The 909,435-nt window shown below is 70.4% G+C and carries 826 protein-coding genes, 6 tRNA genes, 3 rRNA genes, 8 pseudogenes and 3 riboswitches; of the genes and pseudogenes, 308 read left to right on the top strand and 535 right to left on the bottom strand.

Going from position 1 to position 909,435, the window contains the following annotated elements:
• Positions 1-75: 75 nt before the first annotated feature.
• Positions 76-894: a trypsin-like serine peptidase gene (locus ACQPWZ_RS24560; protein ID WP_433572382.1), complete on the top strand. Its 819-nt coding sequence runs from the start codon at positions 76-78 to the stop codon at positions 892-894.
• A gap of 94 nt (positions 895-988) precedes the next feature.
• Here ACQPWZ_RS24560 and lon read toward each other — a convergent pair whose 3' ends face one another.
• The gene (gene lon / locus ACQPWZ_RS24555; RefSeq protein ID WP_340475335.1) at positions 989-3,394 is read right to left on the bottom strand and encodes an endopeptidase La; all 2,406 of its coding nucleotides are present in this window, start codon (positions 3,392-3,394) and stop codon (positions 989-991) included.
• Positions 3,395-3,936: 542 nt separating this feature from the next.
• On the opposite strand from lon, the gene ACQPWZ_RS24550 reads away from it, so the two are divergent.
• Entirely contained in the window at positions 3,937-4,242 is a 306-nt protein-coding gene (locus tag ACQPWZ_RS24550; protein ID WP_313944157.1) for a protealysin inhibitor emfourin, read from the top strand.
• 116 nt (positions 4,243-4,358) lie between these two features.
• Here ACQPWZ_RS24550 and ACQPWZ_RS24545 read toward each other — a convergent pair whose 3' ends face one another.
• Positions 4,359-5,237, bottom strand: coding sequence for a rhomboid-like protein (locus ACQPWZ_RS24545; RefSeq protein ID WP_433572381.1), 879 nt, complete (start codon positions 5,235-5,237; stop codon positions 4,359-4,361).
• Between the two features lie 323 nt (positions 5,238-5,560).
• Here ACQPWZ_RS24545 and ACQPWZ_RS24540 point away from each other — a divergent pair, with 323 nt between their 5' ends.
• From ACQPWZ_RS24540 to ACQPWZ_RS24525, 4 genes are all read left to right on the top strand, one after another.
• The gene (locus ACQPWZ_RS24540) at positions 5,561-6,250 is read left to right on the top strand and encodes a spermidine synthase (protein ID WP_340475333.1); all 690 of its coding nucleotides are present in this window, start codon (positions 5,561-5,563) and stop codon (positions 6,248-6,250) included.
• 91 nt (positions 6,251-6,341) lie between these two features.
• Entirely contained in the window at positions 6,342-7,079 is a 738-nt protein-coding gene (locus ACQPWZ_RS24535; RefSeq protein WP_313944159.1) for a response regulator transcription factor, read from the top strand.
• On the top strand, positions 7,076-8,197 hold the full coding sequence (locus ACQPWZ_RS24530) for a HAMP domain-containing sensor histidine kinase (protein WP_405572688.1): 1,122 nt from the start codon (positions 7,076-7,078) through the stop codon (positions 8,195-8,197). The genes ACQPWZ_RS24535 and ACQPWZ_RS24530 overlap by 4 nt, the downstream gene beginning before the upstream one ends.
• A 280-nt stretch (positions 8,198-8,477) precedes the next feature.
• Positions 8,478-12,377: a multifunctional oxoglutarate decarboxylase/oxoglutarate dehydrogenase thiamine pyrophosphate-binding subunit/dihydrolipoyllysine-residue succinyltransferase subunit gene (locus ACQPWZ_RS24525; protein ID WP_405572686.1), complete on the top strand. Its 3,900-nt coding sequence runs from the start codon at positions 8,478-8,480 to the stop codon at positions 12,375-12,377.
• 77 nt (positions 12,378-12,454) lie between these two features.
• Here the strand turns inward: ACQPWZ_RS24525 and ACQPWZ_RS24520 are convergent, their stop codons facing one another.
• The 4 genes from ACQPWZ_RS24520 to ACQPWZ_RS24505 all read right to left on the bottom strand — a co-directional run bounded on the left by ACQPWZ_RS24520 (position 12,455) and on the right by ACQPWZ_RS24505 (position 19,270).
• Complete coding sequence (locus ACQPWZ_RS24520; RefSeq protein WP_433572380.1) at positions 12,455-15,709, bottom strand: SAV_2336 N-terminal domain-related protein; 3,255 nt, start codon at positions 15,707-15,709, stop codon at positions 12,455-12,457.
• A gap of 4 nt (positions 15,710-15,713) precedes the next feature.
• Positions 15,714-16,715 (bottom strand): AAA family ATPase, encoded by a 1,002-nt coding sequence (locus ACQPWZ_RS24515; protein ID WP_383240929.1) that lies wholly within the window; start codon positions 16,713-16,715, stop codon positions 15,714-15,716.
• 94 nt (positions 16,716-16,809) lie between these two features.
• On the bottom strand, positions 16,810-18,822 hold the full coding sequence (locus tag ACQPWZ_RS24510; RefSeq protein WP_433572379.1) for a trypsin-like peptidase domain-containing protein: 2,013 nt from the start codon (positions 18,820-18,822) through the stop codon (positions 16,810-16,812).
• Positions 18,815-19,270: a CU044_2847 family protein gene (locus tag ACQPWZ_RS24505; protein WP_433572378.1), complete on the bottom strand. Its 456-nt coding sequence runs from the start codon at positions 19,268-19,270 to the stop codon at positions 18,815-18,817. The genes ACQPWZ_RS24510 and ACQPWZ_RS24505 overlap by 8 nt, the downstream gene beginning before the upstream one ends.
• A 155-nt stretch (positions 19,271-19,425) precedes the next feature.
• Between ACQPWZ_RS24505 and ACQPWZ_RS24500 the strand changes: the two genes are divergently transcribed.
• Positions 19,426-19,608, top strand: a complete 183-nt coding sequence (locus ACQPWZ_RS24500; protein ID WP_433572377.1) for a DUF6104 family protein — start codon at positions 19,426-19,428, stop codon at positions 19,606-19,608.
• 66 nt (positions 19,609-19,674) lie between these two features.
• Here ACQPWZ_RS24500 and ACQPWZ_RS24495 read toward each other — a convergent pair whose 3' ends face one another.
• Positions 19,675-20,493, bottom strand: coding sequence for a hypothetical protein (locus ACQPWZ_RS24495; RefSeq protein ID WP_340475318.1), 819 nt, complete (start codon positions 20,491-20,493; stop codon positions 19,675-19,677).
• Between the two features lie 164 nt (positions 20,494-20,657).
• On the opposite strand from ACQPWZ_RS24495, the gene ACQPWZ_RS24490 reads away from it, so the two are divergent.
• Together ACQPWZ_RS24490 and ACQPWZ_RS24485 are read left to right on the top strand one after the other, a co-directional pair.
• Entirely contained in the window at positions 20,658-21,530 is an 873-nt protein-coding gene (locus ACQPWZ_RS24490; protein ID WP_384444588.1) for a DUF4097 family beta strand repeat-containing protein, read from the top strand.
• Between the two features lies 1 nt (position 21,531).
• Positions 21,532-22,500 (top strand): helix-turn-helix transcriptional regulator, encoded by a 969-nt coding sequence (locus tag ACQPWZ_RS24485; protein ID WP_340475316.1) that lies wholly within the window; start codon positions 21,532-21,534, stop codon positions 22,498-22,500.
• Between the two features lie 671 nt (positions 22,501-23,171).
• Here the strand turns inward: ACQPWZ_RS24485 and ACQPWZ_RS24480 are convergent.
• Both ACQPWZ_RS24480 and ACQPWZ_RS24475 read right to left on the bottom strand, forming a co-directional pair.
• Entirely contained in the window at positions 23,172-23,723 is a 552-nt protein-coding gene (locus tag ACQPWZ_RS24480; protein ID WP_433572376.1) for a Clp protease N-terminal domain-containing protein, read from the bottom strand.
• Positions 23,723-23,932: a helix-turn-helix domain-containing protein gene (locus ACQPWZ_RS24475; RefSeq protein WP_037851906.1), complete on the bottom strand. Its 210-nt coding sequence runs from the start codon at positions 23,930-23,932 to the stop codon at positions 23,723-23,725. The genes ACQPWZ_RS24480 and ACQPWZ_RS24475 overlap by 1 nt, the downstream gene beginning before the upstream one ends.
• Positions 23,933-24,003: 71 nt before the next feature.
• Here ACQPWZ_RS24475 and ACQPWZ_RS24470 point away from each other — a divergent pair, with 71 nt between their 5' ends.
• Positions 24,004-24,861, top strand: coding sequence for an MBL fold metallo-hydrolase (locus ACQPWZ_RS24470; protein WP_433572375.1), 858 nt, complete (start codon positions 24,004-24,006; stop codon positions 24,859-24,861).
• On the opposite strand, the gene ACQPWZ_RS24465 is transcribed toward ACQPWZ_RS24470, so the two are convergent.
• The 3 genes from ACQPWZ_RS24465 to ACQPWZ_RS24455 all read right to left on the bottom strand — a co-directional run bounded on the left by ACQPWZ_RS24465 (position 24,839) and on the right by ACQPWZ_RS24455 (position 28,914).
• The gene (locus ACQPWZ_RS24465) at positions 24,839-26,419 is read right to left on the bottom strand and encodes a glycoside hydrolase family 5 protein (RefSeq protein ID WP_433572374.1); all 1,581 of its coding nucleotides are present in this window, start codon (positions 26,417-26,419) and stop codon (positions 24,839-24,841) included. The two genes, ACQPWZ_RS24470 and ACQPWZ_RS24465, sit on opposite strands and share 23 nt — an antisense overlap.
• 33 nt (positions 26,420-26,452) lie before the next feature.
• Complete coding sequence (locus ACQPWZ_RS24460; RefSeq protein ID WP_340475312.1) at positions 26,453-27,418, bottom strand: zinc-binding dehydrogenase; 966 nt, start codon at positions 27,416-27,418, stop codon at positions 26,453-26,455.
• A gap of 284 nt (positions 27,419-27,702) precedes the next feature.
• Positions 27,703-28,914: an NAD(P)-dependent malic enzyme gene (locus ACQPWZ_RS24455; RefSeq protein WP_340475311.1), complete on the bottom strand. Its 1,212-nt coding sequence runs from the start codon at positions 28,912-28,914 to the stop codon at positions 27,703-27,705.
• A 525-nt stretch (positions 28,915-29,439) separates the two neighbouring features.
• On the opposite strand from ACQPWZ_RS24455, the gene ACQPWZ_RS24450 reads away from it, so the two are divergent.
• Genes ACQPWZ_RS24450 through ACQPWZ_RS24440 form a run of 3 tightly spaced genes read left to right on the top strand, consistent with a single transcriptional unit; the run spans position 29,440 to position 32,162 of the window.
• A complete protein-coding gene (locus ACQPWZ_RS24450; RefSeq protein WP_340475310.1) occupies positions 29,440-30,399 on the top strand; it encodes an ABC transporter substrate-binding protein in 960 nt (319 codons plus the stop codon).
• A 46-nt stretch (positions 30,400-30,445) separates the two neighbouring features.
• On the top strand, positions 30,446-31,399 hold the full coding sequence (locus ACQPWZ_RS24445; RefSeq protein WP_340475309.1) for an amino acid ABC transporter permease: 954 nt from the start codon (positions 30,446-30,448) through the stop codon (positions 31,397-31,399).
• A 1-nt stretch (position 31,400) separates the two neighbouring features.
• Positions 31,401-32,162 (top strand): amino acid ABC transporter ATP-binding protein, encoded by a 762-nt coding sequence (locus ACQPWZ_RS24440; protein WP_340475308.1) that lies wholly within the window; start codon positions 31,401-31,403, stop codon positions 32,160-32,162.
• Positions 32,163-32,270: 108 nt separating this feature from the next.
• On the opposite strand, the gene ACQPWZ_RS24435 is transcribed toward ACQPWZ_RS24440, so the two are convergent.
• Positions 32,271-33,044 (bottom strand): class I SAM-dependent methyltransferase, encoded by a 774-nt coding sequence (locus ACQPWZ_RS24435; protein ID WP_433572373.1) that lies wholly within the window; start codon positions 33,042-33,044, stop codon positions 32,271-32,273.
• Positions 33,045-33,124: 80 nt separating this feature from the next.
• On the opposite strand from ACQPWZ_RS24435, the gene ACQPWZ_RS24430 reads away from it, so the two are divergent.
• Entirely contained in the window at positions 33,125-33,754 is a 630-nt protein-coding gene (locus tag ACQPWZ_RS24430) for a CGNR zinc finger domain-containing protein (RefSeq protein WP_340475306.1), read from the top strand.
• On the opposite strand, the gene sodX is transcribed toward ACQPWZ_RS24430, so the two are convergent.
• Positions 33,658-34,077, bottom strand: coding sequence for a nickel-type superoxide dismutase maturation protease (sodX, locus tag ACQPWZ_RS24425; RefSeq protein ID WP_340475305.1), 420 nt, complete (start codon positions 34,075-34,077; stop codon positions 33,658-33,660). The genes ACQPWZ_RS24430 and sodX overlap by 97 nt on opposite strands.
• A 150-nt stretch (positions 34,078-34,227) precedes the next feature.
• Between sodX and sodN the strand changes: the two genes are divergently transcribed.
• Positions 34,228-34,623, top strand: a complete 396-nt coding sequence (gene sodN, locus ACQPWZ_RS24420) for a superoxide dismutase, Ni (protein ID WP_313944179.1) — start codon at positions 34,228-34,230, stop codon at positions 34,621-34,623.
• A gap of 107 nt (positions 34,624-34,730) precedes the next feature.
• On the opposite strand, the gene ACQPWZ_RS24415 is transcribed toward sodN, so the two are convergent.
• Both ACQPWZ_RS24415 and ACQPWZ_RS24410 read right to left on the bottom strand, forming a co-directional pair.
• Positions 34,731-35,927, bottom strand: a complete 1,197-nt coding sequence (locus tag ACQPWZ_RS24415) for a low temperature requirement protein A (RefSeq protein WP_433572372.1) — start codon at positions 35,925-35,927, stop codon at positions 34,731-34,733.
• Between the two features lie 103 nt (positions 35,928-36,030).
• Positions 36,031-37,173, bottom strand: coding sequence for an epoxide hydrolase family protein (locus ACQPWZ_RS24410; protein ID WP_433572371.1), 1,143 nt, complete (start codon positions 37,171-37,173; stop codon positions 36,031-36,033).
• Positions 37,174-37,236: 63 nt separating this feature from the next.
• Here ACQPWZ_RS24410 and ACQPWZ_RS24405 point away from each other — a divergent pair, with 63 nt between their 5' ends.
• Complete coding sequence (locus ACQPWZ_RS24405) at positions 37,237-38,205, top strand: helix-turn-helix transcriptional regulator (RefSeq protein ID WP_433572370.1); 969 nt, start codon at positions 37,237-37,239, stop codon at positions 38,203-38,205.
• Here the strand turns inward: ACQPWZ_RS24405 and ACQPWZ_RS24400 are convergent.
• Complete coding sequence (locus ACQPWZ_RS24400; RefSeq protein WP_433572369.1) at positions 38,129-39,073, bottom strand: DMT family transporter; 945 nt, start codon at positions 39,071-39,073, stop codon at positions 38,129-38,131. The two genes, ACQPWZ_RS24405 and ACQPWZ_RS24400, sit on opposite strands and share 77 nt — an antisense overlap.
• 78 nt (positions 39,074-39,151) lie before the next feature.
• On the opposite strand from ACQPWZ_RS24400, the gene ACQPWZ_RS24395 reads away from it, so the two are divergent.
• A complete protein-coding gene (locus ACQPWZ_RS24395; protein WP_433572368.1) occupies positions 39,152-39,739 on the top strand; it encodes a TetR/AcrR family transcriptional regulator in 588 nt (195 codons plus the stop codon).
• 157 nt (positions 39,740-39,896) lie between these two features.
• Here ACQPWZ_RS24395 and ACQPWZ_RS24390 read toward each other — a convergent pair whose 3' ends face one another.
• Positions 39,897-40,865 carry a LysR family transcriptional regulator gene (locus tag ACQPWZ_RS24390; protein WP_383240474.1) on the bottom strand — a complete coding sequence of 323 codons (969 nt, stop codon included), beginning with the start codon at positions 40,863-40,865 and terminating at the stop codon, positions 39,897-39,899.
• A 175-nt stretch (positions 40,866-41,040) separates the two neighbouring features.
• Between ACQPWZ_RS24390 and snpA the strand changes: the two genes are divergently transcribed.
• The gene (gene snpA / locus ACQPWZ_RS24385; RefSeq protein ID WP_340475295.1) at positions 41,041-41,697 is read left to right on the top strand and encodes a snapalysin; all 657 of its coding nucleotides are present in this window, start codon (positions 41,041-41,043) and stop codon (positions 41,695-41,697) included.
• A 304-nt stretch (positions 41,698-42,001) separates the two neighbouring features.
• Positions 42,002-42,466, top strand: a complete 465-nt coding sequence (locus ACQPWZ_RS24380; protein ID WP_340475294.1) for a group II truncated hemoglobin — start codon at positions 42,002-42,004, stop codon at positions 42,464-42,466.
• A gap of 80 nt (positions 42,467-42,546) precedes the next feature.
• On the opposite strand, the gene ACQPWZ_RS24375 is transcribed toward ACQPWZ_RS24380, so the two are convergent.
• From ACQPWZ_RS24375 to ACQPWZ_RS24355, 5 genes are all read right to left on the bottom strand, one after another.
• Complete coding sequence (locus tag ACQPWZ_RS24375; protein ID WP_340475293.1) at positions 42,547-42,987, bottom strand: DUF6304 family protein; 441 nt, start codon at positions 42,985-42,987, stop codon at positions 42,547-42,549.
• 338 nt (positions 42,988-43,325) lie between these two features.
• Positions 43,326-43,907: a dihydrofolate reductase family protein gene (locus ACQPWZ_RS24370; RefSeq protein WP_433572367.1), complete on the bottom strand. Its 582-nt coding sequence runs from the start codon at positions 43,905-43,907 to the stop codon at positions 43,326-43,328.
• Positions 43,908-44,042: 135 nt separating this feature from the next.
• Entirely contained in the window at positions 44,043-44,648 is a 606-nt protein-coding gene (locus ACQPWZ_RS24365) for a GNAT family N-acetyltransferase (protein ID WP_433572366.1), read from the bottom strand.
• Positions 44,649-44,727: 79 nt separating this feature from the next.
• Complete coding sequence (locus ACQPWZ_RS24360; RefSeq protein ID WP_433573861.1) at positions 44,728-45,759, bottom strand: family 2 encapsulin nanocompartment cargo protein polyprenyl transferase; 1,032 nt, start codon at positions 45,757-45,759, stop codon at positions 44,728-44,730.
• A gap of 115 nt (positions 45,760-45,874) precedes the next feature.
• Positions 45,875-47,299 (bottom strand): family 2B encapsulin nanocompartment shell protein, encoded by a 1,425-nt coding sequence (locus ACQPWZ_RS24355; protein ID WP_327680421.1) that lies wholly within the window; start codon positions 47,297-47,299, stop codon positions 45,875-45,877.
• A gap of 272 nt (positions 47,300-47,571) precedes the next feature.
• On the opposite strand from ACQPWZ_RS24355, the gene ACQPWZ_RS24350 reads away from it, so the two are divergent.
• Positions 47,572-48,162 carry an N-acetylmuramoyl-L-alanine amidase gene (locus ACQPWZ_RS24350; RefSeq protein WP_340475285.1) on the top strand — a complete coding sequence of 197 codons (591 nt, stop codon included), beginning with the start codon at positions 47,572-47,574 and terminating at the stop codon, positions 48,160-48,162.
• Between the two features lie 10 nt (positions 48,163-48,172).
• Complete coding sequence (locus ACQPWZ_RS24345; RefSeq protein ID WP_433572365.1) at positions 48,173-49,138, top strand: 1-aminocyclopropane-1-carboxylate deaminase/D-cysteine desulfhydrase; 966 nt, start codon at positions 48,173-48,175, stop codon at positions 49,136-49,138.
• 53 nt (positions 49,139-49,191) lie between these two features.
• Here the strand turns inward: ACQPWZ_RS24345 and ACQPWZ_RS24340 are convergent, their stop codons facing one another.
• Positions 49,192-50,790: a Na+/H+ antiporter gene (locus tag ACQPWZ_RS24340; RefSeq protein ID WP_356706655.1), complete on the bottom strand. Its 1,599-nt coding sequence runs from the start codon at positions 50,788-50,790 to the stop codon at positions 49,192-49,194.
• Positions 50,791-50,852: 62 nt separating this feature from the next.
• Between ACQPWZ_RS24340 and ACQPWZ_RS24335 the strand changes: the two genes are divergently transcribed.
• From ACQPWZ_RS24335 to ACQPWZ_RS24325, 3 genes are all read left to right on the top strand, one after another.
• Entirely contained in the window at positions 50,853-51,113 is a 261-nt protein-coding gene (locus ACQPWZ_RS24335) for a UBP-type zinc finger domain-containing protein (protein WP_356706653.1), read from the top strand.
• Between the two features lie 240 nt (positions 51,114-51,353).
• The gene (locus ACQPWZ_RS24330) at positions 51,354-51,767 is read left to right on the top strand and encodes an anti-sigma regulatory factor (RefSeq protein WP_254375657.1); all 414 of its coding nucleotides are present in this window, start codon (positions 51,354-51,356) and stop codon (positions 51,765-51,767) included.
• 17 nt (positions 51,768-51,784) lie between these two features.
• Entirely contained in the window at positions 51,785-52,690 is a 906-nt protein-coding gene (locus tag ACQPWZ_RS24325) for an RNA polymerase sigma factor SigF (protein WP_327680431.1), read from the top strand.
• Between the two features lie 79 nt (positions 52,691-52,769).
• Here the strand turns inward: ACQPWZ_RS24325 and ACQPWZ_RS24320 are convergent, their stop codons facing one another.
• Entirely contained in the window at positions 52,770-53,189 is a 420-nt protein-coding gene (locus tag ACQPWZ_RS24320; RefSeq protein WP_340475281.1) for a hypothetical protein, read from the bottom strand.
• A 69-nt stretch (positions 53,190-53,258) separates the two neighbouring features.
• Between ACQPWZ_RS24320 and ACQPWZ_RS24315 the strand changes: the two genes are divergently transcribed.
• Together ACQPWZ_RS24315 and ACQPWZ_RS24310 are read left to right on the top strand one after the other, a co-directional pair.
• Positions 53,259-54,227: a diacylglycerol/lipid kinase family protein gene (locus tag ACQPWZ_RS24315; protein ID WP_356706776.1), complete on the top strand. Its 969-nt coding sequence runs from the start codon at positions 53,259-53,261 to the stop codon at positions 54,225-54,227.
• Positions 54,228-54,546: 319 nt separating this feature from the next.
• The gene (locus tag ACQPWZ_RS24310) at positions 54,547-54,804 is read left to right on the top strand and encodes a WhiB family transcriptional regulator (protein ID WP_003953983.1); all 258 of its coding nucleotides are present in this window, start codon (positions 54,547-54,549) and stop codon (positions 54,802-54,804) included.
• 194 nt (positions 54,805-54,998) lie between these two features.
• On the opposite strand, the gene ACQPWZ_RS24305 is transcribed toward ACQPWZ_RS24310, so the two are convergent.
• From ACQPWZ_RS24305 to ACQPWZ_RS24280, 6 genes are all read right to left on the bottom strand, one after another.
• Positions 54,999-56,471: a sensor histidine kinase gene (locus ACQPWZ_RS24305; protein WP_340477991.1), complete on the bottom strand. Its 1,473-nt coding sequence runs from the start codon at positions 56,469-56,471 to the stop codon at positions 54,999-55,001.
• Positions 56,472-56,920: 449 nt separating this feature from the next.
• A complete protein-coding gene (locus ACQPWZ_RS24300) occupies positions 56,921-57,991 on the bottom strand; it encodes an SIS domain-containing protein (protein ID WP_356706774.1) in 1,071 nt (356 codons plus the stop codon).
• Positions 57,992-58,076: 85 nt separating this feature from the next.
• Complete coding sequence (locus ACQPWZ_RS24295; protein WP_433572364.1) at positions 58,077-59,633, bottom strand: glycoside hydrolase family 3 protein; 1,557 nt, start codon at positions 59,631-59,633, stop codon at positions 58,077-58,079.
• An 8-nt stretch (positions 59,634-59,641) separates the two neighbouring features.
• A complete protein-coding gene (locus tag ACQPWZ_RS24290) occupies positions 59,642-60,505 on the bottom strand; it encodes a carbohydrate ABC transporter permease (protein WP_433572363.1) in 864 nt (287 codons plus the stop codon).
• The gene (locus ACQPWZ_RS24285; RefSeq protein WP_433572362.1) at positions 60,502-61,494 is read right to left on the bottom strand and encodes a carbohydrate ABC transporter permease; all 993 of its coding nucleotides are present in this window, start codon (positions 61,492-61,494) and stop codon (positions 60,502-60,504) included. The genes ACQPWZ_RS24290 and ACQPWZ_RS24285 overlap by 4 nt, the downstream gene beginning before the upstream one ends.
• An 87-nt stretch (positions 61,495-61,581) precedes the next feature.
• Positions 61,582-62,880 (bottom strand): sugar ABC transporter substrate-binding protein, encoded by a 1,299-nt coding sequence (locus ACQPWZ_RS24280; RefSeq protein ID WP_340475275.1) that lies wholly within the window; start codon positions 62,878-62,880, stop codon positions 61,582-61,584.
• A 305-nt stretch (positions 62,881-63,185) separates the two neighbouring features.
• On the opposite strand from ACQPWZ_RS24280, the gene ACQPWZ_RS24275 reads away from it, so the two are divergent.
• The 5 genes from ACQPWZ_RS24275 (at position 63,186) to ACQPWZ_RS24255 (ending at position 70,465) form a co-directional block, all read left to right on the top strand.
• Complete coding sequence (locus tag ACQPWZ_RS24275) at positions 63,186-63,950, top strand: GntR family transcriptional regulator (RefSeq protein ID WP_340477989.1); 765 nt, start codon at positions 63,186-63,188, stop codon at positions 63,948-63,950.
• Positions 63,951-64,193: 243 nt separating this feature from the next.
• Complete coding sequence (locus tag ACQPWZ_RS24270; RefSeq protein ID WP_340475274.1) at positions 64,194-66,386, top strand: carbon starvation CstA family protein; 2,193 nt, start codon at positions 64,194-64,196, stop codon at positions 66,384-66,386.
• Positions 66,383-66,589 (top strand): YbdD/YjiX family protein, encoded by a 207-nt coding sequence (locus ACQPWZ_RS24265; protein WP_340475273.1) that lies wholly within the window; start codon positions 66,383-66,385, stop codon positions 66,587-66,589. Before ACQPWZ_RS24270 ends, ACQPWZ_RS24265 begins: the two co-directional genes overlap by 4 nt.
• Before the next feature lie 210 nt (positions 66,590-66,799).
• A riboswitch (cobalamin riboswitch) is annotated at positions 66,800-66,924 on the top strand.
• A 143-nt stretch (positions 66,925-67,067) separates the two neighbouring features.
• Positions 67,068-69,452, top strand: coding sequence for a ribonucleoside-diphosphate reductase subunit alpha (locus ACQPWZ_RS24260; protein WP_405572618.1), 2,385 nt, complete (start codon positions 67,068-67,070; stop codon positions 69,450-69,452).
• Entirely contained in the window at positions 69,452-70,465 is a 1,014-nt protein-coding gene (locus ACQPWZ_RS24255) for a ribonucleotide-diphosphate reductase subunit beta (protein WP_313944206.1), read from the top strand. The genes ACQPWZ_RS24260 and ACQPWZ_RS24255 overlap by 1 nt, the downstream gene beginning before the upstream one ends.
• Before the next feature lie 25 nt (positions 70,466-70,490).
• On the opposite strand, the gene ACQPWZ_RS24250 is transcribed toward ACQPWZ_RS24255, so the two are convergent.
• Positions 70,491-70,721: a hypothetical protein gene (locus tag ACQPWZ_RS24250; RefSeq protein ID WP_433572361.1), complete on the bottom strand. Its 231-nt coding sequence runs from the start codon at positions 70,719-70,721 to the stop codon at positions 70,491-70,493.
• An 82-nt stretch (positions 70,722-70,803) separates the two neighbouring features.
• Between ACQPWZ_RS24250 and ACQPWZ_RS24245 the strand changes: the two genes are divergently transcribed.
• Positions 70,804-71,772: a GlxA family transcriptional regulator gene (locus ACQPWZ_RS24245; RefSeq protein ID WP_340475270.1), complete on the top strand. Its 969-nt coding sequence runs from the start codon at positions 70,804-70,806 to the stop codon at positions 71,770-71,772.
• 4 nt (positions 71,773-71,776) lie between these two features.
• Here the strand turns inward: ACQPWZ_RS24245 and def are convergent, their stop codons facing one another.
• The 8 genes from def to ACQPWZ_RS24205 form a co-directional block, all read right to left on the bottom strand.
• Positions 71,777-72,409, bottom strand: a complete 633-nt coding sequence (def, locus tag ACQPWZ_RS24240) for a peptide deformylase (protein WP_313944208.1) — start codon at positions 72,407-72,409, stop codon at positions 71,777-71,779.
• A gap of 80 nt (positions 72,410-72,489) precedes the next feature.
• Positions 72,490-73,497: a tetratricopeptide repeat protein gene (locus ACQPWZ_RS24235; protein WP_356705764.1), complete on the bottom strand. Its 1,008-nt coding sequence runs from the start codon at positions 73,495-73,497 to the stop codon at positions 72,490-72,492.
• A 105-nt stretch (positions 73,498-73,602) separates the two neighbouring features.
• Positions 73,603-74,859 carry an HD-GYP domain-containing protein gene (locus tag ACQPWZ_RS24230; RefSeq protein ID WP_433572360.1) on the bottom strand — a complete coding sequence of 419 codons (1,257 nt, stop codon included), beginning with the start codon at positions 74,857-74,859 and terminating at the stop codon, positions 73,603-73,605.
• On the bottom strand, positions 74,856-76,238 hold the full coding sequence (locus ACQPWZ_RS24225; protein WP_433572359.1) for an HD domain-containing phosphohydrolase: 1,383 nt from the start codon (positions 76,236-76,238) through the stop codon (positions 74,856-74,858). The genes ACQPWZ_RS24230 and ACQPWZ_RS24225 overlap by 4 nt, the downstream gene beginning before the upstream one ends.
• 205 nt (positions 76,239-76,443) lie before the next feature.
• Positions 76,444-76,764, bottom strand: coding sequence for a mycothiol system anti-sigma-R factor (rsrA, locus tag ACQPWZ_RS24220; RefSeq protein WP_328861689.1), 321 nt, complete (start codon positions 76,762-76,764; stop codon positions 76,444-76,446).
• The gene (locus ACQPWZ_RS24215) at positions 76,761-77,426 is read right to left on the bottom strand and encodes a sigma-70 family RNA polymerase sigma factor (protein WP_327680466.1); all 666 of its coding nucleotides are present in this window, start codon (positions 77,424-77,426) and stop codon (positions 76,761-76,763) included. The genes rsrA and ACQPWZ_RS24215 overlap by 4 nt, the downstream gene beginning before the upstream one ends.
• A 258-nt stretch (positions 77,427-77,684) precedes the next feature.
• Entirely contained in the window at positions 77,685-78,320 is a 636-nt protein-coding gene (locus ACQPWZ_RS24210) for an alpha/beta hydrolase family protein (RefSeq protein ID WP_433572358.1), read from the bottom strand.
• Positions 78,321-78,344: 24 nt separating this feature from the next.
• On the bottom strand, positions 78,345-79,160 hold the full coding sequence (locus ACQPWZ_RS24205; RefSeq protein ID WP_433572357.1) for an SOS response-associated peptidase: 816 nt from the start codon (positions 79,158-79,160) through the stop codon (positions 78,345-78,347).
• Positions 79,161-79,209: 49 nt separating this feature from the next.
• On the opposite strand from ACQPWZ_RS24205, the gene ACQPWZ_RS24200 reads away from it, so the two are divergent.
• From ACQPWZ_RS24200 to ACQPWZ_RS24185, 4 genes are all read left to right on the top strand, one after another.
• Complete coding sequence (locus ACQPWZ_RS24200) at positions 79,210-79,950, top strand: M50 family metallopeptidase (protein WP_340475263.1); 741 nt, start codon at positions 79,210-79,212, stop codon at positions 79,948-79,950.
• 108 nt (positions 79,951-80,058) lie between these two features.
• On the top strand, positions 80,059-81,399 hold the full coding sequence (gene aroA, locus ACQPWZ_RS24195; protein WP_340475262.1) for a 3-phosphoshikimate 1-carboxyvinyltransferase: 1,341 nt from the start codon (positions 80,059-80,061) through the stop codon (positions 81,397-81,399).
• A 4-nt stretch (positions 81,400-81,403) separates the two neighbouring features.
• The gene (gene rsgA, locus ACQPWZ_RS24190) at positions 81,404-82,417 is read left to right on the top strand and encodes a ribosome small subunit-dependent GTPase A (protein ID WP_340475261.1); all 1,014 of its coding nucleotides are present in this window, start codon (positions 81,404-81,406) and stop codon (positions 82,415-82,417) included.
• A 92-nt stretch (positions 82,418-82,509) separates the two neighbouring features.
• The gene (locus ACQPWZ_RS24185; RefSeq protein WP_313944219.1) at positions 82,510-82,833 is read left to right on the top strand and encodes a DMT family transporter; all 324 of its coding nucleotides are present in this window, start codon (positions 82,510-82,512) and stop codon (positions 82,831-82,833) included.
• Here ACQPWZ_RS24185 and ACQPWZ_RS24180 read toward each other — a convergent pair.
• On the bottom strand, positions 82,799-83,437 hold the full coding sequence (locus ACQPWZ_RS24180; protein WP_433572356.1) for a TetR/AcrR family transcriptional regulator: 639 nt from the start codon (positions 83,435-83,437) through the stop codon (positions 82,799-82,801). The genes ACQPWZ_RS24185 and ACQPWZ_RS24180 overlap by 35 nt on opposite strands.
• A gap of 151 nt (positions 83,438-83,588) precedes the next feature.
• Between ACQPWZ_RS24180 and hisN the strand changes: the two genes are divergently transcribed.
• The gene (gene hisN, locus ACQPWZ_RS24175; protein ID WP_356705772.1) at positions 83,589-84,389 is read left to right on the top strand and encodes a histidinol-phosphatase; all 801 of its coding nucleotides are present in this window, start codon (positions 83,589-83,591) and stop codon (positions 84,387-84,389) included.
• 240 nt (positions 84,390-84,629) lie between these two features.
• Positions 84,630-85,034 carry a CBS domain-containing protein gene (locus ACQPWZ_RS24170; protein ID WP_328861685.1) on the top strand — a complete coding sequence of 135 codons (405 nt, stop codon included), beginning with the start codon at positions 84,630-84,632 and terminating at the stop codon, positions 85,032-85,034.
• Positions 85,035-85,197: 163 nt separating this feature from the next.
• Here ACQPWZ_RS24170 and ACQPWZ_RS24165 read toward each other — a convergent pair whose 3' ends face one another.
• Positions 85,198-86,667 carry a catalase gene (locus tag ACQPWZ_RS24165; protein WP_433572355.1) on the bottom strand — a complete coding sequence of 490 codons (1,470 nt, stop codon included), beginning with the start codon at positions 86,665-86,667 and terminating at the stop codon, positions 85,198-85,200.
• 125 nt (positions 86,668-86,792) lie between these two features.
• Between ACQPWZ_RS24165 and ACQPWZ_RS24160 the strand changes: the two genes are divergently transcribed.
• Both ACQPWZ_RS24160 and ACQPWZ_RS24155 read left to right on the top strand, forming a co-directional pair.
• The gene (locus tag ACQPWZ_RS24160; RefSeq protein ID WP_313944223.1) at positions 86,793-87,209 is read left to right on the top strand and encodes a Fur family transcriptional regulator; all 417 of its coding nucleotides are present in this window, start codon (positions 86,793-86,795) and stop codon (positions 87,207-87,209) included.
• A gap of 185 nt (positions 87,210-87,394) precedes the next feature.
• On the top strand, positions 87,395-88,219 hold the full coding sequence (locus ACQPWZ_RS24155; RefSeq protein WP_433572354.1) for an NAD(P)H-dependent oxidoreductase: 825 nt from the start codon (positions 87,395-87,397) through the stop codon (positions 88,217-88,219).
• A gap of 62 nt (positions 88,220-88,281) precedes the next feature.
• Here the strand turns inward: ACQPWZ_RS24155 and ACQPWZ_RS24150 are convergent.
• From ACQPWZ_RS24150 to ACQPWZ_RS24135, 4 genes are all read right to left on the bottom strand, one after another.
• Positions 88,282-88,355, bottom strand: a tRNA-Met gene (locus tag ACQPWZ_RS24150).
• A gap of 72 nt (positions 88,356-88,427) precedes the next feature.
• Positions 88,428-90,446, bottom strand: a complete 2,019-nt coding sequence (locus ACQPWZ_RS24145; protein ID WP_340475255.1) for a tetratricopeptide repeat protein — start codon at positions 90,444-90,446, stop codon at positions 88,428-88,430.
• 203 nt (positions 90,447-90,649) lie between these two features.
• Positions 90,650-90,723, bottom strand: a tRNA-Met gene (locus tag ACQPWZ_RS24140).
• A gap of 49 nt (positions 90,724-90,772) precedes the next feature.
• Positions 90,773-93,688, bottom strand: coding sequence for a UPF0182 family membrane protein (locus ACQPWZ_RS24135; protein ID WP_340477987.1), 2,916 nt, complete (start codon positions 93,686-93,688; stop codon positions 90,773-90,775).
• 136 nt (positions 93,689-93,824) lie between these two features.
• On the opposite strand from ACQPWZ_RS24135, the gene ACQPWZ_RS24130 reads away from it, so the two are divergent.
• Complete coding sequence (locus tag ACQPWZ_RS24130; RefSeq protein ID WP_340475253.1) at positions 93,825-94,382, top strand: PPA1309 family protein; 558 nt, start codon at positions 93,825-93,827, stop codon at positions 94,380-94,382.
• Between the two features lie 90 nt (positions 94,383-94,472).
• On the opposite strand, the gene ACQPWZ_RS24125 is transcribed toward ACQPWZ_RS24130, so the two are convergent.
• The 4 genes from ACQPWZ_RS24125 to ACQPWZ_RS24110 form a co-directional block, all read right to left on the bottom strand.
• Positions 94,473-95,561: a YlbL family protein gene (locus ACQPWZ_RS24125; RefSeq protein ID WP_433572353.1), complete on the bottom strand. Its 1,089-nt coding sequence runs from the start codon at positions 95,559-95,561 to the stop codon at positions 94,473-94,475.
• A 101-nt stretch (positions 95,562-95,662) separates the two neighbouring features.
• The gene (locus ACQPWZ_RS24120) at positions 95,663-95,833 is read right to left on the bottom strand and encodes a hypothetical protein (RefSeq protein ID WP_340475251.1); all 171 of its coding nucleotides are present in this window, start codon (positions 95,831-95,833) and stop codon (positions 95,663-95,665) included.
• A gap of 329 nt (positions 95,834-96,162) precedes the next feature.
• Entirely contained in the window at positions 96,163-96,621 is a 459-nt protein-coding gene (locus ACQPWZ_RS24115; RefSeq protein WP_313944229.1) for a molybdenum cofactor biosynthesis protein MoaE, read from the bottom strand.
• 79 nt (positions 96,622-96,700) lie between these two features.
• Complete coding sequence (locus ACQPWZ_RS24110; RefSeq protein WP_340475249.1) at positions 96,701-97,828, bottom strand: SDR family oxidoreductase; 1,128 nt, start codon at positions 97,826-97,828, stop codon at positions 96,701-96,703.
• Between the two features lie 190 nt (positions 97,829-98,018).
• On the opposite strand from ACQPWZ_RS24110, the gene ACQPWZ_RS24105 reads away from it, so the two are divergent.
• Together ACQPWZ_RS24105 and ACQPWZ_RS24100 are read left to right on the top strand one after the other, a co-directional pair.
• Complete coding sequence (locus tag ACQPWZ_RS24105) at positions 98,019-99,503, top strand: zinc-dependent metalloprotease (RefSeq protein WP_433572352.1); 1,485 nt, start codon at positions 98,019-98,021, stop codon at positions 99,501-99,503.
• Entirely contained in the window at positions 99,500-100,021 is a 522-nt protein-coding gene (locus ACQPWZ_RS24100; protein WP_433572351.1) for an NUDIX hydrolase, read from the top strand. Before ACQPWZ_RS24105 ends, ACQPWZ_RS24100 begins: the two co-directional genes overlap by 4 nt.
• Before the next feature lie 99 nt (positions 100,022-100,120).
• Here the strand turns inward: ACQPWZ_RS24100 and ACQPWZ_RS24095 are convergent, their stop codons facing one another.
• The 4 genes from ACQPWZ_RS24095 to ACQPWZ_RS24080 form a co-directional block, all read right to left on the bottom strand.
• Entirely contained in the window at positions 100,121-100,876 is a 756-nt protein-coding gene (locus tag ACQPWZ_RS24095; protein WP_340475244.1) for an AIM24 family protein, read from the bottom strand.
• 17 nt (positions 100,877-100,893) lie between these two features.
• The gene (locus ACQPWZ_RS24090) at positions 100,894-101,574 is read right to left on the bottom strand and encodes an AIM24 family protein (RefSeq protein ID WP_313944234.1); all 681 of its coding nucleotides are present in this window, start codon (positions 101,572-101,574) and stop codon (positions 100,894-100,896) included.
• A gap of 14 nt (positions 101,575-101,588) precedes the next feature.
• A complete protein-coding gene (locus ACQPWZ_RS24085; RefSeq protein WP_433572350.1) occupies positions 101,589-103,211 on the bottom strand; it encodes a TerD family protein in 1,623 nt (540 codons plus the stop codon).
• A 128-nt stretch (positions 103,212-103,339) separates the two neighbouring features.
• A complete protein-coding gene (locus ACQPWZ_RS24080; RefSeq protein WP_340475242.1) occupies positions 103,340-103,963 on the bottom strand; it encodes a M48 metallopeptidase family protein in 624 nt (207 codons plus the stop codon).
• A 288-nt stretch (positions 103,964-104,251) separates the two neighbouring features.
• On the opposite strand from ACQPWZ_RS24080, the gene ACQPWZ_RS24075 reads away from it, so the two are divergent.
• Together ACQPWZ_RS24075 and ACQPWZ_RS24070 are read left to right on the top strand one after the other, a co-directional pair.
• A complete protein-coding gene (locus ACQPWZ_RS24075; RefSeq protein WP_433573860.1) occupies positions 104,252-105,472 on the top strand; it encodes a ThiF family adenylyltransferase in 1,221 nt (406 codons plus the stop codon).
• Positions 105,473-105,516: 44 nt separating this feature from the next.
• Positions 105,517-106,881, top strand: a complete 1,365-nt coding sequence (locus ACQPWZ_RS24070; protein WP_340475239.1) for an ABC1 kinase family protein — start codon at positions 105,517-105,519, stop codon at positions 106,879-106,881.
• 92 nt (positions 106,882-106,973) lie between these two features.
• On the opposite strand, the gene ACQPWZ_RS24065 is transcribed toward ACQPWZ_RS24070, so the two are convergent.
• The 5 genes from ACQPWZ_RS24065 to ACQPWZ_RS24045 all read right to left on the bottom strand — a co-directional run bounded on the left by ACQPWZ_RS24065 (position 106,974) and on the right by ACQPWZ_RS24045 (position 110,853).
• On the bottom strand, positions 106,974-107,174 hold the full coding sequence (locus tag ACQPWZ_RS24065; protein ID WP_340475238.1) for a hypothetical protein: 201 nt from the start codon (positions 107,172-107,174) through the stop codon (positions 106,974-106,976).
• A gap of 117 nt (positions 107,175-107,291) precedes the next feature.
• Positions 107,292-107,615 (bottom strand): hypothetical protein, encoded by a 324-nt coding sequence (locus tag ACQPWZ_RS24060; protein WP_327680509.1) that lies wholly within the window; start codon positions 107,613-107,615, stop codon positions 107,292-107,294.
• Positions 107,612-107,980, bottom strand: a complete 369-nt coding sequence (locus tag ACQPWZ_RS24055) for a WhiB family transcriptional regulator (RefSeq protein WP_327680511.1) — start codon at positions 107,978-107,980, stop codon at positions 107,612-107,614. Before ACQPWZ_RS24055 ends, ACQPWZ_RS24060 begins: the two co-directional genes overlap by 4 nt.
• A gap of 194 nt (positions 107,981-108,174) precedes the next feature.
• Positions 108,175-108,513, bottom strand: a complete 339-nt coding sequence (locus ACQPWZ_RS24050; RefSeq protein WP_340475236.1) for a hypothetical protein — start codon at positions 108,511-108,513, stop codon at positions 108,175-108,177.
• A 165-nt stretch (positions 108,514-108,678) separates the two neighbouring features.
• Complete coding sequence (locus tag ACQPWZ_RS24045) at positions 108,679-110,853, bottom strand: ATP-dependent DNA helicase UvrD2 (protein WP_340475235.1); 2,175 nt, start codon at positions 110,851-110,853, stop codon at positions 108,679-108,681.
• Between the two features lie 170 nt (positions 110,854-111,023).
• Here ACQPWZ_RS24045 and ACQPWZ_RS24040 point away from each other — a divergent pair, with 170 nt between their 5' ends.
• A complete protein-coding gene (locus ACQPWZ_RS24040; protein ID WP_313944243.1) occupies positions 111,024-111,266 on the top strand; it encodes a mycoredoxin in 243 nt (80 codons plus the stop codon).
• A gap of 115 nt (positions 111,267-111,381) precedes the next feature.
• Here ACQPWZ_RS24040 and nudC read toward each other — a convergent pair whose 3' ends face one another.
• The 7 genes from nudC to ACQPWZ_RS24005 all read right to left on the bottom strand — a co-directional run bounded on the left by nudC (position 111,382) and on the right by ACQPWZ_RS24005 (position 122,468).
• Positions 111,382-112,332, bottom strand: coding sequence for an NAD(+) diphosphatase (gene nudC / locus ACQPWZ_RS24035; RefSeq protein ID WP_327680519.1), 951 nt, complete (start codon positions 112,330-112,332; stop codon positions 111,382-111,384).
• 36 nt (positions 112,333-112,368) lie between these two features.
• A complete protein-coding gene (locus tag ACQPWZ_RS24030; protein WP_433572349.1) occupies positions 112,369-113,766 on the bottom strand; it encodes a dipeptidase in 1,398 nt (465 codons plus the stop codon).
• A 10-nt stretch (positions 113,767-113,776) separates the two neighbouring features.
• Positions 113,777-116,938, bottom strand: a complete 3,162-nt coding sequence (locus tag ACQPWZ_RS24025) for a 3'-5' exonuclease (RefSeq protein WP_433573859.1) — start codon at positions 116,936-116,938, stop codon at positions 113,777-113,779.
• Complete coding sequence (locus ACQPWZ_RS24020; RefSeq protein WP_433572348.1) at positions 116,929-117,309, bottom strand: UvrD-helicase domain-containing protein; 381 nt, start codon at positions 117,307-117,309, stop codon at positions 116,929-116,931. The genes ACQPWZ_RS24025 and ACQPWZ_RS24020 overlap by 10 nt, the downstream gene beginning before the upstream one ends.
• A gap of 57 nt (positions 117,310-117,366) precedes the next feature.
• On the bottom strand, positions 117,367-118,209 hold the full coding sequence (locus ACQPWZ_RS24015) for a hypothetical protein (protein ID WP_433572347.1): 843 nt from the start codon (positions 118,207-118,209) through the stop codon (positions 117,367-117,369).
• 102 nt (positions 118,210-118,311) lie between these two features.
• Entirely contained in the window at positions 118,312-121,911 is a 3,600-nt protein-coding gene (locus tag ACQPWZ_RS24010) for an ATP-dependent helicase (protein ID WP_433572346.1), read from the bottom strand.
• A gap of 203 nt (positions 121,912-122,114) precedes the next feature.
• Complete coding sequence (locus ACQPWZ_RS24005) at positions 122,115-122,468, bottom strand: MGMT family protein (RefSeq protein ID WP_384430160.1); 354 nt, start codon at positions 122,466-122,468, stop codon at positions 122,115-122,117.
• Positions 122,469-122,683: 215 nt separating this feature from the next.
• Here ACQPWZ_RS24005 and ACQPWZ_RS24000 point away from each other — a divergent pair, with 215 nt between their 5' ends.
• From ACQPWZ_RS24000 to ACQPWZ_RS23990, 3 genes are all read left to right on the top strand, one after another.
• A complete protein-coding gene (locus ACQPWZ_RS24000; protein WP_433572345.1) occupies positions 122,684-125,635 on the top strand; it encodes a lysylphosphatidylglycerol synthase domain-containing protein in 2,952 nt (983 codons plus the stop codon).
• Between the two features lie 496 nt (positions 125,636-126,131).
• Positions 126,132-127,700 carry an alpha/beta hydrolase gene (locus ACQPWZ_RS23995; RefSeq protein ID WP_405572564.1) on the top strand — a complete coding sequence of 523 codons (1,569 nt, stop codon included), beginning with the start codon at positions 126,132-126,134 and terminating at the stop codon, positions 127,698-127,700.
• Between the two features lie 118 nt (positions 127,701-127,818).
• Complete coding sequence (locus ACQPWZ_RS23990) at positions 127,819-129,405, top strand: alpha/beta hydrolase (RefSeq protein WP_433572344.1); 1,587 nt, start codon at positions 127,819-127,821, stop codon at positions 129,403-129,405.
• A gap of 92 nt (positions 129,406-129,497) precedes the next feature.
• Here the strand turns inward: ACQPWZ_RS23990 and moeZ are convergent, their stop codons facing one another.
• The 7 genes from moeZ to ACQPWZ_RS23955 all read right to left on the bottom strand — a co-directional run bounded on the left by moeZ (position 129,498) and on the right by ACQPWZ_RS23955 (position 138,138).
• The gene (moeZ, locus tag ACQPWZ_RS23985; RefSeq protein ID WP_313944253.1) at positions 129,498-130,676 is read right to left on the bottom strand and encodes an adenylyltransferase/sulfurtransferase MoeZ; all 1,179 of its coding nucleotides are present in this window, start codon (positions 130,674-130,676) and stop codon (positions 129,498-129,500) included.
• Positions 130,677-130,740: 64 nt separating this feature from the next.
• Positions 130,741-131,529, bottom strand: a complete 789-nt coding sequence (locus ACQPWZ_RS23980; protein WP_340475226.1) for a spherulation-specific family 4 protein — start codon at positions 131,527-131,529, stop codon at positions 130,741-130,743.
• Positions 131,517-132,473, bottom strand: a complete 957-nt coding sequence (locus tag ACQPWZ_RS23975) for an NAD-dependent epimerase/dehydratase family protein (RefSeq protein WP_340475225.1) — start codon at positions 132,471-132,473, stop codon at positions 131,517-131,519. Before ACQPWZ_RS23975 ends, ACQPWZ_RS23980 begins: the two co-directional genes overlap by 13 nt.
• A gap of 135 nt (positions 132,474-132,608) precedes the next feature.
• Positions 132,609-133,853, bottom strand: a complete 1,245-nt coding sequence (locus tag ACQPWZ_RS23970; RefSeq protein WP_433572343.1) for a hypothetical protein — start codon at positions 133,851-133,853, stop codon at positions 132,609-132,611.
• Entirely contained in the window at positions 133,850-135,619 is a 1,770-nt protein-coding gene (pelF, locus tag ACQPWZ_RS23965; protein ID WP_433572342.1) for a GT4 family glycosyltransferase PelF, read from the bottom strand. Before pelF ends, ACQPWZ_RS23970 begins: the two co-directional genes overlap by 4 nt.
• Positions 135,620-135,867: 248 nt before the next feature.
• On the bottom strand, positions 135,868-137,163 hold the full coding sequence (locus ACQPWZ_RS23960; protein WP_433572341.1) for a DUF3152 domain-containing protein: 1,296 nt from the start codon (positions 137,161-137,163) through the stop codon (positions 135,868-135,870).
• Between the two features lie 9 nt (positions 137,164-137,172).
• Positions 137,173-138,138 (bottom strand): alpha/beta fold hydrolase, encoded by a 966-nt coding sequence (locus tag ACQPWZ_RS23955; protein ID WP_340475221.1) that lies wholly within the window; start codon positions 138,136-138,138, stop codon positions 137,173-137,175.
• A gap of 124 nt (positions 138,139-138,262) precedes the next feature.
• Here ACQPWZ_RS23955 and ACQPWZ_RS23950 point away from each other — a divergent pair, with 124 nt between their 5' ends.
• The 4 genes from ACQPWZ_RS23950 to ACQPWZ_RS23935 all read left to right on the top strand — a co-directional run bounded on the left by ACQPWZ_RS23950 (position 138,263) and on the right by ACQPWZ_RS23935 (position 140,090).
• The gene (locus ACQPWZ_RS23950; protein WP_356705793.1) at positions 138,263-138,490 is read left to right on the top strand and encodes a hypothetical protein; all 228 of its coding nucleotides are present in this window, start codon (positions 138,263-138,265) and stop codon (positions 138,488-138,490) included.
• Positions 138,491-138,635: 145 nt separating this feature from the next.
• Positions 138,636-139,277: a TetR/AcrR family transcriptional regulator gene (locus tag ACQPWZ_RS23945; RefSeq protein ID WP_313944261.1), complete on the top strand. Its 642-nt coding sequence runs from the start codon at positions 138,636-138,638 to the stop codon at positions 139,275-139,277.
• 146 nt (positions 139,278-139,423) lie between these two features.
• Positions 139,424-139,651 (top strand): DUF3107 domain-containing protein, encoded by a 228-nt coding sequence (locus ACQPWZ_RS23940; RefSeq protein WP_313944262.1) that lies wholly within the window; start codon positions 139,424-139,426, stop codon positions 139,649-139,651.
• Between the two features lie 175 nt (positions 139,652-139,826).
• A complete protein-coding gene (locus ACQPWZ_RS23935; RefSeq protein ID WP_383242954.1) occupies positions 139,827-140,090 on the top strand; it encodes a hypothetical protein in 264 nt (87 codons plus the stop codon).
• A 61-nt stretch (positions 140,091-140,151) separates the two neighbouring features.
• Here the strand turns inward: ACQPWZ_RS23935 and ACQPWZ_RS23930 are convergent, their stop codons facing one another.
• A complete protein-coding gene (locus ACQPWZ_RS23930; RefSeq protein ID WP_340475217.1) occupies positions 140,152-140,877 on the bottom strand; it encodes a ferritin-like fold-containing protein in 726 nt (241 codons plus the stop codon).
• 276 nt (positions 140,878-141,153) lie between these two features.
• On the opposite strand from ACQPWZ_RS23930, the gene ACQPWZ_RS23925 reads away from it, so the two are divergent.
• Positions 141,154-143,220: a DEAD/DEAH box helicase gene (locus ACQPWZ_RS23925; RefSeq protein WP_433572340.1), complete on the top strand. Its 2,067-nt coding sequence runs from the start codon at positions 141,154-141,156 to the stop codon at positions 143,218-143,220.
• Positions 143,221-143,349: 129 nt separating this feature from the next.
• Positions 143,350-144,219, top strand: a complete 870-nt coding sequence (locus ACQPWZ_RS23920; protein WP_433572339.1) for an alpha/beta fold hydrolase — start codon at positions 143,350-143,352, stop codon at positions 144,217-144,219.
• A gap of 35 nt (positions 144,220-144,254) precedes the next feature.
• Here ACQPWZ_RS23920 and ACQPWZ_RS23915 read toward each other — a convergent pair whose 3' ends face one another.
• A complete protein-coding gene (locus ACQPWZ_RS23915; RefSeq protein ID WP_340475214.1) occupies positions 144,255-145,154 on the bottom strand; it encodes an NYN domain-containing protein in 900 nt (299 codons plus the stop codon).
• A 184-nt stretch (positions 145,155-145,338) separates the two neighbouring features.
• Here ACQPWZ_RS23915 and ACQPWZ_RS23910 point away from each other — a divergent pair, with 184 nt between their 5' ends.
• On the top strand, positions 145,339-145,491 hold the full coding sequence (locus ACQPWZ_RS23910; RefSeq protein WP_313944268.1) for a hypothetical protein: 153 nt from the start codon (positions 145,339-145,341) through the stop codon (positions 145,489-145,491).
• A gap of 114 nt (positions 145,492-145,605) precedes the next feature.
• Here ACQPWZ_RS23910 and ACQPWZ_RS23905 read toward each other — a convergent pair whose 3' ends face one another.
• From ACQPWZ_RS23905 to ACQPWZ_RS23895, 3 genes are all read right to left on the bottom strand, one after another.
• Positions 145,606-146,211 (bottom strand): MarC family protein, encoded by a 606-nt coding sequence (locus ACQPWZ_RS23905; protein ID WP_340475211.1) that lies wholly within the window; start codon positions 146,209-146,211, stop codon positions 145,606-145,608.
• 129 nt (positions 146,212-146,340) lie between these two features.
• Entirely contained in the window at positions 146,341-147,216 is an 876-nt protein-coding gene (locus ACQPWZ_RS23900; protein ID WP_405572534.1) for a PHP domain-containing protein, read from the bottom strand.
• Between the two features lie 153 nt (positions 147,217-147,369).
• On the bottom strand, positions 147,370-148,008 hold the full coding sequence (locus tag ACQPWZ_RS23895) for a DUF6758 family protein (RefSeq protein WP_340475209.1): 639 nt from the start codon (positions 148,006-148,008) through the stop codon (positions 147,370-147,372).
• A 165-nt stretch (positions 148,009-148,173) separates the two neighbouring features.
• Here ACQPWZ_RS23895 and ACQPWZ_RS23890 point away from each other — a divergent pair, with 165 nt between their 5' ends.
• Positions 148,174-149,406, top strand: a complete 1,233-nt coding sequence (locus ACQPWZ_RS23890) for an MFS transporter (protein ID WP_433572338.1) — start codon at positions 148,174-148,176, stop codon at positions 149,404-149,406.
• Positions 149,407-149,477: 71 nt separating this feature from the next.
• Here the strand turns inward: ACQPWZ_RS23890 and ACQPWZ_RS23885 are convergent, their stop codons facing one another.
• Complete coding sequence (locus tag ACQPWZ_RS23885) at positions 149,478-150,077, bottom strand: suppressor of fused domain protein (protein ID WP_340475207.1); 600 nt, start codon at positions 150,075-150,077, stop codon at positions 149,478-149,480.
• A 433-nt stretch (positions 150,078-150,510) separates the two neighbouring features.
• Here ACQPWZ_RS23885 and ACQPWZ_RS23880 point away from each other — a divergent pair, with 433 nt between their 5' ends.
• On the top strand, positions 150,511-151,626 hold the full coding sequence (locus ACQPWZ_RS23880; protein WP_340475206.1) for a magnesium and cobalt transport protein CorA: 1,116 nt from the start codon (positions 150,511-150,513) through the stop codon (positions 151,624-151,626).
• A gap of 50 nt (positions 151,627-151,676) precedes the next feature.
• The gene (locus tag ACQPWZ_RS23875; protein ID WP_433572337.1) at positions 151,677-152,216 is read left to right on the top strand and encodes a hypothetical protein; all 540 of its coding nucleotides are present in this window, start codon (positions 151,677-151,679) and stop codon (positions 152,214-152,216) included.
• Between the two features lie 119 nt (positions 152,217-152,335).
• Here the strand turns inward: ACQPWZ_RS23875 and ACQPWZ_RS23870 are convergent, their stop codons facing one another.
• Positions 152,336-153,124 carry a hypothetical protein gene (locus ACQPWZ_RS23870; RefSeq protein WP_340475204.1) on the bottom strand — a complete coding sequence of 263 codons (789 nt, stop codon included), beginning with the start codon at positions 153,122-153,124 and terminating at the stop codon, positions 152,336-152,338.
• A 186-nt stretch (positions 153,125-153,310) separates the two neighbouring features.
• On the opposite strand from ACQPWZ_RS23870, the gene ACQPWZ_RS23865 reads away from it, so the two are divergent.
• Genes ACQPWZ_RS23865 through ACQPWZ_RS23855 form a run of 3 tightly spaced genes read left to right on the top strand, consistent with a single transcriptional unit; the run spans position 153,311 to position 156,336 of the window.
• Positions 153,311-154,570 (top strand): magnesium transporter MgtE N-terminal domain-containing protein, encoded by a 1,260-nt coding sequence (locus ACQPWZ_RS23865; protein ID WP_340475203.1) that lies wholly within the window; start codon positions 153,311-153,313, stop codon positions 154,568-154,570.
• Positions 154,563-155,159 carry a DUF1003 domain-containing protein gene (locus tag ACQPWZ_RS23860; protein WP_340475202.1) on the top strand — a complete coding sequence of 199 codons (597 nt, stop codon included), beginning with the start codon at positions 154,563-154,565 and terminating at the stop codon, positions 155,157-155,159. Before ACQPWZ_RS23865 ends, ACQPWZ_RS23860 begins: the two co-directional genes overlap by 8 nt.
• A 43-nt stretch (positions 155,160-155,202) precedes the next feature.
• Positions 155,203-156,336 (top strand): Mrp/NBP35 family ATP-binding protein, encoded by a 1,134-nt coding sequence (locus ACQPWZ_RS23855; RefSeq protein WP_340475200.1) that lies wholly within the window; start codon positions 155,203-155,205, stop codon positions 156,334-156,336.
• A 108-nt stretch (positions 156,337-156,444) separates the two neighbouring features.
• Here ACQPWZ_RS23855 and ACQPWZ_RS23850 read toward each other — a convergent pair whose 3' ends face one another.
• The 5 genes from ACQPWZ_RS23850 to sigE form a co-directional block, all read right to left on the bottom strand.
• Positions 156,445-157,146, bottom strand: coding sequence for a hypothetical protein (locus ACQPWZ_RS23850; protein WP_433572336.1), 702 nt, complete (start codon positions 157,144-157,146; stop codon positions 156,445-156,447).
• Between the two features lie 121 nt (positions 157,147-157,267).
• Entirely contained in the window at positions 157,268-157,735 is a 468-nt protein-coding gene (locus ACQPWZ_RS23845; protein WP_340475197.1) for a sec-independent translocase, read from the bottom strand.
• Between the two features lie 84 nt (positions 157,736-157,819).
• The gene (locus ACQPWZ_RS23840) at positions 157,820-159,724 is read right to left on the bottom strand and encodes a trypsin-like peptidase domain-containing protein (RefSeq protein WP_433572335.1); all 1,905 of its coding nucleotides are present in this window, start codon (positions 159,722-159,724) and stop codon (positions 157,820-157,822) included.
• Between the two features lie 93 nt (positions 159,725-159,817).
• Positions 159,818-160,774: an anti-sigma factor family protein gene (locus ACQPWZ_RS23835; RefSeq protein WP_433572334.1), complete on the bottom strand. Its 957-nt coding sequence runs from the start codon at positions 160,772-160,774 to the stop codon at positions 159,818-159,820.
• The gene (gene sigE, locus ACQPWZ_RS23830; RefSeq protein WP_327680591.1) at positions 160,771-161,538 is read right to left on the bottom strand and encodes an RNA polymerase sigma factor SigE; all 768 of its coding nucleotides are present in this window, start codon (positions 161,536-161,538) and stop codon (positions 160,771-160,773) included. Before sigE ends, ACQPWZ_RS23835 begins: the two co-directional genes overlap by 4 nt.
• Before the next feature lie 129 nt (positions 161,539-161,667).
• On the opposite strand from sigE, the gene ACQPWZ_RS23825 reads away from it, so the two are divergent.
• Positions 161,668-162,345 carry an O-methyltransferase gene (locus ACQPWZ_RS23825; RefSeq protein WP_356705822.1) on the top strand — a complete coding sequence of 226 codons (678 nt, stop codon included), beginning with the start codon at positions 161,668-161,670 and terminating at the stop codon, positions 162,343-162,345.
• A gap of 236 nt (positions 162,346-162,581) precedes the next feature.
• Here the strand turns inward: ACQPWZ_RS23825 and ACQPWZ_RS23820 are convergent, their stop codons facing one another.
• Complete coding sequence (locus ACQPWZ_RS23820) at positions 162,582-162,749, bottom strand: DUF3117 domain-containing protein (RefSeq protein ID WP_003966491.1); 168 nt, start codon at positions 162,747-162,749, stop codon at positions 162,582-162,584.
• 309 nt (positions 162,750-163,058) lie between these two features.
• Between ACQPWZ_RS23820 and ACQPWZ_RS23815 the strand changes: the two genes are divergently transcribed.
• The gene (locus ACQPWZ_RS23815) at positions 163,059-163,859 is read left to right on the top strand and encodes an enoyl-CoA hydratase/isomerase family protein (protein WP_433572333.1); all 801 of its coding nucleotides are present in this window, start codon (positions 163,059-163,061) and stop codon (positions 163,857-163,859) included.
• Positions 163,860-163,868: 9 nt separating this feature from the next.
• Here the strand turns inward: ACQPWZ_RS23815 and ACQPWZ_RS23810 are convergent, their stop codons facing one another.
• Both ACQPWZ_RS23810 and ACQPWZ_RS23805 read right to left on the bottom strand, forming a co-directional pair.
• The gene (locus ACQPWZ_RS23810; protein ID WP_433572332.1) at positions 163,869-164,471 is read right to left on the bottom strand and encodes a DNA-3-methyladenine glycosylase I; all 603 of its coding nucleotides are present in this window, start codon (positions 164,469-164,471) and stop codon (positions 163,869-163,871) included.
• Entirely contained in the window at positions 164,468-164,902 is a 435-nt protein-coding gene (locus tag ACQPWZ_RS23805; RefSeq protein ID WP_340475191.1) for a hypothetical protein, read from the bottom strand. The genes ACQPWZ_RS23810 and ACQPWZ_RS23805 overlap by 4 nt, the downstream gene beginning before the upstream one ends.
• A 102-nt stretch (positions 164,903-165,004) precedes the next feature.
• Here ACQPWZ_RS23805 and folP point away from each other — a divergent pair, with 102 nt between their 5' ends.
• A complete protein-coding gene (gene folP / locus ACQPWZ_RS23800; RefSeq protein ID WP_356705805.1) occupies positions 165,005-165,865 on the top strand; it encodes a dihydropteroate synthase in 861 nt (286 codons plus the stop codon).
• Positions 165,866-166,137: 272 nt separating this feature from the next.
• Here the strand turns inward: folP and ACQPWZ_RS23795 are convergent, their stop codons facing one another.
• Both ACQPWZ_RS23795 and dapE read right to left on the bottom strand, forming a co-directional pair.
• Positions 166,138-166,887, bottom strand: a complete 750-nt coding sequence (locus ACQPWZ_RS23795; protein WP_352210328.1) for a TIGR00730 family Rossman fold protein — start codon at positions 166,885-166,887, stop codon at positions 166,138-166,140.
• A gap of 79 nt (positions 166,888-166,966) precedes the next feature.
• Positions 166,967-168,046, bottom strand: coding sequence for a succinyl-diaminopimelate desuccinylase (gene dapE, locus ACQPWZ_RS23790; protein ID WP_433572331.1), 1,080 nt, complete (start codon positions 168,044-168,046; stop codon positions 166,967-166,969).
• A 38-nt stretch (positions 168,047-168,084) separates the two neighbouring features.
• Between dapE and ACQPWZ_RS23785 the strand changes: the two genes are divergently transcribed.
• Positions 168,085-169,062, top strand: coding sequence for a hypothetical protein (locus tag ACQPWZ_RS23785; RefSeq protein ID WP_433572330.1), 978 nt, complete (start codon positions 168,085-168,087; stop codon positions 169,060-169,062).
• A 308-nt stretch (positions 169,063-169,370) separates the two neighbouring features.
• A complete protein-coding gene (locus ACQPWZ_RS23780; protein WP_356705808.1) occupies positions 169,371-169,823 on the top strand; it encodes an ATP-binding protein in 453 nt (150 codons plus the stop codon).
• 82 nt (positions 169,824-169,905) lie between these two features.
• Here ACQPWZ_RS23780 and ACQPWZ_RS23775 read toward each other — a convergent pair whose 3' ends face one another.
• Positions 169,906-171,000: a bifunctional succinyldiaminopimelate transaminase/glutamate-prephenate aminotransferase gene (locus tag ACQPWZ_RS23775; protein ID WP_383242117.1), complete on the bottom strand. Its 1,095-nt coding sequence runs from the start codon at positions 170,998-171,000 to the stop codon at positions 169,906-169,908.
• A gap of 115 nt (positions 171,001-171,115) precedes the next feature.
• Complete coding sequence (gene fdxA, locus ACQPWZ_RS23770; RefSeq protein WP_018089397.1) at positions 171,116-171,436, bottom strand: ferredoxin; 321 nt, start codon at positions 171,434-171,436, stop codon at positions 171,116-171,118.
• A gap of 114 nt (positions 171,437-171,550) precedes the next feature.
• Here fdxA and ACQPWZ_RS23765 point away from each other — a divergent pair, with 114 nt between their 5' ends.
• Together ACQPWZ_RS23765 and ACQPWZ_RS23760 are read left to right on the top strand one after the other, a co-directional pair.
• Positions 171,551-172,546 carry a GNAT family N-acetyltransferase gene (locus tag ACQPWZ_RS23765; protein ID WP_340475179.1) on the top strand — a complete coding sequence of 332 codons (996 nt, stop codon included), beginning with the start codon at positions 171,551-171,553 and terminating at the stop codon, positions 172,544-172,546.
• Positions 172,547-172,563: 17 nt separating this feature from the next.
• The gene (locus tag ACQPWZ_RS23760) at positions 172,564-173,388 is read left to right on the top strand and encodes a tetratricopeptide repeat protein (protein ID WP_383242124.1); all 825 of its coding nucleotides are present in this window, start codon (positions 172,564-172,566) and stop codon (positions 173,386-173,388) included.
• A 202-nt stretch (positions 173,389-173,590) separates the two neighbouring features.
• On the opposite strand, the gene ACQPWZ_RS23755 is transcribed toward ACQPWZ_RS23760, so the two are convergent.
• From ACQPWZ_RS23755 to ACQPWZ_RS23740, 4 genes are all read right to left on the bottom strand, one after another.
• Complete coding sequence (locus ACQPWZ_RS23755) at positions 173,591-175,756, bottom strand: hypothetical protein (RefSeq protein WP_433572329.1); 2,166 nt, start codon at positions 175,754-175,756, stop codon at positions 173,591-173,593.
• A gap of 235 nt (positions 175,757-175,991) precedes the next feature.
• Positions 175,992-176,402 carry a DUF6113 family protein gene (locus ACQPWZ_RS23750; RefSeq protein ID WP_433572328.1) on the bottom strand — a complete coding sequence of 137 codons (411 nt, stop codon included), beginning with the start codon at positions 176,400-176,402 and terminating at the stop codon, positions 175,992-175,994.
• Complete coding sequence (gene mshB, locus ACQPWZ_RS23745) at positions 176,399-177,289, bottom strand: N-acetyl-1-D-myo-inositol-2-amino-2-deoxy-alpha-D-glucopyranoside deacetylase (protein WP_340475174.1); 891 nt, start codon at positions 177,287-177,289, stop codon at positions 176,399-176,401. The genes ACQPWZ_RS23750 and mshB overlap by 4 nt, the downstream gene beginning before the upstream one ends.
• A 131-nt stretch (positions 177,290-177,420) precedes the next feature.
• Positions 177,421-177,615: a hypothetical protein gene (locus tag ACQPWZ_RS23740; protein ID WP_142213873.1), complete on the bottom strand. Its 195-nt coding sequence runs from the start codon at positions 177,613-177,615 to the stop codon at positions 177,421-177,423.
• 156 nt (positions 177,616-177,771) lie between these two features.
• On the opposite strand from ACQPWZ_RS23740, the gene ACQPWZ_RS23735 reads away from it, so the two are divergent.
• Positions 177,772-179,907 (top strand): prolyl oligopeptidase family serine peptidase, encoded by a 2,136-nt coding sequence (locus ACQPWZ_RS23735; RefSeq protein ID WP_433572327.1) that lies wholly within the window; start codon positions 177,772-177,774, stop codon positions 179,905-179,907.
• 24 nt (positions 179,908-179,931) lie between these two features.
• On the opposite strand, the gene ACQPWZ_RS23730 is transcribed toward ACQPWZ_RS23735, so the two are convergent.
• The 14 genes and pseudogenes from ACQPWZ_RS23730 to ACQPWZ_RS23665 all read right to left on the bottom strand — a co-directional run bounded on the left by ACQPWZ_RS23730 (position 179,932) and on the right by ACQPWZ_RS23665 (position 198,782).
• Positions 179,932-180,885 carry a hypothetical protein gene (locus ACQPWZ_RS23730; protein ID WP_340475172.1) on the bottom strand — a complete coding sequence of 318 codons (954 nt, stop codon included), beginning with the start codon at positions 180,883-180,885 and terminating at the stop codon, positions 179,932-179,934.
• A gap of 239 nt (positions 180,886-181,124) precedes the next feature.
• Positions 181,125-182,150, bottom strand: coding sequence for an ABC transporter ATP-binding protein (locus tag ACQPWZ_RS23725; RefSeq protein ID WP_340475171.1), 1,026 nt, complete (start codon positions 182,148-182,150; stop codon positions 181,125-181,127).
• Positions 182,143-183,144 (bottom strand): ABC transporter ATP-binding protein, encoded by a 1,002-nt coding sequence (locus tag ACQPWZ_RS23720; protein WP_356705815.1) that lies wholly within the window; start codon positions 183,142-183,144, stop codon positions 182,143-182,145. Before ACQPWZ_RS23720 ends, ACQPWZ_RS23725 begins: the two co-directional genes overlap by 8 nt.
• A gap of 9 nt (positions 183,145-183,153) precedes the next feature.
• Positions 183,154-184,134, bottom strand: coding sequence for an ABC transporter permease (locus ACQPWZ_RS23715; protein ID WP_433572326.1), 981 nt, complete (start codon positions 184,132-184,134; stop codon positions 183,154-183,156).
• Positions 184,127-185,050, bottom strand: a complete 924-nt coding sequence (locus ACQPWZ_RS23710; RefSeq protein WP_313944304.1) for an ABC transporter permease — start codon at positions 185,048-185,050, stop codon at positions 184,127-184,129. The genes ACQPWZ_RS23715 and ACQPWZ_RS23710 overlap by 8 nt, the downstream gene beginning before the upstream one ends.
• 73 nt (positions 185,051-185,123) lie before the next feature.
• Positions 185,124-186,751 (bottom strand): annotated as a pseudogene (locus ACQPWZ_RS23705) (peptide ABC transporter substrate-binding protein).
• Between the two features lie 68 nt (positions 186,752-186,819).
• Positions 186,820-187,776 carry a GNAT family N-acetyltransferase gene (locus ACQPWZ_RS23700; RefSeq protein ID WP_433572325.1) on the bottom strand — a complete coding sequence of 319 codons (957 nt, stop codon included), beginning with the start codon at positions 187,774-187,776 and terminating at the stop codon, positions 186,820-186,822.
• Positions 187,777-187,967: 191 nt separating this feature from the next.
• Positions 187,968-189,125 carry an ABC transporter ATP-binding protein gene (locus ACQPWZ_RS23695; RefSeq protein WP_340475165.1) on the bottom strand — a complete coding sequence of 386 codons (1,158 nt, stop codon included), beginning with the start codon at positions 189,123-189,125 and terminating at the stop codon, positions 187,968-187,970.
• A complete protein-coding gene (locus ACQPWZ_RS23690) occupies positions 189,118-190,176 on the bottom strand; it encodes an ABC transporter ATP-binding protein (protein WP_340475164.1) in 1,059 nt (352 codons plus the stop codon). Before ACQPWZ_RS23690 ends, ACQPWZ_RS23695 begins: the two co-directional genes overlap by 8 nt.
• 11 nt (positions 190,177-190,187) lie before the next feature.
• Positions 190,188-191,165, bottom strand: a complete 978-nt coding sequence (locus ACQPWZ_RS23685; RefSeq protein ID WP_340475163.1) for an ABC transporter permease — start codon at positions 191,163-191,165, stop codon at positions 190,188-190,190.
• Entirely contained in the window at positions 191,158-192,084 is a 927-nt protein-coding gene (locus ACQPWZ_RS23680) for an ABC transporter permease (RefSeq protein WP_340475162.1), read from the bottom strand. The genes ACQPWZ_RS23685 and ACQPWZ_RS23680 overlap by 8 nt, the downstream gene beginning before the upstream one ends.
• Before the next feature lie 150 nt (positions 192,085-192,234).
• The gene (locus ACQPWZ_RS23675) at positions 192,235-193,878 is read right to left on the bottom strand and encodes a peptide ABC transporter substrate-binding protein (protein ID WP_340475161.1); all 1,644 of its coding nucleotides are present in this window, start codon (positions 193,876-193,878) and stop codon (positions 192,235-192,237) included.
• 471 nt (positions 193,879-194,349) lie between these two features.
• Positions 194,350-196,257, bottom strand: a complete 1,908-nt coding sequence (gene typA / locus ACQPWZ_RS23670) for a translational GTPase TypA (RefSeq protein ID WP_327680646.1) — start codon at positions 196,255-196,257, stop codon at positions 194,350-194,352.
• Between the two features lie 284 nt (positions 196,258-196,541).
• Positions 196,542-198,782: an ABC transporter substrate-binding protein gene (locus ACQPWZ_RS23665; protein ID WP_433572324.1), complete on the bottom strand. Its 2,241-nt coding sequence runs from the start codon at positions 198,780-198,782 to the stop codon at positions 196,542-196,544.
• 318 nt (positions 198,783-199,100) lie between these two features.
• On the opposite strand from ACQPWZ_RS23665, the gene ACQPWZ_RS23660 reads away from it, so the two are divergent.
• From ACQPWZ_RS23660 to ACQPWZ_RS23635, 6 genes are all read left to right on the top strand, one after another.
• On the top strand, positions 199,101-199,340 hold the full coding sequence (locus ACQPWZ_RS23660; RefSeq protein ID WP_340475158.1) for a hypothetical protein: 240 nt from the start codon (positions 199,101-199,103) through the stop codon (positions 199,338-199,340).
• Between the two features lie 9 nt (positions 199,341-199,349).
• Positions 199,350-200,171, top strand: coding sequence for a hypothetical protein (locus ACQPWZ_RS23655; RefSeq protein ID WP_340475156.1), 822 nt, complete (start codon positions 199,350-199,352; stop codon positions 200,169-200,171).
• 18 nt (positions 200,172-200,189) lie between these two features.
• Entirely contained in the window at positions 200,190-202,118 is a 1,929-nt protein-coding gene (locus tag ACQPWZ_RS23650; RefSeq protein WP_340475155.1) for a fumarate reductase/succinate dehydrogenase flavoprotein subunit, read from the top strand.
• Positions 202,115-202,885: a succinate dehydrogenase/fumarate reductase iron-sulfur subunit gene (locus ACQPWZ_RS23645; protein WP_340475154.1), complete on the top strand. Its 771-nt coding sequence runs from the start codon at positions 202,115-202,117 to the stop codon at positions 202,883-202,885. Before ACQPWZ_RS23650 ends, ACQPWZ_RS23645 begins: the two co-directional genes overlap by 4 nt.
• Before the next feature lie 297 nt (positions 202,886-203,182).
• A complete protein-coding gene (locus ACQPWZ_RS23640) occupies positions 203,183-205,294 on the top strand; it encodes a TPM domain-containing protein (protein ID WP_433572323.1) in 2,112 nt (703 codons plus the stop codon).
• A 62-nt stretch (positions 205,295-205,356) separates the two neighbouring features.
• Positions 205,357-206,070 carry a PspA/IM30 family protein gene (locus ACQPWZ_RS23635; RefSeq protein WP_340475152.1) on the top strand — a complete coding sequence of 238 codons (714 nt, stop codon included), beginning with the start codon at positions 205,357-205,359 and terminating at the stop codon, positions 206,068-206,070.
• A gap of 113 nt (positions 206,071-206,183) precedes the next feature.
• Here the strand turns inward: ACQPWZ_RS23635 and ACQPWZ_RS23630 are convergent, their stop codons facing one another.
• From ACQPWZ_RS23630 to ACQPWZ_RS23605, 6 genes are all read right to left on the bottom strand, one after another.
• Positions 206,184-208,814 (bottom strand): SpoIIE family protein phosphatase, encoded by a 2,631-nt coding sequence (locus tag ACQPWZ_RS23630; protein WP_340475151.1) that lies wholly within the window; start codon positions 208,812-208,814, stop codon positions 206,184-206,186.
• Positions 208,815-208,962: 148 nt separating this feature from the next.
• Entirely contained in the window at positions 208,963-209,379 is a 417-nt protein-coding gene (locus ACQPWZ_RS23625; RefSeq protein ID WP_327680661.1) for an ATP-binding protein, read from the bottom strand.
• Between the two features lie 220 nt (positions 209,380-209,599).
• The gene (locus ACQPWZ_RS23620; RefSeq protein WP_340475150.1) at positions 209,600-210,019 is read right to left on the bottom strand and encodes a (deoxy)nucleoside triphosphate pyrophosphohydrolase; all 420 of its coding nucleotides are present in this window, start codon (positions 210,017-210,019) and stop codon (positions 209,600-209,602) included.
• A gap of 34 nt (positions 210,020-210,053) precedes the next feature.
• Positions 210,054-210,233 carry an SPOR domain-containing protein gene (locus tag ACQPWZ_RS23615; protein WP_433572322.1) on the bottom strand — a complete coding sequence of 60 codons (180 nt, stop codon included), beginning with the start codon at positions 210,231-210,233 and terminating at the stop codon, positions 210,054-210,056.
• Positions 210,234-210,410: 177 nt separating this feature from the next.
• Positions 210,411-212,186 carry a purine-cytosine permease family protein gene (locus ACQPWZ_RS23610; RefSeq protein WP_433572321.1) on the bottom strand — a complete coding sequence of 592 codons (1,776 nt, stop codon included), beginning with the start codon at positions 212,184-212,186 and terminating at the stop codon, positions 210,411-210,413.
• Between the two features lie 169 nt (positions 212,187-212,355).
• Positions 212,356-213,108: a GntR family transcriptional regulator gene (locus ACQPWZ_RS23605; RefSeq protein ID WP_313944325.1), complete on the bottom strand. Its 753-nt coding sequence runs from the start codon at positions 213,106-213,108 to the stop codon at positions 212,356-212,358.
• Between the two features lie 235 nt (positions 213,109-213,343).
• On the opposite strand from ACQPWZ_RS23605, the gene ACQPWZ_RS23600 reads away from it, so the two are divergent.
• Entirely contained in the window at positions 213,344-214,696 is a 1,353-nt protein-coding gene (locus ACQPWZ_RS23600; protein WP_433572320.1) for a glycoside hydrolase family 18 protein, read from the top strand.
• Positions 214,697-214,877: 181 nt separating this feature from the next.
• Here ACQPWZ_RS23600 and ACQPWZ_RS23595 read toward each other — a convergent pair whose 3' ends face one another.
• The 3 genes from ACQPWZ_RS23595 to ACQPWZ_RS23585 form a co-directional block, all read right to left on the bottom strand.
• Positions 214,878-215,984 carry a DUF4190 domain-containing protein gene (locus tag ACQPWZ_RS23595; RefSeq protein WP_433572319.1) on the bottom strand — a complete coding sequence of 369 codons (1,107 nt, stop codon included), beginning with the start codon at positions 215,982-215,984 and terminating at the stop codon, positions 214,878-214,880.
• A 231-nt stretch (positions 215,985-216,215) separates the two neighbouring features.
• Positions 216,216-217,790 carry a S8 family peptidase gene (locus ACQPWZ_RS23590; RefSeq protein ID WP_433572318.1) on the bottom strand — a complete coding sequence of 525 codons (1,575 nt, stop codon included), beginning with the start codon at positions 217,788-217,790 and terminating at the stop codon, positions 216,216-216,218.
• Between the two features lie 450 nt (positions 217,791-218,240).
• Positions 218,241-218,726 carry a cupin domain-containing protein gene (locus ACQPWZ_RS23585; protein ID WP_433572317.1) on the bottom strand — a complete coding sequence of 162 codons (486 nt, stop codon included), beginning with the start codon at positions 218,724-218,726 and terminating at the stop codon, positions 218,241-218,243.
• 82 nt (positions 218,727-218,808) lie between these two features.
• On the opposite strand from ACQPWZ_RS23585, the gene ACQPWZ_RS23580 reads away from it, so the two are divergent.
• Positions 218,809-221,376: a discoidin domain-containing protein gene (locus tag ACQPWZ_RS23580; RefSeq protein ID WP_433572316.1), complete on the top strand. Its 2,568-nt coding sequence runs from the start codon at positions 218,809-218,811 to the stop codon at positions 221,374-221,376.
• A 220-nt stretch (positions 221,377-221,596) separates the two neighbouring features.
• Here ACQPWZ_RS23580 and ACQPWZ_RS23575 read toward each other — a convergent pair whose 3' ends face one another.
• The 3 genes from ACQPWZ_RS23575 to ACQPWZ_RS23565 all read right to left on the bottom strand — a co-directional run bounded on the left by ACQPWZ_RS23575 (position 221,597) and on the right by ACQPWZ_RS23565 (position 224,386).
• Positions 221,597-222,046: a winged helix-turn-helix transcriptional regulator gene (locus tag ACQPWZ_RS23575; protein WP_383243237.1), complete on the bottom strand. Its 450-nt coding sequence runs from the start codon at positions 222,044-222,046 to the stop codon at positions 221,597-221,599.
• Between the two features lie 87 nt (positions 222,047-222,133).
• Positions 222,134-223,297 (bottom strand): thiolase family protein, encoded by a 1,164-nt coding sequence (locus ACQPWZ_RS23570; protein WP_433573858.1) that lies wholly within the window; start codon positions 223,295-223,297, stop codon positions 222,134-222,136.
• A gap of 129 nt (positions 223,298-223,426) precedes the next feature.
• Positions 223,427-224,386: a GlxA family transcriptional regulator gene (locus ACQPWZ_RS23565; protein WP_340475139.1), complete on the bottom strand. Its 960-nt coding sequence runs from the start codon at positions 224,384-224,386 to the stop codon at positions 223,427-223,429.
• A gap of 118 nt (positions 224,387-224,504) precedes the next feature.
• Here ACQPWZ_RS23565 and ACQPWZ_RS23560 point away from each other — a divergent pair, with 118 nt between their 5' ends.
• From ACQPWZ_RS23560 to ACQPWZ_RS23550, 3 genes are all read left to right on the top strand, one after another.
• Positions 224,505-224,801 (top strand): putative quinol monooxygenase, encoded by a 297-nt coding sequence (locus ACQPWZ_RS23560; RefSeq protein ID WP_340475138.1) that lies wholly within the window; start codon positions 224,505-224,507, stop codon positions 224,799-224,801.
• Between the two features lie 73 nt (positions 224,802-224,874).
• Positions 224,875-225,414, top strand: coding sequence for a PaaI family thioesterase (locus ACQPWZ_RS23555; RefSeq protein ID WP_433572315.1), 540 nt, complete (start codon positions 224,875-224,877; stop codon positions 225,412-225,414).
• A gap of 18 nt (positions 225,415-225,432) precedes the next feature.
• Complete coding sequence (locus ACQPWZ_RS23550; RefSeq protein ID WP_340475135.1) at positions 225,433-225,762, top strand: DUF4326 domain-containing protein; 330 nt, start codon at positions 225,433-225,435, stop codon at positions 225,760-225,762.
• Positions 225,763-225,809: 47 nt separating this feature from the next.
• On the opposite strand, the gene ACQPWZ_RS23545 is transcribed toward ACQPWZ_RS23550, so the two are convergent.
• Both ACQPWZ_RS23545 and ACQPWZ_RS23540 read right to left on the bottom strand, forming a co-directional pair.
• Positions 225,810-227,978 carry a DEAD/DEAH box helicase gene (locus ACQPWZ_RS23545; protein ID WP_433572314.1) on the bottom strand — a complete coding sequence of 723 codons (2,169 nt, stop codon included), beginning with the start codon at positions 227,976-227,978 and terminating at the stop codon, positions 225,810-225,812.
• A gap of 197 nt (positions 227,979-228,175) precedes the next feature.
• Positions 228,176-228,337 (bottom strand): annotated as a pseudogene (locus ACQPWZ_RS23540) (ATP-binding protein); the annotation flags it as partial.
• On the opposite strand from ACQPWZ_RS23540, the gene ACQPWZ_RS23535 reads away from it, so the two are divergent.
• Positions 228,296-228,544: a type II toxin-antitoxin system RelE family toxin gene (locus ACQPWZ_RS23535; RefSeq protein WP_433572313.1), complete on the top strand. Its 249-nt coding sequence runs from the start codon at positions 228,296-228,298 to the stop codon at positions 228,542-228,544. The pseudogene ACQPWZ_RS23540 and the gene ACQPWZ_RS23535 sit on opposite strands and share 42 nt — an antisense overlap.
• 128 nt (positions 228,545-228,672) lie before the next feature.
• Here ACQPWZ_RS23535 and ychF read toward each other — a convergent pair whose 3' ends face one another.
• Positions 228,673-229,761, bottom strand: a complete 1,089-nt coding sequence (gene ychF, locus ACQPWZ_RS23530; protein ID WP_433572312.1) for a redox-regulated ATPase YchF — start codon at positions 229,759-229,761, stop codon at positions 228,673-228,675.
• Positions 229,762-229,945: 184 nt separating this feature from the next.
• On the opposite strand from ychF, the gene ACQPWZ_RS23525 reads away from it, so the two are divergent.
• Positions 229,946-230,518 (top strand): DUF6542 domain-containing protein, encoded by a 573-nt coding sequence (locus tag ACQPWZ_RS23525; protein WP_340475128.1) that lies wholly within the window; start codon positions 229,946-229,948, stop codon positions 230,516-230,518.
• Positions 230,519-230,554: 36 nt separating this feature from the next.
• Here the strand turns inward: ACQPWZ_RS23525 and ppgK are convergent, their stop codons facing one another.
• Positions 230,555-231,295, bottom strand: coding sequence for a polyphosphate--glucose phosphotransferase (gene ppgK, locus ACQPWZ_RS23520; protein WP_340475127.1), 741 nt, complete (start codon positions 231,293-231,295; stop codon positions 230,555-230,557).
• A 30-nt stretch (positions 231,296-231,325) separates the two neighbouring features.
• Complete coding sequence (locus ACQPWZ_RS23515; protein ID WP_405572427.1) at positions 231,326-232,330, bottom strand: 4-hydroxy-3-methylbut-2-enyl diphosphate reductase; 1,005 nt, start codon at positions 232,328-232,330, stop codon at positions 231,326-231,328.
• Positions 232,331-232,532: 202 nt separating this feature from the next.
• Here ACQPWZ_RS23515 and ACQPWZ_RS23510 point away from each other — a divergent pair, with 202 nt between their 5' ends.
• From ACQPWZ_RS23510 to ACQPWZ_RS23495, 4 genes are all read left to right on the top strand, one after another.
• Entirely contained in the window at positions 232,533-233,843 is a 1,311-nt protein-coding gene (locus ACQPWZ_RS23510; RefSeq protein ID WP_433573857.1) for an APC family permease, read from the top strand.
• Positions 233,844-233,882: 39 nt separating this feature from the next.
• On the top strand, positions 233,883-235,091 hold the full coding sequence (gene xseA / locus ACQPWZ_RS23505; RefSeq protein ID WP_433572311.1) for an exodeoxyribonuclease VII large subunit: 1,209 nt from the start codon (positions 233,883-233,885) through the stop codon (positions 235,089-235,091).
• A 29-nt stretch (positions 235,092-235,120) separates the two neighbouring features.
• Positions 235,121-235,360 (top strand): exodeoxyribonuclease VII small subunit, encoded by a 240-nt coding sequence (locus ACQPWZ_RS23500; RefSeq protein WP_383239365.1) that lies wholly within the window; start codon positions 235,121-235,123, stop codon positions 235,358-235,360.
• Between the two features lie 126 nt (positions 235,361-235,486).
• Positions 235,487-236,077, top strand: coding sequence for a malonic semialdehyde reductase (locus ACQPWZ_RS23495; protein ID WP_356701526.1), 591 nt, complete (start codon positions 235,487-235,489; stop codon positions 236,075-236,077).
• A gap of 139 nt (positions 236,078-236,216) precedes the next feature.
• Here ACQPWZ_RS23495 and ACQPWZ_RS23490 read toward each other — a convergent pair whose 3' ends face one another.
• Positions 236,217-236,753 (bottom strand): DUF4245 domain-containing protein, encoded by a 537-nt coding sequence (locus tag ACQPWZ_RS23490; RefSeq protein ID WP_433573856.1) that lies wholly within the window; start codon positions 236,751-236,753, stop codon positions 236,217-236,219.
• A gap of 132 nt (positions 236,754-236,885) precedes the next feature.
• Here ACQPWZ_RS23490 and glpX point away from each other — a divergent pair, with 132 nt between their 5' ends.
• Positions 236,886-237,917 (top strand): class II fructose-bisphosphatase, encoded by a 1,032-nt coding sequence (gene glpX, locus ACQPWZ_RS23485; RefSeq protein WP_313944346.1) that lies wholly within the window; start codon positions 236,886-236,888, stop codon positions 237,915-237,917.
• Between the two features lie 170 nt (positions 237,918-238,087).
• Here glpX and ACQPWZ_RS23480 read toward each other — a convergent pair whose 3' ends face one another.
• The gene (locus ACQPWZ_RS23480) at positions 238,088-238,441 is read right to left on the bottom strand and encodes a WhiB family transcriptional regulator (RefSeq protein WP_313944347.1); all 354 of its coding nucleotides are present in this window, start codon (positions 238,439-238,441) and stop codon (positions 238,088-238,090) included.
• A 152-nt stretch (positions 238,442-238,593) separates the two neighbouring features.
• The gene (locus ACQPWZ_RS23475) at positions 238,594-239,253 is read right to left on the bottom strand and encodes a DUF1707 SHOCT-like domain-containing protein (protein WP_433572310.1); all 660 of its coding nucleotides are present in this window, start codon (positions 239,251-239,253) and stop codon (positions 238,594-238,596) included.
• Positions 239,254-239,671: 418 nt separating this feature from the next.
• Between ACQPWZ_RS23475 and ACQPWZ_RS23470 the strand changes: the two genes are divergently transcribed.
• Positions 239,672-241,369 (top strand): fumarate hydratase, encoded by a 1,698-nt coding sequence (locus tag ACQPWZ_RS23470; protein ID WP_340475120.1) that lies wholly within the window; start codon positions 239,672-239,674, stop codon positions 241,367-241,369.
• Between the two features lie 84 nt (positions 241,370-241,453).
• On the opposite strand, the gene ACQPWZ_RS23465 is transcribed toward ACQPWZ_RS23470, so the two are convergent.
• Positions 241,454-243,010 (bottom strand): ricin-type beta-trefoil lectin domain protein, encoded by a 1,557-nt coding sequence (locus ACQPWZ_RS23465; protein ID WP_433572309.1) that lies wholly within the window; start codon positions 243,008-243,010, stop codon positions 241,454-241,456.
• Between the two features lie 135 nt (positions 243,011-243,145).
• Here ACQPWZ_RS23465 and ACQPWZ_RS23460 point away from each other — a divergent pair, with 135 nt between their 5' ends.
• The 4 genes from ACQPWZ_RS23460 to ACQPWZ_RS23445 all read left to right on the top strand — a co-directional run bounded on the left by ACQPWZ_RS23460 (position 243,146) and on the right by ACQPWZ_RS23445 (position 249,014).
• Complete coding sequence (locus ACQPWZ_RS23460) at positions 243,146-244,540, top strand: class II fumarate hydratase (RefSeq protein ID WP_433572308.1); 1,395 nt, start codon at positions 243,146-243,148, stop codon at positions 244,538-244,540.
• A gap of 68 nt (positions 244,541-244,608) precedes the next feature.
• Positions 244,609-245,286: a cytidylyl-2-hydroxypropylphosphonate hydrolase gene (gene fomD / locus ACQPWZ_RS23455; RefSeq protein WP_340475115.1), complete on the top strand. Its 678-nt coding sequence runs from the start codon at positions 244,609-244,611 to the stop codon at positions 245,284-245,286.
• 309 nt (positions 245,287-245,595) lie between these two features.
• Entirely contained in the window at positions 245,596-247,446 is a 1,851-nt protein-coding gene (locus ACQPWZ_RS23450; protein ID WP_313944353.1) for a SpoIIE family protein phosphatase, read from the top strand.
• An 86-nt stretch (positions 247,447-247,532) separates the two neighbouring features.
• On the top strand, positions 247,533-249,014 hold the full coding sequence (locus ACQPWZ_RS23445; RefSeq protein WP_383232121.1) for a catalase: 1,482 nt from the start codon (positions 247,533-247,535) through the stop codon (positions 249,012-249,014).
• Positions 249,015-249,090: 76 nt separating this feature from the next.
• Here the strand turns inward: ACQPWZ_RS23445 and ACQPWZ_RS23440 are convergent, their stop codons facing one another.
• Positions 249,091-251,319, bottom strand: a complete 2,229-nt coding sequence (locus ACQPWZ_RS23440) for a transglycosylase domain-containing protein (RefSeq protein ID WP_433572307.1) — start codon at positions 251,317-251,319, stop codon at positions 249,091-249,093.
• A gap of 288 nt (positions 251,320-251,607) precedes the next feature.
• Between ACQPWZ_RS23440 and ACQPWZ_RS23435 the strand changes: the two genes are divergently transcribed.
• The 5 genes from ACQPWZ_RS23435 to ACQPWZ_RS23415 all read left to right on the top strand — a co-directional run bounded on the left by ACQPWZ_RS23435 (position 251,608) and on the right by ACQPWZ_RS23415 (position 256,497).
• Positions 251,608-252,543, top strand: a complete 936-nt coding sequence (locus tag ACQPWZ_RS23435; RefSeq protein WP_340475111.1) for an SPFH domain-containing protein — start codon at positions 251,608-251,610, stop codon at positions 252,541-252,543.
• Complete coding sequence (locus ACQPWZ_RS23430) at positions 252,540-252,764, top strand: hypothetical protein (protein ID WP_356701511.1); 225 nt, start codon at positions 252,540-252,542, stop codon at positions 252,762-252,764. Before ACQPWZ_RS23435 ends, ACQPWZ_RS23430 begins: the two co-directional genes overlap by 4 nt.
• A gap of 171 nt (positions 252,765-252,935) precedes the next feature.
• Positions 252,936-253,460 carry a PadR family transcriptional regulator gene (locus tag ACQPWZ_RS23425; RefSeq protein ID WP_340475109.1) on the top strand — a complete coding sequence of 175 codons (525 nt, stop codon included), beginning with the start codon at positions 252,936-252,938 and terminating at the stop codon, positions 253,458-253,460.
• Positions 253,457-254,140, top strand: coding sequence for an ABC transporter ATP-binding protein (locus tag ACQPWZ_RS23420; protein ID WP_340475108.1), 684 nt, complete (start codon positions 253,457-253,459; stop codon positions 254,138-254,140). The genes ACQPWZ_RS23425 and ACQPWZ_RS23420 overlap by 4 nt, the downstream gene beginning before the upstream one ends.
• Positions 254,140-256,497, top strand: a complete 2,358-nt coding sequence (locus ACQPWZ_RS23415) for an FtsX-like permease family protein (protein ID WP_433572306.1) — start codon at positions 254,140-254,142, stop codon at positions 256,495-256,497. Before ACQPWZ_RS23420 ends, ACQPWZ_RS23415 begins: the two co-directional genes overlap by 1 nt.
• On the opposite strand, the gene ACQPWZ_RS23410 is transcribed toward ACQPWZ_RS23415, so the two are convergent.
• Entirely contained in the window at positions 256,498-257,430 is a 933-nt protein-coding gene (locus ACQPWZ_RS23410) for a LysR substrate-binding domain-containing protein (RefSeq protein ID WP_340475106.1), read from the bottom strand.
• 141 nt (positions 257,431-257,571) lie between these two features.
• Here ACQPWZ_RS23410 and ACQPWZ_RS23405 point away from each other — a divergent pair, with 141 nt between their 5' ends.
• Both ACQPWZ_RS23405 and ACQPWZ_RS23400 read left to right on the top strand, forming a co-directional pair.
• Positions 257,572-258,126, top strand: a complete 555-nt coding sequence (locus tag ACQPWZ_RS23405) for a peroxiredoxin (protein WP_327680734.1) — start codon at positions 257,572-257,574, stop codon at positions 258,124-258,126.
• Positions 258,127-258,128: 2 nt separating this feature from the next.
• A complete protein-coding gene (locus ACQPWZ_RS23400; RefSeq protein WP_433572305.1) occupies positions 258,129-258,662 on the top strand; it encodes an alkyl hydroperoxide reductase in 534 nt (177 codons plus the stop codon).
• A gap of 150 nt (positions 258,663-258,812) precedes the next feature.
• Here ACQPWZ_RS23400 and ACQPWZ_RS23395 read toward each other — a convergent pair whose 3' ends face one another.
• From ACQPWZ_RS23395 to ACQPWZ_RS23375, 5 genes are all read right to left on the bottom strand, one after another.
• Entirely contained in the window at positions 258,813-259,565 is a 753-nt protein-coding gene (locus ACQPWZ_RS23395; RefSeq protein ID WP_433572304.1) for a hypothetical protein, read from the bottom strand.
• Positions 259,562-260,902 (bottom strand): AI-2E family transporter, encoded by a 1,341-nt coding sequence (locus ACQPWZ_RS23390; RefSeq protein WP_340475103.1) that lies wholly within the window; start codon positions 260,900-260,902, stop codon positions 259,562-259,564. Before ACQPWZ_RS23390 ends, ACQPWZ_RS23395 begins: the two co-directional genes overlap by 4 nt.
• Before the next feature lie 110 nt (positions 260,903-261,012).
• The gene (locus ACQPWZ_RS23385) at positions 261,013-261,702 is read right to left on the bottom strand and encodes a transglycosylase SLT domain-containing protein (protein ID WP_327680743.1); all 690 of its coding nucleotides are present in this window, start codon (positions 261,700-261,702) and stop codon (positions 261,013-261,015) included.
• Between the two features lie 388 nt (positions 261,703-262,090).
• Entirely contained in the window at positions 262,091-263,413 is a 1,323-nt protein-coding gene (locus tag ACQPWZ_RS23380; RefSeq protein ID WP_340475102.1) for a PhoH family protein, read from the bottom strand.
• Positions 263,414-263,718: 305 nt separating this feature from the next.
• Entirely contained in the window at positions 263,719-264,480 is a 762-nt protein-coding gene (locus tag ACQPWZ_RS23375) for an isoprenyl transferase (protein ID WP_313944368.1), read from the bottom strand.
• Between the two features lie 210 nt (positions 264,481-264,690).
• On the opposite strand from ACQPWZ_RS23375, the gene mgrA reads away from it, so the two are divergent.
• On the top strand, positions 264,691-265,728 hold the full coding sequence (gene mgrA, locus ACQPWZ_RS23370; protein ID WP_340475099.1) for an L-glyceraldehyde 3-phosphate reductase: 1,038 nt from the start codon (positions 264,691-264,693) through the stop codon (positions 265,726-265,728).
• Positions 265,729-266,109: 381 nt separating this feature from the next.
• Here mgrA and ACQPWZ_RS23365 read toward each other — a convergent pair whose 3' ends face one another.
• Positions 266,110-266,463 (bottom strand): winged helix-turn-helix transcriptional regulator, encoded by a 354-nt coding sequence (locus ACQPWZ_RS23365; protein ID WP_327680748.1) that lies wholly within the window; start codon positions 266,461-266,463, stop codon positions 266,110-266,112.
• Positions 266,464-266,576: 113 nt separating this feature from the next.
• Here ACQPWZ_RS23365 and ACQPWZ_RS23360 point away from each other — a divergent pair, with 113 nt between their 5' ends.
• On the top strand, positions 266,577-267,731 hold the full coding sequence (locus ACQPWZ_RS23360; protein ID WP_433572303.1) for a winged helix DNA-binding domain-containing protein: 1,155 nt from the start codon (positions 266,577-266,579) through the stop codon (positions 267,729-267,731).
• On the opposite strand, the gene ACQPWZ_RS23355 is transcribed toward ACQPWZ_RS23360, so the two are convergent.
• From ACQPWZ_RS23355 to ACQPWZ_RS23340, 4 genes are all read right to left on the bottom strand, one after another.
• Entirely contained in the window at positions 267,709-269,262 is a 1,554-nt protein-coding gene (locus ACQPWZ_RS23355) for a DUF2079 domain-containing protein (RefSeq protein WP_433572302.1), read from the bottom strand. The two genes, ACQPWZ_RS23360 and ACQPWZ_RS23355, sit on opposite strands and share 23 nt — an antisense overlap.
• 11 nt (positions 269,263-269,273) lie before the next feature.
• Positions 269,274-270,074, bottom strand: a complete 801-nt coding sequence (locus ACQPWZ_RS23350) for a class I SAM-dependent methyltransferase (protein WP_433572301.1) — start codon at positions 270,072-270,074, stop codon at positions 269,274-269,276.
• Complete coding sequence (locus ACQPWZ_RS23345) at positions 270,071-270,466, bottom strand: cupin domain-containing protein (protein WP_433572300.1); 396 nt, start codon at positions 270,464-270,466, stop codon at positions 270,071-270,073. Before ACQPWZ_RS23345 ends, ACQPWZ_RS23350 begins: the two co-directional genes overlap by 4 nt.
• Before the next feature lie 97 nt (positions 270,467-270,563).
• Complete coding sequence (locus ACQPWZ_RS23340; RefSeq protein ID WP_433572299.1) at positions 270,564-271,391, bottom strand: prepilin peptidase; 828 nt, start codon at positions 271,389-271,391, stop codon at positions 270,564-270,566.
• Between the two features lie 103 nt (positions 271,392-271,494).
• Here ACQPWZ_RS23340 and ACQPWZ_RS23335 point away from each other — a divergent pair, with 103 nt between their 5' ends.
• A complete protein-coding gene (locus ACQPWZ_RS23335; RefSeq protein ID WP_433572298.1) occupies positions 271,495-271,890 on the top strand; it encodes a DUF192 domain-containing protein in 396 nt (131 codons plus the stop codon).
• A gap of 195 nt (positions 271,891-272,085) precedes the next feature.
• On the opposite strand, the gene ACQPWZ_RS23330 is transcribed toward ACQPWZ_RS23335, so the two are convergent.
• The 17 genes and pseudogenes from ACQPWZ_RS23330 to ACQPWZ_RS23250 all read right to left on the bottom strand — a co-directional run bounded on the left by ACQPWZ_RS23330 (position 272,086) and on the right by ACQPWZ_RS23250 (position 287,493).
• Positions 272,086-273,153 (bottom strand): phosphotransferase, encoded by a 1,068-nt coding sequence (locus ACQPWZ_RS23330; RefSeq protein ID WP_433572297.1) that lies wholly within the window; start codon positions 273,151-273,153, stop codon positions 272,086-272,088.
• A gap of 78 nt (positions 273,154-273,231) precedes the next feature.
• On the bottom strand, positions 273,232-274,113 hold the full coding sequence (locus ACQPWZ_RS23325) for a hypothetical protein (protein ID WP_433572296.1): 882 nt from the start codon (positions 274,111-274,113) through the stop codon (positions 273,232-273,234).
• 288 nt (positions 274,114-274,401) lie between these two features.
• Positions 274,402-275,727: a hypothetical protein gene (locus ACQPWZ_RS23320; RefSeq protein WP_433572295.1), complete on the bottom strand. Its 1,326-nt coding sequence runs from the start codon at positions 275,725-275,727 to the stop codon at positions 274,402-274,404.
• Positions 275,728-275,810: 83 nt separating this feature from the next.
• Positions 275,811-276,440 carry an OmpA family protein gene (locus ACQPWZ_RS23315; protein WP_313944380.1) on the bottom strand — a complete coding sequence of 210 codons (630 nt, stop codon included), beginning with the start codon at positions 276,438-276,440 and terminating at the stop codon, positions 275,811-275,813.
• The gene (locus tag ACQPWZ_RS23310) at positions 276,440-276,994 is read right to left on the bottom strand and encodes a hypothetical protein (protein WP_433572294.1); all 555 of its coding nucleotides are present in this window, start codon (positions 276,992-276,994) and stop codon (positions 276,440-276,442) included. The genes ACQPWZ_RS23315 and ACQPWZ_RS23310 overlap by 1 nt, the downstream gene beginning before the upstream one ends.
• Before the next feature lie 65 nt (positions 276,995-277,059).
• A pseudogene (locus ACQPWZ_RS23305) lies at positions 277,060-277,689 on the bottom strand (pilus assembly protein TadG-related protein); the annotation flags it as partial.
• A gap of 44 nt (positions 277,690-277,733) precedes the next feature.
• On the bottom strand, positions 277,734-277,979 hold the full coding sequence (locus ACQPWZ_RS23300) for a hypothetical protein (RefSeq protein ID WP_313944382.1): 246 nt from the start codon (positions 277,977-277,979) through the stop codon (positions 277,734-277,736).
• A gap of 123 nt (positions 277,980-278,102) precedes the next feature.
• Positions 278,103-278,939, bottom strand: coding sequence for a response regulator (locus tag ACQPWZ_RS23295; RefSeq protein ID WP_433572293.1), 837 nt, complete (start codon positions 278,937-278,939; stop codon positions 278,103-278,105).
• Positions 278,940-278,983: 44 nt separating this feature from the next.
• On the bottom strand, positions 278,984-280,366 hold the full coding sequence (locus ACQPWZ_RS23290; RefSeq protein WP_433572292.1) for a sensor histidine kinase: 1,383 nt from the start codon (positions 280,364-280,366) through the stop codon (positions 278,984-278,986).
• 68 nt (positions 280,367-280,434) lie between these two features.
• Positions 280,435-281,322: a DUF5936 domain-containing protein gene (locus ACQPWZ_RS23285; protein WP_433572291.1), complete on the bottom strand. Its 888-nt coding sequence runs from the start codon at positions 281,320-281,322 to the stop codon at positions 280,435-280,437.
• Between the two features lie 15 nt (positions 281,323-281,337).
• Positions 281,338-282,279, bottom strand: a complete 942-nt coding sequence (locus ACQPWZ_RS23280) for a type II secretion system F family protein (protein ID WP_340475082.1) — start codon at positions 282,277-282,279, stop codon at positions 281,338-281,340.
• A 111-nt stretch (positions 282,280-282,390) separates the two neighbouring features.
• A complete protein-coding gene (locus tag ACQPWZ_RS23275) occupies positions 282,391-283,731 on the bottom strand; it encodes a CpaF family protein (RefSeq protein WP_327680780.1) in 1,341 nt (446 codons plus the stop codon).
• A 40-nt stretch (positions 283,732-283,771) separates the two neighbouring features.
• Positions 283,772-284,125, bottom strand: coding sequence for a TadE/TadG family type IV pilus assembly protein (locus tag ACQPWZ_RS23270; protein ID WP_340475081.1), 354 nt, complete (start codon positions 284,123-284,125; stop codon positions 283,772-283,774).
• Entirely contained in the window at positions 284,122-284,556 is a 435-nt protein-coding gene (locus ACQPWZ_RS23265) for a TadE/TadG family type IV pilus assembly protein (RefSeq protein WP_433572290.1), read from the bottom strand. Before ACQPWZ_RS23265 ends, ACQPWZ_RS23270 begins: the two co-directional genes overlap by 4 nt.
• A gap of 25 nt (positions 284,557-284,581) precedes the next feature.
• On the bottom strand, positions 284,582-285,829 hold the full coding sequence (locus tag ACQPWZ_RS23260; protein WP_340475079.1) for an AAA family ATPase: 1,248 nt from the start codon (positions 285,827-285,829) through the stop codon (positions 284,582-284,584).
• 7 nt (positions 285,830-285,836) lie between these two features.
• The gene (gene cpaB, locus ACQPWZ_RS23255) at positions 285,837-286,550 is read right to left on the bottom strand and encodes a Flp pilus assembly protein CpaB (RefSeq protein ID WP_405572381.1); all 714 of its coding nucleotides are present in this window, start codon (positions 286,548-286,550) and stop codon (positions 285,837-285,839) included.
• Between the two features lie 112 nt (positions 286,551-286,662).
• A complete protein-coding gene (locus tag ACQPWZ_RS23250; protein WP_340477982.1) occupies positions 286,663-287,493 on the bottom strand; it encodes a hypothetical protein in 831 nt (276 codons plus the stop codon).
• 487 nt (positions 287,494-287,980) lie between these two features.
• On the opposite strand from ACQPWZ_RS23250, the gene ACQPWZ_RS23245 reads away from it, so the two are divergent.
• Positions 287,981-289,681, top strand: a complete 1,701-nt coding sequence (locus tag ACQPWZ_RS23245) for a chitinase (protein ID WP_433572289.1) — start codon at positions 287,981-287,983, stop codon at positions 289,679-289,681.
• A gap of 93 nt (positions 289,682-289,774) precedes the next feature.
• Here ACQPWZ_RS23245 and ACQPWZ_RS23240 read toward each other — a convergent pair whose 3' ends face one another.
• Positions 289,775-291,094 (bottom strand): Nramp family divalent metal transporter, encoded by a 1,320-nt coding sequence (locus ACQPWZ_RS23240; RefSeq protein WP_405572373.1) that lies wholly within the window; start codon positions 291,092-291,094, stop codon positions 289,775-289,777.
• A gap of 210 nt (positions 291,095-291,304) precedes the next feature.
• Here ACQPWZ_RS23240 and ACQPWZ_RS23235 point away from each other — a divergent pair, with 210 nt between their 5' ends.
• The gene (locus ACQPWZ_RS23235; RefSeq protein ID WP_340475073.1) at positions 291,305-292,657 is read left to right on the top strand and encodes a M14 family metallopeptidase; all 1,353 of its coding nucleotides are present in this window, start codon (positions 291,305-291,307) and stop codon (positions 292,655-292,657) included.
• Positions 292,658-292,754: 97 nt separating this feature from the next.
• On the opposite strand, the gene ACQPWZ_RS23230 is transcribed toward ACQPWZ_RS23235, so the two are convergent.
• The 4 genes from ACQPWZ_RS23230 to ACQPWZ_RS23215 all read right to left on the bottom strand — a co-directional run bounded on the left by ACQPWZ_RS23230 (position 292,755) and on the right by ACQPWZ_RS23215 (position 296,726).
• On the bottom strand, positions 292,755-294,230 hold the full coding sequence (locus tag ACQPWZ_RS23230; RefSeq protein ID WP_340475072.1) for a GntP family permease: 1,476 nt from the start codon (positions 294,228-294,230) through the stop codon (positions 292,755-292,757).
• Positions 294,231-294,351: 121 nt separating this feature from the next.
• Complete coding sequence (locus ACQPWZ_RS23225; RefSeq protein ID WP_340475071.1) at positions 294,352-294,762, bottom strand: RidA family protein; 411 nt, start codon at positions 294,760-294,762, stop codon at positions 294,352-294,354.
• Positions 294,763-294,879: 117 nt separating this feature from the next.
• The gene (locus ACQPWZ_RS23220) at positions 294,880-295,632 is read right to left on the bottom strand and encodes an IclR family transcriptional regulator (RefSeq protein WP_313944397.1); all 753 of its coding nucleotides are present in this window, start codon (positions 295,630-295,632) and stop codon (positions 294,880-294,882) included.
• Positions 295,629-296,726 carry a sugar kinase gene (locus ACQPWZ_RS23215; RefSeq protein WP_433572288.1) on the bottom strand — a complete coding sequence of 366 codons (1,098 nt, stop codon included), beginning with the start codon at positions 296,724-296,726 and terminating at the stop codon, positions 295,629-295,631. Before ACQPWZ_RS23215 ends, ACQPWZ_RS23220 begins: the two co-directional genes overlap by 4 nt.
• 134 nt (positions 296,727-296,860) lie before the next feature.
• On the opposite strand from ACQPWZ_RS23215, the gene ACQPWZ_RS23210 reads away from it, so the two are divergent.
• Together ACQPWZ_RS23210 and ACQPWZ_RS23205 are read left to right on the top strand one after the other, a co-directional pair.
• Positions 296,861-298,165 (top strand): alanine racemase, encoded by a 1,305-nt coding sequence (locus tag ACQPWZ_RS23210; RefSeq protein WP_433572287.1) that lies wholly within the window; start codon positions 296,861-296,863, stop codon positions 298,163-298,165.
• Positions 298,166-298,179: 14 nt separating this feature from the next.
• A complete protein-coding gene (locus ACQPWZ_RS23205; RefSeq protein WP_433572286.1) occupies positions 298,180-299,790 on the top strand; it encodes an N-acyl-D-amino-acid deacylase family protein in 1,611 nt (536 codons plus the stop codon).
• A gap of 45 nt (positions 299,791-299,835) precedes the next feature.
• Here ACQPWZ_RS23205 and ACQPWZ_RS23200 read toward each other — a convergent pair whose 3' ends face one another.
• The 3 genes from ACQPWZ_RS23200 to ACQPWZ_RS23190 form a co-directional block, all read right to left on the bottom strand.
• Complete coding sequence (locus ACQPWZ_RS23200) at positions 299,836-300,465, bottom strand: alpha-ketoglutarate-dependent dioxygenase AlkB (protein WP_433572285.1); 630 nt, start codon at positions 300,463-300,465, stop codon at positions 299,836-299,838.
• A 46-nt stretch (positions 300,466-300,511) separates the two neighbouring features.
• Complete coding sequence (locus ACQPWZ_RS23195; protein ID WP_356701452.1) at positions 300,512-300,718, bottom strand: hypothetical protein; 207 nt, start codon at positions 300,716-300,718, stop codon at positions 300,512-300,514.
• A gap of 92 nt (positions 300,719-300,810) precedes the next feature.
• Positions 300,811-301,686, bottom strand: a complete 876-nt coding sequence (locus ACQPWZ_RS23190; protein ID WP_433572284.1) for a S1 family peptidase — start codon at positions 301,684-301,686, stop codon at positions 300,811-300,813.
• Positions 301,687-301,901: 215 nt separating this feature from the next.
• Here ACQPWZ_RS23190 and ACQPWZ_RS23185 point away from each other — a divergent pair, with 215 nt between their 5' ends.
• The gene (locus tag ACQPWZ_RS23185) at positions 301,902-302,174 is read left to right on the top strand and encodes a chaplin (protein ID WP_340475064.1); all 273 of its coding nucleotides are present in this window, start codon (positions 301,902-301,904) and stop codon (positions 302,172-302,174) included.
• 114 nt (positions 302,175-302,288) lie between these two features.
• On the opposite strand, the gene ACQPWZ_RS23180 is transcribed toward ACQPWZ_RS23185, so the two are convergent.
• The 3 genes from ACQPWZ_RS23180 to ACQPWZ_RS23170 form a co-directional block, all read right to left on the bottom strand.
• A complete protein-coding gene (locus ACQPWZ_RS23180; protein WP_327680810.1) occupies positions 302,289-303,149 on the bottom strand; it encodes a tyrosinase family protein in 861 nt (286 codons plus the stop codon).
• A gap of 18 nt (positions 303,150-303,167) precedes the next feature.
• Positions 303,168-303,620 carry a tyrosinase family oxidase copper chaperone gene (locus ACQPWZ_RS23175; RefSeq protein WP_356701446.1) on the bottom strand — a complete coding sequence of 151 codons (453 nt, stop codon included), beginning with the start codon at positions 303,618-303,620 and terminating at the stop codon, positions 303,168-303,170.
• A 137-nt stretch (positions 303,621-303,757) separates the two neighbouring features.
• Complete coding sequence (locus tag ACQPWZ_RS23170; RefSeq protein ID WP_433572283.1) at positions 303,758-304,261, bottom strand: hypothetical protein; 504 nt, start codon at positions 304,259-304,261, stop codon at positions 303,758-303,760.
• A gap of 219 nt (positions 304,262-304,480) precedes the next feature.
• Here ACQPWZ_RS23170 and ACQPWZ_RS23165 point away from each other — a divergent pair, with 219 nt between their 5' ends.
• Positions 304,481-305,728, top strand: a complete 1,248-nt coding sequence (locus ACQPWZ_RS23165) for a cytochrome P450 (RefSeq protein ID WP_433572282.1) — start codon at positions 304,481-304,483, stop codon at positions 305,726-305,728.
• A 20-nt stretch (positions 305,729-305,748) separates the two neighbouring features.
• On the opposite strand, the gene ACQPWZ_RS23160 is transcribed toward ACQPWZ_RS23165, so the two are convergent.
• From ACQPWZ_RS23160 to ACQPWZ_RS23145, 4 genes are all read right to left on the bottom strand, one after another.
• Complete coding sequence (locus ACQPWZ_RS23160; RefSeq protein WP_340475059.1) at positions 305,749-306,252, bottom strand: DUF5949 family protein; 504 nt, start codon at positions 306,250-306,252, stop codon at positions 305,749-305,751.
• 45 nt (positions 306,253-306,297) lie between these two features.
• Positions 306,298-306,894, bottom strand: coding sequence for a DUF4352 domain-containing protein (locus ACQPWZ_RS23155; protein ID WP_433572281.1), 597 nt, complete (start codon positions 306,892-306,894; stop codon positions 306,298-306,300).
• A gap of 448 nt (positions 306,895-307,342) precedes the next feature.
• A complete protein-coding gene (locus tag ACQPWZ_RS23150; RefSeq protein ID WP_356701438.1) occupies positions 307,343-308,656 on the bottom strand; it encodes an NAD(P)-binding domain-containing protein in 1,314 nt (437 codons plus the stop codon).
• An 88-nt stretch (positions 308,657-308,744) separates the two neighbouring features.
• A complete protein-coding gene (locus tag ACQPWZ_RS23145; protein ID WP_433573855.1) occupies positions 308,745-310,064 on the bottom strand; it encodes an ATP-grasp domain-containing protein in 1,320 nt (439 codons plus the stop codon).
• Between the two features lie 173 nt (positions 310,065-310,237).
• On the opposite strand from ACQPWZ_RS23145, the gene ACQPWZ_RS23140 reads away from it, so the two are divergent.
• Complete coding sequence (locus ACQPWZ_RS23140) at positions 310,238-311,749, top strand: glycoside hydrolase family 26 protein (protein WP_433572280.1); 1,512 nt, start codon at positions 310,238-310,240, stop codon at positions 311,747-311,749.
• 10 nt (positions 311,750-311,759) lie between these two features.
• On the opposite strand, the gene ACQPWZ_RS23135 is transcribed toward ACQPWZ_RS23140, so the two are convergent.
• The 10 genes from ACQPWZ_RS23135 to ACQPWZ_RS23090 all read right to left on the bottom strand — a co-directional run bounded on the left by ACQPWZ_RS23135 (position 311,760) and on the right by ACQPWZ_RS23090 (position 322,513).
• Positions 311,760-312,908 (bottom strand): GNAT family N-acetyltransferase, encoded by a 1,149-nt coding sequence (locus ACQPWZ_RS23135; protein ID WP_433572279.1) that lies wholly within the window; start codon positions 312,906-312,908, stop codon positions 311,760-311,762.
• Positions 312,908-313,570: a lipopolysaccharide biosynthesis protein gene (locus ACQPWZ_RS23130; RefSeq protein ID WP_433572278.1), complete on the bottom strand. Its 663-nt coding sequence runs from the start codon at positions 313,568-313,570 to the stop codon at positions 312,908-312,910. Before ACQPWZ_RS23130 ends, ACQPWZ_RS23135 begins: the two co-directional genes overlap by 1 nt.
• A complete protein-coding gene (locus ACQPWZ_RS23125; protein ID WP_433573854.1) occupies positions 313,567-314,721 on the bottom strand; it encodes a glycosyltransferase in 1,155 nt (384 codons plus the stop codon). Before ACQPWZ_RS23125 ends, ACQPWZ_RS23130 begins: the two co-directional genes overlap by 4 nt.
• A 5-nt stretch (positions 314,722-314,726) precedes the next feature.
• On the bottom strand, positions 314,727-315,473 hold the full coding sequence (locus ACQPWZ_RS23120; RefSeq protein WP_340475053.1) for a polysaccharide deacetylase family protein: 747 nt from the start codon (positions 315,471-315,473) through the stop codon (positions 314,727-314,729).
• Positions 315,463-317,076: a murein biosynthesis integral membrane protein MurJ gene (gene murJ / locus ACQPWZ_RS23115; RefSeq protein WP_433572277.1), complete on the bottom strand. Its 1,614-nt coding sequence runs from the start codon at positions 317,074-317,076 to the stop codon at positions 315,463-315,465. The genes ACQPWZ_RS23120 and murJ overlap by 11 nt, the downstream gene beginning before the upstream one ends.
• Positions 317,073-318,458, bottom strand: coding sequence for an O-antigen ligase family protein (locus ACQPWZ_RS23110; RefSeq protein ID WP_433572276.1), 1,386 nt, complete (start codon positions 318,456-318,458; stop codon positions 317,073-317,075). Before ACQPWZ_RS23110 ends, murJ begins: the two co-directional genes overlap by 4 nt.
• Positions 318,459-318,460: 2 nt before the next feature.
• Positions 318,461-319,939, bottom strand: a complete 1,479-nt coding sequence (locus ACQPWZ_RS23105; RefSeq protein ID WP_433572275.1) for an exopolysaccharide biosynthesis polyprenyl glycosylphosphotransferase — start codon at positions 319,937-319,939, stop codon at positions 318,461-318,463.
• A complete protein-coding gene (locus tag ACQPWZ_RS23100; protein WP_433572274.1) occupies positions 319,936-321,138 on the bottom strand; it encodes a glycosyltransferase family 4 protein in 1,203 nt (400 codons plus the stop codon). Before ACQPWZ_RS23100 ends, ACQPWZ_RS23105 begins: the two co-directional genes overlap by 4 nt.
• A 64-nt stretch (positions 321,139-321,202) precedes the next feature.
• Positions 321,203-322,291 (bottom strand): DUF3344 domain-containing protein, encoded by a 1,089-nt coding sequence (locus ACQPWZ_RS23095; RefSeq protein WP_405572330.1) that lies wholly within the window; start codon positions 322,289-322,291, stop codon positions 321,203-321,205.
• A gap of 48 nt (positions 322,292-322,339) precedes the next feature.
• Positions 322,340-322,513, bottom strand: coding sequence for a hypothetical protein (locus ACQPWZ_RS23090; RefSeq protein WP_340475046.1), 174 nt, complete (start codon positions 322,511-322,513; stop codon positions 322,340-322,342).
• Positions 322,514-322,534: 21 nt separating this feature from the next.
• Here ACQPWZ_RS23090 and ACQPWZ_RS23085 point away from each other — a divergent pair, with 21 nt between their 5' ends.
• Positions 322,535-322,828: a hypothetical protein gene (locus ACQPWZ_RS23085; RefSeq protein WP_340475045.1), complete on the top strand. Its 294-nt coding sequence runs from the start codon at positions 322,535-322,537 to the stop codon at positions 322,826-322,828.
• A 183-nt stretch (positions 322,829-323,011) separates the two neighbouring features.
• On the opposite strand, the gene ACQPWZ_RS23080 is transcribed toward ACQPWZ_RS23085, so the two are convergent.
• Entirely contained in the window at positions 323,012-323,251 is a 240-nt protein-coding gene (locus ACQPWZ_RS23080) for a chaplin (protein WP_340475043.1), read from the bottom strand.
• Between the two features lie 260 nt (positions 323,252-323,511).
• Here ACQPWZ_RS23080 and ACQPWZ_RS23075 point away from each other — a divergent pair, with 260 nt between their 5' ends.
• Positions 323,512-323,916 (top strand): rodlin, encoded by a 405-nt coding sequence (locus ACQPWZ_RS23075; RefSeq protein ID WP_340475041.1) that lies wholly within the window; start codon positions 323,512-323,514, stop codon positions 323,914-323,916.
• 91 nt (positions 323,917-324,007) lie between these two features.
• Here ACQPWZ_RS23075 and ACQPWZ_RS23070 read toward each other — a convergent pair whose 3' ends face one another.
• A complete protein-coding gene (locus tag ACQPWZ_RS23070) occupies positions 324,008-324,649 on the bottom strand; it encodes a vitamin K epoxide reductase family protein (RefSeq protein ID WP_433572273.1) in 642 nt (213 codons plus the stop codon).
• A 405-nt stretch (positions 324,650-325,054) separates the two neighbouring features.
• Between ACQPWZ_RS23070 and ACQPWZ_RS23065 the strand changes: the two genes are divergently transcribed.
• The 7 genes and pseudogenes from ACQPWZ_RS23065 to ACQPWZ_RS23035 all read left to right on the top strand — a co-directional run.
• Complete coding sequence (locus tag ACQPWZ_RS23065; RefSeq protein WP_313944424.1) at positions 325,055-325,459, top strand: rodlin; 405 nt, start codon at positions 325,055-325,057, stop codon at positions 325,457-325,459.
• A 236-nt stretch (positions 325,460-325,695) separates the two neighbouring features.
• A complete protein-coding gene (locus tag ACQPWZ_RS23060) occupies positions 325,696-325,929 on the top strand; it encodes a chaplin (protein ID WP_384443863.1) in 234 nt (77 codons plus the stop codon).
• 256 nt (positions 325,930-326,185) lie between these two features.
• On the top strand, positions 326,186-326,830 hold the full coding sequence (locus ACQPWZ_RS23055; RefSeq protein WP_313944425.1) for a DUF4360 domain-containing protein: 645 nt from the start codon (positions 326,186-326,188) through the stop codon (positions 326,828-326,830).
• 298 nt (positions 326,831-327,128) lie between these two features.
• Positions 327,129-328,340 (top strand): pyridoxal phosphate-dependent aminotransferase, encoded by a 1,212-nt coding sequence (locus ACQPWZ_RS23050; protein WP_340475039.1) that lies wholly within the window; start codon positions 327,129-327,131, stop codon positions 328,338-328,340.
• 89 nt (positions 328,341-328,429) lie between these two features.
• Positions 328,430-328,816, top strand: coding sequence for a hypothetical protein (locus ACQPWZ_RS23045; RefSeq protein WP_340475038.1), 387 nt, complete (start codon positions 328,430-328,432; stop codon positions 328,814-328,816).
• A 191-nt stretch (positions 328,817-329,007) separates the two neighbouring features.
• Positions 329,008-330,108 (top strand): annotated as a pseudogene (locus ACQPWZ_RS23040) (hypothetical protein); the annotation flags it as partial.
• 18 nt (positions 330,109-330,126) lie between these two features.
• A pseudogene (locus ACQPWZ_RS23035) lies at positions 330,127-330,315 on the top strand (toxic anion resistance protein); the annotation flags it as partial.
• 197 nt (positions 330,316-330,512) lie between these two features.
• Here the strand turns inward: ACQPWZ_RS23035 and ACQPWZ_RS23030 are convergent.
• Positions 330,513-332,336: a phosphoenolpyruvate carboxykinase (GTP) gene (locus ACQPWZ_RS23030; protein ID WP_340475033.1), complete on the bottom strand. Its 1,824-nt coding sequence runs from the start codon at positions 332,334-332,336 to the stop codon at positions 330,513-330,515.
• Between the two features lie 245 nt (positions 332,337-332,581).
• Between ACQPWZ_RS23030 and trhA the strand changes: the two genes are divergently transcribed.
• Positions 332,582-333,256, top strand: coding sequence for a PAQR family membrane homeostasis protein TrhA (gene trhA, locus ACQPWZ_RS23025; protein WP_340475032.1), 675 nt, complete (start codon positions 332,582-332,584; stop codon positions 333,254-333,256).
• 95 nt (positions 333,257-333,351) lie between these two features.
• On the top strand, positions 333,352-333,990 hold the full coding sequence (locus ACQPWZ_RS23020) for a TetR/AcrR family transcriptional regulator (RefSeq protein ID WP_433572272.1): 639 nt from the start codon (positions 333,352-333,354) through the stop codon (positions 333,988-333,990).
• Here ACQPWZ_RS23020 and ACQPWZ_RS23015 read toward each other — a convergent pair.
• The 29 genes from ACQPWZ_RS23015 to ACQPWZ_RS22875 form a co-directional block, all read right to left on the bottom strand.
• Positions 333,872-334,153, bottom strand: a complete 282-nt coding sequence (locus tag ACQPWZ_RS23015) for a galactose oxidase-like domain-containing protein (RefSeq protein WP_433572271.1) — start codon at positions 334,151-334,153, stop codon at positions 333,872-333,874. The two genes, ACQPWZ_RS23020 and ACQPWZ_RS23015, sit on opposite strands and share 119 nt — an antisense overlap.
• Positions 334,150-336,165, bottom strand: a complete 2,016-nt coding sequence (locus tag ACQPWZ_RS23010; protein ID WP_433572270.1) for a thioredoxin domain-containing protein — start codon at positions 336,163-336,165, stop codon at positions 334,150-334,152. The genes ACQPWZ_RS23015 and ACQPWZ_RS23010 overlap by 4 nt, the downstream gene beginning before the upstream one ends.
• 58 nt (positions 336,166-336,223) lie before the next feature.
• Positions 336,224-336,847 (bottom strand): GyrI-like domain-containing protein, encoded by a 624-nt coding sequence (locus tag ACQPWZ_RS23005; RefSeq protein ID WP_433572269.1) that lies wholly within the window; start codon positions 336,845-336,847, stop codon positions 336,224-336,226.
• Between the two features lie 214 nt (positions 336,848-337,061).
• A complete protein-coding gene (locus ACQPWZ_RS23000; protein ID WP_340475027.1) occupies positions 337,062-338,849 on the bottom strand; it encodes a carbamoyltransferase family protein in 1,788 nt (595 codons plus the stop codon).
• A 49-nt stretch (positions 338,850-338,898) separates the two neighbouring features.
• Complete coding sequence (locus ACQPWZ_RS22995; protein ID WP_340475026.1) at positions 338,899-339,291, bottom strand: pentapeptide repeat-containing protein; 393 nt, start codon at positions 339,289-339,291, stop codon at positions 338,899-338,901.
• Between the two features lie 7 nt (positions 339,292-339,298).
• Positions 339,299-340,336: a BtrH N-terminal domain-containing protein gene (locus tag ACQPWZ_RS22990; protein ID WP_340475025.1), complete on the bottom strand. Its 1,038-nt coding sequence runs from the start codon at positions 340,334-340,336 to the stop codon at positions 339,299-339,301.
• Entirely contained in the window at positions 340,333-341,088 is a 756-nt protein-coding gene (locus ACQPWZ_RS22985) for a DNA alkylation repair protein (protein ID WP_433572268.1), read from the bottom strand. Before ACQPWZ_RS22985 ends, ACQPWZ_RS22990 begins: the two co-directional genes overlap by 4 nt.
• A complete protein-coding gene (locus ACQPWZ_RS22980; protein ID WP_383235807.1) occupies positions 341,085-342,581 on the bottom strand; it encodes a B12-binding domain-containing radical SAM protein in 1,497 nt (498 codons plus the stop codon). The genes ACQPWZ_RS22985 and ACQPWZ_RS22980 overlap by 4 nt, the downstream gene beginning before the upstream one ends.
• Positions 342,582-342,590: 9 nt before the next feature.
• Entirely contained in the window at positions 342,591-343,475 is an 885-nt protein-coding gene (locus ACQPWZ_RS22975) for a carbon-nitrogen hydrolase family protein (protein WP_356701392.1), read from the bottom strand.
• Positions 343,475-344,179, bottom strand: a complete 705-nt coding sequence (locus ACQPWZ_RS22970) for a class I SAM-dependent methyltransferase (RefSeq protein WP_340475021.1) — start codon at positions 344,177-344,179, stop codon at positions 343,475-343,477. The genes ACQPWZ_RS22975 and ACQPWZ_RS22970 overlap by 1 nt, the downstream gene beginning before the upstream one ends.
• Positions 344,169-345,542 carry a coproporphyrinogen-III oxidase family protein gene (locus ACQPWZ_RS22965; protein ID WP_340475020.1) on the bottom strand — a complete coding sequence of 458 codons (1,374 nt, stop codon included), beginning with the start codon at positions 345,540-345,542 and terminating at the stop codon, positions 344,169-344,171. Before ACQPWZ_RS22965 ends, ACQPWZ_RS22970 begins: the two co-directional genes overlap by 11 nt.
• The gene (locus ACQPWZ_RS22960) at positions 345,542-346,513 is read right to left on the bottom strand and encodes an ABC transporter ATP-binding protein (RefSeq protein WP_433572267.1); all 972 of its coding nucleotides are present in this window, start codon (positions 346,511-346,513) and stop codon (positions 345,542-345,544) included. The genes ACQPWZ_RS22965 and ACQPWZ_RS22960 overlap by 1 nt, the downstream gene beginning before the upstream one ends.
• Positions 346,506-347,324, bottom strand: coding sequence for an ABC transporter permease (locus tag ACQPWZ_RS22955; RefSeq protein ID WP_356701386.1), 819 nt, complete (start codon positions 347,322-347,324; stop codon positions 346,506-346,508). The genes ACQPWZ_RS22960 and ACQPWZ_RS22955 overlap by 8 nt, the downstream gene beginning before the upstream one ends.
• On the bottom strand, positions 347,321-348,172 hold the full coding sequence (locus tag ACQPWZ_RS22950) for a carbon-nitrogen hydrolase family protein (RefSeq protein ID WP_433572266.1): 852 nt from the start codon (positions 348,170-348,172) through the stop codon (positions 347,321-347,323). The genes ACQPWZ_RS22955 and ACQPWZ_RS22950 overlap by 4 nt, the downstream gene beginning before the upstream one ends.
• A gap of 48 nt (positions 348,173-348,220) precedes the next feature.
• Positions 348,221-349,390, bottom strand: a complete 1,170-nt coding sequence (gene mfnA / locus ACQPWZ_RS22945; protein WP_405572295.1) for a tyrosine decarboxylase MfnA — start codon at positions 349,388-349,390, stop codon at positions 348,221-348,223.
• Between the two features lies 1 nt (position 349,391).
• A complete protein-coding gene (locus ACQPWZ_RS22940) occupies positions 349,392-350,213 on the bottom strand; it encodes a carbon-nitrogen hydrolase family protein (RefSeq protein WP_433572265.1) in 822 nt (273 codons plus the stop codon).
• Positions 350,214-350,215: 2 nt separating this feature from the next.
• A complete protein-coding gene (locus ACQPWZ_RS22935; protein ID WP_340475014.1) occupies positions 350,216-351,148 on the bottom strand; it encodes a carbon-nitrogen hydrolase family protein in 933 nt (310 codons plus the stop codon).
• Positions 351,145-352,275 carry a hypothetical protein gene (locus ACQPWZ_RS22930; RefSeq protein ID WP_433572264.1) on the bottom strand — a complete coding sequence of 377 codons (1,131 nt, stop codon included), beginning with the start codon at positions 352,273-352,275 and terminating at the stop codon, positions 351,145-351,147. The genes ACQPWZ_RS22935 and ACQPWZ_RS22930 overlap by 4 nt, the downstream gene beginning before the upstream one ends.
• Positions 352,272-355,286 (bottom strand): flavin reductase, encoded by a 3,015-nt coding sequence (locus tag ACQPWZ_RS22925; protein ID WP_433572263.1) that lies wholly within the window; start codon positions 355,284-355,286, stop codon positions 352,272-352,274. Before ACQPWZ_RS22925 ends, ACQPWZ_RS22930 begins: the two co-directional genes overlap by 4 nt.
• Positions 355,283-356,779, bottom strand: coding sequence for a 4-hydroxyphenylacetate 3-hydroxylase N-terminal domain-containing protein (locus ACQPWZ_RS22920; protein WP_433572262.1), 1,497 nt, complete (start codon positions 356,777-356,779; stop codon positions 355,283-355,285). The genes ACQPWZ_RS22925 and ACQPWZ_RS22920 overlap by 4 nt, the downstream gene beginning before the upstream one ends.
• An 11-nt stretch (positions 356,780-356,790) precedes the next feature.
• A complete protein-coding gene (locus ACQPWZ_RS22915; protein WP_405572281.1) occupies positions 356,791-358,251 on the bottom strand; it encodes a hypothetical protein in 1,461 nt (486 codons plus the stop codon).
• A gap of 50 nt (positions 358,252-358,301) precedes the next feature.
• A complete protein-coding gene (locus ACQPWZ_RS22910) occupies positions 358,302-358,547 on the bottom strand; it encodes a ferredoxin (protein WP_356701368.1) in 246 nt (81 codons plus the stop codon).
• On the bottom strand, positions 358,544-359,917 hold the full coding sequence (locus ACQPWZ_RS22905; RefSeq protein WP_433572261.1) for a phenylacetate--CoA ligase family protein: 1,374 nt from the start codon (positions 359,915-359,917) through the stop codon (positions 358,544-358,546). The genes ACQPWZ_RS22910 and ACQPWZ_RS22905 overlap by 4 nt, the downstream gene beginning before the upstream one ends.
• A complete protein-coding gene (locus ACQPWZ_RS22900; protein WP_405572275.1) occupies positions 359,914-360,885 on the bottom strand; it encodes a BtrH N-terminal domain-containing protein in 972 nt (323 codons plus the stop codon). The genes ACQPWZ_RS22905 and ACQPWZ_RS22900 overlap by 4 nt, the downstream gene beginning before the upstream one ends.
• Positions 360,882-361,562 (bottom strand): hypothetical protein, encoded by a 681-nt coding sequence (locus ACQPWZ_RS22895; protein ID WP_433572260.1) that lies wholly within the window; start codon positions 361,560-361,562, stop codon positions 360,882-360,884. Before ACQPWZ_RS22895 ends, ACQPWZ_RS22900 begins: the two co-directional genes overlap by 4 nt.
• Complete coding sequence (locus ACQPWZ_RS22890; RefSeq protein ID WP_433572259.1) at positions 361,559-362,245, bottom strand: class I SAM-dependent methyltransferase; 687 nt, start codon at positions 362,243-362,245, stop codon at positions 361,559-361,561. Before ACQPWZ_RS22890 ends, ACQPWZ_RS22895 begins: the two co-directional genes overlap by 4 nt.
• Positions 362,223-364,382: a molybdopterin-containing oxidoreductase family protein gene (locus tag ACQPWZ_RS22885; RefSeq protein WP_433572258.1), complete on the bottom strand. Its 2,160-nt coding sequence runs from the start codon at positions 364,380-364,382 to the stop codon at positions 362,223-362,225. Before ACQPWZ_RS22885 ends, ACQPWZ_RS22890 begins: the two co-directional genes overlap by 23 nt.
• Complete coding sequence (locus ACQPWZ_RS22880) at positions 364,379-365,458, bottom strand: BtrH N-terminal domain-containing protein (RefSeq protein ID WP_433572257.1); 1,080 nt, start codon at positions 365,456-365,458, stop codon at positions 364,379-364,381. Before ACQPWZ_RS22880 ends, ACQPWZ_RS22885 begins: the two co-directional genes overlap by 4 nt.
• A complete protein-coding gene (locus ACQPWZ_RS22875; protein ID WP_433572256.1) occupies positions 365,455-366,804 on the bottom strand; it encodes a TrpB-like pyridoxal phosphate-dependent enzyme in 1,350 nt (449 codons plus the stop codon). Before ACQPWZ_RS22875 ends, ACQPWZ_RS22880 begins: the two co-directional genes overlap by 4 nt.
• 1,264 nt (positions 366,805-368,068) lie before the next feature.
• Between ACQPWZ_RS22875 and ACQPWZ_RS22870 the strand changes: the two genes are divergently transcribed.
• Entirely contained in the window at positions 368,069-371,275 is a 3,207-nt protein-coding gene (locus ACQPWZ_RS22870; protein ID WP_433572255.1) for a tetratricopeptide repeat protein, read from the top strand.
• Positions 371,276-371,448: 173 nt separating this feature from the next.
• On the opposite strand, the gene ACQPWZ_RS22865 is transcribed toward ACQPWZ_RS22870, so the two are convergent.
• Both ACQPWZ_RS22865 and mca read right to left on the bottom strand, forming a co-directional pair.
• Positions 371,449-371,697: a hypothetical protein gene (locus ACQPWZ_RS22865; RefSeq protein ID WP_383247136.1), complete on the bottom strand. Its 249-nt coding sequence runs from the start codon at positions 371,695-371,697 to the stop codon at positions 371,449-371,451.
• The gene (gene mca / locus ACQPWZ_RS22860; RefSeq protein WP_340475000.1) at positions 371,690-372,571 is read right to left on the bottom strand and encodes a mycothiol conjugate amidase Mca; all 882 of its coding nucleotides are present in this window, start codon (positions 372,569-372,571) and stop codon (positions 371,690-371,692) included. Before mca ends, ACQPWZ_RS22865 begins: the two co-directional genes overlap by 8 nt.
• Before the next feature lie 98 nt (positions 372,572-372,669).
• On the opposite strand from mca, the gene ACQPWZ_RS22855 reads away from it, so the two are divergent.
• Together ACQPWZ_RS22855 and greA are read left to right on the top strand one after the other, a co-directional pair.
• A complete protein-coding gene (locus ACQPWZ_RS22855) occupies positions 372,670-373,074 on the top strand; it encodes a DUF4307 domain-containing protein (RefSeq protein WP_340474999.1) in 405 nt (134 codons plus the stop codon).
• A gap of 186 nt (positions 373,075-373,260) precedes the next feature.
• Complete coding sequence (greA, locus tag ACQPWZ_RS22850; RefSeq protein WP_327680914.1) at positions 373,261-373,758, top strand: transcription elongation factor GreA; 498 nt, start codon at positions 373,261-373,263, stop codon at positions 373,756-373,758.
• A gap of 68 nt (positions 373,759-373,826) precedes the next feature.
• On the opposite strand, the gene ACQPWZ_RS22845 is transcribed toward greA, so the two are convergent.
• The 3 genes from ACQPWZ_RS22845 to ilvA form a co-directional block, all read right to left on the bottom strand.
• Entirely contained in the window at positions 373,827-374,633 is an 807-nt protein-coding gene (locus ACQPWZ_RS22845) for an ABC transporter permease (protein ID WP_433573853.1), read from the bottom strand.
• A gap of 79 nt (positions 374,634-374,712) precedes the next feature.
• Positions 374,713-375,732: an ATP-binding cassette domain-containing protein gene (locus ACQPWZ_RS22840; RefSeq protein ID WP_356701343.1), complete on the bottom strand. Its 1,020-nt coding sequence runs from the start codon at positions 375,730-375,732 to the stop codon at positions 374,713-374,715.
• Between the two features lie 246 nt (positions 375,733-375,978).
• Complete coding sequence (ilvA, locus tag ACQPWZ_RS22835) at positions 375,979-377,208, bottom strand: threonine ammonia-lyase (RefSeq protein WP_340474994.1); 1,230 nt, start codon at positions 377,206-377,208, stop codon at positions 375,979-375,981.
• 145 nt (positions 377,209-377,353) lie between these two features.
• Between ilvA and ACQPWZ_RS22830 the strand changes: the two genes are divergently transcribed.
• The 4 genes from ACQPWZ_RS22830 to ACQPWZ_RS22815 all read left to right on the top strand — a co-directional run bounded on the left by ACQPWZ_RS22830 (position 377,354) and on the right by ACQPWZ_RS22815 (position 378,907).
• Positions 377,354-377,866: a MarR family winged helix-turn-helix transcriptional regulator gene (locus ACQPWZ_RS22830; protein WP_340474992.1), complete on the top strand. Its 513-nt coding sequence runs from the start codon at positions 377,354-377,356 to the stop codon at positions 377,864-377,866.
• A 32-nt stretch (positions 377,867-377,898) separates the two neighbouring features.
• Entirely contained in the window at positions 377,899-378,372 is a 474-nt protein-coding gene (locus tag ACQPWZ_RS22825; protein ID WP_340474991.1) for a sigma factor-like helix-turn-helix DNA-binding protein, read from the top strand.
• A complete protein-coding gene (locus tag ACQPWZ_RS22820; RefSeq protein ID WP_340474990.1) occupies positions 378,369-378,620 on the top strand; it encodes a hypothetical protein in 252 nt (83 codons plus the stop codon). The genes ACQPWZ_RS22825 and ACQPWZ_RS22820 overlap by 4 nt, the downstream gene beginning before the upstream one ends.
• A gap of 95 nt (positions 378,621-378,715) precedes the next feature.
• On the top strand, positions 378,716-378,907 hold the full coding sequence (locus tag ACQPWZ_RS22815) for a DUF1059 domain-containing protein (protein WP_340474989.1): 192 nt from the start codon (positions 378,716-378,718) through the stop codon (positions 378,905-378,907).
• Positions 378,908-379,091: 184 nt separating this feature from the next.
• On the opposite strand, the gene ACQPWZ_RS22810 is transcribed toward ACQPWZ_RS22815, so the two are convergent.
• Positions 379,092-380,246 (bottom strand): cystathionine gamma-synthase, encoded by a 1,155-nt coding sequence (locus ACQPWZ_RS22810; RefSeq protein WP_433572254.1) that lies wholly within the window; start codon positions 380,244-380,246, stop codon positions 379,092-379,094.
• A 71-nt stretch (positions 380,247-380,317) separates the two neighbouring features.
• Here ACQPWZ_RS22810 and ACQPWZ_RS22805 point away from each other — a divergent pair, with 71 nt between their 5' ends.
• From ACQPWZ_RS22805 to ACQPWZ_RS22780, 6 genes are all read left to right on the top strand, one after another.
• A complete protein-coding gene (locus ACQPWZ_RS22805; RefSeq protein ID WP_356701333.1) occupies positions 380,318-381,421 on the top strand; it encodes a hypothetical protein in 1,104 nt (367 codons plus the stop codon).
• 148 nt (positions 381,422-381,569) lie between these two features.
• Complete coding sequence (gene msrA / locus ACQPWZ_RS22800) at positions 381,570-382,235, top strand: peptide-methionine (S)-S-oxide reductase MsrA (protein WP_433572253.1); 666 nt, start codon at positions 381,570-381,572, stop codon at positions 382,233-382,235.
• Between the two features lie 180 nt (positions 382,236-382,415).
• Positions 382,416-382,742, top strand: a complete 327-nt coding sequence (locus ACQPWZ_RS22795) for a DUF6233 domain-containing protein (RefSeq protein ID WP_340474985.1) — start codon at positions 382,416-382,418, stop codon at positions 382,740-382,742.
• 26 nt (positions 382,743-382,768) lie between these two features.
• Entirely contained in the window at positions 382,769-382,993 is a 225-nt protein-coding gene (locus ACQPWZ_RS22790; protein WP_327680938.1) for a hypothetical protein, read from the top strand.
• 142 nt (positions 382,994-383,135) lie between these two features.
• Positions 383,136-383,789 (top strand): ClpP family protease, encoded by a 654-nt coding sequence (locus tag ACQPWZ_RS22785; protein WP_356701329.1) that lies wholly within the window; start codon positions 383,136-383,138, stop codon positions 383,787-383,789.
• Position 383,790: 1 nt separating this feature from the next.
• The gene (locus ACQPWZ_RS22780) at positions 383,791-384,393 is read left to right on the top strand and encodes a ClpP family protease (protein WP_327680942.1); all 603 of its coding nucleotides are present in this window, start codon (positions 383,791-383,793) and stop codon (positions 384,391-384,393) included.
• A gap of 320 nt (positions 384,394-384,713) precedes the next feature.
• Here the strand turns inward: ACQPWZ_RS22780 and ACQPWZ_RS22775 are convergent.
• Positions 384,714-385,043: pseudogene (locus ACQPWZ_RS22775) on the bottom strand (helix-turn-helix domain-containing protein); the annotation flags it as partial.
• 315 nt (positions 385,044-385,358) lie between these two features.
• On the opposite strand from ACQPWZ_RS22775, the gene abc-f reads away from it, so the two are divergent.
• The 3 genes from abc-f (at position 385,359) to ACQPWZ_RS22760 (ending at position 389,198) form a co-directional block, all read left to right on the top strand.
• On the top strand, positions 385,359-386,984 hold the full coding sequence (gene abc-f, locus ACQPWZ_RS22770; protein ID WP_433572252.1) for a ribosomal protection-like ABC-F family protein: 1,626 nt from the start codon (positions 385,359-385,361) through the stop codon (positions 386,982-386,984).
• Between the two features lie 138 nt (positions 386,985-387,122).
• Positions 387,123-388,751 carry a hypothetical protein gene (locus ACQPWZ_RS22765; RefSeq protein WP_433573852.1) on the top strand — a complete coding sequence of 543 codons (1,629 nt, stop codon included), beginning with the start codon at positions 387,123-387,125 and terminating at the stop codon, positions 388,749-388,751.
• A 78-nt stretch (positions 388,752-388,829) separates the two neighbouring features.
• Positions 388,830-389,198 carry a VOC family protein gene (locus tag ACQPWZ_RS22760; protein WP_340474981.1) on the top strand — a complete coding sequence of 123 codons (369 nt, stop codon included), beginning with the start codon at positions 388,830-388,832 and terminating at the stop codon, positions 389,196-389,198.
• Positions 389,199-389,208: 10 nt separating this feature from the next.
• Here ACQPWZ_RS22760 and ACQPWZ_RS22755 read toward each other — a convergent pair whose 3' ends face one another.
• A complete protein-coding gene (locus ACQPWZ_RS22755) occupies positions 389,209-389,796 on the bottom strand; it encodes a TetR family transcriptional regulator (protein ID WP_356701322.1) in 588 nt (195 codons plus the stop codon).
• A 151-nt stretch (positions 389,797-389,947) separates the two neighbouring features.
• Positions 389,948-390,991, bottom strand: a complete 1,044-nt coding sequence (locus tag ACQPWZ_RS22750; protein ID WP_340474979.1) for an NAD(P)-dependent alcohol dehydrogenase — start codon at positions 390,989-390,991, stop codon at positions 389,948-389,950.
• A 118-nt stretch (positions 390,992-391,109) separates the two neighbouring features.
• On the opposite strand from ACQPWZ_RS22750, the gene ACQPWZ_RS22745 reads away from it, so the two are divergent.
• On the top strand, positions 391,110-391,994 hold the full coding sequence (locus tag ACQPWZ_RS22745; RefSeq protein ID WP_340474978.1) for a helix-turn-helix transcriptional regulator: 885 nt from the start codon (positions 391,110-391,112) through the stop codon (positions 391,992-391,994).
• 92 nt (positions 391,995-392,086) lie between these two features.
• Here ACQPWZ_RS22745 and ACQPWZ_RS22740 read toward each other — a convergent pair whose 3' ends face one another.
• The gene (locus ACQPWZ_RS22740; RefSeq protein WP_356701319.1) at positions 392,087-393,352 is read right to left on the bottom strand and encodes a L,D-transpeptidase; all 1,266 of its coding nucleotides are present in this window, start codon (positions 393,350-393,352) and stop codon (positions 392,087-392,089) included.
• A gap of 208 nt (positions 393,353-393,560) precedes the next feature.
• Positions 393,561-393,950 (bottom strand): hypothetical protein, encoded by a 390-nt coding sequence (locus ACQPWZ_RS22735; protein WP_340474976.1) that lies wholly within the window; start codon positions 393,948-393,950, stop codon positions 393,561-393,563.
• A gap of 107 nt (positions 393,951-394,057) precedes the next feature.
• On the opposite strand from ACQPWZ_RS22735, the gene ACQPWZ_RS22730 reads away from it, so the two are divergent.
• Positions 394,058-394,348: a hypothetical protein gene (locus ACQPWZ_RS22730; protein ID WP_313944487.1), complete on the top strand. Its 291-nt coding sequence runs from the start codon at positions 394,058-394,060 to the stop codon at positions 394,346-394,348.
• A 60-nt stretch (positions 394,349-394,408) separates the two neighbouring features.
• Here the strand turns inward: ACQPWZ_RS22730 and hutH are convergent, their stop codons facing one another.
• From hutH to ACQPWZ_RS22705, 5 genes are all read right to left on the bottom strand, one after another.
• Positions 394,409-395,950: a histidine ammonia-lyase gene (gene hutH, locus ACQPWZ_RS22725; RefSeq protein ID WP_340477977.1), complete on the bottom strand. Its 1,542-nt coding sequence runs from the start codon at positions 395,948-395,950 to the stop codon at positions 394,409-394,411.
• Between the two features lie 132 nt (positions 395,951-396,082).
• Positions 396,083-397,246: a GGDEF domain-containing protein gene (locus tag ACQPWZ_RS22720; protein ID WP_340474975.1), complete on the bottom strand. Its 1,164-nt coding sequence runs from the start codon at positions 397,244-397,246 to the stop codon at positions 396,083-396,085.
• 62 nt (positions 397,247-397,308) lie between these two features.
• Positions 397,309-398,103: an enoyl-CoA hydratase/isomerase family protein gene (locus tag ACQPWZ_RS22715; protein ID WP_433572251.1), complete on the bottom strand. Its 795-nt coding sequence runs from the start codon at positions 398,101-398,103 to the stop codon at positions 397,309-397,311.
• A gap of 92 nt (positions 398,104-398,195) precedes the next feature.
• The gene (locus ACQPWZ_RS22710; protein ID WP_340477975.1) at positions 398,196-399,290 is read right to left on the bottom strand and encodes an adenylate/guanylate cyclase domain-containing protein; all 1,095 of its coding nucleotides are present in this window, start codon (positions 399,288-399,290) and stop codon (positions 398,196-398,198) included.
• Positions 399,291-399,563: 273 nt separating this feature from the next.
• Entirely contained in the window at positions 399,564-400,421 is an 858-nt protein-coding gene (locus ACQPWZ_RS22705) for a biotin--[acetyl-CoA-carboxylase] ligase (RefSeq protein ID WP_340474974.1), read from the bottom strand.
• 109 nt (positions 400,422-400,530) lie between these two features.
• On the opposite strand from ACQPWZ_RS22705, the gene ACQPWZ_RS22700 reads away from it, so the two are divergent.
• Complete coding sequence (locus ACQPWZ_RS22700; RefSeq protein WP_340474973.1) at positions 400,531-402,141, top strand: acyl-CoA carboxylase subunit beta; 1,611 nt, start codon at positions 400,531-400,533, stop codon at positions 402,139-402,141.
• 14 nt (positions 402,142-402,155) lie between these two features.
• A complete protein-coding gene (locus ACQPWZ_RS22695; protein ID WP_313944493.1) occupies positions 402,156-402,362 on the top strand; it encodes an acyl-CoA carboxylase epsilon subunit in 207 nt (68 codons plus the stop codon).
• Positions 402,363-402,376: 14 nt separating this feature from the next.
• On the opposite strand, the gene ACQPWZ_RS22690 is transcribed toward ACQPWZ_RS22695, so the two are convergent.
• The gene (locus tag ACQPWZ_RS22690) at positions 402,377-403,651 is read right to left on the bottom strand and encodes an SGNH/GDSL hydrolase family protein (protein WP_433572250.1); all 1,275 of its coding nucleotides are present in this window, start codon (positions 403,649-403,651) and stop codon (positions 402,377-402,379) included.
• 214 nt (positions 403,652-403,865) lie between these two features.
• Here ACQPWZ_RS22690 and mmpB point away from each other — a divergent pair, with 214 nt between their 5' ends.
• Both mmpB and ACQPWZ_RS22680 read left to right on the top strand, forming a co-directional pair.
• Complete coding sequence (gene mmpB / locus ACQPWZ_RS22685; RefSeq protein WP_313944495.1) at positions 403,866-403,994, top strand: morphogenic membrane protein MmpB; 129 nt, start codon at positions 403,866-403,868, stop codon at positions 403,992-403,994.
• 20 nt (positions 403,995-404,014) lie between these two features.
• Positions 404,015-404,620, top strand: coding sequence for a Maf family protein (locus ACQPWZ_RS22680; RefSeq protein WP_313944496.1), 606 nt, complete (start codon positions 404,015-404,017; stop codon positions 404,618-404,620).
• Between the two features lie 152 nt (positions 404,621-404,772).
• Here the strand turns inward: ACQPWZ_RS22680 and ACQPWZ_RS22675 are convergent, their stop codons facing one another.
• On the bottom strand, positions 404,773-405,231 hold the full coding sequence (locus tag ACQPWZ_RS22675; protein WP_340474971.1) for a hypothetical protein: 459 nt from the start codon (positions 405,229-405,231) through the stop codon (positions 404,773-404,775).
• Between the two features lie 359 nt (positions 405,232-405,590).
• Here ACQPWZ_RS22675 and ACQPWZ_RS22670 point away from each other — a divergent pair, with 359 nt between their 5' ends.
• Together ACQPWZ_RS22670 and ACQPWZ_RS22665 are read left to right on the top strand one after the other, a co-directional pair.
• Positions 405,591-407,345 carry a biotin carboxylase N-terminal domain-containing protein gene (locus tag ACQPWZ_RS22670; protein ID WP_340474970.1) on the top strand — a complete coding sequence of 585 codons (1,755 nt, stop codon included), beginning with the start codon at positions 405,591-405,593 and terminating at the stop codon, positions 407,343-407,345.
• A 141-nt stretch (positions 407,346-407,486) separates the two neighbouring features.
• Complete coding sequence (locus tag ACQPWZ_RS22665) at positions 407,487-408,077, top strand: TetR/AcrR family transcriptional regulator (protein WP_356701305.1); 591 nt, start codon at positions 407,487-407,489, stop codon at positions 408,075-408,077.
• 43 nt (positions 408,078-408,120) lie between these two features.
• On the opposite strand, the gene ACQPWZ_RS22660 is transcribed toward ACQPWZ_RS22665, so the two are convergent.
• Entirely contained in the window at positions 408,121-409,074 is a 954-nt protein-coding gene (locus ACQPWZ_RS22660) for a DeoR/GlpR family DNA-binding transcription regulator (RefSeq protein ID WP_313944500.1), read from the bottom strand.
• A 143-nt stretch (positions 409,075-409,217) separates the two neighbouring features.
• Positions 409,218-410,657, bottom strand: a complete 1,440-nt coding sequence (locus ACQPWZ_RS22655; protein WP_313944501.1) for an NAD(P)H-quinone dehydrogenase — start codon at positions 410,655-410,657, stop codon at positions 409,218-409,220.
• A 536-nt stretch (positions 410,658-411,193) separates the two neighbouring features.
• On the opposite strand from ACQPWZ_RS22655, the gene ACQPWZ_RS22650 reads away from it, so the two are divergent.
• The 4 genes from ACQPWZ_RS22650 (at position 411,194) to ACQPWZ_RS22635 (ending at position 415,701) form a co-directional block, all read left to right on the top strand.
• Positions 411,194-411,631, top strand: coding sequence for a gamma-glutamylcyclotransferase (locus ACQPWZ_RS22650; RefSeq protein ID WP_313944502.1), 438 nt, complete (start codon positions 411,194-411,196; stop codon positions 411,629-411,631).
• A gap of 122 nt (positions 411,632-411,753) precedes the next feature.
• Positions 411,754-412,584: a purine-nucleoside phosphorylase gene (locus ACQPWZ_RS22645; RefSeq protein WP_340474967.1), complete on the top strand. Its 831-nt coding sequence runs from the start codon at positions 411,754-411,756 to the stop codon at positions 412,582-412,584.
• 107 nt (positions 412,585-412,691) lie between these two features.
• Positions 412,692-414,341, top strand: a complete 1,650-nt coding sequence (locus tag ACQPWZ_RS22640) for a phospho-sugar mutase (protein ID WP_340474965.1) — start codon at positions 412,692-412,694, stop codon at positions 414,339-414,341.
• 154 nt (positions 414,342-414,495) lie between these two features.
• A complete protein-coding gene (locus tag ACQPWZ_RS22635; protein WP_383243880.1) occupies positions 414,496-415,701 on the top strand; it encodes a hypothetical protein in 1,206 nt (401 codons plus the stop codon).
• Positions 415,702-415,705: 4 nt separating this feature from the next.
• Here ACQPWZ_RS22635 and ACQPWZ_RS22630 read toward each other — a convergent pair whose 3' ends face one another.
• Positions 415,706-416,086: a hypothetical protein gene (locus ACQPWZ_RS22630; RefSeq protein WP_433572249.1), complete on the bottom strand. Its 381-nt coding sequence runs from the start codon at positions 416,084-416,086 to the stop codon at positions 415,706-415,708.
• 136 nt (positions 416,087-416,222) lie between these two features.
• Complete coding sequence (locus ACQPWZ_RS22625) at positions 416,223-416,852, bottom strand: PH domain-containing protein (protein ID WP_433572248.1); 630 nt, start codon at positions 416,850-416,852, stop codon at positions 416,223-416,225.
• A gap of 737 nt (positions 416,853-417,589) precedes the next feature.
• On the opposite strand from ACQPWZ_RS22625, the gene deoC reads away from it, so the two are divergent.
• The 3 genes from deoC to ACQPWZ_RS22610 are packed head-to-tail and all read left to right on the top strand — an operon-like array spanning position 417,590 to position 420,890.
• Complete coding sequence (gene deoC / locus ACQPWZ_RS22620; protein ID WP_356701590.1) at positions 417,590-418,537, top strand: deoxyribose-phosphate aldolase; 948 nt, start codon at positions 417,590-417,592, stop codon at positions 418,535-418,537.
• A 6-nt stretch (positions 418,538-418,543) separates the two neighbouring features.
• A complete protein-coding gene (locus ACQPWZ_RS22615; protein ID WP_433572247.1) occupies positions 418,544-419,983 on the top strand; it encodes an aldehyde dehydrogenase family protein in 1,440 nt (479 codons plus the stop codon).
• Positions 419,976-420,890, top strand: coding sequence for an aldehyde dehydrogenase family protein (locus tag ACQPWZ_RS22610; RefSeq protein WP_405572213.1), 915 nt, complete (start codon positions 419,976-419,978; stop codon positions 420,888-420,890). The genes ACQPWZ_RS22615 and ACQPWZ_RS22610 overlap by 8 nt, the downstream gene beginning before the upstream one ends.
• Before the next feature lie 104 nt (positions 420,891-420,994).
• Here ACQPWZ_RS22610 and ACQPWZ_RS22605 read toward each other — a convergent pair whose 3' ends face one another.
• On the bottom strand, positions 420,995-421,405 hold the full coding sequence (locus ACQPWZ_RS22605; protein ID WP_433572246.1) for a hypothetical protein: 411 nt from the start codon (positions 421,403-421,405) through the stop codon (positions 420,995-420,997).
• Positions 421,406-421,530: 125 nt separating this feature from the next.
• Between ACQPWZ_RS22605 and ACQPWZ_RS22600 the strand changes: the two genes are divergently transcribed.
• The gene (locus ACQPWZ_RS22600) at positions 421,531-422,172 is read left to right on the top strand and encodes a hypothetical protein (protein WP_340474956.1); all 642 of its coding nucleotides are present in this window, start codon (positions 421,531-421,533) and stop codon (positions 422,170-422,172) included.
• Positions 422,173-422,379: 207 nt separating this feature from the next.
• Here the strand turns inward: ACQPWZ_RS22600 and ACQPWZ_RS22595 are convergent, their stop codons facing one another.
• On the bottom strand, positions 422,380-423,114 hold the full coding sequence (locus tag ACQPWZ_RS22595) for a SigE family RNA polymerase sigma factor (RefSeq protein ID WP_313944512.1): 735 nt from the start codon (positions 423,112-423,114) through the stop codon (positions 422,380-422,382).
• 237 nt (positions 423,115-423,351) lie between these two features.
• On the opposite strand from ACQPWZ_RS22595, the gene afsQ1 reads away from it, so the two are divergent.
• From afsQ1 to ACQPWZ_RS22570, 5 genes are all read left to right on the top strand, one after another.
• Positions 423,352-424,029, top strand: coding sequence for a two-component system response regulator AfsQ1 (gene afsQ1, locus ACQPWZ_RS22590; protein ID WP_175257369.1), 678 nt, complete (start codon positions 423,352-423,354; stop codon positions 424,027-424,029).
• A 40-nt stretch (positions 424,030-424,069) separates the two neighbouring features.
• A complete protein-coding gene (locus ACQPWZ_RS22585; RefSeq protein WP_433572245.1) occupies positions 424,070-425,647 on the top strand; it encodes an ATP-binding protein in 1,578 nt (525 codons plus the stop codon).
• On the top strand, positions 425,644-426,279 hold the full coding sequence (locus tag ACQPWZ_RS22580) for a hypothetical protein (RefSeq protein WP_433572244.1): 636 nt from the start codon (positions 425,644-425,646) through the stop codon (positions 426,277-426,279). Before ACQPWZ_RS22585 ends, ACQPWZ_RS22580 begins: the two co-directional genes overlap by 4 nt.
• A 151-nt stretch (positions 426,280-426,430) precedes the next feature.
• Positions 426,431-427,000: a VanZ family protein gene (locus tag ACQPWZ_RS22575; protein WP_340474952.1), complete on the top strand. Its 570-nt coding sequence runs from the start codon at positions 426,431-426,433 to the stop codon at positions 426,998-427,000.
• Positions 427,001-427,103: 103 nt separating this feature from the next.
• A complete protein-coding gene (locus ACQPWZ_RS22570) occupies positions 427,104-427,304 on the top strand; it encodes a PspC domain-containing protein (protein WP_313944515.1) in 201 nt (66 codons plus the stop codon).
• A 13-nt stretch (positions 427,305-427,317) separates the two neighbouring features.
• Here ACQPWZ_RS22570 and ACQPWZ_RS22565 read toward each other — a convergent pair whose 3' ends face one another.
• The 3 genes from ACQPWZ_RS22565 to ACQPWZ_RS22555 all read right to left on the bottom strand — a co-directional run bounded on the left by ACQPWZ_RS22565 (position 427,318) and on the right by ACQPWZ_RS22555 (position 429,948).
• The gene (locus ACQPWZ_RS22565) at positions 427,318-428,133 is read right to left on the bottom strand and encodes a hypothetical protein (RefSeq protein ID WP_340474950.1); all 816 of its coding nucleotides are present in this window, start codon (positions 428,131-428,133) and stop codon (positions 427,318-427,320) included.
• Positions 428,134-428,262: 129 nt separating this feature from the next.
• Positions 428,263-428,670, bottom strand: coding sequence for an ATP-binding protein (locus ACQPWZ_RS22560; RefSeq protein ID WP_433572243.1), 408 nt, complete (start codon positions 428,668-428,670; stop codon positions 428,263-428,265).
• Between the two features lie 123 nt (positions 428,671-428,793).
• Positions 428,794-429,948: an adenosine deaminase gene (locus ACQPWZ_RS22555; protein ID WP_340474947.1), complete on the bottom strand. Its 1,155-nt coding sequence runs from the start codon at positions 429,946-429,948 to the stop codon at positions 428,794-428,796.
• A 103-nt stretch (positions 429,949-430,051) separates the two neighbouring features.
• Between ACQPWZ_RS22555 and ACQPWZ_RS22550 the strand changes: the two genes are divergently transcribed.
• A complete protein-coding gene (locus ACQPWZ_RS22550) occupies positions 430,052-430,912 on the top strand; it encodes an alpha/beta hydrolase (RefSeq protein ID WP_340474946.1) in 861 nt (286 codons plus the stop codon).
• Positions 430,913-430,975: 63 nt separating this feature from the next.
• Here ACQPWZ_RS22550 and ACQPWZ_RS22545 read toward each other — a convergent pair whose 3' ends face one another.
• Entirely contained in the window at positions 430,976-431,929 is a 954-nt protein-coding gene (locus ACQPWZ_RS22545; RefSeq protein WP_340474944.1) for a LysR family transcriptional regulator, read from the bottom strand.
• A gap of 62 nt (positions 431,930-431,991) precedes the next feature.
• Here ACQPWZ_RS22545 and ACQPWZ_RS22540 point away from each other — a divergent pair, with 62 nt between their 5' ends.
• The 3 genes from ACQPWZ_RS22540 (at position 431,992) to ACQPWZ_RS22530 (ending at position 435,232) form a co-directional block, all read left to right on the top strand.
• Entirely contained in the window at positions 431,992-433,263 is a 1,272-nt protein-coding gene (locus ACQPWZ_RS22540; RefSeq protein ID WP_356701276.1) for an MFS transporter, read from the top strand.
• Positions 433,264-433,372: 109 nt separating this feature from the next.
• A complete protein-coding gene (locus ACQPWZ_RS22535) occupies positions 433,373-434,095 on the top strand; it encodes a L,D-transpeptidase family protein (RefSeq protein ID WP_356701274.1) in 723 nt (240 codons plus the stop codon).
• A gap of 69 nt (positions 434,096-434,164) precedes the next feature.
• Positions 434,165-435,232 carry a sigma-70 family RNA polymerase sigma factor gene (locus tag ACQPWZ_RS22530; protein WP_433572242.1) on the top strand — a complete coding sequence of 356 codons (1,068 nt, stop codon included), beginning with the start codon at positions 434,165-434,167 and terminating at the stop codon, positions 435,230-435,232.
• Between the two features lie 69 nt (positions 435,233-435,301).
• On the opposite strand, the gene ACQPWZ_RS22525 is transcribed toward ACQPWZ_RS22530, so the two are convergent.
• The 12 genes from ACQPWZ_RS22525 to ACQPWZ_RS22470 form a co-directional block, all read right to left on the bottom strand.
• On the bottom strand, positions 435,302-435,583 hold the full coding sequence (locus ACQPWZ_RS22525) for an STAS domain-containing protein (RefSeq protein ID WP_340474941.1): 282 nt from the start codon (positions 435,581-435,583) through the stop codon (positions 435,302-435,304).
• A 196-nt stretch (positions 435,584-435,779) separates the two neighbouring features.
• Entirely contained in the window at positions 435,780-437,057 is a 1,278-nt protein-coding gene (locus ACQPWZ_RS22520; protein WP_340474940.1) for a thymidine phosphorylase, read from the bottom strand.
• A gap of 87 nt (positions 437,058-437,144) precedes the next feature.
• Positions 437,145-437,549, bottom strand: a complete 405-nt coding sequence (locus ACQPWZ_RS22515; protein ID WP_433572241.1) for a cytidine deaminase — start codon at positions 437,547-437,549, stop codon at positions 437,145-437,147.
• Positions 437,546-438,835, bottom strand: a complete 1,290-nt coding sequence (locus ACQPWZ_RS22510) for an ABC transporter permease (protein ID WP_340474938.1) — start codon at positions 438,833-438,835, stop codon at positions 437,546-437,548. The genes ACQPWZ_RS22515 and ACQPWZ_RS22510 overlap by 4 nt, the downstream gene beginning before the upstream one ends.
• Positions 438,832-439,944 (bottom strand): ABC transporter permease, encoded by a 1,113-nt coding sequence (locus ACQPWZ_RS22505; RefSeq protein ID WP_340474936.1) that lies wholly within the window; start codon positions 439,942-439,944, stop codon positions 438,832-438,834. Before ACQPWZ_RS22505 ends, ACQPWZ_RS22510 begins: the two co-directional genes overlap by 4 nt.
• Positions 439,941-441,539, bottom strand: coding sequence for an ABC transporter ATP-binding protein (locus ACQPWZ_RS22500; RefSeq protein WP_433573851.1), 1,599 nt, complete (start codon positions 441,537-441,539; stop codon positions 439,941-439,943). Before ACQPWZ_RS22500 ends, ACQPWZ_RS22505 begins: the two co-directional genes overlap by 4 nt.
• A gap of 179 nt (positions 441,540-441,718) precedes the next feature.
• A complete protein-coding gene (locus ACQPWZ_RS22495; protein WP_340474935.1) occupies positions 441,719-442,756 on the bottom strand; it encodes a BMP family lipoprotein in 1,038 nt (345 codons plus the stop codon).
• Positions 442,757-443,170: 414 nt separating this feature from the next.
• On the bottom strand, positions 443,171-444,394 hold the full coding sequence (locus ACQPWZ_RS22490; RefSeq protein WP_340477968.1) for an amidohydrolase: 1,224 nt from the start codon (positions 444,392-444,394) through the stop codon (positions 443,171-443,173).
• A gap of 195 nt (positions 444,395-444,589) precedes the next feature.
• Positions 444,590-445,660 (bottom strand): hypothetical protein, encoded by a 1,071-nt coding sequence (locus ACQPWZ_RS22485; protein WP_340474934.1) that lies wholly within the window; start codon positions 445,658-445,660, stop codon positions 444,590-444,592.
• Between the two features lie 327 nt (positions 445,661-445,987).
• Positions 445,988-446,911, bottom strand: a complete 924-nt coding sequence (locus ACQPWZ_RS22480; protein WP_356701259.1) for an N-acetylneuraminate synthase family protein — start codon at positions 446,909-446,911, stop codon at positions 445,988-445,990.
• Positions 446,912-446,924: 13 nt separating this feature from the next.
• Positions 446,925-448,265, bottom strand: coding sequence for a cytidylyltransferase domain-containing protein (locus ACQPWZ_RS22475; protein ID WP_433572240.1), 1,341 nt, complete (start codon positions 448,263-448,265; stop codon positions 446,925-446,927).
• 50 nt (positions 448,266-448,315) lie between these two features.
• Entirely contained in the window at positions 448,316-449,641 is a 1,326-nt protein-coding gene (locus tag ACQPWZ_RS22470; RefSeq protein WP_433572239.1) for a DUF6716 putative glycosyltransferase, read from the bottom strand.
• Positions 449,642-449,828: 187 nt separating this feature from the next.
• Between ACQPWZ_RS22470 and ACQPWZ_RS22465 the strand changes: the two genes are divergently transcribed.
• Both ACQPWZ_RS22465 and ACQPWZ_RS22460 read left to right on the top strand, forming a co-directional pair.
• Positions 449,829-450,812: a glycosyltransferase family 2 protein gene (locus ACQPWZ_RS22465; protein WP_384429369.1), complete on the top strand. Its 984-nt coding sequence runs from the start codon at positions 449,829-449,831 to the stop codon at positions 450,810-450,812.
• Positions 450,812-452,137: an alpha-2,8-polysialyltransferase family protein gene (locus tag ACQPWZ_RS22460; RefSeq protein ID WP_433572238.1), complete on the top strand. Its 1,326-nt coding sequence runs from the start codon at positions 450,812-450,814 to the stop codon at positions 452,135-452,137. Before ACQPWZ_RS22465 ends, ACQPWZ_RS22460 begins: the two co-directional genes overlap by 1 nt.
• A gap of 96 nt (positions 452,138-452,233) precedes the next feature.
• Here the strand turns inward: ACQPWZ_RS22460 and ACQPWZ_RS22455 are convergent, their stop codons facing one another.
• Positions 452,234-452,857 carry a TetR/AcrR family transcriptional regulator C-terminal domain-containing protein gene (locus tag ACQPWZ_RS22455; protein ID WP_433572237.1) on the bottom strand — a complete coding sequence of 208 codons (624 nt, stop codon included), beginning with the start codon at positions 452,855-452,857 and terminating at the stop codon, positions 452,234-452,236.
• A 58-nt stretch (positions 452,858-452,915) separates the two neighbouring features.
• Here ACQPWZ_RS22455 and ACQPWZ_RS22450 point away from each other — a divergent pair, with 58 nt between their 5' ends.
• Positions 452,916-454,364 (top strand): FAD-dependent monooxygenase, encoded by a 1,449-nt coding sequence (locus ACQPWZ_RS22450; protein ID WP_433572236.1) that lies wholly within the window; start codon positions 452,916-452,918, stop codon positions 454,362-454,364.
• A 17-nt stretch (positions 454,365-454,381) separates the two neighbouring features.
• The gene (locus ACQPWZ_RS22445) at positions 454,382-454,840 is read left to right on the top strand and encodes a MarR family winged helix-turn-helix transcriptional regulator (RefSeq protein WP_433572235.1); all 459 of its coding nucleotides are present in this window, start codon (positions 454,382-454,384) and stop codon (positions 454,838-454,840) included.
• A gap of 16 nt (positions 454,841-454,856) precedes the next feature.
• Here ACQPWZ_RS22445 and leuE read toward each other — a convergent pair whose 3' ends face one another.
• Positions 454,857-455,516 carry a leucine efflux protein LeuE gene (leuE, locus tag ACQPWZ_RS22440; RefSeq protein WP_340474925.1) on the bottom strand — a complete coding sequence of 220 codons (660 nt, stop codon included), beginning with the start codon at positions 455,514-455,516 and terminating at the stop codon, positions 454,857-454,859.
• Between the two features lie 57 nt (positions 455,517-455,573).
• Entirely contained in the window at positions 455,574-457,154 is a 1,581-nt protein-coding gene (locus ACQPWZ_RS22435) for an acyl-CoA mutase large subunit family protein (RefSeq protein WP_433572234.1), read from the bottom strand.
• 189 nt (positions 457,155-457,343) lie between these two features.
• Between ACQPWZ_RS22435 and ACQPWZ_RS22430 the strand changes: the two genes are divergently transcribed.
• A complete protein-coding gene (locus ACQPWZ_RS22430) occupies positions 457,344-458,207 on the top strand; it encodes a L,D-transpeptidase family protein (protein ID WP_433572233.1) in 864 nt (287 codons plus the stop codon).
• 198 nt (positions 458,208-458,405) lie between these two features.
• Here the strand turns inward: ACQPWZ_RS22430 and ACQPWZ_RS22425 are convergent, their stop codons facing one another.
• From ACQPWZ_RS22425 to ACQPWZ_RS22410, 4 genes are all read right to left on the bottom strand, one after another.
• Positions 458,406-459,425, bottom strand: coding sequence for a hypothetical protein (locus tag ACQPWZ_RS22425; protein WP_433572232.1), 1,020 nt, complete (start codon positions 459,423-459,425; stop codon positions 458,406-458,408).
• A complete protein-coding gene (locus ACQPWZ_RS22420) occupies positions 459,425-460,201 on the bottom strand; it encodes an RNA polymerase sigma factor (RefSeq protein ID WP_340474920.1) in 777 nt (258 codons plus the stop codon). Before ACQPWZ_RS22420 ends, ACQPWZ_RS22425 begins: the two co-directional genes overlap by 1 nt.
• A gap of 289 nt (positions 460,202-460,490) precedes the next feature.
• Complete coding sequence (locus ACQPWZ_RS22415; RefSeq protein WP_340474919.1) at positions 460,491-461,075, bottom strand: hypothetical protein; 585 nt, start codon at positions 461,073-461,075, stop codon at positions 460,491-460,493.
• Positions 461,076-461,490: 415 nt separating this feature from the next.
• Entirely contained in the window at positions 461,491-463,116 is a 1,626-nt protein-coding gene (locus tag ACQPWZ_RS22410; protein WP_433572231.1) for a beta-N-acetylhexosaminidase, read from the bottom strand.
• Positions 463,117-463,184: 68 nt separating this feature from the next.
• Here ACQPWZ_RS22410 and ACQPWZ_RS22405 point away from each other — a divergent pair, with 68 nt between their 5' ends.
• The 6 genes from ACQPWZ_RS22405 (at position 463,185) to ACQPWZ_RS22380 (ending at position 468,197) form a co-directional block, all read left to right on the top strand.
• Complete coding sequence (locus ACQPWZ_RS22405) at positions 463,185-463,898, top strand: 2-oxo-4-hydroxy-4-carboxy-5-ureidoimidazoline decarboxylase (RefSeq protein ID WP_433572230.1); 714 nt, start codon at positions 463,185-463,187, stop codon at positions 463,896-463,898.
• A 168-nt stretch (positions 463,899-464,066) separates the two neighbouring features.
• Positions 464,067-464,447, top strand: a complete 381-nt coding sequence (gene sdhC / locus ACQPWZ_RS22400) for a succinate dehydrogenase, cytochrome b556 subunit (RefSeq protein WP_313944544.1) — start codon at positions 464,067-464,069, stop codon at positions 464,445-464,447.
• Positions 464,448-464,455: 8 nt separating this feature from the next.
• Positions 464,456-464,932, top strand: coding sequence for a succinate dehydrogenase hydrophobic membrane anchor subunit (locus tag ACQPWZ_RS22395; RefSeq protein ID WP_340474917.1), 477 nt, complete (start codon positions 464,456-464,458; stop codon positions 464,930-464,932).
• 20 nt (positions 464,933-464,952) lie between these two features.
• Positions 464,953-466,707, top strand: a complete 1,755-nt coding sequence (gene sdhA, locus ACQPWZ_RS22390; RefSeq protein ID WP_405572172.1) for a succinate dehydrogenase flavoprotein subunit — start codon at positions 464,953-464,955, stop codon at positions 466,705-466,707.
• Positions 466,707-467,474 (top strand): succinate dehydrogenase iron-sulfur subunit, encoded by a 768-nt coding sequence (locus ACQPWZ_RS22385; protein ID WP_340474915.1) that lies wholly within the window; start codon positions 466,707-466,709, stop codon positions 467,472-467,474. Before sdhA ends, ACQPWZ_RS22385 begins: the two co-directional genes overlap by 1 nt.
• 165 nt (positions 467,475-467,639) lie before the next feature.
• Positions 467,640-468,197 (top strand): hypothetical protein, encoded by a 558-nt coding sequence (locus ACQPWZ_RS22380; RefSeq protein WP_340474914.1) that lies wholly within the window; start codon positions 467,640-467,642, stop codon positions 468,195-468,197.
• Positions 468,198-468,263: 66 nt separating this feature from the next.
• On the opposite strand, the gene ACQPWZ_RS22375 is transcribed toward ACQPWZ_RS22380, so the two are convergent.
• Together ACQPWZ_RS22375 and ACQPWZ_RS22370 are read right to left on the bottom strand one after the other, a co-directional pair.
• Complete coding sequence (locus ACQPWZ_RS22375; protein WP_433572229.1) at positions 468,264-468,836, bottom strand: N-acetyltransferase family protein; 573 nt, start codon at positions 468,834-468,836, stop codon at positions 468,264-468,266.
• Positions 468,836-470,218, bottom strand: a complete 1,383-nt coding sequence (locus tag ACQPWZ_RS22370) for a VWA domain-containing protein (RefSeq protein WP_433572228.1) — start codon at positions 470,216-470,218, stop codon at positions 468,836-468,838. The genes ACQPWZ_RS22375 and ACQPWZ_RS22370 overlap by 1 nt, the downstream gene beginning before the upstream one ends.
• A 151-nt stretch (positions 470,219-470,369) precedes the next feature.
• Between ACQPWZ_RS22370 and ACQPWZ_RS22365 the strand changes: the two genes are divergently transcribed.
• From ACQPWZ_RS22365 to ACQPWZ_RS22355, 3 genes are read left to right on the top strand one after another with little or no spacing between them, the layout of a single operon-like run.
• Positions 470,370-470,813, top strand: coding sequence for a hypothetical protein (locus tag ACQPWZ_RS22365; protein ID WP_383233533.1), 444 nt, complete (start codon positions 470,370-470,372; stop codon positions 470,811-470,813).
• 5 nt (positions 470,814-470,818) lie between these two features.
• Complete coding sequence (locus ACQPWZ_RS22360; protein ID WP_340474908.1) at positions 470,819-471,229, top strand: thiol-disulfide oxidoreductase DCC family protein; 411 nt, start codon at positions 470,819-470,821, stop codon at positions 471,227-471,229.
• Between the two features lie 11 nt (positions 471,230-471,240).
• Positions 471,241-471,942 (top strand): TetR/AcrR family transcriptional regulator, encoded by a 702-nt coding sequence (locus ACQPWZ_RS22355; RefSeq protein ID WP_433572227.1) that lies wholly within the window; start codon positions 471,241-471,243, stop codon positions 471,940-471,942.
• 73 nt (positions 471,943-472,015) lie between these two features.
• Here ACQPWZ_RS22355 and ACQPWZ_RS22350 read toward each other — a convergent pair whose 3' ends face one another.
• Positions 472,016-474,487, bottom strand: coding sequence for an MMPL family transporter (locus ACQPWZ_RS22350; RefSeq protein ID WP_433573850.1), 2,472 nt, complete (start codon positions 474,485-474,487; stop codon positions 472,016-472,018).
• A 159-nt stretch (positions 474,488-474,646) separates the two neighbouring features.
• Here ACQPWZ_RS22350 and ACQPWZ_RS22345 point away from each other — a divergent pair, with 159 nt between their 5' ends.
• Together ACQPWZ_RS22345 and ACQPWZ_RS22340 are read left to right on the top strand one after the other, a co-directional pair.
• Complete coding sequence (locus ACQPWZ_RS22345) at positions 474,647-475,333, top strand: response regulator transcription factor (RefSeq protein ID WP_313944554.1); 687 nt, start codon at positions 474,647-474,649, stop codon at positions 475,331-475,333.
• Positions 475,330-476,970, top strand: coding sequence for a sensor histidine kinase (locus ACQPWZ_RS22340; protein WP_433572226.1), 1,641 nt, complete (start codon positions 475,330-475,332; stop codon positions 476,968-476,970). Before ACQPWZ_RS22345 ends, ACQPWZ_RS22340 begins: the two co-directional genes overlap by 4 nt.
• A gap of 9 nt (positions 476,971-476,979) precedes the next feature.
• Here the strand turns inward: ACQPWZ_RS22340 and ACQPWZ_RS22335 are convergent, their stop codons facing one another.
• Together ACQPWZ_RS22335 and ACQPWZ_RS22330 are read right to left on the bottom strand one after the other, a co-directional pair.
• Positions 476,980-478,302 (bottom strand): metallophosphoesterase, encoded by a 1,323-nt coding sequence (locus ACQPWZ_RS22335; RefSeq protein ID WP_433572225.1) that lies wholly within the window; start codon positions 478,300-478,302, stop codon positions 476,980-476,982.
• 11 nt (positions 478,303-478,313) lie between these two features.
• Complete coding sequence (locus tag ACQPWZ_RS22330) at positions 478,314-478,565, bottom strand: SCO4848 family membrane protein (protein WP_340474902.1); 252 nt, start codon at positions 478,563-478,565, stop codon at positions 478,314-478,316.
• 121 nt (positions 478,566-478,686) lie between these two features.
• Between ACQPWZ_RS22330 and ACQPWZ_RS22325 the strand changes: the two genes are divergently transcribed.
• Positions 478,687-479,895 (top strand): D-alanyl-D-alanine carboxypeptidase family protein, encoded by a 1,209-nt coding sequence (locus ACQPWZ_RS22325; RefSeq protein WP_340474901.1) that lies wholly within the window; start codon positions 478,687-478,689, stop codon positions 479,893-479,895.
• Here ACQPWZ_RS22325 and ACQPWZ_RS22320 read toward each other — a convergent pair.
• The 4 genes from ACQPWZ_RS22320 to ACQPWZ_RS22305 are packed head-to-tail and all read right to left on the bottom strand — an operon-like array spanning position 479,864 to position 482,718.
• Positions 479,864-480,793, bottom strand: a complete 930-nt coding sequence (locus tag ACQPWZ_RS22320) for a YihY/virulence factor BrkB family protein (protein ID WP_340474900.1) — start codon at positions 480,791-480,793, stop codon at positions 479,864-479,866. The two genes, ACQPWZ_RS22325 and ACQPWZ_RS22320, sit on opposite strands and share 32 nt — an antisense overlap.
• Positions 480,781-481,206: a GtrA family protein gene (locus ACQPWZ_RS22315; RefSeq protein ID WP_352205774.1), complete on the bottom strand. Its 426-nt coding sequence runs from the start codon at positions 481,204-481,206 to the stop codon at positions 480,781-480,783. The genes ACQPWZ_RS22320 and ACQPWZ_RS22315 overlap by 13 nt, the downstream gene beginning before the upstream one ends.
• Positions 481,203-482,144 (bottom strand): decaprenyl-phosphate phosphoribosyltransferase, encoded by a 942-nt coding sequence (locus ACQPWZ_RS22310; protein WP_356701221.1) that lies wholly within the window; start codon positions 482,142-482,144, stop codon positions 481,203-481,205. The genes ACQPWZ_RS22315 and ACQPWZ_RS22310 overlap by 4 nt, the downstream gene beginning before the upstream one ends.
• Positions 482,137-482,718 (bottom strand): phosphatase PAP2 family protein, encoded by a 582-nt coding sequence (locus ACQPWZ_RS22305; RefSeq protein ID WP_433572224.1) that lies wholly within the window; start codon positions 482,716-482,718, stop codon positions 482,137-482,139. The genes ACQPWZ_RS22310 and ACQPWZ_RS22305 overlap by 8 nt, the downstream gene beginning before the upstream one ends.
• A 151-nt stretch (positions 482,719-482,869) precedes the next feature.
• On the opposite strand from ACQPWZ_RS22305, the gene ACQPWZ_RS22300 reads away from it, so the two are divergent.
• Positions 482,870-484,252: an FAD-binding protein gene (locus ACQPWZ_RS22300; protein WP_433572223.1), complete on the top strand. Its 1,383-nt coding sequence runs from the start codon at positions 482,870-482,872 to the stop codon at positions 484,250-484,252.
• Between the two features lie 55 nt (positions 484,253-484,307).
• Positions 484,308-485,063, top strand: coding sequence for a decaprenylphospho-beta-D-erythro-pentofuranosid-2-ulose 2-reductase (locus ACQPWZ_RS22295; RefSeq protein ID WP_313944564.1), 756 nt, complete (start codon positions 484,308-484,310; stop codon positions 485,061-485,063).
• A 49-nt stretch (positions 485,064-485,112) separates the two neighbouring features.
• Here the strand turns inward: ACQPWZ_RS22295 and ACQPWZ_RS22290 are convergent, their stop codons facing one another.
• The gene (locus ACQPWZ_RS22290) at positions 485,113-485,709 is read right to left on the bottom strand and encodes a 2'-5' RNA ligase family protein (protein WP_340474894.1); all 597 of its coding nucleotides are present in this window, start codon (positions 485,707-485,709) and stop codon (positions 485,113-485,115) included.
• Positions 485,710-485,858: 149 nt separating this feature from the next.
• Positions 485,859-486,872, bottom strand: coding sequence for a tryptophan--tRNA ligase (trpS, locus tag ACQPWZ_RS22285; RefSeq protein WP_340474893.1), 1,014 nt, complete (start codon positions 486,870-486,872; stop codon positions 485,859-485,861).
• Between the two features lie 46 nt (positions 486,873-486,918).
• Here trpS (ACQPWZ_RS22285) and ACQPWZ_RS22280 point away from each other — a divergent pair, with 46 nt between their 5' ends.
• The 3 genes from ACQPWZ_RS22280 to ACQPWZ_RS22270 all read left to right on the top strand — a co-directional run bounded on the left by ACQPWZ_RS22280 (position 486,919) and on the right by ACQPWZ_RS22270 (position 489,305).
• Complete coding sequence (locus ACQPWZ_RS22280; protein WP_433572222.1) at positions 486,919-487,533, top strand: RNA polymerase sigma factor; 615 nt, start codon at positions 486,919-486,921, stop codon at positions 487,531-487,533.
• The gene (locus tag ACQPWZ_RS22275) at positions 487,526-488,383 is read left to right on the top strand and encodes a hypothetical protein (RefSeq protein ID WP_433572221.1); all 858 of its coding nucleotides are present in this window, start codon (positions 487,526-487,528) and stop codon (positions 488,381-488,383) included. The genes ACQPWZ_RS22280 and ACQPWZ_RS22275 overlap by 8 nt, the downstream gene beginning before the upstream one ends.
• Before the next feature lie 196 nt (positions 488,384-488,579).
• Complete coding sequence (locus tag ACQPWZ_RS22270) at positions 488,580-489,305, top strand: hypothetical protein (protein WP_433572220.1); 726 nt, start codon at positions 488,580-488,582, stop codon at positions 489,303-489,305.
• A 39-nt stretch (positions 489,306-489,344) separates the two neighbouring features.
• On the opposite strand, the gene glyA is transcribed toward ACQPWZ_RS22270, so the two are convergent.
• Positions 489,345-490,607 (bottom strand): serine hydroxymethyltransferase, encoded by a 1,263-nt coding sequence (glyA, locus tag ACQPWZ_RS22265; protein WP_433572219.1) that lies wholly within the window; start codon positions 490,605-490,607, stop codon positions 489,345-489,347.
• 92 nt (positions 490,608-490,699) lie between these two features.
• A riboswitch (ZMP/ZTP riboswitch) is annotated at positions 490,700-490,790 on the bottom strand.
• Positions 490,791-491,001: 211 nt separating this feature from the next.
• Between glyA and rocD the strand changes: the two genes are divergently transcribed.
• The gene (rocD, locus tag ACQPWZ_RS22260) at positions 491,002-492,195 is read left to right on the top strand and encodes an ornithine--oxo-acid transaminase (RefSeq protein ID WP_383233540.1); all 1,194 of its coding nucleotides are present in this window, start codon (positions 491,002-491,004) and stop codon (positions 492,193-492,195) included.
• A 9-nt stretch (positions 492,196-492,204) separates the two neighbouring features.
• Here rocD and ACQPWZ_RS22255 read toward each other — a convergent pair whose 3' ends face one another.
• The gene (locus tag ACQPWZ_RS22255) at positions 492,205-493,386 is read right to left on the bottom strand and encodes a glutathionylspermidine synthase family protein (RefSeq protein ID WP_433572218.1); all 1,182 of its coding nucleotides are present in this window, start codon (positions 493,384-493,386) and stop codon (positions 492,205-492,207) included.
• Between the two features lie 226 nt (positions 493,387-493,612).
• Entirely contained in the window at positions 493,613-493,888 is a 276-nt protein-coding gene (locus tag ACQPWZ_RS22250; RefSeq protein WP_340474886.1) for a hypothetical protein, read from the bottom strand.
• A 154-nt stretch (positions 493,889-494,042) separates the two neighbouring features.
• Between ACQPWZ_RS22250 and ACQPWZ_RS22245 the strand changes: the two genes are divergently transcribed.
• Positions 494,043-494,912: a hypothetical protein gene (locus ACQPWZ_RS22245; RefSeq protein WP_356701584.1), complete on the top strand. Its 870-nt coding sequence runs from the start codon at positions 494,043-494,045 to the stop codon at positions 494,910-494,912.
• Between the two features lie 182 nt (positions 494,913-495,094).
• On the opposite strand, the gene ACQPWZ_RS22240 is transcribed toward ACQPWZ_RS22245, so the two are convergent.
• Complete coding sequence (locus tag ACQPWZ_RS22240; RefSeq protein ID WP_433572217.1) at positions 495,095-496,492, bottom strand: PLP-dependent aminotransferase family protein; 1,398 nt, start codon at positions 496,490-496,492, stop codon at positions 495,095-495,097.
• Positions 496,493-496,539: 47 nt separating this feature from the next.
• On the opposite strand from ACQPWZ_RS22240, the gene ACQPWZ_RS22235 reads away from it, so the two are divergent.
• Together ACQPWZ_RS22235 and ACQPWZ_RS22230 are read left to right on the top strand one after the other, a co-directional pair.
• The gene (locus tag ACQPWZ_RS22235; protein WP_340474884.1) at positions 496,540-497,040 is read left to right on the top strand and encodes a carboxymuconolactone decarboxylase family protein; all 501 of its coding nucleotides are present in this window, start codon (positions 496,540-496,542) and stop codon (positions 497,038-497,040) included.
• 12 nt (positions 497,041-497,052) lie between these two features.
• Entirely contained in the window at positions 497,053-497,772 is a 720-nt protein-coding gene (locus ACQPWZ_RS22230; RefSeq protein ID WP_433572216.1) for an isocitrate lyase/PEP mutase family protein, read from the top strand.
• 124 nt (positions 497,773-497,896) lie between these two features.
• Here the strand turns inward: ACQPWZ_RS22230 and ACQPWZ_RS22225 are convergent, their stop codons facing one another.
• From ACQPWZ_RS22225 to ACQPWZ_RS22175, 11 genes are all read right to left on the bottom strand, one after another.
• Positions 497,897-498,865, bottom strand: coding sequence for an ABC transporter substrate-binding protein (locus tag ACQPWZ_RS22225; RefSeq protein ID WP_356701203.1), 969 nt, complete (start codon positions 498,863-498,865; stop codon positions 497,897-497,899).
• A gap of 1 nt (position 498,866) precedes the next feature.
• A complete protein-coding gene (locus ACQPWZ_RS22220) occupies positions 498,867-500,744 on the bottom strand; it encodes an ABC transporter permease subunit (protein WP_340477962.1) in 1,878 nt (625 codons plus the stop codon).
• A 226-nt stretch (positions 500,745-500,970) separates the two neighbouring features.
• The gene (locus ACQPWZ_RS22215) at positions 500,971-502,014 is read right to left on the bottom strand and encodes a quaternary amine ABC transporter ATP-binding protein (protein WP_340474881.1); all 1,044 of its coding nucleotides are present in this window, start codon (positions 502,012-502,014) and stop codon (positions 500,971-500,973) included.
• The gene (locus ACQPWZ_RS22210; protein WP_405572128.1) at positions 502,014-503,552 is read right to left on the bottom strand and encodes a GMC family oxidoreductase; all 1,539 of its coding nucleotides are present in this window, start codon (positions 503,550-503,552) and stop codon (positions 502,014-502,016) included. The genes ACQPWZ_RS22215 and ACQPWZ_RS22210 overlap by 1 nt, the downstream gene beginning before the upstream one ends.
• A 27-nt stretch (positions 503,553-503,579) precedes the next feature.
• Positions 503,580-505,073, bottom strand: coding sequence for an aldehyde dehydrogenase family protein (locus tag ACQPWZ_RS22205; protein WP_356701197.1), 1,494 nt, complete (start codon positions 505,071-505,073; stop codon positions 503,580-503,582).
• A gap of 110 nt (positions 505,074-505,183) precedes the next feature.
• Positions 505,184-505,765, bottom strand: coding sequence for a hypothetical protein (locus ACQPWZ_RS22200; protein WP_433572215.1), 582 nt, complete (start codon positions 505,763-505,765; stop codon positions 505,184-505,186).
• Positions 505,762-507,141: a B12-binding domain-containing radical SAM protein gene (locus tag ACQPWZ_RS22195; RefSeq protein WP_433572214.1), complete on the bottom strand. Its 1,380-nt coding sequence runs from the start codon at positions 507,139-507,141 to the stop codon at positions 505,762-505,764. Before ACQPWZ_RS22195 ends, ACQPWZ_RS22200 begins: the two co-directional genes overlap by 4 nt.
• Before the next feature lie 201 nt (positions 507,142-507,342).
• Positions 507,343-508,332 carry a malate dehydrogenase gene (locus ACQPWZ_RS22190; RefSeq protein WP_313944581.1) on the bottom strand — a complete coding sequence of 330 codons (990 nt, stop codon included), beginning with the start codon at positions 508,330-508,332 and terminating at the stop codon, positions 507,343-507,345.
• A 154-nt stretch (positions 508,333-508,486) separates the two neighbouring features.
• The gene (locus tag ACQPWZ_RS22185) at positions 508,487-509,473 is read right to left on the bottom strand and encodes a DUF2690 domain-containing protein (protein ID WP_433572213.1); all 987 of its coding nucleotides are present in this window, start codon (positions 509,471-509,473) and stop codon (positions 508,487-508,489) included.
• A gap of 393 nt (positions 509,474-509,866) precedes the next feature.
• The gene (locus ACQPWZ_RS22180; RefSeq protein ID WP_433572212.1) at positions 509,867-510,553 is read right to left on the bottom strand and encodes a DUF3017 domain-containing protein; all 687 of its coding nucleotides are present in this window, start codon (positions 510,551-510,553) and stop codon (positions 509,867-509,869) included.
• Positions 510,554-510,570: 17 nt separating this feature from the next.
• The gene (locus ACQPWZ_RS22175; protein ID WP_383247044.1) at positions 510,571-511,437 is read right to left on the bottom strand and encodes a bifunctional methylenetetrahydrofolate dehydrogenase/methenyltetrahydrofolate cyclohydrolase; all 867 of its coding nucleotides are present in this window, start codon (positions 511,435-511,437) and stop codon (positions 510,571-510,573) included.
• Positions 511,438-511,696: 259 nt separating this feature from the next.
• Between ACQPWZ_RS22175 and ACQPWZ_RS22170 the strand changes: the two genes are divergently transcribed.
• Complete coding sequence (locus ACQPWZ_RS22170) at positions 511,697-512,281, top strand: hypothetical protein (protein WP_340474873.1); 585 nt, start codon at positions 511,697-511,699, stop codon at positions 512,279-512,281.
• Positions 512,282-512,378: 97 nt separating this feature from the next.
• Here ACQPWZ_RS22170 and purH read toward each other — a convergent pair whose 3' ends face one another.
• The gene (purH, locus tag ACQPWZ_RS22165; protein WP_340474872.1) at positions 512,379-513,941 is read right to left on the bottom strand and encodes a bifunctional phosphoribosylaminoimidazolecarboxamide formyltransferase/IMP cyclohydrolase; all 1,563 of its coding nucleotides are present in this window, start codon (positions 513,939-513,941) and stop codon (positions 512,379-512,381) included.
• Positions 513,938-514,597, bottom strand: coding sequence for a phosphoribosylglycinamide formyltransferase (purN, locus tag ACQPWZ_RS22160; RefSeq protein WP_340474871.1), 660 nt, complete (start codon positions 514,595-514,597; stop codon positions 513,938-513,940). The genes purH and purN overlap by 4 nt, the downstream gene beginning before the upstream one ends.
• A 296-nt stretch (positions 514,598-514,893) precedes the next feature.
• On the opposite strand from purN, the gene ACQPWZ_RS22155 reads away from it, so the two are divergent.
• Positions 514,894-515,682, top strand: a complete 789-nt coding sequence (locus tag ACQPWZ_RS22155) for a hypothetical protein (RefSeq protein ID WP_433572211.1) — start codon at positions 514,894-514,896, stop codon at positions 515,680-515,682.
• Here the strand turns inward: ACQPWZ_RS22155 and ACQPWZ_RS22150 are convergent.
• A complete protein-coding gene (locus ACQPWZ_RS22150; RefSeq protein WP_433572210.1) occupies positions 515,672-517,567 on the bottom strand; it encodes a cell division protein PerM in 1,896 nt (631 codons plus the stop codon). The two genes, ACQPWZ_RS22155 and ACQPWZ_RS22150, sit on opposite strands and share 11 nt — an antisense overlap.
• Before the next feature lie 116 nt (positions 517,568-517,683).
• Here ACQPWZ_RS22150 and ACQPWZ_RS22145 point away from each other — a divergent pair, with 116 nt between their 5' ends.
• Positions 517,684-519,210, top strand: coding sequence for a sigma factor-like helix-turn-helix DNA-binding protein (locus ACQPWZ_RS22145; RefSeq protein ID WP_433572209.1), 1,527 nt, complete (start codon positions 517,684-517,686; stop codon positions 519,208-519,210).
• Positions 519,211-519,322: 112 nt separating this feature from the next.
• On the opposite strand, the gene sucD is transcribed toward ACQPWZ_RS22145, so the two are convergent.
• The 7 genes from sucD to ACQPWZ_RS22110 form a co-directional block, all read right to left on the bottom strand.
• Positions 519,323-520,207 carry a succinate--CoA ligase subunit alpha gene (gene sucD / locus ACQPWZ_RS22140; protein ID WP_313944591.1) on the bottom strand — a complete coding sequence of 295 codons (885 nt, stop codon included), beginning with the start codon at positions 520,205-520,207 and terminating at the stop codon, positions 519,323-519,325.
• A 21-nt stretch (positions 520,208-520,228) separates the two neighbouring features.
• Positions 520,229-521,410 carry an ADP-forming succinate--CoA ligase subunit beta gene (gene sucC / locus ACQPWZ_RS22135; RefSeq protein WP_433572208.1) on the bottom strand — a complete coding sequence of 394 codons (1,182 nt, stop codon included), beginning with the start codon at positions 521,408-521,410 and terminating at the stop codon, positions 520,229-520,231.
• Between the two features lie 444 nt (positions 521,411-521,854).
• Complete coding sequence (locus ACQPWZ_RS22130; protein WP_433572207.1) at positions 521,855-522,781, bottom strand: hypothetical protein; 927 nt, start codon at positions 522,779-522,781, stop codon at positions 521,855-521,857.
• A gap of 105 nt (positions 522,782-522,886) precedes the next feature.
• Positions 522,887-523,882 carry a hypothetical protein gene (locus ACQPWZ_RS22125; RefSeq protein WP_433572206.1) on the bottom strand — a complete coding sequence of 332 codons (996 nt, stop codon included), beginning with the start codon at positions 523,880-523,882 and terminating at the stop codon, positions 522,887-522,889.
• Positions 523,883-523,975: 93 nt separating this feature from the next.
• Positions 523,976-525,250 carry a vWA domain-containing protein gene (locus ACQPWZ_RS22120; protein WP_433572205.1) on the bottom strand — a complete coding sequence of 425 codons (1,275 nt, stop codon included), beginning with the start codon at positions 525,248-525,250 and terminating at the stop codon, positions 523,976-523,978.
• Positions 525,247-527,781 carry a DUF5682 family protein gene (locus tag ACQPWZ_RS22115; protein WP_433572204.1) on the bottom strand — a complete coding sequence of 845 codons (2,535 nt, stop codon included), beginning with the start codon at positions 527,779-527,781 and terminating at the stop codon, positions 525,247-525,249. Before ACQPWZ_RS22115 ends, ACQPWZ_RS22120 begins: the two co-directional genes overlap by 4 nt.
• Positions 527,778-528,890: an ATP-binding protein gene (locus tag ACQPWZ_RS22110; protein WP_433572203.1), complete on the bottom strand. Its 1,113-nt coding sequence runs from the start codon at positions 528,888-528,890 to the stop codon at positions 527,778-527,780. The genes ACQPWZ_RS22115 and ACQPWZ_RS22110 overlap by 4 nt, the downstream gene beginning before the upstream one ends.
• 118 nt (positions 528,891-529,008) lie before the next feature.
• Here ACQPWZ_RS22110 and ACQPWZ_RS22105 point away from each other — a divergent pair, with 118 nt between their 5' ends.
• The gene (locus ACQPWZ_RS22105; protein WP_433572202.1) at positions 529,009-530,358 is read left to right on the top strand and encodes an SWIM zinc finger family protein; all 1,350 of its coding nucleotides are present in this window, start codon (positions 529,009-529,011) and stop codon (positions 530,356-530,358) included.
• Between the two features lie 27 nt (positions 530,359-530,385).
• Positions 530,386-532,005, top strand: coding sequence for a DUF5691 domain-containing protein (locus tag ACQPWZ_RS22100; RefSeq protein WP_433572201.1), 1,620 nt, complete (start codon positions 530,386-530,388; stop codon positions 532,003-532,005).
• Positions 532,006-532,258: 253 nt separating this feature from the next.
• Here the strand turns inward: ACQPWZ_RS22100 and ACQPWZ_RS22095 are convergent, their stop codons facing one another.
• Positions 532,259-532,672 (bottom strand): cobalamin B12-binding domain-containing protein, encoded by a 414-nt coding sequence (locus tag ACQPWZ_RS22095; RefSeq protein ID WP_340474859.1) that lies wholly within the window; start codon positions 532,670-532,672, stop codon positions 532,259-532,261.
• Positions 532,673-533,045: 373 nt separating this feature from the next.
• On the opposite strand from ACQPWZ_RS22095, the gene ACQPWZ_RS22090 reads away from it, so the two are divergent.
• Both ACQPWZ_RS22090 and ACQPWZ_RS22085 read left to right on the top strand, forming a co-directional pair.
• Positions 533,046-534,023, top strand: a complete 978-nt coding sequence (locus tag ACQPWZ_RS22090; RefSeq protein ID WP_433572200.1) for an esterase/lipase family protein — start codon at positions 533,046-533,048, stop codon at positions 534,021-534,023.
• A gap of 235 nt (positions 534,024-534,258) precedes the next feature.
• The gene (locus ACQPWZ_RS22085) at positions 534,259-535,887 is read left to right on the top strand and encodes a M23 family metallopeptidase (RefSeq protein WP_433572199.1); all 1,629 of its coding nucleotides are present in this window, start codon (positions 534,259-534,261) and stop codon (positions 535,885-535,887) included.
• A 109-nt stretch (positions 535,888-535,996) separates the two neighbouring features.
• Here the strand turns inward: ACQPWZ_RS22085 and pcrA are convergent, their stop codons facing one another.
• Entirely contained in the window at positions 535,997-538,474 is a 2,478-nt protein-coding gene (gene pcrA, locus ACQPWZ_RS22080) for a DNA helicase PcrA (protein WP_340474855.1), read from the bottom strand.
• 351 nt (positions 538,475-538,825) lie between these two features.
• A riboswitch (cyclic di-AMP (ydaO/yuaA leader) is annotated at positions 538,826-538,989 on the top strand.
• Between the two features lie 2 nt (positions 538,990-538,991).
• On the opposite strand from pcrA, the gene ACQPWZ_RS22075 reads away from it, so the two are divergent.
• Positions 538,992-540,161, top strand: coding sequence for an NlpC/P60 family protein (locus ACQPWZ_RS22075; protein WP_433572198.1), 1,170 nt, complete (start codon positions 538,992-538,994; stop codon positions 540,159-540,161).
• Between the two features lie 99 nt (positions 540,162-540,260).
• Here the strand turns inward: ACQPWZ_RS22075 and ACQPWZ_RS22070 are convergent, their stop codons facing one another.
• A complete protein-coding gene (locus tag ACQPWZ_RS22070; protein WP_340474853.1) occupies positions 540,261-540,614 on the bottom strand; it encodes a hypothetical protein in 354 nt (117 codons plus the stop codon).
• A 339-nt stretch (positions 540,615-540,953) separates the two neighbouring features.
• Here ACQPWZ_RS22070 and ACQPWZ_RS22065 point away from each other — a divergent pair, with 339 nt between their 5' ends.
• A complete protein-coding gene (locus tag ACQPWZ_RS22065; RefSeq protein WP_433572197.1) occupies positions 540,954-542,012 on the top strand; it encodes an NlpC/P60 family protein in 1,059 nt (352 codons plus the stop codon).
• 84 nt (positions 542,013-542,096) lie between these two features.
• Here ACQPWZ_RS22065 and ACQPWZ_RS22060 read toward each other — a convergent pair whose 3' ends face one another.
• From ACQPWZ_RS22060 to ACQPWZ_RS22050, 3 genes are all read right to left on the bottom strand, one after another.
• The gene (locus ACQPWZ_RS22060) at positions 542,097-543,320 is read right to left on the bottom strand and encodes an alpha/beta hydrolase (RefSeq protein WP_433572196.1); all 1,224 of its coding nucleotides are present in this window, start codon (positions 543,318-543,320) and stop codon (positions 542,097-542,099) included.
• A gap of 70 nt (positions 543,321-543,390) precedes the next feature.
• Positions 543,391-544,080 (bottom strand): response regulator transcription factor, encoded by a 690-nt coding sequence (locus tag ACQPWZ_RS22055; RefSeq protein ID WP_340474849.1) that lies wholly within the window; start codon positions 544,078-544,080, stop codon positions 543,391-543,393.
• Complete coding sequence (locus ACQPWZ_RS22050) at positions 544,077-545,372, bottom strand: PspC domain-containing protein (RefSeq protein WP_383240185.1); 1,296 nt, start codon at positions 545,370-545,372, stop codon at positions 544,077-544,079. The genes ACQPWZ_RS22055 and ACQPWZ_RS22050 overlap by 4 nt, the downstream gene beginning before the upstream one ends.
• Before the next feature lie 140 nt (positions 545,373-545,512).
• On the opposite strand from ACQPWZ_RS22050, the gene ACQPWZ_RS22045 reads away from it, so the two are divergent.
• Together ACQPWZ_RS22045 and ACQPWZ_RS22040 are read left to right on the top strand one after the other, a co-directional pair.
• Positions 545,513-546,805, top strand: a complete 1,293-nt coding sequence (locus tag ACQPWZ_RS22045) for a PspC domain-containing protein (RefSeq protein WP_433572195.1) — start codon at positions 545,513-545,515, stop codon at positions 546,803-546,805.
• Positions 546,792-547,067 (top strand): hypothetical protein, encoded by a 276-nt coding sequence (locus ACQPWZ_RS22040; RefSeq protein WP_340474846.1) that lies wholly within the window; start codon positions 546,792-546,794, stop codon positions 547,065-547,067. Before ACQPWZ_RS22045 ends, ACQPWZ_RS22040 begins: the two co-directional genes overlap by 14 nt.
• Here ACQPWZ_RS22040 and ACQPWZ_RS22035 read toward each other — a convergent pair.
• The 3 genes from ACQPWZ_RS22035 to ACQPWZ_RS22025 all read right to left on the bottom strand — a co-directional run bounded on the left by ACQPWZ_RS22035 (position 546,974) and on the right by ACQPWZ_RS22025 (position 549,790).
• On the bottom strand, positions 546,974-547,498 hold the full coding sequence (locus tag ACQPWZ_RS22035) for a DoxX family protein (protein ID WP_340474845.1): 525 nt from the start codon (positions 547,496-547,498) through the stop codon (positions 546,974-546,976). The genes ACQPWZ_RS22040 and ACQPWZ_RS22035 overlap by 94 nt on opposite strands.
• 124 nt (positions 547,499-547,622) lie before the next feature.
• Complete coding sequence (locus ACQPWZ_RS22030; protein ID WP_433572194.1) at positions 547,623-548,864, bottom strand: hypothetical protein; 1,242 nt, start codon at positions 548,862-548,864, stop codon at positions 547,623-547,625.
• A 137-nt stretch (positions 548,865-549,001) separates the two neighbouring features.
• A complete protein-coding gene (locus ACQPWZ_RS22025; protein ID WP_313944614.1) occupies positions 549,002-549,790 on the bottom strand; it encodes a class II aldolase/adducin family protein in 789 nt (262 codons plus the stop codon).
• Between the two features lie 70 nt (positions 549,791-549,860).
• Between ACQPWZ_RS22025 and ACQPWZ_RS22020 the strand changes: the two genes are divergently transcribed.
• Positions 549,861-550,304: a cupin domain-containing protein gene (locus ACQPWZ_RS22020; protein ID WP_433572193.1), complete on the top strand. Its 444-nt coding sequence runs from the start codon at positions 549,861-549,863 to the stop codon at positions 550,302-550,304.
• 16 nt (positions 550,305-550,320) lie between these two features.
• Here ACQPWZ_RS22020 and guaA read toward each other — a convergent pair whose 3' ends face one another.
• Complete coding sequence (guaA, locus tag ACQPWZ_RS22015) at positions 550,321-551,916, bottom strand: glutamine-hydrolyzing GMP synthase (RefSeq protein WP_340474839.1); 1,596 nt, start codon at positions 551,914-551,916, stop codon at positions 550,321-550,323.
• Between the two features lie 313 nt (positions 551,917-552,229).
• Between guaA and ACQPWZ_RS22010 the strand changes: the two genes are divergently transcribed.
• Positions 552,230-552,526: a chorismate mutase gene (locus ACQPWZ_RS22010; RefSeq protein ID WP_313944617.1), complete on the top strand. Its 297-nt coding sequence runs from the start codon at positions 552,230-552,232 to the stop codon at positions 552,524-552,526.
• Positions 552,527-553,323: 797 nt separating this feature from the next.
• On the opposite strand, the gene ACQPWZ_RS22005 is transcribed toward ACQPWZ_RS22010, so the two are convergent.
• Positions 553,324-555,027 (bottom strand): peptidase, encoded by a 1,704-nt coding sequence (locus ACQPWZ_RS22005; protein WP_433572192.1) that lies wholly within the window; start codon positions 555,025-555,027, stop codon positions 553,324-553,326.
• Positions 555,028-555,421: 394 nt separating this feature from the next.
• On the opposite strand from ACQPWZ_RS22005, the gene ACQPWZ_RS22000 reads away from it, so the two are divergent.
• Positions 555,422-556,417: an LPXTG cell wall anchor domain-containing protein gene (locus tag ACQPWZ_RS22000; protein WP_340474836.1), complete on the top strand. Its 996-nt coding sequence runs from the start codon at positions 555,422-555,424 to the stop codon at positions 556,415-556,417.
• A gap of 110 nt (positions 556,418-556,527) precedes the next feature.
• Here ACQPWZ_RS22000 and ACQPWZ_RS21995 read toward each other — a convergent pair whose 3' ends face one another.
• The 9 genes from ACQPWZ_RS21995 to ACQPWZ_RS21955 form a co-directional block, all read right to left on the bottom strand.
• The gene (locus ACQPWZ_RS21995; protein WP_433572191.1) at positions 556,528-558,342 is read right to left on the bottom strand and encodes a GMC family oxidoreductase N-terminal domain-containing protein; all 1,815 of its coding nucleotides are present in this window, start codon (positions 558,340-558,342) and stop codon (positions 556,528-556,530) included.
• Between the two features lie 68 nt (positions 558,343-558,410).
• A complete protein-coding gene (locus tag ACQPWZ_RS21990) occupies positions 558,411-560,027 on the bottom strand; it encodes a succinic semialdehyde dehydrogenase (RefSeq protein WP_433572190.1) in 1,617 nt (538 codons plus the stop codon).
• Positions 560,028-560,131: 104 nt separating this feature from the next.
• Entirely contained in the window at positions 560,132-561,895 is a 1,764-nt protein-coding gene (locus tag ACQPWZ_RS21985; protein WP_433572189.1) for a protein kinase domain-containing protein, read from the bottom strand.
• Positions 561,892-562,056, bottom strand: a complete 165-nt coding sequence (locus tag ACQPWZ_RS21980; RefSeq protein ID WP_433572188.1) for a hypothetical protein — start codon at positions 562,054-562,056, stop codon at positions 561,892-561,894. Before ACQPWZ_RS21980 ends, ACQPWZ_RS21985 begins: the two co-directional genes overlap by 4 nt.
• Before the next feature lie 248 nt (positions 562,057-562,304).
• Entirely contained in the window at positions 562,305-563,975 is a 1,671-nt protein-coding gene (locus ACQPWZ_RS21975; RefSeq protein ID WP_433572187.1) for a serine/threonine-protein kinase, read from the bottom strand.
• Between the two features lie 22 nt (positions 563,976-563,997).
• Positions 563,998-565,665 (bottom strand): serine/threonine-protein kinase, encoded by a 1,668-nt coding sequence (locus ACQPWZ_RS21970; protein WP_433572186.1) that lies wholly within the window; start codon positions 565,663-565,665, stop codon positions 563,998-564,000.
• A gap of 123 nt (positions 565,666-565,788) precedes the next feature.
• Positions 565,789-568,758, bottom strand: coding sequence for a protein kinase (locus ACQPWZ_RS21965; protein ID WP_433572185.1), 2,970 nt, complete (start codon positions 568,756-568,758; stop codon positions 565,789-565,791).
• A gap of 138 nt (positions 568,759-568,896) precedes the next feature.
• Positions 568,897-570,792, bottom strand: a complete 1,896-nt coding sequence (locus ACQPWZ_RS21960; protein ID WP_433573849.1) for a serine/threonine-protein kinase — start codon at positions 570,790-570,792, stop codon at positions 568,897-568,899.
• Positions 570,793-572,088: 1,296 nt separating this feature from the next.
• The gene (locus ACQPWZ_RS21955; protein ID WP_340474830.1) at positions 572,089-573,795 is read right to left on the bottom strand and encodes a glycerol-3-phosphate dehydrogenase/oxidase; all 1,707 of its coding nucleotides are present in this window, start codon (positions 573,793-573,795) and stop codon (positions 572,089-572,091) included.
• Between the two features lie 230 nt (positions 573,796-574,025).
• On the opposite strand from ACQPWZ_RS21955, the gene ACQPWZ_RS21950 reads away from it, so the two are divergent.
• Positions 574,026-575,267: a nucleotide sugar dehydrogenase gene (locus tag ACQPWZ_RS21950; protein ID WP_433572184.1), complete on the top strand. Its 1,242-nt coding sequence runs from the start codon at positions 574,026-574,028 to the stop codon at positions 575,265-575,267.
• A 95-nt stretch (positions 575,268-575,362) separates the two neighbouring features.
• Positions 575,363-575,851 carry a hypothetical protein gene (locus ACQPWZ_RS21945; protein ID WP_340474827.1) on the top strand — a complete coding sequence of 163 codons (489 nt, stop codon included), beginning with the start codon at positions 575,363-575,365 and terminating at the stop codon, positions 575,849-575,851.
• A 117-nt stretch (positions 575,852-575,968) separates the two neighbouring features.
• Here ACQPWZ_RS21945 and ACQPWZ_RS21940 read toward each other — a convergent pair whose 3' ends face one another.
• From ACQPWZ_RS21940 to ACQPWZ_RS21925, 4 genes are all read right to left on the bottom strand, one after another.
• Complete coding sequence (locus ACQPWZ_RS21940) at positions 575,969-577,093, bottom strand: GuaB3 family IMP dehydrogenase-related protein (RefSeq protein ID WP_313944631.1); 1,125 nt, start codon at positions 577,091-577,093, stop codon at positions 575,969-575,971.
• 102 nt (positions 577,094-577,195) lie between these two features.
• A complete protein-coding gene (guaB, locus tag ACQPWZ_RS21935) occupies positions 577,196-578,698 on the bottom strand; it encodes an IMP dehydrogenase (protein ID WP_340474826.1) in 1,503 nt (500 codons plus the stop codon).
• Positions 578,699-578,825: 127 nt separating this feature from the next.
• Positions 578,826-579,413 carry a sigma-70 family RNA polymerase sigma factor gene (locus ACQPWZ_RS21930; protein WP_313944633.1) on the bottom strand — a complete coding sequence of 196 codons (588 nt, stop codon included), beginning with the start codon at positions 579,411-579,413 and terminating at the stop codon, positions 578,826-578,828.
• 266 nt (positions 579,414-579,679) lie between these two features.
• On the bottom strand, positions 579,680-580,291 hold the full coding sequence (locus tag ACQPWZ_RS21925) for a response regulator transcription factor (protein WP_003948568.1): 612 nt from the start codon (positions 580,289-580,291) through the stop codon (positions 579,680-579,682).
• Between the two features lie 442 nt (positions 580,292-580,733).
• Between ACQPWZ_RS21925 and ACQPWZ_RS21920 the strand changes: the two genes are divergently transcribed.
• Entirely contained in the window at positions 580,734-581,057 is a 324-nt protein-coding gene (locus tag ACQPWZ_RS21920; RefSeq protein ID WP_340474825.1) for a WhiB family transcriptional regulator, read from the top strand.
• A 123-nt stretch (positions 581,058-581,180) separates the two neighbouring features.
• Here the strand turns inward: ACQPWZ_RS21920 and ACQPWZ_RS21915 are convergent, their stop codons facing one another.
• Complete coding sequence (locus tag ACQPWZ_RS21915) at positions 581,181-582,071, bottom strand: LysR family transcriptional regulator (protein ID WP_340474824.1); 891 nt, start codon at positions 582,069-582,071, stop codon at positions 581,181-581,183.
• A gap of 80 nt (positions 582,072-582,151) precedes the next feature.
• Between ACQPWZ_RS21915 and ACQPWZ_RS21910 the strand changes: the two genes are divergently transcribed.
• From ACQPWZ_RS21910 to sigJ, 4 genes are all read left to right on the top strand, one after another.
• Positions 582,152-582,820: an MOSC domain-containing protein gene (locus ACQPWZ_RS21910; protein WP_356701116.1), complete on the top strand. Its 669-nt coding sequence runs from the start codon at positions 582,152-582,154 to the stop codon at positions 582,818-582,820.
• Between the two features lie 99 nt (positions 582,821-582,919).
• Positions 582,920-583,693, top strand: a complete 774-nt coding sequence (locus ACQPWZ_RS21905; protein ID WP_340474822.1) for an SDR family NAD(P)-dependent oxidoreductase — start codon at positions 582,920-582,922, stop codon at positions 583,691-583,693.
• A gap of 268 nt (positions 583,694-583,961) precedes the next feature.
• A complete protein-coding gene (locus ACQPWZ_RS21900; protein ID WP_433572183.1) occupies positions 583,962-584,990 on the top strand; it encodes a hydroxyacid dehydrogenase in 1,029 nt (342 codons plus the stop codon).
• Between the two features lie 119 nt (positions 584,991-585,109).
• The gene (sigJ, locus tag ACQPWZ_RS21895) at positions 585,110-585,991 is read left to right on the top strand and encodes an RNA polymerase sigma factor SigJ (protein ID WP_356701112.1); all 882 of its coding nucleotides are present in this window, start codon (positions 585,110-585,112) and stop codon (positions 585,989-585,991) included.
• Between the two features lie 163 nt (positions 585,992-586,154).
• Here sigJ and groL read toward each other — a convergent pair whose 3' ends face one another.
• From groL to ACQPWZ_RS21875, 4 genes are all read right to left on the bottom strand, one after another.
• Positions 586,155-587,783, bottom strand: a complete 1,629-nt coding sequence (groL, locus tag ACQPWZ_RS21890) for a chaperonin GroEL (protein ID WP_340474819.1) — start codon at positions 587,781-587,783, stop codon at positions 586,155-586,157.
• A 118-nt stretch (positions 587,784-587,901) separates the two neighbouring features.
• Positions 587,902-588,210 (bottom strand): co-chaperone GroES, encoded by a 309-nt coding sequence (groES, locus tag ACQPWZ_RS21885; RefSeq protein ID WP_003948573.1) that lies wholly within the window; start codon positions 588,208-588,210, stop codon positions 587,902-587,904.
• Between the two features lie 287 nt (positions 588,211-588,497).
• Entirely contained in the window at positions 588,498-588,896 is a 399-nt protein-coding gene (locus tag ACQPWZ_RS21880) for a hypothetical protein (RefSeq protein WP_433572182.1), read from the bottom strand.
• On the bottom strand, positions 588,893-589,819 hold the full coding sequence (locus tag ACQPWZ_RS21875; RefSeq protein WP_433572181.1) for a polysaccharide deacetylase family protein: 927 nt from the start codon (positions 589,817-589,819) through the stop codon (positions 588,893-588,895). Before ACQPWZ_RS21875 ends, ACQPWZ_RS21880 begins: the two co-directional genes overlap by 4 nt.
• 117 nt (positions 589,820-589,936) lie before the next feature.
• Between ACQPWZ_RS21875 and ACQPWZ_RS21870 the strand changes: the two genes are divergently transcribed.
• Both ACQPWZ_RS21870 and ACQPWZ_RS21865 read left to right on the top strand, forming a co-directional pair.
• Complete coding sequence (locus ACQPWZ_RS21870; RefSeq protein WP_433572180.1) at positions 589,937-591,103, top strand: THUMP-like domain-containing protein; 1,167 nt, start codon at positions 589,937-589,939, stop codon at positions 591,101-591,103.
• Positions 591,104-591,179: 76 nt separating this feature from the next.
• Positions 591,180-591,839: a hypothetical protein gene (locus ACQPWZ_RS21865; RefSeq protein WP_433572179.1), complete on the top strand. Its 660-nt coding sequence runs from the start codon at positions 591,180-591,182 to the stop codon at positions 591,837-591,839.
• Between the two features lie 28 nt (positions 591,840-591,867).
• On the opposite strand, the gene ACQPWZ_RS21860 is transcribed toward ACQPWZ_RS21865, so the two are convergent.
• The 8 genes from ACQPWZ_RS21860 to tsaB all read right to left on the bottom strand — a co-directional run bounded on the left by ACQPWZ_RS21860 (position 591,868) and on the right by tsaB (position 597,994).
• On the bottom strand, positions 591,868-592,704 hold the full coding sequence (locus ACQPWZ_RS21860) for a hypothetical protein (protein WP_433572178.1): 837 nt from the start codon (positions 592,702-592,704) through the stop codon (positions 591,868-591,870).
• A 383-nt stretch (positions 592,705-593,087) separates the two neighbouring features.
• Positions 593,088-593,555 carry an SAM-dependent methyltransferase gene (locus tag ACQPWZ_RS21855; protein WP_433572177.1) on the bottom strand — a complete coding sequence of 156 codons (468 nt, stop codon included), beginning with the start codon at positions 593,553-593,555 and terminating at the stop codon, positions 593,088-593,090.
• 66 nt (positions 593,556-593,621) lie between these two features.
• Positions 593,622-594,860, bottom strand: coding sequence for an RNA polymerase sigma factor (locus ACQPWZ_RS21850; protein ID WP_405572054.1), 1,239 nt, complete (start codon positions 594,858-594,860; stop codon positions 593,622-593,624).
• Between the two features lie 44 nt (positions 594,861-594,904).
• The gene (locus tag ACQPWZ_RS21845; RefSeq protein WP_340474811.1) at positions 594,905-595,258 is read right to left on the bottom strand and encodes a YciI family protein; all 354 of its coding nucleotides are present in this window, start codon (positions 595,256-595,258) and stop codon (positions 594,905-594,907) included.
• A 236-nt stretch (positions 595,259-595,494) separates the two neighbouring features.
• Complete coding sequence (locus tag ACQPWZ_RS21840; protein WP_356701097.1) at positions 595,495-595,752, bottom strand: hypothetical protein; 258 nt, start codon at positions 595,750-595,752, stop codon at positions 595,495-595,497.
• Entirely contained in the window at positions 595,749-596,858 is a 1,110-nt protein-coding gene (gene tsaD, locus ACQPWZ_RS21835; RefSeq protein ID WP_340474809.1) for a tRNA (adenosine(37)-N6)-threonylcarbamoyltransferase complex transferase subunit TsaD, read from the bottom strand. Before tsaD ends, ACQPWZ_RS21840 begins: the two co-directional genes overlap by 4 nt.
• Positions 596,859-596,861: 3 nt before the next feature.
• Positions 596,862-597,314, bottom strand: a complete 453-nt coding sequence (gene rimI, locus ACQPWZ_RS21830) for a ribosomal protein S18-alanine N-acetyltransferase (RefSeq protein WP_433573848.1) — start codon at positions 597,312-597,314, stop codon at positions 596,862-596,864.
• Between the two features lie 26 nt (positions 597,315-597,340).
• The gene (gene tsaB, locus ACQPWZ_RS21825) at positions 597,341-597,994 is read right to left on the bottom strand and encodes a tRNA (adenosine(37)-N6)-threonylcarbamoyltransferase complex dimerization subunit type 1 TsaB (protein ID WP_433572176.1); all 654 of its coding nucleotides are present in this window, start codon (positions 597,992-597,994) and stop codon (positions 597,341-597,343) included.
• Between the two features lie 157 nt (positions 597,995-598,151).
• On the opposite strand from tsaB, the gene ACQPWZ_RS21820 reads away from it, so the two are divergent.
• Complete coding sequence (locus tag ACQPWZ_RS21820) at positions 598,152-598,679, top strand: hypothetical protein (protein ID WP_405572048.1); 528 nt, start codon at positions 598,152-598,154, stop codon at positions 598,677-598,679.
• Positions 598,680-598,817: 138 nt separating this feature from the next.
• On the opposite strand, the gene ACQPWZ_RS21815 is transcribed toward ACQPWZ_RS21820, so the two are convergent.
• The 7 genes from ACQPWZ_RS21815 to glmS form a co-directional block, all read right to left on the bottom strand.
• A complete protein-coding gene (locus tag ACQPWZ_RS21815; protein ID WP_340474804.1) occupies positions 598,818-599,000 on the bottom strand; it encodes a hypothetical protein in 183 nt (60 codons plus the stop codon).
• A gap of 282 nt (positions 599,001-599,282) precedes the next feature.
• Positions 599,283-599,795 (bottom strand): tRNA (adenosine(37)-N6)-threonylcarbamoyltransferase complex ATPase subunit type 1 TsaE, encoded by a 513-nt coding sequence (gene tsaE, locus ACQPWZ_RS21810; RefSeq protein ID WP_340474803.1) that lies wholly within the window; start codon positions 599,793-599,795, stop codon positions 599,283-599,285.
• Positions 599,767-601,002, bottom strand: a complete 1,236-nt coding sequence (locus ACQPWZ_RS21805) for an alpha/beta fold hydrolase (RefSeq protein WP_340474802.1) — start codon at positions 601,000-601,002, stop codon at positions 599,767-599,769. Before ACQPWZ_RS21805 ends, tsaE begins: the two co-directional genes overlap by 29 nt.
• A 10-nt stretch (positions 601,003-601,012) precedes the next feature.
• The gene (alr, locus tag ACQPWZ_RS21800) at positions 601,013-602,164 is read right to left on the bottom strand and encodes an alanine racemase (protein ID WP_433572175.1); all 1,152 of its coding nucleotides are present in this window, start codon (positions 602,162-602,164) and stop codon (positions 601,013-601,015) included.
• Positions 602,165-602,605: 441 nt separating this feature from the next.
• The gene (locus ACQPWZ_RS21795; protein ID WP_433572174.1) at positions 602,606-604,048 is read right to left on the bottom strand and encodes an NAD(P)H-hydrate dehydratase; all 1,443 of its coding nucleotides are present in this window, start codon (positions 604,046-604,048) and stop codon (positions 602,606-602,608) included.
• A 101-nt stretch (positions 604,049-604,149) separates the two neighbouring features.
• Entirely contained in the window at positions 604,150-604,518 is a 369-nt protein-coding gene (locus ACQPWZ_RS21790) for a holo-ACP synthase (RefSeq protein ID WP_383237842.1), read from the bottom strand.
• Positions 604,515-606,362, bottom strand: a complete 1,848-nt coding sequence (gene glmS, locus ACQPWZ_RS21785) for a glutamine--fructose-6-phosphate transaminase (isomerizing) (protein WP_356701085.1) — start codon at positions 606,360-606,362, stop codon at positions 604,515-604,517. Before glmS ends, ACQPWZ_RS21790 begins: the two co-directional genes overlap by 4 nt.
• A 77-nt stretch (positions 606,363-606,439) precedes the next feature.
• Between glmS and coaA the strand changes: the two genes are divergently transcribed.
• Positions 606,440-607,435, top strand: coding sequence for a type I pantothenate kinase (gene coaA / locus ACQPWZ_RS21780; RefSeq protein ID WP_340474797.1), 996 nt, complete (start codon positions 606,440-606,442; stop codon positions 607,433-607,435).
• An 11-nt stretch (positions 607,436-607,446) separates the two neighbouring features.
• Positions 607,447-608,391, top strand: a complete 945-nt coding sequence (locus ACQPWZ_RS21775; protein WP_433572173.1) for a DUF389 domain-containing protein — start codon at positions 607,447-607,449, stop codon at positions 608,389-608,391.
• A 198-nt stretch (positions 608,392-608,589) separates the two neighbouring features.
• Here ACQPWZ_RS21775 and glmM read toward each other — a convergent pair whose 3' ends face one another.
• From glmM to ACQPWZ_RS21755, 4 genes are all read right to left on the bottom strand, one after another.
• On the bottom strand, positions 608,590-609,948 hold the full coding sequence (glmM, locus tag ACQPWZ_RS21770) for a phosphoglucosamine mutase (RefSeq protein WP_340474794.1): 1,359 nt from the start codon (positions 609,946-609,948) through the stop codon (positions 608,590-608,592).
• A 141-nt stretch (positions 609,949-610,089) separates the two neighbouring features.
• Positions 610,090-610,608: a 30S ribosomal protein S9 gene (gene rpsI, locus ACQPWZ_RS21765; RefSeq protein ID WP_313944669.1), complete on the bottom strand. Its 519-nt coding sequence runs from the start codon at positions 610,606-610,608 to the stop codon at positions 610,090-610,092.
• Positions 610,609-610,652: 44 nt separating this feature from the next.
• Entirely contained in the window at positions 610,653-611,096 is a 444-nt protein-coding gene (gene rplM / locus ACQPWZ_RS21760; RefSeq protein ID WP_313944670.1) for a 50S ribosomal protein L13, read from the bottom strand.
• Positions 611,097-611,342: 246 nt separating this feature from the next.
• Complete coding sequence (locus ACQPWZ_RS21755) at positions 611,343-612,965, bottom strand: ABC-F family ATP-binding cassette domain-containing protein (RefSeq protein ID WP_383237832.1); 1,623 nt, start codon at positions 612,963-612,965, stop codon at positions 611,343-611,345.
• Positions 612,966-613,020: 55 nt separating this feature from the next.
• On the opposite strand from ACQPWZ_RS21755, the gene ACQPWZ_RS21750 reads away from it, so the two are divergent.
• Complete coding sequence (locus ACQPWZ_RS21750; protein WP_433572172.1) at positions 613,021-613,950, top strand: hypothetical protein; 930 nt, start codon at positions 613,021-613,023, stop codon at positions 613,948-613,950.
• Here ACQPWZ_RS21750 and truA read toward each other — a convergent pair.
• The 31 genes from truA to rpsJ form a co-directional block, all read right to left on the bottom strand.
• Positions 613,921-614,790: a tRNA pseudouridine(38-40) synthase TruA gene (gene truA, locus ACQPWZ_RS21745; protein WP_340474791.1), complete on the bottom strand. Its 870-nt coding sequence runs from the start codon at positions 614,788-614,790 to the stop codon at positions 613,921-613,923. The genes ACQPWZ_RS21750 and truA overlap by 30 nt on opposite strands.
• A 78-nt stretch (positions 614,791-614,868) precedes the next feature.
• Complete coding sequence (gene rplQ, locus ACQPWZ_RS21740; protein WP_327681277.1) at positions 614,869-615,369, bottom strand: 50S ribosomal protein L17; 501 nt, start codon at positions 615,367-615,369, stop codon at positions 614,869-614,871.
• Positions 615,370-615,466: 97 nt separating this feature from the next.
• Entirely contained in the window at positions 615,467-616,489 is a 1,023-nt protein-coding gene (locus tag ACQPWZ_RS21735) for a DNA-directed RNA polymerase subunit alpha (protein ID WP_003956430.1), read from the bottom strand.
• 130 nt (positions 616,490-616,619) lie between these two features.
• A complete protein-coding gene (rpsK, locus tag ACQPWZ_RS21730) occupies positions 616,620-617,024 on the bottom strand; it encodes a 30S ribosomal protein S11 (protein WP_003956432.1) in 405 nt (134 codons plus the stop codon).
• A 65-nt stretch (positions 617,025-617,089) separates the two neighbouring features.
• Positions 617,090-617,470, bottom strand: a complete 381-nt coding sequence (gene rpsM / locus ACQPWZ_RS21725) for a 30S ribosomal protein S13 (protein WP_313944675.1) — start codon at positions 617,468-617,470, stop codon at positions 617,090-617,092.
• Positions 617,471-617,672: 202 nt separating this feature from the next.
• Positions 617,673-617,786, bottom strand: a complete 114-nt coding sequence (gene rpmJ, locus ACQPWZ_RS21720; protein ID WP_003956441.1) for a 50S ribosomal protein L36 — start codon at positions 617,784-617,786, stop codon at positions 617,673-617,675.
• Between the two features lie 58 nt (positions 617,787-617,844).
• Positions 617,845-618,066, bottom strand: a complete 222-nt coding sequence (infA, locus tag ACQPWZ_RS21715; protein ID WP_003956442.1) for a translation initiation factor IF-1 — start codon at positions 618,064-618,066, stop codon at positions 617,845-617,847.
• A gap of 157 nt (positions 618,067-618,223) precedes the next feature.
• Positions 618,224-619,066 (bottom strand): type I methionyl aminopeptidase, encoded by an 843-nt coding sequence (gene map / locus ACQPWZ_RS21710; RefSeq protein WP_327681282.1) that lies wholly within the window; start codon positions 619,064-619,066, stop codon positions 618,224-618,226.
• A 102-nt stretch (positions 619,067-619,168) separates the two neighbouring features.
• On the bottom strand, positions 619,169-619,828 hold the full coding sequence (locus ACQPWZ_RS21705) for an adenylate kinase (RefSeq protein ID WP_340474790.1): 660 nt from the start codon (positions 619,826-619,828) through the stop codon (positions 619,169-619,171).
• A complete protein-coding gene (gene secY / locus ACQPWZ_RS21700) occupies positions 619,828-621,147 on the bottom strand; it encodes a preprotein translocase subunit SecY (RefSeq protein ID WP_352205679.1) in 1,320 nt (439 codons plus the stop codon). The genes ACQPWZ_RS21705 and secY overlap by 1 nt, the downstream gene beginning before the upstream one ends.
• 250 nt (positions 621,148-621,397) lie before the next feature.
• On the bottom strand, positions 621,398-621,853 hold the full coding sequence (gene rplO / locus ACQPWZ_RS21695; RefSeq protein WP_313944679.1) for a 50S ribosomal protein L15: 456 nt from the start codon (positions 621,851-621,853) through the stop codon (positions 621,398-621,400).
• 1 nt (position 621,854) lies between these two features.
• Positions 621,855-622,037 carry a 50S ribosomal protein L30 gene (gene rpmD / locus ACQPWZ_RS21690; RefSeq protein WP_018550611.1) on the bottom strand — a complete coding sequence of 61 codons (183 nt, stop codon included), beginning with the start codon at positions 622,035-622,037 and terminating at the stop codon, positions 621,855-621,857.
• Positions 622,037-622,642, bottom strand: a complete 606-nt coding sequence (rpsE, locus tag ACQPWZ_RS21685; protein ID WP_313944680.1) for a 30S ribosomal protein S5 — start codon at positions 622,640-622,642, stop codon at positions 622,037-622,039. Before rpsE ends, rpmD begins: the two co-directional genes overlap by 1 nt.
• A gap of 46 nt (positions 622,643-622,688) precedes the next feature.
• Entirely contained in the window at positions 622,689-623,072 is a 384-nt protein-coding gene (gene rplR / locus ACQPWZ_RS21680) for a 50S ribosomal protein L18 (protein WP_313944681.1), read from the bottom strand.
• 3 nt (positions 623,073-623,075) lie between these two features.
• Positions 623,076-623,615 carry a 50S ribosomal protein L6 gene (gene rplF / locus ACQPWZ_RS21675; RefSeq protein WP_313944682.1) on the bottom strand — a complete coding sequence of 180 codons (540 nt, stop codon included), beginning with the start codon at positions 623,613-623,615 and terminating at the stop codon, positions 623,076-623,078.
• A gap of 21 nt (positions 623,616-623,636) precedes the next feature.
• A complete protein-coding gene (gene rpsH, locus ACQPWZ_RS21670) occupies positions 623,637-624,035 on the bottom strand; it encodes a 30S ribosomal protein S8 (RefSeq protein ID WP_005313538.1) in 399 nt (132 codons plus the stop codon).
• 209 nt (positions 624,036-624,244) lie between these two features.
• Positions 624,245-624,430, bottom strand: a complete 186-nt coding sequence (locus ACQPWZ_RS21665) for a type Z 30S ribosomal protein S14 (protein ID WP_003948630.1) — start codon at positions 624,428-624,430, stop codon at positions 624,245-624,247.
• A gap of 3 nt (positions 624,431-624,433) precedes the next feature.
• Positions 624,434-624,991: a 50S ribosomal protein L5 gene (gene rplE, locus ACQPWZ_RS21660; protein ID WP_313944683.1), complete on the bottom strand. Its 558-nt coding sequence runs from the start codon at positions 624,989-624,991 to the stop codon at positions 624,434-624,436.
• Entirely contained in the window at positions 624,991-625,314 is a 324-nt protein-coding gene (rplX, locus tag ACQPWZ_RS21655) for a 50S ribosomal protein L24 (RefSeq protein WP_142214201.1), read from the bottom strand. The genes rplE and rplX overlap by 1 nt, the downstream gene beginning before the upstream one ends.
• 2 nt (positions 625,315-625,316) lie before the next feature.
• The gene (gene rplN, locus ACQPWZ_RS21650) at positions 625,317-625,685 is read right to left on the bottom strand and encodes a 50S ribosomal protein L14 (RefSeq protein WP_003956455.1); all 369 of its coding nucleotides are present in this window, start codon (positions 625,683-625,685) and stop codon (positions 625,317-625,319) included.
• Between the two features lie 124 nt (positions 625,686-625,809).
• Positions 625,810-626,094 (bottom strand): 30S ribosomal protein S17, encoded by a 285-nt coding sequence (rpsQ, locus tag ACQPWZ_RS21645; RefSeq protein ID WP_313944684.1) that lies wholly within the window; start codon positions 626,092-626,094, stop codon positions 625,810-625,812.
• The gene (gene rpmC / locus ACQPWZ_RS21640; protein ID WP_340474765.1) at positions 626,094-626,318 is read right to left on the bottom strand and encodes a 50S ribosomal protein L29; all 225 of its coding nucleotides are present in this window, start codon (positions 626,316-626,318) and stop codon (positions 626,094-626,096) included. The genes rpsQ and rpmC overlap by 1 nt, the downstream gene beginning before the upstream one ends.
• Positions 626,318-626,737, bottom strand: coding sequence for a 50S ribosomal protein L16 (rplP, locus tag ACQPWZ_RS21635; RefSeq protein WP_313944685.1), 420 nt, complete (start codon positions 626,735-626,737; stop codon positions 626,318-626,320). The genes rpmC and rplP overlap by 1 nt, the downstream gene beginning before the upstream one ends.
• Positions 626,738-626,742: 5 nt before the next feature.
• Positions 626,743-627,591 carry a 30S ribosomal protein S3 gene (gene rpsC / locus ACQPWZ_RS21630; RefSeq protein WP_313944686.1) on the bottom strand — a complete coding sequence of 283 codons (849 nt, stop codon included), beginning with the start codon at positions 627,589-627,591 and terminating at the stop codon, positions 626,743-626,745.
• The gene (gene rplV / locus ACQPWZ_RS21625; RefSeq protein WP_016645177.1) at positions 627,591-627,938 is read right to left on the bottom strand and encodes a 50S ribosomal protein L22; all 348 of its coding nucleotides are present in this window, start codon (positions 627,936-627,938) and stop codon (positions 627,591-627,593) included. Before rplV ends, rpsC begins: the two co-directional genes overlap by 1 nt.
• A gap of 40 nt (positions 627,939-627,978) precedes the next feature.
• The gene (gene rpsS, locus ACQPWZ_RS21620; RefSeq protein WP_340474764.1) at positions 627,979-628,260 is read right to left on the bottom strand and encodes a 30S ribosomal protein S19; all 282 of its coding nucleotides are present in this window, start codon (positions 628,258-628,260) and stop codon (positions 627,979-627,981) included.
• A 12-nt stretch (positions 628,261-628,272) separates the two neighbouring features.
• Positions 628,273-629,109 carry a 50S ribosomal protein L2 gene (gene rplB / locus ACQPWZ_RS21615; RefSeq protein WP_142214206.1) on the bottom strand — a complete coding sequence of 279 codons (837 nt, stop codon included), beginning with the start codon at positions 629,107-629,109 and terminating at the stop codon, positions 628,273-628,275.
• Between the two features lie 39 nt (positions 629,110-629,148).
• Positions 629,149-629,472 (bottom strand): 50S ribosomal protein L23, encoded by a 324-nt coding sequence (gene rplW / locus ACQPWZ_RS21610; protein ID WP_313944687.1) that lies wholly within the window; start codon positions 629,470-629,472, stop codon positions 629,149-629,151.
• Positions 629,472-630,128, bottom strand: a complete 657-nt coding sequence (rplD, locus tag ACQPWZ_RS21605; RefSeq protein ID WP_340474763.1) for a 50S ribosomal protein L4 — start codon at positions 630,126-630,128, stop codon at positions 629,472-629,474. Before rplD ends, rplW begins: the two co-directional genes overlap by 1 nt.
• Positions 630,129-630,133: 5 nt before the next feature.
• The gene (gene rplC, locus ACQPWZ_RS21600) at positions 630,134-630,778 is read right to left on the bottom strand and encodes a 50S ribosomal protein L3 (RefSeq protein ID WP_313944689.1); all 645 of its coding nucleotides are present in this window, start codon (positions 630,776-630,778) and stop codon (positions 630,134-630,136) included.
• A gap of 14 nt (positions 630,779-630,792) precedes the next feature.
• The gene (gene rpsJ, locus ACQPWZ_RS21595) at positions 630,793-631,101 is read right to left on the bottom strand and encodes a 30S ribosomal protein S10 (RefSeq protein ID WP_003948644.1); all 309 of its coding nucleotides are present in this window, start codon (positions 631,099-631,101) and stop codon (positions 630,793-630,795) included.
• A gap of 568 nt (positions 631,102-631,669) precedes the next feature.
• On the opposite strand from rpsJ, the gene ACQPWZ_RS21590 reads away from it, so the two are divergent.
• From ACQPWZ_RS21590 to ACQPWZ_RS21580, 3 genes are all read left to right on the top strand, one after another.
• Positions 631,670-633,352: an RNA ligase family protein gene (locus tag ACQPWZ_RS21590; RefSeq protein ID WP_433572171.1), complete on the top strand. Its 1,683-nt coding sequence runs from the start codon at positions 631,670-631,672 to the stop codon at positions 633,350-633,352.
• Positions 633,353-636,127 carry a poly(A) polymerase gene (locus tag ACQPWZ_RS21585; protein ID WP_433572170.1) on the top strand — a complete coding sequence of 925 codons (2,775 nt, stop codon included), beginning with the start codon at positions 633,353-633,355 and terminating at the stop codon, positions 636,125-636,127.
• Between the two features lie 200 nt (positions 636,128-636,327).
• Positions 636,328-638,652: a PIG-L family deacetylase gene (locus ACQPWZ_RS21580; protein WP_433572169.1), complete on the top strand. Its 2,325-nt coding sequence runs from the start codon at positions 636,328-636,330 to the stop codon at positions 638,650-638,652.
• Between the two features lie 101 nt (positions 638,653-638,753).
• On the opposite strand, the gene tuf is transcribed toward ACQPWZ_RS21580, so the two are convergent.
• The 14 genes from tuf to ACQPWZ_RS21510 all read right to left on the bottom strand — a co-directional run bounded on the left by tuf (position 638,754) and on the right by ACQPWZ_RS21510 (position 656,707).
• Positions 638,754-639,947 carry an elongation factor Tu gene (tuf, locus tag ACQPWZ_RS21575; RefSeq protein WP_313944693.1) on the bottom strand — a complete coding sequence of 398 codons (1,194 nt, stop codon included), beginning with the start codon at positions 639,945-639,947 and terminating at the stop codon, positions 638,754-638,756.
• Positions 639,948-640,108: 161 nt separating this feature from the next.
• The gene (fusA, locus tag ACQPWZ_RS21570) at positions 640,109-642,235 is read right to left on the bottom strand and encodes an elongation factor G (RefSeq protein ID WP_340474759.1); all 2,127 of its coding nucleotides are present in this window, start codon (positions 642,233-642,235) and stop codon (positions 640,109-640,111) included.
• Between the two features lie 38 nt (positions 642,236-642,273).
• A complete protein-coding gene (rpsG, locus tag ACQPWZ_RS21565) occupies positions 642,274-642,744 on the bottom strand; it encodes a 30S ribosomal protein S7 (protein ID WP_340474758.1) in 471 nt (156 codons plus the stop codon).
• A 2-nt stretch (positions 642,745-642,746) separates the two neighbouring features.
• Positions 642,747-643,118: a 30S ribosomal protein S12 gene (gene rpsL / locus ACQPWZ_RS21560; RefSeq protein WP_003948652.1), complete on the bottom strand. Its 372-nt coding sequence runs from the start codon at positions 643,116-643,118 to the stop codon at positions 642,747-642,749.
• A 342-nt stretch (positions 643,119-643,460) separates the two neighbouring features.
• Entirely contained in the window at positions 643,461-647,375 is a 3,915-nt protein-coding gene (locus ACQPWZ_RS21555; protein ID WP_313944695.1) for a DNA-directed RNA polymerase subunit beta', read from the bottom strand.
• A gap of 97 nt (positions 647,376-647,472) precedes the next feature.
• On the bottom strand, positions 647,473-650,955 hold the full coding sequence (rpoB, locus tag ACQPWZ_RS21550; protein WP_313944696.1) for a DNA-directed RNA polymerase subunit beta: 3,483 nt from the start codon (positions 650,953-650,955) through the stop codon (positions 647,473-647,475).
• Positions 650,956-651,505: 550 nt separating this feature from the next.
• Positions 651,506-651,886 carry a 50S ribosomal protein L7/L12 gene (gene rplL / locus ACQPWZ_RS21545; RefSeq protein ID WP_340474756.1) on the bottom strand — a complete coding sequence of 127 codons (381 nt, stop codon included), beginning with the start codon at positions 651,884-651,886 and terminating at the stop codon, positions 651,506-651,508.
• A 108-nt stretch (positions 651,887-651,994) separates the two neighbouring features.
• Positions 651,995-652,522, bottom strand: a complete 528-nt coding sequence (rplJ, locus tag ACQPWZ_RS21540) for a 50S ribosomal protein L10 (RefSeq protein WP_340474754.1) — start codon at positions 652,520-652,522, stop codon at positions 651,995-651,997.
• Positions 652,523-652,834: 312 nt separating this feature from the next.
• Complete coding sequence (locus ACQPWZ_RS21535; protein WP_433572168.1) at positions 652,835-653,695, bottom strand: DUF1396 domain-containing protein; 861 nt, start codon at positions 653,693-653,695, stop codon at positions 652,835-652,837.
• Positions 653,696-653,857: 162 nt separating this feature from the next.
• The gene (gene rplA / locus ACQPWZ_RS21530; protein WP_340474752.1) at positions 653,858-654,580 is read right to left on the bottom strand and encodes a 50S ribosomal protein L1; all 723 of its coding nucleotides are present in this window, start codon (positions 654,578-654,580) and stop codon (positions 653,858-653,860) included.
• An 82-nt stretch (positions 654,581-654,662) separates the two neighbouring features.
• The gene (gene rplK, locus ACQPWZ_RS21525; RefSeq protein ID WP_123188882.1) at positions 654,663-655,097 is read right to left on the bottom strand and encodes a 50S ribosomal protein L11; all 435 of its coding nucleotides are present in this window, start codon (positions 655,095-655,097) and stop codon (positions 654,663-654,665) included.
• Between the two features lie 163 nt (positions 655,098-655,260).
• A complete protein-coding gene (gene nusG, locus ACQPWZ_RS21520; RefSeq protein WP_433572167.1) occupies positions 655,261-656,169 on the bottom strand; it encodes a transcription termination/antitermination protein NusG in 909 nt (302 codons plus the stop codon).
• A 76-nt stretch (positions 656,170-656,245) separates the two neighbouring features.
• Positions 656,246-656,527 carry a preprotein translocase subunit SecE gene (secE, locus tag ACQPWZ_RS21515; RefSeq protein ID WP_313944702.1) on the bottom strand — a complete coding sequence of 94 codons (282 nt, stop codon included), beginning with the start codon at positions 656,525-656,527 and terminating at the stop codon, positions 656,246-656,248.
• A 107-nt stretch (positions 656,528-656,634) separates the two neighbouring features.
• Positions 656,635-656,707 (bottom strand) — tRNA-Trp (locus tag ACQPWZ_RS21510).
• Between the two features lie 169 nt (positions 656,708-656,876).
• On the opposite strand from ACQPWZ_RS21510, the gene ACQPWZ_RS21505 reads away from it, so the two are divergent.
• Positions 656,877-658,103, top strand: coding sequence for a pyridoxal phosphate-dependent aminotransferase (locus ACQPWZ_RS21505; RefSeq protein WP_433572166.1), 1,227 nt, complete (start codon positions 656,877-656,879; stop codon positions 658,101-658,103).
• Between the two features lie 119 nt (positions 658,104-658,222).
• Positions 658,223-659,284 carry an adenosine deaminase gene (locus tag ACQPWZ_RS21500; protein ID WP_340474748.1) on the top strand — a complete coding sequence of 354 codons (1,062 nt, stop codon included), beginning with the start codon at positions 658,223-658,225 and terminating at the stop codon, positions 659,282-659,284.
• 66 nt (positions 659,285-659,350) lie between these two features.
• On the opposite strand, the gene ACQPWZ_RS21495 is transcribed toward ACQPWZ_RS21500, so the two are convergent.
• The 8 genes from ACQPWZ_RS21495 to ACQPWZ_RS21460 all read right to left on the bottom strand — a co-directional run bounded on the left by ACQPWZ_RS21495 (position 659,351) and on the right by ACQPWZ_RS21460 (position 664,148).
• Positions 659,351-660,451, bottom strand: coding sequence for a UDP-N-acetylmuramate dehydrogenase (locus ACQPWZ_RS21495; protein WP_433572165.1), 1,101 nt, complete (start codon positions 660,449-660,451; stop codon positions 659,351-659,353).
• 76 nt (positions 660,452-660,527) lie between these two features.
• On the bottom strand, positions 660,528-661,967 hold the full coding sequence (locus tag ACQPWZ_RS21490) for an MFS transporter (RefSeq protein WP_340474746.1): 1,440 nt from the start codon (positions 661,965-661,967) through the stop codon (positions 660,528-660,530).
• Positions 661,968-662,043: 76 nt separating this feature from the next.
• Positions 662,044-662,601: a TetR/AcrR family transcriptional regulator gene (locus ACQPWZ_RS21485; protein WP_356701045.1), complete on the bottom strand. Its 558-nt coding sequence runs from the start codon at positions 662,599-662,601 to the stop codon at positions 662,044-662,046.
• 136 nt (positions 662,602-662,737) lie between these two features.
• Positions 662,738-663,166, bottom strand: coding sequence for a MaoC family dehydratase (locus ACQPWZ_RS21480; protein ID WP_433572164.1), 429 nt, complete (start codon positions 663,164-663,166; stop codon positions 662,738-662,740).
• Positions 663,166-663,618, bottom strand: coding sequence for a MaoC family dehydratase N-terminal domain-containing protein (locus tag ACQPWZ_RS21475; protein WP_340474743.1), 453 nt, complete (start codon positions 663,616-663,618; stop codon positions 663,166-663,168). Before ACQPWZ_RS21475 ends, ACQPWZ_RS21480 begins: the two co-directional genes overlap by 1 nt.
• 84 nt (positions 663,619-663,702) lie before the next feature.
• The gene (gene rpmG / locus ACQPWZ_RS21470; RefSeq protein ID WP_003956487.1) at positions 663,703-663,867 is read right to left on the bottom strand and encodes a 50S ribosomal protein L33; all 165 of its coding nucleotides are present in this window, start codon (positions 663,865-663,867) and stop codon (positions 663,703-663,705) included.
• Positions 663,868-663,956: 89 nt separating this feature from the next.
• A tRNA-Met gene (locus ACQPWZ_RS21465) sits at positions 663,957-664,029 on the bottom strand.
• 46 nt (positions 664,030-664,075) lie between these two features.
• Positions 664,076-664,148, bottom strand: a tRNA-Thr gene (locus tag ACQPWZ_RS21460).
• Between the two features lie 274 nt (positions 664,149-664,422).
• Between ACQPWZ_RS21460 and ACQPWZ_RS21455 the strand changes: the two genes are divergently transcribed.
• From ACQPWZ_RS21455 to ACQPWZ_RS21440, 4 genes are all read left to right on the top strand, one after another.
• Positions 664,423-665,655, top strand: coding sequence for an amidohydrolase family protein (locus ACQPWZ_RS21455; RefSeq protein WP_340474738.1), 1,233 nt, complete (start codon positions 664,423-664,425; stop codon positions 665,653-665,655).
• 289 nt (positions 665,656-665,944) lie between these two features.
• Complete coding sequence (locus ACQPWZ_RS21450) at positions 665,945-666,601, top strand: SDR family oxidoreductase (protein WP_356701042.1); 657 nt, start codon at positions 665,945-665,947, stop codon at positions 666,599-666,601.
• Positions 666,602-666,705: 104 nt separating this feature from the next.
• Positions 666,706-667,203: a GyrI-like domain-containing protein gene (locus ACQPWZ_RS21445; RefSeq protein WP_340474736.1), complete on the top strand. Its 498-nt coding sequence runs from the start codon at positions 666,706-666,708 to the stop codon at positions 667,201-667,203.
• Between the two features lie 77 nt (positions 667,204-667,280).
• Positions 667,281-667,847 (top strand): GNAT family N-acetyltransferase, encoded by a 567-nt coding sequence (locus tag ACQPWZ_RS21440; RefSeq protein WP_433572163.1) that lies wholly within the window; start codon positions 667,281-667,283, stop codon positions 667,845-667,847.
• 108 nt (positions 667,848-667,955) lie between these two features.
• Here the strand turns inward: ACQPWZ_RS21440 and ACQPWZ_RS21435 are convergent, their stop codons facing one another.
• Entirely contained in the window at positions 667,956-668,423 is a 468-nt protein-coding gene (locus tag ACQPWZ_RS21435) for an SRPBCC family protein (protein ID WP_405571976.1), read from the bottom strand.
• Between the two features lie 228 nt (positions 668,424-668,651).
• A tRNA-Tyr gene (locus ACQPWZ_RS21430) sits at positions 668,652-668,733 on the bottom strand.
• 194 nt (positions 668,734-668,927) lie between these two features.
• On the opposite strand from ACQPWZ_RS21430, the gene ACQPWZ_RS21425 reads away from it, so the two are divergent.
• From ACQPWZ_RS21425 to ACQPWZ_RS21415, 3 genes are all read left to right on the top strand, one after another.
• Positions 668,928-669,416 carry a YajQ family cyclic di-GMP-binding protein gene (locus ACQPWZ_RS21425; RefSeq protein ID WP_313944715.1) on the top strand — a complete coding sequence of 163 codons (489 nt, stop codon included), beginning with the start codon at positions 668,928-668,930 and terminating at the stop codon, positions 669,414-669,416.
• Between the two features lie 309 nt (positions 669,417-669,725).
• Positions 669,726-670,238: a methylated-DNA--[protein]-cysteine S-methyltransferase gene (locus ACQPWZ_RS21420; protein WP_340474733.1), complete on the top strand. Its 513-nt coding sequence runs from the start codon at positions 669,726-669,728 to the stop codon at positions 670,236-670,238.
• Entirely contained in the window at positions 670,235-670,939 is a 705-nt protein-coding gene (locus ACQPWZ_RS21415) for an alpha-ketoglutarate-dependent dioxygenase AlkB family protein (protein WP_433572162.1), read from the top strand. The genes ACQPWZ_RS21420 and ACQPWZ_RS21415 overlap by 4 nt, the downstream gene beginning before the upstream one ends.
• A 77-nt stretch (positions 670,940-671,016) precedes the next feature.
• Here the strand turns inward: ACQPWZ_RS21415 and ACQPWZ_RS21410 are convergent, their stop codons facing one another.
• Positions 671,017-671,286: a GlsB/YeaQ/YmgE family stress response membrane protein gene (locus tag ACQPWZ_RS21410; RefSeq protein WP_356701031.1), complete on the bottom strand. Its 270-nt coding sequence runs from the start codon at positions 671,284-671,286 to the stop codon at positions 671,017-671,019.
• Positions 671,287-671,371: 85 nt separating this feature from the next.
• Here ACQPWZ_RS21410 and ACQPWZ_RS21405 point away from each other — a divergent pair, with 85 nt between their 5' ends.
• Positions 671,372-672,592: an APC family permease gene (locus ACQPWZ_RS21405; protein WP_433572161.1), complete on the top strand. Its 1,221-nt coding sequence runs from the start codon at positions 671,372-671,374 to the stop codon at positions 672,590-672,592.
• 56 nt (positions 672,593-672,648) lie between these two features.
• Here ACQPWZ_RS21405 and ACQPWZ_RS21400 read toward each other — a convergent pair whose 3' ends face one another.
• The 12 genes from ACQPWZ_RS21400 to ACQPWZ_RS21345 form a co-directional block, all read right to left on the bottom strand.
• Positions 672,649-673,041, bottom strand: coding sequence for a YccF domain-containing protein (locus ACQPWZ_RS21400; protein ID WP_313944720.1), 393 nt, complete (start codon positions 673,039-673,041; stop codon positions 672,649-672,651).
• A complete protein-coding gene (htpX, locus tag ACQPWZ_RS21395; RefSeq protein WP_313944721.1) occupies positions 673,038-673,901 on the bottom strand; it encodes a zinc metalloprotease HtpX in 864 nt (287 codons plus the stop codon). Before htpX ends, ACQPWZ_RS21400 begins: the two co-directional genes overlap by 4 nt.
• Positions 673,902-674,047: 146 nt before the next feature.
• A complete protein-coding gene (locus ACQPWZ_RS21390; protein WP_383236844.1) occupies positions 674,048-675,589 on the bottom strand; it encodes an NADH-quinone oxidoreductase subunit N in 1,542 nt (513 codons plus the stop codon).
• Positions 675,586-677,145, bottom strand: coding sequence for a complex I subunit 4 family protein (locus ACQPWZ_RS21385; RefSeq protein WP_383236871.1), 1,560 nt, complete (start codon positions 677,143-677,145; stop codon positions 675,586-675,588). Before ACQPWZ_RS21385 ends, ACQPWZ_RS21390 begins: the two co-directional genes overlap by 4 nt.
• A 27-nt stretch (positions 677,146-677,172) precedes the next feature.
• Positions 677,173-679,179, bottom strand: coding sequence for an NADH-quinone oxidoreductase subunit 5 family protein (locus ACQPWZ_RS21380; protein WP_433572160.1), 2,007 nt, complete (start codon positions 679,177-679,179; stop codon positions 677,173-677,175).
• Entirely contained in the window at positions 679,176-679,547 is a 372-nt protein-coding gene (nuoK, locus tag ACQPWZ_RS21375) for an NADH-quinone oxidoreductase subunit NuoK (protein ID WP_313944724.1), read from the bottom strand. Before nuoK (ACQPWZ_RS21375) ends, ACQPWZ_RS21380 begins: the two co-directional genes overlap by 4 nt.
• Positions 679,547-680,104: an NADH-quinone oxidoreductase subunit J family protein gene (locus tag ACQPWZ_RS21370; RefSeq protein WP_433572159.1), complete on the bottom strand. Its 558-nt coding sequence runs from the start codon at positions 680,102-680,104 to the stop codon at positions 679,547-679,549. Before ACQPWZ_RS21370 ends, nuoK (ACQPWZ_RS21375) begins: the two co-directional genes overlap by 1 nt.
• A complete protein-coding gene (locus ACQPWZ_RS21365) occupies positions 680,101-680,745 on the bottom strand; it encodes a NuoI/complex I 23 kDa subunit family protein (RefSeq protein ID WP_433572158.1) in 645 nt (214 codons plus the stop codon). Before ACQPWZ_RS21365 ends, ACQPWZ_RS21370 begins: the two co-directional genes overlap by 4 nt.
• Positions 680,745-681,713, bottom strand: coding sequence for a complex I subunit 1/NuoH family protein (locus ACQPWZ_RS21360; RefSeq protein WP_313944727.1), 969 nt, complete (start codon positions 681,711-681,713; stop codon positions 680,745-680,747). The genes ACQPWZ_RS21365 and ACQPWZ_RS21360 overlap by 1 nt, the downstream gene beginning before the upstream one ends.
• Positions 681,710-683,236, bottom strand: coding sequence for an NADH-quinone oxidoreductase subunit C (locus ACQPWZ_RS21355; protein ID WP_433572157.1), 1,527 nt, complete (start codon positions 683,234-683,236; stop codon positions 681,710-681,712). The genes ACQPWZ_RS21360 and ACQPWZ_RS21355 overlap by 4 nt, the downstream gene beginning before the upstream one ends.
• Entirely contained in the window at positions 683,233-683,853 is a 621-nt protein-coding gene (locus tag ACQPWZ_RS21350) for an NADH-quinone oxidoreductase subunit B (RefSeq protein ID WP_340474722.1), read from the bottom strand. The genes ACQPWZ_RS21355 and ACQPWZ_RS21350 overlap by 4 nt, the downstream gene beginning before the upstream one ends.
• Entirely contained in the window at positions 683,844-684,242 is a 399-nt protein-coding gene (locus ACQPWZ_RS21345) for an NADH-quinone oxidoreductase subunit A (RefSeq protein WP_313944730.1), read from the bottom strand. Before ACQPWZ_RS21345 ends, ACQPWZ_RS21350 begins: the two co-directional genes overlap by 10 nt.
• A gap of 179 nt (positions 684,243-684,421) precedes the next feature.
• Here ACQPWZ_RS21345 and ACQPWZ_RS21340 point away from each other — a divergent pair, with 179 nt between their 5' ends.
• From ACQPWZ_RS21340 to ACQPWZ_RS21320, 5 genes are all read left to right on the top strand, one after another.
• Positions 684,422-685,606 carry a sensor histidine kinase gene (locus ACQPWZ_RS21340; protein WP_433572156.1) on the top strand — a complete coding sequence of 395 codons (1,185 nt, stop codon included), beginning with the start codon at positions 684,422-684,424 and terminating at the stop codon, positions 685,604-685,606.
• A 981-nt stretch (positions 685,607-686,587) separates the two neighbouring features.
• Positions 686,588-687,919 (top strand): sensor histidine kinase, encoded by a 1,332-nt coding sequence (locus tag ACQPWZ_RS21335; protein ID WP_433572155.1) that lies wholly within the window; start codon positions 686,588-686,590, stop codon positions 687,917-687,919.
• Positions 687,920-688,239: 320 nt separating this feature from the next.
• Positions 688,240-688,899 (top strand): response regulator transcription factor, encoded by a 660-nt coding sequence (locus ACQPWZ_RS21330; protein ID WP_313948903.1) that lies wholly within the window; start codon positions 688,240-688,242, stop codon positions 688,897-688,899.
• 246 nt (positions 688,900-689,145) lie between these two features.
• Positions 689,146-691,092 carry a 2-oxoacid:acceptor oxidoreductase subunit alpha gene (locus ACQPWZ_RS21325; RefSeq protein ID WP_340474719.1) on the top strand — a complete coding sequence of 649 codons (1,947 nt, stop codon included), beginning with the start codon at positions 689,146-689,148 and terminating at the stop codon, positions 691,090-691,092.
• Positions 691,085-692,146: a 2-oxoacid:ferredoxin oxidoreductase subunit beta gene (locus tag ACQPWZ_RS21320; RefSeq protein WP_356701008.1), complete on the top strand. Its 1,062-nt coding sequence runs from the start codon at positions 691,085-691,087 to the stop codon at positions 692,144-692,146. Before ACQPWZ_RS21325 ends, ACQPWZ_RS21320 begins: the two co-directional genes overlap by 8 nt.
• Positions 692,147-692,326: 180 nt before the next feature.
• Here ACQPWZ_RS21320 and ACQPWZ_RS21315 read toward each other — a convergent pair whose 3' ends face one another.
• Positions 692,327-692,719 (bottom strand): winged helix-turn-helix transcriptional regulator, encoded by a 393-nt coding sequence (locus ACQPWZ_RS21315; RefSeq protein ID WP_340474717.1) that lies wholly within the window; start codon positions 692,717-692,719, stop codon positions 692,327-692,329.
• Between the two features lie 95 nt (positions 692,720-692,814).
• On the opposite strand from ACQPWZ_RS21315, the gene ACQPWZ_RS21310 reads away from it, so the two are divergent.
• Positions 692,815-693,675: an SDR family oxidoreductase gene (locus ACQPWZ_RS21310; protein ID WP_433572154.1), complete on the top strand. Its 861-nt coding sequence runs from the start codon at positions 692,815-692,817 to the stop codon at positions 693,673-693,675.
• Between the two features lie 335 nt (positions 693,676-694,010).
• Positions 694,011-694,964 (top strand): EamA family transporter RarD, encoded by a 954-nt coding sequence (gene rarD / locus ACQPWZ_RS21305; RefSeq protein WP_433573847.1) that lies wholly within the window; start codon positions 694,011-694,013, stop codon positions 694,962-694,964.
• Between the two features lie 864 nt (positions 694,965-695,828).
• Here the strand turns inward: rarD and ACQPWZ_RS21300 are convergent.
• Positions 695,829-696,254: an SRPBCC domain-containing protein gene (locus tag ACQPWZ_RS21300; protein WP_383232385.1), complete on the bottom strand. Its 426-nt coding sequence runs from the start codon at positions 696,252-696,254 to the stop codon at positions 695,829-695,831.
• The gene (locus ACQPWZ_RS21295) at positions 696,254-696,862 is read right to left on the bottom strand and encodes a CGNR zinc finger domain-containing protein (RefSeq protein ID WP_433572153.1); all 609 of its coding nucleotides are present in this window, start codon (positions 696,860-696,862) and stop codon (positions 696,254-696,256) included. Before ACQPWZ_RS21295 ends, ACQPWZ_RS21300 begins: the two co-directional genes overlap by 1 nt.
• Positions 696,863-696,883: 21 nt before the next feature.
• On the opposite strand from ACQPWZ_RS21295, the gene ACQPWZ_RS21290 reads away from it, so the two are divergent.
• Positions 696,884-697,333, top strand: a complete 450-nt coding sequence (locus tag ACQPWZ_RS21290) for a VOC family protein (RefSeq protein ID WP_383232379.1) — start codon at positions 696,884-696,886, stop codon at positions 697,331-697,333.
• Positions 697,334-697,372: 39 nt separating this feature from the next.
• Here ACQPWZ_RS21290 and ACQPWZ_RS21285 read toward each other — a convergent pair whose 3' ends face one another.
• On the bottom strand, positions 697,373-697,579 hold the full coding sequence (locus tag ACQPWZ_RS21285) for a hypothetical protein (RefSeq protein WP_340474711.1): 207 nt from the start codon (positions 697,577-697,579) through the stop codon (positions 697,373-697,375).
• Between the two features lie 354 nt (positions 697,580-697,933).
• Here ACQPWZ_RS21285 and ACQPWZ_RS21280 point away from each other — a divergent pair, with 354 nt between their 5' ends.
• Together ACQPWZ_RS21280 and ACQPWZ_RS21275 are read left to right on the top strand one after the other, a co-directional pair.
• A complete protein-coding gene (locus ACQPWZ_RS21280) occupies positions 697,934-699,262 on the top strand; it encodes a M28 family metallopeptidase (RefSeq protein ID WP_340474710.1) in 1,329 nt (442 codons plus the stop codon).
• A 130-nt stretch (positions 699,263-699,392) separates the two neighbouring features.
• A complete protein-coding gene (locus ACQPWZ_RS21275; protein WP_433572152.1) occupies positions 699,393-699,950 on the top strand; it encodes a flavodoxin family protein in 558 nt (185 codons plus the stop codon).
• Positions 699,951-699,996: 46 nt separating this feature from the next.
• Here ACQPWZ_RS21275 and ACQPWZ_RS21270 read toward each other — a convergent pair whose 3' ends face one another.
• The 5 genes from ACQPWZ_RS21270 to ACQPWZ_RS21250 form a co-directional block, all read right to left on the bottom strand.
• Positions 699,997-700,929, bottom strand: a complete 933-nt coding sequence (locus ACQPWZ_RS21270) for an ABC transporter permease (RefSeq protein WP_433572151.1) — start codon at positions 700,927-700,929, stop codon at positions 699,997-699,999.
• The gene (locus tag ACQPWZ_RS21265) at positions 700,916-701,854 is read right to left on the bottom strand and encodes an ABC transporter ATP-binding protein (protein WP_433572150.1); all 939 of its coding nucleotides are present in this window, start codon (positions 701,852-701,854) and stop codon (positions 700,916-700,918) included. The genes ACQPWZ_RS21270 and ACQPWZ_RS21265 overlap by 14 nt, the downstream gene beginning before the upstream one ends.
• A 92-nt stretch (positions 701,855-701,946) precedes the next feature.
• Entirely contained in the window at positions 701,947-703,179 is a 1,233-nt protein-coding gene (locus ACQPWZ_RS21260; protein ID WP_340474704.1) for a LolA family protein, read from the bottom strand.
• A gap of 220 nt (positions 703,180-703,399) precedes the next feature.
• The gene (locus ACQPWZ_RS21255) at positions 703,400-704,413 is read right to left on the bottom strand and encodes a CHRD domain-containing protein (RefSeq protein ID WP_433572149.1); all 1,014 of its coding nucleotides are present in this window, start codon (positions 704,411-704,413) and stop codon (positions 703,400-703,402) included.
• Positions 704,414-704,668: 255 nt separating this feature from the next.
• Positions 704,669-705,679, bottom strand: a complete 1,011-nt coding sequence (locus ACQPWZ_RS21250; protein WP_313944746.1) for a polyprenyl synthetase family protein — start codon at positions 705,677-705,679, stop codon at positions 704,669-704,671.
• 219 nt (positions 705,680-705,898) lie between these two features.
• Here ACQPWZ_RS21250 and ACQPWZ_RS21245 point away from each other — a divergent pair, with 219 nt between their 5' ends.
• From ACQPWZ_RS21245 to ACQPWZ_RS21210, 8 genes are all read left to right on the top strand, one after another.
• A complete protein-coding gene (locus ACQPWZ_RS21245) occupies positions 705,899-707,923 on the top strand; it encodes a CocE/NonD family hydrolase (RefSeq protein ID WP_433572148.1) in 2,025 nt (674 codons plus the stop codon).
• A gap of 38 nt (positions 707,924-707,961) precedes the next feature.
• Entirely contained in the window at positions 707,962-709,188 is a 1,227-nt protein-coding gene (gene fahA, locus ACQPWZ_RS21240; RefSeq protein ID WP_340474699.1) for a fumarylacetoacetase, read from the top strand.
• Positions 709,189-709,417: 229 nt separating this feature from the next.
• Positions 709,418-710,188: a GntR family transcriptional regulator gene (locus ACQPWZ_RS21235; RefSeq protein ID WP_340474698.1), complete on the top strand. Its 771-nt coding sequence runs from the start codon at positions 709,418-709,420 to the stop codon at positions 710,186-710,188.
• Between the two features lie 41 nt (positions 710,189-710,229).
• A complete protein-coding gene (locus ACQPWZ_RS21230; RefSeq protein WP_266533934.1) occupies positions 710,230-710,457 on the top strand; it encodes a 4Fe-4S dicluster domain-containing protein in 228 nt (75 codons plus the stop codon).
• Between the two features lie 29 nt (positions 710,458-710,486).
• The gene (locus ACQPWZ_RS21225) at positions 710,487-711,857 is read left to right on the top strand and encodes an ABC transporter substrate-binding protein (RefSeq protein ID WP_433572147.1); all 1,371 of its coding nucleotides are present in this window, start codon (positions 710,487-710,489) and stop codon (positions 711,855-711,857) included.
• A complete protein-coding gene (locus tag ACQPWZ_RS21220; RefSeq protein ID WP_433572146.1) occupies positions 711,854-712,705 on the top strand; it encodes an ABC transporter permease in 852 nt (283 codons plus the stop codon). The genes ACQPWZ_RS21225 and ACQPWZ_RS21220 overlap by 4 nt, the downstream gene beginning before the upstream one ends.
• Entirely contained in the window at positions 712,702-713,484 is a 783-nt protein-coding gene (locus tag ACQPWZ_RS21215; protein ID WP_340474693.1) for an ABC transporter ATP-binding protein, read from the top strand. The genes ACQPWZ_RS21220 and ACQPWZ_RS21215 overlap by 4 nt, the downstream gene beginning before the upstream one ends.
• Before the next feature lie 11 nt (positions 713,485-713,495).
• The gene (locus ACQPWZ_RS21210) at positions 713,496-716,201 is read left to right on the top strand and encodes a fumarate reductase/succinate dehydrogenase flavoprotein subunit (RefSeq protein ID WP_433572145.1); all 2,706 of its coding nucleotides are present in this window, start codon (positions 713,496-713,498) and stop codon (positions 716,199-716,201) included.
• A gap of 104 nt (positions 716,202-716,305) precedes the next feature.
• Here ACQPWZ_RS21210 and nuoN read toward each other — a convergent pair whose 3' ends face one another.
• The 14 genes from nuoN to ACQPWZ_RS21140 all read right to left on the bottom strand — a co-directional run bounded on the left by nuoN (position 716,306) and on the right by ACQPWZ_RS21140 (position 732,446).
• Positions 716,306-717,970, bottom strand: a complete 1,665-nt coding sequence (nuoN, locus tag ACQPWZ_RS21205) for an NADH-quinone oxidoreductase subunit NuoN (protein ID WP_433572144.1) — start codon at positions 717,968-717,970, stop codon at positions 716,306-716,308.
• Entirely contained in the window at positions 717,967-719,538 is a 1,572-nt protein-coding gene (locus ACQPWZ_RS21200; RefSeq protein ID WP_340474691.1) for an NADH-quinone oxidoreductase subunit M, read from the bottom strand. Before ACQPWZ_RS21200 ends, nuoN begins: the two co-directional genes overlap by 4 nt.
• A 5-nt stretch (positions 719,539-719,543) precedes the next feature.
• Entirely contained in the window at positions 719,544-721,442 is a 1,899-nt protein-coding gene (gene nuoL / locus ACQPWZ_RS21195) for an NADH-quinone oxidoreductase subunit L (protein ID WP_340474690.1), read from the bottom strand.
• A 12-nt stretch (positions 721,443-721,454) separates the two neighbouring features.
• Positions 721,455-721,754, bottom strand: coding sequence for an NADH-quinone oxidoreductase subunit NuoK (nuoK, locus tag ACQPWZ_RS21190; protein WP_100108534.1), 300 nt, complete (start codon positions 721,752-721,754; stop codon positions 721,455-721,457).
• The gene (locus ACQPWZ_RS21185) at positions 721,751-722,581 is read right to left on the bottom strand and encodes an NADH-quinone oxidoreductase subunit J (protein WP_340474689.1); all 831 of its coding nucleotides are present in this window, start codon (positions 722,579-722,581) and stop codon (positions 721,751-721,753) included. The genes nuoK (ACQPWZ_RS21190) and ACQPWZ_RS21185 overlap by 4 nt, the downstream gene beginning before the upstream one ends.
• On the bottom strand, positions 722,578-723,210 hold the full coding sequence (nuoI, locus tag ACQPWZ_RS21180; protein ID WP_340474688.1) for an NADH-quinone oxidoreductase subunit NuoI: 633 nt from the start codon (positions 723,208-723,210) through the stop codon (positions 722,578-722,580). Before nuoI ends, ACQPWZ_RS21185 begins: the two co-directional genes overlap by 4 nt.
• On the bottom strand, positions 723,203-724,543 hold the full coding sequence (nuoH, locus tag ACQPWZ_RS21175; RefSeq protein ID WP_340477952.1) for an NADH-quinone oxidoreductase subunit NuoH: 1,341 nt from the start codon (positions 724,541-724,543) through the stop codon (positions 723,203-723,205). Before nuoH ends, nuoI begins: the two co-directional genes overlap by 8 nt.
• 59 nt (positions 724,544-724,602) lie before the next feature.
• The gene (locus ACQPWZ_RS21170; protein ID WP_433572143.1) at positions 724,603-727,116 is read right to left on the bottom strand and encodes an NADH-quinone oxidoreductase subunit G; all 2,514 of its coding nucleotides are present in this window, start codon (positions 727,114-727,116) and stop codon (positions 724,603-724,605) included.
• Positions 727,113-728,483 (bottom strand): NADH-quinone oxidoreductase subunit NuoF, encoded by a 1,371-nt coding sequence (nuoF, locus tag ACQPWZ_RS21165; protein ID WP_383232338.1) that lies wholly within the window; start codon positions 728,481-728,483, stop codon positions 727,113-727,115. The genes ACQPWZ_RS21170 and nuoF overlap by 4 nt, the downstream gene beginning before the upstream one ends.
• Positions 728,483-729,295 carry an NADH-quinone oxidoreductase subunit NuoE gene (nuoE, locus tag ACQPWZ_RS21160; RefSeq protein ID WP_383232335.1) on the bottom strand — a complete coding sequence of 271 codons (813 nt, stop codon included), beginning with the start codon at positions 729,293-729,295 and terminating at the stop codon, positions 728,483-728,485. Before nuoE ends, nuoF begins: the two co-directional genes overlap by 1 nt.
• Before the next feature lie 26 nt (positions 729,296-729,321).
• Positions 729,322-730,698: an NADH-quinone oxidoreductase subunit D gene (locus ACQPWZ_RS21155; RefSeq protein WP_433572142.1), complete on the bottom strand. Its 1,377-nt coding sequence runs from the start codon at positions 730,696-730,698 to the stop codon at positions 729,322-729,324.
• Entirely contained in the window at positions 730,695-731,423 is a 729-nt protein-coding gene (locus ACQPWZ_RS21150) for an NADH-quinone oxidoreductase subunit C (protein ID WP_340474682.1), read from the bottom strand. Before ACQPWZ_RS21150 ends, ACQPWZ_RS21155 begins: the two co-directional genes overlap by 4 nt.
• Positions 731,424-731,514: 91 nt before the next feature.
• Entirely contained in the window at positions 731,515-732,069 is a 555-nt protein-coding gene (locus ACQPWZ_RS21145) for a NuoB/complex I 20 kDa subunit family protein (protein WP_313944763.1), read from the bottom strand.
• A 17-nt stretch (positions 732,070-732,086) separates the two neighbouring features.
• Positions 732,087-732,446 (bottom strand): NADH-quinone oxidoreductase subunit A, encoded by a 360-nt coding sequence (locus ACQPWZ_RS21140; RefSeq protein ID WP_313944764.1) that lies wholly within the window; start codon positions 732,444-732,446, stop codon positions 732,087-732,089.
• Positions 732,447-733,134: 688 nt separating this feature from the next.
• Here ACQPWZ_RS21140 and ACQPWZ_RS21135 point away from each other — a divergent pair.
• Positions 733,135-733,929, top strand: coding sequence for a C40 family peptidase (locus ACQPWZ_RS21135; protein WP_340474681.1), 795 nt, complete (start codon positions 733,135-733,137; stop codon positions 733,927-733,929).
• 468 nt (positions 733,930-734,397) lie between these two features.
• Positions 734,398-734,802 carry a hypothetical protein gene (locus ACQPWZ_RS21130; RefSeq protein ID WP_433572141.1) on the top strand — a complete coding sequence of 135 codons (405 nt, stop codon included), beginning with the start codon at positions 734,398-734,400 and terminating at the stop codon, positions 734,800-734,802.
• A gap of 60 nt (positions 734,803-734,862) precedes the next feature.
• On the opposite strand, the gene ACQPWZ_RS21125 is transcribed toward ACQPWZ_RS21130, so the two are convergent.
• Positions 734,863-736,158 carry a geranylgeranyl reductase family protein gene (locus ACQPWZ_RS21125; protein ID WP_340474677.1) on the bottom strand — a complete coding sequence of 432 codons (1,296 nt, stop codon included), beginning with the start codon at positions 736,156-736,158 and terminating at the stop codon, positions 734,863-734,865.
• A gap of 96 nt (positions 736,159-736,254) precedes the next feature.
• Between ACQPWZ_RS21125 and ACQPWZ_RS21120 the strand changes: the two genes are divergently transcribed.
• Positions 736,255-736,773 (top strand): GNAT family N-acetyltransferase, encoded by a 519-nt coding sequence (locus tag ACQPWZ_RS21120; protein WP_433572140.1) that lies wholly within the window; start codon positions 736,255-736,257, stop codon positions 736,771-736,773.
• Positions 736,774-736,924: 151 nt separating this feature from the next.
• Here the strand turns inward: ACQPWZ_RS21120 and ACQPWZ_RS21115 are convergent, their stop codons facing one another.
• The 6 genes and pseudogenes from ACQPWZ_RS21115 to ACQPWZ_RS21090 form a co-directional block, all read right to left on the bottom strand.
• The gene (locus ACQPWZ_RS21115) at positions 736,925-739,504 is read right to left on the bottom strand and encodes a hypothetical protein (protein WP_433573941.1); all 2,580 of its coding nucleotides are present in this window, start codon (positions 739,502-739,504) and stop codon (positions 736,925-736,927) included.
• 39 nt (positions 739,505-739,543) lie between these two features.
• Positions 739,544-739,612: pseudogene (locus tag ACQPWZ_RS21110) on the bottom strand (zinc-ribbon domain-containing protein); the annotation flags it as partial.
• 124 nt (positions 739,613-739,736) lie between these two features.
• Positions 739,737-740,432: a demethylmenaquinone methyltransferase gene (locus tag ACQPWZ_RS21105; protein WP_433572139.1), complete on the bottom strand. Its 696-nt coding sequence runs from the start codon at positions 740,430-740,432 to the stop codon at positions 739,737-739,739.
• A 30-nt stretch (positions 740,433-740,462) separates the two neighbouring features.
• On the bottom strand, positions 740,463-741,104 hold the full coding sequence (locus ACQPWZ_RS21100) for a hypothetical protein (RefSeq protein ID WP_340474671.1): 642 nt from the start codon (positions 741,102-741,104) through the stop codon (positions 740,463-740,465).
• A gap of 7 nt (positions 741,105-741,111) precedes the next feature.
• Complete coding sequence (gene mqnC / locus ACQPWZ_RS21095) at positions 741,112-742,311, bottom strand: cyclic dehypoxanthinyl futalosine synthase (protein ID WP_340474670.1); 1,200 nt, start codon at positions 742,309-742,311, stop codon at positions 741,112-741,114.
• Between the two features lie 92 nt (positions 742,312-742,403).
• On the bottom strand, positions 742,404-744,053 hold the full coding sequence (locus ACQPWZ_RS21090; protein WP_340474669.1) for a serine/threonine-protein kinase: 1,650 nt from the start codon (positions 744,051-744,053) through the stop codon (positions 742,404-742,406).
• Positions 744,054-744,272: 219 nt separating this feature from the next.
• Here ACQPWZ_RS21090 and ACQPWZ_RS21085 point away from each other — a divergent pair, with 219 nt between their 5' ends.
• Positions 744,273-745,310 carry an alpha/beta hydrolase gene (locus ACQPWZ_RS21085; RefSeq protein ID WP_433572138.1) on the top strand — a complete coding sequence of 346 codons (1,038 nt, stop codon included), beginning with the start codon at positions 744,273-744,275 and terminating at the stop codon, positions 745,308-745,310.
• 89 nt (positions 745,311-745,399) lie between these two features.
• Here the strand turns inward: ACQPWZ_RS21085 and ACQPWZ_RS21080 are convergent, their stop codons facing one another.
• The gene (locus ACQPWZ_RS21080) at positions 745,400-746,278 is read right to left on the bottom strand and encodes a menaquinone biosynthetic enzyme MqnA/MqnD family protein (protein ID WP_340474667.1); all 879 of its coding nucleotides are present in this window, start codon (positions 746,276-746,278) and stop codon (positions 745,400-745,402) included.
• Between the two features lie 318 nt (positions 746,279-746,596).
• On the opposite strand from ACQPWZ_RS21080, the gene ACQPWZ_RS21075 reads away from it, so the two are divergent.
• The gene (locus ACQPWZ_RS21075) at positions 746,597-746,800 is read left to right on the top strand and encodes a cold-shock protein (RefSeq protein WP_003967102.1); all 204 of its coding nucleotides are present in this window, start codon (positions 746,597-746,599) and stop codon (positions 746,798-746,800) included.
• A gap of 103 nt (positions 746,801-746,903) precedes the next feature.
• Here ACQPWZ_RS21075 and ACQPWZ_RS21070 read toward each other — a convergent pair whose 3' ends face one another.
• Positions 746,904-748,688, bottom strand: a complete 1,785-nt coding sequence (locus ACQPWZ_RS21070; protein ID WP_433572137.1) for an AMP-dependent synthetase/ligase — start codon at positions 748,686-748,688, stop codon at positions 746,904-746,906.
• 94 nt (positions 748,689-748,782) lie between these two features.
• On the opposite strand from ACQPWZ_RS21070, the gene ACQPWZ_RS21065 reads away from it, so the two are divergent.
• From ACQPWZ_RS21065 to ACQPWZ_RS21055, 3 genes are all read left to right on the top strand, one after another.
• A complete protein-coding gene (locus ACQPWZ_RS21065) occupies positions 748,783-749,823 on the top strand; it encodes an AraC family transcriptional regulator (protein WP_433572136.1) in 1,041 nt (346 codons plus the stop codon).
• Between the two features lie 105 nt (positions 749,824-749,928).
• Positions 749,929-751,077 carry a lipase family protein gene (locus ACQPWZ_RS21060; protein ID WP_433572135.1) on the top strand — a complete coding sequence of 383 codons (1,149 nt, stop codon included), beginning with the start codon at positions 749,929-749,931 and terminating at the stop codon, positions 751,075-751,077.
• A 94-nt stretch (positions 751,078-751,171) separates the two neighbouring features.
• A complete protein-coding gene (locus ACQPWZ_RS21055; RefSeq protein WP_433572134.1) occupies positions 751,172-751,576 on the top strand; it encodes a DUF1992 domain-containing protein in 405 nt (134 codons plus the stop codon).
• A gap of 47 nt (positions 751,577-751,623) precedes the next feature.
• On the opposite strand, the gene ACQPWZ_RS21050 is transcribed toward ACQPWZ_RS21055, so the two are convergent.
• The 4 genes from ACQPWZ_RS21050 to ACQPWZ_RS21035 all read right to left on the bottom strand — a co-directional run bounded on the left by ACQPWZ_RS21050 (position 751,624) and on the right by ACQPWZ_RS21035 (position 760,682).
• Positions 751,624-752,928, bottom strand: a complete 1,305-nt coding sequence (locus ACQPWZ_RS21050) for a M1 family metallopeptidase (RefSeq protein ID WP_433572133.1) — start codon at positions 752,926-752,928, stop codon at positions 751,624-751,626.
• Between the two features lie 47 nt (positions 752,929-752,975).
• On the bottom strand, positions 752,976-757,001 hold the full coding sequence (locus ACQPWZ_RS21045) for a Pls/PosA family non-ribosomal peptide synthetase (protein ID WP_433572132.1): 4,026 nt from the start codon (positions 756,999-757,001) through the stop codon (positions 752,976-752,978).
• A gap of 455 nt (positions 757,002-757,456) precedes the next feature.
• Positions 757,457-759,331 (bottom strand): AMP-dependent synthetase/ligase, encoded by a 1,875-nt coding sequence (locus ACQPWZ_RS21040; RefSeq protein WP_433572131.1) that lies wholly within the window; start codon positions 759,329-759,331, stop codon positions 757,457-757,459.
• Between the two features lie 88 nt (positions 759,332-759,419).
• The gene (locus ACQPWZ_RS21035) at positions 759,420-760,682 is read right to left on the bottom strand and encodes an acetyl-CoA C-acetyltransferase (RefSeq protein WP_433572130.1); all 1,263 of its coding nucleotides are present in this window, start codon (positions 760,680-760,682) and stop codon (positions 759,420-759,422) included.
• Between the two features lie 71 nt (positions 760,683-760,753).
• Between ACQPWZ_RS21035 and ACQPWZ_RS21030 the strand changes: the two genes are divergently transcribed.
• Positions 760,754-762,100, top strand: coding sequence for a 3-oxoacyl-ACP reductase (locus ACQPWZ_RS21030; RefSeq protein ID WP_433572129.1), 1,347 nt, complete (start codon positions 760,754-760,756; stop codon positions 762,098-762,100).
• Between the two features lies 1 nt (position 762,101).
• The gene (locus ACQPWZ_RS21025) at positions 762,102-762,959 is read left to right on the top strand and encodes a MaoC family dehydratase (RefSeq protein WP_433572128.1); all 858 of its coding nucleotides are present in this window, start codon (positions 762,102-762,104) and stop codon (positions 762,957-762,959) included.
• Here the strand turns inward: ACQPWZ_RS21025 and ACQPWZ_RS21020 are convergent.
• From ACQPWZ_RS21020 to ACQPWZ_RS20995, 6 genes are all read right to left on the bottom strand, one after another.
• The gene (locus ACQPWZ_RS21020) at positions 762,928-763,584 is read right to left on the bottom strand and encodes a TetR/AcrR family transcriptional regulator (RefSeq protein ID WP_313944786.1); all 657 of its coding nucleotides are present in this window, start codon (positions 763,582-763,584) and stop codon (positions 762,928-762,930) included. The two genes, ACQPWZ_RS21025 and ACQPWZ_RS21020, sit on opposite strands and share 32 nt — an antisense overlap.
• Before the next feature lie 296 nt (positions 763,585-763,880).
• Positions 763,881-765,230: a dicarboxylate/amino acid:cation symporter gene (locus tag ACQPWZ_RS21015; RefSeq protein ID WP_327681454.1), complete on the bottom strand. Its 1,350-nt coding sequence runs from the start codon at positions 765,228-765,230 to the stop codon at positions 763,881-763,883.
• 458 nt (positions 765,231-765,688) lie between these two features.
• The gene (locus tag ACQPWZ_RS21010) at positions 765,689-765,982 is read right to left on the bottom strand and encodes a DUF4229 domain-containing protein (RefSeq protein ID WP_340474656.1); all 294 of its coding nucleotides are present in this window, start codon (positions 765,980-765,982) and stop codon (positions 765,689-765,691) included.
• Positions 765,983-766,045: 63 nt separating this feature from the next.
• Positions 766,046-766,570 (bottom strand): GNAT family N-acetyltransferase, encoded by a 525-nt coding sequence (locus ACQPWZ_RS21005; protein WP_340474655.1) that lies wholly within the window; start codon positions 766,568-766,570, stop codon positions 766,046-766,048.
• Positions 766,570-767,733, bottom strand: coding sequence for an aminofutalosine synthase MqnE (gene mqnE / locus ACQPWZ_RS21000; RefSeq protein WP_340474654.1), 1,164 nt, complete (start codon positions 767,731-767,733; stop codon positions 766,570-766,572). Before mqnE ends, ACQPWZ_RS21005 begins: the two co-directional genes overlap by 1 nt.
• A 52-nt stretch (positions 767,734-767,785) precedes the next feature.
• Positions 767,786-768,247 carry an Lrp/AsnC family transcriptional regulator gene (locus tag ACQPWZ_RS20995; protein ID WP_313944791.1) on the bottom strand — a complete coding sequence of 154 codons (462 nt, stop codon included), beginning with the start codon at positions 768,245-768,247 and terminating at the stop codon, positions 767,786-767,788.
• A 126-nt stretch (positions 768,248-768,373) separates the two neighbouring features.
• Here ACQPWZ_RS20995 and ACQPWZ_RS20990 point away from each other — a divergent pair, with 126 nt between their 5' ends.
• Entirely contained in the window at positions 768,374-768,502 is a 129-nt protein-coding gene (locus ACQPWZ_RS20990) for a hypothetical protein (RefSeq protein ID WP_340478198.1), read from the top strand.
• 21 nt (positions 768,503-768,523) lie between these two features.
• On the opposite strand, the gene ACQPWZ_RS20985 is transcribed toward ACQPWZ_RS20990, so the two are convergent.
• Positions 768,524-769,183 carry a UbiX family flavin prenyltransferase gene (locus ACQPWZ_RS20985; protein WP_340477951.1) on the bottom strand — a complete coding sequence of 220 codons (660 nt, stop codon included), beginning with the start codon at positions 769,181-769,183 and terminating at the stop codon, positions 768,524-768,526.
• 107 nt (positions 769,184-769,290) lie between these two features.
• Here ACQPWZ_RS20985 and ACQPWZ_RS20980 point away from each other — a divergent pair, with 107 nt between their 5' ends.
• Positions 769,291-769,899: a rhomboid family intramembrane serine protease gene (locus tag ACQPWZ_RS20980; RefSeq protein ID WP_433572127.1), complete on the top strand. Its 609-nt coding sequence runs from the start codon at positions 769,291-769,293 to the stop codon at positions 769,897-769,899.
• Here ACQPWZ_RS20980 and mqnP read toward each other — a convergent pair.
• From mqnP to ACQPWZ_RS20965, 3 genes are read right to left on the bottom strand one after another with little or no spacing between them, the layout of a single operon-like run.
• On the bottom strand, positions 769,889-770,809 hold the full coding sequence (mqnP, locus tag ACQPWZ_RS20975; protein WP_340474651.1) for a menaquinone biosynthesis prenyltransferase MqnP: 921 nt from the start codon (positions 770,807-770,809) through the stop codon (positions 769,889-769,891). The two genes, ACQPWZ_RS20980 and mqnP, sit on opposite strands and share 11 nt — an antisense overlap.
• Entirely contained in the window at positions 770,806-771,291 is a 486-nt protein-coding gene (locus tag ACQPWZ_RS20970) for a hypothetical protein (RefSeq protein WP_433572126.1), read from the bottom strand. Before ACQPWZ_RS20970 ends, mqnP begins: the two co-directional genes overlap by 4 nt.
• Positions 771,288-772,739, bottom strand: coding sequence for a menaquinone biosynthesis decarboxylase (locus ACQPWZ_RS20965; RefSeq protein ID WP_327681465.1), 1,452 nt, complete (start codon positions 772,737-772,739; stop codon positions 771,288-771,290). Before ACQPWZ_RS20965 ends, ACQPWZ_RS20970 begins: the two co-directional genes overlap by 4 nt.
• Before the next feature lie 89 nt (positions 772,740-772,828).
• Between ACQPWZ_RS20965 and ACQPWZ_RS20960 the strand changes: the two genes are divergently transcribed.
• The gene (locus tag ACQPWZ_RS20960) at positions 772,829-773,221 is read left to right on the top strand and encodes a PLD nuclease N-terminal domain-containing protein (RefSeq protein WP_340474649.1); all 393 of its coding nucleotides are present in this window, start codon (positions 772,829-772,831) and stop codon (positions 773,219-773,221) included.
• Between the two features lie 10 nt (positions 773,222-773,231).
• Positions 773,232-774,161: an isopenicillin N synthase family dioxygenase gene (locus ACQPWZ_RS20955; protein WP_433572125.1), complete on the top strand. Its 930-nt coding sequence runs from the start codon at positions 773,232-773,234 to the stop codon at positions 774,159-774,161.
• A 44-nt stretch (positions 774,162-774,205) separates the two neighbouring features.
• On the opposite strand, the gene ccsB is transcribed toward ACQPWZ_RS20955, so the two are convergent.
• From ccsB to hemL, 7 genes are all read right to left on the bottom strand, one after another.
• The gene (gene ccsB, locus ACQPWZ_RS20950; protein ID WP_433572124.1) at positions 774,206-775,288 is read right to left on the bottom strand and encodes a c-type cytochrome biogenesis protein CcsB; all 1,083 of its coding nucleotides are present in this window, start codon (positions 775,286-775,288) and stop codon (positions 774,206-774,208) included.
• Positions 775,285-776,967, bottom strand: coding sequence for a cytochrome c biogenesis protein ResB (resB, locus tag ACQPWZ_RS20945; RefSeq protein WP_340474646.1), 1,683 nt, complete (start codon positions 776,965-776,967; stop codon positions 775,285-775,287). Before resB ends, ccsB begins: the two co-directional genes overlap by 4 nt.
• Positions 776,968-776,970: 3 nt before the next feature.
• Entirely contained in the window at positions 776,971-777,708 is a 738-nt protein-coding gene (locus ACQPWZ_RS20940) for a cytochrome c biogenesis CcdA family protein (RefSeq protein WP_433572123.1), read from the bottom strand.
• The gene (locus ACQPWZ_RS20935; RefSeq protein ID WP_340474644.1) at positions 777,708-778,313 is read right to left on the bottom strand and encodes a TlpA family protein disulfide reductase; all 606 of its coding nucleotides are present in this window, start codon (positions 778,311-778,313) and stop codon (positions 777,708-777,710) included. The genes ACQPWZ_RS20940 and ACQPWZ_RS20935 overlap by 1 nt, the downstream gene beginning before the upstream one ends.
• A gap of 67 nt (positions 778,314-778,380) precedes the next feature.
• On the bottom strand, positions 778,381-779,625 hold the full coding sequence (locus ACQPWZ_RS20930) for a hypothetical protein (protein ID WP_383232028.1): 1,245 nt from the start codon (positions 779,623-779,625) through the stop codon (positions 778,381-778,383).
• A gap of 113 nt (positions 779,626-779,738) precedes the next feature.
• Entirely contained in the window at positions 779,739-780,467 is a 729-nt protein-coding gene (locus ACQPWZ_RS20925) for a histidine phosphatase family protein (RefSeq protein WP_433572122.1), read from the bottom strand.
• Positions 780,464-781,771, bottom strand: coding sequence for a glutamate-1-semialdehyde 2,1-aminomutase (gene hemL, locus ACQPWZ_RS20920; RefSeq protein ID WP_433572121.1), 1,308 nt, complete (start codon positions 781,769-781,771; stop codon positions 780,464-780,466). The genes ACQPWZ_RS20925 and hemL overlap by 4 nt, the downstream gene beginning before the upstream one ends.
• Positions 781,772-782,044: 273 nt before the next feature.
• Between hemL and ACQPWZ_RS20915 the strand changes: the two genes are divergently transcribed.
• On the top strand, positions 782,045-782,605 hold the full coding sequence (locus ACQPWZ_RS20915) for a hypothetical protein (RefSeq protein ID WP_313944804.1): 561 nt from the start codon (positions 782,045-782,047) through the stop codon (positions 782,603-782,605).
• A 275-nt stretch (positions 782,606-782,880) separates the two neighbouring features.
• Here ACQPWZ_RS20915 and ACQPWZ_RS20910 read toward each other — a convergent pair whose 3' ends face one another.
• Positions 782,881-783,456, bottom strand: a complete 576-nt coding sequence (locus ACQPWZ_RS20910) for a TIGR03086 family metal-binding protein (protein ID WP_433572120.1) — start codon at positions 783,454-783,456, stop codon at positions 782,881-782,883.
• Positions 783,457-783,519: 63 nt separating this feature from the next.
• On the opposite strand from ACQPWZ_RS20910, the gene ACQPWZ_RS20905 reads away from it, so the two are divergent.
• Positions 783,520-784,350 carry an AraC family transcriptional regulator gene (locus ACQPWZ_RS20905; protein ID WP_433572119.1) on the top strand — a complete coding sequence of 277 codons (831 nt, stop codon included), beginning with the start codon at positions 783,520-783,522 and terminating at the stop codon, positions 784,348-784,350.
• Positions 784,351-784,415: 65 nt separating this feature from the next.
• On the opposite strand, the gene ACQPWZ_RS20900 is transcribed toward ACQPWZ_RS20905, so the two are convergent.
• Positions 784,416-785,036, bottom strand: a complete 621-nt coding sequence (locus ACQPWZ_RS20900; protein WP_433572118.1) for a hypothetical protein — start codon at positions 785,034-785,036, stop codon at positions 784,416-784,418.
• A 45-nt stretch (positions 785,037-785,081) separates the two neighbouring features.
• Between ACQPWZ_RS20900 and ACQPWZ_RS20895 the strand changes: the two genes are divergently transcribed.
• Positions 785,082-785,615, top strand: coding sequence for a GNAT family N-acetyltransferase (locus ACQPWZ_RS20895; RefSeq protein ID WP_340474634.1), 534 nt, complete (start codon positions 785,082-785,084; stop codon positions 785,613-785,615).
• A 59-nt stretch (positions 785,616-785,674) separates the two neighbouring features.
• Positions 785,675-786,409: a Mut7-C RNAse domain-containing protein gene (locus ACQPWZ_RS20890; RefSeq protein WP_340474633.1), complete on the top strand. Its 735-nt coding sequence runs from the start codon at positions 785,675-785,677 to the stop codon at positions 786,407-786,409.
• A 144-nt stretch (positions 786,410-786,553) separates the two neighbouring features.
• Here the strand turns inward: ACQPWZ_RS20890 and ACQPWZ_RS20885 are convergent, their stop codons facing one another.
• A complete protein-coding gene (locus ACQPWZ_RS20885; protein WP_433572117.1) occupies positions 786,554-787,129 on the bottom strand; it encodes a TetR family transcriptional regulator in 576 nt (191 codons plus the stop codon).
• Positions 787,130-787,228: 99 nt separating this feature from the next.
• On the opposite strand from ACQPWZ_RS20885, the gene ACQPWZ_RS20880 reads away from it, so the two are divergent.
• Positions 787,229-788,713: an FAD-dependent monooxygenase gene (locus ACQPWZ_RS20880; RefSeq protein WP_433572116.1), complete on the top strand. Its 1,485-nt coding sequence runs from the start codon at positions 787,229-787,231 to the stop codon at positions 788,711-788,713.
• Between the two features lie 86 nt (positions 788,714-788,799).
• Here ACQPWZ_RS20880 and ACQPWZ_RS20875 read toward each other — a convergent pair whose 3' ends face one another.
• Together ACQPWZ_RS20875 and ACQPWZ_RS20870 are read right to left on the bottom strand one after the other, a co-directional pair.
• Positions 788,800-789,510: an AAA family ATPase gene (locus tag ACQPWZ_RS20875; RefSeq protein WP_356700884.1), complete on the bottom strand. Its 711-nt coding sequence runs from the start codon at positions 789,508-789,510 to the stop codon at positions 788,800-788,802.
• 99 nt (positions 789,511-789,609) lie between these two features.
• Positions 789,610-790,089, bottom strand: coding sequence for a hypothetical protein (locus tag ACQPWZ_RS20870; RefSeq protein WP_356700882.1), 480 nt, complete (start codon positions 790,087-790,089; stop codon positions 789,610-789,612).
• Positions 790,090-790,177: 88 nt separating this feature from the next.
• Here ACQPWZ_RS20870 and ACQPWZ_RS20865 point away from each other — a divergent pair, with 88 nt between their 5' ends.
• Together ACQPWZ_RS20865 and ACQPWZ_RS20860 are read left to right on the top strand one after the other, a co-directional pair.
• Positions 790,178-790,513: a YnfA family protein gene (locus tag ACQPWZ_RS20865; RefSeq protein ID WP_340474631.1), complete on the top strand. Its 336-nt coding sequence runs from the start codon at positions 790,178-790,180 to the stop codon at positions 790,511-790,513.
• A 55-nt stretch (positions 790,514-790,568) separates the two neighbouring features.
• Entirely contained in the window at positions 790,569-791,333 is a 765-nt protein-coding gene (locus ACQPWZ_RS20860; RefSeq protein ID WP_340474629.1) for an SDR family oxidoreductase, read from the top strand.
• A gap of 46 nt (positions 791,334-791,379) precedes the next feature.
• On the opposite strand, the gene ACQPWZ_RS20855 is transcribed toward ACQPWZ_RS20860, so the two are convergent.
• The 6 genes from ACQPWZ_RS20855 to aceA all read right to left on the bottom strand — a co-directional run bounded on the left by ACQPWZ_RS20855 (position 791,380) and on the right by aceA (position 798,603).
• Entirely contained in the window at positions 791,380-791,637 is a 258-nt protein-coding gene (locus tag ACQPWZ_RS20855; protein ID WP_433572115.1) for a hypothetical protein, read from the bottom strand.
• A gap of 187 nt (positions 791,638-791,824) precedes the next feature.
• Positions 791,825-792,409 (bottom strand): TMEM165/GDT1 family protein, encoded by a 585-nt coding sequence (locus tag ACQPWZ_RS20850; protein ID WP_383231997.1) that lies wholly within the window; start codon positions 792,407-792,409, stop codon positions 791,825-791,827.
• Between the two features lie 476 nt (positions 792,410-792,885).
• Positions 792,886-794,355, bottom strand: a complete 1,470-nt coding sequence (locus ACQPWZ_RS20845; protein ID WP_433572114.1) for an APC family permease — start codon at positions 794,353-794,355, stop codon at positions 792,886-792,888.
• Between the two features lie 343 nt (positions 794,356-794,698).
• On the bottom strand, positions 794,699-795,568 hold the full coding sequence (locus ACQPWZ_RS20840) for a 3-hydroxybutyryl-CoA dehydrogenase (RefSeq protein ID WP_405571833.1): 870 nt from the start codon (positions 795,566-795,568) through the stop codon (positions 794,699-794,701).
• Entirely contained in the window at positions 795,565-797,160 is a 1,596-nt protein-coding gene (gene aceB, locus ACQPWZ_RS20835; protein WP_433572113.1) for a malate synthase A, read from the bottom strand. Before aceB ends, ACQPWZ_RS20840 begins: the two co-directional genes overlap by 4 nt.
• Before the next feature lie 156 nt (positions 797,161-797,316).
• On the bottom strand, positions 797,317-798,603 hold the full coding sequence (aceA, locus tag ACQPWZ_RS20830) for an isocitrate lyase (RefSeq protein WP_433572112.1): 1,287 nt from the start codon (positions 798,601-798,603) through the stop codon (positions 797,317-797,319).
• Positions 798,604-798,983: 380 nt separating this feature from the next.
• Here aceA and ACQPWZ_RS20825 point away from each other — a divergent pair, with 380 nt between their 5' ends.
• A complete protein-coding gene (locus tag ACQPWZ_RS20825; RefSeq protein ID WP_405571824.1) occupies positions 798,984-800,402 on the top strand; it encodes a short-chain fatty acyl-CoA regulator family protein in 1,419 nt (472 codons plus the stop codon).
• A 41-nt stretch (positions 800,403-800,443) separates the two neighbouring features.
• Here ACQPWZ_RS20825 and ACQPWZ_RS20820 read toward each other — a convergent pair whose 3' ends face one another.
• Positions 800,444-801,856 carry a DUF2254 domain-containing protein gene (locus tag ACQPWZ_RS20820; protein ID WP_433572111.1) on the bottom strand — a complete coding sequence of 471 codons (1,413 nt, stop codon included), beginning with the start codon at positions 801,854-801,856 and terminating at the stop codon, positions 800,444-800,446.
• 126 nt (positions 801,857-801,982) lie between these two features.
• Here ACQPWZ_RS20820 and ACQPWZ_RS20815 point away from each other — a divergent pair, with 126 nt between their 5' ends.
• The gene (locus ACQPWZ_RS20815) at positions 801,983-803,824 is read left to right on the top strand and encodes a glycoside hydrolase family 15 protein (RefSeq protein ID WP_433572110.1); all 1,842 of its coding nucleotides are present in this window, start codon (positions 801,983-801,985) and stop codon (positions 803,822-803,824) included.
• 90 nt (positions 803,825-803,914) lie between these two features.
• Here ACQPWZ_RS20815 and ACQPWZ_RS20810 read toward each other — a convergent pair whose 3' ends face one another.
• The 7 genes from ACQPWZ_RS20810 to ACQPWZ_RS20780 form a co-directional block, all read right to left on the bottom strand.
• Entirely contained in the window at positions 803,915-805,684 is a 1,770-nt protein-coding gene (locus ACQPWZ_RS20810; RefSeq protein WP_433572109.1) for a cation:proton antiporter, read from the bottom strand.
• A 59-nt stretch (positions 805,685-805,743) separates the two neighbouring features.
• The gene (locus ACQPWZ_RS20805) at positions 805,744-806,799 is read right to left on the bottom strand and encodes a cytochrome d ubiquinol oxidase subunit II (RefSeq protein WP_405571817.1); all 1,056 of its coding nucleotides are present in this window, start codon (positions 806,797-806,799) and stop codon (positions 805,744-805,746) included.
• Complete coding sequence (locus ACQPWZ_RS20800; protein WP_433572108.1) at positions 806,796-808,274, bottom strand: cytochrome ubiquinol oxidase subunit I; 1,479 nt, start codon at positions 808,272-808,274, stop codon at positions 806,796-806,798. The genes ACQPWZ_RS20805 and ACQPWZ_RS20800 overlap by 4 nt, the downstream gene beginning before the upstream one ends.
• A 34-nt stretch (positions 808,275-808,308) precedes the next feature.
• Positions 808,309-809,148 carry an SDR family oxidoreductase gene (locus tag ACQPWZ_RS20795; RefSeq protein WP_356700861.1) on the bottom strand — a complete coding sequence of 280 codons (840 nt, stop codon included), beginning with the start codon at positions 809,146-809,148 and terminating at the stop codon, positions 808,309-808,311.
• Positions 809,149-809,295: 147 nt separating this feature from the next.
• The gene (locus ACQPWZ_RS20790; protein ID WP_405571811.1) at positions 809,296-810,876 is read right to left on the bottom strand and encodes a GMC oxidoreductase; all 1,581 of its coding nucleotides are present in this window, start codon (positions 810,874-810,876) and stop codon (positions 809,296-809,298) included.
• Positions 810,877-811,046: 170 nt separating this feature from the next.
• Complete coding sequence (locus ACQPWZ_RS20785) at positions 811,047-811,955, bottom strand: cyclase family protein (protein WP_433573846.1); 909 nt, start codon at positions 811,953-811,955, stop codon at positions 811,047-811,049.
• Positions 811,956-811,984: 29 nt separating this feature from the next.
• A complete protein-coding gene (locus tag ACQPWZ_RS20780; protein ID WP_433572107.1) occupies positions 811,985-812,908 on the bottom strand; it encodes an aldose 1-epimerase family protein in 924 nt (307 codons plus the stop codon).
• A 241-nt stretch (positions 812,909-813,149) separates the two neighbouring features.
• On the opposite strand from ACQPWZ_RS20780, the gene ACQPWZ_RS20775 reads away from it, so the two are divergent.
• Positions 813,150-814,763, top strand: coding sequence for an alpha/beta hydrolase (locus tag ACQPWZ_RS20775; protein ID WP_433572106.1), 1,614 nt, complete (start codon positions 813,150-813,152; stop codon positions 814,761-814,763).
• Positions 814,764-814,793: 30 nt separating this feature from the next.
• On the top strand, positions 814,794-816,029 hold the full coding sequence (locus tag ACQPWZ_RS20770; RefSeq protein WP_433572105.1) for an AI-2E family transporter: 1,236 nt from the start codon (positions 814,794-814,796) through the stop codon (positions 816,027-816,029).
• Here the strand turns inward: ACQPWZ_RS20770 and msrA (ACQPWZ_RS20765) are convergent.
• From msrA (ACQPWZ_RS20765) to ACQPWZ_RS20755, 3 genes are all read right to left on the bottom strand, one after another.
• Complete coding sequence (gene msrA / locus ACQPWZ_RS20765; protein WP_433572104.1) at positions 816,026-816,538, bottom strand: peptide-methionine (S)-S-oxide reductase MsrA; 513 nt, start codon at positions 816,536-816,538, stop codon at positions 816,026-816,028. The two genes, ACQPWZ_RS20770 and msrA (ACQPWZ_RS20765), sit on opposite strands and share 4 nt — an antisense overlap.
• Positions 816,539-816,809: 271 nt before the next feature.
• A complete protein-coding gene (locus ACQPWZ_RS20760; RefSeq protein WP_433572103.1) occupies positions 816,810-817,406 on the bottom strand; it encodes a GOLPH3/VPS74 family protein in 597 nt (198 codons plus the stop codon).
• A 25-nt stretch (positions 817,407-817,431) separates the two neighbouring features.
• Entirely contained in the window at positions 817,432-817,896 is a 465-nt protein-coding gene (locus ACQPWZ_RS20755) for a VOC family protein (protein ID WP_433572102.1), read from the bottom strand.
• A gap of 391 nt (positions 817,897-818,287) precedes the next feature.
• Here ACQPWZ_RS20755 and ACQPWZ_RS20750 point away from each other — a divergent pair, with 391 nt between their 5' ends.
• Complete coding sequence (locus ACQPWZ_RS20750) at positions 818,288-821,650, top strand: S8 family peptidase (protein WP_433572101.1); 3,363 nt, start codon at positions 818,288-818,290, stop codon at positions 821,648-821,650.
• 184 nt (positions 821,651-821,834) lie between these two features.
• Here ACQPWZ_RS20750 and ACQPWZ_RS20745 read toward each other — a convergent pair whose 3' ends face one another.
• From ACQPWZ_RS20745 to ACQPWZ_RS20710, 8 genes are all read right to left on the bottom strand, one after another.
• Positions 821,835-822,677 (bottom strand): alpha/beta fold hydrolase, encoded by an 843-nt coding sequence (locus tag ACQPWZ_RS20745; protein WP_340474602.1) that lies wholly within the window; start codon positions 822,675-822,677, stop codon positions 821,835-821,837.
• A 280-nt stretch (positions 822,678-822,957) separates the two neighbouring features.
• The gene (locus tag ACQPWZ_RS20740; RefSeq protein ID WP_433572100.1) at positions 822,958-823,908 is read right to left on the bottom strand and encodes an alpha/beta hydrolase; all 951 of its coding nucleotides are present in this window, start codon (positions 823,906-823,908) and stop codon (positions 822,958-822,960) included.
• Positions 823,909-824,060: 152 nt separating this feature from the next.
• The gene (locus tag ACQPWZ_RS20735) at positions 824,061-825,371 is read right to left on the bottom strand and encodes a cation:proton antiporter (RefSeq protein WP_405571787.1); all 1,311 of its coding nucleotides are present in this window, start codon (positions 825,369-825,371) and stop codon (positions 824,061-824,063) included.
• 160 nt (positions 825,372-825,531) lie between these two features.
• On the bottom strand, positions 825,532-825,801 hold the full coding sequence (locus tag ACQPWZ_RS20730; RefSeq protein WP_433572099.1) for a hypothetical protein: 270 nt from the start codon (positions 825,799-825,801) through the stop codon (positions 825,532-825,534).
• A 90-nt stretch (positions 825,802-825,891) separates the two neighbouring features.
• Positions 825,892-827,208: a Na+/H+ antiporter NhaA gene (nhaA, locus tag ACQPWZ_RS20725; RefSeq protein ID WP_433572098.1), complete on the bottom strand. Its 1,317-nt coding sequence runs from the start codon at positions 827,206-827,208 to the stop codon at positions 825,892-825,894.
• Between the two features lie 251 nt (positions 827,209-827,459).
• Entirely contained in the window at positions 827,460-829,391 is a 1,932-nt protein-coding gene (locus ACQPWZ_RS20720; protein ID WP_433572097.1) for an ABC transporter permease, read from the bottom strand.
• Positions 829,392-829,464: 73 nt separating this feature from the next.
• Positions 829,465-830,271 carry a molybdate ABC transporter substrate-binding protein gene (modA, locus tag ACQPWZ_RS20715; protein ID WP_433572096.1) on the bottom strand — a complete coding sequence of 269 codons (807 nt, stop codon included), beginning with the start codon at positions 830,269-830,271 and terminating at the stop codon, positions 829,465-829,467.
• A 100-nt stretch (positions 830,272-830,371) separates the two neighbouring features.
• Positions 830,372-830,767: a TOBE domain-containing protein gene (locus ACQPWZ_RS20710; protein WP_405571778.1), complete on the bottom strand. Its 396-nt coding sequence runs from the start codon at positions 830,765-830,767 to the stop codon at positions 830,372-830,374.
• 266 nt (positions 830,768-831,033) lie between these two features.
• On the opposite strand from ACQPWZ_RS20710, the gene ACQPWZ_RS20705 reads away from it, so the two are divergent.
• Positions 831,034-831,453 carry a TOBE domain-containing protein gene (locus ACQPWZ_RS20705; RefSeq protein ID WP_433572095.1) on the top strand — a complete coding sequence of 140 codons (420 nt, stop codon included), beginning with the start codon at positions 831,034-831,036 and terminating at the stop codon, positions 831,451-831,453.
• A gap of 252 nt (positions 831,454-831,705) precedes the next feature.
• Here ACQPWZ_RS20705 and ACQPWZ_RS20700 read toward each other — a convergent pair whose 3' ends face one another.
• Together ACQPWZ_RS20700 and ACQPWZ_RS20695 are read right to left on the bottom strand one after the other, a co-directional pair.
• Entirely contained in the window at positions 831,706-831,894 is a 189-nt protein-coding gene (locus ACQPWZ_RS20700; protein ID WP_433573940.1) for a hypothetical protein, read from the bottom strand.
• A gap of 382 nt (positions 831,895-832,276) precedes the next feature.
• Positions 832,277-832,510, bottom strand: a complete 234-nt coding sequence (locus ACQPWZ_RS20695; RefSeq protein WP_340474589.1) for a hypothetical protein — start codon at positions 832,508-832,510, stop codon at positions 832,277-832,279.
• A 513-nt stretch (positions 832,511-833,023) separates the two neighbouring features.
• Between ACQPWZ_RS20695 and ACQPWZ_RS20690 the strand changes: the two genes are divergently transcribed.
• The 3 genes from ACQPWZ_RS20690 to ACQPWZ_RS20680 all read left to right on the top strand — a co-directional run bounded on the left by ACQPWZ_RS20690 (position 833,024) and on the right by ACQPWZ_RS20680 (position 836,374).
• Positions 833,024-834,343, top strand: coding sequence for an ice-binding family protein (locus ACQPWZ_RS20690; RefSeq protein ID WP_340474588.1), 1,320 nt, complete (start codon positions 833,024-833,026; stop codon positions 834,341-834,343).
• 173 nt (positions 834,344-834,516) lie between these two features.
• A complete protein-coding gene (locus ACQPWZ_RS20685) occupies positions 834,517-835,206 on the top strand; it encodes a DUF5819 family protein (protein ID WP_340474587.1) in 690 nt (229 codons plus the stop codon).
• A gap of 97 nt (positions 835,207-835,303) precedes the next feature.
• Positions 835,304-836,374 (top strand): HTTM domain-containing protein, encoded by a 1,071-nt coding sequence (locus ACQPWZ_RS20680; RefSeq protein WP_433573845.1) that lies wholly within the window; start codon positions 835,304-835,306, stop codon positions 836,372-836,374.
• A 181-nt stretch (positions 836,375-836,555) separates the two neighbouring features.
• On the opposite strand, the gene ACQPWZ_RS20675 is transcribed toward ACQPWZ_RS20680, so the two are convergent.
• Positions 836,556-837,461, bottom strand: coding sequence for a SigB/SigF/SigG family RNA polymerase sigma factor (locus ACQPWZ_RS20675; RefSeq protein WP_433572094.1), 906 nt, complete (start codon positions 837,459-837,461; stop codon positions 836,556-836,558).
• Between the two features lie 743 nt (positions 837,462-838,204).
• Between ACQPWZ_RS20675 and ACQPWZ_RS20670 the strand changes: the two genes are divergently transcribed.
• The 3 genes from ACQPWZ_RS20670 (at position 838,205) to ACQPWZ_RS20660 (ending at position 840,654) form a co-directional block, all read left to right on the top strand.
• Complete coding sequence (locus tag ACQPWZ_RS20670; RefSeq protein WP_405571772.1) at positions 838,205-839,209, top strand: SPFH domain-containing protein; 1,005 nt, start codon at positions 838,205-838,207, stop codon at positions 839,207-839,209.
• Between the two features lie 96 nt (positions 839,210-839,305).
• Entirely contained in the window at positions 839,306-839,788 is a 483-nt protein-coding gene (locus ACQPWZ_RS20665; protein WP_356706463.1) for a VOC family protein, read from the top strand.
• A 38-nt stretch (positions 839,789-839,826) separates the two neighbouring features.
• A complete protein-coding gene (locus ACQPWZ_RS20660; RefSeq protein ID WP_433572093.1) occupies positions 839,827-840,654 on the top strand; it encodes a universal stress protein in 828 nt (275 codons plus the stop codon).
• A gap of 158 nt (positions 840,655-840,812) precedes the next feature.
• Here ACQPWZ_RS20660 and ACQPWZ_RS20655 read toward each other — a convergent pair whose 3' ends face one another.
• On the bottom strand, positions 840,813-842,543 hold the full coding sequence (locus ACQPWZ_RS20655; RefSeq protein ID WP_433572092.1) for a SulP family inorganic anion transporter: 1,731 nt from the start codon (positions 842,541-842,543) through the stop codon (positions 840,813-840,815).
• A gap of 569 nt (positions 842,544-843,112) precedes the next feature.
• Between ACQPWZ_RS20655 and ACQPWZ_RS20650 the strand changes: the two genes are divergently transcribed.
• A complete protein-coding gene (locus ACQPWZ_RS20650) occupies positions 843,113-843,886 on the top strand; it encodes a GAF and ANTAR domain-containing protein (protein ID WP_340474581.1) in 774 nt (257 codons plus the stop codon).
• A gap of 85 nt (positions 843,887-843,971) precedes the next feature.
• On the top strand, positions 843,972-844,688 hold the full coding sequence (locus ACQPWZ_RS20645) for an ANTAR domain-containing protein (protein ID WP_433572091.1): 717 nt from the start codon (positions 843,972-843,974) through the stop codon (positions 844,686-844,688).
• Positions 844,689-844,705: 17 nt separating this feature from the next.
• Here ACQPWZ_RS20645 and ACQPWZ_RS20640 read toward each other — a convergent pair whose 3' ends face one another.
• The 3 genes from ACQPWZ_RS20640 to ACQPWZ_RS20630 form a co-directional block, all read right to left on the bottom strand.
• Positions 844,706-845,170 carry a universal stress protein gene (locus ACQPWZ_RS20640; RefSeq protein WP_433572090.1) on the bottom strand — a complete coding sequence of 155 codons (465 nt, stop codon included), beginning with the start codon at positions 845,168-845,170 and terminating at the stop codon, positions 844,706-844,708.
• Positions 845,171-845,215: 45 nt separating this feature from the next.
• The gene (locus ACQPWZ_RS20635) at positions 845,216-845,575 is read right to left on the bottom strand and encodes an ANTAR domain-containing protein (RefSeq protein WP_340474578.1); all 360 of its coding nucleotides are present in this window, start codon (positions 845,573-845,575) and stop codon (positions 845,216-845,218) included.
• Positions 845,576-845,655: 80 nt separating this feature from the next.
• A complete protein-coding gene (locus ACQPWZ_RS20630; protein WP_340474577.1) occupies positions 845,656-845,925 on the bottom strand; it encodes a hypothetical protein in 270 nt (89 codons plus the stop codon).
• A 373-nt stretch (positions 845,926-846,298) separates the two neighbouring features.
• Between ACQPWZ_RS20630 and ACQPWZ_RS20625 the strand changes: the two genes are divergently transcribed.
• Positions 846,299-846,499: a hypothetical protein gene (locus tag ACQPWZ_RS20625; protein WP_340474576.1), complete on the top strand. Its 201-nt coding sequence runs from the start codon at positions 846,299-846,301 to the stop codon at positions 846,497-846,499.
• Positions 846,500-846,537: 38 nt separating this feature from the next.
• On the opposite strand, the gene ACQPWZ_RS20620 is transcribed toward ACQPWZ_RS20625, so the two are convergent.
• Positions 846,538-847,365 (bottom strand): YhjD/YihY/BrkB family envelope integrity protein, encoded by an 828-nt coding sequence (locus ACQPWZ_RS20620; RefSeq protein ID WP_340474575.1) that lies wholly within the window; start codon positions 847,363-847,365, stop codon positions 846,538-846,540.
• Between the two features lie 317 nt (positions 847,366-847,682).
• A complete protein-coding gene (locus tag ACQPWZ_RS20615; protein WP_433572089.1) occupies positions 847,683-848,519 on the bottom strand; it encodes a protein kinase domain-containing protein in 837 nt (278 codons plus the stop codon).
• A gap of 1,189 nt (positions 848,520-849,708) precedes the next feature.
• On the opposite strand from ACQPWZ_RS20615, the gene ACQPWZ_RS20610 reads away from it, so the two are divergent.
• The 6 genes from ACQPWZ_RS20610 (at position 849,709) to ACQPWZ_RS20585 (ending at position 855,106) form a co-directional block, all read left to right on the top strand.
• Complete coding sequence (locus ACQPWZ_RS20610; protein WP_433572088.1) at positions 849,709-850,761, top strand: Tat pathway signal protein; 1,053 nt, start codon at positions 849,709-849,711, stop codon at positions 850,759-850,761.
• A 31-nt stretch (positions 850,762-850,792) separates the two neighbouring features.
• The gene (locus ACQPWZ_RS20605; RefSeq protein WP_433572087.1) at positions 850,793-851,257 is read left to right on the top strand and encodes an SAM-dependent methyltransferase; all 465 of its coding nucleotides are present in this window, start codon (positions 850,793-850,795) and stop codon (positions 851,255-851,257) included.
• A gap of 570 nt (positions 851,258-851,827) precedes the next feature.
• On the top strand, positions 851,828-852,682 hold the full coding sequence (locus ACQPWZ_RS20600) for a DUF3737 family protein (RefSeq protein ID WP_433572086.1): 855 nt from the start codon (positions 851,828-851,830) through the stop codon (positions 852,680-852,682).
• The gene (locus tag ACQPWZ_RS20595) at positions 852,679-853,845 is read left to right on the top strand and encodes a MalY/PatB family protein (protein ID WP_433572085.1); all 1,167 of its coding nucleotides are present in this window, start codon (positions 852,679-852,681) and stop codon (positions 853,843-853,845) included. Before ACQPWZ_RS20600 ends, ACQPWZ_RS20595 begins: the two co-directional genes overlap by 4 nt.
• Before the next feature lie 278 nt (positions 853,846-854,123).
• Entirely contained in the window at positions 854,124-854,624 is a 501-nt protein-coding gene (locus ACQPWZ_RS20590; protein WP_433572084.1) for a hypothetical protein, read from the top strand.
• Entirely contained in the window at positions 854,621-855,106 is a 486-nt protein-coding gene (locus tag ACQPWZ_RS20585; RefSeq protein ID WP_433572083.1) for a hypothetical protein, read from the top strand. The genes ACQPWZ_RS20590 and ACQPWZ_RS20585 overlap by 4 nt, the downstream gene beginning before the upstream one ends.
• A 112-nt stretch (positions 855,107-855,218) precedes the next feature.
• Here ACQPWZ_RS20585 and ACQPWZ_RS20580 read toward each other — a convergent pair whose 3' ends face one another.
• Together ACQPWZ_RS20580 and ACQPWZ_RS20575 are read right to left on the bottom strand one after the other, a co-directional pair.
• Positions 855,219-856,076 (bottom strand): helix-turn-helix transcriptional regulator, encoded by an 858-nt coding sequence (locus ACQPWZ_RS20580; protein WP_433572082.1) that lies wholly within the window; start codon positions 856,074-856,076, stop codon positions 855,219-855,221.
• 67 nt (positions 856,077-856,143) lie between these two features.
• On the bottom strand, positions 856,144-857,340 hold the full coding sequence (locus tag ACQPWZ_RS20575; RefSeq protein WP_433572081.1) for a low temperature requirement protein A: 1,197 nt from the start codon (positions 857,338-857,340) through the stop codon (positions 856,144-856,146).
• A 433-nt stretch (positions 857,341-857,773) separates the two neighbouring features.
• On the opposite strand from ACQPWZ_RS20575, the gene ACQPWZ_RS20570 reads away from it, so the two are divergent.
• From ACQPWZ_RS20570 to ACQPWZ_RS20545, 6 genes and pseudogenes are all read left to right on the top strand, one after another.
• Positions 857,774-858,295, top strand: a complete 522-nt coding sequence (locus tag ACQPWZ_RS20570) for a (2Fe-2S)-binding protein (protein WP_433572080.1) — start codon at positions 857,774-857,776, stop codon at positions 858,293-858,295.
• Complete coding sequence (locus ACQPWZ_RS20565) at positions 858,282-859,268, top strand: FAD binding domain-containing protein (protein WP_433572079.1); 987 nt, start codon at positions 858,282-858,284, stop codon at positions 859,266-859,268. Before ACQPWZ_RS20570 ends, ACQPWZ_RS20565 begins: the two co-directional genes overlap by 14 nt.
• Positions 859,269-859,285: 17 nt before the next feature.
• On the top strand, positions 859,286-861,595 hold the full coding sequence (locus ACQPWZ_RS20560) for a xanthine dehydrogenase family protein molybdopterin-binding subunit (RefSeq protein WP_433572078.1): 2,310 nt from the start codon (positions 859,286-859,288) through the stop codon (positions 861,593-861,595).
• 311 nt (positions 861,596-861,906) lie between these two features.
• Positions 861,907-863,043: pseudogene (locus ACQPWZ_RS20555) on the top strand (XdhC family protein); the annotation flags it as partial.
• A 169-nt stretch (positions 863,044-863,212) separates the two neighbouring features.
• On the top strand, positions 863,213-863,944 hold the full coding sequence (locus ACQPWZ_RS20550) for an SDR family NAD(P)-dependent oxidoreductase (RefSeq protein WP_433572077.1): 732 nt from the start codon (positions 863,213-863,215) through the stop codon (positions 863,942-863,944).
• Positions 863,945-864,201: 257 nt separating this feature from the next.
• Complete coding sequence (locus tag ACQPWZ_RS20545) at positions 864,202-864,405, top strand: hypothetical protein (RefSeq protein WP_433572076.1); 204 nt, start codon at positions 864,202-864,204, stop codon at positions 864,403-864,405.
• A 54-nt stretch (positions 864,406-864,459) separates the two neighbouring features.
• On the opposite strand, the gene ACQPWZ_RS20540 is transcribed toward ACQPWZ_RS20545, so the two are convergent.
• Complete coding sequence (locus tag ACQPWZ_RS20540; protein WP_433572075.1) at positions 864,460-865,653, bottom strand: RtcB family protein; 1,194 nt, start codon at positions 865,651-865,653, stop codon at positions 864,460-864,462.
• 163 nt (positions 865,654-865,816) lie between these two features.
• On the opposite strand from ACQPWZ_RS20540, the gene ACQPWZ_RS20535 reads away from it, so the two are divergent.
• From ACQPWZ_RS20535 to ACQPWZ_RS20525, 3 genes are all read left to right on the top strand, one after another.
• Entirely contained in the window at positions 865,817-866,638 is an 822-nt protein-coding gene (locus ACQPWZ_RS20535) for a DUF3558 domain-containing protein (RefSeq protein ID WP_340474562.1), read from the top strand.
• A gap of 123 nt (positions 866,639-866,761) precedes the next feature.
• Complete coding sequence (locus ACQPWZ_RS20530; protein WP_340474561.1) at positions 866,762-867,493, top strand: DUF3558 family protein; 732 nt, start codon at positions 866,762-866,764, stop codon at positions 867,491-867,493.
• A gap of 151 nt (positions 867,494-867,644) precedes the next feature.
• A complete protein-coding gene (locus tag ACQPWZ_RS20525; RefSeq protein ID WP_433572074.1) occupies positions 867,645-869,117 on the top strand; it encodes a DUF2637 domain-containing protein in 1,473 nt (490 codons plus the stop codon).
• Positions 869,118-869,150: 33 nt separating this feature from the next.
• On the opposite strand, the gene ACQPWZ_RS20520 is transcribed toward ACQPWZ_RS20525, so the two are convergent.
• On the bottom strand, positions 869,151-869,357 hold the full coding sequence (locus tag ACQPWZ_RS20520; protein ID WP_327681565.1) for a hypothetical protein: 207 nt from the start codon (positions 869,355-869,357) through the stop codon (positions 869,151-869,153).
• A 131-nt stretch (positions 869,358-869,488) separates the two neighbouring features.
• Entirely contained in the window at positions 869,489-871,216 is a 1,728-nt protein-coding gene (gene lysS / locus ACQPWZ_RS20515; RefSeq protein ID WP_433572073.1) for a lysine--tRNA ligase, read from the bottom strand.
• A gap of 157 nt (positions 871,217-871,373) precedes the next feature.
• Here lysS and argS point away from each other — a divergent pair, with 157 nt between their 5' ends.
• Positions 871,374-873,134, top strand: coding sequence for an arginine--tRNA ligase (gene argS / locus ACQPWZ_RS20510; RefSeq protein WP_340474558.1), 1,761 nt, complete (start codon positions 871,374-871,376; stop codon positions 873,132-873,134).
• A gap of 22 nt (positions 873,135-873,156) precedes the next feature.
• On the opposite strand, the gene ACQPWZ_RS20505 is transcribed toward argS, so the two are convergent.
• The gene (locus ACQPWZ_RS20505) at positions 873,157-874,503 is read right to left on the bottom strand and encodes a helix-turn-helix domain-containing protein (RefSeq protein WP_433572072.1); all 1,347 of its coding nucleotides are present in this window, start codon (positions 874,501-874,503) and stop codon (positions 873,157-873,159) included.
• Between the two features lie 312 nt (positions 874,504-874,815).
• On the opposite strand from ACQPWZ_RS20505, the gene ACQPWZ_RS20500 reads away from it, so the two are divergent.
• Positions 874,816-875,520, top strand: coding sequence for a DUF4232 domain-containing protein (locus ACQPWZ_RS20500; RefSeq protein WP_433572071.1), 705 nt, complete (start codon positions 874,816-874,818; stop codon positions 875,518-875,520).
• An 18-nt stretch (positions 875,521-875,538) separates the two neighbouring features.
• On the opposite strand, the gene ACQPWZ_RS20495 is transcribed toward ACQPWZ_RS20500, so the two are convergent.
• Positions 875,539-875,808 carry a DUF1876 domain-containing protein gene (locus tag ACQPWZ_RS20495; protein WP_340474555.1) on the bottom strand — a complete coding sequence of 90 codons (270 nt, stop codon included), beginning with the start codon at positions 875,806-875,808 and terminating at the stop codon, positions 875,539-875,541.
• A gap of 193 nt (positions 875,809-876,001) precedes the next feature.
• Between ACQPWZ_RS20495 and ACQPWZ_RS20490 the strand changes: the two genes are divergently transcribed.
• From ACQPWZ_RS20490 to ACQPWZ_RS20480, 3 genes are all read left to right on the top strand, one after another.
• A complete protein-coding gene (locus ACQPWZ_RS20490) occupies positions 876,002-876,943 on the top strand; it encodes an NAD(P)-dependent oxidoreductase (RefSeq protein WP_433572070.1) in 942 nt (313 codons plus the stop codon).
• Between the two features lie 139 nt (positions 876,944-877,082).
• The gene (locus tag ACQPWZ_RS20485; RefSeq protein WP_433572069.1) at positions 877,083-877,991 is read left to right on the top strand and encodes a chitinase; all 909 of its coding nucleotides are present in this window, start codon (positions 877,083-877,085) and stop codon (positions 877,989-877,991) included.
• Positions 877,992-878,195: 204 nt separating this feature from the next.
• A complete protein-coding gene (locus ACQPWZ_RS20480) occupies positions 878,196-880,994 on the top strand; it encodes an alpha/beta hydrolase family protein (protein WP_433572068.1) in 2,799 nt (932 codons plus the stop codon).
• Between the two features lie 10 nt (positions 880,995-881,004).
• Here ACQPWZ_RS20480 and ACQPWZ_RS20475 read toward each other — a convergent pair whose 3' ends face one another.
• Positions 881,005-881,406 (bottom strand): ATP-binding protein, encoded by a 402-nt coding sequence (locus ACQPWZ_RS20475; RefSeq protein ID WP_433572067.1) that lies wholly within the window; start codon positions 881,404-881,406, stop codon positions 881,005-881,007.
• A 113-nt stretch (positions 881,407-881,519) separates the two neighbouring features.
• Between ACQPWZ_RS20475 and ACQPWZ_RS20470 the strand changes: the two genes are divergently transcribed.
• Positions 881,520-882,344 (top strand): helix-turn-helix domain-containing protein, encoded by an 825-nt coding sequence (locus tag ACQPWZ_RS20470; RefSeq protein ID WP_433572066.1) that lies wholly within the window; start codon positions 881,520-881,522, stop codon positions 882,342-882,344.
• Positions 882,341-882,577, top strand: coding sequence for a DUF397 domain-containing protein (locus ACQPWZ_RS20465; RefSeq protein WP_340474549.1), 237 nt, complete (start codon positions 882,341-882,343; stop codon positions 882,575-882,577). Before ACQPWZ_RS20470 ends, ACQPWZ_RS20465 begins: the two co-directional genes overlap by 4 nt.
• On the opposite strand, the gene hemB is transcribed toward ACQPWZ_RS20465, so the two are convergent.
• The 6 genes from hemB to ACQPWZ_RS20435 all read right to left on the bottom strand — a co-directional run bounded on the left by hemB (position 882,561) and on the right by ACQPWZ_RS20435 (position 889,476).
• Positions 882,561-883,562 carry a porphobilinogen synthase gene (gene hemB, locus ACQPWZ_RS20460; RefSeq protein ID WP_433572065.1) on the bottom strand — a complete coding sequence of 334 codons (1,002 nt, stop codon included), beginning with the start codon at positions 883,560-883,562 and terminating at the stop codon, positions 882,561-882,563. The genes ACQPWZ_RS20465 and hemB overlap by 17 nt on opposite strands.
• A gap of 293 nt (positions 883,563-883,855) precedes the next feature.
• Positions 883,856-885,514 (bottom strand): uroporphyrinogen-III synthase, encoded by a 1,659-nt coding sequence (locus ACQPWZ_RS20455; protein ID WP_340474547.1) that lies wholly within the window; start codon positions 885,512-885,514, stop codon positions 883,856-883,858.
• Positions 885,511-886,470 (bottom strand): hydroxymethylbilane synthase, encoded by a 960-nt coding sequence (gene hemC / locus ACQPWZ_RS20450; RefSeq protein ID WP_313944888.1) that lies wholly within the window; start codon positions 886,468-886,470, stop codon positions 885,511-885,513. The genes ACQPWZ_RS20455 and hemC overlap by 4 nt, the downstream gene beginning before the upstream one ends.
• Positions 886,467-888,125, bottom strand: a complete 1,659-nt coding sequence (locus ACQPWZ_RS20445) for a glutamyl-tRNA reductase (RefSeq protein ID WP_433572064.1) — start codon at positions 888,123-888,125, stop codon at positions 886,467-886,469. The genes hemC and ACQPWZ_RS20445 overlap by 4 nt, the downstream gene beginning before the upstream one ends.
• Positions 888,122-888,850, bottom strand: a complete 729-nt coding sequence (locus tag ACQPWZ_RS20440; protein WP_142214354.1) for a redox-sensing transcriptional repressor Rex — start codon at positions 888,848-888,850, stop codon at positions 888,122-888,124. Before ACQPWZ_RS20440 ends, ACQPWZ_RS20445 begins: the two co-directional genes overlap by 4 nt.
• 350 nt (positions 888,851-889,200) lie before the next feature.
• Positions 889,201-889,476 (bottom strand): glutaredoxin family protein, encoded by a 276-nt coding sequence (locus ACQPWZ_RS20435; RefSeq protein WP_340474545.1) that lies wholly within the window; start codon positions 889,474-889,476, stop codon positions 889,201-889,203.
• 157 nt (positions 889,477-889,633) lie between these two features.
• Here ACQPWZ_RS20435 and ACQPWZ_RS20430 point away from each other — a divergent pair, with 157 nt between their 5' ends.
• The 3 genes from ACQPWZ_RS20430 to ACQPWZ_RS20420 all read left to right on the top strand — a co-directional run bounded on the left by ACQPWZ_RS20430 (position 889,634) and on the right by ACQPWZ_RS20420 (position 893,081).
• Positions 889,634-890,575 carry an HAD family hydrolase gene (locus tag ACQPWZ_RS20430; protein WP_313944891.1) on the top strand — a complete coding sequence of 314 codons (942 nt, stop codon included), beginning with the start codon at positions 889,634-889,636 and terminating at the stop codon, positions 890,573-890,575.
• 289 nt (positions 890,576-890,864) lie between these two features.
• Entirely contained in the window at positions 890,865-891,659 is a 795-nt protein-coding gene (locus ACQPWZ_RS20425) for an ECF subfamily RNA polymerase sigma factor, BldN family (RefSeq protein WP_340474543.1), read from the top strand.
• Between the two features lie 219 nt (positions 891,660-891,878).
• Positions 891,879-893,081, top strand: coding sequence for a DUF5667 domain-containing protein (locus ACQPWZ_RS20420; RefSeq protein WP_433572063.1), 1,203 nt, complete (start codon positions 891,879-891,881; stop codon positions 893,079-893,081).
• Between the two features lie 96 nt (positions 893,082-893,177).
• Here the strand turns inward: ACQPWZ_RS20420 and ACQPWZ_RS20415 are convergent, their stop codons facing one another.
• The 11 genes from ACQPWZ_RS20415 to ACQPWZ_RS20365 form a co-directional block, all read right to left on the bottom strand.
• Positions 893,178-894,239 (bottom strand): lysophospholipid acyltransferase family protein, encoded by a 1,062-nt coding sequence (locus ACQPWZ_RS20415; RefSeq protein ID WP_313944894.1) that lies wholly within the window; start codon positions 894,237-894,239, stop codon positions 893,178-893,180.
• 15 nt (positions 894,240-894,254) lie between these two features.
• Entirely contained in the window at positions 894,255-895,343 is a 1,089-nt protein-coding gene (locus ACQPWZ_RS20410; protein ID WP_340474541.1) for an NAD-dependent epimerase/dehydratase family protein, read from the bottom strand.
• Between the two features lie 165 nt (positions 895,344-895,508).
• Positions 895,509-895,607, bottom strand: coding sequence for a 30S ribosomal protein bS22 (locus ACQPWZ_RS20405; RefSeq protein ID WP_003948845.1), 99 nt, complete (start codon positions 895,605-895,607; stop codon positions 895,509-895,511).
• Between the two features lie 122 nt (positions 895,608-895,729).
• On the bottom strand, positions 895,730-895,942 hold the full coding sequence (locus ACQPWZ_RS20400; protein ID WP_014046653.1) for a helix-turn-helix domain-containing protein: 213 nt from the start codon (positions 895,940-895,942) through the stop codon (positions 895,730-895,732).
• Positions 895,943-896,070: 128 nt separating this feature from the next.
• Positions 896,071-896,886, bottom strand: a complete 816-nt coding sequence (locus ACQPWZ_RS20395; protein ID WP_433572062.1) for a phosphatase — start codon at positions 896,884-896,886, stop codon at positions 896,071-896,073.
• 163 nt (positions 896,887-897,049) lie between these two features.
• Positions 897,050-898,225 (bottom strand): acetoin utilization protein AcuC, encoded by a 1,176-nt coding sequence (locus ACQPWZ_RS20390; RefSeq protein WP_340474539.1) that lies wholly within the window; start codon positions 898,223-898,225, stop codon positions 897,050-897,052.
• Positions 898,176-899,429 (bottom strand): MFS transporter, encoded by a 1,254-nt coding sequence (locus tag ACQPWZ_RS20385; RefSeq protein WP_433572061.1) that lies wholly within the window; start codon positions 899,427-899,429, stop codon positions 898,176-898,178. The genes ACQPWZ_RS20390 and ACQPWZ_RS20385 overlap by 50 nt, the downstream gene beginning before the upstream one ends.
• Positions 899,430-899,493: 64 nt before the next feature.
• Positions 899,494-900,138 (bottom strand): HAD family hydrolase, encoded by a 645-nt coding sequence (locus ACQPWZ_RS20380; protein ID WP_356706491.1) that lies wholly within the window; start codon positions 900,136-900,138, stop codon positions 899,494-899,496.
• Between the two features lie 211 nt (positions 900,139-900,349).
• Positions 900,350-900,466 (bottom strand): 5S ribosomal RNA (rrf, locus tag ACQPWZ_RS20375).
• Positions 900,467-900,554: 88 nt separating this feature from the next.
• Positions 900,555-903,678: ribosomal RNA gene (locus tag ACQPWZ_RS20370) — 23S ribosomal RNA — on the bottom strand.
• Positions 903,679-903,985: 307 nt separating this feature from the next.
• A 16S ribosomal RNA gene (locus ACQPWZ_RS20365) occupies positions 903,986-905,511 on the bottom strand.
• The 16S, 23S and 5S rRNA genes sit together here, the layout of an rRNA operon.
• A gap of 836 nt (positions 905,512-906,347) precedes the next feature.
• Here ACQPWZ_RS20365 and trpS (ACQPWZ_RS20360) point away from each other — a divergent pair.
• Positions 906,348-907,343 (top strand): tryptophan--tRNA ligase, encoded by a 996-nt coding sequence (gene trpS / locus ACQPWZ_RS20360; protein ID WP_433572060.1) that lies wholly within the window; start codon positions 906,348-906,350, stop codon positions 907,341-907,343.
• A gap of 66 nt (positions 907,344-907,409) precedes the next feature.
• On the opposite strand, the gene proC is transcribed toward trpS (ACQPWZ_RS20360), so the two are convergent.
• Together proC and ACQPWZ_RS20350 are read right to left on the bottom strand one after the other, a co-directional pair.
• Complete coding sequence (gene proC, locus ACQPWZ_RS20355) at positions 907,410-908,219, bottom strand: pyrroline-5-carboxylate reductase (protein WP_313944902.1); 810 nt, start codon at positions 908,217-908,219, stop codon at positions 907,410-907,412.
• A 223-nt stretch (positions 908,220-908,442) separates the two neighbouring features.
• Complete coding sequence (locus tag ACQPWZ_RS20350; protein ID WP_383242822.1) at positions 908,443-909,375, bottom strand: L,D-transpeptidase; 933 nt, start codon at positions 909,373-909,375, stop codon at positions 908,443-908,445.
• Positions 909,376-909,435 lie beyond the last annotated feature (60 nt).

Raw genomic sequence — 909,435 nt, 5'->3', positions numbered from 1 at the left:
AGGCGCTCATGGAGTGTGATCGCCGGCTCTGCCGTGATCACTGGACTCACCGCCGTCGGCGGGCAAGATGGCCTGATGACGTGGTTCGCTCTCCCGAAGAGACTGCCGAGGTGGCCGGCCGTCGCGCTGCTCACGGCCGTCACGGCGTGCGGTGGTCCGGTCTCGGCCACTCCCGACACGGGTGGCGGCCGCTCGCCCCTGCCGCCGGGACCCTCGCCGCAGTCGTCGGCGGCGCCGTTCGCCGGGCCGGCCTCCGCCGGAGTGCTGCTCGACGAGGACGGCGTGCACTACTGCTCCGCGAGCGTCGTGGACAGCCCGCGGGGCAATGTCGTCGCCACCGCGGCCCACTGCGTCTTCGAGTACGGCAGCTACATGGAGAACGTCACCTTCGCCCCCGGCTTCGCCGGCCCGGGCAACGGCAAGGCGCCCTACGGACGGTGGAAGGTCCGCGCCATCCAGGTCGACGACCGCTGGCGCAGGAACACCGACGCCTCGGATGCCGTCGACTACGCCTTCCTCACGCTCGAACCCGATGCGAAGGGCCGCGACGTCCAGGACGTCGTGGGCGGCACCCCCGCCGACTGGGCCTCCTCGGCCGAACGCCGGGTGACGGTCGTCGGTTACCCCAACGCGGAGCACAACCCGCAGAACCGGCCCATCTCCTGCACCACCGACACCCGGCAGGACCCGGAGCTGGACGTGTCGCTGCTGATGGAGTGTGCCGGTTTCTGGGACGGCACGAGCGGCGGCCCCTGGCTCGCCGACTACCGCAACGCCGAGCACCCGGGCCGGATCATCGGCGTGACCAGCGGCGGACAGACGGACCGCGAGTCGACGGCGGTCCGCTTCACCGCGGATGCGCGCAGGCTGTACGACAAGGCGGCGAAGGCCTAGGGCCTCGCGTTTGGATCTTGCCGGGCGGACAGCACGGAGCCCCGGGCGGAGGGGTGTTCCCTCCGCCCGGGGCTCTCGCGTCACCGGGCTTCCGTCAGGCCGCCGCGGACACGGCGACCTCCGCCGGGGCCAGCGCGATCTCCAGCACCTGGCGGACATCCGTCACCGGGTGCACCTCCAGCTTCTCGAGGATCTCGGCCGGGACGTCGTCCAGGTCGGCCTCGTTCCGCTTCGGGATCACGACCGTCGTGGTACCCGCCCGGTGAGCGGCCAGCAGCTTCTGCTTCAGACCGCCGATCGGCAGCACCCGTCCGGTCAGCGACACCTCACCGGTCATCGCCACATCCGTACGCACCAGCCGTCCGGACAGCAGCGAGGCCAGCGCCGTCGTCATCGTGATGCCGGCACTCGGGCCGTCCTTGGGGACCGCGCCCGCCGGGAAGTGGATGTGCACACCCCGGTCCTTCAGGTCGGCGACCGGCAGTTCCAGTTCGGCGCCGTGCGAGCGCAGGAAGCTCAGCGCGATCTGCGCCGACTCCTTCATCACGTCACCGAGCTGACCGGTCAGGGTCAGTCCCGAGCCGCCCGTCTCCGGGTCGGCCAGCGACGCCTCGACGAAGAGCACGTCGCCGCCCGCGCCGGTGACGGCGAGACCGGTGGCGACACCGGGCACCGCGGTACGGCGCTCGGCCGGGTCCTGCGCGGACTCGGGCACGTGGTGCGGCCGTCCGACCAGTGCGCGCAGCTGCTCGGAACCGACGGTGAACGGCAGTTCCCGCTCACCCAGTTCGTGCTGGGCCGCCACCTTGCGCAGCAGCCTGGCCACCGAACGCTCCAGGTTCCGCACGCCGGCCTCACGGGTGTACTCGGCGGCCAGCTTGCGCAGTGCCGAGTCCTCCAGGACGACCTCGCCGGGCTCCAGGCCCGCCCGCTCCAGCTGACGCGGCAGCAGGTGGTCCCTGGCGATGACGACCTTCTCGTCCTCGGTGTAGCCGTCCAGCCGGACCAGCTCCATACGGTCGAGCAGGGCCTCCGGGATGGCCTCCAGGACGTTCGCCGTGGCGAGGAACACCACGTCGGACAGGTCGAGTTCGACCTCCAGGTAGTGGTCGCGGAACGTGTGGTTCTGCGCCGGGTCCAGGACTTCGAGCAGCGCGGCCGCCGGGTCGCCCCGGAAGTCAGAGCCGACCTTGTCGATCTCGTCCAGCAGGACCACCGGGTTCATCGACCCGGCCTCCTTGATGGCCCGGACGATCCGGCCGGGCAGCGCGCCCACGTAGGTGCGCCGGTGACCGCGGATCTCGGCCTCGTCGCGTACGCCGCCGAGCGCGACCCGGACGAACTTGCGTCCCATCGCGTGTGCGACGGACTCGCCGAGCGACGTCTTGCCGACGCCGGGCGGGCCGACGAGTGCCAGGACCGCGCCTCCGCGCCGTCCGCCGACCACACCGAGGCCTCGGTCGGCACGCCGCTTGCGCACCGCCAGGTATTCGGTGATCCGCTCCTTGACGTCCTGAAGACCCGCGTGTTCGCCGTCCAGGATCGCCTTGGCGCCCTGGATGTCGTACGCGTCCTCGGTCGTCTCGTTCCACGGCAGTTCGAGCACGGTGTCGAGCCAAGTGCGGATCCAGGAGCCCTCGGGGCTCTGGTCGCTGGACCGCTCCAGCTTCTCGACCTCCTTGAGGGCCGCTTCGCGGACCTTCTCGGGCAGATCGGCGGCCTCGACACGGGCCCGGTAGTCGTCGGACTCGTCCTCGGCGCCGTCGCCGTCGAGCTCACGCAGCTCCTTGCGCACGGCTTCGAGCTGCCGGCGCAGCAGGAACTCGCGCTGCTGCTTGTCGACGCCCTCCTGGACGTCCTTGGCGATGGACTCGGCGACATCCTGCTCGGCCAGGTGCTCGCGCAGCTGCTCGGTGGCGAGCTTGAGGCGGGCCACCGGGTCGGCGGTGTCGAGCAGTTCGATCTTCTGGGCCGTGGTCAGGAAAGGTGAGTAGCCGGAATTGTCCGCGAGCTGCGAGACGTCGTCGATCTGCTGGACACGGTCCACGACCTGCCAGGCGCCGCGCTTCTTCAGCCAGTCGGTGGCGAGAGCCTTGTATTCCTTGACCAGGTCGGTGACCTGTCCGGGCAGCGGGTCGGGAACGGTCTCCTCGATCCGGGTGCCCTCGATCCACAGAGCGGCGCCGGGGCCGGTGGTGCCCGCGCCGATCTTCACGCGGCCGCGGCCGCGGATCAGGGCACCGGGGTCGCCGTCGGAGAGCCGGCCGACCTGTTCGACCGTGCCGAGCACGCCGGTGGCGGCGTACTGGCCGTCGATCCGAGGAACAAGAAGCACCTGCGGCTTGCTTGCCCCACTGGAGCGGGCGGCGGCCTGTGCGGCCTCCACCGCGGCTCGTACATCGGTGTCGGAAAGGTCCAGAGGCACCACCATTCCGGGCAGCACGACCTCGTCATCGAGCGGCAGCACGGGCAGGGTGAGTGGTGTGGACGTCGAAGCCATGATCTCCCCTTAGGCAGTGAAGTTGAGCTATGTCGACTCAATGCATGAGGGGCCGCAGATGTTCCCCGGCCCTTGTTCGCTCTCAGCGATCAGCCCTCCCGGTGGGAGAGACCGGTGGGCCGGCAGGGGGCCGCTCGGCCGAATCGCCCTCGGCGGGACCGCCCGGTCGCCCATACTGCGGCGACGGGACCACGGCCGGAGCTCAGCCCTCCTGAGCGGAGCACCGGACGCCGGCGGAGCGATCCGAGGGAGGTGTGCGGCCGATGACACGTCTCGGGCGCGGCACGGCGGGGGCAGTGGTGGCGGTGTTCCTCATGGCCCTCGCGGCGGGGTGCGGGCAGGGCGGGGACTCGGGCGCCGAGGACGGCACGGGTGGCCCGCAGAGTTCGCCGGCCTCTTCGGCCTCTTCCGCCTCACCGCCGTCATCTTCTTCTGCGCCGAACCCTCCCCCGCAGACCTCTCCACCTCCGCAGCCCTCATCGCCGCCCGCTTCGTCGGGGACCGCCCCGCCTCCCCCGGCCGCCGGACGGCAGCTGGTCGCGATGACGGTCACGGGCGGGATCGCCGGTGTGCACAACCGGCTCGTGGTCCGCGAGGACGGCACCTACACGACCACGTCGAAGACCGGGGCGGAACGTTCCGGCCGGATGAGCCCGGCTGAGCTGGCCGAGCTGCGCGGGGCCCTGAAGAGGGCCGATTTCGCCCGGCTGCCGAGCACGGCGACCGGGAGCCCCGTCATGGACGGATTCACCTACCGGATCACCCACGCAGGCCACACGGTCACGACGGACGACACCGCGGAGGTGCCGCGGCTGCGCGAGGTGATCGCGGCCCTGCCCGAGCGGTAGGGCCGGCGTCCGGGTCCGCATGCCACGACCGGAGTACGGCCCGGATCAGACCGGGTCCGTATGCCACGACCGGCGTACGGGCGCGGATCAGACCGGGACCGGCGTACGGGCGCGGATCAGACCGGGTCCGGCATACGGCTCGCGGTGCGTGCCCAGCGGCGGACGGCGGGCCAGCAGGCGAGACCGGCGAGCAGGGCCAGCGGATGGCCCCAGTCGGTGAGGGGGTCCGTGAAGGCCAGCAGGTCCTGGAGAAGCATCATCGCGACGAAGCCGAGGACCGTGACCCGCAGAACGGGGCTCAGCAGTCCGGCGAGCGCCCCGATGGCGGCCATCAGCCCGAAGCTGATGCCGTAGTCGAGGCGGTGCAGCGAGGTGGCGGGCAGATGACCGGCGGCCACGGATATACCGACCGGGACCTCGGTCGCCAGCGTCGCGCCGACATGGCCGACGAGAAAGACGAGAGCGGTGCGCGGACCGCCGATGCGGCGTTCCAGCGCGGTCAGCACGACGACGAAGGTGATGGCGTACCCAGACGCCGGACCGCCGGCGATCCACAGCGCGCTCGCGCCGAGAACCAGCAGCGGCCTGTCCGCCAGATGGGCGACATCGGTGCTGGATCCGTGCAGCAGCGAGGAGACGGTGGCGGGGTCCCCGTAGCGGGCGAACAGGGAGGTCGCGAGCAGGACGAGGAGGTACCCGAAGGTGAAGGGGGTGCCGGCCGGTGTGGGCAGCAGCCGCAGAGCCTGCCGCCACCAGGGCGCCCGCGGGGCGCCGGCGGCCGGAAAGGACACGGCGTGAGGCTGTGCGGCGCGTACGGGCCCGGTCCGCTGCGCCGGGATCGCGGGGAGCAGCTCCGTGAGCGCGGCCTGCTCCCTGAGCACCGGATCGGTACGGCCTTCATGAGCCGGGTCCGGTGTGGTGCGGGCGCGCGGGGCTCCGTCGCCCGCGGTGGTCCGGTCGCGCCTGGTCCGGTCGCCCTTCGTGTGCTGGTGCACGGCGTGAGGCCCCTTTCGCCAAGCCCCCGAACAAAACCCCACCCAATGCGATCAGCGTGACCCGCGTCTATGACGTACGCCACACGAGGCAACCTCCGCCCTCGTCCGTGCGTCGCGGGCGGGACGCCCGGACCGCACACCGGGCCGCCGGATCCCGCCGTGCCGCTCGTGTTCGCCGTCGGCGCGAACGCGGCACGCGTGCGGACGCCGCCCCGGGGCAGAAGCCCCTCGGGCCCGCGCTCCGGAATATCGGTTTGTTCCGGTCGCGCCGTCCCGCAAGCATGGTCGACGCCATCGACGGCCAGCCATCCGGAGGTACTGCCATGCCGCTGCACGCCGACGCCGAAACTCCCGTCACCCTCGACCGGCGCGAGGGGCCCTACGGGGAGATCGTGCTGCGGCAGCGCGGTGAGCACCACGAGATCATCGCCAACGGTTGCTTCCTGATGGACACCTCCGACGGGCGCTCCGAACGGCTGCTGGTGGACGCGGCGAGCGAGACACTCACCGCCAACGGCAAACATCCGTCCGCCCTGCTCATCGGCGGACTCGGGGTCGGCTTCTCGCTGGCCCACGCCGCCGCCGACCCCCGCTGGCGCCGGATCACGGTGGTCGAGCGCGAGCAGGCGGTCATCGACTGGCACCGCACGGGACCGCTCGCCCGGATCTCCGGCGAGGCACTCGGCGATCCCCGTTGCGTGATCCTGCACACGGACCTCCTCACACATCTGCGTGAGTCCGCCGATCACTACGACGCCCTGTGCCTGGACATCGACAACGGACCCGACTGGACCGTCACCGACGACAACGAGAACCTCTACTCCCCGGACGGACTCGCCGCCTGCCAGGCCCGGTTGACGCCCGGCGGAGTACTGGCCGTGTGGTCGGCCCAGCCTTCTCCGGCTTTTGAGGATGCGTTGCGGAATGCCGGATTCACCGGGGTAAGAACCGAAGAGATCCGCCTTGCCCGAGGCGTACCTGACGTGGTCCATCTCGCCGTTAGCCCTGCGTAGCCGGGACGCCGTGACTGCCTTTACGCTGCTCACCTACACACCGGATCAAATAACCAGATGCAACTCGCGAGAACGCGTACAGGGGCGGGCGATGGAGCAGACACACACCACGCACAACGGCGTCGCGGCCACGCCAGGCGCTCAGCGCCGGGTGCTGGTGGTCGAGGACGACTCGACCATCGTGGACGCCATCGCCGCCAGGTTGCGGGCCGAGGGCTTTCTCGTCCAGACGGCCTCCGACGGCCCGGCCGCCGTCGACGCGGCCGAGGCCTGGCAGCCCGACCTGATGGTCCTCGACGTGATGCTTCCGGGCTTCGACGGTCTCGAGGTCTGCCGACGGGTCCAGGCACAGCGCCCGGTACCGGTGCTGATGCTCACGGCCCGCGACGACGAGACCGACATGCTCGTGGGGCTGGGCGTCGGCGCCGACGACTACATGACGAAGCCGTTCTCGATGCGTGAGCTGGCGGCCCGGGTGCATGTGCTGCTGCGCCGGGTGGAGCGTGCCGCGCTCGCCGCGGTGACGCCGCGCAGTGGGATCCTGCGTCTCGGCGAGCTGGAGGTCGACCACGCCCAGCGCCGCGTACGTGTCCGCGGTGACGACGTGCACCTGACGCCCACCGAGTTCGATCTGCTGGTGTGCCTCGCGAACACCCCGCGCGCCGTCCTGTCCCGCGAGCAGCTGCTCGCGGAGGTGTGGGACTGGGCCGACGCCTCGGGCACCCGCACCGTCGACAGCCACATCAAGGCGCTGCGCCGGAAGATCGGCGCCGAGCGGATCCGTACGGTGCACGGCGTCGGATACGCCCTGGAGACGCCTGCCCCATGAGGCGCCGCCTCCGGGACGAGCCGCCCGGCCGCCCCGACCGGCTGAACCGGCTGCGGTCCGCCTCTCTGTCGATCTCGATCAAGACCAAGCTCGGCGGGCTCGTCGTCGTCTCGGTCTTCATCACCACGGGACTGCTCGTCGTCGCCCTGCGCACGGAGACCGAGCTGCGTTTCATCACGGTCTTCTCGGTGATAGCCACGCTGCTGATCACCCAGTTCGTGGCGCACGGCCTGACCGCGCCGCTGGACGAGATGAACACCGTGGCCAAGGGCATATCGCACGGTGACTACACGCGCCGGGTGAGCGGCGCCGACCGCCGTGACGAGCTCGGCGACCTCGCCTCGACGATCAACCGCATGGCGGACGACCTGGAGGCGGTGGACCGGCACCGCAAGGAGCTGGTCGCCAATGTCTCGCACGAGCTGCGGACCCCCATCGCCGCGTTGCGCGCCGTCCTGGAGAACGTGGTCGACGGGGTCTCCGCCGCCGATCCCGAGACGATGCGCACGGCGCTGAAGCAGACCGAGCGGCTGGGCCGGCTGGTCGAGACGCTGCTGGACCTGTCCCGGCTGGACAACGGGGTCGTGCCCCTGCGGGCCCGGCGCTTCGAGGTGTGGCCCTACCTCTCCGGGGTGCTCAAGGAGGCCAACCTGGCCGCCGCCCAGCGCCGTGTGGCCTCGGGCTCGGGCAACCACACCCGTACCGACGTGCATCTCCACCTGGACGTCTCTCCGCCCGAGCTGACCGCGCACGCGGACGCCGAACGGCTGCATCAGGTCGTCGCCAATCTGATCGACAACGCGGTGAAGCACTCGCCGCCGCACGGCCGTGTGACGGTACGGGCGCGGCGCGGCGCCCAGCCGGAGTCGCTGGACCTGGAAGTGGTCGACGAGGGCCCGGGCATTCCCGAGCAGGAGCGCCACCGGGTCTTCGAGCGGTTCAACCGGGGCAGCATCCTGGCCCCGCACGGCAAGGGCAGCGACGGCGGTACGGGTCTGGGCCTGGCCATCGCGCGCTGGGCGGTGGATCTGCACGGCGGCCGCATCGGCGTGGCCGAATCCGCCCGTGGCTGCCGGATCAGGGTCACCCTTCCGGGAATCCCGTCGCCACGCGGTTGACGTAGGGTTCGAACCGGAAGCGGCCGTTCAGCGTGCTGTTCTGTGAGGACGGGCCCGCGCGGCCGGTCACACGGCGGGCCGGAGGGCCATGGCCGCGGTGTCATCGACCCGCGGCGCGCTCGAACCGTGCTTGTTTCCCGCCATTGTCAGCCCCGAAACCCGCCTTTCGGTGTGACTTGCGCGACGATGACCAGCCCGGCCTGCATCTCCCGGCCGGGGAGGCGTAGCCTTAATTCCCGCTGTCCATCACCTTGTGAAGCGGAAGAGGGCGGTTGCCGCCGTGTCGTCTCAGTCCCCCAGTAACTCGAGCATCTCGACCGACCAAGGCGCGCAGGGCGAGAACCCTGCCGCCGCATTCGGGCCCAATGAGTGGCTCGTCGACGAGATCTACCAGCAGTACCTCCAGGACCCCAATTCCGTCGACCGCGCCTGGTGGGACTTCTTCGCCGACTACAAGCCGGGCGGCGGCAGCTCTGCCGCCACGGCGGCGAAGCCCTCCGACGGAAGCACGGCCGCGGACGCTGCTCCCGCGCAGCCCGGTACCGCAGCCGCGGGGGCTGCGGGTACCGCCGGTCAGACCGGCAGTGCCGCCGCGAACGGCGTGAGCGCCGCTCCGCAGGCCGCACCCGCCGCGAAGGCCCCGGCCGCGCAGCCCGCCGCACCGGCTCAGGCCGCTCCCGCGGCGAAGGCGGCCCCGGCCGCCGCGCCCGAGGCCAAGGCGGCACAGCCCGCTCCGGCCAAGGCCGCGCCGGCGAAGGCCGCACCCGCCAAGGCGGAGCCCGCCAAGGCCGCACCGGACACCGAGGCCCCCTCGGGTCCCGAGTACGTGACGCTGCGCGGCCCCTCGGCCGCCGTTGCGAAGAACATGAACGCCTCGCTGGAACTGCCGACGGCCACGTCCGTGCGCGCGGTCCCGGTGAAGCTGCTCTTCGACAACCGCATCGTCATCAACAACCACCTCAAGCGCGCCCGGGGCGGGAAGGTCTCCTTCACCCACCTCATCGGGTACGCGATGGTGCAGGCCCTCAAGGCCATGCCGTCGATGAACCACTCCTTCGCGGAGAAGGACGGCAAGCCCACCCTGGTCAAGCCGGAGCACGTGAACTTCGGCCTCGCCATCGACCTGGTGAAGCCGAACGGCGACCGCCAGCTGGTCGTCGCGGCCATCAAGAAGGCCGAGACGCTCAACTTCTTCGAGTTCTGGCAGGCGTACGAGGACATCGTCCGCCGCGCCCGGAACAACAAGCTGACGATGGACGACTTCACCGGCGTCACCGTCTCGCTGACCAACCCCGGCGGCCTCGGCACCGTCCACTCGGTGCCGCGTCTGATGCCCGGACAGTCGGTCATCATGGGCGTCGGCTCCATGGACTACCCGGCCGAGTTCCAGGGCACCTCGCAGGACACCCTGAACCGCCTGGGCATCTCCAAGGTGATGACCCTCACCAGCACGTACGACCACCGGGTCATCCAGGGCGCCGCCTCCGGCGAGTTCCTGCGGGTCGTCGCCAACTTCCTGCTCGGCGAGCAGGGCTTCTACGACGACATCTTCCAGGCGCTGCGCATCCCCTACGAGCCGGTCCGCTGGTTCAAGGACATCGACGCCAGCCACGACGACGACGTCACCAAGGCCGCACGGGTCTTCGAGCTGATCCACTCCTACCGGGTCCGCGGCCACGTCATGGCCGACACCGACCCGCTGGAGTACCGCCAGCGCAAGCACCCCGACCTGGACATCACCGAGCACGGGCTCACGCTGTGGGACCTGGAGCGCGAGTTCGCGGTCGGCGGCTTCTCCGGCAAGTCGATGATGAAGCTGCGCGACATCCTCGGCGTCCTGCGCGACTCGTACTGCCGCACCACCGGCATCGAGTTCATGCACATCCAGGACCCGAAGCAGCGCAAGTGGATCCAGGACCGCGTCGAGCGCGGGCACACCAAGCCCGAGCGCGAGGAGCAGCTGCGGATCCTGCGCCGGCTCAACGCCGCCGAGGCGTTCGAGACGTTCCTGCAGACCAAGTACGTCGGTCAGAAGCGGTTCTCGCTGGAGGGCGGCGAGTCCGTCATCCCGCTGCTCGACGCGGTCATCGACTCCGCCGCCGAGTCCCGCCTGGACGAGGTCGTCATCGGCATGGCCCACCGCGGCCGGCTGAACGTGCTCGCGAACATCGTCGGCAAGTCGTACGCGCAGATCTTCCGGGAGTTCGAGGGCAACCTCGACCCGAAGTCGATGCACGGCTCCGGCGACGTGAAGTACCACCTGGGTGCCAACGGCACCTTCACCGGTCTGGACGGCGAGCAGATCAAGGTCTCGCTGGTCGCCAACCCCTCCCACCTGGAGGCGGTCGACCCGGTGCTGGAGGGTGTCGCACGCGCCAAGCAGGACGTCATCAACAAGGGCGGCACGGACTTCACGGTCCTGCCGGTCGCCCTGCACGGTGACGCGGCCTTCGCCGGCCAGGGTGTCGTCGCCGAGACGCTGAACATGTCGCAGCTGCGCGGTTACCGCACCGGCGGCACGGTCCACATCGTCATCAACAACCAGGTCGGCTTCACCGCCGCCCCGGAGTCGTCGCGTTCGTCGATGTACGCGACCGACGTGGCCCGCATGATCGAGGCGCCGATCTTCCACGTGAACGGCGACGACCCGGAGGCCGTGGTCCGCGTCGCGCGGCTCGCCTTCGAGTTCCGCCAGACGTTCAACAAGGACGTCGTGATCGACCTCATCTGCTACCGCCGCCGCGGTCACAACGAGGGCGACAACCCGCAATTCACCAACCCGCAGATGTACAACCTGATCGACAAGAAGCGTTCGGTGCGCAAGCTCTACACCGAGTCGCTGATCGGCCGGGGCGACATCACGCTGGAAGAGGCGGAGCAGGCGCTCCAGGACTTCCAGGGCCAGCTGGAGAAGGTCTTCGCGGAGGTCCGCGAGGCGACCAGCCTGCCGGCCCCGGCGCATGTCCCGGACGCGCAGGCCGAGTTCCCGGTGGCCGTCACCACGGCGGTCTCCCAGGAGGTCGTGAAGCGGATCGCCGAGTCCCAGGTCAACATCCCCGACCACGTCACCGTGCACCCGCGGCTGATGCCGCAGATGCAGCGCCGTGCGGCGTCGGTCGAGGACGGCACGATCGACTGGGGCATGGGCGAGACGCTCGCCATCGGCTCGCTGCTGATGGAGGGCACCACGGTCCGGCTGTCCGGTCAGGACACCCGCCGCGGCACGTTCGGCCAGCGCCACGCGGTGCTGGTGGACCAGGAGACCGGCGAGGACTACACCCCGCTGCTCTACCTCTCCGAGGACCAGGCCCGCTACAACGTCTACGACTCGCTGCTCAGCGAGTACGCGGCGATGGGCTTCGAGTACGGCTACTCGCTGGCCCGCCCGGACGCGCTGGTCATGTGGGAGGCGCAGTTCGGTGACTTCGTCAACGGCGCGCAGACCGTCGTCGACGAGTTCATCTCCTCCGCCGAGCAGAAGTGGGGCCAGACCTCCGGCGTCACGCTGCTGCTGCCGCACGGCTACGAGGGCCAGGGCCCGGACCACAGCTCCGCGCGCCCCGAGCGCTTCCTCCAGATGTGCGCGCAGAACAACATGACGGTCGCGATGCCGACCCTGCCGTCGAACTACTTCCACCTGCTGCGCTGGCAGGTCCACAACCCGCACCACAAGCCGCTGATCGTCTTCACGCCGAAGTCGATGCTGCGTCTGAAGGCCGCGGCGTCGAAGGCGGAGGAGTTCGTCAACGGCGGCTTCCGCCCGGTGATCGGCGACGAATCGGTGGACCCGAACGCGGTCCGCAAGGTCGTCTTCTGCTCCGGCAAGGTCTACTACGACCTGGAGGCCGAGCGGGTCAAGCGCGGCGTCACGGACACCGCGATCCTGCGTCTGGAGCGGCTGTACCCGCTGCCGGGCAAGGAGCTCCAGGCGGAGATCGCCAAGTTCCCGAACGCCGAGAAGTACCTCTGGGTGCAGGAGGAGCCGGCGAACCAGGGTGCGTGGCCGTTCATCGCGCTGAACCTGATCGACCACCTGGACCTGGCCGTCGGTGCGGACATCCCGCACGGCGAGCGCCTGCGCCGCATCTCGCGTCCGCACGGCTCGTCTCCGGCGGTCGGCTCGGCCAAGCGCCATCAGGCGGAGCAGCAGCAGCTGGTCGACGAGGTCTTCGACGCCTAGCCGCAGGCCTCTCGGGCCGGTTTCGATCGGAGGGCCCGGACCGCATCACCCGATGCGGTCCGGGCCCTCCGGCGTTCCTACCCGCCGTCGTCGAGCCGCTCGATCTCCCGCAGGAACGGCTCCACACCCGGCACGTCCGCCGGCCGGACCCGCGCCAGCATCGCCGCCACCGCCCGGTGCTCCTCCAGAGCGCGCTCGGGACCGGCGGTGCGCTCCAGCCGGCCGGCCCGCAGCCACTGGGCGTTGACCAACTGGCCGAACAGCGCCGGGCCGGCCTCGGCGAGTGCCCGGCGGCCGTGGGCGACGGCGTCGCGGTGGAGCGGGTGCGCGGACGCCGTACGTCCGGACAGCAGGGCGGCCGCCACCGCGCGGTGCCACCAGGCGTGTGCGGCGAGTTCGGGGTCGGTCGCCGCCCGGGCCGCCGCGCCGAGCGCCCAGTCCGCCTCGTGGAGGTCGGCGACCGTGCCCTCCGCGCGGAACCGTTCGATGTAGGCGAGCCCCAGCAGGGCGCGCCGGCGCGGGAGTTCGGGGTCGGTGGGCCGGGTCTCCTCGATCGCGCCACGCAGCGCCCGCACGGCCGCCTGGATGTCGGCCCGGGCGTCCTTGTCCACGCCCCGCTCGGTCAACTGGCGGCCGAGGGAGGTGAGGACGAGCGCACGGCTCGGGTCCCGCCACGGCAACAGGGGCAGCGCCTCGGTCCAGGCCGCCACCGCGGAGTCGCGGTGGGCCCAGCCACCGGTGGACACATACCGCTGCTCCAGCACCCGGGCCATCCGCAGCAGGATGTCGGCCTGGGTCTCCTCGTCGCGGCCGGTGTGCTGGCGTGCCTGGTCGAGGGCCTGGAGGATACGGAGCCTGGCGTCGTCGTCGAGGTGTTCGTGGGCGAACTCGATGGCGTCGGCGTAGTCCAGCCAGGCGCGGCACAGTTCGCTCTGCTCGACGCTCTCCCAGTCGATGGCGTCGATGCCCGCGTGCAGGTCCTCGTCCGCCTGTTCCGCGAAGGTCCGTGAGGCGGCGAGGTCGTGGTCGCCGACCACGCGCGGGACCGGCCCCTCGCCGCGGTGGTGGCGGGCCAGGTCGAGGAGGAGCCCGCCGCGCAGCAGCAGGGCCGACTCCCTGCGCTCGCCCTCCAGCAGCAGTTCCACGACGCCGAGCGCGGTGTGCAGCGCCTCGGTGAAGAAGCCCTCGGGCCCGATCGGTCCGCGCAGCCCGTAGGGGGCGCCGGTCACGGCCAGCCGTCGCAGCACCCGGATCCTGGCGGACGCGGCCGCCCGCACGAGAGCGGCCGGTGTGTCCCACGGCGCCGGGTCGCCGGTGAGTTCGGCGAGACTGCTGTCGGCGGTCGACAGCAGCACGGCGGCCACCAGGTCGGCGTCGTCGCCGGCCGGGCCCGCCTGCACCCACACCCACTCGGGCATCAGCTTGGGGCTGAGTCGTCCGGCGGACACCTCCTCCGCCATCGCCTCCAGGACCTGCGCCAGCGTGAGGTAGGCCCGCGCCCCGCCGGAGATCGCGTTCTGCGCCGCTTCCAGGGCCTCGGGCAGATCCTCCGGAAGGGGACGCACCAGCCAGCGCCGCAGCAGCGCCTCGGCCAGTTCGCCGTAGAGAGCGGCCCGTTCGCCGGTCCGCCGCTCCGCCTGGGTCGCCGAGCCGAGCAGCCGGATCGCCGCGTCCAGGTCGCGTACGGTGCCGTACTGGCCGAAGTGGGCCAGACAGCTGCGGGCCTTCGCGACGAGCGCCGCGGGGCCCTCCGTCGTCGGCCCCGGGGTCACGGCGGGCTGGGGGCCTCCGAGGCGGCGCAGCACCTGGGTGGAGACCTGGGCGAAGGCCCACAGGCCGCGGTTGTCACCGGCGGCCGGGGCCGGCGGGTGCGGATCCACCGATCCGGCGAGGAAGGCGGACGCCATCGCCGGGAAGTTGCGCACGGTGCGTCCGTAGCGGGAGGCGACGTACTCCGAGCAGTGCTTGAGCACCAGCGACGCGCTGCTGGCGCCCAGCTGGCCGAGGAGTTCCTCGCGGACGCCGTCGAGGAAGGCGTACGCCGGGCCGCCCTCCTCCGGGCCCGTGGTGGCCGCCGTGTCATCGGGGTCCCTGCGCAGCAGCCCGCTCAGGAGCACCTCCGCCAGGACGTCCGGGCCGCTGCGGACGAGCATCGCGCGCTGGACGAGCTGCATCACCGGCAGCACCAGGGGAACGGCCGACAGATAGACCGCGAGCTGGGCGGCGGCGGGCGACGCGGTTCTGCGGAAGGCCCGCACCCGTTCGGCGGGGTCGATGCTCCGGGCCGCGCGGGGCCGGACGGCGGCGGGTTCGTGCCGTGGCAGGACCAGCGCGGCCGCGGCGTTCATGGACTGCCCGGTGGCACCGGCGATCAGCCGGGTCCAGGCCTCGAAGGAGGAGCGGCGCAGCGCGAGAACAGGCACGGGGATGCCGTCCGCCGGGCCGGGCGCACCGAGTCGCGGAGTGAACTCCAGCCGCCCCGCAGGTCCTTCGCGCCGTTGCAGCAGTCCCGGCCGCGCGGGCAGATGCGTGCGCCCCCACATCCGCTGCGGCAGCGGCTGGACGACGGCGACGGGCGCGGTCGACGCCCAGATGTGCAGCAGCCGCTGCATCCGGCCGCTGCGCCACAGCGGACCCGCGCAGTCGCTGAGCACCACGGTCAGCTGCCGCCCGGTGGGATCGCCGAGCTGGGCCGGTACGGGCCGGTGCTCGCCGAGGCGGTGGACGGCCACCTCGCGGAACGCCCCGGCACGCTCGCAGATCTCCCGCAGCTCTTCGAGTGCGGTGCTCCACACGACGTTCGACGACGACTCGTCCATCACGAGGGCGAGCCGGGCCTGACGCCGCCGGACCGTGCGGAGCACGGGCACCACCAAGCCGGTCTCGGCGGCCCGGTCCGCGGTCGCGATCTCGTCGAGCTCCCGGCGGACCAGCCGCATGGGCGGACGGTAGTGCTGAAGAGGGCGCAGGGAACGCTGGAGGTCGAGGGTGTCGGGCAGCGCCGTGGGAGCCGGGACCGGGACGCTGCGTGTGGCGCCGTCCGGCAGAGACCCGGCGACGGTGTCCGGCTGGGCGGGCCCGTACAGACCGGTGGCGGGCCGCGACGGAGGGCGGGCTCCGGGCGAGGAGACGGCGGGCTGCTCCGCGGGCCCGGCGGACGGCCGGTCCGCCGGGCCGGACGCCGGGGCGGGGCCGGGTGCCTCGGTCGTGCCGGCGCGGGCCGCGGGCACGTACCGCGACAGCCACAGCGCGTCCGCCAGCTCCTCGGCGGTCGGCTTCAGTTCCGCCTCGCGCAGCCGGGCGACGAGCGCGGTCAGGGCCGCGGAGTGCACGGCTTCACCGCTGCCGGATGTCGAGCGGGCGTATCAGCAGTTCGGCGACCTCGTCCCGCCGCCCGGGCTCCGCCTGCACGGCGTGCTGGGTGAGGTAGATCGCGTTGAGCAGCTGGTCGGTGGGGCGCAGTTCGCCGTCGCCGTCCTCGCGGGTGAACCGGCCGATCAGATCGAGGTTCCGCTCGTCGGCGCCGGCTCCGAAGTGGGCCTGCACCATGGCGGCGAGCCGCTCGTCACGCGGCGGATCGAGGTGCAGATGGATGCAGCGGCGCAGCAGCGGTGCGGGGAAGTCGCGCTCGCCGTTGCTGGTCATCACCACGAACGGGAAGGCGGCGCAGCGCACCCGGCCGTCCCGGACGGGCACCCGGCGGCCGTCGTCGGTGAGCACCCGGACCTCGCCGTGGCCGGGCCGGTCGGCCATCCGCTCCAGCTCCGGAAGGGCGAACTCCCCTTCCTCCACCACGTTCAGCAGGTCGTTCGGCAGGTCGATGTCGCTCTTGTCGAGCTCGTCGATGAGCAGTACCCGCGGCCGCTCGGAGGGCAGCAGCGCGGTGCCGAGCGGCCCGAGCCTGATGTACCGGCCGATGTCGTCGGACTGGCGCTCGGCGAGCTGGGCGTCGTGGAGCCGGCCGATGGCGTCGTAGGTGTAGAGACCGTCCTTGAGTTCGGTGCGGCTGACGACGGGCCACTGGAGCACGCGGCCGAGGCCCAGTTCGTACGCGACGGAGTGCGCGAGCGTGGACTTGCCGGAGCCGGGCTCGCCGGTGACGAGGAGCGGTCGGCGCAAGTAGAGGGCGGCGTTGATCAGTTCGAGCGCTTCGGCGTCCTGGGCGCCCGGCGCCTCGACGCGTGCGCCCAGCCGCCTGGTGGACGAACTGTCCACGGGGGGCGGCGGATCGGGCAGCGGCTCGCCGGAGAAGGCGCGCCAGGGTGGGGGCGGCGGCAGCCGGCGGATCCGGTCGGGATCCGGTGCACCGACACCTCGGTAGATCAGCCAGTCGTCCATCGCTCGCTCCTCGTCGGCGGCCGGTGGGCACCGTGGCGGACCACGCCGGATATGTACCCAGCGACCCGCCGTCCCATTGCTCCGGTGCCGCTCCTCATGGGGAGTCCACCGGTCCGTTGTCGTCGGCGGGCAGCGGCCGGGTCGGGTCGTCGTACAGCATGGCCACCCCCTCCGCCCAGTGTCCGCCGTTCCTCGATCCGCTGATGTCGTCCCTGATACGGCGCAACCGGTCGGGCAGCTCAAGCGCGCCCGCCGTCTGCGCGAGGAGCGCGGCCGCGCCGTCGTGCATCTCCTCGCAGAACTCGGTGCAGCCGTGCTCGGGATGACCGTCGGTGTGCCACAGCGCGACGCCGTGCCCGGCGTCCAGCGCGAGCCCGATCGCGCGGCGTCCGACGCCGCTGCCTGCGGGTCTGCACAGAACGGGTACCGCGGACGGCGGCATGTCGGCGAAGTGGCGTGCCCGTGGGACCTGCCGCGGCGGTGGCGTACGGACGGCGGTCAGCGCCCCGGCGGCCACCGTCGCCTCCCAGCGGGCCAGCCAGGTGTCGTCCGGTGTGCCTCGTCTCAGAAGGTCACGCAGCACCACCATCCGCCGTACACCGACATACGCAGGATGGTGCAGCCGCGCCATCTCGGTGAGCTGCCAGCGATGCACTGCGGTGTCGAAATGGTCGACGGGCAGGGCGACTTCGAGCGGTGCGGGCGCGCCGGGGGCGTCCACCGACGCGAAGACCTCGTCCAGCGGTCCGCGCAGCCGGCGTACGAGCTGTTCGGGCGGGACGCCGTCGCCGGTCTGCTCCTCGTGCAGCGGCTCGTTGACGTCCTGGCCGTCGTCGACCCGGATGCGCCAGTAGAACCGGGCCGTCGGGGCGTCGCACACGGGCTCCAGCTCGACGATGACGACGGTCGAGCCGTCGCCGGGAATCGGGTAGCTGACGACGGCCCCGTCCCGGCCGTCCGGGCCGCGGGCGGGGACCAGCCGGGGCGGCAGCGTGGCCTGGGTGACGACGGTGTGCACGATCCGCGGGACGTCCTGGAGCCGGTGCGCCACCCAGTCGGCGAGCGGCGCGGGGTCACCGCCGCGGCTGCGTTCGTACTCCACGACCAGCTGGAGGTAGTGCAGCGCCGCGATGGCGGCGACGGGCTGCCCCGCCTCGTACAGCAGGCCGTGTCCGTCGCGCCAGGCGTGCGGGAGCAGCTGGCCGGGCGGGGAGGCGACTCCGCCGCGTGCCTTCTTGGCGAGTTCGACGACGGGCCGGATGCCGTCGGGCGGGCGCACCCCCGACAGCAGGTACAGCGCCTCGCGCCGGTCGCGGGGGCTCCACTGGTCGCCGCCGGTGTACACGCCCGCGCCGGGCAACTGGTGCTGGCGCTCGATCCAGTTGTGTCCGCCGACCTTCGGCGACTGGCCGTGCCAGCGGTCGTGCGCGGCCATCAGCGTCTGATAGGCCGGACCGAACCGGCGCAGGGCGGTGGCCGCGATGGCCATACCTCCGTCCCTGCCTGCCCTGCGCGACTTCAGGACGCCGACGACGGCGCCTGTGTGGGCATCGAGCACGGGCGATCCGGAGCCGCCCTTCGGGAACTCGGCCTCGGGCCGGAAGCGCATGCCGTAGTCGTCGTCGAAGCCGTTGATCCTTGCGGTCGCCTTCCAGCGCGCGGCCCTGCGTACGACGGGGGCGGAGCCGTCCTCCTGGTTCTCCGGACGGTAGCCCTGGACGACACCCTGCCCGCCGGGATAGTCCGTGCGGTCGGTGAGCCAGACGCACTCGTGCTCGACGTCCGGGTCCAGCAGCCGGACGAGGGCGAGGTCCTGTTCGACGGGCACCCGCTGCTCGGAGCGCGGCTCGCCGTCCAGGAGCCAGCGGTCGAGCCGGGCCTTCAGCGGTTCGCCGTCGTTGACCTCGCTGCCGCCGAGCCGAAAGACGCGTTCGCGGTCGCCCCGCAGATGCGGCGCGAGCACGTGCGCGCAGGTCAGCACCCAGCCGGGCGCGACGAAGAAGCCGCTGCCCCACATGGCGCGCTCGCCCTCGCGCGCGGAGGAGAAGTGGACGGTCGCGGCGCGGGTGAGGGCGTCGATGACGGAGTCGGACTCGGTGTCACTCATGCGGTACCGGGGGCGGGAGCGGCGCAGTGGTGGGGGCGGGTGGGTGCGCGCCGGCGGGAGCGGGCGGGTATGGGGCGGGTACGTGTGCGCCTGCGGGAGCGGCCGGGGCGGGCGGAGCCGGCTGGTCCTTGAGCTGCCAGGTGAGCGTGACCTGCACGGATGCCTTGGCCTCGCCCGCGGCGAGCACGGCGAGTGCGACGCCGGACTTGGCGGTCAGCTCGACGCCGAAGGAGACGCTCGCCTCGTCGGGGCGGGCCGCCGCCGCGGCCTCCAGGACGGACGCCCCGACCTCGGTGATCAGCTCCTGGAGCTGGCGCACCTTGGCGGTGGCGTTCTCCACGAAGCCGACGTCCTCGTCGTCCTCGCCGTACCCTCCGCCCGCGGTGGAGAGCCGGGCGAGCACGACGGCTCCCCCGGGAAGTTCGATGCGCTGGATGCGTCCGTTCACGGCTCCCCCGTTCTGACGGCCGACTCGGCCTTGTGCCGGTGCAGTTGGGCGCTGTGCGAAGGGCGACGACGTTACCGGCCCGTCCGGTTGCGGGGGAGAGCGGGAAGTCGCCGTAATCTGAGGAGGTAGTCCCCCATCCGTCCCAGGAGCATGTCTTGTACTTCACCGATCGCGGTATCGAGGAGCTGGAGAAGCGGCGCGGCGAGGAGGAGGTCACCTTCGAGTGGTTCGCCGAGCAGTTGCGTACGTTCGTCGACCTCAATCCCGACTTCGAGGTCCCGGTGGAGCGCCTGGCGACGTGGCTGGCGCGCCTGGACGACGAGGACGAGGACGAGTAGCCGGACGGTCGTGACGGCGCCCCCGTAGGGCTCGCACGGTGCGGGCGTTCGGGGCGAGGTGTGCGGTTACCGCGGCGAGGTGTGCGGCTGCTCGCGGATCCGGTCGTACGTCAGCGCCAGCGCCCCGTGCGCGAACAGCACGGCCCCGGCCACCAGCCAGCCGCCGCTCCCCCGCCGCAGCCCCCACGCCACGAGCGGCAGGCCCGCCGCCATCTCGACCAGGCCCACCACACGCACCGTCGGACCCGGCCGCCGGGGGCCGAGCAGGCCCTCCTCGACGGCGTGGAACTCCGCCCGTACCGCGTCGCGCCAGCCCGACCACTCCACGGTCTCCGCGCCGATCGCCCGCGCGACGGACCGGAGCCGCCCGGCAGCCTCACCCGGCGCGAGCCCCTCGGGCAGGTCGAGACCCGCCCTGGCCAGCACCGCGAGCAGGCCGAACAGCCGCGACTGCGCGTCCGCGACGGGGTCCGGCAGGGTCAGCGGCTCCAGCGCCTGCACATCGAGGACGGGATCCAGCCCGAGCCGAGAGGCGAAGGTCCGCATCGCCTCGTCCTCGCCCACCGGCGTCCCGTCCGCCAGCCAGACGTACCCCACGGGCCTGCGGAATCCGGACGCGAGCGTGAAGCCGGCCCGGTCGCCGTCCCACCACACGGCGAGGGCCGGCCGGTTCGTACCGATGGCGACGGCCGAGGCCCAGCCGCCGAGCACCTGGTCGACCGGCTCGCCGGCCTGCTGCCAGGGTGTTCCGTCGGGGACGAGGACGCTCCAGTCGTCACCGGCCGCGACGAGGAGCTGCTGCTCACGCAACAACTGGGCGGCCGGCCGTACGGCGGAGGGGTCGGTCCGGCACAGCAGCAGCGCCCCCACGGGTGTCGCGTTCATGCGACTCACGCTAGGGCACTTTGCACCCTTTTGACGTCTCATGTCCCGTCAGGCGCGCCTCCGGTCGGCTTCGCATAGGCGCTTGACATCCCGATCTCGCGATATATCGTATCAACCAGAAGACGCGATATGTTGCGTCACGGACCGCCCTGGGAGGTCAGGTCATGACAGAGTCGACGTGGGCAGTCTCCGAGCCGAGGAAGCTCACCTTCGACGAGCCCGTGACGGCGCTCAATGTGCGCATCGTCAACGGAACGGTGAACGTCGTGGGCACGGACGAAGGTTCCGCCCGCCTCGAGATCAGCGAGATCGAAGGCCCTCCGCTGATCGTGACCCGCGAGGGCTCCACACTCACGGTCGCGTACGAGGATCTGCCCTGGAAGGGCTTCCTCAAGTGGCTCGACCCCAAGGGCTGGCACCGAAAGGCGGTCGTCTCCCTCGCCGTTCCCTCCCGGGCGCGGGTCGAGGTCGGCGTCGTCGGGGCGGGAGCCGTCGTCTCCGGCATCAAGGGAGCGACGTCCGTGCGGGGCGTCAGCGGGGACACCACACTGGTGCGGCTCTCCGGGGACGTCCACGCCGAGAGCGTCTCCGGGAACCTGGAGGCCCACTCGGTGACCGGCGGCCTCCGCTACAACTCCGTGTCCGGCGATCTGACGGTCATCGAGGGCGCGGGCTCCTCCGTCCGGGCCGAGTCCGTCAGCGGCGACATGGTCGTCGACCTCACCGTGCTCGACGCGGACGGAGTGCCGAAGCCGACCGACATCAAGCTCACGACCGTCTCCGGCGAGGTCGCCATCCGGCTGCCGCACCCCACGGACGCCCAGGTCGAGGCCAACACCGCGAGCGGTGCCGTGTCCAACGCCTTCGACGACCTCCGGGTCAGCGGGCAGTGGGGCGCGAAGAAGATCACCGGCACGCTGGGAGCGGGCACCGGCACGCTCCGGGCGACGACCGTCTCCGGCTCCATCGCCCTGCTGCGCCGGCCACCCGAGGACGACGAACCGTACGAGGCCGCCCCGACCGGAAAGGTGCTCTGACATGCCGCCTGTCTTCGCCCACGGCCGTCTGCGCCTGTACCTGCTGAAGCTTCTGGACGAGGCCCCGCGCCACGGCTACGAGGTGATCCGTCTCCTCGAGGAGCGCTTCCAGGGCCTCTACGCCCCTTCGGCGGGCACCGTGTACCCCCGGCTCGCCAAACTGGAGGCCGAGGGCCTGGTCACCCATGCCACCGAGGGCGGCCGGAAGGTCTACTCGATCACCGACGCGGGCCGCGAGGAACTGGCCGGCCGCAGCGGTGAACTGGCCGACCTGGAGCTGGAGATCCGCGAGTCCGTGTCCGAACTGGCGGCGGAGATCCGCGACGACGTACGCGGTGCGGCGGGAAAGCTGCGCAGCGACATGCGCGCGGCGGCGTCACAGACGCGCCAGACCTCCGGTACGGAGAAGGGCGACGCGGCGGCCTGGCGCTCGGCGAAGGAGGAACTGCGCAAGGTCACCCACGAGTGGCAGGAGCAGGCACGCCGGGCAAAGGACGAATCGCGCCGGGCCCGCGAGGACGCCCAGCAGGCACGGCGCCAGGCCAAGGAGGCGCAGGAGACGGCCCGCCGGGAGATGCAGCGGATCGCCAAGCAGGTCCAGGATCAGATGCAGGACCACTTCACGCGGGGCGACTGGCCGACGGGCGTACGGGAAGGGCTCTCCGAGCTCACGACTCAGCTCGGCGGGCTGGCACGCGGGGGCGGGTGGCCGTACGGGAAGCCGGAACGGGAGCCGGTGCCCGACGATGCTCCGCAGGCCGAGAGCGTGCAGGTCGATCCCGAGTGGCCGTCGGGAACGGAGACGACGGGCGAACCGGCCCGCGACCTTGACCGCCTGCTGGACCGCTTCCGCGACGACATCCGGGACGCGGCGCGGGACAACGGGGTGACGGACGCGCAACTGCGCGAGGCGCGCCGCCACTTGTCGACGGCGGCGGCGCATGTGGCGGCGGTGCTGCGGCGGAAGTAGTGGTGGTGCGGGTCCTTGTGGTGCGGGGGTCCTTGTGGTGCGGGTTTTTGTGGTGCGGGTTTTTGTGGTGCGGGTCCTTGTGGTGCGGGTCCTTGTGGTGCGGGTCCTTGTGGTGCGGCTGCGCTTGGTCTGGTGGGTGGGTGCGGGGGCCGGGTTCTCCGGAGGGGGGTGTCCGGACTGCTTTCTCACCGCGCTTCGCGCGAGTTGCTGAAGCTTTGACGTCCGGACACCCCCCTCCTGCGCCCCCGTCCCCCTCCCGCCCGTCCCGCGACCTCCAACCGTCCGGTGTGCCGACGTACCAGGGCGCGGCCCCCGGCGAGTTCAGGGACGGGGACGTGCAGGGGTCGTGTCCGGGACGTCAAAGCGCCCGCAACTCGCGCGAAGCGCGGTGAGGACCGCAGTCCCGGACATGACCCCGGAACGGCACCGGGACAGCAACCGAACAACCGGCCGCGCCACAACCACCCGCGGCCGCGCCACAAGGGCCCGCACCGAACAAAGGGCCGCGCCACAACCACCTGAGGGCCCAGCCACAGGAACCCAGGCCGAACAAGGGGCTGAGCCACGAGCACCTCAGCCCGAGCCACAAGCACCCGCACCGAACAAGCGGCCCAGCCACAAGGGCCCGAGCCGAACACGCGGCTCAGCCACATGAACCCCGCCAGAACAACCTACGCGCGGACCGGGAACAGCACCCTCTCCAGTGACTGGTACGTCACCCCGTGGTCCGCCAGCACCTCCGACACCACCCCCGGCCCCGACGTCAGCGCCAGCAGCAGATGCTCGCCGCCGATCACCCGGTCACCCCGTCCCGTCGCGATGCGCAGCGACTTCACCAGCACCCCCTTCGCCGCCGGCGTGAACGGCCGGTGCCCGGACCACCAGGACTTCGACCTCTTCGACGCCTGCAGGGCACCCGGACCGTACGCCTCCTCCACGCGCGCGACGATCTCGCCCACGTCCACGCCGAACCCCGCCAGCGCCTCGACGTCCGCGTTGGAGAGACCGCCCCGGCGCCGCCCCTCGGCGAGCGCCGTCTCGACGGAGGCCCGCCGGTCCGTGACGCCGAGCGCGGAGAACGCGAACGCGGCCTTCGTGCCCTGTTGGTCCAGCAGCGCGAGCAGCAGATGTTCCTCGGTGACGGCGTCCGCGTCCGCCTTCTCCGCACGCGCCACGGAGTGGGTGACGACCTCCCGTGCGTCGCGGGTGAAGCGCTCGAACATCACTGCCTCCCGTATTTCTTGTGCACGGCCTGCCGGCTGACACCCAGCTCGGCGGCGATCTCCTGCCACGACCAGCCCTGGTTGCGGGCGCTGCGCACCTGCACGGCCTCGAGCTGTTCGAGAAGCCGCCGCAGGGCGGCCACCGCTCGCAGCCCGACCCGGGGGTCCCGGTCGCCCGCCCGTTCGGCGAGATCCGTTGCATCCGTCATGACTGTCAACCTACATTGACAGTTGTCCACAGTCAACCCAGGTTGACAACCTCCAGTCGTACGGTGGTCACGTGATCGATTTCCGCACGTCCTCACCCGTGGCCGGCACCCTCGACGTCCCCTGGCATGCCGGCTGGCCCTCTCCGAAGCACGACCCCGCTCCGGAGATACAGGTGCATGCGTACGGCGAGCACACCGTGATCCTGCGGCAGAACAAGTCGGTGCACTTCGAAGCCCCGTTCCTCTTCCTGCTGTTCGGGAACGAACGAGCGCTGCTGCTGGACTCCGGTGCCACCGCCGACCCCGCGCACTTCCCGCTGCGCGCGACCGTCGACGTGCTGATCGAGGGCTGGCTGGCCCGCCATCCCCGCACCCCGGGGAGCGAGCCGTATGCACTGGTCGTGGCCCACACCCATGGGCACGGCGACCACATCGCGGGCGATCTTCAGTTCGCGGACCGTCCGCACACCGAGATCGTGGGGCCGTCGCTCGCCGAGGTGCGGGAGTTCTTCGGCTTCCGGGACTGGCCGGACGGGCAGGTGGAGCTGGATCTCGGCGGCCGGGTGCTGGATCTGCTGCCCGGCCCCGGGCATCAGGAGGCGGCCGTGGTCTTCCACGACCGGTGCACCGGGCTGCTGTTCACCGGCGACTCGCTCTACCCGGGCCGGGTGTACGTCGAGGACACAGCCGCCTTCGCCGCGACCGTGGACCGCCTGATCGCGTTCTGCGAGACCAGACCGGTCACCCATGTGCTCGGCTGCCACATAGAGATGACGACCGTCCCCGACGAGGACTACCCCCGTGGCACCACGTATCAGCCGGACGAACCGCCGCTCCAGCTGACGCCCGGGCATCTGCGCCGGCTGGGAAAGGCGCTGGCGGAGGGCGAGAGCCATTGCGGGGAGTTCATCGTCGTCCGGCAGGAGTGACGGTGACGGTGATGCGTGCGCCGGGGAGGGCGGCGACGCGCACCCGGTGCGACCGGCCGGCCGCGGCAGTGCGGATGTCGGCGACGGCCGGTCCGGTCACGGAGATCCGCCGGTCGGACGCGCTCGGCGGAAGCGAGATCTCCGTCGTACCGGGCCGCCTCGATGCCCGGTACGTCAGCCGGTAGATCCCGTGCCCGGGATCGATGCCGGGGTCCTGCCCGGGATCGAGGCCGGGGACAAGGCCGGGGTCGTGCGCGTCGGAGATCACGCGGCCCGCGACCACGGCGGCATAGGGGGTCGCCGTCTGCTCCTTGTTCGTGCGGAAGCGGCCGCGTTCGTCGAGCGCGCAGTACCCGCCGCCGTAACACCAGACATAGCCCGCCCAGCCCGAGCTGTAGCGGCTCAGTGACGCGAGGGCGTCTCGGTAGAAGCGCCCCATGTTCGGAAGGGAGTTGTTGAGGGGACCCCACTCCCCCACCACCACCGGTACGCCGTACGTACGGGGGTAGACGGTGACGGCCTTCTCGTACGACTCGATCCAGCCCGCCGAGGGGTCGTAGTCCGCGCCCGCCTCCATCGCGGTGTTGTAGAAGTGCGGCGCGTAGACGACCCCGGGGTCGTCTATCCGCCCGAGGCCGGTCGGTACCCCCTCGCCGACGATCGGCGTCGGCTCGATGAAGAGACGGCTCTCGTCGTCCACCGAACGCACCGCGTCCGCGAGGCGGTTGTACATCGGCGTCAGCTGATCGCGTTCGATGCGGCGGGCCGCCGTGGGGAGATCCTCGCCCTGCCGGAGTTCTCCCATGGGCTCGTTGATCAGGTCGTAGCCGAAGACGGCCGGGTGGTCCCCCAGCCGGCCGGCGAGGACGCGCCACATCTGCGCCTGGGCCCGGCGCAGATCGTCGTCCTCGTAGAGATGGGTGAACGCGCGCTGCACGGCCGGTTCGAAGTACTCGGCGAACCAGTCGTCGGGGTGCGGGGTGAAGGGCAGACCGTCGGTACGGGTCGCCCAGGCGGGGATGCCGCGGTGACCGAAGGCGGGGCCGAAGACGTCCTGGTGGGCGTCGATCAGTACCTGGATGTCATGGGCCCGGGCCCAGTCGAGCACCCGCTCGATCCTGCGCAGATAGGCAGCGCTGTAGTGGCCGCGGCGGGGTTCGAGGTCGTCCCAGAAGACCAGCAGGCGGGCGAAGTTGAAGCCGTTCGCCCGTAGATCGCGGAAGTGCTTCTCCGTGATCGCCTTCAGGGCCTGGTCACCGCGGCCTGCCTTGTCCTCGACGTTCCAGCCGCGCAGCGTGAGCGTCCGCCCCCGGTCGTCCAGGAGCGCCGGAATACCCCTCGGGCCCGCGGCGCCCGCGGTGACTGAGACACCCGCGGCATCCACGGCACCCACGGCACCCACGGAGGAGGAGACAAGCGCCGGTCCGCGCGAGGACGCCCCGGGCGGACCGGAACCCACAGCCGCGGGCGGACCGGCGGCAGCGGCGGGGACCGGAATCCCCGCCACCGACAGGAGGAGGCAGCCGATCAGTGTCCGGATCGTTCGGCGTGCGCGCATGGGACGGATCCCATCAGCACACCTGACGGTCCATCAAGAGGGCGTCAGCACGATCTTCCCGAAGAGGTCGCCGCCGGCCATCCGCTCGAACCCTTCACGGGCCCGGTCCAGCGGCAGGACCTCGTCGATCACCGGACGCAGGCCGGTCGCCGCGCAGAAGGAGAGGAGGTCTTCCAGTTCGTCCTTGGAGCCCATCGTCGAGCCGACCACCTTGAGCTCCAGGAAGAAGATCCGGGTGAGTTCGGCGTGCGAGGGGCGGTCGCCGCTCGTCGCGCCGGAGATCACCAGGGTGCCGCCCGGGCGCAGTGACTTGACCGAGTGGGACCAGGTCGCGGCGCCGACCGTCTCGATGACGGCGTCCACGCGCCGGGGCAGTCGCGCGCCCGGCTCGTACGCCTCCTCGGCGCCCAGTTCGACGGCGCGCTTGCGCTTGGCCTCGTCGCGGCTGGTGGCGTAGACCCGCAGGCCCGCCGCCTTGCCGAGCGCGATCGCGGCGGTGGCGACGCCACCGCCCGCGCCCTGGACGAGGACCGAATCACCCGGACGGACACCGGCGTTGGTGAAGAGCATGCGGTACGCGGTGAGCCAGGCGGTCGGGAGGCAGGCCGCCTGCTCGAAGGTCAGCTCCTTCGGCTTGGGCAGCACGTTCCAGGCCGGGACGGAGACCTGCTCGGCGAAGGTGCCCTGGTAGCGCTCGGTCAGGATCGAGCGCGGCTCGTCGGGGCCGACGCCGTGACCGGTCTGCCCGATCACGGAGTGGACGACCACCTCGTTGCCGTCGGCGTCGACGCCTGCGGCGTCGCAGCCGAGGATCATCGGCAGCTTGTCCTCGGCGAGGCCGACGCCCCGGAGCGACCAGAGGTCGTGGTGGTTGAGGGAGGCGGCTTTGACGGTGACGGTGGTCCAGCCGGGACGGGCCTCGGGCGCGGGGCGTTCACCCAGTTCGAGGCCGTTCAACGGGGCGTCACGGTCGATGCGGGCAGCGTAGGCGGCGAACATGACCTTGACCTTAGGGCGGCGGCACGACGCGGCGGAACCACACAACGGTGTGACACGTACCGCGCCGCCCCGGCCACCGTGCCGCCGGCCCGCATCCGTTGGGCACCCGTTCGGCCCAAGGCCCGGAAGGAATCGGTGCAGGGGGCGATCCCGCGAAACCCGCCCGGACGCGGCCGCGCCGCGCGTGAACGCGTACGGGCCGTGCCACGCCCCTCTCGGAGCGCGGCACGGCCCGTAACCCGTACGCCTGCCTGCGGCCGGAGACCGGCCGGGTGGTCAGGTGGTCAGCGCCGTGCGACACCCTCGGCGCGCGCGGCCGCCGCGACCGCAGCCGTGACCGCGGGGGCGACCCGCTCGTCGAACGGCGACGGGATGACGTAGTCGGCGGCGAGCTGGTCGCCCACGACGTCGGCCAGCGCGTTCGCCGCGGCGATCTTCATGCCCTCGGTGATCCGCGACGCCCGCACCTGGAGCGCGCCCGCGAAGATCCCCGGGAAGGCCAGCACGTTGTTGATCTGGTTCGGGAAGTCGCTGCGGCCGGTCGCCACGACGGCCGCGTACTTGTGCGCGACGTCGGGGTGGACCTCCGGGTTCGGGTTGGCCATGGCGAAGACGTACGCGCCGGGGGCCATCGAGGCGACGGCCTCCTCGGACACGGTCCCGCCGGAGACGCCGATGAAGACGTCCGCGCCGGCCAGCGCGGTCTCCAGGGAGCCGCTCAGCCCGGCCTTGTTGGTGATCTCCGCGAGCTCACGCTTGACGGAGTTCAGGTCCTGACGGTCACGGCTGACGATGCCCTTGCGGTCGGCGACCGCCACATCCCCGAGGCCCGCCTCCAGCAGGAACTTCGCGATGGCCACCCCGGCCGCGCCCGCGCCCGAGATCACGGCGCGCAGCTCGCCCAGGCCGCGCCCGGTCAGCTTCGCGGCGTTCCGCAGGGCCGCAAGGGTGACGACCGCCGTACCGTGCTGGTCGTCGTGGAAGACGGGGATGTCCAGGCGCTCCTGGAGCTTGCGCTCGATCTCGAAGCAGCGGGGCGCCGAGATGTCCTCGAGGTTCACTCCGCCGAAAGAGGGCGCGAGGCGCACGACGGTCTCGACGATCTCGTCCGTGTCGGTCGTGGCGAGCGCGATCGGGACCGCGTCCACGCCGCCGAACTGCTTGAAGAGGATCGCTTTCCCCTCCATCACCGGAAGAGAGGCTTCCGGGCCGATGTCGCCGAGACCGAGCACCGCGGTCCCGTCCGTCACGACGGCGACGACCTGGGACTTCCAGGTGTAGTCGTGGACGAGTTCGGGCTGCTCGGCGATCGCGCTGCACACCTTGGCGACGCCAGGTGTGTACGCGAGGGACAGGTCGTCCTTGTCCCGCACCGGCACGGTGGCCTGGATGGCCATCTTGCCGCCGCGATGCAGCGCGAAGGCCGGATCGAAGGGCTCTTCGGGAGCACTCTCCGAACCGCTGTCGCTGCGAGGATTGACGATCTCCGCTGCCATGTGTTTGACCCCTTAAGTCTTCATCAGTTGAGGGTTTCCACTCCTGGTTGAGGAGGGGTGGGCGGGCACCGCGTACGTGCCCTGCCTCGGCGGTTGGCCCGCTCCGGCGGGGGGAGGTACATACGCGCGGGCGCGCCGCACACGCGCCCTGAGCCCCGGATGAGGGGTGTAAGCGTCCTTCTTACCTGACCAGGAGCACCGGCGACGAGTCGGTATCCAGTTGCTGACACGACTCGTCGCCGAATGTCAGGACACGTCAGCTACGCGCCCTGAATGCCGCCCGTAGCAGGCTACGAGCCGCATATCTTCCGGTCGGAAGCAGGTATTCCCGTGAATGGTCCGGTCGTGATGTACCGGCCCGGGAGGGGGTCGGGGGTGTCCCGTTACCCGATTTTGACATGCGTGGCCCCCTGAATGGGCTAGTCCGAATGGCAAGATGCCGAAAACACACAAGGTGGCGACACTCGAAGATGAGTGCACGACCGCTGAAATGGCACTTCCCTCACCCGCCGGAGGACCCCGATCATGACCGCAAGCACCACTCGTCGTACGACCGCCGCCAGGACCCGGATCGCCGCGGTCGGCGCCATCGCGGTCGCGGGCGCGCTGCTCCTCACCGCCTGTGGTGACCAGACGAACTCCGGTTCCGGCTCCTCGGAGACCGGCGCGGCCTCGGAGGCGGCGCTCTTCGACAAGCTGCCCAAGAAGTACCAGGACTCCAAGGTGATCAAGGTCGGCACCGACGCCGCCTACGCCCCGATGGAGTACGAGGAGGGCGGCAAGATCGTCGGTATCGACCCCGACATCGCCGCGGCTCTGGGCAAGGAGCTGGGCGTCAAGTTCCAGTTCACCAGCGGCACCTTCGACGGCCTGATCTCGTCGCTGAACAGCGGCCGCCAGGACGTCGTCATGTCCGCGATGAGCGACACCAAGGCCCGCCAGGACGGCCTGGACGACAAGGGCAAGAAGGTCGGCCAGGGCGTCGACTTCGTGGACTACTTCACCTCCGGCGTCTCGCTGCTGGTGAAGAAGGGCAACCCGAGCAAGATCGAGTCGCTCGACGACCTGTGCGGCAAGAAGGTCGCCGTCCAGCGCGGCACGATCTACGAGGACACGTTCAAGGCCCAGGCCACCAAGTGCAAGACGGACGGCAAGGGCACGCTGACCATCGAGGCGTTCGACACCGACGCCGAGGCCCAGACCCGTGTGAAGTCCGGCGGCGCCGTCGCCGACCTCAACGACTACCCGGTCGCCGCGCACATCGCGAAGACCGCGGGCGGCGGCAACGACTTCGAGGTCGCGGGCGACCAGACCGACGCCGGCCCGTTCGGCATCGCGGTCGACAAGGACAACGCGCAGCTGCGTGACGCGCTGAAGGCGGCCGTGGACGCCATCATCAAGAACGGCGAGTACGAAAAGGTCCTCGAGAAGTGGGACGTCAAGAACAGCGCCGTCACCGAGGCGACCATCAACGCCGGCAAGTAGGTCACGGTCGGTCCGCTTCAACGCGTTTCACTGAAGGGCAGTCACTGTGACTGACAAGTTCGACAAGACGCCCGCCGACGAGCCACCCTCGGACCCGGCGGTCGTCAAGGCGTCATCCACGGCGCCCGACCAGATCAAGGCCATCCCGGTACGGCACTGGGGCCGCTGGGTCAGCGGTGTCATCGTCGTGGCACTGCTGGGCTCGCTGGTCTATTCGTTCTCGCAGGGCGACGTCAACTGGGACACCGTCGGGGACTTCATCTTCGACGACCGGATCCTGGCCGGTATGGGCCGCACGGTGCTGATCAGCGTGCTGTCCATGCTCATCGGTCTGATCCTGGGCGTGGTCTTCGCCGTCATGCGGCTCTCGAAGAACCCGGTGACGGGTGCGGTCTCCTGGCTGTACATCTGGTTCTTCCGCGGCACTCCGGTCTATGTGCAGCTGCTGCTGTGGTTCAACCTCGCGCTGATCTTCCCCGTCCTGAACCTCGGGTTCTACAAGGACGAGATGGTCGACGTGATGACCCCGTTCATGGTCGCCCTGCTGGGGCTGGGCCTGAACGAGGGCGCCTACATGGCGGAGATCGTCCGGGCCGGCATCCAGTCGGTCGACGAGGGCCAGACGGAGGCGTCCCACGCGCTCGGCATGTCCAACGGCAAGACCATGCGCCGCGTGGTCCTTCCGCAGGCCATGCGCGTGATCGTGCCGCCGACCGGCAACGAGTTCATCAACCTGCTCAAGACCTCGTCCCTGGTCTCCGCGGTGCAGTACACCGATCTTCTGCGGGCGGCGACGAACATCGGATCCACATCGTTCGCGGTGATGGAGATGTTGTTGGTGGCGTCGGTCTGGTATCTGGCTCTGACCAGCGTCTTCAGCGTCGGCCAGTACTACGTCGAGCGGTACTACGCCCGTGGCTCGCTGCGGCAGCTGCCGAAGACGCCATGGCAGAAGGTCAAGGCCAACCTGCTCTCCCTCAACAGCCCCAGGGGGGTGTGACATGACCCCCATGGTGAAGGCCGAGGGCGTACACAAGTCCTTCGGCTCAGCGCACATCCTCAAGGGAATCGACCTCGAGGTCGCCCCGCGCGAGGTGTTCTGTCTGGTCGGTCCGTCCGGTTCCGGCAAGTCGACGTTCCTTCGGTGCATCAACCACCTGGAGCAGATCAACGCCGGCCGGCTCTCGGTCGACGGGCACCTGGTGGGCTACCGGCAGAAGGGCGACAAGCTCTACGAGCTGAAGGACAGCGAGGTCGCGGCGCAGCGCCGGGACATCGGCATGGTCTTCCAGCGCTTCAACCTGTTCCCGCACATGACGGCCATCGCAAACGTCATGGAGGCGCCGATCCAGGTCAAGGGCGAGTCGCGGGCCGTGGCCCGGGCGCGCGCCGAGCGGCTGCTGGACCGCGTGGGCCTGGCCGACAAGGCCGGGAACTACCCCTCGCAGCTCTCCGGCGGTCAGCAGCAGCGGGTGGCGATCGCCCGTGCGCTGGCGATGGAGCCGAAGCTGATGCTCTTCGACGAGCCGACCTCCGCGCTCGACCCGGAGCTGGTCGGCGACGTGCTGGACGTCATGCGGGGTCTCGCCGAGGACGGCATGACGATGATCGTCGTGACGCACGAGATGGGCTTCGCCCGTGAGGTCGGCGACGCGCTGGTCTTCATGGACGACGGTGTGGTGGTCGAGTCGGGCCATCCCCGCGAGGTCCTGACGAACCCGCAGCACGACCGGACGAAGTCGTTCCTGTCGAAGGTGCTCTAGCAGGTTCTCCGGACGGCTCCGGTACAGGAGTCGTCCCACGGGAGGGCGGTACGGACCTGGTCCGTACCGCCCTCCCGTGCGTTGCGCGTCAGCGGAGCGGCAGCCGCGTCACTTCAGCGCGAGCAGCAGGGTGTCGGAGGGTGAGCACCAGACCGGGCGGGCCTCGCCGAAGCCGGCGGTGAGCAGCGTCTCGGCGTGCCACTGGGCGGAGGGGGTCTCGCCGTCCGCGTGCTCGCCGTAGATCTCGTACCGGCGGGCGGTGGGCTCCGCGAGGACGGGGTCCTGACCGGCCAGGGCCCACCATTCGGCCCAGTCGACCGCCCCGGATTCCTTGGCGCGCTCCATCTGGACGTGCCGGTGGGCGCGCTCGACGGCGTTGATGCGCGGGGTGGTGCGGTCGATCATGTGGTCGGCGTTCATGAGGACGCCGTCGTCGCGCACGAGCGAGGCGAGCTGCCCGTAGAGGGTGGCGAGCGGTCCGCTGCGCAGCCAGTGCAGGGCGGTCGCGGTGAGCACGGCGTCGTACGAGGCGTACGGCAGGTGCGAGGTCCAGTCGGGGTCGGTCAGATCGGCGGTGACGAAGGTGACCCGGTCGTCGGTGGCGAAGGAGCCCCGGGCGATGGTCAACAGGGCGGGGTCCAGGTCGACACCCGTGCTGGTGGCCTTCGGGAACCGCTTGAGGACCCGGTCCGTAATACTTCCCGTACCGCACGCGAGGTCCAGCACCCGTGGTTCGGGGCCCACCGTGGCCTCGACCATGTCCAGCATGATCCGGAACCGCTCCTCGCGGTCGGGCATGTACCACTCCTGCTGGCGGTCCCAGCTCTCCTGCCAGGCCTGCCAGTCGGTGCCCGCACCCCTGCTCGTCACTGTCTCCGACACCGGAAACCTCCCGTCCGTAATACCCTCGAAGCAGCATCAGCTGTTACGCAGACCCTAGACCGCCGCGGTAAGGACTACAAGTGGAACTGGCCTATTACTCGGACTACGCCGTGCGCCTGGTCAACACCGAGGAGCCGGCCCGTAACAAGGACTCCCTCACCTCGGTGGACGCCGTACGGGAACTGTTCGGCGAGTCCACACAGTCCGCACGCCGCGCGACCGACGCGGACGTCACCCGGTTCCGCTCCGTACGGGGCCGGCTGCGGGCGGTCTTCACGGCGGCCGACGGCGGCGACGAGACAGGGGCCGTCGACCTGCTCAACTCGCTGCTGCTGGAGTTCCCGGTCAGCCCGCAGATCTCCGGCCACGACTTCCGGGACGACGACGGCCGCCCGAAGTGGCACATGCACCTGGCCGACCATCCGTCGAACGCGACCGCCGGATACGCCGCGATCGCCGCCATGGGTCTGGCGTTCCACCTCACGGAGTACGGGGTCGACCGGCTCGGTCTGTGCCAGGCGCTGCCCTGCCGCAACGCCTACCTCGACACCTCCACCAACCGCTCCCGGCGCTACTGCTCGGACCGCTGCGCGACCCGCGCCAACGTGGCCGCCTACCGCGCCCGCAAGCGCCTGGAGACCGAGCGGTCACAGAGCACGGGACGTACCGCGGAGAGTGCCCAGGAGGCGAGCCCGCGGGCGGATCGCTGATCCTCCGCGAGCGGGCGGTATCTCCCCCGCACCCGCCCCAGCAGCAGTTCGTGGGGCACCGATCCGAACACCCGGCTGTCGCCCTCGGCCCCCGGGTTGTCCCCCAGCACCCACCAGCCGTCCTCGCGCCGCTCCACCAGCCGTTTCACGATGAGCAGATCCTGCTGGAGGGGATGGCGCAGCACGGCGATGTCCCCGGGCTTCACCTCGGCGCCGTAGTGCACCAGCAGTTGATCGCCGTGCCTGAGCGTCGGGTACATGGACGGCCCCGTCACTTCGGCGACCCCGAACGGCGCTCTCGGCTCCCGCCCCTGCTCACTCATCCGCCACCTCCGAGCCCCTCGGTATGTTCGGCCACCAGTCCCATACTGACCCTGGACTTTTGTCCTAAGCCCTAGGGGGCACTCGCGAAAACAGGTCTCTCACGGAGTAATGTCCCACCTGAGAAGACGATCACGAGGAAGGACAGCTCAATGCTTTCCCGCCTGTTTGCCCCCAAGGTGAAGGTCAGCGCCCACTGCGACCTGCCTTGCGGTGTCTACGACCCGGCCCAGGCCCGTATCGAGGCCGAGTCGGTCAAGGCCGTCCAGGAGAAGTACCAGGCCAACGAGGACCCGCACTTCCGGGCCCGCGCCACGGTCATCAAGGAGCAGCGTGCCGAGCTCGCGAAGCACCACGTCTCGGTGCTCTGGAGCGACTACTTCAAGCCGCCGCACTTCGAGAAGTACCCGGAGCTGCACCAGCTGGTGAACGACGCGCTCAAGGCGCTGTCGACCGCCAAGGGCTCGACTGACCCGGCGACGGGCCAGAAGGCGCTGGACTACATCGCCCAGATCGACAAGATCTTCTGGGAGACCAAGAAGGCTTGATCCGATCCGTCGGATCGCTTCACTCTCACCGCCCGCGCCCGGCACCCCCTCTGGGGGGAGCCGGGCGCGGTCGTCTGTCGGGTGCGGTCACCTGGCGCCTGCCGGCCTCAACCGGTTGTCGTCGCCCCCTCCTTGCGGCCGTACAGCACCACCAGCGCCGTGACCACCGCCGCCAGCAGCGCCAGTGCGAGGCCCGCGGGGATCACGGCCGTCAGCGGGCCGGCGCACACACAGACGAGGCCGCCCACGAGGAGGACGAGCGAGCGTCGGCCCGTCGCTCGCAGCAGGATCACGCCCGACGCCAGCAGGAAGACGCCGGCACCTCCGGGGAGGGCCCACGCCACGATCCCGTGGAGCGGCTCGGACAGGTCGTAGTGGCCGGTGTCGGCGATCTGGTGGAGCACCTTCTTCATCCCGAGCGCGGAGACCACGACGCCCGCGACCAGCGGCAGATGCAGGAAGGTGTAGGCGTCGCGCGCGAAGCGGGTGCGGTCGTCGCCGGTGAGAGCGGCCAGCCGGTGTTCGGCCGCTTCGGCGACCTGGCGGAAGTACAGCCGCCACAGACCCGCCACGACCAGCAGCCCCGCCGCGGCGGCGCCCAGCACTGCGGCGGAGACGGGGTAGCCGGAGACCCCGACACCGATCGCCACGATCGACTCCCCGAGCGCGATGAGGACGATCAGTCCGTGCCGCTCGGCGAAGTGCCCGGGTGAGGCGACGCGCCAGCCCGACGAACCGGTGATCCAGATGCCGCTGTAGTCGATGGCCACCGCGCCGAGCCAGATGAGGATCTGGGTCACGCCGGTGAAGGCGCTGCCGACCAGCAGCAGCACGAACGGCGGTGCCACCGAGAGCAGTGCGGTACGGCGCAGCGTGGCACGCAGCGCCTTGTCGCCCGGGCTGGAGACCCAGTACGACACGAGATGCAGCACCCGGACCGCGCCGTAGCAGAGCACGAACACCAGGGGTGCCGGCAACCCGCCGGGGGCGTCGTCGTACACCTCGGGCACGGTCAGCGAGACGATGAGCACCACCGCCATGACCGCGACCAGGACGCCGAACAGCGCGCCCGAGTCGGCGCGTACGACGTTGCCGAGCCAGGCGAAGCAGCACCAGCACCACCAGAGCAGCGCGAGCACGACCACTCCGCCGAGCAGTCGCAGGGCGGAGGTGTCGCGAGCCATGAGTGCGGTGACCTGGGTGATCGCGTACACGAAGACCAGGTCGAAGAAGAGTTCCGCCGGTGTCACCCGGTGGTCGTCCTCGGTGGCGATCATTCTGGACCGCTCTTTGCCGGTCGTCATGCTGCTCCCCCCCTGGCCGGCCCGCCGCCGGGCCGACTCCGCGCGGAAGGATACCCACGCCGGCTTCCGGCGGCGACGCCGTTCTCGACGGGCGTACTGCCCGTCAGTTCTCCTTCAGGGAACGGAAGAAGTCGCGTACGTCCCGGGTGAAGAGGTCCGGCTGCTCCAGGGGAAGGAAGTTGCCGCCGCGCTCCAGCTCCGACCAGTACGTGATGTTGTGCTCGCGTTCGGCGAAGCGCCGTACGGCGATGTCGGTGGTGAGCGCGACCGCCACGCCCGTGGGCACCGTGCCGCGCTCCTTCGGCGCCCACGCGGACGGATCGTGAGCCGACTCGTAGTAGAGGTTCGCGGACGAGCCCGCGGTGGCCGTGAACCAGTACAGACTCACGTTGGTCAGCAGGTGGTCGCGTCCGACCGCGTCCTCGGGCAGGTCCTTCTCCGCGTCCGTCCACTCCTTGAACTTCTCGGTGATCCAGGCCAGTTGACCGACCGGCGAGTCGTGCAGCGCGTGCGCCAGGGTGTGCGGGCGGGTCGACTGGATGGCGTTGAAGCCCATCATGTCGTCACGGAAGTTCTGGAGCCGGGCGAGGCGGCCCTGTTCGGCTTCGGTCAGGCCCTCGAAATCGGCGGGGTCGTCGGACGGGAAGACGATGAAGCCGTTGACGTGGATGCCGACGACGCGGTCCGGCGCCTGCCGGCCCATCTCGGTCGCGATCCAAGCACCGCCGCCGGTGCCCTGGACGCCGTAACGCCCGTATCCGAGAAGGGACATGAGCTCGGTGTACGCGGCGGCGATGCGGCCGTTGTTCCAGCCCGGCGCGCTGAGCGGACCTGAGAAGCCCACGCCGGGCGTACTCGCGACGACGACGTGGAAGTCCTGGGAGAGCGGGCGGATCACCTCGACGTACTCGATGATCGAGGCAGGCCAGTCGTGCATCAGCAGCAGCGGTGTGGCGTCCGGGGTCTCGGAGCGCACATGCAGGAAGTGGATGTTCTGCCCGTCGATCTCGGCGATGAACTGCGGGAACTCGTTGAGCGCCGCCTCGGCCGCGCGCCAGTCGTAGCTCTCGGCCCAGTACTCGGCGAGCCCTCGCAGATAGCCGGCCGGCACGCCGCGGCTCCAGCCGGTGCCCGGGACCTCGGCGCCCCAGCGGGTGCGGCGCAGCCGGTCGCGCAGATCGTCGATGTCGGCCTGCGGGATCTCGATGCGGAAGGGGCGGATCTGTGCGGAGGTGTCGGTGTCCATGAACAGAACGGTAGAAGGCGATTAGGCACGTCCGGTTCCTGAATTGCTGGCAGTCTCGACTTCATGCTGGAAACCTCCGCGCGACTGCTGCGTCTGCTGTCCCTGCTCCAGACGGCCCGTGAGTGGCCGGGCACCGAACTGGCCGAGCGGCTGGGGGTGAGCGGCCGTACGGTGCGCAACGACATCGACCGGCTCCGCGAACTCGGCTATCCCGTCGATGCCACCCGCGGCCCGGCCGGCGGCTATCGGCTCGCCGCGGGCACCGCGATGCCCCCGCTGCTGCTGGACGACGAGGAGGCGGTCGCGGTGACGATCGCGCTGCGCACGGTGGCTCAGGGCGCGCTCTCGGGCATGGAGGAGACATCGCTGCGGGCGCTGGCGAAGCTGGAGCAGGTCCTCCCCGCACGGCTGCGCCGGCGGGTACAGACACTGCAGACGTACACCGTGCCGGTCCCGGCGGACCAGCCGCGGCCGGCCGTGGACGCCGATGTGCTGACGGTGCTGACGGCCGCCTGCCGGGACCGTGAGCGGCTGCGGTTCGACTACCGCGCCCACGACGGTTCGGCGTCCCGCCGGGTGGGCGAACCGCACCGGGTGGTCTCGTGGGGGCGGCGCTGGTATCTGGTGGCGTGGGACGTGGAGCGCGGGGACTGGCGCACCTTCCGGGTGGACCGCATCCAGCCGCGAACACCCACGGGACCCCGGTTCGCGCCGCGCGAACTGCCCGACGGCGGCGATGCGGCGACCTACGTCGCGCGGCGCGTCTCGGCGGCCGGCTGGCGCCACCGCGCCCGGGTCACGGTGCACGCCCCGGCGGAGGCCGTCGCCGAACGCATCAACCCGGCGGTCGGGGTGGTCGAGGCGCTCGACGACTCCACGTGCGTCCTGGACACCGGCGCGGACTCCGTCGAGACGCTGGGCGTCTATCTCGGCATGCTGGGCCACGACTTCGACGTCACCGGCCCCCCTGAACTGCTCGCTCATCTACGGGAGCTGGCGCGGCGCTACGACCGCTCGACCCCCGCGTCCTGACCGGGCGCTCGCCACGGTGCACGACGACGACGGCCACGAGCGCGAGCGCGAGGCCGAGCCCGGTCTGCAGCCCGAACGGCTCACCGAACATCAGGGCGCCCCAGATCGCCGTCACCGGCGCCATCAGGAACATCAGCGTGTTCACCCGGGTGACGCCGGAGCGCCGCAGCACCAGCCAGTACAGCCCGTATCCACCGAAGGTGGAGAGCACCACGAGCCAGCCGACCGCCAGCCAGAACGAGCCCTCGGCGGGCGGCGTCGTCGCCCCGAAGGCGGCCGCGAGGGCGGTGAAGACGACCGCGCTGGTGGCGCAGTGGACGGTCATGGCGACCGACGGGGCGACGGGCGTGCGGGTGCGGCCCTCCAGGAACGTGGCCGCGACCAGGGAGAGCATCCCGACGAACGGGACCGCGTACGCCCAGGGCGGGACGCCGTGCACCGCCGAGGCGTCGGCGAGGGTGACGACGGCGACGCCGGAGATGCCCAGCCAGAGGCCGAGCCACTGCCGGCGCGAGACGTACTGCCGCAGCAGCGGTCCCGCGAGCGCGCCCGCGACCAGCGGCTGGGTTCCGTCGATCAGCGCGGTGGTGCCGCTGGAGACGCCGAGCTGGATCGCCGCGTAGACGGTGAGCAGATAGCCGCTCTGTGACAGGGCTCCGATCACGGTCTGCCGCAGGACGTCCCTGGCCGTGAGACCGCGCCAGGACGCGCGGGCGAGGAGCGCCGAGACCAGGGCGAGGACGAGGGCCAGCGGCAGGAACCGCCACATCAGGACCGTCACGGCGTCGGCGCTGCCGGCACCGAGTTTGGCCCCGATGAAGCCGGAGCTCCAGCAGAGGACGAAGGCCGCGGAGAGCAGGACGTTCATGGCAGTCGCACCACCCGGGGAAGGAGGTATACAGATCGGTCTACCGCTTCCACTATACAGATCGGTATACTGGACGTCATGAGCAGCACCACGGCCCCGCATCGCATCGCCATGACCCCGGGCGCCCGCCGCGCGCTGGACGCCGCCTCGCGTCTCTTCTACGACCGCGGCATCCACGCGGTCGGCGTCGACCTGATCGCGGCCGAGGCGGGGGTGACCAAGAAGACCCTCTACGACCGGTTCGGCTCCAAGGACCAGATCGTCGTGGAGTACCTGGCGGCGCGCGACGAACAGTGGCGGGCCTTCCTCGCCGAGCGTCTGACCGAGGCCGGAGCGGAACCGGACGCCCGCGTCCTGGCCGTCTTCGACGCCTCTCGCGTATGGGCGGGCGAGCACAGCACGCGCGGTTGCAGCATGGTCAACGCCCATGCCGAGATCAGCGATCCGGCGCATCCCGCGTCCGCGCTCATCACCGGCCAGAAGGCCTGGATGCTCGGGCTCTTCACCGACCTGGCCCGGGAGGCCGGGGCCAAGGACCCCGACAGGCTCGGCCGCACCCTGATGCTGCTGCACGAGGGCGCACTCGTGGCGCACGGCCTGAACATCTTCCCCGACGCGCTCGGCGCCGCGCGCGAGCAGGCGCGTTCGCTGCTCGCGACGGGCTGAACCGGCTCATGGGCTGCGGAGCCGGGCGCGTGTTCCGAGCTGGGCGCCCGGACCCCTGAACCGGCTCGCGTCCGGCCGAGCCTGCTCCCGGCGGGCTGAGCCGGGCGCCTCTCTGAGCCGGCCCCGGCATCCCGCCGCCGCTCCCGCACGCACGGGTTCAGGGCACGCAGGTCACCGGTGCCGGCAGGAGCGGGCTGTTGTTCCGCAACAGCCAGTGCCGGTAGGTGGCCGCCCGGGACGCCGCCTCGCGGTAGGCGCTTTCCAGATCGGCGTACACGGCCTCGTAGAGCTCGTACGCACCGGGCAGCGAGAACAGCAACAGCCGTACCGCCAGCGGGTCGCCGCGGAGCGGGCGGATCGCCATGTCGTCGCGCGGCCCCGAGGTGGGCTGACAGGGAGCGACCGCCTCGCCGACCGCTATCAGGGATGCGGCCGTGTGGTAATCACCGTGCAGGACGCGCGGGTTGAGTCCGGCCGCCCCCAGGACCCTGCGCAGCCCGTCCCATTCGCCGTCCACCGTCGGGTCGACGATCCATCGGTCTTCGGCCAGATCGGCGAGCTCGACCACGGGAGTCGCGGCGGCCGGATGATCACGTGCCATGGAGATGAACTGCGGTTCGCGCTCGACCAGGACGCGTACCGACAGTCCGTCGGGCACCTGCAGCGGACAGCCCTCCACCTCGTGCACGAAAGCGACATCGAGCTGGCCCGCGGCGACCATCCTGAGCAGGGCGTTCGCGGAGACGTCGACATGCAGCGAGATGTCCGTGCCGGGCAACCGCTGCCTGAGTCTTCGAAGCCAGCCGGCGAGCGCACGGCTCGCGGTGGATCCGATCCGTAACCGGGGGCCGCCGGCTCTGCCCGCCGCGGCTCTGGCCTCGACGACGAGGGCCGCCATTTCGGCCACCAGAGGGCGGGCCCTGCTCAGGACCGCACGGCCCAGCGGGGTGGGCCGGCAGCCGGAGCGTTCACGGGAGAACAGCTCCGCGCCGAGGGAGTTCTCGATACGCCGCAGCTGGGTCGTCAAAGACGGCTGGCTGACGCCCAGTTGTCGCGCGGCCTTGTGCAGGCTGCCCGTGTCCGCAATCGCGCACAGGGCGCGGAGGTGCCTCACCTCGAGCTCCATGTCCCGAGAGTAGGGCGGCACCAACTGCCACACCAGACACATAGTTCGGGCACAGGGGACGGACAGGACAGGTGATGCCCCGGAGTTATCGGCAGTTGACATCATCCGCACGTGGGGGCGGCTCCCCGACACTCTGACGCACCGAACCCGTTCATTGGACGAGTAGGAGCCCCCCATGCGTCACCTGAGAACCGTACTCTCCACGGCTGTCGGACTCGGCCTCGCGGCCGCGCTCTCCGCCGTGCCCGCGACCGCTGCGACGACGGCCAACTCCCCTGCGGCCACCGCGCACACGTCGTACGCCGCCTACGAAGGATCCTCCGAGGACGCCAAGGCGACCAAGGCGTTCTTCGACGCGGTCGTCAAGTCCGTGGCCGAGAAGCGCGCCGCCAACCCGGGCGCGCAGGCCGTGACCGTCGTCTACAGCGCCTCCAGCGCACCGACCTTCCGCTCGCAGATATCCCGCAGCACCCAGATCTGGAACAGCTCGGTCGCCAACGTCCGCCTCCAGGAAGGCAGCAGCCCGGACTTCCAGTACTACGAGGGCAATGACTCCCGCGGCTCGTACGCGAGCACGGACGGCCACGGCCGCGGCTACATCTTCCTCGACTACCGCCAGAACCAGCAGTACAACTCGACCCGGGTCACGGCCCACGAGACCGGGCACGTGCTCGGCCTGCCGGACCACTACTCGGGCCCGTGCAGCGAACTGATGTCGGGCGGCGGTCCCGGCACGTCCTGCCAGAACGCCAACCCGAATGCCGCGGAGCGCGCGCGGGTGAACGCCCTGTGGGCGAACGGCCTGGCGGCAGCGATCGCCAAGGTCTCCTGACGCGCTGACATCCGCCCCAGCCGCAGGGGCGGACCGCGACACGGGGGGGGCGTCCTGCGATAAGTGGCAGGGCGCCCCTCCGCCGTTTGACGCCTAAGGGCTATCCCGTAATCCCCGGTGGATCAGCGCGCGGCGTCAGATGCGGTGCATCGCAAGGCGAAGGGTCGTCCTCATACTGGGCGTATTCGGGCGATCCGACAACGCGGCGTGGGGGCACCTCCCGTGCCCGAAGGGCTACGGGGGAGTGCCGTAGCTGTCGTCGTGCGCCCGCCGGGGATTACGGGACAGCCCTTAGGGTGGCGCCATGACCGATCCGAGTGAGCGCACCGGGACGCTCTACGAGGCCGTGGGCGGCACCGAGACCCTGCGGCGCCTGAGCAACACCTTCTACGACGCCGTCCTGGCGGATCCGCTGCTCGCCCCCGTCTTCGCCGGCTTCACGACCACCCACATCGAGCATGTCGCGGTGTGGCTGGCCGAGATCTTCGACGGGCCCGCCCGCTTCACCGGCGAACTGGGCGGCCATCAGTCCCTGCTCCGCGCCCATCTCGGCCTGCGGATCACCGAGGAGCAGCGGCTGCGCTGGATGGAGCTGATGACCGCAGCGGTGGACAAGGAGCTCCCCGGCGACGAGCTGCTGCGCCGCCGGGTGCTGGAGTACTTCGCGTGGGGTACGAAGATCGCCCGCGATGTGTCGGCCGAGCCGCCGGGCACGGACCTGGGAGATCCGGGCCCCACCCCTCGCTGGGGCTGGGAGGGCCTGCGCTGAGCCTGGGCCCCCGGCTCAGGCCCTGACCGGGCCGGGGCTTCGGCCGGTGTTCAGGCCCCGCTGCGGCGTGCGACCGCGGCTCAGGCCCCGACCGCGGCGTGCGCCCCCAGCTCAGCGCCCGGGGGAAGCTGTTCGCGGATGCGGCCGAAGGCCTCCTCGAAGTCGCCGCTGGCCACCCCGGACTCGTACGCCGCCCCTCCGTAGTGCAGGGTCAGATTGAGGTCCGAGCGGTCGAGGAACCCTCCCGGCCGCGGTTCGCCGAGTGTCAGCAGGCAGCTGAGCGTGGCCCGCTGGACCGCGCCGGCCGTGTGCACGGGCAGCGGTATGTCCCACTCCAGCACGCACGAGGACAGCAACCTCTCGCCCCCGACGGCTCGCAGGGCGGCGAACGTCGCCCCTTCGTACTCAACACCCCTGATGCGCGTGCGCAGTTGCCGTTCGTGCGCCGCGATCGATACCGCTTCCGCGCCCTGCCGGTCGCGGTACCAGCCCGCCCAGACTTCCGTCGACTCCGATGACATGGCGCGGACTGTAGCGGTACCGCAGCCGCCGCCGAACAGCAGGGATGCCTCAGGGACCGGGGCGGGGCACCTCAGGCGGTGTCGACCGCCCGGCCGGGCGGTCACCCGGCCGCTCGCCCCCGGATTCGGCGCTCTGCGCGCAGTCGGGATTGTGGCAGGGGCCGGGGCCCCAGAAGGGGACGTACGCCCCGAGAGTCTTGCGTCGCTTCGTCACGGTACCGACAGGCTGTCCGCACGCCGGGCACTGGTGCTCGGTCTGCGGGCTGCGGACGGTCCGACGTCCTTCGCTGCCCATATCTCCAGGATATGGCGGTACGGGCGGACAGGACACCCGGCGGTCAGCGCTTCCTGAGGTACTTCCTGACGAGGACGCCGTTGTCGAATGCGCGCACGGAGTCGAGGGTGAACGCGTCGACGCGGAAATCCGCGGCGAACATGGGCATGCCGGTGCCGAGCGCCACCGGATAGGTCTTGATCACGAGCTCGTCGACCTCCTCCTTGAGCTGACCGGCGAGATCGGCACCACCGCAGAGGTAGATCCCGAGGCCGTCCTCCTGCTTGAGCTCCCGGACCTTGGCGGCGACGTCCCCGGAGACGATCTCCACATGCGGGTCGGGCGACTCGGTGATGCTGCGGGACGCCACGTACTCCCGCAGATGGGCGTACGGACTGGTGATCTTGGCTGCGAGCGCGAGATCGTAGCTGGCCCGGCCCTGGATGATCGTGTCGTACTCGGTGTTCGGGACGTCATCGACGCCGAAGGCCTGACGGCCGGCGGTGGGCAGGGTGTCGGGGGCTTCCGTCCTGAGGTACTCGAGGAAGTCCCCGCTCACGTACTGCATGAAGCACTCGCCGCTGCCGTCCGGGCCTCCGATGAAGCCGTCGATCGACGCCGCGATGAAATAGCTGAGCTTTCGCAAGACAGGATCACCTTCGGTCGTGGAGGATCCGCCGGGATCGGGCGAACCACTCCACTCATAGTGCTTCAATCATAGTGGTCAAGCAAGAGCTTTTCTCCTCCCGGATTCAGCGAGCGTCAACGGCGGCTGCCGGCTTCAACGGCCCCGCGACTCCCGCCACATCGGCCACATCACCGGGCCGTCCGGCAGGTGCACCGCCGTGCCCGTGAAGGTGAAGCCCAGCCGCTCGTACAGCCTTCTGCTGCCGGGATTGCTCGCCTCCAGATAGGCGGGAACCCCGTCCCGGTCGCACCGCTCCAGTGCGGGGGCCAGCAGCGCCGTCCCCCGACCCTGCCCCTGGTGCTGCGGCGAGACAGCGATCAGCTGGAGGTACTCGTGCGACCTGTCGTGCGGATGGACCTCGTCCGTCAGCCGGCCGACCGTCTCCGCCCGGCCGCGGCTCCGTCCGGCGATCGCCATCAGCCGGGCCCCCGTCTCGTCGTCGACATCCCCCTCCCCCGCCGCCCCGGGCTTGCGCGGGAACCAGAGGGCCGCGGCCGAGCCGTCCTCGGTGACATCGACCCGGCCCACCGCGAGGGCCAGGTCGAGAAACACCCCCAGGAAGGGGGCGTGGGCCCGGTGGAACTCGGCCGGGTCCGGGAAGACCCACCGGCTCACCGGATCGTCCCGGAACGCCTCATGGATGAGGCGGACGAGTTCCTCGCGGTCCTCCGTCGTCCCCTGCCGTACCTCCACGCTCATCGGTCTCCGCCTCTCGCCCCCGCGTCGCGTCCACGTCGTCATCGGTCAACCCGCCTCCATGGTCGGGGAGTCGGGCACCTCAACGGGTACGGCGGGTGACGAATTCGGCCAGGGCCAGCAGATCCCCCGCGGCCGCCAGATCGGGCACCGCCCGGGACAGCTCATGAACGGCGCGGGCCATCCGGTCGGCTGCCTGCAACTGCGCCCAGTCCCGGCCCCCGGCGCGGTCGACCGCCTCGGCGGCCCGGCGCACCGTCGCGGCGTTCATGGGTCCCCGGTACAGCTCGGCCAGTTCCGCCCCGGCGGCGGTGCCGGAGGTCAGAGCGGCCACCACCGGCAGCGACTTCTTGTGCGCGGCCAGGTCGGCGCCCGCCGGCTTCCCCGTCCGGTCGGGGTCGCCCCAGATGCCGATGAGATCGTCGATCAGCTGGAACGCGAGCCCGGCCTCCCGGCCGAACGCGTCCATGGCTGCGGTCTCCTCCTCCCCCGCACCGGCGTACAGGGCTCCGAGCGCGCAGGCGCACCCCAGCAGCGCACCCGTCTTGGCGGTCGCCATCTCGAGGCACTCGTCGAGGGACACGTCGTTCGGCGCGCGCTCCTCGAAGGCACAGTCCGCCTGCTGTCCGGCGCACAGCTCGATCACACAGTCCGCGAGCCGCCGCGACGCGGCCGCGGACGCCGGATGGTGGTCCTCGGCGAGCAGACGCAGCGCGACGGCGAACATGGCGTCACCCGCGATGATCGCGTCAGGGGTACCGAAGACGGTCCAGGCGGTGGGTCGGTGTCTTCGGGTCGGGTCCTCGTCGATGACATCGTCGTGGAGCAGTGTGAAGTTGTGTGCCAGCTCGACGGCTGCCGCGGCCGGCACCGCGAGGCACTCGTTCCCCCCGAGTGCTCTGGTGGCGGCGAGGACGAGCGCCGGCCGGATGGCCTTGCCGGTGGATCCCGCGGCCGGGGTTCCATCCGCGTGCTCCCAGCCGAAGTGGTACATCGCGACCCGGCGCAGGGAGCCGGGCAGGGAGTCGATGGTTGCTCGTAGTTGGGGATCGACAACCTCGCGGGTGCGGTCCAGAAGGGCGATGGCCTCACGGCCCTCGACGGCCTCCGACATGGTCAACTGTGCGGTCCTTTCGGGGGGTCCGGTGCGAGGTTGCGGCCGGTTGCTCCGCTCCGAGGAGGGCGGCCGGGAGCGCGGGTAGCAGGCGCGCTCCCGGCCGCCGGTCGGGTCACCTCCAGCGGCTCACCTCCACGTTCTCCAGGACGCCGAGGGCGTCGGGCACCAGCACTGCTGCCGAGTAGTAGGCCGTGACGAGGTAGGAGATGATCGCCTGCTCGTCGATACCCATGAAACGCACGGACAGACTCGGCTCGATCTCGTCCGGGATGCCGGCCTGCTGCAGGCCGATGACTCCCTGTTCGGCCTCGCCGGTACGCATACAGATGATCGAGGTGGTCCTGGCCTCGGTGACCGGGATCTTGTTGCACGGGAAGATCGGGACACCCCGCCAGGCCGGTAGATGGTGGCCGGCGACCTCGACACTGTCCGGGACGAGCCCGCGCCGGTTGCACTCACGCCCGAAGGCGGCGATGGCGCGTGGGTGGGCGAGGAACATCTTCGAACCGCGCCGCCGCGACAGCAGTTCGTCCATGTCGTCGGGGCTGGGCGCGCCGTCGTGCGGCTGGAGGCGCTGTCCGTAGTCGCAGTTGGCCAGGAGACCGAAGTCCCGGTTGTTGATGAGCTCGTCCTCCTGGCGCTCGCGCAGCGCCTCCACGGTGAGCCGCAACTGCTGCTCGGTCTGGTTCATCGGCTGGTTGTAGAGATCGGCGACCCGGCTGTGCACCTTCAGCACGGTCTGGGCGACGCTCAGTTCGTACTCGCGCGGCGCACCCTCGTAGTCCACGAAGGTGTGCGGGACGAGGGCTTCGCCGACATGTCCCGCGGACAGGTCGATCGCGGCCTCGCCGTACTTGTTGGTCCGCTGGTGCGGCAGCGCGGCGAGCCCTGCCAGATGGGCGCGGAGCGAGTCGGCGCGCTCCGCGAGGTTCAGCACGTCGTCCCGGGTCAGCACCAGGACCGTACAGGCGGTGGCGGCGCGGGCGGTGTAGTCCCAGGTGGCGTCGCGGTCCACCAGGGACTGCTCGCCGAAGTAGGCGCCGTCGGCGAGGACTCCGAGCACCGCCTCGTCGCCGTAGGGCCCGGTGCCGATCTGCTCCACCCGGCCGTGGGCCAGGAGATAGACACGGTCGGCGGCCGACCCCGCCGGGGCCACCACCTCGCCCGCCGCGAACTCCCGCTGCTCGCAGCGGTTCGCCAGCTCGGCCAGCACCGACTCCTCGCCGTACTCCCGGAGGGCGGGCAGCTCGCCCAGCTCCGCCGGGATGACCGACACGCGGTCGCCGGTCTGCACAAACGTCACGCGCCCGTCGCCCACCGAGTAGCTCAGGCGGCGGTTCACCCGGTAGGTGCCACCCTGCACCTGCACCCAGGGCAGCATGCGCAGCAGCCACCGCGAGGTGATCTCCTGCATCTGCGGCACCGACTTGGTGGTGGTCGCAAGGTTCCGCGCGGCGGCCGTACCGAGGCTCTGCTGCTTCGGCGTGTGCTGCTCACGGACCTCGTCGCCGACAGAGCCAACCGAACCAACCGACATAAGACTCCCTCTCGATCATGGTCTGACCTGCGAGAGAAAGCCTTTCAGTACGCAGAGTACTGCCGCCATTACACAAACGGATGGGACTACTTATCCCCCAGTGGGGCACATGGGGCGGAAGCCAGTCGTCCGGTCCGGTGACCGGATCGGCTCGATCATCGCCCGAACAAGTGGTCCGGCCGCGGGAGTTCGGGTAGAAGCCCGGTACGACGCATTCCGCGTCCACCACCACCCCCCACCATCCCCATCCCCCACCCCAGGGAGTTCCACCGATGGCCGCACCCATGTCCGCGAGCAGCTTCCTCGACGCCTTACGCGACGAGGGACTGACAGTCGTCCAGGTCGGCGAATGGCGCACGCACAACCGCAACCACAAGGGCCCGTGGGGCCCGGTGCACGGCGTGATGATCCACCACACGGTCACCAAGGGCACCGCGAACACCGTCCGTATCTGCCGCGACGGCTACGCATCCCTGCCCGGCCCGCTCTGCCACGGCGTCATCGCCAAGGACGGCAAGGTCCATCTCGTCGGCTACGGCCGCGCCAACCACGCGGGCCTGGGCGACGACGACGTCCTGCGCGCCGTGATAGCGGAGAAGGCACTCCCCGCCGACAACGAGGCGAACACCGACGGGAACCGCCACTTCTACGGCTTCGAGTGCGAGAACCTGGGCGACGGCAAGGACCCCTGGCCGGCCGTCCAGCTGGAGGCGATCGAGAAGGCGGCGGCCGCCGTCTGCCGCCACCACGGCTGGAACTCACGGTCCGTGATCGGTCACCTCGAATGGCAGCCGGGCAAGATCGACCCGCGCGGCTTCACCATGAAGGCCATGCGCGAACGCATCGCCGAGCGCCTGAAGTGACAATGGCCGTGTGCCACCGGAAGCGCTCGACCTCACCGCCGCCCTGCGGCCCCGGCTGCCGTCGCCGCTGCAGCCGGTCGAGGACGAGCGCTTCTCCCGGCACGGCATACGCCTGCTGCTCAAGCGCGACGATCTGATCCACCCCGACCTGCCGGGCAACAAGTGGCGCAAACTGGCACCGAATCTGCGGGCGGCGGCCGGGCGGCCGCTGCTGACCTTCGGCGGCGCCTACTCCAACCATCTGCGGGCGACGGCCGCCGCCGGCCGGCTGCTGGGCTTCCCCACGGTCGGCGTGGTCCGCGGCGACGAACTGGCGTCCCGGCCGCTCAACCCGTCCCTCGCGCAGTGCGCGGCGGACGGCATGCGCCTGGTGTTCGTGGACCGCACGACGTATCGCTCGAAGAACGATCCCCACGTCCTGGCCCGGATCCTGGGAGCGGCGGCAAAGGGACAAGCGGGCGGCCCGGCGCACAGCCCGCGCCTCGCGGACCACTACCTCGTCCCCGAAGGCGGCAGCAACGCTCTCGCCGCACGCGGCTGCACCGCTCTCGGGCACGAACTGCGGCAGCTCGCGGACGTGGTCGCCGTCGCCTGCGGCACCGGAGGAACGCTCGCCGGCCTCGCCGCGGGCCTCGCGCCGCAGCAGCGCGCCATCGGCTTCCCCGTCCTGCGGGGCGGCTTCCTCGCCGGGGAGACGGCACGTATCCAGCAGGAGGCCTTCGGCGGCCGCACCGGCGACTGGACGCTCGACGAGCGCTTCCACTGCGGCGGATACGCGCGCTCCACTCCCGGGCTGGATGCGTTCGCCGAGGAGTTCGAAGCGCGCCACGGACTGCCCGTCGAGCGTCTGTATGTGGCCAAAATGCTCTACGGTCTGGCCACCCTGGCCGCCGAGGGTGCGTTCCCGCCGGGCACGACCATCGCCGCCGTGGTGACGGGCCGGCCGGACGCCCCCGAGCCCTCAAAAGCGCCCTGACCCGGCCCGCCCGAGTCCTCGGAAGCCCTGGAACAGGCCCGGCCCCGACAGCCCTACTCCGCCTCTTCGCGGAACGCCGCCGCTTCCTCCAGGTCCAGCCGCCGCAGCAGCGTCCGCATCATCTCGTCGTCGATCCGCCGCTCGTCCCGCAGCTGCACGAAGACCTCGCGCTCCGCTCCGATCATCTGCCGGGCGAGCCTGCGGTAGGTGTCGTCCGCCGACTCCCCGGTCGCTTCGTTCACCCCGCCGAGCCGCTCCCAGACGGAGTTCCGCCGGCGCTCCAGGACCATGCGCAGTCGTTCCTCCAGCGGCTGGGGCAGTGCGTTGGCGCTGTCGTCGAGCAGTTCGTCGAGCCGCCGGTCCGCCGCCTGGGAGGCCTCGTTCTGGGCCTGGGCCTCGGCGAGCGTCTCGGCATAGGTGTCGCGCTGCGGCAGCTTCAGCTTGCGGATCAGGACCGGCAGGGTCAGCCCCTGCACCACGAGCGTGCCGATGACCGTCGTGAAGGTCAGGAACAGCACGAGGTTCCGCGCCGGGAAGGCCTCGCCGTCGGCCGTCGTCAGCGGGATCGAGAAGGCGATCGCCATGGAGACGACCCCGCGCATCCCGGCCCAGCCGACGATCACGGGCGACTTCCAGTCGGTGTCCGGTTCTCGTTCCCGGACCCGTGAGGAGAACAGCCGCGGCAGGTACGTCCCCGGGAAGACCCAGACGTACCGCACCACCACCACGCAGACGAAGACCGCGAAGGCGTACCAGAGGGACTCGCCCACCCCGTAGGCGCCGAGGCCGTCGAGGACGTACGGCAGTTGCAGTCCGATCAGCGCGAAGACGGCCGACTCCAGGATGAACGCGATCATCCGCCACACGGCGTCCTCCTGGAGCCGCGTCTCGAAGTCGACCTGCCACGAGCGGTGCCCGAGGTACAGCGCCACGACGACCACGGCGAGGACCCCGGACGCGCCGACGTGCTCGGCCGCCGCATAGGCGACGAAGGGGATGAGCAACGACAGCGTGTTCTGCAGCAGCGCTTCCTTCAGATGCGTGCGCAGCCAGTGGAGCGGCACCATCAGCAGCAGGCCGACGGCGATGCCGCCGAGCGAGGCCAGGGCGAATTCACCGATGCCGCCCGCCCAGCTCGCTCCTTCGCCCACGGCGGCGGCCAGCGCCACCTTGAAGGCCGTGATCGCGGTGGCGTCGTTCACCAGGGACTCGCCCTGGAGGATCGTGGTGATGCGGTTCGGCAGCCCGAGCCGGCGGGCGATCGCGGTGGCGGCCACCGCGTCCGGCGGCGCGATCACGGCACCGAGGACCAGCGCCGCGGTCAGGGGCAGGTCGGGCACCAGCAGAAAGGCGAGGTAGCCCACCACAAGGGTCGCGAAGAGCACATAGCCGACCGAGAGCAGCGCGACGGGCCGGAGGTTGGCCTTCAGGTCGAGGTAGGAACTGTCGACCGCCGCCTTGTGCAGCAACGGCGGCAGCACCAGCGGCAGCACGATGTGCGGATCGAGCGTGTAGTCCGGGACGCCGGGCAGGTACGCGCAGATCAGCCCCGCGGCCACCAGCAGCAGGGGCACGGGCACGGGCGACCTGCGGGCCAGCCCGGCGATCGCGGCGCTGCCCGCGATCAGAGCCACCAGTGGCAATACGTCCATCTCTCGCCGTCCCTCGGTCCGTCCACGCCTCGTCCGGCGCCCACCGCCGTAATCTGGCAATCATGAGCGAGTGTGCGCATGCAGCAGAACTGCCCGTCCCCGCACCGGCCGCGCTGACCGGCACCTGCGCGGAGTGCGATGCGGGCGGCACCCATCCCGTGCACCTGCGACTCTGCCTGACCTGTGGGCATGTGGGGTGCTGCGACTCCTCGCCGATGCGCCACGCGTCGGCGCATTTCGCGGAGACGGGCCATCCGGTGATGCGCAGTTTCGAGCCGGGAGAGAACTGGCGGTGGTGTTTCGTGGACGGTTCGATCGTCTGAAGCCTGGGTACGTCAACCCTCCGCCGGTTCCTCACAATTGGGCCCGCAGACCTCTAGCCACTGTGTGTGGTCATATGCTTACCATGAGTGACTGCCCCCGAGTGGGGGCCCGGCGACAGGGCACCATGGATCGCGATAGCGTCGCCGGGCCAGTACCGGCTGCGTTCTGATTGCGTAGCCACGGCTTCGGGATCTTTCTCCCGCGGCCCCGAAAGAGCTTGTGCCACCTTGGAGGTGAGGGTGTCCCAGATCGCAGGCGAGCCCGGGACTCAGGACTTCGTGGAAGTCCGGCTGCCCGCTGCGGGTGCCTATCTGTCCGTGCTGCGTACGGCGACGGCCGGTCTCGCAGCGCGCTTGGACTTCACCCTCGACGAGATCGAGGATCTGCGGATCGCGGTCGACGAGGCGTGCGCGATCCTGCTGCAGCAGGCGGTTCCCGGCTCCGTCCTCAGCTGTGTGTTCCGACTGGTCGACGACTCGCTGGAGGTCACGGTCTCGGCGCCGACGACCGACGGCCGGGCGCCGGAGCGCGACACCTTCGCCTGGACGGTGCTCTCCGCGCTGGCCGGCAAGGTCGACTCCACGGTCGCCGACGACCGTACGGTCTCCATCAGCCTGTACAAACAGCGCGGCGCGGGACCCGGGCCGGCGTGAGGAACGGGGACGGTCCGGTGCGGAACGAGCCACCCGCGGTGCACGGCATCCCGGAGCAGCAGGCGCGGCCGCACCCGGTGGACGGCCTTTTGGACGCGGCGGAGCAGGCGCAGGCAGAGCGGGCGGCCCATATGAGCGAGCACGTGCACGAGCAGCAGCACCACGATCCACATGACCGCAGCGGGGCGCGGGCGATGTTCATCGAGCTTCGCAAGCTGCCCGACGGCTCCTCGGAGCGGGCAGCCCTGCGCAACCAGCTGGTGCGCATGCATCTGCCGCTGGTCGAGCACCTGGCGCGGCGCTTCCGCAACCGTGGTGAGCCGCTGGACGACCTCACCCAGGTCGCGACGATCGGTCTGATCAAGTCGGTGGACCGGTTCGACCCGGAGCGTGGTGTCGAGTTCTCGACGTACGCGACGCCGACGGTCGTCGGTGAGATCAAGCGCCACTTCCGGGACAAGGGCTGGGCGGTCCGCGTCCCGCGCCGGCTGCAGGAGCTGAGGCTCGCTCTGACCACGGCGACCGCCGAACTCTCCCAGCAGCACGGCCGCTCCCCGACGGTCCACGAGCTCGCCGAGCGTCTGGGCATCTCGGAGGAGGAGGTCCTGGAGGGCCTGGAGTCGGCGAACGCGTACTCCACGCTGTCCCTGGACGTCCCCGACACCGACGACGAGTCGCCGGCGGTCGCGGACACCCTCGGCGCCGAGGACGAGGCACTGGAGGGTGTCGAGTACCGCGAGTCGCTGAAGCCGCTGCTGGAGGATCTCCCGCCGCGGGAGAAGCGCATCCTGCTGCTGCGGTTCTTCGGCAACATGACCCAGTCGCAGATCGCGCAGGAGGTCGGCATCTCTCAGATGCACGTCTCCCGGCTGCTGGCCCGCACCCTCGCGCAGCTGCGCGAGCGGCTGCTCGTCGAGGAGTAGCAGAGCCGCACCTCGTCATGCGGAAGGGCCCGGCACGCACTGCGTGCCGGGCCCTTCCGCATGACGAGGTGCGCGCGGCCTACGAGGCGTCGTGGGCGCCCGGGCCGCGGATGCCGAGGGCTTCCGTCGTCGCCGGGTTCACCAGCAGCACCAGGCCGGCCACCGCGACGATCGCGGTCACGATGCCGAGCGGGATCAGCGCGCCGGAGGAACGCAGCAGCGTCCAGGCCGGGATCAGCGCCATGAGGTGGGTGATCAGCGCGGGGCCCCTGCTCCAGCTGCGCTGCCGCAGCAGTCCGCGGGCGGCGATCAGCGGGATCGCGCCGAGTGCGATGAGTGTCACTCCGCCCGTCTCCGCCTGCGTGGGGCTGTCCGGCCGGCCGAGGAGGCCCATGACGAGCAGATAGACGCCGCCCGCGACAAGTGCCAGCCCTTCGAGGCCGGACACCGCGGCAGCCGCGGTCAGGCGGACGGGGCGGGGGGTCTGGTCGGTGCTCACCTCAGCAGGGTAGCCCGCCCCCGGGTCCCGGACTGGGCCAGGTACCGCACGGTAGGTACTCTGCATCGCATGCGCGCACTCCTCGTGGTCAATCCGGCAGCAACCACCACCAGTGCCCGCACTCGTGACGTTTTGATCCACGCGCTCGCCAGCGAGATGAAGATAGAGGCGGTCACGACCGAGTACCGCGGCCATGCCCGCGACCTTGGGCGCCGGGCGGCCGATTCGGACGACATCGACATGGTCGTCGCTCTCGGTGGCGACGGCACGGTGAACGAGGTCGTCAACGGTCTGCTGCACCGCGGCCCCGACCCGGACCGTCTCCCCCGTCTCGCCGTCGTCCCCGGCGGATCCACCAATGTCTTCGCCCGCGCGCTCGGCCTGCCGAACGACGCCGTGGAGGCCACCGGCGCGATTCTGGATGCGCTGAGTGACCAGAGCGAGCGCACCGTAGGACTGGGGCTCGCCTCCGGCACGCCGGGGACCGAGGACGAGGCGACACCCGAGCGGTGGTTCACCTTCTGCGCCGGGCTCGGTTTCGACGCCGGAGTGGTCGGCCGGGTCGAACAGCAGAGGGAGCGCGGCAAGCGGTCGACGCACGCCCTCTATCTGCGCCAGGTGGCACGCCAGTTCCTCGACGACCCCCATCGCCGGCACGGGCTGATCACCCTGGAGCGCCCCGGCGCGGACCCCGTCAGCGACCTTGTGCTCTCCATAATCTGCAACACCTCCCCCTGGACCTACCTGGGCAATCGTCCGGTGTACGCGTCCCCGGAGGCCTCCTTCGACACCGCTCTGGACGTCCTCGCGCTGTCCAAGATGTCCACCCCCGCCATGGCCCGTTATGCGACCCAGCTGCTGACCTCGAGCCCCGAGCGCGGGCCGCACGGTAAGCACGCGGTCACACTGCACGACCTGACGGACTTCACCTTGAAATCCAAGGTTCCACTGCCCTTCCAGATGGACGGCGACCACCTGGGACTGCGTACCAGCGTGACGTTCACAGGCGTACGCCGTGCACTGCGTGTGATTGTGTGAGTGGAAGGCCCGAACCGCCTTTATCTCGAACGTATGGGCTGGGCTCCACCCCATAGAAGTACGGCTGTGACCTAGTCGACACCGAGGAATCAAAAAAAACTTTCCGGAAGGGGTTGTATCCGCAGCCGAGGTTTGCGAATCTCTACATGGCGATCGGGACGGCCCGCAGGATCGGCCCCCACAGACCGCCAGAACCCCTCCCAAAACCTCAGGACCACGCCGGTTCGTCCGGCGGTCGGCCCTTCCGTTGCGGGGGGATTCGTGAAAGCGTTCACATTCACAAGCAACGTGCATGTAATACCAAGGAGAGGTAGCAGCCATGGACTGGCGTCACAACGCCGTTTGCCGCGAGGAAGACCCCGAGCTCTTCTTCCCCATCGGCAACACCGGTCCTGCGCTGCTGCAGATCGAGGAAGCCAAGGCCGTCTGCCGTCGCTGCCCCGTCATGGAGCAGTGCCTGCAGTGGGCGCTCGAGTCCGGCCAGGACTCCGGCGTCTGGGGTGGCCTCAGCGAGGACGAGCGCCGCGCAATGAAGCGCCGCGCCGCTCGCAACCGGGCGCGTAACGCCAGCGCCTGATCGCCACCGCTACGAGCCTGAGCCCGGCGGCACGTACAGAGCGTACGCATACCCCGCCCCCGAGCCGCAGCGCGCAGCAGTAGACCCAACAGCATTCGAGCCCCGGACCGTATCGATTACGGTCCGGGGCTCGCTGCTGTGACGGGCCGCCCCGGCATGACTCGCGGCCTCGCCCGACTGCCGTGCTCCGGTGGCTACTTGTGTGCCTGCACCGGTATGTCGAGCACGACCCGCGTCCCCCGGCCCGGTGCGGGCACCGGCACCATGTCGAAGGTGCCGCCCAACTCGCCCTCCACCAGCGTCCGGACGATCTGGAGACCGAGATTGCCGGTCCGCTGCGCGTCGAAGCCCTCGGGCAGTCCGCAGCCGTCGTCCTGGACAGTGATGAGCAGCCGGCTGTCGACCCGCTGGTCGCCGCGTACGGCCGACACCTCGACCGAGCCGTGCCCGCCCGCCGGATAGGCGTGCTCCAGGGCGTTCTGCAGGATCTCCGTGAGCACCATGGCCAGCGGGGTGGCCACCTCGGCGTCGAGGATGCCGAAGCGGCCGGTACGGCGGCACTCGACCTTGCCCGGGGAGATCTCGGCGACCATCGCGATGACGCGGTCGGCGATCTCGTCGAACTCCACGCGCTCGTCCAGGTTCTGCGAGAGCGTCTCGTGCACGATGGCGATGGAGCCCACGCGCCGCACCGCCTCGTTCAGCGCTTCGCGGCCGCGGACGGAGTCCATCCGGCGTGCCTGGAGCCGCAACAGGGCCGCGACCGTCTGAAGGTTGTTCTTCACCCGGTGGTGGATCTCCCGGATGGTGGCGTCCTTCGTGATCAACTCGCGCTCGCGGCGTCGCAGTTCCGTGACGTCGCGCAGCAGGACGAGCGACCCGATGCGGATGCCCTTCGGCTTGAGCGGAATGGCGCGCAGCTGGATGACCCCGCCGTTCCCCTCGACCTCGGTCTCCCGGGGGGCGTAACCGCTGGCCAGCTTGACCAGGGCCTCGTCGACGGGGCCCCGGGAGGGGGCGAGTTCGGCGGTCGTCTGGCCGAGGTGGTGCCCGACGAGATCGGACGCGAGGCCGAGACGGTGGTACGCGGAGAGGCCGTTGGGGCTGGCGTACTGGACGACGCCGTCCGCGTCGAGCCGGATGAGACCGTCGCCGACCCGCGGGGAGGCGTCCATGTCGACCTGCTGGCCGGGGAAGGGGAACGATCCTGCGGCGATCATCTGGGCGAGGTCGGACGCCGACTGGAGGTAGGTGAGTTCCAACCGGCTCGGGGTCCGCACGGTCAGCAGATTCGTGTTGCGCGCGATGACGCCGAGAACCCGGCCCTCGCGCCGGACGGGGATGGACTCGACCCGTACCGGCACCTCCTCGCGCCACTCCGGGTCACCCTCGCGCACGATCCTGCCCTCGTCGAGCGCGGCGTCCAGCAGCGGGCGCCGGCCGCGGGGAACGAGATGGCCGACCATGTCGTCCTGGTAGGAGGTGGGGCCGGTGTTCGGCCGCATCTGGGCGACGGACACATAGCGCGTACCGTCGCGGGTGGGCACCCACAGGACGAGGTCGGCGAAGGAGAGATCGGAGAGCAGTTGCCACTCCGAGACCAGCAGATGCAGCCACTCGAGGTCGGATTCACTCAGGGCTGTGTGCTGGCGTACGAGGTCGTTCATGGAGGGCACAGGTGCGAGCGTACCCGCGGTGCGGAGTGCGGGTTTCGAACAGACCTCGGGACCCGGGCCGGAAAACGGCCGGTCATGGTGGAGGATGGGCCAAGAACTATGCTCTGCAGATGGATGGACATCCTAGAATGGTCTAGTCCACAATGAACTGATAAAGCTTCCGCCCTCCCCGCACAGGAGGGTGGAGCGAGGGCACGGCGCTCTCTGCCCTGACTGCGCCGGGACCTCTCACACGGCCGCGTGGGACCGCACACCCACCGGCCGAGAAGCTCCGGGCTGCGGTGCCGGACGGGCTGAGGGTCCCGTCAGGCGCCGCGGCCCGCGGGTGTTTCCGGGGGCTGTTCTCGCGGCTGATGCGCGGTCGTAGAGGCCCTCCAGGGGCCGGCGGCATCGCCACCGGCCCTCCGTCGGACCCTCGGAGCATCCGGGTCACAGACCCCTCAGCGCGTCTCCGTCACCTTCGCCAGCGCCCTCGGTGCGTCCGGGTCCTGGCCCCGCGCGATCGTCACCTCGTACGCCAGCCGCTGGAGCGGCAGGATCTCCAGGATCGGCTGGAGCTCTTCCGGGACGCCCTCCGTGGGGAGTGTGAAGCCCGCGGAGGCCGCCGAGACCTGCGGGGCCGGGCCGATCACCATCAGGTCCGCGCCACGGCCGCGGAGCCGGTCGAGGACCGGCTGGAGCGCTTCGCCGCCCCGGCCGTCGGTCACCACCGCGATCACCGGCGAGATGTTGTCCACCATCGCCAGCGGGCCGTGGAGCAGGTCCGCACCCGAGTAGGACAGCGCGGGGATGTAGCTCGTCTCCATGAGCTTCAGCGCGGCCTCCTTCGCGGTGGGGTAGCCGTAGCCGCGCGAGGTGATGACCATGCGCTCGGCGAACCGGTAGCGGGACGCCAGCTGCCGTACCTCGTCCTCGCGGGCCAGCACCTGGGCCGCGAGGTCGGGCAGCGCCTTCGCGGCCGCCCCGTCGCCGCCCCGCAGGCCCTCCACGAACAGGTAGAGCGCCAGCAGCGAGGCCGTGTACGTCTTCGTCGCCGGGAGCGCCTTCTCGGGGCCGGCGAGGATGTCGATGTGGAACTCCGACACCGCCGCCAGCGGGGAGTCGGGGTTGTTGGTGACGGCGAGTGTGATCGCGCCGGCCTCGCGGGCCGCCTTCGTGGACGCCACCAGGTCCGGCGAACCGCCGGACTGGCTGACCGTCACCACCAGCACATCGGTCAGATTCGGCCGCGCACCGTACGCGGTCGTCGTCGACATGGAGGCCAGTCCGCACGGCAGTCCCAGCTGGATCTCCAGCAGGTACTTCGCGTACAGCGCCGCGTTGTCCGACGTGCCGCGCGCCGTCAGCAGCACGAACCGCGGGCTCTTCGCCGCGATCGCCGACGCCACCTCGCGGATGCGCGGCGCGCCCTGCTCCAGAATGCGCCGCAGCACCGCGGGCTGCTCTGCCATCTCACCGGACATGATCCGGCCCGGACGCTCGCTCCGACCGGCCGAATGCGTGGCGGACATGCTGGGTGCCTCCTGTGGCAATCCTTGCGCCGGGGGCCCGGGGGCACTGCCCCAACGGGCCCCGGCACTGCACGGTCCGCGTCGGTCAGGCCCCGGCCGCCCTGCCGGTGATGACCTCCGCGGCGGCCCGTCCGCAGACGCGGGCGGCGCCATGGGTCGCGATGTGCAGGGCACCCCTCGGCTGCGCGCGGTCGACACCCATCTCGACCACGACCGTGTCCGGCCGGGCCTCGACGAGGGCGTCCAGCGCGTCCGCCATCCAGGGGTGGCGGTGAACGTCGCGTACTACAGCGACGATCCTACGGTCCGCCGCCATACCCAGCACATTTGCCACCAGCACGGTCGTTCCGGACGTGTCGCCGTAGGTGTCGGTGGTGGTGCCCGGCAGCAGCGCGGCCAGTTCGGAGGCGACACCCCACGGTGTCTCGTCGCCGACGGCGATGTTGGCGACCGGGGTGAACGCGGCGACGTAGGGCGCCTCGGTGACGGACCGGTACGGCAGTTCGCCGGCGGTCACCTTCACCGCCCGCCGCGCCGCGATCAGTCCGACGTCGTTGCCGGGCGCGGTCCCGCCCCCCGGCTGCGCCGGGGTGGGAGCCGCGCCCGGCTCCCCTCCTGCCCCCCTGGCCCGTCGTGTCCAGTCGGCGAGGGCGCGCACACGCGCGGCCGCGTCGGCCAGCCGCTCCTCGGGCAGTTCGCCCTCCCGTACCGCCCTGACCAGCGCGTCGCGCAGGCGCAGTACGGTCCCCTCGTCGGCGAGGCCGCCACCGACACAGATCGCGTCGGCACCGGCGGCGATCGCCAGCACGGAGCCGCGCTCGATGCCGTACGTCGAGGCGATGGCGTTCATCTCCATGCCATCGGTGACGATCAGCCCCTGGAAGCCCAGCTCTTCGCGCAGCAGACCGGTGAGGATCTGCGGGCTCAGCGTTGCCGGGCGGTTCGGGTCGAGCGCGGGTAGCAGGATATGCGCGCTCATCACTGCTTTGGAACCCGCCGCGATGGCCGCTCGGAAAGGCAGCAGGTCACGGGCGTGCAGCGTGTCGAGATCCACATCGATACGGGGCAGCGCGTGGTGCGAGTCCACATTGGTGTCGCCGTGTCCGGGGAAGTGCTTGACACAGGCGGCGACGCCGGCGGCCTGGAGGCCCTCGACGTACGCGACGGTGTGCCGGGCGGCCAGCGCGGCGTCCGCGCCGAAGGACCGCACACCGATCACCGGATTGTCGGGGTTGGCGTTGACGTCGGCGGACGGCGCCCAGTTGAGGTCGACCCCGCACTCGGCGAGCCGGCGGCCGAGCTCCCGGGCGACGTCGTGGGTGAGGCCGGTGTCGTCCACCGAGCCGAGTGCGTAGTTGCCGGGGAACGACGACCCGGTGCGCACCTCGAGCCGGGTGACGTCCCCGCCCTCCTCGTCGATCGCGACGAGGACGTCGTCCCGCTCGGCCCGCAACTGCGCGGTGAGTGCGGTCAGTTGCTCCGGGGTGACGATGTTGCGGCCGAACAGCCCGACGGCCGAGAGCCCTTCACCGATCTGCCGGAGCAGCCATGCGGGGGCGGTGGTGCCGAGGAATCCGGGCTGGAGGACGGCGAGTGCGTCACGGGTGAGGGTGTCCGAGGATCCACGTACGAGTGTGGTCATTGCGGGCGTTATCCCTTCACTGCACCTGAGGTGAGGCCTGCCGCCATCTTCTTCTGGACCATCATGAAGAAGGCGACGACCGGAATGGCGATGAGCGTCGAGGCAGCCATCAGGGCGCCGTAGTCCACGCCTCGCGAGGTGGTGAAGTTCATCAGCCACACGTTGAGGGTGTACTTGTCGTTGTCCTGGAGCACGACGTACGCCAGCAGGTACTCGTTCCACGCGTTGATGAGCGAGTAGATGGAGGCGGCTGCCAGTCCCGGCGCGACGAGCGGGAAGACGACCCGCCAGAAGGCACCCATCCTGGTGCACCCGTCCACCATCGCGGACTCCTCCAGCTCCTTCGGGATGTTGATCACGAAGCCGCGGATCATCCAGGTGGCGAAGGGCAGGGTGGAGACCAGGTAGATGACGATGACGCCCCAGTACTCGTTGAGCGCACCCAGGTCGTTGAGCTGGATGTAGATGGGGATCAGCATCGCCGTCGGCGGCAGCAGCTGGACCGCGAGCAGCACGATCATGAAGGTCTTGCGGCCGGCGAACTTGAAGCGGGCGATGGCGAACGCGGCGATCGTGGAGATGATCATCGCGCCGACGACGGCGGTCAGGCAGATGATGAGGCTCGACTGGATGGCCGTGCCGAAGTTGGGCGCGTCGATGGCCCGCTTGAAGTTGTCGAAGGTGACCGACGAGGGCCAGAGCGTCTGGTCGTAGCTGCGGATCTCGTGATTGGGCCGCAGGGCGCTGATGACGAGCCAGTACACCGGGAACGCCATGGCGACGAAGGCGACCAGGCCCACGATGTTGTAGGCGAGCCGGTGCTTCTTTCGGCCCGGGCGGTGCGACGCCCTGGTGGAGGTGGTGGCGCTCATTCGACCTCTCCGATCTTGAGCAGCTGGCGCAAGTAGTACACGGCGACGCCGGACAGCAGCAGAACCGTGATCAGCGAGATGGCAGCGCCCTGGCTGAACGAGTTGGACTCGAAGGCCTTGTCGAAGGAGTAGATGCCCAGAACGGCGTACTCGGGCTCCGGCTTGTTGCCACGCATCAGGAAGATCTGGCCGAAGACGTTGAAGTCCCAGATCACCGAGAGGGTCGCCACCATCTGGAAGACCGGCTTGATGACGGGCCAGGTGACGAAGCGGAACACACCGAAGGCGCCCGCACCGTCGAGCGCGGCCGCCTCCTCCAGCTCGCGGGGCACCTGGGTGAGGGCGGCGTAGAGGGTGATCGCCACGAAGGGGATGGCCCCCCAGACGACGACGGCTCCGATGATGACGAAGCCCTGCTTGGGGTCGAGGAACCAGTTGTGACCCTGGAAGTCGAGGCCGAGGTACTTCGTCAGGATCATGTTCACCACTCCGTAGTCGGAGTCGGCGAACCACCGGAAGATCGAGGTGGCGACCAGCAGGGGCATCGACCAGGCGGCCACGAGCCCCGCGGTGAGCAGCATCCGTACCCACGGGGACATCCGCTGCATCGTCTGGGCCAGCAGCAGGCCGACGCCCATGGTGGCGATGACGCAGGCGGCCATGAAGACGACGGTCCGCAGGACCACGTCCCAGAACTCGCCGTCGCCGAGGATCTCGGTGAACTTGTCGAACCCGACCCACGGGGGCGGTTCCCCGGTCCACAGCTCACGGCGGCCGACGTCCTGGAAGGACATGATGACCGTCTTGACCAGGGGCCAGGCGAAGACCGCGGCGATCGCCACGAACGCCGGGGCTATCAGCAGATACGGCAGCAGCGCGCCGGTCTTGCGCGGCGGCCGTCCGCCCTTCCGTGGCGGGGAGCCTATTTCTTCGGGGTGCCGCTGGACGGGCACCGCCGGATCGGCTGCTTTCGTGTCGGCGGCACTCACTGTGCTCCGCCCTTCCGCTCGGACCGGATACCGGAGGGCGGGAGCGGTGGGCCGTCGGCCCGCCGCTCCCGCTGGGCGATCAAGTGATCAGGACTTCTCGTTGATCAGCTTGTCGATCTCCGCGTCGGCCGCCTTCGTGGCGTCCGCGACCGACTTGCCCTTGATGATGTCGAGCAGCATCAGCTCGAGGATTTCCTTCTTCTCGATCGCGGACCAGCCCGGGGCGATCGGGGTGAACCAGGCGTCCGGCACGGCGTTGGCGATCGGCGCGGTCTCCGGCTTCGCCTTCAGCGGCTCGAGCTGCTTGGTGTTGTTCGGAAGGATGTTCTTCGAGGCGAGCACGGCCTCGGACTTCTCGCTGGTGAACAGCGAGATCCACTCCTCGCCCAGGTCCTGGTTCTTGGACTTGGAGATGGTGGCGAGGTCGGAGCCGCCGATGAAGGACGGGAGCGCCTTGCCGTCGGGGCCCGGCATACCGGCGGTGCCGATCTTGTCCTTCAGCTTGGGGTTGCCGTTGGCGGCGCTGTCGACGACGCTGCCGGCCTCCCAGCCGTTGCCGTAGAGAAGAGCGGTCTTCTCGTTGGCCATGACGTTGGCGTGGTCCTGCTCGTCCTTGGTCTTGTCGCCGTGGTTGTACTTCTTGACCAGGTCGACGAAGTGCTGGATGCCCTTCTGCGCCTCCGGGGTGGAGAGCGAGGCCTTCCACTCCTTCGAACCGTCGTCGTACTTGGCGATCTCGCCACCGTACGCGGCGACGTAGGACATGGCGGCGTACCAGTAGCGGCCCGGCAGGTAGAGCGGCGAGAAGGCCTTGTCCTTGCCGTACTTCGCCTGGACCTTGTCGAGGGCGGCGGTCAGCTCGGCCTCGGTGGTGGGCAGCGCGTCGGAGCCGGCGCCCGCCTTGAACATGTCCTTGTTGAAGATGGCGACACGCGCACCGGCGTAGTAAGGCACGCAGTAGAGCTTGCCCTCGTAGGTACAGGTGTCCTTCAGACCCTTGATCCAGGTGTCCGAGTTCTCGTACTTCTTCGGGTCGATCTCGCCGACCGCCCCGTTGAGGATGTACGTCATGGTCTCGGTGTTGCCCAGTTCGACCACGTCGGGGAACTTGTCTCCGGCGAGGGCGGCGTCGAGCTTCTTGGTCTTGTCGCCCCACTGCTGGTACTGGACGTTGACCTTCACGCCCGGGTACTTCGCGGCGAACTGGGTGTTGACGTCCTTGACCAGCTCGGGCCAGGTGGACTGAGCGTCCGTCATCAGCCAGACGGTCAGCGTGCCTTTGCGGTCCTTCGGGTCCTTCGCGGACTCGCTGTCGCCGGAGCCACACGCCGCGACCGAAGCCGCCATTGCCGCCACACCCACTGCAGCTATGAGCTTGCGCTTCACGCCACCCTCCTCAAGGGATGCAAGATTTTCCCCCCCACCGCCCGGGAGTCGCACAACACGCAGAGAGACAGTGCTCAGGTCTGCCCGTGGGGCTGGGACCTGGTCTTTAATGGTTTAGACCAGTACCCGGAGCTTGGCCTAGACCTTTAGGGGTGTCAAGGGTGTATAAGAAGGGCAGTCGGGTCCGTTATCGGACCGACACCTGAGGGAGGGCGACGACCCGTGACCGGACCGTGCCACCATGTGAGCCGCGACAGACGGAGGAGCCGGTGACGGCAGCAGCGCAGGAGTCGGGAAGGCGGGCCATGACCACGGACGGGGTGGGAGCGGAGACCGAGGGCGGGGCACAGACCCGGACCGCACGCGTGCCCAAGTACTACCGGCTCAAGCGCCACTTGCTCGACATGACGGAGACGCTGCCGCCGGGCACCCCGGTGCCGCCGGAGCGCACGCTCGCGGCCGAGTTCGACACCTCGCGCACCACGGTGCGTCAGGCGCTTCAGGAACTGGTCGTCGAGGGCAGGCTCGAACGCATCCAGGGCAAGGGCACGTTCGTGGCCAAGCCCAAGGTCTCGCAGGCCCTCCAGCTCACCTCGTACACCGAGGACATGAAGGCCCAGGGCCTGGAACCGACGTCCCAGCTGCTCGACATCGGCTATGTGACGGCCGACGACACGCTCGCCGGACTGCTGGACATCTCGACGGGCGGCCGCGTGCTGCGCATCGAGCGTCTGCGGCTCGCCAGCGGTGAGCCGATGGCGATCGAGACCACCCACCTCTCGGCCAAGCGCTTCCCCGCGCTGCGCCGCAGCCTGGTGAAGTACACCTCGCTCTACACGGCCTTGGCGGAGGTCTACGACGTCCATCTCGCCGAGGCCGAGGAGACGATCGAGACGTCCCTGGCGACCCCGCGCGAGGCCGGCCTGCTGGGCACCGACGTGGGCCTGCCGATGCTGATGCTCTCGCGCCACTCGCTCGACGCGGCAGGCGAGCCGGTCGAGTGGGTGCGCTCGGTCTACCGCGGCGACCGGTACAAGTTCGTGGCCCGTCTGCGGCGGCCGACCGACTGACCCCCCGGGCAGTACGGCGCCCGGCAGCACGCCCCGGAGGCCTCGCCTCCGGGGCTTTGTGCTGTCCGCGCACAGAGCCCGAGGAGGGACGAAGGAGAACGGGTGCGGAATGCAGACGAAAACGGTGCGAATTCATCGCCGTTGCCGTACCGATATGCGGACGGGGGGTGACTCGTATCGAGACGTTCCTTTAGATTTCCTGCGCATTAAAAATGCAGGTGAACAGTGAGGGGACGACCCACCATGCCAGAACCCACACCACCGAATACCGCACCGACGTCATCCCGGAAGCTCACCCCGCGGTCCATCGCCATCTGGGGGCTGGTAGCCCTGGTGGGCGCATCGGGATGGGCTGTGCTGGCACTCTCCCGGGGCGAGGAGATCTCCGCCGCATGGATGCTGGCGGCGGCGCTGGGTTCGTATGCGATCGCGTACCGCTTCTACTCCCGCTTCATTGCCAACCGGGTGCTGAAGGTCGACAAGACCCGCGCCACCCCGGCCGAACGCCTCGACAACGGAATCGACTTCCACCCCACCGACCGGCGCGTGCTCTTCGGGCACCACTTCGCCGCGGTCGCCGGCGCCGGACCACTGGTCGGCCCGGTGCTCGCCGCCCAGATGGGATACCTGCCGGGCACGATCTGGATCGTCGCGGGCGTCATCTTCGCCGGCGCCGTTCAGGACATGGTCACGCTCTTCTTCTCCACCCGCCGGGACGGCCGTTCGCTCGGCCAGATCGCCCGTGACGAGATAGGGCCCTTCGGCGGAGCCGCCGCGCTGATCGCGGTGTTCGCCATCATGATCATCCTGCTGGCGGTGCTGGCGCTGGTCATCGTCAACGCGCTGGCCGACTCACCCTGGGGCGTCTTCTCGATCGCCATGACCATCCCGATCGCCCTCTTCATGGGCGTGTATCTGCGGGTTCTGCGGCCCGGCAGAGTCACCGAGGTCTCGGTCATCGGTGTGGCGCTGCTGCTGCTCGCCATCATCTCGGGCGGCTGGGTCGCGGAGTCCTCGCTCGCGGAGACCTTCACCCTGGAGGCCGGCACGCTGGTCATCTGGATGATCGTCTACGGCTTCCTCGCGTCGGTGCTGCCGGTGTGGATGCTGCTGGCACCTCGCGACTACCTCTCCACGTTCATGAAGGTCGGCACCATCGTGCTGCTGGCCCTCGGCGTGGTGATAGCGCTGCCGACCCTGAAGATGGACGCGGTCACCGAGTTCGCCGGCCGGGGCGACGGTCCGGTGTTCGCCGGATCGATGTTCCCCTTCGTGTTCATCACCATCGCCTGCGGCGCGCTCTCCGGCTTCCACTCCCTGGTCTCCTCGGGCACCACCCCGAAGATGGTCCAGAAGGAGACGCAGATCCGGATGATCGGCTACGGCGCGATGCTGACGGAGTCGTTCGTCGCGATCATGGCGATGATCACGGCCTGCATCATCGACCCGGGTCTCTACTTCGCGGTCAACTCACCGGCCGGTGTCATCGGTCCCACGGTCGAGACCGCGTCCCAGGCCGTCGCCAATCTCGGCTTCACCATCACACCCGACCAACTGGCCCAGGCGGCCAAGGACGTCGAGGAGACCAGCCTGCTGTCGCGGACCGGTGGGGCGCCGACATTCGCTCTGGGCATGTCGGACATCTTCTCGTCCGTGGTCGGCGGCGCCGGGCTGAAGGCCTTCTGGTACCACTTCGCCATCATGTTCGAAGCACTGTTCATCCTCACCACGGTGGACGCGGGCACCCGGGTCGGGCGCTTCATGCTCCAGGACATGCTCGGCAACGTCTACAAGCCGTTCCGTCAGGTCAGCTGGAGGCCCGGCGTCTGGTTCGCGAGCGCGGTCGTCGTGGGCGGCTGGGGCTACTTCCTCTGGGTCGGCGTGCATGACCCGCTGGGCGGCATCAACCAGCTCTTCCCGCTGTTCGGCATCGCCAACCAGTTGCTCGCCGCCGTGGCACTCGCCGTCTGCACCACGCTGCTGGTGAAGTCCGGCCGGCTCAAGTGGGCCTGGGTCACGGCCGTACCGCTCGCCTGGGACGCCGCCGTCACCCTCACCGCGAGCTGGCAGAAGATATTCTCCGGCGACCCACGCGTGGGCTTCTTCACCCAGCGGGACGTCTACCAGTCGGCCATCGACGAGGGCAAGATCCTGCCTCCCGCCAAGACCATGGACGACATGCACACGGTGGTCACCAACTCCACGGTCGACGGAGCGCTCTCGGCTCTCTTCGCACTCTTGATCATCGTGGTCATCGCGGACGCGGGACGCGTCTGCTACAACGCGATCCGGCATCCCGAGAGCGTGAAACTGTCCGAGGTTGCGTACACCGAGTCGAAGATCGTCGCACCGGCCGGACTGATCCCCACCAAGGAGGAGAAGGCCGAGATGGCAGCCGTGGAGGAGAACGTTCCCGCAGCGAGCGGTTCGGCATGAGCACCACGACCAGGGCCCGCCACGTCTTCGGCCGGATCCGGTGGTACGTCAGGGAGTTCACCGGCGAATCGGCCTACGACCGGTACGTCGACCACACCCGCAGCTGCGACCCGGACGCGGACGTGATGAGCCGCCGCGCTTTCGAGCGCAGCCGGACGGACGCACGCGAAGCCGATCCCCGCGAAGGCTTCCGCTGCTGCTGAACGGCTGAAGGGCCCCTGAAGGGCCGCTGCGTTCCCCCGGGAACGCGGCGGCCCTTCGCCGTGAAACCGTGCGCCCACGGGCCGGACCGGGCCCCCGCCGGGGCGTCCCAAGGGCCGTACCGGCCGGGATCACCGGGGCAATGCCACAACTCCCGCGCGCCGCCCCGACACAACATGTGGGGGGTGCCGCAACTGGCGGCCCCCACATGTATGCTCGACCTCGCTGTCGCCGCAGGGGAATCCGGTGCGAATCCGGAACTGTCCCGCAACGGTGTGATGTGGTGCGCTTTGTCGTACCCGAGAGTCCGAAGACCTGCCGACGGTGCATCCGGTTCGACCGATCCGGGTGCCGAGACGTCCGGGCCTCGCGGTTGGGCCGGTGGACGCCGTGCGGAGTGCTGCCCTGCCCTGGGCGCGTACTGCCCGACGGCCCCGCCTCCCCCCCGACGGCCCAGAGCCGAGCGAGGGAGAGCACCACGTGACCATCGCGCCAGCCGATCCGGCAGCAGGCATCGCCGAGCAGCTCGAGGACGGCCCCGGGACCGCGCTGCTGCGGATCCTGACCGACCTCACCGCCGATCTGCCCGACACCGACCCCGGCCGCGTCGCCGCCGCCGCGCTGCGGGGCCGGCACGCCGGTTCGGACACGGCCGAGCTCCGTGGGCTCGCCACCGACGCGGCCGCGGGTCTGATCTCCGAGGACCCCGCCTACTCCCGGCTCGCCGCCCGTCTGTTGACCGGGACGATCGCCGAAGAGGCGTCGGGCCAGGGCGCGGTGTCCTTCTCCGCCTCCGTCGCGGTCGGACACACCGAGGGTCTGATCGCCGACCGGACCGCCGCGTTCGTCACGCTGCACGCGGACCGCCTGGACGCCCTCATCGACACCGAGGCGGACGACCGTTTCGGCTACTTCGGCCTGCGCACCCTCTACAGCCGCTATCTGCTCCGGCACCCGATCACCCGTCAGGTGATCGAGACGCCTCAGCACTTCATGCTGCGGGTCGCCTGTGGTCTGGCCGAGAACGACAGCGTGCGCGCGCTGGACGAGGTGGCCGACCTCTACGGCCTGATGAGCCGCCTCGACTACCTCCCCTCCTCCCCCACGCTGTTCAACTCCGGTACCCGCCACCCCCAGATGTCCTCCTGCTATCTGCTGGACTCGCCGGCGGACGAGCTGGACTCGATCTACGACCGGTACCACCAGGTCGCCCGGCTCTCCAAGCACGCCGGCGGCATCGGACTGTCGTACTCCCGCATCCGCGCCCGCGGTTCCCTGATCAGGGGCACCAACGGCCATTCCAACGGCATCGTGCCGTTCCTGAAGACCCTCGACGCCTCGGTCGCCGCGGTGAACCAGGGCGGACGTCGCAAGGGCGCGGCCGCCGTCTACCTGGAGACCTGGCACGCGGACATCGAGGAGTTCCTGGAGCTGCGCGACAACACCGGCGAGGACGCCCGGCGTACGCACAATCTGAACCTCGCGCACTGGATTCCCGACGAGTTCATGCGCCGTGTCGACGCCGACGCCCCGTGGTCGCTGTTCTCGCCTGCCGACGTCCCCGAGCTCGTCGACCTGTGGGGCGACGCGTTCGACGCGGCGTACCGCGACGCCGAGGCGAAGGGCCTGGCCCGCAAGACCATGCCCGCGCGTGAGCTGTACGGCCGGATGATGCGCACGCTCGCGCAGACCGGCAACGGCTGGATGACCTTCAAGGACTCCTCCAACCGCACGGCCAACCAGACCGCCGAGCCCGGCCACACCGTGCACTCGTCCAACCTGTGCACCGAGATCCTGGAGGTGACGGACGACGGCGAGACGGCCGTCTGCAACCTCGGCTCGGTGAACCTCGGCGCGTTCGTGCTGGCGGACGGCGCCGGTGAGGGGATCGACTGGGAGCGCCTGGACGAGGCCGTCCGGACCGCCGTCACCTTCCTCGACCGCGTCGTCGACATCAACTTCTACCCGACCGAGCAGGCCGGCCGCTCCAACGCCAAGTGGCGTCCGGTGGGCCTCGGCGCGATGGGTCTTCAGGACGTCTTCTTCAAGCTGCGGCTGCCGTTCGACTCCCCCGCCGCCCGCGCCCTGTCGACCCGCATCGCCGAGCGCATCATGCTCGCCGCGTACGAGGCGTCCGCCGACCTCGCCGAGCGCAACGGGCCCCTGCCCGCCTGGGAGAAGACCCGTACCGCGCGCGGTGTGCTGCACCCCGACCACTACGGCGTCGAGCTCAACTGGCCCGAGCGCTGGGCCGCCCTGCGGGAACGTATCGCCACGACCGGCATGCGCAACTCGCTGCTCCTCGCCATCGCCCCGACGGCGACGATCGCCTCCATCGCGGGCGTCTACGAGTGCATCGAGCCGCAGGTCTCCAACCTCTTCAAGCGCGAGACGCTCAGCGGTGAGTTCCTCCAGGTCAACGCCTACCTGGTGGAGGAGCTGAAGCGGCTCGGCGTGTGGGACGCGCAGTCCCGTGAGGCGCTGCGCGAGTCCAGCGGTTCGGTGCAGGGCTTCAGCTGGATCCCGGCCGATGTGCGCGAGCTGTACCGCACGGCGTGGGAGATCCCGCAGCGCGGTCTGATCGACATGGCCGCGGCCCGCACCCCGTTCCTCGACCAGTCGCAGTCGCTGAATCTGTTCCTCGAGACGCCGACCATCGGGAAGCTCAGCTCGATGTACGCGTACGCCTGGAAGCAGGGTCTGAAGACGACGTACTACCTGCGCTCGCGCCCCGCGACCCGGATCGCCCGTGCGGCCGGCTCCGGAGCCGCGACCACGGCCCCCATCCCCGTACAGGCGACGCCGGAGACCGACGCGGTCGCCTGCTCCCTGGAGAACCCCGAGTCCTGCGAGGCCTGCCAGTAATGAGTGCTCCCGAGAAGAACCTGCTCGACCCGGGATTCGAGCTGACCCTGCGTCCGATGCGCTACCCGGACTTCTACGAGCGCTACCGCGACGCGATCAAGAACACCTGGACCGTCGAGGAGGTCGACCTCCACTCCGACGTGTCCGACCTCGCCAAGCTGTCCCCCGGTGAGCAGCACATGATCGGCCGGCTGGTCGCGTTCTTCGCGACGGGCGACTCGATCGTCTCCAACAACCTGGTGCTCACGCTCTACAAGCACATCAACTCCCCCGAGGCGCGGCTGTATCTGAGCCGTCAGCTCTTCGAGGAGGCGGTGCACGTCCAGTTCTATCTGACGCTGCTGGACACCTACCTCCCCGACCCGGACGACCGGGCGGCCGCGTTCGACGCGGTCGAGGAGATCCCCTCCATCCGTGAGAAGGCGCAGTTCTGCTTCCGGTGGATGGACTCGGTCGAGAAGATCGACCGGCTGGAGACGCAGGCCGACCGCCGGCGCTTCCTGCTGAACCTGATCTGCTTCGCGGCGTGCATCGAGGGACTGTTCTTCTACGGCGCGTTCGCCTACGTCTACTGGTTCCGCTCCCGCGGGCTGCTGCACGGCCTCGCCACCGGCACCAACTGGGTGTTCCGCGACGAGACCATGCACATGAACTTCGCCTTCGAGGTGGTGGACACGGTCCGCAAGGAGGAGCCGGAGCTCTTCGACGACGCGCTGCGTCAGCAGGTCACCGACATGCTGAAGGAGGCGGTCGAGGCGGAGCTGCAGTTCGGCCGTGACCTGTGCGGCGACGGTCTGCCGGGCATGAACACCGAGTCCATGCGTGAGTATCTCCAGTGTGTCGCCGACCAGCGGCTCACCCGGCTGGGCTTCGCGCCGGTGTACGGGTCGGAGAACCCGTTCTCCTTCATGGAGTTGCAGGGTGTCCAGGAGCTGACGAACTTCTTCGAGCGCCGTCCGTCCGCCTACCAGGTGGCGGTCGAGGGCTCGGTCGGCTTCGACGACGACTTCTAGGCTGCCGACAGGCCGACAGGCCGTACTAGGCCGCCTTGCCCCAGTCGCGCCCCGCCCCCTGGTGAAGCCGGGGTGCGGGGCGCCGGCCGTGGGCCCCAGCGGTGGTCGTGGCTGCGGGACGCCCGGACTCCAGGCGTCCCGCGGCCTCCCGCAGCTGACGGTCGACGGCACGGTCCCTGGCATGCCCCACCAGGGACGGAAGAGTGATCAGTGCGAACAGGGCGATCACGAACAGGTACTCCAGGAATGCGTTCATGTCCTCCACTGTCGTCCTCGGACGGCAAAGAAGTCAGTGGCAGGACTGTCATGAACCATCGAATTACTGCCACACTGGGGCCATGCTGAAAAACGTGGCCGCCGTCCTCCTTGAGGGCGTGCATCCCTTCGAACTCGGCGTGATCAGCGAGGTGTTCGGCCTCGACCGGAGCGAGGACGGCATGCCCGTCTACGACTTCGCCGTGGTCTCCGCCGCGGGACCCACGCTGCACACGCACGCCGGGTTCAGCATCACCACACAGCACGGCCTGGAGCGGCTGGAGGACGCGGATCTGATCGCCGTTCCCACCGGCGGCGACTACCCGACCCGGGACTACCCCAAGGAGTTGCTGGACGCGCTGCGCCGCGCGGTCGACCGGGGCGCTCGGGTGATCAGCGTCTGCACGGGCGCCTTCGTCCTCGGTGCGGCGGGACTGCTCGACGGCCGCCGCTGCACCACCCACTGGCGGCACACCGGCATCCTGGCCGAGCGCCATCCGCTGGCCGTCGTCGACCCCGACGTGCTGTACGTGGACGAGGGTTCGGTCATCACCTCGGCCGGCACCGCCGCCGCGATCGACGCCTGCCTCCATGTGGTGCGCCAGGAGCACGGCCCGGAGGTCGCCAACCACATCGCCCGGCGGATGGTGGTGCCGCCGCATCGCGACGGCGGCCAGGCGCAGTACATCGAACGCCCGCTTCCGCGGACCCGGTGCGACACGGTCGGCGACGTCCTCGCCTGGATGGAACGGCATCTGGACCGCGAGATGACCGTGGAACAGCTCGCGGAGCGTGCCCACATGTCACCGCGGACCTTCGCCCGCCGCTTCCAGCAGGAGACCGGGACGACGCCCTACCGCTGGCTGCTGCGACAGCGGGTGCTGCTGTCGCAGGAGCTGCTGGAGTCGACGGACGACACGGTGGACACGATCGCGGGACGGTCCGGGTTCGGCAACGCGGCGGCGCTGCGCCACCACTTCCTCCGCACCCTCGGCACCACGCCGAACGCCTACCGCCGCACCTTCCGCGGACCGGTGCGGACCGTCGCCTGACGGCTCACTCGTTGGGCACGACCGGGTAGCGCGGCGTGCCCTCGGCCATCTGCCGCAGCGCGTCCTTGCGCTCCCGCTTGGAGAGCCGGTCGATGTACAGGTAGCCGTACAGGTGGTCCGTCTCGTGCTGGAGGCAGCGCGCGAAATAGCCGGTGCCACGCACCTTGATCGGGTTGCCCTGGGCGTCCTGGCCGCGCACCACCGCGTAGTCGGGGCGGGCCAGCGAGGCGTAGGCGGTCGGGACGGAGAGGCAGCCCTCGTTGGCGTCGTCCAGCACGCGCAGCTCCGGAGGCAGCTCCTCCAGGACCGGGTTGCAGACCACACCGACGTGCCGCACACCGTCGTCGTCGGGGCAGTCGTAGACGAAGACCTTCTGGTCCACGCCGATCTGGTTGGCGGCCAGGCCGACGCCCTCGGCGGTGCGCTGGCTCGCGAACATGTCGTCGATCAGCGAGGCGAGCTTGTCGTCGAAGGCGGTGACGTCCTTGCACTCCGTGTGGAGGACGGGGTTGCCGACGACCGTGATCGGGCGCGAGGTGCCCCGCTCGCGATGGGCGAGCTCACGTGCCTCGCAGTCCTCCGTGTCCACGACGAAACCATCGTTGACCTGCTGGTCCGTCTCCTGCTGCGACGCCATGTCAGCCGTACGCCTTCCTCAATACCCGATGCGAGCCCGGTGGCCGGTCACTCTGTGTCCGTACAGCCTACGGGCAGGCGTCAGCAGACTTCCTCGAGATCCCGCCACTCGCGGGTGTCCGGGCTGTCCGCGACCCACCCGTCGAGCAGTCCGCGCACCAGACCGGCGGGGGCGGCGATGCCGCACTCGCGCTCCGGCGACCACAGATCGCCGGCCGTACGGTGGCCGAGCGGGCCGGGATGGCCGGGCTCGCTGTGATCGTGCGGATCGAGGTGCTCGCCCTCGCCCTCGGCGCTCGGCATCCGGCTCTCGGAACAGGCCCGGCACAGCAGTCGTACCGACGAGGACCAGTCCTCGGCGGCGAATCCGGCGTCCGACGCCAGCTGCTCCAGGGCGTCCCGGTCGGCCTCGGTGGCCGCCTCCAGCAGTACCACCCAGGTGGGCACAGGAGACGGCGCCCAGAGCTCGATCTCGTCGAAGACGGGGTAGGACGGGCCCGCGGACGTGGTCCGCTCGCCGTTCGGCACACCGTCGTGCAGCACGACCTCGCCCCAGCGGCGGCCGGAGGAGGGCAGCGGGATCGACAGCACCTCTATCCGGGCCGGGTCGAGCCTGCGGCCCCACACCACTTCGGCCTCGCCCTCGGGCGACAGCCGTACGGCGGCGCTGCCGAGGTCCATGCCGACCGGTTCGCCGTTCGCCGCGGCCGCACCGGCGCCACCCGCGCGGGTGGGGCTGCCGGGCACCTTGAGCCCGTACGCCTGCCAGGCACGGCGGGCGAGCGGCCAGTCCTGGAGGGCGGTGGCCGCGATGCCGACGTTCCACCAGTCGGGGGCCCCGGTCTCCTTGTCCAGCAGGGCGACCGCGCGCAGACCGGCGGCCCTGGCCTGCTCCCAGTCGTGCCGGAACTTGTGCAGCAGGGCGAGATTGAACCAGGACTCGGAGAGCCAGGGCTCAAGGTCCGCCGCTCGTGTCAGCAGAGCGCCCGCGTCCTCGTACCGGCCGTCGCCGATCAGCGTGAACGCGCGGTCGGTGGCCTGCCGCCACGAGGCGGAGGGCCGATGCCGTACCTTCCCGAAGATCCTCACGATTCCCGCCTGCCGGTCGCTCGGGTCAATGCCCCCGCACGCTGCTTGTGTGTCCTCATTTGCATCCAACCATGCCCGGTCGGAGGCTGACTCATTACCCATGGGTTACCCAGGTGGGGCGGGGGCCAGACCGCCTCTCGCCAGGACTCTGGCAAGTGATTCGACCACCTCCGGCTGATAGTCCTGTCCGGTACCGAGGCGGAGCCGTTCGAGTGCCCCGAGGGCCCCGCCCGCGGAGCGTCCGCTTCCCCCTGTCAGATCGTCGTATGCGTTGACGGCACGGACAATCCGGGCGGGAAGCGGCTGTTCGCGGTACGGGTCGGCCTGGCGCTCCACGACGACGGCGACGGCGGACGGGACTCCGGTCTGGCGGACGACGGCTCCGCCGAGAAGCGCTATACGGCGCTGTTCGGGCACGGGCAGGAGGGTCGTGGCCCCGTCCGGCACGGGGTCCACGAGGGAGAGCTGGCCGATGTCGTGCATCAGCGCCGCGTACTCCAGAACGGTCAGATCGCCTCCGGTGAGCCCCAGCTCCCGCCCGACGGCGGTGGAGAGGGATGCGACCCGGCGGGCATGGCCCGGCCTGGTGTATCCGGCGATCTCCGTCGCCCGCGCGAGTGAGGCGATGGTCTGCCGGTAGGTGGTCCTGACGGCCGCGTAGCGCCGGAAGGACAGCTGGGTGAGCAGGAGGGGCACACAGAAGACGGGCAGCGCCCACAGCCCGGCGACGGCGACGGCGAGCGCCATCACGGCCCCGGTGGCGCAGACGGCGGACCCTATGCCGAGGATCGCCCGCAGCTCGTCGCGCAGCAGCGGCCCGTACGGGAAGCCGGTGCGGGCGCGCAGCATCGCCGCGGCGAGCACCGCGTCGCACAGGGCCGTCAGGAGCAGCAGCACGAGCAGGAAGAGCGCGTAGTACGGGCCCTGACCGAGCCGGCGCTCCAGCTCGCCCGAGTTGTAGAGCGGCTGGAAACAGACGGCGGCGAACCCGACGGTGAGCACCCGGCGGGCGACATGGTCCAGCGCGGGTCCGCGTCCGCGCGCCACATGGAGGACGGCCCCCACGAGCGCGGCCGCCACGACGACGGCGACCACCTGGAGGACGCCGTGGCTGGTGTCCCTGCCCGCGCACTCCCCGAGCAGGGCGTACGCGAGCGCCCCGGCGGCCCCGATCGGCGCGGGTTCCCGCTCCCCCGGCCCCGCCCCCCAGCGGGCGAGCTCGCCGACGACGATGAGCGCGCCGAAGGCCAGGGCGTAGCCGGGCTGCTCCAGACCGGCCCAGAGGGTCCACGCGAGACCGGCGCAGGTCAGTGTGGCGGCCGCGCCGTGAACGACGCGCACGGCGCCGGTCCCCGGCGTCACACCCCGCCGCCGGGGGTGCGGTTGCCGCGGCGTCTGGCGGGGACCACGGCCGGCTGCGGCGGGATGCCTGCCCGCGGGGTCCGCGCGCCCGGCGGACCGGGCTCGTCCGAGGTGACGGCCGTCTCCCAGCCGTGCCGCTCCAGCGCGCAGGCCAGGGCGCGCACCATCTGCGGGTCGAACTGGGTACCCGCGCACCGCCGCAGTTCCGCCAGCGCCGCCGGCACGGGCCGGGCCCGCCGGTAGGAACGGGTCGAGGTCATCGCGTCGAAGGCGTCCGCCACGGCGACGACGCGGGCGAACTCGGGAATCTGCCGGCCGGTGAGCCCGTAGGGGTATCCGCTGCCGTCGAGCCGCTCGTGGTGGTGCAGGATCGCGGCCCGCGCCTCGCCGAGGAAACCGATGCCGCGCACCATCTCGTGGCCGTACTCGGGATGCAGTTCGATGACCCGGCGCTCGTCGGGGGTGAGGGGACCGTCCTTGCGCAGCACCCGGGTGGGCACGCCCAGCTTGCCCACGTCGTGGAGGATCCCGGCGAACCGGAGCATCTCCAGGCGCTCCTCGTCCATGTCGAGTTCGCGCGCGATGAGGGCCGAGGCCCGTCCCACCCGCTCGCTGTGCCCGCGGGTGTACTTGTCCTTCAGGTCGACGGCCTGCACCAGGGCCCGGATGGTGGCCTGGTGGGCCGCGCGCTCGCGGTGGTACTGCGCGAAGATCCAGCAGGAGATGTACATCGGCAGCAGCACGAAGAGCGCGGACAGCGGGCCGTACGGACTCGCCCACAGCACCGCCATCATGAGCCCGGCCAGCCCGTGCACCAGATGCGGCACGAGGGAGCGCAGCGCCGGACCGCGCCACGCGGTGCGCAGGGGCAGCCGCTCCGCGGTCGCGAGGATGCCGCCGTCGAGAGCGGTGACGGCGAGGCAGAAGGCGAGCGCGCCGCCGGCGGCCGTCAGGAGTGCCTGGGGAAAGTCGGGTGCGCGCAGGACGTGTTCGCCGCCGAGCAGCAGATAGACCTGGGCGGCGCTCCAGGTGGCGAGGGTCAGCTGGGCCGCCCGCCAGATCCGCCGGACACCCGTCGGCCGCAGGTCGACCCGTCCCAGCAGGGCGCCGGGCACGGCGACCAGCGCGGCCTGCGCCGGGGGCAGCAGGAACGCGGCGGCGAGCAGCACCGGGAAGAAGGAGCCGGCCGCGACGGGCACCGAACTGCCGAGGTAGCGGCAGCGGGCGGGCAGTTCGCAGACGGCGTAGAGCCCGGCGAGCAGGCCGACGGCCCTCCATCCACCCGGGACGTCCTGCCGCAGCGCGGGCAGGACGCAGGCCACGGCGCAGAGCAGGGCGGCCAGAATGTACGCACGTGCCGATGCCGGTACGGACCTCACCGCCCCGCCCCCTCCCAAATCGAGCGCAAGGCTAGCGAGTTGGCGGAGACATGGCGGGGCGTTGGCCACCTTTCGCACAGACGGGTGACGCGCGGGCGCCACGGCGCGGTCTGACACCGCGGCGCGGCGCGTCAGGCACCCGCCCATGAAAAAGGTGCGCCACGCATCTCGTGGCGCACCGTTTTCGCTGCTGCGGCGTCCTGAACTACTCCTGGGCGAGGCCCGGCAGCTCGCTGCCCGCGACCGTCACGTCCTGCTCGGGGACGGCCTGTCCCGAGCGGATCAGATCGATGCGGCCCATGACCTTGGCGCGCAGGTCCGTGGGCACGTCGTCATGCCCGCAGCAGCGCTTGACCAGCTTCTTCACGGCCTGCTCGAGCCCGTACTTCTCCAGGCACGGGGAGCACTCCTCGAAGTGGACCTCGAACTTGGTGCAGTCGCTGTCGGGCATCTCTCGGTCGAGAAACTCATAGAGATGGTCCAGGACCTCTGAGCAGTCCGTCTCGTGCGGCTCTCCGCAGCTCATGAGCCCGAGCCTTTCGCTTCGTTCGACTCCCCCGCACCAGCCGGGACGAGTCCGCGCTCACGTGCGTAGTCCTCGAGCATGCCGCGCAGTTGACGGCGGCCCCGGTGCAGGCGGGACATCACCGTCCCGATGGGTGTTCCCATGATGTCCGCGATCTCCTTGTACGCAAAGCCCTCGACGTCTGCGAGATAGACCGCGATACGGAACTCCTCGGGAATGGCCTGCAGCGCGGCCTTCACGTCCGAGTCGGGGAGATGGTCGAGAGCCTGCGACTCCGCGGAGCGCAGTCCCGTCGACATGTGCGACTCGGCCCGGGCCAGCTGCCAGTCCTCGATCTCCTCGGCGGCACTGCGCTGGGGCTCGCGCTGCTTCTTCCGGTACGAGTTGATGAAGGTGTTCGTGAGAATCCGGTACATCCACGCCTTGAGGTTGGTCCCCTCACGGAACTGGTGGAAGGACCCGTACGCCTTGGCATACGTCTCCTGCACGAGATCCTCGGCATCGGCCGGATTGCGCGTCATGCGCAGGGCGGCGGAGTACATCTGGTCGAGGAAGCCGAGGGCGTCACGCTCGAAACGGGCGTTGCGCTCCGCGGGCGTCTCTTCCGGCTGTGCCGCCTGGCCGTCGTCCGTCCCTGCGTCGGTCCCAGTGACCGGACCCACCTCCTCCAACGCTGTGGCGAGGCCGAATGCGGACCCGCTCGAATCGGAGAATAGTCGACCTTCGGTTGCCGGCTCCTGCCGATCCACTCCGCCCGCCGCCCGTACGGGGGCGCTCTTGCCTGCCGAGAGCACGGTCCACTCCAGGTCAGCGGCGTGCCTGCGGCTCGGGCAGATGGTCGAACCCATGCGACGGACTCCCTACTCCATGCTCCGGTTACTGACGTACAGACATCCCGCACAACAGAGCCGGGACCCCGGTCATTCCCGCAGCCGCGCCAGCCAGGCGCGCACCGCGTCCGTGATGGTTGTCACGGTCTCCTCCTCGGTGATGCCGGCGCTCTTGGCGACGGCGAAGCCGTGATCCGCGTGCTCCACCTCGACCAGCTCGTACGCACCGTCCGGGAATTCGCGGGGCCTGCCGAAGGGGTCGTTGCCGCCCTGGACGACGAGTGTCGGCACCCCGGCGCCGAGGAGTTCCCCGGCCCGCGACTTCTCGGGCCTGCCGGGCGGGTGCAGCGGAAAGCTGAGGGCGAGGACCGCGACCGCCCCGAGCTCCCGCGCGGTCCGGCAGGCCACCCGCGCACCGGCGCTGCGCCCTCCGGCGACGACGGGCAGGCCGGGCGCGGCGAGGGCCGGCCACAGGGCCCGCCAGCCGACGTCGAGGGTCTTGGGCGCGGGTGCGAGCTTCTTCCCCGCCACGCGCCAGGGCTGCTCCACCAGAGCGACGGTGACCCCGTCGGCGGGCAGCGCGGCGGCGATCCCCTGGAGGTCGCGGGCACCGATGCCGCCGCCGGCCCCGTGGCCGAGGGCCAGCACGGTGGTGGCGTTCTCGGCCGCGTACCAGGTGACACGGGCGTCCCCGGCCGGGGTTTCGACGATCTCGTTGTTCTTCACGCAGCCATCTTGGGCCGCGCCGGGTCAGAACAGCGTGCTCTCCTGCGGCGCCGCGAGTTCTTCCAGCAGTTCCGGTCCGTTGTTGCGCACATTGCTGACCGCCGTCGTCACCGGGTACGCCCGCATCAGGCCCTCCGGCGGCGGCTGGAGCAGCGACTTCAGCTCGTCCACGTCCGTCCGGGAGGGGTCCAGCCAGGCGTCCCACCGGTCCGGCGTGAGCATCAGCGGCATCCGGGGGTGGATGTCGGACAGCGAGCGCGGTCCTTCGGCGGGTGCCACGCCGAGCGGTCCCCTCTCGGCCTCCGTGGTGATCACCGAGCAGGTCACCCACCACGCCTGGGGATGGTCGTCGGGCAGGGTGCTGTCCCGCCAGAACTCGTACAGACCGGCCATGGCGAACACCGAGCCGTCCGCGGGGGTGACGAAGTACGGCTGCTTCCTCGGCCGCTTCTTCTTGCCCTGCTCCTCCAGCTGCCGTTCCTCCGCCGCGGTCACCCACTCGTAATAGCCGTCGGCCGGCAGGATGCAGCGGCGCGAGACGAAGGGCTTGCGGAACGACGGCTTCTCGTGCACGGTCTCCGCCCGGGCGTTGATCATCCGGGCCCCGCCCTCGGGCGTCTTCGCCCAGGACGGCACGAGCCCCCACTTCAGCGAGCGGAGCTGGCGAACCGGGCGGGGGTCCTCCGCGTCTTTGAGAGGGCGTTCGAGAATCGCGTAGACCTCTTTGGTCGGGGCGACGTTGAAATCGGGAGCCAGCGTCTCCTTCGGCTCCCACTTCTCGACCTCGAAGAGTCCGGTGAGGTCCTCGGGCCTACGACTGGCTGCATACCGTCCGCACATAAGTGCCAGACTGCCACTCCCGCCCGCCGCCCGAGGAGCCGCCCCAGAAATGGTCAGCACCGAATACCTTTCGCCGCTCAGCAGCGCGTCCATAGGTGATCTCTGGGACCGCGTCTTCGGGTCCCAGCCCGCACCGGACCGGTGGCTGGTCATCGGCACCGCGGTCCTCGCCCTCGCCGTCGTGCTCCCGCATCCCGTCTGGCGCGTCTCCCGCAACGCCGTGACGATCGCCCACGAGGGCGGCCACGGGCTCATCGCCCTGCTCACCGGCCGCAAACTGGACGGCATCCGGCTGCACTCGGACACCAGCGGTCTGACGGTGAGCCGCGGCAAGCCGACCGGCCTCGGCATGATCCTCACCGCGGCGGCCGGTTACACCGCGCCTCCCCTGCTGGGCCTCGGCGGCGCCTGGCTGCTGGCCGCGCACCACATCACCCTGCTGCTGTGGGTGTCCACGGCGCTGCTGCTGGCCATGCTGGTGATGATCCGCAACGTCTACGGAGCGGTCACCGTCATCCTCACGGGCGCCGCTTTCCTGCTCGTCTCCTGGCTCACCGAGCCCGAGGTGCAGGCCGCCTTCGCCTATGCGGCCGTCTGGTTCCTGCTGCTCGGCGGCGTACGGCCGGCCTTCGAGCTCCAGTCCAAGCGCCGGCACGGCGGAGCGCCGGACTCGGACGCCGATCAGCTCGCCCGGCTGACCCATGTGCCGCCCGCCCTGTGGCTGTTCCTCTTCCACGCGGTGTCCCTGTGTTCCCTGATCGGCGGCGGCCGGTGGCTGCTGGGTCTGTGAGCACATGGCGAACACTCGCCGAAGCCCTTTACCACTGATCGATTACGCCCCGGTTTCGCCGTATTTGATCAAGATCGGGGTTCGCCCGGAGCCATTAAAGTGAAGGCCATGACCGAAGCTTCCGTGCACCCTGCCCTCTGGCCCGCCCCGTTCGCGACCGGAGCCGTCGAAGCGACGGTGACCGTGCCCGGTTCCAAATCGGTCACCAACCGCGCTCTGGTGCTGGCCGCTCTCGCCGCCGAGCCGGGCTGGCTGCGCCGCCCGTTGCGTTCGCGCGACAGCCTGCTGATGGCCGACGCCCTGCGCGCCCTCGGTGTCGGCATCGAGGAGACGGTGTCCTCCAGCTCCACCGTCACCGGCGTCCACGACAGCGAGGGCGAGGCCTGGCGTGTGATCCCCGCCGGTCTCCACGGTCCGGCCACCGTCGACGTCGGCAACGCCGGCACGGTGATGCGCTTCCTCCCGCCCGTCGCCTCCCTCGCGTCCGGCCCGATCCGCTTCGACGGCGACCCCCGTTCCTACGAGCGCCCGCTGAACGGCGTGATCGACGCCCTGCGCGTGCTCGGCGCCCGCATCGACGACGACGGCCGCGGCGCGCTCCCGATGACCGTGCACGGCGGCGGCGCACTGGACGGCGGCTCCGTCGAGATCGACGCCTCCTCGTCCTCGCAGTTCGTCTCGGCGCTGCTGCTCTCCGCCCCGCGCTTCAACCAGGGCGTGGAGGTGCGGCACATCGGCGCCCGTCTGCCGTCGATGCCGCACATCCGGATGACCGTCGACATGCTGCGTGCCGTCGGCGCCCAGGTCGATGAGCCGGAGACCGGCGGCGAGCCCAATGTCTGGCGGGTCTCCCCCTCCGCCCTGCTGGGCCGTGACCTCACCGTCGAGCCCGATCTGTCGAACGCGCAGCCGTTCCTGGCGGCCGCGCTCATCACGGGCGGCCGGGTGACCATTCCGGACTGGCCCGAGCGCACCACCCAGCCCGGCGACGCCCTGCGCGAGATCTTCACCGAGATGGGCGGTTCCTGCACGCTGACCGAAGCCGGTCTGACGCTGACCGGCACGGGCCGCATCCACGGCATCGACGTCGACCTCGGCGAGGTCGGCGAACTCACCCCGGGCATCGCGGCCGTCGCGGCCCTCGCGGACTCCCCCTCCACGCTGCGCGGGGTGGCTCATCTGCGCCTGCACGAGACCGACCGTCTGGCCGCTCTCACCAAGGAGATCAACGAACTCGGCGGCGATGTCACCGAGACGGAGGACGGACTGCACATCCGCCCCCGCCCACTGCACGGCGGTGTGTTCCACACCTACGACGACCACCGGATGGCGACAGCCGGATCGATCATCGGCCTCGCCGTCGAGGGCGTGCAGATCGAGAACGTGGCGACGACCGCGAAGACCTTGCCCGACTTCCCGCGGATGTGGGCCGGAATGCTCGGGGCCTGACGAGATGCGGCGCTACGGCAAGAACCCCGACGAGGACGACATCCGCGTCCGCCCGAACCGTAAGGGCAACCGGCCGCGGACCAACATCCGCCCCAAGCACGAGGACGCCGTCGAGGGCATGGTCCTCACCGTCGACCGCGGGCGGCTCACCTGTCTCGTCGACGACCGGATCGTCCACGCCATGAAGGCCCGGGAACTCGGCCGCAAGGCCGCTGTCGTGGGTGACCGCGTCGGCATCGTCGGCGATCTGTCCGGGGACAAGGACACCCTGGCGCGCATCGTGCGGATCGAGAAGCGGAAGTCCGTCCTCCGCCGTACGGCCGACGACGACGATCCCTACGAGCGCGTGGTCGTGGCCAACGCCGACCAGCTCGCCATCGTGACCGCCCTCGCCGACCCCGAACCGCGCCCCCGTCTGATCGACCGCTGCCTGGTCGCCGCGTACGACGGCGGGCTCACCCCGCTCCTGGTCCTCACCAAGTCCGACCTGGCGTCGCCGGACGAACTGCTGGAGATGTACGGCGCGCTCGGTGTCCCCCATGTGGTCACCACGCGCGACGAATTCGTCGACGGCGTCGCCGCGGAGCGCGTGCACGAACACCTCTCCGGCCGCACCACCGCGTTCGTCGGCCATTCCGGCGTGGGCAAGACGACGCTGGTCAACGCTCTGGTGCCGAAGGAGCGCCGGCGGAGCACCGGCCTGGTCAACGCGGTCACCGGCCGCGGCCGGCACACCACCACCTCGGCCCTCGCCCTCCCGCTCAACGACAAGGAGGGCGGCTGGGTGATCGACACCCCCGGTGTGCGGTCGTTCGGTCTGCACCATGTCGACCCGTCCCGCGTGATCCTCGCCTTCCCGGATCTCGTGCCGGGGACGGAGGGCTGTCCGCGGGCGTGCAGCCACGACGAGCCGGACTGCGCGCTGGACGAGTGGGTCGCCGAGGGCCACGCGGACCCGGCCAGGCTGTACTCCCTGCGGCGACTGCTCGCCACCCGGGAGCGACGCGAGGGCGACTGACCGGCGCACGTTTGCCGCCTGTCGGTCCTGGTAAGGGCATAATCGCATCACGTCCCACCGAGCAGTCACCGAGCGTTGCGGAGGCACAGACCATGGCGTGGCTGCTGGTGGTGGTCGCCGGGATCCTGGAGACGGGATTCGCGGTCTGTCTCAAGCTGTCGCACGGATTCACCCGGCTCTGGCCGACGATCGCGTTCGCCTGCTTCGCACTGGGCAGCTTCGGTCTGCTGACCCTGGCCCTGCGGAAGCTGGACGTCGGTCCGGCGTACGCGGTGTGGACCGGCATCGGAGCGGCGGGGACCGCGATCTACGGAATGGTCTTCCTGGACGACCTGGTCTCCACTTTGAAGATCGTCTCGATCACCCTGGTGATCGTCGGAGTCATCGGTCTCCAGCTGTCGGGGTCGGGACACTGACGCCGGCCACGGCCGTACGGACCAGCTGCCCCACGCCCTCACCGGCGGGCGCGACGACAAAGGAGAACGCGAGCCGCACCGCCAGCTCGCAGCGCTGCGCGAGCGCGGCCGACTCCTCCGCCGTCCGCGCCTGGGGCCGCCCGGATTCCAGTGCTGCCTGCGACCTGTCCCGTACCTCCGTCACCACGTCCGAGGGGGCCGGAAGTCCGGCGTCCGCACGGCGCTGGGCGGGGACCCCGGCCGCGGGCGCATCGCGGCGGGCGGGCCGGGGAACGGGCAGACGCTCGCCCCAGCAGCCGGTCAGCAGCGCACGCAGCAACGGTCTCGACCGCGCCTCGCCGACCGTCCACTCGGCCACGGCGGCCAGCCGGTCGACGGGGGCCGTCCGCTCGGCCAGCAGCTGGTCCACGCCGTACAGATAGGTGTCGGCCTCCCGCCGCGCCAGCGCGCGGGCCAGCCCGTCCTTGCTGCCGAACTCGTTGTAGAGGGTCTGCCGCGAGACCCCCGCGGCGGAGGCGACATCCACCATCCGCACCCCCGACCACGGCAGCTCGGCAAGCGCGGCGAGCGCGGCGTTCAGCAGGGACTCTCGCGCTGTAGGCATCATCGCCTCCCAGGCCGGGCGGCGCCCCGACCGGGCGCCCACCGTGCGGTACGGCACTGCGCTCAGAGTTGACGCGCCTCCACCCACTGTCAAGAGCCGGGGCGAACAGGCGCCCCCGGGAGGCCGGATGGGCCCCGATAGAGTGACGACCATGCCCGACTACCACGACGATCTGCGCCTCGCCCATGTCCTCGCCGATGCCGCCGACGCCGCGACCATGGACCGGTTCAAGGCCCTCGACCTCAAGGTCGAGACCAAGCCGGACATGACGCCGGTGACCGAGGCCGACAAGGCGGCGGAGGAACTGATCCGCGGGCAGCTGAAGAGAGCGCGGCCGCGTGACGCGATCCTCGGCGAGGAGTACGGCATCGAGGGCACGGGCCCGCGCCGCTGGGTGATCGACCCCATCGACGGCACCAAGAACTACGTACGCGGCGTCCCCGTCTGGGCGACGCTGATCTCGCTGATGGTCCAGGGCGAGGGCGGCTTCCAGCCGGTCGTCGGCGTGGTCTCGGCCCCGGCGCTCAGCCGCCGCTGGTGGGCCGCGCAGGGTGGTGGCGCCTACACCGGGCGCAGTCTGAGCCAGGCCACCAGGCTCCACGTCAGCCGGGTCGGCAGCATTTCGGACGCCTCCTTCGCGTACTCCTCCCTCAGCGGCTGGGAGGAGCAGGGACGGCTGGACGGCTTCATGGATCTGACCCGCGCGTGCTGGCGCACCCGCGGATACGGCGACTTCTGGCCTTACATGATGGTGGCCGAGGGTTCGGTGGACATCTGCGCGGAGCCGGAGCTGTCGCTGTGGGACATGGCCGCCACGGCGATCGTCGTCCAGGAGGCCGGCGGCTCCTTCACGGGCCTGGACGGACGCCGCGGCCCGCACAGCGGGAACGCGGCCGCGTCCAACGGACTGCTCCACGAAGAACTGCTCGGGTATCTGAACCAGCGCTACTGACGGTCACCGTCGGCCACTGACCGGAGGGCAGCATCAGGCCGTCCGGCGGCCTCGTGGGCCGTACCGCCGACTGCCGGGGCAGGCGCACCCGCCCGTCCCCGGCGGTGTCCGGGCGCCGAGGAATGCGCCGCGCCCGCCCCCTTGCTGCGGTCCCCCAAGACTGCGACTCTGAGAGTCCCCCACTTGTGAACTTGTGAATCGGTTCCCGAACTGCCGATCACCAAGGAGGTGGCTCCATTCATGCTCGTCCGTGACGCCATGAGCACGGTGGTCCTCACCATCGGACCCACGCACACACTCCGCCAGGCGGCCCGGCTGATGGCCGCACGCCGCGTCGGCGCGGCGGTCGTCCTCGACACCGACGCCGACGGCCTGGGCATTCTGACCGAGCGCGACATTCTCGTAGCGGTGGGCAAGGGCCAGGACCCCGACCAGGAGACCGCCGGAACCCACACCACCACCGACGTCGTCTTCGCCGCGCCGTCCTGGACCCTGGAGGAAGCTGCAGAGGCCATGTCGCACGGCGGCTTCCGGCATCTGATCGTGATGGACGGCGACGGCGGGCCCGTCGGCATCGTGTCCGTCCGCGACATCATCCGCTGCTGGGCCCCGACCCGGCGGCACCACTCCACACTCGTCGGCTAGAGCGCGTCGGTACCCAGGACCTGTCGCCCGGGCGATCAACGAACGCCAGGACCCGGCAGACCCTGACGCATGACGCACGGAATGCCGGGCGACCGGTGCGCACACACGAGGGCCGGACCCCCCTGGACAGGGATCCGGCCCTCTGTTCTTCGGCAGCCGCCGGTCAGCCGCGAAGGGCCTGGACCGCGGCCTCCAGCCGCTTGCCGAAGTCACCGTCCGCCTTGCGGAAGTTGTCGACCGCCCGCTCCGCGATCTCGTCGCGCGACACCTTCGCGATGAACTGCGAGAGGTTCTCGATCAGACGGGTCTTCTCGTCCTCCGACATCAGGCGGTAGAGATTGCCCGCCTGCACGAAGTCGTCGTCCTCGGCGTGACGGGGCGCCTCGTGGTTGCCGGTGCCGCCGCCGACCGGGGTGGAGACCCACAGCGGACGGTCCGTCTGGAACGGGCCGCCGAAGCTGTTCGGCTCGTAGTTCTTCGCACCCTTGTGGCGGCCGTCGTACAGGAAGCCGTCACGGCTGTTCGTCCGCGCTTCGGTGGCGTGCGGGCGGTTCACCGGCAGGTGGTCGGCATTGATGCCGACGCGGTAGCGGTGGGCGTCGCCGTACGCGAAGAGACGGCCCTGGAGCATCTTGTCCGGGGAGGGACCGATGCCCGGCACGAAGTGGGCGGGGCTGAAGATGGACTGCTCGACCTCGGCGAAGATGTTCTCCGGGTTGCGGTTGAGCTCCAGCTTGCCGATCTCGATCGGCGGGTAGTCCTCGTGCGGCCACACCTTGGTGAGGTCGAACGGGTTGAAGCGGTAGGTCGCCGCCTCGGCCGCCGGCATGATCTGCACCTGCACGGTCCAGGACGGGAAATCACCGCGCTCGATGGACTCGCGCAGGTCCCGCTGGTGGCTGTCCGGGTCCACACCGGAGAGGCGGTTGGCCTCGTCGGTGGTGAGGTTCTTGATCCCCTGGTCCGTCTTGAAGTGGTACTTGACCCAGAAGACCTCGCCCGCCTCGTTGTTCCACTGGAAGGTGTGCGAGCCGTAGCCGTTCATGTGGCGCAGGGTGGCCGGGATACCGCGGTCGCCGAAGAGCCAGGTGACCTGGTGCGTCGATTCCGGGCTCAGACCCCAGAAGTCCCAGACGTTGTCCGCTTCCTGGCTGCCCGTGTACGGGTCGCGCTTCTGGGTGTGGATGAAGTCCGGGAACTTGATGGCGTCCTTGATGAAGAACACCGGGGTGTTGTTGCCGACGAGGTCGTAGTTGCCCTCCTCGGTGTAGAACTTCAGCGCGAAGCCGCGCGGGTCCCGCACCGCGTCGGCCGAGCCGAGGTTGCCCGCGACGGTCGAGAACCGCAGGAACGTCTCGGTCTGCTTGCCGACCTCGGAGAGGAACTTCGCACGCGTCCACTGCGAGACGTCGCGGGTGAGCGTGAAGGTGCCATAGGCACCGGCGCCCCGCGCGTGGACGATGCGCTCCGGAATGCGCTCGCGGTTGAAGTGCGCGAGCTTCTCGAGCAGCGCCTGGTCCTGGACCAGAACGGGACCGCCGACGCCCGCCGTCTCGCTGTTCTGGTTGTCGGCGACCGGAGCCCCGGCCTCCGTGGTGAGCGGTCCCTGCGTCACGTGCGCCTCCTGCGTCATTCCTGCAAGTCCTGTCCCTCTACGTTTACTGGATCCGACCCTACAATGGACTTTGTCCAAGTCAAGTAAGCATCCAAGTTCACACTCGGTCGGGACCTAGGACGAGCCACTGTTAGGCTGTTCCTATGAGTGACCTTCTTGAACGGCTTCGCGGACGTGGCTGGCGCATGACCGCCCAGCGGCGTGTCGTGGCAGAGGTCCTCGACGGCGAGCACGTGCATCTGACCGCCGACGAGGTCCACGCGCGGGCGGTGAAGAGGCTGCCCGAGATCTCGCGGGCGACGGTCTACAACACGCTGGGTGAGCTCGTCACCCTCGGCGAGGTCCTGGAAGTCTCCACGGACCACCGCGCCAAGCGGTACGACCCGAATGCCCACCAGCCCCACCAGCACCTCGTCTGCGCCCGCTGCGGCGCCATCCGCGACGTGCACCCGGCCGGCAACCCGCTGGCGGACCTGCCCGACTCCGAGCGCTTCGGCTTCACGGTCTCGGACGTCGAGGTGACGTACCGCGGCACCTGCCCGAACTGCGCGGCCGCGTAGACGTACGACATCGAGAGCCCCGGCACCCAGGCGTGCCGGGGCTTTTCGCTGTCCGCGCCCCCTATTCCCGCGACCCGCAGACCGGGGCCCGACCCACCGTCCGGATTCAGTCCCCTCCGCCCGGGCAGACACACCTGCGACGTGTGCGCGACGGGCGCACATCGCAACGGAGGGAGTGATCGGTCGTGCGCGTGCTCTGGGTGTCCGCCCACCCCGACCCGCGCTCGCTGAACGGGGCACTGCGCGACGAAGGCGTCGCGGTGCTGCGTGAGCGGGGGCACGAGGTCGTCGAGTCGGATCTCTACGCGATGGGCTGGAATCCCGTGGTCGACCACGGTGACTTCGCCCACGACCCGGACAAGCGCCTCGACGTGCTCACCGAGTCCCAGCGCGCCCTGGAGACCGGCACGCTGAGTGAGGACATCCGCCGGGAGCAGGCCAAGCTGCTGTGGGCGGACACGCTGGTCGTGCAGTTCCCCCTGTGGTGGTTCGGCATGCCGGCCATCCTCAAGGGCTGGTTCGACCGGCTGTTCGTCCAGGGCTTCGCCCAGGGCGTGCCGGACCCGGCCACGGGCCGGGCGATGCGCTACGGGGACGGCGGGCTGTCCGGCCGCCGCGCGCTGGTGGTGACCACGGTCGGCGCCAACGCCGCCACGACCGGGCCGCGGGGCATCCACGGCGACATCAACGACGTCCTGTTCCCGATCCTGCACGGCACCCTCTGGTACACCGGCATGTCCGTGGTCCCGCCCCTGGTCGTCAACGGCACCGTGTGCCTGTCGGGTCCCGAGTACGAGGCCGCCGCCGAGCGGCTGCGCGAACGGCTCGTCGCCCTTCCGGACACCGACCCGATTCCCTACCGCCGTCAGAACGGCGGCGACTACGACGAGCATCTCGTCCTGAGGTCCGAGCACGCGGCGGGCGAGGAGGGCATCCGCATCCACTACACGGGCCCCGGACAGACCGAACCCTGCGAGACGACGGGCGGGCCGACCGAAGCCGACCGTTGAAGAATCGAAGCCCGGACAGACCGAAGGCCCGGATCCATCAGGATCCGGGCCTTCGGTTTCAGTAGCGGGGACAGGATTTGAACCTGCGACCTCTGGGTTATGAGCCCAGCGAGCTACCGAGCTGCTCCACCCCGCGTCGGTGAACACAACATTACGTCACCCCACCGACCAGAGCAAATCCATTGGCGCCCGTGCGGAGTGAGCTCCGTTACGCGGTGAGCTCCTGGTGCAGCGCGTCCCGCAGCCGGGCCGCACGCTCCGCCACCTCGGCCGGGCCGAGCTCCACTGCACGCGCGCACCAGCGCTGGCCCTCGGTGAGCTCGCCCCGGCGCGCGGCGAGCAGGGCCAGGCGCAGTGCCGCCCGGCCGTGTCCCGCGCGCGCCGCCCGGGTCCACCACAGAGCCGCCTCGCGCTCGTTGCCCTCACGGGCGAGGAGCAGCCCGAGGTTGAAGGCGCCGTTGCGGCTGCCCGCCTCGGCGGCCTCGCGGTACCAGCGGTCCGCCTCCGCCATGTCGCCGCGGGCGGCGGCCAGCATGCCGACCCGCACCTGGGCACGGCGGTGCCCCTGCTCGGCGGCACGCTCGTACCACTCCTCGCACTCGGTCTTCTCCGCCGGCGGCTCGCCGAGCGCCGGCGCGCCCGGGGGCGGCTGACGGGAGTCCAGCAGCGTCGCGAGCCGGAAGGCCGCCTCGGGGCTGCCGCCGCCGGCCGCGCACCGCAGATGGCGCTCGGCGGCCCGGTCGTCGCCGTCGCGTAGCAGCGCTATGCCGACCTGGAGCGCCGCCTCGGTGTGGCCCGCGGCCGCGGCCCTGGCGTACCAGACCAGAGCCGTACGGTCGTCGTCCCGGCCGACGTGGAGGATGCCCAGGTTGAAAGCGGCGTCCACGCTGCCGGCCTCGGCCGCCTTGGAGAACCACGGCTCGGCGCCCGTGGCGTCGCCGGACTGCAGCAGCAGCACGGCGAGCGCGTTGGCGGCCTCCCGGTGCCCCGCGTAGGCGGCACGGCGGTACCACTGCTCGGCCTGGGCGGTGCGGTCCTGGGCGGCGCAGAGCAGCCCCAGGTTGTAGGCGCCGTTGACGTCGCCCGCGTCCATGGCGGCGCGGTACCAGCGCTCGGCGGTCTGCTGCTCGCCACGGGCGGCGTGCAGGGCGCCCAGGGCGTTGGCGGCGTTGCCGTCGCCCTCCTGGGCAGCGCGCAGCCACCAGACGGCGGCGCTCTCCTCGTCACCGGCGTCACGCAGCAGGAAGCCGAGCGCGCACGCGGCACGCGCCTCGCCGTCCTTGGCCGAGGTGAGGTACCAGCGGCCCGCTTCCTTCAGCTCTCCCCGCTTCTCGAGGATCGCGCCGAGGTGCAGCGCGGCCCTGCGGTGTCCCCGGGCGGCGGCCTGCCGGTACCACTGGGCGGCCTCGTCCAGGACGGTGGGCTCCGGGCCCGCCTGGTCCTCCGGACCGGCGCGGCCGGAGGGCGCACCGGTGTCACGGCCCCGGCCGCCGGGAGACGCGCACGCGCCATCGGCGGCGCTTGCCGCATCGCCGTCCGTGCGGACGACCAGGAGGCCCGCGTCCCCGCCGGCGCGGGCCTCGTCCGCCGCCCGGCGCTCCAGCGCACGGGCGAGCCGGTAGGCCGCTTCACGATGGCCCTGCTCGGCGGCGGCACGCAGCCAGCGTTCGGCGCCCACGTCACTGCGGTGCTCCAGCAGATCGGCGAGTGCGTACGCCCCCAGGGCATGGCCCTGCTCGGCGGACTGGCGCAGCCAGTACTCGGCGGCGGGCTCGTCACCGCGCTCGCGGAAGTGGCGGCCGAGGGCATGCGCCGCGGCGGCCGAGCCGGCGACGGCGGCGATACGCCACCAGCCGGCCGCCTCGTCCGCGTAACCGCGCTGGTGGAGCAGGACACCCAGGTTGTTGGCGGCCGCACGGTCGCCCTCGGAGGTGGCGGCCCGCAGATAGGGCTCCGCACCGTCGAGGTCGCCACGGCGCATCAGCAGCGCGCCGAGCACGCTCATCGACGCGGTGTCGCCACTCTCCGCCGCACGGCGGTATCGCTCCTCGGCCCCGGCGCTCTCCACGGAGTCGGCGCCCTCAGTGGCGCCCACGCCGTCGACCTGGCTCGCGGCAGGAGTGTCCGCGGCGTCGGCAGCGCTGGTCACATCTGCCGCGTTACCGGCATGCTGCTGCACAAACCGCCCTGTCTCCAACAGAGTTGCCCTGTCCCCCATAAATTCCATCGTCGCACCACCTGCAACCCGCGTACACCTGGTATACCGCAGCCAGTAAGGTCACTTCAGCGTTTTGTCGACATGCCCACAGAGAGATAAGTCAAACACGTTGACGGCCAACTCGCCCCACGGCGCGCCCAGTTCCCACCGGCAGCACATACGCGCGAAGAGGGCCCGGATCCTCAAAAGGATCCGGGCCCTCTTCGTTTCAGTAGCGGGGACAGGATTTGAACCTGCGACCTCTGGGTTATGAGCCCAGCGAGCTACCGAGCTGCTCCACCCCGCGTCGTTGTGTTGAAACACTATCACGACGCGGAGTGTTGCCTGTTCAGCAGCTACGGGGACGGGCTGGGACTCGGTTTGCCCTGAGCCGCGTTCAGCCGTGCCAGGGCCGCGTCCAGCTGCTCCTGGGCCCTGCCGTACGCCTCCCAGTCCTTCGGCGTCTTCGCCAGCGCGGCCTCGGCGTCCTGGTGTGCCTTCAGCACGTCGGCGATGGCGCCCTTGAGCGCGGCGTCACCGGTCGCCGGCGGCGGCTTGGTGGTGCCGTCCCCCGGTGGTGTCGGTGGCGTCGTCGTCGGTGGCGGCTCGGCGCCTTCCTGTGCGAAGACCGCGTCGAGCGCCTCCGTCAGGCTGTCCTTGAAGACCGGTTTGCCTCCGCCGTACGCGACGGCCACCTTCTTCAGCAGCGGATAGTTCGCACTGCCGCCTCGGGCGTACACCGGCTCGATGTAGAGGAACCCGCCGTCGAGCGGCACCGTCAGGAGATTTCCGTACTCGATGTCCGAGTCGGTACCTCTGAGGTCCCGGACGAACGTGGCCACTTCTGGCACACCGTTCAGCTCACTCTGCACCTGTGTCGGACCCTGGACGGTCGAGGTCACTCTCAGCAGTCTGATCGAGCCGTAGCCCTTGCTGGTGGCGTCGGCGTCGACGGCCATGAACGCACCCAGGTTGGGGCGTCCGGCCGGCGTGAACGTCGTCGTCAGCGAGAACTTCTGCGCCGATTCCCCGGGCATCTTCAGACTCAGGTAGTACGGCGGGACCGCGCTGGTGTCCTTGTTCGTCGGGTCGTCCGGCACCTGCCAGGCGTCACTGCCGCTGTAGAACTGCTCGGGCTCCGTGACGTGGTACCGGGTGAGCAGCTCCCGCTGGACCTTGAACATGTCCTGCGGGTAGCGCAGATGGGCCTTGAGCGCGGGCGAGATGTCGGCCTTGGACTTCACCGTGCCCGGGAAGGCCTTCATCCAGGTCTTCAGGACGGGGTCCTCGGTGTCCCACTGGAACAGCTTCACCGAGCCGTCGTACGCGTCGACGGTCGCCTTCACCGAGTTCCGGATGTAGTTGACCTGGTTCTGCTGGGCGACGACCGCGCGCTGGTTGGTGGTCAGCGAGTCGGTCGTGGTGTCGCCGAGCGTCGTACGCGAGGCGTACGGGTAGCCGTTGGTCGTGGTGTACGCGTCGACGATCCACTGGATACGGCCGTCGACGACCGCCGGGTAGGCGTCGCCGTCGATCGTCAGCCAGGGGGCGACCGCCTCGACGCGCTCCTTGGGGGTGCGGTTGTAGAGAATCCGCGAACCCTCCCCGACAGCACCCGAGTACAGGATCTGCGGCTCGCTGAAGGCCACCGCGTACGCGGCGCGGTTCAGCGGGTTGGAGAGGCTGACGCCGCTCTTGCCCTGGTAGCTCGTGTACTTGGTGGGGCCGACGCTGGCCTCGTAGTCGAGCTCCTTCTGCGGACCGCCGACGATCGAGTACTGCTCGGTCTTCTCGCCGTAGTAGATCCGCTGCTCGTACTTCCCGAGCTGGCCCTTGGTGGGCATGCCGGCCTCGGTGAAGTCCGGTGAGCCGACGGTGCCCTGGTTCGGATCGGTGATCACGCTGGTGCCCTTGGCCGAGATCGCGCCGTAGCCATGGGTGTAGGTGAAGTGGTCGTTGATCCAGTTGCTCTTCGGGATGCCCGTGATGTTGAGCTCGCGCAGACCGATGACCGTGTCCTGCGGCTTGCCGTCGGAGCCGGTGTACCGGTCGACGTCCAGCGTCGCGGGGAACTGGTAGTACTTGCGCTCCTGCTGGAGCTGCTGGAAGGCGGGCGAGACGACGTTGGAGTCGACGACGCGGTAACTCGCCGCCGACGTGGCCGCCTCGCGCTGCTGCGCCTTCCGCTGCGGGTTGCCCTTGCCCTCGTAGTCCTCGGGCTTGGCGCTGTCGATGCCGTACGCCTCGCGCGTGGCATCGATGTTCTTCTTGATGTACGGACTTTCCTTGGCCTGCTCGTTCGGCTGGACCTGGAACTTCTGCACGATCGCCGGGTAGAGACCGCCGATGAGGATCGCGGACAGGACCATCAGGCCGAAGCCGATGACGGGCAGCTGCCACGTACGCCGCCAGAGCGTCGCGAAGAAGAGCAGGGCACAGATGACCGCGATGCAGAACAGGATCGTCTTCGCCGGCAGATAGGCGTTGGCGTCCACGTACCGCAGGCCTGTCCAGTTCCCCGTGGCCTTGAAGTCACTGGACTTCACCGCGAGGCCGTACCGGTCGAGCCAGTACGCCACGGCCTTCAGCGAGACGAAGACACCGAGCAGCACCGAGAGATGGCCGGTGGCCGCCCCGGTCGCCCGGGCGCCGGGGCTGGTGATGCGCAGCCCGCCGTACAGGTAGTGCGTCAGCGCGGCGGCGATCAGCGAGAGCACGGCGGCCGCGAAGCCGAAGCCGAGCAGGAAGCGGTACCAGGGCAGGTCGAACGCGTAGAACGACACGTCCATCTTGAACTGCGGGTCCTTCTGACCGAAGGGCACGCCGTTGACCCACATCAGCCAGGTCCGCCACTGACCGGTGGCGGACGCGCCGGCGATCAGCCCGACCAGAGCGGTGATCGCGAGGAGCACCCACTTCTTGTACGGGGCGATGCTCATCCGGTAGCGATCGAGGCTCTGCTGCTCCAGCGACATCGCGCTGAGCGGCGGGCGCAGCCGGTGCGCGAGCCAGATGTTCAGCCCGACGGCTCCCGCCATGAGCAGACCGAAGACGGCGAACAGCCCGATCTTGGTCCACAGAGTGGTGGTGAACACCGAGGAGTAGTGGACTGAGCGGTACCAGAGCCAGTCCGTCCAGAACCCGGCGAACATGACGAACGCCATGGCCAGCACGGCCAGCACGCCCAGTGTCATGAGCAGGGTGCGGACGCGCCGGGACGGCCGGCCCACTCTGATCCGTGGCCCGGTCGGGCCTCCGCCGCGGTCCGGCATCTGGAAAGCCAACGTGCGCACCTCGAAGTTCGCGGTCGTGTGAAACGGGCCCCGCGATCGTAGAGCCCACTACTGCAACTTACTGAGGCTTTACCTAGTTCCCGTATCGGGGCCGGAAGGAGGCAGGATATTGGGCATGCCCAATAGTTCTTCCTCCGGCCCCCCGATGGCCGCCAGCCCACTGACCCGCGCTGTGCTCGAAATCGACGAGTACGCCTCCGGCCTCGGCTGGGACCGGCCGGCCAGGCTGTTCGCCCTCGTCGACACCGCACAGCTGCGCACCCAGGAGCCCGGCCTCGCCAACCAGCTCGGACTCGGCGGCGACGCCGCCGGCGCTCCGCTGACCCCGATCGAGCAGGACGAGATTCCCGCCGGCACTCCCCTGGACGAGTTCCTCGGCACCATCGCGTGGCCGGACGCGGTGGCCGGCTGCGCGCTGACCGTGGAGCGCCAGATGCTTCCCGCATCGGCGGAGGCGTCGGTGCCCGAAGGTCTCGATGACGCCGCGCTCACCAAGTGGGTGGCCGCTCACCCGGCCCGCCAGGAGGTGCGCATGACCGTGGCGGTGCTCCGCGACGGCGCCCGTGAGTCTGCGCTGCGGCTCCGCGAGAAGGACTCCGCGACCGAGGTGTTGACGGGTTCGGACCTGGTGCCGGGTCTGGCGGAAGCGCTGTCGGCGACGTTCGAGGCGTAGGCGTCCGGGGTCCGTCGATCGGCGCGCGCTCGCCGCGTTGCCAGGACGACGGGCTCCGGTGCTCAGCCGGGTCGGTCAGCCGGCAGCCGCTCAGCCGGTCGTGCAGCTCGGCAGCCCCGCCGTGCTGCCCGACCTGATCTTCTCCAGCGACTTCGCGGCGTCCTCGATGGTGTTGACCTTCACGAGGGTCAGCCCGTCGGGGATGTCCGAGGCGGCCGACGCGCAGTTGTCGTTCGGCGTCAGGAAGTACTCCGCCCCCGCGTTCCGGGCGCCCACCAGCTTCATCTCGATGCCACCGATGGGACCGACCTTGCCCAGGTCGTCGATGGTGCCGGTGCCCGCGACGAACTTGCCGCCGGTGAGGTTTCCGGGGGTGAGCTTGTCGACGATGCCCAGCGCGAACATCAGACCGGCGCTGGGGCCGCCCACATCGGCGAGGTTGATGTCGACCGTGAACGGGAACGTGTGGTCGATCCCCGCCTGGATACCCACGATCGCGCGGTTGCCGGTGTCCGACGTGGTCGTGGTGATCGTGACCTTCTCCGTGGCGTCCGGCTCCTTGCCCGCCTTCTCGGCGGCGGCAGCGGCCTTCGCCGGGACGATCGTGAAGACGACCTTCTCGCCGGGCTTGTGCTTGGTGACCAGCTTGGCGACGTCGGCCGGCTGCTCGACGGCGGCTCCGTCGACGGCACGGATCACGTCGCCGGCGTGCAGTCGGTCCTCGGAGGGCGTGTCCTTGATGACCGTGGAGACGACGACCCGCGACTTCACCGGGATCTTCAGCTGCTTCAGCGCCGCAACCTTCGCGGACTCCTGCGACTGGGTGAACTCCTCGGCGTTCTCCTGTGTCGACTGCTCTTCCGTCTTGCCGTCCGGGTAGAGCGTGTCGTGCGGAACGACGACGTTGTCGTGGGCCAGCCAGCCGTAGACGGCCTCGACGAAGTTCATGTTGTAGTCCGCACCGGTGACCCGGACCGTCGTCATGTTGAGATGACCGGTCGTCGGGTAGGTCTTGCGGCCGGAGATCGCCAGAACCGGCTCACCACGCGCCTCGCCGAGCGTGTTGACGGTGGGGCCGGGCGACATCTCCGAGTACGGCACTTTGATGAACACCCCGGCGCACAGAAGTGCGATCAGAACGAGGGTGGAGGCGAGCATCGTCGCGGTGCGGCGTGGCATGGAACGACAGTACGGGACGCGCCTGTCAGCGCACCGCCGGGGCCGGTCCGTACGGGGCAGGAAGGCAACTGCGCACGGACGGCGTCAGGGTCGGGACCGCGTCAGGCGGCATCTCTGCCGGTGCCCGCTTTTTCCATCGCGTCGCGGAACCGCGCGTAGCCGGCGAGCTCGGCCACGTCACCGGTTGTCCGGTGCCGCTGGGCCCAGCCTCCCCATATCGCAGCACCGACGGCAGCGAACAGCGGAATCAACAACCAGGCGAGTGCTGCCATCACGACCTCCCTACCCCATGATCGAAAGCAACTGAATGATCAGCAGATTAGCCATCTGCCAGTTCAACGCTCACGGCAGGGTGGCGGTTACGCAAATCGGGCCGCTTGGGCTGTTCGCAGGTTTCGGCCGGGCCACGAGAGCGGTCCGGGAAGGCTCGCGTGCCGTGCCGTCGTGACGGCCCCGCTGTGGCTTGTCGGGTACCCGTGGTCGAGGGCTCCACGCCGGGGGCAGGACGGTTCATGGACGGGGCGGCACGAACCCGGGTCCGGACCGCTCACGGAAGGGCGCGCACCCATCCCGGGGTCGGGCGGATCAGGAACCGGCAGGCCTACGCGCCCACCCACTCCTCGGTGCCGTCGGAGAATTTCTGGTGCTTCCAGATCGGCACTTCGTGCTTCAGGTCGTCGATCAGCTTGCGGCACGCCTCGAACGCCTCCCCGCGATGCGGGCAGGACACCGCCACGACGACCGCGAGGTCCCCGATGGCGAGATCCCCGACCCGGTGCACCGCCGCCAGCGCCCGCACCGGGAATCGGGCGACGACCTGGTCCGCGATCCGGCGCATCTCGGCCTCGGCCGAGGGATGGCAGGAGTACCCGAGGGTGTCCACGTCGGAGCCGCCGTCGTGATTGCGCACGGTGCCGACGAACAGCGCCGTGCCGCCCGAGGCGTCGTCACCGACGGCCGCGAAGACCTCGTCGACGGAGAGCGGGGTGTCGCGGATCGCGAGAAGGCGGACGGGGTCCGGAGCTGCCTGCTCGCCGGGGTGCTCGTGCGTACGTGCCATGCCGGCCATCGTGCCGCATGCCACTGACATCGCGGAATAGCCCGATCGACCGGCCGGGCGCGCCCCGCCTTGGAGCCTCCTACAGCCGGCGGCGCGCCTTGCGGGCCCGGCGGACCAGTGCCGCCGTGCCGAGCAGGGCGACCGTCGCACCGGCGGCACCCGCCGCGGTCGCGTCCTTGCGGCCGAGGCGGCGGCCCGCGACCGTGTGCCGGCCCTCCACCTCTTCGAGCAGCGCCGCCAGGACCTCCTCGTTGGTCCACTGCGGACGCCAGCCCGCGTCGTGCAGCCGGCTGACGCTGACGACCCAGGGGTGCATCGTGTACGCCAGATCGCCCGCTGGGGACGGGGTGAGACCGATCCGGTGCAGCCGGGCGGCGGCGCCCAGGGCGACGGCCGAGGGCAGCTCCATGCGGCGGATGCCGCTGAGCTCCTCGACCTCCTCCTGCTCCAGCCAGCCGTCGCAGCCGACCGCGAGCTCCCCGTCCACCTTCTCCAGCGCGGCGTACTCCAGCGCGCTCACCAGGTCGTCGACGTGGCAGAACTGCCAGGTGGGACGCGATCCGGCGACCACGAGGAGGCGCGGCGACTCGAAGTAGCGGGTGAGGGCGGTGTCAGTGCCGCCCACCAGGACGGCGGGTCTCACCACCGTGACATTGAGCCCGGGGTGCGCGCGCGGAGCCCGGCGGGCGAGCCGCTCGATCTCCATGAGGTCTCCGACGCCGGTGGCCTCGGCGGTGGCGCGCAGCTCGGCGTCCTCCGACAGCGGGATGTCGTTGTCGGGCAGTGCCCCGTAGACCATGGCGGACGTGCAGAGCACGACCCGGTGCACACCGGCGGCGGCTGCCGCGGTGAGCACGGTCTGGGTGCCGCGCACGTTGTAGGCGGTGCGGGCCGCCGCGTCGGAATCCAGATCGAGATCGAGAGCCAGGTGCACCACCACGTCGGCGCCGCGCAGCTTCTCCGCGATGGCGGGGTCGCGCACGTCGAGGATGTGCCACTGCGCCTCGGCGACCTCGCCCCTGCGCTCGTCGATCGCGACGACCTGCTTGACCTCGGCGGAGTCGGCGAGCCGCCGGGCGAGCAGTTCGCCGATGCCGGTGGCGGCGCCGGTCACCGCGACGACGGGGCCCCGGCCTGCGGGCCCCTCGCCCGGGGTCGGGGTTGAGCGGTTTCGCGCTCCGCGAACCTGCGGATCTGGGGAACTCACCAGGCGTCTCCAGCGGTTGTCTTCAGTACGTAAGCGAATGACACGTACGTACCAGGTGGCGTCCATCCTGCCGCAGCCCACGAGTCGGCGGAGCACCGAGCCCATATGCGGCGCGGATGTCTACGCTGGTGGTGTTGTCGGGCATTCGCCGCCGGCCCGGAGCCGGCGGCCCTACGAGCCGAGGAAACCCGTGAGTGACACCCCATTCGGATTCGGCCTTCCGCCGGAGGAGCCGGAGAACGGCGACGAAGGCAAGAAGAAGGATCCCGCCGGCGGTGGCCAGGGCGGGCAGGCCTCCAATCCCTTCGGATTCGGCGGCGACGGCGGCGACAATCCGTTCGCGGCCATGTTCGGCTCCCTGAATCCGAACGATCTGGGTGCGGCCTTCCAGCAGCTCGGGCAGATGCTGAGCTACGAGGGCGGACCGGTGAACTGGGACATGGCGCAGCAGATCGCGCGCCAGACGGTCTCCCAGGGCACGCCGGACGGCACCAAGGACGAGAGCGTGGGTCCTGCCGAGCGGACCGCGGTCGAGGAAGCGGTGCGTCTGGCCGACCTCTGGCTGGACGGAGCGACCTCGCTCCCCTCAGGCGCGAGCACGGCCGTCGCCTGGAGCCGGGCCGAGTGGGTGGAGGCGACGCTTCCGGCGTGGAAGCAGCTCGTCGATCCGGTCGCCGAGCGCGTCGGCCTGGCCATGGGCGATGTACTGCCCGAGGAGATGCAGGCCATGGCGGGCCCGCTGCTGGGGATGATGCGCTCCATGGGTGGAGCGATGTTCGGCCAGCAGATCGGGCAGGCCGTCGGAGTCCTGGCCGGTGAGGTGGTCGGCTCCACGGACATCGGTCTGCCGCTCGGCCCCGCCGGCAAGGCCGCGCTGCTCCCGTTGAACGTCGCGGCGCTCGGCAAGGACCTCGGGGTCTCGAAGGAAGAGGTGCGGCTGTATCTGGCCCTGCGGGAGGCCGCCCACCAGCGGCTCTTCGCCCATGTGCCGTGGCTTCGCTCGCATCTGTTCGGGGCCGTCGAGGGATACGCCCGCGGGATCAAGGTCGACACCGGCAAGCTGGAGGACGTGGTCGGCCAGTTCGACCCGAGCAACCCCGAGCAGCTGCAGGAGGCGCTCCAGCAGGGCATGTTCCAGCCGGAGGACACCCCCCAGCAGAAGGCGGCGCTGGCCCGTCTGGAGACGGCGCTCGCGCTGGTCGAGGGCTGGGTGGACGCGGTGGTCCACGAGGCGGCCTCGTCCCGGCTGACCTCGGCGAGCGCCCTGCGCGAGACGCTGCGCAGGCGGCGTGCGTCCGGCGGCCCCGCGGAGCAGACCTTCGCGACGCTGATCGGTCTCCAGCTGCGTCCGCGGCGGCTGCGGGACGCCTCCCGGCTCTGGGCCTCGCTCACGGACGCGCGGGGCGTGGACGGCCGGGACGCCCTGTGGGAGCACCCGGACATGCTGCCGACGGCGTCGGATCTGGACGACCCGGACGGCTTCGTCCACCGCGAGCAGCTCGACTTCTCGGAGCTGGACAAGATGCTGGGTGAAGCCGCGACCAAGGGCGACGCCGGCACGAGCGGCACCGGTCCGACGGACGCTCCCGACACCAAGAGCACGGACGGCGGCAAGGGCCCGGAGGACCAGGGTCCGGACAGCGGCACGGACGGCAAGGACGACTCCGACCGGTGAGCCTGTACGACGACGCCGTCCTCGTGCTGAAGAGCTACGAGGACCAGGAGGAGCTGCGCGGGCTCTACCTGGACCATCTGGAGACGCACCCGGACGGAATGTGGAAGGCCTGCCAGGCGGGTCATGTGACGGCCAGCGCCCTGGTCGTCGACCCGGAGAGCGAGCGGGTGCTGCTGACGTTGCACAAGAAGCTCGGCATGTGGCTCCAGATGGGCGGCCACTGCGAGCCCGGTGACACGACGCTCGCCTCAGCAGCACTGCGGGAGGCCGCCGAGGAGTCCGGGATCGACGGACTGACGCTGCTTCCCGGCGGCCCTGTCCGCCTGGACCGCCATGCGATTCCCTCGCCCTGCAACTGGCATCTGGACGTCCAGTACGCGGCGCTGGCTCCCGCCGGAGCCGTGGAGGAGATCAGCGACGAGTCGCTGGATCTGCGCTGGTTCGCCTACGCCGAGGTGCCGGACGTGGCCGACGAGTCGGTCGTCCGCCTGGTGGAGCGGACGCGGGTCGCGCTGTAAGCCCGCACGGTGCCGTAGCCAGGCACGAGTAAGGGGCGGCCTCCAGGGAGGCCGCCCCTTACGTGCGCGCAGCACGATGCATGTGCGCCGCGGCGTTGCTCAGTTCCAGGCGTTGTTCTGGTTCTGGGCGTGCGAGCCGTGCTGGCCCGCACCGAACTGGGCGCGCAGGCCCTGGCCGATCTCCGCGTTCTGCGGCGGCATGACCTCGCTCGGCTGCACCAGCGCGAAACCCTGGCCGAGGAAGTTGAGCTCCCAGCCCTCGCCGGTGTTGCCGCGCCTGCGCCGTACGCCCGAGGAGTGCGTCTGGGACTGCATCTGCACGCGCAGACCCGACGACCAGGCGACGATCGCGTCGGCGTCGACATTGACGTACTTGTCCGGGGTGACCTGCATCATCAGCGGCTGACCCGAGGTCATGAGCGCGACCTTGCCCCGGCCGGAGATGTTGAGCTGGTACTTGCCCGAACCGGAGATCCCGTACTGGCTGTCGACCGCGATGACCTCGGTGTGCAGCGTCGAGTCGAGCGCCAGGACATAGGCGCTGTCGACCGTCATGCCCTCCTGGTCGACGTCGACGACATGGATGTACTGGGCGAGGTTCGCGAGGTAGACGGTGCCCTGTCCGGAACAGCGCATCAGATCCAGGCCCTCGCCGGTGTTGGCGCGGGCGCGGCGCTGCTGACCGCTCTGGTACTCACCGTCGAAATCCATCAGCCCCTGATAGGCGACCATCGCGCCCTTGCGGGCGAGAACGTCGTCCTGCCCGGTGAGCGCGACCCGCAGCAGCTGCGGGTTCTGGACGACGTAGCGGTCCTGGGACTGCTGTTCCGCGTGATTGAAAAGTGGGCTCTGCATGATGTGTTCGCTCCCCCTCAGCCCCGGACCCGCAGGCGGTCCGTGCTGTCCTCGCTCGGCTGTACGACGACGATGCCCTGGCCCGAGAAGGCCATCTGGTACGCCTCGCCGCTGCCCCGTCCGACGAGGGAGGAGGCCTTGAAACTGCGCTTGCCCTTCACCTTGAGGTTCGGGGACCACGCGACCAGGGCGTCCGGGTCGACGTACGTCTCGTCCTCGCCACGGCCGCAGTCGACGACGATCGGCGTGCCGCGAGAGGTCAGCGCGACCCAACCGGTGCCCGCGATCTCCACGTTCCACAGGCCCTGGCCGGCGAACTTGGCCAGGCCCTTGACCCGCTCGACGCCCCACTGGAGGTGCGCGTCGAAGGCGAGCAGATTGGTGCCGTTGACGGAGAGGGAGTCGTTGTTGAGATTGATGACAACCACATCGGCGCCGTAGTCGGCGAGATACAGCAGCCCGTCGCCGGAGCACTTCATGATGGGCGCACCCTCGCCGGTCACCCACTGCGAGGCGACCTGGCGGACGCCGGGCGGGTTGGGCTCGTACTGGACGAAGCCCTCGTAGGCGACCATCGAGCCGGTGCGTGCGTACAGGTCCTGGCCGGAGGCCATGGCGACCTTGAGCATCGACCGGCCGTGGTTCTCCATACGGGCCGTGATCGGAGTCGGGGCGAAGCCCGCAAGTTGCTGGTTCATGTCTTCGGGCTCCCTCAGACCTCGTACGGCTGGACGACGATGAAGTTGCCGGGGGCGCCCCGGAACTGGAGGTTGATCGTCTCCCCGCTGTGCCCCGGGTACGCGTTGCGGCGCAGCCGGACCTGGCTGGAGAGGATCACCTGGGACGCGGACGACCAGGCGACGACGGCATTGCAGTCGGCGAAGGTGGTCGGCGTGACCGGCAGGACGACCGGGATGCCGTGCGTCTTCACGACGACGGTGCCGGTGCCCTGGAACTGCATGGTGAACAGCGCGCCGCCGGGGATGCCGTGGCCCTCGATGCGACGGACCTCGTACTGGAGGGACTCGTCGAACGCGAGGACGTTCTCCGCGGAGACGCAGATGCCGTCGCCCTGGAGCTCGATCGGATGCAGATGCGCGCCCTCCTCCGCGAGGAAGACCTGACCGCGGCCGGAACAGCGCATCAGCTGCATCTCCTGGCCCGTCGCATTGCCGACCACGCGACCGGCGAAGCCCGCGCCCTTGTGGCCGAAGTCCACCTTGCCCTGGTACATCACCATGCTGCCCTGACGGGCCAGGACGGGCGTGCCGCCCATGGTGAGGTCGACCCGCATCAACTGCTGGTTCTGCGGGGTCCAGCGCTGGCCTGTGGCCGTCTCGCGGTAGGGCTGGAGCGCGGCCTGGAGGCCGGCACCGCCCTGCGGGGCTCCCTGCGGGACGCCCTGTGGTGCGCCCGGAGGCATCCCCTGGGGCTGTCCGTAGGGAGCCTGCTGACCGTACGGCGCGGGCGCGCCGGGCGGCTGGGCCTGACCCGGGAACTGTCCCGGCATCTGCCCGGGCTGCTGTCCCGGCACCTGTCCGAACTGCGGCTGCTGAGGCGGCTGCCCGTACGGCGAAGGCGCGGGCGGCGGCATCGTGCCCTGCGGGGGCATCGGGGCCGCGACCGTGGGCGCGGTATGCATCTGCGGGTTCGCCGGAGCCGGGGCCTGCGCGGCCGGTGCACCGAACGACGGCGCGGGCTGCGGAGCCTGCGGGGCGGCGGGTGCGCCGAACGACGGAGGTGCCGTCGCCTGGGCGGGCGGCCCGAACGACGGTGCGGCCTGGGGCTGCTGGGCCGACGGCTGCTCCTCGGCGACCTCGCCGCCGAAGTTCTTCAGCAGGGCGTCGAGTCCGCCGTCGAAGCCCTGCCCGATGGCGGCGAAACGCCAGACGTCCTTCAGATAGAAGTCGCCCAGCATCACCGCGCGCTCGGTGGTGAACTCCGAGCCGTTGAACGGATACCGGACGACCTCTTCGCCGCCGGCGACGATACGGATGTATCCCGGACCGACCTGCGACATCTGTCCGGCACCGTCGATCGTGGCGGTGAAGGAGAGCTTGTGGATGTTCGCCGGAATACGGTCGAGCGTGACGCGGAAGGACTCGGTGTCACCGGCCTGCGCGCCCAGCAGCTGAACGGACTCCTCGGGCGACTTCGGCTGATTGAAGAAGATGAAGTACCGGTCGTCGGAGAGCTGCTCGTTGGCGTCGAGGCCGAAGCAGCTGATGTCGAAGGTCAGCCCAGGAGCCGCGATCTGCACACCTACGTACAGATCCGTTCCCGGCGTGAGATCACTGATCTTGGCCTTGTGGCCGCGTTGGAATTCCCTGGCCATGCGTAACGACCGTCCCCCATCCCGAAGGTGAATACGTCGCGTCAGGCTAACGGCTCAAACCGACATTGAGCCAAGTCCGGACGCAGGCCGGGACACATTCGGTACACGGGATCATGGCCGGTCGGGGGTCATTCCCCGCCGGTGACGGGCAGGTGCGGCAGCCGGTCGGCGGCCACGACGCCCTCGAGATAGCCCCGGGCGCGCTCCGTACGGGGATACGCCTCCAGCAGCCGCCAGAACCGCGGGCCGTGACCGGGCACCAGGAGATGCGCCAGTTCGTGGACGAGCACATAGTCGACGACGTACTCGGGCATGCCCTGCAGCCGGTGCGAGAGACGGATGCTGCCCTCGGCCGGGGTGCAGGAGCCCCAGCGGGTGTTCTGATTCGTCACCCATCTCACGGATGTCGGTCTTGCGCGCCCGTCGAAGTACTGGGCGGACAACCGCTCGGCACGCTCGGTCAGTTCGCTGTCACCGAGGATCCGCTTGCTCTCCTGGGCGGCGAGCTTGTCGAGCATGACGCCCACCCAGCGCTGCTCCTCCGCCTCCGACATCCGGGCGGGAATCAGGACGATGGTCCGGTCGCCCTCCCGATAGGCGGAGACCGTTCTGTTGCGGCGCGCGCTCCTGCGGACCTCGACCGCACTGGTCCCCGATCCGCGGGACGGGCGGCCTGGCACGCTGCGCTGTTGACTTCCCGCACTGTGCGGTGGTGTCTCCCCAGCGACGCGAGGGGAAGGGTCGACGGACACGCCCCGACGTTACCCGTTGCCGGTGGGGGAAGTCCCGCCTCCGGAACGGTTCGATCTTGATCCACCCCTTGGCTGCACCATTTGAACGACTAACACCCCAAGCCTGTGGATAACTTTTCACACCCTTCGACGCGGCCGGGCATTCTGACAACGGATCAGCGGAGAGCCGTTCTTGATCATTCTTCGGTTACTCACGGTTCTGCGGGTTCTGGAGGTCTCGGGTTCTGGCGGTCTCGGTTCTCGCTCCGCAAGGTTCTTCGGTTCGCGGTTATCAAGGGGGAAGTGGAAATGCATCCGATGGTGAAGCCGGCGCTGAGGCGTGCATGGCGGGAGCGGCAGACCGTGCAGTTCGGGGTGACACCCGCGCACGCGGTCGTGGTCGGGCCCGTGGACACGGCGACGGGCGCTCTGCTGGAGCTGCTCGACGGCACACGTGGTCTTCCGCTGCTGCGCGAGGAGGCCCGGGTGATGGGCATGCCGGACGGGCAGGTGGATGCTCTGGTCAGACGGCTGAGCACGGCGGGACTGCTCGACGATGCGACAACGGGCGGGCCGGAGGCCGATGCCTTACGGCAGCGGGCGGGCGCTCTCGACCGCCTGCGTCCCGATCTGGCGACGCTCTCCGTGGTCCATCCGGAACCAGGCGGTGGGATACGGCGACTGGCTGCCCGCCCGGCCATGCGCGTCCAGGTCCGGGGCGCGGGGCGGGTCGGGGCGACCGTCGCCGCGCTGCTCTCCTCGGCCGGGGTCGGACGGGTCGAGGTGCTGGACGGCGGGTGCACCGAGCCGTGGGACATCGCTCCGGGCGGCCTGTCGGCGGGAGCGGTCGGTGACAGAAGGGACACGACGGCCCGTCAGCTGGTCCGGCGGTCCGCCGCGGTCCCGCCACTACGGCAATGGGGTCGGGCACGGTCGGTGTCGTCGTCGGCCTCGACACCAACGCCGCAGTCCGCGCCGGCGGCAGGGGGAGACTCCGCAGCAGGAGACGCGGGCGCCGAGCCCGGCCTGTCGCTGGTCGTCGTGTGCCCACGCGACGGTCTCGCCGCCTACGCACCCGACCCCGCCGGGGCCGCCGACTGGATCGCCACCGGCACTCCGCATCTGTACGCCGGTGTGATCGAGGCGACCGGTGTGGTGGGGCCGCTGGTGCTGCCCGGCGGCACGGCATGTGCCGGATGTCTCGAACTGGGCCGGGCGGACCGTGACCCCGGATGGCGACGGCTCCTGGCACAGTGGCGTTCGGCGGGCCGTCGCAGTGGGGCGGTGCCGGCATGTGACATCGCACTCGCCACACTGGTGGCGGGGACCGCGGCGGCGCATGCGCTGTCCTTCCTCGACGGAGAACTGCCCACCAGTACAGGAGCGCGCTGGGAGAACTCGCTGCCGCTGCTGGACTGGCGATCGGAGAGGATCTCGCCGCACATCGACTGCGTCTGCGGTGCACATGGGAAGAGTGAGAGGGAGCACACCTCGGACTTCGGGCCGTCGCACGAGACAATGGCCGGGTAACCGCCGTACGCGGCTCGGCTGCTGTCGGGGAATTGGAGGGGCGCATGTCTGATCTTCCGCGTAAGGCGGTCACCCGGACGGCCAAGTTGGCCGCACTGCCACTGGGGTTCGCCGGCCGTGCCACATGGGGTCTGGGAAAGCGGATCGGCGGCAAGTCCGCGGAGATCGTCGCCAAGGAGCTGCAACAACGCACCGCGGAGCAGCTGTTCAAGGTGCTCGGTGAGCTCAAGGGCGGGGCGATGAAGTTCGGGCAGGCCATGTCCGTCTTCGAGTCCGCGCTGCCCGAGGACATCGCCGGTCCCTACCGCGCGGCGCTCACCAAGCTCCAGGACGCCGCACCACCCATGCCGACGCGCACCGTCCACGCGGTTCTCGCCGAGCGGCTCGGCGAGGACTGGCGGGACTTCTTCCTGAGCTTCGAGGACAAGCCCGCGGCCGCGGCGTCGATCGGGCAGGTGCACCGCGCGGTGTGGCACGACGGGCGTGAGGTCGCGGTGAAGGTGCAGTACCCGGGAGCCGGTGAAGCGCTGCTCTCCGACCTCACACAGCTCAGCCGGTTCGCCCGGCTGCTCGGGCCGCTCATCCCCGGGATGGACATCAAGCCCCTGATCACCGAACTGCGCGACCGGGTCTCCGAGGAACTCGACTACGAGCTGGAGGCGCAGGCGCAGAGTGAGCACGCGGCGGAGTTCGCGGACGATCCCGATGTGCTCGTGCCCGATGTGGTGCACCAGTCCGACCAGGTGCTGGTGACGGAGTGGATCGACGGCATCCCGCTGGCCGAAGTGATCGCGCACGGCACGGAGGAGCAGCGGGACCGGGCCGGACAGTTGCTGGCGCGTTTCCTGTTCTCGGGTCCGGCCCGCACCGGACTGCTGCACGCAGATCCGCACCCGGGGAACTTCCGGCTGCTCCCCGACGAGGACGGCGAGACGTGGCGGCTCGGCGTGCTGGACTTCGGCACGGTGGACCGGCTGCCCGGCGGGCTGCCCCAGACCATCGGCGACTGCCTGCGGATGACGCTGGAGGGCGAGGCCGACGCGGTGTACGACCTGCTGCGCTCGGAGGGCTTCGTCAAGGACGAGATCGAGCTCGACCCGGACGCGGTGCACGAGTATCTGGTGCCGATCATCGAGCCCGCGGAGGCGCAGGAGTTCACCTTCACCCGGAGCTGGATGCGGACCCAGGCCGCGAGGATTGCCGACATCCGCTCCCCCGCACATCAGCTGGGCAAGCAGCTCAATCTGCCGCCGTCCTACCTGCTGATACACCGGGTGACGCTGAGCACCATCGGTGTGCTGTGCCAGCTGAACGCCACCGTGCGGCTGCGGGACGAACTGGAGTCCTGGCTGCCCGGGTTCCTTCCCGAGGACGACGAGGACAGCGCCGCGATCGAGGCACCGGCCTGAGCGACCGTCAGGCGGCGGTAGGCAGAACGGTGGTGGCCCGTGCCGACCGGCGGCAACAGGCCAGATGGCCGGCGGGCGGCCCGGCGGCGGTCTCACCACCAGTCGGAGTCGAGTCTGCCCTCGATCGCCCGGAGGTGGGAGCGCGCACAGTCGTCGCAGAAGTAGCGGCGGACACCGTTCTCCACGGAGCAGGTCCAGGTGAGCGGTGTTCCCTCGGCGGTCTTGCCGCAGTGGGAACACTCGACGCTCTCGGCACCCGGCTGTTGCGGCTGCGGAGTCTGCTGCTGGTCCACCACGTGACGATAACCCCGTACGGCAGTCGCCGCAGGAAGAACGCACCGCGGGGGCCGGTCCGTTCGGACCGGCCCCCGCGGGTCAGTGGGTGTCACGGTGTGACGTACCGACTGCTGTTACTGCATGACGGCCATGGCGAGCGCACGGCGGGCGCGCATCGAGACGCGCTCGGCGCGGCGCTGCATCCGCCGGGCGGCGACCAGGCGCACGGCCTGGCGTTCCGACTCGGCTTCGCGCAGGCGCTCGTGCATATGCGCACGGGCCATGGCTTCTGGGATGAGTTGCATCTCACGGGTCCTGTTCTGACGCGAGGCGGTCGCGCCGATGGTGGTGACGTCTGGGGTGGCGGAGCCGGACGGCTCGCTCGTGGAAGAGGTCATGGGGGCCAGCTTCTGGGGATCGTGCGTCAGGGGGCGATCGATGGTTCCGGTGATGTTCATGCCGCAACCGGGTTCTTGCGCGGGCGGCCACGCGGCCGCTTGCGGGCCACGACGACGCCCTGGATGAAAAGCTCGCCGCCCCAGACGCCCCACGGCTCACGCCGCTCCTTGGCGCCCGCGAGGCAGGCCTCGACCAGCGGGCAGGTACGGCAGAGGGACTTGGCGTACTCGACGTCCGCGGGGGACTCGGCGAAGAAGACCTCCGGGTCGTAGGAGCGGCACGGGACGGGTACGCCGAGGTTCTCGATGGCGTCGTCGAGCGCGGTGAGCGCAGTGAGCGGAGTCAAGGTGGAGTCCTCCGTGAGGGCGGGCGGGGGGATCGTCTCGGAAGGCGGTACGGACGGGGCGTGCGCTTCGAGTTGCACGGTGGTGTCGTTCCTCGTCTTGTCGGTCCGGCCTGTTGGCCGGTTGGCGGTCCCCCGGTTCGGTCCGGGGGGCTGGTACCGGGTGCTGCTGTTCCCGAGGCCCCTTCGCTCCGACTCCCCCGTTCGGGGAAAACAGAAGGGCCGCGGATCCCGGGTGGGGTTCCGCGGCCCTGAAGGCGCCGGCCTGATCTGAATCAGGCTGGATCACTCCAGGGTTCGAGCCCACGGAAGGCCCACATCGTGTGGTGCTGCGTCTGCTTCTTGGTTTCGGCACTGGTCGCCGCAAAGGCATAGGCCTGGGCCTTCACCGCTGCTACGTCTGCTGCCAGTGCCTTGGTCGGTCGCTCATTGCGGTCCCGGACAGGGAGTCCGCCCAGAGCGATTCCGCCCAGACCGATCACCGGAAGCGCGGCCGAGGAGCCGGACACACCGGTGCCGTTGAACGACGCGGAGAAGCCGAGCGAGCAGGTGGAGGCGGCCGAGCGATCGGTCATTTTGTCGGTGCTGATGAAGCTGGTCTCGATGCTGATCACTGGATTCGCCTCCTCTCGGCGTCTTGGGGACCGGCCGGGGCCGATCACGCGTATTCGGATAAGTACAGCACGACAACAGGGCTTCAGAGAAGTCGCTGTTCCCGTGGTTAAGAACCTATGGGGCCTGCCGGGGCCCGCGCAAACTATTTTTTCGACGAGTTTGTATCAGTCCTCCTCGTCGACTCCTCCAAGCTCTTGACCTGCACAGATGGCGAGGACATCGGCGCCGAAACGCTCCAGCTTGCGTCCGCCGACACCGGAGATACCGGCCAGCTCCCCCTCGTCGCCCGGCACGGCCTCGGCGATCGCCATCAGCGTCTTGTCGGTGAACACGCAGTACGCCGGCTGGCCCAGCTCCTTCGCCTGGTCCGAGCGCCACTCGCGCAGCCGCTCGTACAGCGCCTCGTCCATGTCGGAGGGGCAGTCCTCGCAGCGCATCAGCTTCATCTCGCCCGCATCGGTGAGCGTCTTGCCGCACACCCGGCACAGCACGGGACCGCGCCGCTTGCGGCGGCCGCCTGCGCCGCGCTCGACGCCACCCGCGCCCCCCGCGCTGCGGGCACCCGGGGCCGCCGACCCCGGACGCATGCCGTTCAGGAATCGGGTCGGGCGACGGGAGGCCCTGCCGCCGGGAGACCGGGAGAGCGCCCAGGAGAGGGACAGATGCAGCCGCGCACGGGTGACCCCGACGTAGAGCAGCCGGCGCTCCTCCTCGACCTGCTCATCGGTCTTGGCGTAGGTGATCGGCATCATGCCCTCGGTGAGGCCGACGAGGAACACCGCGTCCCACTCCAGGCCCTTGGCGGAGTGCAGCGAGGCCAGCGTCACGCCCTGGACGGTGGGGGCGTGCTGGGCGGCCGCCCGCTCGTCCAGTTCGGTCACCAGGTCGGACAGGGTCGCCTCCGGCTTCACCCGTACGTAGTCCTCGGCGAGACGGACCAGGGCGGCCAGGGACTCCCAGCGGTCGCGCACCGCGCCCGAGCCCGCGGGTGGTTCGCTCGTCCAGTTCTTGGTCGAGAGCACCGCCCTGACCTGCGAGGGGAGGTCCCCGGCGTCGTCGAGCAAGGAGTCGTTGCCGCCGGCGCGGGCCGCCCCGCGCAGGGCGATGCCCGCTTCGCGGACCTCCTGGCGTTCGAAGAACCGCTCCGCGCCGCGCAGCTGGTAGGGGACGCCCGCGTCGGCAAGGGCCTGCTCGTAGACCTCGGACTGGGAGTTGACGCGGTAGAGAACCGCGATCTCGCCGGCCGGGACGCCCGCGGCGATCAGGTCGCGGATGCGGCGGGCGGTGCCTTCGGCCTCGGCCGGCTCGTCCGCGTACTCCACGTAGGCCGGGTCGGGGCCGGCCTCGCGCTGGGAGATCAGTTCGAGCCGGTGCTCGGCGGCGCGGCCGCGGGCCTGGTTGAGCAGACCGTTGGCGAGGTGGACGACCTGGGGCGTCGAGCGGTAGTCGCGGACCAGTTTGACCATGGTCGCGCCGGGGTGGCGGGTGCGGAAGTTCAGCAGATGGTCCGGGGTGGCCCCGGTGAAGGAGTAGATCGTCTGGCTGGCGTCCCCCACGACGCACAGGCTGTCCCGCTCGCCGAGCCACAGGTCGAGGAGCCGCTGCTGGAGCGGGCTGACGTCCTGGTACTCGTCGACCACGAAGTTCTGGTACTGACGGCGGATCTGGTCGGCGATGTCGTGGCGGTCCTGGAGGATGCCGACCGTGAGCAGCAGGACGTCCTCGAAGTCCATCGCCGAGCGGTCGCGCTTGAGCTGCTCGTACATCCCGTAGATCTGGCTGATTTCGGCCGGGTCCCGGGGGGCGTCGCGGACGGACTTGGTGACGGCGGCCGGGTAGTCCGCGGGGACGGTCTGGGTGACCTTCGCCCACTCGATCTCGCTCGTCACATCGCGCAGTTCGTTGCGGTCCAGCCGGATCCGGCAGCGCGCGGCCGCCTCGGCGACCAGCTGGATCTTGCGGTCCAGCAGCCGTGGCATGTCGCCGCCGACCGCCTTGGGCCAGAAGTACTGGAGCTGGCGCAGGGCGGCGGAGTGGAAGGTGCGGGCCTGGACCCCGCCGGCGCCGAGCTGGCGCAGCCGGCCCCGCATCTCGCCCGCGGCGCGGTTGGTGAAGGTGACGGCCAGCACGCTGGCGGGCTGGAGAATGCCCGCGCGCACCCCGTACGCGATGCGGTGGGTGATCGCGCGCGTCTTGCCCGTGCCGGCGCCTGCCAGCACGCACACCGGGCCGTGCAGGGAGGTCGCCACTTCGCGCTGCTCGGGGTCGAGCCCGTCGAGCACCGCGTCGGCCGACTCGGGCACCTGCGGGAAAAGGGAGGAGTGCGTTGCTGCTGTCACCCCGCCATGCTGCCAGGTCCGGAGAGACGGGTGCGGCGCTTGTCCACAGGGGAGCGGGTGTGGTCCTACTAATACGGGAATGGCGGGCCGGTCACGTACGTTCTACGCCGTGCGACCACGCACCGCAGTGAGTGGGACGCAGTCAGCGAGACAGAGGAGCGCGAGAGACCATGCCGGGCACTGTGACGATGTACAGCACCACGTGGTGCGGATACTGCCGTCGGCTCAAGGGCCAGATGGACCGTGAGGGCATCGCTTACACCGAGATCAACATCGAGCAGGACCCGGATTCCGCGGCGTTCGTCGAGAAGGCCAACGGCGGCAACCAGACGGTGCCGACCGTGCTCTTCCCGGACGGCTCGACGCTGACCAACCCCTCGCTGGCGCAGGTCAAGCAGAAGATCGGCGCCTGACCGCACCCGCACGCGCCCCCGCTCGACGCTGTCGGGCGGGGGCGTCGTCGTGCCGTGACCGCGAGGACCGCGGACAACGGTGACCGCCGCCGGGATCGCGAATCCCGGCGGCACCTCAGTTGGCGCTGCCCGGCTTCGGCAGCGGCTTGCCGTACCAGAGCTCGATCAGGCGGGCGGCGATGGAGATCCCGTACGGCGGCAGCACCTCGCCGGACTCGAACGCGGCCCGCAGGTCCTCGCGGGAGAACCAGCGCGCCTCGTGGATCTCCTCGCCGTCGACGTTGATCTCGGACGAGGTCGCCCGGGCCATGAAGCCGAGCATCAGGCTCGACGGGAACGGCCAGGGCTGGCTGGCGATGTACTCGACGTCGCCGACCGTCACGCCGGCTTCCTCCCAGACCTCCCGGCGCACCGACTGCTCGATCGACTCCCCCGGCTCCACGAACCCGGCGAGCGTGGAGAAGCGGCCTTCCGGCCAGTGCACCTGGCGGCCGAGCAGCGCGCGGTCCTCCTCGTCCGTGACCAGCATGATCACGGCCGGATCCGTACGCGGGTAGTGCTCGGCGCCGCAGGCCGGGCAGCGGCGGATGTGGCCCGCGGCCGCGATGACCGTGCGTTCGCCGCAGCGGGAGCAGAACCGGTGCAGCCGCTGCCAGTTCTCCAGCGCGACGGCGTGGACCATCAGACCGGCGTCCCGCGGCGAGAGCAGCAGACCGGCCTCCCGCAGCCCGGCGGGCCGGGCCGACTGGTCGATCCGGCCCGGCAGCGCGTCCTTCTGGAGCGCGAAGTAGCGCACGCCGTCCTCGTCGGTGCCGAGGAAGTAGCGGTGGGTCTCGGTGACGGGGGCCTCGAAGGCCGGGGTCATCACCAGTTCGGTACGCCCGTCCGCGCGTTCGTCGATCAGGACCTGGCCGCCGGAGACCACGAAGACACGCGTCGTCGGGTGGCTCCAGGCCGCCGCCAGCCATGCCTCGTCAAGACGGTGGTGCGCCTCGCGGTCGATGCCGCTCGGTGCGGTGAGACCGATCGGGAGGTCCCCGGCGCCGGCGAAAGTGTTGGTGCTCACGGTTCTTCCAACTCCCCCGAGTGGATTGGGTGTCAGTTAGCGGAGGGCGGCGGCGAGGTCGCCCCACAGGTGCGCGGTGGTCTCCACACCCTTGAGCAGCAGGTCGATCTCGACCTTCTCGTCGGGCGCGTGCCAGCCGTCGGAGGGTACGGAGATGCCCAGGAAGAGCACGGGCGCCGCCAGGACGTCCTGGAGGTCGGCCGCCGGTCCCGAGCCGCCTTCACGGGTGAAGAGGATCTTCTGTCCGTCGAAGGCCCGGCTCATGGCCCGTACGACGGACTGAAGGGCGGGGTGGTCGAGCGGGGTGAGGCAGGGGCGGGTCGATGCCCCGAAGGTGAGGTCGTAGCGGATGCCGGCGGGGACCTGGGACGCCAGCCACTGGCTCACCGCCACCTCGATCTTGTCCGGATCCTGGCCCGCGACCAGCCGGAAGGTGAGCTTCAGCTGCGCCGATGCCGGGATGATCGTCTTGCCGCCGGGGCCCTGGTAGCCGCCGCCGATGCCGTTGAGCTCGGCGGTCGGCCGGGCCCAGATGCGTTCCAGTGTGGAGTAGCCGGCCTCGCCGAGCGTGCCGTGGGACTTGGCCGTGTTCAGCCAGGCCGTCTCGTCGAAGGGCAACTCGGCGAAGAGCTCCCGCTCGGCGTCGGTCAGGGGCGTGATGTCGTCGTAGAAGCCGGGCAGGGTGACCCGCTCGTCGGTGTCGTGCAGCGCGGCCACGAGCCGCGCCGCGACCGTCGCCGGGTTGGGCACCGCCCCGCCGAACGACCCGGAGTGGATGTCCTGGTCGGGGCCGTACAGCTCGATCTCGCAGTCCGCGACACCGCGCATGCCGGTGCAGACGGTGGGGGTGGTCTCGGACCACATTCCGGTGTCCGAGACGATCACGACATCGGCGGCGAGACGGTCGGCCTCGGCCTCCACCAGCTCGCGGAAGTGCGGCGAGCCCGACTCCTCCTCACCCTCGATCAGCAGCTTGAGGTTGACGGCGGGCGCGGTGCGTCCGGTCGCGGCGAGGTGCGCGCGTACGCCCAGGGTGTGGAAGAAGACCTGACCCTTGTCGTCCGCCGCGCCGCGTGCGTACAGCCTGCCGTCGACGGTCACGGGCTCGAAGGGATCGGAGTGCCAGCCGTCCTCGCGGGCGGCGGGCTGGACGTCGTGGTGTCCGTAGACGAGGACGGTCGGCGCGTCCGGGTCGCCGGCGGCCCACTCGGCGAACACCGCGGGTGCACCGGCCGTCGGCCAGACCTCGGCGACCGGGAAGCCGGTCTCCCGGAGCTTGGCGGCGAGCCAGTCGGCGCTGCGTCGTACATCGGCGGCACGGTCGGGCTCTGCCGACACGGAGGGGATGCGCAGCCACTCCGCGAGGTCGTCGAGGAAGGCGGCGCGGTGCTGCTGGATGTACGTACGGACGACGCTGTCCGGGGTGTCGCTCATGCTGGTGAGCCTAACGGGCCTCGGCCGCCGGTTCCTCCGCCGTCTCGCCCAGCAGGATGCGTTCCAGGGCCACGCGGTCCGGGAGGTCCGGCGGCCGGACGACCTCACCGCTGCGCACGAAGACGAACGCGGCGTCGACCGCCTCCAGGGGCAGGTCGTGCTGCTCGGCCCAGGCCAGCCGGTAGACGGCCAGCTGGAGAGGGTCGGCGATGCCGCTGCGGCTGGTCTTCCAGTCGACGATCTCGTACACGTGGGGGCTGCCGGTCCCGCCGGGCCGGTAGACGGCGTCGATACGGCCCCGGATCACGCGGCCGGCGAGGGTGATCTGGAACGGGGACTCCACGCGGTAGGGCGTGCGATGGGCGTACGAGGTGCGCTCGAAGGCGTCCTTGAGCGCTTCCAGATCGCGCTCGTCAGCGATCTCCGGCGTCTCGGTGTCGTCGCCCGTGAGCTCGTCCGGGCCGAGCATGGGCAGCGGGAGCTCCTCGAAACGGGACTCCACCCAGGCGTGGAACCGGGTGCCCCTGCGGGCCGCGGGCTGGGGCGGACGCGGCATGGGGCGGGCCAGCTCCTGGGCGAAGCCGTCGGGGTCGGCGGCCAGACGCATGAGCTGGGACGCGGTGAGGGACGGGGGCACGGGCACGGCCCGCACACCGGTGCGGCTGCGGCGGAGCTCCCCGGCGAGTGCGTCGAGGTCGCGGTCCCAGGACGCGATCGCGCGGGCGTCCTCGGGAGTGAGGACGTCCTCGGGGGTGGGACGGGCGTCGTCGTGCCGCTCGGGCGGCGGGCCCGCCTGGTGCGGCACGGCTCGTGAGAGCTCCGGTCCGCGGGCGCCGGACGCGGCCGCGGGGGCTCCGGACCGTGCCGGTGGTTCGTGCGCCTCGGGCGGGAGGGCCGTGGCGGAACCACGGTGGTCCGGGTCGTACGCATCGCCCGTGGCATACGGGTCGTCGGGGGCGGGCGGCTCGTCCTCCGGGTCGTCGAACGGTGCTTCCTCGTCGTCCCACAGTGCCCACTCCGCGTCGTCGGGAGGCTCGGGGGCCGGCTCGGGCTCCGGTCCGGCATCGAGGTGGGCCAGCACCGTCTCCGCCGCGGCCCGGCGCCGGGCCAGGGACGTGGGGTCCAGCGGAAGGGGCCAGGCCCGCTCGGGCCCGCTCGTGTCGAGGCAGGGGTTCTCCGCGTCCTCCGGCGGCTCGTCGGCCCAGACCTCGATCTCGCCGAAGCCCTCGGTGCAGTGGTCATGGAGTGCCCGAAGGAACGCCGACGGGCCGCGCCGGCGCTTCTGCGTCGGGCCCCACCAGTGGCCGGAGCCCAGCAGCAGCGTGCGCGGGCGGGTGAAGGTGACGTATCCGAGGCGCAGTTCCTCTGTGTGCTGATGGTCCTTCATGGCGTCCTTGAAGGCCTTCAGCCCTCCCGCGTCCCAGCTCGTGACGTCCGGGAGAGTGCCCGCGTCACCGCGCAGGGCATGCGGCAGGACCTTGGACTGGGAGGTCCACGCCTCCCGCGCCTGGTCGTTCGGGAAGTGCTTGGCGGTCAGGCCGGGGACCGCGACGACGTCCCATTCCAGCCCCTTGGACTTGTGCGCGGTCAGGACCTTGACGGTGTTCTCGCCGCCCGGCAGGGCGTTGTCCAGGCCCTTCTCGTACTGCGCGGCCGTACGGAGGAAGGCGAGAAAGGCCAGCAGGGAGGCCTCTCCGTCCAGCGCCGCGAAACGTGCCGCTGTGTCGAGGAAGTTGGAGAGGGTCTCGCGGCGCCGCGCGGCCAGGGCGTGCGGGGACGCGGCCAGTTCGACCTCGAGGCCCGTCGTGCCGAGGACGCGGTGCAGGACGTCCATCAGGGGGTCGGCCAACGAGCGCCGCAGATCGCGCAGTTCGGTCGCGAGACGGGCGAAGCGGACCCGTGCCTCGGCGGAGAAGGCCAGCTCGTCGTCGCCGTCGGCCGATTCGAGGAACGTGTCCAGGGCGTCCGCGAGCGAGATGACCTCGGCCGGGTCCGTGCCCTCGACCGCCGCCGCCAGCCGCTCGTCCGGGTCCGTCCCGTCGGCGCGGGCACGGTGCACGAGCAGCCGGGCCCGGCGGCCCAGCAGAGCCAGGTCCCGGGGGCCGATCCGCCAGCGGGGGCCCGTCAGCAGTCGTACCAGCGAGGCGTTCGCCCCGGGGTCCTGGAGGACTTCGCACACCGCGACCAGGTCGGCCACCTCGGGCAGATGCAGCAGCCCGGACAGGCCGACGACCTCGACGGGGACGTCGCGTGCGACCAGCGCGGCCTGGATCTCGGGGAAGTCGCCCGCGGTCCGGCACAGGACCGCGATCTCACCGGGCTCCTTGCCCGTACGCACGAGGTGGGCGATCGAGTCGGCGAGCCACGCGATCTCCTGCTCGTGTGTCGCCAGCAGTGCGCAGCGCACCATGCCGTCGCGCTCGGCACCGGGCGCGGCCCGCAGCGCCTCGACGCCTTCGTGCATGGCGCGCAGCGGCGTCGCCAGATCGTTGGCCAGGTGCAGCAGCCGGCCCCCGCTGCGGCGGTTCTCGCTGAGCGAGAACCGCGTGGCGGGACGGGCGTCGGCGTGCGCGAAGTGGGAGGGGAAGTCGTCGAGGTTGGCCACCGATGCTCCACGCCAGCCGTAGATGGCCTGGCAGGGGTCGCCGACCGCGGTCACGGCATGACCGGTGCCCTGGCCGAACAGTCCGGACAGCAGCAGCCGTTGGGCGACGGAGGTGTCCTGGTACTCGTCGAGCAGGACGACCCGGAACTCGTCCCGCAGGATCGCACCGACCTCGGGGCGGGTGAGGGCGAGCTTGGCCGAGAGGGCGATCTGGTCGCCGAAGTCGAGCAGCTCACGGGAGCGCTTGGCCTCCCGGTAGCGGATGGTGAGGTCGAGCAGTTCACGGCGCGCGGCTGCGGCCTCGGGCACCTTGCGCAGCTCGGCATTGCTCAGCCGGACACCGTCGAGGGTGCGCAGCAGCTCGGAGTCGTACGAACCGAGCTGCTCCGGAGGCACCAGATGCTCCGCGAGCTCCGCGTCGAGCGCCAGCAGATCGCTGACCAGCGAGGGGAACGACCGGGTCAGCGAGGGGTAGGGGCCGGGCGCCTCGCGCAGTACGCGGGCGGCGAGTTGGTAGCGGGTGGCGTCGGCGAGCAATCGGGCGGTCGGCTCCAGGCCTATCCGCAGCCCGTGGTCGGCCAGGAGCTGCCCCGCGAAGGCGTGGTAGGTGGAGATGCGCGGCTCGCCCGGGGGTGGTCCGGGTCGATGACGTCGGGGTCGGTCACCCCTGCCCGTACGAGAGCGGTGCGGACCCGCTCGGCGAGCTCCCCCGCCGCCTTGTTCGTGAACGTGAGGCCGAGGACCTGCTCGGGCGCGACCTGGCCGGTGCCGACGAGCCACACCACCCGGGCGGCCATCACCGTCGTCTTCCCCGACCCGGCTCCGGCCACGATGACCTGCGGGGCGGGCGGTGCCGTGATGCAGGCCGTCTGCTCCGGGGTGAAGGGGATGCCGAGGAGCTCCTTGAGCTGCTCGGGATCGGTGATGCGGGCGTTCACTCCAGAGAGGCTAATGGGGACCACTGACAGCGGTGGTCCCCACCGGCCTCCGCGGGCTCAGGCGTCCGGCCCGCCGCCGGTTCCCGTGCCCGCGTCCGCTCCGCCCAGCTTGTCCAGGTCGACGACCTGGTCGGCCGGCGGGGCCGTGACCTTCACCGGCTTGTCGTAGTCGGAGAACGTCATCGTGCCGGGCTCGTCGCCACCGACCACCACGACCTTCAGAAGGTAGGGCTTGCCCTCCTTGGCCACGTACATCGTGAGCGTCTCGCCGCCGGTCTTCTTCTTCACGAGGGTCACGGCGGGCTGTCCGTTCACGTCGGCGTCGGGGCCCTTGGTCATGCCCTGACGGTCCGACTTCTCGTTGTCCATGTCGTTGATCATGGTCTTCACGTCGCAGGCACCCCCCATCTCGCCGGCGGACTCCGCGGGCATCTTCAGCCAGCGGCCCTTCATCAGCTCCACCGCGGCGTCGGCCTCGGCCTTCGGCATCTCGCTCCCGGTCAACTGCGCCCGGTAGAAGTCCTCGTCGCCCTTCATGTACAGGACCTTGTTCAGCTGGACGAGCTCGAGAGAGTTGCCGGCGGGGCCCATCGTGCCCTTGCAGGAGCCTAGAGAGTCGGCGGTGAAGTCGATGTCCCCTTCCTCACCGTCACTCGTGACCCGCCCGGCCATGCGCACCGAGCCGGCGGCCTTCGTCGCGGCGATCGCCTTGTCGCTGATCTTGTCGGCGGTGAGCCCGACGAAGGGGTCGGCCGGAGCCTTCGGTGTGGCCGTGGCTTCCTTCTTCGCGCCCGCGTTGCCGTCGCTCTTGCTGTCGCCGTCCTTCGAGCAGCCCGTCAGCCCGGCGACCACCGTCGCGCAGACCGCTGCCGAAACCAGGAACGTACGTCGTGCCGCCATCTGCGTCTCCTCTGAACCCCGTTGATGTCTCGCCCCTTGGGCGACACATGCCGACAGCCAATGGATGCATGCGGATCGTGTGGCATGGGCCACAACACCCCGTCATTCGACTGTCTGGCGGCCCTCCGGCTGGGCGCTGCACGAAGCGCGGAAGGCGCAGTGGGTGCAGTGCTGCCCGGCGGACGGGGTGAAGCGTTCGTCCAGGACACGGCCGGCGGCCGTCGCGAGCAGGTCGCCGACCCACTCCCCCGTCAGCGCTTCCTGCGCCTGGATTCTGGGCAGGGCCTCGCCGCCCTCCTTCTTGGGGGCCGCCTGCCGCAGCTGGACGAGCTCGGCACCGCCGGGCTCGGGACGGCGGCCGTCGAAGGCGTCGTCGAGCGCGCCCTCCCGCACGGCGAGCTGGTACACGGCGAGTTGGGGGTGGTGGGCGACCTCGTCCTTGGTGGGCGTCTGCTTGCCGGTCTTGAAGTCGACGACGTACGCACGCCCTTCGGCGTCCTGCTCCACGCGGTCCATGGAGCCGCGGATGCGCACCGCGTACTCACCGGCCTCCAGCGTCACGTCGAAGTCGTGTTCCGTCGCTGCGGGGACACGGCCGCCGCGGTCCATCACATGCCAGCGCAGGAACCGTTCGAGGGCCACGCGCGCGTGCTGCTTCTCCTGCTGCGACTTCCAGGGCGCGTCGAAGACGAGCGCGTCCCAGACCGAGTCGAGCCGCTCCATCAGGACGGCGAGGTCGGCGGGGGTACGCCCGGAGGCCACCTCGTCGGCGAGTACGTGGACGACGTTGCCGAATCCCTGGGCGGCGGTGGCGGGAGCGTCCGCCTTCACCTCACGGCCCAGGAACCACTGGAGGGCACAGGTGTTGGCGAGCTGGTCCAGGGCGCTTCCGGAGAGCGTGACCGGCTCGTTGCGGTCACGCAGGGGGAGGCGGCTGTGGGTGGGCTCGTACAGCCCCCACCAGCGATAGGGGTGCGCGGCGGGGACGAGCGGCTGGCCCTCGTCGTCGGCGAGGGCCGCGAGGCGGGCGAGCCTGCGGGCGGCGGCGTTCCGCAGCGCGGGCGACGCCTCGGGATCGACGGTCGTGGCACGCAGTTCGGCGACGAGCGCGGAGACGGCGAGGGGACGGCGGGGACGGCCGGTGACATCCTTCGGCTCGGCTCCGAGCTCGGTCAGGAACCGGGAGGGCTGATCACCGTCGTCGGCGGGCGCCTTGACCGCCGTGACGACGAGCCTGTCGCGGGCGCGGGTCGCGGCCACGTAGAAGAGCCGGCGCTCCTCGGCGAGGAGGGCGCCCGGCGTCAGCGGCTCGGCGAGGCCGTCCCGTCCGATGCGGTCCGCCTCCAGGAGGGAGCCGCGGCGGCGGAGGTCCGGCCACAGGCCCTCCTGGACACCGGCCACGACGACGAGGCTCCATTCGAGGCCCTTGGAACGGTGCGCGGTCATCAGCCGTACGGCATCGGGCCGCACTTCCCGCTTCGACAGGGTGTCGGCCGCTATGTCCTGGGCCTCGATCTCCTCGATGAAGTTGAGGGCGCCGCGGCCACCGGTGCGTTCCTCGGCGCGTGCCGCGGTGTCGAAGAGCGCGCACACGGCGTCGAGGTCACGGTCGGCGTTGCGGCCGCCGGGACCGCCGCGGAGGGCGGCGCGTTCGAGACGCTGGGGCCAGGGAGTGCCGTCCCACAGCCCCCACAGGGCCTCTTCAGCGGTGCCGCCGCCTTCGAGCAGCTCACGCGCGCTGCGCAGGAGACCGCCGAGACGTTGGGCACCGCGGGCGTACGAGGGGTCGTGGGCGACGAGGCGTTCCGGCTCGACGAGCGCGCGGGCGAGGAGGAGGTCGGAGGGCGGCGGAAGCTTGTTCCCTGCGGCGCGCTCCTCGTCCCGCAGGGCCCGTCCGAGCCGTCGAAGGTCGGCCGCGTCCATGCCGCCGAGCGGGGAGGCGAGAAGGGTGAGGGCGGTCTCGGTGTCGAGCCAGGGGGCGGGGGCGGCGCTCGAGCTCTCGCGGGCGCCGTCGTCAGGGATGCCGTCGTCAGGGGCGTCTGCGGAGTCGGGGTCGTCCGGGGTCGCGAGCGCGTCTGCGGTGTCCGGGGTCGCGAGCGCGTCTGCGGTGCCCGGGGGATCCTCCGGGTTCGCGGGCGTGGCCGAAGCGTCCGGGGCATCGTCCGGGCCCCCGGCTACGCCCGTCGCCTCCGACTGCTCAGTGTCCGCCCCGGTGGAGGGCAGCGCCTCCGACTGCTCAGCGTCCGCCTCGGCGGAGGGCAGCGCCGCCGGAAGCGCGGCGGCCGCCGTCGCCACCGCCCTCAGAGCCGCAAGCAGCGGCGACACCGCCGGCTCGTGGCGCAGCGGGACGTCCGCGCCGTCGACTTCCAGGGGTACGCCCGCCGACGTCAGGGCACGTCGGATCGAGGGGATCGTCCGGTCACCGGCACGGACCAGCACCGCCATGTCGGACCAGGGGACGCCGTCCTCCAGATGGGCACGGCGCAGGGTGTCCGCGATGTTCTCCACTTCCGTGGACGCCGTCGGGAAGGTGTACGTCTCCACCGTCCCGCCCTCGCGGACGGCAGACAGATCACGGTGCGCCCGCATCTTGTCGGAGGGCAGCCTTGTCAGCGGCATCCGGCGGGTCAGCAGCCGGGTCGCCTCCAGCAGCAACGCACCGCTGCGGCGGGACGTCCTGAGGACCGCGACGCCCGAAGGACTGCCGTCCGCGTGCCGGAACGCGTCCGGGAAGTCGAGGATGCCGTTCACGTCCGCGCCGCGGAACGCGTAGATCGACTGATCCGGGTCGCCGAACGCGACCAGCGTCCGCCCGCCGCCCGCCAGCGCCTGCAACAGCCGCACCTGGGACGGGTCGGTGTCCTGGTACTCGTCGACGAACACCGCGTCGTACGGGAAGTCGTAGGGCGACGCGGTCCGTTCCGCGAGCAGCACCGCCCGGTGCACCAGTTCCGCGTAGTCGAGGACGCCCTGCATGTCGAGGACGTCGAGGTACTCGGCGAGGAAGGATGCCGCCGCCCGCCAGTCGGGCCGTCCGGTGCGCGCGGCGAAGCGGGCCAGGGAGTCCGGTCCGAGGCCCAGTTCGCGGCTGCGGGCCAGCACCGCGCGGACCTCGTCGGCGAAGCCGCGCGTCGTCAGGCACGCCCGCAGGTCGTCCGGCCACTGATGGCGGGCCAGGCCCTCCCCCTCCAGGTCGATCTGGCCCGCCAGCAGCTCGCGCACGGCGACGTCCTGCTCGGGACCCGACAGCAGGCGCAGGGGCTCGGAGAACAGGTCGGCGTCCTGGTGCGCGCGGACCAGGGCGTAGCAGAAGGAGTGGAACGTCGTGGCCTGCGGACCCTGTGCACCGCCGAGCCGCACCGCCATCCGGTCCCGCAGTTCGACCGCGGCCCTGCGGCTGAAGGTGAGCACCAGGATGCGTTCCGGATCGGCTCCCTTGGCCACTCTCGCGGCAACCGCCTCGACCAGGGTCGTGGTCTTTCCGGTCCCCGGACCAGCGAGAACGAGCAGCGGACCGTGATCGTGGTCAACCACAGCCCGCTGGGTTGCGTCCAGAAGAGGGGGATCCACAGCGCCCGGCGGGGTACGCACCAGCCGGTAGGCGCCTGGGGTCCTCCCCCTGGGCCCCTGCGGGCGTGGGGGGACCCCCTGCCGTACCTGTTGCGGGTACGGCGTACGCCCGGTGGTGGAGGAGGAGCTCACGTGGATCGCCGGTCCTGGTGGGTGTGCTGGTGCTGATGGAGCGGTTCGTGCCGCGCCCTGGAGACGCTACGCCAGCGCGCGGCGACGACGCAGCGAGTCCGCCGTGTACCGGAAGAACGCCGGAATCGGCGCCTACTCCCCGTGCGCGACGTACTCCGGACAGTCCTTGGACCGCACGTCCGGACGCCGGATGGCGGAAGCTGTCATATGTGAGCGCCGTCGCCATCGCCGCCGTCCCACCGCGCGCGCCTCATGTCGAGGCGCGGCACATGCCCCTCGGCGCTGCGTGGGGCTTCCCGGAGCGGTGTGCCCTCGGTCCGGTACTGCGCGAGCGCGCGCAGCTCGTGGCCGGGCAGCAGCATGCCGTCGGCGCGGACCACACGCCACCAGGGCACAGATCCGCCGTACAGCGCCATGACCCGGCCGACCTGGCGGGGGCCACCCTCGCCGAGCCACTCGGCGACATCGCCGTACGTCATGACCCGGCCCGGCGGGATCAGCTCGGCGACCTCCAGGACCCGCTCCGCGTACTCCGGCAGCTCTTCCATCCGGTCCATCCTGCCGCACGCCACCGACAACGCAGGGCGCTGCGGGCGAGGGGCACATGGGGTGCAGAGCGGGTTTCCGGCGGCAATGGGGCGTATCTCACGCCCCTCCCGCCCCCGCAATACACCCTGATGCCCCCCTCTGTCGGCGGGGCGTGCCACCATCGTGCGGGCGGTGACTGGTGATACGAGATCAAGAAGAGACCGAGACGACCGAGGAGCAGGGCGTGCAGCCTGGCAAGGCAGCAAGCACCCCTGAGGCCGGGTCACGCCCGGACGCGCCCGTTCCGCCCGCCGCGCAGGACTCCGGCCGGACCGCCGGCGACAACGCCACCACCGAGTCCGCAGCCGGGCCGTCCTCGGCCGACCGGCAGCCCGCCGACCAGCCCGCGGGCGGGTCGTCCCCCGCCGCACCGTCCGCAGCGGACCAGTCCTCGCCCGGGCCGTCCGCGGCAGGCTCGAAGGACACCGCGAAGACCACCGGCGACGCGAAGACGACCGACGGCGCGAAGACCGCGCTGACAAAGGCGGACGCCGCCGGCGATGTCACCGACGTCGCCAGCATCGACCGGGTCTCCGGCGACGAACCGCTGCTCGCCGCCCGTGTGCACCGCCCCTCCGACCTGATGCGCCTGCTCATCGGCATCCTCCTGATCGCCGTGGTGCTCGCCGTCGCCGCCTTCGCCCACGGCACCACGTCCGGCCTCGAACAGGACATCAACAAGGGCACCGGCCAGGCACCCGACCTGCTGGTCAAGATCGCAGGACTCGTCTCCAGCATCGCCGTCCTGCTGGTGCCGGTCGCCTTCGCGATCGAGCGCCTGATCAAACGGGACGGACTGCGGATCGCCGACGGCGTCCTCGCGGCCGTCCTCGCACACGGCGTCACGCTCGCCACGGACCTCTGGGTCGCCAGGGGCGCGCCGGGCACGCTTCAGGACGCCCTCACCCAGACACAGACGGACGGCGGGCTCACCGACCCGGTGCACGGGTATCTCGCCCCCGTCATCGCGTACATGACCGCGGTCGGCATGTCCCGCAGACCCAGATGGCGTGTCGTCCTGTGGGTGGTGCTGCTGCTCGACGCCTTCGCGATGCTGGTCGCCGGGTACACCACCCCGTTCTCGATCATCCTGACCGTCCTGCTCGGCTGGACCGTCGCGTACGGAACGCTCTACGCGGTCGGCTCACCGAACGTCCGCCCGACCGGCCAGACGTTGATGGCCGGTCTTCGCCATGTCGGTTTCCGCCCGGTCAACGCGATGCGGGCCGAGGACGTCCCCGACTCCTCCCCCCTGCGTCCCATCGGTGGCAGCCCCGCCGAGCAGGGCGACCGCGGCCGCCGGTATCTGGTGACCCTGGAGGAGGGCGCGCCGCTCGACGTCACCGTCGTCGACCGCGAGCAGCAGGCACAGGGCTTCTTCTACCGGGTGTGGCGCCGGCTGACACTGCGCTCCATCACCACGCGCCGCTCGAACCCGTCGCTGCGCCAGGCGCTGGAGCAGGAGGCGCTGCTCGCCTATGCCGCCATCGCCGCCGGAGCCAACGCCCCCAAGCTGATCGCCACGTCCGAACTCGGTCCCGACGCCGTGATGCTCGTGTACGAGCACCTGGGCGGCCGCTCGCTGGACGCCATGGACGACGGCGAGATCACCGACGACGTGGCGCGCGGCGCCTGGCGGCAGGTGAAGGCGCTCATGTCGCGCCGTATCGCGCACCGCAGACTGACCGGCGACGCCATTCTGGTGGATCGTTCCGGCAAGGTGATCATCACCGATCTGCGCGGCGGCGAGATCGCGGCGGGCGACATGGTGCTGCGCATGGACATCGCGCAGCTGCTGACCACCATCGGACTGCGGGTGGGTGCCGAGCGCGCGGTCGCCACCGCCGTCGAGATCCTCGGTCCCGACACGGTCGCCGACTGTCTGCCGCTGCTCCAGCCGATCGCCCTGAGCCGCTCGACCCGGGCGACGCTGCGCAGACTCGCGCGGGAGCGATCGCAGCGGGAGCGGGACGCCGTACTGGAGGCCTCCGCGGCCGCCAAACGAGCCCGTACCGAAGCGGCCGAGGGGCCGGCGGCCGACGACCGCAAGGCGGTGCGCAAGACCGAGCGGGCCGAGAAGCAGGCCGACAAGCGGGCCATGGACGAAGCCATGGACGAGGTGCGCGAGGAGGACCTGCTCTCCCAGATCCGCCGCCAGGTGCTGCTGATCAGGCCGCAGGCGCCGGTCGAACCGGTACGCCTCGAACGCATCCGGCCGCGCACCCTCGTCAGCATGATCGCCGGTGCGGTGGCCGCGTACTTCCTGCTCTCGCAGCTCGCCGGCATCGACTTCGGCACCGTCTTCGGACGGGCCCACTGGGGCTGGGTGGCGGCCGCGGTCGCCTTCTCCGCCCTCAGCTACATCGCCGCGGCGATGAGCCTGCTGGGCTTCGTGCCCGAGCGGGTGCCCTTCCTGCGGACCGTGGTCGCACAGGTCGCCGGTTCGTTCGTCAAGATCGTCGCTCCTGCGGCGGTCGGCGGCGTCGCGCTCAACACCCGCTTCCTCCAGCGCTCGGGGGTACGTCCGGGGCTCGCGGTGGCGAGTGTCGGCGCGTCCCAGCTGTTCGGGCTCGGAGCGCACATCCTGCTGCTGCTGTCCTTCGGCTACCTGACAGGTACGGAGAAGACGGCCTCGCTCAGTCCCTCCAGGACGGTGATCGCGGGCCTGCTGACGGTCGCCGTGCTGGTGCTGGTGGTGACCGCGATCCCGTTCCTGCGGAAGTTCGTCTCGACGCGGCTGCGGTCGCTGTTCGCGGGCGTGGTGCCGCGCATGCTCGACGTACTCCAGCGGCCGATGAAGCTGATCACCGGCATCGGCGGGATGCTGCTGCTGACCGGTGTGTTCGTGATGTGCCTGGACGCGTCGATCCGGGCCTTCGGCAACGGCGCGCAGCCGCTGAGCTACGCGAGCATCGCCGTCGTCTTCCTCGCGGGCAACGCGCTCGGGTCGGCGGCGCCGACGCCCGGCGGTGTCGGCGCGGTCGAGGGCGCGCTCACCTTCGGCCTGATCGTGGCGGGCGTCCCGAAGGAGGTCGCGGCACCGGCGGTGCTGCTGTACCGGATGCTGACGCTGTGGTTGCCGGTGTTGCCGGGGTGGTTCGCGTTCAACCATTTGACCCGCAAGGGAGCGTTGTAAGCCGGGAGCGTCCGGCAGCCGGTTCTGTCGTCCTCGAGCGGGCCGGGGATGCGGCGCTCGTTCGCAGGCGTCGGCCCTGGCGGGCGTGCCGGGCGGGGGTCCGGGCGCCCCGCGGTCGCGGGCGGTGCACGGCCTGCGGCCGTGTCCTCGAGCGCCGGACGGGCTGAGATCGGCCTCGTTCCAAGCGTCAGGCCCGGCGGGCGCGGAACGCGGGGGCATCGCCTGCGGCCGTGTCCACGAGTGCCGGACGGGCCGGATTGGGCCCTGTTCGCCGACGTCGGCCCCCGCGGGCCGCGGGTCGCGCACGGCCTGGGGCCGTGTCCTCGAACGGCGGACCGGCTGAGATCGGCCTCGTTCACCGGCATCAGACCCGGCGGTCGCGGGCGCACGGCCTGTGGCGTTCTCCTCAAACGCCGGACGGGCCGAGGTTGCCCGAAAACCACCCGCTTGGGCCTGCGCAGGGGCGGCGTGGGGGCTTGCGGAGCACCATGGCGGCATGCCGACCTCTTCCTCCGGCCTGCGCGCCGCCGCTCTCGCCGCGTCCCTCGCCGTGCTGTTCGTCGCCGGCTGTTCCGGCAGTGGTGACAAGGAGAAGGACACCGGCTCCTCCGGGGGGAAGGACCTCGCCTCCCAGACGCTGGACTGGCAGAAGTGCCCGGCGCCCTCCGAGGCCGAGGGCGGTGGCCCCGCGCCGTCCCCGCTGCCGGGGGGTACGAACTGGGAGTGCTCCTTCATGGACGCTCCCCTCGACTACGCCGATCCGGACGGCGAGACCATCGAGATCGCCCTGATCCGCGCCACCGCGCTCGACCAGAACAACCGCATCGGCTCCCTGATCTTCAACTTCGGTGGACCCGGCGGTTCCGGTGTCGCCACCCTGCCGCCCGCCTCCGCGGACTACGCCGGTCTGCGTACCCGCTACGACCTGGTGAGTTTCGACCCCCGCGGGGTAGGCCGCAGCGTGCCCGTGGAGTGCGAGGACGACAAGCAGCTCGACGCATACTTCGCCTCGGACTCGACGCCCGACGACCCGGCCGAGGTGACGGCCTTCACGGACAATCTGAAATCCTTCGCCGGCGCCTGCGAGAAGAACTCCGGCGGCGAGCTCCCCCACGTCGGCACCGTCAACGCCGCCCGCGACATGGATCTGATGCGCCAGGTGCTCGGCGACGCCAAGCTGTACTACTTCGGGATCTCGTACGGCACCGAACTCGGCGGCGTGTACGCGCATCTGTTCCCCAAGAACGTCGGGCGGGCCGTCTTCGACGCCGTGGTCGACCCGACCAAGGACTCGCAGCAGGGCTCGCTCGGCCAGGCGAAGGGCTTCCAGCTCGCACTCGACAACTTCGCCAAGAACTGCGTGGACCGCGGCGACGAGTGCCTGCTGCCCGGCTCCACCGTGAAAGAGGTCGAGGACGGGATCATTCAATTGCAGCAGCGGCTCGACAAGAAGCCGATTCCCGGCAGCGGGGACCGGATGCTGACGCAGTCGCAGGCCACGAACGGCATCGCGCAGGCGCTGTACTCCAAGGAGTACTGGGAGCTGCTGGAACAAGGGCTCGATGAGGCCGACGGTGGGGACGGCGCGCTGCTGCTCGCGCTGTCGGACGCCATGAACGGCCGCAGCGACGACGGCCACTACAGCAACATCCAGGCGGCCAACGCGGCCATCAACTGCGTGGACTCCAAGGACCGCTACTCGCTGGACCGGACGAAGGCCGAACTGCCGGAGTTCCGCAAGGCATCCGCCGTGTTCGGCGACTATCTGGGCTGGGGACTCATGGGCTGCACCGAGTGGCCGGTGCCCGGCCAGTGGACCCACCCGGACGTCTCCGCACCCGGCTCCGCGCCCATCGTCGTCATCGGCAACACCGGTGACCCGGCCACCCCGTACGAGGGTGCGCGGGCGATGGTGAACGCGCTGGGCAAGGGCGTGGGCATCGAGCTGACGTACCGGGGCGAGGGGCACGGCGCGTACAACAGCAACAGCGCGTGTGTGAAGAAGGCCGTGAACGCCTATCTCCTCGAAGGCAAGGCCCCCGCCTCAGGGACGGTGTGCAGCTAGGACCGCGCCAGGGCCGCCCCGAACCCGGCGTGCCTCCGGCGTTGTCCACAGGCCCGCGTGGGCCGGCGGGCCGCCGCCTAGGATGACGAAAACCGTCGTCGGAGCCTGGGGGGCACGCATGATCGAACGGGTACGGGTGGGGGCCCTGGTTGCCGCGGCGCTGCTGCTGGCCGTGACGGGTGCGGGCTGCGGCAGCGGTTCGGGCGAGGGCGACGGGAAGGCGGACGGGAAGAACCGTGCGCGGCCGTCCGCGGACGCACCGGCCGCCTCGGACCCCGGGAGAGCAGGCCTGCCCGCCTCGCTCACCGGCCAGGAGCCGGACTGGAAGAAGTGCAAGGCCCCGACACAGGCGGACGGCAGCGCGGCGCAGGCTCCGGGCGGCGAGTGGAAGTGCGCCACTCTCAAGGCACCGATCGACTACCGGAAGCCGACGGGCGCCACCATCGGCATCGCCGTGATCCGTTCCGAGGCGAAGAACTCCTCGCGGCGGATCGGCTCGCTGTTGTTCAACTTCGGCGGCCCCGGCGGCTCGGGCGTCGCCGCGCTGCCGAAGGCAGCGGGAGGTTTCGGAACCCTGCACGAGCGCTACGACCTGGTGGGCTTCGACCCGCGCGGGGTCGCGGAGAGCTCTGCCGTGATCTGCCGGGACAGCAAGCAGTCGGAGGCCGCGTTCCGGATGGACTCCACCCCGGACACCGCCGCCGAGGAGAAGGCGTTCATCACGGACTCGACCGCCTTCGGCGCGGGCTGCGCCAAGAGGTCGGGCACCGTGCTGCCGCACGTCGGCACGACCAACGCAGCGCGCGACATGGATCTGATCCGCCAGGTGTTGAGCGACGACAAGCTGCACTACCTCGGCTTCTCGTACGGCACCGAACTCGGCGGTGTCTACGCCCACTTGTTCCCGTCCCGGGTCGGACGGCTCGTCCTCGACGCCGTCGTCGACCCCGCCGCCGACTATGTGGGGCATGCGCGCAACCAGACGCTCGGCTTCCAGCGCGCCCTCGACAACTACTTCACCGGCCGCGGCGTTGGCGCGAAGGACGGCACCGCACGGGTGGTGCGACTGCTGGCCGAGCTGGACCGCGAGCCCCTGCCCACCGACGAGGGCCGCACCCTCACCGAGGGGCTCGCGCTCACCGGCATCATCCTGCCGCTGTACTCCGAGGAGCAGTGGCCGTCGCTGACGCAGGCGTTGAACGAGGCGGAGAGCGGTGACGGCACCCGGTTGCTGGCGCTGGCGGAGTCGTACAACGGCCGGGACGCGGACGGTTCGTACACCGCGCAGGACCATGCGCAGCGCGCCATATCCTGCGCCGACACCACGGGCCGGGCGACCGCGGCCGAGGTCCGGTCCCGTCATCTCGCCGAATTGACCGCCGTGTCACCGGTGTTCGGGCCGTATCTGGCGTGGGATCTGGCGGGCTGGTGCGCGGACTGGCCGGTGGCGGGCGAGTCCGAGACACCGGAGGTCGCGGCGAAGGGTGCGGCCCCGATCCTGGTCGTCGGCACCACGGGCGACCCGGCGACCCCGTACGAGGGCGCCCGGCGCATGGCGGACGAGCTCGGAGCGGGCGTCGGCGTGCTGGTCACCAACAAGGGCGAGGGGCACGGCGCGTACGGCAACGGGGCGTGCGTGACGGACACGATCGACGCCTATCTGCTGGAGGGCACGGTGCCGGCTGACGGGAAGACCTGCTCCTAGCACCGGAAGCCGGTATTCGGAGCCCCTCCCGTCCTCCGCCGCACACGACAGAGCCCCGGACCGTTGCCGGTCCGGGGCCCTGCGAAGCACTGTCAGTAGACGGGCTTGTCCGGCTCGATCTGGTTGACCCAGCCGATCACGCCGCCGCCCACGTGCACCGCGTCCGCGAAGCCCGCGGACTTGAGGACGGCGAGAACTTCCGCACTGCGGACACCCGTCTTGCAATGCAGGACGATCTTCTTGTCCTGCGGCAGGCTCTCCAGCGCGGTACCCATGAGGAACTCGTTCTTCGGGATCAGCTTCGCACCCGGGATCGAGACGATCTCGTACTCGTTGACCTCACGGACGTCGATGATCTCGATGCTCTCACCGTCGTCGATCCACTCCTTGAGCTGCTTGGGAGTGATCGTCGAACCGGCGGCCGCCTCCTGCGCCTCCTCGGACACGACACCGCAGAAGGCCTCGTAGTCGATGAGCTCGGTGACGGTGGGGTTCTCGCCGCAGACCGCGCAGTCCGGGTCCTTGCGGACCTTGACCTGGCGGTACTGCATCTCCAGGGCGTCGTAGATCATCAGCCGGCCGACGAGCGGCTCACCGATGCCGGCGAGGAGCTTGATGGCCTCGTTGACCTGGATGGACCCGATGGACGCGCACAGGACACCCAGCACGCCGCCCTCGGCGCAGCTCGGGACCATGCCCGGCGGCGGGGGCTCCGGGTAGAGGCAGCGGTAGCAGGGGCCGTGCTCGGACCAGAAGACGGAGGCCTGGCCGTCGAAACGGTAGATGGAGCCCCAGACGTACGGCTTGTTCAGCAGGACGCACGCGTCGTTGACCAGGTACCGGGTCGCGAAGTTGTCGGTGCCGTCGACGATCAGGTCGTACTGGCTGAAGATGTCCATCACGTTCTCGGCCTCGAGCCGCTCTTCGTGGAGGATCACGTTCACGTACGGGTTGATGCCGAGGACGGTGTCCTTCGCGGACACGGCCTTGGAGCGGCCGATGTCCGCCTGGCTGTGGATGATCTGACGCTGCAGGTTCGACTCGTCGACCTCGTCGAACTCCACGATGCCGAGCGTGCCGACACCGGCCGCGGCCAGGTACATCAGGGCCGGCGAGCCCAGGCCGCCGGCGCCGACACACAGCACCTTGGCGTTCTTCAGCCGCTTTTGCCCGTCCATCCCGACATCGGGGATGATCAGGTGGCGGGAGTACCTGCGGACCTCGTCGACGGTGAGCTCAGCAGCTGGCTCGACCAGGGGTGGCAGCGACACGGGGACTCCGTTGCGTCGTTGAGTCAGTACGGTTGTTCTCCCCGTAACACTGCCACGCGCCTTCTCATTCCGAGACACCACGTCCGATCTGCGAGACGATTTCGTCCCAGTAACCGGGCAGTGTCTCGAATGGACCGATCTGCCCCTTGCGTTCGCCGCGGTGCGCACCGTCGGACGGGCCGACGCGATCCGTCCGGTCGGTGAAGAAGATCGTCCCCGCGCCCTGCCAGCGGGCGATCCGGGTGGCCTCCTCCAGATGGGTGCGCGGCACACCGTGGACGAAGTGGACGAAGCGCTCCGGCGGGTGGTCCGCCGTCCACTCCGCCACCTGTGACCAGCGGTAGTCCGTCCACGGCCCGCTGAAGGTGACCAGCTGGTCGGCCGCGTCCGCGTACCCCGGGTGCGGATGCGCGCCGTGCCCGAGGACCAGGTGTCCGCCGTCGAGCACCGCCTCCAGCGTCGCGGTCGTCCGCCTGACCTGGAGCAGGTCGGCACGGTCCGTCGGGCAGCGGTCCAGGATGAAGCCGCCGACGCGGTACCACTCGAGGTAGTGGTGCGCGTCCGCGACGAGATCACCGAAGGCGCGCGAGCCGTGGGCCATGTCGAGATGGCCGAGAACGCGCACACCGGCGTTGTTCAGCCGGCCCGCGGCCGCGAGGCAGTGCGGGTCGGGACGGGTGCCCGGCCCGTTGGCGACATTGAGCACGACCCAGTGCAAGGGGGCTCCGGGCCGGGTCAGTTCGGCCCATTCGGCGGGAGCGAGCAGGGGGTGGGCGTAGCCGGGGACACCGACGCCGAGTCTCTCCGCGCCGGTGGCGGAGAGCTGGGAGCCGGTCGTCGTCAGATGCGACATGCCGCCTCCATCCAGATGTCGGCGAGCGATTCCTCGAGGTTGATGCGGGGGCGCCAGCCGAGCCGGTCGCGGGCGGTACGGACGTCCGCCTGCTGCCAGCTGCCGCAGCCGTCCGGGTACGGCACGGGGGCGGAGAGGTGATCCATCATCGCCTCGGAGCGCGGCGCCCCGATGCCCGGCCGGCCGGTGGTGGCGTCGAGCTCGTGCAGCGCACCGCTGTACCCCGCGACCCTGGCCAGCACGGCGGCCGCGTCGCGCAGCCGTACGGAGCGGCCCGTGCCGATGTTGACGATGCCCTGGGCGGCCGAGAGGGAGGCCGCGTGCACGGCCCGCGCCACGTCCCGTACGTCGACGAAGTCGCGCTGCACGCCGAGGCCGCTGAGCTTGAGCTCCCCGTCGCCGGACTGCATGGCACGGCGCATCGCCTCGGCGAGGCGGCCGAGCGGGGAGCCCGCCGGGGTGCCGGGCCCGACAGGAGAGAAGACGCGCAGCACGACGGCGTCCAGACCGGCGCCCAGGACCAGTTCGGTGGCGGCGAGCTTGCTCACGCCGTAGGGACCGCCGGGGCGCGGGATCGCGTCCTCGGCGGTCGAGGACCCCTGCTGGGAGGGCCCGTACTCGGAGGCGCAGCCGAGCTGGACGAGCCGGGCCCCGCAGCCGCTGCGGCGCAGGGCCTCGCAGACGGTGGCCACGGCGACGGTGTTGTGCCGGGTCAGATCGCGGGCACCGCCACGGGTGGCGCCGGCGCAGTTGATGACGACGCCGGGGTGGACCGCGCCCAGGAAGCGGGTCAGGGCGCCCGGACTGCCTCCGGCGAGGTCGAAGCGCACATCGGCGTCGTCTCCGCGGCCGAGCGCGGTGAGATGGACGGCGGGGTCGGCGAGCAGCCGGTCGGCGACGAAGCGGCCGAGGAATCCGTTGGCTCCGAGCAGCAGCACCCTCATCGCGCGGCCTTTCTGTGCCGACGGGCCGGGACTGGGGGTTGGGGGGTCATGTCGCGTTCTCCTTCGAGGTGTTGCTGTCGCTGAGGGTGCTGGGTACGCCCGTGGTGTCGGCGCCGCGGGAGGCCGGGAGGTCTGTCATGCGGTGTGGGCGGAGGCCCGGGACAGGGCCGCGGTGGCGTGGGCCAGCAGTCCGGCCGCGGCCGCCGCGCAGGCGGCGGCCGGTACGGCGGAAGCGCCCCAGGCGGTCACGGCCGCCTCGACCGGGGTCGCCAGAAAGCCGCAGCCGGGCAGCCGCCCGGCGAGCAGGAGCAGGATCGCGGCGGCCTCGACGGCACAGGCCGCCGCGAGTCCGGTGGCTGCCGCCGCGGGGAAGTGGTGGACGACGAGCAGCCGGGCCAGGAACAGCAGGACGCCGAGTGCGACCGCGGAGGCCAGATCGTCGTACGGGAGGGCGACGCGTGTGCCGGCGAGCAGGGCGGTCACGGCGCCGACGTACAGCGCGACGACGCCGAGCAGCAGGGGCCGCACCCCGGAAGCGAACTCCTCCAGGCCCCGGCTGCCGTCGAGCCGGCGCCGGGCCTGGACGGAGAAGAGGTGGGCGCACCAGGCCGCGGGGGCGACGGCGAGGGCGAGGCCGACGAGGGGGCCCGCGCTCAGGACTGGTGCTGCCTCGCCGGCGCCGTTCATGATCCGCGTCGGGAGGTCCGCGCCGTAGGCGGCGTAGGCCAGCAGCCAGAGGGTCCACAGGCGCAGGGCCGGGACCGTGCGCCGCTGGGCGCGCAGCGGGCCGCGCCGCAGACAGAGGGAGAGGGCGACGGTGACGGCGACCGCGCCGGTGACGGTGGCCGCGGTCCGCGGGGCGCCCTCCAGAGGTTGCAGACCGGCGACAGCCAGTGCACACAGGGCGCCCGGCAGCAGGGTGAGCAGGACGAGGGCGAAGCCCGCGGCAGCCGGGCGGGGCAGGCCGCGTCCGGGACGGGCCGGTGTCTGCGCCTCGCCCCTGGGGACCCGGGCGTACAGCTCCTCGGCGAGCGTGAAGACGTCACGGTGCCGGAATCGGGCGGCGGTGCGGTCGGTGACGCCGTGCGCCTCGAGACCGGCGGCGATCTCCAGCGGGTCGACGGCCCGCTCGCAGAGTTCCCGGTGCCGGTGCATGAGGGCCTTCACCGGATCCGCGGGGCCCCGGCGGGGGGTGGCCGGGGTGCGCGTAGCCGTCTTCGCCGGCTCCGCCTCCCAGACCGCGGACCGGCTGAGCAGGTCGTCGGACGTGGTGTCCCAGCCGTCGGCGTCGGCGGGTGTACGGGGGTCGTCGAAGGCGAGTCCGTCCAGTCCGGAGGGGTCTTCGGCGTGCGCGCTGTCGGTGACGCGGGGGGTGGTCATGCGCGTGCCTCCTTCGCGGGGGTGGGGATGTCGGCGGCCGCCGGGGCGACCTGACCGGTCCTCGGGCCGTCGGCCCACCGGGGGGCCTTGTGGTGCCCGGCGCCAGGAGTGGTGCGGCCGTCCGCTGCGGTGCCGGACGCTGTGCCGGACTCCGGGCCCGAGTCGGGTCCTGCCGCCCGGCCCGTCCATCGGCCCTGCATGTGTGCCTCTGCGGGGTGGCCGAAGGGGACGGGTGCGCCGTCCTCGTCGACGGCCTCGCGCCGGACCGGTGAGTGGGAGATGAGCTCCAGGTAAATGCCGCGAAATGCCGCGAGGTTCTGTTCGATGGTGAAGAGCTCCAGCGCCCGGGCGCGCGCCGCGGCGCCCAGCCGCTCCCTGCGCTCCGGGTCACGCAGCAGGGCGATGCAGGCGTCCGCGAACGCCCTCGGGTTGCGCGGCGGCACCACCAGGCCGGTGCCGCCGATGACTTCGACGACCGCACCGACATCGGTGGAGACGGTCGCGCGCCCGCAGAACATCGCCTCGACCAGGCTGATCGGAAAGCCCTCGACGACGCTGGAGAGCACGACCACGCCGCCGGTCGCATAGGCGTCGGCGAGTTCCGGCGCCTCGGGTCCGCCGATCTCCTCGAAGGAGACGGGGTTGTCCCCGACGGCGTGCGCGTCGGCCGCCTCGTCGGGGAACAGCTGGGCGGCCAGGGCCTTGCAGTGGGCGAGATAGGTGGTGGCCTCGGCTCCGTGCACCGGCGCCCCGAACAGCCGCAGCCGCGCCTGCGGTTCCGCCTTGCGCACCTCGGCGAAGGCGTGCAGCAGCGCGATGAGGTCCTTGGCGGGCTCGATGCGGCCGATCCACACGAGGGTGTGCGGGTCGCCGCTGTCGGCCCCCTCCCCCACCGCGGCGAACCGGTCCGCCTCCATGCCGGGGTGGACGGTGCGCAGCCTGGCCCGGTCGGCGCCGCACTTCTCCTGCCAGCGCCGGGCGTGGGCGTTGCCGGGGGTGATCACGGAGGCCTGGGCGTAGACCTCGGCGGCGAGCCGTCGCTGGAACGCGGCGAGCAGGGCGCGTACGGGGGCGCTCAGTTCGGCGCCGTCGGCGGACAGAAAGTGCGCGCGCAGATGGACGCCGTACTCCGTGACCAGCAGCGGAACCCCGAAGAAGCGTTTGGCCAACAGGCCGGGCAGGGCCGCGGATCCGCCGGACGCGGCATGGCAGAGGTCGACGGTGCCGAGGCCGTCGTCGCCGTACCAGTCGAGGGAGAGCGGGCGCAGGGTGCGCTCCAGCTCGTCGGCGAACATGAGGTAGTCGGGCACGGTGGCGGCGTGCACGGTGCGGCGTGCGCCCGGCGCGCGGCAGGCGGATTCGAGGACGCGCACGGCGACCTCGGAGCGGAGGGCCGCGTAGAGCCCGCCGCGCTCGCGGGCGAGGTCGGCCAGGCCGTACAGCCCTTCGGCGAAGGCCTCGCGGTGGTCGTCGCCGTCCGCGCAGACGGCGGTGGCGAGCTCCTTGAAGTGGCCGAGGAAGCGCCGCCGGTCACGGCGTCCGTAGGTGTACCCGTCGTCCTCGGGGGCCCACAGCGGAGCGGAGCGGACCCGCTGCACCTGGGGCGGGAGCTGGATCCAGCCCTGTTCCACCTGCTGGGCGCTGCGGCTGAGGGCGTAGACGTCGAAGTCGTGCTGTGCGAGCCCGCGCACGAGCCGGTCGCACCACAGCCTGGACTCACCCGTCGCATACGGATAACCACCGTCCGTAAGCAGTCCGATCCGCACGAACGCACCCCCGATCTCCCTTGTGGGCGGCCGCCGTTGGTACGGCGACTCACAGCGGGACGACGGTAAGCCGGTATGCGGGTGGCGCGACGGACGGTTGTCCGTCGCGCCACTGGAAGGGGTGAATACACGTAACTTTCACACCCTGGTAGCGTTCCGTCGCGCTACAAGGGCTTTCCATCACGGAGAGTCAGGCTGCGGCCAGCTCTCTCCGCGGAGCGCCGGGCATCGCCACGGCCGCCGCGCCCTCAACCGCCGGGATGCACCCAGGGGTTGGGACGGCACTTGACCCCGTCGACGTTCAGCGACTTCGTCTGCTGCTGCATCACGGGCGCGAGCTCTCCGGCGGTCCGGCAGTTCACGTGACCGTGTCCGAGGCGGTGACCGACCTCGTGATTGATGAGCATCTGGCGATACGGGAACATCGCCTTCGCGCCGTACGTCGACGAGCCCTGCGCCCACCGGTAGGCATTGATCATCACGCGGTCGGTCGACGCCGAGTCGCAGCTGACGTTGTCGACCGAGGTGTCCAGATCCGACTTGGCGCACCAGACGTTCGTGGTGCCGGGGCTCGCGAGCGTGATGACGAACTCGGGCTGGCCGGAGGAGATCCGCTCGAAGGTCATCGCGCCGTCGTGCGCCCAGCTCCGCTCGTCGTTCAGGGTCCGCTGCACGGCCCCGGCGAACAGCGCGCCGTCCAGGCCGAGCCCCTTCTCGATGTCCACCCGGTAGCGGATCTTTCGGCCGTTGCCGGGCGCCTTCTGAAGGCCCGGCACCGCCTCGAACGAGCCGTCGGCGGTGAGCTTCGGGTCCATCTGGAACTGCGTGGCCATCAGCTGCGCGTACGTGACGGGCGCCGCGGGCTTCGCCTGCTCTGCGGGCGGCGGCACCTGCCGGTTCTGGGAGCGCGAGGCCGAGCCGTCGCTGCCCCGCTTCTCACCGGAGGCGGCGGCACCGGCCTTGTCGGAGCCGTCGGAGGCGACCTGGCCGGCCACCACCACGGCGAGCACCGTGGTCACCGCGGCGGCGGCGATCCCGGTGAAGGTGCGCCCCTTGCCGCCCTTGGGCCGCTCCTCGTCGGGGGTCCCGGCGTCCGCCGGTCCCGCCCCGGTGTCCTGGTCGTACGCATCGCCCCAGGTGGTGACGGAGGCGTAGGCGTCCTGGCGCCCGCCGTGCTGCGGCTCGTCGAAGGCCTCGACGAAGTCCCGGCGCGGGCCGGGGATGCGGGCGGCCGTCGCCGTACGCGGAAAGGACTGCGGGCGCTGTGCGCCGGCAGTGTCCTGACGGTTGCCGTAGTCCTGCGGGCCGCCCCAGCCGCCGCCGGCCTCACGCTGCTCGGGGTGCCCGCCGCGCGTCTGCGCCGGCCCGTGGCCCGCGGGCGCGTGCTCGGCCCCGGACAGGCCTCGCCTGCGCCGTCCACCGCCGGGACCCGATGGCACGGGCTCCAGTTCGCCGGTGTCGTAGGCACCGGTGTCGTATGCGCCGGACCCGCGGTCCGGACCTGAGCCCTTGGGTGCGGGGCCCTTACGGCTGTGTCGTCCCACGGCCCCGGATCAGCTCCTACCGCAGTCGTCGAGCAGTTCCCGAACGGCCTGGGCGACCGTCTGCGGGTACTCCATCATGGCAACGTGTCCCGCGTCCGGCAGAGTCAGCAGCCGGGAGTCGCGGAAAGCCGCCGCCGCCCTGCGGGCCATCCGGTAGGACACGAGCTGGTCCCGCCCGCCGTACACCAGAAGGGTCGGCGCGAGGACCCGCTCCGCCTGCCGCCACAGTCCGTGCTGGCCGCCGAGCGTGTAGGCGTCGACGATACCGCGCGCCGAGCGGGCCATCGCGTCCCAGAAGTACGGCAGTTGTACGCGGCGCTCCATCTCCTCCACCGCGTTGTGCAGTGCTTCGTCGGAGACACGGGTGGGGTCTCCGTAGCAGAGCGCCATCACACCCCTGGTGCGCTGTTCGGCCGTCCAGTCCTTCGACAGGCGCCTGAACAGCGCTGCCACGCCCGGCAGCGCGAGCAGGGCGGTGGGCACCGCGGAGCGCTGCACCCGCAGTTCGGGCAGCGCGGGCGAGACGAGTGTGAGGGTGCGCACAAGGTCGGGTCGCACGGCCGCGACGCGGGTGGAGACCGCGCCGCCGAGCGAATTGCCGATGAGGTGCACCGGGCCCCGGCCGGAGGCGTCGAGGTGGCGGATGACCGCGCGGGCATGTCCGGTCACCGAGTAGTTGCCGTCGTCCGGCGGCGGTGAGTCCCCGAAGCCGGGCAGGTCGAGCGCCTCGCCGTCCACGACATCCTCGAGCAGCGGCATCAGGCCCGACCAGTTCTGCGAGGAGCCGCCCAGCCCGTGCACGTACAGGGCAGGCGGCAGCCCGGTGCGCGCCGGCGGCCGGGATCTCACGGTGAGGGTGAGCCCGGGCAGGGAGACGGAGCGGAGTTTCTCCCCGTCCGCCACCCGCACGGCCGCGACCTTGGGGTCCGCCGCGGCTGCGACGGCCTGAACGCCCGGAAGCTCGGTCGAAGACATGCGGGCAATGTTACGAGACGATCACACCGTGGTTCATGTGTTCGGCGTCACACACCGCATAGCGCTGCCCAGAAGTAGCTCCTAGGCTCGTAGGAAAGCACCTCTCCAGGGAAAGCGGTGCCCCATGTCCGATGACCCGACCGAACCGGAAACGTTCGGAGACGACGAGGTTCCGGAACTGGACGAGGAGGTCCCCGAGGCCGACGCCGTGGAGCAGTACACGCGGGTGGACCCCGAGGACACCGATGATCCACTGCCGCTCCCCGGGCTGGACCCGGTGGAGGAGGTGAACGAGGCCGATGCGGCGGAACAGGCCCGTGTCGTCCCCCTCGACGAGGACGACTACCGGTGAGGTGACCCTCTTTGCCCCCGAATAGGGAGCTACCGCGACTGTCCGGTCCGTGAAATTCTGCGTCCGCAGCACGCACAGCCGGGTTACCCAAAAGTACGATGGCGGCGCGGCGCACAGCGCGCACGGAACGATTTTGGGAGGCGGCGTGACAGCCATCGAGCAGACAGAGGCGGCGCGCCCGCGAGGCACGCGTCTGCCACGCCGAGCCCGCAGGAACCAGCTCCTGGGCGCCGCCCAGGAGGTTTTCGTCGCCCAGGGCTACCACGCGGCCGCCATGGACGACATCGCCGAGCGGGCGGGCGTCAGCAAGCCCGTGCTCTACCAGCACTTCCCGGGCAAGCTCGAGCTCTATCTCGCGCTGCTCGACCAGCACTGCGAATCGCTGCTGCTCGCGGTCCGTACGGCGCTCGCGTCGACGTCGGACAACAAGCAGCGTGTGGCGGCCACCATGGACGCCTACTTCGCCTACGTCGAGGACGAGGGCGGCGCCTTCCGGCTGGTCTTCGAGTCGGACCTGACCAACGAGCCCGCGGTGCGTGAGCGCGTCGAGCGCGTCTCGCTCCAGTGCGCCGAGGCCATCTCGGACGTGATCGCGGAGGACACCGGTCTGTCGAAGGACGAGTCGATGCTGCTCGCCGTCGGCCTCGGCGGTGTCTCGCAGGTCGTGGCCCGGTACTGGCTCGCCAGCGCGTCCGACATCCCGCGGGACACGGCGGTGCAGCTGCTGACCTCACTGGCCTGGCGCGGCATCGCGGGATTCCCGCTGCACGGCGCGGAGCAGCACTGAGCGCGGAGCACCACCGGCGGACGGACGGAGGGTGTTCGCTCCTGGCGTTCACCGACGGCTCTGCCCGGTCCGCTCGCCGGGCTAGTGTGTGCTGCGTACGGCGCGGCTGACCGCGCACCTCACTGACCGTTCGGAGGGACATAGCCGTGGAGGTCAAGATCGGCGTGCAGCACGCGCCCCGGGAGATCGTTCTGGAGAGCGGGCAGTCCGCCGAGGACGTCGAGCGCGCCGTGGGAGACGCGCTGGCCGGCAAGGCGCAGCTGCTCAGCCTCTCGGACGACAAGGGTCGCAAGGTCCTGGTGCCGGCCGACCGTATCGCCTACGTCGAGATCGGCGAACCGGCGGCACGGCGGGTGGGATTCGGCGCGCTCTAGAGCGTCGCCGTCCACCGGCAGGAAGAGTGAGAAGGGCCCGGCGGGATTCCCGCCGGGCCCTTCTCACTACCTGCTCATCAGCCCCTCGCGGAGGGTTGTTCTGCATGGTCGCCGGGTAGGACGGGCTACGACCGCGTAGCCCGTACCGACGTCCGCGAGGTGATCAGCAGTGTTGATGGAAGCGCTCGGTTCGGTTCTGCTCGGACTCGCCCTCGCGTGGGCCGCCGACCGCCATCTGTCCGACCGCCTTCCGGCCCGCCGCGTGGTCTTCGTCTCGGGTCCGCTCGGCGCCCTCTTCGGTGCCTATGTGACGCATGCCGCGCTCGGCCCCGGCCATCTGCCGGCCACGCTCGTCGGTGCCGTGATGATCGCGGCCGTGCTGCTCTCGCTGCTGATCCGGCCGTCAGGACGCAGGCTTCGTCGCGCTTTCCCTCTCTGAGGGAACGCGGGCGGGCGGCCGGATCGGGCCGGCCGCCCCGGAAGCGGTGATGTCCGACACGTCAGGCCGCGAGGCCCAGCGCCGCCATCCGCTTGGTGTGCGCCTTGGTGATCCGGGAGAACATCTCGCCCACCGCCGCCAGGTCGAAGCCGTCCGCGACACCGCCGACGAGCATCGTGGAGAGCGCGTCGCGGTCCGCCACCACTCGCTGCGCCTGCGAGAGCGCCTCCCCCATCAGGCGCCGGGCCCACAGCGCGAGCCGGCCGCCGACGCGCGGATCCGCCTCGATGGCGGCGCGCACCTTCTCGACGGCGAAGTTGCCGTGGCCCGTGTCGTCGAGCACGGCGAGCACGAGCGAGCGGGTGTCGGAGTCCAGGTGGGCCGCGACCTCCCGGTAGAAGTCGGAGGCGATCGAGTCGCCGACGTACGCCTTGACCAGGCCTTCCAGCCAGTCGGACGGCGCCGTCTGACGGTGGAAGTCGTCCAGGGCCTGGGCGAAGGGCTCCATGGCCGCGGTCGGCTCGGCCTCGACGGCCGTCAGCCGGTCACGCAGCTGCTCGAAGTGGTGGAACTCCGCGGACGCCATCTTCGCCAGCTCCGCCTTGTCGCCGAGCGTGGGCGCGAGCTTCGCGTCCTCGGCCAGCCGCTCGAAGGCCGCGAGCTCGCCGTACGCGAGTGCTCCGAGCAGATCCACCACGGCGGCGCGGTACTGCGGGTCGGCGGACGCCGTGGCCCAGTCCTGGGCGGCGATTCCGGTGTGTTCAGTGGCGTTGTCAGGCGTCTCCATGGAGCGCACAATAGCCCGCCCCACAAGGGGCGTAAGGGGCTGGTCAGCCATGCCGCGATCCCGGTTCCCGTGAATTCACCCAACACACATGCGCGAATCCGGGGTACAGTGGTAATGCGCCTGCTGAGCGTTTTGGGTACTCGGTGGGCGATCGCAGTGTTTGACTGAGGGATTCACTTCCCTCTTACCCCTTGTGGATGCCCGGTCGGTGGCACGATCGGCTCCGAACCGACCGCCCTCCGCGCGGACCGTGCGCAGAATCGCGCACGACCGCAGATGAGGGGCCCCCTCAGCGGTACGACGCTCGAGCGACGGCAGTGGTCCCGCACCATCCGGCCAACCCACGGCCGGCCCAGTACCCCGGTGCGGTACGACCCCCATCGTTCGCCTCGCGCCGCGTCTCACAGAAGAGGCAGCACCCTGACTACGACTTTCCGGGATCTTGGGATCCTTCCCGAGACCGCCGAGGCCCTCGAAGCCGTCGGCATCCTGTCCCCGTTCCCCATCCAGGAGATGACGCTCCCCGTCGCGCTCTCCGGCACCGACGTCATCGGCCAGGCCAAGACCGGCACCGGCAAGACGCTCGGTTTCGGCCTGCCGCTGCTGGAGCGCGTCACCGTCCCCGCGGACGTCGAGGCCGGCCGGGCGAAGCCCGAGCAGCTCACCGACGCCCCCCAGGCGCTCGTGGTGGTTCCCACCCGCGAGCTGTGCACGCAGGTCACCAACGACCTGCTGACCGCCGGCAAGGTGCGTAACGTCCGCGTTCTCGCCATCTACGGCGGCCGCGCCTACGAGCCGCAGGTCGAGGCCCTCAGGAAGGGCGTCGACGTGATCGTCGGCACCCCCGGACGGCTGCTCGACCTGGCCGGCCAGAAGAAGCTCGATCTCTCCCACGTCCGGGCGCTCGTGCTCGACGAGGCGGACGAGATGCTCGATCTGGGCTTCCTGCCCGACGTCGAGAAGATCATCCAGCAGCTGCCGGCGAAGCGCCAGACGATGCTGTTCTCGGCGACCATGCCGGGTGCGGTCATCGGTCTCGCCCGTCGCTACATGTCGCAGCCCACCCACATCAGCGCGACCTCGCCGGACGACGCGGGTGCGACCGTGGCGAACACCACGCAGCGCATCTACCGCGCGCACTCCATGGACAAGCCGGAGCTCGTCTCCCGGATCCTCCAGGCCGACGGCCGGGGCCTGGCGATGATCTTCTGTCGTACCAAGCGCACCGCCGCGGACATCGCCGAGCAGCTGGCCCGTCGTGGCTTCGCCTCCGGCGCGGTCCACGGCGACCTGGGCCAGGGCGCGCGTGAGCAGGCGCTCCGGGCGTTCCGCAACGGCAAGGTGGATGTCCTCGTCTGCACCGACGTCGCCGCTCGCGGTATCGACGTCGAGGGCGTGACGCATGTCATCAACTACCAGTCGCCCGAGGACGAGAAGACCTACCTCCACCGCATCGGCCGCACCGGCCGCGCGGGCGCGAAGGGTACGGCCGTCACGCTCGTGGACTGGGACGACATCCCCCGCTGGCAGCTGATCAACAAGGCGCTGGACCTGGGCTTCCCGGACCCGCCGGAGACGTACTCCACGTCCCCGCACCTGTTCGAGGAGCTGGGCATTCCGGCGGGCACGAAGGGCGTCCTCCCCCGCGCCGAGCGCACCCGCGCCGGTCTCGCGGCGGAAGAGGTCGAGGACCTGGGCGAGACCGGCGGGCGTTCCCGCAGGTCGGCTCCCACGGCCACGGTCACCGAGGAGCGCCCGCCGCGCACGCGGACCCCGCGCCAGCGCCGTCGTACGAGGGCCGGCGAGCCCGCGGCGACGGACGAGGCCCTCTCCGCGTCGGCTCCGGCGGCTCCCTCGGAGCAGTCGACCGAGGCCCGCACCCCGAGGCGTCGTCGTCGCACCCGTGTGGGCGCGCCGGCGGAGTCCGTCGAGCAGGTCCTCACGCCGGTCACCACGGTCCCCGAGGCACAGCCGGAGGCCGAGGCGGAGACCAAGCCGCGCCGCCGCCGCTCCCGCGCCGTGAAGGCGGTGGACACGGTGGAGGCCGTCAAGACGGCCGAGGCCGAGGTCAAGCCCCGTCGCACCCGTGCGGCGAAGGCCACCGCCGTCGAGGACGTCGCGACCGCCGAGGCGCCTGAGGCCGAGACCAAGCCGCGGCGTCGCACCCGCGCGGCGAAGGTCGTGGACACGGCGGCAGCCGTGGAGACGGCCGAGGCCGAGGTCAAGCCGCGCCGCACCCGTGCGGCGAAGGCCACCGCCGTCGCGGCCGAGGCTCCGGTCGAGGAGGCCGCGGCCCCGCGCCGTCGCACCCGCACCCGGAAGGCCGCTCAGCCCGAGAGCTGACACAGCCCGCTCCGTACGGCCCGGCCCCTTGTGGGGGCCGGGCCGTCGGCGTTCTCCGGCCGTCCGCACGGAAGCCGGGCGATATGCCCCCGCAACGCGCCCGGCACCCGCCGCAGTTAACCTCGTCGCATGAGCCGGCCCCCCACTTTCGTCCCGCCGCCCTGCGCCCGGTCCCGCGTCCTCGCCACCTCCCGTGGGGACTTCGCCGTGCTCGACGCCCGGCCGGACGGCGAGACGGTCAGGGGAACGGCTCTCCTGCTGCCCGGCTTCACCGGCAGCAAGGAGGACTTCATCGTCCTTCTGGAGCCCCTCACCGCCGCCGGGTACCGCGTCGTCTCCGTCGACGGGCGCGGCCAGTACGAGAGCGAGGGGCCCGCCGAGCAGGAGGCCTACGCGCAGGAGGCACTGGCGCGGGATGTGCTCGCCCAGGCGGAGGCCGTCCGCGAGGGGGACGTCGGCGACGGCTCCCTGCATCTCCTCGGCCACTCGCTCGGCGGACAGATCGCCCGGGCCGCCGTGCTGATGGATCCCTCCCCCTTCCGCACCCTCACGCTGATGTCCTCCGGGCCCGCGCGGATCAGCTCCGAGCAGCGGGAACGGGTGAAGCTGCTCAGCGACGCACTCGCGGTCATGCGGATGGAGCAGGTCTGGGAGGCGATGAGGACGCTCGACCCTCCGGTCGACACCGACACCGACCCGAAGAACGGCGAGGACCTGCGGCATCGCTGGCTGAGCAACAACCCGCTGCAACTGATCGCCACGGGTGGTCAGCTGACCGGGGAGCCCGACCGGGTGGACGAACTGGCCGCCCTGCGAGCGCTCCCCAAGCATGTGCTGAGCGGGGAGACCGACGACGCCTGGCCCGTACCCCTCCTCGACGCGATGGCGGAGCGCCTCGGCGCCCACCGGACGGTCATCGCGGGGGCCGAGCACTCCCCCAACACCGACCGCCCGCAGGAGACCGCGGCGGCGATCAAGGCCTTCTGGGACCGGCACTGAGGGGACTCGGTGCCCAGAGGGCCGCGGCCGCGGCTTCAGTACTGGGACTGCAGGTGCTGCCAGAACCCGTCCCGCAGGGCCCGCCTCAGCACCGCGTGCCCGCGCAGCGACCGCTGGAGCACCCGCTCCGCCTCGATCAGCAGGTCCTGGTCCACCGGGCCGGGCAGATAGGGGTGGCCCGGCAGCAGCTCGGCCATGGGCTCCCGGCCGCGTTCGGCCAGCCAGGTCGCCGCGATCTGGGCCCCGACGAACCGCACCTCGTCGCGTGAGGGCGGTGGCGCCCCCTCGTTCTCGTACGTCGTGACGGGCCGGCGGGTGATGTAGGGCCGGCAGAAGTCCAGATCGAAGGTCCGCTGGCTGTCCACCTCCCAGAGCAGCGGCTCGGCCTGATTGCGTCCGTCGGAGGCCTCGATGCCCCACAGATGGACACGTGCGCCGTAGCCCTGTGCCGCTTCGACCGCCGACACGAGGTCCTCGTCACCGCCCACCAGGGCCGCGTCACTGATCGCCCGGTGGCGTGCGAGCGACTCCAGGTCCGTACGGATGAGGGAGTCGACGCCCTTCTGCTGGTTGTTGGCGTTGAGGTTGCCCAGCCGCACCTTGACGTCGGGAAGCTCGGCGATCGACTGCTGCTCCGCGGTATGGATCCGTCTGCGGGCGCCGTCGTACCAGTAGACGCGGAGCAGCCGGCTGTCGGCGAAGATCGTGCGGGCCTTGTCGATGAAGGCCTCGATGAGCCCTTCCGCGTCCAGGTCGAACGAGCGCCGGTCCTCGGTGCCCGCCACAAGCAACCCGGCCGCAGCATAGACGTAACCCGCGTCGACGAAGATGGCATGTGTGGACGGGGTCTTGGCGACCTCGGCGAGCATGCGAAGGAGCAGCTCGTTGGTGCGCTCCAGGCGGGCGCCGATCTCGTTGTTCTCTGCGTCGTTCATACGGAACTCATTCTCCGTGGGCCCGCCCGTACCTGCCAGTAGTTAGGCATCCGAAAATTTTCCTTAGCGTAGGGAATGTTTGAAGGGTGCACGAGAGTTGTAGACGTACAGAACACGAACGAACACAGACGGGTATCCGTCGCCAGTAGTTCTCCAGCAGGAGGATCAGACGAAGGGAGAAGCCATGCGCTTCGAAATCATGCGACTCGACGACGTCACCGGCACCGCCGTGGACAGCACCGTCGTGGACGCCGCCTCCGTCAACCGGATCGTGCAGCAGGCCGCAGCGACTGGCCAGCGCATCTACATCCGCCCGGCAGAAACCGCGGCCCTGTAAGCCACACAGCAGGGCCGGAGCAGTACCGACGACGCAGCGCCCCCGTACGGATGATCCGTACGGGGGCGCAGGTGTGTGCGGGCAGTGCCGGTGCGCGACGCGTGCGGGACCGCCTCAGGAGCTCTGGATGACCTGGGTGATGCCGTTGATGATCTGCTGCACGGCGATCGCGGAGAGCATCATGCCGGCCAGTCGCGTCACCAGGACGACACCGCCTTCCTTGATCAGCCGGATGATCACCAGCGAGTAGCGCATGGTCACCCACAGCACCACGTGCATGGCGACGATCGCCGCCCACACCGAGACCTGCTGGGACGCCCCGTTCGCGTGCTGCACGGCGAGAATCACCGAGACGATGGCGCCGGGCCCGGCCAGCAGCGGCATGCCGAGCGGTACGAGCGCGACGTTGACGTCCTTGGTCTGCTTCGGCTCGTCCGTCTTCCCGGTCAGCAGGTCGAGCGCGATGAGCAGCAGGAGCAGACCGCCCGCGATCATCAGCGCGGGGACGGAGACATGCAGATAGTCCAGGATCTGCTGCCCCAGGATGCCGAAGACGGTGATCACACCGAAGGCCACGGCGACCGCCTGCCACGCCATTCGGCGCTGCACCTTGGCGGGCCGCCCGGAGGTGAGGGCGAGGAAGATCGGGGTGATCCCGGGGGGATCCATGATCACGAAGAGGGTCAGGAAGAGGGAACCGAAAACGGCAACGTCGAACACGGTGAGGCCTAGCGGGAAGAGGGGTGGAACGGAGGGAAGGCAGGAAGAGGGTCTGCGCAGGGCGGGCCGGTCGGCGCGCCACGCAGCCCGCTCCGAACGTCACAGAGCGGCAGAGCCTGCGGACACGACCTAGAGGCGTACTCCGCCGGTGCCGGGCACCGGGAAAGCACCGGTCGCCCGCCGGATGATCTCGCCGTAGATCTCCGGGTCGGTCGTGAACTCTCCGAGCTCGCAGGCCTTGCGGCTGCCGTGGTAGTCGCTCGATCCCGTGGTCAGCAGTCCCAGCTCGGCGGCAAGACCGCGCAGGCGTACGCGGGTGGGCTCGTCGTGGTCCATGTGGTCGACCTCGATGCCGTCGAGACCGGCGGCGGCCAGTTCGGCTATCGCCTTCTCGGGCACCGTACGGCCGCGCTGGGCGGCTGCGGGGTGTGCGAAGACGGCCACTCCCCCGGCGGCCTTGACCAGCCGGATCGCCCTGAAGGGGTCCAGTTCGTGCTTGGTGATGTGCGCACGGCCGCCGTCGGCGATCCACTCGGGGGTGAAGGCGTCCGAGACGGTCGGCACGACACCGAGCTCGACGAGCGCGGAGGCGATATGCGGTCGCCCGACGGAACCCTCTCCGGCGATCCGCGCGACGAGGTCCCACTCGACGGGTACGCCGAGCTCCTGGAGCTTGGTGACCATCGCACGGGCGCGTGGCACCCGGTCGTCGCGTACGAGCTCGCGCTCGCGCAGCAGATCCGGCTCGTCCGGGTCGAAGAGGTACGCCAGCAGATGCAGGCTGACCCCGTCGAGGGCGCAGGAGATCTCGGCGCCGGTGACCAGCGTCAGCCCCGCTGCAGGGAGCGCGTGGAGCGCGGCGATCGCCTCGGCGTGCCCGCGGGTGCTGTCGTGGTCGGTGAGTGCGACCACGTCCAGTCCGGCGGCAGCGGCCTTGCGGACCAGCTCGGCCGGGGTGTCCGTGCCGTCCGACGCCGTGGAGTGGGTGTGCAGATCGATGCGCACGACGCGAGGCTCCAGGGGCGGTGGGCGGACAGGGGACGGTCAAGTGTATCGGGCATCCGAACACCGTCGGGACGGGTGCGGGGCGGCCCTCACCCCGGCGTCAGCCTTCCACGAGCCGCATGCCCACGACCCACGTGTTCACGACCCACGTGTTCACGACAGCAGCCGCGGCGACAGGGCCCCACAGGGAAGCAGTTCCACTTCCGCGCCCGCGTCCCGCAGATCGGTGAGGACCAGTTCGTCGTACATCAGCAGCCCGGTCTGCTCCGGCCAGACGATCGCCCAGAGCCACAGCCCGCGCGCCTCGCCCGCGAAGACGGCCCGGTCGTCGGGCGCCCCCGCGACATGCCACAGCGGCGTCGGCCGGCCGGCCGCGAGCACCTTGGCCTGCGGGGGTTTCTCCACACTGATGTAGTGGCCCGGGTCGGGGCCGTCGATCCCGGCGTAGCGCGCTCCGAGTCCGACGCCCAACTCCTCGGCGACGAGAATCAGTTCGCCCAGCCCGCCGAGCGGGCCCGGTCCCGAACAGGCCACTGCGGTGGCCCGCCCTCCGCTGCGGTCGTCGCCGGCGTAGGCCACGCCGCTGAAGAGCCAGCCGACGGGCAGCGGCCACGGCATCCAGACGGGGACCTTCGCGCGGTGCACCACCACATCCAGGGCCTCGACACTGGGCGGGATCACCGGCTGCAGCGGGTGCACCGTGCCGTGCACATCGCACTGCCAGGAGTCGGCGAAGAGACCGGGCGCCCTGACCCGGCCACCGCACTTCGGGCAACTGGGTTCGCCCCTCATACAGCCCAACGGTCCTACCCGGCCGTCCTGCCGTCAAGGACGATCACCGGCTCGGCGTGAGCTTCCACCCGGGAAAAGTAGATGCATCTTGCATTCATTAGGCTGGCTAACCTATTGTGTGTACAGCACAACGATCTACTCGAGAAGTCTGCAGAGGAGCTGTCCATGCGTGGAGAGGATCCGTTCGACAAGGGAGCGCCCAGCATCCTGCGCCAGCCCAAGGCCGTCTGGGCGACGGCGGGCGCATCGGTGGTGGCCTTCATGGGCATCGGCCTGGTGGACCCGATCCTGCCGTCCATCGCCAAGGGCCTGGAGGCGACGCCCAGCCAGGTGTCGCTCCTGTTCACCTCGTACTTCCTCATCACCGCCGTCGCGATGCTGGTGACCGGTTTCGTCTCCAGCCGTATCGGCGGTCGCAAGACCCTGCTCGCGGGGCTGACGCTCGTCATCGTCTTCGCCGCCCTGTCCGGGACCTCCGGCTCGGTCGGCGAACTGGTCGGCTTCCGGGCAGGCTGGGGGCTCGGCAACGCCCTCTTCGTCTCGACCTCGCTCGCCGTCATCGTCGGTGCCGCCGCCGGCGGCAGCGCGGCGGCGATCCTGCTGTACGAGTCGGCACTCGGCCTCGGCATGGCTTGCGGCCCGCTGCTCGGTGCCGTGCTCGGCGACGCCAGCTGGCGCTACCCGTTCTTCGGCACCGCCGCCCTGATGGCCGTCGGTTTCGTGTGCATCGCGGTCTTCCTGAAGGAGCAGCCCACACCGGCCCGCAAGACCTCGCTGCTCGACCCCATCAAGGCACTCGGCCACGGCGGGCTCGCGTCCGCCGCCGCGTCGGCGTTCTTCTACAACTACGCGTTCTTCACGGTGCTGGCCTTCACGCCGTTCGTGCTGAACATGAGCCCGTACAGGTCCGGAGCGGTGTTCTTCGCGTGGGGCGTGCTGCTCGCGGTCTTCTCGGTGCTGGTCGCGCCCCGGCTCCAGCGGCGCTTCGGCTCGCTCAAGGTGCTGGGCGGCTCGCTGCTGCTGCTCGCCGCGGACCTCGTGATGCTCGGATACGGCAGCCACACCGCGGCCGTCGTCGGCACGATCGTCTCCGGCGCCTTCATCGGCCTGAACAACACCGTCTTCACCGAACTGGCGCTCGGCGTCTCGGACGCGCCGCGACCGGTGGCCAGCGCCGGGTACAACTTCGTCCGCTGGTTCGCCGCGGCCGCGGCGCCGTTCTTCGCACCCAAGATCGAGGAATGGACCGACATCCACATCCCGTTCGTGGTGGCCGCCGTCGCGGCGGTGATCGGCGCGGGCATCGTGTGGGTACGGCGCACGTCTCTCAGCCACCAGGCGGAGGAACTCCGGCCGGTGCATGCCACCCAGGACGGTGTCACGGTCTTCGCCAACTGACGGCCGACACCAACCGGCTCCCGCAACACCCTGTCTGACATCGATTCAGAAAGGGTGCCCGGTAGCGGGGTTCAGTCCAGCGGTACGGACCTGCGCAGCGGATCGCGCAGGTCCGTACCGTGCGTCAGCCACCGCTCCTGGAGTTCCTGCGCCCCGTGCACCCGCTTCCAGGCCGCCTCGTTCGACGTCATCGGCAGCAGCGGAAGGAAGCGCACCGGGTCCATGGGGCCGGCCAGTTCGAGATCCTCGACGAGCCCCCCGGGCTCGGCCACCAGCACCGAGCTGAAGGCCGCCGCGGTCCACAGCGGTTCACCGACGTCCAGCGAGGCGCCGGGCGCCACGACGACACCCTCGACCTGGGGGGACGCGGCGAGTACGGCGAGCGGCCGCAGAGCCTTGTCGGTGTCGGCGAGCCCGGCCCGGACGGAGAGGATCAACTCGGCGCGCGGACCCTTCACCGGGTCGGCCAGCGCGGCCGTGGGATCGGTCATCGGATGGGCGGACATGCCGAGTGTGGCGTATCGCACGACGTCCCCTCCGTCGTGGTCCTCGCTCCGGAACCTCAGCACCTCGATACGGTCCGTACCCAGGAACGTCACCGCCGCGCGGGCGTCCGGCTCACCGAGTGCCGTACGCAACCGGGCCTCGACCAGATCAAGAACTTCTCCCATGCGGCGAGCATAAAGCGCGTATGGAACGGGCAAAACCAGGGATTGGCCCTGAGGCGACTGATAGTCTTGGCCGCTGGTCAGGGACGGCGCGCAGAAGCGTGCTCTCCAGTCCCCGACGTCATGACTGTCCCTCACGGGGGACTGGCCGGAGGAGGTGGGGCTGCGGTGGATCGAAGTCGATCGTGCAGTACCAACCGCCCTTCCGCACCGTGTGTCTCCCCGGCGACCTGCGTCTCCTGGGTGATCTGAGGCCTCACCGCAGCGGCCCCACGGCACTTCGCACGACGGAAGAGCACTTCGTTTTTGCCTGTCTGTAGCGAACGCCGTCACCGCGACCACGCGGTGCCGCCCGCTTTGCGGACGTACGCATCACGTCCCCATTCCGGGCTGTGCCACGCCACTCGCCGACGGCCTCTCCGTGAAGGAGCAAGCCATGTCGATGATCCGTGACCTGCGCGCCGCGGTCCGTCCGTCCCTGCGCAAGAGCAACGCCCCGTACAACACGTACGACACCACGCGGGACCCCTCCGCCTCCAGCGCCGTGGTCGACTGCGCGGTCTACCGCGACGGCAGGCGGCTGGAGACCGACGCCTGCCAGACGCCGCACGAGGCCATGCTCCGTGTGCGGGAGGGCGGCGGCTTCGCCTGGATCGGGCTGCACGAGCCGACCGAGGCCGAATTCGCCGGTATCGCGGCCGAGTTCGGACTGCACCCCCTCGCCGTCGAGGACGCGGTCCACGCCCACCAGCGGCCCAAGCTGGAGCGGTACGACGACACGCTCTTCACCGTCTTCAAGACCATCCACTATGTCGAGCACGCCGAACTCACCGCGACCAGCGAGGTCGTGGAGACCGGCGAGGTCATGTGCTTCACCGGCCGGGACTTCGTCATCACCGTCCGGCACGGCGGCAAGGGCTCGCTGCGGGCGCTGCGCCACGGGCTTCAGAAGGACGCCGAGCTGCTGGCGAAGGGCCCCTCGTCGGTGCTGCACGCCATCGCCGACCATGTCGTCGACGGGTACATCGCGGTCGCGGGCGCGATGCAGGACGACATCGACGAGGTCGAGATCGATGTCTTCTCGGCGCCCGACAAGGGCAGCCCGCGCGGCAGCGACCCCGGACGGATCTACCAGCTCAAGCGCGAGGTGCTGGAGTTCAAGAGGGCCGTGTCGCCGCTGCTGCGGCCGATGCAGCTGCTCAGCGAGCGGCCGATGCGGCTGATCGACCCGGACATCCAGAAGTACTTCCGTGACGTCGCCGACCACCTCGCCCGGGTGCAGGAAGAGGTCATCGGCTTCGACGAGCTCCTCAACTCGATCCTCCAGGCCAATCTGGCGCAGGCGACGGTCGCCCAGAACGAGGACATGCGCAAGATCACCTCGTGGGCGGCGATCATCGCCGTGCCGACGGCGGTCTGCGGGGTGTACGGCATGAACTTCGACCACATGCCGGAGCTGCACTGGAAGTACGGCTACGCGGTGGTGATGACGGGCATCATCGGCGTCTGTCTCGTCATCCACCGCACCCTGAAGCGCAACGGCTGGCTGTAGTGCGTCGACCGGCAAGGTTTGCCGGGAGCTGCACTCGATAGGCTGCGCCCATGACCGAACCTTCCGCCCGCTCCACCGGGGACGTCGCACTCCCCGACCAGGCGCTCGTCGAGGAAGCCACCAAGAAGTCGGGCCTCGTCTGGGTCCGGGGCGGCGGTCCCGCGCGGGCGCTCTGGCACGTGTGGCACGAGGGCGCCCTGCATCTCGTGGGCGACGGGCCCGGCGAGCAGCCGCTGCCGCAGCTGGTGGACGGGGGTACGGCCGAGGTCACCGTGCGCAGCAAGGACAAGGGCGGACGGCTCGTCGTGTGGACGGCCGCGGTGTCCGAGCTGGAGCCGCACGCGCCGGCGTGGGAAGCGGCGGTCGCCGCGCTCAAGGGCAAGCGGCTGAACGCGCCGGACGCGGAGGTGATGACGGAGCGGTGGGCGCGCGAGTGCCGTGTCCTGCGACTCGAACCGCGCGCCGCGACCACGGACCTGGGATCCACCTCGCTGGCCGAGCCGCCGCTCCCGACGCCGGCGACGACCCGCCATCCGGCGCCTGCCGGGCTTCCGCGGCTGCTGGTCGGCCGTAAGAAGATGCGGGGCTGAGAGCTGCCGCGAGGGCGCCGGGGCGTATCCGTCCCGCTGCGCCCGAGCGGCCTGGTCCTCGGCCGCCCGGCCCACCATCGGCCTGAGCCCCAGCGGCCCGGGCCTCGGCCGCCCCGGCCTCAGTCGCCGGACGAGCCCGACTGGCTGTTCGTCTTCGGGAGCTGGCCGCCGTAGTCGACCGTCTCCTCCTTCGACGGCGCCTTGAGCGAGAAGTCCTTGCCCCAGTCCCCGAGCGTCAGCACACCCGCCCCGCCGGCCCGCGCGAACTGAAGGGGATAGGGCTCGCCCTCCAGGGAGACATCGAGCGTGCCGCCCGCGCCCTCCCCCGCCGTCACCTTGATCGCGCGGACACCGCCGACCTTCGTACGGTCGCCCTTGCTCAGCTCGCCCTGCATCCCGAGCAGTCCCCCGAGCAGGACGTCCATGTCCGTGAAGCCGCGGAACTGGTTGTACGCGGGATCGCCCTCGGGGACCTTCACGTACTTGTCGTCGAGCTTGTCCGCCGCCTCGTCGTCACTCTCGCCCGGCTTCGCGTCGCCCTTGCCGTCCTCGGGGTTCCAGAAACCCGCGTCGGCCTTCAGATAGAGCGCCTTCCCGATCCGCAGCAGTTCGAAGGTGTTGTCCTTCGAGGTGACGGAGCCGGTGCCGCCGTCGTGCTTCAGCCGCATGTTCAGCTTGTAGGTGCCGCCCTTGCTGACGAGGGTGCCCGACAGCCGTACGGCCGTCGCCGCGTCTGCCGCGGTCTTCGCCTTCGTCTCGATCTCGGCGGCGGAGAGCTTGCCGATTCCGTTGGTCCCCGCGTCGGGGTCCTCTCCTCCGCAAGCGGTGAGCGCCACGGCCAGTCCGGCGCACACGGCCACGGAGAGCGCGGCCCTGCGAGCCTGAGGAACCGGGGGGAGAAGAGTCACCGGCGCACTGCCTCTCATCTGCTTGTCATGGGTGGCAGACGGCAGCGTACCCGTGCGGAGCGGGCCGCTCCGCAGGGAGCCGTACGGACGTCGGCCAGGGGCGGCACGCATCGGTACGGGCTAGCCTGAAGCCCACGATCAGCGGCAAATCCCGGCGAAAACCGGCGAGCGAGGAGGGCGAAGACGGTGGCAGGCGCCCCTCGGATCTTCGTGTCCCACCTCGCGGGTGTGCCCGTCTTCGACCCGCAGGGCGACCAGGTGGGCCGGGTGCGCGACCTCGTCGCGATGCTGCGGGTGGGGCGGCGGCCGCCGCGGCTGCTCGGCCTGGTCGTCGAGGTGCTCAGCCGCCGCCGGATCTTCCTCCCGATGACCCGGGTCACCGGTGTGGAGTCCGGCCAGGTCATCACCACCGGCGTACTGAACGTGCGCCGGTTCGAGCAGCGGCCCACCGAGCGGCTGGTACTCGGTGAACTGCTCGACCGCCGCGTACAGCTGGTGGACAGCGGCGAGGAGGTCACCGTCCTCGACGTCTCGATCCAGCAGCTGCCGGCCCGCCGCGACTGGGAGATCGACAAGGCGTTCGTCCGCAAGGGCAGGGCGGGGGCGCTGCGGCGCAGAGGAGAGACCCTGACCGTCGAGTGGTCGGCGGTGACCGGCTTCTCGCTCGACGAGGACGCGCAGGGCGCCGAGAGCCTGGTCGCCACCTTCGAGCGGATGCGCCCGGCCGACCTCGCCAATGTGCTGCACCATCTCTCGCCGAAGCGGCGCGCGGAGGTCGCCGCCGCGCTCGACGACGACCGGCTGGCCGACGTGCTGGAGGAACTGCCGGACGACGACCAGATCGAGATCCTCGGCAAGCTCAAGGAGGAGCGGGCCGCCGACGTGCTGGAGGCCATGGACCCGGACGACGCGGCCGACCTGCTCTCCGAGCTGCCCGAGGAGGATCAGGAGCGTCTGCTCACCCTGATGCGGCCGGACGACGCCGCCGATGTGCGCCGGCTGCTGTCGTACGAGGAGCACACGGCCGGCGGCCTGATGACCACGGAGCCGATCGTGCTGCGGCCGGACGCCACGGTCGCCGACGCCCTGGCGCGTGTACGCCAGCAGGACCTCTCCCCCGCGCTCGCCGCGCAGGTGTACGTCTGCCGCCCGCCGGACGAGACGCCGACGGGCAAGTACCTCGGCACCGTCCACTTCCAGCGGCTGCTGCGCGACCCGCCGTTCACCCTGGTCAGTTCCCTCGTCGACAGCGATCTGCCGCCGCTGTCGCCGGGCACCCCGCTGCCGGCGGTCACCAGCTACCTCGCGGCGTACAACATGGTCGCGGCGCCGGTCGTCGACGAGGGCGGTTCGCTGCTCGGTGCGGTGACCGTCGACGACGTCCTGGACCATCTGCTGCCGGAGGACTGGCGGGAGACGGAGTTCGAGGAGTCCGCCCATGGGTAGCGGCGGCGAGTCCGGGCCGGGAGAGCGCGGCGACACGAGGGAGCGGCTCCCGTCGGGAGCGAGCGCCGCGCCCCGCCCGCGGGTCCGGCTCGACCAGCCCCGCGCGCCGCGGCGCGCTCTGCTGCCGGAGTACGACCCGGAGGCCTTCGGCCGGTTCTCCGAGCGGATCGCCCGCTTCCTGGGCACGGGACGGTTCATCGTCTGGATGACGGTGATCATCATCATGTGGGTGGTGTGGAACGTCAGCGCGCCCGCCGGTCTGCGCTTCGACGAGTACCCCTTCATCTTCCTGACCCTGATGCTGTCGCTCCAGGCGTCGTACGCCGCTCCGCTGATCCTGCTGGCGCAGAACCGCCAGGACGACCGCGACCGGGTCACCCACGAGCAGGACCGCAAGCAGAACGAGCGGTCGATCGCGGACACCGAGTACCTCACCCGGGAGATCGCCGCGCTGCGCATGGGCCTCGGCGAAGTGGCCACCCGCGACTGGATCCGCTCGGAACTCCAGGACCTCGTGAAGGAGATGGAGGAGCATCGCGCCGTATTCCCGTACGAGCGCGCCTCGCGGCGTGACGAAAGCGACCGCTGACGGCCTTACCGGCGGTGGTGGTCAGCGCCGTACCATCATCGGTATGGCTACGGAAGACGCGGTGCTTGAGGCACTGGCGACGGTGAACGACCCCGAGATCAACCGACCGATCACCGAACTGGGCATGGTCAAATCAGTCGGGATCGAGGCGGACGGCGCGGTCGCGGTCACGGTGTACCTCACCGTCTCCGGCTGCCCGATGCGCGAGACGATCACCAACAACGTGACGGAGGCGGTCGCCCGCCTCGACGGTGTCACCCGCGTCGACGTCACGCTGGATGTGATGAGCGACGAGCAGCGGCGCGATCTCGCGTCGTCGCTGCGCGGCGGTACGGCCGAGCGTGAGGTGCCGTTCGCCCAGCCCGGCTCGCTGACCAGGGTGTACGCGGTCGCCTCCGGCAAGGGCGGGGTCGGCAAGTCCTCCGTGACGGTGAACCTGGCGGCCGCGATGGCCGCCGACGGCCTGAAGGTCGGTGTCGTGGACGCCGACATCTACGGTCACTCGGTGCCCCGGATGCTGGGCGCCGACGGCCGTCCCACCCAGGTCGAGAACATGATCATGCCGCCGTCCGCGAACGGCGTGAAGGTCATCTCGATCGGCATGTTCACCCCGGGCAACGCCCCGGTGGTGTGGCGCGGCCCGATGCTGCACCGCGCGCTCCAGCAGTTCCTCGCCGACGTGTACTGGGGCGACCTGGACGTCCTGCTGCTCGACCTGCCCCCGGGCACCGGCGACATCGCGATCTCGGTGGCGCAGCTGGTGCCGAACGCGGAGATCCTTGTCGTGACGACCCCCCAGCAGGCCGCGGCCGAGGTCGCCGAGCGGGCCGGCTCGATCGCCGTCCAGACCCATCAGAAGATCGTCGGCGTCGTCGAGAACATGTCGGGCCTGCCGTGCCCGCACTGCGACGAGATGGTCGACGTCTTCGGCAGCGGCGGCGGCCAGCGGGTCGCCGAGGGCCTGACGAAGACCACGGGCGCGACCGTGCCGGTGCTGGGTTCCATCCCGATCGACGTACGCCTGCGTGAGGGCGGCGACGAGGGCAAGCCCGTCGTGCTCACCGACCCCGACTCCCCCGCGGGCTCCGCCCTGCGCGCGATCGCGGGCAAGCTGGGCGGCCGCCAGCGTGGTCTGTCGGGCATGTCGCTGGGAATCACCCCGCGGAACAAGTTCTGAGCGGTCCGGCGCCGGGTGGTCCCGCAGCGGGCCCACCCCCCGCGGGAGGCGCTGAGCCCCGTGGTCCCGCGTCCGGACGGGCTTGATCGTCAAGCCCGTCCGGTGCCGTCAGGACGGGATGTACGAGGCCAGGTCCTCGACCGCCGAGAAGCCGAGACCGTAGGCGCTCATCCCGCGCCCGTACGCGCCGATGTGCACCCCTGTCCGGGTGGAACCGGCCAGCACCCAGCCGAACTCCGACTCGCGGTAGTGGAAGGGCGTCGGCTCACCGTCGACCGGCAGCGAGAGCGTGGACCAGGCCGGTCCGCTCATGTCGTCGGCCAGCACGAAGGCGGTCTCCGTCTGCTGGTCCAGCCAGTCGTCACGCAGCGAGTGGTCCAGCTGGGCGGGCCAGGTGTGGGCCAGCAGTCCCGAGCCGGCCAGCCAGGCCGCGGAGGAAACCGTGGTGGCGTCCAGGACGCCCGTACCGTCACCGCTGCGGCGTACGGGGCTCGCCGCGACGGTGATGACCACCGCGAAGCGTTCCTTCTCCGTACCGGCCGCCTCCGAGCGTATCGACGGCTCGTCGCCGTGTCCCATCGCGCCGTGCTGGACCGTGCCGTCAGCGGCCGCGCCGACCTGCATCAGCCGACGCGGGCCCGTGAAGGCCTCGTCCAGTCCGTACCAGGGGAACGGCGCCTTCAGATATCCGTCGACCGCGCGCTGGGCCGCGGCACCCGCCTTGCCCTCCGGTGCCGTCGTACGTTGCGCACCGGGAGCGGGTGAATCGCTGACCGTGCTCTGAGCCGCTGGTCGACTTGTCGTCTCCATCTACCCGGCCGCCTCCTCTGTGTCCGAGGTCCGGAGCGGACCCGCCCCCCTCGGGCGTCCTCGCGTCCTGACAGATGGAGAGAATAGCCACCCTGTCCCGGCTCGCAGGGATTGACGGTACTCAGGTGGCGTCTGCGTCGAAGGGCGGTCGCTCGTCCTGATCGACCTTTTCGCTCTTCTTCAGCAGGTCGGGAGTACCGGAGGAGGCCCCCGTGGAGCCGTCGGCGTGGGAGACCGCGGCCGGCACGGAACGGTCCGCGTCGGAGCCGTTCACCGCGTCCGCGACGTCGTTCATCTCTTTCTTGAGATCGAAGGAGCTGCGGAGCTCCTTGAGCTCCTTCAGGTCCTCGTTCTCGTTCAGCTGCTTGCGGATGAACGTCTTGGGGTTGAGGTCCTCGAATTCGAAGTCCTTGAACTCCGGCCCCAGTTCGGTGCGGATGTCCTCCTTGGCGCTCTCGGAGAACTCGCGGATCTTGCGGATGAAGCGGGTGACGTCCTGAATGACCTTGGGCAGCTTGTCGGGTCCGAAGACGAGCACGGCGAGCACGATGATCGTGACCAGCTCCAGTGCGCCTATGTCATTGAACACCCTGCTGCTCCTCGTGTTCTCTGTGGCCCGCAGATCGGATGAGTGCCGGGCCCGAACCACGGTACCCGGCGGAACTTCCGTGCGTCACGCGCCGTCGGCGGAGCCGAGGGTCAGTGTCATCGTCCGTTCCTTCCCGGCACGGACCACGGTCAGCTCCAGACGGTCGCCCGGGCGGTGGGAACGGATCTTGACGATCAGCTCCTCGCCGCTGTGCACACGCTGGCCGTCGACCTTGGTGATCACGTCACCGGCCTTGATACCGGCCTTGGCCGCGGGACCGCCGGCCGAGACCGACCCGGAACCGTCCTTGCCCTTCTCGCCCACGCGCGCGCCGTCGCCCGTGTACTTCATGTCGAGGCTCACGCCGATCACCGGGTGGGTGGCCTTGCCGGTGTTGATCAACTCCTCGGCGACACGCTTGCCCTGATTGATCGGGATGGCGAAGCCGAGGCCGATCGAACCGGCCTGGCCGCCCTCCGCGCCCGCCGTGTCGGCGGCGCGGATCGCGCTGTTGATGCCGATGACACGGGCCTTGGTGTCCACCAGCGGACCACCGGAGTTGCCCGGGTTTATGGGGGCGTCGGTCTGGAGGGCGTCGACATAGCTGACGTCGCTGCCGTCGCCCTTCTCCCCGCCCGCGGTGATCGGCCGTTCCTTGGCGCTGATGATGCCGGAGGTGACCGTGTTCTGGAGGTCGAAGGGGGCACCGATGGCCACGACCGGGTCGCCGACCTGGACGCTGTCGGAGTTGCCGAGCGGCAGGGGCTTGAGCCCGGAGACACCCGCGACCTTGACGACGGCGAGGTCGTAGCCGCTGTCCTTGCCGACGAGGGTCGCCTTGGCCGTCTCGCCCCCGCTGAACGTGACGGAGATCTCACCGGCGGCGCCCGCCGGGTCGACGACATGGTTGTTGGTGAGGATGTGGCCCTGCTCGTCCAGGACGAAGCCGGTGCCGGTGCCCTGTTCGCCGCCGCCGCTCACATGGAGGGTGACGACACTGGGCAGGGCGCTGGAGGCGATACCGGCCACGCTGTCGGGCGCACGGTCGCCGTTGTCCCGGGGGGCCTGCTGCAACTCGACCTGGGTGATGCCGCCGTTGCGCTCGATGTACGCGCCGATCCCGCCGCCTATGCCGCCTGCGAGCAGCGCGACGACGAGGGCTCCCACCAGCAGCGAAGCACGACGGCTGCGCTTCTTGGGGGGCTCACCGGGGTGGGTGAGCGGGGCGGCGCCGGGGGCGCTCCACGGGTCGTACTGGAGCCACAACGAGGGCTGCTGGTGCGCGCCCTGGGCCTGTGCCTGCGGGTGGTGCGCGCCGTGCGGCTGCGGCTGGTGCGGCGACTGCGGGTGGTGCGCGCTGTGCGGATCGGGCTGTGCGTGCGGGTGCGGGTGGTGAGCACCCGGGGCCTGCGGCTGCGCATCGGGCTGGGTGTGCGGGTGCGGGTGGTGAGCACCCGGGGCCTGCGGCTGCGCATCGGGCTGGGCGTGCGGAGGCGCTGGGGGCGGCGCCTGCTGGTGCGCCGGCGGGGCGAAGGCACCACCCTCGGTGGCCTGTCCCGGGCCCTGCGGTGCCGCGTACTGCGGAGGTACGGGCGTGCCCTGCGCGGGAGTCGGCGCAGGCCGCTGGACGGGCGGGGCGGGCGCCCAGGGGCCCGGCCCGCCGTACGGCGGCGTGCTGTAGACGTCCGGCTCGTGCAGCGGCTGCGGACGCTGCTGCTCGGGCACCGTTGCGGTGACGGGATCGGCAACCGGTGCGGTCACGGGCTCGGCGACCGGAGCGACGACGGGCTCGGCAACCGGTCCGGCGACGGGCTCGGGCACTTCGGCGCCGACGGGCTCGGCTGCTGTCGGCGACTGCGCGCCCGCCGCGGATGCCGCGACCGGCACCGGCGCGAGCTGCTGCGTCTCGGATTCGCCATGAGCGGCACGTCCCGCACTGGGCCGGCTCCACCACTTCGCCTTGGGTCCGGTGGGCTTCCCGTCGTCCATGCTCTCCCCGCAAACTGCCGACCACGGTGGCACCCCTGTGCGGTACCCCTCGGAAGATTCAACCAGGTTTGCGAATCCGCGCGCAGTGCCCGGTCAGCGCCGGGGCGTCAGAGACTGCGCGGGCTGTGTGGGGGCAATGAGGTGCGTGGGAGCCGGTGTTGCGCTCGCCTGGATGCCGGGGGCGGACGCGAGTTGGAAGGCCGAGCCCGTCGGACGTATCAACGACGGTGCTGTGAACAGGGAGTTCACCACGGCCGGAACGGCGAGGGCGGGGTCCGGAGCAGCCGTCGCGGCCCCCGTGACGGGAGCCGAGAGGCCGATGGGACGGTCCTCGGACCTGGCCAGGCCGTTGCCCCCGGCGCGGCGGCGTTCGTACTCCGTACTCCTGACGGATCCGGGCGCGGACGTCGACGAGGTGCCGCCGCCCGTCGTGCCGGAGCCGGCAGAGGCACGCAGCGGCGTGACGGTGTTCCCGGCGCCGCCTCCCCTGGGGTTCGCCTGGACGGAGGAGTCCAGCGGCAGCGAGCCGCCGAGGGCGATCGCGGCGAAGGAGACCGCGCTCGCCGCCGCGAACGCGAACCTGCGGCCGCGCCAAGGAGAGCGCTCGGCTTCCTGACGTCCTACTTCATGGATACGGAAACCGCTCGATCCTCCGGGGAGGACCGCGGCATGCGCGCCCCCGGGGACGTATCCGAACGTCTCCGAGCGGGGGTCGCCGGTTCTACCCGCGGACGGACTCAGCGCTCCGAACACGGCTTCGGTCATGCGCCCGCCGCCGAACGGGCCGTCCCTGCCGTCGTCACCGTCGGAGGGTCCGGCGGGCAGGCCTTGGAGCCGCGCCAGCAGCCCCTCGGAGGGCGGCGGTGGTGCGGTGTGGGCGAAGACGTCCTTCAGCCGGCGCTGGGCGTCGGCTTCGGCCTTGCACTTGGGGCAGGTCGCCAGATGGGCGAGCACACGGTCCCGGGCGTCGTGTTTCAGCTCACCGTCGACAAGCGCGGCGAGCCGGTCCCCCAGGTGCTGCTCGGCAGGGGTCGGGCTTGAGCCACTCACGCCGTTCCGACCTCCCCTGCCAGACCGACCGCCGCCGTCAGCGTCCGCTGTTCGGCACGGGCCTCGGGGGAACGGTGCTGAAGAGCCTTGCGCAGATGCGAGCGTCCGCGGTGGATCCGGCTGCGGACCGTGCCGAGCTTGACGCCCAGGGTCGCGGCGATCTCCTCGTAGGACAGACCCTCGATGTCGCACAGGACCACGGCGGCACGGAACTCGGGCGCGAGGGTGTCCAGCGCCTGCTGGACGTCGGCGTCGAAGTGCGTGTCGTTGAAGACCTGCTGCGGGGACGGCTCACGGCTGGGCAGCCGCTCGGCCGCGTCGTCACCGAGCGCGTCGAAGCGGATGCGCTGCTTCCTGCGGACCATGTCCAGGAAGAGGTTCGTGGTGATGCGGTGCAGCCAGCCCTCGAAGGTGCCCGGCGTGTACGTCGACAGCGAGCGGAAGACACGGACGAAGACCTCCTGCGTGAGGTCCTCGGCGTCGTGCTGGTTGCCCGTGAGGCGGTACGCGAGACGGTAGACGCGACCGCTGTGCGTGCTGACGATCTCCTCCCAGGTGGGAGGCGTCCACGCCTGCGATTCCGCATCCGATGCGAAGGTCGCTGTAGTTGCGGAGTCGGCTGTGCGAGAACGGTCAGCAATGTCGGTCACGGATCTCGGCTCACCCGGTGACCTGAGGAAGCGCTTCAGCACTCCTCTCCGATCCGCAGGTGCAGCCGCACCTCCCCTGTCGGCTCTGGTGGTGTCCAGCGGAGCCCCTACCATAGCCACCTCGCCCGTTAGCTCCGGATAAGAATCTTTACGCGAATTTGGGTGCTGCTTCCGACCCTGGTCCATGTACTCCCCCCGCCTTCACAACGTCCGGTCCCATCAGCGGGTTCCCGGGCGCAACGGATACAGTCAGCGTCGCGCCAACTACGGGGACAGGAGAGGGTCATCACCGCCAACCGGCAGACGAGCTGGGCGTTCGCCGACGCCTTTGTCGCCGAGGACGAAGCGCTGCGCTGGGCCCGTGACCGGTCCCGGGAGTCAGGGCTCGCCTCGGTGTCGCCAGGCACCGGCGCAGCGCTGCGCCTGCTCGCTGCCACCGCCGACGCGAAGGCGGTCGCGGAGATCGGCACGGGGACGGGCGTCTCCGGGATCTACCTGCTCCAGGGCATGCGGCAGGACGGCGTCCTGACCACCGTCGACCCCGAGCCGGACCGGCAGCAGTTCGCGAAGCAGGCCTTCCGCGCGGCGGGCTTCGCGGGCAACCGCGCCCGCTTCATCCCCGGCCGTGCCCTCGACGTCCTCCCCCGCCTCGCGGACGGCGGCTACGACCTCGTGTTCTGCGACGGCGACCGTATGGAGTCGCTGGACTGTCTCGCTGAATCGTTGCGCCTGCTCCGACCTGGGGGTCTTGTGTGCTTCGAAGGGGTCTTCGCGGACGGCCGCACGGTCGACTCCGCGGCCCAGCCGGCGGAGGTGCTGCGCCTGCGCGAGCTCCTGCGCGCGGTCCGGGAGAGCCAGGAGCTGCTCCCGTCCCTGCTGCCGGTGGGCGACGGTCTGCTCTGCGCGGTCCGCCGGGGCTGACCCCGCCCGACCGCGGCGCCCGACCCCGCAGCACCGTCCCGCGCCCAACCCTCGCGATGCCCGATCCGCGAGTCCCGTTCCGATGCCCGTTCCGATGCCCGATCCGCGGTTCCCGATCCCGACGTCCCCGGGCCCGTCGACGGCCCGACCGGATCACGCCCACTCGCGCCGTTCCGGAAACCACACTGCCCCGGCACCAAGCGTGCCGGGGCAGTGAAAAGTGTGGGGCTTCCGCGTCAGCCGACGACCTTCTTCAGGGCGTCGCCGAGAGCATCGGCTTCGTCCGGTGTCAGCTCGACAACAAGCCGACCGCCGCCTTCGAGCGGAACGCGCATGACGATGCCCCGCCCCTCCTTGGTCACCTCGAGCGGGCCGTCGCCCGTCCGCGGCTTCATGGCCGCCATGCTCGTTCCCCTTCCTGAAACCAGCTCATCGGCCGACAACCCAGGTGTCACCGGCATCGAACACAGTGCTTCCAGGTCATTATCCCGCATGGCGGGACCCGATGACCAACATCAGTCGGCATCGCTTAGGCAACGCGCTCGCGCAAAACCACTCAATTCGGCGATCCGCCTGCGATACTTCGCCGCCCTCCGCGCCGAAGCCGCTCGAGATTGCCGGAAGATTGTTAGACGCAGGTCACATGCCCACCCACCGCGATCTCCGCCATGCTGGCCCTGGACACCACCGCTGAGCCGTAAAGGGGACCTGCCATGGCCGACTCCGTGCTGTACGAGGTGAGCGACGGACTCGCGACGATCACGATCAACCGGCCCGAGGCCATGAACGCGATGAACACCGAGGCGAAAGTCGCTCTGCGGGACTCGGCCGAGGCAGCCGCCGCCGATCCTGCCGTACGGGCGGTTCTGCTGACGGCGACCGGGCGCGCGTTCTGCGTGGGCCAGGACCTCAAGGAGCACATCTCGCTGCTCGCCGAGGACAAGGCCTCGGGCAGCGGCCACACCATGAACACGGTGCGGGAGCACTACAACCCCGTCGTGCGCGCGCTGACCGAAATGCCGAAGCCCGTCGTCGCGGGGATCAACGGCGTGGCCGCCGGGGCGGGCCTCGGCTTCGCGCTCGCCGCGGACTACCGGGTCGTCGCCGACACCGCCTCCTTCACGACCTCGTTCGCCGGGGTGGCGCTGACCGCGGACTCCGGCGTCTCCTGGACGCTGCCGCGGCTGATCGGCCAGAGCCGGGCCGCCGACCTGCTGCTCTTCCCTCGGTCCTTCTCCGCGCAGGAGGCGTACGAGCTGGGCATCGCGAACAAGCTGGTCCCGGCCGACCAGCTGGCCGCGGAGGCCGCGGCGGTGGCCCGCGCGCTGGCCGACGGGCCGACCGTGGCGTACGCCGCGATCAAGGAGTCGCTCGCCTACGGCGCCGGGCACACGCTCGACGAGACGCTGGAGAAGGAGGACGAACTCCAGACGCTGGCGGGCGCGTCGGAGGACCACACCATCGCGGTGCAGGCCTTCGTCGCGAAGGAGAAGCCGAAGTACCTGGGCCGTTAGGGCCTCTCGTCAGGTGGCCCGGCCGCCCGGGGCGGCGCCCCTGGCCATGCAGTCGGCCAGGTGGTCGTCGACCAGGCCGCACGCCTGCATCAGGGCGTAGGCCGTCGTGGGTCCGATGAAACGCAGGCCCTGCTTCTTGAGGGCCTTGGCGAGCGCCGTGGACTCGTCGGTGACGGCAGGGACGTCGGCGACGGTCCGTGGCGCCGGCCGGGAAGCCGGGTCGGGTGCGTACGACCAGATGAGCGCGTCCAGCTCGCCGGCCGGCCGGCCGGCGAGCACCCGGGCGTTGGCGAGGGTCGCCTCGATCTTGGCGCGGTTGCGGATGATTCCCTCGTCCGCGAGCAGGCGCTCCTTGTCGGCCTCGGTGTACTTCGCGACCGCCGCGATCCCGAAGTCGTCGAAGGCCCGGCGGAAACCCTCACGCCGGCGCAGGATCGTGATCCAGGACAGTCCGGACTGGAAGGCCTCCAGGCACAGCCGCTCGAAGAGCGCGTCGTCGCCGTGGACCGGCCGGCCCCACTCCTCGTCGTGGTACCTGACGTAGTCCTCGGTGGACAGTCCCCAGGGGCAGCGCAGCCGTCCGTCGGGCCCCGCCACCGCCCCGCCGGTCACTGCTCGGAGTCCTCGTCGGGCTTGCCGAACCGGTCCCCGGGCTCGGCGAAGCGGTCTCCTCGCCGGAAGCGGTCGCCGGGCTTCGCGAAGGGGTCGCCGGGTCCTGTGAACAGGTCCGCCGTGCCCACCGCGGTCGCCTGCGCACCGGCCAGCGCGGACTCCAGCTCGGCGATACGGGCGTCGCGCTCGGCGAGCTCCGCCCCGAGGCGGCCCAGCACGTCGTCCACGTCCGCCATCCGGTAGCCGCGGACGCCCACCGGCAGCCGCAGCGCCTCCACGTCCGCGCGGCCGACGGGCCGGGACTCGGGAAGAGGGTCGACCAGCTGCTCGGGCGCGGCCTCGGGCAGCGCCGCGCTGTCGCCGCCGCCGACCACGGCGAGCGTGACCGCGGCGACCACCACGACCATCGCGATCAGCAAGAACAAGAACACGGGCGAACCCTCTCCACCGAACGGAATCTGTCCGCTGCTGATCGTGCCACGACCGTCCGACAGTTAGGGTCGCAGGCGGACGAACCGAGGAGGAAACAGCTGATGCTGCGGCTGGGCCAGCGCGAATTCGACGCGCACGAGCCGGTGATCATGGCGATCGTGAACCGTACGCCCGACTCCTTCTACGACCAGGGCGCGACGTTCCGCGACGAACCCGCGCTCGCCCGGGTCGAGCAGGCGGTGGCCGAAGGGGCCGCGATCATCGACATCGGCGGGGTGAAGGCCGGGCCCGGCGCCGAGGTCACCGCCGAGGAGGAGGCGCGGCGGACGGTCGGTTTCGTGGCCGAGGTGCGCAAGCGGTTCCCGGACGTGGTGATCAGCGTCGACACCTGGCGGCACGACGTCGGCGAGGCCGTCTGCGAGGCGGGAGCGGATCTGCTGAACGACGCGTGGGGCGGGGTCGACCCCAAGCTGGCCGAGGTCGCCGCACGGTACGGCGCCGGTCTGGTGTGCACGCACGCGGGCGGCGCCGAGCCGCGTACGCGCCCGCACCGGATCGCGTACGACGACGTCGTCGCGGACATCCTGCGGGTGACGCTGTCACTGGCGGAGCGGGCCGTGGAGCTGGGCGTACGGCGCGACGCGATCATGATCGACCCCGGACACGACTTCGGGAAGAACACGCGCCATTCGCTGGAGGCGACACGACGGCTCGGCGAGATGGTGGAGACGGGCTGGCCGGTGCTGGTCTCCCTGTCCAACAAGGACTTCGTCGGGGAGACGCTGGACCGCCCGGTCAAGGAGCGGGTGATCGGGACGCTGGCGACGACCGCCGTGTCGGCGTGGCTGGGGGCGCAGGTCTACCGGGTCCACGAGGTGGCGGAGACCCGCCAGGTGCTGGACATGGTGGCCACGATCGCGGGCCACCGGGCGCCGGCAGTTGCCCGCCGGGGCCTGGCCTAGGGACACGACACAGGGCCTGGAGGTCCGAGCCTCGGTCGCCGGACGGTCCGTCCGGCGACCGAGGTCCGAGAGGGCCGTGCCGAGGTCCTGTCCGGGCGATCTTCGAGGATCAGCCTGCGGCGTCGGATGCGGGACATCGCACGGCGGTGGGGGCACCCCCGCCGGAGGCTGGGGGAGATCGTCCTCGTACTGGGCGTACTCGGGCGACTCCGACAACACAGCGAGGTGCCGTAGCTGTCGTCACAGGCCCGACAAGATCGCCCGGACAGGGCCTAGTGGCCCGTCTCCTTCGTCACCAGGGACACGGCCTCCTCCACGTCGTCCGTCACGTGGAACAGCACCAGGTCCTTCTCCGACGCCTTCCCCTGCGCCACGACCGTGTGGCGGAGCCAGTCCACCAGGCCGCTCCAGTACTCCGTGCCGAAGAGCACGATCGGGAAGCGGGTCACCTTGCCCGTCTGAACGAGGGTCAGCGCCTCGAACAGTTCGTCCAGCGTGCCCAGGCCGCCCGGCAGGACCACGAAGCCCGAGGCGTACTTCACGAACATCGTCTTGCGGACGAAGAAGTAGCGGAAGTTCACGCCGATGTCGACGTGCGGGTTGAGGCCCTGCTCGTAGGGGAGCTCGATACCGAGGCCCACCGAGATGCCCTTGGCCTCCCGGGCGCCGCGGTTCGCCGCCTCCATCGCCCCCGGGCCGCCGCCCGTGATCACCGCGAAACCGGCCTCGACCAGTGCCTTCCCGATCCGGATGCCCGCCTCGTACTCGGGTGTGCCGGGCGCCGTGCGGGCGGAGCCGAAGACGCTGATCGCGCTGGGCAGTTCGGCGAGCGCGCCGAAGCCCTCCACGAACTCCGACTGGATGCGCATGACCCGCCAGGGATCGGTGTGCACCCACTGGGAGTCGCCCTCGGTGTCCAGCAGCCGCTGGTCGGTGGTGCCGGGCTGCACCTGGTCCCTGCGGCGCAGCACCGGCCCCAGTCGCTGCTCCTCCAGCGCCTGCAAACCCTCGGGGTTGCCCATGACCTGCTCCCTCCGCCGAACATCGTTGCTTTGGGTCAGGGTAGGTCGGAGAACGTTACGAAATGTGAAATCCCGGCGGTCAGGAGGTGAGCCAGTCACGCAGCCGCTGCTCGCAGTGCACGATCTTCTCCACCTCGACGTGCTCGTCGCGCTTGTGCGCGTAGAGCGGGTCGCCCGGTCCGTAATTGACCGCCGGGATGCCGAGCGCGCTGAAACGGGACACGTCGGTCCATCCGAACTTCGGGCGCGCGCTCCCTCCGACGGCCTCCATGAACGCCGCGGCGGCCGGGTGGGAGAGCCCGGGCAGCGCACCGCCGGTGTGGTCGTCCACCACGAACTCCGCGACACCGCAGTCGGCGAAGACCTCGCGGACGTGGGCCACGGCCTCCTCCTCGCTGCGGTCCGGCGCGTACCGGTAGTTGACGACGACCGTGCACGCGTCCGGGATGACGTTGGTGGCGACGCCGCCCTCGATCCCCACCGCGTTGAGGCCCTCGTGGTACTCGAGCCCGTCGATCACCGGCCGGCGCGGCTCGTACGCGGCGAGGCGGGCCAGGATCGGCGCCGCCGCGTGGATGGCGTTGGACCCCATCCAGCTGCGCGCTGAGTGGGCCCGCTCCCCCGTCGTACGGAGGTGGACCCGCAGGGTGCCCTGGCAGCCGCCCTCGACCTCGCCGTACGACGGCTCCAGCAGGATGGCGAAGTCGCCCCGCAGCCACTCGGGGTGGGCCTCGGCCACATGTCCCAGACCGTTGAGGTGGGCGGCGACCTCTTCGTTGTCGTAGAAGACGAAGGTGAGATCGCGGTTGGGCTCGGGGACGGTCGCGGCCATCCGCAGCTGGAGCGCCACACCCGACTTCATGTCGCTGGTGCCGCAGCCCCAGAGGATGCCGTTGTCGTCGAGCCGTGAGGGCACGTTGTCGGCGATCGGGACCGTGTCGATGTGACCGGCGAGGACGACCCGCTCGGTGTGCCCGAGGTTCGTGCGCGCCACCACGTTGTTGCCGTGCCGGTCGACCGTGAGGTGCGGGAAGGCGCGCAGTGCCTGCTCGATGGCGTCCGCGAGGGGCTTCTCCTCACCGCTGACGGAGCGGAAATCGACCAGTGCGGCGGTCAGCGCCGGGGCATCAAGAGTGAGGTCAAGCACGGTTTCAGGCATGCCTCCGACCCTAGCGCGGGCTCCAGTACGGTGGGCACGTGCCCGAGACCGCCTCCCCCCTCCGGCGCGGCCGCCTCCTGCGATTCGCGGCCGCGTTCGCCGTGCTGCTGGCACTGGCCGGTTATGTCGCCGTGCAGTACGTGTCCGGCGGGGGCACCCCCCGCTGCACCGTGCGCGCCGCCTCGGGCTCGGACGGTCCGAGCTATGAACTCACCACCGAGCAGGCCGCGAACGCCGCGACCATCTCCGCCGTGGGCACCACCCGCGGCATGCCGGAGCGCGCGGTCACCATCGCGCTCGCGACCGCACTTCAGGAGTCGGGGCTGCGCAACATCGAGCACGGCGACCGTGACTCGCTCGGCCTGTTCCAGCAGCGTCCGTCCAAGGGATGGGGCACGACGGCCCAGATCCTCGACCCGGTGTACTCGTCGGGGAAGTTCTACGCCCACCTCGCGGAGATCCCCGGCTACTCGCGCCTTCCGCTGACCGTCGCCGCGCAGCGCGTGCAGCGCAGCGGTTTCCCGCAGGCGTACGCCAAGCACGAGCCGGACGCCACACTGCTGGCCGCCGCACTGACCGGGCGCACGAGCGGCGCGCTGACGTGCGATCCGGGGCAGTCCACGGGGGCCGGCGACCCGGCCGAGGTGCGCGCCGAACTGGTGCGCGCGTTCGGGCCCGGCGTCACGCCGAAGTCCCCTGCCGGTGCGGGGGCCCCGGGCGCGGGCGAGGTGTCCGTACCGGTGGCGTCCACGGTCGCCGCGGACGGCGGCGGGGCGTCCCGCCAGGGCTGGGAGCTGGCGCACTGGGCGGTGGCGCGGGCGGACGGCCTGCGGATCGAGGAAGTCTCGTACGGCGGCAAGGTGTGGAGCGCGAAGGAGTCCGGCAGGGGCTGGCATGCGGCCGCGGCGTCCAAGGACTCCGCCGGCGCGGACACCGCCGGTGCGGCGGGGAATTCGCGCCAGGAATCCGGCGCGGATTCGGGCCCGGGTGAAGTTCGAATTCGCATCGCACGCTGATACGAGCGCTCCCCCGGAAGGGGCACGCCCGGCTGCTCACACCAGGGTGTGACCCGGGCGTTTGCACTCACCATCACCCTTGCGAGAAATCCCTTGCGGCCACAGCGAAGTGACGGTTCGGCGACCCCTTGCGCAATGGAATGTTTGCCCGTCTTTATCCGGGACCGATAATGCGACGCATTACCAACTCTTTACCTTCGCGTACCGCAACTTCCCCCTCCCCCCGAACGGTTGTCACTGCGTCCGAGGGCCGGAAGCGGCGCCGGACAGGCACCAACCACACCGTCCTTCTCGTCTCAAGGAGCATCATGTCCCTCCCCCTGACCCGTCGGATCGCCCGTGCCGCGCTGCTCATCGCGGCGGGTGCAGCCCCCGTGGTCGGTGCGGCCGGCTCCGCAAGCGCCGTGGACCTTCCGCAGGCTCCGGTCGGCAGCCTGACCGCTCTCGACGCCGAGGGCGTCACCGGCACCCTCGACGGTGCCACCCAGAAGTCCACCGAGGTGGCCGGCCAGACCGGTGGCTCCGCCGTGAAGAAGGCCGTTCCGGCGGCGGGCAAGACCGTCGGCAAGGCCGGCAAGACGGCGACCCCGGTCGCGCAGAAGGCCGCCGGTGACGCCGCGGGCAGCGCGGGTGACGTCCTCGGTGAGACGGCCGGCGGAGCCACCGAGTCCCTGGGCGGCGGCGGCCTGCCGACCGACGCGCTCGCCGGTGGCGGCCTGCCCACCGACCAGCTGCCGGTGAAGGACCTGCCGCTCGGCTGATCACCGCGGCACGACGCACGGCCGAACGACGGAGGGGCCCCGGGAGCACGAACTCCCGGGGCCCCTCCGCGCTGTGTCGGAGTCAGCCGAGACGCTTGACCGCGGCCGCCACGCGCTCGTCCGTGGCCGTGAGCGCCACCCGGACGAACCGCTCGCCGGCCGGCCCGTAGAAGTCACCGGGCGCGACCAGAATGCCGAGGTCCGCCAGGTGCGCGACCGTGTCCCAGCACGCCTCGTCGCGCGTCGCCCACAGGTAGAGGCTGGCCTCGCTGTGCTCGATGCGGAAGCCGTGGGCCTCCAGCGCCGCCCGCAGCGCGGTGCGCCGGGCGGCGTAGCGGGCCCGCTGCTCCGAGACGTGCGTGTCGTCGCCGAGGGCGGCGATCGTCGCGGCCTGCACCGGCGCCGGTGTCATCATCCCGCCGTGCTTGCGGATCTGGAGCAGCTCACCGAGCACCGCGTCGTCACCGGCGATGAACGCGGCACGGTATCCCGCCAGGTTCGAGCGCTTGGAGAGCGAGTGCACCGCGACGACACCCTCGTAGGTCCCGCCGCAGACGTCCGGGTGCAGCACCGATACCGGCTCGGCCTCCCAGCCCAGCTCCAGGTAGCACTCGTCGCTGAAGACCAGGACGCCGTGCTCGCGCGCCCAGGCGACGATGCGGACCAGTTCGTCCTTGGCGAGGACCCGCCCGGTCGGATTGGACGGCGAGTTGAGCCAGAGGAGCCGCAGTCCCTGCGGGTCGAGCTCGGTGGGGTCGTCGTACTCGACGGGCGTGGCCCCGCACAGCCGGGCGCCGACCTCGTAGGTCGGGTAGGCCAGTCGGGGGTACGCGACCTTGTCGCCGGCGCCGAGACCGAGCTGGGTCGGCAGCCAGGCCACGAGCTCCTTGGAGCCGACGACCGGCAGGACGTTGGTGTGCGCGACGTCCACGGCGCCGAGCCGGCGCTCCACCCAGCCGGTGAGCGCGTCCCGCAGCTCCGGCGTGCCCCAGACCGTGGGATAGCCCGGCGAGTCGGAGGCCTCCACAAGGGCCTTCTGGATCAGTTCCGGCACGGAGTCGACCGGGGTGCCGACCGAGAGGTCCACGATGCCGTCCGGGTGGGCCGCGGCCGTCGTCTTGTACGGCTCGAGCTTGTCCCAGGGGAAGGTCGGAAGGCGCGAAGAGACTGCGGACACGAGGGCTTCTCTTTCTCGTTCGTGGGGCCGGCGGCCGGGTGGGGACAAACGCCTCGGTCCCGTACGGACGACGACCGTACGGGACCGGGGACGGCGACAGCTGCCGAGCCGGCTGCTACTGGTTCTGCGGCGGCAGGGCGGCGATGAAGGGGTGGTCACGCTCGATCAGGCCGAGCTTGGAGGCACCACCGGGCGAACCGAGCTCGTCGAAGAACTCGACGTTCGCCTTGTAGTAGTCCTTCCACTCTTCCGGAGTGTCGTCCTCGTAGAAGATCGCCTCGACGGGGCAGACCGGCTCACAAGCACCGCAGTCGACGCATTCGTCGGGGTGGATGTACAAGGACCGGGAACCCTCGTAGATGCAGTCGACGGGGCACTCCTCGATGCACGCCTTGTCCTTGACGTCGACACAAGGCTGCGCGATGACGTAGGTCACGCTGTCGTTCCTCCTCGGTAGGGCTGGCATTGCGCGGGAGCGCGGCGTCGTCGATGCCCGCCCCTAGTATCTCCGTTCCTGGGCACGATCCGAACAGGAGGGGCTGGCAGAGCTGTGGAAATCACCGGCGGCGGACGCCTCGAAGTCCGTATTACACCCGCTGACGTGGGCAAACGAGTGTCTGTCCGGCGTCTCGCGGAGGCAACCCCGGGGGGCGAGAAGTTCACCGACACGGTTGGTGTTCTCACATCATGGGACGCGGGTGTGCTGCTGATCACACGGCGGACCGGCGAGAGTGTCCGTATCCCGGAATCCTCGCTGGTCGCAGGCAGGGTGGTGCCCGCGGCGCCGGCCCGCCGACGCGGTCCGGCGGCGGACTTCGAGGAGCTCGCCCGGGTGACGGCGCGGGCGTGGCAGCCGGTGGAGCGCGAACGGCTCGGCGACTGGGAGCTGCGGGCCGCGTCCGGCTTCACCCGGCGGGCCAACTCGGTGCTGCCGCTCGGCGACCCCGGCCTGCCGCTCGACGACGCGCTGGACCGGGTGCGTGCCTGGTACGAGGAGCGGGGACTGCCCGCGTACGTCCAGACGGCGACCGGTGCGGCCGGGACGCAGGAGCAGCTGGGCGCCCAGCTGGCGGCGCGCGGCTGGGCGCGCGAGGTGTCGGCGGACCTGCGGATCGGCGCGCTGGCACCGATCGCCGACCTCGACGCGGACGTCGAACGGGTCGGGCTGGCGCGCTCCTTCGACGAGTCCTGGCTCCAGCGCTACCACCGGACCGGTGTGCCCGGCAGTCATGTGCTGAAGGTCCTGGGAAGCGGCCCGTCCGTGTGGTTCGCCTCCGTGGGCAGCGAGGGCACGGTGCCGGCGGCGATCGGACGGTGTGTGGTCGACGGACGCTGGGCGGGCTTCATGGCGGTGGAGGTGGATCCCGCCTACCGGCGCCAGGGACTCGCGACGGCGGTGATGACCTCCCTCGCGCGGCGTGCGCTGGAGGAGGGCGCCTCCGCCGCGTGGCTCCAGGTGGAGGAGGACAACGCGGGGGCGGGAGCGCTGTACGAGGGCATGGGATTCACGACCCTGTACCGCTATCACCACTTCCGATCGGCCTAGACGGGTACGACTGGCGTATGCACGACGATCCCTGGCGGCGGCGGTTCACGGACGAGGCCCGCTCCGAGCGGCCCGATCTCGCCCTGCTGTGTCTGCTGATCGGCACAGAGGCGGACCCCGGCCTGGACGAGGCCGGCCTGGACGCGGCCCAGATCGAACTGGACCGTCTCGCCGGCCTGCTTCCCTACGGCGCGAAGAGCCCCCGTGCCTGGGCGGCCGCGCTGGCCGCCCTGCTCGGCGGACGCTGCGACTTCCGCGGGTCTCCCGGCGACTACCAGCGGCTCGAGTCCTCCCTGCTGCACGAGGTGCTCCGGCGCCGCCGCGGTCTGCCGATCCTGCTGTCGGTGGTGTGGATCGAGGTGGCACGGCGTGCGGGCGCGCCGGTGTACGGGGTCGCCCTGCCCGGCCACTTCGTCGTCGGCTTCGGTGAGCCGGGCGAACAGGTCCTGGCCGACCCGTTCGCCGGCGGGCGGCTGCTGACCGGGTCCGACGCCGAGCTGCTGGTCGCGGGGGCGACAGGCGCACCGCTGGACGCCTCCATGCTGACTCCGGCGAGCCCGCTCGACGTGGTGCTGCGGATCCTCAACAACATCCGCGCCTGGGCGGCGGCCCGCCCGGAACAGTCGTCGGTCGCCCTGTGGGCCGTGGAGCTCTCCCTGCTGCTGCCCTCGCACCCCGCACGGCTGCGCTACGACCGGGCCCAGCTGCTCGTGCAGCGCGGCGAGTTCATGACGGGGGCGGCGGAGCTGGACGCGTACGCGGACGTCGTCGCGACGGTCGAGCCGGCGACGGCGGAGGCGATCCGGGGACGGGCGCGGGCGGCGCGGGCGCGGCTGAACTGAGGCTCGCTCCTGCGACCTACGGCCGGTGACGACGCCGGGTGTACGCGCCTGTGCGGCTGCGGGACCGCCCGTTTCCCCTTGTCGGCACCCAGCACCCGGCGGCCGGCACCCGGGCGCGGAGGCCGGCAGCCTGACGCGGACATCGACAAAGCCCCCGTACCGGTGGGTCGGGGGCTTTGTCGGTGACGGCCGCGGTCCGTCGTCAGCTCGGGTCGAGTGCGATCTCGGTGGTCCGCTCGGCCGGGGTGGTGCCCCGCAGCGCGGTGCCCATCGCCTGGGCCACGTCGTCGGCGTTGAGCTGGTGCTTCTTGCCGTCGCCCTTGGTGATCAGCACGCCGTCGAAGACGCCGTCGAGCAGCTCGTCGATCGCCTTCTTGTCGTAGACCTCCACGAGCTTCCCGTCGATCGCCTTCATCGACAGGATCTTCGGCAGCGACCGCGCGGGGCCGAACTGGATCTGCTTGCCGCCTGCCTTGATGGTGATCAGGCCGGACATCGCGGGCTCCGCGAAGTCCTTCATCGCCCGGTTGATCTCGGCCTGGGTGATGGTCGGCTGGCGGGCGGCGACGGGCAGTTCCACGAGGTTCGGCCGGCCCGTCTCGACCTGGGCGCGGTACGCGTCCTTGACCGAGATCATGGAACGGCCGACGTCCAGAGCCTGGCCCGCCTTCCCCGGTACCGGGACGACCTTGTCCGGCTCGAACCTGATCGTGCCCTCGGTCGCCGAGCCGGACACGCCGGCCAGGTCCGTGAGCGCGACGCCCAACTTCTCCTCGTCGACGAGGATCACCGGCTCGGCGACACGCTCGCCGCCGAGGAGGGAACCGATCACCGACACCGGGTTGTAGTCGCTGCCTGCCGCATTGCGCACGGTGGCCTGGCTGTCGAGGGAGAGCCCGGCCTTGTCCGGCGCGAGCTGCTCCTTCTTGCCGCCGACCGAGAGCTGAAGCGGTGACGCCGCGCGCTTGCCGAGGGCCGCCTCCAGCTTGTTGACGCCCTGCTCCGTTGAGCCGCCGCCGATGTCGACGCCGAGCACCGTGGTGCTCTTGGGCACCTCGGAGTGGTTCATCAGCAGTCCGGCGCCGTAGGCGACGCCGAGCAGACCGACCACACCGGCGCCCGCGAGCACCAGCTTCGACCGGCCCTTCTTGGCGGGCTTGGCCGCGGCGGGCCTGGGCTGGGCGGGCCGGGGTGCCGCGTCCGCTCCGGGGGTGGGCACGACGGGACCGGCGGGACCGCCGCCCGGCCCCGCGGGGAACTCGGGTGCGGAGAACTCCCCGGTCTCGTGCGGTACGGGGATCGGAGGCGCGAGCGGATTCGGCCCGGGGCCCACGCCGCCCGCACCCAGCGGTGGGAAGGGCGAGCGGTGGTCGCCGGGAACGACCGGGATGCCACTGGTGAGGGTGTCGCCGGAGACATGGCCGCCGGGACCGGGCGCGGGGTTGCCGAGCGGATCACCGACAGGGTTCTGCGGGGTGAGCACGGCGGTGTCGTCGGACATCCGGGGACCACCGGGCCCGCCCGGACCACCAGGCCCGCCGATGCCCGGGCCGGGAACACCGGGACCGTGAGGACCGCCGGCGCCGGGACCGCCCGGAACACCACCGCCGGCGCCGGGAGCGCCCTGGTTGCCGCCGGGGCGCGGACGGACCGGCATGCTGCCCTTGACCGGACCACCGGTCGGTCCGGCGGGCGGGCGTGCCCCGGGCGGGGGCGTGCCGCCGCCGGGAGCGAAGCCGTTGGAACCGCCGGACGGCGGGCTGTCCGTGCTCGCCGCCAGATCGCTGAGCGCGCTGCGCGGCTGACCGGCCTGCGGGGACTCGGAGAAGTACGGGAGGCCGCTGCCGTTGGTGCCGCCGCCGGAGGGCCCGGGGCCCGCTGTGCCGGCACCGGGCGTCCCGCCCGTGGCGGGCGGAGACGGAGCGGGGACCGCGGTCTTGCGCGGAGCGAACCAGTCGCTCGTCGGCGCCTTCTCGTCGGCCTGCGGGTCCGCCGCGGGAGCGGGAGCCTGAGCTGCCTCGGGCCGCGGTGTGCTGCCCGTGCGCTCGCTCTCCTTCTCGGCCGCCGCAGCCGTCGCGGAGGCACGCGTGGAGGCATCGACGTCGCTCATCGGCGTACGCATCACGACCGGCGGAATCGGCCGCGAGCCCGGGATGTTGATCCGGATGCGGGTCGTCAGCGTGGTCTCGGTCCTCGGCTCGTCCGACTGCGCCTCGGGGGCCCGGTCGGCCGACGCCTCGGCCGGAGCGTCCTGCTGGGGATGCAGCGACGGATACTGGCGCGATCCGTACGGCGGTGTCCCGGAGGGATACGCGGCTCCACCGCGCCCCTGGGGGCCGGCGGACGAACTGTCAGTTTCACGACTCAAAGCAGGTTCTCCCGGTTGGCTCCGCCGCCCGTTTCTTACTGGATAGCTACTGCTGTGGGCGGCTCGGCGGCGCGCACCACCATACTGGCCGCCGCGGACACACGCCCCGTGACTGTGGAAAGCATCATTCCGCAGACCGTGCGCGCACGGTCGGTCCTGCGGCCTGCCACCCTCCGCGGCGACCCACCCTAGGGGTCCGCAGAACCGGCTGCTGGCCGGGGGTGCCGAGCGTCCTTTATCTGCCAAGTCGGCCGGTAGTGCCGCCCGGTTGCACGGGCTGCGACATCGTGGCACACATCACAGCCGCCGCCAGGCCGCCGAGCATGTAGACGAGCGGCCCGATCCCCGCGGAGAACATCCCGTCGCCCTCCGGCCGTCCGATGCTCAGCAGCACGATGGCGACCAGCCAGCCGGCGGCCGGTGCGATCGCGCCGAGCTGGGTGCCCGTGGCCCGCAGAGCGCCGTAGAACAGGCCGGCCGAGCCGGCCAGCGACAGCAGCAACCCGCCCGGGAACCAAGCCCCTTGGACCAGCGAACCCGCCGCGCCGACGACGGCGCCGAGGACGGCGAGACCGAGGTACGCGGCGATGCGTCCGGGCTTCACCGGCCCGGTGAACCAGAGGCGTGGCGTGTGGTCCTGGCTCATGTGCTCACTCCCGCGAAGAGGTCGTGCTCGCGCTCGCCGGCCGGCGCGCCCGATGTGCCCTGCACCAACTGGTAGTACTCGGTGGCGAAGATCGGTTGTCCCAGATCGTTGGAGAGTGCGAAGAAGGGGCCGTCCACGGCGATTTGGGTGGCATGGGCGCGCATGGCCGCCGCTTTCCGTTCCGCGTGGGCCGTGCCGTCGATCTCCGTGGTGATCTCGGAATCGTCGACCACGCCCGGAATGTCGTCGATCTCGGCGATGCCGGGGAAGTCCGTTCCGCTCGCGGCGCGGAGGCGGGCGAAGCCTTCCTCGGCGACGGACCGCGGCACCCGGTTCCAGTAGATCTTGGAGATGGTGTGCGCGTCGCCGAGGTCGCCCCGGAAGGCCCGCTCGCCGGCGAGTTCGGCGGCGCGCATGGCGACGCGGTGGGCCTGGATGTGGTCGGGGTGCCCGTAACCCCCGTTCGGGTCATAGGTCACGAGGACCTGGGGGCGCACCGAACGGATGATGTCGACGAGGTACGAAGCCGCGTCGTCGACGGGCGTGTTCCAGAAGGCGCCTTCGCGGCGGTTCTGCGGGACGCCCATCATCCCGGAGTCCCGGAAGCGGCCGGGGCCGCCGAGGAAGCGGTGGTCGAGGACACCGAGCTCCTTCATCGCCGCGGCCAGCTCGCCGATGCGGTGGGTGCCGAGACGGTCCTCGCGGTCGGGTGCGAGGTGGGCGAGGTCGGCCGGAATGACCTCGCCTTCTTCCCCGAGGGTGCAGGTCACCAGGGTGACCTGGGCGCCGGCGGCCGCGTACAGGGCCATCGTCGCGCCGTTGTTGATCGACTCGTCGTCCGGGTGCGCGTGCACCAGGAGAAGACGACGGGCGGGAAGATCCTTCATACGGGACAGACTACGAGGCCGGATGCGGCCCCGCGGTCCTGTGGGCACGACCCGGGGCCGGTCGCCCGGATCAGGCTCTGGAACCTGACCCTGGAACGTGATCCCTGGACGTGGTCGCTACAAGGTGGTCCCTAGAACTTGATACCGCCGATCATCCCCGCCACGTTCGTGGTCAGTTCGTTGATGGTGGGGGCGATGGACGAACTTGCGAGATAGAACCCGAGCAACACGCAGACCGCCGCATGCCCACCCTTGAGCCCGGACTTCCGGACCAGCAGGAAGACGACGATCGCCAGCAGCACCACCGCCGAAATCGAGAGTGCCACGGCGGTTCACCTCCACAGATATTCGGTCGGGACGGGCAGGTTGCATGTGCCAGGGGGGTCATACCCACCTCGCGCTACGGATCATAACTATCCGTACCAACGCATCGATCGGTGCACGGCAGCACGCGGGGGCGCACGAACGCTAGGTTCGGTCGCATGACCACGAGGCAACAGCTCTCCTTCCCACGCCAGTACGCCAGGACCCAGCGCTTCACGCTCGGCGCACCGCGCGCCTTCACGGTGTCTCCCGACGGATCCCGAGTGGTGTTCATCAGGTCGTCGTCCGGCACCGACCGGGCCGGCCGGCTGTGGGTGCTGGATCTCGGCCAGGAGGCCGGACGGCCTCAGGAACGGGTGGCCGCCGATGCGGCCGCGCTGCTCGGTGGAACGGACGAGAAGCTGTCCCCCGAGGAGCGCGCACGGCGCGAGCGCAGCCGTGAGGGGTCGGCGGGGATCGTCGCCTACGCCGTGGACCGGGCGGTCGAATTGGCGGCCTTCTCGCTCTCCGGACGGCTCCACACGGCGGAGCTGCGAGCCGGGACCGCGCGTGAACTGCCCGTTCCCGGACCGGTGATCGACCCGCGCCCCTCCCCCGACGGGCGCTGGATCGCCTACGCGTCCCAGGGCGCGTTGCGGGTGACCGGCGCCGAGGGCGAGGACGACCGGGCGCTCGCCGAGCCGGAGGACGAGGACGTCACGTACGGCCTGGCGGAGTTCATCGCGGCCGAGGAGATGGACCGGCTGCGCGGTTTCTGGTGGTCACCGGAGTCGGACCGGCTGCTCGTCGCGCGCGTGGACGAGGGCGATGTGCGGCGCTGGTGGATCTCCGATCCGGCGCATCCCGACCGGGAGCCGGCGCAGGTGGCCTATCCCGCGGCCGGGACGCCCAACGCCGACGTACGCCTGTTCCTCGTCACGCTGCAGGGGGAGCGCACGGAGGTGACCTGGGACCGTACGCGCTACCCCTATCTGGCACGGGTCCACTGGTCGGACGCGGGCGCACCGCTGCTGCTCGTCCAGTCGCGCGACCAGCGCACACAAGTGCATCTGGCGGTGGACACGGAGAGCGGCACCACCCGCACGGTGCACGTGGACGAGGACCCGGTCTGGCTGGATCTCTTCCCCGGCGTCCCCGCCTGGGCGCCGGACGGGCGGCTCGTACGCATCGCGGACGAGGGCGGCGCACGCGTGCTGGCGGTCGGCGACCGGACCCTGACCGGGGCCGGGCTCCAGCTGCGGGCCGTCCTCGACATCGGCGAGAACGATGTCCTGGTCTCCGCGGTGGCCGGCGAGGAGGCCGCGGACCCGGAGATCGGCGAGATCCATGTCTACCGGGTCAACGAGCTCGGGACGGAGCGGATCTCGGAGGGCGCGGGGGTGCACTCGGCCGTGCGCTCGGGTCCGGTGACCGTGCTCGCCTCGTCCCATCCGGATGCCCCGGGGACGACGGTCCAGGTGCTGCGGGAGGGCAAGCCGGTCGCCACGGTCGCGTCGTACGCCGAGCAGCCGGTGCTCACCGCGCACCCGCGGCTGCGCGAGGCGGGCGTACGGAGGATTCCGTGCGCCGTCCTGCTGCCGACCGGGTACCGGGAGTCGGACGGACCGCTTCCGGTGCTGATGGATCCGTACGGAGGGCCGCACGGACAGCGGGTGTTCGCCGCGCACAACCCCTATCTCACCTCGCAGTGGTTCGCGGACCAGGGCTTCGCGGTGATCGTCGCGGACGGACGCGGGTCTCCTGGCCGCTCCCCCGGCTGGGAGAAGGCGATCAAGGACAACTTCCCGCTGACGCTGGACGATCAGATCGAGGCCCTGCACGGACTCGCCTCGTCCTTCCCGCTCGACCTGGAGCGGGTGGGCATCCGGGGCTGGTCGTACGGCGGTTACCTGGCGGCGCTCGCCGTGCTGCGGCGGCCGGATGTCTTCCACGCGGCGGTGGCGGGGGCCCCGGTGAGTGACATGCAGCTGTACGACACCCACTACACGGAGCGGTACCTCGGCGATCCGGCCGAGCGGCCGGAGGTCTACGCGGCGAACTCACTGGTGACGAAGGACGGTTTGACGGCACTGGAGAACCCGGCAAGGCCGCTGATGATCATCCACGGGCTGGTGGACGACAATGTGGTGGTCGCACACACGCTGCGTCTGTCATCGGCCCTGCTGGCGGCGGGCAGGCCCCATGAGGTGCTGCCGCTGACCGGGGTGACGCACATGACCCCGCAGGAGCAGATCGCGGAGAACCTGCTGCTGCTCCAGGTGGACTTCCTGAAGAGGTCTCTGGGAATGCGGTAGCGAAAGCGCGCTCCCCCGGACGCCTCACCAGCCCGGCGGGGGTCTCGACGGCGGTGGCGGGCCGGGCGCCCAGCCGTAGACCGGCCGCACCGCCGGCTCCCGGCGGGCGAGCACCACCAGCAGAAGCACTCCCGCCGCCGCCTCGAACAGCCAGGACAGCACCAGCAGTTGGTCCAGGCCGGATAACTCCCCCAGCCGGGGAACGAGGTCGTCGCCCACGGCGGCGTCGACGCCGCGCGCTCCCTGGCCGAGGATCAGGAGCGCGGACACCAGCCCGAGCGGCCGGGCGAAGGCCGCCTGGCTCAGCGCGGCGCTGCCCGCCACCACGGCCAGGAGGGCGATCACCGCCGCCAGCCAGCCGGGCGGTGTCCCGAGTGGCGGGAGCATGACAGATTCACTGCCGGTGAAGCGGTCGAGACAGGACGTGCCGCCGGACCGGACGGCCGCGCGGATCTCCCAGCCCGCGAGCACCACCGCGGACGCACCGAGCAGCACGGCGGCCAGCAGTCCCGAACCCCGCTGCGGCCGCAGCGGCAGCGAGGGCACCTGCCGGCCCGCCGCCGCCACAATGAGCAGCCCGACGCCGAGTCCCGTCGCCGCGAAGACGCAGTACAGGGCGCGCGTCCGCAGATCGCCCGTGGCGCGCAGGTCCATCCAGGAGGAGCTGAGGACCCACAGCCCCGGGAGCCACAGTGCGAGCGTGACGATCCCGGCGACGGCCGGGGCCGCGGCGCCGGCGTTCGGACGCAGCGCGGCCGCGCCGACACATACGTACACGGCAAGCAGCAGCAGGGTTTCGAGGGTGGTCGCGAGCCGCGCGGAACCGGCACCGCGCTGCCCCCCGCCCGTCCAGAACCGCCACAGGCCGAGGGGGTCGTCGAGCACGCCGAGGTCGCGGACGATCCATCCGCCCACGATCACCGCGAGCGCGGCGCACAGCACCGCTCCGGTGATCCTGGCCCCCCGCGTAAGCGTCACGCATTCGATCCTGCATGTGCACGCAGAGGTGAACAAGGGCGCCACGCGCAGCGCCTGCGACCGGCCGGGGCCACATGGCGAACCCCGGCCGGCCTACGGCACCCGCACGGCCGTACGCTGTCGAGCCTGGCTCGTTCGTATATCGGAGATGCGACAGTCAAGTTGCCTGCGTGTTAAAGAAGTTGATGGGCATTCATCCGGCTTTGTCACCCGGTTCCGCCCACCCGCCGAGACATGTCTCAGGACGGCACCACGTGCTTCTCCTCGGCGAAATGGCACGCGGACGGATGCCTCGCCGGGCCCTGTGCCGAGCGGAACTCCGCCGGTACCTCCAACAGCGGGACCTCCAGCGCACAGCGCTCCTGCGCCTTCCAGCAGCGCGTGCGGAAGCGGCAGCCGGACGGGATGTTCGCCGGGGAGGGCACGTCACCGCCGAGGATGATCCGCTCCCGGTGCTCACGCGCCTCCGGGTCCGGCACCGGGACCGCGGACAGCAGGGCCTGGGTGTACGGGTGCGTCGGGTGGTCGTAGATCTCCTCGTCCCTGCCGATCTCCACCACCCGCCCGAGGTACATCACGCCGACCCGGTCCGAGATGTGCCGGACGATCGAGAGGTCGTGCGCGATGAACACATAGCTGAGGCTGAACTCGCTCTGCAGCGTGGCCAGCAGATTGATGACCTGCGCCTGCACGGACACGTCCAGGGCGGAGACCGGCTCGTCGGCGACGATGATCTCCGGCTGGAGGGCGAGCCCTCGCGCGATGCCGATCCGCTGCCGCTGGCCGCCGGAGAACTGATGGGGATAGCGGTTGATGTACTCCGGGTTGAGCCCGACGACGTCCAGCAGGTCCTGCACCTTCCGGCGCCGGTCGCCCTTCGGGGCGACCTCCGGGTGGATCTCGTACGGCTCCCCGATGATGTCGCCGACCGTCATCCGCGGGTTGAGCGAGGTGTACGGGTCCTGGAACACCATCTGGATGTTCCGGCGCACCGCCTTCAGAGCACGCCCGGACAGCTGGGTGATGTCCTCGCCGCGGTAGCGGATCACCCCGGCCGTCGGCCGTTCCAGATGGACCAGCATCCTGGCGAGGGTGGACTTCCCGCAGCCGGACTCCCCCACGATGCCGAGGGTCTCGCCGGCCGTCAGGTCGAGATCGACACCGTCGACCGCCTTGACCGCGCCCACCTGCTTCTTGAACAGGACGCCCTGCGTGAGCGGGTAGTGCTTGACGAGGTCACGCACCTCCAGGATCGGTTCAGCCATGAAGGGTCTCCTCCCAGAAGTGGCAGGCGCTCCTGCGCTCCGGTGACACCTCGTACAGCGGCGGTACGTCCCTGCGGCAGATGTCCCGCGCCATCGGACAGCGCGGGTTGAAGGCGCAGCCGGGCGGGATGTCCATCAGGTTCGGCGGCAGGCCCTTGATCGCGTACAGCTCCCGGCCCTTCTGGTCCAGGCGCGGGATCGACTCCAGAAGCCCCTTGGTGTACGGGTGAGCGGGTGCCTTGTAGATGTCGTGGACGGGGGCCGTCTCGACGATCCGGCCCGCGTACATCACCGCGATCCTGTCCGCGACGTCGGCCACCACCCCGAGGTCGTGGGTGATCAGGATGAGTCCCATGGCGAGCTCGCTCTGGAGCGTGGCCAGCAGATCCATCACCTGGGCCTGGACGGTGACGTCGAGCGCGGTCGTGGGTTCGTCGGCGATGATCAGGGCCGGTTCGAGCGCCAGAGCCATGGCGATCATGATGCGCTGGCGCATACCGCCGGAGAACTGGTGCGGGTACTGGCCCACCCGCTCCTTCGCCCCCGGGATGCCGACCCGCTCCATCAGCTCGACGGCCTTCGCCCGGGCCGCTTTGCGCTTCATCCCCCGGTGTACGACGAACATCTCGCCGAGCTGGTCGCCGACGCTGAGCACCGGGTTCAGCGAGGAGAGCGCGTCCTGGAAGATCATGGCCATCCCGGCGCCGCGGATCTTCTGCCGCTCGTCCTCCTTGAGCGTCAGCAGGTCCTGTCCGCGGAAGAGGATCTCGCCTCCGGTGATCTTTCCCGGAGGGATGTCCAGGATGCCCATGACGGCCTGTGCGGTGACGGACTTGCCGGAGCCGGACTCGCCGAGCACGGCGAGTGTCTCGCCCTCGAAGACCGTGTAGGCGACGCCGTTGACGGCCTTGGCGACACCGTCGCGGGTGCGGAACTCCACGTGCAGGTCGCGCACTTCGAGCAGCGGCGCGTCGGCCCGGGTCTCGACAGTCATGACGGCTCCTCAGCGCAGCTTGGGGTCGAGGGCGTCGCGCACCGCGTCGCCGAGCATGATGAACGCCAGCACCGTGATCGCCAGCGCGCCCGCCGGCCAGAGCAGCATGTGCGGGGCGTTGCGGATGTAGGGCGAGGCGGACGAGATGTCGATGCCCCAGGAGACGGTCGGCGGTTTCAGGCCGACGCCGAGGAACGAGAGGGTCGCCTCCAGGGAGATGTAGGTGCCGAGGGCGATGGTGGCGACCACGATGACGGGCGCGACGGCGTTGGGCCCGATGTGCCGCAGCAGCATCCGCGCGTTGGACGCCCCGAGCGCCCGCGCCGCCTGGACGTAGTCGTTCTGCCGCGCGGTGATGACCGAGCCGCGGGCGATACGGGAGAGCTGCGGCCAGCCGAGCAGCACCATGAAGCCGACGACCGGCCACACGGTGGTGCTGGTGACGACGGACAGCAGGACGAGCCCGCCGAGGACGACCGGGATGCCGAAGAAGATGTCGGTGACGCGGGACAGGATCGCGTCCGACGCCCCGCCGAAGAAGCCGGCGAGCCCGCCGAGGACGGAGCCGATCAGGGCGACACCGAGCGTGGCGCAGACGCCGACGGTGACCGACGCGCGGGCGCCGTAGACGGTCCGTGTGTAGACGTCGCAGCCCTGGCCGTTGAAGCCGAAGGGGTAGCCCGGCTGGGAGCCCTCCTGCGCCTTGGCGAGGTCGCACTGGAGCGGGTTGCCGGAGGCGATGAGCGACGGCCAGATGGAGATGACGACCAGGAACAGGATGACCAGCGCGGAGATGATGAAGACGGGGTTGCGGCGCAGATCGCGCCATGCGTCCGACCAGAGGCTGCGCGGTTTGCCGGACGGGCCGGTGCCCAGCGGGCCCGAGGGTGTCTTCTCCAGCGTCTCGGCCTCGCTCATGGCCAGGTCTGTGGCGCCTCCCGCGCCCGTCGACGCGATCGCTCCCCCGTCGTCGTACTGCGGCTCAGGCATAGCGGATCCTCGGGTCGAGTACGGCGTAGAGCAGGTCGACGATGAGATTCGCCACCAGGAAGACCAGCACCAGGACGGTCACGAAGCCGACGACGGTCTGGGTGTTCTGGCGGAGGATGCCCTGGTACAGCTGGTAGCCGACGCCGTGGATGTTGAAGATGCGCTCGGTGACGATCGCCCCGCCCATCAGGGCGCCGATGTCGGTGCCGATGAAGGTGACCACCGGGATCAGCGAGTTGCGCAGCAGATGACGGCTGATCACCCGGCCCCGGGGCAGTCCCTTGGCCTTCGCGGTGCGGACGTAGTCGGAGCGGGCGTTCTCGGCGATGGACGTGCGGGTGAGGCGGGTGACGTACGCCAGCGAGACGGAGGCGAGGACGAGACCGGGGATCAGCAGTTCGTCGAGCGGCGCCTCGGGCGAGACAGCCGGTTTGATCAGACCCCACTCGACGCCCAGGAGCAGTTGGAGGAGCAGACCGGTGACGAAGGTCGGGACCGAGATCACGACCAGGGTCAGCAGCAGGACTCCGGTGTCGACGGGCCGGCCGCGGCGCAGCCCGGTGATCACCCCGAGTGTGATGCCGATGACGATCTCGAAGACGATCGCCACGATGGTGAGCCGGATGGTCACCGGGAAGGCCTCGGCCATCAGCTCGGTGACCTTCTGACCGTTGAAGGCGGTCCCGAAGTCCCCGGTGAAGACGTTGCCCATGTAGATGAGGTATTGCTGCCACACAGGCTTGTCGAGGCCGAACTCCGCTCGCAGCTGGGCGGACGTCGCCGGGTCGCACTGCCGGTCGCCGCAGAGCCCCGCGATGGGGTCTCCCATCACGTTGACCATGAGGAAGATCAGCAGGGTCGCGCCGAAGAAGACCGGGATCATCTGGAGCAGACGCCGGATCACATAACGTCCCATGAAGGTCTCCGGGGGTCGTGGGAAGGGATGCGGCCCGGCGCGTGGGACACGCCGGGCCGGCCGCCCTCCGGCGTCAGTTGACCTTGATCTCGTTGTAGACGGGGACGCTGAAGGGGTTCAGCGAGACGTTGGAGATGCGCTCCGAGTAGCCGGCGCTGCCGTTCTGGTACCAGAGCGGGATGGCCGCCATCTGGTCCCGTACGACCTCCTCGGCCTGCTGGAACGTCTCCACGGCCTTGGCGACGTCCGTCTCCGCGTTGGCCTGGTCGACGAGCTTGTCGAACTCCTTGTTGGTCCACTTGCCGTCGTTGGACGAGGCGTTGGTGTAGTAGAGCGGCTGGAGGAAGTTCTGGATGAGCGGGTAGTCCATCTGCCAGCCGGCGCGGAACGGGCCGCGCAGCTTCAGCTGGGTGATCTGGTTGCGGAAGTCGGCGAAGGTGCCGACGGGATTGCCGACGCAGGCGCGGTCGTTGCCGAGCGCGTTGTTGATGCTGTTGCAGACGGCGTCGACCCAGTCCTTGTGCGAGCCGGTGTCCGCGTTGTACGTGAGCTTCATCTGGCCGCCGGGGATACCGCCGCCCTCGGCGACCAGCTTCTTCGCCTCGGCCGCGTTGTACTCGCAGGCCTTGCCGCACAGGGTCTCGCTGAAGCCGCCGTCCGCGCCGAGCACCGGTGAGGTCCAGTCCTTCGCGGGTGTACGGGTCTTCTGGAAGATGGTGTCGGTGATCTGCTCCCGGTTGATCGCCATGGACAGACCGGTGCGGACCTTGGCGCCGTTCGGCGTGTTCCAGGCCTTGTCGTAGTACGGGAAGGCGAGCGTCTGGATGATGCCGGCCGGCGTGTTGATGTACCGGCCGCCGAGGTCCGCCTCCACGTTCTTGAGCTGGGAGGCGGGCACGTCGTCGACGAGGTCGAGGTTGCCGGCGGTCAAGTCGGTGTAGGCGGTGTTGTTGTCGGTGTAGACGTTGAGGTCGACACCGCCGTTCTGCGCCTTGTCGGGCCCCTTGTACCCGTCCCATCGGCGCATGGCCATCTTCGAGCCCTTGGCGTACGAGTCGACGGCGTACGGGCCGTTGCCGATCGGCTTGCGATCCACGCGTCGTGGTCGTCGAAGAAGACCTTGGGCAGCGGCGCGAAAGCGGCGTAGCCGAGGGTGTCGGGCCAGGTGGAGAACTTCTGGGAGAGCTTCACGGTGAAGGTCGTGGGGTTCACGACCTTGAGGCCGGACAGGGTCTGGGCGGTGGGCGCGCCCGACTCGGGGTGCACCGCGGCGTAGCCGTCGATGTAGCCGAAGAAGTAGGCGTTCTTCTGATTGTTCTTCAGGTTCGCGCCGTAGTTCCAGGCGTCGACGAACGACTGGGCGGTCACCTTCTCCCCGTTGCTGAAGTTCCAGCCGTCCTTGATGGTGACCGTGAAGTTCACCGAGTCGGTGGTGTCGATCTTCGAGGCGATCATGTCCTGGGCCTCGCCGGTCTTCGGGTCGTACCTCTTCAGACCGCGGAAGAGCATGTCGAGGACCTTGCCGCCCTGCACCTCGTTGGTGTTCGCGGGCTCGAGCGGATTCTGCGGATCGCCCCAGGAGGACGACACGATCCCGTCGGCACCACTGCCGCCGCTGTCGCTGCCGCCACCACAGGCCGTGGCCGCGAGGGCGAGGGCCATCGCGCATGCGGCCCATGGGGCGTGCGTGGCTCGACGCATGGGGTGCCTCCCGAGATCTGGGTCGTACTGTGGCCCAAATATCACCCCATCCAGGATCTAACGCACTTTCAGGGCATCCGGCCGGGCAGGGCTGCTGCCGGGCGGGTGACCTCCCAGGTGTCGACGGCGTAGTGCGGGGTCATGCCGTGTGCCTCGTAGAGGGCGAGCGCCTTCGACTCGTTCCGGGTGTCGACCCCGAGGCCGATGGTGTCGCGGCCGCGAGCGGCGTACGTGGCGAAGGCATGACGGAGCAGATGTCCGCCGACCCCGCGGCCCCGTGCGGACTTCAGCACACCGATGTTGCGGATCCAGCCCATGGCCTCGCGGTCGTCACGGGTCAGCAGCACCGCGACATCGCCCTCGTCGGCGAGCGAGGCGATCCAGACCAACGACCAGTCCAGCCGGGCGCCGTGGACGTCGTCCAGCCACTGCTCGTAACCGCGGGCGTGATGGTCGAAGTGCTCGGCGAAGGTCTCCTCCACCAGGGCGTGCGCGATGCGGCGGTCGGCCTCCGCGCGGCAGTCGCGCAGCGTCAGCCCGGTGGGCGGCTCGGGCGGGAGGTCGTCCGCGACGGCGAGCGGGCGCGTCATGACCTGGTAGCGGCGCACGGTCCGCCAGCCGCGGCGTTCGAGCAGTGCCGTGTCGACGGCCGGTTCGGTGTTGAGCTGGAGATGCAGCACCGCCCGTCCGGCACCGTCCTCCGCGGCTTTCTGCGCCGCCCGGGCCTCGATCAGTTCCAGCAGGACGACCGCGGCCGCGGACCGGCCGGGCAGTACGTAGTGGTCGACGCCTATGTCCCCGTCGCCGGAGTCGCTCCAGAGCATCCCGAACGCGACCAGGTCACGGCCCTCGGACACCAGCCAGGTGTCGCGGACGAGGTCGAGGTCACAGTGGGCCAGGTCCGCCTCGACGGTGTGCAGATCGGTCTCCGCGCGACCGATCTCGACGAGGTCGACGGCGTTGAGCAGGGCGCAGACGGCGGGAGCGTCGGCGAGCGTCGCGGGCCGCACGGTCAGGTCATCCATCGGGCCACTGTCGGGGCCGCGTCCGGCGCGGCGCAACGCGTTTTCGCGCGGTGGTACGAGGTCCCGCGACGGACCAGGGTTCTCGCGGTGTCCGAGGCTCTCGCCATGGTCCGCGGTTCCCGCGGTGTCCGAGGACGACGAAGGCGCCCGGACCGTTCGGTCCGGGCGCCTTCGTTCATCCGCGGTGCGCGCTACGCGGCGTGGACGACGTCCTTCTCCTCCGCGAAGTGGCACGCCGACTCGTGCGCCACCGGGGAGTCCGACCCCTTGAAGGGCTCGGGGATCGCCAGCAGCGGCACCTCCTCGGCGCACTTGTCCTGGGCCTTCCAGCAACGGGTGCGGAAGCGGCAGCCCGACGGCGGGTTCGCCGGTGACGGGACGTCACCGGTCAGAATGATCCGCTCACGGGCGTTGCTGATCTCCGGGTCCGGAACGGGGACCGCGGACAGCAGCGCCTGCGTGTAGGGGTGCGTCGGGTGGTCGTAGATCTGCGTGTCCGTGCCGATCTCGGCCATCTTCCCGAGGTACATCACACCGACCCGGTCCGAGATGTGCCGGACGATCGACAGGTCGTGCGCGATGAAGATGTAGGAGAGGTTGAACTCGTCCTGCAGCTTCTCCATCAGGTTGATGACCTGCGCCTGCACCGACACGTCGAGCGCGGAGACCGGCTCGTCGCAGATGATGATCTCGGGGTTGAGCGCGAGACCGCGGGCGATGCCGATGCGCTGGCGCTGACCGCCCGAGAACTGGTGCGGGTACCGGTGGATGTACTCCGGGTTCAGACCGACGACGTCCAGCAGGTCCTGCACCTTGCGGCGGCGGTCGCCCTTCGGGGCCACCTCGGGGTGGATGTCGAAGGGCTCACCGATGATGTCGCCGACCGTCATGCGCGGGTTGAGCGAGGTGTACGGGTCCTGGAACACCATCTGGATGTTGCGGCGCACCGCCTTCAGCGCGCGCCCGGACAGCTTGGTGATGTCCTGGCCCTTGAAGAACACCTCGCCGGCGGTCGCCGTCTCCAGGGTCATCAGCAGCTTGGCGACGGTGGACTTGCCACAGCCCGACTCACCGACGATGCCGAGCGTCTCGCCCTGGTAGAGGTCGAAGGAGACCCCGTCCACGGCCTTGACCGCACCCACCTGCCGCTTGAACAGGATGCCCTGCGTGAGCGGGAAGTGCTTGACCAGATTGCGCACCTGGAGGATCGGCTCGCCACGGTCCACCTTGGCCTCGAGAGCCGCTACGGCCTCCGCCTCGGTGACGGCGTCGACGGTCTCGACCTCGGTGACGTTCGGGGTGGCGTCCACGGCGTCCGCCGGCTCGTCGGTCTTCTTGAGCTCAGCCATGGATCGTCTCCTTCCAGAAGTGGCACGCGCTTCCGCGGCCGGGCAGCTCACTGCCGTCCTGCTCGGTCACCGGCACGAGGGCCGGGACCTCGGTGTGGCAGATGTCGTCCGCCTTGGGGCAGCGGGGGTTGAACGCGCAACCGGCCGGGATCTTCAGCAGGTTGGGCGGCAGCCCCTTGATCGCGTACAGCTCCTGGCCCTTCTGGTCCAGGCGCGGGATCGAGTCGAGCAGACCGCGGGTGTAGGGGTGGGCGGGCCGCTTGTACAGCTCGTTCACCGGTGCGGTCTCGACGATCCGGCCCGCGTACATCACGGCGATCTTGTCCGCGACGTCGGCGACGACGCCGAGGTCGTGGGTGATCAGGATCAGACCCATGTTGTACTCGCGCTGCAACTCCGCGAGCAGATCCATGACCTGGGCCTGGACGGTGACGTCCAGGGCGGTCGTGGGCTCGTCGGCGATGATCAGGTCCGGCTCCAGGGCGAGCGCCATCGCGATCATGATGCGCTGGCGCATACCGCCCGAGAACTGGTGCGGGTAGTCGTTGACCCGGGCCCTGGCGGCGGGGATCTTCACCCGCTCCATCAGGTCGATGGCCTTGGCCTTGGCGTCCTTCTTGGACAGGCCCTGGTGGACGCGGTACATCTCGCCCAGCTGGTAGCCCACCGAGAGCACGGGGTTGAGGGAGGACAGCGCGTCCTGGAAGATCATCGCGATCTTCCGGCCACGGATCTTCCGCCGCTCCTCGTAGCCCATGGTGAGCATGTCCTGCCCGCGGTACAGGATCTGACCCTGCGGGATCTTGCCGGGCGGCATGTCGAGAATGCCCATGATCGCCTGCGCGGTCACGGACTTGCCCGAACCGGACTCGCCGAGCACGGCCAGGGTCTCACCGGAGTCGACGCTGTAGTTGACGCCGTTGACTGCCTTGGCGACACCGTCGCGGGTGTGGAACTCCACGTGCAGATCGCGGACTTCCAGCAGCGGGATGCCGTCCGAGTCACCGGATCGGGGCGCCGGGACGCTTGCTGTTTCTTCGATGATGGTCACGTACGCCCTCCTCAGCGCAGCTTGGGGTCGAGGGCGTCGCGGACCGCGTCGCCGAGCATGATGAACGCGAAGACCGTGAGGCTCAGCATGCCGGCCGGGAAGAGCAGCACATGCGGGTTGTTACGGATCTCCTCACTGCCCGACGCGATGTCGATGCCCCACGAGATCGTCGGGTCGGCCAGACCGAGTCCCAGGTAGGACAGGGTCGCCTCGGCCGAGATGAAGCCACCGAGCGAGATGGTGGCGACGACGATGGTGGGAGCGACCGCGTTGGGCAGCACATGGCGGAACAGCATCCGGTTGGTGCCCGCGCCGAGGGCGCGCGCGGCCGTCACGTAGTCCGCCTGCTTCGCCGTGATGACGGAGCTCCGGGTCACGCGGCAGATCGAGGTCCAGCCGAGGAAGGCCAGAGCCAGGATCACGACGAACACCTTGCGCTCGGTGAAGGCGTTCAGAACGACCATCGCGCCGAGCAGGAAGGGGATGCCGAAGAAGATGTCCGTGACACGGGAGATGATCGAGTCGAGCCAGCCACCGAAGTAGCCGGACAGCAGACCCATCAGACCGCCGAACACCGTGATCGCCAGAGTGACGCCGACACCGACGAGGATCGAGGCGCGGGTGCCGTAGACGACACGCGCGTAGATCGAACGGCCCTGGATGTCGTAGCCGAACCACTCGGGGCTGAAGATCTTCCCCAGCTCCGGCTTGGTCAGGTAGTGGTTCGTCAGGTCACCGGCGCGCGGGTCGGCACTGGTGAACAGCCCCGGGAAGGCGGCGATCACCAGGAGCAGGACGAGCAGGCTCGCCGAGATCCAGAACATGGGCCGGTGGCGCAGGTCGTACCAGGCGTCGCCCCACAGACCGCGGGGCTTGCTCTGGGCGGCCTTGGGCGCACCGCTCTCGGGTGCCGCGTCCGCCTTCGGCGGAGCGATCGCGTCGACCGCGCTGTCGGTCTTGACGGTCTGGGCCTTGGTCACGTCAGGCATACCGGATCCTCGGGTCCAGGACCGCGTACAGCAGGTCGACGATCAGGTTGATGACCAGGATGACCAGGACGAACACGGTGACCACACCGACGATGGTGGAGCCCTCGCGCTGTCCGAGCGCCTGGTACAGAAGGTTGCCGACACCCTGGACGTTGAAGATGCCCTCGGTGACGACCGCGCCGCCGATGAAGCCGCCGACGTCCGTGCCGAGGAACGTGATCACGGGGATCAGCGAGTTCCGCAGCAGGTGGACACCGACGATGCGACGCCGGGGCAGGCCCTTGGCGAGCGCGGTGCGCATGTAGTCGGCGCGCAGGTTCTCCGCGAAGGTCGTCCGGGTCAGCCGTGCCACGTACGCCATGGAGAGCATGGCAAGGACGAAGCCCGGCAAGAACAGTTGGGTGACATCCATCGAGTCCTGGACGTTCGGTGACACCCAGCCGAGAGTGTCGGCGAAGAGGTACCGGGCCAGGTAGCCGAGGATGAACACCGGGATCGAGATGACGATCAGGGTGAAGACCAGGACGCCCGAGTCGGGTGCCTTGCCGGCCTTCAGACCTGCCCAGGCGCCGAGGCCGAGGCCCACGATCATCTCGATGAGGAGCGCGACCGCGGTCAGCCGGAGCGTGACGGGGAAGGCCCGCGTCATCTCGTCGATGACCGGACGGCCACCGAAGGTCTCTCCGAAGTCGCCCTGGAAGAGATTGGCCATGTAGTCCAGATACTGCTTCCACAGGGGCTGGTCGAGCCCGAAATCATGGCGCAGCTGCGCGACCTGTGCGGGGTCGGCTGCCTTGTCTCCCCACATCGCCCGGATGGGGTCACCGGGAAGGATGTGGACCATGAGGAAAATCAACAGAGTGGTCCCGATGAATACCGGGATCATCTGGAGCAGTCGCCTTGCGACGTAACGCCCCATCATGCCTCCATGCCGTGAGGGGTCGGCGATGGCCTGGTCAGAGTGTTCTCCGCCGCGGGGTTGTGGGGGAGAGCCCCGGGGCCTACGCCCTGCGGGCCGGTGCCGCCGCTCCCGTGAGGAGCGGCGGCACCGGCCGGCGGTTCCCGATGCTTACTTCTTGGCCTTGACCTGAACGTCGGAGAACAGCGGGTCGCCGTCCTGCCCGTAGACGATCTTGCCGAAGACATTGCGGGACTGGCCCGAGTTGTTCTTGTAGAACCAGAGCGGGATCGACGGCATGTCGGCCTTCAGGAGCTGCTCGGCCTGCTGGTACATCTTCACCGTCTCGTCGAGCGTCTTGGCCTTGTCGGCCTGAGCGGACAGCTCGTCGAACTCCTTGTTGGAGTAACCGCTGGTGTTACCGGCGGCCGTGGTGCCGTACAGGTCGCGCATGAAGTTCGAGTTGACCGGGTAGTCGAGCACCCAGCCACCGCGGTACATGGACTTGACCTTCTTCTGGTCACGCGCGTTCAGGTCGGTCTGGAAGTCCGGCTTCGAGTCGCCGGTGCACTCCACGCCGGTGGCCTGACGGATCGAGTTGCAGACCGCGTCGACCCACGCCTTGTGCGGCTGGTCGGCGTTGAACTGGATCGAGATCTTGTTGCCCGGGACGCCGCCACCCTCCGTGATGAGGGCCTTGGCCTTGGCGGCGTCGAACTTGGTGACGTCACCGAGGGCGCCGGCCTTGTAGCCGAGCACACCGCGGGCGACGTAGGAGTCCGCCGGCTCACGGGTTCCGTTGAGCACCGTCTTGGTGATCGTGTCGCGGTCGATCGCCATCGACAGGCCCTGGATGACCTTGGGGTTGATGTTCTTCCACTGCGGCGTGTAGAACGCCGGGACGATCGACTGGACCGCGGAGTACTCCTGGTCGATCGCGCGGTCGCCGAGGTCCTGCTTGTAGTTCTTCAGCGCGGTGACCGGAACCTGCTCGATCCAGTCGAGCTGGTCGGAGCGGAGGGCGGAGTACGCGGCTTCGGCGGTCGTGTAGTTCTTGAAGTCGATGCCGCCGTTCTTGGCCTTGTTCGGGCCGGTGTAGCCGTCGAACTTGCGGACCTTGATCAGCTTCTTGTGGTCCCACGCCTCGAACTTGTAGGGGCCGTTGCCGATCGGCTTCTCGCCGTAGCCCTTCGGGTCCTTGAAGAAGCCCTCGGGCAGCGGGGCCCACACGTCGTAGCCCAGCTTGTACGCGAAGTACGAGACGGGGCCGGACAGCGTGATGGTGAAGGTGTTGTCGTCGACGACCTTCAGGCCGGACATGGCCGCGGTCTTCGGCTCACCCTTCTCGGGGTGGACGTCCGCGTAGCCCTTGATGTCCTGGAACCAGCTGGAGTTGGTCTGGTTGTTCTTGACGTTCGCCGACCAGTTCCAGGAGTCCACGTAGGACTTGGCGGTCACGGTCGAACCGTCGTGGAACTTCCAGCCCGGCTTGAGCTTGACGGTCCACACGGACGAGTCGGCGTTCGGGGTCACCGACTCCGCGTTGATGTAGGTGAGCTTGCCGGTGCCCGGCTCGTAGTCGACGAGGCCCGAGAAGATCGTCCGCAGGACGCGGCTGCCCTGGCTCTCCTTGGCGTTCGCCGGCTGCAGCGGGTTCTGCGGCTCTCCCAGCTGGGCGACCAGAATCCCGTTCGGGTCGGCCTTGCCCGCGTTCATGTCGTCGCCACTGTCGCTGTCGCCGCCGCCACAGGCGGTCGCCGCCAGGGCCACGACTATCGCACCCGCTACCCACTTGGCGCTCTTGGCACCGCGCATGGGTTCCTCCTCATGAGTCCACTTGTCACTACGAGAAGGGCAAAGGTAGGTGCGCCGACACCCCTGACGGCGCTCGTTCAATGCCCTGAGTGTGCTCGTGAGTCGGCGCTCCCCACAGCGCATGACCCATTGACCCGAGCTCAATGGAGCCAACTATTAAGTACGACCGGGCCGTAAACCACACTTAAAGGGTCTCGTTTTGACAACATCGCCCAGCCATGGGTGCCCGAAATCCGGACAAAGCGAGCACAGACAGACACCCGCGAAACGGACCGTTAACACATGTTCCGGAGAGCGATGGCCGATATACGGACACTCGGGCCCTGAAAGCCCGTCGAAATCCGATTGACGAACGGCCCGGACCTCCGCAGATTCTGCGGAGGTCCGGGCCGTGTCACTGACGCGGTGTCAGGGCGCCGCGGGCGGCCCGCCGGAGTCCGGCGTCACCGCTGTCCGTCCGCGCCCCGTCGATCAGCCGTGCTTGGCGCGCGAGGCGGCACGGGCGCGCTCGCGCCCGTCCAGCTTCACCTTGCGGATGCGAATGGACTCCGGGGTCACCTCGACGCACTCGTCGTCGCGGCAGAACTCCAGCGACTGCTCCAGGGAGAGCTTGCGCGGCGGGACGATCGCCTCGAACGAGTCGGCCGAGGAGGACCGCATGTTCGTGAGCTTCTTCTCCTTGGTGATGTTCACGTCCATGTCGTCGGAGCGCGAGTTCTCACCGACGATCATGCCCTCGTACACCTCGGTGCCGGGCTCGGTGAACAGCACACCGCGCTCCTGGAGGTTGGTCATCGCGAACGCGGTGACGGCACCGGAGCGGTCGGCGACCAGCGAGCCGTTGTTACGGGTCGTCAGAGGGCCGAACCAGGGCTCGTGGCCCTCGTGGATGGAGTGGGCGATGCCGGTGCCGCGGGTGCCCGTCAGGAACTCCGTACGGAAGCCGATGAGGCCACGGGACGGGACGACGAACTCCATGCGGACCCAGCCGGAGCCGTGGTTCGACATGTTGTCCATCCGGCCCTTGCGGACGCCCATGAGCTGCGTGACCGCGCCCATGTGCTCCTCGGGCACGTCGATCGTCATGCGCTCGACGGGCTCGTGGACCTTGCCGTCGACCTCCTTGGTGACGACCTGCGGCTTGCCGATGGTCAGCTCGAAGCCCTCACGGCGCATCTGCTCGACCAGGATGGCCAGCGCCAGCTCACCGCGGCCCTGCACCTCCCAGGCGTCGGGGCGCTCGGTGTCCAGGACGCGCAGCGAGACGTTACCGACGAGCTCGCGGTCGAGGCGGTCCTTGACCTGGCGGGCCGTGACCTTGCGGTCCTTGACCGCGGACTTGGCGTCCGCGCCCTTGCCGGTGCCGCCGCGGCCGACCAGCGGCGAGGTGTTCGTGCCCACCGTCATCGAGATCGCGGGCTCGTCGACCGTGATCAGCGGCAGCGCGATCGGGTTCTCCGGGTCGGCCAGCGTCTCGCCGATCATGATGTCGGGGATACCGGCGACGGCGCAGATGTCACCGGGGCCCGCCATCTCGGCCGGCTTGCGGGTGAGCGCCTCGGTCATCATCAGCTCGCTGATGCGGACGTTGGCGATGGTGCCGTCCCGCTTGATCCAGGCCACGGTCTGGCCCTTGCGCAGCTCGCCCTGCTCGACGCGGAGCAGCGCGATACGGCCGAGGAAGTTGTCGGCGTCGAGGTTGGTGACGTGGGCCTGGAGCGGCGCGGTCTCGTCGTACTCGGGGGCCGGGACGTGCTCGAGGATGGTGGTGAAGAAGGGCTCGAGGTTCTCGCTGTCCGTGGGGACGGTGCCGTCCTCCGGCTTGGTCAGCGAGGCGACGCCGTCACGGGCGCAGGCGTAGACGATCGGGAACTCGATCTGGTCCTCGTCCGCGTCCAGGTCCAGGAACAGGTCGTAGGTCTCGTCGACGACCTCGGCGATCCGGGAGTCCGGGCGGTCCGTCTTGTTGATGCAGAGGATGACGGGCATCCGGGCCTGAAGGGCCTTGCGGAGCACGAAGCGGGTCTGCGGGAGAGGGCCCTCGGAGGCGTCCACGAGCAGGACGACCGCGTCGACCATCGACAGACCGCGCTCGACCTCGCCGCCGAAGTCGGCGTGACCGGGGGTGTCGATGATGTTGATGGTGATCGGGGCGCCGCCGGCCTTGGGGTGGTACTTCACGGCGGTGTTCTTCGCCAGGATCGTGATGCCCTTCTCACGCTCCAGGTCGTTCGAGTCCATCATGCGGTCGTCGAGGTGCTCGGCGGCGTGCGCGGCGAAAGCGCCGGCCTGCTTCAGCATGGCGTCGACCAGGGTGGTCTTGCCATGGTCGACGTGGGCGACGATGGCAACGTTACGGATGTCGTGGCGCGTGGGCATGCTGGCTGGCGCTTCTCTCGATCGGGGATCAGGCGTCTGACCGTCATGGCCTCGTCCGCCCGCCGGGCGGACACGCCACGGCTCGTCCCATGGTACGGGGCCGCCGGGTGCGGGGCTTCCCGGGCTGATCGAGAGGCAGTCACTGCTGGGGGTGTGGGGTGCGCTGAGGTGCGGAGAACCGGGTCAAGGGTGGTCATGATCCTGCCCGCCGGCGTCACCGGCGGGCAAGGGACTTGAGGCAGTTCTGAGGTTGTGCGCGACTGCCTGACGGTGGTCTTGCGGGTTTACCCCTTCTTGAACCCGATGTCCTGGTAGCGGGGTGCGGCGAAGCCGAACGCACCGGCGTTGAGGACGGTGGGCTTGGCCGCCACCAGCTCGGGACGCTGGTAGAGCGGGATGGATCCGGCCGCGGCCCAGATCCGGGCGTCGGCCCGGCGGACCAGCTCACGGGCGGCGTCCTGGTCGAGCTCGGCGGCCGCCTGGTCGAAGAGCTGGTTGATGTAGTCGGTGCCGACCCGGGTGTAGTTCTGCTCCACCAGCAGCGAGCCGTCGGACGCGGGCTCGGGCTTGGCGAAGATCGGCCGGGCGTCGGTCGCCGGGTAGGCGGTGGCGGGCCAGGAGTAGAGGGCCAGGTCGTAGTTGCCCGACGCGATGTGGTCCTTGAAGTAGCCGGAGTCGGCGACCTTGGTGATCTCGGTACGGATACCGACCCGGTCCAGCATCCGCGCGATCTTCGCGCCGACCGCGCGCAGCGGCTCGGAGCCCGGGCCGGACGGCAGGACGAAGCGCAGGGAGAGCGGCTTGCCGTTCTTGCCCACCGCGCCGGCCACGACCGGGGCGGCCGTGCCGCGCGGGGCATACGCTCCGGCGACCTCGCCCTTCTTGTCCTGGGTCCCCGCACCGCGGGCTTCGTCGTCCGAGCCGGGGCGGCCCGGCAGGGCCAGTTCCCGGCCGGCGGCGGCGGGGGCCGGCGCGAGGATGCGCGTACCGCCCGACTCGGGTCCGTGCACGGCGCTCGCGGGCTTGTCGTCGCCGACGATGTAGAGCCCGTCGTCGGAGGCGGCGTCGCCCTCCCCGGCCTTCCGGCCCGAGGGTGCGGACGAGGGGAACCCGGAGGCCTTGGGGGACGCGCTCGCGCCCGCCTCGCTGCCCGCCTTCGCCGGAGCGGGCTTCTTCAGGCCGCCCGGTGTCCAGCCGGCGTCGGCCAGCAGCGCCTGCGCCTCCTCGGTGCTCTGCTCGCCGAGCGCGCCGCTGTTGTCGGTGTACGCGTTCTGGCCCGCCAGGGCGAGATGGCTGCCGGGCGGGTCGGCGGGCAGCCCGAGCGGCGACAGCACGGTCTCGGCGAGCTCCTTGCGGTCGAGCGCGCGCGCCACGGCGCGGCGGACCCGGGCGTCGGCGAGCGGGCCCGACTCGCCGTTCAGCGCGAGCTGGGTGTAGGCGGGCTCCAGGGACTTCCGGACCACATAGCCCTTCAGCGCGGTCTGCGCGGCGACGTACGCCGCGACGGACCGGCTGCGCGCCACCAGAGCCTTGCCGTCACCCGAGCCGTGGGGCACGGCACCGCCCTTCAGGGCGCTGGACGGGGTCCGGCCGGCGGCGGGGGAGCTCGGCTGCCCGCTCGCGTGCCGGGGGCCCGCGGCGCCGGCGATACGGGTCGCCGTGCCCCGGTCGATCTCGGCGATGTCGACACGGCCGGCCGCCAGGGCGTCCGCACGCTTGTCCCGCGGCACGGCGGTGAGCACCAGGTTCTCCAGCTTGGCCTGCTCGCCCCACCAGCGCGGATTGCGCACCAGCGTGGCGGTGCCCGCCTTGCGGTCCAGCGGACCCAGGCGGAACGGTCCTGCAGTGGCCTTGAGGCCATCGCGCGCACCGTCGTTGAAGGCGTTCGGCGCGGAGGTCACGTCCTTCGGGTACAGCGGGGAGAAGAGGGACTGCCAGTCGGCGTACGGCTTGGTGAAGGTGACCTTGACCTCGAGGTCGTTGGCGCCCTTCTGGATCTCCTCGATCCGCTCGTACCCGGCGTTGCGCGCCGTCCAGTAGGCGCTGTCCTTGCCGCTGAGCGCGCGCCACTGGGCGACGAAGTCGGGTGCGCCGATCTCCCGGCCGTCGCTCCAGACGGCCTTCTGGTTGAGCTTGTAGAGCACGACCTGCTTGGGCTCGCGGTCGACGATCTCGGCGGACTCCACGAAGTCGGGGTTGCGCTGCGGCCGGCCGCTCTTGTCGAGCGTGAAGAGGGAGGGCAGTACGGCCCCGGCGATACGGGTGGTGGCGGCGTCGGCGTCCGCCTGGAAGGCGTTCAGCGTCGTCGGCATAGCGTCGATCGCCCAGCGAAGGGTGCCCCCGTCGGCGACCTTGTCCCGGGCGGCAGCGGCGATGTCCGGGGCTGCGGCCTTCCCCGTGCGCTCGGACTCGTCCGCGCTGCAGGCCGCCAGGGCCGGCAGGGCCAGAACCCCGCTGGTGAGCAGCGCAACGGAACGGAGCGTTCGGGAGCAGGTCCTCCCGCGTGGCGCGTCGACCTGGGACATGAGTTGTACCTCTTCGTCCTGTTTGGCGGAATTTGGAGATGATCACACCGATTCCGGTCCACTGAAGTGGACAGGGCGCGCCCGGGAGCGGAGACACGGCGCAAACCGCCGGAATGCCACCCACTCGGCCCAATGAAGCAGCGCCCATAACCTGGCAAAAAGGGGGAAAATGGGGGGAGTGAGATCCGACTCAGGAGGGGCGCGCTCCCAGCGCATGCACCGGCAATCCCTGCACGTCCCTTCACAAGCAGGGATGTGACGCGCAACACTCGCAGGCGCATGAGACGCCACCGCCCCCTGCGGAAGTGAGGGCAAGTCATGTCCGAGCAGGATGAACTGACAGCGATTCGGCACCGCCTCGACGAGCTGGTCCAGCGGGTCGGGGAGCTGGAGCGAACCGTTGATCAGCTGCGTGGCGCCGGACCCGCCGCGCAAGCCGCGCGGAAGTCACCGGACCGCCCTGAGCTGGTCACCATCCCCGATGTCCCGTACAACAACGCGCTGTGGACGGACTCGGACGACGAGGGACTGGGCGTCCGAGACCGGCACGCTCCCTAGGAGACCTCGTTGGCCACTGGCACCGAACCACCACAAATCAATACAGGCGTGCACGGCGCGACGCGAGCCGCCATCGGCCCCCGCCATCTGCGGACGGACCGATGGTGGCTTGCGCCGGCCCTGACCGCCGGCGGGCTGCTCGCCTTCATCGTGTACTCGACGTGGCGGGCCTTCGCCAACGCCGACTACTACGCGGCGCCGTACGTCTCGCCGTTCTACTCGCCCTGCCTCGCCGAGAACTGCGAGCCGATGCGGTCCGGCCCCAACTGGGAGATCTTCGGCAGCTGGTGGGGACTGTCCCCCGCCCTCCTCATCCTGATCTTCCCGCTGGGCTTCCGGCTGACCTGCTACTACTACCGCAAGGCGTACTACCGGGGCTTCTGGGCCTCTCCTCCGGCCTGCGCGGTGGCCGAGCCGCACAAGAAGTACACGGGCGAGACCCGTTTCCCGCTGATCCTGCAGAACATCCACCGGTACTTCTTCTACGCCGCGCTGCCGGTCGCCGGGATCCTCACGTACGACACCGTGCTCTCGTTCCGCGACGAGAACTACGCGTGGGGCCACATGGGCCTCGGCACGATCGTCTTCCTGATCAACATCACGCTGATCTGGGCGTACACCCTCTCCTGCCACTCCTGCCGGCACATCATCGGCGGGCGGCTCAAGCACTTCTCCAAGCACCCGGTGCGCTACCGGCTGTGGGGCTGGGTCGGCAGGCTGAACGAGCGCCACATGGTGCTCGCATGGGCGTCCCTCATCAGCGTCGCGCTCGCGGACTTCTACGTCTATCTCGTCGCGTCCGGCGCCTTCGACGATCCGAGGCTGTTTTGACAAGGGAAGGCGCCTGACATGACAGAGCTCGAACGCCAGCAGTGGGACGTCGTGGTGGTGGGCGCGGGCGGCGCGGGCCTGCGCGCCGCCATCGAGGCCCGCGAGAAGGGCGCCCGTACAGCGGTCATCTGCAAGTCCCTGTTCGGCAAGGCCCACACCGTGATGGCGGAGGGCGGCATCGCCGCCTCCATGGGCAACGTGAACTCCGGGGACAACTGGCAGGTCCACTTCCGCGACACCATGCGCGGCGGCAAGTTCCTCAACCAGTGGCGGATGGCGGAACTCCACGCGCGCGAGGCGCCGGACCGCGTCTGGGAGCTGGAGACCTGGGGTGCACTCTTCGACCGCACCGCCGACGGAAAGATCTCGCAGCGCAACTTCGGCGGGCACGAGTACCCCCGGCTGGCGCACGTCGGTGACCGGACCGGCCTGGAGCTGATCCGCACCCTCCAGCAGAAGATCGTCTCGCTCCAGCAGGAGGACTTCAAGGAGACCGGGGACTACGAGTCCCGGCTGAAGGTCTTCCAGGAGTGCACCGTCACCCGGGTCCTCAAGGACGGGGACCGGGTCTCCGGCACGTTCTGCTACGAACGCGAGTCCGGGCGGTTCTTCGTCCTCGAAGCCCCCGCGGTCGTCCTCTCCACCGGCGGCATCGGCAAATCCTTCAAGGTCACGTCGAACTCCTGGGAGTACACCGGCGACGGTCACGCACTGGCGCTGCTCGCGGGAGCGCCACTGCTCAACATGGAGTTCGTGCAGTTCCACCCGACCGGCATGGTCTGGCCGCCGTCGGTGAAGGGGATCCTCGTCACCGAGTCCGTCCGCGGCGACGGCGGGGTGCTCCGCAACTCCGAGGGCAAGCGGTTCATGTTCGACTACATCCCCGACGTCTTCAAGGAGAAGTACGCGCAGTCGGAGGAGGAGGGCGACCGCTGGTACGAGGACCCGGACAACAACCGGCGTCCCCCCGAGCTGCTGCCGCGCGACGAGGTGGCCCGTGCCATCAACGCCGAGGTGAAGGCAGGACGCGGCTCCCCGCACGGCGGGGTGTTCCTGGACGTCTCGACGCGGATGCCCGCCGAGGTGATCCGGCGCCGACTGCCGTCGATGTACCACCAGTTCAAGGAACTGGCGGACGTCGACATCACGGCCGAGGCCATGGAGGTCGGCCCGACCTGCCACTACGTGATGGGCGGCATCGCCGTCGAGTCCGACAGCGCGTCCGCGGTGGGGGTGCCCGGCCTGTTCGCGGCCGGTGAGGTCGCCGGCGGTATGCACGGCTCCAACAGGCTCGGCGGCAACTCGCTCTCCGACCTGCTGGTCTTCGGCCGTCGCGCGGGGCTGTACGCGGCCGAGCACGCGGCGGGGCTCGCGGTACGGCCCGCGGTCGACGAGGCACAGATCGACGCGGCCGCGGCGGAGGCCCTGCGCCCCTTCAGCGCGGAGGGTCCCGAGGAGGGCGCACAGCCGGAGAATCCGTACACCCTCCATCAGGAGCTCCAGCAGACGATGAACGACCTCGTCGGCATCATCCGGCGCGCGGGCGAGATGGAAAAGGCGCTGGAGAAGCTGGCCGACCTCCGGGTCCGCGCACGGCGGGCGGGTGTCGAGGGCCACCGGCAGTTCAACCCGGGCTGGCACCTCTCGCTGGACCTGCGGAACATGCTGCTGGTCAGCGAGTGCATCGCGCGGGCGGCGCTGGAACGCACCGAGAGCCGCGGCGGGCACACCCGAGAGGACTGCCCCGCGATGGAGCGCGACTGGCGTCCGGTCAATCTGATGTGCCGGCTGGTCGACCCCACCGGCGGACTGGCGGCGACCGATCCGGTACGCGGCCAGATCGCGCTGGAACGCAGGACGACCGATCCCATCCGTCCGGACCTGCTCGCTCTGTTCGACAAGGAGGAGCTGGTCAAGTACCTCGCCGAAGAGGAGCTCTACGAGTGAGTTCGTACCAAGCCGGCTTCAGGGTGTGGCGCGGCGACAAGGACGGGGGCGGGCTGGAGGACTTCTCCGTCGAGGTCAACGACGGCGAGGTCGTACTCGACATCATCCACCGCCTCCAGGCCACCCAGGCGTCCGACCTCGCGGTCCGCTGGAACTGCAAGGCGGGCAAGTGCGGTTCGTGCAGCGCGGAGATCAACGGCCGGCCGCGGCTGATGTGCATGACGCGGATGTCCGTCTTCACACGCGAGGAGACGATCACGGTGACGCCGCTGCGGGCGTTCCCCGTGGTGCGCGACCTCGTGACGGACGTGACCTTCAACTACACGAAGGCGCGGGAGGTGCCGTCCTTCGTCCCGCCGCCGGGGGTCGCCGCCGGGGACTACCGCATGCAGCAGGTCGATGTGGACCGCTCGCAGGAGTTCCGCAAGTGCATCGAGTGCTTCCTGTGCCAGGACACCTGCCATGTGGTGCGCGACCACGAGGAGAACAAGACGGCCTTCGCCGGCCCGCGCTTCCTGATGCGGGTGGCGGAGCTGGACATGCACCCCCTCGACGCGGCGTCCGAGGCGGGGCTGGACCGCAAGAAGACGGCCCAGGACGAGCACGGTCTCGGCTACTGCAACATCACCAAGTGCTGTACGGAGGTGTGCCCGGAGGGCATCAAGATCACGGACAACGCCCTGATCCCGCTGAAGGAACGGGCGGTCGACCGGAAGTACGACCCGCTGGTCTGGCTGGGCAACAAGATCGGCCGCCGGAAGGACTGACGTGGTCCTGCGGGTGCTGCACCCGCAGGACACCCGCGGGCCCGGCAGGCCGAGAGGCCGCCGGGGCCGCGGGGGCGGGTGGCGTGCGGGGAGGGCTGCGTGCGTGGCGGGCTGCGTGCGTGGCGGGCTGCGTGAATGGGCGTTCGGTGGCGCCAGGCCGTTCGTGCCCCGGGGCCGGGCGGTCAGCAGGCACTGCCGTATGGCCTCGACCGTAGCCCCGGACACCGACAGTGACGGTCACGCACGGTGCGCACCGGCCCGGTCGCGCCCGGACAACACCGGACATAACCTCCCCATGTGACGCGAATAGCCACCCGAGTGCTCCTGGCAGTGCTGGTGGCGACATGGTGGCTGGCCGTGCCCGCCGCCCGTGACGCCCTGGCCGACGACCCCGTCAGCCTGTCCCGCGACGGCCAGATCACCGACCGGGTGGACGCGCTCGGCGACCGCGAGCAGGCGGTCGTCCAGGCTCTCGACCGGCTCTACGACACGACACGACAGCAGCTCTTCGTCGTGTACGTACGGGACTTCTCCGGCCGCTCCGCGCAGGACTGGGCCGAGGCCACCGCGCAGAAGAACGGCCTCGGCCAGAACGACGTCCTGCTCGCCGTCGCCACGCACGACCGGCAGTACGCGTACTTCGTCGACACCGCTTCCCCGCTGACGGACGCCCAGCTCGCGGACGTGGCGCGCACGGCCGTCGAGCCCGCGCTGCGGGAGAACGACTGGGCGGGCGCGGCGATCGGCGCGGCGGACGGATACGGCGCCGTCCTGAACGGGCGGCCGGTGCCCGCGCCGGCCCTCACGCCGGGCGATCCCGACCCCGGAGGATCCGGTGCGACGGGCGCGGGCGACCTGGTCCTGCCGGTCGTCCTGGTCGGCGGCGCGGCCGCGATCGGGGCGTTCGCCCTCGTCAGACGCCGCAGGCGCACGGCCACCCGCACCACGCCGCAGGGCGGCCGGGCGGGCTGGGGTGACGGGGCACAGTCACCGGTGCCGCTGCCCGAGCTGGACGCCCGGTCCAAGCAGGCGCTCGTGGACACCGACGACGCACTGCGCACCAGCGAGGAGGAACTCGGCTTCGCCACCGCCCAGTTCGGCGACGAGGCGGCGAAGCCGTTCCGGGACGCGGTCGAGCACGCACGGAGCGAGCTGACGGCCGCGTTCAGGCTCCGCCAGCAGCTCGACGACGCCCATCCCGAGGACGACGCCACCCGTCGGCGGATGCTCGACGAGATCGTCTCCCGGTGCACGGAGGCCGACCGGCGCCTCGACGCCGAGTCGGAGGACTTCGACCGGCTGCGCGCCCTGGAACAGAACGCACCCCAGGCCCTCGCCACCGCGCGGACGGCGTTCGACGACCTCGAAGGCCGTCTGGTCACGACCGAGGCCACGCTCGCGGTGATGCGTGAGCGGTACGCCCCCTCCGCCGCCGCTCCCGTCGCGAACAGCGTCGAACAGGCCAGGGACCGGCTGCGTTTCGCCGGGGCGGGGCTCGACGAGGCGGACCAGGCCGTCGGCGCCTCCGACCACGCCAGGGCAGCCGTGCACGTACGGGCGGCGGAGGGCGCTCTGGCGCAGGCGCGCCAATTGATCGAGGCCGTGGACCGGCGGGCGCAGGAGCTCGCGGAGGCGGCCGGCAAGCTGCCGGGCGCGCTGACGGAGACGGACGCGGACCTGGCGGAGGCGCGGGGACTGCTGAAGGGGACATCGGCCGGGGTGTCGACGGCCGGTCTCCAGGGCAGCGTCGCCCGCGCCGAGACGGTGGCCGGCGAGGTGCGCCGGGAGACGGAGACCGGTCCCTACGACCCGATCGACGCCCTACGCCGGATCGAGGAGGCGGACGCCGCGCTCGACAAGGCGCTCGCCGGTGCCCGGGAGAACGAGCAGGGGGTACGCCGGGCGGGCGCGCTGCTCGACCGGGCGGCGCTCGGTGCCCGGTCGTCCGTCGGCGCGGCCGCCGACTACGTCACCACGCACCGCGGCGCGGTGGGGAGCGAGGCGAGGACCCGGCTGGCGGAGGCGCAGCGGCGGCTGGCCCGCTCGGAGGAGCTCGCCGCGGCGGGCGACGTGCAGGGAGCGCTGGCCGAGGCGCAGCAGGCGGACGCGCTGGCACGGCAGGCGCAGAGCCTGGCCGAGGAGGACGTGCGCGGATTCGGGAACCCGTTCGGGCCGGGCGGTGTACAAGGAGCGGGAAGTGCGGGGGGTGGGTTCGGGGGCGCGGTGCTCGGCGGGATCATCCTCGGCGGACTGTTCGGCGGGAGAAGGGGCGGGGGGTATGGCGGGGGTTACGGAGGCGGAGGCCTCGGGGGCGGATTCGGAGGCGGTTTCGGCGGCGGCTCCGGCGGCGGGCCCGGCAGTTTCGGCGGCGGGGGCACGCGCGGCCGCAGGGGTGGTGGCCGGTTCTGACGTGGTTTCCGGTGGGTGCGGCGCGCGCATCCCTGACATCAGCCCTCACAAGGAGAAGTGCGATGACGAAGCAGACGATTCTCGGACGGGTCACCCAGCTGGCGAAGGCCAACATCAATGCCCTCCTCGACCAGGCCGAGGACCCGCAGAAGATGCTCGACCAGCTGATCAGGGACTACACGAACAACATCAACGAGGCGGAGCAGGCGGTGGCGGGCACCATCGGCAATCTGCGGCTGATGGAGGAGGACCACCGGGAGGACGTCGCCGCCGCGAAGGAGTGGGGGACCAAGGCGCTGGCGGCGAGCCGGAAGGCCGACGAGCTGAGGTCGGCCGGCCAGGGCGCGGAGGCGGACACCTTCGACAACCTCGCGAAGGTCGCCCTTCAGCGACAGCTCCAGTCCGAGAAGGAGGCGAAGACCGCCGAGCCGACAATCGCCTCCCAGACGGAGATCGTGGACAAGCTCAAGAGCGGGCTGGAGCAGATGAAGACCAAGCTCACCCAGCTGAAGGCCAAGCGCGACGAACTGGTGGCCCGGGCGAAGTCGGCGCAGGCGCAGAACCAGATGCTGGACGCGGTGAAGAACATCAATGTCCTCGACCCGACGAGCGACCTGTCCCGCTTCGAGGACAAGGTCCGCCGGGAGGAGGCCAGGGCCATGGGAAAGCAGGAGCTGGCGGCGTCCTCGCTGGACGCTCAGTTCGAGCAGCTGGACAGCCTGGGAGACACGGCGGAGGTCGAGGCACGGCTGGCGGCGCTGAAAGCCGCGTCCTGAGTGCGGGACGCGGGCCCTTCTGGGGAGCGCGCGTCCCGGTACCTACGCCTCTGTCCGGCACCCGCATCCCCGCACCGGCACACGTGTTTGGCACGTGCGTCCCCGCACCGCTGTCAGAACATGCTGAGCAGCTGCTCCACGGTCGGCTCCGCGGTCGAGTCCCCGTCGGGCAGCGGGAGTTCGAACCAGACCGTCTTGCCGCGCGGGGTCCGGCGCGACCCCCAGGCCGCGCTCAGCAGCCCGACCAGCTGGAGTCCGCGGCCTCCCTCGTCGGTGTCGCGTGCCCGCCGGCGGCGCGGCTGGACGAGGCCCGCGTCCCAGACCTCGCAGACGAGAGTGCGGTCCCGCAACAGCCGCAGACGGATCTCGCCCTCGCCGTACCGCAGCGCGTTGGTGACCAGCTCGCTCACCAGCAGCTCGACCGTGTCCACCAGCGCTTCCAGGTCCCAGGAGACCAGCTGGGCCCGGGCCAGCTCGCGGGCCCTGCCGACGGACCGGGGCTCCCGCGGCAGCCGCCAGTCCCCCACCGCTTCCAGCGGCAGCCCTTGTATCCGGGCCATCAGGAGGGCGATGTCGTCCTCGCCGTGGCGGGTGTCCAGGGTCGTCAGTACGTGGTCGCAGACGTCCTCGAGCGAGCGGACCGCGCCGATCGCGGGCGGCGCGTCGGGGCGCAGCGCCGGAGAGCTGTGCGGGCCGACACCCGGGCGGGCCGGGTCGGTGAGCGCCGAGCGGAAGGCCCGCAGGCCTTCGTCGAGGGGGTGGTCCCGCGACTCGACGAGCCCGTCGGTGTAGAGCGCGAGGAGCGCGCCCTCGGGGAGTTCGACCTCGACCTCCTCGAAGGGCTCGCCGCCGACGCCGAGCGGCATCCCGGGCGGGACGTCCAGAAGCAGCGCCTCCTCGCCCGGTTCGACCAGGACGGGTGGCAGATGGCCGGCGTTGGCGAAGGTGCAGCGCCGGGTGACCGGGTCGTAGACGGCATAGACACAGGTGGCGAGATAGACCTCGGAGAGGTCCGCCTCGCGGGACTTGTGGGCGACGCGCGAGGCCTGCTGGGTCCCGCTGGGGCTGCCGAGACCGCGGGCGATCTCGTCGAGTGCCGAGAGCACCTCGGCCGGTTCCAGGTCCAGCAGCGCCAAGGTGCGTACCGCGGTGCGCAGTTCGCCCATGGCGACCGCGGCGCGCAGTCCTCGGCCCATCACGTCACCGACGACCAGGGCGGTGCGGTGGCCGGGGAGTTCGATGACGTCGAACCAGTCACCGCCCACCTCGGTGGCGGTGTTCCCCGGGAGATAGCGACAGGCGATGTCGAGGCCGGCGGCCTCCGGGTCGCCGGGCGGCAGAAGGCTGCGCTGGAGGATGAGAGCCCGCTCGTGCTCCCTGCGGTAGAGGCGGGCGTTGTCCATACAGACCGCGGCGCGCGCGGCGAGTTCGACGGCGAGTGCCTGGTCCCGTTCGCCGAAGGGCTCGCTCCCCTTGGTCCGGGAGAACTGCACGAGCCCGACGACGGTGTCGTGCGCGACCATCGGCACGGCGAGCGTGGACTGGACGAGCGTGCCCTCCTCGCCGGGTATCGCCTGCACCCGGGCATTCCGCAGGGCCGTCGAGCAGGGCGAGTTGAAGGAGTAGCGGTGCACTTCGCCGACCGCGGTGGGGGTGCCGTCCTGCTTGCTGCAGCCCGGTGTGGTGATCAGGGGGGCGTCGGAGACGGCGCTGGCGAAGGCGACGCGGCGCAGTTCGGCGCTGCCTCCGCCGTAGCTCTCCGGGTGGGGCGCGTCCCAGCGTCCGGGCGGTGCCTCGTCACCGGTGAGCAGCCCCTGGTAGAGGTCGACGGACGCGAGGTCGCAGAAGCCGGGCACGGCCACGTCGAGGAGTTCGCGTGCGGTGGTCTCCAGGTCGAGGGAGTTGCCGATGCGGGCGCTGGCCTCGTTCAGCAGGGCGAGGTTGCGACGGGCGCTGGCGGCCTCGCGGGCGGCGACGTGGCGGCGCGTCACATCGGTACCGATCCCGGCCACTCCGATGGGCCGGCCGGATCCGCTGTGCACCCGGTAGAGGTTGATCGACCAGTGCCGGCGGTCGGTGCTGTTCGGTGCCGCTCCGACGATCTGGAGGTCGATCGCGGCCTCGCCGGTCTCCAGGACCCGGCGCAGCGAGGCATTCATCCGTTCCGCCTCGGGGCGGGACAGATAGTCGTGGACGGTCCGTCCGCGGTGCTCGTCGGCGGTTCCGCCGAAGACCGTGGCGAACCGCTCGTTGGTGCGCTGCACCTTGAGGTCGGTGCCGAAGAGGAGGAACCCGAAAGGAGATTGGCCGAAAATCGCCTGCGATGCGGCCAGATCGGTCTCAATCCCGCGCAGCGCGCGGACGTCGACGACGATGCAGAGCGCGGCCCTCTCGCCACTCTCCGTCTCACTCGGCATCACATAGACCTCGGCGACGCCGTGCGCGCCGCCCTCCCCCGGCATGCGGAACGGGACGAGCCCTGTCCACTCCTTGCCGTCGAGGATCTCCGCCACCTGGCGGTGGCCGCGCGGACGCAGCTCCGTGGGCATGAAGACCTCGACCGGGTCCTTGCCCCTGACCTCGGCCGATGTCATGCCGAAGAGGTCCACCGCACGCCGGCTCCACTGGTCGACCAGGCCGTCGGGCCCGATCGAGAAGGAAGCAACTTTGATGTAGTCATAGATCGAGCCAGGCGGACTGCTCTGCCATACGACATCGCTCGTCGTCTCAGGTATTTCGCTCACGCGACCGTCCCCTCCAGCTCACCGCACCGGACCGGCCATGACCGCAGTATTCAGCACTACGGCCCTGACGCACACGGCGTTCACGATCACAGCCCGGTCTCGTTCATTTTGAGCCGAGGGGGTCCGTGATCGTCGTCCCTTCGGACTTTTAACCAGCGAGAGGCAGCTCGAACCACACGGTCTTGCCGGTTCTGCCACGGCGGGTGCCCCAGCGCCGGGCACTGACCGCCACCAGTTGGAGACCGCGTCCGCCCTCGTCGTCGGTGGTCGCGGACCGCTCGGTGGGCGGATCGGGAACGGGGTCGGAAACCTCCACCAGCAGCGAAGGAGCGCTGCCGGCGGGCTCGAGCCGGATGAGCCGTACCCCGATCGGACCTGATGCGTAGCGCAGGGAGTTCGTCACCAGCTCACTGACCAGCAGCACGGTCATGTCCTCGATCGCGTGGTCCAGTCCCCAGGCGCGCAGGGTGTCCCTGACGGCATGACGGGCAGTACGGACGGCGTTGGGCTCGGCAGGGAAGGTCCACTCGGCACAGTCGCCGTCGGTGTCGATCACGCCGCTCACTTCCCAGACCAGCAGCAGGCGCCCTATTTCGGGGGGTTAATCAGCACATACCCGATATTCGAACCGAGATATCCCACTCGGGACAGCAATGGGTGCACCGTGGCACGAACGGCGTACTGATCACTCCCGTGCGCCGCCTCCCGAGATGCCCGCGCCACCGCCTCGCCGGGTTCGGTCGCCGTGCCACCGTCACGACGTCCGATGCCGACGCCGGCCACCGTCACGGCCGGCCACCGATACGGCCGCCGCTCTCGCGCAGCAGCCGGGCCGCCTCCACGACCGCCGGGCGGTCCTGGTCGAGCCAGTCGACGGTGTCGGTCTCGTCCGGGCCCAGCCAGCGCAGCGCGTCGTGGTCCTCCAGCGGCCGGGGTTCTCCGGAGACCAGCCGGGCCGTCCAGACATGCAGGACGTATCCCGGCTTCAGGGGCCACTCCCCCGGGATGCGCTCCAGCGGCTCCGTCTCGACGCCGAGCTCCTCGCGCAGCTCGCGGACCAGCGCCTCCTCGGGCAGCTCACCCGGTTCGAGCTTGCCGCCGGGCAGTTCCCAGCGCCCGGCGAGTTCGACGGGGGCGCTGCGGCGGGCCGCCAGCAGGCGCCCCCCGTCGTACAGCGCTCCGGCCACCACGACACGATCAGTCATGCGCCGGAGCGTACTGCGCTGTGCGATCGGGCGGTCAGCGCGCGGTCTGCCCGATACGCTCGACCCAGTAGAGCTGCTTGTGACCCTTGCCGTCGAGCGTGTCCGCGATGTGCTGGGCCTCGCCCTGCGTGGCGTACCGGCCGACGCGATAGCGGTTGCCGTTGTCGTCCTGCCGTATGACCAGCCACGGGAGCACGGGGCCGCCGTCGTTCATCGCGCCCCTCCCTCGGTGGGTCGGTGTGTCTGTAACGATCGCCAGGAAACCGCACTACGCATATGCCCGAGCGTACGCCTGACCTTTACTCAGCGGATACGTGTTTACACAAAGAGATAAGAATGAGGGGCGCATCCGGCGTGGATGCGCCCCCTTCCGGCTGGTTTCCGGCAGGTCCTACGCCCCCGCGGTCGGACCGCCCGGCACCGCCGCCAGGGCTCGCCGGACCGTCGGCACCGGCATCAGGACCGGTCCGGACGCCGGGTCCTTGCGGCAGACGTCACCGCACTCGGCGTCCAGGGAGCAGCACAGCGAGCAGATCGGGCCGGACTGCACCGGGCAGTCGGCGATGTCCGGGAGTTCGTACGCCGTCTCGCACACCCCGCACATGTGGGTCGCCGTGATGTCCCCGACCTCCACGCCGGGGCCGTTCACCGGGTTCGGCCGGGCGAGGTAGTACCGGCCCTTCGTCGCCCAGGCGATCAACGGGCACAGCACGAGCGCGAGTCCGGCGGCGATGAAGGTGGAGAAGGCCTCGGCGTACCGGCCGAAGAGTCCGAAGAACGCGAGGATCGAGACGGTGGAGGCGATGACCATCGCACCGAAGCCGGCTGGGTTGACGGCGTGGAGATAGGCCCGTTTGAACTCGATGTACGGCGGGCTGAGTCCGATCCGCTTGTTGATGACCAGGTCGGCGGCCACCGCCGCGATCCAGGCGATGCCCACGTTCGAGTAGAAGCCGAGCAGCTTGCCCAAGGCGGCGAACATGTTCATCTCCATCAGCGTCAGCGCGATGGCGAGGTTGAGGAAGATGTACCAGACCCGGCCCGGGTGGCGGTGGGTGATCCGGGAGAAGAAGTTCGACCAGGACAGTGAGCCGCTGTAGGCGTTGGTCACATTGATCTTGATCTGCGAGACGATGACGAAGAGCGCGGCCGCGGGCAGCGCCACCGACCCCAGCCAGGGCTTCAGCGCCTCCAGTTGTGGGGCGATCGGCTCCAGGGCGTGTGTCTTGCCGACGGCCTCCAGCGCGACGAAGGCGAGGAACGCGCCGCCGATCTGCTTGGCGGCGCCGATGATCACCCAGCCCGGACCGGCCGCGAGGACGGCCAGATTCCAACGCCGCCTGTTCTGCTCGGTCTTGGCCGGCATGAACCGGAGATAGTCGGCCTGTTCGCCGATCTGGGCGATCAGCGAGAGCGCCACTCCGGTGCCCAGGCCGAAGCCGATCCAGGAGAAGCCCGACCCGGCGCCCTCCGTACCGCCGAAGGAGCCGAACGCACCCCAGGCGTCCGGGGCTTCGAAGGCCAGCACCACGAAGGGCAGCACCATCCCGATGATCCAGATCGGCTGGGTCCACGCCTGTACCTTCGCCAGCGCGCCCATGCCCCGGAAGACGATCGGGATGACGATCAGCGTGGTGACGAGATAGCCGATCTCGACCGGCAGCCCGACGGCCTGGTGCATCGCCTGGGCCATGATCGAGCCTTCGAGCGCGAAGAAGATGAAGGTGAAGGACGCGTAGATGAGGGACGTGAGCGTCGAGCCGAAGTAGCCGAATCCGGCGCCGCGGGTGACGAGGTCCATGTCCAGGCCGTACTTCGCGCACGCCCGGGCGATCGGGATCCCGGTGAGAAAGATGATCGCCGCGGCGGTGAGGATGGAGGCGAGTCCGCTCGTGAAGCCGTAGGTGAAGACGATCGACGCACCGATGGCGAAGTCGGCGAGATACGCGATGCCGCCGAGCGCGGTGCCGGCGACCATCGAGGGCGACCAGCGCCGGAAGGAGTGCGGCGCATAGCGCAGTGAGTAGTCCTCACGGCTCTCGTCGGCGGCCAGTCTGGCGTAGCTGCGGCGGGGTCCCGGCCCCTCGGCGACCGCTCCTCCCGCGTCGGCCGCCGGTCCACCCCCTTCGTCCGGCGTCCTGGTGACAGATGTGGCGGTGTCCGTCATCGATGGCTTCCCGTCCGTCGGTCCGTGTGCGGATACATGCGGTGCACGGACGGGAAGGTAGGAGCCGGACATGACAGGGCGGAGCAGGGGGCGATTGCCCCGTGGTTACGGCACGGCGTGCGGCGTTAACTCGTGATCACGGACCCCGGACGGTCTGTTCGGGTAGCGGTCACTTCACCGGCAGGTGGTATGCGATCCGGAAGCGGTCGGCAGGGACGACCACATCGGCCGTCTCGACCGCGCGCCCCGAGGCGTAGTAGGTCCGCTCGACGACCATGACCACATGGCCGGGCACACCGCCGAGCGCCAGGAGCTCCTCCGCCAGCCCCGGGCGCGCGCCGACCTGCTCCGCCACGTTGTCCACGACGATGTCGATGGCCGCCATCCGCTCCACGACGCCGCAGCCGCCGAGCGGCCCCTCCTCCGGCAGCATCACGGGGGTGCGCCCGGTCACTTCCAGTGGTTCCCAGGAGGTGGAGAGCATGGTGACCTCACCGGCGTCGCGGAACACATAGCGGGTCCGCATCACCCGGGCGCCCGGCTCGATACCGAGCCGCTCGGCGATCTCCGGGCTCGCGCCCTCCTGTTCGCTGCTGGACTCCCAGGTGCCGCGGGTGCCGTCCGCCGCCTGTTCCTGCCGGAAGGGGTTCGCACCCACGGGCGGGCGGTAGCCCGAGCGGGAGATGCGACGCGGCACGGGCCGCTCGCGGACGTACGTCCCGGAGCCGGAGCGGCCTTCGACCAGACCCTCCGCCATCAGGACCTTGCGTGCCTCCAGGGCGACCGTGTCGGACACCCCGTACTCCTCGCGAATGCGGGCCTGCGAGGGGAGCCGGGTGTGCGGCGGAAGCGAGCCGCTGACGATCTTCTGGCGGAGATCGCCCGCAACGCGGAGATACGCGGGCTGCTCACCGAATGTCACTGGTCACTCCCATCGCATTGACAGACAGCAACAGCCTCGCAACCGACGGTTGTTGACCGCAACTATAGGCCAAAGATTCACTCGAAGTGATGAGTTGCCGGTGCACCGCGGTTTGTCGCGGACAGGGCCGATCATTCTGCGTCAACCCATTGACCACAATGGTCCAGACCAATACGTTCCTGGCAGCACCACTCCGTTCACGGAACCTTCCGGCACACGCACAGGAATGAGTCCCATGCGTCGAAGAACCTTTGTCCGGACGGCTGTTGCAGCCTGTTCGCTCTCACTCCTCGCGGCGCTCGCCCCCGCCGCGTCGGCCGGCACCAACGCATCGGCGCCGGCCGCGGCCGGCCAGAGCCACGGCGGCCCCTCGTACAAGCGCGTCGGCTACTTCACCCAGTGGGGCGTCTACGGCCGGGACTTCCAGGTCCAGGACATGGACACCAGCGGCCAGGCCGCCAAGCTCACGCACATCAACTACGCCTTCGGCAACGTGAACGCCGAGGGCAGGTGCTTCACCGGGAACATCCCCGGCGAGGCCGACGCCTGGGCGGACTACGCCCGCCCGCTCGACGCGGAGAACTCGGTGGACGGCGTCGCCGACACCGCCGAACAGCCGCTCGCGGGCAACTTCAACCAGCTGCGGGAGCTCAAGGCCAAGCACCCCGGCCTCAAGGTGATGATCTCCCTGGGCGGCTGGAGCTGGTCCACCCACTTCTCCGACGCGGCCCGCACACCCGCCTCCCGCAAGGCGTTCGTCTCCTCCTGCATCGACCTCTACATCAAGGGCAATCTGCCGGTGGACGGTGCGCGCGGCGGCGCGGGCGCGGCGGCCGGGCTCTTCGACGGCATCGACCTCGACTGGGAGTGGCCCGGTTCGGCGGGCGACACGGACACGGTCTACCGCCCGGAGGACAAGCGGAACTTCACCGCTCTGGTGCACGAGTTCAGGACCCAGCTGGACACGTACGCCAAGACGCAGAAGAAGCGCAAGCACTACGAGCTGAGCGCCTTCGTGCCGACCGCACCCGAGAAGATCGACGCGGGCTTCGAGGTCCACAAGATCATGCGGGACTTCGACTTCGTCAACCTCCAGGGCTACGACTTCCATGTGTCCGGCGAGAAGACCACGGCGCAGCAGTCCGCGCTGTTCGCCAGGAACGACTTCAGCGTCGACCAGACGGTGCGCGACTGGCAGCGCCGCGGTGCTCCGGCCCGCAAGCTGGTGGTGGGCATGCCGTTCTACGGCCAGGGCTGGACGGGCGTCACGGGCGGCGGTGACGGCCTGAACCAGCCGGCGACCGCTCCCGCGCCCGCGACCTGGGCCGCCGGGTACGAGGACTACAAGGCCCTCAAGAAGCTGGCCGACGCGGGCACGTACACCGTGCACCGCGACCGGCGCGGCGGACATGCCTGGCTCTTCGACGGCACCACCCTGTGGACGTACGACGACCCGCAGGTGCTGCGCACCAAGTCCTCGTACATCCGTGACAGGGGTCTGGGTGGCGCCATGTTCTGGTCCCTGGACGGGGACACCGCGGACGGCGAGCTGATGACGGCCGTCGACCGCGGGCTCTCGCGCCGCTAGCGGCGCGCGGGCGGAACACGCGGAAGCCGGCGTCCGGGCCATCACGGCCCGGGCGCCGGCTTCGTGTTCGCGTCGGCCGGGTTCGCCGTCGCGGCCGGCCGGCTCCCGCCCGGGGTCATGCCCCACAATCGTCCGGCGTCCCGCAAGACGCTCGACGCGCGCCCCGGCCGCCCGCCCGGGGTCATGCCCCCGAATCGTCCGGCGGCGGCACCGACTTCAGCCCGAGAGCACGCCGTACCGAGACCTCGGTCGCCTGGACCAGCGTGTCCTCGCCCTGCAGAGCGTGGTCCCAGAAGGAGTCCTCCTCCTGCGCTCGGGCGGCCTTGTCCCAGTGGGCGCGCGCACGGTCGAACTCCCCCGCCCGCCGCTCCGCCGCCGTCGCGACGGCGGCGGGCCACGCGTGCTCCCGCAGGGCGCGTGCCTGCGCGGCGAGCGTGGCGGACGTCTGCCGGGCCCAGTCCCGATGACCCTGAGCGTCCTCGGGGAACTCCTCCTCGGGTTCGCTCCCCGACCGCGCGATGACGGCCGACTCGGCTTTCAGATAAGCGAGTTGATGCGGATTCAGGCTGGTCGCGTCGCGTCGTAGCGAACCGGTCACCTTCGCGCCGCTGACGGAGGCGAAGCTGCAGGTCACCGCGGAGTCGCCGAGCCGCCAGCTCTCGTCGGTCGGCAGGTAGTAGTACGCGTCCATGCCCTTGGGCCGGTCCCAGGCGTCCAGGGCGTAGGCGTCGTTGATCTCCTGGCAGCGCTTCCCGGCCAGGGTGTCGAGGCGGCTCTCCCCCGGGTAGTCGTCGAAGCCCGTGACCTCGAAGCCGCCGGACACCTCCGCCTCGTGCTTCAGGTCGCAGTCGACGACCTCGACGCCGGCCGTCTCCTGTTCCTCCGGCACCGCGGCGCCGGGGAGGTTGAAGCAGTCGCCGGTGCGCAGATCCAGAGTGCTGCGCTGCCGGGACGCCTGATCCACGCCCTTCTTGACGCCGTCCCACATCTCGCCGAACCCGCCGGTGGCGAGCACGACCACGAGCAGCAGAGTGCTGACGGCGGAGAGGCTGGTGCCCGCGATCGCCATGCCCTTCCCGCGTTCGCCCTTCTTCCTGATCTGCACCAGGGCGATGAAACCGAAGACCATGCCGAGCGGCGGCAGACAGCAGACGAGACCGAGCACGAGGGAGGCGATGGACAGGCCGTTCACCGGCTGCACGGCCGGCGGCACCGGATATCCGGGGAACTGCTGGTGGGGCGGCTGCGCCCGGTACGGCTGCCCGCCGCCCTGCTGCGATGGGTCCACGGCTGCGGTGCTCCTCGGGATGCGTCGACCTCGGCCGGCTCGCGCGAACAGGCGTGCGGATCATACGTGTCACGGGAGGGCGCGCGGAATGCGGGCGACGGAAAGGGGCGGCCGCCGTGGCGACCGCCCCCTGCCGACCCCTCAGGGGCCGTCGTACCGGACTTCGGAACTGTCGGGCGAGCGTCGGAACGTCACCGCGTCAAGACCGCGGCGCGTGCCGGCGTCACAGCGTCAGAACTGAAGCGCCCACGAGTCGATCTTGCCGACGTCCTGTGCGGCGTTGTCGCCGACCCGGAGCTTCCAGGTGCCGTTGGCGACCTCCGACGACGCGTTCACGGTGTACCTGGTGATCACGTTGTCCGCGCTTCCGCCCGAGCCGTACGCCTTGAGGTTGTAGACCGTGCCGTCGGGTGCGACCAGGTCGATGCGCAGGTCACCGATGTACGTGTGCTTGACGTCGACCGGAACGCTCAGCGTCGCGGGCGCGTTGCCGGTGACGCCGCTGACCGTGACGGGCGACTCGACCGTGGCGTTGTCGCTGATCGTGTAGTCGGCGGTGTTCTCGAACTTCTTCCCCGGGGGCGGGGTGTCGGTGCCGCCGACGTACAGCAGACGGTTCGGCGAACCCGTGCCCGGGCTGCCCACCACACCGCTGGTGGCGGCGGTGGTCAGGGCCGTGGAGACCTGCGCCGGGGTCGCGGTCCGGTTGGCCGCGAGGTACAGCGCGGCGGCGCCGGCGACATGCGGAGTGGCCATCGAGGTGCCGGAGATGGTGTTCGTCGCCGCGTCACCGGTGTTCCAGGACGAGGTGATGGACGAGCCCGGCGCGAAGATGTCCAGCACCGTGCCGTAGTTGGAGAAGCTGGAACGCGCGTCGGTGCTCGTGGTGGAGCCGACCGTGATGGCCTCGGTGACGCGGGCGGGCGAGTAGTTCGAGGCGTTGGCACCGTCGTTGCCCGCCGCGATGGCGTAGGTGACGCCGGAGGCTATGGAGTTGCGCACCGCGGTGTCGAGGGCGGGGTCGACGCCGCCGCCCAGGCTCAGGTTGGCGACGGCCGGCTTGACGGCGTTGCGCGTCACCCAGTCGATGCCGGCGACGACCTGCTCGGTCGTGCCCGAGCCGCTGTTGTCCAGCACGCGCACGCCGACGATCCTGGCCTTCTTGGCCACACCGTGGGCGGTACCCGCGACGGTGCCCGCGACGTGTGTGCCGTGGCCGTTGCCGTCCTGCGCGGTGTTGTCGTTGTCGATGGCGTCGTATCCGTACGACGCGCGGCCGCCGAAGTCGCTGTGGGTGATCCGTACACCGGTGTCGATGATGTACGCGGTCACGCCCTCGCCCGCGGTGTCCGGGTAGGTGTAGCTCCGGTTGGCCGGCAGGGCCCGCTGGTCGATCCGGTCCAGGCCCCAGGACGGCGGGTTGGGCTGGGTGGCGGTCGCCGTGAAGACGCGGTTCTGTACGACGGACACAACGGCCGGGTCCGCGGCGAACTTCCGGGCCTGCGCCTCGGAGAGCTGGACGGAGTAGCCGTTCAGCGCGGCGCTGTAGGTCGTGCGGATCTTCGCGCCGTACTCGGCGGCGAGCGCCTTGCCGGCGGTGGAGCCGGCGTCGGCCGCGGATTCGCGCAGCGTGACGATGTAGCTGTCCTTGACGGCGCCGGGGGCGCCCGCGTTCTGGATGACACCTGACGGCTCCGGCTCGGCCGCACCGGCCGGGAGGGCGGAGACGGTGCCGAACGCGAGTGCCGCGACGGCTGTCGCACTGACCGCGGCGAGTCTTCGACGCGAATGACGCATCACTGACATGTGAGGGGTCCTCCTCATTGGTGGTGCGCTGCTGTGGGGGTCCGACAGGCACATGACAATCACCGACAGCTGAATCCCCTGTGCCGATGTGCCGCCTGCCGAGCGAAAGATTGGCGGACCCGCAGGAGTCCCCACAAGAGTTCACGGCGGGACGTAACATGCGCGCCACACAATGCCGTTGGGGCTCACATGCCCGCCACACAACATCGTCGGACCTCACACGCGCGGCATGCGGAACGCGGTGGGCGGCCGGCGCTCGGCCCGAGCCCGGTGACGGCGGCCGCACACGGTCGGGGCGGGCGGGGCAACACCCCGGCTCGCCCCGGCGCTTGTTCCGACCGTGCGCTCAGTGGGCCTGGTCAGCCCGTCTGTTCATGCCACCTGGTCAGCTCGCCTGTTCAGCTCGCCTGTTCATGCCGTCTGTTCATGCCGTCCGCTGTCCCGTCCGGTTCACTCCGTCCAGAACGTGTCGTGCCGGAGGTAGAACTCCGCCTGGTCCTCCGGGGACCACTCGGTCGCCACCTCCGCGACCTTCTCGAAGTACTCCTCGCGCGGTGCCCCCGGCGCGAACAGGATCAGCATCGACGCCGGATCGTCGGACTCGTTGCGGAAGGCGTGCAGTCCGCCCTGCGGGACGTAGAGGAAGTCACCGGCCGTCCCGTCGATCCAGCTCTCGCCGTTGAACAGCCGCACCGTCCCCGAGATGACGAAGAACGACTCCGAGATCGACTTGTGGAAATGCGTCCGCGGACCGCCGCCCCTCGGCGCCATGTCGAACCGGTAGAGCCCGAACTCACCGCCGGTGGCCGCGCCCGTCGCGAGGTAGTGCGTACGGCTGCCGCTCCCGGACACCACGTCGGCGGCGGTGTCCACGGGGCGGAACGTCGCGGAGATCTCGCCCTTCTCACCCAGGTACTTCGGGTCCGGGTACGACATGTCCCTCACGTCTCCTCACGGTCTACCGGTCACCCAGCGCGTCCTCCACCGCTCGGGACCGTCCGAAAAATAGGGTCCTGCGATGAGCCTCTCGCGGATCTCCCCCCTCGCACCACTGGTCGCGAGCGCCCTGATCGCCACGGCCTTCCCGGCCGTCTCGTACGCCGGGACCGGCACGGCGCCTGCGCGGCCCGCGTCCGTGGCCTGCGGGAGCGACACCGATCCCGCCTGGGCACCCACGTCCACCACGCCCGACGCGGCCGGGGACAACCACGCGTACACCGGGAACGGGTACCTCGGCGCCCGGGTGCCGCCTCTCGGTTCAGGCTACGCCGAGAGCACGGCCACGACCGGCTGGCCGCTGTTCACGCCCCGCTACGACGGGGCCTTCGCCGCCGGTCTGTACGCGCACAACCCCGGCACCACCGCCGACCGTCAGGTCCTCGCAGCCCTGCCCACCTGGACGACGCTCGACGTACGCGTGGGCGACGAGACCTTCGGACCGGCCTCGCGGATCTCCGCCTACCGCCAGACCGTCTTCCGGCGCTGTGGTCTCGTGCGCACCGCGCTGACCTGGACGACCGCCGACGGCCGGGTGACCGACCTGGTCTTCGACGTCGTCACCGACCGGTCGGATCCGCACACCGGCGCCGTACGGCTGCGGCTCACCCCGCGCTGGGGCGGCGAGCCCGAGGTCACCGACCGGCTCGACTGGCGCGGTGCCCGCCGGGTCACCCGCACCGGGGAGAACACCTTCCGCACGGACGGGACGGCGACGGACGGCGCGGTCGTCACGGCCCTTCGCCGTGCACGGCACGGCGCCACCCGCGAGTACGTGAAGTACGTCGGCGTGGACACCTCGCTCACCTCGCCGGATCCCCGGCGCTCCGCACGGGCCGCCGCGCGGCGGGCCGCCGACCGCGGCTGGCGGCAGCTCATGGACGCCAACTCGGCCGCCTGGTCGACGCTGTGGGCGGCGGACGTGCTCACCCCCGGGCGGCCTGAGCTACAGACCTGGCTGCGCTCGGCGCAGTACGGCCTGTTGGCGAGTTCTCGCCGAGGTTCCTCCGACAGCCTCGCCCCGACCGGTCTGACGAGCGACAATTACGCGGGGCTGGTCTTCTGGGACGCGGAGACCTGGATGTATCCGGGCCTGCTCGCCACTCGCCCGGAGCTGGCACGCCCGGTCGTCGAATACCGCTACCGCACCCGTGAGGCAGCCGCCGAGAACGCCGCCAAGCTCGGCTTCAAGGGCCTGTTCTACCCCTGGACCAGCGGCGGGGAGGGCGCCCTCTGGTCCGAGTGCCAGAGCTGGAATCCGCCTCACTGTCTCACCCAGAACCACCTCCAGGGCGATGTCTCCCTGGCCGTCTGGCAGTACTACCTGGCCACCGGCGACCGCGACTGGCTGCGCGAGCGGGGCTGGCCGCTGCTGAAAGGTGTCGCCGAGTTCTGGGCCTCGCGCGTCACCGCCAACCCTGACGGCAGCTACTCCGTCAAGGACGTGGCCGGCCCCGACGAGTACAGCAACGGCGTCGACGACGGGGTGTTCACCAACGCCGGCGCGGCGACCGCCCTGCGCCATGCGATCCGCGCCGCCGGGCTCCTCGGGGAGAGCGCGCCACCGCAGTGGCGGAGGACGGCGGACGGTCTGCGCATTCCCTACGACGCGCAGCGGAAGATCTTCCTCCAGTACGCCGGGTACAACGGCTCGCGGATCAAGCAGGCCGACACCGTGCTGCTGACCTACCCGCTCGAATGGCCGATGGAAAAGGGCGCGGGCGCGGCCACCCTCGACTACTACGCGGAGCGCACCGACCCCGACGGCCCCGCGATGACCGACTCGGTCCATGCCATCGACGCGGCGGAGATCGGCGAGCCGGGCTGCTCGGCGTACACGTATCTCCAGCGCGCGATCAGGCCGTTCGTCCGCGGCCCGTTCGCCACCTTCGCCGAGGCCCGGGGCGACAAGGCGGGTGCCGACGATCCGCTCGCGGGCTCGCCGGCGCAGGACTTCCTCACCGGAAAGGGCGGCTTCCTCCAGGTCTTCACGCACGGGCTCACGGGCCTGCGGCTGCGGGAGGACGGGGTGCGGATCGCCCCGATGCTGCCGCCGCAGCTGGCGAGCGGTGTCACCCTGCGGGGCCTTCGCTGGCAGGGGCGTACGTATGACATCGCGCTCGGCGCGCGCCGGACGACGGTGCGGCTGACGCAGGGCGAGCCGTTCACGCTGCACACCCCCGCCGGACCGGTCCGGCTGAAGGACGCGGTCACCCTGCCCACGCGCCGCCCCGACCTCGCCCCGACGGACAACGCGGCGCGGTGCGTCACGGCGTCCGCGTCGTCGGAGGAGCCCGGTATGTACGCGGCAGCGGCGGTGGACGGCAGTGCGGCGACGGCCTGGGTACCGGACGGTGCGACCGGGACGCTGACCGCGGACCTCGGCCGCTCGACGGCGCTCGCGTCGGTGACCCCGCAGTGGACCGAGGTGCGCCCCGCCGCGTACACCGTCGAGGCGTCGAAGGACGCCGTGCACTGGGCGCCGTTCAGGGCGGGCGCCGCGGTGCGGCACATCCGGGTGACGGTGCGCTCGAAGGACGCGGAGAATCCGGCGGGCGTACGGGAGTTGACGGCGCGCCGCAGGGGTTGAGGCGGTTCGGGCCCGAGCCGAGCCGCACCACCGGCATCGCCCGGTCCTGCCGGTCCCCGCTCGACCTGCCCGGTCCCGCCCGGTCCGATCCGCACCACCGACAACGCCCGGCCCGAGCCGCACCACCGGCAACGCCCAGCGCTGCCGGTCCTGCCGGTCCTGCCGGTCCCGCTCGACCTGCCCCCGTCCTGCCGGCCCCGCCCGGACCTCCGCCGTCCCCTCAGTCCCGCTTCCGGGCTCCGCGGCCTGCGGGCGCGTGCAGGCCGCGGCGGGCCGGCTGTCCGCAGTGGGCGCAGACGACTTCCGGCTCCAGCGTCTCTCCGCACGCGTGCTGCAGCGTCAGCGGCGGATCCCCGGCGTTGAGGTGCCGGTCGCCCCACTTCATCAGGGTGAGGAGGACGTCCCCGAGCTCCTGTCCCGCGGGCGTGAGGTGGTACTCGTAGCGCGGCGGCCGGTCGCTGTACTGCTCCCGGCGCACGGCCCCCGCCGTCTCCAGCTTGCGCAGCCGGGCCGCGAGGATGTCCCGGGACGCCCCGGTGTTGCGGATGATCTGGTCGAAGCGCCGTACGCCGTGGCTCAGTTCGCGGACGGCGAGCAGTGTCCAGCGCTCACCGACCAGGTCGAGCGCATCCGCGATGGAGCACTCCCTGGGCTCGACGCTCTTCGGCATACGGGCCATTCTAGGCCGCCCCTCTGTGCGGCCGGACGCCGTGGAAGCGGCGGTGGGCGGCCCTCGGGCAGGCCGCCCACCGGCGCTTCAGAGGCGTTCGACGATGGTGGCGTTCGCGAGGCCGCCCGCCTCGCACATGGTCTGCAGGCCGTACCGGCCGCCTCGGTCCTCCAGGTTGTGCAGGAGCGTGGTCATCAGGCGCGCGCCGCTGGCGCCCAGCGGATGGCCGATCGCGATGGCGCCGCCCCGTACGTTCAGCCGGTCGGCCTCCACGCCCGTCTCCCGCTGCCAGGCCAGCACCACCGACGCGAACGCCTCGTTCACCTCGAACAGGTCGATGTCCCCGATGCCCAGCCCGGCGCGGGCGAGGACCTTCTCGGTGGCGGGCATGATCGCCGTGAGCATCAGCAGCGGATCGTCACCGGCCACGGCGAAGGAGTGGAAGCGGGCGCGCGGGCGCAGGCCCAGCCGCTCCGCGACGTCCGCCCCCATGATCAGCAGCGCGGCCGCGCCGTCGTTCACCGGTGAGCTGTTGCCCGCCGTGATCTGCCAGCCGATCTCGGGGAAGCGCTCGCCGGTCGCGCCGTCGTGGTACGCGGACCGCAGGCCGGCCAGCGCCTGCGCCGAGGTCCCCGGCCGTACGGATTCGTCCCGCTGCCCGGCCCAGGCCACCTCGCGGTCGAACTCCCCTGACTCCCAGGCGGCCGCGGCCCTGCGGTGGGACTCCAGCGCGAAGGCGTCCATCTCCTCGCGGGAGATCTTCCAGCGCGCGGCGATCAGCTCGGCGCTGATGCCCTGCCCGACGAGACCGTCCGGGTAGCGCTCGGCGAGCCGTCGCCCGTACGGGTCGCTGCCGGGCGGCACGCTGGAACCCATCGGCACCCGTGACATCGACTCGACACCACAGGCGATGGCGATGTCGTAGGACCCGCTCATCACCCCTTGCGCCGCGATGTGCGCGGCCTGCTGGGACGAGCCGCACTGGCGGTCCACGGTCATGCCGGGGACGCTCTCGGGGAACCCGGCGGCGAGCACCGCGTTCCGGGTGATGTTGACGGCCTGGTCGCCCACCTGGGTCACGCATCCGCCGATGACGTCGTCCACCAGGCCGGGGTCGATGCCGGTGCGCTCCACCAGCGCGAGGAGCGTCCTGGCGAGCAGGTCGACGGGGGGTTCGTCGTGCAGCGCCCCTCCCGGTTTTCCCCTGCCGACCGGCGTCCGAACAGCTTCGACGATCACCGCGTCCCGCACTGTGCCTCCCGCGTTCACGCCGCCCACCCCGGTGGGCCGCACTAGTGGGTTGGAATTCACAACCCATCATGCGACGATGCATCCGTGACGAGAGAGTTGTCAATCCCAACCGACTCCTGTGCAGGCGTTTCAACGGCCTCGCAGCGTCGCCGCCGTGCTGCCGGTGCGCTCGCGCAGCAGGATCCGCAGGGTGTTGGCGTGCTCGTAACCGACCTTGCGGGCGATGGAGTCCAGCGACAGATCGGTCGTCCGCAGCAGGTGCGAGGCCCGCTCCACCCGCAGGTCCTGCACAAAGCGCACCGGCGAGGTCCCGAGCACCCGGCGCACGGTCCGCTGGAGGGTGCGCTCGCTGACACCCAGGGAACGCGCGGCCTCGGCGACATTGACCGGGCCGTCGAGATGCACCCTCACCCACTGCTCGAAGGCAGCGACCACCGGATCGCTCTGGGCCAGCGCGCTGGGGATGGTGTACGCCGACTGGGAAGGCCGCTCGTCGACGACGAGGTAGCGGGCCACGAGGTCCGCGAGGGCGGGGCTGCCCATCCGGACGACCGCGAGCGCCAGATCGACGTGCCCGAACGCCGCGCCCGCCGTCGTCACACCGTCCGAGGTGGTGACCATCCGCGTCTCGTCCAGCGTCACCGCCGGGTAGCGCTTGCGGAAGACCGGGGCGAGCCACCAGCTGGTGGTCGCCCGGCGCCCGTCGAGGACGCCCGATTCGGCGAGCAGGAACGTCCCCGTACATGCCGAAGCGACCGGTGTCCCCCGGTCACGCGCATCGGACACGAGGCGTCGCACGGCTGCCGACTCCGGGCCGCCGACATGGCCGAGCAGCGCCTCCGGACGGCGTTCGGCGAGCGCGGGCACGATCAGCAGGCCGGCTCCCTCGGCCCGGGCGGCCGGCGCCGTGGTCACGACGTGGCCCGCGCCCGTACGGATGCGGCGCCGGAATCCGACCGTCGTGACCTGCCAGGCGGGCGGCGGCTGCGGAAGCTCACCCCGCATCGCGTTGGCCCCCTCGATCACATCGAGGACCGCCGAGAGCCCGGAATCGAACACGCCGTCGTAGACGAGCACCGCGACATCCATGGCGGAAACGGTATCGGATGCGTCGTTCACGCCACTGGGAGCGGCCTGGTCGCGACCCTAGGTTTGCGGATGTCCCGCTGGACGGGACGCCCACCACGACGCGACGGAGCGACACACCATGAACATCGGACTGCTGGCCAGGATCGAGGCAAGGCCGGAGTACGCCGGCCAGGTCGAGGCGATGCTGGGCGACGCGCTGCAGCTCGCCCGCGAAGAGGACCACACCGTCACCTGGTTCGCGTTCAAGGAGAGCGACACGGTGTTCGGGGTCTTCGACACCTTCGAGAACGAGGAGGGGCGGACGGGCCATCTGCGCGGCCGTATCGCCGCCGCGCTGACGGAGGCCGCGGGGACGATGCTCGCCTCGCCGCCGGACATCCGGCCCGTCGACCTGCTGGCCGTCAAGCTCCCCTGACCCATGAACCGCCCGCGGGCCGTTTCCCGGCGGCCCGCGGGCCCCATCACCCCGTCCATCGAGGAGATCCCCCATGCCCGAGCTGACGAGCCTGCCCGAGACGGTGGAGTTCACCGAGCTCCGGAGCCGTACCCACACCTGGTCCCTGCCCGCGAGCTACGCGGCCGCCGGCCGGCTGACCGGGCTCGAACTGCTCCGCCTCACCATCGACGGCGGACTGCCGCAGCCGCCGATCTGCGGCACGCTCGGCTTCCGTCTCGTCGAGGCCCACGAGGGCCGCGCGGTGTTCGAGGGCGAAACCGGCGAGCACCTGCTCAACCCGATGGGCTCGGTCCACGGCGGCTACCTGGCGACACTGCTCGACTCGGCCCTCGGCTGCGCCGTGATGACCACCCTGGCGGCCGGACGCGCCTACACGACCGTGCAGTTGGGGGTGAATCTGGTACGCCCGGTGTTCGCCGACACCGAGCGGCTGCGCTGCGAGGGGACGGTGATCCACGCGGGCCGCACGACGGCGACCGCCGAGGCACGGGTGACCGGGGCCGACAGCGGCAAGCTGTACGCACACGCGACGACGACCTGCGCCGTGTTCGCCTGGCAGGGAACGTCCTGACGCCGGAGGATCCACTCCATGACCGCAACGACTGTCGTCAATCTCAAGGGCCACCGCGACGACCCCGGCTACGCGGACGTCGTCTATGTCGGCCGCCCCATGCACCGCGGGGGATGGCACCTCGCCGGATCCAAACTGGCGAGCCCGTACCGGCCGGGGAAGGACGGCTCCCGCGAGGAGGTGGTGGCGATGTACCGGGACCATCTGCTGTCCCGGCCGGACCTGTTGGCGATGCTTCCCGAGCTGCGGGGCCGCCGGCTGGGCTGCTGGTGCGTACCGGAGCGCTGCCATGCGGAGGTGGTGGCGGAACTGGCGGACGCGGGGTACGGCGAGGACGGCGGGGCGTGACGGCGGGCGGTGAGGTGCCGGCGGCGGGCGGTGGGGCGAGTGAGCTCTCAGCCCTGAGCCGCAAGCCGCCGCTGTTCCTCCTCGACGATCTGCCGGGCCAGCGATCCGTCCGAGATGTCGATCGCGTCGGGAGTGGCCTCCGCGACGTCGCTGCGGCGCGCATAGGCGTCGAACAGCCGTGACTTGTTCTCCAGGATCTCCAGCATCCGCCTGTCCACCCCGCTCGTGGCGAGCAGCCGGTGCACCTGCACGGCGCGTACCTGCCCCATCCGGTGCGCGCGTGCCACCGCCTGGTGCTCGATGGTCGGCTTGATCTGCGGCTCGCAGATGATCACGACGGAGGCCGCCTGAAGATTGAGCCCGACCCCGCCGGCCTCGATCTGGGCGAGGAGCACGGCGTGCCCGGCCACCGCGCTGAACTCGTCCACGATGTTCTGGCGCCGCCCGGGCGCCACGCTCCCGGAGATCGGGCCGTACGCCTGCGGACCCAGCGCCTCTCCCACCGTCTGCAGCACATCGCGGAAGTAGGAGAAGACCAGCACCTTCAGCCCGTTGTCCGCCGCCTCGGCCACCAGCTCGCGCAGCCGCTGGAGCTTCGCCGACTTCTCCGCGTGGACGTACGCCGCCCGGCGCATCGCCATGAAGTTGCCCGCGTCCACGGCCTCCGCGTAGGCGTCCAGATCCGCGGCGCTGAGCTCCTCCCACTCGTCCGTGTGCAGCAGGCTGGGCAACTCGGTGAGTACGTCCTCCTGGTTGCGCCGCAGATAGCACGGCGCGACCGCCCTGCGGAACGCACGCGAGCCGACGGCACCCTCGACTCCCCCGATCTCGGGGGCCAGTTCGGGCTGGAGGTGGCGTACGAGACTGCGGAACTCCGCGACCCGGTTCTCCATGGGGGTCCCCGTGAGGAAGAGGACCCGCTCGCATGGGGCGGCCCACTCGGCCACGGTCCTCGACCGCCGGGCCTCAAGGTTCTTCACGTAGTGCGCCTCGTCGACGACCAGCATGCCCAGCTCCCCGGCCCCGGGGACGGGGAAGCCGCGCAGGGCGTCGTACGTCGTGACGGCGACACCGCCGCCGTCCTGCCACTCCGCGAACGCCTCCTGCCGGTCCGGACCGTGCAGCGGAATCGCCCGCAGGGCGCTGCGCGCCGAGACCTCGCGCGTCCAGTTGATCAGCACGCTCGCGGGGCACACCACCATGAAGTGGCTCTGCCCGGTCGCGGCGAGGTGCGCCAGGGCGGCGATGGCCTGGATGGTCTTGCCGAGGCCCATCTCGTCGCCGAGGACGACGCGCCGCTGGGCCAGTACGAAACGCGCGCCGAACGACTGGTAGCCGCGCAACGAGACCCGGCGGAGGGTGTCGTCGAGCGGCTGCGCGCGCACCCGCTCGGCCACCTCACCGGGCAGGAACCCCTCCGCCGCCGCGAGGTCGGGGCCGCGGCCCGCGATCTCGGCCAGCAGGCTGTAGTACTCGGCGGAGCGCAGCTCGAAGTCGACCCAGGCCTCGACGTCGTCGGCCGGAGCACGCAGCAGGTCGACGGAGGCCTGCCCGAGCAGTACGGGTACGTCGTGGCTCCCGGCCTCCTCGGTCACCGCGAGGATCTCGGCGAGCGCGGAGTGCACCCGCTCCCGCCGCTCCTGCCCGGCGAGCCACATCCGCAGCCGCCCACCGGCCGGCGCGGCCTCCACGAGCAGCGGCCCGAGCCGGCGGTCCAGCGCCTCGGCGGCGTCGACGGCCCGGCGCGCGTCGGGGCCGGCCTCGACGAGCCGGTGCAGGGCGACGACGAGCGCGGAGGTGCGGGGCTCGGGGTTGTCGACGTCGATACGGACGGCGACGGTCTCCCCCACGGCCTCGGCGATCTGCCGGGCGGCGGCGAGCGCCTGATCGGCCGTCTGCTGCCCGACCCCGGGGATCTGCCGCAGCCGGTACCGGTCGGCCGCCAGCACGTCCCCCACAAAGCGGTACCCGGCCGCCTCGATCACGCCGAGCCTCAGCCGCCCCTCGGTGACGTCCTTGAGCCGCGCGACCGGTATCGACGCGAGCTCACGGCCGGCCAGCTCGTCGTGCAACGGAGCGAGGGCGGCCCGGACGGCCTCGACGGCCCGCCGATGATCCCCGAGGACGCCTTGCGCGGCCCGATGCAGCGCGACCCCAATGCCGAGCACCTCCCGCGCCCGCCGCCCACCCGGTACGGACCCCGCACTCACTGCCATGCCGCCCCTTGGTGTTTCTGCCACTGCGTGGCCGGCATCTTTCCACGGTGGGCGGGGGCGGGGGGTGGTGTTGCGGCGGCGGCTGGCGGACTGCGCGGTGGTCGTGAGGGCCTTGCGCTCCGCCCTCTGGGGAGCGTCGTTCCCCGGGCGGCCTGGTCGGGTCACGACGGAAACGTGCCGCGCCCGCCACCCGCCGCTCACAGCGGCCAAGCGGTCAGCACATCGCCCGGACCGTAGGTGGCATCGAGACCCGGTGCATCGACGCCGCTGCGCGAAACCGCCACGACGGGAACGGGTTCGCCGGTGAGAGCGGCCCGATGCCGATGGAGAGCTGCCAGGTCGTGCCGGTCGAAGGGATCCCCCGCGACACGGCGCTGCGCATCCTGGCCAAGCTGGCCGAGCTGGAGACCGACCCCCTCGGCTTCAACACCACTGCCCCGGTGTCCCAGCCCGAACGTCGCCGCCTGCGCGTCGGCGACTACCGCGTCGTCTACACGATCGACAACGGGGAGCTGGTGGTCTGGGTCGTTCACGTGGGGCATCGATCCACCGTTCACGAGACCTGATTGCCGCTGACCCCACGGCAGAATATCCAGCCCCCATCCAGCACGGTGACGACGAAGGGGTCGGTCTCGACAGAGTCCGACCCCTTCTGACCTTGCATATGTCAGCAACGTGGTGTCATTTCATCCGCTCACACGTTGAAGCGGAACTCCACCACGTCCCCGTCCTGCATCACGTACTCCTTGCCCTCCATCCGCGCCTTCCCCTTCGCGCGCGCGTCCGCCACCGACCCCGTCTCCACCAGGTCTGCGAAAGAGATGACCTCGGCCTTGATGAAGCCCTTCTGGAAGTCGGTGTGGATCACTCCCGCCGCCTCCGGAGCCGTCGCGCCCTTCTTGATCGTCCAGGCGCGGGACTCCTTCGGGCCCGCCGTCAGGTACGTCTGGAGGCCCAGCGTCCGGAAGCCGACGTGTGCCAGTGTCGCGAGGCCCGGCTCCTCCTGGCCCACCGACTGCAGGAGTTCGAGCGCCTCCTCGTCGTCGAGTTCCGCGAGGTCCGACTCCAGCTTCGCGTTGAGGAAGATCGCCTCCGCCGGGGCGACCAGCGCGCTCTGCTCCGCCTTGAACGTGTCGTCCGTCAGCTCGTCCTCGTCGACGTTGAAGACATAGAGGAACGGCTTGGTGGTGAGGAGGTGCAGGTCGTGCAGGAGCTCCTCGTTGCCGGAGCCCTGGACGATGCCCGCCGAGAAGAGCGTGTCGCCCTTCTCCAGGATCTCCTTGGCCTCCTCGACCGCCTTGACCTTCGGCGCGATGTCCTTCTTGATCCGCGATTCCTTCTGGAGGCGCGGCAGGACCTTCTCGATGGTCTGGAGGTCGGCCAGGATCAGCTCGGTGTTGATCGTCTCGATGTCGTCCTTCGGCGAGACCTTGCCGTCGACGTGGACGACGTTCTCGTCCTTGAAGGCGCGGATGACCTGGCAGATCGCGTCGGACTCCCGGATATTCGCCAGGAACTTGTTGCCCAGGCCCTCGCCCTCGCTCGCACCCCGCACGATGCCGGCGATGTCGACGAAGTCCACCGTCGCCGGGAGGATCCGCTGGGAGGAGAAGATCTCCGCCAGCTTGGTCAGGCGCGGGTCGGGGACGCCGACCACGCCGACGTTCGGCTCGATGGTGGCGAACGGGTAGTTGGCCGCCAGCACGTCGTTCTTGGTCAGGGCGTTGAACAGGGTCGACTTGCCGACATTCGGCAGGCCGACGATTCCGATCGTGAGCGACACGTTGGCGACTTCCTGAAGTGAGGACTGGCGATGGGCGCCCGGCCCGATGGTGGGCCGATCCCCCAGTTTACGGGCGGCCCCGGCCGCACAGCGACGGGTGCCGGGAGTCGAACTCTTCGCCAAGGTCACCCAAAGGGCGTGTCCTGTGCCTGATTCCTCCCCACTGGCAACCTACGTTGGTCGGGTGGAGCAGCACAGGACGAGCAACCCCCGGCGCCGGCAGCGCCCGCAGGCACCCCTTTCGCCTCCCGGGCCCCTCTCTCCGCAGGTCGCGGACGGCCCCGCCGTGTACGGGGTGGGGCCGACGCGTCCGGCACGGAACGTGCCCCCCGTGGTCCTCGCCCTGCGCAGACTGCCCAACCCCCGGCTGACGGGTATCGGCGGCGGGCTCTTCGCGTCCGCCACCATGCTGGTGCTCGGCTCGCTGGTCTGGCTGCTGTTCGATGGTTCCGCCGTGGTCTACGGGGTGCTGTTCCTGCCCGTGTGCGCGCTGACCGCGCTGTGGGTGCGCGAGGCGGACCTGGTCACCGCCCCGATCAGTGTGCCCATCGCCTTCGCCACCGGGATCGTGCCGATCTCGGGCGGTGAGGGCGGGGTCGGGGGCCAGATCATGGCCGTCGTCACCTCGCTCGCGGTGCACGCCGGCTGGCTGTACGGCGGAACGCTCGTCGCCGGGCTGATCACCTGCGTACGCAAGGTGCGGGCGATGTCACGACGCAAGCGCCGCACCAGGCCCGCACCCCAGCCCCGCCGCTGAGCCGCGAGGGCCTCTGTCAGAAGGACAGGCGCGGCGTCACTTGCTCGCCGACGCCATCGCCGCGCCGACGATGCCCGCGTTGTTCTGCAGCTCCGCCGGAACGATCTCCGCCCTGATCCCCTCGATCAGCGGCACGAACTTGTCGGCCTTGCGGCTGACGCCGCCGCCGATGATGAACAGCTCGGGTGAGAACAGCATCTCCACATGGGCCAGGTACTTCTGCACCCGGTGGGCCCAGTGCTGCCAGCTCAGGTCCTCGTCGTCCTTGACCTTCGTCGACGCGTGCTTCTCCGCCTCGTGACCGTGCAGCTCCAGATGGCCGAGCTCGGTGTTGGGCACGAGCCGGCCGTCGATGAAGAGTGCGCTGCCGATGCCGGTACCGAAGGTCAGCAGCATGACGACACCCTTGCGGCCGCGGCCCGCGCCGAACGTCACTTCCGCCACGCCCGCCGCGTCCGCGTCGTTCAGCAGGGTCACACCGACGCCGCCGAGACGCTCGCCCAGCAGTCCGGCCGCGTCCACATCGATCCAGCCCTTGTCCACGTTGGCCGCGGTGCGGGTGATGCCGCTCGTCACCACGCCGGGGAACGTCACGCCCACCGGCCCCGACCAGTCGAAGTGACGCACCACTTCGACGACACCGTCGGCCACCGCATCCGGCGTCGCCGGATGCGGGGTCAGCACCTTATGTCGTTCCTGCGCCAGGTCACCGCGCTCCAGATCCACGGGAGCGCCCTTGATGCCCGATCCACCGATGTCCACTCCGAACACGTTCATGGACACAACGTTACGGGCAGCGCCCGTCGGTCACTCCCCGGACGCCCGACCCGCCAGCTTCGCGGCCTCCGCGCGCAGATCGCGCCGCAGCTCCTTGGGCAGCGAGAAGGTGATGGACTCCTCGGCGGCCTTCACGATCTCGACGTCCTCGAAACCGCGCTGCGACAGCCACTCCAGTACGCCCTCGACCAGCACGTCGGGTACGGACGCGCCGGAGGTGACACCGACAGTGGCGACGCCGTCCAGCCAGGCCTCGTCGATCTCGTCCGCGAAGTCGACGAGGTGGGCGTCCCGTGCGCCGGCGCCGAGGGCGACCTCGACGAGCCGGACGGAGTTCGAGGAGTTCTTCGAGCCGACCACGATGACCAGGTCGGCCTCGGCGCCCATCTGCTTGACGGCGATCTGGCGGTTCTGCGTGGCGTAGCAGATGTCGTCGCTGGGCGGGGAGATCAGCTGCGGGAACTTCTCCTTCAGCTTGTCCACCGTCTCCATCGTCTCGTCGACGGACAGCGTGGTCTGGGAGAGCCAGACGACCTTCGACTCGTCGCGCACCTCGACGTTGCTGACATCGTCCGGGCCGTCGACCAGGGTGATGTGGTCGGGGGCCTCGCCGGAGGTGCCGATGACCTCCTCGTGGCCGTCGTGGCCGATGAGCAGGATGTCGTAGTCGTCGTTCGCGAAGCGGACGGCTTCCTTGTGGACCTTGGTGACCAGCGGGCAGGTCGCGTCGATGGTGGCGAGCTTGCGTTCCGCCGCCTCGTCGTGGACGACCGGGGCGACGCCGTGCGCGGAGAACATGACGATCGATCCCTCGGGGACCTCCGCCGTCTCCTCGACGAAGATCGCGCCCTTCTTCTCGAGGGTCTGCACGACGTATTTGTTGTGGACGATCTCGTGGCGGACGTAGATCGGCGAGCCGTACTGCTCAAGGGCCTTCTCAACAGCGATCACGGCGCGGTCCACGCCCGCGCAGTAGCCACGAGGAGCGGCGAGGAGGACGCGGCGGGCAGGAGGCGTAGCAGTCATGCCCCCCATCGTAAGGCCGCCCAGAAGAGGCGGGAGATCGCCGCCCGGAGGAAGACTGATGAACGGTACGCGACGGACGGAGGGCGGGATGGCCGCGGCGAATGTGTCCCGGCCGGGCGGCGGGAGGAGCGGTCCGGACGGAACGGACGGCAGGGACGGCGAGGACAACGCGGGCTCAGGTCTGCGGCGCAGTCTCGGATTCCGCGACCTCATGGTCTACGGGCTGCTGTTCATCGCGCCCATGGCGCCCGTCGGCATCTTCGGCACCCTGGACGCGAAGTCGGACGGCGCGGTGGCGCTCGTCTATGTCGTGGCCACGATCGCCATGGCGTTCACCGCATCGAGTTACGCGCAGATGGTGCGGGTCGCCCCGCAGGCCGGGTCGGTCTTCACCTACGCCCGCAAGGGGCTCGGCGAGGGGCCGGGCTTCATCGCCGGGTGGATGGCCATGCTCGACTATCTGCTGATCCCGGCGGTCGCCTACCTCTTCTCGGGGATCGCGCTGGAGGCGCTGATCCCGGAGGTGGACCGGTGGGTGTGGACGGGGATCGCGGTCGTGGTGACCACGCTCCTCAATCTGTGGGGTGTGCGGGCGGCGGCCCGGGTGGGATTCGCGGTGCTGGCGATGGAGATCGTCGTACTGCTGGTCTTCGCGGTGTCCGCGGTGGTGGTGCTCGCCCGGGACGGCGCACAGCGCGGCTGGCTGTCGCCGTTCACCGGCGACGCGGGCTTCTCGATGGCGGCGGTGCTCAGCGCGGTCTCGGTCGCGGTGCTGTCGTATCTGGGGTTCGACGCGATCGCCTCGTTCGCGGAGGAGGTGACCGGCGGATCGCGGAAGGTGGCCAGGGCGGTGCTGCTCTGCCTGGGCCTCGCGGGTTTCCTGTTCGTGGCGCAGACCTATCTCGCCGCGCTGCTCGAACCGGTGTCGTCGGCCGAGCTGGCCGCCGATCCGGCGGCGCAGGGCTCGGCGTTCTACGACGCGGTGGACGCCTCGGTGGGCACGTGGCTGCACGATCTGGTGGCGGTGAGCAAGGCGATCGGCGCGGCGTTCGCGGCGCTGGCCGCGCAGGCGGCGGCCGGCCGGCTGCTGTTCGCGATGGGCCGGGACCGGCGGCTGCCGCACATCCTGTCGCGCACCGACTCGGGTGTGCCGCGGGTCGCGCTGCTGCTGTCGGCCGCGGTGACGATGGCCGCCGCGGTGTGGGCGGCGCGGCTCGACGACGGCCTGGATCAGCTGGTGTCGGTGGTCGACATCGGGGCGCTCACGGCGTTCGTGCTGCTGCACGCGAGTGTCGTCGGCTGGTTCGTGGTGCGCCGGGCGGAGGGCCGCCCGGACTGGCTGCGGCATGTGCTGGTGCCGGTGGTCGGTACGGCCGTGCTGCTCCTGGTGATCGCCGAGGCGGCCGGCTCGGCGCAGCTGGTGGGCGCCGTCTGGCTGGGGGTGGGGCTGGCGGTGCTGGCGGTCCAGTGGAGGCGCCCGCGTACCCCCATGCCCAGCGCGGAGTCTCGCGGTCGGCCATGACGGGAGGTGTTGTCGTACGCGGCCGATACGCTCGCCCGTATGGCTCTCAACACGTCAGCGGACGCGCCCCTGCCGGTCGGTGAGGTGTCCCGGCTGATCGGCGGGTGGATCGACCGGCTCGGCGCGGTCTGGGTGGAGGGGCAGATCACCCAGCTGTCGCGGCGGCCGGGAGCCGGGGTCGTCTTCCTGACCCTGCGCGATCCCTCGTACGACATCTCGGTGAGCGTGACCTGCTTCCGGCAGGTCTTCGACGCCGTCGCGGACGTCGTGGCGGAGGGCGCCCGGGTCGTGGTCCACGCCAAGCCCGAGTGGTACGCACCGCGCGGGCAGCTGTCGCTGCGTGCCGTGGAGATACGGCCGGTGGGCATCGGCGAGCTGCTGGCGCGGCTGGAGCAGCTGAAGCGGACGCTGGGCGCCGAGGGACTGTTCGCTCCGGAGCGGAAGCGGCCGCTGCCGTTTCTGCCGCACCGGGTGGGCCTGGTGGTCGGCCGGGCGTCCGCGGCGGAGCGCGACGTCCTGGAGAACGCCCGCCGCCGCTGGCCGGCGGTCCGCTTCGAGGTGCGCAATGTGGCCGTGCAGGGCGTGCACGCGGTCTCCCAGGTGGTCCAGGCGGTCAAGGAGCTGGACGGCCTCCCGGACGTGGACGTGATCATCGTGGCGCGCGGCGGCGGCAGTGTGGAGGACCTGCTGCCGTTCTCGGACGAGCAGCTGGTGCGCGCCGTCTCCGAATGCCGTACGCCGGTGGTGTCGGCGATCGGGCACGAGCCGGACTCGCCGCTGCTGGACCTGGTGGCGGACCTGCGGGCGTCCACGCCGACGGACGCGGCGAAGAAGGTCGTGCCGGACGTCGGCGAGGAGCTGGAGCGGGTGCGGCATCTGCGGGACCGAGCGCTGCGGACGGTGCAGGCGGTGCTCGACCGCGAGGAGCGGGGACTGGCGCACGCGCTGGCCCGTCCGGTGATGGAGCATCCGCAGCGGATGGTGGAGGAGCGCGAGGCCGAGGTGGACGCGCTGGTCGCCCGCAGCCGGCGGGTGCTCGGGCATCTGCTGGACCGCGCGGACTCCGAGCTGTCGCACACCCGCGCGCGGGTGCTGTCACTGTCGCCCGTGGCGACCATGGAGCGCGGGTACGCGGTGCTCCAGCGCACGGACGGGGCGGTCGTCAGCTCGCCGGACGATGTGGCGGCGGGCGAGGAGCTGCGGGCGCGGGTCTTCGAGGGCGAGTTCGCGGTACGGGTGTCCGAGTGAGTACGAACGGGGCGAATAGGGTGGGCGGCATGGCAGCCAAGACGGAAGAGAGCACGCTCGGCTACGAGCAGGCGCGGGACGAGCTGATCGAGGTCGTGCGCCGCCTGGAGGCCGGCGGTACGACGCTCGAGGAGTCGCTGGCGCTGTGGGAGCGCGGCGAGGAGCTGGCCAAGGTCTGCCGCCACTGGCTGGAGGGCGCCCGCGCCCGTCTGGACGCGGCTCTGTCCGGCGGCGAGGACGGGGACGGCACCGCCGATTCCGACGACTGAGCAGGTCAGCGGCGTGCGGAGTGTGAGTCGGATCACGATCGGCGTGTAGTTGAAATTTAATCTACCGGGGCAGGGTTAACCCCCGCGTACCGAGCACACCCTGCACCACCGGAAGGTTCGACCAGCATGACTCTCGTTCTCGACTCCGCCGCCCAGGATCTGCTGTTCCGTGAGGCCCGCACGGCCAACACGTTCACCGACGAGCCGGTGACCGAGGAGCAGGTCCAGGCGATCTACGACCTGGTCAAGTTCGGCCCCACGGCCTTCAACCAGAGCCCGCTGCGGGTCGTCCTGGTCCGCTCCGACGAGGCCCGCGAGCGCCTGGTGGACCACATGTCCGAGGGCAACCGGCCGAAGACCGCCACCGCCCCGCTCGTCGCGATCCTCGCCGCGGACAACGAGTTCCACGAGGAGCTCCCGACCCTGTTCCCGCACTTCCCGCAGGCCAAGGACGCCTTCTTCTCCGAGCGCCCGGTCCGTGAGCACGCCGCCGGTCTCAACGCCGCCCTCCAGGCCGCGTACTTCATCGTCGGCGTCCGCGCCGCCGGTCTGGCCGCCGGCCCCATGACGGGCTTCGACTTCGCGGGCGTCCAGAAGGAGTTCCTGGACGACGACCACACGCCGCTGATGGTCGTGAACATCGGCAAGCCCGGCGAGAACGCGAGCTTCCCGCGCTCGCCGCGGCTGGCGTACGAGGACGTCGTCAAGACCGTCTGACGCACAGGGCACAGCGGAAGGCCGCCGCACCCCCTGAGGGTGCGGCGGCCTTCCGCATGTCTGTCTCCGCCTCACAACGGATCCGCCGTCGGAGGCCGTGCCACGGGAATGCGGGGACCCTGCCGCGCCACGTTCCGTCTCAGGGCTTCGCGGACGGCGCCGGCGCCTTCTCGGCCTCCAGTGCCGCGGCCATCTCCGCCAGCCGCGCCATGGACGCCGTTCCCGTCACCACGGTCGTCGAGCCCTTGTCCTCGCGCACCAGGGCGTCGTACTTCGCACCCTCCCAGCGCTGCCAGGTCACGCCGTTCACCTGCTGGGTCTTCTCGGTCCGCTCGGCGCGCTGGCTGACCTTCGCCACGTACTTGCGGGCGGGCTCGGTCGACTGCTCCACCGCCACGTACTCGCCGTCCGGGTCGAGGAACCCGAGGTGCCAGGCGTCGGCGGAGGTCCGCGCGTACGTCACCGAGGTCGGCTTCCACTCCTTGGCCAGGCCCTGGGGCGCCGCCACCGGATAGGGTGCCGCTCGCCGTGCCGTCAGCAATTCGACCCGGTAGTCGACCGCCTTGACCGGATCCGATTTGTCGTCGTGCGGAATGAACACATAGATCACCGCGACGACGGCTCCGATCACCGCCATCGACAGCACCATGTCGCGCACCGTCTGTCTGCCTCGCATACCTGCCACGCCCCCATGGTCGCATCAAGGGTGCGTGCTCAAACGTGGCCCCCACTGCTCATTTTGTCGACGTACCGATAGAGTCGCAGCACCCTCTATTCCGGCCGTCGTCGTACAGAAAGGTGCGCTCCGATGACCGACAACAGTCTGCCGTCACAGCTCGAGGTCTCTCCCGAGGCTCCCGACCGCAACCTGGCCCTGGAGCTCGTCCGGGTCACCGAGGCCGCCGCCATGGCCGCGGGCAGGTGGGTCGGCCGCGGCGACAAGATCGGTGCCGACGGAGCGGCCGTCAAGGCCATGCGGACCCTCGTCTCCACCGTCTCGATGAACGGCATCGTCGTCATCGGTGAGGGCGAGAAGGACGAAGCCCCCATGCTCTTCAACGGCGAGCGCGTCGGCGACGGGACCGGTGCCGAGGTCGACATCGCCGTCGACCCGATCGACGGCACCACGCTCAACGCCAAGGGCATGCCCAACGCCATCGCCGTACTCGCCGCCGCCGACCGCGGCACCATGTTCGACCCGTCCGCGGTCTTCTACATGGACAAGCTGGTCACCGGCCCCGAGGCCGCGGACTTCGTGGACATCAACGCCCCCGTCTCGGTGAACATCCGCCGCGTCGCCAAGGCCAAGCACTCCGCGCCCGAGGACGTCACGGTCGTCATCCTGGACCGCCCCCGCCACGAGGGCATCGTCAAGGAGATCCGCGAGACCGGCGCACGGATCAAGTTCATCTCGGACGGCGATGTCGCCGGATCGGTGATGGCCGTACGCGAGGGCACCGGCGTCGACATGCTGATGGGCATCGGCGGCACCCCCGAGGGCATCATCTCGGCCTGCGCGATCAAGTGCCTCGGCGGCACGATCCAGGGCAAGCTGTGGCCGAAGGACGACGCGGAGCGGCAGCGGGCGCTCGACGCGGGCCACGACCTGGACCGGGTGCTGCACACGACCGACCTGGTCAGCGGGGACAACGTCTTCTTCGTCGCCACCGGCATCACCGACGGCGAACTGCTGCGCGGCGTGCGCTACCGCTCGGAGACGGCCACGACGCAGTCCCTGGTGATGCGCTCCAAGTCGGGCACGATCCGCCAGATCGACTCCACGCACCGGCTCTCGAAGCTGCGCGCGTACAGCCAGGTGGACTTCGACCGGGCGCAGTGAGCCGGAGCGCGGTCGGCCCGAACACGGTGCGCCCGGCGCGGTGAGGATGCGCCGCGGGGCCTGAACCGGTCGCGCGGCACACCGCGGCGGTACGACAGAGCGGAAACGAAAGGGGCGCCCCATGTGCGGGGGCGCCCCTTTTCGGCTGTCCTTCGTCTGTCCGCGTCGTCTCAGGCCGCGGACTGCGACTTCTTGACCTCGACCTCGCGCCGCCTGCGCCTGGCCAGCACCACCCGGCGCTCCGCCGCGGTGAGGCCGCCCCACACGCCGTACGGCTCGGGCTGGAGCAGCGCGTGCTCCCGGCACTCGACCATCACCGGACAGCGGGCGCAGACCCGCTTCGCGGCCTCCTCGCGCGACAGCCGTGCGGCGGTCGGTTCCTTCGAGGGGGCGAAGAACAGTCCGGCCTCGTCCCGACGGCACACCGCCTCCGCGTGCCAGGGACCGTCCTGATCCGACCTGGCGGGAGCTCGCTGGGCCGGAACGGCGGTGACCTGCAAGGACTGGTAAGGCAGCTGCAGCACGGTCTACTCCTGACGACGGCTTCGCGAGCGAGAGACGATGCAGCACTCCCTACCCGCTGTACGCACTCCTATTCACTGCGTGGTACCGCGCTGCGGAGGCGCGGAACGGCGCAGCGGCGCGCGTGGCCGGAAACCGCCCATGAGGCCGGTCGTCAGCGGAAGTGTTTCCGCAGGCGATCGTGGAGGTCGGAGACCCGCCGGCCGCGTTTCGGCTTGGCTTCGACATTGCCGAAAACCGCGTACCCGTTGACGACGACCACCGGCGCCTCGGGATCGGCCGACTCCAGGGTGAGCACCTCGAAATTGCCGAAGAAACCGGTGCCGCTGCCGCGCAGCGAAATGTTCTCGGGGACCCGCACCTCGACGCTGCCGAAAATGGACGTCGCGTTGATCACCGTGAGCCGCTGCTCGAACAGCGCCTCGGTGAGGTCGATCTCGATGCTCCCGAAGAGCGAGAAGGCATTGGTGCGGCGGCCGACGCGCCAGCGGCCCTTGCGCACGGAGCTGGAGAAGACGGCGATCAGGTTCTCGGCGGGCCCGGCGGGCGAGTCCGGCCCGTAGGCGTACGCGCCGGACCCGCCGGGCTGCTGGGCCGCGGGCAGGTCCTGGACCAGCGGTTCGAGTTCGCCGACGGTCTTGGCCCGGTAGGCGGCGTCGATCCGCTCGGCATGCTCCTCGGCGTCCAGCCGCCCCTCCGCCAGGGCGTCCCGGAGGATGTCGGCGATCCGGTCCCGGTCGGCGTCGGACGCGCGGATCCCCGCGCCGGGCTCCGCGGGGACGACGGGCTTCTGGGGCTGCTTTTCGAGGTCCACGGAACCAGCCTAGCGAAACGCGATAGATCGCGACTAGGGCCTGTCGTGTGGATCAGGCCGGATCAGTGAGCGAGGTCTGGTGCGTGCGATCGCAAGGCGGAGGAAGGAGGCATGGCGGAGCCATGCCGACTGACGACAACGCGGCGTGGGGGCACCTCCCGTGCCCGAAGGGCTACGGGGGAGCGCGTGCCAGGTCACGCGAGCCCGGCCTGATCCACACGACAGGCCCTAGGGGTAGCAGGGGCGGGCGCGTCATCGTCCCCGGGCTCCTGGGGACGGTGACGCGGACGCGTCGCGAGGCGCTCGGGTGCCGGGTGAGCCTTACCTCACAAGCTCGGGACCCGAGGGCCGTTCTACGCTGGGGAGCGCGCTGCCAACGGAGGCGGCGCTGCTGTCTGCCGAGTGAGGAATGGCCGTAATGCCCTCTGTCTCCCGCCCACCCAGCCCTGCGTTTGCGTACTCCGATCTGCTCCCGCTGGGAGAGGACACCACGCCCTACCGGCTGGTGACCGCCGAGGGCGTCTCCACCTTCGAGGCCGACGGTCGTACCTTCCTCAAGGTCGAGCCTCAGGCGCTGCGCACGCTCGCCGCCGAGGCCATGCACGACATCTCGCACTACCTGCGGCCCGCCCACCTCGCCCAGCTGCGCCGCATCGTGGACGACCCGGAGGCCTCCTCCAACGACAAGTTCGTCGCGCTCGACCTGCTGAAGAACGCGAACATCGCCGCCGCCGGCGTGCTGCCCATGTGCCAGGACACCGGTACGGCCATCGTGATGGGCAAGCGCGGCCAGAACGTCCTCACCGAGGGCGGCGACGAGGAAGCCCTCTCCCACGGCATCTTCGACGCGTACACCAAGCTCAACCTGCGCTACTCGCAGATGGCTCCGCTCACCATGTGGGAGGAGAAGAACACCGGGTCCAACCTGCCGGCCCAGATCGAGCTGTACGCCACCGACGGCGGCGCGTACAAGTTCCTCTTCATGGCCAAGGGCGGCGGCTCCGCCAACAAGTCGTTCCTCTACCAGGAGACCAAGGCCGTCTTGAACGAGGCCTCCATGATGAAGTTCCTGGAGGAGAAGATCCGTTCGCTGGGCACGGCCGCGTGCCCGCCGTACCACCTGGCCATCGTCGTCGGCGGTACCAGCGCCGAGTTCGCGCTGAAGACCGCGAAGTACGCCTCCGCCCACTACCTGGACGAGCTGCCCGCCGAGGGCTCCCCCACGGGGCACGGCTTCCGTGACAAGGAGCTGGAGGAGAAGGTCTTCGAGCTCACGCAGAAGATCGGCATCGGAGCACAGTTCGGCGGCAAGTACTTCTGCCACGACGTCCGGGTCGTCCGGCTCCCCCGCCACGGCGCGTCGCTGCCCGTCGCCATCGCCGTCTCCTGCTCGGCGGACCGCCAGGCCACCGCGAAGATCACGGCGGAGGGCGTGTTCCTGGAGCAGCTGGAGACCGACCCGGCGCGCTTCCTCCCGGACACGACGGACGAGCACCTCGGCGAGTCCGCCGAGGCGGGTGACGTCGTGGAGATCGACCTCAACCGTCCCATGGACGACGTCCTCGCCGAGCTGACCAAGTACCCGGTCAAGACCCGGCTCTCGCTGACCGGTCCGCTGGTCGTGGCGCGCGACATCGCGCACGCCAAGATCAAGGAGCGGCTGGACGCGGGCGAGGACATGCCGCAGTACCTCAAGGACCACCCGGTGTACTACGCCGGTCCGGCGAAGACCCCCGAGGGCTACGCCTCCGGCTCCTTCGGCCCGACGACGGCCGGCCGGATGGACAGCTACGTCGAGCAGTTCCAGGCGGCGGGCGGCTCCAAGGTCATGCTGGCCAAGGGCAACCGCTCGAAGCAGGTGACGGACGCGTGCGGCACGCACGGCGGCTTCTACCTGGGCTCCATCGGCGGACCGGCCGCGCGGCTCGCGCAGGACTGCATCAAGAAGGTCGAGGTCGTCGAGTACGAGGAGCTCGGCATGGAGGCCGTCTGGAAGATCGAGGTGGAGGACTTCCCGGCGTTCATCGTGGTCGACGACAAGGGCAACGACTTCTTCACGGAGCCGGCTCCCGCGCCGACGTTCACCTCCATCCCGGTGCGCGGCCCCGGCCTGTAACCGGCCCGCTCCCCGTTCTCCGCACCGCCCGAAGAGCGGTGCGGAGAACGGGAGTTGCTCCGATCCCTCAGACCGGGTCCGCGATCAGCTGAAGCGCTGTGTCGCGGCGCCCGTGCACGGCTGGAGCCGCAACGGCTCCCGTGCGGCCGCATGCGTCACACACAGCCCCTGCGCCTCGGCGGGACGCAGGGTTCCCGCGGTGCTGACGAAGCGCTGGTTCGCCGCGCCCGAGCAGTCCCACAGGACCAGAGCCGCTCCCGGTGTGTACTGCGCTCGTGGCACGTCCACGCATCTGTCCTGCGTCAGTTCCGTGAGCAGCGAGCCACGTGCCCCGTCGAACCACCAGCCCTGGTTGCGGCCGCCGTGGCAGTCCCAGCCGACAACACCCGAGCCGTTGCGGGTGACCGCGCCCGACACGTCCCCGCAGGACCCGGTGCCCTCGTTCTTCAGGGGCTTGAAGGCCTCGTCCCAGGCCCCCGCGTACAGGGCCGGATTCTGCCCCGATGCCGCCGGTGCGCAACTCGCCTCACGCAGACCCGAGTTGTAGAGCTGGGTCAGACAGGAGGCGAAGGCCGCATGGCCGCGCGCGTTGGGGTGGAAGGACTGGCGCACGGAGTTGGAGTCCGGCGGGAACGGCAGGCTGAGGTCGATGTAGAGGCCCCGCGCCCAGGGCTCCTGCATACAGACCTCGTGGCCGTGGAAGAGCCGGGAGTTGTCGAGATAGACGGCTCCGGTGGAGCGCGCCACCTGGCGCATACCGCGCTCGAATGCCGGGACAGCGGTGTTGCGGCCCCACACGGTGTCGGAGTCGTAACCCATCCCCCCGCACAGCAGCTTGCCCGGGAACTGCGGGTTGTCGCGGAAGTCCGGGCCGATCGGGCTCGGGTAGCCCATCACGACCAGCCGGTAGTCGCCGTCGGCGTACCCGGCGTCGCGCATCACCGTGCGCAGGTCGCGCACCGTCTGCTCGACCTTCGGGACGAGACCGTCGACCCGTGCCTGCCAGCCTGGCGCGTACTTCGGCTCGCAGGGTCCCTGGAACGTCACGAAGCGGACCACGCAGTCGGTCATCACCGGACCGAACTGCAGGTCGTCGTTGGCCCCGGCGACCAACAGGACCATCTTGATGCGGGTGTTGCGCGCCTTGACGGCCAGGTTGTCGCTCTGGACCAGTTCGTCGGCGTGCTGCTTCGAGCCGCCGATCCGGATGTTTCCGGTGCCCGCTCCGGAGCAGGCGACGTTGTACGTGACGTCCGCGGCGATGCCCGTGCGGTGGATGGCGGCCTCGGGCGAGCGATGGCACCAGTTGTCGGGGCCGTTGGTTCCCGGCTCGTAGGTGCCGACGCCCTCCCCGGAGATCTCGCTGTCACCCAGCGAGATCAGGCCGGTCCTGCGCTCGTCGAACGGGCGCTCCGCGGGGGTGCCGTACAGCTTGACGGCCTCGGCCGCCCGGATGGCCTCCAGCTCGGGCGGAAGGGGTACGGATGCGGTGGTGCGGGTCTGGCCGGCGGTGGCCGCGGGTGCGGTGACCGCCAGTCCGCCGAGCCCGGCCGCCAGCGCGGCGGTGACCGCGACGGTACGACGGAGTCTGTGCGTGGTGCTGCGCGGGCAGGGGGATCTTCCCCCGAACAGATGCAGCATTGCGCCTCCCCGGTATGTGGTTGCTCCGGGTATTTACTGGCAGGTAGCGCAATGGGGAATAGGCAGAACAAGACAAGTGCTCAAGTTTTTCGGGGGTTCGGGACCCGGACGGCAGAGCCAGGAGGTAGGACACCGATGTCCGACGCGAGCGAGTACCGCATCGAGCACGACTCCATGGGTGAGGTGCGGGTGCCCGCACACGCCAAGTGGCGGGCCCAGACCCAGCGCGCGGTGGAGAACTTCCCCGTGTCGGGCCAGCGGCTCGAACGGTCGCACATCGAGGCCCTGGCGCACATCAAGGCGGCCGCCGCGCGGGTCAACGCCGAACTCGGCGTCCTGGACAAGGACATGGCGCAAGCCATCGCCAAGGCCGCGGCCGAGGTGGCGGAAGGCCGCTGGGACGAGCACTTCCCGGTCGACGTCTTCCAGACAGGTTCCGGGACGTCGTCCAACATGAACACCAACGAGGTCCTCGCCACCCTGGCCACCGAGCGCCTCGGCCGGCCGGTGCACCCCAACGACCATGTGAACGCCTCGCAGTCGTCCAACGACGTCTTCCCGTCCTCCATCCACATCGCCGCCACCGCCGCCGTGACCCGGGACCTGATCCCGGCCCTGGAGCACCTGGCGGAGGCGCTGGAGCGCAAGTCGGCCGAGTTCGCGGACGTGGTCAAGTCCGGGCGTACGCACCTGATGGACGCCACACCCGTGACCCTCGGCCAGGAGTTCGGCGGCTATGCCGCACAGATCCGGTACGGCGTGGAGCGGCTGCAGTCGTCCCTGCCCCGGCTCGCCGAACTCCCCCTCGGCGGTACGGCGGTGGGCACCGGCATCAACACCCCGCCCGGCTTCCCGGCCGCCGTCATCGCCGAGGTGGCCCGTGCCACCGGACTGCCGCTGACCGAGGCCCGCGACCACTTCGAGGCGCAGGGAGCGCGCGACGGCCTGGTGGAGACCTCCGGGCAGTTGCGCACCATCGCCGTCTCGCTCACCAAGATCTCGAACGATCTGCGCTGGATGGCGAGCGGCCCCCGCACGGGTCTGGCCGAGATCAGCCTGCCCGACCTCCAGCCCGGCTCCTCGATCATGCCGGGCAAGGTCAACCCGGTGATCCCGGAGGCCGTCCTGATGGTGGCCGCCCAGGTCACCGGCAACGACACCACGGTCGCCGTGGCCGGCGCCGCGGGGAACTTCGAGCTGAACGTGATGCTCCCGGTGATCGCCAAGAACCTCCTGGAGTCGGTCCGGCTGCTCGGCAACGCCGCCCGGCTGCTCGCGGACCGCACGGTCGACGGCGTCACCGCGAACGTCGAGCGCGCCCGTGAGTACGCCGAGTCCTCGCCCTCCGTGGTCACTCCGCTCAACAAGTACATCGGCTACGAGGAGGCCGCGAAGGTCGCCAAGAAGTCGCTCGCGCAGCGGAAGACGATCCGTGAGGTCGTGCTCGAATCCGGCTATGTGGAGCGTGGAGCGCTGACCCTGGAGCAGCTCGACGAGGCCCTTGACGTGCTGCGGATGACCCGGCCCTGACGCCGGCCCGCCACACGCCCGCCACCCGGGTCGCGGCGTCGCGCGGGCGGTACTCCTAAGATCTCCTCATGAAAGGCTCGGAACGCATCGAACGCTGGACGCCCGGGGACCACATCCTCTGGCGCTATCGCGGCCATGCCCCGGATCTCTCGGGTCAGGGCGTCCACATCTGCCGCCCGGTGACCGTCGTGCAGGACACCGACGAGGCGCTCGCGGTGTGGCTCGCGCCGGGGACGGAGTGCGTGAAGCCGGTGCTCGCGAACGGCACTCCCGTCCACGAGGAGCCGCTCGCCACCCGCTACACGGCTCCCCGCACGGTCACCCGCGGCCACTGGTTCGGCACCGGAGTGCTGAAACTGGCCAGACCCGGCGAACCGTGGTCGGTCTGGCTGTTCTGGGAGCCGGGGTGGCAGTTCAAGAACTGGTACGTGAACCTCGAGGAACCCCGCACCCGCTGGTCGGGCGGCATCGACTCGGAGGATCACTTTCTGGACATCTCGGTCGATCCCGACCGGAGTTGGCGCTGGCACGACGAGGACGAGTTCGACCAGGCGCAGCGGGTGGGCCTGATCGGCCCGGAGAAGGCCGAGCGGGTGCGCCTCGCGGGCGAGGAGGCCGTCCGGGCCGTACGGGCCTGGGGAGCGCCGTTCTCCGACGGCTGGGAGCACTGGCGCCCCGATCCCGCCTGGCGGGTGCCGGAGCTGCCCGCCGACTGGGCCCGCGCGGCCGTGCAGCTGACGTCCTGAGCAGGGCCGCGGTCGCAGGTGCGATGTGACTGACTCCCGTCCAGGAACACGCTCCGGCGCATACGACCTCGTGAGACTCTTGATGCGCCCCCTGGGGGCAAACGTAGGATCGTCGTCCGCAAGGCTGCGCCGTTACCGCAACTATTGAGCGCAGCACATGACCTGACCGTAAGTCATCTCGGAATCATCACCAGGGGGTGGAGCTGTGCCGGATGCCTGCCACCCTGTCGCCCCCACCCGCAGAGCGGGTATACCGCCTCAAGAGGCGAATGCATCGCACCACCGGCCCGGACGGACGGAAGCCCACGCGTGACGGAGCAGCCCACCTCCCACGAAGGCCGGCAGCCCTTGGCTGCCCGGTCGCAGGAACGCACCCGGCCGCGGGCGGAGGCGACCGGCCCGTCGGCCGTTCCCTCGCCGAGCGGCCCGCCGCAGGACCTGGCGGGCACGGCCCGGCGCGAGGGTGACCGGCTGCGTTTCGTGGGAGCAGCGACCCGGCGGATCGCACGGGGCATCGACCTCGACGAGATCGTCCTCGGGCTGTGCCGGGCGACCGTGCCGACGTTCTCGGACGCGATCCTGGTCTATCTGCGGGACCCGCTGCCGGTCGGCGACGAGCGTCCGATCTCGCCGTTCGTGTTGCGGCTGCGCCGTACGGACCGGCTGCGTTTAGCAGAAGAGGACGCCGATCTGGGCAGTTCGGGGCCCATCCCCGTGATCGACCCGCACAACGACCTCACGCCGGCCGCCGAGCTGTGCGAGGTCCGTTCCGGCGGGGCGCTGTCCGAGGTGCTGCGCGGTGTGCGGCCCGTGTTCGGCGACTCCGCGGCGGCGAGGGCCGCCCTGCCCGAGCTGCTCGGCGCGGACCGGACCGTGCCGAACGGCCATCGAGCGATACTCGCCCCGCTCCGCGGGCGGCGGCGGGTGATCGGTGCTGCCGTCTTCCTGCGCCGGCCGGACCGGCCCGCCTTCGAGCCGAACGATCTCCTGGTCGCCGCCCAGCTCGCGACGCACACGGCGCTCGGCATCGACAAGGCCGTGCTGTACGGGCGTGAGGCGTACATCGCCGACGAGCTCCAGCGCACGATGCTGCCGGACTCGCTGCCCCAGCCGACCGGTGTCCGGCTCGCCTCGCGGTATCTGCCTGCGGCCGAGACGGCCCGCGTCGGCGGTGACTGGTACGACGCGATCCCGCTGCCGGGCAGCCGGGTGGCGCTCGTCGTGGGCGATGTCATGGGCCACTCGATGACCTCGGCCGCGATCATGGGACAGCTGCGCACCACGGCACAGACACTGGCAGGGCTCGATCTGCCGCCGCAGGAAGTGCTGCACCATCTCGACGAGCAGGCCCAGCGGCTCGGCACCGACCGCATGGCGACCTGCATGTACGCGGTGTACGACCCGGTCTCGCACCGCATCACCATCGCGAACGCGGGCCACCCGCCGCCCATCCTGCTGCATCTGGGCGGGCGGGCCGAGGTGCTGCGCGTACCGCCGGGGGCGCCGATCGGCGTCGGCGGGGTCGACTTCGAGGCCGTGGAGCTGGATGCCCCGGCCGGAGCAACGCTGCTGCTGTACACGGACGGCCTGGTCGAGTCCCGGCTGCGGGACGTGTGGACGGGGATCGAGCAGCTGCGGGAGCGGCTGGCCGCCACCGCCCAGCTGACCGGACCGGACCACTCGCCGCCGCTGGAGGCGCTCTGCGACGACGTGCTGGACATGCTCGGCCCCGGCGACCGGGACGACGACATCGCGCTGCTCGCGGCCCGTTTCGACGGGATCGCGCCGAGTGACGTCGCCTACTGGTTCCTGGAGCCGGAGGACGCGGCACCGAGCCGGGCCCGCCGTCTCGCCCGCCGGGCCCTGGCCCGCTGGGGTCTGGAGGAGCTGAGCGACTCGGTGGAGCTGCTGGTCAGCGAGGTCGTGACCAATGCCGTGCGGTACGCGGAGCGGCCGGTGACCCTGCGGCTGCTGCGGACGGACGTCCTGCGGTGCGAGGTCGGGGACGACTCCCCGCAGCTGCCACGACAGCGCCGGGCGCGGGACACGGACGAGGGCGGACGAGGGCTGTTCCTGGTGAACCGGCTGGCCAGGCGGTGGGGAGCGACCCGGCTGTCGACCGGCAAGGTCGTCTGGTTCGAGCTGCCCACTCGTACGTAGGCCAAATCTGGACCCTGTCCAAATGTTGCCGACATCGCATCTGCGGAGTTAAGTGGGGCACACGGCCGAAGCGACCACATTCCTCAATGAATGGGAGGACGCTCGTGACCGAGTCATCCCCCGCGACTCCGTACACGACCAACAACGTCGGCATCCCCGTGGAGAGCGACGAGCACTCGCTCACCGTCGGGGCCGACGGCCCGATCCTGCTCCAGGACCACTACCTCATCGAGAAAATGGCCCAGTTCAACCGTGAACGGGTGCCGGAGCGAGTGGTCCACGCGAAGGGATCGGGGGCGTACGGCTTCTTCGAAGTCACCAATGACGTCAGCCAGTTCACCAGGGCGGACATGTTCCAGCCGGGCAAGCGCACCGACATGCTGGCCCGCTTCTCGACCGTCGCCGGTGAACAGGGCTCGCCCGACACCTGGCGCGACCCCCGCGGCTTCGCGCTGAAGTTCTACACCGAGCACGGCAACTACGACCTGGTCGGCAACAACACGCCGGTCTTCTTCGTACGCGACACGATCAAGTTCCAGGACTTCATCCGGTCCCAGAAGCGCCATCCGGCCACCGGGCTGCGCAACAACGACATGCAGTGGGACTTCTGGACCCTCTCCCCCGAGTCCGCGCACCAGGTGACCTGGCTGATGGGCGACCGGGGCGTGCCCAAGACCTACCGGCACATGAACGGCTACGGCTCGCACACCTTCATGTGGATCAACGCCGGTGGCGAGCGGTTCTGGGTGAAGTACCACTTCAAGACCGATCAGGGCATCGACTTCCTGACCCAGGCCGAGGCCGACGAGCTGGCCGGGTCGGACGCGGACAAGCACCGCCGCGATCTGTACGAGTCGATCAAGGCGGGCGACGCGCCCTCGTGGAGCCTGAAGGTGCAGGTCATGCCCTTCGACGACGCTCCCGACTACCGCTTCAACCCCTTCGACCTGACCAAGGTGTGGCCGCACGGCGACTACCCCCTGATCGACGTCGGACGGATGACGCTGAACCAGAACCCCGACGACTACTTCATCCACATCGAGCAGGCTGCCTTCGAGCCGTCCAACATGGTGCCGGGCATCGGCCCGTCGCCGGACAAGATGCTGCTCGGCCGGCTGTTCTCCTACCCGGACACGCACCGGTACCGGATCGGCCCGAACTACGCGCAGCTGCCGCCCAACCGTCCGCACTCCGGCGTGAACTCCTACGCCAAGGACGGGCCGATGCGGTATGTGCCGTCGAACGCGGCCATGCCGTACGCGCCGAACTCGTACGGCGGTCCCGCGGCCGACTACCAGCGCTTCGGCGACCCCGCCGGCTGGGCCACCGCGGGCGAGATGGTGCGCGAGGCGTACAAGCCGCACCGTGAGGACGACGACTTCGGCCAGGCGGGCACGATGGTCCGCGAGGTGCTCGACGACGCCGCCCGCGAGCGGCTGGCGTCGAACGTCAGCGGGCATCTGCTCGGCGGTGTCACCAAGCCGGTCCAGCAGCGAGCGCTGCAGTACTGGCGCAACATCGACAAGAATCTCGGCGACCGCATCGCCAACCAGGTGAACGGCGGCTGATCGCCTTCAGGGCTGATCCCCTGCACGACAGTGCCCGCGGTACCCGGCATCCGGGTCCGCGGGCACAGTGCCGCTGTCAGGGCCTGAGGTTGAGGCCCGGCTCGTCCGGGTCGCCCGGATCGCCGTCACCCGGGTCGGGCGGCGGGGTGAAGCTCGGCGGACCGGACGGTGATTTGGTCGGGGTCGGCGTCGGGTCCCCCGTCGGCGGCTCGGTCTCCGACTCCGTCGGGGTCGGGGTCGGCGAGTCGTCCGGCTTGTCCGTCTCGGACTCCGTGGGCGAGGGAGTCGGCGTGGGCGTCGGTGTCGGGGTGGGCTCGGCCGTCGCCGACTCGTCGACGTCGAGGTCGAACCGGGCGTCCGAACCGCCGCCGAGCGCGCCGGTCGTGTACGCCTTCCAGATCTTGGCCGGGACGCCACCGCCGTTGGCACGTCCCTCGTTGACGGTGTTGGTGAGGGTGACCTGGCCGGTGCCGTCGGACTGCTCGCCGAACAGGCCGACGGCGGTGACGATCTCGGGGGTGTAGCCCACGAACCACGCCGAGCGGTTGTTCTCCGAGGTGCCGGTCTTGCCGGCGGCCTGGTATTCGCCGGCCGCGTTCACACCCGAGCCGCTGCGGACGACGCCCGTCATGGCGGCGGTGACGGTGTCCGCGGCCTCCCGGCTGATGACCTGGCCGCCGACCGGATCGACCTTGCGCTCGGCCTCGCGGCCCTCGCGCTCGGCCGACTTCACGATCGTCGGCGTGATCTTCTTGCCGTGGGCGTCGAGGCTGGCGTACACCGCGGCCATGTCCCAGGTGGAGGCGCCCATCGTGCCGAGCGACATCGCCGGCTGCTCGGGCCAGCCGTCGCCGTCCGTCATGCCGAGGTCGAGCGCGGTCTTCTTCACCTCGGGCGGGCCGACGTCGACGATCATCTGCGCGAAGACGGAGTTGACCGAACTGTTGGTGGCGCGCTGGACGCTGACCGGGCCGTAGTCCTTGTCGTCCTCGTTCTCCGGCGCGAAGGCGACGTCGCTGCCCTCGACCGAACGCTTGCTGGTGCCGTCGTACCGGGTCTGGAGGCCGATCGGGCGGCCGTCCTGGGTCTTCGAACCGTTCTCCAGGGCCGAGGCGAGGACGACCGGCTTGAAGGTCGACGCCGGCTGGTAGTCGCGGCGCGTGGCGTTGGAGAGCCAGTGCTCGGTGGCTCCGACACCGCCGTAGAGCGCGAGGACGTTGCCGGTCTTCGGGTCGACGGAGGTGGCGCCCGCCTGGACGGTGGCGTCGGCCTTGTCGCCCTTGCGGTCGAGCTTGGCCTCCAGCTGCTTGGCGACCGCCTTCTCCAGGGCCTGCTGGCGCTTGCGGTCGATGTTGAGCGTGATCGTCCAGCCGCCGGCCTTGATCTCCTCCTCGGAGATGCCCATGCGCTCCATCTCGGCCTCGGCCGCGTCCACGAGGTATCCGGTCTGGCCCACCTCCAGGCCGGGAGCGGCCTTGGGGGGCTTGGGCACGGGGAACTTCAGGCCCTGGCGGACCGGGCTCTCCAGCCAGCCCTCCTCGACCATGTTGTTCAGCACGTAGTTCCAGCGCTGGGTGACCAGCTTCTTGCCGGTGTCCGACGCGATCGCCCAGTCGTACTGGTTCGGGGCCTGGAGCAGGGCGGCGAGGTACGCGCCCTGGGCGACGGTCAGCTTCGAGGCGTCGACACCGTAGTAGGCCTGGGCGGCGGCCTGGATGCCGTAGGCGTTGCGGCCGTAGTAGCTGGTGTTGATGTACCCGGCGAGGATCTCGTGCTTGTCCTTCTTCTGGTCCACCTTGAGGGAGATCACCAGCTCCTTGAGCTTGCGGGTGACCGTCTGTTCCTGGCTCAGGTAGTAGTTCTTGACGTACTGCTGCGTGATGGTCGAGCCACCCTGCTTGCCCTTGCCCCTCAGGGTGTTGAGCACACCGCGGGTGGTGCCCTTGAAGTCGATGCCGGAGTCCTTGAAGAACGTCTTGTTCTCCGCGGCGACGAAGGTGTACTGGACACCCTTGGGGATCTTCTCCAGAGGCACGATCTCGCGGTTGATCTTGCCGGTACGGGTGAGGACCTTGCCGTCGCTGTACTTGTAGACGTTGCTCTGCATCTCGGCCTGGGCGTTGGCCGAGGGCACGGGGACGAGCAGATAGATGATGAAGAACGCGCCCATGACGAGCAGGCAGAAGCCGAGGAAGGTGCCCAGCAGCTTCCTCCAGGTGAAGAAGCGCCGTATGCCCGTCCGCTCGGCTCTGTTCGCCCGGCGCGCTCCGCGCTGCCGGGCCTGTCGCGCTTCCGCTCGGCCCATCGCTCGTCCGCTCCGCTCTTCGGTCTCTGTCCGTCGTCGCCCTGGTGCTGGTGGTGGGTGGTGCTTTCCGGGCTCCGACCCGGAAGCAGCTCAGAAAGCTAACACCGGTCACCCAGACAAACGGCTACCGATCCGGTCTTTTCCGGACGTGACAATCAGCACCCCGTCTCATGGAACCGACTCACGAGGGGTGCGGAGGGTTGCGGCAGACGATAAAGTGTTATCACTTTGCTAGCTGGTCGAGCCGCCTCCAACAGGGCTGCCCGGCCCGGGAAACGGGGAGCGCACATGTCTGCTGCCGGATCGACAACACCCGACGACGTACCCGAGATGCCGGCCCCACAGGTCCGGGAAGTCCCTGCTCACAGCATCGGCGGCGGTCTTGCCCTGCTCCTCGGCCTGCTCGGGCTCGCGGCCGGGGTCGTGCTCGTGATCGCCGGCTCCGCGTCCGGCTCGACCGGGCTGAAGGTGGCTCTCATCACGATCGGCATCGCCGTGGCGATCGCCGCCTTCTTCGCGATGTGCGGGCTCAACATGGTGGCGCCGGGCGAGGCGCGGGTCGTCCAGCTCTTCGGGCGCTACCGCGGCACGATCCGCACCGACGGGCTGCGCTGGGTCAATCCGCTCACCTCGCGGACCAAGATCTCGACTCGCGTACGGAACCACGAGACCGCGGTCCTGAAGGTCAACGACGCCTACGGCAACCCCATCGAGCTGGCGGCCGTGGTGGTCTGGAAGGTGGAGGACACCGCCCAGGCCATGTTCGAGGTGGACGACTTCCTGGAGTTCGTCTCCACCCAGACGGAAGCGGCCGTGCGGCACATCGCGATCGAGTACCCCTACGACGCGCACGACGAGGAGGACCTGTCGCTGCGCGGCAACGCGGAGGAGATCACCGAGAAGCTGGCGGTGGAGCTGCGCGCCCGGGTGGACGCGGCGGGTGTGCACATCATCGAGTCCCGCTTCACGCATCTCGCCTACGCGCCCGAGATCGCGTCCGCGATGCTCCAGCGCCAGCAGGCGGGTGCGGTGGTCGCCGCGCGGCGGCAGATCGTGGACGGGGCGGTCGGCATGGTCGAGGCGGCGCTGGCCCGGCTGACCGAGCAGGAGATCGTGGAGCTGGACCAGGAGCGCAAGGCGGCCATGGTGTCGAACCTGATGGTGGTGCTGTGCGGTGACCGGTCGGTGCAGCCGGTCCTCAACACGGGCACGCTCTACCAGTGACGCCCCCGCCCGAGCGGAAGCAGGTGCTGCTGCGGCTGGACCCGGCGGTGTACGAGGCACTCGCCCGGTGGGCGTCCGACGAACTGCGCAGCGCCAACGCGCAGATCGAGTTCCTGCTGCGCAGGGCACTGTCGGACGCGGGCCGACTGCCGTCCGCGGCCCGCCCGATCCCGAAGAGAGGCCGCCCGCCGGCCACCCGGCGGGAGGAGCAGCAGGAGTAGGGACGGGGACAGCGGACCCGCGCGAGACTGCGCGGGTCCGCTGTGCCGTGGCACCGAGAGCGGGTCACCTGCCGCGTGCCGGGCGCGAGGACCGTTCCCCCACAGGTCCCCCACATGGCTCTACACCCCGGGTATACACACCATGTATACGCGGTGTGTAGAGTGCTCCGCATGTCCATCGGTCACACCCTCCTCGGACTCCTCGAGTCCGGCCCGCGCCACGGCTACGACCTCAAGCGCGCCTTCGACGAAAAGTTCGGCCACGACAGGCCCCTGCACTACGGACAGGTCTACTCGACCATGTCCCGGCTCCTCAAGAACGGGCTCGTCGAGGTCGACGGGGTGGAGGCGGGCGGCGGGCCCGAGCGCAAGCGCTACGCCATCACCGACGCCGGGATCACCGACGTATCGCAGTGGCTCACCGAGCCGGAGAAGCCGGAGCCGTACCTCCAGTCGACCCTGTACACCAAGGTCGTCCTCGCCCTGCTCACCGGCCGCAGCGCGGCCGATCTGCTCGACCGGCAGCGTGCCGAGCATCTGCGGCTCATGCGCATCCTCACCGACCGCAAGCGCCGCGGCGACCTCGCCGACCAGCTCATCTGCGATCACGCCCTCTTCCACCTCGAAGCCGATCTGCGCTGGCTCGAACTGACCGCCGCCCGGCTCGGGCAGCTCGCGAAGGAGGTCGGCGCATGACCCCGGCCGGCTCCCTGCTCGTGGCCGAGGACCTGCACAAGGCGTACGGCTCGACCCCGGCCCTCGTCGGGGCCTCGTTCTCCATCCACCCCGGTGAGGTCGTCGCCGTGATGGGTCCCTCCGGCTCCGGCAAGTCGACGCTGCTGCACTGTCTGGCCGGGATCGTTCCGCCCGACGCGGGCACCATCGGCTACGGCGGGCGCGACCTCACCGCGATGTCGGACGCGGAGCGCAGCACGCTGCGGCGTACCGAGTTCGGCTTCGTGTTCCAGTTCGGCCAGCTCGTACCGGAGTTGACCTGTCTGGAGAACGTGGCCCTGCCCCTGCGGCTCAGCGGCACCCGGCGCAAGGCCGCGGAGCGCGCCGCCGCGGAGTGGATGGAGCGCCTGGAGATCACCGATGTGAGCGGCAAGCGGCCCGGTGAGGTGTCGGGCGGACAGGGCCAGCGGGTCGCCGTGGCCCGTGCCCTGGTCACGTCGCCACGCGTGCTGTTCGCCGACGAGCCGACCGGCGCGCTGGACTCGCTGAACGGCGAGCGGGTGATGCAGCTGCTGACCGACGCGGCCCGCGAGTCGAGCACGGCGGTCGTCCTGGTGACCCACGAGGCCCGCGTCGCCGCCTACTCCGACCGCGAGGTCGTCGTCCGCGACGGCACGGTCCGCGACATGGCGGGCGTCTGATGAACCTCGGCTCCACCTGGATACGGGACCTGACGCTGGGTCTCCGGTTCGCCGTCACCGGCGGGCGGCCCGGCTGGGCCCGTACCGCCCTCACCGCGCTGGGCGTCGGACTCGGCGTCGCCATGCTGCTGTTCGCCGCGTCCGTGCCGGGCCTTCTGCAGACGCGCGACGACCGCGCGGCCGCCCGCGAGGTGAGCCTCGACGAGGCGAAGCGGTCCGACAGCTCCTTCCTCTTCAACCGGACCAGCACGCTGTACCGCGGTGACACCGTCAAGGGCCTCGTGATCCGGCCCGACGGCAACGACGCCCCCGCGCCTGTGGGCCTGGCGCAGGTGCCGGCTCCCGGCGAGATGGCCGTCTCCCCCGCGCTGGCCGAACTGCTCGACTCTCCCCGCGGCTCCCTGCTGAAGGACCGCTTGCCGTACAAGGTCGGAGCGACCATCGGCAAGGAGGGCCTGACCGGGCGGGCCGAGCTGCTCTACTACGCCGGCAGTCCCGTCGGCCTGGAGACCGGCGCCGAGGGCCGGGCGGACCACTACGGCGACGCGAGATCCTTCGATCCGCTGAACGCGGTGCTGCTGCTGATCGTCGTGATGATCTGCGTCGCCCTGATCCTGCCCGTCGCCGTGTTCATCGCCACCGCCGTGCGCTTCGGCGGGGAGCAGCGTGACCGCCGGCTGGCCGCTCTGCGCCTGGTGGGTGCGGATCAGGCGATGACCCGGCGCATCGCGGCGGGCGAGTCACTGGGCGGCACACTGCTGGGCCTCGCCACCGGCGCCGCGCTCTTCGCCTGGGTGCGGCAGCTCGCCGGTTCGGTGACCGTCTGGGACGTCAACGCCTTCCCCTCCGACATCGTCCCGAGCCTCTGGCTGACCGTGCTGATCCTCATCGCCGTGCCCGCGTCGGCGATCGGTGTCACCCTCTCCGCGCTGCGCCGGGTGTCCATCGAGCCGCTCGGCGTGGTCCGCGACGCGACTGGGCGGCGGCGCCGGCTGTGGTGGCGTGTGCTGCTCCCGGTCGTCGGTGTCGCGCTGCTGCTGCCCCAGTCGGGGAGCATCGGCATGGAGGAGACCGGCATCGCCACGTACCAGATCGCCGCCGGCGCCATGCTGGTGCTGATCGGCACCACCTCGCTGCTCCCATGGCTGGTGGAGGCGGTCGTCGGCCGGCTCCGTGGCGGCCCGGTGGCCTGGCAACTGGCCGTGCGCAGGCTCCAGTTGAGCAGCGGTACGGCGGCCCGCGCGGTGAGTGGGATCGTCGTCGCGGCGGCGGGGGCCATCGCGCTCCAGATGCTGCTGACCGCCGTGCAGAACGACTTCATGCGGCCGACCGGGATGGACTCGGCCCGGGCCCAGCTCGAGACGCGGGTGCCGGCCGGGAACGGCACCCTGGCACGCGACATGATCGACGAGTACGCGCGGACCAAGGGCGTCCTCGGCGTGGTCGGGTTCATCGAGGCCGGCGTCGAGCGGCCGGGCCCGCAGCGTGCGGGTGAGGACTGGATCCCCACCACCCAGCTCACCGTCGGCGACTGCCCCTCCCTGAAGGAGCTGGCGAAGATCTCCTCGTGCCGGGACGGCGACGTCTTCATCGTCCGCACGCCCAAGGGTCAGGGGCCGCCGGACGACTACCTCGCCAAGACGGCTCGGGCGGGCGCCGAGGTCAATCTCCACCCGGAGCAGTGGAGCGAGGGGAAGACCACACGCCCCGCGCCCGCCTTGTGGCGGGTACCGAAGTCGGCCCGCACGGTGGACTCCCGCCCCGATCCGATGGGGGACCTGGCCTTCGGCATCATGGCCACACCCTCGGCCATCGACGTCAAGGCGCTGATGTCTCCCGAGGCCAGGACGATGATCAAGCTCGATCCGGCGGTTCCTGACGCGGCCGAGTACGCCCGCAACACGGCCGCCGCCATCGACCCGCTGACCTTCGTCAACACGCTGCAGAACTTCGAGCGCGACAGTCAGTACTCCAGCGTCCGCACCGGGCTGTTCGTCGGCGCGACCGCCACGATGCTGCTGATCGCCGCCTCCATGCTCGTCTCCACACTGGAGCAACTGCGAGACCGCAAGCGGCTGCTGTCGGTACTGGTCGCCTTCGGCACCCGGCGCGCCACGCTGAGCTGGTCGGTGCTGTGGCAGACGGCCGTGCCGATCGTGCTGGGCCTGGCCCTGGCGACCGGCGGCGGGGTGGGCCTCGGTCTGGTGCTGCTGCGGATGGTGAACAAGCAGGTCGAGGACTGGTGGGCGTTCCTGCCGGTCAACGCCGTCGGCGCCGTGTTGATCCTTCTGGTGACGCTCCTCAGCCTGCCCGTGCTGTGGCGCCTGATGCGCCCCGACGGGCTGCGTACGGAGTAGTCAGCCGAGAACCCGTACGGGCAGGGAGCGCATCGCGTCCCGCAGCGCCTGTGCGAACTCCGCGAACTCGCCCTGGCGTGCCGCTCCCGAGCGCATCGCCAGGGCGATGCGGCGTGCCGGGGCCGGGTCGGCGAACCAGCCCGTCTGGAGACCGCCGCGGCCGGTCTCCACGTCGACCGCCGTACGCGGCAACAGGGTCACCCCGAGACCGCCGGCGACGAGCTGCACGAGGGTGGAGAGCCCGGCGGCGGTGGTGGTCACCGGTGTGCCGTCCCTGCGGCCGGCCTCCCGGCAGATGTCGAGGGCCTGGTCGCGCAGACAGTGGCCCTCGTCGAGCAGCAGCAGCGGGAGTTCGCGCAGCGCCTCGCGCGGTATGTCCTGGCGGCCGCCGAGCCAGTGGTCCTCCGGGGTGACGAGGACGAAGTCCTCGTCGAACAGCGGGAGTTCCTCGATGCCGGGCACTTGGAGGGGGACCGCGAGCAGCAGCAGATCGAGCCGGCCCGCCGCCAGACCCTCCAGCAGCGAGGAGGTCTGCTCCTCGTGGACCTGGAGGTCCAGGGCGGGGTACGTGTCGTGCACCAGGCGCAGGACGTTGGGCAGCAGATAGGGCGCGACGGTGGGGATCACGCCGAGCCGGAGGACTCCGGTGAACGGCGCCCGTACCGCTTCGGCCTCCTCCATCAGCTCACCGACCGCGTCCAGCACCGCCCGGGTCCGGGCGGCGAGCCGCTCACCGGCGGACGACAACAGCACCTTGCGGGTCGTGCGTTCGACGAGCTGGACACCCAGTGCCTCCTCCAGCGCGGAGACGGCTCCGGAGAGTGCCGGCTGACTCATCCCGATTGATGCCGCCGCGTCCCGGAAGTGCAGATGCTCGGCCACGGCCGCGAAGGCACGCAGCTGTGCCAGGCTCGGCTGTTTGCCCCTGTTCATGCCACCCACTGATAACTCCCTCCGATCGCGGCGACCGAGTCTAGCTATTTCTTTGATCAATGCACTCTGTGCCAGGATCAAGATCCGTCCAACCCCCTGGAATGCCCCAAAAGGGAATTCCATGTTTTGCAAGGAGAGCGCGTGCTCACTGTTGGTGACCAGTTCCCCACGTACGAACTCACCTCCTGCGTCTCGCTGGAGACCGGCAAGGAGTTCGAGGTGATCAACCACAAGTCCTACGAGGGCAAGTGGAAGGTCGTCTTCGCGTGGCCCAAGGACTTCACCTTCGTCTGCCCCACCGAGATCGCCGCCTTCGGCAAGCTGAACGACGAGTTCGCCGACCGCGACGCTCAGATTCTCGGCTTCTCCGGTGACTCCGAGTTCGTCCACCACGCCTGGCGCAAGGACCACGCCGACCTGCGTGACCTGCCCTTCCCGATGATGGCGGACTCCAAGCACGAGCTGATGCGCGACCTCGGCATCGAGGGCGAGGACGGCTTCGCCCAGCGTGCCGTCTTCATCGTCGACCCGAACAACGAGATCCAGTTCACGATGGTGACCGCCGGCTCCGTCGGCCGTAACCCCAAGGAGGTCCTGCGGGTGCTCGACGCCCTGCAGACCGACGAGCTGTGCCCCTGCAACTGGAAGTCCGGCGACGAGACCCTCGACCCGGTCAAGCTGCTGGCCGGTGAGTGATCATGGCACTCGATGAACTCAAGTCCGCACTGCCGGACTACGCCAAGGACCTGAAGCTGAACCTCGGTTCGGTCATCGGCAACAGCGAGCTCCCGCAGCAGCAGCTGTGGGGCACCGTGCTGGCCTGCGCGATCGCCTCGCGCTCGCCGAAGGTGCTGCGCGAGCTGGAGCCGCAGGCCCGGGAGAACCTCTCCCCCGAGGCGTACACCGCCGCCAAGTCCGCCGCCGCCGTCATGGCGATGAACAACGTCTTCTACCGGACCCGGCACCTGCTGTCGGACCCGGAGTACGGGACGCTGCGCGCGGGCCTGCGGATGAACGTCATCGGCAACCCGGGTGTGGAGAAGGTCGACTTCGAGCTGTGGTCGCTCGCCGTCTCCGCCGTCAACGGCTGCGGCCAGTGCCTGGACTCGCACGAGCAGGTTCTGCGCAAGACGGGTGTGGACCGCGAGACGGTCCAGGAAGCCTTCAAGATCGCCGCGGTGATCCAGGCGGTCGGGACGACGCTGGACGCCGAGGCCGTCCTCGCCGAGTAGGCGCACAGGCGCGGGACAACGGACAGACGAGAAGGGCCTCTGCCGGCAACGGACCGGCGGGGGCCCTTCCTGTGTCATGACTCCGGTCTTGTGTGTCATGACTCCGGTTCTTGTGCGTCCTGGCTCGGGGGCTTCCCGGTGTCCGTCCGCTCAGCTCTGGAGCTTCGCCATCAGCGCCCGCATGTCCTCGACCATGAAGGGTCTGATCTCCGACGCGTCGGCCGGGTCGACGTCGGTGTCCGATCCGGACAGGGCGCCGGGCGACACGGTCAGGGTGAGGACGGCCTGCCCGTCCAGCACATGCAGGCCCGGGGTGCCGGAGCCGCCGGACAGCACGAAGTAGGCACGCTCGCCCAGCCCTTCGACCCGCTCCATGGCGATCTCGGTGTCGCCGAAGAACATGTCCGTGCCCACGCCGGCATCGAACTCCGGCCCCGGGTCCGTCTTCTTGTGCAGCGCGTAGGTGACGAACACCGTCGTCGGCGTGTACTGGTCCGCCTCCTTCGCGGTGGAGTCCACCAGGTGGATCCAGCAGGTCGCCATGTCCCGGGCCGCGTGCTCGCGCCCGGACGGCCTCGGGGAGTCCACCTCGCCCAGTGCGGTGGACAGGGCCTTCACCTCCGTGTCGAGGCAGAGGTTGCCGCTCTCGCGGTACGCGCCCATGTCCGGGCCCCGGCTCTCGTGGACGTACAGACCGGCGGCCCACACCGCCGAGGCCGTCACCGCGCCGCCGAGGGCCCACAGCCAGGCCTGCGGGGGTGGGCGCCGGAACCACGGAGCGTCCGCCGCCGGGACGGTCTCCGCGGTGGCCTCCCGGTCCCCCGCGTCGTCCTTCCGCTGTCCGGGGATCTCCGGCTCGCCGAACCCCTCTTCGTCACCGACCAGTTCCGGCTCGGAGATCACTCGCGCTCCTGCGGCCCGGGCGCCCCTTCGGGAACGGCCACGGCGTCGGGCGCCGCCTCCACGACCGTCGCACCGGGCGGCGCAGTCGTGGCGAGCAGGGCCTGTTCCTGGCTGTACACCCGCAGATAGCCGACGACGGTGTTGGTCACGGCCACCAGCGGCACCGCGACCACCGCTCCGCCGATACCGGCGGTCAGTCCGCCCGCCGCGACCGCGAGGACGACGGCGAGGGGATGCACCCGGACCGCGCGTCCCAGGATGAAGGGCTGCAGTACATGCCCCTCGATCTGCTGCACGGCCAGGACGACGATCAGCACCATCAGGGCGGTGAACACGCCCTGGGTGACGAGCGCGACGACGACCGCCAGGGCGCCCGAGATGACCGCGCCGACGAGCGGGATGAAGGCGAACAGGAAGATGAACACGGCGAGCGGCACAGCCATCGGGACATCGAGGAAATAGATGCCGATACCGATGAATATCGCATCGATCAGGGCGACCAGCACCGTGCCGCGCACATACGCGGTCAGAGTGCGCCACGCCCGCGGCCCGGCTCCGGCGACTCCTTCGCGGGCCTGCGCCGGGACCAGCTTCAGCGTCCACTGCCAGATGCGCTTGCCGTCGTAGAGCAGGAAGAGCGTGGAGAACATCGCCAGCAGAATGCCGGTGAGGATCTCCACCATCACCGTCACGCCCTGAAGACCGGCGGACGTTATCTCCTCGGTGTTGGTGCCGATCGTGTCGCTGAGGTTCTTGGCGATGTCGTTGATCTGCGACTCGGTGACATGGAACGGGCTGTCCAGCAGCCAGCGCTTGAGCTCCTCGATGCCGTCCCGGACACGGTCGGAGAGGTTGTCGAGGTTGTCCATGACCTGCCACACCACGAACCAGCCGACCAGGCCCATGATGACGAACCCGGCGATCGCGGTGACCGCGGTGGCGAGTCCGCGCGGCAGGCCGAGCCGGCGCAGCCGGGCCACGGTGGGCTGGAGCATCGCGGTGACGAGCAGCGCCGCGACGAAGGCGAGCACCACCAGCTGGACGGCGCTGATGATCCTCGTCAACACCCAGAGCGTGCCCGCGAGTACGAGAAGCCGCCAGCCGGCCTCCGCCGCGACGCGCATGCCCCACGGGATGGCGGAGACGGGGTCGGGCTTGGCCACGACCGCGGGGGCGTACGCGGGCGGCGCCGGTATCCGCTCGGGGCGGGGGGTGGGCACGACGACCTCCTCGGCGAGGTCACCGGCCACTGCTTCCTTACGGCGCTCGTCCAGCCGCTGGGACGCACGGGTGATTCCGGCGCCCAGCCCCGCGAGCCAGCCTGGCAGTCTTGACATGATCTTCCCTCTTCCCCCCACTGCTCACCCCACGCATTCCGGACGACGGTACACGCACGAAACCCCTCACCGTAGGACGGTGAGGGGCCACGTGAAGTTGAGCGACGGCTCTAGTACCAGTTGTTGGCCTGCCAGAACGACCACGCGCCGCAGGGGCTGTCGTAGCGCTCGTTCATGTAGTTGAGGCCCCACTTGATCTGGGTGGCCGGGTTGGTCTGCCAGTCGGCGCCGGCCGAGGACATCTTCGAGCCGGGCAGCGCCTGGACGAGACCGTACGCACCGGAAGAGGGGTTCTGCGCGCGGTAGTTCCAGGTGGACTCGTGGTCCACGATGTTGCTGAAGCACTGGAACTGGTCGGCGGGGACCATCTGCCGGGCGATCGCCTGGACCTCGGCGACGGAGTAGGAGCCCTTGGCGGAGAAGCTCGAAGCGTCGCGCACGGAGTCGCGGTTGGCCCGCTCTTCCTTGTCGCGCTCGGCCTGGGCCTTCTCCTCGGCGGCTTCCTTCTTCGCCTTGGCGGTCTTCGCCGCCTCGATGCGCGCAGCTTCCTCGGCGGACTTCTTGGCCGTCGCGTCGGCGGCGGCGGCCTGGGCATCGGCCTGCTCCGCGAGGGAGGAAACCTGAACCTGGGCCTGCTGGCCCATGGGAATGTCTGCGAGGAGGGTCGCGTCGGCGGCCGTTGCCTCGAGCGTGTCGCCCGCGGGCTGGGTGTTGCCCGAGGCAACGCCCACGACAGCTCCGACGGTGGTGACCGCGGTGGCTGACGCCACGGCGAATCCCCGGACCGAGATCCGGCTCACACGGTTTCCTTCCAGCATCGCGCGCATGGGTGACCTCGCGTACGAATCGTGCCCCTGGCGCTGGCCTCCTCACTGCGTTGGGTCACAGGAGGCGCTGGCCCGGTGGGCAACTCCCCTACGGGAGAGCCCATGAAGCTCGCGGGCGGCACACGACGGCAGGTCTTGAGTTGTGTGTTGCGGTGCACCACGGGTGGTGCGGGTGTGTCGTATGCGGGGCCTGACGGAAGCAAGACTCTGCCGGAAGCCGACGCCGCAAGGCAATTCTTCGTTGCGTGTGAAAGCTCACATGCCGTTTGCCCCAGGAGTTTTACGGAAAGCGGCGCACAGCACGACGCCGCCCGGCTACGCTCTTGCGTCTGCCGGGCGGCGCCAACTGCCGTATTCGGTGCTAGATCTGGCCTTCCTCGAGCATTTCGGTCACCAGCGCGGCGATCTGCGATCGCTCGGACCGGGTGAGGGTGACGTGCGCGAACAGCGGATGGCCCTTCAACTTCTCGACCACGGCGACGACTCCGTCGTACCGCCCCACGCGCAGATTGTCCCGTTGTGCCACGTCATGCGTGAGAACAACCCGGGAATCAGCCCCGATTCGGGACAGAACGGTCAACAGGACGTTCCGCTCCAGGGACTGGGCCTCGTCGACGATGACGAACGCGTCGTGCAGCGAGCGGCCCCGGATATGGGTGAGCGGCAGCACCTCGAGCATGCCGCGCCCGAGGACCTCCTCGATCACTTCACGGCCCGCCACGGCGGAGAGCGTGTCGAAGACGGCCTGCGCCCAGGGGCTCATCTTCTCGGCCTCGGTGCCGGGCAGATAGCCGAGCTCCTGCCCGCCCACCGCGTACAGCGGCCGGAAGACCATCACCTTCTGGTGCTGTCGGCGCTCCAGGACCGCTTCCAGTCCCGCGCAGAGCGCGAGCGCCGACTTTCCGGTGCCGGCCCGGCCGCCGAGCGAGACGATGCCGACGTCCGGGTCGAGGAGCAGATCGAGGGCGATGCGCTGCTCGGCGCTGCGGCCGTGGATGCCGAAGGCCTCCCGGTCACCGCGCACGAGCCGGACGTTGCCCTCGGCCGTGATCCTGCCGAGCGCCTTGCCGCGCTCGGACTGAAGCACCAGTCCGGTGTGGACGGGCAGCTCGGCCGCCTCGGGGACGTAGAGCGTCTCCTCGCTGTAGAGCAGATCGACCTGGTCGGCCGAGAGCGACATCTCCGCCATTCCGGTCCAGCCGGAGTCGGTGATGGCGAGCTCGGCGCGGTACTCCTCGGCCAGCAGGCCGACGGAGGAGGCCTTGATCCGCAGAGGCAGGTCCTTGGAGACGACCGTGACGTCGTACCCCTCGGCCTGGAGATTGCGCGCTACCGCCAGGATCCGTGAGTCGTTGTCCCCCAATCGGAAGCCGGCCGGAAGGACGCCGGGATCGGAGTGGTTGAGCTCGACACGGATCGTGCCGCCGAGGTCGCCCATGGGGATGGGGGCGTCGAGGCGTCCGTACCGGATACGGAAGTCGTCCAGCAGGCGCAGGGCCTGACGGGCGAAGTAGCCGAGTTCCGGATGGTGCCTCTTGGCCTCCAGCTCCGTGATGACCACGATCGGGAGCACGACTTCATGCTCGTCGAAGCGGGTCATGGCGTTCGGGTCGGCCAGCAGGACGCTGGTGTCGAGAACGTAAGTGCGCCTGTCGGGCATGCGGCGCTTTGTGCTGTTCACCACGGAAGGACGTACCCCCTCGGACGAGGTCGGGCTGCGACGGCGTCGCGGGCGACTGGGCCGGGCTCTGGCCACGATGCGCGGGCCGAGCACCGGCCCTCCGCGTGGTCCGCACAGGGGGTGCGTTCCTTCGTGTGCAAAGGGCCTCCCGGGTGAGCGGTCTCGGCCGCTCACTGAGATACGACGTTCGTGGATCGGACGTCGACCTGGAAGGGGTATTCCCTCGAACACGCGCTGCCATGCCATGGCATATGACGACGTGTGGGTGAACAGAGGGTGATCAGTGCTGCGAGGGCCCCGCGGGGACCTCAGTTTCCGTAGCGGCGGTGGCGCGCGGCGTAGTCACGGAGGGCTCGCAGGAAGTCCACCTTGCGGAACGCCGGCCAGAAGACTTCGCAGAAGTAGTACTCCGAGTGGGCGCTCTGCCAGAGCATGAATCCGGACAGCCGCTGCTCGCCGCTGGTGCGGATGACCAGGTCGGGATCGGGCTGGCCGCGGGTGTAGAGATGTTCGGAGATGTGTTCGACATCGACGATCTCGGCCAGCTCCTCGAAGCTGGTGCCCTTGTCGGCGTGCTCCAGAAGCAGGGAGCGGACCGCGTCCGCGATCTCCTGCCGGCCGCCGTAGCCGACCGCGACATTGACCAGTATTCCGTCGATGCCGTCGGTGGCCTGCTCGGCCTCCTTCAGCACGGACTGGGTGCGGGCGGGAAGCAGGTCGAGCGTGCCGACGTGGTGCACGCGCCAGCGGCCGTCGGCCGCCAGGTCGCGGACCGCGTTCTCGATGATGCCGAGGAGCGGGACGAGCTCCTTCTCCGGGCGGTCCAGATTGTCCGTGGACAGCAGCCAGAGGGTGACGACCTCGACATCGGTCTCGGCGCACCATCCCAGCAGCTCCTGGATCTTGCTGGCGCCGGCCTTGTGACCCTGTTCTGCGGTACCACCGGAAGCCTTGGCCCAGCGACGGTTGCCGTCGAGGATGACGCCGATGTGCTTGGGCACCTGGGCGTGGTCGAGTCGGCCCTCCACCCGGCGTGCGTAGAGCCCGTACACCAGGTCACGCAAGTTCACGCCAGTCCACCTCTCGGTTCCGTCGGGCTCACCGGCCCTGTACCCGGGGCCCGGCCCGCGGCGCGGCCGCCGTCGGGCGCCGTGCCCCGGGCGAACGCAGCACCGGCCTCGGCCCCCGCCGGGCGGCAATCCCCGAAGCCGCAACAGTACTGCGCACGGGCCACGGCCACCCAACCCGGTCTGTCACAAGTCCGTGATAAGGAGGGATACGTGACTCATACCTCCCCGTACCTCGCTTCTCCCGACCGATACGACTCGATGGAGTACCGCCGCTCCGGCCGGTCGGGGCTGAAGCTCCCCGCCCTCTCGCTCGGCCTGTGGCACAACTTCGGCGACGACCGCGCGCTCGATTCGCAGCGTTCCATCCTGCGCCGCGCCTTCGATCTCGGCGTGACGCACTTCGACCTGGCGAACAACTACGGCCCGCCGCCCGGTTCCGCCGAGCTCAACTTCGGCAAGCTCTTCGCGCAGGACTTCGCGCCCTACCGCGACGAACTGGTCATTTCCACCAAGGCCGGCTATCTCATGCACCCGGGGCCGTACGGCGAGTGGGGGTCCCGCAAGTACCTGCTGTCCTCGCTCGATGCCTCCCTGGACCGCATGGGACTCGACTACGTCGACATCTTCTACTCGCACCGCTTCGACGCGAACACTCCTCTCGAGGAGACGATGGGCGCGCTGGCCACCGCCGTGCAGCAGGGCAAGGCGCTGTACGTGGGCGTCTCCTCCTACACCGCGGAGCAGACCGCCGAGGCCGCCCGGCTGCTGAAGGAGATGGGCGTGCCCGCCCTCATCCATCAGCCCTCCTACTCGATGATCAACCGCTGGATCGAGGACGACGGGCTGCTCGACACTCTGGAGAGCGCCGGCATGGGCTGCATCTCCTTCGTGCCGCTCGCACAGGGCCTGCTGACGGGCAAGTACCTGAAGGGCATTCCGGAGGGCTCGCGGGCGACCCAGGGCAAGTCGCTGGACCCGAAGCTCCTGTCCGACGAGGTCGTGCGCCGGCTGAACGGGCTGAACGACATCGCCGCCGGCCGCGGCCAGTCGCTGGCGCAGCTGGCCATCAGCTGGGTGCTGCGGGATCCGCGGATGACGTCGGCCCTGATCGGCGCGTCCAGTGTGAAGCAGCTCGAGGAGAACGTGGAGGCTCTGGCCGGCGCGCCTCTGAGCGAGGAGGAGCTGCGGGAGATCGACACCTACGCGGTCGACACCGAGGGCACCAACATCTGGGCGGGCCGCAGCTGACGGCTGACGCCGCGTGAGGCCCGGGGGAAGCGGTGGCCGCGCACCAACGGGGAAGTGCGGAAGCCGCTCACCTGCCCGGTGCAGCGGGGAGCCGTACGGGCCGGGACAGAAAAACGGGCCGGTCCGTGGGGGGGATACGGACCGGCCCGAGGGGGGGTTTCCACCATAACCCTTCGTAAGTGGTGCTGCGTGCCACGCCGTGCCGGAACTACGCCACGGATGCGGCGAACGGAGGGCCCCTTGTAGCCCGGGAGCCCGGAAACCAGGGGCTTTTGGGCTCTTCGGGCATCCCGGGTCGTACCCCTCAGGGGGGACCCGCGGTCCGGGCGCGCCGTTGACGCGGTGACGGCGTGTAGGGAACGGCCGCCCCTCGCCGGTCCGTCAGGCCGACGGTTCTTTCGTCTTGTTGGCGATGATCTGCTCCATGAAGGTGTCGCCCCACACCCCGAGCGGCAGCAGCGCGGTGTTCAGCGCCTCCCCCAGCTCGGTGAGGGAGTACTCCACCCGGGGCGGCACTTCCCGGTAGACCTCGCGGTGCACCACACCGTCCGCCTCCAGCTCGCGCAACTGCTGGATCAGCATTTTCTCGCTGACGCCGCCGACATGGCGCTTCAGCTCCCCGAAGCGGTGCGTGCCGTCGTGCAGCGCCCACAGGATGAGCGGCTTCCACTTGCCGCCGACGACGTCCACGGCGGCATCGAGACCGCAGCTGTACGCACTCTTCGCCTTGGCCACGGCAACTCCTCCGACACGCTCGATACTTACCGTTTCGCCAGTACACCACTGTTCGCGGATCGCGGTCCCGAACGAGGACAGGATCTGGCCTATAGGGCTCCTACAGTCCTGTCATGACGACGCGCGAAGTGACATGGACCGAGGCCTCCGCCCGCAGGCTCCGCCGCCAGGGCCTGGTCACCCCCGCCCAGGGCTCCCCCGCCCGGATCACCGCCGCCATGCTCGGCGCGCACGCGCAGGTCCTCTCCGCCGCCGAGCTGTCCGTCGCGCTGCGCCTGGACGGCGGCGCGACCCGGACCAGCGTGCGCGAGGCGCTGTGGACCGAGCACAGCCTCGTGAAGACGTACGGACCCCGCGGCACCGTCCATCTGCTGGCGGCCGAGGACATGCCGATGTGGACCGGGGCGCTCTCCGCGATCCCCGCCGGATCGAACCCGATGCCGCCCCATGTGCGGATGACGGACGAGCAGACGGAGCAGGTCCTGGCGGCCATCGGCGACGCGCTCACCGGTGCCGAGCTCACGGTCGACGAGCTGACCGAGGCGATCGTGGAGCGCACCGGCCCGTGGGCGGGCGATCCGGTGATGGAGGCCTTCCAGGACAAGTGGCCCCGGTGGCGTCAGGCGACGCATCTGGCGGCACACCGAGGACTGCTCGCGTTCGCCCCCAACCGCGGGCGCAAGGCGACCTGTACCAGCCCCGGCGTCACCCCCATGGACGGGCCGGCCGCGCTGGAGGCCCTCTTGGAGCACTATCTGCGGGCGTACGGGCCCGCCTCACCCGCGCACTTCGCGAAGTGGCTCGCCGCTCCGCGCGCCTGGGCAGCCGGGCTCTTCGCGTCATCGGCGGCCGGCGGGCGGATCGAGGAGGTCGTGTTCGCGGGTGAGCGGGCGTGGGTGGCGGCCGGGGACACCGAGTTCGCCGACGAGGCACCGCGCGGGGTGCGGCTGCTGCCCTACTTCGACGCGTTCACCATCGCCTCGCAGCCGCGTGAGCTGCTCTTCCCGGGCGCTGCCCGCGAGCGGGCGCTCGCCGGCGGTCAGGCCGGGAACTTCCCCGTCGTCCTCGTCGACGGAGAGGTCCACGGGGTGTGGCACCAGAAGCGGTCGGGGAAGCGGACCGCGGTCACGGTCGAACCGGTGGGGAAGGCGCTGGAGCGCGCCCGGACGCGCCGTGACCTTCAACGACAGGTGGAGCGGGTCGCCGAAGTGCTGGAGGGGACGGCGGAGCTGACGGTCGGTACGGTCACGGTCGGGCCGCATGCCTGAGGCGCAGCAGGGTGATGCCGTCCTGTTCGGCGATCCGCTCGTAGCCGTACCGGCGCTCGGCGGCGTCGAGTTCGGCGGCCTGCTTCTCGGGCGGATAGGGCCAGTGGCCGGTGCGATACGGCCAGGCCTCGGGCGCCTCCCGGTCGTGGATGATCCACTCGGCCGTCGGGCGCGGCAGCCGGTCCTTGTCGTACTCGTAGAGCCGGGCGTCGACCGGGAAGGTCGGGAAGAGCACCACGTCGCAGCGGGAAGTGAGCTGGGGCACCAGGCGGTTGGAGGCGGCGACGGACGCGCCGTCGGGGATCCTCGCGAGCAGGGAGCGGGCGGCCTCGATGTGGGGTGTGGTGCGCCAGGTGGCCCGCTGCGCCAGCTGGGCCAGGGGGAACGACGGCAGCATGACGACGGTGACGGCGAGGACCGTGGCGAGGGAGGCCCGTACCTGCCGCGCGGCGAGCGGGTGGTCCGCCGCGCCCCAGCGCCGCAGGGTGTCGATGAGCCCGGCGAACACGATCGGCATCAGGACGGCGCTGTAGTGGAAGGACGTGCCCCAGTGGAAGCCGTTCTGGGAGAGCATCCGCCAGGCGAGCGTGGGCACGGCCAGCAGGGCGAGCGGGGAGCGCAGGGCGAGGAGCGCCGAGGGCGCGAACACCAGGATGAGCGTCATCGCCTTGATGTCCGGGCGCAGTGCGTCGAGCGGGGCGAGGACGAGGGTGCCGAGCAGGGTGGAGTGGCTGCCCTCGCCCAGGTTCACACCGTGGGCATAGCCGCCGGCCGGATTGAACGCGGGGAGCAGCACCTTGATCTCGATCACCGAGGCGATCACACCGGCGGCCGCGGTGACGACGCCGAGAAGCCGCGGCCCCTTCCAGGCGACGAAGCAGCCCAGCGCGGCGACGGTCAGGCCCAGGTCCTCCTTGACCAGGACCAGCGGTGCGGCCCAGGCAACGGCGGCTCCCCAACGCCGCCTGCCGAGCGCGACGACGGCGAACGACAGCAGCGGCACGGCGAGCGCGACCTCGTGGAAGTCGAACGCGGCGGCCGACGCGATGCCCCAGCTGAGCCCGTACCCGAGAGCGACGGCATGCGCCGGCCGCCGTCCGAGTACCCGCTGCGCCCAGGCCACCAGCGGCACGGCGCCGAGCGCCAGCAGCGCGGACTGGGCGAGGAGCAGACACAGCGGGGACGGCCAGAGGCGGTAGAGCGGGGCGAGGACGGCGAGCGCGGGGTGGAAGTGGTCGCCGAGCAGATGGAAGTTCTCCCCGCGCAACGGGACGATCGGGGCGCGCAGTTGGGAGTAGGCGCGGATGGCCTGCTCGAAGATGCCGAGGTCGTAGCCGGTGGTGCGCAGCAGCAGATGACGGCGCACGGCGACGGTGGCGTAGAGAAGGAAGAAGGCCGCCGCCCAGCTCCAGGGGAGAAGGGCGGCGGGGAAGCGGGCAGCGGCGCGTGTTCCGGGCTCCGGCGAGGGCGCGGGGACGAGGGATCGCAGGACGCTGCGCCGAACCGCCGCGTTGTCAGAAAATGTCCGCATATCTCCGAATGCTAGTGCCGGGAGCGGCACGAGCCGGGTTTGACCGCCTCGATGAGGAAGCGCGTCGTCGTGGCGACGAAGGGTCCCTCGGACTCGATCCGTTCGTGAAGCGCCACGAGCTGCGGACGGTACTGCTCGACCGTGAACCCGGGGACCATCCAGATGACCTTGCGCAGGAAGTAGACGACGGCCCCGATGTCGTGGAACTCGGTCCGCAGCGACTCCGCCCGCAGATCCACCACGTCCAGGCCCGCGGTCTCGGCTGCGGCCCGCGCCGCCTGCGGGTCGCGGGCGCCGCGCGCCTCGGGCGGCTGCGGCCCGAGGAAGTACTCCACCAGTTCGAAGACGCTGGCCGGGCCGACCTCCTGTGAGAAGTACGTGCCACCGGGCCGCAGTACGCGGGCGATCTCCTGCCAGTACGCGCGGACGGGATGGCGGCTGACGACGAGGTCGAACGCCTCGTCGGCGAACGGCAGCGGCGGCTCCTCGGGATCGGCGACGACCGCCACGCCCCTCGGCCGCAGAAGGGCGGTGGCCTTGGCGACGTTCGGCGGCCAGGCCTCCGTCGCGACGGTGAGCTGCGGCAACACCGGTACGGAGGCGAGGACTTCGCCGCCACCGGTCTGGATGTCCAGCGCCGCCGAGGCTCGCGCCATGCGCTCGCCCATCGACCGGGCGTACCCCCAGGAAGGGCGCTGCTCGGTGGCTCTCCCCTCCAGCCAGGAGAAGTCCCAGCCCTCGACGGAGACGGCCGCCGCCTCGTCGATCAGATCCTCGAACGACCGTGGTGTGCCGTGCTGCTGCGCTGTCATGACAGGGCGTGTCCCGTGGTGCTGTCGACATGGCCGGGGATCTCGCCCTCGTGCCGGTCACCGGTCGACTTCGTACCGGACGGCTCGAACATCAGGATCGAGCCGCCGGGCGACGACGGCTTGTGCTCGGTGCCCTTGGGGACGACGAAGGTGTCGCCCTTGGTGAGCTCGACGGTGGACTCGGTGCCGTCGGCGGTGCGCAGGGCGATGTCGAAGCGGCCGTCGAGCACGAGGAAGAACTCGTCGGTGTCCTCGTGGACGTGCCAGACGTGCTCTCCGGCGGTATGGGCGATGCGTACGTCGTAGTCGTTCATCCGGGCGACGATGCGCGGGCTGTAGACGTCGTCGAAGGAGGCGAGCGCCTCGATGATGTTGACCGGCTCGGTGTCCATGGGACCGATACTGCGCGCCGCGGCACCGCTTGTCTTCTCGTTATGGGCGACTCGCGGTGGGCGACGTGCGGGTGAGGGCGGTCGGGTACCTGCGGGTTCAGCCTCGGGCGGCGAGTGCGCCGAGCAGCAGCCCCAGCAGGGCTCCCGCCATCATGAACGGCCCGAAGGGGATCGCCGTCCTGCGGCCGGCGCGGCCGAGGGCCATCAGCACGACCCCGTAGAGCGAGCCGAACAGGAAGCCCGCGAAGGCGCCGACGAAGAGCACGCTCCAGCCGTACCAGCCGAGGACGACTCCCAGCGACAGTGCCAGTTTGACGTCACCGAAGCCCATGCCGTTGGGATGGATGACGAAGAGCACGAAGTACGCGCCGCCGAGGACGAGTCCGCCGAGCAGTGCCGTGGCCCAGGAACCGGCGTGGCCGGGCAGCAGTGCCACCGGTCCGAGAAGAAGTGCGGCCGCGGCGGCCAGTGGCAGGGTCAGCTGGTCGGGCAGCCGGTGCACTCGGAGGTCGACGACCGCGAGCAGTACGGCGAAGGGCACCATCAGCAGCCAGACGGCCAGTTCGGGGCGGGCCCCGCTGGCGGCCGCCACGGCGACGCAGGCCGCGGTGGTGACGAGGGGGACGGTGACGGGCGGGACGGTGACGGGCGTCGCGGGTGCCGCAGGTGCCGCGGGTGCGTCCGGGGAAGGGCCCGCCACACCGTCGGCCGCCTGGCCGGACACGGCCGGTACCGCCGTCGCACAGGTCGCGCACCGGACTGAGCCGATCCAACCGCGCACCGGACCGGCGAAACCGTGCCCCGAAGGACAGCTGCCGCGCCAGGGCTCTCCCGGCTCGACGGAGAGCCGGTACGCGGCGCGGGGCACGAGCAGGCCCGCGGCGGCGCCCCACAGGGCGGCGACGGCGAGCAGCGTGGCATACACGGCAAAGAGCGTAAGGGCCCGTTCCGACCGCGGTCATGGGTCCGGGGGCCCACTCGGGGCATCCGGACCCACGGCCGGAAGGCCGGCGCTACGGTCTACGACCATGAGCGGACGGCGTCGGTGGCGGGACGGCACGGGGGTGCTGCGGGCGGCCGGGCGGGACGCCGCGGTGCCGGTGGAGATCGCGGCGACCTACGGTCCGCGGCGGCGGGGGCTGCTGGGCCGGGACGGGATCGACGGGGCCATGCTGCTGACCCCGTGCAACAGCGTGCACACCTTCCGGATGCGCTTCTCGATCGATGTGGCCTATCTGGACCGGGAGTTGCGGGTCATCGAGATACGGACGATGGGGCCGGGGCGGTTGGGGAGGCCGCGGCTGCGGGCGCGGCATGTGCTGGAGGCGGAGGCGGGGGCGATGGCGGGGTGGGGTCTCGTCACCGGGGCACGGCTCACGATCGAGACGCCGGGGGCGGCGGGGCCGGGGCCGGCTGACCGGTGATGTCCACGGCCGGGCGGCCCGGCCCTCCCAGGCTGCGGGCTCGGTCTTTCCGGGCATCGAGCTGGGTCCTTCCAGGCGTCGAGCTGGGCCGTTTCAGGCGCTGGGCCGTTTCAGGCGCTGGGCCGTTTCAGGCCGTGAGCCGGGCAGCTTCAGGCGGCGAGCCGGGTGGCCCGGCCCGTGAGTTCACCCGGCTGTCTATGACGACGGTCTGCGGGTCGGCACCGTGCCGAGCCGGGGCCACCGCCCTCGGACCCGGTCACGCAGGTCCCCGGCGAGCGCGCCCAGCGCACCCAGTGCCTCATGGCCGCCGGCCATCCCGGCGACCACGCCGAGCCGGTGCAGCAGCCGCTCCCGCGCGGTGACGGTGCCCCACTTCCAGTCCTCGTCCACCGCGCGGGCGAGCCGGTCGACGGTGCCCCGGCGGGCGCGCTCCACCAGGGCGTCGCCCCGGATCAGCCAGCCCGCGCAGGCGTCGGCGAGATCACCCGCGACCTCGGTGCCGGTCGCCGCACGCCAGGTGGTGCGGTACATCTCCTCGGCCTCGGACAGCAGCGGCCCGGCAGCGTCGGTGACGCACCAGCAGGTCGGGAAACCGATGCGCAGATACGCGAGTTCCATGAGGCCGTTGCCGAGGCAGGCCTGCTCGAAGTCGACGAAGCGGATGCCGTCGGGGGTGTGCAGATCGTTGCCGGGGCAGGGGTCGCCGTGCAGCAGTGCGCTGCGTGCAGCCGGTGTTCCGAGGCGGTGCACCAACGCACCGAGTTCGTCCTCGGCCGCCGCGGAGACGGTGGCGCCGAGACGCCGGGCGAACGCCAGGAACGCGGTGACATCGCGCTCACCGGGACCGGTCCAACGGGGCAGCTCCGTCTCGTCGCCGGTGGCCGCGGCATGCAATCGGGCGAGGCCTTGTGCGTACGCGATCTGCCAGCCCTCGCGCGGTGTTCGGTGTTCCACGTGCTCCAGTACGAGCACCCGGGCGTCCGGGGCCGTGCCGAGCAGGCGTGGCACCACCGCGGGACGTACGCGACCGGCGGAGCGCAGGGCCGTGATCTCCCGCCGGTAGCGTTCGTCGGCCGCGGCGTCGGCAGCTGCACCGGTTGCCTCGCCGTCTGCTTCATCGGCGACGAGCTGCTTCACCACGGCGACCGTGCCGTCGGGCAGTTCGACGCGCCAGACCGCCGACCGCGGGCTGCTGTCGAGCAGCCGCGCCCGCCGGGGCGGACCCAGCTCGTCCCGCAGCCGGTCACCGAACGGCACCGCCACGCGTGTCCCTCCTTCGCCGGCACACCTGCCGCAGGCCGCCGACCGGACTCCTCGATCCCGTTCGATCCCGTCAGGCCGTCAGACCCAGGGCAGCCGCGCAGGTCGCCGTCGCCACCACCAGCCGCGGTCCGCCATCGCGGATCCCGCCTTGGTCAGGCGCCCGAGCAGCTCTCCCCCGTCGTCCGTGGTGTGCGTACGGAAGAGTACGTCGAGCGTCTCGGCGGAACGAGCGATTTCCCCGCCCAGGGTGCCGTGCACGGTGGACAGCCGCTCGGCGAGCCGGTCACGGGTGCGCAGGTCCTCCAGATACAGCTCCTCGGGGTAGCGGCCGGTCGGCCCCCAGTCGGCCTCCACTCTGCGGACGAGACGTTCCCAGAGCAGCAGTTCCTCGCGGGCACGGTTCTCCGGGCTCCGCGCCGGTGCGCTGCCGTCGGCGTCGGTGAGAGCGGCGAAGGCGTCCGCCACCGGCGTCGGCACCTTCTCCTCGCGGAAGATCTCCGGCAGTAACTGCACTCGCGCCGACGGTAGTTGGGCGACAGCCGTCTCGACGGCCTCGACCTCCACCACCACGGCTCCGCCGCTCGCGCCCGCCTCGACCACGCGGGCGCGCGTCACCGTGCCGTCCGGAGCGGCCGCCCAGTACGCGGACGGAACCGTCTCCTCGGCGGGGTAGAGCACCGTCGTTCCGCTCAGGGCCGCGAGGCTCCGCGCCGCCTCCGCCTCGTCCGGGGGGTCGGGCACGGCGTCCGCGACGGAGACCTCCCAGGCCAGCGCGACATCCCCGGCGACCGCGTGGTAGCCGCAGAGCACGAGCGCGTCCCAGTTACGGCCGTCCCGGTCCTCGACCGAGTCCTCGTCGGCGATGTCGACCGCCGTGGAGGGCACGCCCACCGCCCGCGCCAGCGCGACCGCCATGGCGGACACGGTCAGCCGGTGGACGGTCAGAAAGCTGTAGATCACGAAGAGGTCCCGTCGTCGACCCGGCCAGAACGGTCGGCGGCAGGCCGGCCCGACCCGTCCCCGCGCTCCTTCCGCCGGCCGAGGAGGCGTGCACGGGGGCGCGGCAGTCCCCGGCACACTCGACGGCGGGCCCGACGCGCAACCCCGTGTGGCGACATGAAGCGACGGTAGGGAGCGGATGTGCCGGGGTCATGGGCCCCCGGGCCCAATCGTGGGCCCCCCGTGACCTGGGCCTTGTGTCCGACCTGCGGCGCCGACGGCTCAGGAGGCCCACGCCGCCCGGCCCGCTCAATGGGCGCGCGGCTCCCACGGCAGTGGCTGCCGCACGTGGCGGCCGCGGCTGCGGCGGGCCAGCAGCGTCCACACGGCGAGAATCAGCACGAGGGCCGTACCGAGGCCGATCCCCGTGTAGCCGACGGCCTTGTACAGCGCGCTGTTCCCGGTTCCGCTGCCGGACGATGCCCGCCCGGCCTGTGCGGCCGCCCGGTCCTCGTCGCTGAGCCCGAAGCCCGCAGCGACGGCGTCACCCGTGTACGCCGGACCTTCGACGCGATCGCCCTCGACGCCGACGCGCAGCGTCAACGACAGCGCTGTGTCGACCCGTTGATCGAGCGAGACCCGGACGTAGTACCAACCGGAGAACCGCATCGCTCCCGTGTCGTCCCGGGGCGAGGTCCGATTGGCGAACGCGGCGGGCGCCGTGCCGAGCGACACCTCCGAGGGACCGCCCCGGTAGCCGGTCGCCTCGTTCTTGACGAAGCCGCGGCCCGTGTTGAACAGCGTCAGCCGCAGGCCGTCCGGGACCGACGCGGCCCGGCCGGTGGCCGTACCGGCGAACTCCGCGTCGAGGAAGACCTGTTGCCCCCACTCGACGGGCACCTTGTAGAACCGGCTCTCACCCGGACTCAGCCGGTCCTTCCACACGCCATGGCCGACGGCGGGCGCGTCGTTGAACCCGGATCCGCCGTCGACGCCCTTCGCCGCCCCGGTGACGGGGTCCGCCGGCCGCGTCGCCCAGGAGGACGGCGCGGGCGTCTGCGCACCGTCCCCGACCCCGGGCTCCGTCATGTACTTCAGCTCCAACGGCCAGTCACGGGCCCCGGAACCGGCCCCCGAGCCGATCCACTCGACGCTGTAGACGTAGTCGCCCGCCGCCTGGCACTCCCGGCCCTTCCCGATGCGCCGCGTGGCGTAGTCGGCGACGGGCCGGGCGGTGGAGCTGCCGAACGTGACGTCGTTGCTCACGCTGCACTTCTCACCGTCCGCGGACTCCAGCGCTATCCGCACGCCGTCCGTGGCGCCGACCGGGCTGCCCGGCGGCGGAGCCAGTACGGCGGAGACATAGGCGTTCGACACGTCGTCGAGCACGACGCGGTAGAACTTCCGCTCCCCGGCGGAGACCGTGTCGGTGTACGTCCCGGGCCGCAGCCGCGGGCCCTCGGCGCTGGATGCCGCGCCGTGGACGGGCTTCGCGTCCGGGGCGGTCCGGTAGGCGGCGGCCGGGCCGCTCGGGGAGACCGCGACGGCGGACGCCGGCGCGAGGAGGGCCCCGCAGACGACTCCGAGGAGAACTCCGCGAAGCACCGTCACCGTTGCGGCCCGTACCCGTCTCATCCGCGCGCTCCTCGGCCCACTCGGTCGACAGCCGGCCCGCAGCGTACTGCGGGCCGGCTGCGGGACGTACGGCGGGAACGCGTTCAGTTGGTGCCCCCTGTCGGGAAGGAGACCTCCACACGGCGGTTCTTGGTCCGGCCCTCCTCGCTGGAGTTGTCCGCGATCGGATAGTCCTCGCTGTAGCCGCGGACCTCATAGGTGATCCCGGCGTCGTCGAGCTGCCCGCTGAGCACCCCGTGCACGGCGTCGGCCCGCTTCTTGGACAGGACCCGGCCGTGCTCGTACGTACCGAGGTTGTCGGTGAACCCGAAGACGCGGACCTTCTGGGCGTTGTGCTTCTTGATCTCCGCGACGATGGCGGAGATGCGGCCGTTGGCCTGCGGGGTGAGCTTGGCGCTGTCCTTGCCGAACAGGACCTCGGCCTGGAGCGCGAACTTCAGTGAGGACGTGGTCTCTTCACGGCGCTCCTCACCGCCCTCGGTCTCCACGATGGAGACGATGTCCAGCACACGCGGCTGGGCGAGGGTGGCACCGTCGCGCATCTTCAGACCGGGGTTGCTGCCGTCGATCTCCGGCGGGGTGTACGTCGACTCGGTGCCGGGCGGGACGCTCGGGTCGTCGTCGACGGGGGCGCCGGACGCGGCGGGGGCGGTGGTCAGCTGGATGCTGGTGAAGAGGAGCAGGGCGGCGAGGGAGACGGGTGCCGCACGCATCAGGAGATCTCAATCGTGGCGGTGGGCATGAGGGGGATCTGGAGATCGAGGGTGGTGGTCTCGTTGGGGGGTGCGGGGAACTGGGCGAAGAAGTCGACGCTCTTGCCGCCTTCGAATGCCGTGAGGCCGGTTGTCGTCAGGGGAAAGCCGTCGGTGTCACGCAGGACGTAGTAGCGCTTCTTCCCCACCTTGTCGACCAGGGTCACCCCGGCGAATGACCTGCCTGTGCGCTTGACCAGGGTCTCTTCGCCGTTCCACTGAATCGGGGGAATCTGGCGTTTCCCGGTCGTGTTCTTCACCGCTCCGGAAATCGTCAGAAAGCCACCGCCGTCCCGAACAGCGCTGTGGATCGTGAACTCGAAACCGTTGCTGCCGTTGATGGTGGCCAAGGTCTGGCTCTTGTCCGGCACGGTGTTGCCGCCGCCGTCGCCGGACTCCTCCGGCTTGCCAGATTCCGTCGCGGCGCTGCTGCTCTTCTTGTCGTCGGAGCCACTGTCACCGCCGCCGCACGCCGTCGACAGCGACAGCGCCGCTGCCGCAAGGACGGCGGTCACTGCCCTGCGGGTCATCGCTCCGTGCCGATTTCTCATGAGTGGTGTTCCTTTGTGTTCGGTCGCGGTCAGTCCTCGACCAGCCGGACGGTGAAGAGTTCGGACAGGTCGGGAAGTGGATCCGGGTCCTCGGGATCGATGTCGATGTCGCCGCCGTCGGGGCAGTGCAGTGTTCCCAGGGACCCTGGCTCCTCGGAGGGCGACGGGCTGGGCTCTTCGGGCTCGTTGTCCCCATCGCCAGGCGAGGGCTCGTTCTCCGGGGGCTCGTTCTCCGAGGGTTCGAAGGTGCACAAGGGCTCCACGACAGCGGTGGCCTTCGCCTGGGCACGTTGATCGGCTGTTCCCGGGAGGATCGTCTCCCCGAGCGGCTGCGAATCGACGGTCACCCGGAAACCCCAGCGGCCGGGGCCCAGGAAGTCGCACCCCGTGACCGTCGTCTCGTTCTCACCCGCAAATTGACCGGCTGCCGCACAGCCACCGCCGGGGTCCCCGATCACATCACCGTCGAGAAGATCGCCCAGGAAGTCGAGGTCGAGTTCACCGTCGCCGAGGACCCGGTCCCTGGACTCCATGGCGGCGGCAAGGGCGGCAGCATCGGCTCCGGACTGAGCGCCGTTGCGAGTGGCTCCCGCCTGACCCACCGCAAAGAAGGCGAGCGCGAGAAAGAGCAGGCCCGCCACCATCGCGATGTAGATGGGAGCGGCCTGCCCTGCCTCACGGGTACTACCAGCGGTGGGAGGGACTACTCCCCACCGCCTCCGCCCAGAATCTCGTTGACCTTGGTCGTGAGGCCCGTGGCGATGTCGTTCGCCACCCCCGACCCCACCAGCGCCGCAATAATCAGCGCCACCAGCACGATCACGCCCACGTACTCGACCGCGCCCTGGCCCTCGTCGCGGCGTTCCTTCATCGCCAGTGCCGTCGCGGCCACCCAGGCGGCCACGTACACACGGGTGTTCACGATCGCCTTCAGCGTCACGTTCGACATCGACTTCCTCCAGGCCGGTCCGGCTTTCAGCGCGTGCACCGTACGCCCGGGGCGGGACGGCGGACATGGGTCTGTGGGCCCAAGGGTGGGCCCAATCGGGGCAGCGGAGTGTGCGTAACGCCCTCACGCCGACCCCCCTCGTGCGAGGCTGCGCCAGACGGCGATGGCCTCGCCCCGGCTGCCCGCGTTCAACTTGGCAAAGATGCGATTGATGTGGTTCTTGACCGTCTTCTGACTGATGAAGCAGGAGGCGGCGATCTGCTGATTGGTCATGCCCGACGCGATCAGGTCCATCACCTCCACCTCCCGCTGACTCAACTCGGTGATCACTCCCCGCAGTTCACCGGCTACATCGGGGTCCGAAGACGAATGTGCCATATTCGCTTGCGTAAGCGAAGACCGTTGAGCAAATTGCCGACCGCTCCGCACCCCCGCGAGCAGTGCCCCGGAGGCGGAATGGGTGAAGGTCGCCCGGCCCGCCTTGATGTCCCGTACGGCTGCGACCAGTTGGTCCGCTGTGAACTCACCGTGCACCAGATAGCCTCCGGCGCCCAGCCGCAGCGCCTCGTGCACGATCTCGCTCTCCCGGCTGTAGGTCATCATCAGCACCGGGGCGAGGCGGACCAGATGCGGCAGCGCGGCGAGGCCGTCGACCCCCGGCATCCGGACGTCGAGCAGGATCACATCGGGCCGGTGCCGGACCGCGGCCTCGTAGGCCTCGCGGCCGTCCGCCGCCTCGGCCACGACGTCGAGGTCGGCCCGGCCCTGAAGCAGGACCGTCAGCCCGGCTCGTACGACGGGGTTGTCGTCGGCCACGACCACCCGCAGGGGTGAGATCGCCGCCGGCAACTGCTCGGGCAGCGCGGGAAGTTCGTCGGAGGTGTGCGAGGACGTGTGCTGCGAGGCATGCGACTGATGGCTCCAGTGCTGTCCCGAGGTGCGGGAGTGTTCGTCCGGCATGGCTGCAGCCTCCTCTCGAAAGGCGGGGACAGGGGGTGGCGTTGTCAGGTGACCGTTCGGGTGCGCTGTGCCTCGGGGGTGTACGGCGTCCGGCTGCGGGAGGGCCCGGCCGGCTGCCGGGGAATGCCCCCGACCACCCCCAGCGCGACCACCGGCAGTTCCAGGCGTACCTCCGTGCCCTTCGCCGCCCGCCCCCGGCCGATCCGGATCCTCGCGCCGATGGACGCCGCCCTCTCCACCATGCCCACCAGTCCGAAGTGGCCCGCCTGGCGCAGCCCTTCGAGGGAGGTGCCGGGCGGCAGTCCCCGTCCGTCGTCGTACACGCTGATCCGCAACACGTCGCCGGTGACTCCGGCCGACACGGCGAGATAGCTCGGCCGGCCGTGGCGGTGGGCGTTCTCCATGGCCTCGGAGGCGATGGTGAGGGCCTGACGGGCGACGGCGGGCGGCACGTTCGGGGGTGGTCCGTCGCCGAGCGGACTGAAGGTGGCCCGTACACCGTTGCGGCGGGCGAAGTCGTCCGTGCGCGCCGCCAGTTCGGCCATCAGGTCGACACCTCCGTCGAGGCCGGACTCCCGGCGCAGGTCCGACAGGAGCTCCCGGGACTCGGCCGCGGCCCGGCGGGCCGAGCGGGCCACCAGCTCCGCCTGGTGCTTGACGGTGAGCGGGTCCATCCGGTCGGCGGAGCTCGCGAGGCCGTCGGCCGCGAGCGCCAGGCCGTGCAGGGTCTTGGCCACGGAGTCGTGCATCTCCCGGGCGAGCCGGGCCCGTTCCTGTTCGACCGCGCCGCTGACCGCGAGCCGGGCGCGCGCCTCGGTCAGGGCCTGGCTGGCCGCTCCGAAGCCGAGCATCAGATTGCGCAGGGTGCTGCCGATGGCTCCGGCCAGGACGCACAGGCCGGGCAGCAGCAGGGCGGTGAAGCGGGCCTCGGCCTCGACATTGACCGCGTACGCGCCCGCGATGATGAGCGACTGGAGGATCGCGAACACCGCGGCTCCGCGCCACCCGGAGATCAGTCCGGCCAGCAGCGGGGTGCACATGGTGACGTAGGCGAGGGTCGAGTCGGGCGACGCGGTGATCAGCAGCAGCGCGCCGAACGTCATGTCGGCGCCGAGGAGCCACGGGTGGCGCAGCAGGACGGGCCCGAAGCGTTCCCAGTCCCGCAGGAGGACGTAGGAGGTCATGAAGGTGACCAGCACCGCCGCGCCCACCAGCCAGGTCGCCGGGCCGGGGCGGGTGCCGTCGAGGGCGAAGGGGGCCGCCAGGGCGATCATCGCCAGCCGGAATCCGAAGACCTGACGGCACAGCGCCTGGAGGGCGTTGACCTGGATGGGCAGCGACGGCAGGCGTGCGGGGCCCGTGGCGGCCACATCGGCCGGTGTCTCGCCCGCGTTGCCGCCGCTGAGTACGGCTTTGCCCGGTGCCATGGTGTCCACCTCCCCTTCGGTCGTCCTTCTGTGTCCGCAGTCTGTGCGGGTGTCCGCGTGTGCGGTGGTCAGCCGCCCAGGACGTCTCCGAGGTCGACCCCGGAGCCGTAGTAGAAGCTCATGACGATGAGGATCAGGGTGGCCGGGAGCATGACCAGCGTGACCACCAGCGTCGACTTGGGCACGGCCTTCGCGGCGTTCCGCCGGGCGTTCTGCGCGTCCGTGCGGCGCATGTCGGTGGCGATCTGGATCAGGGTGTCGACGATCGGCGCACCGAGCTCCTCGCCCTGCTGGAGGGCGGTGACGAACATCGACACCTGCTCGGAGTCGTTGCGCCGGCGCAGCTGGTCGAAGGCGTCGCGCCGGCTCACCCCCATGTCCATCTGCCGCAGGGTGATGCGCAGTTCGTCGGACCAGGGTCCCTGGTACTTCTCCGCGACGCGTTCCAGCGCCTGGCGGAAGCCGAGTCCGGCGGAGACGACGACGGCGAGGACGTCGAGGAAGTCGGGCAGCGTGCGTTCGATGTCCTCACGGCGCTTGCGGATCGCCGCGCGGATGATGACATCGGTCCACAAGAGCCCGAACAGCAGGGCGAGGACGGCGATGACGAACTGGCCCCGCAGCAGCATGGAGAAGGCCGCGAGCACGCCCAGGAATCCGTAGACCGCGCGGCGTGCGGCATAGCGGTCGACGGTCATGCCGGAGGGGTTGCCCGCCATGTCGAGCCGTTTACGGACGGCGTCGACCCGCTTGGGGCCCATGGCGCGCAGCACGGCGGGGGCGTACCGCATGCCGAGGCGGTCGATTCCCGAGCCGACGGCGGTGGTCCGGGTGGAGCCCACCTCCAGCGCGAGCGCGAGGTCGCCGGGGAGCCGGGCGTCGGCGCGGTACATCCGGATGCCGTGGAAGATCCCGTACACGGAGACCGCGAGGAGCGCGGCGAGCAGAAGTCCCATGGTGTCGTCGCCCTCTCAGACCTGGATCCTGGACATACGGCGGATGAGGAAGGCGCCCAGGGCGTACAGGCCGAAGGCGATGAGCGTGGCGAACTGGCCGACCACCGAGCCCGTCATCTTGTCGAGGGCGCCCGGGGTCGTCGCGTTGATCATCAGGAGGAAGCCGAGCCCGAGGAGGGGTACCGCCAGCGCGGTGACCTTGATCTGGGAGAGCATCGTGGTGACCTCCCGGCGGGTCTCCTTCCGTTCCTCCAGCGTCTCGGTCAGGTTCCGCAGCGAGGTGACGACCTGGCCGCCGGCGCGGTTGGCGAGGATGAGGGTGGTGACCAGGACGATGAGTTCGCGGGAGGGCAGCCGTTCGGCGAGCTCGCCGAGCGCGTCGTCCAGCGACTGGCCGAGTGCCAACTGGTCGGCGACCATGCCCAGTTCATGGCCCGCCGGGTCGTCGAGCTCCTCGGCGGCCATCGCGAGCGCGGTGCGCAGCGCCAGCCCGGCCTGGGTGGCGTTGGCGAGGACGCGGGTGAACTCGGGGAGCTGGGCGATGAACGCCTCGGTGCGCTTGACGCGCTGCCAGTTGAGGAAGGCGTTGGCGCCCCACAGGCTCGCGACGGCGGCCAGTACACCGAAGAAGGGGGCGAAGATCGCGCCGACGACGACGTACACGGCGAGCAGGGCCGCGACCACGTAGACGACGTACTCGCCCGGGGTCAGGTCGAGGCCCGTGACCGCGATCTTCCGTTCGATGCGGTTGCCGAGCCGCGTCCCGCGCAGCCGTCGGTCGACACCGCCGAACCGCCGTCGCCTCCCGGAGGGCAGGGCGAGCGGGCCCGTCTGCGACATGCGCTCGACGAGTGCCTGGCGCTGGGCCCTGCCGGAGGAGTACGCGTGCACGCCGACGACGCAGAGCACACAGGCGAGCAGTGCGACTCCGATCGTCAGGAGTGGGAGGTTGTCCATGGCGGCGGGACCTTCTCGGTGTGCGGTCGGGGGCGGGGTGGTCGCGTCGTCGACGTGGTCGGCGGCATCGGAGTCGGCGGCGGCATCGGGGTGGTCGGGGTCATGGCCGTGTCACAGCAGGGACCTGCGGACGGCGAGCTGGGCCTCGGAGGCGGCGATGCCGAAGGCCGGTGGCAGCGGTTCGTTCTTCATGTAGAGGCGTTCCGCGACCCGCCGCGGCACCGGGTAGTACTCGAACCGCCCGTGGATCCGTCCGTCGGCGGACATCGGCTGGGCGTTGAAGCGGCAGACGGAGACGATGCGGTACTCCTCACGGCCGTAGGAGTCGACCACGGCGATCTCGGTCACCCGGCGGGAGCCGTCGGCGTGCCGGGTGAGCTGGACGATCACGTCGACGGCGCTGTTGATCTGGTCCTTGATCGCCACGAACGGGATCTCGACCTCGGACATGGACGCCAGCGTCTGGAGGCGCATCAGCGCGTCCTCGGCGCTGTTGGCGTGGACGGTGGCCAGCGATCCGTCGTGACCGGTCGACATCGCCTGGAGCATGTCGAGCGTCTCGCCGCCGCGGACCTCACCGACGATGATGCGGTCGGGGCGCATACGCAGGGAGTTGCGTACGAGGTCGCGGATGGTGACGCGGCCCTTGCCCTCCACGTTGGGCGGCCGGCTCTCCAGCGTGATCACGTGCGCCTGCTGGAGCTGGAGCTCGGCGGAGTCCTCGATGGTGACGATGCGTTCGCCCTCGGGGATGAGAGCGGACAGGGAGTTGAGGAGTGTCGTCTTCCCGGTGCCGGTCGCCCCGGAGACGATCAGGTTGAACTTGGCCCGCACCAGCCCTGCCAGCAGCAGCGTCATCTGTTCGTCGAGCGAGCCGATCGCGATCATCTCCGCGAGCGTGAACGCCCGGGGGAAGCGCCGGATGGTGAGGATCGGGCCGGTCAGGGACAGCGGGGGGATGATGACGTTGACGCGCTCCCCGGAGGGCAGCCGGGCGTCGACCATCGGATTGGCCTCGTCCACACGGCGGTTGACGGTGGAGACGATGCGCTCGATCGTCTGCATGAGCTGCTCGTTGGACGAGAAACGCAGCGGGAGCATCTCCAGCCGGCCGCCGCGCTCGACGAAGACCTGCTCATGGCCGTTCACCATGATCTCGCTGATGGACGCGTCCTCGAGCAGCGGTTCCAGGATGCCGAGGCCGAGCGCCTCGTCGACGACGCGGCGGATGAGCTGCGAGCGCTCGACGGTGGACAGCACCGGGCCCTCGCGGCTGATGATGTGGCCGAGTACGCGCTCCAGCCGGGCCCGTCGTTCGGCGGCGGCGAGCGAGGACATCTCCGCGAGGTCGATCTCCTCCAGGAGCTTGGCGCGGTAGACCCCGACGAGGCGGTTCTCCTCGCTGTGGCCGTTGACCGGCTCCGGACTGCTGATGCGTGACCGCAGGCTCATGACGTCATCTCCTCTCGCCGTCCGCGACGGTGTGGCGGGGTCATTCGTCGACCGGCATGGTGACGGTCCGCTGGGCGGAGCCGAAGTCGAAGACCGGCAGCAGGGCGGGGACCTGGATCGTGACGGTCGCCGTGACCTCGCCGCCCCCGGCGGGTGCGCTCACCTGGGCCCCGTCCGCGAGCCAGTCGCTCATGGCCGCGTAACCGGCCGCCTCGCCGCCGCCCTCGCCGTGCGAGGCGACGCGGGCGGCCGCGCGGGCCGCGGTGCCGGCCTGCTGGGCGGTGTAGGCGACGATGCCGAGCTGGATCGCGGCGAGGGCGACGAAGAGCAGCAGGGTGATGACGCCCGCGTATTCGAGGGCGGCCTGGCCGCGGTCGTCCCGGCGGCGCCTCACGGCCGGTCCTCTCGGGCCGCGGAGGCATGGGCGTCGAAACGGAAGGGGAAGTTCACGCTGCCGGGGAAGAGGACGGGCACGTCGAGGACGACCGTGGCCGTCACCAGGTCGCCGGACTCGCCACAGTTCACGCTCGCCCCGCCCTGCCAGGCACCCGGAAGGTCCTCCGTGCCGGCGGCCGAGCAGTCGCCGTCCACCGCCCCCGCCCGGGCCGCCGCGTCGGCGGCGTTCCCGGCGAGCGAGAACGTGTAGCCGAGCAGCGCGGCCTGCCACAGCAGGACGAGCGTCGCGAGAATGACGGGGACCGTGCCCGTGAACTCGATCGCGGCCTGACCCCGGTCGCCACGCAGCCGCGCCACCACCGATGCAGCGCCCCGGCCGCCACGCCACCGCGCCACCACGGCGCCTATCGCTGTCCCTGGAGATCTCATCGCTCGACGTACCCCCTCACCGCAGTCACCTCGACCGTGCCCGCCGGACACCGATCGATCCCCTGTCGCCGCGCAACCTGCCCTGTTTCTGGTCACCTGCCGGAGCGCGTACGAGGCCGAGTTCGCCCGCAAGCCCCCACACGGCCTGCTTCACGGTGGACCGGGACTCCAGGTCCTGCATCCGCCCCGCGTCGACGACGGGCTGAAGCTCCTTGAAGTTCGCGGGGACGGCGATCCGCGAGACCCGGGTGCCGGTGATCTTCTCGACCAGCGGGGGCTGGATCTCGGTGCCGCGGGTGTGCCGGTTCACGACGGCGACCGTTTCCTCCGCCTTGCGGATCTGGAGCCGGTCCCACATACGCACCATGCGTTTGGCCGCGCGGACGGCGACCACGTCCGGGGTGGTCACCAGCAGCGTGATGTCGGCCATCTCGATGGCGGCCGCGTTGGCGCTGTTCATCTGGGTGCCACAGTCGATGATCACGACCTCGTGGCGGTTGCGCAGCGCGCTGACGATCTGGCGCACGGCCCGGTCGTTGACCTCCTCGCCGCGTTCGCCCTCGGCGGGGGCGAGCAGCAGCCCCATCCCCGTCTGGTGGGCGAACAGCGCGTCCTGGAGGACGCGCGGGGATATGTCCTGGATCCCGGCGAGGTCGACGATGGAGCGGCGGAACTGCACATCGAGGTACGAGGCGATGTCCCCGGCCTGGAGGTCGAGGTCGGCGAGAGCCACCGGACGGCCCGACGCCTGGGCCGCGAGCGCCAGTTGCACCGCGATGACGGTGGCACCCACACCGCCCTTGGCGCCGCTGACGGTGACCACCGTGCCGCCGGGTCCGCTGAAGACGTCCCCGCCGTGGCCGAGATGGCGCCGTACGCCGACGGACCAGCCGGCGGCGGCCTGGACCCGCTGGGCCAGCTCCTCGTACGACAGCGGCAGTCCGACCAGCCCGCGGGCACCGGAGTCCATGGCGGCCGAGTAGAGAACGGGGCTGGCGTCGCCCGACACGAGGACCACGCCGACCGCGGGGAAGCGCAGGGCCACTTCCCGGATCAGTTCGAGAGCGGGGACCGGTCCGATGCGTTCGTGGACCAGCACGACCTCGGGCAGTTCGTCGAGCGACTCGGACGCGAGCCGGGCCAGCATGTCGAGCAGCGAGGTCGAGTCGGCGACCGGCGCGGCCGGCTCCGCGTCCGGGAGCTGGCTCAGCAGGGTGGTGATGGACCGGGCCGCATCGGGTTCGCCGACGGCCGGGAGGATGCGTGTGGTCATACAGCCCTCACCTGTTCTTGTCTTCGTCGAGGGTGTAGGTGCTGTCACCGGGGCGCAATGTGGCCGGGCTGCCCTTGGCGAGAAGCGCGAGGCGCACATGCTCGGCGAAGGACTCGGCGTACGCGACGCGCTGGGCGTCGGTGGTGTTGAGCGCGAAGGTGATCGGCACGGCCTCGCGCGGGCCGCTGGAGCGCTTGTCGTCCTTGGGTTCGAGCGGGGTGAGGCGGCCGACGTCGATCACTTTGGCGTTGGGGACGATGATCCGGGACTGGTCCGGGTCGCCTTCGTCCTTACCGGCGAAGGTCGCGAAGATGTTGACCAGATCCCCCGGGGTGATCTTTCCGGCCACTCCGGTGGCGGCATCGATCATGATGGCGATCTCCTGCTCACCGGAGGCGAGCACCGGCCGCTTGACGATCATGTCGTCCTGGAGCAGGGATCCTTTGCGCAGCTGGGTCACGGCGATCTTTCCGTTCACCACGGACAGGTCGGTCACCGCGCTGTCGGAGAGCCAGCGCCGGGGCATCGAGATCTTCTCGAACTGGTCCGGCCGCAAAGGCGTATAGGGAGAGACATCGGTCTTGAGCCGGTAGGCGGAAACCTCGGGGCCGACCTTCGAATTCACGTCGCTGATCACGGAAATCACGCCGGCGAACGCCCCGAGGGCACACAGCACCGAGAGGAGCAGAAGTATGATGCCGCGGCGTTGGCGTGAATTCATGGGCTGGACAACCTCGTTCGCAGACGTGGACTGGCGGAGCGGACAGAGCGAGAAGTGCGGTGGGGGACGCGCTTTCGGCAGGCCGTTCGACACGGGCGGCCCGGCCGGCGGTTCACGGTCCGCGGTACGAGGACGTCCCCCTGCTCAGCGCGCGGGGCTCGTGCGTGCGGTTCTCGGCCGCCGCGAGAGGTGCGGAACAGAAGCCGCAGCGGTCACCGATGAGTTCGATTCCGCACCAGGTGCACACCTCTCGCCGTACGGATGAAACCAGCTGGTAGAGAACCGAGATGTCGGGCAGGAAGGCCGCGAATTCGATCAGCCGGCCGGTGCCCCACCAGACCGGCGAGTCGGCGGGCAGCCGGGCCTCCTCCAGGCTCTGCGTCTGCCATGCCGGGGCCAGGGTCGCGGTCACCCAGTCGGACTGGAGCTGCCCCTTGGCCACCGCGAGCCGGGTGACGAACTCGGGGCCGGTGAGCCGGCCGGTGCCGATCCTGATCAGTTCGGGGTCGGGATTGGCGAGCACGCCGAACTGCGAACCCGGAACCCATGATTTCGCATGGGATGTGAGGCTCACCGGTACCCGGTCGAGCCGGGTGACGGAATTCAGCAGCGCTCCGGCATAGATGTAGTGGGAGAGCAGCCGGGCCGCCGACGCGACGATTCCGGCGCTGAAGTCGCAGATCGACAACTGCCGTAGCTGGCGCACCAGGACGGCCGTCGCCAGGGGTGGAAGATCCACTTTCAGGAGGGCGATGCGACTGCTCTCCAGTACGGATCGGACCGTGTGCAGCCTGCGTTCGTGGGCGAGCGGAATCGAGGCCGGATAGAGGGCGATCACATAGCCGTGCTGTTCCAGCAGAACCGTCATGTCGGAGAGGGCGGCATCCAGCGGCTGAACGTCCGGCGCCTGCAGCAGAGCCGCCGTGGGCGTGTGGTGGTCCATCGGCGGTAGCACCAGATCTGCGCTGGTGACAGCTATTGCGGTCGGCACGCTGGTTCCCCGTTCAGCTCCGGCCGCCGGGGGACCCGTGACCGCAGTTACCTACTGCTCATCGCTCCTGCCTCAGCACTTTATCCACGAGTTCGGAGGCAGAGAACACCTTTCAGAACCGAGAGCCTCAACACGCGCACTCTCCGCACAGGCCAAACCGGACTTAGGGGTCAGGAGTTGACTCCCGTAACGCATGAGTGAATGCGGAATGCCGAACGCCCGGTCGAATGGGCCGCCGCCGGTCAACTGGGCCCGGGTGGCGGGAAAGCGGGACACGCACCCTCCACCTTTGGCCGAAAACCGATGAAGGGCGTCCGTATACGAATCGGTGTCAGAGGTCTTGACAACCCTATTGGTCTGGACCAGTTTGTACGCCCAGCGGTGGCCACCGTTCCGAGACCCCCTCCACACCCCCAACTCCCCCACCGGAGGCTGCAAAGTGGACCGCACCACACGCTCGCGGAGATGGCTCGGCGGAGCCCTGGCGCTCGCCGTCGGAGCCGGTATCTCCATCGTGGGCAGCACAGGCACCGCTCAGGCGGCCGACATCAACGTCGCCAAGAACGCCGGCTTCGAGTCCGGACTCTCCAACTGGACCTGTTCCGGCGGCAGTGGCGCGAACACCTCCTCCCCCGTACGCACCGGCTCCTCCGCGCTGAAGGCGACACCGGCCGGCCAGGACAACGCCAAGTGCACCCAGACCGTCTCCGTGAAGCCCAACTCGACCTACACCCTGGCCGCCTGGGTGCAGGGCGGGTACGCCTACCTCGGCGCGACCGGCACCGGCACCACCGACGTCTCCACCTGGACGCCCGGCAGCAGCAGCTGGACCCAGCTGTCGACCAGCTTCCGCACCGGCGCGAGCACCACGTCGGTGACCGTCTACACGCACGGGTGGTACGGCCAGGCCGCGTACATCGCGGACGACGTCAACGTCTTCGGTCCCGACGGAGGCGGCGGCACGGACCCCGAGCCCGGCATCCCCTCCGCACCGGCCGGGGTGTCGGTCGGCTCCGTGACCTCCTCCTCCGTCTCCCTGAACTGGGGTGCGGTGTCGGGCGCGGCCGGCTACAACATCTACCGCGACGGGACCAGGGTCCAGTCGGCGAGCGGCACGTCGGCGACGGTCTCCGGGCTCGCCGCGAACACCTCGTACCAGTTCCAGGTGACGGCGACGAACTCCGCGGGCGAGTCCCCGAAGTCGGCCGCGGTCACCGGCAGGACGAGCCAGGGCACCGGGAACCCGGGCAACCCGGCCGTGCCGAAGCACGCCCTGACCGGCTACTGGCAGAACTTCAACAACGGCGCGACCGTGCAGAAGCTCCGCGATGTGCAGTCCCAGTACGACATCATCGCGGTCTCCTTCGCGGACTCCACCGCCACACCGGGCCAGATCGTCTTCAACCTCGACCCGGCCGTCGGCTACGCCTCGGTCGCCGACTTCAAGGCCGACGTGGCCGCGAAGAAGGCCGCGGGCAAGTCGGTGATCATCTCGGTCGGCGGTGAGAAGGGCAACGTCACCGTCAACAGTGACGCCTCCGCCACGGCCTTCGCCAACAGCGCCTACGCGCTGATGCAGGAGTACGGCTTCAGCGGCGTCGACATCGACCTGGAGCACGGCATCAACTCCACCTATCTGACGAAGGCGCTGCGCCAGCTGTCGCAGAAGGCGGGTACCTCGCTCGTGCTGACGATGGCGCCGCAGACCATCGACATGCAGAACACCGGCTCGGAGTACTTCAAGACCGCGCTGGCCGTGAAGGACATCCTCACGGTCGTCAACATGCAGTACTACAACAGCGGTTCGATGCTCGGCTGCGACGGCAAGGTCTACTCGCAGGGCTCCGTGGACTTCCTCACCGCGCTCGCCTGCATCCAGCTGGAGAACGGTCTCGACCCGTCCCAGGTGGGACTGGGTGTGCCGGCTTCCACGCGGGGCGCGGGCAGCGGCTATGTCGACCCGTCGATCGTGAAGAACGCGCTGGACTGCCTCGCCCGGGGCACGAACTGCGGTTCCTTCAAGCCCTCGAAGACCTACCCGGGTCTGCGGGGCGCGATGACCTGGTCCACGAACTGGGACGCGACGGCCGGCAACGCCTGGTCGAACGCGGTCGGCCCGCACGTGCACGGCCTGCCGTAAATCACCGTCCGATGACAGGGCCCGTCCCCGCCGCTCTCCCGGCTGGGGACGGGCCCTGTCCGTATCCGGCAGCTGCCGGAGGCGACGGACGGGTCAGAAGAAGTCCGCCCACGGCTGGTCGATGATCTGCTTGGTCGCCAGCACGAGGAACAGCAGTCCGGAGACCACCAGCATCGAGTTGCTGAGCTTGCCGTTGCGCCATTCCCGCGGAGTACGGGCGGAGTTGAGCAGCCACACCAGGGTCAGGGCCAGGAACGGCATGAAGGCCGCGCCGAGGACGCCGTAGATGATCACCAGACGGAACGGCTGGCCCTGGAAGAGCAGCACCATCGGCGGGAAGGTCAGCCACAGCAGATAGAGCCGGAAGGGCAGCGACCGCTCGCGCGCCCCGGAGGCCACTTCCTCGCCCGTGACCCCGCCGGCGTCGGCGCGGTCCTTGCGGTAGCGCGCGACGAAGTCGGCGAACATCAGGCTCACGCCGTGCCAGACACCGATGAGCGAGGTGAACGACGTGGCGAAGAAGCCGATGAGGAAGAACGTGGCGGTGGCCTGGCCGTACTCCTTCTCCAGGATGTCGCCGAGCTGGATCAGCCCCTTGTCGCCGCTCTCGATGGCCACGTTGGCCGAGTGCAGCAGCTCGGCGCCGACGAAGAGCATCGCGACCACGAAGATGCCGGTGGTGATGTACGCGACGCGGTTGTCGAGCCGCATCACCTTCATCCAGCCGGTGTTGGTCCAGCCCTTGGCGTTGACCCAGTAGCCGTACGCGGCGATCGTGATCGTGCCGCCGACACCGCCGATCAGGCCCAGCGTGTTGAGGATCGAGTCCTTCTCGTCCGGCAGGACGGGCAGCAGACCGGCGAAGGCGTCGCCGAGGTTCGGGGTGACACGGATCGCCAGATAGACGGTGACCACGAACATCACGCCCACGAGAACGGTCATGACCTTCTCGAAGACGCTGTACTTGTTGAACCAGACGAAGACCAGGCCGACGACACCCGTGAGAATGGACCACCATTCGAGGTCCATCACGCCGGGGAACAGCGCCTGGAGGGGAAGGCCGCTGGAGGACATGGCGGCCGCGCCGTAGACGAAGCCCCAGATCACCACGTAGACGACGAAGAACCAGGTGGTCCAGCGGCCGAGGTCGGCCCAGCCGTCGAAGAGCGTGCGACCGGTGGACAGATGCCAGCGGCCGGCCGCCTCCGCGAGCGAGATCTTGACCACGCAGCCGAGAACGGCGGCCCACAGAAGGGTGTAGCCGAAGTTGCTGCCGGCGATGAGCGTGGCGACGAGGTCGCCGGCGCCGACACCGGTCGCGGCGACGACGATGCCGGGGCCGATGTACTTCCAACTGGACTTGCGGGGTCGGGACACGGACTCGTCGGTGCTGCTCTCGGTGGTGCCTGACATGTGCGGGCCGCCTTCTCACTCGTACCGGCGTGTGGCTCAGGTCACGTAAGCGGTGGAGGAGTGATCGCGCAAGGGGTCCGTACGAATCGGGGACGGGATGGCCGAAGGTTCCCTCTTGACCGGGTCATGCCAGAGTCGCACCATGTGCGCACACACCCGCACGACGTGTCGCACCTGCGCAACCCCCCACCTCCACACCCAGGAGACAGCATGCGACTTCGCATACGCGGCAGCGGCCGGCGAACGGTCACGTTCGCCGCCCTGCTGGCGCTCGCGGTGGCAGCACCGCTCACCGCCAACGCCGCGCCCCCGGACGATTCCCGGGCGCCTGCCACCACCCCCGCGGCCGCCGCGGAGGAACGGACCCTTCAGTACGAGATCAAGGGCGCGGCCGGTGTCGCGGCCCGTACCGCGATCGCCGCCACCGGCGTCTCGATCGACGAGGCCGACGCCCGTTCGGCCGTGGTGAGCGCGAACGACGCCCAGGCGAAACGGCTGCGCGCACTCGGCTACGAACTGACGGCGCTGCCCGGCCCGCCGGCCCGTACCGGTGGCGCTGCCGTGGAGCCGTTCGACTTTCCGTCGGCCGACGCGCGCTATCACAACTACGCCGAGATGACCGCGGAGATCGACCAGCGCATCGCCGCCCATCCGGCCATCATGAGCAAGCGGGTCATCGGCAAGAGCTACCAGGGCCGGGACATCGTCGCCGTCAAGATCAGCGACAACGTCGCGACCGACGAGGCCGAGCCCGAGGTGCTCTTCACCCACCACCAGCATGCGCGTGAGCATCTGACGGTGGAGATGGCGCTGTATCTGCTGCGCGAGCTCGGTGACGACTACGGCACCGACTCGCGGGTCACCAACGCCGTCAACGGCCGGGAGATCTGGATCATCCCGGACGTCAATCCGGACGGCGGCGAGTACGACATCGCCTCCGGCTCGTACCGCAGCTGGCGCAAGAACCGGCAGCCCAACACCGGTTCGTCGGCCGTCGGCACCGACCTCAACCGCAACTGGAACTTCAAGTGGGGCTGCTGCAACGGCTCGTCCACCTCCCCGAGCTCCGAGACCTATCGCGGCCGTGCCGCCGAGTCCGGCCCCGAGGTCAAGGTCGTCGCCGACTTCGCCCGCAGCCGCGTCGTCGGCGGCAAGCAGCAGATCAGGACCGGCATCGACTTCCACACGTACAGCGAACTGGTGCTGTGGCCGTACGGGTACACCACCGCGGACACCGCCCCGGGGCTGACGAAGGACGACCGTGACGCGTTCGCCGCGGTCGGCAGGAAGATGGCGGCCAGCAACGGCTACACGCCCGAGCAGTCGAGCGACCTGTACATCACGGACGGCTCGATCGACGACTGGCTGTGGGGCAACCAGAAGATCTTCGCGTACACCTTCGAGATGTACCCGACGGGCTTCGGCGGCGGCGGCTTCTACCCGCCCGACGAGGTGATCGAGCGCGAGACCAGCCGCAACCGGGACGCCGTGCTGCAACTGCTGGAGAACTCGGACTGCATGTACCGCTCCATCGGCAAGGAACAGCAGTACTGCGCGAGCTGATCTGCGCGAGCTGACCTGCGCGGGCAGACCGAGGCGCCCGGGACGGATACCGTCCCGGGCGCCTTCGTCCGTGGGGAGCACCCCCGTACAGACCCCTCTAGACGACGAGACTGAGCGCCGCCGCGACCGCGAAACCGGCGACCGACAGCACCGACTCCAGGACCGTCCACGACTTCAGGGTGTCGCGCTCGGATATGCCGAAGTACTTCGACACGATCCAGAAGCCGCCGTCGTTGACGTGCGAGGCGAAGATCGAACCGGCCGAGATGGCCATGATGACCAGGGCCAGGAAGGCCTGCGAGTGACCGCCGTTCTCCACCAGCGGCAGCACGATGCCGGCCGTGGTGACGATCGCCACGGTCGCCGAACCCTGCGCCACCCGCAGCACCAGCGAGATCAGATAGGCGAGGACGATGACCGGCAGGCCGACGTCGTTGAAGGTGTCGGAGAGCGCCTGGGCCACCCCGCTCGCCTTGAGCACGGCGCCGAACACACCGCCCGCGCCGACGACGAGCAGGATGTTGCCGACCGGCTTGAGCGAGGAGGTCGACACCTGCTCCAGGGACTTGCGGGACCAGCCACGCCGGATGCCGAGCAGGTAGTAGGCGAGGAAAAGCGCGATCGTCAGCGCGACGAACGGGTTGCCGAAGAACTCGACGACCGACCGGAGCGTGGACTCGTCCAGCGCGATGGAGGAGAACGTCGCCGCCAGGATCAGCACCAGCGGCGTACCGATGATGAGCAGCACGGTGGCGAGCGACACGGGCGCCTCGGTGGCGCCGTCGCCCAGCCGGTCCTTGCGCTCGGCGGCTATCGCGGCCTTGGCGTCCTCGGCGGCCTCCAGCATGTCCTGCGGCACCTCGACGAACAGCCGCTTGCCGATCCACGCCGCGTACACCCAGGCGGCGAGGACCGCGGGTATGCCGACCACGATGCCCATCAGGATGACCCAGCCCAGCGAGACCTTGAACAGACCGGCGGCGGCGACCGGGCCGGGGTGCGGCGGGAGGAAGGCGTGGGTCATCGACAGGCCGGCCAGCAGCGGCATCGCGTAGAGGATGATCGACTTGCCGGAGCGCTTGGCCGCCGCGTAGACGATCGGCGCGAGGACGAAGATGCCGACGTCGAAGAAGACCGGGACACCGAAGATCAGACCGGTCAGTCCCATGGCCAGCGGGGCGCGCTTCTCACCGAACAGGCCCAGCAGACGCGAGCTCAACACCTCGGCGCCGCCGGACACTTCGAGTATCGCGCCCAGCATGGTGCCGAGCCCGATGATGATCGCGACATGGCCGAGGATGCCGCCCATACCGGTCTCGATGACGGAGACGGCCGCGGACTTCTGCACGGTGCCGAAGAGTTCGGTGACGGAGAGGCCGGCGGCGAGACCCACCGCGATGGAGACGGCGAGCAGCGCGACGAACGGCTGGAGCCTCAGCTTGATGATCAGCACGAGCAGAAGCGCGATACCGAGGGCGGCGACGGTCAGCAGACCGGCGGTGCCGTCGATGAGGAGGAGCAGTCCACCGGTGTGCGGCGGGGCCGGTGGCGGTGCGTCAGCGGCGAGGAGCATGGCGGAACCTGTCGTTCGAGGTGTTTTCGGGTAGGGGGGACCGCGGCACGGCGCCCCGGGGACGGGCGCCGGGCCGTGCGGTGTGTGCTGGGGGGTGTGGTCGGGCAAGGTCAGCGGACGATCAGCCGAGAACCGCCAGCGCGTCGATCTCGATGAGCAGCCCGGCGGGCAGGCCGACGTAGACCGTGGTGCGCGCGGAGGCGGGAGCCTTCAGGTTCTGCTCCGCGAAGTACGCGTTGTAGATCTCGTTCATCTCGGCGAAGTGGCCGACGTCGGTGAGATAGACGCGCATCATCATCACGTCGTCCCAGCTCGCACCGCCCTCTTCGAGGATCGCCTTGACGTTCGCGAGCGTCTGGAGGGTCTGCTCGCGCAGCGTGGGGCCCGCGGGGGTGGGGGCCTGGCCCTCGACGGCCGGAAGGAAACCGACCTGCCCGGCGACCTGAAGGATGTTGCCCTTCTTGACGCCGTGGGAGAACTTGGCGGGCGGCTCGGTGTGGGTGGCGGGGGTGATCGCGGTCTTCTCGGTCATGGAGCTTCCTTCGGACGGTGTCGTGCTGGGGTGTGTCGTACCGGCGGTGTGCTCGGTCGTACTCGGTCGTACTCGGTTATCGGTCGTGCTCGGTCGTACCTGATGGGTCGGTCGCGCTCAGTGGGGAGTGACAGAACCGGAGTACTCCCGGCTGATGGCGTCGGCCGTGCGGCGCACCAGCGGGAGCAGGGTGAGGAGTTCCTCGCCGGTGACGACGACGTTCGGCGCGGACACCGACATCGCGGCGACGACCCGGCCGTCGGCGCCCCGGATGGGTGCGCCGATGCAGTTGATGGACTCCTCGTGGCCGCCGAGGTCGGTGGCCCATCCCTGTTCGCGTACGACGGTGAGTTCTCTGAGGAACGCACCGGCGTTCGGCGTCGAACGGGATGTGTACATGGGGTAGTCGAGCTTCTCGGCGACCGCGCGCCGCTCGGGCTCGGGCAGGTCGGCGAGCAGCAGCTTCGCCACGGCCGCGACGGTGATCGCGACGGGCTTGCCGATCCGCGAGTACATCCGTACCGGGTAGCGGCTCTCGACCTTGTCGATGTAGAGGACTTCGCTCTCCTCGTACACGGCGAGATGGATGGTGTGCCCGATCTGCTCGTTGAGGGTGACGAGATGGGGGTGGGCGATCTCGCGTACGTCGAGGTTCTCGACGGCCTCCTGCGCGAGGGCGAACAGCCGGGCCCCCAGCCGGTAGCGCTGGTCCTGCTGGCGGTAGACCAGTCCGTGCTCGTGGAGCGTACGCAGCAGCCGCAGCGCGGTGGACTTGTGAACGCCGAGGCGTTCGGCGACCTGTCCGAGGTCGGCGGGTCCCTGGGCGAGCAACGGAAGGATGCTCAGCGCGCGGTCGACGGTCTGGCTCATGACGTACGTACCTCCTCATCCACGGCTGAGGTCCAGCCGGGGCCGAGTCGAAGTCTCCCCCAGGCCGCGTCGTCCAGTTCCGCGAGGCGGTCGGCGTGTGCGGTGGAGGGCGGGGTGCCGAGGTCGCCGGGGACGGTCAGGGCGGCGGCGGCCATGAGGTGTCCGTGCCGCAGCCGGTCCCGCAGGGGCAGTTCGCGCAGCGTCCCGGAGAGGAAACCGGCCGCGAAGGCGTCGCCGGCCCCGACCGGGGCGACGACGTCGACACGGGGAGCGGGGGCGAAGACCGCGCCCGGCGCGGAGCCCGCGGAGTCTTGGGCCCTCTCCGGTGCGGTTCCTTCGGCCGCCTCGGACGCGGGCCCCGTGTAGGCGGTGGCGCCCCGGGCGCCGTGCTTCACGACGACGACTCCGGGCTCCGGGAGCGCCGCGCGGATCGCCGCCCCGCCGTGCAGTCCCCACGCGTCCGCCGCCTCGTCCTCGCCGACGAAGACGAGGTCGGCTCCGCGGGCCAGCTCCAGCAGCACCTCCGGTCCCGAGGCGTCGCGCCACAGCCCCGGCCGGTGGTTGACGTCGAAGGAGACCAGCGGCCGCCCCTCGCGCCGTTCGGTGAGTTCGAGCATCAGCGCGAGGCAGTCCGCGGAGAGCGCGGCGGTGATGCCGGACAGGTGCAGGACCCGCGCGCCGGTGAGTTCGGTGTAGGGCAGAGTCATCGGGGACATCGCCGACGCCGCCGAACCGGCCCGGTAGTACGCGACTTCGTGCGCGTCCGTGGACCGGTCGGTGGCGGTGCGGAAGTAGATGCCGGTGGGCCGGTCCGGATCACGGCCGACGGCCGAGGTGTCGACCCCGTACGCGCCGATCGCCTCGATGAGGTGGTCACCGAACCCGTCGGCACCGACCCGGCTGACCCACTTCACCCGGTGCCCGGCCGCGGCGAGCGCGCAGGCGACATTGGACTCGGCACCGCCGATGGTGCGGGCGAAGGAGGGGACGTCGGCGAGGCGCCCGGACCGTGAGGGCATGAACGTGACCATGGACTCGCCGAGGCAGATCACCTCGGTCGGGTCCGCGGCTGCGGTGCCGGTCACGCTGCTCACCCTGGGGCCTCCTCGCGGGTTTCTGGGGCAGCCGGATCCATTGACCCGGCGTTGCGCCGGATGTTAGACACCATTAAGCGTTATACGCAATGACTGTTGCAGATGTTGCAATGAGACCTTTCGAGGAGGCTCCCATGGCCGCCGACCGGCCCACCGACGAGTTCGGGAACGAGCGCGTGGACCAGCTCGGTGACGAGCGTGTAGACCACCGCTTCAAGGCGCTCCCGCCGGACGCCGAGGGCCTCACGGTCGCCGAACTGGCCGCCGAGCGGCGCAATCTCTTCGACGGCGGCTTCACCACGCCCGTCCTCGCCCTGTCCGCCGAGTCGGTCGAACACAACCTCGCGCTTCTCGAGACGTACGCCGAGCGCCACGGTCTGGCCTTCGCCCCGCACGGCAAGACCTCCATGGCACCGCAGCTCTTCGTACGCCAGCTGGAGCGCGGCGCGTGGGGCATCACCGCCGCGGTACCCCACCAGGTCCGCGTCTACCGCGCGCACGGCATCCGGCGGATCTTCCTCGCCAACGAGGTCGTCGACGCCGTCGCCCTGCGCTGGCTGGCCGGCGAGCTGGACGCCGATCCCGAGTTCCGCTTCGTCGCTTACGTCGACTCGGTGCGCGGCGCCGAGCTGATGGACAAGGCCCTGCGGGACGCCGGGGCCTCCCGCCCGCTCGATGTCGTCGTCGAACTCGGCGCCGGCGACGGCGCCCGCACCGGCGCCCGCACCGAGGCCGACTGCGCGGCGATCGCCGACGCCGTCGCCGCCGCCCCCACGCTGCGCCTCGTCGGTGTCGCGGGGTACGAGGGCGAGGTGCCGCAGGCCGACGGCGACCGGGTCCGCGCGTGGCTCCGCCGGCTGACCGCGCTCGCCGCGGACTTCGACAAGGCGGGGCGCTTCGCGGCCACGGACGAGATCATCATCAGCGCGGGCGGCAGCGCCTGGTTCGACGCGGTGGCCGACGTGTTCGCCGAGATCCCCGAACTCTCGTTGCCGGTCTGCAAGTTGCTGCGGTCCGGCGCGTACGTCTCGCACGACGACGGCCACTACCGCCACCTCACCCCGTTCAACCGCGTCCCCGACGAGGGCACCCTCCAGCCCGCGTTCCGCCTCTGGGCCCAGGTCGTCTCCCGCCCGAGCGGTGAGCAGGCCTTCGTCAACGCGGGCAAGCGGGACGCCGCCTACGACCTCGACCTCCCCGAGGCGCAGGTCGTCCGGGACGCCCGCACCGGCGAGATCCGCCCGGCCACCGGCATCACCGTCAGCGGCCTGTCCGACCAGCACGGCTGGGTGCGCACCGCACCGGAGGCCGAACTGGAGGTCGGCGACTGGATCGGCCTGGGCCTGTCGCACCCGTGCACCTCCTTCGACAAGTGGCAGCTGATCCCGCTGGTCGAGGCAGACGGCACGGTCACCGACTACATCCGCACCTTCTTCTGAGAGGCGGTCGTCCCATGGACCTCGTCATCCGCGACGCCCGTGTCATCGACGGCTCCGGCGCCCCCTCCTACCGTGCGGACGTCACCGTCGACGGCGGCCGCATCGCCGCGATCCACCGTGCGGGCGACGGCCCCCGCCCGACCGCGGCACGCACCGTGGACGCGGCCGGGCTCGCCCTGTCCCCCGGCTTCATCGACATGCACGCCCACAGCGACCTCGCCCTGCTGCGCGACCCGGCGCACGAGGCGAAGGCCGCCCAGGGCGTGACGCTCGAAGTGCTCGGCCAGGACGGCCTGTCGTACGCCCCGGTCGACGACCGCACCCTCGACGCGGTCCGCCAGTCGATCACCGGCTGGAACGGCGGCGGCCCCTCGGACACCTCCGTCGACTTCGACTGGCGCACGGTGGGCGAATATCTGGACCGCCTCGACCGGGGCATCGCGGTCAACGCCGCGTATCTGATCCCGCAGGGCACCGTGCGGATGTACGCGGTGGGCTGGGACGACCGCCCGGCGACCGGGGCCGAGCTGGACCACATGAAGCAACTGGTGGCCGAGGGCCTGGAACAGGGCGCGGTGGGCATGTCCTCCGGCCTGACCTACACCCCGGGGATGTACGCGAAGGACGCCGAACTGACCGAGCTGTGCCGGGTGGTGGCCCGCTACGACGGCTACTACTGCCCGCACCACCGCTCCTACGGTGCCGGTGCCCTCCAGGCGTACGAGGAGATGGTCGAGGTCACCCGGGACGCCGGCTGCGCACTCCATCTCGCTCACGCCACCATGAACTTCGGGGTGAACAAGGGCAAGGCGCCGGATCTCCTCGCCCTGCTCGACAAGGCGCTCGACGAGGGGGCGGACGTCTCCCTCGACACCTACCCCTACACCCCCGGCTGCACGACGCTCGTCGCCGTGCTGCCCAGCTGGGCGGGCGAGGGCGGTCCGGACGCGGTGCTCGCCCGCCTCCGGGACGAGGCGGAAGCCGAGAGGATCCGCCACCATCTGGAGGAGATCGGTTCGGACGGCTGCCACGGCGTGCCGATCGAGTGGGACACCATCGAGATCTCGGGGGTCTTTGACCCGGCGCTCGCCTCCCATGTCGGCCGGACGATCGAGCAGACCGCCCGGGCGAGGGGCGAGGCCCCCTGGGCCACCGCCCGCCGGCTGCTGATCGAGGACGGTCTCGGCTCGACGATCCTCCAGCACGTCGGACACGAGGAGAACGTCCGCGCGATCATGCGCCACCGGGTCCACACGGGCGGCAGCGACGGCATCCTGCAAGGCGCCAAGCCCCACCCGCGCGCGTACGGCACCTTCCCGCACTATCTCGGCCGCTACGCCCGGGAGCTCGGCATCCTCTCCCTGGAGGAGACCGTCGCCCACCTGACCTCACGCCCGGCGGCCCGGCTGCGGCTGCCGGACCGGGGCCTGATCCGCGAGGGCTACCGGGCCGATCTGGTGCTGTTCGACCCGGAGACGGTCGCCGCCGGCTCCACCTTCGAGGAGCCGCGCACCCTGCCGACCGGTATCCCGCACGTCCTGATCGACGGCCGGTTCGTCATCGAGGACGGCGTACGGACGGATGTGCTGGCGGGCCGGTCGGTGCGCCGGACGCCGCGCGCCTGACGGCCCCGGCGTGGGGGCGTAGGTCCGGCGTCCCGGCCGGGCGGCTCAGTGCACGCCGTGCGGCCGGAACTGGATGCTGATGCGCGGCCCCGCGGCGCGTGTCGTCTTCGGCACGGCGTGCTCCCAGGTCCGCTGACAAGAGCCGCCCATCACGATCAGGTCGCCGTGCCCGAGCGCCCGGCGCACGGACGGGCTGCCGCCCCGGCGGGGGCGCAGCAGCAGATCGCGGGGCGCGCCGACCGAGAGGATGGCGACCATGGTGTCCTGCCGGGACGCCCGCCCTCCGGTGTCACCGTGCCAGGCGACGCTGTCCCGGCCGTCGCGGTAGTAGCACAGCCCCGCCGTGGTGAAGGGCTCACCGAGCTCCTCGGCATAGCGCGCGTCGAGCGCTCCGCGGGCCTCGTCCAGAACGGGATGCGGCAGCGGGTCGTTCTCCCGGTAGTGGGCCAGCAGCCGGGGCACGGCCACCTCGCGCTCGTACATCTGCCGCCGTTCGGCACGCCAGGGAACACCGGAGCGGAGCTCCTCGAAGAGGGTGTCCGCCCCGTGGAGCCAGCCGGGCAGGACGTCGATCCAGGCGCCGTCGCCGAGCACGGTCCGCCGGACGCCGTCCAGCGGACCGAGTCGAATCTCGTCGGTCTGGTCGAAGAGCGAGCCCTGGAGATGTGCGGCCATGCATCCAGGGTAACCATAAAACCGAACAAGCGATCGAACAGGGGTGTCAGCGGGGGAGGATCTTGCCGGCGGCGTCGGCGACGGGCGCGAGGACACCGCCCGGCGGGGGCTTGATGAGGTTCCGGTCGATCTCGTTCGAGGCACCGGCCTTGCCGCCCGGGTCCGGAGCGGCGGCGTGGGCGGTCCCGAAGGACGTGACGGCGAGGGCGCATGCGGCGGCCGCGGCAGCGGCGGCGTACGTGTGGCTGATCACGCCCGGTGCAACGGCCGGACCTCGCGACGGGTCACGGGTCCGGCCGTCGTCCACCCCTACGGCTGGGGCAGCGTGCGCCCCCGGGCCACGACCTACGGCTTGGGCAGCGTGCAGCCCGGCCGGCCGAGGTCGATCTTGTTGTCCAGGCCGATGCACGGGACTATCTGGTACGTCTGCTGGCCGTAGTTGATGCCCCGGCGCACGGTGATGTTGCCGCTCTCGTCCACCTCGCAGGGGTTGTTGTCCGTGCACCGTCCGCCGGACTCGTTGCCGGTGTTGTTGACGGCGACGACCTTGCCGGTGGCGTTGTCGACGACGGGTGAGCCCGAGGTGCCGCCGATGGTGTTGCAGCTGGAGGTGTAGCGGACCGAGTCCTTCCAGGTCCACTCCCCCTCCTTCAGCCGGTAGGCGAAGCCGTCGACGGAGCAGCTGTAGATCCGCTTCCAGTACCCGGAGACGACCTTGATCGCCGTGCCCGTGACCGGGTGGGCCGCATTCACCTCCAGCGCCTTGATGCCGTAACTGCTCTCGATCTGCGCGTAGGTGCGGGTGAGCTGGTAGAGCGAGACGTCGGTGTCCGTCATCGTCGCGTACGCGATCTTGCTCGCGCGGAGCGTCGCGACTCTGCTGCCCGCCGAGTTGAGCAGGCTGAAGCTACGGCTGGACGGCTGGTCGACGATGACCTCGCCCGCGGCCGGGAAGCCGCTCTCGATGCAGTGTCCGTTGGAGAGTACGAGGGCGGGGTCGTCGTGCTCGGAGGCCGGCATGCGCACCACCGATCCCGAGCAGTTGCTGAGCGCCACGGTCCCGGCGAAATCGACGGCTTTGACCTCGGCCGGGGCCTTCGCGCGGGGTTCGGCGCTCGTGGCGGCGGGCGCCGCGTCCGGTGCGGTGACCGCGACGGCGGGTGCCGCGCCCACCCCGAGGAGTGTCAGAGCGAGAAAAGCGCCGACGAGAGGCTTCTTCATGTGGGGGTCCCCTCTTGCGACTTCTGTGACCGAAGGGGTCCTTCGGTTTGTCATGCGCATTGTTGGGGTCCCGCTCCAAGCCGACAAGGGACGAAATCCGGTCAGCCGCATATGGCGACAACTTCGGTTGCCACCGTTACCGCCTCCGGATCGGCGCGTTGAAGCAACGTGAAGGCCACACGATGTGGCCCGACTCTCATCTGCAAGGAGAACTGATGTCGCGTATCGCGAAGGCTGTGGCCGTCGTCGCCGGATCGGGCGCCATCCTGGCCGGCGGTGCCGGTCTGGCCGCCGCCGACGCCGGAGCGGAGGGCGCCGCCGCCCACTCCCCCGGTGTCGCCTCGGGCAATGTCATCCAGGCGCCCGTGCACATCCCGGTCAACGTCTGCGGCAACACCGTCAACGTGATCGCGCTGCTGAACCCGGCGTTCGGCAACCAGTGCGTGAACAGCGGCGGGCACGACACGGACGAGGCCTACGGCGGCTGAGCCCACCCCCACAGCACCGAGGCCTCTCCCTTCCGGTCGGAAGGGAGAGGCCTCGGTCGTGCACCGGGCACCGGACCGGCCGCCTCCTGCCATGAACAGGAGGCGGCCGGTTCGCTATGCGTAGCGGTAGAGACGGCTGTGGTCGAGCAGCGCCGACGGCCGTACGTTCCACGGCGGCATCGGCTCGTCGAGGGCGAACACCCGTCCGGCTTGCGGATCCGACGCGGCGAGCCGGGTGCGCGGCAGATAGCCGGAGCGCGGGTGCGCCTGCTGCCAGCGGATCCAGAGCAGATCCATGAACGCGTGATGGAGCCAGAACACCGGGTCGTTGGGCGAGGTCGCGCCCAGCATCAGACCTCCGACCCAGCGGTGCACCCGGTTGTGATTGCGCCACCGTGCGGGGCCGCCGGCGCTCCAGCCCTCGATGGCGTTGCGGAAGCCGGTCGTCGCGGTGGAGTCCCAGGGGGCCGCGTCGTAGGCGGACTCCCTCAGCGCCTTGGCGACGTCGCCCTTGGTGGGCAGCGACACGGGGTCCGAGGGGCGGCCGAAGTTCCGGGTCAGGAACTTCCCTTCGGTGACCCGGGCGTTGATCTTCCAGTTCCCCTTCGAGTACGCGAACGGGCCGGTCATCACCTGCCGGTCACCGGTCCTGCCGTTGCCGCCGAGGAAGTCCTCGGCCCACAGCGAGGACGCGGGCGTGTTGTCGGTCGTCCAGTCCCAGTAGGGAACGGACACCCCGGGGTCGACCTGCTGGAGAGCGCGCTCGAACTCCAGCAGGAACCTGCGGTGCCAGGGAAAGAACGACGGCGTCATATGGGCCGCACGCGGGCCCTTCTCGGCGTCGGGGACGTAGTACTCGCCGTGCATCCGGACGAACTCGTCGTAGCGTCCCGAGCGCTTGAGCGCGAGCAGCGCGTCGACCAGCCGCCGCTTCTCGCTGCGGCTGAGGTTCCGCTGGTTCTTGCGGGTGTGCACCGGTGGGCCCCTCCCGGTTCAGGTGCTGGACGAGGAAAGCGGGGAGTGCGCCGGGGACAGGGCCAGCTGTTCGGCGCCCAGTTCGTCGACCGCGGCGCGGGCCACGTCACGCAGCGTCGGGAACGACTCGTAGTGGTTGACGAGGCTGAGATAGCTGCCGTCGGCACGCCGCATGACGTGCAACGGACGCCCGTCGATGCGAACTTCGACGCTCGGCAGCCCCTTCGCCGCCGCGGAGACCTCGCCGCCGGAATCGGCGGCGGGGACCATGTAGGCCGCGGTGCCCTCGATGCGGCGGCCCCGGTACATCTCCGTGAACCGCTCCAGCTCGGGGCCCGAAGGGGCGCCCGTGTCCGGTGAGCCGGTGCCCGGCCTGCGGGAGACGACCGGCGCGAGCACCCCGGCCGTGCCCGCGACCGCGCCGATCGTGAACAACGCGCGCAGTGCGACGCGACGGGTGAGGATGCGCATGGGTCCGCTCTTTCGACGTGGCCGTGCTTCGGTGTTGTCAACGAGGCGGCCGCGAAAGGGTTCCTCGTCCGGGTGGCCGGATGTACGACTGTCACTTCACGCCGTACAGGCGTCGCCGGCCACCCGGGTGCGGTGCGTCAGCTCAGCAGCAGATGGGCGACGGGGTCGCCCACCACCGAGGGCGTGAGCACCGCGAGCTCGGGCAGCACCGGCTCGGGCTGACCGAAGTGGTCGGGGCGCGGCGCCGACAGCGGTGCGCCGACGGACGCCCCCGGGCTGCTCAGCTTCAGGTCGGAGGCCTCGGACCCGGCGGCCGCGACTCCGAGGTTGCCCTCGCCCAGCACGTTCTCCACCGGCAGTTCGAGCAGGGTCTTCGGCACCTCGCCGGTGAACGGCACCTGCGGCACCGTGCCTTCCGGCAGCAGCCGCCCCGTGACATGACGCGGCGCCTCGGGCGCACCGGGCACCAGCACGGGGATGCCGGTGCTCAGCGCGGGGGCCTCCAGCGGGACAACCGTCTCCAGGCTCTCCAGCGGCAGCGTGACCGGCACCGACGTACCGGCGACGGCGGGCGCGGCCGCCACCGCCGACGCCATGCACGCGATGACTGCCGCAAGAGACCCTCGGGTGGTCAACTTCATTGCTACGTACGTCCCCTCTGGCTCAACAGACTTTGTGTCGCCCTGCTCCAACGAGCCGGATGGCTGAACCAGTGCAAAGTTCCCCTGTCCGCAGCAACGCGTCCCTTGACCCGGGGCGTCACGCGTCCGTGGGAATTCGTCCACTCTCGGGTTCCTGTCGGTCGTCCGGCCCTCGTGTGTGGGCCAGCATGGCCGCCCGAGCCCCAGGAGGTAGTGGTCATGAAGGTCCCGAAGCAGTCGTCCGCACCGCCCCCGTTGCGCGTCGAGGACGTCGATCTCGCCGATCCGTCGTTCTGGCGGCTGCCGCGCTCCGTCCGTCTGGAGTCGTTCGCCCTGCTGCGCGGCCTCCCCGCGCCCGCGCATTTCGGCACCGGGCCGGGCTTCCACGCGCTGGTCCGCCATGCCGATGTGATGGAGGCGAGCCGCCGGCCGAAGGAGTTCGCCAGTGCGCCCGGGGTCACCACACCGGAGCCGGCCGCCTGGGCCAAGGCGGTCTTCGGCAACTCGATGGTCAACATGGACGGTCCCGAGCACGCCCGGATGCGCAGGATCGTCTCGCGGGCCTTCACCCCGAAGCTGCTCGCCGACGCGGAGGACGATGTGCGCGAGGTCGCCCGGCGCATCGTGGACGGGATGATCGCCGAACGCCCGCGCGACTTCGTGGCGTCCGTCGCCTCCCGTATGCCGTTCGAGATCATCTGCAATCTGATGGGCATCCCCGAGCGGTACCGCAGGGAGATCGCCGAACGGATCGACCAGGCGTCGGAGAACGTCGGGGTGAAGCGCGGACTGCGCATGCCCGGGCGGGGGCTGCGTGCGCTGGCCCATATGCAGCTGGTGATGGCGAAACTGGCCCGGGAACGGCGCAGCCGCCCGACCGGTGACCTCATTTCGGCACTGGTGACCGCCGATATCGACGGCCAGTCCCTTACCTCACGGCAACTGGGCGCATTCTTTTCGCTGTTGCTCGTCGCCGGTGTGGAAACCACGCGCAACGCGATCGCCCACGGACTTGCACTGCTGTCCGGACATCCCGATCAGCGCGCTCTGTTGATGTCCGACTTCGACCGCCGTGCCGACGGCGCGGTGGACGAGATCGTGCGTCATTCGACGCCGATCATCCAATTCCGCCGTACCGTCGCCGCACCGTGCGAGCTCGGTGGCCGTGCTTTCCACCCCGGCGAGAAAGTGGTGCTCTTCTACGCGTCGGCCAACCGCGACGAGGCGGTCTTCGAGAATCCCGACGTCTTCGACATCACCCGCGACCCCAACCCCCATCTGGGGTACGGCGGCGGTGGGCCGCACTACTGCCTGGGGGCCCATCTGGCGCGGCAGGAGATGAAGGCGCTCTTCCACGAGCTGTTCACCCGGCCTCGCGACCTGCGGGCCGTGGGCGCGGCCGAGCTGGTCGATTCCAGCTTCGACAACCGGGTCCGCGCCCTGCCGTTCGCCTTCGAGCCGAGCTGAGCTGAGCCGAGCTGAGCGTGTCAGGCCCGCAACTGGCCCACCGGCAGCAGGACATGGGCCGCGGTCAGGAGCGTCTGCTCGTCGCCGAGGAAGGCCTGCATCATCTCCTCGGTGACGGGCCGGCCCGGGGCCGCCTCGGCCCACGGCCGGCTCGCGATCATGAAGTGCACATGGCCCCGCTCCTGGGCGGCGGCGAGCCATTCCTTCGGGGCGGGGCACTGGGTGTTCAGACCCGGCAGGGTGAGGACGGCCTGGCCGCCCTCGACGAGCAGCCGGATCGGCAGGTTGAAGGAGGCCCGGGTGGCGTCGGTCATGCCGCCGCCGGTCTTCAGTCCCAGTTCTCCGATCATTTCCAGGGCCGCCTTTTCACCGGCCTCGGGGCCCTCTGCGCCGTCGCCCAGCGAATAGGCCAGCAGATACGGCATGTCGTGGCCGGCTTCCGGGTCACCGGTCCAGGCGAGGACGGAGAGAGTTCCCAACTCGCGGCGCAGAGCGGGGTTTTTCGCGGTGTTCGCAGTGGTCATGGCTCGGCACCCTAGTGCCCTGCCGGACCCCGTCCCTCCACGCATTCACCTGGATGGGGGAAGCTGAAGCTGCCAGGTGAGGGGCGAATCCCCGACGGTGCTGTGGAACCGCATGATCCGGGCATTCTCCGGGACTTCGAAAACCAGCCAGCCCTCGGCATGTTCACCAGCCGCAAGGGTGTTCCATGCCGCCGGGAATCCCGTGGTGATCTCGCCGGTCCTGATCACCGGATGGCGGCGGCCCTTGTCGTCGGTGACCCATGCCTTCGTGATGCGCGCGTCGTAGGACGTCCCGCCGACATTGACCGCGGAGAGGTCGACACCGACCCACCGCTTGCCGGCCGCGGGCCGGTGGGCGGTGCGGACGCTGCGGGCGGGGTCGACGTATCCGAGGGCCGACACCCGCAGGTGCTCGCCGAACGCCCGGCCGCCGAGATCGACCGTGTCACCGATGAGGGCCGGAGCCCGGGTGCCCGGGCCGCGGGAGCCCGTCCGTCCTGTCCCGGACGCCTTGGCGTCGGGCGGCGCCGCCTCCGCGGCGGCCGGCGACGGCGGTGTCCGGTCGCCATCGGCGGCGCTCTGACAAGCGGTGGCGCCCATCGCGAGGGCAGAGAGGAGCAGCGCGGAAACTACCTGACGCATCGGACCCCTTTGGTGCGAGCCGTTTTCCGCATCATCACGGCCTTTCCACCGGAAAGCCGCCATCCCTCAGGCGTGTCGCCGCCCGTGTCTCCCACGGTGGTTCGAGGGCGCGCGAGGGGGGCGCACATGCCCGGCGCACCACCCGGGCTCGAAAAACCGTTCCTGCCGTACCCCGTGTTCACCCCGCGGCAGTGACTTCGGCTGCGGGTAGGCGTTTGCCGACTTATGGCAAGGACAACTGCGCCTGCCCGATGGCAGCGCGTCCAGACGCTCTCCACGCCGGATCCGAGTCCCCGCCCGGCGGGCCCGCCCACCGGCAGCAACCCCATCTACGACCAGCTGTCGAAGGAGTGGGCAGCCGCAGGCCGCACCCTTCCCGGCAGGCCCGACCTGGAGTGGAACCGCCTCTCCCACTTCCCGACACCAGCCGCCAATCCCCCCGACCCCTTCAACGGTCCTCCGCCGCCCCGCCGTGGCTGGCTCCACGACGACCGCCACCCGGCCTGACCGCCGGCACCGACCCCGCGGCGACCGGCGCGGCAGGCTGCGGCACACGGGCCGGAGTCCTGTCGCGCAGCCGTCGGCGCACCCCGGCGACGAGCCGGTGCGCGGTGAAGGTCGCGCCGTGGACGAAGCGCATCGACGGCCCGAAGGACGGCGCCGCCAGCAGCCCGGCGAAGAAGAGACCCGGGCACGAAGACTCGAACCCCGCACTCAACTCCGGTGCCCGGCTGCTGCCGACGGTGGCGACCGCCCGCCGCAGGGAAGCGTCGAGCAGTCCCAGGCGGTCGAGGTCGGGGGTGAAGCCGGTCGCCGCGACGACATGGTCGGCGTCCAGGACGCTCGTACCCCCGCCGGGTGCGCCGAGGACCAGCCGTACCCGGCCGTCCCGGACGCCGGCGCCGTGCAGGTGATGCCCCAGCAGGGCGGGCACCTGCTGTTCGTAGCGCTCCCGCAGCCACCACGCACCGGCCGGGCCGAGCGCGGTGTTCGCAATGCGCTCGCGCGTGGATGCGGGCAACTTCCTTACAGCCCACGGCGTCTGTGACCAGACCCAGCTCGTCCAGCCGGTACCGAGGCCGCTGTGCGGGCTGCGGAGCGACCGCAGCGGGCCCCGCTCCAGCGGCTCGGGCACGGTGTTCCAGTCGATCCGGTCCGCTCGGGCCACCAGGCGCGGCCGGGCGCCGCGCTCGGCGAGCAGGGTCGCCGTCTCCAGTGCCGCCTGGCCCGCCCCGACGACCACGACGTCCCGGCCGTGGAAGCGGTCCAGGTCCCGATGGCCGCTGCTGTGCGAGACGTACTGCGGCGGCAGACCGGCCAGCGCCTCGGGGATGTTGACGAAGGGCATGACCCCGACGGCCAGGACGACGGTACGGGCGTGCACCCGCTCTCCGTCGGCCGTCGCGAGGTGGAATCCGTCCCCGGCCGGCGCGACCGACGTGACGGTCCGCTCGTCGACGCCCGGGACCGCGTGCTCGGCGAACCAGAGCCCGTAGTCGGTGAACGCCCCGATGGGAAGCGGCTCTCCGTGCCGGGTGGCGAAGCCCCGTTCCGCGCCGAAGCGCTCGAGCGTACGGTCGCCGCCCGGGGCCGAGAGGTTGGACGACCACGGCTCCGACTTCAGGAACATGCCCTCCGGCATGTGGTCGCGCCAGGAGGCCATGGTCCGGCCGAAGACCTTCGGACTCATCCCGGCCGCGGCGGCATGGGCCGCCACCGACAGGCCGTACGGGCCCGCGCCGATCACTGCCACGTCGTACATGGTTCGCTTCTCGCTCTCTGCCATCGGGGCTCGGGTGTGTCAGGGCCTCGGGGCCGTGACGTGGGGGCCGCGCGCGGTGCGCGACGGCTCAGGACAGGGATGCGGCGTCGGGCCGGCCGGCGGAGCCGTCGGTGGCCGACTCACGCGGCCGGGGCGGTCCGTGGGAGGCGGCGGCGGGGTGCGGTCCCAGCAGGGCCCGCAGCCGGCCGGCACCCTTGCCCAGCCCGCGTCCGAACCAGGCCCGGGTCATGGAGAAGAAGGGCCGCGGGTCGTCCCGCGCGAACCAGGCGGTCTCCACGCCCTGCGCCGGGCTTTCCGGCCGCGGTCCTGCGGCGCGCCTCCTGCGGCGTACGGACACGGCGGCGGAGAGCAGCGCGTAGTTCTCCGCGACGAACACGCGACCCGGCCGGCCCGACGGGCCCGGCACGGGACCGCCGGTGAGGTCGAGGTACAGGGACCGCACGACGTCCAGTCCGCCCGTGTCCGTGAAGAGCCGGAACTGGGCGCCGGGCCGCGGATTGACGTCGAGCAGCTGATAGCTGCCGGTGGACTCCTCGCGCCGGAAGTCGAGGTCGAGGATGCCGTGGTAGCCGACATGGGAGACCAGCCGCCGAGCGGCCTTTTCCACCTCGGGGTTGGGCTGCCAGCGGCCCATCGCGGTGAGGCCGGTGCCGACCGGCCAGGACAGCTGCTTGCGTCCGCTGCCCCCGTGCAGACAGGTGAAGTCGCGGCCGAAATAGCCGTGGAAGAACCAGTCGGACGCCGGCGCGTCGGGCAGGAAGCGCTGGAGGAGCAGCCGGCTCCCGGCGTGCGAACTGCGGGCGAAGAGTTCGCGCGCCTCGTCCGCGGAGCGCACGAGTGTCGTGCTGCGCAGCCCGGTGGCGGGCGACAGCAGCCAGGGCCGGCTCCACTTCGCCACCAACGGCAGCCCCAGCCGGTCCGCGGCTCCGGCCGCATCGCCGGGGCTGTCGGGGACGACGGTGTCGGGATGGGCGATCCCCGCGGCGGTGCACAGGCCGGCCAGCTCGGCCTTGTCCGCGAGCCGCCCCGGCAGCCCGGTCGGCTGCTCGGGAAAGAGGTAGCGCTCGGCGAGCCGCGGCCCGTGCGCGGCGGCGAGGATCGCGCTCACGTCATCCATGGCGACCAGGACGGCCCGTCGGCCGATCCGGTCCGAGACGCGCAGCAGCATCTCCACGAAGGCCTGGGGAGTGACGGCTCCCCGGAGCCCGGGATGGGCCCGGTGCAGAAAGCGGGAGCGGGCGACCGGACTGTCGGCCGCTTCCACCACGGCATGCACTTCGACACCCGCGCGACCCAGCGATCTGACCGCTCCGAGTGTGCCGTGGTGAAAGGGATTTCGGTCGAGTCGCAGCACCAGCGCGGGAACTCCGTCGTCGAACGGTGGCATCAACGTCACAACTTTCACCTGGATGGTCCTGAATAACGCGCCCCGTATCGCGAATGGCCTACTGACGAGCTTTCAGACAGCTCATTAGTAAGACTTTCCGCCTACGGTCGTGTACGTCGTGAATGCGACAGCACGGACAGGTCTGACAGGCCGCCAGCTCGCAAGGAGGAGCCATGACCCAACGGCGCCGGCTCACCGGCACCTGCATCGGGACGGTTGCCGCCAGTCTCCTGATCTCCGTGGGCGTGGGAGAACTGCCGGCGGGCGCAGCCCCGGCCGATGACCCGACTCCGGCCCCGGCCCCGGCCCTGGCCCCGGCGGCGCCCTCGTCGGTCGCCATGGGCGCCTATCTCCACTACGGCCCGGACGGCGTCCGGCGCATGGCGGAACTCTCGCGATGGCTCGGCGGCGCGGAACTGAAGGTCGGTCACACCTATCTGCCGGGCGACCTGTGGACCAACATCGCGGGCGGCTCGCAGTTCCTGGACGAGTGGGCCCGGTGGCGGCGCGGCGCGGACGACCGGCTGTTCGTCCTCAACGTGCCCATGCTGGAACGGAACGAGGCACGCGTCCCCGACCACGAGGTCCGCCGACTGCTGAGGGCGGGTGCCGAGGGTCAGTTCGATCACCACTTCCGGACTCTGGCAGGCCGGCTGGTCGACCTGGGGGCGCCGGACACGGTGATCGTGCTCGGCTGGGAGATGAACGGCATCACCTACACGCACCGCTGCGGCCCGGATCCGGCGTCCTGGAAGACGTACTGGAATCGCATCGTCACCGCCATGCGTTCGGTGCCGGGGCAGAAGTTCCGCTTCGACTTCGCCCCGAACCGGGGGACGGACGCGATTCCCTGGACCGAGTGCTATCCGGGCGACGACGTCGTGGACATCATCGGTATGGATTCGTACGACCAGGCTCCGGGACGGACGTTCCAGGAGCAGGCGACGGCTCCGTACGGACTGCAGAAGCAGGTCGAATTCGCTGCGGCTCACAACAAGGCGATCTCGTACCCGGAATGGGGACTCTTCCGGAACGGCGACAACCCGGAGTACATGCGGGGAATGCTGGAATGGATCGAGCGGCACAAACCGCTCTACCAGACCATCACAGACTACTGTCCGCACGGTGTCTGGCAGTGTGATGACAACCCCAAGTCCTCGATGGTCTTTCGGTCGATGCTGTTCGCGAAGCCGGTCCTTCCGACGCCGCCGGTCGTGCCCACTCCGCCCGTTGTCCCCACTCCGCCGGTCGTCCCGACACCTCCGGTCGTGCCCACTCCCCCGGTCGTGCCGACACCTCCGGTGGTGCCCAGCCCGCCGGTCGTGCCGGTGCCCGTCCCCAAGCCGACGCCGAAGCCCGACGAGTCGGCACCGGTGCCGGTCCCGACGCCCGTGCCGCCCACACCGACACCCACTCCGACACCGACCCCGTCCGCTCCGGTGACGCCGAAGCCGGTCGAGGCGACACCCGCCCCGGCCACCCCGACCACGCCGGCTCCGCAGCCGACCCCGTCCTCGACACCGGTCAAGCCGGCACCCAAGCCGACACCCACCGCGCCGCCGCAGGAGACGAACTCCACCGAGTGGTGCTTCCCGTTGAGGCTCGGCGCCTGGCTCGGCCAGAGCGCGAGCGTGTACGACCGGCAGATCTGCATCCGGGTGCCGCTGCCGGGCAGGTGGTTCTAGCGAACACGACCTAGCGGGGCCCGGCCGCCCGCAGGTCGTTCAGGCGGGCGCGCCACTGCTGCGCGGCGGGGAACCGTGCCTTCACGGTCCCCGCCGCGTGGTCGCGCCACTGGGCCCGCCCGGCGTGCAGGGAGAGCGCCGGCCCGAGCCGGGACGGCGCCATCATCAGCCGCTGGTTGGTGACCGCCTCAGGACGCCAGTGGTTCTTGTACGACTCCTTGCCCCGCAGCAGGCTCACCACGCTGCGGCCGGTCGCCGCCGCCAGGTTGACGTCGTGCCGCAGCAGCATGGTCGCGACGTCGATCTTCTTCTCGCGCAGCGCCGGGTGGGCGCCGTAGAGGTAGCCGCCGGTGAGGCCGTCGGACATCAGGGCCACGTTGGACGCCACGACCTCGCCGTCCAGCCGGTACTCGGTGAGCGCCGCGTTCCCGTCGCGGACCAGCCGGCGGGTCGCCCGCACCAGATGCTCCGCGAATCTGGGACGCAGATGCTCGACCGTCACCCCGCGGCCCCGCCACTGGAGTTCGTGCAGCCGCAGCAGGTGCTCCATGGCCGTGGGCACCTCGTGCTCGGCGACGGTGTAGCCCTCGATCCTCAGCGCGTCGATCTTGCGCAGCTTCGCGCGTACGCGCTGGGCCCGGCTGGACGGCATCCGCTTGACCAGCTCGTCCATCGGCTCCGCTGGGAGCTCCAGACAGACGGAGTCGGTGAGCTGCCGCCGGGGCCCGGTCCAGCTCTCGTAGAGCCGCTCGGCCGCGGCCCCGGGCCGTACCTCGCGCAGATCGATGACCGCGTGGCGGGCCGCGTGCTGGAGGCCCCTCTCCAGGGCCTCGATCGCACAGTCCGCGTGCTCGTCGTCGACGAGGATGTCGCCGTAGTCGGAGATTCCGCCGCCCAGGGACACGAGCAGCGGCATCGGACGGTGCACGAGCATCAGGGGGGCGGCCGCGATCAGCCGCCCGTCCAGGCGCACGAGCACGATCCGCAGCCGCCCGTCCGTGCCGTAGGAGAGCCACCAGGACTCCAGCCAGGCGTGGCTCTGGAACGGTGTGGCGGTGGAGCAGCGGCGTTGCAGCTCGTCCCACTCCGGCCGCAGCCGTGCGAAATCGCGCTGGTCCCGGACCAGCGTGACGGCCAGGCCCTCCCGTTCTCCGTCCATCAGACCAGCTCCCTCTCGGCCGCGACGGAACCGGCCGGGGCAGGAACGGTCATGGCCGCGGGCCGGCGGCCGCGCCGGGGGCGCACGAGCAGGAACAGCCCGCCCAGGAGCCCTCCGGTGCAGCCGCCCACGGCAGCGGCGAGGGGCGCCGACGGGGAGACGGGCTCGGCGGGCGGGATGGCCTGGGAGAAGCTCATCAGCCGCACCCCGGTGTTCTTGGCCACCTGGTTGCTGCTGACGAAGACGGCGTCGGCCACCGCGTTGGCGAAGTCGGCCGCCTCGGCGGGCCGGTCCGACGTACCGGTGATCGCGATCATCGGCGAGTCGGGAGAGGTCTCGGTCCGCACCTGGCTGCGCAGGGTCTTCGCGGAGACCCCGGCGGCCACGCGCGCGTTGGCGAGGGTGGAGTCGCTGGTGGCGATCCGGCCGTACGCCTGCGCGAAGCCGAGCGCGGCACCGGGCTGCGCGTCCTTGTCGGAGACGGCGATGACATAGCTGGTGGCCGCGTACTGCGGTGTCGCCGTCACGCCGTACACGGTGCCGCAGAGCGCACCGGCGAGTACGCACGCGGGCAGCGGCCACCACAGGGGCAGCGAGTTCCTGGCGCGCAGCCGGCCGTGCCCTCGTCGGGTGGCGGGTTCCTGCTGGGGCGACTCGGTCATCGGCGTGTTCTCTCGGTCGAGGGGGTGGGCATACGGGAAGGGCTCGCGGTGAGCGCGTGCGCGTAGACGTCCATGAGGCGTTCACTGCTGCGTGCGATGTCGTAGTGGTCGACGGCCGGCGGTGGGTCGAGCCGCTGTGCTCCGGCCGTCATCCGCTCCCGCAGGAGGGCCGTCAGCTCCTGCGTGGTGCCGTCGATACGGCGGGCGCCGGGCGCCTGACGGGACGGCAGGTCCTCGACGGCCGGGCAGGTGCTGTGCAGTACGGGCAGCCCGGCGGCCAGCGCCTCGACCACGGCGAGTCCGAAGGCCTCCTCGCGGGACGCCGAGACGAACACGTCCACGGCGCTCAGCAGCGCCGGGACGGCGGGGGCACCCACACCGGCGTGGGCGTCGCACTCGCCGAGGAAGCGGATGCGGTCGGCGGCGTCGAGCCGGGCCGCCAGGGTGTTCAGCGTGGTCAGTTCGGGTCCGTCGCCCGCCACCAGGAGCCGGGCGCCGGGCAGCGCCGCAACCGCCCGGACCAGGACGTCGAAGCGCTTGCCGGGCACGAGGCGGCCGACCCCGCCGACCACGAAGGCGTCCGGCGGAATACCGAGACGGGCCCGGGTGGCGAGCCGTTCGGCGGTGCTGAAGCGGAAGCGGGCGGCGTCGATGCCGTTGGGGACGACATGGATCCGCTCGGCGGGCACACCCCAGTCGGACAGCCGGGCCGCCACCGTGTCGGAGACGGCGACGGTCGCCGAGCCCAGCCGCTCGGTGCCGAGGTAGAGCGCACGGGTCGGGCGGGTGAGCGGCCGGCCCTCGATCTCGGCCTGCCCGAGCGAGTGCTCCGTGGCGACGGTGGCACGGACGCCCGCGAGCCGCGCCGCGATCCGGCCGTAGACGCAGGCGCGGTACAGATGCGTGTGGACGAGGTCGTACGCGCCCCGCCGGATCAGCCGGGTCAGCCGGGGCAGCGCCTGGAGGTCCCGGTTGCCTCGCATCCCGAGGTGCAGCACGTCGACGCCGTCCGCCCGCAGCCCGTCGGCGACCGCACCGGGGTTCGTCAGGGTCACCACGTCGCAGTGCACCGGTAGATGGCGCAGCAGCACCCGCAGCTGCTGCTCGGCACCGCCCGCGCCGAGGCCGGTGATGATGTGCAGCGCCTTCACCGCGGTCACGTCCCGAGCCGGTGCCGCAGCCGCTTCACCGTCAGGCGCAGCCCCTGGTCGGCCTGGCTGATGTGCGTACGGGGCAGGGCGTGCGGTCCGGCCACGGCACCGGGCCGGATCGCGCAGCCGTAGGTGTAGCCCGCTTCCCGCACCGCTTCGACGGCCCGTTCGTCGACCGTGCCGTACGGATAGCAGAAGCCTTCCGGCACCGTGCCGGTGAGCTGGTGGATCCATTCGCGGCTGCGCAGGGTCTCCTGGCGCAGGACCTCGTCGTCGAGCGTCGTCAGGTCGACGTGGTAGAGACCGTGGGAGGCGATCTCCGTCCCGGCCGCGGCGGCGGTGTGGATCTGCTCCTCCGTCAGCAGCGGCTTGCGGGGGCCCTCCGGGTCCCATTCGTTGCTGCCGCCGAGCCGCCCGGGCAGGACGAAGAGGGTGGCCGCGCAGTCGTGGCGCTCCAGCACCGGCAGGGCCGCGTCGACGAAGTCGGCGTACCCGTCGTCGAAGGTGAGGCCGACGAGGCCGCGGTCCTCGCCACGGGCGCGGGCGCGCATCAGGGTGCCGACGCCGACGCCGGTCAGCCCACGGCGGCGCAGCCACCCGAGCTGGAGGTCGAGCCGGTCACGGGCGACGGTGATGCCGTACGGGTCGTCCGTCGGATCGGCCACCGAGTGGTACATCAGGATCCAGGGCCAGGCGGAACGGCCGGTGCGGGTGGGTGCGACGGGGTGCGTCTGCGCCGTGTCAGCGGACATGACGGATCCTTTGCCGGGTCAGGGTCAGCAGATGGAGGACTTCCGGGGCTCTGACGGCGAACCCCGTGACGAGGAAGACTGCGGGCACCAGCAGGCAGCCGGTGACCGTGCTGAGCAGGGGGTCGGCCACCAGTGGAGCCGTCAGCCCGCCGACGGCTGCGGCCACGGCGGCGGCGACGGCGAGGCGGCCGAGTGAGATGCAGATCGAGCGGACCTCGATGGCGATCACCCGGGAGCCGAGACCGCACAGCAGCAGCACGGCGGTCGTGGTGATGCCGGCGGCGTTGGCCGCCGCGATGCCGTACACACCGAAGTGGCCGACGGCCGCCGCGCCCGCGACGGTGGTGACCAGCAGACCACCGGCCATCGCGGCGGCCGGGTACCAGGTGGGCCGCCCGGCGGAGAAGAACGGCCGGCCGAGCGCGCCGACCAGACAGTGGCCGAGGAGCCCGGTGGCGTAGACGCGCATGACGGTGGCCGTGGTCTCGGTGTCCTGCGCGTCGAACGCACCGCGCTGGAACAGGACTTCGATGAGCTGGGGCGCGTAGCCGAGGACGAGCGCGGTGCCGAGCAGCACGACCATCCCGGCGAGCGCCAGATCGTGCTCCACCCGGCGGCGGGCCCGCTCCCGGTCGCCGTCCGCCATCGCCTTCGCGACCACCGGGAAGGTGACCGTGCAGATCATCAGCGACAGCACCATTGGCAACTGGGCGACTTTCTGCGCGTAGTTGAGATGAGAGATCGCGCCGCCCGGCAGGGACGAGGCGAGGAACCGCTCGACGAGGACCTGGGACTGCCGGCTGACGGCGAAGAGGACGACCGGCGCGAGGACGGCGAACCCGATGAGCGGCGGGGCGCTGCGCTGCCGGGGGATGCGCTTCGCACCCAGCTGCCGGGCCCGGGCCACCCGCCGGACGAACGACGGGAGTTGTACGAGCACCATGAGCAGGCCGCCGACCGCGACCCCGGCCGCCGCGGCACGTACGCCCCACAGGGAGTGCAGCGCCAGGGTGGTGGCGATGATGCCGACGTTGTACGCGAGATAGACCCCGGCGGGCGGCAGGAACGTGCCGTGCGCGCGCAGCGCCGCGCTGAAGTACCCGGCGATCCCGAAGGTGAGGACGGTCAGCGCGGTCAGCCGGGTGCAGTCGACGGCCAGTTGCGGCTTGTCGAAGCCGGGGGCGAGCACCCCGACGACGAGCGGCGCGCACACGATCAGTAGGGCGGCCGCGCAGGCGAGCAGCGCGAACAGCCGGGGCAGGGTGGCCGAGACCAGTTCACGCACCGGGTCGCGTGCGCGGTCGGCGGCGCGCCGGGCCAGGGCGTGGCTGAAGGCGGGCACCATGAGCAGCGCCATCGCGTCCTCGATGAGGAGTGTGGACGCCATCTCCGGCACGGTCCACGCGATCAGGAACGCGTCGCTGTCGGTGCTCGCGCCGAAGATCTGGGCGATGGCCTGGTCGCGTACGAGACCGAGGAGTGCCCCGGCCGCGGTCAGACCGGCGGTGACGGCGGCGGCCTTGGCGAGGAAGTTGCCGAGCCGCGGCGGCTCGGTGCCGGTGGGTGCGGGCCGTACGGCCGGTCCGGTGCTGGTGTCGTTCACGCGGCGGTCTTCTCGTCGCGGGCCGCCAGCGCCCACCAGGCGGCGAGGCCGAGGACGACGCCGGTGAGGACGGTCGAGGGGCCTCCGATGTCCGCGTACAGGAAGTCGACGGTCTGCCAGAGCATCAGTCCGACGGCCGCCAGTCCGCAGTCCGCCGCCGCGGTGCGCATCCGCCGGGCGTGGACCAGTCGGCGCACTCCGCCGACGAGGACCGCCGCCCAGCTGCCGACGAAGGCGGTGAGGCCGATGAGGCCCTGCTCGCTGAGGACCAGCAGATACATGTTGTGCGGCGACAGCAGGGGCTGCTTCTGGAAGGCGTGGCCGGCGCCCGCGGTGTCGCTGCCCGAGGAGAGGCCGATGGAGGCGTGCCCGTCACGATGGGCGGGGAAGCCCTTGAGGCCGACGCCCGCGGCCGGTTGCTCGCGCCACATACTCGTCGCGGCGTCCCACATGGTGTAGCGGTCGGTGACGGATCGGTCGGGTGCCGCGGTCACCTGGGTGATGCTGCTCAGCCGCTGGGAGATCATCTCGGAACCGACGCCGAAACCGCCGACGAGCACGACGCCGACGGCGGTGAGCACGGCGAGTGCCCGAACTGCCTGCCGAAGCCCCGTCAGCAGGATCATGGCGAGGGCGGCGACGGCGGTCGCGATCCAGGAGCCCCGGCTGAACGACAGCGCGAGCGGCACGATCAGCACACCGGCCGCTGCCGGGGCCAGGAGACGGACCCTGCGGGGCGTCCCGGCGGGCGGGCGCAGCGCGAGGGCTGCGGCGGCCAGCAGTCCGTACGCGACGACCGTGGCCATACCCATGACGTCGGTCGGTCCGAAGGTGCCGACGGCCCGGATGTCCTCACCCATGTACGAGGCGCCGGTCCCGGTGGCGTACTGGTGGATGCCGATCGCGCCCTGCACGAGGGCGAGAGCGGTGAGGCAGCCGACGACGACGCGGAAGTCGCGGGCGTCGCGCAGCAGCAGTACGACCGCTGCGGGCACCAGCACGAAGACCTGGAGGTAGCGGACCAGGCCCGGCAGGCCGGCCTGCGGGTCGGCGGCGGTGACGGTGGCCACGGCGAACCCCACGGCGGGGATGCCGAGAACGATCGCGGCCACCGGGGTCAGCGGTCTGGCCCGCGTCCGTACCACGCGCACCAGCGCGAACAGCACCAGCACACCGGAGGCCAGGTCGGCGGGTGCGAGGCCGCCGGAGCCCGCCTGGCTCTGCGGGGCGAGCGGGGCGGCGAGCAGCAGGACGGTCACGATCAGCGGCAGCAGCGGCCACCAGTGGACAGCGGCGCGGCGGATCCGGTCGGCCGTCGGAGGTGGCCCTGCCGGGGGGCCGGCGGGCAGGACGGCGGGCTCGGCGGCCCACATGACGCTCATGCTCAGCTGCCTCCGAGCCGGAACAGCGAGACGGCGGTGCGCGCGAGGATGCACACGTCCTGCCAGGGCGTCCAGGTGTCGATGTAGTGGTTGTCGAAGCGGGCGCGCTCCTCGATGGAGGTGTCACCGCGCAGTCCGTTGATCTGGGCGAGCCCGGTGATGCCGACGGGCATCCGGTGGCGCGCCTGGTAGCCGGGGTGGAGCCGGCTGAACGTGGCGACGAAGTACGGCCGTTCGGGCCGCGGGCCGACCAGGCTCATGTCCCCGCGCAGCACGTTCCACAGCTGCGGCAGTTCGTCGAGCGACGACTTGCGCAGCATCGTGCCGGTGAGGCTCATGCGCCGGTCGCGGGCGACGCTCCAGCGGGTCGCGGACTCGTGCTCGTCGGTCGGACGGATCGTGCGGAACTTCAGCAGCACGAACGGCCGTCCGTCCAGCCCGATGCGCTCCTGCCGGAAGATCACCCCGGGGCCGTCCGCGAACCGTACGGCGAGCGCGCACACCGTCATCACGGGAGCTGCCGCGAGCAGCGCGACCGCGGCCAGGACGATGTCGACGACGCGCTTGACCGCACGGGCGACGGGCCGGTGCAGCCCGGCGTTGAGGGGCTGCGCCGAGAACCCCCACAGATGGTCGTGCCCGGCCGCCCGGTACGCGGGGCTCCCGGCGGCCGCGCCGCCGTCCACCAGCCAGAGGCGGCAGCCGTGTTCCGTCAACAGCGGGACGAGCGCGCCGGTTTCGGCGTCGCAGTTCGGCTCCGTGGTGAACACGGCGTGCCGCACCGAGTTCTGGATGACCGCGCGGGTGACGTCCTGCCGGCTGACCAGCACGGGCAGCGGCCCGTCCGCGCCCTGCGCCGGTGTTCTTCGCGGGGCCACCTGCCCGACCGGCCGCATCCCGTACTCCGCGTGCTCGTACAGCGCGTGGACGACCTGCTGGACGAGCGGCCCGCTGCCGACGACCAGCACCGACTGCGGCCGGCGCACGGCCGTCCAGCGCCGGAAGCGGTAGACGAGCGAGCGGGCACCGCAGCAGAGCGCCGTCTGCGCGACGACGGCACAGGCCAGCGTGGTCCAGCCGGTCGCGTAACCGCCGCTGTACGCCGAGAGCGCCTCGGCGACGGCGACCCACTGCACCAGCGCCAGCGCGCCGACCGTGGGCAGTTCGGTGAGCGCCGAAGGGGACAGGCTCGGCCGGTAGAGGCCGCGGCAGGCCTGCGCCGCCGGCTGGAGGACCGCGAGGAGCCCGAGGACGACCGGCGGCCAGGGCAGCCGGGGAAGCAGCAGACCGGCTGCGAGCGCCACGGCGAGCACGTCGGCGGCGAGCAGCGCCAGGACCGGACCGCGGCCGTCGATGCTCCGGGGGCCGAGCGCCGCGGCCTCGACGTCGGAGGCCCTGCGCGGCGGATGGATCGTGGCGGCCGGGCGCTGGACGGCCCTGGCCTGGGCGGCTCGGGGCGCGGGGGCACTCTCCGTCGTCATCGTGTGTTGCGCTTCCTCGTCAAGGGGCGGGGCGAGCTCAGAAGGTCCTGGTAGAGGCCGGACACGGCGGCGGCGGTCTTCCGTACGTCGCAGGTCGCCCGCATGTGGGCCTTCGCCTCGCGGCCCAGCGCGCGGCGCAGTTCCGCGTCCTGGAGCAGCCTGCCGAGGGCGGCCGCGAGGGCCGGCGGATCGTCCGGCGGTACGAGGGAGTGAGCCTCGTGGCCGGGCGGCAGGCTCTCCCGCGCCCCGCTGACGTCGCTCAGCACGACCGGCCGTCCACAGGCCATGGCTTCGAGCGGGGCGAGCGCCATGCCTTCCCAGCGGGAGGGCAGGACGACGAGATCCGCGGCGCGCAGCCACGGCCTGATGTCCTGGACCGCACCGGCGAACAGGACGCCGCCCGGGGCGGCGTCGGTGAGCTGCTCCCGGTCGGGACCGTCCCCGGCCAGCACCAGCCGTGCGCCGGGGGCCAGTTCGCGCACCCGGGGCCAGGCGCGCAGCAGGATGTCCTGGCCCTTCTGCCGGCACAGCCGCCCGACACACAGGACCAGCGGCGCATCGGCGGGCAGGTCGCCCACCTCGGGCAGGGCGAGCCGTGCCCGCTTGCGGCCGGTCTCCTCGTCCGCGCCGTCCGCGTCGCCCTGCGCGTCGAAATGACCGAGGTCGATGCCGTTGGGGATGACGGCCCAGCGGGCGGCGATCCCGGCCCGCTCTCCCGCCTGCCGTTCGCTCTCGCTGACGCAGAGCGTCCTGGTGCTCCAACGGGTGCCGTAGCGCTCCCACGTGAGCGCCATCGCGGCCGCGCGCCCCTCCACCGCGTCGAAGGACCAGGCGTGCGGCTGGAAGACGGTCGGCACCCGCCCGCGCACGGCGAGCCGGGCGACGAGTCCCGCCTTGGCACTGTGCGCATGGATCAGCTGCGGACCTGTGCCGCGGATCAGCCGGGCCGCGGTCAGAACCTCCTTGGGCAGTCCGGGACCGGGGGCGCGGACCGCGGACCAGGTCCGCACGCGCGCGCCGGCCCCCGCGGCGCTCTCGGCGAGTCCGCCGCCGGACGGGCAGGCCACGACCGGCCGCAGCCCTTCGGCAACCTGAGCCCGGACAAGGTCGGTGACGACCCGTGCGACTCCCCCGTCCACCGGCTGGACCAGGTGAAAAATCGTCAGTTGGCTCGGCTCAGCCCGACTGCTGTGCGGCACGTGCGGCTCTCTTCGGACGTGGACTGTGGATCTGGCTCAAAACGAGCAGCGCCGCATCGGAATGTCAGCGGCGGGTGTCTGCCTGCACGAAGAGAACGCCGAGGAAGTATCCGAGGTTTTCGGCGTTGAACCGGAAAATCAAACTCGTCCCACCGGACACCAGTGCGGGCCTGATGTCGAACACGTCGGAGTCGTATCCCAGAGTGTTCACATAGCCTGGTTGACGGCTGATCGCACCGGCTGGATCGGCGATCGTGGAGTTCATGACATCAGTCGCCGGATTCACGGAATCGGAAAGCCCGAACGCTTTTCCGCCCGGCGTACGGACGTCCACCCGGTCGCCTTTCTGCCCGCGGTCGCCGTCGTACGAAACGATCCCGGCGCGGCCGTTTCCGCGTGCGGGGATGCGCAGACCGCCGAGCTGGACCTCCTGGGTCGTGCGCCGGGCGTCCAGCGTCTCGAAACCGTCCCAGAGGGAGATCTGACGCAGCGGCTCCGCGCTGTTCTCGTAGGCGACGACGAGCGTCCAGCCGCCCCAGGCACCGGCCTTGGAGTGCCCCATGGCCACATTGATCTGGGCGACGGTGTAGAGGCCGGAGCCGCTCCGGCGCACCAGCGGGGTGACGTCGGCGGAAGCCTGGTAGACGTCGCTGCCGGCCGTGTCGCGGTGGGCGACGCGGGTGTCGGCGAGGACCGCCTTGTAGCGGCCGCCGGGTTCGGCGATCAGGATCCGGCCGTTGTCCTTGGGCGGCTTCTGCTCGCTGACCCGCAGGTTTCCGCCCCAGTACAGACGGGCGTACGTCACGCGGGAGTTCGTGGGCAGATCCAGCGCGGCCCGGCTCGAGTTGTACGTGTTGGGGTCGTCGTCCTCGTCGACATAGAACATGTCCCAGTTGTCGTTGGCTCCCTTGCCACCCGCGCGGACCGCCGAACACGAGCCCGCCGAAGGGGACTTCGGGCTGCGGCAGGTGATCGCGGAATTGGCGGTGCGGACGACACCGCCGTGCTGCACGGCCTGATACCGCTGGGTGAAAGGAAGGCGAGGCGATTCCTCCCCCGGGGCGGCGCCGGCCGGAAAGGGAGCGGCGGAGAACGCCAGGCAGAGCATGGCACCCAGGGCGCCTCGCGCTGCGAAGCCCGTCGACTTCGACATGTAAGGCTCCCCATGTTCGATCAACGCGACAAATCAGGAGGCACTTTGTCAGAGATCGGGCGGAAAATCACGCAGGGCTCGCCCGCCCCGGAAACACACCGTCGAGAAGGCCGCACCAGGGCAGACGTTCGACCGTAAAAGAAGCTGATACGAGAATTCGAGCAGGGGTTTCTCCGGCGCCGAGGGATCGTTAGCCAAACCGACGATGGCGATGAACGCCACGGAGAAAGGGATGCGAAAAAGATGAAGCACTCGAGGATTGCCGCGCTCGTTGTCGGCTCCGTCGCCGTGATCGGGTCGGCCTCCCCCGCACTCGCCGCCGACATGACGGCCATGCCCCCGATGAGCCTCAACGGCGGCCTGACCAAGGCGCTCTCCTCGACGCAGGATCTCGGCCAGGCGGACACCTCCGCCGTGACGGACGTCGCCCGGACCGTGACCGACCTCAACAACGTCAAGGGCCAGGCCCCGCAGCAGGTGCTCAAGTCCGCGGCCTCGCTGACCCCCATGCTCGGCGGGGTCGAGCTCGGCGGCTGAGCCTGCCGTCACGGCACGGTGTCGAGCCGGGCGGGGTGCGCAGCCACACGGCCGCACCCCGCCTTTGTCGTGCCCCTCGCCTTGTGTCGAGCCCCTCGTGCCGTGCCGTCGCCGGGTTGCCGGACACAAGGGTGGCGCCCCGGTCAGGACCGGGGCGCCACCCTGAGAACGCGCAAGCGGAGATCAGTCGTTGGCGCAGACGTTGCCGAACGCCGGGTTCAGGGCGCCGATCACGTTGACGCTGTTGCCGCAGAGGTTCACCGGGATGTGGACCGGGACCTCGGCCACATTGCCGGACAGGACACCCGGCGAGTGGGCGGCGCCGCCCTCGGCGCCGGAGTCGGCGAACGCGGACCCGGCGGCGGAACCGGCGGCGAGACCAGCGGTGGCGAGGACCAGGGCGGCCTTCTTGGCAGTCTTCATGGAAACAGCACCTTCTGCTCGATGGTTTGCCCGGGGTCCGGGCTCACACGGATCAAAACGGATGAGGCACAGAGATGACACGCACGCCTCGCCACTGCCCCCCATTCGGCCCAATGCGTATACGCGCCGGGCCCTTGCTGATCCGTATTGCCGCGCGGGCCGGACAAGACCATTTGAGTGAACCGTCGGAACCATTCCCCCGGACCGCTGGTTGTCAGGGCGCTCCACCAGTGGGCATCCAGGCGACAGAAGGACGGAACATGCTCAAGAAGGTTATGGCAACTGCCGCGATCACCCTTTCCGTGGCGGCCGCGGGGGCGTCGATGGCCCCGCAGGCTATGGCCGTCGGCAACGGCCATGACACGACGGCGCTGAGCGGCAACGGCGCCGCGCAGGCGTACGGAAACTTCTCCACCGACGGTGAGCAGAGCACCCAGCTCGGCCTCGTCCAGGGCTCGCTCAACAAGCCCTGCGTCGGCCTGCCGGTGAAGCTCGACGTCGGTTCCGTCATCGGAGCCGTGCCGATCACCGTCCAGGACCTGCTGACGACCCAGCAGAACCAGCAGTGCGCCGAGAACTCGACCCAGGTCAAGGGCGACGACCCGCTGTCGCACGTCCTCAGCCAGATCCCGGTCCTCTCCGGCAACGGCGTGGCCAACGACTAGTCTCTCGGCCGGCACGCACCGGGCCCCCCGTCGCCATCGGCACGGGGGGCCCGGTGCTGTCGTACGCGGGAGGTCCCCGCGGAGGTCACGCTCAGCTGGTCCAGAAGTCCCACCAGCGGGTCAGGATCAGCATGCCGATGATCCCGATCCACAGCACCGGCGGCATCCAGTGGAACTCCAGCAGACCGCTGCGCAGCCCCTCGGGAACCCTGATCACCCGGTGCTTGACGTTGTGCACGGTGACGTAGCAGAACATCACGATCGTCGCGGCCCACGCCAACGAGCACCACAGACACAGGGCGTTGATGTTGTACAGCGACTGATACTGCAGCCACGTACAGAACCCCACCCCGAACAGAGCGCCCGCGTTCAGCCCCAGCCAGAACCACCGCCGGTACCGCGCACCCGCCAGCAGCCCCGCACCGATCGCGATCACCATGCCGTACGTGACCAGACCCAGCATCGGATTCGGGAACCCGAACACCGCCGCCTGCTCGCTCTTCATGATGTTCCCGCAGGACACCACCGGATTCAGACTGCACCCCGGCGTGAACGACGGGTCCTCCAGCAGCTTGAACTTGTCGATCGTGATCACCCACGAAGCCAGCAGACCCGCCGCACCCGTGATCACCAGAAGCCGGCCGAACCCCCGGCCCGCACCGACTCCTTCGCGGCCCTCCCGGTGCCGTCCGCGCTCTTCGACGGACGCGGATTCCGTCGCCATGATTGTCATTTGATTTCACCGATTCGATTGCCGTGTGGACCGGGACATTGTGCACCCGGCACGGAAATCCTCGGGAGCCCGGAATTCATTCGGCAAACGGGTGACATCGGGACGGTGCGACCGCGCACCGATGCTTGAATGGCCGAGCAGGCCGCGCATGGGATCTGCTTCCGGGTGAAAGCCCCCAGCCGGCGGCGCACTGCGCCGTGGGGCGGTCGTGCGTGTTTTCGCATGGCGCACCCGGTAGGGCGATCCGCTCCATCGGCGGGGGGCCGCGTGTCGGCCTTCCGCCGATACACCGTGCCGGGCGCCAACAGATTGTGGCATTCGGGTGAAGGCGCGGAACCAAACCCGTCGAATGCAGTTGATCAGCCTGCTCCACGATCGATCGTTCAAAGCGAAAAGGGACAAAAAGTGATCAAGAAGATTCTGGCTACCGCAGCGGTCACCGCTTCGATGGTGGGCGTCGGCGCTGCGATGGCCCCGCAGGCCCTGGCCGTCGGTGACGGCAACGAGACCACCGCGCTGAGCGGCAACGGCGCCTCGCAGGCCTACGGCAACTTCGCCACGGACGGCGACATGAGCCCGCAGATCGGCCTCATCCAGGGCTCGCTGAACAAGCCCTGTGTCGGCCTGCCGATCAAGGGTGACATCGGTTCCGTCGCCGGCCTCATCCCGATCACGGTCCAGGACATCCTGACGACCCAGCAGAACCAGCAGTGCACCGAGAACTCGACCCAGGTCAAGGGTGACGACCCGCTGTCGCACATCCTCAGCCAGATCCCGGTCCTCTCCGGCAACGGCGCTGCCAACGACTGATTCCCTCAGTCACCTGTGCGCCCCTGAGCGTTGTGCGCTCGGGGGCGCATTCATGAGAGGTGTCAATTCTTCCGGTGACACGGGGAAGATGATTTCCAAACTCATGGCCTTCAGGAAGTTTCCTTGCAGGAATTCAATCGTTACTCATTTTGCAGCGGTGTTCATGAACAGGAAACTGGCAGCGCAGCGCGACGGTCGCACCTGCGTACGACACCACTGCTGAAAGGATCAAAGAAATGAAGAGCAAGAAGGCTGCAGTCGTCTTCGCGGGCGTCGTCATGGCCCTGGGTTCCGCTGCCCCCGCCATGGCCGACTCGGGTGCCGAGGGCGCCGCTGCCGGTTCGCCCGGCGTGCTGTCCGGCAACCTGGTCCAGGTTCCCGTCCACGTGCCCGTGAACGTCTGCGGCAACACGGTGAACGTGATCGCGCTGCTGAACCCGGCCTTCGGCAACGCCTGCGCCAACGACTGACATTCAGCACAAAGCGGCCCCGAGGAGCACGAATGTGCCCTCGGGGCCGTTGTCGTGGGGGCCGGCGGTTACTGCGCGCCCGTTCAGGCCGAGTAGGCCGATAACGCACCTAGCCAGCCCCTGCGTTGGTACCTAGCATTCCCCTCGATCCGGCTCTTCGAGAAACACCCCGAAATCATTGAAGGGTTGACATGTCCATGGCTAGCCCATGCATTCTTCCGGATCGACCCCTCACATTTCCCACGATGGGAGAATCATGTCCCGTGCACTTTTAGCGGGTGGCGCGACAGCCGCAATTCTGGGTTCGCTGCTGGCCTCTCAGAACGCATCCGCCTCCATCGTCGCGCCCCCGGACAAAATCGTGATCGAGGTCGCGACGGTCAACGGATCGGGATGCCGTCCCGGCAGCGCCGCGGTGGCGGTCGCCCCGGACAACACGGCCTTCACCGTGACCTACAGCGAGTACCTCGCGAAGGTCGGCGTGGGAGCCTCGCCCACCGACTTCCGTAAGAACTGCCAGCTCAGCCTGATCGTGCACGTGCCGAGCGGCTTCACCTACGCGGTCGCCAGCGCCGACTACCGCGGCTTCGCCAGCCTGGAGAGAGGGGCGACCGCCACCCAGAAAGCCTCGTACTACTTCCAGGGATCGCCGGACACCGCGGCGAGAACCCACCCCTTCAGCGGGCCGGTCCAGGACAACTGGCAGGCCACCGACACCACGGAGTGGGGCCAGCTCGTCTGGGCCGCGTGCGGAGCCAAGCGCAACTTCAACATCAACACCGAAGTGCGCGTGAACGCCGGCACCTCCGACCCGAAGAAGACGACGAGCTTCATGACGATGGACTCGACGGACGGAGCGATCAACACCGTCTACCGGATGGCCTGGAAGGAGTGCCCGTAACCCTTCTGAACCGACCTGAGTAAGCACGGCGTCCCGGTCACCCCCGCGGTGGCCGGGACGACGGGGTACCCGACCGCTCCCCCGTGGCCCCCGTCCGGTGGCGTGACGAGCGCAACATCCACGGTCTGCGCGCCGGGCCCGCGCCGTGCACATCGCAGGCAGGCGGCCCGCCTCGGCTGACGTTTCGAAGGGCCGAGGCCTCCTCGACCGAGGCCGCCCACCAAAGCGGACATTCCCACCGGCCGTGGTGGGCGAAAACATGCAGCGATCACCGTTACGCGCCCGTAAGCTCACGGACATGCAGGTGATCCAGTCGACGAAGCTCGCCAATGTCTGTTACGAGATCCGGGGCCCGGTCCTGGAGGAAGCGATGCGGCTGGAGGCAGCAGGTCACCGCATCCTCAAGCTCAACACCGGCAATCCCGCAGCCTTCGGGTTCGAGTGCCCGCCCGAGATCCTGGAGGACATCCTCCGCAATCTCGGTGACGCCCACGGGTACGGCGACGCCAAGGGGCTGCTGTCCGCCCGGCGCGCGGTCATGCAGCACTACCAGACCAAGGGCATCGACCTGGACGTCGAGGACATCTACCTCGGCAACGGCGTCTCCGAGCTGATCCAGATGTCCATGCAGGCACTGCTGGACGACGGCGACGAGGTGCTCGTACCCGCTCCGGACTATCCGCTGTGGACGGCCTCCGTCTCACTCGCCGGCGGCACCGCCGTGCATTACCGGTGCGACGAGCAGTCCGACTGGATGCCGGACCTCACCGACATCGAACGGAAGATCACCGACCGCACCAAGGCGATCGTGATCATCAACCCGAACAACCCCACCGGCGCGGTGTACGACGACGAGATGCTGCGCGGTCTCACCGAGATCGCCCGCAGGCACGGTCTGATCGTCTGCTCCGACGAGATCTACGACAAGATCCTCTACGACGGTGCCACCCACACCCCGACCGCCGCCGTGGCGCCCGATCTGATGGTCCTCACCTTCAACGGGCTCTCCAAGAACTACCGCGTCGCCGGCTACCGCTCCGGCTGGATGGCGGTCTGCGGCCCCAAGTCCCATGCCTCGTCCTACATCGAGGGCCTGACGATCCTGGCCAATATGCGCCTGTGCGCGAACATGCCCTCGCAGCACGCGGTGGCGACCGCGCTCGGCGGGCGGCAGTCGATCGAGGACCTGGTGCTGCCCGGCGGGCGGATCCTGGAGCAGCGGGACGTGGCGTACGACCTGCTCACGCAGATCCCCGGGGTGACCTGCGTGAAGCCGAAGGGGGCGCTGTACCTCTTCCCGCGGCTGGACCCCCAGGTCTACAAGCTCAAGGACGACCGCCAGATGGTGCTCGACCTGCTGCGCGCCGAGAAGATCATGGTGGTCCACGGGACGGGCTTCAACTGGCCCGACCCGGATCACTTCCGCATCGTCACGCTGCCCGCCGCGAAGGAACTGGCGGACGCCGTGACCCGGATCGGGAACTTCCTGGACGGTTACAGCCAGCCCTGACCCGTCCGCGCACGGTTTCCGACCGCACTCAACTTTAGACAGAATCCAATGTAGGATGGTCTCCTGACCGTGAGCAGGAGGCCATCCCCATGTACGAGCCGATCCGCACCAAGTCCATCCACTCGATGGCCGACGACGACGCGTACCCGCACCGCAGCCGCGAGGAGGAGCTGGACATCCAGCTCGCAGGCCACCTCTCCGCGCTGCTCGCCGTCACGGACGAACTCGGGATCGACGACGCTGCCGAGCAGATCGCGTCCCAGATCGCCCGGCTGCGCGGCACTCCCCCCGTGCGGCACGCGGGCCTGCGCGGCAGTGACACCGCCGCCCTGCACCGGCGCGCCCACGACCTGGCCGGCCGCGCCCTCGTCGTCGCGGCGTCGCGCGCGGACACCGCGGTAGCGATCCTCTCCGCCGAGCGCATGGACGCCCACGCCGCCGCACTGGCCGAACCCCGCCTGGTCGGCGCCCCCTGACGGCCCCGGTCCACGGGCCGCGGAGGCGCGTGGACCGGGTGCCACGAACAGCCCTCGGTCAGGACTGAGGGCTGTCCCGAATCCCGGCCGGGAGGACTTCGGGGCCGGGAGCCCCTGACGTTTCGATTGGCTGATTCCGGTTGCATTCCGGGATCGGCCCTTCACTTTGCGTCCACCGGAATCATCCCGGAATGTGTAATTCCGCGAGCACTCTCTGTGTTGTGAGACGCATCGTGGGAATCGTCCTGGCGGTGCTGCTGATCGGCGGAGTGGCAGTAGCCGTCGTCGCAGGCCGCGAGAGCCAAAACCCGAGCACGGCAACGAAGACCGTGCGTGGAGTGATCGGATCGGAGAAGGCGGAGTTCTTCGCCGATCCCGACGTGGTGAAGGCCCTTGCTGCCAAGGGATTCACCGTCAGGACAGAGACCTCGGGCTCCTGGGCCATGGAGGAACTGCCGCTGAAGGAGCAGGACTTCGCCTTCCCGTCGTCCAAGGCGCCGGCCGACGAACTGCGGCGCGGGTCGAGCGTCGGCGGCGGCCCGATCCGCCCCTTCTATTCGCCGCTGGTCGTCGTCGCCCACAGCGCCGCCGCCAAGGTGCTCGCCGGCAACGGGCTCGCCACCCTCAGCGGTGCCTCCACGGGCACCCTGCGCATGGGCCCGTATCTGGCCGCCGCACGGGCCGACCGGACCTGGCAGCAGCTGGGGGGAACAGGCCCGCACCCCGAGTTGACCGGAACCGTGTTCATCACGAGCACGGATCCCGTCGCCTCCAACTCCGGGGCGCTGTATCTGGCCGCGGCCTCGTACGTCGCCGACGGCGGGCGGGTCGCCGCGGACAAGGCCGCCGTCGCCCGCACCGCACCGCTGCTGAAGAAGCTCATCAGCGTCCAGGGCGCCCAGCAGACCAGCAGCGACGCGCCCTTCCGGGACTTCATCAGCGGGGTCGGCAACCCGCTGGTCCTGGTGTACGAGTCCCAGGTGGCCTCCCTGCTGATCCAGCACCAGGAGGTCGGCGACCTCGTCGTCCTCTACCCCGACACCACCGTCTCCAGCGACCACACGCTCGTCCCGCTCACCGAGGACGGACGGGCGCTCGGCGAACTGCTCGGCTCCGACCGGCGGCTGCGCGAACTGGCCGTACGGCACGGCTTCCGGCCACAGGGCGCCGCCGCCGAGTTCACCGCCGCGACCGCCGGTCACACCGCCTATCTGAACCAGAAGCTCACCGGTGTCCGCCAGGCGCCCGTGCCGACCTCCGAGGTCCTGCACACGATGGCGCAGCGGACCCGGTCCCAGGGGGGGATCCGCATGACCGGGAACAGCACGGAAGCACTTGTCCTCACCCCGCCCGAACCGGTGGCGCCCGTCCGCACCGAACAGGCGGCCGGCCTCGTGCCGGTGGACGACTCCACCCGTACGGAGATGACCCGGCGGGCCACCGAGTACGTGTCCTCGCTGGCGGGGCTCGACGCCCGCTCGCCGGAGTTCGCGACCCGCACCGCCGCCAGCAGACCCACACCCGCTATCTGGAGGACCGGTGGGACCCGGCGTGAAAGAGCCCGACGGGTGCGGGAAAGGGTCCGGCCCCCGGAAGCCGTGAGGGGGCTTCGGGGGCCGGGAACGCGGCGGACCTGAGGTGACCCCACAGGTCAGGGCGGCTGTCGGACGGATCCGCCGCGAGCGCCGAGGGCGCGTCAGCCCAGGCGGGCGACCAGCGACCGGTATTCGTCCCACAGTTCCTTGGGCGTGTGGTCGCCGAAGGTGTTCAGGTGCTCGGGGACCAGTGCGGCCTCCTCGCGCCAGATCTCCTTGTCGACCTTGAGCAGGTAGTCGAGGTCCTCCTCCGGCATGTCGAGCCCGTCGGTGTCGAGCGCCTCACGCGTCGGCAGGATGCCGATCGGGGTCTCGACGCCTTCGGCCTTGCCGTCGAGGCGCTCGACGATCCACTTCAGGACGCGGCTGTTCTCGCCGAAGCCGGGCCACACGAACTTGCCCGCCTCGTTCTTGCGGAACCAGTTCACGTAGTAGATCTTCGGGAGCTTGGCCTGGTCCTTGTCGGCGCCGACCTTGACCCAGTGGGCCATGTAGTCGCCCATGTTGTAGCCGCAGAACGGCAGCATCGCGAACGGGTCGCGGCGCAGTTCGCCGACCTTGCCCTCGGCCGCGGCGGTCTTCTCGGAGGCGACGTTCGCGCCGAGGAAGACACCGTGGTTCCAGGTGAAGGACTCGGTGACCAGCGGCACGGCGGAGGCGCGGCGGCCGCCGAAGAGGATCGCCGAGATCGGCACGCCCTTCGGGTCCTCCCACTCGGGCGCGGCGATCGGGCACTGCGAGGCGGGCACGGTGAAGCGGGCGTTGGGGTGGGCGGCCGGCGTCTCGGACGCGGGCGTCCAGTCGTTGCCCTTCCAGTCCGTGAGGTGGGCCGGGGCCTCCTCGGTCATGCCCTCCCACCAGATGTCGTTGTCGTCGGTGAGCGCGACATTGGTGAAGACGGCGTTGCCCCAGAGGGTCTTCATGGCGTTGGCGTTGGTGTGCTCACCGGTGCCGGGCGCGACACCGAAGAAGCCCGCCTCGGGGTTGATCGCGTACAGCCGGCCGTCCTCGCCGAACCGCATCCACGCGATGTCGTCACCGATGGTCTCCACGGTCCAGCCGGAGATGGTGGGCTCGAGCATGGCGAGGTTCGTCTTGCCGCACGCGGACGGAAAGGCCGCGGCCACGTACTTGGACTCACCGTGCGGGGGCGTGAGCTTGAGGATCAGCATGTGCTCGGCGAGCCAGCCCTCGTCGCGCGCCATGACGGACGCGATGCGCAGGGCGTAGCACTTCTTGCCGAGCAGGGCGTTGCCGCCGTAGCCGGAGCCGTACGACCAGATCTCGCGGGTCTCGGGGAAGTGCGAGATGTACTTGGTCGAGTTGCACGGCCAGGGCACGTCCTCCTCGCCCTCGGCGAGAGGCGCACCGAGGGTGTGGACGGCCCTCACGAAGAAGCCGTCGGAGCCGAGCTCCTCGAGGACGGGCTGCCCCATGCGGGTCATGGTGCGCATGGAGACGGCGACGTAGGCGGAGTCGGTGATCTCGACGCCGATGGCCGACAGCGGCGAGCCCAGCGGGCCCATGCAGAACGGCACGACGTACATCGTGCGGCCGCGCATCGAGCCGCGGAAGATCCCCTTCTCGCCGGCGAAGATCTCCTTCATCTCGGCGGGGGCCTTCCAGTGGTTCGTGGGGCCGGCGTCCGCCTCCTTCTCGGAGCAGATGAAGGTGCGGTCCTCGACGCGGGCGACGTCGGTCGGGTCGGAGGCGGCGTAGTAGGAGTTCGGACGCTTGATGGGGTCAAGCTTCGTGAACGTTCCCTTGGCGACGAGCTCTCCGCACAGGCGCTCGTACTCGGCTTCTGATCCGTCACACCAGACGACGCTGTCCGGTTCCGTGATTGCTGCGATCTCGTCGACCCAGGAGATGAGCTCCTGGTGGCTGGTGGGGACGGTGGTGGGAGCCGCGATGTCGCGCGCCACGATCGCTCCTAAGAGAGGGTTTGGTGGTTGGTGCCCCGTGGGGGCTGCGACCCGGATGCTTCGGACCCTTTACCGTTCTGGCGCTCATCCGGTGCCGACCGCACTCATCTGATCATCGGTGGAGTGCGCCCATATGTCCAGAGGGCGTCTCACGTGAGCATTGCCACTCGGGTACCCCGAAGGAGGCGGAGCTCACGCTGCCCGGAGACGTCCGTTACCTACGGTTGCGTAGGTACCATCCAGACATGACGCCTGCAGCGCCCGATGTGACAGAGATAGAACCGCCCCCGGTCAAGCCCCGGTTGCGCGGGTGGCTGCACGCCGGAATGTTCCCCGCCGTCCTGGTCGCGGGGCTGGTGCTGACCGCTTTCGCGGGCTCCACCGAGGCACGGATCGCGTGTGCGGTCTATGTGCTGAGCGCCTGCCTCCTGTTCGGCGTGAGCGCGATCTATCACCGCGGGAACTGGGGTCCGCGCGGTGAGGCCGTGCTGCGCAGGCTCGATCACGCCAACATCTTCCTGATCATCGCCGGCACCTACACGCCGCTGACGATGCTGCTGCTCCCCGACGCGACCGCCCGGCCACTCATGTGGGCGATCTGGGCGGCGGCCCTCGCGGGTATCGCTTTCCGCGTCTTCTGGGTGGGTGCGCCGCGCTGGCTCTACACGCCCTGCTACATCGCGATGGGCTGGGCCGCGGTCTTCTTCCTCCCCGACTTCCTGCGTACCGGCGGTATCGCGGTGCTCGTCTGTGTCGTCGTCGGAGGGCTGCTCTACAGCGCCGGCGGCGTGGTCTACGGCCTCCGGCGGCCCAACCCCTCTCCCCGGTGGTTCGGCTTCCACGAGGTCTTCCACTCGCTCACCCTCGCGGCCTTCGTCGTGCACTACGTGGGAATCTCCCTGGTCGCCTACGAGCACTGACGGCCACCACCTTGTGAGAGCCGCTGTCATTCGACAGCGGCTCCCCGGGCCGCCGAAGCGGGTCCGTGACCGGCCGATGCCGCACAATGGCTGCCATGGCGGCCACCACACGCAGCCCGTCGGGCGACCCGGCCATCGCGGCACCGCCGCGCCCGGGCCTGCGCGAACGCAAGAAGCTCAGGACCCGGACCGCGATCCGCCGGGCGACCTTCCGGCTCATCGCCGCGCACGGGTACGAGGCGACGACGGTCGAGCAGATCGCGGAGGCGGCGGACGTGTCGCCGTCCACGGTCTTCCGGTACTTCCCGGCCAAGGAGGACATCGTCCTCGCGGACGAGTACGACCGGGTCATGGAGGCCGTCCTGCGGGCCCGTCCCGCCGCCGAACCGCCGCTGGAGTCCCTGCGGGCCGCCCTCACCGAAGCGTTCGCCGCCATGCTCGCCCAGGAGCCCGAGGAGATGCGGCAGCGCAGCCGGCTCATCGTCGAGGTCCCGGCCCTCCGTGCGCGGATGACCGGGACCATGGCCGAGACGGCGCTGCTGCTGGCCCGCGCGATCGCCGAGCGGGCCGGGCGGGAGCCCGACGACCTCGACGTGCGGGTGTTCACGGCGGCCGTCATGGGAGCGCTGCGGGAGGCCCTGATCCACTGGGCCGAGCGCGACCAGCAGGACGACCTGGTCGCGCTCGTCCACCGGACACTGGACACCCTCCGGGGCGGCCTGCGCCTTCAGTGACCTCCGGTCCGCGCGCCTCGTTCGCGTCGACCGCGAACAGCATGTACCAGCCGGGCGGCGCCGGATTCAGGCTGCCGGTGACGTCGAGGTCGGCGGAGGTGCCGTCGGCCGTCATCGGCAGGTCCATGAACCGCCTGCCGAGGTGCACCTCATGTGCTCTCATGCACCGAGTTGGCCGGCCAGCTCCCCCGCATCCGTAGTGGGCATCCGACAGGTGAAGTTGCGGCACACATACGCCGCCGGGCGGCCCTCCACCAGCGCGCGGTCGCGCAGCAGCGGGAACTCCTCGCTGTCCGGTGACCCCGCCGCCACCACCGCGCCCGGCGCGGTGGCCAGCAGTGCCGTACGGAACAGCCCGCTCGTCGCCGGGTCGTCCTGCGGCCCCACGACCGCCACCTCACGCGGCCCGTCGAGCAGCGCCTCGGCCACCGCGAGCCCCCAGCCGACGAACCGCGGAGCCCGCGGCCCGAGCGCCTTCACCACACCGAGCGCCCCTTCGGCGGCCGTGCGATGAGCCTGCGAGCCGGTGTGGGCCGCATACGACAGCAGCGCGCCGGCCGCGGCGGTCCAGCCGGACGGAGCGGCGTTGTCCGTCGGGTCCTGCGGCCGGCGGATCAGCCGCTCGGCGTCGTGCGCCGTGTCGTAGAGCGCCCCGCCCTCACCGGTGAACCGGTCGATGACGATGTCCAGCAGGAACCCGGCGAACTCCAGCCAGACCCCCTCACCGGTCGTGCCGGCGAGGGCGAGGAAGCCCTCGGCGACATCGGCGTAGTCCTCCAGCACACCGGCGTTCGCACCGGCCTTGCCGTCCTTGGAGGTACGGGTGAGACGTGCTCCGGTGGCGGAGAAGTCGATGTGCAGACGGACGAGCAGATCCGCCGCCTCGGTGGCGCGCTCGATCAGGTCGGGTCGCTCGAAGTACGCGCCCACCTCGGCGAGCGCCGCGATGGCGAGCCCGTTCCAGGCGGCCACGATCTTGTCGTCCCGCTCCGGCCGGGACCGCAGCTCCCGCGCGGCGAGCAGCCGCTCCCGGACCCCCGGATCGGCTTCCCCGGCCGGGAGTTGCAGCACGGAGGCACCTTCCTCGAAGGTCCCCTCCTCCGTCACCCCGAAGACCTCGGCGGCCCGCTGCCCCTCGTCGTCGCCCAGGACCTCGCGCAACTGCTGCGGCGTCCACACGTAGTACGCGCCCTCGACGTGCCGGCCACTGCCGTCGTCGCTGTCGGCATCGAGCGCGGAGGCGAACCCGCCCTCGGCGGTACGCAGTTCACGCACCATGAAGTCGGCGGTCTCCAGGGCGACCCTGCGGGCGAGGTCGCTGCCCGTGGCCCGCCACAGGTGGGCGTACACGCGGCACAGCAGGGCGTTGTCGTAGAGCATCTTCTCGAAGTGGGGCACCACGAACTCCCGGTCCACCGAGTAGCGCGCGAACCCACCGCCGAGCTGGTCGTAGATACCGCCGCGGGCCATCGCCTCGCAGGTGTCCGCCGCCATCTGCAGCGCACCCTCGGCGCCGGTGCGGGCATGGTGCCGCAACAGGAACTCGAGCACCATCGACGGCGGGAACTTGGGCGCACCCCCGAAGCCGCCGTGCCGCTCGTCGTAGTCCCGGGTGAGCCCGAGCAGCGCCTGCGCCAGCTCCTCCTCCCCGGGTACTCCGGCCCCGCCGACCGCGAGGGACCGCCCGGCGAGATCGCGCACGATGTTCTGCGCGACCTCGGCCACCTCCTCACGCCGGTCCTGCCAGGCGACCGCGACCCCGTCGAGGACCTGCCGGAAGGAGGGCATGCCCTGGCGGGGCTGCGGCGGGAAGTACGTACCGAAGTAGAAGGGCTCGGCCTCGGGGGTGAGGAAGACGGTCATCGGCCAGCCGCCCTGGCCGGTGGCGGCCTGCACGGCCTCCATGTACACGGCGTCGACGTCGGGGCGTTCCTCGCGGTCGACCTTGACGTTCACGAAGTGCTCGTTCATGTACGTCGCGGTCGCCTCGTCCTCGAACGACTCGTGCGCCATCACATGACACCAGTGGCAGGCCGAGTACCCGACCGACAGCAGAACGGGTACGCCACGCTGCCGCGCTTCCTCGAAAGCCTCCGGCGTCCAGGGCCACCAGTCCACCGGGTTCGAGGCGTGCTGGAGCAGGTACGGCGACTGGGAGTTGGCCAATCGGTTCATACCGGCATCGTCGCATGATCGGGTCCGTGCGGCCCAGCGCGAACGGCCGGACCGGGAATCAGCTCACGGCGGATTCAACAGGCTGGCGCAAGATGGTGCGCAGCCGCGACGGGTCGGTGCGCCGAGCGTCGGAGAGGTAGATCTCGTGGTGGTCCCCGCGGGGCTTGAGTCCCTGCTGCGGCATGTACTCGTCGTGCATCCGCGCGATCGTGGACCCCTCCTCGTTGTAGGGGCCGATGTGCAGGACCTGGACCGACGTCCCCTCGTGGAATTCGCCGAAGCGGACGCGGTCGCCGGCGGCCAGGTCCTTCTTCTCGATCGCTCGCTTCAGACCTTCGCCGGCGATCTCGTCGGTGATCCAGTCGGGCTGAACGATCATGAGTCGCCACTGCCACTCGTTCTCGTCGCGTGACGACGTGAAGGCCTTGAGGTCGTCGGCCGACCACAGGCCTTCCAGCGGACCGACGGTGTGTTTCCTGCCGAGTTCGTCGATGGCGAGAGCGCGGACGGCGTACGCGGTCGCGTACAGCGCGCGCACGATATCCCCGTACACCTGTGATGTGTTCGGGCTGCCCTCACCGTCCGCCATGAGGAACTTCATGGCGGGCACATCGACGACCTCGAACCTCTTCTTCGCGGTGAACAGGCTCCGCCGGTCCTTCTTCACGTCATAGTTCAGCATTGATGGACTCAGTCCCGAGAGGCGACAAGCGGCAGTGAGCATGCCGGGCGGATGACCGCTCCGTGCACGTGGCTCGGCTACCTACCGTATGGAGAATCCTCAGGATGTCACGCCCACCGGCGGTGTGCCCGGGATGCGCGGGAGAACGACCCGATAGAGCGGACGCGGCGCGGCGCAGGCTCGAACTGCCGTACGTGCGCGCCGCTCTTACGGGTCACCGCTCCACGGAGCGCCGCACGAAGAAGGTGTCGAGTACCAGGTGGTCCATCTCCGTGTTCAGGAAGCAGGCCAGCGCGTCCACGGGGGAGCAGACGATCGGCTCGCCGGCCACGTTGAAAGACGTGTTGATCAAGCACGGCACCCCGGTCCGCTCGGTGAACCGGCGCAGGACCTGCGCGAGCCGCGGGTTGGATTCGTCGGTGATCGTCTGAATGCGGGCCGTGCCGTCCACGTGGCAGGCACCCTGGATCACTTCCCGGTACGCGGGTCGCACGGGGAACACGAACGTCATGTACGGCGAGGAGTGCTTCCTGCCGGTCTCGAAGACCTCGGACGCGAGTTCCTCCAGGACGACGGGCGCGAAGGGCCTGAACTGCTCCCGGTGTTTGATCCGCTCGTTGATCGAGTCCTTGATGCCGGGGAAGCGGGGGTTCGCGAGAATGCTCCGGTTGCCCAGGGCGCGCGGACCGTACTCCATCCGCCCCTGGAACCATCCGATGACGTTCTCGTCCTCCAGCAGCGCGGCTGTCTCGGCGGCCACCTGACCGGGGGCGACCTCGCGCCATTCGACCTGCTGGGAGAACTTGTCGAGTGCGGCCAGAATGTCCTCGCGGTCGAACGCGGGACCGAGATAGGGCGTTGTGCCGGGATGCGGCGCGTCACCTGCCTCCCGACTGGCGTGCAAGGCGGCCCCCAGCGCCACCCCGACGTCGGACGCCCCGAAACTCACGTCCATGTCGGCGAAGCGAGAGCCCTCCAGAAGCTTCGTGTTGTTCACACAGTTCAGTGCGAGGCCGCCCTCGAAGATCAGCCGGGGCAACGCGCTCCGGCGCTCCAGAACCGCGAGTTGGGCGGCCGTCACCACTTCGATCATCTGCTGGGCGGCGCTCGCGACACGCACCCGGAAGTCGAAGTCCTCCCGCCGGGAGGGATCGCCATCGAAGATGCGGTCGAACAGCGCGTAGTAGGCGGGAACCGCACTCGCGGGGTGGGCGATCGTGTAGGTGCCGTCGGGCTGCATCTCGACCACATGCTCGAGGAAGGGGTTGTCCGCGGGCGGCGGCGCATAGCCGGCCAGTCCCATCACCTTGTACTCGTCGTTGTTCGGCACGAAACCGAGGTATCTGGTCACCACCGAGAAGAGCATGGCCAGGGAGTGCCGCGAGTCGATGGTCACGTCATCGAGGACCCGTACCTTGCCGTCACTTATCTCTCCCATGATCGCCGAAAGCCACTCGGCGCGGCCGTCACTGACCAGGAAGGCGGCGTCGCCGCCACCGGCCAGGTGGTAGCCGGTCATGAGGTGGGCGAGATGATGCGGCACCAGTTCGAGCTTCTGCGGGTCGAGATGGTGACCGGTGTGTTCGAGGAAGTCGGCCAGGATCGCCTCTTTGCTGAACATGGCCGCGTAGGTCTCCGCCAGGCGGTCGAGCCGAGAGAACTTCTCCGCCGGGCTCGCCGCGTGGTCCTCGGTGATCTCGGCGATCATCTTGTCCATCACGTCGTCGGAGAACTGCCAGGAGAAGGCCACCACATCGATGTCGTCGAAGGAGACACCGCCGGTCTCCAGGCACCAGTTCATCGCGTTCACCGGGAACTCCGATGTCTTCTTCACCCGGTTGAGGCGTTCCTCCTCGACCGCCGCCACCAGCTCGCCGTCGACGATCAGGGCCGCCGCGGAGTCATGGCCGAACAGCAGATGACGGTCGATTCCGGTCGCCCGGTAGAGGCGGGCGAACAGCTCCGCGGCTTTGCCGAATCCGTTGTAGCCCAGGACGATCATCGGGAACTCCTTGCCTGTTGACGGCGGATCGAGACGGTGGCGCCCACGGTTACTCCGGCCAGATGGTGAGGTAGTCGGAGATGACCTGTGACCGCGTGAACGATGGATCGAGGTGCGCGCCCGTGAGGTCGGCTCCGCTGAGGTCGGCGCCGTCCAGGCTGGCTCCGACGAGGCGGCAGTTCATCAGGTCCGCGCGGATCAGATAGGCCTCGCTCAGGTCGGCGCCGTCGAGGTCGGCGCCGCGAAGATCGGCGGACATCAGATACGACGCGCTGAGCTGGGCCCCGCGCAGATCGGCCTGGGCGAGATCCGTCCCGCTCAGGTCGGCGCCCGACAGGCTTGCGTCACGCAGATCCGCCCGGCGGCCCTCGGCTCTCTGACGGCGTGCGTACTGATTCCATATCGTGGGTCCCTGCTTCAGGACCGCTTCGTCCGCGTCCATGCCCCTCCTACACGCTCGTCAGGCCCGCCAGGGCCCGCTTCTCCAGATCCATGGACACGCGGACGGAGGTGACGACCTCGTCGACGAGACCCTTCAGTTCCGATTCCTCGGCGCAGGCGCTGCGTGCCAGCAGTGCCTTTCCGAGCCCGGTCCAGTGCTCCGCGCTCTGACCGAAGAGATCGGCCGCTTCGGCGTACCGGGGGTTGTCGCAGTGCTCGGAGACGGCGCTGAGGAAGCGCGCGATCACGGGACGGAACATCCCGCCCCCCGTACCGAAGGACTCGATCTGACGCCCGAGGTGCAGGAGTTGTCGCGCCAGAGCGCTCGTGGTGATGACGTGGCCCTGGAGGTCGACGTCCTCCACCTCACCGCGCTTGTTCGCCGGCCAGGAGGGGGCGGTGGTCGTCAGCACCTTCATGGCGGGGATGCCCAGGCTTCGGCTCCCCGGCCTCAGCACCTCCCGGCTCAGGGTGCGCACGGCGACGGGCCCCACCAGGTCGAGCCGGGGGGTGTTGCGTGGTGACCCGAACGTGTAGGTCCGCCAGTCCGGGTTCAGCGGCGGCGAACTCCTGCTGGAGCGCGCCGCGTTGAGATCCTCGGCGCGGACCAGCTCGCTGCTGTCGAACGCCGGGTCGGAGACCTCGAACTCGCCCTCTCCGGTCGCACGGACGACATTGACGAAGTACCCGCCGAACGAGGCCCGGCCCTCCAGTCCCCAGTAGGGCATGAGGCCGATGTCGACCCGCGTCGTGACGGCCGGTACCACCTCCAGCAGCGCGGCGAGCCCCGCGGCGGACTTGGGGGTGTGCGCGTGGACCTCGACGCCGAGGAGCCGTGCCGCCCGGAGCGGCATGACCACCTGCTTCCCGACGATGATGTCGGGCGTGTTGCCCCGGGTGGGGAAGTACGAGAAGCCGAAGCCGCCGTCCAGGCCGAAGATGACGTGCTCGTCGACATCGTGCCCGCCGGCGGCCAGGATGTTGCGCTGACAGGCGCTCTCGCTGTGGATACCCGGCCGGTGCACATAGCCGTTCTGGTCGCTCACGCGCGCACACCTCCGTCGAGTGCCATGAGTGCGGACCGGTCATCGGCGCTCATCCCTTCGAGCGCGTATCTGAAGGTGTCGCGCCTCATCTGCGTGTGCCACGTCCGCAGGTACTCCCCCACGGCCTCGGGATGCACCTGGGCGGTGACCTTGAGCAGCCATCCCACGCCCTTCTGGACGTAGAACTCCTCGTCGGACATCAACGCGGTGCAGTTGTCGAACACGTGGCTGACCGGGAGCTCGTAGACGGTCTTGCCCACCTGCCGGCGCACGAACTTGACCACCGCGACGTTGGCCGCCCGCCTGGCCCACGGGCCGCCGCTGATCCACGCCCGGGTCCGGGACATCTCGTCGAGGTGACCGAGGAGGTAGGGGTAGAGCAGCTTGAGGCACAGGTCGTCGCACTGGGCCCAGTTGGTCACATGGCGGTCGAGCCAGATGCCGGCGTGATCGAGAAGCTCTCCGCCCATCTGCTTCTTGGCCACCCGGTGCAGGAGGGCGAACCCGGCGAGCGTCTCTTCGTGGTGCTTCGACTGCTCGATGAGCGTGTCCGCGATCGCGAGCCGGTCCGCGGGCGAGAGGTCCGGGTGTTCGCCCACCCAGCGGTACGTCATGTCGGCGACGGCGCGGTTGCCCACCCCGAGCGCCGGCACATGGGTGCGGAAGTAGCGCTGCATCCCGTCCGCGAACGCGGGGTCCGCGTGGCGTGCGAGCAGTTCGCGCAGTTCGGTGGCCGCGGCATCGGGGGTCATGCGGGTGCCCCGAGCGTGAGGGCCACCGGCTTCGCCTTGGGCCGCGCGGGCTTCAGACGCGTCTTGTCCGCCATCACGTACGTGTACTCGCGCTGCATCTCGGCGACCGTCTCGGCCGAGTACTGCGCACGGTCGCTCAGGGTCTGGCCGCTCAGCCCCCACCACAGGTACCAGTTCTTGTGGCTCAGGTAGGCGTTCCGCACGAAGTCGAGAGTGTCCCGGTCCCGCACGATCTCGGGCTCGACGTAGTAGGCCGGTACGAAGGTGCCCTGGCCGTCCTCCATGATTCCGGCCTTGACCGCCTGCTTCAGCAGCTTGGTGCCGCTGAGGATCCGGATGCCGAGGTTGGCGTAGATCTGGGCGGGGTTGAGGTAGCGCTCGGTGAAGTCGATGGACTCCCGCAGCGCCGCGGATGTCTCGCCGGGGCCGCCCAGGAAGACGCAGTGCGTGTGCTCGATGCTGCTGGCGGTGAACCAGCGGTCGACTTCCACGACCCGGGCGAGGTCGAAGCCCTTGAGCAGGTCGGCGAGGGCCTCGTCGGTGAACGCGTCGGTGCCGAGGTCGACCCGGATGCAGCCGGCCGCGGCCAGCAGCTCGACGAACTCCGGGGTCACCGCGTTGGGCGTCAACTGGCAGTACCAGGGGACGTCGAGCTTGGCCTTGACCATCTCGTTGCACACGTCCGCCGCGTAGTCCAGCGGGAAGTTGAAGGTGGCGTCGACTATCTCGAACTCCTTGACCTCCGGGTTCTCGAACATCGCCCGTTGGATCTCGTCCACCACCGCTGCCGGTTCCTTGAAGCGGTTCCCCTTGCCCTCGGTCTTGCGGATGATGCAGTAGGAGCAGTACAGCTTGCAGCCGCGCTTGGTCTGGAGGGTCTCGATGGCGGGCTGTGTGTCCCGGGTGAGGTCGGACGCGGCCGACACCCCTTCCTCGAAGTACCGGGGGTCGTAGAGGGACCGGTCCGGCACCAGAGCGCCGATGTCGAACCCCGTGTTGGGCGGATTGTGGACGAAGCAGCCCTCGTCGTCGACGTAGCAGAGACCGGAGATGGTGTCGAGCGAGCCGCCGACCTCCAGGTACTGCAGCAACTGCGCCATGCCGACCTCGCCCTCGCCGGCGATGCCGAAGTCGGGCTGGGCGTATTCGAAGAACGCCAGGGGCTCGACCGAGAAGCCGGACCCGCCCAGCACGACGGTGGCTTTGGTGTATTTGCGGACGCACCGCACGATCTTCTCGGTGAGAGGGCCGAAGAATATCGGGTCGACGAACGTGAGGTTGTCGAGGTTGCGGACGGCGATCCCCACCACGTCGTAGGTGGTGGACGTCAGCTTCTCCCGGACAGCCTTGAGCTCGCGTGACTCCCACAGCAGGTCCAGGACGTCGACTTCGTGTCCGGACTTCTTGATGGCGGCGCCGATGTAGGCCATGCCGATCGGCAGGGCGGGCCGGGGTACTCGGATCTTGTTCGTGGATATCAGGAGGACTCGCATGGAACGCTCCTACGTCTGGAGGGCCGCCGTGGCCGGTCCGGTTGCGGTGACAGCGTCGGCGACGGGCCGCCAGTAGGTGCCCGGCCGGGAGTCGTTGCGCAGCGTCGCCTTGTCCCGGTAGCGGCGCATCCTGTCGATGTCGATCTCGACGATGCCCACGCCCTCACCCTCGGCGAGGAGCACCATGCGTTCGTCCCCGTCCTCGAAGTCGAAGCGCTCCGACTCGAGGAAGAGGGGGTCGGCCAGGATCTGGCTGCGCCCCATGTAGCCGAAGCCGGCGTAGAGGTTGTTGCCGACGCCGGAGGCGAAGGCGAGTACGCACTCGCCGTCGACCGCCCGCACCGGCAGACGCATGTCGACCAGGTACGTGAACATGTCCGGCACCAGCGCGGAGCACACGAGGACGTCGACCCCTCGGCGCAGATACTCCCTGGACACTTCGGGGAAGTTCACGTCGTATCCCTGCATGAGACCGACGCGGCCGATGTCGAGATCGAACGTGGGGTACTCGGTGCCACCGGCGAGATAGCGGCTCTCCAGCTCATGGCGGTGGACCCGCCGGTAGGTACCGCGGAGTTCCCCGGTCCGGTCGATCAGCACCGAGGTGCTGTAGTACGCGGCGTCCTCACCGTGCTCGAGCAGTCCCGCGACGATGTGGACCCCGAGCTCGGCGGCGACGCGGCACAGCTGATCGGTCGCGTCGCCGGGGATGGGAACCGCCACGTCGGCGACTTCCAGGATGTTGCCCGAGGTGAGGAACGCCTCCGGGAGACAGACGAGGTCCGCGCCGTCCCCGGCGGCCTGCCTGATGTAGCGCTCGGCCCGGCGCAGGTTGGCCGGCTCCCGCCCCAGCTTCGACTCCATCTGGACGACTGCGATCCTGAGGCGGCCCATCACATGCTCACCGGGGTGACGGGGCGGTTGGAGATGACGAGACCGAGATCCTCCTCCACGACGTGCCAGTCGTCGAGTCCGGCCTCGCGCAGCAGCTCCTGGGCCTGCTCGGGCGAGTAGGCGGCCTTGAGCGAGCGCATGAACTGCTCGCCCCCCTCCTTGACGAACTGGAGGATGAACGTGATGTGCCCCTCTTCGGCCAGTCGGTTCACGTCCTCGATGAGGACCGTCCCGCCCGGCTTGCAGATGCGCGCGGCCTCCTTGAGCGTCTCCACGGGGCGGCGCCAGCGGTGCAGCGAGGAGAACGAGTAGACGATGTCCGCGGAGTCGTCGGCGAAGGGCAGCCGGCTGAGCTTGGAGTGCTCGAACTCGACATCGCCCGCCATGTTGGACCAGACGCAGAGGGTCAGATTGTCCTCGGCGACGTCCACGAGGTTGTTGTGCTCCTCGACGCCCGACACGGCGACTTCGGGCAGGCGGCCGGAGATGTGCAGGGACAGGAGCCCTGTGTTGAACCCGATGTCGACGAAGTCGGTCATGCCGTCGCGGTGAGCCGCCAGGACGCGCTCCGTCGGGCGCTTGTACGCCATCAGGGCGGAGCGTCGCATGCCGAGGTCGTAGGCGCGAACGGCCTCCATGTCGGTGAAGGGCTGGGTCAGCGGAACCCTCTCGGCGAGGTCGAGCAGCGGCGCCTCAACAGTCATGGCAGCCTCCCTGGGAATCACCGTTGACGATGGCAAGAGGAAGGGAACGCTGGGGGGAGATGAAGCCGGTGATGTCGGCCCCCAGGTGTTGCGGATACCGGCGGAACTCCGGCGAGTAGAACGCCTTGGAGATGTTGTCGAGGTAGTACCAGCCCTTGGGCCCGGTCACCTCGATGCCGTCGTCCGTGACCTCGACGAGCCCCTTCTCGACGAGGTCGGAGATCTCATCGGCGAACATCTCCATGAAGTCCACGCCGTGCAGCCGCATGAAGCGCTCACGGTTGACCCGGCCCGCCTTGACGCCCAGCACCATCGACCTGCGGATGGCCTCCGGCTTGGGGATGTGCCGCCCCATCGAGATGGGCAGGCGTCCTTCCCGCACGGTCTGGACGTACCTCCCGATGTCGGGTTCGTTGAAGTACCAGTGCTCACGCAGGTGGCCGGTGGCGGTGGGCCCGAGCGGGATGATGGGGATGTCCTCGCTCCACGACGTCTCGCCGTACTTGGGCTGGAAGCCGGGCTTGGCGAAACAGTCGCCGTAGTAGCCCAGGAAGCCGTTCTTGGTGAGCTTGTCGGCGGCGAAGAAGAACATGTCGTCGACGACTTCGCGGTCCGGGACCGGCGGCAGCTTGCGGCGCTTGGTGGAGACCTGGGCGAACTCCATGTAGGTGTAGAACGACACACAGGTGACGCCGAGTTCGATCGCCACGTCGAGGCTGTGCTCCCAGCCCTCCATCGTCTGCCCGTTGATGCCGTGCATGAGGTCGATGTTGATGTTCTCGAACCCGGCGTCCTGCAACAGGCGGATGCTGGCCTTGAGCATCTCCGGGTCGCTGGGCCGGCCCAGGTTCTTCAGCTCCTCCTCGACGAACGTCTGCACGCCGAGACTGATGCGGCGAACGCCTCGTTCGAGCAGCACCTTCGCCTTGCGTTCGGTGATGTCGATCGGCGTGGTCTCGATGGAGAAGTCGGCGTCGGGCGCGAAGTCGAAGCTGTTGTGCAAGTGCCCGAGCAGGTCGTCGAGCTGTTGGGCCGTCAGCGAGGTGGGCGTGCCGCCGCCGATGTAGCCGAGCGTGATCCGGTGGTCCTGGATGTACGGCCGGTTCGCGTAGTTGGTGATTTCGGCCTTGAGCGCGTCGAGGTAGGCCAGGGTCAGGTCACGCTCCGTCTGGAACTTGATGTACGGGCAGCTGAAGCACAGCCGGTTGCAGAACGGGATGTGCATGTACACACCCATCGGCTTGGGCGGGAACACCTCCTCCTCGGTGACCATGACGTGCTTGGTGGGGTACTGCCGGACCCACTCGCTGTCCCGTTCCGGGTATTCCTTCCAGAACGGCATGCTCGTCGTGGTGATGCTCATCAGCTCTCTCCCCATCCTTGGTGTTGGGCGATGGTCCGGACGATCTCCGCGAGAGTGGCCCGGTTGTAGAAGGCGGCGCGGAGCCTGATGCCGCCGGCATGCGCGCGTGCGACGATCTCCCCGAGCGCCTCGGGGTGCTCACCGTCGCGCAGTTCGATGGCCGCACCCGTGCGCGTGGGGTGGACCGCCTGGACGCCTTCATGGCTCAGGAGGAGCCCTTCGGACCACTCCTGGAGCGGCCCGGGATCGGCGTCCGGATGAGATTCGAGGACAAGTCGCGGGTTCCCTGCCGAGCGGGCGATGTCCTCCAGCGAGGCGTCCTTGGCCTGTCGGCCCCGGTGGAGGACGACGACCGAGTCGGCCAGGGCCTCGAGTTCCTGCCGGTGGTGGCTCGCGTAGAGAACCGCGACCCCGTCCTTCTTCAGGCCGGCCAGCATGTGCAGCAGCGTCTGCCGTGCAGCGGCGTCGAGGCCCGCGGTCGGCTCATCGAGGATCAGCAGGTCGGGTCGGTGCGCGACGGCCGTGATGATGTGCAGCTTGCGCTGGCTGCCGCCCGACAGTGTCCGCACGGACTGACCCGCGCAGCTCTCCAGCTCGGCCAGGGCGAGGAGTTCGCCCAGCCGGGCCGGCTCGGCCCGGTGGAGGCGGAGCTGATGGCGTACGTACGCCTCGACCGTCACTCCGTCGGGCAGTTCCTTCGACTGCTGGACGTAGCCGAGGTGACCGCTCACCCTGCCCCAGCGCCGGGCGTCGGTGCCGCACACCCTCACCTCTCCGGCCCGGGGCTTGAGCAGCCCGGCGACGAGCCTGATGAGGGTGGTCTTCCCCGCGCCGTTGGATCCGATGATCGCGACGCCCTCACCGGCGTCGACGTCGAAGGCGATGTCCCGCAGGCCGAACTCCGGACTGACGCGGTAGGCCAGGCCGGAGACCTGGAGCACCGGGGCAGGGGTGTCGTGTGCGCTAGCCACGGCCGATCCTTTGTCTGAAGGCGTACGCCGATACGCCCACCGCCACGACGGCGTAGGCGACGGCCAGGGTGAGGATCTCCGCCGACGGCGACGGCCCCTGCCCCGTGGCCGCCCGGAAGAGTTCGACGTTGACGGAGAGCGGGAGCCGTTCCATGACGTCACCCACCCACCCCAGGTTCTTCAGCGGGAAGAAGACGCCGGCGAAGTACATGAGCGGGATGACGATGATGTTGACGACGGCGGGGAACGAGATCTCGTTCGAGAAGGTGGCCACGACGACGCCGAGACCCGCGAACGCCAGGCACCCGGTGACGAAGGCGAGGACCGCGAGAGGTACGGACTCGACGGCGGCGTCGAACACCACGAGGCCGAGCACCAGCACCGCGGCGAACTGGAAGAAGCACTTCAGGGTGACCCCGACGAACCGCGCCAGGAGGAACCCCGAGTACGACAGGGGCGAGAGGATCAAATCCTCGATCGTGCGCCGGTTCCGGTCGACGATGATGGTGTAGCCGACGGAGTAGGTGCAGCTGAACATGACGCCCGCGGCGAGGATGCCGGGGAACACGAAGTCGAAGAAGTTGGCCGCATCCGCGGTGGGACTGGCCATCTGGTCCGTGGCCGCGCCGAAGGCCAGCACCATCGACACGGACGTGAGGAAGGTGGAGACGGCGTACAGCTTGTTGTCGAAGAACTGGCGAAGGTCCAGGGCCACCAGCCGGAACACGTCTCCCAGCCACTGGGACACGCTGAACCGGGGCCCGGGCGAGGACGCGCGAGCGTTGCGCCGCCGGTACGCAGGTGCTGTCACGGCCCCTCCCAGATGTAGGAGGTGCGCCAGGTCGCCGCGGTGTCCCCACGGAACGGAAGCGCGGCGCCCGCCTTTCTCCGTTGGCGCGGATACAGGGTGGCGGTCACGACGCCCTCGCGGCTGCCGGCCGGAACCTCCGCCAGCACATCGGCGTCGTCCGCCGTGACACCCTCGGTCAGGCCGTCGACGATGCAGCTCCGGCCCACGTACGGCATGCCCACGAGCCGGTTCTCCCCGGTGCAGCTGCTGAACACGAGGGCGGTCGCGTTGTCGGCTGCGCGGGCACGGGCGAGCGACCTGACGTGGTGCGAGAAGTCGGCGAACAGGTTCGCGACACACACGATGACGTCGACGCCCTGGCCGAGGAACCGTCGGCTCGCTTCGGGGAAGCGCAGGTCGTAGCTGACCTGGAGGCCGATGCGGCCGAGCGGGGTCGTGATGGCGTCGAGGGGCTCCCCGGCCGCCAGGTAGTCCCGCTCACCGGCCCACAGGGAGGCCCTGCGATAGAGGCCGAGCAGATCGCCGGCGGGACCGACCAGGACGGCGGCGTCGTAGATGTCCCGGCCCTCCGACAGCAGGACGCCGGCCGCGATGTGCATACCGTGCCGCTGCGCCTGGTCGGCGAGGAAGTCCATGACGGGTCCGTCCAGCCCAGTCGCGTCCTTGCGTATCGACGGGAAGTTCACTCCGGTGGCGAAGCACGCCGGAAGACACGCCAGGTCGGTGCCCTGCCCGGCCGCGGAGGCGAGCAGCTCTGCAGCACGGGCCTGGTTCTCCTCGCGTCGCCCTGGATCGATCTGCGTCTGGACGGCGGCAAGGGTGAGACCTTGACCGCGGAACAAGCTCAACGTGGGACTCCTAGGGGGTCGGGATCGTCGTTGCGGTGGCAGGAGCCCTCATCCGGCCACCTCGGCCCGGACTTCGTGGTCGGCCTTGACCAGGGCGGGCATGAACGCGTCGATGACGTCCCGGGTGACGTGCCGGGCCACGACGAGTCGGAGGCCCTCGTCGAAACGCTTGGAGGTGGACACGATCCAGCCGTCGGCGTCGAGGCGTCGTGACACCTCGGCGGCGTGCGGGACGCGGGCGACCACGATGTTCAGGTCGGGCTCGATGAGAAGGCCGTACCCGGCCTCGGTGAGCTGGGTCGTCAGGTACTCGGTGTTCTCGAAGTTGGTGCGGGTGATCTCGACGAACCCCTCCCGGCCGAGGTGTTCGAGAACGGCATAGGTCGCCACCGCGGCGCTGCCGGGGCGGGTGCCGAGGAGGGTGGTGTGCGCGGGGGTGTCGAGAAAGAACGAGTCGGCCTGGTACGCCTCCTGGTCCCGGAAGAGGATCGCCCCGGCGGGGACGTTCGCCAGGCCGTACTTGTGGGGGTCGATGGTGATCGACCGGACGCCGTCGACGTGGAAGTCGAACTGCGGCAGCCGGCGCCCGAGTTCGCGCGCGAACGGGATGATGAAGCCGCCGGTGGCCGCGTCCACGTGCAGCCACACCCCGTGCCGCGCCAGGGCGGTGGCGATGTCGTCCACCGGGTCCACCACACCCAGTTCACTGCTCCCGGCGGTGGCCACCGCCGCGATGGTGTTCTCGTTCACCGCCGCCGCCACCGAGTCGGGCGCCAGTCGCAGGCCGTCGTCCACGGGTACGCGGACGGCGGTGACGCCGAGGGCGGAGAAGATCTTGTCGAACGAGAAGTGGACGGTGCTCCCGACGATGACTTCGGGGCGCGCGGTCAGCCGGCCGGCGGCCCGGGCTTCCTGCCGGGCGGCGAGCATGGCGAGCAGATTGGCCTCGGTTCCCCCGGAGACCAGGCTCCCCGCCCCCTGAGGATGACCGAGCAGCTCCAGAAGCAGGGCGACGGCCTTGCGTTCGATGCGCTTGGTACCGCGGAATATCCGCACGTCGCCGAGGTTCGTGTGCGACGCGTCGTGGGACAGCTCGACGGCCAGCGGATGCGGTTCGGTGCAGATGGAGTTGAGCACCCGGGTCCAGGGGATGTCCTCGGACAGGGCAGCGGCGATCTCCGTGCGCACCGCGGATGCGGACAGTCCGGCTTCGCGCATGTCAGCTCCCGGCCTCGACGGTGACGCCGGACGGGGATCGACCGTCGGCGAGACTCGTGTACAGGTCCGGTCGCCGAGCCCAGAGGCCGAACCACAGGGTCTCCTGGAAGCGCAGGTCCGGCTGGCGCAGGTGACGCAGGTGGTCCAGGTCCCAGGCGGCGCTGACCACGGCCTCCTGAGTGCCGGCCCAGGCCAGGAAGCCGTCGGGAACCGCGACACCCGATCCCCCCGCCGAGGGCGCGTCGAGCCCACAGGCGATGGCCACACCGACGGTGTTGAGTGTGGAGATGCCCCAGACCGCGGCATGCTGGCTGTCGGTCGCCGCCCCGCTGGTGGAACCGGCCACGAGAAGGAGCTCGGCTCCCGCGAGGCACTGGATACGGGGCGGCTCGACCAGCCAGAAGTCCGGGCCGAGCAGCACTCCGACCCGCCCGTGCTCGGTGTCCACGACGGGGAAGTCGTCGCCGGTGACGGTGCGGCCCTGATCGTCGACGGGACGCCGCACAGCGGCCAGGACGTCGCCCGAGGGGTCCAGGAGGTGAGCGACCTGGTGAAGTCCTCCGCCCGGTCCCCCCTCCTCGGCCCACGACCCGGTGAGCAGGTAGGAGCCGCGCCGCCGGGCCAGCTCGGCGAGTCGTTCCAGCGCCTGGTCCCGCAGGTCGGTGGGCAACGGACCCTCGTCCACGGAGGCGAAGGCGTTCTCCGGCAGCACGACGAAACCGGCACGTGCCGTGACCTTGTCGTCGAGGTGCTCCAGCACCCCGTCCAACGTGCTCTGCGCGTCGGCACGACGGCGGTACTGGGCCACAAAGATCCTGGACATGCTCAAGCCCCCGTCCGCGACGTCGCAGGAGCTTCGGACGGCTGCCGCTGTCCGGCGTCCTCGGCCAGGTTGCTGCGCAGTTCCTCCGCGAGGTCGCGGCTCATGCCCGCGTACTCCCCCAGCAGCGGCGTGTAGGCCTTCGGGCGCCGCATGCCGAGCCAGTGCCTGCCGTCGTTGTGCTCGGGCGGCGGGGCCAGGTCGGCGTGCAGGATCTGCGGTCGAGCACTGCCGGCCTGCGCCATCACCCCCTCCGGCGACACCACGAGGCTGGTGCCCGCGAAGTGGATCTGGACCACACGGTCGCCCCTGGTGCCTTCGACCAGCCCGACCGAGCTGGCGTACACCACGTTGACCCCGTTGAGGTAGGCCGTGGTGCGCAGCGCGTTGACCATGAGCGCCTGGTTCTGGCGCAGCGTTCCCCCCGGTACGAAGACCGTGTGCACCCCGGCCAGCGCCATGACCCGGATGGCTTCGGGCACCCAGAAATCGGAGCAGACGGCCAGTCCGATCCGGCCGACATCGGTCTCGATGACGCCCAGCGAGTCGGCCGCGCGGCACACCACGATCTCGTTGCCGAACATATGGGCCTTCGAGGCCCGCCCGGCGATCTCGCCGTCCCTGTCGAGGAACAGCGAGGTGTTGCTGTACTTGCCGTCGTCGAGCTCCTCGACGATCGCCCCCAGCACCATGTTGGTACTGGTGCTCTGCGCCAGCTTCTGGAAGGTCTCGATGACCGGCCCGGGTATGCGGGTGTCGGTGCGCCCCCGCAGGTGGTCCTGGCCCGGCATGTACCAGGGCGGGCCGAGAAAGAACTCCGGGAAGCAGAGGACATCGACGTCCCCGGACTCGGTGGCTTCCTCGATGGCCTGGTGGGCGTTGCGCAGGCCGTCCGCCGGGTCGTCGGCCCAACGCGTCTGGACTACCGCTACCTTCATCTGCTGCTCCTCGCGCGCGTGTCGACTTCGGCGATGTCTTCGACGAACGGCACCAGCTCGACCGCGGGACCGAGCCGGCTGCGGACAAGTTCATGAAGTGCCGCGTGGTTCCGGTCGGTACCGCTGCGCACGGCGAAGGCGACCGAGAGGCGACCGTCCTCGACGGTGCTCGTGACCCGCCCTTGAGGTTCCGGGGAGGCGAACAGAGCGTGCTCGACATCCACTTGCGTCACCGGGCCCTGTGGAGTGGGGACGGCGTCGGCCATCCGTCCGAGCGGAATGACGATCCGTCCTTCACCGCCGCATGCGCATGCCGTGCGCGAGGAGCGGAACTCGACAAGCTCTCCGGTCGGCAGGGCCGCCGGCGTGGACGACGCGGGGTTGCGGGCGGCGAGCACGAGTTCCCCACGGGTGCCGTCGGTGTCGATACGCCCCGGAGCAGGTGACCGGAGGTACGCCTCGAAGCGGTCCTCCGGCAGATGGAGCCGGCCGGCACCGCAGGGCGTGGCCGCGGCGGGTCTGGACGGGGTGCTGAAGATCTCGAACGCCGACGCGCCCCACACGGCGGCGATACGGCGCAGGCGCTCGGGGGCGGTCGGCCGGGTCGCGATGAGGGTGTGGACGGTGGACGCCCCGGGGTCCCGTCCCGCCGCCTCGTCGAGCGCGGCCAGCTCGGCGGCCAGTTGGGGCGGGCACGCCAGCGTCGTCACCCGGTACCGGTGGATCAGGTCCAGCAGACGCGGGACCGGGCAGATCGTGTTGCTCGTACCGACGCTGATGAGGGAGGCGCCCAGCAACTCGACGGCCCGCTCGATGGAGGCACCTTCGAGGGACAGTTCGTACGGCGCGGCGACGACCGCCACGTCGTCGGGCGTGATGACGTCGCCGAGGGCGAGAACGGCGTCGAGCTGGTTCAGCAGCCACTCCGGCCGGGTCATCCGCACCTCGCGCGTGCTGCCGTCCGAGTCTTCCCATTCGCCGTACCGCACCGGCGCGGACGGCTGCGGGAGTCCGTGCGACCCGGCCGGATCGCCGGTGTCACCAAGAGAGCCGAGGCGCGCGTCGGACTCCAGCGTGTGCAGCCATTGGGTGAAGTGCGCTTCGAGCTGATCGGCAACAGGGTTCATGTGTCGGCACCCGCCTCGGCCGGCTCGCCCGCCAGGGTCCAGCCGTAGTCGCAGTCGCGTCCTTGCCCGTTGCGTCGCAACGGCTGGAGCGTGTGGTCGATCTCGGCGGTGTGAACCTTGCCGAGGATCAGCAGGTGGTCCCCCATCCGGTAACTGGCCGCCATCTGGCAGTCGATGAAGCCGAAGGCACCTGCGATGCGGGGGCATCCGTTCGCGGTCGCGGCCCACTCCAGCCCGTCGAAGCGAAGGTCGGGCCTCGTCCGTGCGAAGACTCGTGCGATGTCCGCCTGTCGGTCGCTCAGGATGTTGACGCAGAAGTGCAGCCCGGGGGCGATGCTCGCCCAACTGGAGCTTTCCGCCTTCACCAGGAACCCGATGAGGCCGGGGTCTTCGGAGACGGCCGTGAGAGAGGCGATGGTGAGACCTCGCGGCGCCGCGGCGCCGTTCTGCGCGGCGCCGGCGCAGCCGGTCACGATCGCCAGCGACGTCGGCAGCAGGTCGTTCGCCCCCGCCAGCGGGCTCATCGGCCGACCGGACTCCGCCGGCCGCGTGGACGGGATCCGTGCTGCGGAGCGGCCCTCCAGCGCCCTGCGCAGATGGGTGGCGGTGGTCGAATCCTCGGACTTGAGCAGCTCGCCCGGGGTCCCGCAGTGGATGACGTTGCCTCCGGCACGGCCGGCGCCCGGACCGATGTCGATGACCCAGTCGGCGACGGCGACGACTCTCAGCGTGTGTTCGATGGCGACGATGGTGTTGCCGGACGCGACGAGGCGTTCGAAGAGGGCCAGCAGGTGACGGGTGTCGGCCGGGTGCAGCCCTCGCGTGGGCTCGTCGAAGATGAACAACGTGCCGCTGCGCCGCTGTTTGATCAGTTCGCCGGCCAGGTTGAGGCGCTGGGCCTCTCCGCCGGAGAGGGTGGTGGTGGAGGAGCCGAGCAGCAGATAGCCGAGGCCGAACTCGTCGAGGACGGTCAGTACCTTCACGACCTTGGCATTGCCGAGGGCGTCGAACCAGGCCAGGGCGTCTTCGACCGTCATCGACAGCACGTCGTGGATGTTGCGGCCGTTGAGCTGTACTTCGAGCACGTGGTCCTGGAAGCGCCGGCCGTCGCACTCGGAGCAGACGACGTGTTCGCTGCGGAAGAGGGACATGTCCACTTCCGCCAGCCCGAGGCCCTTGCACGCCGTACAGCGTCCGCCGGCGACGTTGGCACTGAACTCGGCGCGGCCGAGGCCGCGTTCGACCGCGTCCGCGCTGGCGGCGAACGCGTCACGGATGTGGTCACCGATCCCGATGTAGGTCGCCAGCGTGCTGCGGCTGGACCGGCCGATGGGCCGCTTCTCGACGTAGATCACATCGTCGAGGTGGTTGATGCCCTCGACGTCGCCGCCCGTGCCCGCATCCTTGAGGCCTGCCCTGAGCTTGTCGTGGAGGCTCGCGACCAGGGAGCTCTTGCCGGCTCCGGAGACGCCGGTGACGCAGGTGAGCGCCCGGAGCGGCAGACGCACCGCCTGGTCCTCGACGTTGTTGCGGGTGAGGGAGCGGACGTCGAGCCACTCGGCCGCGTCCAGGTCGACGCCCTCCCTGCCGGCGGGCCGGGAGCGCAGCGCCTCGGCCGTCGGGGAGTCGGGCTTGTCGAGAAGCTCCGCCACGGGGCCCTCGAAGACCACTTCTCCACCCCGGGAGCCGGCGCCCGGCCCGAGCTCGACCACCCAGTCGGCCGCGGTGATCACGGTCTCGTCGTGCTCGATGGCGATGACGGTGTTGCCCAGGTCACGCAGGCGCCGCAGCGAGGCGAGGACGTTCTCGGTGTCCGCGTCGTGCAGACCGGCCGTGGGTTCGTCCAGCACATACATGACACCGGTCAGGTCGCTCGCCAGATGCTGGGCGAGCAACAGCCTCTGCAGTTCGCCGCTCGACAGGGTGACGATGGGACGCCGGAGCTGGAGGTGGCCCAGGCCCACGTGATCGATGTTGGTGGACTTCTTGACGATCTCCTCGGCCAGTGAGCGGACCTGCCCCGGCAGCTTCCCCGCAAAGAGCGCCTCCCGGAGCCGCTCGGTCGAGGTGGAGAGTTCGTCCCGCTGGAACTGAGGGAAGGTGAGCCCGGCGACGGAGGCCTTCAGCGACTCGGTCCGCAGCCGTCCTCCCTCACAGGACGGACAGACCTCGGCGGCCAGATAGTTCGAGAAGGCGTTGCGCCTCGCGGCGCTGCTGGCGTTCTTGTAGGCCCGCTCGAGGAAGCCGAGGATTCCCTCGAACCGGAAGTCGTTGGTGACCTTGTTCAACTTGATGCTGTAGACGGTTTCGGAGCCGTGGAGGACCCGCTCGCGCTGCTCCTCGGAGAGCTTGCCGAAGGGGCGGTCGAGCGGGATGCCCGTGTCGTCGGCCATGGCCTCGAACACCTTGCGGCAGTTGGGCACGGCGAAGGTGCCCGGGTCCGCGCCGTCCCAGATCTCCTTCAGCGTCCTCGAGGTGTCGGGAATGATCCGGGCGAGGGAGAACCCGATCATCTCGCCGACACCGTCGCAGTGCAGACACTTGCCCTCGCGGCGGTTCGGGCTGAAGTGCTGGGCGGAGTGCGGCTCGGTGTAGATGCCGCAGTCGGGACAGAGCAGATCGGGCCCGGTGTCGCCGAAGCAGGCGGGACACACCGGGTGGGAGGCGGCGCCGAACAGCAGCCGGTAGAGCCCGTCGATTCCGGTCAGTGTGCCCACGGTCGAGCGGGGGTTGCTGTAGCCGCCGTCACGCTGGCGCAGGGCGACGGGTGGCTGGGTCCCGGCGATGCGGTCGACGTGGTAGTCACCGTCGCCCAGGTCGAGGGACCGGCTCGACAGCGCGCCGAGGTAGAGCGACTTGGAGTGCTCGAACAGTGTGTCAATGATGAGGGAGGATTTGCCGGACCCGGAGACGCCGACCGCGACGATGAACTTTCCCTTGGGCAGGGCCACATCGACGGACTTGAGGTTGTGGGTCGTGACGCCCTCGAGAACGATGCTGTCGTGGTTCACGGGTGCTCCAAAAGGTCGGCCAGGGTGCGTGCCGCGGCTTCGCAGGCCGGCAGGTCCGCGAAGGTGTTGTAGAGCGCCGAGCGGACCCGGACGGGGTCGCCGCGGTTCCAGGCCTCGTAGAGTTCCTGCCGCATGCCGAACCGGTCGATGACCAGATCGCCGGCGAGGCGGAAGAGCCGGGACTTGTCCTCGACCGACGTCTCACGGCCGCCCATGTACAAGTCGAGCGCTCTGCGCAGCTCCTGCGATTCCAGGTCGCCCTCGGCCGGTTGCATGATCAGCCCGGAAGCGCCGATCTGCCGGACGATCGCCGAGGCGCGCTCCGAGAACTGGCCCGCGATGGAGTCCAGGGCCGCGGTCGATCCCGGAGCGAGCAGGCCGCTCGGTGTCGCGGTGGCATCCTGGGTGATCGCCTTGAGCGCGAGGTCGACCACCGACACGTAGGAGGCCAGTTCGCCGAGCATGGCGCCGACCTCGCGGAACTTGTCGACCCCTATGGACTTGGCGAGCAGGGACGCGACACCGAGCATGACGCGGAGTCGATGGTGGAAGCGGATCTGCCCGGTGTACAGGGACCAGCGGTTCAGAGCGCGGAATCCCTTGACGGCGGTGCCCGCGTCATCGAGCAGGAAGATGCGTTCGTTGGGGATGAACGCATCGTCGAAGACGAGCATGGCGTCCTGCTCGTCGAACCTGGAGCCCAGCGTGTTGGCCGGGCCGTTGTAGGAACGACGGCAGAGGATCTTGAGGCCGGGGGTGTCCAGGCGGGCGCCGAACCAGCAGACGTACGCCGGGTCCTCCCGCAGGTAGTTGGCGGGTGAGAGGTAGATGAGGACGTCGTGCGCGTACGGCGCGAGGGTGGCGATCTGCTTGGCCCCGCGGACGACGATGCCGGCGTCGTCGCGGTGCACGACCTTCAGGCCCAGTTCGGGCCGCTGCATCGGCGTGAGCGATCGGTCGACCTGGGGATCGCCGAGCCCGTGGGTCAACGCGAGGTCGTTCTCGCGGCAGTGCAGGTAGTAGTTCTCCGCGTTGGCGGCGAACGTGGAGTCGACCTCCCCCAGCGCATGACGGAAGTCGAAGAGTCCGACGACCACATTGGCCATGAAGTCAGGGATCCGGGATATCTGGCCGTGGGAGCCCTCGACCCAGTGCCGGGAGTTCAGCCACTTGCGGTCCAGGTCTTCGGGCGAGGCCGACGCCAGGTAGGAGAGGCTGACCGGGTTTCCGCTGAGGTCGGACTTGAAGGTCATCTCGTGGGCCAGCTCGGGTGAGCGCTGACGGTCGTACAGGCCGGCGAGGGTGCGCAGCATCGGCTGGAAGTCGGGGTGCGTGGTCACATCGACCCGCTTGCCCTCCACCCACACCTCGCGTCCGTCGGCCAGGCTGTCGACGAACGTGGCGCCGTCGTGCGCCCCCAGGCGTGGCCGGGAAGGAAGGTCGCTCGCGAGGGCCGCGGTCCTCGCGACACTCTCGCCCTCATATGTCGTCATGCCCCGCCTCCCTACGGCATCCGCTCGGCTGCGCCCATATGGAACTGCTGGTAGCTCTGCTCCTGGACCTCGGGGAAGTAGTCCCGGGTGGCCTCGCCGACGACCCGCATCAGCTCCGCGTCCACCGACGTGGGGTCGGTGAGGAGTGCGGTGAGCGGCGAGCAGTCGACGACGCTGGTCAACTTCATGCCGCGCGCCTGGTGCAGCGCGTTCAGCGAGGGCTGGGCGTTGGCGGCGTCACGCATCTTGTAGACCGCCTGGGGCCCGTCGGAGACGCCGATCATCGATTTGGTCCCGCCGCTTCCCAGGCAGTTCCGTGGCATGTGCAGGTGCTCGTGACGCCATTCCTGGTACGTGTGGTGAAGGCGGAACGCCTGATGCAGAACCTGATGACGCAGCCAGGAGTCGGAGTCCCGGTGCCGGTCGGCGTCGATGGCCCGGATCGTGCCTTCGAGGGAACCCTCGCCGACCGGGCCGAGCCACTTCGAGACGTCGTTCCAGAAGTGCTTGAAGAGGTCCTTGAACATGTGTTGCTTGATCGCCAGCGAATGGGTGCCGCTGGCCGGACCCAGGTTCTTCCGGAAGCCGTGGTACTCGCCGGTGGCCAGCAGCTCCGCCATGACCCGCTGCGCCTCGACCATGGGACCCAGGACCGCGTTGCAGACCGCCAGATGCGACGCGGCGCGGCTGAGCGAGCGCGACCGCACATCGCGTACCGCCAGCTCCAGGTGGTCGTTCGACTCCGCGGTCAGGATCTCCGGGACCTGATGCAGCGCGACGAACTCACCGTGCATGGTGCTGGGGTCGAGTTCGGTCCAGGTGACGGCGTCGGCAAGCAGTCCCGTGGACAGGAGCTTGTTCAGGTCCCCTTCGAGCGGCAGCGGCACGCCGGAGAGGTCGCTCTCCCACTTGGTGGCGTCGTGGCTGCAGATCCGGACTCCGTGAAGGAGCCGGTACAGGTCGTCGTCGATGCTCCGGGTCGCGACGGTGGCCCGCACCGTGAGCGGATCGCTGACCAGCAGCGAGCACCGGACCTCGTCGTCGAAGGCCCGCAGTTCGTCGATGTAGGACTGACATCCGGCGGTCTCGGCGATGTCCACCGTCCGCACCCCGGGGCGGGGAGTTGTCCCGCAGAGGCTCTGCACCTCCTGGCTCACCCTGCCGAGGCCGCGCAGAAGCCGGTGGAAGCCCATGCTCCACTGGATGAGACGGGCGGCGGTGGCGAAGTCGCGGGCCTGGACCGCCTGGCGGCCCCGGTCGGTCAGGCGGGCCAGATTGAGCAGGCACACCTCGGCCGCCTGGAACACGGCGCGGACGGTGGACTCGTACGAGCCGGGTTCGGTGGGGCAGGTCTCCCTCGCCGCCGCGAGCAGGTCGATGCGGTGGAGGTGGTCGTAGCTGGGCGCGATGGGCCCCAGCTCGTTCCTGGGCGGGCCGGATTCGGGGCAGGCGTCCGGTGGCTCGGTTCTCACACCGGCCCTGGGCACCGGACACGCTTGCGACTCCCGTGTAGTCATCGCGCTCACTCCTCGGTGGAGATTCGCAGATAGCGGATCGAGTTGCTGGGACACGACTCGTAGGCGTCGAGGACGCCTTCGAGTTCGGCCTCGTCTTCGGGCTGCTTGCAGACGTAATGGATCTCGTTCTCGTCGTCGCTCTCGAAGTTGTCCGGGGCCAGGTCGCGGCAGAGGTGGCAGTCGATGCACGTGTCGTCGATGTGGAACCGGCCGTCCAGAGGAAGGCGGCCGGGGGGCGCTGCGTCTGTCATGGCAGTCGCTCCTTCGTCGCGCGCAGGAAGTTCCGCATGGTCGGCTTGGCGGAGGTGCGGAGCGCGTGCTCGAAGGCCGGAACGTCCAGGACGCCGACTCTGGTGGTGGCTCCGAACCGTCGGGCGGCCTCCGCCGCGATCGAGTCCCGGGTTCGCTCATCGGCGGCGCTGCCGGGCGGCAACGCGACGTCCAGCACGGACCCGTCGACATCGAACGCGAAGAAGTACGGCGGCCGGCTCATGGCGCCCAGAACGACGTCCTCGATCTCCAGCTGTGAGGCCCAGCCGTGACCGACCGCGATCCGGTCACCCAGCCGGCCGCGGTGTCGCAGACGGCGCAGCGGTGAGCCGCAGGGGCACGGCGCCGCCTCGATCTGGCAGGTGTCGCCGGTGCGGTAGCGCAGCAGGGGCATCGCCCGGCTGGCGAGCGTCGTCACGGCGAGTTCACCGGTCTCGCCGTCGGGGAGGAGCTGCCCGGACCGGGGGTCGACGATCTCGAAGTACGTGCGCGTCTCGACCAGGTGAAGGTCTTGCCGGGCGCAGAACATGGCGAGCGTATTGGTCTCGGTCATGCCGAACATCGAGTAGGTGGCGGCGCCCCATTGCTCGGCGAGACGCGCCTTCTTGGCCGGCGAGGCGCCTTCGCCGGCCATCAGGAGCTTGTCGACGGCGAGGTCCCGGCCGGGGTCGATGCCGGAGCGCCGCGCCACCTCACCCAGCAGGAGGGCGCGGGTGCCCGAGCAGATCAGTGCCGTGGCGCCGGAGCGCCGCAGGGCGTGCACCATGCGTTCCGGTGAGCACGAGGGGGACGCCGCGCCGAGCGGAACGATCGTGCATCCGAGGAGTTCCAGGGCGCGGTCCAGGTCCTGACCGACGCCTGCGAGCTCGTAGGGGACGGCGATGGCGACCACGTCGCTGCTGTCGAGAACCGCCGAGAGGAGGTGGGCCACGACAAGGTTGTTCTCGACCCAGTCGTCGGCGGAGAAGAAGGCGGCGATGGACTGGCCGTTGCCCGTGCCGGAGCTTTCGTCGAACCGGGTCACGTCTCGCCGCGGGACCGCCAGCAGGCCCAGCGGGTAGGCGTCGGCGAGTTCCTGCCGCGTGGTGAAGGGCACCGACTGGAACGCCGCGGGGTCCTTGGCCACCGCGTCCGCCAGGGACCTGGGAACACGGCCTGCGTAGAAGGCCGAGTGCTCGGCGGCGTGCGCCACGGTCTCCGCGAGCGCGGCCGATGCCCACTGGCCGAGCTCTTCGCGGTCCAAGGACGCCACGTGCGCGACCTTGCGTGCCACACGGCGGCGCGACGCGATGACGCTGCGCAGCCGCTCTTCCGTCCGGGTCGTCCTCCGGGCCGTCGGTGAGGTCGTCACGGCATGACCGCCAGCTTCGACATGGCGTCCCGTTCGGCCTGGCCCAAGTCCTCCAGGATGACGGCCACTTCCTCGGCGGCTTTCCGCATCGCGGCCGGCTCGGACTCGTCACGCAGCAGATGCGCGATGCGGGTCCACCGGGCCGAGAGTTCCCGGTAGGTGCCGGCCACGGACGCGTAGGCCGGTTCGCCGGTCAGCTCGGCCGCCTCGTCGAGGAAGTCGGCCCACAGGGTGCGGAAGAAGCCGCCGCCGGTGCCGCCGTCCTCGATGCTGTGGGCCAGGAAGCCGAAAGCGGCCGCCGGTTCGTCGAGCGCGTCGCACCAGCCGCGCATCGCCTTGGCGGCCTTCTGGAACCCCTTGTGTCCCATGTTGGTGATGGGAGGGTTGAGGAAGTCGTCCGCACTCGCCGCGATGGCTTCGCGACATGCGCCGGCCAGGGCGCGCGGGTCGAAATCGGATGTGCCGAGACGGAACGACAGGCTGCGCGAGCTCATCGGTCCCTTCGCCGCCCGTGCCTGGGCGAGGCCGGCCCTGCTGGTGCTCTGGACCCCCAGCCCGGCGGTCTCGACGACGGTGTAGGTCTCGGGCGTGTAGCCGACGCACGCCAGGTAGTGGGCCGCGAAGTGGAAGCTGTCGTGGGCGTAGTCGAGATGGAAGCGGTCCAGCTTGAGGCCGACGACCTCGCCGGCGTCCAGGGCGGCGAGGAGCTCACGTTCGGCCTTGGCCTGGGAGGTGGTCTCACTCTCGAACAGCTCGACACCGAGGGCGGCGGTGGCGTTCCGGATGAGGTGGTCCGGCTTGACACGGCCTCCGAGGAACGGGGCCGGCATCTGCTTGGAGTGCCAGTACAGGAACGAGATGCCGCGGCCGAGGCCGAAGATCAGCGGCTCGCTGAGGTCGATGCCGCGGTTGAGCAGCATGTTGGCCAGGGTGGACGATTCGCAGTGCTCGCCGGATTTCCAGTTCATCGCGCCTCCCCCGGGGCCGCGCTGCTCTCCTTCTTCGCCGCGTCGTAGACGACTTCGAGCACGGTCCGGGTGGTGTTGTTGCGCAGGTGCCCGTAGGTGTGGCCGACTTCGTCGGCTTCGGTGTAGGCGATCGTCTCGAGGTGCTCGATGTCGCGTTCCAGACCGTCGAGGACCGCTCGCACGTCGTCGGCGGCGGCCACCTCCAGGGCGACATGCGACATCAGGCGCCGGCGTTCGGAGACGGGCTTGCTGAGCCAGGGGCCGAAGTGCCGGCAGGTGAAGGTCTCGATCACACGGCCGTCGGGCAGGGACAGCGAGAGCCACCAGCCGGGTGTTCCGTACTGCCGGGGCGAGATGTAGGACGGGCCCATCTCGACGCCGGAGAGCTCTCCGGCGCGCTTCAGGCCCTCCAGGTACGCGTGCCAGCGGAACACCTCCTCGTCAGAGGCGTAGTCGCCGAGATAGACGCCGATGTGGTTGACGCCCGCGAACCGTGCGGCGACGTCCTCCGGCGCCTGACCGCACCAGGACCGCAGGTACGACGCGCAGTCGACCTGGTTCCAGGCCGCGGACTCGGCGAGCAGTTCCCGCCATACGACGGGGAACTCGGTGTCGGACGGGAACGTGCCTGCTTCACCTCGGTGGGCGGACGGATGGCTGCCCAGGGCTGCGGTCATGATTCCTTCTCCTTCCGTCCCGCGATCACCAACCCCATCTGCACCGCCGTCACGCTGTCGGCGTGGATACCGGCTTGCTTCAGCAGATCGGCGGCCTCGGAGACCGTGTACGCGGACTGGACTGACGTACGGAAGCCGGGACGCATGTCGACGGCGATGTTCGCCTTCATGAACTGGAAGGTGGTCCGGTCGATGTCCCGGCGCAGATCGGAGATGCAGAACGCGCCACCGGGGCGCACCAGGCGGTGGATCTCGCGCAGTGCCGTGACCGGGTCGGCCCACTCGTGCAGTGACGCCGCGCTGAAGGCGTGGTCGAAGGATGCGTCCGGGAACGGCAGTTCCAGGACGTTGCCGATGGTGTAGTCGGTGCGCTGCGACACCGCGTAGGCGCGGGCGTTGCCGCGCGCCCTGTCGAGCATGGCCGGGGAGATGTCGACGCCGACCAGGGTGCAGTCGCCCGAGGCTTGGGTGAGCCACTCGAGGCCGAGCAGACCGGGGCCGCAGCCGGCTTCCAGGACGCGCCCGGAGTCGATGCCGGCCTCCAGGACGCTGTCGACCTTCTCCTGCAGCCATCCGCGGTCCCGGATGTGACGCTGCATGTCGTCGTACTTGAGCGCCAACTCGTCGCCCTGCAGACCGACTTCGGTCTCGTGGACCCGTTCAGTGCGTCGAATGGGCGCCATGCGCTCCACCTCCCCCTTCGGCCTCTGCGTCTGCCGTTTCCTCTGGCTCTGCCTCTGCCTCTGCCTCTGCCGTCACGACCGGTCGCAGCCCGACGGGTACACCGCGCAGCGTCGAGCTGCCCATGTACGGGTCGCGGCGCCCGCTGTCCGTGATCCGGTTGATCGACGACCGGGTGGCCGCGTGGATGTCCTCTTCGCCCGGGTACCACCACCCGGCATCGGCGACGATCACGTCCGGGGCCACCGTGTCGGACACCTTGACCGTCATCACCACGCCCGCCCCTTCCAGGTCCCGGTAGATCTCCACCTGATCCCCGTCGGCGACCGCCAGACCTGCTGCGGAACGGGGGTGGATCGTCACGTGCGGTTCCCGGTAGCGGCGGGATGTGGTGGGAAGCTGCCGGAACTCGGTATTGAAGAACGGGAGGTTGTGGGCGCTGGTCATGACGAACGGCAGCTCGTCCGTGGTGGAGGCCGGGGGCCGGAAGACCGGGACGGCGTCGTACCCCATGGCCTCGAGCCCCCGATGGGCCAGGTCCACCCGCCCGGAGCGGGTGCGGAAACCGGCTGTCGCGTACTTGCGGTACCGCCGGGTGTTGGGGAGGTGGCCGACCTTCTTGAACTGCTGCCATGTGAGGTCGATACCGCTCAACTTGGCGTCCAGGGCGTCCTCGAGGCTGGGGTAGAAGTGGTGCCCGAGGTCGAGTCGCCGCGCCAGGTCGAGGATCATCTCCTCGTCGGACCTGGCACCCTCCACGGTCACCACTCGCTGCCGTGCGGCGATGTAGGAGTTGAACTCCACGATCTGGTCCCGCTCCAGCCAGGAGGAGGCCGGGAGCACGATGTCGGCCAGCCTCGCGGTGGGCGTCATGAACATGTCCGCGACCGCGAGGAAGTCCAGCTTGGTGAGCGCGGCCTCGGTGGCCGTCGCGTTCTCGTGCGAGACCAGCGGGTTGGATCCGAAGACCACCATGGAGCTGATGCGGTACGGGCTGTCGCGCAGGATCGCTTCCTGGAGGTCTCCCGGGGCCACCCAGCCGGACATGGAGAGCACCTTGTGGGCGGTGCCGCCGATGCGTTTGGCCGCCTGCTCCTCGGACAGCAGGTCGGTCCTGGGGAAGCCCCGACGGCCTTCGATGGGCATGGGGTCCCAGATGACGTCCCCGCCGGGAGCGTCGAGATTCCCGGAGAGGGCGGAAAGGGCGGCGATCGCGCGATGGGTGTCGAAGGCGTTGTCGGACTGCGAGACACCCGTGCCCGCCTCGATGCACGCGCGTGATGCTCGTGCGTACATCCTGGCTGCCGTCTCGATGAGACTCGGTTCGAGACCGGTGATACCGGCCACCGTCGAGAGGTCGTACGCGCGGACGTGACGTTCCAGTTCGTCGAAGCCGGAGGTGTGACGCGCGACGAACTGTTCGTCGTACCAGTCATGGGCGATCAGCAGATGGATGAGGCCGAGCGCGAGCGCGGCGTCGGTGCCCGGCTTCAGTTGCAGGTGGAGGGTGGCCCGCTCGGCGGTACGGGTGCGCCGGGGATCGATGACGACCAGGCGGCTGCCACGTTCGAGGGCGCCCAGAAGGTCGACCCCGATGACACCGTCGGAGTGCGTGTTGACCTTGTTGCTGCCCCAGAGCAGGACCACCTCCGGGTCCCCGTGGTAGTCGCAGAACGTGAAGCCTCCGTAGGTGAGGATCGACGCCATGACGCGCGGGTAGAAGCACACATGGGCCGGCCCCACCACGTTGGGAGTGCCGATGGCGTTCGCGAGCCGGAAGACCCACTCCTGGTAGTTGCGGTCGGTGCCCTGGCCGAAGACCACCGACTCGGAGCCGAACTGCTTCATGCTCCGGCGGAGGTTGCGGGCCACCTCGTCGAGCGCCTCGTCCCAGCTGATCGGCTTGAAGGAGCCGCTCCCGCGGGGCCCGGTTCTGGCCAGTGGGGTTCGGAGACGGTCCGGGCTGCTGACGAGGTCCAGGGAGGCCTTGCCCTTGATGCAGAAGTAGCCGCGGCTGGTCGGGTTCTCCGGGTCGCCCGAGATGCCGGTCGGCACCCCGTCGGTGAGTTCCACGAGCGCGCCGCATCCTCCGTGGCACATGCGGCACACGGACTTCACCGTGGTGGTTTCACCGCTCATGTCACTCGCTCCGCCCCGACCCGGTCCCGGGCCAGCTCCGCGAGTTCCCCGAAGGCGGCTTCCTCGGCATCCGCGATGGAGTGGAGCCGCGCGGAGGCGTCCTTGAGGTGTGCCGTTCGGCTCGACGCCTCCGGGTAGCCGGTCAGGTGATCGATGAGCGCCGTCCAGGCCGAGACGACCGCTTCGAACCGCGTGAGGCTCGGCAGCAGCTCTGCGTCGCCGGTCATGGCCTGGGCCTCGGCGAGGAACTCTCCGTACAGGCCGCGGAAGTTGGTGCCACCGGTCCCCGCGAATCGCCAGAACCTGGCGATCTCGGGGATCACGACGTCGCTACGGGACAGCTGCTGCCAGCCGGGTAACTCCTCGGCTGCCCGGCGCAGGGCGAGAATCCCCCGGTCGTCGCCTCGCCCGCGATCCAGGTAGTGACCGGCGGCGCCGAGGATGGCCGGCCACACCTGGGGGGCGAGAGCGGCCGCTCCGCCCGGCAGCGGATCGGGGCTGTCGTCGAGGTGCCAGTGAAGGCGGGGGGACGGCATGAAGCCTTCGTCGGAGGCCCGTGCCCGGGTGAAGGACTCCAGCGGCAATTGCTGGGCGCCCCCCTGTTGTGAGGTGTCGGCCACGTACGCCGTGGAGTCGTCGAGCCCGTGCAGCGCGATGCAGTGGGCCGAGAAGTGTGCCTGTGAAGCGAAGTAGTCCAGGTGGAAGATGTCGACCGTGACGCCCACGACGCTGCCCGCCGACAACGCCGCGACGGCTCGCGCGTGAGCGCCGGCGTCGTCGGCGTCCTGCGTGGTCACCAGGGTCAGACCCATGGCCGCGCACGCGTCCGCGGCGATGCGTCCCGGCTCGACGCGGCCCGTGAGCATCGGGGGAATCCCCGTGTGCGGAGGTGGCGGGAAGAACTGGGCGTCGATCCCCCGGCCCAGGCCGAAGATCAGGGCCTCCGAGACGTCGAGGCCGGCGTACCGCAGCATGTTGTTGAGCATGGTCGTCTCGCAGTGCACGCCCGGCACCGGTCGGAAGCCCTCGAGCATCGCTCCCCGCGGCCGGCCCGCCGAACGGGCGTCTGCGCTCATCGCCCGCTCCCCAGCAGCACCTCGCCGTAGCTCTGGAGGTCGAGCAGTCCCGAACCGCTGGCGAGCACCACCAGCACCGGGTCCGTGTCGGCCTCCTTGGCGCGCGTCGCCACCTCGATGGCGGCCGCGACCGCGTGCGTGGACTCGGGCGCCAGGAGGAATCCCTCGGTCCGAAGGACCAGACGCCCCGCCTCCAGCGCGCGTTTCTCCTCGATCGCCACCGCGTCGAGCAGGCCCTCGTGACGCAGCAGGCTGACCGTGCTGGAGCTGTGGTGGTTCCGCAGCCCGGCCGTGTGCACCGGCGGTGGGACGAAGTCGGGACCCATGGAGTAGCCGAGGACCTCGGGGGTGAGTCCGGCGAGATCGGACCGGCCGTACTGGTAGCGCCCGGCGGTCAGTCGCGGCGCCGCGGTGGATTCCGCGGCGAGCAGGCGCAGGTCACGGCCCTGGTCGCCGGCCTGCTTCAGGAAGGGACCGACGAGGCCGCACAGATTGCTGCCGCCACCGGAGCACGCGATGAGATGGTCGCCGCGGCCGGGGACTCCGATCGGCTCCTCCAGCGCGGCCAGCTGTGCCTGGACCTCGAGCCCGAGGAGGGTCTGGTGCAGATACACATGCGGCACCCCGCTCCCCGACAGGTAGGCGGCCCCGGGTCCGAAGTCGAGTGCGAACTGGATGGCGTCGCTGATGGCCGTCCCCAGGCTTCCCGGATGTTCGGGATTCCGGGCGAGCAACTGCTGACCGAACTTCGTGTCCGGGGACGGGGACGCGTGAACCGTGGCCCCCAGGAGCTCCATGTAATGGCGCCGGTAGGGCTTCTGGGCCAACGAGCACCGGACCATGAAGACTTCGGAGTCGAGGCCGAGCAGGGCGGCGGCGAGCGCGACACTCATCCCCCACTGCCCCGCACCCGTCTCGCTGATCAGGGTCGTGCGACCCTCTTCGGCCGCGTAGTACGCCTGCGCCACCGCCGAGTTGAGTTTGAAGCTGCCCGTCGGAAGGACGTCCTCGCGCTTGAGGTAGATGCGGGCACCGGTGCCGAGTGCGGACTCCAGCGTCCTTGCCCGATGGAGCGGCGTCGGGCGGCCGATGTGCCGTAACCGGTCGGCGACCGGCTCGGGTATGGGAACCCACTGGTCGGCCGGTCGGTCCTGGGCCAGCAGCGCCGCCGGCCTCACCCGCTGGGCGACCTCGGCCGCCGACGGTGTGAGCTCGTCCTTGACGGGCGGTAACGCTGCCGGGAGATCAGGCAGGAAGTGGTACCAGTGAGTGGGAAGTGGAATGGAGGTGGCTGCCGACTGAGCGCCGCATTCCGCATCGATACGCACCTGTGCATTGCTCGACATGTGCCCCCCGTGTGCCCATCCCTGGAATGCAGAGCACGATTACAGAGCACTTTGGCCGGAGTCAAGGGGATGGCAGAAAACCGCTTCCCGTGCGCCGGGCCAAGTTGTTGAGTGCTCAATTGACATGACGATTCCGCTCACCACACCGGAATGCCGGATTCTGTCGATCACGCACAATCGATCATTGCGCAAGGCGATCATTCCGGTGTCGCGAGCGGCTTGCCGAAGATCTCCGCGGCGGGGGCGATAAAAGATCTTTCGGCGACAGCCGTCGCGTTCCGGCGGCGACGCAGGCATGGCCCTCGGCCCGGTGGATCGGCACATTGGTGCCCTTGGGGCGGCAGCGGTCCGGGTGAACTCATGAGGCCGGCCCGTCTCGCCGCCGTGAGCGTCCCCCCGTTTCACCGACGGTCCGTTCCGCGCGTGATCACGCGGAACGGAGCGGATGCGAAGGGGCTGAGAACGGCCGTGAATAGCGCACCCGGGGAATTATCCGGCGCAGTAGTCGATGACGGTCGCGAAACAGATCCGGTCGTCGGCGATTTCCCCCAGAAAATGTCGCCGGTGAATTCCGTCGCGGGCTTCGATGGGCGGAGTCTCGGCCCATCGAATTCGAGAGGGCACACCGATGACCGCAGGCGCCGAGAACATATCGAGACGCCTTCTGGACAAGCCGCTTCAATTCATCGCGCCGCCGCAGTGGAGCACCGCCCTCCGCACGCGGACGGACAGGGGCACAGCACTCGCGCACCCACTCGACAGGGGCCGTCATCTGCCCTTCGAGTCAGGCATCCGTGATCGTGTCGCCGCCGGTTCGGATCCGCCAGGGACGCGTCGCTTCACGTCGGTCGCGGTCCGCGTGCGCGTGGCGATACCGGCGAAAAGGCTCTGACTGCTCGTCATATTGCGAAATTCGACGGCCTGTTCCCCACAATGCCGGACACACACGATCGGACGACGCCGACAGGATCACGGGACACCGGGTTCCCGGACGGCCGCTGGTACGCATACACACGGATACTCCGTGCGAATGCTCCGAGGGAGACGAGCCGCGACTGCCGACGGTCGAACGCGTCGAGCAACCGGCTCCCTGCCCCCGTCCCCAGGGCACTGCATGCGGCAGCGGACCGGCTCATGGGCGAGACGGTTCGGCGAACTCCCGTCCGGTGGACGGCGAATGATCGACGGACTCCCTCGCGCTGACGCCCCGTACGCACGACACTTGACCCGGAACGGAACCGGAGCACTCGGAGGGGGATCCACTATGCGGGACAGCCATCGGGCGGAAGCCGAGCGGCTGTTGGTGCGCGCCGTCGAGGAAGAGGTGCGGCGGGCGGGCGGGCGTGCGGATGCGCAGGTGCTGCTGGCGCGCGGGCGTGCGGGACTCGACGCGATGGCGTCGAGCGCCGGCGAGGAGTACGCGGCCTACGAGCAGGCGCTCGCCGAGGCGGAGGCCGTGCAGCAGCCGCTGTCCGCGCGGTTCACCCGGCGCACCGTCTCGACTCCCGCGCTGGTGACGGCCGTTGCCGCCGCCGCTGCCGTCGGGGCGGATGTCGCGCTCGGGACCGCCACCGGTACCGCCCTGGGTGCCGGAGTGGTGGTGGCCGTGGCCGGTGCGGCGACCACCGTCGCCAAGGTGACCGCGTCGCACTGGCCGGCCGCGCACCGCCGAGCCGGAGCGCTCGGGCAGCCGGGCGGCGCCGAGCAGTTGCGGCTTCAGTGGCTGACCGCGCTGGAGGTCCGGGGCATCCGGCCGTTCCTGGACCAGCAGCGGATGCTCACCTCCTCCACGCGTCCGGCGAAGAAGACGACGGCCGCCCCGCAGTTGCGGGGCGGTGACCGCAGTGCGGCGGCGCGACGGCGTTCGGTGCTGGAGCAGTCCTTCGGTCATCTGCCGGAACCGGAAGGTCCGTTCGCGGGCCGGCAGCAGCAGATGACGCAGATCGCCCAGTGGGTGCACGCGGCCCGTGCCTCGACGGAGACCCGGCCGACGGTCGTGGTGCTGCACGGTGCCGCGGGTTCGGGGCGCACCACGCTCGCGGTGCGGGCGTCGCAGCAGCTCAAGGACCAGTTCCGGGGTGCGTGCGTGGTCGATCTGCGCGGGGACAGCAGCAACCCGCTGTCCACCCGGGACGCGCTGCTGCATCTGCTGAACCGGCTGGGCGCTCCGCGCGAGCAGTTGCTGTTCCGTGAGCGGTCCTCCGCGGAGCAGCAGGTGCGCCGGTTGAGCGAGCTGTACCACCAGCATCTGACCGGTCTGCCGGTGACCGTGGTGCTGGACGACGCCCGCGACGCGGCGCAGGTGCGGACGCTGGTGCCGGAGCGTTCCGACAGTCTCGTCCTGGTGACGGCGCGGACGCCGCTGGAGCTGCCCGAGGACATTCCGGCGTGGGTGCACCATCTGCCGGTGGACGCGCTGGACGAGGCGGGCGCGGAGGAGCTGCTGCGGGCGTCGGCCCCGGAGCAGTCGCCCGGCCCCTACGACGTCCAGTCGGCCGACGAGGTACGGGAGTTGTGCGGGGGCCTGCCGCTGGCGCTGCGTGTCGCGGGCTCCTCGCTCGGTGCGCGTACCGCTCAGCAACTGGCCGCCGATCTGCGGGCCTACGGTCCCGTGGATCCCGTCGAGCGCGCCCTGTGGCTGCGCTACACCGATCTGCCGGAGCAGACGCGGCGGCTGGCGCGGCGGCTGGCGCTCGCCGGGCGGGCGTCGCTCGGGGCGGCGGCCGCGGCGGCTCTGCTGGCGACGGACGAGCAGGAGTCGCAGCGGCTGCTGTCGGAGCTCGCCCAGGCCGGGTTCATCGATCATGTACGGGCCGGGCGATACCGGCTGCACGACGTCGTCCGTTCCTTCGCCCGGGCCCGGCTGCTGGACGAGGAGGAGGCCGCGGAGCGGTCGGCCGCCCAGGAGCGGCTGATACAGAACTACGCGGATCTGGCCGGGGCCGTGATCCGCATGGTGGACGGCAAGATGTCCACGCGCGCGGGCCAGTTCGGCGCGCACGGCTTCACCTCGCTGGACGCGGCGCTGCGCTGGCTGGACGACGAGTCGAGCTTCATCACCTCGGCGCTGCGGTACGCGGAGGGGGTGAACCAGCAGACCGTGCTCAATCTGCTGGGCGCGCTGTGCGACTACTGCCTGCTGCGCGGCGATCTGTACCGGCTGGGCGAGATCAGCGAGCTGTCGCAGGCGGTGGACCAGGGACTGCTGGAGCGCTCCGTACGGTGGCGTACCGGTATCGCGGCCCGTCAGCTGGGCGAGCTGGACAAGGCGCGCACCACGCTGTCGTCGGTGGTGGGGCTGTACCGCGAGGCGCACAACGACTCCGGTACGGCGCTCGCGCTCTGCTCGCTCGGCATCACGCTGCACCACCAGGGCAATCTCACCGAGGCGGCGGCGAAGCTGCACGAGGCGATCGAGCTTCAGGCCTCCGACGAGCAGGCCGAGGACCGGGCGTGGTCGCTGCACGCGCTGGCGGCCGTGGAGCGCGACCGGGCCAATCTGGCGGACGCGCTCACCCTGCTGTCCACCGCGCTGACCCTGCATCGTGAGGGCGAGTCGCTGCACGGCGAGGCCTGGACGCACTTCCAGCTGGGCCAGGTGTGTCTGCGGATGGGCGATGTGCCGCGGGCGGAGTCCGAGCTGCGCGAGGCGCTCGACCTGTACGGGCGCACGCACGACGAGCGGGGCGAGGCGTGGGCGCTGACACAACTGGCGCGGGCGCGGCTGGTCGACGGCGATCCGGCGCCGGCGGTGGACCAGCTGCGGCAGGCGCTGTCGCGCCACCGCGAGCAGGAGGACGCGCGCGGTGAGGCGTGGACGCTGTACTACCTGGGCCAGGCCCTGGAGGAGCGCGGCGACCGCGACCAGGCGGTGCGGGAGCTGGAGCGGGCCCGGACGATGTTCTCGCGGATGCGCGACGTGTACGGCCTGGCCTGCGCGCGCCACCACTCGGGCCGGGTCACGCGCGACCAGCGTGCGGCCCAGACCGGCAATCTGCGCAACTCCGGCTTCGCCCGCCAGCTCCTGGTGGACGCGCGCGCCGACTTCCGCCGGATCGGGGTGGCCCACGGCGAGGCCTGGACCTGTCTGGAGCTGGCGCTGATCGACGCGGGCAACAACCGCGCTGCGCAGGCGCTCGGGCTGTGCGACGAGGCGGTCGATCTGTTCGTCTCGTACCAGGACGACCGGGGCGCCGACTGGGCGCGCTTCCTGCGCTGCACCCTGCTGCCGTACGCCTCCCCGGGCGGCATCGAGGTCGGCACGGTGGTGGCGCAGGAGGAACTGGCCCGTCTGACGGAGAAGTCGCACGCCTCGCGCGACGGAAAGCTGGAGGACTGCGCCGAGGCGCTCACGGTGATGCTCCACCGGGGCGTGCGCCTGGAGGACGGCTGGCAGGCGTGGCACCTGGGGATGGTCCCGAACCGCCATGCGCGGGAGGTCATGGGCGTCCCGGTGGTCTCCGCGCGGTAGGGCGGGGTGCTCCCGTCAGGCGTGCGGGCGGGCTGCCGCACGCCGGTGCGCGCACCGTCCGCCACCGGGCCGGCCGCTGATGCGGCCGGCCCGGTGGCGCGTACGGCGGTGATCCGTACGGCGAGCGTGCGTGCCAGGGCACGCGAGCCCCGGCAAGATCCAAACGACAGACCCTAGGCCGAGGCCGGACCCGTCTTGCTGCCGGCTTCGTTCGACTCGGCCCGCGGGTCGGGTGCCTCCTCGAAGTCCACCCGGCCCATGTGCCGGTTCATCGACTTCATCAGGAACCACACGCCCACGGCCAGTGCCGCGAAGACGAGGAAGCCGAGGACTCCGGGCGTGACCTTGTTGTCGTCGACCTCCTTCGCGAGGGGGACGAGATGCGTCAGGGCGAGGTTTGCGCTTGCGCTCATATCAGGCATTGTCCCGGATGCCCGCGAAGAGGTCGTCCTCGGGGAGGGAGGTGTCGACGAGAGACGTGGCGAGCTCGTACTCCTCCGTCGGCCAGACCTCCTTCTGGAGCTCCAGCGGAACGCGGAACCAGCCACCGTCCGGGTCGATCTGCGTGCGGTGTGCGAGCAGCGCCTTGTCGCGGATCTCGAAGAACTCGGCGCACGGCACGTGGGTGGTGAGCGTGCGCTCGACGCGCTCGAACTCCTTCCAGCGCTCCAGCCACTCGCCGTAGGGGGACTCGATCCCCCGGGCCAGCAGGGCCTCGTGCAGGGCGACCGTACGGGGACGGTTGAAGCCCTGGTTGTAGTAGAGCTTCTGCGGCTGGTAGACGGGCCCGAACTCCGACTCCGGGTAGCGCTCGGCGTCCGCCGCACCCTCGAAGGCCACCATCGTGATCTTGTGGGTCATGATGTGGTCGGGGTGCGGGTAGCCGCCGTTCTCGTCGTACGTGGTGATGACCTGCGGACGGAAGGTGCGGATCGACGTCACCAGCCGGCCGGCGGCCTTCTCCACGTCCTCCAGGGCGAAGCAGCCCTGCGGCAGCGGGGGCAGCGGGTCTCCCTCGGGCAGGCCCGAGTCGACGAAGCCGAGCCATTCCTGGCCGACGCCGAGGATCTCGCGGGCCTCGTCCATCTCCTTTCTGCGTACCTCGTGAATGTTCTCCTCGATGTACGCGTCCCCCTGGAGCTTGGGGTTGAGGATGGAGCCGCGCTCGCCTCCTGTGCAGGTCACGACCAGCACGTCCACCCCCTCGGACACATACTTGGCCATCGTGGCCGCGCCCTTGCTCGACTCGTCGTCGGGGTGGGCGTGAACGGCCATCAGTCGCAGCTGCTCAGTCAAGACTCGATCCTCAATAATGTGTCGCGTCGGGCAACTCTTATAGTGACCGAATCGGGGGACGGAAAATTCCGGTGCCCCCTGCCCGAGAGGAAAGACCCATGGCCGCCGTGCGCGAACAGCTTCCCGAGGGCCGCTACGGCCGCTCCGCGGACGAGCGCGCGGACCGCGGGCTCAAGCTGGTGGGCGCGGTGCTGGGGGCGGCTCTGCTCGGGGTGATCGGCTGGTTCGGCTACGACTACGTGGCCGGGCAGAAGATCAGCGCCGAGGTGATCAAGTTCTCGGTGATCTCGGACTCCGCGGTCCAGGTGCATCTGGAGGTGCGCAAGGACGCGGACGCCGCCGGCAGCTGCACCCTGCGCTCGCGCTCCGAGGACGGGGCCGAGGTGGGTAGGCTGGATGTGCCGGTGGAGAGCCGGGGCGGCAAGCGGATCGACCAGGTGGTCGAGATCCGGACGACGGCTCGGGCCACCAGCGCGGAACTGGTGCAGTGCACCGCCCGGTGACGCGGACGAATCACCTGGACGATCACGGCGGGTCACTACGCTGACCTGCGTTGACGTACTTCTGATGGCATTCGTCCTCCCCCTGCGGCCACGAAATTGTTAGGCTCGTGGTTTCGCCCATCCATGGAGGCACATCCTTCTGGGTAGGGCGATGCTTTGTATTCCCAGTACCTACGAGGAGCACCTGTGACCCAGACCAGCGAGAACGTCACCTGGCTCACCCAGGAGGCGTACAACCAGCTCAAGGCCGAGCTGGAGTACCTGTCTGGTCCCGCGCGCACCGAGATCGCCAAGAAGATCGAGGCGGCGCGTGAGGAGGGCGACCTGCGGGAGAACGGCGGGTACCACGCGGCCAAGGAGGAGCAGGGCAAGCAGGAGCTCCGTGTGCGCCAGCTGACCCAGCTCCTGGACAATGCGAAGGTCGGCGAGGCCCCCGCGGACAACGGTGTGGTCGAGCCCGGCATGGTCGTGAAGATCGCCTTCGACGGCGACGAGGACGACACCCTGACGTTCCTGATGGCGTCTCGCGAGTACGCGAGCACGGACATCGAGACGTACTCCCCGCAGTCGCCGCTCGGCGCCGGAGTGAACGGCAAGAAGGTCGGTGACGACGCCGAGTACGAGCTGCCCAACGGCAAGAAGGCTTCGGTGAAGATCCTCGAAGCCAAGCCGTACACCGGCTGAGCCGGACAGCGAACGCCGAAGGGGCCGGACCGCGTGATGCGGTCCGGCCCCTTCGCCGCCCTTGTCGATCAGCCGTCCGCTTGACGGTACTTGCGCACCGCCAGAGTCCGGAAGACGACCACGATCAGTACGGACCAGATGAGCGAGGCCCAGACCGGGTGCTCCATTGGCCAGGCGTTGGACTCCACGACGCCCGGATTGCCGAACAGCTCCCGACAAGCCTGCACAGTAGCGCTGAACGGGTTCCACTCGGCGATGTGACGCAGCCAGGGCGTCATCTGACTGGAGTCCACGAACGCGTTCGAGATGAATGTGACCGGGAATAGCCAGATGATCCCGCCAGAGGTTGCCGCCTCGGGCGTCCGCACGGAAAGGCCGATGAGCGCGCCGATCCAGGTGAAGGCGTATCCGAGCAGGAGGAGCAGGCCGAAGGCGCCCAGGACCCTCCCGATATTGGTCGGTTCGGCGGAGCCGGTACGCCAGCCGACGAGCAAGGCGACGATCGCGAGGACGAGCAGTGTGATGCACGTCTGCACAAGATCCGCAACGGTGCGGCCGGTCAGTACTGCGCCTCGTGCCATCGGGAGGGAGCGGAATCGGTCGACGAGCCCCTTCTGCATGTCGTCGGCGATGCCGGCGGCTGATCCCGCCGTGGCGAACGTGACGGTCTGGGCGAAGATGCCCGCCATCAGAAAATCTTTGTAGACGTCCGGATCGGTCGAGCCTCCGACGCTCATCGAGCCACCGAAGACGTACGTGAACAGCACGACGAACATCACCGGCTGAATAACCCCGAAAAGGACCATCTCGGGAATCCGGGTCATCCGGATCAAGTTCCTGCGGGCAATGACCAGGGAGTCAGTCACCATACTCATGCGTCCTGCCCCTTCCCGGCGACCACGCGCTGACCGTGGGTGTGCGGCCAGTTGCATTTGACGGCGTCCGCTGTGGTGGTCACTTCGCGCCCTCCTTCCGGGACTTCTTGCCCTTAGTGTCCTTGAGCTGCGCGGCCTCGCCGTTCTCCTCGTCCTCGATCTCGGCGTGATGGCCGGTGAGGGAGATGAACACGTCGTCCAGGGTGGGCCGGCGCAGACCGATGTCATCGATCTCCACGCCCCGGGTGTCCAGTTCGCGGATGACCTCGGCCAGCAGCTTCGCGCCGCCGGTGACGGGGACGGTCAGCTTGCGGGTGTGCTCGACGACGGCGACGTCACCCTTGCCGAAGCCCCGCAGGACCTCCTGGGCGGGCGGGATCTGGTCGGGCTCGTGAACGACGACCTCGACGCGCTCGCCGCCCGTCTGGGCCTTGAGCTGGTCGGCGGTGCCGCGGGCGATGACCTTGCCGTGGTCGATGACGCAGATGTCGTCGGCCAGGTGGTCGGCCTCTTCCAGGTACTGCGTGGTGAGCAGCAGTGTCGTACCGCCCTTGACCAGTTCCTGGATGACCTCCCACAGCTGCATGCGGTTGCGCGGGTCGAGTCCGGTGGTGGGCTCGTCCATGAACATCACGGGCGGTGAGACGACCAGGGCGGCGGCCAGGTCGAGACGGCGTCGCATACCGCCGGAGTAGGTCTTGGCGGGGCGGTCGGCGGCGTCCGCGAGGTTGAAGCGGTCGAGCAGCTCGACCGCCCGGCTCTTCGCGTCGCGCGAGCTCATCTGGTAGAGCTGGCCGACCATCTGGAGGTTCTCACGGCCGGTCAGATACTCGTCGACCGCGGCGAACTGGCCGGAGAGGCCGATGCACCGGCGGACTTCGTTCGGGTTCTTCAGGACGTCGATGCCGGCGACGACGGCCTTGCCGCTGTCGGGCTGGAGCAGGGTGGTCAGTACGCGCACGGCGGTGGTCTTGCCGGCTCCGTTGGGGCCGAGAAGTCCGAGGACCGTGCCTTCGGGGACGTCGAGATCGACGCCGTCCAGAGCCCTTACGTCGCCGAAGGTCTTCACCAGACCTTCGGCGTAAATGGCGCCTGGCATGAGGGATCTCCCAAGGTGGCAGGTGGGTGGGTCGCTACGTGGCAAGAAAGCAGGCGGGTGCGAAATCTGTGCGTGGCGGGAGCACGTCAGGACCTCACGTTAACGCGATACATCGCGTCACTCAAGATGTATCGCGATAGTCGTGACGTCACGGCCGCGGTGACAGGGGCGGCCGTCGGCGGCAGCCGCGACGGTCCACACACGCGTGGCCGTCGTGGCAGGAACCCGCGTGACGGTCCTGTGCGCTCAGCTCAGGACGGTGTATCCCGCCCCGCGCAGCGCCGCAGTGACCTCGTCGCAGTGCTCCGGGCCCTTCGTCTCCAGCTGCAGCTCCACCTCCACCTCCGTGAGCCCGAGCCGCGGATCGGTCCTGACGTGACTCACGTCGAGGACGTTAGCGTCGAGCACTGACAACGACCCGAGAAGTGCCGCAAGAGCTCCCGGCCGGTCCGTCAGCCGTACCCGCAGCGACAGATAACGGCCTGCCGCCGCCATACCGTGCCGCAGAATGCGCTGCAGCAGCAGCGGATCCACATTGCCGCCCGACAACAGGGCGACGACCGGTCCCTTGAACGCCCGCGGCTCGCTCATCAGCGCCGCGACCGGGCTCGCCCCGGCGGGCTCCACGACGAGCTTCGCCCGCTCCAGGCAGAGCAGCAGCGCGCTGGAGAGCGCGTCCTCGGAAACCGTACGGACCTCGTCGAGAAGATCGCCAATGATTTTGAAGGGGACATCGCCGGGGCAGCCCACCTTGATCCCGTCCGCCATGGTGGAGGGGGCATCGATGGCGACGGGGCGCCCCTGGGCGAGCGAGGGCGGATACGCGGCCGCACCCTCCGCCTGCACCCCCACCAGCCGGACATCGGGACGCACCGCCTTCACCGCGACCGCGATGCCGGCGGCCAGACCGCCGCCGCCCACACCGACGACGATCGTGCGCACCTCCGGGCACTGCTCCAGGATCTCCAGGCCCACCGTGCCCTGCCCCGCGATGATGTCGGGGTGGTCGAAGGGGTGGATGAAGACGGCACCCGTCTCCTGGGCGTACTCCTGCGCGGCGGCCATGGTCTCGTCGACGACCTGACCGTGCATCCGCACCTCTGCGCCGTACTCCATCGTCGCCGCGACCTTCGGCAGCGGTGCGCCGACCGGCATGAACACGGTCGAGTGCACTCCGAGCAGCGTCGAGGCGAGCGCCACTCCCTGCGCGTGGTTGCCCGCGGACGCGGCGACGACACCGGCGGCCCGCTCCTCCGGCCGCAGCCCCGCGATCCGTACGTACGCGCCGCGCAGCTTGAACGAACCCGTCCGCTGGAGGTTCTCGCACTTGAGGTGGACCGGCGCCCCCACCAGGTGCGACAGGTACCTGCTGCCCTCCAGGGCGGTGACCCTCGCGACGCCGGACAGCATCTTCTGCGCCCCGCGGACGTCGTCGAGGATGACGGGGCGCAAGGAGTCAGACGTACCGAAGCTCATGACGCCAAGTCTCGCAGCTCAACCGGTCGCCGGCAGACCCGATCAAGCGTTCCTCATGGGATTGTGCAGGCCTGGTACGCACCGCGTGTGGGCCGCGTACTCTGTCCCCCACCAACCGACCACCGCACGAGAGAGCCCCCTAGCCATGCCCACCTCTCAGGACATGACGACTCATCTCGACCCCGGCCTCCTCGATGCTCTCCAGCACCAGGTCGCCGTCTTCGCACGCCGCGCGGAACAGACCCGGCTCGGCGGGGTCGGCCAGGTCCGCAACTCCATGGACCGCGCCGCCTATCTGCTGCTCAACCGGCTCGACCGGGAAGGCCCGATGGGCGTCAAGGCCCTCGCCGCGGGGATGGGCATCGACTCGTCGACCGTCACGCGCCAGGTCGCGCCGCTCGTCGACACCGGTCTCGTCAAACGCACCTCCCACCCCGAGGACGGCCGCGCCGTCGTGCTCCAGCTCTCCCCCCGCGGCCAGGCCCGGCTGGAAGAGGTCCGCTCCTCGCGGCGCGAGCTCATGGCACAGGTGACGGACGGCTGGACCGAGACCGAGCGCGATTCCTTCTGCACTCTGCTCACCCGGTTCAACACCGCGCTCTCCGCCCGCCAGGCCGGACTTCCTCCTGTGGACACGGAGACGCCGCCGACCTCTTGACCCGGGCCGCGAATCTGCCCCTATATGAGGACGTGAGCGAGCGGCGGACGGCACTCGAGCGCCGCCGCGCCCGGGAGTTCCAGGCGTTCGTCGCGGGCGCGGCCGGCCGGTTGCTGCATGCCGCCACCCTGCTCACCGCCGAGCCCGCGCTGCGCAATCCGCACGCCCAGCAGCTGCTGACCTCCGCACTGGCCCACACCTACGCGGAATGGGACCGGCTGCGCGGCGAGGACCCGTACGACCGCACCCGGCAGGAACTCGCCACCCGCTTCGCCCGCACCGCCTGGCGCCACCACCGGGTGCGGGGCGGCGTACTGGACCGCCTCACGCCACAGGAACGGCTGATCCTGGTGCTGCGGCTGTACGAAGGGGTGGCCGAGGAGCAGACCGCGGCGCTGATCGGGCTCCCGGTCGAACGCGTCCGCTCCATCTGCGCCCGCGCCGTGGCGACCATGCGCAGCACACCGCCCGCACCGCCGCGCGCCCCGGCGGAGGCGGTGTCATGAGCGGCGCCGACCGCAAGGAGGACGAGGTCCGCCGGATGCTGGAGGCCCAGCACCCGGCGGTGCCCGCGGACCTGGCGGCGCGCGCCGCCGTGTACGGCGGCCGGCTGCTGCGGCGCCACCGTGCGGTCCGCCGGCTGACCTGGCTGCTTCTGGTGGCGGCGGCGGTCGCGTTCGCGGTGTGGGCGTCGGTCACCGAGCCGTGGGTGGCTCCGCCGTCGGACATGACGCCTCCGCTCGAAGGCTGGTAGCGCGTACCGGGACTGTCCGTGCATCGGCGGGCCCGCCCGGTGCGTCCGGAACTATCCTGGAATGAGCGGCGCACCGACGCCGCGAGGAGGCCGCCATGACCAGGAAAGTCGCCGACTGCCGCAAGATGCCGAGCGAGTCGGGATGCAGTCTCACCATTTCCGGCGAGGAGGAGGAAGTCGTACGGGCCGCGAGCGAACACGCGGTCTCCGTGCACGGGCACGCCGACACCCCGGAGCTAAAGGACGGCATCCGCGAGTCGCTGGAGGACGAGAAGGTCCCCGCGTAGTCGCGTAGAACACGGTCGTCGCGCTGACCACGGTCGTCGCGCTGACCACGCGTGAACCACGCGTGGTCAGCAGGCGGTCGTCGCCGCGGCACGGACCGGGCAGCGAACGCGAGCCGGCGCCCGGGCAGGCCCCGAAGGACCCCACCGGACGCCGGACGATGCGTGCGTGAGTTGCTGGGTATGCCTAGCCGAGGGCCTGCTGAAGGTCCGCGATCAGGTCGTCCGCCGACTCGATGCCCACCGACGCCCGCACCAGGTCCGCCGGGACCTCCAGCGCGGAGCCCGCCACCGACGCGTGCGTCATACGGCCCGGGTGCTCGATCAGGGACTCGACACCGCCGAGGGACTCGCCGAGCGTGAACAGCTTCGTGCGGTTGCAGACCTCGACGGCCGCCTCTTCGCCGCCCTGGACGCGGAAGGAGACCATGCCGCCGAAGGCCTTCATCTGCTTGGCCGCGATCTCGTGGCCCGGGTGCTCCGGCAGCCCCGGGTAGAGAACCTCGGTGACCTTCGGGTGGCGGGTCAGCATCTCGACCACCCGGCCCGCGTTCTCACTGTGCCGGTCCATCCGGACCGGGAGGGTCTTGATGCCGCGCAGCACCAGCCAGGCGTCGAACGGGCCCGCGACGGCACCCATCGCGTTCTGGTGGTACGCCAGCTCCTCGCCCACCGACGGGTCCGCCGCGATCAGCGCACCGCCCACGACGTCCGAGTGGCCGCCCATGTACTTGGTCAGCGAGTGCACGACGATGTCGGCACCGAGCGAGATCGGCTGCTGGAGATACGGGCTGGCGAAGGTGTTGTCCACGACCAGCTTGACGTTCGAGCTGCGTGCGACCTCCGCCACGGCGGCGATGTCGGTGATGCCGAGCAGCGGGTTCGACGGCGTCTCGACCCAGATCAGCTTCGTCTTCTCCGTGACCGCCGCGCGGACCGCGGCCGCGTCGGAGGTGTCGGCGACCGACCAGGAGACGCCCCACCGCGAGACGACCTTCGCGAACAGCCGGAAGGTGCCGCCGTAGGCGTCGTTCGGGATGACCACGTGGTCGCCCGGCTCCAGAAGCGCGCGCAGCAGGCAGTCCTCGGCCGCGAGTCCGGACGCGAAGGCGAGACCGCGGCGGCCGCCCTCCAGCGCCGCGAGGTTCTCCTCCAACGCCGTACGCGTCGGGTTGGCACTGCGGCTGTACTCGTAGCCGCCGCGCAGTCCGCCCACACCGTCCTGCTTGTAGGTGGACACCTGATAGATCGGCGGGACGACCGCGCCGGTCAGCGGATCGGCGGTGTTTCCCGCATGAATGGCGAGGGTCTCGAGGCTGTGGAAGCTGTGCTGGTCGCTCATGAGGCCCGAGCGTAGTCCTGTGAAGGGGCAGCGCGTGGTTCGCCCCGAACGTCGTCCGGGACAATGGACCCATGGAGATTCTCTGGTTCCTGATCGCGGTGGGCCTGCTGGTCGCGGTGATCGGTCCGTTCGTCAGGCGCCGCCGTGTCGGTATCCACCAGGTGGCGCCCGGTTCGCCCGATGCCGCCGACCCCGACACGTACGGATTCGTGCGCCAGGAGGAGCTGGACATCCGCCTCCCCGGACCCGACCAGGACCTTCTGGACGTGCTCGACGTCGTCCAGGCGACCCAGGACTGGCGGGCGGCCGCACAGCTGCTCGCCGGCACTCCCAAGGAGGGCGAGGTGCGCTGGCAGCGCGTGCAGGCGTTCGCCGGTGCCGCCTCCCTGGAGCTCCAGCAGAAGCCGGGCGCCGGCGGGTCGTGGCTGCGTGCCTGGCGTTCGGAGTCGCCGAAGGACGCGGGCGCGGCGCAGGTGCACGCGGAGTTCCTGGTGCAGCAGGCCTGGCGGTCGTCGAGCGCGGGGACGGACGAGTTCCGGATCATCCTGGAGGAGGCCCGTTCGGTCTGCGGCGACGCGGCTCTGCTCGCGCCGGGCGACCCTGTCCCGTACATCACGGAACTGGCCGTCGCCCGCGGGCTGAACTACACGCACGAGCAGTTCGACCAGGTGTGGCTGAAGGTCATCGACCGGGCGCCGGAGCACATGGGCGGGCATCTGGCGGCGCTGCACTACTGGTGCGAGAAGTGGCACGGCAGCCGCGAGGAGGCCGACCACTTCGCGACGACGGCCGCGGCACGCGCACCCCAGGGTTCGCTGCTGGCCGCGCTGCCGCTGTTCGCGGTCTTCGAGCACATCCCGGATGTGGTCCTGGTGCAGGACTTCCACCGGACCGCGGTGGTCAGCAAGGCGGTCGAGGGCGCCCTCTTCGCGGTCCACGCGGCCCGCCCGGACGACCCGATGCTGGCGCACGTGCGCCATCTGCTGGTGCTCTTCCTCGTACGGTCCGAGCGGTGGGCCGAGGCGATGAACCAACTGGTGTGGGTGGACGGCCACGTGGGCGCGGTCCCGTGGACGCTCAGCGGCGACCCGGCGGCGGAGTACACGGTGTACCGGAACCTGGCGGTGGCGGGCTACGAGTCGAACGGGGGGAGCCCGGCGACGCTGCTGCGGTAGCGGCTCCTGCGCGCGTCGAACGGGTTCCCCGGTGGGGCCGCAGGCGGTGAGCCGTGGCGCCGCCCCGGCCGGTCCCGCCCTCCGTTTCCGGGGGAATTGCTGCCAGGCGCATGACGTTCTTCAGGTACCGAACCCGAGGAGCCATCGCATGTTCCTGTCCCGCCGTGTCCCCGAGCTCCCCACCGCCGAGCAGGCCCTGAAGGGCCGTCCGGACCCGACGTTCTCCGTACCCGACCGCCACACGGTCCTGGGCAACCCGCTGCTCGGCCCGTACCCCGAGGGCCTCGAAGTGGCGGACTTCGGTATGGGCTGTTTCTGGGGCGCCGAGCGCGCGTTCTGGCAGACCCCCGGCGTCTGGACGACCCTCGTCGGCTACCAGGGCGGTCACACCCCGAACCCGACGTACGAAGAGGCCTGCTCCGGCCTGACCGGCCACACCGAAGCGGTCCGCGTGGTCTTCGACCCGTCGGTCGTCTCGTACGAGCAGCTGCTGAAGGTCTTCTGGGAGTCCCACAACCCGACCCAGGGTTTCCGCCAGGGCAACGACCGCGGCACCCAGTACCGCTCGGCGATCTACACCCACTCCGCGACCCAGTCGGCGACGGCGGAAGCCTCGCGCCAGGCGTACCAGAAGGTGCTGACGGGCTCGGGATACGGCACGATCACGACGGAACTGCTGCCGTCGGAGAGCCGGCCGTTCTATCCGGCCGAGGGATATCACCAGCAGTATCTCGACAAGAACCCGGCGGGGTACTGCGGGATCGGCGGGACGGGCGTCTCCTGCCCGATCGGGGTTGCCCGGGCCGAGGCGTGAGCCCGGGATCCTCACCATGACCGCAGAGCGGGAACGGCTGCGCAGCGAGGACACCTGGCTCTCGGGCCACCCATCGGGCCTCTGACACCGGCCGGGGTGGCGATGGCCGAGGGCTGGGACCCCTGCGCATCCGCACCCCGCGGTGGAACCTCAGGGCCGATCGCGCCTAGAATCGAACATGTGAACGATCGCCCGCCGTCGCGCCTGGAGCTTCTCAAGTTCCTCCAGCGTGTGCAGCTTCAGCAGCTCGACCAGACGCGGCGGTGGCTCCTCCAGGAGGAGGACCGGGCCCAGCGGGATGCCCATGTGGCGCCCCCTCCGCCCGACTGGGTCGTCGAGTACGGCATCGGCGCAGGGCGGCCGCCCGCGTATGTGCACGTCGGGAGCTGTGCGATGCGCGGTGCCCGGTCGAAGCCGGTCGGCCGGGAGGCCGCGCTCCGCGCGCTCGCCGAGCAGGTCGATCCCTGCCCCATCTGCCGTCCCGACCGAGAGCTCGGTGTGCTGTGACCCGTGATGCGACGCAGCCTGGAGGTATGAGCCGCGCGCCGATCGTCGTGCACCGCATCAGCCCGTCCGGGGGACGACGGGTCACCGTGCGCGAGCAGATCATGGGGCTCGCCCACTCGGACCGCGATCTTCTGGAGTTCCTCAGGCGGGCCGGCCTGCCCGATGCGGAGCTCATGCTCGACGACCCCACGTGGGTGGACTGGGTCGGCGACCGGCCGCACGAGTACGAGCGGCTGGAGATCCTGCCCTGACCGGTGGGGCACGGATCCGGCGACCGGCCTCCGCTCTGCCGAGGGCGAATCTGCTGCGGGCCGAGAAACCTCACCCTGCCGCCCGGGCGGACCGATGGTGGAGATCGCGGCGACGGTCGCCGCGCCACCACAAGGAGGTCCGATGTCAGCACTCATCACCGGCCGTGACCCGGCCCTCGCACCACGCGCCTCCGAGGGTGACACCGCGCCCACCCGCTTCGACGACCATCTGGCCGCGCAGCTCCTGAACCAGCGCATCGTCCTCCTCGGCACCCAGGTCGACGAGGTCTCGGCGAACCGGGTCTGCGCGCAGATGCTGCTCCTGTCGGCGGAGGACTCGCGGACCGACATCTGCCTCTACATCAACAGCCCGGGCGGTTCGGTGACGGCCGGGCTGGCGATCTACGACACGATGCGGCTGATCCCCAACGACGTCTCGACGCTGGCGATGGGATTCGCCGCCAGCATGGGGCAGTTCCTGGTCACCGTCGGCACGGCGGGGAAGCGTTTCGCCCTGCCGAACGCGCGGATCATGATGCACCAGCCGTCCGCCGGCATCGGCGGCACCGCTGCCGACATCGCGATCCAGGCCGAGAACCTGGAGTACACCAAGAAGGCCGTCGAACGGATCACGGCGGAGCACACCGGCCAGAGCGAGGAGACGATCTCCCGCGACGGCGACCGTGACCGCTGGTTCACGGCCGAGCAGGCGCGGGAGTACGGCATGGTCGACCGGGTCGTCGAGTCGCTCGACGACGTGCGGCCGGCCGGTTCACGGCGACGGGCGGGACTCTGACATGGGCCAGTACACGATTCCGAACGTCGTGGAGCGCACCGCGCAGGGCGAGCGGTCCTACGACGTGTTCAGCAGGCTGCTGTCCGAGCGGATCATCTTCCTCGGCACCGAGATCGACGACGGTGTGGCCAACGTCGTCATCGCCCAGCTGCTCCACCTCGAGTCGTCGAGCCCGGACACCGAGATCGCGATCTACATCAACTCGCCGGGCGGATCGTTCACTTCGCTCATGGCGATCTACGACACGATGACGTTCGTCCGCGCGCCGATCTCGACGTTCTGTGTCGGGCAGGCGGCCTCGACCGCGGCGGTGCTGCTGGCGGGCGGGGACCCGGGCCGGCGGTTCGTGCTCGAACACGCGCGGGTGCTGCTGGGTCAGCCGACCAGTGGCGGCCGGCAGGGGACGGTCTCCGACCTCGCCCTTCAGGCCAGGGAAGTGCTCCGGATCCGGTCGCAGGTCGAGGACGTGCTCTCCCGCCATGTCCCGCATGACGCGGCGACGCTGCGGGCGGACATGGACCGCGACAAGTTCTTCACCGCGGAGGAGGCGGTGGCATACGGCCTCGCCGACGAGGTGCTCAGCCGTCGGCTTGTGACGGTCTGAGCCCTGCGGCAACCGACGGCCGCCGCCACCGACTTCGTACGGGCGGCGGCAGCCCGGCACAGGTGCCGGTGCCGGTGCCGGTGCCGGGCGTACGTCCGTCAGGCGGCGAGGCGGACGTCGCCCTGGCGCGGTGCCGTCCGTGCGCCGGCCGGGCGCGTGAGCGCCGTACTCCGTACGGCTCGCGCGCTCAGCTCCACCGCGGTCGTCGCCGTGCCGTCGTCCGCCACGCGCGCGTCCTCGGCACCTTCGGCGGCGGCCCGCCCGGGAGCGGCAGGAGCAGCAGGAGCAGCCGGGGCGGCAGGGACAACCGGTGCGGCGGGCCCGGGCCTGCCGTGCCGCGTCCGCGCCGGCCACGCCAGTTCGCGGTGGGCCAGGGCGAGAAGATCGGCCAGGCCGAGACCGAGGGCGTGCGCGGCCGCGGCGAGGACCTCCGACGAGGCCTCCTTGCGCCCGCGTTCGAGCTCGGAGAGATACGGCATCGAGATACGCGCCGCGTCGGCCACGTCCTTGAGCGTGCGCTGCTGGGCGCGCCGCTCACGGCGCAGGACGTCCCCGACGATGTTCCGCCACAGCGGCTCCCGGGCTGCGGGCGCCGCCGTCGGCGGACGCAGGGGAAGGACGCGGGCTTGGTTCGGCGCGTGGCTGCTCACCACATCAGAGTAGGAGCGATGGGCGCCGCGGAGGGTGCGGCAGCGTTCCGCCCGGCGCGAAATCCCGTCCCCGGCGGGTCATTTCGCCGCGGTCCCGCGGGGGCGGGGAAAATGATTCCTGCCTGCGGAACAGCCTTGGCTAGAGTGGAGGCATGGGTTCGCACAAGCACTACTTCTTTCTCTGATTCCGGCCACGGACGCCGCGTGCTCGTCGTAGCACCGCGCTGACGTCCCCCGGTCCGGCAGAACCCACCCCTGCCCTGCGGTGCGCCGTCGCGCACCCCTTCGCGGGCATGTCATTTTCAGGGAAAGACCATGCGCGAACGCGCCCAACTGACCATGAAGGACGTCTCCAAGGCCTATGGGGACCGCTCCGTACTCGACCAGGTGTCCTTCACCGTCCGTCCCGGCGAACGCGCCGGTGTCATCGGGGAGAACGGCTCCGGCAAGTCCACCCTGCTGCGGCTGATCGCCGGGGCCGAGGCGCCCGACGCCGGGGAGATCACCGTCGGCGCGCCCGGCGGCACCGGGCATCTCGCACAGACCCTGGCGCAGACCTTCGGCCTGGGGCCCGGGCACACCGTGCAGCAGGCCGTCGACGCCGCGCTCGCCGAGCTGCGGGAGATCGAGCGGCGGCTGCGGCATGCCGAGGAGCGTCTCGCGGAGACCGACGAGGACGGGCTCGCCGCGTACGGAGACCTCCTCACCGCCTTCGACGAGCGCGGCGGTTACGAGGCGGACGCCCGCGTCGATGCCGCCCTGCACGGGCTCGGGCTGAGCCATGTCACCCGGGAGCGTCCGATCGGCACGCTCTCCGGCGGGGAACAGTCGCGGCTGGCGCTCGCCTGTGTGCTGTCCGCCGCGCCCGAACTGCTGCTGCTCGACGAGCCGACGAACCATCTCGACCGGCAGGCCACCCAGTGGCTGGAGGACCGGCTGCGGGCGCACCGCGGCACGGTCGTCGCCGTCACGCACGACCGTGCCTTCCTCGAACGCGTCGCGACCACGATCCTCGAGGTCGACCGCGACACCCGTGCGTTGACCCGGTACGGCGACGGCTGGCACGGCTACCGGGCCGCGAAGGCCGCCGCCCGCCACCGCCGGGAGCTCGACCACCAGGAGTGGCTGGCGGACGTGGCCCGGACGGAGGAACTGGTGGCGGCGGCCGGGCAGCGGCTGGCGACCACCGGAAAGGATCCGCGCCAGGGCTTCGGCAAGCACCGGCGTTCCCATGAGGCGAAGCTGTCCGGGCAGGTCAGGGCCGCACGGGTGCGGCTGGAGCGGCTGCGCAGGGAGCCGGTGCCCGCGCCGCCGGAGCCGTTGCGCTTCACGGCCAGGCCGGTCAGCGGCGGCCGGGAGGGGCTGCTGACCGAGCTGACCGGCATCGCCGTCGGCGACCGGCTGCGGGTGGACGCGCTGCGGGTGGAGGCCGGGCAGCGGCTGTTGGTCACCGGTCCGAACGGGGCCGGCAAGACCACGCTGCTGCGGGTGCTGGCCGGGGACGTGCGCCCCGACGAGGGCACGGTGCACCGTCAGGAGCGGGTCCGGGTCGGCTATCTGCCGCAGGAGCTGCCGGCCGTACCGTCCCGCGGAACGCTGCTGGCGGCGTACGCGGCGGGCCGGCGCGGTCTCCCCGAGGAGTACGCCGCCGAGCTGCTCGGTCTCGGACTGTTCCGCGAGGAGGATCTGACGGTCCCGGTCGCGGCGCTGTCCGTGGGTCAGCAGCGGCGTCTCGAACTGGCCCGGCTGCTGGCGGCCCCCGCGGATCTGCTCGTCCTGGACGAGCCCACGAACCATGTGGCGCTGAGTCTGGTGGAGGAGCTGGAGGAGGCGCTCGCGGCGTACGAGGGAGCGGTGGTCGTCGTCTCGCACGACCGGCGGTTCCGGAGCGGATTCACGGGCGAGCGGCTGGAGTTGCGGTCGGGCCGCGCGGTCGCGTGAGCGCGGTCGCGCGGCCCGGGGCCGCCTGACCGCGGTCGGCTGACCGGTGCCGCCGGGAGGACGGCTGTCCGGGCCCCCTGCCCGGCGAGGACCCGCCATTAGGGTTTGCGCGTGGGGATCAGTGAGCGGGCTCAGACCTTGCCGGCACAGGCAGATGAGCGGGACGCGCCGCCGTGGTGGCGCGTCCCGCTCGTCGCCACCGCCGTGGCCGTGCCGTTGTACGCGCTGTGGGCGGTGTGGCTCGCCACCGGCGGCGGGGATCTGGCCGCGCAGCTGGCGTGGGCCGGGTTCATGGAGCGGCACCCGGCCACCGCGTACAACTTCTCCTGGTACGGCGGCACGCACACCGCCAACTACAGCCTGCTGGCGCCCCCGTTGATGGCGGTGCTCGGGGTGCGGACGGTGTCGGTGCTCGCCGGTCTCGTCGGGACGTGGGTGCTGGCCTGCCTCTTCGTCCGGACCGGGGTGCGGTGGCCGCTCGCGCCCGCCGTGGTCGGGGCGCTGGCGCTGTGGTGCAACATCGCCTCGGGACGGACCACGTTCGCGCTGGGCGTCGCGATCGGTCTGCCCGCTCTGCTGTACGTCCGCAGGACGGGCGTCGCCGTGGTGTGCGCGGCGCTCGCCGCGACGGCGAGTCCCGTCGCCGGACTGTTCCTCGTGGTGGCCGGTGCGGCCTGGCTGCTGGACCGGCAGTGGCGCAAGGGCCTCGCGCTGATACTGCCGCCGTTCGTGGTGGTGGGCGTGGTGACGCTGCTGTTCCCGTTCCGGGGCGAGCAGCCCATGGCGACGGAGAAGCTGTGGATGCCGCTGGCCGTCTCGGCCGCGGTGGCTCTCGCCGCGCCCCGCGAGTGGCGGGTGGTGCGCTGCGGCGCCGGGGTGTACGGCCTCGGCGTCGTGCTGACGTATCTCATCGCCTCGCCGATCGGCACGAACGTCGAGCGGCTGCTCGGCCTCGCGGCGGCTCCGGTGCTGCTCGCGGCGCTGCTCACACGGTTCGGCGAAGGCCCGGGCACCGGGTCCGGGCCGGCGGCGTGGGCCGGGGAGTTCGCCCGCGGTCTCGTGCGCCCCGCACGCGCCGTGCTCGCGGTCGCGCTCTTCTTCAGCACGTACTGGCTGATCGACAAGACCGAGGACGATCTGGTCATCTCCACCGACGTCCCGTCCTGGGCGGCGCACACGGACGGTGTCGTCCGCGAGCTGGAGCGGCTGGGCGCGGACCGCACGCGGGTCGAGGTCGTCCCCGCCCGCAACCACCGCGAGGCCACCGCGCTCGCCCCGCACATCAATATGGCACGCGGCTGGAACCGTCAGCTCGACGTCGAGCGCGGGCGGCTCTTCTACGACGGTTCGCTGAATCCGGCGACGTACCGGCAGTGGCTGGACCGCTGGGCGGTCGGCTATGTGGTGCTGCCGCACGGGCGCCCGGACGGACCGGCGGAGGACGAGGCCGCGCTCGTGCGCGGCGCGCCGTCGTGGCTGGAGCAGGTGTGGCAGGACGAGAGCTGGACGGTCTACCGGGTGCGCGACGCGGTACCGCTGGTGTCGTCCCCGGCGACGGTGGTGGGCGGGGACGACGCGTCACTGACGGTACGGATGCCGGCCGCCGGTTCGGTGACGGTACGGGTGGCGTACTCGCCGTGGCTGCGGGCGAGCGGTGCCTGTCTGCGGCAGGAGGGGGAGTGGACGCGGCTGACCGTGCCGCGGGCCGGGGAGTACCGGCTGGACTCGCCCTACCGGGTGCCCCGTTCGGCCGGATCCGACTGCTGAGGCGGGTGCCGGAATCCCGCGGGCCGGCCACGGCTCGTCGTCGGGGGCGCCACCGGTGCCCTGTGCCACGCTCGGACCATGATCGACCACATCTCGCTCCAGGTGGCGGACCCGGCTGCGTCCGCCGCCTTCTACGACCGGGTGCTCGCGCCCCTCGGCAGCACCCGCCTGCTCGAGTTCGGCCAGGTGATCGGCTGGGGCACGACGCAGCCGCGGTTCTGGATCGGCCCGGTGACGACGGATGGTGCGGCGCGAGAGGCGCACATCGCCTTCGAGGCGGCCGACCGTGCGGCGGTGCACGCGTTCTTCGACGCGGCGGTCGGCGCGGGCTCCGAGGTGCTCCACGAGCCGCGGGTGTGGCCCGAGTACCACGCGTCGTACTACGGGGCGTTCGTACGGGATCCGGACGGCAACAACGTGGAGGCGGTCTGCCACCGGCCCGGGTAACGGGCGGTCGTCAGCGCTCCTGGCCCGCGAGCCGGCGCACCAGCCCCACCAGAGTGGCGCGTTCCGTCTCCTCCCCCGGCGCCTCCGCGTAGATCATGCGGACCGCCTGCGGGGCGCTGAACCACCAGGCGCCCAGGGCGAGTACGGCGTAGAACAGCGCCTCGGGAGCCAGCTGCGCGTCGAGCGTGCCCTTCTTCTGCGCGTCGCCGAGCGCCCGCACGGCCACGCCGTGAGCCTCCGTACGGTCGGCCTCCCGCAGCGCCGGGCCGCCGGTGTCCTGGAGACCCTCCCACTGGAGGAGGCGGATGAACTGCGGGCGCGCGCAGTGGTAGTCGTACAGCCGGCCGGCGTACTCCCCGAGGTCGTCGAGCTGTTCGCCGGTGACCGGGACCGTCCGGGCGATCCGCTCCCGTTCGGTGTCCAGCACATGGTCGAAGAGCTGTTGCTTGTTGCCGAAGTACTGGTAGATCCGCTCCTTGTTGACGCCCGCCCGGGCGCCGATGCGGTCGATCCGCGCCCCTTCGAAGCCGTACTCGGCGAATTCGTCGACGGCCGCCGCGAGCAGGACTCTGCGGGTGCGTGCGGTGTCCCAGGCCATGGTCCGAGCCTAGGACCCTCCAACTGTTCAGTTGGGTCAAACTGGCCGGATGTGCCGTACGAGGGAGCCCCGGCCGCGGTGGTCAGGAGGGGGCCTGATCCACCGCGGGCCGGGGGGTCGAGAGGGGCCCGGAAAGGGGGCCGCGGGACGCTCAGATGGTGGCCGCGTCGATCACGAAGCGGTAGCGCACGTCGCTCGAGAGGACCCGCTCGTAGGCCTCGTTGATCCGGTCGGCGCCGATCACCTCGATCTCCGCGCCGAGGCCGTGCTCGGCGCAGAAGTCGAGCATCTCCTGGGTCTCGCGGATACCGCCGATACCGGAGCCCGCGAGGGTCTTGCGGCCGGCGATGACGGAGAAGAGGTTGAGGGACACCGGCTCCTCGGGAGCGCCCACGTTCACCAGCGCTCCGTCCGTCCGCAGGAGCCCGAGATAGGTGTCCAGCGGCAGCGGCGCCGACACCGTCGAGACGACGAGGTCGAACGTGCCCGCCAGCTGCTCGAAGGTCGCCTCGTCACTGGTCGCGTAGTAGTGGTCGGCACCGAGGCGCAGACCGTCGTCCTTCTTGCGCAGCGACTGGCTGAGAACGGTCACCTCGGCGCCCAGCGCGTGCGCGATCTTGACGCCCATGTGGCCGAGACCGCCGAGGCCGACGATGGCGACCTTCTTGCCGGGGCCGGCCTTCCAGTGCGCGAGCGGCGAGTAGAGGGTGATGCCGGCGCACAGCAGCGGGGCGGCGACGTCGAGCGACAGGCCGTCCGGGATGCGCAGGGTGAAGGCCTCGTCCACCACGATGTGGGTGGAGTAGCCGCCGTAGGTGGGCTCGCCGGTCTTGTCGAGGGCGTTGTACGTGCCGACGTTGCCGCCGGAGCAGTACTGCTCGAGTCCGGCCTTGCAGTTGTCGCACTCGCGGCAGGAGTCGACCATGCAGCCGACGCCCACCCGGTCGCCGACGGCGAACTTGGTGACGCCCGGACCGGTCTCGGTGACGATCCCCGCGATCTCGTGCCCCGGGACCATCGGGAAGATGCCCTCGCCCCAGCCGTCACGGGCCTGGTGGATGTCGGAGTGGCAGATGCCCGCGTACTTGATCTCGATGAGCACGTCGTGCTCGCCCACCGGACGGCGCGGGATGGTGGTCCGCTCCAGCGGCGCCTTGGCGGCGGGAGCGGCGTATGCGGAAACAGTCGTGGTCATGGACTCGACTGTGCCGAAGTACGCGGAACCTACCCAGCCCTCTGTTGTACCTACGTCCGGCGTGCGTACCACTGGCAGGGTCAGGCTGCGTGGGAAGGGCGGCGCGATACTGGTGAGCATGGACCAGCGCGCCGAACTCAGCGAATTCCTCCGCTCACGCCGCGCCCGGCTGCAGCCCGAGGACGTCGGCCTGCCGCAGCTGGGCCGTCGCCGGCGGGTGCCGGGGCTCCGCCGCGAGGAGCTGGCACAGCTCGCGGGGGTGTCGGTGGCCTACTACACGCGCCTGGAACAGGGCAACGGGCGCAATGTGTCCACCGAGGTGCTGGACGCGATCGGGCGGGCGCTGCGGCTGTCGGACGCCGAGCGTGACCACCTCAGCCATCTCGCGAAGCCGAAGCAGAAGAAGCACCGGCGGATGGGCAGGCCGCAGCAGCTGCGCCCGTCCGTCCAGCAGCTGATGGACGCCATGGAGGGCGTGCCCGCCTACGTGGTGGGGCGGCGGCTGGACATCCTGGGCTGGAACCGCACGGCCCGTGCGCTGTTCGGCGACTTCGCGGCCCTGTCCGCGAAGGAGCGCAACATGGCCCGGATGGTCTTCCTCGACCCCAACGCCACCGATCTGTACATGGACTGGGAGTGCAAGGCGACCGAGGTGGTGAGCGTGCTGCGGATGTACGCGGGATGCTCGGCGGACGATCCGCAGCTGCCGGAGCTGATCGGTGATCTCTCGGTCAAGAGCGAGGAGTTCCGGCGGCTCTGGGCCGCGCACACGGTCCAGGACAAGGGCCACGGCGTGAAGCGGATCCACCATCCGCTGGTCGGCGAGATGACGCTGTCGTACGAGACGCTGCGGCTGCCGGACGATCACGATCTGTCGCTGGTCACCTACCACGCGGAGCCGGGCACGCGGTCGGCCGAGTCGCTGCGGCTGCTGGCGGGATGGGGCGTCGACGGCGAGGAGGACGACGCGCGGCTGCGGCCGGGGCCCGCGGCGGGCGCCTAGCGTCCCCCTGGCCGGACCCCGTCACACGCCGAAGGCGGGTCACCCCCGAGGGGTGACCCGCCTTCCGCTGTACGGCCCGGAGGCCGGCCGGATCAGGCCGCGGAGCCGGCCTGCCACTCCGCCCAGCTCATGTTCCAGCCGTTGAGGCCGTTGTCGGGCTTGATCGTCTTGTCCTTGGAGTTCTTGACGATCACGATGTCACCGACGATCGAGTTGTCGTACAGCCACGCGGCGGGCTGGTTCGGGTCGCCCGCGCCCTCCACGTCGTTCAGGCCGACGCAGCCGTGGCTGGTGTTGGCGCTGCCGAAGATCGAGTCGGCGCCCCAGTAGTTGCCGTGGATGAAGGTGCCCGACGTGGACAGCCGCATGGCGTGCGGGACGTTCTTGATGTCGTACTCGCCCTTGCCGTCGTCGTCCGTGAAGCCGACGGTCGCGCCGTTCATCCGGGTCTCCTTGAACTTCTCGGAGATCACCATCTGACCGTTGTACGTGGGGTTCTCGGTGGAACCGGCGGAGATCGGGATCGTCTTGACGGTCTTGCCGTCCTGGGTGATCGTCATCGTCTTCGTCGCGGCGTCGACGGTGGAGACCTGGTTGCGGCCGATCTTGAAGGTGACCGTCTTCTGCTGGACGCCGAAGACTCCGTCGGCGCCCTCGACTCCGTCGAGGTTCAGCTTCAGCGTGACGGTCGAGCCCTCCTGCCAGTACTGGTCCGGCCGGAAGTCCAGACGCTGGCCGTTGAACCAGTGACCGACGACCTCCTGGCCGCTGCTCGACTCCACGGTGATACCGGCCTGCACGGCCTTCTTGTCGGTGATCGCCTTGTTGAAGTTGATCGACACCGGCATGCCGACGCCGACGGTGGAACCGTCCTCCGGCGTGAAGTTGCCGATGAAGCTGTTGTCGGGCGAGACCGTGGTGAAGGAGGAGTTCTCGTGGGCCTCCATGCCCTCGGAGTCCTTGGCGGAGGCGGAGATCTTGTACGTGGTGGAGCGCTCGAGCTGATCGTCCGGCTTCCAGCTCTTGCCGTCGGGGGCGAGCGTGCCCTTCACGGCGGCGCCGTCGGCGGTGGTCATCGTGACCTGCGTCAGCGTGCCGTCGCTGACGGTGACCTTGGCGTCGTCGTTGATGCCGGCGTTCGTCGCGCCGTTCTTCGGGGAGATGGCTATTCGGGCCTTGGAGGCGTCCTTCGCGGCCGCCTCGTCGACCTGGGCCTGCGACTTCTTCGAGCCCTCGGCGCTACCGCCCTTGTCGCCGTCGCCGCTACATGCCGACAGCACCAGAACGCCGCCGAGCACCGCGGACGCGACCGTGAGGGCCTTGCGCCGCTTGCTGTCCGTCATCACACGCTTCTCCATCGTTGCCGGATCGCCTGATCGCACTATTGGGGAAAACACCCATTCCGGGTTACCCGGTTCCACATCCCCAACCGATGTGGGGAACACCACTCATCGACGCAGCCGCCGCGGTGGCCGGTTGCAGTCCCGCGGCATGCATCCGGCCGGGCCCCGGCCCGTGGAACCGGGGCCCTGAACGGCCGGTCCGGAAAACTGCCGGTCCAGCAGGCTACGGGCGTCCGCCGCCGGCGTCCACGTCGTCCGATTCCTCGGCGGCGTCGGCATCTTCGTCAGCGGCGTCGTACTCTCCATCTTCCTCGTCGAGGTCCCACTCCTCGGCATCGGGGTCGTAGTCGATCTGCTCGCTGGTCCAGGACGCCTGCGCCAGTTCGACGCCGGGGACGTCGCCGACCAGGTCGAACGGGTCCACGAGATACGCGACGGCCTCGGCCTCGTCCTCGCGCACCGCCGACTCCGCGTGGGCGCGCTCCTCCTCGGGCATGTACTCGTCCGAGGCGATCCGTTCCAGCGCGGCGCCGGTCAGCGATGCGGGTTCCCCGATCTCCAGCACCAATTCCACCCGCAGGCGCACATACCGTGATGTCTCAGAAGTGGTCATACGACGGAGAGTAGGGCTCCCGGCTGCCCGGCTTTCCCACGACCCGCTGCTTTCACTAGCATCAGCGCACCGGCCAATTCGAGGATGCCTCAAGGGGGATCGAGTCCGTGTCCGTCGCACGTCGACCGCTTCTGACCGCCACTGCCGCTGGGACTCTGCTCTGTGCGCTGTGGTTCGTTCCGTCAGCGAATGCCACTGCCGAGCGGGAGGGCGTGGACAGACAGCAGACCGGTGCGGCGGCGACGTCCCAGGACCTGAAACTCGCCGACACGGGCACCTTCGACACCACGCCGTACATCATCGGCGGCACGACGTTCCTGGGGCTCGGCGTGGGCTTCGTGACCTACTCCATACGCCGGAGCGCCACCGGTGCGACCGGCGCAACAACCGCGCTGTGAAAGCCGGGTGACCCGGGGCACCCGCCCCGGGTCACCGTGAGCCTCGTACCGGGCTCGTGGTCAGGCCAGCGGACCCGTCACCGGTTCCACGGCGGCGATGAGCCCGCCGTCGCGGACGAAGGTGTCCGCCGCCTCCAGGTCGGGGGCGAGGAAACGATCCGGCCCGGGCCCCTGCACACCCGCCGCGCGCAGCGCCTCGATGGCGGCCTGTGAGGCGGGCGCGGGGGTCAGACCGTGCCGCAGCTCGATACCGCGGGCGGCCGCGTAGAGCTCGACCGCGATGATCCGGTTCAGGTTGCCGACCGTGGTGCGCAGCTTGCGCGCCGCCGACCAGCCCATGGACACATGGTCCTCCTGCATCGCGGAGGACGGGATCGAGTCGGCGGACGCGGGGACCGCGAGCCGCTTCATCTCGCTGACCAGGGCGGCCTGCGTGTACTGGGCGATCATCAGGCCCGAGTCCACGCCGGCGTCGTCGGCGAGGAACGGCGGCAGCCCGTGGCTGCGGTTCTTGTCGAGCAGCCGGTCGGTGCGGCGCTCGGCGATGGAGCCGAGGTCCGCGGCGACGATGGCCAGGAAGTCGAGGACGTACGCCACGGGCGCGCCGTGGAAGTTGCCGTTGGACTCCACGCGGCCGTCGGGCAGGACGACCGGGTTGTCGACGGCGGAGGCGAGTTCGCGTTCGGCGACCAGGCGGGCGTGCGCGAGCGTGTCCCGCCCGGCGCCCGCGACCTGCGGGGCGCAGCGCACGGAGTAGGCGTCCTGGACCCGGGGCGCCTCGTCGTGCTGGAAGTGGCCGACGAGTCCGGAGCCCTTGAGCACGGCGCTCATGTTGGCGGCGGAGACGCCCTGGCCCGGGTGCGGGCGGATGGCGTGCAGCTCGGGGGCGAGCACCTTGTCGGTGCCGAGGAGCGCCTCCAGCGAGAGCGCGGCGGTGATGTCGGCCGAGGTGTAGAGGCGCTGGAGGTCGGCGAGTGCCATGACCAGCATGCCCAGCATGCCGTCGGTGCCGTTCAGGAGGGCGAGGCCCTCCTTCTCGCGGAGCTCGACGGGTGCGATGCCGTGCTCGGCGAGCAGCTCGCCCGCGGGGCGCAGCACGCCGTCGGGGCCTTCCGCGTCGCCCTCGCCCATGAGGGTCAGGGCGCAGTGGGACAGCGGCGCGAGGTCGCCGGAGCAGCCGAGGGAGCCGTACTCGTGCACGACGGGCGTGATTCCGGCGTTCAGCACGTCCGCCATGGTCTGGGCGACCTCGGGGCGTACGCCGGTGTGCCCGGAGCAGACGGTCTTCAGCCGCAGGAACATCAGCGCGCGAACGACCTCGCGCTCGACGCGCGGGCCCATGCCGGCGGCGTGCGAGCGCACGATGTTGCGCTGGAGCTGGGCACGGAGTTCGTGGCTGATGTGCCGGCTGGCGAGTGCGCCGAAGCCGGTGGAGACCCCGTAGACGGGCTCGGGCTTGGCGGCCAGGGTGTCCACGACGGCGCGGGCGGCGGCGAGGGCGGCCTGTGCCTCGGCGGAGATCTCGATACGGGCGCCCAGGCGGGCCACGGCGACGACGTCATCGGCGGTGGTACCGGACGTCCCCACCACGACGGTATGCATATCCATATTCAGCAGCGTACGGATTGAATCGCAACCTGTCACTACTGGTGGGCGGGTGGGCCCCTTACGCCTCCACGCCCCGCCCGCACCGCGCGCACACCAGCCGGACCGCACGCCTGCACCGGCGAGGACCTACGGCTCGCTCCAGGGCTCCTCGACCTCCTCCGGACGCACCCCCCGGAAGCGGCGGCGGTCCTGGTGCGAGCGCGGCGGGGCGTCCGCCAGGCGCAGCACCGTGCCGTCGCGGCCCGCGACCACCGGCTTCGGCGAGCGGGCCGCCTTCGCCCGGTACTGGGCCGCGTCCGCCAGCCGGAACAGCCGGCGGCCCGAGCGGACGTGCCCGATCGGGTCACCCGTCGAAGCGACCCCGCACGCCACCCCCTCACCGAGCTCCAACTCGGCCGCGCGGACGCAGAGTTCGTCGGCCACGCGGACCACCTCGTCGGACGACGGGCCGACCGTGACGAGGCAGAACTCGTCGCCGCCGAGCCGGGCCGCGAGCGCACCGGGCAGCATGGCGCCGCACAGTGACAGGACCGAACCGAATCGTTCCAGCAGCCGGTCGCCGACCGCGTGGCCGTGCGTGTCGTTGACCCGCTTGAGTCCGTTCAGGTCACACACCACCAGGCTGACGACGGAACCGTCCTCGCGGTGACGCTCCAGGGCCTCATCGAGGCGGGTGTCGACCGCACGGCGGTTGGCGAGACCGGTCAGCGGGTCGGTGAAGGCGAGGCGGCGGACCTCTTCGAGCCGCTCGGTCTGGGCGATCCCGGCGGCGATCACGGAGGCGAGGACGGTCGCGAAGTCGGCGTCGTGACGGTCGAAGACGGCGACGCCGATCGGACGGGCGACATAGAGCTCGCCCCAGGCCCGGCCGTGCAGCACTATCGGCGCCACGACACAGCAGCCCCGTCGGCGCCGGCGCAGGGCGGCCACCCTCTGATGGCAGTAGCCGTGCTCCGGCGTCGCCGGGCCGTCCACGGTCTCCACCCAGGCGTCCGGCTCACCGCCGCCGGCCCACTGCTCGTGCAGGAACTCCGTGATCTCGGGGAAGCGGTTGACGGGATAGGTCTCCGACTCGGGGAACTCCTCCTCGCCGGCGGCCCGTTCACCCGCGTTCACGAGCACCCTGAGCCGCCCGAGCTCCCGCTCCCACACGGACAGCGCCGCGAAGGAGCCCGCCAGCGCGGAACACGCACCCAGCGCCGCCGCACGCCACGACTCGCGCGGGGTGTGCGCGGCAGCCATCGCCTGCGCCAGCGCCACCACCGCTCGCAACCGCCGATCCTCAGCCATCACCCCAGCTTAGGGAGGTTTGGGAGGATTTGATCTGTTGGAGTGGGCCGAGGTTCTCCGGGTCACTCGCCGGGCCACTGCGGCTTCCGCTTCTCGTTGAAGGCGGCGACGCCCTCGGCCCGGTCCCCGGAGAAGGCGACCGAGCGCCAGGCCGCGTCCTCGACCTCCAGTCCGGCGCGCAGATCGAGTCCCTGCCCGAGACGCAGGGCCCGCTTGGCGGCGCGCAGTCCCACCGGCGAGTTCGCGGCGATCCGGGCGGCGAGGGCGAGCGCCTCGGTGCGGGCGTCCTCCGCGAGCTGGTCGACGAGGCCCAACTCCCGGGCCTCCGCCGCCTCTACACGCCGTGCGGAGAACACCAGCTCGGCGGCGCGGGCGGCCCCCACCCGGCGCGGCAGCAGCTGCGTACCGCCGCCGCCGGGGATGACGCCCACGGATACCTCGGGCAGCCCCACGACCGCGGTCGCGTCGGCGACGATCAGATCGCAGGCCAGAGCCAGCTCGAACCCTCCGCCGAGCGCGTATCCGTGCACCGCGGCGACCGTGGGCATCGGCAGTTCCAGCACTCCGGTGTAGGCGGCCCGGGCGGTCGGCCGCTGCCGGACCAGCTCGGCGTCCGAGAAGGAGTTGCGCTCCTTGAGGTCGGCGCCGACGCAGAAGGCGCGGTCGTTCGAGGAGGTGACGACGGTGACGCGGACGTCCCGGTCGGCGGCGAGGGCCTCACAGGCGGCGGCGAGCGAGCGCGCCATCTCGGTGGAGACGGCGTTCATGGCCTTGGGGCGGTCGAGGACGAGCTCGGCGACGTGCTGGTGCGTGCGGACGAGAACGAATTCTCCGAACCGCTGCTCGGACTCGGACATGAGGACCCTCCCGGTTAACGACGGTTCACCGGATCATAGGCCCGCGGCATCTCCGGCCGTGCGGGGCCCGGGGCCCCGGGCCCGGGAGGGGCTCACTGCCGGCGACGGGAGAGCAGCCAGGGCTCGACGACGCCCAGACCACGGACCGGGCGCTGCCACATCGGCTGGAGCGCGAAACGGTACGACAGCGGCTCCCGGCCCTCCTTCTCGGCCTTCGCCGCCTCCTCCGCGGCCTCGGCCTCCGAGGCCGGCGCCTCGCCGGTGCGCACCAGCTCCTCCGCGAACGCCCCGTCCACCAGTACGGCGTCCTTCGGCGCTATCGAGGTGAGCCGGCTCGCCAGATTGACCGTGGTGCCGAAGACATCGCCCATCCGCGTGGTGACCGTGCCGAAAGCGATGCCGACGCGCAGCGCCGGCATCGACTCGTCGTGGGTCATCGTCTCGATGAGCCGCAGGGCGATCTCCGCGGCCGTGCCGGCTTCATCGGCCGCGTAGAGGACCTCGTCACCCAGCGTCTTGATCAGCCGGCCGCCGTGGGCGGCCACCAGGTCGGCGGACGTGGTCTCGAACGCCTCGACCAGCTCGCCCAGTTCCTCTTCCTCCAGCCGTCGCGTCAGCCGGGTGAAGCCGACGAGGTCCGCGAAGCCGACCGCGAGCCTGCGGTCGACCATCTCCTCGTCGTCCGCGGCCTGGACGACCCGTCCGGTGGCCGCGGCCAGCTGTCGTCGCCAGACGTAGATCAGGAACTCCTCCAGCTCCGGCAGGAGCAGCTCCACCAGGGGATACGTGACTTCCGTCCGCGTCATCCCGGGCTCGGGAGGCTCGGTGAGGCCCTCCAGAAAGGAATCGATCTGCCATTCGGCCAGCCGGGCGGTGGTCTGGCCGGTGGAGCGTGCCACCTGGACCGCCATCGGCTCGCTCAGCAGGCCGGCCTCGACGAGACCGGCGAGCCGGCGAAGCGCGAGAACGTCCGCCTCCGTGAGCGCCTTGGCCTGGCCGATGTCCGCGAAGCCCATGGCTCGCCAGAAGCGGGAGGCGAGCTCCATGGAGACGCCCGCGGTACGCGCCGCCTGGAAAGGGGTGTAGCGCCGTTCGGCACCGAGGATCAGCTGTTCCAGCCGGATGGCGAGGGGATCGTCGGTCGGCTCGACCGTGTGGTCGACGGCGTGGTGGGGCGTGGGATGCACTGCCCCGGAACTGCCGGATGCCGCGTTGTCGCCCCCGGCTGCGGACTCGGGGGAATCTGACTCGAAATCGCCCGGCCCGGACCCCCCGGACTCGGAACCGGAGCCGGAATCGTCCGCGCCGGAAGTGGTGTCGTCGACGGTCACCAGCCGCCTCCTGCCCGTTCCCTGCGCACTGTCCTGCCGATCTGTCGCTCGATCGCCTCAACGATACGGCAGGTGTGCCCTGGCTCACGTCCGAGTGGCCCGGCTGGTTCAGCGGCGCGACGCACCGGCTCAGCCGGCCGGCCGCAGGTGCACGATGTCGCCCGCACCGACCGTCTCCCGGGTGCCGTCGCCCGTGGCCAGAACAAGCCGTCCGGCGCCGTCCAGGGCGATGGCCTCGCCGGTCACCGACCGGTCCCCGGGAAGCTCGGCACGGACCCTGCGGCCCAGCGTCGCGCAGCCCGCCGCGTACGCCTCCTGCACCCCCGAGAGGCCCGCGTCGCCGCCCGCCTCGCGCCACTTGCCGTACCACTGCTCCAGGGAGCGCAGGACGGCCCGCAGCAGCGGGTCGCGGTCGGTGGAGACGGCGTTCGCCAGCGCGAGGGAGCCCGCCGACGGCACGGGCAGCTCGTCCTCACGGAGTGTGACATTGATCCCCATGCCGATCACCACACCGCCGTCGCCGGCACGCTCCGCGAGGATCCCGCCGGTCTTGCGTTCCTCGCCACCCACAGTCACCAGGAGGTCGTTGGGCCACTTGAGGGACATGTCCACCCCGGCGGCCCGGCTGAGCCCCGTCGCGACGGCGACTCCGGTGAGCAGCGGGAGCCATCCGTAGCGCTCCACGGGCACCTGAGGGCCGGGGCGCAGCAGCACGGAAAGGAAGAGCCCCGAGCGGGCGGGCGCGGTCCAGCTGCGGTCCAGGCGGCCCCTCCCGGCGGTCTGCTCCTCGGCGACGAGCACGGCCCCTTCCTGCACGGAGCCCGCTTTCGCCGCGAGATCGGAGTTGGTCGACCCGGTGGCGGGCACGATGTCGAACGAGGTCCACAGCCCGCCCGGCTGCAGCAGGGCGCGGCGCAGCGCGGAGGCGTTCAGCGGCGGCCGGTCCAGGTCGGACCAGCGGCTCCCGGGCGCATTCTCAGACGTCATGCAAGCCAGGTTAGGTGTGGTAAACGACGCACTGCCGAACGGTATCCACGCCGATACGCTACGAGTCAGTAGCCAACGACCCCGTGATCAGCCAGGGAGCCGCATCCCGATGTCCGAGCCGGAACAGATCGCCAGCTCCAGCAGTCCCAGCAGCCACACCACCGCGGGAAAGATCGCGGATCTGCAGCGCCGCATCGAGGAGGCGACGCACGCCGGCTCCGCCCGCGCGGTGGAAAAGCAGCATGCCAAGGGCAAGTTGACGGCCCGTGAGCGTGTCGATCTGCTGCTGGACGAGGATTCGTTCGTGGAGTTCGACGAGTTCGCGCGGCACCGCTCCACCAGTTTCGGCCTGGAGGAGACCCGTCCGTACGGTGACGGAGTCGTCACCGGTTACGGCACGGTCGACGGCCGCCCGGTCGCCGTGTTCTCGCAGGACTTCACCGTCTTCGGCGGTGCACTCGGCGAGGTCTACGGCCAGAAGATCATCAAGGTCATGGACTTCGCCCTGAAGACCGGCTGCCCGGTCATCGGGATCAACGACTCCGGCGGCGCCCGTATCCAGGAGGGCGTCAGCGCGCTCGGCATGTACGGCGAGATCTTCCGCCGCAACACCCATGCCTCCGGCGTGATCCCGCAGATCTCGCTGGTCGTCGGACCGTGCGCGGGCGGTGCGGTGTACTCCCCCGCGATCACCGACTTCACGGTGATGGTCGACCAGACCTCGCACATGTTCATCACCGGCCCGGACGTCATCAAGACCGTGACCGGTGAGGACGTCGGCTTCGAGGCCCTCGGCGGCGCCCGTACGCACAACAGCACCTCCGGCGTCGCGCACCACATGGCGGGTGACGAGAAGGACGCCATCGAGTACGTCAAGTCCCTCCTGTCGTACCTGCCGTCCAACAACCTCTCCGAGCCGCCGGCCTTCCCCGAGGAGGCCGATCTCGCGACGAACGACGAGGACCGCGAGCTCGACACCCTGATCCCGGACTCGGCGAACCAGCCGTACGACATGCACACCGTCATCGAACACGTGCTGGACGAGGGCGAGTTCCTGGAGACCCAGGCGATGTTCGCGCCGAACATCCTCACCGGGTTCGGACGGGTCGAGGGCTTCCCGGTGGGCATCGTCGCGAACCAGCCGATGCAGTTCGCCGGCTGCCTCGACATCAACGCCTCCGAGAAGGCCGCGCGCTTCGTGCGCACCTGCGACGCGTTCAACGTGCCGGTGCTGACCTTCGTCGACGTCCCCGGCTTCCTGCCCGGTGTCGACCAGGAGTACGGCGGCATCATCCGCCGCGGCGCCAAGCTGATCTACGCGTACGCGGAGGCCACCGTCCCGCTGATCACGGTGATCACGCGGAAGGCGTTCGGCGGCGCGTACGACGTCATGGGCTCCAAGCACCTGGGCGCCGACCTGAACCTCGCCTGGCCGACCGCGCAGATCGCGGTGATGGGCGCGCAGGGCGCGGTGAACATCCTGCACCGCCGCACGATCGCGGCCGCCGGCGACGAGGCGGCCCAGGAGGCCACCCGCGCCCGGCTGATCGAGGAGTACGAGGACGCACTGCTCAACCCCTACACGGCGGCCGAGCGCGGCTACATCGACGCCGTGGTCATGCCGTCGGACACCCGGTCACAGATCGTGAAGGGACTGCGTCAACTGCGCACCAAGCGGGAAAACCTCCCGCCGAAGAAGCACGGCAACATCCCCCTCTAGGAAGGGACCTGACGATGATCAAGGTCGTACGAGGAAACCCGACCCCCGAGGAGCTGGCCGCCGCCCTGGCGGTGGTCCGGGCCCGCGCCGCGGCGACGGCCTCCGCGCCGGAGGGTGCCGTGGCGCCGGCCGAGCAGTGGTCGGACCCGGCGAGGATCGCCCGCAGCCGCCGTCCGCTGCCCGGCCCGCGGGCGTGGGCCCGCACCTTCTGGCCGGTCTGACCGGGGCTCCCGGCTCACCGGGACCGTGACAGCACCCCGGCTGCCTCCGCCGCCATGCGGAGGTAGCCGGCGTCGTTGGGATGCAGCGCGTCCCCGTGGTCGTAGGCAGGGGCGAGCCGGTCCGGGTCCGCCGGATCGGCCAGCGCCCGGTCGAGATCGACGACGGCGTCGAACTCCCCCGACGTACGGATCCAGTGGTTGACCTCGTCGCTGACCCGGGCCGAGTGCGGCCCCCAGTGGTCGGAGCCCTTCAGCGGCAGCAGCGTCGCGCCCACGACCTCCACCCCGCGGGCGTGGGCCTGCCGTATCAGCTCGCGGTACCCGGCGATCAGCTCGGCCGCCGGCACGACCGGGGCGGGCTTGTAGGTGGGCTGGTCCTCCGCCTCGCTGAAGCCGATGTCGTTCAGGCCCTGGAGCAGGACGACGGTGGAGACGCCGGGCTGGTCGAGGGCGTCCCGGCGGAAGCGCGCGGTGGCCCGCTCGCCGTACCAGGCGGAGTCGTTGAGGACGAGATTGCCGCCGATGCCCGCGTTGAGGACGGGCCGGCCGACGCGTTCGGCGAGGGCGTCGGACCAGCGCCGGTCGGCGCCCGGCGTGGACCCGAAGCCGTCGGTGATGGAGTCGCCGAAGAGCACGATGCCGCCGCCGTGGTCGGGCCGGGCGTCGCCTGCCACCTCGACGCCGGAGAGGTAGTACCAGGACTGCGTGACCTCGGTGAAGCGTGCGCCCGACGTGTCCGCGCGGCGGTCCCCGGCGGCGCGGTAGGTGTCGGTCCAGCCCTGGGCGTGGAAGGTCGCGGGCCCGGTGGTGCCGGCGAAGTACAGCGTCACGGTGACCGGCTCCAGCGATGTCAGCGGCAACCGGGCCGCGTCGCTGCGCAGTTCACCGTGCGCGGGAATCGAGACCGAGCGGCTTCCGCCGAAGGTGAGGGCCCGTACGGAGCCCGGTCGCAGAGCGGCGCCTTCGCCGGCGCGGGCGACGGTGGCACCCGTGAGGCGCAGCGGGGAGGTGCCGTACGCGTTGGACAGCCGGATTCTGATCCGGTCGCCCCCCTCGGTGACACGGACGACCTGGCGGACGGTCTGCCGGGAGAAGCCCTCCTGGGACCAGTTCGGGGTGAAGCCGGTGCTGGGGGCCTGCGGCGAGGCGGCCCAGGCCGCGGTCCAGGGATGGTGGCGGGTGTCGTCGCGGGTGGGCGCCGCGGCCCGGGCGTCCGTGCCGGCGACGAGGCCGAGTCCCACGGCGACGGCGCCGAGCCGGGTGACGGCACGGTACAGATACCGGTGCATGGCGGTGCTCCTTCCCGATCGCGAGCCCTAATGGGTCGAGAGCTCCATTAAGCGATACGGGAACGGTAGCACCATGGAGGGCCTTAATGGAACGGTGGACCCATTTATGGTCCCGGGGGCCGGGGCGGACTATCGCGGTGGGTCCGCCCGTACCCAGACCGTTGAGTACCTGTACTCAGGCGCCGAAGGACCCTCCGGCCGCAGGATCGGAAGCATGCTGTGGTCCGACCCGAAGAACGAGCCCCCCGAGGAACTGCGCCAGACCCAGGCGATGATGCGCCGCGTCGGTCTGGTGCTGGCGTTGGCCATGGTGCTTGCGATGTTTGTGGTCGGCCTGCACTGAGCGCCGCCTACGATGGCGCCATGACCGTCCAAGCCCCCCGCCTTGTTCTGGCCTCCGCCTCCCCCGCCCGGCTGAATCTGCTGCGCCAGGCCGGACTCGCGCCCGAGGTGATCGTCAGCGGTGTCGACGAGGACGCCCTGAGCGCCCCGACCCCCGCCGAACTCGCCCTCGTACTCGCCGAGGCCAAGGCGGCCGTCGTCGCCGCGCGCCCCGAAGCCGCCGGTGCGCTGGTCATCGGCTGCGACTCGGTCCTGGAACTCGGCGGCGAGGCCCTCGGCAAACCCGTCGACGAGGAAGAGGCCACCGCCCGCTGGAAGGCGATGCGCGGTCGCTCGGGCGTACTGCAGACCGGTCACTGCGTCACCGACACCACGACGGGCCGGATCGCCTCCGCCACCGCGTCGACCACGGTCCGCTTCGGCGAACCGACGGACGCCGAGGTCGCCGCGTACGTGGCGAGCGGCGAACCCCTGCACGTGGCGGGCGCGTTCACCCTCGACGGCCGCTCGGCGCCGTTCATCGAGGGGATCGAGGGCGACCACAGCAACGTCATCGGCCTGTCCCTGCCGCTGCTGCGCGGCCTGCTGGCCGAACTGGGCTACTCGATCACGGACCTGTGGGTCTGAACGGACCCCGCACCCTCACCGGCCGGCCCCCGCATCGCCGGGCGCACCGAGCCCTGCCGCGACGGCCGCGGGATGCGGCGCCTGACACCCCCTGACAGGGGCGTGCCGGACCTGACGGATCCCGCCGGTCCTGACAGATCCGCCGGCCGGTGTCAGGCCGGCGCGGCACCGTTCGTCGGCGCCGGCCCGGCCTGCGGCGCCGGCTGCGCGTCACGCGGTGTGCGCTCCCTGCCGAAGGAGACCAGCACCAGCACGATCAGCGCGAGCACGACCATCATGAACGCGAAGGCGGACCAGCCCACCAGACCCACGGTCAGCGCACCGAGCACGCCGTGCGTCACCGCCGCGGTGATCAGCAGGATGCGGCCGAAGCGCCCCGGCGCTCGGTCGCGCACCCCGGCCAGCAGGGCGACGACGGCGCAGGCCGCCAGGTAGAGGCCGAACACGATGCCCATCGCCCAGGTGCCGGTGACCATCGCGTCCGGGTCCATCCCCGCGAGGGACATGTCCTGACCGTCCACGAACGTGGCGAGGATGCCGTTGACGACGACGAAGCCCACGGCCTCCATCAGCAGTACAGCCGCGGCCACCACGGCCACCGTTCTGCGCATCACGGCGCCCCCAACCCTCAGTTACCGGAAGTACGTACGACAGCGCGAACGCTACTAACGGGTAAATGGCAGGACAAGGGTCTCGGCACGCTCGGTCGTCCGGCAAAGAATCATTCGCCCATTCGTAGGGACTCCACAAAGAAACCCGTTCGGCCGCTGGCTCCACGAACAGAGACCTGCGCCACACAAGAGGGCTACTGTGCGAGGAGGAAACCCGTCGTACCGTGGTGCGACTAGGGATTTCGCGACTGGGGCGAGCCTCGAATCACGCTCCGTGTGGGCAAGCTCACCATTGGGGACGGGTCGAAAGGCCGTGTCGGCTGTCCCTAAACTCAGCTTGTTTCAAGGAGGGAGCCATCGTGCGCAAGGTGCTCATCGCCAACCGAGGCGAAATCGCTGTCCGTGTTGCCCGGGCCTGCCGGGACGCCGGGATCGCGAGCGTAGCCGTCTACGCCGATCCGGACCGGGACGCTCTGCACGTCCGCGCGGCAGACGAAGCGTTCGCCCTGGGCGGTGACACTCCGGCAGCCAGCTATCTGGACATGGCCAAGGTCCTTCAGGCCGCGAAGGACTCCGGTGCGGACGCCATCCATCCTGGATACGGCTTCCTGTCCGAGAACGCCGAGTTCGCCCAGGCCGTGCTGGACGCCGGGCTGACCTGGATCGGCCCGCCGCCGCAGGCGATCCGTGACCTCGGCGACAAGGTCGCCGCCCGTCACATCGCGCAGCGCGCCGGTGCTCCGCTGGTGGCCGGCACGCCCGACCCGGTCTCCGGCGCCGACGAGGTCGTCGCGTTCGCCCGGGAGCACGGCCTGCCCATCGCGATCAAGGCCGCCTTCGGCGGCGGTGGCCGCGGTCTGAAGGTCGCCCGCACCCTGGAAGAGGTGCCGGAGCTGTACGACTCCGCGGTTCGCGAGGCGGTCGCCGCCTTCGGCCGCGGCGAGTGCTTCGTCGAGCGCTACCTGGACAAGCCGCGGCACGTGGAGACCCAGTGCCTGGCCGACCAGCACGGCAACGTCGTGGTCGTCTCGACCCGTGACTGCTCGCTCCAGCGCCGCCACCAGAAGCTGGTGGAGGAGGCCCCCGCGCCCTTCCTGACGGACGAGCAGAACGCCGAGCTGTACGCCGCGTCGAAGGCCATCCTCAAGGAGGCCGGCTACGTCGGCGCCGGCACGGTGGAGTTCCTCGTCGGCACCGACGGCACGATCTCCTTCCTGGAGGTCAACACCCGTCTCCAGGTCGAGCACCCGGTCACCGAAGAGGTCACCGGCATCGACCTGGTGCGCGAGATGTTCCGCGTCGCCGACGGCGAGGAGCTCGGCTACGGCGACCCGGAGGTGCGCGGCCACTCCTTCGAGTTCCGCATCAACGGCGAGGACCCGGGCCGCGGCTTCCTGCCCGCCCCCGGCACGGTGACCACCTTCGCCCCGCCCTCCGGCCCCGGTGTCCGCCTGGACGCGGGCGTGGAGTCCGGCAGCGTGATCGGCCCGGCGTGGGACTCCCTGCTGGCCAAGCTGATCGTCTCCGGCGCCAGCCGTGAGCAGGCGCTCCAGCGTGCCGCGCGTGCGCTGGACGAGTTCACCGTGGAGGGCATGGCCACGGCCATCCCGTTCCACCGTGCGGTCGTCCGCGACCCGGCGTTCACGAGCGACCCGTTCCGCGTCCACACCCGCTGGATCGAGACCGAGTTCGTCAACGAGATCCCCGCGTTCGCCGCCCCGGCGGAGGCAGAGGTCGAGGACGAGCCGGGCCGCGAGACGGTCGTCGTCGAGGTCGGCGGGAAGCGCCTCGAAGTGTCGCTGCCGGTCTCCCTCGGCATGTCGCTGGCCCGCACCGGTCTGGCCGCGGGGGCGAAGCCCAAGCGCCGTGCCGCGAAGAAGTCCGCGTCCGCGGCCTCGGGCGACACCCTCGCGTCCCCGATGCAGGGCACGATCGTCAAGATCGCGGTCGAGGAGGGCCAGGAGGTCAAGGAGGGCGACCTGATCGTCGTCCTGGAGGCCATGAAGATGGAGCAGCCCCTGAACGCGCACCGCGCGGGCACCATCAAGGGCCTCGCCGCCGAGGTCGGAGCATCCGTCTCGTCCGGCGCGGCCATCTGCGAGATCAAGGACTGACGTCCGGCGCGTCATGCACAGGTGCGGATCCCGCCCCGCCGAGTCCTCGGACCGGCGGGGCGGTCCCGTATCCGTACCCGGGAAGCCGCCGGCAGCTCGGTGGCATCCTGGAGACCGGTGCGGCCCAGGGAGGACGGCACGATGACCACGAGTACGACAGCGGCCTCGGAACGGCCGATGCGGGCGGATGCGCGCCGGAACTACGAACGGCTGCTCGGCGAGGCCCGTACCGCCTTCGCCGAACACGGCACCGACGCCTCGCTCGAGGAGATCGCCCGCCGGTCGGGGGTCGGTATCGGCACGCTGTACCGGCACTTCCCCAACCGTCACGCGATGATGAACGCGGTCTTCCAGGACGCGCTCGCGTCACTGCTGGAGCGCTCCCGCGAACTGGCCGGCGCGGACCGGCCGTGCACGGCGCTGGTGGAGTGGCTGCGCGCCATCATCACTCATGCGGGTGAGTACCGGGGCCTCTCCAGGGCGCTCATGTCGGCGTCCCACGACCGGAGTTCGGCACTCTCACAGTCCTGTGTGCCGCTGCGCGAGGCGGGCAACGCGCTGTTGGTACGGGCGCAGGAGAGCGGCGCCGTGCGCCCGGACGTCTCGATCGTGGATCTGATGCAGCTGACCAACGCGATCGCGCTGGCCGCGGAGCAGACACCCGACGACCCGGAACTGGCGGACCGGCTCCTGCTGCTCACCCTGAAGGGCCTGCGGCCGGACCGCCCGTAAGGCACCGCACACGGGCGCCGAACACCACCTGCGCGGCGAGGACCTACCTGCGGCGGAGGTCCGCCACCCTCGCCGCCCGCTCCACACCGGGGTCGGGCGCGAGCGCTCCGGCCGCGCTGCGCAGCTGATGCCCCGGCCCGCCGCGGGTGCGGCGCTGTCCCGGGAGCGGCACATCACGGCGGGGCGGGCGGCCGGGGGCCGTCTCGGCGGCCCCTGCCGCACCGGCCACGGCGATCTGCACCCCCTGGTCGGCGAGCGCCTGGAGCTCGGTGGCCGCACGGTCGTCGTGGGCCGGCGGCTCGTCCGTGACCAGCCTGGTGATGACGTCCGTCGGCACGGTCTGGAACATGGTGTCGGTGCCCAGCTTGGTGTGGTCCGCGAGGACCACCACCTCGGCCGCGGCCTGCACCAGCGCCCGGTCGACGCTCGCGGAGAGCATGTTGGAGGTGGACAGACCGCGCTCGGCGGTGAGCCCGCTCCCGGACAGGAAGGCACGGGAGACCCGCAGTCCCTGGAGCGACTGCTCCGCGCCACTGCCGACCAGTGCGTAGTTCGAGCCACGCAGGGTCCCGCCGGTCATGACGACCTCGACGCGGTTGGCATGGGCCAGCGCCTGGGCGACCAGCAGGGAGTTGGTGACAACGGTCAGCCCCGGAACACGCGCGAGCCGGCGGGCCAGCTCCTGCGTGGTCGTACCGGCGCCGACGACGATGGCCTCGCCTTCTTCGACGAGGCCCGCGGCGAGGTCGGCGATGGCCGTCTTCTCCGCGGTGGCGGACAGGGATTTCTGCGGGAAGCCGGACTCTCTCGTGAATCCGCCCGGCAGTACCGCACCGCCGTGGCGGCGGTCGAGGAGTCCTTCTGCCTCCAGTGCCCGCACGTCCCGACGTACGGTCACTTCGGAGGTCTGGACGACGCGGGCGAGCTCACGGAGCGACACGGCTCCGTTGGCGCGCACCATTTCGAGGATCAATTGGCGACGTTCTGCAGCGAACACGAAACTGACAGTAACCCCACCGGCCGATAGTTTTCAGCACTATGCGCCGAATAGCAGAAGTTGCCCCTATCGGAGTTCGGCAAGTGGTATAGGCGGAGCCGAAGTTGACCGCCGGTGCGCCAAGTGCCCGGGGTTCTTCGGATTTACGCCTCGCCGGCCGTCTTCCGGGTGTGCAACTGGCGTGCCACCTCCGCGATCGACCCCGACAGAGAGGGGTACACGGTGAAAGCGTTTGCGATCTGTTCGACCGTCAGATTGTTGTCGACCGCGATCGAGATGGGATGGATCAGCTCGCTCGCACGCGGCGCGACCACACAGCCGCCGACCACGATGCCCGTGCCGGGCCGGCAGAAGATCTTGACGAAACCGTCGCGGATGCCCTGCATCTTCGCGCGCGGGTTGCGCAGCAGCGGCAGCTTCACCGAACGGGCGTCGATCTTGCCCGCGTCCACGTCGGCCTGGGTGTAGCCGACGGTCGCGATCTCCGGGTCGGTGAAGACGTTCGACGAGACCGTCTTGAGGTTGAGGGGCTGCACCGCGTCGCCGAGGAAGTGGTACATCGCGATCCGGCCCTGCATGGCGGCGACCGAGGCGAGCGCGAAGACGCCGGTGACGTCACCGGCCGCGTACACGCCCGGGGCGCTGGTGCGCGAGACCTTGTCGGTCCAGATGTGGCCCGAGTCCCTGAGCCGTACGCCCGCGTCCTCCAGGCCCATGCCCGCGGAGTTCGGGATCGCGCCGACCGCCATCAGACAGTGCGAGCCGGAGATGACCCGGCCGTCGGAGAGCGTGACCTCGACCCGGTCGCCGACGCGCTTCGCGGACTCGGCGCGGGAGCGGGCCATGACGTTCATGCCGCGGCGGCGGAAGACGTCCTCGAGGACCGCGGCGGCGTCCGGGTCCTCACCGGGCAGCACGCGGTCGCGGGAGGAGACGAGGGTGACCCGGGAGCCGAGCGCCTGGTAGGCACCGGCGAACTCGGCACCGGTGACACCGGAGCCGACCACGATGAGCTCCTCGGGGAGCTCGTCCAGGTCGTACACCTGCGTCCAGTTCAGAATGCGCTCTCCGTCGGGGAGGGCGTCCGGGATCTCCCGCGGATGGCCACCGGTCGCGATGAGCACGGCGTCGGCGGTGAGCGTCTCCTCGCTCCCGTCGGCGGCGCGCACGATCACCTTGCGGGAACCGTCCATCGCCTGCTGGCCCTCCAGCCGGCCGCGGCCCCGCATCACGCGTGCGCCCGCCCGGGTGACGGAGGCGGTGATGTCGTGGGACTGGGCGAGTGCGAGACGTTTCACACGGCGGTTGACCTTGCCGAGGTCCACGCCGACCACCCGGGCGGCCTGCTCGATGTGCGGGGTGTCGTCGGCGACGATGATGCCCAGTTCCTCGTACGAGGAGTCGAAGGTGGTCATCACCTCGGCCGTGGCGATGAGGGTCTTGGAGGGCACACAGTCCGTCAGTACGGATGCGCCGCCGAGGCCGTCGCAGTCCACGACGGTCACCTCCGCGCCGAGTTGGGCGCCCACCAGGGCCGCCTCGTATCCGCCGGGTCCGCCGCCGATGATCACGATCCGGGTCACAGGGGTTACGCCTCGCGCTCTCGTTACTGCCGGGTGGGGTGTCCCGCTGGGCTGGAGTACGTACTCCATTGTCCCGCACGCTTCAACCCGCTCACTCCCGGGGCCTCCCATGCGGGAAGGCGTCCACCCCGAGTGTCCCGGAAGATCCCCCCACCGCCCACCACGCGGGACAAGGACCCGCAGCCCAGGAACCCGGCAGCCGCATGCCCTGCATCCGAACCGGCTCAGGTTCGCTTCCGGGTACGCATCAACGGGTCGCGTCCTCGACCCCGGCAGGGGGCGTGCAGGGTCGTCCCCGCAGGGGATCGGCGGCAACACCCGGGTACGCAAGGCAACACAGCTGTACGCCGCCGACCCCGAGGAGTCGAGCCCGGAGGGCCCCCCGGACCCGACGCGGGACAAGGACCCGCAGCCCAGGAACCCGGCAGGGGGACCCGCACCACCGCCGTCCACCCACCGGACAGAACCCACCACGCCCCCTGGCCCACCTCGTCCCCAGGACCCCGCACCGGCGCCCCTCCCGTACCCTCAATCCCATGTCGCTCTACGCCGCGTACGCCGGCAACCTCGACGCGCGGCTGATGTCCCGCCGCGCCCCGCACTCCCCGCTGCGCGGCACCGGCTGGCTGAACGGCCACCGGCTGACGTTCGGCGGCGAGCAGATGGGCTGGGAGGGAGCGCTGGCCACGATCGTGGAGGCGCCGCGTTCCCAGGTCTTCGTCGCGCTGTACGACATCGCCCCGATGGACGAGGACTCGATGGACCGCTGGGAGGGTGTCGGCATGGACATCTACCGGCGGATGCGGGTCCGCGTGGACACCCTGGACGGCGAGGAGCCGGCGTGGGTCTACGTGCTGAACGGCTACGAGGGCGGCCTGCCGTCGGCGCGCTATCTCGGCGAACTCGCGGACGCGGCCGACTCGGCCGGCGCGCCTCACGACTATGTGATGGAGCTGCGGAAGCGGCCCTGCTGACGGCCGCGCCGGGCACCGGGGCGGCCACGGAGCGTGTTCGTCGGAAACGACAAGACAACGATCCGAAGACCGTACGCTGCGTCATCTACGCGCGTAGGAAATCACCGGCTACCCTCATTCGCGTGAACGCATCAGTGAACCCGGACCTCAACGGCGTCTCCGCCGACCCCCTTGCCGCGGCCGACTCCGCCGCCGCCCGCCTGCGCGAGCTGACCGGCGCCGAGACACACGACGTAGCCCTGGTGATGGGCTCGGGCTGGGCTCCGGCCGTCGACGCGCTCGGTGCTCCCGAGGCCGAGTTCCCGGTCACCGAACTGCCCGGTTTCCCGCCCCCGGCGGTCGAGGGCCACGGCGGCAAGATCCGCTCGTACCGCATCGGCGGCAAGCGCGCGCTCGTCTTCCTGGGGCGTACGCACTACTACGAGGGCCGCGGCGTGGCCGCCGTCGCACACGGTGTGCGCACCGCGGTGGCCGCGGGCTGCAAGACCGTCGTCCTGACCAATGGCTGCGGCGGTCTGCGCGAGGGCATGCGCCCCGGGCAGCCGGTGCTGATCAGCGACCACATCAACCTGACGGCGACCTCCCCGATCGTCGGCGCGAACTTCGTCGACCTGACCGACCTGTACTCGCCGCGGCTGCGCGCGCTGTGCAAGGAGATCGACTCCTCGCTGGAGGAAGGCGTCTACGTCCAGTTCCCCGGCCCGCACTACGAGACGCCGGCGGAGATCAACATGGTCCGCGTCATGGGCGGCGACCTGGTCGGCATGTCGACGGTGCTCGAGGCGATCGCGGCCCGCGAGGCGGGCGCGGAGGTGCTGGGCATCTCCCTCGTCACCAACCTGGCGGCCGGACTGACGGGCGAGCCGCTCAACCACGAAGAGGTGCTCCAGGCGGGCCGCGACTCGGCGGCGCGCATGGGTTCGCTGCTGACGAGGGTCCTGGACCGGATCTGACATCTGTCGCCTCCGGGGACCCGGGTCCCCGGAGAACGGCCTTCGGCCGTGTCCTTCATCGCCGGCCGGGCCGGAGTTCCCCCGACCCATCACGAGAGGCACACACCGTGACGCAGGACCTCATCGCCCGGGCCGAGGCCTGGCTGGCCGAGGACCCGGACAGCGAGACCCGGGACGAGCTGCGCAAGCTCATCGAGTCCCGGGAGACCGACGAGCTCGCGGCCCGGTTCGCGGGCACGCTCCAGTTCGGCACCGCCGGTCTGCGCGGCGAGCTCGGCGCCGGGCCCATGCGGATGAACCGCGCCGTCGTGATCCGCGCGGCCGCGGGCCTCGCCGCGTACCTCCGCGCCAAGGGCGAGAACGGCGGCCTCGTCGTCATCGGCTACGACGCCCGCTACAAGTCCGCCGACTTCGCGCGCGACACCGCGGCGGTCATGGTCGCCGCCGGCCTCCGGGCGGCCGTGCTGCCGCGTCCGCTGCCGACTCCCGTACTCGCCTTCGCCATAAGGCAGCTGGGCGCCGTCGCGGGCGTCGAGGTCACCGCCAGCCACAACCCGCCCCGCGACAACGGCTACAAGGTCTACCTCGGCGACGGCTCGCAGATCGTGCCGCCCGCCGACGCGGAGATCGCCGCCGAGATCGACGCGATCCGCAGCCTGCACGACGTACCGCGCGCCGAGTCCGGCTGGGACGTCCTCGGCGAGGAGGTCCTGGAGGCCTATCTGGCGCGTACGGACGCCGTGCTGGCCGCCGGGTCCCCGCGGGGGGTCCGCGTCGTCCACACGGCCCTGCACGGCGTCGGCACGGAGGTCTTCACCGCCGCCTTCGCCCGGGCGGGCTTCCCGGACCCGGTCCTCGTCGCGGAGCAGGCCGAGCCCGACCCCGCGTTCCCGACCGTCGCGTTCCCGAACCCCGAGGAGCCGGGTGCGATGGATCTCGCCTTCGAGACCGCGCGCCGCGTCCGGCCGGACATCGTCATCGCCAACGACCCCGACGCCGACCGCTGCGCCGTCGCCGTGCCCGACGACAGCGCAGCCGGCCAGTGGCGCATGCTGCGCGGCGACGAGGTCGGCGCGCTGCTCGGCGCACACCTCGTCCGCAAGGGCGCGACGGGCACCTTCGCGGAGTCGATCGTGTCCTCGTCCCTGCTGGGCAGGATCGCGGAAGCCGCCGGGCTGCCCTTCGTGGAGACGCTCACCGGCTTCAAGTGGATCGCCCGCGCCGAAGGCCTGCGGTACGGCTACGAGGAGGCGCTCGGCTACTGCGTCGACCCCGACGGCGTGCGCGACAAGGACGGCATCACCGCCGCGCTGCTCGTCGCCGAGCTGGCGTCGGAGCTCAAGGAGCAGGGCCGCGGACTGACCGATCTGCTCGACGACCTGGCCGTCGAACACGGTCTGCACGCCACGGACCAGCTCTCGGTGCGGGTCGAGGACCTGAGCATCATCGCGGACGCGATGCGCCGGCTCCGCGAGCAGCCGCCCGCCGAACTGGCCGGACTGCGGATCACCAGCGCCGAGGACCTGAACCGCGGTACGCAGAGCCTGCCGCCGACGGACGGGCTGCGGTACCACCTCGACGGCGAGTTCACCGCCCGCGTCATCGTCCGCCCGAGCGGCACCGAGCCCAAGCTCAAGTGCTACCTGGAGGTCGTCGTCCCGGTCGCGGACGCGGCCGCGCTGCCCGCCGCGCGCGAGCGGGCCACCGAGGTGCTGACGGCGATCAAGCGGGACCTCTCGGCGTCCGCCGGCATCTGACGGCGGGCGGACCCGCGCTGGGCTCAAGGCTCCGCGCGGGGCCGCCCGTACGGGTGAATCTCGTACGGCGTGGCGGCAGCCCGCCCCGCTCCCCGGGGCCGTCCGGGCAAGGGTGTGACCCGGTAGCGCACGCCGAGTCCCAGGAGCAGCCGCCGTGTCTCCCGCCGCGACCGTCCACGCATTCGTCCCCGCCTCCCGCCGGCCACCGGCCCCGGGGCGCGGGGACGCACCCGGCGCGGGAAGCCGGGTGCTGCGCTCGCTGCGGCGCGCGGCCCCGGCGCTGACCGTCTATCTCGCCGTCCGGCTGTGCGGGCTGCTGGCCGTCGCCCGCCTCGCCCACGCCAAGGGCCACGGCATCTGGCCGACGCTGGCCACGTCCTGGGACTCCGACTGGTACCTCGGCATCGCCGAGCACGGGTACACCGACCGGCTCGGCACCGCGGTCAACGAGAACAATCTCGCCTTCTTCCCGCTCTATCCGACGCTGGTGAAGGCGGTCGCGGCGGTCACGCCCGGCTCACGCGCCTCGGTCGGGCTGATGCTCGCGATCGCCTGCTCGTTCGTTGCCGCGTGGGGCGTCTTCGCGGTCGGCGACCGGCTCCGCGGACGGCGGGTCGGCACCCTGCTCACGGTCCTGTGGGGCACGTTGCCGGTCGCGATGGTGCAGTGGATGGGCTACACGGAGTCGCTGTTCACGGCCCTCGCGGCCTGGGCGCTGTACGCGGTGCTCACCGGCCGCTGGCTGTGGGCGGGTTCGCTCGCGTCCCTGGCGGGCCTGACCCGGCCCACGGGCATCGCGGTGGCGGCGGCCGTCTGCCTCGCCGCGCTGCTCGCCGCCCGGCGCGACCCCGGCGTCCGCACGACGGCCGTGGCGGGCGCGTGCCTGGCGCCGCTGGGCTGGCTGGGGTTCGTCGCCTGGGTCGGGGTGCGGGTGGGCCGCGTGGACGGCTACTTCGCCGTGCAACGGCTGTGGAAGAACGACTGGGACGGCGGCCGGGCGACCCTGCTGGAGCTGCGCCAGCAGCTGATCTACATGACCCGGCCCCAGCTGTTCGTCCTGGCCGTCTCGGCGGTGCTGATCCTCTCCGTCGTGCTCTACCTGCTGTGCGCGGTGGACCGGCAGCCGCTGCCCCTGCTGGTGTTCACGGGCGTACTGCTGCTGGTGGTGCTCGGCAGCGGCGGCGTCTACTTCCCCCGGGCACGCTTCCTGCTGCCCGGATTCCCGCTGCTGCTGCCGGTGGCCCAGGCGCTGGCCCGGGCCCGGCGCAAGGCGACGGTCGCCGTCGTGCTGGGCACCTCGACGCTCATGTCCGCGTGGCTGGGCGCGTACATGCTGCTGGTCTGGAGGGGGCCGCCGTGATCCGTCAGCCATGTCCTGTGACGGCCGGCTCCGCGAGGAGCAGGCGGAAACGCTGCTGTGCGGCGCGGCAGGTCGAATGGCGTTCGTAGGCCCGTCCGGAGACGGCCGCGGCCCGGCCGTCGGCGTCGCGGAGCAGCCACACCCAGCCGTTGCCGTCGGGGGTGTGCTGCACCCCGCCGGTCATGGCGGCGTGCCCGGCGCACAACGACGCGAACGCGGCGGCGCACGAACCGTGATCGCCGAACGTGGTCGCCGACACGGCCACCACGCGCCCGTTCGGGGCGATCAGCCGCCAGCCGTAACGCCCTGCGCCGTCGACGTCGATCCGGCACCTCGTCCCGGACAACGCCGCTGTCCAGCTGCCTTCGTCGGCTCGCCCGACCATGCCTCACCCCCACTGCGTCGGCAGGGGCAATCTATGGACGCGTACGGGAGGGGTGGGGCCGAACAGGGGAGGTGGAGCCGTCCTTCATCCGGGCGTTGCCCCTCGGCCGCCCCCAGGCCATCGCCCGGTGAGCGGGTCAGACCGCCAGCAGCACGATGAGCAGGACGAGCCCCGCGAGAGTGGGCGCGAGCAGCTCGTACGCCCAGCGGACCTGCATCTGCCCCTGCGCCTCGGGCCTGGAGGCGTTGCGCTCGGCCATCTCCCGCAGATCGGCGACGGTCTGATCGGCCGGCGCCAGACGTGCCTTGTCGCTCACGTCGGCGTTGACGGACGTCCGCCCGTGCGGATCGTCGTGCGCCCGCTGCATCTGCCGCCGCGAGACCCGCTTGCGCTGCCGCAAGGACACGGGCACGGCCCACAGCTGGACCTTCTTCCCGTCCTGCGTGAACACCTCGCTCGAGAACGACGCCCGCACATCGGCGACGTCCGCCCAGGGAAGAGTGATCGTCCGGGAGGGGTTCCTGACCCGCAGCCGGTCGTCGTTGGCGAAAACGGCGGGCCGCATCGTGAACGCGACGACGACGGGCACGACGAGCAGGGCCCCGGCGAGGGCGATCCAGGGGGTGCGCCCCTCGCCCCGGACGAGAGCGTCCCCGGCGATCCATGCGACGAGGGCGAGCAGCAGCACTCCACCGCCCATTCCGGCGGACGACCGGAAGACACGGTCGGCGTAGGTGTTCTCGGCGGGAGTCGGCGAACTGCTCATCCCCCGATTCTGCCGCACCCTCGCCTGCCGCTGCGCCCCACACCCCCTGACCGTCCCTGTCGGGTGAAGGCGGACGAAGGTGTTCCCGCGGGGCTGAGCCCCACACCCCCACTGCGGCAGCTTCGCGCCGCATGGCCGGCTGTCCCTGCCTGGTGCGGGTGGACGGGTGTTTCTGTGGGGCTGCGCCCCACACCCCCTGCGTAGCGGCAGCTTCGCGCCGCGGCGGGCCGGCCCCCTGCCCCGTACAGGTGGACGAACTCGTTCCTGTGGGCTGCGCCCCACACCCCCGCTGCGGCGAGTGGGCGGCCACGCCGATGTGGGTGAGGGGGGAAGAAGGGGTCAATTGCTGCCGCCGAACGGGCTCGGGTTCGCTTCCGGGTGGGCATCAACGGGTCGCGTCCTCGACCGCTCGGCAGGGGGCGTGCAGGGTCGTCCCCGCAGGGGATCGGCGGCAACACCCGGGTGACCAAGACAACACAGCTGTACGCCGCCGACCCCGAGGAGTCGAGCCCGGAGGGCCCCCGGACCCGACGCCGCACAAGAACCCGACGCCCCAACGCCCGGGCCCGCCCCAGGAAAGCCGCGCCGCACGACGACCCCAAGGCCCAAGCACCCGCCCGGCCCCGCCCCGCCCCAGGGACCCGACGCCGCACAACGGCCCAAGCCCCCCTCCGCACACAACCACCCCCTCCCCCTGTACAGGTCGCTACGCGCGTAGATATGCTCATCTGGTGACCATGCCCACCACTGCACCTGCATTCGCCGACGCGACGGCGTCCGACACTGCGCTGCGCCGCTTCCTGCACGGGCTTCCCGGCGTCGACCCCGTCGGCCTCGAAGCGCGCGCCGCGTCCCTCGGTACCCGTTCGATCAAGACCACGGCCAAGGCTTACGCCATCGACCTGGCCATCTCCATGATCGACCTGACGACGCTCGAAGGCGCGGACACCCCGGGCAAGGTCCGGGCGCTCGCCGCCAAGGCCGTCCGTCCTGATCCGACCGACCGCGGTACCCCGGCGACCGCCGCCGTCTGTGTCTACCCCGACATGGTCGCGACCGCCAAGGCCGCCCTTCAGGGTTCGGACGTCAAGGTCGCCTCCGTCGCCACCGCCTTCCCCGCCGGCCGCGCCGCCCTCGACGTGAAGCTCGCGGACGTCCGCGACGCCGTCGCCGCGGGTGCGGACGAGATCGACATGGTCATCGACCGCGGCGCGTTCCTCGCCGGCCGGTACCTCAAGGTGTACGAGGAGATCCGCGCCGTGAAGGAGGCCTCCGGCGCCGCCCGCCTGAAGGTCATCTTCGAGACCGGCGAGCTCTCCACGTACGACAACATCCGCCGCGCCTCCTGGCTCGGCATGCTCGCGGGCGCCGACTTCATCAAGACGTCGACGGGCAAGGTCGCGGTCAACGCCACCCCGTCGAACACCCTGCTCATGCTCGAGGCCGTTCGCGACTTCCGGGAGCAGACTGGGGTACAGGTGGGCGTGAAGCCCGCGGGCGGCATCCGTACCAGCAAGGACGCGATCAAGTTCCTCGTCCTCGTCAACGAGACCGTCGGCGAGGACTGGCTGGACAACCACTGGTTCCGCTTCGGTGCGTCGAGCCTGCTCAACGACCTGCTGATGCAGCGCCAGAAGCTGGCCACCGGCCGCTACTCCGGCCCCGACTACGTCACGGTGGACTGAGACCCCATGGACAAGCAGACATTCGCATACGCGCCGGCTCCCGAGTCGCGTTCGGTCGTCGACATCGCGCCGTCGTACGGCCTGTTCATCGACGGCGAGTTCACCGACGCCGCCGACGGCAAGGTCTTCAAGACCGTCTCGCCGTCGACCGAGGAGGTCCTCGCCGAGGTCGCCCAGGCCGGCACCGAGGACGTGGACCGTGCCGTGAAGGCCGCCCGCAGGGCGTTCGAGAAGTGGTCCGCGCTGCCCGGCGCCGAGCGCGCCAAGTACCTGTTCCGCATCGCGCGGATCATCCAGGAGCGCAGCCGCGAGCTCGCCGTCCTCGAGACGCTGGACAACGGCAAGCCGATCAGGGAGACGCGTGACGCGGACCTCCCTCTGGTCGCCGCGCACTTCTTCTACTACGCGGGCTGGGCCGACAAGCTCGACCACGCGGGCTACGGCTCCAACCCCCGCCCGCTCGGCGTCGCCGGCCAGGTCATCCCCTGGAACTTCCCGCTGCTGATGCTGGCGTGGAAGATCGCGCCCGCGCTCGCCACGGGCAACACGGTGGTGCTGAAGCCCGCCGAGACGACCCCGCTCTCCGCACTGTTCTTCGCCGACATCTGCCGTCAGGCGGGCCTGCCGAAGGGTGTCGTCAACATCCTTCCCGGCTACGGCGAGACCGGCGCCGCGCTCGTCGAGCACCCGGGCGTCGACAAGGTCGCCTTCACCGGCTCGACCGGTGTCGGCAAGGCGATCGCCCGGCAGATCGCGGGCACCGGCAAGAAGGCCACCCTGGAGCTCGGCGGCAAGGGCGCCAACATCGTCTTCGACGACGCCCCCATCGACCAGGCCGTCGAGGGCATCGTCAGCGGCATCTTCTTCAACCAGGGCCAGGTCTGCTGCGCCGGCTCCCGGCTGCTCGTCCAGGAGTCGGTCCAGGACGAGGTGCTGGACTCGCTGAAGCGCCGGCTGTCCACGCTGCGTATGGGCGACCCGCTGGACAAGAACACCGACATCGGCGCGATCAACTCCGCGGAGCAGCTGGCGCGGATCACCGCGCTCGCCGAGACAGGTGAGGCCGAGGGCGCCGAGCGCTGGTCGGCGCCCTGCGAGCTGCCCTCCTCGGGTTACTGGTTCGCGCCGACGCTGTTCACGAACGTCACGCAGGCGCACACCGTCGCCCGCGACGAGATCTTCGGCCCGGTGCTGTCGGTGCTCACCTTCCGTACGCCGGACGAGGCGGTCGCGAAGGCGAACAACAGTCAGTACGGCCTCTCCGCCGGCATCTGGACGGAGAAGGGCTCGCGCATCCTCGCGGTCGCGGGCAAGCTCCGCGCGGGCGTGGTGTGGGCCAACACCTTCAACAAGTTCGACCCGACCTCGCCCTTCGGCGGCTACAAGGAGTCGGGCTTCGGCCGCGAGGGCGGCCGCCACGGTCTGGAGGCCTACCTCGATGTCTGACGTGACTCGTCTGAGCGTCTTCAAGACCTACAAGCTGTACGTCGGGGGCAAGTTCCCCCGCTCCGAGAGCGGCCGGGTGTACGAGGTGACGGCGAAAACATCAGCCGCGGATGCGGCGGGCAAGGGCACGTGGCTGGCCAACGCGCCCCTCTCCTCCCGCAAGGACGCCCGTGACGCGGTCGTCGCCGCGCGCAAGGCGTTCGGCGGCTGGTCGGGCGCGACCGCGTACAACCGCGGTCAGATCCTCTACCGCATCGCGGAGATGCTGGAGGGCCGGCACAAGCAGTTCAGCAACGAGGTCGCGGCCGCCGAGGGGCTGTCCAAGTCCGCGGCGTCGGCCATCGTGGACGCGGCGATCGACCGCTGGGTCTGGTACGCGGGCTGGACGGACAAGATCGCCCAGGTCGTGGGCGGCGCGAACCCGGTCGCGGGTCCGTTCTTCAACCTGTCGACTCCCGAGCCGACCGGTGTCGTCACCGTGCTCGCGCCGCAGGAGTCGTCGTTCCTCGGCCTGGTCTCGGTGATCGCCCCGGTCATCGCCACGGGCAACACCGTGATCGTCGTGGCGAGCGAGAGGGCACCGCTGCCGGCGCTTTCGCTCGGCGAGGTGCTGGCCACCTCGGACCTGCCCGGCGGTGTGGTCAATGTGCTCTCCGGCCGTACGGCCGAGATCGCGACCCCGCTCGCCTCGCACCAGGACGTCAACGCCATCGACCTGGCCGGCGCCGACGAGATGCTGGCGAGGGAGCTGGAGATCGCGGCCGCGGACAACCTGAAGCGGGTTCTCCGTCCCCAGGCTGTGGATTACGCGGCCGACCCGGGCACGCACCGCATGACCGCGTTCCTTGAGACCAAGACGGTCTGGCACCCGACGGGTTCCCTCGGCGCGTCCGGCTCGGCCTACTGAGCGGATCCGCCTCCCCGATCAGGAGCCCCCTGCCGTCCCGTCCGGCGGCAGGGGGCTCCTCTCCTGTCCGGTCACGCACAGCGGGCCGGACAGGGGAGAGGTGCTCAGAGCGGGAGTGCTCCCACGACGCCGCCGACCACCGGCAGGTCCTCGATCGCCGCGCCCGACGCGAGCGGCCCGGTGGCGGCGGTGGTGGAGAGCGGCTTGAAGTCGGCGACCTGGGTGGCGACTCCATTGGCCAGCGGGTCGACTCCGGTGTTCGCCAGCGGGTTCAGCTGGAGGCTGCGGAGCTGGGTGATGCCGGTGACCGAGTTGGTGACCACACCGGTCAGCCCGGCGGCCGGGCCGGCGTCCTGCCCGGCCGGCAGAGCGGCGCCGAGGGCATCGAGGCCCACGGGCGCCGCCGGTGCCGCATGGGCGGCACCGGCGGCGCCGAGGGCCGCGGCCACCGCCGCGACGGTCAGACCTGCGCCGAGGGCGAGCCGCCGGGACTGGGGAGCTGCGTGACGTGCCATGGGATTTCCTGACTGGACGAGACGAGTAATCGGTTGGGCACGCAGCGTAGTTGAGGTGTGATGCCGATACCAACGTCCGACCCGAGGGGTCCCCTTCACGGGTCAATGCGTCACACTGGTGTCCCGTGAGCTCATCCCCCATACCGACTCGTGTCGTGCTGCTCTCGGGCCCCTCAGGATCCGGGAAGTCGTCCCTCGCCGCCCGTACGGGCCTGCCCGTGCTGCGCCTCGACGACTTCTACAAGGAGGGTGACGACCCGACGCTTCCGTCGGTGGAGGGCACCTCCGACATCGACTGGGACTCCCCCGGGTCGTGGGACGCGGACGCGGCGGTGGCCGCCGTGGTGGAGCTGTGCCGTACGGGACGGACGACCGTTCCCGTGTACGACCTCGCCACCAGCGCGCGCGTGGGCCGGGATTCGCTCGACATCGGACGCACACCGCTGTTCGTGGCGGAGGGCATCTTCGCGGCGGACATCGTGGCGCGGTGCCAGGACCTCGGCGTGCTGGCGGACGCGCTCTGTCTGCGCGGGCGGCCGTCCACGACCTTCCGGCGCCGTCTGGTGCGGGATCTGCGCGAGGGCCGCAAGTCGGTGGGCTTCCTCGTGCGCCGCGGCTGGCGGCTCATGCGGGCCGAGCGGGGCATCGTGGCGCGGCAGCGGGAGCTGGGCGCGTATCCGTGCGGCAAGGACGAGGCACTCGGCCGGTTCGCGGCCGCGGCGGCCGGCCGCTGCCGCCGGGCACCCGCGGCCCGCACGTCCGCGTAACACCCGCGACCCGCACACCCGCGTAACGCGCCCCACCGCGGCAGCTGTTCGCACAGGCCCGAACACGACGGAGCGGGGCCGGACAAGACCCCCCGGCCTGTCCGGTCCCGCTCCGTTTCCCCCGTGGGTCCCCCGTGACCCCCGTGATCCCCCACTCCCGCCGTCTCCCCCGAAACGGCGGCCCCCTTCTCTTTCCCCCCAGTACCTTCAGGCCACGAGCTCGCCGAAGGACTCCTCCTCGTCACGGCCGAAGCTGAGGACCTCGTCCTCGCGCAGCCGGCGGAGCGACCGCCAGATGCTCGACTTCACCGTGCCGACACTGATGTCCAGGATCTCCGCGATCTCCGGGTCGGTGCGGCCCTCGTAGTAGCGAAGGACCAGCATCGTCCGCTGGAGTTCGGGCAGCCTGGCCAGCGCCTGCCACAGCACCGCACGCAGCTCCGTGCCCCGCATCGCGTCGGTGTCGCTCGCCGTCTCCGGCAGCTCCTCCGTGGGGTACTCGTTGAGCTTGCGCCGGCGCCAGGCGCTGATGTGCAGATTGGTCATGGTCCGGCGGAGGTAGCCCCCGACCGCCGCCTTGTCACTGATCCGGTCCCAGGCCCGGTAGGTCGAGAACAGCGCGCTCTGCAGCAGGTCCTCGGCCTCGAACCGGTCACCGGTGAGGTGGTAGGCGGTGGCGTACAGGGAGGAGCGGCGCTCCTGCACGTAGGCGGTGAACTCCGCCTCCGACAGTCCTGCCTGCTCCCCCGAGCCCTCCCCGTACGCCGCTCCGCTGCCCCCCGTGGGCACGTCAACGACCGTCATGTACGACGGCTTGTGCTGACGCCCGGCGCCGCGAACGCACCCCCGCCCGTTCACGGCGCCGGACTTCTCCGGTCCCCTCACGACGTCATGGAGACGCGTGACAACTGCGCTTGAGTTGGTGCTGTGCAGTGCGTTCATCTCGCGCCCCCCGTCGGTGGAGTCTGTTTCCGTCCGTGTGCCAAAAGCTTGCCCAGGCGATTTCATGGCGGTGTCCGCCGACTGTCACAGGCCTGTCACAGGGGCCACCGGACCCGTCCCGGACCCGCTGCGCCACCGGTTCGCAAAGCTCTCTTTACGCCTCTCACAAGGGGAGGAAGGGTGTGGGAGCGCTCCAGCAGTCGAACTCCGGCGCACACATGGGCCAGAATGACCACCGTGCCTTTCCTGTTGCTGATCGAGGACGACGACGCCATCCGCACGGCCCTCGAACTCTCGCTGTCACGCCAGGGCCACCGAGTGGCCACCGCGGCGACGGGAGAGGACGGTCTGAAACTGCTGCGTGAGCAGCGACCGGACCTGATCGTGCTGGATGTGATGCTGCCCGGGATCGACGGTTTCGAGGTGTGCCGCCGTATCAGGCGCACCGATCAGCTGCCGATCATTCTGCTGACCGCACGCAGCGACGACATCGATGTGGTGGTCGGTCTGGAGTCGGGCGCGGACGACTATGTCGTCAAACCCGTGCAGGGCCGTGTGCTGGACGCCCGGATCCGGGCCGTACTGCGCCGCGGCGAGCGGGAGTCCACCGACTCGGCGACCTTCGGCTCCCTGGTGATCGACCGCTCGGCGATGACGGTCACCAAGAACGGCGAGGACCTCCAGCTCACGCCCACCGAGCTGCGGCTGCTGCTCGAACTGAGCCGCAGGCCCGGGCAGGCGCTCTCCCGGCAGCAACTGCTGCGTCTGGTGTGGGAGCACGACTATCTCGGCGACTCACGACTGGTGGACGCGTGCGTCCAGCGGCTGCGGGCGAAGGTCGAGGACGTGCCGTCCTCGCCGACCCTGATCCGCACGGTGCGCGGCGTGGGCTACCGGCTGGACGTTCCGCAGTGACACCTGTCTGCACCGTCATTCCCATGAACGGAACCCCTCGGTGAGCAGTGCCGCAAAGCGCGCGATACTCGCCCCGCTGCGCTGGACGAGCCTCAGGCTCCGGCTGGTCGTGGTCTTCGCTGCGGTCGCGCTGACCGCGGCGGTGTCCGCCTCGGGCATCGCGTACTGGCTGAACCGGGAAGCCGTACTGACCCGGACGCAGGACTCCGCCCTCGCGGACTTCCGCCAGGACATGCAGAACCGGGCGGCGGCGCTCCCGCTGGAGCCGACGCAGGCCGAACTCCAGGACGCCGCCGAGCAGATGGCCGACGGCAACGCCGACTACAGCGTGCTCCTCGTCGGCCAGCGCGACGAGGGCAAGCCGGTGGTCGTCACCTCCGACCCGGACACCTTCACGCTGGACGACGTGCCGGGGCGGCTGCGCGAGGCGGTGGACAAGCGGCAGGACATAGGTGCGGGCAACCAGGTCCCGTACCACCTGTACTGGCTGCGCACCGAGCGCAACGGCGAGCCCTTCCTCGTCGGCGGCACCCGGATCGTCGGTGGCGGCCCGACGGGCTACGTCTTCAAGTCGCTGGACCAGGAACGGCAGGACCTCAATTCGCTGGCCTGGTCGCTGGCGATCGCGACCGCGCTGGCACTCGTCGGCTCGGCGCTGCTCGCCCAGGCCGCGGCCACGACCGTGCTGAAGCCGGTGCACCGGCTCGGCGAGGCGGCCCGGCGGCTCGGCGAGGGCAAGCTCGACACCCGGTTGCGGGTGTCGGGGACGGACGAACTGGCCGAACTGGCGCGGACGTTCAACAAGACGGCCGCGTCGCTGGAGAAGAAGGTCGACGACATGAGCGCGCGGGAGGAGTCCAGCCGCCGTTTCGTCGCCGACATGTCGCACGAGCTGCGCACCCCGCTCACCGCGCTGACCGCCGTCACCGAAGTGCTGGAGGACGAGGTCGACACCCTCGACCCGATGATCGCGCCCGCGGTGAACCTGGTGGTGAGCGAGACCCGGCGGCTCGGCGATCTGGTGGAGAACCTCATGGAGGTCACCCGCTTCGACGCCGGCACCGCGAGGCTCGTCGTGGACAACGTCGATGTCGCCGACCAGGTCACCGCGTGCATCGACGCCCGCGCCTGGCTGGACGCCGTGGACCTGGACGCCGAGCGCGGCATCATGGCGCGGCTCGACCCGCGCCGCCTGGACGTGATCCTCGCGAACCTGATCGGCAACGCCCTCAAGCACGGCGGCTCGCCGGTACGGGTGTCGGTGCGCCCGGTCGACGGCGAGCTGCTGATCGAGGTACGGGACCACGGGCCCGGCATCCCCGAGGACGTCCTGCCGCATGTCTTCGACCGGTTCTACAAGGCGAGCGCGTCACGGCCGCGTTCGGAGGGCAGCGGTCTCGGCCTGTCGATCGCGATGGAGAACGCGCACATCCACGGCGGCACCATCACCGCGGCGAACTCGCCGGACGGCGACGGCGCGGTGTTCGTGCTGCGGCTGCCGCGCGACAGCTCCGACGCGAAGGACTGCGACGGGCACGGCGACACCGACGCGGACGCGGGGTTGGACGAGGGCACGGACGCACAGAGCCGTGACCGGGGAGAGGAAGGCACACGGTGACGCCGAACGCAGCGGGCAGGCGGGCCGTGGTGGCGTTCGCCGCCCTCCTGGGCGCCCTCGCCATCGGCGGGTGCGGCATCAGGTCCACCCAGGTCCCCGTCGACGCCGGGCCGGCGCCGTCACGGGTGCCGTGCGAGGTGTCGGGCGGCAACCTCACCCAGGCGCAGCCGGAGAGCGGTGTCCCGGTGCGCGTCTATCTCGTCTGCGCCTCCCAGCTGGAGTCCGTGGACCGTACGGCCGGGGTGCCCGAGAAGAAGGCGCTGACCGACCGGGTGCAGGTGGCCCAGGCGCTGATCGACGAGTTGCAGAAGGAGCCGTCGTCCTCGGAGCGCGAGGCGGGCTTCGCCACGTACGTCCGCGGACCGATCGTGGCCGGCGGGCCGCGCAAGGGGGACCCGGCGGACACGCTGCGGCTGAACCGCCAGCCCGAGGACCTGCCCGCGCCGGCTCTCGCCCAGATCGTGTGCACGTTCGCGGAGAGCCGGGCGGCGGCCCCGGGAGGCGCGGTGGTGCTCGGCGGACCCGGCGCGTACGCGCCCCGGAGCTACTCGTGCTCCCAGGCGGCCAAGGAGCGGCCCGACGAAACGGTGCCGACGCTCGGAGCACTGCCGTCCCCGTCCTCGTCGGAGTAGCGACACGGCCTGGGACGTACGTCACGTCCGTCCCGCCGGCGAGGCTGTGGTGTGCGGTGACGGCCCGGAAGGGGCCGCGCGGTGCGACCCGTCCGGCTTCCACTTGAAAGCTTCCGGAACCGATTCGCGCGCAGCGTGCGTCTTGGGGGGCGTGCAGCGTCAAGGTCAGGGCGGCAGTGCCGTCATCCGCTTCCGCGCGGCGGGGGTCACCCTCCTCCTCGCGCATCTGCTGCTCGTGGCATGGCTGACCCTGCGCCCGCTGGACGTGCTGTGGGTGACGGCCGCGAATCTCGAGCCCTTCGCCGGTATCAAGGCCGACCTCGCGCTGGGTCCCGTGGAGGCCGCCCGCCGGATAGGTGAGGGACTGCTGCTGCTCGCGCCGCTCGGCGTCCTGCTGCCCATGGCCGGCGGCAAGCTCATGGTCTCCCCGCTGGCCTCGCTGGCCCGCACCGTCGCGGCCGGCGCGTTTCTCTCCCTCGCCATAGAGCTGCTCCAGACCGGTGTACCGGGGCGGGTGCTCGACGTCGACTCGCTGCTGCTGAACACCGCCGGGGTGACGATCGCCCATCTGCTGGTCGTCCCCGCCGGCCGGGCCCGGCTGCGCCGCAGGCAGCGGGGCGCGGATGCCGGGTCCTCCTCACGGCCGCGCGGTGCCGTCCTGCGGGAGGAGCCCTCTCAGGGGGCGACCCCGACGATTCCCAGGGTCGGGATCGCACCGTAGAGCGACGCTTTGCACCCCTGTCGAGAGCCACCATGGATACATCAGGAGCTACCGGGAACCGCTCCTGAACATCCATCGAACGGTTCTCGCAAAGGAGCCCACCATGGCCGCACTTGTCCGCCCGCGTGAGGGACGCATGATCGGTGGAGTGTGCGCCGCGCTGGCACAGCGCTTCGGCACATCCGCCGGCACCATGCGGGTCATCTTCGCCGTCTCGTGCCTGCTGCCCGGCCCGCAGTTCCTGGTCTACCTGGCGCTGTGGCTGTTCCTGCCGGCCGAGAAGACCGCCACGACGGCCTGGTAGAACACCTGCCGGCTCAGCCGGCCCGCACCTGGCCGACCTTCGCCAGCTGCTTGTCGGCAACCTCCTGGGGGACGCGCGGCGGTACCCGCCGCGCGAGGTCGAGCGCCATGAACCGCGCCACCGTGGCACCTTGGCGCACCACGACCAGATGGACCGGGGTGGCCACGCCCTCGTTGGTCCCGACCGCTGTCCAGCTGACGGTCTCGTCGGCGCCCTCGGCGGTGAAGGGGGTCTCCTTCACCTCACGGTAGGAGCCGCTGCGGCCCTGGAGGGTCGCGGTGAAGCCCTTGCCGCACGCGCCGACGGCCTTCTTCAGTCCGTCCATGAGGCGCACCGCGTCGGCCTCGCTGTAGGCGCTGACCGACGCGGACACCGCGAGCCCGACGCTCTTGACCGAGCCCAGCCCGCGGTTGACCGTGCTCTTCGCCCGGGGGCTCGGTGCATCACCCATGGCGTCGGCGAGCGGCTGGCACGTCGGGGTGTCGGCGGCGGGCTGCCCTGCGGGGGCGAGGGCGCTCTTGCCGGTGGACACCTGGAAGCCGGGCAGATCTCCGGTGGCCAGCGCGGAGCGCTCCAACTGGGGGCTGCTGAGCGGCTTCGAGGTGTCGCCGCCGGCCGCGCCGCCGTTCCCCGTGCCGCTGTCACCGCCGTCGCTCTTTCCTCCGTCGGCCTTTCCGGCTCCGGTGGTCGCGCCCGAACTCGCCGGCGTGTCCGAGCCCTTGGCGGGCTCCTTGCCGTCGCCACTCGTGCACGCCGTGGCCAGCAGGAGGGCGGAGAGGGCTGTCAGAACGGTCGGTCGGGCACGTGTCCCGGCGGTCTTCGGGCGCATGGCCGCGATCCTGGCACACGGAAGTGGGGCCCACATCCGATTCGGGATGTGCGCCCCACTTCCGTGGCGTCCGGCGGATTTCGGTTGCGTCCGGCCGCGAGCGCCGTCCGTCCGTGCCGTGCCGGGGTCTCAGCCGAGGGGAAGGCCGCCGAGAGGGAGGCCGCCGAGCGGCAGACCGTCCAGCGGCAGACCGCTCAGCGGAAGGGCCCCGGCGATCGGGAGCCCGCCGAGCAGACCCGCGACCGGGTCGGCAGCGCCGTCGGTGGGCAGCGCCTTGTTCGTCACGCCCTCCAGCGTGGCCGCCAGCGGGCCCGCGGCCTCGGTCAGCGCCTGCTGGCCACCGACCAGCGACTCGGGGGCACCCGCCGGGAGCTTGGTGACGGCCTTCTGCACCGGCGCCACGCTCGTGACGCTGTCGAGCGGGGTGGCGGTGTCGGGGAGCATCGCCGGGGCAGCGGCGGCGGAGCCCGCGGCGGCAGCGGCGAAGGCGGCACCGAGAGCGGCGGCACCGAGAGTCTTGACAGCAGACTGCTTCATCAGGTGGTTTTCCTTGGGACGGGAATATGAGCGGCTCTGCAAGCTAGCCCCGCCCCACAGGAGTGGCAAACACCGCGAAGCGGCCGAGTGTTGACGTTCCCGGCCGCTTCCCGATAAGTACGATCACTTTCCGCCGGACGAAGAATCGCTGGTCGTGGCGGTCTGACGGAACAGCCATTCGGATTTCAACTCGGCGTATCCGGGCTTGATCACGTCATTGATCATCGCCAGTCGTTCATCGAAAGGAATGAACGCCGACTTCATCGCATTGACGGTGAACCACTGCATGTCGTCGAGCGTGTATCCGAAGGTGTCGGTCAGCAACTCGAATTCACGGGTCATGCTGGTGCCGCTCATGAGCCGGTTGTCGGTGTTGACCGTGGCCCTGAAGTGAAGTTTCCGCAGCAGCCCGATGGGGTGGTCGGCGTACGAGTCGGCGGCGCCGGTCTGCAGGTTCGACGTCGGGCAGAGCTCCAGCGGGATGCGCTTGTCCCGTACGTACGCGGCGAGGCGGCCGAGCCGCACCGTGCCGTCGTCCGCGACCTCGATGTCGTCGATGATGCGCACGCCGTGCCCGAGGCGGTCGGCGCCGCACCACTGGAGCGCCTGCCAGATCGACGGCAGACCGAAGGCCTCACCGGCATGGATGGTGAAGTGGTTGTTCTCGCGCTTCAGGTACTCGAAGGCGTCCAGGTGACGGGTGGGCGGGAAGCCCGCCTCGGCGCCCGCGATGTCGAAGCCGACGACGCCCAGATCGCGGTAGCGGTTGGCCAGTTCGGCGATCTCCAGGGCGCGGGCCGCGTGCCGCATGGCGGTGAGCAGCGCGCCGACGCGGATGCGGTGACCGCTCTCACGGGCACGCCGCTCGCCCTCGCGGAAGCCCTCGTTGACGGCCTCGACGACCTCTTCGAGCGTGAGGCCGGCCTCCAGATGCTGCTCGGGGGCGTACCGCACCTCCGCGTAGACCACACCGTCCTCGGCGAGGTCCTCGGCGCACTCGGCGGCGACCCGGAAGAGGGCGTCGCGGGTCTGCATGACGGCGCAGGTGTGCGCGAAGGTCTCCAGATAGCGCTCCAGCGAGCCGGAGTCGGCGGCCTCGCGGAACCAGATGCCCAGCTTGTCCGGCTCGGACTCGGGGAGCTGTTCGTAGCCGTGTGCCTGGGCGAGTTCGATGATCGTGCCCGGACGCAGCCCGCCGTCGAGGTGGTCGTGCAGGAGCACCTTCGGAGCACGGCGGATCTGGTCCGCGGTGGGCGTGTTGAGGGTCTGGCTCGTCATCTGCGCACTCTAGCCCCTACGCGCGTAGAGGGAGCCGCGTCGATACGTAACAGTGACCGTGCGTACGGGTGGAGTACACCCGCCCTTCTGAGACTGTTCTGTCATGGCACACCACGCATCGCCCCTGTGGTGGGGGCGTCCGGGCGACCAGGCCAGAGGCACGCGAACCCGCCGTGAGGCGACCGTGGCGAGGGGAGAGCGAGAGAACGGGCGCGGGCGGGAGGCCCGGCTCGGCCGGGCGGTGGGCGGCCGGGCGGCGGGAGCCGGTCCGGCGGTCGGCGGGGTGGTACTGCTCCTGCCCGACGGGGAGCCCGAGTCCGTCCGCAGACCCTCACCGCTGTCGTACGCGGCGGCACTGCCGATGGGCCGTTCGCTGGCCCGCGCGGGGCGCGAGCACGGACTGGTGGTGCACGCGGTCCACTACCGCTTCCGCGGCTGGAACGGGACGGACGCACAGCCTGCCGTGGACGCGGCCCGGGCGGCGGACGACGTGCTCCAGAGGTACGGGGATGTGCCCGTCTGTCTCGTCGGCCACGGCATCGGCGGCCGCGCGGCCCTGCACGCCGCGGGCCACACGGCGGTCAACTCCGTGCTGGCGCTTGCCCCGTGGCTGCCCGAGGACGACATGGCGGCCACACCCGAACCGGTGAAGCAGCTCGTCGGCCGGCAGGTGCTGATCGTGCACGGCACGAACGACGCCCGTACGGACCCGGAGTTGTCCTACCGGCTGGCCGAGCGGGCGAAGAAGACGAACCGCGACACGTGCCGCTTCGAGGTCCACACGGACGGCAACGCGCTGCGTCAGCACCATGGCGAAGTCCAGGCGCTGGCCGCCGACTTCGTCCTGGGCGCCCTCTTCACCCGGCCCTACGCCCGCCCGGTGGCCGACGCGCTCGCGGCCCCTCCCCCGCTCGGGCTGCGGATGCCGCTGGCGGCCGGCTTCGGCAGATCGCTGCGACGGTAGGGCCCGGCGCCGGCAGGAACCGCGCTGCCCGCCCATGTACCCGGACAGCTCCCGGGCGGGCTCTCAGTCAGGGAGCAGATGGCCCCGGCGGGAGAGCAGGAACTTCTTGAACGCGGCCACGGGGGCGGTGTCCGGGTGCCCGTCGAGCCAGGCGAGACCGATCTCGCGGACCGCGCGCGGGGCGGTCACCGTCAGCTCCACCACACCCGGCCGCGCGACGGCCGGCGGTGGCAGCAGGGCCACGCCCAGGCCCGCGGCCACCAGCCCGCGCAGGGTCTCCGCCTCCTCGCCCTCGAAGGCGACCCGCGGGGTGAAACCGGCCTCCGCGCACAGGTCGTCGGTGATCCGGCGCAGGCCGTAGCCGGGTTCGAGGGTCACGAAGACCTCGTCCGCCGCTTCCGCCAGCCGGATGCGCCGGCGGCCGGCGAGCCGGTGGTCGTCCGGCACCACCAGGCGCAGCCGCTGCTCGTCCAGGCGCCGGGCGACGAGGTCCGGCGCGTCCGGCACCGGCGAGGTCAGGCACAGATCGAGCTCTCCCGCGCGCAGTCGCTCCAGCATCGCCTCACCGTAGTTCTGCACGAGGGTGAAGCGGACGCGCGGATGGTCGGCGCGGAAGGCCCGCAGCAGCCCCGGCACGGTCTCCGAGCCCATGGTGTGCAGAAAGCCGAACGCCACCTTTCCCGCGCTGGGATCGGCGTCCGCCCGTACCGAGTCCGCCGCCCGCTCGACCTCGCCCAGCGCCCGCTCCACGGAAGCGAGGAAGGTCCGCCCCGCAGGCGTGAGCGAGACGGTGCGGCCCTTGCGCGCGAACAGGGCCAGACCGAGGTCGTGCTCCAGGCGCACCATCGCCCGTGACAGGGTCGACTGCGGCACCCCCATCTCCTGTGCGGCGCGCGTCACATGCTCGTGGCGGGCGACTCCGGCGAAGTACGCGAGGCGCGGCGCGAGCAGCAGCGTGATGTCTTCTTCGTAACTACTCGGTGACAGCCGAGGCTGTGAGCTGTGGTCATGCACCATGGGAACGATTATGGCCAATCCATGCATTGGACGCATGAAGTTCCGGCGCCTACGTTCGAAGCATGTCTCCCGCCAGTACCAAGGCGTCCACTCCCGTGGGCGCCGGCCCGTCGTCCCCCGAACTTCTCTCCCCCGGGCAGCCCGGCTACCGCCGCATGAGCTTCGCGCTCTTCGCCGCCGGTATGGCCACGTTCGCCCTCCTCTACTCGACGCAGGCGCTGCTGCCCGCCGTCTCCGCCGACTTCGGCGTGAGCGCGTCCGCCGCCAGCTGGACCGTCTCCGCGGCGACCGCCGCGCTGGCCGTGTTCGTCCTGCCGATGAGCTCGCTCTCCGAGCGCTTCGGACGGCGCACCGTGATGACGGCGTCGCTGGCCGTCGCCGTGGCGGTGGGACTGCTGGTGCCGTTCGCCCCGAGCCTGGAGTGGCTGGTGGCGCTGCGCGCCGTGCAGGGCGCGGCGCTGGCCGGGCTGCCGGCCTCGGCGATGGCGTATCTCGCTGAGGAGGTGCGGCCGAAGGCGCTGGTGGCCGCGATCGGCCTGTTCGTGGCGGGCAACAGCATCGGCGGGATGAGCGGGCGGATCGTCACCGGCTGGGTGGCACAGCTCTGGGGCTGGCGCGCGGCGCTCGCCGCGGTCGGCCTGATGGCCCTGGTGTGCGCGCTGGTGTTCCGCGCGATGCTCCCCAGGGCCCGTCATTTCACGCCCGGTTCGGTGAACCCGCGCGCCCTCGTCGCGACGGTCCGCGGTCATCTCGCCGACCCGCTGCTGCTGCGGCTGTACGCGATCGGCGCCCTGTTCATGACGGTGTTCGGCGCGGTCTACACGGTGATCGGCTACCGGCTGGTCGAGGCCCCCTTCAGCCTGCCGCAGGGCATCGTCGGCTCGATCTTCCTGGTCTACCTCGTCGGTACGGTCTCCTCCGCCGCCGCCGGGAAGCTGGTCGGCCGGCTCGGCCGCCGCGGAGCCCTGTACCTCGCGGTCACCACGACCGCCGCGGGCCTGCTGCTGTCCCTGGCGGACACGCTGCCGGCGGTGCTGCTGGGCCTGGTGCTGATCACCGCGGGGTTCTTCGCCGGGCACGCGGTCGCCTCGTCGTCGGTGAGCCGTACGGCGAAGACGGGCCGCGCCCAGGCGTCCGCGCTGTACCAGTCCGCGTACTACCTCGGCAGCAGCGCGGGCGGTGCGCTCGGCGCCCTCGCCTACCACTCCGGGGGCTGGGCGGGCACGGTCCTGCTGGGTCTGCTGGCCGTGCTCGGCGTCGTGTCGATCACGCTGTACGGGACCCGGGTGGCCCGCGCCGAGCACCGGATGCTGCTCGCCGGCGCACAGCGCTGACATACCCGCGGGAATTGGTCACCCCTCCCGTACAACCGCGGCTCCTCCGTGAGCGTCAAAGCTGGCAGACCCGCGCGTCGGCGCGGTCCACGGAGGGGAGTTGGTGGCGATGGGTCGCACCGGGGGGACACGGGGGACGCAGGGCATACGGAGACGGGCGGGAGTGGTGCTCGGCCTGACCGGGCTGGTGGTCCCGCTCACGATGGCGATAGGCAGCGCGCCTGCCGCCGCGGCCTCGTGCACGACGGCGACGGGGCCGTACCAGAAGCAGGTCGAGAAGTTCATGGGGCGTCCGGTGGACGGCAAGCAGTCGGCGGCCGACTGCAAGGCGATCCGGACCTTCCAGGGGTGGCACGGAATCACGCCGACCATCGGCTACGCCGGTCCGCTGACCTGGCAGACGATGAACACGATCCTGGCGCAGCGCGCGGCGGGGAAGAACCCGAACGCGGCCGGGAAGTGTCCGACCAACAAGGGCCGCATCGCCTGCGTCGACCTGACCCGTCAGCTGACGTGGATCCAGGACGGCAAGAAGCTCGTCTACGGCCCGGTCGCGGTGCGTACGGGCAAGAACGGCACCGAGACCCGTACCGGCGCCAAGAAGATCTACTGGCGGAGCATCAACCACTTCTCCACCATCTACAAGGTCCGGATGCCGTATTCGCAGTTCTTCGACGGCGGACAGGCCTTCCACTCGGTCACGAAGTCGATGTACAACCCGCCGGGCTCGGGGGGCTGCGTCAATATGCGGCCCGCGGAGGCAAAGGCATACTGGAATTTGCTGAAGAACGGCGACGACGTGCACGTATACGGGCGCAAGCCGGGAACCTGACCCCCACTGTCAGTCCCCTCCTGTAGGTTCCGAAGGGCTGGTGCCGAATGGGCGACAGGGGTGGACCCGATGAGTGATCTGGCAACGACGCAGGACCTGGATTCGAGACTGGAGCAGTACCGGCGCGAGCTGACCGGTTACTGCTACCGCATGCTCGGCTCCGCTTTCGAGGCGGAGGACGCGGTGCAGGACACCATGGTCCGGGCCTGGCGGAATTTCGAGAAGTTCGAAGGGCGTTCGTCGCTGCGGTCGTGGCTGTACCGCATCGCGACGAACGTCTGTCTCGACATGCTGAACGCAGGCAACCGCCGCGCCCGCCCCATGGACCTCACGGCCGCGACCCCCGTCGCCCAGGCCCAGCTGACCAGCCGCCCGGAGGTCACCTGGCTCGAGCCGGTGCCCGACGGGCGGGTGCTGCCCTCGGTGGCCGACCCTGCGGAGACCGCGGTGGAGCGCGAGACGATCAGGCTGGCGTTCGTCGCCGCGCTCCAGCATCTGCCGCCCAAGCAGCGTGCCGTCCTGATCCTGCGCGAGGTGCTGGCCTGGAAGGCGAGCGAGGTCGCCGAGCTGCTGGGCACCACGGTCGCCTCGGTGAACAGCGCGCTCCAGCGGGCGCGGGCGACCCTCGCCGAGTCGGAGCCGGCCTCCTCGGACGGCGCCGACCCCCTCGACGAAGAACAGCAGAAGCTCCTCGCCCGCTATGTGGCGGCTTTCGAGGGGTACGACATGCAGGCGCTGACCGCCCTCCTCCACGAGGACGCGACGATGTCCATGCCGCCTTACGACCTGTGGCTGCGCGGCCACGACAACATCGTGGGCTGGATGCTCGGCGTGGGCGAGGTGTGCCGGGGATCGAAGCTGGTCCCGACCGTGGCGAACGGCTCGCCGGCGTTCGCGCACTACCACCCGAGCGCGTCCGGCGAGGGGTACGAGCCGTGGGCGCTCATCGTCCTGGAGCTCTCGGACGGCAAGATCGGCGGGATGGACTTCTTCCTGGACACCAAGAGGTGGTTCCCGCTGTTCGACCTGCCGCCGGCACTCGACAAGGACGGTGCCCCTGTCGCCGCACAGGCCGCGGAGGCTGCCGCGGGTGAGGGTGCGGACGCGGGAGCGGAGGCCCCGAAGACGGCGGGCTAGGACCGTCCCCTCGGGCGGCTTGCCCTACCGGCGGCCTCCCCGTCAGGCAATCCCCGTCAGGCGATCCCGTCAGGCGACTTCGCCCAGGCCCACCAGTTCCAGCAGTGCGCGCAGCTCCGGCCCGGCACCTCTCATCCGGACCCGGCACCCCAGCCGCCGGGCCGTGAGCTGCATCCGCGCAAGGGCGTTGACGGCGGTCAGACTGGCGTGCGTCAGCCCTCCGACGTCACAGATCGCCTCGGTGACGCCGGTGCCGGAGAGCCGCGCGTGCAACTCCTCGCACAGGCGCGGCACATCGTCCGGGGTCAGCCTCCCGGAAATGCGCATGACGACGGGCTGTGTGGCGTCCACACGTATCAGACTGCCCTTGCGGCCAGAACTCATCGCTGTCAGAAGACTTCGGCGCATGGCTCACGATCCCGTCCCGTCGTCGTACGGATACGTCCTGTTCTGGGGACCGGTGCGGGCGCCCGATCTCATCGGTGCCACGACGGACAGCGGGACCGGTGGATCTCCACCGGTCCCGCTGCTCGTCATCCGTGCGCGGTCAGGCGATGCGGTCCAGCACGATCGGGTTCGCGGTGAACTCCGTGCCCGCCGGGGCGATGTCGTACGCCGAGCCCAGGGACTGGAGCGCGTAGTCGAACTTCTCGGGGGTGTCCGTGTGCAGGGTCATCAGCGGCTGTCCCGCCGTCACCGTCTCGCCCGGCTTGGCGTGCAGTTCGACGCCCGCACCCGCCTGCACCGGGTCCTCCTTGCGGGCCCGGCCCGCTCCGAGGCGCCAGGCGGCGATGCCGACGTCGTACGCGTCGAGGCGGGTCAGGACGCCGGACGCGGAAGCGGTGACGACGTGCTGCTCGCGGGCCACCGGGAGCGTCGCGTCCGGGTCGCCCCCCTGAGCCGCGATCATGCGCTTCCAGACGTCCATCGCCGAGCCGTCGGCCAGGGCCTTCGCCGGGTCGGCGTCCTTGATGCCGGCCGCGTCGAGCATTTCGCGGGCGAGCGCCAGGGTCAGCTCGACGACATCGGAGGGACCGCCGCCGGCGAGGACCTCGACGGACTCGCGGACCTCGAGCGCGTTGCCCGCCGTGAGGCCGAGCGGGGTGGACATGTCGGTGAGCAGCGCGACGGTCCGCACTCCGCTGTCGGTGCCCAATGCCACCATGGTGGAGGCCAGTTCGCGGGCGTCCTCGATGGTCTTCATGAACGCGCCGGTGCCGACCTTGACGTCCAGGACCAGCGAGCCGGTGCCCTCGGCGATCTTCTTGGACATGATCGAGGACGCGATGAGCGGGATGGCCTCGACCGTGCCGGTGACATCGCGGAGCGCGTAGAGCTTCTTGTCGGCGGGGGCGAGCCCGTCACCGGCCGCGCAGATCACCGCGCCGGTGGTGTCGAGGACGTTCAGCATCTCCTCGTTGGACAGCAGCGCGCGCCAGCCGGGGATGGACTCCAGCTTGTCGAGCGTGCCGCCGGTGTGGCCGAGACCGCGGCCGGAGAGCTGCGGGACGGCGGCGCCGCACGCGGCGACCAGCGGGGCGAGCGGCAGCGTGATCTTGTCGCCGACGCCGCCCGTGGAGTGCTTGTCGGCGGTGGGGCGGGAGAGGGCGTCGAAGTTCATGCGCTCGCCGGAGGCGATCATCGCCGCCGTCCAGCGGGCGATCTCCGTGCGGTTCATGCCGTTCAGCAGGATCGCCATCGCCAGCGCCGACATCTGCTCGTCGGCGACCTCACCCCGGGTGTAGGCGTCGATGACCCAGTCGATCTGCTCGGGGCTCAGCTCACCCCGGTCCCGCTTGGTGCGGATGACGGAGATGACGTCCATGGGATTCCTCCAGAGTTGCTCTACGCGCATAGAAAGAGGGTATGACCGCGGCCCCTCCGCCGGAGCGGAAGGGCCGCGGCCGTGCTCCTACGAGAGATGCTGCGGCCCGAACGCCTGCGGGAGCATCTCGTCCAGGGTCAGGATCCCTTCCGGGGTGTCCAGCAGCAGCTCGGGGCCGCCGAATTCGTACAGCAGCTGCCGGCACCGCCCGCAGGGCACCAGCACCTCGCCCCGGCCGTCCACGCACGCGAAGTGCGTGAGCCGGCCACCGCCGGTGGCCTGGAGCTGCGACACCAGGCCGCACTCCGCGCACAGCGACAGACCGTACGAGGCGTTCTCGACATTGCAGCCGACGATGATGCGGCCGTCGTCGACGAGCGCCGCCACGCCGACCGGATAGCCCGAGTAGGGCGTGTACGCGCGTGTCATGGCTTCGCGCGCCCGCTCCCGCAACTGCTCCCAGTCGGCGTCCGCGGCGGCCGGGGTCGTCACTTGCCCTGACCCTTGCGATAGCGCATGCCGTCGGCCTTCGGCATCCGCAGCCGCTGCGCGGAGAGCGAGAGGACGAGCAGCGTCACGATGTACGGCGTGGCGGTGACGAACTCGTTGGGCACCGTGTCCGTACCGAGGTACCAGACCAGCACGACGGCGGAGATGACCGCGCTGACCGCTGCCTGGAGGAAGCTCTTGCGGTAGAACTTCCAGGCGGCGAGGCCGGCGAGAACGACCACGAGCAGCAGGAGCAGCGCGTGGACGGACTCGCCGCCGTTGCGCAGCTGGAGCGCGTCGGAGAAGCCGAACAGGCCCGCGCCCATGGCGAGTCCGCCCGGACGCCAGTTGCCGAAGATCATCGCCGCGAGGCCGATGTAGCCGCGACCACCGGTCTGGCCCTCGTTGTAGATGTGCGAGGTCACCAGCGACAGGAACGCACCGCCGAGACCGGCCAGACCGCCGGAGACGATCACCGCGACGTACTTGTACGTGTAGACGTTGACGCCCAGGGACTCCGCGGCGATCGGGTTCTCACCACAAGAACGCAGCCGCAGACCGAAGGTGGTCTTCCACAGCACCCAGAAGGTGAGCACGAAGAGCAGCGCCGCCACGATCGTCAACAGCGAGACGTTGGTGACCAGGCCACCGAGAATGCCCGCGAGGTCTGAGACGAGGAACCAGTGATGCTTCTCGATCGAGGCCAGCCAGTCAGAGAGCCCGGGGATGGTCACACTGGTGATGCTGTCGGCCGGCGGGGACTGCTTGGGGCTGCCGCCCTTGGTGGCGGCCTCCCCGGAGTTGAACCACAGCTTGGCGAAGTAGGTGGTGATACCCACAGCCAGGATGTTGATCGCGATGCCCGAGATGATGTGGTCGACACCGAAGGTGACGGTCGCCACCGCGTGCAGCAGGCCGCCGAACATGCCGCCGAGGACACCGGCGAGCACACCGAGCCAGGGGCTCGTCTGCCAGCCGGCCCAGGCGCCGAAGAACGTGCCCAGAATCATCATGCCTTCGAGGCCGATGTTGACCACGCCGGAGCGCTCGGCCCACAGACCGCCGAGACCGGCGAGGCCGATCGGCACGGCCAGCGACAGCGAGGCACTGATCTGGCCGGCTCCCGTGAGGTCCTGGGCACCGGTGATGGCACGGACCGCGGACAGCGCCAACAGCCCGCCCGCGAGGATCAGAAGGATCACCGGGAAGGACAGCCGCCTGCGGCCGCCTTTGCCGCCGGCCACCTTCGGCGCCGCGGGCGGCGGGGTGGAAGTCGCCGTGGCGCTCACGCCGACACCTCCTTCTGCTCGGTCTTACGGGCCTGGGCGGCGAGCTTCTCGCCGACCTGCCGCTGCTGGCGCTTGAGGCCGTAGCGGCGCACCACTTCGTACGCGATGACGACGCACAGGACGATGACGCCCTGGATCACGCCGACGATCTCCTTGTCGTAGTCCTCGAACTCGAGCTTCCCGGAGCCGCGCTCCAGGAAGGCCCACAGCAGGGCGCCGAGTGCGATGCCGACAGGGTGGTTGCGGCCGAGGAGAGCAATGGCGATACCGGTGAAGCCGATACCGACCGGGAAGCCGCCGCCGTACTCGAAGGACTCGTTGAGCAGGGTCGGCATACCGATCAGGCCGGCCATGCCGCCGGAGATCAGCATCGACGTGACAACCATCTTCTTCACGTTGACGCCGCTGGCCTCGGCCGCGGAGCCGGAGTGGCCGACCGTGCGGAGGTCGAAGCCGAAGCGGGTGCGGGAGAGGGTGAACCAGTACGCGATGCCGGCGATGACCGCGACCACGATGAAGCCGTAAATGGGCGTCGGGGTGGTCGGGAACTCGAAGAAGTGCGAGGACTCCGGGAGCGGCTTGGTGGAGATCTCCGTACCGGCCTCGTCGAGGTGGCCGAGGCGGCCGACCTGGATCAGATAGCCGATGATCGCCGTGGCGATCGCGTTCAGCATGATCGTCGAGACCACTTCGCTGACGCCGCGGGTGACCTTCAGGAGACCGGCGATACCGGCCCACATGGCACCGACGATCATCGCGGTGATGATGATCAGCGGGATCTGGAGGACGCCGGGAAGCGTCAGGGCACCACCGAGCGCGGCGGCGAAGAAGGCCGCCAGGCGGTACTGGCCGTCGACTCCGATGTTGAACAGGTTCATCCGGAAGCCGATGGCGACCGCGAGACCTGCCAGGTAGTACGTGGTCGCCTTGTTCAGGATGTAGACCTGGCTGTCCGACTTCACGCCGTAGTCGAACATGATGCCGAACGCCTCGAAGGGCTGCTTCCCCGTCGCGGCCAGCACCAGGGCCGTCACGAGGAATGCCACCACAATCGCGAGCAGGGGCGCGGCGATCCCCAGGAGCAGCCGCTCCTTGTCGAACTTCTTCATCGGTCCTCTCCCCCGTCGGGGTTGGCGACGGGGTTGCCGCCGTCGTCGTCGGCCGGCGCTTCCAGATGCCCCGTGGCTGCACCCGTCATGGCCGAACCGAGCTCCTCCGGAGTGATGGTGGCAGGGTCGGCGTCCGCGACCAGCCGGCCGCGGTACATGACCCGCAGGGTGTCGGAGAGCCCGATCAGCTCGTCCAGGTCGGCGGAGATCAGCAGCACGGCCAGGCCCTCGTGGCGGGCCTCCCGGATCTGGTCCCAGATCTGCGCCTGTGCGCCGACATCCACACCGCGGGTGGGGTGGGCGGCGATCAGCAGCTTGGGCGCGTGGCTCATCTCTCGGCCGACGATCAGCTTCTGCTGATTGCCGCCGGACAGGCTGGCGGCGGTGACCTCGATACCGGGGGTCCGGACGTCGTATTCGCGCACGATCCGTTCGGTGTCGGCGCGGGCGGCCTTGATGTCCAGGAACGCACCCTTGCTGTTGGGCTTCTCGGTGACGTGCCCGAGGATGCGGTTCTCCCACAGCGGGGCTTCCAGCAGCAGTCCGTGGCGGTGGCGGTCCTCGGGGATGACGGCCATGCCCTCCTCGCGCCGCTTGCGCGTCGGAGTATGCGAGATGTCATCGGTGTCCAGCGTGAGCACACCGGTGTCGAGCACCCTCATACCCATGATGGCCTCGACCAGTTCGGACTGGCCGTTGCCCTCGACACCCGCGATACCGAGCACCTCACCCTTGTGGATGGTGAAGTTGATGCCGTCGAGCACCGCGCGGACGACACCGTCGGGGTCGGTCGCGGTCAGCCGCAGGTCCTGGACCTTCAGCATCGGCGTGTCGGTGACGGTCGACTCGCGGGTCTCCGGCGACGGCAGCTCGCTGCCGACCATCAGCTCGGCCAGTTGCTTGGAGGTGGTGGAGGCGGGGTCGGCGGTCCCCACGGTCGTACCCCGGCGGATCACCGTGATCTCATCGGCCACCGACAGCACCTCGCCCAGCTTGTGCGAGATGAAGATGACAGTCAGGCCCTCGGCCTTGAGCTCGCGGAGGTTGTCGAAGAGCGCTTCGACCTCCTGCGGCACCAGCACGGCCGTTGGCTCGTCGAGGATGAGGATGCGGGCGCCGCGGTAGAGGACCTTGAGGATCTCCACGCGCTGACGGTCGGCCACACCGAGATCCTCGACGTGGGCGTCCGGGCGGACATTGAGACCGTACGCGTCCGAGATCTCCTTGATCTTGGCGCGGGCCTTGTCACCGATGCCGTAGAGCTTCTCCGAACCGAGCACGACGTTCTCGAGGACGGTGAGGTAGTCGGCAAGCATGAAGTGCTGGTGCACCATGCCGATGCCGCGGTCGATGGCGTCGCCGGGATCGCTGAACGACACCTGCTCACCGTCCACCGTGATGGTGCCTTCGTCCGGCTTCTGCATGCCGTAAAGGATCTTCATCAGAGTGGACTTGCCCGCGCCGTTCTCGCCGACAAGGGCGTGCACGGTGCCCCGGCGCACGGTGATGTCGATGTCGTGGTTGGCCACGACGCCGGGGAATCGCTTGGTGATGCCGCGGAGCTCTACGGCATGGGAACTGCTGGACGCTTTGATGGCGCACTCTCCTAAGGCAGGGAGTGGAGGAGCAGAGGCGGTGGTGGCGAAAAATACCGCGTAGGGGGAGTGCTACGCGCGTAGCGCCGCCAAATTGTTGAGGTGCCGGACCCACTACGCAAGTCGGGGCCCGCAGAAGCAGCCGAAGCGGCTCCTCCGGGCCCCGGTCAACGGGCCGGTCAGGTCGTGGTCTTGACCTTGATGGTGCCGTCGACGATCTTCTTCTTCGCCTCGTCGATCTTGGCCTGGATGTCCGTGAGGTGGTCACCCGTCGTGGTGAGGCTGACGCCGTTCTCCGCGAGGGAGTACGTGTGCGTGCCAGTCAGCGGCTTGCCGTCCTTGACGGACTTGGCGAGATCGTAGACGCCGGTGTCGACGTTCTTGACGACCGAGGTCAGGATCGAGTTCGCGTACTTCGACAGGGCCGGGTCCTTGGCCTGGTCGGAGTCCACGCCGATGGCCCAGGCACCCTTCTGGCCGGCGACGGCCTCGATCGCGCCGGCGCCGGAACCGCCCGCCGCCGCGTAGATGACGTCGATGCCCTTGTCGAGCATGCCCTTGGCGGCGGCCTTGCCCTTGTCGGGGCTGCCGAAGCCGGAGAGGTCCGAGCCCGTGGACAGGTACTGGATCTGCACCTTGGCCTTCGGGTTCGTCTCCAGGACGCCCTGCTCGAAGCCGGCCGCGAACTTCTTGATCAGCGGAAGGTCCACACCGCCGATGAAGCCGATCTGGCCGTCCTTGGACTTGAGCGCCGCCGCGACACCGGCGAGGTACGAGCCCTGCTCCTCAGTGAAGACGATATTGTCGACATTCTTCGCCTCGGCGAGAGAGTCGACCAGGCCGAAGTTGACCTTCGGGTACTTGGCCGCGACCTTGTCGACCGCGTCCTTGTAGGCGAATCCGACGGCGATGACGGGGTTGTAGCCGCCCTCGGCGAGGGAAGCGAGACGCGACTCCCGGTCGGCCGGGGTCTCACCGTTCTTGGCGGTGAGCTCCTTGGTCTCGGCCTTGAACTCGGCCTTGGCCTTGTCCAGACCGCGGGCCGCGGAGTCGTTGAAGGAGTTGTCGCCACGGCCGCCGACGTCGTAGGCCATGCCGATCTTGAGCGTGCCGTCCGAGCCACTGGACTCGGTGGACGACTCACCGCACGCGGTGGCGGTGAAGGCAAGGGCCGCGGTTGCGATACTCGCGGCAGTGATCTTGGATACCCGGCGCAAGAGGAGGGTCCCTTCAAGACTGACCGAAAGCGCCTCTTCTGGCGCTGGTTTCGCGGCGATCGTAACGCGCGTAGATGTCAGTTAAAGACCTGTTCATCAGTCGTTATCGGATCGTCGCGAACCGGCCATCGGCTTGGTGCGCGCCGCATTGATCGACACGCGACGTACTCCAGTGCAGCGTACGCCCGGCCGTTGCGCACCGCCGGGCGGGAACGACAGGCCCCAGGTCCTGTCCGGGCGATCTTCGAGGATCAGCCTGCGGCGTCAGATGCGGTACATCGCACGGCGGTGGGGGCACCCCCGCCGAAGGCTGGGGGAGATCGTCCTCGTACTGGGCGTACTCGGGCGACTCCGACAACACGGCGAGGCGCCGTAGCTGTCGTCGCAGGCCCGACGAGATCGCCCGGACAGGGCCTAGTCCCGCCCGCCGTCGAGCAGGGCCGCCGCCGTGAACAGCTCGACGCCGACGTCGATCGCCAGCTCGTCGGCGTCGAAGTCGCCGCGGTGCAGGTCGCGCCGGGTGGTGTCACCGGGCGTCCGCACGCCGAGCCGGGCCATCGCGCCGGGGACGTGCTCCAGGTACCAGGAGAAGTCCTCGCCGCCCAGGCTCTGTTCGGTGTCCTCGATCGCATACGATCCGCGGCGCGCGGTCTGCGCGTCCCGCAGCAGTTCGGTCACCGCCGGGTCGTTGACCACCGGCGGCACACCGCGGATGTAGTTGATCTCGGACTTGGCCCGGTGGAGCGTGGCGATCTCGTCGATGGCCGCGTGCACCAGGTCGGGGGCCGCGCGCCAGCCCGGCAGGTCCAGGCAGCGGACGGTGCCGGACAGTTCGGCGTGCTGCGGGATGACGTTGCAGGCGTGGCCCGCCTCGATACGGCCCCAGGTGACCGCGAGGCCGGAGCGCGCGTCGACCCTGCGGGCGAGCAGGGCCGGGACCTCGGTGACGACCTTCGCGGCCGCGGTGACGAGATCGGTGGTCAGATGCGGACGGGCGGTGTGGCCGCCGGGGCCGTCGAGCGTGACCTCCAGCCGGTCGCAGGCGGAGGTGATGGGGCCGGGCCGCAGCCCGATGACTCCCGCGTCGACCTTGGGGTCGCAGTGCACGCCGATGATCTTCCCGACGCCGTCCAGGACACCCGACTCGATGGCGTCCGGCGCACCGCCCGGCAGCACTTCCTCGGCGGGCTGGAAGATCAGCCGCACCGGCTGCGGCAGCAGCCCCTGCCGGTCCAGGTCGGCCAGGACCAGTCCGGCGCCGAGCACCGCGGTGGTGTGGACGTCGTGACCGCAGGCGTGCGCGCGGTCGGGGACGGTGGAGCGGTAGGGCACCCCGATCTTGGTGTCGGGGATGGGAAGAGCGTCGATGTCCGCGCGGATCCCCAGCAGTGGCCGCGTCTCGTCCAAGGTGCCGATGTCACAGATGAGCCCGGTGCCGACGGCCAGTACGCGCGGCTTCAGGCCCGCCTTCTCCAGGCGTGCCTTGATCGCGGCGGTCGTGCGGAACTCCTGGTTGCCGAGCTCCGGGTGCATGTGCATGTCCCGGCGGAAGGCGATCAGCTCGGCACGCAGCGCTTCGGACAGCGTGCCGGGCAGTGCGTCTCCCCCGGGCAGGTCTGCTTCGGACTCACGGGACATCAGTTGGTTCACCTGTTGAAGGGTATGCCCAGGCGGGGGCCAACTGACCACTGATCAACAAAAGTTCAACCCGATAGGGGAAGGAAAGGTGGCCCCGAGGTGCATGGTTGCCCACGCGTGTGGGTAAGCTCACGCACCCTTTTCGACCGTACCTCAAGCGGCTCCGAAGCGATCCTCCGGCGGAGGATCATGGTGTCAGGCCGGTGCGGGCAGCCGCTGGACATCCCGTGCGGTGCCGGTGACCCCGGCGAGGAATCCCTGCGCCCGGGGCGAGGCGCTGTCCCTGAGCCATTTTGGGGAGATGTCGCAGACCGCCACCCGGATGCCGGTGCCCGCGAGGGCCAGCGGAAGGGTGTGCACCACGGTCGACGGAAAACTGAGCACCGTGGCGCCGATCGGGCCCCGGCGGGCGATCAGCTCCAGCGGCAGATCGGGCCGGACGATCTCCAGACCGGTCTCCACCGCGAGCCGGTGCAGCTTGTCGGAGCTCTCCCGCCGGTGCGCGAAGTAGCGCGTGGCGCCGTGGGTGCGGGCCAGCGCGGTGACGGCCTCCACGTACTGGTCGGGGTCGACCACCCCCGTCTCCACCAGCGACGTTCCGACCAGGTCGGCGCCGCGGGTGATCTTCGGCGGGCCGAAGCGGGCGCGGGTCCAGCCGAAGAGGTTGGGGGTGACGGTGATCCCCGGCGGCGGCTCGACCGGCATCGAGGTGAACACCTCGACCCGGCGGGACCGGGACGGGGTGAGCCGGCGGCGGGCCAGGAACGTCACGGGCGCGAGGACCATCTCACGCGGACCGCGCCTGCCGCGCCGGTGCCAGCGCACGAGCTTCTCGCCGCGGGCGAGCTGGGCCACGAACTCCATCGTGGCGGTGCCGTCGTCGACGACGGTCAGATCCTTGCCCCCGACCAGGGTGAGCAGCAGCTGCACGTAGCGCGAGAAGGGGTCGCCTATGACGATGCGTTCCGCACGGTGCAGCATCGGGGCGAGCTGGCGCACGGTCTTCAGCGGCGCACCGGTCCCCCCGCGGGCCTCCTGCCAGCGGACGGTGAACCCCTCGTCGCGGGCCAGCTCCGCCATCCGGCGCAGCTGGCCACGCGACATGGGATCGGTGGGCGAGAGCACGACCACGGTCAGCTCGGCCCCGCGGTCACCCCGACGCGCCAGGCCCTCCGGCACCACGTCCGGCGGCGCACCGGGCCGGGCGTGGGCCCACTCCAGGACGTTCAGGAGCTGGACCGGACTCTCGACGAAGGCGAGATTCACTGTGGGTCACCTCGTGATCCGGGTGGACGGCAATTCCTGGCGGACGGCAATTCCTGGCGGACGGGAGTTCCGGGTGGACGGGGTGCCGGGCGGGCGTGCGGGGCGGGCGGGCCGGTGCCCACGGGCCACGACCGCAGGTCCGGGGTGGCCGTCGAGCGGGCCACGACCAGGAGCCCTGGGCCCCGCGGCCGCGACCGGGCGACCCTGGCCGGCGGCCCGCCGCCGAAAGGCCGGCGCCCCCCGGGGTTGGCAGCACCTCGGGTCACCCCGTCGTGCGGGTGACGGGAGCGGTGCGTGCGGCCCCCCGGGGTGACGGCAGTCGGGCCGTCAGACCGCCGCGGGCTCGCGATCGCCCCCCTCGGCGACGACGCCCGCGACCCGGCGGAGCTTCTTCATCGGGGCGAGCTCGGAGTCGTAGACCTTCTTGACGCCGTCGCCCAGTGCGGTCTCGATCGTGCGGATGTCGCGGACCAGGCGCTGGAGACCGCCCGGCTCGACGGAGGCCGCCTGGTCGGAGCCCCACATGGCGCGGTCGAGCGTGATGTGGCGCTCGACGAACGCGGCGCCGAGCGCGACCGCGGCCAGCGTGGTCTGGAGACCCGTCTCGTGGCCGGAGTAGCCGATCGGGACGTTCGGGTACTCCGCCTGGAGCGTGTTGATGACGCGCAGGTTGAGCTCCTCGGCCTTCGCCGGGTACGTCGACGTGGCGTGGCAGAGCAGGATGTTGTCGCTGCCGAGCACCTCGACCGCGTGACGGATCTGCCGCGGCGTCGACATGCCGGTGGAGAGGATGACCGTCTTGCCGGTGCCGCGCAGGGCGCGCAGCAGCTCGTCGTCGGTGAGCGAGGCGGAGGCCACCTTGTGCGCCGGGACGTCGAACTTCTCCAGGAAGGCGACGGCCTCGGTGTCCCACGGGGAGGCGAACCAGTCGATGCCGCGCTTCGTGCAGTGCTCGTCGATCCGGCGGTACTCGTCCTCGCCGAACTCCACGCGGTGGCGGTAGTCGATGTACGTCATCCGGCCCCAGGGGGTGTCACGCTCGATGTCCCACTGGTCGCGCGGCGTGCAGATCTCCGGCGTGCGCTTCTGGAACTTGACCGCGTCGCAGCCGGCATCGGCCGCGGCGTCGATGAGCGCGAAGGCGTTGTCGAGGTCGCCGTTGTGGTTGATGCCGATCTCACCCGTGACGTAGACGGGGTGGCCCGGCCCGGCGGTCCTGGTGCCGAGGGTACGCAGACGGGACGTGCTCATGGGGGGTAGATCCTTAACTCTCGGGGGTGTTGTGGGACGTGGCAGGGGCTGGGGGACTGCCTGCTGGGGTGTGGAGAAGGGTCGGGCCGAGAAGCCAGGCGGCGATCTCGCGGATCGCCCCCTCACCGCCGCGGGTGGTAGTGACGGCACGCGCGGCGGCGCGTACGGATCCGTGAGCGCTCGCGACGGCGATGGGCCAGCCGGCGAGGTCGAAGCACGGAAGATCGTTGACGTCGTTGCCGACGTAGAGCACGCGCTCGGGCGCGATCCCCTGTTCCTCGCACCACTGCTTGAGGGCGAGGTCCTTGCGGTCGACGCCGTGCAGGACGGGGATCCTGAGCTTGCGGGCGCGCGCCGCGACCACCGGGTTCTGCTCGGTGGACAGGATGAGCAGGGGCAGACCGGCGTTGCGCAGATGCGCGATGCCGAGGCCGTCGCCGCGGTGCACCGAGACGGTTTCCCGGCCCTCCGCGTCGATGTACACCCGGTCGTCGGTCTGGGTGCCGTCGAAGTCGAGGACGACGGCGTCGACGTCCTCGCGCGTGGGCAGCGCGGGGGTGTCGAGGAGCGGGGCGAGCGCACGGGCGCGCGCGAGATCGTGGGGGTCGTCCACTTCGAGGACCCGGGCGGGGTCGGTGCGGACGAGAGCGGTGCGGCCGAAGAAGCGGTGGCCGGCCTCGCGGAACCCGGCGGCGGCCATGGCGTACGCGGCGCCCGTCTCCAGGAAGTCCTGCGGACGGTCCTGGCGGCGCGGGCGGAAGGACGAGTCGTGGTTGACGCCGCGGCCGCCGGGAGCGGTGCCGGCGAGCAGCGCGGTGGCGCCGCCGGTGCGCTGTGCGCCGATGGCGCGCCGCTCGACCCCGTACTCGCCCGCGTTCTCGGCCTGCTCACCCGCGGTGCCGCCCGGCTCCCCGACGTCCTCGCGCCAGACGAAACCGTGGAACGGGGCCACGGTGACCGCGCTGTCCGCGCCGCGCTCGGCGACCGCCGCGGCCACGCCCTCGACGTCCTCGCGGCTCAGGAACGGGCTGGTGCACTGGACGAGCAGGACCACGTCGACGTGTACGCCGTTCATCGCCTCGAAGGCGTCCATGGCGTGCAGGACGGCGGCCTCGCTGGTGGCGGTGTCGCCGGCGATCGCGGCCGGCCGCAGCACCACCTCGGCGCCCGCGCTCCGCGCCGCCGCCGCGATGTCCGGGTCGTCCGTGGAGACCACGACGTCGGTCACCAGCCGGGCGGCGAGGCTCTCGCGCACGGCCCGCACCACCAGCGGCACTCCGCCCACCGGCGCCAGGTTCTTGGCCGGTACGCCCTTCGAGCCGCCTCGGGCGGGGATCACGGCGAGAACGGTCATCTGGGCTCCTGGGTACGTCAGTTGCGGGTGTGCGCCGGTGCTCTCGTGGGTCACAGCTGACCCATCCGGCGGATGACGGGGGCGACGCGCTGCACGCCGTGGCGGTACGCGCCGCGCGCCACCTCTCGTACGGCGTCGCGCACCACGCGCCGGACGCCGCTGATCTCGGCGGTCTGCGCACTGCCCTGGAGCGGGGTGCCGTCGGCGCCGAGGTGGTGGCGGGCGAGGATGCCGGGCAGATAGCCGGGCGCCGTCGCGGGGGTGTAGTACGGCGTGATCGGCGGGAGTTCGGGCTTCTCCAGCAGCAGTGCGACGCGCTCACGGGCCATGTCGAAGGCCGTGTCGTACGTCCCGTCGGCCGCGACGCCCTGCCGGGACAGCCAGTCCTGATCGGGCACGGGCCGGTGGCCGCCGTCGAGGCGGTCCCACGAGGTGAGCAGCCCGGAGCTGAGGAAGTGGTGGTTGCCGAGTGCCTCGCGCACACCGAGGTCGGTGAGGATCGCCGTCGGTACACCGCGGTGCAGGGACTCCAGCGCCGCTGTCGAGGAGACGGTCACCAGCAGATCGGTGCGGTCGAGAACCTCGCCCATGTTCCCGTACACCAGACGGAAGTTGGGCGGGAGGCCGCCGGGCAGCTTCTCGGCGAGCTTCTGGTACGGAAGCTCTTCGAGGTGCGTGGTGTGCTCGCCCGGACGGGAGCGCAGCTTCAGCAGCACCTCTCGGCCGGGGTGCAGGCGGGCGTGCTCGACGAGCCGTCGCAGCAGATGGGCGCGGTGGGCGCGGGACTCCGGGACGGAGGGCTGGGCGGCGAAGACGACCGTGTCGCGGCCGGCCTCGGGCCGGTAGGGCGCCCCGCCGAGGAAGGGCAGCGCGGCCTCGGTGACGGACGAGGCGTCGGCGCCCACGCCCTTGTACACCGCGCGGAAACGGTCCACGTCGTGACGGGAGTTGGCGAGGACGACGTCGGCGCCGTGCCGCAGCAGCAGTCCGTCGGCGAGCTTCTCGTAGACGACTCCCACATACCCGGTGACGACCACCGGGCGCAGCGGCATCTTCAGCGCGGCCAGCCCGTGCAGCAGGGCCTGGACGGCACCGCCGACGAGGGCGAGCACGATCACGTCGTACGCGTCGTCCTTGACGGCGTGCAGGAACTCGTTCGCCGTGACCTCGCGCAACTCGTCCACCTGCACACCGACCTCGGCGAGCTGGCGGGCCGTGGGAGTGGCCCGGCCACGCAGCAGAAAGCCGCTCAGCTCGATGGAGTCGGGGGTGTCGTTCGGGGTGATACGACGCGCTGTGAGCGCGCCCCATTTCCACCGGGTGTCGGAGTCGGCGAGTACGGCGACCCGTACGGCCTCGCTGGTACTTGATGGCACGCCGAGGACGTTAGAAAGGCATTCCGTTTGACGGCCCAACTCGACCACAACAGATGGTTAACAGCGCGTCTACGGTTGGCGAAAGCGGCCGGGAAACTGGCGGATTAACAGGTCCTTCGCCTTCTGTTCACCCTTCATCCTTGCCAGGGACAGAACGAATGCCGGGTCCCGCCCTAGCCTCACGGGGGTGGTCAAGCTCTCCGTCATCGTGCCGTTCTACAACGTGCAGACATACGCGCCCGACACCCTCAGAAGCCTGCAGGCGAACGCCCGCGAGGACTTCGAATTCCTCCTTGTCGACGACTGTTCGAAGGACGGGACTCCGGAGATCCTCGAGCGCGCGGAGCGGGAGGTGCCGGGGGCGCGGGTGATCAGACACGAACAGAACGGCGGTCTCGCCACCGCCCGCAACACCGGTCTCGACGCGGCGAGCGGGGAGTATCTGGCCTTCCTGGACGGCGACGACTGGCTCGCCCCGGGCCACTTCGAGCATCTGCTCACCGCCATGGAGGACCTGGGCTGCGACTTCGTGCGCACCGACCATGTGCAGTGCACGGCCAGGGCCCGCACGGTCCACCGCGTCCCGGTCGGCCGGCGGGGCGAGGTGCTGCGGCCGCGCGACGCGATCCTGCCCGCCGACCGCTCGACCGGCGTGGACTACCCCTTCGCGTGGGCCGGGATGTACCACCGGCGGCTCGCCGACCGCGGGCTGCTGCACTTCACACACGGTCTGCGCACCGCCGAGGACCGGCCGTGGATCTGGCGGCTGCACCGCGAGGCAGAGACGTTCGCGGTGATCAGCCACCTGGGGATCTTCTACCGACGCGGCGTCGCATCGTCCCTGACACAAATCGGTGACATTCGGCAGCTGGATTTCATCCGGGCATTCGACCAGGTACTCGAAGAAACGGCGCAGGATCCGGATTCCGCGCAGCTCCTTCCCAAAGCAGTGCGGACATACTGTGCGGTTATTTCTCATCACCTGGGATCGGTGGAGAGGTTCGAACCCGCGGTGGCACGGAAATTGCGTGCGATGAGCGCGGCGGCACTGAAACGGATGCCGCAGGACATTTTGAAGGAAGCGCTCGACTCGATGGACACCGAACGCGCCTCGCGTCTGCGCAGGCTCCGTCGCCGTCCCTCCCCCCTCTCCTCGGAGGCCGCGGCCTGATGCCCACGACCCAGATCTTCTACGCCTCCTCGCTGTACGGTGCGGCGACGCTGTCCGCGGCGATCGACAGCGGCTGTTTCCCGGCCGCGGACCGGCGGCTGCTGCTGGTCGCCAACAACGCCACGACGCCGGAGACTTCGCCCTCGCTCGACACCATGCCGGGCTTCGAGCGGTTGCGCGGGCGCTTCGACGGGGTGATCTCCTGGAACGAGGCGATCTCGCCCTTCCACCCCGGCGGCTGGTCGCCGCGCCCGGACGACGGGCCCCTGTGGGAGCGGTATCTGCGCATGCTGTGGGACCTCGGTGACGACCGGATCGAGCTCGCGGTCGAGTCGATCCAGGTCGCGCCGGCCCTTGCGATCGCCCAGCTCTTCCCCGACGCGGCGCTGGACGTCTACGCGGACGGGCTGATGAGCTACGGCCCCACCCGCAGCAAGATCGACCCGCTCGTCGGAGAGCGGGTACGCACCCTCTTCCATCTGGATCTGGTGCCGGGTCTGAAGCCGTTGCTGCTCTCGGAGTTCGGGGCGCGGCCGCAGGTCGTCGCGACCGAGGCGTTCGTCAAGGTCGTCGCCGAACTGTCCGACGGCGTCGAGGAGACACCCGCGCAGGCAGCGGTCGGCGAGGGTGCTGCACTGCTGCTCGGCCAGTACCTCGCGGCGCTCGGCATCATCACGCCGGCGGAGGAAGAGGCCCTGCACGTGCGGATGGTGCAGGGCGCGGTCGCGCTCGGCCACCGGCGGATCGTCTTCAAACCGCACCCCACGGCGCCGGCCTCCTGGACCCGGACGCTGGAGCGGGAGGCGGTGGCACTGGACGCGGAACTCACCGTGCTGGACCGGCCGGTGCTGGCGGAGGTGCTCTACCGGCAACTGCGTCCCGCGCTGGTGGCGGGCTGTTTCTCGACCGCGCTGTTCACGGCGAGCACGTTCTACGGGATTCCGGTGGCCCGGGTCGGTACGGAGCCGCTGCTGGACCGGCTCACGCCGTACCAGAACAGCAACCGCATCCCGCTGACCGTCGTCGACGCGCTGGTGCCGGACCTGGCGGAGGGCGAGGCCGGTACGCCGAAGGCCGCGGACGAGGAGCTGACCGGGCTGCTGAGCGCGGTCGGTTTCGCGATGCAGCCGCAGATCAGGTCCGACCTGCGGCCGGCGGCGGAACGGTACCTCGGCCGCAGCCTGAACGGCGGGACGTGGCGCTACTTCAAGCGCCGCCGCCTGACGGTTCTGGGCCTGCCGGGAGGCATCCCGGTGCCGCGGCACGCGGCGGTGCGGAGGGTGGCGCGCAAGGCACGCCGCCTGAAGAAGCTGGCGCTGGGGTAGCGGGGTCGGGCCGCGCGCGGTGGGCGGCGCCCGCCGTCACGCGCCCGGTGAGGCACGCCGTGTCCCGGCCGCGGGCCCGCGGCCTGTGGGCGGAGGTCACCCCGGGCCCAGCACCGCGCCGACCCCCGACACCAGCGCCGCCAGGCCGCTTTCGAAGCCCTCGTCCCGGGACCCGAAGAGTTCCTCGCCCGCCTGCGCTGCCAGCGGGTACTCCGACAGGCGTTCCTCCCGCGCGCCCAGGTCGTACCCCTCCGCCGTCGCCTGTTCCTCGATCACGTAACCGATCGTGTAGCTGTACCCGGTCTGCCATGCCCGTGCCGCCGCCCCCGGCGTGAATCCCGCCCGGGTGAGCGTCCGCAGCTGGGCCTCCATCGGAGCCGCGTAGCTCAGGTCCGTGAAGTGCGTGCCGCTGTAGACGCGCGCGCCGTCGCGGTACCGCAGGAGGTGTGACCGCAGCCCTCGCATCGCCGCCGCGTACGCCTCGCGCCAGTCCGCGGGCGGGGGCGCCTCGGCCAGGTCCGCCGTCATGCGGCGGAGCATCTCCGTGGCCATCTCGTCGAGCAGCGCCTGCTTGTCCTTGAAGTGCCAGTACAGCGCCGGAGCCTTGACGTCGAGCTCCTTGGCGATCCCGCGCAGGGTCAGTCCTTCGAGGCCCACCTCGTTGAGCAGGCGCAAGGCGGTGCGCGCCACCCGGATCCGGTCGAGTCGTTCCGTAGCCACGCGCCCACCCTCCCACACCCCCTTGACAACTTAACGCTGTTAAGTTCACTCTGCATGCATGGAACTTAACAACGTTAAGGACGGCAGGGTCACGGACACCCAGGTGCTCGTCGTGGGCGCCGGCCCCACCGGACTCGCCCTCGCCTGTGACCTCGCACGCCGCGGAGTCCACACGCTCGTCGTGGAACAGTCCGACGCCCTCTTCCCCGGCTCCCGCGGCAAGGGCCTTCAGCCCCGCACCCTGGAGGTCCTCGACGACCTCGGGGTCGTGGACGCGGTCCTCGACGCGGGCGGCAGGGCGCCGGTCGGGATGCTCTGGGAGAACGGTGAACGACGCGGCGAGCACGACATGTTCGAGCGCCCGGGGCCCACGGAGGTCGCGCCCTACGGCGAACCATGGCTGCTCCCCCAGTGGCGCACCCAGCAGATCCTGCACGGCCGGCTCACGGAACTCGGCGGCTCGGTCACCTTCGGCACGGCCCTCACCGCCCTCACCCAGGACGAGGACGGCGTGACGGCCGAGCTGACGACGGGCACCGTCCGGGCGGCCTACGCGGTCGCCGCCGACGGCGGCCGCAGTCTCGTCCGCCGGATCCTCGGCATCCCGATGACCGGCGAGAGCGTCGACCCCGCCCCGATGCTCGTCGCGGACGTCCGCATCCCCGCGCTCGACCGCCTCAACTGGCATGTCTTCCCGGGCGACGGGGCCGCGTTCCTCGCCGTCTGCCCCCTGCCGGGGACGGAGGACTTCCAGGTCACGGGCCGGTTCTCGGACGGAGAACCCGACATCTCCCCCGCGGGCGTACGGGAGTTGATCGCCGCCCGCACCCATCTGACCGCGGACGACGTCGCCGAGGTGCGCTGGTCGTCGGACTTCCGGCCGCGCGCCGCCCTGGCGGAGCGCTTCCGCGAGGGACGGATCTTCCTGGCGGGCGACGCCGCCCATGTGCACTCGCCGGCCGGCGGGCAGGGCCTCAACACCAGCGTCCAGGACGCGTACAACCTCGGCTGGAAGCTCGGCCAGGTGCTGCTCCACGGCGCACCCGAGGAGCTGCTCGACAGCTACGAGGAGGAGCGGCTGCCCGTCGCCGCGCAGATGCTCGGCCTGTCGACGCGCATTCACCGCGGCGAGGCCCGGCGCGGTGAGGCCACCATGCAGCTGGGGCTGGGCTATCGCGGCGGTCCGCTCGCCGCCGGGTCCGCGGGCGCGCTGGAGGCGGGCGACCGGGCACCGGACGGCCCGCTGCCGGACGGCCGCCGGATCTTCGACCTGCTGCGCGGCCCGCACTTCACCCTGCTCGCCGTCGGCACGGACGCCGGACTCCCGTCAGGGGACGGCGCTGTGGTGCGCTGCCACCGGATCGACGCGTACGAGCCGTACGGCACGGGTCTCTTCCTGGTCAGGCCCGACGGCTACATCGGCTGGGCCGGCGAGGACACGGCGGCACTGGCCGACTGGCTGCGCCGGGCCGGTGCCCACGGAGGCCTTGACCTCAAGCGCGCTTGAGTTTCTACGGTCACCGTATGCGCTATTCACACGATGACACCGGACTTGTACGCCAGCCGATCGGCTACTGGAGCTGGGCCGCCCACGAGGCGGTGGTGGGCCATATCCGCGGCGTTCTCGGCGAGCTCGGGCTCACCCAGCCCCAGTGGTGGGTCCTCAACCAGCTCGCCGAATCGCCCGCCGGACGGGACCGCACCGAGCTGGTCGCGTTCCTCCAGGGCTATCTCGCCGTGGGGACCGTCCGCATGGACGACGAGGTCGAGGCCTTGATCGGTCGCGGCCTCGTGGCCCCCGGCGAGGACGGGCTGCTGCACAACACCCCCGAGGGCGAGGCCCTGCGCGCCAGGGCGGCCGTGCGGCAGCAGGGCGTACGGGCGAAGATCCACGACGGCATCACGGACGAGGAGTACGTCCGCGCCCTCAAGGTGCTCCAGCGGATGATCCACAACGTGGACGGCAGGGCCTGGCACCACTGACCGCCCGGTGCCGCTGTCAGCTGCTGCTGAGCGAAAGCTTCACCGCGAAGCCGAGGAACAGGGCGCCCGCCGCCGAGGTGGCTCCCGCGGAGAGCCGCTTGCGGCGGCGGAAGGCCTCCGCGAGATGGGTGCCGGTGAAGATCAGCAGGGTCAGATAGAGGAAGCTCGCCAGCTGCGCGAGCGCGCCGAGGACCACGAAGGACAGCGCGGGGTAGGCGTACGCGGGGTCGACGAACTGCACGAAGAAGGCGATGAAGAACAGGATCGCCTTCGGGTTGAACAGGCTGATCACCAGCGCCCTGCGGAAGGGCCGCTCGGAATCGGCCGCGGCGTCCGGGGAAGCCGCCTCGCGCTCCATCGCCCGCTCACGGCGCGTACGCCACATCGACCAGGCCGCGCGCAGCATCCCGATCGCGAGCCAGGTCAGATAGCCGGCGCCGGCGAACTTCACGATGCCGAACAGCACGGCGTTGGCCTGGAGCAGCGAGGCCACGCCCGCTGCCGACAGCACCATCAGCACGGTGTCGCCGCACCACACACCAGCGGCGGCACGGTATCCGGTCCGCACACCGCGGCGCGCGGCGACGGAGAGCACGTACAGCGAGTTCGGTCCCGGCAGGAGAATGATCAGGACAAGGCCGGCGAGGTAGGTCGGCAGATCGGTGACACCCAGCATGAGGCGGAGTCTCGCACACGGGTACGACACTCCGCCTCGGCGTTTCGCATCACGGAATCAGAAGGCGTCAGCCGGCACGTAGGTGCCCCAGACCGCGCGCAGCGCGTCGCACACCTCACCCACCGTGGCCCGCGCCTTGAGCGCGTCCTTCATCGGGTAGAGCACGTTCTCCGTACCCTCCGCGGCCTTCCGCAGCGCGGCGAGCGCGGCGCCCACCGCCGGCTGGTCGCGTTCGGCGCGGATCTTCGCCAGCCGCTCCGCCTGCTGCGCCTCGATCGCGGGATCCACCCTCAGCGGTTCGTACGGCTCCTCCGCGTCGAGCGTGTACCGGTTGAGGCCGACGACCACGCGTTCACCGCTGTCCGTCTCCTGGGCGATGCGGTACGCGCTGCGCTCGATCTCGTTCTTCTGGAACCCGCGCTCGATGGCGGCGACGGCGCCGCCCATGTCCTCCACCCGCTGCATCAGCGCCAGCGCGGCGGCCTCCACGTCGTCCGTCATCTTCTCCACGACGTAGGAGCCGGCGAACGGGTCGACGGTGGCGGTGACGTCCGTCTCGTAGGCCAGGACCTGCTGGGTCCGCAGCGCGAGCCGGGCGGACTTGTCCGTCGGCAGCGCGATCGCCTCGTCGAAGGAGTTGGTGTGCAGCGACTGGGTGCCGCCGAGGACGGCCGCGAGCCCCTGCACGGCGACCCGCACCAGGTTCACCTCCGGCTGCTGCGCCGTCAGCTGCACCCCCGCCGTCTGCGTGTGGAAGCGCAGCATGAGGGACTTCGGGTTCTTCGCCCCGAACTCGTCGCGCATCAGGCGCGCCCAGATCCGGCGCGCGGCACGGAACTTGGCGACCTCCTCCAGGATCGTCGTCCGCGCGACGAAGAAGAACGACAGGCGCGGCGCGAAGTCGTCGACGTCCATGCCGGCGGCTACGGCCGTACGGACGTACTCGATACCGTCCGCAAGGGTGAACGCGATCTCCTGCGCGGGCGAGGCCCCCGCCTCGGCCATGTGGTAGCCGGAGATCGAGATGGTGTTCCACTTCGGGATCTCGGCACGGCAGTACCGGAAGATGTCGGCGATCAGCCGCAGCGACGGCTTGGGCGGGAAGATGTAGGTGCCGCGGGCGATGTACTCCTTGAGCACGTCGTTCTGGATGGTGCCGGTGAGCCGGTCGGCCGGGACGCCCTGCTCCTCGCCGACGAGCTGGTAGAGCAGGAGCAGCAGGGCCGCCGGCGCGTTGATGGTCATCGAGGTGGAGACCTGGTCCAGCGGGATACCGCCGAGCAGCACCCTCATGTCGTCGATCGAGTCGATGGCGACCCCGACCTTGCCGACCTCGCCGTGCGCGATGGGTGCGTCGGAGTCGTGGCCCATCTGGGTGGGCAGGTCGAAGGCGACGGAGAGGCCCGTCGTGCCGTTGGCGATGAGCTGCTGGTAGCGGGCGTTGGACTCCACGGCCGTGCCGAAGCCCGCGTACTGACGCATCGTCCAGGGCCGTCCGGTGTACATCGAGGGATAGACACCGCGGGTGTAGGGGAACGCCCCGGGCTCCCCCAGCTGCTCGGCCGGGTCGAACCCCTCCAGGTCGTCCGGTCCGTAGACCGGTTCGATGGGCAGTCCCGACTCGGACTCGCGCGCCATGTCTGTGCCTCCGCTGGAGCTACTCGCCGGTAACCGTTCTCGCGACGGACTGTAGCGGCGGGTCCGCGACGGTTCGAGGGCCGTCCGGTGGGACCTTGCTCACAGCCTTCTCCCCATGATGCGCGGGATTGCGCAACCGAGCAGAGCGGGAATCCATCTCAGCATGCACAGAGAACACAGGGGGGCGACATGCTTCGGAACACCATCGGCAGAACCATCGCCGCGGCCGCCGTACTCGCGGTGACCGTCGGCTGCACGGCCCAGGCCGCCGTACCCGACCGGCCCGGGTCGGACGGCAAGCCGGGCACCTCGGCGCCCGCGCCGGAGGCGACACCCGCACCGACCCGTTCGGCGCCGGCCACGCCGTCCGGGAAGCCGAAGCAGAAGCCCGCCGCGCCGAGCGCGAGCGCCGAGCCCGCCGAGGTGCTGATGGCCCGCGGCTCCAAGGGCGCCAAGGTGCGCGAGCTCCAGGCCAGGCTCGCCCAGATCGGCTGGTTCGACGACACCCCCACCGGCACGTACGGCTCGGTCACCGCCGGTGCGGTGAAGGGCTTCCAGACCAAGCGCGGACTGCCGGTCACCGGTGACACGGACACCGTGACCTGGCAGAAGCTGCTCGGGATGACGAAGAAGCCGACGAGCGACGAGTTGGCGGGCCGGAAGGTCAACAAGCCCTCGGCGAAGCTCGACCCGCGCTGTCTGACCGGCCGCGTGATGTGCATCAGCAAGACGAGCCGCACGCTGTCCTGGGTCGTCGACGGCACGGTGCGGTCCACGATGGACGTGCGCTTCGGGTCGCAGTACACACCGACTCGGGAGGGCACTTTCAGTGTCTTCGCCAAGTCGAGGGACCACGTCTCGACGATCTACCACACGCCGATGCCGTACGCGATGTTCTTCAGCGGGGGCCAGGCGGTGCACTACTCGGCGGACTTCGCGGCCCGCGGCTACAACGGCGCGTCCCACGGCTGCGCCAACGTCCGGGACAGGGGGGCGATCGCTTCGCTGTTCGCGCAGGTCCGCATCGGCGACAAGGTCGTCATCCACTGGTGAGCCGGCCGGGAGCGGCAGGAGAAGTGAGTGGCGCGGGCGGGACCGGGGGAACGTGTCCCGCCCGCGCCATGTGCGCCCAGCCGTAGGTACGGGGGGAACCCCGGCTCGGGCGCGGCCGATGACCAGTCGGCTCACTCTCTACTGCGTCAACGGCTCAAAAAATGTCACACCGCGTGGGCGCGGCCGGGAAATGCCTGGTCAGAAGAGAGAGACGAGCGTGCCCACGGACGGCTGGGGGCCATTTTCGGACGCGTCGCGCGGGGTGCCCTGCTGCGGCGGTGTCCAGGAGACGGGCGGCGTGGATCCGTGCGGCCGGCCGTCGGAGTCCGAGCCGTCACCGCCGCCGTCGCCCTTGTCGTCGTCGTTGCTGCCGTCGTCACTGCCGCCGCCGTCGCTGCCGCTGTGGTCGTTGCCGCCGCTCTTCGCGTCACGGTTCAGCAGTTCGGCGCAGAACCGCTCGACCCCGCCCGGACCCTTGGCCGCGATCTCCAGCTTCTTGCGGTGCTCGGGCGGGAGGGTCCCCTTGCGGTAGGCGAGGCAGGCCGCGACCGTCCTGCGGTACAGCTCGGCCCGCCGCTTGCTCTTGGCGTCCTCCTTGCCGTCCTCCGGCCTGACGGACGTCTCGCCGTCCGGTCCGGTGGTGGTGCCCGTCGGGTCCGGGTCCTTCACCAGCCCGCCGCTCTCCGTCGGAGGGGCCGAGGGCGAGGGCGCCGGATCGGGCGACTGCATGGGCGAGCTCACCGCACCGTCGGGCGACTCGCTCAGTAGCGGTCCGGGTGTCTCCGCCGCCGAGACGGAGGACGCGGGGAGAGGGGTGCCGCCGCCGAACGGCGTCGGCAGCAGGCCGGTGCCCGCCGCGACCGCGACACCGCCGAGCGCACAGCCCGCGACGAGCGCCGCGATACCGAACCGCACGGGCCGGCGCAGCCGCACGCCCAACGCGGCGCACGGCGAGGGGGCGAGGCGTACCGTCCCGAGCGCGTCGCCCGCCGCGGCGTCGGCCCTGCTCTTGCGAAAGGCCGCCAGCGCGGCGGCCTCACCCGGCATGTCACCGTCCTCGGGATGGACGGGGACCTCCGGCCTGCCCGCTGCGAAGAGGGCCCGGGACAGCTGCGCGGCCTGTGCACGGGCGTGCTCGTCCGAGGTCCTGACCGGCTCGCCGCGCAACAGCTGTTCCGCCGCTTTCCTGTCAAGCCACTCGTACCGCTCGTCGGCCATCACATGTCCTTCTGCGTCCGCGGCCGCGAATGCGTCACACCGGCGGGTGCCGTGACACCGGGCCGGAGACTGCGCTGCGGAGGTACACCGTTCAGATCCGCGGCGCGTTCGGCGGGGCCCGCGACCGTGTTCACGGCGTCCGCGTCGGCGACAGCACCGTACGCGTTCGCAACCGCGCCCACGCTCTCGGGGTCCTCGTGATCCGCTGCCCCGAGACCCTCCAGGCTCTCCGCGCCGAGCAGCTCGGCCAGCCGCTTGAGCCCGCGGTGCGCCGCGGTGCGTACGGCTCCGGGCCGTTTGCCCAGCGTCTTGGCGGCGCTCTTGGCGTCCAGCCCGACGACGACCCGCAGGACGACGGCCTCGGCCTGGTCCTGGGGCAGTTGCGCGATGAGGGCCATGGTGGACCCGGTGGCCAGGGCCTCCATGGCCTCGTCGGCGGTGTCCGACTCCGCCGGCCTGCCGGTGAGTTCGCTCTCGTCGCCGCCGACGGCCGGGCGCCTGCCCCGCATCCTGATGTGGTCGAGCGCGCGGTTGCGGGCTATTCGGGCGGCCCAGCCACGGAACCGGTCCGCGTCGCCGCTGAACCGGTCCAGGTCGCGGGCGATCTGGAGCCACGCCTCGGATGCGACGTCCTCGGCCTCGGGTTCGCCGACGAGCGTCCGTACATAGCCGAGCAGCCGCGGGTGCACGGCGCGGTACACAGTCCGGAAGGCACCTTCGTCCCCGTCCTGTGCCGCGAGCACCGCGGCGGTCAGCTCCGCGTCGTCCCCCAGCACTACCTCAACCTTGTTCCGAATCGCAGCTGGTCATCACTGCCGCGCCCCCGTGCGCGAATCAGCACGCTACGTCGTTCCGGGGGGCCGCGTCCATGCCTTGTACAACTTGCAACAATTGCCGACCGCCGCCGTGTGACAGAAAACGCCCGCCCGGCGCTGAGAGAAGTACGGGGTGGCTCTGCAACCCCGGCGGACGACGACCGGGGCCTCTCCTGTGGGGGGTGGCGGCCCCGGTCGTCCTTCCACCGCACCCGCCCCGCACCCGCTCAGACCAGCTGATGTCCGGCTCTCACCGCTGCACACGGGCACGGCGGGAGACGACCGCACGCAGGATCCGCTGCCCCTCGGTCGACACGTCCAGCGCCTGCCGCAGCCCGACGCCGCCCTCGCCCTCGGCGAGGATCTCCAGGACCTGGATCTGCCGGCGCACTTCCCCGGCCACCAGGGGCCCGGCGCTCGTCGGCTCGCCCTCGCGGCAGTTCTTGAGCACCTCGACGACATCGGCCGCCTCCGGTTCGCCCTCGGCCGGCGATGCGTCGAAGCGGTGGTGGAGCTCCAGCGCGGCGACGGAACAGTCGTCCGCCCATTCGCGCAGCGGCTCCCGCTCCCACTCGGACGGCGCGGCACCGAGCATCTGGCGCACGAGAACGGCCGCTTCATCGCTGACGGTCTCGCTCTCCATCGCCTCCCTGGCGGCACCCAGCCGCACGGACCAGTCCTCCGCGCCGTCCACCAGACCCGCCCACAGCGGACGCAGCACATCGCTCTCGGACGCGAGCAGCGGCAGACAGCGGTCCAGGCATGCGAGCCCGCTCGCGGCCAGGCCTCTCTCATCGGCCTGTGCGATCAGCTCTCTCAGGCACTTCGACGCCACCGGACGCCTCCCATCGCGGACGCAGTACTTCCTCTTACTGCGCCCCGTGGCTCAATTGCGTCACTGCGACGAAGCGGGAAACCCCGTCCTTCCAGGGATCGGAGGAGAAGTCTCCCGAAGCCGTGTTCGGGCCGCTTGGCGCAAAGTACTCCGTCCGGTGGTCCCGCCGCCACGGTTGTGCGGTCATGAGCGGCTCTGACGCACCCACCATCAATTCCGCGCCACTCGCACACATTTGCGCCACACCTCTGTTACATTCTGCGCACCCGGAACTCGGCTTGCAGGGCGCCCGGTTGGGCCCGCGGGGAGGCCGGGGACCGTGGTGTGGGCCCGCACACCCCCGGGCGGGCCCACACCGCGACGGACCCCGTCACGGACAGCGCGACACAGCGACCGGCGCCGCGGTCGTTCCGGCTCAGCCGAGCCGGTTCGCCAGGTTCTGGAAGTCGGCCCAGCTCGCCGTCGGAGCGCCCGGCACCCACAGTTTCTGCGCCGTCGCCCGCAGGGGCATCCGGATACCGCTCGCGACCTGGTCCTGCGTCTGCGCCTGTGCGAGATCGCACCAGATGGCGAACTGGCCGCCGACGATCTGCTTCGAGTACTTCTCCGGCACCGGCTCGGTGCCGCGGAGCACGAACGGCGTCCACTGCTCGTAGATCCGCCGGCCCGTCGGGTAGGTGAAGTCGTTGGGCTCGCCGAGCACGTAGTACATGTACTCGTCGTTGAGGTTCAGGAGCTTGCGGCCCTCGGCCAGATACTCCTCGGGCGGCCGCGCACCGATCTCCTTGCCGGTCCAGTACGCGACCTCGACGTCCTTGTCCACGGAGACGGACCCGCCCCGGAAGAAGCCGTCGTTCCAGGCCTTGGGCTGGAGGCCGAGCGGCCGGACGACCGCCGCGCGGTCGTTCACCCAGTCCGTCGCCAGGTCCTGGACCCGGCCCTCGGGGCCGTACCGCTCCCGGGCCAGCGCCGCGAGCTGCGGGAAGGACGCCTCCGGGTTCTCGCGCACGAGGGCCTGGTACTCGTCACCGCCCAGATGCCAGAACCTGCCGCCGAAGAGATCGGCGTACTCGCGCAGCAGCTCGTCCACGATCCGCGCCGACTCCGGGTTCCCGATGTCGATCGCCCCGCGTACCGTCCGGCCGCCCACGTCCCTCAGCTGGAGCTGGGGATACGCCTCCAGCACCGCGCCCAGATGTCCCGGTGAGTCGATCTCGGGCACGACCTGGATGTGCAGCGAGGACGCCAGCGCGAGGATCTTCCTGACCTGGTCCTTGGTGAGGTGCTCCTGCGAGACGATCTCGGGGTGGGTGTCCGACTCGATACGGAATCCCTGGTCGTCCGAGAAGTGCAGGCCCAGCTGGTTCAGCTTGAGGTCGGCCATCTCCCGCAGCCGGTCCTCGATCCAGCCGGCGGTGAAGCTCTTGCGGGCGATGTCCACCATCAGTCCGCGCTGCGGACGGTCGGGGCGGTCCTGGACGAGCCCTTCCGGCATCACACCGCCGGAGCGGACCGCCTGCTTGAGGGTGCGGGTGCCGTAGAAGACGCCGGACTGGTCCGGCCCGGATATGCGGACCTTTCCGCCGCCGGTCCGGACGGTGTACGACTCCGCGCCGCCCGCCTGCGAGGGGGCCAGTACCAGTTCGACATCGGCGGGGCCTGCGGCGACGGCTCCGCGGTAGGCGATCTTCAGCTCGCCGGCCAGCAGCCTGGCCTCGTCGGCCAGCGCCTCGCTGCCCTTCGCGACGACGATCCCGGCGGCAGGTCCGGGCTTCCAGCCCGGGCCACGGGCGGCGTCGTGCTGCCGTACGGAGGGGATGGTCGCGGGCGCCGTGGAGAGAGGGTACGACCGGGACGGCGAGGGAGTGGGCGCGGCGCCCGGCGGCTGGGGTTTCGCCCGGGCACCACCGTCACCGCCCGTATCGGCGGAGTCGTCACTGGAACAGCCGGTCACGGTCATCGACAGGGCCGCGGCCACGGCGACCATGACGCCGGCGGTCCGGGCGCGCCCAGGGTGCACTATCACTCGGATACCTCCCATATGCAGCGTAACCACGGCGAAGCACCCCCTGCATCGTCCATCACATGAGCTGAAACTCTCCCGTCCGGGTGAAAATCGCGCATCCGTCGGACAGCTCCTCGCACGCGTCGATAGCGTTACGACTCATCCACCCCTCCCTTCCCAGCGGTCCCGCTGTCCTGTTCGAGGAGCCCACGCTGTCCAGCGAATCCCACGCCGGCCTCCCGAAGCGACCGCCGACACTCCACCACACTCTTGGCGCGCTCGCCGCTTCTGCCATACGGTCCCCGCTGCCCGGCCAACGGAGCGGCACACCCGGCCTGGAGCACTTCAACACCGCGCCCGAGAGCGCCGCCGTCGCCACCCTGCTCGCCTGCTGCGCCAGTCGGCGCTGGGCCCAGCGGATGGCCGCCCACCGCCCCTACCCCGATCTGGCGTCCCTGCTCGCCGCGGCCGACGAGGCCGGCTACGACCTGCGGCCCTCCGACGTGACCGAGGCCCTCGCCGACGAGTGCTCCGCCGGGCTGCACCCGGGCGCGCCCCAGGCCGCGCACACCGCGCTCGCCGCCGGACACGCCGCGTACGAGAGCCGTTTCGGCCACGCCTTCGTGATCTGCCTCGACGCCTACGGTCCCGACGAGTATCTGGACCACCTGCTGGCCGGCATCCGCACCCGTCTGACGCACGAACCGGACGAGGAGCGTGCCGTCGCCGCCGAGGAGCTGCGCGGCCTCGCGCGCTCCCGACTGACACATGTAGTGGCCAACCATCCTGAATCAGACGTCGCAGGGGCTTCCCGGTAGCCCGTACGAGGCTGTTTGATTGCCTGTTTGATCACACCGGCCGACCCCGGGCGAACGAACCGACAAGTCGTCGCTACGATGGCCAGGGCCGGTGGACCGTACCCGGCCGGGCCAGACCGACAACCCCAAGCCGGCAGGCCCCAATCCCCGCTCCCGGAGGGTTCTTCCGTGCCGGCTGGAACGCTGTACCGCGGCCGGGAAGGAATGTGGTCATGGGTGGCTCATCGAGTCACCGGCGTCCTCATCTTCTTCTTCCTGTTCGTACACGTGCTGGACACCGCTCTCGTCCGCGTCTCGCCCGAGGCGTACGACGACGTGGTTGCCACGTACAAGACACCTATCGTCGCGCTGCTCGAATACGGCCTCGTGGCCGCGATTCTCTTCCATGCGCTGAACGGGCTGCGTGTCATCGCCGTGGACTTCTGGTCCAAGGGCCCGCGCTACCAGAAGCAGATGCTCTGGAGCGTGATGGCCATCTGGTTCGTGCTGATGGTGGGTGCCCTGTACCCGGTGCTCGGCCACGCCGTTCGTGAAGTCTTCGGGAGCTGACGCCAGACATGTCCGCTGACACCTCTTCCACGATCGGCCCCGTCGAGGGCGAGAGCCTCTACAGCGCCGACAACCCGGCGCCGTACATCGAGGCGCCGCGCCGGCGCACGACCCGCACCCCGAGCTCCACCCGCGGCAACTTCGAGATGGCCGCCTGGCTCTTCATGCGTCTGTCCGGCGTCGTGCTGGTCGTCCTGGTCATCGGCCACCTCCTGATCCAGCTGGTGCTGGACGGCGGCGTCTCCAAGATCGGCTTCGCCTTCGTGGCCGGCCGCTGGGCGTCCCCGTTCTGGCAGGTCTGGGATCTGCTGATGCTGTGGCTCGCCATGCTGCACGGCGCCAACGGCCTGCGTACCGTCATCAATGACTACGCCGAACGCCCGAACACGCGTCTGTGGCTCAAGGGCCTGCTGTACACCGCCACGGTGTTCACCATCCTTCTGGGCACGCTGGTGATCTTCACCTTCGACCCGAACATCCGCTAAAGCCGGGGCTGACGAGACCAATGAAGATCCACAAGTACGACACCGTCATCGTCGGCGCCGGCGGCGCCGGAATGCGCGCGGCCATCGAGTCGACCAAGCGCAGCCGCACCGCCGTGCTGACCAAGCTCTACCCGACCCGCTCCCACACGGGCGCCGCGCAGGGCGGCATGGCCGCCGCGCTCGCCAACGTGGAAGAGGACAACTGGGAGTGGCACACCTTCGACACGGTCAAGGGCGGTGACTACCTGGTCGACCAGGACGCCGCCGAGATCCTGGCGAAGGAGGCCATCGACGCGGTCCTCGACCTGGAGAAGATGGGCCTGCCGTTCAACCGGACCCCGAACGGCACCATCGACCAGCGGCGCTTCGGCGGCCACTCGCGCAACCACGGCGAGGCCCCGGTCCGCCGGTCCTGCTACGCCGCGGACCGCACCGGTCACATGATCCTCCAGACGCTGTACCAGAACTGCGTCAAGGAGGGCGTGGAGTTCTTCAACGAGTTCTACGTCCTGGACCAGCTGATCACCGAGGTGGACGGCGTCAAGAGGTCGGCCGGTGTGGTCGCCTACGAGCTGGCCACCGGCGAGATCCACATCTTCCAGGCGAAGTCCGTGATCTACGCCTCCGGCGGCACCGGCAAGTTCTTCAAGGTGACCTCCAACGCGCACACCCTCACCGGTGACGGCCAGGCGGCCTGCTACCGGCGCGGTCTGCCGCTGGAGGACATGGAGTTCTTCCAGTTCCACCCGACGGGCATCTGGCGCATGGGCATCCTGCTGACGGAGGGCGCCCGCGGTGAGGGCGGCATCCTCCGCAACAAGGACGGCGAGCGCTTCATGGAGAAGTACGCGCCCGTCATGAAGGACCTCGCCTCGCGTGACGTCGTCTCGCGCTCGATCTACACCGAGATCCGGGAAGGGCGCGGGTGTGGTCCCGAGGGCGACCACGTCTACCTGGACCTGACCCACCTGCCGCCGGAGCAGCTGGACGCCAAGCTCCCGGACATCACCGAGTTCGCGCGGACCTACCTCGGTATCGAGCCCTACACGGACCCGATCCCGATCCAGCCGACCGCGCACTACGCCATGGGCGGCATCCCGACCAACGTCCAGGGTGAGGTCCTCGCGGACAACACCACGGTCGTCCCGGGTCTGTACGCCGCCGGCGAGGTCGCCTGTGTCTCCGTGCACGGCGCCAACCGCCTCGGCACCAACTCGCTGCTCGACATCAATGTCTTCGGCAAGCGCTCGGGCATCGCCGCCGCGGAGTACTCCGCCAAGAACGACTTCGTCGAGCTCCCGGAGAACCCGGCCTCGCTCGTCGAGGCCCAGGTCGAGCGGCTGCGCAACTCCACCGGCAACGAGCGGGTGGCGGACATCCGCCGCGAGCTGCAGGAGACCATGGACGCCAACGTCATGGTGTTCCGCACCGAGCAGACGATCAAGACCGCGGTCGAGAAGATCGGCGAGCTCCAGGCCCGCTACCGGAACGTGTCCATCCAGGACAAGGGCCGGCGCTTCAACACGGACCTGCTGGAAGCCGTCGAGCTGGGCAACCTGCTCGACCTGGCCGAGGTCATGGCCGTCTCGGCGCTGGCCCGCAAGGAGTCCCGCGGCGGTCACTACCGCGAGGACTACCCGAACCGCGACGACGTCAACTTCATGCGCCACACCATGGCGTACCGCGAGGTCGGCGACGACGGCTCCGAGACCGTCCGTCTCGACTACAAGCCGGTCGTCCAGACCCGCTACCAGCCGATGGAGCGTAAGTACTGATGGCTACCCCCACATTGGACAAGCTGGATGCGTTCGAGGCGGACTCCGCCTCGTCGCACCTCATCTCCGTCACGTTCCGGATCCGCCGCTTCAACCCCGAGGTGGCGGCGGACGCGGAGTGGCAGGACTTCCGGATCGACATCGATCCCAAGGAGCGTGTCCTCGACGCGCTGCACAAGATCAAGTGGGACGTCGACGGTTCGCTGACCTTCCGCCGCTCCTGCGCGCACGGCATCTGCGGCTCCGACGCGATGCGGATCAACGGCAAGAACAGGCTCGCCTGCAAGACGCTGATCAAGGACATCAACCCGGAGAAGCCCATCACGGTCGAGGCCATAAAGGGCCTGACGGTCCTCAAGGACCTGGTCGTGGACATGGAGCCGTTCTTCCAGGCGTACCGCGACGTGATGCCGTTCCTGATCACCAACGGCAACGAGCCGACGCGCGAGCGTCTGCAGACCGCCGAGGACCGCGAGCGCTTCGACGACACCACCAAGTGCATCCTGTGCGCCGCGTGCACGTCCTCGTGCCCGGTGTTCTGGAACGACGGCCAGTACTTCGGCCCGGCGGCGATCGTCAACGCGCACCGCTTCATCTTCGACTCGCGTGACGAGGCCGGGGAGCAGCGTCTGGAGATCCTCAACGACAAGGACGGCGTGTGGCGTTGCCGCACCACGTTCAACTGCACGGACGCCTGCCCGCGCGGTATCGAGGTCACCAAGGCGATCCAGGAAGTGAAGCGGGCGCTCATCACGCGCCGCTTCTGACCCACGGGCCGCACCGGTCGCGCCGGTTGCACCGATTCGGTACGAAGGGCCCCGCATCCCGCCCGGGACGCGGGGCCCTTCGCCGTACGGGCTTCACCGAGCGCGGCGATACCTGGCAGGATCGTGGGACGTCTGACATGAAGCTCGAAAGCGGGGACGAGACATATGAGCGAGCCCAATCCGTACGCAGCGGACGGAGAGCCCGAGTACAAGTGGGGCCCGACGCAGCCGCCGGGGACGCCGGCCTACGGCTACCCCAACGCCGCACCCGGGTACGGCTATCCGGGCCCGCACCCCGGCCCGAACGACACCCCGGCCTACTCGCAGACGCAGCCCGCGGGTGTCCCGGTGCCGGTCAACCCTGTTCCGATGGGCGGCACGCCGCTGGTCTCGATCGGTGACATCACGGTGATGGGCGACTCGATCGTCACCCCGGCGGGCACGCTGCCGCTGCGGGGTGCGGTGTGGAACGCGACGGACATGTCCCGTACCGAGGAGAAGATGCCGACGCACGCGATCGTGCTGGCGATCGTGTTCTTCATCTTCTGTCTGCTGGGTCTGCTCTTCCTCCTGATGAAGGAGAAGACGACGACGGGCTTCATCCAGGTCACCGTGACGAGCGCGGGCAAGCACCACTCGACGATGATCCCGGCGCAGCACCCGGGCACGTTCCAGCAGGTGATGGGCCAGATCAACTACGCGCGGTCGCTGAGCAGCATGTAGTGCTCCGCACCGGGGTGGTCATCGGCGGGGGCCGGTGACCACCGGGCGGGTCCATGACGGAGCGGATCACGTCAGTTGACGCCGCATCACCGGGCGCTTCGGGCTGCGCCGGGCCACCTCGCTGAAGCCCTCGGCGGTCAGCAGCGAGACCAGGCCGTGGAAAGCCTCGTCGGCTCCCACCGGGCCCATCGTGTCGTCCACGGGGTAGGCCTCCACCGTCCGCGCACCATTGTCCCGGGCGAACGATACGGCCCCGCGGACCAGTTCGCGTGCCACGCCCGTGCCGCGGTGCTCCTTGCCGACGTACAGACAGACCATCGCCCACACCGGGACGTCGTCGACCGGTTTGCTGACCGGGGAGCGGTCGAGGCGCGAGTACTCCGTACGCGGTGCGACGGAGACCCAGCCGACGGGGGTGCGGTCCCGGCGGGCGACCAGGCCGGGACGGCGGCCGTCGTCGACGAGGGCGCGCAGTGCACGGCGGTTGCCCTCGCCCCACTCGGTCTCGCGGCGCTCCTGCGGGGTCTGCCGGAAGAACATGCACCAGCAGCCCTTGACCGAGCCGCGTGCGCTCAGGAGTTCTTCCACGTCGGGCCAGTCGGCGGCGGCCGCGGGCCGGACGGTGATCGTGTGGTCCATCAGCCGATGATGCCCGCCCGGCGGGCCGCCGTGAGCCAGGAGGGGAACTCGGTGAGCAGCCTGTCGTACAGCTCGGGGTCGGAGACGACCGCGATGTCGTCGACGGCGAAGAAGCCGACGTTGTCGACACGGCGGCCGGGGAGGGTGTCGAACCGTTCCAGGACCCCGTAGTCGGACTTTCCGAGGCCGACGAACTGCCAGAAGACGGGCTCCTCGACGGCCGCCCGCAGCTCACGCTCGATCTCGGCGTTGCGGTAGACCCCGCCGTCCGAGAAGAACAGCACGAGTGTCGGAGCCTGGGCGGGGTTCGCCCGGACATAGTCCCTGACCTCGGCGATGACCTTCTGTTCCTCGTTCTGGATGCCGACCAGCCGCATGTCGACCTGCCCCGGCCGCATGCCCTTCTTCGGCTTCTTCGGGCGGCCGAACAGGCTCATCTCACCGCCCCGGACATGCAGTTGGAGCCACTGAGGCAGACCGGCGACGGTCAGGTCGGGGAGCCTGGCCGGGTGGGTGGCGAACGTCCACGCCTGCATCTCGCCGTCGTCGTCGAGCTGAGCCGCGACGGCGGCCATCCGCTCCACCACGTCGGCGACGACGCCCCGGGAGTACAGCATCGCCATGGAGCCGGAGGCGTCCAGCACCAGGATCACCCGCGCGGTGGCGCCGGCCGCGCCGTGCTTGCTCAGGCTGACGGCGACCTGCTGCTTGCGCAGGGACAGCCGCTTGCGCATGTCGACGGGGAGTTGCTCCTCGCCCCTGTCCGCCCGGACGGCCTGCGGGAGGGTGGGCGGCGGTGCGGCGACAGGCGCCGGCGGGACGGGAGCCTGCGGAGCATGCGCCTGGGGGACGGGCGCGGGCGCGTCGTCCACGGTGATGCCGTAGTCGGTGGCCAGCCCCGCCAGTCCGGCCGCGTAACCCTGGCCCACCGCCCGGAACTTCCACGCTCCGGCCCGCCGGTAGAGCTCTCCGGCGACCAGGGCCGTCTCCGCCCCGGCCGTGATGTCGAACCGCGCCAGCTCGCTGCCGCTCGCCGCGTCGAGCAGCAGCAGCCGCAGTCCGCGCAACTGGCCGAAGGTACCGCCGTCGGCCGATGCGCTGAGCACGACGCGGTCGACGCAGGCTTCGAGTGACGAGAGGTCGACCTCGACGGTGTCGGTCCCGTCCCGCTTGCCCTGGTGCCGCACGGCGCCGGAGGAGTGCCGTGGCTGGTTGTAGAAGACGAAGTCCCCGTCGTCGCGCACGCGTCCGCCCTCGGTGAGGAGCAGCGCGGAGGCGTCGGGGTCGGGTGTCCCCGCCCCCGGGGTCCAGCTGAGCACGGCGCGGACAGCGACAGCGGCGACCGGGATGTTGGCGCCCTTGCTGAGAGGTACGGATGCCATCCGGACAGTGTGGCGGGTCGAAGGGCGCCGCGGCGACACCTGCGTCCGACGTACGTCTCCGCCGAGGCGGCGCACTCGCTTGAACATGTTCAAAAACAGGTCTACAGTCCTTCCTGTCCAGCCTTTTGAACACGTTCAAGGAGGGGTGGGGATGGACCTCACTGTTGTCGCGTACATCGTCTATCTGCTGATCAGCGTCGCGCTCACCGTCTGGGTGGCCCGCACACTGAGCCGGAACGGACGGATCTTCCTGGCCGACGTACTGCACGGGAACGAGAAGCTCGCCGATGCCGTGAACCACCTGCTGGTGGTCGGCTTCTACCTGGTGAACCTGGGCTTCGTCGCCCTCTACCTCAAGGCCGCCGACGCGGTGGCCGACGCCCGCGGACTCTTCGAGGCCCTCTCGGTGAAGATCGGCGTCGTGCTCCTCGTCCTCGGCGTGATGCACCTCGGAAACGTCTACGTCCTCAACAAGATCCGCCGGCGCGGGATCATGGAGCGCGAGCAGGTGCCGCCGGTGCCGCCGCAGGGCTGGACCGGTCCCGCCGACAGGGGGCCGTGGGCCGCACCCGCCGCCGGTCCCGCCGGAGCGTGAGCGCCATGGGGGTCCCGGTCCGGAGACTGACCGTCCTGTACGACGCCCAGTGCTCCCTCTGCGTCCATCTGCGGCACTGGCTCCAGCGTCAGCGCCAGCTCGTACCGCTGGACCTCGTGCCCGCCGGGTCGCACGAGGCCCGGCGCCGGTACCCGGGGATCGACCACGAACGCACCCGCCGGGAGATCACCGTCCTGGGTGACCGGGGGCAGGTCTTCACGGGGGCCGGGGCCTGGATCGTGTGCCTGTGGGCACTGGCCGAGCACCGGCCGAAGGCCCACTGGCTGGCCACTCCGGCCGGCGCCCCCTTCGTACGCGTCACGATGCTCGCCGCGGCCAAGTACCGCGAGGCCACCGGCTCAGGCACACCCGCCGGTACGCAGGCCTGCGACGACCGGTGCTCCGTCCCCGGTTAGGCTCGGACACCGTGACTGAAGTGAAGGCCCCCAAGAGCGAGCAGACCCGCACGCTCATCCTCGAAACCGCGCTCCGGCTCTTCCAGGAGCGCGGTTACGACAAGACGACCATGCGGGCCATCGCCAAGGAGGCCGGGGTCTCCGTGGGGAACGCGTACTACTACTTCTCCTCCAAGGAGCACCTCGTCCAGGGGTTCTACGACCGGATCGCGGCCGAGCACCAGGCGGCGGTCCGGCCCGTGCTGGACAGCGAGACCGATCTGGAGGCCCGGCTCGCGGGGGTGCTCACCGCCTGGCTGGACATCGCGGCGCCGTACCACGAGTTCGCCGCGCAGTTCTTCAAGAACGCCGCCGACCCGGAGAGCCCGCTGAGCCCCTTCTCCCCCGAGTCGGAGCATGCGCGGGAGTCGGCCATCGCGGTCCACCGCGAGGTGCTCGCCGGGTCGAAGGCGAAGGTGGCCGACGAACTGGTCGACATCCTGCCCGAGTTGATGTGGCTGTCGCAGATGGGCCTGGTCCTGTACTGGGTCTTCGACCGTTCCGAGGGCCGCGAGCGCAGCAGGCGGCTGGCCGAACGCGGGGCGCGGCTGACCACCCGCGGTGTCGCGCTCGCCCGCTTCCGGGTGCTGCGGCCCCTCGTACGGGAGGTGCACGAGCTGTTCACGGACTTCCTGCCGGGGATGGCGGAGACGGTCGCCGCCCGCAAGCGGTAGCGCGAACAGGGCGAACACCCCGGCCGGAGCCGGGGTGTTCGTACGACCGCCGGGAGTGGGTGCCGGGTCCGCCTCAGCGGCTCGCTCCCACCTCGCTCAGCACCACGTCGTGGACCAGCGCATCGCCGCCGATCATGATGTGGCGCGCCCAGGGTTCGTGCGCACCCGCCGTCACGGCCAGCAGATACGCGCCGCCCGACGGTGCGGACAGGATGTACGAGCCGTCGGCCAGGGACGTGACCCGGTCGACCTGGCGTCCTCCCGTCGAGACGAGGGTGAGCACCACGTCCGCGACGGGTTCGCCGTCCGGTGCACGGACGAATCCGTACACGACCGACCCGGCCTCCTCCACCGGCGCCCCGGCTCGGGGACCGGGCACGGCGGATTCCGTCGCCCGGCCTTCCGCGTGGACCGGGCCGGGCTCCTGAGCCTCCTCCTTGGGTTCCACCGCGAGATGGGGCAGCCGCTTCTCCAGGCCCGCGGGCAGCCACCAGTTGGAGCGTCCGAGCAGATGCATCGCGGCCGGGACCAGCGCGGTGCGCAGGATGAACGCGTCCAGTGCCACGGCCGCCGCCAGCCCGATGCCGGCCATGGCGCCCTCCATGTCGCCGCTGAGGACGAAGGCGCTGAAGACGCAGATCATGATCAGGGCGGCGCAGTTGATGACCCGGCTGGTCTCTGCGAGACCCACGCGTACGGCCCGTGCGTTGTCCTTCGTGTGCACCCATTCCTCGTGCATCCGGCTCACCAGGAACACCTGGTAGTCCATCGAGAGGCCGAAGAGCAGGGACAACATGATGACCGGCAGGAACGCGGTGATCGGGCCCTCCTTGCCGACGCCGAGTGCCTCCGCTCCCCAGCCCCACTGGAAGACGGCGACCAGGACGCCGAAGGACGCGGCGGCGGCGATCAGGTTCATCACGGCGGCGGTGAGCGGGACGACCAGCGAGCGGAAGGCGATGAGCAGCAGCAGGAAGCCCAGCGCGATGATCGCCCCGATGAAATAGGGCAGCCGGTCGCCGGTCACGGCGGCGAAGTCCTTGAAGACCGCGGTGACTCCGCCGACATGGACCGTCTCACCGGACTGCGGGACGACCTCGTCGCGCAGGGTGTCGATCAGCCGGTCCGTCGCCTCGGACTGCGGTGAGGTCGTCGGTACGACGTTGATCACGCTCACGTCGGAGCCGGGCGGCGAGGGCATCGCGGCCACCTGGGCGACCCCCTCCGTGGCGCGCACCCGCTCCACGAGCGCCTGGACCGCGGCCGGTGCGGCGTCCTCGGTCACCAGCTGGAGCGGGCCGTTGAAGCCGGGGCCGAAGCCCTCGGCGAGCAGGTCGTACGCCTGCCGGGTGGTGGTGTCCTCCCGGTGGTTTCCCTGGTCGGTCGCGCCGAGGCGGAGCGACAGCACCGGGACGGCGAGCGCGGCCATCACGACGACCGCGACCAGCGCGATGGACTTCGGGCGCTTCTGCACGGTCACGGACCAGCGGGCGGCCGCGCCGCGGGCCTCGACCGGCTCGGGCCCCTCGGCCGCGAGCCGCCGGCGCTGCCGCCGGCTCAGCACCCGCTTGCCCAGCACGCCGAGCAGGGCCGGCAGCAGCGTCACCGCGGCCAGCACACTGAGGACGACCGTGAGCGAGGTGGCGATCACGACACCGTCGAGGAAGCGCATGTTCATCACGAGCATGCCGGCCAGCGCGATACAGACCGTGCCGCCCGCGAACAGCACCGCGCGGCCCGAGGTGTTGAGCGCGATGACCGCCGCTTCCTCGGGTTCCATGCCCCGCAGCACACCCTTGCGGTGGCGCGTGACGATGAACAGCGCGTAGTCGATGCCGACTCCGAGGCCGATCAACGACCCGAGGAGCGGCGCCACTTCGGGTACGTCCGTGGCATGGCTGAGCAGCATCGTCGACAGCATCCCGGTGCCGACGCCGAACACGGCCACGACCAGCGGGAGCGACATCGCGAACAGGGAGCCGAAAGCGAGGAACAGGACGACCGCGGCGGCGCCGAGGCCGACGAGTTCGGCCGTGCCGGTCGGCGGTTCCTGGATCCGGGTGATCGCCTGTCCGCCGAGTTCGACCTGGAGGCCGTCCCGCCGGGCCTCACCCGCGGTGTCGACGACGTCCTGGACCAGCTCCTTCGGTACGGCGTTGGCCTGTTCGGCGAAGGTGACCTGCGCGTAGGCCGTCCGCCCGTCCTCGCTGATCTGGGCCGCGCCCGCCTCGGTGTACGGGCTCGCGACCTCGCCGACCCCCTTCATGCCCGCGATCTCCTCGAGCGCGGGGGCGAGCCGCTCCCGTACCGCCGCATCGCGCACCGAACCCTCGGGGACCCGCCACACCACGGTGTTGGGGTCGCCGGAACGCTGTGGGAAGGCCTCCACCATCAGGTCGAGTGCCTGCTTGGAGTCGGTGTCCGGGAGGCTGAAGTTGTCGGAGTAGTCGGTGCCCGCCGTGCTGCCGGCCGCCCCCAGGCCGAACAGCACACCCACCCACAGCACCACGACCACCAGCCGGTGCCGGTAGCACCACCGCGCCAATGCCGCCACGATCTCTGCCCCTTCGTCGATCCGTCTCCCCCGGGCCGGACTTCAGAATCGACCGCGGACCCGGTCCGTGGTGCGGCGCGGCCATGACTCTCAAGGAACTCCAAGACAACGGCCCGCCCCCCGCACGGGGTTCGCGCCGATACTGAGGTCATGGACCACGAGGGAGCGACCGTGCTGGTCGTCGAGGACGAGCCGAGCATCGCCGACGTCCTCGCCATCGCACTGCGTTACCACCGTTTTGAGGTGATTACGGCGGGAAGCGTACGGCAGGCGCGGCAGTCGGCCGGGCAGACGCGCCCCGATGTGGCGCTGCTCGATGTGATGCTTCCGGACGGTGACGGCCGGGTGCTGGCACGTGAGTTGCGTGAGCGGTACCCGGAGACGGCCGTCGTCTTCGTCACCGCGCGGGACGCCCCGGCGGAGATCGTGGGCGCCCTCGGCTACGGCGACGACTACATCACCAAGCCCTTCAACGTCGACGAGGTGGTGGCCCGGATCAGCGCCGTCCTGCGCCGCACCCGGCCCGCCGATGTACTGCCGGTGCGGCCGCCGCTGCGCTACGGGGACCTGGAACTGGACGACGCGACCTGCGCCGTACGCCGGGCGGGCCGCTCGGTGCAGCTCACCCCCACCGAGTACGCGCTGCTGCGCTTCCTCGTCCGCAACGGGGGCCGCATCGTCCCCAAGGACCAACTGCTGCGCCACGTCTGGCAGTACGAGCACCAGGCGGAGTCGACGGTGGTGGAGACCTACATCAGCTATCTGCGCCGCAAGCTCGACCCGCTCGGTCCGCCGCTGATCACCACCCGCCGGGGCATCGGATACGGACTCGCATGAGGCGCCTGCTGCGGGCGGGGGCCCGGCACACCCGGCGCCACGGGATCCACTCGCTGCGCGCCAAGCTCACGATCGTCAACGTCGCCCTGCTCGCCCTCGGCATAGCGGCCGCCACCGCCGTCAGTCTCATGGGCATGCGGCACTATCTGCTGGACCGGGTGGACACCGAACTGCTCGGCAGCCGCAATGCCTTGCAGCGCACCGGATTCACCCAGAAGGAGGTCGACTCGCTCAGCGCGATCAGCGCCCTCATGGAGGAGTTCGCCCCGGGGAACGGCGAGCGGAGCCCGCTCCCGGGCTCGGAGACGGTCTTCGTCGCGCTCGACTCACAGCACCGTCCCATCGCCCTGGCGAAGATCCCGCCGACACGTCGGCAGACCGAACTCGCCGATGCCGTCCGCGATCCGGTCTCCTACGCCGACTCCGCCGAGGTGCACGACGTGCGGGTGGGCGGCGATCCGCACCGCGCGGTCGGGTCCCGCCTCGCCGACGGCACGATCGTCCTGATGGCCACCGACACGGGAGCCGTGCACTCCGGCGTCAAGAAGGCGCTGAAACTCGATCTCGCCTTCGGCACCTTCCTGTTGGTGCTGCTCGCGCTGCTGACCATGCTCGGCGCGCAGCACAGGCTGCGGCCGCTGGAGGACATGGTGGAGACGGCCTCGGCGATCGCGGAGGGTGATCTGACCCGGCGGGTGCCCGCCGGACGCGATCCCGTCACCGAGACGGAACAGCTGAGGGTCGCCCTCAACTCCATGCTCCACCAGGTGGAATCGGCCTTCGAGACACGCGAGCACAGCGCCGCCCAGCTGCGCCGGTTCGTCGCCGACGCCTCGCACGAGCTGCGGACACCGCTCGCCGCGATCCGCGGCTATCTCCAGCTCTACGACAAGGGGATGCTGCGCGCACCCGCCGACCGGACCCGGGCGCTCGCCCGGATGACGGCCGAGGCCGACCGGATGGGCCGGCTCGTCGAGGAGCTGCTCACCCTGGCCCGGCTGGATCAGCAGCCGCGGCCGCGGATGTGCACGGTCGACGTGAGCCGGCTGGTGCGCGACGCGGCGGACGACCTGCGGGCCCAGCAGCCGCAGCGTCCGCTGACCGTGCGGGCCGCGGGATCGGTGACCGTGCGGGGCGACGAGGCGGGACTGCGTCAGGTCGCCGGCAACCTGCTGGCCAATGTGCGCGCCCACACGCCGGCCGACGCACCCGTCACGGTGGAGCTGACCCGGGAGGAGGGCGACGGGCGCGGGCCGGGCGCCGTGCGGCTGCGGGTCACGGACGAGGGACCGGGCATGGCGGCCGCGGACGCGGACCGTGTCTTCGACCGCTTCTTCCGGGCCGCGGGCGAGGCCGACTCGTCGCGGCGGCCGCCGGGCAGTGGTCTCGGCATGGCGATCGTGCAGGCGGTGGTCACCGCGCACGGCGGCGCGGTGACGGTGCGGACCGCGCCGGGCGAGGGTCTGACGGTGAACGTCGAACTCCCGGCGGCGGCACACGCGGCCACGCCCGCGCCCCGCTCGGCGGTGGAGCCGAGGGACGCGGGGGCGAAGGAGGCGGGAGAGGGCCGGGACCTCGCACCCGGTCAGGGCGCCGGGGCCGAACACGACGCCACGCACGGCACCGGGACCGGCTGAGCCCGGTGGCTACGCCTGTCGGGACGCGAGCTGGACGACCGTGATGTCGGAGGGCGCCCCGACGCGCACCGGCGGGCCCCAGGCACCCGCACCCCGGGTCACGTACAGCTGCGTGTCGCCGTAGCGCTCCAGCCCGGCGACGGTCGGATTGGCCAGCTCGGCCAGGTAGTTGCCGGGCCAGAGCTGGCCGCCGTGGGTGTGGCCGGAGAGCTGGAGGTCGACGCCGTGCTCGACGGCGTCGTGAATGACCACCGGCTGGTGCGCGAGGAGCACGGACGCGCGGCCGCGGTCCCGGTCGCCGAGCGCCTTCCCGAAGTCCGGGCCCTCGCCCTCGCTCTCGCCCGCGACGTCGTTGACCCCGGCGAGGTCGAAGCCCGCGATCTCGACGCGCTGGTTCTCCAGGGGCCGGAGCCCGAGTTCGCGGACGTGGTCGACCCACTCGCCGGCGCCGGAGAAGTACTCGTGGTTGCCGGTCACGAAGAAGGAGCCGTGCCGGGCCTTGAGCTGCGCGAGCGGTTCGGCGGCGGGGCCGAGGTCGGCCACGCTGCCGTCGACCAGGTCGCCGACGACGGCGACCAGATCGGGTGAGGTGCGGTTGATGGTGTCGACGATGCGCTGCGTGTGGGCCCGTCCGAGGACGGGGCCGAGGTGGATGTCGCTGACAACGGCGATCCTGAAGCCGTGGGCACTGCGGGGCAGCTTGGCCAGCGGCACGGTCACCCGGGTGACCCGCGGTCCGCGCAGTACTCCCTGCGTCCCGTAACCGACGGTCCCCAGAGCGGCCGCGGCGGCTCCACCGCCCACGACACGCGAGACGAACAGTCGCCGGGACACCTGCCGTTGCGCGGGCCCGGCGGGCTCATCCGCGGAGGTCCTCGCATCCGGTGCCGGTGCGTCAGCCGGAGGTCCGTTCGGCGCGGCGGTACCGGGATCCGGTGCCGGTGTCTCGGCGGCGCCCGCGGGGACGGTGTGCAGCGACGGCTCGGGCGCGGCCACGGCCGGCTCCGCCGGCGACGACGTGCCCAGGCGCAGCCACACGGCCCGTACGACCTCGCCCACCAGCAGCGCCAGCACCAGGTACAGCAGCACCGCCAGCCACAGATAGCCCGGCCACGCGAGGACGCTCTCCAGCCACAGCGGCGCCCCGGCGCGCCCCGACATCAGCGCGCCCAGGGACAGCAGCGGGAGCACCCACATCACGACGGTGCCGATACGGCGTGCACGGCCCCGGCCCGCGGTCGTGTCGCGCACGAGCCTGCTCCACACATAGCGGTGCACGCCCGCGAGCAGGGCGATCACCGCGATCGCCACCAGCACGAAGACCACGACCACGGACTGCTCCTCTATCCCTTGTGTGCCTCGCGCCGCAAAGCGCGGACACCACGCAACCCGATCACTCCGACGACCGTCCCCAGAAGCAAGGACGTCAAGGCGAGCAGCAGATGCACCCAGAAGTAACCCGTCGGGTCACCCGCGTCGTCGAAGGCGAGACCGCTGCCGTCCGCCCACAGGTTTTTGACGAAGGTGACCCAGATGAACCAGCTCCACACCCCGAAGGCGAGCAGGAACCAGGAGACGGGGCGGCTGAGCTTCATGCACCCAGTATCGCGGGCCTGGTCCGGCCGGGTTCTCCGGGGTGGGCTGTCCCGGCGGTCTTCTCGGCGCGCCTCCGGGACGATAAGCATATTTTCTGGAGCTCCCTGTACGTTCTCGTCTGTGTCCGCTCTGAAGAAGACCGCGCTGACGGTCACCGCCGCCTCGTTGCTGCCCGTGCTCCTCGCCGTGCCCGCCTCGGCCGGCACCACCGATGGCAAGACCGCCAGGAAGCAGCCGAATCCGCCGGCCTCCATGTCGACCGTCGGCGGCCCACAGCTCGGCAGGGCGGGCACCCAGGTCAGTCTCGGACCGGGCGCTCCCGTGCTCCCGGGCGAGGTCACCGGCCGGTCCTGGATCGTCGCGGACGCGGAGAGCGGTGACGTCCTCGCCTCGCACAACGCGCACTGGCGGCTGCCCCCGGCGTCCACGCTCAAGATGCTCTTCGCCGACACCGTGCTGCCGAAGCTCCCCAAGACCGAGGCGCACAAGGTCACCCAGGCCGAGCTCGCGGACGTCGGCGAGGGCAGCAGCCTCGTCGGGGTCAAGGAGGAGCACGCCTACACGGTGCACGACCTGTGGCTCGGCGTCTTCCTGCGTTCCGGCAACGACGCGGTGCACGTCCTGTCCGCGATGAACGGCGGCGTCCCCCAGACCGTCGAGGACATGCAGGAGCACGCCGAGGAGCTCCAGGCGCTCGACACCCATGTCGTCTCGCCCGACGGCTACGACGCCGAGGGCCAGGTCTCGTCCGCGTACGACCTCACGCTCATCGCCCGCAGCGGTATGCAGAAGAAGGACTTCCGGGAGTACTGCTCCACGGCACGCGCCCAGTTCCCCGGCGGGGTCACGGCGGGCAAGCGCGACTACTTCGAGATCCAGAACACCAACCGGCTGCTCACCGGCGAGTCCGGGGTCTCCCCGTACCAGGGCATGGCGGGGGTCAAGAACGGCAACACCACGCACGCCGGCGCCACGTTCACCGGTGTCGCCGAGCGCAACGGCAAGGTGCTGCTCGTCACCGTCATGAACCCGGACTCCGAGGAGAGCCAGGCCGTCTACAAGGAGGCCGGACGGCTGCTCGACTGGGGTTTCGCGGCGGCCGGGAAGGTCCGGCCCGTCGGTGAACTGGTCCCGCCGAGGTCCGCCGCCCCCGAGGACTCCCCCCAGGTCGAGCCCGCGAACAACGGCGCGCCCGCGAAGGCGTCCGCCGCGGCGGACGAGGGCTCGGGCGGCGTCGGTACGGCGCTCGCCGTGGTCGGCGGTCTGCTCGTGGTGCTGGCGGCGGGGGTCTTCCTGGTCAACCGCCAGTGGCCGCTGCGCCGTCGGTAGCGGCGCCGCCGGGACCCTCCCCGGAGGACTCGGCGGCAGGTGACTGCTCCTTGCTCGGCGTCGCGGTCCACGCGGCGCAGAACAGCAGCAGCTTCGCCGAGAAGTTGATCCACAGCAGCAGGGCGATGGGGACGCCGAAGGCGCCGTACATGCTCCTCGACGCGACACCCTGGATGTAGCCGCTGAGCAGCAGCTTCAGCAGTTCGAAGCCGATCGCGCCGATGAGCCCGGCGACCACCAGCCGACGGCGCGGCGGATGCACTCCCGGAAGCAGCGTCAGCAGGTAGAGCAGCAGCAGGAAGTTGGCGACGCCGGCGATGGCGATGGCGGCGACCTGAAGCAGTACGCCCTCGGCGCCGCCCTCCTCGATACCGATCTGCTTCGCCGTCCAGCCGACGGTGGTGGACCCGAGCGCCGACGCGGCGAAGGAGGCGAGGGCGGTCGCGCCGAGGCCGAGGAGCACGACGCCGTCCTTGACCTTGCGGACGACGGGGTTGTCGTCGTCCTCGTCGTCCACCTCCCACACGGCCCGCAGACAGTCCCGCAGCGAGCCGACCCAGCCGATACCGGTGAACAGCAGCAGCGCGCCCGCGACCAGGCCGACCGTGCCCGCGTTGTCCACCAGCGAGTTGATGTCGAGCTGGTCGGAGATGCCGGGCACCTGGTCACCGATCTTGTCCTCCAGCTTGCCCAGCTGCTCCTTGCTGAGCAGGGCGGCACCGATCGCCGCGGCCACGGTGATCAGCGGGAAGAGGGCCAGAAAGCTGATGAAGGTGATCGCGGCGGCCAGCCGGGCCCAGTGCACCCGGTCGAGCGTCTCGTACGAGCGCCAGGCGTGGGTCTGCATCAGCCGGGCCATCAGGGGTCCGATGACGGGGAGCTTGGTCAGCCAGTCCATGGCGTACGCCTACCCTCCACGCGGAACACCAGCGTCCGGGTCCCCCAGAATCGCAGGCAGGTGGCCAGGACCATGCCGACGCCGAGCCCGGAGACGAGGTCCGCGCGCGCCGAGGTCAGGCCGAGGCCGTGGTGCGAGACCGCGAGGCAGAGCAGTTGGACGATCGCGCCGGCGCCATTGACGCCGAAGAAGGCGGCGTACTCCCGCAGGCGCAGGGTCCGGCGCCGGTAGGTCCCGAGGGCGTTGCCGAGGTAGGCGACCGTGCAGCCGGCGAGGAAGGAGACGGCCTTCGCGGTCAGCGGGCCCCAGCCACCGGGGCCGCGCAACAGCGTGAAGAGCGCCACGTCGGCCGCGTACGCACACCCTCCGACGAGGATGAACGAGGCCGCCTCCGGCCAGGGGACGCGTTTCACAGGTCGGCGACCGCCAGTCCGTACATCGCGGCCCACACCAGGCCGATGACGGCCAGCGGCCGGTCCCGCAGCACCACGTCCTCGGGTGCGCCGGCCGTGCCGCGGTCGGCGAAGACCGCGTACCGCAGCACCGCCAGGATGAAGGCGATCATCGACAGCTGTCGCCAGGGCAGCAGCGCCGACGCGGCCACACCGCCGCTCTCCAGGGCCCACAGGCAGTAGGCGAGGACGGCGACACCGGCGGCGAGCTGCCAGACGAAGCGCAGATAGCCGGTCGTGTACTCGGTGAGCAGCGCCCGGGTCGCGCCCTTGCTGTCGGCCAGCTGCACGGCCTCGGAGTAGCGCTTCGCCGCGACCATGAACAGGGCGCCGAAGCCGGTGGTGATCAAAAACCAGCGCGAGAGCGGGATGCCGAGCGCGACCCCGCCGATCATCGCGCGCATCAAAAAGCCGGTGGTGACGACGGCCAGGTCGACGACGAGCACGTGCTTGAGCCAGATGCAGTAGGCGAGTTGCATCGACAGATACGCGGTGAGCAGGGCGCCGGTCATGGGGGTGCACAGGGCGGCGGCTCCGCCGACGGCGGTGCCGGCGAGCACGGCACCCACGGCGTAGGCGACGGGCACCGGGACCTCGCCCGCCGCCACGGGGCGGCGGCACTTCACCGGATGGGCCCGGTCGGCGTCCGCGTCCCGGGCGTCGTTGATCAGATAGACCGCGGCCGCGGCGGCGGTGAACAGGGCGAAGACGACGGCCAGTTGTCCGGCCGCGTGCGGGGAGTCCAGTTCACCGGCGGCGGCGGGCGCGGCCACCACGAGCACGTTCTTGATCCACTGTCGGGGGCGGGCGGTTCTGAGCAGGCCGACCGGCAGGCTCACGGCCCGCAGCGGTGACGGTTTCCGGGGCCGCTCCAGCAGCGCGGTACCGGGCTCAGGCATGGCGCCGGCCCCTCGGGCGTCCGGTGACGCGGGCCCCGGTGAAGCCGGGCGACGCCGCGCCGCCCGTCCACCGGACTCCGGCGCGCGCGGCCAGCCCGCCGAGTACCGCGCCCGCCGCGATATCGGTCGGGTAGTGGACCCCGGCGACGAGACGGGAGACGCACATCGCGGCGGCCAGCGGGGGCGCGAGCCGGCGGGCCGCGGGGAGGAGTGCGCCGAAGGCCACGGCGGCGGCCGCGGCCGACGCCGCGTGCGAGCTGGGGAAGGAGTGCCGGCCCAGGGTGTGCACGAGGGGCCGGTGCGAGGGGAGTTCGGGACGGGGCCGGCGCACGACGTGTTTGACGCCCATGCTCGCCAGGTGGGCCCCGCCGACCACAGCCGTGGCGCGCAGCCAGTGCCCGCGCCGCTCCGGGTCGGCCGCCGCGCCGGTGAGACCGGCGGCGAGCCAGAGCGCGGCGTGCTCCCCGGCGAGGGAGAGCGCGCGGACGGCGACGGCGACGCCCGGTCGTCCCCCGTACGCGCGCATCGCTGCCAACAGCCTTCGGTCGGCGGCCGCGCAGTCGACGTATCTCATTCGCCACCCCTTCTCCTGAGCCAGGGGGGACTCTTCTCGGCGACCGGCCGAGTTTCACGCTCATCTTTGATGACACTCGTTTAATCACCCATTTCGGCGCGTCCGTTAGGTCTGCGGAAAACAGGGCATTTGCGGCTATACGGTCCGGTGTATGGCTGCCGACACCCGTCCTTCCGCCGCCGGTCCCGGTGGCACCTTCGTGTCCGTCACCGGCTGGGGGCGTACGGCCCCGACGACCGCGTTCGTGCTGCGGCCACGCACCGCCGACGAGGCCGCTGCGGCCGTACGCGACTGGGGCACCCGCGGCGGGATCGCCCGCGGGCTCGGCAGGGCGTACGGCGACGCGGCGCAGAACGCGGGCGGCTCGGTCCTCGACATGACCGCCCTGGACCGCATCCGTTCCGTCGACGCCGAGGCGGGTGTCGTGGTGTGCGACGCGGGAGTGAGCCTGCACCGGCTGATGGAGGTGCTGCTGCCGCTCGGCTGGTTCGTACCGGTGACACCGGGGACCCGGCAGGTCACCGTCGGCGGCGCGATCGGCGCCGACATCCACGGCAAGAACCACCATGTCAGCGGCTCCTTCGCCCGCCATGTCGATGCCTTGGACCTGCTCACCGCGGACGGCGCGATCCACACGGTGCGGCCCGGCACCGCACTCTTCGACGCGACCGCGGGCGGTATGGGCCTGACGGGAGTGATCCTCTCGGCGACCCTCCGGCTGCACCGCGTCCAGACGTCGCTGATGTCCGTCGACACCGAACGGGTCGCCGATCTGGACGACTTGATGGCCCGGCTCACCGCCACCGACCACCGCTACCGCTACTCGGTCGCCTGGATCGACCTGCTCGCCCGCGGCCGGGCGCTGGGACGCTCCGTGCTCACCCGCGGCGAGCACGCCCCGCTGGACGCGCTGCCCGCACGCGCCCGCCGCGCACCGCTCGCGTTCCGCCCCGGACGGCTGCCCGGCCCGCCCCGCTTCGTACCACCCGGCCTGCTCACCCGCGCCACGGTGGGTCTCTTCAACGAGCTCTGGTACCGCAGTGCGCCCCGGCTCCGCCTCGGTGAACTGCAGAAACTCTCCGCCTTCTTCCACCCGCTGGACGGCGTACCGCACTGGAACCGGATCTACGGCCGCGGCGGATTCGTGCAGTACCAGTTCGTGGTCGGGCACGGGCAGGAGGAGACGCTGCGCCGGATCGTGCGGCGGATCGCCCGGCGCGGCTGCCCCTCGTTCCTCGCGGTGCTCAAACGGTTCGGCGAGGGGGACGCCGGGTGGCTGTCCTTCCCGATGCCCGGCTGGACGCTGGCGCTCGACATCCCCGCGGATCTGCCCGGCCTCGGCGCCTTCCTGGACGAACTCGACGACGAGGTCGCGGGGGCCGGCGGCCGGGTCTATCTCGCCAAGGACTCCCGGCTGCGGCCGGAGCTGCTGGCCGGCATGTATCCACGGCTGGCCGAGTTCCGCGCGCTGCGCGCACAGCTGGACCCCCACGGCGTGTTCGCCTCCGACCTCTCGCGCCGCCTCACGCTCTGACCCCGCCCCCGGTCCACCCGCCGGGGCTCTCCACCGCTCGTAAGGAGCACTGCTCATGAAGGACGCCTTCGGCGCACCGCAGTCCCTGCTCGTCCTCGGCGGCACCTCGGAGATCGGCCAGGCCGTGGCCCGTCGGCTGATCGCCCGGCGCACCCGTACGGTCTGGCTGGCGGGCCGCCCCTCCCCCGACCTCGAAGCCGCCGCGGACGGTCTGCGCCGGCTCGGCGCCGACGTCCGTACCGTCGCCTTCGACGCCCTCGATCCGGCGCTGCACGAGCAGGTGCTGGGCAAGGTCTTCGCCGAGGGCGACATCGACATGGTGCTGCTCGCCTTCGGCGTCCTCGGCGACCAGGCGAACGACGAGGCCGACCCGCCGGCGGCGGTCCGGGTCGCCCAGACCAACTACACGGGCGCCGTCTCGGCCGGACTCGTGTGCGCGGCCGCGCTGCAGAACCAGGGGCACGGCTCCCTGGTGGTCCTCTCCTCGGTGGCCGGCGAGCGGGCCCGCCGCGCCAACTTCATCTACGGCTCCAGCAAGGCCGGCCTGGACGTCTTCACCCAGGGACTGGGCGACGCGATGTACGGGACCGGGGTCCATGTGATGGTCGTACGCCCGGGCTTCGTCAGGACGAGGATGACGGCCGGCCTGCCCGAGGCGCCGCTCGCCACGACCCCGGAGGCCGTCGCGCTGGCCGTCGAGCAGGGGCTGCGGCGCAGGGCGGAGACGGTGTGGGTGCCCGGAGCTCTGCGGCTGGTGATGTCGGCGCTGCGGCATGTGCCGCGCCCGCTGTTCCGCCGACTGCCGCTGTGAGCGGAGCACCGGCGGGGCTTCGTCGGGGTGGGACGGCGGGGCGGCCGGGTCAGGACGTGGCGGCCGAGGGAGCCGTCGCCGGCTCGTCCACCGGAGTGCCCTGGGCGGGCACGGAGGCGATGCCGCCCCCGAAGGCGTACTCGTGGAGCTTGCGCCACACGCCGTCCGCGCCCTGCTCGTACAGCGCGAAGGAGGCACAGGTCCAGGCGGCCTCGAAGTCGGCCAGTTCCTCGTACGCCCGGTCCATCGCCTCTTCGGCGATGCCGTGCGCGACGGTGACGTGCGGGTGGTACGGGAACTGGAGCTCGCGCACCAGCGGACCGGAGGCGTCCCGCACCCGCTTCTGGAGCCAGGAGCAGGCCGCGGCGCCTTCGGCGATCTGGACGAAGACGACGGGCGAGAGCGGCCGGAACGTGCCCGTGCCGGACAGCCGCATCGGGAACGGCCTGCTCGCCGTCGCGACCTCGGTGAGGTGCGCCTCGATCGCCGGCAGGGCCGCCGGGTCGGCCTCGGTGGGCGGCAGCAGGGTGACGTGCGTGGGAATGCCGTGCGCGGCGGGATCACCGAAGCCCGCGCGCAGCTCCTGGAGCAGGCTGCCGTAAGGCTCCGGGACCGCGATCGAAACGCCGAGCGTTACGGTCCCCACGTCGTTCTCCTCACATGTCGTCTCAAGTGTCGTTTGTGTCCGCACTCGCCAGTGTGGCGGCTCCACCGCATCTGTGGCCAGAGGCCTTGGACACACTCGGCCACGGGCACGAGGTCCCGCCACCGGACGGCCGGTGGCGGGAGGCGGCCTCAGTGCTTCGCGGGCAGGAAGCCCACCCGGTCGAATGCCGCGGCCAGCGTCTCTGCTGCCACGGCCCGGGCCTTCTCCGCACCCTTGGCCAGGATCGAGTCCAGCGTCTCGGGGTCGTCCAGATATTCCTGGGTCCGGGTGCGGAACGGAGTGACGAACTCCACCATCACGTCGGCGAGGTCGGTCTTGAGCGCTCCGTACCCCTTGCCCTCGTACTTCTGCTCCAGCTCGGTCACCGTCGTGCCGGTGAGCGTGGAGTAGATGGTGAGGAGATTGCTGATGCCGGGCTTCTCCACGCTGTCGAAACGGATCACCGTGTCGGTGTCCGTGACAGCGCTCCGGACCTTCTTGGCGGTCGCCTTCGGCTCGTCGAGCAGGTTGATCAGGCCCTTGGGCGTGGACGCCGACTTGCTCATCTTGATCGTCGGGTCCTGGAGGTCGTAGATCTTCGCGACCTCCTTGACGATGTGCGGCGCCGGGACGGTGAACGTCCGGCCGAAGCGGCCGTTGAAGCGCTCGGCCAGGTCACGGGTGAGCTCGATGTGCTGGCGCTGATCCTCGCCGACCGGGACGGCGTCCGCCTGGTACAGCAGGATGTCCGCGACCTGGAGGATCGGATACGTGAACAGGCCGACGGTGGCGCGGTCGGCGCCCTGCTTGGCGGACTTGTCCTTGAACTGCGTCATCCGGGAGGCCTCGCCGAAGCCGGTCAGGCAGTTCATGATCCAGCCGAGCTGGGCGTGCTCGGGCACGTGGCTCTGGATGAACAGGGTGCAGCGCTCGGGGTCGAGACCGGCGGCGAGCAGCTGGGCCGCGGCGAGGCGGGTGTTCGCCCGCAGCTCGGCCGGGTCCTGCGGCACGGTGATCGCGTGCAGGTCGACGACCATGTAGAACGCGTCGTGGGTCTCTTGCAGCGCCACGTACTGGCGGATCGCTCCCAGGTAGTTCCCGAGGTGGAACGAACCGGCGGTCGGCTGAATGCCGGAGAGCGCGCGAGGTCGGGGTGAGGCCATGTTCATCATTCTCTCAGGTGTGGAACCGAACTCCGGCCGCCGGTGTATGAAAGGTGTGAGGACGCGGGAGGGGACCCTGGAGGGGGGCCGCATCGTCGTTGACGAGGGGGCCGTGATCGCGCGGGTGCGCGCCGGAGAGCCGGAGGCGTACGCGGAGCTGGTGCGCGCCCACACGGCGGTCGCGCTCCGGGCCGCTGTGGCTTTCGGTGCGGGCGCGGACGCCGAGGACGTGGTGCAGAGCGCCTTCCTCAAGGCGTACCAGGCGCTGGGGCGGTTCCGGGACGGCGCCGCGTTCCGGCCGTGGCTGCTGCGGATCGTGGTCAATGAGACCAGGAACACCGTGCGCACCGCGGTCCGGCTGCGGGCGCTCGCCGGGCGCGAGGCGCTGCTGCTGGGTTCCGAACCGCTGATACCTGAGTCGGCCGACCCGGCGCTGGCGGCCTTGGCGGAGGAGCGGCGCTCGCTGCTGCTGGCGGCGCTGGACGAGCTGGGCGAACAGCAGCGCCAGGTCGTGGTCTGCCGCTATCTGCTGGAGATGGACGAGGCGGAGACGGCGCAGGCGCTGGGCTGGCCGCGGGGGACGGTGAAGTCCCGGCTGAACCGGGCGCTGACCAGGCTCGGGCAGCTCATCGGCGGGAAGGGAGGTGAGGAGCATGAGTGAGGACGGACGCCGCGCCGGCAGCGGCCGGGAGGCGGAGCGGGAGGCCCTGGCGGAGGAGCTGCGCGAGGCCGGTCGCGGGATCAGGGTCCCTGACGTGTCCGGCGAGACGATGGCGGAGCGGGTGCTGGCGCAGCTCCTCGCCGAGGCGGTGCCGACGCCCGCCCCCGCCGGCCTCGGCACCCGGCTGCGCGGCTGGACGCACCGCCGGTGGCGGGCGCTGACCGTGGTGCTCTCCGGGGTGCTGGTGGTCCTGGTGCTCACGCCGCCGGTGCGGGCGGCGGTGGCGGACTGGTTCGGCTTCGGCGGGGTGGACGTGCGGTACGACCCGTCGGCGCCGCCGCTGCGGGACGCGCAGCCGCCGTGGTGCGCCGAGGCCGTCCCGCAGGCCGAGGCGGAACGGCGGGCGGGGTTCCGGGCGCTGGTGCCGCCCGGGCTGGGCACACCGGACGCCGTCTCGGTCGTGGCGGGACCGGCGGGCCGTTCGGTGATCTCGCTGTGCTGGAAGGACCGGGGGCGCACGGTCCGGCTGGATCAGTTCCCGGCGGCGCTGGACCTCGGCTATGCCAAGCAGGCGCGGCTGATGCCCCAGTGGGTGACGCTCACCGACGGCACAGGACTGTGGTTCGAGGAGCCGCATCTGCTGCGGTTCGGGATGACCGACGCCCGCGGCGAACAGTGGACACAGGCCGAGAGGACGGCGGGGCCGACGCTGCTGTGGACGACCGACGGCGGGCGGACGACGCTGCGGCTGGAGGGTGTGGCGGCACTGGCGCGGGCGAAGGAGATCGCGGAGTCGGCGGCCGGGGCGTGGGAGCCGGCGGAGCCGCGGGAGCCTTCCGGGTCGGGGTAGCAGGGCGGCTGCCGGAGGGTCGCGGGGGCGCGCTGAGGCGGGCCCTGGGCCGGCCGGGCCCGCGTCGGCCGGCTGCCGCGGGGTCCCGGGGCCCGGAAAAAGTGGGGGCCCGCGAACGGGAACCTGGCGGCGTCGGGCGGTGTACCAGAGGTGACACGGTGCGGAGGGGCCGTATCCGGTGTCGGCTGGGGGAAGTATGCGACTGCTACGACGACTTGCCGCGCTGGCGACGGTGCTGGCGCTGAGCTGGGTCTTCGCTCCGAGCGCGGTGGCCGGCGGCCCGACGAGCGTGCTGGTCACCTCACCGGAGAGCGGCGAGACCGCCTCGCTCTACTACAGCGACGCGGAGTACGCGAGCCTGCTGAAGCTGCTGGGCGAGGGGCCGACCAAGGGACAGACGGACCGGCCGCCGTCGCTGGACATGGCGCTCGGGACCCGGCAGATCAATGTGACCTGGATGATCCACGACGTGCAGCCGTGGCGGGTGGACCAGGTCTATCCGGGCGACCGGACGGGCCTCGTCTGGATCCATACGGCGACGAACCTGGAGACGCACCAGGGGTACTGGCACCAGGCGCGGCAACCGGCCGAGCTGACCGCCCTGTTCACGAAGCTGGGCCTGATGGGCGAGAAGAACGGCGGGGCGGGAGTGGCCCAGTTCCCACCGGCCTGGGACGGGGAAGCGCAGTCGGCACCGGAGCCGGCGGAAGCGGCAGGCGCCGGGGCCGCGGCGGCACCGGACGCCGCCGCGCGCACCTCGGACGGCACCGAAGGCTGGTGGTGGGCGATACCGGGACTCGTGGGCGGGGCGGTGCTGGCGCTGGTCCTGCGGCCGGTGGTCTCCCGCCTCCCGCGCCCGCCGTTCGGGCGGGGCGACGGGACGCGGGAGTCCGGACCCCGGCAGCAACTACTGGACGGCTGACGGGATCATCGCGGCCGAAGGGATCGGGCAGGGCCGGGCTCAGCCCGCCAGACCGGGTGCGGGGTGGGCGGACATCAGCTCGGCGACCTCGGAGCGGATCGTGGCCAGCGCTGCCTCGTCCTCCTTGCCGGCCGCGGTCACGCCCCGGTCGATCCAGTCGGCGACGGCCGCCATGTGCTCGGTGCCGAGACCGCGCGAGGTGAGGGACGGGGTGCCGATGCGGATGCCGGAGGGGTCGAACGGCTTCCTCGGGTCGTACGGCACGGTGTTGTAGTTGACGACGATCCCGGCCCGGTCGAGGGCCTTGGCGGCCACCTTGCCGGGCACCTCCTTGGGCGTGAGGTCCATCAGGATCAGATGGTTGTCGGTGCCGCCGGAGACCAGGTCGAAGCCGCGGTCGAGCAGGGCTTCGGCGAGTGCCCGGGCGTTGGCGACGACGGACTGCGCGTAGGCGCGGAAGGAGGGCTGGGAGGCCTCGTGGAGGGCGACAGCGATGGCGGCGGTGGTCTGGTTGTGCGGGCCGCCCTGAAGGCCGGGGAAGACCGCCTTGTCGAGGGCCTTGGCGTGCTCCTCGCGGGACATCAGCATCGCGCCGCGGGGCCCGCGCAGGGTCTTGTGGGTGGTCGTGGAGATCACGTCGGCGTGCGGCACGGGTGAGGGGTGCGCGCCGCCCGCGATGAGGCCGGCGATATGGGCGACGTCGGCGACCAGGACGGCGCCGCACTCGCGGGCGATCTCCGCGAAGGCCGGGAAGTCGATGGTGCGGGGCAGGGCGGTGCCGCCACAGAAGATGATCTTCGGGCGTTCCTTCAGGGCGAGTTCACGCACCTCGTCGAAGTCGATGAGGCCGGTGTCCTGGCGTACGCCGTACTGCACACCGCGGAACCACTTTCCGGTGGCGGAGACGCCCCAGCCGTGGGTGAGGTGGCCGCCCATCGGCAGGGCCATGCCCATCACGGTGTCCCCGGGCTCCGCGAAGGCGAGGTAGACGGCGAGGTTGGCTGGGGAGCCCGAGTAGGGCTGGACGTTGGCGTGCTCGACACCGAAGAGGGCCTTGGCGCGGGCGACGGCGAGGCGCTCGACCTGGTCGATGACCTGCTGGCCCTCGTAGTAGCGGCGGCCCGCGTAGCCCTCGCTGTACTTGTTCTGGAGCACCGTGCCCGAGGCCTCCAGCACGGCGGCGGAGACGTAGTTCTCACTGGGGATGAGGCGCAGGGTTTCGGCCTGGAGCTGCTCCTCCGCTCCGACGAGCGCGGCGAGTTCCGGGTCGGCGGCGGAGAGTGCGGGGTGGGGCAGGGTCATGGTTTCCTCCGGGGTCACTGGGTGTCCCGGGGTGCGACTCGGGCTCCCCCACCGGAGGCAGGGGCGGGCGGCACCCACTGGGGAATGGGTTGCCGGGGTACCCAGGCGGGCGGCACCTCGTCTGCTCCTGCGCGCACGACTCCCTCGGGGTCGGTTCCCCGCTCGCCAGTCGCCGTGCGTACCACCAACCTTAATGCTCACGCCCCACAGCAAGGTTTTTTCGTCCATGATGCGAGCGACGATAGAAACAGGGGCATCACGCGGACGCCCACGGAAAAACAACCACCGGACAACAACCGCTGTCGATGCCCCGGCCCCTCCGGCCACCAGGCCCGCTCCCCGTGCCGGCCGGATGCCTTGTCTCTACCCGAACGGAGATCCCGTGTCTGTATCGATGAGTGCCATTGCCTCTGCCGAGGCGCACAGCGCGCACAACTACCACCCGCTTCCCATCGTCGTCGCCTCGGCGGACGGCGCCTGGATGACCGATGTCGAGGGACGCCGTTATCTCGACATGCTCGCCGGGTACTCGGCGCTCAATTTCGGCCACGGAAACCGACGTCTGATCGACGCGGCCAAGGCGCAGCTGGAGAGGGTCACCCTCACCTCGCGCGCCTTCCACCACGACCGGTTCGCCGACTTCTGCACGCAGCTCACGGAGCTGTGCGGCATGGAGATGGTGCTGCCGATGAACACCGGCGCCGAGGCGGTGGAAACCGCCGTGAAGACCGCCCGCAAGTGGGGCTACCGGGTCAAGGGCGTGCCGGACAACACGGCGAAGATCGTCGTCGCGGCCGACAACTTCCACGGCCGTACGACGACGGTGATCAGCTTCTCGACCGACCCGGAGGCCCGGGCCGACTTCGGCCCGTACACCCCCGGCTTCGAGATCGTTCCCTACGGCGACCTCGCCGCGATGGAAGCGGCGCTCACCGACAACACCGTCGCCGTCCTGATCGAGCCGATCCAGGGCGAGGCGGGCGTGCTGGTGCCGCCGCCCGGCTATCTCGCCGGTGTCCGCCGGCTCACCACCGAGCGGAACGTCCTGTTCATCGCCGACGAGATCCAGTCCGGCCTGGGCCGCACCGGCAAGACTTTCGCCTGTGAGCACGAGGGCGTCGTGCCGGACATGTACGTCCTGGGCAAGGCGCTGGGCGGCGGTGTGGTGCCGGTGTCCGCGGTCGTCTCGTCCCGTGACGTCCTCGGCGTGTACCGGCCCGGGGAGCACGGCTCCACGTTCGGCGGCAACCCGCTGGCGTGTGCGGTGGCCCTGGAGGTGATCGCGATGCTGCGCACCGGCGAGTACCAGCAGCGCGCCACTGAGCTGGGCGATCATCTCCACCACGAGCTGGGCCTGTTGACGGGCACCGGAGCGGTGGAGGCCGTCCGCGGACGCGGACTGTGGGCGGGCGTCGACATCGTCCCCGCCCACGGCACCGGCCGGGAGATCTCGGAGAAGCTGATGGACCGCGGGGTGCTGGTCAAGGACACCCACGGCTCCACCATTCGCATCGCCCCGCCCCTGGTGATCAGCAAGGAGGACCTGGACTGGGGCCTCGACCAGCTGCGGTCCGTGCTGAGCGCCTGACCCGCCGGGTCAGAGAATCACGTGGGGCAGGAAGCGGGCGTATTCGTCCGTGACCAGCCCCGCGGACTCCCGGATCCCGAGCCCCGCCGCCTCGCCCTCGACGACCCAGGCACCGAGCACCACACGGTTGCCGTCGAAGGAGGGCAGCGGGGCCAACTCCTGGTAGCAGCAGGGCTCGTCCCGTACGACGGGAGGCGAACCGGGTTCGTGGATCGTGACGCCCGCGCCCTCGCGGCCGAGCAGCGGCTTGGCGACATAGCCGCGGCCGGCCGTGAGTTCGCGCGGGCCGTCGAGATGGGCGGCCAGCAGGTTCGGGTGGCCGGGATACAGCTCCCAGAGGATCGCGAGCAGCGCCTTGTTCGACAGAAGCATCTTCCAGGCGGGCTCTATCCAGCAGGTGGTGCCGGTGCCGCCGCCGTTGTCGAGGGTCGCGAGGACCTGGGGCCCGAAGCGGTCGGTGGTCAGCCACTCCCAGGGATAGAGCTTGAAGCAGGAGCGGATGAAGCGCAGCCGGTCGTCGACGAAGCGGCCGGACAGCCGGTCCCAGCCGATCTGTTCGACGGACAGCGCCTCGGTGGCGAGCCCCGCCTGCTCGGCCGTCTCGCGCAGATACGCCACGGTCATCAGGTCCTCGCCGAGCTCGTCCCCGTCGGAGTGGACGAAGTGCAGCGGGCCGGGCGGCAGAAGCGGGGCCTGGCGCTTCCAGGCGGCGACGAGACGCTCGTGGAGCGAGTTCCACTGGTCGGCCCCGGGGAAGCGGTCCTCCATCCAGAACCACTGCGGGCTCGCGGCCTCCACCAGTGAGGTGGGCGTGTCGGCGTTGTACTCCAGCATCTTGGCCGGGCCCGTGCCGTCGTAGCGCAGATCGAACCGGCCGTAGACGGAGGGGAGTTCGTCCCGCCTGCGCCAGGACTCGGCTATCAGGGAGGCGAGCCGGGCGTCGGTGATCCCGAGGTCGGCGAACCGGTCACGCTCGACGATGTGCGCGGCCGCCGCCAGGCACATGGCGTGGAGTTCCTCGACGACCTCCTCCAGCGCCTCGACCTCGGGGAGGGAGAACGCGTAGTAGGCGCTCTCGTCCCAGTACGGGCGCAGCGAGCCGTCGGGGTAGCGGGTGAGGGGGTAGACGAGGCCCTGTTCCTCGACGATCTCCTGCCAGCCGGGCCGGGGATCGATCGTGTGGCGCTGCATTCCGCGGCCTTCCTGGAGTACGGGCGGGGCTCGGCCGCCGGAGCCGAGGCGGCTGCGGGCGGGGCTCAGCCGCTGCCGGGGAGCTTGGTGCGCTTCAGCCACCGCCCGGCAGCTTCGTGCGGGGATCAGCCACCGGAGTCGAGGCAACCCAGCACGGGCTGAACCGCAGCCGGGCAGCTGCGGGCGAGGCTCTGCCACCGCCGGAGCAGAGCAGCTTCGGGCCGGGTCAGCCGCCGCCGGAGCCGGAGCAGCCGAATCCGCCGCGGTCGACCGCCGTCTTGTCGAAGCTGCCGCCCTCGGCCTTGCCGGACGAGTAGCTGCCGCCGTAGTAGTAGCGCCCGCTGCCGGTGCTGTCGTCGCACTCGTAGCTGGGGAGCTTCTCCTGGGTCACCGGGTCGACACACCGCTTGTCCGGTTCCGAGCCGCAGGACGTGATCGTCGCCGCGAGCACTCCCATGCCACCCAGCACCACCGTGCTCGACCTCAGCCTGCGTCGCGCCATCGGACGCTCGCCCCCGTTCACCCTCGTACCACTGGGAAACCCTCGTACCACCGGCCCCACGCCGGGGGCCGCGGACAGACTAGTGGCCGCCTCGCGGGTCGCCACGACCGGTCCACCAACCCTCCTCATCTACAGTCGCTTTGTGCTCTTTGGGATGATCTGCGCTCTCGCCTCAGCGGTCTGCTTCGGCACGGCCTCCGTCTTCCAGGCAGTCGCTGCCCGCGCGGCGGAGCCGGGAACCGGCTCCGGTGTCGACCCGGCGCTGCTGCTGCGTGCCCTGCGGCAGTGGCGGTACGTCGTCGGTCTCGCGCTCGACGGCCTCGGTTTCGTCCTGCAGATCCTGGCCCTGCGTTCCCTCCCCATCTACGCGGTGGGGGCAGCGCTCGCCGCCAGCCTCGCGGTCACCGCCGTGGTCGCGGCCCGGATGCTCCACGTCCGGCTGAGCGGCACCGAATGGGCCGCGGTCGGCGTGGTCGTCGTGGGCCTCGCCATGCTGGGGCTCTCCTCCGGCCCGGAGGGCGAGAGCACCGGATCGACCGCCCTGAAGTGGGCGATGCTGGGCATCGCGATCCTCATCCTGCTCGTCGGCGCGCTCGCCGGCCGACTGCCGGACCGCTCCCGCGCGCTGGTGCTCGGACTCGGCGCCGGGTCGGGCTTCGGCGTCGTCGAGGTCTCGGTCCGGCTGATCGACACCGTCGCCCTGCCCGAGGTGCTGACCAATCCCGCGCTCTACGCCCTGCTGGTCGGCGGCGGCACGGCGTTCCTGTTGCTGACCTCGGCCCTCCAGCGCGGTTCGGTGACGACGGCGACCGCGGGCATGGTGATCGGCGAGACGATCGGCCCGGCGCTGGTGGGTGTGGTGTGGCTGGGCGACCGCACGCGCGAAGGGCTCGCATGGCTGGCGATCCTGGGCTTCGCGGTGGCGGTGGCGGGTGCGCTGGCCCTGGCGAGGTTCGGCGAGCCCCCGGCGGAAACCGACGAGAAGGCGGAGCAGCCGGCGTCACCGCCCGGGCGCGGAGCCTGAACGGACGGCGTGCCCGCGCCCGCGCCCGTACAGCGACCCCGGCCCGAGAGTCCGGCCTGGGACCCGAACCAGCCGTGCGCCCCGTATCCGTACAGCGACCCCGGACCGGGACCCCGAACCAGCCGTGTGCCCCGCATCCGCACTCCGCCCCTGTCCCGTCAGCCCGGCCCGGGACCCCGCACCTACGGGAGCACCCTGCACAGCGCGTCCAGCGAGTTCGCCCACGCGCTGTCCGGCGGCGTCGCGTAGCCCACCACCAGCGCGTCCCTGCCCGACGCCACCTCCTCGTGCCGGAAGGAGGACAGCCCCGACACCGAGAGGCCCTGCCAGCCGGCCGCCTGGACGACCGACGGCTCGGTGCCGTCCGGGAGTTCGAGGACCGCGTGCAGTCCCGCCGCGATCCCGCTGACGCTGATGTCCGGAGCACGCTCGGCCAGCGCGGCCACCAGTTGGTCCCGCCGTCTGCGGTAGCGCAGCCGCATCCCGCGCACATGCCGGTCGTACGCGCCGGAGGCGATGAACTCGGCGAGCGTCAGCTGGTCGAGCACACCGCACATCCAGTCCGTCGACCCCTTCCCCTCGGCCACTTCCCCCACCAGTTCCTCGGGCAGCACCATCCAGCCCAGTCGCAACCCAGGCACCAGGGACTTGCTCACCGTGCCCATGTAGACCACCCGGTCGGGGTCCAGTCCCTGGAGCGCACCCACCGGCTGGCGGTCGTAGCGGAACTCCCCGTCGTAGTCGTCCTCCAGGACCACCCCGCCGGACACGCGCGCCCAGTCGACGACGGCGGCGCGGCGGTCGGGATGCAGGGGCACCCCGAGCGGGAACTGGTGCGCCGGTGTCAGCAGCACCGCGCCCGCTCCCCGCAGCCGCTCCAATTGCGTCGTGGTGGCGCCGAGTTCGTCGCAGGGCAGCGACGGCGTCCGCATCCCCGCCTCGTGCAGCACGTTCCAGTGCAGGTCGAGGCCGTAGGACTCGACGGCGACCTCGCGTACGCGTCGCGCGCGCAGCACCTTCCCCATCAGCATCAGCCCGTGCACGAAACCGGAGCAGATGACGATCCGTTCGGGATCGGCGCGGACTCCGCGCGCCCGGGCCAGATAGTCGGCGAGCACGGCCCGCAGTTCGATCCGGCCTCGCGGATCGCCGTAGCCGAACGCCTCATGGGGTGCGGCGGTGATCGCACGGCGGGCCGCCTTGAGCCACTCCGCACGCGGGAACGACGCGAGGTCGGGGCTGCCGGCCCGCAAGGACCAGCGGGCCGTGGGCCTGGCCGGACGCGCTCTCGCCACGCCCGCGGGCCGCCGGGGCGCCGCCCGCCGCGCGACCCGCGTCCCCGAGCCCTGCTGGGCGGTGAGCCAGCCTTCGGCGACCAGCTCGGCGTAGGCATCGGCGACCGTGTTCCGGGCGATGCCCAGATCGGCGGCGAGCGAACGCGAGGACGGCAGCCGGGTCCCGGGGGTGAGCCGCCCGCTGCGGACGGCCTCCCGCAGGGCGTCCATCAGGCCCGCGCGCAGGCCCGTACCGCGCAGCTCCAGATGCAGGTCGGCACCGAAAGTGGACCAGGAATCCGTCATGGAAATGGACCATACTCCTGCGCCACAGCCGGACTAGATTCGATGACATGACTACTGAAGCGGACACGAAGCACTTGCCCGAACGCGCTCCTCGTCTCGATTGGGCGCAGCACGCTCCCCAGGTCTACAAGGCGATGGTGGCGCTGGACGCGGCGGCCCGCCGGGGCGTCGACCCGGTGATCCTGGAGCTCGTCAAGATCCGTGCCTCGCAGCTCAACCACTGTGCCTTCTGCCTGGACATGCACTCCAAGGACGCGCTCGCCGCGGGCGAGTCGGCGGAGCGGATCATCCAGCTCGGCGCCTGGGAGGAGTCGCAGCACTTCTACACGGCGAAGGAGATCGCGGCGATCGAGCTCACCGAGGCGGTGACGGTCATCACCGACGGTTTCGTGCCGGACGAGGTGTTCGCGAAGGCGGCGAAGGAGTTCGACGAGACCGAACTGGCGCAGCTGATCGCCGCGATCACCGTGATCAACGCCTGGAACCGCTTCGGTGTGTCCTGCCGGCTGGTGCCGGGCCACTACACCCCCGGCCAGTACCAGCACTGAGGAGCTGAGGAGATGACCGTCGAGGCCTTCCGCGCACTCCACCACGGCCGGGCGGCGGACGACCCGCTCGTCCTCCCCGGCCCGTGGGACGCGGCCAGCGCCCGCGTCTTCGCGGACGCCGGGTTCCCCGCGCTCGCCACCCCGAGCGCGGGCGTCGCCGCCTCGCTCGGCCGTGAGGACGGCCATACACCGGCCGACGAGATGTTCGCCGCCGTCACCCGTATCGTCCGCTCGGTGAGCGTTCCGGTCTCCGCCGACATCGAGGCGGGGTACGGCCTGGCGCCGAAGGAGCTCGTCGCCCGGCTGCTCGACACGGGCGCGATCGGCTGCAACCTGGAGGACTCCGACTCGGTCACCGGGGCGCTGAAGGACCCGCGGCCGCACGCCGACTGGCTGGCCGAGGTCCGCGCGGCAGCCGGCGGCGCGCTGTTCATCAATGCCCGGATGGACACGTTCCTGCAGGGGGTCGCCGACCCGGACGAGGCGATCGGCCGGATCCGGCTCTACGAGGAGGCCGGCGCGGACTGCGTGTATCCGCTGGGCGTCCCGCCGGAGCACCTGCCGCTGCTGCGGGCCGAGACCGCGCTCCCGATCAATGTCTCGCCGCTCCCCGGCGGCCCCGCGCTCGCGGAACTGGGACGCCTGGGCGCGACCCGGATCACCTTCGGCCCGCAGCTTCAGCAGGAGGCGATGCGGAAGGTGCGGGAGATCGCGGACCAGCTCCTGGGCTGACGCCGACGCGACGACGGCACGCAGGCGGCACGGCCGGCGCGGCAGCGGCGCCAGGACAAGCGCCGCGACACGGCAGGACGGGCCCGCCGGAGCGGGCCCGTCCTGCCGTCACTGCGTCACGCCATCACTTCTTCTTCGGCAGCCACTTCCGCCAGGTCGTCTCGTTCTTCTCGACCCACTTCCTGGCCGCTTCCTCCGGCGACAGCTTCTGTTCCGCGATCATCAGCGCGACATCGTTCTGCTGATCGGTGTTCCAGTTGAACTTCTTCAGGAAGTCCGCCGCCTCGCCGCCCTTCTTCGAGAAGGTGCTGTTGAGGAACTTCTGCAACGGCGTGTTCGGATAGGCACAGGCCACCTTCTTCGGGTCGGCGTCACACCCCTCCTTGTACGCGGGCAGCTTCACCTCGGTCATCGGCACCTTCTCGAACAGCCACTGCGGCTTGTACCAGTAGCTGAGGAAGGGCTTCTTCTGCTTCGCGAACTGCTTGATCTGGGTGATCTGCGCGGCCTCGGACCCGGCGAAGACGACCTGGTAGTCCAGCTTCAGGTTCTCCACCAGCGCCTTGTCGTTGGTGACGTACGACGGCGATCCGTCCAGCAGCTGGCCCTTGCCGCCGCTCTCCGGAGTGCGGAGCTGGTCGGCGTACTTGTCGAGGTTCCGCCAGTCGGTGACGTCGGGGTGCGCCTTCGCGAAGTACGTCGGGACGAACCAGCCGATGTGGCCGGTGACGCCGAGACCGCCGCCGGGCTCGATCGTCTTCTTGTCCTTGACGTACCGGTCCTCCTGCTCCGGGTGGCCCCAGTCCTCCAGGATGGCGTCGACCCGGCCCTGGCTGAGTGCGTCCCAGGCAGGCACCTCGTCCACCTGGACGGTGTCCACGCGGTAGCCCAGTTCGTGTTCGAGCAGATACGACGCCACGGCCACATTGGCCTGGGCGCCCACCCACGACTGGACGGAGAGCGTGACGGTCTTCGCGCCCTGGGCGGCGGCGTACGGCGACGCCTGCTTGGTCATGTCGGCCGCGCCGCAGCCGGTGATGCCCACCAGGCCGATCGCCGCGGCCAGTGCGGTGATGCGTAGACGAGTGGCCATGTCAGGCCCCCTTTCCGGCGCGGCGGGCGGTCGGCTGCGTCACCCGGTCGAGCATCAGACCCAGGCAGACGATCGCGGCGCCCGCGACCAGACCGGTCGCCAGGTCGCCCTGGGCGAGGCCGAACACCACGTCGTAGCCGAGTGCGCCACCGCCGACCAGGCCGCCGATGATGACGACGGCGAGTACCAGGACGACGCCCTGGTTGACAGCGAGCAGCAGGGCCGGGCGGGCGAGCGGCAGTTGGACCTGCCGCAGCTGCTGCCAGCCGGTCGCGCCCAGCGAACGGGCGGATTCCATGGCCACGGGGTCGACACCGCGCAGCCCCTGCGTGGTGATGCGGACGACGGCCGGCAGGGCGTACACGACGGCTGCCGCGGCCGCGGGGGCGCGGCCGACACCGAACAGCGCGACCACCGGGATCAGATAGACGAACTGCGGCATGGTCTGGAACACGTCCAGCACCGGCCGCAGCAGCCTCTCCACCCGTGCGCTGCGTGCCGCGCCGATCGCGACGGTGAAGCCCAGCACCAGAGTCACGGCGACGGCCGCGAGCACCTGCGAGAGCGTGTCGAGGGAGGGCTCCCACACGCCGAGGACGCCGATGGCGGCCATGGCGAGGACCGCCGTCAGCGCGGTGCGCCAGGTGCCGATCAGCAGCGCGAGCGCACCGACCAGCAGGAGGACGGACCACCAGGGCAGCGCCTGGAGACCGTCCCGCAGGGGGTCTAGCACCCAGCCGGTGAAGCGAGCGGCCCAGTCGGCGGTGCCGCCGACGACGGGGACGCCGGAGTACAGATGGGCCGTCATCCAGTCGACAGCGCGGTTGACGGGCTCGGCGATGCCGACGACCCAGCTCTCGGGCCAGGACAGCCGGCCCGCGAGCCGCCCGGCCACGGCGACGGCGAGCAGCAGAACGCCGGCCACCGTCCAGCCGCGCCAGCCGCGCAGCGCCGAGGTGTCGGGAGCGGCGCCCACGCGGGCACCGGCGGCAGCGGTCGTACGGTCCAGCACGACGGCCAGCAGGACGATCGGGATACCGGCGGCGAGCGCGGCACCGACATCGACGGAGGCCAGCGCCTGGTAGACGCGGTCGCCGAGGCCGCCGGCGCCGATGACGGACGCGATGACCGCCATCGACAGCGCCATCATGATCGACTGGTTGACGCCGAGGAGGAGTTCCTTGCGGGCCAGCGGCAGCCGGGCGGTCAGCAGCCGCTGCCGTCCGGTCGCCCCCATCGAGGCGGACGCCTCCAGCACGCCGGCGTCGGCGCCGCGCAGCCCGAGGGCGGTGAGGCGCGCCATGGGCGGAGCGGCGTAGACGACGGTCGCCAGGACGGCCGCGGGCACGCCGATACCGAAGACCAGCACGACCGGCAGCAGATACGCGAACGCCGGCAGCACCTGCATGGTGTCGAGCACCGGCCGCATCGCCCGGTACGTCCGGTCCGACAGCCCGGTGGCGAGGCCGATGAGCCCGCCCACGACGACGGACGCGAGAACCGCGACCACCATCAGGGCGAGGGTCTGCATGGTCGGCACCCACATGCCGAGCAGTCCGCAGACGGCGAAGCCGGCGACGGCGGTCAGCGCGAGCCGCAGACCGGCCACCCGCCAGGCGATCAGCCCGGCCGCCGCGGTGACGCCCGCCCATCCGGCGGCGAGCAGCAGCAGATAGACGGCGCGCACGGACAGCACGACGACATTGCTGATGTGCCCGAAGAAGTACAGGAACACCGGGTGGCTGTCGCGGTTGTCGACGATCCAGTCGCTGGCCCGGCCGAGCGGGCCGGACAGGTCGACGGCGAGGGACGCGGGCCAGCTGCCGCCGCCGAGCAGAAGGGCTCCGGCGATCAGCAGGACGACCACGCCGGCTGCCATGGCCAGGTGGCGTCCGCGGCCTTCGAGCAAGCGGCGCCCGCCGGCGACGGCGGTGACGTCCTGTCCGGTGGTGACGGCGGTCATGCCGACCACCGCCCACGGCCGCCGGCGGTCCGGCAGACCACCGAGGACCGGGAGGCCCGGGAGTTCCGGCACACCGAGGCCCACAGGACCCGGGACGCCGAGGAACGGGACGGTATGCGCCCGTAAGGAGCGCAAGGACTCATCACGCCGCCGCCTTCGCCGCGGGCACACCGGCCACCACGTTGAGCAGTGCCGCGTGGTCCACGACGCCCAGACAGCGGCCGTCCTGCATCACGCGGGCGCTCGCGCCGCTGCGCGCCACCGCCTCGATGGCCTCGAAGACCGTGGCGTCGGGACCGATGGCCGGCCCCTCCTCGGTCTCGTCGGCGAGAGCGGGCCGCATCGCCGTGCGCACGGTCATGATCTGCTCGCGCGGCACGTCACGGACGAAGTCCCGTACGTAGTCGTCCGCGGGCGAGCCGACGATCTCCTCGGGGGTGCCCAGCTGCACGATCCGGCCGTCCCGCATCAGCGCGATGCGGTCGCCCAGCTTGAGCGCCTCGCTCAGGTCGTGCGTGATGAAGACCATCGTGCGGCCCTCCTCGCGGTGCAGCCGTACGACCTCCTCCTGCATGTCGCGGCGGATCAGCGGGTCGAGCGCGCTGAACGGCTCGTCGAACAGCAGCACTTCGGGGTCGACGGCGAGCGCGCGGGCGAGCCCCACGCGCTGCTGCTGACCGCCGGAGAGCTGAGCGGGCCGGCGGCTCTCCATGCCGTCGAGGCCCACCTTGGCGACGAACTCCGCCGCCTTCGCCCGTCGTTCCGCCCGCGGGACGCCCTGGATCTCCAGGCCGTACGCCACGTTGTCGAGCACCGACCGGTGCGGCAGCAGACCGAAGTGCTGGAAGACCATGGAGGCGCGGTGGCGGCGCAGTTCGCGCAGCCGTGCCCGGTCCATGGACAGGACGTCCTCACCGTCGATGGCGATGGAGCCCGACGTCGGCTCGACGAGCCGGGTCAGACAGCGCACGAGCGTCGACTTGCCGGAGCCGGACAGGCCCATCACGACGAAGACCTCGCCCTTGCGGACGTCGAAGGAGACATCGCGCACGGCCGCGGTGCAGCCGGTGCGTTCGCGCAGTTCGGCCGGCGGGAGCTCGGCGAGCTCCGAACCGGGTACGCGGTCCGCCTTGGGTCCGAAGACCTTCCACAGATCGCTGACGGAGAAAACGGGCGGCGTACTCATCAGGCGGTACCTCCCAGAAGCTCGGCGCATTTCTCGCCGACCATCAGCACCCCGATCATGGGGTTGACGGACGGCATGGTCGGAAAGACGGACGCGTCGGCGATCCGGATGCCGTCCAGGCCCCGGATCCTCAGCTCCGGGTCCACCACGGCCAGTTCGTCGTCCTGCGCACCCATCCGGCAGGTGCCGGCCGGGTGGTAGACGGTGTGGGCGACCTTGCGCGCGTACTCGCTCAGCTCCTCGTCCCCGGTGACCTCGGGTCCCGGGCAGACCTCGCGCTTGAGCCAGTGGGCCAGGGGCTCGGTCCGGGCGATCTCGCGGGCGATCCTGATGCCGTCGACGAGGGTGCGCGCGTCGTAGTCGTCCTCGTCCGTGAAGTACCGGAAGTCCAGCGCGGGCTTGACCTCGGGGTCGGCGCTGGTCAGGTACAGCCGGCCGCGGCTGTGGGGCTTGGGGATGTTCGGCGTCATCGAGACCCCGTGAGCGGGCCGTTCGTAGCCGAGCCGCTCCGGATTGTCGGTGAACGGGATCTGGTAGAAGTGGAACATCAGGTCGGGCGTCCTGGCCCGCGGGTCGCGGCGGACGAACAGTCCGGCGTCGCTGTCCATCGCGGAGTTCTCCGGGATCGGCCCGTCGGTCTCCCAGACGATCACCGACTCGGGGTGGTCGAGCAGGTTCTCGCCCACGCCCGGCAGGTCGTGCACGACGGGGATGCCGAGCGCCTCCAGGTCGGCCCGCGGGCCGATGCCGGAGTGCAGCAGCAGTCGCGGAGTGTCCACCGCGCCCGCGCAGACGAGGACTTCGCGGCGGGCGGTGACGAGCTGCTCCTCGCCGTCCTTCGTCCGTACGTGCACACCGGTCGCCCTGGGGCTCCCCCCGCCGGAGGTGAGGGGAGATTCCAGCTCCAGCCGGTACGCCCAGGTCTCCAGCGCGATGTGGAGGTTGGGGCGGTCCAGGAAGGGGTGCAGATAGGCGACGGAGGCGGACGACCGCTTGTTGTTCTCCGGGTGGTACGCCAGGTCGAAGAAGCCGACGCCCTCGTGGAACGGCTTCTTGTTGAAGCCCTCGACGCGCGGGACACCGATGGCGGCCTGAGCGGCGTCGACGAAGTCGCGGGCGATGGCGTTACGGTCCGCCTCGTCGACGGGCACGATGTTGTTCCGCAGCCGCGCGAAGTACGCCTCCATCGGCACCGCGCCCCACCCCTTGGCGCCCGCCGTCTCCCACTCGTCCCAGTCGGACGGCAGCGGCTTGAAGGCGATGAGGGTGTTGTGCGACGAGCAGCCGCCGAGCACCCGGGCCCGGCTGTGCCGGATGTGGGAGTTGCCCTGGGGCTGTTCGGTGGTGGGGTAGTCGTAGTCGAGTTCGCCGCCCAGCAGGCCCATCCAGCGCCGCAGGGTCAGGACGTCGTCGCGTCCGACGTCGCTCGGGCCGCCCTCGATGACGGCGACGGTGACATCCGGGTTCTCCGTGAGACGGGAGGCGATGACCGATCCGGCCGTGCCGCCCCCGATCACGACATAGTCGTACTCAGGCATGGTGTTCTTGGTGCTCCTCGTCCCTCGTCAGCCCGCGAACCAGCGCACGGGGCGCGGGGCGAGGTTCTGGTAGATGTGCTTGGACTCGCGGTACTCGGCGAGTCCGGCGGGACCGAGCTCGCGCCCGATGCCGCTCTTGCCGAAGCCGCCCCACTCCGCCTGCGGGAGGTAGGGGTGGAAGTCGTTGATCCAGACGGTGCCGTGGCGCAGCCGCCCGGCGACGCGCCGGGCGCGGCCCGCGTCGGTGGTCCACACCGCGCCGGCCAGTCCGTACTCGGTGTCGTTGGCCAGGGCGACGGCCTCGTCCTCGGTGCGGAAGGTCTCGACGGTCAGGACGGGACCGAAGACTTCTTCCCTGACGACGCGCATCTCGCGGTGGCACTGGTCGAGGACGGTGGGCCGGTAGAAGAAGCCCTCCTGGCCCTCGCCCTCGGGGCGCCGGCCGCCGGCACGCAGCACCGCGCCCTCGGAAAGCGCGGACGCGACGTACTCCTCGGTCTTCGCGAGCTGCTGCCGGGAGACGAGCGGACCGCACTCGACGCCGTCGGCGGTGCCGCGGCCGAGCCTGATCCTCTCGGCGCGGCGGGCGAGTTCGGCGACGAACCGCTCGCGCAGGGACTCCTCGACGATGAGCCGGGAGCCGGCGGAGCAGACCTGACCGCTGTGGATGAAGGCGGCGTTGAGCGCCTGGTCGACGGCCGTGTCGAAGCCCTCGTCGGTCTCGCACGCGTCGGCGAAGACGACGTTCGGGTTCTTGCCGCCCAGTTCGAGCGCGACCTTCTTGACGCTGTCGGCGGCCGCCCGCATCACCTTGGTGCCGCTGGTCAGACCGCCGGTGAAGGAGATCAGATCGACGTCGGGGTGGTCGGCGAGCCGGGCGCCGACGGGGTCGCCCGCGCCGGTCACGATGTTGGCGACACCGGCGGGCAGTCCCGCCTCGGCGAGCAGCCGGACGAGCGCGACGGTGGTCAGCGGGGTGATCTCGCTGGGCTTGACCACAAAAGTATTGCCCGCGGCCAGCGCCGGGGCAATCTTCCAACTCGCCTGAAGGAGCGGATAGTTCCATGGCGTGATCAGCGCGCACACGCCCACGGGCTCGTGCACGACCACGCTGTGGATCTCCTCGGACCCCGCGTCGACGACACGGCCGCCGCTCTCGTTCATCACGAGGTCGGCGAAGTAGCGGAAGGCGTCGGTGACGCAGTCGACGTCGACGCGGCCCTCCTCGAGGGTCTTGCCGGCGTCACGGCTCTCCAGCAGCCCGAGTTCCTCCCGGTCACGCTGGAGCAGATCGGCGACGCGCCGCAGCAGGGCGGCCCGCTCGGCCACGGGTGTGCGGGGCCACTCGCCGTCGTCGAAGGCGCTGCGCGCCGCGGCCACCGCTGCGTCGGTGTCCTCGGCCCCGCCCTCCGCGACGACCGTGAGGACGGTCGCGTCAGCGGGGTCGATGATCTCTCGCGTGGCGCCGGAGGCGGCTGCTCGCCACGCTCCGCCCACGTGGATGGTCTGCTGTACCGACACGTCGCGTTCTGCCTTCCGTTCCCATTGACTGCCACCGGTCACCCGGCGACCTGGCTGCCTGCCCGGAAGTCAGTGATCCATGCCCAACGCATGACGGAAAGTGGCCTTACTCACTCTCCGCGTCCGGACTCGTCCGCACTCGCCCGTGATGTCCGTGCGGCGCGCGACCGCGGCCGCCCCGCGCCCCGGGTCCACCCCAGGGCCCCCGCTCCGGCGACCACGGCCCCGCACACCAGCACCGCGATCAGCGGATTCACGAAGGAGGGGACGACGTCGAGCGCGTACCCGTCGGACCAGGTGCAGGTCGAGGCGACGGGGAGCAGGCTGTCGTGGTTCGACACCAGGGAGGGGCCACCGGGCACGTCCGGCCGTCCGTACCGCTCGAGCATGCACGCGTGGTACGCGTTCTCCAGCCGGACGCAGCACAGGACCCCGTACACATACAGCCCGAGGGCGAGGGTGAGGCACCACAGCGCGACGGTCCTCGCCGTTCCTGGGCCGGTCGGGGCGCGCAGGCCGCGCCGGGCGATCGCCGTCGTGACCAGGTGCCCGCACAGGGGGAACAGCGCGATCACCCCGAGCACGACGACCAGTGCGGCCGCCATCACGTTCTGTCCCGTGTCCGTGGCCAGGACGCTCTGTCCCGTGTCGGTGGCCAGGATGTTCCGACCCGTGTCCGTGGCCGGGGTCATCGCGGCCGCCGTCCGCCGAAAGCCGCCAGGGTGCGCTCCAGCGCCGGCATCGCGCGGACCGTGCGGCGGGAGCGGATCAGCGCGTCCCAGGCCGGCTCGAACTTCTTCCAGCCGCCCGCGTACGCCAGGTGCCGCAGCCGTTCGTGCATGCCCGGCTGGGCGGAGGCGCCGCGCCAGATGCTGGACCAGCGGTAGAAGTCGCGGTACGCGCGCCAGTAGCCGTCCTCCAGCTGCCGCGGGGTCATACCCGTCGGGCGGTAGACGACGTGGCGGGTGTCGTACAGGTCCCAGTCGCGGTGGACGATACGGTCCTGCGCCTCCAGCTGCTTCCACAGGCCGGTGGACGGATACGGCGTCATGATGTGGAAGGTCGCCGTCTCGATGCCCTGCTCGACGGCCCATTCCACGGTGCGGTCGAAGACGTCGGGACCGTCGTGGTCGAGGCCGAAGACGAAGCTGGCGTTGACCATGACGCCCGCGTCGTGCAGTCGGCGGACGGCGGCACCGTAGTCCTTGCCGATGTTCTGGTCCTTGCGGCGCTCGGCGAGGTTCGCGCCGTTCACCGTCTCGAAGCCGACGAAGAGACTGCGCAGTCCCGCCTCCACGGCCCGCTCCAGCAGCCCCGGCTGGAGCACCGACTTCACCGTGCCGGCCGCCTGCCACAGCCTCCCCGTACCGGCCATGCCGTCGAACAGGGCCTCCGCGAAACGGCGGTTGCCGAGGAGATGGTCGTCGAGGAAGTACAGATGGCGGCCGGGCAGCCGCTCGATCTCCGCCAGGGCGTCGTCGACGGCCTGGGTGTAGAAGGACTTCCCGCCCTCGAAGAACGCGTCCTTGTAGCAGAAGTCGCAGTGGTGCGGGCAGCCGCGCGAGACCACGATCGAGTTGGGCACGAGATACAGGTCCCGCTTGATCAAGTCCCTTCGCACCGGCGGCAGTCCGGCCAGCGTGCGGAGCCTGGAGTCGTAGCGGCGGGCCGGCGTCCCGTCCCGGAACTCCTTCAGGAAGAGCGGCCAGGTGTCCTCGCCCGGCCCGGTGAAGACCGTGTCGGCGTGCTGCGCCGCCTCGTCGGGCAGCGAGGTCGCGTGCAGTCCGCCCATGGCGACGTGCGCGCCCCGGGCACGGAAGTGGTCGGCTATCTCGTAGCCGCGCCGCGCGGAGGTGATGTACGGCTGGACGACCAGCAGATCGGGCGTCGGCAGCGCCTCGATGTCGATCCGCTCCACATGCTCGTCGTGGAGGGTCACCTCGTCGTCCGGGTCGAGGTAACCCGCGAGGGTCGCGAGGCCCAGCGGCGGGAAGAGCGAGTACTTGATGGGTCGGAACAGCGGGCTGGTGGCTTCCGTCAGGGCCGGCAGAATCATCGTCACGCGCATGACAGCCCAGACTCCCGCGGTGGTACGGCCGGTTCCGCCGGTCCGCGGCCGGTTGCGGCGGCGGTGCGGCCGTCGCGCAGGGCGGCTGCGGTCGGCCCTACCGGCGGTGCGGCCGGTCCCCAGTTCTCCACCTGGGTACGGCGAAGCCGCCCCCGGAGAACCGGAGGCGGCTGCGTGGTGCCGTGACGCGCGCGGGCTGCGTCAGATGAGGCCGAGAGCGCGGACCGCGTCGCGCTCCTCAGCCAGCTCCTGCACGGACGCGTCGATGCGCGGGCGCGAGAACTCGTTGATGTCCAGGCCCTGGACGATCTCGTACGTGCCGTTCTTCGTGGTGACCGGGAAGGAGGAGATGAGACCCTCCGGCACGCCGTAGGAGCCGTCCGACGGGATGCCCATGGAGGTCCAGTCGCCCTCGGCGGTGCCGTTGACCCACGTGTGGACGTGGTCGATCGCGGCGTTGGCGGCGGAGGCGGCCGAGGACGCGCCACGCGCCTCGATGATCGCCGCGCCGCGCTTGGCGACGGTCGGGATGAACGTGTCGGCCAGCCAGGCCTCGTCGCCCACGACCTCGGCGGCGTTCTTGCCGGCGATCTCCGCGTGGAAGATGTCCGGGTACTGGGTCGCCGAGTGGTTGCCCCAGATCGTCAGGCGCTTGATGTCGGAGACGGCGGCGCCGGTCTTGGCGGCCAGCTGCGAGATCGCGCGGTTGTGGTCGAGGCGCGTCATCGCGGTGAAGCGCTCGGCCGGTACGTCCGGGGCCGCGGCCTGGGCGATCAGGGCGTTGGTGTTGGCCGGGTTGCCGACGACGAGGACCTTGATGTCGTCCGCGGCGTGGTCGTTGATGGCCTTGCCCTGCGGCTTGAAGATGCCACCGTTGGCCTCGAGCAGGTCGCCGCGCTCCATGCCCTTCGTCCGCGGGCGGGCGCCGACGAGGAGGGCGACGTTCGCGCCGTCGAAGGCCACGTTCGGGTCGTCCGTGATCTCGATGCCGCGCAGCAGCGGGAAGGCACAGTCGTCGAGCTCCATGGCGGTGCCCTGGGCGGCGCCGAGCGCGGGGGTGATCTCGAGAAGGCGCAGCTTGACCGGCACATCCGCGCCGAGCAGGTGGCCGGAGGCGATGCGGAAGAGCAGCGCGTAGCCGATCTGGCCGGCCGCGCCGGTCACGGTGACGTTGACGGGAGTGCGGGTCATGGCGATCTCCGTAAGACAGCTGGCGGTGGGGGTCCCTGCCCCTCGTGCGGGACGCCCCTTCGCACCTCTGCACGAATCTTGACGTGAAGAGACATCCAGCGGTCAGGCTATCCGACCCGGCACCCGGCCATTCCCCCCACCCGTGTGGCGCGGCTCACTGGCCGCCGGTGCAGCCGGTGACCCCGGAGGTGAGCGTGGCGCAGGCCCGGGCATCGGCCGCCCCGGCGACGGCGGTCATCGGCGTGTACGCGTCGGTGTCCTCGTCCACCAGGCCCTGTTGCGCCGCCCTGCCGGCCACCGTGATGCGCACGGTGTCACCCGCCGTGGCCCGGGTGATCCGCGCCCATGCCGCCTGGCAGGTCTTGCTGTAGCGGACCTCGACGAGAGAGCTGCCGATGGTCGCCGACGAGGCCGTCGTGGCGAACTCGCCGCCGCAGCCCATCGTTTCCGGGTCCTGGCCGGTGCAGGCCGCGCCGCTGCACTTCACCCCGGCGGGCAACGGCGGTGCGCTGGTGCTCGGCGTCGCCGACGGCGTCCCGCCCGCGGTGCCGCCGTACCCGCCGCTTCCGCCGAGGTCGGTCAGCAGCACGGCGGCGGCGATCACGAGCAGCGCGCCCACGACGCCGGCGAGGAACAGGACGACCTTGCGCCGGCCGCCCGACGGGGCGGGACGGACGTCGCCCGGCGGCTGCGATCCGGGGGGCGCCGGGTACTGCCCGCGCCGAGGTGTCCGGGCGCCTGCTCCGGCCCCGGGCTCGGCCGTCCGGGCGCCCGGTGGGACGGCGTCCTCCGGTGCCGGGCCGTACTCCCCGAGAGCGGCCCGCGCCTCGGCTATGCGCTGCTCGTCCATCGTCAGGTCGTGCCGCATCTCGGAGCGGCTCCACGCGCGTTCGGCGAGCTCCCACAGGGTGGTCAGATGGGCCTGGCTGGTGTCGGTCACCTCCGCGAGCGCGAGGATCGCGCCCTTGGGCGCGAGCAGCCGCCCGTTGAGGTAGCGCTCCCAGGACGTCTTTCCGTAGCCGGTCCGGTCGGCGACCGCGGCGAGGCTCAGCCCGCTCCGGTCGACGAGCCGGCGCAGTTGCTCGGCGAACTCGCGGATCTGTGGGTCCAGCTCTTCCGGCAGTGCCTTCCAACGAGGCATGTGCCACCCCCCTTTGTTCCCCCGAACCGTGCGGTGCCGTGCCGTGAGCGCTCCGCTCCCGGACCCCCGCCCGAGAACCGGACACCGAGGGAGATGCGCAGGGTCAGGATGTCAGTTCCGCCTGTCGGCTCACAGGGGGAGCACTCAGGACCGGAGGCGATGCTTTGTGCGCCCCCGGCCGCCGATCCGGCCGCCGATTCGGTCGCGCATCCGTGGCCCAACGATCACACCGTGGCGGAATGGTCACTTCCGTGCCACAGGCCCCGGTCGTCCCTTGAACGGTGTTGGCGCGTCCATGACTCTGGAGACACGACGGCGCCCGTCCTCCCTCGGGGGAGAGGACGGGCGCCGTTCTGCGTGGTCCGCCGGCCGGAGGTCCCGGCCCGGGGCCTCCTACCGCACGGTGAAGTGGACGGCGTCCTCCAGGAACGGCAGGTCCAGCCAGGGCTTGGGCTGGGCCACCAGCGCCAGCAGGGTGATCACGACGCCCAGCAGCCCGTACGTGACCATGTCGGTGAATCGCGAACGCACAGCGAGCATGCCGACCGAGGGCAGGACCCGCCGCATCACCGCACCCGTGATCAGCGCGACCCCGATCAGGATCGTGCCGACACGGAAGGCATCGGCGAACGCGTCCGTGCCGACGATCAGCAGCCCGAGCGCGGCGAGCGCGAGCACGGTCAGCAGCGGCCACTGCCGGGCGGGAGCGGAAGCGTCCCCCGGGGCCGCGCGCCCGCCGCCCTCGGGGCGGGCGGTGTCGGTGGTGAGCGAGGGAAAGCGCCGGGTGGTGCGTACGGGTTCGCCGTCGGGCCCGGGGGAACTGACGACGCCCTTGGCACTGACCTCGCCGTCCGGCTCGTGCACGACGTCCGGCCCCTCGAATCCGGCGCCGGACTCGTCCGCGTGCTCGTCCGCGGTCGCGTCGCCGTCATCGGCCGCGGCACCGTCCGTGCCGCGCGCCTCGTCGGCGGCGGCCGTATCGGTGTCCCGTGCATCGTCCGCGCCGGACCCGGCGGATCCGCCGGCCCCGTCGGGCTCCGCCGGTGCCGTGGCGTCCTCGTCGTTCGTCCGTACACCCATGGGGTCAGCCTCTCCGGTCAGCCTGCCGTGACGGCGGCGGCACGCTCGGCCGCCTCGACCACGTTGACCAGCAACTGCGCGCGGGTCATCGGGCCGACGCCGCCCGGGTTCGGGGCCACCCAGCCGGCCACCTCGGTGACGCCCGGGTGCACGTCGCCCACGATCTTGCCGTGCTCGTCGCGGCTGACACCGACGTCGAGCACCGCGGCCCCCGGCTTCACGTCCTCCGGCTTGATCAGATGCGGCACCCCGGCCGCCGCCACGATGATGTCGGCCTGCTTGAGATGCGCGGACAGGTCGCGGGTGCCCGTGTGGCACTGCGTCACGGTCGCGTTCTCGGACTTGCGGGTCAGCACGAGCGGCATCGGCCGCCCGATGGTGATGCCCCGGCCGACGACGACCACATTGGCGCCGTTGATCTCGACGTCGTGGTGACGCAGCAGCTGGACGATGCCGTACGGCGTGCAGGGCAGCGGTCCCTCCACGCCGAGCACGAGCTTGCCGAGGCTCATCGGGTGCAGCCCGTCCGCGTCCTTGGCCGGGTCCATCAGCTCCAGGACCCGGTTGGTGTCGATGCCCTTGGGCAGCGGGAGCTGGACGATGTAGCCGGTGCACTCGGGGTTGTCGTTGAGTTCGCGGACGACCGCCTCGATCTCTTCCTGGGTGGCGGTGTCCGGCAGTTCACGCTGGATCGAGGCGATGCCGACCTGCGCGCAGTCGCGGTGCTTGCCGTTCACGTACCAGCGGCTGCCCGGGTCGTCCCCGACCAGCAGGGTCCCGAGACCGGGCGTGACGCCCTTCTCCCTGAGGGCCGCCACGCGGACGGTCAGATCGGACTTGATCGCGGCTGCGGTGGCCTTGCCATCGAGAATCTGGGCAGTCATGCACCCATCCTCGCGGATGGACCCGCCCCGGTTCCAATTCCGCTCCGCACCGGGCCCGGAACACCCCCTCCCGGCACCCGGAACCGGAGGTTGCACTTGCACAACACATACGCATACCGACTGGACAAAAAGTCGACGTGGAGACGACGATGAGCCGCGCAGCGCCGCGGAAAGTGTTGGGGGGCCGACCGCTGATCTCGTGTGACGTTCCTCCGCCCGGACCGCGCAGTCCCCGCACTTTCAACGGAGGAAACCCGCCATGAGCTTCGGCGACCCGAACAACCCCTACGGCCAGCAGCAGGGCGGTCAGCCGGGCTACGGCTATCCGCAGCAGGGCCAGCCCCAGGGACAGCCCGGTTACGGCTACCCGCAGGCACCGCCGGTCCAGCCCTACGGCGCCGGCGGCTACGGGATGGGCCCCACGGAGATGCCGGGCGGTGTGAAGGCTGCGCGCGTCATGCTCTACGTGATCGCCGGCCTCCAGGTCATCGGCGCCGTGCTCATGTTCCTCACCGGCGCGGCCATCGACAAGGCGCAGGACGACCCGTCGCTCAGGGACGACGTGCAGTTCCAGGACCTGGCCGACTTCTCCACCGGTGCGGTCTACGCCATCGGCGTCGGCGCCCTGGTCTGGGGTGCGCTCGCGGTCTTCCTCGCGATCAAGTTCAAGACGGGCGGAAGCGGTATCCGTGTCACCACCATGGTGTTCGGCATCATCACCGCGATCCTCGGCATCTACCCGTTCATCATCGTGGGCCTGGCGCACACCGTGCTCGCCATCCTCGTCACGGTGTTCGTCGGCAAGTCCGACGGCGGCGAGTGGTTCGCACGCCCGCGGCACTGACCCCGCGCTGCACGTACAGCCCGTAACACCCCGTACGGCCCGCCGGTTGCGCAACCGGCGGGCCGTACGTGTGTCCGTCCCCCTGCGGGGACGTCCGTCAGTGGAAGAAGTGACGCGTACCGGTGAAGTACATCGTCACGCCCGCCTTCTTCGCGGCCTCGACGACCTGCTCGTCACGGACCGAACCGCCCGGCTGCACCACGGCCTTGACGCCCGCCGCGGTCAGGATCTCCAGACCGTCGGGGAAGGGGAAGAACGCGTCGGACGCCGCGTACGCGCCCCGCGCACGCTCCTCGCCCGCGCGCTCCACGGCGAGCTTCGCCGAGTCGACGCGGTTGACCTGACCCATGCCGACGCCGACCGACGCACCGTCCTTCGCCAGCAGGATCGCGTTGGACTTGACCGCGCGACAGGCCCGCCATGCGAAGGCCAGGTCCGCCAGTTCGGCGGCGTCCAGGGCGTCGCCGGTCGCGAGGGTCCACGCCGACGGGTCGTCGCCGTCGGCCTGGAGACGGTCCGTCACCTGGAGCAGCGCGCCGCCGTCGACGGGCTTGATCTCGACCGGCGCCGAGGGGGCGTCGGGGCAGCGCAGCACACGGATGTTCTTCTTGCGGGCGAGCACCTCGACCGCGCCGTCCTCGTACGCCGGAGCGACGATGACCTCGGTGAAGATCTCCGCGACCTGCTCCGCCATGGCCACCGAGACCGGGCGGTTGACGGCGATGACCCCGCCGAAGGCGGACAGCGGGTCGCAGGCGTGCGCCTTGCGGTGCGCCTCGGCGACATCCGCGGCGACCGCGATACCGCACGGGTTGGCGTGCTTGATGATCGCCACACACGGCTCGGCGTGGTCGTACGCGGCACGCCGCGCGGCCTCCGTGTCCGTGTAGTTGTTGAACGACATCTCCTTGCCGTGCAGTTGCTCGGCCTCGGCGAGACCGCCGTTGCCGTTCACGTACAGCGCGGCGCCCTGGTGCGGGTTCTCGCCGTAGCGCAGGACATGGGAGCGCTCGTACGTGGCACCGAGGAAGTCGGGGAACGGCGAGTCGTCGGCCGGGGCGTACGAGGACGCGAACCAGGAGGCGACGGCGACGTCGTAGGCGGCGGTGTGCTGGAAGGCCTCCGCCGCGAGCCGCTTGCGCGCGCCGAGGTCGAAGCCGCCGGAGGCGACGGCGGTCAGCACGTCGCCGTACCGCTCGGGGCTGGTGACGACCGCGACCGAGGGGTGGTTCTTGGCGGCGGCGCGCACCATCGAGGGGCCGCCGATGTCGATCTGCTCGACACACTCGTCCGGAGAGGCGCCGGAGTCGACGGTCTCGCGGAACGGGTACAGGTTCACGACCACCAGGTCGAACGGCTCCACACCGAGCTCCGCGAGCTGCTCGCGATGGGACTCCAGGCGCAGGTCGGCGAGGATGCCGGCGTGCACGCGGGGGTGCAGCGTCTTGACCCGCCCGTCCAGGCACTCGGGAAAGCCGGTGAGCTCCTCGACCTTGGTGACCGGCACACCCGCCGCGGCGATCTTCCCGGCGGTCGATCCGGTGGAGACCAGTTCCACACCCGCCTCGTGCAGCCCGCGCGCGAGCTCCTCGAGCCCCGTCTTGTCATACACACTGACCAGCGCTCGCCGGATGGCCCGCTTCGCAGTCTCAACAGTCACGGGAAAACTACCTTTCGTCCCTCAATGCGGTAGCCGTTACGGGCCAGACGCCCCACGACCTCGACGAGCAGTGCTCGCTCGACTTCCTTGATGCGCTCGTGAAGAGCGGTCCCACCGTCCGTGTGGTCCTCGTCCCGCACCTCCACCACGCCCTGCGCGATGATCGGGCCGGTGTCGACGCCGTCGTCGACGAAGTGGACGGTGCACCCGGTCACCTTGGCCCCGTACGCGAGCGCGTCGCGGACACCGTGGGCGCCGGGAAAGCTGGGCAGCAGCGCGGGATGCGTATTGACGCACCGGCCGCCGAAGCGGGCGAGGAACTCCTTGCCCACGATCTTCATGAATCCGGCCGAGACGACGAGGTCGGGCTCGTACGCCGCCGTCGCCTCGGTGAGTGCCCGGTCCCACGCGTCACGGGACTCGTGGTCCTTGACCCGGCACACGAACGTGGGAAGTCCGGCGCGCTCGGCGCGCTCCAGTCCGGCGACCCCGTCGCGGTCCGCGCCGACGGCGACCACGGCGGCACCGAAGCCGGCCGGATCGTCGCCGATGGCGTCGAGCAGGGCCTGAAGGTTGGTGCCGGAACCGGAGACCAGGACCACCAGGCGGGCCGGTCGGTCCGGGGCCGGTCGGACAGAGAGGGGCGGGGAGGCCACGGCGGGTCTCTTTCTCGCGGTGATGTCGCGGTGTTTCCCGCGGTGTCGCAGTGCGCGCGCAGTGCGTGTCGCGGGGCTGTACGTCTTTGTACGGTCGTACGAACGAATCGCACCCCTCGATACGGGGAACTCTACGAAGAGGCCGACCGTCAGCAACGATACCGGCACACAGAAGAGCCCCCACGGGACGGGGGCGTGGCCGGGAGGTAGCGTCTGGGGACAGGACCCGTCCCTCGACGGGCACGACGACACAAGACCCCACGCGCGACAGGGTCTGAGGGGAAGACGTTCACCAGATGCCGGACCGACGCCGCCGTACGGACCTCCTGTTGCCGCGGGAGCGCCAGTCCACGGACGACAACAACCCCTTCGCCCCGCCGCCCGAGGGGCGGCCGGACCAGCCGTGGCAGCCCCGGCGCCCGGCGAACGACGGTTCCTCCGGCTCCCCCGACGACTCGTCCGGATCGGGATCCGGCCAGGGCTCCGGTTCCTCCGACCCGTCCGGCTCCGACGACCGTCCCGTGTGGGGCAGCCAGTGGAGCAGCCGCCAGCCGGGCCGCTCCCCGGGCGGCTTCGGCGGCCGACCCGACGGCCAGAACCAGCAGAACAGCGGCGGAAAGCAGGGCCCCGAAGGCGGACCTCCCAGCACGGGCGGCATGCGCTGGGACCCGACCGACCCGTCCCAGCGCCGGGCGCGCTACGCACTGCTCTCGGGCATGTGGGCGTTCTTCTTCGCCCTGTTCGACTTCCCCGAGATCGCGCTGCTGCTCGGCGCGCTCGCGCTGTACTGGGCGATCAGCTCTCTGCGCGCCAAGCCCCAGCGCCGTCCGGCGGACCCGACGGCCGCGCCGCCCGCCGTCCCGCAGGCGCCGCAGACCCCGAACCGCTCGCAGATCACGTCCGCCGTCAGCGGGCTCGTGATGGCGAGCATCGCCCTGGTGATCGTGGCCGCGTCCTTCACGGCGCAGCTGGTCTACCGGGACTACTACACCTGCGTGAACGACTCGCTGACCAAGACCGGGCAGCTGGCCTGCAACGACAAGCTTCCCGACCCGCTGCGCGGGGTCATCGGCGTCAAGGAGTAGCGGGCGGACCGGAGTCGTCCCGGTCCGCGTCCGCACGGCCCGCAGGCTCGTCCGGCGGACCGTCAAGCAGCCGGGCCGGGAGCGTGGGGCTCGGCCGTGCGGCGTCCACTCCGGCAGCGCCCGTATCCGCACGGTTGTCCGTGGGGTTCGTCGCGGGGCTTCTCGTGGAGCTGGTCCCGGGGTCTTCCGTACGCTCCGCTGCCGAGGCGTCCGCTTCCTCGCGGTCCCGTTCTTCGCGGTCCGCCTTTGCGCGGTCCCCCTTTTCGCCGTCCACCTTTGCGCGGTCCGCGTCCAGGGCGATGCTCGACAGCCCGGGGGCCTTGGGCCAGGGGCTGAGCGGCACGGCCCACGGTGCGCGGTCGTCGCGACCCGATCCGGTGGCGTCCCCGGCCCCATCCCCGGGCCCATCCGACGACCCGTCGGCTGCGGTGGCGGTGCCGTCCGGCGACGTGTCGGTCTTCCGGGACCCGGTCGGGAACTCCGGAAGGAAGTCGTACGGGTCGAACTCCGCGTCGTCCATGTCGTCCACCTCCAATCCGCCCGCAGCACCGGGCGCCGGCGAGGAGGGTCCCGGAACAGCGGCGGCCGGAACCGGTGACCCGTCGGCCCCCACGGCCCGGCCCCGTACCCGCCAGGCCCGCAGCCCCAGGGCCACCGGCACCGCAACGACCGCCGACCACACCAGCGCGGCCGCGCCCGTCAGCCACCACACCGGGCCGAACGCGGTGAGCCGGCCCGTGCCGAGCGGCCCGCCGGCGGCCGCCGCGAGAAAACCCGTCAGCACGCCGCAGACCACCGCACCCTGCAAGGCCGCCAGCGCGGTCTCGCCCATCCCCCACGCCGTCGCGCGGTCGCCCTGGCGCGGCGCGGCCCGGTCCGCCGTGAAGTGGGCGACGATCAGCGCCGCGGCGAGCGGAACGACCGCAGCAGCCCAGTTCAGCGGTGTGCCGGGCCCTTCGGCCGGCACCGCGGCGACCAGCGGAAAGTGCGGCAGCGCGGGGTCGCCGGTGAGCGCCAGAGGGGTCGCCGTCGCTCCCGTACCGAGCGCGAAGCCGGGCCCCAGCCCGTACGCGGCGGCCCACACCGCCGCGTTGGGCACCAGCGCCAGCCCCAGCATCAGCACCGCGAGCCGTCCCGACCACACGTCCGCGAGGTGCAGGAACGAGTCCTGCGTGGCGTCCGCGTTCCACACCATCGAGGCCGCGACGAGCAGTGCGCCACCGCCCAGCAGGGTCAGCGCACCAGCGGCCCCGGACCGCATGGCGACGGCCACCCGCGTACGGGCGAGCTCCTTCCGCAGCCGTGCGGGCACCCATTCCGGCAGCGGACCACCCGGACGGCCGCTCGCGGTCCACACCCCGGCCCCCACCGCCGCCAGCGTCACCAGCGGCAGATGCAGTACGGCGCTCAGCAGATCCGGCGCCAGTGGCCCACCCGCCGCATAGACCGTGGCAGCGGCGCCGACCAGCAGATATCCCAGGCTGACCGCACACAGCGCGCCCCGCGCCGACGGGCGCGGCCGGTCGTCGGCGGGCAGCAGACCGTCCCGGGCGGCCCGGTGCGCCAGCCAGGCCGGCACCACGACGAGCAGCAGCGGCACGATCCCGATGGGCGCCTGCTGCCCGGAGAGGGTCTCGGAGCGGACGAGTTCCGTGCCGTGGGCGAGCAGCCACAGCCCGGCCGCGACGTGCAGTGCCCCGTTCGGACCGCTGTCCGGATACGGCGAACTGATCCACAGCGCGATCACCAGGACGGCGAACGTACCGAGCCCGAGTCCCGCCGCGATCGCCCCGCGGACGAGGCACGCGGCCAGCGCGGGCCGCCGGCCGCCCTGGAGCAGCACCGGAGCCGAGAACGGAGGGCTGTGATCGGTCGTCTGGGTCACGCGGCCATGCTGCCAACGACACGCGCTTTATCCGCGTAACAGGCGAATAGCCGTTGTGTCGCTCAATATACGTTTATGTACTTTTCCGCAGAGTGCTGCGCTCAGGGGAGCCCGTCATGACCCAGAGCACGACACGCTCCGGTTCGAGCACTCCGCTGCCCTCCCCCAAGGAGCGCCGCAGGCTGCGCGAGGCGAAGTCGATGAGCGAGCAGGAGATCGCCACCGCCGTCGGCGTCACGAAGGCCACGATCCGGTCGTGGGAGAGCGGCCGCAGCAGCCCCCGGGGGCGTCGGCGTGAGGTGTACGCCAAGCTGCTGACCGAGCCGGACCCGACACCCGGCTCGGCACCGGACCCGGAAGCGGAACCAGGACCGGGACCTGCACCGGCACCGGCACCCGCACCTGGACCGGAATCGGAGTCAGCATCGGGGCGGGAGCCCTCCTCCTCCGCATCGCGGCCGCAGAACCCGCCACCGGGCGCCTCCGCTCCGGAGACGAACACCTCGGCCGAACCCGCCGCCCCGGCGAGGACACCCGTTACGGCGGCCGCCCGCCCGGGTGCCGAAGAGGCGGCCACCGAGGAGCCCGGGGAGACGGCCGGGGAGACGGCCGGGGACCCCGAGCCGGACGGCACCACAGCCGAGATGCCGCCGGCGGCCGGAGACGGCGGGTCCGGCGCCGATGACATGGGTGAAGGCGAAGGCGGGTCCGGTGCTCATGGCGCGGGCGAGGGCGAAAGCAAGCCCGGCCCCGAAGACGCGGGCGCGGGTGAGAGCGAGCCCGGCACGAACCCGGCGGCAGGGACCGCGGCCGATACGGAGCCCCTGCGCCAGCGGCCCGCGTCCACCCCGGCCGAGGCCTTCGACGCCCTGTACACGTACAGCGCCCCCGGCCTCGTGCGCCAGGCCTATCTGCTCACCGGCCGGCGCAGACTCGCCCACGAGTCCGTCGAGCGCGCCTTCCACCTCGCCTGGCAGCGCTGGCCCGAGGTGGCCCGCGACCGCGACCCCGCGGGCTGGGTGCGGGCGGCCGCGTACGAGTTCGCCATGTCCCCCTGGCAGCGGCTGCGGCCCGTCCACCGGCACCCCGACAGCCCGCCGCTCGTCGACAGCGAACAGCGCGAACTGCTCGAAGCGCTGCTGGAGTTGCCTCCCCCGTACCGCCGCACCCTCGTGCTCTACGACGGGCTCGGCCTCGACCTGCCCGAGACGGCCGCCGAGACGGAGGCGAGCACTCCCGCGGCGGCGAACCGTCTGCTGCACGCGCGCGAGGCCATCGCCGAGCAGCTCCCCCACCTCAGCGACCCCACGGTCCTGCGCAATCAGCTGATGGCGCTCGCGAACGCCGGTCCCGTGCCGCAGCTGAACCCGCCCCGGGCCGTCCGGACGAGCAGCGAACGCCGGGCCTGGCTGTGGACCCGGGCCGCCCTCAGCGTCACCACGCTGATCATGGGCGCCACGGGTTTCACCCTGGCCACGGCGCCGACACAGTACGAGCCGGCGGTCTCTCCGGGCCAGCAGGTCGGCGGAGTACCGCCGCTCGCCGGGCCGCAGCCGATCAATCCACGCAGTCACATGCTGCGCGAGAAGCTGCTGTCCGAGCCGGTCCACGGCCCCGAACGGCTCGTACCGACGATCCCGTAGCTGGGCAGTCACCTGGGCCGGCCCGAGTACGGCCGGGTACGCGGACGGGCCCGCGCCTCGTCATGAGGCGCGGGCCCGTCCGTGCGTACGGCGGAGGCTCAGGCGGTGATGATCAGCCGCCGAGGATCTCACGCGCGAGCTTGGCCGTCTCGGTCGGCGTCTTGCCGACCTTGACGCCCGCGGCCTCGAGGGCCTCCTTCTTCGCCTGCGCCGTGCCGGACGAGCCCGACACGATGGCGCCGGCGTGGCCCATCGTCTTGCCCTCGGGGGCGGTGAAGCCCGCGACGTAGCCGACGACCGGCTTGGTGACGTTGGCCTTGATGAAGTCGGCCGCACGCTCCTCGGCGTCGCCGCCGATCTCACCGATCATCACGATCAGCTCGGTCTCCGGGTCGGCCTCGAAGGCCGCCAGAGCGTCGATGTGCGTGGTGCCGATGACCGGGTCGCCACCGATGCCGACGGCGGAGGAGAAGCCGATGTCACGGAGCTCGTACATCATCTGGTAGGTCAGCGTGCCGGACTTCGACACGAGACCGATGCGGCCGGGCTTGGTGATGTCGCCCGGGATGATGCCGGCGTTGGACTGGCCGGGGGTGATCAGGCCGGGGCAGTTCGGGCCGATGATCCGGGTCTTGTTGCCCTTGCTGGTGGCGTACGCCCAGAAGGCGGCGGAGTCGTGCACCGCGATGCCCTCGGTGATGACGACGGCCAGCGGGATCTCGGCGTCGATCGCCTCGACGACGGCGGCCTTGGCGAAGGCTGGCGGCACGAAGAGCACGGAGACGTCCGCCCCGGTCTTCTCCATCGCCTCGGCGACGGAGCCGAAGACGGGCACCTCGGTGCCGTCGAAGTCGACGCTGGTGCCGGCCTTGCGCGGGTTCACACCGCCGACGATGTTGGTGCCGTCGGCGAGCATGAGCTTGGTGTGCTTCATGCCGGTGGCGCCGGTCATGCCCTGGACGATGACCTTGCTGTCCTTGGTGAGGAAGATAGCCATGACTGTGGTGTCCCTCGTCCCTTACTTCGCAGCCGCGGCGAGCTCGGCGGCCTTGTCGGCCGCGCCGTCCATGGTGTCCACGCGCTGCACGAGCGGGTGGTTCGCGTCGGAGAGGATCTTGCGACCCAGTTCCGCGTTGTTGCCGTCGAGGCGCACGACCAGCGGCTTGGTGACTTCCTCGCCCTTGGACTTCAGCAGCTCCAGGGCCTGGACGATGCCGTTGGCGACCTCGTCACAGGCGGTGATGCCACCGAAGACGTTGACGAAGACGGACTTGACGTCCGGGTCGCCGAGGATGATCTCGAGACCGTTCGCCATCACCTCGGCGGAGGCGCCGCCACCGATGTCGAGGAAGTTGGCGGGCTTGACGTTGTTGTGCGCCTCACCGGCGTACGCGACGACGTCGAGGGTCGACATGACCAGACCCGCGCCGTTGCCGATGATGCCGACCTCGCCGTCGAGCTTGACGTAGTTGAGGTTCTTGGCCTTGGCGGCGGCCTCGAGCGGGTTGGCTGCGGCGTGGTCCACGAACTCCTCGTGGCCCGGCTGCCGGAACTCGGCGTTCTCGTCGAGCGAGACCTTGCCGTCGAGGGCGATCACACGGCCGTCGGCGACCTTGGCCAGCGGGTTGACCTCGAGGAGGAGCGCGTCCTCGGCGATGAAGGTCTTCCACAGCGTCACGAGGATCTCGGCGACCTGCTCCGCGACCTCGGTCGGGAAGCTGGCCTGCGCGACGATCTCGCGGGCCTTCTCGAGGGTGACACCCTCGTTGGAGTCGACCGGGACCTTGGCGAGGGCCTCGGGGGTCTTCTCCGCGACCTCCTCGATGTCCATGCCGCCCTGGACGGAGGCCATGGCCAGGAAGGTGCGGTTGGTGCGGTCGAGGAGGTACGAGACGTAGTACTCCTCGGCGATCTCGGGCGCGGTCTCGGCGATCATCACCTTGTGGACCGTGTGGCCCTTGATGTCCATACCGAGGATCTGACCGGCCTTCTCGACCGCGTCGTCCGCGCCGTCGGCCAGCTTCACGCCGCCGGCCTTGCCGCGGCCACCGACCTTGACCTGCGCCTTGACGACCGACTTGCCGCCCAGACGCTCCGTAGCCTCGCGCGCCGCCTCAGGCGTGTCGATGACTTCACCGGCCAGCACCGGTACACCGTGCTTGGCGAAGAGGTCCCTCGCCTGGTACTCGAACAGGTCCACGCGCGTCCGTCCCTTTTCTCATCATCGCGGTTCGTTGTCTGCGTGGGCGTGCCGCGAAGGGCAACGTGACTGCGGTGTCACAAGGAAGGCGTACACGGTGTCCGGGCACGCGGCATGTCCGCCTCGCAGGTTATCCCCGTGGAACGTGGCTCCCTAAATTGCAGCTCACAGATGAGCGGTGATAACAGTCACAGATCGCACCATCGGCCGCGCCACCGACGGCCACCTGCGGGGACACCTTCGGGGGACGCGTACGGAGCCGGGCGGCCCTCACCCCAATGAGGACCGCCCGATGATCCGGCCCCGGGCCGTTGTTTTCTTGCTGCCCACCGGGTCGGCAAGGTATTCGCCCGGGTATCCGGCGATTTCTGCAGATGCCGCGGGATCCATACCGGATCCGGCCGGATCTGTTCCGGAGCCCGGACGGATCTGTCAGGTGCCGTCTCAGATGCCGTACGAGGGCGCTGCCGGGACGTAGCTCGGCGTCACGGCGGCTGCTGTCCCCTGGACGCCGTCGACAGCATTGCCCGCGAGCGGGTGGACGTCGGCGGTGACGGTGCCCGTCAGGTCGTGGGCGAAGGGCTGTACGCCGGAGAGCGCGGCACCCGCGAACGGCTGCACGTCCCCGGCCACACCCTGCGCGAGGCTGCCCGCGCTGCTTCCGACACCGTGGGCGACCGGCTGCACGTGGGAGACGACGGTGTCGACCACCGGACGGACCGAGCCGGCCACACCGCCGGCGAACGGGCCGACCTCGGAGACGACGCCCCCGGCCAGGGGCCGGACGCCGGAGACGATGCCGCCCGCGAACGGCGACACCTCGCCGACGACACCGCCCGCGAGAACGCCCGCGTCACCCACGGCCCGGTCGGCGACGGGGAGGACCGAGTCGACGGCGGTGGCGGCGACGGGCGGGAGCACGGCGGTGGCCGTCTCGTCGACGACAGGACCCGTGGCACCGACCGTGCCCCGGACCTGCGCCTGCGCGTCGGCCGGGACCCGCTCGAGCTCGGGAGCGAAGTCGGACAGAGGACCGAAGAGGTAGTCGATCTCACCTTGCGCCTCACGGGCGGTGCGCTCGACGCCGAGCTGGACGTCGTGCTCGAGGTGCTGGGCGGCCGGCTCGAGGTCCTTCACCTCGGGGAGGGCCTTCACCTCGGGGAGGGCCTTCACCTCGGGGACGACGTCGGTCTCAGGGGCCGCGGGTGCGTCGGGGACCTCCGGGGCCGCCGGGAGCTCGGACGCCAGGTCCGGCGTGGAGAGCGGCACGGAGACGGGCAGCTCGTCGGCGCTGGCCATGGCGGTCCCGAGCGCCCACATCCCGGAGGCGGTGGCTGCTACGGCTATGGAACGGCGAATGTTCTTGTTCATGCTGGCTTCTGATCCTTCGAAAGCGTTCGGCTGTCCGGAGTCGTCCGGATGGCGGGCAGACCTGTCCCACCCCCGCGCGGGAGGTCTTGAGGGGGAAGGGCTGCCCTAGCCGGGGAATTCGAGGATGTCGCCGGGTCGTTCACGCGTCGGCTCGCCGGCCGCCGCCAGGATCGCGCCGGGCGCCGGCGCGAAGGCCGTACCGCCGGCCGTGTGCGCCGCCTGGTCGCCCAGCCGCGGTGTGTGGCTGTCGCCGGACTGCTGGAGCGCGCCGGGCACGATGCCGCACGGCTTCCCCGGCGCCTGCCCGGGCGCGGGCACCGTGGCATGGCTGTCCACCGTGGTCCGGGCAGCGGCAGCCGCACGGACGGAGCGGTCCACGCCGAAGGTCCGGTGCGAGGCCGTCGCTGCCGGAGTTTCGGCCGTGGGCCCGCATGTACCCCCGTGGAAGGCGGGGTTGAGCGCCGAGTTGTCGACGGACGGGAGCTGCGGCGCTGTCTGCGGCTCGTTGCCGTCGAGGGGCGGTGTGCCAAGAGGCGGTGTCAGGCCCTGGGGAAGGCCGGGCGCATGGGGAAGATCGGGCGTCCGGGCCAGGATCAGTGTCATCGGCCCGTCGAGCGATTCGGCGAGCGACATGAGCAGGGGCTCAGCGACCGGCTCGACGATAGACCGGCTCAGCGGCCGCGTGACGGGGCGGGCGGAGTCGCGGGCGGTCACCCGCTCCCGCTCTGCCACCTCCCGTACAGGCCGCACTGCTTGGGCCGGCTTCGGGGCGTCCGTGGCGGGTACGGGCGCGGCCCGTTCGGCGGACTTCGACGCCCCCGAGGCTTCTGAGGGCCCCGAGGTCGCCGCACGCCGCACGACGTCCTCCGTCGCACCGTGCACGTCCTGTGCCGCGCCGGTCCCAGCCATCGTCACCGACTCCGCGGGGACCGTCGCCTCCGCCGCGTGCGCCTGGCCGCCGTACAGGAACCCGACCGTCAACAGGCCGCCGAGAAACAGCAGCACCCGCAGCACGCGCCCCCGCACCGCACGCCGCTGGACCGCCGCCCCGCGCACGGCGCGCAGAACGGCAGCAGCGGAGGGAGCGGCTGCGGCAGACACGGTGAGAGACCTTCCCCGTCGGCGGAAGCGGACGTTCCGCGTCGATCGGGGACGATGTTCGCACGCTCCTCCCGGGGCTGCGCAAGCCCCCTGTTACTGATGAGCCGCCATGTCCGGTATGGGCAGTGGTCGTTTCTCGATCGCGGCCGCCATCACGTCCGGGAAGAGGTCGGGCGTACACGCGAAGGCCGGTGCGCCCAGCGCCGAGAGAGCCGCCGCATGCTCCCGGTCGTACGCCGGTGTCCCTTCGTCGGACAGGGCGAGCAACGCCACGAACTGCACACCCGACGCCTTCATCGCGGCCACCCGTTTGAGCATCTCGTCCCGGATGCCCCCCTCGTACAGATCGCTGATCAGGACCACCACGGTGTCGGCGGGCCGGGTGATCTGCGACTGGCAGTACGCCAGCGCCCTGTTGATGTCCGTACCGCCGCCGAGCTGAGTGCCGAAGAGCACATCGACCGGGTCGTCCAGCTGGTCGGTGAGATCGACGACCGCGGTGTCGAAGACGACGAGCCGGGTGGCGATGGAGCGCATGGAGGCGAGGACCGCGCCGAACACCGAGGCGTAGACGACGGACGCGGCCATCGAACCGGACTGGTCGATGCAGAGCACGACGTCCTTCTTCACGGACTGCGACGCCCGCCCGTATCCGATCAGCCGCTCGGGGACGACGGTGTTGAACTCGGGCAGATAGTTCTTGAGGTTCGCGCGGATGGTGCGGTCCCAGTCGATGTCCCGGTGACGCGGGCGGTTGATCTTCGCGGATCGGTCCAGAGCCCCGGTGAGCGTCGACCGCGTGCGGGTCGCGAGCTGCTTCTCCAGGTCGTCGACGACCTTCCGCACGACGGCCCGGGCCGTCTCCTTGGTCGTCTCGGGCATCGCCTTGTTGAGGGAGAGCAGGGTGCCGACGAGGTGGACGTCCGCCTCCACGGCCTCCAGCATCTCGGGCTCCAGCAGCAGCGTGGACAGCCCCAGCCGGTCGATGGCGTCGCGCTGCATCACCTGGACGACGGAGCTGGGGAAGTACGTACGGATGTCGCCGAGCCAGCGCGCCACGGACGGCGCGGAGGCGCCGAGCCCGGCCGAACGGCCGCGGCTGCGGTCGCCGGCGGGCCGTCCGCCGCTGTTGCCGTAGAGAGCGGTCAGGGCTCCGTCGATCGCCACGTCGGTCCCGGCGAGGGAGCAGCCCGTGCCGTCCGCCGACTCGCCGCCGAGGACGAGCCGCCACCGGCGCAGCCGTTCGTCGCCCGGCGTCGCCTCGGCCGTGGTCCGCTCCGCCGGCGTCGCCTCGGCCGTCGTCGCATCGGTCGTCGCCGCATCGGTCGCGGCCGCATCGGTCGCGGCCGGATCAGTGGTCCGGGTCATCGGCCCGCCCCCGCAAGGTCGTTGTCGTCGATTCCGAGCAGCATCCGGAGCACGGGGAGCACGGCGTCCGCGCGTTCCTCGTCCAGCCCGGCACCGAAGCCGGGCATCCCCGTCTGCGGCCGCGCCGCACCACCCGGCGCCGCGGCGGGTCCGCGCCGGACCAGCTCGCCGAGTGTGCGGCGCACGCCCGGCTCGTAGGCCGAGAACGTGCGGCGCAGCAGCGGCAGAACGTCGGTGAACGCGTCGGCCGGCACACTCGTCAGCCAGGCGTCGACCAGGCCGAGCAGGCGCTCGTCGTGGACGAGGAGCATGCCGCCCCCCGACGCTCCTCCGACGAACCCCTCGATCCAGGCCGCCGCTTCGGCGGGCGGGGTGCCGAGGGAGAGGGCGAGGCTCATCAGCCGCGCGGCCTCGTCCTCCTCCAGCCGCCCGTCGTCCAGCAGCAGCCGGGCGGCCCGGCCGCGTATCACTCCCGGTACGGTGTCGCGGCCGGTGAGCCGATGCAGCACCGACCCCCATCGGCTGCTCAGTTCGGGTGCCGTCGGCAGCAGCCCGATCGCGGTGTGGACCGCGTCCAGATGGCCGCGCATCTCCGCGGCGCCGTCCGCGTCGAGGTTCGTGCACGCGGGCGGCAGACCGACGCAGATCCGCTCGGCGAGCCCGGTGGCGACCTCGCCGAGCGCGGCGGTGTCGGTGGACCGTACGTCGCCGTAGCGCAGCGAGCGGGCGAGGGCAGGCAGTGCCTGGGCGAGATGACCGACGTCGGCGTCGAGTGCGGCGCGGTCGGCGAGCGCCTTCATCACGACCGAGAGCGCGTCGGGCAGTTCGGCCAGCAGGCACTGCTCGGCGAGCGCGGTCACCTCCGCGAGGGCGGTCGCCGACACCGCCGTGCTCTCCGCCTTCGCCGTGGCGGCCGAGAGCACGGTGGTCCCCCACACGCCGGCCTCGGCGACCTTGACGAACAGCTCGGGCTCCCAGCGCAGCCGCCAGCTCTCCCGGAAGGTGCCCGTGCTGCCCCGTCCCGTCACCGGCTCGCCCCAGCCGACGGACAACAGGGACAGCCGGTGCAGCAGCCGGCTCTTGGCCGCGTCGTTGTCCTTGCGCAGATCCAGCTCCACCTCCCGCTCCAGCGCCTCCGGCTTGAGCCGGAGACTGCGCTGGAGCCGGGTGAGATCCCGCTGCAGAGGCACGGCGGGGGCGGCGTCCGGTACCTCGCCGAGCACGTCCCCGACGACGAGCCGGTCCCGGATCAGGTCGAGCGGCACGTCGGAGCCGTCGCACATCACGGCCCGGATGGCGTCGGTCGTCTCGGTCAGTCCGGCGAGGGGGCGGCCGCGCATGGCCGCAAGAGTCTCCGCCAGGCGGACGGCCTCGATGACATGCGCGGAGGAGACCATCCGGTCCTCGTCGCGCAGCAGCCGCGCGACCTTGGTCATCCAGCGCTCGACGGGACGGTCGGGGGCCTGGAACAGATGCCCGTACCAACCGGGAGAGTCGATGCCCGCCCCGTACCCGCTGTGGCGGGCCAGCCGGCGATGGGTCCACGGCACCCAGGTCATCTCCGTCTTGACCTTGGGGAGTCCCTTGAGCAGCGCCCTGTCGGCGGTGAGGGTGGTCTTCTCCGCGAGCGCCGGGACGTGCCAGGCGCCGCAGACGACGGCGACGTCGTCGCCGAACTCCTTGCGCGCCGTGCGCAGTTGGATTCGCATATGGGCCTCGCGGGCCAGGTCGCGGTCGTGCCCGCCGTGTCCGTACATCCCGCGCAGCGCGGCCATGGCCTCGCCGAGAGCGGCGAACGGCGCACACGGGTCGCCGTCCGCACCGTCCGAGCCGCGGTGCTCGATGACGTCCTCCCACCACCGCTCGGGGTCGTCGTACCCCGCGGTCTCGGCGAGGACGGCGATGGGGTCGATGCGCATACCGGCGTCGGACGGTGCGCTGGCCGGGCCCGCTCCCGGCTCCCCGGGGACGGCATCCCACTCGGGGTCCCCGCTCCGGGCCGACGGCGCCTGCGGAGAGGGCCGGTCCGACAACGGCTCGTGCGGTGACGGTTCCTGCGGCGACAGCTCTGCCTCTGCCGACGGTGCACTGTCCGGTACGGCATCCCATCCCGGGTCCGTCGAACCCGCCGCGGGCGGTTCGGGATCAGCGCCCTCCAGCGGGCCGGGCTCCTCGAGACGCGTCCGGCCGGCCGCCTCCTCCGCCGCCGCGAGGGCCAGCGAATGCGCGGCCGGGAGATCGATGAAGCGGACCGGGACATCCCGGCCGAGCGCCCAGCGCAGCGCGACCCACTCCGGGGAGAACTCGGCCAGCGGCCAGAACGCCGCCCGCCCCGGATCGTCCACGGCATGGGCCAGCAGAGCGACCGGCGGTCGCATCTGCTCGTCCGCCGCGAGCGCGAGCAGGGCATCCCCCTCCGGCGGGCCCTCGATCAGCACCACCCGGGGCGAGGCAGCGTCCAGCGCCGCTCGCACCGCACGCGCCGAGCCCGGTCCGTGGTGACGGACGCCGAGCAGCAGCGGGCCCGTCATGCGCTCACCTCGCGGCAGGCACGGTAGAAGTCCTTCCAGCCGTCCCGCTCGCGCACCACGGTCTCCAGGTACTCCTGCCAGATGACCCGGTCGGCCGCCGGGTCGCGTACGACCGCGCCGAGGATTCCGGCCGCCATGTCGCCCGGCCGCAGCACGCCGTCCCCGAAGTGCGCGGCGAGCGCGAGGCCTCCGGTGACGACGGAGATCGCCTCGGCCGTGGACAGGGTGCCCGACGGCGACTTGAGCTTGGTGCGGCCGTCGGCGGAGACGCCTTCGCGCAGCTCCCGGAAGACGGTGACGACGCGACGGATCTCCTCCAGGCCCTCCGGCACGGCCGGCAGGTCGAGCGAGCGGCCCAGCTGGTCGACGCGCCGGGAGACGATGTCGACCTCCGCCTCCGACGTCGCGGGCAGGGGCAGCACCACGGTGTTGAACCGGCGGCGCAGCGCGCTGGAGAGGTCGTTGACCCCGCGGTCGCGGTCGTTGGCCGTGGCGATGAGGTTGAAGCCGCGGACCGCCTGGACCTCCTGCCCCAACTCGGGAACGGGCAGCGTCTTCTCGGACAGGATCGTGATCAGCGTGTCCTGGACGTCCGCGGGGATACGGGTGAGCTCCTCGACCCGGGCCGTCATGCCGTCGGACATCGCGCGCATGACGGGGCTGGGCACCAGGGCGTCGCGGCTGGGGCCGTGGGCGAGCAGCTGCGCGTAGTTCCATCCATAACGGATCGCCTCCTCCGGTGTGCCCGCCGTGCCCTGCACGAGCAGGGTGGAGTCGCCGCTGACCGCGGCCGCGAGGTGCTCGGAGACCCAGGTCTTGGCGGTGCCGGGCACGCCGAGCAGCAGCAGGGCCCGGTCGGTGGCGAGCGTGGTGACGGCGACCTCGACGATCCGGCGCGGTCCCACGTACTTCGGTGTGACCACCGTGCCGTCGGGCAGTGTGCCGCCGAGCAGATAGGTGGCGACCGCCCAGGGCGACAGCCGCCAGTTGACCGGACGCGGCCGGTCGTCGGCCGCGGCGAGCGCCGCCAGTTCGTCCGCGAAGGCGTCCTCCGCATGCGGCCGCAGAGCCTCGGCGCCCGTGGCATTTCCGGTTTCGGACACGGTCATGCTTCCCCCTCCAGATCGTTCGATCCGATGTGGTTCCCACCGTGCACCATGGCACTGACAATCGACCGTCCTCGCAGGTCAGACGGTGTTGTCAGTGGCCGCCCGTAACGTCGTCACCATGAATCAGCAGGGGGTGCGCTGGACGTCGGAACAGGTGCTGGCACTGGCTCCTGACGACGCATCACGCAAGGCGGGAAACAGGCTCGGCATGGCCGGGCCGTGGTCCGAAGCAGGCACGAGCGGCACGGGAGCGGTGTGGGGGCTGTGCAAGGGCAGTGGCAGCAGGCCGTATCAGACGGTCGTGGACACCACGGGGCCCGCGTACAAGTGCAGTTGTCCGAGCCGGAAGTTCCCCTGCAAGCACGCGCTGGGGCTGCTGCTGCTCTGGGCGGGGGACGAGAAGGCGGTGCAGGCCGGCAGTGCGCCGGACTGGGCCGAGGAATGGCTGGAGGAGCGGCGCAAGCGCGCCGTGGAGAAGGAGGGGAGCGACGGCGACGCGGGGGCGCCCGCCAGGAGTGCCGACCCGGAGGCGGCCAAGCGGCGGGCGGAGCGCAGGGCCGGGCGGATCACCGCGGGTGCGACGGAGCTGGAGCAGCGGCTCGGCGATCTGCTCCGCGGTGGACTGGCGGCGGCCGAGCAGTCGGGGTACGGACTATGGGAGGAGACCGCGGCCCGCATGGTCGACGCCCAGGCTCCGGGACTGGCGGCCCGGGTACGGGAGTTGGGTGCGATTCCGGGATCGGGGGCCGGCTGGCCGGTGCGGCTGCTGGAGGAGTGCGCGCTCATCCATCTGCTGGACTCGGCGTGGCTGGGGATCGAGCGGCTGCCGCATCCGCTGGCGGCGGCGGTGCGTACGCGCGTCGGGCTCACCTCGCCCGCCGAGGGTCCGCCGGTGCGCGACGCGTGGATGGTCCTCGCCCAGTACGACACGTCCGACGGCAAGATCACCACACGCCGTACGTGGATGCACGGGCGGTCGTCCGGACGTACGGCGGTGATCCTGTCCTTCGGCGCCGCGGGCCGTTCTCCACAACTGGCGCTGCCGGTGGGCCTGACGATCGACGCTGAGCTGACTCCCCATGCGGGCGCCGGGCAGTTGCGGGCGGACATGGGCGATCAGTTCGGCACACCGGTCCCGATCGCGTCACCGCCGCCGGGCGGTCCGGTGGCCACCGCGCTCGATTCCTACGGGCGAGCTCTGCGGGACGATCCGTGGCTGGACGCCTGGCCGGTGACCCTGACCGCGGTGATACCCGTCCCGGCCGGCGACGGATGGCAACTGGCCGACGCCGACGGTGAGTCGGCGCTGCCCCTGACACCCGGCACGCTGGGCCGGCCCGGGCTGTGGAAGCTCGTCGCGCTGTCCGGAGGCGGCCCGGTGACCGTGTTCGGGGAGTGCGGGCACGAGGGCTTCACCCCCCTCGCCGCCTGGTCCGACGACGCGGCCGAGACGGTTCCCCTCGTCTGAACTGTGAAGGTACGGAGGACGCCACCCATGACCAGCATCACCGACGACGCCCTGTGGGAAGAGCTCGTCACCTCGGCCCTGCTCGGCACCGACCGCCGCACACCGCCGGACACGGTGACGGCCACGGGCAAGGACGCACCCGCGGCACTGCTGGACGCCGCGGCGATCCACACCGTGCGGCGCAGGGCGGGTCTCGTGCCGGCTCCGGCGGCCGCCCGTCCGGAGCCCGCGCCGGACGACACCCGCCGGCACCTGCCGGTACCGGCGCGGCGCCGGTTGGCACAGCTGCTGGCCGACCGTTCCGCTCCTTCCTCGGGAGGCCGCAGAGGTACGGCCCCCGACCTGACCGAGCTGCTGCCGCAGTGGCTGGCCGCGGCCAATGAACAGGGTTACCGGGTGCCGCCGCCCCTGCTGCCCGCGCTGCTGGACGCGGCCCGGGCCCGTACGGACCTGCGGCCGCAGGCACTCGCCTTCGCCGGGGCGCTCGGGCTGTGGCTTGCCCGGTTCAATCCGGAGTGGAAGTTCGCACTGCGGGGCTCGTCGGGCGGCGGCGCCCTGCTGCCGGACGTGTCAGACGAGGAAGCGGTGCAACGGCTGTGGGAGGAGGGCCTGTTCGCGGAGCGGGTCGCGCTGCTGGCGGCCGTACGGGCGCATGACGCGGACCGGGCGAGGACGCTGCTGGCCGGCACCTGGCCGACCGAGCGGGCCGAGGACCGGCTGATGTTCCTCGACTCCCTGCGTACGGGACTGACGGATGCCGACGAGCCGTTCCTGGAGCAGGCGTTGACCGACCGCAGCCGCAATGTCCGGGCGACGGCGGCCGAACTCCTCTCCGCGCTGCCGCACTCCGCTCTGGCCGGGCGGATGGCCGCACGGGCGGTGTCGTGCGTGGGCCCGGACCGCAGTGAGGACGGCAGCAGTGCGTCGATAGCCGTGGAAGCGCCGCACGAGTGTGATGCGGACATGCAGCGCGACGGAGTGGTGCCGACCCCGCCGACGGGGCGGGGTGAGCGCTCGTGGTGGCTCGGCCAACTGGTGGAGGCGGCGCCCCTGACTGTCTGGGCCGAGCGGCTGGGCGGGCGTTCAGCACAGGAGATCGTGGCGCTGCCCGTCGCGGACGGCTGGGGCGAGGAGCTCCACGCGGCCTGGTGCCGGGCGGCGGTCCGCCAACGGGACGCGGACTGGTCCCGCGCCTTGCTCGGTCCGCCGGGCACCCCGCCGCAGACAGGCCCCGGCACGTCGTCCCTGGCCGAGCGGTCGAAACTGCTCGCGACGCTGCCGGACGAGGAGCGGGCGGCCTGGGTCGCGCAATTCATAGCGGCGCACGGACTGTCGGAGGCGTTCCAGTTGCTCGGCGTCTGCGAGGTTCCCTGGTCGGAGCCGTTGGGCCGCGCCGTGGTGGACGCTCTCGACATCGCCCGCGACGCCGGCAGCTATCCGTGGAGCTTCAGCGGGGTGATGGGACTGGCGGAGCGCTGCCTGGATCCCGCGGAGGCGAGCCGCCTCGAACTGCTGACGGCGACCCCGGACGAGGTGGAGGGGGCGTCACCGGGGGCCGGAGGCTACTGGTCGGAGGCGTTCCAGCGCCTGGTCTCGACGCTGAGGCTGCGGGAGGCGATGCGGCAGGAGCTGATGCCGCCGGCGTAGCAGGACCTGTCGCGGGCCGGCCCGTCACGAACCAGGAAGGACGGGGCTCGGACCGGCCCGTCACGGACAGGCGGCAGGGGGCGCGATCCGTCACAGGCCGTGACGGAATCGATTGCGTCCCGTCCCGGCCGTCGCCCACAGCAACCATTCCGGCAGGAGCGCCCCCGGTCGTAAAGCCCACGACGCCCCGGCCATACGCCCTGTGACAGCCCACCCGGGCCTGCCGTGAAGCACGGCCGCTGGGCTGTTCGGGTCACGCTCCGGCAGGCTCGCGGACGTTCGCGTTGACCCACTCGACGATCGACGTCGTCGTCGCTCCCGGCGTGAAGATCTCCGCCACGCCGAGCTCCTTCAGCGGTGCGATGTCCGCCTCCGGGATGATGCCGCCGCCGAAGACCTTGATGTCCTCCGCCTCGCGCTCCTTCAGGAGCTCGATCACCTTGGCGAACAGAGTGTTGTGGGCGCCCGAGAGGATCGACAGACCGATCGCGTCCGCGTCCTCCTGGATCGCCGTGTCCACGATCTGCTCGGGCGTCTGGTGGAGCCCGGTGTAGATGACCTCCATACCCGCGTCGCGCAGCGCTCGCGCGATCACCTTGGCCCCGCGGTCATGGCCGTCGAGCCCCGGCTTGGCCACCACTACGCGGATCGGACCGGTCACACCCATCACTGCCTCCACACCTGACTCCGTCGTCAGTGAACGAACGTTATCTCCAGCATCCCGCACCCAACCGTTTCGCGGAGGTCAGCGAGGGGGAAATCACACATGGGACAAGTTCGCTAAGCGTCGTACCCGTACCAGGCGGCACACAAGCCGCCTACGGGGACGATCACAAGGGAGCCGCTTCAGGGTCGTACCTCCCCTGCCGTCAGCCGCGCGGCACCGGGGTACGGCACCTTTGCCTTTGGCCCGCCACCGTCCCCGGTGTCGATACCGGCATCCGGCGGCGGGCCAAAGGCACAAGGTCGTACCTGCGGAGGCCCCATGAGGGCACACGGGGGACGGTGTCGTCTCCAGCGTGCCGTACGGAGGTCGGCCCATGACGGCGGTGCCCTTCATTTCCCTGAGTCTGCGCCCCGTGCGCCACCTGCGAAGTCTCTGCAACCTGAGCCTCTGCAACCTGAGAGTCCCTGTCACCTTTCTCCAGGCCACCGCCCTCGAGCTGGCGATCCTCGCCGGGCATCTGCTGCTCTATCCGTCCGGGCTGTTCGCCGAGCGCCCCGGGCCCGGCCACCCGCAGGACGGCGACCCCGCGCCGGGCAACGGCCGGCGCCGCCCGGCACAGGACGAGGGCGCCTGCAACCCGCGCCCCCTCGATGCCGAGCCGGCGTCCGAGTCCGAGTGCGCGCCCGCCACCCCGCTGCCGACCGGCGCGGGGGCCGTCCGTCCACCCGCCGTACTGCTCCACGGCTTCGTCGACAACCGCTCCGTCTTCGTCCTGCTCCGCCGCTCACTGGCCCGCCACGGCTGGCGCCATCTGGAGTGCCTCAACTACTCCCCGCTGACCTGCGACATCCGCACCGCCGCCGAGCTGCTCGGCCGGCACATCGAGGAGATCTGCGCCCGTACCGGCCGCAGCGAGGTCGACATCGTCGGGCACAGCCTCGGCGGACTCATCGCCCGTTATTACGTGCAGTGTCTCGGTGGCGACCAGCGGGTCCGCACCCTCGTCACGCTCGGCACCCCGCATTCCGGCACGACCGTCGCCCCGCTCGCCAGCGCCCACCCGATCGTGCGGCAGATGCGCCCCGGCTCGGTCGTGATCGAGGAGCTGCGCCGCCCCGCGCCGGGCTGCCGTACGCGCTTCGTGAGTTTCTGGAGCGACCTGGACCAGCTGATGGTTCCCGTCGAGACGGCCTGTGTGGACCATCCGGACCTCATCGCCCAGAACGTGCAAGTCAGTGGAATCGGCCATCTCGCCCTGCCGGTCCACCCTGCCGTCGCCGCCGGAATCCGGCAGGCACTCGAGACGAGCACATCGCCGGCGGACGCGTCCGGAGCCGTTTCGGTTGCCTGAGTCACGGCCCCAGCGGTTACGGATTGTCGAACGTTTTTCGAACGTAGGGCCAAAGCTCTGCCCACAGTCCGCCGAAACACGGCCGAATGCCCTTTTCCTGATTGCCTAAAACCTGCGGAAGATTGTCGCCGTCGCATACCGCCGGGTACAGTCGCCGCCACTGCGTTCGCTCCGGGACCTGACTCCACCGTGGCCCCTGAACACAGGTCCTGCTGCCGAGGCGAGAGAGAAGTTGGTGAACGACCAGCACGCCCACGCCGGGTACGTCGGATATGACGGGTACCCCTCCGGCAGCTTTGAAACCGACCCGCTCTTCGGTGCGCTTCCGGGGCACGAGGCCGGACACAGCGGTCAGTACGACTCGTCCCAGTGGGACACCGGGTCGCACCAGGCAGGCACCGCCGGTTACGACGTGTACGGCGCGCAGCACCAGGCAGAGCAGGCCCAGCAGTTCACCGAGGCCACCGGCCAGTACGACGCCACCGGCCAGTACGCCACCGCCGGTCAGTACGACATGACGGGCCAGTACGACACCACCGCGCAGTACGACGCCGGGGTTCAGGCCGGGGTTCCCTACGACCCGAGCGGCCAGTACGACACCACCGGTCAGTGGGACGCCTCCGCGTGGAACCAGGGTGCGCAGACAGGCCAGTTCGAGACGGCCGCCGCCACCTTCTCGTACGAAGCCACCGGTCAGTGGGCAGTGCCGGGTTACGAGACCGGCACCTACGACGCCACTGCCTGGAACACGGGCGCGGAAGCCGTCGTACCGCAACAGTTCACGCCTGAGCAGGAGTTCGGCACCGAACTGCTGCCGGAGTTCTCCGGTGAGTACACCCCGGACCACACGCAGGAGTACGCGGAGCAGTACGAGCCCGAGGCCACGCCCGGCTACGACTCCGCCGTCGAGAACGTCCCGGACACGCAGTACGCGTCGGAGTACGACACCGCGTACGGGTCCGAGTTCGACACCGACCACGAGACCGAGCAGCACACCGACGACAGCACGGCCGTGGACGCCGACTCCGTCGAGGCGCCGGGGGACGAGCCGGAGCTCGAGCCCGCGCTCATCGGTGCCACCCCGGTCACGCCGCGCCCCGTCCGCCGGTCCGGCGGCAGCCGCGGCCGCCGCCGCACTCCGGCCAAGCGTTCCGCACTGCTCACCGTCGCCGTGCCCTCCGCCTGTGTGATGGGCGTCGCGGGCATCGCCGCCGCTTCGGTCAGCGGCCTCAGCGGCGGCGAGACCAAGGAGGGCGGCACCCAGAACCTGGCTGCTGCCGATCCGGCCTCGGTCAAGCCGGCCGCCGCGAACAACAAGATGGACACGCAGCTGGCCGCGCTCAGCGCCGATGCCCGCGACTTCGGCGACCGCGCCTCCCGCACCCAGGAACGCCTCGACCTCAAGGCGCGCCAGGAAGCGGATCGCAAGAAGCGGCTGGAGGAGGCCAAGCGTCTCGAGGCGCTGCGCCCCAAGTTCGTTCTTCCCGTGAAGCAGGGCGGCCTCAGCGCCTACTACGGCCAGGCGGGCGTCAACTGGATGTCCCTGCACTCGGGCATCGACTTCCCGGTGTCGTACGGCACCGAGGTGATGGCAGCGACCGACGGCACCGTCCGTACGCAGTACAACAGCGCCTACGGCAACATGGCCATCGTGACCGCGGCGGACGGCACCGAGACCTGGTACTGCCACTTGAGCACCACCAAGATCCGGTCCGGCTCGGTCAAGGCCGGTGACGTCATCGCGTACTCCGGCAATTCCGGCAACTCCACCGGCCCGCACCTCCACTTCGAGGTCCGGCCCGGCGGCGGCGCGGCGATCGACCCGCTGCCGTGGCTGCGCAGCCACGGCCTCGACCCCGCGTAGCCCGACCCCGCCGTAGCCCGTACATCAGCCGGACACGGTCACCCGCACGTCTCCACGCAGCCGTCTGCCGGCCGCGCTCGTCGCGGCCGGCCGGCACCCCTGCTTGCTGCTAGAGCTTCTGCACCGGTGCGTACCTCAGCAGCAGCCGCTTCGGCTTGGCGTCGCCGAAGTCGATCGTCGCCTGTGCGTCGGCGCCCGACCCCTTCACCTCGGTGACGGTCCCCAGGCCGAACTGGTCGTGGGTCACACGATCGCCGACCGCCAGCGAGATCACCGGCTTGTCGGTCGTCCGCCTGGTGGCGAACCCCGACGCCCCGCCGCCCGACCGTGAGCGCGACGACGACAGCGACGAGGCGATACCCGCGGTCGGTCCGGCGGGCGCTGCCATCGGGCCGGTGCGCTTCCAGTCCAGGTGCTGTCCCGGGATCTCCTCGAGGAACCGCGACGGCGGGTTGTACGAGGGCTGCCCCCAGGCGCTGCGCATGGAGGAGCGCGTCAGATAGAGGCGCTCGCGGGCCCGCGTGATGCCGACGTACGCCAGCCGGCGCTCCTCCTCCAGTTCCTTGGCCTGGCCGAGCGCGCGCATGTGCGGGAAGACGCCGTCCTCCATGCCGGTCAGGAACACCACCGGGAACTCGAGGCCCTTGGCGGTGTGCAGCGTCATCAGGGTGATGACTCCGGAGCCGTCCTCGTCCTCGTCGGGGATCTGGTCGGAGTCGGCGACGAGCGCGACCTTCTCCAGGAACTCGGCGAGGGTGCCCGCACCCTCCTCCTCGGCCCGCTCCTGCTCGAACTCCAGCGCCACCGCTGCCAGTTCCTGGAGGTTCTCGATCCGTGTCTCGTCCTGCGGGTCGGTCGAGGCCTGCAGTTCGGCGAGATAGCCGGTCCGCTCCAGGACGGCTTCGAGGACGGTGGCCGGTCCGGCGCCCGATTCGACGACCGTACGCAGCTCCTCCATCAGCACGTTGAACCGCTTGACGGCGTTGGCCGAGCGGGCCGCCATGCCGTACGCCTCGTCCACCCGTCGCAGCGCCTGCGGGAAGGTGATCTTCTCGCGCAGGGCGAGCGCGTCGATCATCGCCTCGGCACGGTCGCCGATGCCGCGCTTGGGGACGTTGAGGATGCGGCGCAGCGGGACGTTGTCCTCGGGGTTGGCGAGGACGCGCAGGTAGGCCAGGACGTCCCGGACCTCCTTGCGCTCGTAGAAGCGGACTCCGCCGACGACCTTGTAGGGCAGGCCGACCCGGATGAAGATCTCTTCGAAGACCCGGGACTGTGCGTTCGTCCGGTAGAAGACGGCGACGTCACCGGCTTTGGCGTCGCCCGCGTCCGTGAGCCGGTCGATCTCGTCGGCGACGAACTGGGCCTCGTCGTGCTCGGTGTCGGCCACATAGCCGGTGATCCGGGCTCCCGCGCCGGCGTTCGTCCACAGGTTCTTGGGACGGCGGCTCTCGTTGCGCTCGATGACGGCGTTGGCGGCGGAGAGGATCGTCTGGGTCGAGCGGTAGTTCTGCTCCAGCAGGATCGTCTTCGCGTCCGGGTAGTCCTCCTCGAACTGGAGGATGTTGCGGATGGTCGCGCCGCGGAAGGCGTAGATCGACTGGTCGGCGTCGCCGACGACGCACAGCTCGGCGGGGGGCAGGTCCTCCTGCCCGGTGCCCACCAGCTCGCGTACGAGCGTGTACTGAGCGTGGTTGGTGTCCTGGTACTCGTCCACCAGCACATGGCGGAAGCGCCGCTGGTAGTGCTCGGCGACGTCCGGGAACGCCTGGAGCAGATGGACGGTGGTCATGATGATGTCGTCGAAGTCCAGGGCGTTGGCCTCGCGCAGCCGCGCCTGGTACATCCGGTACGCCTCGGCCAGCGTCTTGTCGAAGCCTCCCCCGGAGCCCTCGGCCTCGCTGCCCCCGCCGACCTGGTCGGCGTAGCTCTCCTCGTCGATCAGCTCGTTCTTGAGGTTCGAGATCTTGGCGCTGAAGGCCTTCGGCGGGAACTTCTTGGGGTCGAGATCGAGATCACGGCAGACGAGCGCCATGAGCCGCTTGGAGTCGGCCGCGTCGTAGATCGAGAACGACGAGGTGAAGCCGAGCTTCTTGGACTCCCGGCGCAGGATGCGGACGCAGGCGCTGTGGAAGGTCATGACCCACATGGCGTTGGCGCGCGGGCCGACCAGCTGCTCGACGCGCTCCTTCATCTCGCCGGCGGCCTTGTTGGTGAAGGTGATCGCCAGTATCTGGCCGGGGTGGACGCTGCGCGTCCCCAGCAGATGGGCGATCCGGTGCGTGAGCACGCGGGTCTTGCCGGAACCGGCGCCGGCCACGATGAGCAGCGGCGATCCGGTGTGGACCACGGCGGCGCGCTGCTGTTCGTTCAGTCCGTCCAGCAGGGCGGCGGGGTCCACGATCGTGCGCGGGGCGCCGTTGCCGTGGTAGGCGTCCCGGGCCGGGGGCACGTCGAACGCGCCCTGGAAGAGATCGTCCGGGATCTCCTCTCCGGGCCCGTCTCCGGGCTCCTCGGGGTGCGGCGGGGGCTCCTCCGAGGTGTGCTGGAGGTTCGCCAGGAAGCTGTCGTCAAAGAGGCTGCTCATCGCTCTACGAGTCTAGGCCGCGGCACTGACAGCTCGCGGCCGCATTGCCATACGGCCCCCGCGGCACGGCCCGAGGGCCGCGGTGACCCGGCCGGAGCGCCGGGACAACGCGACGCGTTCGACGCCGTACGCCCGGTCCCGTAGCACCGATGCACCCAATCCCGCACGACTCCGGCAACACTCTGCACCTTTTCGAACGCATTGCGTCATCTCGCGAGCATGTCGACCGCCCGATCGATAAGGTCACGAAAATGTATCGGGCATATCGAACATCAACCTTCACAGGAGCCACACGAGTTGGCTAGCGTGCTCGATCAGGCAGCCCGTCCCCCGCGGCGATCCACGCCAAACGGGCAGTCAGCGCCGAATTCGGGCTTTTCCCAGAGAAGTTCGGAACCGGGGACCCACCATGCACAACCGGGGTGAATCGGACCCGCACCAGCACGGTCCGTAGGGCGATCTTCCGTTCCGCCCGAACCCGACAGCTAACCCGGTAGGCGGTCAACGGAAGAAGGAGATGTCGGCCTTGGCGTCGCATCGCAAAACGCGAAGTCGAACCGTGAAGACCTCCCCCGCCGTCGGTTTCACGACGGCAGCCCTCGCATCCGTCACGCTGCTGTCGACGCAGAGCGCCAACGCGGCGCCGAGCGACCCGAAGCCGTCGGTCGAAGAGGTGCAGAAGAAGGTCGATGACCTGTACCGGCAGGCCGGCACCGAGACGCAGAAGTACAACCAGGCGAAAGAGGCGACGGAGGAGAAGCGGCAGCAGGTCGGCAAGCTCCTCGACGAGAACGCGCAGCGCACGGAGAAGCTGAACGAGTCCCGCCAGGTGCTCGGCAACTACGCGGCCGCGCAGTACCGCACGGGCGCGGTCGCCCCGACCGCCGCGCTGCTGTTCGCGGACAGCCCCCAGCAGTACTTCGACCAGACCCAGCTGATGGACCGCATGACGGACCGTCAGCGGGATGTGATCGCCGACTACGAGACCCAGCGGGCAGCCGCCGCCAAGCAGCGGGCCGCGGCGACCGAGAGCCTGGAGTCCCTCACCCGGTCGCAGCGGGCGCTGCGCACCAGCAAGCAGGATGTGCAGGCGAAGCTCGCCGAGGCACGCGAGCTGCTGTCGAGGCTGACCGCCGAGGAGAAGGCGCGACTGGCCGCGATCGAGCGCAAGAAGGCGGACGAGGCCCGCCGCAAGGCCGAGCAGAAGGCCGAGCAGGAGGCGAAGGCCGAGGCCGAGCGGCAGCGCCGGGAGAAGGAGCGCGAACAGAACCAGGGCGGCGGCACGGGCACCGCGCCCGGGGCCGGCACGGGCTCCGGCTCGTCCGACGGCACCTCCACCGCCAAGGCCGCCAAGGTCCTGGACTTCGCGCGCGCCCAGATCGGCAAGCCGTACGTCTGGGGCGCGGCCGGACCCAGCTCGTACGACTGCTCGGGGCTGACGCAGGCCGCCTGGAAGACCGCGGGCGTGAGCCTGCCGCGCACCACCTGGGACCAGGTGAAGACCGGCAAGCGGGTCGAGACGAAGGACCTGCTCCCGGGGGACCTGGTCTTCTTCTACGACGACATCAGCCACGTGGGCATCTACATCGGTGACGGCAAGATGATCCACGCCCCGAAGCCGGGGGCGAACGTCCGCGAGGAGTCGATCTTCTACATGCCGATCCACGGCAGCGTTCGCCCGGCCTGAGCCGGCCGCACACCGGACGCCCGGGCCCGAGGGTGCCCGGGCGTTCTGCTGCCCGGAGTGCCCACGGCCCGGGGCGTTCTCAGGTCCGGTGCAGCGCGCTCACGTCCACAGCGTGGCGATGAAGATGTTCGCGACCGTCAGCCCGCCCACCGCGGCGAACAGCGGCTTCTCCACCGACTCCTCGTCCCGCTTGACGTAGACCAGCCCCAGGATCACCACCAGCACCGCCAGCTTGATGCCGATCTTGAGGTTGTTCACCGTCTGGTCGTCCGCCTGGTTGAGGCCCACCAGCGCCACACCCGTGACGAGCATCGTCAGCGCGCCGTGCAGCATCGCCGGGCTGAAGCGCGCCGTTCCCTCGGCCATCGCCTTCATCTGCGTGAGGAAGCCGCCCAGCAGGGACGCGATGCCGATGATGTGCAGGGCGACGAAGACATTGATGAGTACGTCCATGCGGCGGAGCCTAACTCCCGCCATATCACCCCCTTCAGGCCGGGTGAGCCTCATTCGGCACATCGGTCACACCGGCGTCGAGAAAGGTCGTGACCGGGCGGGACCGGCTTGCAGAAGGCGCAGCGGGATGTCCACCTTCGGGCACATTCGGTCCTTGCCTCTCCCTGCCGTGACCCCCAGGTTTAGCGTCCTGCCTCAGATGACCGACTCCCCACCGCCGCCGCAGCACCGGGCGGCAGTCGGCCGTCACGCCGAGAGATCCGGCGGCGGACCGCTCCCCTGTGCGGGCCGCCGCCGGACCCGGACCCGCAGGGATGACGGAAGGACGTACACGCACCCGTGGCCGCGCACCGGAAACCCAAGCAGCATCTCCTCTCCGGGCCCGCCGCCCGTACCGCCGCCACCCTCGCGCTCGCAGGAGCGGCGTCCGCGACCGCCTTCGACGGAGTCGGGCACGCGGAACCCGCTCTCACGCCGGCCCAGGTCAAGGACAAGGCGGACAAGCTGTACCAGGAGGCGGAGGTTGCCACGGAGGAGTACAACGGGGCCAAGGAGCGGACCGCGGCGGCGCGTGCATCGGTGGACCGGCTGCGCGACGAGGCCGCCCGCAGGACCGACCGCCTCAATTCCTCCCGCAACGCGCTCGGTTCGATCGCCACCGCCCAGTACCGCGCCGGAAGCATCGACCCGGCTCTTCAACTGGCGCTCACCTCCGACCCTGACGAGTACCTGGAGCGGGCCGCCCTCGCCGAACGCACGGGTGAGCGGCAGGCCGCCGCGATCGCCGGGGTGCACCAGCAGCTGGTGGAGATCGGCCGGCTGCGGGCGCAGGCGGGCGAGCGGATGGAGAGCCTGAAGGACCGGCAGGCGGAACTGGCCCGGCACAAGGCGACCGTGCGGAGCAAACTCTCGGCCGCCGAGCGGATGCTGGACCGGCTCACGGCCGAACAGCGCGCTTCGTACGAGGAAGGGTCCGGGCACGGGGACTCCGCGTCCACCGCGCGCGCCGACCGCTCCACGGCCCCCCGCGGCGCTCTGCGGGCCCCCGACGCCCGCGCCGCCCAGGCCGTCGCCTACGCCTACGGGGCGCTCGGCAAGCCGTACGTCTGGGGAGCGACCGGCCCGTCCTCCTTCGACTGCTCCGGCCTCACCCAGGCGGCCTGGCGCTCGGCCGGCGTCTCGCTCCCCCGGACCACCTACACCCAGATCAACGCGGGCCGACGGGTGTCACAGGCCGAACTGGCCCCGGGCGACCTGGTGTTCTTCTACTCGGGCATCAGCCATGTGGGCCTCTACATCGGCGGCGGCCAGATGATCCACGCGCCGCGCCCGGGCGCACCGGTCCGGGTCGCCTCGATCGACGACATGCCGTTCGCGGGGGCGACGCGCCCGTCGTAGGGGCCGGCCATCGACGAGCGCCCGTCGTCAGGGCCTCCCGCACGAGCGTGCGCCATGGGAGCCCTCACCCACCAGCGCCCGCTCTCACTCCAGTATCCCCCCGCCCGCCCCCGACGGTTCGTCCACCTCTGCCCCCTCCGGCTCCGGACGGTCCTGCCGCCCGGCGCCCCCGCCCGGGCCGCCCTCCCCCGGCGTCCCGTCCTCCAGATGCATCTCCCGCGTCAACCACCGGAAGGCGTACGGCAGTTCCGCACCCCACACCCGTGTGATGTGGCCGCCCACCGTCGGCCTGACCTCGACCGTCGTCGGGGGCTTCGCCGCGTCACGGAGCGCGAGGCCCGGAAGGTAGCCGTCCGCGCCCTCTCCCGTGGCCAGCAGGGAGACCCGGGGCGGTGTCTTCGCGGCCATGAGGATGTTCAGGACGTCGTTCTCGCGGCGCAGCTGCGGGTCCGCGCCGGTGATGGAGGTCTTCTCCGCCGCCGGGTCGCTGTAGCCGGACAGGCTCACCGCGGCGGAGTAGCGGTCCGGGTGGGCGAGGGCCAGCTTGGCCGCGCCGTGGCCACCGGCGGAGTAGCCGGCTATCGCCCAGCTCGTGGGGGCCAGGGAGGCCCGGAAGTTGTCGGCGACCATCTTGCGCACGTCCACGGTCAGCCAGCTGTCCGCGTTGACCGTGCCTGGGACGTTCGCGTACCCGGTGTCCTTGTCGCCGAGCAGCATCGTGCGCGGCGAGACGAGGATGAAGGGTGCCACGACGCCCGACTCGATCAGCGGCTGGATCCGGGACTGCACCTTCATGGCGCGGAACCAGCTCTTCGAGGAACCGGGGAAGCCGGCGAGCAGCTCGACGACGGGGAACTGCTTGTCGCGGTACGCGGGGTCGTCGTACTGCGGCGGCAGCCAGACGTACACCTCGCCTTCCACGCCGGAGACCGCGCCCTTGAGGTAGGTGCGGCGCAGGCCGTTGCCGAGGCCCGGCTCGTCGACCTTCTCGAAGGTCTGGCGCACCTTCGGCAACGCGGCGATCTGGCGGCCCCCGGTCCCGCTGGGCCCGAGGTCGACCGCGTTGTTCACATGGTTGGACGTGCCGAGCAGATCGTCCCAGCTGCCGTAGAGGCCGTTGGAGTTGTTCACCGACACGAAGACCATGAGAACGGCCGTGGCCTGCGCGAAGACCACCATGAACAGCCGGCACGCGCCCCGCACGACCGCGGGTCCGCGCAGCCGGCTCCACAGCAGCAGCGGCAGCAGCACGGCGATCACGACCAGAACGATCGTGATCACGAAGAAGGTGTTCCCCGTCAGATTCATCACGTACAGCTAGAGGTGAACTCGGCACCGGCGGTTGCCCGGCTATGTACCGATTACCTCACAACGACCGTCAGACGAGTCGTCGCGCTGTCGCCCACCGGGTCAGTTCGTGACGGTTCGACAGCTGGAGTTTGCGCAGGACGGCGGAGACATGGGACTCCACCGTCTTGACCGAGATGAAGAGCTGCTTGGCGATCTCCTTGTACGCGTAGCCCCGCGCGATCAGGCGCAGCACCTCGCGCTCGCGCTGGGTGAGGCGGTCGAGGTCCTCGTCGACCGGCGGTGCGTCGGTCGAGGCGAAGGCGTCGAGCACGAAGCCGGCCAGCCGCGGCGAGAAGACCGCGTCGCCGTCCTGCACCCGGAAGATCGAGTTCACCAGGTCCGTGCCGGTGATGGTCTTGGTGACGTAGCCGCGGGCGCCGCCGCGGATCACGCCGATCACGTCCTCGGCGGCGTCCGAGACGGACAGCGCCAGGAACCGTACGGGACGGTCCGCGGCCGACATCAGCGGGGCGCAGCGCCGCAGCACCTCGACCCCGCCGCCGCCCGGGAGGTGCACGTCCAGCAGGACGACCTCGGGCCGGGTCGCGGTGATCACGGTGACGGCCTGGTCCACGTCGGCGGCCTCGCCGACCACTTCCACGCCGGTCGTCTCGGTCTGGCCGATCTCCGCCTGCACGCCGGTGCGGAACATCCGGTGGTCGTCGACGAGCACGACCCGCGCCCGCCGCTCGGTGCTCTCTCCCGCAGCCTCGGTCATCCGTCCGCCCTCTCCATCTTGAGCTCCACTTCCGTGCCCTCGCCGGGTGCCGAGGTGAGCCGCGCCGTGCCGCCGTGGCGCTGCATACGGCCGATGATCGATTCTCTGACGCCCATACGGTCGCGCGGTACGGAATCCAGATCGAAGCCCGGCCCCCTGTCCCTGACGGAGACGAAGACCGTGCGGCCCTCGACCTCCGCGAAGACCTGGACCGCCCCGCCCTCGCCACCGTACTTGGCCGCGTTCACCATTGCCTCGCGTGCGGCCTGCATCTGTGCGCTCAGTTTCTCGTCGAGCGGGCAGTCGCCGACGACGACGACCTCCAGCGGGACACCGTGCTTGTCCTCGACCTCGGCGGCGGCCTTCTTCACCGCCTCCGCGAGCGTGTCCGGCTCCTCGTCCTCGTCCTTGCCGGTGCCCTCGGGCTTGTAGAGCCAGTTCCGCAACTCCCGCTCCTGGGCGCGGGCGAGACGGCGGACCTCGCCGCCGTCGTCGGCGTTGCGCTGGATCAGGGTGAGCGTGTGCAGGACGGAGTCGTGGACGTGCGCGGCCACCTCGGCGCGCTCCTGCGCCCGGATGCGCATCGTCCGCTCCTCCGACAGGTCCTGCGTCATCCGCACCAGCCAGGGGCCGGCGAGCAGGGCGACTCCGGCGATGACCGCGATCGCGGCGGTCAGGACGTTGCCGAGCTGGGCGGCCGAGCCGCGGACCACCATGAAGACGGTCAGGCCCATGCCGACCAGGGCCACGCCGGCCAGCGCACGGCCCACCTGGAGCAGCCTGCGGCGGCGGCCGGCGGCCTGGGTCCAGCGGGCCCGGCGGGCGTTGTCCGCCTGCCGCCACACCAGCACCACACCGGCGCCGATCAGGAGCGTCGGCCAGATGTAGCGGTTGGCGCTGCCGCCCATGTCGATGTTCTGGGCGAAGATCGCGGCGCCGATGAGGAGCGCGACCATCGCGAACAGCTGGCCCTTGTCGGGCTTGCGGAGCTTGCGTCTGCCGTCGGTGGTGGTCTCGAAGACGGAGCGCGGCTCGGCCGCTCTGCCGCCGACGCCGAGCGGCACGACGATCCAGAAGACCGCGTACAGCAGCACCCCGAGGCCGTTGGAGAGGAACAGGGCGAGGAAGACCAGCCGGACCCAGATGACCGGCAGGCCCAGATGGCCCGCGAGGCCCCGGGCCACACCGCCCAGCATCCGCCCGTCCGCGCTGCGGTAGAGCTTGCGCACCGGCACCTCCTCCGGCGCGGTGGCGCGCGAGGGTCCGGCGGCTCGGGGCGTGGCGACTGGCATGACCCGATCGTCACACGCGGGGGCACACGGCGGTATCAGGGTCGTCCCTTAATCCGACCCTGAGTGCGGGAGCGGATATCAGGGGACGGCCAGGGTCGGCCCGGGTGCCGTTCGCGCCGGGCGCCCGTCACCATGGACCCATGACTTCGCCGACCACGCCGCAGGCGACTCAGGAAGGGGCGCCCGAGGCGCACCCGGACGCGCCGCTGCGCCGCACACCCCGCCAGAAGGTGCTGGCGGGTGTCTGCGGCGGGCTCGGCCGTTACTTCGACCTCGATCCGGTGATCTTCCGGATCGTGATCGGTGTGCTGTCGGTGACCGGCGGTGTCGGCCTGATCTTCTACGGCTTCGCCTGGCTGCTGATCCCGCAGGAGGACGACGACGAGACCGAGGGGCGCCGGTTGCTGTCGGGCCGGGTCGAGGGCGCGTCCCTGACGGCGGTCTTTCTCGCCCTGATCGGCTGCGGGCTGTTCCTGACGATGCTGAACAACGGCGGCACGATCGCTTTCGCCGTGCTCCTGTCCGTCGCGGCCGCCGGCGCGGCCGTGTGGTCGCAGCGCCGCCGCAGCGTCCTCCCCGAGGGTGCGCCGCTCGATCCTGCGACGGCGCACGCGGTCGCCGAGGCGCCGCCGGAGACGAAGGCGCCGCCCGCCCCCGACAGTCCGTCCTGGTGGCGCGACCCGATCGTCAAGGACGGCACGACGGGGCCGGTGCCGTCCGGCTATCTGTGGGGTCCGGAGTCGGCGCTCGGGGAGGCGGACCGGCCGAGGCGGGACCGCCCCGTCCGGGCGCGTGCGCGCGGTCCGCGCGGCATCGGGGGCACGGTGTTCCTGCTCGCCCTGATCGCGGGCGGCGCGGGTACGGCACTGAGCTGGGACGCCCGTCCGCTGGGCACGAGCCTGCAGATCGGTCTGGTGTGTGCGCTCGCGGTCTTCGGCCTCGGCCTGCTGGTCAGTTCGATGCTGGGCCGTACCGGTTTCGGCACCGTGCTGATGACGGGGATCACGGCGGTTCTGCTGGCGGGCGCCGCCGCACTCCCGAAGGACATCAGCACCGAGTGGGCGCGGACGGACTGGAAGCCGGCCTCGGTCGCGGCGGTCAAACCGCGGTACGAACTGGGCTCGGGCATCGGCACCCTCGACCTCTCCGCGGCCGCCGTCCCCGCGGGCGAGACCCTCTCGACACGGGTGGAGGTCGGCGCCGGGGGCGTGAAGGTCGTCGTCCCGAAGAACGCTCCGGTGAAGCTGCGGGCCGAGGTCGGACTGGGCGACATCAGGCTGCCCGGTGACGCGAAGAACGACATCGACGTCCAGCCCGGTCAGCAGCGGCAGCGGACGCTGTCGCCGCCCGCCGGGGTCAAGCCGTCGGGCACGATCGAACTCCGCCTCGAAGTGGGCGTCGGACAGGTGGAGGTGACCCGTGCCGCGTCGTGACATCCGGCATGCGTTCAGGCCGGGCAAGGTGGTCGCGGGTCTGGCGGTGCTGGCCGCAGCGCTGCTGTACGCGGGCGATGCGGCCGGCACCTGGCAGATCCCGTGGTTCGTGGTCTTCCCGGTGGTCTTCGGCGGTCTGTTCCTGTCCGGGGCGGTGGGCCTGGTGGACTACAAGGTGCGCCGTCGCCGGGAGGCGATGGCGGCGTCGATGGACAGGACCGACGCCCCGGCGAGCACCAGCGGCAGCCAGGCCATCAGATAGGCCAGGTCGTTGCCGTAGTAGTACGGCTCGGTCTGCCAGCTGACGGTCAGCCACAGGCTCAGCGAGATGAGCGCGCCGCCGAACGCGGCCAGCCGGGCGAGCAGTCCGACGAGGGTGCCGATGCCGACGGCGAGTTCTCCGAAGGCGATCGCGTAGCCGAAGTTCTCGGGACTCTTGAGGGCGAGGTCGACGAGCCCGGGGACGGCGGAGCTGTCCCGCACACTGCGCATCAGGTCCCCGACCGATCCGGTGCCGCTCGCCGCCATGAACTGGCTGTCGGTGAGCTTGTCGATCCCCGCGTAGATGAAGGTCACGCCGAGGAAGATCCGCAGCGGCAGCAGGGCGTACTGGCTCGCCCGCTCCCTCCAGCCGCCGTGGTGTCCGCCGTCGATCGTGCCGTAGCCGGATGTCGTCCGATATGTATGTGTCATCGCTGGTCCCGCCTTCGGTTGACCCGTCAACTGACCATACGTACGTCGTAGCCGCGCGGCTCACCAGGCATGCGGCTCACACTGTGACAACCGCCCCGGGAGTGCTCGCCCGTGACGGGCCGGATCAGTCGGTCACATCGATGACGACCGGGCTGCTCTCACCGCCGGCGGCGGTCACCACCTGCACCTCGACCCGCCCAGGCTCGACCTCCACGGGGACCGGCACCGTCAGCACGGTGTCGGTGGGGTTGGCGAAGCCGCCGGGGACCGGGATCAGCGGGACGTGGACGTGGACCGTGCCGATGCGCACGACCAGCCGGGCGAGCCGGTCGGGTGCGCCCGCGCCGGGCGGTACGAAGCCGGTGCCGCGGATCTCGATGTCGTCGCCGGTACGGATCGGGGCGTCCAGGTCCCCGGCCTCGCGCGCCCGCACCACCGAGAAGACGACCGGCCGGCCACCCTCCGCGTACTTCCCCGCGAAGTACGTCACCGCCGAGACGGCGACCAGCAGCGCGAGGCCCCACGGCAGATCGGGCAGCCGCTCGGGCCTGCGGGCGAGGCACACCAGCGTGAAGACCATGGCGACACCGCCGACCAGGACGTACTGCACGTCCGCGAAACTGCCGCGTCCGCTGTCGTCGCAGAGCAGGTCGGCGAGGCGCGGCCGGTCCGCGCGCACCTTCTGAAGCCGTCGGCCCACGACCCGCAGCGCCACCACCCGGCGGACGGCCACGGCGATGGCGCAGGTGAGGGCGAGGACGGAGAGCAGGCCCGCGCCCCGGTCGAGACCGAGGCCGTCGATCAGGGTGTCCCGCCGGGAGGGGGCGGAGGCGAGCGCCAGCTCGAAGGCGAGTACCAGGACGGCGTAGGCGACCAGCAGGACCCAGGTGACGGCGATCGCCCGGGAGGTGGAAAGACGGTTGTCCTCGCCGATCAGGGGCGCCAGGAGGCCGCCGCGGGCACGGTGCAGCCGGGCCGTGACGGTCAGGAGCGCGCCGAAGAGGACCGCGGCGAGGAGCCCCGCCGTCCGTGCGGGGGTCCAGCCTGCGCCTATCGCCGTCACGCTCTGTCCGAGCGCCAGCGCCACCACGGCCGCCCATACGGCGATCACCGAGCGCTGCCAGATCAACTGGAGCCAGGCGTCGCCGGCTTCACGGCTGCGGTCGGCGACTCCGCGTGCCGACTGGGTCAGTTCGTCCGACACCCACTGGCGTGAAGCGCCCGGCGAGTGGGCGACTCCGGCGGGCAGCCCCTGCCCCGCGGCCAGTTCGTCCCGCCGGGCGAGAAACGCGGCGACCGCGCGCCGATGACCCTCGCGTGCGCCGTGCGTGCACTCCTCGCACTGTCCCGCTTCCTGCACCGCCACGAACGTCTGCCCCTTCCGAGCCCCACGTCGACCGAACTTCCTTGCAATTCCAGGGAATTGTGCCGTACGCAAGGGGCGCGCGCTCCGGCGCCCGAGGCCACAGGGGGTGAATGCGCCGCCGCTACGTTGACGGGAGACTACTGGAGAAGCCCGGGTTCCGCCCGGCTGATCTGCTGCCACAGCGGCTGGTAGTTGATCCACGCGACCAGATCGGTGCCGAGCTGCTCGCGCGTGGCCACGGCGTCACGGTGATCGATCAGCGCGGGCTTGCCCGCCGCCCGCGCCGTGAGCTGCACCTGAGCGCAGCGTTCCATGGAGATGAACCACCAGGCGGCGGCGTCGACCGAGTCGCCGACGGTCAGCAGTCCGTGGTTGCGCAGGACGGCGGCCTTGTGGGGGCCGAGCGCCTCGGCGATACGCCGGCCCTCCTCCTCGTCGACCACGACACCGGTGTAGCGGTCCATCAGCGCGTGGTCCTCGTAGAAGGCGCACGCTTCCTGGGTGATCGGCTCGATCAGCTCGCCGAGTGCCGACAGGGCGCGCCCGTGCACGGAGTGGGTGTGGGCGACGGCGACGACGTCGGGCCGCGCGCGGTGGACCTGGGCGTGCACCGCGAAGGCGGCCTGGTTGACATGGTGGCGCCCGGCGACGACCTGTCCCTGGCCGTTCGCCAGCACCAGGTCTCCGGCCGTGACGTGCGCGAACGGCACACCGAAGGGGTTGACCCAGAAGCAGTCCGCGAACTCCGGGTCCCGCGCGGTGACATGCCCGGACACCCCGTCCTCGTATCCGAACCTGCCGAAGAGCCGCAGCGCCCCCGCGAGCCGTTCCTTGCGGTACGCCCGCTCGTCCGCGACGGTCTCGTGCACGGGCGGCATGGCGAATCGCAGCTGGTCAACCGGTATCGGCGAGGGCGTCTCAGTCATGGCACGGAAGCTACCTCCGGGTACCGCAACTGACCAGAGACTTCACGTCCCTTGCGCGAGAATGCGCTCCATGAGCGAACACACTTCCCCGCTGGTACCGCTGCTCGGGCTGGAGCGGCATGTCGAGGGCGGCTGGTTCAGGGAGACCTGGCGGACGCCCGGCGAAACGACCCCGCCCGGCTACCCCGGGGAGCGGGCGTACGCCACCGGTATCTACTTCCTGCTGCACCCCGGCGAGCGGTCGCGCTGGCACCGGGTGCGGTCGGACGAGCTGTGGCTGTGGCACCGAGGCGGCCCGCTGCGGCTGCATCTCGGGGGCACCGGGGACGAGCCGTCGCACGACACGACGCTCAGGCTCGGGCCGTCGGTGGAGTCCGGCGAGATGCCGCAGCTGCTGGTGCCCGCCGGCACCTGGCAGTCGGCGGACCCGGCGGGGACGGAGCCGGCCCTGGTGACCTGCGTCGTCTCGCCGGGCTTCCACTACGACGACTTCGAACTGGAGAAGTCGTCGTAGCGGAACTGCCCGGGGACTACTCCCACTCGATGGTGCCCGGCGGCTTGCTCGTCACGTCGAGGACCACGCGGTTGACGTCCGCGACCTCGTTGGTGATGCGGGTGGAGATCTTCGCCAGCACGTCATACGGCATCCGCGTCCAGTCCGCCGTCATGGCGTCCTCGGAGGACACGGGACGCAGGACGATCGGGTGGCCGTAGGTGCGTCCGTCGCCCTGGACACCGACACTGCGGACATCGGCGAGCAGCACCACCGGGCACTGCCAGATGTCACGGTCGAGACCGGCCGCGGTCAGCTCCTCGCGGGCGATCGCGTCGGCCTCGCGCAGCAGGTCGAGCCGCTCCTTGGTGACGTCGCCGACGATCCGGATGCCGAGGCCGGGGCCCGGGAACGGCTGGCGCTGGACGATCTCGTCCGGCAGGCCCAGTTCCTGGCCGACCATCCGGACCTCGTCCTTGAACAGCTGGCGCAGCGGCTCGACGAGCTGGAACTCCAGGTCCTCGGGCAGACCGCCGACGTTGTGGTGCGACTTGATGTTGGCGGTACCGCTGCCGCCGCCGGACTCGACGACGTCCGGGTAGAGCGTGCCCTGGACGAGGAAGGCGACTTCCTCGCCGGCCTCGGCCTCGGCCACGATCTCGGCCTGTGCCTGCTCGAAGACCCGGATGAACTCGCGGCCGATGATCTTCCGCTTCTGCTCGGGGTCGGAGACACCCTTCAGCGCGTCGAGGAAGCGCTCCTCGGCGTCGACGACCTTGAGCTGTACGCCCGTTGCCGCGACGAAGTCCTTCTCGACCTGCTCGGTCTCGCCCTTGCGCATCAGACCGTGGTCGACGTACACACAGGTCAGCTGGGAGCCGATGGCCTTCTGTACGAGAGCGGCGGCCACCGCGGAGTCCACGCCGCCGGACAGCCCGCAGATCGCGCGCTTGTCGCCGACCTGCTCGCGGATGGCGGCGACCTGCTCCTCGATGACGTTCCCGGTGGTCCAGGTCGGCTCGATGCCGGCCCCGCGGTAGAGGAAGTGCTCGAGAACCTGCTGGCCGTGCGTGGAGTGCATCACCTCGGGGTGGTACTGCACGCCGTACAGCTTCTTCTCGTCGTTCTCGAAGGCGGCGACGGGGACCACATCCGTGGACGCGGTGACCGTGAAGCCCTCCGGGGCGGCGGAGCAGGCATCACCGTGGGACATCCACACGGGCTGCTCGGACGGGGTGCCCTCGAAGAGCGTCGAGCCGGCCTTGGAGACGTGCAGCGGGGTACGGCCGTACTCGCGCGCCCCCGTGTTGTCGACGGTGCCGCCGAGGGTCGTGGCCATCAGCTGGAAGCCGTAGCACATGCCGAAGACGGGGACCCCGGCCTCGAAGATCGCGCGGTCCAGGCGCGGGGCGGCCTCCGCGTAGACGGACGAGGGACCGCCGGAGAGGATGATCGCCTTGGGGTTCTTGGCCAGCATCTCGGCAACGGGCATCGTCGAGGGGACGATCTCGCTGTAGACCCGGGCCTCACGGACACGGCGGGCGATGAGCTGGGCGTACTGGGCGCCGAAATCGACAACCAGGACGACGTCCGGGTTCGATGCGGGCGCGGCAGCGGGGGACGCTGATGACACTGGCGGCCTTCCGGCGGTGGGCGGGGGTCGGTCCTGCCGATTCTACCGGGGCGCGCGGGGGCCTCTTCCGTCTCACCATCCGAACCCGGCTTTGGCCCCGGGCAGGCGGTCGGTCCATACTGTCCCCATGCACCAGCAGCTGACCTTCGTCTTTACCTATGGCACCGGCCCGTCCGGCTGCCATGGTCGTGCTGCTTGAGCAACTGACAAGCGACTTCCCAGGCGCCCCGGGCCGACAAGGCCCGGGGCGTTCTGTCATTTCCGGGCCGTGCCGGACCGGGGACGCCTCCTTCGGAACAAGGAGCCCCACGCCATGACACTCGCCGAGAAGACCGTCACGGAGAAGACCGGCGCCCGCACCCCCGAGGCCGCGGACGTGATCACCTCCGCCCGCGAGCGCATCGACGCCCTCGACGACCGGATCATCGGTCTCGTGCAGGAACGGATGGCCGTGTCGGCCGTCATCCAGGACGCCCGTCTGTCCTCCGGCGGTCGCCGGGTGAACCTGTCCCGCGAGATGGAGGTGCTCAGCCACTTCCGCGACGCGCTCGGCCGGCCCGGCACCTCACTGGCGATGACGCTGCTGGAGCTGTGCCGGGGCCGCATCTGAGTTCGGTTGCATCCTCACCCGTACGGCGCGTGACCGCGGGCGACGGGGGGTCGTTGGTCCCGGTGTCCGTGCCAGCCAGGGGCGGGCCAGTGCAGAAAACCACGCGTGGCTCCGCTGGGGCGTGTGACGTATCTCAGGTACGTCGTGGGACCTCGCCCCAGCGCGCGTGACCGGTCGGCAGGGGACAGCAGCCCGGTCACTCCAAGGGCGGTCGGCTTCCGGGGACGCCCGGGGCCGACCGCATCCGCTCCGAACAGCTGCTCTCGCAGCATGCCCAGCACGATGCCAGAACCCGCGCATCCCCACTGCGCGACTCCACAGCCAGAGGTCGACACCACCCGTGCGCCGCAGGGCCTGTCGTTCGGATCAGGCCCCGGGTGCGCACGGCGCGCGGCCCCTTCCCCACGGCGCAACCCCCGGCGCCGCGACTCGGCACCGGCGCTGCCCTGACGCCGTGCCGATCGCCAAGGGCCCCGCGGACAGCGCATCCGGCGGGGCCCTTGCCCTGCGTCCGGGCCCAAGGGCTGTCTCGTCATCCCCGGTGGAACAGCGCGCGGCGTCAGATGCGGTGCATCGCAAGGCGAAGGATCGTCCTCATACTGGGCGTATTCGGGCGATCCGACAACGCAGCGAGGGGCCGTAGCTGTCGTCGTGCGCCCGCCGGGGATTCCGGGACAGCCCTTAGGGCCCGGTCACGGTGTTCACTGCTCCTGCTCGGGCAGGTCCGGTCTCGTCGGTTCAGAGCTGCCCGGTCACTCCTGCTCGGTCAGGGCGACGCGATCGGTGCGATCGGCGTCTCACGCACCGGTCGTCGCGCGGCGGCGGCGGACGGCGACAAAGAGGAACCCTCCCGCGGCCAGCGCCACGGCGGCGGCCGACGCGGTGAGCAGCGCGGTCGAGCCGGTGGAGGCCAGCCCGCCTTCGGCCGTACCGCCACCGGACGTGCCGGAGCCCGCGGCCGTACCGCCCGTGGACTGCGCCGAGTCACCGCCCGTGGAACCACCGGTCGAACCGCCGGTGATGGAACCGCCGGACGTGCCGCCCGTGGTGGTGCCGGAGTCCTTGCCGTTCAGGACGAGCTTCGCGGTGTTGTTGGCCATGTTCGGGTCGAACTGCAGCGCGGGCTCGGGCTCGTGCCAGTTGCGCACGGTCACGGTTCCCGTCGCGTCGGCGACGACCTTCTCGATGGTGAGCTCGAAGGGCAGCGCGAAGTCCGCGTCCTCCAGGACGACGGAGCCGACCTGGCAGAGGTAGCGGGGCGCGCCGAGCTGCTTGTCGCGCTCACCACCCGACGCCGTCACGCCGGTGCAGGACTTCGGCTTGGCGGTGACCTTGGCACCCTGGGGGATCTTGACGTCCACGAGGCCGATGGACTCACCGGAGCGGAGGTAACCGATCCAGGCCGGGCCCTGGTTGCGGAAGCCGATGTCGGCCTTGACCGTCTCGCCGACGGCGGCCTTCTCGACGCTCACGCCGTACGCGGCGAAGTCCGCCGTGTTCTTGGCGCGGATGCCCTGCTCCTGCTGGTTGTTCCACGGGTCGAGGTCCGCGGAACGGGCCGGTGCGGCCTGCTTCTTCACCCCGAGAACGCCTCCGGTGCCCGGAGTGAAGGCGGCGCCGGCACGCTGGGCGGCACGCTCCTTCGGGCTGTCCTCGTTGACGCGGTAGATGAAGTCCTCGATGAAGGCGTGATCGGCCGCCTTCACCGTGAAGGGCTTCTCCAGCTCGTAGACGGCACCCGGCTCGAAGGGACCTTCGAGGGTGCAGATCGCGGTGGAGTAGACGTGTTCGAAGTCCTCACCCGTGCCCTGGCTGTACTCGCAGTTGGAGAACCGCTCGGGGATCTCGATGCCGTGCGAGTACATCAGCGTGAGCAGCACATCACCGGCCGGGGACGTGCCGGCGTTGGCGAAGGTGATCGGAGCACGCTGCGCCTGGCCCGGCTTGACGTCCGCCTTCAGGTTCAGCGGCTTCATCACCAGGTCGGGACCGCCCACGGTCACCTTGGTCGCGAAGGAGGTGAAGGTGGCGCCCTCCGCCGTGCCGGAGACCTTGATGTCACCGGTGGCGCCGAGCTTGCTGCCCTTCGCGGCGGAGACCTTCAGTTCGGCAACGCTGCTGAGGCCGGCCCACACGCCGTAGTCGGTGCAGACACCGGTCGTGCCAGTGATCCTGCAGTCGGAGCTCCCGGTGTCGCCGAACGTCACATCGGCGACACCGGCGAGGGCACTGAGGTCGAACGTGACGGTGTACTCGCCGTCGAAGTCGCCGTTCTCCACGTCCTCGCTGGGGTTGTTCACCGTCACATCGACGGTTGTCGTCTGGGGCTTGCCCGTGGCGGGATACGGGCGCAGCCCGACCTCGGCCGGGCCGCCGAGGGTGAACACGGGACCGTCCGCGTGGGCGGGAGCGGCGGTGAGCACTGCGCCGGCGAACAGCCCGGCGACAGCGAGGGCGGTGGCCGAACGACGGCCGGCAGCCGGAAGGGACAGGCGTCTCATCAACGAACCTTCGAGATCAGTTGGGATCCGTGGGGGCCCCGGGGGTGCATGGGGCGGTGACAGCGCAGGTTCGACCACGCACCCGGGGGAAAGGTTGTGCGATCACCGCAGGCGGCAGAGCGTGACGCGTGTCACAGTCAACACCCCGGCCGGGGTGACGGTTTCAGGACAGCCGACCCGGCGGCACGCGCGGGACCCGACACCCCTCCGCGGCTCTGTGACGACGGCATGTGACGGGCACCACATAAATATTCTGTGAGTTCGCGTGCAACCTTTTCAGCCACTCGCCGGTCATCTATGCGTATCAACGGCCTCACCCGTGCACCCCCACCCCGGAAGGCCCTCCAGACTCAGTGCCGCTGTGATGCGGTACCCGGACTTCACTGAGGTCTTCATGAAGCTTCGCCGCGCTATGGCCGTCGCCGCCGCGACCGCAGTCATAGCCCCCGCCGCGTTCCTGTCGGCTCCGGCCGCGTTCGCGACGGGCTCGCCGACGACCACCGAGTCCACGACTCCGGAGGCCGGCGAGAGCACCACCCCGTCCGGTTCGCCCTCGGCGACCGAGACGGCCCCAGGGACGGCCCCCGAGCCGGGCACGAGCACCAGCGCCTCGCCCAGCGATTCCGCCCCCTCGCCGAGCGCACCGCTCAACACCCCCAGCTCCCCCGCCGCGACGCCCAGCGCGACGGAGACGGAGCCGGAGGAGGAGCTGCCCGGTGAGTGCGAGGACGCCAAGATCGACGTGTCGATCACGGGGCTTCCCGGCAAGATCGCCGCGGGCAGCGGCTGGCACAAGTTCAGCCTGAACATCTACAACTCGTCGGACAGCACGCTGACCGACCTCGTCTACTTCGCCGGCGCCTCCGCCGACGAGTTGGGCGAGGAGCTGTTCACGCGCAAGCAGGTCCGTCTCCAGGCCTTCGACCCCGACACCAAGTCGTGGTACGACCTGCGCGGCCCGGACGGCGAGGCCGTCGGCTTCGTCGGCTGGTCGGAGACGCTGGAGCCCGAGTTCGAGGTCGACATCCCGCTGCGGATCAACGTCAAGGCCGGCGCCCCGGTGGGTGCGGGCTTCTCGCTCGGCGCGAGCATCTACAGCGACGAGGACGCCGAGTGCATCGGCAGCGGTGACGTCGCGTACAAGTTCCAGATCGTGAAGGCCGGTACGGACACCGGCGGCACGAAGCCGCAGGAGGGTGGCAAGGTTCCGGTCGCCGCCGAGAAGCCGGACACGGGCACCAACACGGGCGCCCAGGTCACCGGCAGCCTCGCCGAGACCGGCTCCGGTTCCGTCCTGCCCGTCGTCGGGATCGTCGGCGGTGTCGCCGTTCTCGCCGGTGCCGGTGTGGTCTTCGCGATGAAGCGCCGCCGTGAGGACGCGACGGCGTAACACGAGCCACCTGCAAGACCGGAGGGGCCGCTGCACTCGGAGGGGGGTGCAGCGGCCCTTCTGTGTGCCCGGGGCGGTGTGCTTGGGGCGGGTGTCCCCCGCGTGGGGCGTCAGGCCTTCTTCGGCGGCACCTTCGGGATCTCCAACAGCGGCAGCCGCAGGGCTCCGAACGCCGCGTCCGGCACCGCCGGGGACTTCGGGGCGATCGGGAGCAGGCGTTCGTACACACCGCCCTGCGCCGGACGCGGGTCCTCCTCGCCCTTGTTGGGCCAGAACGACATCGCCCGCTCCGCCTGCGCGGTGATCGTCAGGGACGGGTTCACCCCGAGGTTCGCCGAGACCGCCGAGCCGTCGACGACCGAGATGCCCGGGTGACCGAACAGCCGGTGGTACGGGTCGATCACGCCCGACTCCGCCTCCGCGCCGATCGGGCAGCCACCCAGGAAGTGGGCGGTCAGCGGAGTGCCCATCAGTTCACCGATGTTGGAGCCGGCGAAGCCGTTGATCTCCTCGGCGAGGAGCGAGGCCGCGCGGGTCGCCTCCGGGATCTGGGTCGGGTTGGGCGCGCCGTGGCCCTGCCGGGCCGTGAGCAGGCCCTTGCCGATTCCCTTGGGCTTGCGGTACGTGGTCAGTGAGTTGTCCAGCGACTGCATGACGAGCCCGATGATCGTCCGCTCCGACCAGCGCCGGTTGGACAGCATCCGCATCGCGAGCATCGGGTGCTTGGTGATGCTCCCGAACCAGCCCGCCACGCGGCGCTTGGTGTTGTACGGGACCTGGAGGACCGTCAGCCCGCCCATCGCGTTGGAGCCCTTGCCGTACCGCACCGGCTCGATGTGGGTGTTGGCGTCGGGGTGGATCGAGGAGGTGATCGCGACGCCGCGGGTGAAGTCGACCCGCTCCCCGCCGTGCCGCTTGCGGTAGCGGCGGTTGTCGGTCTGCGCGCCCACGAGCGCCTCGGAGTTCGTACGGGTCAGCTCCCCCAGCCGCCCGGAGATCCGTGGCAGCAGGCCGCTGTCCTTCATCCGGTGCAGCAGGGTCTGGGTGCCGTAGGTGCCGGCCGCGATCACGACCCGACGGGCCGTGAAGGTGCGCCCCTTGCCCTTGCGCTTGCTGTCGCTCGGCAGCGTGCCCACCGCGAAGCCGCCCCGCGAGTCCTCGGTAACGGTGACGACCGACGTCATCGGGTGGATGACGGCACCGGCCTGCTCGGCGAGGTAGAGGTAGTTCTCGTTGAGGGTGTTCTTCGCGCCGTGGCGGCAGCCCGTCATGCACTCACCGCACTCGGTGCACGCCTTGCGGGCCGGTCCCACCCCGCCGAAGTACGGGTCGGGGACCTCGGAGCCGGGCGCGGCCGTCGCCGTACCGTCGGCGTCGTCGCCGTCGCCGAAGAAGACGCCGACCGGTGCCATGTGGAAGGTGTCGCCGATGCCCATCGCCTGGGCGGTCGCCTTGAGATGGACGTCGGAGGGGGTCATCGTCGGGTTGAGCCGGACGCCGAGCATCCGCCGCGCCTGGTCGTAGTACGGCTGGAGTTCCGCCTGCCAGTCGGTGATGTTCCCCCACTGCGCGTCCTCGAAGAAGGGCTTCGGCGGGACGTAGAGGGTGTTGGCGTAGTTCAGCGAACCGCCGCCCACCCCCGCGCCCGCCAGCACCATCACCTTGCCGAGCAGATGGATCCGCTGGATGCCGAACAGGCCGAGCGCCGGGGCCCACAGGAAGTTGCGGAGGTCCCAGGAGTTCTTCGGCAGGGTCTCCCGGGTGAAGCGGCGGCCCGCTTCGAGGACGCCGACCCGGTAGCCCTTCTCCGTCAGCCGCAGCGCCGAGACCGAACCGCCGAAGCCCGAACCGACGATCAGGACGTCGTAGTCGTAGGCGTCGTTGTCGGGGGCTTCCTGATTCCGGGCAGGGGGGACCTGGGACATGGCACTCCTCGGTACGAAACGGTGCTGACTGCTCGGTTCGGGCCGGCGCTGCGGGCCGGCGGTTCGGACTAGCGCAGGCGCAGGGCCTTCATCACCCTGAGGGAGCGGCTCATGAACGCCGCGTACTTCTCGTCGTCCATCCCGAACGACGGCGCGAGCGGGATGAGCCGCTGCTGGGCGACGGTCTGCGCCTCGGTGTACTTGAGGATTCCCTCGGAGCCGTGCCGCCTGCTCAGACCGGAGTCCTTCATGCCGCCCATCGGGGACTGCACACTGCCGTACGCCGGTGCGTAGCCCTCGTTGATGTTGACCGTGCCGGTGCGCAGCTTCGCGGCGACGGCGTGGCCGCGCCTGCCGTCACGCGTCCAGACGCTCGAATTCAGTCCGTACGGCGTGGCGTTGGCGAGTGCGACCGCCTCGTCCTCGTCCGTGAAGCGGTAGACGGAGACGACCGGGCCGAAGGTCTCCTCGGTGCACACCGCCATGGGCGACTCGACACCGTCGAGAATGGTCGGCTCGTAGAACAGCGGGCCGATGTCGGGTCGGGCGACACCGCCGGCGACGAGCGTGGCGCCCTTGGCCACCGCCTCGTCGACATGGCGGGTGACGGTCTCCAGCTGGCGTTCGCCGACGAGCGAGCCCATGTCGGCGCCGTACGCCAGTGAGCTGCCCAGACGCATCGCCTTGGTCCGGGCGGCGAACCGCTCCAGGAAGGCGTCGGCCACCGACTCGTGGACGTACAGCCGCTCGATGGAGATGCACAACTGGCCGGCCGACGAGAAGCAGGCGCGGATCGCTCCGGCGGCGGCCTTCTCGATGTCGGCGTCGTGGAGCACCAGCATGGCGTTCTTGCCGCCGAGTTCGAGGGAGACCCCGATGAGGCGGGCGGCCGCGCCCTGGGCGACCTCGCGGCCGGTACGGGTGGAGCCGGTGAAGGAGACGTAGTCGGCGTGCTGGACGACCTCCGGGCCGACGACCGGTCCCTCGCCGATGACGACCTGGAAGACCTCGGCCGGCAGTCCGGCCTCGATCAGCAGGTCACGGGCCCACAGGGCGGTCAGCGCGGTCTCGGTGTCGGGCTTCATCACGACGGCGTTGCCGGACACGAACGCGGGCAGCGCATCGCCGACGGACAGTTCGAGCGGGTAGTTCCAGGGCGCGATCTGGCCCACGACACCGCGCGGCTGGCGCAGTTCGGTGGCCTTGGTGAGGACGGGGACCACACCGGTGTGGCGCTTCGGCTTCAGGTACGCGGCGGCCCTGCGACCGTAGTGGCGGGCTGCCACGGCGACGGCCTGGACCTCTTCGTGCGCATGGAGCCGGGCCTTGCCGGTCTCCAGCTGGATGAGGTCGAGGACTTCGGCCTGCCGCTCCAGGACCAGGTCGTGGAAGCGCAGCAGCACGGCGGCGCGGGTGCGGACGGGGGTCGCGGCCCAGACGGGCTGGGCGACACGGGCCCGCGCGAAGGCCTCGGCCACGTCCTCGGGAGTGGACTCGGGCAGGTCCGCCAGCTTCTGTCCGGTGAAGGGCGTGTGGTTGGCGGTGCGGCCGGAGCCGACGACGCCACGGGTGAGCTGCGCGACCACCTCGGGAGTGACCACGTCGGCGGCGGTGCGCGCGTTCGCCGGCGCGGCCGCGGTCGGGTTGGTGCCGAGGGCGGCGGCGGGGGCCTTCGAGTCCGTCATGGGGGCGAGAGTATGCCGCAATCAGAGCTTTGGGTACCCGTCGGTAACAGCTTTTCCACACCCCCACAACATCGCGCCAGCGATCGCTGGCACATAAGGCCTGATCAGGGACTGGTCTCGGCTTTGCCGAGCTTCAGGCGGTCCCGGACACCGCGGAAGAGATCCTGCCCCTCGGCCTCCTCCTTGCCGCCCTTCGGCATCTCGACGAGCACCGAGTAGCGCTCCTGGGCGGCTGTGACCACGTAGAACGCCAGCCGGTGGACGGGCCGGGCGGTGTCGCCCTCCTGCGCGTAGTACGTCACGTCCAGCACGGCCGCGTCGGTGCCGTGGTGATTGGCGGGGACGACGGTGCCGCGCGCCTGGGACGCCGTGAACTGTCCGCCCTGTTCACCACCGTCCATCAGCCGCCGCAGATCGCGCTGCGCCCACTCGACCGGGCCGGACGGGTCCTTGTCGGCGCGCGCGAGCCGTAACCGGACCGGGTTGCCGCGCTCGGCGAAGGTGATCTCCCGGTCGGCCTCGAGTGACGCCTCGGAGGTGACGGCCTCACGCCGGTACGACTGGGGGACGGAGATCTCCGCGTCGAGCCGTGATTCGAAGTGGGGGCGCCACCGCCAGGCGTCCGGGGTCGCCATCTGTGGCTGCGAGGAGGATCCGGAGGTGCTGCCGTTCCCGTGTGCGCCCGAGGATGTGCCGGAGTCTTCCGTGCCGCCGGACGCGACGGCGGCGACGCCCCAGACGGCCGCTCCGATGACGACCGTGGCCGCCGCGGCCAGGGCGACGGCCCGGCGGGGGCGACGGAGACGGAAGGGCGCGGCCGTGGAGGTGGGCCGGGGGTCCGATCCGGAGTCGGATGACCCGACGTCGGGTGACCCGGAGTCCTGCGTCCGCACGTCCTGCGGCCCGGGCTCCCGCGATCCGGCTGCGTGCGACCGGGGCGCGGGATCGGCGGCGTCCGCAACAGGCTCGGGACGCGGCTCAGGCTCGTGCCGGGCAAGAGATTCCGGTTCCGGCGCATCGCCCGCCGCGCCCGGGAGCGGGGAGACGCGCCCTGCCGCCACCGCCTCCAGTTCCCGCTCCACCTCCGGCGCGGACGGCCGGTGCGAGGGCTCCTTCGCCAGCAGCCGCACGATCAGCTCGCCCAACGGCCCCGCCTGTACCGGCTCGGGCGCCTCCGCCTGGAGGATCGCCGCCAGGGTGGACTCCAGCGTCGTACGCCGGAACGGGGACCAGCCCTCCACCGCCGCGTACAGCAGCACGCCCAGCGACCACAGGTCCGACTCGGGCCCGGCCGGGACACCCTGCATCCGCTCCGGCGCGATCGATTCGAGCGAGCCGACGAACTCACCGCTGACCGTCAGCGGCTCCTCACCCTGGACGCGCGCGATGCCGAAGTCCGTGAGCACTACCCGACCGTGCGGTCCGAGCAGGACGTTCGCGGGCTTCACATCGCGGTGGACGATCCCCTTCGCGTGCGCGGCGGCGAGCGCGCCCAGGACGGCGAGACCGATCCGGGCGGTCTCCTCCGGTGGCAGCGCTCCCCGCTTGAGCAGGGCGTGGAGGGATTCGCCGCGGACCAACTCCATGACGATCCAGGGGAGTCCGCCGTCCGTGACGACGTCGTGCACGGATACGGCCGACGGGTGTTCCACCTGCGCGGCCGCCCGCGCCTCGCGCTGAAGCCGTCGGCAGAGCCGCTGGTGGACGGGGTCGGAGGGGTCACCGGGCAGCCGCGGCTCCTTCACCGCGCAGTCCCGGCCGACGACTTCGTCCCGGGCCAGCCAGACGGTGCCCATGCCGCCGGAGCCGATGCGTTCGACGAGCCGGTAGCGTCCGCCGATCAGGCGGCCGTCGCCCGCGGCGCTCACAGGCCCTGGATCCTCGGATGTCCGGCGACCCGGTCGAAGAGCCTGTCGCCCTCCCGGGCCGCCCGGCCCTCCGCCGGGCCGGAGATCCGCAGCCACCAGGCACGCCGCGGCCCGAAGCCGTCGCTGGTCCGCTCGTTCGACCGTCCCCCGTTGTTGGTCATGCACACATCCTGACCAACCCCGGTGGTGGACGCCACAGGCGCACGGGAGCGGATGCAGACCCGTGACAGTGACCGCTCTGCCTCGCCGCACCCGGCCGAACGAGGGGCGGTCGGCAGGGCGGTGCGGTCAGCCGGGCGGGTGCGGTCAGCCGGGCAGAGCAGTCGCCGAGCGGTACGGTCAGCCGAGCGGGTGCGGTCGGCCGCGCGGTGCGGTCAGCCGAGCGGTTGCGGTCGGCCGAGCGATACGGTCAGCCGGGCGGCGTGAAGGAGTCGAGCGCGGTGTCGAAGTGCCGGCGCGCCTCGTCCAGCCGGCCCACGGGCGCGGAGACCCACACGTCGTACATCCTGCCGTTCTCCTCCCAGCAGACGTCGATCGTGTGCCGGGCGCCCTCGGCCTGCGAGAAGCCCTTCCAGGTGAACTCCCAGAGCGCGGCGGTCAGTCCGTTGTGGGTGGTCGGGGTGACCTTGCCGTCGCGGTAGCCGGGGTTGGTGTGCGGCCCGTCCGCGTCCGAGCGGCGCATCGATCCGAGCGGGCCGTCCGGGACCGGCCGCTGTGCGCGGATGCCGATCCTGACGGCCTGGTCCGCGTCCATGTAGTACACGCGCTTGTCGTCCTCGGAACGCGAGAAGCCCTCGGGCACGGCGAGCGCGAACCCGTCCGGGTCCACGACCGCGAGGTAACCCGCGGGCGCCGGAGGCTTCTTGGCGGCCGGGGCCGGGGAGCTCGTCACCGTCACGGTGGGCGCGGGGTCCGCGACGGGAGACTTCGCGGTGCGCACCGGTGGCGTGCTGTCCGTCGTTACTGAGGGCCCGGGAGCGGCCGTGCCCGTGCCGTCGTCCTGCATCAGCACCGCCGTCGCCCCGCCCGCCCCGGCGAGTGCGGCGACCAGAGCGGCGGCGGCCAGCAGCGGCGCGCGGCGACGGGCGGGGCCCACGGGCGCCGGAGCGGGCGCAGGTGCCGTTGCCCGTGCGGGCGCGGGTGCCGACCTGACCGAGTCCGTCGGGGTGGGCGCCTCGGACGCGGGCGCGGGCCGGACGACATGGCTGGTCGGGGCGCTGTGGACGTCGCGGGACGGCAGACTGCCCGTCGCGACGTACGTACGCAGCAGCTTCTCCGCCTCCGCCGCGTCGAGCCGCAGCGCCGGATCGCGCTCCAACAGTCCGAGAACGAGCGGACGCAGCGGCTCGGCCTGGGTGGGCAGGGTGATCTCGGCCTCGACGACCGCGTGCAGAATGCCGCCCAACGAGTCCCGGCGGAAGGGTGATTCACCGCAGAGCGCGGCACACAGCAGCACCCCGAGCGACCACAGGTCCGACGCGGGACCGGCGGTGACGCCCTGCATCCGCTCGGGTGCGGTGTACTCGGGCGATCCGACGAACGACCCCACCTCGGTGATCGTCGTGGAGCCGGTGAGCTGGGCGATGCCGAAGTCCGTGAGGACCACCCGCCCGGTCGCCTCTTCGAGCAGGACGTTCGCGGGTTTCAGATCCCGGTGCAGCACGCCCAGTTCGTGCGCGGCGCGCAGTGCCCCGAGCAGCGCCAGCCCGATGCGGGCGGCCTCGGCGACACCGACCGGGCCGCGGCGCGCGATCCGTTCGGCGAGCGAACCGCCGTCGACCAGCTCCATGACGATGTACGGAAGCCCGTCGTCGACGACCACGTCGTGCACGACGACGACATGTGGGTGCTTGACCCGTGCGACGGCCCGCGCCTCGCGCAGCGGCGCCGCCGTGGATGTGTACGGCGAGGCGCCGCGGCCCCCGGGAGAGTCCTCCGGATGGAGCTCCTTCACCGCGACCCGGCGGCCGAGCAGCTCGTCGTCCGCGCACCACACGGTGCCCATGCCCCCGCGGCCCAGCTGGCCCAGGAGCCGGTAGCGGGCCGCGATCAGCCGTGTCTCCTTCTCGGACACCCGCATCCCCCTCGTTCGGCGTCGTCGGTCATGCCGGAGGCCGCCAGCCGCGCAGCATGATGTCGAACTGCTCGCGGGTGGTCGCCCAGTCCTTGGCCGGCCCCGACATGTAGAGCGCGTACTCGCTGCCGTCGTCCTCGTAGTAGATCTGGTCGATGGCCCGCCGATCACCCGGGTGGCTCTTCCGCTCGGTCCAGGTGAACTCCCACAGCGCGGAGTTGGTGTGGTCCCGGAACGTGTTCGGCGCGAGCTTGACCCGCTTGTACGCGGGCAGCTTCGCCAGCGTCTTCTCCAGGCTCAGCATGTGCATGTACGGGTTCTCGAAGTCCGGCGAGTCGTCGCTGCTGATCCGGATGCGGTGTCTGCCGTTGTCCGGCGTGTAGTCGATCTGGTCGCCGTCCGCCTGGCGCTTCCAGCCCTTCGGCACGAGCAGGCTGAAGCCCTCCGGGTCGTCGACGCGGTGCCAGCCGGGCGGCACGGACGCGGAGGTGTCGGGAGTCGTCTGCTTTCCCGTACCGCCCCCGCCGTCGTCCCCCGCGTACTTCATGGCCGCGAGCCCCGCGCCGACGCCGACGACGGCCGACAGCACGACCACGATCACCGCCCGACGCAGCCGGCCCGCGCGGCGCTTCGGGGCGGGCGGCGGGGCGGGCGAGGAAGACGGCGCCAGAACGGGATTCGGCCGGTACGGCGTCGGGGCCGGGGAGTTGACGGGACCCCCGGGCCTCTGGCCGTGGCGCCGATCGTGGCCGGGTCCGGGTCCGTGTTCGTGACGCTGTTCGCTGCGCGTCACCCGCTGCGTGGGGACCCGGGGCGGAGACATGGTCCGCGTCGGGTCCGCCAGGGCGTCCTGGAGCATCCGCTCGGCCTCGGCGGCCGAGGGGCGGTCCGCGGGGTTCTTGCGCAGCAGCGACATGATCACGGGGGTCAGCAGGCCCGCGTGCTCGGGGTGGCGCGGCTCGTCGCCGACGACCGCCTGCATGGTCGACAGCGGCGTCGAACGCCGGAACGGCGACTCGCCCTCCACCGCTGTGTAGAGCGTGGCACCCAGCGACCAGAGGTCGGAGGCGGGGCCGGGATCGGCGCCGCGCACCCGCTCGGGGGCCAGGTAGTCGATGGAGCCGACGATCTCGCCGGTCCTGGTGATCGTCGAGTCGCCCTCGATCGCGGCGATCCCGAAGTCGGTGATCAGCGCCCGTCCCCCGGTACGGTCCTCGCCGTGCGCGGTGCCCTGCCGGTCGAGCAGGATGTTCGCGGGCTTGATGTCACGGTGGAGCACCCCGACCGCGTGCGCGGCGCCGAGCGCGCGCAGCACGTGAAGCCCGACACGGGCGGCCTCCAGCGACGGGATGCGCCCGGTCTCCTTGGCCGCGTCGGCGAGCGACGGCCCGTCGACGTACTGCATGACGATCCAGGGGCGCGCATCGTGGTCGAGCACGTCGTGGACGGTGACCACGCCGGGATGGCTGATCCGGGCGGCGGCTCGCGCCTCCTTCTGCGTACGCGCGTGCAGCACGATCCGGTCGGCCTCGGAGGCATAGCGGCCCGCCGTCAGCTCCTTGACCGCGACGACCCGGTGCAGCACCTCGTCGTGTGCGCGCCAGACCTTGCCCATGCCACCGCTGCCGATGCACTCGCCCAGCCGGTAACGCCCGGCCAGCAGCAGTCCCGCGCCCGTCTCTTGAGAATTCTCCACGTCCCCCGCCCCGTTCCTTGGGATCACAGGTTACGGAAGGGAATTACGGGTGCGGTACCTCGGATGCCTCAAGTGACCGCACTGTGATGCCCGTCGGCACCGTCCCGCGGTCCGCGCCGGGCGTCAGCCGGTTGCCCGGTAGGCCTCGACGGCCTGGCTGTAGGCCTCCGTCACCTTGTCGCGCTGGTCCTCCGGACCGATCACCTGCACCACGTGGTACCGGCCGCCGACGATCATGGCGAGGTTGCGTACGTAGACCTCACGGCCGCTGCTGTCCTGCCAGGTGAACTGCCCCTCGGCCATGGCCTGTCGGCCGACGTCGATCCGGCGGAGGCCGGTTGACGCCGCCCAGGAGGAGTCGCGGAACGGCTGGAGTTCGCGCTCCTTGTCCCGCTGGTAGACGAGCGGGTCGTCGCCGTTCGCCTGGACGCTGTCCCGGCCGGGCACCACGATCAGCGTGAAGTCGCCGTCGCTGTAACGGACCTGGCCGCTGTCGTTGATGGGCCTGCGCTGCCACGACGTGGGGACGGCGACCCGGAAGCCCTCGGGATCGCTGCGCAGCGCATAGCCGGCCGGAAGGTTCCCCGCGGGCGCGGACGTCTGGGGCTGCTGCGAGCCGGGGGTGCCGGAAGCCTTCGGCGGCGGAGGCGTACCGGCTTCGGTACGGCCCGGACCGGGTGCGGAGGCCGTGGGCGCCGGGCTCTGCGTGCCCTGGGCGCCCTCCTGCTGCGTGCCGGACCTGGGCATGAACACCATGGCGTACGCGATCGCCGCGACCAGCAGCAGAAGGATCAGGAGCAGCAGGAGGCGCCCGAGGGAGCGCGGGCCACGGCGTTCCCGCCGCGACTTCTTGTGACGGTGGCGGCCGTGGACGACCTCGGTGGAACCGGTCCGGCGCTTGCGCACCAGCTCGCCCCGGCGGCGTACGACGGGCAGTCGGCTGCCGTCCACGACACTCGACGGGACCGCCACGACGTCCATCCCGGCCTCGGGCTCGGGCGCGGAGCGCACCAGGGACCGCAGCCAGCCGCGCAGTTCCTCGAAGTCGGGGCGCTCCGTGGGGTCCTGACGTAGCAGCGACTCGACGACGGGGCGCAGCGGACCGCACTCCTCGGCGAACGCGGGCGGCTCGGCGCACACGAGCTGCACCAGCTCGTAGGCGCTCTCCTCCGGGTAGGGCGCATGGCCCTGGACGGAGCGGTAGAGCAGGGCGCCGAGCGCCCAGAGGTCGGTGGCGGGGCCGACGGGGGCGGCCAGCTGCCAGTTCTCGTGGACGGGACCGGCCTGCTCGGGCGCCCAGCGCTCGGTCACCGCTCCGACGACGGCGATCCGCGCCTGCCGGGCGCGCTCGGCGGCGAGCGGTGTGGACGGCCCCTGATACGCGGGGGATTCGGCGCCGGGCACGACCTCGTCCCAGCCGCCGGCGCTGTGGGCCACAGGGAGGGGCCGGCGCTGCGAGTCGGCGCGCAGGGCCTCGCGTCCGGCGCCGCCGCGGTCCCAGCTCCCGGTGGGCGGGGCCGGAACCGGCGTCGGGGATCCGCCGGGGCGGGCGTGGGGCAGGGCGGGGCGGTACGGGTCCGGGGTGCCGGAACGGGGAGCGGGCAGCGCGGGACGGTCACGGTAGGGGTCGCCTGAGCCGCCGCGCCCGGTGCCGCGCCCTGAGCCCGGATCAGGGCGGTGGGAACCTCCGGGGAGGGCCTGGCGCACACCGTACGGGTCGACGCCGTACGGGTCGTTGTCGCTCTGGGGGTGACGGGCCGGTCCGCCACCGCCCGCGGACAGGGGCGCGGGGCCGTCCTGCCCCGGAAGGGGACCGTCGTGCCAGGTTCCGGCGAGACGGGGGCGGCCGGGTCCGCCGGCGCCGTAGTCGTCGTCGAACTCGTCGTCGTCCGCCTCGTCGTCGGCGTCGTCCGCGTGGCCGGTGTGGTACTCGGCCGGTGCGACGACCCGCTCGCCGGGCTTGGCGGCCCACCAGTCCGGGTCGTTGCCCGTCTGTACGGGGCGGTCGCCCTGGCGCAGGTCCTCGCTGACCCGGGCGGCGGCGCGGGCGCCCGCGCGGTACGCGGCGATCGCACCCGCCCGGGCGGCCCTGATGTCGGGAACACCGGTGCCGGAGCCGGTGCCGGTGGGACCGGGAGCAGCGGGGCCCGGAGCGGTGGGGCCGGGGCCGACTCCTGTGCCGGTGCCGGGGCCGGCGCCCTGCGCGGGCGGACGGTAGGGGTAGAGATCGGGGGACAGATAGGGGTCGGGCGTGGCGTAGGGGTCGGCCGAGTGCGGGGACTCCAGCGCGGCCCGCTCCGGCGAGCCCTCGCCGGCTTCGCAGTAGGAGTAGTCCTCGTCACCGGGGCCCTCGCCGTGAGGGTGGTCGTCGTGTCCCTCGTGCCCGTCGTGGCCGAACTCCCCGTCGGCCGGCTCCCCGTCGTGGAGATCCTGGTCGTCGAAGTCGCCGTCGTCATCGCCGTCGTCATGATCGTGATCGGGGTCGGGGTCGACCGGCGCGGGCACCGGCGCGTATCCGCACAGTGCCTCCTCCGCGGCCCCGGAGGCGAGCCCCGTCAGGACGACCCGTCCGTCGTCACAGACCAGGACCGTACGGGCGGTGATGTTCCGGTGGGTCCAGCCGTGCGCGTGCAGGACGCGCAGGGCGGTCAGCACGTCGGAGGCGACTTCGGCCGCACGGTAGGGCGTGAGGGGCTTCTCGGCGAGCAGCGCGGCCAGGGGGCGGGCGGCGACCCGTTCGCTGACTATCCACAGCGAACCGTCCTCGGCGAAGACGTCGAAGACCTGGTCCAGCCGCGGGTGGTCGGGAATCTGGGCGGCCGCCTGCGCGGCGTCCATGGCCCGGCGCACGGCCGGGTCCGCGGGCCGCCGGGTCGAACGCCCCTGGGCCCTCCCCGGCACCGCACTCCCGGCCAGGCCCTCCATGTCGACGAACTCGGCCTCGACGATCTCGGGCAACGGCACCTGCCGTACCAGGACTTCCTGTCCGCTGTAGGTGTCGAACGCGCGGGTCTCGGCCAGTTCGTACGCGTCGGACGGAGGCAGGGGAAGCCGATAGCGGTCGGCGAGTACCCGTCCCGCGTAGTCGTCCACGACGCCTCCCCACAAGCGCGCTGTCCGCCGACCGGTCCCGGAGGCCGCAGCAAAACGTCAAAGCACGTCAATTCCGGTCGTCCAGCGGCCCCTTGCGGCTGCGTACCGTCCGCGAGCTCTCACGATACGTGTCCTTGGTCAGTCCTTGGGCTTGAATGTGGCGAACGCCGTCTTGCGCAGCGTGACGCACTCGGCCTTGTCCCACTCACTGGCCTTGCAGCTGATCATGATCGAGTAACCGCGGTCGGCGTCCACCTTGAAGCCCCTGTTGAGAACGCGTACCCGCATTCCGCCCTGAGTGCGCTCGAACTCCCAGTCGGCTGCCGTCGGATAGCCGTTGTACTCGACCGGCTTGATGCCCCGGTGCTGGTAACCGTCGCTGCTGAGGCTCACCGCCACCTGGGCGGCCCGCCAGGCAGCGGCGGCGTCGTCCTTGGGGTTCGCGCCGAAGTCGACCTGGATGCGCGGGAACGCGCCGCTCGTCCGGTTGTATATCGCGCCGGAGTTGGTACCCGCTATGTCGGTGACCTTGAAGCCCTTGGGCATCGCCATGGTGAAGTGGAACTGGTCGTTCGACACCATCGCGTACCCCGCCGGCAGTCCGCCGCCGGCCGGGTCGCCGGCCCCGGGCTTCTCGGGCGTCTGCTCGTCGTCGGAGCCGCCGTCGTCGCCCTTGCCGGAGTCCTTCCCCGAGTCCTCTTCGTCGCCGTTCTTGCCCTTGTCGTCCCCGGTGTCCGTGCCGGTGTCGGTGCCCGTCCCGGCGGCAGCAGCCCCGGGCGTGGCCGACGGGTCGTTCTTGACCTTGCCCTCATTGCCCTGGTCGCCGTTGCCCAGGGTCAGGTACAGCACCGTGGCCAGGATCGCGAGCACGACGACCACCGCGCCGATCACCAGCGTCCGGCGGGGCACCACATCGGTGAGCGGCGCCCGCGGCGGCGTGGGCCGGGGGGACGGCGTCTGCTGCGAGGCCGGCTGCTTCGGCCGGGCTTGCGGTGTGGCCGCCGCTGCGGCGTTCCGCACGGACCTGAGCGCGCCACGCACCCGGTCGGCCGCCGGGTCCTTCGGCTTCGCCGTGGGCGTCGGGGGCACGGGCGGCAACGCCAGTGCGCGGGTGGCGTCCTGGGGCGGCTCGGGCACCACCAGTGCCTCGGGGACCTCCGGTGCGTTCAGCACCTTGGTCAGCAGCGCACGCGCACCGGCGTCGTCCAGCCGCTGCGCCGGATCCTTGGCGAGCAGGCCGTAGATGACCTCCTCCAGCGGGCCCGCGTTCTTCGGCGGGTCGAGCGGCTCGGTCATCACCGCGGTGAGAGTCGCGATCGCGGAGCCCTTGTCGTACGGCGGGCTGCCTTCGACGCTCGCGTACAGCAGACCGCCCAGCGACCACAGGTCGGCGGCGGGCCCGGGCTTGTGGCCACGGGCGCGCTCCGGCGAGATGTACGAGGGGGCGCCGACGAGCATGCCGGTGGAGGTGATCGAGGGGTCGCCCTCGACCTGCGCGATACCGAAGTCGGTGAGGACGACGCGCCCGTCCTCGGAGATCAGCACGTTGGACGGCTTCACATCGCGGTGCAGGATGCCCTCGCGGTGCGCGGAACGCAGGACGTCCAGGATGGCCAGCCCGACCTCGGCCGCCCGGCGTGGCGTCAGGGTGCCGTCCTCACGCACCGCTTCGGCGAGGGACTTGCCCTCCACGAGCTCCATCACGATCCACGGACGGTCGTCCTCGTCGACGACGTCGTAGACGGTCACGGCGCTGTTGTTGCGGATACGGGCGATGGCCTTGGCCTCGCGCAGCGTCCGGGTGATGAGGCGGCGCTTCTCCTCGTCGTCGATGCTGGTCGGGAAGCGCAGTTCCTTCACGGCGACAGTACGGCCGAGGGTCTCGTCGACAGCCCGCCAGACCGTGCCCATGCCGCCACGGCCGAGCACACCGCCGAGCCGGTAACGCCCGGCCAGCAGACGCCCTTCGGAGTCCCGCCCGGCCCCCTGGCGGGGCACCTTGGCCTCGGCGGGGCTCTCGGAGGCGGGGGACACGGGCTTCGCTTCGGCCCGGGCAGCGGAGGGGACATCGGCCTTGGCCGCGCCGGAGTTGGCCGGGGCCTTCGCCTCGCGCCGCACATCGGCGGCGGCCTCGGTCTTGGCCCATGACGGCACGGTCTCCCGGGCCTTGGCCCGCGAGGGAGCCGCGTCCTGAGCAGCGGCAGCGGCAGCCGCCCCGCTCACGGCCTCGTCCTCGGCGGCGGTCCCGGTGCCCGCGGCGGCCCCGGACTCGGCACCGGCACCGGACTCGGTCTTTGCCTTGTTCTTGGTCTCAGTCTCGGCCTTGGTCCCGGACTCGGCCTTGGTCTTGGCCTTGGCCTTGGTCCCGGACTCGGCCTTGGTCGAGATCCTGGTCCGGGGGTCGGTCCGCGGATCGGCGGGGGCGTCGGCGCCCGTGACCGCCGCCGGCCCGGACGGCACGTCAGCCTTCTTCGCCGCCGCGGAAACTGGCGCCGCGTCGGCCACCTCGTCCTCGGCCACGGGCACGGCGTCAACCGGCGCCCCTGTACCGGGAACGGCATCGGCCGGCTCCTCGGCGCGCGGGTCGGCATCAGCCGGGGCGCCGGCACGCGGGTCGGCATCAGCCACATCCTCAGCACCGGGCACAGCGTCAGCCGGCTCCTCGGCGCGGGGCACGTCGTCAGCCGCACCCTCAGCACCGGACGCCGCTTCAGCCACACCCTTGGCAACAGCCCCGTCCTCAGGCTTCGCGTCGGCCGGACCCACGTCCGCCGCCGTGCCCGACGGCACTCCCGCCGCCGCCCCACCCGTGGGGTCCGCTGCGGAATCCCCCGGCCGGCTGCCCTTCGCGTCCGACCGGCTCCCGGGCTTGGCGTCCGACGTCGCGGCAGGCTTCGCGCCTGACCTCGCGCCTGACCTCGCACCTGACTTCGCGCCCGTCCTCGCTCCACCCGTGACGCCCGGCTTCGCGGTGCCCGGCCCTCGCTCGTCCGGCACCGTCGCCTCGGGCTCCTCGGCCTTGTCCCGCTGGGGCTTCCGCGACTGCTCCGCCTCCGACATGCGTCCCCTCTGCGATCCCTGGTATTCGCCCGCGCCTGCCGCTCCCGCGCGATGCGGTAACACGCCTTGGCAGAGCCATCATTGTCCCTCACTCCGGGACCGGCGTGTCTCCCGGGTCCGCCGTGCGTCTCGACGGGTCCGGAAGATCGGGACCACCCCACCCTGCCACTACTCGGGACCGCACCCGCCCCTGCCCTGGTCGCGGCCCTGCACGGCCGCCGACGGGACCTGCCCGACCGCCGACGGCACCTCCCCGGCCACGGGGAAGGATCAGAGGGGCACGATGTCGGGCGCCCCCAACCGCGCGGCGTCCGCCGTCAGATCGTCCGGCTGCCGCTGCGACTCACGCTCCGCCTCCACCCGCTTCTCGTAGTGCTCGACCTCCTTCTCGATCTGCTCCTTGTCCCAGCCCAGCACGGGCGCCATCAACTCGGCACACTCGCGCGCACTGCGTGTACCCCGGTCGAAGGTCTCTATGGAGATCCGGGTGCGCCGGGTCAGCACGTCGTCCAGATGGCGTGCGCCTTCATGCGATGCCGCGTACACGATCTCGGCCCGCAGATAGTCGTCCGCGGCTGCGAGCGGCGCCCCGAGCGTCGGATCGTCGGAGATGAGCGCGAGCACTTCCTCGGTCAACGTGCCGTACCGGTTGAGGAGATGCTCCACCCGCACCACATGCAGGCCCGTACGCGCCGCCATCCCCGCGCGGGCGTTCCACAGCGCCGTGTATCCCTCGGCGCCGACCAGCGGCACGTTCTCCGTGACACATGCGGCGACCCGCTGGTCGAGACCGTGCACCGCCTCGTCCACCGCGTCCTTCGCCATGACGCGGTACGTCGTGTACTTCCCGCCCGCGACGACGACCAGGCCGGGGACCGGGTGCGCCACCGTGTGCTCGCGGGAGAGCTTGCTCGTCGCGTCGGACTCACCGGCGAGCAGCGGGCGGAGCCCGGCGTACACCCCTTCCACGTCGTCCCGGGTGAGCGGGACCGCCAGCACCGAGTTCACGTGCTCCAGCAGATAGTCGATGTCCGCGCTGGACGCGGCGGGGTGGGCCTTGTCGAGGTCCCATTCGGTGTCCGTGGTTCCGACGATCCAGTGCCGGCCCCAGGGAATGACGAACAGCACCGACTTCTCTGTCTGCAGGATCAGGCCGGTCGAGGAGTGGATCCGGTCCTTGGGCACGACGAGATGGATGCCCTTGGAGGCACGCACATGGAACATGCCGCGCTCGCCGATCATCGCCTGGGTGTCGTCCGTCCACACACCGGTCGCATTCACGATCTGCTTGGCGCGGATCTCGTACTCCCCGCCGCCCTCGACGTCCTCCACCCGCGCTCCGACGACACGCTCGCCCTCACGGAGAAACCCGATGACCCTGGCGCGACTGGCGACATGAGCGCCGTACCGCGCGGCCGTGCGGACGAGGGTCATCACATAACGGGCGTCGTCCATCTGCGCGTCGTAGTACTGGATGGCCCCGATGAGGGCGTTCTTCTTCAGACAGGGTGCGACCTGAAGGGCGTGCCGCCGGGTCAGATGGCGGTGCGTGGGGAGCCCTCGCCCGTGTCCCGACGAGACCGACATGGCGTCGTACAGCGCGACGCCCGATCCGGCGTACAGCCGCTCCCAGCCCTTGTGCTGGAGGGGGTACAGAAAGGGCACCGGCTTCACCAGGTGCGGCGCCAGGCGCTCCAGCAGCAGGCCGCGCTCCTTCAGCGCCTCACGGACGAGCGCGAAGTCCAGCATCTCCAGATAGCGCAGTCCGCCGTGGATGAGCTTGCTGGACCTGCTCGACGTGCCCGACGCCCAGTCGCGCGCCTCGACCAGACCGGTGGACAGTCCTCTCGTCACGGCGTCCAGTGCGGTGCCGGCGCCCACGACGCCGCCACCCACCACCAGTACGTCCAGCTCCCGCTCGGCCATGCCGGCGAGTGCCAGAGTGCGCTCCTCGGGTCCCAGTGTCGCTGTCCTCACTGCGTGCCTCCCGTCGCCCCCGTGTCCCCCTGCGGTCGGGTCCACACCGTCGATTCTGTCCGCAGTCGCCGACTTCAGCCACCGACTGTGGATAACACTCGGGCAGCCACGAGCGCGCAATACCGCATAACGGTCATATTTACGCCTAGTCTGACATTGCGCCCGCCCGTTCTGCCCACAGGGCTTGCGCCCCCGCTCCCCTCCGGTTAAAGGGAAGGACGGCCAACGCCATGCCCGCAGATCTTGCTGTCATCGGACTCGGTCACTTCGGCCTGCCCCTCGCCCAGGCCGCCGTCGGTGCCGGCATCGAGACGATCGGCTACGACACCGACCCGCGGCATCTCATCGAACCGGCAGGAGGCTGCTCCCCCGCCGATGTCCGCCGGATGCTCTCCGCCGGGTTCAGGACGGTGACGGACCCGGCCGAGCTCGGCCGCGTACGCACCGCCGCTCTCTGCGTGCCCACGCCGCTCGGTCCGGACGGCAGCCTGGACCTCACGGCGCTCGGCGAGGCCGCCCGCACCCTGGCGGCACGCATGCGCCCGCACACCACCGTGGTGCTGGAATCGTCCGTCCAGCCCGGCACGACCGAGACCTTCCTGCGCCCCCTCCTCGAAGAGGGCTCCGGACTGCGGGCGGGCCGCGACTTCCACCTCGCCTACTCCCCCGGCCGCGTCGACCCGGGCAACCGCACCCACGGCTACGCCAACACCCCCAAGGTCATCGGCGGCCTCACCCCCGCCTGCACCGAGTCGGCCGCCGCCTTCTACGGACGCCTCACCGACAAGGTGGTCCGGGCCCGCGGCCCGCGCGAGGCGGAGACCGTGAAGGTGCTGGAGACGAACTTCCGGCACGTCAACATCGCCCTCGTCAACGAGATGGCGGTCCTCTGCCACGACCTCGGGGTCGACCTCTGGGACGTCATCCGCTGCGCCGAGACGAAGCCCTTCGGTTTCCAGGCCTTCCGCCCCGGCCCCGGCGTCGGCGGCCACGGTGTTGCCCTGGACCCCAGCTGTCTCCCGCTGAGCGGCCGCACCCCCGGCCATCCGCTGCGGATGGTCGGCCTCGCCCAGGAGATCAACACCCGGATGCCGCAGTACGTCATCCAGCGCTGCGCCACCCTGCTGAACGAGCACGGCAAATCGGCCCGCGGTGCGCGCGTCCTGCTCCTCGGCATCACCTACAAGCCCGATCTGGCCGATCTGGAGAGCTCCCCGGCCACCGAGATCGCCCGCCGCCTGATGGACCTGGGCGCCTCCGTCAGCTACCACGACCCCTACATCGCCGACTGGCGCGTCCACAACCAGCCGGTCCCCCGTGCGGACTCGCTCTACGAGGCGGCCGCCAATGCCGACCTGACCGTGCTGCTCCAGCATCACCGCACCTATGACCTCCAGGGCCTCGCCGTGAAGGCACAGCTCCTGCTGGACACCCGGGGCGCCACCCCGGCGGGCGCGGCCCACCGGCTCTGAGGACATAACCCGTCCGCGTCTGTCGGAGCGGGCTGCTACTGTCCGGATCTTGTCGCACGCTCGTGCGACGATCTGCATCCCTTGGGGGGACCCATATGAGCCAGCCTGTTCCGCCACCGTCCGGCAATCCCTTCGCCGACCAGGGCGTTCCCTTCGCGCCGGCCCCGCCGCCGGCCCCCGTCCGTGACAACGTCGCCCTCGGTCTGGTGACCGCAGTCGTCGTCGCCCTCGTCGCGGGCGGGATCTACGGCGGCATCGCCGGAGCCATCGAGCGGGAGATCGGCTGGGCCGCGATCGGCGTCGGCTTCATCACCGGCTTCGCGGCGGGCAAGGTGGGCGGGCGCAACCCCCTGCTCCCCGTCGTCAGCGTCGTCTGCTCGCTGGTGGCCGTCTACCTGGGTCAGCTCCTCGCCATCGCGGTGATCATGGCGGACCTGACGGGCGCGTCCGTGACCGAGGTCCTGTTCGACAACTTCTCCCAGGTGATGGACGTCTGGAACGAGAGCAAGGACGTCATGACCTTCCTCTTCTTCGGTCTGGCCGGATTCGCGGCCTTCTCCGGCGCCAAGAAGGCCGCGGAGTGACCTCCGTCCGCCTCAGCTCCCGCCGGAGCTGATCCGCGTACGCGGAAGGGGCCCGCACCACCCGGTGCGGGCCCCTTGCCGTACGTACCGTCCGCACCGGTCCGGTGCGAGCCGACCTCAGCGCTTGTGCTGGGAGTCCGCCACCGTGACCTCGACGCGCTGGAACTCCTTGAGCTCGCTGTAGCCCGTCGTCGCCATCGCGCGGCGCAGCGCACCGAAGAAGTTCATGGAACCGTCCGGGATGTGCGAGGGGCCGGTCAGGACCTCCTCCGTCGTCCCGACGATGCCCAGGTCCACCAGCTTGCCGCGCGGGACGTCCTCGTGGACGGCCTCCATGCCCCAGTGGTGTCCGCGACCGGGCGCGTCCGTCGCACGGGCGAGCGGCGAGCCGATCATCACCGCGTCCGCACCGCACGCGATCGCCTTCGGCAGGTCTCCGGACCAGCCCACACCGCCGTCGGCGATGACGTGGACGTAGCGGCCGCCGGACTCGTCCATGTAGTCACGACGGGCCGCGGCCACGTCGGCCACCGCGGTGGCCATCGGGACCTGGATGCCGAGCACGTTGCGCGTGGTGTGCGCGGCGCCGCCGCCGAAGCCGACCAGGACGCCCGCCGCGCCCGTACGCATCAGGTGCAGCGCCGCCGTGTAGGTGGCGCAACCGCCGACGATGACCGGGACGTCCAGCTCGTAGATGAACTGCTTCAGGTTCAGCGGCTCGGCGGCACCGGAGACGTGCTCGGCGGAAACCGTCGTGCCGCGGATGACGAAGATGTCGACGCCCGCGTCCACCACGGCCTTCGAGAACTGCGCGGTGCGCTGCGGCGAGAGCGCGGCGGCCGTCACGACGCCCGAGTCGCGGACCTCCTTGATGCGCTGCCCGATCAGCTCTTCCTTGATCGGCGCGGCGTAGATCTCCTGCAGACGGTTGGTCGCGGCGTCGGTCGGCAGCTCGGCGATCTCGTCGAGCAGCGGCTGCGGGTCCTCGTACCGGGTCCACAGGCCCTCGAGGTTCAGGACACCGAGGCCGCCCATCTCACCGATGCGGATCGCGGTCTGCGGGGAGACCACGGAGTCCATGGGAGCGGCCAGGAAGGGCAGCTCGAAGCGGTAGGCGTCGATCTGCCAGGCGATCGAGACCTCCTTCGGGTCCCGCGTGCGCCGGCTCGGTACGACGGCGATGTCATCGAACGCGTACGCCCGGCGGCCGCGCTTGCCGCGCCCGATCTCGATCTCAGTCACGTGTGTGGCCTTTCCCTCTACGTCTGCGCCTACCAGTATCCCCGACACATACGTGAGGGGCGGTCCCGGCAACCTCCGGGACCGCCCCTCACGACGCGGGGACTACTTCCTGCTGTAGTTCGGCGCCTCGACCGTCATCTGGATGTCGTGCGGGTGGCTCTCCTTGAGACCCGCCGAGGTGATGCGCACGAACCGGCCGTTCGTCTGGAGCTCCGGGACCGTCCTGCCGCCGACGTAGAACATCGACTGCCGCAGACCACCGGTCAGTTGGTGCACGACCGCGGAGAGCGGACCCCGGTAGGGCACCTGGCCCTCGATGCCCTCGGGAACCAGCTTCTCGTCGGAGGCGACGCCCTCCTGGAAGTAGCGGTCCTTGGAGAAGGAGCGCTGCTCGCCGCGGGACTGCATCGCACCGAGCGAGCCCATGCCGCGGTAGGACTTGAACTGCTTGCCGTTGATGAAGAGCAGCTCGCCCGGGGACTCCTCGCAGCCCGCGAGCAGCGATCCCAGCATGACCGTGTCGGCGCCCGCGACCAGCGCCTTCGCGATGTCGCCGGAGTACTGGAGGCCACCGTCGCCGATGACCGGGACACCGGCCGCCTTGGCGGCCAGCGAGGCCTCGTAGATCGCCGTGACCTGGGGAACGCCGATGCCGGCGACGACCCGGGTCGTACAGATGGAGCCGGGGCCCACGCCGACCTTGATGCCGTCGACACCGGCGTCGATCAGCGCTTGGGCGCCGTCACGTGTGGCGATGTTGCCGCCGATGACATCCACACCCGCGGCGTTCGACTTGATCTTGGCGACCATGTCGCCGACCAGCCGGGAGTGGCCGTGGGCGGTGTCGACGACGATGAAGTCGACGCCCGCCTCGATCAGCGCCTGGGCGCGCTCGTAGGCGTCGCCCGCGACACCGACGGCCGCGCCGACGAGCAGCCGGCCGTCCTTGTCCTTGGCGGCCATCGGGTACTTCTCGGCCTTGACGAAGTCCTTGACCGTGATCAGGCCCTTGAGCACACCGGCGTCGTCGACCAGCGGAAGCTTCTCGATCTTGTGGCGGCGCAGCAGCTCCATGGCGTCCACGCCGGAGATCCCGACCTTGCCCGTGACCAGCGGCATCGGGGTCATGACCTCGCGCACCTGGCGGCTGCGGTCCGACTCGAAGGCCATGTCACGGTTGGTGACGATGCCGAGCAGCTTGCCGCCGCGGTCGGTCACCGGCACACCGCTGATGCGGAACTTCGCGCACAGCTGGTCGGCCTCGCCGAGCGTCGCGTCCGGGTTCACCGTGATCGGGTCGGTGACCATGCCGGACTCGGAGCGCTTGACCAGGTCGACCTGGTTGGCCTGGTCGGCGATGGACAGATTGCGGTGCAGCACGCCGGCGCCGCCCTGGCGGGCCATCGCGATGGCCATGCGCGCCTCGGTGACCTTGTCCATCGCCGCGGACAGCAGCGGGATGTTCACCCGTACGTTCTTCGAGATGTACGAGGAGGTGTCGATCTGGTCGGGCGCCATGTCCGACGAGCCCGGCAGCAGCAGCACATCGTCGTAGGTCAGCCCGAGTGTCGCGAATTTCTCGGGCACTCCGTCGACGTTGGTCATGACACCTTCCCCAAATGGCCTTGATCGGTGCGGATGTCCATGCTAACGGGCTATGCACCCGTCTCATTCCACGATCAAGATCGGCCGGCAGCTTTGTTCCTTCGTACGTATACGTAGACCGTACGACTCACTGCTCGGCCAGTGCACGCAGCCTGCTCAGAGCCCGGTGCTGGGCGACCCGCACCGCGCCGGGTGACATGCCCAGCATCTGCCCCGTCTCCTCCGCGGTCAGACCGACCGCGACCCGCAGCACCAGCAGCTCGCGCTGGTTATCCGGGAGGTTGGCGAGGAGCTTCTTGGCCCATTCGGCGTCGTCGCTGAGCAGCGCGCGCTCCTCGGGGCCGAGGGAGTCGTCGGGGCGCTCCGGCATCTCGTCGGACGGTACGGCCGTCGATCCCGGGTGGCGCATGGCCGCCCGCTGCAGATCGGCGACCTTGTGGGTGGCGATGGCGAAGACGAAGGCCTCGAAGGGCCGCCCGGTGTCCTTGTACCGCGGCAGTGCCATCAGCACCGCGACACAGACCTCCTGCGCCAGGTCTTCGACGAAGTGACGCGCGTCTCCCGGCAGCCGGCTGAGCCGGGTGCGGCAGTAACGCAGCGCGAGGGGGTGAACGTGCGCGAGGAGATCGTGCGTGGCCTGCTCGTCTCCGTCGACGGCACGGTGAACGAGGGAACCGATGGCCCCCTGAGCGGTCACCGCCTCGTCGTCACGCATCGGTCCATGGTGCCTCGGCGGCTGAGCATCCGCGGCACCGCGTCCAATGTTGTGCACCGAAGCGTTATGAGCAGGTGCGCCGGAACTCATCGCCTGCGCCCTCCCCTTCCGCTCGACAGACTCGTTCCCAAGGAACTCCACATCTCAAGGATGCGGCATCGGGCGGGAAACGAATGCCCGCGGCCGTCCGATTCCCCGCCCACCGTACGGCGGGCGGGGTCCGTCGCGCCCCGGGGGCGACCCAGACGAGACGTCGCGGACACGACCTAGCGGACCAGGCCCCAGCGGAATCCGAGCGCAACGGCGTGCGCACGGTCCGAGGCGCCCAGCTTCTTGAAGAGCCGCCTGGCGTGCGTCTTCACCGTGTCCTCGGAGAGGAAGAGCTCCCGGCCGATCTCGGCATTCGACCGGCCGTGGCTCATGCCTTCGAGCACCTGGATCTCGCGTGCGGTGAGTGTGGGCGCGGCACCCATCTCGGCCGAACGCAGCCGGCGCGGGGCGAGCCGCCAGGTCGGGTCGGCGAGCGCCTGGGTGACCGTGGCCCGCAGTTCGGCGCGCGAGGCGTCCTTGTGCAGATAACCGCGGGCTCCCGCGGCGACCGCGAGCGCGACCCCGTCCAGATCCTCGGCGACGGTGAGCATGATGATCCGGGCGCCGGGGTCCGCGGACAGCAGCCTGCGGACCGTCTCGACGCCACCCAGACCGGGCATGCGTACGTCCATCAGAATCAGGTCCGAGCGGTCGGCCCCCCAGCGACGGAGGACTTCCTCGCCGTTGGCCGCGGTCGTCACGCGCTCGACGCCGGGCACGGTCGCGACCGCGCGGCGAAGCGCCTCTCGGGCAAGCGGGGAGTCGTCGCAGACGAGGACGGATGTCATGACCGTCCTCCGCAGCTGATGCGCGTCACCTTGAGCCTCCAGGCTGGGTACGTTTCGTCACCTGTGCGGTTGAACGCTCTCGGACATGTGCCCTAGCGCTTGTTCTTTCAACCGCCTCCGCACTACCAACGACGGTCACTCGAAAGAGTTACGGGTCGGACTGCCCACTTCAGCACTCTATGTGAGGGGCCGTACGCGACGCAGAGCAATGCAGGTCAACAGGTCTTCACCCGGAAGCTATGCCCCATTTAGCGGCTTTTCTTCACTTTCAGCAGTGTCTGTGGCTAGATTCGCAATGAGTCATATTTACATCTACTTACACAGTAGATGTACGGTCGTGGGGCATGGTGCGGGTGCCGGATACGGCTCGTATCCGCCGCTCGTGCGCGACCTGACCGACCTGACCTGTATCCGCTCAGCACGGTTTCAAGGGGCAAGCGCTATGGCAGATTTCTCCCGCCTTCCCGGACCCAACGCCGATCTGTGGGACTGGCAGCTCCTCGCGGCCTGCCGTGGGGTGGACAGCTCGCTCTTCTTCCATCCCGAGGGCGAGCGGGGCGCGGCACGCAGTGCACGAGAAAACTCGGCGAAAGAGGTCTGCATGAGGTGCCCGGTCCGCGCGGAGTGCGCGGCACACGCGCTGGCGGTGCGGGAGCCGTACGGCGTGTGGGGCGGACTGACCGAGGACGAACGCGAGGAACTCATGGGGCGGGCCCGGCACCGGCTGATCCCCGCAACGAGCGTCACGGGCTTGGGGAGAGGTTGACACCCGTTTGCCCCAACCGTTCGAAGAAACGTTCCTGCACTCACCCCTGCCCAGATCCGGGCAGGGGTGAGTCGCGTCTGCTGCCGAGACATGCAGAGGTGCGCAGAAGCGCGCAGTGGGCTGTCAGCGGGCCGCGGCGAGGGCCAGTCGGTCGAGCGTCGCCGAGACCGCGGGGACCTGGGCGAGGTCCGGGAGGGTGAGCGCGACGATCTCGCGCTCGACGGCGGGGACGACCGTGACCGTCCGCGCACCCTTGGGGCGTACGGACTCCAGCGCCAGCTCCGGCAGCACCGCGACGCCCAGACCCGCTCCGACCAGGCCGATCACCGCCGGGTAGTCATCGGTGGCGAAGTCGATCCGCGGGGTGAAGCCGGCCTTCTCGCACACCTCGACCAGCTGGCGGCGGCAGCGCGGGCAGCCCGCGATCCAGGGCTCCTCGGCGAGATCGGCGACGGTGACCGTGGCGGACGCGGCCAGCCGGTGGCCCTCCGGGACCAGGCCGACGAGCCGGTCCGTGAGCAGGGGCCGGACGACCAGGTCGTCCCACTCCGCCTCTCCGCCGTCGTAACGGAACGCCAGCGCCACGTCGCAGTCGCCCCCGCGCAGCATCTCCACCGACCGCGGCGGCTCCGCCTCGACGAGCGAGACCCGGGTGCCGGGGTGGGCCGCCCGCAGGGCGGCCAGCGCGGTGGGGACCAGTGTGGAGCTGCCGCTGGGGAAGGAGACCAGCCGCACCCGGCCCGCGCGCAGCCCGGCAATGGCGGCAATCTCCTCCTCGGCGGCGGTGAGACCCGCGAGGATGCCGGACGCGTGGCGCACGAGCGCCTCACCGGCCTGCGTCAGCCTCATCTCGCGGCCCGTACGGATCAGGAGCGGGGTGCCCGCCGACACCTCGAGGGCCTTCATCTGCTGGCTGACGGCTGGCTGGGTGCAGCCGAGTGAGCGGGCCGCGGCGGAGAAGGATCCGGTGGCGGCGACCGCGCGGAGCACTCGGAGATGGCGGGCTTCGATCACCCCACGAATATAAGGGGGCCTTGGAGATCGGGGCAATTATCGGCTGGATCGTTTGGGGAAGCCGGGGTTAGCGTGCAGACATGAAGGTTCTGACGGTCAATGTGGGCCGCGCCAAGGCGGTGGAGTACACCGACACCCCGGACGGTACGACGGGGATCGACAAGCAGCCCGCCGAGGGCGCCGTCATGGTCACGGACCCCGGGCCGAAGGGCCGCGGCGGCAGCGGCCTCGCCGGGGACACGATCTGCGACCTGCGCCATCACGGCGGGACGCATCAGGCGGTGTACGCCTTCGCCCGGGAGGATCTGGACTTCTGGGAGCGGGAGTTGGGCCACCCGATCCCGAACGGAGCCTTCGGCGAGAACCTCACCACGATCGGCCTCGACGTCAACAACGCGAAGATCGGGGAGCGTTGGCGGATCGGCGACTCCCTCGTGCTGGAGGTGACGAGCGGCCGTATCCCATGCCGCACGTTCGGCTCCTGGCTGGGCGAGAAGGGCTGGGTCAGGCGCTTCACGCGCCATGCCGCACCGGGTGCGTATCTGAGGGTCGTCGAGCCGGGTGAGATCCGGGCGGGTGATCCCGTCGAGATCGTGCACACCCCCGGGCACACGGTGACGGTGGGACTGGCGTTCCGCGCCGGGACCACCGAGCGGGCACTGCTGCCGGAGATCCTCGCCGCGGGCGACGCGCTCCACCCCGAACTGCTCGCGACAGCGCGTACGTATGTGGAGAAGTACGGCGCGTAGGAACGCTTCCGTGGATCGGGCGGGCACAGCGCGCGAGAGCCCGTCCCGCAGGCCGGGCGTGTACACGGCGCCGACACGCGGGGCACTAACGTGCCGCCTATGACGACTGCACTGATTACGGGAGCGACCGCGGGCATCGGTGCCGCGTTCGCGCGGCGGCTCGCCGCCGAGGGACACAACCTGGTGCTGGTGGCCCGTGACACCAAACGGCTGCAGGAGCACGCCACCGAGCTGCACGACCGGCACGGCATCGAGGCGGAGGTGCTGACCGCGGACCTGTCCGAGGAGGACGGGATCGCGGCCGTCGAGAAGCGGCTGGGCGACCGCAAGAACCCGGTGGATCTGCTGGTCAACAATGCCGGGTTCGGCAACAAGGGGCGCTTCCTGGAAGTGTCCATGGCCGACGAGCTGACGATGCTGAAGGTGCACTGCGAGGCGGTGCTCCGGCTCACGGCCGCGGCGACCGCGGTGATGCGCGACCGCGGGCGCGGCGGTGTGGTGAACGTGGCCTCGGTGGCGGCGTTCGTCCCCCGCGGGACCTACGGGGCGTCGAAGTCGTGGGTCGTGCAGTTCACGCAGGGCGCGGCACGGGACCTGGCGGGGTCGGGCGTACGGCTGATGGCGCTCTGCCCCGGATTCGTCCGCACCGAGTTCCACGAGCGCGCCGGCATGGGTACCGACAACATCCCGAACTGGATGTGGCTGGACGCCGACAAGGTGGTGGAGGCGGGACTCGCGGACCTGGCCCGCGGCAAGGCGGTCTCGATCCCGGACCCGCGCTACAAGGCGCTGATGGGAGTGGCGAAGCTGGCGCCGCGCAATCTGCTGGGCGGGGTGACGTCGAAGACGGGCCGCAAGTACGGACCGCAGTAAGCCGTACGCGCGAAGGTCGCCCGCGCGGCCGCGGTCGAAGGACCGCGGCCGCCGGCGCACGGCGGGCGGGCGCACCACCGGCGGGCCGTCACCTCCCGTCCGGGCCGGGCAGGGTGAGTGTGTGCCCTCCGCGCCGGGCAGCGTGGGCGGATGTCCGTCCCCCACCGGGCGGCCGGGCACATCCCGTCGTCCTCCCGGCCGCGTGAACAGATTCCGCGCCGGGCAGCGTGAGCAGATTCCGGCCAGGCACAAGGAGCAGGGTCCGACCATGCACCAGCGCACCGAGAAGCGTCCCGCCGTCCTCCTCGCCATGGGCCCGGGGATCGCGGACCGCCTGTTCACCGATCCCCTGCGGGCCCGGCTGGTGGCCCTCGCCGACACCGATCCGCATCTGGTCGCGCACGATCTGGCCGCCCCCACCCCCCGGGTCGCCTCCGCGCTCGCCACCGCCGACGTCCTGCTGACCTGCTGGGGCGCGCCCGTGCTCACCGCCGAGGTGCTCGACTCGGCGCCCCGGCTGCGTGCCGTCGTCCACGCGGCCGGCTCCGTCAAGCACCACATCACGGACGCCTGTTGGGAACGCGGCATCACCGTGGCCTCCGCCGCGTCCGCCAACGCGCTGCCCGTCGCCGAGTACACGCTCGCCGCCATCCTCTTCGCGGGCAAACGGGTGCTGCCATCGGCCCAGCGGTACGGCCGGCTGCGCGCCGCTCACGACTGGCGGGAGGAGCTGGCCGGAGCCGGTAACTTCCGCAGCACGGTCGGGATCGTCGGCGCGTCCCGCATCGGCCGCCGGGTGACCGAGCTGCTGCGCCCCTTCGATCTGGACGTATTGCTGTACGACCCGTACGTCAGCGCCGCCGAGGCCGAGGCGCTCGGTGCCGTGAAGACGGAGCTCGACGAGCTGTGCGCCGGCAGCTCCGTCGTCTCGGTCCACGCCCCGGAGCTGGCGAGTACTCGCCATATGATCGACGCCCGCCGGCTCGCGCTGATGCCGGACGGCGCAACACTGATCAACACCTCGCGCGGCTCGCTGGTCGACGAGGACGCGCTGCTGTGCGAACTGCTCCCGGGCCGACTGCACGCCGTACTCGACGTCACCGAGCCGGAGATCCCGCCCGCGGAATCCCCGCTCTACACCCTGCCGAACGTGCTGCTGACCCCGCATGTCGCGGGCTCGCTCGGCAACGAGCTGCACCGGATGACGGAACAGGCGCTCGACGAACTGGAGCGGTACGGCAAGGGCCTGCCGTTCGAGGATCCGGTTCACGCGCGGACGCTGGGCCACTCCGCGTAGGAGCCCGGGACCGGACTCGCCCCTCCCGGCAAGCGGAGCCTGTCTTTCCGTCCGGAGGCTGTCACATCCGGCCCGTTTCCCGCGTCATCCCTACGAGGACGACGACGGAGGATTCAGCGATGGATGACCAAGAGTTCCTGGCGGAGCGTTTCCACGCCGACCGGCCCCACCTCAAGGCGGTGGCCTATCGGATGCTCGGCTCACTGAGCGAGGCGGACGACGCCGTGCAGGAGGCCTGGTTCAGGCTCCACCGCTCCGACACGAGCGCGGTCGAGAATCTGAGCGGCTGGCTGACGACCGTGGTCGGCCGGGTCTGCCTCGACATGCTGCGCTCGCGCAGGTCCCGCCGCGAGGAGTCGCTGGACGTACGCGTTCCGGATCCGGTCGTGCAGCGGGAGGGCACGGTCGATCCCGAGCACGAGGTGCTGATGGCCGACTCGGTCGGGCTGGCGCTGCTCGTGGTGCTGGAGACCCTCGGGCCCGCGGAGCGGCTCGCCTTCGTGCTGCACGACATGTTCGCGCTGCCCTTCGAGGAGATCGCCCCGATTGTCGGCCGCACTCCGGCCGCGACCCGGCAGCTCGCGAGCCGGGCCCGCCGCCGGGTGCAGGGGACGACCTCCGTACCCGACGATCTGACCCGTCAGCGCGAGGTCGTCGACGCGTTCATCGCCGCTTCGCGCGGGGGCGACTTCGACGCGCTCGTGGCGCTGCTCGACCCGGAGGTGGTGCTGCGCGCGGATGCCGGGGCCCTGCCGACGATGCCGTCCCGCGAGGTGCGCGGTGCCCGACAGGTGGCAGGACAGGCGCTCACCTTCCAGAAGTTCTCGCAGTTCTCGCGGCGGGTGCTCGTCAACGGCGGTGCGGGAATCGTCACCGCGCCGGGCGGCCGGACGCTGTCGGTCATGGGCTTCACCATCACGGGCGGAAAGATCGTCGCGATCGACATCCTGGCCGATCCGGACCGGCTGAGCCGGCTCGATCTGACCTTCATCGGCGACTGAGCCGTACGCGCCGTCCGGCCCGGAAGCACCGACCCGTCTCGCCCGTCAGGCCCGGATGGCACCGCCCAACTCCCTCGTCGGGTCCGGAAAAACACCGAGCCCGGTGCCCCCGCGACGGGGACACCGGGCTCGGCGGGTGATGTCGGACGTCAGGCGTCAGACGTCAGTGGGAGTGGCCGTGACCGTGGCCGTGGCCCGCGTCGGACTCCTCCTCCGCCGGCTTCTCGACGACCAGGGTCTCGGTCGTGAGCAGCAGGGAGGCGATGGACGCGGCGTTCTCCAGGGCGGAGCGCGTGACCTTGACCGGGTCGATGACGCCGGCCTTCACCAGGTCGCCGTACTCGCCGGTCGCGGCGTTGAAGCCCTGGCCCTTGTCGAGCTCCGCCACCTTCGCGGTGATGACGTAGCCCTCGAGACCGGCGTTCTCGGCGATCCAGCGCAGCGGCTCGACAGCGGCGCGGCGGACGACGGCGACACCGGTGGCCTCGTCGCCCTCCTTGCCGAGGTTGCCGTCGAGGACCTTGACCGCGTGGACGAGCGCGGAGCCACCACCGGAGACGATGCCCTCCTCGACCGCGGCGCGGGTCGCGGAGATGGCGTCCTCCAGACGGTGCTTCTTCTCCTTGAGCTCCACCTCGGTGGCGGCGCCGACCTTGATCACGCACACGCCGCCGGCCAGCTTCGCGAGGCGCTCCTGGAGCTTCTCGCGGTCCCAGTCGGAGTCCGTGGACTCGATCTCGGCCTTGATCTGGTTGATACGGCCGGCGACGTCGTCCTGGTTGCCGCCACCGTCGACGATGGTGGTGTCGTCCTTCGTCACCGTCACGCGGCGCGCGCTGCCCAGCACGTCGAGACCGGCCTGGTCGAGCTTGAGGCCGACCTCCTCGGAGATGACGGTCGCGCCGGTGAGGCTCGCCATGTCCTGGAGCATCGCCTTGCGGCGGTCGCCGAAGCCCGGGGCCTTCACCGCGACGGCGTTGAAGGTGCCACGGATCTTGTTGACGACGAGGGTGGAGAGCGCCTCGCCCTCGACGTCCTCGGCGATGATCAGCAGCGGCCGGGAGCCACCCGCCTGGATGACCTTCTCCAGCAGCGGCAGCAGGTCCTGGATCGAGGCGACCTTGCCCTGGTTGATCAGGATGTACGGGTCGTCGAGGACGGCCTCCATACGCTCCTGGTCGGTCACCATGTACGGCGAGAGGTAGCCCTTGTCGAAGGCCATGCCCTCGGTGAACTCCAGCTCCAGGCCGAAGGTGTTGGACTCCTCGACGGTGATGACACCGTCCTTGCCGACCTTGTCCATCGCCTCGGCGATGAGCTCGCCGACCTGCTGGTCCTGCGCGGAGAGCGCGGCCACGGCGGCGATGTCGGCCTTGTCGTCGATCGGCCGGGCGGTCGCGAGGAGCTCCTCGGACACGGCCTTGACCGCGGCGTCGATGCCCTTCTTCAGGGCGGCCGGGGAGGCACCCGCGGCGACGTTGCGCAGGCCCTCGCGGACCAGCGCCTGGGCCAGCACGGTGGCGGTGGTGGTGCCGTCACCAGCAATGTCGTTGGTCTTGGTCGCCACCTCCTTCACCAGCTGGGCGCCCAGGTTCTCGTACGGGTCCTCGACCTCGACCTCGCGGGCGATGGTGACACCGTCGTTGGTGATGGTGGGTGCGCCGAACTTCTTGTCGATGACGACGTTGCGGCCGCGGGGGCCGATCGTCACCTTGACCGTGTCGGCAAGCTTGTTGACGCCGCGCTCGAGGGCGCGACGGGCGTCCTCGTCGAACTTCAGGATCTTCGCCATGGAGCGATTCAGCCCTCTCGGAAAGCTGGGGGTGAACGAACTGCGCCCCCGGTCGCCCGGCCCTCTCGGGGTCGCGCGGGCCGGGGGCGCAGCTCACAAGCACAAACTATGTGGTGAATTACTTCTCGATGATCGCGAGCACGTCGCGGGCCGAGAGGACGAGGTACTCCTCGCCGTTGTACTTCACCTCGGTGCCGCCGTACTTGCTGTACAGAACGACATCGCCGGTCTTAACGTCGAGCGGCAGGCGCTCGCCGTTCTCGAAGCGACCCGGGCCCACGGCGAGGACGACGCCCTCCTGGGGCTTCTCCTTCGCGGTGTCCGGGATGACCAGGCCGGAGGCCGTGGTCTGCTCGGCGTCGAGCGGCTGGACCACAATGCGGTCCTCGAGCGGCTTGATGGCAACCTTGGAGCTGGCGGTCGTCACGATCCGACCTCCCCCTTCGGAGATCTCACGGGGTTAACTGAGCAGAGGTGGCGACCAGGTCGATCCGTCGTCGCGGGTGCCGGACCTGCCTGTCGCTGTGTTGGCACTCTCCGGTGGGGAGTGCCAGTGCCGAGACTATGACTGCGATTAGCACTCGGTCAAGCGGAGTGCCAATTCACCACCCTGCGGCGGGTCGTTCCGCTCGTCTGGGGGAAACGCACGGGCGGGGCGCGGCGTTCCCAGGGGCCGGGCGCGCCGGGGGCCGACCCCAAGGACTGCGCGGCGCGTCACGGGCCGCCGGGCGCGGCTGCGCGCCGACGGTCCGGCCAGGCTTCGTGCGTACGGCCCGGCGCGGCGTCGTACGCGCGGTGCGGGCGATGGGCGCGATGGGTGCCATGGGCGCGATGGACCCGGTGGATACGGCCCAGCAGCCGGGTCGCCGGTTCGGCGAGACCCGGAGCGTCGAGACCCTGCGGGCGGACGCGGCCGTCGGCGGCGCGCGACGGTCCCGGGAGTGCGTCCACACGGCGTACCGCCGGCGCCGCGGGCCCGGGGGCGACCTTCTCGACCGCCCTGCGGCCGAGCCGTTCGAGCGGGTCGACGGCCGCCGGGGCACAGCCGACGCAGAAGAGCAGCGCACCGGCCACGACCACCGTCGCGGCCGACGGCCGGAGCGCCCGGCTCATACGTAGTCCTCCAGCTTGGCCACGGCGTACCCCTTGTCGGTCACCGTCTTCATGACCTTGCGGATCAGGTCGGGCATGCTGCCCTTCCACTCGTCACTGCCGCGGAAGTGGGTGAGGATGATGTCGCCCGGGTGCAGGTCCCGGTCCCACTCGCGCCACTCCATGTGGTCGGGGAACGCCTCGGCTGCCCACAGCGGCACGGCCTTGACGCCGCACGAGCGCGCGGCCCGCAGGGTGTCCCGGTTGTAGTTGCCGTACGGCGGCCGGAAGAGCGGCGGCCGCTTCCCGTACCGCTTCTCGAGCTTGTCCTGCTGGTCGCAGATCTCCCGCTTCTGCGCCGCGTAGGAAAGGCCGGGCAGGTAGCGGTGATTGAGGGTGTGGTTGTGCAGGGAGACCCCGCGGTCCTGCATCCGCTGGAAGTAGGCGTAGTTGTCGTTGATCACGTAGTCGCTGAGGAAAGCGCTGTACGGAATCCGCAGATCGCTCATCATCCGCAGCAGGTCGGGGTCCTTCTCCGCGCCGTCGTCGATCGTCAGGAAGACGACCTTCTCCTTGACCGGCACGGTCGTGAAGACGGGCGGCATCGACTCCTGCCCCTCGACCTCGAAGCCCTTGCGGGTGGTGATCTTCGGCTTGACGGCGGGCGGCGGGGGCGCGGCCAGCGGGGTACGGGCGAGGCCCCACTTCTTGGCGGCGGCGGCCCGGGCCGTCTGGTCGCGCTTGATCCGGGCCGCGCGGGCGGCGAGGGCACCGGACGCGCCGGCTTCCTTCCCGGCCTCGGGACCACGGTCGGCCTTCGGGCCGCCGGCCCCGTCCGTGGACTCGGCCGCGCAGGCGGAACCGAGGAGGGCGACAAGCAGGGCGGCCGCGACGGCACGGCGCTGGGCCCGGCCGCGACGCGATCGGGTGAGTTTTGCTGGCATGTTTCCGTTTTGTCCGACTAGCTGCATGGCGCTGGATCCTGTCAGCACGGATCCCCATGGCCGGGCCGACACCTCCACCGCGGGCACACCATCGCCCACCTGGCCCACAATGGGCCGGTGAACGACCTCCCACTCTTCTTCGCCCTCCGTACCGAGGAGGGCCGGACCCTGCTCGCCGCCCTGCGGGACCACGACCCGGCCGAGGAACTGGCGATCGCCACCCGGCTGCGCCGCGAACACGCCACCGAGCTGGTCTCGGCGGCCCTGGGTCAGGCACGGCTGCGGCAGCGGGCGGTGGCCAAGTTCGGCGAGCAGGACGCGTACCGGATGTACTTCACGCCGAACGGGGTCGAGCAGTCGACGCGTAAGCCGGTCGCGGAATACCGGGCCCGGCGCTTCGGAGAGCTCGGCACGGCCGAGGTCACCGACCTGTGCTGCGGGATCGGCGGCGACGCGATCGCCCTGGCCCGGGCGGGCATCCGCGTCCTCGCGGTGGACCGCGATCCGCTGACGGCGGAGACGGCGCGCGCGAACGCGGACGCGCTGGAACTCGGTGACCGGATCGAGGTGCGCTGCGCGGACGTCACGGAGATCGCGGCCGGACCGGGCGCGGTGTTCCTGGACCCGGCACGCCGGGGAGGCCGGGGCCGCATCTTCGACCCGGAGGCGTACTCACCTCCCCTGTCCTGGGCGATCGAGGCGGTACGCCGGGCGGGCACCGGCGCGGTGAAGATCGCCCCGGGCATCCCGCACGAACTGATCCCGGACGACGCCGAGGCGGAGTGGATCTCGGACGGCGGCGATGTGAAGGAGGCGGTGCTGTGGTTCGGCACGACCCCCGGCACCCGCCGCGCCACCCTGCTCCCGGGCCCGCACTCCCTTCCCGGCCGCGGCCTGCCGGACCCGGCGGTCCGCACGGTGGGCCGCTACCTCTACGAGCCGGACGGCGCGGTGATCCGGGCGCACCTGGTGGCGGAGGTGGCGGAGGACCTGGACGGCGGCCTGATCGACGAGACGATCGCGTACATCACGGCGGACGAACTCCGCCCGACGCCGTTCGCCACCGCGTACGAGATCACGGACGAACTCCCCTTCAACCTGAAGAAACTGAAGGCACTTCTGCGGGAGCGGGAGGTCGGCAACCTGACGGTGAAGAAGCGGGGTTCGGCGGTGGAACCGGAGGAACTGCGCCGGAAGGTGAAACCGCAGGGGCGGAACGCGGCGACGGTGTTCCTGACGAGGGTGGCGGGGGCGCCGACGATGCTGGTGGGGCGTCCGGCGTAGTCCGGGTCGCGCGTGTGGAGCCGCAGTTCATCGTGCTCACCGCCGTGCCGCAACAGGGCGCATGAGAGAGGCCGACGTGACCACGTACACCGGAGCTGTCTTCAACAACGGAGCGGTCTCCAGGCTCATCGATCTGGCAGTCGCATGCCGACGGGACAGCGCCAGAGCCCTTGAGGACGAGCTGGCCCGGTTCTGCCGAACGATCAGGACCTCACCGGAGACCGACTGGGCCATGCCCGTGGCCACGGTCTCGGCTCTCCTCGATCTGCTCTCGGATCAGCTCGAGTCCGGGAAGCCGCCGGCGACGCCGATCGGGTTCTCCGAGCGCCTTGCCGAAGCCGCCGGCGATCTCCCGGGGCCGGAATTCCTCAGGCTGCTCTCCGGTCTGCTCCGGCTTCAGGAACGGGAGCCACTTCCGCATGTCGATGAACTGCCCATGGCAGCCTGGGAAGCCGTTCTGAAGTTCGGCAGAATCGCGGAGTTCTGGTGGTGGGTGGACTCGGGCGAATACGAGGACTTCGACGAAGGGGTGCGCCAGGGCGTCGCGAGCGAGCATCCGAACCGCTGCCATCAGTGCATGTCCGCGCTGGCCGCAGAGTTGCAGGAGGCTCTGCTGCTCTTCCCCACATCGCAGGCGTGGGGGGCCGGGCTCGTCGAGGTGATCCCCTGGGCCTCCAGGCCGGTCCTGCGGGCCATTCTCGACGCCGTCCACGTCCACTTCGAGGAACAGCACTGAGGCTGCTCCCGCGTCGCGCGGCCCCGCCTCAGTCCCCCGCGCCCGCCCGCAGCGCCGAGCGCAGGCGCCCCACCCGGTCGTGGACCCCGGCGGACGCGGACAGCGGGGCCGGGCCGTCCGTGCCCGTGCATGTGCGGCACAGGCCGCCCGGCAAGGACGCCGGTTCGCCCGGGGCTCCGCAGTCCGTGCACTCCATCACCATTCGGGGCGCCGGGGGTTCCGGTGGGAGTTTCGACAGCAGGCGGGCGCGGACGAAGCCGTACGGGTGGGAGACGTGTGCCGGGAGGCCCGCCGTCAGGGCCGAGAGCAGTTGGCCCTCGCTCGCGCCGCGCTCGAACCATGCCCCCGCCGCGGCCTCCAGTGCCGCGCACTCCGACGCCGAGAGCGTCAACCGTGCCTCGATCCGCCCGAGTCGGGCCAGGACGTCGTAGCCCGCCGTCCTCGCCAGTGCGGCCGGGATCGTCGAGGTCCCGAGCTCACCGGCCGCGAAGTCCGCCCACCAGGCGTCGTCGCGGGGCGTGCGGGACCAGTAGGAGCGCCAGACCCAGATGTTCGTGCCCGACGCGCTCGTGACGCACTGGCGGACACGGCGGTAGTGGCCCGCCGCCGAGAGGCCGTTCAGGATGGTCGCCACCGCGCACTGGCCGTAGCCCGGCAGGTGTTTGGCGAGCGTCTTCACCGAGATGTCCGCGCCCTCGGACTGCCGGTCGACGTAGTCCGCGACCGCCGCTTCACGCCTGGGCAAATGTGCGAAGTCGTCCGCGCGGCGGGGGCGTTGGGAGGGGGCGAGCCGTTTGCCGTAGCCCGGATTGGCCATCGGATGGGCGGTCGGGCGCGGGGCAGGATTAAACTGCTGAACAGCCATGAGATCGCTCCACGATCTTGTAGGTCAGACCCCTGTGTGGTGTTGGTAGCACCGCATGGGGGTCGTTCTGTCTGTCTTCGGGGCGCACGCTACACGGCAACGGCGGTGCGTCGCGACTCGATCACAAAAAGTCATCTCACCTGGTGCGTGGCCGAGTTGGGGTGGGTGGGCGGGAACAATCCCCCACCCAATCCCTGGAGAGGGAGCTCGAATCCCGAGCCCCGAAGCTCAAGCCCCGACGTGCCCCGATGCGCGCGACGAACCGGGGCCCGGGGGCACGGAGTTACGGTGCGCCAGAGGGCCGGACCTGAGCTTCGAGTCCCGGCAGTGCGGCCCGGTGGCCGAGCGGGCCTCCGGAGGGGATTGCGGGCCCTACACGCCGCTTACGGCCGGAAGTACTCCGACATCACGTCGCTGACCCAGTCCGGCTGCTTGATGCCCACCGGGCTGAACTCCGCCATCGCCGGCTTGAGGTCGATGACCGGGGTGCCCGAGACCGCGTCCAGGCCCACCACCGTCAGTTCACGGCCGTCGACGGATTCGACGGTGCAGCGCGTGACCCCGATCCGGTTCGGCCTGCGGGGGCCGCGGCCGGCGAAGATGCCGACGGGCGGGAGGTCGGAACGGCCGCGGTAGGGGCGGGGTTCGCGGTAGTCGTCCTGTTCCGGGAACCGGTCGAAGACGAAGAGGACCTCCACGTGGGAGAAGCCTTCCAGACCCTGGAGGCACGCCTCGCCGAAGCGCTCGTCGACGGTGATCGTGCTGCGAACGGCACCCCAGTTGTCCGTGTGCTGGACGTCCGTCCGGTCGTTCCGGACCGTACCTATCGGTGTGATCTCGAAGCTCGACATGGCCCGAGGCTATCCCCGGCCGCCCTCCGGGCTCCGGCGCTCAGCAGCGCCATGCGCCGGAGCCGCCTACGACCCGCAGCGTGAAGCCCGCTCCAGCAGCAGTTCCCTCTCCCGTTCGTTGCGGGTCAGCGACGCCGCCCGCTCGAACTCCGTACGCGCCTGCGCACCCCGCCCCAGGCGTTCCAGCAGGTCGCCCCGCACACTCGGCAGCAAGTGGTAGTCCTTCAGGGCCGGTTCCTCGGCGAGGGCGTCCACCAGGGCCAGGCCCGCCGCCGGTCCCTCTGCCATCGAGATCGCGACCGCCCGGTTCAACTCGACCACCGGGGAAGGGACGAGCGCGGCCAGGCGGCCGTAGAGGGAGGCGATCGTCCGCCAGTCGGTGTCCTCGTAGCGGACCGCCTGGGCGTGGCAGCCCGCGATGGCCGCCTGGACCGCGTACGGGCCGGTGCCCGCCCGTTGCAGGGCGTCCATGCCGCGCCGGATCAGCATCCTGTTCCACTTGGCGCGGTTCTGGTCCGCGAGCAGCACCGGCTCGCCGTCGGGGCCCGTGCGGGCCGCGATGCGGGAGGCCTGGAACTCCAGCAGTGCCGTCAGGCCGTGCACCTCCGGCTCCCGGGGCATCAGGCCCGTGAGGACGCGGGCGAGGCGCAGGGCGTCCTCGCACAGGGCCGGGCGCAGCCAGTCGTCGCCGGCGGTGGCCGAGTAACCCTCGTTGAAAATCAGGTAGATGACCTCCAGCACGGAGTCCAGACGCTCGGCGCGCTCGGCGGGGCCCGGTACCTCGAAGGGGACGCCGGCCTTCGCGAGCGACCGCTTCGCGCGGACGATGCGCTGCGCGACCGTCGGCTCCGGGGCGAGGTAGGCGCGGGCGATCTCCTCGGTCGTCAGCCCGCCGAGCAGCCGCAGGGTCAGCGCGATCCGCGCCTCGGTGGAGAGCACCGGGTGGCACGCGGTGAAGATCAGCCGCAGCAGATCGTCGTCGATGTCGTCCACGTCCGACGGCTCGGGCGGCGGCACGTCCTCCAGGGTCCGGCCGACCTCCGCCAGCTTGCGCGCGTACGTCTCCTTGCGGCGTACGAGATCGATCGCGCGGTGCTTGGCGGTGGCCATGAGCCAGGCGCCGGGTCTGTCCGGCACGCCCGACTCCGGCCACTGCTCCAGCGCGGCGACCAGGGCGTCCTGCGCGAGTTCCTCGGCTATGCCCACGTCCCGCACGATGCGGGCGACGCCGGCGATGATCCGCGCGGACTCGATCCTGAACACCGCTTCGACCGTTTCGGTCGCGCTTGCTGCCGTCACGGCCACCCATCAGAACAGCCGTGCCGGGGCGGGGCAAGCGCGACCGGCTCTCACTCCTCGATCTGGCGGACCTCGGCGGTGACGTTCCATTCGGCCGGGTGGATCTCCAGGAAGCGCTTGGCCCACTCCAGAGCCTCGGCCTTGTCCTTGGCCTGGATGATGGAGTAGCCGCCGATGACTTCCTTGGTCTCGGTGAACGGCCCGTCGGTGTAGCTGATCTTTCCGGTGGACCAGTGGACCCGGGTGCCGTCGGCGGTCGGGGTGAGCCCGGCGGTGTCGAGCATGACCCCGGCCTTGGTGATCTCCTCGAACAGCGCGCCCATGCGCTCGTCGAACTCGGGGCCGGCGGCCTCCTTGGGGAGGTTCTGCTCCTCGATACGGATCATGGTCAGGAAGCGCGGCATGGTGACTCCTCGGTCGGGAGGGCGGGGGACTTCCCTGCCTCTCACCCCTGCGTCGAACGGGAGGCCGCCGGATCGACAGCTCCCGGAGAATTCTTCTGAGAATCTTCCCGAGCTGCCATCGGAAGCGCCCGGCCACTCCTGGGGAAGCCGCGCGAGTCCTGGGGAAGCCGCCGCGAGCCGCCGCCGGAACCCCCCTGCACGGCCTACGGGACCGCCGCCGAACCCCCCGGCACCGCCTACGGAACCGCCTCGAACCGCCATCGGTGCACCGGACGCGTCACCAGCTCCCCGTCCGGCTCCGGCAGCTCCGGCAGTTCCGCGTCGAGGCCCGGGGCCTCCCACCAGGTGATGACCAGGACGCGGTCGTCGGGTGCGCGGAAGAGCTCACGGCGTACGGGCTCGCGCGGCAGTTCCTGCGCCCTGGCCCAGGCGAGCAGTTCCGGCCCCCGGCCCTGGACCGCCCGGGCCTCCCACATCAGCGCGACGGCCGTCATGAGTACAGGTTGTCCTTGCTGACCTCGTGCACATGGTCGTGGTCGTGGGTGTGGTCGTGCGCGGCGCCCGGGACGTGCGGGTCCGTCACCGGGAGCGAGGAGTCCGCGGACAGCTCCCAGTCGGACGCCGGCCGGTTGCGCGCCACCATCTCCGCGCCCAGCGCGGCGACCATCGCACCGTTGTCCGTGCACAGCTTCGGCCGCGGCACCCGCAGCCGGATGCCGGCCTTCTCGCAGCGCTCCTGGGCCAGCGCCCGCAGCCGGGAGTTGGCGGCCACACCGCCGCCGATCATCAGGTGGTCGACGCCCTCGTCGAGGCAGGCGCGTACCGCCTTGCGGGTCAGTACGTCGACGACCGCCTCCTGGAAGGACGCGGCCACGTCGCGCACCGGCACCTCCTCGCCCGAGGCCCGCTTCGCCTCGATCCAGCGGGCGACCGAGGTCTTCAGCCCGGAGAAGGAGAAGTCGTACGCCGGGTCGCGCGAGCCGGACAGGCCGCGCGGGAACGCGATCGCCGCCGGGTCGCCCTCCTTGGCGAGCCGGTCGATCACCGGACCGCCCGGGAAGCCGAGGTCGAGCACCCGCGCGATCTTGTCGAAGGCCTCGCCGGCGGCGTCGTCGATCGTCGCGCCCAGCGGCCGTACGTCGCTGGTGATGTCCGGCGCGAGCAGCAACGAGGAATGACCGCCGGAGACCAGCAGCGCCATCGTCGGTTCGGGCAGCCGGCCGTGCTCCAACTGGTCGACGCAGATGTGCGAGGCGAGGTGGTTCACCCCGTACAGCGGCTTGCCGAGGGCGTACGCGTACGCCTTGGCCGCCGACACCCCCACCAGCAGGGCGCCCGCGAGGCCCGGGCCGGCGGTCACCGCGATGCCGTCGAGGTCGCGCGCCGAGACACCGGCCTCTTGGAGCGCGCGCTCGATGGTCGGCACCATCGCTTCCAGATGCGCGCGCGAGGCGATCTCGGGCACCACTCCGCCGAAGCGGGCGTGGGTGTCCACACTGGAGGCGATGGCGTCGGCGAGCAGCGTCGTGCCGCGGACGATGCCCACGCCGGTCTCGTCGCAGGAGGTCTCGATGCCGAGTACGAGCGGTTCGTCAGCCATCAGTTAAGTCTCTGTTCCTTGTACGGGGAGCCGCATGACGAGGGCGTCGACATTGGCCGGCTGGTAGTAGCCGCGCCGGAGTCCGATGGGCTCGAAGCCGAAGCGCGCGTACAGCTTCTGGGCCCTGGTGTTGTCCACGCGCACTTCGAGGAGCACCTCGTCGCACTCGAAGGCGGTGGCGTGCTGGAGCAGATCGGTGAGCAGCCGGGCGCCCAGTCCCGTGCCCCACTGATCGCGGGCGACGGCGATGGTCTGGACGTCCGCGAGACCGCCGGCGGCCGCCAGGCCCGCGTAGCCGACGATCTTTCCGTCCGCCTCGGCGATCACATAGCGGCGCGTCGCGCGCGGCCCGCGGGAGTGCGCGAGCTCGGACCAGAACATGCCGGTCGACCAGGCGTCCTCCGGGAACAGGGCGTGTTCCAGGTCGAGCACGGGCCCGATGTCCCACCAGCGCATCTCACGCAGCGCGGCCGGGGAAGCGCTCACTTGGGCGTGACCACCTTGTAGTTCTTCGGCACCTGGGCGTCCGGCCTGCGCAGATACAGCGGCAGCGGGGGCAGGAAGTCCTCACCCGCGGCCAGCTTCTCGGCGGCCAGGGACGCCAGGGCCGCGGCCGACACATGCTCGGGGCCACGGGTGTCGGGGAAGGTCTCCGGGTAGAGGAGTCCGCCGGCGCCGACGGCGGGCAGTCCGGCCACCTGGTCGGCGATGTCGGCGGGCCGGTCGACCGCGGGCTCTCCGGTCCGCTCGCGCGGGGAGGCGTAGCGGGCCCAGTAGACCTCCTTGCGGCGGGCGTCCGTGGCGACGACGAACGGTCCCTCCAGGCCGGAGGCGTACGCGAGGCCGTCCAGCGTGCAGAGGCCGTGGACCGGCACACCGAGCGCCGAGCCGAAGGTCGTGGCCGTCACCAGGCCGACCCGAAGGCCGGTGTAGGGGCCGGGTCCGACGCCGGCCACCACGGCGGTGACGGCGTCGAGTTTCACCCCCGCCTCGGCGAGGACACGGTCGACGGCGGGCAGCAGCAGTTCGCCGTGCCGTCGGGCGTCGACGCTGCTGGAGGCGGCGACGACGGAGGTGCCGTCGTGGAGGGCGGCGGTGACGGCGGGCGTGGCGGTATCAACGGCGAGCAGGAGCACGCAAACAGCCTACGGCTCCCGCGCCGGGGGCATGGAGCGCCGTCGGTGCGAACGCCTGCTGCTACCGTCACCTCCACCAGGACATGGGGGCACTCCCGGGCCCGCGCGGCCGAGGGAGAGAGAGGCGGACACGGTGGCACGGAGCAGCTCGGGTCTAGTGGCCGGGCTCACGGCGGCGGCTCTGGCGGCCGTATGTTTCCTCGCCTATCAGGCGCAGGCGAGCGCCCCCGACTCACTGGGCACGTCCCGGACACCGAGTACGGCCCCCTCGGCGAAGGTTCCCGAGCAGAAGCCGGAGAATCCCCTCGCGCTGCCTGCCGATTCGGGCGCCGGCGCCCGTGTCGTGTACTCGCTGGGCGACCGCCGGGTCTGGCTGGTGAGCGCGAAGAACAAGGTCACGCGGACGTTCGCGGTCATGCCGTCGACGGTGAACCCGGCGCCGGGCTCGTACTCGGTGACCTCCCGCTCCGGGCAGGTGCCCGGGTCGGACGGGGTTCCGATCGAGCACGTGGTGCGGTTCGCCAGCGTGGACGACGTGGCGATCGGCTTCAGCGCCGCGACGAACGGCGTGCTGGCGAGCCCCGACCCGGAGAAGAAGACCGGCGGCGTGCGCATGAAGCGGGCGGACGGCGACGCGATGTGGACGTTCGCGACGATCGGCTCGAAGGTCGTCGTTCTCCCGTAGGGACGACCCGCGTGGGGCACGGCGGACCAGCTCCTGCCAGTGCCCCGTCGCCCACCGGAATCCGCTCGGAAAAACCGCTCGTACGAATGACGAGCCGTGACCGAACCGGACGAGTCGCGGCCCCTCCGGGCGCGCGCTCTACGCGGCGTCGCGGCGGGGCTCGTCCCGGGGCGCGGGCTGTTCGTCCCTGGGCGGTGTGGACACCGCGCTGGCCGCCGCACACGAGGCCAGCAGATCGCGCATCGACAGGAGGGACGGTGACGGCGGCGCGGACTGCGCCGGCTGCTGCCGTGGCTGGTGCTCGCGTTCGGACGCCGGCATGGATGCCTCCTGGGTCTCCGGGGGCAGGCCGGTTAGGTAGACCTAACCAGATCTCCGTACCATGTGACCATGCGCAGTGCGACCTGCGCAACATCTTCCCGACGGAATGTCGGAACATCGTCTGTTCGGACCGCTGGGGCCCCCGGAGCGGATGTCGCGAGGCAGGGTGCGACGGGTCCGCGAGGCAGGCATGGACGCCCGGTGCCGCCGGGTCCGGTGCCGCCGGACTCGGGTGCGCCGCCGGGTCCGCAAACCGTCGCTCAGGTCAGCGCCGTGCCTCTCTCAGATTCCGGCCGCGGCCAGGTCCACACCCGACCACCGGCCGCCGAACCCCGTCAGCGTGACATCGCGGCGGTCGTCGTCCGTGTCGCCCACGACCCGGTGGATGATCACATGCAGCCGGTCGTCGGAGAGGTCCTCGACCTTGCCGTCGCCCCACTCCACGACCACGACCGACTCGGGCAGCGAGACGTCGAGGTCGAGGTCCTCCATCTCGTCCAGTCCCCCGCCGAGGCGGTACGCGTCGACGTGGACCAGCGCGGGGCCGCCGGTGAGCGAGGGGTGGACCCGGGCGATGACGAAGGTCGGGGAGGTGACGGCGCCGCGGACCCCGAGGCCTTCGCCGAGGCCCCGGGTCAGCGTCGTCTTGCCGGCGCCGAGCTCACCGGTGAGCATCACCAGATCGCCGGGGCGCAGCAGTTTCGCGAGCCGGCGCCCCACGTCCTGCATCTGCTCGGGGGATTCGACGGCGAGACGGGCGACGGCCTCAGCCGCCGGGCTGTGCGGTGCTTCCATACGGGCCAACGTTAGCCGCTGCCGGTACGGCTCCGACGCGTGCCAGCAGGTCCGCCAGCCGGTCCGTGACGACCTCCGGGTGCTCCAGCATCACCAGGTGTCCGCCGTCCGGCACGATCACCAGCTCGGAGTCCGGGAGCAGGTCCGCGATGGCCTCGCTGTGCGAGCTCGGGGTCACCAGGTCCTTGTCACCCGCGAGGACGAGCACCGGCACCTCGCGGAAGATGGGCAGCGCCTCCGCCTTGTCGTGCTCGACGAAGGCCGGGTAGAACTCCGCGACCACGTCGATGGGGGTCGACTCGATCATCCGCTCGGCGAACCGTGCGACCGCCGGGTCGACGTCCTTGGACGAGAACGAGTAGCGCTTGATCAGACCGGCGAAGAGGTCGGCGGTGGCGCGCCGGCCGCGCTCGACCAGCTCGGCCTGTGAGCCGAGCGCCTTCAGGACGCCGGGGAGCACCCGCCGTACCGCGTTGACGCCCGCGACGGGGAGGCCGTAGTTCACCTCGCCGAGCCGGCCGCACGAGGTGCCGACGAAGGCGACGCCGACGACGCGCTCGCGCACGACCTCGGGGAACTGGTCGGCCATCGCCATCACGGTCATCCCGCCCATGGAATGCCCGACGAGCACGAGCGGGCCCTCGGGCGCCGCCGCGTCGATGACCGCCTTCAGGTCACGGCCCAGCTGGTCGATGGAGACCGGCACGGCGTCGGGGCCCGACTGGGAGGCGCCCCGGCTGGAGCGGCCGTGGCTGCGCTGGTCCCAGTGCACGGTGCGCACCAGGCCGCGCAGGGCGGCGCGCTGGAAGTGCCAGGAGTCCTGGCTGAGGCAGTAGCCGTGGCTGAAGACGACCGTGACCGGCGCGGGCGCCTTGCGGCCGAAGAGCCGGCGGCGGCGCGGGCCCGCCGCGTCCGGGTCGACGTCGTCCACCTCGTAGTACAGCTCGCTGCCGTCGTCGGCGAGCGCTTTGCCGGGCAGCCCGCGCAGCGCGCCGTACGGGCCCGCCGAGTCCAGGGCGAGCCGGGCCTTCTTGCGCATGCCGCGGCCCACCGTCAGCCGCTCCAGTGCGACGCCGGCCGCAGCGCCGGCGGCGATCACGCCTATCGCGGCGCCGGCGACGCCCGCCCGGCGCCAGCTGCCCGTCGCGGCGGACTGAACGGCCGTAGCCGCCACCGCCACGGCGTCCCCCGTGCTGGTCTCGCTCACCGTGCCGCTCCTACTCGTCGGAGTCCTCGTTCAGATGGACGCGTGGAACCCTTGTTCCGATGCGGGTGACGATTTCGTAGGCGATGGTCCCTGCCGCCTCCGCCCAGTCCTCGGCGGTCGGCTCGCCCCGGTCACCCGGCCCGAACAAGAGTGCCTCGGCACCTTCGTGGATCTTCTGCCCGCCGAGGTCCACCACGAACTGGTCCATGGCGACCCGCCCCGCGATCGTGTGCCGTTCGCCGCCGACCAGCAGCGGGCCCCGGCCGGACGCGTGGCGCGGGATGCCGTCCGCGTAGCCGAGGGGGACCAGGCCGAGCGTCGTCTCGTGCGAGGTGACGTAGTGGTGCCCGTAACTGACGCCGTGTCCGGCCGGGACCTGCTTGACCAGCGCGAGGGAGGCGGCGAGCGTCATGACCGGCCGCAGGCCGAGCTCCTCGTGCGTGCCGAGTTCGGGGCTGGGCGAGATGCCGTACATCGCGATGCCCGTACGGACCAGGTCGAAGTGCGATTCCGGAAGGGTCAGGGTGGCCGGGGAGTTGGCCAGGTGCCGGACCTCGGGCTCGACGCCCTCCTTCTCGGCGTACGCCACCATCTCGCGGAACACGTCCAGCTGGGCGGCGATCGAGGGGTGACCGGGCTCGTCGGCGCAGGCGAAATGGGACCACAGGCCGGTCACCTTCACGGTGCCCTCGGCCTCGGCATCGAGCGCGGCGGCGACGAGTTCGGGCCAGTCGGCCGGCTGGCAGCCGTTGCGGCCGAGGCCGGTGTCGGCCTTGAGCTGGATCCTCGCCGGGCGTCCCGCCTCCCGGGCGGCGGCCGTGACCTCGGTGAGCGCCCACAGGCCGCTCACCCCCATGTCGAGATCGGCCTCGATGCCCTCGCGCCACGGGTCGCCGGGGGTCCACAGCCAGCACATCACGCGCCCCTGGATACCGGCCGCGCGCAGCGCCAGCGCCTCCTGGGGGGTGGCGGTGCCGAGCCAGGTCGCCCCGGCCGCCTGGGCCGCCCTGGCGCAGGGCACCATGCCGTGTCCGTACGCGTCCGACTTCACCACGGCCATGAGGGCAGCCTGGGGCGCACGGGCGCGCAGGGCGCGGACGTTGGCGCGCAGGGCTGCGAGATCGATCTCGGCGCGGGCACGCGGCGGCGGTGTCTGGCTCATCGCGCCCAGTGTCTCAGAGGGCGGTGAGGATCCTTTGCGGGGCGGCCGGGCGGCCGCACGAACCCGGTTCCTGTGGGCGGGGGGGCGCGCCGCCGACCGGCCGCGCATCTCGTCGCACGGCACGCCCTGCGGGCGTGTCCTCAATCGCCGGACGGGCTGGAATTGCCTGACCGCACATCCGGCCGGCCCCGCCGGGCATACGGCCACACATCAAGCCCCGCCGGGACAAGCACCCGCACATCAAGCCCCGCCGGCGATTGAGGCGCAGGGTCCGGGGCAGCGCCCCGCCAACCGGCCGCACCACTCGTCGCACAGCACGCCCTACGGGCATGTCCTCAAACGCCGGACGGGCTGGAATTGCCTGACCGCACATCCGGCCGGCCCCGCCGGGCATACGGCCACACATCAAGCCCCGCCGGCGATTGAGGCGCAGGGGCTCCGTCAGGTGTGGGTCACGTCGTGCCACGCCGACGGGAGCGCCGATGCCACGTCGTACGACGTGATCGGCGCGCCCTCCGCCACCGCGTGCCGCGCCGCCAGTCCGTGCAGATACGCCGCCACCGATCCCGCGTCGCGCGGCTCCAGACCCGCCGCCAGCAAGGAACCCGCCAGGCCGGAGAGCACATCGCCACTGCCCGCCGTCGCCAGCCACGGGGTGCCCATCGGGTTGACCCGGACAGGCGTACGGCTGCCGTCCGGCCCGGCGACCAGCGTGGTCGAGCCCTTGAGGAGTGCCGTCGCGCCGTAGCGCGCGGCCAGTTCGCGGACGGAGGCCAGCCGTGAGGACTCCACCTCCTCGCGCGGTACACCGAGCAGCGCCGCCGCCTCGCCCGCGTGCGGGGTCAGCAGGGTGGGCGCGTCCCGGTCGCGTACGGCCGCGGCGTCCAGCAGCCGCAGACCGTCCGCGTCGACCAGCACCGGGACGTCGGAGGCGAGGACGTCGCGCACGGCCTCCTCGTCGTCGCCGAGACCCGGACCGACGACCCAGGCCTGCACCCGGCCCGCCTTCGCCGGCGGGCCCGCGTGGACCAGCGTCTCGGGGAACCGGGCGATCACCGCGTCGGCCGCGTGACCCACGTACCGCACGGCCCCCGCCCCGCCGCGCAGCGCCCCCGCCACGGCCAGCACCGCCGCGCCGGGGTAACGGGCGGAGCCGGCGACGACGCCGACGACGCCCCGCCGGTACTTGTCGCTCTCCGCCGCCGGTTCGGGCAGCAGACGGGCCACGTCCGCGTGCTGGAGCGCCTCCAGGTCCGGCACGGACGGCAGATGCGCCTCCAGGCCGATGCCGACGAGCCGTACCGTGCCGGCGTACTCGCGGGCCGGGTCGATCAGCAGCCCCGGCTTGTACGTACCGAACGTCACCGTCGCGTCCGCCCGCAGGGCCTCTCCGCGCACCTCGCCGCTGTCCGCCTCGACACCGCTCGGCAGGTCGACGGCGACGACGACGGCATCGGAGCCGCGGGCCGCGCGGGCCACCGGTACGGCGTCCGGCCGCAGGCCCCCCTTGCCGCCGATGCCGGTGATGCCGTCCAGCACCAGGTCGGCGACGGCCAGCACCTCGAAGGGGTCGTCCGTGACCCGGCCGCCCGCGCCGGTGAAGGCCGCGAGGCCGCCCTGATGCGTCCGGTCCGGGGCGAGGAGCACGGCCGAGACGCCCGCACCGCGGCGGGCGAGCCGGGCGCCGGCGTACAGCGCGTCGCCGCCGTTGTCCCCGCTGCCCACGAGCACGACGACGCGCGCTCCGTAGACCCGGCCGAGCAGATCGGCACAGGCGGCGGCCAGCCCGGCCGCCGCCCGCTGCATGAGGGCGCCCTCCGCGAGCCGGGCCATCAGCTCGGTCTCGGCGTTCCTGACGGTCTCGACGCTGTACGCAGTACGCATGCCCCCGAGTCTGCCCCACCGGGTGCCGGCCCGCGCGGGATCCAAGTGCGCCGGGCGGGAGCGCACTTGCCTGTACGGAGCCCGCGGGCGCCGCCCCCCTGTCAGCCCTCCGCGATCACCACGGCGGAGGCCACGCCCGCGTCATGACTGAGCGAGACGTGCCAGGACCGCACCCCCAGTTCCTCGGCCCGCGCGGCGACCGTGCCGCGCACCCGCAGCCGGGGCCTGCCGTTGTCCTCGACGTACACCTCGGCGTCCGTCCAGTACAGACCCGCGGGCGCGCCGAGGGCCTTGGCCAGCGCCTCCTTCGCGGCGAACCGGGCCGCGAGCGAGGCATAGCCCCGCTGCTCCCCGCCGGGCAGCAGCAACTCGCTCTCCACGAAGAGCCGTCCGGCCATTCCGGGGGTACGCCGCATCGACGCGGTGAAGCGGTCGATCTCCGCGACGTCGATCCCCACCCCGATGATCATTCGACGGTGACCGACTTCGCGAGGTTGCGCGGCTGGTCCACCTCGTTGCCGCGGGCCGTCGCCAGCTCGCAGGCGAAGACCTGCAACGGCACGGTCGCCACCATCGGCTGGAGCAGGGTCGGCGTGACGGGGATACGGATGAGGTGGTCGGCGTACGGCACGACCGTCTCGTCCCCCTCCTCCGCGATCACGATCGTCCGCGCCCCGCGCGCCCTGATCTCCTGGATGTTCGAGACGATCTTGTCGTGCAGGACCGAACGGCCGCGCGGCGACGGCACCACGACCACCACCGGCAGGTCCTCCTCGATCAGCGCGATCGGCCCGTGCTTGAGCTCGCCGGCGGCGAAGCCCTCCGCGTGCATGTACGCCAGTTCCTTGAGCTTCAGCGCCCCCTCCAGGGCCACCGGGTAACCCACATGGCGGCCGAGGAACAGGACGGTGTTCTTGTCGGCGAGCGAGCGCGCCAGCGCGCGGACCGGCTCCATGGTCTCCAGCACCCGGTCGACCTCCCCGGAGATCTTCGCCAAGTCCCGTACGACGGCCCGGATTTCGTCGCCCCACTTGGTGCCCCGCACCTGCCCCAGATACAGCGCGACCAGATAGCACGCCACCAGCTGGGTCAGGAACGCCTTCGTGGACGCCACGGCGACCTCGGGACCGGCGTGCGTGTAGAGCACGGCGTCCGACTCCCGCGGGATGGTCGAGCCGTTGGTGTTGCAGATGGCCAGCACCCGCGCGCCCTGCTCCCGCGCGTGCCGCAGCGCCATCAGGGTGTCCATGGTCTCGCCGGACTGGGAGATGGCGATCACCAGCGTGCGCTGGTCCAGGATCGGGTCCCGGTAGCGGAACTCGCTCGCCAGCTCCACCTCGCACGGAATCCTCGTCCAGTGCTCGATGGCGTACTTGGCGATCATGCCCGCGTGGAAGGCGGTGCCGCAGGCCACGATGACGACCTTGTCGGCCTCGCGCAGCACCGACGCCGGGATGCGCACCTCGTCGAGGGTGAGCGAGCCCTCCGCGTCGATACGGCCCAGCAGGGTGTCGGCGACCGCCTTCGGCTGCTCGGCGATCTCCTTCAGCATGAAGTAGTCGTAGCCGCCCTTCTCGGCGGCCGAGGCGTCCCAGTCCACGTGGTAGGCGCGAACTTCGGCCGGAGCGCCGTCGAAGTCGGTGACCGTCACCCCGTCCCGGCGCAGCTCCACGACCTGGTCCTGGCCGAGCTCCAGCGCCGAGCGGGTGTGGGCGATGAACGCCGCGACGTCCGAGGCGAGGAAGGACTCGCCGTCGCCGACTCCCACCACCAGCGGGGAGTTGCGGCGCGCGCCCACGACCACGTCCGGCTCGTCCGCGTGCACCGCGACCAGGGTGAAGGCACCCTCCAGCCGGCGGCACACCTGGCGCATCGCCTCGGGAAGGTCGCCGCAGGAGGAGAAGTTCTCGGCGAGCAGATGCGCCACGACCTCGGTGTCGGTCTCCGAGGCGAGGTCGTGCCCGCGCTCCGCCAGCTCGGCCCGCAGGGCGGCGAAGTTCTCGATGATGCCGTTGTGCACGACGGCGACACGGCCCGCGTTGTCGAGATGGGGGTGCGCATTGATGTCGGTCGGCCCGCCGTGCGTGGCCCACCGGGTGTGCCCGATGCCGGTGAAACCGCTCGGCAGCGGCCGGTCCACCAGCTCCTTCTCCAGATTGACGAGCTTGCCCGCCTTCTTCGCCGCGGCCAGCCCGCCGTCGGAGAGCACGGCGACCCCGGCCGAGTCGTAGCCCCGGTACTCCAGCCGCTTCAGGCCCGCGATGACCACATCAAGCGCCGACTGTCCGCCGACGTAACCCACGATTCCGCACATGTCGGCAGCCTACGGCGGCCGCGCCGCGTGACCGAGCACACCACCCAGAACCCGCCCGCACCCCCGACAATGTGTAGGTGATCTCTTCGCCGCCACGAAGCGCCCACCGCCGGGCCGAACACGCGTCGACGCCCTACGTCGACCTCACCCGCGCGGAGTGGAGCGCGCTGCGCGAGAAGACGCCGCTCCCCCTCACGGCCGAGGAGGTCGAGCGGCTGCGAGGGCTGGGCGACGTCATCGACCTGGACGAGGTGCGGGACGTCTATCTGCCGCTGTCGCGACTCCTCAACCTCTACGTCCAGGCCACCGGTGAACTGCGGGGCGCGCTCAACACCTTCCTCGGCGACGCGGGCGGCGGGCACGGCGCGCAGCGCGGCACGCCGTTCGTCATAGGGGTCGCCGGGTCCGTCGCGGTCGGCAAGTCCACCGTCGCCCGACTGCTCCAGGCCCTTCTCGCCCGCTGGCCCGAGCACCCGCGCGTCGAACTGGTCACCACCGACGGCTTCCTGCTGCCGATGAAGGAGCTGGAGTCACGCGGGCTGATGTCCCGCAAGGGCTTCCCCGAGTCGTACGACCGCAGGGCCCTGACCCGGTTCGTCGCCGACATCAAGGCGGGCAAGGACGAGGTCACGGCCCCCGTCTACTCGCACCTGATCTACGACATCGTGCCCGGCGAACGCCTGACGGTCCGCCGCCCCGACATCCTGATCGTCGAGGGCCTCAACGTCCTCCAGCCCGCGCTGCCCGGCAAGGACGGCCGCACCCGCGTCGGTCTCGCCGACTACTTCGACTTCTCGGTGTATGTCGACGCCCGCGCCGAGGACATCGAGCACTGGTACCTCAACCGCTTCCGCAAACTGCGCGAGACGGCGTTCCAGAACCCCTTCTCGTACTTCCGGAAGTACACCCAGGTCTCCGAGGACGAAGCCCTGGACTACGCCCGGACGATGTGGCGCACCATCAACAAGCCGAACCTGCTGGAGAACGTGGCACCCACGCGCGGCCGTGCCACCCTGGTGCTCCGCAAGGGTCCCGACCACAAGGTCCAGCGTCTGTCCCTGCGCAAGCTCTGAGGAGGCAGCGGGTGCTGCATCTGCGCCTGATCACCCCGGCGGACACGACCGACGAAGCGGTACGTCTCATCGAGGGCACGGTCGGGACGGCCCATCTCGCCGTGTTCGCGGGGGCGGCTCGCGATCCCGTCGGCGACGTGGTGCAGTGCGACGTGGCGCGCGAGGCGGCCGACGAACTGATCGGGGGTCTGCGGAACCTCGGCCTCGACGAGCACGGTTCGATCGCCGTCGAGGGCATCGAACTGTCGCTGTCGAAGCGGGCCGACAAGGCCGAGAAGGACGCACCGGGCGAAGGCGCGGACGCGGTGCTCTGGGAGCAGCTGACCGACGCGACCCACGAGGAGTCGACGCTCTCCGTCACCTACATAGCTTTCCTGTCGCTGGCGACGATGCTCGCGGCGTGCGGTGTGGTGCTCGACAACGCGATTCTGATCGTGGGCGCGATGGCGGTGGGCCCGGAGTTCGGCCCGCTGGCCGGCTTCTGCACGGCGCTGGTGCAGCGCGCTCCGCGGCTGGCGTGGCGCTCGTTCCTCGCGCTGATCGCCGGTTTCGCCATCGCCATGCTGATCACGGTCGGCTTCAGCCACTTCATGAGCTGGGTCGATCTCTTCGACGTGGCGAAGGTGCGGGCCGACCGGCCGAACACCAGTTTCGTCTACAACCCGGACTGGTTCTCGTTCGTCGTCGCGGTGCTCGCGGGCGCGGCGGGCATGCTCTCGCTGACGTCGGCGAAGTCGGGTGCGCTGGTGGGCGTGGCGATCTCCGTGACGACGGTCCCGGCGGCGGCGAACGCGGCGGTCGCGTTCAGCTTCAGCGAGTACGCGCAGGCGTGGGGCTCGACGGAGCAGTTGCTGCTGAACCTGCTGGGCATCGTGCTGGCGGGCACGCTGACGCTGCTGATCCAGAAGTCACTGTGGGCCCTGCAACGCCGCCGCACGGCGGCCAAGGCATCGTGAGCACCTGAGCCCCTGCGGACCAGGATCAAGCCCCGCCGACGATGGAGACAAACCCAGCCGCCGGCGATGGAGGCACACCCAGCCCCGCCGGCGATTGAGGCGCGGGGTCCGGGGCAGAGCCCCGCGCACCACCCGCACCCTGCGTGTGCACCCGCACCCACCTGGGGCACGGGCACACACGCCCGGAAGACAGTCGCGTCAGCCGAGAGAAGACTTCACCGCGTCCGCGAGCCGGCTCGCCACCGACCGCGCCTGCTCGATGTCCGCCGCCTCGACCATCACCCGTACCAGCGGCTCCGTGCCCGACGGACGCAGCAGCACACGGCCCGTGGAGCCCAGCTCCCGCTCCGCCTCCGCCACCGCGCTCGCCAGCTCCGCCGACGTCTTCACCCGCGACTTGTCGACGTCCGGCACATTGATCAGGATCTGCGGCAGCCGGTCCATGACCGCGGCGAGGTCGGCGAGCGAGCGGCCGGTCGCAACGACCCGCGCCGCCAGCATCAGGCCGGTGAGCGTGCCGTCGCCGGTCGTCGCGTGGTCGAGCACGATGACGTGCCCGGACTGCTCACCGCCGAGCGCGTACCCGTGCTCCTTCATCGACTCCAGGACGTACCGGTCGCCGACCGCCGTCTGGACGAGCGAGAGGCCCTCGCGCTCCATCGCCAGTTTGAAGCCGAGGTTGGACATGACGGTCGCGACGACCGTGTTCCCGCGCAGGGTGCCCGCCTCGCGCATCGCCAGGGCCAGCACCGCGAGGATCTGGTCGCCGTCGACCTCGTTGCCGGACGCGTCCACCGCGAGGCAGCGGTCGGCGTCGCCGTCGTGCGCGATGCCGAACGCCGCGCCGTGCTCGACGACCGCGGCCTTCAGCGGGTCCAGGTGCGTGGAGCCGCACCCGTCGTTGATGTTGAGCCCGTCGGGCTCCGCGCCGATCGTGACGACCTCCGCGCCGGCCCGCGCGAACGCCTCGGGCGAGACCCATGCCGCAGCGCCGTGCGCCTCGTCGAGGACGACCTTCAGCCCGTCGAGCCGGTTCGGCAGGACGGCGATGAGGTGCGCGACGTACCGGTCGAAGCCCTCGTCGTAGTCGGTGACCCGGCCGACGCCCGCACCCGTGGGCCGCTCCCACGGCTCGCCGGTCCGGTGCTGCTCGTACACCGTCTCGATGCGGTCCTCCAGCTCGTCGGCCAGCTTGTGGCCGCCGCGTGCGAAGAACTTGATGCCGTTGTCCGGCATGGCGTTGTGCGACGCGGAGAGCATCACGCCGAGGTCCGCACCGAGCGAACCCGTGAGGTACGCCACGGCCGGCGTCGGCAGCACCCCGACGCGCACGACGTTGACGCCCGCGCTCGCGAGGCCCGCCACGACGGCGGCCTCCAGAAACTCTCCTGACGCACGCGGATCCCGCCCGACCACCGCGGTCGGCCGATGTCCCTCAAAGGTCCCCGCCTCGGCGAGCACATGCGCCGCCGCGACCGACAGACCGAGCGCGAGCTCCGCCGTCAGGTCCGCATTGGCGACACCGCGCACGCCGTCCGTGCCGAAGAGTCGTCCCACAGCTGTCCTCCGAAAATGCTCCGAAAAATGCAGGCCTTCGAGCGCCTGTTGCCCGTTATACGCCCGAGGTGGTGGAAAGACGTACGCCCCGGCAGCACTGAGTGCTGCCGGGGCGTACGTACAAGCAGGCCGAGCAGGCGATTAACGCTTGCTGTACTGCGGGGCCTTGCGGGCCTTCTTGAGACCGGCCTTCTTGCGCTCGACCGCACGGTCGTCGCGGCTCAGGAAGCCGGCCTTCTTCAGCGCGGCGCGGTTGTTGTCCACGTCGGCCTCGTTGAGCGCACGGGCCACACCGAGGCGCAGGGCGCCGGCCTGGCCGGAGACGCCGCCACCCGAGATGCGTGCGATGACGTCGTAGCGGTCGTCGAGCTCGAGCACCTTGAAGGGCTCGTTGACTTCCTGCTGGTGCACCTTGTTGGGGAAGTAGTCCTCAAGGGTGCGACCGTTGATCTTCCACTTGCCGGAGCCCGGAACGATCCGGACACGGGCGATGGCGTTCTTGCGACGGCCCAGACCCGCAGCGGGCTGCGGGTCGCCGAAGCGGGACGCGAGGGACTCGGAGGTGTACTCGCCCTCGACGGGCGTCTCCGACTCGAAGGTGGTGACCTCGGCGTAGGTCTCTTCGCCCTCGACGGGGGTCTCTGCAGTGGTCTCGGCCACGATTCTCCTCAGATCTTTCTGTACGTCTTAGGGGGTGGCCGGAACTACTGCGCGACCTGGGTGATCTCGAACGGGACCGGCTGCTGAGCAGCGTGCGGGTGGTTCTCGCCCGCGTAGATCTTCAGCTTCGAGAGCATCTGACGACCCAGGGTGTTCTTCGGGATCATGCCCTTGATGGCCTTCTCCACGGCCTTCTCCGGGTTCTTGGCCAGCAGCTCGTCGTAACGGACGGAGCGCAGACCACCCGGGTACCCGGAGTGGCGGTACGCCATCTTCTGGGTCTTCTTGTTACCGGAGAGGTGAACCTTCTCGGCGTTGATGATGATGACGAAGTCGCCCATGTCCATGTGGGGGGCGTAGATCGGCTTGTGCTTGCCCCGGAGGAGGTTCGCTGCCGTAGTCGCCAGACGGCCCAGGACGATGTCCTGCGCGTCGATGATGTGCCACTGGCGCGTGACATCGCCGGGCTTGGGGCTGTACGTACGCACTTCGTAGCCTTCGCTTCTTCAGTGGATGGGTTCCAGACACACGAATCCTCTGAAGCGATCATGCAGCTGGGGCTCACAATGCCAGGGACGAAGCCCGTATGTGAGCCACTGGTAACTGCTCCAGGGAACCTACGTAAGGGCCCTTCGCATGAGAACGAGGAAGCCGATACGCATAACAATCGACGAGACTACCCGCGCAGCCCCGCACGGGTCAAAACGCGCCCGCCGGGGATGACGGGACAGCCCTTAGCGGGCCCGCTCGACCCGCCGCTCGTCCCACACCGGCTCCGCCGTCTCCCGGACCACGCCGTCCGAGCCGAAGACCAGATAGCGGTCGAAGGACTTCGCGAACCAGCGGTCGTGCGTGACGGCGAGCACGGTGCCGTCATAGACCTCCAGGCCGTCCTGGAGCGCCTCCGCCGACTCCAGGTCCAGGTTGTCCGTGGGCTCGTCGAGGAGCAGCGCCGTGGTGCCCTCCAGCTCCAGGAGGAGGATCTGGAACCGGGCCTGCTGGCCGCCGGAGAGCTTGTCGAAGGTCTGGTCGCCCTGGCGCTCCAGCTCGTACCGCCGCAGCACCGACATCGCGCCGCCGCGGTCCTTGGCGTGCTCGGTCCACAGGATGTCGACCAGCGTGCGCCCGAGGAGCTCGGGGTGCGCGTGCGTCTGGGCGAAGTGGCCCGGCACCACGCGCGCGCCGAGCTTCCACTCGCCCTTGTGGGCCACGGACGTGTCGCCGGCGAGCAGCCGCAGGAAGTGGGACTTGCCCGAGCCGTTCGAGCCGAGGACGGCCACCCGCTCGCCGTAGAAGACCTCCAGATCGAAGGGTTTCATCAGCCCGGTGAGTTCGAGGCCCTTGCAGGTGAGAGCGCGCACGCCGGTGCGCCCGCCGCGCAGCCGCATCCGGATCTCCTGCTCGCGCGGCGGCTCCGGCGGTGGCCCCGCCTCCTCGAACTTCTTGAACCGGGTCTGCATCGCCCGGTATCGCGACGCCATGTCGGGGCTGATCGCCGCCTGCTGCCGCAGCCGCAGCACCAGCGCCTTCAGCCGGGCGTGCTCCTCGTCCCAGCGCCGCTTCAGCTCCTCGAACCGCGCGAACCGCTCCTTGCGGGCGTCGTGGTACGTCCCGAAGCCGCCGCCGTGCACCCACACGTCCGAGCCGGCCGGGCTCGGTTCCACGCTGACGATCTTCTCCGCGGCACGCGACAGCAGTTCCCGGTCGTGCGAGACGAACAGGACGGTCTTGCGGGTCTCCTTGAGCCGCTCCTCCAGCCAGCGCTTGCCGGGCACGTCCAGATAGTTGTCCGGCTCGTCGAGCAGCAGCACCTCCTCCGGGCCCCGCAGCAGCGCCTCCAGCGCCAGCCGCTTCTGCTCACCGCCGGAGAGCGTCCGCAGCTCGCGGAACTGCGCCTTCTCGTACGGGACGCCCAGCGCGGCCGTCGTGCACATGTCCCAGAGGGTCTCGGCCTCGTACCCGCGCGCCTCCGCCCAGTCGCTCAGCGCCTGCGCGTACCGCATCTGCGCGGCCTCGTCGTCGACGGTCATGATCAGGTGCTCGGCCTCGTCGACCGCCTTCGCCGCCTCGCGGATCCGCGGCTGCGCGAGCGAGACGAGCAGATCCCGGACGGTGCGTTCGTCACGTACGGAACCGATGAACTGACGCATCACACCCAGTCCGCCACTGACCGTCACCGTGCCGCCGTGCGCCTGGAGCTCCCCCGCGATCAGCCGCAGCAGTGTCGTCTTGCCCGCGCCATTGGCTCCGACCAGCGCGACCACCGCGCCTTCCCCGACCCTGAACGACGCGTCCGCGAGCAGTACCCGCCCGTCCGGCAGGTAGTACTCGAGATGTGCGGCCTCTAGATGTCCCATGCTCCGATTCTGAGGGCGGCGACCCTGTGCTCCCAACAGGTTTAGGATGCGCGGCATGAGCTTTGGGCAGGGGGGACCTCAGTGGGGGTCCGGTGCACAGAACCAGGATCCGTACAACTCCCGTCAGGGAGCGTCGGATCCGTTCGATCCCTTCGGCGCGCGTTCGTCCCGTACGGGAGACACGCCGGACTGGGCCGCGCTCGCCGACGCCTCCGCGACCCGCGCCCGCCGCAGGCGATGGCTGCTGATCGGCGGCGGAGCACTCGCCACGGCCGCGATCGCGGGCATCGTGGCGACGGCGATCGTCTCCTCGGGCGACGGCAACAACACGGCGTCCGACAACTCGTCCGGTCAGCTGCCCGGGGCTCCGGCGCTGCCCAGTGACTCCACGCGGCCCGAGCCGTCGTTCTCCTCGGTCGCGCCGCTGCCGCCGCCGAACCCGAAGGACTTCATCTCCAGCGAGAAGAAGGACACGGCGCCGCTGAGCGTCGAGACCCTCTTCCCGGGCAAGAAGCTGACCATGGGCAACCGGGTCTACGCCAAGGGTGCGAGCGCCCGCACCGGCACCTGCTCGTCGGCCACCCAGGGCGCTCTGGGCGGGGTCCTCGAGAAGAACGGCTGCGACCAGGTCTTCCGCGCCACCTACAGCAAGGACGGCATCGCGGTCACCGTCGGTGTCGCGGTCTTCGGGCTGGAGGCCGAGGCGAAGAAGGCCGTCGCCCAGGCGCGCGGCAATGTCGCCCCGCTGCCGGGCGCCGGTGTGCCGAGCTTCTGCAAGGGCGGCCCGGTGTGCCGTTTCACGGCCAACTCCTACGGCCGCTACGCCTACTTCACCGCGACCGGCTACACCAAGGCCAAGTCGGTCACCAAGGGCGACACCAAGGCGTTCCAGACCGGTGACGACCTGGCGGAGTTCACCTTCCGCCAGATCGTGCGCCGGGGTGAGGCCCAGGCCTCAGCAGCAGCCACCGCCCCCGCCGGCTGACCCGGGCAGCGTCCGCCGGTTGCGTGCCTCCAGATTGCGCGCGGCGAGCAACTCGTCGGCGGGGTAGCCCACTTCCTCCAGCGTGAGGCCGTGCGGGCGTACGACATGGACGGCCGAGTCCCGTACGCCCGCGGCCAGCACCTTCGCCGGCCACTCCACCGGCCGGTGCCCGTCCCCCACGAACAACAGCGCACCCACCAGTGAGCGCACCATGTTGTGGCAGAAGGCATCGGCCCTGACGGTCGCCGTGATGACGCCGGAGGCGTCCCGCTCCCAGTCGAGCCGCTGGAGCGTGCGGATGGTCGTGGCACCCTCACGCTTCTTGCAGTAGGCCGCGAAGTCGTGCTCCCCCACCAGCCGTTCGGCCGCGGCGTTCATCGCGTCGACGTCCAACGGCCAGTCGTGCCACAGCACATGACCGCGCAGCAGCGGGTCGACCCCGCCGGGGTGGTCGGTCACCCGGTACGCGTAACGCCGCCAGACGGCCGAGAACCGGGCGTTGAACCCCTCCGGGGCCTCCTGGGCCCGCCAGACCCGCACATCGCGCGAGAGGCGCCCTGCAAGCCGCTTCAGCAGCTTCTCCCGGTGCTCGGCCCACAGTTCCTCGGGCAGATCGACGTGCGCCACCTGACCGCGGGCGTGCACACCGGCGTCGGTGCGCCCGGCGACGGTCAGCTCGTACGTCCGGGAGGAGCGCGTCACCGTGCGCAGCGCGTCCTCGATCTCCCCCTGGACCGTACGCCGGCCGCCGGCCTGCTTGGCCCAGCCGGAGAAGTCCTTGCCGTCGTAACTCAGATCCAGTCTCAGCCGTACGTGTCCCGGCAGTGCCTCGTCACTCACAAACAGATCCTCTCGCAAGGCGGAACGCGAGAGCGGGCCCGCCCCGAAGGGCGGACCCGCTCACAGCACGGCAGGGCCTCAGGCGTCCTTGGACGCCTCGTCCGCCGGCTTGGCGTCCTCGACGACCTCGGCCTCGGCGGACGCGTCCTTCTTGAGGGCGTCCTCCTTGACCGCACGCTTGGTCGCGGCCTCGGCCTCGTCGACGGTCGCCTTCTTCGCGATCTCGCCCTCGACCAGCTCGATCACGGCCATCGGGGCGTTGTCGCCGCGACGGCCACCGATCTTGGTGATCCGGGTGTAGCCACCCGGGCGCTCGGCGTACCGCGGAGCGATCTCGGTGAAGAGCGTGTGCACGATGCCCTTGTCCGTGATCGTCTGCAGGACCAGGCGACGGTTGTGGATGTCGCCCTTCTTCGCCTTGGTGATCAGACGCTCCGCGACCGGACGAAGGCGACGGGCCTTGGCCTCGGTCGTGGTGATGCGGCCGTGCTCGAACAGCTGCTTCGCGAGGTTCGCGAGGAGCAGACGCTCGTGCGCGGCGCTGCCGCCCAGACGGGCGCCCTTGGCGGGCTTCGGCATGGTGTTTCTCCTTGTGTGCTGCACCGGCCGTATCAGGTACCGGTGTCAGTTCCCCCGTGGCGGACGCCACGGGGAAGGCGTGCGAGAGCCGTCAGGCTCAGTACTGCTCGGTCTCCACGAAGCCCGCGTCCGCGTCGTCGTCGGCGCCGAAGGCGTCGGCGGCGGCGGTCGGGTCGAATCCGGGCGGGCTGTCCTTGAGGGCCAGGCCCATGCCGGCCAGCTTCGCCTTGACCTCGTCGATCGACTTCGCACCGAAGTTGCGGATGTCGAGCAGGTCCGCCTCGGAACGCGCCACGAGCTCACCCACGGAGTGGATGCCCTCGCGCTTGAGGCAGTTGTACGAACGGACCGTGAGCTCGAGCTCCTCGATCGGCAGGGCCAGATCGGCGGCGAGCGCGGCGTCCGTCGGGGACGGGCCCATGTCGATGCCCTCGGCGTCGATGTTGAGCTCGCGCGCCAGACCGAACAGCTCGACCAGGGTCTTACCGGCGGAGGCCATGGCGTCACGGGGACGCATCGCCTGCTTGGTCTCGACGTCGACGATCAGCTTGTCGAAGTCGGTGCGCTGCTCGACACGGGTCGCCTCGACCTTGTACGTGACCTTGAGCACCGGGGAGTAGATGGAGTCGACCGGGATACGGCCGATCTCCTGGCCCACCTGCTTGTTCTGCACGGCGGAGACGTAACCGCGACCGCGCTCGACGGTCAGCTCCATCTCCAGCTTGCCCTTGCCGTTCAGCGTGGCGAGGACCAGGTCGGGGTTGTGCACCTCGACACCGGCCGGGGGCGCGATGTCGGCGGCGGTGACCAGACCCGGGCCCTGCTTGCGCAGGTACATCACGACCGGCTCGTCGTGCTCCGAGGAGACGACCAGCTGCTTGATGTTGAGGATGAGGTCGGTGACGTCCTCCTTGACGCCCGGCACGGTGGTGAACTCGTGCAGGACACCGTCGATACGGATGGACGTGACCGCCGCACCCGGGATCGAGGAGAGGAGCGTACGGCGGAGGGAGTTGCCGAGGGTGTAGCCGAAGCCCGGCTCCAGCGGCTCGATCACGAACCGGGAGCGGTATTCGTCGACGACCTCTTCGGTCAGCGAGGGACGCTGAGCGATCAGCATGTCTGTGATCCTTTTTGTCGTGGACGCCCGCTATTTGACGTCCGACGGGTACTGCGTACTGCAAGGGTACGGGCGGTACGTCTCTTTCGAGGCGTACCGCCCGGCACTCAGGTCAAGCGGTCGCTGAAGGTCAGACGCGACGGCGCTTGGGGGGACGGCAGCCGTTGTGCGGCGTGGGGGTGACGTCCTGGATGGAACCGACCTCGAGGCCCGTGGCCTGGAGGGAACGGATCGCGGTCTCACGGCCGGAGCCGGGACCCTTGACGAAGACGTCGACCTTGCGCATGCCGTGCTCCTGCGCGCGACGGGCGGCCGACTCGGCGGCCATCTGCGCGGCGAAGGGGGTGGACTTGCGCGAGCCCTTGAAGCCGACGTGGCCGGCGGAGGCCCAGGAGATCACGTTGCCCGAGGGGTCCGTGATCGAGACGATCGTGTTGTTGAACGTGCTCTTGATGTGCGCGTGGCCGTGAGCGACGTTCTTCTTTTCCTTGCGGCGCACCTTCTTGGCAGCGCCCTGACGTCCCTTGGGGGGCATCTATTTCTCCTACAGGGAGGTGGTCGGTCCTACAGCGAAGACCGCTGATGAGCGTCCGCTGAGGACTACTTCTTGCCCGGCTTCTTCTTACCGGCGATGGCGCGACGCGGGCCCTTGCGGGTACGGGCGTTCGTGCTGGTGCGCTGACCGTGGACCGGCAGGCCACGACGGTGGCGCAGACCCTGGTAGCAGCCGATCTCGACCTTGCGGCGGATGTCGGCCTGGATCTCGCGGCGGAGGTCACCCTCGGTGCGGAGGTTGGCGTCCACGTACTCGCGGATCTTGACCAGGTCCTCTTCGGCCAGGTCACGAACGCGGGTGTTCGGGTTCACGTCGGTCGCGGAGAGAATCTCCTTCGACCGGGTGCGCCCGATACCGAAGACGTAGGTGAGTGCGATCTCCACACGCTTTTCGCGCGGGATGTCAACACCGGAAACGCGTGCCATTCAATGGCTCCTGTGTGATCGGGGGTCTTCCGCAGAACCGCTCCCGACCGCCGACCGCTTCGAGTGAAGCAGTGGTACGTCCGGGTCCCCGGCCCCCGCCGGAGGTGCCGCCGACCCCGTGCGGGGCTGGGCGGATTCTGCGTATGTACGAGATTGCTTGCGTCGCGCGAAGAACTGCGGAGTGCAGGTCGGTCGGCGTGCGTCAGCCCTGGCGCTGCTTGTGGCGCAGGTTGTCGCAGATGACCATGACCCGGCCGTGACGGCGGATCACCTTGCACTTGTCGCAGATCTTCTTGACGCTCGGCTTGACCTTCATGGGATGTGAGGTTCTCCGGGTCAGTGCCTTCACCCCGCGGACGGGGCAACGACAAGATCTACTTGTAGCGGTAGACGATCCGCCCACGCGTCAGGTCGTACGGAGAGAGCTCCACCACGACCCGGTCGTCCGGGAGGATACGGATGTAGTGCATCCGCATCTTGCCGGAGATGTGCGCGAGGACCTTGTGACCGTTCTGGAGCTCCACCTTGAACATGGCGTTCGGGAGGGACTCGATCACGGTGCCCTCAATCTCGATGGCACCTTGCTTCTTGGCCACGCTTCGCCCTTCGAATCGGCTACCTTGATCGACTCCAGTGGCCGCATGCAGACACACGGGTACACCAGAGCCGACGCATCAGTCTACGTCAGGCCATCCGAAAAGACGAATCCGGGAAGTTTGCCCATTGACGTAGATCGTTACTCCGCTCACGGCGTCAGGACGACGCCAGAGGATCCGGCGCCGTGGTGATCCCGAACTCGGCCAGCTTCGCCCGGCCGCCGTCGGGCGCGGTGAGGACCAGCGGTCCCTCCTCCGTGAGCGCCACGGAGTGCTCCCAGTGCGAGGACCAGGTGCCGTCCGTCGTGATGACGGTCCAGTCGTCCGCGAGCACCTCGGTCCGCGGGGTGCCCAGCGAGACCATCGGTTCGATCGCCAGACAGAAACCGGGGACGAGCTTCGGGCCCTTGCCGCGCTTGCGCGCGACGTAGTTCAGCAGATGCGGGTCCATGTGCATCTCGGTGCCGATGCCGTGGCCGCCGTAGTCCTCGATGATCCCGTACCGGCCGCCGCCGGGCTTGGGCTGCCGGCGGATGTACGTCTCGATGGCACGGGAGACGTCCACCAGGCGGTTGCCGTTCTTCATCGCGGCGATACCGGCCCACATGGACTCCTCGGTGACCCGCGAGAGCTCCACCAGCTCCGGCGCGTGCCCGCTGCCGACGAAGACGGTGTACGCGGCGTCGCCGTGCCAGCCGTCGATGATCGCGCCGGCGTCGACCGAGATGATGTCGCCGTCCTTGAGAACGGTCTTCTCATCGGGGATGCCGTGGACGACCACCTCGTTGACCGAGGTGCAGATCGTGGCGGGGAACCCGCCGTACCCGAGGAAGTTCGACTTGGCGCCGTGGTCGGCGATCACCTTGCGGGCGACCTCGTCCAGATCCTTCGTCGACGCACCGGGGACGGCTGCCTCACGTGTCGCCGCGTGGATCGCGGCGACGACCAGCCCCGCCTCGCGCATCTTCGCGATCTGCTCCGGGGTCTTGATCTGCACCATGGCCTTTGCCTTCCACCTCTGCACGTCGTCGTCACTCTGGCTCAACAGTACGGCCGCGGGGTCCGTCGGACACCGCGGCCGTACTGGTACTGCACGTACTGCTCAGGCCTTCTGGAGCTTCTCCAGCGCTTCCATCGCCCGCTTGGTCACGTCGGTGACCTTGCCGAGCGCCGAGATCGTGACCACGAGGCCCTGATTCCGGTAGTAGTCGATGATCGGCTCCGTCTGCGTGTGGTACACCTCGAGCCGCTTGCGCACGGTCTCCTCGGAGTCGTCGTCACGCTGGTACAGGTCGCCACCGCAGGTGTCGCAGACACCTTCCTGCTTCGGCGGCGAGTACGACACGTGGAAGACGTGGCTCGAGTCGTTGCGGCAGATACGGCGGCCGGCGATGCGCCGCACGACCTCGTCCTCGGGGACCTCCAGGTCCAGCACCGCGTCCAGCGTGATGCCCTCGGACTTCAGCATCTCGTCGAGCGCCTCGGCCTGCGAGACGTTCCGCGGGAAGCCGTCCAGCAGGAAGCCGTTGCGGGCGTCCGGCTGCGCCATGCGGTCCTTCGCCATCGCGATGGTGACCTCGTCCGGCACCAGTTCACCGGCGTCCATGTAGGACTTGGCCTTGCGGCCCAGCTCGGTGCCCTGGCTGATGTTGGCGCGGAAGAGGTCGCCCGTGGAGATGTGCGGGATCGACAGGTTGTTGGCAAGGTACGCAGCCTGCGTTCCCTTGCCGGCACCGGGCGGCCCGACGAGGACGATTCGCATCAGCGGAGGAACCCTTCGTAATTACGCTGCTGGAGCTGGCTCTCGATCTGCTTCACGGTCTCCAGACCCACACCCACGATGATGAGGATGCTCGTCCCGCCGAACGGGAAGTTCTGGTTCGCGCCTCCGAAGCCCGCCAACGCCATCGTCGGAACAAGAGCAATCAGACCCAGGTACAGCGAGCCCGGCCAAGTGATCCTGTTGAGCACGTAGCTCAGATACTCGGCAGTAGGTCGACCTGCCCGGATACCCGGGATGAAGCCACCATACTTCTTCATGTTGTCGGCAACTTCTTCGGGGTTGAAGGAGATAGCCACATAGAAGAAGGCGAAGAAGACAATCAGGAGGAAGTACGTGGCGATGTAGTAAGGGTGATCACCCTTGACGAAATGCGCCTCGATCCAGGTCTTCCAGCCGGACTGCGAGCTCGAGAACTGCGCCACCAGCGCCGGGATGTACAGCAGCGACGAGGCGAAGATGACCGGAATCACACCGGCCTGGTTCACCTTGAGCGGGATGTACGTGGACGTACCGCCGTAGGACCGCCGCCCGATCATGCGCTTCGCGTACTGCACCGGGATGCGGCGCTGCGCCTGTTCGACGAAGACGACCAGGGCCACCATCACGAAGCCGATCAGGATGACGGTGCCGAACTCGATCCAGCCCTTTGCGAGCTTGCCGCTCTGCTTGATCGCCCAGAGAGCGCCGGGGAAGCCGGCGGCGATCGAGATGAACATCAGGATCGACATGCCGTTGCCGATGCCCCGGTCGGTGATCAGCTCACCGAGCCACATGACGGCGGCGGTACCCGCGGTCATGGTCACCACCATGACGATGGTGGTGAAGATCGACCGGTCGGGAACGATCTGGTTGGCCACCTGACAGCCGCTGAACAACGCACCGCTGCGAGCCGTCGCCACAAGACCGGTGCCCTGCAGCACGGCGAGGGCGACAGTGAGGTAGCGGGTGTACTGCGTGATCTTCGCCGTGCCGGACTGGCCCTCCTTCTTGAGGGCCTCGAGCCGTGGGATCACGACGGTCAGCAGCTGCAGGATGATGCTCGCCGTGATGTACGGCATGATGCCGAGCGCGAAGATGGTGATCTGCAGCAGCGCTCCGCCGCTGAACATGTTCACCAGCCCGAACAGGCTGTTGTTGTTCTTCTGCGCGGCGTCCACACAAATCTGCACATTGCCGTAGTCGACACCCGGAACCGGGATGTGCGATCCGAGCCGGTACAAAACGATGATGGCGAGTGTGAAGAGCAGCTTCTTGCGCAGGTCGGGCGTCTTGAACGCCCGGGCGAACGCGGTGAGCACGGTGCCTCCTGCGACCCCCGCGCTACTGCGTCAGAGGTGACGGTCTTGAGGATCGACGAATACGAAACAGGCAATCCGCACGATCTTAGTCGGACAGACCGCACGGTCCGGGGGCAGTAACCCCCTTGTTACAGCAACAGTGCACGCCACCTTACCGGCGGATGTGCCCCCCTAGGAACGACCAACCGGGGATGCCCCATTTGAGAGGCATCCCCGGTCGGTGTTTCAGCTTTCAGCCACTGAACTCGTCTCAGACGAGCTCGGTGACGGTGCCGCCGGCAGCGGCAATCTTCTCCTTGGCGGAGCCGGAGACGGCGTCGACCGTCACCTGCAGCGCCACGGAAAGCTCGCCCTGGCCAAGGACCTTGACGAGGCTGTTCTTGCGAACCGCACCCTTGGCGACCAGATCGGCCACCGTGACTTCGCCACCCTCGGGGTAGAGCGAAGAGAGCTTGTCCAGGTTGACAACCTGGTACTCGGTACGGAACGGGTTCTTGAAGCCCTTGAGCTTCGGGAGACGCATGTGGAGGGGCATCTGCCCACCCTCGAAACGCTCCGGAACCTGGTAACGGGCCTTGGTGCCCTTGGTTCCACGACCAGCGGTCTTACCCTTGGACGCCTCACCACGACCCACACGGGTCTTGGCGGTCTTGGCACCCGGGGCGGGCCGGAGGTTGTGGACCTTCAGCGGGTTGTTCTCCGCCATGTCAGTCGACCTCCTCAACCGTCACGAGGTGGCGGACGGTGTGCACCATTCCGCGGAACTCGGGGCGGTCCTCCTTGACAACCACGTCGTGCAGGCGCTTGAGCCCGAGCGAACGCAGGGTGTCGCGGTGGTTCTGCTTGCTGCCGATGTAGGACTTCGTCTGCGTGATCTTGAGGCGGGCCATTACGCACCCGCTCCCGCACGTGCACGAAGCAGAGCCGCGGGAGCGACGTCCTCGAGGGGCAGACCACGGCGAGCCGCGATCTCCTCGGGACGCTGCAGACCCTTGAGGGCCGCCACGGTCGCGTGCACGATGTTGATCGCGTTGGACGAGCCAAGCGACTTCGACAGGATGTCGTGAACGCCGGCGCACTCGAGCACGGCGCGCACCGGGCCACCGGCGATAACACCGGTACCGGGGGAAGCCGGCTTCAGCAGCACGACGCCCGCGGCACGCTCACCCGTGATGGGGTGCGGGATGGTGCCCTGGATACGGGGGACCTTGAAGAAGTGCTTCTTGGCCTCCTCAACACCCTTGGCGATGGCGGCCGGCACCTCCTTGGCCTTGCCGTAACCGACACCTACGGTGCCGTCACCGTCTCCGACCACGACGAGCGCGGTGAAGCTGAAGCGACGACCACCCTTGACAACCTTGGCGACGCGGTTGATCGCGACAACGCGCTCAACGTACGCGGTCTTCTCGGCGGCAGCTGCGCCACCGTCGCGACCCTTCCGGTCCCGCCGCTCGCCGCCACCGGCACCGCTTCCGCGGCGCTGGGGTCCAGCCATTGGAATTACCTCTCTCTGTTACGTCCGTTAGTCCCGGAACCGGGGCTCAGAACTTCAGCCCGGCTTCGCGGGCGGCGTCAGCCAGAGCGGCAATGCGCCCGGCGTACCTGTTGCCACCACGGTCGAACACGACAGCCTCGACACCGGCAGCCTTCGCACGCTCGGCAACGAGCGCGCCGACCTGCTTGGCCTGGGCGCTCTTGTCGCCCTCGCCACCGCGGATCGAGGTGTCCAGGGTCGACGCCGACGCGAGCGTGTGGCCCGCGATGTCGTCGATGACCTGCGCCACGATGTTGCGGTTGGAGCGCGTCACGACGAGGCGCGGACGCTCCGGCGTGCCGGAGACGTGCTTACGGACGCGGATGTGACGACGCTTGATGGCGGCGCGCTTGTACGCGTCACCCTTGGCGATCTTTACACCGTATGCCATGGCTTACTTACCCGCCTTTCCGACCTTGCGGCGGATGACCTCGCCCGCGTACTTGACGCCCTTGGCCTTGTACGGGTCGGGCTTACGCAGCTTGCGGATGTTAGCGGCGACCTCGCCGACCTTCTGCTTGTCGATGCCCTCGACCGAGAACTTGGTCGGCGACTCGACCTTGAAGGAGATGCCCTCGGGCGCCTCCACCAGGATCGAGTGGCTGTAGCCGAGCTGGAACTCCAGGTTGGAGCCCTTCGCGGCGACGCGGTAACCGACACCGCTGATCTCGAGCGCCTTCGTGTATCCCTGGGTCACACCGGTGATCATGTTCGCCACCAGCGTGCGGGACAGGCCGTGGAGGGCCTTGTTCTGACGCTCGTCGTTGGGGCGGGTGACGTTGAGAACGCCGTCCTCACCCTTAACAATCTCGATCGGCGCGGCGACGGTGTGCGCGAGGGACCCCTTGGGGCCCTTCACCGCGACCGTGCGGCCATCGATGGTGACGTCCACACCGGCGGGAACCTGGATGGGGAGCTTGCCGATACGCGACATGAGCTTTTCCTCCGTTCCCGACTACCAGACGTAGGCGAGGACTTCCCCACCCACGCCCTTCTTCTGAGCCTGCTGGCCGGTCAGGAGACCGTGGGACGTGGAGATGATCGCCACGCCCAGGCCGCCGAGAACCTTCGGCAGATTGGTGGACTTCGCGTACACGCGCAGACCCGGCTTCGAAATCCGCTTGATGCCGGCGATCGAGCGCTCGCGGTTCGGGCCGAACTTCAGCTCGAGGACGAGGTTCTTGCCGACCTCGGCGTCCTCGACCTTCCAGCCGGTGATGAAGCCCTCCTGCTGGAGGATCTCCGCGATGTGCGACTTGATCTTGCTGTGCGGCATCACGACGGAGTCGTGGTACGCCGAGTTTGCGTTACGCAGACGCGTGAGCATGTCTGCGATCGGATCAGTCATGGTCATGAATTGGCCTTCGGCCTCTCTCGCCGGGGTTTCCTGTATGCGCCATCCCTCTCCCCACTCAGTGGCGGGACGGGTGCGGTGCGGGGACCTACGGCGTAGTAAGTCGTACGGGCGGCGGACGCCCAACCCCACAAGCCTACGGCATGTGAGGGAGGGCTCCCGCCGACCAGATGCTTACCGAGAGTCTCCGGGAATTCCCAAGAAGGGAATTACCAGGAGCTCTTGGTCACGCCCGGCAGCTCGCCACGGTGAGCCATCTCACGAAGGCACACGCGGCACAGGCCGAACTTGCGGTAGACGGAGTGGGGACGACCGCAACGCTGGCAGCGCGTGTAGCCACGCACGCCAAACTTGGGCTTGCGGGCGGCCTTGGCAATGAGAGCCTTCTTCGCCACGGCTCACGCCTCCTTGAACGGGAAGCCGAGGTGACGAAGGAGGGCGCGGCCCTCATCGTCGTTGGTCGCCGTGGTGACCACGGTGATGTCCATACCCCGGACGCGGTCGATCTTGTCCTGGTCGATCTCGTGGAACATGACCTGCTCCGTGAGACCGAAGGTGTAGTTGCCACGGCCGTCGAACTGCTTGGGAGACAGACCACGGAAGTCGCGGATGCGCGGAAGCGCGAGCGACAGGGTGCGGTCCAGGAACTCCCACATGCGGTCGCCACGAAGCGTGACGTGGGCACCGATCGGCTGGCCCTCACGCAGCTTGAACTGCGCGATGGACTTACGGGCCTTGGTGACGGCCGGCTTCTGGCCGGTGATCGTGGTGAGGTCCTTGATGGCACCGTCGATCAGCTTGGAGTCGCGGGCGGCGTCGCCCACACCCATGTTGACCACGATCTTGACGAGGCCGGGAACCTGCATGACGTTCTCGTAGGAGAACTCCTCACGCAGCTTGCCGGTGATCTCCTCGCGGTACTTCGTCTTGAGACGCGGAGTGGTGGTGGTAGCCATCAGATGTCCTCACCCGTCCGCTTGGCAACGCGGATCTTGTTGCCCTCGTCGTCGAAGCGGTAACCGACGCGCGTGACGACCTTGTTGCCGTCCTTCTCCACGACGAGCTGAACGTTGCTCACGTGAACAGGGGCCTCGGTCGTGACGATGCCACCGGTCTGCGAACCGCGAGCGGTCTGACCGGCCTTGGTGTGCTTCTTGACCCGGTTGACACCCTCGACCAGGACGCGGTCCTCACGGGGGAAGGCCGCGATGACCTTGCCCTGCTTGCCCTTGTCCTTGCCGGTGATGACCTGAACCAGGTCGCCCTTCTTGATCTTCATGCTTACAGCACCTCCGGCGCGAGCGAGATGATCTTCATGAACTTCTTCTCGCGCAGCTCACGGCCCACCGGGCCGAAGATACGGGTGCCGCGAGGGTCGCCGTCGTTCTTGAGAATGACAGCGGCGTTCTCGTCGAAGCGGATGTACGAGCCGTCCTGGCGGCGGCGCTCCTTCACGGTGCGAACGATGACCGCCTTGACGACGTCACCCTTCTTCACGTTGCCACCGGGGATCGCGTCCTTGACGGTGGCGACGATGACGTCACCGATGCCCGCGTAGCGGCGGCCGGAACCACCGAGAACACGGATGCAAAGGATCTCCTTGGCACCAGTGTTGTCGGCGACACGCAGCCGCGACTCCTGCTGGATCACGTCTATCTCCTGATCGTCTGCCGGTTCCCGGCAGGGGCACCTGGGTGCCCCTGCCGAGCCTGGCGGAACTGTCCTGAGGGAAACCCCTCAGGGATTCTGTTTCTCAGCGGTCCCCTCGCGGGAACTACTTGGCCTTCTCGAGGATCTCGACGATGCGCCAGCGCTTGGTCGCCGACAGCGGACGCGTCTCCATGATGAGGACGCGGTCGCCGACGCCGGCAGCGTTCTGCTCGTCGTGCGCCTTGAGCTTGTTCGTACGGCGGATGACCTTGCCGTACAGCGCGTGCTTGACGCGGTCCTCGACGGCGACGACGACGGTCTTGTCCATCTTGTCGCTGACGACGAGACCCTCACGGGTCTTGCGGAATCCGCGCGTTTCGGTCTTCTCAGTCACGTTGCTCTCGCTCATCAGGCGCTCTCCACCGTCTCGATGCCCAGCTCGCGCTCACGCATGAGGGTGTAGATCCGCGCGATGTCCTTGCGGACGGCCTTGAGCCGGCCATGGTTCTCGAGCTGACCGGTCGCCGCCTGGAAGCGGAGGTTGAACAGCTCTTCCTTGGCCTCGCTGAGCTTGGCAACAAGCTCCTCGTTGCCCAGTTCGCGCAGCTCGGACGCCTTGGTACCGGTAGACATCACGACTCACCTGCCTCGCGCCGAACGATCCGGCACTTCATCGGAAGCTTGTGAGCAGCGCGGGTAAGCGCCTCACGCGCAATCTTCTCGTTCGGGTAGGACAGCTCGAACATCACCCGACCGGGATGAACGTTCGCGACCCACCACTCCGGGGAACCCTTACCGGAACCCATGCGGGTCTCGGCAGGCTTCTTCGTCAGCGGGCGGTCCGGGTAGATGTTGATCCAGACCTTGCCGCCACGCTTGATGTGGCGGGTCATCGCGATACGAGCCGCCTCGATCTGGCGGTTGGTCACGTACGCCGGAGTCATGGCCTGGATGCCGTACTCGCCGAACGCAACCGTCGTACCACCCTTGGCCATACCGCGGCGCTTGGGGTGGTGCTGCTTGCGGTGCTTGACCCTACGGGGGATCAGCATTTCGGTCAGGCCTCCGTTCCAGTGCTCTCAGCCGGAGCGGCAGCGGCGGCGGGAGCGTCGGCCTTGGGGGCCTCCGCAGCCGGCGCGGACTGCTGCTGCGGCTTGCGGCCGCGACCGCCACCACGCTCGCCACCACGGCCACCGCGGCCGCCGGCCGGGCGGTCGGCGCCGCCACGAGCCGGACGGTTACCGGCGCGCGCAGCGGCGTTCTCGGCGCGGACCTCGGCGATGTTCTTGACGTCGCCCTTGTAGATCCAGACCTTCACACCGATACGGCCGAAGGTCGTCTTGGCCTCGAAGAAGCCGTAGTCGACGTTCGCGCGGAGCGTGTGCAGGGGCACACGGCCCTCGCGGTAGAACTCCGAGCGGGACATCTCGGCGCCACCGAGACGGCCACCGCACTGGATCTTGATGCCCTTGGCGCCGGCCTTCATCGAGCTCTGCATCGACTTGCGCATCGCACGACGGAAGGAGACGCGGGAGGAGAGCTGCTCGGCGACGGCCTGGGCCACCAGCTGAGCGTCCACCTCGGGGTTCTTGACCTCGAGGATGTTCAGCTGAACCTGCTTGCCGGTCAGCTTCTCCAGCTCGCCGCGGATGCGGTCCGCCTCGGCGCCGCGGCGGCCGATGACGATGCCCGGACGAGCGGTGTGGATGTCAACGCGGACGCGGTCGCGGGTGCGCTCGATCTCAACCTTCGAGATGCCGGCCCGCTCCATGCCCTTCGTCATCATGCGACGAATGGCGACGTCTTCCTTGACGTAGTCCTTGTACAGCTTGTCGGCGTACCAACGGGACTTGAAGTCCGTGGTGATGCCGAGCCGGAACCCATGCGGGTTAACCTTCTGGCCCATTACCGGGTTCCTTCCTTGCTGCTGACGACCACGGTGATGTGGCTGGTCCGCTTACGGATCCGGTAGGCACGGCCCTGAGCACGCGGACGGAACCGCTTCAGGGTCGGACCCTCGTCCACGTACGCCTCGCTGATAACCAGCGAAGAGGCATCACTGTGGTCGTAGTTGTGTGCAGCGTTGGCAATGGCGCTGTCCAGCACCTTGCCAACCGGCACGCTCGCGGCCTGCGGGGCGAAACGCAGGACCGCCTGAGCCTCCGTGGCATCCATGCCACGGATGAGGTCCACCACTCGGCGGGCCTTCATGGGCGTGACGCGGATGTACCGCGCCTGGGCCCTGGCTTCCATGGTTGTCCCTTCGGTGTAAGTCATAGTCAGTCACCCCGCCTTAGCGGCGCTTCGACTTCCGGTCGTCCTTGACGTGGCCGCGGAAGGTGCGAGTCGGCGAGAACTCGCCGAGCTTGTGGCCGACCATCGACTCGGTGACGAACACCGGGACGTGGATCTTGCCGTTGTGCACCGCGATGGTGTGACCCAGCATGGCCGGGACGATCATCGAGCGACGGGACCAGGTCTTGATGACGTTCTTGGAACCTGCTTCGTTCTGGACATCCACCTTCTTGATCAGGTGGTCGTCGACGAAGGGCCCCTTCTTGAGACTGCGCGGCATCTAAACCCGCTCCTAGCGCTTCTTGTTCGTCTTGCGGCGGCGGACGATGTACTTGTTGCTCGCCTTCTTGGGAGAACGAGTACGACCCTCCTTCTGACCCCACGGGCTGACCGGGTGGCGACCACCGGAGGTCTTGCCCTCACCACCACCGTGCGGGTGGTCAACCGGGTTCATCGCGACACCGCGGACGGTCGGGCGGACGCCCTTCCAGCGCAGGCGGCCGGCCTTGCCCCAGTTGATGTTCGACTGCTCGGCGTTGCCGACCTCGCCGATGGTGGCGCGGCAGCGGACGTCGACCAGGCGAATCTCGCCGGACGGCATACGCAGGTGGGCCATCTGGCCCTCCTTCGCCAGCAGCTGCACGGAGGCACCCGCGGAGCGGGCGAACTTCGCGCCGCCGCCGGGCCGCAGCTCGATGGCGTGGATGGTCGTACCGACCGGGATGTTGCGCAGCGCCAGGTTGTTGCCGGGCTTGATGTCGGCGGCCGGGCCGTTCTCGACACGGTCGCCCTGCGACAGGCCACGCGGCGCGATGATGTAGCGCTTCTCGCCGTCTGCGTAGTGCAGGAGCGCGATGCGCGCGGTGCGGTTCGGGTCGTACTCGATGTGAGCGACCTTGGCCGGCACGCCGTCCTTGTCGTGACGACGGAAGTCGATCACGCGGTAGGCGCGCTTGTGGCCACCGCCCTGGTGACGGACAGTCACACGACCGGTGTTGTTACGGCCGCCCTTGCTGTGCAGGGGGCGGACCAGCGACTTCTCCGGCGTGGACCGCGTGATCTCGACAAAGTCGGCGACGCTGGAGCCACGACGGCCCGGGGTCGTCGGCTTGTACTTGCGGATACCCATTTCTCAGTCCTCGTCCGATTCCGGACGACTCGACCTCCGTCAGGAGGTCGGGCCGCCGAAGATGTCGATACGGTCGCCCTCGGCGAGGGTCACGATGGCGCGCTTCGTGTCGGAGCGCTTGCCGAAACCGGTGCGGGTGCGCTTGCGCTTGCCCTGGCGGTTGATCGTGTTGACCCCGGTGACCTTGACCGAGAAGACCGCCTCGACGGCCTGCTTGATCTGGGTCTTGTTCGCGCGCGGGTCGACGATGAACGTGTACTTGTTCTCGTCCAGAAGCGCGTAGCTCTTCTCGGACACAACCGGCTTGACAAGAATGTCGCGCGGGTCCGAGTACGTCTTGCTGGTGACGACGGCCTCAGTCATCAGGCGTCGCTCCCTTCGGTCTCTTCGTTCCGAGCGGGGGCGCCGGACACGAAGGACTCGAAAGCGGCCTGAGTGAAGACCACGTCGTCGGAGACGAGCACGTCGTACGTGTTCAGCTGCCCCGGATCCAGGATGTGCACCTGGGGCAGGTTGCGGGCGGAGAGCCACGCGGCCTCGTCAGAGCGGTCGACGACCAGGAGCAGGTTCTTGCGCTCCGAGATCTTGCCGAACAGCGTCTTGGCAGCCTTGGTGGAGATCTCACCCTCGATCACGCCGGTGACGACGTGGATGCGGGAGTTGCGGGCCCGGTCGGTGAGGGCACCGCGCAGGGCGGCGGCCTTCATCTTCTTCGGGGTCCGCTGCGAGTAGTCACGCGGGGTGGGGCCGTGAACGACGCCACCGCCGGCGAACTGCGGCGCACGGGTCGAACCCTGACGGGCGCGGCCGGTGCCCTTCTGGCGGTAAGGCTTCTTGCCACCACCGCGGACCTCGCCACGACGCTTGACCTTGTGCGTGCCCTGACGGGCGGCGGCCAGCTGCGCGACGACGACCTGGTGGATCAGCGGGATGCTGACCTTGGCGTCGAAGATCTCGGCCGGGAGCTCAACGGTCCCGGACTTGTCGCCCGCGGGCGACAGAATGTCAATGGTGCTCATAGTCCTCAGGCCCCCTTGGCCGCAGTGCGGACCAGGACCAGGCCGCCGTTGGGACCAGGAACCGCGCCCTTGATGAGCAGCAGGCCCTTCTCCGCGTCAACGGCGTGAACGGTCAGGTTCTGGGTGGTGACCCGCTCGTTGCCCATGCGGCCCGCCATACGGAGGCCCTTGAACACACGGCCCGGGGTGGCACAGCCACCGATGGAGCCGGGAGAGCGGTGCTTGCGCTGGGTGCCGTGACCGGCGCCGAGGCCCTTGAAGTTGTGACGCTTCATGACACCGGCGAAGCCCTTGCCCTTGCTCTTGCCCGTGACGTCAACCTTGACGCCGGACTCGAACACCTCGGCAGTGATCTCCTGGCCGAGCGTGTACTCGGCAGCATCGGAGGTACGGAGCTCCACCAGGTGGCGGCGGGGGGTCACGTCGGCCTTGGCGAAGTGGCCCTTGAGGGGCTTGTTCACCTTGCGAGGGTCGATCTCGCCGAAGGCGATCTGGACCGACTCGTAGCCGTCGGAGTCATTCGTACGGACCTGGGTGACAACACACGGCCCGGCCTTGACAACGGTCACCGGGACGACACGGTTGTTCTCGTCCCAGACCTGGGTCATGCCGAGCTTCTCGCCCAGGACGCCCTTGATCTGCTTTGCCATCTCTTCCGCGCCTCTCAGAGCTTGATCTCGATGTCGACGCCGGCCGGAAGGTCCAGGCGCATCAACGAGTCAACGGTCTTGGGCGTCGGGTCGAGAATGTCGATCAGGCGCTTGTGCGTGCGCATCTCGAAGTGCTCGCGCGAGTCCTTGTACTTGTGCGGCGACTTGATGACGCAGTACACGTTCTTCTCAGTGGGCAGCGGCACCGGGCCTGCGACCGACGCACCAGTACGCGTCACCGTCTCGACGATCTTCTTCGCCGAAGAGTCGATGACCTCGTGGTCGTAGGCCTTGAGCCGGATGCGGATCTTCTGTCCCGCCATGGCTACTCAGTAGTCCTGTCTCTCGTAACGCTCCGGAACTCGGCGGGTACTGCATTCTTCTCCGACCCCCGCGGTCGGGCGTGTCGCACTCCCTCTACGAAGATCTCCCGAAGGATTTCCCAACCAAGGGGGTGCGGGCCTGAGCCGCGCATCGGGGGAAGAACACCCACCGAGTGCCTGGTCGGTACCCCGCTGACACTTCCCGGAAGATTCCCGTACGTCCGCTCCAGCGCTGCCCGGTGGGCAGTTGGAGCGACGAGTACTGTGGGACTCGCTTCCGGTCCTCCCGGCGGGAGGCGCGCAGCATCGGCACTCAACCGAGCAACCCGGATAGTCTGCCATACAGGCCCGCGCCCTGGCCAATCGAGCCGAAGAGGTTACCCCCGCGGCTTTTGCTGTCAAACCCCGGCGCGCGCACCACGGGACCACGGGAGCCCCCGGCCACGCCGTGGACACCCCGCCGCCCGTCCGGCCGTGGACGCCTCCACCGGCGCTAATTCGTTCGAGCAACGCCTCCCCGGGCTCCTACAGTTGCCGGCACATCGTCGTCACCGGGGGGCCGATCACCATGCGGACGCACTATCCGCGGACACCGCATCTGCCGTGGTCGCCGGGCCTCTCCCCCGACGATGTGCGGACCGCCGACCTGTCCGGACTGGCCGGCCGCGAGGTCGTCGTCACCGAGAAGCTCGACGGCGAGAACACCACCCTGTACGCCGACGGACTGCACGCCCGGTCGCCGGACTCCGGCCACCACCCCTCGCGTGCCTGGGTCAAGGCCCTCCAGGGCCGCATCGGCCACGCGGTCCCCGCGGGCTGGCGCGTGTGCGGCGAGAACATGTACGCCCGCCACTCACTCGCGTACGAGAACCTCGACAGCTTCTTCTACGGCTTCTCCGTGTGGGACGCCGACGGCCGCTGTCTCGACTGGGACCGGACCGTGGCCTTCCTGCGCGGGCTGGGGATCCCGGTGCCCCCGGTGCTGTGGCGCGGGGTCCTCGACGGCCGCGGCGAGCGGGCCCTGCGCGCCCTGAACCTCGACCTCGCCCGTCAGGAGGGCTACGTCGTGCGGACCGCCGACGGCTTCGGCCCCGAGGACTTCGGGCGGCGCATGGCCAAGTGGGTGCGGCGCGGGCATGTGCAGACGGACACGCACTGGATGTACGCCGCCGTGGTGGAGAACGGGCGCGGGCCGGCGGCGGCGCTGTGGGACGTCCGGTCCGGGGGCACGCCGGGGGCCGCCGCCCTGTCGGCCGGCCTCGGACTGCGCGCGGGAGACACTCGCGACGAGGCGGTCGTGACCGAGGTGTCCGCGGCACTCGACGTGCTCGGGCGCACCGGCGACGACCGGCTCGCCGGCGTTCTGGCCGCACTGCTGCACCGCAGCCCGCGGTCCCGGGTGGGAGCGCATCTCGCCGTCTCCCAGGGCATGGGGACGGCCCGTGAGGTCGCCGACCTCGTCGGGCTCCAGGCCCGGCTGCACCGGCCCTACCCGGACGAGGAGCGGCGCACCGGGCTGGTGCGGATGTCGTACGCCGCCGACCTCGGCGTCCTGCACGCCGTCGCCCGGGCGACGGCCGAGGACACCGGGGCACGCGAGCAGGTGGACTGGTCCGCGCTGCACGCGGAGGGCGTCGGCGGCCTGGACGGTCTGCGGGAGACGTTCGCGGACCTGGAGCCGGACGCGGCGGCCCGGTGCGTGGCCGAGGCACGTGAGGCGTACGCCCTGGGGAAGATCACGTCCGCCGATGAGGCCGTCGCCGCGACATGGCGATGGCGTTCCGGGGACTTCCCGCGGCTGATCCAGACGGTCGGCCCGTCGGGCAGCGGGAAGAGCACCTTCGCCCGCGGGCTTCCCGGAATCGACGCCTACATCTCGCTGGACGACCTGCGCGAGGCACGCGGGTCGCGCGCCGACCAGAAGGCCAACGGTGACGTGCTGCGCGCCGGACTCGACCGGCTGGACGCGGCTCTCGCGGCCGGTGGGACCGTGGTGTGGGACGCCACGTCGCTCAACGCGCACCAGCGCTCGCTGGTGCACTCCGTCGCGCGCCGGCGCGACGCCCTGACCACGCACGCCGTGGCACTCGTCGACGAGGAGGAACTGGTCCGGCGCAACGCGCGGCGGACGCACCCCGTCCCGCCCGAGGTCCTCGCCTCACAGGTGCACCGGTTCTCCCCGCCGTACCCCGGCCAGGCGCACCGCACCTGGTACATCGGCGCGAGCGGGACCGTGGAGGAGGAGGCGTAGATGCGCACCAGCGAGGAGATCTACCACCGGGTCCGCTGGGACGCACGGTTCGATCCGGCGCGCTTCGTGGTCGGGATCAACCAGCGCGGGGCGGCCCCCAAGCGAATGCCGCTGGCCGCCTTCGTGCCCGGCGGCGACATTCCGTGGCACCGGGTGCTGTTCTTCGAGGCGGACGGCGAGGTGGTGTGGGACAGAGCCACGGGAGCGGACCGCATCGACGCGACCGATGCCGGGCGGGTGCGCAGTCCCCGGCGGCTGCGGGCGCCCTTCTTCACGGCGCGGACGCCGTACGCGTGGAAGCGCGACGGGTGGGTGCCGACGACAGCACCCGGGAGCGTGCCGACGGCCGCCGGTCTGCGGGTCCTGACCTGGAACACCCTCTGGGACCGCTACGACAGCGACCGCATCGACACCGCCGCGCGCCGGCCGCTTCTCCTGGCGGCCCTGCGCGAGGCCGACGCCGACGTCATCGCCCTCCAGGAGGTCGAACCGAAGCTCGCCGCCCTGCTGATGGCGGAGCCGTGGGTGCGCGACGGCTGGACCCTCGGGACCGATCCCCTGGGCAGGGACATCGCCGACCACGGGCTTCTGCTGCTCAGCCGGCTGCCCGTGCGGGAGGCGGGGCACCACGGCCTCGGGCCGCACAAGGCGGTCACAGCGCTCGTCGTCGAGACCGCCACCGGCCCGGTCGTGGTCGCCGCGACCCACCTCAGCAGCGACCACTCCGCCGACGGCGCCGGCCGCAGGGAGGCCGAGCTCGCCCGGCTCGCCGAAGGGCTGGCGGGCGTGGAGGGCGACGTGGTCCTGGCCGGTGACTTCAACGAGAGCGGGAGCGGGCCGCAGACGGCGCTCGGGATGCGGGACGCCTGGAGCGACGTGCACGGTCCCGAGGACCGGACACCCACCTTCGACCCGGGCGCCAATCCGCTGGCGGCCGTCTCGTCGCTCACGGGACGCGTGTCCCGGCTGGACCGGGTGCTGCTGCGGACGCAGGACCTGCGAGCGCTCTCCGCCGTGCTCCACGGGGACACCCCGACGACGGGCGGACTGTTCGTCTCCGACCACTACGGCGTCGCCGTGGATCTGGGTCCGCCCGCCGGCGGGCCCCCGGACGCGCTCGACGACCGGCCGACGCCCCGTACGGCGGTGGCCTGGATCCCGCCGCGGGACCTCTGGCCGCCCGTACAGGCGATCCGTGCGGAGCACGACCCTCAGATCCACCGCTGGCCGCCGCACGTGAACCTGCTCTTCGGGTTCGTGCCGGAGGACGCCTTCGAACGGGCCGCTCCCGCGCTGTCCGCCGCGGCTGCCGCGATTGATCCCTTCGACGCCCGCCTCGAAGGGGTGCACAGCTTCGGGCACCGCGAGGACGCGACCGTGTGGCTGGACCCGGCGGCCGCGGACGAGGAGCCGTGGACGCGGCTGCGGAGCACGCTGGAGACGTACTTTCCGCGCTGCCGGGGCCGTCGCGAGGGGTACACCCCGCATCTGAGCCTGGGCCGGACACACGATCCGCACGCCCTCGCGGCCGCGTGCACGGCACGCCTCGACGCGATGCCGGCGAAGGTCGGGGAGCTGGCGCTGCTCTCGCGGCGGGGCGACGAGCCGATGCGGGTACGGGCGACCGTCACGCTGGGAACGGGCGAGATGCGCTGGACCGACGAGGCCCCGGACCCGGCCCTGCCCGGTCCCCCGGACGACGACGCGTCCGCCCGGCGAACCCTGAAGCGGCTCTCGGACGCCCTCGCCGACGGCGTCGTCCACCTGGTCGGCTCACGGCGCATGGGCTGCGCGCTGCCCGGCGCCGATCTGGACCTGGTGGCCGCGCTGCCCGGCTCCCCCGATCCGGCCGAGGTACGGGCCAGGGTGGCGGCCGCGCTGCCGGAAGCCACCGGGCTGCGCCAGGTGATCGGGGCACGCGTCCCCGGGCTGCGGCTGCGGGCCGACGGCCTGGACGTCGATCTCGTCGTCGTGGGCACGGGCTCGCTGCCCGCGGACGAAGCGGTGGAACGGCGGGCCGAACTGGGCGACGCGGCAGCGGTGGCGCTCAGCGCGGTGAGCGACGCGGAAGCCGTTGCCGCGACCGCCGGTGAGCACCCGGAGGCCTTCGCCCGGCTCGCCCGTGAGGTCAAGGCCTGGGCGCGCGCCCGCGGACTGGACTCGGCGCCCTTCGGCGGGCTGCCGGGCCTCGGATGGGCCGTGCTGGCCGCACACACCGTGCGCGAGGCGGGAGCGCTTCCGCCCGCCGGACTGCTCCGGCACTTCTTCGCCACCTGGGCCGCGTGGAACTGGAGCGAGCCGGTCGGCGGACCCGGCACGGACCTGCCCGTGACGGTCACGACTCCGAGCGCACCGGTCCGCCCCTGCACCGAGCAGATCAGCGCCGGCGGCCGCGACCTGCTCACGCGGGAGCTCTTCCGCGCCTGGGAGACGGTGGAGTCGACACCCGGCCCCTGGCCGGGGCTCCTCGCCCCGCCGCCGCTGCACCGGCGCCACGAGGCCTGGGCCGTCGTCACCGTGGCACCGGGCCCCGACGAAGGCCGCGTCCGCGGCCGTATGCGGGCGCTGCTGACCGCACTGGAGGACGCCGGTGCGACGGATCTCCACGCCTGGCCGCGCCCGTTCACCACGGACCCCGTCCGCTACGCCATCGGCCTGGGCTCCACCCCACCGGACCGCGCCCGGCTCGCGGAGATCGCCGACAGGTGGCTGCGCGGACTGCCGGGCACGACCCTCACCCGTGGCGACAACGGCGACGTCCCGACCCTGCGCTGACAACCCGGTTCCCGGCCCCGCCGACCGGCCCCTCGTCCGAACAAAAGTCGCCGTCCAGAGCAACCCCAGGCATCGAACAGCCGTCTAGTCGATCGCGGAAAGCGGCCCTGACCAGCCCGTCCGCGCTGTGGGGGAGATCACTGGACGCAGCCGGGGGCCATGACCCGTCCGCTGCGGGGGAAGCGGACGGAGCACGACACGTGTACGACAGACCTGCCCATGCCCCGACGCGCCCTGCGCGCATACCGGGCGCGCGCACGGCCGCCGACGAGCGCCGGGACATACCGGGCGCGCGAAAGGCCGGTCCCGCACCGGCCGCCGACGCCCGGCTCCTCGCGTCGGCACAGGGGCCCACGAGCCCACGGCCCTCCCTGGCGGACGAGCTCACGGGCGCCGGGTCCTCACAGGGCACCGGCCGCACCCGGCCCGCTGCGACACGCGATCCCGCACCGGCCGCCGGGCGCACCCGGCCCCGCCGCCGCAGCGTCGTCGCTGCCGCCACCGCACTCCTCGGCGCCGGCGTCCTCTCCTCGTGCTCCGTCCCCGCCTCCCGGCGCTCCACCCGCACCGCGGACCCCGCCCCCGGCCTGGCGATAGCCAGTACCCGCCGCGCCCAGCTGATGCAGATACTCGCCCACCCCGACGACGACCTGTACTTCATGAACCCGGACACCCAGCGGATGCTCGACGCCGGAGTGCCCCTCGTCTGCGTGTACGTCTCCGCCGGCGAGCACGACGGCCGCAATCACATACCCGGCGCTCCGGACGTCCCCGCCGACCGGCCGGCCTACTCCTCCGCCCGCCACCAGGGCCTGCGGCAGGCCTACGCCACGCTCCTCGGGCTCGACAGGTTCACCGACTGGACCAAGGGCATCGCCTCCCTGCGCGGTGACCGGCTCGCCGAGATCAACACCCTCACCAACGGCAACCGCCGGGTCGAGCTGATCTTCCTCAATCTGCCGATGCACACCACCCGCCGCTGGATGGCGCTGCCCAGCCTGTGGCGTGACCGGGCGCTGGGGCTCCAGACCGTCGTGGCCGAGGACTCCCCGCTGCGCAAGGCCGTCGCGTACGACTACGACAGCCTCATCGACGTCCTCGTCGGGCTGATGGAGCAGTACCGGCCGACCGTCGTCCAGACGCTCGATCCGGACCCGGACATCCAGCACAGCGACGAGGCCACTCGGAAGAAGGACAGCGAGCAGCGCGGCTACTCCGACCACGCCGACCACACGGCCGTCGCCTGCTTCAGCTGGGCCGCGATGGTGCGCTGGGTGGCCGACGCGACGGCGGACGGCGGGCAGGTGCCCGGGTTCGTGGCCACCGCCTTCCGCGGGTACTACAACCGGCACTGGCCCAAGAACCTCCCCGCCCCGGTCGTCCAGCACAAGGCCGCGCATCTCGTCCCGTACGGCGGCGACCCCGCCTGGGAGTGCGGCAACGCGTCCGGCTGCGGCGACTACAACGTGGGCGGCATGCGGCCCCTGACCAACAAGAAGGGCTGGGTCCGCTCCACCCACCACCGCTACCCCGGCGCGCGTCCTGTGGTCGCCACGGACCCCGACGGGCGCCTCGCGGCCTATGGAGTGCTCGGGCTGCGGGCGGTGCGCTGGCGCGAGACCCGGCCCGGCAGCGGCCAGTGGGGCGCCCCGGACGACCTGGGCGGTGGACCGCTCGCCCCCGCGCTCGGCTCGGCGGCGCTGCCCGACGGCCGGCAGCTCGTCTTCGGGCTGCGGTTCGCCTCCCTCGGCGGCCACGGCGGGCCGAACCGCCGCGAGGTGGTCCTGCTCGAACAGCGCGCCCCGGGCGGGGAGTTCCTCGCCTGGGACGGTCTCGGCAACCCCGAGCGGGACGAGGACCGCGGTCGCCGCATCGGCGTCCCGGTCGCGGTCACCGCCCCGGACGGCCGCGTGCATCTCTTCGTACGCAACGCGGACAAGGGCCTCAGCACGCGGGTACGGAGCACCGACGGGCGCTGGGACCGCTGGCGGGACCTGGGCGGCGAGGAGGTCCAGGACGGGCTGTCCGCGGTCGTCGACAGCTCGGGCCGCGTCCATGTGTTCGCGGCGGGCCGCGAGCGTGTGCACCACTGGGCGCAGGACGTCCTCGGCGAGGAGGTGGCCTTCCGCGCGGACGACGGCGCCGACCTGCCCGCGCCGGGGGACCCGGTCGCCGCGCTGCCGGCCCCGGGCGGCGGCATCGAGCTCTACTACCGCAGGCCGACCGCGGCGCCGGTGACGGCGGTCCGCGCCGGCGGGGCCCCGGCGCGCGCCCGGACCCTGCGGTTCGACGGCCACGGCCCCGTGAGCGCGGCCGCCGCGCCCGGCGGCCCGGTGCTGCTCGGCACCGATCTGCGCGGCCGGATCCAACTCCACACACCTCGGGGCGTGTTGACGCGTACCCAGGGAACCCAGCCGCTCTCGGGTCCGACGCTGGCGGTGACCCGCTCCGGGACCACGGCCGTCGGCCTGGGCGCGGACGCGCACCCCTGGCTCTGGTATCCGCAGGCCGGCACGGCCGGCTGACCACCGGCACCCGCCGACAACGCGAGGAGGCCCCGCACCTTTCGGTGCGGGGCCTCCTGCTTGGTGCTCGATAAGGAGCTACCAGGTCAGACCGACAAGATTTACTTGTTGATCTTGGTGACCTGGCCGGCGCCCACGGTCCGGCCACCCTCACGGATGGCGAACTTCAGGCCCTCCTCCATGGCGACGGGCTGGATCAGCTCGACCGTCATGACGGTGTTGTCGCCCGGCATGACCATCTCGGTGCCCTCGGGGAGGGTCACGACGCCGGTCACGTCCGTGGTACGGAAGTAGAACTGCGGGCGGTAGTTGTTGAAGAAGGGGGTGTGACGGCCACCCTCGTCCTTCGACAGGATGTAGGCCTGGGCCTCGAAGCTCGTGTGCGGCGTGACCGAACCCGGCTTGATGATGACCTGGCCGCGCTCGACGTCCTCGCGCTTGATGCCACGGAGGAGCAGACCGACGTTCTCACCGGCCTGGCCCTCGTCGAGCAGCTTGCGGAACATCTCGATGCCGGTGACCGTGGTGGTGGTCTTCTCGGTCTTGATACCGACGATGTCGACGGTCTCGTTGACCTTGAGGACACCACGCTCGATACGACCGGTGACGACGGTGCCACGACCGGTGATCGTGAAGACGTCCTCGATCGGCATCAGGAACGGCTTGTCGACGTCGCGCTCGGGCTGCGGGATCGACTCGTCGACGGCGGCCATCAGGTTCAGGACCGACTGGCCCCACTCCTTGTCGCCCTCGAGCGCCTTGAGCGCCGAGACACGCACGACCGGAAGGTCGTCGCCCGGGAACTCGTACTCGGAGAGGAGCTCACGGACCTCGAGCTCGACGAGCTCCATGATCTCCTCGTCGTCCACCATGTCGGCCTTGTTCAGGGCGACGACGATGTACGGAACGCCGACCTGGCGGGCCAGGAGCACGTGCTCCTTGGTCTGCGGCATCGGGCCGTCGGTGGCGGCAACCACGAGGATCGCGCCGTCCATCTGCGCGGCACCCGTGATCATGTTCTTGATGTAGTCAGCGTGACCCGGGCAGTCGACGTGCGCGTAGTGACGCGACTCCGTCTGGTACTCGACGTGCGCGATGGAGATGGTGATACCGCGCTGGCGCTCCTCAGGAGCCTTGTCGATCTGGTCGAAGGCCGAGGCCTCGTTCAGGTCCGGGTACGCGTCATGCAGCACCTTGGTAATGGCGGCCGTGAGGGTCGTCTTACCGTGGTCGATGTGACCGATGGTGCCGATGTTGACGTGCGGCTTAGTCCGCTCGAACTTCGCCTTCGCCACTGGGTCCTCCTGTGGAGTGGTTCTGTACGCCTTGCTTCATCGGCGCCAGGTGATCTTTGCTGGAATGCCGGGGCCCGGGGCATTCCTGCCGATTACTTGCGTAACGGCCGGAATGCCCCAGCAGGCTCCGGTGACAAGCCTAAAGCGTGAACTCGGAAGAGTTACTCGCCCTTGGCCTTCGCGATGATCTCCTCGGCGACGTTCCGCGGAACCTCGGCGTAGGAGTCGAACTGCATCGAGTAGCTTGCGCGACCCGAGGTCTTGCTGCGGAGGTCTCCGACGTAGCCGAACATCTCCGAGAGGGGCACGAGGCCCTTCACGACGCGAGCGCCGCTGCGCTCGTCCATGGCCTGGATCTGGCCACGGCGGGAGTTGAGGTCGCCGATGACATCACCCATGTAGTCCTCGGGCGTGGTGACCTCGACGGCCATCATCGGCTCGAGCAGCACGGGGGACGCCTTGCGGGCACCCTCCTTGAACGCCTGCGAACCGGCGATCTTGAACGCCAGCTCGGAGGAGTCGACCTCGTGGTAGCCACCGTCGAGGAGGGTGACGCGGACGCCCACCATCTCGTAGCCGGCCAGGATGCCGAACTGCATGGCTTCCTGCGCACCGGCGTCGACCGACGGAATGTACTCACGGGGGATACGGCCACCCGTGACCTTGTTCACGAACTCGTAGGTCGCGTCGCCGCCCTCGATGGGCTCCAGCGCGATCTGCACCTTCGCGAACTGACCGGTACCACCGGTCTGCTTCTTGTGCGTGTAGTCGATACGCTCGACGGCCTTGCGGATCGTCTCGCGGTACGCGACCTGCGGCTTGCCGACGTTCGCCTCGACGCGGAACTCGCGCCGCATGCGGTCGACGAGCACCTCGAGGTGAAGCTCGCCCATACCACCGATGATGGTCTGGCCGGTCTCCTCGTCCGAGTGCACCTGGAAGGAGGGGTCCTCCTCCGCGAGACGCTGGATGGCGACACCCAGCTTCTCCTGGTCACCCTTGGACTTGGGCTCGATCGCGACCTGGATGACCGGCGCCGGGAAGTCCATGGACTCCAGGATCACCGGGTTCTTGTCGTCGCACAGCGTCTCACCGGTGGTGGTCTGCTTCAGGCCCATGACGGCGACGATGTCGCCGGCACCCACCGACTCGATCTCCTCACGCTTGTTCGCGTGCATGCGGTAGATCTTGCCGATGCGCTCCTTCTTGCCCTTGGTGGGGTTCAGCACCGCGGTGCCGGACTCCAGGCGACCCGAGTAGACCCGGATGAAGGTGAGCTTGCCCAGGTGCGGGTCGCTCGCGATCTTGAAGGCCAGCGCGGCCAGCGGCTCGTCGTCGGACGGACGGCGCGTGATGACCTGCTCCGCGTCCTTGACGTCGTGGCCGTCAATGCCTTCGACGTCGAGGGGCGAGGGGAGGTAGCGCACAACCGCGTCGAGCAGGGGCTGAACGCCCTTGTTCTTGAACGCGGTACCGCAGAAGACGGGGGTGACGGTGGTGCCGCCGCCCTTGCCGGACGCGATGGTGATACGACGGATCGCCTGGTAGAGCTGCTCCTCGGTGGGCTCCTGGCCCTCGAGGTAGAGCTCCATCATCTCGTCGTCGTTCTCCGACACGGCTTCGAGCAGCTTGCCGCGCCACTCGTCGGCCGCCTCGGTGTGCGTGGCCGGGATGTCGACGACGTCGTACATCTCGCCCTTGGTGGCCTCTGCGGACCAGACAAGAGCCTTCATACGAACAAGGTCGATGACGCCCTTGAAGTCTGCCTCGGCACCGATCGGCAGCTGCATCACGATCGGGGTCGCGCCGAGGCGGTCCACGATCATGTCGACGCAGCGGTGGAACTCCGCGCCGGTGCGGTCGAGCTTGTTGACGAAGCAGATACGCGGCACGCCGTAGCGGTCCGCCTGACGCCAGACGGTCTCGGACTGCGGCTCAACACCGGCGACACCGTCGAACACGGTGACGGCACCGTCGAGGACGCGGAGCGAACGCTCCACCTCGACCGTGAAGTCCACGTGGCCCGGGGTGTCGATGATGTTGATGGTGTGATCGACGTCCTCGAGCGGCCAGTGACAGGTCGTCGCGGCGGACGTGATCGTGATGCCGCGCTCCTGCTCCTGCTCCATCCAGTCCATCGTGGCAGCGCCGTCGTGGACCTCACCGATCTTGTAGCTCACACCGGTGTAAAACAGGATGCGCTCGGTGGTCGTCGTCTTGCCCGCGTCGATGTGGGCCATGATCCCGATGTTGCGGACCTTGGCCAGGTCAAGCGAAGTGGTGGCCATAAGGCTCAATCTTCTCTCGGTCTCGATGTGGGTAGCGACTACCAGCGGTAGTGCGCGAAGGCCTTGTTGGACTCGGCCATCTTGTGCGTGTCCTCACGCTTCTTGACCGAAGCGCCGAGGCCGTTGGAGGCGTCGAGCAGTTCGTTCATGAGGCGCTCGGTCATGGTCTTCTCGCGACGGGCGCGGGAGTAACCGACGACCCAGCGCAGCGCGAGGGTGGCGGCGCGACCGGGCTTGACCTCGATCGGCACCTGGTAGGTGGCGCCACCGACACGGCGGGACTTGACCTCGAGAGACGGCTTGACGTTCTCGAGGGCGCGCTTCAGCGTGATGACCGGGTCAGCGCCGGTCTTCTCGCGGAGGCCTTCCATGGCGCCGTAGACGATCCGCTCGGCAGTGGAACGCTTGCCGTTGAGCAGGAGCTTGTTGATCAGCGACGTGACAAGAGGAGAACCGTAGACCGGGTCGATGATGACCGGGCGCTTCGGGGCGGGGCCCTTACGAGGCATTCTTACTTCTCCTTCTTGGCGCCGTAGCGGCTGCGGGCCTGCTTGCGGTTCTTGACACCCTGGGTGTCCAGGGAACCGCGGATGATCTTGTAACGAACACCCGGCAGGTCCTTCACACGGCCACCACGCACGAGCACGATGGAGTGCTCCTGCAGGTTGTGTCCCTCACCCGGAATGTAGGCCGTGACCTCGATGCCGGAGGTCAGACGCACACGCGCGACCTTCCGCAGGGCCGAGTTCGGCTTCTTCGGGGTGGTCGTGAACACACGCGTGCAGACGCCGCGGCGCTGAGGGGAACCCTCGAGTGCGGGCGTCTTGTTCTTCTCGACCTTGTCCTGCCGGCCCTTACGGACCAGCTGCTGGATCGTAGGCACTACTTCTCCGGTTTCTGTGTGCCGTGTAGTGAAACTAACCTGGAACATCTCCGACCCACGCGGTCGGGTGTGTCGGATACTGCATGCTCCTGCCGCTAAGCAGGGAGAGCACAGATCACGGTGGCCGATTCTGCAGACCCGTCATGCGGCTGAGGACACGCACACGAGCCCAGGCACACCCCAGGCACAAGGTCAGAGCGTACCTACCGCATCGGCTCCGGTCAAAACAACTGCACGCGCGCAGGACACACCTGCTCGCAACATATCCGCCGCGCTTCGCCGGGGACAGCCCACAGGGCGGCCACCTCGCGAGAGGTGACCGCCCTGTGGATGCGCTACCGCTTACTGGTTGTACGGACCGTAGTCGTAGTCCTCCAGCGGAACGGCCTGGCCGGAGCCGGTGCCGAACGGCGAGTAGTCGATGTCGTCGTAGCCGACGGCCGAGTACATCGCGGCCTTGGCCTCCTCGGTGGGCTCCACCCGGATGTTGCGGTAGCGGGACAGACCCGTACCGGCCGGGATGAGCTTACCGATGATGACGTTCTCCTTGAGGCCGATCAGGGAGTCCGACTTGGCGTTGATCGCCGCGTCGGTCAGAACCCTGGTCGTCTCCTGGAAGGACGCCGCCGACAGCCACGACTCGGTCGCGAGCGAGGCCTTGGTGATACCCATCAGCTGCGGACGGCCGGAGGCGGGGTGACCGCCCTCGGTGACCACACGACGGTTCTCGGTCTCGAACTTCGACCGCTCGACGAGCTCGCCCGGAAGCAGCTCGGCGTCGCCGGACTCGATGATCGTCACTCGGCGGAGCATCTGCCGGATGATGATCTCGATGTGCTTGTCGTGGATCGACACACCCTGCGAGTTGTAGACCTTCTGGACCTCGCCGACCAGGTGGACCTGGACCGCGCGCTGACCGAGGATCCGCAGCACGTCGTGCGGGTTGGTGGCACCCACGGTGAGCTTCTGGCCCACCTCGACGTGGTCGCCCTCGCCCACCAGGAGACGGGCACGCTTCGAGATCGGGAACGGCGTCTCGTCGCTGCCGTCGTCCGGGGTGACGACGAGCTTCTTGGTCTTCTCGGTCTCCTCGATACGGACGCGGCCGGCCGCCTCCGAGATCGGGGCGACACCCTTGGGCGTACGAGCCTCGAAGAGCTCGACGACACGGGGCAGACCCTGGGTGATGTCGTCACCGGCCACACCACCGGTGTGGAAGGTACGCATCGTCAGCTGGGTACCGGGCTCACCGATGGACTGGGCGGCGATGATGCCGACCGCCTCACCGATGTCGACCAGCTTGCCGGTGGCCAGCGAGCGTCCGTAGCAGAAGGCACAGGTGCCGACCGCGGACTCACAGGTCAGGACCGAGCGGGTCTTGACCTCCTCGACACCGGCGCCCACCAGGGCGTCGATGAGCACGTCACCCAGGTCGACGTTGGCCGGCGCGATGACCTTGCCGTCGACGACGACGTCCTCGGCGAGCATCCGCGCGTACACGGAGGTCTCGACGTCCTCGGTCTTGCGCAGGGAGCCGTCGGCACCCCGCTCGGCGATCTTCAGCTTGAGGCCACGGTCGGTGCCGCAGTCCTCCTCGCGAATGATCACGTCCTGCGAGACGTCCACCAGACGACGGGTCAGGTAACCCGAGTCGGCGGTACGCAGGGCGGTGTCCGCCAGACCCTTACGGGCACCGTGCGTGGAGATGAAGTACTCCAGCACGGACAGGCCCTCACGGAACGACGCCTTGATGGGACGCGGAATCGTCTCGTTCTTGGCGTTGGACACCAGACCACGCATACCGGCGATCTGACGCATCTGCATCATGTTTCCGCGAGCACCCGAGTTCACCATCATGAAGATGGGGTTGGTCTTCGGGAAGTTCGCGTTCATCGCCTCGGCAACCTCGTTGGTCGCCTTGGTCCAGATGGTGATGAGCTCCTGCGTGCGCTCCTGCTTGGTGATCAGACCGCGCTCGTACTGCTTCTGGACCTTCTCGTCCTGCTCCTCGTAGCCCCTGACGATCGCCTTCTTGGCCTCGGGGACCACGACGTCGGAGATGGCCACGGTGACACCGGAACGGGTCGCCCAGAAGAAGCCCGCGGACTTCAGGTTGTCGAGCGTCGCCGCCACGATGACCTTGGGGTAGCGCTCGGCGAGGTCGTTCACGATCTCGGAGAGCTGCTTCTTGCCCACCGAGTAGTCGACGAACGGGTAGTCCTCGGGCAGCAGCTCGTTGAAGAGCGCGCGGCCCAGCGTCGTGCGCAGCCGGAAGCTGTCGCCCTGCTGGTACACCCGCTCGCCGACGCCGTCCTCGCCCTCCTCGACGGCCGGCGGGGTCCAGCCGCGCGGCGGGATGGTGCCCACCGGGAAGCGGATGTCGACCTTCGCCTGGAGCGAGAGCTCCTTGGCGTCGAACGCCATGATCGCCTCGGCGGTGGAGCCGAAGGACCGGCCCTCGCCCTTGACCTCGCGCTCCTCCTCGTCCGTGGTGAGGAAGAAGAGGCCGAGCACCATGTCCTGGGTGGGCATGGTGACCGGACGGCCGTCGGCCGGCTTGAGGATGTTGTTCGAGGACAGCATCAGGATGCGGGCCTCGGCCTGCGCCTCCGCGGAGAGCGGCAGGTGCACGGCCATCTGGTCACCGTCGAAGTCCGCGTTGAACGCGGTGCAGACGAGCGGGTGGATCTGAATGGCCTTGCCCTCGACCAGTTGCGGCTCGAAGGCCTGGATGCCGAGGCGGTGCAGGGTCGGCGCACGGTTCAGCAGCACCGGGTGTTCGGCGATGACCTCTTCGAGGACGTCGTACACGACGGTGCGGCCACGCTCGACCATGCGCTTGGCCGACTTGATGTTCTGCGCGTGGTTCAGGTCCACCAGGCGCTTCATCACGAACGGCTTGAAGAGCTCCAGCGCCATGGCCTTGGGCAGACCGCACTGGTGCAGCTTCAGCTGCGGACCGACGACGATGACGGAACGCGCCGAGTAGTCGACTCGCTTGCCGAGCAGGTTCTGACGGAAACGACCCTGCTTGCCCTTCAGCATGTCGCTGAGGGACTTCAGCGGGCGGTTACCGGGACCGGTGACCGGGCGACCGCGGCGGCCGTTGTCGAACAGCGCGTCGACGGCCTCCTGCAGCATCCGCTTCTCGTTGTTCACGATGATCTCGGGGGCACCGAGGTCAAGGAGACGCTTGAGGCGGTTGTTGCGGTTGATCACACGGCGGTACAGGTCGTTCAGGTCGGAGGTCGCGAAGCGGCCACCGTCCAGCTGCACCATCGGACGCAGGTCCGGCGGGATGACCGGCACGCAGTCCAGCACCATGCCCTTGGGGCTGTTGCTGGTCTGGAGGAACGCGGAGACGACCTTGAGGCGCTTGAGCGCACGGGTCTTCTTCTGGCCCTTGCCGGTACGGATGATCTCGCGGAGGCGCTCGGCCTCCTCGTCGAGGTCGAAGGACTCCAGGCGCTTCTGCAGCGCCGCGGCACCCATCGAGCCGTCGAAGTACGTGCCGAAGCGGTCACGCAGCTCGCGGTAGAGCAGCTCGTCACCCTCAAGGTCCTGGACCTTGAGGTTCTTGAAGCGGCTCCACACCTCGTCGAGGCGGTCGATCTCGCGCTGCGCACGGTCGCGCAGCTGCTTCATCTCACGCTCGGCACCCTCGCGCACCTTGCGGCGCACGTCGGCCTTCGCGCCCTCGGCCTCGAGCTCGGCCAGGTCGGTCTCGAGCTTCTTGGCACGGGCCTCGAGGTCGGAGTCGCGACGGTTCTCGACCTGCTGGCGCTCGACGGAGACGTGAGCCTCCAGCGAGGGCAGGTCGCGCGTACGGCGCTCCTCGTCCACGAACGTGATCATGTACGCGGCGAAGTAGATGACCTTCTCGAGGTCCTTCGGCGCCAGGTCCAGCAGGTAGCCCAGGCGGGACGGGACACCCTTGAAGTACCAGATGTGGGTGACGGGCGCGGCCAGTTCGATGTGGCCCATCCGCTCACGGCGCACCTTGGCGCGCGTGACCTCGACGCCACAGCGCTCACAGATGATGCCCTTGAAGCGGACACGCTTGTACTTGCCGCAGTAGCACTCCCAGTCCCGGGTCGGACCGAAGATCTTCTCGCAGAAGAGTCCGTCCTTTTCGGGCTTGAGCGTGCGGTAGTTGATGGTCTCCGGCTTCTTGACCTCGCCGTGCGACCAGGTTCGGATGTCGTCCGCGGTGGCAAGGCCGATCCGCAGCTCGTCGAAGAAGTTGACGTCGAGCACTGTGCGTCAATCCCTCTTTCGGGGTCGAGTCTCAATCATGGTCTGAACGGTCCCGGGGATGACGGGGGGCTCTTGAGCGAGCCCCCCGTCAGGCCCGTCAGACCTCTTCGACGCTGCTCGGCTCGCGCCGGGACAGGTCGATACCGAGCTCCTCCGCCGCGCGGAAGACGTCCTCGTCGGTGTCGCGCATCTCGATGGACATGCCGTCCGAGGACAGCACCTCCACGTTGAGGCAGAGCGACTGCATTTCCTTGATGAGCACCTTGAAGGACTCGGGAATGCCCGGCTCGGGGATGTTCTCGCCCTTGACGATGGCCTCGTAGACCTTCACGCGGCCGGTCACGTCGTCGGACTTGATGGTCAGCAGCTCCTGGAGGGCGTAGGCGGCTCCATAAGCCTCGAGCGCCCACACCTCCATCTCACCGAAGCGCTGGCCACCGAACTGTGCCTTACCACCCAGCGGCTGCTGCGTGATCATCGAGTACGGACCGGTCGAACGGGCGTGGAGCTTGTCGTCGACCAGGTGGTGGAGCTTGAGGATGTACATGTACCCGACCGAAACCGGGTCCGGGAACGGCTCACCGGAGCGGCCGTCGAACAGGTTGGCCTTGCCGGACGGCTGGACCATCCGGTTGCCGTCGCGGTTCGGGATCGTGGACTCGAAGAGACCCGAGATCTCGTCCTCGCGCGCACCGTCGAAGACCGGGGTGGCGACGTTGGTACCGGCAGCGACCTCGTCGGCGCCGATGACCTTCAGCCGCTCCATCCACTCTTCGCTGCCCTCGACCTTCCAGCCCTGGCTGGCGAGCCAGCCGAGGTGGATCTCGAGGACCTGTCCCGGGTTCATTCGGGACGGGACACCCAGCGGGTTGAGGATGATGTCGACCGGGGTGCCGTCCTCCAGGAACGGCATGTCCTCGATCGGCAGGATCTTCGAGATGACGCCCTTGTTGCCGTGACGGCCGGCGAGCTTGTCACCGTCGGTGATCTTGCGCTTCTGCGCGACGTAGACGCGGACCAGCTGGTTCACGCCCGGCGGCAGCTCGTCGCCCTCTTCGCGGTCGAAGACGCGGACGCCGATGACCTTGCCGATCTCGCCGTGAGGCACCTTCAGCGAGGTGTCACGCACTTCGCGCGCCTTCTCACCGAAGATCGCGCGGAGCAGACGCTCCTCCGGGGTCAGCTCGGTCTCACCCTTGGGCGTGACCTTGCCGACGAGGATGTCGCCGGCGACGACCTCGGCACCGATACGGATGATGCCGCGCTCGTCGAGGTCGGCGAGGACCTCCTCGGAGACGTTCGGGATGTCCCGGGTGATCTCCTCCGGACCGAGCTTGGTGTCACGGGCGTCGACCTCGTGCTCCTCGATGTGGATCGAGGAGAGGACGTCGTCCTGCACGAGGCGCTGCGACAGGATGATCGCGTCCTCGTAGTTGTGGCCCTCCCACGGCATGAAGGCGACGAGCAGGTTCTTGCCCAGCGCCATCTCGCCCTGCTCGGTGGCCGGACCGTCGGCGAGAACCTGGTTCTCGACGACGCGGTCGCCCTCGTTGACGACGACCTTCTGGTTGACCGAGGTGCCCTGATTGGAGCGGGAGAACTTGGCGACGCGGTACGTGGTGTACGTGCCGTCGTCGTTGGCGACCGTGACGTAGTCCGCGGAGACCTCCTGGACCACACCGTCCTTCTCGGCCTTGATGACGTCACCGGCGTCGACCGCACAGCGGTACTCCATGCCGGTACCGACCAGCGGCGCCTCCGCCGTGATCAGCGGAACGGCCTGACGCATCATGTTCGCGCCCATGAGGGCACGGTTGGCGTCGTCGTGCTCGAGGAACGGGATCATGGCGGTCGCGACCGACACCATCTGGCGCGGCGAGACGTCCATGTAGTCCACGTCGGAGCCCGGGACGTAGTCGACCTCTCCGCCACGACGGCGGACCAGCACGCGGTTCTCGGCGAATCGCATGTCGTCGGTCAGCGCGGCGTTGGCCTGCGCGATGACGAAGCGGTCCTCCTCGTCGGCGGTCAGGTAGTCGACGTCGTCGGTCACCTGGTCGTCGACGACACGGCGGTACGGCGTCTCGACGAAGCCGAACGCGTTGACGCGGCCGTAGGACGCGAGCGAGCCGATCAGACCGATGTTCGGGCCTTCAGGGGTCTCGATCGGGCACATGCGGCCGTAGTGCGACGGGTGAACGTCTCGGACCTCGAAGCCGGCCCGCTCACGGGAGAGACCACCCGGACCGAGCGCCGACAGACGGCGCTTGTGGGTGAGACCCGACAGCGGGTTGTTCTGGTCCATGAACTGCGACAGCTGGCTGGTGCCGAAGAACTCCTTGATGGAGGCGACGACCGGCCGGATGTTGATCAGGGTCTGCGGCGTGATCGCCTCGACGTCCTGGGTCGTCATGCGCTCACGCACGACGCGCTCCATACGAGCCAGACCCGTGCGGACCTGGTTCTGGATGAGCTCGCCGACGTTGCGCAGACGACGGTTGCCGAAGTGGTCGATGTCGTCGGTCTCGACGACGATCTGGGTGCCACTCTCGCCGACCGTGTCGGTCTCACCGGCGTGCAGCTTGACCAGGTACTTGATGGTCGCGATGACGTCGTCGGTGGTGAGCACGCCGGCGTCCAGCGGCTCGTCCGCGCCGAGCTTCTTGTTCACCTTGTAGCGGCCGACCTTGGCGAGGTCGTAGCGCTTCGGGTTGAAGTAGAGGTTCTCGAGCAGCGTCTGAGCAGCCTCACGCGTGGGCGGCTCGCCCGGGCGGAGCTTGCGGTAGATGTCGAGCAGCGCGTCGTCCTGGCCCTGGGTGTGGTCCTTCTCCAGGGTGGCGCGCATCGACTCGTACTCGCCGAACTCCTCGAGGATCTGCTCGGTGGTCCAGCCGAGAGCCTTCAGGAGGACGGTGACGGACTGCTTGCGCTTGCGGTCGATGCGGACACCGACCATGTCGCGCTTGTCGATCTCCATCTCGAGCCAGGCACCCCGGGACGGGATGATCTTGGCCGTGAAGATGTCCTTGTCGGACGTCTTGTCGATGTTGGAGTCGAAGTAGACACCCGGCGAGCGGACCAGCTGCGACACCACGACACGCTCGGTGCCGTTGATGACGAACGTGCCCTTGTTGGTCATGAGCGGGAAGTCGCCCATGAAGACCGTCTGGGACTTGATCTCGCCGGTCTCGTTGTTGGTGAACTCGGCGGTGACGAAGAGCGGGGCCGCGTACGTGAAGTCGCGCTCCTTGCACTCGTCGATGGAGTTCTTCGGAGGCTCGAAGCGGTGGTCGCGGAAGGTCAGGGACATCGACCCGGAGAAGTCCTCGATCGGGGAGATCTCCTCGAAGATCTCCTCCAGACCGGACTTCGTGGGGACGTCCTGTCCGCTGTCCAGGGCCGCCTCGACTCGAGACTTCCAAGCGGCATTGCCGAGAAGCCAGTCAAAGCTCTCGGTCTGCAGCGCGAGGAGGTTCGGAACCTCGAGGGGCTCCTTGATCTTTGCAAAAGAGATGCGCAGCGGGGCGGTGCTGGCGCCGTTGTTCGTATTCGCGGTCGAGGCGTTGCGCGAGGCGGCCAAGAGGGGGTCCTTCCGAGGGCTCGGACTCACTACGCGCGTACCGGTCCCATGCCGGACACAGAGGAAGAAATCCCAGCTGGGGGATGTTCAGTCCACTGTGCTCATGCGTGGGGATGCCCCTGGTGACGGGCAGGAGGCAGCTAACAGGCAGCGCAAAGGGTCAGTGTAGCCACTTGGCACACTGATGTCCAGTGCGGGTTTTCGAGACCCTCGTTGTTCTCAACTCCGCGTAAGCCCTCGCGCCGGGAGGCGCACATCCTTACTGCCCGTTCGGTCGTCGATCCATGCCTCGGATCCGGATCGTTGTGACGACGCGTCCTGAGAATTGCGCGCTCCGTGCGGTTCGTCAAGGCCCCCCAACCCAACCGGCTGACGAGATCGTCACTGACCAGGGTGCGGGACGCACGGCGAAGATCACGATACTCGTCGCCAACAGAAGCGCAATGCGCCCTGTCCACAACGCCGAAGGGCGACCACCCGGATGGGTGATCGCCCTTCGCTGTGCCTCCCGCGGAACCTGAGCGGAACCGACGGTGGGAGGCTCAGAAGGTCACTTGACCTCGACGGAGGCGCCGGCGGCCTTGAGGGACTCGGCAGCCTTCTCAGCGGCCTCCTTGGCGACCTTCTCGAGGACAGGCTTCGGGGTGCCGTCGACGAGGTCCTTGGCCTCCTTCAGACCCAGGGAGGTCAGCTCACGCACGACCTTGATGACCTGGATCTTCTTGTCGCCGGCGCCGGTGAGGATGACGTCGAACTCGTCCTGCTCCTCGGCAACCTCGGCGGCAGCGGCCGGGCCGGCGGGGGCGGCGGCAACCGCAGCGGCGGCGGTGACGTCGAACTTCTCCTCGAAGGCCTTCACGAACTCGGAGAGCTCGATGAGGGTCATCTCTTCGAACTGCGCGAGCAGGTCGTCCTGGCTGAGCTTCGCCATGATGGCGGTCCTTCCACTAAATCGGCGGGTGCCGGATGTACATGAAGGCGGGCGTACAGGCCCGCTACGACCGGTGCGTCACATAGCCCCGGTCAATGCGCGAGCCGACTACTCGGCACCGCCCTGCTCGGCCTTCTTGGCGCGAAGCGCTTCCGCGGTGCGGACGAACTTCGACGGGAGCGCCTGGAAGAGCGTGGCAGCCTGCGACTGCTTGCCCTTCATGGCGCCCGCCAGCTTGGCGAGCAGAACCTCGCGGGACTCGAGGTCCGCAAGCTTCTTGATCTCGTCGGCGGACAGCGCCTTACCGTCAAGGACACCGCCCTTGATGACGAGAGCGGGGTTGTCCTTGGCGAAGTCACGCAGTCCCTTCGCCGCCACCACCGGGTCACCGGTGACGAAGGCAACAGCCGTCGAGCCCTTGAGGTGCTCGTCCAGCTCGATCCCGGCCTCCTTGGCCGCGATCTGGGTCAGCGTGTTCTTCACCACTCGGTACTGAGCGTTCTCGCCGAGAGAACGGCGAAGCTCCTTGAGCTGCGCCACGGTCAGTCCGGTGTAGGACGTCACAACAGCTGCATGGGAACCGCGGAGCTTCTCCGTGATTTCTGCAACGGCTGCGACCTTGTCGGACGTCGCCATGTGCCTCGGCCTCCTTCCGGGGTGATGATCCTCGGCTGACCTTTCGATCAACCGCACGTCGCCGGACCGCCTGAATCAGGCACGTGAAGAAGGGGCTCTGCACAAAACGAAACGCCCCGGCACAGGTGCACGGGGCGTGAACTCGACCGGACGGAACCGTCTGGGAGTACTTCCACAGTCACCTGCGCGGGTCGTTCGCAGTTCAGCGAATCCTTCGGCCGCCGCACCCTCTTGCGAAGGCGCAGCAACGACCAGCGGTCTTTGGCTTCTGGGGAAGAATACGTGAAGCGGTCCAGGTCAAGCAAATCGGGCCTACGGCTCCTGACCGGCGCCCTTGAACATCTCGGCCAGGTCAGCGGTTTCGGACGCGGGAGGCGCCGTCACCACGACGGGCTTGTTGTAGTCGAGGAACGTCATCGTCAGGTCCAGCGGCCCCTTGGTGCCCTTGGCCCGGATGCGGAACTGCTTGGTCTGGTCGTTCCCGTCGATCCACATGTCCATCGTGAGCGACGAGACCCCCATCTTCTCGTACTCCTCGAGGCTCTTCTCCCGGCGCTTCCTGGTCGCCGCGTCCTCGTTCACGAGACTCTGGCGCATCGTCGCCAGCTGCACGGTGCCGGTGTAGTGCGTCGTGGCCACGCCGTCGACTCTCTGCGGGCCGACCTTCCGGAGGTCCTTGGCAGCGGTCAGGGACTCGGAGTCCTCGGCAGGGTTCCGGTCGGCCCGGCCCACGCCGGCGAACGGATCCTGGCCGCCTGCGCCCTTGCCCATCGCGGACAGGTCGAACTTGATCCAGCTCTTGCCGTCCAGCTCGGCGGCCGCCTCCTTGCCGCCGTTGACGTAGAAGGCACCCCCGACGAGCCGCATCTCCACGTCGCCGCTCTGGGCGGCATCCTTCTGCGTCATGCTCATCCGCATGACGGCCGGCTTGAAGCCGATCGCGGCCCGGGCCTCGAGCGAGCCCTGCCCGGGGATCCGCCCCGTCATGCGGTACGAGACGGAGGTCAGCTTCTCGTTCTTCGCCGCGGCACGCTCGATGGCCGCGGCCAACGTGACCCGTACCGGCTTCGAGACGCTCTTGCGGTCCGGCTGTGCCGAACTGTCCCCCGAGCAGGCCACAGCGCCGCCCAGCAGCGCTCCGGCGAGCGCGAGCCCGGCCGCCTTCCGGTACATCGGATGCACGTTCCCCCCACAGGTGTACGCATGGACTTCACAAATCCCCGTGACCCTACCGTCAGGGACTGACAGCGCCCCAGCGAATAAAGCCGGCCCCCACACCTCCTGGGAGGTGTGGGGGCCGGCTTCAGTGCGCGAGACCCGCGGCTGCCGTCAGGATCAGACGGAGGCCGGGTCCTCCTCGACGAGGAGGTTGCGGGTGCGGTTGGAGTCCAGCGGGATGCCGGGGCCCATCGTCGTGGTCAGGGTCGCCTTCTTGATGTAGCGGCCCTTCGCGGCGGACGGCTTCAGACGGAGGATCTCCTCCAGGGCCGCGGCGTAGTTCTCGACCAGCTTCGTCTCGTCGAAGGAGACCTTGCCGATGATGAAGTGCAGGTTCGAGTGCTTGTCGACGCGGAACTCGATCTTGCCGCCCTTGATGTCGTTCACAGCCTTGGTGACATCGGGGGTGACCGTGCCGGTCTTCGGGTTCGGCATCAGACCACGCGGACCGAGCACGCGGCCGAGGCGGCCGACCTTGCCCATGAGGTCCGGGGTGGCGACGACGGCGTCGAAGTCCAGACGGCCCTTCGCAACCTCGTCGATCAGTTCGTCGGAGCCGACGATGTCGGCGCCCGCGGCTTCCGCGGCCGCAGCACGGTCACCGGTCGCGAAGACCAGGACCCGGGCGGTCTTGCCGGTGCCGTGCGGAAGGTTGACGGTGCCACGGACCATCTGGTCGGCCTTGCGCGGGTCGACACCCAGGCGGAAGGCGACCTCGACGGTTCCGTCGAACTTGGTGGCGGCGGTGTCCTTGGCGATACGGACGGCCTCGAGCGGGGCGTAGTTGCGCTCCCGGTCGATCTTGGCCTCCGCAGCGCGGAGGTTCTTGCTGCGCTTCACTTCTGCTCCTGTTGTGTGTTCAGGCGTGGAGTCGTGGTTCGGACCAGCGCTTGGCCCTACCACTGAGGTCGTACGGGGACTGTCAGCCCTCGACCGTGATGCCCATGGAACGGGCGGTGCCGGCGATGATCTTCTCGGCGGCGTCCAGGTCGTTGGCGTTCAGGTCGGGCATCTTCGTCGTGGCGATGTCACGGACCTGGTCGCGCGTCAGCTTGGCGACCTTCGTCTTGTGCGGCTCGCCAGAGCCCTTGTCCACACCCGCGGCCTTGAGGATCAGCTTGGCGGCCGGCGGAGTCTTGGTGATGAAGGTGAAGGAACGGTCCTCGTAGACCGTGATCTCCACCGGCACGACCATGCCACGCTGCGACTCGGTCGCGGCGTTGTAGGCCTTGCAGAACTCCATGATGTTGACGCCGTGCTGACCCAGTGCGGGGCCGACCGGCGGAGCCGGGTTGGCCGCGCCGGCCTGGATCTGGAGCTTGATAAGCCCCGTGACCTTCTTCTTCTTGGGAGGCATTGCTCTCTCCGGGTCCTAGTGAGAGTTTCCAGCGCTCCAGCCGATCATCCGGATGGAGGCATACCGCACAACGATAACGGGTATGACTGTGCGGCCAAAAACCGAGCAGGTCAGAGCGGCTGTGAGAGCCGTTCTGACCTGTTCGGAGGCGTGTGTTCCAGAATCAGTTCTTCTGGATCTGGTCGAAGCTGAGCTCGACCGGGGTCTCGCGGCCGAAGATCTCGACGAGACCCTTGACCTTCTTCGAGTCCGGGTTGATCTCGTTGATCGTCGCCTGGAGCGTCGCGAAGGGACCGTCGGTGACGGTGACCGAGTCGCCGACCTCGAAGTCCAGCACCTGGACCTCGACCTTGCGGGCCGGAGCCGGCTTGCCCTCGGCCTCTGCGGCCTCGCGGGCGGCCTTCTCCTCGGCCTCGGGGGCGAGCATCTTGACGATCTCGTCCAGCGTCAGCGGGTACGGGTCGTAGGCGTTGCCCACGAAGCCGGTGACACCGGGGGTATTACGGACGACGCCCCAGGACTCGTTCGTCAGATCCATGCGGACGAGCACATAGCCGGGCAGCTTGTTCTGCCGGACGTTCTTGCGCTCGCCGTTCTTGATCTGGACGATCTCTTCCTCGGGCACTTCGGCCTGGTAGATGAAGTCCTCGACGTTCAGCGAGACGGCACGCTGCTCCAGGTTCGCCTTCACGCGCTTCTCGTAGCCCGCGTAGGTGTGGATGACGTACCACTCACCGGGGAGACCGCGGAGCTCGTCGCGGAGCGCGGCGACCGGGTCGGCCGGGGCTTCCTCGACGAGGGGCTCCTCGTCGGCGGCAGCGTCCTCGTCGGACTCGTCCTCGGCGTCAGCGTCGGCTTCGCCCTCGGACTCATCCTCGTCGACCTCGGCCTCGGCCTCGGCGGCAGCGTCGTCGACGGCGTGGACCGCTTCTTCCTCGGCGGGCTCGCCCGCGGCGGCGTCAGCAAGTTCCGCCTGGTCCTCGTCGGCCGCCTCGACGATGTCGAGCTCGTCCTCAGGGGACTCGAGGCTGTCGCTCGGCTCAACGGCGTCGTTCACGTTCGGGTCAGACACGGTGGCTGCTTCTTCCTGACTACAGACGGGGTGGAACATGCGAAAGGGGCGCCGCTACCGGCGCCCTTCGCGGGCATCAGCCGAAGACGTACTTGACGGCTTCCTGGAACCCATAGTCAATCACGGTCACCAGACCAATCATGACGACTACGAAGACAATCACCACTGTGGTGTACGTCGTCAGCTGGTTCCGAGTCGGCCAGACGACCTTGCGAAGCTCGGCGACGATCTGCCGGTAGAAGAGCGCGAGGCGGCCCAGAGGGCCCTTCTTCCCGCGCTTTCCGCCCTTGCGGGACTTCTTCGAGGGCGCCTCGTCCTCGGCATCAGGCGTGTCGATGGAGCCCACGGCGTCCGTCACGTTCTTTCACCTGATTCCGGGTCGTGGCCGTGCCGCGCCCGGTGGAGCCGCACGGCGGTTCATTGAATAACGTACATGCGCACACAACCTGGCGAAGGTGTGTGTAGCAGGGCCGGAGGGACTTGAACCCCCAACCGCTGGTTTTGGAGACCAGTGCTCTACCAATTGAGCTACGACCCTTTGTGGTTTCCCCAACCTACCGCATCCGCAGACGTGGTCGGTGTGGGCCAACGACGAGTGAGTGTACGTGGTCAGGGGCCCCGCGTCGAACAGATAGCTCCGGAGCGGTTCCTGTCCGCTACGCGAAACACGTGTGCCGGGTGCGTTTGCCGTCTGGGACGATGGCCGTATGAGCGCTGCAACCCCTCCGACCGAGCGCCGGGTCTCCGCCCGCATCGGTGCGATCTCCGAGTCCGCCACCCTCGCCGTCGACGCCAAGGCCAAGGCCCTCAAGGCCGCCGGGCGTCCGGTGATCGGCTTCGGCGCGGGTGAGCCCGACTTCCCCACGCCCGACTACATCGTCGAGGCTGCGATCGAGGCCTGCCGCAACCCGAAGTACCACCGCTATACGCCCGCCGGCGGTCTGCCCGAGCTGAAGAAGGCCATCGCCGACAAGACGCTGCGGGATTCCGGTTACACCGTGGACCCCGCGCAGATCCTGGTGACCAACGGCGGCAAGCAGGCGATCTACGAGGCGTTCGCGGCGATCCTGGACCCGGGTGACGAGGTCATCGTCCCCGCTCCGTACTGGACGACGTACCCCGAGTCGATCCGGCTCGCGGGCGGCGTCCCGGTCGAGGTGGTGGCCGACGAGACGACCGGTTACCGGGTCTCCGTCGAGCAGCTGGAGGCCGCGCGCACCGAGCGCACGAAGGTCGTCCTGTTCGTCTCCCCGTCCAACCCGACCGGCGCCGTCTACAGCCGCGAGGACTCCGAGGCCATCGGCCGCTGGGCCGTCGAGCACGGCTTGTGGGTGATGACGGACGAGATCTACGAGCACCTGGTGTACGGCGACGCCACCTTCTCCTCGCTGCCCGCGCTGGTTCCCGAGCTGCGCGACAAGTGCATCGTCGTCAACGGTGTGGCCAAGACCTATGCCATGACCGGCTGGCGTGTGGGGTGGATTCTCGGTCCGAAGGACGTGGTCAAGGCCGCGACCAACCTCCAGTCGCACGCGACGTCCAACGTGTCCAACGTCGCCCAGATCGCGGCGCTGGCCGCGGTGTCCGGCAGCCTGGACGCGGTGGCCGAGATGCGCACCGCCTTCGACCGCCGCCGGCAGACGATCGTGCGGATGCTCAACGAGATCGACGGCGTGGTCTGCCCGGAGCCGGAGGGCGCGTTCTACGTGTACCCGTCGGTGAAGGGGCTGCTGGGCAAGGAGATCCGCGGACAGCGGCCGAAGTCGTCGGTGGAGCTGGCGGCGCTGATCCTGGACGAGGCCGAGGTCGCGGTCGTTCCGGGCGAGGCCTTCGGTACGCCGGGCTACCTGCGGCTTTCCTACGCGCTGGGCGACGAGGACCTGGTGGAGGGCGTCTCCCGCCTCCAGAAGCTCCTCGCGGAAGCGCGCGACTGACCTTCGCTGTCGCGACAAGCGGGTCCGGGCTGCTGCCCGGGCCCGCTTCTTCGTTCGGGCAAGGCCACGATCAGGGAAAGGGGCTGCCCGGACAGGGCGAGGTGCGGCAAGATCCTGGAATGCTGGACTTTTCCGAGGGACACTCCCCGAACCCCCCTCCCGTACGAGATGTGAGCCTGCTGCCCAAGGCGCATCTGCACCTGCACTTCACCGGCTCGATGCGGCCCGGCACCCTGCTCGAACTGGCCGACAAGTACGGCGTGCACCTGCCGGACGCACTGACCGGCGGCGAGCCGCCGAAGCTGCGGGCCACCGACGAGCGCGGGTGGTTCCGCTTCCAGCGGCTCTACGACATGGCGCGGTCCTGTCTGCGCTCCCCCGAGGACATCCAGAGACTGGTGCGCGAGGCCGCCGAGGAGGACGTCCGGGACGGCTCCGGCTGGCTGGAGATCCAGGTCGACCCCACCTCGTACGCCCCGATGCTGGGCGGACTGATCCCCGCGCTGGAGATCATCCTGGACGCGGTGGACAGCGCGGCGCGGGAGACCGGGCTCGGGATGCGCGTGCTGGTGGCCGCGAACCGTATGAAACACCCGCTGGACGCGCGGACGCTCGCCCGGCTGGCCGTGCGGTACGCCGACCGCGGGGTGGTGGGTTTCGGGCTCTCCAACGACGAACGCCGGGGCATGGCACGGGACTTCGACCGCGCCTTCGCGATCGCGCGGGAGGGCGGACTGCTGGCGGCGCCGCACGGCGGCGAGCTGTCGGGCCCGGCGTCCGTACGCGACTGCCTGGACGACCTGGACGCCTCCCGCGTCGGCCACGGGGTCCGGGCGGCGGAGGATCCCCGGCTGCTGCGCAAGCTCGCCGAGCGCGGGATCACCTGCGAGGTGTGCCCGTCCTCCAACGTGGCGCTGGGGGTGTACGAGAAGCCCTCGGACGTACCGCTGCGGACGCTGTACGACGCGGGCGTACCGATGGCGCTCGGCGCGGACGACCCGCTGCTCTTCGGCTCGCGCCTGGCCGCCCAGTACGAGCTGGCCCGCAGGCACCACGGCTTCACCGACGAGGAGCTGGCGGAACTGGCCCGCCAGTCGGTGCGCGGCTCCGCCGCCCCGGCCGAGACCCAGCAGAAGCTGCTGACCGGGATCGACGACTGGCTGGCCGCCCCGGGGGCCTGAAGTCGGCCTCCCGCGGCGGTACTCGGACGGTCGTGCGGCGGGTGGAGGCGTGCGGCCTCCGGCGGTTCAGAGGCTGACGCCGACCGTCACCGGCTCGTTGACCAGCGTCACCCCGAAGGCCTCGCGCACCCCGGCCACGACCTCGCGGGCGAGCGCCAGCAGGTCCTCGGTGGTGGCCTCGCCGCGGTTGGTGAGCGCGAGGGTGTGCTTCGTGGAGATGCGGGCGGGGCCCGTGCCGTAGCCCTTGGTGAAGCCGGCCTTGTCGATCAGCCAGGCGGCCGACGTCTTCGTGCGGCCGTCACCCGCCGGATACGCGGGCGGGGCGGTCTCGTCGCCGAGGCGCTCGCGGACGCGGTCGAGGAAGGCGGCGTACTGGCCGGCCTCCAGGATCGGGTTGGTGAAGAAGGACCCGGCCGACCAGGTGTCGTGGTCCTCGGGGTCCAGGACCATGCCCTTGCCCGCGCGCAGGCCGAGGACGGCTCGGCGGACCTCCGCGAGCTCCTTGCGGTCACCGGGCTCCACACCGAGCACGCGGGCGGTCTCCGCGTACTTCAGAGGGGCGCTCAGGCCTTCCGCATCCTCCAGTTCGAAGCGGACGCGCAGCACGACGTAGCGCTCGGGGTGCTCCTTGAAACGGCTGTGACGGTAGGAGAAGGCGCACTCGGCGTTGGAGAGGGTGACCGCCTCACCGCTGCTGCGGTCGTAGGCGACGACCTCGGTGATGGTCGAGGAGACCTCCTGGCCGTACGCGCCGACGTTCTGGATGGGGGTCGCGCCGGCCGAGCCGGGGATGCCGGCCAGGCACTCGATGCCCGCGAGTCCCGCATCGACGGTGCGGGCGACCGCCTCGGTCCAGACCTCACCGGCGGCGAGCTCCAGCTGGTTGCCCTCCAGCCGGAAGCCCTCGGTCGCGATGCGCAGCGCCGTACCGTCGAAGCCCTTGTCGCCGATGACGAGGTTGCTGCCGCCGCCGATGATCAGCAGCGGGGTGCCCGCCGTGTCCGCCGCACGTACGGCGGCGATCACCTCGTCGTCGGTCGTGGCCGTGACGAGCCGGGTGGCGGGGCCGCCGAGCCGGAAGGTGGTCAGGGGGGCGAGGGGAGCGTCGTGGAGTTCCTGCACGGGGACAAGGGTACGGTCCGTGGCCGCGCCGCTCGGCGGGGCCACGGACCGGGGGTGGGTACGGCAGGAGGCACGGGTCACGCGACGGCCGGGGTCGGGTGCGTGCGCCCGGCGGCCGCGGTCACGCCACGGCCGGCTCCCGCTCCTTGAGATCCGGCGCCGTCTCCCCCACGGGCCCGCCCGAGCGCCCGCGGCCCGGGATCATCAGCGCGATCACCGCGGCGAGTGCGACGGCCGCTGCGCCGATCCACAGCGCCGGGACGGTGCCGTCGCTGAACGCGTCGGGGGTCTCGTACCCGCCCTGGGCGGCGAAGACCGCACCCAGCACCGCGACACCGAGCGCCCCGCCGACCTCGCGCAGGGCGTTGTTGGCGCCCGAGGCGATGCCCTGCTCGCCCGGGCTGACGCTGGACATGACCACGCTGGCGGCGGGGGCGAAGTACATCGCCATGCCGACGCCGCTGAGGATCAGGCCGGGAAGCTGGGCCGCGTACGACACCCCCGGCTCCAGGACCATGGCGAACAGACCGAGGCCGACCGCCTGGAGGGCCAGACCGGTGGCGACGACGGGCCGGCCGCCGATCCGGTCGGAGAGGTATCCGGCGATGGGCGCGACGATCAGCGGCATTCCGGTCCAGGGGAGCATCCGCAGTCCGGCCTCGGTGGGCGAGTAGCCGACCACGCCCTGGAGGAACTGGCTGAGCAGGAATATCGATCCGAACATGCCGAGGAACATCAGCAGGGAGGCGATGTTGATCCCGAAGAAGGCACGGTCACGGAAGAGGCGCATGGGGAGCATGGGGTTCTTGGCGATCATGCCGTGGCGTATGAACACCAGGATCAGCACCGTGCCCACGATCAGCCCGGTCAGGATCGGGAAGCTGCTCCAGCCGTCCGCCTGCCCGTTGACGAGTGCGTAGACGATGCCGAACAGGCCGCCGCTGACGAGCAGGGTGCCGGGGACGTCGAGCCGGGCGTTCGGCGCGTACGACTCGTCGAGACGCAGCCGGGCGAGCGGCAGCAGGGCGATCCCGATCGGCACGTTCAGCCAGAAGATCCACTGCCAGGAAATGTGTTCGGTGAGGCTGCCGCCGATGAGCGGCCCGCTGGCGACGGCGAGACCGGTCACGGCGCCGAATATGCCGAGTGCGGCTCCGCGTCGCGCGGCGGGGACGGCGGCCGTGAGCAGCGTGAGGGTGAGCGGCATCATGACGGCCGCGCCGACGCCCTGCACGGCCCGGGCGGCGATGAGGGAGTCGATGCCGGGCGCGAGCGCTGCCGCGGCCGAGGCGCCGGTGAAGATCGCGAGGCCGGCCATGAACAGCCGGCGGCGGCCGAACCGGTCGCCGAGCGCCGCGCCGAACATCAGCAGGACGGCGAAGGTGAGGGTGTACGCGCTCACCGTCCACTCGAGGTCCTCCAGCGCCCCGCCGAGATCCTCGCGGATGGACGGCAGAGCGGTGGTGACGACGAGATTGTCGAGTGCCGCCATGAAGCCGGCGACGCTGGTGATGACAAGCGCCCAGACGGCGGAACCGCCCCGGACGGACTGCTGGCCCATAACTCCCCCACTGGATTAGTTATTGATTACTAACTTTTAGGGACAGACGTCACCCCGGCACAGGGCGAGGCATCCGTCACCGGCGAACAGCATCCAGCTCGGCCATGTTGAGCCCGGACCACACCCGGTGATCCCGGGGAAAGCCCAACGCCACCAGCACGCAGATCAGCATTCCGCAGCCCGCGAAGTCGGCCGTGTCGCGTGCTCCCCCCAGCGCGACATGCGCCTGGTCCCAGATCTCCGCCCAGGCGGCCCGGATCGCGTCCCCGAATTCGTGATCGCCCGCCGCTTCGGCCGAGGCCACCGCGACATAGGTCTGCATCTGCATCAGCAGCTGCTCCCGGTCGTCGATCAGCCCCATGTACGCCGCGGCCATCGCCTCCTTGGGCGTGACGTCCGACCGCACCTCCAGAGCATCGGCCAGCGCCCTGGGCGTCTCTTCGAGGCAGCGCTGCGCCGCGGCGAGGAACAGCTCCCTCTTGTTCTTGAAGAGACGGAAGAGATACGGCTGCGAGACGCCGACCCGCTTGGCGATCGCCTCGGTGGAGGTGCCGTGGTAGCCACCCAGCGCGAACTCCGAGATCGCCGCACGGATGACGCTCTCGCGTCGCTCTTCTGCGCTCATCCTGACCATGCGAGCAAAGTTAGTGACCAATCACTAGCTTGGCAAGCAGTGAGGGACATCACGTACGAAAACGCGGAGCGTGACATGGCGAGGGGCGCCCGCGGTCGCGAGCGCCCCTCGTATGTCCTCTGCTGCGTACCGGAGATCAGGCCAGCTGAACGACGGCGCGGGACATGCTCAGCACCTTCTCGCCCTCGCTGATGGCGACCAGGTCCACCCGCACCCGCTTGTCGTCCAGCAGCGCCGAGACCTTGCCACTGACCTCGATCAGCGCGCCCTTCTCGTCGTTCGGCACGACGACGGGCCTGGTGAAGCGGACTCCGTACTCGACGACCGCGCCCGGGTCGCCGACCCAGTCCGTCACCACGCGGACCGCCTCGGCCATGGTGAACATGCCGTGCGCGATCACATCGGGCAGCCCGACCTCGGTCGCGAACTTCTCGTTCCAGTGGATCGGGTTGAAGTCCCCCGAGGCACCCGCGTACTGCACCAGCGTCGCCCGGGTCACCGGGAAGCTCTGCGCCGGCAGTTCGGTGCCGACCTCGACGTCCGCGTAAGAGATCTTCGCCGTCATCACGCCTCCTCGGCGGCGCGCGCCACCAGCTTCGTCCACGCGGTCACCACGTGCTCGCCGGTCTCGTCGTGCACCTCGCCGCGGACTTCCACGACGTCGTTGCCCGCAAGGGACTTGATGCTCTCGATGGTCGACACGACGGTCAGCCGGTCGCCCGCCCGCACCGGCCGGGTGTACGCGAATCGCTGGTCGCGGTGCACCACACGCGAGTAGTCCAGGCCCAGCTGCGGATCCGCGACGACGTCCTCCGCGGCCCGGAAGGTGATCGCGAAGGCGAACGTCGGCGGAGCGATCACATCGGCGTGCCCGAGCGCCTTCGCGGCCTCCGGGTCGGTGTACGCGGCATTGGCGTCGCCCACCGCCTCGGCGAACTCGCGGATCTTTTCCCGGCCGACCTCATAGGACGAGGTGGGCGGATAGGACCGCCCCACGAAGGACTGGTCGAGCGCCATGGACTGGCTCCCTCCTGACAGATTGACCATACAAACGACACGAGGCCGCCCCCGAGTGGGGACGGCCTCGTATACGAGCCTGATTCAGCGCGTTTCGCGGTGCGCCGTGTGCGAGTTGCAGCGCGGGCAGTGCTTCTTCATCTCAAGACGGTCCGGGTTGTTACGCCGGTTCTTCTTGGTGATGTAGTTCCGCTCCTTGCACTCCACGCAGGCCAGCGTGATCTTCGGGCGGACGTCGGTGGCAGCCACGTGAGTGCTCCTTGGACGGACTATTGGACGGATGAACGCATAAAAGAGTAGCCGATCGAAGGACCGACCCCGCAATCGGCTACTGTGTGTAGCGGTGACCGGACTTGAACCGGTGACACAGCGATTATGAGCCGCTTGCTCTACCGACTGAGCTACACCGCTGCGATACCGGATCCCCTCGCCCGGAGGCGAGGATCACCGACATCAGAGCCCCAATACGGAATCGAACCGTAGACCTTCTCCTTACCATGGAGACGCTCTACCGACTGAGCTATTGGGGCGAGCGATGAAGACATTACACGGTCTCTCGCCGTTCGCCCAAATCCGTTTCGTGGCCCCCTGTCCGGCCTCCGACCCGCCGCGCGGACAGCTCTGAGCGGGTGTGAGACGCGGACCTCGCCCCGCCCGTCCCGTACGCCACACGAGGCCACTCCAGTACGACTATTGCGCTCCTCCTCGAAGCGCGGTCGGTGCGCCCCTAGGCTCGAGCACACGCTGCGTGATCATGCCTCTCCGTCCCGCGGCCCGAGCCCCACCGCCCCACACAGGAGCGCGATGCCCGACAGCCAGCCGCAGCCCTCCGACGGCGCCACCGCTGACACCGCCGCGCTGCTGCTGTGCGGCGCCAGGCTGACCGACGGCCGCATCGTCGACGTACGGCTCAGCCGCGGGCTCATCGAGGCGGTCGGCACGGCAGGCAGCCTCACCGCGCACTCCTCCCGCGTCGATCTCAGCGGCTATCTCCTGCTGCCCGCACCGGCCGAGGCGCACGGCCACGGCGACACCGCCCTCACCGCGGACTCCCCCGGCCCCGTCTCGTACGAGACCGAGGATGTCCAGCGGCGGGCCACCGAAGCCGCGTTGCTCCAGCTCGGGCACGGGGCGACGGCACTGCGCTCGCATGTACGCATCGGAGACGTGCAGGGACTCGGCCCGCTGGAGGCGGTGCTCCAGGCTCGGCGTTCGCTGCGCGGGCTCACCGATCTGACGGCCGTCGCCGTCCCCCGGCTGCTCACCGGCACGGCGGGCGCGGACGGGCTGGCGATGCTGCGGGACGCGGTGAAGATGGGCGCGGGCGTGGTGGGCGGCTGCCCGGACGCCGACCCCGACCCGAGCGGGTACGCGGAAGCCGTCCTGGAGGTCGCGGCCGAACACGGCTGCCCGGTCGACCTGCACACCCACGGCGACGACCCCGCCCGGCTGACCCGGCTGGCGGCGATGGCGGGCGGGCTGCGGCCCGGCGTGGTGATCGGGCCGTGCGCGGGACTCACCCGGCTGCCGCGCGACATCGCCTCCCGGGCCGCCGACCAGCTCGCGGCCGCGGGCGTGACCGTCGTCTGTCTGCCGCAGGGCGGCTGCGCCGCCGTGGAACAGCGCGGCAACGCGCCGGTCCGGCTGCTCCGCGCCGCCGGCGTCCGGGTGGCCGCCGGCGGCGGGACGCTGCGGGACGTCTCGAACCCGGTGGGCCGCGGCGATCCGCTGGAACCCGCGTATCTGCTGGCCTCTCAGGGCGGAATGCGCCCGCAGGAGGCGTACGGGACGGTGTCGGCCGACGCACGCGAGGCGATGGGCCTGCCGGAGGTACGGGTGGAGGCCGGCTTCCCCGCCGAACTGCTCGCGGTACGCGGCGAACGGCTCTCCGGCGTGCTGTCACTCGCCTACAGCCGGATCGTCATCCACCGGGGGCGGGTGGTCGCGCGGACGAGCGCGGTGCGGGAGTACTGCGACTCGGCGGTGGCGGTCGCGCTCGAACTGCCCCGGCAGGGGCGGTCGGACACCTGCCCGTGAACGGGGGGCGTGTGCCTTTGCGGGCGGGTGGCCATGGACGGCCGGTGGATATTGCGGGCGGGTCGGCGGCGTGCGGCGGGTGCGTGTTGCGCGCGGGTCGGCCGCGGGCGGCCGGTGCGTGTTGCGCGCGGGTCGGCCGCGTGCGGCCGGTGAGTGTTGCGCGGGTCGGCCGCGTGCGGCGGCGGCTGTCCGTGTGAGCTGCCGGCCGGCGGCTTCCGCGTGAGCTGACCGCGTGCGGACCGTGTCTGTCCGTGCGCGCGAGGGGCGCATCGGACGTACCGTCGTACTCATGCGCATTGTCATCGCAGGAGGACACGGTCAGATCGCCCTGCGCCTGGAGCGGCTGCTCTCGGCGCGCGGACACGAGCCGGTGGGCCTCATCCGCAAACCGGAATACGCCGACGACCTGCGGGATGCGGGAGCCGAACCGGTCCTGCTGGACCTGGAGTCGGCCTCGGTCGACGAGGTGGCCGAGGTCCTCAAGGGCGCGGACGGCGCGGTCTTCGCGGCGGGCGCCGGCCCGGGCAGCAGCGTGGACCGCAAGTACACGGTGGACCGGGACGCGGCAGTGCTGCTCGCGGACGCGGCGGAACGCGCGGGCGCGCGGCGGTTCGTCGTGGTGTCGTCGATGGGCGCGGACCCTCAGCACGCGGGTGACGACGTCTTCGACCACTACCTGCGGGCGAAGGGCGAGGCGGACGCGTACGTCAGCTCCCGCACCGGCCTGGACTGGACGATCCTGCGACCGGGTTCGCTGACGAACGACGCCGGCACGGGCCTGGTCCAGCTGGCACCGTCGACGGGCCGCGGGCCGATCCCACGGGACGATGTGGCGGCGGTCCTCGCGGAGTTGCTGGAGACCCCGGGCACGGCCAAGCAGACGCTGGAGCTCATCGGCGGCACGGTTCCGGTGATCGAGGCAGTGAAGGCGGTCGCGGGCCGCTGAGCGTCCGGCGGCCCTGTCCCGTTCCGCATCCCGTTCCGCTTCCGGTCCGCGGAAGCCGATGAATCCGCCTCCAGTGGACAGTCGTTGATGTCATGAGGAAAGACATGCCTGAGATTCAACCCGCGGTTGTCGAGCTCGAGGAGCAGCCGTACGTGTTCATCCGCGGTTCCGTGCGGATGGACTCCTTCGCCGCGATCGCCGACCGGCTGGGCGAGTTGATCGCCTGGCTGACCGGCCAGGGCATCGAGTTCGCCGGTGCCCCCTTCTTCCGCTTCAACAGCATCGACATGGAAGGGGAGTCGGAGGTCGAGGCCGGTCTGCCCGTCGACTCCCTGCCGGAGCCCGAGGGCGACATCAGGGTCGGAATGCTGCCCGGGGGCCGCTACGCGACCGTCACCCATGTCGGCCACCCGGACCAGCTGTTCGACGTCATCACGGCGCTGCGGGAGTGGGCCGGGCAGGAAGGCCTCGTCTGGGACATGAGGGAGGTGGGCGGCTCCGAGCTGTGGGGCTGCCGGCTGGAGTCGTATCTGACAGACCCGCGCGTCGAGCCGGACATGAACAAGTGGGAGATGGAGCTGGCCTTCCGGCTGGCCGACTGAGGCGGCCCGTCCGGCCCGAGCCGCCACCGGTCCGAAATCCGGTGGCGGGCCTGCCGGCTGCTCGTGAGGATGCGGCCATGCGCATCTTCCTGGAGACCGAACGGCTCGTCCTGCGTGCGTTCACCCAGGCCGACGAGGACAGCCTGCTGGACCTGGACAACGATCCCGCCGTGATGCGCTTCATCAACGGCGGCCGTCCGACGAGCCGCGAGGCGATCCGGGAACAGACGCTGCCCCGGCTGCTCCACGAATACCCCTGCTTCGGCGCCCGCGGCTACTGGGCGGCTGAGGAGAAGGCCACGGGGACCTTCCTGGGCTGGTTCGCCTTCCGTCCGCTGTCGGACGACAGCCCCGCCGTCGTCGAACTCGGCTACCGCCTGAACACCTCGGCCTGGGGCACCGGCTACGCCACGGAGGGCTCGCGCGCCCTGATCCGGAAGGGGTTCACGGACCTCGGGGTGGAGCGGGTGACCGCGAACACCATGACCGTCAACGCGCGGTCCCGCCGGGTGATGGAGAAGGCCGGCCTGTCGTACGTCCGCAGCTTCACCGAGGACTGGCCGGATGTGATCGAGGGGTCGGAGCACGGCGATGTCGAGTACGAACTGACCCGCGCGGAATGGGAGCGGCAGGCCGTTCGGTAGGGCTGTGCCCGGCTGTACACCGCTGTCCCCGGCTGTGCCCGGCCGCTGCGGACGGCGGTGGCCGCGCACCGCGCGCGCTGTCACCCGTCCTCTGTTCTCGGGGACCTGTCAGCCGGGGGCTTCGACGTACGACGCGAGGTTGGCCAGCGAGGAGGCGATGCCTGCCTCGTGATCCCCTTGGTCGATGCCGGGTGGCACGTCCGTGGCGGTGACGGTCACCTCGGTCCCGTCACCGGCGGCAGTGAGATCCCAGGTCATCGTCATGGTGCCCGCGTACGCCGGGTCGTCGGCCTCGAAGACCGCCGTCTGCACCACACGCTCCGACGGCACCAGCTCGGCGAACCCGACGTCGACGACATCCGTCGCGTCCGAGGTCTTGCCGGGGCTGTCGGCGGGGTCGAGGTAGGTGAGGACCATCCGGAACCCGCCGCCGGGCCGGGGATCCCACTGCTCGATCCGCCCGCGCATACCGTCCGGCGGCAGCCAGGCTTCGAGGGACTCCCGGTCGAGGAGGGCACCGTAGACGGTCGCCTCGGGGGCTGCGATCACACGACTGCCACGGTCGGTCCGACTCATGGCCCGATCCTAGGAGGAAGGAGAGCCGGCCGGAGGTCTGTCGCCTTCGACCGGGCCGGCGAAGAGAGCACGGGTCCGGTGCAGTTCGGGCCGGAGAGTCCCGTCCATGGCCTGTCCCCGACTGCGGGGTGGTGAGCGCGACCGGGCCAGCGCGGGACGGCCCCGCCAGGGGTGAACGACGATGGCCCCTGGCCTGCGTTTCCGCAGATCAGGGGCCATCACTTCGCGTGGCGGCGCCAGGATTCGAACCTGGGTAGGCTAAGCCGACGGATTTACAGTCCGCTCCCATTGGCCACTCGGGCACACCGCCATGGGATGTCGCCTCAGGAGGGCCGCTTGTTCGGCGGTGCTCCGTGGCAACGACGTAAACGATACCTGATGCCCGGGGGTGCTCCGCCACCGGATTGATCAGCGCTCGGGGCGGGTGCGGGTGGCTAGGCTTGCCCGTGCGGTTCGGGGATTCCGGCCGCTCCTCCACGCACCCGATACAAGGAGCCACAGGACATGGCCGACTCCAGTTTCGACATCGTCTCGAAGGTCGAGCGGCAGGAGGTCGACAACGCCCTCAACCAGGCCGCCAAGGAGATCTCTCAGCGCTACGACTTCAAGAACGTCGGGGCTTCGATCGCCTGGTCCGGCGAGAAGATCCTCATGCAGGCGAACTCCGAGGAGCGGGTCACGGCCATCCTCGACGTCTTCCAGTCCAAGCTGGTCAAGCGCGGGATCTCGCTGAAGGCGCTGGACGCGGGCGAGCCGCAGCTGTCCGGCAAGGAGTACAAGATCTTCGCCTCCATCGAGGAGGGCATCTCGCAGGAGAACGCCAAGAAGGTCGCGAAGATCATCCGTGACGAGGGCCCCAAGGGCGTCAAGGCTCAGGTCCAGGGCGAGGAGCTGCGCGTCAGCTCCAAGAGCCGGGACGACCTTCAGGCAGTGCAGGCGCTGCTGAAGGGGCAGGACTTCGACTTCGCCCTTCAGTTCGTGAACTACCGCTGACCACGGGTGCTCGCCGGGCGGACCGGGGGCGGAGCGGCCGGACCGCTCCTCCCCCGCCTCGTCCGGGCGGGCGTGCAGGGCCGGGACGCAAGCGGCGGGCGGGGTCGCGGCGCGAGAGACGGTGGGGACCGCTGTGCGAGACGCGGTCGGGGCGGGGCCGCGGCGCGGGCGTCGAGAGCTCGGGCGGGCGGGTCGGGAGCTCGGGCGGGCGCCTGGCGTGACGTCCGAATCCCGCCAGCTTCGGCCGTCCCGGCGGCGCAGACTCGTAGGCGTAGGACGCAGAACATGCCGCGAGGAAAGGACAGGGCCATGACCGCCACGACGGTCTACACGACCATCGACAGCCCGCTGGGCGAACTGCTGCTGGTCGGCGAGGAGTCGGCGACGGCGAACGGCGGCATCGCGCTCGCCTCCCTCTCCCTGCCGGAGCAGAAGGGCGGCGCCGTCGTCCTGGACGGCTGGCGGCACGATCCCGTCGCCTTCGAGGAGATCGGCCGCCAGCTGACCGCGTACTTCGACGGCAGCCTCACCCACTTCGACATCGAGTACGTGGACGGCGGCACGGAGTTCCAGCGGCGGGTGTGGGCAGCGCTGGAGGAGATTCCGTACGGGGCGACGGCGACGTACGCGGATATCGCTTCCCGTGTCGGTACGTCGCGGGTCGGCGTGCGGGCTGTGGGTACCGCGATCGGGCGCAATCCGCTGCTGGTCGTCCGGCCGTGCCACCGGGTGATCGGCTCGGACGGAGCGCTGCGCGGCTACGCCGCCGGAGTGGAGCGCAAGGAACGGCTCCTCGGTCTCGAGGGCGCGCCGGCGTCGTGAGCGGCGCGGCCCTGTTCCCCAGGGACCCGGCTGTGGTCGCGCCCGGCGCGGTGCATGTGCCGGGGTGGCTGACGCCGGAAGGCCAGCGGGAACTGGTGGAGGCGTGCCGGTCCTGGGCGCGCGGCCCCGTCCCGCTCCGGCACACCGCGCTGCCGGGCGGGGGCGTCATGTCGGTGCAGACGGTGTGTCTCGGCTGGCACTGGCAGCCGTACCGCTACACCCGCACGGCGGACGATGTGAACGGTGCCCGGGTCGCCCCGTTCCCGAGCTGGCTGGTCGAGCTGGGCCGTACCGCTGTGCAGGCGGCGTACGGCGAGGGCGGTGCGTACGGCCAGGACGGCGCAGAGGGCGGTGACGTGGCGACATGCACCGGGTACACCCCCGACACCGCGCTCATCAACTTCTACGACGGCTCGGCGCGGATGGGGATGCACCAGGACAAGGAGGAGCGGTCCGCTGCGCCGGTGGTGTCGCTGAGCATCGGCGACACCTGCGTGTTCCGCTTCGGCAACACCGAGACGCGGGGCCGCCCTTACCACGATGTGGAGCTGGTCTCCGGCGATCTGTTCGTCTTCGGCGGGCCGGCACGTTTCGCGTACCACGGGGTGCCGAAGGTGTACCCGGGCACGGCCGACCCCGCGACGGGTATGAGCAGCGGGCGGCTGAACATCACCCTGCGGGAGACGGGCCTGCCCGACTGAGGCTTCGGCTCCGTGGCACGGCCGTCGACAGGTCGGCGCGAGCGCGGGCTCGGACCGTGGCACGCCCCGCCGGCGGGTCAGCGCGAGCGCGAGTGGCCGAACAGCAGCCGGTAGACGATCAGCAGCACGAGCGATCCGCCGATCGCGGCGGCCCAGGTCGGCCCGTCGTAGAACTCGTTGCTGATCGACCGGTCCAGGAAGCGGGCCGATATCCAGCCGCCGAGGAACGCTCCCGCGACGCCTATGAGCGTGGTGCCGATCAGGCCGCCCGGGTCGCGGCCCGGCAGCAGGATCTTGGCTATGGCCCCGGCGAGCAGTCCGAGGATGATCCAGCCGATGATGCTCATGCCGTGACCTGCCTTTCGTACGGTGGTGTTCTCGAAGACGTCCCGCCGTCGGGCCGCGGTTGCAGAGATCCGTAAGGTGCGGCACATGACACAGCAGCTGAGACGGTCGCTCGGCTTGTCCGATGCCGTGGTGATCGGCCTGGGGTCGATGGTCGGGGCGGGCATTTTCGCCGCGCTGGGCCCGGCGGCACAGGCCGCCGGCTCAGGGCTGCTGCTGGGACTGGCGCTGGCTGCTGCCGTGGCGTACTGCAATGCGATGTCGTCCGCGCGGCTGGCCGCTCGCTACCCGGCGTCGGGCGGGACCTATGTGTACGGACGTGAGCGGCTCGGCGAGTTCTGGGGCTATCTGGCGGGCTGGGCGTTCATCGTCGGAAAGACGGCCTCGTGTGCGGCCATGGCGCTGACGGTGGGGACATACGCCTGGCCGGATCAGGCGCATGCGGTGGCGGTCGCCGCGGTGGTCGCCCTGACGGCCGTGAACTACACCGGTGTTCAGAAATCGGCGCTGCTGACACGGGTGATCGTCGCGGTCGTGCTGGCTGTCCTGGCGGCGGTCGTTGTCTCCTCTCTCACGTCGGCCTCGGCCGACTTCGGGCGTCTCGGTGTGAAGGCGGATGTCTCGGCGGGCGGTGTGCTCCAGGCGGCCGGCCTGCTGTTCTTCGCGTTCGCGGGGTACGCCCGGATCGCCACGCTCGGCGAGGAGGTGCGCGATCCGGCGCGGACGATCCCGCGCGCGGTCCCGCTGGCGCTCGGCATCGCTCTGGTCGTCTATGCGTGTGTGGCGGTCTCGGTCCTTTCCGTTCTGGGCGCTGGTGAGTTGGGGCGGGCCACCGCTCCGCTCGCGGAGGCGGCGCGGGCCGCGGACGCGCAGTGGCTCGTACCGGTGGTGCGGGTGGGTGCCGTGGTGGCGGCGCTCGGGTCGTTGCTCTCGCTGATTCTCGGCGTCTCACGAACGACGCTGGCCATGGCACGGGACGGCCACCTGCCGACCGCTCTGGCGGCCGTGCACCCGCGCTTCCAGGTGCCCCACCGGGCGGAGTTGGCGGTGGGAGCCGTCGTCACGGTGGTGGCGGCGACGGCCGATGTGCGGGGTGCCATCGGGTTCTCGTCGTTCGCCGTGCTCATGTACTACGCAATTGCCAACGCCTCGGCTTGGACGCTCGGTTCCCGATGGCGAGTGCTCGCCATTCTGGGCTTCGCGGGCTGTGTGCTGCTCGCCTTCGCGCTGCCCCTGGCATCGGTGGTGTCCGGGGCGGCCGTCGTGGGGGCGGGCGCGCTCGTCCACGGAATGCGTCGCCGCAGCTGAGGCGCCGGGGCGCACCGCCTGTGCGATGACGAGCGCCTGACGGTGTTCCCTGCCCGTCAGCGGACCCCGAACGCCTCGTCCGAGGGGACGATTTCCTTGCCGAACGGCACCAGGGAGACCGGGATCAGCTTGAAGTTCGCGATGCCCAGCGGGATGCCGATGATCGTGATGCACAGGGCGATGCCCGTGAAGATGTGGCCGAGCGCCAGCCACCAGCCGGCGAGGATCAGCCACAGGATGTTGCCGACGAAGGACGGGGCGCCCGCGTCCCGGCGGTCGATCACGGTGTAACCGAAGGGCCAGAGCGCGTAGATGCCGATCCGGAACGCGGCCAGACCGAACGGGATGCCGATGATGGTGATGCAGAGCACCAGGCCCGCCACCATGTATCCGAGGAACATCCAGAAGCCGCACAGGATGAGCCAAATGACGTTCAGGATTGTCTTCACGGTCGATGACCTGCCATCTGTTCGAGTCGGGCGATGCGCTCCGCCATCGGTGGGTGCGTGGAGAACATCTTGGACAGACCCCTGCCCGGCCGGAAGGGGTTCGCGATCATCATGTGGCTGGCGGTCTCGAGCCGCGGCTCGGGAGGCAGGGGGAGCTGTTTCGTACCGGCGTCGAGCTTGCGCAGGGCGCTCGCCAGGGCCAGCGGATCGCCGGTGATCTGGGCGCCCGAGGCGTCCGCCTCGTACTCCCGGGAACGGCTGACGGCGAGCTGGATGATGGAGGCGGCCAGCGGCCCGAGGATCAGGATCAGAAGGAAGCCCAGGATGCCGGGGCCGTCGTCGTCGTCCGAGCGGCCGACGGGGATCAGCCACGCGAAGTTCACCAGGAACATCACCACGGAAGCGAGCGCTCCGGCGACGGAGGAGATCAGGATGTCGCGGTTGTAGACATGGCTGAGCTCGTGGCCGAGGACGCCGCGCAGCTCCCGCTCGTCGAGGATCTGCAGAATGCCCTCGGTGCAGCAGACCGCGGCGTTGCGCGGGTTGCGGCCGGTGGCGAACGCGTTGGGCGCCTGCGTGGGCGAGATGTAGAGCCGGGGCATGGGCTGGCGGGCGGCGGTGGAGAGCTCGCGGACGATCCGGTAGAGCTGCGGGGCCTCGAATTCGCTGACCGGGCGGGCCCGCATGGCCCGCAGCGCGAGCTTGTCGCTGTTCCAGTAGGCGTACGCATTGGTGCCGATCGCCACGAGGAGAGCGACGAGCAGGCCCGTACGGCCGAAGAAGCTGCCGATGACGAGGATGAGTGCGGACAGTCCCCCGAGGAGTACGGCGGTCTTCAGCCCATTGTGCCGGCGGTGCACGGTACGCCCTCCAAGTGGTGCGGCAGGGGACCCTTTGCGTGGTGGTGCTCCACTGTCCAGTGGACCCTTCTGTACTGGTCAACGCCAGGCGAAGGACGCTAGTTCCCTTGTGCTACCGGCCTCGGAGTGAGCCGATCGGGTGACCCTCAGAACAGGGTGCCCGCGGCGAAGCGCAGAATCAGCTGGGGGTATCCGGAGAGAGCGACGCCGGCGACGGCGGCCAGCACGATGACGACGGTGACCGCGGCCGGGGCTCCCTTGTGGACGGGTTCGGCCTCGTCGGCACCTGCCGCGGCGCCTTCCGCGACACCCTCGGGGGCCCGGAAGAGAACCGCCGTCCACTTCAGGTAGTAGTACAGGGCGATCACGACGTTGACGGCCATGACGACCGCCAGCCACCCCAGGCCCGCGTCGACCGCCGAGGAGAAGACGGTCACCTTGGCGAACAGGCCGATGATGCCGGGCGGCAGACCCGCCAGGCAGAGCAGGAAGAAGCCCATGGCGAGGGCGGCCAGCGGACGGGTGGCGTAGAGACCGCGGTAGTCGGCGATGCGGTTGAGCGGCCGGCTGCGGGCGACCAGCGCCGCCACGGCGAAGGCACCGAGGTTCACGACGGCGTACATCAGGGCGTACGCGACCGTGGCACCGATCTGGTCGTCGCTGGAATAGGCGGCGGCAGCGATCGGCACCAGGAGGTAGCCGGCCTGGGCCACGGAGGACCAGGCCAGCAGGCGTACCGCGCTCCACGCGCGCGTGGCCGACTGCCGCAGGGCGGCCACATTGCCTGCGGTCATGGTGAGGGCTGCCAGTACGGCGATCGCGGGGCCCCAGACGTCCGCGTAGCCCGGGAAGGCGATGACGGTGACCAGGATGAGGCCGGAGAAGCCGACGGCCTTTCCGATGACGGAGAGGTAGGCGGCGATGGGCAGCGGCGCGCCCACATAGGTGTCGGGGACCCAGAAGTGGAACGGGACGGCGGCCGTCTTGAACGCGAAGCCCACGAGGGTCAGCGCGACCCCTGCCTGCGCCAGCGTGTCGAGCTGTCCGGGGACGTCGTCGAGCTCGGTGGCGATCCGCGTGAGGTGGAGGGTGCCCGTCGTGGCGTACACAAAGCTGACGCCCAGGAGCATGACGGCGGTCGCGGTGACCGAGGAGAGGAAGAACTTGAGCGCCGCCTCGCTGGAGAGCCGGTCGCCGCGGCGGAGGCCGACGAGGGCGAAGGCGGGCAGCGAGGCGACTTCGAGGGCGACGACGAGGGTGGCGAGGTCCCGGGACGCGGGCAGCAGGGCGGCTCCGGCGGCGGACGACAGCAGCAGGAACCAGAACTCGCCCGCGGGGAGCTTGGTGCGCGTCTCGTGGAGCGACAGCAGGGCCGTGAGCAGCGCGCCGCCGAGCACCAGGAACTGGATGACCAGGGTGAAGTGGTCCGCGGTGTAGCTGCATGCCGCCGTGTCGGTGGTCAGGCAGAAGGTTTCCCGGTCGCCCTTGCGCAGCGGTACGAGCGTGACGAGCGCGGCGGCCAGACCGGCGATCGCGACGAAGCCGAGCAGGTGCTTCCGCTTCTCCGGCGTGAACAGGTCGGCCACCAGGACGATCAGACCGACGACCGCCACGATGGTCGGCGGTGCGATCGCGAGCCAGTCGACGGACTGGACGAGGCTGGTGCCGCTGTCGGCTGCCACGGTCACGACTTGCCTCCTGCGAGGAGCTTCTGCACGGCCGGGTCGGTGAGGCCGAGGAGGACCGCGGGCCACAGTCCCGCGAGGACGGTGAGGGCGACGAGCGGTGTCCAGGCGGCGAACTCGTACGTCTGGACGTCGGCGAGGGGCCGGGTCTCCTGCTCCTCGGCCCGCAGCGCGCCCATGCAGACACGGCGAACGACGACCAGGAGGTACGCGGCGGTGAGCAGCGTGCCGAACGCGGCGATCGCCATGAAGGTGAGGAACGCGGGCCGGCTGAGGCCGTCGGCGGGGTCGAAGGCGCCGAACAGCGCGAGCATCTCGCCCCAGAACCCGGCGAGTCCGGGCAGACCGAGGGAGGCGACGGCGGCGAAGGCGATGAGGGCGCCGAGGCGGGGGGCGCGGCCGTAGAGGGCGGCTCCGGTGGCGCCGGCGAGGGTGTCGAGGTCGGCGGTTCCGTAGCGGTCCTTGAGGGCGCCGACCAGGAAGAAGAGCAGGCCGGTGATGAGGCCGTGGGCGATGTTCGCGAACAGCGCGCCGTTGACGCCGGTGGGGGTCATCGTCGCGATGCCGAGGAGGACGAAGCCCATGTGACCGACGGAGGAGTAGGCGATCAGGCGCTTGAGGTCGCCGCCGGCGCCCTCTTTGGCCAGGGCGAGGCAGGCGAGCGACCCGTAGATGATGCCCGCGACGGCGAAGGCCGCGAGGTACGGCGCGAAGGTGTGCATGCCATCGGGCGCGATCGGCAGCACGATACGGACGAAGCCGTACGTACCCATCTTCAGCAGGACCCCGGCGAGCAGGACGGATCCGACGGTCGGGGCGGCGGTGTGGGCATCGGGGAGCCAGCTGTGCAGCGGCCACATCGGGGTCTTCACCGCGAGGCCGAGCCCGATCGCCAGAACGGCGATGACCTGCACGGACGAGGTGAGTCCACGGCCGTTGTCAGTGGCGAGTGCCACCATGTCGAATGTGCCGGTCTTCAGCCCGATCAGCAGCAGGCCGAGCAGCATGACGACGGAGCCGAGCAGCGTGTAGAGGATGAATTTCCAGGCGGCGGCCTGCCGCGCCTCCCCGCCCCAGCGGGCGATGAGGAAGTACATCGGGATGAGGACCATCTCGAACGCCAGGAAGAACAGCAGCAGATCGAGTACGGCGAAGGTCGCGAGCGTCCCGGATTCGAGGACGAGCAGCAGCGCGACGAAGGCTTTCGGGGACGGGCCCGAAGGCATCTTGAAGTAGCTGTAGAGAGCGCAGAGGAAGGTCAGCAGCGCGGTCAGCACGACAAGGGGGAGGGAAATGCCGTCGATGCCGAGGTGGATCCGCACATCGAGTGCCGGGATCCAGCTGATGTCCGTCGTGGCCTGCATCGTCGACGGGTGGTCGTGGTCGAAGCCGAGCGCCAGCACGATGGTGGCGACGAGGACGGCTCCGGTGACGGTCATGCCGTGGCGCAGGACCGCCTGGTCGGGCCCGGTGCCGCGGAGGCCGGGCGGGGCGGGCAGCAGCGCCGCGGCCGCGCCGGCGAGCGGGGCGACGACGATGAACGCCAGAAGGAACTGCATCACGGACTCGCTGATATCGATCACGGCTCACGATCCCGCGTTGACGGTGGACAGGATGACGGCGGCGATGGCGAGGACGGCCGAGCCGGCGAGCAGGGCGCCGAGGTAGGTCTGCACATTGCCGGTCTGGGCGCGCCGGACGAGCCATCCGAGCCAGTTGCTGCCGGTGCCCGCCCCGCGGACGTAGGTGTCGACGACCTCGCGGTCGAGGAAGCGCACCAGTACGGCGGCAGCCCGGACGGGCCGGACGAACAGCGCGCGGTAGACGGCATCCAGATGGAAGCCGGTGGCCGCCGCGCCGTGCAGCGGGCCGAGCAGCAAGCGGCCCGGGTCGGACGGGTCGGGGGCGGATGCGATGTCGCCGTAGGCGGGGGTGTGGGTCGCGACGGCCTCGGCCTCGGAGACCGAGGGAGCCGCGTCGGGGTGGGCGGCGACGGCGCCCATGGGCGGGCGGGCGGGGCCCCGGCGGAACTGCAGCGCGCGCCAGGCGGCGTAGGTGATCAGTCCGCCGACCAGAGCGACTCCCGTGCCGAGGACGGCGGTTGTCACGGTCGGGGTGAGGCTGTGTCCGTCGAACCAGTCGTCGAAGTAGCCGACCGTGAGACCGAAACCGAGAGAGGGGACGGCCAGTACCCAGAGCACGGCGTTCATGGAGAGGGGTTCGCGGCCGTGGTCGGGGGCTTCGGCTCCGCGTCCGTGGAAGGCGAGCAGCCACAGGCGCATCGCGTACGCGGCGGTCAGCAGGGCCGTCACCAGGCCGGCGACGAGGACGATCCAGCCCGCGCCGACCGGGGCGACGTCCGAGTCTCCGAGCGCGGTGTGCTCGGCGGCCACGAGAACGGCTTCCTTGGAGAAGAAGCCGGCGAAGGGAGGGATCGCGGCAAGTGCCAGCAGGGCGACGGTCATCGTCCAGTAGGCGTCGGGGATGCGCTTGGGGAGGCCTGTCATGCGGGACATGGCGGCCAGGGAGTTGGTACCGGCGGCATGGATGATCACGCCGGCGGCGAGGAAGAGCAGCGCCTTGAACGCACCGTGCGCCATGAGGTGGAAGACGGCCGCACCTCGGTCTCCGACGGCCAGGGCGCCCGACATGTAGCCGAGTTGGCCGATGGTCGAGTAGGCGAGGACGCGCTTGATGTCGTCCTGGGCGAGGGCGGCGAGGCCCGAACCGACCATCGTGACGGCGGCCATGACGGCAAGGACGGTGAGGGCAGCGGCGGAGGCCGCGAAGACGGGAAGGAGTCGGGCGACGAAGTAGATACCGGCGGCGACCATGGTCGCCGCGTGGATCAGCGCGGAGACGGGGGTGGGGCCCGCCATCGCGTCGGGCAGCCAGGTGTGCAGCGGGAACTGCGCCGACTTGCCCGCCACACCCGCGAGGAGCAGCAGCGCCACCAGCGTCGGGTGGTCGAGGCCACCGGCCGCGACGGAGCCGAGGATCCCGGTGATCCGGAACGTGCCGGCGTCGGCGGCGAGCGCGAACAGGCCGATCAGAAAGGGGACATCGCCGAGCTTGGTGACCAGGAATGCCTTGAGGGAGGCGGCGCGCGCCTCGGGCGTCTCCCAGTAGTGGCCCACGAGGAAGTACGAGCAGATGCCCATGATCTCCCAGCCGACCAGGAGCACCATCAGATCGCCGGAGTAGACGACGAGCAGCATCGCGGAGGTGAAGAGGGAGACGAGAGCCGCGTACGAGGGGTAGCGCGGGTCGTCGCGCAGATAGCCCGTCGAGTAGATCTGCACACAGGTCGCGACGAAGCCGACGAGGACGGCGACCAGGACCGCGAAGCCGTCGAGGTACAGCGCGAGGTCGATGGGGACCGAACCCGTGGGCGTGAGCTGGGTCGAGGCGTCGATCGCCTTGCCCCCGCCCTGGCGCACGGCGACCACCACGGCGAGCGCGAAAGCGGTCAGGGTGGGCAGGACCGCGAGGGGCCGGACGAAGCCGGGGGCGGTGCGGCCGAGCAGCAGTCCGGCCGCCGCGCCGAGAAAGGGGAGAAGAGGGACGAGGACGGCGAGGGTCGTGGTCGTCACGCGGTGGCCTCAGCCTTCTGCGCCGAAGCGGTGGCGTCAGGTTCGTCGGAACTGCCGTCGTGGCCTTCGGCGGTGTCGCGGAGCCTGTCGACGTCCGAGGACCCGCGGTTGCGGTAGACCATCAGGACGATCGCCAGGCCGATGCCGATCTCCGCAGCCGCGATGGCGATGGTGAAAAGGGTGAGCGCCTGTCCGGCGTGCACGGTGTCGCGCAGCCAGACGTCGAAGGCGACGAGATTGAGGTTGACCGCGTTGAGCATCAACTCGACGGACATCAGGACCAGGATCGCGTTGCGCCGGGCGAGCACGCCGTACAGGCCGACGCAGAAGAGGAGGACGGCGAGCACGGCGGGATAGGCGAGGTGCATCAGCTCTCCCCCTGGGGGTCCTTGGAGCCCTTGCGGGACAGGACGATGGCGCCGACGAGCGCGGCGAGCAGCAGGACGGAGAGCGCCTCGAAGGGCAGCACCCAGTGCCGGAAGAGGTATTCGCCGGACACCTTGGTGGAGCCCTGCGCGGGTCCGTCCAGGTTGATCCAGGTGGCCCGGAAGGCGTCCACGACCACCCAGACCAGGGCGGCCGCGGCGACGCCGGCGACGGCCAGGGCCACGTAGCGGTTGCCCGAATCGGCGTCCGGGGAGCGGCCGATGGGTGCCTTGGTGAGCATCAGCCCGAAGAGAAGGAGGACGACGACGGAACCGACGTAGATGAGAACCTGCACCCAGGCGATGAACTCGGCTGTCAGCAGCAGGTATTCGACGGCCAGGCCGCCGAGCGCCACGACCAGCCAGAGCGCGGCGTGCACCAGCTGTTTGGTGGTGACCGTGATGGCGGCGGCGCCGAGGGTGGCGAGGCCGACGAGCAGGAAGGCGATCTCGACGCCTGTCGGCGAGAGGAAGCCCTGGGGTGCGGCGGCGAGCATCATGCCGTGCCTCCTTCACCCGGGGGCGGCGATGCGGGACGCTCCGGGGCCGGGGCGCCGGGGGCAGGATCGGCCGCCGGTGCCTGCTCCCCTGCCTGCGCCTGCTCCTGGGCCTGCTCCTGTGCCGCGGCGAGCTTCTCGGCAGCCTTGCGGGCCGCCGCGATCTCCTTCGGCTCCTCCGCACGCGGGTCGAGGGCGGGCGGCGCGGGTACCGTCCACATCCACTCGCGGAGCTTGTCCCGCTCGTGGGTGAGTTCGCGGATGTCGGTCTCCGCGTACTCGAACTCCGGTGACCAGAACAGTGCGTCGAAAGGACAGACCTCGATGCAGATACCGCAGTACATGCAGAGCGAGAAGTCGATCGCGAAGCGGTCGAGGACATTGCGGCTGCGCTCCCGGCCACCGGGGGCGGCGGCCGGGACCGTCTCCTTGTGGGAGTCGATGTAGATGCACCAGTCGGGGCACTCACGGGCGCAGAGCATGCAGACCGTGCAGTTCTCCTCGAACAGGCCGATCACGCCGCGGGAGCGCGGCGGGAGTTCGGGCTGCGCGTCGGGGTACTGGTGGGTGACCGTCTTCTTGGTCATCGTCCGCAGCGTGACGGCCAGGCCCTTGGCGAGGCCGGATCCGGGAATCGGCGGCATTACTGGATCACCACCTTCACGATGCCGGTGAGAGCGATCTGGGCGAGAGCGAGCGGGACGAGCGTCGTCCAGGCGAGCTTCTGCAACTGGTCCTCGCGCATCCGGGGATAGGTGACGCGCAGCCAGATGACGACGAACGCGAGCACACCGGTCTTGAGCAGGGTCCACACCCAGCCGAGTCCGTCGGCGCCCATCGGGCCGTGCCAGCCCCCGAGGAACAGGACAGTGGTCAGGCCGCAGAGCACGACGATGCCCGCGTATTCGGCGAGCAGGAACAGCGCGAACCGCAGCCCGGTGTACTCGGTGTAGGCGCCGAAGATGATCTCGGAGTCGGCGACCGGCATGTCGAAGGGCGGGCGCTGGAGTTCGGCCAGCCCGGCGATGAAGAAGACGAGGGCGCCCACGATCTGCCAGGGCAGCCACCACCACTCGAAGGCGTTGAGGATGCCCGGCAGCGAGACCGTACCGGCGGCCATGGCGACGGAGGCGGCGGTGAGCAGCATGGGCAGTTCGTACGCCAGCAACTGCGCCGCGGTCCGCAGACCGCCGAGAAGGGAGAACTTGTTGGCGGACGCCCAGCCCGCCATGAGCGAGCCGAGCACGCCGACGCCCATGACGGCGAGCACGAAGAAGATGCCCGCGTCGACGACCTCACCGACCGCGCCCTCGCTCGGGCCGATCGGGATGGCGACCAGCACGAGGAGGTACGGGAGGAGGGCGACGGCGGGGGCGAGCTGGAAGATGCGGCGGTCGGCGTTGGCCGGGACCACGTCCTCCTTCTGCGCGAACTTGACGCCGTCCGCGACGAGCTGGGCCCAGCCGTGGAACCCGCCCGCGTACATGGGACCGAGGCGGCCCTGCATATGGGCCATCACCTTGTGCTCGGTCTGCCCGATGACGAGGGGAAGGACGAGGAAGACGGCGAAGACGACGAGCAGCCGGAAGGCGACGTCGAGAGCGTCGTTCACGCGGGGTCGCCTCCGGCGGTCTCTTGGGGCCCGCCCTCGGGCCTGTCCGGGGGGCGGGGCGTACGGGTGTCGTCGTTGCCGTGGGACGGGGCGTCCGGCTCGGCGGCGGTGTCTCCGGCGCTGTCGTCCGGCGGCTCCGTGCGGGGGCCGGCGTCCGTGCCGGGGTCCGTGTCCGTGCCGGGGTCCGTGTCGCAGGCCGGGGCCGGCTCGGGGTCCGTACTCGGCTCGGGCGCTGTGGCCGGTTCGGGGTCCGCGCCCGCGCCTGTGGCGGCTTCCGCACCCGTGTCCGGCTCTTCGAATGCCGGGCGGGCGTGGTGCCACGGGGCGTCGGAGCTGCCGGCGGCGCGCCGGGGCCTGGCCTCTCCGGACGCCGCTTCTTCCGCCGGTGCGGTGGTGGTTGCCGGGGTCTCCGCGGCAGCTGCTTCGGGCGCGGGTGCCTCGGCCGCAGCTGCTTCGGGCGCGGGTGCCTCGGCCGCAGCTGCTTCGGGCGCAGGTGCCTCGGGCGTCGGTGCCTCGGCCGCATGTGCCTCGGCCGCCGGTGCCGCGGGCGTCGGTGCCTCGGCCGCTGGTGTCTCGGGCGCCGGGTCCCGAGGCGCCTCCGGGGGCCGACTCGCCGAGTCTTCGCTCGCGCTCCGGTCCACGCGCGGTGCGCTCGGAGCGCCCTCCGCCTCCGGGGGCGTGGCCGCTCCTGCGGCCGCCTGACTCACCGAGCCCTCGCTGACACTGCGCGAACGACGTGCGGGAGCACCCTCGCCGCTCGCCTGGCTCGCCGAACCCTCGCTCACACTGCGCGAACGCCGTGCGGGAGCACCCTCCGCGGCCGCCTGGCTCGCCGAGCCCTCCCCCGCCGTACGGGTGCGACGGGCCGGGCGGTCCGCTGCACCGGCCGCGGCTCCGGCTGCGCCTGCCGCTCGGGGCGTACGGGCCGGGCGGCTCGGGGCGGGCGGGAGTTGGCCCTTGAGCGGGCCCCACTCGTTGGGGTCGGGCACGCCCGGCGGGAGCATCTGGCGGCGCTTGGGGCCGCCGTGTTCCGACTCCCCCGGCTCCTTCGCACCCGGCCAGGCCTTCGCGACCCGGGCGGCGAGGACGAAGTCCTTGCGCAGCGGATGGCCCTCGAACTCCTCCGGCAGAAGCAGCGGTACGAGATGCGGATGGCCGGTGAAGCTCACGCCGAACATCTCGTGGGTCTCGCGTTCGTGCCAGGCCGCTCCCGCGTACACGGTCACGGCGGAGGCGAGTACGGGTGCCTCGTGCGGGACCGTCGTCCGCAGCAGCAGCCGGCGGACCCGGCCGCCTTCCAGGGAGACCACGTGCGCGCAGACCCGGAAGCCGGTGCCCGGCTCGTCGACCGCGCTCAGCCAGTCGAAGTAGGTGCAGGCCAGCTGCGTACGGGCGATCTCCAGGGACGGGATCCAGGACTCCGCGGGCACGTCGACCGTGAGCAGTTCGTATGCCAGCTCGGCCGTGGCCTCCTCGCCGAAGATGTCCGTGACGGCGTCGGGGAGACGGTCGTATGCGGTCACCGGTCGCCTCCCGGCGCGGCCGGCGGGGTCACCAGAGGGCTGCGCAGTTCGCCCACGGAGGGGCGGGCGGTCCCGTAGCGCTCGCCGAGCGACTCCCGTGCGATCTTCTCCTGGAGCTTGAGAATCCCCTGGAGCAGTGCTTCGGGCCGCGGCGGGCAGCCCGGCACGTAGACGTCGACGGGAATGATCTGGTCGACGCCCTTGGTCACGGAGTAGGAATCCCAGTACGGGCCGCCGCAGTTGGAGCAGGCACCGAAGGAGATGACGTACTTGGGCTCCGGCATCTGCTCGTAGAGCCGCTTGACCGCGGGCGCCATCTTGTCGGTGACCGTGCCGGAGACGACCATCAGATCCGCCTGCCGCGGGCCGGGCGCGAACGGGATCACCCCGAGGCGGATGAAGTCGTGCCGGGCCATCGACGCGGCGATGAACTCGATCGCGCAGCAGGCGAGTCCGAAGTTGAAGACCCACAGGCTGTAGCGGCGGCCCCAGTTGAGGACCACCTTCATCGGTTCGGGCGCCAGCCGGGAGAGAACTCCGAGTCGGCGGGGCTCCGGCAGCAGCTCCTGATCCGCGTGCGCGGCCGGATGCGAGGTGGGGGTCGGGGTCACGTCCATGTCAGGACGTCCTTCTTCCATGCGTAGAGCAGTCCCACAGCCAGGAAGCCGAGGAAGATGAACATCTCCACGAGCGTCGTCGCGCCGTATCCCGCCGCCGCGAACACTGTGGCCCAGGGGAAGAGGAAGATCGAGTCGACGGCGAAGATCACGTACAGGAAGGCGTACACGTAGTAGCGGACCTGGGTGTGGGCCCAGCCCTCGCCGACGGGGTCGACGCCGCATTCGTACGTCAGCAGTTTCTCCGGCGTGGGCACCACGGGCCTCAGCAGCCGGCCCGCTCCGAAGGCCACGGCGACGAACAGCACGCCGATCACCGCGAGCAGTCCGACAACCGAATAGCTCTCGAAGTAGTCCGCCGCGAGCACGGCCACGGTCGGTTCCGGCACGTCCGCCCCTCGCTCCCTGACGTCGTTGGCGATCTGATCGACGATCTGTATGCACGGGAGTCTAGGCCTGCTAAAGGGACCGTAAGAAGTCGCGTCGCGCATCGGGTGGGGTTATCCCTACTTCATCCCACCCATCCACCCCATGGCGCGCGGCGGCACGGCCCGGCAGGCTGGCCCGTATGACCGTGAGCAGCACCGCATCCGACCATGACCGGCCGCCACCCGCGCAATTCGCGTTCGGCAGTCACACCTGGAAGGAGATCGCGCATCTCCTCTGCAATCTGCCGGTGTCACTGGTCGGATTCGTTTACGTGACGTTGCTGATCTTCAACGGTGTGCTGTTGTCGGTGACGGTCATCGGCCTGCCGCTGCTCGCCCTCGGTCTCATGGGGGCGCGCGGGCTCGGCAGGGCGGAGCGCGCGCGGACGCGGGCGCTGCTCGGCGTACGGATCGACGAGCCGAGCACGTTGTCGGGGATGCATCGCAGCGGCGGAATGTTCCCCCGCCTGTGGGCGACCCTGAAGGACCCGGTCGCCTGGCGCACGGTGCTGTACTGCTTCATCCGGCTGCCGTGGGGGGTCCTCACCTTCTCCACCACGCTGGTCAGCCTGTTCGTCCTGTGGCCCGTACTGCCCTTCATCGCGCGCGGACTCGCCAACGCCGACCGCGCGATGGCGCGGGGGCTGCTCTCGCCGTCCGACGAACTGGAGCAGCGGATCGCCGAGTTGGAGTCCGATCGCGGGGTCGTCGTGGACACCGCCGCCGCCGATCTCCGCCGCATCGAACGCGACCTCCACGACGGCGCCCAGGCCCGGCTGGTCGCCCTCGCCATGGGCCTCGGCCTCGCCAAGGAGAAGCTCAGCGGAGACGAACTGGACAGGACGGCGGCCGCGGCGATGGTCGACGAGGCGCACGGCGAGGTGAAGCTCGCCCTCCAGGAGCTGCGCGACCTGGCCCGCGGCATCCACCCGGCGGTCCTGACCGACCGCGGTCTCGACGCCGCGCTCTCCTCCGTCGCCTCCCGCTGCACGGCACCGGTGAAGGTGACGGTGGACCTCGTGGAGCGGCCGGCCGAGGCGATCGAGGGCATCGCGTACTTCACCGTGTCCGAGCTGCTGCAGAACGTCAGCAAGCACGCGCAGGCGAAGAGCGTGACGGTGGATGTCTGGCGATCGCGGGACCGCCTGCTGATCCAGGTCACGGACGACGGCAAGGGCGGCGCGCGGCTGGACGGCGGTACGGGGATGGCGGGGCTCGCGGAGCGGCTGGGGGCGGTGGACGGGCTGTTCGTCCTGGAGTCGCCGGTGGGGGGCCCGACGACGGTCACGGTGGAAGTGCCGTGGCGTTCGCGCACGACGCACTGAGCAGTGATGGCCTGGGGGTTTTGTGGGGCCGGCGCCCCACGCCCGCTGGGCTGCGACAGCTTCGCGCCGCCCTGACCGCACCTGTTCGGTGCGGGTGGGAAAGGTTTGGTGGGGCTGCGCCCCACCGCCCCCTGCCGACGGCAGCTTCGCGCCGGCGCGGTGATACGCCCCCACGGCGGTCGGCGGGCCGAGCTGACCGCCACTGTCCGGTGCGGGCGGGAAGAGGTGTTCTGGGGCCGGCGCCCACGCCCTTTGCCTGCGGCAGCTTCGCGACGCGGAGGCTGGCGGCACGTGTCCCGTGCGGGTGAGGGGAAGGGGTTGGGCGGGGCCGGCGCCCCACCGCCCCAGGCGACGGCAGCTTCGCGCCACCTGGGCCGGGCGCGCCGTTCAGTGCAGGTGAGGGGAAGAGGTACTTGTGGGGCTGGCGCCCCACACCCGGGTCAGCGGCAGCTTCGCGCCGCGTTCCATCGGCTGCCCCTACCGGTCCGGATTCGCTTCCGGGCGCACGCCAACAGGTCACGTCCTCGACCGCCCGCAGGGGGCGTGCAGGGTCGTCCCCGCAGGGGATCGGCGGCAACACCCGGGTACGCAATGCACCACAGCTGTACGCCGCCGACCCCGAGGAGTCGAGCCCGGAGGGCCCCCGGACCCGACGCCGCACAAGGGCCTGAGGCTCAAGCACCCGCCCCCGGACCCGACGCCGGACAAGAACCCGAGGCTCAAGCACCCGACCCCGGGCTCAGGGACCCGACGCCGCACAAGAACCCGAAGCTCAAGCACCCGACCCCTGCCCCAAGCACCCGACCCCGGGCTCAGGGACCCGACGCCGGACAAGGACCCGCACCCGCACCCGCACCCGCACCCGCACCCATGGTGGGGAAAACCCCCCACCCAAGAGGGCAACCCCCCTCATGGTGCACGCCCTCCCGGCGCAGCAGGCTTGTTCTCATGACAGCCCGCAGCCCAGAACGGACGACGCCGATGGCCACGGATTCCCGACCGGAGCAGCACGACCGGTACGACACGCGGGACCACAGCCTTCCCGCGGCCCTGCGTGCGCCCCTCGAGGGCCGCACCTGGCGTGAGTTCGGGTACCTGATGCTGAGTCTGCCGATCAGCATCATCTTCTTCACCTTCGCCATCGTGACGATCTCGCTCGGCGCCGGCCTGCTGGTCACCTTCCTCGGCATCCCCGTCCTCGCCGCCGGTCTGGCCGGCTGCCGTGCCTTCGGCGCGCTGGAGCGGACCCGTGCCCGTTCGCTGCTCCGCCTCGACGTGGACAACCCCGAGCCGGTCCGCCCCCGGACGAACGGGCTGATGTCGTGGGTCGGCGCCGTCCTCAAGAGCGGTACCTCCTGGCGGCACCTGCTCTACGCGGTGGTGCACTTCCCGTGGGCGGTCACCGCGTTCTCCGTCGCTCTCACCTTCTGGGTCACGGGCTGGTCCCTGCTGCTGTACCCGCTGTGGCAGTGGACCTTCCCCGCGTACCTCGACCAGCCGGGCATCTCGCTCTACGGCGACAGCACCGGCACCCAGTTCTACCTCGACACCTCCTTCGAGATCGGCGTGACCGCCGCCGCGGGCCTGGTCGTCGTCATGGCGACCGCGTGGCTGATCCGCGGCCTCGCGTACGTCGACCGGCTGATGATCGGCGGGCTGCTCGGACCGTCCAGCCTGGCCACGCGGGTCGTCGAGCTGGAATCGGACCGCGGCGTCGTCGTGGACACCGCGGCTGCCGACCTGCGGCGCATCGAGCGCGATCTGCACGACGGCGCCCAGGCCCGGCTGGTCGCCCTCGCCATGGACCTGGGTCTCGCCAAGGAGAAGCTGAACGAGGACCCGGAGGCCGCGGCCCGCATGGTGGACGAGGCGCACGGTGAGGTGAAGACGGCGCTCCAGGAGCTGCGGGACCTGGCGCGCGGCATCCACCCGGCGGTCCTGACCGACCGTGGCCTCGACGCGGCGCTGTCGGCCGTGGCCTCCCGGTGCACCGTCCCCGTGGCCGTCGACGTGGACCTGGCGTCCCGGCCGGCCCCGGCGATCGAGGGGATCGCGTACTTCACCGTGTCCGAGCTGCTGCAGAACGTCAGCAAGCACGCCCGGGCCCGTCGGGCGACCGTGGACGTCTGGCGGTCCGAGGACCGGCTGATGCTTCAGGTCACGGACGACGGCACGGGCGGCGCGGACCTCAGCGCGGGCAGCGGCCTGGCGGGACTCGCCGAGCGGCTGGACGCGGTGGACGGAATCCTGGCCCTGGACTCGCCGTCCGGAGGCCCGACCACGGTGACGGCGGAGCTGCCCTGGCGCGGCTGACACCCGGGGACGGGCCGCACCCCGCCCCCGTACCGTCGCGACACCGGCCGCAACAGCTCCGTACCGTCGCGACACCGGCCGCAACACCTCGTACCGCCCCGCCCTCCCGCCGTACGGCACCGGTCCACCGACCCCACAGCCACCCACGCCCCGCCCACACCCACGCCCCCGAGACCCGTACGCCCACCCGCTCAACGCCCCGCCCCCGTTTGCCGTCTATTCCCAGAGCCTGGCCGCAGTGCGGAGCCAATACTGCGATGCTGGTGAATACAGGGGTGGAAGCGGATCGACAGGGGGGCTTCAGGGCTGTGGAGGACAGAGTGCGGGTCGTCATCGCCGAGGATTCAGTGCTGCTTCGGGAGGGCCTGACCCGGCTGCTGACCGACCGCGGGCACGACGTCGTGGCCGGCGTGGGCGACGCGGAGGCGCTGATCAAGACGATCGGGGAGCTGGCCGCGCAGGAGCAGCTGCCGGACGTGGTGGTCGCCGACGTGCGGATGCCGCCGACACACACGGACGAGGGCGTCCGGGCGGCGGTGCGGCTGCGCAAGGACTACCCGGGGATCGGGGTGCTGGTGCTCTCCCAGTACGTGGAGGAGCAGTACGCCACCGAACTCCTGGCGGGGAGCAGCCGCGGGGTGGGCTATCTGCTGAAAGACCGGGTAGCCGAAGTGCGCGAGTTCGTGGACGCCGTGGTGCGGGTGGCCCGTGGCGGTACGGCACTGGATCCCGAGGTCGTGGCCCAGCTGCTGGGCCGCAGCCGCAAGCAGGACGTGCTGGCCGGTCTCACCCCCCGTGAGCGGGAGGTTCTCGGTCTGATGGCCGAGGGCCGGACGAATTCTGCGGTGGCCAAGCAGCTGGTGGTGAGTGACGGAGCGGTCGAGAAGCACGTCAGCAACATCTTCCTGAAGCTCGGGCTGTCCCCGAGCGACGGTGATCACCGGCGTGTTCTGGCGGTGCTGACCTACTTGAACTCATAATCGTCTGACACTCTGTCAGATATTGAGCGGGGCTCCAGCCCCAGAACCGAACAATGAGCGGGGAGCGTCTTACCACAAGCATTCGGGGGGCGAACGCATGAAGGCACACGAGGGCACGGCGTCTCACACGGACGTCCGAAATGTGAGCGGTCCAAGGAAGGCCACCCTCACGGTCGTAGGGTGGCACGTGGGACGGCCGGTGGGCCGGCCGGGCCCGAGCAGCCGCCTCGAGGGAGGTCCAGTTCAGTGACCAGCCAGGTCAGTAGCCCAGCCGAGAACGCCGATGAGGCCGACGAGGGCGATACGACACTCGTCGGCGGGCAGCGGAAGCCCACGGAGCCGAAGGAAGTCCGCCGACTGGACCGGGTCATCATCCGCTTCGCGGGTGACTCGGGCGACGGCATGCAGCTCACGGGTGACCGGTTCACCTCGGAGACCGCGACCTTCGGGAACGACCTCTCCACGCTGCCGAACTTCCCCGCCGAGATCCGGGCGCCTGCCGGCACCCTCCCCGGCGTCTCCAGCTTCCAGCTCCATTTCGCCGACCACGACATCCTCACCCCCGGCGACGCGCCGAACGTGCTGGTCGCGATGAATCCGGCCGCGCTGAAGGCCAACATCGCCGACGTGCCGCGCGGCGGCGACATCATCGTCAACACGGACGAATTCGCCAAGCGGGCCATGGCCAAGGTCGGCTACGCCACCTCCCCGCTGGAGGACGGCTCACTGGACGGCTTCCACGTCCACCCCGTGCCGCTGACGACGCTGACCATCGAGGCGCTCAAGGACTTCGGTCTCCCCCGCAAGGAGGCCGAGCGCTCGAAGAACATGTTCGCGCTGGGGCTGCTGTCCTGGATGTACAACCGTCCCACCGAGGGCACCGAGAAATTCCTGCGGAGCAAGTTCGCCAAGAAGCCGCAGATCGCCGAGGCGAACATCGCGGCCTTCCGTGCCGGGTGGAACTTCGGGGAGACGACCGAGGACTTCGCCGTCTCCTACGAGGTCGCCCCGGCGAGCGCCGCATTCCCGGCCGGCACCTACCGCAACATCTCCGGGAACCTCGCCCTGTCCTACGGGCTCATCGCCGCCGGCAAGCAGGCGGACCTGCCGCTCTATCTGGGCTCGTACCCCATCACTCCCGCCTCCGACATCCTGCACGAGCTGTCGAAGCACAAGAACTTCGGTGTGCGGACCTTCCAGGCCGAGGACGAGATCGCGGGTATCGGGGCGGCGCTGGGGGCGGCCTTCGGCGGCGCGCTCGCCGTGACCACCACCTCCGGCCCCGGTGTGGCGCTCAAGTCGGAGACGATCGGTCTCGCGGTCTCGCTGGAACTGCCACTGCTCGTGGTGGACATCCAGCGGGGCGGCCCCTCGACCGGTCTGCCGACCAAGACCGAGCAGGCGGACCTGCTCCAGGCCATGTTCGGCCGCAACGGCGAGGCGCCGGTGCCGATCGTGGCGCCCCGCACCCCCGCGGACTGCTTCGACGCGGCCCTGGACGCGGCACGGATCGCCCTGGCCTACCGCACCCCCGTCTTCCTGCTGAGCGACGGCTACCTCGCCAACGGCTCGGAGCCCTGGCGGATCCCCGACATCGACGAACTCCCCGACCTGCGGGTGCAGTTCGCGACCGGCCCGAACCACGAGCTGGCGGACGGTACGGAGGTGTTCTGGCCGTACAAGCGTGATCCGCAGACCCTCGCGCGTCCCTGGGCGGTTCCGGGGACGCCCGGACTCGAGCACAGGATCGGCGGCATCGAGAAGCAGGACGGCACCGGCAACATCTCCTACGACCCCGCCAACCACGACCTGATGGTCCGCACCCGCCAGGCCAAGATCGACGGCATCGAGGTGCCCGACGTCGAGGTCGACGATCCCGACGACGCGACCACGCTGGTGCTGGGCTGGGGTTCGACGTACGGACCGATCACCGCCGCCGTACGGCGGCTGCGGGCCGCGGGCATCCCCATCGCCCAGGCCCATCTGCGCCATCTCAACCCGTTCCCGCGGAATCTCGGGGACGTGCTGGGGCGTTACCAGAAGGTAGTGGTACCGGAGATGAACCTCGGCCAGCTCGCCACCCTGATCCGGGCGAGGTATCTGGTCGACGCGCACAGCTACAACCAGGTCAACGGCATGCCGTTCAAGGCCGAGCAGCTGGCCACGGCTCTCAAGGAGGCCATCAATGACTGAGACGGTGTCCGGTCTTCTCTCCCTGGTTCCCAAGGCCGAAGCCCAGCAGTCCATGAAGGACTTCAAGTCCGATCAGGAAGTGCGCTGGTGCCCCGGCTGCGGTGACTACGCGATCCTCGCCGCCGTGCAGGGCTTCATGCCCGAGCTCGGCCTGGCGAAGGAGAACATCGTCTTCGTCTCCGGGATCGGCTGCTCGTCCCGCTTCCCGTACTACATGAACACCTACGGGATGCACTCCATCCACGGCCGCGCGCCCGCCATCGCCACCGGGCTCGCGTCCTCGCGGCGGGACCTGAGCGTCTGGGTCGTCACCGGTGACGGAGACGCGCTCTCCATCGGCGGCAACCATCTGATCCACGCCCTGCGCCGCAATGTGAACCTGAAGATCCTGCTCTTCAACAACCGGATCTACGGACTCACCAAGGGCCAGTACAGCCCCACCTCCGAGGTCGGCAAGATCACCAAGTCGACGCCGATGGGCTCGCTCGACGCGCCCTTCAACCCGGTGTCACTGGCGATCGGCGCCGAGGCCTCCTTCGTGGCCCGCACCGTCGACTCCGACCGCAAGCACCTGACCGAGGTACTGCGCCAGGCCGCCGACCACCAGGGCACGGCGCTGGTCGAGATCTACCAGAACTGCAACATCTTCAACGACGGCGCCTTCGAGGCCCTGAAGGACAAGCAGCAGGCTGAGGAGGCGGTCATCCGCCTCGAACACGGGCAGCCGATCCTCTTCGGCACCGACAACGCCAAGGGGGTCGTACGGGATCCGGCCACCGGGGACCTCACGGTGGTCGAGGTGACGCCCGCGAACGAGTCGCAGATCCTCGTCCACGACGCGCACGCCACCAGCCCGACCACGGCGTTCGCGCTGTCCCGGCTGGCCGACCCGGACACCCTGCACCACACGCCCATCGGCGTGCTGCGCAGCGTCGAACGGCCGGTCTACGACACGCTGATGTCGGACCAGCTCGACACGGCGATCGAGCGGGACGGCAAGGGGGATCTGAGCGCGCTGCTCGCGGGCAACGACACCTGGACGGTCGGGGGCTGACCCGCGGTCGGGGTGTGTGGAGGGGTCGGGGTCGCTGAGGCCCCGGCCCCTCTTGCTGTTCGCCGGGCCGGCCGTCGTTCGCCGGGCCGGTCATCGTTCGCCGTGCTGGGGCCGTCGTTCGTCGTCCTGGGGACGCTGTTGTCCGGCTGTGCCCACCGCGGCTGGGCGCCCCCCGTCCCGTCAGGCCGGCTCCGCCTGGAGCGATGTCTTCGCCTCGTCGTACTCGGCGCGCGCCCGCTCGACCGCTTCGAGCTGCCGTTCCGTCCAGCGCGCCAGCGACCACACCTGCTCGGCGGCCTCCCTGCCCAGCTCCGTGAGCGTGTAGTCCACGCGTGGCGGGATGACGGGCTTGGCATCGCGGTGCACGAACCCGTCGCGTTCCAGGGTCTGCAGCGTCTGCGCCAGCATCTTCTCGCTGACACCGCCCACGGTCCGCCGCAGCTCGCTGAAGCGGTACGAACGCTCCAGCAGCGCGGCCAGGACGAGGACGCCCCAGCGGCTGGTGACGTGCTCCAGCACGATGCGGGAGGGACACATCTTGTCGTTCACATCGGGCGTCCAGCTTACGTTCATGCCAGTACCTTACGTCAAAGTGGGTACTTTCGCTTGGTTAGTACCCCTCCTAGGGTGAGCGAGCAGCCTGACGCACCCTACGAACGGAACCAACCATGAGCATCGTCGTCACCGGAGCCACGGGATCCCTCGGCCGACTCGTCATCGGCGAGCTGCTGACGAAGGTCCCGGCAGCAGAGGTCGCCGCCGTCGTCCGCTTCAAGGAGAAGGCCGCGGACCTCGCCGCGCGGGGCGTGGAACTGCGGATCGCCGACTACGACGAGCCCGCGACACTCGCCGAAGCCTTCCGGGCGGGCGACCGGGTCCTGCTGATCTCCGGCAGCGAGGTGGGCCGGCGCGTACCGCAGCACACCGCCGTGATCGAGGCGGCGAAGGCGGCGGGCGTCACGCAGCTCGCGTACACCGGGGTCCTCGGCGGGCCCGCCGCCGACTTCCTGCTCGCCGCCGAGCACAAGGTCACCGAGCAGCTGATCCTCGACTCGGGTCTGCCGTACACGTTCCTGCGCAACGGCTGGTACACCGAGAACTACACCGAGCAGCTCGCGCCTGTCCTCGCGCACGGCGCCGTCGTCGCGAGCGCCGGCGCGGGCCGGGTCGCCTCGGCCTCCCGCGCCGACTACGCCGCCGCGGCGGCCGCAGTGCTGACCGGCGAGGGGCATCTCGGGCAGGCGTACGAGCTGAGCGGGGACGTCGCGTGGTCCTTCGCCGAGTACGCGGCGGAGCTCTCCGCGCAGAGCGGGCGCACCATCGTCCACAACGACGTCCCGGCCGCCGCGCATCTGGAGATCCTGACCGGAGCCGGGGTGCCCGCGCCGTTCGCCGAGATCCTCGTCGACGTCGACGCGGCGGTGGGCCGAGGGCTGCTCGCCACGACGAGCGGCGACCTGTCGCGTCTCGCCGGGCGGCCGACGACGCCGCTGGCGGACTCGGTCAAGGCGGCGCTGGCTGCGGTCTGAGGCGATGGGGCCGCGTCGTGGGTGCCGCCGTCTTGGGCTGGGCGGCTGCCGCGTAGTCCTGCGCGGCCGCCCCCGTTGTCCTGCGTGGCCGCCGCGTCGTTCCGGGGCGCCGCGTCGTTCCGGGTGATCGGCGCTCCCTTCCCGGTGATCGCCGCGTCCCTCCGGGCGGCCGTGGGCGCCCCGAGTTTCGTCATGACCGTATGGCGATACGGGCATGACAGGCCCGGCCTCCGGCGCGTACCTTTCGACGAGGTGAAGCGCGCAGGGCGGGAGGGGCAGTGACGTCGGACGGTGAACAGCGGGCAGGACTGCTGTACGGGATCGGGGCCTACGGGATGTGGGGCCTGGTCCCCCTCTTCTGGCCCCTGCTGAAGCCCTCGGGTGCGGCGGAGATCCTCGCCCACCGCATGGTGTGGTCGCTGGCCGTCGTGGCCGTCGCCCTGCTGGTGGTGAGGCGTTGGGGATGGGTACGGGAGCTGATGCGCAGCCCCCGGAAGCTCGGGCTGATCACCGTCGCCGCGGCGGTCATCACCGTCAACTGGGGCGTCTACATCTGGGCCGTGAACTCCGGCCACGTCGTCGAGGCGTCTCTCGGCTACTTCATCAATCCGCTGGTCACCATCGCGATGGGCGTCCTGCTGCTGAAGGAACGACTGAGGCCCGCGCAGTGGGTGGCGGTCGGCACCGGGTTCGCGGCGGTGCTGGTGCTGGCGATCGGGTACGGACAGCCGCCGTGGATCTCGCTGACGCTGGCGTTCTCGTTCGCGACGTACGGGCTGGCGAAGAAGAAGGTCAACATCGGGGGGCTGGAGTCGCTTGCGGCCGAGACCGCGATCCAGTTCCTGCCGGCGCTCGGGTTTCTGTTGTGGCTCGGGGCGGACGGAGCGGCGACGTTCGGGGCGCACGGGGTGGGGCACGCGGCGCTCCTGGCCGCGACGGGTGTGGTGACGGCGGCGCCGCTGGTGTGCTTCGGCGCGGCGGCGATCCGGGTTCCGCTGTCGACGCTGGGGCTGCTCCAGTACCTGGCGCCGGTGTTCCAGTTCCTGCTGGGGATCCTGTACTTCCACGAGGCGATGCCGGCGGAGAGGTGGGCAGGGTTCGGGCTGGTGTGGCTGGCGCTGAGCTGCTTGACGTGGGATGCGTTGAGGACGGCGAGGAGGACGAGGGCGGAGGCGGCGAGGTTGTCGAGGGAGGCGGCGCTGAGGGTGGCGGTTGTGGCCCCGGCGACGGGGGTTGCTCCGACGGCGGCTCCGGCGGCCGGCCCGGCTTCGGTGAAGCCGACGTCCTGAGGTGCTTGAGCCTCAGGCCCTTGTGCGGCGACGGGTCCCTGGGGCAGGGGTCGGGTGCTTGAACCTCGGGTCCTTGTCCGGCGGCGGGTCCGGGGGCCCTCCGGGCTCGACTCCTCGGGGTCGGCGGCATACAGCTGCGATGCATTGCGTACCCGGGTGTTGCCGCCGATCCCCTGCGGGGACGACCCTGCACGCCCCCTCCCGAGCGGTCGAGCACGCGACCCGTTGGCGTGCGCCCGGAAGCGAACCCGAGCCCGTTCGGGGGCTGAGGTGCTTGAGCCTCAGGCCCTTGCCCCGCGTCGGGTCCAGGGGCCCTCCGGGCTCGACTCCTCGGGGTCGGCCGCCTACAGCTGCGATGCATCGAGCACCCAGGTCCTGCCGCCGATCCCCTGCGGGGACGACCCTGCACGCCCCCTCCCGAGCGGTCGAGCACGCGACCCCTTGATGTGCGCCCGGAAGCGAACCCGAGCCCGTTCGGGGGCTGGGGAGCTTGAGCCTCAGGCCCTTGCCCCGCGTCGGGTCCAGGGGCCCTCCGGGCTCGACTCCTCGGGGTCGGCGGCCTAGAGCTCCCTTGCATGGAGCACCCAGGTACTGCCGCCGATCCCCTGCGGGGACGACCCTGCACACCCCCTCCCGAGCGGTCGAGCACGCGACCCGTTGGCGTGCGCCCGGAAGCGAGCCTGAGCCTGTTCGGATGCAGGGCATGCGGCGCGAAGCTGCCGCAAGCGGGGCGTGGGGCCGCAGCCCCACAGGTGCCGTCCGCCTCCGCGGCGCGGAGCCGCCGGACGGGACGAGGTGCGAAGCTGCCGCGGAGCAAGGGGGCGTGGGGCGCAGCCCCACATGAACTCCAAGGGGTGGCGGCTCTCAGGAGACACCCAGGGCCTGCACCACCTCGGCCGTCACGGCCTTCCAGTGGGCCCGCTGCCGCTCGCGCTCCACCGCGTCGGCGAGATGCTCCTGGTGGAAGCGGAGGACGGCCTTTCCGGAGCCCGACGCGGAGACCGCGACCTGGAGTGTGGTGGTGCCGTACGTCAGCCGGACGCGGTCGCCCGGGCGGTAGCTGCGCAGCTCACCCGTGACGCCCTCGGCCGTCGCGTACTCCTCGCCCTTCTCGGTGGGCAGGTCAACGCCCTTCCCGAGCCAGAGGGCGACGCCCTCCGGGCTCACGATGAAGTCCCACACCGCGTCGACGGGCAGGGGAAGCGTCTTCGAGACGCCGATCTCCCATCCCGCGTCCTGCGTGAGGCCCGTCGTGTCGCCGGGCTGCCGGCGGCTCGGTTCGCTCGTCATCACTCGTCTCCCTCCGATTCGGTGTGGCGGGCGCGGTGCGCCCTGACCTTGCTGCGATTGCCGCAGTTCTCCATCGCGCACCAGCGACGGCGTCCCGGCCGGGACGTGTCGACGAAGAGCAGGGAGCAGTCGTGCGCGCCGCATTCGCGGATGCGATGTGCGTACGGCCCGGTGAACAGGTCCACCCCATCGCGCGCGACGGCGGACAGCAACTGGGTGCCGGTGGCCCCGGGGACCCAGCCGTGGCCCCCGCGCTGGGTGAACCGCGGGACGGGCGGGGCCTTCGCCGCCGCGGCGTTGACCACGGCGAGGTCCGCCGGGGACAGCTGCTCGCCGCGCGTCCGGCCGGCGGCCAGCCGCCACAGGGCGTCGCGGAGTGCCCGCGCTCCCGCGACCTCGTCAGGGGTCACGACCGGCTCCAGCCCGGCGGGCAGCCGGCTCTGCCGCGCCCAGCGCACCAGGTCGGCGGGCTCGTGCAGCACCTCCCACCGCGCGTAGCTTCCAGGCCCTCCGGTCGGCAGCAGCTCGAGGCAGAGCGCGCCGGGGTCGAAACGATAGGGACGCCCATCCGGCGTACGCAGGGTCAGTCCTCTTGCGACCTCGCTCATGTAACCATTATAAGTGGTTACATGACCGTGCACTGGAAACTTGTGGTGGACTGCTCCGACCCGCACGTGCAGGCCGACTTCTGGGCCGCGGCGCTGGAGTACCGGCGAGAGGACCACAGCGCGCTGATCGAGAGCCTGCGGCAAGCCGGACAACTGCCGGACGGCTCGACCACCCAGGCCCACGGCCGGGACGCCTGGCTCGATTACACCGCCGTCCGGCATCCGGACGACGAGTTCGAGAAGGACACCGACATCGGTCTCGGCCGCCGACTGCTGTTCCAGCGCGTGCCCGAGGGGAAGACGGTCAAGAACCGGCTCCATCTCGACCTGCACGTGGGTCCGGAGAAGCGCGAGGCTGAGGTCGCGCGGCTGGAGGGGCTCGGTGCGACCGTCCTCTACCGGCAGGACCAGCCGATCGGCGTGTGGACGACCATGGCGGACCCCGAAGGGAACGAATTCTGCGTGGAGTAGCACCGCGTTCCGCGGGGAGCGGCGGGCAGGCCTCCTCGGCTAGTCCGCATCCCGCCAGGTGAAGAACTCGAGCCCGTGGCCCTCCTCCTCCGCCGCCACGTACCGCCGGCGCACGCGCCGTGTCAGCAGGGCGAACACGCCGACGAGGAGGGCCATCGCGGCCACGGTCGCGAACAGCGTGGCGACCCCCACGGGCAGCAGAATCCTGATCGCGGCGCCCAGCAGCAGAAACGGATCCAGGTTCATACGGCGCACCCTTGCTCGGCGATGGTCACAGCGTGAACCCCTGCCACACCGTTGACGCCCGCCGTGCGCCAGTTGTGCCCGAAAGGCGCCGCGGCGTTGGCCGTTCCGTGACGGAGACGAAGTCCTATATACGAACGCGGCTGACCGATTTCCGCCCTTGACGGTAGGTCAAAGTCTCGCTGAACTCTCAGCACGCACACCGCGCCACCCGTACCGCAGCGTCACCACCGCATACCCACGCGCCCGCATCGCTCTTCTTCTGTTCAGCGCCACTGCTCCAACGCCCTGGAACGAGCCGTTCCGGGGCGTCTCGCACGTTCCGTCATGTCCCCGTACGGAATCCGGAGCCCCCACATGAAGTTCTCCGCCTTTCCCAGACGCACGGCCGCGGCCGCCGCGATAGCTCTGGCCGGTCTGCTCGCCTCCGCCGCTCCCGCGGCCACGGCGGCACCGGCCGCGCCGGCAGCCCCGACGTCCGCACTGGCCGCCCCCGACATACCGCTCGCCAACGTCAAGGCACACCTCACCCAGCTCCAGTCGATCGCCACCGCCAACGGCGGCAACCGCGCCCACGGCCGGGCCGGCTACAAGGCGTCCCTCGACCATGTGAAGGCGAAGCTGGACGCGGCCGGATTCACCACGGCCATCCAGCAGTTCACCTCCAGCGGCGCCACCGGGTACAACCTCATCGCCGACTGGCCCGGCGGCGACGCCAACCAGATCGTGATGGCCGGTGCGCACCTCGACTCCGTCTCCTCCGGCGCCGGCATCAACGACAACGGCTCGGGCTCCGCAGGTGTCCTGGAGACCGCGCTCGCCGTCTCCCGCGCCCAGCTGCAGCCCACGAAGCATCTGCGGTTCGCCTGGTGGGGCGCCGAGGAGCTGGGCCTGGTCGGGTCGAAGTACTACGTCAACAACCTTCCCGCCGCCGAGCGTTCGAAGATCTCCGGCTATCTCAACTTCGACATGATCGGCTCGCCCAACCCGGGCTACTTCGTCTACGACGACGACCCGGCGATCGAGAAGGTCCTCAAGGACTACTTCGCCGGCCTCGGCGTCGCGACCGAGATCGAGACCGAAGGCGACGGCCGCTCCGACCACGCCTCGTTCAAGAACGTGGGCATACCGGTCGGCGGTCTGTTCACCGGCGCCGGGCGCACGAAGACCGCGGCGCAGGTCCAGAAGTGGGGCGGCACCGCCGGCCAGGCCTTCGACCGCTGCTACCACTCCTCGTGCGACACGACGGCGAACATCAACGACACGGCGCTCGACCGCAACAGCGACGCGCTCGCCCATGCCGTCTGGACGCTCTCGACGGGAACGACCGTCCCGCCCGGCGAGGCGTACGAGAGCACCACCGACGTGGCGATCCCGGACAACGGCGCGGCCGTCACCTCCACGGTCACCGTCACCGGCCGCACCGGAAACGCCCCGGCCACCCTCTCGGTGGGCGTCGACATCCGGCACACCTGGCGCGGCGACCTGGTCGTGGACCTGGTGGCCCCCGACGGCAGCGCGTACCGGCTGAAGAACTCCAGCAGCAACGATTCGGCGGACAACGTCGTCGCCACCTACACCGTGAACGCGTCGAGCGAGCCGGCCAACGGCGCCTGGAAGCTGCGGGTGCAGGACGTCGCCGCGCAGGACACGGGCTACATCAACAGCTGGAAGCTGACCTTCTGACCGGCTGACCCGGCTGTCCCGAAGACCGCCACCCCCCACCGACTGCATGCGTGTGCATATACTGCGCACGCATGCAGTCACGTTCGCGGACAGCTGTCCGCGGTACGAGCGGTACGAGGGGGAGAACGCGATGACCCGGAAGTTCCTGTTCCTGCTGGGCAGCAGCCGCACCGACGGCAACACCGAGGCACTGGCCCGGCTCGCGGCCGAGCAGCTTCCCGCGGGCGCCGAGCAGCGCTGGCTCCATCTGGCCGACCTCGCGCTGCCGGACTTCGAGGACGCGCGGCACGAGGACGACGGCGCCTATCCCGCGCCCACCGGGCACGGCGCCACCCTGCTGGACGCCACCCTGGAGGCGACCGACCTGGTCATCGCCTCACCGCTGTACTGGTACACCGTCTCGACCTCCACCAAGCGCTATCTCGACCACTGGTCGGGCTGGATGCGGGTGCCGGGCGTGGACTTCCGGGCCCGGATGGCGGGGCGCACGCTGTGGGGCGTGACCGCGCTCGCCGACGCGGACCGCGCGGCGGCCGACCCGCTGGTGGGCACGCTCGACACCATCGCCGCCTATCTGAAGATGGAGCGGGGCGGCGTACTCCTCGGCAACGGCTCCCGGCCCGGTGACGTCCTGAACGACGAAGCGGCCGTGCGGGACGCCAAGCGGTTCTTCGCCACGGTGACGTGAGCGTCCTCGTCGCGCGTCCCGGCCTCGGCGGGGACGGCCGCAGCGCCTACGCCGTGATGTCCTTCGACGTGAAGCGCGCCCAGGCCGCCGACCCGAACACCGCCGCGTACAGCGCCTGGAGCCCCAGGTTCTTCTGTACGTCGTCCCAGTAGAGCGGCTCCCGCAGCAGGTCCGAGAACGACAGCCAGTAGTGCGGGAAGAGATACGGGTGGATCGCGTCCAGCTGCGGGATCGTGTCCAGGATCTGCACGGTGATCAGCAGGCCGACCGTGGTCGCCATGGCCGCGATGCCGCTGCCGGTGAGCGTCGAGACGAACAGGCCGAGCGCCGCGAGTCCGGCCAGCGATGCCGCGACGACGACCGCGATCAGGGCGGCCCGCAGCAGGCCGTCCCCGAACGAGATGGTGGTGCCGGAGATCGTCGTGACATCGCCGAGGGGGAAGAGCACAGCCCCGACCGCGAGCGCGGACGCGGCGACCACCAGGGTGGCCACCAGAGTGAACGTGAGGACGGTGGCGTACTTGGCGAGGAGCAGCCGCGTCCGGCCCGCCGGTGCGACCAGCAGATAGCGCAGGGTGCCCGCGTTGGCCTCACCGGCGATCGCGTCGCCCGCGACGACCCCGACCGCCATCGGGAGGAATACGGGCAGGGTCGCGGCGAGCGCGGCGAAGACCAGGAACAGGCCGTTGTTGGTGATCTGGGTGATGAAGGCGGGTCCCTCGCCGCCGCCTCCGCCGGAGGAGCCCCCGTCGCCGGTCTCGATCTTCACGGCGATTCCGATCAGGACCGGCACGGCGGCCAGCACGGCCAGCAGAGCGAGCGTCCGCCAGCGGCGCAGCGTGGTGACGAGCTCGGAGCGGAAGAGCCCGAGGGTCCACAGCGCCCGCGGTCCGGCGTCCGACCCGGCAGCCGCGCCGGCCCCGCCCGAACGGTCGGAGCCGTCGGCCCCGCCCGTCCCGATCACCTCAGCCTGCGACATCGAATCCCTCTCCGGTCAGCGCGACGAACGCGTCCTCCAGGGAAGCGCGCTCGACGCCGAACCCCCGTACCCGCACCCCGCCCCCGACCAGGGCGGCGTTCAGCTCGGCCAGGTCCACATCGGGCCCCGGCGGCTCGCCCGTCACCCGCTCGTCCTCGACGTTCACCCCGGCGACTCCCTGCTCCTTGAGGAGCCGGGCGGCGTCGCCCGGGTCGGGGGTGAGGACCACCAGACGGCCCCTGGCCCCGGCGGCGAGGTCGGCCACCGGGCCCTGGATGAGCAGCCGCCCCTGCGCCATGACGGCCGCATGGGTGCAGACCTGCTCGATCTCGTCGAGGAGGTGCGAGGAGAGGAAGACCGTGGTGCCGTCGGCGGCCAGCGCCCGGACCAGGGCGCGGATCTCCCGCATGCCCTGCGGGTCGAGGCCGTTGGTGGGCTCGTCGAGCACCAGCAGCTTGCGTGGCTGGAGCAGCGCGGCCGCGAGCCCGAGCCGCTGTTTCATGCCGAGGGAGTACGCCTTGGCCTTCTTGCCCCCGGCCGAGGTCAGCCCCACCCGGTCCAGGGCGGAGGCGACGCGGGCCGCGCGGGTGCGGGGATCGGCGTTCGGGTCGGCGGAGTCGTAGCGCACCAGGTTGTCCCGGCCGCTCAGGAACCCGTACAGCGCCGGTCCCTCGATCAGCGCGCCCACATGCGGCAGGACCGTCCGTACGGCACGCGGCATGGTGCCGCCGAGGACGGTCGCGCTGCCGGCGGTGGGCTCGATGAGGCCCATCAGCATCCGGATGGTGGTGGTCTTGCCCGACCCGTTGGGGCCGAGGAATCCGAAGACGCTGCCCGCGGGCACGGCAAGGTCGAGCCGGTCGACGGCGAGCTGGCCGCCGCGGTAGCGCTTGGTGAGTCCGTGCGTCTCGATCACAGCTGCCATACCGGCCCCCGTTCACTCGCTCAGGCTTCCGCCCCACCGTACGGAGCGTACGGCGGGGCGGGCGACAACCACGATCGGGCTGGATGCCCTCGTTACTTGCCTGCGTCGGCGGCCTTCACGAGGGCGTCCTTGGTGACCGCTCCGACGTACACGGTGCCGTCATCCGTCATCAGGGCGTTGACGAGGCGGGTCTTGAAGACCGTGCCCGAGCCGAACTTGCCCTTCACCGGGTCGCCCAGGGCATCCAGGAAGCCCTGTGCCTCCGGCGGGACGTCGCCCTCCTTCGGAGCGGCGGAGCCCTCGCCGGCGGGGCCCTCGATCTTCGCGATGGAGGTCCAGCCCTCACCGATGACGTTCAGGCCCTGGAACTCCTCGAGGCCCTTGACGTCCTTCTCGTGCTTCGGGGCTCCCTGGTCCTTGCCGAGCTCGTCGGCCTCGGTCACCTTCGCGCCCTTGGGCGGGCTGAAGTCGAAGGTGGACGCGGCCGGCTTGGAGAAGTCGACCTTGGTGAAGCCGACGTCGACGGCGGCCTTGCCCCCGCCGCTCGGCGTGAGCGTGAACTTCAGCGGGGTGCCCGTCTTCGCGTCCACCGCCACCTTGATCGAGCCGATGGTGGAGCCGCTCTGCTTGGGCTTGATCAGCAGCTGGTAGGCGTCGCGGCCGGCCACCTGGGCGGTGCCGTCGACGGTGATGGACGTGGTGTCGCCGGCCGCCTCGAGGGCCTCGTCCGCGAACTCCTTGGGCGTGGACGGCAGATCCCCGGGCGCCGCCTGGTCCTTGCCGTGCTGCTCGGCGCTGCCCTTCGCCGCGTCCTTGGAGTGGTACGCCTCGTTGGTCGCGCTGTCGTAGGCCCAGACCTCGTCGCCGTTGTGGATCAGGCTGTACTCGGCCGCGTCCTCGAGGATCGACACCTTCTGCCGGTCCGGACCGTCGGCCGCGACCCTCAGCGTGTGCGAGCCGGTGGCGAGCTCCATCAGCTTGCCGTCGGGGGCCGCGGACGAGCCCTGCTCGTCCCCGCGGTCGCCGCCCTTGGGCGCGAAGGAGTCGGCGAGACCGCCGATGGCCGGGATGCCCAGGTCCGTGTTGACCTTGACGGTGCCGGACAGCTGCTGCGTGTCCGATGCGGCGATCTTCTCGATGAGCTCCTGCGCGCTGATCTTCGGCAGATCGGGATCACCGGAAGCAGCGAGCGCCGGGACGAGCCCGATGGTCGCCGCCGCCACCCCGGCCACCGCGACCGGGACGATGTAGCGAGCGGCCTTGCGGCGGCCCACTGCGAGGTCCTTGGCCTCTTCGGTGGTCTGTGCGCTGTCGTTCGGTGCCATGGTGTGCCCTACCTCCGTGGTTGGTCAGGCCTGGTACTGCCAATCTGACCAAATCGGCCGCACTCAGGCGTCAGACCCCGGGAGCAACTTGTCGTACTGCTCTGGGATGACGCAGAGGCGCGACGCCTCCCCCGTCCAGTAGGGGAAGCGCCGCGCCCGTGGCGCAAGGGCTGTGCGGAGGTTCTTTCGGATACGGCCGGTCCGGCCGGTCCGGGTCCGGTTACTTCTGGACGAAGACGTAGTCCGCGCCGTACGGGACGCCGACGATCGCACCCTGGTCGCAACTGCCGGCCGGGGCGACGCCGCCCACCGTGTTCAGCCGGAAGATCTCCTGGGTGTGGGCGAACAGGCCCCGCTTGTTGCCGGACTGCGTGGCCTTGAGGTCCAGCTCGGGGATGTTCGCCTCGCCGTTCGGCGTCTTGCTGATCAGTGCACCGGTGACGGCGCTGCGGTCAGGAGCGATCCACTGCGGCGTACCGGAGTTGGGAGCGATGAAGGAGTGGGCGATGTTCCCGCCCAGCACGGCACGGACATCGCGCTGCTGGAAGGAGAGCGTGCCGTCGGCGGACTTCTTGCACTCGTAGATCTGCTTGCCCGTCACCACGGACGCCTGGACGTTGCCGAGGGCCCGGTCGAACGGGAAGGAACCGGTCACCTTGTGGAACTGGCCCCGGACGGCGCCGCCCGGGAACGCCGCGGTGTGCAGATTGGCGTAGAAGCCGTTCGGGCCGGTCCTGAACGCGTCGAGCACGGTCTTGTCCTTGACCTTGACGCTGCCGGTGACGGCTCCCGTCCAGCCGGCGGCCTCGGTCCGGCCCTTGCCGATCAGCTCGGTGAAATCGATCTTGATGCCTCCGTTCGTGCCCTTCGCACCCTGGTGGATGTGGAGAGCGGTCGGCTTGTCGGTGCCGCGGAACTTCACCGCGACCGACACCTTGTCCCCCTGGACCTTGACGAACTGGAGCGCCGCGCCGTCGCGGTCACCGACGGCGGGCCCTCCCTGCACCGGAACCTCGTTGGCACCGTTCAAGCTCGCCACGAAGAGCGCGGCGCTCCCGCCCGAACCGCCCGCGCCGCTCTGGACGGCCAGGTCCGAACTGCTGCCGCCCTGCCCGGCGGAACGGTGGGCGGAGCCGTCGCCGTCGGCCGCGAAGGCCGGCAGGACGGCGAGGGCGACGCCCGCGGCGGCGGCGACAGCAGTGGTACCGACAAGGATGGTCTTGGTGCGCTTCATCAGTAAGTCTCCCCGTACCGATGCCAACGCCCTGTGCGTCAGCTTCTGCACTGGAGTACGGAGCGGATCTCAGACTGGACCCAATCCAATTCTGTGATGCCGGTCACACCTGTACGGAGGCGGCGCGGACCCCGTCCGCACGGCGTACGGCGGATGTCCTGCCGGTCTGGAGAGGTACGAGTACTGCCCGCGGGCACGTCGAAGCGCCGCCCATCCGGACGTCGGTGCAGGTGGGGAGGGGTCTGGCGGGGTGCGTCAGCCCGCTCGGTGCACGACCAGGTCGCAGAGCTCCACGAGCGCCGCCTTCGCATCGCATTCCGGCAACGGCGCGAGCATCGCCCGCGCCTCCTCCGCGTAGCGCACGGTGTCGCGTCGCGCCTGCTCCAGTGCGGGGTGCACCCGCAGCCGGCGCAGCGCGTCGGCGTGCAGCTCGTCGTCCGAGAGGTCGCTCTCCAGCAGCGCGACCAGTTCCAGGTCCTCGGGGAGCCCCTGCGCCTCGGCCCGCGCGCGCAGATGCAGCACGGGAAGCGTCGGAATGCCCTCCCGCAGGTCCGTGCCCGGCGTCTTGCCGGACTCGTGCGAGTCGCTGGCGATGTCGAGGACGTCGTCGGCCAGCTGGAACGCCACGCCGAGCCGCTCGCCGTACTGCGTCAGGATGTCCACGACACCCTCGTCGGCACCCGACATCATCGCGCCGAACCGGCCCGAGACGGCGATCAGGGAGCCCGTCTTGCCGCCGATGACGTCGAGATAGTGCTCCACCGGGTCACGGCCGTCGCGCGGGCCCGCCGTCTCCAGGATCTGGCCGGTGACCAGTCGCTCGAAGGCCTCGGCCTGGATGCGTACGGCCTCCGGACCCAGGTCGGCCAGTATGTGGCTGGCCCGGGCGAAGAGGAAGTCGCCGGTCAGGACGGCAACCGAGTTGCCCCAGCGGGCGTTCGCGCTGTCCACACCGCGCCGTACGTCCGCCTCGTCCATCACGTCGTCGTGGTAGAGCGTCGCGAGATGCGTGAGCTCCACGACCACGGCGGAGGGCACCACACCGGGCGCGTGGGGGTCGCCGAACTGGGCCGCCAGCATCACCAGAAGTGGCCGGAACCGCTTACCTCCGGCCCGTACGAGATGCTGCGCGGCCTCCGTGATGAAGGGCACCTCGCTCTTGGTGGCATCGAGCAGACCCGCCTCCACGGCCGACAGTCCGGTCTGGACATCGGCCTCAAGAGCCTGGTCCCGCACGCTCAGCCCGAACGGCCCGACGACGCTCACGAGGGGGTCTCCTGTCTGCTGACGATCACACGGATTGTCGATGTGTCGCTCGATTCACTCAAGTCAGCGTATCCGGTCGCCTTTCGATCACCATGGGCGGCTTCCCGCTGCCGCCGGTATGTTCGTGATCAGCACGTACGCCCAGGGGTGAGCCCTTTCGCCGGGTTCGGCGACCGGTTCCGACGTGACCGGCGCACCCCGTGCACCGAGGTCTCCGCCATGGACCAGCACCAGCATGCCCCGTATGAAACCAGCCACGAGGACGTCCGGATTCCGCTGACCGACGGAACTCGGCTGTATGCACGGATGTGGCGGCCGTACACCGATGCGCCTGTCCCCGTCCTGCTCGAGTATTCGCCGGAAAGGCTGACCGATACGACCGCCGCGCGTGACGCGCAGCGTCACCCTTGGTACGCCGCTCACGGTTACGCGTCCGTCCGTGTGGAGGTGCGCGGACACGGCAACAGCGAGGGTCTGCCCGGCCCCGAGGGCGATCCCGGCGCGGTGGCGGACGGCGCCGAGGTGGTCGAGTGGCTGGCCGCGCAGTCGTGGTCCACGGGCCGGGTCGGCATGTTCGGGATCGGCGCCGGAGGCACCCTGGCCCTGCGCGTCGCGGCCCTCGGCCCGGAACCGCTGAAAGCGGTCGTCACGGTGTGCGCCACCGACGATCCGGACGACAACGGCGCGTACCACCCGGGCGGTTCGGTGCTCGCCGAGGGCCTGCTCAGCCGGTCCGCCGCCCTGCTGTCCGCCCTCTGCCGTCCGCCCGACCCGCTCTTCGCCGGCGAGGAGTGGCGCGGCATGTGGATGAAGCGCCTGGAGGCCGTCGAGCCGCCCGCCCATGCCTGGCTCGCGCCCCGGCCCCGCGAGATGGACCGGCCGCAGGAGGACACTCGCGGGACCCTGGTTGACATCACCGCGGCCGTCCTGGCCGTGGGCGGGCTGTACGACCCCTACCGCGACGCCGTCCTGCGGCTGGTGACGCAGCTGCCGCCCGATCGCGTCCGCGGGCTGATCGGCCCCTGGCCGCACCGCTATCCGGACCACGCCGACCACCCGGGGCCCGCGATCGGCTTTCTCGGCGAGACCCTGGCGTGGTGGGACCGCCATATGAAGGACGACGAGGGCGGCGAGGCGCCGGCCGCAGAGCCGCTGCTCCGCGCCTGGATCAGCACGCCGCACCTCCCCCACCCCTCGGGTCACTGGGTCGCCGAACCGGGCCTGCCGTCACCGCACATCCGCACGGTCGCGTACGCGCTCGGCGGCGCACCCCTCGTCGTCGACTCGCCCCAGCACACCGGGCTGGACGCGGGCCGGCCCGTCCCCACCGGGAACGACGCCGATCCGCCGCCCGACCAGCGCGCGGAGGACGCGCACTCCGCCTGCTTCGACTTTCCCGTCACGGACGAGCCGGTCGAGATCCTGGGCCGGGCCCGGGTCGCTCTGCGGCTGCGCCCGGACGGTCCGCACGGCCAGGTGGTCGCCCGGCTGTGCGACATCGCGCCCGACGGCTCGTCCGCACTCGTCGCCCGGGGCGGCGTCGACCTCACCGCCCACCGCGGCGGCGGCCGGCAGGACGCGTGGTCGCCGGGCCGGGCGGAGGACGTGACGTTCGAACTCGGCACGGCCGGCCACGCCTTCCCGCCGGGGCACCGCGTCCGGCTCGCCGTCTCCTCCGCGTACTGGCCGTGGCTCTGGCCCGCGGGCGACTCCGCGGGCTTCACGCTCGACCCCGAGGGCTCCTTCCTCGAACTCCCGGTACGCGAAACGCTCCCCACGACGGGTGACCGGATCACGTTCGGGGAGCCCGACCCGTATGAGCCGCTCGGCGTCAGCTCCCCCGCCACACTCGACGTGGAACGCCCGGAGCGCCTGGTGGTGCGGGACGTCGCCCGGGGCGAGTGGCGCGTGGAGACCGACCCCCGGCCGGGCGGCCGGCGCATCCACCCGGACGGCCTCGAACTCACCGAGGAGGCGCGGGAGACGTGCACGATTGTGGAGCACGACCCGCACTCCGCCCGTGTCAGCGCCGAGTGGACGGCCCGGCTCCACCGGCCCGACAGGGCCTGGGACGTGACGGTCGAGAGCCGCTGCGACATCAGCTGCGACGCGGCCGGCTTCCTCGTCGAGGACGAGGTGGTGTGCCGCGACGGGGAGGAGATCGTCTTCCACCGGACCTGGGAGAAGCGTCTGCCGCGAGAGGCCGGCCGAACGCCCTGCCGGGGCGGGTCCGCGTCCACGTAACGTGTCACCCACACCCGTGGAAAGCGAGGCAGGCACCGATGTCCGAGCAGAGCCCGCTCGATCTGGCCGAGGGCGATCCCTTCGGCCCGCACAACCTCCCGTACGGCGTCTTCAGCACGGCCGACGACCCCGGTCGCCGTCGGGTCGGCGTACGCATCGGGGACCATGTGCTCGATGCCGGTGCGGCGGCCCACACCCTCGGCTCGCCCTACGCCGCCCTGCTGGCCCGGCCGAGCCTCAACCCCCTGCTCGCGGCGGGCCGTACCGCCTGGCGCGACGTGCGGCGCGCGATCACCGCCTGGGTGACCGTGCCGGGGCACCGGGCGGACATGGAGCCGCTGCTGCATCCCCTGGACGCGGTCACGCTGCACCTTCCCTACGAGGTCGCCGACTACGTCGACTTCTACGCGAGCGAGCACCACGCCACCAACGTCGGCCGGATCTTCCGGCCGGACGGGGACGCGCTCACCCCCAACTGGAAGCACCTCCCGATCGGTTACCACGGCCGCTCGGGCACCGTCGTGGTCTCCGGCACCGATGTCGTACGCCCCTCGGGGCAGCGCAAGGCGCCGGCCGACGCCGCTCCCGTGTTCGGGCCGTCCGTGAAGCTCGACATCGAGGCGGAGGTCGGCTTCGTCGTCGGCACCCCCTCCCGGATGGGTACGCCGGTGGCCCTCGGCGACTTCGGCGACCACGTCTTCGGTCTGTCGCTGCTCAACGACTGGTCGGCCAGGGACATCCAGGCCTGGGAGTACGTGCCGCTCGGCCCGTTCCTCGGCAAGTCCTTCGCCACCTCCGTCTCCGCCTGGGTGACGCCGCTGGAGGCCCTGGACGCCGCCCGGACCGATCCGCCGGCCCGCGACCGCGAACTGCTGCCCTACCTCGACGACTCCGCCGAGGACGAGAAGGGCGGCTTCGACCTGCGTATCAGCGTGGCGGTCAACGGACATGTGATCGCCGAGCCGCCGTTCGCCACGATGTACTGGACGGCCGCCCAGCAGCTGGCGCACATGACGGTCAACGGCGCCTCCCTGCGCACCGGTGACCTCTACGGCTCCGGCACGGTCAGCGGGCCGGAGGTCGGCCAGCGCGGTTCGCTGCTGGAGCTGACCTGGAACGGCCGGGACGCGCTCGAACTCCCCGAGGGCAAGCGGACCTTCCTGGAGGACGGCGATGTGGTGACGATGACCGCCTGGGCTCCGGGCCCGGACGGCGTACGTGTGGGGCTCGGCGAGGTCTCCGGCCGGATCGTCCCCTCGGCCTGACCGTCGGGGCACCGGCCGGCCGGCGGGGCAGGACCTGACCGGTACCGCGGGGCACCGGCGGTACCGGCAGGGCGGGGGCACCACGTCCCCGCCCCGTCGCGTGCCGTCCGGTGGCAGATCTTCCCCGAGGCCGGACAGAACCGCAGGTCACCGCGGTGCGCCCGGTTGCGGGCATGGCGCAACACTCTGGCAACACCACCGTCGACACTCCGTCGGTATCGTCCACCGCATGCCAGCCGAACGCATCCGTGACCACGCCGTGCCGGTCGCCGCCGCCCGACGGCGGCTGCTGCGCGCGGACCGGGCACGGCAGCTCGCCGACCTGTTGCGGCACCAGGTGCGCACGGGCGGCTTCCCCGGCGGCGCCCTGCCGCTGGAGGGGGCGATCGGCGAGGAGTACCGCGTATCGCGCAACACCGTCCGGCAGGCACTCGACCTGCTGCGCACGGAAGGACTGATCGAACGGCAGCCGGGCGTCGGCACCGTCGTGGTGTCCGAGAAGTACTCGCACGGCCTGGACCGGTTGCAGGGTCTCGCCGAGACCCTGCACGAACACGGCGACGTCACCAACGAAGTCCGTACGGTCGGCCCCGTCACCGCGCCCGCACCCGTGGCGCGGCGGCTCGGACTCGGTGAACACAGCGACGTCCTCTGCATCGAGCGGCTGCGCCGGCTGAACGGCCTGCCCCTCTCGCTCGACCTCACCTATGTCCCGATGGACCTCGGGACCGGGCTGCTCGGCTGCGACCTGGAGCACACCGATGTGTTCCGGCTCCTCGAAACCCTCGCCGGACAGCCGCTCGGCACCGCCGAGATCACCCTGGAGGCCGTCAACGCCGACGCGCACTCCGCCGCCGTCCTCGAAGCGCCACGCGGCTCCGCCGTGCTGATGCTGGAGCGGCTCACCCATCTCGCCGACGGCCGGCCCGTGGACCTGGAGTTCATCCGCTTCCGCGGCGACCGCATCGCCATGAGCGGGCTGCTCCACCGCGCCCTCTGACCCGCACTCCCACCCTTCGCACCCGTTTCCTGGAGACAGCCATGCCTCTGGCACCCCAGCGCGCCGACGTGCCCGTGACCATCGACGAGTCCAAGTGCATCGACGGCTGCACGCTGTGCGTCGACATGTGCCCGCTCGACTCCCTCGCCATCAACCCGGACAGCGGCAAGGCCTTCATGCACGTGGACGAGTGCTGGTACTGCGGCCCGTGCGCGGCGCGCTGCCCCACGGACGCGGTCACGGTCAACATGCCCTATCTGCTCCGGTGAGCCGACACGGTCGAGAGGTCCGAACGCCCATGACACGCACAGCACTTCAGCCGCGCACAGCACTTCCCGCCGCCCTCGCCGTCGCCCTCGTCGTCCCGCTCGCCACCGGGTGCGGCGGCGACGCGAACGCCGGCGACTCCGGCACGGTCACCGTGACCGTCGGCTACCAGTCCAAGACCATCAACACCGTCACCGCCGGCACCCTGCTGCGCTCACTGGGCTACTTCGAGCAGGAGCTGAAGGCGCGCGGCGCCCGGGACGGCATCACCTACAAGGTGAAGTGGCAGGACTACGCCACCGGCGCGCCGATCACCGCCCAGATGACCGCGGGGAAGATCGACATCGGCTCGATGGGCGACTTCCCGCTGCTGATCAACGCGGCCCGCGGCAAGCAGCTCAACCGGCCGACGCGGCTCGTCTCCGTCACCGGCTACAACCTGCGCGGCGGCCTCAACACCATTGTCACGGAGCCCGGTTCCCGGCTGTCGTCGCTCGCGGACCTGCGCGGCAAGAAGGTGTCCACCTCGGTGGGATCCGCGGCCGACGGCACGCTCGTACGGGCGCTCCAGCAGGCGGACATCGACGCGGAGAAGGACATCCACAAACTCAACCAGCAGCCCGCGGTGGGCGCGTCGGCTCTTCAGGCGGGCAGCGCGGACGCGCTCTCGCAGTTCGTGGCCTGGCCCGGGCTGCTCGCCTTCCAGGGCCGGGCGAAGGCCCTCTACGACGGCGCCGAACTGAATCTGCCGACCTTCCACGGGGTCACCGCGCGCGAAGAGTTCGCCGAGAAGCGGCCCGCCGTGCTGGAGGCCTTCCTGCGCGCGCAGCACAAGGCCACCGAGTATCTGCGCGAGCGGCCCGTCGCGGCGGCGGAATCGGTCGCGAAGGCCACCGGTCTGCCGCCCGAGGTCGTCTACCTCTACAACGGCGCGAACGGCATCGCGACGTTCGACCCGACCATCAAGCCCGCCCTGGTCGCGGCCCTGAAGAAGGACGTTCCGGTACTGAAGTCGGCCAGGCTGGTCGGTGACGTGGACGTGGACGCCTTCGTCGACGACCAGTACGTCAAGCGGGCACTGGGCGCCCGGTACGCGCAGGCACTCGCCACGACGGCCGGGCCCGCACGCAGCGAGGTGTGGCTCAGGAACGGCGCCACGCGGTCCTACGCCGCCCCCGACCAGTTGCTGCGCCACCTCGCGACGAACACCGGCGCGGTCCGGGCCGCGTACGTCCCCGACACGACGACCGGCACCCTCTGGTTCGCGGACAAGGCGGTCTGGGTCGCGGACGGCCCCCGGCTGCTGCCCTTCGTCACCCCGTCGGCGGCCTCGGCGTACATCGCCGGCCACCCGGGGGCGCGGACACTGCCGTACGCCGACGCCCTGAAGCAGGCGTCATGACCTCGCGGCACGTCGTGCGGGCCCTGTCCCTGGCGGGCGCGCTCGGCCTGTGGCAACTGCTCACGGCGTACGACGTCAATCTGTGGCTGCGCTTCGAGCAGTTCCCCACCGTCACGGATGTCGCGCGCGCCTTCGGGGACCGGATCGGCAGCGGGACGTACTGGCAGGACCTGACCGACAGCCTCACCCGCATCGTCACCGGCTTCGTGCTGGCGGCGGTCGCGGGCGTGGCGGTCGGCACGGCCATCGCCCGCTCACGGCTCGCCGCGGATCTGCTCGGCCCGGTCCTCGAAGTCCTGCGCCCCATACCGGCGATCGCGCTCGTGCCCGTGGCGATCCTGCTCTTCCCGAGCAACGAGCAAGGGATCATCTTCATCACCTTCACCGCGGCGTTCTTCCCGGTGATGGTCTCGACCCGGCACGCCGTACGCGCCCTGACACCGGTCTGGGAGGAAGCGGTCCTCACGATGGGCGGCGGCCGCGCCCGTGTGCTGGGCTCGGTCGTGCTGCCGGGCGCACTGCCGGGCATCCTCGGCGGGCTGTCGGTCGGCATCGGCGTCTCGTGGATCTGCGTGATCTCGGCGGAGATGATCTCCGGCGAATACGGGGTGGGTTACCGGACCTGGCAGGACTACACGGTCGTGGACTACCCGGGGGTCTTCGTCGGCATGGCGACCATCGGCCTGCTGGGCCGGCTCACCTCTACCGCCGTGGAGGTGCTGGGCCGCCGCCTGACGCGCTGGCTGCCCCGGCCCGCCGGCGACGCCGTTGCCCGCCCCCGAACCCGTACTCCCGCGCTGCGACGGGCGGCGCGGCCGGACTCTCTCCGAGGAGGCGTCGCCCCGTGACCACACCCCCCGAAACCGCCCTCGCACCGGCCCCTTCCGCGCACCTCGGGGCGCGGCTCACGCTCCGCTCCGTCGCGCTCGGCCGGGACGGAACCGCCGTGCTCGACGGCGTCGATCTCGATGTGGCGGCCGGTGAGATCCTCACCGTCGTCGGGCCGTCCGGCTGTGGCAAGTCGACCCTGCTGCGCACCCTCGCCGGGCTGCTCCCGCCGCTCGGCGGCGAGGTGACCCAGGACGGCACTCCCATCACCGCCCCCCGCGCCGAGCGTGCACTGGTCTTCCAGGACGACGCGCTGCTGCCCTGGCGTACCGTGCGCGCCAATGTCGAACTGCCCCTCGCCATCCAGGGGGTCGCCCGCGCCGCACGGCGCAGGACCGCAGACGAGTGGCTGGAGCGCGTCGGCCTCGCCGGGTACGGGCCGACGTTCCCGCACCGGATCTCCGGCGGTCAGCGCCAGCGGGTCCAGCTCGCCCGCGCACTCGCCGGGGAGCCCCGGGCCGTGCTCATGGACGAGCCGTTCGGCGCGCTGGACGCCCAGACCCGGGCCGGGATGCAGCAGTTGCTGGTCGACGTGCTGCGGCACACCGGCGCGACCGTCGTCTTCGTCACCCACGACGTGGACGAGGCGGTGTTCCTCGGCGACCGGCTCGCGCTCCTCGGCACCGGCCGCGTCCTGGACGTACCGCGTCCCCGCGAGCGCGAAGCGCACAGCGACCCGGCGACCGTGGCACTGCGCCGCGAGGTCCTCGCGTCCCTCGGCAGCACCGGATCCCAGTGAAAGGCACGACCGTGCAGATCCCCGCTCTCACCGACGCCGAGGAGCTCTCCTGCGACGTCCTCGTCATCGGCGGCGGCACGGCCGGCACGATGGCCGCCCTCACCGCGGCCGAGCACGGCAGCAACGTGCTCCTGCTGGAGAAGGCGCACGTCCGCCACTCCGGTGCCCTCGCCATGGGCATGGACGGCGTCAACAACGCCGTGATCCCCGGCCGTGCCGAACCCGACGACTACGTCGCCGAGATCACCCGCGCCAACGACGGCATCGTCGACCAGTCCACCGTCCGCCAGACGGCCACCCGCGGCTTCGCGATGGTGCAGCGGCTGGAGTCGTACGGCGTGAAGTTCGAGAAGGACGAGCACGGCGAGTACGCGGTGCGCCAGGTCCACCGCTCCGGCTCGTACGTCCTGCCGATGCCCGAGGGCAAGGACGTCAAGAAGGTCCTCTACCGCCGGCTGCGCCGCCGTGAGATGCGCGAGCGGATCCGCATCGAGAACCGGGTGATGCCGGTCCGGGTGCTGACCGCGGAAGGCCGGGCGGTGGGCGCGGCCGGCTTCAACACACGCACCGGGCAGTTCGTCACGGTCCGCGCGGGTGCCGTCATTCTCGCGACCGGCGCCGCCGGCCGTCTCGGTCTGCCCGCGAGCGGCTATCTGTACGGCACGTACGAGAACCCGACCAACGCCGGTGACGGCTATGCCATGGCGTACCACGCGGGGGCCGAACTCACCGGCATCGAGTGCTTCCAGATCAATCCGCTGATCAAGGACTACAACGGCCCCGCCTGCGCCTATGTCGCCAACCCCTTCGGCGGCTACCAGGTCAACCGGCACGGCGAGCGGTTCGTCGACTCCGACTACTGGTCGGGCCGGATGATGGCGGAGTTCGCCGCCGAACTCGCCTCCGACCGCGGCCCGGTGTATCTGAAGCTCAGCCATCTGCCCGAGGAATCGGTCGCCGCGCTGGAGTCCATCCTGCACACGACCGAACGCCCGACCCGCGGCACCTTCCACGCGAACCGGGGCCACGACTACCGGACCCACGACATCGAGATGCACATCTCCGAGATCGGCCTGTGCGGAGGCCACTCGGCGTCGGGCGTACGGGTCGACGACCATGCGCGCACGACCGTGCCCCGGCTGTACGCGGCCGGCGATCTGGCGTGCGTGCCGCACAACTACATGATCGGGGCGTTCGTCTTCGGCGATCTGGCCGGCGAGGACGCGGCCCAGTACCGGGCGTACACCGGTGAACTCCCGGCGGACCAGCTGGCCGAGGCGCACGAGCTGGCCTACGGGCCGCTGCGGAATCCCGACGGCCCGCCGCAGCCGCAGGTCGAGTACAAGCTCCGCCGGTTCGTGAACGACTATGTCGCGCCGCCCAAGTCCGGCGCCCGGCTGTCGCTCGCCGTGGACCACTTCGAGAGGATGCGCGGCGAGATCGCGGAGATGGGCGCCACGACACCCCACGAGCTGATGCGCTGCGCCGAGGTGAGCTTCATCCGGGACTGCGCGGAGATGGCGGCCCGCTCCTCGCTCGCCCGCACGGAGTCCCGCTGGGGCCTCTACCACGAGCGCACGGACCATCCGCAGCGCGACGACACCGGCTGGCTGCACCATCTGGATCTGCGCAAGTCGCCGTCGGGAGCGATGGAGTTCACGGCGCGCCCGGTGGAGCCGTATCTGGTGCCGGTCGAGGAGTTCACCCCGGTGGGCGGAGCCTCCCGCCATCTGGGGGAGGTCAGGCCGGAGCAGGTGGCGACGGCGGGACCGCGCGAGGCCGCCCCGACCGGCTCGCGTATCGCCGCCCCCACCAGCACCCCGGAGCGGGCGGCGACCGGCTCGCCGCGCATCCTGGAGCTCGTGGCGCTCGCCGACGACCAGCCGGAACTGGCCGCGCTGTCGCCCTACTTGGCGGACCCGGATCCGGCGGTACGGCGGGCGGCGGTGGCCACGCTGACGGAGACCGCCCCCGACGGCACGGGCCCGGCGCTCGCCGCCGCGCTCGCCGACACCGACACAGGGGTGCGGGCGGTGGCCGCGGAGTCGCTGCGTGAACTGGTCGAGACGCTGCCACCGGAGCCGGCGCTGCGCACCCCGCTGGTCGCGGCCGTCTCCTCGGCCGACCCGGTGGTACGGGCCGCGGCGCTCGACCTGCTGCGCGCCCTGCGGCTGGGAAGCACGGCCTTGTTCGCCCCGGGCCTGGACGATCCCGACCTCGGGGTCCGGGTGGAGACGGTCCGCGCGCTCGTCTCCGTGGACGCCGTCCAGGAGCTGACGACGGCCGCCGCCGACCCGGCCCGTGAGGTCCGCGTCACCGTCGCGAAGGGCCTTGCGGCGGTGACGGCGCCCCCGGCCGACGTCCTCGGCCCGCTCACGCGCCTCCTGGGTGACCACGACGTCCTCGTGCGGGCGGCCGCCTTCCAGTCGCTCGGCGCGACGGGCTGCCCCGCGGATGTGGCGGAGTCGGCCGCAGGGGCGCTGGACGACCCTGCCTGGCAGGTCCGCGCCGGAGCCGCGGCCGCGCTCGGCGGGGCGGCATCCGGTACGGCGGTTCCGGCGCTGGCCAAGGCACTGGGCGACGCCTTCGCGGATGTCCGCAAGGCGGCGGTTCTCGCCCTGCTCCGTCATCCGGCCGCCGAGGAGGCCCGCGCGGCCCTGGCGACGGCGGTCCACGACCCGGACGCGGACGTCAGGGCCTACGCGGGGCGCGCCTGAGGCCCCGGGGCCCGATCCCCGCTGGCAGATGCCGCGCACCGCACAGACGAAGGGCCCGGCTCCCCCGAGGGAGTCGGGCCCTTCGTGGACCATGTGGCGTACGGCTACCGCACGAACACCCCGGCCTGGTTCGCCAGGTCCAGGAAGTACTGCGGGGCCACACCCAGCACCACCGTCACCGCGACACCGACGGCGATCGCCGTCGTCGTCAGCACCGACGGGACGGCCACCGTCGGGCCGTCCGCCTTCGGCTCGCTGAAGAACATCAGCACGATGACCCGGATGTAGAAGAACGCGGCGATGGCGGACGAGATCACACCGACCACGACCAGCGCACCCGCGCCGCCCTCCGCCGCCGCCTTGAAGACCGCGAACTTGCCCGAGAAGCCGGACGTCAGCGGAATGCCGGCGAAGGCCAGCAGGAAGACGGCGAACACGGCCGCGACCAGGGGTGAACGACGGCCCAGACCCGCCCACTTGGACAGATGTGTCGCCTCGCCGCCCGCGTCCCGCACCAGCGTGACCACCGCGAACGCGCCGATCGTCACGAAGGAGTACGCCGCCAGATAGAACAGGACGGACGAGATGCCGTCGGGCGTCGTCGCGATGACACCGGCCAGGATGAAGCCGGCGTGCGCGATCGAGGAGTACGCGAGCAGCCGCTTGATGTCGGTCTGGGTGATGGCCACGATCGCGCCGCCCAGCATGGTGACGATGGCGATGGCCCACATGACCGGCCGCCAGTCCCAGCGCAGCCCCGGCAGCACCACGTACAGCAGCCGCAGCAGCGCACCGAACGCGGCCACCTTGGTCGCCGCGGCCATGAAGCCGGTGATGGGGGTCGGCGCTCCCTGGTAGACGTCCGGCGTCCACATGTGGAACGGGACGGCGCCGACCTTGAACAGCAGGCCCATCAGGATCATCGCGACGCCGATGAGCAGCAGCGCGTCGTTGCCCATGGTGTCGGCGAGTGCCGGGTCGATGGTGCGGACGCTGCCGTCGACGACCTCCGCGATCCGGGCGTACGAGACGGAGCCCGCGTACCCGTAGAGCAGGGCGATGCCGAAGAGCAGGAACGCGGACGAGAAGGCGCCCAGCAGGAAGTACTTCACCGCGGCCTCCTGCGACATCAGCCGCTTGCGCCGGGCGAGCGCACACAGCAGATACAGCGGGAGGGAGAAGACCTCGAGTGCGATGAAGAGGGTCAGCAGGTCGTTGGCGGCCGGGAAGACCAGCATGCCGGTGATCGCGAACAGCGCGATCGGGAAGACCTCCGTGGTGGTGAACCCGGCCTTGACCGCGGCCTTTTCGCTGTCGCTGCCGGGGACCGAGGCGGCCTGTGCGGCGAACGAGTCGACGCGGTTGCCGTGTACCTCCGGGTCGAGCCGGCGCTCGGCGAAGGTGAACACCGCGACCATCGACGCCAGCAGGATGGTGCCCTGGAGGAACAGCGCAGGACCGTCGACGGCGATCGCGCCCATCGCGGCGATGTGCGCCTTGGTGGTGCCGTATCCCCCGGCGGCGAGCCCGACGATCGCGGCGAACGCGGCGGCGAGAGCGACGACGGTCAGGAACAGCTGGGTGTGGTACCGGGCCTTGCGCGGTACGAACGCCTCGACCAGCACACCGAGGACGGCGGCGCCGACGACGATCAGTACCGGTGCCAGCTGGGCGTATTCGATGTGAGGGGCCGGGATCTTGTCGATCGGCGGCGTCGGTGCGGCCGTGGCCGCCGTCGTCCACAGGCTGTGGACAGCTGTAGCGCTCACTTGGCCGCCTCCACCTCGGGCTGGGGGTCCTTCTGCTGGACGTCGGACATCGTGTGCTCGACCGCCGGGTTCACGATGTCCGTCAGCGGCTTCGGGAAGACGCCGAGGAAGATCAGGAGCGCGATCAGCGGCGCCACGACCGCCAGCTCACGGGCCTTGAGGTCGGGCATGCTCCGCACCTCGGCCTTCACCGGCCCGGTCATCGTCCGCTGGTAGAGGACGAGGGTGTAGAGCGCGGCGAGCACGATGCCGAAGGTGGCGATGATGCCGGCCACCGGATAGCGCGCGAACGTGCCGACCAGGACCAGGAACTCACTGACGAACGGAGCCAGTCCGGGCAGCGAGAGGGTCGCGAGGCCGCCGATCAGGAAGGTGCCGGCGAGCACCGGAGCGACCTTCTGCACTCCGCCGTAGTCCGCGATGAGCCGCGAGCCGCGCCGGGTGATCAGGAAGCCGGCGACCAGCATCAGCGCGGCGGTCGAGATCCCGTGGTTGACCATGTAGAGCGTCGCGCCCGACTGGCCCTGGGAGGTCATCGCGAAGATGCCGAGGACGATGAAGCCGAAGTGCGAGATCGAGGCGTAGGCGACCAGTCGCTTGATGTCGCGCTGGCCGACCGCGAGCAGGGCGCCGTAGACGATGCTGATCAGCGCCAGCACCAGGATCACCGGCGTGGCCCACTTGGAGGCCTCGGGGAAGAGCTGGAGGCAGAAGCGGAGCATCGCGAAGGTGCCGACCTTGTCGACGACCGCGGTGATCAGCACGGCGACCGGAGCGGTCGCCTCCCCCATCGCGTTCGGCAGCCAGGTGTGCAGCGGCCAGAGCGGCGCCTTGATCGCGAAGGCGAAGAAGAAGCCGAGGAACAGCCACCGCTCGGTGTTGGTCGCCATCTCCAGCTGGCCGCTCGCCCGGGCCTCCGCGATCTCGGAGAGCGAGAAGCTCCCCGCGACGACGTAGAGACCGATGACCGCGGCCAGCATGATCAGTCCGCCGACCAGGTTGTAGAGGAGGAACTTCACGGCCGCGTACGACCGCTGGGTCGCCGCCGCCTCGTCCCCGCCCGCGTGGGCCCGGTCGCCGAAGCCGCCGATGAGGAAGTACATCGGGATGAGCATGGCTTCGAACAGGATGTAGAAGAGGAAGACGTCGGTGGCCTCGAAGGAGAGGATCACCATCGCCTCGACCATGAGGATCAGCGCGAAGAACCCCTGGGTGGGCCGCCAGCGCTTGCTGCCGGTCTCCTGGGGCTCGGCGTCGTTCCATCCGGCGCCGATGACGAACGGGATGAGCAGCGCGGTCAGCGCGATCAGCGCCACCCCGATGCCGTCGACGCCCAGTTCGTACCGGACGCCGAAGTCCTTGATCCAGGCGTGCGACTCGGTGAGCTGGTAGCGGTCACCGCCGGGCTCGAACCGTACGAGCACGATCGCGGCGAGCACGAGTGTGGCGAGCGAGAACAGCAGCGCCAGCCATTTCGCTGCGGTCCGCCGCGCGGCGGGCACCGCGGCAGTGGCGATCGCACCGACTGCCGGAAGTGCCGCCGTCACCGTAAGGAGCGGGAAAGACATAGCAGTTACACCGCCCTCATCAGCAGGGTCGCGGCGATCAGCACCGCCGTACCTCCGAACATCGAGACGGCGTACGAGCGGGCGTAGCCGTTCTGCAGTTTGCGCAGGCGGCCCGAGAGCCCGCCGACCGAGGCGGCCGTGCCGTTCACCACGCCGTCGACCAGGGTGTGGTCGACGTAGACCAGGGAGCGGGTGAGGTGTTCGCCGCCACGGACCAGGACCACGTGGTTGACGTCGTCCTGGTACAGATCCCGGCGGGCGGCCCGGGTGAGCAGCGAGGCGCGCGGAGCCACGACCGGGACCGGCTTGCGTCCGTACATGACCCAGGCGATGGCGACGCCGATCAGCAGCATGGCGATGGTGCAGGCCGTGATCGTCGGCACGCTGATCACCGGGTGCGGATGCTCGAACTCGGTGACCGGAGCCAGCCAGTTGACGAAGCGGTCGCCGATGCTGAAGAACCCGCCGGCGAAGACCGACCCGAAGGCGAGCACGATCATCGGGATGGTCATCGACCTGGGCGACTCGTGCGGATGCGGCTCGTGGCCCTCCGCGTCGGGCTGCCAGCGCTTCTCACCGAAGAAGGTCATGATCATCACACGCGTCATGTAGAACGCGGTGATACCGGCGCCCAGCAGGGCGATTCCGCCGAAGATCCAGCCGCGGATGCCGTCGTCGTACGCGAAGGCGGCCTCGATGATCTTGTCCTTGGAGAAGAAGCCGGAGAACGGCGGCATCCCGATGATCGCGAGGTAGCCGAGCCCGAAGGTGACGAAGGTGACCGGCATGTACTTCCGCAGGCCGCCGTACTTGCGCATGTCGACCTCGTCGTTCATGCCGTGCATGACCGAACCGGCGCCGAGGAACAGACCGGCCTTGAAGAAGCCGTGCGTCACCAGGTGCATGATCGCGAAGGCGTATCCGATCGGGCCGAGACCGGCCGCGAGGATCATGTAGCCGATCTGCGACATCGTCGAGCCGGCGAGGGCCTTCTTGATGTCGTCCTTGGCGCAACCGACGATCGCACCGAACAGGAGCGTGACGGCGCCGACGATCACAACGGCCAGCTGGGCGTCGGGTGCGGCATTGAAGATCGCGCCGGAGCGGACGATCAGATACACACCCGCGGTCACCATGGTCGCCGCGTGGATGAGGGCCGAGACCGGGGTCGGGCCCTCCATCGCGTCCCCGAGCCAGGACTGCAGCGGCACCTGGGCGGACTTGCCGCAGGCCGCCAGCAGCAGCATCAGGCCGATCGCCGTCAGCTTGCCCTCGCTCGTCTCGCCCGTCGCCTCCAGGACCGGCCCGAAGGCAAAGGTCCCGAAGGTGGTGAACATCAGCATGATCGCGATCGACAGGCCCATGTCGCCGACGCGGTTGACGAGGAAGGCCTTCTTCGCCGCGGTCGCCGCACTGGGCTTGTGCTGCCAGAAGCCGATGAGGAGGTAGGAGGCGAGGCCGACGCCCTCCCATCCGACGTACAGCAGCAGGTAGTTGTCGGCGAGGACCAGCAGCAGCATGGCCGCGAGGAACAGGTTCAGATAGCCGAAGAAGCGGCGGCGCCGCTCGTCGTGCTCCATGTACCCGATGGAGTAGATGTGGATCAGTGTGCCGACGCCGCTGATCAGCAGGACGAAGGTCATCGACAGCTGGTCGAGCTGGAAGGCGACGTCCGCCTGGAAGCTCTCGACCGGGATCCAGGTGAACAGCGTGCTGTGCAGGGTGCGTTCCTCGGCGCCCTTGCCCAGCATGTTCGTGAACAGCACCACGCCGAGCACGAACGACGCACCGGCGAGCACGGTGCCGATCCAGTGGCCGGTGCGGTCGAGCCGCCGCCCGCCGCACAGCAGCACCGCCGCTCCGAGCAGTGGTGCCGCGATGAGCAGCCCAATGAGGTTCTCCATGCCGGCGGCCCCTTACAGCTTCATCAGGCTGGCGTCGTCGACCGAGGCCGAGTGACGGGAACGGAACAGCGACACGATGATCGCGAGCCCGACCACGACCTCCGCGGCGGCGACGACCATCGTGAAGAACGCGATGATCTGGCCGTCGAGGTTGCCGTGCATACGGGAAAAGGCGACGAACGCGAGGTTGCAGGCGTTGAGCATCAGCTCGATGCACATGAAGACGACGATCGCGTTCCGCCGGATCAGCACCCCGGCCGCGCCGATGGTGAACAACAGCGCTGCGAGATACAGGTAATTGACGGGATTCACTTCGCGACCTCCTCTTCGTGCTCGTCGTGGTCACGGCCCAGCCGGTCCTCCGAGCGCCGCTCCAGCGCCTTGAGGTCCGCCAGTGCCTCGTCCGACACGTCGCGGATCTGGCCGCGCTGCCGCAGCGTCTGCATGACCGTGAGCTCGGACGGCGTGCCGTCCGGGAGCAGACCGGCGATGTCCACGGCGTTGTGCCGGGCGTAGACACCCGGAGCCGGCAGCGGGGGCAGGTGCTTGCCCTCGCGGACCCGCTCTTCGGACAGCTCCCGCTGCGTCTTGGCCCGCTCGGTGCGCTCCCGGTGGGTGAGCACCATCGCGCCGACGGTCGCGGTGATCAGCAGCGCGCCGGTGATCTCGAAGGCGAAGACGTACTTGGTGAAGATCAGGGCGGCGAGTCCTTCGACGTTGCCGCCGTGGACGCTGTTGGCCGTGCCGAGTCCGTTGAAGTTCTTCAGCGAGGCATTGCCGATGCCGGCGATCAGCAGGATGCCGAAGCCGAGTCCGCAGGCCGCGGCGAGCCAGCGCTGGCCCTTCAGCGTCTCCTTCAGCGAGTCGGCGGCGGTGACGCCGACCAGCATGACGACGAAGAGGAACAGCATCATGATCGCGCCGGTGTAGACGACGATCTGCACGACACCGAGGAAGTAGGCGCCGTTGGCGAGGTAGAAGACCGCCAGGACGATCATGGTCCCGGCGAGGCAGAGCGCGCTGTGCACGGCCCGCCGCATCAGGATCGTGCACAGGGCGCCGATCACGGCGACGGTGCCGAGCACCCAGAACTGGACGGCCTCACCCGTCGACGTGGTGGTGGCGGCGAGGGCGTTCATGAGCCGACCACCTTCCCCGAAGCCGGTTCCTCGTCACCGAAGGTGGAGGCGCCTTCCTGCGGCTTCTCCTGCTTGGAGAGGGGGACCTGCTGGACCGTGCCGGGAGCGGCCTCGGTGACCAGACCCCGGTAGTAGTCCTGCTCGTCCGTGCCGGGGAAGATCGAGTGGGGCGATTCGACCATGCCCTCCTCGAGTCCGGCGAGGAGCTGCTCCTTGGTGTAGATGAGCGCCTCGCGGGAGCTGTCGGCCAGCTCGAAGTCGTTCGTCATCGTCAGCGCCCGGGTCGGGCAGGCCTCGATGCACAGCCCGCACAGGATGCAGCGGGCGTAGTTGATCTGGTAGACGCGGCCGTACCTCTCGCCCGGGGAGTAGCGCTCCTCCTCGGTGTTGTCCGCGCCCTCCACATAGATCGCGTCCGCCGGACAGGCCCAGGCGCACAGCTCGCACCCGATGCACTTCTCGAGGCCGTCCGGGTGCCGGTTGAGCTGGTGCCGGCCGTGGAAGCGCGGCGCCGTGACCTTCGGCTCCTCCGGGTACTGCTCGGTCAGCCGCTTCTTGAACATGGCCTTGAAGGTCACGCCGAAGCCGGCAACCGGATTCTGGAACTTGTTCTCGGATCCCTCAGACACCGTCAGCCTCCTTTCCGTCACGAGGTCCGTCACCCTGAGTATCGGGTCCACCACTGACAATCAGCTCGCGCTCCCGGCGCGGACGCCTGCGCGGCACCGGCGGCAACTCCTGTCCCGGCAGCGGCGGTACGGGGAATCCGCCCGCCATCGGGTCGAAGGCCGCGGGCGGTTCCTTCGCCGCCTGGGCTTCCGCCTCCTTCTCCTTCTTGCCTCGGAAGATGTCGAAGACGAAGGAGAGCAGCAGGACGGCGATGACCGCGCCGCCGACGTAGAGCACGATCTGCTGGAAGTCGTAGTTCTCGTTCCGCAGCGCCCGCACGGTCGCGACCAGCATCAGCCACACCACCGAGACGGGGATGAGGACCTTCCAGCCGAGCTTCATCAGCTGGTCGTAGCGGACACGGGGAAGCGTGCCGCGCAGCCAGATGAAGAAGAACAGCAGCAGTTGGACCTTGATGACGAACCAGAGCATCGGCCACCAGCCGTGGTTCGCGCCCTCCCAGAACGTGGAGATCGGGTAGGGAGCCCGCCAGCCGCCCAGGAAGAGGGTGACCGAGACGGCGGAGACGGTGACCATGTTGACGTACTCGGCCAGCATGAACATCGCGAACTTGATCGAGCTGTACTCGGTGTTGAAGCCGCCGACCAGGTCGCCCTCGGACTCCGGCATGTCGAACGGCGCCCGGTTGGTCTCACCGACCATCGTGATCACGTAGATGATGAACGAGACGGGCAGCAGGATGATGTACCAGCGGTCCGCCTGCGCCTCGACGATCGCCGAGGTCGACATCGACCCGGAGTAGAGGAAGACGGAGGCGAACGCCGCGCCCATCGCGATCTCGTACGAGATCATCTGCGCGCAGGAGCGGAGTCCGCCGAGGAGCGGGTACGTGGAGCCGGACGACCAGCCCGCGAGCACGATGCCGTAGATGCCGACCGAGGCGACCGCGAGGATGTAGAGCATCGCGATCGGCAGGTCGGTCAGCTGCATCGTGGTGCGGTGGCCGAAGATCGAGACCTCGTTGCCGGACGGGCCGAACGGAATCACCGCGATCGCCATGAAGGCCGGGATCGCCGCGATGATCGGCGCGAGGACATAGACGACCTTGTCCGCGCGCTTGACGATCAGGTCTTCCTTGAGCATGAGCTTGATGCCGTCGGCGAGCGACTGGAGCATGCCCCAGGGGCCGTGCCGGTTGGGCCCGATGCGCAGCTGCATCCAGGCCACGACCTTGCGTTCCCACACGATGGAGAACAGCACGGTGATCATCAGGAAGGCGAAGCAGAACACGGCCTTGATGACGACGAGCCACCACGGGTCGCGCCCGAACATCGAGAGGTCCTCGGCAGCGAGAACGCTCTGCTGGGCTTCCGCGAAATGAGCGAGGGCACTCACGCTCGCACCTCCGGTACCTCAGTGGTGACGGCCTGGGCCGCGGCCGGGCCGATGCGGACCAGCTGTCCGGGGAGGGCGCCGGTGTCCGATGTGACGCCGCCGCCCGCGGAGTTCAGCGGCAGCCACACCACCCGGTCCGGCATGGCCGTCACCTGGAGCGGGAAGCTGACCGAACCCGACGGGCCCGAGACGGACAGGACGTCGCCGTCCTTGACGCCGGTCTCGGCCGCGGTCGTCGCCGAGAGCCGGGCGACCGCCGCGTGGCGGGTGCCCGCCAGCGCCTCGTCGCCCTGCTGGAGCAGGCCCTGGTCGAGCAGCAGCCGGTGTCCGGCCAGTACCGCCTCGCCCTCGCCGGCGCGGGGCAGCGGCTGTGCGGACTCCATCGGTTCGGTCGCCCGCGGGCCGTCCCACGAGCCGAGCCGGTCCAGCTCCCTGCGTGCCGACTTGAGGTCGGGCAGTCCGAAGGGGACGTCGAGTTCGTCGGCGAGCATGTGCAGCACCCGCGCGTCGGACGGTGCCAGCCGGCGCGTCATCTGTTCCGGCTTGAGCGCGGCCTCGAAAAGCCGTGCCCTGCCTTCCCAGTTGAGGAAGGTGCCGGACTTCTCGGCGACGGCGGCGACCGGGAAGACCACGTCCGCCCGCTCGGTGACCTCGCTCGGCCGCAGTTCCAGGGAGACCAGGAAGCCGACCGAGTCGAACGCCTCACGGGCGCGCGTCGGGTCGGGCAGGTCCGCGACCTCGACGCCCGCGACGACCAGTGCGCCCAGTTCGCCGGTGGCGGCGGCCTCGACGATCTGGCCGGTGTCGCGGCCGTAGCGGTGCGGGAGTTCACGTACGCGCCAGACCTCGGCGGTCTCCTCGCGGGCCCGCGGGTCGGTGGCCGGGCGGCCGCCGGGCAGCAGCGAGGGGATCGCGCCCGCCTCGACCGCGCCGCGCTCGCCCGCCCTGCGCGGGATCCACACCAGCTGGGCGCCGGTCGCGCTCGCCGTCCGTACGGCGGCGGTGAGTCCGCCGGGCACGGCCGCGAGCCGCTCGCCCACCACGATCACCGCGCCGTCGGCGCGTAGCGCGTCGGCCGCGGCCGAACCGTCGCCCTCCAGGCCGACGTTGCTGCTGAGCGCGTCCAGCCACTCGGTCTCGGTGCCGGGGGCCGCGGGCAGCAGGACGCCGCCCGCCTTCTCCAGACCGCGGGTGGCGTGGGTGGCCAGCGCGAAGGTGCGCTGGCCGTGCTTGCGGTGCGCCTTGCGCAGCCGCAGGAAGACCCCGGCGGCCTCCTCCTCGGACTCGAATCCGACGAGCAGGACCGCGGGCGCCTTCTCCAGCGTCCGGTAGGTGAGCCCACTGCCGTCCAGGTCGCGGCCCCGGCCGGCGACCCGGGCGGCCAGGAAGTCGGCCTCCTCGGAGGAGTGCACCCGGGCACGGAAGTCGACGTCGTTGGTGTCCAGGGCGACCCGGGCGAACTTGGCGTACGCGTAGGAGTCCTCGACGGTGAGCCGGCCGCCCAGCAGGACCCCGGCCCGGCCGCGCGCCGCGGTCAGCCCGGCCGCCGCGGCCGCCAGCGCCTCCGGCCAGCTCGCCGTTTCCAGCTCGCGGGTCTCGGGGTTGCGCACGAGCGGGGTGGACAGGCGGTCGTGACGCTGCGCGTAGCGGAAGCCGAAGCGCCCCTTGTCGCAGATCCACTCCTCGTTGACCTCGGGGTCGTCGGCCGCGAGCCGGCGCATGACCTTGCCGCGCCGGTGGTCGGTGCGGGTCGCGCAGCCGCTCGAGCAGTGCTCGCACACGCTCGGCGAGGAGACCAGGTCGAAGGGGCGGGAGCGGAATCGGTACGCCGCCGAGGTCAGCGCGCCCACCGGGCAGATCTGGATGGTGTTCCCGGAGAAGTACGACTCGAAGGGGTCACCCTCGCCGGTGCCGACCTGCTGGAGCGCGCCCCGCTCCAGGAGTTCGATCATCGGGTCGCCGGCGATCTGGTTGGAGAAGCGGGTGCAGCGCGCGCAGAGCACGCACCGCTCGCGGTCCAGCAGTACCTGGGTGGAGATCGGCACCGGCTTCTCGAACGTCCGCTTCTTTCCCTCGAAGCGGGACTCGGCGCCGCCGTGCGACATCGCCTGGTTCTGCAGCGGGCACTCGCCGCCCTTGTCGCAGACCGGGCAGTCGAGCGGATGGTTGATCAGCAGCAGCTCCATCACGCCCTTCTGCGCCTTCTCGGCGACGGGCGAGCTGAGCTGCGACTTGACGACCATGCCGTCGGTGCAGGTGATGGTGCAGGAGGCCATCGGCTTGCGCTGGCCCTCGACCTCGACGATGCACTGCCGGCAGGCACCGGCCGGGTCGAGCAGGGGGTGGTCGCAGAACCGCGGGATCTCGATGCCGAGCAGCTCGGCGGCGCGGATGACCAGCGTCCCCTTGGGGACGGAGATCTCCACGCCGTCGATCGTCAGCGAGACGAGGTCCTCGGGCGGCACAGCCGCCTCCCCGCCCCCGGAGGGAGCGCTTGTAGTGACCGTCATGCGTTCACCTCCGTGGTGGTGTGCCGGTCGGCCCAGAGGGTCGACCTGGCGGGGTCGAAGGGGCAGCCCTTGCCGGTGATGTGCTGCTCGTACTCCTCGCGGAAGTACTTGAGCGAGGAGAAGATCGGGGAGGCGGCGCCGTCGCCGAGCGCGCAGAACGACTTGCCGTTGATGTTGTCGGCGATGTCGTTGAGCTTGTCGAGGTCGGCCATCTCGCCCTTGCCCGCCTCGATGTCGCGCAGCAACTGGACCAGCCAGTAGGTGCCTTCACGGCACGGCGTGCACTTGCCGCAGGACTCGTGCGCGTAGAACTCGGTCCAGCGGGTCACGGCCCTGACGACACAGGTGGTCTCGTCGAAGCACTGGAGGGCCTTGGTACCGAGCATCGAGCCGGCCGCTCCGACGCCCTCGTAGTCCAGCGGGACGTCGAGGTGCTCGTCGGTGAACATCGGGGTGGAGGAGCCGCCCGGCGTCCAGAACTTGAGGCGGTGGCCCGCCCGCATGCCGCCGCTCATGTCGAGCAGCTGGCGCAGGGTGATCCCGAGCGGGGCCTCGTACTGGCCGGGGCTCGTGACGTGCCCGCTGAGCGAATACAGCGTGAAGCCCGGGGACTTCTCGCTGCCCATCGACTTGAACCAGTCCTTGCCCTTGTTGAGGATCGCGGGAACGGACGCGATGGACTCGACGTTGTTCACCACAGTGGGGCAGGCGTACAGACCGGCGACCGCGGGGAAGGGCGGCCGCAGCCGGGGCTGGCCGCGCCGGCCCTCCAGGGAGTCCAGCAGCGCGGTCTCCTCGCCGCAGATGTAGGCGCCCGCGCCCGCGTGCACGGTGAGTTCGAGGTCGAGTCCGCTGCCGAGAATGTCCGTGCCGAGGAGGCCCGCCTCGTACGCCTCGCGCACGGCTTCGTGCAGCCGCCGCAGTACAGGGACGACCTCACCGCGCAGATAGATGAAGGCGTGGTTCGAGCGGATCGCGTAACAGGCGATCACGATGCCCTCGATGAGGGAGTGCGGGTTGGCGAAGAGGAGCGGGATGTCCTTGCAGGTGCCCGGCTCCGACTCGTCGGCGTTGACGACGAGGTAGTGCGGCTTGCCGTCGCCCTGCGGAATGAACTGCCACTTCATTCCGGTGGGGAAGCCGGCGCCGCCGCGGCCGCGCAGACCGGAGTCCTTGACGTAGGCGATCAGGTCGTCGGGCGACATGGCCAGTGCCTTGCGCAGACCCTGGTAGCCGTCGTGCCGCCGATAGGTCTCCAGCGTCCAGGACTCGGGCTCGTCCCAGAAGGCGGACAGCACCGGCGCGAGCAGCTTCTCGGGGCTGCTCTCGCCCTGGGCGCTGCCCCCGAATTCGGTGGACACGGTCATCACTCCCCCTCCTCGGTCACCGGGCCGGCCGGGTGCTCCGGGTCGGAGTCCGAGGTCTTCTGCGGTGCGTCGTGCGAGCTGAGGTGCTCGGAACCGGGCTGGGGCGCGTCCTGGCGGGACTCGGCGCGCGGCGAGACCACCCGGGCGGCCGTCGTCTCGCCCTTGGCGAGGCGCAGTCCGATCAGCGACGCGGGACCCGCTCCGCCGGTGGCCTCGACGGCGCCGGGGCGCTCGTCGGGGAAGCCGGCGAGGATGCGCGCGGTCTCCTTGTAGGTGCACAGCGGCGCACCGCGGGTCGGCTCGACCGGCCGTCCTTCGCGCAGGTCGTCGACGAGCCGGCGGGCGGACTCGGGCGTCTGGTTGTCGAAGAACTCCCAGTTGACCATCACCACGGGGGCGAAGTCGCAGGCCGCGTTGCACTCGATGTGTTCGAGGGTGACCTTGCCGTCGTCGGTCGTCTCACCGTTGCCGACCCCGAGGTGCTCCTTCAGGTCGTCGAAGATGGCGTCGCCGCCCATCACCGCGCAGAGCGTGTTGGTGCACACCCCGACCTGGTAGTCGCCGGAGGGCTTGCGCCGGTACATCGAGTAGAAGGTCGACACCGCGGTGACCTCGGCGGTGGTCAGCTCCAGCACCTCGGAGCAGAACCGCACGCCGGTACGGGTGACATGGCCTTCCTCGGACTGCACCAGGTGCAGCAGCGGCAGCAGGGCGGACCGGCTGTCGGGGTAGCGGGCGACGATCTCCTTCGCGTCCGCTTCGAGCCTGGCGCGCACATCGGCCGGGTAGTCGGGGGCGGGGAGCTGGGGCATGCCCAGGCTCACCTCTTGATTTGCGGTCACCGGTCGACGCCTCCCATCACGGGGTCGATGGACGCGACGGCGACGATGACGTCGGCGACCTGGCCGCCCTCGCACATCGCCGCCATGGCCTGAAGGTTGGTGAAGGACGGGTCACGGAAGTGGACCCGGTAGGGGCGGGTGCCGCCGTCGGAGACGACATGGACACCGAGCTCGCCCTTGGGGGACTCGACAGCGGCGTACGCCTGTCCGGCGGGGACCCGGAAGCCCTCGGTCACCAGCTTGAAGTGGTGGATCAGGGCCTCCATGGAGGTGCCCATGATCTTCTTGATGTGGTCGAGGGAGTTGCCGAGTCCGTCGGGCCCGAGCGCGAGCTGTGCGGGCCAGGCGATCTTCTTGTCCGCGACCATGACCGGGCCCGGCTCCAGCCGGTCCAGGCACTGCTCGACGATGCGCAGCGACTGCCGCATCTCCTCCAGCCGGACGAGGAAGCGGCCGTAGGAGTCGCAGGTGTCGGCGGTCGGGACGTCGAAGTCGTACGTCTCGTAGCCGCAGTACGGGTCGGTCTTGCGCAGGTCGTGGGCGAGGCCCGCCGAGCGCAGGATCGGTCCGGTGGCGCCCAGCGCCATGCAGCCGGTGAGGTCGAGGTACCCGATGTCCTGCATACGGGCCTTGAAGATCGGGTTGCCGGTGGCGAGCTTGTCGTACTCCGGCAGGTTCTTCTTCATCGTCTTCACGAACTCGCGGAGCTGGTCCACGGTGCCCGGCGGCAGGTCCTGGGCGAGGCCTCCGGGGCGGATGTACGCGTGGTTCATCCGCAGGCCGGTGATCAGTTCGTAGATGTCGAGAATCAGTTCACGATCGCGGAAGCCGTAGATCATGATCGTGGTGGCGCCGAGCTCCATGCCGCCGGTGGCGATGCACACCAGGTGCGAGGAGAGCCGGTTCAGCTCCATCAGCAGCACGCGGATGACCGTCGCACGGTCCGGGATCTGGTCCTCGATACCGAGGAGCTTCTCCACGCCGAGGCAGTACGCCGTCTCGTTGAAGAACGGCGTCAGATAATCCATGCGCGTGACGAAGGTGGTGCCCTGCGTCCAGGTCCGGTACTCGAGGTTCTTCTCGATGCCGGTGTGCAGATACCCGATGCCGCAGCGGGCCTCGGTGACCGTCTCGCCGTCGATCTCCAGGATCAGCCGGAGCACGCCGTGCGTCGAGGGGTGCTGCGGGCCCATGTTGACGACGATGCGCTCGTCGTCGGCCTTGGCCGCGCTCTGCACGACCTCGTCCCAGTCGCCGCCGGTGACTGTATATACAGTCCCCTCGGTGGTCTCGCGGGGATCTGCAAGGGGCGTCCCGAAGGGATCCGGTGAGGGGTGGCGGCCGGGCGACGGGTGGGGGTGCGATGTACTCACGAGTACGACCTCCGCTGGTCAGGAGCCGGGATCTGGGCGCCTTTGTACTCGACGGCGATGCCGCCGAGCGGATAGTCCTTGCGCTGCGGGTAGCCCTGCCAGTCGTCCGGCATCATGATCCGGGTGAGGGCGGGGTGGCCGTCGAAGACGAGCCCGAAGAAGTCGTAGGTCTCGCGCTCGTGCCAGTCGTTGGTCGGATAGACGGCGACGAGGGAGGGCACGTGCGGGTCGCTGTCCGGGGCGGAGACCTCGAGGCGGATCAGCCGGCCGTGGGTGAGCGAGCGCAGGTGGTAGACGGCGTGCAGCTCGCGGCCCTTGTCGTCGGGATAGTGGACACCGCTGACACCGGTACAGAGCTCGAAGCGCAGGGCCGGGTCGTCCCTCAGGGTGCGGGCCACCTGCGCCAGCAGCTCGCGCGCGACGTGGAAGGTGAGCTCCCCGCGGTCGACGACCGTCTTCTCGATGACGTTCTCGGGGACGAGGCCCTGTTCCTCCAGCGCACCCTCGAGCTCGTCGGCGACCTCGTCGAAGTAGCCGCCGTAGGGACGGTTCGTCGGGCCGGGCAGCCGGACGGAGCGGACGAGGCCGCCGTAGCCCGAGGTGTCGCCGCCGTTGTTGGCACCGAACATGCCGCGCTGGACGCGGATCTCCTCGCCGCCCTCGCCACGCTGTCCGGGAAGGTTCTGCTCGCTGAGCTCCTTCTCGGGGTTCGGCTGGTCCGTCATCGCTGCACCCCCTGGATCGCTTCTCCGCCCGTGCGGCTCAGGGGTGCGGATCCACTCGTCATCTGCGGCACGGCGGCCGCGCGTACGTCGCTCACCGGAGCAGCCCCTTCATCTCGATCAGGGGAAGCGCCTTGAGCGCCGCTTCCTCCGCCTCGCGGGCCGCTTCCTCCGCGTTCACGCCGAGCTTGGAGGACTGGATCTTCTGGTGGAGCTTGAGAATGGCGTCCATCAGCATCTCCGGACGCGGCGGGCAGCCGGGCAAATAGATATCAACAGGGACGACATGGTCGACGCCCTGCACAATTGCGTAGTTGTTGAACATGCCGCCCGACGATGCGCACACGCCCATGGAGATGACCCACTTGGGATTGGGCATCTGGTCGTAGACCTGCCGCAGGACGGGCGCCATCTTCTGGCTCACCCGGCCCGCCACGATCATCAGGTCGGCCTGGCGCGGCGAGCCGCGGAAGACCTCCATGCCGAACCGGGCCAGGTCGTACCGTCCGGCACCGGTCGTCATCATCTCGATGGCGCAGCAGGCCAGACCGAACGTGGCCGGGAAGACGGATGACTTGCGCACCCAGCCCGAGGCCTGTTCGACGGTGGTCAGCAGGAAACCGCTCGGCAGTTTCTCTTCGAGTCCCATTGGTGCCCCTCAGCCCCTCAGTCCCATTCCAGACCGCCGCGCCGCCACACATACGCATAGGCGACGAAGACGGTGAGCACGAAGAGCAGCATCTCCACGAGCCCGAAAAGCCCCAGGGCGTCGAAGGTGACCGCCCAGGGGTAGAGGAAGACGATCTCGATGTCGAAGACGATGAAGAGCATCGCCGTCAGGTAGTACTTGATGGGAAAGCGGCCGCCGCCGGCCGGCGTGGGAGTGGGCTCGATGCCGCACTCGTACGCCTCTTGTTTCGCCCTGTTGTAGCGCTTCGGGCCGATAAGCGTGGCCATGACCACGGAGAAGATCGCAAACCCTGCCCCGAGGGCGCCGAGCACAAGGATGGGCGCGTAAGCATTCACCCTCCTCGCTCCTTCCAGTCGTCCTTGACCGTTGGACCGCACCGGGCAACCGCCTCGCTGCCTCGAAGATCACGTGTATGTGAGGCAGTTCACAAGCCCGACTGCCCCGCATCCTATGCCTGCCGGTCTGTGATCTGCGACACGGGGTACGACAACGCCTTTGTGATCTCCACCACCCGGCGAAGGATCATGAAGCCGGATGAGCGGTGATCTTCATACGCGAAGCGCCCGAGCGGTCACGAGAAGTGACATCCGTATGCGTTACCGCTGGTGGGAGGGGTGCGGGTATAGCAAGGCGGAGCCTGTTCGGGCAAATTGGCGATGGACCGCATCGGGTGATAGAGGACGTCCCGTCACCCGGGCGAGCGCCTCCGCGGACGAAGGTGAACGCGTGCACGCGTTCACGAACTTCCGGGGGCCCGGGAGGTGACCTTTCTGTGACCTGCGCCACTCGCTCAAACTCTCAACAAAAGCGGGCTTGGCCATCGGTGTGAAGCGATGGTAAGCGCCAGGCAATTCGGACCTTTTACGGAAAGCCCATGATCACAGCTGTGATCACGCATGCCCGTTTTGCCCGTTAGGGCGTCAATAAGGCGCCGACTGGAGCGGATTGAAAGGTTCCGGTCGTAACTGTGGCGCAACACACGTTTCTTGAAGGGAACCGGTTCCCCCTGATAGCGGTTGTCCCATGTCCCACACCGCTCACATACCCAGCCACCGGAAGCCCCGCCGGCGCAGCGCCTCGACGATGGCGCTCCGGGCCGGAGTTGCCGGTGGCGTCCTCAGCACGATCGCAGTGGCCGGAGCCGCCGGACCGGCCAACGCCGACCCGGTCACCGAGACCATTGAGATGCCCACGCTCACCGCCGGTCTCTCCCAAGCCGTCGCGCAGTCCGCCGAGGCGACCCAGCAGGTCGCTCTCGACCAGGAGTTGCAGGCACAGGAGGACGCTGCCGCCACGAAGGCCGCGCAGGCCGCCAAGAAGGCCAAGGCCGAGGCGGTCCGCAAGGCCGAGGCCGAGAAGGCCGAGGCGAAGCAGCGTGCCGAGGCCGCTTCCCAGGAGCGCGCCTCCCGTACCAGCGAGCGTTCCACGCTCGCCGCGTACAGCAGCAACAGCTCGAACGCGACCGGCTCCGCCGCGACCGTGGTGGGCTTCCTCAAGGCCCAGCTCGGCGACGCCTACGTCATGGGCGCCACCGGCCCCAACTCGTGGGACTGCTCCAGCCTCGTCCAGGCCGCGTTCCGCCAGGTCGGCGTCGACCTCCCCCGCGTCTCGCAGGACCAGTCGGTGGCGGGCACCCAGGTGGGCACCAGCAACCTCCAGATCGGCGACATCCTGTACTGGGGTGGCGCCGGCAGCGCGTACCACGTCGGCGTCTACATCGGCGACGGCCAGTACCTCGACGCCGCCAACCCCAGCAAGGGCGTCGTCATCCAGGACCTGTCGGGCTACCCGGCGAGCGGTGCGGTCCGGGTTCTCTGACACCTGCACCAGCCTTCTGAAGGGCCGTGGCTCCCGCCGGAGCCGCGGCCCTTCGGCGATCCCGTCCCCGGCCCTCAGGCGCCCAGCAGGGCCCGTCCGAGAGGGGTCAGGCTGTGCAGCACCGCGGTCCCGGTCCGGACCGTCGTCACCAGACCGGCGTTGCGCGGGTTCGTGGCGTGCCGGCCGACGGTGGCCGGCGAGACGCGACGCGCTCCGCGGGACGCATCGGATGCATCGGATGCACGAGAACGGTCGCCGCGTCCGGCCGGTACCTCACCATCGGGCCGGTCGCGAACCACGACGGCATCAGCAGGAGCCCTCGGCCGCACAACGGGATGTCATACGCGGACGATGACAAAGGGTGCAAAGTGGGCGGTTATCGGCGCCAGTTCGGACCCAGCGTGGTGAGCAGGTCGTCCGCCCCGCCGCGCAGCAGCACCTCGGGCCGGCCGGCGCACGCTGTACGCCGTGCTCAACCACGGTGCGGCGCACGGCGTTTGCGTCGCCGAACCGGACCGGGAGCTGCGCAGCGGGTTGGTCACGCACCGGATCATCGGTGAACCGTTCGACCTGCCGACGACGCTCGCCCGGTACGGATGCCGGCGAGAGGCCGCCCAGCGACTCCAGATCCTGCTGTCCCGGTTCGACGTGAAGCCGGTCAGCGACGCCGTCATGGATGCGGCGGCGCAGCTGCTGGACATCTCGGGACTCGACGGACACGAAGGCCTCGTGGATGCACTGGTGGTGGCCACGGCCGCCCTCTGCGCACCGCCGGTACTGCTTGCCACATCCGACACGTCGCACATCCCGGCCCTGTGCAAGGCCGCCGAGGACCTTCCCGGCTCACCGAAGGTGAAGATCGTCAACGTCTGACGGTCAACTGCCGGGGGCCGGGGCGCTCGGCTCCCTGCCGAGCGGCCCGGCCGTGAACGGTCAGGCCTTCGGAGCCACCTTGGAGAGGCCGTTGATGATGCGGTCCATCGCGTCGCCGCCCGTCGGGTCGGTGAGGTTGGCCAGCATCTTGAGCGTGAATCGCATCAGCATCGGGTGGGACAGACCGCGCTGGGTCGCGATCTTCATCACCTTCGGGTTGCCGATCAGCTTCACGAAGGCGCGGCCCAGCGTGTAGTAGCCGCCGTAGGTGTCCTTGAGGACCTTCGGGTAGCGGTGCAGCGCCAGCTCGCGCTGGGCGGGCGTCCTGCGGGAGTGCGCCTGGACGATCACGTCGGCCGCGATCTCCCCGGACTCCATGGCGTATGCGATGCCCTCGCCGTTGAACGGATTGACCAGGCCGCCCGCGTCACCGACGAGCAGCAGGCCCTTCGTGTAGTGCGGCTGGCGGTTGAAGGCCATCGGGAGCGCGGCGCCGCGGATCGGGCCCGTCATGTTCTCCTCGGTGTAGCCCCAGTCCTCCGGCATCGAGGCGCACCAGGCCTTCAGCACCTCGCGCCAGTCCAGCTCCTTGAACGCCGCCGAGGTGTTGAGGACACCGAGGCCGACGTTGGAGGTGCCGTCGCCCATGCCGAAGATCCAGCCGTAGCCCGGCAGCAGCCGGTCCTCGCCCGGGCCGCGGCGGTCCCACAGCTCCAGCCACGACTCCAGGTAGTCGTCGTCGTGGCGGGGGCTCGTGAAGTACGTGCGCACGGCCACGCCCATCGGGCGGTCGTCGCGGCGGTGCAGCCCCATGGCGAGGGAGATGCGGGAGGAGTTTCCGTCGGCGGCGACGACCAGCGGGGCGTGGAAGGTGACCGGGGTCTTCTCCTCGCCGAGCTTGGCCTCCACACCGGTGATCCGGCCGGTCCGCTCGTCGATGATCGGGGCGCCCACGTTGCAGCGCTCGTGGAGCCGTGCGCCCGCCTTCTGCGCCTGGCGGGCCAGCTGCTCGTCGAAGTCGTCGCGCTTGCGCACGAGTCCGTAGTCCGGGAACGAGGCGAGTTCCGGCCAGTCGAGCTGGAGTCGCACACCGCCGCCGATGATCCGCAGGCCCTTGTTGCGCAGCCAGCCGGCCTCTTCGGAGATGTCGATGCCCATACCCACCAGCTGCTTGGTGGCGCGCGGGGTCAGCCCGTCGCCGCACACCTTCTCGCGCGGGAACGCGGTCTTCTCCAGCAGCAGGACGTCCAGGCCCGACTTGGCGAGATGGTAGGCGGTCGTGGAACCGGCCGGGCCGGCCCCGACAACGATCACATCCGCGGTCTGCGCCGTGTTCTTGGCGAGCGGCTCGGTCACGGCGGGTTCTCCCGAAGACTCGATATTGCGTACCGGATGGCACGGGACATGTGCAGTCTATGGGGGCGTACAGATCCGCGACCGAAGGGCTCCCCTATGAGCAGGCTCCTCCCCGCCGTGCAGCTCCGCGTGCCCACCGACGAGGACGCCGTCGCCTGGCACCGGGTCTTCGCCGACCCGGACGTCATGGAGTTCCAGGGCGGCAGGGCGGCCGAGTTGTCGGTGTACGAGGAGCTCACGGCCCGCCAGCGCCGGCACGACGCGGAACGCGGATTCTGCTTCTGGACCATGCTCGACGAGCAGGGCGAGGTCATCGGTTTCACGGGTGCGCAGCCGTGGCCGCACACGCACTTCGGACCGGTCGGCGAGATCGAGATCGGCTGGCGGCTGGCGCGGCGGGCGTGGGGCAGGGGCTATGTGACCGCCGCCGCCCGCATCACGCTGGAGCGGGTACGGGCGGCGGGGGTCGATGAGGTCGTGGCCATGGTCGACGCGGCCAACAAGCGCTCGATCGCGGTGACCGAGCGGCTCGGGATGCAGTTGTCGGAGACGTTCACGGCTCCGGTGTCGAAGCGGCAGGGGCACTGCTTCCGGCTGAACCTGTCCGGGGCCTGATCCGGCGGTCCGGGCCCGGCCCCGGGGTGGTTGGTCCGGTTCCGGCGGTCCGGACCGGCCCCCCGGGGCGGTGGGGCTCGTCCGGCCGGTGCACGGCCGGTGCGCGGCGGTTCGGTCGGTTCGCCCGGTTCGGCTAGTTCGGCTAGTTCGGCTAGTTCGGCTTGAAGGTGCCGAGGGCGGTCGAGAAGACCACGTCGTTCTCGGTGTCCCACAGGTCCGCCCGGTCGCCGGCGAGGATCGCGTACTCCGTGCCGTCGGCGGCCACGAAGGCCTGGTCGATGACATGGCGCAGCACGGTGCTCTTCTCGGGATCGGGGATGTTGGTGAACTCCCACAGCGCGCCGGGGCGTCCCTGGAAGGTGTTCCGGACCAACTGCTGACGCTGGTAGCGGACCTCGGGGAGCGCCTGGCGCTTGCTCTCCAGGTCGAGGAAGTTTTCGTAGGACGACGTCGGCGCGTTCTTGATGACGCCGATCTGGAGGTACGAGCCCCCGGTGGGAGCCTCGTAGAAGATCTGGCTGCCGGTCTGCCGCCGCTGCCAGCCGTCCATGACGGCGACGGTGAATCCGGCGGGGTCGTTCTTGAGGACGAAGCCGGCGGGCAGTGTGCCGTCGGACGGCTGCGAGGGAGTCGTGTTCGCGCCGGGCGGCGTACTGGCCCCCGGGCCCGCGGTGGGCTCCTGCGACGGAGTCGGAGAAGGCGAGGGGGACGCGGGCGCCGAGGGCGCCTGCGAGGGCGAGGCGGCGGGCTTGTCCGACGCACGGTCGGAACCGCCGTCGTCCTTCTGCAGGAGCAGCACTCCGGCCGCGGCACCGCCGCCGATGACGAACGCGGCGACGAGGGTGCCGGTCCAGACGAGCACCTTGCGCCGACGCGCCGCGGCGGCCTGGTCGCTCCCGGGCGGGGGCACCGTCGCGTGTCCTGCGGCCAGGTCGAAGGTGTGGGGGGTGTGAGGTCCGTAGCCGGCCGGCACATATGTCTCGGCGTCGTACACCGGCACGGGCGCGCCCGGCCCGTGCGCACCGGGAGCCACGGGTGCTCCCGGAGTTCCGGGCATCGGCGGACCCGCGGGAGCGCCTGCCGCGTCGCCCGCGGGCGGAACGGCCGGGGCGGCGGGCGGGACTGCTGATGCGGCCGGGGCTGCGGGTGCGTTCGGGGTGTCCGAGGCGGCCGGGTCGGCCGGGGCCGCGGGTTGCGGTCCCGCCGGGGCGTCCCCGGCGGCCGGCAGATCGTGGCCCGAGGTCGGCGGCGGACCCGTGTCGGCGCCGACCGCGTGCCCCTCGCTCTCGTCCGGTCCGCCCTGGCCCGGTGCGCCCGCCGCCGGCCAGGCACCCGCGACGGTGGCGCCCGCCGCGCCCGGTGTCATGGCGGCCGGCGGGTAGGCCGGCGGCGGCGCCGAGGCGTACGGCGGAACAGCCGGCTGCCGCCCCGTCAGTTTCACCGCGTAGGGCGCCAGAAGCACCGCACCGCCCACCCACAGCAGACCGAACAGGAAGGCGTCCGGAACGCTCGGGGCCACCTCCGAACGGCCCTGGCCGCCGAAGTCGCCGACGCCGCCCGAGACGTCCGCCGCGAGTCCGCTGAACCCCAGGAACAGCAGGAACAGACCGAGCACGAAAGCGCCGGTCAGCAGGTGCTCACGGCGGTCCGGGGAGCGCAGGGCCGTGCGGATGCCGAGGGTCAGCGCGCAGACCACACCGAGCGTCAGCGCTCCGGCGACCGCGCCGTTGCCCCACAGGTCGCCGATCTCCGACAGTCCGAACGCGCCGTTCTCCGAGCTCGATCCGAAGGCACTGGCCTCCCCCTGGACGTCGTACTCCACCGGTACGCCCCAGCTCAGTCCGAGCACCGCGAAGCCGATGTTGGGCAGGAACGGCAGCGCGCCCAGCAGGGCCGTACCGTCCACGTCGTCCTGGACCGCGTACACGACGAACCCCACCGCCGAGCAGAGCGCGATCACCGTGCCGAGCGCCCGCACCGCCGTGCCGAGGGCGCGGACCGTCGAGGCGGCGCCGGGGCGCATGCCCAGCCAGGCGGCGAGGTGGTCGCGCTGGAGGACGGCGAAGCTCACGACGAGCGCGATCGCCAGCGCTCCGAGCATCGCGAGCAGTGGCGAGGAGGAGACCTCGACACCGTCGATGTCGGGCTGGGCGAACAGTCCGAGGACCAGCACCGCCGCGGTGACCACGAGCGAGAGCCGTACGGCCGCCTCCAGTCCGGCGCCGCGCGTACGCAGCATCCGGGCGCCCAGATACAGCGCGGCGACGAAGAGCAGCGTCACGGTGAGCGGCACCAGGGAGAGCGAGGCGCTGCCCATGGCGTCGGACGAGCCGAACCCGTCACCGAAGCCGGAGCCGGAATCCGATCCGAAACCGGAGCCGGAGCCGGAGCCGGAATCCGATCCGAAGTCGCCTCCGAAGGGCGATCCTCCTTCGGCGGCCTTGATCTCGAACCCGCCGCCGACCCCCTGGAGCAGCATCGCGAGCGCGATCCGCAGCCGTGCGACCCAGCCGACGACGACCTCGTCGTCCTGTCCGTACGAGGGGAACGCGAGAGCCACGCCCAGGACGAGCAGCAGCCCGGCCGGGAAGAGCGCTGCCTTCGCGGGCTGTGCCCAGTCGCCGCGCAGGACCCGGCCGGCGAACTGCCCGACGGGCGAGGGTCCGGCGGGAGGGGCCGGAAGCGCGGGAACGGGCAGCGCGGCGGGAGCGGGCGGCAGGGCCGGGGGCACGGGCGGTGGACCCGTCTCCGCTGCCGGAAGCCGCTCCCGCCCGCATTTCATGCAGAAGCGTGCCTCGTCCGGGGACGGGGAACCGCAGTGCGGACAGTACGAGGCCATGGAAACTCCGGGACCGTGGGGAACGGGGCTGCGAGTGAACTGACACATCTTGCCCGCCGGACGGTTCCCGTCAACTCCCCCGTCGTGCTCGCCGGTTGCTCCCGCCGCTCACGGCGCGTGCGGCTCAGGCCGGCTTGGTGCCCCGGTGCAGCGCCACGATCCCGCCCGACAGGTTCCGCCAGGCGACCTTCGCCCAGCCCGCGCGCTGGAGCTTCGCCGCCAGCTCGGGCTGGTCCGGCCAGGACTGGATGGACTCGGCGAGGTAGACGTACGCGTCGGGGTTCGAGGAGACCGCGCGCGCCACCGGCGGCAGCGCCCGCATCAGGTACTCCTCGTAGACCGTCCGGAACGGGGCCCAGGTGGGGTGCGAGAACTCGCAGATCACGATGCGTCCGCCGGGCCGGGTCACCCGGTACAGCTCGCGCAGGGCCGTGTCCGTCTCCTGCACATTGCGCAGCCCGAAGGAGATCGTCACCGCGTCGAAGACGCCGTCGCGGAACGGCAGTCGCGTCGCGTCGCCCGCGGTCAGCGGCAGCCAAGCGTTGCGCTTCTTGCCCTCGCGGAGCATGCCGAGGGAGAAGTCGCAGGGCACGACGTACGCACCGGCCGCGCTGAACGGCAGCGAGGAGGTGCCGGTGCCGGCCGCGAGGTCGAGGATCTTCTGCGCCGGACGCGCGTCCACCGCCTTCGCGACCTCCTTGCGCCACCGCCGGTCCTGGCCGAGCGAGAGCACGTCGTTGGTGAGGTCGTAGTTCGCCGCCACGTCGTCGAACATCGAGGCGACTTCGTGCGGCTGCTTGTCCAGGGAGGCTCGGATCACGCACCCCATTCAAGCAGCCGCTGACACGAGCTAGGCGCGCCGGTACACCAGCCGGCCGCCGAGGACCGTCGCCACGCATCTCCCGGCGCCATGCAGGCGCAGCGCCTGTGCTGGCGGTTCGTCGACGGGAACGTCGAAGACGGCGAAGTCGGCGGGCGATCCCGCCGAGAGCTCCCCGTCGAGCAGCGCGCTCAGCGGCAGGACCCGGAGTGGATCGAGCGAGACGCTGTCCGTCGCCCGGACCGGCGCGGGTTCGCGGACCCGCAGTCCGGAGCGGGCCACTGCCGTGCGGACCGGGGGCCGGGTGAAGGGACCGGTGACGGCGGTGACGCCGTGCCCGAGCATCCGCTGAAGCCCCCGGCGGGCGCTGCCGCCGAGACGCTTGTCGTCCAGCTCCAGGGCCGCCAGGGCATCCCCCGTCAGCGGCTCGGTGCCGAGCTCGTCGGCCTCCCGGGGATCGGGGTGGTAGGCCGACTCCAGCAGTCCGGCCGCCTGGGGGTGGCGCAGGCCCGGCACCAGCAGCCCGGGCCAGGTGCGCACCCGCGCCTGCGGGCGCGCCGCGGTCATCGCGTCGTACGGACCCATCTGCACGATGAGCCCGGCGTCGACGACGACCGCCCGCACGTCCTTGTGGCCGGCGAACACGGCGTCGGCCACATGGATCGTCAGCAAGACGGCCTCAGTTGGCGTTCAGCAGCTTGAGCTCCGGGTGGGCCGTGCCGCCCTCGATCGCCGTGGAGGAGATGTGCGAGGCGACGCGGTCGTCGACCGGGTCGTTCGCCGGGTCGTCGTGCACGACGAGGTGCTCGTACGTCGTGGAGCGCTGCGCCGGAACGCGGTCGGCGGTGCGGATCATCTCGATGATCTCGTGCAGGTTGGAGCGGTGCTTGGCGCCGGCCGAGGAGACGACGTTCTCCTCCAGCATCACCGAGCCGAGGTCGTCCGCGCCGTAGTGCAGGGTGAGCTGGCCGACCTCCTTGCCGGTGGTGAGCCAGGAGCCCTGGATGTGCGCGACGTTGTCGAGGAAGAGACGGGCGATGGCGATGATCCGCAGGTACTCGAAGAGCGTGGCCTGGGTCTGGCCCTTCAGCTTGTTGTTCTGCGGCTGGTAGGTGTACGGGATGAAGGCCCGGAAGCCCCCCGTCCGGTCCTGCACATCGCGGATCATCCGCAGGTGCTCGATGCGCTCGGCGTTGGTCTCTCCGGTACCCATCAGCATGGTGGAGGTGGACTCCACGCCCAGGTTGTGGGCGATCTCCATGATCTCCAGCCAGCGCTCGCCGGACTCCTTCAGCGGGGCGATCGCCTGGCGCGGACGGGCCGGGAGCAGCTCGGCGCCGGCGCCCGCGAACGAGTCGAGGCCCGCGGCGTGGATCCGGCGGATGGCCTCCTCCGCGGAGACCCCGGAGATCCGGGCCATGTGCTCGACCTCGGAGGCACCGAGGGAGTGGATGACCAGCTGCGGGTACGCCTTCTTGATCGCCGAGAAGTGCTCCTCGTAGTACTCCACGCCGTAGTCCGGGTGGTGGCCGCCCTGGAACATGATCTGGGTGCCGCCCAGTTCGACCGTCTCCGCGCAGCGCCGCAGGATGTCGTCGAGATCGCGGGTCCAGCCCTTCGCGGTGTCCTTCGGCGGCGCGTAGAAGGCGCAGAACTTGCAGGCCGTGACACACACGTTGGTGTAGTTGATGTTGCGCTCGATGATGTACGTCGCGATGTGCTCCGTACCGGCGTAGCGCCGTCGGCGGACGGCGTCGGCCGCCGTTCCCAGTGCGTGCAGCGGGGCCGAGCGGTACAGCTCCAGCGCTTCCTCGGGCGTGATCCGACCGCCCTCAGCGGCACGGTCCAGCACGGACTGAAGGTCGGCCTTCTCGGTCACCGGGTGTCACCTTTCGGCGGTTTTTCGGAGCATCTGCGGGCCGCTCCAGCCTACGCCAGCCGACTCGGCCGCCTTCCGGCCGGTGCCCGGAGTCAGTCCGTACGCTCCAGCGTGGCGCGCGGATCGCCCGCCCGCGGCTCGCGCGAGGTGTACAGGACCCGGTCCCCGTCCAGGCGCAGCTTCACCGTGTGGGTGCCCGGTGTGCAGGTGTTGCCGGGTTTGCCGCTGGAGCTGCCGTCGGCGACGAGCTCGGCGGTCGTCGCGCCGCGCAGGACGAGGTTGTCCTCGCAGGAGAGGTTGCCGAGCGCGTCGTACTGGCTGACCGTGCCGAACGTCGCGCCCGTCCTGCCCGCACGGATGACGACGGTGAACGTCCCCGCCTCCAGTTCGCTTCCGGCGAGGCTGACCTTGAAGGGACCCTCCCAGCTGCCGATGAAGGTCTTCGGTACGGCCGTCACCTTGTCCCCGGGCTCCTGCGAGGCGGAGGTGGAAGGGCGGGGAGTGGACGGGCCGGGGGTGGACGCGGCGCTGGAGCCCGGGGGTTCGGCCCCCGTGTCCCCTTGGTCGGCACCGCTGCCGGTGCCCGGCCACAGGTCGAGCAGGAAGCCGCCGCCGATGGTCACCGCGGCCAGCGCGGCGGCCAGCGTCAGGGTCACGGTGCAGCTCACCCTGCGCCTGCCGGGCGGTGTCCCGGGGGCGCCGGTGGGTGGCGCGGCCGGCCCCGTCGCCGCGCCGCCGGGGTGGGAGGGCAGCTGACCGACGGGGTCGACCGGCGGTCCGAACGTCCCGATCGCGGGGCTGCTGAAGGCCACCGGCCCCGAGGCGGCATCCGCCACGGGCTGGTCCGCGGGCTCCAGGTTCAGCAGCGTCACCGCGGACCGGCTCACCTGCTCGACCAGCGGTCCCGGCAGCCAGCCGGCGGCGACCAGAGCGGCGGCGCCGCCGGGCGCGAGGCGGCGCGCGATCTCGCCGGGTGACGGCCGCGCGGAGGGGTCCTTGGCGAGGCACTGGGCGACCAGGTCCCGCAGATCGCCCTGAAGTCCGGCCAGTTCGGGTTCCTCGTGCACCACCTTGTAGAGCAGCGCCGCCGAGGAGTCGCCGGGGAAGGGAGCGGTGCCCGTCGCCGCGAACGCGAGGACCGCGCCCAGCGAGAAGACGTCGGCGGCCCCGGTGATGCCCTTGCCGAGGATCTGCTCGGGCGACATGTAGCCGGGCGATCCGACGGATACGCCGGTGGAGGTGAGGGAGGCGGTGCCCTCGGTGGCGCGGGCGATCCCGAAGTCGATCAGCCGCGGCCCGTCGAGGGTGAGGAGCACGTTGGACGGCTTCACATCGCGGTGCACCAACTCCAGCGCGTGCACGGCCGCCAGCGCCTCGGCGAGACCCGCTCCCAGCACCCGTACCGAGTGGGCGGGCAGCGGGCCGTGTTCCGTCACCGCCTGGGACAGCGGGGGTCCGGCCACATATCCGGTCGCCACCCACGGCACGGACGCCTCCGGGTCGGCGTCGAGCACGGGCGCCGTCCACTGGCCGCCGACCCGCCGCGCCGCGTCGACCTCGCGGCGGAACCGGGCCCGGAACTCCTCGTCGAGCGCGAAGTGCGGATGGACGATCTTCACCGCGACGGTGCGGCCGCCGGCACTGCGTCCGAGGTAGACGCGGCCCATTCCGCCCGCCCCCAGCCGCCCGAGCAGCCGGTACGCACCGATGCTCCGCGGCTCGCCCGGATCCAGCGGCTGCATCTGTACTCCCCCGGTTGCTCCACGCCTGTCACGCCCGCCCCTGCTGCTCATCAGGGTAGGCCCCGGCGTGTCCGGCATCACGGGGATTGCCCGCGCCCGGAGGCCAACCGATCCCGGGTACCGGCCGTCTCCCTGGTCGCCGTTCGCGCAGCTTGTCCGAAAAGATGCCTGCGCCCCGCCCGTGCCGCCGACCACGCCGGAACCCTCGGAGCTCCCTTCATGAAACGCCTCTCCCAGGCCCTCATAACCGCCGTCGCCCTCGGCTCCGTCCTGCTCGCCACGGGCTGCTCCGACGAGGGCGAACCGGTCAGCTTCGACGGACCGGCCGTGAAGGCGCCCACCGCGGGTGGCGGCGCGCGGACCGGAGGCGGGGCGGCGGCCGAGGCCGCCGCGAAGACGCTGATGCCGACCGGCCCCAAGGCCTCCTTCACCACCCAGAACACGCTGGACGACGGCACCCGGATCGGCGTCACCACCCTGGAGGGCAGGAAGTCCGGCTTCACGGGCAAGGTCTGGGTGTGGGCGCCCGAGCAGTACTTCGACGAGAAGTACGCGAGCAGCGGCTTCCCCGTCCTGATAGCCCTTCCCGGCGGCAACGGCTATCCGAACAACTACTGGATGGGCACCGACCTCAGGCTGCAGAGCAGCATCGCCGAGTGGTCGAAGGAGGGCAGGAGCCTTCCCTTCATCGTGGTGATGCCGGTGCTGAACCCGGACGCGAAGAACTACTACGACGGCAGCGACATCCCCGGGCAGCCGAAGATGGGCACCTGGATGACCGAGGACGTCCCCGACTTCGTGAAGGCCAACTTCCGCACCTTCACCAGCCGCGACGGCTGGGCGTTCATGGGCTCGTCGTCCGGCGCGTTCGTGGGCCTGAAGTCCGTGCTCCAGCGGCCGGACCGGTTCAAGGCCGTCATCGCATCGGGGCCGGACACCGTGCCGGACTCCCCGCTCTGGTCGGGCCACGAGCCCCAACGGCAGGCCAACAACCCGGAGAAGCTCGCCGAAGCACTCGGCGCGAGGCCGGACACCCGGGCCAACGCGGTCTATCTGGCGTTCCAGGTGGGCACGAAGGAGTCGGCGATCGCGCGGGTGAAGAAGTTCGTGCGCGACTACGGCAAGGGCCCGGTGAAGACCCGCCTCCAGGTCATCGAGGACGGCGAGCACAACGCCAAGACCTATGTGCAGGGCATGGGCGACGGATCCATCGAGTGGATCAGCAGGCACATGCAGGCGCCCGTCCCCACGTCCTGAGAATCAGCGCGCGCTCCGTGAGTCCGTGCACACCCTGTGGATCTCGCGCTGAAACGATCCCACGGCCCGGCGGTCACCCGGGCCGGCGGTCATCGGGCGCCGAGCAGTTCGACCGCCACGTCCGACGGGTAGCCGGTGGCCGGCCCGGTGCGGCGGGCGAACTCGCGTACACCGGCGAGCTGGTCGGGACCGAAGCGGAAGTCGAGCGTACGGAAGTACCGCTCCAGCAGCTCCGCGTCGAAGGTCTCCCAGCGCGCGGCCTGCTCGGAGACCTTGGCGACCTCCTGGAGAGAGAGGTCGCGGGAGGCGAGGAAGGCTTCGTGGACCTCGTGCACCATCTCGGGCTCCCGGGCCAGATAGTCCTTGCGCGCCGCCCACACCGCGAAGACGAACGGCAGCCCGGTCCACTCCTTCCACATCAGCCCCAGGTCGTGGACCTGGAGGCCGAGCCGCGGCGCGTCGTGCAGCGAGGCACGCAGCGCGGCGTCCCCGATCAGCACGGCGGCCTCGGCCTCCAGCATCATCTGGCCGAGGTCGGGCGGGCACGTGTAGTAGTCCGGCGTGACCTGGTACTGCTCGGCCAGCAGCAGCTGCGCCAGGCGTACGGAGGTGCGGGAGGTGGAACCCAGCGCGACCCGCGCCCCGGAGAGCTTCTCCAGCGGCACCTGCGACACGATCACGCAGGACATGACCGGTCCGTCACAGCCGACCGCGAGGTCCGGAAAGGCGACGAGCCGGTCCGCGTTGCGCAGGAATTCCACGAGGGTGACGGGCGCGATGTCCAGGTCGCCGCGCACCAGCTGCTCGCTGAGCTTCTCCGGGGTGTCCTTCGACAGCTCGAGATCGAGAAGGGTTCCGGTGCGCGCCAGCCCCCAGTACAGGGGGAGACAGTTGAGGAACTGGATGTGACCCACGCGGGGGCGGCTGCGACGGTGGTCGACTGCTGTGCTTTCTCCAAGACTGTCCACATCGCGAGGCTAGACCTGTGGAGGCCGGCGCGACGCGCCGGGGGCGTGCGCGGCACGCGCCCGGCGGGCACGGGGACGCCGGCCGCGCCCCTCCCGAGCTGCGATTCGTCAGCAGACCAAGATCTTTTCAAACGTCCGGGTGACGTGATCTTTCCCTCTACCGCTGTGAACACCCTGCGTGCTAGGCTCGACGCAAGTTGCAGTTTGGTTTCCCTTGCAGTACAGAGCCTGCGGAGCATGTGACCCGCAGGCTTTTGTAGTTTTCAGACTTGTTTGCAGGTTCTGGAGCAGGGCAACCCTTTGGCCCAAGGAGGGCTTATGGCTACCGGAACCGTCAAGTGGTTCAACGCTGAAAAGGGCTTCGGCTTCATCGCCCAGGACGGCGGCGGCCCGGATGTCTTCGTCCACTACTCCGCGATCAACGCGTCTGGCTTCCGCTCCCTCGAGGAGAACCAGGTCGTGAACTTCGACGTCACTCAGGGTCCGAAGGGCCCGCAGGCGGAGAACGTGACCCCGGCCTAATCAGCCACGGGTCGTCGATCGCGCACGACTTAGCAGTACCAAGGAGCCCTGCCCCGCACGTCCAGTGCGGGGCAGGGCTCCTGCCTTGGGTCCATCAGTTGCCTCAGCTGTCGCCGTACAGCCCGTCGATGACGTCGGCGTACCGCTCCAGCACGGCCCGGCGGCGGACCTTCAGGGTGGGCGTGAGCACTCCGTCCCCGATGGTGAAGTCCTCCTCCAGCACGGCGAACGCCCGGATCCGGGCCGGCCGGGCCACCTGCGCGTTCGCCGCGTCGACCGCCTCCTGGACCAGGCCGCGGACGGCCGCCGGATCCGCGTCGCCGGTCTCCAGCGGGTCCACCGTGATCAGGGCGACGGGATAGGGCCGCCGGTCCCCCACCATCACCGCGTGCGACACATACGGCGAGCGCTCGATCGCGAGCTCCACCTCCGCGGGAGCCAGGTTCTTCCCGGCGGACGTGATGATCAGGTCCTTCTTGCGCCCGGTGATGCTCAGATAACCGTCCGGGTCGAGCGAGCCCAGGTCCCCGGTGTGCAGCCAGCCCGCGTCGTCGAGCACCTCCGCGCTCGCCCCGGGATTCGCGTGATAGCCGGGGAAGACCATCGGCCCGCGCGCCAGGACCTCTCCGTCGGCCGCGATGCGCACCTCGCAGCCGGCGATCGGGCGTCCGACCGTCCCGCGGCGCTCCGCGCCCGGATGGTTCAGCGAGATGACCCCGCCGGACTCGGTCATCCCGTACCCCTCGTACACGGCGATCCCGCAGGCCCGCAGCAGGTCCAGGGTCCCGGTCGCGATCGGGGCCGCTCCGGTGAGCCCCCAGCGCAGCCGGCCGCCGAAGGCGGCCCGCACCAGGCCGTAGAGCTGCTCGTCGGCCTGCTTGTACGCGCCCGTCAGCTCGGGCGGCAGCACGCCGTCCGCCGCCAGCAGCCCGATCCGTACCGCCTCCTCCAGCCGCTCACGACCGCCCTCGCGCGCCCCGGCGAGCGCCAGCACCGAGGCGTGGACCTTCTCGAAGAGCCGGGGCACGGACGGCAGATGCGTGGGCTGGGCCTGGGCGAGTTCGGCGACGACGTTCTCGATGCGGCCGCCGAAGTAGCAGAGCTCGCCGCCGTAGATCAGCGTGCTGAACTGGGTCAGCTGGGCGAGCACATGCGCGAGCGGGAGATACAGATACGTCCGGTCTCCCGGGCCGCCGTCGACCAGCGGCAGCGTGGCGTCCTGTATCGCGCCGAGGTTTCCGTGCAGCAGCCGGCAGCCCTTGGGCGGGCCGGTGGTGCCCGAGGTGTAGACGATGCCGGCCTCGTCGTCCGGCCGCACGCGTCGGGCGCGGTCGAGCAGCGCTGCGAGGGGGGCGGGTCCGGGCAGGGCGAGGAGCGCGGGCCGCTCCCCCACCACCGGCGCTTCCCCCAACACCGGCCGCTCCCCCACCACCGGCCGCGTTTCCGCCCCCGCCTGCGGGTCCATCAGCACCAGGTGCCGCACCGCGGGCAGCGTGTCCCGCAGTGACTCCACCCGGTCCGCCTGCGCCGCGTTCTCGCAGATCACCACCGACGCACCGGAGTCACCCAGTACCCAGCGCAGCTCCTCGGCCCCGGCCGTCGGGTAGACGGGCACGACGACCGCACCGGCCGCCAGGGAGGCGAGGTGCGCGTACGTCCACGCGGGCCGGGTCTCCGAGAGGACCGCGACCCGGTCCCCGGCCCGCACGCCGAGGCCCATCAGCCCCTGCCCGACCGCCCGGACGGTGTCGCGCAGTTCGGTGTAGGACACCGTGTGCCAGGAGCCGTCCCGTGTGAACCGCAGCGCCGGATGGTCCGCGTACCGGTCGGCGGCCCACTCGGCGAACACCGCGAGCGTGCCGGGCCGTTCCCGCTCTTCACCTGTCATGCACCGAACGTAAGGACGCGGCCACCGCCGGTGGCATGACGGAAACCGTCACGCCCGCTGACCCCACCGCTCATCCCCGCTACCGTCGATGACCATGGGGAAGCGGACGATCACCGTGCACCATGTGCGGGCCGTGCTGCGTGGGGCGGAGCGTCACGGCCTCGACACCGTCCCGCTGCTGCAGACCGCCGGCATCCCCCCGCTGCTGCTGAGCGACGACCGGGCCCGGGTCACCGCCGACCAGTTCGGCCTGCTGTTCCGAGCACTGTACCGGGCGACCCACGACGAGTTCCTCGGTCTCGGCTCGGCACCGAGCCGCCCGGGCACCTTCGCGATGATGTGCCACGCCACGCTGGGCTGCCGTGATCTGGGCGCGGCGATCGAGCGCGGTGCCGCCTTCTACGGGCTGTTCCCCGGCGGCCCCGACCTCGCCCTCACCCGCGAGGGCGACGAAGCGGTGTTCGTCGTGCGCAACGACCTCGGGCGGGACGAGGACCGCTTCCTCGCCGAGTGTCTGGTGGTCATCTGGCACCGGCTGTGCAGCTGGTTCATCGGCCGCCGCATCCCGCTGCTGCGGGCCGGGTTCGGCTACCCGCCGCCGCCGCACCACGACGAGTACCCGTATCTCTTCGGCTGCCCCGTCCGCTACGGGGAGCCCGTGACCACGGCCGTCTTCTCCGCCCACTGGCTGGCATCGCCGCTGTTGCGGGACGAGCCGGCGCTGGAGGAGATGCTGCGGGCGTCGCCGTTCGAGCTGCTGAGCCGGCGGGAGTACGTGGCGACCGTCGGCGAGCAGGTGCGCCGCGCTCTCGCCCGCTCGCTGCGGGCCTCCCCGAGGCTCCCCTCCCTGGACGAGACCGCCGCCCGGCTGGCGGTCAGCCCGGCGACGCTGCGGCGAAGGCTTCAGCAGGAGGAGACGTCCTACCGGCAACTGAAGGACGCGGTGCGGCGGGACGCGGCGATCGCCGGTCTCGCCGAGGGGCACGAACCGATCGCGGAACTCGCGGCGCGTCTCGGTTTCTCCGAGGACACCTCCTTCCACCGGGCGTTCCGGCGGTGGACGGGGACGACACCGGGGGCGTACCGCGGACAGGCCGACGTCGTTGATCACGGCGGGTCGGCCGACGCGAGTTGACCCGAAGTCAGTGAAGCTGAGCTGCCCGGTCAGGACGGAACTTACTCACGGGTCACTACCTTTCCGTCAACTGCCCAGCATCACTGGACCGTTGGGAGAGCCGCAATGCGTGTACCCACCCGGGTGCTGGCCGTCATGGCCGCACTCGCCCTCTCGGCAGCCACCCCCACAGCGTCCGCGGACGACACGTCGGCCGCAGGCCCCGGCGACATCGTCGGCTCGGCGCCGAGCGCTTTCCATCCCCTGCCCGGACAGCCCACAGCGACCAAGGCCTGGCGGATCACCTACCGCTCCACCACCGCCGACGGCGCCCCGAACACCGTCTCCGGCACGGTGATCGTCCCCCAGGACGGCCGCACCGGCCCCCGTCCCCTGGTCACCTACGCGGTGGGCACGGTCGGCCTCGCCGACAGCTGCGCACCGAGCGCCGGATTCCCCACCGGCACGACCGTCGAGGCCAATCTGATCCAGCAGCTGACCCTGCGCGGCTGGGCCGTCGCGGTCACCGACTACGAAGGACTCGGCACCCCGGGCGAGCACACCTACACGGTGGGCCGCTCCGCCGGCCACGCCGTGCTGGACGCGGCCCGCGCCGCGATCGCGCTGCCGGAGGCCGGGCTCTCCGCCGACTCCCCGGTCGGGATCATGGGCTACTCGCAGGGCGGACAGGCATCGAGCTGGGCGGCCGAACTGCATGACTCGTACGCACCGGAACTGAAGGTCAGGGGCACGGTGACCGGCGGCGTACCGGCCCGGCTGACCGGGCTCGCCCCCGTACACGACGGTTCCTACGGATCGGGGCTGCTGTTCATGGCGGCGGCCGGCCAGGACGCGGCCTTCCCCGAGCTGAAGCTCGACTCGTATCTGAACCCGGCGGGCAGGGCGCTCATCTCGTTCCTGCGCAACAACTGCGTGGCCCTCGACACCACCGTCGGGTCCTTCAAGAAGATCTCCGACATGACGGTGCGCAATCCGCTGGAGACCCCGCAGTGGCAGAAGCGGCTGCACGAGTCCGACCTCGGCTCGCACCGGCCCGGCCATCCCGTGTACCTGTACCACGCGCTGGCCGACGAGCTGATCCCCTACGGCCAGGGGTCACAGCTGCGCAAGGACTGGTGCGCGAAGGGCGCGAACGTGAAGTGGCGGACGATCGTGCTCGGCGAGCACGTCACGGGAGTGATCACCGAGGCGATCCCGGCGGCGAACTGGCTGGCGGACCGCTTCGCGGGGCGGGCCGCTGCCGGCAACTGCTGACGCTCCGGGGGCCGGGGGTGGCCGTGACAACGGCCGCCCCCGCTCGCTCCCCCGGCCCGCCTACGATGGGGAGACCGAGACGGGAGGTCAGGACGTGACCGAGCGAAAGCCCCCGGGTGTCAGCTTCGAGTCGTGGGTGGACAAGCAGATCCGCGACGCGACCGAACGCGGTGACTTCACCTCACTGCCCGGCTTCGGAAAACCACTGCCGGACGACAAGGCGCCGTACGACGAACTGTGGTGGGTCAAGAGCAAGATGCACCGTGAGGGCGTCTCCGTCCTGCCGCCGACGCTGGCACTGCGCAAGGAGGCGGAGGACGCACGGGACGCGGTGGACCGCGCCACGACGGAGTCCGAGGTCCGGCGCATCCTCACCGGGATCAACGAGAAGATCACCGCGGCGATCCTCCGTCCGCCGCCCGGCCCGCCGCTGGGACGCAAGCCGTTCGACATCGACACGGTCCTCACCGAGTGGCGCGAGGCCCGCGCGAAGGAATGACGCGCGGAGGGCTGAGGGGCCGGCCCCGAACGCCCCGCGCCGCCCGCTCACCGCTGCCGCGGCAGCGGCGGCAGCTTCGGCTCGTACAGCCACGTCGTGAACAGCTTGTCCAGCGGGCGCGGTGAGTGCTCGCGGGCCAGCGCGATGAACTCCTCCGTCGTGACCACACCGTGCCGGTGCGTCGACGTCCACTGCCGCAGCAGCGCCACGAACGCCGCGTGCCCGATCTCCATGCGCAGCGCGTGCAGTGTCAGCGCGCCGCGCTCGTAGACCCGGTCGTCGAACAGCCTCCGCAGACCGGGGTCGGCGATGCGGACGTCCTGCCGCATCAGCGCCAGCCGCGCCCGCGATTTCGCGGCCATCGCCGACGCGGAGGGCCCGCCCGACATCTCGGACCACAGCCACTCGGCGTACTTCGCGAAGCCCTCATTGAGCCAGATGTGCCGCCAGTCGGCGACCGTGAGGCTGTTGCCGAACCACTGGTGGGCCAGCTCGTGCGCCACCAGGCGTTCGCTGCCGCGCCGCCCGTCGACGTGGTTCGCACCGAAGATGGACAGGCCCTGGGCCTCGACCGGCACGTCCAGTTCCTCGTCGACGACCACGACCGCGTAGTCGTCGAAGGGGTAGGGCCCGAACAGGTCCTGGAAGACGGTCATCATCTGCGGCTGGCGCGCGAAGTCCCGCCCGAAGCGCCCGAGGAGGGAGCGCGGCACGGCGGCGGGCTGCGGCACGGCTCCCGCGCGCGGGACATCGACCAGTTCGTAGGGGCCGATCTGCACGGTCGCGAGATACGTGGCCATCGGAGCGGACTGCTCGTACACCCAGGTCGTCGTGGAGGCGCTCATCGTGCGCGAGGTGAGCGTGCCGTTCGCGATCACCGTGTACGGCGAGGGCGCGGTCACCGCGATCCGGTAGACGGCCTTGTCGTCGGGGCGGTCGTTGCACGGGAACCAGGACCTGGCGCCGTGCGGCTGCGAGGCCACCAGCGCGCCCTCGTCCAGCTGCTCCCAGCCGAGGTCGCCCCAGTCACGGGTGCGCACGGGATGCGGCACTCCCGTGTAGCGCACCTCGACGGTGAAGTCGGCGCCCGCCCGCAGCGGTCGCGCCGGACGTATCCGGAGCTTGTCCCCGCGGTGCGTGTACCGGGCCGGGCGGGCGCCGTCCACCAGCACCTTGCTGAGCCGGAACTGCCCGAGGTCGAGGGCGATTTCGGGCAGCGCGCGCTCGGCGACAGCGGTGATCCGGGCCCGGCCGGACAGTCGCCCGGTGTGCGGGATGTAGTCCAGCTCCAGGTCGTACCGCGTCGTCCGGTAACCGCTGTCGCCGTGCTGCGGCAGATACAAGTCCGTCACCCGTGCGTCCTTTGGGTCTTGCGTGTGCTGCGCTGTCGCGCCCGTGCTCACTTCCGCCATGCCGCGATCGGGTTGCCCAGCCAGCGGGTGTCCGCGGGCACGCTCTCCCCGCGCATCACCAGCGACGCCGGACCGACCGTGGCCCGGTCGCCGATCACCGCGCCGGGCAGCGCGATGCCGTGCGGGCCGAGTGTCGCGCCCGCGCCGAGAACGACATTGTCCATGCGCATGATCCGGTCATGGAAGAGGTGGGTCTGGACGACGCAGCCGCGATTGACGCTCGCGCCGCTGCCGACGCTGACCAGGTCCGCCTCGGGCAGCCAGTACGTGTCGCACCAGGCACCGCGTCCGATGCGGGCGCCGAGCCCGCGCAGCCACAGGTTCATCAGCGGTGTGCCGGCGCTCGCACCGACCAGCCACGGCACGGCCAGCACCTCGACGAAGGTGTCCGCGAGCTCGTTGCGCCACACGAACGACGACCACAGCGGGTGCTCGACGGCCTTGAAACGGCCCACCAGCAGCCACTTCACCGCGATCGCCACCAGGCACGCCACCACACCGGCGGTGAACAGCACCGCTCCGCCGGCGGTCATGGCGACGGCGAATCCGTACCGGGCCGCCAGCAGCTCGAAGACCGCGAGCCCGAGGACGGCGAGCGCCACGCTGCACATCACCGGCACGATCCGGCAGAGCTCGACGCACGCGCGCGCCCACTTCAGCCGGGCGGGCGGGGCGAAGGTACGGCTCTGGTCGCTCTCCTGCGCCGAGCGCGGCAGCTTCATCGGAGGCATACCGAGCCAGGACGAGCCCGCCTTGGCCCGCTTCGGTGTCGACGACAGCACCCCGACGAGACCGCGCTTGGGCACCCGGCGCCCGGCGGCGGTCATCCCGGAGTTGCCGAGGAACGCGCGCTTGCCGACCCGGGCCTCGGCGATCCGCAGCCAGCCGCCGCCGAGTTCGTAGGAGGCCACCAGCGTGTCGTCGGCCAGGAACGCGCCGTCGCCGACCGTGGTCATCGCGGGGAGCGCGAGCACCGTCGACGCCTCGACCCCGCGGCCCACCTTCATGCCCAGTGCCCGCAGCCACACGGGCGTGAACAGGCTCGCGTAGAGGGGGAAGAGATGGACGCGCGCCATGTCCATGAGCCGCTCGGTCGCCCATGCCTGCCAGGCGATCCGGCCGTGCACGGGGTGGTGGCCCTCGCGCAGTCCGACGCCGAGCGTGCGGACGCCGGCGACGATCAGCAGGGCGTAGCCGACCATCGCCACCAGAGTGGCGAGCGGTACGGCGGTCAGCGCGGCGGCCAGGGCGTCACCGAGCCCGTGCGTGCCGTCCACGAAGGCGCCCATCACCAGCAGCGCGGGCAGCGCAGCGAGCGCCGGCAGCAGACTGAGGAACAGCGAGGTCAGGGAGTAGACGGCGGTCCAGCGGCGTCTGCGCCGCGGACGGCCTTCGGGGAGTCGGCGGTTGGCCTTGCCCTTGCGGGTGGCCGGCACGCCGGACCAGCGCTCGTCGGCCGGCACGGTCCCGGTCACTCCGGACCCGGGCGCGATCTCGGAGCGCTTGCCGATCCGCGCGCCGGGGAAGAGCGTGCTGCGGGCGCCGACGGTGGCTCCGGCGCCGATGCGTACGGCTCCGATGTGCAGCCGGTCCCCGTCCAGCCAGTGGCCGGAGAGGTCCACCTCGGGCTCCACGGCGCTGCCGCGGCCGAGCCGGAGCATGCCGGTCACCGGCGGCAGGGAGTGCAGGTCGACGTCCTCGCCGATCCGGACACCGAGCGCGCGGGCGTAATAGGTGAGCCAGGTGCCCGCGAGGTTGGTCGCGCCGCTGAGTTCGGCGAGGCGTTCGGCGGTCCACAGGCGCAGATGGGTTCCGCCGCCGCGTGCGTACGTGCCGGGGCGCACCCCGCGCAGCAGCATCCGTGCGCCGCCGGCGGCGATGACGATCCGGCCGGCCGGGCTGAGGAACAGGAGCCAGCCGAGCGCCACCCACCACCAGGAGACGGTGGGGGCCCAGGGCAGGGCGACGACGTTGTTGACGGCGGCCGCGACGACCGACCAGCGCAGTCCGGTGACGGTCAGCAGCGGCAGCATGAGCAGGATCTGCACGATCCCCGTCTTGCGCGGCACCGGCCGCACCGGGCGGGCCTTCGTGCTGCGCGGGGAGGTCCGCTCCAACGTGAGCGCGAGGGCTCCGAGCGTCGGGTTCTGGTAGATGTCGCCGACGGACCCGGTGGCGTACTGCTCACGGATCCGGGAGACGAGCTGTGCGGCGGCGAGACTGCCGCCTCCGCCGGCGAAGAAGTCGGCGTCGGGGCCGCTCACCGGCACGCCGAGGAGGTCGGTCCACTGTTCGGCGAGCCAGGCCTCGGTCTCGGTGAGATCGACGGCCTCGGCGGTGTCGCCCGTGCCGGTGTTCGGCAGCGGCCAGGGCAGGGCGTTGCGGTCGACCTTGCCGGAGGTGCGGGTCGGCAGATCGTCGACGACGGCGAGGAGCGGGACGAGCGCGGCGGGCAGCTCCTTGCGCAGCCGCGCGAGCGAGTCGTCGAGGTCGAACGCGAACCCGCCGCCGGGCACGGCATCGGCATCGGCATCGTCCGGTGCACCGGTGGGCGCGTCCGTTCCCTGCGCCACGGCTTCGGCGCCCTCGGTCTGCGGCACCTCCGCCATGTCGTCGAGCGCGTCCGCGGGCGTCACGCCGTCCGGCGCCGCCGGTACCACGTAGCCCACCAGCAGCTGGTGGCCCGCACCGGTCGTGCGGACCGCCGCCGCCGCGCCGGCCACGCCCGGCAGCGCCTGAAGCGCCGCGTCGATCTCGCCCAGCTCGATTCGGCGGCCGCCGAGCTTGATCTGCTCGTCGGCGCGGCCCACGAACAGCAGGCCCTCCTCCTCCGCGCGCACCAGGTCACCGCTGCGGTAGGCGCGGTCCCAGCCGAGTGCGGGCAGGGGGGCGTACTTCTCGGCGTCCTTCGCCTCGTCCAGGTAGCGCGCCAGGCCGACGCCGCCGATCACCAGCTCGCCGGTCTCGCCCATCGCCACGATGTCGCCGCGGCCGTCCACGACGGCGAGTTCCCAGCCGTCGAGCGGCAGGCCGATGCGCACCGGGCCCTCGCCGGTCAGCGGGGCCGCGCAGGCGACGACGGTGGCCTCGGTGGGGCCGTAGGTGTTCCACACCTCGCGGCCGGGGACCGCCATGCGTTCCGCCAGCTCGGGCGGGCAGGCCTCACCGCCGAAGATCAGCAGACGTACCTCGTCGAGCGCTTCCGCGGGCCACAGGGCCGCGAGTGTGGGGACCGTCGAGACGACGGTGATGCGCTGTTCGACGAGCCAGGGGCCGAGGTCGAGGCCGGTGCGGACGAGGGAGCGGGGGGCGGGCACCAGGCAGGCGCCGTGCCGCCAGGCCAGCCACATCTCCTCGCAGGAGGCGTCGAAGGCGACGGAGAGGCCGGCGAGGACGCGGTCGCCGGGGCCGAGCGGGGCGCCGGTGAGGAAGAGTCCGGCCTCCGCGTCGACGAACGCCGCGGCGTTGCGGTGCGTGACCGCGACGCCCTTGGGCCTGCCGGTGGAGCCGGAGGTGAAGATGATCCACGCGTCGTCGTCGGGCGCCGGCCTGCGGCCGGTGTCGCCGCCGGGGGTGCTGCTCGGGACGATGGTGCGGCCTTCGCCGATGACGGCGCTCACCGCGGCCTCGGTGAAGACGAGGTCGGCGCGCTCGTCGGGGTCCTCGGCGTCGACGGGGACGTAGGCGGCGCCGGCCGCGAGGACGGCGAGGATGGACACGTACAGGTCGGCGGTGCCGGAGGGGACGCGTATACCCACCCGGTCGCCGGTCCCCGTGCCGGTCTCGGCGAGCTGCCGGCGCAGCGTCTCGACCTCGTCGAGGAGCGCACGGTAGGTGAGGGGTGCGACGCCGTCGTCGACGGCGAGAGCGTCCGGGTGGCGACGGGCGGTCTCGTCGAGGATGTCCACGAGAGTGCGCTCGGGTGCGGCGCCGCCGGCGGTGTAGAGCGCCGGGGAGGGTGCTTCGGCCAGAAGGGTCTCGAGGAGGGCCGGGGTCTCCGGGGCGACGGTCATGCAGTCCGCCGTTCGCCGGCGGACAGATCCCCGGGACCGGGCTCGCCCCGGTCGACACGCCACGGGCTGGTACGCATCTCTCACTCTCCCTCGGTCGTGGAGTGCGCTGCGAATCCCCATTCCGCGCACGGCAAACGAGGAGTTTATCCAGCGTTGACCCGACTCGCCTGTTGTCCGGGGCACAGGGCCGGTAAGTGGCACTGGGCTGCCGGACCCCCGACAGGCGGGCATCGTCGCAGCTCGCCCCCGGGAGTCGGGAACCGCGAAAGACGGCCTACCGGCGCGTAGAGAATGGTCCGACTGTGGCGAAGGGCACGCACGAATCGGCCCTTATCCCCCTCCACAGGGTGCCCGTCGCGTCACCCGGGGTGACTCCGGAGCGCCGGACCCGTGGTCCGCACGACCCGCGCCACGGCACGACCCACGCAACGGCTGTGCGCCGCGGTGTTGCGCCGTCACCGGTACAGGCCCTCGATCTCCGCCGTGAAGTCCCGCGCGATCGCGCTCCGCCGCAGTTTCAGCGACGGCGTCAGATGGCCGCTCTCCTCGGTGAAGTCGGCTTCCAGGACACGGAAGCGGCGGATCGACTCGGCCCTCGACACCAGCCGGTTCGCCTCGTCCACCGCGCGCTGGAGCACCGCCAGCAGGTCCTCGTCCACGGCCAGTTGCGCCGCGGTGAGGTGCGGCTTCTTCTTCATACGGCACCAGTGCGCGATGCCGTCGGGCTCCAGCGTCAACAGGGCGGTGACATAGGGGCGGTTGTCGCCGACCACCATGCACTGGCCGACGAGCGGATGGGCACGCAGCCAGTCCTCCAGCGGCGCCGGGGCGACGTTCTTCCCGGCGGAGGTGATGAGCATGTCCTTCGTGCGCCCGGTGATGGTCAGATAGCCGTCCGCGTCGATCGAGCCGAGGTCGCCCGTGGCGAACCAGCCGTCGCGGGTCACCGGCACGATCGCGCCCCGCTCCCGGTCCCAGTACCCGCTGAACACCTGGCCGCCGCGGAGCAGCACCTCGCCGTCGTCGGCGATCCGTACCGCCGTTCCGGGCAGTGGCCAACCGACCGTGCCCATCCGGGGCTTGAGCGGTGGCGTCACCGTCGCCGCGGCCGTCGTCTCGGTGAGCCCGTACCCCTCGAAGATCTGGACACCGGCTCCGGCATAGAACGCGGCGAGCCGGCGTCCGAGCGGTGAGCCTCCGCAGATCGCGTACCGGACCTTCCCGCCGAGCGCGGCACGGATACGCCGGTAGACCAGGGGGTCGTACAGCGCGCGGGCCGCCCGCAGGGTGCGCGAGGGCCCCGGTCCGGTGCCGTGGTGGGCGGCCTCCACCGCCTCCCCGTAGCGCCGGGCGATCCTCGCCGCCCGGTCGAACGACGAGGCCCGGCCGAGCTTTTCGGCTGTCGCGCGGCCGGTGTTGAAGACCTTCTCCAGGACGTAGGGAATGGCGAGCAGGAACGTGGGCCGGAACCCGGCGAGGTCGGCGAGCAGGTCCTCGGTCCGGATGGAGGGGGCGTGCCCGAGCCGCACGCGCGCCCGCAGACAGGCCACCGCCACCATCCGCCCGAACACGTGCGACAGCGGCAGGAAGAGCAGCGTGGCTGCGGGCTCGCGGCTCAGCGACCGGAAGACCGGGTGCAGCAGCTCGATCGCGTTGTCCACCTCGGCGAAGAAGTTCCCGTGGGTGAGGACACAGCCCTTGGGGCGGCCGGTCGTTCCCGAGGTGTAGAGCAGAGTCGCGACCGACTCCGGCCCCAGGCCGCCCCGGCGCGCGGTGACGACCGTGTCGGGTATCTGCGCGCCCGCCTTCATGAGCGTGTCGACCGCGCCCGTCGTGAACGCCCACAGCCGGGTGAGGTCGGGCAGTTGCTGGCGTTCGTGGCTGATCAGCCGCGCCTGGGCGGTGTCCTCCACGACGCACGCGACGGCTCCCGAGTCCTGGAGGATCCAGCGGGCCTGGAACGCGGACGAGGTCGGGTAGACGGGCACGGTGATCAGCCCGGCGGCCCAGGCCGCGAAGTCGAGCAGCGTCCACTCGTAGGTCGTACGGGACATGATCGCGAGCCGGTCACCGGGCCGCAGCCCCTCCGCGATCAGGCCCTTGGCCACCGCCAGCACCTGGTCGGCGAACTCACCGGCCGTCACGTCGTTCCACTCGCCGCCGGGGCCCTTGCGGCTGAGGACGGCGTCGGTGGGCGCCTCGCGTGCGTTGTCGAAGGGGATGTCGGCGAGCGAACCGTGGCGGACGACGGGCACGAGCGGCGGCAGAAAGACCTCGCGTACGACACCGCCCTGAAGGCTCTTGCTCGGCTCGACCGGTTCGACGGTCACGTGTGACTCCTTGTACGCGTGCGGGTGTGTTCGTGGGGCGCGGGGGGTGCGGGTGGGCCGGGGCAACTGCCCGACGGGACAGCGGCGTTCAGGCGCGTTCGAGGATCGCCGTGACCCCCTGGCCACCCGCCGCGCAGACCGAGACGAGTCCTCGCCCCGGGCCCTCCCGCTCCGCAAGGAGCTTGGCGAGCGTGGCGACGATCCGCGCGCCCGTCGCGGCGAACGGATGCCCGGTCGCGAGCGAGGAGCCGGCGACGTTCAGCCGCGCCCGGTCCACCGGAGCGAGCCCCTGCTTCTCCCAGGCGGCCAGCGTGGCGAGCACCTGTGAGGCGAACGCCTCGTGGATCTCCACCAGATCGAAGTCGCCGAGGGTGAGCCCGGCCCTCTCCAGCATCCGGGGGACGGCGTACGCGGGTGCCATCAGCAGCCCGTCGCGCCCGCCGACGTGGTCGACGGCGGCCGTCTCGTACGCCGTGAGAAAGGCGAGCGGCCGCAGACCCCGCGCCGCCGCCCAGTCCTCGCTCGCCAGCAGCACGGTGGCCGCTCCGTCGGTGAGCGGGGTGGAGTTGGCGGCGGTCATCGTCGCGTCCGGGTGCCCGGTGCCGAACACCGGCTTGAGCGCGGCGAGTTTCTCCACGGTGGAGCCGGGCCGCAGGTTCCCGTCCCGGGCCAGACCCCGGTACGGCACGACAAGCTCGTCCAGCAGCCCGCGGTCGTACGCGGCCGCCAGCCGGCGGTGGCTCTCGACGGTCAGCGCATCCTGCTCGGTGCGGCCGATCCCCCACTCGCGTGCGGTGATGGCGGCGTGCTCCCCCATCGACAGTCCGGTGCGGGGCTCCGCGTTGCGCGGGATGTCGGGCACGAGGTGCCGGGGCCGGATGTGTGCGAGCGCCCGCAGCCGGCCGCCCGCGCTCTTCGCCCGGCGCGCTTCCAGCAGGATCCGGCGCAGTGCGTCGTTGACGCCGAGCGGTGCGTCGCTCGCGGTGTCGGCGCCGCCCGCGATCCCGCTGTCCACCGCGCCGAGCGCGATCTTGTTCGCCACGGCGACGATCGCCTGCAGTCCGGTGCCGCACGCCTGCTGGATGTCGTACGCGGGGGTCCGCGGGTCGAGTGCCGAGCCGAGGACGGTCTCGCGGGCGAGATTGAAGTCACGGCTGTGCTTGAGGACGGCACCGGCGACGAACTCGCCCACCGCGTCCGGCTCCTGGAGGCGGTACCGCTCGACGAGCCCGTCCAGCGCCGCGCCCAGCATCTCCTGGTTGGAGGCGGTGGCGTAGGCGCCGTCGGACCTGGCGAACGGGATACGGCTGCCACCGATCACCGCGACCCGGCGAGGCGCGCGAGCGAACATCTCGACCAGCTCCTGACTTGTCAGTAACCTTACTCCGGAGTAAATCTACGACCGAGCTGGGAGCCAGGACAATGGCCGATCGCTATCTGCACCTCACCCGCACAGCACCCGGCCGGTTTCTGACCCGGCGGCTCGGCCTGCCCCAGCCGCACCCGCTGCGCCGCTGGAGCGCCGACGCGCCGGCCCTGGACGGACCGCTGCTGCGGCTCACGGCCGGGAACTCGGCGCTGCGGGAGCCGCTGTCCGACGCCGGGCTGCCGCTCACCGCGCCGGACGAGGGACCCGCCGGCCGGCAGTCGCCCGCCGCCCTCGTCCTCGACGCGACCGGTGTCACCTCCGCCGCCGGACTCGCCGAGGTGCACAGCGCGCTGCACCCGGCCGTACGGTCGCTCGGCGCCGGCGGCCGGGTGGTCGTCCTCGGCTCACCGCTGTCGGCCGACGATCACCACCAGGCCGCGGCCCAGCAGGCGCTGGAGGGATTCACCCGCTCCCTGGGCAAGGAGCTGGGCCGCGGACGCACCGCCAACCTCGTCCGCCTCACCGCTCCTGCCGCAGCCGCATCGACCCTGCGCTTCCTGCTCTCGCCCAAGTCGGCCTACATCAGCGGGCAGGTCATCGAGATCGCCGGGCGCGCGGTGGACGAGGAGCACGTGGCGGACGGGGAGCGGGCGGCGGGCGACGATCCCGCGCGCCCGCTCGCCGGGCGTACCGCGCTGGTCACCGGCGCGGCACGAGGCATCGGAGCGGCCGTCGCCGAGACCCTCGCCCGCGACGGCGCGGACGTCCTCTGCCTGGACGTGCCCGGGGCCGAGGCCGACCTCCGGGCCACCGCCGACCGCATCGGCGGCACCGCGCTCGCCCTCGACATCACCGCCGCCGACGCGGCCGAACGCATCACCGCCGCCCTCCCCGGCGGCCTCGGCATCCTGGTCCACAACGCGGGCGTCACCCGCGACCGACGCCTCGTCAACATGCCCGCGGACCGGTGGAGTTCGGTGCTGGACGTCAATCTCACCGCCGTACTCGACATCACCGACGCGCTCCTGAAGGCCGGCGTGGTCGGCGACGGCGGCCGGATCGTCGCGACCTCGTCCATCGCCGGTATCGCCGGGAACACCGGCCAGACCAACTACGCGGCGAGCAAGGCCGGGATCATCGGTCTCGTCCGCTCCCTCGCTCCCCGCGTCGCGGACCGCGGCATCACCGTCAACGCCGTCGCGCCCGGCTTCATCGAGACCCGGATGACGGCCGCCGTCCCCCTGCTCGTCCGGGAGGCGGGACGCCGGATGAACTCCCTCGCCCAGGGCGGGCTCCCCGTCGACGTCGCCGAGGCCACGGCCTGGTTCGCCCACCCGGGTTCCGGCGCGGTCAGCGGTCAGGTGCTGCGCGTCTGCGGCCAGAGCCTGCTGGGAGCCTGACGTGCCACTCGCCCTCACGCTGGCCCGCGGGGCCCTCACCTCACCGCTGAAGCGCGGGGTCCACGCGGACGCCGAACTGCCCGCGACCCGGATCGGCGGCCCCGTCCGCATCGATCCCGCGCGCCTCGCCGCGTACGCCCGCATCTGCGGCTTCCCCGGCGGCGGACCTCTGCCGCTCCCCTATCCGCACGTGCTGGGCTTCCCGCTAGCCATGCGTCTGATGGCCGCACGGCGCTTCCCGCTAGCGTTGCTCGGGCTGGTCCACACGCGTATCGAGATCACGGGGCACCAGCCGCTGCACCCCGAGGACACGCCCGTCCTGACCGTCCACGCCGAGGCGCTGACCCCGCACCGGCGGGGTACCGAGGTCACCATCGTCACCCGGGCGCACCGGGACGACGACCTCGTGTGGGAGTCCCGCAGCGGCTACCTGGCCCGGCACCGCACCTCGTACGACACGGACCGCCCCGCGCCCGGAACGCGGCACCGGTCCGCGCCGGACACGGACCGTCCCGACGAGCCCCTGCCCGCCGTCGGCACCTGGCAGCTCCCCGCGGACCTGGGACGCCGCTACGGCGCGGCGTCCGGCGACCGCAACCCCATCCATCTGCATCCGCTGACCGCCAGGGCCTTCGGCTTCCCCCGGGCGATCGCCCACGGGATGTGGACCTTCGCCCGCTGCCTCGCGGAGTCGGCCACCCCGCACCTCACGGCGTCGAGCGCCGAGTTCCGGGCTCCGGTGCTGCTGCCCGCCTCCGTGACCTACGCCGCGCAGCCAGCCGGCTCCGGCACGGCGTTCCAGCTCCGCAGCGGCGACCGGATCCATCTCAGCGGGAGGACCAGCGCTCACCCTTCATGAGCTCGCCGAGGCCCATCCAGGCGAAGTTCATGAGCGTCGCGGCGGCTTCCTTCGCCGACACCGCACCCGTCTGGTTCATCCACCCGGCCAGCGACTCGGCGGCGCCCACCAGCGCCTGCGCGAGGCCGGCCACGTCCCGGTCGGCCAGTTCGGGGTCCTGCCGGGCCGCCCCCGCCTCGCGGGCCGCGGTCGCGATCAGACCGGTCACAAAGGTGACGATCTCGTCGCGCATCGCCGCCACTTCGAGCGCGAACGGTTCCCCGTGCGTCCGCGCCTGCTGGTGCAGTACGGCCCAGCCGTCCGGGTGCTCGGCGGTGTGCGTGAAGAACGCCGCGAGCCCGGCCCACAGCTGCCGGTCCGCCGGCAGCCCCGGCTCCACCGCCGCCTCCACGGCAGCGATCAGCGCGGCGGCCTCACGGCGGATGCACGCCGTGAACAGCTCCTCCTTGGAGTTCAGATACAGGTAGACCAGGGGCTTGGAGACCCCCGCCAGCTCCGCGATCTCGTCCATCGAGGCCGCCCGGTAGCCGCGCTGCCCGAAGGTCTGCACCGCGGCGTCCATCATCTGCCGCTCGCGCACCGCCCTCGGCATGCGCTTGCTCTTCACGCCCTTCACCGCACTCATCTCAGAACATCCCTCCGCCCCCGCACCCCTACTCCGCGGTAAGCCTACGGCCAGCCGCAAGGCGGCACGACGAGCAATGGGTCTGTCGTTCGGATCAGGCCGGATCAGTGAGCGAGGTCTGGTGCGTGCGATCGCAAGGCGGAGGAGGGAGGCATGGCGGAGCCATGCCGACTGACGACAACGCAGCGAGCGTGCGTGCCAGAGCACGCGAGCCCGGCCTGATCCGAACGACAGACCCTAACCCCCCTCCCATACGGAAGGGGGGTCTCACGCTGTTCAAGCCGGCCGTGACCTGCTCAGGCGGCGACGGGCACCGCCGTCTTCTGCTCGGTCGCGCGCGGCTCGGCCTCGTCGATCGGGGACGAGGTGGCCGAGTTGTACGCGTCGTGGTCCAGGATCTTCTCCCGGGCCGCGACGATCACCGGCACGAGCGCCTGACCGGCGACGTTCGTCGCGGTCCGCATCATGTCCAGAATCGGGTCGATCGCCATCAGCAGACCCACGCCCTCCAGCGGGAGGCCCAGCGTGGACAGCGTCAGGGTGAGCATCACGGTCGCGCCGGTGAGGCCCGCCGTGGCCGCCGAACCGACGACCGAGACGAAGGCGATCAGCAGGTAGTCCTGGATGCCCAGCTGCACGTCGAAGATCTGCGCGATGAAGATCGCGGCCAGTGCCGGGTAGATCGCGGCGCAGCCGTCCATCTTCGTCGTCGCGCCGAACGGCACGGCGAAGGACGTGTACTCCTTCGGCACACCGAGCCGCTCGGTGACCTTCTGCGTCACCGGCATCGTGCCGACCGAGGAGCGGGAGACGAACGCCAGCTGAATCGCGGGCCAGGCGCCGCGGAAGAACTGGATCGGGTTGACCTTGGCGACCGTCGCGAGCAGCAGCGGGTAGACACCGAAGAGGACCAGCGCGCAGCCGATGTAGACATCGGCGGTGAAGGTCGCGTACTTGCCGATCAGGTCCCAGCCGTAGTCGGCGATGGCGAAGCCGATGAGGCCCACGGTGCCGATGGGCGCCAGCCGGATGACCCACCACAGGGCCTTCTGCAGCAGCTCCAGCACGGACTCGCTGAGGGTGAGGATCGGCTGGGCCTTCTCACCGAGCTTGAGTGCGGCGACGCCGGCGACGGCGGCCATGAAGACGATCTGCAGGACGTTCAGCTCGGTGAAGGGCGTGATGACGTCGGTGGGGACGATGCCGGTGAGGAAGTCGATCCAGCTGCCCGCGTGCTCGGGCTTCTCGCCGTCCTTCGGGGTCAGGCCGGTACCGGCACCGGGGTTGGTGATCAGGCCGATGGCCAGGCCGATCGCGACGGCGATCAGCGAGGTGATCATGAACCAGAGCAGGGTGCGGGTCGCCAGCCGTGCGGCGTTGTTGACCTTCCGCAGGTTGGTGATCGACACCAGGATGGCGAAGAAGACCAACGGCGCGACGGCGAGCTTCAGCAGCTGGACGAAGATGTCGCCGACCTGCTCCAGCGTCTTGTAGAGCCAGTTGATGTCCTGGCTGCGGGCGAGCCATCCGAGCAGGACACCGAGGACGAGACCGGCGACGATCTGGGCCCAGAACGGGACCTTGGGTATGCGGAAACCGGAGCCCGAGGGCTCTTCCGTCGTGGTGGACGCGGCGTTCGCGGACACGGACACACTCCAGTTGCGGCGTATCGGGTGGATACGGCGGATGCGGGGACACAGGGGATGCGGGTCATACGGAGCAAGGAGAGCGGCGCCCGGTGCGCGATGGCGCGGCGCCGCTGAGATGCCGGGGTCAGACCGAGCGGCAACAGACCGCGGACATACAGCGGCAGAGGTCGACATGCAGGCGCGCCACGAGCGGGGGGCTCGCGGCATCGTGGAGGCGCACTGCTGTCGTCACGTCGAACACGTTAACACTTGAACTTTGAGCTACTCAAAGGTCCCCTTTGAGGACGGGGCATCCCAAGTGGCCGTCGGGGCAACGGAAAACCCCGGCGGAAGCGGCTGCTTCCGTCCGGGGTGTGTGACGCAGACAACGTCCGGGGAGTGTGACGCGGACGGCGTGCGGGGTGTTCGGGGCAGGCGACGCGCGGGGCGTGACGCGGGCCGAAGAGGCGTGCGGGCTACTGCACCGCACCGTCCTCCTGCGACCGGTTGGCCTCCAGGCGCGCCTTCGTGTGGTCGACCTTGGTGACGATCTGCTCGGACATCGCGTCGCGCTGCTTGCGCAGCAGCACGAAGCTGAGCGGCGCGGAGATGAGCAGGGCGAGCAGGACGACCCAGACGAAGTTGGAGTCGCCGAGTCCCTTGGGGAGCGCGCCGATCTGCACAAGACCGCCCACGGCGAGGAAGCAGCCGATGAAGATGGCGAGGCGCAGAGTGGTGTACCGGATCGCGGCGCTCGACTTGGCGGACACGGTGGGCCTTCTCTCTTCGTACGACAGATCGTGCCAAACCAGTGAAGCACGACCCCCGGCGGCTCAGTACAGCGGTAGCAGCATCACGACGTCGTCGCGGTCGTCACCCTCGGCGACCCGGATCGCGCCGGGCACCCGGCCGACTTCCTTGTAGCCGCAGGCCTCGTAGAACCGGTCGGCGCCGGTGCCGCCGCGGCAGGTGAGCCGTATCGCCTCGATGCCGTCCAGACCGCGGGCGGCCTCGGCGGCGGAGGCCATGAGGTCGCGGCCGTATCCCTTGCCCTGGTGCGTGGGGTGGACCATGACCGTGTAGAGCCAGATCCAGTGCCGCATGAGCCGGTGCGTGTTGAGGGTGAGGAAGGCGGCGGCGGCGACCTCACCGTTCGCGTCGTGGCCCACGAGCAGCCGGGTGCGGCCCTCGGTCATCGACGCGAGGTGCTTGACCAGTTCGGGCCGCACGGCATCGGCCGCGACCGGGGGCACGAAGCCGACGGCGCCGCCCGCGTTGGACACATCGGTCCAGAGCGTGACGAGGCCGTCGTGCAGCGTGCGGTCGACGGCGGGATCCAGGGTGAACGCCAGGGCCATCAGAGGCGCATGGGCTGCGGCGACTCACGACGGTCGGCGTCCGGGCCCGGATACTCGCGGATGATCTCGTAGCGGGTGTTGCGCTCGACGGGCCGGAAGCCGGCGTCGCGGATCAGGTCGAGCAGATCGTCGCGGGTCAGCTTGTTCGGCGTGCCGTAGTTGTCCGCGTCGTGCGTGATCTTGTACTCGACGACCGAGCCGTCCATGTCGTCGGCGCCGTGCTGGAGCGCGAGCTGGGCGGTCTGCACACCGTGCATCACCCAGAACACCTTGACGTGCGGGACGTTGTCGAACAGCAGCCGGGAGACCGCGAAGGTCTTGAGCGCCTCGGCGCCGGTCGCCATGGTGGTGCGCGCCTGGAGGCGGTTGCGGACCTTGCCGTCCTGCATGTCGACGAAGTCGTGCTGGTAGCGCAGCGGGATGAAGACCTGGAAACCGCCGGTCTCGTCCTGGAGTTCACGCAGCCGCAGCACGTGGTCGACGCGGTGACGGGGCTCCTCGATGTGCCCGTACAGCATCGTGCTCGGGGTCTTCAGACCCTTCGAGTGCGCGAGGCGGTGGATGCGCGACCAGTCCTCCCAGTGGGTGCGGTGGTCGACGATGTGCTGACGCACTTCCCAGTCGAAGATCTCGGCGCCGCCGCCGGTGAGCGACTCGAGGCCCGCCTCGATCAGCTCGTCGAGGATGTCGGACGCCGACATCCCGGAGATCGTCTCGAAGTGGTGGATCTCGGTGGCGGTGAAGGCCTTCAGCGAGACGTTGGGCAGCGCCTTCTTGAGCTCGCTGAGGGACCGCGGGTAGTAGCGCCACGGCAGGTTGGGGTGGAGGCCGTTGACGATGTGCAGCTCGGTGAGGTTCTCGCCCTCCATCGCCTTGGCGAGACGGACGGCCTCCTCGATGCGCATGGTGTACGCGTCCTTCTCGCCCGGCTTGCGCTGGAACGAGCAGTAGGCGCACGACGCGGTGCACACGTTCGTCATGTTGAGGTGACGGTTGACGTTGAAGTGGACGACGTCGCCGTTCTTGCGCATGCGCACCTCGTGGGCGAGGCCGCCGAGCCAGGCGAGATCGTCCGACTCGTAGAGGGCGATACCGTCCTCACGGGTCAGCCGCTCTCCGGCCCGGACTTTCTCCTCGAGCTCGCGCTTGAGTCCCACGTCCATGTGCGACGGCCTCCCATACGTATGCCAATCGGGCTCCACCAACCCAGCAAGACTACGTCCAGCTCTCCTCGGGCAAGTCGCCGACCCGGTTCTCCCACTTCGTGGACAGCACGATGGTGGTACGGGTGCGCGAGACGCCCCGGGTGCCGGACAGCCTGCGGATCGTCTTCTCCAGCCCGTCCACGTCGCTCGCCCGCACCTTGAGCATGTACGAGTCGTCGCCCGCGATGAACCAGCAGTCCTCGATCTCGGCGAGGTCCTTCAGCCGGCGCGCCACGTCCTCGTGGTCGGCGGCGTCGGAGAGCGAGATGCCGATGAGTGCGGTGACACCGAGACCGAGCGAGGCCGAGTCGACGGTGGCGCGGTAACCGGTGATGACACCCGCCGCTTCGAGGCGGTTGATGCGGTCCGTGACGCTCGGCCCGGAGAGGCCCACAAGCCGTCCGAGCTCGGCGTACGAGGCTCTGCCGTTCTCCCGCAGCGCCTGGATGAGCTGCCTGTCCACCGCGTCCATATGCCTGGAGCCTTCCATTGTTCAGCGATCCAGCGAGTTTACGTATAGAATCTAAGGCATGCAGGGGGAATGACCCTGCGAATCTTTCAAAAAATCAGCGACGATCCTTCAGGAGTGTGTCTCACCGTGTACACGATCGAGATGGCCCACGCCCACATGCGACAGCTTCAGGAGCTGGCCAACCGCTCGCGTGCCCACCACCCCGCGGCCGCCCGCCGCACCGACAAGGCGCGCAAGGCCGGGAAGAAGGCCTGAGGGGGAGTCTTCGGACACCCCCTAATCCGTACGAGAGCCACCGAGCTCTCCTTCCCAGCGGCGGTAGAGCCGGTGCGGCACCCCGGCCGCGTCCAGCACCCGCCCGGCGACGAAGTCCACCAGGTCCTGGATGTGCGTCGCCCCCGCGTAGAACGCAGGAGAGGCGGGCAGCACCACGGCGCCCGCCTCGTCCAGCGTCACCAGATGCCGGAGCGTCTGCCCGTTGAGCGGGGTCTCGCGGACCGCGACCACCAGGGGCCGGCGCTCCTTGAGCGTCACGCTCGCCGCACGCTGGAGCAGGTCCTTCGACAGTCCGAGCGCCACCCCGGCCACCGACGCCGTCGAGGCCGGCACGATCAGCATCCCCTTCACGGGGTACGACCCCGAGGACGGCCCGGCGGCCAGATCACCGGCGGCCCAGTGCCGGACGTCGTCCACGTCCACCGTGAAGGTGCCCGGCTTGCCGTCGGCACCGCGCGCCAGCCACTCCCGCAGATCGTCGCGCCAGTGCGCGTCGCGGAAGGCGATCCCGGTCTCGTCGAGCAGCGTCAGCCGCGACGCCCGGCTGACCACCAGGTCCACACTCTCGCCCGCGGCGAGCAGGCCCCGCAGTACGGCAGCGGCGTACGGCGTCCCGGACGCACCGGACACTCCGACGATCCAGGGCCGGCGGCCGTTCACTTCTCCTTGCTCCACACAGTGAGCCTATCCGGCGGCGCGGACCCGGAACCGAACGCGGTGCGCCTGACGTTTCCCCGGTGGAGGCACGGACGGCGCAGGGGGCCGCGATGACATACCCACAGGTACCCGAGCGGCGCCGGAGCGCCCGCATCAGGGCAGCTGCCCTGCTGATGGCGGGCTGGGTGGCACTGCTGTGGGTGCTCGAGGCGATCGACACCGCGAGCGGCCATGCCCTCGACTCGTACGGAATCGTCTCCCGCGAGCCGTCCGAGCTGGGGGACGTCGTCCCCTCCGCCTTCATCCACTTCGGCTTCGCCCACGTCGCCGCCAACACCGTCCCGCTGCTGGTTTTCGGCTTCATCGCCGCGCTGAGCGGCATCCGCCACTTCCTCGCCGTGTCGCTGCTGATCGTGGTGGTGGACGGCCTGGGCGTGTGGCTCGTCTCGCGGTCGAACACCAACACCGCGGGTGCGTCGGGGCTGATCTTCGGTCTGTTCGGCTATCTGGTGGTCCGGGGCTTCGTGGACCGCAAACTGCTGGAAGTGGGCGTGGGTCTGCTGATCGGCGCGATCTGGGGCAGCTCGATCCTGCTCGGCATATCCCCCAGCAACACCGAAGTGAGCTGGCAGGGACACCTCTTCGGCCTGGTCGCGGGCATCGCGGCGGCGTTCGTGTTCCGCCGCCGCGAACCGCGGGGCCAGCTGTCTACACCGTGAGGCCGCGAACCAGAAGATCGAGCAGCGCACACACGAACAGGGCAATGCCGATGAACCCGTTGACGGTGAAGAACGCCCTGTTCAGCCGGGACAGGTCGTGCGGGCGCACGATCGAGTGCTCGTAGAGGAACGCCGCCGCCACGAGCGTGAGGCCCAGCCACAGGAACACGCCCGCGTCCGTCGCCAGCGCGTACCAGACGAAGAGCGCCATCGTCACGACGTGGCAGCCGCGTGCGCCGTACAGCGCCGCCGGGATGCCGAAGCGGGCCGGGACCGACTTCACGCCGTGGGCGCGGTCCGCCTGGACGTCCTGGCAGGCGAAGATCAGGTCGAAGCCGCCGATCCAGATGCCGACCGCGAGTCCCAGGATCACCGCGTCCCACGACCACGACCCGGTGACCGCGATCCAGGCGCCGACCGGGCCCATGGCCTGGGCGAGACCGAGGATGGCGTGCGGGAAGTTGGTGAACCGCTTGCCGTACGGATAGACCACCATCGGGATCACCGCGATGGGCGCGAGCGCCAGGCACAGCGGGTTCAGCGCGGCGGCGGCGCCCAGGAAGACCACGACGGCGACGAGCGCCCCGGTCCACGCGGAGCGCACACTCACCGCTCCGGTGACCAGTTCACGGGAGGCCGTGCGCGGGTTCCGGGCGTCGATCTCGCGGTCGATGATGCGGTTGCAGGCCATCGCGAAGGTCCGCAGCCCCACCATCGCGACGGTGACGAGCAGCAGCCGGCCCCAGTGGATGTTCCTGTCCAGCTCGAACATCGCGGTCAGCGCGGCGATGTACGCGAACGGCAGCGCGAAGACCGAGTGCTCGATCATCACCAGGCGCAGGAACGCCTTGGTGCGTCCGGGCTGCGGCGCCGGGCCGGGCCGGGCCACGCCGTCGGCGGTCGTCATCATCCGAGGTTCCTCCGGAACAGTTCGAGCTCGGCCCGCAGGTCCGCCGTGGACGTGGGGCCGATCTCCACGTCGAGCGGAGGCGTCGCCGCCGACTCCGGCGGGGTGAGCCGGGCCAGGAAGGCGAAGCCCTCACCGGCCGGGCGGGCGTCCAGGCGCAGCAGTTCGTGGCCCGCCACCGTCAGCGTCTCGGTGAACTCCGCGTCCGGGTCGTCCAGGGCGGCCAGCAGCCGCTCCGCGAACGCGGCCGCCGCCGCGTCGCCGAGCTCGGGCAGCGCGACCTCCCGCCCCTCGCCGTCCGTACGGTCGGCGATCAGCTGCCACAGGCCCGACGGTCCGGCGAACTCCTCGGGGGTGACGCCCGCGCGCTCGGCCGCCTCCCGCACCTCCGGCCGGGCGGGGTCGATCTCCGGGCGCAGCAGGGCGACGCACGGTGTGTCGGCCCCGAGGAACAGGGCGGGGCCGCCCACGGCGATCGGGCTCACAGGCCGTACTCCTTCCAGCGACGGTCGACCTTCGCCGCCGTCTCCGGGTCGGACTCGACCATCTCCGGCCAGCCGCCGTCCCGGGTGTATCCCTCCTCGGGAAGCTTCCTCGTCGCGTCGATTCCCGCCTTGCCGCCCCAGAACTGCTGGTAGGAGGCGTGGTCGAGATGGTCCACCGGTCCCTCGACGACGGTCAGGTCCCGGGCGTAGTCGGTGTTGCCGAGGGCGCGCCAGGAGACCTCGTGCAGATCGTGCACGTCGCAGTCCGCGTCGACGACCACGATCAGCTTTGTCAGCGACATCATGTGCGCGCCCCAGATCGCGTGCATGACCTTCTGCGCGTGCTTCGGGTACTTCTTGTCGATCGAGACGATCGCGCAGTTGTGGAATCCGCCCGACTCGGGGAGGTGGTAGTCCACGATGTCCGGCACGATGATCTTGAGCAGCGGCAGGAAGAACCGCTCCGTCGCCCGGCCCAGCGGACCGTCCTCGGTCGGCGGGCGGCCCACCACGATGGACTGGAGCAGTGGCCGCTTGCGCATGGTCACACAGTCGATGGTGAGCGCCGGGAACGGCTCCTGCGGCGTGTAGAAGCCCGTGTGGTCGCCGAACGGCCCCTCGGGAAGCGTCTTCCCGGGCTCCAGCCAGCCCTCCAGCACGACCTCGGCCTGCGCCGGCACCTGGAGCGGAACGGTCTTGCAGTCGACCATCTCGATCCGCTTGCCCGAGACGAAGCCCGCGAACAGGTACTCGTCGATGTCACCCGGGAGCGGCGCCGTGGAGGCGTAGGTGACCGCGGGCGGGCAGCCGAAGGCGATCGCGACCGGCAGCCGCTCCCCCCGCCTGGCCGCCACCTGGTAGTGGTTGCGGCTGTCCTTGTGGATCTGCCAGTGCATGCCGATGGTGTTGCGGTCGTGACGCTGGAGCCGGTAGAGACCGAGGTTGCGCACCCCCGACTCCGGGTCCTTGGTGTGCGTGAGGCCCAGGTTGAAGAAGGAGCCGCCGTCCTCGGGCCAGGTGAACAGCGCGGGCAGCCGGTCCAGGTCGACGTCGTCGCCGTGCAGGACGACCTCCTGCACCGGGGCGTCCTTCACCTTCTTCGGCGGGACGTGCACCATCGTGCCGAGCTTGCCGAACGCCTCGCGCACCCCGACGAAGCCGTGCGGCAGCTCGGGCTTCAGCAGACCGCCGATCTTGTCGCTGATCTCGGAATAGGACTTCAGTCCGAGCGACTTGAGCAGCCTGCGGTCCGTGCCGAACACGTTCATCGCCAGGGGCATCGCCGAGCCGCGCACGTTCTCGAAGAGCAGGGCGGGGCCGCCGGCCTTGTTCACCCGGTCGACGATCTCGCCGACCTCGAGATACGGGTCGACCTCGGCCTTGATGCGCTTGAGGTCACCCTCGCGCTCCAGCGCCCTGAGCAGGGAGCGAAGATCGTCGTAAGCCATGCGCTCCAGTATCCGGTACGGGCTACCCTGGCGGCGTCACCGGGGCCCGTTCCGCGCCCTTCCGCCTCTTCCTGGGGGACCGTACGACCATGCTCAGGTATCTGCCCTTCCTCCTGGTCCTGGCCCTGTGGATCTACGCCTTCATCGACTGCCTGAACACTCCCGAGAAGGAGGTCCGGCACCTCCCGAAGGTCGTCTGGGTGATCATCGTGCTCCTCTTCGGAGAGGTGCTGCTCGGCCCCGTCGCCTGGCTGGTCGCGGGCCGCCCCCGCAAGAGGGCGGGAGGCGGCGGCTCGCCGTTCGAGCGCCGCCGCACCCAGTGGGTCGCCCCGGACGACAACCCCGACTTCCTCAAGTCCCTGAAGGACGAGAAGGCCGAGAAGGACGCACGGGCGGCGAAGGACGCGGACGAGGCCCAGGCGGCGAAGGACGCCGACGCGGAGGAGCTGCGGCGCCGCGAGCGCGAGGACGACGACCGCTGAGAGGACTTCGGTGACCGGACGCGGTATTCCCACCATCGATCTGCGCCACTGGCACTACGGAGATACGGAGGACCGCGCGGGCATCGCGGCGGTCGCCGACGAGGCGCTGCGCCGCGCCGGCTTCCTCCTCGTCACGGGTCATGGTGTCGACCCGGAGGTGCGCGCGGAGATCCGGGACGTGGCGCGGGAGTTCTTCCGGCTGCCGCAGACCGTGAAGGAGCCGTACGCGGTACGGGTCGGCGGCCGCGGCTGGCTCGGCCCGGGCGCGGAGGCCAACGGCTACGCCGAGGGCACCGAGACACCGCCGGACCTCAAGGAGTCGCTGTCCTTCGCGGCCGACGAGCCGACCGGCGACGCGGCCGTGGACGCCGAGTGGTTCCTGCCCAACACCTGGCCCGGTGAGGTGCCCCGGCTCAAGGTCCTGGTCGAGACGTACCTCGGGCAGATGCGGGAGCTGTCGGACAGCCTTCTGGAGCTCCTCGGGGTCGCGCTCGGCGAGCCGGAGTCCTTCTTCACCCGCCACACGGGACACCCGACCTGGGGCTTCAACATCAACTGGTACCCGAGCCGGGACCGCATCGGTGAGCCGCAGCCGGGCCAGTTCCGCATCGGCCCGCACACCGACTTCGGCACGGTCACCGTGCTGGACCGGCAGAAGGGCAGGGGCGGTCTCCAGGTCTTCACCGACGAGGCCGGCTGGGAGGACGCGCCCTTCGCCCCGGACGCCTTCACGATCAACATCGGTGATCTGATGGCCCGCTGGACGGACGGCCGCTGGCGCTCGGGCCGCCACCGGGTGCTGCCTCCGCCGGCGGACGCGCCGGCGGAGGAGCTGATGTCACTCGTCTACTTCTACGAGTGTGATCCCGGCACCGATGTGCGGGGCGTGGACTCGCACGTCCACCTGCGCGCCCAGCTGGACGCGATCTCGACGGACTGACCCGGCGCCACCGGGCACGATCGGCCGGTGGCCGGGCCCGGTTCCTACACGCCCGCGTACGAGTGCTTGCCCGTCACGAAGATGTTCACGCCGTAGTAGTTGAACAGCCAGCAGCCGAAGGCGATCAGCGCCAGGTAGGCGGCCTTGCGGCCCTTCCAGCCCGCCGTCGCCCGGGCGTGCAGGTAACAGGCGTACGCGACCCAGGTGATGAAGGACCAGACCTCCTTGGGGTCCCAGCCCCAGTAGCGGCCCCACGCGTCGCCCGCCCAGATCGCGCCCGCGATGATCGTGAACGTCCACAGCGGGAAGACCGCCGCGTTGACGCGGTACGAGAACTTGTCCAGCGAGGCCGCGGACGGCAGCCGGTCCAGGACCGAGGTGGCGAAGGCGCCGGGCCTGCCGCCCTTGGCGAGCTTGTTCTCGTAACTGTCGCGGAACAGGTACAGCGCCGTGCCGACCGCCCCCAGGTAGAACACCGCGCCACAGATGATCGCGGTGGAGACGTGGATCCACAGCCAGTACGAGTGCAGCGCCGGCACGAGCTGGTCGCTGTCCGTGTAGAGCACGGTGGTCGCGATGCCCAGGTCCAGCAGAACCGTGGTGACCAGCGGCAGACCGACCCAGCGGATGTTCTTCTTCGCGAGCAGGAACGCGAGGTACGCGCCGACCGCCACCGTGGAGAAGGTGATGGAGAACTCGTACATGTTGCCCCAGGGGGCGCGCTGCACCGACATGGCCCGCGCGACGACGCCGCCGGCCTCGATCAGGAAGGCGAGAACGGTCAGCGAGACGGCGATCCGGCCGTACAGATCACCCTTCTCCGTGCCGCCGGCCGCGCCGGGCCCGTCCGGGACGTCGCGGGTGCCCGCCGCCGAGCGCGTGACGATCTTCGGTCGGTCGAGCACGGTGGTCGAGCCGCCCTGCTTCGAGCGGACCATGACCGCCGGGGCCGCGGCGGCCGCGGCACCGGTCAGCGCGGCGGCCGTGCGGCCGACCTTGCTGCGGCTGCCGAAGACCCACTCGGCGATGTGGGCGAAGAAGGCCAGCGTGTAGACGGCCATCGCCGAATAGATCAGCACATTGCTGATGTTCGCCAGGTTCTCGTTGGTTGCGGCGGCGAGAGTCACTTCTCAGCCCCTTCGGAAGAAACTTCCACTGGTTCGGGCGCGGTGGGCGCCTCTGTGTTGAGGGTCGCGGCCAGGTCGGCCAGTTCTTCGGGCAGCTTCGCCGACTCGCTGCGGCCGAGGCCCGCCATCTCGACGACGGTGACACCGTCATCGCCGGTGACGGCCCGCACCCAGACACGGCGGCGCTGGATGAACAGGGAGCCGATCAGACCCGCGATGGCGACGATCGCCCCGGTCAGCGCCCAGCCGGTGGCCGGCTGGTGCGTGATCTGGAAGGTCGCCCACTCCTTCACGTCCTTCTCGAACGTGATGGAGCCCGCGCCGTCGGGGAGGGTCAGCGTCTCACCGGGCAGCAGGTTCTTCTTCAGGATGTTGCCGTCGGCGTCCTTGAACGGCTTCATCTTGCGGGTGTCGAGCTGGTACACGTTCTGCGGCAGACCCGAGTCGACGCCCAGGCTGCCGTGGTAGGCGCCGACGTTCAGCACCGGGAACTCCAGCCCCGGGAACTGCGAGAACATCTGCCCCTTGCCCTTGCCCGCATAGGTGGGCACGAACATCGCCGGGAAGCCGAGCTGGTCCTTCCTGCCGGTTTTGTCCCGGTAGCCGTCCATCACCTTGATCGCGCCGGTCGAGGTGACGTTGTTGTCGATGGGCAGCAGCGGCACGGCGCCGTTGAAGACGACGTCGCCCTTGCCGTCCCGGACGGTGACGACGGGCGCGTACCCGTGGCCGTTGAGATAGACCTTGGTGTCGTCGAACACGAGGGGCTTGTTGACCTCGATGGTCTTCGTGCCCTCGGTGCCGTCGGCGCGCGTGAAGCTCACGCCGGCCTCGTAGGTGCGCGGCGTACCGCGCTGCGGCCCGCTCTTGGCGTACGTCCCCGTGAACCGGTCGAGCGTGAAGCTGAACGGCGACAGCTCGTCCGTGCTGAACAGCGAGCCGGACTTGAAGTCGTCGTACTGGGTGAGCGTGTTGGAGAAGCCGTCGCCCTCGACGATCAGCTTGCCGCCCTCGGACTTGAAGAGCTGGCCCGCCGCGAACGCCACCAGCATCACGATCAGCGCGATGTGGAAGAGGAGGTTGCCGGTCTCGCGCAGATAGCCCTTCTCGGCGGCGACGGCGTTGCCGACGGTGTGGGCGCGGAACCGGCGGCGCCGCAGGATCGTGAGCGCGGCCTCACGTACACGCTCGGGCTCCGCCTCCGTACGCCACGTCGTGTACGCGGGCATCCGGTCCAGCCGGCCCGGCGCGCCCGGCGGGCGGCTGCGGAGCTGGCCGACGAACTGCCAGGAGCGCGGGACGATGCAGCCGATGAGGGAGACGAACAGCAGGATGTAGATCGCCGAGAACCACACCGAGCTGTAGACGTCGAAGAGCTGGAGCCGCTCGAAGAGCGGCGTCCAGAACTCGTGGGTGGCCTTCCACGACTGCACCTTCAGCTCGTCCACGCTGTTCTGCGGCACCAGCGAACCGGGAATCGCGCCCAGCGAGAGCAGGAACAGCAGGATCAGCGCGACCCGCATCGAGGTCAGCTGCCGCCAGAACCAGCGGGCCCAGGCGACGACCCCGAACGAAGGCCCGGAGACGGGGGCCTCCTCGGCGGGGGCGGTGGAGAGCTGCGCGCCGGCGGCGGCGTACTCCCCGCTGTCCCGCTGCTCTTCGGTCTCGGTCTTGCTCATGGATCAGATCCCCACCTGGAAGCCTTCGGACCAGCCCTGCATCTCCTGGACCATGCTGTCCCACGCACCTGTGAGCAGCAGCAGACCGGTCGCGACCATCATGCCGCCGCCGATCCGCATCACCCACGCATAGTGCCGCTTGACCCAGCCGAACGCGCCGAGCGCCTTGCGGAAGGCGACCGCGGCGAGGATGAACGGCAGGCCGAGCCCCACGCAGTACGCGGCGGTCAGGATCGCCCCGCGGCCCGCGCTGGCCTGTTCGGCGGCGAGCGCGTTGACCGAGGTCAGGGTGGGGCCGATGCACGGGGTCCAGCCGATGCCGAACAGGGCGCCCAGCACCGGCGCGCCGACCAGCCCGGTCACCGGCCGCTTGTGGAAGCGGAATTCACGCTGGGTGAACCACGGCATGAGGCCCACGAAGAAGATGCCCATGACGATCATCAGCACACCGAGGACGGTGGTCAGCGTCTCCCGGTGCTCCTGGAGCGTCCAGCCGAAGTAGCCGAAGAGCGCGCCGCCGGAGATGAAGACGGCGGAGAAGCCGAGGACGAAGAGCGCCGCGCCGGCGGTCATCCGGCCCCGCCTGGCCTCGGCGAGGTCGGTTCCGGTGACCCCGGTGACGTACGAGAGATAGCCGGGGACCAGCGGCAGGACGCACGGCGAGAAGAAGGAGACGAGCCCTCCGAGTACGGCGATGGGCAGGGCGAGCAGCAGGGCCCCGCTGAAGACCGTCTCGTTCATCACTTCTCCGCGATCAGCGGTTCGACGAGCTTGCGGAGTTCGCTCTCGTCGAGTGCCTTCAGCGAACGCGCCGCGATCTTTCCGTCACGGTCGAGAACGATCGTGGAGGGAATGGCCTGCGGATTGAGACTGCCCTTCGGGAAGCCCGTGACGATCAGCTTGCCCGCGGGATCGTAAAGGCTCGGGTACTCGATGCCGTAGTCCTTCTCGAAGGAGATGGCCGGACCCTTGTTGGCGTCGCGGGTGTTGATCCCGACGAACTCCACGCCCTTCGGCTTGGTCTCCTTGGCCACCTTCGCGAAGTGCCGCGCCTCGGCACGGCACGGCGGGCACCACGAGCCCCAGACATTCATCACGACGACCTTGCCCTTGAGGTCGGCGACGTCGAGCTGCGCGCCGTCGAGGGTCTCACCGGCGAGCTTGTGGGGCGCCGTGCGCTTCCCCTTCGCCACGGTGGAGATGCCGCCCGTGTCGGTGACGAAGTTGGTGTCGCCGCCACCGCCCGACTTCCCGGAGTCCTCGCCGGTGCAGCCGGACAGGACGAGCGCGCCGGCCGCGGCACAGGAGGCCAGCAGGACGGCGCGGGGGGCACGGCGAATACTCATGTGAAAAGTTTCGCATGGCGCTTCCGGCGATCTTCCGCGCCCCCCTGCGCGTCCGTGGGGCCGTGTGTCAGGCGGCCTTGAAGAAGGTGTTCCAGCCGCCCGCCGGGGCCTGGCCGACCTCCAGCGAGCAGAGCTTGGCGAGCACCTGCGGGTCCTGGACGTCGATCCAGTCGCAGAACTGCCGGAAGGACACCAGCCGTACGTCCTTCTTTCCGGCCATGCCCTTGATCGCCTCCTCGACGGCGTCCATGTAGATGCCGCCGTTCCACTGCTCGAAGTGGTTGCCTATGAAGAAGGGCGCGCGATTGGTCTCGTAGGCGCGCTTGAATCCTTCGAGGTACGCCTTGGTGGCCTGCTTCTTCCAGCGCGGGTAGTTCTCGGGCATGCCCTTGGTCGAATTCTGCGACTGGTTGGCGAGGATGTTGTAGTCCATCGAGAGGACTTCGAAGGAGCGGCCGGGGAAAGGTATCTGCTGGAGCGGCAGGTCCCACAGGCCCTTGCGCTTCTCCGGCCACTTCTGGCGGCCGCCGGGCGAGCTGGCGTCGTAGCGCCAGCCGAGCTTCTTCGCCGTCGGCAGCAGCCGGTCCTGTCCGAGCAGACAGGGGGTGCGGGCGCCGACGAGTTCCTTGCGGTAGTCGAAGGGCAGCGGGTCGAGATCCTTCCAGCCGCTGTTGGTGCGCCATTGGGTGACGAACGACACAGCCTGCTCCGTCTCGTTCTCCCAGTCGGCGGGCGACCAGTTGCCGACCGATCCGGAGCCCGCGCAGAAGTGCCCGTTGAAGTGCGTGCCTATCTCATGGCCCTCCAGCCAGGCCTGGCGCACGTACTTCAGCGTCTCCTTGATGTGGTCGTCGGTGAGGTAGCCGATGTCGGAGGCGCCGGTGGCGTTGTTCGGCGGGCGGTAGAGGGACTTCTTCGACTCGGGCAGCAGATAGACCCCGGAGAGGAAGAACGTCATGGCCGCGTCGTGGTTCTTGGCCAGTTCGAGGAAGCGGGGGAAGAGGCCGTTCCCGACCTCGCCGGCACCGTCCCAGGAGAAGACGACGAACTGCGGGGGCGTCTGCCCCGGTTCGAGGGGAACCGGCTTCGCCGGCTGGTGCGGCTGCGCACCGGTGTCGGAGGTGGAGCCGTCACCTATGAGCCGGGCCTGGCTCTCGGAGGGCGTCGGCTTCCCCGTCCCGCCTTTACCGCTGCCACTTGACCCGGTTTGTCCGCTGTTGTCCGACCCGAGGGAGCCGCAGCCCGCGATCCCCATCGCGGCCGCGGCTCCAAGTCCTGCCCCGAGCAAGCCCCTTCGGCTGATGTCGCGCATATCGATCCCATCCGCACCCTCCCGGAGGAGAGAGCCCATACAAACCGGCCACCGGTTGAGATGGGCCACAGAAGACGGGGGTTCCCGCGCCTACAGCACATTTTTGCGAAGAACTACGCGCCGAATGCCTTCGCTTTACCCTTCACAGGCTTCGCACCGGCAAGCAGGTGCGCGGGGACAAGATCACGCGCGGGCTCCGAATAACCCACCGAAACGATCCTGTCGCCCTGGTACGTGAAGGTGGTCAGCGACGCCAGCGTGCACTGCCGGCGACGCGGGTCGTGCCACAGCCGGCGCCGCTCGACGAAGCTGCGCACCGTCCAGATCGGCAGCTGGTGACTGACGCACACGGCCTCGTGCCCACGGGCGGCGTCCCGAGCGGCGTTCAGCGCGCTCATCATCCGGACGACCTGGTCGACGTACGGCTCGCCCCAGGAGGGACGGAACGGGTTGGTGAGATGGCGCCAGTTGGCCGGCTTGCGCAGCGCGCCGTCGCCGACACCGAAGGTCTTGCCCTCGAAGACGTTGCCCGCCTCGATCAGCCGGTCGTCGGTCTCGAGCGTCAGGCCGTGGCTCTTGGCCAGCGGCGAGGCGGTCTCCTGGGCGCGCTCCAGCGGGGAGGCGACGACATGGGTGATGTCGCGGCCGGCGAGGTGCTCGGCGACCCGGTCGGCCATCTGCCGGCCCAGCTCGGACAGGTGATAGCCGGCGCGACGGCCGTAGAGCACGCCGTCCGGGTTGTCGACCTCGCCGTGCCGCATGAGGTGGACGACGGTGATGTCCTTGCCGTCGACAGCCTTGGTGTCGCTGTCCCTGCTGCCGTTGTTCTTGTTGTCGCTCATGCCGTGGCCTCCGCGGCGGCGCGGGCGGCGGACGGCAGTGCGGCGGCGATCCGCTCCACAGCGCGCTCGTCGTGGGCGGTCGAGACGAACCAGGACTCGAAGGCGGACGGCGGCAGATAGACGCCCGCGGCCAGCATCGCGTGGAAGAAGGCGGTGAAGCGGAAGGCCTCCTGGCGCTTCGCGTCCTCGTAGTCGCGCACCTCGTCCGCGGTGAAGAAGACGGAGAACATGTTGCTCGCCCTCTGCAGCCGGTGCGCCACGCCCTCCTTGCTCAGCGCGTCGGTCACCAGGGACCGGATCTCCGCGGACACGGCGTCGACCTTGGCGTACGCGGCGTCGTCCAGCAGCCGCAGCTGCGCGAGACCCGCGGCGGTCGCGACCGGGTTACCGGAGAGCGTGCCCGCCTGGTAGACGGGGCCGGCCGGGGCGAGGTGGGCCATGACGTCGGCGCGGCCGCCGAACGCCGCGGCCGGGAACCCGCCGCCCATGACCTTGCCGAAGGTCAGCAGGTCGGCCTCGACACCGTCCACGCCGAACCAGCCGGACCTGCTGGTGCGGAAGCCGGTCATCACCTCGTCGGAGATGTAGAGCGCGCCGTTCTCCCGGCAGATGTCCTTCAGGCCCTGGTTGAAGCCCGGCAGCGGCGGGACGACGCCCATGTTGCCGGGCGAGGCCTCGGTGATCACACAGGCGATCTCGCCGGGGTGCGCGGCGAAGGCCTGGTGTACGGCCTCCAGGTCGTTGTACGGCAGGACGACGGTCTCGCCGGCCTGGGCGCCGGTGACCCCGGGCGTGTCGGGCAGCCCGAACGTCGCGACGCCCGAGCCCGCGGCGGCCAGCAGCGCGTCCACGTGACCGTGGTAGCAGCCGGCGAACTTCACGACCTTGGCACGGCCGGTGAATCCGCGGGCGAGGCGGATGGCCGACATCGTGGCCTCGGTACCGCTGGAAACAAGCCGTACCTGCTCGACGGGCGCGACCCGGGCCACGATCTCCTCGGCCAGGGCGACTTCGCCCTCACCGGGCGTCCCGAAGGAGGTACCGCGGGCCACCGCCGCCTGCACCGCCTCGATGACGGCCGGGTGGGAGTGCCCGAGGATCATCGGCCCCCACGAGCAGACGAGGTCCACGTACTCGCGTCCGTCCGCGTCGGTAAGGTACGGACCGGCACCGGACACCATGAACCGGGGCGTACCGCCCACAGCACGGAAGGCACGCACGGGGGAATTGACGCCGCCGGGCGTCACGAGGGACGCGCGGTCGAAAAGCGCCTGCGAAACTGGGGCTTCGTATGAATACGCCACTTTGGTCCTGATCTGCGGTTCGGGTGTTCGGGCAGCCAAGGAGGATGATCTCGGCCACCGGTGAGCAGGGAGCGCGATCTCCTCGTATTACGAAACGGCGTCACCCCCCTCGCGTCTGCGAAACTGGGGCGACACAGGGAAAGCTCACGGAATCCATGGTGTCAGAGGCTGTGATGTTCTCGCGGACGGGTGTTTCACAGCACGTTCGTGGGGGAGGTCACTGTCACGATGATCGGGTTGCGCGGCGGGGGCTGCGAGTGGTCGGGTGGAGATATGCATCGCGGTGGCGGACTGGGCGAGGGGACCGACGACCTGGGTCCCGAGCCTGCCCGGCGGGGAAAGCACCGGCGAGGCGAATCGGCGGCGCACGAGCCCACGGGAAGCAGGAGCGGCCGAGTGGGGGTGACCTACAAATACTTCGGAGCACCTGACGGGGCCACGGCCGCCCGGGTGCCGATTTCGATGCGCCCGGAAGAGCTGGGCGGCGACGAACTCGGCATGGGCGGGCTGTTCACCAAGATCAAGCCCGAGACGATAGCGGCGATGGTGCTGACCGGAATCCAGGGCATGCCTCTGAACAAGGTGCCGCCGCTGGAGCTCGTGGTGCTGCACCCGGATTACGCGGTGGTCAAACTCCCGATGACGGTGGTCGACCCCTTGCGGGACATCGGCGAGGAATCGGTGGGCGCGGCGGCCTTCATCTGGTCGACGGTCCCGGACCGCGGGGGCCCGCGGGACGCGTTCAACGTGTACCAGCTGCTGCACGAATGGCAGGACTTCAGCCACAGGCTGCACGAGGCGGGCCACCAGCCGTACTGCTTGGTGTGGCCGTAGGGGAGCCTGGTCCAGGGGGTCTGCTGGAGGCGGAGCTCGGGCCGAGGGGCCGAGGGGCCGAGGGGCCGAGCGAGCATTTCCAGCCCCGCCGGCGATTGAGGCGAAGCTTGGGCCGAGGGCCCAAGCAAGCATTTTCAGCCCCGCCGGCGATTGAGGCGAACCCTGCGCCCAGGGGCCCGCGCGGATCAAGCCCGGCCAAGCTCACCCCGGTGAACCGGAGCGAACCCAGCCGGGGCAACCACATCAAGCCCCGCCGGCGCTTGAGGCGAACCCTCCTACACCCGCACCCACTCCGGATCCCGCCCCGTCACCGCCAGCACCCTCGCGAACGCGGACGCCCCCTCCCCCAGCGCCACCGGCTCCCCGAACACGCCCCCCTTGCGAGCCATCGGCGCCATCTGGTCCAGCGCGGGACCGAGCTCCACCACCACCGCCGGGGACGGCGTGAACTCCTGACCCGTCGCCCTCGCCAGATCCCACGCGTGCACGGTCAGATCGCCGAGCACCATGTGCCCCACCGTCCTGGCCGGCAGCCCGAACGTGCCCGTGGTGCCCTCCTCCGCGCCCCGCGCCGCCCACGCGCCGACCAGCGTCGCCGTTTCCTCGGCGAACCGCTCGCGCCAGTCCCCGCCGCCGTCGACGAAGCGCGCCTCCACGCTGAAGTCGGCGTCCTTCTTCGCCGCCAGCGCCTGGAAGTTGATCACCACCTGCGTGAGGTGGTCGACCAGCGCCCGTACGTCGTACTCCGCACACGGCGTCGGGTCGTCCAGCCGGTCGTCGGTGATGCCGCGCACCACCGGAACAGCACACTCCGCCGCCGCTTCGAGAAGATCACTGATGGTGTTCGTCATGGACCGACCGTAGGCCCGGCAACAGCCCTGCGTATTGAACAAACGCGACATAGGATCCCCGTCATGGCAGGTCCGCGCCGCGACACCCGCGGCATCGTCGAAGCCCGCGAGCTCTTCAACCGCGTCCGCTTCCGCCGCCGCGAGCCCGCACCGGCGCTGCGTCCGTACGTCGAGCACTACTGGCTCATCGACTGGGATCTGCCGGAGCCGTACGCCTCGCACGTCGTTCCGCACCCCTGCGTCAACATCGTGTTCCAGCGCTACGGCGGCGAGCCGCCGTGGGGCGAGGTCGCCGGCATCGGCCTGGAGCTGTTCACGCAGAAGCTGGAGGGCGAGGGCCGGGTGTGCGGGGTGCAGTTCCGGCCGGGCGGATACCGGCCGTTCGCGCCCGAGCGGCCCGTGTCGGACTGGACCGGGCGCCGGGTGCCGATCGCGGACTCCCTGCCGGGCACCGACCCCGCGACTGCTCCGGCAGAAATCTGCGACCCCGACGACGAGGACGCCCGGGTCGCCGCTCTCGACGCGTTCCTCCTCGGCCTCGCCCCGGAGCCGGACCCCCAGGCACTGCGCGCCATGGAACTGGTCGACCGGGTGCGCAACGACCGTACGATCCGCCGGGTCGCTCAACTGGCAGAGGCGGAAGGGCTGTCGGCCCGGTCGCTGCAACGGCTGTTCGCCGCGTACGTCGGGGTGGGGCCGAAGTGGGTGATCCTGCGCTACCGCATCCATGAGGCGCTGGAGCGCGCCGAGTCGGGCGAGGACCCGGAGGCCGTGCCGGACTGGGCGGCGCTGGCGGCCGAGCTCGGCTACAGCGATCAGGCCCATCTCGTACGGGACTTCACGGCGACGGTGGGTGTGCCGCCGACGGCGTACGCACGCCCGCCCGGCCTCTAGGGCCTCTAGGCCCTTCAGGTCCTGTGCGCAGGGCCTGTTCGGACCGCTACGTGTCCCCGGACAGCTCAGTACGTCTCGCTCACCCCGACCGCCCCCGCCCCGTGCTCCGCGGCGTACCGCAGCACCCGCAACGGACCGTCCAGCAGCGTTCCGGCGTCGAAGCCCGGTTCGTCGCTCATGGCGGACATCCACACGTCGATACGGCCGAGGATCTCGGCCCGGCGCGGCCCGTTCACGGGGAGGACGGACTCGGCGTGCGGCAGAACCGCGCGTACTTCCGCCGCCGTGAGCAGGAAGTCGCCGAACCAGCCGGGCAGCCGCGCCGCGGCCTCGGCCCCGAGACCGTAGTAGAGGGCGACGGCCGGATCGCCCTTGCGCGCGGCGGCGGCGAAGACGGCATCACCCTCCGCGTCGCGCAACAGGTCCATGCTCGCCTCCTTCATGGCGGCGACGGCCGGTGAGCTCGGGCCACCACTCCGCGCGAAGGCGGCGAAACGGTGCGCTGCCGGTGTCGGCAGGGGCGTGAAATAGGGCTCGCGGTCACCGCCGCCGATCCACCAGGCCAGATCCTCGGCGTAGCCCGGCGGTGTCGTCCACTCGCCTTCCGCATGGCTGAACCGGCCGGGCAGCGCGGCGACTTCGGCGTCGGGAACGGCGCCGATCGCCCAGACACCGGTGAAGCTCATTGTCCTGACCCCCGGTTGTCGGACCTGCCTCCTACAGTGCGTTTCATGGAGATCAAAGCATCGGCGGTACGTATCGAGCCATGGTCGGCGGGCGACTTCGAGCTGCTGCGCGCGGCGAACGTCCCGGAGATGATGGACCACCTCGGCGGTCCTGAATCCGATGAACAGCTGGTCAAGCGCCATCAGCGCTATGTGGAACTGAGTTCCGACCGCACCGGCAAGGGCAGGATGTACCGCGTCGTTCTCGAGGAGACCGGGGAGGCGGCGGGCTCGGTGGGCTTCTGGGAACACGAGTGGCAGGGGCAGCAGGTGTACGAGACGGGCTGGAACGTCCTGCCCGGTTTCCAGGGCCGCGGCATCGCCACGTCCGCCACCCTCGCGGTGGCCCGGGCGGCCCGCGCCGAGCGCAAGCACCGCTATCTGCACGCTTTCCCGTCCATCGAGAACGGGCCGTCCAACGGGGTGTGCCGGAAGGCCGGTTTCGAGTTGCTCGGGGAGTACGACTTCGAGTACCCGCCGGGCAATCCGCTGCGGTCGAACGACTGGCGGCTCGATCTGGAGTCGCTGCCGGCCTCGTAGGCCCCTGTCCGGGTGCTCACCGCTCCCCTTACCCGCCGCCCGATGACATGCTTGGCCGCGTGAACGGACCGGAAATCCAGCTGTGCGTCGCCCCTGAGCTGCGCCTCTTCGTCCCGCCGGAGCGCCGCCAGGGCGCAACACTCCTGGCCACCGACGGCTCCTCCACGCTCGGCCATGTCGTCGAGTCGCTCGGCGTACCGCTCACGGAGGCCGGCCGGCTGCTCGTAGACGGCCGCGACGTGGCCGTCTCGCACATTCCGAGCGCCGGCGAGAGCGTCGAGGTGCTCGGTGTCGAGCGGCCGCAACAGGTGCCCGGCGCCCCGCTGCGCTTCCTGCTCGACGTCCACCTCGGCACGCTGGCACGGCGGCTGCGGCTGCTCGGTGTGGACGCGTCGTACGAGAACGAGGACATCGGCGACCCGGCGCTCGCGACCCTGTCCGCCCAGGAGAAGCGGGTACTGCTCTCCCGGGACCGCGGGCTGCTGCGGCGCCGCGAGATCTGGGCCGGTGCCTACGTCTACAGCGACAAGCCGGCCGACCAACTGCGGGACGTCCTGGAGCGGTTCGCGCCGGTGCTCGCACCGTGGACGCGGTGCACCGCGTGCAACGGGCGGCTGACCGCGGCCGACAAGGACGCGGTCCAGGACCGGCTGGAGCAGGGCACGGAGCGCACGTACGACGTGTTCGCCCAGTGCCTGGAATGCCGGCGGGTGTACTGGAGGGGCGCGCACCACGCACGGCTGGAGGCGATCGTCGACGACGCGGTCCGCGAATTCGGCGGCGCACCGGCGTAGTTCACCCACATCAGGGTCTGGTCCGCGGCCCGGACCCGGCCCACGCCGTGGCGCCGGCCCTGGTCCTGGCTCTGGCCCTGATCCCGGCCCCGGTCATGCGCGGCGGGAGCCCCGGGCCGCTGTCGCGCGCCCGCGGGCCCACAACTACGGCCGCTCCGCCGTCAGATAGCGCTGAATGGTCGGCGTCAGCCAGGCGATCACCTCCTCCCGGGACATGTCCACGGCGGGCGGAAAGCGCAGCACGTAGCGGGCGAGGGCCATGCCCAGTATCTGCGAGGCGACCAGTGCGGCCCGGCGGGGAGCATCGGCCGGGTCGGGGCAGACGGCCGCCGCGACGGGTCCGATCTGTCCCTTGAAGATCTCGCGGATGCGCTCCGAGGCCGCGGTATTGGTGACGCCGGCCCGCAGCAGCGCGGTCAGCACGTCGTCCTGCTCCCACCGGTCGAGGAAGTGGGTGACGAGGACGGCGCCGATGTGCCGGTCGGGGACGGCGCCCAGGCCCGGCAGCCGCAGGTCGAACTCGGAGGCCGCGGCGAACAGCCCCTCCTTGTTGCCGTAGTACCGCATGACCATCGACGGGTCGATCCCGGCGTCGCGCGCGATGGCGCGGATGGTGGCGCGCTCGTATCCGTCCTCCGCGAAGCGCTCGCGGGCGGCTTCGAGGATCGCGGCTCTTGTGGCATCCGATCGGCGCGGGGGGCCGGGGGCTTCCGTCGTCATGCCAACAACTGTAGGCCAACAGGTGTTGACATGCCAGACCCCCGGGTCTAGCGTTGCCAACAAGCGTTGACCAACAAGCGTTGGCATTGAGGAGGCGCCATGAACGACAAGGCCGCACAGGAAGCGGGCAGCACCACCGATGCCATGACCGCCGAGGGCATGACCGCCGATGTCCTCGTCGTGGGAGCCGGTCCCACCGGCATGCTGCTCGCGGGCGACCTCGCCGCTGCGGGCATCTCGGTGACCTTGATCGAGCGCCGCCCCCACGAGACGAGCAATATGACGCGGGCCTTCGGCGTCCATGCCCGCACGCTGGAGCAGTTGGACGCGCGGGACCTCGCCGACGAGCTCATCACGACGGGCACACCCATCACCCGGCTCCGGCTCTTCCGCCGGCTCTCCCTCGACCTGTCGCTGCTGCGGTCCCGCTTCCCGTTCCTCCTCATCACCCCGCAGTACGAGGTGGAGCGGCTGCTGGAGCGCCGTGCACGGGCCACGGGCGTCACCTTCCGGTACGGGACGGAGCTGCTGGGCCTGGAGCAGTCCGGCGACACGGTGACGGCCGAGGTCCGAGGCGCCGACGGGACGCGGACCACCGTGCGCGCCCGTTATCTCGTCGGCACCGACGGTGTGCGCAGCGCAGTGCGCTCGGCACTGAACCTGCCGTTCCCCGGCGACTCCGTCATCCGCTCCATCGTCCTCGCGGACGTCCGGCTCACCGAGGAGCCCGAGGGACTGCTCACGGTGAACGGCGTGGGGGACGCTTTCGCCTTCATCGCCCCCTTCGGGGACGGCTGGTACCGCGTCATGGGGTGGAACCGGTCCCGTCAGGTGCCCGACAGCGAGCCTGTCGACCTCGATGAGGTGCGCGAGATCGCCCGCCTCGCCCTCGGCACGGACCACGGCATGCACGACGCCCGCTGGATCTCCCGTTTCCACAGCGACGAACGCCAGGTCCCCTCCTACCGCGTGGGCCGGGTCTTCCTCGCGGGCGACGCGGCACACGTCCACTCCCCCGCCGGCGGCCAGGGGATGAACACCGGCCTCCAGGACGCGGCCAACCTTTCGTGGAAGCTGGCGTCGGTCCTCAAGGGCCAGGCTCCCGACCCGGAAGCACTGCTCGACAGCTACCACTCGGAGCGGCACCCCGTCGGTGCGATGGTGCTGCGTTCCAGCGGCGGGATCGTCCGCCTCGCCATGGCCCACACTCCGCTGCGGCGTGCGGTCCGCTCCCTGCTCTCCCGCTTCGTGAGCGCCACCCGTCCGGCCGCCGCCAAGGCGATGGGCATGATCTCCGGTATCGGCATCGCGTACGACAGGCCGCGCGGAGCCCACCGCCTCACCGGCACCCGCGCCCCGGACCTGGAGCTCGGCGAGGGGAGGCTCTACGAGCTGCTGCGCAAGGGCGAGTTCGTGCTCGTCACCCCCAGCACCGGCACCGGCGCCTCCGCCGAGGCGGCGGACCCACGCGCCATACCCACTGTCCCGGGGAGCGTCGTCCGGGCCCACTGGGGGTCGGGCCGCGGGGACTCCCTCCTGATCCGCCCCGACGGGTACATCGCCTGGGCGGAGGACGGCAGATGAGCGCAGCGCCGGCCGAGGTGCGCCCGACCGGGCGGACCTCCCGGCGCGGACCGGCACCAGGGAATGCCCGGGACCTGGGGGTGTCCTCAGGGCTCGACGATGTGGCGCAGGTAGGCCTGCGGGTCGGCGAGGTAGCGGCGCCAGTGGTCGACCACACCGAGCTCCCGCCAGGCGACCCGCCGCATGCCGTGCTCCCCCACCTCCACGATGTCCGCGCCGGGCAGGGCGGTCAGCAGCGGGGAGTGCGTGGCACAGATGATCTGGCCGCCCTCCTTGGTCAACCGGTCGATGTGCCCGATCAGTTCGAGGCAGGAGGAGAAGGAGAGCGCCGCCTCCGGCTCGTCCATCACATAGAGCCCCGCCTGGAGGAACTTCCCGCGGAACGCGGCGAGGAAGCCCTCACCATGGCTGACGAAGTCCGGTGCGAAGCCTTCCCGGTCCAGGGCGTCCAGCGCCGTCTCGGCCCGGAGGAAGAAGCCTTTACGGGCCGACCAGCTCCTGACCATGCGACGCCCGCGCGGGGCGGCGTCGAAGCGCACGCTTTCGCCGAGGACCGACTTGCCGCGCGCGGAGGAGTAGCGCCAGTCGTGCGATCCGCCGTAGGAGTCCAGGCCGAAGCCCTCCGCCAGGGCCTCAACCAGGGTCGACTTTCCCGAGCCGTTCTCACCCACCAGAAAGGTCACCGGTGCGGTGAAGCGCAGCCCTTCGTCGAGCAGCTGCCGGACGCAGGGCACCGACCAGGGCCAGGCGTCCTCGTCGTAGGAGGCGAGGTGGGCGTACGCGCGTTCGACAATCACGGGACCAGTGTGGACCAGAGCCCACCGGCACGGATCAGACCCACCGGCGCGGACGGTGGCTCACCGCTCCGGACCGGACGCACCAGCATGGGCCGGGCCTCAGAAGACGTACGGGTCTCCGGTGGACAGCACCAGCACCTCGTGCTCGTTGTTCGCCGAATTCCGGTCGGTCGCACCGCCGTTCCAGTGGGTGCCGACCTTCACGACCACCTCGTCCGGGACGCCCAGCGTCCGCAGGTCGAGCGCGACGGTCCGCCCCGTGCCCCCGGCCCGCAGTGCCCCCGCCGCACACAGCACGACCCGGTCGGATCCCCACAGGCACCGCTCCGGCAGCACCTGGGCTCCCGCCAGCGGCACCGAGAACGTGAGCTTCACGGTGGCGTTGTCCAGACTGGCCGGACCGTAGCTCTGGGACACCAGCGCGATCCCCATCCGCCCGCCGGTCAGCGAGACATGGCCATGGTGCGCCACGTCCGCCTCGGGCGCGATCACCCGGGCGCCGGCGCTCGCCCCGCCCATGCCGATCACCAGTACGACAGCCGCGGACACCGCGAGCAGCACCTTGCGCATCACACACATATCCTGAAGATACCTTTTGTGTGTCTATATAACTGATTGCCCATCAGGCCCGGCGCGTCCCAGCGGCTCCCCATGGCAGGCTCTGCCCATGCTCGTCGCCCGCTCGGTCCTTCTGTTCGTCGTCGCCGCCCTGTTCGAGATCGGCGGCGCCTGGCTGGTCTGGCAGGGCCTCAGGGAGCACCGCGGCTGGCTCTGGATCGGGGCGGGGGTCATCGCGCTCGGGGCGTACGGCCTGGTCGCGACGCTTCAGCCGGACGGCGAGTTCGGCAGGATCCTCGCCGCGTACGGCGGTGTCTTCGTCGCCGGCTCCATCGCCTGGGGCGTGGTCGCCGACGGCTACCGCCCCGACCGCTGGGACATTCTCGGCGCGCTGGTGTGCCTCGCCGGTATGGCGCTGATCATGTACGCACCCCGCGGCCGCTGAACCGGCGGCCGCTTATCCTGGGCCGCGTACCGATCACATGCGCGAGGAGTTGGACATGACCGCCGCCGGCACCCCCGTCGCCGTCATCACCGGAGCCAGCAGCGGCATCGGCGCCGCGACCGCCCGCGGACTCGCCTCCGCCGGGTACCACGTCGTCCTCACCGCCCGCCGCAAGGACCGGATCGAGGCACTCGCCGCGGAGCTCGTCGCGGCGGGCCACCGGGCCACCGCGTACGCCCTCGACGTCACCGACCGCCCGGCCGTCGACGCCTTCGCCGCGAGCCTCGACCGCTGTGACGTCCTGGTCAACAACGCGGGCGGCGCGCTCGGCGCGGACCCGGTCGCCACCGGCGACCCCGCCGACTGGCGGGAGATGTTCGAGGTCAACGTCATCGGCACGCTGCACACCACCCAGGCCCTGCTGCCGGCCCTCACCGAGAGCGGCGACGGCACGGTCGTGATCCTCTCCTCCACCGCCGGGCTCTCCACCTACGAGGGCGGTGGGGGCTACGTGGCCGCCAAGCACGGTGAGCACGTCCTCGCCGAGACCCTCCGCCTGGAGATCGTCGGCACTCCGGTCCGCGTCATCGAGGTGGCGCCGGGGATGGTCAGGACGGAGGAGTTCGCGACGACCCGCTTCCGTGGCGACACGGAGAAGGCCGCCAAGGTCTACGCGGGTGTGGCCGAGCCCCTGACGGCGGACGACGTGGCCGACACGATCACCTGGGCGGTCACCCGCCCCTCCCACGTCAACATCGACCTCCTGGTCGTCCGCCCCCGCGCCCAGGCCTCCAACTCCAAGGTCCACCGCGACCTCTGACACCCGGCCCGAGGGCCCCGGCGAGGCCGGAGCTCTCGGCACCGCGTCACATCGTTCGCCGGGAATCCCGCCGGCGCACCGTGAAGAGGCAGGCGAGCATCCCGAGGCCCCATGCGATCAGCAGGGCACCCCACAGGGGCATGGTCACCTCGGGGATCAGCAGACGGATCCTGACGCTCGCGCGGTTCTCGAAGATGAAGATCAGGGCGACCGCGGTGATCAGGGCGAACGGTAGGAGGCGGCGGACGGCGGGGCGGGAGAAGAAGGGCGTTTTCGACTGCGGGTCTGTTCTGGTGCGGGCCATGAGATGCCTCTCCATCCGGTACCCCCTCATGCGTGCCCTGCGGACCCGCCCCAGGGTGGGGAAGGGCGCTGCGGCCCGATCCCCCCGCCTGCACTTCCTTCATACATTCGGCCGCATCAGGCCGCATGTGCAGGGGCCGCCGGCGCCCTCGGCCGGGGGCGCCGCGCGCGCCCCGCGCCGGGCCGCGTCAGCCCGTGAAGATCTCGGTCACCGACCAGATCGCGAGGCCGAGCATGCACAGGCCGCCGATGCGCTGCACGGTCTTCAGCGGCACGCGCTTGGCGATGAAGCGGCCGGCGAGCAGAGCCAGGGCGGAGACGGACATGAGGGCGGCGGCGGAGCCGATGGCGGTGGACCACGTGCCGTTGCTCGCGGCGAGGTTGGCGGTGGTGATCTGGGTGAGGTCGCCCCACTCACTGATGAACACCGCCATGAACGCGGTCGAGTAGACGGGCCAGAAACCGGTCACGGTCTTGCCCCCGGCGTCCTCCTCGTCGTCCTCGGCTCCGCCGCGCAGCAGCATGAAGGCACCGAGAGCGAAGAGGAGAGCGGAGACGAGCTTGACGATCCAGTCGGGCAGAAGCCCGATCAGGCTGCCGGCTCCGACCGCGATCGCGACGTGCACGATGAAAGCGCTCGATGTGCCGAACCAGACGTAAAGAGGGCGCATCCGCGTGCCCATCGCCAGGGAGGCGAACATCGTCTTGTCGGGCAGTTCCGCGAGGAAGATCAGACCGAAGGCGGTGACGATCGCCAGAGGGTCGAGGCTCATTCCGGGTGGCTTTCTGTGAGAGCCGGGCCCCGGTCTTCGCGAAGCGCCAGAGGCAACCGGAGGACCGCTCGGCCCGGCACGACGGCGAACCCGCAGGGCGCGGGCACGTCATACCTGACCGAAGGTCTCGCCCGCCCGCGTCATCCGCAGGCCCGGCCACCGGGAGCCCGGGGGCTCCAGTGTGTCGACGACCGGTTCGCGGGGCTACTCCCCTTCGCAGTCGTCAACGGTACCCCACCCCTGGTGGGGGCGGCCTTCGGTGGTCCCGGGCGGGAAACCCCGAACGCCCTGGTCACCCACCGTGAGCGCCTCTGCGCATGCGGCCCCGGTCGGCCGCACCTGACCGGCACGCCCCCTCCGAAACACCCCCTCCGAAACACCCCGCTCCGACGACGACGCGTTCCGACGACAAGAAGACCCGCACACGTCCGCTGCGGCTGCCCCGCACGCACACCCACCCGCCACGGCTCACGCCGTCACCTCTCGCTGAAGGCGCCCGCCTCCCCGGGCTCCGTCTCCAGCGCCTGGCGGTCGAATCGCAGCATGACGAGGAAGAACAGCCCGCCCGCGACCAGCAGGCCGACCACGATCACGACGGAGACGAGCGCCTCCGGCGGCGACACCAGCACGAACAGCGCGATGAGCGTCCACACCAGCGCGCAGATCGCCACCGGCAGCTCGAAGCGCCCCAGGTCGAACGCGCCTTTCCTGCGACCCAGCCGTCCGCGAACCACCAGGTAGAGGACGATCGTGGAGCCGTAGGTGATCGCCGGGAGGATCGTTGATGCCGTGATCAGCTCCAGCAGCGCGGCGCCCGGCAGAGCCACCATCAGGATGACTCCCAGAACGAAGATCAGGACCGTCGCCGGGATCGGCGTGTGCGTGCGCGGGTTGACGCGCCGCATGAGCCGGTACGCGGGGAAGCGCGAGTCCCGCGCCATGGCGAAGACCAGCCGCGAACACGCGACCATCGCCACGATCCCCGCGCCGAAGAACGCGAACAAGATCGCGACCAGCAGCGTCCGTTCCATCACCGGGCCGAGCTGATCACGCATGATCGCCACGACCGGCGAGCCGTCGGCAGTGATCCGGGGGATGTCGTCGATCGCGATGGTGAGCGTGATCAGAAACAGCAGTCCGAGGAGCCCGGCCGCCACGACCGAACCCACGATCGCTCGCGGAACGGTGCGAAAGGGATCCTTGGCCTCTTCGGCCAGGTTCGCCGCGGAGTCGAAGCCGACGAGTGTGGCGAGGCCCATGATCATCGCGATCATCAGCCCGCCGCCGACGGCGAAGTAGTCGGGGGCGTTCTCGGTGACACCGCGCGAGGTGAGGTTGCCGCCCGCGCCGTCGCCCGTGACCACCACAGCGATGACGAGCGCGACCGCCACCAACACGACCAGCGCCAGTTCGAGCCCCACCGCGGCCGCGTTGATCGCGCTGACGACGCGGGTGGAGACCACGGCGAGCACGGTCTGGACGAGCAGGACCACGACGGTGATCAGGCGCGCGGTTCCCTCGTCCGGTTCGAGACCGATCAGCGGCATGAACGCCTGGCTCGCCAAGGCGTTGTCGACCGCCACCACGCTGATCGCCAGGTAGCAGAAGGTCAGCCAGCCGAAGCCCCAGCCGACCTTCGGGCTGGCCAGCCGCGAGGCCCACTGGTAGGAGGAGCCGCTGAGCGGGATACGGGCCGCGAACTGCGCGACCACCAACGCCACCAGGGTCTGCCCCACCGCAGCGATGATCCAGAGCCAGATCCCGACCGGCCCCGCGGTCACCAGCACTTCGTCGTACGTCGCGAAGATGCCGACCGCCACCGAGATGAAGGCGAACGAGATCGCGAACACCTGGAAGGAACCGAGCGTCCGTTTCAGCTCCTGCCGGTAGCCCCCGAGTTCGACGGCATTCTCGCTGTCCTGCGCATCCGTCGTCGCCTTCGCCACCTGAGCCACCGCACCTTCCGTCGAGGCCGTCCAGGCTGTCGACCGCCTCGCGCCCCTGTGGACGTCACGACCAGCGCCACATCCTGGTGGGCCGTGCCGCGTTTTGCCGGGTACGACACGCTTTTGTGAGGTACGTACCGGGTCGGCACCGGGTGCCGCCCATCGTCAGGAACGCGGTCTCCCACTCGGCCCGTTCCGCTGAGAACGCCCGCCCGGCGCCACTCCGACCGCCGCCTTCACCCGGACCGCCTTCCAGCAGCCGGCTACGGCCACCGCACCGTGAGGTGTGGAGCAGTCCGGTCGGACTGGTCCACACCCCCTCTCCCCGGCAACCGTCGGCCCCTCAGCCGCGGTCGTACGTGTGGAACCCTCTGCCGGTCTTGCGGCCCAGCAGCCCCGCCTCCACCATCCGCTGGAGCAGCGGAGGCGGTGCGTACAGGGGTTCCTTGAACTCGTCGTACAAGGACTCGGCGATGGAGGCCACCGTGTCGAGGCCGATCAGGTCGGCCAGTTTGAGCGGGCCCATCGGGTGGGCGCAGCCCAGTTCCATGCCCGCGTCCACGTCGGCGGCCGTGGCGAAGCCCGACTCGGCCATCCTGATCGCCGACAACAGATAGGGAATCAGCAGGGCGTTGACCACGAAGCCGGCCCGGTCCTGCGAGCGGACCACCGTCTTGCCGAGCGCGTCCCGGACGAAGGTCTCGACCGCTGTCACCGTGGCGGCGGCCGTGTGCAGCGAGGCGACGACCTCCACGAGCGGGAGCACGGGCACGGGGTTGAAGAAGTGCAGGCCCACCACGCGGTCGGCGCGGTTCGTCGCCATGCCCAGCCGCATGACGGGAAGGGACGAGGTGTTGGTGGCCAGGATCGCCGCCGGGTCCTCGACGATCTTGTCCAGTGCGTGGAAGACCTCCGTCTTCGCGTCGGCGTTCTCCACGACGGCCTCGATGACGAGCTGCCGGTCGGCGAGGTCGTCGAGGCTGCCGGTGAAGACGATCCGGGCGAGGGCGTCCTCGGCCGACAGGCGGTCCAGCTTGCCGCGCTGGACGGCGCGTTCGAGGGAGACGGCCACCCGTTCCCGGGCGCCTCGCGCGGCGGCGGCGTCCGCCTCGCACACCACGGTGTCGAGTCCGGCGCGGGCGCAGACCTCGGCGATGCCGGAGCCCATCTGCCCGCCGCCGACCACTCCGACTCTGTGGATGACCGCGTTCATGACTGGACCTCCGGACGGCGGACGAGGTGGCGGGCGTAGGCGTCGGTGGTGAAGAACTCCGGCAACGTCCGCGCGAGAGCTGTGCGTTCGAAGATCTCCCGCACGTCGTCGACCCGGGCCCACGGGTACTCCCGGCCGAGCGCGGCGATCTCCTCGTCCAGTATGGCGAGCACGGTGTCCCGCTCGACGGCGCCGTGCCGGATCCACTGCCAGACCTGGCTGCGGGCGATCTCGGCGGCTGCCGCGTCCTCCATGTGGCCGTCGAGGGGCACGGCTCCCTGGCCGCGCAGCCAGGCGTCGAAGTACCGCAGGGCCAGCGAGATGTTGGAGCGGACACCGTCGAGGGTCGGCGGGCCGGCCGTGCGGCGCACGGCGAGCAGGTCGTCCGCCGTGACATGGACGTCCTCACGGGTGCGGTCGAGCTGGTGGGGACGGCCGGCGAGAACCGCGTCGAAGATGTCGCGGCACAGGGGCACGAGAGCGGGGTGCGCGACCCAGGTGCCGTCGAAGCCGTCCTCGGCCTCGCGTTCCTTGTCGAGCCGGACCCTGGCGAGCGCGGACTCGCGGGCGCCGGCGTCCCGGACCGGCAGATGGGCGGCCATACCGCCGATGGCGTGCGCTCCGCGCTTGTGGCAGGTACGCACGAGGAGTTCCGTGTACGACCGCAGGAACTGCGCGGTCATGGTGACCCGGTCCCGGTCGGGGAGGGTGAAGTCGGGGCGGTGGGCGAAGTTCTTGATCAGACTGAAGAGGTAGTCCCAGCGGCCCGCGTTGAGGCCTGCACCGTGCTCGCGCAGTTCGTAGAGGATCTCCTCCATCTCCAGCGCCGCCGTGACCGTCTCGACGAGAACGGTCGCGCGGATCGTGCCGCGCGGGATGCCGAGGAGCTCCTGGGCGAGAACGAACACGTCGTTCCACAACCGGGCTTCCTCGCGGTGCTCCAGCTTGGGCAGATAGAAGTATGGTCCGCGGCCGGCGTCGATCTGCCGCTGGGCGCAGTGGAAGACGTACAGGCCGAAGTCGACCAGGGACGCCGAGAGCGGGCGGCCGTCGATGACCAGGTGCTTCTCGGTGAGATGCCAGCCGCGGGGCCGCACCATCACGGTGGGGAGTTCACCACCCGCCCGGTTCTGCTCACCTTCCGGTCCGGTGAGGTCGCTACGGCGCTCGACGGCGTCCAGCAGAGTCAGCTGACCGCCCACGATGTTGTCCCAGGTGGGTGAGGTGGAGTCCTCGAAGTCGGCCATCCACACCTGGGCACCGGAGGTGAGGGCGGCAGCCGCCGTGCGGCGGTCCGGCGGCCCGGTGATCTCCACACGGCGGTCGGTCAGTCCGGGCGCGGGCGGAGCGACCTGCCAGTGGGGGTCGTTGCGGATACCGCTGGTGGCCCGGGAGAAGTCGAGGGGGAAGCCGGAAGCGAGCCGGCCCGAGAGCCGGCGCCGCTCGGCGAAGAGCTTGAAACGGCGGTTGGCGAAGGCGGCGTCGAGGCGGGCGACGAAGTCCAGTGCCTCCGGGGTGAGGATCTCGTCGAAGCGGTCGCCGGGTGCGCCCAGGACCTGGATCGTGCTGCTCGGAGCGATGGTGGTGGACATACGGATCTCCTCGGCGGAGCGGTGAGGGCCGGACGGGGACGGTCGGCCGTCCCTCACCTGGACACGGGGTTGCCGTGACGGGCGGGATACGGCGCGGGTCGGGGTCGGCGCCGCCGGGAGCCCGGGCCGGGGCTCCGCACCAAGGGCGGACATGACCTAGTGGAACTGCTCCTCTTCCGTGGAGCCGCTCAGCGCCGTGGTGGAGGAGGCCGGGTTCACGGCGGTGGAGACGAGGTCGAAGTAGCCCGTGCCGACCTCGCGCTGGTGCTTCACGGCGGTGAAGCCGTGCTGCTGCGCCGCGAACTCACGTTCCTGGAGGTCGACATAGGCGGTCATGCCGTGCTCGGCGTAACCGCGGGCGAGGTCGAACATGCCGTGGTTGAGCGAGTGGAAGCCGGCCAGGGTGATGAACTGGAAGCGGTAGCCCATGGCGCCGAGTTCGCGCTGGAACGTGGCGATCTGGTCGTCGTCCAGGGATGCCTTCCAGTTGAAGGACGGCGAGCAGTTGTACGCCAGCATCTGGTCCGGGTGCTCGGCGTGGATCGCCTCGGCGAACTCCCGGGCCTGCTCCAGGTCCGGCGTACCGGTCTCGACCCAGATCAGGTCGGCGTACGGCGCGTACGCGAGGCCGCGGGCGATGACCGGGGCCATGCCGTTCTGCACCCGGTAGAAGCCTTCCGCCGTGCGCTCGCCGGTGACGAACTGCGCGTCGCGCTCGTCGACGTCGCTGGTCAGCAGGTTGGCTGCGAGTGCGTCCGTGCGGGCGACGATCAGCGTCGGCACATCGGCGATGTCCGCCGCCAGCCGGGCGGCGTTGAGGGTGCGGATGTGCTGCGAGGTGGGCACGAGGACCTTGCCGCCGAGGTGGCCGCACTTCTTCTCGGAGGCGAGCTGGTCCTCGTAGTGGATTCCCGCGGCGCCCGCGGCGATCATCGCCTTGGTCAGCTCGAAGGCGTTGAGCGGGCCGCCGAAGCCTGCCTCGGCGTCGGCCACGATCGGCGCCAGCCAGTCCGTCGTGTCCGCACCGCCCTCGGCCGTGGCGATCTGGTCGGCACGCAGCAGCGCGTTGTTGATCCGGCGCACCACCTGCGGCACGGAGTTGACCGGGTACAGGCTCTGGTCGGGATAGGTGTGGCCGGCCTGGTTGGCGTCGGCGGCCACCTGCCAGCCGGACAGGTAGATGGCCTGAAGGCCCGCCTTCACCTGCTGCACGGCCTGGCCGCCGGTCAGGGCGCCGAGTGCGTGGATGTAGTCCTGTTCGTGCAGCTGTCGCCACAGCCGCTCGGCACCACGCCGCGCGAGCGTGTGCTCCTCGCGGACGCTGCCGGACAGCCGTACGACCTCTTCCGTGCCGTAGGTGCGCTCGATGCCCTTCCACCGCGGATCGGTCGCCCATCGCTGTGCCAGCTCCTCGGCGGCCGTCGTCGTCCCTGTCTGCGCCATGACCGTCTCCCGGTGTGTGGTCCTGCTGATTCTGTGAAGTGTGCGCAGTCATGACACTGAGTGACATGTCTACGGGTGCGGCCCGCCTTGCATCCCGGTGGGTGAAGCGGTGAGCAATGCGTCCGGGGTGCCCGGCCGGAAGGGCAGATGCACGACGTCAGGGCGTGAAATCGCACTCGTTGCTCCGGCTCGGCCGCCAGGCCCGGCGGGCCGCAGTACGACTCTGACAGTGGCACCGAGTGCCATCAACCATGGCCCGATGCCAACTTCTGCGAATCTTCCGTACCTGTTCTGCCATGTTTGCGAAGGGTCGTACGAGCCTTCACGGCGATACGCTGCCGGTACCGGAAGGGGCCCTGCCGGGGCCGGAAGGGGACGGTATGAGCAAGACGTACGCGGGACCGCGACTGCGGCGGCTGCGCGAGGAGCGGCGCATGAGTCAGGCGCAGCTGGCCCGCGTGCTGGCGATCTCGCCGAGCTATCTGAACCAGATGGAGCACGACTCGCGGCCGCTGACCGTGCCGGTCCTGCTGCGGCTGACCGAGGCGTTCGGAGTGGATCCGGGATTCTTCTCGGAACGGGACACCAGCCGGCTCGTGGCGGACCTGCGCGAGATGCTGGCGAACGAGGTGACCGCCGCCCGGGTGTCCCCGTCCGACCTGGCGGAACTGGCCTCGCGGATGCCCGCCGTGGCCTCGGTGCTGCTCGATCTCGGCCGGCGACGCCAGGATCTGGCGGAGCGGCTGGCCGAGGCGGCCGAGGGCCGCGGCGGCGAGGACCTGTCCCTGCCGCGTTCCGCCCACGAGGAGATCCGGGAGTTCTTCTACCGCCGGCAGAACTACCTCCACGAGACCGATCTCGCCGCGGAGGCCCTGGCCGGTGAGGTGGGCGTCCGTCCCGGTGAGGTGGTGCGCGCGCTGTCCGCACGGCTCACCGAGCGGCACGGGGTGCGGCTGGCCACGGACTCCGACCGGCTGCACCGCTTCGACCCCGACGCCCGCGTCCTGCATCTGTCCAGCAGACTGCGGCCCGGTCAGCAGGCCTTCCGGATGGCGACGCAGCTCGCCCTGCTGGAGTTCGGCGATCATCTGTCCGCGCTTGCGTCGGAGGACTTCGAGGAATCCTCCGCCACCTGGTCGCTCGCGAGGATCGGGGTCGCCAACTACCTGGCCGCCGCGCTGATCCTGCCGTACACCGCCTTCCACCGCGCCGCGGAGGAGTTCCGCTACGACATCGAACGGCTCACGGACCGCTTCGGCCTCGGGTACGAGACCGTCTGCCACCGGCTCAGCACGCTGCAACGGCCCAGGCTGCGCGGTGTGCCCTTCTCCTTCGTCCGGGTCGACCGCGCCGGCAACATGTCGAAGCGCCAGTCCGCCACCGGCTTCCACTTCTCCCGCGCCGGCGGCACCTGCCCGCTGTGGAACGTGTACGAGGCGTTCGCCGCCCCCGGCCGTATCCACGTCCAGGTCGCCGCGATGCCCGACGGACAGCGCCACCTGTGGACCGCCCGTGCGGTCACGCGCCACCGCGGGGGCTGGGGCGAGCCGGGCAAGACGTTCGCGATCGGCCTGGGCTGCGAGGTCCGTCATGCCTCACGGCTCGTCTACTCCGACGGCCTCGACCTCGACAACGTCTCGGCCGCCACGCCGATCGGCATGGGCTGCCGCATCTGCGAACGCCTGGACTGCCCGCAGCGCGCCGTACCGCCGCTCGGGCGGCCGCTCGCCATCGACGAGAACAGCAGCAGCTTCGTGCCCTACCCGGTCGCGGACGCACCGCGCCCCGAGGGCGGTTGACGCTCCGGTGAACGATGCGGGGGCCGTCCGGCGGCGGTTGATCAGGCCGTCGGACCGTGCGGTCGGCGGGGTGATCCGTGCCGCCCGCCGTACCGCCCACCGATGCCCTGACAGTCGGCCGCTTCCGCCAGGGCCCGGCGGGCCGGGTCCGTGAACACCCGCTCGACCGACTCCTGGAGCAGCTGCAACTCGACCCGCAGGGCGGGATGACGTGCGGGCGGCAGGGTGTCCAGCAGGTCTTCGAGCAGCGCGCGGAGCCGGCGGCAGATCTGCACGGACGATGCTCCGTATTCGCGGATCTCGCAGACGCCGAGCTGAAGATAGTTGTCCCAGTCCCGCCCGGGCAGCACGAGCCGTGGCCGGCCCTGGTCGTCGGCCAGGACGTACCGGCCGGGGAGCGGCAACGTGCCGGCCGACTGGAGCATGCCCTCGATGTAGTTGATCACCTGTACCGCGGTCGTCGGGTCGTTCACCGCCGGGGAGAGCGCCCGGATGGCGATGTCGACGAGAATCCGCAGGGCGAAGGCCGGATCCTGCTCGATGGTGCGCTCGGCCCCCAGCGCGACGAGGCCGTTCACCCGGTCCGGGTCGGGCGTCGAGGTACCGCCGTGGACTTCGACGAGCACGGTGCCGGGCAGGACGAAGTCACCGATCAGGCGGGTCACGACGAAGGCGCAGTCGTGGCGCGTCGCCTCGGCCACCAGCCCGGAGATGTTGAACGCCTGGATGGCACCACCGCGTTCGGAGCGGATCACCGTCGTCGGGGCGCCGGACGGCTCGGACTCGTCGGCGCGAGGAGCGGCGTCGCGGATTCTGGTGGCCCCGCGGGAAAAGACGTTCTCCCCCATTCTTCCCACCAGAGCCGCGATGGCCACGGGCCTGAGGTTGTGGGTGAACCGGTTGAGATAGACGAGCAGGAGCAGCAGGCTGACGGCCACCGCCACTCCGGCGAGGGTGACTCCGAAGTCCGGGACGGAGTTCGCCTCGATACTGCGCAGCAGGGAGAACGCAAACGCGAACGTCCCGGTGAACGTGGCGAGCACGGCCTTTTGCAAGCGGTCCCGATACCACAGGCGCATATACCGCGGGGAAAGAGTTCCGGTCGCCTGCTGTACGACGAGAACGCCGATGGTCACCACGAATCCGAGCAGCGCCACCATAGCCCCGACAATGGAGCTGAGTACTCCGCTCGCCGTCGTCGCGGAATACCGCCAGCCGCTCGGCGGCCAGTCCTTTCCGTCCAAAGTGATGGCGAGTTCGGCAAGGAGAGTACCGAGCACGAGACCGACAAGGGGCAGGATCCACAGACTGGCCTTGGCGTACTGCCGCAGCCCGAAGACCGCTGCCCAGGACGTCAGGCCCCGCACGCGCGGGTCCGTCCACTCGTGGGAGCCGGTGCTCGGCGGTACGGCACAGGACGCCTCCAGTTCCGGCTCGGCACAGCCCTCCCCCACCACGTTAAGGCCGCTCGCGGACGGCCGCAGCGGCAGAAGGGGGCGGCTGCGGCACCGCCTTCTCGGCAGGCCCGCCCGTGGGGTCCGTGCTTAAGCTGGGCCAAGGGAACCCGGAAGGGGCTCGTCATGGACGAATACCCGCTGATCGAGAATCACGGTCTGATCGGAGATCTGCAGACCGCGGCGCTCGTGGCGACCGACGGGACGATCGACTGGTTCTGCTGTCCGCGCTTCGATTCGCCCAGTATTTTCGGTGCCCTGCTGGACCGGGAAAAGGGTGGGCATTTCACGGTCAAACCGGCGGTGGAAAACTATTCGACCAAGCAGTTGTATCTGCCCGACACCGCTATTCTCGTGACCCGGTTCATGACCGAGGCCGGCGCCGGTGAGGTACTCGACTTCATGCCGGTGACCGGGTCGGAGGCCACCGACCGCCATCGGATCGTCCGCATGCTGCGCTGCGTACGCGGCAGCATGACCTTCGACGTGGAGATCGCCCCGCGGTTCGACTACGGCCGTAAGACTCACGAGCTGCACATCTCGCAGCACGGCGCCATGTTCGTCTCGGACGGGCTGCAAGTGGCCGTTCACGCCGTCCGGAATCCGGAGGACGATCGGCTGTTGAACGCGGTGTCGGGTGACAGGGACCTGCGCTTCAGCCTGACGCTGGAGGCGGGCCAACAGCGAGGACTGCTGCTGGAGTCGTCGCCCCCCGGGCCGGCGCGCGAGATCGACCTCGGCGAGTTCGAGCAGCTCTTCGGGGAGACGGTCGACTTCTGGCGGGGGTGGCTGTCCCAGTCCCGCTACTCGGGCCGCTGGCGCGAGGCGGTGGAACGCTCGGCCGTCACGCTGAAGCTGATGACCTACGCCCCGAGCGGCGCCCTCGTCGCGGCGCCGACGGCGGGACTGCCCGAGCAACTGGGCGGCGAACGCAACTGGGACTACCGGTTCACCTGGATCCGGGACGCCTCGTTCTCGGTGTATGCCCTGCTCGGCCTCGGCTTCAAGGAAGAGGCGAAGGCCTTCACCGGCTGGCTGCGCGACCGGGTGCAGGAGAAGGCGGGCGGCGACGCCGGACCGCTGAACATCATGTACCGGGTGGACGGCTCCTCCGATCTGGTCGAGGAGACCCTGGATCACTGGGAGGGGTACCACGGTTCCTCTCCCGTGCGCATCGGCAACGGCGCCGCGGACCAGTTGCAGCTGGACATCTACGGCGAGGCACTGGACAGCATCTTTTTCGCGGATCAGCACGGCATCCAGCTCGACAACCGGGGCTGGACCTCGCTGCACACGCTCCTCGACTGGCTGGTGGACCACTGGGACCAGCCGGACGAGGGGCTGTGGGAGACCCGTGGCGGCAGGCAGGACTTCACGTACGGACGGGTGATGTGCTGGGTCGCCTTCGACCGCGCCCTGCGGCTCGCCTACTCGAGCGGCCGGCCCGCGGCCAAGGGCCGCTGGACGACCGAGCGCGACAAGATCTACGAGCAGGTCCTGGCGCGGGGCTGGCACCCGCAGCGCGGGGCCTTCGTGCAGCACTACGGCAGCGATGTCCTCGACTCGGCGCTGCTGCGGATGCCGACGGTGGGGTTCATCACGCCCGACGACCCGATGTGGACGTCCACGCTGAACGCGATGGACCGGGAGCTGGTCACCGACAGCCTCGTCTACCGCTACAACCCGGAGGCCTCCCCCGACGGACTGCGCGGCTCCGAAGGGACGTTCTCGCTCTGTACGTTCATGTATGTCGACGCCCTGGCCAGGGCGGGACGGACGGACCAGGCCAGGCTGGTCCTGGAGAAGATGCTCACGTACGCCAACCACCTGGGTCTGTACTCGGAGGAGATCGACCTGACGGGACGGCAACTGGGCAACTTCCCGCAGGCGTTCACGCACCTCGCGATGATCGACACGGCGATCACCCTGGACGACGCCCTCAACCGGGTGCGTGAGGGCCGGTCCTGAGTCCCGCGGTGACATGCGGGTCCTGAGTCCCGCGGAGACATGCCGGTCCCGAGTCCGGCGGAGAGATCCCCCACCCAAGCCCCTGTCGGTTCACCCCGCGGTGGGGGCGGCGCCCAGCAGCACGACGGTGTCGCCTTCCTGCGGGGTGACCCGCTGCTTCTCGGTCACCGGCTCCAGCCTGTTGTCGGCCCGCACCACGAAGAGCGTGTCGTACTCCGGCGGCACCGGGGACGAGGCCGGCTGCACCAGGAACCGGGCCCCCTGCTCGTAACGGTTCGCCAGAACCTGGCGGACGAGGGGACGGCCGAACAGGATGTCCCCTCCGGTGTAGGGGGCGATGACCCCGTGGCTGTCATGCGGGGGTCCGACCCGGTAGACGGGGCCTTCGACGTTGTCCTGCATCACCACGGACGCGAGTGCGTTGAAGTCGTCGTCGTCGGTGGCCAGGAAAACGGCGGTCACACCCTCCAGCCGGGCGCCGGGATTGGTGGCGGTGGCCAGCAGGTCACCCGTGGCCAGCTCGATCCCCTCGTCCCTGATCCGCTGCCGCTCCTCGTCGAGGCCCGCCCACATCAGCACGTCCAGCCCGGCGGACCGCAGGGCCTTCCCCAGCTCGACCACCCACCGTTTCCCGCCCACCAGCAGGATCCGGGTGCCCGCCGGTTTCACGATGCCCAGCCGCCGGGCCACCGGTCCCGCGGTCAGGGCGTACAGCAGAACGGTGCCCACGATCACGAGGAAGGTGACCGGGAGGATCCGGCCCGCTCCGTCCACTCCCCGGTCCACGAGGCTCGCCGAGAAGGCCGACGCCGTGGCCGCCGCGACGATGCCGCGTGGCGCCATCCAGCCGGTGAACGCCCGCTCCCCCCGGCTCATGCCGGTTCCGGTCGTCGAGAGGTAGGCCACCAGCGGACGCACCACCAGGACGAGGATCGCGATGAGTCCCAGCGCGGGGAGGAGCACGGGCACCAGGGACGCCGGGGTGACGGTGGAGGAGATGGAGACGAACAGCAGCCCGATGATCAGCTGGGCCAGGGTCTCGAAGAAGGGGCGCCGGGCGGGCATGTCGAAGCCCTGGATGTTGGTCACGGCGAGTCCGGTGACGATGGCGGCGATCAGCCCGGTGTCGTCCCGGACGATGTCGCAGCCCGCGGAGACGGCGATCACCGTGGCCAGTTGCGCCAGGGTGCCCAGCGTCTCGCCCAGCCGCAGGGTGCGCAGCGTCAGCCAGAGCAGCGCGGTGCCCACGGCCCCGCCGATCAGCCCGACGAGCAGGCTGAGGCCGAACTGACCCAGTTGGTAGCCGCGCCCGATGTCGACCCGGTGCGTCGTGGCGATGGCGTGGAACACCAGCGCGCCGAGGATGCCGCCGATCGGATCGGTGAGCGTCCCCTCCCAGATGAGGATGCGGCGTACGCGGTCGGAGGGCCGTACGAAGTCGAGCAGCGGTCCGACCACGGTGGGCCCGGAGACCACGAGGATGGTGCCGAGCATCGCTGCCACCCTGAGGGGCATGTCGAACATGGCCGGCGCCGCCGAGCTGGTGGCGAAGAAGGTGATCAGGATGCCGAACAGGAGCAGCCGTCCCACGACCGACCGGGTGTGACCGGTGAGTTTGCGCAGGTTGAGGCCCAGGCCGGCGTCGTAGAGGATCACCGCGACGGACAGCGACACCAGGACGGAGAAGTTCTGTCCCATCAGTCGGTCCGGGTGGATGACGTCCGTCAGGGCGCCTGCGGCGAACCCGGCGGGGAGCAGCAGGATCAGGGCGGGCACGCGCAGCTTGCTCGCCAGGATCTGCGATCCGGTCGCGATGACCAGGGTCAGCGCGAAGCCGAGAAGGATCTCGTCATCGGTCACTGCGGCTCCCTTCGTCGGAGTCCGGGCACGAGGGCCGGGGAATCACCCGGGGCGGAGGGTCAGTTGCTCCCGGGCGCGCTGTCACGGCCTGCGCCGTCCTGCCTCAGGTCGGTGTCGCTGAGTTCTTCGAGTTCGCCGTGGGTGTCGAGCCAGTACAGAAGGCCGACGGCCGGGAAGACGATCACCACGGCCACCAGCGTGACGACCGCCAGCCAGGTCAGGGTCGAGGGCGCACCCGCGCCGTCCGCCACGGTCAGCGAGGTCGGGACGAGGTAGGGGCGCTGGGCCATGCCCCAGGCGATCACGGCGGACGCGACGACGCAGACGGCCGTGACGCGGGCCCAGTTGCCGGGTGTCCGCAGCAGCAGCCAGGCGGTCGCGAGTGCGGCCACGGTGGCCAGGACGACGAAGAACAGGCCGACGCCGTGGGTGAGTCCGTGCCACACGTGGGGAGCGTCGTCGTGCGTGACGAACAGCGTGATCACGGCCAGCACCGCGAGCACGGCCAGCGCGGCGAGCGCGCGCCGGCGGAAGTAGCCGATGAGGTCGGGCGCGTCGAAACGGCGTGCGTCCCCGGCGAGGAACACCGCGCCGAGGAGTGCCGTGGTCGCGACGGCGAGCAGCCCGAACAGCACCGAGGTGGGGTTGGCCCAGACGTCCGCCGTGGCCGGGGTACCGGGCGCCGCCCGGCCCGAGGCGACACCGCCGATGGCGGCGCCGAGGAAGAACGGCGTCACGAGCGACGCCACGGCGAACACCGCTCCGTACAGCCGCCGGCCGGCGAGCCGCCGGGCCGGCTTGCGGAACGCGAATCCCGCGCCGCGCAGGACCATGCCCACGGCTGCCAGGGCCAGCGGGAGCCACATCGCGGAGAACACGGTCTGGAAGAGCGTGGGGAAGCCGGTCCAGGTGATGACGAGGATGAAGACCAGCCAGACGTTGTTGACCTCCCACACGGGCGCCATGGCGTGGTCGATGAGCCACCGGGGCCGCTTGCCGCGCTCGGCGCCTCCGGCGGTCAGGTCCCAGAAGCCGGCGCCGTAGTCGGTGCCGCCCGCGCAGGTGTACGCGGCCACCGCGAGCAGCAGCACCACGGCGATGAGATCGGCGCTCACGGACGGCCGCCTTCCGACGGGGTCTCCGTGCCGGCCGCGGGGGCGCCGCCCGCGGGAACGGGCGCCCGCGGCCCGTACGGGGTGTCCGCCTCGGGCGGCGGCGCCGGGCTCCCCGCCGCCCGCTGTTCGTCCGCGAGCCGCCAGCGCGTGCGCATCCGGAGCAGGATCACGAGGAACGAGCCGAAGATGAACACGTACACCACGATCACCAGACCGAGCATGATCCACAGGGTGGTGGAGCGGGTCGAGGTGACGGCCTCGGCGACCCGCATGTTCTGGTAGACGATCCAGGGCTGGCGTCCCACCTCGGTGGCGATCCAGCCGCATTCGACGGCGACGACGGACGCGACGCCCGCACAGGCCGCGCTGCGGTAGAACCACGTCGACTCGGGAAGCCGGCGGCGCCACAGCCAGACGATGCCGTACCAGAGGGCGAGCAGCACCAGCACCGACCCGATCAGCACCATGAGGTCGAAGGCCCAGTGCGCGATGGTCGCCTGAGTGGCCGTCGGCCGCTGGTCCGCGGGCACCGAGGTCAGCCCCACCACCGTGGTGTTCGGGCTGAATCCGGCCAGGACGGAGTCGAGCAGCGGGATCTTGATACCGCCCGAGACGGAACCGTCGGGATGCAGGCGGCCGAAGAGGTACTCCGGGACCCGGCTGTCGGTCTTCCAGACGATCTCCAAGGCCGCGAACTTCACCGGCTGCTTGTGGAACACCGACCGGGCGATGGAGTCGCCCAGAATGAACTGCACCGGAGTGGCCACCGCGGCGATGGTGAAGGGAACGGCGAATCCGAGCCGGTGGTAGCGGTCGCGGCGGCCTCGCAGCCAGCCGACGGCGTAGACGCCCGCCACCACATAGCCCGCGGTGATCAGCATCGCCACGACGAAGTGCCAGTACTGCGGCCCGAACATCGGCGTGAAGATCGCCTTCCAGACGTCCACGTCGACCGGGTTGCCCTCACTGTCGAGGGAGAAGCCCTGCGGGGTGTTCATCCAGGAGTTGGCGGCGAGGATGCCGAACGCCCCGAGCAGCGCGGTGGCGGGAAGCGGGAGCCCGAGGAGGAAGTGGGTCCGGGGCTTCAGCCGCCGCCATCCGTAGAGATAGATGGCGATGAGCACGGCCTCCAGGAAGAACGCCCAGGCCTCGACGCCGAACCCGATCCCGAAGACGTCCCCCCATCTGCCCATGAGACCCGGCCAGAGCAGGCCGAACTCGAAGGACAGCACGGTGCCGGTGACCACACCGACGGCGAACTGCACGGCCATGACGGCCGACCAGCGCCGTGCCAGCAGGAGGGCGGTCGCATCCTTGCTGCGCAGTCCGCGGTAGTGCATCACCAGGGTGATGAAGGGGAGCGCCACTCCCATGGGCACCAGGATGATGTGGGAGGCGAGGGTGAACGCCATGAGTTCCCGGGCGGGCAGCAGTTGGGCCGGGGCATCCGCCAGCAGGTGGAACGAGGTGTGCATGTACGCCTTCCCTGTCCGGGACGTGCGGGGAAGGTCAGCCGCCGGTGGCGAAGCCGGGGAAGAGGGTCATTCCGCCGTCGACGTAGAGGGTCGTCCCGACCACGTAGTCCATGAGGTCGGAGGCGAGGCCGACGACGGCGTGGGCGATGTCCTGGGGCTCGCCGATACGGTCGTACGGGATGAGCTTCAGCAGTTCCTTGCGGGCCTCGGCCGTCTCCCAGGCGTCGCGGTTGATCGGGGTCTGGATGGCGCCGGGGGCGATCGCGTTCACCCGGATCTTCTCCGGGGCCAGTTCCTGGGCCAGGGTCGCCATCATCATCTGCACGCCGCCCTTGGACGAGGCGTAGTTGACGTGGCCCGCCCAGGGGATGATCTGGTGCACCGAGCTCATACAGATGATCTTGCCGGCCGACCGGGAGACCTCGGGGACGACCCCGCGGCGCCGGAACTCCCTGGTCGCCTCCCGGGCGCACAGGAACTGGCCGGTGAGGTTGACGTCGAGCACCTTCTGCCACTGGGCGAGGGTCATGTCGGTGAACCGCGCGTCCCGCTGCATACCGGCGTTGGCGACCAGGATGTCGATGGTCCCGAACTCCTCGACCATGCGGTCCGTCATGGCGACGACCTGGTCCTCCTGGGAGACGTCCGCCTCGTAGGCGGCCGCCCGGACTCCGAACGAGGTGATCTCGTCGACGACTTCCTGCGCGGCGTCGGCGCCGGTCACATAGTTCACGACCACATCCGCGCCGGCCCGGCCGAGCCCGATGGCCGTGGCCTTCCCAATGCCCGAATTGGCGCCCGTGACCAGTGCTTTCTGACCCTTGAGCAGGCGCTCCGGAATGACACCCTGCGGTGCGCCCTCGCTGGAACTCATGATGCCCTGCCTCCTCGCTGCGGCGCCCCGGTCCACCCGGCTGGGGCGGGGCCACGCAATCACCGGCGGCGGCGGGAGGTGTGTCCGGCGAGCTGGGGTTGGTCCGCCTGGCGGAGCATCTTCGCCCACGCGGCCCAATGCCGCCCGTCAGCCCAGCCGCTCCACGAGGTGGTCGCCGACCCGCAGGGCGTTGGCGATGGCCGTCAGCGACGGGTTCACCGCGCCGATGCTCGGGAAGAAGCTCGTGTCGACGACATAGAGGTTGTCGAGGTCATGGGCCTTGCAGTTGACGTCCAGGGCGGAGGCGGCCGGGTCGGTGCCGAAGCGCACGGTGCCCGCCTGGTGCGCGGTGGCGCCGATCGGCATGCCCTTGTGGAGATAGATGCTGTGGGACAGCAGCTTGTGTTCGTGCATGCCCAAGTGGCCGAGCATTCCCTGGAGTTTGTGCCGCAGCCGCTTGAGGCCCTCGATGTTGTTCGTCTCGTCGAGAGCCAGACGGATACGGGCGTCGCCGTCCAGCGTGACCCGGTTGCCGGGCAGCGGGAGGTCCTCACCGCACAGCCAGAAGTCGACGGCGTGGTGCGCCAGGACCTCGAACGGCATGTCGGGAGCCACGGCGCCCGCCCACCTCGGGGCTTCCCCGTGGATCTGCTCGGCGTCCGACTTGCCGAGCATCTGGATGCCGCCGAGCGGGAAGTCCCAGTCGTCGGCGCCGAAGTACCAGTCGTGCAGGGCGAGGGTCTTCTGGAACTGGGTGTCGTTGGGTTCCTTCGAGACGGCCATCAGCGCCAGGTTGTTGTGCCGCATGTAGAAGCGGCCGACCACATCGGAACTGTTGGCGAGACCCGCGGGATGACGGTCGTCGGCCGAGGCCAGCAGCAGGGCGGCGGAGTTGACCGCGCCGCAGGAGACGACCACGACATCCGCCGTGAGGCGGACCTCCGAGCCGTCGGCGAGCCGGCCGACGACCGCGTTGACGCTGCGTCCGGTCGTATCGGTCTCCAGCCGCACCACATGGGTGTTGGTGATCATCTCGACGTTGGGGTGGCGCAGCGCCGGCTCCACACAGATCACCTCGGCGTCGGACTTGCCGCGCACCAGACACGGGAAGCCGTCCACCCGGTTGCACCGGATGCAGACGCTCGCGTGCGTGGCCCCGCCGTTGCCGTCCTGGCTGAGGTTGACGCCGATGGGGAGGTGGAACGGATGCAGGCCCCGCTTCTGCAGGTCGTCACTCAACTGCTGGATGCGCGGCTCGTGTTCCACCGGCGGATGGGCGTACTGCGCGCTCGCCGCCCCTTCCGTCGGGTCCTCCCCGTGCTGCCCGTGCACGAGGTAGAGGTGCTCGGCCTCGGTGTAGTACGGCTCCAGTTCCTCGTAGCGGAGCGGCCAGGCGGGCGAGAGGCCGCCGTGGTGACGGAGCTCGCCGAAGTCCTCGGGCCGCAGCCGGAACAGCGCAGCGCCGTAGAACTTGGTGTTCCCCCCGACGTAGTAGTTGACCTCGGGCGGGAATTCGTTGCCGTGCCGGTCGAGCCAGAACTCCGGGGCCCGGTACTTGCCCTTCACGAACACGGCGGTGGAGTCCCAGTTGTCCCGTTCACGCGGCAGGTAGTCGCCGCGCTCGACGAGGAGGACCCGCTTGCCGGAGGGGGCGAGCCGGTGGGCGAGGGTGCCGCCGCCGGCGCCGGTGCCGATGATGATGACGTCGTAGTGGGGGAAGTCGCCCACGGCGACCACGTCCTTGCGCTCGGGGCCCTGCCCTGGCGCCGCCAGGACCTGTCACTCCGCGCTGCGGAGACCTGCTGTCCCACCCGTGAGACCTGTCGCCCCGCCCCTTCGAACGTATCCGCCCTCCGGACGGACGGCGACCGGACGCCGGTCCGCCGGCCTTGCCCCGGTCACAGCACGGCGATCGGGTTCACGGGCGAGCCCGTGGCCCCCGGCACCCGCAGCGGCGCGACCGTGCACAGAAAGTCCCAGCGGCCCGCGTCCGCGCAGGCCGGGGCCAGCTCCTCGAACTGGAGGTAGTCCATCAGGTGCACCCCCAGGGCGTGGATGGCCAGCACATGCACCGGGAAGGCGACATCCGCCACCACGCTGGGCGCGGTGTCGTTGTTGCCGTCCCCGCCCAGGACCGAGACCTGCCGCTCGGCCAGGAACGCCACGGCGTCCGGGTGCAGTCCTGCCCGCTCCCGGGCCACGTCCCACGGGCCGAGCTCGTCGCGGCGCCGGCGGTGCCCCACGCGGACGAACAGCAGATCACCGGGAGAGACCCGGACCCCCTGCGCGGCCTCGGCCGCCGTCAGATCGTCCGGGGTCACCCAGTCGCCGGGCTCCAGCCAGGGCACGCCGCGCAGCCGGGGGATGTCCAGCAGCACCCCGCGGCCGACGATGCCCTCCGCGACCAGGTCCACGGAGAGCGCACGGGCCCCCTCGGGCGTCACGGTGCTCGCGGGCACCCCGTCGTACAGCTCGCCGTCGTACAGGACGTGACAGAGGGCGTCGAGATGGCTGGTCGCGTCCCCGTGGACGTTCATGGCGATGCGGTCCAGGGCGAAGTGCAGCCCCTCGGCCCCGGTCTCGCCGGCAGCGGGCGCCAGCATCCGGTGTTGCGCCGGTTCGGGGTTGTCCGGGCCGAGGTGCGTGTCCACCGGGGCGGCCAGCGACACCGTACGGCCGAGCCGCACCCGCGCGGCGGCCGCCACGACCCGCTCGGGCGTCAGATGGCGCAGCGCTCCGCGGGGATCCGCCCTCCGCTTCCCGTCGCGCAGCCGCGTGTACAGCGACCGGAACGCGTCCCCGGTCATCCGCTCCCCGGCCGCCGGCGAAGGTGAGGTCATCCGGTCCCCCAAGGGCTCAGGCCCCACCGCAGCACATGACCGTCCCCCGGCTCCAGGACGGTGAGATCGGTGCCGCTGCAGAAGGCGTCCGCCGGGCAGGACATGGCCTCCACGGCGATGCCGCGGCGCCGGTGGGACTCGTCGAGCGTGTCACCCGTGTAGATCTGCACGTACCGCGTGCCGTCGCCGAGCCAGAGGTCGACACCGTGCCGCCCGGTGGGGTGCGCGAGCCGTACGACGGCACGGCCCGACGGGTCGCGCTCCAGCCCGGTGAAGGCGGTGTCCAGCTGCGCGCCGCCGATCGGACGGGCGGTGCGGAAGTCGTACTCCGTGCCGTCGACGCCTTCCCGGCCGACGGGCAGCCCGTTGTCGTCGCTGCGCAGCCGGTACCGGGCGGGGACGGTCAGCAGGGCGTCGTCCACCCGGTCGGTGCCGACCGTCAGGTACGGGTGCTGCCCCACGCCGTACGGAGCGGGGACACCGCCCGTGTTGGTCGCGGAGACGGTGGTTTCGAGCCCCTCGGGCCCGAGCCGGTACTCGGCGACGACGTCCAGCAGGAAGGGATACCCCGGTTGGGGAAAGACGGTCGTTCCGGCCGTCACCACGTCCTCGCCGTGGACGAGCAGCCGCCACGGGCTCCAGCGGAGCAGGCCGTGGATCGCGTTGCGCTTCTCCGGTTCGGTGAGCGGCAGTTGGAGGTCGGCGCCTGCGAAGCCGTAGCGCCCGTCCCCCACCCGGTTGGGCCAGGGGGCGAGGATCTGCCCCCGCCCGCCGCTGATCGGCTCGTCCGCGCCGAAGCCGTCCAGCACCGGTCTGCCGTCCGCCTCGTAGTGGCGCAGCGCCGCGCCCAGCTGGACCACCACGGCACGCTGGCCGTCCCGGCGCATCTCCCACTGTTCGCCTGTCGGTCCCGACGACATGGGCGGCTCCTCAGCTCGTACGACGCGGCCGGTGTCCGCTCCTCGCGATCTCCGCTCGTTCCAATCTCCGCCCCCGCGTCCCGCCGCGCACGTCGGCGGCCCGGCCGGCTCCGCGGCGTCCGTGGGCCGTACCGCGATCGGGTGCCAGCGGATGCTGTCCGGGCCCGGGGGCTGTTGGGTGAGGGAGACCGCCGTGCTCCGGCTGTGCGGGACCGACCCGTTGCCACGGAAGGGACACCCGATGCCAGGGCCGATATCGAGACGGCAGGGCCGTCTGGCGTGGTGCGTCGCCATGGCGCTGCCGTACATCCTTCTGTCGGCGGGAGCGGCCGCACCGCAGACCGTTCGTGGCGGGGACTCAGGGGCAGCTGCGCCGACGTGGCGGCCGTGCGAGGACGAGGCACAGCGGGGGTTCGAGTGCGCGACGCTGGACGTTCCGCTCGACTACGACCGTCCGGCCGGGGAGACCATCGATCTCGCTCTGATCCGGCGCAGAGCCACCGTCCCGTCCGAGAGGCTCGGGTCGCTGTTCTTCAACCCCGGCGGCCCCGGTGGAGCCGGCACCAATGCCCTGCCGGCCTGGTACGAACGGTATTTCCCGGCCGAGCTGCGCGAGCGATTCGACATCGTCAGCTGGGATCCTCGCGGTGTGGGCCGCAGCACGGCGGTGCGCTGCTTCGGCAGCGCGGAGGAGGCGACCGCCTGGTGGGCGCGGCAGCCGGCGGGGTTCCCCGTGGGAGACAAGGAACGGCAGGCCTGGTTCGCCGGGAGGGCCGAGCTGGCCGACGGCTGCAAGCAGCGGGCCTCGAAGCTGCTGCCGCACGTCTCCACCCCCGACACCGCCCGCGATCTGGACCGCCTGCGCCAGGCGGTGGGGGACGAACAGCTCAGCTACTGGGGCATCTCCTACGGCACGTTCCTCGGTGCCGTCTACGCGAACCTCTTCCCCGACAAGGTGGGTGGCCTGCTCCTGGACGGCAACGTCGACCCCCTTGGCTACGCGGACGGAGCCATGACCGGAAAAGCGCGGCTGACCACCTCGTTGCGCATCGGCTCGGATCTGGGGTCGGCCGCGACACTGGACCAGTTCCTCGACCTGTGCGGTCAAGGCCCGGCATCCCGCTGCGCGTTCTCCGCGGGAAGCCCGGCTGCCACCCGCACCAAACTGACCACGCTGATGGAACGGCTCCGACACCGACCGGTCGGTGAGTGGACCTACGCGAAGACCGTGGACGCCTTGCGGTCCTCGCTCTACTTCGTCACCCCGGGATGGACCGACGCCGCCGAGACACTGCAGGCGCTGTGGCAGGGACGCGCTCCGAGCCTGCCCGCGGCCCCTGACAGCACGGCCTACCCGGGCTTCGAGCAGGAGGCCGCCGTCGTCTGCTCCGAGAGCCCCAACCCCCGTGTCCTCAGCCGTTATGCCGAACTCGACGCGTTCAGCGCGGCACGCGCGGGCGACCTCGGCCGCCGCTGGGTGTGGGACTACGAGTGGTGCGGCCAGTGGCCGGCGACAGCGGCCCACCGCTACACGGGTCCGTGGAACCGGCCCACCGCGCATCCGATCCTGGTCGTCAACCCCACCTACGACCCGGCCACTTCCTACCAGGCCGCCGAGGTCATGGCCCGCGAACTGGCCGACGCCCGCCTGCTGACCCTCCAGGGCTACGGCCACACCGCCCTGGTCAATCCCAGCACCTGCGTGAACCAGTACGCCGTGCGCTACTTCACCACCGGCGCGCTGCCGCCCGCCGGAGCCACCTGCCGACAGGACACCCCGCCGTTCAGCCCGGCCAAGCCGACCGGTGGCATCGCCGCGGGCGGGGGTGGACTCGCCGAGGCGCGCATCCGCTGAACGCAGGACGACGGAGGGAGAGGTGCGGACGTGGGACGTGAGGAGTGGTTGAAGCGCCTCCGCGCCAGGGGGGAGAGAGCGGCCGAACCACCGTCGGAGGAGCGGGCTGCCGACGCTCCTGGACCGGCCTCGGCGGCTCCCTCCCCCGTGCCTTCCGCCCGTGACCGACCGCCACCGGCCCAGGCAGTCCCGTGGGGCGTTCGCGTCGCCGCGGAAGCCGGGTGGCGCCTCCTCGTCATCGCGGCCACGCTCTGGGTGCTGGTGCAGGCCATCAGCGCTGTGCGTGTTCTCGTGCTCGCGTTCGTGGCCTCGCTCCTCATCACCGCGCTTCTCCAGTCCACCGTGGCCCGTCTCCACCGGCACGGAGTGTCGCAAGGGCTGGCCACCGCCATGACGGCCCTTCTCGGCTTCGCGCTGCTGGGGCTCGTCGGATGGTTCGTCGTCTGGCAGGTCATGACCAATCTGGCCGAGCTCTCCAACCGCCTCCAGGACGGCATCGACGACGCCAAACGCTGGCTGCTCAACAGCCCCTTCCACGTCACGGAAGCGCAGATCGACGACCTCACCCGGATGCTGAGGGACGGAATCGGCTCCAGCAGGGAACAACTGGCGGACGCCGGGCTGCAGGGTGTGACCGTCGTCCTGGAACTGCTCACCGGTTCCCTGCTGGCCCTGTTCTCCACGCTGTTCCTGCTCTACGACGGGCCGCGCATCTGGAGATGGAGCCTCAAGTTCGCTCCGGCTCCCGCGCGCCCCGCACTCGCCGGCGCCGGTCCCCGTGCGTGGGACACCCTCACCGCGTACGTCCACGGCACGCTCATCGTCGCCTTCATCGACGCCGTCTGCATCGGCCTGGGCATCTACATCCTCGGTGTCCCCCTGGCCGTGCCACTCGCCGTCGTCGTCTTCGCCGGCGCGTTCATCCCCCTGGTGGGCGCGGTCGTCTCGGGACTGCTGGCCGTCGTCGTCGCCTTCGTCGCCAACGGCGTGTTCACCGCACTGCTGGTCCTGATCATCGTGCTCGGCGTGCAGCAGCTGGAGGGACACATCCTCCAGCCGTTCATCCTCGGCCGCGCGGTCCGCGTGCATCCCCTGGGGGTCATCTTCTCGGTGACCGCAGGAGGGCTGGTGGCCGGCATCGGAGGCGCTGTCGTCGCCGTACCGCTGGTGGCGGTGGCCAACACCGTGGCCGGCTATCTGCTGAACCGGCCGGCCGACCCTCCGCCCGGAACGGCCGCCCCGGTGCGTCGGGCTGACAGGCTCTAGATCTCCGCGCGCTTAGGGAGTTGCCAGTCCGGCCGCGGGAAGTGGCAGGTGTATCCCTCGGGATACTTCTGGAGGTAGTCCTGGTGCTCCGGTTCGGCCTCCCAGAACGCACCGGCCGGCGCGACCTCGGTGACCACCTTTCCGGGCCACAGGCCGGAAGCCTCGACATCGGCGATGGTGTCTTCGGCGACGCGCTTCTGCTCGTCGTCGGCGTAGAAGATGGCGGATCGGTAGTCGGCGCCTATGTCGCCGCCCTGCCGGTTCTTCGTGGTCGGGTCGTGAATCTGGAAGAAGTACTCGAGGATCGTGCGGTAATCGGTCACCGCGGGGTCGAAGGCGATCTCGATCGCCTCGGCGTGGTTCCCGTGATTGCGGTACGTGGCATTGGGGATGTCGCCACCGCTGTATCCCACGCGTGTGGTGAGGACACCGGGGAGCGTCCGGATCAGATCCTGCATGCCCCAGAAGCATCCGCCCGCCAGCAGCGCCTTCTGTTGATCGTTGCTCATGGCCTGTCTCCTCCGCTTCGATCGAACCGCAGGTCACGCCTCTGGGATGGGGGCGAGCCGCTCCTCCAGCATGCATCAGCGGGAACCCGTATCAAAAGGCGCCCTCCTCCCTGATCACCATGAGGAGACGGCGCATTCCTCGGGGCCGGCCGATCGGGCGGCGATGCTCACGGCCGCTGGTCCCAGGTGGCCACCAGGCCGTAGGTGACCAGGCCGTAGACGAGGTGCGGCACCACGTCCGAGGTCCAGTCGGCGGCCGACCAGGTGTCCGTCAGAAGCCACGCCAGACGTTGTCGAAGGCGGCCTGCTCGATGCCCCGCTTCTGCCGCTCGCCCTCCAGCTCCAACAGTGCGTCGTTGACGGCGCCGAGCACCATCGCCACGGCGTAGTCCGCGATCTCCGACGCTTCCGCGCCCCCGTGCTGGATCCCGAGACTTTCCGCCAGGCTGCGGAGGACCGGCTCACCGGACTCCCAGCGCTCCATCGCCTTCCGGCGCGACGGCGAATCGACCAGGACTCGCTGCCCACCGCGGAAGGGCCGGCTGCCCTGCCGCACGACCAGCCCGTCGGCCTCGAAGGCGGCCATGTACGCCTCGGCCAGAGAGTCACCTCTGCGCCACAGCCAGTCGCCGACCAACTCGTAGGGCTCGTCCATCATGAGCACGGCGGCGGCCTCCACCAGGAGCGGATCCGCCGGCAACGGCAGATGACCCGGCACGATGCGACCGCCGTCCAGGCGGATGGTGGGCGTCTTCAGCAGCTCGATCAACTCGGCTCCGGCGAGCGCGAGCGACAGGTCACCGGGTCCGACGTCGCGGCTGCCCGCAACGTCCATGGCGACGATCAGCAGATCCCGCGGAATGGTCATGAAGCCTCACGTCCGAAGCGGCGGATCATCCGAGGCGGCCGGGAAGGCGGGTCGTGATCTCTTGCAGCATCCAGCTGTTGCCGTCGGGATCACTGAAGAAGGCCCTCGTGACGTAGCTGCCGCCATCGGGATCACGGCCCGGGACCGGGCCGTCCGGGGTGACATGGAAGATCTCGCCCACGTCGATACCGTCGGCGACCAGCGCCTCCCGCGCCGCTTCGATGTCCGGGACGACCAGGAAACCGCCGGCCGAACCGGGCGCTGCCGACGTGAGGCCCTCGCCGAACACCACCGAGCACCTGGAGCCGGGAGGGGTGAACTGCTCCACACCGGGCGGCGTGTTGTCGTCCCGCCTCCACCCGAGGCGCAGATAGAACTCCGTGGCGCGCTCGAGATCCGACACCGGGACAAGGATCACCTCGAGCATCATGTCGATGCCCTGGGCACGTGAGGCCCTGCCGGCTTCGCTGGACACATCCGCCGTACTCATCGCAGCCTCCTTGCGTCGTGTCGGGCAGTACCTGCTGTCACGCGCCCGTATCAGCCTGCTTGCTTCGGCCGGAGACACCGTTGCGCTCGGGGAGGTGCAAGGGCGGCGCGTCCACACGACGTGGCTCGTACATGGGTTTCGTCCGTGGGTGCTGCGGCCGGGTTCCCGCACGTCAGGAAGGCTCGGCCGACGTGCCGCACAGCGCGGCTTCACTCGATCAGACTAATCCCGCTGTCGGCGCACGTCATGTCGGTCGTCCGGCACCCACCGCGTTCCGGTGCGCCTCTCCTTCCCCCCTTCCGATGGGCGAGCGGCGCAGGCAACCGAACCCCTCCCCCGTGCGTAGTACCGGAGAACGCGTTGGCATGCACACGAGGGTGGGGGAACACGAGTGGGATCCACAGCACGCGCGAGAACGGCGGCACTGGCCGCCGTGGTGGCCGGGGCGCTGGTCACGGGGGCCGTCTCGGCCGGCGGGCAGACGGCGCAGGCCGCCGGCTCCGCCGCGCACGAGGGGACGAAGGCCCCGGCGAAGGCGAAGGCGAAGGTGAAGCCACCGGCCACGGTCACGCTGATCAGCGGGGACCGCGTGGACGTCGGATCGGACGGACGGGTGGTCCGGCTCGTGCGCGGCAAGGGCCGTGAGGGGATCGGCTTCTCGGTACGGCGCACGGACGGGCACACGTACGTCGTCCCGCAGGACGCCCTGCGCCTGGTCGCCGACGGCGTGCTCGACCGGCGGCTGTTCGATGTCGCGCAGCTGGTCAGGGACGGGTACGACGACGCGCACCGCACCACGCTGCCGTTGATCGTCGGCTACCGGCAGGACGGCGGCAGAGCAAGGGCCGGCGCCGATGACCCGTTCGCGGGTGTGGCCGTCCGGGAACGGCGCGCGCTGCCCGCGGTCGGCGGCGAGGCCTTCGAGACGCCCAAGTCCGGTGCGCCGGCGCTGTGGGCGGCCGTCACCGGCCGCTCTTCGGCCCGTACATCAGGCAGTTCGGCCGCACCGGCGCCTGTCGCCCATGTCTGGCTGGACGCGAAGGTCCGGGGCACCCTGGCCGAGAGCGTGCCGCACATCGGTACGCCCGCCATGTGGAAGTCGGGCTGGACCGGCAAGGGCGTCAAAGTGGCGGTCCTGGACAGTGGCGTCGACCAGACCCACCCGGATCTCCAGGGCGTCGAGGTGGCACAGAAGAACTTCACCGAGTCCCCCGTCAACGACGACCGCTACGGGCACGGTACGCACGTGGCCTCCACCATCGCCGGAAGCGGAGCGAAGTCCGGCGGCCGCAACAAGGGCGTGGCTCCTGACGCGAAGCTGCTGGACGGCAAGGTCCTGGGCGATGACAACTTCGGCGACATCTCGGGCATCGTCGCCGGTATGCAGTGGGCCGTCGACCAGGGCGCGCACGTCGTCAACATGAGCCTGGGCGCCCCCGACTCCCCGGGCGTCGACCCGATGGAGGCGGCCATCGCCCGGCTCTCCGGAAAGGCCCTGTTCGTGGTGGCCGCGGGCAACTCGGGCGAAGGGCGCCGCACGATCTGGTCGCCCGGCAGCGCGCCCACGGCGCTCACCGTGGGCGCCGTGGACAAGCAGGACCGGATCGCCGACTTCTCCAGCCGCGGCCCGAACCTCGACGGCACGCCCAAGCCGGACATCACCGGCCCCGGCGTGGACATCACCGCTGCCCTGACCACGCAGCGCGAGGAGCCCCCGGGCGAGGACTACATAGCGCAGTCCGGCACGTCGATGGCATCCCCGCATGTCGCCGGCGCCGCCGCCCTGGTGCTCCAGCAGCACCCGGGCTGGAGCGGACCACGGCTGAAGTCGCTCCTGACCGGTTCGGCCAAGCCCAACCCGGTGCTGAACGCCCACCAGCAGGGCGCGGGCCGGGTGGACCTGGAGCGCGCCGCCACCGCCCTCGTCGTCTCCGAGCCCGGCTCCCTGGACTTCGGCCTGCACGCCTGGCCGCACGCCGACGACAAGCCGGCCTCCAAGACCGTCACCTACCGCAACCACGGCGCCCAGGCGGTCACTCTGCGGCTGAGCGTCTCCGGGGCCGACGCGTCGGGCGGCCCCGCGCCGGCCGGCATGTTCACCGTCAAGGACGCCCAGCTCACCGTTCCGGCAGGCGGCACCGCGACGACCACCGTGACCGTCGACACGCGCAAGGGCACCGCCGACGGCGTCTTCGGCGGCACGGTGCTGGCGTCGGGAGACGGCCAGCAGGTGCGCACCGGTCTGGTGGCCGAGCGGGAGGTGGAGTCGTACGACGTCACCGTGCGGCACATCGACGCCGATGGGGCGAACCCGGCCACGTACATGACGACGATCAACCCGGTCGATGGACGCGGCCAGTTCGTGGAGCTCCCGTACAGCGCGAACGGCACGGTGGTCCAGCGACTGCCCAAGGGCGCCTACCAGTTGGAGAGCCTGGTCTTCGCCGAGGACAACGAACTGGGCTTCTTCGTCCAGCCGGTGCTGAACGTGGCCGGGAAGGTCGCGGTCACCCTCGACTCCCGCAAGGCGAAGCCGTTCGCCGTGAAGGCCATGGATCCGGCCGCGAAGCTCGTGACCTCCGTCGTCGGCTACTACGACCAGGCCCTCGGCGTGGGCAACTCCTGGTCCACCAACGGGGTGCCGCCCATCCGTACCGCCGCGCTCGGCGCTGAGTCCCCCACGATGCGCGCCCAGTTCAACGGCGTGTGGAAGACGCCCGGCGCGGCCGGCAAGAACGTCGACCACCGGCTCGCCTTCAACCGCAAGGGGAGCTTCTTCACCGGCCTGACCCGCAACCTCACCCGGGCCGACGTCGCCGAGGTGAAGCTCGGCTTCGGCGCCTCCGTCACCGGCGCCAAGGGCCAGGTCCACATCACGCCGCTGGACGAGCTCGGGACGAACATCGGCAGCCCGGAACCGCAGGAGCAGAAGCTGCCGCAGGCCACCACGCACTACCTCAGCGCGGCCGGCGTGCGCTGGGCCTGGACGGCCACCCAGCTCAACGCCCTCAGCGAGCCGCGCATCATCTACTCGAAGGCGGGGGTGGCGTACAAGCCGGGCTCCAGCCACACGCTGAACTTCAACACCGGTGTGGTCGGCCCCGATCTCGCGGCGGGAAGTCCGGGGGAGCAGGGCGCCGAGCGGACCGGCGACTACATCAGCGCCAGGATCCCGCTGTTCAACGACGGCAGCGGCAACCTCGGGTCCTCCACCGTCACCAGCGGCTTCGCGAAGCTGGAATCCGGCGGACGGGTCCTCGCCGAAGGCCCGGCCACGGACCGGCTGGACGCCGAGGTTCCCGCCGCCTTTGCCCCGTACCGCCTGACGGTCGAGGCAAGCCGCTCCGCCGAGGACACGTCCACCAGCACGAAGGTGGCAGGGGTGTGGACGTTCACCTCGGCCCGGGCGGCGGCGGACCGGACGGTCAAACTGCCGCTGTCGACGGTGCGGTTCACGCCGATGCTGAGCCTCGGCGGAACGGCTCGGGCGGGCAGCGCGCTCGCGGTGCCGCTGAAGCTGAGCGGCGCGGCCGCCGCGGCCGGGCAGGTCGCCGCGCTGACCGTGAAGGTCTCCTTCGACGGCGGCCTGGCCTGGAAGGCGCTCAGCGTGACGACCGACGCGAAGGGGGCGCGCTCGGTGATCGTGAAGCACCCGGCGGCCGCCAAGGCCGTGTCCTTCCAGGTGGACCTGAAGGACAAGGGCGGCAACACCGTGCGCGAGACGATCACGAACGCCTACCGCCTCGCTCCGTGAGGTGACCCGACGACGGTGACCGCTGCCCGGCACCGGTGAACCCTCCCGCTGGGGGGGGGACCCGGTGCCGGGCGTACGAGCGGGTGCGGCAGCGACACCGCCGCTGAACGTGTCGATGCCGTCTGTCCGACCATGGGACGGCGGGGCGGCGTCTTCGCCGCCCCGCCGTGCTGGGGGGTGCCGGTCAGCGGACTGCCTGCGCCGCCTTCTCGATGATGCCGGTGACGGCGTGCGGGTGGGACACGCTCACGGCATGGGAGGACTTGATCTCCGTGATGTGGGCGCCTGCGCGCTCGGCCATGTAGACCTGGGCATCCCGGGGGATGATCCGGTCGTTGGTGCCCACGAGAGCCCAGGAGGGGATGGTCTTCCAGGCAGGCTCACCGGACGGTTCGTTGAGGGCGGTGCCGGTACCGGGACGCTGGGTGACCGCCATCCGGCCGGCCTTCTCCGCGGGGACGTCCGCACCGAACGCCTCGCGGAACTTGGACTGGTCGATGGAGAGATCGACGTCCTTGGAGCCGTCGGCGTTGGTGATCGGGACGGGTCGCAGAACCTTGCCGATGACGCTGCCCTCGAACTTGCTCGCCAGCGCGTTGGCGCTCTCGCCCTTGTCGGGGAGGAACGCGTCGGCGTACACCAGTGCCTTGACCTTGTCGGAGCCCTGGGCGGCGTTGGTGATGACCGCACCACCGTAGGAGTGCCCGACGAGAACCACGGGCCCCTTGATGGCGGCCAGCTGACTCTTGACGGAGGCGGCGTCGCCGCTCAGGCTGCGCAACGGGTTGGCCGCGGCCACCACCGGGTAGCCGTCCTTCTTCAGCTCGCTGATGACGCCGTTCCAGCTGGAGGAGTCGGCGAACGCGCCGTGGACGAGCACGACGGTCGGCTTGCCGCCCTTGGAGCCGGTGCTCTCGGCGGCGCCCGCCGGATTGACCGACGTGGCGAGGAGCGCGGTGGCGACGGTTGCGGTGGCCAGGAGGGTGAGGGGGGTACGGGCACGCCGAAGACGCGAGGGACGGTACATGAGGGGGCCCTTTCGAGGCGCAGGGATCAGCCATGTCCGGACAGGTGGGCATGGCCTCTGTACGGCAGGTCCTGCCGCAGGTCATGGGGAGGCCGGACCGCGAGCGGCAAGCGGGAACATGTCCGGGGCTTGCCAGGAGCGGGCTACGGCCGGGGATCGGCCCGGTGAACCGATCGGATTCGACGGTCCGTGCGCGGGTGGTCCCTGCGCACGAGTGCCGAGGTGGTGAACGGCTTCAGTGCCACTGGTCCTTCAGGAGCAACTGAGCGGGGCAGCAACCTCAGTTGCCGCGCAGGGCGGCGCACAGGGTCTGGACGGCCCGCTCCATCGCAGCAGTTGTGGCCTGCGTGGGCCGAAGAGGGTTGACCATCATGAAGTCGTGCAGCGTGCCGTTGATGCGAACGCTCGTGGTGGGCACGCCGGCCTGGGTCAGCTTGCGGGCGTACGCTTCGCCCTCGTCCCGCAGCACGTCGTTCTCGTCGACGATGACGAGCGCCGGCGGCAGGCCCTCCAGCTCTTCGAGGCTCGCCCGCAGCGGCGACGCGGTGATCTGCGCCCGCTGGGCGGGGTCGGTGGTGTAGCAGTCCCAGAACCAGGCCATGGCCTTCGCGGTGAGGAAGGGGCCGTCGGCGAACTCCCGGTAGCTTTCGGTGTTCTGGGCCGCGTCGGTGACGGGGTAGTACAGAGACTGGTGCACAAAGGTCACGTCGCCGCGCTGCTTGGCCATGAGGGTCAGTGCGGCCGCCATGTTGCCGCCGACGGAATCGCCGGCCACGGCCAGACGCGCAGCGTCCAGACCTTCCTCGGCACCCCTCGCAGTGATCCACCGAGCAGCCGCGTACGCCTGCTCGATGGCGACCGGGTAGGTGGCCTCCGGGGAGCGGTCGTACTCGACGAACACGACAGCGGCGTTCGCCCCGACGGCGAGCTCGCGCACCAGACGGTCATGGGTTCCGGCGTTGCCGAGGACCCAGCCGCCGCCGTGCACGTAGAGAACGGCCGGCAGCGGGCCCTGGGAGCCGACGGGCTTGACGATGCGTACCCGCACATCACCCACCTCGGCGGACACCGTGATCCACTTCTCCGCCACGTCCGGCTTCTCCACCGGCGCCGCCTGCAGGTCGTCCAGGACCTTCCGGGCACCTTCCGGGCCGAGTTCGTAGAGGAACGGCGGCTTGGCCGTCGCGTCCGCGAACTCCTGAGCTGCGGTTTCCAGAACGGGCTTGGTCATCGTTGCACTCCTTGCGTCGGCGGGCTCGTGCCTGCTTTCACCCCTATGACAAGGAGAGTGTGAAATGTGTGACAGGTGACGAAGTAGACCTTTTCGGTTCCGGCAGAGAACGCGGACTGCGGTGGCGGGCCGTGCCGCGGAGCCCGCCCGCCTCAGCGCAGGCGCCGCGGGTCGATGTGCTGCTTCACGGTGGCTTCGGCGGTGCCCTGGGCCTCGCGCAGGTCCGGGGCAGCGGTCTTCGCCGCGTCGTACCAGTTCCCATAACGGTCGGCGAAGTACGGGGCCGACATCCCGTGCAGCAGAACGCTGAGGCCGATGGTGACCGCGACCACCCGGCCCAGCAGTTCGACCCCGGGCACGTGGTCCTCGACCATGAGCAGCCCGAAGACCACGGAGGCCAGGCCCCGGGGCCCGAACCAGCCGATGTAGCCGACGGTGGGCAGCCGCATGCCGGTACCGGCCAGCGCGAGGGCCACCGGGACCATCCTGACCACCGTCAGGCTGAGCACGGCGTAGGTGATGATCTGCCAGTTCAGGTGCTCCAGCGCCGGGCCGAGAAGGACCGCCCCGAAGACCAGGAAGCTCAGGTTCCCCAGCAGCCCGCTCACGTACTCGGTCAGGTCGGCGGGCCGCTCCTCGGCCGGATCCCCTCCGGCCGGCTCGCCCCTGCGCAATGCCACGCCGAACGCGAAGCCACCCGTCCAGGTGGCGATGAAGCCGCTTCCGTCCACGGCCGTCGCCACGCTGTACGCGCAGAACGCCACCGCCAGGACGACCACCTGCTGCCATTCACCCGTCGTCCAGCCCCGTGCCCGCGCGTGGGTCAACAGTCGACCGCCGAGCCATCCGACGGCCAGGCCCACCACGGTGCTCACCACCAGCGCCCGCCAGAACACTCCGATCGCGCCCTCCTCGGAGGCGAGTGTTCCAGGGACGGCAGCGAGGAACATGAGGAAGAACGGCAGCACCAGGCCGTCGTTCAGACCGCTCTCGACGTTGAGCCCGTGGCGCACGAGGGGCGGGACACGGGGGCTGGAGGCGGCCGCCTTGCCGAGCGCCGCATCGGTGGGGGCGAGGATCGCGCCGAGCAGCGCGAACTCCCAGACGGTCAGGCCCGGAAACAGGGGCCACGCCAGCAGCCACCCCGCCGCGATGCTCAACGGCAGGCCGATGGCCAGCAGACGCAGGGGCAGGAAGCCTTCCGTGCGCAGGTGCCGGCGTCGCACGGTCATCGCATCGGTGAACAGCACGAGAGCCAGGGCGGCCTCGGTCAACGTCAGTACGGGGCCCGCGTCGTGCCCCAGGTCGAGAACGTCCATCCCGACCGGCCCGATGAGCACCCCGAAGCCCGTGAACACCATCGGAGCCGATACCGGCGTCGAGGCCAGACGGCGTGAGAACAGCGCATAGCCGACGGTGACGGCCGCAACCGCGGCTCCGGTCCATGCGCCGCCACCGCTCATGCCGTCCACGCTTCCTGTCGCAACCCGCGACAGTGTGGCGCGAGGCGGCATGCCGGGTACGGCACCGACACGCGTAAGCGACCGGATCGGCCACGTGAGGGGGGCGGGCCTGTCGAGCAGCCGGACGGCGTACGGCCCGTCCTGCCCTGCGATCCACGTGTCAGGTCTCGGGCGGCCGGCGGTCGACGAGGAACGCGACCAGAACTCCCACGAGAACCGCCCACGCCAGCGCGCCGTAACCGGAGCTGCGCCACCCGAGGAGGCCGAGCATGACTGCCGTCACCGCGCCCGTGGCGACAGCTCGGGCGTTCGTGACGAAGGCCCACTGGGTTCGCGCGCTTCCGGGTTCCCGCAGTTCGGTGATCGCCGTTCTGATCACGAGCAGGGCGATCACGATGGCGACCGTCAGCAAGGAGACCGAGCCGTTCATCGTGCCCCCTGGAGAATGTGTCGAGAACGGACCCGAGCCTGGGCGGGCCCTTCGCGGGCAGTCGGATCCCACAGTCGCATGATGGGTTGCTCAGCTGTCGGTTTCGGCACTGCCGTGCCCGCTACCGGTCTGCTGGTAGATGTCGGGGATGCCGTCGGCGTCGTCGTCGCGCGTCTCCTCCTCGTAGAGGCGGCGGTAGATCGCGTTCCGGCGTCTGACCAGCAGCGCTGCCAGGCCGGATGCCGTCAGGGATCCGACGAGCACCGCGGCTTTGATGTGCTCGGCGTCGGCGGGGTCGGTGAAAGCGAGTTCGCCGATGAGGAGTGCGACGGTGAAGCCGATCCCGGCCAGGACGGCGAGGGAGAAGACGTCCGCCCACTCCAGGTCCGGATTGAGACGGGCCCGCGTGAAGCGAGCCGCCAGGTATGTGCCGGCGAAGATGCCGACCGTCTTGCCGACGACGAGACCGAGGACGACACCGAGCGGCTCGGGCTCGGTGAACACCGCGTCCAGGGCTGCTCCCGAGACGCTCACGCCGGCGGCGAACAGGGCGAACAGCGGTACGGCCACTCCCGCCGAGACCGGGCGCAGCAGATGCGAGGTCCGCTCGGCGGGTGAGGCCTCCTCGCCCTTGTCGCGGGTGGTGCGCAGGATCAGGCCCATGGCCACGCCGGCCACGGTCGCGTGGACTCCCCCGTTGTACATCAGCGCCCAGATCACGATGCCGAGCGGTACGTACCACCACCAGCCGCGCACGCGGTACCGCTGGAGGGCGTAGAAGACGCCCAGTCCGGCGACGGCGCCGCCCAGTGCCCAGACGTTCAGATCGCTGGTGAAGAAGATCGCGATGATCAGGATCGCGCCGAGGTCGTCGACGACGGCCAGGGTGAGGAGGAAGGCCCGGAGGGCGGCGGGGAGATGCGTGCTCAGGACGGCCAGGACCGCGAGCGCGAAGGCGATGTCGGTGGCCATCGGCACGGCCCAGCCGTCCAACGTGCCCCCGCCGACCGTGATCGTTGCGGCGTACAGCGCGGCGGGGACAGCCATGCCGCAGATCGCGGCAATGACGGGCAAGGCGGCCGTGGCGGGCGTACGCAGTTCGCCGACGACCAGTTCTCGTTTGAGTTCGACGCCGGCGACCAGGAAGAAGACGGCGAGCAGTCCGTCCGCGGTCCAGTGGCCGACCGAAAGGTCGAGGCCGAGTGCGGGAACGCCGAATCGGACGTCTCGTATCTGCTCGTAGACACCGCTCCACGGGGTGTTCGCCCAGATGAGCGCCACGACTGCCGCGGCGAGCAGCACCAGGCCGCCGATGGTCTCGGTGCGCAGTGCGTCGGCCACGGCATTGCGCTCGGGCAGAGGCAGCAGGCCGAGGAACGTGGTGCGCCGGCGCGGAGCGTCTGACATGGGGTGGGGCCTCCGGCCGTCGATGGAGCGGGCACACTGCACCCTTGACGCCGACCAGACTTCCCGGCACACCCCGCGTCGCCTTGACGCGTTCTTAACACCCTAACCAGAAGCAAGCGTCGTCACCAGACCGCGCTTCAGCTGCGGGAATGTGGTGAGGAGGGCCCGTGGACATGAAGGGCGCGAGGGTGCGCAGGCCCCTCAGGAAGGCCCGCTGGTCGTCCACCCTGTTCGCGCGCGACGGGATCGGCTCAGAGGGCCACCACGGTTGCTTCGGTCGCCTTGACGCTGGTCCACACGGGCGTTCCGTCGGCGAGGCCGAGTTCGGCGACGGCCTGCGGTGTGATCTCGGCGACGAGATCGGGAGCCTGCTCCGACGTGACGAGGACGCGCAGCCGGCTTCCGCTGGTGGTGATCTCCCGTACGGTGCCGGGCCACACGTTGCGGGGGCTGCCCGTGGGCCTGTCGCGGTGTACGGCGACGGCCTCCGGGGCGATGATCGCGAGGGCGTCGGTGCCGGCCGGCAGCGGTTCCGCGACGATGAGCGTGCCGCCGCCGGCGAGTCGGATGCCTTCGGCGGTGGCGGTTCCGGGCCAGGCGTTGCGGCCGAGCATGCGGGCGACCCAGGGGGAACGGGGGTGCCGGGTGACATCGGTGGGCGGGGCGTCCTGCAGAGCACGTCCGTCGTCGAGGACGAGGACCCGGTCGGCGAGCGCGACGGCTTCGACGGGGTCGTGAGTGACGATCAGGCATACGCCTCCGAAGCCGTCGAGATGACGGCGGAGGGTGTGCCGGACCTGGGAGCGGGTGGTCTGGTCGAGGGCAGCGAGCGGTTCGTCGAGCAGGAGGAGCCTGGGGCGTGCGGCCAGCGCCCGGGCGAGGGCCACTCGTTGGGCCTGACCGCCGGAGACCTGAGCCGGTCTGCGATGCGCGAGATGTCCGACGCCGAGGCGGTCGAGCCATTCCTGGGCTCGGCGACGGGCTTCGGCGCGCGGGACACCGTGAGCGCGTAGTCCGTACGCGGTGTTGGCCAGAGCGCTCATGTGCGGGAACAGGGCACCGTCCTGCGGTACCCAGGCCACGCCACGGCGGTGCGGGGGTAGCGCGGTCACGTCGGTGTCGCCGAGACGGAGGTCGGCGTGGGCTCGTGGGGTGAGCCCGAGCAGAGCGCGCAGGAGGGTCGTCTTGCCGGCACCGTTGGGTCCGACGACGGCGATGGTGGTGCCGGGCTCGGCGTCCAGCGTGAGCCTGTTGAAGCCCGTGACATGCGCGTGCAGGGCCCACCGTTCCTCCGGAGCCGGCGTTTCCCCGGGCGCCTGCTTCGCCGGGGAGGGGTCGTCGGTGACGTCCGCAGGACGAGCCTGGCGGGCGCTGTCCCTGGGCGTGCCGGTCCAGCGGCCTCTGAGGGCGACGAGCACGACCATGGCGATCGCGAGCAGCAGCAGCGAGACGGACGTCGCCGCTTCAGGATTGTCCTGGAGCAGCAGATAGACCTGGAGAGGGAGCGTCTGGGTGGTGCCGGGCAGGTTGCCGGCGAAGGTGATGGTGGCGCCGAACTCTCCGAGCGCCCGGGCCCAGGTGAGGGCGGCCCCGGCGAGGAGCCCGGGCGCGACCATGGGCATGGTGACGGTGAAGAAGACGCGGATCGGAGAGGCGCCCAGCGAGGCGGCGGTCTCCTCGTACCGCGGCCTCAGCCCGCCCAGCGCGCCTTCCAGGCTGATCACGAGGAACGGCATCGCCACGAATGTCGCGGCGAGCACCGCGCCCGAGGTGTGGAAGGGCAGCGTGATCCCGAAGGTGTCCTCCAGCCACGGCCCGAGCAACCCGCGCCGCCCGAAAGCGAGCAGCAGGGCAACGCCGCCCACGGTCGGCGGCAGCACCATGGGCAGCAGCACCAGCGAGCGCACCAACGCCTTGCCCCGGAAGGGCACGCGGGCGAGCAGCCACGCCAGTGGCACTCCGAGCAGCAAGGACAGCCCGAGTGCCCAGAAGGACACCAGCAACGAGAGACGCAGCGCCTGCGTCGTTCCCGGGCTGGTCAGATGGCTGCCGAGTTCCGACCACTGTGTTCGTACGAGGATCCCGACGAGGGGAAGCAGCAGGAAGGCAACGGCGAGCAGCGCCGGAAGCGCGAGCGCGATGGGTGTGCGCGTGCCGGGCAGGCGCCTTGGGTGACTGTTCATCGAGGCCCCAGGGGTGGGGGGTTCATGGGCGCGGGCTGCCCGGCCCCCCGAACCGGGCAGCCCGACACACTCGTTACGGCTTCTGGAAGCCGGCGTCCTGGAAGATCTTCTGGGCCTCCGGCGTGGAGAGCCACTTCACGAACGCGTCGGCAGCCGCCGAGTTCTTCGACGTCTTGAGCGTGGCCGCCGGGTAGGAGGCGATGGCGTTCTGGGCGTCGGGGATCTCGACCGCGTCGACCTTGTCCGGGGCCGTGGCGGCATCGGTCTTGTAGACGAGGCCGGCATCGGCCTCGCCGAGTTCGACCTTGCTGAGCACCGCGCGCACGTTGGGCTCCTGGGAGACCGGCTTCACGGTGATCTTCTGGGCGTCGAGGATCTTCTTGCTGTAGCGGCCGACCGGCACCTCGGGCGCCGCCAGCACGACCTTGAGCTTCGTGTCCGCGAGGTCCTTCAGCTCGTCGATCTTCTCCGGGTTGCCCTCGCCGGTGGCGATGACGAGCCGGTTCTTGGCGATGATCGAGGGAGTACCGGTGTCGGACCCCAGTCCGTCCATCGTCTTGGTGTCGGCCGTGACCAGGGCATCGGCGGGGGCGCCCTGCTTGACCTGGGCCGCGAGTTCCTGGGAGCCGGCGAACGAGAACGTGATCTTCGTACCCGGGTGTGCCTTCTCGTACGCGGCGCCGGCCTGCTTGAAGACGTCGGTGAGGGACGAGGCGGCCAGCACGGTGAGGTTCGCCGTGGGCGTTCCCGTGCCGGACTCGGTGGCCTGGGCCCCCGAGGTGTCCTTGGAGTCGTCGCTGCCGCACGCCGTGAGCGGCACGAGCAGGGCTACGGCCGCGACGGCAGCGGTGACGTGGCGTCTGGTGAAAGTGAAGGACATGAGGGTGGGAGCTCCTGGGGACGCGGTCGGCGTATGCCGCCTGGCGGATGATGATCAGCCGCGCCGGGGACGGGCGACGCCGCTTCGGTGGAGAGCCGGGTCAGGTGCGGTCGATGTGCACGCTGGTCGACTTGACGCGGGCGGTGGCCTGCATGCCGACCTCCAGTCCCAGTTCCTCGACGGCCTCCCTGGTCAGCAGGGACACCAGCCGGTGCGGGCCTGCCTGGATCTCGACCTGCGCGGCGACGTCGCCGAGCTTCACGGCGGTGACGATGCCGGGGAAGGCGTTGCGGGCCGAGGTGTAGGAGGCGTCCTCCTCGACGGCGCCGCTCTGGGCGACCTCGACGGAGAACGCGGCCAGGTCCCGGCCGTCGATGAGGCGGCGGCCGCTGTCGTCGCGATGGGTCGCGACCCTTCCGGCGTCCGCCCAGCGGCGCGCGGTGTCGGGGCTGACGCCCAGAAGCCGAGCCGCCTGTCCGATGGTGTAGGACTGCATGTGCGCCACGGTAGGCCGCTCTGCCTCTCAGATGCAATTCATTCGTGCGTTCAGCACAGCAGATGCCAGCAGCCCTGTGTGAAGGGCCAAGCTTCGTCGGCGCGGCGGCCCGGGCTGGGCAGTACGAGGCGCCGCCTCGGGCCTGCGAGGCGGGCAGCTACCACCCTGGTGCCTGCGATGCGTGCCCGGAAGGGAGCGCCGAGTGTGGCTAGGGTGCCGAACAAGGCGCACACACCGGCTTTCCACTGCAATCGAGGCGTTTTCCCATGAGCCTGAGCATCCGTAACCAGCTGCCCGGCACCGTCACGTCGGTCACCTCCGGCGAGGCGATGGCGACCGTCAAGGTCCGCCTCGACGGAGGCCAGAACGTCACCGCCGCCATCACGTCCGAAGCCGTCAAGGACCTCGGCCTCGCCGAGGGCTCCGTGGTGCGCGCACTGATGAAGGCGACCGAGGTCGCCCTCGCCACCGGCACGGTCGACGGGCTCAGCATCCGCAACCGGATCCCCGGCACGGTCAGCGACGTCTCCGCCGGCGGAGCCATGGCGAGCGTCAAGATCGACATCGAGGGCGGGGGCCTCACGGCCGCCATCACGAACGACGCGGTCACCGACCTCGGCCTGACGGCCGGCTCCTCGGTCGTCGCTCTCATCAAGTCCACGGAGATCTCACTCGCGAGCGCCTGAGCACCGCCCCGGCACACCCTGCTCCGGCACACCCTGCTCCGGCACACCCCGCTCCGGCAACGCGCTCCGACGTCGCGTTTCGGACCCAGACATGCCGAAGGGGCCCGGCGAAGTGCTACTCCGCAGGGCCCCGGGTTGCGCATGGGGACGTCGTCGGCAGGGCGGTCTTCGAAATCGGCCTGCGAGCCCCTGGCCGGGCTCTCCTCAGGTGTGTTCTCGCATCACTGAGGGCCCGCGCGCAGGGTGGGACTGTCAGAAGAAGTGTTTCCGGCCGCCGACCTTGCGCCCGCTCGCGCCGAGGACCCACAGGACCGCGCCGACCACGAGGAGGACCCCGCCGATCGTCGTCAGCAGCGAGATACCGGCCAGCAGGCCGATGATGAGCAGAATGACACCCAGGACAATCATTTCGGTTCCGATCTTCCCGTCGCTTCGGTGCATGCAGGCCTTCGCCTCCTCAGGCCGACCTGTAGCACCCTCTCCCCGCCCCGCTACGTAGCCCGGGCCAGTCGAGATCCGGCCGGCCGCACCATCGGCGGCCACCGGATCCCTGTCATGCACGCTCCGTGTGCCCCGCTCTCCACCACTCATGCCGCGTACGCCAAGGCGGCTGCGGAGACGGCATCCCCCTGCCGGGAGTGGTGGCAGGACAGCTTCTGGAAACGAGGCACCAACACCGAGGGCCCCGGGCTGACTTCAGCCCGGGGCCCGTCGACGGGGCGGTGCGCTGCCCCTCAGCCCTTTCTATGCACCCATCGACATCCGCTTTCTGGAACCGGCGGGCGCATGTCGCTGCCTGGCCGCGCATACGGGCGGTGAGCGCCTAGCCGACGATCGTCGGGTCCAGAGGCAGGCCGGGCACATCAATCAGTGTGTCGGTCGCGTTGACCAGCTCGATGGGGTTCATGAGCTGCTGCAGCCCACCGGAGGGCGGGAACTGTCCGACGATCGGCAGGTTGATGCCGGGGGACGGCGCTACGGGAGCGGCCTGGGCGGTGGCGGGAACCATGATTGCGGCTCCGGCAAGGGCGGAAACGAGAACGATTTGCTTGATCACGAGGTGCTCAACGAGCAGCCCGGCACCGTGGACACGCAGCGTCCACGGCGTTCGTAGCAGTGGTGGCGTACGGAAAGGCGCACGAGCTCCGCCGGCCTTGGCAGGCCCTGGGCGAATGTCGTTGCCGCTGCCCAAAGTTGGGCACGGTAAAGGCCGGCAGGTCCATTTTCTGTGTTGCGATGTGTTGATCGCCACGCCGACCCGGCGACGAGTTCTTAGTTCTCCCGGCCGGACGTCATTTTGTATGTGCGGCGGGGAAGGCAAGCGGGTGAATTCCCCTCATTAGAGTTGCGGAAGCCGCGCATTCGGCGGGTATGTCGGATGATCGCCGATATGAATTCACGAACATGCATCGCGTATCGCGCCGTCGAACGTTTGACAATTACCCCATTTTCGATTTTTCATCGTTGCCTCGGGGAATCTCTTGCGTAATATTCATCGGCATCAGCAAGGCTTCCGGGCTGTCGGTTAGGGCCCGGTGTGCCACGGCCCCCCACAGAAAATGGCCCTTAGATGAAGCTGAAGATCCGTCAAGCGGCAAACCGCCGTACTGTGTCAGGCATTCTGGCCTCGGCCCTTGCCACGACGGTTGCCGCTGCGATGGTCGTCATGACGTCTACGCAGGCGATGGCCATCGCGATCCCCGTACCTCTGGGCACCACCGCGAGTTACTCGGTTCTGGCAGGCCAGGGAGTCACCAACACCGGCCCCACGCTGCTCAGCAACGACCTCGGGACACACCCGAACCCGGCCATCACGGGCTTCCCGCCCGGGCAGGTGCTCGGCGCCGTGCACCCGGCGGACGCTCAGGCCGCACAGGCCAAGAGCGACCTGGTCGTGGCGTACAACCAGGCGGCCGGCCAGGCTCAGGACTTCGCACTTCCGGCGGGAATCGGCGGAGGCCAGGAACTGCTCCCGGGTGTCCACACGGCCACCTCGGGTGTCGGACTCACCGGCGACCTGGTCCTGAACGCCGGGGGAAACCCCAACGCGGTCTGGGTCTTCCAGATTCCTGAAGCCCTGACCACGGCAACGAGCAGCCGGATCCTCCTCACGAACGGCGCTTCGCCGTGCAACGTGTACTGGCAGATCGGTAGTTCGGCGACCATCGGCACCACCACCACCTTCGTGGGCACGATCATGGCTCTGACCTCGATCTTCGTGAACGCAGGGGCGAACATCCAGGGTCGGGCGCTCGCCCGCAACGGCGAGGTGACCCTCAACAACAACAGGATCTTCCTCGGCGGGTGCTCGACGGGCACCACCACGACCGGCACCACCACGGGCACCACCACCGGCACGACGACCGGCACCACCACCGGTACCACCACCGGCACGACCACCAGTGGCGGTCTGCTCACCGGCGGTCTGGTCAGCGGAGGCCTGCTGGGCGGCCCCGTCGTCGGCGTCGTCAGCGGCGGCACCTCGGGCAACATCGCGGGCAACACCTCCGGCAACACCGCGGGTAACTCGTCGGGGAACACCTCCGGGAACACGGCGGGCAACACCACCTCCGGGAACACGCAGGGCAACACGTCCGGCAACACCGCGGGCGGCAACGGCGGCCCGGTGGGCGGGCACGACGGGAACAACAAGCCGGGCCACGGCAACCACGACAACAAGCCCGGCCACGGCCAGGACCACGGCGGCAAGCCGGGTCACGACAACAAGCCGGGCCACGGGCAGCACCACGGCGACAAGCCCGGCCACGGTGACCACGGCGACAAGCCCGGTCACGACGGCAAGCCCGGCGAGCACTACGGCTACGGCGACAAGCCGAACGGCCACGACGGTGATGACGGTGACGACGGCCCCAAGGGACACGAGGGCTAGTCGGAACACTGCAGTGAACCCTCACAAGGGATGACGGCGCACGGCGGAATCTTCACTGACTCCGCCGTGCGCCGTCCGTGACATAAGCAGCAATGCCAGGTGCGCCGCCAGGCGTGAGCAGGAATACGAGAAAGACAGGGTGGGCGGTGTCGAGCGGAATGAGATCAGCGGACGTGCGGGAAATCCAGCACGCCGATTCCGGTCCGGCCGGGCAGGAATGTCCTGAAGACGAGGCCGCACCGGTCGAACGGCCCAGACGTTCCCGTGCACTGGAAGCGGGGGTCTTCACCGCTGTCGTCCTGTGTCTGGCAACCACACTCGTCCACGTCGTTCTGGTGTTCCTGCATGTGGCGCCCCCCAATACCGTGTCGAAGCGGTACAGCCCGCAGATCAATGCCTGGGTGTATCCCCTCTTCGAACAGAACTGGCGTCTTTTCGCCCCGGACCCCGACTCCGTCAATCGGCAGGTCCTGGCAAGAACAGCCCACACCCGCCCCGACGGGTCGACCCGGGTGAGTGGATGGTTCGACCTTTCCGCTGCCGACACCGCAGCGGTAGAGCACAACCCCTTCCCGAGCCACACGACCCAGAACCTGCTGCGCCGCGCCTGGACCTCCTACACCGATTCGCACGGGGGCGACGACGCGTCGCGCACCGAACGCGCCGTGATGATGCGGAAGTACCTGAGCAACATCGCTGCCGACCGCCTCGCCGCCCGCACCGACGGCACCTTCGACTTCGTCCAGCTCCGCGTCGTCACCCTGCCCGTCGCCGCGCCCGGCAGCGCCGTCGGCAAACGCCCGCCGGCGCCCGTAGAGAACCGGCTTCTGCCGTGGTGGAAGGTGCCCGTCCATGGGAAATGAGCAGATGCCCGAGACCTCTTCGACGGCCCAGACGCCCGGCCGGCCGACGGACAGCACGACGGAACCCCTCGGCGTGATCGCGTGGTTCGCCGGCCGGATGGGTGCGCTGTGGGGCCTTCTGACCGACCGGCCGCTGTCCCTGTACGCCACATCAGTACTGCGCATCGGGTACGGACTGCTCTATCTGGTCTTTCTGCTGCGTGAGTTTCCGCACCGCGACGAGATCTGGGGCCCCGGCTCGCCGTGGACGCCCGAGCTGACGCGGCAGCTCTTCGACCAGACAGGCTGGAACAGTGTCCTGACCCTGTCGGACAGCCGCGTCTACTTCGAGCTCTGCTACGTGGCGGCCCTCGTCGTGTCGGCCCTGTTCATGCTGGGCTGGCGGACTCGCGTCATGTCCGTCCTCTTCGCCGTCGTGGTGACGTCGTTCCATGCCCGGTCGATCTTCATGACGGACGGGGGCGACAACCTGATTCTCCTGATGGCCCTCTACCTCGTCCTCACCGCATGCGGTCGCCGCTGGTCCCTGGACGCACGCAGAGACCGGCTCAGGACGGCCCGTACGAGTGGCACTCCGGCACCGGCGAGGAGCCCCTTCGCGCGGCAACTGCGCGACGCCCGCCACACGTTGACCACGGTGGTGCACAACTGCGGCCTCTTCGCCATCGGGGCGCAGGTCTGCTTCCTGTACGGATCGGCCGGCCTGTACAAGGTCCAGGGCGGCACCTGGGGCGGAGGCACCGCTCTCCACTTCGTGCTCAACCTCGAACTTTTCAGGCCCTGGCCCGAGCTGTCCCACATCGCGGACGAGTACACGGTCCTCATCGCGATCGTCGGCTACATGACGGTGCTCTTGCAGGTCGCCTTCCCGTTCGTGCTCTTCGGCAGGCTCAAGTACCCCGTTCTCGCCATGCTGCTGGGCATGCACATCGGTATCGGGGTGCTCATGGGACTGCCGCTCTTCTCCGGCGCGATGATCATCGCGGACGCCGCGTTCCTCCCCGACCGCTTCTACACCGCGCTGCCTCGCCTCTGCCGACGCGTGGCGCAGCGGACAGGCCTGTGGCGGCCGGCAGCTGGGCGACCGGGTGGCTCCGGAACCGTACCTGCGCAAGGCAGGCCCGGTGTGCCCAGCCAGAAGCAGCAGGTCACACCGGCAGGGAAGTAGAACGCGCCACGCGCCCGGCCGTCTCCGACCCCAGCCCTGAAGCACGTGGTCGCGTTCCGGCTCATCCGCCGACCCGCGCCTGACAGGAGTGGGCAGCGCCGGGGCCGACTCTCCAGCGGCCCGGGCGCTGCCCCTACGAGGGCGCGAAGCCGCAGCCCCCCAAGGCTGCGGGTGCGCCTGGCTAGTGGTCGGTCAGCATGCCGACACGGAGTCGTTTCAAAATCCTGGCGAGCAGACGTGAGACGTGCATCTGGGAGATGCCGAGTTCGGTGCCGATCTGTTGTTGCGTCTTCTCCTGGCCGAAGCGCAGTTCGAGGATCCGCCGTTCACGGTCGCTGAGCCGGCCGAGCAGGGGAGCGAGGGCGTGAAGATCCTCCACCAGTTCGATGGCCGGATCGCAGGAACCGAGCTTGTCGGCGATGGTGTGTGCGAGGGCGGGGCGTTCTCCATGCCCGTCACCGATGTGTTCGTCGGAGGCGTCCAGAGGTCCGGCCGTGTAGCCGCTCGCGGCGATGAGTCCTTCGACGATCTCCTCGTCGCTCAGTTCCAAGTAGGCGGCGAGGTCCCCGACCGTGGGTTCATGACCGGAGACGCGGGCCAGCTGTTCTCTGGCTCTGGCCAGGTCGATACGCAGTTCCTGCAGGCGCCGTGGGACATGTACGGCCCAGGTGGAGTCCCGGAAGTACCGCTTGATCTCGCCCACGATGTACGGGATGGCGAAGGAGGTGAACTCGACCTCACGGGAGAGATCGAACCGGTCGATGGCTTTGATCAGGCCGACGGTTCCGACCTGGACGATGTCCTCCATCTCACCGTTTCCGCGGCTGCGGAACCGTCCCGCGGTGAAGTGCACCAGGGACCGGTTCATTTCGACCAGGGTGTTCCGTGCGTACTGGTACTCGCGGCTGCCTTCCTCCAGTGTTCGGAGCCGACGGAGGAACAGCGGGGACAGCGAACGGGCGTCTTTCGGGGCCACCTTCGACGCCTTCTCGATCCGCGGAAGCCCGTCCACCGCGTGGGCCGTGCGGCGGCGACCTGTGATGGGCGGCAGATCGCACGCCCCTTTCGTTTCCAGGAACGTGCTCATGTGACAACCCTTGATCGAGTACTGCCCTGGCACACGGGCAGTACAGCAGGGGCGTCGGCCCGCGAGGCGGACGACCGGGGTACTGGGGGAACGTGTCGTGTGGCATATCGCCGACACCGGTCTTGAGCAGGGAAATCGGCGAATGCTCCGACGGCGCCATCCACCGCAGGCGCAGCGCGCCGAATCAGCGCCGGGCGGGTGGGAGCAGGGGACGGACGGACGCGCACATGTTCTGTCCCTACGCGCATACCGTGTGCCATAGGCCATCCCCACTGCTCCACTGATCAGTGCGCCGGGGTCACGGGCCTGCCCCCACCGTAGACCTCATCGTGCGAGATGGCCATGACCGAAGGGGCACATGCCGGGAGCGACGGTCGAACTCACGGAGGAACAGCGCTCGTTCGGAGGCGGCAAGGGACCGGGAGAGGCGCTGCCCTTGGTCGAGAGCGGGCGCCGTCGTCTGTGCCGTTTGCGGAGTACGGTGAAGAGACCGAGGGCTTTTCGTGTGACGCCATCCACGGCGGCATCGTCTGCGGCGAGCAACATCACTGGGCCGTCGCGGCGGCACGGGTCAGGTTCGCGCCATGACGACCGTTACGCCCTCCATCACTCGTTGCACAACTCCCAGTCGCCCCGCTCCCTCTGAGGCAAGGCGCCCGTGCGAGGAGCCCCCGATGACGTCTTCTCGCCTGCGGCATGGCCGCCCACGCCAGTGTGCTCATCGAAGCAAGGATGTGAGAACGATGAACGCTCCAATCACCCTGCTGATCGTGGTGGCTTCGGCCGGGCTGATGCTGCTCGTGATGAGCCTGCGTGACGTCCAGCAGTTCGAAAGAGGCGTGGTCTTCCGCTTCGGACGGCTGCTGCCGGACATCCGAGGGCCCGGACTGCGCATGATCCGGCCGGTCGCGGACCGGATGCGAAAGGTGTCCGTGCAGACCGAAGTCCTCGGCATCCCGCCGCAGGGAGCCATCACGGCCGACAATGTGACGCTCACGGTCGATGCCGTCGTCTACTTCCGTGTCATCGACCCGGTCAAGGCCCTTGTGAACGTGCGCAATTACCCCGGCGCGGTCTCGCAGATCGCCCAGACCTCGCTGCGCTCGGTCATCGGGCGCGCGGACCTGGACACGATCCTGTCCGACCGCGACCACATCAATGCCGAACTCAAGGACGTCATGGACGCCCCCACGGAGGAGCCTTGGGGTGTGTGCATCGAGCGCGTGGAAATCAAGGACATTGCCCTACCGGAATCCATGATGCGTTCCATCGCCAAGCAGGCGGAGGCCGAACGCGAACGCCGTGCCCGGGTCATCGCCGCCGACGGCGAGTACCAGGCTTCCCAGCGGCTGACCGACGCGGCCGCAACGATGGCCGACACTCCGGGAGCACTTCAACTGCGTTTGTTGCAGACCGTGGTGGACGTGTCCGCGGAGAAGAACAGCACCTTGGTGATGCCCTTCCTTGTGGAGATGCTCCGCTTCTTCGAGCATCGGACCCCGGAGACCGACGACAAGTCGGCGCGCAGGAAGACGGTCCGGGCCGCCGCTCCGAGGATCACCATTCCGGGCACTCCGAAGGTCACTGTTCCTGTGCCGTCCCCGTCGGTCCTGGGCGCTGACCCGCAGGCGTCGCCCGCAGTCTTTGTCACCCGACGTGACGTCAACACGACGCGTGCCAACTCCGGTCGGGTACGACGGGATGCTCCGCCTCTGTACGAGGAGACCGACCCGCTGGCCCGCATCTGATCAGCCGGCGAACACCAGCCGGCGATGACGGTTGTCGCCTTTCCCTCAGGCGACGACCGTCGGCGAACCGTCAAGACACCCGATGGAGGAGGACCCATGCCACGAACATCCGTCACGCGGAGCAGGAAATCGACCCGCGCCGGCCCCGAGGCTCGTATGGCCTTGGCGCGCGACATGAAGCTGGCTTCGGTCGCGCTCTATGTAGTCGACCTCGACGGTTCAGTGAGCTTCTACCATGATCTCCTGGGCCTGGACGTCTCCATCCTCACCAGCACCGGCGCACTCATGGTCAACGCGAGCGGCTCCCAGCTGTACTTGCGTTCGCTGAGCGACAAGGCCGCCCATACGACGGGCGGTATCGGATTCCAGTGCATGATCTGGACGGCTCCCAGCGCCTCGGCACTGCAGCATTGCGAAGATGTACTCAAGGAACGAGACGCTCACACCGCCACCGGCAGGGCCGAGGGGTTCACGTGGGTCGAAGGACGTGATCCCAGCGGCGTCCCTGTGATGGTGAGCTTCCCCGGGCCGGACCGGACGGTGCGCCAGGAGATCATCTCGCGCATCTACTCGTGGTGACACGAAGCCCGACCGGGAACAGGCGCGACACCATCACCGTGGGTATCGATGGCTCCGCTGAGAGCCTGAACGCCGCTGCCTGGGCTGCTCGCGAGGCTCGGCGCCGCGGTATGGCGCTCCAGGTGGTCCACGTCGACGACGGCCCGCCCCACCCGACCGGCCTGCGCGAACTCGATGCCCCGGCAGGGCGTGAGCGCGGCACACTGGACAGCGCCATCCGCGCCCTGACGCACGGCAACCCAAGTGGGGACATCATTGCCGGCACTCTGACGGGCCCGCCCGCACCGGCTCTGGTGAACGCCGCGCGGGAATCGGCCGCACTGGTGGTCGGTTCACGAGGGCGCACCGCCCTCGAGGGGTTCCTCGTCGGCTCCGTGGCCCTGGCCGTCACCGCCAAGGCCCTGTGCCCCGTCGTCCTGATCCGGGCCCCGCGCCCGCGCCGGTTCCTGCCCCGCCGTGCCGCGCCTGAGCCCGTCGTCGTCGGTGTCGACCTCGACCATTCCTGCGGCGCGGTCCTTGCCCAGGCTTTCACCGCGGCCGCGCTGCGGGAGGCACCGGTGATCGTGGTCCACGCCTGGAGCGTGCCCCTGCTGAAGGACACTTCCAGTGGCATACCGGAGCCGGAGACCACCAAGCGACGACAACTGTCGGAGGTGGTCGGCCCCTGGCTGAGCAAGTACCCGCACACACCTGTTACCGAGCGGCTGGTTCACAGCACCGCAGGACACACCCTGCGCGAGTCCGGCGAGAGCGCCGGACTGCTGGTGCTCGGACGTCGCACCAACCCCGCCGAACGTCTCGGACGCACCCTGCACTCGGTCATCCATCACGTCCACTGCCCAGTGTTCGTCGTCCCGCACGAATGACAGGGCCCCCCGGCCCCCACCACGGTTCGCCGAGGGCAATCCAGGTGCGGGGTGGGGCCGGCGAAAGGCCCGTCGTATGCGAAGGCGACCGGGGCCGGCAAGGCACCGGTGTTCCGATGTGCCGGACCGCCTCTCCGGCGTGCTTCGCCGGACGGCCCCTAACTGTCCTCACCGTCCCCCTGGGTGGGAAACCGGTCCCGATAGGCCGCGACCGCAGTGGGCAACGTCGGAAAGATCAGCTGAGGCCCTACGGATGCGCTCAGGCCGTAGGCGTCGAGCTGGTCGCGCAGGTCCTGTTTGACCCGGGCCATGGCGAACACGATGCCGCGCCCCGCCAGTTCGCGTCGCAGCGCGTCCACCGAGTCGAGCGCTGTGATGTCCACCTCCACGTTCGCCTCGGCGTTGAGGACGAACCAGTTGACAGGGCCCGGCTGTTCGGCAACAGCGGCCAGCGCACGGAGGCGGAAGTTCTCGGCATTGGCGAAGAACAGGGGGGAGTCGTAGCGGTAGACCAGAAGACCCGGAATGGTACGGGCCTGCGGGTAGTCGTCCACGTCGTGCATGCCGGCCACTCCGGGCACCAGGCCCTCGACCGCGTCGTGCGGGCGCGCCACCCGGCTCAGCAATTCGGCCACCGACAGCCCCACCGCCACGAGCACGCCGTAGAGGATGTTCAGGGTCAGCACCCCGGCCAGGCAACCGAGGGCCAGCAGTAGCTCCCGGCGCCGGAAGGAGGCCAGCCTACGAAAGCCTGCCAGGTCGATCATTCGGACCGCGGCGTAGACGACCAAGGCGCCCAGCACGGTCACCGGAATGCGGCCGAGAAGTGGACTGAGCCACAGCAGGACCGCCAGGACGGCCGCACAGGCAATCAGCGAGTACACCTGGCTGCGGCCGCCTGCGGACTGCGCGAGCGCTGTGCGGCTGGCACTGCTGCTCACGGGAAAGCCCTGCAGGGCGCCGGCACCCAGGTTCGCCGTCCCCAGCGCGAACAACTCCTGGTTGGAATCCAGCTGTTGCCCTGTATCGCGGTCGGCGAAGGCGCGCGCCGTCAGGACGACGTCGGTGTAGCCGACGAGGAGAATGCCGAGCGCGGGCAGCAGCAGCTCGGAGAGGTCACCCAGATCGGGCAGCTCGGGCCGCGGCAACCCGGCTGGAACCTCGCCGATCACCGCGATGCCGTGTGCCTCCAAGCCGAAGAGGGCCACTGCGGACGTGCCGAGGACAACGACCAGCAGCGGCCCGGGCACGGCCCGCATCAGCAGGGGCAGAGCGAACAGGACCAACAGAGCGACAGCGCTGAAGAACACCGTGGCCGGATGGGCATCGGACACATGCCGGGCGAAGGACAGCAGTTGCGGGAAGAAGCCGGAGCCCGTAGTCCGGATGCCGGTCAGCTTCGGCAACTGGTCAACGATCATGATCAGTGCGACGCCGGCCAGATAGCCGACCAGGACGGGGCGCGACAGGAGATCGGCGACGAAGCCGAGCCGTACGGCCCACGCCACCAGGCACAGCAGTCCGACAACGACAGCGAGCGAGGCGGCCAGTACGGCGTAGCGGCCGGGGTCGCCCCCGGCGAGCGGTCCGATCACCGCCGCGGTCATCAGCGCCGTCGTCGACTCCGGGCCGACCGACAACACCCTGGACGAGCCGAGCACCGCGTACAGCACCAAAGCGGGCAGGATGGCCCACAGTCCGGCGACCGGCGGCAGGCCCGCCACGCTCGCGTATGCCATCACCTGAGGGACCAGGTAGGCCGCCACGGTCACGCCGGCGAAGAGATCGCCCCGCAGCCAGGAGCGCCGGTACCCGGCGAGCACAGCAACTCCCGGTGTCCCGGGTACAAAGCGCCGCCACCCCGGCCTGCCGCCGCCGTCCTGGGACATGGGCCTCCTCTCGCGCCGCCTGGCTCAGCATCCCGCCCGGCAGCGCTCCGTCGCGAAGGCCGTCCGGGCCGAGCAGTGCGGGCAACTGACAGCTGTGAGAGTGCCTCGCGACGATGATGCGCTGCGCAACCCCGCATTGCCACTCCGGGCGCGGTGTCCGGCCGTTGAGAATGACGGCTTCAAACGTCTCCGGGACAGACGGAGGACTGCGCTGCTCTTCACAGGCCCCGGACTCCGGCGGCATACCGGCGCTCGGCACAGGTCGTCAGGGCAGCAGGATGACGCGTCCCGTCGCCCGGCCCATCGCGTCGGAGAGAGCTGGGTGGAGCGCCTGTCCCGGTGCATGTGCCACGGACCGCACGTCCGGCCCTCCGCCGAACGTAGGCTCAGACCGGAGACCGCGCCAACAGGGGCCCGAAGCCCCGCACTCACCACCCGGATCGCCTCCTGAACCGAGGTGCCATGCTCATTCATCAGCTGGATGTCTCCCGGCACGACACAGAATGCCGCGCACCGGTCACCCCGGTCGGCGGTCCGGCCGATCTCTGTCCCGAGTCCGCGGAGCCAGGGTGAAGCCGCCCAGCCGCGCGTCGCGAATCCGCTTACTGGTGGCCGAGCAGGCGGCACTGCGCGGCGCCCGGGTCGGTGTGGTGGATGTGTGCAACGCAGCGGCGGCGGCCCTTCCGTTCGACGGCGCCGGAGTCTCGGCGATGTTCCGGACTGCGGCAAGTCATCCGCTGTGCAGCACCGACGACATCAGCGAGCAGCTGGAGGAACTGCAGCTCACGCTCGGAGAGGGGCCGTGCGTGGATGCCTTCGCCCTCGGATCTGTCATCACGGCGCCCGACCTGCAGACCGCTGAAACGCACAGCCGGTGGCCGGCATTCGCCGAAGCGGCCATCGACGCCGGGGCGGGGGCGGTCTGCGCGTTCCCTCTGCAGGTCGGGGCGATCATGCCGGGAGTTCTCGACCTCTATTCCACCGGCCCGGTCGAGCTGGACCAGGAGCAGTTGGCCGATGCATGCGCCTTCGCGGACACGGCGACCCTGGTCCTGCTCGATGCGCGCATCGAGCAACCGGTGCTGCCGCTCGGGATCGCGACGGAGATCGCGCCGGACAGACGTCTGGAGGACCTGGGCGGATACCGAGCAGAAATCGACCAGGCCACCGGCATGCTCACGGTGCAGCTGGGCGTGGGCATCGAGGAGGCCTTCATCCGGCTGCGGGCCCATGCCTATGCGCGCGGTCAGCGACTGGCCGAGGTGGCCTCCGACATCGTGGCCCGCCGGCTCCGCCTCCCCCCGGGACCGGACACGGACGAGAGCGACGAGCCGTCCGACTGAGAACCCTGACCGCCACAGCGGGCCGATGCACGCGCTGCACTTCCCGCCCGTTCCGGCTGGAAGACTTTCGAGAGAGGGTGGCACGATGAACCAGCAGTTGCTCGCCAAGACCTTCGTCGAGTTGGCAGACAACCTGGTCGCCGACTTCGACCTGATCGACTTCCTGCGCCTGCTGACCGACCGGTGCGTCAGCATGCTCGGCGCCACGGCCGCCGGAGTGCTGCTCGCCGACCCCAACGGCGAACTCCGCATCATGGCCGCGTCCGACGAACAGGTACGCCTCCTGGAGCTGTTCCAGCTCCAGAACGACGAAGGCCCCTGCCTGGAATGCTTCCGCACCGGCGCGGCCGTCACCGCCGTCGACCTGTCCGCGGAGGCCGCCCGGTGGCCGCGATTCGTGGCCCAGGCCCATCGCGGCGGATTCGCAGCGGTCCAAGCGCTCCCCATGCGCCTGCGCGACGAAGTGGTCGGCGCCCTCAACCTGTTCCGTACCGAACCCGGCCCCTTCGATCCGGTCGGCACACCAATCGCGCAGGCCTTGGCCGACGTCGCCACCATCAGCCTCCTGCAGCAACGCTCCACCCAGCGCAGCAGCATTCTGAACGAACAACTGCAGAACGCGTTGAACAGTCGTGTACTGATCGAGCAGGCCAAGGGAAAGCTCGCGGAACGCCAGGGCATCGACATGGAACAGGCCTTCACCGCACTGCGCAGTTACGCCCGTTCCCACAACCGACGTCTGTCCGACGTCGCGCGAGCGTTCATCTCCGACTCGGAACCCCTGACCGGCCTGCTGCCCTGAACAGCCCACTCAGGCTGTCACTCGCGGTCAGGGTCCGGTACGGAGCTTGTGCCGCGGACGACGACGACCGGGCAGGGAGAGAGATGCACACAGTGCTGGCTCACCGAGCCGAGCAGTGCCTCGGTGAATCCACCGTGCCCTCGGTTGCCCACGACCAGTAGCTGCGCTCCTTGTGCCGCCGCGAGCAAGGCTCTCGCCGCGTACTGGTCCACCACCGTCTGACGGATCGGAGCTCCCGGAACGTCCGCGGCGACGCGCTCCACGGCAGCGGCGAGGGTTCTGCCGAATGCGTTTTCCAGATGGTCGGCCAGTTGCAGTGCGGGCCATCCGCCGGCCACGGGGTAGTCCCAACCGATCAGCGCTTCGACGAGGCTGTCGGTGAGCCGGGCCTGGCCCATGGCCCACCGCAATGCCGCGTACGAGGGGGGAGAGCCGTCGACTCCGACCACGATCCTGTCGTCCGGGCCATCAGCGGCGGCCATGGTGCACCTCCTTGTCACCGTGGGAAGCGGCGGCCATCGTGGGCTTCATCGTCGGTCTGCCGCGTAGATCCGCAGCAGCGAATGGCGTATCGCCCGGTGCATCTGCTCCGGGAACGGATCCCCTTCCGATGTCGCCACCAAGGCAGCAGCCACTTCCCGGAGCTTGACATCGCACTGGCGAGAGACGTCCACCAGCAAGCCCCGGGCCACCCCGCGGCCACAGGGCATCAAGGCCATCACCATGCCGCACGCCTGGTCGACGGCTGCCCGGCCGGCCATCATCCGACGCAGCTGATCGTTCTCGCTGCGCAGCGCGACGATGTCCCGCCCCTGGGACGGGTGATCCCAGGTGGCCTCAGCCGTCAGACTCCAGCGCTCCTCTTGGATCGTGCTCGATCGACGCATGGCACGTACCTCTCGATGGATTCACTGTGTGGGGTCTGGCTGGGCCGGCTCCGGTGCGCACGAGCGCGGCAGGGCGTAGGTCACCGGTGATGTTCGCGGTCCCGGCGGTCCTGGCGATTCCAGCGCCCGCGCCGTTGGCGTCGGTAGCGCCGGTCCCAGCGGTCCTGGCGATCCCGGTAGTCCCGGTACTCCACGTAACCGGATTGCTCTCCCTTACCTCTGCTGCCGGAACCACCTCTGCCGAAGTGGGCAGAACCGAAGATCAGCACGGCAGCGGCCACCCACCAGATCGGGTTCAGAAGGCCGAAGCCGAGCAGGGCCAGGACGAGGATGAGAAGCAGGACGAACACAACGGGCCTCCGGGGCGGAACGAAGCATCGCTGCCGGGGACCGGGGCCTCACCGCACAACGTAGTCCTGCTCGAAGCCCGCGGCCAGCTCCCCAGGTCATCGCGTACCGCCCCTGCGGAGATGGCGACTTGACGCCTGTTCAGGAAGTGTCGCGGCGAATAGCCTGCAGAGTGCCGCCCTGGCCCCTGGCAGTGTCGAGCAGTTGTCGCGTCCCCGCTCGGGAGCGCACCTGGCACACCGGCGCTTGAGCCATCTCGCCATCCGCGCGGCCATTGCGCATCCGCCGCCGCGACGCGATCACGGCCTCGACCGATGCGCCCCACGGGCAGTTCATCTGCTCCCCGCCGCAGTGCACTCCCAACAGGCGGTACCCATGTACGCGCTGATCGTCCTGGTCCCCTTCGTCCTGCTCGCCACCGTGATGGGCCTGTCGTGGTGGGAGGAGTACGTCCTGCCGACGGCCGAGCCGGCGGAAGCCCCCGCCGAGCCTCCGACGCCCCCGGCCGCCCCTCCCCCGCACAGGGAGCTCACTCACATCGAGACTGCGCCGGCAGAGGACGTCTCACCGCATTGACCTTCGGCACGGCTTCGGTCCACCTGGGCAATCGGCTCTCACCTGCGCCACTTCAGTGCACGTGGCACACGGGGGAACTCCTCGTGCAGCAGACGACCGACCAGCGCGCCGCCGAATACCACGACGCCCACACCGACCAGCCACGACTGGAGGACGAGGACCGTTCCGAAGGGACCGTAGGTGACAGCGCTGGAAGCGATCAACGGCGAGAAGACGAACCGGGAGAAGATCCTGAGGCCGAGCAGCCCGACCACGGTCGCCACAGCTCCGGGCAACAGGGCCGGCCAGCCGATCCGGCCGCCGAGCAGCATCCGCTGGGACCACCAGAAGAACAGAACAGCGCTCACCAACGCGGCCAGCGCCCCGGCCACCGACCCCCGCCACAACCCGGTGGTGGCGGACACGAAGAGGTATCCGGTGAGCACAGTGAGCCACAGGACGTGTCGCCATCTGGCGTGCCAGCGGGCCGGCGGCAGATCCCAGACCTTCTCGTAACCGGTCTGCACGGCTGCCCCGAACGTCAGACCGAACACGGCCAAGGTGGCAAGACCGAAGGCGGTCGTGGTCCGCAGGGCCTGGCCGGGCAGCGTGAACAGCTCCTCGACCTCCTGCTTCGAGGTCGCCGACACACCGATCCCGTCCCCCAGCCACTGCGCGAACCCCCGCCCGTGGTCCGGATCGGCCGAGGAGACGATGATCAGCAGCGGCACCAGTGTCAGGAACCCGAGAGCCGCGAAACCCAGCGACCGTGAACCCAGTTCGAGACCGCTGCTCCGGCGCCAGCCGCGCCCTGCCGGCGAACGGCTGAGCGCTCGGCGCAGCCGCCCGAGCATGGATGAATGGTGCGCGGCAGTGGACGGTTTCATCGGCAGAGCCTCAGGAGTCCTCGTCCGGACCGAGGACGGACCGCAGTTTCTGGTGTGCCTCTCCAGTGTCGCCGCCCTCTTGCCCTGCCAGCAAGGCGGCGGCGATGGCGCCCGGCTTGCGCTCGGCCGTGTGCTGCCATGCCCGGGCCAGCCATCGCCACTCCGGGCTCCGTTCGGCAGCGCGTCACACATCTCCACGACGGCCCAGGACCCACCGCGCGTCCCCACCCGACTGCGCGCCCCGACGCGGACAAGGCCCCGGACCGGCAAAGCAGTCCGAGGCTCGTCGGCCAGGTGCACTGCTGGACCTCAACCCTTCACGCAAGCGAGGCGGCTTCCAGCACCTCACACACCTCCGCGACAGTCGGCCGCTGTGCCGGGTCGTGACAGAGCATGGCGGTGACGGTCTCGCCGAACACGCCCGGCAGTGCGAAGTCCCGCCGCTCACCGTCCACGACGGCCTGACGCTGGACCTCGCGTTCCGCGTCGTCGGCATACGGGACCACTCGCTTGCCCGTAGCAGAGATCAGCAGCGACGCCCCCAGTGCGTACACGTCGGAAGCCGGGGTGGGGGTCGCGGTTCCGGTCGCCAGCACGCTGCGGGCGATCTCCGGTGCTTCGTAGTGCACCAGGCAACCCGGGAACGGGAAGTCGTAGAGCGACGGCACATCCCCGCCGCGGGCCAGCGCCAGATCGATGAGGCGCGTCTGCGCGCCGATCACGAAATGCGCGGGCTGAACGTCGCCGTGGACCCATCCATGGGCATGCAGATCATCGAGCGCGCGTGCGCATGATGCCGCGGTGCTGTAGTCGGGTGCCTCCGCCGCCGTTTCCGTGGCGCGGAAGGGTTCCCACAGCCTCCAGAGGTCATCGCCGTCCCACCAGGGCTGGACGTTCCACGTTCCCCGGTCCCATGTCCCGTAGGAGACGTCCGTGCGGCCGAGACCGTGCAGGACGGTCGCCTCCCGTGCGGGGGCAAGGGCGGTGTAGCCGTGCTGAGGGCCGGCCGGGTAGCCGAGCTTCACCGCAAGGCGCCCCTTGTTCGTCTGCACCTCCCACACGGTCGAGCCCCGCCGGTCCAGCACGAGCCTCATGGCTGCCGGCTCGACGACCGCACGAAGTTCGGGAGGAAGATCGCTTGCAGTGGACGTCATCTGACCCTCGCAGTCGGTGAAGGGACCGGCCCCCATGGTGAGGACCGGTTCCGGAAGCGTGCTCCTGGACGGTGCCGTACGGCCGCCCGTCGTCCGAGTCGCACAACGGCCGGAGCGGGGCTGATGCCCGCCCTGATCACACGGTCCGGGGGAACCGCCGAGCCCTCCGCCGGGCTCCGTGACCAGAGCGGGGGCCTATTGGATGAGCGCCAGGGTGAGCACCAGGCCCACGCTGCCGACGATCATCAGGACGTAGAGAGGGCCGGCGAACTTACAGATGCAGCGTCCTAAGCCGCTCATCGGGCGCTCCTGCGACGCATTGCGCAGCGGAGTGGCGCAGGGGCACTCGCCGCGGCCCTCATAAGGGCCGCCGCTCAGAAGACGCGGGCTGCATCGACCGTGCGCGCACAGTGTTGCGGCCCGTGCATCGCCGGCACTCACAGGGTGGATAGCGCATGGGTTCATTGATGAGAACGACAGGATCGCCCTCGCGCACGATGGAGGACTGCTCCCAGGTCTCGCCGGAATCACGTGAGACCCGGAGCGTCATCAGTGAGCGCTGCTCACTGCCGGTGGTGCCACCGATGGTCATCTTTGATTCCCCTCGACGTGAGTGCTTGCGGACACACCGAGGAAACCGCGCCGAACCGCGGCTGGGTATGGGGTTGGGGTGCCGGGGGTGGTCAAGGTGCTCAAAGATCATCTACGCGTTGCTGACGAGTGACGCCGCCTCAAATGCACTGTGACGTCGGCCGTTTGCTCGTAGCGTGGACCAGGCGACCAGAGCGAGGAGCAGCGCCGCCGTGGGTAGGGTCAAAGTGATCAAAGATCGTTCGACCACCGGGGGCGCATCATGGCTGCGCGCGAACGCAACGAACGTCTCGCTGCCCTGTTAGGGGAAGCGGGCTGGTCGCGGGCACAAGCAGCGAGCGCGTACAACCGCGTCGCGACCGAGAACAACCTCCGCAATCACGCGACGATCGGCCGCTCCCACATCAGCATGTGGGTAGGCGGCACCCAGCCCTCAGGTCCCTCGCCCCTAATCTTGAGCCAGGCACTGTCCCGTCGTCTGAAGCGTGTCGTGACACCGCAAGAGATCGGGTTCGCAGTTCCCACCTCGCCGGCGCAGGGGGCGCCGGAGTGGCGCGTTGATCCTCTGATCGCGCTGACCGACTTGGGGAGAACCGACTTGGACGCGGACCGAAGAAGGCTGCTGACCACCGCGGTGTACTCGACCGCTGCTCTGGCACTCCCCAGTCACGCCTGGTGGACGACGATGGCCCACCCGCCCACCGAGCCGGCCATGGGAAAGCAGCGTGTCGGCCGGGGCGACGTCGCCACTGTCCAGGAACTCACGGTGGCGTTCTCCCGCATGGACCAGAGCCGCGGTGGCGGCCATGGACGCAAGGCCCTCGTGCAGTACCTGCACGCCGACGTCCGGGACTTCCTGCACGGCCGCTTCGCCGACGAGCAGGTCAGGCGCGACATGTTCTCCGCGGCAGCCGAGTTGTCCTACCTGTCCGGGTGGATGGCGTTCGACAACGGCGAACACGCCGTGGCTCAGAAGTACTTCGTCCTGGCCGTAAAGCTCGCCGCACGTGCTGACGACGCCCCCCTGTCCGGACACATCCTGCGCGCCATGGCGCATCAGGCCATCGATCTCGGTTATGCCCGCGAAGGTCTCCACCTCGCGGAGGCATCCGTGCACGGCGAGAGGTACGCGGCTGCCACACCGCGGGAGCGGGCGCTGCTCGGTGTCATCCATGCCCGAGGTCTGGCCGCGAACGGGAAGAAGCAGGCAGCTGCCAAGGCCCTCCTGCGTGCCGAGGACGACTTGGCAGCGGCGAACGAGGGGATACAGGAGCCGAACCGCACCTTCTTCTTCGGAGAGGCATCCCTGGCCCACGAGACAGCCTGCACGCTCCGGGACCTCGGCGACCGTCCGCGAGCCATCCGCGAGTTCCGCCACTCGGTCCGCACCCGAGGCACCGCCTTCCGCCGAACGCACGCCGTCACGCTGGGGTACCTCGGCGCGACACAGATCGCCGGCGGAAGTGTCGAGGAAGCCTGCGCGACCTGGGGCAGCGTTCTGGACGCGATGGAGGACGGCATCTACTCCGGCCGCGCCCGCCAAGCCGTCGTCGACATGCGCCACCTTCTGTCCCCCTACCGACGGCGCGGCATCCCCGCCGTCACCGCTCTGGTCGCCCGGGCAACGGCATACCTGGTCCAAGTAGATTGATCGGCGTCACGCCACGGATGAGGGGAAGCTCATGACGCAGTCGCTGGAGATCAAGCCCATCGGCATCGTGGTGGGCGGGCGCACCGAGCCAACGGATGACCACTGGGGCGAGACGGCGATCATCCGCCTCAACCCCGAATACCCGGTCGAAGTGGTCCAGGGCCTGGAGGAGTTCTCCCACCTGCTCGTCGTCTGGCACTTCCACAAAGCATCACCCGACGACGTCGCCCTGCATGCCCGCAGCCCGCGGAACAACCCCCAGTGGCCCGCCACCGGCACCTTCGTTCACCGCAATCACCGCCGGCCGAATCAACTCGCAGAGTCGTTCCCCCGTCTGCTCAAGGTCGACGGGCTCGATCTGCATGTGGCTGATCTCGACGCCATCGACGGCTCACCGATCTACGACCTGGCCCCGTACTTCCAGGAGATGGGTCCGCGAGGCGAAGTGCGGGAGCCCAGCTGGCCCACAGAAATGCTTGAAAACTACTGGGCCTAGTGCATCCGAGAGCGCTACAGGGGCCATTTCGCCTACACACTGCCAACGTCGGGCTGCACGTCGCTCTGAAACCACCACCCTCGCCGTCGGAGCGAGAACTCACCGACGTCTACCACCCCCTTGCCACAGGCAAAGAGCGGTCGCCTCTTACCTCGTCGGCGCCGTTCGCTCCCCAGGTGTTCCCGCTATCCCCCCGTCCCCCGTCGTGCCGCCAATCATCGGGTCTGATCGGCGCCAGTGACGTCGAGTAGCCCCTGAAGCATGCTGCTTTGCCTGGTCGACGGAAAGCCGACTCATTCGAGGTCGAAGCGGTACCTGGCTCGTGAGTGGGGGGACATGTCTTTCCCTGGAAGAACGTGCCCTTCCGGTAACCGGTCGCCTGCGGCAACTATGGATCCATGGTTCATTCGACTGCGATGGCACCGCCTTCCCGGACGTGGACTCAAGGCTGGGGTATCGGCTCACCTCTGCACAGGTGGCGGCCCTCGCGCGACAACAATCTTCCGTAGGCCCCGCATGCGGGAATAGCCTGCGCAAAGGAAAGTCCCGAATTAAGTGAGCACATCAAACATGCAGGATTTCGAGCACCAATCATTTACCGGCGAGCGAGCCCTGTTCGCGGAACGGGATCTGCACATCTCCTATTCCGTTTTCGGTGACGGTGAATCCCCACTCAAAGAGAGCCGGAGCATCACACTCGACCATACTTTGTTCCGATGGAAGTATCCTCTGTGGTACAGCCGGAACGTCACCGTCACCAATAGTGCACTACTGGAGACAGCCCGCTCGGGCATCTGGTACACCGATGACATCACAGTCTTGAACAGCACAATCGAGGCCCCTAAGACGTTCCGCAGGTCGAAGAACATCACCCTCGACCACGTGGACATGCCCGTTGCCACCGAAACTCTTTGGGATTGCGACTTCGTCCGGATGTCCCATGTCACTGCCAAGGGTGACTACTTCGGAATGAACAGCAGGAACGTCATGGCATCGGACTTCCGGCTGAGCGGTAACTATGCCTTCGACGGTGCGCGTAACGTCGAGATCCACAACGCCACCATGCTGTCCAAGGACGCCTTCTGGAACTGCGAGGACGTGACCGTCTACGACTCGTACATCGTCGGCGAGTACCTCGGATGGAACTCGAAGAACCTGACCTTCGTCGACTGCACGATCGAGAGCTTGCAGGGCTTGTGTTACATCGAGAATCTGACGTTGAAGAACTGCCGTCTTATGAAAACGACACTCGCCTTCGAACACTCGACAGTCGACGCCGATGTGACAACGGAAATCGACAGCGTGCTGAATCCGAGCGGTGGCACCATACGCGCCAAGGGCATCCGTGAGCTCATCGTGGATGGGACCAAGGTTGACCCCCGCAACACCACGATCGTCCTCACCGGCCAGACGAACACAGCATGACGACGTACGACTTCTCACAGATGACAGACCGCCGCCAGACCAACTCGCTCAAGTGGTCTGGCGCCAATGACGAACTGCCCATGTGGGTGGCCGACATGGACTTCCGGACGGCCCCCGAAATCGTGGAAGCGATCCGAAGAAGGACCGAGTCGGGCATCTTCGGCTACACCGTCGTCCCGGACGACTACAAACAGGCCGTTGCCGACTGGTGGAAGCGGCGGCACAGCTTCGCCGTACAGCGGGACTGGATCGTCTTCTGCACGGGTGTTGTCCCAGCGATCTCCTCCATCGTCCGCAAGATGACAACGGTCGGCGAGAACGTGCTGATCCTGCCGCCTGTCTACAACATCTTCTCCAACTCGATCCTCAACAACGGCCGGAACGTGGTCGGCAGTGACCTGCAGTACGACGGCACGGACTACCGCATCGACTTCGAGGATCTGGAGCGGAAGCTCGCCGACCCGCAGACGACACTGATGCTCCTCTGTAACCCGCACAACCCGATCGGCAAGATCTGGGACTCACAGACACTGGCCAAGATCGGAGATCTCTGCGTTCGTCACCACGTGCTCGTCGTATCTGACGAGATCCACTGTGACCTGACGGCTCCTGGCAGCGCGTACACACCCTTCGCGTCTGTCTCTGACGCATGTGCGAACAGCAGCGTCACCTGTGTTGCGCCGACCAAAGCCTTCAACCTGGCAGGGCTGCAGACGGCCAGTGTCATCATTCCGAACGAGCAGGTCCGCGCCAAAGTAGAGCGCGGGCTGAATACGGACGAGGTGGCGGAGCCGAACGCCTTTGCCATTGAGGCAACCATCGCGGCCTTCACCGCAGGGGAACCTTGGCTCAACGCCCTGCGGGGCTATATCCAGGAAAACAAGGAGTGGGCAACTGCCCATATCCACACTCAACTTCCAGCCCTGACCGTCGTTCCGTCCCAGGCAACCTACCTCCTTTGGGTCGATTGCGGTGCCATCACCTCAGACACCGCCGAGCTGTGCAGATTCCTGCGCCAGAAGACCGGCCTGCACCTCTCCGACGGTGCCGTCTTCGGCGAGCCCGGGCGCTCGTTCATCCGGATGAACGTGGCCTGCCCGCGGGCTCGCCTTGAGGACGGATTGTCACGCCTTAAAGCCGGCATCGACGCCTACGCCATGTAGAGGACAGCTCGCGGTGCTGCACCTTCTAGTCGTTCCGGTCGGGGCATAGAGCGCCACCAACGACCTGGGCAAACCGCCAATGCCAATGCAGCTCATCGCGGAGCGTCACACCGGCGCCAGGTCATCATTCGTCTACTCAGAGGAATTGCATTGTGCCCCCGAAGCCGCACGAGCACTCCACGGCCGAATCTCCAGCTGATGGCACCTGCACCCCGGGCGAGGCACGGATACGCCTCTCACCGCTAGCCGCGGCCAGCGAACAGTTCGCCGGCGCACTCATGAAGAACATCGCCGACGACGCCGGCCTCGCCACCGAGATGGGCCTGCGCTGCTTCGGCGCCGAAGAGCAGCAACACCTCGAAGCGCTGTCACCTCTCGAGAGCTGGCAGCGGCACGTTGCTCTCCGGGGCCCGGAGACACTGGGTGCCGCCCTGGTCGAACGCATCCTGTGCCGGCCTGGCATGGCGCAGGACGGCACTCTCGAAGAGGCGTTCGTGGTGGCCGCTCACTATCACGATCCGACAGAACTGGCCTCGCCCGCAGAGGCGCTCGCGTATTCACTGGCTGCGCGATTGGAAGGGCCCGATGCGCGGCTGCGCGCGGAGCTGGCCACAGCGCAGATGCTCGGCCTGGCTGTGTTGGAGGGTGTCCTGCCGACGCTGGCCGAGTCTGCTCCCGGTGACATCGTCCGCCTTTTCGGCCCTGCGCTGCAGGCCGTTCTCGACAACTCCACTGCCGATGGTGCCAGTTCGAAGGCCGACAACGGGGCCAAGACATGACGGGTTTCCTGCTGGTCCTGACTGCAGCCTTCACGCTCGGCGTTCCGGCCGGGCCGCTCGGGGCGGCCCTGGATGTGCCAGCCGCCCATGTCATCCTCGCCCTCGTCCTCGGCGCACTGCCCGTTCCCGCGGTCACCACGTTCGCCGTGGCACGCCTGCGGCCTCTGTGGCGCTCCTGGTACACCCGGCACGGACGGCGACTGCCCGGCATCGGCCGACTCCGCACGGGCGCCGGCGGTTCCGGCGCACTCCGAACAGCACGGCGCCACGACCGAGCACGCCGCTTCCTCGACCGCTACGGGGCACCGGGCTTCGGCATGCTGGGACCGCTGTTCTTCGGTACCTGGGGCACCGCCTTGCTTGGCTCGGCCCTCAGTCTGCCTCGCCGCCGCTTCATTCCCTGGCTCGCCGCCGGCGCCGCATTCTGGGGCACCGTCTGGCTGTTCGCCTCCGAAGCCGCCTCCGGCCTTCTCTCTGCATGAGACCTTCCGGAAGGATCTCTCGCGCGCCGGGCAGGCCGAGCCCCTCCGCCGCAGGGGATGAAACGGAGCAGCGTCGGGAACACAGTGCCTAGCCGCTCAACCCATGACGAAACTACCGATCGGATTGCTGTAGCTCTGCACTGCGCAGGGTCATGAGTCGGTGTCTGGTCTCATCGTTCGCCGGTGAGAGGACCACGAGGAACTGATCGCGATCCTGAGCGACCGTAAGGATCTGCCAGTCCAAGCGAAGCTCCCCAACCACTGGGTGTCGGAGGCGTTTCGTACCTGAGGCACTACTTGACGCTCGATAGGAATCCCACCAGCGGCGGAACTCCGGGACCTGCTCGCTCAGCTCGGACACCATTTCATCCATGCGGGAATCGCGCGGATGGCGACTGGCTTCCATTCTCAAATACGAGACGCACTCACGTGCTGTCTGTTCCCAATCGACCACTCTATTCCGTATGTGCGGGTCAAGGAAGGTCAGCCGCAAATAGTTTCGCTGCGTTTCCGGGATCTCGGCGAAGTCGGTCAAGAGCTCGGCCGCCATCGGATTCCAGGCCAGAACATGCATGAATCTCCCGAGAACCACTGCAGGTGTGGTGCCAAGGTCAGCGAGGACTGCGCGCACGGGCCCGGGCACGGTTTGGCGTTCGGCACGGTGCCGTCGAGCCGGCGCGCGATCGCCCAGCTGACGTAGGTAGTCGCGCCGGTCGTCGTCGAGGAGCAAGGCGCTTGCGAGAGCATCGATGACGCTTCCCGAGGGCGCGGGCAGTCGCCCCTGCTCCAACCGCGCGTAGTAGTCAACGCTGATGCCTGCCAGGTGAGCGACTTCCTCGCGCCGGAGGCCGCGAACCTTGCGTGACTCCTCATGTGAGGGTAGTCCGACCTGGCTGGGAGAGATTTCGCTTCTTCGGGCGCGGAGGAATGCGGCAAATTCCTGACGTCGGTCTTCCTTCGTGCGAGTCACGTCAATCACTCTGCCAGATCCGCGATGAACCAAGGGGGGAAGAATTTTACCAGGCAGACCAGGACTCTTACTCGAAAGCGACAATTTGTGACTCAGGGTAGAGAACCCGCCGTTGGCCGAGGACGACGAGCAAGACCAAGAGGACTGCCGCAGATGTGACCGCTGCCCATGAAGGCATGAACCAGGTGGCCGGGAAAAGGACGCCAAGAGCGAGCAGGCAGGGAACGTACCACTGCAATGCAGTGCCGAGCCGGTCACCGTGGCGCAAGGAGAGCGCCGCTGAAGCTGTGAAAAACAGAAGCAATCCGCCGCAGAGGGCCCATCGCGCGCCCGGCGGGAGGGTGTGATGGGGGTCGGCCACCGTGGTGTCCAAGGATGCCGCGATGGCAGTGATGCCGGACACCAGAAGGAAGGGGAGGTACATGACGGCATCGCGCAAGGCCTGACTGGCGCCGGCCCTCGCAGCGTGATTCAGGCCGAGGGCGGCCGTGGGTGTGCCCCACAGATAGAACGCCATGGCCAAGGCGGTAATGGCTACGAAGGCAGCAAGAGCGGCACCGGCAGAGATGAAGGTGAAGTGGTCAGCCAGTGTGGTGACGATCGTCAACACACTCTCGCCCAGGACGATGACCACGAACAAACTGATCCGCTCCACAAGGTGACCGACGGCGAGTTCGTTGAAACTGGCGCGGGTGCCTCCGGCACGGACGGAGAGCAGGGCGACCTCCAGCCCGACAGCCAGTCCCCAGAGAACGAACCGAGCAGTGCCGGGGGTCGCTGCCGAAACAGCCCACAGTGTGGCTGGCAGCAGTCCGTACAACAGAGGGCGCCACAGTGGCAGCGGGCTGTCGGCGGACCACGCCGGGCGCCACCAAAGTGGTAGGTACGCCAGACGGACCCAGGCGGCGCCCAAGGCATAGACCCAGGCGCGGTCACCAAGTCCATCGGGGACGGAAGCGGCCATGAGCCCGATGCCGGGCATGGAGGCCACCAGCGTTGCCTGAGCGCGCCAGTTGCCGGGCCCGAAGATGTTGACGGTCATCGTCAGGTTGACCCACGCCCACCACGCGGGGAAGAAGAGAACGAAAAACTCTCCGAATTCGACGGGCTGTGGATCACCGTGCAACTCGTGGGCCAGTAGGTAGACGGTGGCCACGAACACCAAGTCGAAGAAGAGCTCAAACCAATTCGGATGGGACCTGTCTGTGCGAATGGCCGCATCCGCAGTTTCGCGGGGTTCTCCTGGGGTGGTCGGGTCGCTCACAGCCTCAGGCTGCGGGGGGCTGCCAGCACGAGGGATCCGACGCGCCGCAGAGTCCTAGGGGATCATCCGCTTGGCACCGGCGTCACACCGGTCGGCTGCCCATGAATCCCGGACGTGGCATGAAGGATGGTCCGCGATTCCTGCAGCGCCTTCGCCATAAGCAGGGATGGGGCCCACCGATCCCAGGGGGGTGCATTCTTCCTAGGGAAAACGTGGCCTTCCGGAACTCGATTGCAGAGACGAAGGTGGAGGGCGGCATCCGTGCGGGTGTGAAGTCATCCGCCATGCAGGCAGCGTGCCGGCGCGTTCCGCCCGGATGCATGCGTAGCCAGGGACGACCACAATGACTGGTAGGCCCCTCGGGCCCTGATCGTGCGCTTTTACGCACGGCCGTCCAGGCTCGCATCCCTAAAATCGTCAACAGTCGGAGGCAATGGGCATGCCCATTCCAAATACGACCGACCTCGTGCGCAGCGTCGACATCACATTGCGGGTCAACGGCATCAAACACGAGCTGACGGTCGACCCCCGGATCACACTGCTGGACGCCTTGCGTGAGCAGCTCAGCCTCGGTGGAACCAAGAAGGGCTGCGACCAGGGACAGTGCGGTGCTTGTACCGTGCACGTCGAAGGACGTCGCGTGCTGGCCTGTCTTACGCTCGCTTGTCAGGTCGCGGGTCGCGAGGTCACCACCATTGAGGGGCTCGCCTCTGATGACGGGAACCTGCACCCGGTGCAGGCCGCTTTCATGGAACACGACGGATTCCAGTGCGGCTACTGCACTCCTGGCCAGATCATGTCGGCGGTGGCATGCATCCGCGAGGGGCACGCGAACTCCGATTCCGATATCCGCGAGTTCATGAGCGGCAATATCTGTCGCTGTGGCGCCTACCCGAACATCGTTGCCGCAGTGCGCGAAGCGGCGCAGCACGAGGTTGACCATGCACACCATTGATTACCTGCGCGTGGACGCGCTCGAAACGGCCATTGCGACGCTGCGTGACGACCCGTCCTCAGCACCCCTGGGTGGCGGAACGACATTGGTGGACCTGATGAAGTGCGGAGTGGCTCAGCCGTCCCGCTTGGTCGACCTCACCTACCTGCCCGGCCTCGACGGGATCGAAGCGTGTGAGTCGGCGCTTCGCGTGGGAGCGCTGGCCAGAATGAGCGATGTGGCGGTCCACCCAGAGGTTCAGCAGCGCTGGCCGGCGGTGTCCGAGGCACTGTTGCGCGGGGCGTCTCAGCAACTGCGCAACATGGCGACCATCGGCGGGAACCTGATGCAGCGCACCCGCTGTGGCTACTTCAGGGATCCCACGTTCTCCGAGTGCAACAAGCGCTCCCCCGGCTCGGGCTGCGCGGCCCTGGAGGGCGAGAACCGCGGCCACGCCGTATTGGGCACCAGCGATCATTGCATCGCCACCTACCCCGGCGACTTTGCGGTCGCTCTGATGGCGTTCGACGCCATCGTGCACATCCTCGGGCCGGACGGCGCCAGGAGCATCCCCATCGACGACTTCTTCCTTCTGCCTGGTGACACCCCGGAGCAGGAGCATCCGCTGAGCCAGGGCGAACTGATCACCGGCGTGGAGGTACCGGCCTCGCCGGCAGCGAGGCAGTCCCGCTACCTCAAAGTTCGCGACCGCGTCAGCTACGAGTTCGCAGCCGCGTCGGCCGCCGTCGGGCTGGAGATCGCCGATGACGGGACTGTCGCCGACGCTCGCGTAGCGCTTGGCGGGGTGGCGACCAAACCCTGGCGGGAGCCTGCTGTTGAGGCCGCGCTGATCGGCCGCTCAGCCGGGCCGGAACTGTTCCGTGAGGCCGCCGCGCTGGCCGCTGCAGGCGCCCACCCTCGGCAACACAACGCATACAAGGTCGAGTTGGCCCGCCGCACGGTCGCAAGGGCACTCATCAACGTGCCCCGGTGACAGAGGAGAGACAGAACATGACGAGTACCGACTTCACTCAAGTCGACGTCGGACCGACCTCCCCGATCGGCGCCACGACCCGCAGGCGAGACGGCCGGGAGAAAGTCACCGGGACAGCCCGCTACGCGGCGGAGTTCCAGCCAGAGGGCGTGCTCCACGCAGCCCTCGTGACCAGCACGGTCCCATCGGGCACCATCACCACCATCGACACCGAAGAGGCCCTGGCCATGCCAGGCGTCCACACGGTGCTCACCCACCTCAATGCCACACCACTGTTTCCCGCCCTGCTCTTCCCCTTCGGGGCAGCATTCCAGAGCCTGCTCCCGCTGCAGGACACCAGGATCAGGTTCAGCGGCCAGCCGGTCGGCCTGGTGGTCGCGGACACCTTCGAGCAGGCGACCGAAGCAGCCACCCGGGTACGCGTCGCCTACCGCACTGAACCCTTCATCTCCGATGAGAGCCACCCTGACGCCACCACCTTCGGGGCAGAGGACTGCGGCAAGGTACAGGAGATGGTCCCTGACCTGGTGAGGGGGGACCCGGACACCGCCCTGGCCGCTGCCCCGATCACCCTGGACGTCACCTACACCAGTCCCCGGCACTATCACGCCGCGATGGAACTACATTCCACAACGGCCAGCTGGACCCCGGACGGCTCCCTGACCGTCTGGGAACCCACCCAGTGGACCGCCGGCGCCCAGGCGACATTCGCCCAGTGGTTCAAACTGCCACTCGATCAAGTGCGGGTGATCTCGCCCTACGTCGGCGGCGGCTTCGGCTCCAAAGGCGGGCCACACCCTCACGCTGCCTTGACCGCGATGGCCGCACGCGAGCTGGGCCGGCCGGTCAAGCTGGTACTCAGCAGGCCGCAGCAGTTCACCTGCACATCGCCCCGACCAGCCACCCGGCAGCACCTGCGCCTCGGCGCCGACCGTGATGGCAAGCTGACCGCTCTGACACACGACAGCCTCAACGAGACTTCCTTCGACGACCTCTACATCGAGGCGTCCGGGACACTCAGCGCGCTGAGCTATGCCGTGCCCAACGGACGAACGAGATACCGGTTCTCTCGTGTCAACGCGGTCACCCCAGGCAGCATGCGTGGTCCCGGAGAAACCATCGGCAGCTTCGCACTGGAGTCTGCAATGGATGAACTCGCCGTGGCCCTGAACCTGGACCCGATCGAACTGCGGCTGCGCAACTACGCCGACCGTGACCAGCTGTTCGACAAGCCGTGGTCGACCAAGGGGCTCCGACGGGCCTACGAGGAGGGCGCTGCCGCCTTCGGCTGGCAAGAGCGTGACCCGAAGCCGCGCAGTATGCGCAACGGAACTGAGCTGATCGGCTGGGGCATGGCCGGCGGCGCCTTCCCCTGCTACTCCCATCCCACCGCGGCGGGGGTTCGGGTGCACGCGAACGGGACCGTGGAAGTCTTCAGCGGCGGCTCCGACATCGGCACCGGTACCTACACGCTCCTGGCGCAGGTGGCGGCCGACGTCTTCGGGGTCCCCGTCGACGATGTGGTTGTACGGCTCGGCGACAGCTCCTACCCGGAGGCGGCGGTTGCGGGTGGCTCCATGCTTGCCGGCTCCCTGACACCCGTGGCCCACCAGGCCGCAACCGCCGTACGCGACGAGCTGATTCAGCTGGCGTCCGCCCTGCCGGGAACCCCACTGCACGGACGAAGCGCGGGCGAACTCGAGGTCAACCAAGGCGGGGTATGTCTCGCGGGAAGCCCCGAGACCGGTCTGCGCTTCACCGAAATCCTGAGCGCCTCCAGCCGCGAGCTGGTCGAAGCGGTCCGGGACACCTTCGGCGACCTCTCGGAGCAAGATCGAATGAGTAACTACGGCACCCTGGCCCTGCTCAGGCTGCCCGCCGCCGGTACGCACTCCGTGTACTCCTGGAGTTCGATCTTTGCCGAGGTCGGAGTGGACGAAGAACTCGGCACCGTGCGGCTCAAGCGGCTTGTCGGCGCGTTCGACTGCGGACGGATCCTGAACCCCACCACGGCACGCAGCCAACTGATCGGCGGCATGGTCATGGCGAGCGGGGCGGCCCTCCTGGAAGCCGGCGTGGTGGACACTCGCCAGGGCCGTCTGGCCAATCCCAACCTCGCTGAATACATGGTCCCCGTCAACGCTGACATTCCGGAGATCGAAGTGCTGTTTGTCGGCGAGCCGGACCCGCACTCCAATCCTCTCGGTTCCAAAGGAATCGGCGAGCTGGGCATGACCGGAGTGCCGGCCGCCATTGCGAACGCGGTCCACCACGCAACCGGCCGCCGCGTACGAGACCTGCCGATTCTGATGGAAAAGATGCTCTGACCGAGGCGAAGCGGTGGGAGGTGGCGCTCCCCCAGCCACGCGCTTCAAATGCACGCTGCCCGATACGAAATACGGAGGCGTGGCTGACGCAGCACCGCGTGTGACACGTGCCCTGATCAACGGCGGCAGCGTCGTTGCGGGGATCTCACCTCGTCGTGAGCCAGGCCTAGGTTCACGCCACTGAGGTGGTGGTTTACCTGGGCTTAAGCGCGATCTTCATCGCGTATATCGCCCTAACCCAGTCCAGGGCGGCTCCAGTTCCGCTGACCACAAGTACCTCAACCCAACCCAGACCATTGTGAGGAGACCGAATGCTGGACATCGCCGACGAGTTGAACCGGTGGGTCGAGCAGGGGCGCGACTTCGCCGTGGCCACCGTGGTTGCAGTCACCGGCAGTGCGCCCCGCCAGCCCGGGGCGGCGCTAGCCGTCGACAGCGAAGGCTCGGTGATCGGATCGGTCTCTGGGGGGTGCGTGGAAGGCGCCGCGTACGACCTCTGCCAGCAAGCGCTGAAGGACGGCAATAGTGCCGTCGAACGCTTCGGGTACAGCGACGAGGACGCCTTCGCCGTAGGTCTGACCTGTGGCGGGGTCATCGACATCCTCGTACACCCGGTACGCGGGGACTCCCCCGCCAGGGAGATCATCGCCTCAGCGCTGGCCTCCGCCGCGAGAGGAAACGCGGCCGCAGTCGTGCGGATCACCGACGGGCCAGCCGAGCTGGCAGGCCGCGCGCTGCTCGTGCACAGCGACGGTTCCCATGAGGGCAGCCTCGGTGGCCACCCGGAACTTGACCGCACCGCTGCCGGCGAGGCCCGGGCCATGTTGGACTCCGGCCGCACGGGGACCGCCATCATCGGCACAGAAGGCTCCCGCTGCGGTCAGCCCTTGACCCTGTTTGTCGAGTCGAGCGTCACCGCCCCCCGCATGATCGTCTTCGGCGCGATCGACTTTGCGGCAGCACTGGTCCGAGTCGGGAAGTTTCTCGGCTTCCACGTGACCGTGTGCGACGCCCGCCCGGTCTTCGCGACGAGACTTCGCTTCCCCGAAGCGGACGAGGTCGTCGTCGACTGGCCGCACCGCTACCTGGAGGGGGCCGAGACGGACGGCCGTACCGTGCTGTGCGTCCTCACCCATGACGCCAAGTTCGACGTGCCCCTCCTGGAACTGGCGCTGAGGCTCCCCGTTGCGTACATCGGCGCGATGGGCTCCCGCCGTACCCACGAGGAACGCAACACCCGCCTGCGCGAGGCCGGCGTCACCGAACTGCAAATCGCCCGCCTCCGTTCCCCGATCGGCCTCGACCTCGGCGCCCGTACACCTGAGGAGACGGCCCTCTCGATAGGAGCAGAGATAGTTGCCAACCGTCGCGGCGGCAACGGCGGTTCTCTGACCGGGGCGCACACGCCGATCCACCACGACCAGCCGCCGGCGGCGGTTGGAGTCATCAGACCGGACAACGTGCTCGTGGTCCTGCCCGCTTCCGAAAAGGAAGGTCGGCAGCGACTCGCCGCCCTGAGCACACCGTAACCACGCGCATGGCACGGCCATGCGCCGCACATCCGAAAGGAGGCGAAGGCGCCAGTCCCCCCTCGAAGAGCGGCGCCTTCACCAGCCCATGACCATCACACTCATCACCGGAGCCACCCGCGGAATCGGCCTGGAGACCGCCCGCCAGCTAGCCGGGGCCGGGCACACCGTCTACCTCGGCGCACGCGACCTGAAGCGCGGTCAAGAGGCCGCTGGGAAGTTCGGCGCACGCGCGATACAACTCGACGTCACCGACGAGGAATCTGTCCAGGCGGCGGCGGAACTGGTCCGTGAGGAAGCCGGAACACTCGATGTGCTGATCAACAACGCCGGCATCTCCGGCCCCTGGAAGCTGGCCGGCGAGTACACCGCTGCCGACATGGAACACGTCTACGCCACCAACGTCTTCGGCCTCGTCCGCGTCACTCACGCCTTCCTGCCGCTCCTGGGGTCCAGCAGCCACCCCGTCATCGTCAACGTCAGCAGCACCGGCGGCTCCCTCACCCGCAACACGGATCCCACGAGCTTCGAGTACAAGGTTCCCGTGCTGACCTACGCATCGTCCAAGAGCGCTGTCAACATGATCACCGTCCAGTACGCCAACGCCTACCCGAACATGCGGATCAACGCTGTCAACCCTGGGCTCACCGCCACGGATTTCGCCGACATCGCCAGCCCTGGGACCATGCCTGTCGACTTCGGCGAGCTGGGTATCCAGTCGGTTGAGGAGGGCGCCCTGCCCATTGTCCGCATGGCCACCATCGGCCCCGACGGGCCCACCGCAGGCTTCTTCGAAGCAGCCGGCCCCGCCCCATGGTGACCCCCGCACTGAACAGACGCCCCTCCCTTCGGCCGACTACTCATCCGGGCTGACAGAGCGGTCGACCACTTCCCCCCATGGCCCCACCTTCGGCCATAAGGAATCAACTCAATCCCCCGGAAAACCAGCTCGCGTACCGAGAATCTGTCGTGTGGTCACGAAGGCGGCGACAACGGATCTCTAGTCCACCCACCCTCGGCGTTCTGAAGTTGGCCAGAGCAGCTCTGTCCCGCTTCGCTTCCGGGCAGTATGACCGCGTGGAAGCAGAGACGTTGGCGGGGTTGTTCGGTCTCGGCGGCGCTGTGGTCGGCGCAGTGGTCTCGTCAAGCGCCGTCGTATGGCAGCAGCGCAGGAACGCCCGCGAGGCGGAGCGCACCCATCTGCTGGGCATTGCCGAGGCAGCGGCCAACGAGGTCATCCAGATTAGCTACGCGCTTCAATTCCCGTGCCCCCACGAGTAGAAGCCCCGGACTGCTACCAGTCCGGGGCCCCTCGTTCACGTGGTGTTCTGCCCCTCAGCCCTTCACGCAGATGACCTGCTTCAGCTTCGCCACGACCTCCACCAGATCCCTCTGCTGGTCGATCACCTTCTCGATCGGCTTGTACGCGCCCGGGATCTCGTCCACGACACCCGAGTCCTTACGGCACTCCACACCCCGCGTCTGCTCCTCCAGGTCCTTCGTCGAGAAGCGCTTCTTCGCCGCGTTCCGGCTCATCCGCCGACCCGCCCCGTGCGACGCCGAGTTGAACGACTTCTCGTTACCCAGACCCTTCACGATGTACGAGCCCGTGCCCATCGAACCCGGGATGATGCCGAAGTCTCCGCTGCCCGCCCGGATCGCTCCCTTACGGGTCACCAGCAGGTCCATGCCCTCGTACCGCTCCTCCGCCACGTAGTTGTGATGGCAGGAGATCACCGGGTCGAACGTCACCTTCGCCTTGCGGAACTCCCTGCGGACCACTTCCTGGAAGAGGCCCATCATGATCGCGCGGTTGTACTTCGCGTACTCCTGCGCCCAGAAGAGGTCGTTCCGGTACGCCCCCATCTGCGGGGTGTCCGCGATGAAGACCGCGAGGTCCCGGTCGATCAGGCCCTGGTTGTGCGGCAGCTTCTGGGCCTGGCCCATGTGGTACTCCGCGAGCTCCTTGCCGATGTTCCGCGAGCCGGAGTGCAGCATCAGCCACACCGCTCCCGACTCGTCCAGGCAGAACTCCACGAAGTGGTTGCCGCTGCCCAGCGTTCCCATCTGCTTCGTCGCGCGCTCCCGGCGGAACTTGACCTCGTCCGCCACGAAGTCGAACCGGGTCCAGAAGTCGTCCCAGCCGCCCGTCGGGAAGCCGAACACGCGGCCCGGGTCCACCGGGTCGCCGTGCATGCCCCGGCCGACCGGAATCGCCTGCTCGATCTTCGAGCGCAGTCGTGAGAGGTCACCGGGCAGGTCGTTCGCCGTGAGCGACGTCTTCACCGCGGACATGCCGCAGCCGATGTCGACGCCGACCGCCGCCGGGCAGACCGCTCCGTGCATCGCGATGACGGAGCCGACCGTCGCGCCCTTGCCGTAGTGGACGTCCGGCATGACGGCGAGGCCCTTGATCCACGGCAGCGTCGCCACATTGCGCAGCTGCTGCATCGCGACGTCCTCGACCGAAGCCGGGTCCGCCCACATCCGGATGGGGACCTTCGCACCCGGCACCTCTACATACGACATGACTCCTCAATTCCCCCGAAAAGGTACGAAACGCAAAAGCAGCGCCAATGCCCGCGAAAGACTCGACGGACCGGCATTCACGGCAGTGCGTGCGATACACATTGTGTCCATCGGCCGCGTGCGCGCGGCAACAGCTTTTCCGTTCGAAGGGAGCCTGGGAACCGTGCAACGAAAGGCGTACGTGCCCGGCCTTGCGGCGCTGCTCGCGGTGCTGGTCGCAGGCTGCAGCGGCGGGGACGGCAGCGACGGCTCGGCCACGGACTCCAAGGCCGGCGAGGGCACGCAGTCCGTCGCGGAGCCCGGCAAGTACCGCACCTTGCTCGAACCGTGCGGCTCCGTCGAGCGCGGCACGCTCAAGGACCTGTTGCCCGGCACCGCCGAGCTCCCCGACGAGCAGCAGCAGCGCATCTTCCGCGGCACTGCCGCCGTGACCTATGACACCGACCGCCGTGTCGGCTGCAACTGGAAGGCCGACTCCCCCGACGCCTCGCACACCCTCAGCCTCGACTTCGAGCGCGTGGTGTCCTACGACACCTCGGTGAGCGACGACGACCGGGCGCAGGAGGTGTTCGCGAAGAAGCAGGCCGGCGCCTCGCTGCCGGTCGCCGAGGACCCGCGCGACGAGAAGGGCAAGGCCTCGCCGCCGGCCGGCACGCCCTCCGGGCCCGCGTCCCCGAGCGGCAGCCCCTCGCCGGGTGCGAGCACCGGCACGGACGGTCCGTCGGCCACGCCCGAGGGGCTGGAGCCCCGGGTCCTCGACAGCCTCGGCGACGCAGCCTTCCTGGACGACGTCCTGAATCCCGCGGGCGCCGGATCCACCGCCCAGAGGCGGACCGTGAGCGTGGTGTTCCGCACATCCAACGTGATCGTGACCATCGTCTACCGGGAGCAGCCGGCGCGTACGACCGAGGTCCCCGACAGCAAGGAACTGCAGGAAAAGGCGCAGAGTCTGGCCCGGAACCTGGTGGAGCAGTTCAGCGCCTGAGGGCCGTGCGGGACGGGTCGGGCAACGGTGTACGTATCCCGGGACACACACGCGGCCGTGCCGTGTCCGCGTACCGTGGCCTCGCCGACCGGAGTGACCGTACGACTATCGAGTGAAGGAACCATGCACCGTTCAGCCTCGCGACTCACCCGCATTCTCGCCTGTGCAGCCGTCCCGGTGATGCTCGTCGTCGCCGGTTGTTCGTCGGACTCCGACGGCAAGAAGGAGTCGGGCGCCGACAAGCCGGCCGCAGCGAGTTCCCAGGACTCCGCGGACGCGCCGAAGCCGCAGAACATCGAGCCGGCGAAGTTCGCCAAGCTCCCCGACGCCTGCGACGCGGTCACCGCGAAGACGATCGAGACGCTGGTGCCGGAGACGAAGACGAAGAACGGCACGGCCGGCAAGACGTCGGACACCACCACCCGCGGCAGCTGCTCCTGGAACGGCCTGGAGGACAAGGGCGTCAAGGGCTCGCAGTACCGCTGGCTCGACGTCTCCTTCCTGCGCTACGAGTCGGAGTCGTCCCTGGGTGTCAGCGGCCAGAAGCGCGCCGAGGACAACTACGCCAAGGAAGTCGCCAAGGCGCAGGGCGCGCAGGGTGCGAAGAACCTGCGGACCTCTCCCGCGGCCGGTGTCGGCGAGGACGCCAAGGCGATCGGTTACGAGCTGAAGAAGACCGACGAGGACTTCACGTACGCCACCATCGTGACCCGCACGGACAATGTCGTGATCACGCTGACCTACAACGGCACGGGCTACGCGGGCGCCAAGCCGCCGGCCGCCTCCGACCTGATGAAGGGCGCCATCGCGGCGGCCAAGGAGGCCGTCGCTTCCGTGACCGCTGCGAACAAGTAACGCTGCGAACATGTGACTTTCGGCAAGTAGGTTCAGGCCACGGCCTGTTGGCGGAGTCCGCCGCTCCCCGCGAGCGCGGACTCCGCCGGCATGTGCCAGGCTGTGCCCCCTCGAAGGGCACATGCGTCACTGACACGGGAGGGGATCGCGGGTGGCCGCGATGCAGCTGACACGCACGCACCGCATACTCATCGCGCTCGTGGTGAGTGGCGCGGTGATCATTGCCGCGATCGGTTTCGCGGGGTCGTACGCGGCCGTGCGCGAGCTCGCCGAGCGCAAGGGCTTCGGCGACTTCGCCGTCGTCTTCCCCATCGGCATCGACGCGGGCATCTGTGTGCTGCTCGCGCTCGACCTCCTGCTGACCTGGCTGCGCATCCCCTTCCCGATGCTCCGCCAGACCGCATGGCTGCTCACCGTGGCCACCATCGCGTTCAACGGCGCCGCCTCCTGGCCCGACCCGCTGGGCGTCGGCATGCACGCGGTGATCCCCGTGCTGTTCGTCGTCTCCGTCGAAGCCGCCCGCCACGCGGTCGGCCGGATCGCCGACATCACCGCCGACAAGCACATGGAGGGCGTGCGCATCACGCGCTGGCTGCTCTCCCCGATCCCCACCTTCAAGCTGTGGCGCCGCATGAAACTGTGGGAACTGCGCAGCTACGAACAGGTCATCAAGCTGGAGCAGGACCGGCTGATCTACCAGGCACGCCTCCAGGCCCGCTACGGACGCTCCTGGCGCCGCAAAGCCCCCGTCGAATCCATGATGCCGCTACGCCTCGCCAAATACGGCGTGCCACTCGCCGAGACCGCCCCGGCCGGACTCGCCGCCGCCGGCATCGAACCCGCACTCCTGCCCCCGTCACCCCAGCCCGAGCTCCAGCCGCAGGCCCAGCTGGAACCCCCGTCCGCGAGGCAGACCCGCGGCACGGCCCAGCCGGAGCTCCCGCCCGCGCAGGAGTGGCCCGAGGAGCACGCGCAGTACCCGGAGCCGTCGCAGGAGCAGTACGAGAACGAGCACCACGAGCCGTACGAGCACGAGCAGTACGAGCAGTACGCCGAGCCCGGTCCCTACGGTCCGGCGCAGCAGCGCGGCCCTCAGCAGTACCCGCAGTACCAGGAGCAGGGCCAGGGCCCGTACCAGGAGCAGGGCCCGTACCACGAGCAGGCGCAGGAGCCGGCCGCCACTCATTCGAGCCCCTGGTTCGCCGCTCCCCAGGTGCCGCAGGAGGCGTACCAGGAGGCGTACGAGAACGGCTTCACCCCGCCGTCCGCCGAGGGCCTGGAGTCCAGTGCCGTACGGGTCCCCGCGGGCCCGGGCCGCACCCGCCCGCTGGGCGGTGTCGTCCCCGGCCCCCGGTCCGAGGGCCAGGCGCAGGAGCAGCTGCCGCCGGGTGGGGACCATGCGGAGCAGCCGACCGACGCCGCGGACTTCCGCGAGGCGGCCTACCCGGTGTTCGAGTCGTATGTGAAGGAGCACAGCGACTGGCCGAGCACCGAGCAGCTCGACATACATCTCTCGGACGCCCACGGCATCCGGCACCCGCGGAGCGCGGCGCTGCTGCGCCAGCTGATGCCCGAGTTCAAGAACCGCTTCCAGGCCGACCTCGAGGCCGAGCACATCGCCTGAGGCGGGCCGTCGAGTCCCGCCGCGGGTCCCGCTTCACGCCTTGGCGCGCTTGCGTCCCGTCTCGCCCACGACCGCGATGACCGCGCCGACGGCGAAGAGGACGACATAGCCGGCGGTGGGGATGTCCCACCACTGGTGGAGCAGGCCCCAGGGCCCGTCCCCGTAGAGGCGGCCGCCCGCGCCGAGGGCGCCCTGCACGGCGGTGATCCAGCCGATGATCGCGATGGTCTCGTTCTTCATGACTCCACGCTCCTTGGCCGCGGAGTCCGGCACATCGTGCGCACGGCGGAACCGCCGGTAGGCCGAAGGATGCACATACGGCCGAAGGGCCGCCCCGCGCGAGGCGCGAAGCGGCCCTCCCGGTGCGACGACTACGGCGCGAGCAGCTTGCGCACCCGGTCCGCGCCGACGGCCAGCAGCAGCGTCGGCAGCCGCGGGCCGGTCTCCCGGCTCACCAGCAGCCGGTACAGCAGGGCGAAGAAGGACCGCTGCGCGGTCTTCAGCTCCGGCGTCGGCTTGGCGTCCGGCGCCAGGCCCGCCATCACCTTCGGCACGCCGTAGACGAGCGTGGTGAGCCCGTCCAGCGACCAGTGCGAGTCCAGCCCCTCCAGCAGCAGACGCAGCGACTCGCGGCCCTCGTCGTCGAGGGAGCCGAGCAGTTCGGCGTCGGGCTCGGAGCGCACGACGGTCCGCGCCTCGGCCGGGACCTGGGTGGAGATCCAGTTCTCGGCGCGGTCCAGCCTCGGGCGCACCTCGTCGAGCGAGGACAGCGGGTTCGCCGGGTCCAGGTCGCTGAGGATGCGCACCGTCTGCTCGTCGTGGCCCGCGGTGATGTCGACGACGGAGGCCAGCGTCCGGTACGGCAGCGGCCGCGGGGTGCGCGGCAGCTCACCGGCGGCCGTACGCGCGGCGCGGGAGTGCGCCGCCGTGTCCGCCGGCAGGGCGCTGCCGTCGGCGACCTTGGACTCGAGCTTGTCCCATTCGTCGTACAGCCGCTGGATCTCCTGGTCGAAGGCGATCTTGAAGGACTGGTTCGGCCGCCGACGGGCGTACAGCCAGCGCAGCAGCGGAGCCTCCATGATCTTCAGCGCGTCGGCCGGGGTCGGCACGCCGCCCCGCGACGACGACATCTTCGCCATGCCGGAGATCCCGACGAACGCGTACATCGGCCCGATCGGCTGCTCGCCGCCGAAGATCCCGACGATCTGCCCGCCGACCTGGAACGAGGAACCGGGCGACGAGTGGTCGACACCGCTGGGCTCGAAGATCACTCCTTCGTAGGCCCAGCGCATCGGCCAGTCGACCTTCCAGACGAGCTTGCCGCGGTTGAACTCCTTCAGCCGGACCGTCTCCGAGAAGCCGCACGCGGAGCACTGGTACGTCAGCTCGGTGGTCTCGTCGTCGTACGCCGTGACCGTGGTCAGGTCCTTGTTGCAGCCGCCGCAGTAGGGCTTGTACGGGAAGTACCCCGCCGAGCTCGTGCCGTCGTCCTCGGCCGCGGCGCCGGAGCCCTCCGCGGCCTCCAGCTCGGCCTCGTCGACCGGCTTCTGGCCCTTCTTCGGCGGGGCCTTCTTCGTCCGGTACTGCGCGAGGATCGCGTCGATGTCACCGCGGTGCTTCATCGCGTGCAGCACCTGCTCGCGGTAGACGCCCGAGGTGTACTGCTCGGTCTGGCTGATGCCGTCGTACTCGACACCCAGCTCGGCCAGCGACGCTTCCATCGCGGCCTTGAAGTGCTCGGCCCAGGTCGCGTACGGCGAGCCCTCCGGGGCGGGCACCGACGTCAGCGGACGGCCGATGTGTTCGGCCCAGCTGTCGTCCACACCCGCGATGCCCTTCGGCACCTTGCGGAAGCGGTCGTAGTCGTCCCAGGAGATCAGGTGCCTGACCTCGTACCCGCGCCGCCTGATCTCGTCGGCGACCAGGTGCGGGGTCATGACCTCGCGGAGATTGCCCAGGTGGATGGGGCCGGAGGGGGAGAGACCGGACGCGACGACAACCGGTTTCCCAGGCGCACGCCGCTCCGAATCTGCGATGACATCGTCCGCGAAACGGGAGACCCAGTCGGTCTCGGTGCTGCTCTGAGCCACTGTCGGCACGTCCTTCTTTCTCGAAGCTTGGCGAGGCCATTCTCCCAGACGGATCGACCCGCCTGCCGGTTGCCTGCTCACGCCCGGACACGTCGGATAAATGAGGTTGCCCGCCCATGGGACACTTGACAATCGATATAGACCTCGACCCCAGGAACGGAAGCTCATGGCCTCGGTCCCTTCCCTCGCTTCGACCGTGCAGCAGCGCCTCGCGGACGCCCTCTCGGCTTCACTGCCGGAGGCCGGGTCCGCCGACCCCCTGCTGCGACGTAGCGACCGGGCCGACTTCCAGGCCAACGGCATCCTGGCGCTCGCCAAGAAGCTCAAGGGCAACCCGCGCGAGCTGGCCGACAAGGTCGTCGCGGCGATCCCGGACAACGACGTGCTGAAGGAGATCGAGGTCTCCGGACCCGGCTTCCTGAACATCACGGTCACCGACGAGGCGATCGTGCGGACGCTCGCGGCCCGCGCCGCCGACGACCGGCTCGGTGTGCCCCACTCCGCCGACGCCGGCACCACGGTGATCGACTATGCGCAGCCGAACGTGGCCAAGGAGATGCACGTCGGCCATCTGCGGTCCGCCGTGATCGGCGCCGCGATGGTGGAGATCCTGGAGTTCACCGGCGAGAAGGTGATCCGGCGTCACCACATCGGCGACTGGGGCACCCAGTTCGGCATGCTCATCCAGTATCTGATCGAGCACCCGCACGAGTTGGACCACCAGGGCGGCGAGGTCTCCGGCGAGGAGGCCATGTCGAGCCTCAACCGGCTCTACAAGGCCTCGCGTACGGTCTTCGACTCCGACGAGGAGTTCAAGGCCCGCTCTCGGGACCGGGTCGTGGCGCTCCAGTCGGGCGACGAGGAGACCCTCGCGCTGTGGCAGAAGTTCGTGGACGAGTCGAAGATCTACTTCTACTCGGTCTTCGGCAAGCTCGACATGGAGATCAACGACCCCGACGTGGTCGGCGAGTCCGGTTACAACGACATGCTCGACGAGACCTGCCGTCTGCTGGAGGAGTCGGGCGTCGCCGTCCGCTCCGAGGGCGCGCTCTGTGTCTTCTTCGACGACGTGAAGGGCCCGGACGGCAACCCGACCCCGCTGATCGTCAAGAAGTCCAACGGCGGCTACGGCTACGCGGCCACCGACCTCTCCGCGATCCGGGACCGGGTGCAGAACCTGGCCGCGGACACCCTGCTCTACGTGGTCGACGCCCGGCAGTCCCTGCACTTCAAGATGGTCTTCGAGACCGCACGCCGGGCCGGCTGGCTGAACGACAAGGTCGACGCGGTGCAGCTGGCCTTCGGCACGGTGCTCGGCAAGGACGGCAAGCCGTTCAAGACCCGTGAGGGCGAGACGGTCCGGCTGGTCGACCTGCTGGACGAGGCGGTGGACCGGGCGACCGCGGTCGTACGGGAGAAGGCCAAGGACCTCACCGAGGCGGAGATCGCCGAGCGTGGTGCCCAGGTGGGCATCGGCGCGGTGAAGTACGCCGACCTGTCGACGTCCGCCTCGCGGGACTACAAGTTCGACCTGGACCAGATGGTGTCGCTGAACGGCGACACGAGCGTCTACATCCAGTACGCGCACGCGCGGATCAAGTCGATCTTCGGCAAGGCCGGCGGTATCGAGCCGGTCGCGCACCCGGAGCTGGAGCTGGCGCCTGCCGAGCGTGCGCTCGGCCTGCACCTGGACCGGTTCGGCGAGACGGTCGCCGAGGCGGCCGCGTCCTTCGAACCGCACAAGCTGGCCGCGTACCTCTACCAGCTGTCGTCGCTGTTCACGACGTTCTACGACCAGTGCCCGGTGGTCAAGCCCGCGCCGCCGCGGGAGGTCGCGGAGAACCGGCTGTTCATCGCCGACCTGACCGCCCGCACGCTGCACCAGGGCATGGCGCTGCTGGGTATCCGTACCCCCGAGCGCCTCTGATCGTACGGTCCACTGGCCGGAGTCAGCGAGCCTTCCACTCGCTCTGCTCCGGCCAGTAGTCGTACATCGGCCGTCCCTTCATCGCGCTCGCCCGGAACGGCTTGCCGTTGTCGTCGACGCGCACGGTCCCGCGCCGGTCGCCGGCGCTCCAGTCGACCTCCAGATACCAGCTCACGTCGTGGGCCTCGGTCTTCAGGTCGAGGTTGAGCACCTGCGGGTCGCCGGACGAGACCTTGTACGGGAAGTCCTTGGCAGGCACCACCGTGTCGCCCTGCTGGCCGGCGACGGGACGCACGATCGGCCGGGGCTTGTCGAGATCGACGGCGAAGGTCTGCGGAGTGATGCCGCTGCCGCAGCCCTCACCCATCGAGTACGTCTGCCAGGCGAGCGGGGCCTTGCGGGCGACCACCCGCACATGCACGGCGATCAGGACGACGGATTCCTGCGCCTTTCCGGTGACGGTCAGTTGGAGCCGCATGCCGCCGGCGTCGACGCCGCCCAGTGCGCGGCCCCAGCCGCGGTGGTCCTGAGGGGCGGGCGGCGGCGGCACTTCGCCGGGTGCCTGGTCGAGCAGGAAGTACTGCCCGCAGGGCGAGTCCCAGTTGTACGAGCTGACGCCGGCCCGCACCGGTACGCCGGTCACGGGACGCTGTGGCGCCTGCTCGCCGGAGGCTGTTGCCGACGGGCTTGTGGTTTTCCGTGGCGCGCTCGCGGAGGGGCTGCCGCTCGGCGAGGTGCTCGCGGACGGGGAGGCGGAGCGGGACGCGGGCCCGTCGGGGTTCACCGCACCGGCCGCGCCCTTGCGGTCGTCGTCCGCCTTCCCCGAGCCGGTTCCCTGACTCGCGACGACGGCGGCCGGGACGGCGAGCGCCACGACGGCGGCAGCCGCGACGGCGACGGCAACGCGCTTACGGCGGGCGCCGGTTGCCGACGGTGCGGCGGCCGCCGTGTCGGTGGCGACGAGCGCGGTGGGGGGCGTGGACTCGGGTTCGGGTCCCGGCGCCGGTGCGGTCTCCGGTTCGGGCTCGGGCGCCGCTTCGGGCTCCGGTTCGGAGACCCGGTTCGGCTCCTGACCCGCAACCGCGGCCGCCGGCGCCCCCTTACCCCGTCTGCGTGCCTCGTCCGCGAGGATCCACTTCCGGTGCACGGCCACCAGTTCCTCGGAACTCGCCCCGCACGCCCGGGCGAACCGCTCGATCGGCGCGAACTCGGTCGGTACGGCTTCGCCGTTGCAGTACCGGTGGAGCGTCGAGGTGCTGACGTGGAGCTTGCCTGCGAGGACTCCGTAACTCCGCCCCGAACGGTCCTTCAGTTTTCTGAGCCGTGCCGCCAGTTCCTCGGCCTCGGGCGTCGCCGCCACCTCGTACATCCCCTCGTCATCGCACTCGTCCGTCCCGGAATGCCGTTCCAGGCAAGGGCTTTACCCCCAGGTCACAGTACGCGGCAGCGTTCCGGCTTCCCCAATGGTCGCTGCGGCGTTGCGGCTCCGGGAGCGGTCCCCGCAGTCTGTGATCACACCGCACAGCCGACCGGGGAGCAGTCATGCGAACCCCTCTACGCAGCATGTTCGTCGACGCTGCGGCCGTGCTCGTGCTGATCGCTTCGATCGCGGTCGTCACGGCGCTCGTCCGGAATCACTGACCGGCTCACACGCATCACCACACGGGGAGAACGAACCATCATGCGCAACATCCGCACCCGCACCTCGGCCGTCGCCGCCACCGCGCTGCTCGCCGCACTCTCGCTGACCGCCTGCCAGGGCGACGGCAAGGCGGCGGTCGGCTCGCCCTCCGCGAGCACGACGGGCGGCCAGGGTTCGGCCGCGGCGCCCTCGACCCCGGCCGCCGGCCAGCCTGCCGGGGGCGGCGACACGGCCTCCGGCACCGGAGGCGGTACGGGCGGCACCGGAGGCAAGAGCGGCGGCAGCAGCGCGAGCAAGGGCGGCGACACGGGCGCTGCGGTCACCACACCCTGCGGCGACCGCGTCAAGGTGACCTACAGCAAGGTCAGTCGCCCCATCAACCACGGCCTGCTCACGCTGACGAACACCGGGTCCAAGGCCTGCAACGCCTACCACGCGCCGCTGCTGCGCTTCGACGAGGCGCAGGCCGCCACGGCGATCAACGACGACAGCCGGCCGCAGGCCGTGGTGACGCTGCTGCCCGGCGAGTCCGCCTATGCGTCGATCATGCTGTCCTCGGCCGACGGCAGCGGCACGAACGGCAGCACGGCGAAGAAGCTGGCCGTGAGCTTCGCCCCGCGCGACGGCGGCGGCTCGACGGACGCCGCACCGGCCGGGATCACGCTCCCGGCCGGCACGTACATCGACACCACCACGTCCGTCACCTACTGGCAGAGCTCCATGGAGGACGCCCTCACCTGGTGACGCGTCCGCCGCGAACCGTCACATGAGGGCGTGCGAGGGCCGCTGAGCGGTCTCGTCGATCTCCATGTGCGCCTTCTGCAGCAGCTGCGAGGCGAGGTCCATCATGGCGCGTGCGCCCGCGATCTCCTCGCCCACCAGCAGTTGTGGTTCGTCCGACCGGTGACGGTTCGCGTTGCCGTGGCCCCGGATCTCCGTGCCGTCGCCGAGTCTCACCATGGCGGCCGCACGGGTCCGGTCGCCGTCTTCCCGGAACTCCATCTCGATGTGCCATCCGACGAGTGTCTCCATGGCCGATCACCTCCAGCGGTACCCCTTCCAGAGTGCTCCGCGCGGGCGCCGATGACCACTTTCCGAGGCCGGGGGGTGTGCGCGGGGTACGCACCTTCCGGTGAGTACCGCACCAAATAGTCGGTACTTGTGAGCTTTCGGGCGCCGGACAAGGATCAGGGGCGTCCCGAGAACCGTTGTGAGGAGCCCCGCCGTGTCCGCGCCCCAGCCCCCTGTCCCGCAGCCCTCCGCTCCCGCGTCCCAGCACTCCGTACCGCAGCCCTCCGCGCCGGGGTCCCGGCCTCCGGTGTCCGTCCTCGGTCTCGGCATGATGGGCTCCGCCCTCGCCGCCGCCTTCCTCGCGGCCGGCCACCCCGTCACCGTCTGGAACAGGACCCGCTCGAAGACCGGGCCGCTCGTCGCTCAGGGCGCGGTGCCGGCCGGCTCGGCGGCGGAGGCCGTGACCGCCGGCGGGCTCGCGGTCGTCTGTCTGATGACCAACGACAACGTCAGGGAGCTGCTGGACTCCCTCGGCGAGAGCCCGGCGGGCCGAACCGTCGTCAATCTGACCAACGGAACCCCGGCGCAGGCACGGGAGTTGGCCGCCCGGGCCACCGAGCTCGGCATCCGCTACATCGACGGCGGCATCATGGCCGTCCCCCAGATGATCGGCGGACCGCACGCCTACGTCCTCTACAGCGGGGACGAGCAGGCCTTCGAGACCCACCGCCCCACGCTCGCGGCGCTCGGCGGCACCACCTTCACCGGCGCCGACCCCGGCCTTGCCTCGCTGCACGATCTGGCGCTGCTCACCGGTATGTACGGCATGGTCGTCGGTGTCCTACAGGCCTACGCCCTGGTCCGCACCGAGGGCATTTCGGCCACCGACTTCTCCGAGCTCCTGGTGCCCTGGGTCGGCGCGATGCTCTCCGGTGCGCCGCAGTGGGCGGCGGCCGTCGACTCGGGCGAGCATCTCACCGACGTCTCCAGCCTCGCCGTCAATCAGGCGGCCGTGCCCAACTTCCTTGCGGCGTTCAGGGACCAGGGCATCACCACCGAGTTCTTCGAGCCGCTGAAAGCGATCCTCGACCGCGCGATCGAGGAGGGTCACGCGGACGACGGGCTCTCCCGTCTGGTCGACCTGATGCGGGCGTAGTGATGCGGGCGCAGCGGCGAAATCGCGCCACCTGGTGATTCACATTGGTCTATACCTTGACTCGATCACGTCAATAGCGCTTGAGTGTGCGGCACAACCCCCCACCACGGCCTGGCCGTTGCTGTGAAGGAGTGCACGAGTGCTGAGACAGCGCATCAAGGTATGGCTCGCCGCGATCGTCGCCGGAGTCGGTATCGCGGCAGTGGGCCTCGCGCCCTCCGCCACGGCAGCCCCCACTGCCGCCGCTGACGCCTGCACCTCCGCGCCCAGCTGGCAGGCGGGCGCCTGGTACACCACTGGCAACGTTGTCAAATACACCGACGGCCGGTACTACATAGCCGAGCACGACAACCCCGGCTACGACCCGATCATCAGCACCTGGTTCTGGGAGCCCTACACCTGTAGCGGCGGTGGCGACCCGCAGCCCGGTGGCTTCGTGGTCAGCGAGTCCCAGTTCAACCAGATGTTCCCGGGCCGGAACTCCTTCTACACCTACAGCGGCCTGACCGCGGCGCTCAGCGCCTACCCCGGCTTCGCCAACACCGGCAGCGACACGGTCAAGAAGCAGGAGGCCGCCGCCTTCCTGGCGAACGTCTCCCACGAGACCGGCGGACTGGTCCACGTCGTCGAGCAGAACACCGCCAACTACCCGCACTACTGCGACTGGAGCCAGCCCTACGGCTGCCCCGCCGGCCAGGCCGCCTACTACGGCCGCGGCCCCATCCAGCTCAGCTGGAACTTCAACTACAAAGCCGCCGGTGACGCTCTCGGTATCGACCTGCTCGGCAACCCCTGGCAGGTCGAGCAGAACGCCGCCATCGCCTGGAAGACCGGCCTCTGGTACTGGAACACCCAGAACGGCCCCGGCACCATGACCCCGCACAACGCCATGGTCAACCAGGCCGGCTTCGGCCAGACCATCCGCTCCATCAACGGCTCCCTGGAATGCGACGGCAAGAACCCCACACAGGTCCAGAGCCGCGTCACCAAGTACCAGCAATTCACCCAGATCCTCGGCGTCGCCCCCGGCGGCAACCTGTACTGCTGAGGAAACCCCCCACACGACCGCGGGCCGGGAGAATGTTCCCCGGCCCGCGGTCAGCCATGTCGGGCCCTCTCCCCCGACGACCGGCAAAACCCGTCGCCCTGGCCGCACCTGCCACAGCTGTCCGCGGCCGGCAGGCAACCCGCAGGATCTTCTCCCCGTCCTCCGAGAGCGAGAGGCTCCCGGGCCCAACCGGGCGCCCGACCCATGGGGTTGAGGAGGGGACCGTTGTTACGTGCCCGCAGAATATGGGCCACCGCGATAGCGGTGATCACGGTGGCGGGGGTGTCGTCGGCGGCGGCGCAGGCACTGCCGCAGCCACCTGACGCACGGCCCGCCACGGCGGCGAACGGCGAGAACAACCTGCCGCCCGGCTGGCGGATCACGAAGACCGACGGGAAGCGCGCGCTGGAGTGGCGCTCCCCGCGCACCGTGCCGGTGGGCGACGCGCGCGTGGAGTTCCACGCCGACGGCAAGCTGGTCGGCGTTCCCGAGCCGGCCGAGGACAACCGCACCTTCCGGCTTCCGCTCGACGACGCGCGCACGGCCGACCTGGCCGGCCTCCAGGTGCTGGCAGCGGGCCGGCGGCTGGACCAGAAGCCCGAAAGCGCCCGTGACGGGCGCTCCCAGCCCGCAGCGAAAGCACCGGCGAAGCTCCCGGCCGGTTCCGTCGACCCGGGCAAGCCGGGCACCTACGGCACGGTCACCGGCGAGTACGCGCTCGATCCGGTCCGCCTCCCCGGCTTCCCCGCGCCCGTCGAGATGCGCGGCGTCGTCGTCGCGCCGAAGGGCGCGACCGGAAAGCGTCCCGTCGCCCTGTTCCTGCACGGACGGCACGCCACCTGCTACGTCCCGGGCGCCGAGGACGAGGTGACCATCGACTGGCCCTGCGCCAAGGGTGCCAAGCCCATCCCGAGCCATCAGGGCTATCTGCGCGACCAGAAGCTGCTGGCCTCCCAGGGCTATGTGACCGTGTCGATCTCCGCCAACGGCATCAACGGCCAGGACGGCGATGTCGAGGACGGCGGCGCGCAGGCCCGCTCCTCGCTGGTGCGCACGCATCTCGCCCGCTGGGCCGACTGGGCCGCGAAGCCCGCGAAGGCCCCGGCCGCCGTACGCAAGGCCCCGAAGACGGACCTGTCCCGCGTCCTGCTCGTCGGCCACTCGCGCGGCGGCGAGGGCGTCAACCGGGCCGCCATGGACACCCTTTACCCGCCCCCGCCCGCCCAGGACGGCTACCGCGGAAAGGTGCGCTGGCACATCCGCGGGACCGTGCTCATCGGCCCGACGATCTTCGGCCAGAACCCGGTTCCGGACGTGCCGTCGCTGACGATCCTGCCGGGCTGCGACGGTGACGTCTCCGACCTCCAGGGCCAGGTGTACGCGGACGGCACCCGCGGTGTGAGCCGGGGCAAAGCCCTGCACAGCGCGGTCTACATGGTCGGCGCCAACCACAACTACTTCAACAGCGAGTGGACGCCGGGCCAGGCCCAGGCACCCGCGAACGACGACTTCTGGCAGGACCCCGAGCAGCCCGACCCGGTGTGCTCGCCGGGCACCGCGACCCGGCTCACCGCCGACCAGCAGCACCGGGCCGGCGCCACGTACATCGCCGCCGCGGCCCGGCTGTTCGTCGCCGGCGACGACCGCGTGCGCGAGCTGGTCGACGGCACCGGCCGCCGCGCCCCCTCCGCCGATCCCGCGCGGGTGCTGACCCACGCGGTCGGTGCGAACCGCGGCGCCGGGTTCCTCCCGGACGGCCCTGTGAAGGTGACCGGCGGACGGCTGTGCTCCGCGATCGACCCCGACCCGCGCACCGCCTGCCTGGACCCGGAGAAGGACGGCTCCTCGCCGCACTTCGCCGGCTGGGGACCGGACCGCGAGACGGGCCGCAGGGCGGTGGCCATGCGCTGGTCCGCCCCCGGTACGGCAGTGAAGGTGCGGCCCGACAAGCCGCTCTCCGTCAAGGGCGCCCGGAGCCTCGCGCTGCGCGTCTTCGTCCCTCCGAACTCCAGCGGCACGCAACTGGACGTGTCCGTCACCGACGCCTCCGGCAAGCGGGCGAACCTCGGCCGCGTCCAGGTGGACGGGCTGCCGGGCAGCGACCGCACCGCCTCCTCCTGGGCACGCGAGGTGCGCGTACCGATCACCGCCGCCTCGCGCGCCGGCCTCGACCTGGCGCGGATCGCCTCCCTGGAGCTGACTCCGCGCAGCCGCTCCGGACAGGCGTGGCTGATGGACGCCTGGGCATGGAGCCCCGGCACCCCCGCGGTACGGGAGGCCCCGCTGACCCGTGTCGACATCGGCCGCCTGAAGGTCAAGGAGGGCAACGCCGGCACCCGCACGTACGAGGTCCCCGTCCGCATGTCCGGCAAGGGCAGCGGCACGGTACGGATGTTCGCCATCGACCCGGCCACCGGCACCGCGAAGGAGCGGCTGGTGACGGTACGGCCCGGCGGACAGGTCGCGAACCTGACCGTGAAGGTCACCGGCAACACCCGGTACTCCTGGGACGTGGCCCACGACGTGCTCGTCAAGGCGGTCCGAGGTGCCGTCGTCGGATCGCACGCCGGCGGGGTCATCGCCGAGAACGACGACGCGATGCCGACGATCACCATGAAGCCGGTCGCCGACAAGGTCACGGAGGGGAAGCCCCTGACGTGGCGGCTCTCCCTGTCGGCACCCGCCGACGTGGAGCTGACGAGGACGCTGAAGATCGTTCCCGCCACGGGCGGCCCGGAGTTGACCACCAAGGACGTCGACCGGCAGTGGCTCATCGACACGTTCGGCGACGTCCCGGACGGTGACGTGCCCCTGTCCCAGCTGGACTGGCCCTACCTGTGGGCCGCTGTGCCCGCCGGGAAGACCAGCGCCGAGGTGAGCGTCCCCACGGCCGCCGACAAGGTGACCGAGCAGACGGAGCAGCTGGTCCTCCAGCCCGTCAACGACGAGGACGGCAAGCCGGACGGTCCGGCGGTGACCGGCACGGTGCTCGACGCGCCGTAGGCACCACGCCTCACCGCAGGGTGAAAGCGCACCACACCACCTTGCCCGGATCGCGTTGGCCGACACCCCAGGTGTCGGCCAACGCGTCCACCAGCAGCAGGCCGCGCCCCGACTCCCCGTCCGGCTCCCGCACACCGGGCCGCCCGTCACCGCTGTCGTGCACCTCGACCCGCAGGGCCGCCCCCTGCTCGTACAGCCACATCCGCAGCAGATACCCGCGCCCCGGCGGTACGCCGTGCACCAGCGCGTTCGTCGCGAGCTCGCTCACGCACAGCGTGATGTCATCGGCCCTGGCTGCCCAGCCCCACGCGCTCAGCGCCTCCCGCGCGAACTCCCGGGCTGCGGCCACCGATCGGCGTTCGCGGCGGCAGAACAGCTCGCGCAGATCCTCGTGTTGCATCGTCTTGTCCACGCGGCGAGAGTCGCGTCCCGTGACGGGGCGACAGCACTGCGCGGACCCGTACGTTTCATCTGTACGGGTCGTGCAGGCGTAACGTACGCCCACGTCCGGGGAGTTGGTCAGGCATGCACCCCAGGAGACGTCAACGGAAGAACGCCTCGGCGATGCGGCTGGTCGGCCGTCAGCTCGCCCGCTTCCGCGAGGCCGCGGGCCTGACCCAACGCGGACTCGCGGCCGAGTTCAACCTCGCCGAGCAGACGGTCGCCTCGATCGAGCAGGGCCGCCGCCCGCTGAAACCGGACCTCGCCGCCCGCTTCGACGACCGCCTCGACACGAAGGGGGCGCTGTCGGTCGCGGTGGACAACATGCCGGAGGTGGACCTGATCCCGGCGTGGGCGGAGGAGTACATGGACCTGGAGCGGGAGGCCGTTGCGTTGTCCTGGTACGACAACCAGGTCGTGCCCGGCCTGCTCCAGACCGAGCGCTATGCGCGCGGCGTCTTCCGCAGCCGGGTGCCCGCCTTCAGCGCGGACGAGATCGAGGCGCAGGTCACCAACCGTGTCGGGCGTCAGGAGATCCTCACCCGGACGCACCCGCCGACGATCAGCTTCGTGATGTGGGAGGCGATCCTGATGGACCGCATCGGCGGCGACGAGGTGTACGAGAATCAGCTTCGCCACCTGCGGGCGTGCGCCGAACTGCCGGGCGTCTCACTCCAGGTGATGCCGTTCGGCCGCACGAGCCATGCCGGGCTTGACGGCCCCTTCATCCTGGTCGAGACGCCCGACCACCAGCTCGTCGGCTACACCGAGAGCCAGCGCGGCAGCCAGCTCATTTCGGACCCGGACGAGGTCAGCATCCTGGCACGCAAGTATGCGATGCTGCGGGCTCAGGCCCTCAACCCGGAGGACACGACGGGCCTGTTGGACCGGCTACTGGGAGAGCAATGAGCACCGCACTGAAGTGGTTCAAGTCCAGCTACAGCGGTAGCGAGGGCGGCGCGTGCCTCGAAGTCGCCTACGACTGGCGCAAGTCCACCCACAGCGGCGACGAAGGCGGACAGTGCGTCGAGGTCGCCGCCCACCCCGCCGCGATCCACGTCCGCGACTCGAAGAACCCCGGCGGCCCGAGCCTCACGCTCGCCCCGGCCGCCTGGGCGTCCTTCGTCAGCGACCTGCGCTGAGGCCCTGGGCGACCTCGGTCGCCCAGTAGGTCAGGATCATGCTCGCGCCCGCGCGCTTGATGCCGAGCAGCGTCTCCGCGATCGCCTTCTCGCGGTCGATCCAGCCCTTCTCGGCCGCGGCCTCGACCATCGCGTACTCACCGCTGATCTGGTACGCGGCGACCGGTACGTCCACGGACTCCGCGACCTTCGCCAGGACGTCGAGGTAGGGGCCCGCGGGCTTCACCATCACCATGTCGGCGCCCTCTTCGAGGTCCAGCGCCAACTCCCGCAGGGATTCCCGCACGTTGGCGGAGTCCTGCTGGTACGTCTTGCGGTCGCCCTGGAGCGAGGAGCCGACGGCCTCGCGGAACGGCCCGTAGAAGGCGGAGGAGTACTTCACGGTGTAGGCGAGGATCGACACGTCCTCCTTGCCGATCGTGTCGAGCGCGTCGCGGACGACACCGACCTGGCCGTCCATCATGCCGCTGGGGCCCACGACATGGACGCCCGCGTCGGCCTGGACCTGGGCCATCTCCGCGTACCGCTCCAGCGTCGCGTCGTTGTCGATCCGGCCGTGCTCGTCCAGCACGCCGCAGTGCCCGTGGTCGGTGTACTCGTCCAGGCACAGGTCCGACATGATCACGAGCTCGTCCCCGACCTCGGCACGGACGTCGCGGATGGCGACCTGGAGGATGCCGTCCGGGTCGGTGCCGGCGGTCCCGGCGGCGTCCTTCTTGACGTCCTCGGGCACGCCGAAGAGCATGATCCCGGCGACCCCGGCCTCGCGCGCCTCGACGGCGGCCTTCCGCAGGGTGTCGCGGGTGTGCTGGACGACACCGGGCATCGCGCTGATGGGCACCGGCTCGCCGATCCCTTCCCGCACGAAGGCGGGCAGGATCAGATCGGCCGGGTGCAGCCGGGTCTCGGCGACCATGCGGCGCATCGCGGGATTGACCCGCAGCCGCCGCGGCCGGGCCCCGGGAAAGGATCCGTACGCAGTCATGGGACCTACGCTACGCCCGTCCGAATGCCCCACGTACCAACATTCCGTCGGGGCCGGCCCAGCTGGAGCTGGTGCCCGCATTTCCAGCCTCGCCGGCGATTGAGGCGCGGGGCCCGGGGCGGAGCCCCGCAAGGTGCCGGGCCACATTCAGCCCCGCCGGCGATTGAGGCGCGGGGCCCGGGGCAGCGCCCCGGCAACCACCCGCACCACCGTCGTGGTGACCGCGCACGCAAAAGGGCCCGCACCCCCACCCCGGCGGCAGCCGGAACAGGGGCGCGGGCCCTCCCGCAGTGTCAGGTCGTGCGGCGGCGACGACCCCCCGGTCGTCTCTCCGACGGCCGCGTCACATGCTCGCCCGCCTCCAGCGCAGCCCCCCGCCTCCGCGCCCCGAACTCCGCGAGCGCCTCAGCGAGCCGATGCACCGACGGCTCCGGCGACAGCACGTCCACCCGCAGCCCGTGCTCCTCCGCCGTCTTCGCGGTCGCCGGACCGATGCACGCGATCACGGTGACGTTGTGCGGCTTCCCCGCGATCCCGACCAGGTTCCGCACCGTCGACGACGACGTGAACAGCACCGCGTCGAACCCGCCGCCCTTGATCGCCTCACGCGTGTCCGCCGGCGGCGGCGACGCCCGCACGGTCCGGTAGGCCGTGACGTCGTCGACCTCCCAGCCCAGCTCGATGAGGCCCGCGACCAGCGTCTCCGTCGCGATGTCCGCACGCGGCAGGAACACCCGGTCGATCGGGTCGAAGACCGGGTCGTACGGCGGCCAGTCCTCCAGCAGACCCGCCGCCGACTGCTCACCGCTCGGCACCAGGTCGGGCTTCACACCGAAGTCGACCAGCGCCGCCGCGGTCTGTTCGCCGACCGCCGCGACCTTGATGCCCGCGAAGGCACGCGCGTCGAGCCCGTACTCCTCGAACTTCTCCCGGACCGCCTTGACCGCGTTCACCGAGGTGAAGGCGATCCACTCGTACCGTCCGGTGACGAGTCCCTTGACCGCCCGCTCCATCTGCTGCGGCGTCCGCGGCGGCTCCACGGCGATCGTCGGCACCTCGTGCGGCACCGCGCCGTAGGAACGAAGCTGGTCGGAGAGCGACGCCGCCTGCTCCTTGGTCCGCGGCACGAGCACCTTCCAGCCGAACAGCGGCTTGGACTCGAACCACGCGAGCTGGTCGCGCTGAGCAGCCGAGCTGCGCTCACCGACCACGGCTATGACGGACCGGTGTCCCTCGGGCGAGGGCAGCACCTTCGCCTGCTTGAGGGTCTGCGCGATCGTGCCGAGCGTCGCGGTCCAGGTCCGCTGACGGGTCGTCGTACCGGCGACCGTCACGGTCAGCGGGGTGTCGGGCTTGCGGCCCGCGGCCACCAGCTCGCCCGCCGCCGCGGCGACGGTTTCGAGCGTGCTGGAGACGACGACCGTCCCGTCACTGGCGCCGACTTCGGTCCAGCACCGCTCACTCGCGGTACGGGCGTCGACGAACCGGACGTCCGTGCCCTGGGCGTCGCGCAGCGGTACACCGGCGTACGCAGGTACGCCCACCGCCGTGGCGACACCGGGCACGACCTCGAAGGGAATTCCCTCCGCGGCGCAGGCCAGCATCTCCTGACCTGCGTCGGTGTCCAGTCCCGGATCACCGGTCACGGCACGGACGACCCGCTTGCCGCCGCGCGCGGCCTCCATGACAAGATTGGCCGCATCCCTGAGTACGGGGATTCCGGCGGCTGTTGACGCATCGTCAACAACCGTCAGTTCAGGCGTGCTCACGCTCGCTCGCGCATGGCCGCGTACGACATCGAGCACATCCGGCTCGGCGATCAGTACGTCGGCTCCCGCGAGTGCCTCGACGGCGCGCAGTGTCAGCAGTCCGGGGTCGCCGGGACCGGCGCCGAGGAAAGTGACGTGCCCGTGTGCCGAGAACGCCGAAGTCGGATTGGCGATGGGGCTCAAAGTGCTCGCTCCCCCATAAGACCGGCCGCACCCTTGGCGAGCATCTCGGACGCGAGTTCGCGACCGAGCGCGATGGCGTCGCCGTGCGACGTGGGTACGGGACCGGTGGTGGACAGCTGCACCAGCGTCGAGCCGTCGGTGGTGCCGACGACGCCGCGCAGGCGCATTTCGGTGACAACCTGTCCGTCGGCCAACAGGTCGGCAAGCGCACCCACAGGTGCGCTGCAGCCGGCCTCCAGGGCGGCGAGCAGGGAACGCTCGGCGGTCACGGCGACCCGGGTGTACGGGTCGTCGAGCTCGGCGAGTACGGCGGCGAGTTCCGCGTTCTGTGCGGTGCACTCGATCGCCAGGGCCCCCTGGCCGGGGGCCGGCAGGACGAAGTCGACCGACAGGAAGTCGGTCGCCTCCTCGATCCTTCCGATGCGGTGGAGCCCGGCGGCGGCGAGAACCACCGCGTCCAGCTCCCCGCTTCGTACGTATCCGATCCGGGTGTCGATGTTGCCCCGGATCGGCACGGTCTCTATGCGCAGGTGGTGCGCGCGGGCGTACGCGTTCAGCTGCGCCATCCGGCGCGGCGAACCGGTGCCGATGCGGGCACCGTCGTTCAGCCGGTCGAAGGTCAGGCCGTCGCGCGCCACCAGCACGTCCCGCGCGTCCTCGCGCCGCGGCACGGCCGCGATCGTGAGGTCGTCGGGCTGCGTGGTGGGCAGGTCCTTCAGCGAGTGAACGCAGAAGTCGACGTCACCGCGCAGCAGGGCGTCCCGCAGCGCGGTGACGAAGACCCCCGTACCGCCGATCTGCGCGAGATGCTCACGGGAGGTGTCCCCGTACGTGGTGATCTCGACGAGCTCGACGGCACGGCCGGTCAACTGGCGCACCGCCTGAGCCACTTGCCCGGACTGGGCCATGGCGAGCTTGCTGCGCCTGGTCCCGAGTCTCAGTGCCCTCTCGGTCATACTCGCCCTCGGTTCTTGACGTCTGCGTCATTCATGTCGGCCCGGCTGACGGAGGCGACCGTCTCCGGGTCGAGGTCGAAGAGCGTCCGCAGTGCGTCGGCGTACCCGGCGCCGCCGGGCTCGCTGGCGAGCTGCTTGACGCGCACGGTGGGCGCGTGGAGCAGCTTGTCGACGACGCGGCGGACGGTCTGGTTGATCTCGGCGCGCTGCTTCTCGTCGAGTCCGGTGAGCCGCCCCTCCAGGCGCGCGATCTCACCGGCGACGACATCGGCGGCCATGGTGCGCAGCGCGACGACGGTCGGCGTGATGCGGGCCGCCCGCTGGGCGGCACCGAACGCGGCGACCTCGTCGGACACGATGCGGCGCACTTGATCGACATCGGCGGCCATCGGGGCGTCGGCGGACGCCTCGGCGAGCGATTCGATGTCGACGAGCCGCACACCGGGGAGCCGGTGGACGGCGTGATCGATGTCCCGCGGCATGGCGAGATCGAGCAGTCCGATGCGCACCGCGCCGTTGGTGCGCACGGGTGCGGGGTTGCGCGGCAGGGTCCGCTCGGCGTTCTCCATCCAGGCGCCGTGCTGCGCCAGCGTCTCGGCGACGTGCAGCTCGTCGAGTCCCACGGGACAGACGGCCTCGCCGCTCGCGGACCCGGCCTGCGTCGCGGCATCGGGGGCGGGGACCCGGGGCTCGTGGCCGACCGTGAGGTCCGCGACCCGCCCGTCCCGCGCGGCGAACTCGGCCAGCCGTGCGACCAGGCTGCCGTCGGGCGCCCGCAGGTCCCGGACCGCCGACGCGGCGTCCGCGCCCACCGGCACCACATGCTCCGCCAGCGCGGTCGCGACCGACTCCGCCGTCAGGACGAGACCGGTCGCCCCGGTGCAGGACACCACCGCATCGGCACGTGTCAGTTCGTCGGCGACCGCAGCCATGGGCACCGCCCGCGCGGTCACCCCGCCCGTCTCCGCGAGCACGGAGGCCAGTCGTTCGGCGCGGTCCAGCGTCCGGTTGGCGACGACGAGCTCGCCGACCCCGAGGCGGGCCAGCGTCGTCGCGGCGAGCGAGGACATCGAGCCGGCGCCGATCACCAGCACCCGCTTGTCCGCCGCCCACTGCTCGACGTCCGCGCCCTCGGCGAGCTGCTCCAGGCCGAAGGTCACGAGCGACTGCCCGGCCCGGTCGATCCCGGTCTCGCTGTGGGCGCGCTTGCCGACCCGCAGCGCCTGCTGGAACAGGTCGTTGATCAGCCGCCCGGCGGTGTGCAGTTCCTGCCCCAGCGCGAGCGCGTCCTTGATCTGGCCGAGGATCTGCCCCTCGCCCACCACCATCGAGTCCAGGCCGCACGCCACCGAGAACAGGTGGTGCACCGCCCGGTCCTCGTAGTGCACGTACAGATACGGAGTGAGCTCCTCGAGCCCGACGCCGCTGTGCTGCGCGAGCAGGGTGGACAGCTCGGCCACACCCGCGTGGAACTTGTCCACGTCGGCGTAGAGCTCGATGCGGTTGCAGGTGGCCAGCACCGCGGCCTCCGCTGACGGCTCCGCGGCGAGCGTGTCGTGCAGCAGCTTGACCTGCGCGTCCGCGGACAGCGACGCCCGCTCCAGCACGCTGACCGGCGCGCTGCGGTGGCTCAGTCCGACGACCAGGAGACTCATGCCGGCATCACGGCGGGCATGTCCCCGTCGGGTCCCTTCCGGCCTGCCGCGGCCTCGGCCTCCTCGCCGGCCTTCCGCTGCTCGTGGAAGGCGAGGATCTGCAGCTCGATCGAGAGGTCGACCTTGCGCACATCGACACCGTCGGGCACGGAGAGGACGGTGGGGGCGAAGTTGAGGATGGAGGTGACACCGGCGGCGATCAGCCGCTCGCACACCTGCTGGGCGGCACCGGCGGGCGTGGAGATGACGCCGATCGACACGCCGTTGTCGCTGATGATCTTCTCGAGCTCGTCCGTGTGCTGGACGGGGATGCCGGCAACGGGCTTGCCGGCCATCGTCGGGTCCGCGTCTATCAACGCGGCGACCCGGAAGCCACGGGAGGCGAAGCCGCCGTAGTTCGCGAGCGCGGCGCCGAGGTTACCGATACCGACGATCACCACGGGCCAGTCCTGCGTGAGCCCCAGCTCACGGGAGATCTGGTAGACGAGGTACTCCACGTCGTAGCCGACGCCCCGGGTGCCGTACGAGCCGAGGTAGGAGAAGTCCTTGCGCAGCTTCGCGGAGTTCACGCCCGCCGCGGCCGCCAGCTCCTCGGAGGAGACGGTCGGCACGGAACGCTCGGAGAGCGCCGTGAGGGCGCGGAGGTACAGCGGAAGCCGGGCGACGGTGGCCTCGGGGATTCCTCGGCTACGGGTCGCCGGTCGGTGATTTCGGCCAGTTGCCACGGTGCTCCTGCGGGATGAGCGAGGCTGCAGGCGGCCGTGTGTTCCAAGACCGCCCCGTCGAATGCAGGCTATGTCTTTGTGAACGCGTGCACAAAGATGGTGTCCGTTTTGTCCGAGCAAAGTGACCGGGGTCACGCATTTCGCGCGCGTGAACCTGGAACCTCGAACCGCATCGGCCCGCCTGAGACCCGAAGGGGGCAAAACCGTACACACTCCTCACGTCTACGCCCCGAGACCGTCTACTGTGCCCTGTCCTCCTCGCGTCCGGATAGAGCCGTGACAGCGCCGGAACGCCCCCCGAACGGGGTCCCCACTGCCGCGCGCGGCGCGCAGCCGGCCGTAAACCGGAGTCAGGCCCCCAGCGCGCGCCGCAGCCGCCCCGGGTCCACCCGCCAGAACGTGTGCTGCTCGCCGTCGACGAGCACCACCGGGATCTGCTCCCAGTACGCCCGGTGCAGTGCCTCGTCCTGGGTGATGTCCTTCTCCTCCCACGACGCGCCCGTCTCGGCGCACACCTTCTCGACGACCGCCCGGGCGTCGTCGCACAGATGACACTCCGGTTTGCCGATCAGCGTCACCACTCGCTCGCCGGGCTTCTTCTTCGCGCGCCGCAACAGAGGACTCATGGAGCCATTCTCCGCCCGCGCACGACCTCCCCGGTCCCCCGCGCCCCGCGCCCGCGGCACACCGGCTTCACCCGTTTAACAGAGCGGTCGCGCAGAGTTCACGCCATGGCACACCGGCGTGTCGGGAAGTCCCGAACAGACTGGCTATGCTCACGCCATGGCCGCACTGGGATGGCTCACCCCCCGTAGGCGCTCCGCCACCGCAAGGAGCGTGCTCGCAGGCGAGGCAGCAGCCGAGGCAGCGCGCAAGACGTCGCAGCAGCTCGACGAATTCGGCACGCTGGACGGCTTCGCCCCGCCCGCCGAACCCGACTTCCCCGTCCTCGGGGACGATCGGGCCGCCGCCTTCTTCGACCTCGACAACACCGTGATGCAGGGCGCCGCGATCTTCCACTTCGGCCGCGGCCTGTACAAGCGGAAGTTCTTCCAGCGCCGTGAGCTGGCCAGATTCGCCTGGCAGCAGACCTGGTTCCGGCTCGCCGGGGTCGAGGACCCCGAGCACATGCAGGACGTCCGCGAGTCCGCGCTGTCCATCGTGAAGGGCCACCGCGTCTCCGAGCTGATGAGCATCGGCGAGGAGATCTACGACGAGTACATGGCCGACCGCATCTGGCCCGGCACCCGCGCGCTCGCGCAGGCGCACCTGGACGCGGGCCAGAAGGTCTGGCTGGTGACCGCCGCCCCGGTGGAGACCGCGACGATCATCGCCCGCCGCCTCGGCCTGACCGGCGCACTGGGCACGGTCGCCGAGTCCGTCGACGGCGTCTACACCGGCAAGCTCGTCGGCGAGCCGCTGCACGGCCCGGCGAAGGCCGAGGCGGTACGCGCCCTGGCCGCGGCCGAGGGCCTGGAGCTCGCCCGCTGCGCCGCCTACAGCGATTCGCACAACGACATCCCGATGCTCTCGCTCGTCGGGCATCCGTATGCGATCAATCCGGACACGAAGCTGCGCAAGCACGCACGCGAGCGCGAATGGCGACTGCGTGACTACCGGACCGGCCGCAAGGCGGCCAAGGTCGGCATCCCGGCGGCGGCCGGCGTCGGCGCCATCGCCGGTGGTACGGCCGCCGCGGTCGCCCTGCACCGCCGCCGCCGCTGACACGCAGAGCGACGATCCGGGACGCTCCCGACCGCAGGGAACAGGCTGCGGCGCACCCTCCGATGAGTCACATCGCGAAGCTTTTCGATCAACAAACGTTCACGATCTGCTACTTGAAGCGTCGCCGAGGCGTAACAGAAGCGACGGAAACGATGATTTGAGCAACTGGGTGTAGCACTGCCTGTACGAAGCGTTATTCTCCTCAAACGCATACGGGAACCCACCAGTCGCCACGACGGGTGAATATTCCCGCACTGCACGTGATGGAAGCTCTGCCTCTGGGAGTCCCGTGTACCCACACGTCGGGGTTGACGCCTCGGGCCTGGCTACGCTCCGCGCGGCGGTCCTCGACCACCTGCGCGGTTTCGTCCCCACCGCGTACGCCGGCCCCGCCCTTGCCATGCCCCGCCTCGCCACCAGCGGCCCCGCCGCTCCCTGCTACGCCCTGGCCGACGGCCGCGCGGCCGTGGGCAGACGGAGCAGCCGGGGCGGCTCCGGCGCCTCGACCACCGCTCGCCGGCCCAGTGCCGACAGCGACAGCGCCCGCATGATGGAGCTGGTCGAACGCGCCCAGGCGGGCGAGGCGGAAGCATTCGGCCGTCTCTACGACCAGTACAGCGACACTGTCTACCGCTACATCTACTACCGGGTGGGCGGCAAGGCGACGGCGGAGGACCTCACGAGTGAGACGTTCCTGCGGGCCCTGCGCCGAATCTCCACCTTCACCTGGCAGGGCCGCGACTTCGGGGCCTGGCTGGTCACGATCGCGCGGAACCTGGTCGCCGACCACTTCAAGTCCAGCCGCTTCCGGCTGGAGGTCACGACCGGCGAGATGCTCGACGCCAACGAGGTCGAACGCAGTCCGGAGGACTCCGTCCTGGAGTCCCTGTCCAACGCCGCGCTGCTGGAAGCCGTCAAGAAACTCAATCCTCAGCAGCAGGAATGCGTGACTCTGCGCTTCCTGCAAGGCCTGTCGGTCGCGGAGACCGCCAGGGTGATGGGCAAGAACGAGGGTGCGATCAAGACCCTCCAGTACCGCGCCGTACGCACCCTGGCCCGCCTCCTGCCCGACGACGCCCGCTGACCGACCCCAACTCACAATCGGTGACGCCACGATGACGCACTGGTCCGATCATCTTTCGCGCGTAACCCAAGTGCCGCGACGCTCGTTGTGCGGGATGCAGGCTCCCTGTGGTCACGCCGTGCCCGCAGCCACTCACTCGATCGTGTGGTTGCGCTCAAGGTGTGCAACCTTCCGGACCCCGAGGGGAGTCGACCGTCATGACGAGAGGAGGTGCCGCCAGTGATCGCGAACGTTTCGGCGCACCGGCGGGCGAACGCCTTCGCCCAGGCCTTGGAAGATCAGGCGGCCGAGCAGCCGGATGGTGCGGTCGAACCGACCGAGCACGGACGGCTGTTGGCGCTGGCGAACGGTCTCGGCGAGCTGCCGGGACCGGTAATGGATCCCGAGGTCAAAGTGGTGCAGCGAGCGCAGCTCGTGGCCGCCATGGAAGCCATGTTCCAGGAAGGCACGGCCTCGGGAGGCAGGTCCGCGGGCCCTACGGTGCCCGAGCAGCGGACGACCGGCCGCGGCGCCCATCGGGCTTCCCCGCTCCGGAAATTGCGACCGCGTTCTCGCTGGTCGAAGGGTCTTGCGGCCGGCGGTCTGACCGTCGGTGTCGCCGCGGGAGCCTTCAGCGGAGTGGCCGCTGCCAGTTCCGACGCCCTTCCAGGTGACACGCTGTACGGGCTGAAGCGCGGCATGGAGGACATCCGGCTCGGTATGGCGGAAGGCGAGTCCGACCGCGGCGAGCTGTACCTCGACCAGGCATCCACCCGGCTCAGTGAGGCCCGCCGCCTCATGGAGCGCGGACGGGCGGGCGCACTGGACCACGAATCACTGGGCGAGGTCCGCCGCGCCCTCACCGGCGTGCGGCATGACGCGGGCGAGGGCCACCGGCTGCTTCACGAGGCGTACGAACGGGACGGCTCGCTCGGACCGATCCAGAAGCTCAACTCGTTCTCACGCGCCCACCGTGACGCGTGGAACGGGCTGCGGGACCGGCTGCCGGCCCAGCTGACCGATGTCGGCGACGACGTCAACGACGTGTTCGACGCCATAGACCAAGAGGTCGAGCCGCTTCAGTCGCTGCTGCCCCGCGCCCCGGAGCAGAGCCGTGGCGGTGGGCAGCGTCCCGGCGCCTCCTCGCAGGACCCTGACCGCACATCGAGCCCGGGCAGCGGTCGTACGACACCGTCCGCGCCGGGCACGGGCGAGTCCCGTCCGGGCGAGGCCGGCAAGCCGCAGCCCTCGGGTTCCGGTGAGGCGTCGGACGACGGTCTGCTCGGCGGCGACCCGGGCGATCTGTTCGACCCTCCGACGAACGGCGACACCCCCTCGCCCTCGGGCAAGGACCCGTTCCCGCCGCAGCCGGACATCACCATCCCGCCGCTGCTGCCGGGAATCCTGCCGGGTCTCGGCCTGGAGGCCGAGGACGACAACTGACACACAGCAAGGCCGGAGGGGCTGGAAGATTCCAGCCCCTCCGGCATGTGTGAAGAACACGGGCCAGAAGAACACCCGGCCCGGAAGAACAGCGGCCTAGAAGAACACCGACCGCCGCTGCACCAGCAGCTTGTAGAGCGTGTGCTGGATCTGCTCCCGCACCTGATCCGTCAGGTTGAACATCAGCATCGGGTCCTCCGCCGCCTCCGGCGGATACCCGTCCGTCGGGATCGGCTCCCCGAACTGGATCGTCCACTTCGTCGGCAGCGGCACCGCGCCCAGCGGACCCAGCCACGGGAACGTCGGCGTGATCGGGAAGTACGGGAAGCCCAGCAGCCGCGCGAGGGTCTTCGCGTTGCCGATCATCGGGTAGATCTCCTCCGCCCCCACGATCGAGCACGGCACGATCGGAGCCCCCGCCCGCAGCGCCGTGGAGACGAACCCGCCCCGCCCGAACCTCTGAAGCTTGTAGCGGTCGCTGAACGGCTTCCCGATGCCCTTGAAGCCCTCCGGCATCACCCCGACGACCTCACCGCGCTGAAGGAGCCGCTCGGCGTCCTCGGAGCATGCCAGCGTGTGCCCGGCCTTGCGGGCCAGTTCGTTGACCACCGGCAGCATGAAGACCAGATCCGCGGCGAGCAGCCGCAGATGACGGCCCGCCGGATGGTTGTCGTGGACGGCGACCTGCATCATCAGACCGTCCAGCGGCAGCGTGCCCGAGTGGTTGGCCACCACCAGCGCTCCGCCGTCGGAGGGGATGTTCTCGATCCCCTTCACCTCGACCCGGAAGTACTTCTCGTACAGCGGCCGGACCATCGACATCAGGACCTGGTCGGTGAGGTCCTCGTCGTAGCCGAACTCGTCGACCTCGTAGTCCCCGGTGATCCGGCGGCGCAGGAACGCCAGACCGCCGGCGATCCGCCGGTCCCAGCCGCCGCCCCGCTCGGCCGGCGGCTGCACCGGCGGCTCCGGGTCGGGGGCGTCCGACGCCTTCAGCACCGGCTGCTGTGCAGGCAGCGGGCTCACGGGCATCTCCCGCATACCGCCGGGATCGGCCTTGCGCCGGCTCGTGCCGCCCGTGGGGCGCCGCCGCGCGGCACGCTGCGCGCTGCCGCGCGAACGGTCGTCGTCGAACGGAATGACCTTGGCGTCCGCCATCGTTGGCTGCGCTCCTTATTCGGCGTCGCTCTGAGTCGTCTGGAGGGAGGAGGCCGGACCGGCGGACCGGCCCGCGCCGACCGGCAGCGAGGCCGCCACCCGGTCCACCGCGTCCGCCAGGGCTTCCGGCGGCAGCAGCCCCGGCCCGCGGCTGCGGGCGAAGTCCGCGAAGGCCTCCGCGGTCGTGAACTTCGGCTGGAAGCCCAGGGTCTCGCGCATCTGCGTCGTACTCACCACCCGGCCGTGCGTCAGCAGCCGGATCTGCTCGGGCGAGAAGTCCGTGACACCGAGCGTACGCAGCGCGGAGCCGACCCAGGTGACCGCGGGCAGCAGAACCGGCAGTGTCGGCCGCCCGAGACGCCGTGAGCACTGCGAGAGCAGCAGCACACCGTCGCCCGCGATGTTGAACGTGCCGCTGTTGAGCGTGCCGCGCCGCGGCTCGTCGAGCGCGATCCGCAGCACGTCGATCACATCGTCCTCATGGACGAACTGCAGCCGCGGGTCGTAGCCGAAGACGGTCGGCATGACGGGCAGCGAGAAGAACTCGGCGAGCGGGGAGTCGGCGCACGGGCCGAGGATGTTCGCGAACCGCAGGACGCACACGGCGACGTCCGGGCGCCTGCGGGCGAACCCGCGGACGTATCCCTCGACCTCGACCGCGTCCTTCGCAAAGCCGCCGCTGGGCAGGGACTTGGGCGGTGTGGTCTCGGTGAACACCGCGGGGTCGCGGGGCGCCGAGCCGTACACGCTCGTACTCGACTTGATCACCAGCCGCTTGACGGTCGGCGACTTCTGGCAGGCGCCGAGCAGCTGCATGGTGCCGATGACGTTGGTCTCCTTGACCGTCGTCCGGCCGCCGGCGCCCAACGGCGTACCGGTCACGTCCATGTGCACGACCGTGTCGACGTCGTGCTCGGCCAGCACCCGCGCAATGGCCGGCTGGCGGATGTCGGCGCGTACGAAGTCGGCGCCGCCCAGATGGTGCTCGGGGTCCACCGCATCGACACCGATCACCCGGTCCACTCCGGGATCCCGGAGGATGCGCCGTACCAGCCGCCCTCCGAGCTGCCGGGCCACACCGGTGACGAGCACGACCTTGCCCAAGATCAGCGCCTTCCCTTAGGTCCACCCCACCCTTATCCGTCACCGTAGCGGTTCGGTGTTGCGCTGTGATGACCGCACGACGCTGTTTCGCCAGTGGACGCACCGCGGCCCCTCCACCGAAACGGTGGAGGGGCCGTGATGACACGTACAGCTGCCGTAACGGAATTACTTCTTGTTACGACGCTGAACGCGGGTGCGCTTGAGCAGCTTGCGGTGCTTCTTCTTCGCCATCCGCTTGCGCCGCTTCTTGATAACAGAGCCCACGACTACCCTCGCTCACTTCTCTTCACTCGGTGCGGGGCGTCTGGGCCCACACGACCTACGTCGGCCTAGCCTACCCGCCATAACCCCGAGCCTGTAATCCGAGGGCAGCCGCCCTGCTCGGGCTACGCGGATTCCACCCCCACAAAGGACTCGCGGAGGTATTCGTGAACCGCTTGCTCCGGTACCCGGAAGGACCTCCCCACCCGGATGGCCGGCAGATGACCGCTGTGCACCAACCGGTACACGGTCATCTTCGACACCCTCATCACCGAGGCGACCTCCGCCACGGTAAGGAACTTGACCTCGTTGAGAGGCCTCTCGCTGCCAGCAGCCATGACCCACCTGTACCTTCCGCACATGACGCACACCGGCTTCCCCTCCGGTGACTCTTCGTCGCTGTGCGCTCACTCCCCAGACTAGGGGCGGGTGGTGCGAGTGGGGAAGAGGAGCAGCGATCGGCCGCCTACTGTGACAGACACGCTCGATTGAGTACATAGCGCGTCAGCGGTAGGTAGTAATCGGACCGCACAGCGTCATCAAGCGGAACGACCACGGACACCTGCCCCTCTGCCTCCCCGACGAAGAGCGCCGGATCGTCGGTGTCGGCGAGCCCGATCGCGTCAATCCCCAGCTGACCTGCCCCGCAGACCCATCCGTGGTCACCGACGACCAGGTCCGGCAGGGGCCCGCAGCCCTCCGCGACCCCCTCCAGAGCGACCCGAACCGGCAAGGGGGAATGGGTGTGTGCGCCGGTCTCACTCCCGGCGCCCCGAACGCCGGCCTCGCGCACCATCGCGACGCCCCGTACGTAGTCAAGGTTGTGCGTGCGTACGCCGAACCGGGTCGTTATGTCGACACATCGCCCCTGCGCCGGGGTGAGAACGACGCAGCCCGCCGCCGACAAAGCGTCTGCCAGCCCGGCGTAGAAGCCGAGCAGCCGGTGCGGATGCCCGGTCCCGAGCAGCACAGCTCCCCCACGAGCAGCAACGGCACCAAGCCGTTCGGCGAAGGCGGCGAGCGCGGTCAGCGTCCGCTCGGGGTCGATGACATCGGGCCCGTCGACACAGGCAGGATCGTCCGAAACGCCACACCTGTCGGCCATCAGAGCGATCAACTCCCGCTCGCTCCAGTCCCGTTCGGGAAGGAGTCCGAGGGTGGCGCGGGGATCACGCGCGGCGAAGAGCCGGTAACTGCGCAGACTCGCCTCCCGCGACGTGGCGACGGCTCCGGCCAACCGGGCCGCCAGAAGATGCGCCCGCAGCGCTCCGGTACTCAACACGCTCCCGATGCTCCCGCAGCGGACGCGGGCCCGTACGAAAAGGAGGGAGTGACCGCACGGTTGGCGTAACGGGGGTAAGGGGCGGACGCAGCAGTGCCGTACGGCCGCGCGGCGGCCACTCGGTGCCGCTCCACCGCACGGCGCCGGTCAGGGGGCCGTGCGCCTACGGCAGCAGCCCCCTGAGCGGGAACACCGCCCGCCGCGTCGCCAGCACCGCCTGGTCCAGACGGTCCGCCGGGTCGTACCCCGCCTCCCACTCGCGCCACGTCGGCGTACGGCCGTCCGTCATCCGTCCCGGCCCCAGCTGCCGCGTCCGCGCGTACACTTCGTCCCGCCACGTCGACGGGATCACCGACTCCGGGTCCACCGGGGCATGTCCGGCGATCCCCACCAGATGCGTCCAGGACCTGGGGACCACGTCCACCACCGCGTATCCGCCGCCCCCGAGCGCGACCCACCGGCCGCCGTCCACATGGTCGTGGGCCAGCGCATGGCACGACTCCTGGACCGCCCGCTGTGCGTCCAGCGACACCGCCAGATGCGCCAGCGGGTCCTCGAAGTGCGTGTCCGCCCCGTGCTGCGTCACCAGGACGTCCGGCCGGAAGTCGGCCAGCAGCTCCGGCACCACCGCATGGAACGCCCGGAGCCACCCCTCGTCACCCGTCCCGGCCGGCAGCGCCACATTGACCGCGCTGCCCGCGGCCGCACCGTCCCCGCCCGTCTCCTCCGGCCACCCGGTACCGGGGAACAGCATCCGCGGATGCTCGTGCATCGAGATCGTCAGCACCCGCGGATCGTCCCAGAACGCCGCCTGGACGCCGTCCCCGTGATGCACATCCACATCGACGTACGCGACCCGCTGCGCACCCAGCTCCAGCAGCCGCGCGATCGCCAGCGACGCGTCGTTGTAGATGCAGAACCCCGAGGCCGAACCGGGCATCGCATGGTGCAGACCGCCCGCGAAGTTCACCGCGTGCGCGGCCTCACCCCGCCAGACCGCCTCCGCGGCCCCGACCGACTGCCCCGCGATCAGCGCGGACGCCTCGTGCATCCCCGCGAAGGCCGGATCGTCCATCGTGCCGAGCCCGTACGACTGGTCAGCCGACTTCGGGTCCGCCGAGGCCGCCCGGACCGCCGCCACATAGTCCTCACGGTGCACGAGCCGGAGCGTGGAGTCCCCGGCAGACTTCGCGGACACCACGTCCAGCGCACGGTCCAGCCCGTACGCCCGCACCAACCCCATGGTCAGCGCGAGCCGCACCGGATCCATCGGATGGCTGCTCCCGAAGTCATACTTCGTTACCGCCTCGTCCCACATCAACAATCCGCGGCCGCTCATGCCCGCCACCGTATCCGGCCGGCTCCGCGCCGAACGAGCGGGCGTACCGCAACGTCACCAGCACCAACACCATCGGCACGACCATCGCCCACCGATAGCTCCAGGCGTCCCCGAGCGCTCCGACGAGCGGTGAACCGACCAGGAAGCCGACGTAGTTGAAGATGTTCAGCCTGGCCACCGCCGCATCGCTCGCCCCGGGCCCCCCGGCCTCGACCGCCCGCCGTCCGGCCGCGGCGAACGTCTGCGGCACGATCACACACAACCCGAACCCCAGCAGGGTGAAGCCGAGAATCCCCACCGCAGGCCCCGGAGCGACCGCCACCACGGCGAACCCGGCCGCGGCCAGCACCGTCCCGCACCGCACGACCGCCACGGCACCGAACCGCCGCACCCCCAGGTCACCCACCGCCCGGCCCAGCAGCGTCGTCACCATGTACGCGTTGTACGGGACGGTCGCGACCTCCTCCGAGCTCCCGAGCACGTCCTGCAGATACTTCGCGCTCCAGTTGGAGACCGTCGAGTCCCCGATGTAGGCGAAGGCCATCACCAGGCAGAACGGCAGCAGCAACCGGAACCCGACACCCGCCCCGTCGCGCTCCCCCGGTGCGGCGTCCGGCGCCTGCGGAACCCGCTCCTGATCCGCGTACCACCGGCTCCCCACCAGCACCACCGGCAGCAGCACACCCACCACCGGCAGATACGAGACCAACAGCGACAGGTCCCAGTGCGCGCCCGCCCACGCGAGCGAGGCGCCGGCGATCCCGCCGAGGCTGTACGCCGCATGGAAACCGAGCATGATGCTGCGCCCGTACGCCCGCTGAAGGCTCACCCCGAGCATGTTCATGGACGCGTCCAGCGCACCCACCGCGAGCCCGAAGACCCCGAGGGCGAGCGCCACCTGCCACACGTCGGTCCCGGCGGCGACCCCCAGCAGCGCCAGCATCACCACCGGCTGGGACCACCGCAGTACGGCACTGGGGGCGATCCGCCGCACCAGCCGCTCGGTGACCACGCTCCCCACACCGGCGAGAATCGGCACCGCGGCCAGGAAGACGGGCAGCAGGGCGTCGGATATCCCGTACCGGTCCTGCACCGCGGGTATGCGCGTCACGAGCAGCGCGAACGCCACTCCCTGCGCGAAAAAGCTCAACGCCAACGAGCCGCGACCACGCCGCAACCGCTGCCCCAACCGCGCATCCGTCATGGCCGGACAGCGTAGGCCGATGCCCTACCCAGCGGTAGATCGATCACGCAACCAATCGGCCGGATCAGACGAGCAGTTCGGGCAGCTCGGCCATGGACCCGAAGTACCCCTTGGCACCGGCCAGCTTCTCGGCGGCGGTCATCGCCGTGAACCCGTAGACATCCATGCCGGCCGCCTTCGCAGCGGTCACCCCGAGCGGGCTGTCCTCCACGACGACACAGCGCTCCGGGGCAACGCCCATCCGCTCGGCGGCATGCAGAAACAGATCCGGCTCCGGCTTCCCCCGGCCCACGTCCTGCGCACTGAAGACATTGCCCTCACGGAACCACAGGTCCAGCCCGGTCTTCCGGTGCCCGACGCGGATCCGCTCATGGCTCCCCGACGACGCGACGCAGTACGGCACCCCTTCGGCCACCAGCTTCCCCAGCACCTCGGTCACTCCGTCGACAGCCACCAACTCCCGCTCGAAAGCGGCGAAGACTCGCGCATGCAGCGTGTCGTCGAAGTCCTCGGGCAGTCGCCGGCCGGTCCGCTCCAGCACGAGGTCGTGCACACGATGCACAGCCGCCCCCATGTAGTCACGCAGCGAGTCCTCGTACGAGGTGGGGTGCCCCAGCTCGGTCAGGAAGCCGGCGAGGATGGTGTTCGAGATCGGCTCACTGTCGACGAGCACACCGTCGTTGTCGAAGATGACCAGTTCATAGCGCATGGCCCCACCCTAAGGAGCCTCAGGAGGCCCCTACGCGGCGCACTGCGTCCAGGCCTCAGGTCAACAGGTCCTCGTGGTCGAAGACATGGTCCGTCCCGGAGAACGTCGATTCCGGCCGCCGAAACACGCATGCCGATTCCGTCGGCGATCGGTCGTGAACGCAAAAATGCCTCAACCCCCGGACATCGTCCAGGGGTTGAGGCTAAAAATTGTTCGGCGGCGTCCTACTCTCCCACAGGGTCCCCCCTGCAGTACCATCGGCGCTGAAAGGCTTAGCTTCCGGGTTCGGAATGTAACCGGGCGTTTCCCTAACGCAATGACCACCGAAACACTATGAAGATATCGACCCGGAACCCACACAGACGGGGGTTCGACAGTTCGTTACTTCAGAACTAACACAGTGGACGCGAGCAACTGAGGACAAGCCCTCGGCCTATTAGTACCGGTCAACTCCACCCATTACTGGGCTTCCATATCCGGCCTATCAACCCAGTCGTCTACTGGGAGCCTTACCCTCTCAAGGAGGTGGGAATACTCATCTCGAAGCAGGCTTCCCGCTTAGATGCTTTCAGCGGTTATCCCTCCCGAACGTAGCCAACCAGCCATGCCCTTGGCAGGACAACTGGCACACCAGAGGTTCGTCCGTCCCGGTCCTCTCGTACTAGGGACAGCCCTTCTCAATATTCCTACGCGCACAGCGGATAGGGACCGAACTGTCTCACGACGTTCTAAACCCAGCTCGCGTACCGCTTTAATGGGCGAACAGCCCAACCCTTGGGACCGACTCCAGCCCCAGGATGCGACGAGCCGACATCGAGGTGCCAAACCATCCCGTCGATATGGACTCTTGGGGAAGATCAGCCTGTTATCCCCGGGGTACCTTTTATCCGTTGAGCGACGGCGCTTCCACAAGCCACCGCCGGATCACTAGTCCCGACTTTCGTCCCTGCTCGACCCGTCGGTCTCACAGTCAAGCTCCCTTGTGCACTTACACTCAACACCTGATTGCCAACCAGGCTGAGGGAACCTTTGGGCGCCTCCGTTACTTTTTGGGAGGCAACCGCCCCAGTTAAACTACCCATCAGACACTGTCCCTGATCCGGATCACGGACCCAGGTTAGACATCCAGCACGACCAGAGTGGTATTTCAACGATGACTCCACAACCACTGGCGTGGCCGCTTCACAGTCTCCCACCTATCCTACACAAGCCGAACCGAACACCAATATCAAACTGTAGTAAAGGTCCCGGGGTCTTTCCGTCCTGCTGCGCGAAACGAGCATCTTTACTCGTAGTGCAATTTCACCGGGCCTATGGTTGAGACAGTCGAGAAGTCGTTACGCCATTCGTGCAGGTCGGAACTTACCCGACAAGGAATTTCGCTACCTTAGGATGGTTATAGTTACCACCGCCGTTTACTGGCGCTTAAGTTCTCAGCTTCGCACGCCCGAAAGCGTACTAACCGGTCCCCTTAACGTTCCAGCACCGGGCAGGCGTCAGTCCGTATACATCGCCTTACGGCTTCGCACGGACCTGTGTTTTTAGTAAACAGTCGCTTCTCGCTGGTCTCTGCGGCCACCCCCAGCTCGAGGAGCAAGTCCTCTCACCAGTGATGGCCCCCCTTCTCCCGAAGTTACGGGGGCATTTTGCCGAGTTCCTTAACCATAGTTCACCCGAACGCCTCGGTATTCTCTACCTGACCACCTGAGTCGGTTTAGGGTACGGGCCGCCATGAAACTCGCTAGAGGCTTTTCTCGACAGCATAGGATCATCCACTTCACCACAATCGGCTCGGCATCAGGTCTCAGCCTTAATGTGTGACGGATTTGCCTATCACACGGCCTACACCCTTACCCCGGGACAACCACCGCCCGGGCTGGACTACCTTCCTGCGTCACCCCATCGCTTACCTACTACCACCTTGGATCGCCGGCTCCACCACTTTCCATTCCCCGAAGGGTCCGGAACGGCTTCACGGGCTTAGCATTAATGGGCTCGATATTGGGCGTTTCAAAGCGGGTACCGGAATATCAACCGGTTGTCCATCGACTACGCCTGTCGGCCTCGCCTTAGGTCCCGACTTACCCTGGGCAGATCAGCTTGACCCAGGAACCCTTAGTCAATCGGCGCACACGTTTCTCACGTGTGTATCGCTACTCATGCCTGCATTCTCACTCGTGAACCGTCCACCACTGCCTTCCGGCGCGGCTTCACCCGGCACACGACGCTCCCCTACCCATCCGTACTCCCGTTGGGGATATATGTACGAATGACACGACTTCGGCGGTACGCTTGAGCCCCGCTACATTGTCGGCGCGGAATCACTTGACCAGTGAGCTATTACGCACTCTTTCAAGGGTGGCTGCTTCTAAGCCAACCTCCTGGTTGTCTCTGCGACTCCACATCCTTTCCCACTTAGCGTACGCTTAGGGGCCTTAGTCGATGCTCTGGGCTGTTTCCCTCTCGACCATGGAGCTTATCCCCCACAGTCTCACTGCCGTGCTCTCACTTACCGGCATTCGGAGTTTGGCTAAGGTCAGTAACCCGGTAGGGCCCATCGCCTATCCAGTGCTCTACCTCCGGCAAGAAACACACGACGCTGCACCTAAATGCATTTCGGGGAGAACCAGCTATCACGGAGTTTGATTGGCCTTTCACCCCTAACCACAGGTCATCCCCCAGGTTTTCAACCCTGGTGGGTTCGGTCCTCCACGACCTCTTACAGCCGCTTCAACCTGCCCATGGCTAGATCACTCCGCTTCGGGTCTTGAGCGCGCTACTATGTCGCCCTATTCGGACTCGCTTTCGCTACGGCTTCCCCACACGGGTTAACCTCGCAACACACCGCAAACTCGCAGGCTCATTCTTCAAAAGGCACGCAGTCACGACGCAAGGAACAAGTTCCTTGCGCGACGCTCCCACGGCTTGTAGGCACACGGTTTCAGGTACTATTTCACTCCGCTCCCGCGGTACTTTTCACCATTCCCTCACGGTACTATCCGCTATCGGTCACCAGGGAATATTTAGGCTTAACGGGTGGTCCCGCCAGATTCACACGGGATTTCTCGGGCCCCGTGCTACTTGGGTGTCTCTTAAACGAGCCGCATGAATTTCAGCTACGGGGGTCTTACCCTCTACGCCGGACCTTTCGCATGTCCTTCGCCTATCCATACGGTTTCTGACTCGTCTCACCGCCGGCAGACGATGATAAAGAGATCCCACAACCCCGCATGCGCAACCCCTGCCGGGTATCACACGCATACGGTTTGGCCTCATCCGGTTTCGCTCGCCACTACTCCCGGAATCACGGTTGTTTTCTCTTCCTGAGGGTACTGAGATGTTTCACTTCCCCTCGTTCCCTCCACACTGCCTATGTGTTCAGCAGCGGGTGACAGCCCATGACGACTGCCGGGTTTCCCCATTCGGAAACCCCCGGATCAAAGCCTGGTTGACGACTCCCCGGGGACTATCGTGGCCTCCCACGTCCTTCATCGGTTCCTGGTGCCAAGGCATCCACCGTGCGCCCTTAAAAACTTGGCCACAGATGCTCGCGTCCACTGTGCAGTTCTCAAGCAACGACCAGCCACCCACCACCCCACCCAACAGGGCGAGTTCACTGGGGCCGGCATCGCGAAGGACGAGCTCACGCTCGCACCCTCAGATACCCAACAGCGCGCCCGGCACGACCAGCCTGGAGTCACGTTCCACACTCCGAAGAGCAGTACTAGTGATCCCTGCGGATCGTGCCGAATAGTCAACGTTCCACCCATGAGCAACCAGCACCGGACATTCGCCGATGTACTGGCCTCTGACCAGATCCGAAGATCCGGTAAGAAGTGCTCCTTAGAAAGGAGGTGATCCAGCCGCACCTTCCGGTACGGCTACCTTGTTACGACTTCGTCCCAATCGCCAGTCCCACCTTCGACAGCTCCCTCCCACAAGGGGTTGGGCCACCGGCTTCGGGTGTTACCGACTTTCGTGACGTGACGGGCGGTGTGTACAAGGCCCGGGAACGTATTCACCGCAGCAATGCTGATCTGCGATTACTAGCAACTCCGACTTCATGGGGTCGAGTTGCAGACCCCAATCCGAACTGAGACCGGCTTTTTGAGATTCGCTCCGCCTCGCGGCATCGCAGCTCATTGTACCGGCCATTGTAGCACGTGTGCAGCCCAAGACATAAGGGGCATGATGACTTGACGTCGTCCCCACCTTCCTCCGAGTTGACCCCGGCAGTCTCCTGTGAGTCCCCATCACCCCGAAGGGCATGCTGGCAACACAGAACAAGGGTTGCGCTCGTTGCGGGACTTAACCCAACATCTCACGACACGAGCTGACGACAGCCATGCACCACCTGTCACCCGACCACAAGGGGGGCACCATCTCTGATGCTTTCCGGGCGATGTCAAGCCTTGGTAAGGTTCTTCGCGTTGCGTCGAATTAAGCCACATGCTCCGCTGCTTGTGCGGGCCCCCGTCAATTCCTTTGAGTTTTAGCCTTGCGGCCGTACTCCCCAGGCGGGGAACTTAATGCGTTAGCTGCGGCACCGACGACGTGGAATGTCGCCAACACCTAGTTCCCAACGTTTACGGCGTGGACTACCAGGGTATCTAATCCTGTTCGCTCCCCACGCTTTCGCTCCTCAGCGTCAGTAATGGCCCAGAGATCCGCCTTCGCCACCGGTGTTCCTCCTGATATCTGCGCATTTCACCGCTACACCAGGAATTCCGATCTCCCCTACCACACTCTAGCTAGCCCGTATCGAATGCAGACCCGGGGTTAAGCCCCGGGCTTTCACATCCGACGTGACAAGCCGCCTACGAGCTCTTTACGCCCAATAATTCCGGACAACGCTTGCGCCCTACGTATTACCGCGGCTGCTGGCACGTAGTTAGCCGGCGCTTCTTCTGCAGGTACCGTCACTTTCGCTTCTTCCCTGCTGAAAGAGGTTTACAACCCGAAGGCCGTCATCCCTCACGCGGCGTCGCTGCATCAGGCTTTCGCCCATTGTGCAATATTCCCCACTGCTGCCTCCCGTAGGAGTCTGGGCCGTGTCTCAGTCCCAGTGTGGCCGGTCGCCCTCTCAGGCCGGCTACCCGTCGTCGCCTTGGTAGGCCATCACCCCACCAACAAGCTGATAGGCCGCGGGCTCATCCTTCACCGCCGGAGCTTTCAACCCCTCCCCATGCAGGAAGGAGTGTTATCCGGTATTAGACCCCGTTTCCAGGGCTTGTCCCAGAGTGAAGGGCAGATTGCCCACGTGTTACTCACCCGTTCGCCACTAATCCACCCCGAAGGGCTTCATCGTTCGACTTGCATGTGTTAAGCACGCCGCCAGCGTTCGTCCTGAGCCAGGATCAAACTCTCCATGAATGTTTTCCCGTAATCGGGATGAACACCACAAGAGCGGAACAGCCGATCGGAATAAGACCGACTGTTCACAGCGTCCTCGCTGTGTCATTGCCTACCAACCCACAAGGGGCCGGCAGGACTTTCAAAGGAACCTCGCCATCCGAAGATGGACGGGGTATCAACATATCTGGCGTTGACTTTTGGCACGCTGTTGAGTTCTCAAGGAACGGACGCTTCCTTTGTACTCACCCTCTCGGGCTTTCCTCCGGGCGCTTCCCTTCGGTCTTGCGTTTCCGACTCTATCAGACTCTTTCGTGTCCGATTCCCCGGCCGGCGGGGCTGCTTTCCGGCCTTTCGGCTTTCCGGCGATTCCGACTCTATCAGATCCTTTCGGGCCTGATTCCCGGTCGAACTCGGGTTGTCATTCCGGCTGTTGGGCCGTTCCGACGAGTGAGACTTTAGCGGAATCATCCGCCCCGACGCTAATCGGGGCTGCGTCCGTTCGAACGCAGATTCCTCATTTCGCAAATGCGCACAGAAAGACAAGCGACGAAGCGTCGCTCGCTCGTAGTGTGTCCTGCGGAATGGCTGTCCGGGGACCAACCGAAGTCGGTGCTCACGTCGGACAACTCGGAGAACACTACGTACCCGTGTTTGCCGTGTCAACCGGCGCCCGGTGCCGTAGCCTCTGCTGCATGACCTCGCGTACGTGCTTCCTTCAGTGGTGGGCCGCCTGACGGCGGCCGGCACGCACGTATGCACCCAACGGCCGCCGCCTCGGCGGCCGTTTTTGTGTCTCCCTCCCCTGGGGGCCGGCCGCTCGGTGCGGCGGCTCCGAGCAGGAGACGGAGAACGTGATGACGCGGATCTTCAGCGGGATCAAGCCGACAGGGCACCTCACGCTGGGCAACTACCTCGGGGCACTCCGGCGGTGGGTCGAGGTCGACCAGCATGAGGCGGACGCGCTGTTCAGCGTGGTCGATCTGCACGCGCTGACGATCGACCACGATCCCGCGCGGGTGCGCAGACTCAGCAGGCAGGCGGCCACGATGATGCTGGCCGCGGGGCTGGATCCGGAGCTGTGCACCCTGTTCGTACGGAGCCATGTGGACGAACACACCCGGCTCTCGTATCTGCTGGAGTGCACGGCGACGGACGGCGAGCTGCGGCGGATGATCCAGTACAAGGAGAAGAGTGCGCCGGCGCGGGCGGCCGGACAGAGCGTGCGGGTGTCCCTGCTGACCTATCCGGCGCTGATGGCGGCCGACATCCTCGCCTATGGGACGGACGAGGTCCCCGTGGGTGAGGACCAGACGCAGCATGTGGAGCTGGCCCGGGATCTCGCGGTGCGGTTCAACCAGCGGTACGGGCACACCTTCACGGTGCCGAAGGCGACGCATCCGTCGGTCGCGGCGCGGGTCATGGACCTCCAGGACCCCACGTCGAAGATGGGCAAGTCGCACGAGTCGGGTGCCGGAATCATCTATCTCCTCGACGACGCGGACGTGGTGCGCAAGAAGGTCATGCGTGCGGTGACGGACAGCGGCACCGACGTCACGTACGACCGGGAGAACAGTCCGGGGATCGCGAATCTCCTGGAGATCCTGGCGTCCTGTTCCGGTGGGAACCCCATGGGGCTGGCCGGTGTATACGAGTCGTACGGGGCCTTGAAGAAGGACACGGCCGACGCGGTGGTGGAGCTGCTGAGGCCCATCAGGGAGCGCTATGCCGAGCTGGCGGCGGACGCGGGACACGTCGACGAGGTGGTGAAGAAGGGAGCGGAGCGGGCCAGGGGGATGGCCCGGCCGAGGGTGAATGCCGCATATGAGGCGATCGGGCTGCTTCCCGGGTAACCGGCCGGGTCCGTTCACCGCCGTGGCGCCGCGGCGGTGAACGGAGCGACAGGGGAAGCGCGGTGGTCAGCCGTTGCCGGAGGCGAGCTCGCGGCTGCGGTCGCGGGCCGCCTCGATGGCGGCGATCAGGGCGGCGCGCACACCGTGGTTCTCGAGTTCGCGGATGGCGCTGATCGTGGTGCCCGCGGGGGAGGTGACGGCTTCACGGAGCTTGACGGGATGTTCGCCGCTGTCGCGAAGCATGATGGCGGCGCCGATGGCGGCCTGCACGATGAGGTCGTGGGCCTGGGCGCGGGGCAGGCCGAGGAGGATGCCGGCGTCGGTCATGGCCTCGACGAGGAAGTAGAAGTACGCCGGCCCCGAGCCGGACAGGGCGGTGGCCGCGTCCTGCTGGGACTCGGGCACCCGCAGCGTCTTTCCGACGCCGCCGAAGATCTCCTCGGCGTGGGCGAGGTGGCCGGCGGTGGCGTGGTTGCCGGCCGAGATCACGGACATGCCCTCGTCGACGAGCACGGGGGTGTTGGGCATGACGCGGACGACGGGGGTGCCTGCGGCCAGGCGCTCCTCGATGAAGGAGGTGGGGATGCCGGCTGCGGCGCTGATGATGAGCCGGTCGGCGGTGATGTGGGGCGCGAGTTCGTCGAGGAGTTTGCCCATGTCCTGGGGCTTCACGGCCAGGATGAGGATGTCGGCCCGCTTGGCGGCTTCGGCGTTGGTGACCGGTTCGACGCCGTAGCGGGTGCGGAGCTCTGTGGCGCGGTCGGAGCGACGGGTGGTGACCAGCAGGTCGGCGGACCGCCAGCCGGCGCGGATCATGCCGCTGAGGAGTGCCTCGCCGATCTTGCCCGTGCCGAGGACTGCGACTGTCTGGGTCATGGATCTGTTCACCTCGCCGGTGGGGATACGTGCGCTCATCCTCGCACCGGGGGCGTGCCGGCGCCGGGGCGTCCGAGGGGCGGTACGGGTGGTGAGCCCCGTACCGCGCCCCCGGACGCCGGTCCGTTCGGCGCCCGGTCTCTTCGGCGCGCGGTCTCTTCGGCGCGCGGTTCCTTCGGCGTCCGGTTCCTTCGGCGTCCGGTCAGGAGGCGATCAGGTCCGGTCAGGCGTTGAGGGCGCTGCGGGAGCGCCACTCGCTCCAGGAGAGGTTCCAGTCGCCGTAGCCGTTGCCGGGGTCCACCTGGTCCTTGGAGTTCACGACGCGGACGACGTCGCCGGGGATGACCTGCTCGTAGAACCTGCGGGCGGTGCCGTCGTCGGCGAGGCCGACGCAGCCGTGGGTGACGTTGGCTTCGCCTGCGTAGACGTTCGCCCGCTTGTTCTCGTGGAGGTAGGTGCCCGACGTGGTCAGGTGGACGGCGTAGCCGTACCAGCCGCGGTAGGGGTCGGCGATGTTGACCGTGCGGGAGTCCATGAGGACCTTGCGCTGCTTGTCGAGGACGACCATGGTGCCGTTCCACGTGTCGTAGGGCGGGCGGCCCGCGGTGATCGGGATCTTCTGCGTGGGGGCGCCGTCCTTGACGACCGTCATCCGGTGGGTGCGCACGTCGACCGTGGCCACCAGGGAGCGGGCGATGGTGAAGGACCGGGAGATCTCGGGGCCGGCCTGGACGCTGACCTCGGTGTCCGGCTTCCAGAACGTACGGGGGCGGAAGTCGACCCGCTGGCCCAGGTGGTGGTTGTGGTCCTTGATCCAGGCCCAGGCGCCGTCGACACCGGGGTCGGCGGTGACCTTGAGCTGCCGTTCCACATCGGCGCGCTCGGCCCGGGGCACGGGCCGGCCGAAGGTCACCGATATGGGCATGCCGACGCCGACGCGTGCGCCGTCGGTGATGTTGACGGAGGCCTCGGCGAGGTGGCCGAGGGTGGTGGGCGACACCGGGGTCGCCGTGGGCTTCGGCTTCGCGGGGGCGGAAGCTGTGGCTTCGGGGCGCTCGGCGGCGGCCGCGTCCGGCAGTACGCCGGTGTCCGAGCAGCCGGTGAGCGCGAGTGCGCAGGTCATAGCGAGTACGGCGGCGGCGATGTGTCGTCGCATGAGTTTCCTCCCCCTGTGCCGGCTGGTCATCAGCCGGAGCGTGTCCGGTTTCTGTACGCA

It is taken from the genome of Streptomyces sp. CA-251247, assembly GCF_050952975.1.
Classification (GTDB): domain Bacteria; phylum Actinomycetota; class Actinomycetes; order Streptomycetales; family Streptomycetaceae; genus Streptomyces; species Streptomyces achmelvichensis.
The sequence above is the reverse complement of the archived record's forward strand: the minus strand, read 5'-3'. Positions and strand labels throughout refer to the sequence as shown.

Coding starts and splice junctions, on each gene's coding strand:
- ACQPWZ_RS24560 (WP_433572382.1), top strand. CDS start 76: ATGACGTGGTTCGCTCTCCCGAAGAGACTGCCGAGGTGGCCGGCCGTC.
- lon (WP_340475335.1), bottom strand. CDS start 3,394: ATGGCTTCGACGTCCACACCACTCACCCTGCCCGTGCTGCCGCTCGAT.
- ACQPWZ_RS24550 (WP_313944157.1), top strand. CDS start 3,937: ATGACGGTCACGGGCGGGATCGCCGGTGTGCACAACCGGCTCGTGGTC.
- ACQPWZ_RS24540 (WP_340475333.1), top strand. CDS start 5,561: ATGCCGCTGCACGCCGACGCCGAAACTCCCGTCACCCTCGACCGGCGC.
- ACQPWZ_RS24535 (WP_313944159.1), top strand. CDS start 6,342: ATGGAGCAGACACACACCACGCACAACGGCGTCGCGGCCACGCCAGGC.
- ACQPWZ_RS24530 (WP_405572688.1), top strand. CDS start 7,076: ATGAGGCGCCGCCTCCGGGACGAGCCGCCCGGCCGCCCCGACCGGCTG.
- ACQPWZ_RS24515 (WP_383240929.1), bottom strand. CDS start 16,715: ATGGACGACTGGCTGATCTACCGAGGTGTCGGTGCACCGGATCCCGAC.
- ACQPWZ_RS24510 (WP_433572379.1), bottom strand. CDS start 18,822: ATGAGTGACACCGAGTCCGACTCCGTCATCGACGCCCTCACCCGCGCC.
- ACQPWZ_RS24495 (WP_340475318.1), bottom strand. CDS start 20,493: ATGAACGCGACACCCGTGGGGGCGCTGCTGCTGTGCCGGACCGACCCC.
- ACQPWZ_RS24490 (WP_384444588.1), top strand. CDS start 20,658: ATGACAGAGTCGACGTGGGCAGTCTCCGAGCCGAGGAAGCTCACCTTC.
- ACQPWZ_RS24485 (WP_340475316.1), top strand. CDS start 21,532: ATGCCGCCTGTCTTCGCCCACGGCCGTCTGCGCCTGTACCTGCTGAAG.
- ACQPWZ_RS24480 (WP_433572376.1), bottom strand. CDS start 23,723: ATGTTCGAGCGCTTCACCCGCGACGCACGGGAGGTCGTCACCCACTCC.
- ACQPWZ_RS24475 (WP_037851906.1), bottom strand. CDS start 23,932: ATGACGGATGCAACGGATCTCGCCGAACGGGCGGGCGACCGGGACCCC.
- ACQPWZ_RS24465 (WP_433572374.1), bottom strand. CDS start 26,419: ATGCGCGCACGCCGAACGATCCGGACACTGATCGGCTGCCTCCTCCTG.
- ACQPWZ_RS24460 (WP_340475312.1), bottom strand. CDS start 27,418: ATGTTCGCCGCCTACGCTGCCCGCATCGACCGTGACGCCCCGTTGAAC.
- ACQPWZ_RS24455 (WP_340475311.1), bottom strand. CDS start 28,914: ATGGCAGCGGAGATCGTCAATCCTCGCAGCGACAGCGGTTCGGAGAGT.
- ACQPWZ_RS24450 (WP_340475310.1), top strand. CDS start 29,440: ATGACCGCAAGCACCACTCGTCGTACGACCGCCGCCAGGACCCGGATC.
- ACQPWZ_RS24440 (WP_340475308.1), top strand. CDS start 31,401: ATGACCCCCATGGTGAAGGCCGAGGGCGTACACAAGTCCTTCGGCTCA.
- sodX (WP_340475305.1), bottom strand. CDS start 34,077: ATGAGTGAGCAGGGGCGGGAGCCGAGAGCGCCGTTCGGGGTCGCCGAA.
- sodN (WP_313944179.1), top strand. CDS start 34,228: ATGCTTTCCCGCCTGTTTGCCCCCAAGGTGAAGGTCAGCGCCCACTGC.
- ACQPWZ_RS24415 (WP_433572372.1), bottom strand. CDS start 35,927: ATGACGACCGGCAAAGAGCGGTCCAGAATGATCGCCACCGAGGACGAC.
- ACQPWZ_RS24410 (WP_433572371.1), bottom strand. CDS start 37,173: ATGGACACCGACACCTCCGCACAGATCCGCCCCTTCCGCATCGAGATC.
- ACQPWZ_RS24405 (WP_433572370.1), top strand. CDS start 37,237: ATGCTGGAAACCTCCGCGCGACTGCTGCGTCTGCTGTCCCTGCTCCAG.
- ACQPWZ_RS24400 (WP_433572369.1), bottom strand. CDS start 39,073: ATGAACGTCCTGCTCTCCGCGGCCTTCGTCCTCTGCTGGAGCTCCGGC.
- ACQPWZ_RS24395 (WP_433572368.1), top strand. CDS start 39,152: ATGAGCAGCACCACGGCCCCGCATCGCATCGCCATGACCCCGGGCGCC.
- ACQPWZ_RS24390 (WP_383240474.1), bottom strand. CDS start 40,865: ATGGAGCTCGAGGTGAGGCACCTCCGCGCCCTGTGCGCGATTGCGGAC.
- snpA (WP_340475295.1), top strand. CDS start 41,041: ATGCGTCACCTGAGAACCGTACTCTCCACGGCTGTCGGACTCGGCCTC.
- ACQPWZ_RS24380 (WP_340475294.1), top strand. CDS start 42,002: ATGACCGATCCGAGTGAGCGCACCGGGACGCTCTACGAGGCCGTGGGC.
- ACQPWZ_RS24375 (WP_340475293.1), bottom strand. CDS start 42,987: ATGTCATCGGAGTCGACGGAAGTCTGGGCGGGCTGGTACCGCGACCGG.
- ACQPWZ_RS24365 (WP_433572366.1), bottom strand. CDS start 44,648: ATGAGCGTGGAGGTACGGCAGGGGACGACGGAGGACCGCGAGGAACTC.
- ACQPWZ_RS24360 (WP_433573861.1), bottom strand. CDS start 45,759: ATGTCGGAGGCCGTCGAGGGCCGTGAGGCCATCGCCCTTCTGGACCGC.
- ACQPWZ_RS24355 (WP_327680421.1), bottom strand. CDS start 47,299: ATGTCGGTTGGTTCGGTTGGCTCTGTCGGCGACGAGGTCCGTGAGCAG.
- ACQPWZ_RS24350 (WP_340475285.1), top strand. CDS start 47,572: ATGGCCGCACCCATGTCCGCGAGCAGCTTCCTCGACGCCTTACGCGAC.
- ACQPWZ_RS24340 (WP_356706655.1), bottom strand. CDS start 50,790: ATGGACGTATTGCCACTGGTGGCTCTGATCGCGGGCAGCGCCGCGATC.
- ACQPWZ_RS24335 (WP_356706653.1), top strand. CDS start 50,853: ATGAGCGAGTGTGCGCATGCAGCAGAACTGCCCGTCCCCGCACCGGCC.
- ACQPWZ_RS24315 (WP_356706776.1), top strand. CDS start 53,259: ATGCGCGCACTCCTCGTGGTCAATCCGGCAGCAACCACCACCAGTGCC.
- ACQPWZ_RS24310 (WP_003953983.1), top strand. CDS start 54,547: ATGGACTGGCGTCACAACGCCGTTTGCCGCGAGGAAGACCCCGAGCTC.
- ACQPWZ_RS24305 (WP_340477991.1), bottom strand. CDS start 56,471: ATGAACGACCTCGTACGCCAGCACACAGCCCTGAGTGAATCCGACCTC.
- ACQPWZ_RS24300 (WP_356706774.1), bottom strand. CDS start 57,991: ATGTCCGCCACGCATTCGGCCGGTCGGAGCGAGCGTCCGGGCCGGATC.
- ACQPWZ_RS24295 (WP_433572364.1), bottom strand. CDS start 59,633: ATGACCACACTCGTACGTGGATCCTCGGACACCCTCACCCGTGACGCA.
- ACQPWZ_RS24290 (WP_433572363.1), bottom strand. CDS start 60,505: ATGAGCGCCACCACCTCCACCAGGGCGTCGCACCGCCCGGGCCGAAAG.
- ACQPWZ_RS24275 (WP_340477989.1), top strand. CDS start 63,186: ATGACCACGGACGGGGTGGGAGCGGAGACCGAGGGCGGGGCACAGACC.
- ACQPWZ_RS24270 (WP_340475274.1), top strand. CDS start 64,194: ATGCCAGAACCCACACCACCGAATACCGCACCGACGTCATCCCGGAAG.
- ACQPWZ_RS24265 (WP_340475273.1), top strand. CDS start 66,383: ATGAGCACCACGACCAGGGCCCGCCACGTCTTCGGCCGGATCCGGTGG.
- ACQPWZ_RS24255 (WP_313944206.1), top strand. CDS start 69,452: ATGAGTGCTCCCGAGAAGAACCTGCTCGACCCGGGATTCGAGCTGACC.
- ACQPWZ_RS24250 (WP_433572361.1), bottom strand. CDS start 70,721: ATGAACGCATTCCTGGAGTACCTGTTCGTGATCGCCCTGTTCGCACTG.
- ACQPWZ_RS24245 (WP_340475270.1), top strand. CDS start 70,804: ATGCTGAAAAACGTGGCCGCCGTCCTCCTTGAGGGCGTGCATCCCTTC.
- def (WP_313944208.1), bottom strand. CDS start 72,409: ATGGCGTCGCAGCAGGAGACGGACCAGCAGGTCAACGATGGTTTCGTC.
- rsrA (WP_328861689.1), bottom strand. CDS start 76,764: ATGAGCTGCGGAGAGCCGCACGAGACGGACTGCTCAGAGGTCCTGGAC.
- ACQPWZ_RS24205 (WP_433572357.1), bottom strand. CDS start 79,160: ATGTGCGGACGGTATGCAGCCAGTCGTAGGCCCGAGGACCTCACCGGA.
- ACQPWZ_RS24200 (WP_340475263.1), top strand. CDS start 79,210: ATGGTCAGCACCGAATACCTTTCGCCGCTCAGCAGCGCGTCCATAGGT.
- aroA (WP_340475262.1), top strand. CDS start 80,059: ATGACCGAAGCTTCCGTGCACCCTGCCCTCTGGCCCGCCCCGTTCGCG.
- rsgA (WP_340475261.1), top strand. CDS start 81,404: ATGCGGCGCTACGGCAAGAACCCCGACGAGGACGACATCCGCGTCCGC.
- ACQPWZ_RS24185 (WP_313944219.1), top strand. CDS start 82,510: ATGGCGTGGCTGCTGGTGGTGGTCGCCGGGATCCTGGAGACGGGATTC.
- ACQPWZ_RS24180 (WP_433572356.1), bottom strand. CDS start 83,437: ATGCCTACAGCGCGAGAGTCCCTGCTGAACGCCGCGCTCGCCGCGCTT.
- hisN (WP_356705772.1), top strand. CDS start 83,589: ATGCCCGACTACCACGACGATCTGCGCCTCGCCCATGTCCTCGCCGAT.
- ACQPWZ_RS24170 (WP_328861685.1), top strand. CDS start 84,630: ATGCTCGTCCGTGACGCCATGAGCACGGTGGTCCTCACCATCGGACCC.
- ACQPWZ_RS24165 (WP_433572355.1), bottom strand. CDS start 86,667: ATGACGCAGGAGGCGCACGTGACGCAGGGACCGCTCACCACGGAGGCC.
- ACQPWZ_RS24160 (WP_313944223.1), top strand. CDS start 86,793: ATGAGTGACCTTCTTGAACGGCTTCGCGGACGTGGCTGGCGCATGACC.
- ACQPWZ_RS24145 (WP_340475255.1), bottom strand. CDS start 90,446: ATGGAATTTATGGGGGACAGGGCAACTCTGTTGGAGACAGGGCGGTTT.
- ACQPWZ_RS24135 (WP_340477987.1), bottom strand. CDS start 93,688: ATGCCGGACCGCGGCGGAGGCCCGACCGGGCCACGGATCAGAGTGGGC.
- ACQPWZ_RS24130 (WP_340475253.1), top strand. CDS start 93,825: ATGCCCAATAGTTCTTCCTCCGGCCCCCCGATGGCCGCCAGCCCACTG.
- ACQPWZ_RS24125 (WP_433572353.1), bottom strand. CDS start 95,561: ATGCCACGCCGCACCGCGACGATGCTCGCCTCCACCCTCGTTCTGATC.
- ACQPWZ_RS24120 (WP_340475251.1), bottom strand. CDS start 95,833: ATGGCAGCACTCGCCTGGTTGTTGATTCCGCTGTTCGCTGCCGTCGGT.
- ACQPWZ_RS24115 (WP_313944229.1), bottom strand. CDS start 96,621: ATGGCACGTACGCACGAGCACCCCGGCGAGCAGGCAGCTCCGGACCCC.
- ACQPWZ_RS24095 (WP_340475244.1), bottom strand. CDS start 100,876: ATGCAGAGCCCACTTTTCAATCACGCGGAACAGCAGTCCCAGGACCGC.
- ACQPWZ_RS24090 (WP_313944234.1), bottom strand. CDS start 101,574: ATGAACCAGCAACTTGCGGGCTTCGCCCCGACTCCGATCACGGCCCGT.
- ACQPWZ_RS24085 (WP_433572350.1), bottom strand. CDS start 103,211: ATGGCCAGGGAATTCCAACGCGGCCACAAGGCCAAGATCAGTGATCTC.
- ACQPWZ_RS24075 (WP_433573860.1), top strand. CDS start 104,252: ATGCATCCGATGGTGAAGCCGGCGCTGAGGCGTGCATGGCGGGAGCGG.
- ACQPWZ_RS24070 (WP_340475239.1), top strand. CDS start 105,517: ATGTCTGATCTTCCGCGTAAGGCGGTCACCCGGACGGCCAAGTTGGCC.
- ACQPWZ_RS24060 (WP_327680509.1), bottom strand. CDS start 107,615: ATGAACATCACCGGAACCATCGATCGCCCCCTGACGCACGATCCCCAG.
- ACQPWZ_RS24040 (WP_313944243.1), top strand. CDS start 111,024: ATGCCGGGCACTGTGACGATGTACAGCACCACGTGGTGCGGATACTGC.
- ACQPWZ_RS24030 (WP_433572349.1), bottom strand. CDS start 113,766: ATGAGCGACACCCCGGACAGCGTCGTCCGTACGTACATCCAGCAGCAC.
- ACQPWZ_RS24015 (WP_433572347.1), bottom strand. CDS start 118,209: ATGGCGGCACGACGTACGTTCCTGGTTTCGGCAGCGGTCTGCGCGACG.
- ACQPWZ_RS24005 (WP_384430160.1), bottom strand. CDS start 122,468: ATGGACCGGATGGAAGAGCTGCCGGAGTACGCGGAGCGGGTCCTGGAG.
- ACQPWZ_RS23995 (WP_405572564.1), top strand. CDS start 126,132: ATGCCGACCTCTTCCTCCGGCCTGCGCGCCGCCGCTCTCGCCGCGTCC.
- ACQPWZ_RS23990 (WP_433572344.1), top strand. CDS start 127,819: ATGATCGAACGGGTACGGGTGGGGGCCCTGGTTGCCGCGGCGCTGCTG.
- ACQPWZ_RS23980 (WP_340475226.1), bottom strand. CDS start 131,529: ATGTCGCATCTGACGACGACCGGCTCCCAGCTCTCCGCCACCGGCGCG.
- ACQPWZ_RS23975 (WP_340475225.1), bottom strand. CDS start 132,473: ATGAGGGTGCTGCTGCTCGGAGCCAACGGATTCCTCGGCCGCTTCGTC.
- ACQPWZ_RS23970 (WP_433572343.1), bottom strand. CDS start 133,853: ATGACCACCCCCCGCGTCACCGACAGCGCGCACGCCGAAGACCCCTCC.
- ACQPWZ_RS23955 (WP_340475221.1), bottom strand. CDS start 138,138: ATGTCTTCGACCGAGCTTCCGGGCGTTCAGGCCGTCGCAGCCGCGGCG.
- ACQPWZ_RS23950 (WP_356705793.1), top strand. CDS start 138,263: ATGTCCGATGACCCGACCGAACCGGAAACGTTCGGAGACGACGAGGTT.
- ACQPWZ_RS23935 (WP_383242954.1), top strand. CDS start 139,827: ATGGAAGCGCTCGGTTCGGTTCTGCTCGGACTCGCCCTCGCGTGGGCC.
- ACQPWZ_RS23930 (WP_340475217.1), bottom strand. CDS start 140,877: ATGGAGACGCCTGACAACGCCACTGAACACACCGGAATCGCCGCCCAG.
- ACQPWZ_RS23925 (WP_433572340.1), top strand. CDS start 141,154: ATGAGGGGCCCCCTCAGCGGTACGACGCTCGAGCGACGGCAGTGGTCC.
- ACQPWZ_RS23920 (WP_433572339.1), top strand. CDS start 143,350: ATGAGCCGGCCCCCCACTTTCGTCCCGCCGCCCTGCGCCCGGTCCCGC.
- ACQPWZ_RS23915 (WP_340475214.1), bottom strand. CDS start 145,154: ATGAACGACGCAGAGAACAACGAGATCGGCGCCCGCCTGGAGCGCACC.
- ACQPWZ_RS23910 (WP_313944268.1), top strand. CDS start 145,339: ATGCGCTTCGAAATCATGCGACTCGACGACGTCACCGGCACCGCCGTG.
- ACQPWZ_RS23895 (WP_340475209.1), bottom strand. CDS start 148,008: ATGAGGGGCGAACCCAGTTGCCCGAAGTGCGGTGGCCGGGTCAGGGCG.
- ACQPWZ_RS23890 (WP_433572338.1), top strand. CDS start 148,174: ATGCGTGGAGAGGATCCGTTCGACAAGGGAGCGCCCAGCATCCTGCGC.
- ACQPWZ_RS23885 (WP_340475207.1), bottom strand. CDS start 150,077: ATGGGAGAAGTTCTTGATCTGGTCGAGGCCCGGTTGCGTACGGCACTC.
- ACQPWZ_RS23880 (WP_340475206.1), top strand. CDS start 150,511: ATGTCGATGATCCGTGACCTGCGCGCCGCGGTCCGTCCGTCCCTGCGC.
- ACQPWZ_RS23875 (WP_433572337.1), top strand. CDS start 151,677: ATGACCGAACCTTCCGCCCGCTCCACCGGGGACGTCGCACTCCCCGAC.
- ACQPWZ_RS23860 (WP_340475202.1), top strand. CDS start 154,563: ATGGGTAGCGGCGGCGAGTCCGGGCCGGGAGAGCGCGGCGACACGAGG.
- ACQPWZ_RS23855 (WP_340475200.1), top strand. CDS start 155,203: ATGGCTACGGAAGACGCGGTGCTTGAGGCACTGGCGACGGTGAACGAC.
- ACQPWZ_RS23850 (WP_433572336.1), bottom strand. CDS start 157,146: ATGGAGACGACAAGTCGACCAGCGGCTCAGAGCACGGTCAGCGATTCA.
- ACQPWZ_RS23840 (WP_433572335.1), bottom strand. CDS start 159,724: ATGGACGACGGGAAGCCCACCGGACCCAAGGCGAAGTGGTGGAGCCGG.
- sigE (WP_327680591.1), bottom strand. CDS start 161,538: ATGGTAGGGGCTCCGCTGGACACCACCAGAGCCGACAGGGGAGGTGCG.
- ACQPWZ_RS23820 (WP_003966491.1), bottom strand. CDS start 162,749: ATGGCGGCCATGAAGCCGCGGACGGGCGACGGCCCGCTCGAGGTGACC.
- ACQPWZ_RS23815 (WP_433572333.1), top strand. CDS start 163,059: ATGGCCGACTCCGTGCTGTACGAGGTGAGCGACGGACTCGCGACGATC.
- folP (WP_356705805.1), top strand. CDS start 165,005: ATGCTGCGGCTGGGCCAGCGCGAATTCGACGCGCACGAGCCGGTGATC.
- ACQPWZ_RS23795 (WP_352210328.1), bottom strand. CDS start 166,887: ATGGGCAACCCCGAGGGTTTGCAGGCGCTGGAGGAGCAGCGACTGGGG.
- dapE (WP_433572331.1), bottom strand. CDS start 168,046: ATGCCTGAAACCGTGCTTGACCTCACTCTTGATGCCCCGGCGCTGACC.
- ACQPWZ_RS23780 (WP_356705808.1), top strand. CDS start 169,371: ATGTCCCTCCCCCTGACCCGTCGGATCGCCCGTGCCGCGCTGCTCATC.
- ACQPWZ_RS23760 (WP_383242124.1), top strand. CDS start 172,564: ATGCACGACGATCCCTGGCGGCGGCGGTTCACGGACGAGGCCCGCTCC.
- ACQPWZ_RS23750 (WP_433572328.1), bottom strand. CDS start 176,402: ATGAGCCAGGACCACACGCCACGCCTCTGGTTCACCGGGCCGGTGAAG.
- mshB (WP_340475174.1), bottom strand. CDS start 177,289: ATGAAGGATCTTCCCGCCCGTCGTCTTCTCCTGGTGCACGCGCACCCG.
- ACQPWZ_RS23735 (WP_433572327.1), top strand. CDS start 177,772: ATGACCACGAGGCAACAGCTCTCCTTCCCACGCCAGTACGCCAGGACC.
- ACQPWZ_RS23725 (WP_340475171.1), bottom strand. CDS start 182,150: ATGGCTGAACCGATCCTGGAGGTGCGTGACCTCGTCAAGCACTACCCG.
- ACQPWZ_RS23720 (WP_356705815.1), bottom strand. CDS start 183,144: ATGACTGTCGAGACCCGGGCCGACGCGCCGCTGCTCGAAGTGCGCGAC.
- ACQPWZ_RS23715 (WP_433572326.1), bottom strand. CDS start 184,134: ATGCCTGAGCCGCAGTACGACGACGGGGGAGCGATCGCGTCGACGGGC.
- ACQPWZ_RS23710 (WP_313944304.1), bottom strand. CDS start 185,050: ATGGGACGTTATGTGATCCGGCGTCTGCTCCAGATGATCCCGGTCTTC.
- ACQPWZ_RS23700 (WP_433572325.1), bottom strand. CDS start 187,776: ATGGATGACCTGACCGTGCGGCCCGCGACGCTCGCCGACGCTCCCGCC.
- ACQPWZ_RS23695 (WP_340475165.1), bottom strand. CDS start 189,125: ATGGCTGAGCTCAAGAAGACCGACGAGCCGGCGGACGCCGTGGACGCC.
- ACQPWZ_RS23685 (WP_340475163.1), bottom strand. CDS start 191,165: ATGCCTGACGTGACCAAGGCCCAGACCGTCAAGACCGACAGCGCGGTC.
- ACQPWZ_RS23680 (WP_340475162.1), bottom strand. CDS start 192,084: ATGGGGCGTTACGTCGCAAGGCGACTGCTCCAGATGATCCCGGTATTC.
- ACQPWZ_RS23675 (WP_340475161.1), bottom strand. CDS start 193,878: ATGCGCGGTGCCAAGAGCGCCAAGTGGGTAGCGGGTGCGATAGTCGTG.
- typA (WP_327680646.1), bottom strand. CDS start 196,257: ATGCCCACGCGCCACGACATCCGTAACGTTGCCATCGTCGCCCACGTC.
- ACQPWZ_RS23665 (WP_433572324.1), bottom strand. CDS start 198,782: ATGTCCCAGGTCGACGCGCCACGCGGGAGGACCTGCTCCCGAACGCTC.
- ACQPWZ_RS23660 (WP_340475158.1), top strand. CDS start 199,101: ATGTCCGAGCAGGATGAACTGACAGCGATTCGGCACCGCCTCGACGAG.
- ACQPWZ_RS23650 (WP_340475155.1), top strand. CDS start 200,190: ATGACAGAGCTCGAACGCCAGCAGTGGGACGTCGTGGTGGTGGGCGCG.
- ACQPWZ_RS23635 (WP_340475152.1), top strand. CDS start 205,357: ATGACGAAGCAGACGATTCTCGGACGGGTCACCCAGCTGGCGAAGGCC.
- ACQPWZ_RS23620 (WP_340475150.1), bottom strand. CDS start 210,019: ATGACTGATCGTGTCGTGGTGGCCGGAGCGCTGTACGACGGGGGGCGC.
- ACQPWZ_RS23615 (WP_433572322.1), bottom strand. CDS start 210,233: ATGAACGACGGCGGCCCCGTGCTCCCGTGGCTGGTCATACGGCAGGAC.
- ACQPWZ_RS23610 (WP_433572321.1), bottom strand. CDS start 212,186: ATGACGGACACCGCCACATCTGTCACCAGGACGCCGGACGAAGGGGGT.
- ACQPWZ_RS23600 (WP_433572320.1), top strand. CDS start 213,344: ATGCGTCGAAGAACCTTTGTCCGGACGGCTGTTGCAGCCTGTTCGCTC.
- ACQPWZ_RS23590 (WP_433572318.1), bottom strand. CDS start 217,790: ATGTCAGTGATGCGTCATTCGCGTCGAAGACTCGCCGCGGTCAGTGCG.
- ACQPWZ_RS23585 (WP_433572317.1), bottom strand. CDS start 218,726: ATGTCGTACCCGGACCCGAAGTACCTGGGTGAGAAGGGCGAGATCTCC.
- ACQPWZ_RS23580 (WP_433572316.1), top strand. CDS start 218,809: ATGAGCCTCTCGCGGATCTCCCCCCTCGCACCACTGGTCGCGAGCGCC.
- ACQPWZ_RS23575 (WP_383243237.1), bottom strand. CDS start 222,046: ATGCCGAAGAGCGTCGAGCCCAGGGAGTGCTCCATCGCGGATGCGCTC.
- ACQPWZ_RS23565 (WP_340475139.1), bottom strand. CDS start 224,386: ATGGATGTCGCGGTGCTCGTCTACGACGGCGTGTTCGATTCCGGGCTC.
- ACQPWZ_RS23560 (WP_340475138.1), top strand. CDS start 224,505: ATGAACATCGGACTGCTGGCCAGGATCGAGGCAAGGCCGGAGTACGCC.
- ACQPWZ_RS23555 (WP_433572315.1), top strand. CDS start 224,875: ATGCCCGAGCTGACGAGCCTGCCCGAGACGGTGGAGTTCACCGAGCTC.
- ACQPWZ_RS23550 (WP_340475135.1), top strand. CDS start 225,433: ATGACCGCAACGACTGTCGTCAATCTCAAGGGCCACCGCGACGACCCC.
- ACQPWZ_RS23545 (WP_433572314.1), bottom strand. CDS start 227,978: ATGGCAGTGAGTGCGGGGTCCGTACCGGGTGGGCGGCGGGCGCGGGAG.
- ACQPWZ_RS23535 (WP_433572313.1), top strand. CDS start 228,296: ATGCCGATGGAGAGCTGCCAGGTCGTGCCGGTCGAAGGGATCCCCCGC.
- ppgK (WP_340475127.1), bottom strand. CDS start 231,295: ATGAACGTGTTCGGAGTGGACATCGGTGGATCGGGCATCAAGGGCGCT.
- ACQPWZ_RS23515 (WP_405572427.1), bottom strand. CDS start 232,330: ATGGGGGGCATGACTGCTACGCCTCCTGCCCGCCGCGTCCTCCTCGCC.
- ACQPWZ_RS23510 (WP_433573857.1), top strand. CDS start 232,533: ATGGTCTACGGGCTGCTGTTCATCGCGCCCATGGCGCCCGTCGGCATC.
- xseA (WP_433572311.1), top strand. CDS start 233,883: ATGGCTCTCAACACGTCAGCGGACGCGCCCCTGCCGGTCGGTGAGGTG.
- ACQPWZ_RS23500 (WP_383239365.1), top strand. CDS start 235,121: ATGGCAGCCAAGACGGAAGAGAGCACGCTCGGCTACGAGCAGGCGCGG.
- ACQPWZ_RS23495 (WP_356701526.1), top strand. CDS start 235,487: ATGACTCTCGTTCTCGACTCCGCCGCCCAGGATCTGCTGTTCCGTGAG.
- ACQPWZ_RS23490 (WP_433573856.1), bottom strand. CDS start 236,753: ATGCGAGGCAGACAGACGGTGCGCGACATGGTGCTGTCGATGGCGGTG.
- glpX (WP_313944346.1), top strand. CDS start 236,886: ATGACCGACAACAGTCTGCCGTCACAGCTCGAGGTCTCTCCCGAGGCT.
- ACQPWZ_RS23470 (WP_340475120.1), top strand. CDS start 239,672: ATGCCCTCTGTCTCCCGCCCACCCAGCCCTGCGTTTGCGTACTCCGAT.
- ACQPWZ_RS23465 (WP_433572309.1), bottom strand. CDS start 243,010: ATGCTGCATCTGTTCGGGGGAAGATCCCCCTGCCCGCGCAGCACCACG.
- ACQPWZ_RS23460 (WP_433572308.1), top strand. CDS start 243,146: ATGTCCGACGCGAGCGAGTACCGCATCGAGCACGACTCCATGGGTGAG.
- fomD (WP_340475115.1), top strand. CDS start 244,609: ATGAAAGGCTCGGAACGCATCGAACGCTGGACGCCCGGGGACCACATC.
- ACQPWZ_RS23445 (WP_383232121.1), top strand. CDS start 247,533: ATGAATGGGAGGACGCTCGTGACCGAGTCATCCCCCGCGACTCCGTAC.
- ACQPWZ_RS23440 (WP_433572307.1), bottom strand. CDS start 251,319: ATGGGCCGAGCGGAAGCGCGACAGGCCCGGCAGCGCGGAGCGCGCCGG.
- ACQPWZ_RS23435 (WP_340475111.1), top strand. CDS start 251,608: ATGTCTGCTGCCGGATCGACAACACCCGACGACGTACCCGAGATGCCG.
- ACQPWZ_RS23425 (WP_340475109.1), top strand. CDS start 252,936: ATGTCCATCGGTCACACCCTCCTCGGACTCCTCGAGTCCGGCCCGCGC.
- ACQPWZ_RS23420 (WP_340475108.1), top strand. CDS start 253,457: ATGACCCCGGCCGGCTCCCTGCTCGTGGCCGAGGACCTGCACAAGGCG.
- ACQPWZ_RS23415 (WP_433572306.1), top strand. CDS start 254,140: ATGAACCTCGGCTCCACCTGGATACGGGACCTGACGCTGGGTCTCCGG.
- ACQPWZ_RS23410 (WP_340475106.1), bottom strand. CDS start 257,430: ATGAACAGGGGCAAACAGCCGAGCCTGGCACAGCTGCGTGCCTTCGCG.
- ACQPWZ_RS23400 (WP_433572305.1), top strand. CDS start 258,129: ATGGCACTCGATGAACTCAAGTCCGCACTGCCGGACTACGCCAAGGAC.
- ACQPWZ_RS23390 (WP_340475103.1), bottom strand. CDS start 260,902: ATGTCAAGACTGCCAGGCTGGCTCGCGGGGCTGGGCGCCGGAATCACC.
- ACQPWZ_RS23360 (WP_433572303.1), top strand. CDS start 266,577: ATGACGACGCGCGAAGTGACATGGACCGAGGCCTCCGCCCGCAGGCTC.
- ACQPWZ_RS23355 (WP_433572302.1), bottom strand. CDS start 269,262: ATGCGGACATTTTCTGACAACGCGGCGGTTCGGCGCAGCGTCCTGCGA.
- ACQPWZ_RS23350 (WP_433572301.1), bottom strand. CDS start 270,074: ATGACAGCGCAGCAGCACGGCACACCACGGTCGTTCGAGGATCTGATC.
- ACQPWZ_RS23345 (WP_433572300.1), bottom strand. CDS start 270,466: ATGGACACCGAGCCGGTCAACATCATCGAGGCGCTCGCCTCCTTCGAC.
- ACQPWZ_RS23335 (WP_433572298.1), top strand. CDS start 271,495: ATGAGCGGACGGCGTCGGTGGCGGGACGGCACGGGGGTGCTGCGGGCG.
- ACQPWZ_RS23320 (WP_433572295.1), bottom strand. CDS start 275,727: ATGAGACGGGTACGGGCCGCAACGGTGACGGTGCTTCGCGGAGTTCTC.
- ACQPWZ_RS23315 (WP_313944380.1), bottom strand. CDS start 276,440: ATGCGTGCGGCACCCGTCTCCCTCGCCGCCCTGCTCCTCTTCACCAGC.
- ACQPWZ_RS23300 (WP_313944382.1), bottom strand. CDS start 277,979: ATGTCGAACGTGACGCTGAAGGCGATCGTGAACACCCGTGTGTACGTG.
- ACQPWZ_RS23295 (WP_433572293.1), bottom strand. CDS start 278,939: ATGCCGGACGAACACTCCCGCACCTCGGGACAGCACTGGAGCCATCAG.
- ACQPWZ_RS23290 (WP_433572292.1), bottom strand. CDS start 280,366: ATGGCACCGGGCAAAGCCGTACTCAGCGGCGGCAACGCGGGCGAGACA.
- ACQPWZ_RS23285 (WP_433572291.1), bottom strand. CDS start 281,322: ATGGGACTTCTGCTCGCCGCGCTCCTCGCGGTCTCCGTGTACGGGATC.
- ACQPWZ_RS23280 (WP_340475082.1), bottom strand. CDS start 282,279: ATGGACAACCTCCCACTCCTGACGATCGGAGTCGCACTGCTCGCCTGT.
- ACQPWZ_RS23275 (WP_327680780.1), bottom strand. CDS start 283,731: ATGAGCCTGCGGTCACGCATCAGCAGTCCGGAGCCGGTCAACGGCCAC.
- ACQPWZ_RS23265 (WP_433572290.1), bottom strand. CDS start 284,556: ATGAGATCTCCAGGGACAGCGATAGGCGCCGTGGTGGCGCGGTGGCGT.
- ACQPWZ_RS23260 (WP_340475079.1), bottom strand. CDS start 285,829: ATGACCACACGCATCCTCCCGGCCGTCGGCGAACCCGATGCGGCCCGG.
- cpaB (WP_405572381.1), bottom strand. CDS start 286,550: ATGAATTCACGCCAACGCCGCGGCATCATACTTCTGCTCCTCTCGGTG.
- ACQPWZ_RS23250 (WP_340477982.1), bottom strand. CDS start 287,493: ATGGACCACCACACGCCCACGGCGGCTCTGCTGCAGGCGCCGGACGTT.
- ACQPWZ_RS23240 (WP_405572373.1), bottom strand. CDS start 291,094: ATGTCAGGCACCACCGAGAGCAGCACCGACGAGTCCGTGTCCCGACCC.
- ACQPWZ_RS23235 (WP_340475073.1), top strand. CDS start 291,305: ATGCGACTTCGCATACGCGGCAGCGGCCGGCGAACGGTCACGTTCGCC.
- ACQPWZ_RS23230 (WP_340475072.1), bottom strand. CDS start 294,230: ATGCTCCTCGCCGCTGACGCACCGCCACCGGCCCCGCCGCACACCGGT.
- ACQPWZ_RS23225 (WP_340475071.1), bottom strand. CDS start 294,762: ATGACCGAGAAGACCGCGATCACCCCCGCCACCCACACCGAGCCGCCC.
- ACQPWZ_RS23220 (WP_313944397.1), bottom strand. CDS start 295,632: ATGAGCCAGACCGTCGACCGCGCGCTGAGCATCCTTCCGTTGCTCGCC.
- ACQPWZ_RS23210 (WP_433572287.1), top strand. CDS start 296,861: ATGGCCGCCGACCGGCCCACCGACGAGTTCGGGAACGAGCGCGTGGAC.
- ACQPWZ_RS23205 (WP_433572286.1), top strand. CDS start 298,180: ATGGACCTCGTCATCCGCGACGCCCGTGTCATCGACGGCTCCGGCGCC.
- ACQPWZ_RS23200 (WP_433572285.1), bottom strand. CDS start 300,465: ATGGCCGCACATCTCCAGGGCTCGCTCTTCGACCAGACCGACGAGATT.
- ACQPWZ_RS23190 (WP_433572284.1), bottom strand. CDS start 301,686: ATGAAGAAGCCTCTCGTCGGCGCTTTTCTCGCTCTGACACTCCTCGGG.
- ACQPWZ_RS23185 (WP_340475064.1), top strand. CDS start 301,902: ATGTCGCGTATCGCGAAGGCTGTGGCCGTCGTCGCCGGATCGGGCGCC.
- ACQPWZ_RS23175 (WP_356701446.1), bottom strand. CDS start 303,620: ATGCGCATCCTCACCCGTCGCGTCGCACTGCGCGCGTTGTTCACGATC.
- ACQPWZ_RS23170 (WP_433572283.1), bottom strand. CDS start 304,261: ATGAAGTTGACCACCCGAGGGTCTCTTGCGGCAGTCATCGCGTGCATG.
- ACQPWZ_RS23165 (WP_433572282.1), top strand. CDS start 304,481: ATGAAGGTCCCGAAGCAGTCGTCCGCACCGCCCCCGTTGCGCGTCGAG.
- ACQPWZ_RS23160 (WP_340475059.1), bottom strand. CDS start 306,252: ATGACCACTGCGAACACCGCGAAAAACCCCGCTCTGCGCCGCGAGTTG.
- ACQPWZ_RS23155 (WP_433572281.1), bottom strand. CDS start 306,894: ATGCGTCAGGTAGTTTCCGCGCTGCTCCTCTCTGCCCTCGCGATGGGC.
- ACQPWZ_RS23150 (WP_356701438.1), bottom strand. CDS start 308,656: ATGTACGACGTGGCAGTGATCGGCGCGGGCCCGTACGGCCTGTCGGTG.
- ACQPWZ_RS23145 (WP_433573855.1), bottom strand. CDS start 310,064: ATGCCACCGTTCGACGACGGAGTTCCCGCGCTGGTGCTGCGACTCGAC.
- ACQPWZ_RS23140 (WP_433572280.1), top strand. CDS start 310,238: ATGACCCAACGGCGCCGGCTCACCGGCACCTGCATCGGGACGGTTGCC.
- ACQPWZ_RS23135 (WP_433572279.1), bottom strand. CDS start 312,908: ATGGACGGAGAACGGGAGGGCCTGGCCGTCACGCTGGTCCGGGACCAG.
- ACQPWZ_RS23130 (WP_433572278.1), bottom strand. CDS start 313,570: ATGACCGAGTCGCCCCAGCAGGAACCCGCCACCCGACGAGGGCACGGC.
- ACQPWZ_RS23120 (WP_340475053.1), bottom strand. CDS start 315,473: ATGTCCGCTGACACGGCGCAGACGCACCCCGTCGCACCCACCCGCACC.
- ACQPWZ_RS23110 (WP_433572276.1), bottom strand. CDS start 318,458: ATGAGCGTCATGTGGGCCGCCGAGCCCGCCGTCCTGCCCGCCGGCCCC.
- ACQPWZ_RS23105 (WP_433572275.1), bottom strand. CDS start 319,939: ATGACGACGGAGAGTGCCCCCGCGCCCCGAGCCGCCCAGGCCAGGGCC.
- ACQPWZ_RS23095 (WP_405572330.1), bottom strand. CDS start 322,291: ATGTCGAAGTCGACGGGCTTCGCAGCGCGAGGCGCCCTGGGTGCCATG.
- ACQPWZ_RS23085 (WP_340475045.1), top strand. CDS start 322,535: ATGAAGCACTCGAGGATTGCCGCGCTCGTTGTCGGCTCCGTCGCCGTG.
- ACQPWZ_RS23080 (WP_340475043.1), bottom strand. CDS start 323,251: ATGAAGACTGCCAAGAAGGCCGCCCTGGTCCTCGCCACCGCTGGTCTC.
- ACQPWZ_RS23075 (WP_340475041.1), top strand. CDS start 323,512: ATGCTCAAGAAGGTTATGGCAACTGCCGCGATCACCCTTTCCGTGGCG.
- ACQPWZ_RS23070 (WP_433572273.1), bottom strand. CDS start 324,649: ATGACAATCATGGCGACGGAATCCGCGTCCGTCGAAGAGCGCGGACGG.
- ACQPWZ_RS23060 (WP_384443863.1), top strand. CDS start 325,696: ATGAAGAGCAAGAAGGCTGCAGTCGTCTTCGCGGGCGTCGTCATGGCC.
- ACQPWZ_RS23055 (WP_313944425.1), top strand. CDS start 326,186: ATGTCCCGTGCACTTTTAGCGGGTGGCGCGACAGCCGCAATTCTGGGT.
- ACQPWZ_RS23050 (WP_340475039.1), top strand. CDS start 327,129: ATGCAGGTGATCCAGTCGACGAAGCTCGCCAATGTCTGTTACGAGATC.
- ACQPWZ_RS23045 (WP_340475038.1), top strand. CDS start 328,430: ATGTACGAGCCGATCCGCACCAAGTCCATCCACTCGATGGCCGACGAC.
- trhA (WP_340475032.1), top strand. CDS start 332,582: ATGACGCCTGCAGCGCCCGATGTGACAGAGATAGAACCGCCCCCGGTC.
- ACQPWZ_RS23020 (WP_433572272.1), top strand. CDS start 333,352: ATGGCGGCCACCACACGCAGCCCGTCGGGCGACCCGGCCATCGCGGCA.
- ACQPWZ_RS23015 (WP_433572271.1), bottom strand. CDS start 334,153: ATGAGAGCACATGAGGTGCACCTCGGCAGGCGGTTCATGGACCTGCCG.
- ACQPWZ_RS23010 (WP_433572270.1), bottom strand. CDS start 336,165: ATGAACCGATTGGCCAACTCCCAGTCGCCGTACCTGCTCCAGCACGCC.
- ACQPWZ_RS23005 (WP_433572269.1), bottom strand. CDS start 336,847: ATGCTGAACTATGACGTGAAGAAGGACCGGCGGAGCCTGTTCACCGCG.
- ACQPWZ_RS23000 (WP_340475027.1), bottom strand. CDS start 338,849: ATGATCGTCCTGGGCTACAACGGATTCGGCAAAGCCGCGGAGCTGTTC.
- ACQPWZ_RS22995 (WP_340475026.1), bottom strand. CDS start 339,291: ATGGACGCGGACGAAGCGGTCCTGAAGCAGGGACCCACGATATGGAAT.
- ACQPWZ_RS22985 (WP_433572268.1), bottom strand. CDS start 341,088: ATGACCCCCGATGCCGCGGCCACCGAACTGCGCGAACTGCTCGCACGC.
- ACQPWZ_RS22980 (WP_383235807.1), bottom strand. CDS start 342,581: ATGCGAGTCCTCCTGATATCCACGAACAAGATCCGAGTACCCCGGCCC.
- ACQPWZ_RS22975 (WP_356701392.1), bottom strand. CDS start 343,475: ATGGGCCGCCTCAGGATCGCAGTCGTCCAGATGGAGTCGAAGCTGGGG.
- ACQPWZ_RS22970 (WP_340475021.1), bottom strand. CDS start 344,179: ATGACTGTTGAGGCGCCGCTGCTCGACCTCGCCGAGAGGGTTCCGCTG.
- ACQPWZ_RS22965 (WP_340475020.1), bottom strand. CDS start 345,542: ATGAGCATCACCACGACGAGCATGCCGTTCTGGAAGGAATACCCGGAA.
- mfnA (WP_405572295.1), bottom strand. CDS start 349,390: ATGCGCGAAGCCGGACTGTCCGCATCCGCGGTGCGCACGGAGATCGCC.
- ACQPWZ_RS22940 (WP_433572265.1), bottom strand. CDS start 350,213: ATGTCCAGGATCTTTGTGGCCCAGTACCGCCGTCGTGCCGACGCGCAG.
- ACQPWZ_RS22935 (WP_340475014.1), bottom strand. CDS start 351,148: ATGAAGGTAGCGGTAGTCCAGACGCGTTGGGCCGACGACCCGGCGGAC.
- ACQPWZ_RS22930 (WP_433572264.1), bottom strand. CDS start 352,275: ATGAACCCTGTTGCCGATCAGCTCGAAGCGCACTTCACCCAATGGCTG.
- ACQPWZ_RS22920 (WP_433572262.1), bottom strand. CDS start 356,779: ATGACGACATATGAGGGCGAGAGTGTCGCGAGGACCGCGGCCCTCGCG.
- ACQPWZ_RS22910 (WP_356701368.1), bottom strand. CDS start 358,547: ATGACAGACGCAGCGCCCCCCGGCCGCCTTCCTCTGGACGGCCGGTTC.
- ACQPWZ_RS22900 (WP_405572275.1), bottom strand. CDS start 360,885: ATGAACTGGAAATCCGGCGAGCACTGCGAATCGTCCACCCTGGCCAAC.
- ACQPWZ_RS22895 (WP_433572260.1), bottom strand. CDS start 361,562: ATGACCGCAGCCCTGGGCAGCCATCCGTCCGCCCACCGAGGTGAAGCA.
- ACQPWZ_RS22890 (WP_433572259.1), bottom strand. CDS start 362,245: ATGGCGCCCATTCGACGCACTGAACGGGTCCACGAGACCGAAGTCGGT.
- ACQPWZ_RS22885 (WP_433572258.1), bottom strand. CDS start 364,382: ATGAGCGGTGAAACCACCACGGTGAAGTCCGTGTGCCGCATGTGCCAC.
- ACQPWZ_RS22880 (WP_433572257.1), bottom strand. CDS start 365,458: ATGAGCGCAGACGCCCGTTCGGCGGGCCGGCCGCGGGGAGCGATGCTC.
- ACQPWZ_RS22875 (WP_433572256.1), bottom strand. CDS start 366,804: ATGTCGAGCAATGCACAGGTGCGTATCGATGCGGAATGCGGCGCTCAG.
- ACQPWZ_RS22870 (WP_433572255.1), top strand. CDS start 368,069: ATGCGGGACAGCCATCGGGCGGAAGCCGAGCGGCTGTTGGTGCGCGCC.
- ACQPWZ_RS22865 (WP_383247136.1), bottom strand. CDS start 371,697: ATGCCTGATATGAGCGCAAGCGCAAACCTCGCCCTGACGCATCTCGTC.
- ACQPWZ_RS22855 (WP_340474999.1), top strand. CDS start 372,670: ATGGCCGCCGTGCGCGAACAGCTTCCCGAGGGCCGCTACGGCCGCTCC.
- ACQPWZ_RS22845 (WP_433573853.1), bottom strand. CDS start 374,633: ATGAGTATGGTGACTGACTCCCTGGTCATTGCCCGCAGGAACTTGATC.
- ACQPWZ_RS22840 (WP_356701343.1), bottom strand. CDS start 375,732: ATGCCAGGCGCCATTTACGCCGAAGGTCTGGTGAAGACCTTCGGCGAC.
- ilvA (WP_340474994.1), bottom strand. CDS start 377,208: ATGAGCTTCGGTACGTCTGACTCCTTGCGCCCCGTCATCCTCGACGAC.
- ACQPWZ_RS22830 (WP_340474992.1), top strand. CDS start 377,354: ATGCCCACCTCTCAGGACATGACGACTCATCTCGACCCCGGCCTCCTC.
- ACQPWZ_RS22820 (WP_340474990.1), top strand. CDS start 378,369: ATGAGCGGCGCCGACCGCAAGGAGGACGAGGTCCGCCGGATGCTGGAG.
- ACQPWZ_RS22815 (WP_340474989.1), top strand. CDS start 378,716: ATGACCAGGAAAGTCGCCGACTGCCGCAAGATGCCGAGCGAGTCGGGA.
- ACQPWZ_RS22810 (WP_433572254.1), bottom strand. CDS start 380,246: ATGAGCGACCAGCACAGCTTCCACAGCCTCGAGACCCTCGCCATTCAT.
- ACQPWZ_RS22805 (WP_356701333.1), top strand. CDS start 380,318: ATGGAGATTCTCTGGTTCCTGATCGCGGTGGGCCTGCTGGTCGCGGTG.
- msrA (WP_433572253.1), top strand. CDS start 381,570: ATGTTCCTGTCCCGCCGTGTCCCCGAGCTCCCCACCGCCGAGCAGGCC.
- ACQPWZ_RS22790 (WP_327680938.1), top strand. CDS start 382,769: ATGAGCCGCGCGCCGATCGTCGTGCACCGCATCAGCCCGTCCGGGGGA.
- ACQPWZ_RS22785 (WP_356701329.1), top strand. CDS start 383,136: ATGTCAGCACTCATCACCGGCCGTGACCCGGCCCTCGCACCACGCGCC.
- ACQPWZ_RS22780 (WP_327680942.1), top strand. CDS start 383,791: ATGGGCCAGTACACGATTCCGAACGTCGTGGAGCGCACCGCGCAGGGC.
- abc-f (WP_433572252.1), top strand. CDS start 385,359: ATGCGCGAACGCGCCCAACTGACCATGAAGGACGTCTCCAAGGCCTAT.
- ACQPWZ_RS22760 (WP_340474981.1), top strand. CDS start 388,830: ATGATCGACCACATCTCGCTCCAGGTGGCGGACCCGGCTGCGTCCGCC.
- ACQPWZ_RS22755 (WP_356701322.1), bottom strand. CDS start 389,796: ATGGCCTGGGACACCGCACGCACCCGCAGAGTCCTGCTCGCGGCGGCC.
- ACQPWZ_RS22750 (WP_340474979.1), bottom strand. CDS start 390,991: ATGACCACGACTGTTTCCGCATACGCCGCTCCCGCCGCCAAGGCGCCG.
- ACQPWZ_RS22745 (WP_340474978.1), top strand. CDS start 391,110: ATGGACCAGCGCGCCGAACTCAGCGAATTCCTCCGCTCACGCCGCGCC.
- ACQPWZ_RS22740 (WP_356701319.1), bottom strand. CDS start 393,352: ATGGAGAAGCGTGTGATGACGGACAGCAAGCGGCGCAAGGCCCTCACG.
- ACQPWZ_RS22735 (WP_340474976.1), bottom strand. CDS start 393,950: ATGACCACTTCTGAGACATCACGGTATGTGCGCCTGCGGGTGGAATTG.
- hutH (WP_340477977.1), bottom strand. CDS start 395,950: ATGCATACCGTCGTGGTGGGGACGTCCGGTACCACCGCCGATGACGTC.
- ACQPWZ_RS22720 (WP_340474975.1), bottom strand. CDS start 397,246: ATGGCTGAGGATCGGCGGTTGCGAGCGGTGGTGGCGCTGGCGCAGGCG.
- ACQPWZ_RS22715 (WP_433572251.1), bottom strand. CDS start 398,103: ATGTCCGAGTCCGAGCAGCGGTTCGGAGAATTCGTTCTCGTCCGCACG.
- ACQPWZ_RS22705 (WP_340474974.1), bottom strand. CDS start 400,421: ATGACGTCTGAGAATGCGCCCGGGAGCCGCTGGTCCGACCTGGACCGG.
- ACQPWZ_RS22700 (WP_340474973.1), top strand. CDS start 400,531: ATGTCCGAGCCGGAACAGATCGCCAGCTCCAGCAGTCCCAGCAGCCAC.
- ACQPWZ_RS22695 (WP_313944493.1), top strand. CDS start 402,156: ATGATCAAGGTCGTACGAGGAAACCCGACCCCCGAGGAGCTGGCCGCC.
- ACQPWZ_RS22690 (WP_433572250.1), bottom strand. CDS start 403,651: ATGCACCGGTATCTGTACCGTGCCGTCACCCGGCTCGGCGCCGTCGCC.
- mmpB (WP_313944495.1), top strand. CDS start 403,866: ATGCTGTGGTCCGACCCGAAGAACGAGCCCCCCGAGGAACTGCGCCAG.
- ACQPWZ_RS22680 (WP_313944496.1), top strand. CDS start 404,015: ATGACCGTCCAAGCCCCCCGCCTTGTTCTGGCCTCCGCCTCCCCCGCC.
- ACQPWZ_RS22675 (WP_340474971.1), bottom strand. CDS start 405,231: ATGCGCAGAACGGTGGCCGTGGTGGCCGCGGCTGTACTGCTGATGGAG.
- ACQPWZ_RS22665 (WP_356701305.1), top strand. CDS start 407,487: ATGACCACGAGTACGACAGCGGCCTCGGAACGGCCGATGCGGGCGGAT.
- ACQPWZ_RS22650 (WP_313944502.1), top strand. CDS start 411,194: ATGTCGCTCTACGCCGCGTACGCCGGCAACCTCGACGCGCGGCTGATG.
- ACQPWZ_RS22630 (WP_433572249.1), bottom strand. CDS start 416,086: ATGGTCGGGCGAGCCGACGAAGGCAGCTGGACAGCGGCGTTGTCCGGG.
- ACQPWZ_RS22625 (WP_433572248.1), bottom strand. CDS start 416,852: ATGAGCAGTTCGCCGACTCCCGCCGAGAACACCTACGCCGACCGTGTC.
- deoC (WP_356701590.1), top strand. CDS start 417,590: ATGCCCACCACTGCACCTGCATTCGCCGACGCGACGGCGTCCGACACT.
- ACQPWZ_RS22615 (WP_433572247.1), top strand. CDS start 418,544: ATGGACAAGCAGACATTCGCATACGCGCCGGCTCCCGAGTCGCGTTCG.
- ACQPWZ_RS22610 (WP_405572213.1), top strand. CDS start 419,976: ATGTCTGACGTGACTCGTCTGAGCGTCTTCAAGACCTACAAGCTGTAC.
- ACQPWZ_RS22605 (WP_433572246.1), bottom strand. CDS start 421,405: ATGGCACGTCACGCAGCTCCCCAGTCCCGGCGGCTCGCCCTCGGCGCA.
- ACQPWZ_RS22595 (WP_313944512.1), bottom strand. CDS start 423,114: ATGAACGCACTGCACAGCACCAACTCAAGCGCAGTTGTCACGCGTCTC.
- ACQPWZ_RS22570 (WP_313944515.1), top strand. CDS start 427,104: ATGGCCGCACTTGTCCGCCCGCGTGAGGGACGCATGATCGGTGGAGTG.
- ACQPWZ_RS22565 (WP_340474950.1), bottom strand. CDS start 428,133: ATGCGCCCGAAGACCGCCGGGACACGTGCCCGACCGACCGTTCTGACA.
- ACQPWZ_RS22560 (WP_433572243.1), bottom strand. CDS start 428,670: ATGAAGCAGTCTGCTGTCAAGACTCTCGGTGCCGCCGCTCTCGGTGCC.
- ACQPWZ_RS22555 (WP_340474947.1), bottom strand. CDS start 429,948: ATGACGAGCCAGACCCTCAACACGCCCACCGCGGACCAGATCCGCCGT.
- ACQPWZ_RS22550 (WP_340474946.1), top strand. CDS start 430,052: ATGGCACACCACGCATCGCCCCTGTGGTGGGGGCGTCCGGGCGACCAG.
- ACQPWZ_RS22545 (WP_340474944.1), bottom strand. CDS start 431,929: ATGGTGCATGACCACAGCTCACAGCCTCGGCTGTCACCGAGTAGTTAC.
- ACQPWZ_RS22540 (WP_356701276.1), top strand. CDS start 431,992: ATGTCTCCCGCCAGTACCAAGGCGTCCACTCCCGTGGGCGCCGGCCCG.
- ACQPWZ_RS22535 (WP_356701274.1), top strand. CDS start 433,373: ATGGGTCGCACCGGGGGGACACGGGGGACGCAGGGCATACGGAGACGG.
- ACQPWZ_RS22530 (WP_433572242.1), top strand. CDS start 434,165: ATGAGTGATCTGGCAACGACGCAGGACCTGGATTCGAGACTGGAGCAG.
- ACQPWZ_RS22520 (WP_340474940.1), bottom strand. CDS start 437,057: ATGGACGTCATCTCCGTCATCCGCACCAAGCGGGACCGGGGTGAGCTG.
- ACQPWZ_RS22505 (WP_340474936.1), bottom strand. CDS start 439,944: ATGAAGAAGTTCGACAAGGAGCGGCTGCTCCTGGGGATCGCCGCGCCC.
- ACQPWZ_RS22490 (WP_340477968.1), bottom strand. CDS start 444,394: ATGTCCCGTGAGTCCGAAGCAGACCTGCCCGGGGGAGACGCACTGCCC.
- ACQPWZ_RS22480 (WP_356701259.1), bottom strand. CDS start 446,911: ATGAGCACGTCCCGTCTGCGTACCCTCGGCACCAGGACCGCCGGGCCG.
- ACQPWZ_RS22475 (WP_433572240.1), bottom strand. CDS start 448,265: ATGACCGTTCTCGCCGTGATCCCCGCCCGAGGCGGCTCGAAGGGCGTA.
- ACQPWZ_RS22460 (WP_433572238.1), top strand. CDS start 450,812: ATGCCCACGACCCAGATCTTCTACGCCTCCTCGCTGTACGGTGCGGCG.
- ACQPWZ_RS22450 (WP_433572236.1), top strand. CDS start 452,916: ATGGAACTTAACAACGTTAAGGACGGCAGGGTCACGGACACCCAGGTG.
- ACQPWZ_RS22445 (WP_433572235.1), top strand. CDS start 454,382: ATGCGCTATTCACACGATGACACCGGACTTGTACGCCAGCCGATCGGC.
- leuE (WP_340474925.1), bottom strand. CDS start 455,516: ATGCTGGGTGTCACCGATCTGCCGACCTACCTCGCCGGCCTTGTCCTG.
- ACQPWZ_RS22435 (WP_433572234.1), bottom strand. CDS start 457,154: ATGGCGCGCGAGTCCGAGTCGGGACTGCCCATCGAACCGGTCTACGGA.
- ACQPWZ_RS22430 (WP_433572233.1), top strand. CDS start 457,344: ATGCTTCGGAACACCATCGGCAGAACCATCGCCGCGGCCGCCGTACTC.
- ACQPWZ_RS22425 (WP_433572232.1), bottom strand. CDS start 459,425: ATGGCCGACGAGCGGTACGAGTGGCTTGACAGGAAAGCGGCGGAACAG.
- ACQPWZ_RS22410 (WP_433572231.1), bottom strand. CDS start 463,116: ATGGGAGGTATCCGAGTGATAGTGCACCCTGGGCGCGCCCGGACCGCC.
- ACQPWZ_RS22395 (WP_340474917.1), top strand. CDS start 464,456: ATGTCCGCTGACACCTCTTCCACGATCGGCCCCGTCGAGGGCGAGAGC.
- sdhA (WP_405572172.1), top strand. CDS start 464,953: ATGAAGATCCACAAGTACGACACCGTCATCGTCGGCGCCGGCGGCGCC.
- ACQPWZ_RS22385 (WP_340474915.1), top strand. CDS start 466,707: ATGGCTACCCCCACATTGGACAAGCTGGATGCGTTCGAGGCGGACTCC.
- ACQPWZ_RS22380 (WP_340474914.1), top strand. CDS start 467,640: ATGAGCGAGCCCAATCCGTACGCAGCGGACGGAGAGCCCGAGTACAAG.
- ACQPWZ_RS22375 (WP_433572229.1), bottom strand. CDS start 468,836: ATGGACCACACGATCACCGTCCGGCCCGCGGCCGCCGCCGACTGGCCC.
- ACQPWZ_RS22370 (WP_433572228.1), bottom strand. CDS start 470,218: ATGGCATCCGTACCTCTCAGCAAGGGCGCCAACATCCCGGTCGCCGCT.
- ACQPWZ_RS22365 (WP_383233533.1), top strand. CDS start 470,370: ATGGACCTCACTGTTGTCGCGTACATCGTCTATCTGCTGATCAGCGTC.
- ACQPWZ_RS22360 (WP_340474908.1), top strand. CDS start 470,819: ATGGGGGTCCCGGTCCGGAGACTGACCGTCCTGTACGACGCCCAGTGC.
- ACQPWZ_RS22345 (WP_313944554.1), top strand. CDS start 474,647: ATGGACCACGAGGGAGCGACCGTGCTGGTCGTCGAGGACGAGCCGAGC.
- ACQPWZ_RS22340 (WP_433572226.1), top strand. CDS start 475,330: ATGAGGCGCCTGCTGCGGGCGGGGGCCCGGCACACCCGGCGCCACGGG.
- ACQPWZ_RS22330 (WP_340474902.1), bottom strand. CDS start 478,565: ATGAAGCTCAGCCGCCCCGTCTCCTGGTTCCTGCTCGCCTTCGGGGTG.
- ACQPWZ_RS22320 (WP_340474900.1), bottom strand. CDS start 480,793: ATGGACTGGCTGACCAAGCTCCCCGTCATCGGACCCCTGATGGCCCGG.
- ACQPWZ_RS22310 (WP_356701221.1), bottom strand. CDS start 482,144: ATGCCTGAGCCCGGTACCGCGCTGCTGGAGCGGCCCCGGAAACCGTCA.
- ACQPWZ_RS22305 (WP_433572224.1), bottom strand. CDS start 482,718: ATGAGATACGTCGACTGCGCGGCCGCCGACCGAAGGCTGTTGGCAGCG.
- ACQPWZ_RS22300 (WP_433572223.1), top strand. CDS start 482,870: ATGGCTGCCGACACCCGTCCTTCCGCCGCCGGTCCCGGTGGCACCTTC.
- ACQPWZ_RS22295 (WP_313944564.1), top strand. CDS start 484,308: ATGAAGGACGCCTTCGGCGCACCGCAGTCCCTGCTCGTCCTCGGCGGC.
- trpS (WP_340474893.1), bottom strand. CDS start 486,872: ATGGCCTCACCCCGACCTCGCGCGCTCTCCGGCATTCAGCCGACCGCC.
- ACQPWZ_RS22280 (WP_433572222.1), top strand. CDS start 486,919: ATGAAAGGTGTGAGGACGCGGGAGGGGACCCTGGAGGGGGGCCGCATC.
- ACQPWZ_RS22275 (WP_433572221.1), top strand. CDS start 487,526: ATGAGTGAGGACGGACGCCGCGCCGGCAGCGGCCGGGAGGCGGAGCGG.
- ACQPWZ_RS22270 (WP_433572220.1), top strand. CDS start 488,580: ATGCGACTGCTACGACGACTTGCCGCGCTGGCGACGGTGCTGGCGCTG.
- glyA (WP_433572219.1), bottom strand. CDS start 490,607: ATGACCCTGCCCCACCCCGCACTCTCCGCCGCCGACCCGGAACTCGCC.
- rocD (WP_383233540.1), top strand. CDS start 491,002: ATGAGTGCCATTGCCTCTGCCGAGGCGCACAGCGCGCACAACTACCAC.
- ACQPWZ_RS22255 (WP_433572218.1), bottom strand. CDS start 493,386: ATGCAGCGCCACACGATCGATCCCCGGCCCGGCTGGCAGGAGATCGTC.
- ACQPWZ_RS22250 (WP_340474886.1), bottom strand. CDS start 493,888: ATGGCGCGACGCAGGCTGAGGTCGAGCACGGTGGTGCTGGGTGGCATG.
- ACQPWZ_RS22245 (WP_356701584.1), top strand. CDS start 494,043: ATGATCTGCGCTCTCGCCTCAGCGGTCTGCTTCGGCACGGCCTCCGTC.
- ACQPWZ_RS22240 (WP_433572217.1), bottom strand. CDS start 496,492: ATGACGGATTCCTGGTCCACTTTCGGTGCCGACCTGCATCTGGAGCTG.
- ACQPWZ_RS22235 (WP_340474884.1), top strand. CDS start 496,540: ATGACTACTGAAGCGGACACGAAGCACTTGCCCGAACGCGCTCCTCGT.
- ACQPWZ_RS22230 (WP_433572216.1), top strand. CDS start 497,053: ATGACCGTCGAGGCCTTCCGCGCACTCCACCACGGCCGGGCGGCGGAC.
- ACQPWZ_RS22225 (WP_356701203.1), bottom strand. CDS start 498,865: ATGGCCACTCGTCTACGCATCACCGCACTGGCCGCGGCGATCGGCCTG.
- ACQPWZ_RS22220 (WP_340477962.1), bottom strand. CDS start 500,744: ATGGCAGCCGGCGTGGTCGTCCTGCTGATCGCCGGAGCCCTTCTGCTC.
- ACQPWZ_RS22215 (WP_340474881.1), bottom strand. CDS start 502,014: ATGAGTACGCCGCCCGTTTTCTCCGTCAGCGATCTGTGGAAGGTCTTC.
- ACQPWZ_RS22210 (WP_405572128.1), bottom strand. CDS start 503,552: ATGCCTGAGTACGACTATGTCGTGATCGGGGGCGGCACGGCCGGATCG.
- ACQPWZ_RS22200 (WP_433572215.1), bottom strand. CDS start 505,765: ATGACCCCGGCCACGGACACGGGTCGGAACATCCTGGCCACCGACACG.
- ACQPWZ_RS22195 (WP_433572214.1), bottom strand. CDS start 507,141: ATGCGCGTGACGATGATTCTGCCGGCCCTGACGGAAGCCACCAGCCCG.
- ACQPWZ_RS22190 (WP_313944581.1), bottom strand. CDS start 508,332: ATGACCCGCACTCCCGTCAACGTCACCGTGACCGGCGCGGCCGGCCAG.
- ACQPWZ_RS22185 (WP_433572213.1), bottom strand. CDS start 509,473: ATGCCTCGTTGGAAGGCACTGCCGGAAGAGCTGGACCCACAGATCCGC.
- ACQPWZ_RS22180 (WP_433572212.1), bottom strand. CDS start 510,553: ATGGGTGTACGGACGAACGACGAGGACGCCACGGCACCGGCGGAGCCC.
- ACQPWZ_RS22175 (WP_383247044.1), bottom strand. CDS start 511,437: ATGACTGCCCAGATTCTCGATGGCAAGGCCACCGCAGCCGCGATCAAG.
- ACQPWZ_RS22170 (WP_340474873.1), top strand. CDS start 511,697: ATGAGCTTCGGCGACCCGAACAACCCCTACGGCCAGCAGCAGGGCGGT.
- ACQPWZ_RS22155 (WP_433572211.1), top strand. CDS start 514,894: ATGCCGGACCGACGCCGCCGTACGGACCTCCTGTTGCCGCGGGAGCGC.
- ACQPWZ_RS22145 (WP_433572209.1), top strand. CDS start 517,684: ATGACCCAGAGCACGACACGCTCCGGTTCGAGCACTCCGCTGCCCTCC.
- sucD (WP_313944591.1), bottom strand. CDS start 520,207: ATGGCTATCTTCCTCACCAAGGACAGCAAGGTCATCGTCCAGGGCATG.
- ACQPWZ_RS22130 (WP_433572207.1), bottom strand. CDS start 522,781: ATGAACAAGAACATTCGCCGTTCCATAGCCGTAGCAGCCACCGCCTCC.
- ACQPWZ_RS22120 (WP_433572205.1), bottom strand. CDS start 525,250: ATGACCCGGACCACTGATCCGGCCGCGACCGATGCGGCCGCGACCGAT.
- ACQPWZ_RS22115 (WP_433572204.1), bottom strand. CDS start 527,781: ATGACGGGCCCGCTGCTGCTCGGCGTCCGTCACCACGGACCGGGCTCG.
- ACQPWZ_RS22110 (WP_433572203.1), bottom strand. CDS start 528,890: ATGACCGTGTCCGAAACCGGAAATGCCACGGGCGCCGAGGCTCTGCGG.
- ACQPWZ_RS22105 (WP_433572202.1), top strand. CDS start 529,009: ATGAATCAGCAGGGGGTGCGCTGGACGTCGGAACAGGTGCTGGCACTG.
- ACQPWZ_RS22100 (WP_433572201.1), top strand. CDS start 530,386: ATGACCAGCATCACCGACGACGCCCTGTGGGAAGAGCTCGTCACCTCG.
- ACQPWZ_RS22095 (WP_340474859.1), bottom strand. CDS start 532,672: ATGGGTGTGACCGGTCCGATCCGCGTAGTGGTGGCCAAGCCGGGGCTC.
- ACQPWZ_RS22090 (WP_433572200.1), top strand. CDS start 533,046: ATGACGGCGGTGCCCTTCATTTCCCTGAGTCTGCGCCCCGTGCGCCAC.
- pcrA (WP_340474855.1), bottom strand. CDS start 538,474: ATGAGCAGCCTCTTTGACGACAGCTTCCTGGCGAACCTCCAGCACACC.
- ACQPWZ_RS22075 (WP_433572198.1), top strand. CDS start 538,992: ATGTCGGCCTTGGCGTCGCATCGCAAAACGCGAAGTCGAACCGTGAAG.
- ACQPWZ_RS22070 (WP_340474853.1), bottom strand. CDS start 540,614: ATGGACGTACTCATCAATGTCTTCGTCGCCCTGCACATCATCGGCATC.
- ACQPWZ_RS22060 (WP_433572196.1), bottom strand. CDS start 543,320: ATGAATCTGACGGGGAACACCTTCTTCGTGATCACGATCGTTCTGGTC.
- ACQPWZ_RS22055 (WP_340474849.1), bottom strand. CDS start 544,080: ATGACCGAGGCTGCGGGAGAGAGCACCGAGCGGCGGGCGCGGGTCGTG.
- ACQPWZ_RS22050 (WP_383240185.1), bottom strand. CDS start 545,372: ATGCCAGTCGCCACGCCCCGAGCCGCCGGACCCTCGCGCGCCACCGCG.
- ACQPWZ_RS22045 (WP_433572195.1), top strand. CDS start 545,513: ATGACTTCGCCGACCACGCCGCAGGCGACTCAGGAAGGGGCGCCCGAG.
- ACQPWZ_RS22035 (WP_340474845.1), bottom strand. CDS start 547,498: ATGACACATACATATCGGACGACATCCGGCTACGGCACGATCGACGGC.
- ACQPWZ_RS22025 (WP_313944614.1), bottom strand. CDS start 549,790: ATGACTGAGACGCCCTCGCCGATACCGGTTGACCAGCTGCGATTCGCC.
- ACQPWZ_RS22020 (WP_433572193.1), top strand. CDS start 549,861: ATGAGCGAACACACTTCCCCGCTGGTACCGCTGCTCGGGCTGGAGCGG.
- ACQPWZ_RS22010 (WP_313944617.1), top strand. CDS start 552,230: ATGACACTCGCCGAGAAGACCGTCACGGAGAAGACCGGCGCCCGCACC.
- ACQPWZ_RS22005 (WP_433572192.1), bottom strand. CDS start 555,027: ATGAGACGCCTGTCCCTTCCGGCTGCCGGCCGTCGTTCGGCCACCGCC.
- ACQPWZ_RS22000 (WP_340474836.1), top strand. CDS start 555,422: ATGAAGCTTCGCCGCGCTATGGCCGTCGCCGCCGCGACCGCAGTCATA.
- ACQPWZ_RS21995 (WP_433572191.1), bottom strand. CDS start 558,342: ATGTCCCAGGTCCCCCCTGCCCGGAATCAGGAAGCCCCCGACAACGAC.
- ACQPWZ_RS21990 (WP_433572190.1), bottom strand. CDS start 560,027: ATGACGGACTCGAAGGCCCCCGCCGCCGCCCTCGGCACCAACCCGACC.
- ACQPWZ_RS21980 (WP_433572188.1), bottom strand. CDS start 562,056: ATGACCAACAACGGGGGACGGTCGAACGAGCGGACCAGCGACGGCTTC.
- ACQPWZ_RS21975 (WP_433572187.1), bottom strand. CDS start 563,975: ATGCGGGTGTCCGAGAAGGAGACACGGCTGATCGCGGCCCGCTACCGG.
- ACQPWZ_RS21950 (WP_433572184.1), top strand. CDS start 574,026: ATGCCCGCAGATCTTGCTGTCATCGGACTCGGTCACTTCGGCCTGCCC.
- ACQPWZ_RS21945 (WP_340474827.1), top strand. CDS start 575,363: ATGAGCCAGCCTGTTCCGCCACCGTCCGGCAATCCCTTCGCCGACCAG.
- guaB (WP_340474826.1), bottom strand. CDS start 578,698: ATGACCAACGTCGACGGAGTGCCCGAGAAATTCGCGACACTCGGGCTG.
- ACQPWZ_RS21930 (WP_313944633.1), bottom strand. CDS start 579,413: ATGCGTGACGACGAGGCGGTGACCGCTCAGGGGGCCATCGGTTCCCTC.
- ACQPWZ_RS21925 (WP_003948568.1), bottom strand. CDS start 580,291: ATGACATCCGTCCTCGTCTGCGACGACTCCCCGCTTGCCCGAGAGGCG.
- ACQPWZ_RS21920 (WP_340474825.1), top strand. CDS start 580,734: ATGGCAGATTTCTCCCGCCTTCCCGGACCCAACGCCGATCTGTGGGAC.
- ACQPWZ_RS21910 (WP_356701116.1), top strand. CDS start 582,152: ATGAAGGTTCTGACGGTCAATGTGGGCCGCGCCAAGGCGGTGGAGTAC.
- ACQPWZ_RS21905 (WP_340474822.1), top strand. CDS start 582,920: ATGACGACTGCACTGATTACGGGAGCGACCGCGGGCATCGGTGCCGCG.
- ACQPWZ_RS21900 (WP_433572183.1), top strand. CDS start 583,962: ATGCACCAGCGCACCGAGAAGCGTCCCGCCGTCCTCCTCGCCATGGGC.
- sigJ (WP_356701112.1), top strand. CDS start 585,110: ATGGATGACCAAGAGTTCCTGGCGGAGCGTTTCCACGCCGACCGGCCC.
- groL (WP_340474819.1), bottom strand. CDS start 587,783: ATGGCGAAGATCCTGAAGTTCGACGAGGACGCCCGTCGCGCCCTCGAG.
- ACQPWZ_RS21880 (WP_433572182.1), bottom strand. CDS start 588,896: ATGAGCCGGGCGCTCCGGCCGTCGGCCGCGACGGTGGTCGTGGCCGGT.
- ACQPWZ_RS21875 (WP_433572181.1), bottom strand. CDS start 589,819: ATGCCAGCAAAACTCACCCGATCGCGTCGCGGCCGGGCCCAGCGCCGT.
- ACQPWZ_RS21860 (WP_433572178.1), bottom strand. CDS start 592,704: ATGGCTGTTCAGCAGTTTAATCCTGCCCCGCGCCCGACCGCCCATCCG.
- ACQPWZ_RS21855 (WP_433572177.1), bottom strand. CDS start 593,555: ATGTCGAGCTTCGAGATCACACCGATAGGTACGGTCCGGAACGACCGG.
- ACQPWZ_RS21845 (WP_340474811.1), bottom strand. CDS start 595,258: ATGCCGCGCTTCCTGACCATGATCCGTATCGAGGAGCAGAACCTCCCC.
- ACQPWZ_RS21840 (WP_356701097.1), bottom strand. CDS start 595,752: ATGACGGCCGTCGCGCTGATGTGGGAGGCCCGGGCGGTCCAGGGCCGG.
- tsaD (WP_340474809.1), bottom strand. CDS start 596,858: ATGGCTGACGAACCGCTCGTACTCGGCATCGAGACCTCCTGCGACGAG.
- rimI (WP_433573848.1), bottom strand. CDS start 597,314: ATGCGCTGGTGGGACATCGGGCCCGTGCTCGACCTGGAACACGCCCTG.
- ACQPWZ_RS21815 (WP_340474804.1), bottom strand. CDS start 599,000: ATGCCGGCGTCCGAACGCGAGCACCAGCCACGGCAGCAGCCGGCGCAG.
- tsaE (WP_340474803.1), bottom strand. CDS start 599,795: ATGGAAGCACCGCACAGCCCGGCGGCTGAGGCCGTCGCCCGTCTCGCC.
- alr (WP_433572175.1), bottom strand. CDS start 602,164: ATGAGCCAGACACCGCCGCCGCGTGCCCGCGCCGAGATCGATCTCGCA.
- ACQPWZ_RS21795 (WP_433572174.1), bottom strand. CDS start 604,048: ATGCGTACTGCGTACAGCGTCGAGACCGTCAGGAACGCCGAGACCGAG.
- ACQPWZ_RS21790 (WP_383237842.1), bottom strand. CDS start 604,518: ATGATCATCGGGGTGGGGATCGACGTCGCGGAGATCGACCGCTTCACC.
- glmS (WP_356701085.1), bottom strand. CDS start 606,362: ATGTGCGGAATCGTGGGTTACGTCGGCGGACAGTCGGCGCTTGATGTG.
- ACQPWZ_RS21755 (WP_383237832.1), bottom strand. CDS start 612,965: ATGGGACATCTAGAGGCCGCACATCTCGAGTACTACCTGCCGGACGGG.
- ACQPWZ_RS21750 (WP_433572172.1), top strand. CDS start 613,021: ATGAGCTTTGGGCAGGGGGGACCTCAGTGGGGGTCCGGTGCACAGAAC.
- rplQ (WP_327681277.1), bottom strand. CDS start 615,369: ATGCCGAAGCCCGCCAAGGGCGCCCGTCTGGGCGGCAGCGCCGCGCAC.
- ACQPWZ_RS21735 (WP_003956430.1), bottom strand. CDS start 616,489: ATGCTGATCGCTCAGCGTCCCTCGCTGACCGAAGAGGTCGTCGACGAA.
- rpsK (WP_003956432.1), bottom strand. CDS start 617,024: ATGCCCCCCAAGGGACGTCAGGGCGCTGCCAAGAAGGTGCGCCGCAAG.
- rpsM (WP_313944675.1), bottom strand. CDS start 617,470: ATGGCACGCGTTTCCGGTGTTGACATCCCGCGCGAAAAGCGTGTGGAG.
- rpmJ (WP_003956441.1), bottom strand. CDS start 617,786: ATGAAGGTCAAGCCGAGCGTCAAGAAGATCTGCGACAAGTGCAAGGTG.
- map (WP_327681282.1), bottom strand. CDS start 619,066: ATGGTGCAGATCAAGACCCCGGAGCAGATCGCGAAGATGCGCGAGGCG.
- ACQPWZ_RS21705 (WP_340474790.1), bottom strand. CDS start 619,828: ATGCGAATCGTCCTCGTCGGGCCGCCCGGTGCCGGCAAGGGAACGCAG.
- rplO (WP_313944679.1), bottom strand. CDS start 621,853: ATGGCGGAGAACAACCCGCTGAAGGTCCACAACCTCCGGCCCGCCCCG.
- rpmD (WP_018550611.1), bottom strand. CDS start 622,037: ATGGCCCGCCTCAAGATCACGCAGACGAAGTCCTACATCGGCAGCAAG.
- rpsE (WP_313944680.1), bottom strand. CDS start 622,642: ATGGCTGGACCCCAGCGCCGCGGAAGCGGTGCCGGTGGCGGCGAGCGG.
- rplR (WP_313944681.1), bottom strand. CDS start 623,072: ATGGCATACGGTGTAAAGATCGCCAAGGGTGACGCGTACAAGCGCGCC.
- rplF (WP_313944682.1), bottom strand. CDS start 623,615: ATGTCGCGTATCGGCAAGCTCCCCATCCAGGTTCCCGCCGGTGTGGAC.
- rpsH (WP_005313538.1), bottom strand. CDS start 624,035: ATGACCATGACTGATCCGATCGCAGACATGCTCACGCGTCTGCGTAAC.
- rplE (WP_313944683.1), bottom strand. CDS start 624,991: ATGGCTACCACCACCACTCCGCGTCTCAAGACGAAGTACCGCGAGGAG.
- rplX (WP_142214201.1), bottom strand. CDS start 625,314: ATGAAGATCAAGAAGGGCGACCTGGTTCAGGTCATCACCGGCAAGGAC.
- rpsQ (WP_313944684.1), bottom strand. CDS start 626,094: ATGAGCGAGAGCAACGTGACTGAGAAGACCGAAACGCGCGGATTCCGC.
- rpmC (WP_340474765.1), bottom strand. CDS start 626,318: ATGTCTACCGGTACCAAGGCGTCCGAGCTGCGCGAACTGGGCAACGAG.
- rplP (WP_313944685.1), bottom strand. CDS start 626,737: ATGCTGATCCCCCGTAGGGTCAAGCACCGCAAGCAGCACCACCCCAAG.
- rpsC (WP_313944686.1), bottom strand. CDS start 627,591: ATGGGCCAGAAGGTTAACCCGCATGGGTTCCGGCTCGGCATCACCACG.
- rplV (WP_016645177.1), bottom strand. CDS start 627,938: ATGGAAGCCAGGGCCCAGGCGCGGTACATCCGCGTCACGCCCATGAAG.
- rpsS (WP_340474764.1), bottom strand. CDS start 628,260: ATGCCGCGCAGTCTCAAGAAGGGGCCCTTCGTCGACGACCACCTGATC.
- rplB (WP_142214206.1), bottom strand. CDS start 629,109: ATGGGTATCCGCAAGTACAAGCCGACGACCCCGGGCCGTCGTGGCTCC.
- rplW (WP_313944687.1), bottom strand. CDS start 629,472: ATGACTGAGGCCGTCGTCACCAGCAAGACGTACTCGGACCCGCGCGAC.
- rplD (WP_340474763.1), bottom strand. CDS start 630,128: ATGAGCACCATTGACATTCTGTCGCCCGCGGGCGACAAGTCCGGGACC.
- rplC (WP_313944689.1), bottom strand. CDS start 630,778: ATGGCAAAGCAGATCAAGGGCGTCCTGGGCGAGAAGCTCGGCATGACC.
- rpsJ (WP_003948644.1), bottom strand. CDS start 631,101: ATGGCGGGACAGAAGATCCGCATCCGGCTCAAGGCCTACGACCACGAG.
- ACQPWZ_RS21590 (WP_433572171.1), top strand. CDS start 631,670: ATGCGGACGCACTATCCGCGGACACCGCATCTGCCGTGGTCGCCGGGC.
- ACQPWZ_RS21585 (WP_433572170.1), top strand. CDS start 633,353: ATGCGCACCAGCGAGGAGATCTACCACCGGGTCCGCTGGGACGCACGG.
- fusA (WP_340474759.1), bottom strand. CDS start 642,235: ATGGCCACCACTTCGCTTGACCTGGCCAAGGTCCGCAACATCGGGATC.
- rpsG (WP_340474758.1), bottom strand. CDS start 642,744: ATGCCTCGTAAGGGCCCCGCCCCGAAGCGCCCGGTCATCATCGACCCG.
- rplL (WP_340474756.1), bottom strand. CDS start 651,886: ATGGCGAAGCTCAGCCAGGACGACCTGCTCGCGCAGTTCGAAGAGATG.
- rplJ (WP_340474754.1), bottom strand. CDS start 652,522: ATGGCGACGTCCGACAAGGTCGCAGCCGTTGCAGAAATCACGGAGAAG.
- ACQPWZ_RS21535 (WP_433572168.1), bottom strand. CDS start 653,695: ATGTACCGGAAGGCGGCCGGGCTCGCGCTCGCCGGAGCGCTGCTGGGC.
- rplK (WP_123188882.1), bottom strand. CDS start 655,097: ATGCCTCCCAAGAAGAAGAAGGTCACGGGGCTTATCAAGCTCCAGATC.
- ACQPWZ_RS21505 (WP_433572166.1), top strand. CDS start 656,877: ATGAGCGCTGCAACCCCTCCGACCGAGCGCCGGGTCTCCGCCCGCATC.
- ACQPWZ_RS21500 (WP_340474748.1), top strand. CDS start 658,223: ATGCTGGACTTTTCCGAGGGACACTCCCCGAACCCCCCTCCCGTACGA.
- ACQPWZ_RS21490 (WP_340474746.1), bottom strand. CDS start 661,967: ATGGGCCAGCAGTCCGTCCGGGGCGGTTCCGCCGTCTGGGCGCTTGTC.
- ACQPWZ_RS21485 (WP_356701045.1), bottom strand. CDS start 662,601: ATGGTCAGGATGAGCGCAGAAGAGCGACGCGAGAGCGTCATCCGTGCG.
- ACQPWZ_RS21480 (WP_433572164.1), bottom strand. CDS start 663,166: ATGACGGCGAAGATCTCTTACGCGGACGTCGAGGTCGGCACCGAACTG.
- ACQPWZ_RS21475 (WP_340474743.1), bottom strand. CDS start 663,618: ATGGCGCTCGACCAGTCCTTCGTGGGGCGGTCCTATCCGCCCACCTCG.
- ACQPWZ_RS21455 (WP_340474738.1), top strand. CDS start 664,423: ATGCCCGACAGCCAGCCGCAGCCCTCCGACGGCGCCACCGCTGACACC.
- ACQPWZ_RS21450 (WP_356701042.1), top strand. CDS start 665,945: ATGCGCATTGTCATCGCAGGAGGACACGGTCAGATCGCCCTGCGCCTG.
- ACQPWZ_RS21445 (WP_340474736.1), top strand. CDS start 666,706: ATGCCTGAGATTCAACCCGCGGTTGTCGAGCTCGAGGAGCAGCCGTAC.
- ACQPWZ_RS21440 (WP_433572163.1), top strand. CDS start 667,281: ATGCGCATCTTCCTGGAGACCGAACGGCTCGTCCTGCGTGCGTTCACC.
- ACQPWZ_RS21435 (WP_405571976.1), bottom strand. CDS start 668,423: ATGAGTCGGACCGACCGTGGCAGTCGTGTGATCGCAGCCCCCGAGGCG.
- ACQPWZ_RS21425 (WP_313944715.1), top strand. CDS start 668,928: ATGGCCGACTCCAGTTTCGACATCGTCTCGAAGGTCGAGCGGCAGGAG.
- ACQPWZ_RS21420 (WP_340474733.1), top strand. CDS start 669,726: ATGACCGCCACGACGGTCTACACGACCATCGACAGCCCGCTGGGCGAA.
- ACQPWZ_RS21410 (WP_356701031.1), bottom strand. CDS start 671,286: ATGAGCATCATCGGCTGGATCATCCTCGGACTGCTCGCCGGGGCCATA.
- ACQPWZ_RS21405 (WP_433572161.1), top strand. CDS start 671,372: ATGACACAGCAGCTGAGACGGTCGCTCGGCTTGTCCGATGCCGTGGTG.
- ACQPWZ_RS21385 (WP_383236871.1), bottom strand. CDS start 677,145: ATGCAGTTCCTTCTGGCGTTCATCGTCGTCGCCCCGCTCGCCGGCGCG.
- nuoK (WP_313944724.1), bottom strand. CDS start 679,547: ATGCACCTCGCCTATCCCGCCGTGCTCGCCGTCCTCCTCTTCTGCGTC.
- ACQPWZ_RS21370 (WP_433572159.1), bottom strand. CDS start 680,104: ATGATGCTCGCCGCCGCACCCCAGGGCTTCCTCTCGCCGACAGGCGTC.
- ACQPWZ_RS21365 (WP_433572158.1), bottom strand. CDS start 680,745: ATGCCGCCGATTCCCGGATCCGGCCTCGCCAAGGGCCTGGCCGTCACG.
- ACQPWZ_RS21350 (WP_340474722.1), bottom strand. CDS start 683,853: ATGGACGTGACCCCGACCCCCACCTCGCATCCGGCCGCGCACGCGGAT.
- ACQPWZ_RS21340 (WP_433572156.1), top strand. CDS start 684,422: ATGACCGTGAGCAGCACCGCATCCGACCATGACCGGCCGCCACCCGCG.
- ACQPWZ_RS21335 (WP_433572155.1), top strand. CDS start 686,588: ATGGCCACGGATTCCCGACCGGAGCAGCACGACCGGTACGACACGCGG.
- ACQPWZ_RS21320 (WP_356701008.1), top strand. CDS start 691,085: ATGACTGAGACGGTGTCCGGTCTTCTCTCCCTGGTTCCCAAGGCCGAA.
- ACQPWZ_RS21315 (WP_340474717.1), bottom strand. CDS start 692,719: ATGAACGTAAGCTGGACGCCCGATGTGAACGACAAGATGTGTCCCTCC.
- ACQPWZ_RS21310 (WP_433572154.1), top strand. CDS start 692,815: ATGAGCATCGTCGTCACCGGAGCCACGGGATCCCTCGGCCGACTCGTC.
- rarD (WP_433573847.1), top strand. CDS start 694,011: ATGTGGGGCCTGGTCCCCCTCTTCTGGCCCCTGCTGAAGCCCTCGGGT.
- ACQPWZ_RS21300 (WP_383232385.1), bottom strand. CDS start 696,254: ATGACGAGCGAACCGAGCCGCCGGCAGCCCGGCGACACGACGGGCCTC.
- ACQPWZ_RS21295 (WP_433572153.1), bottom strand. CDS start 696,862: ATGAGCGAGGTCGCAAGAGGACTGACCCTGCGTACGCCGGATGGGCGT.
- ACQPWZ_RS21290 (WP_383232379.1), top strand. CDS start 696,884: ATGACCGTGCACTGGAAACTTGTGGTGGACTGCTCCGACCCGCACGTG.
- ACQPWZ_RS21285 (WP_340474711.1), bottom strand. CDS start 697,579: ATGAACCTGGATCCGTTTCTGCTGCTGGGCGCCGCGATCAGGATTCTG.
- ACQPWZ_RS21280 (WP_340474710.1), top strand. CDS start 697,934: ATGAAGTTCTCCGCCTTTCCCAGACGCACGGCCGCGGCCGCCGCGATA.
- ACQPWZ_RS21275 (WP_433572152.1), top strand. CDS start 699,393: ATGACCCGGAAGTTCCTGTTCCTGCTGGGCAGCAGCCGCACCGACGGC.
- ACQPWZ_RS21270 (WP_433572151.1), bottom strand. CDS start 700,929: ATGTCGCAGGCTGAGGTGATCGGGACGGGCGGGGCCGACGGCTCCGAC.
- ACQPWZ_RS21265 (WP_433572150.1), bottom strand. CDS start 701,854: ATGGCAGCTGTGATCGAGACGCACGGACTCACCAAGCGCTACCGCGGC.
- ACQPWZ_RS21260 (WP_340474704.1), bottom strand. CDS start 703,179: ATGGCACCGAACGACAGCGCACAGACCACCGAAGAGGCCAAGGACCTC.
- ACQPWZ_RS21255 (WP_433572149.1), bottom strand. CDS start 704,413: ATGAAGCGCACCAAGACCATCCTTGTCGGTACCACTGCTGTCGCCGCC.
- ACQPWZ_RS21245 (WP_433572148.1), top strand. CDS start 705,899: ATGGACCAGCACCAGCATGCCCCGTATGAAACCAGCCACGAGGACGTC.
- fahA (WP_340474699.1), top strand. CDS start 707,962: ATGTCCGAGCAGAGCCCGCTCGATCTGGCCGAGGGCGATCCCTTCGGC.
- ACQPWZ_RS21235 (WP_340474698.1), top strand. CDS start 709,418: ATGCCAGCCGAACGCATCCGTGACCACGCCGTGCCGGTCGCCGCCGCC.
- ACQPWZ_RS21230 (WP_266533934.1), top strand. CDS start 710,230: ATGCCTCTGGCACCCCAGCGCGCCGACGTGCCCGTGACCATCGACGAG.
- ACQPWZ_RS21225 (WP_433572147.1), top strand. CDS start 710,487: ATGACACGCACAGCACTTCAGCCGCGCACAGCACTTCCCGCCGCCCTC.
- ACQPWZ_RS21220 (WP_433572146.1), top strand. CDS start 711,854: ATGACCTCGCGGCACGTCGTGCGGGCCCTGTCCCTGGCGGGCGCGCTC.
- ACQPWZ_RS21200 (WP_340474691.1), bottom strand. CDS start 719,538: ATGTCTTTCCCGCTCCTTACGGTGACGGCGGCACTTCCGGCAGTCGGT.
- nuoL (WP_340474690.1), bottom strand. CDS start 721,442: ATGGAGAACCTCATTGGGCTGCTCATCGCGGCACCACTGCTCGGAGCG.
- ACQPWZ_RS21185 (WP_340474689.1), bottom strand. CDS start 722,581: ATGAACGCCCTCGCCGCCACCACCACGTCGACGGGTGAGGCCGTCCAG.
- nuoH (WP_340477952.1), bottom strand. CDS start 724,543: ATGTTCGGGCGCGACCCGTGGTGGCTCGTCGTCATCAAGGCCGTGTTC.
- ACQPWZ_RS21170 (WP_433572143.1), bottom strand. CDS start 727,116: ATGACGGTCACTACAAGCGCTCCCTCCGGGGGCGGGGAGGCGGCTGTG.
- nuoF (WP_383232338.1), bottom strand. CDS start 728,483: ATGACCGTGTCCACCGAATTCGGGGGCAGCGCCCAGGGCGAGAGCAGC.
- nuoE (WP_383232335.1), bottom strand. CDS start 729,295: ATGCCCCAGCTCCCCGCCCCCGACTACCCGGCCGATGTGCGCGCCAGG.
- ACQPWZ_RS21150 (WP_340474682.1), bottom strand. CDS start 731,423: ATGACGGACCAGCCGAACCCCGAGAAGGAGCTCAGCGAGCAGAACCTT.
- ACQPWZ_RS21145 (WP_313944763.1), bottom strand. CDS start 732,069: ATGGGACTCGAAGAGAAACTGCCGAGCGGTTTCCTGCTGACCACCGTC.
- ACQPWZ_RS21135 (WP_340474681.1), top strand. CDS start 733,135: ATGTCCCACACCGCTCACATACCCAGCCACCGGAAGCCCCGCCGGCGC.
- ACQPWZ_RS21120 (WP_433572140.1), top strand. CDS start 736,255: ATGAGCAGGCTCCTCCCCGCCGTGCAGCTCCGCGTGCCCACCGACGAG.
- ACQPWZ_RS21090 (WP_340474669.1), bottom strand. CDS start 744,053: ATGCAGCCGCTGGATCCGGGCGAGCCGCGGAGCATCGGTGCGTACCGG.
- ACQPWZ_RS21085 (WP_433572138.1), top strand. CDS start 744,273: ATGAAACGCCTCTCCCAGGCCCTCATAACCGCCGTCGCCCTCGGCTCC.
- ACQPWZ_RS21075 (WP_003967102.1), top strand. CDS start 746,597: ATGGCTACCGGAACCGTCAAGTGGTTCAACGCTGAAAAGGGCTTCGGC.
- ACQPWZ_RS21070 (WP_433572137.1), bottom strand. CDS start 748,688: ATGACAGGTGAAGAGCGGGAACGGCCCGGCACGCTCGCGGTGTTCGCC.
- ACQPWZ_RS21065 (WP_433572136.1), top strand. CDS start 748,783: ATGGGGAAGCGGACGATCACCGTGCACCATGTGCGGGCCGTGCTGCGT.
- ACQPWZ_RS21060 (WP_433572135.1), top strand. CDS start 749,929: ATGCGTGTACCCACCCGGGTGCTGGCCGTCATGGCCGCACTCGCCCTC.
- ACQPWZ_RS21045 (WP_433572132.1), bottom strand. CDS start 757,001: ATGACCGTCGCCCCGGAGACCCCGGCCCTCCTCGAGACCCTTCTGGCC.
- ACQPWZ_RS21035 (WP_433572130.1), bottom strand. CDS start 760,682: ATGTTCGCTCGCGCGCCTCGCCGGGTCGCGGTGATCGGTGGCAGCCGT.
- ACQPWZ_RS21030 (WP_433572129.1), top strand. CDS start 760,754: ATGGCCGATCGCTATCTGCACCTCACCCGCACAGCACCCGGCCGGTTT.
- ACQPWZ_RS21020 (WP_313944786.1), bottom strand. CDS start 763,584: ATGAGTGCGGTGAAGGGCGTGAAGAGCAAGCGCATGCCGAGGGCGGTG.
- ACQPWZ_RS21005 (WP_340474655.1), bottom strand. CDS start 766,570: ATGGCCCTGGCGTTCACCCTGGATCCCGCCGTCGACCGCACGCTGCAC.
- mqnE (WP_340474654.1), bottom strand. CDS start 767,733: ATGGACGTGGGACTCAAGCGCGAGCTCGAGGAGAAAGTCCGGGCCGGA.
- ACQPWZ_RS20995 (WP_313944791.1), bottom strand. CDS start 768,247: ATGGACGCGGTGGACAGGCAGCTCATCCAGGCGCTGCGGGAGAACGGC.
- ACQPWZ_RS20980 (WP_433572127.1), top strand. CDS start 769,291: ATGACATACCCACAGGTACCCGAGCGGCGCCGGAGCGCCCGCATCAGG.
- mqnP (WP_340474651.1), bottom strand. CDS start 770,809: ATGATGACGACCGCCGACGGCGTGGCCCGGCCCGGCCCGGCGCCGCAG.
- ACQPWZ_RS20965 (WP_327681465.1), bottom strand. CDS start 772,739: ATGGCTTACGACGATCTTCGCTCCCTGCTCAGGGCGCTGGAGCGCGAG.
- ACQPWZ_RS20960 (WP_340474649.1), top strand. CDS start 772,829: ATGCTCAGGTATCTGCCCTTCCTCCTGGTCCTGGCCCTGTGGATCTAC.
- resB (WP_340474646.1), bottom strand. CDS start 776,967: ATGAGCAAGACCGAGACCGAAGAGCAGCGGGACAGCGGGGAGTACGCC.
- ACQPWZ_RS20940 (WP_433572123.1), bottom strand. CDS start 777,708: ATGAACGAGACGGTCTTCAGCGGGGCCCTGCTGCTCGCCCTGCCCATC.
- ACQPWZ_RS20935 (WP_340474644.1), bottom strand. CDS start 778,313: ATGAGTATTCGCCGTGCCCCCCGCGCCGTCCTGCTGGCCTCCTGTGCC.
- ACQPWZ_RS20930 (WP_383232028.1), bottom strand. CDS start 779,625: ATGCGCGACATCAGCCGAAGGGGCTTGCTCGGGGCAGGACTTGGAGCC.
- ACQPWZ_RS20925 (WP_433572122.1), bottom strand. CDS start 780,467: ATGAGCGACAACAAGAACAACGGCAGCAGGGACAGCGACACCAAGGCT.
- ACQPWZ_RS20915 (WP_313944804.1), top strand. CDS start 782,045: ATGCATCGCGGTGGCGGACTGGGCGAGGGGACCGACGACCTGGGTCCC.
- ACQPWZ_RS20910 (WP_433572120.1), bottom strand. CDS start 783,456: ATGACGAACACCATCAGTGATCTTCTCGAAGCGGCGGCGGAGTGTGCT.
- ACQPWZ_RS20905 (WP_433572119.1), top strand. CDS start 783,520: ATGGCAGGTCCGCGCCGCGACACCCGCGGCATCGTCGAAGCCCGCGAG.
- ACQPWZ_RS20900 (WP_433572118.1), bottom strand. CDS start 785,036: ATGAGCTTCACCGGTGTCTGGGCGATCGGCGCCGTTCCCGACGCCGAA.
- ACQPWZ_RS20895 (WP_340474634.1), top strand. CDS start 785,082: ATGGAGATCAAAGCATCGGCGGTACGTATCGAGCCATGGTCGGCGGGC.
- ACQPWZ_RS20885 (WP_433572117.1), bottom strand. CDS start 787,129: ATGACGACGGAAGCCCCCGGCCCCCCGCGCCGATCGGATGCCACAAGA.
- ACQPWZ_RS20880 (WP_433572116.1), top strand. CDS start 787,229: ATGAACGACAAGGCCGCACAGGAAGCGGGCAGCACCACCGATGCCATG.
- ACQPWZ_RS20870 (WP_356700882.1), bottom strand. CDS start 790,089: ATGTGTGTGATGCGCAAGGTGCTGCTCGCGGTGTCCGCGGCTGTCGTA.
- ACQPWZ_RS20865 (WP_340474631.1), top strand. CDS start 790,178: ATGCTCGTCGCCCGCTCGGTCCTTCTGTTCGTCGTCGCCGCCCTGTTC.
- ACQPWZ_RS20860 (WP_340474629.1), top strand. CDS start 790,569: ATGACCGCCGCCGGCACCCCCGTCGCCGTCATCACCGGAGCCAGCAGC.
- ACQPWZ_RS20855 (WP_433572115.1), bottom strand. CDS start 791,637: ATGGCCCGCACCAGAACAGACCCGCAGTCGAAAACGCCCTTCTTCTCC.
- ACQPWZ_RS20850 (WP_383231997.1), bottom strand. CDS start 792,409: ATGAGCCTCGACCCTCTGGCGATCGTCACCGCCTTCGGTCTGATCTTC.
- ACQPWZ_RS20840 (WP_405571833.1), bottom strand. CDS start 795,568: ATGAACGCGGTCATCCACAGAGTCGGAGTGGTCGGCGGCGGGCAGATG.
- aceB (WP_433572113.1), bottom strand. CDS start 797,160: ATGTCCACCACCATCGCTCCGAGCAGCACGATCCAGGTCCTGGGCGCA.
- aceA (WP_433572112.1), bottom strand. CDS start 798,603: ATGGCGCAGACAGGGACGACGACGGCCGCCGAGGAGCTGGCACAGCGA.
- ACQPWZ_RS20825 (WP_405571824.1), top strand. CDS start 798,984: ATGAGCAAGACGTACGCGGGACCGCGACTGCGGCGGCTGCGCGAGGAG.
- ACQPWZ_RS20815 (WP_433572110.1), top strand. CDS start 801,983: ATGGACGAATACCCGCTGATCGAGAATCACGGTCTGATCGGAGATCTG.
- ACQPWZ_RS20800 (WP_433572108.1), bottom strand. CDS start 808,274: ATGCACACCTCGTTCCACCTGCTGGCGGATGCCCCGGCCCAACTGCTG.
- ACQPWZ_RS20795 (WP_356700861.1), bottom strand. CDS start 809,148: ATGAGTTCCAGCGAGGGCGCACCGCAGGGTGTCATTCCGGAGCGCCTG.
- ACQPWZ_RS20785 (WP_433573846.1), bottom strand. CDS start 811,955: ATGACCGGGGACGCGTTCCGGTCGCTGTACACGCGGCTGCGCGACGGG.
- ACQPWZ_RS20780 (WP_433572107.1), bottom strand. CDS start 812,908: ATGTCGTCGGGACCGACAGGCGAACAGTGGGAGATGCGCCGGGACGGC.
- ACQPWZ_RS20775 (WP_433572106.1), top strand. CDS start 813,150: ATGCCAGGGCCGATATCGAGACGGCAGGGCCGTCTGGCGTGGTGCGTC.
- msrA (WP_433572104.1), bottom strand. CDS start 816,538: ATGAGCAACGATCAACAGAAGGCGCTGCTGGCGGGCGGATGCTTCTGG.
- ACQPWZ_RS20760 (WP_433572103.1), bottom strand. CDS start 817,406: ATGACCATTCCGCGGGATCTGCTGATCGTCGCCATGGACGTTGCGGGC.
- ACQPWZ_RS20755 (WP_433572102.1), bottom strand. CDS start 817,896: ATGAGTACGGCGGATGTGTCCAGCGAAGCCGGCAGGGCCTCACGTGCC.
- ACQPWZ_RS20745 (WP_340474602.1), bottom strand. CDS start 822,677: ATGTACCGTCCCTCGCGTCTTCGGCGTGCCCGTACCCCCCTCACCCTC.
- ACQPWZ_RS20740 (WP_433572100.1), bottom strand. CDS start 823,908: ATGACCAAGCCCGTTCTGGAAACCGCAGCTCAGGAGTTCGCGGACGCG.
- ACQPWZ_RS20735 (WP_405571787.1), bottom strand. CDS start 825,371: ATGAGCGGTGGCGGCGCATGGACCGGAGCCGCGGTTGCGGCCGTCACC.
- ACQPWZ_RS20730 (WP_433572099.1), bottom strand. CDS start 825,801: ATGAACGGCTCGGTCTCCTTGCTGACGGTCGCCATCGTGATCGCCCTG.
- nhaA (WP_433572098.1), bottom strand. CDS start 827,208: ATGTCAGACGCTCCGCGCCGGCGCACCACGTTCCTCGGCCTGCTGCCT.
- ACQPWZ_RS20720 (WP_433572097.1), bottom strand. CDS start 829,391: ATGAACAGTCACCCAAGGCGCCTGCCCGGCACGCGCACACCCATCGCG.
- modA (WP_433572096.1), bottom strand. CDS start 830,271: ATGTCCTTCACTTTCACCAGACGCCACGTCACCGCTGCCGTCGCGGCC.
- ACQPWZ_RS20710 (WP_405571778.1), bottom strand. CDS start 830,767: ATGCAGTCCTACACCATCGGACAGGCGGCTCGGCTTCTGGGCGTCAGC.
- ACQPWZ_RS20705 (WP_433572095.1), top strand. CDS start 831,034: ATGAGCCTGAGCATCCGTAACCAGCTGCCCGGCACCGTCACGTCGGTC.
- ACQPWZ_RS20700 (WP_433573940.1), bottom strand. CDS start 831,894: ATGCACCGAAGCGACGGGAAGATCGGAACCGAAATGATTGTCCTGGGT.
- ACQPWZ_RS20690 (WP_340474588.1), top strand. CDS start 833,024: ATGAAGCTGAAGATCCGTCAAGCGGCAAACCGCCGTACTGTGTCAGGC.
- ACQPWZ_RS20680 (WP_433573845.1), top strand. CDS start 835,304: ATGGGTGCGCTGTGGGGCCTTCTGACCGACCGGCCGCTGTCCCTGTAC.
- ACQPWZ_RS20675 (WP_433572094.1), bottom strand. CDS start 837,461: ATGAGCACGTTCCTGGAAACGAAAGGGGCGTGCGATCTGCCGCCCATC.
- ACQPWZ_RS20670 (WP_405571772.1), top strand. CDS start 838,205: ATGAACGCTCCAATCACCCTGCTGATCGTGGTGGCTTCGGCCGGGCTG.
- ACQPWZ_RS20665 (WP_356706463.1), top strand. CDS start 839,306: ATGCCACGAACATCCGTCACGCGGAGCAGGAAATCGACCCGCGCCGGC.
- ACQPWZ_RS20655 (WP_433572092.1), bottom strand. CDS start 842,543: ATGTCCCAGGACGGCGGCGGCAGGCCGGGGTGGCGGCGCTTTGTACCC.
- ACQPWZ_RS20645 (WP_433572091.1), top strand. CDS start 843,972: ATGAACCAGCAGTTGCTCGCCAAGACCTTCGTCGAGTTGGCAGACAAC.
- ACQPWZ_RS20640 (WP_433572090.1), bottom strand. CDS start 845,170: ATGGCCGCCGCTGATGGCCCGGACGACAGGATCGTGGTCGGAGTCGAC.
- ACQPWZ_RS20635 (WP_340474578.1), bottom strand. CDS start 845,575: ATGCGTCGATCGAGCACGATCCAAGAGGAGCGCTGGAGTCTGACGGCT.
- ACQPWZ_RS20625 (WP_340474576.1), top strand. CDS start 846,299: ATGTACGCGCTGATCGTCCTGGTCCCCTTCGTCCTGCTCGCCACCGTG.
- ACQPWZ_RS20620 (WP_340474575.1), bottom strand. CDS start 847,365: ATGAAACCGTCCACTGCCGCGCACCATTCATCCATGCTCGGGCGGCTG.
- ACQPWZ_RS20615 (WP_433572089.1), bottom strand. CDS start 848,519: ATGACGTCCACTGCAAGCGATCTTCCTCCCGAACTTCGTGCGGTCGTC.
- ACQPWZ_RS20605 (WP_433572087.1), top strand. CDS start 850,793: ATGACGCAGTCGCTGGAGATCAAGCCCATCGGCATCGTGGTGGGCGGG.
- ACQPWZ_RS20600 (WP_433572086.1), top strand. CDS start 851,828: ATGCAGGATTTCGAGCACCAATCATTTACCGGCGAGCGAGCCCTGTTC.
- ACQPWZ_RS20595 (WP_433572085.1), top strand. CDS start 852,679: ATGACGACGTACGACTTCTCACAGATGACAGACCGCCGCCAGACCAAC.
- ACQPWZ_RS20590 (WP_433572084.1), top strand. CDS start 854,124: ATGAAGAACATCGCCGACGACGCCGGCCTCGCCACCGAGATGGGCCTG.
- ACQPWZ_RS20585 (WP_433572083.1), top strand. CDS start 854,621: ATGACGGGTTTCCTGCTGGTCCTGACTGCAGCCTTCACGCTCGGCGTT.
- ACQPWZ_RS20570 (WP_433572080.1), top strand. CDS start 857,774: ATGGGCATGCCCATTCCAAATACGACCGACCTCGTGCGCAGCGTCGAC.
- ACQPWZ_RS20565 (WP_433572079.1), top strand. CDS start 858,282: ATGCACACCATTGATTACCTGCGCGTGGACGCGCTCGAAACGGCCATT.
- ACQPWZ_RS20560 (WP_433572078.1), top strand. CDS start 859,286: ATGACGAGTACCGACTTCACTCAAGTCGACGTCGGACCGACCTCCCCG.
- ACQPWZ_RS20550 (WP_433572077.1), top strand. CDS start 863,213: ATGACCATCACACTCATCACCGGAGCCACCCGCGGAATCGGCCTGGAG.
- ACQPWZ_RS20540 (WP_433572075.1), bottom strand. CDS start 865,653: ATGTCGTATGTAGAGGTGCCGGGTGCGAAGGTCCCCATCCGGATGTGG.
- ACQPWZ_RS20530 (WP_340474561.1), top strand. CDS start 866,762: ATGCACCGTTCAGCCTCGCGACTCACCCGCATTCTCGCCTGTGCAGCC.
- ACQPWZ_RS20520 (WP_327681565.1), bottom strand. CDS start 869,357: ATGAAGAACGAGACCATCGCGATCATCGGCTGGATCACCGCCGTGCAG.
- argS (WP_340474558.1), top strand. CDS start 871,374: ATGGCCTCGGTCCCTTCCCTCGCTTCGACCGTGCAGCAGCGCCTCGCG.
- ACQPWZ_RS20505 (WP_433572072.1), bottom strand. CDS start 874,503: ATGTACGAGGTGGCGGCGACGCCCGAGGCCGAGGAACTGGCGGCACGG.
- ACQPWZ_RS20500 (WP_433572071.1), top strand. CDS start 874,816: ATGCGCAACATCCGCACCCGCACCTCGGCCGTCGCCGCCACCGCGCTG.
- ACQPWZ_RS20495 (WP_340474555.1), bottom strand. CDS start 875,808: ATGGAGACACTCGTCGGATGGCACATCGAGATGGAGTTCCGGGAAGAC.
- ACQPWZ_RS20480 (WP_433572068.1), top strand. CDS start 878,196: ATGGGGTTGAGGAGGGGACCGTTGTTACGTGCCCGCAGAATATGGGCC.
- ACQPWZ_RS20470 (WP_433572066.1), top strand. CDS start 881,520: ATGCACCCCAGGAGACGTCAACGGAAGAACGCCTCGGCGATGCGGCTG.
- ACQPWZ_RS20465 (WP_340474549.1), top strand. CDS start 882,341: ATGAGCACCGCACTGAAGTGGTTCAAGTCCAGCTACAGCGGTAGCGAG.
- hemB (WP_433572065.1), bottom strand. CDS start 883,562: ATGACTGCGTACGGATCCTTTCCCGGGGCCCGGCCGCGGCGGCTGCGG.
- hemC (WP_313944888.1), bottom strand. CDS start 886,470: ATGACCGAGAGGGCACTGAGACTCGGGACCAGGCGCAGCAAGCTCGCC.
- ACQPWZ_RS20445 (WP_433572064.1), bottom strand. CDS start 888,125: ATGAGTCTCCTGGTCGTCGGACTGAGCCACCGCAGCGCGCCGGTCAGC.
- ACQPWZ_RS20435 (WP_340474545.1), bottom strand. CDS start 889,476: ATGAGTCCTCTGTTGCGGCGCGCGAAGAAGAAGCCCGGCGAGCGAGTG.
- ACQPWZ_RS20430 (WP_313944891.1), top strand. CDS start 889,634: ATGGCCGCACTGGGATGGCTCACCCCCCGTAGGCGCTCCGCCACCGCA.
- ACQPWZ_RS20415 (WP_313944894.1), bottom strand. CDS start 894,239: ATGGCGGACGCCAAGGTCATTCCGTTCGACGACGACCGTTCGCGCGGC.
- ACQPWZ_RS20400 (WP_014046653.1), bottom strand. CDS start 895,942: ATGGCTGCTGGCAGCGAGAGGCCTCTCAACGAGGTCAAGTTCCTTACC.
- ACQPWZ_RS20390 (WP_340474539.1), bottom strand. CDS start 898,225: ATGAGCGGCCGCGGATTGTTGATGTGGGACGAGGCGGTAACGAAGTAT.
- ACQPWZ_RS20385 (WP_433572061.1), bottom strand. CDS start 899,429: ATGACGGATGCGCGGTTGGGGCAGCGGTTGCGGCGTGGTCGCGGCTCG.
- ACQPWZ_RS20380 (WP_356706491.1), bottom strand. CDS start 900,138: ATGCGCTATGAACTGGTCATCTTCGACAACGACGGTGTGCTCGTCGAC.
- trpS (WP_433572060.1), top strand. CDS start 906,348: ATGACGCGGATCTTCAGCGGGATCAAGCCGACAGGGCACCTCACGCTG.
- proC (WP_313944902.1), bottom strand. CDS start 908,219: ATGACCCAGACAGTCGCAGTCCTCGGCACGGGCAAGATCGGCGAGGCA.
- ACQPWZ_RS20350 (WP_383242822.1), bottom strand. CDS start 909,375: ATGCGACGACACATCGCCGCCGCCGTACTCGCTATGACCTGCGCACTC.